The sequence below is a fragment of the Acinetobacter septicus genome, from assembly GCF_019355975.1.
GTDB lineage: Bacteria > Pseudomonadota > Gammaproteobacteria > Pseudomonadales > Moraxellaceae > Acinetobacter > Acinetobacter ursingii.
Genome location: NZ_CP079898.1, coordinates 1,381,500 through 2,304,245, shown reverse-complemented (window position 1 = coordinate 2,304,245; position 922,746 = coordinate 1,381,500). Strand labels below are relative to the sequence as shown.

835 protein-coding genes, 18 tRNA genes, 9 rRNA genes, 29 pseudogenes, 2 riboswitches and 2 other annotated features (2 of these 895 running past the window's edge) are annotated in these 922,746 nt (G+C 40.8%); of the genes and pseudogenes, 546 read left to right on the top strand and 345 right to left on the bottom strand.

All coding sequences use genetic code 11. The features are described 5' to 3' along the window. Window positions 1–1,292: the 3' portion of an ATP-binding cassette domain-containing protein gene (locus I6L31_RS10995; RefSeq protein ID WP_005005409.1), read on the top strand. The gene continues 643 nt to the left of window position 1, outside the view; only the last 1,292 of its 1,935 coding nucleotides appear in the window; the start codon falls outside the window, past its left edge; it ends in the stop codon at window positions 1,290–1,292. 386 nt (window positions 1,293–1,678) lie between these two features. Then, window positions 1,679–1,915 (top strand): DUF2171 domain-containing protein, encoded by a 237-nt coding sequence (locus I6L31_RS10990; protein WP_004986196.1) that lies wholly within the window; start codon window positions 1,679–1,681, stop codon window positions 1,913–1,915. Between the two features lie 74 nt (window positions 1,916–1,989). Here I6L31_RS10990 and gyrB read toward each other — a convergent pair whose 3' ends face one another. From gyrB to dnaA, 4 genes are all read right to left on the bottom strand, one after another. Further along, window positions 1,990–4,458 carry a DNA topoisomerase (ATP-hydrolyzing) subunit B gene (gene gyrB / locus I6L31_RS10985; RefSeq protein WP_005005415.1) on the bottom strand — a complete coding sequence of 823 codons (2,469 nt, stop codon included), beginning with the start codon at window positions 4,456–4,458 and terminating at the stop codon, window positions 1,990–1,992. A gap of 46 nt (window positions 4,459–4,504) precedes the next feature. Further along, window positions 4,505–5,587 (bottom strand): DNA replication/repair protein RecF, encoded by a 1,083-nt coding sequence (recF, locus tag I6L31_RS10980; RefSeq protein WP_005005417.1) that lies wholly within the window; start codon window positions 5,585–5,587, stop codon window positions 4,505–4,507. Window positions 5,588–5,602: 15 nt separating this feature from the next. Beyond that, window positions 5,603–6,751 (bottom strand): DNA polymerase III subunit beta, encoded by a 1,149-nt coding sequence (gene dnaN, locus I6L31_RS10975; RefSeq protein ID WP_005005420.1) that lies wholly within the window; start codon window positions 6,749–6,751, stop codon window positions 5,603–5,605. Window positions 6,752–6,842: 91 nt separating this feature from the next. Beyond that, window positions 6,843–8,237 carry a chromosomal replication initiator protein DnaA gene (dnaA, locus tag I6L31_RS10970; RefSeq protein WP_004986203.1) on the bottom strand — a complete coding sequence of 465 codons (1,395 nt, stop codon included), beginning with the start codon at window positions 8,235–8,237 and terminating at the stop codon, window positions 6,843–6,845. A gap of 663 nt (window positions 8,238–8,900) precedes the next feature. Between dnaA and rpmH the strand changes: the two genes are divergently transcribed. From rpmH to I6L31_RS10940, 6 genes are all read left to right on the top strand, one after another. Continuing rightward, window positions 8,901–9,035, top strand: coding sequence for a 50S ribosomal protein L34 (rpmH, locus tag I6L31_RS10965; protein WP_000831329.1), 135 nt, complete (start codon window positions 8,901–8,903; stop codon window positions 9,033–9,035). A 36-nt stretch (window positions 9,036–9,071) separates the two neighbouring features. Beyond that, window positions 9,072–9,464: a ribonuclease P protein component gene (gene rnpA, locus I6L31_RS10960; protein WP_005005423.1), complete on the top strand. Its 393-nt coding sequence runs from the start codon at window positions 9,072–9,074 to the stop codon at window positions 9,462–9,464. 9 nt (window positions 9,465–9,473) lie between these two features. Next, the gene (gene yidD, locus I6L31_RS10955; RefSeq protein ID WP_004986206.1) at window positions 9,474–9,794 is read left to right on the top strand and encodes a membrane protein insertion efficiency factor YidD; all 321 of its coding nucleotides are present in this window, start codon (window positions 9,474–9,476) and stop codon (window positions 9,792–9,794) included. Between the two features lie 5 nt (window positions 9,795–9,799). Further along, window positions 9,800–11,548, top strand: coding sequence for a membrane protein insertase YidC (yidC, locus tag I6L31_RS10950; RefSeq protein WP_005005425.1), 1,749 nt, complete (start codon window positions 9,800–9,802; stop codon window positions 11,546–11,548). A 99-nt stretch (window positions 11,549–11,647) separates the two neighbouring features. Then, window positions 11,648–13,003 (top strand): tRNA uridine-5-carboxymethylaminomethyl(34) synthesis GTPase MnmE, encoded by a 1,356-nt coding sequence (mnmE, locus tag I6L31_RS10945; protein WP_005005426.1) that lies wholly within the window; start codon window positions 11,648–11,650, stop codon window positions 13,001–13,003. Window positions 13,004–13,277: 274 nt separating this feature from the next. Beyond that, entirely contained in the window at window positions 13,278–13,979 is a 702-nt protein-coding gene (locus I6L31_RS10940) for a DsbC family protein (RefSeq protein WP_005005427.1), read from the top strand. Window positions 13,980–14,098: 119 nt separating this feature from the next. On the opposite strand, the gene I6L31_RS10935 is transcribed toward I6L31_RS10940, so the two are convergent. From I6L31_RS10935 to guaD, 3 genes are all read right to left on the bottom strand, one after another. After that, the gene (locus I6L31_RS10935) at window positions 14,099–14,353 is read right to left on the bottom strand and encodes a GlsB/YeaQ/YmgE family stress response membrane protein (RefSeq protein ID WP_005005428.1); all 255 of its coding nucleotides are present in this window, start codon (window positions 14,351–14,353) and stop codon (window positions 14,099–14,101) included. A gap of 172 nt (window positions 14,354–14,525) precedes the next feature. Then, window positions 14,526–15,053, bottom strand: coding sequence for a hypoxanthine phosphoribosyltransferase (gene hpt, locus I6L31_RS10930; RefSeq protein WP_005005431.1), 528 nt, complete (start codon window positions 15,051–15,053; stop codon window positions 14,526–14,528). A gap of 235 nt (window positions 15,054–15,288) precedes the next feature. Further along, entirely contained in the window at window positions 15,289–16,608 is a 1,320-nt protein-coding gene (gene guaD, locus I6L31_RS10925) for a guanine deaminase (RefSeq protein WP_005005432.1), read from the bottom strand. A 213-nt stretch (window positions 16,609–16,821) separates the two neighbouring features. On the opposite strand from guaD, the gene I6L31_RS10920 reads away from it, so the two are divergent. Then, window positions 16,822–17,460 (top strand): nucleotidyltransferase family protein, encoded by a 639-nt coding sequence (locus I6L31_RS10920; RefSeq protein ID WP_228128627.1) that lies wholly within the window; start codon window positions 16,822–16,824, stop codon window positions 17,458–17,460. 2 nt (window positions 17,461–17,462) lie between these two features. Here the strand turns inward: I6L31_RS10920 and I6L31_RS10915 are convergent, their stop codons facing one another. The 6 genes from I6L31_RS10915 to mpl all read right to left on the bottom strand — a co-directional run bounded on the left by I6L31_RS10915 (window position 17,463) and on the right by mpl (window position 25,151). Further along, window positions 17,463–18,422 carry a TerC family protein gene (locus I6L31_RS10915; RefSeq protein ID WP_005005435.1) on the bottom strand — a complete coding sequence of 320 codons (960 nt, stop codon included), beginning with the start codon at window positions 18,420–18,422 and terminating at the stop codon, window positions 17,463–17,465. Between the two features lie 505 nt (window positions 18,423–18,927). Then, window positions 18,928–19,335 (bottom strand): hypothetical protein, encoded by a 408-nt coding sequence (locus I6L31_RS10910; RefSeq protein ID WP_004986228.1) that lies wholly within the window; start codon window positions 19,333–19,335, stop codon window positions 18,928–18,930. An 11-nt stretch (window positions 19,336–19,346) separates the two neighbouring features. Beyond that, a complete protein-coding gene (locus I6L31_RS10905; protein ID WP_005005437.1) occupies window positions 19,347–21,635 on the bottom strand; it encodes a fimbria/pilus outer membrane usher protein in 2,289 nt (762 codons plus the stop codon). A 5-nt stretch (window positions 21,636–21,640) separates the two neighbouring features. Continuing rightward, window positions 21,641–22,354 carry a fimbrial biogenesis chaperone gene (locus I6L31_RS10900; RefSeq protein ID WP_005005440.1) on the bottom strand — a complete coding sequence of 238 codons (714 nt, stop codon included), beginning with the start codon at window positions 22,352–22,354 and terminating at the stop codon, window positions 21,641–21,643. 138 nt (window positions 22,355–22,492) lie between these two features. Beyond that, a complete protein-coding gene (locus I6L31_RS10895) occupies window positions 22,493–23,035 on the bottom strand; it encodes a hypothetical protein (protein WP_005005442.1) in 543 nt (180 codons plus the stop codon). Between the two features lie 754 nt (window positions 23,036–23,789). Next, window positions 23,790–25,151, bottom strand: coding sequence for a UDP-N-acetylmuramate:L-alanyl-gamma-D-glutamyl-meso-diaminopimelate ligase (mpl, locus tag I6L31_RS10890; protein WP_005005444.1), 1,362 nt, complete (start codon window positions 25,149–25,151; stop codon window positions 23,790–23,792). Window positions 25,152–25,398: 247 nt separating this feature from the next. On the opposite strand from mpl, the gene I6L31_RS10885 reads away from it, so the two are divergent. From I6L31_RS10885 to I6L31_RS10875, 3 genes are all read left to right on the top strand, one after another. Then, complete coding sequence (locus I6L31_RS10885) at window positions 25,399–25,764, top strand: DMT family protein (protein ID WP_262546549.1); 366 nt, start codon at window positions 25,399–25,401, stop codon at window positions 25,762–25,764. A gap of 429 nt (window positions 25,765–26,193) precedes the next feature. Continuing rightward, window positions 26,194–26,709 carry a 5-(carboxyamino)imidazole ribonucleotide mutase gene (gene purE, locus I6L31_RS10880; RefSeq protein ID WP_005005447.1) on the top strand — a complete coding sequence of 172 codons (516 nt, stop codon included), beginning with the start codon at window positions 26,194–26,196 and terminating at the stop codon, window positions 26,707–26,709. Window positions 26,710–26,719: 10 nt separating this feature from the next. After that, entirely contained in the window at window positions 26,720–27,841 is a 1,122-nt protein-coding gene (locus I6L31_RS10875; protein ID WP_005005449.1) for a 5-(carboxyamino)imidazole ribonucleotide synthase, read from the top strand. Window positions 27,842–28,147: 306 nt separating this feature from the next. Here I6L31_RS10875 and I6L31_RS10870 read toward each other — a convergent pair whose 3' ends face one another. Further along, entirely contained in the window at window positions 28,148–29,173 is a 1,026-nt protein-coding gene (locus I6L31_RS10870; protein ID WP_010326927.1) for an IS30-like element ISAba125 family transposase, read from the bottom strand. A gap of 532 nt (window positions 29,174–29,705) precedes the next feature. Here I6L31_RS10870 and I6L31_RS10865 point away from each other — a divergent pair. Continuing rightward, window positions 29,706–30,992: a lytic murein transglycosylase gene (locus tag I6L31_RS10865; protein ID WP_004994590.1), complete on the top strand. Its 1,287-nt coding sequence runs from the start codon at window positions 29,706–29,708 to the stop codon at window positions 30,990–30,992. Between the two features lie 69 nt (window positions 30,993–31,061). Here the strand turns inward: I6L31_RS10865 and I6L31_RS10860 are convergent, their stop codons facing one another. The 5 genes from I6L31_RS10860 to I6L31_RS10840 form a co-directional block, all read right to left on the bottom strand. Further along, entirely contained in the window at window positions 31,062–31,451 is a 390-nt protein-coding gene (locus tag I6L31_RS10860) for a hypothetical protein (RefSeq protein WP_162897706.1), read from the bottom strand. A gap of 120 nt (window positions 31,452–31,571) precedes the next feature. Further along, complete coding sequence (locus tag I6L31_RS10855) at window positions 31,572–32,072, bottom strand: FUSC family protein (protein WP_004994587.1); 501 nt, start codon at window positions 32,070–32,072, stop codon at window positions 31,572–31,574. A 100-nt stretch (window positions 32,073–32,172) separates the two neighbouring features. Further along, complete coding sequence (gene dnaK, locus I6L31_RS10850; protein WP_004986251.1) at window positions 32,173–34,116, bottom strand: molecular chaperone DnaK; 1,944 nt, start codon at window positions 34,114–34,116, stop codon at window positions 32,173–32,175. A 118-nt stretch (window positions 34,117–34,234) separates the two neighbouring features. Further along, a complete protein-coding gene (gene grpE / locus I6L31_RS10845) occupies window positions 34,235–34,780 on the bottom strand; it encodes a nucleotide exchange factor GrpE (protein WP_004994585.1) in 546 nt (181 codons plus the stop codon). 158 nt (window positions 34,781–34,938) lie between these two features. Further along, a complete protein-coding gene (locus I6L31_RS10840; RefSeq protein ID WP_035272530.1) occupies window positions 34,939–35,832 on the bottom strand; it encodes a LysR family transcriptional regulator in 894 nt (297 codons plus the stop codon). 106 nt (window positions 35,833–35,938) lie between these two features. On the opposite strand from I6L31_RS10840, the gene I6L31_RS10835 reads away from it, so the two are divergent. The 9 genes from I6L31_RS10835 to rrf (I6L31_RS10795) all read left to right on the top strand — a co-directional run bounded on the left by I6L31_RS10835 (window position 35,939) and on the right by rrf (I6L31_RS10795) (window position 45,924). Further along, window positions 35,939–36,799 carry an MBL fold metallo-hydrolase gene (locus I6L31_RS10835; RefSeq protein ID WP_005005458.1) on the top strand — a complete coding sequence of 287 codons (861 nt, stop codon included), beginning with the start codon at window positions 35,939–35,941 and terminating at the stop codon, window positions 36,797–36,799. Window positions 36,800–37,206: 407 nt separating this feature from the next. After that, entirely contained in the window at window positions 37,207–37,443 is a 237-nt protein-coding gene (locus tag I6L31_RS10830) for a hypothetical protein (protein ID WP_005005459.1), read from the top strand. Between the two features lie 731 nt (window positions 37,444–38,174). Continuing rightward, window positions 38,175–39,245, top strand: coding sequence for an alpha/beta hydrolase fold domain-containing protein (locus I6L31_RS10825; RefSeq protein WP_005005464.1), 1,071 nt, complete (start codon window positions 38,175–38,177; stop codon window positions 39,243–39,245). Window positions 39,246–39,398: 153 nt separating this feature from the next. Continuing rightward, window positions 39,399–39,965, top strand: a complete 567-nt coding sequence (locus I6L31_RS10820) for a peptidylprolyl isomerase (protein WP_005005466.1) — start codon at window positions 39,399–39,401, stop codon at window positions 39,963–39,965. Window positions 39,966–40,399: 434 nt separating this feature from the next. Beyond that, a 16S ribosomal RNA gene (locus I6L31_RS10815) occupies window positions 40,400–41,936 on the top strand. A 177-nt stretch (window positions 41,937–42,113) separates the two neighbouring features. Continuing rightward, window positions 42,114–42,190, top strand: a tRNA-Ile gene (locus I6L31_RS10810). A 55-nt stretch (window positions 42,191–42,245) separates the two neighbouring features. Further along, window positions 42,246–42,321 (top strand) — tRNA-Ala (locus I6L31_RS10805). 420 nt (window positions 42,322–42,741) lie between these two features. Beyond that, a 23S ribosomal RNA gene (locus tag I6L31_RS10800) occupies window positions 42,742–45,635 on the top strand. 174 nt (window positions 45,636–45,809) lie between these two features. Then, window positions 45,810–45,924, top strand: a 5S ribosomal RNA gene (gene rrf, locus I6L31_RS10795). Together the 16S, 23S and 5S rRNA genes with 2 tRNA genes alongside form the textbook arrangement of a ribosomal RNA operon. A gap of 88 nt (window positions 45,925–46,012) precedes the next feature. Here the strand turns inward: rrf (I6L31_RS10795) and I6L31_RS10790 are convergent. From I6L31_RS10790 to I6L31_RS10780, 3 genes are all read right to left on the bottom strand, one after another. After that, complete coding sequence (locus I6L31_RS10790; RefSeq protein ID WP_004986175.1) at window positions 46,013–46,558, bottom strand: type 1 glutamine amidotransferase domain-containing protein; 546 nt, start codon at window positions 46,556–46,558, stop codon at window positions 46,013–46,015. Window positions 46,559–46,907: 349 nt separating this feature from the next. Continuing rightward, complete coding sequence (locus I6L31_RS10785; RefSeq protein WP_004986173.1) at window positions 46,908–48,011, bottom strand: zinc-binding metallopeptidase family protein; 1,104 nt, start codon at window positions 48,009–48,011, stop codon at window positions 46,908–46,910. Between the two features lie 61 nt (window positions 48,012–48,072). Then, on the bottom strand, window positions 48,073–48,843 hold the full coding sequence (locus tag I6L31_RS10780; RefSeq protein ID WP_004986170.1) for a TIGR04219 family outer membrane beta-barrel protein: 771 nt from the start codon (window positions 48,841–48,843) through the stop codon (window positions 48,073–48,075). A gap of 149 nt (window positions 48,844–48,992) precedes the next feature. On the opposite strand from I6L31_RS10780, the gene I6L31_RS10775 reads away from it, so the two are divergent. The 4 genes from I6L31_RS10775 to zupT all read left to right on the top strand — a co-directional run bounded on the left by I6L31_RS10775 (window position 48,993) and on the right by zupT (window position 53,608). After that, window positions 48,993–50,441 carry an aldehyde dehydrogenase family protein gene (locus I6L31_RS10775; protein WP_004986168.1) on the top strand — a complete coding sequence of 483 codons (1,449 nt, stop codon included), beginning with the start codon at window positions 48,993–48,995 and terminating at the stop codon, window positions 50,439–50,441. A 639-nt stretch (window positions 50,442–51,080) separates the two neighbouring features. Continuing rightward, window positions 51,081–52,559 carry a sodium-dependent transporter gene (locus tag I6L31_RS10770; protein ID WP_004986167.1) on the top strand — a complete coding sequence of 493 codons (1,479 nt, stop codon included), beginning with the start codon at window positions 51,081–51,083 and terminating at the stop codon, window positions 52,557–52,559. 10 nt (window positions 52,560–52,569) lie between these two features. Continuing rightward, window positions 52,570–52,713: a methionine/alanine import family NSS transporter small subunit gene (locus I6L31_RS10765; RefSeq protein ID WP_004986166.1), complete on the top strand. Its 144-nt coding sequence runs from the start codon at window positions 52,570–52,572 to the stop codon at window positions 52,711–52,713. Between the two features lie 88 nt (window positions 52,714–52,801). After that, window positions 52,802–53,608 (top strand): zinc transporter ZupT, encoded by an 807-nt coding sequence (gene zupT / locus I6L31_RS10760; protein WP_004986165.1) that lies wholly within the window; start codon window positions 52,802–52,804, stop codon window positions 53,606–53,608. A 32-nt stretch (window positions 53,609–53,640) separates the two neighbouring features. Here zupT and rsmB read toward each other — a convergent pair whose 3' ends face one another. Together rsmB and fmt are read right to left on the bottom strand one after the other, a co-directional pair. Then, window positions 53,641–54,945: a 16S rRNA (cytosine(967)-C(5))-methyltransferase RsmB gene (gene rsmB, locus I6L31_RS10755; protein ID WP_004986164.1), complete on the bottom strand. Its 1,305-nt coding sequence runs from the start codon at window positions 54,943–54,945 to the stop codon at window positions 53,641–53,643. Further along, entirely contained in the window at window positions 54,942–55,901 is a 960-nt protein-coding gene (gene fmt / locus I6L31_RS10750) for a methionyl-tRNA formyltransferase (RefSeq protein WP_005005470.1), read from the bottom strand. Before fmt ends, rsmB begins: the two co-directional genes overlap by 4 nt. Window positions 55,902–56,304: 403 nt before the next feature. Between fmt and ilvD the strand changes: the two genes are divergently transcribed. From ilvD to I6L31_RS10720, 6 genes are all read left to right on the top strand, one after another. After that, window positions 56,305–58,134, top strand: a complete 1,830-nt coding sequence (gene ilvD, locus I6L31_RS10745) for a dihydroxy-acid dehydratase (protein ID WP_035272509.1) — start codon at window positions 56,305–56,307, stop codon at window positions 58,132–58,134. A 145-nt stretch (window positions 58,135–58,279) separates the two neighbouring features. Then, the gene (locus I6L31_RS10740; RefSeq protein ID WP_005005474.1) at window positions 58,280–59,569 is read left to right on the top strand and encodes a hypothetical protein; all 1,290 of its coding nucleotides are present in this window, start codon (window positions 58,280–58,282) and stop codon (window positions 59,567–59,569) included. Window positions 59,570–59,817: 248 nt separating this feature from the next. After that, on the top strand, window positions 59,818–61,137 hold the full coding sequence (locus I6L31_RS10735; RefSeq protein ID WP_004986156.1) for an NAD(P)/FAD-dependent oxidoreductase: 1,320 nt from the start codon (window positions 59,818–59,820) through the stop codon (window positions 61,135–61,137). A gap of 721 nt (window positions 61,138–61,858) precedes the next feature. After that, the gene (locus I6L31_RS10730) at window positions 61,859–62,884 is read left to right on the top strand and encodes an IS30-like element ISAba125 family transposase (protein WP_010326927.1); all 1,026 of its coding nucleotides are present in this window, start codon (window positions 61,859–61,861) and stop codon (window positions 62,882–62,884) included. Between the two features lie 221 nt (window positions 62,885–63,105). Beyond that, a complete protein-coding gene (locus tag I6L31_RS10725) occupies window positions 63,106–63,990 on the top strand; it encodes an amino acid ABC transporter substrate-binding protein (RefSeq protein ID WP_005005478.1) in 885 nt (294 codons plus the stop codon). A gap of 234 nt (window positions 63,991–64,224) precedes the next feature. After that, complete coding sequence (locus I6L31_RS10720; protein WP_005005481.1) at window positions 64,225–64,956, top strand: sulfite exporter TauE/SafE family protein; 732 nt, start codon at window positions 64,225–64,227, stop codon at window positions 64,954–64,956. Here the strand turns inward: I6L31_RS10720 and I6L31_RS10715 are convergent. From I6L31_RS10715 to I6L31_RS10700, 4 genes are all read right to left on the bottom strand, one after another. Continuing rightward, complete coding sequence (locus I6L31_RS10715; RefSeq protein WP_035272511.1) at window positions 64,953–65,861, bottom strand: LysR family transcriptional regulator; 909 nt, start codon at window positions 65,859–65,861, stop codon at window positions 64,953–64,955. The genes I6L31_RS10720 and I6L31_RS10715 overlap by 4 nt on opposite strands. A 120-nt stretch (window positions 65,862–65,981) precedes the next feature. Further along, window positions 65,982–67,277: a solute carrier family 23 protein gene (locus tag I6L31_RS10710; protein WP_005005485.1), complete on the bottom strand. Its 1,296-nt coding sequence runs from the start codon at window positions 67,275–67,277 to the stop codon at window positions 65,982–65,984. 313 nt (window positions 67,278–67,590) lie between these two features. Continuing rightward, the gene (gene ppc / locus I6L31_RS10705; protein WP_004986142.1) at window positions 67,591–70,275 is read right to left on the bottom strand and encodes a phosphoenolpyruvate carboxylase; all 2,685 of its coding nucleotides are present in this window, start codon (window positions 70,273–70,275) and stop codon (window positions 67,591–67,593) included. A gap of 161 nt (window positions 70,276–70,436) precedes the next feature. Next, on the bottom strand, window positions 70,437–71,054 hold the full coding sequence (locus I6L31_RS10700; protein WP_005005488.1) for a TetR/AcrR family transcriptional regulator: 618 nt from the start codon (window positions 71,052–71,054) through the stop codon (window positions 70,437–70,439). Between the two features lie 150 nt (window positions 71,055–71,204). Between I6L31_RS10700 and I6L31_RS10695 the strand changes: the two genes are divergently transcribed. From I6L31_RS10695 to I6L31_RS10670, 6 genes are all read left to right on the top strand, one after another. Beyond that, entirely contained in the window at window positions 71,205–72,311 is a 1,107-nt protein-coding gene (locus tag I6L31_RS10695) for an efflux RND transporter periplasmic adaptor subunit (RefSeq protein WP_005005489.1), read from the top strand. Then, entirely contained in the window at window positions 72,308–75,442 is a 3,135-nt protein-coding gene (locus I6L31_RS10690) for an efflux RND transporter permease subunit (protein ID WP_005005491.1), read from the top strand. The genes I6L31_RS10695 and I6L31_RS10690 overlap by 4 nt, the downstream gene beginning before the upstream one ends. 134 nt (window positions 75,443–75,576) lie before the next feature. Then, window positions 75,577–75,954 carry a hypothetical protein gene (locus I6L31_RS10685; RefSeq protein WP_004986136.1) on the top strand — a complete coding sequence of 126 codons (378 nt, stop codon included), beginning with the start codon at window positions 75,577–75,579 and terminating at the stop codon, window positions 75,952–75,954. A gap of 105 nt (window positions 75,955–76,059) precedes the next feature. Next, window positions 76,060–77,175, top strand: a complete 1,116-nt coding sequence (gene dnaJ, locus I6L31_RS10680) for a molecular chaperone DnaJ (protein WP_004986133.1) — start codon at window positions 76,060–76,062, stop codon at window positions 77,173–77,175. Between the two features lie 125 nt (window positions 77,176–77,300). Further along, a complete protein-coding gene (gene dapB, locus I6L31_RS10675; protein WP_005005493.1) occupies window positions 77,301–78,122 on the top strand; it encodes a 4-hydroxy-tetrahydrodipicolinate reductase in 822 nt (273 codons plus the stop codon). 47 nt (window positions 78,123–78,169) lie between these two features. Continuing rightward, window positions 78,170–78,823: an START domain-containing protein gene (locus I6L31_RS10670; RefSeq protein WP_035272514.1), complete on the top strand. Its 654-nt coding sequence runs from the start codon at window positions 78,170–78,172 to the stop codon at window positions 78,821–78,823. 30 nt (window positions 78,824–78,853) lie between these two features. Here I6L31_RS10670 and I6L31_RS10665 read toward each other — a convergent pair whose 3' ends face one another. Beyond that, a complete protein-coding gene (locus tag I6L31_RS10665) occupies window positions 78,854–80,032 on the bottom strand; it encodes an MFS transporter (RefSeq protein WP_005005496.1) in 1,179 nt (392 codons plus the stop codon). A 193-nt stretch (window positions 80,033–80,225) separates the two neighbouring features. On the opposite strand from I6L31_RS10665, the gene I6L31_RS10660 reads away from it, so the two are divergent. Further along, window positions 80,226–81,134 carry a LysR family transcriptional regulator gene (locus I6L31_RS10660; protein WP_005005498.1) on the top strand — a complete coding sequence of 303 codons (909 nt, stop codon included), beginning with the start codon at window positions 80,226–80,228 and terminating at the stop codon, window positions 81,132–81,134. Here I6L31_RS10660 and I6L31_RS10655 read toward each other — a convergent pair. Further along, window positions 81,129–81,470 carry a hypothetical protein gene (locus I6L31_RS10655; RefSeq protein ID WP_005005499.1) on the bottom strand — a complete coding sequence of 114 codons (342 nt, stop codon included), beginning with the start codon at window positions 81,468–81,470 and terminating at the stop codon, window positions 81,129–81,131. The genes I6L31_RS10660 and I6L31_RS10655 overlap by 6 nt on opposite strands. A 90-nt stretch (window positions 81,471–81,560) precedes the next feature. Here I6L31_RS10655 and I6L31_RS10650 point away from each other — a divergent pair, with 90 nt between their 5' ends. Beyond that, window positions 81,561–82,982, top strand: a complete 1,422-nt coding sequence (locus I6L31_RS10650) for an aminotransferase-like domain-containing protein (protein WP_005005502.1) — start codon at window positions 81,561–81,563, stop codon at window positions 82,980–82,982. A 49-nt stretch (window positions 82,983–83,031) separates the two neighbouring features. Here I6L31_RS10650 and ahr read toward each other — a convergent pair whose 3' ends face one another. The 8 genes from ahr to I6L31_RS10610 all read right to left on the bottom strand — a co-directional run bounded on the left by ahr (window position 83,032) and on the right by I6L31_RS10610 (window position 88,238). Then, entirely contained in the window at window positions 83,032–84,054 is a 1,023-nt protein-coding gene (gene ahr / locus I6L31_RS10645; RefSeq protein ID WP_005005503.1) for an NADPH-dependent aldehyde reductase Ahr, read from the bottom strand. Window positions 84,055–84,081: 27 nt separating this feature from the next. After that, a complete protein-coding gene (locus tag I6L31_RS10640) occupies window positions 84,082–84,636 on the bottom strand; it encodes a DNA-3-methyladenine glycosylase I (RefSeq protein WP_005005504.1) in 555 nt (184 codons plus the stop codon). 32 nt (window positions 84,637–84,668) lie between these two features. After that, complete coding sequence (locus tag I6L31_RS10635; protein ID WP_005005505.1) at window positions 84,669–84,920, bottom strand: LSm family protein; 252 nt, start codon at window positions 84,918–84,920, stop codon at window positions 84,669–84,671. Window positions 84,921–84,931: 11 nt separating this feature from the next. Further along, window positions 84,932–85,468 carry a M23 family metallopeptidase gene (locus tag I6L31_RS10630; RefSeq protein WP_005005506.1) on the bottom strand — a complete coding sequence of 179 codons (537 nt, stop codon included), beginning with the start codon at window positions 85,466–85,468 and terminating at the stop codon, window positions 84,932–84,934. Between the two features lie 39 nt (window positions 85,469–85,507). Continuing rightward, a complete protein-coding gene (gene mutY / locus I6L31_RS10625) occupies window positions 85,508–86,542 on the bottom strand; it encodes an A/G-specific adenine glycosylase (RefSeq protein ID WP_005005507.1) in 1,035 nt (344 codons plus the stop codon). A 119-nt stretch (window positions 86,543–86,661) separates the two neighbouring features. Beyond that, window positions 86,662–87,024 carry an HIT family protein gene (locus I6L31_RS10620; RefSeq protein ID WP_004986107.1) on the bottom strand — a complete coding sequence of 121 codons (363 nt, stop codon included), beginning with the start codon at window positions 87,022–87,024 and terminating at the stop codon, window positions 86,662–86,664. Between the two features lie 46 nt (window positions 87,025–87,070). Then, window positions 87,071–87,805, bottom strand: a complete 735-nt coding sequence (locus I6L31_RS10615) for a dienelactone hydrolase family protein (protein ID WP_005005509.1) — start codon at window positions 87,803–87,805, stop codon at window positions 87,071–87,073. A 274-nt stretch (window positions 87,806–88,079) separates the two neighbouring features. After that, window positions 88,080–88,238, bottom strand: a complete 159-nt coding sequence (locus I6L31_RS10610) for a DUF1328 domain-containing protein (protein ID WP_004986102.1) — start codon at window positions 88,236–88,238, stop codon at window positions 88,080–88,082. Window positions 88,239–88,425: 187 nt separating this feature from the next. On the opposite strand from I6L31_RS10610, the gene I6L31_RS10605 reads away from it, so the two are divergent. Then, window positions 88,426–88,878, top strand: a complete 453-nt coding sequence (locus I6L31_RS10605) for a YcgN family cysteine cluster protein (protein ID WP_004986099.1) — start codon at window positions 88,426–88,428, stop codon at window positions 88,876–88,878. 26 nt (window positions 88,879–88,904) lie between these two features. On the opposite strand, the gene I6L31_RS10600 is transcribed toward I6L31_RS10605, so the two are convergent. Next, window positions 88,905–89,546 (bottom strand): cation transporter, encoded by a 642-nt coding sequence (locus I6L31_RS10600; RefSeq protein ID WP_005005514.1) that lies wholly within the window; start codon window positions 89,544–89,546, stop codon window positions 88,905–88,907. Window positions 89,547–89,611: 65 nt separating this feature from the next. On the opposite strand from I6L31_RS10600, the gene I6L31_RS10595 reads away from it, so the two are divergent. The 4 genes from I6L31_RS10595 (at window position 89,612) to I6L31_RS10580 (ending at window position 93,932) form a co-directional block, all read left to right on the top strand. Then, entirely contained in the window at window positions 89,612–90,025 is a 414-nt protein-coding gene (locus tag I6L31_RS10595; RefSeq protein WP_005005515.1) for a Cd(II)/Pb(II)-responsive transcriptional regulator, read from the top strand. Between the two features lie 123 nt (window positions 90,026–90,148). Beyond that, the gene (locus I6L31_RS10590; protein ID WP_005005516.1) at window positions 90,149–91,321 is read left to right on the top strand and encodes a PQQ-dependent sugar dehydrogenase; all 1,173 of its coding nucleotides are present in this window, start codon (window positions 90,149–90,151) and stop codon (window positions 91,319–91,321) included. A gap of 116 nt (window positions 91,322–91,437) precedes the next feature. Next, window positions 91,438–92,574, top strand: coding sequence for a class C beta-lactamase (gene ampC / locus I6L31_RS10585; protein ID WP_407652506.1), 1,137 nt, complete (start codon window positions 91,438–91,440; stop codon window positions 92,572–92,574). A gap of 83 nt (window positions 92,575–92,657) precedes the next feature. Continuing rightward, window positions 92,658–93,932 (top strand): replication-associated recombination protein A, encoded by a 1,275-nt coding sequence (locus I6L31_RS10580; RefSeq protein WP_119686392.1) that lies wholly within the window; start codon window positions 92,658–92,660, stop codon window positions 93,930–93,932. A gap of 9 nt (window positions 93,933–93,941) precedes the next feature. Here the strand turns inward: I6L31_RS10580 and I6L31_RS10575 are convergent, their stop codons facing one another. Continuing rightward, window positions 93,942–94,781 carry a formate/nitrite transporter family protein gene (locus tag I6L31_RS10575; protein WP_005005520.1) on the bottom strand — a complete coding sequence of 280 codons (840 nt, stop codon included), beginning with the start codon at window positions 94,779–94,781 and terminating at the stop codon, window positions 93,942–93,944. Between the two features lie 262 nt (window positions 94,782–95,043). On the opposite strand from I6L31_RS10575, the gene I6L31_RS18460 reads away from it, so the two are divergent. Beyond that, window positions 95,044–95,172 carry a hypothetical protein gene (locus I6L31_RS18460; RefSeq protein WP_262442667.1) on the top strand — a complete coding sequence of 43 codons (129 nt, stop codon included), beginning with the start codon at window positions 95,044–95,046 and terminating at the stop codon, window positions 95,170–95,172. A 45-nt stretch (window positions 95,173–95,217) separates the two neighbouring features. Here the strand turns inward: I6L31_RS18460 and purC are convergent, their stop codons facing one another. The 3 genes from purC to dapA are packed head-to-tail and all read right to left on the bottom strand — an operon-like array spanning window position 95,218 to window position 97,492. Then, a complete protein-coding gene (purC, locus tag I6L31_RS10570) occupies window positions 95,218–95,937 on the bottom strand; it encodes a phosphoribosylaminoimidazolesuccinocarboxamide synthase (RefSeq protein ID WP_004986080.1) in 720 nt (239 codons plus the stop codon). Window positions 95,938–95,977: 40 nt separating this feature from the next. Beyond that, window positions 95,978–96,583, bottom strand: a complete 606-nt coding sequence (locus I6L31_RS10565; RefSeq protein ID WP_004986078.1) for a hypothetical protein — start codon at window positions 96,581–96,583, stop codon at window positions 95,978–95,980. Between the two features lie 9 nt (window positions 96,584–96,592). Continuing rightward, entirely contained in the window at window positions 96,593–97,492 is a 900-nt protein-coding gene (gene dapA / locus I6L31_RS10560) for a 4-hydroxy-tetrahydrodipicolinate synthase (RefSeq protein ID WP_004986075.1), read from the bottom strand. A 347-nt stretch (window positions 97,493–97,839) separates the two neighbouring features. On the opposite strand from dapA, the gene pncA reads away from it, so the two are divergent. Together pncA and I6L31_RS10550 are read left to right on the top strand one after the other, a co-directional pair. After that, window positions 97,840–98,472 (top strand): bifunctional nicotinamidase/pyrazinamidase, encoded by a 633-nt coding sequence (gene pncA, locus I6L31_RS10555; protein ID WP_004986074.1) that lies wholly within the window; start codon window positions 97,840–97,842, stop codon window positions 98,470–98,472. A gap of 40 nt (window positions 98,473–98,512) precedes the next feature. Further along, window positions 98,513–99,457, top strand: a complete 945-nt coding sequence (locus I6L31_RS10550; protein WP_005005521.1) for a bile acid:sodium symporter family protein — start codon at window positions 98,513–98,515, stop codon at window positions 99,455–99,457. Window positions 99,458–99,585: 128 nt separating this feature from the next. Here I6L31_RS10550 and I6L31_RS10545 read toward each other — a convergent pair whose 3' ends face one another. Then, entirely contained in the window at window positions 99,586–99,873 is a 288-nt protein-coding gene (locus I6L31_RS10545; protein WP_005005522.1) for a GNAT family N-acetyltransferase, read from the bottom strand. Between the two features lie 772 nt (window positions 99,874–100,645). On the opposite strand from I6L31_RS10545, the gene I6L31_RS10540 reads away from it, so the two are divergent. The 7 genes from I6L31_RS10540 to I6L31_RS10510 all read left to right on the top strand — a co-directional run bounded on the left by I6L31_RS10540 (window position 100,646) and on the right by I6L31_RS10510 (window position 108,813). Further along, the gene (locus I6L31_RS10540) at window positions 100,646–101,188 is read left to right on the top strand and encodes a fimbrial protein (protein ID WP_005005524.1); all 543 of its coding nucleotides are present in this window, start codon (window positions 100,646–100,648) and stop codon (window positions 101,186–101,188) included. Between the two features lie 490 nt (window positions 101,189–101,678). Continuing rightward, window positions 101,679–102,221 carry a fimbrial protein gene (locus I6L31_RS10535; protein ID WP_004986070.1) on the top strand — a complete coding sequence of 181 codons (543 nt, stop codon included), beginning with the start codon at window positions 101,679–101,681 and terminating at the stop codon, window positions 102,219–102,221. A gap of 84 nt (window positions 102,222–102,305) precedes the next feature. Then, window positions 102,306–103,046 carry a fimbrial biogenesis chaperone gene (locus tag I6L31_RS10530; protein WP_005005526.1) on the top strand — a complete coding sequence of 247 codons (741 nt, stop codon included), beginning with the start codon at window positions 102,306–102,308 and terminating at the stop codon, window positions 103,044–103,046. Between the two features lie 13 nt (window positions 103,047–103,059). Continuing rightward, window positions 103,060–105,675, top strand: a complete 2,616-nt coding sequence (locus I6L31_RS10525) for a fimbria/pilus outer membrane usher protein (protein WP_005005529.1) — start codon at window positions 103,060–103,062, stop codon at window positions 105,673–105,675. Continuing rightward, complete coding sequence (locus tag I6L31_RS10520) at window positions 105,672–106,952, top strand: fimbrial protein (protein WP_004986060.1); 1,281 nt, start codon at window positions 105,672–105,674, stop codon at window positions 106,950–106,952. The genes I6L31_RS10525 and I6L31_RS10520 overlap by 4 nt, the downstream gene beginning before the upstream one ends. Continuing rightward, the gene (locus I6L31_RS10515) at window positions 106,952–107,695 is read left to right on the top strand and encodes a fimbrial biogenesis chaperone (protein ID WP_005005531.1); all 744 of its coding nucleotides are present in this window, start codon (window positions 106,952–106,954) and stop codon (window positions 107,693–107,695) included. The genes I6L31_RS10520 and I6L31_RS10515 overlap by 1 nt, the downstream gene beginning before the upstream one ends. A 74-nt stretch (window positions 107,696–107,769) precedes the next feature. After that, window positions 107,770–108,813: an AraC family transcriptional regulator gene (locus I6L31_RS10510; protein WP_005005533.1), complete on the top strand. Its 1,044-nt coding sequence runs from the start codon at window positions 107,770–107,772 to the stop codon at window positions 108,811–108,813. Here the strand turns inward: I6L31_RS10510 and I6L31_RS10505 are convergent, their stop codons facing one another. The 9 genes from I6L31_RS10505 to I6L31_RS10465 all read right to left on the bottom strand — a co-directional run bounded on the left by I6L31_RS10505 (window position 108,814) and on the right by I6L31_RS10465 (window position 118,486). Continuing rightward, complete coding sequence (locus tag I6L31_RS10505) at window positions 108,814–109,860, bottom strand: AraC family transcriptional regulator (RefSeq protein ID WP_005005535.1); 1,047 nt, start codon at window positions 109,858–109,860, stop codon at window positions 108,814–108,816. A 308-nt stretch (window positions 109,861–110,168) separates the two neighbouring features. Beyond that, the gene (glmS, locus tag I6L31_RS10500) at window positions 110,169–112,007 is read right to left on the bottom strand and encodes a glutamine--fructose-6-phosphate transaminase (isomerizing) (RefSeq protein WP_005005537.1); all 1,839 of its coding nucleotides are present in this window, start codon (window positions 112,005–112,007) and stop codon (window positions 110,169–110,171) included. A 12-nt stretch (window positions 112,008–112,019) separates the two neighbouring features. Then, the gene (gene glmU, locus I6L31_RS10495) at window positions 112,020–113,384 is read right to left on the bottom strand and encodes a bifunctional UDP-N-acetylglucosamine diphosphorylase/glucosamine-1-phosphate N-acetyltransferase GlmU (protein WP_005005538.1); all 1,365 of its coding nucleotides are present in this window, start codon (window positions 113,382–113,384) and stop codon (window positions 112,020–112,022) included. Between the two features lie 11 nt (window positions 113,385–113,395). Then, window positions 113,396–113,920 carry a phosphatidylglycerophosphatase A family protein gene (locus I6L31_RS10490; protein ID WP_005005543.1) on the bottom strand — a complete coding sequence of 175 codons (525 nt, stop codon included), beginning with the start codon at window positions 113,918–113,920 and terminating at the stop codon, window positions 113,396–113,398. Further along, the gene (gene thiL / locus I6L31_RS10485) at window positions 113,898–114,815 is read right to left on the bottom strand and encodes a thiamine-phosphate kinase (RefSeq protein WP_004986037.1); all 918 of its coding nucleotides are present in this window, start codon (window positions 114,813–114,815) and stop codon (window positions 113,898–113,900) included. Before thiL ends, I6L31_RS10490 begins: the two co-directional genes overlap by 23 nt. A gap of 14 nt (window positions 114,816–114,829) precedes the next feature. Further along, on the bottom strand, window positions 114,830–115,279 hold the full coding sequence (gene nusB, locus I6L31_RS10480) for a transcription antitermination factor NusB (RefSeq protein ID WP_004986036.1): 450 nt from the start codon (window positions 115,277–115,279) through the stop codon (window positions 114,830–114,832). A 3-nt stretch (window positions 115,280–115,282) separates the two neighbouring features. Further along, on the bottom strand, window positions 115,283–115,753 hold the full coding sequence (gene ribH, locus I6L31_RS10475) for a 6,7-dimethyl-8-ribityllumazine synthase (protein ID WP_004986034.1): 471 nt from the start codon (window positions 115,751–115,753) through the stop codon (window positions 115,283–115,285). Between the two features lie 11 nt (window positions 115,754–115,764). After that, the gene (gene ribBA, locus I6L31_RS10470; RefSeq protein WP_004986032.1) at window positions 115,765–116,886 is read right to left on the bottom strand and encodes a bifunctional 3,4-dihydroxy-2-butanone-4-phosphate synthase/GTP cyclohydrolase II; all 1,122 of its coding nucleotides are present in this window, start codon (window positions 116,884–116,886) and stop codon (window positions 115,765–115,767) included. 289 nt (window positions 116,887–117,175) lie between these two features. Beyond that, on the bottom strand, window positions 117,176–118,486 hold the full coding sequence (locus tag I6L31_RS10465; RefSeq protein WP_104794652.1) for a hypothetical protein: 1,311 nt from the start codon (window positions 118,484–118,486) through the stop codon (window positions 117,176–117,178). Between the two features lie 59 nt (window positions 118,487–118,545). Here I6L31_RS10465 and serB point away from each other — a divergent pair, with 59 nt between their 5' ends. From serB to I6L31_RS10450, 3 genes are all read left to right on the top strand, one after another. Further along, window positions 118,546–119,766 carry a phosphoserine phosphatase SerB gene (serB, locus tag I6L31_RS10460; RefSeq protein ID WP_005005546.1) on the top strand — a complete coding sequence of 407 codons (1,221 nt, stop codon included), beginning with the start codon at window positions 118,546–118,548 and terminating at the stop codon, window positions 119,764–119,766. A 425-nt stretch (window positions 119,767–120,191) separates the two neighbouring features. After that, a complete protein-coding gene (gene aciT / locus I6L31_RS10455; RefSeq protein ID WP_004986004.1) occupies window positions 120,192–120,527 on the top strand; it encodes a ciprofloxacin tolerance protein AciT in 336 nt (111 codons plus the stop codon). A gap of 154 nt (window positions 120,528–120,681) precedes the next feature. Further along, window positions 120,682–121,161 carry a hypothetical protein gene (locus I6L31_RS10450; RefSeq protein ID WP_004986003.1) on the top strand — a complete coding sequence of 160 codons (480 nt, stop codon included), beginning with the start codon at window positions 120,682–120,684 and terminating at the stop codon, window positions 121,159–121,161. A gap of 44 nt (window positions 121,162–121,205) precedes the next feature. Here I6L31_RS10450 and dtd read toward each other — a convergent pair whose 3' ends face one another. After that, a complete protein-coding gene (gene dtd, locus I6L31_RS10445; RefSeq protein ID WP_010588672.1) occupies window positions 121,206–121,646 on the bottom strand; it encodes a D-aminoacyl-tRNA deacylase in 441 nt (146 codons plus the stop codon). 164 nt (window positions 121,647–121,810) lie between these two features. Between dtd and pncB the strand changes: the two genes are divergently transcribed. The 4 genes from pncB to I6L31_RS10425 all read left to right on the top strand — a co-directional run bounded on the left by pncB (window position 121,811) and on the right by I6L31_RS10425 (window position 125,514). Beyond that, entirely contained in the window at window positions 121,811–123,019 is a 1,209-nt protein-coding gene (gene pncB, locus I6L31_RS10440; protein WP_004985997.1) for a nicotinate phosphoribosyltransferase, read from the top strand. A gap of 106 nt (window positions 123,020–123,125) precedes the next feature. After that, window positions 123,126–123,974 (top strand): sulfurtransferase, encoded by an 849-nt coding sequence (locus I6L31_RS10435; RefSeq protein ID WP_004985995.1) that lies wholly within the window; start codon window positions 123,126–123,128, stop codon window positions 123,972–123,974. Next, window positions 123,971–124,822: an archaetidylserine decarboxylase gene (asd, locus tag I6L31_RS10430; protein WP_004985994.1), complete on the top strand. Its 852-nt coding sequence runs from the start codon at window positions 123,971–123,973 to the stop codon at window positions 124,820–124,822. The genes I6L31_RS10435 and asd overlap by 4 nt, the downstream gene beginning before the upstream one ends. A gap of 182 nt (window positions 124,823–125,004) precedes the next feature. Then, a complete protein-coding gene (locus I6L31_RS10425) occupies window positions 125,005–125,514 on the top strand; it encodes a GNAT family N-acetyltransferase (protein WP_004985992.1) in 510 nt (169 codons plus the stop codon). A gap of 79 nt (window positions 125,515–125,593) precedes the next feature. On the opposite strand, the gene I6L31_RS10420 is transcribed toward I6L31_RS10425, so the two are convergent. The 5 genes from I6L31_RS10420 to I6L31_RS10400 all read right to left on the bottom strand — a co-directional run bounded on the left by I6L31_RS10420 (window position 125,594) and on the right by I6L31_RS10400 (window position 130,015). After that, complete coding sequence (locus tag I6L31_RS10420) at window positions 125,594–126,445, bottom strand: SDR family oxidoreductase (protein ID WP_004985989.1); 852 nt, start codon at window positions 126,443–126,445, stop codon at window positions 125,594–125,596. A gap of 14 nt (window positions 126,446–126,459) precedes the next feature. Further along, window positions 126,460–126,894, bottom strand: a complete 435-nt coding sequence (locus I6L31_RS10415; RefSeq protein WP_004985987.1) for a GlcG/HbpS family heme-binding protein — start codon at window positions 126,892–126,894, stop codon at window positions 126,460–126,462. 153 nt (window positions 126,895–127,047) lie between these two features. After that, window positions 127,048–128,406: a phosphate regulon sensor histidine kinase PhoR gene (gene phoR / locus I6L31_RS10410; RefSeq protein ID WP_004985986.1), complete on the bottom strand. Its 1,359-nt coding sequence runs from the start codon at window positions 128,404–128,406 to the stop codon at window positions 127,048–127,050. A 10-nt stretch (window positions 128,407–128,416) separates the two neighbouring features. Further along, entirely contained in the window at window positions 128,417–129,127 is a 711-nt protein-coding gene (gene phoB, locus I6L31_RS10405) for a phosphate regulon transcriptional regulator PhoB (protein ID WP_004985981.1), read from the bottom strand. A gap of 201 nt (window positions 129,128–129,328) precedes the next feature. After that, the gene (locus I6L31_RS10400; protein WP_004985980.1) at window positions 129,329–130,015 is read right to left on the bottom strand and encodes a TetR/AcrR family transcriptional regulator; all 687 of its coding nucleotides are present in this window, start codon (window positions 130,013–130,015) and stop codon (window positions 129,329–129,331) included. A gap of 195 nt (window positions 130,016–130,210) precedes the next feature. Between I6L31_RS10400 and I6L31_RS10395 the strand changes: the two genes are divergently transcribed. Then, a complete protein-coding gene (locus I6L31_RS10395) occupies window positions 130,211–131,047 on the top strand; it encodes an SDR family NAD(P)-dependent oxidoreductase (RefSeq protein ID WP_004985978.1) in 837 nt (278 codons plus the stop codon). Window positions 131,048–131,097: 50 nt separating this feature from the next. On the opposite strand, the gene I6L31_RS10390 is transcribed toward I6L31_RS10395, so the two are convergent. From I6L31_RS10390 to I6L31_RS10370, 5 genes are all read right to left on the bottom strand, one after another. Beyond that, the gene (locus I6L31_RS10390) at window positions 131,098–132,465 is read right to left on the bottom strand and encodes an MATE family efflux transporter (RefSeq protein WP_004985975.1); all 1,368 of its coding nucleotides are present in this window, start codon (window positions 132,463–132,465) and stop codon (window positions 131,098–131,100) included. 107 nt (window positions 132,466–132,572) lie between these two features. Then, window positions 132,573–133,724: a methionine aminotransferase gene (locus I6L31_RS10385; RefSeq protein ID WP_004985971.1), complete on the bottom strand. Its 1,152-nt coding sequence runs from the start codon at window positions 133,722–133,724 to the stop codon at window positions 132,573–132,575. Window positions 133,725–133,756: 32 nt separating this feature from the next. Next, window positions 133,757–135,064: a DUF445 domain-containing protein gene (locus I6L31_RS10380; protein ID WP_004985969.1), complete on the bottom strand. Its 1,308-nt coding sequence runs from the start codon at window positions 135,062–135,064 to the stop codon at window positions 133,757–133,759. 14 nt (window positions 135,065–135,078) lie between these two features. Beyond that, window positions 135,079–135,660 (bottom strand): CC0125/CC1285 family lipoprotein, encoded by a 582-nt coding sequence (locus tag I6L31_RS10375; RefSeq protein WP_004985966.1) that lies wholly within the window; start codon window positions 135,658–135,660, stop codon window positions 135,079–135,081. A gap of 46 nt (window positions 135,661–135,706) precedes the next feature. Beyond that, window positions 135,707–136,246: a DUF924 family protein gene (locus I6L31_RS10370; protein ID WP_004985964.1), complete on the bottom strand. Its 540-nt coding sequence runs from the start codon at window positions 136,244–136,246 to the stop codon at window positions 135,707–135,709. A 201-nt stretch (window positions 136,247–136,447) separates the two neighbouring features. On the opposite strand from I6L31_RS10370, the gene gshA reads away from it, so the two are divergent. Together gshA and I6L31_RS10360 are read left to right on the top strand one after the other, a co-directional pair. After that, on the top strand, window positions 136,448–138,025 hold the full coding sequence (gene gshA / locus I6L31_RS10365; protein ID WP_004985962.1) for a glutamate--cysteine ligase: 1,578 nt from the start codon (window positions 136,448–136,450) through the stop codon (window positions 138,023–138,025). A gap of 17 nt (window positions 138,026–138,042) precedes the next feature. Continuing rightward, window positions 138,043–138,564 (top strand): disulfide bond formation protein B, encoded by a 522-nt coding sequence (locus I6L31_RS10360; RefSeq protein ID WP_004985960.1) that lies wholly within the window; start codon window positions 138,043–138,045, stop codon window positions 138,562–138,564. Between the two features lie 91 nt (window positions 138,565–138,655). On the opposite strand, the gene I6L31_RS10355 is transcribed toward I6L31_RS10360, so the two are convergent. Beyond that, a complete protein-coding gene (locus I6L31_RS10355) occupies window positions 138,656–140,005 on the bottom strand; it encodes an alpha/beta fold hydrolase (protein ID WP_004985957.1) in 1,350 nt (449 codons plus the stop codon). Between the two features lie 220 nt (window positions 140,006–140,225). Here I6L31_RS10355 and I6L31_RS10350 point away from each other — a divergent pair, with 220 nt between their 5' ends. Then, window positions 140,226–140,813, top strand: coding sequence for a YqiA/YcfP family alpha/beta fold hydrolase (locus tag I6L31_RS10350; RefSeq protein WP_004985955.1), 588 nt, complete (start codon window positions 140,226–140,228; stop codon window positions 140,811–140,813). A 14-nt stretch (window positions 140,814–140,827) separates the two neighbouring features. Continuing rightward, window positions 140,828–142,708 (top strand): DNA topoisomerase IV subunit B, encoded by a 1,881-nt coding sequence (parE, locus tag I6L31_RS10345; protein ID WP_005005552.1) that lies wholly within the window; start codon window positions 140,828–140,830, stop codon window positions 142,706–142,708. 65 nt (window positions 142,709–142,773) lie between these two features. On the opposite strand, the gene I6L31_RS10340 is transcribed toward parE, so the two are convergent. The 4 genes from I6L31_RS10340 to alc all read right to left on the bottom strand — a co-directional run bounded on the left by I6L31_RS10340 (window position 142,774) and on the right by alc (window position 145,895). Then, window positions 142,774–143,307, bottom strand: coding sequence for a hypothetical protein (locus I6L31_RS10340; protein ID WP_005005555.1), 534 nt, complete (start codon window positions 143,305–143,307; stop codon window positions 142,774–142,776). A gap of 219 nt (window positions 143,308–143,526) precedes the next feature. Then, on the bottom strand, window positions 143,527–144,264 hold the full coding sequence (locus I6L31_RS10335) for an outer membrane protein assembly factor BamD (protein ID WP_005005556.1): 738 nt from the start codon (window positions 144,262–144,264) through the stop codon (window positions 143,527–143,529). Window positions 144,265–144,374: 110 nt separating this feature from the next. Next, complete coding sequence (locus I6L31_RS10330; protein ID WP_005005560.1) at window positions 144,375–144,878, bottom strand: ureidoglycolate lyase; 504 nt, start codon at window positions 144,876–144,878, stop codon at window positions 144,375–144,377. Window positions 144,879–144,890: 12 nt separating this feature from the next. Beyond that, window positions 144,891–145,895 (bottom strand): allantoicase, encoded by a 1,005-nt coding sequence (gene alc, locus I6L31_RS10325; protein WP_005005561.1) that lies wholly within the window; start codon window positions 145,893–145,895, stop codon window positions 144,891–144,893. 210 nt (window positions 145,896–146,105) lie between these two features. Here alc and hpxO point away from each other — a divergent pair, with 210 nt between their 5' ends. Further along, entirely contained in the window at window positions 146,106–147,263 is a 1,158-nt protein-coding gene (gene hpxO / locus I6L31_RS10320) for an FAD-dependent urate hydroxylase HpxO (RefSeq protein ID WP_005005562.1), read from the top strand. Window positions 147,264–147,490: 227 nt separating this feature from the next. After that, window positions 147,491–148,015, top strand: coding sequence for a DUF1877 family protein (locus tag I6L31_RS10315; RefSeq protein ID WP_004985931.1), 525 nt, complete (start codon window positions 147,491–147,493; stop codon window positions 148,013–148,015). On the opposite strand, the gene I6L31_RS10310 is transcribed toward I6L31_RS10315, so the two are convergent. The 5 genes from I6L31_RS10310 to puuE form a co-directional block, all read right to left on the bottom strand. After that, window positions 147,997–148,506 carry a GNAT family N-acetyltransferase gene (locus I6L31_RS10310; RefSeq protein WP_005005570.1) on the bottom strand — a complete coding sequence of 170 codons (510 nt, stop codon included), beginning with the start codon at window positions 148,504–148,506 and terminating at the stop codon, window positions 147,997–147,999. The two genes, I6L31_RS10315 and I6L31_RS10310, sit on opposite strands and share 19 nt — an antisense overlap. Before the next feature lie 126 nt (window positions 148,507–148,632). Then, window positions 148,633–149,358: an outer membrane protein OmpK gene (locus I6L31_RS10305; RefSeq protein WP_004985927.1), complete on the bottom strand. Its 726-nt coding sequence runs from the start codon at window positions 149,356–149,358 to the stop codon at window positions 148,633–148,635. Window positions 149,359–149,687: 329 nt separating this feature from the next. Further along, window positions 149,688–150,011 (bottom strand): hydroxyisourate hydrolase, encoded by a 324-nt coding sequence (gene uraH / locus I6L31_RS10300; protein WP_004985925.1) that lies wholly within the window; start codon window positions 150,009–150,011, stop codon window positions 149,688–149,690. Continuing rightward, entirely contained in the window at window positions 150,008–150,511 is a 504-nt protein-coding gene (gene uraD, locus I6L31_RS10295; protein ID WP_228128628.1) for a 2-oxo-4-hydroxy-4-carboxy-5-ureidoimidazoline decarboxylase, read from the bottom strand. Before uraD ends, uraH begins: the two co-directional genes overlap by 4 nt. 138 nt (window positions 150,512–150,649) lie before the next feature. Further along, complete coding sequence (gene puuE, locus I6L31_RS10290) at window positions 150,650–151,618, bottom strand: allantoinase PuuE (protein ID WP_005005575.1); 969 nt, start codon at window positions 151,616–151,618, stop codon at window positions 150,650–150,652. Window positions 151,619–151,871: 253 nt separating this feature from the next. Here puuE and I6L31_RS10285 point away from each other — a divergent pair, with 253 nt between their 5' ends. The 5 genes from I6L31_RS10285 (at window position 151,872) to I6L31_RS10265 (ending at window position 156,338) form a co-directional block, all read left to right on the top strand. After that, window positions 151,872–152,222 (top strand): HPF/RaiA family ribosome-associated protein, encoded by a 351-nt coding sequence (locus I6L31_RS10285; protein ID WP_005005576.1) that lies wholly within the window; start codon window positions 151,872–151,874, stop codon window positions 152,220–152,222. A gap of 148 nt (window positions 152,223–152,370) precedes the next feature. Next, window positions 152,371–152,907, top strand: coding sequence for an ankyrin repeat domain-containing protein (locus I6L31_RS10280; protein ID WP_004985915.1), 537 nt, complete (start codon window positions 152,371–152,373; stop codon window positions 152,905–152,907). 58 nt (window positions 152,908–152,965) lie between these two features. Beyond that, on the top strand, window positions 152,966–153,733 hold the full coding sequence (locus I6L31_RS10275) for a transporter (protein ID WP_005005578.1): 768 nt from the start codon (window positions 152,966–152,968) through the stop codon (window positions 153,731–153,733). A gap of 29 nt (window positions 153,734–153,762) precedes the next feature. Beyond that, window positions 153,763–155,646, top strand: a complete 1,884-nt coding sequence (dsbD, locus tag I6L31_RS10270) for a protein-disulfide reductase DsbD (protein WP_005005579.1) — start codon at window positions 153,763–153,765, stop codon at window positions 155,644–155,646. Beyond that, window positions 155,646–156,338, top strand: coding sequence for a glutathione S-transferase family protein (locus I6L31_RS10265; protein WP_005005582.1), 693 nt, complete (start codon window positions 155,646–155,648; stop codon window positions 156,336–156,338). Before dsbD ends, I6L31_RS10265 begins: the two co-directional genes overlap by 1 nt. A gap of 3 nt (window positions 156,339–156,341) precedes the next feature. Here I6L31_RS10265 and I6L31_RS10260 read toward each other — a convergent pair whose 3' ends face one another. Together I6L31_RS10260 and I6L31_RS10255 are read right to left on the bottom strand one after the other, a co-directional pair. Beyond that, window positions 156,342–157,514, bottom strand: coding sequence for a GGDEF domain-containing protein (locus tag I6L31_RS10260; protein ID WP_005005585.1), 1,173 nt, complete (start codon window positions 157,512–157,514; stop codon window positions 156,342–156,344). Between the two features lie 303 nt (window positions 157,515–157,817). Beyond that, entirely contained in the window at window positions 157,818–158,729 is a 912-nt protein-coding gene (locus I6L31_RS10255; protein ID WP_035254100.1) for an alpha/beta hydrolase, read from the bottom strand. Window positions 158,730–158,885: 156 nt separating this feature from the next. Between I6L31_RS10255 and I6L31_RS10250 the strand changes: the two genes are divergently transcribed. Beyond that, on the top strand, window positions 158,886–159,323 hold the full coding sequence (locus tag I6L31_RS10250; protein WP_004985898.1) for a DUF2147 domain-containing protein: 438 nt from the start codon (window positions 158,886–158,888) through the stop codon (window positions 159,321–159,323). Between the two features lie 63 nt (window positions 159,324–159,386). On the opposite strand, the gene I6L31_RS10245 is transcribed toward I6L31_RS10250, so the two are convergent. After that, window positions 159,387–159,740, bottom strand: a complete 354-nt coding sequence (locus tag I6L31_RS10245) for an arsenate reductase (RefSeq protein WP_035272515.1) — start codon at window positions 159,738–159,740, stop codon at window positions 159,387–159,389. Between the two features lie 465 nt (window positions 159,741–160,205). Further along, window positions 160,206–161,027: an exodeoxyribonuclease III gene (locus I6L31_RS10240; RefSeq protein ID WP_004985895.1), complete on the bottom strand. Its 822-nt coding sequence runs from the start codon at window positions 161,025–161,027 to the stop codon at window positions 160,206–160,208. 38 nt (window positions 161,028–161,065) lie between these two features. On the opposite strand from I6L31_RS10240, the gene pyrE reads away from it, so the two are divergent. Then, complete coding sequence (gene pyrE, locus I6L31_RS10235) at window positions 161,066–161,716, top strand: orotate phosphoribosyltransferase (protein ID WP_005005591.1); 651 nt, start codon at window positions 161,066–161,068, stop codon at window positions 161,714–161,716. 131 nt (window positions 161,717–161,847) lie between these two features. Here the strand turns inward: pyrE and I6L31_RS10230 are convergent, their stop codons facing one another. Both I6L31_RS10230 and I6L31_RS10225 read right to left on the bottom strand, forming a co-directional pair. Next, on the bottom strand, window positions 161,848–162,081 hold the full coding sequence (locus I6L31_RS10230) for a hypothetical protein (RefSeq protein ID WP_005005592.1): 234 nt from the start codon (window positions 162,079–162,081) through the stop codon (window positions 161,848–161,850). A 111-nt stretch (window positions 162,082–162,192) separates the two neighbouring features. Further along, on the bottom strand, window positions 162,193–162,408 hold the full coding sequence (locus tag I6L31_RS10225) for a cold-shock protein (protein ID WP_004985890.1): 216 nt from the start codon (window positions 162,406–162,408) through the stop codon (window positions 162,193–162,195). Window positions 162,409–163,211: 803 nt separating this feature from the next. Between I6L31_RS10225 and gshB the strand changes: the two genes are divergently transcribed. The 8 genes from gshB to lpxC all read left to right on the top strand — a co-directional run bounded on the left by gshB (window position 163,212) and on the right by lpxC (window position 172,484). After that, window positions 163,212–164,150 (top strand): glutathione synthase, encoded by a 939-nt coding sequence (gene gshB, locus I6L31_RS10220; protein ID WP_005005594.1) that lies wholly within the window; start codon window positions 163,212–163,214, stop codon window positions 164,148–164,150. 247 nt (window positions 164,151–164,397) lie between these two features. Further along, window positions 164,398–165,495 carry an undecaprenyldiphospho-muramoylpentapeptide beta-N-acetylglucosaminyltransferase gene (gene murG / locus I6L31_RS10215; protein WP_035272517.1) on the top strand — a complete coding sequence of 366 codons (1,098 nt, stop codon included), beginning with the start codon at window positions 164,398–164,400 and terminating at the stop codon, window positions 165,493–165,495. A 13-nt stretch (window positions 165,496–165,508) separates the two neighbouring features. Beyond that, window positions 165,509–166,957 carry a UDP-N-acetylmuramate--L-alanine ligase gene (gene murC / locus I6L31_RS10210; RefSeq protein WP_004985875.1) on the top strand — a complete coding sequence of 483 codons (1,449 nt, stop codon included), beginning with the start codon at window positions 165,509–165,511 and terminating at the stop codon, window positions 166,955–166,957. Window positions 166,958–167,007: 50 nt separating this feature from the next. Beyond that, complete coding sequence (locus I6L31_RS10205) at window positions 167,008–167,937, top strand: D-alanine--D-alanine ligase (protein ID WP_004985873.1); 930 nt, start codon at window positions 167,008–167,010, stop codon at window positions 167,935–167,937. Between the two features lie 3 nt (window positions 167,938–167,940). Beyond that, entirely contained in the window at window positions 167,941–168,795 is an 855-nt protein-coding gene (locus tag I6L31_RS10200; RefSeq protein WP_004985872.1) for a cell division protein FtsQ/DivIB, read from the top strand. Window positions 168,796–168,859: 64 nt separating this feature from the next. Then, window positions 168,860–170,122, top strand: a complete 1,263-nt coding sequence (gene ftsA, locus I6L31_RS10195) for a cell division protein FtsA (protein WP_004985871.1) — start codon at window positions 168,860–168,862, stop codon at window positions 170,120–170,122. Window positions 170,123–170,290: 168 nt separating this feature from the next. After that, entirely contained in the window at window positions 170,291–171,472 is a 1,182-nt protein-coding gene (gene ftsZ, locus I6L31_RS10190) for a cell division protein FtsZ (RefSeq protein WP_004985870.1), read from the top strand. Between the two features lie 109 nt (window positions 171,473–171,581). Then, window positions 171,582–172,484, top strand: coding sequence for a UDP-3-O-acyl-N-acetylglucosamine deacetylase (gene lpxC / locus I6L31_RS10185; protein WP_004985869.1), 903 nt, complete (start codon window positions 171,582–171,584; stop codon window positions 172,482–172,484). A 97-nt stretch (window positions 172,485–172,581) separates the two neighbouring features. Here lpxC and I6L31_RS10180 read toward each other — a convergent pair whose 3' ends face one another. After that, window positions 172,582–173,025 carry a DUF721 domain-containing protein gene (locus tag I6L31_RS10180; RefSeq protein WP_005005601.1) on the bottom strand — a complete coding sequence of 148 codons (444 nt, stop codon included), beginning with the start codon at window positions 173,023–173,025 and terminating at the stop codon, window positions 172,582–172,584. Between the two features lie 110 nt (window positions 173,026–173,135). On the opposite strand from I6L31_RS10180, the gene I6L31_RS10175 reads away from it, so the two are divergent. From I6L31_RS10175 to recJ, 14 genes and pseudogenes are all read left to right on the top strand, one after another. After that, window positions 173,136–173,831 (top strand): M23 family metallopeptidase, encoded by a 696-nt coding sequence (locus tag I6L31_RS10175; protein ID WP_004985866.1) that lies wholly within the window; start codon window positions 173,136–173,138, stop codon window positions 173,829–173,831. Window positions 173,832–174,076: 245 nt separating this feature from the next. Continuing rightward, on the top strand, window positions 174,077–176,791 hold the full coding sequence (gene aceE / locus I6L31_RS10170) for a pyruvate dehydrogenase (acetyl-transferring), homodimeric type (protein WP_004985864.1): 2,715 nt from the start codon (window positions 174,077–174,079) through the stop codon (window positions 176,789–176,791). Between the two features lie 3 nt (window positions 176,792–176,794). Further along, window positions 176,795–178,795: a 2-oxo acid dehydrogenase subunit E2 gene (locus tag I6L31_RS10165; protein WP_004985861.1), complete on the top strand. Its 2,001-nt coding sequence runs from the start codon at window positions 176,795–176,797 to the stop codon at window positions 178,793–178,795. 244 nt (window positions 178,796–179,039) lie between these two features. Continuing rightward, window positions 179,040–179,417: a hypothetical protein gene (locus tag I6L31_RS10160; RefSeq protein WP_004985857.1), complete on the top strand. Its 378-nt coding sequence runs from the start codon at window positions 179,040–179,042 to the stop codon at window positions 179,415–179,417. A gap of 102 nt (window positions 179,418–179,519) precedes the next feature. Then, a riboswitch (yybP-ykoY riboswitch) is annotated at window positions 179,520–179,644 on the top strand. A 76-nt stretch (window positions 179,645–179,720) separates the two neighbouring features. After that, a complete protein-coding gene (locus tag I6L31_RS10155) occupies window positions 179,721–180,296 on the top strand; it encodes a TMEM165/GDT1 family protein (protein WP_004985854.1) in 576 nt (191 codons plus the stop codon). 149 nt (window positions 180,297–180,445) lie between these two features. Continuing rightward, window positions 180,446–181,246: an oxygen-binding di-iron domain-containing protein gene (locus I6L31_RS10150; RefSeq protein ID WP_004985851.1), complete on the top strand. Its 801-nt coding sequence runs from the start codon at window positions 180,446–180,448 to the stop codon at window positions 181,244–181,246. A gap of 102 nt (window positions 181,247–181,348) precedes the next feature. Further along, window positions 181,349–182,365 (top strand): AI-2E family transporter, encoded by a 1,017-nt coding sequence (locus I6L31_RS10145; protein ID WP_004985850.1) that lies wholly within the window; start codon window positions 181,349–181,351, stop codon window positions 182,363–182,365. A gap of 119 nt (window positions 182,366–182,484) precedes the next feature. Further along, complete coding sequence (gene guaB / locus I6L31_RS10140) at window positions 182,485–183,951, top strand: IMP dehydrogenase (RefSeq protein WP_004985847.1); 1,467 nt, start codon at window positions 182,485–182,487, stop codon at window positions 183,949–183,951. A 121-nt stretch (window positions 183,952–184,072) separates the two neighbouring features. Further along, a complete protein-coding gene (gene glmM / locus I6L31_RS10135) occupies window positions 184,073–185,410 on the top strand; it encodes a phosphoglucosamine mutase (protein ID WP_005005603.1) in 1,338 nt (445 codons plus the stop codon). Window positions 185,411–185,423: 13 nt separating this feature from the next. Next, window positions 185,424–186,080, top strand: coding sequence for a pyridoxamine 5'-phosphate oxidase (gene pdxH, locus I6L31_RS10130; protein ID WP_005005604.1), 657 nt, complete (start codon window positions 185,424–185,426; stop codon window positions 186,078–186,080). Then, a pseudogene (locus I6L31_RS18580) lies at window positions 186,081–186,161 on the top strand (hypothetical protein); the annotation flags it as partial. It lies immediately after the preceding gene. A 150-nt stretch (window positions 186,162–186,311) separates the two neighbouring features. Continuing rightward, entirely contained in the window at window positions 186,312–187,394 is a 1,083-nt protein-coding gene (locus I6L31_RS10125) for a DNA cytosine methyltransferase (RefSeq protein ID WP_005005610.1), read from the top strand. Further along, window positions 187,394–188,368 carry a HaeIII family restriction endonuclease gene (locus I6L31_RS10120; RefSeq protein WP_005005613.1) on the top strand — a complete coding sequence of 325 codons (975 nt, stop codon included), beginning with the start codon at window positions 187,394–187,396 and terminating at the stop codon, window positions 188,366–188,368. The genes I6L31_RS10125 and I6L31_RS10120 overlap by 1 nt, the downstream gene beginning before the upstream one ends. Before the next feature lie 19 nt (window positions 188,369–188,387). Then, window positions 188,388–190,091: a single-stranded-DNA-specific exonuclease RecJ gene (gene recJ / locus I6L31_RS10115; RefSeq protein WP_005005615.1), complete on the top strand. Its 1,704-nt coding sequence runs from the start codon at window positions 188,388–188,390 to the stop codon at window positions 190,089–190,091. Window positions 190,092–190,178: 87 nt separating this feature from the next. On the opposite strand, the gene I6L31_RS10110 is transcribed toward recJ, so the two are convergent. From I6L31_RS10110 to I6L31_RS10100, 3 genes are all read right to left on the bottom strand, one after another. Then, complete coding sequence (locus I6L31_RS10110) at window positions 190,179–190,397, bottom strand: helix-turn-helix transcriptional regulator (protein ID WP_004985834.1); 219 nt, start codon at window positions 190,395–190,397, stop codon at window positions 190,179–190,181. After that, window positions 190,394–190,771, bottom strand: coding sequence for a hypothetical protein (locus tag I6L31_RS10105; protein WP_004985833.1), 378 nt, complete (start codon window positions 190,769–190,771; stop codon window positions 190,394–190,396). Before I6L31_RS10105 ends, I6L31_RS10110 begins: the two co-directional genes overlap by 4 nt. Before the next feature lie 217 nt (window positions 190,772–190,988). Next, window positions 190,989–191,762 (bottom strand): putative porin, encoded by a 774-nt coding sequence (locus I6L31_RS10100; protein ID WP_005005618.1) that lies wholly within the window; start codon window positions 191,760–191,762, stop codon window positions 190,989–190,991. Between the two features lie 456 nt (window positions 191,763–192,218). Between I6L31_RS10100 and prfB the strand changes: the two genes are divergently transcribed. From prfB to I6L31_RS10075, 5 genes are all read left to right on the top strand, one after another. Continuing rightward, window positions 192,219–193,314 (top strand): peptide chain release factor 2 gene (gene prfB / locus I6L31_RS10095; protein WP_119686381.1). Its coding sequence is split into 2 segments (ribosomal slippage): window positions 192,219–192,290 and window positions 192,292–193,314, totalling 1,095 coding nucleotides; the frame shifts between segments, so codons are not numbered across the junction. Window positions 193,315–193,452: 138 nt separating this feature from the next. Beyond that, the gene (locus I6L31_RS10090; protein WP_004985826.1) at window positions 193,453–193,752 is read left to right on the top strand and encodes an ArsR/SmtB family transcription factor; all 300 of its coding nucleotides are present in this window, start codon (window positions 193,453–193,455) and stop codon (window positions 193,750–193,752) included. Between the two features lie 30 nt (window positions 193,753–193,782). Next, window positions 193,783–194,853: an alkene reductase gene (locus I6L31_RS10085; RefSeq protein WP_005005621.1), complete on the top strand. Its 1,071-nt coding sequence runs from the start codon at window positions 193,783–193,785 to the stop codon at window positions 194,851–194,853. Between the two features lie 91 nt (window positions 194,854–194,944). Then, the gene (locus tag I6L31_RS10080; protein WP_005005624.1) at window positions 194,945–196,246 is read left to right on the top strand and encodes a 3-deoxy-D-manno-octulosonic acid transferase; all 1,302 of its coding nucleotides are present in this window, start codon (window positions 194,945–194,947) and stop codon (window positions 196,244–196,246) included. Continuing rightward, window positions 196,243–196,950, top strand: coding sequence for a 16S rRNA (uracil(1498)-N(3))-methyltransferase (locus I6L31_RS10075; protein WP_005005626.1), 708 nt, complete (start codon window positions 196,243–196,245; stop codon window positions 196,948–196,950). Before I6L31_RS10080 ends, I6L31_RS10075 begins: the two co-directional genes overlap by 4 nt. Here the strand turns inward: I6L31_RS10075 and I6L31_RS10070 are convergent. Both I6L31_RS10070 and I6L31_RS10065 read right to left on the bottom strand, forming a co-directional pair. Further along, window positions 196,927–197,919, bottom strand: a complete 993-nt coding sequence (locus I6L31_RS10070) for a mechanosensitive ion channel family protein (protein WP_005005638.1) — start codon at window positions 197,917–197,919, stop codon at window positions 196,927–196,929. The genes I6L31_RS10075 and I6L31_RS10070 overlap by 24 nt on opposite strands. Window positions 197,920–198,004: 85 nt before the next feature. After that, the gene (locus tag I6L31_RS10065; RefSeq protein WP_005005641.1) at window positions 198,005–198,589 is read right to left on the bottom strand and encodes a DUF805 domain-containing protein; all 585 of its coding nucleotides are present in this window, start codon (window positions 198,587–198,589) and stop codon (window positions 198,005–198,007) included. 301 nt (window positions 198,590–198,890) lie between these two features. On the opposite strand from I6L31_RS10065, the gene acs reads away from it, so the two are divergent. Both acs and I6L31_RS10055 read left to right on the top strand, forming a co-directional pair. Continuing rightward, entirely contained in the window at window positions 198,891–200,834 is a 1,944-nt protein-coding gene (gene acs / locus I6L31_RS10060; RefSeq protein ID WP_005005643.1) for an acetate--CoA ligase, read from the top strand. 138 nt (window positions 200,835–200,972) lie between these two features. Next, window positions 200,973–202,151: an acyl-CoA dehydrogenase family protein gene (locus I6L31_RS10055; protein WP_005005645.1), complete on the top strand. Its 1,179-nt coding sequence runs from the start codon at window positions 200,973–200,975 to the stop codon at window positions 202,149–202,151. Between the two features lie 133 nt (window positions 202,152–202,284). On the opposite strand, the gene sfnG is transcribed toward I6L31_RS10055, so the two are convergent. Both sfnG and msuE read right to left on the bottom strand, forming a co-directional pair. Continuing rightward, window positions 202,285–203,394 carry a dimethylsulfone monooxygenase SfnG gene (gene sfnG, locus I6L31_RS10050; protein ID WP_005005648.1) on the bottom strand — a complete coding sequence of 370 codons (1,110 nt, stop codon included), beginning with the start codon at window positions 203,392–203,394 and terminating at the stop codon, window positions 202,285–202,287. A gap of 30 nt (window positions 203,395–203,424) precedes the next feature. Beyond that, a complete protein-coding gene (msuE, locus tag I6L31_RS10045; protein ID WP_004985804.1) occupies window positions 203,425–204,168 on the bottom strand; it encodes an FMN reductase in 744 nt (247 codons plus the stop codon). A 370-nt stretch (window positions 204,169–204,538) separates the two neighbouring features. Here msuE and I6L31_RS10040 point away from each other — a divergent pair, with 370 nt between their 5' ends. From I6L31_RS10040 to I6L31_RS10030, 3 genes are all read left to right on the top strand, one after another. Next, window positions 204,539–205,189, top strand: coding sequence for a response regulator (locus tag I6L31_RS10040; RefSeq protein WP_004985802.1), 651 nt, complete (start codon window positions 204,539–204,541; stop codon window positions 205,187–205,189). A gap of 280 nt (window positions 205,190–205,469) precedes the next feature. After that, on the top strand, window positions 205,470–206,786 hold the full coding sequence (locus tag I6L31_RS10035) for an ammonium transporter (RefSeq protein ID WP_005005649.1): 1,317 nt from the start codon (window positions 205,470–205,472) through the stop codon (window positions 206,784–206,786). Between the two features lie 75 nt (window positions 206,787–206,861). Continuing rightward, window positions 206,862–207,218, top strand: coding sequence for a hypothetical protein (locus I6L31_RS10030; RefSeq protein WP_005005650.1), 357 nt, complete (start codon window positions 206,862–206,864; stop codon window positions 207,216–207,218). Between the two features lie 98 nt (window positions 207,219–207,316). Here the strand turns inward: I6L31_RS10030 and I6L31_RS10025 are convergent, their stop codons facing one another. After that, window positions 207,317–208,084, bottom strand: coding sequence for a hypothetical protein (locus I6L31_RS10025; protein WP_005005652.1), 768 nt, complete (start codon window positions 208,082–208,084; stop codon window positions 207,317–207,319). A 399-nt stretch (window positions 208,085–208,483) separates the two neighbouring features. Next, entirely contained in the window at window positions 208,484–211,981 is a 3,498-nt protein-coding gene (locus tag I6L31_RS10020; RefSeq protein ID WP_035272523.1) for a hybrid sensor histidine kinase/response regulator, read from the bottom strand. Window positions 211,982–212,163: 182 nt separating this feature from the next. On the opposite strand from I6L31_RS10020, the gene I6L31_RS10015 reads away from it, so the two are divergent. Next, window positions 212,164–212,496: a DUF485 domain-containing protein gene (locus I6L31_RS10015; protein WP_004985785.1), complete on the top strand. Its 333-nt coding sequence runs from the start codon at window positions 212,164–212,166 to the stop codon at window positions 212,494–212,496. Between the two features lie 2 nt (window positions 212,497–212,498). Further along, window positions 212,499–214,214, top strand: coding sequence for a cation acetate symporter (locus I6L31_RS10010; RefSeq protein ID WP_010588677.1), 1,716 nt, complete (start codon window positions 212,499–212,501; stop codon window positions 214,212–214,214). 105 nt (window positions 214,215–214,319) lie between these two features. Here I6L31_RS10010 and I6L31_RS10005 read toward each other — a convergent pair whose 3' ends face one another. Continuing rightward, the gene (locus tag I6L31_RS10005) at window positions 214,320–214,694 is read right to left on the bottom strand and encodes a hypothetical protein (protein ID WP_004985778.1); all 375 of its coding nucleotides are present in this window, start codon (window positions 214,692–214,694) and stop codon (window positions 214,320–214,322) included. A gap of 190 nt (window positions 214,695–214,884) precedes the next feature. On the opposite strand from I6L31_RS10005, the gene I6L31_RS10000 reads away from it, so the two are divergent. After that, on the top strand, window positions 214,885–215,565 hold the full coding sequence (locus I6L31_RS10000) for an ion channel (RefSeq protein ID WP_004985776.1): 681 nt from the start codon (window positions 214,885–214,887) through the stop codon (window positions 215,563–215,565). Window positions 215,566–215,761: 196 nt separating this feature from the next. Next, window positions 215,762–217,732 (top strand): annotated as a pseudogene (locus I6L31_RS09995) (BCCT family transporter). A gap of 54 nt (window positions 217,733–217,786) precedes the next feature. Here I6L31_RS09995 and omp33-36 read toward each other — a convergent pair. Then, a complete protein-coding gene (omp33-36, locus tag I6L31_RS09990) occupies window positions 217,787–218,689 on the bottom strand; it encodes a porin Omp33-36 (RefSeq protein WP_004985773.1) in 903 nt (300 codons plus the stop codon). 1,043 nt (window positions 218,690–219,732) lie between these two features. On the opposite strand from omp33-36, the pseudogene I6L31_RS09985 reads away from it, so the two are divergent. Beyond that, window positions 219,733–220,477, top strand: a pseudogene (locus I6L31_RS09985) (IS5 family transposase). 543 nt (window positions 220,478–221,020) lie between these two features. Here the strand turns inward: I6L31_RS09985 and I6L31_RS09980 are convergent. Further along, a complete protein-coding gene (locus tag I6L31_RS09980) occupies window positions 221,021–221,359 on the bottom strand; it encodes a winged helix-turn-helix transcriptional regulator (protein ID WP_004985763.1) in 339 nt (112 codons plus the stop codon). 120 nt (window positions 221,360–221,479) lie between these two features. Here I6L31_RS09980 and I6L31_RS09975 point away from each other — a divergent pair, with 120 nt between their 5' ends. Continuing rightward, complete coding sequence (locus I6L31_RS09975) at window positions 221,480–222,022, top strand: NAD(P)H-dependent oxidoreductase (protein ID WP_004985760.1); 543 nt, start codon at window positions 221,480–221,482, stop codon at window positions 222,020–222,022. Between the two features lie 147 nt (window positions 222,023–222,169). Here I6L31_RS09975 and I6L31_RS09970 read toward each other — a convergent pair. Further along, window positions 222,170–222,857: pseudogene (locus tag I6L31_RS09970) on the bottom strand (ATP-binding protein). Here I6L31_RS09970 and I6L31_RS18365 point away from each other — a divergent pair. Further along, window positions 222,788–222,952, top strand: coding sequence for a helix-turn-helix domain-containing protein (locus I6L31_RS18365; RefSeq protein WP_126624527.1), 165 nt, complete (start codon window positions 222,788–222,790; stop codon window positions 222,950–222,952). The pseudogene I6L31_RS09970 and the gene I6L31_RS18365 sit on opposite strands and share 70 nt — an antisense overlap. 618 nt (window positions 222,953–223,570) lie before the next feature. Here the strand turns inward: I6L31_RS18365 and I6L31_RS09965 are convergent. The 3 genes and pseudogenes from I6L31_RS09965 to I6L31_RS09955 all read right to left on the bottom strand — a co-directional run. Then, the gene (locus I6L31_RS09965; protein WP_005005662.1) at window positions 223,571–223,807 is read right to left on the bottom strand and encodes a VF530 family protein; all 237 of its coding nucleotides are present in this window, start codon (window positions 223,805–223,807) and stop codon (window positions 223,571–223,573) included. A gap of 178 nt (window positions 223,808–223,985) precedes the next feature. Next, window positions 223,986–225,205, bottom strand: a pseudogene (locus tag I6L31_RS09960) (IS3 family transposase). Continuing rightward, window positions 224,814–224,930 (bottom strand) — a sequence feature (AL1L pseudoknot). It overlaps the preceding pseudogene by 117 nt. A 37-nt stretch (window positions 225,206–225,242) precedes the next feature. After that, window positions 225,243–225,884: pseudogene (locus I6L31_RS09955) on the bottom strand (IS982 family transposase); the annotation flags it as partial. 139 nt (window positions 225,885–226,023) lie between these two features. On the opposite strand from I6L31_RS09955, the gene I6L31_RS09950 reads away from it, so the two are divergent. The 6 genes and pseudogenes from I6L31_RS09950 to I6L31_RS09925 all read left to right on the top strand — a co-directional run bounded on the left by I6L31_RS09950 (window position 226,024) and on the right by I6L31_RS09925 (window position 251,643). Then, window positions 226,024–226,887, top strand: coding sequence for an OmpA family protein (locus tag I6L31_RS09950; protein ID WP_000265727.1), 864 nt, complete (start codon window positions 226,024–226,026; stop codon window positions 226,885–226,887). Window positions 226,888–226,929: 42 nt separating this feature from the next. Further along, on the top strand, window positions 226,930–246,183 hold the full coding sequence (locus I6L31_RS09945) for a VCBS domain-containing protein (RefSeq protein WP_219349265.1): 19,254 nt from the start codon (window positions 226,930–226,932) through the stop codon (window positions 246,181–246,183). Between the two features lie 210 nt (window positions 246,184–246,393). Then, window positions 246,394–246,708: pseudogene (locus I6L31_RS09940) on the top strand (IS66 family transposase); the annotation flags it as partial. 101 nt (window positions 246,709–246,809) lie between these two features. Further along, window positions 246,810–248,324: a TolC family protein gene (locus I6L31_RS09935; protein ID WP_004835512.1), complete on the top strand. Its 1,515-nt coding sequence runs from the start codon at window positions 246,810–246,812 to the stop codon at window positions 248,322–248,324. Next, on the top strand, window positions 248,321–250,453 hold the full coding sequence (locus I6L31_RS09930) for a type I secretion system permease/ATPase (protein ID WP_000106054.1): 2,133 nt from the start codon (window positions 248,321–248,323) through the stop codon (window positions 250,451–250,453). The genes I6L31_RS09935 and I6L31_RS09930 overlap by 4 nt, the downstream gene beginning before the upstream one ends. Then, window positions 250,453–251,643, top strand: coding sequence for an HlyD family efflux transporter periplasmic adaptor subunit (locus tag I6L31_RS09925; RefSeq protein WP_005001541.1), 1,191 nt, complete (start codon window positions 250,453–250,455; stop codon window positions 251,641–251,643). Before I6L31_RS09930 ends, I6L31_RS09925 begins: the two co-directional genes overlap by 1 nt. Window positions 251,644–251,838: 195 nt before the next feature. On the opposite strand, the pseudogene tnpC reads toward I6L31_RS09925, so the two are convergent. From tnpC to istA (I6L31_RS09910), 3 genes and pseudogenes are all read right to left on the bottom strand, one after another. After that, a pseudogene (gene tnpC, locus I6L31_RS09920) lies at window positions 251,839–252,525 on the bottom strand (IS66 family transposase); the annotation flags it as partial. 152 nt (window positions 252,526–252,677) lie between these two features. Beyond that, window positions 252,678–253,451, bottom strand: coding sequence for an IS21-like element ISAba8 family helper ATPase IstB (istB, locus tag I6L31_RS09915; RefSeq protein ID WP_005001544.1), 774 nt, complete (start codon window positions 253,449–253,451; stop codon window positions 252,678–252,680). Beyond that, the gene (gene istA, locus I6L31_RS09910) at window positions 253,451–254,470 is read right to left on the bottom strand and encodes an IS21 family transposase (RefSeq protein WP_005001546.1); all 1,020 of its coding nucleotides are present in this window, start codon (window positions 254,468–254,470) and stop codon (window positions 253,451–253,453) included. The genes istB (I6L31_RS09915) and istA (I6L31_RS09910) overlap by 1 nt, the downstream gene beginning before the upstream one ends. 88 nt (window positions 254,471–254,558) lie before the next feature. On the opposite strand from istA (I6L31_RS09910), the pseudogene I6L31_RS09905 reads away from it, so the two are divergent. Continuing rightward, a pseudogene (locus I6L31_RS09905) lies at window positions 254,559–254,642 on the top strand (IS1595 family transposase); the annotation flags it as partial. Between the two features lie 136 nt (window positions 254,643–254,778). Here the strand turns inward: I6L31_RS09905 and I6L31_RS18570 are convergent. Further along, window positions 254,779–254,909 (bottom strand): annotated as a pseudogene (locus I6L31_RS18570) (serine/threonine-protein kinase HipA); the annotation flags it as partial. 140 nt (window positions 254,910–255,049) lie between these two features. On the opposite strand from I6L31_RS18570, the pseudogene I6L31_RS09900 reads away from it, so the two are divergent. Further along, a pseudogene (locus I6L31_RS09900) lies at window positions 255,050–257,107 on the top strand (SNF2-related protein); the annotation flags it as partial. Window positions 257,108–257,133: 26 nt separating this feature from the next. On the opposite strand, the gene I6L31_RS09895 reads toward I6L31_RS09900, so the two are convergent. Further along, window positions 257,134–257,835: an IS1-like element ISPa14 family transposase gene (locus I6L31_RS09895; protein ID WP_219349264.1), complete on the bottom strand. Its 702-nt coding sequence runs from the start codon at window positions 257,833–257,835 to the stop codon at window positions 257,134–257,136. 239 nt (window positions 257,836–258,074) lie between these two features. On the opposite strand from I6L31_RS09895, the gene I6L31_RS09890 reads away from it, so the two are divergent. The 14 genes and pseudogenes from I6L31_RS09890 to I6L31_RS09825 form a co-directional block, all read left to right on the top strand. Continuing rightward, window positions 258,075–258,632: an OsmC family protein gene (locus tag I6L31_RS09890; protein WP_004762872.1), complete on the top strand. Its 558-nt coding sequence runs from the start codon at window positions 258,075–258,077 to the stop codon at window positions 258,630–258,632. A 55-nt stretch (window positions 258,633–258,687) separates the two neighbouring features. Then, window positions 258,688–259,137, top strand: coding sequence for a cyanase (gene cynS / locus I6L31_RS09885; protein WP_004762871.1), 450 nt, complete (start codon window positions 258,688–258,690; stop codon window positions 259,135–259,137). A gap of 77 nt (window positions 259,138–259,214) precedes the next feature. Then, complete coding sequence (gene tatA, locus I6L31_RS09880; RefSeq protein ID WP_004762869.1) at window positions 259,215–259,424, top strand: twin-arginine translocase TatA/TatE family subunit; 210 nt, start codon at window positions 259,215–259,217, stop codon at window positions 259,422–259,424. A 46-nt stretch (window positions 259,425–259,470) separates the two neighbouring features. Further along, window positions 259,471–259,878, top strand: a complete 408-nt coding sequence (locus I6L31_RS09875; RefSeq protein WP_005001549.1) for a Sec-independent protein translocase subunit TatA/TatB — start codon at window positions 259,471–259,473, stop codon at window positions 259,876–259,878. Beyond that, complete coding sequence (tatC, locus tag I6L31_RS09870; RefSeq protein ID WP_004762866.1) at window positions 259,879–260,640, top strand: twin-arginine translocase subunit TatC; 762 nt, start codon at window positions 259,879–259,881, stop codon at window positions 260,638–260,640. A gap of 229 nt (window positions 260,641–260,869) precedes the next feature. Further along, window positions 260,870–262,510, top strand: a complete 1,641-nt coding sequence (locus I6L31_RS09865) for a sigma-54-dependent Fis family transcriptional regulator (protein WP_004762984.1) — start codon at window positions 260,870–260,872, stop codon at window positions 262,508–262,510. 239 nt (window positions 262,511–262,749) lie between these two features. After that, window positions 262,750–263,880 carry an acyl-CoA dehydrogenase family protein gene (locus I6L31_RS09860; RefSeq protein ID WP_004762981.1) on the top strand — a complete coding sequence of 377 codons (1,131 nt, stop codon included), beginning with the start codon at window positions 262,750–262,752 and terminating at the stop codon, window positions 263,878–263,880. Next, window positions 263,877–265,214, top strand: a complete 1,338-nt coding sequence (locus I6L31_RS09855; protein ID WP_004762979.1) for an FAD-dependent oxidoreductase — start codon at window positions 263,877–263,879, stop codon at window positions 265,212–265,214. The genes I6L31_RS09860 and I6L31_RS09855 overlap by 4 nt, the downstream gene beginning before the upstream one ends. Before the next feature lie 11 nt (window positions 265,215–265,225). Beyond that, window positions 265,226–266,605 (top strand): ABC transporter substrate-binding protein, encoded by a 1,380-nt coding sequence (locus tag I6L31_RS09850; protein WP_004762978.1) that lies wholly within the window; start codon window positions 265,226–265,228, stop codon window positions 266,603–266,605. An 11-nt stretch (window positions 266,606–266,616) separates the two neighbouring features. Next, window positions 266,617–267,471, top strand: a complete 855-nt coding sequence (ntrB, locus tag I6L31_RS09845) for a nitrate ABC transporter permease (RefSeq protein WP_004762976.1) — start codon at window positions 266,617–266,619, stop codon at window positions 267,469–267,471. A gap of 13 nt (window positions 267,472–267,484) precedes the next feature. Further along, window positions 267,485–268,387: an ABC transporter ATP-binding protein gene (locus tag I6L31_RS09840; protein WP_004762974.1), complete on the top strand. Its 903-nt coding sequence runs from the start codon at window positions 267,485–267,487 to the stop codon at window positions 268,385–268,387. Between the two features lie 91 nt (window positions 268,388–268,478). Continuing rightward, on the top strand, window positions 268,479–269,273 hold the full coding sequence (locus I6L31_RS09835) for a sulfite exporter TauE/SafE family protein (protein ID WP_004762972.1): 795 nt from the start codon (window positions 268,479–268,481) through the stop codon (window positions 269,271–269,273). A gap of 32 nt (window positions 269,274–269,305) precedes the next feature. Next, on the top strand, window positions 269,306–270,157 hold the full coding sequence (locus I6L31_RS09830) for an MBL fold metallo-hydrolase (RefSeq protein ID WP_005001553.1): 852 nt from the start codon (window positions 269,306–269,308) through the stop codon (window positions 270,155–270,157). A gap of 164 nt (window positions 270,158–270,321) precedes the next feature. Further along, window positions 270,322–270,480 (top strand): annotated as a pseudogene (locus tag I6L31_RS09825) (IS5/IS1182 family transposase); the annotation flags it as partial. Window positions 270,481–270,590: 110 nt separating this feature from the next. On the opposite strand, the pseudogene I6L31_RS18565 reads toward I6L31_RS09825, so the two are convergent. After that, a pseudogene (locus I6L31_RS18565) lies at window positions 270,591–270,707 on the bottom strand (IS3 family transposase); the annotation flags it as partial. Window positions 270,708–270,761: 54 nt separating this feature from the next. Further along, a pseudogene (locus tag I6L31_RS18360) lies at window positions 270,762–270,929 on the bottom strand (IS110 family transposase); the annotation flags it as partial. A 188-nt stretch (window positions 270,930–271,117) separates the two neighbouring features. Between I6L31_RS18360 and fruB the strand changes: the two are divergent. From fruB to I6L31_RS09805, 4 genes and pseudogenes are all read left to right on the top strand, one after another. Beyond that, window positions 271,118–272,246: pseudogene (fruB, locus tag I6L31_RS18560) on the top strand (fused PTS fructose transporter subunit IIA/HPr protein); the annotation flags it as partial. Window positions 272,247–272,332: 86 nt separating this feature from the next. Further along, a pseudogene (ptsP, locus tag I6L31_RS18555) lies at window positions 272,333–273,982 on the top strand (phosphoenolpyruvate--protein phosphotransferase); the annotation flags it as partial. 7 nt (window positions 273,983–273,989) lie between these two features. After that, on the top strand, window positions 273,990–274,922 hold the full coding sequence (pfkB, locus tag I6L31_RS09810; protein ID WP_005001558.1) for a 1-phosphofructokinase: 933 nt from the start codon (window positions 273,990–273,992) through the stop codon (window positions 274,920–274,922). A 4-nt stretch (window positions 274,923–274,926) separates the two neighbouring features. Continuing rightward, entirely contained in the window at window positions 274,927–276,609 is a 1,683-nt protein-coding gene (locus I6L31_RS09805) for a fructose-specific PTS transporter subunit EIIC (protein ID WP_005001561.1), read from the top strand. Between the two features lie 29 nt (window positions 276,610–276,638). Here I6L31_RS09805 and I6L31_RS18550 read toward each other — a convergent pair. Next, window positions 276,639–276,770: pseudogene (locus tag I6L31_RS18550) on the bottom strand (serine/threonine-protein kinase HipA); the annotation flags it as partial. 140 nt (window positions 276,771–276,910) lie between these two features. On the opposite strand from I6L31_RS18550, the pseudogene I6L31_RS09800 reads away from it, so the two are divergent. Further along, window positions 276,911–277,342 (top strand): annotated as a pseudogene (locus tag I6L31_RS09800) (SWIM zinc finger family protein); the annotation flags it as partial. Between the two features lie 20 nt (window positions 277,343–277,362). Here the strand turns inward: I6L31_RS09800 and I6L31_RS09795 are convergent. Next, a protein-coding gene (locus I6L31_RS09795) for an IS4-like element ISAba1 family transposase (protein WP_100607965.1) occupies window positions 277,363–278,453 on the bottom strand; the annotation gives its coding sequence in 2 pieces (ribosomal slippage) (window positions 277,363–277,913 and window positions 277,913–278,453; 1,092 coding nt in all). Between the two features lie 48 nt (window positions 278,454–278,501). On the opposite strand from I6L31_RS09795, the gene I6L31_RS09790 reads away from it, so the two are divergent. Further along, a complete protein-coding gene (locus I6L31_RS09790; protein WP_228738694.1) occupies window positions 278,502–281,447 on the top strand; it encodes a DEAD/DEAH box helicase in 2,946 nt (981 codons plus the stop codon). Window positions 281,448–281,534: 87 nt separating this feature from the next. On the opposite strand, the pseudogene I6L31_RS09785 reads toward I6L31_RS09790, so the two are convergent. From I6L31_RS09785 to I6L31_RS09775, 3 genes and pseudogenes are all read right to left on the bottom strand, one after another. Further along, a pseudogene (locus tag I6L31_RS09785) lies at window positions 281,535–282,120 on the bottom strand (transposase); the annotation flags it as partial. Continuing rightward, window positions 281,738–281,854 (bottom strand) — a sequence feature (AL1L pseudoknot). Its footprint overlaps the pseudogene before it by 117 nt. Before the next feature lie 208 nt (window positions 282,121–282,328). Next, on the bottom strand, window positions 282,329–283,588 hold the full coding sequence (locus tag I6L31_RS09780) for a type II toxin-antitoxin system HipA family toxin (protein WP_005001567.1): 1,260 nt from the start codon (window positions 283,586–283,588) through the stop codon (window positions 282,329–282,331). A 4-nt stretch (window positions 283,589–283,592) separates the two neighbouring features. Further along, entirely contained in the window at window positions 283,593–283,895 is a 303-nt protein-coding gene (locus I6L31_RS09775; protein WP_005001569.1) for a helix-turn-helix transcriptional regulator, read from the bottom strand. Between the two features lie 201 nt (window positions 283,896–284,096). On the opposite strand from I6L31_RS09775, the gene I6L31_RS09770 reads away from it, so the two are divergent. The 3 genes from I6L31_RS09770 to I6L31_RS09760 all read left to right on the top strand — a co-directional run bounded on the left by I6L31_RS09770 (window position 284,097) and on the right by I6L31_RS09760 (window position 289,329). After that, window positions 284,097–285,188 (top strand): ATP-binding protein, encoded by a 1,092-nt coding sequence (locus I6L31_RS09770; protein ID WP_005001570.1) that lies wholly within the window; start codon window positions 284,097–284,099, stop codon window positions 285,186–285,188. 330 nt (window positions 285,189–285,518) lie between these two features. Then, a complete protein-coding gene (locus tag I6L31_RS09765; RefSeq protein ID WP_005001571.1) occupies window positions 285,519–285,797 on the top strand; it encodes a helix-turn-helix domain-containing protein in 279 nt (92 codons plus the stop codon). A gap of 184 nt (window positions 285,798–285,981) precedes the next feature. Beyond that, complete coding sequence (locus I6L31_RS09760; RefSeq protein ID WP_005001572.1) at window positions 285,982–289,329, top strand: DEAD/DEAH box helicase; 3,348 nt, start codon at window positions 285,982–285,984, stop codon at window positions 289,327–289,329. Window positions 289,330–289,346: 17 nt separating this feature from the next. Here the strand turns inward: I6L31_RS09760 and I6L31_RS09755 are convergent, their stop codons facing one another. The 8 genes from I6L31_RS09755 to I6L31_RS09720 form a co-directional block, all read right to left on the bottom strand. After that, window positions 289,347–290,636 (bottom strand): type II toxin-antitoxin system HipA family toxin, encoded by a 1,290-nt coding sequence (locus I6L31_RS09755; RefSeq protein ID WP_004907127.1) that lies wholly within the window; start codon window positions 290,634–290,636, stop codon window positions 289,347–289,349. Further along, a complete protein-coding gene (locus tag I6L31_RS09750) occupies window positions 290,633–290,941 on the bottom strand; it encodes a helix-turn-helix transcriptional regulator (protein WP_004282130.1) in 309 nt (102 codons plus the stop codon). Before I6L31_RS09750 ends, I6L31_RS09755 begins: the two co-directional genes overlap by 4 nt. Before the next feature lie 190 nt (window positions 290,942–291,131). Further along, window positions 291,132–291,392, bottom strand: a complete 261-nt coding sequence (locus tag I6L31_RS09745; protein ID WP_004907126.1) for a helix-turn-helix domain-containing protein — start codon at window positions 291,390–291,392, stop codon at window positions 291,132–291,134. 295 nt (window positions 291,393–291,687) lie between these two features. Beyond that, window positions 291,688–292,050 (bottom strand): MbcA/ParS/Xre antitoxin family protein, encoded by a 363-nt coding sequence (locus tag I6L31_RS09740; RefSeq protein WP_004907123.1) that lies wholly within the window; start codon window positions 292,048–292,050, stop codon window positions 291,688–291,690. 130 nt (window positions 292,051–292,180) lie between these two features. Further along, window positions 292,181–295,396 carry a tyrosine-type recombinase/integrase gene (locus I6L31_RS09735; protein WP_005001574.1) on the bottom strand — a complete coding sequence of 1,072 codons (3,216 nt, stop codon included), beginning with the start codon at window positions 295,394–295,396 and terminating at the stop codon, window positions 292,181–292,183. Continuing rightward, window positions 295,380–297,707, bottom strand: coding sequence for a hypothetical protein (locus tag I6L31_RS09730; RefSeq protein ID WP_004907117.1), 2,328 nt, complete (start codon window positions 297,705–297,707; stop codon window positions 295,380–295,382). Before I6L31_RS09730 ends, I6L31_RS09735 begins: the two co-directional genes overlap by 17 nt. Beyond that, complete coding sequence (locus I6L31_RS09725; RefSeq protein ID WP_010588950.1) at window positions 297,707–298,375, bottom strand: hypothetical protein; 669 nt, start codon at window positions 298,373–298,375, stop codon at window positions 297,707–297,709. Before I6L31_RS09725 ends, I6L31_RS09730 begins: the two co-directional genes overlap by 1 nt. Before the next feature lie 573 nt (window positions 298,376–298,948). Further along, a protein-coding gene (locus I6L31_RS09720) for an IS4-like element ISAba33 family transposase (protein ID WP_100243284.1) occupies window positions 298,949–300,039 on the bottom strand; the annotation gives its coding sequence in 2 pieces (ribosomal slippage) (window positions 298,949–299,499 and window positions 299,499–300,039; 1,092 coding nt in all). Window positions 300,040–300,080: 41 nt separating this feature from the next. On the opposite strand from I6L31_RS09720, the gene I6L31_RS09715 reads away from it, so the two are divergent. The 3 genes and pseudogenes from I6L31_RS09715 (at window position 300,081) to I6L31_RS09705 (ending at window position 301,828) form a co-directional block, all read left to right on the top strand. After that, window positions 300,081–300,329: a hypothetical protein gene (locus I6L31_RS09715; protein ID WP_004809420.1), complete on the top strand. Its 249-nt coding sequence runs from the start codon at window positions 300,081–300,083 to the stop codon at window positions 300,327–300,329. Then, window positions 300,319–300,840, top strand: a pseudogene (locus I6L31_RS09710) (phospholipase A); the annotation flags it as partial. The gene I6L31_RS09715 and the pseudogene I6L31_RS09710, both read left to right, overlap by 11 nt. A gap of 55 nt (window positions 300,841–300,895) precedes the next feature. After that, a complete protein-coding gene (locus I6L31_RS09705) occupies window positions 300,896–301,828 on the top strand; it encodes an IS5-like element ISAha2 family transposase (RefSeq protein ID WP_001040037.1) in 933 nt (310 codons plus the stop codon). Window positions 301,829–301,948: 120 nt separating this feature from the next. Here the strand turns inward: I6L31_RS09705 and I6L31_RS09700 are convergent, their stop codons facing one another. Continuing rightward, window positions 301,949–303,367, bottom strand: coding sequence for a hypothetical protein (locus tag I6L31_RS09700; protein WP_005001577.1), 1,419 nt, complete (start codon window positions 303,365–303,367; stop codon window positions 301,949–301,951). Between the two features lie 535 nt (window positions 303,368–303,902). Between I6L31_RS09700 and I6L31_RS09695 the strand changes: the two genes are divergently transcribed. From I6L31_RS09695 to ppk1, 8 genes are all read left to right on the top strand, one after another. Beyond that, window positions 303,903–304,598 carry a TetR/AcrR family transcriptional regulator gene (locus I6L31_RS09695; RefSeq protein ID WP_005001583.1) on the top strand — a complete coding sequence of 232 codons (696 nt, stop codon included), beginning with the start codon at window positions 303,903–303,905 and terminating at the stop codon, window positions 304,596–304,598. A 4-nt stretch (window positions 304,599–304,602) separates the two neighbouring features. Then, on the top strand, window positions 304,603–306,000 hold the full coding sequence (locus tag I6L31_RS09690; RefSeq protein ID WP_004907105.1) for an efflux transporter outer membrane subunit: 1,398 nt from the start codon (window positions 304,603–304,605) through the stop codon (window positions 305,998–306,000). An 18-nt stretch (window positions 306,001–306,018) separates the two neighbouring features. Further along, complete coding sequence (locus I6L31_RS09685; protein ID WP_004907097.1) at window positions 306,019–307,077, top strand: HlyD family secretion protein; 1,059 nt, start codon at window positions 306,019–306,021, stop codon at window positions 307,075–307,077. Continuing rightward, a complete protein-coding gene (rbbA, locus tag I6L31_RS09680) occupies window positions 307,074–309,830 on the top strand; it encodes a ribosome-associated ATPase/putative transporter RbbA (protein ID WP_005001585.1) in 2,757 nt (918 codons plus the stop codon). Before I6L31_RS09685 ends, rbbA begins: the two co-directional genes overlap by 4 nt. 1 nt (window position 309,831) lies before the next feature. Next, the gene (locus tag I6L31_RS09675) at window positions 309,832–310,956 is read left to right on the top strand and encodes an ABC transporter permease (protein ID WP_005001588.1); all 1,125 of its coding nucleotides are present in this window, start codon (window positions 309,832–309,834) and stop codon (window positions 310,954–310,956) included. A gap of 141 nt (window positions 310,957–311,097) precedes the next feature. Next, window positions 311,098–312,690 carry a Na/Pi cotransporter family protein gene (locus tag I6L31_RS09670; protein WP_004985732.1) on the top strand — a complete coding sequence of 531 codons (1,593 nt, stop codon included), beginning with the start codon at window positions 311,098–311,100 and terminating at the stop codon, window positions 312,688–312,690. Window positions 312,691–312,739: 49 nt separating this feature from the next. Further along, window positions 312,740–314,008, top strand: coding sequence for an MgtC/SapB family protein (locus tag I6L31_RS09665; RefSeq protein WP_004907087.1), 1,269 nt, complete (start codon window positions 312,740–312,742; stop codon window positions 314,006–314,008). A 112-nt stretch (window positions 314,009–314,120) separates the two neighbouring features. Continuing rightward, window positions 314,121–316,199 carry a polyphosphate kinase 1 gene (ppk1, locus tag I6L31_RS09660; RefSeq protein WP_005001590.1) on the top strand — a complete coding sequence of 693 codons (2,079 nt, stop codon included), beginning with the start codon at window positions 314,121–314,123 and terminating at the stop codon, window positions 316,197–316,199. An 896-nt stretch (window positions 316,200–317,095) separates the two neighbouring features. Here the strand turns inward: ppk1 and I6L31_RS09655 are convergent. The 5 genes from I6L31_RS09655 to I6L31_RS09635 all read right to left on the bottom strand — a co-directional run bounded on the left by I6L31_RS09655 (window position 317,096) and on the right by I6L31_RS09635 (window position 320,121). Continuing rightward, window positions 317,096–317,842 (bottom strand): ATP-binding protein, encoded by a 747-nt coding sequence (locus I6L31_RS09655; protein WP_004985725.1) that lies wholly within the window; start codon window positions 317,840–317,842, stop codon window positions 317,096–317,098. Window positions 317,843–317,852: 10 nt separating this feature from the next. After that, entirely contained in the window at window positions 317,853–318,401 is a 549-nt protein-coding gene (locus tag I6L31_RS09650; RefSeq protein WP_035271851.1) for a DUF1376 domain-containing protein, read from the bottom strand. 68 nt (window positions 318,402–318,469) lie between these two features. Further along, window positions 318,470–318,718, bottom strand: coding sequence for a hypothetical protein (locus I6L31_RS09645; RefSeq protein ID WP_004985719.1), 249 nt, complete (start codon window positions 318,716–318,718; stop codon window positions 318,470–318,472). Continuing rightward, a complete protein-coding gene (locus I6L31_RS09640) occupies window positions 318,711–319,892 on the bottom strand; it encodes a site-specific integrase (protein ID WP_004985718.1) in 1,182 nt (393 codons plus the stop codon). Before I6L31_RS09640 ends, I6L31_RS09645 begins: the two co-directional genes overlap by 8 nt. 13 nt (window positions 319,893–319,905) lie before the next feature. Next, a complete protein-coding gene (locus I6L31_RS09635; protein WP_004985715.1) occupies window positions 319,906–320,121 on the bottom strand; it encodes a hypothetical protein in 216 nt (71 codons plus the stop codon). 110 nt (window positions 320,122–320,231) lie between these two features. Between I6L31_RS09635 and I6L31_RS09630 the strand changes: the two genes are divergently transcribed. Then, window positions 320,232–320,450 (top strand): helix-turn-helix domain-containing protein, encoded by a 219-nt coding sequence (locus tag I6L31_RS09630; protein WP_010588955.1) that lies wholly within the window; start codon window positions 320,232–320,234, stop codon window positions 320,448–320,450. A gap of 380 nt (window positions 320,451–320,830) precedes the next feature. Here I6L31_RS09630 and I6L31_RS09625 read toward each other — a convergent pair. Both I6L31_RS09625 and I6L31_RS09620 read right to left on the bottom strand, forming a co-directional pair. Then, window positions 320,831–320,906, bottom strand: a tRNA-Gly gene (locus I6L31_RS09625). A gap of 44 nt (window positions 320,907–320,950) precedes the next feature. Further along, window positions 320,951–321,026 (bottom strand) — tRNA-Gly (locus I6L31_RS09620). 201 nt (window positions 321,027–321,227) lie between these two features. Here I6L31_RS09620 and I6L31_RS09615 point away from each other — a divergent pair. From I6L31_RS09615 to I6L31_RS09595, 5 genes are all read left to right on the top strand, one after another. After that, the gene (locus I6L31_RS09615; RefSeq protein WP_004995482.1) at window positions 321,228–321,536 is read left to right on the top strand and encodes a BolA family protein; all 309 of its coding nucleotides are present in this window, start codon (window positions 321,228–321,230) and stop codon (window positions 321,534–321,536) included. 18 nt (window positions 321,537–321,554) lie between these two features. Next, window positions 321,555–321,947, top strand: a complete 393-nt coding sequence (locus I6L31_RS09610) for a SirB2 family protein (protein WP_004985710.1) — start codon at window positions 321,555–321,557, stop codon at window positions 321,945–321,947. A gap of 80 nt (window positions 321,948–322,027) precedes the next feature. After that, on the top strand, window positions 322,028–322,864 hold the full coding sequence (locus tag I6L31_RS09605; RefSeq protein WP_004985709.1) for a ParA family protein: 837 nt from the start codon (window positions 322,028–322,030) through the stop codon (window positions 322,862–322,864). Window positions 322,865–322,877: 13 nt separating this feature from the next. Further along, on the top strand, window positions 322,878–323,264 hold the full coding sequence (locus I6L31_RS09600; RefSeq protein ID WP_004985706.1) for a hypothetical protein: 387 nt from the start codon (window positions 322,878–322,880) through the stop codon (window positions 323,262–323,264). A gap of 213 nt (window positions 323,265–323,477) precedes the next feature. Continuing rightward, window positions 323,478–324,068 (top strand): LysE family translocator, encoded by a 591-nt coding sequence (locus I6L31_RS09595; protein WP_004995490.1) that lies wholly within the window; start codon window positions 323,478–323,480, stop codon window positions 324,066–324,068. A 2-nt stretch (window positions 324,069–324,070) separates the two neighbouring features. On the opposite strand, the gene I6L31_RS09590 is transcribed toward I6L31_RS09595, so the two are convergent. Continuing rightward, window positions 324,071–324,724: a DedA family protein gene (locus I6L31_RS09590; protein ID WP_004995492.1), complete on the bottom strand. Its 654-nt coding sequence runs from the start codon at window positions 324,722–324,724 to the stop codon at window positions 324,071–324,073. A 203-nt stretch (window positions 324,725–324,927) separates the two neighbouring features. Between I6L31_RS09590 and I6L31_RS09585 the strand changes: the two genes are divergently transcribed. From I6L31_RS09585 to I6L31_RS09535, 11 genes and pseudogenes are all read left to right on the top strand, one after another. After that, window positions 324,928–325,350 (top strand): DoxX family protein, encoded by a 423-nt coding sequence (locus tag I6L31_RS09585; protein WP_005001594.1) that lies wholly within the window; start codon window positions 324,928–324,930, stop codon window positions 325,348–325,350. A gap of 116 nt (window positions 325,351–325,466) precedes the next feature. Beyond that, window positions 325,467–325,835 carry a NirD/YgiW/YdeI family stress tolerance protein gene (locus tag I6L31_RS09580; RefSeq protein ID WP_005001595.1) on the top strand — a complete coding sequence of 123 codons (369 nt, stop codon included), beginning with the start codon at window positions 325,467–325,469 and terminating at the stop codon, window positions 325,833–325,835. Window positions 325,836–325,970: 135 nt separating this feature from the next. Continuing rightward, the gene (gene guaA, locus I6L31_RS09575; protein ID WP_035271743.1) at window positions 325,971–327,539 is read left to right on the top strand and encodes a glutamine-hydrolyzing GMP synthase; all 1,569 of its coding nucleotides are present in this window, start codon (window positions 325,971–325,973) and stop codon (window positions 327,537–327,539) included. A 70-nt stretch (window positions 327,540–327,609) separates the two neighbouring features. After that, the gene (locus I6L31_RS09570) at window positions 327,610–328,398 is read left to right on the top strand and encodes an aminoglycoside nucleotidyltransferase ANT(3'')-IIc (protein WP_005001597.1); all 789 of its coding nucleotides are present in this window, start codon (window positions 327,610–327,612) and stop codon (window positions 328,396–328,398) included. Window positions 328,399–328,717: 319 nt separating this feature from the next. Then, window positions 328,718–329,257: a PadR family transcriptional regulator gene (locus I6L31_RS09565; protein WP_005001600.1), complete on the top strand. Its 540-nt coding sequence runs from the start codon at window positions 328,718–328,720 to the stop codon at window positions 329,255–329,257. Window positions 329,258–329,271: 14 nt separating this feature from the next. Then, the gene (locus tag I6L31_RS09560; RefSeq protein WP_004985684.1) at window positions 329,272–329,661 is read left to right on the top strand and encodes a Fur family transcriptional regulator; all 390 of its coding nucleotides are present in this window, start codon (window positions 329,272–329,274) and stop codon (window positions 329,659–329,661) included. A 26-nt stretch (window positions 329,662–329,687) separates the two neighbouring features. Continuing rightward, window positions 329,688–329,990 carry a DUF3861 domain-containing protein gene (locus I6L31_RS09555; protein ID WP_004985683.1) on the top strand — a complete coding sequence of 101 codons (303 nt, stop codon included), beginning with the start codon at window positions 329,688–329,690 and terminating at the stop codon, window positions 329,988–329,990. Window positions 329,991–330,295: 305 nt separating this feature from the next. After that, window positions 330,296–331,243, top strand: a complete 948-nt coding sequence (locus tag I6L31_RS09550; RefSeq protein WP_005001601.1) for a pirin family protein — start codon at window positions 330,296–330,298, stop codon at window positions 331,241–331,243. Next, window positions 331,240–331,639 (top strand): annotated as a pseudogene (locus I6L31_RS09545) (OsmC family protein). Before I6L31_RS09550 ends, I6L31_RS09545 begins: the two are co-directional and overlap by 4 nt. Window positions 331,640–331,739: 100 nt before the next feature. Beyond that, entirely contained in the window at window positions 331,740–332,381 is a 642-nt protein-coding gene (locus tag I6L31_RS09540; RefSeq protein WP_005001607.1) for a glutathione S-transferase, read from the top strand. A gap of 164 nt (window positions 332,382–332,545) precedes the next feature. Next, window positions 332,546–333,808 carry a ParB/Srx family N-terminal domain-containing protein gene (locus I6L31_RS09535; protein WP_005001608.1) on the top strand — a complete coding sequence of 421 codons (1,263 nt, stop codon included), beginning with the start codon at window positions 332,546–332,548 and terminating at the stop codon, window positions 333,806–333,808. A gap of 59 nt (window positions 333,809–333,867) precedes the next feature. On the opposite strand, the gene I6L31_RS09530 is transcribed toward I6L31_RS09535, so the two are convergent. The 3 genes from I6L31_RS09530 to I6L31_RS09520 all read right to left on the bottom strand — a co-directional run bounded on the left by I6L31_RS09530 (window position 333,868) and on the right by I6L31_RS09520 (window position 337,049). Continuing rightward, complete coding sequence (locus tag I6L31_RS09530) at window positions 333,868–334,485, bottom strand: SPOR domain-containing protein (protein WP_005001613.1); 618 nt, start codon at window positions 334,483–334,485, stop codon at window positions 333,868–333,870. A gap of 77 nt (window positions 334,486–334,562) precedes the next feature. Then, on the bottom strand, window positions 334,563–336,353 hold the full coding sequence (gene argS, locus I6L31_RS09525) for an arginine--tRNA ligase (RefSeq protein WP_005001614.1): 1,791 nt from the start codon (window positions 336,351–336,353) through the stop codon (window positions 334,563–334,565). Between the two features lie 138 nt (window positions 336,354–336,491). Then, complete coding sequence (locus I6L31_RS09520; protein WP_005001616.1) at window positions 336,492–337,049, bottom strand: hypothetical protein; 558 nt, start codon at window positions 337,047–337,049, stop codon at window positions 336,492–336,494. Window positions 337,050–337,324: 275 nt separating this feature from the next. Here I6L31_RS09520 and I6L31_RS09515 point away from each other — a divergent pair, with 275 nt between their 5' ends. The 5 genes from I6L31_RS09515 (at window position 337,325) to I6L31_RS18450 (ending at window position 345,846) form a co-directional block, all read left to right on the top strand. Beyond that, a complete protein-coding gene (locus tag I6L31_RS09515; RefSeq protein WP_005001618.1) occupies window positions 337,325–339,025 on the top strand; it encodes an NAD-dependent malic enzyme in 1,701 nt (566 codons plus the stop codon). Between the two features lie 151 nt (window positions 339,026–339,176). Beyond that, window positions 339,177–342,464, top strand: coding sequence for a type VI secretion system Vgr family protein (locus tag I6L31_RS09510; protein WP_005001620.1), 3,288 nt, complete (start codon window positions 339,177–339,179; stop codon window positions 342,462–342,464). Then, complete coding sequence (locus I6L31_RS09505; RefSeq protein WP_005001622.1) at window positions 342,454–344,391, top strand: glycoside hydrolase family protein; 1,938 nt, start codon at window positions 342,454–342,456, stop codon at window positions 344,389–344,391. The genes I6L31_RS09510 and I6L31_RS09505 overlap by 11 nt, the downstream gene beginning before the upstream one ends. Next, on the top strand, window positions 344,378–345,118 hold the full coding sequence (locus tag I6L31_RS09500) for a lysozyme inhibitor LprI family protein (protein WP_005001623.1): 741 nt from the start codon (window positions 344,378–344,380) through the stop codon (window positions 345,116–345,118). Before I6L31_RS09505 ends, I6L31_RS09500 begins: the two co-directional genes overlap by 14 nt. Before the next feature lie 593 nt (window positions 345,119–345,711). Further along, window positions 345,712–345,846, top strand: coding sequence for a hypothetical protein (locus I6L31_RS18450; RefSeq protein WP_265596798.1), 135 nt, complete (start codon window positions 345,712–345,714; stop codon window positions 345,844–345,846). A 262-nt stretch (window positions 345,847–346,108) separates the two neighbouring features. Here I6L31_RS18450 and I6L31_RS18355 read toward each other — a convergent pair. Further along, a pseudogene (locus I6L31_RS18355) lies at window positions 346,109–346,234 on the bottom strand (IS982 family transposase); the annotation flags it as partial. Window positions 346,235–346,466: 232 nt separating this feature from the next. Here I6L31_RS18355 and I6L31_RS09490 point away from each other — a divergent pair. The 14 genes and pseudogenes from I6L31_RS09490 to I6L31_RS09420 all read left to right on the top strand — a co-directional run bounded on the left by I6L31_RS09490 (window position 346,467) and on the right by I6L31_RS09420 (window position 357,228). After that, entirely contained in the window at window positions 346,467–346,901 is a 435-nt protein-coding gene (locus I6L31_RS09490) for a hypothetical protein (protein WP_005001628.1), read from the top strand. Beyond that, complete coding sequence (locus I6L31_RS09485) at window positions 346,901–347,425, top strand: hypothetical protein (protein ID WP_005001629.1); 525 nt, start codon at window positions 346,901–346,903, stop codon at window positions 347,423–347,425. Before I6L31_RS09490 ends, I6L31_RS09485 begins: the two co-directional genes overlap by 1 nt. A 669-nt stretch (window positions 347,426–348,094) precedes the next feature. Beyond that, complete coding sequence (locus I6L31_RS09480; protein WP_005001632.1) at window positions 348,095–349,003, top strand: hypothetical protein; 909 nt, start codon at window positions 348,095–348,097, stop codon at window positions 349,001–349,003. A gap of 574 nt (window positions 349,004–349,577) precedes the next feature. Then, window positions 349,578–349,943, top strand: coding sequence for a hypothetical protein (locus tag I6L31_RS18350; RefSeq protein ID WP_005001633.1), 366 nt, complete (start codon window positions 349,578–349,580; stop codon window positions 349,941–349,943). 86 nt (window positions 349,944–350,029) lie between these two features. Then, entirely contained in the window at window positions 350,030–350,305 is a 276-nt protein-coding gene (locus tag I6L31_RS18345) for a hypothetical protein (protein WP_228128592.1), read from the top strand. A gap of 125 nt (window positions 350,306–350,430) precedes the next feature. Further along, a pseudogene (locus I6L31_RS18340) lies at window positions 350,431–351,237 on the top strand (DUF2345 domain-containing protein); the annotation flags it as partial. Beyond that, window positions 351,234–351,590 (top strand): annotated as a pseudogene (locus I6L31_RS09465) (glycoside hydrolase family 19 protein); the annotation flags it as partial. The pseudogenes I6L31_RS18340 and I6L31_RS09465, both read left to right, overlap by 4 nt. Window positions 351,591–351,680: 90 nt before the next feature. Continuing rightward, window positions 351,681–352,700 carry an IS21 family transposase gene (istA, locus tag I6L31_RS09460; RefSeq protein WP_005001546.1) on the top strand — a complete coding sequence of 340 codons (1,020 nt, stop codon included), beginning with the start codon at window positions 351,681–351,683 and terminating at the stop codon, window positions 352,698–352,700. Then, the gene (gene istB / locus I6L31_RS09455; RefSeq protein WP_005001544.1) at window positions 352,700–353,473 is read left to right on the top strand and encodes an IS21-like element ISAba8 family helper ATPase IstB; all 774 of its coding nucleotides are present in this window, start codon (window positions 352,700–352,702) and stop codon (window positions 353,471–353,473) included. The genes istA (I6L31_RS09460) and istB (I6L31_RS09455) overlap by 1 nt, the downstream gene beginning before the upstream one ends. A 70-nt stretch (window positions 353,474–353,543) precedes the next feature. Next, window positions 353,544–354,785: pseudogene (locus tag I6L31_RS18335) on the top strand (pesticin C-terminus-like muramidase); the annotation flags it as partial. After that, the gene (locus I6L31_RS09440; RefSeq protein ID WP_005001655.1) at window positions 354,769–355,137 is read left to right on the top strand and encodes a lysozyme inhibitor LprI family protein; all 369 of its coding nucleotides are present in this window, start codon (window positions 354,769–354,771) and stop codon (window positions 355,135–355,137) included. The pseudogene I6L31_RS18335 and the gene I6L31_RS09440, both read left to right, overlap by 17 nt. A gap of 49 nt (window positions 355,138–355,186) precedes the next feature. Continuing rightward, a pseudogene (locus I6L31_RS09435) lies at window positions 355,187–355,713 on the top strand (hypothetical protein). 26 nt (window positions 355,714–355,739) lie between these two features. Further along, window positions 355,740–356,434, top strand: a pseudogene (locus I6L31_RS18330) (hypothetical protein). Between the two features lie 173 nt (window positions 356,435–356,607). Beyond that, complete coding sequence (locus I6L31_RS09420; protein WP_005001668.1) at window positions 356,608–357,228, top strand: LysE family transporter; 621 nt, start codon at window positions 356,608–356,610, stop codon at window positions 357,226–357,228. 2 nt (window positions 357,229–357,230) lie between these two features. Here I6L31_RS09420 and znuB read toward each other — a convergent pair whose 3' ends face one another. The 3 genes from znuB to I6L31_RS09405 are packed head-to-tail and all read right to left on the bottom strand — an operon-like array spanning window position 357,231 to window position 359,314. Further along, on the bottom strand, window positions 357,231–358,049 hold the full coding sequence (gene znuB / locus I6L31_RS09415) for a zinc ABC transporter permease subunit ZnuB (protein ID WP_005001670.1): 819 nt from the start codon (window positions 358,047–358,049) through the stop codon (window positions 357,231–357,233). Between the two features lie 3 nt (window positions 358,050–358,052). After that, entirely contained in the window at window positions 358,053–358,844 is a 792-nt protein-coding gene (gene znuC / locus I6L31_RS09410) for a zinc ABC transporter ATP-binding protein ZnuC (protein WP_005001672.1), read from the bottom strand. Beyond that, complete coding sequence (locus I6L31_RS09405) at window positions 358,814–359,314, bottom strand: transcriptional repressor (protein WP_004985636.1); 501 nt, start codon at window positions 359,312–359,314, stop codon at window positions 358,814–358,816. The genes znuC and I6L31_RS09405 overlap by 31 nt, the downstream gene beginning before the upstream one ends. A gap of 122 nt (window positions 359,315–359,436) precedes the next feature. Between I6L31_RS09405 and I6L31_RS09400 the strand changes: the two genes are divergently transcribed. The 13 genes from I6L31_RS09400 (at window position 359,437) to adhP (ending at window position 370,069) form a co-directional block, all read left to right on the top strand. Beyond that, on the top strand, window positions 359,437–360,276 hold the full coding sequence (locus I6L31_RS09400; protein WP_005001674.1) for a metal ABC transporter solute-binding protein, Zn/Mn family: 840 nt from the start codon (window positions 359,437–359,439) through the stop codon (window positions 360,274–360,276). A gap of 170 nt (window positions 360,277–360,446) precedes the next feature. Beyond that, window positions 360,447–360,845, top strand: a complete 399-nt coding sequence (locus I6L31_RS09395; RefSeq protein WP_004985632.1) for an ATP synthase subunit I — start codon at window positions 360,447–360,449, stop codon at window positions 360,843–360,845. A gap of 100 nt (window positions 360,846–360,945) precedes the next feature. Then, entirely contained in the window at window positions 360,946–361,821 is an 876-nt protein-coding gene (gene atpB, locus I6L31_RS09390) for a F0F1 ATP synthase subunit A (protein WP_004985629.1), read from the top strand. A gap of 83 nt (window positions 361,822–361,904) precedes the next feature. After that, a complete protein-coding gene (atpE, locus tag I6L31_RS09385; protein ID WP_000424060.1) occupies window positions 361,905–362,150 on the top strand; it encodes a F0F1 ATP synthase subunit C in 246 nt (81 codons plus the stop codon). 38 nt (window positions 362,151–362,188) lie between these two features. Next, window positions 362,189–362,659 (top strand): F0F1 ATP synthase subunit B, encoded by a 471-nt coding sequence (locus I6L31_RS09380; RefSeq protein WP_004985627.1) that lies wholly within the window; start codon window positions 362,189–362,191, stop codon window positions 362,657–362,659. Between the two features lie 11 nt (window positions 362,660–362,670). Then, the gene (locus tag I6L31_RS09375) at window positions 362,671–363,207 is read left to right on the top strand and encodes a F0F1 ATP synthase subunit delta (RefSeq protein ID WP_005001678.1); all 537 of its coding nucleotides are present in this window, start codon (window positions 362,671–362,673) and stop codon (window positions 363,205–363,207) included. A gap of 42 nt (window positions 363,208–363,249) precedes the next feature. Next, the gene (gene atpA, locus I6L31_RS09370) at window positions 363,250–364,794 is read left to right on the top strand and encodes a F0F1 ATP synthase subunit alpha (protein WP_005001680.1); all 1,545 of its coding nucleotides are present in this window, start codon (window positions 363,250–363,252) and stop codon (window positions 364,792–364,794) included. A gap of 76 nt (window positions 364,795–364,870) precedes the next feature. Continuing rightward, window positions 364,871–365,740 (top strand): F0F1 ATP synthase subunit gamma, encoded by an 870-nt coding sequence (gene atpG, locus I6L31_RS09365; protein ID WP_004985623.1) that lies wholly within the window; start codon window positions 364,871–364,873, stop codon window positions 365,738–365,740. A 29-nt stretch (window positions 365,741–365,769) separates the two neighbouring features. After that, the gene (atpD, locus tag I6L31_RS09360; protein ID WP_004985622.1) at window positions 365,770–367,164 is read left to right on the top strand and encodes a F0F1 ATP synthase subunit beta; all 1,395 of its coding nucleotides are present in this window, start codon (window positions 365,770–365,772) and stop codon (window positions 367,162–367,164) included. Window positions 367,165–367,191: 27 nt separating this feature from the next. Beyond that, window positions 367,192–367,611 carry a F0F1 ATP synthase subunit epsilon gene (locus I6L31_RS09355; RefSeq protein ID WP_004995460.1) on the top strand — a complete coding sequence of 140 codons (420 nt, stop codon included), beginning with the start codon at window positions 367,192–367,194 and terminating at the stop codon, window positions 367,609–367,611. 83 nt (window positions 367,612–367,694) lie between these two features. After that, window positions 367,695–368,003 (top strand): hypothetical protein, encoded by a 309-nt coding sequence (locus I6L31_RS09350; RefSeq protein WP_005001682.1) that lies wholly within the window; start codon window positions 367,695–367,697, stop codon window positions 368,001–368,003. Window positions 368,004–368,015: 12 nt separating this feature from the next. After that, on the top strand, window positions 368,016–368,897 hold the full coding sequence (locus I6L31_RS09345; RefSeq protein WP_005001685.1) for a D-hexose-6-phosphate mutarotase: 882 nt from the start codon (window positions 368,016–368,018) through the stop codon (window positions 368,895–368,897). Between the two features lie 140 nt (window positions 368,898–369,037). Then, the gene (gene adhP, locus I6L31_RS09340) at window positions 369,038–370,069 is read left to right on the top strand and encodes an alcohol dehydrogenase AdhP (protein WP_005001687.1); all 1,032 of its coding nucleotides are present in this window, start codon (window positions 369,038–369,040) and stop codon (window positions 370,067–370,069) included. A gap of 58 nt (window positions 370,070–370,127) precedes the next feature. Here the strand turns inward: adhP and I6L31_RS09335 are convergent, their stop codons facing one another. The 5 genes from I6L31_RS09335 to I6L31_RS09315 form a co-directional block, all read right to left on the bottom strand. Next, a complete protein-coding gene (locus I6L31_RS09335) occupies window positions 370,128–370,745 on the bottom strand; it encodes a hypothetical protein (RefSeq protein WP_005001689.1) in 618 nt (205 codons plus the stop codon). Window positions 370,746–370,889: 144 nt separating this feature from the next. After that, complete coding sequence (locus tag I6L31_RS09330; protein WP_005001690.1) at window positions 370,890–372,032, bottom strand: S8 family peptidase; 1,143 nt, start codon at window positions 372,030–372,032, stop codon at window positions 370,890–370,892. Window positions 372,033–372,243: 211 nt separating this feature from the next. Beyond that, entirely contained in the window at window positions 372,244–372,789 is a 546-nt protein-coding gene (locus I6L31_RS09325) for a glutathione peroxidase (RefSeq protein ID WP_004985611.1), read from the bottom strand. 123 nt (window positions 372,790–372,912) lie between these two features. Beyond that, window positions 372,913–373,683, bottom strand: coding sequence for a helix-turn-helix transcriptional regulator (locus tag I6L31_RS09320; protein WP_004985610.1), 771 nt, complete (start codon window positions 373,681–373,683; stop codon window positions 372,913–372,915). After that, a complete protein-coding gene (locus I6L31_RS09315) occupies window positions 373,680–374,894 on the bottom strand; it encodes an MFS transporter (protein WP_005001692.1) in 1,215 nt (404 codons plus the stop codon). Before I6L31_RS09315 ends, I6L31_RS09320 begins: the two co-directional genes overlap by 4 nt. A 137-nt stretch (window positions 374,895–375,031) precedes the next feature. On the opposite strand from I6L31_RS09315, the gene I6L31_RS09310 reads away from it, so the two are divergent. The 12 genes from I6L31_RS09310 (at window position 375,032) to I6L31_RS09255 (ending at window position 387,151) form a co-directional block, all read left to right on the top strand. After that, complete coding sequence (locus tag I6L31_RS09310) at window positions 375,032–375,685, top strand: TetR/AcrR family transcriptional regulator (protein WP_005001694.1); 654 nt, start codon at window positions 375,032–375,034, stop codon at window positions 375,683–375,685. 116 nt (window positions 375,686–375,801) lie between these two features. Continuing rightward, the gene (locus tag I6L31_RS09305) at window positions 375,802–376,716 is read left to right on the top strand and encodes a DMT family transporter (protein WP_005001695.1); all 915 of its coding nucleotides are present in this window, start codon (window positions 375,802–375,804) and stop codon (window positions 376,714–376,716) included. Window positions 376,717–377,080: 364 nt separating this feature from the next. Continuing rightward, entirely contained in the window at window positions 377,081–378,259 is a 1,179-nt protein-coding gene (locus I6L31_RS09300; protein ID WP_005001696.1) for a BMP family ABC transporter substrate-binding protein, read from the top strand. 42 nt (window positions 378,260–378,301) lie between these two features. Continuing rightward, window positions 378,302–378,958, top strand: a complete 657-nt coding sequence (locus tag I6L31_RS09295) for a Rieske 2Fe-2S domain-containing protein (RefSeq protein ID WP_005001699.1) — start codon at window positions 378,302–378,304, stop codon at window positions 378,956–378,958. Further along, entirely contained in the window at window positions 378,951–379,859 is a 909-nt protein-coding gene (locus tag I6L31_RS09290; RefSeq protein ID WP_005001702.1) for a hypothetical protein, read from the top strand. The genes I6L31_RS09295 and I6L31_RS09290 overlap by 8 nt, the downstream gene beginning before the upstream one ends. Beyond that, window positions 379,856–380,473, top strand: a complete 618-nt coding sequence (locus I6L31_RS09285; protein ID WP_005001705.1) for a glutathione S-transferase family protein — start codon at window positions 379,856–379,858, stop codon at window positions 380,471–380,473. Before I6L31_RS09290 ends, I6L31_RS09285 begins: the two co-directional genes overlap by 4 nt. Window positions 380,474–380,593: 120 nt before the next feature. Further along, window positions 380,594–381,535: a LysR substrate-binding domain-containing protein gene (locus I6L31_RS09280; protein WP_005001706.1), complete on the top strand. Its 942-nt coding sequence runs from the start codon at window positions 380,594–380,596 to the stop codon at window positions 381,533–381,535. 321 nt (window positions 381,536–381,856) lie between these two features. Next, window positions 381,857–382,765, top strand: a complete 909-nt coding sequence (locus I6L31_RS09275) for a hypothetical protein (RefSeq protein WP_004985591.1) — start codon at window positions 381,857–381,859, stop codon at window positions 382,763–382,765. A gap of 100 nt (window positions 382,766–382,865) precedes the next feature. Then, window positions 382,866–383,360 carry a nucleoside deaminase gene (locus I6L31_RS09270; protein ID WP_004985588.1) on the top strand — a complete coding sequence of 165 codons (495 nt, stop codon included), beginning with the start codon at window positions 382,866–382,868 and terminating at the stop codon, window positions 383,358–383,360. A 119-nt stretch (window positions 383,361–383,479) separates the two neighbouring features. After that, window positions 383,480–385,090, top strand: coding sequence for an ABC transporter ATP-binding protein (locus I6L31_RS09265; RefSeq protein ID WP_005001707.1), 1,611 nt, complete (start codon window positions 383,480–383,482; stop codon window positions 385,088–385,090). A gap of 27 nt (window positions 385,091–385,117) precedes the next feature. Then, window positions 385,118–386,224, top strand: a complete 1,107-nt coding sequence (locus I6L31_RS09260; protein WP_005001708.1) for an ABC transporter permease — start codon at window positions 385,118–385,120, stop codon at window positions 386,222–386,224. A 9-nt stretch (window positions 386,225–386,233) separates the two neighbouring features. Next, window positions 386,234–387,151 (top strand): ABC transporter permease, encoded by a 918-nt coding sequence (locus tag I6L31_RS09255; RefSeq protein WP_005001710.1) that lies wholly within the window; start codon window positions 386,234–386,236, stop codon window positions 387,149–387,151. A gap of 493 nt (window positions 387,152–387,644) precedes the next feature. Here I6L31_RS09255 and I6L31_RS09250 read toward each other — a convergent pair whose 3' ends face one another. Genes I6L31_RS09250 through I6L31_RS09240 form a run of 3 tightly spaced genes read right to left on the bottom strand, consistent with a single transcriptional unit; the run spans window position 387,645 to window position 390,553 of the window. Next, entirely contained in the window at window positions 387,645–388,217 is a 573-nt protein-coding gene (locus tag I6L31_RS09250; protein ID WP_004985579.1) for an L-threonylcarbamoyladenylate synthase, read from the bottom strand. A 42-nt stretch (window positions 388,218–388,259) separates the two neighbouring features. After that, window positions 388,260–389,390 (bottom strand): DNA-processing protein DprA, encoded by a 1,131-nt coding sequence (dprA, locus tag I6L31_RS09245; protein ID WP_005001712.1) that lies wholly within the window; start codon window positions 389,388–389,390, stop codon window positions 388,260–388,262. Window positions 389,391–389,401: 11 nt separating this feature from the next. Continuing rightward, complete coding sequence (locus I6L31_RS09240) at window positions 389,402–390,553, bottom strand: LysM peptidoglycan-binding domain-containing protein (protein WP_005001713.1); 1,152 nt, start codon at window positions 390,551–390,553, stop codon at window positions 389,402–389,404. Between the two features lie 121 nt (window positions 390,554–390,674). Between I6L31_RS09240 and def the strand changes: the two genes are divergently transcribed. The 4 genes from def (at window position 390,675) to I6L31_RS09220 (ending at window position 394,160) form a co-directional block, all read left to right on the top strand. Next, window positions 390,675–391,199, top strand: a complete 525-nt coding sequence (gene def, locus I6L31_RS09235) for a peptide deformylase (RefSeq protein WP_004985572.1) — start codon at window positions 390,675–390,677, stop codon at window positions 391,197–391,199. A gap of 85 nt (window positions 391,200–391,284) precedes the next feature. Beyond that, entirely contained in the window at window positions 391,285–391,716 is a 432-nt protein-coding gene (locus tag I6L31_RS09230; protein WP_371863916.1) for a DUF2946 family protein, read from the top strand. Between the two features lie 100 nt (window positions 391,717–391,816). Further along, the gene (locus tag I6L31_RS09225; RefSeq protein WP_005001718.1) at window positions 391,817–393,859 is read left to right on the top strand and encodes a TonB-dependent copper receptor; all 2,043 of its coding nucleotides are present in this window, start codon (window positions 391,817–391,819) and stop codon (window positions 393,857–393,859) included. Between the two features lie 43 nt (window positions 393,860–393,902). Continuing rightward, window positions 393,903–394,160, top strand: coding sequence for a hypothetical protein (locus tag I6L31_RS09220; protein WP_004985566.1), 258 nt, complete (start codon window positions 393,903–393,905; stop codon window positions 394,158–394,160). 45 nt (window positions 394,161–394,205) lie between these two features. Here I6L31_RS09220 and I6L31_RS09215 read toward each other — a convergent pair whose 3' ends face one another. Next, window positions 394,206–395,411 carry an oxygenase MpaB family protein gene (locus I6L31_RS09215; protein ID WP_005001720.1) on the bottom strand — a complete coding sequence of 402 codons (1,206 nt, stop codon included), beginning with the start codon at window positions 395,409–395,411 and terminating at the stop codon, window positions 394,206–394,208. Window positions 395,412–395,497: 86 nt separating this feature from the next. Between I6L31_RS09215 and I6L31_RS09210 the strand changes: the two genes are divergently transcribed. The 7 genes from I6L31_RS09210 to I6L31_RS09180 all read left to right on the top strand — a co-directional run bounded on the left by I6L31_RS09210 (window position 395,498) and on the right by I6L31_RS09180 (window position 402,959). Next, entirely contained in the window at window positions 395,498–396,091 is a 594-nt protein-coding gene (locus I6L31_RS09210) for a TetR/AcrR family transcriptional regulator (protein WP_005001722.1), read from the top strand. A 471-nt stretch (window positions 396,092–396,562) separates the two neighbouring features. Next, a 16S ribosomal RNA gene (locus I6L31_RS09205) occupies window positions 396,563–398,099 on the top strand. A gap of 168 nt (window positions 398,100–398,267) precedes the next feature. Beyond that, a tRNA-Ile gene (locus I6L31_RS09200) sits at window positions 398,268–398,344 on the top strand. Window positions 398,345–398,438: 94 nt separating this feature from the next. Next, a tRNA-Ala gene (locus tag I6L31_RS09195) sits at window positions 398,439–398,514 on the top strand. A gap of 408 nt (window positions 398,515–398,922) precedes the next feature. Next, a 23S ribosomal RNA gene (locus I6L31_RS09190) occupies window positions 398,923–401,816 on the top strand. A 175-nt stretch (window positions 401,817–401,991) separates the two neighbouring features. Beyond that, window positions 401,992–402,106, top strand: a 5S ribosomal RNA gene (gene rrf / locus I6L31_RS09185). 217 nt (window positions 402,107–402,323) lie between these two features. Next, entirely contained in the window at window positions 402,324–402,959 is a 636-nt protein-coding gene (locus I6L31_RS09180; RefSeq protein WP_080632313.1) for a lipase family protein, read from the top strand. On the opposite strand, the gene I6L31_RS09175 is transcribed toward I6L31_RS09180, so the two are convergent. Beyond that, a complete protein-coding gene (locus I6L31_RS09175) occupies window positions 402,956–403,825 on the bottom strand; it encodes an IS982 family transposase (protein ID WP_005001726.1) in 870 nt (289 codons plus the stop codon). The genes I6L31_RS09180 and I6L31_RS09175 overlap by 4 nt on opposite strands. A 281-nt stretch (window positions 403,826–404,106) precedes the next feature. On the opposite strand from I6L31_RS09175, the gene I6L31_RS09170 reads away from it, so the two are divergent. Both I6L31_RS09170 and I6L31_RS09165 read left to right on the top strand, forming a co-directional pair. Then, window positions 404,107–406,500: a YgiQ family radical SAM protein gene (locus I6L31_RS09170; RefSeq protein ID WP_005001729.1), complete on the top strand. Its 2,394-nt coding sequence runs from the start codon at window positions 404,107–404,109 to the stop codon at window positions 406,498–406,500. A 463-nt stretch (window positions 406,501–406,963) separates the two neighbouring features. Continuing rightward, window positions 406,964–407,494 (top strand): DUF2726 domain-containing protein, encoded by a 531-nt coding sequence (locus I6L31_RS09165; RefSeq protein ID WP_004995408.1) that lies wholly within the window; start codon window positions 406,964–406,966, stop codon window positions 407,492–407,494. Here I6L31_RS09165 and I6L31_RS09160 read toward each other — a convergent pair. From I6L31_RS09160 to I6L31_RS09135, 6 genes are all read right to left on the bottom strand, one after another. After that, entirely contained in the window at window positions 407,484–407,837 is a 354-nt protein-coding gene (locus I6L31_RS09160; protein WP_005001731.1) for a RidA family protein, read from the bottom strand. The genes I6L31_RS09165 and I6L31_RS09160 overlap by 11 nt on opposite strands. Beyond that, window positions 407,838–409,166, bottom strand: coding sequence for a shikimate transporter (gene shiA, locus I6L31_RS09155; RefSeq protein WP_005001735.1), 1,329 nt, complete (start codon window positions 409,164–409,166; stop codon window positions 407,838–407,840). A 221-nt stretch (window positions 409,167–409,387) separates the two neighbouring features. Then, window positions 409,388–410,443 carry a DNA polymerase IV gene (gene dinB, locus I6L31_RS09150; RefSeq protein WP_035271762.1) on the bottom strand — a complete coding sequence of 352 codons (1,056 nt, stop codon included), beginning with the start codon at window positions 410,441–410,443 and terminating at the stop codon, window positions 409,388–409,390. A gap of 2 nt (window positions 410,444–410,445) precedes the next feature. Continuing rightward, on the bottom strand, window positions 410,446–411,204 hold the full coding sequence (locus tag I6L31_RS09145; RefSeq protein ID WP_035271854.1) for a glycoside hydrolase family 25 protein: 759 nt from the start codon (window positions 411,202–411,204) through the stop codon (window positions 410,446–410,448). A 75-nt stretch (window positions 411,205–411,279) separates the two neighbouring features. Then, window positions 411,280–412,671 (bottom strand): multidrug transporter subunit MdtD, encoded by a 1,392-nt coding sequence (mdtD, locus tag I6L31_RS09140; RefSeq protein ID WP_005001739.1) that lies wholly within the window; start codon window positions 412,669–412,671, stop codon window positions 411,280–411,282. Window positions 412,672–412,838: 167 nt separating this feature from the next. Continuing rightward, window positions 412,839–413,456 (bottom strand): LOG family protein, encoded by a 618-nt coding sequence (locus I6L31_RS09135; RefSeq protein ID WP_005001740.1) that lies wholly within the window; start codon window positions 413,454–413,456, stop codon window positions 412,839–412,841. Between the two features lie 334 nt (window positions 413,457–413,790). Between I6L31_RS09135 and I6L31_RS09130 the strand changes: the two genes are divergently transcribed. The 7 genes from I6L31_RS09130 to I6L31_RS09100 all read left to right on the top strand — a co-directional run bounded on the left by I6L31_RS09130 (window position 413,791) and on the right by I6L31_RS09100 (window position 422,878). Next, window positions 413,791–415,386, top strand: coding sequence for a TerC family protein (locus I6L31_RS09130; protein WP_005001741.1), 1,596 nt, complete (start codon window positions 413,791–413,793; stop codon window positions 415,384–415,386). Window positions 415,387–415,477: 91 nt separating this feature from the next. After that, window positions 415,478–415,948, top strand: a complete 471-nt coding sequence (locus I6L31_RS09125) for a YchJ family protein (protein WP_005001743.1) — start codon at window positions 415,478–415,480, stop codon at window positions 415,946–415,948. 49 nt (window positions 415,949–415,997) lie between these two features. After that, on the top strand, window positions 415,998–416,642 hold the full coding sequence (locus I6L31_RS09120; RefSeq protein ID WP_004995394.1) for a trimeric intracellular cation channel family protein: 645 nt from the start codon (window positions 415,998–416,000) through the stop codon (window positions 416,640–416,642). 319 nt (window positions 416,643–416,961) lie between these two features. Next, window positions 416,962–417,123 carry a hypothetical protein gene (locus I6L31_RS18325; RefSeq protein ID WP_228128593.1) on the top strand — a complete coding sequence of 54 codons (162 nt, stop codon included), beginning with the start codon at window positions 416,962–416,964 and terminating at the stop codon, window positions 417,121–417,123. 235 nt (window positions 417,124–417,358) lie between these two features. After that, window positions 417,359–418,678 carry a niacin transporter NiaP gene (gene niaP / locus I6L31_RS09110; RefSeq protein ID WP_005001749.1) on the top strand — a complete coding sequence of 440 codons (1,320 nt, stop codon included), beginning with the start codon at window positions 417,359–417,361 and terminating at the stop codon, window positions 418,676–418,678. Between the two features lie 154 nt (window positions 418,679–418,832). Continuing rightward, complete coding sequence (gene parC, locus I6L31_RS09105) at window positions 418,833–421,052, top strand: DNA topoisomerase IV subunit A (protein ID WP_005001751.1); 2,220 nt, start codon at window positions 418,833–418,835, stop codon at window positions 421,050–421,052. Between the two features lie 146 nt (window positions 421,053–421,198). Next, window positions 421,199–422,878: a long-chain-fatty-acid--CoA ligase gene (locus I6L31_RS09100; RefSeq protein WP_005001752.1), complete on the top strand. Its 1,680-nt coding sequence runs from the start codon at window positions 421,199–421,201 to the stop codon at window positions 422,876–422,878. A gap of 53 nt (window positions 422,879–422,931) precedes the next feature. On the opposite strand, the gene I6L31_RS09095 is transcribed toward I6L31_RS09100, so the two are convergent. Then, window positions 422,932–423,318 carry a hypothetical protein gene (locus tag I6L31_RS09095; protein WP_005001754.1) on the bottom strand — a complete coding sequence of 129 codons (387 nt, stop codon included), beginning with the start codon at window positions 423,316–423,318 and terminating at the stop codon, window positions 422,932–422,934. Between the two features lie 115 nt (window positions 423,319–423,433). Here I6L31_RS09095 and I6L31_RS09090 point away from each other — a divergent pair, with 115 nt between their 5' ends. Further along, window positions 423,434–423,832 carry an MAPEG family protein gene (locus I6L31_RS09090; RefSeq protein WP_005001756.1) on the top strand — a complete coding sequence of 133 codons (399 nt, stop codon included), beginning with the start codon at window positions 423,434–423,436 and terminating at the stop codon, window positions 423,830–423,832. Window positions 423,833–423,987: 155 nt separating this feature from the next. Then, window positions 423,988–424,515, top strand: a complete 528-nt coding sequence (gene ppa / locus I6L31_RS09085; protein ID WP_005001759.1) for an inorganic diphosphatase — start codon at window positions 423,988–423,990, stop codon at window positions 424,513–424,515. 76 nt (window positions 424,516–424,591) lie between these two features. Here the strand turns inward: ppa and I6L31_RS09080 are convergent, their stop codons facing one another. Further along, window positions 424,592–425,887 carry an OprD family outer membrane porin gene (locus tag I6L31_RS09080; protein ID WP_005001763.1) on the bottom strand — a complete coding sequence of 432 codons (1,296 nt, stop codon included), beginning with the start codon at window positions 425,885–425,887 and terminating at the stop codon, window positions 424,592–424,594. Window positions 425,888–426,495: 608 nt separating this feature from the next. On the opposite strand from I6L31_RS09080, the gene I6L31_RS09075 reads away from it, so the two are divergent. Further along, window positions 426,496–427,308 carry a TorF family putative porin gene (locus I6L31_RS09075; protein WP_035271767.1) on the top strand — a complete coding sequence of 271 codons (813 nt, stop codon included), beginning with the start codon at window positions 426,496–426,498 and terminating at the stop codon, window positions 427,306–427,308. 51 nt (window positions 427,309–427,359) lie between these two features. Here the strand turns inward: I6L31_RS09075 and I6L31_RS09070 are convergent, their stop codons facing one another. Both I6L31_RS09070 and I6L31_RS09065 read right to left on the bottom strand, forming a co-directional pair. Further along, window positions 427,360–428,844, bottom strand: coding sequence for a YifB family Mg chelatase-like AAA ATPase (locus I6L31_RS09070; protein ID WP_005001768.1), 1,485 nt, complete (start codon window positions 428,842–428,844; stop codon window positions 427,360–427,362). 68 nt (window positions 428,845–428,912) lie between these two features. Next, entirely contained in the window at window positions 428,913–429,140 is a 228-nt protein-coding gene (locus I6L31_RS09065; RefSeq protein WP_005001770.1) for an accessory factor UbiK family protein, read from the bottom strand. Window positions 429,141–429,415: 275 nt separating this feature from the next. Here I6L31_RS09065 and glnK point away from each other — a divergent pair, with 275 nt between their 5' ends. The 6 genes from glnK to I6L31_RS09035 all read left to right on the top strand — a co-directional run bounded on the left by glnK (window position 429,416) and on the right by I6L31_RS09035 (window position 434,888). Further along, window positions 429,416–429,754 (top strand): P-II family nitrogen regulator, encoded by a 339-nt coding sequence (gene glnK, locus I6L31_RS09060; RefSeq protein WP_004656379.1) that lies wholly within the window; start codon window positions 429,416–429,418, stop codon window positions 429,752–429,754. A 62-nt stretch (window positions 429,755–429,816) separates the two neighbouring features. Beyond that, window positions 429,817–431,220 (top strand): ammonium transporter, encoded by a 1,404-nt coding sequence (locus I6L31_RS09055; protein WP_005001773.1) that lies wholly within the window; start codon window positions 429,817–429,819, stop codon window positions 431,218–431,220. Between the two features lie 116 nt (window positions 431,221–431,336). Next, window positions 431,337–431,804: a transcriptional regulator NrdR gene (gene nrdR, locus I6L31_RS09050; protein WP_005001774.1), complete on the top strand. Its 468-nt coding sequence runs from the start codon at window positions 431,337–431,339 to the stop codon at window positions 431,802–431,804. Then, window positions 431,797–432,897, top strand: coding sequence for a bifunctional diaminohydroxyphosphoribosylaminopyrimidine deaminase/5-amino-6-(5-phosphoribosylamino)uracil reductase RibD (gene ribD, locus I6L31_RS09045; protein ID WP_010588816.1), 1,101 nt, complete (start codon window positions 431,797–431,799; stop codon window positions 432,895–432,897). Before nrdR ends, ribD begins: the two co-directional genes overlap by 8 nt. Further along, window positions 432,894–434,186 carry a DNA adenine methylase gene (locus I6L31_RS09040; protein ID WP_005001778.1) on the top strand — a complete coding sequence of 431 codons (1,293 nt, stop codon included), beginning with the start codon at window positions 432,894–432,896 and terminating at the stop codon, window positions 434,184–434,186. Before ribD ends, I6L31_RS09040 begins: the two co-directional genes overlap by 4 nt. 39 nt (window positions 434,187–434,225) lie before the next feature. Further along, window positions 434,226–434,888, top strand: a complete 663-nt coding sequence (locus I6L31_RS09035; RefSeq protein ID WP_005001779.1) for a riboflavin synthase — start codon at window positions 434,226–434,228, stop codon at window positions 434,886–434,888. Window positions 434,889–434,938: 50 nt separating this feature from the next. Here I6L31_RS09035 and I6L31_RS09030 read toward each other — a convergent pair whose 3' ends face one another. The 4 genes from I6L31_RS09030 to I6L31_RS09015 all read right to left on the bottom strand — a co-directional run bounded on the left by I6L31_RS09030 (window position 434,939) and on the right by I6L31_RS09015 (window position 437,784). Further along, window positions 434,939–435,157 (bottom strand): hypothetical protein, encoded by a 219-nt coding sequence (locus I6L31_RS09030; protein ID WP_004995372.1) that lies wholly within the window; start codon window positions 435,155–435,157, stop codon window positions 434,939–434,941. A gap of 137 nt (window positions 435,158–435,294) precedes the next feature. Beyond that, window positions 435,295–435,906, bottom strand: a complete 612-nt coding sequence (blhA, locus tag I6L31_RS09025; RefSeq protein WP_005001781.1) for a cell division protein BlhA — start codon at window positions 435,904–435,906, stop codon at window positions 435,295–435,297. A gap of 29 nt (window positions 435,907–435,935) precedes the next feature. After that, window positions 435,936–436,343: a DNA polymerase III subunit chi gene (locus tag I6L31_RS09020; RefSeq protein ID WP_005001784.1), complete on the bottom strand. Its 408-nt coding sequence runs from the start codon at window positions 436,341–436,343 to the stop codon at window positions 435,936–435,938. After that, on the bottom strand, window positions 436,336–437,784 hold the full coding sequence (locus tag I6L31_RS09015) for a leucyl aminopeptidase (RefSeq protein ID WP_005001786.1): 1,449 nt from the start codon (window positions 437,782–437,784) through the stop codon (window positions 436,336–436,338). The genes I6L31_RS09020 and I6L31_RS09015 overlap by 8 nt, the downstream gene beginning before the upstream one ends. 159 nt (window positions 437,785–437,943) lie before the next feature. Here I6L31_RS09015 and lptF point away from each other — a divergent pair, with 159 nt between their 5' ends. From lptF to I6L31_RS08995, 4 genes are all read left to right on the top strand, one after another. Further along, entirely contained in the window at window positions 437,944–439,047 is a 1,104-nt protein-coding gene (lptF, locus tag I6L31_RS09010) for an LPS export ABC transporter permease LptF (protein ID WP_005001788.1), read from the top strand. Next, window positions 439,047–440,117, top strand: a complete 1,071-nt coding sequence (lptG, locus tag I6L31_RS09005; RefSeq protein WP_005001792.1) for an LPS export ABC transporter permease LptG — start codon at window positions 439,047–439,049, stop codon at window positions 440,115–440,117. Before lptF ends, lptG begins: the two co-directional genes overlap by 1 nt. A 131-nt stretch (window positions 440,118–440,248) precedes the next feature. Further along, window positions 440,249–441,799, top strand: a complete 1,551-nt coding sequence (gene gpmI / locus I6L31_RS09000; protein WP_005001794.1) for a 2,3-bisphosphoglycerate-independent phosphoglycerate mutase — start codon at window positions 440,249–440,251, stop codon at window positions 441,797–441,799. An 11-nt stretch (window positions 441,800–441,810) separates the two neighbouring features. Further along, window positions 441,811–442,992, top strand: a complete 1,182-nt coding sequence (locus tag I6L31_RS08995) for a S41 family peptidase (protein WP_005001795.1) — start codon at window positions 441,811–441,813, stop codon at window positions 442,990–442,992. A gap of 17 nt (window positions 442,993–443,009) precedes the next feature. Here I6L31_RS08995 and I6L31_RS08990 read toward each other — a convergent pair whose 3' ends face one another. Genes I6L31_RS08990 through gacA form a run of 3 tightly spaced genes read right to left on the bottom strand, consistent with a single transcriptional unit; the run spans window position 443,010 to window position 446,685 of the window. Beyond that, on the bottom strand, window positions 443,010–444,440 hold the full coding sequence (locus I6L31_RS08990; protein ID WP_005001796.1) for a sigma-54-dependent transcriptional regulator: 1,431 nt from the start codon (window positions 444,438–444,440) through the stop codon (window positions 443,010–443,012). 19 nt (window positions 444,441–444,459) lie between these two features. Continuing rightward, entirely contained in the window at window positions 444,460–446,028 is a 1,569-nt protein-coding gene (locus I6L31_RS08985) for an ATP-binding protein (protein WP_005001798.1), read from the bottom strand. 21 nt (window positions 446,029–446,049) lie between these two features. Further along, entirely contained in the window at window positions 446,050–446,685 is a 636-nt protein-coding gene (gacA, locus tag I6L31_RS08980; RefSeq protein ID WP_004995355.1) for a response regulator transcription factor GacA, read from the bottom strand. Window positions 446,686–446,899: 214 nt separating this feature from the next. On the opposite strand from gacA, the gene pbpG reads away from it, so the two are divergent. Continuing rightward, a complete protein-coding gene (gene pbpG, locus I6L31_RS08975; RefSeq protein ID WP_080632309.1) occupies window positions 446,900–447,961 on the top strand; it encodes a D-alanyl-D-alanine endopeptidase PBP7/8 in 1,062 nt (353 codons plus the stop codon). 102 nt (window positions 447,962–448,063) lie between these two features. On the opposite strand, the gene thrC is transcribed toward pbpG, so the two are convergent. From thrC to xerD, 4 genes are all read right to left on the bottom strand, one after another. Then, on the bottom strand, window positions 448,064–449,203 hold the full coding sequence (thrC, locus tag I6L31_RS08970) for a threonine synthase (RefSeq protein WP_005001803.1): 1,140 nt from the start codon (window positions 449,201–449,203) through the stop codon (window positions 448,064–448,066). A 60-nt stretch (window positions 449,204–449,263) separates the two neighbouring features. Next, window positions 449,264–450,565: a homoserine dehydrogenase gene (locus I6L31_RS08965; RefSeq protein ID WP_005001804.1), complete on the bottom strand. Its 1,302-nt coding sequence runs from the start codon at window positions 450,563–450,565 to the stop codon at window positions 449,264–449,266. Window positions 450,566–450,701: 136 nt separating this feature from the next. Next, complete coding sequence (locus I6L31_RS08960; RefSeq protein ID WP_005001805.1) at window positions 450,702–451,517, bottom strand: DsbC family protein; 816 nt, start codon at window positions 451,515–451,517, stop codon at window positions 450,702–450,704. A gap of 155 nt (window positions 451,518–451,672) precedes the next feature. Next, window positions 451,673–452,593: a site-specific tyrosine recombinase XerD gene (gene xerD / locus I6L31_RS08955; protein ID WP_005001806.1), complete on the bottom strand. Its 921-nt coding sequence runs from the start codon at window positions 452,591–452,593 to the stop codon at window positions 451,673–451,675. 147 nt (window positions 452,594–452,740) lie between these two features. Between xerD and I6L31_RS08950 the strand changes: the two genes are divergently transcribed. From I6L31_RS08950 to ftsW, 5 genes are all read left to right on the top strand, one after another. Further along, window positions 452,741–453,007 carry a FeoA family protein gene (locus I6L31_RS08950; RefSeq protein WP_005001807.1) on the top strand — a complete coding sequence of 89 codons (267 nt, stop codon included), beginning with the start codon at window positions 452,741–452,743 and terminating at the stop codon, window positions 453,005–453,007. Beyond that, window positions 453,004–454,860 carry a ferrous iron transporter B gene (gene feoB, locus I6L31_RS08945; protein WP_005001808.1) on the top strand — a complete coding sequence of 619 codons (1,857 nt, stop codon included), beginning with the start codon at window positions 453,004–453,006 and terminating at the stop codon, window positions 454,858–454,860. Before I6L31_RS08950 ends, feoB begins: the two co-directional genes overlap by 4 nt. Before the next feature lie 31 nt (window positions 454,861–454,891). Next, window positions 454,892–455,143, top strand: coding sequence for a DUF6587 family protein (locus I6L31_RS08940; RefSeq protein ID WP_004995339.1), 252 nt, complete (start codon window positions 454,892–454,894; stop codon window positions 455,141–455,143). A 159-nt stretch (window positions 455,144–455,302) separates the two neighbouring features. Then, window positions 455,303–456,649 carry a UDP-N-acetylmuramoyl-L-alanine--D-glutamate ligase gene (gene murD / locus I6L31_RS08935; protein WP_005001809.1) on the top strand — a complete coding sequence of 449 codons (1,347 nt, stop codon included), beginning with the start codon at window positions 455,303–455,305 and terminating at the stop codon, window positions 456,647–456,649. Window positions 456,650–456,675: 26 nt separating this feature from the next. After that, on the top strand, window positions 456,676–457,872 hold the full coding sequence (gene ftsW / locus I6L31_RS08930) for a putative lipid II flippase FtsW (RefSeq protein ID WP_005001810.1): 1,197 nt from the start codon (window positions 456,676–456,678) through the stop codon (window positions 457,870–457,872). A 53-nt stretch (window positions 457,873–457,925) separates the two neighbouring features. Here the strand turns inward: ftsW and gluQRS are convergent, their stop codons facing one another. The 5 genes from gluQRS to thiC form a co-directional block, all read right to left on the bottom strand. Beyond that, window positions 457,926–458,870: a tRNA glutamyl-Q(34) synthetase GluQRS gene (gene gluQRS / locus I6L31_RS08925; RefSeq protein ID WP_005001812.1), complete on the bottom strand. Its 945-nt coding sequence runs from the start codon at window positions 458,868–458,870 to the stop codon at window positions 457,926–457,928. A 2-nt stretch (window positions 458,871–458,872) separates the two neighbouring features. Next, complete coding sequence (gene dksA / locus I6L31_RS08920) at window positions 458,873–459,406, bottom strand: RNA polymerase-binding protein DksA (protein ID WP_004995330.1); 534 nt, start codon at window positions 459,404–459,406, stop codon at window positions 458,873–458,875. Window positions 459,407–459,617: 211 nt separating this feature from the next. Beyond that, on the bottom strand, window positions 459,618–460,430 hold the full coding sequence (gene cpdA / locus I6L31_RS08915) for a 3',5'-cyclic-AMP phosphodiesterase (protein ID WP_005001814.1): 813 nt from the start codon (window positions 460,428–460,430) through the stop codon (window positions 459,618–459,620). 3 nt (window positions 460,431–460,433) lie between these two features. Further along, window positions 460,434–461,060: an NUDIX domain-containing protein gene (locus tag I6L31_RS08910; protein WP_005001818.1), complete on the bottom strand. Its 627-nt coding sequence runs from the start codon at window positions 461,058–461,060 to the stop codon at window positions 460,434–460,436. Between the two features lie 77 nt (window positions 461,061–461,137). Next, complete coding sequence (gene thiC, locus I6L31_RS08905; RefSeq protein WP_005001820.1) at window positions 461,138–463,054, bottom strand: phosphomethylpyrimidine synthase ThiC; 1,917 nt, start codon at window positions 463,052–463,054, stop codon at window positions 461,138–461,140. Window positions 463,055–463,142: 88 nt separating this feature from the next. Further along, a riboswitch (TPP riboswitch) is annotated at window positions 463,143–463,273 on the bottom strand. Window positions 463,274–463,382: 109 nt separating this feature from the next. Between thiC and abuO the strand changes: the two genes are divergently transcribed. Together abuO and phoU are read left to right on the top strand one after the other, a co-directional pair. Further along, window positions 463,383–464,753: a multidrug efflux outer membrane protein AbuO gene (gene abuO, locus I6L31_RS08900; RefSeq protein WP_005001822.1), complete on the top strand. Its 1,371-nt coding sequence runs from the start codon at window positions 463,383–463,385 to the stop codon at window positions 464,751–464,753. A 99-nt stretch (window positions 464,754–464,852) separates the two neighbouring features. Beyond that, the gene (phoU, locus tag I6L31_RS08895) at window positions 464,853–465,575 is read left to right on the top strand and encodes a phosphate signaling complex protein PhoU (protein ID WP_005001828.1); all 723 of its coding nucleotides are present in this window, start codon (window positions 464,853–464,855) and stop codon (window positions 465,573–465,575) included. 689 nt (window positions 465,576–466,264) lie between these two features. On the opposite strand, the gene I6L31_RS08890 is transcribed toward phoU, so the two are convergent. Together I6L31_RS08890 and argH are read right to left on the bottom strand one after the other, a co-directional pair. Next, window positions 466,265–466,540 carry an oxidative damage protection protein gene (locus I6L31_RS08890; RefSeq protein ID WP_005001831.1) on the bottom strand — a complete coding sequence of 92 codons (276 nt, stop codon included), beginning with the start codon at window positions 466,538–466,540 and terminating at the stop codon, window positions 466,265–466,267. Window positions 466,541–466,549: 9 nt separating this feature from the next. Further along, window positions 466,550–467,983, bottom strand: coding sequence for an argininosuccinate lyase (gene argH / locus I6L31_RS08885; protein WP_005001833.1), 1,434 nt, complete (start codon window positions 467,981–467,983; stop codon window positions 466,550–466,552). Between argH and I6L31_RS08880 the strand changes: the two genes are divergently transcribed. The 29 genes from I6L31_RS08880 to I6L31_RS08740 all read left to right on the top strand — a co-directional run bounded on the left by I6L31_RS08880 (window position 467,974) and on the right by I6L31_RS08740 (window position 497,061). Beyond that, on the top strand, window positions 467,974–469,158 hold the full coding sequence (locus tag I6L31_RS08880; RefSeq protein ID WP_035271777.1) for a sensor histidine kinase: 1,185 nt from the start codon (window positions 467,974–467,976) through the stop codon (window positions 469,156–469,158). The genes argH and I6L31_RS08880 overlap by 10 nt on opposite strands. A gap of 37 nt (window positions 469,159–469,195) precedes the next feature. Further along, the gene (locus tag I6L31_RS08875; protein WP_004995320.1) at window positions 469,196–469,936 is read left to right on the top strand and encodes a LytR/AlgR family response regulator transcription factor; all 741 of its coding nucleotides are present in this window, start codon (window positions 469,196–469,198) and stop codon (window positions 469,934–469,936) included. 107 nt (window positions 469,937–470,043) lie between these two features. Next, entirely contained in the window at window positions 470,044–470,961 is a 918-nt protein-coding gene (hemC, locus tag I6L31_RS08870) for a hydroxymethylbilane synthase (protein ID WP_005001836.1), read from the top strand. A gap of 25 nt (window positions 470,962–470,986) precedes the next feature. After that, a complete protein-coding gene (locus I6L31_RS08865) occupies window positions 470,987–471,769 on the top strand; it encodes a uroporphyrinogen-III synthase (protein WP_005001838.1) in 783 nt (260 codons plus the stop codon). Continuing rightward, a complete protein-coding gene (locus tag I6L31_RS08860) occupies window positions 471,766–472,602 on the top strand; it encodes a hypothetical protein (protein WP_005001840.1) in 837 nt (278 codons plus the stop codon). Before I6L31_RS08865 ends, I6L31_RS08860 begins: the two co-directional genes overlap by 4 nt. 9 nt (window positions 472,603–472,611) lie before the next feature. Beyond that, the gene (locus I6L31_RS08855) at window positions 472,612–473,799 is read left to right on the top strand and encodes a hypothetical protein (protein ID WP_005001843.1); all 1,188 of its coding nucleotides are present in this window, start codon (window positions 472,612–472,614) and stop codon (window positions 473,797–473,799) included. 8 nt (window positions 473,800–473,807) lie between these two features. Then, on the top strand, window positions 473,808–474,242 hold the full coding sequence (locus I6L31_RS08850) for an acyl-CoA thioesterase (RefSeq protein ID WP_005001845.1): 435 nt from the start codon (window positions 473,808–473,810) through the stop codon (window positions 474,240–474,242). A 571-nt stretch (window positions 474,243–474,813) separates the two neighbouring features. Then, window positions 474,814–475,140, top strand: coding sequence for an H-NS histone family protein (locus tag I6L31_RS08845; RefSeq protein WP_004995304.1), 327 nt, complete (start codon window positions 474,814–474,816; stop codon window positions 475,138–475,140). 164 nt (window positions 475,141–475,304) lie between these two features. After that, the gene (gene gspN, locus I6L31_RS08840) at window positions 475,305–476,048 is read left to right on the top strand and encodes a type II secretion system protein N (protein ID WP_005001846.1); all 744 of its coding nucleotides are present in this window, start codon (window positions 475,305–475,307) and stop codon (window positions 476,046–476,048) included. Continuing rightward, window positions 476,048–476,881 (top strand): type II secretion system protein N, encoded by an 834-nt coding sequence (locus I6L31_RS08835; RefSeq protein ID WP_005001848.1) that lies wholly within the window; start codon window positions 476,048–476,050, stop codon window positions 476,879–476,881. The genes gspN and I6L31_RS08835 overlap by 1 nt, the downstream gene beginning before the upstream one ends. Window positions 476,882–476,923: 42 nt before the next feature. Next, on the top strand, window positions 476,924–479,200 hold the full coding sequence (gene gspD, locus I6L31_RS08830) for a type II secretion system secretin GspD (RefSeq protein WP_005001849.1): 2,277 nt from the start codon (window positions 476,924–476,926) through the stop codon (window positions 479,198–479,200). 69 nt (window positions 479,201–479,269) lie between these two features. Further along, window positions 479,270–479,923: an FHA domain-containing protein gene (locus I6L31_RS08825; protein ID WP_005001850.1), complete on the top strand. Its 654-nt coding sequence runs from the start codon at window positions 479,270–479,272 to the stop codon at window positions 479,921–479,923. A gap of 84 nt (window positions 479,924–480,007) precedes the next feature. Further along, window positions 480,008–480,676 carry a phosphoglycolate phosphatase gene (locus I6L31_RS08820; protein ID WP_005001853.1) on the top strand — a complete coding sequence of 223 codons (669 nt, stop codon included), beginning with the start codon at window positions 480,008–480,010 and terminating at the stop codon, window positions 480,674–480,676. A 125-nt stretch (window positions 480,677–480,801) separates the two neighbouring features. Further along, window positions 480,802–482,295, top strand: a complete 1,494-nt coding sequence (gene trpE / locus I6L31_RS08815; protein WP_005001857.1) for an anthranilate synthase component I — start codon at window positions 480,802–480,804, stop codon at window positions 482,293–482,295. A gap of 98 nt (window positions 482,296–482,393) precedes the next feature. Then, window positions 482,394–482,469, top strand: a tRNA-Thr gene (locus I6L31_RS08810). Window positions 482,470–482,527: 58 nt separating this feature from the next. Beyond that, a tRNA-Tyr gene (locus I6L31_RS08805) sits at window positions 482,528–482,611 on the top strand. A 37-nt stretch (window positions 482,612–482,648) separates the two neighbouring features. Next, window positions 482,649–482,724 (top strand) — tRNA-Gly (locus I6L31_RS08800). Window positions 482,725–482,737: 13 nt separating this feature from the next. Beyond that, window positions 482,738–482,812: transfer RNA gene (locus I6L31_RS08795), tRNA-Thr, on the top strand. A gap of 170 nt (window positions 482,813–482,982) precedes the next feature. Beyond that, window positions 482,983–484,173, top strand: a complete 1,191-nt coding sequence (gene tuf, locus I6L31_RS08790; protein ID WP_004991043.1) for an elongation factor Tu — start codon at window positions 482,983–482,985, stop codon at window positions 484,171–484,173. 59 nt (window positions 484,174–484,232) lie between these two features. Next, window positions 484,233–484,308: transfer RNA gene (locus I6L31_RS08785), tRNA-Trp, on the top strand. Window positions 484,309–484,377: 69 nt separating this feature from the next. After that, entirely contained in the window at window positions 484,378–484,818 is a 441-nt protein-coding gene (gene secE, locus I6L31_RS08780) for a preprotein translocase subunit SecE (protein ID WP_004995290.1), read from the top strand. 7 nt (window positions 484,819–484,825) lie between these two features. Then, entirely contained in the window at window positions 484,826–485,359 is a 534-nt protein-coding gene (gene nusG / locus I6L31_RS08775) for a transcription termination/antitermination protein NusG (protein WP_004985062.1), read from the top strand. 116 nt (window positions 485,360–485,475) lie between these two features. Next, window positions 485,476–485,904 (top strand): 50S ribosomal protein L11, encoded by a 429-nt coding sequence (rplK, locus tag I6L31_RS08770; protein WP_004637639.1) that lies wholly within the window; start codon window positions 485,476–485,478, stop codon window positions 485,902–485,904. A 3-nt stretch (window positions 485,905–485,907) separates the two neighbouring features. Further along, entirely contained in the window at window positions 485,908–486,603 is a 696-nt protein-coding gene (gene rplA / locus I6L31_RS08765; protein WP_004985063.1) for a 50S ribosomal protein L1, read from the top strand. A gap of 274 nt (window positions 486,604–486,877) precedes the next feature. Then, entirely contained in the window at window positions 486,878–487,384 is a 507-nt protein-coding gene (gene rplJ, locus I6L31_RS08760; protein WP_004985064.1) for a 50S ribosomal protein L10, read from the top strand. A gap of 42 nt (window positions 487,385–487,426) precedes the next feature. Further along, window positions 487,427–487,798 carry a 50S ribosomal protein L7/L12 gene (rplL, locus tag I6L31_RS08755; protein ID WP_004985065.1) on the top strand — a complete coding sequence of 124 codons (372 nt, stop codon included), beginning with the start codon at window positions 487,427–487,429 and terminating at the stop codon, window positions 487,796–487,798. A gap of 308 nt (window positions 487,799–488,106) precedes the next feature. After that, a complete protein-coding gene (rpoB, locus tag I6L31_RS08750; RefSeq protein ID WP_004995287.1) occupies window positions 488,107–492,195 on the top strand; it encodes a DNA-directed RNA polymerase subunit beta in 4,089 nt (1,362 codons plus the stop codon). 136 nt (window positions 492,196–492,331) lie between these two features. Then, window positions 492,332–496,525: a DNA-directed RNA polymerase subunit beta' gene (rpoC, locus tag I6L31_RS08745; RefSeq protein ID WP_004995284.1), complete on the top strand. Its 4,194-nt coding sequence runs from the start codon at window positions 492,332–492,334 to the stop codon at window positions 496,523–496,525. A 179-nt stretch (window positions 496,526–496,704) separates the two neighbouring features. Next, on the top strand, window positions 496,705–497,061 hold the full coding sequence (locus tag I6L31_RS08740; RefSeq protein ID WP_005001859.1) for a hypothetical protein: 357 nt from the start codon (window positions 496,705–496,707) through the stop codon (window positions 497,059–497,061). A gap of 127 nt (window positions 497,062–497,188) precedes the next feature. Here I6L31_RS08740 and I6L31_RS08735 read toward each other — a convergent pair whose 3' ends face one another. Beyond that, window positions 497,189–497,668, bottom strand: coding sequence for a DUF4442 domain-containing protein (locus I6L31_RS08735; RefSeq protein WP_004985076.1), 480 nt, complete (start codon window positions 497,666–497,668; stop codon window positions 497,189–497,191). A gap of 120 nt (window positions 497,669–497,788) precedes the next feature. Here I6L31_RS08735 and I6L31_RS08730 point away from each other — a divergent pair, with 120 nt between their 5' ends. Beyond that, window positions 497,789–498,667 (top strand): alpha/beta fold hydrolase, encoded by an 879-nt coding sequence (locus I6L31_RS08730; RefSeq protein WP_026039895.1) that lies wholly within the window; start codon window positions 497,789–497,791, stop codon window positions 498,665–498,667. A gap of 71 nt (window positions 498,668–498,738) precedes the next feature. Here the strand turns inward: I6L31_RS08730 and I6L31_RS08725 are convergent, their stop codons facing one another. Beyond that, window positions 498,739–500,100, bottom strand: a complete 1,362-nt coding sequence (locus I6L31_RS08725) for an amino acid permease (protein ID WP_004985079.1) — start codon at window positions 500,098–500,100, stop codon at window positions 498,739–498,741. A 500-nt stretch (window positions 500,101–500,600) separates the two neighbouring features. On the opposite strand from I6L31_RS08725, the gene I6L31_RS08720 reads away from it, so the two are divergent. From I6L31_RS08720 to htpG, 3 genes are all read left to right on the top strand, one after another. Continuing rightward, window positions 500,601–501,185 carry an OmpW/AlkL family protein gene (locus tag I6L31_RS08720; RefSeq protein WP_005001862.1) on the top strand — a complete coding sequence of 195 codons (585 nt, stop codon included), beginning with the start codon at window positions 500,601–500,603 and terminating at the stop codon, window positions 501,183–501,185. Window positions 501,186–501,425: 240 nt separating this feature from the next. Next, complete coding sequence (locus I6L31_RS08715; RefSeq protein ID WP_005001864.1) at window positions 501,426–501,779, top strand: lysozyme inhibitor LprI family protein; 354 nt, start codon at window positions 501,426–501,428, stop codon at window positions 501,777–501,779. Between the two features lie 105 nt (window positions 501,780–501,884). Further along, the gene (gene htpG / locus I6L31_RS08710; protein WP_005001867.1) at window positions 501,885–503,810 is read left to right on the top strand and encodes a molecular chaperone HtpG; all 1,926 of its coding nucleotides are present in this window, start codon (window positions 501,885–501,887) and stop codon (window positions 503,808–503,810) included. Window positions 503,811–503,915: 105 nt separating this feature from the next. On the opposite strand, the gene I6L31_RS08705 is transcribed toward htpG, so the two are convergent. The 4 genes from I6L31_RS08705 to I6L31_RS08690 all read right to left on the bottom strand — a co-directional run bounded on the left by I6L31_RS08705 (window position 503,916) and on the right by I6L31_RS08690 (window position 507,016). After that, window positions 503,916–504,809, bottom strand: a complete 894-nt coding sequence (locus I6L31_RS08705; protein WP_005001868.1) for a hypothetical protein — start codon at window positions 504,807–504,809, stop codon at window positions 503,916–503,918. A 132-nt stretch (window positions 504,810–504,941) separates the two neighbouring features. Continuing rightward, complete coding sequence (locus I6L31_RS08700) at window positions 504,942–506,144, bottom strand: hypothetical protein (protein ID WP_004985091.1); 1,203 nt, start codon at window positions 506,142–506,144, stop codon at window positions 504,942–504,944. A gap of 82 nt (window positions 506,145–506,226) precedes the next feature. Beyond that, entirely contained in the window at window positions 506,227–506,628 is a 402-nt protein-coding gene (locus I6L31_RS08695; protein WP_005001870.1) for a DMT family transporter, read from the bottom strand. A 157-nt stretch (window positions 506,629–506,785) separates the two neighbouring features. Further along, a complete protein-coding gene (locus tag I6L31_RS08690; RefSeq protein ID WP_004985094.1) occupies window positions 506,786–507,016 on the bottom strand; it encodes a hypothetical protein in 231 nt (76 codons plus the stop codon). A gap of 266 nt (window positions 507,017–507,282) precedes the next feature. On the opposite strand from I6L31_RS08690, the gene I6L31_RS08685 reads away from it, so the two are divergent. After that, entirely contained in the window at window positions 507,283–507,639 is a 357-nt protein-coding gene (locus I6L31_RS08685) for an ASCH domain-containing protein (protein ID WP_004995257.1), read from the top strand. A 207-nt stretch (window positions 507,640–507,846) separates the two neighbouring features. Here I6L31_RS08685 and I6L31_RS08680 read toward each other — a convergent pair whose 3' ends face one another. Further along, window positions 507,847–508,545 carry a DsbA family oxidoreductase gene (locus I6L31_RS08680; RefSeq protein ID WP_004995254.1) on the bottom strand — a complete coding sequence of 233 codons (699 nt, stop codon included), beginning with the start codon at window positions 508,543–508,545 and terminating at the stop codon, window positions 507,847–507,849. A gap of 186 nt (window positions 508,546–508,731) precedes the next feature. On the opposite strand from I6L31_RS08680, the gene I6L31_RS08675 reads away from it, so the two are divergent. Next, the gene (locus I6L31_RS08675) at window positions 508,732–509,508 is read left to right on the top strand and encodes a hypothetical protein (protein ID WP_004995252.1); all 777 of its coding nucleotides are present in this window, start codon (window positions 508,732–508,734) and stop codon (window positions 509,506–509,508) included. 67 nt (window positions 509,509–509,575) lie between these two features. On the opposite strand, the gene bfr is transcribed toward I6L31_RS08675, so the two are convergent. The 6 genes from bfr to gmk form a co-directional block, all read right to left on the bottom strand. Beyond that, window positions 509,576–510,040, bottom strand: coding sequence for a heteropolymeric bacterioferritin subunit Bfr (gene bfr / locus I6L31_RS08670; RefSeq protein WP_004995250.1), 465 nt, complete (start codon window positions 510,038–510,040; stop codon window positions 509,576–509,578). 250 nt (window positions 510,041–510,290) lie between these two features. Next, the gene (locus I6L31_RS08665) at window positions 510,291–510,485 is read right to left on the bottom strand and encodes a bacterioferritin-associated ferredoxin (protein ID WP_010588682.1); all 195 of its coding nucleotides are present in this window, start codon (window positions 510,483–510,485) and stop codon (window positions 510,291–510,293) included. A 220-nt stretch (window positions 510,486–510,705) separates the two neighbouring features. Continuing rightward, window positions 510,706–511,089 (bottom strand): RidA family protein, encoded by a 384-nt coding sequence (locus I6L31_RS08660; protein WP_005001874.1) that lies wholly within the window; start codon window positions 511,087–511,089, stop codon window positions 510,706–510,708. Window positions 511,090–511,202: 113 nt separating this feature from the next. Further along, window positions 511,203–513,314, bottom strand: coding sequence for a RelA/SpoT family protein (locus I6L31_RS08655; protein ID WP_004985112.1), 2,112 nt, complete (start codon window positions 513,312–513,314; stop codon window positions 511,203–511,205). A gap of 387 nt (window positions 513,315–513,701) precedes the next feature. Continuing rightward, window positions 513,702–513,983 carry a DNA-directed RNA polymerase subunit omega gene (rpoZ, locus tag I6L31_RS08650; protein ID WP_004985115.1) on the bottom strand — a complete coding sequence of 94 codons (282 nt, stop codon included), beginning with the start codon at window positions 513,981–513,983 and terminating at the stop codon, window positions 513,702–513,704. Window positions 513,984–514,050: 67 nt separating this feature from the next. Then, the gene (gene gmk, locus I6L31_RS08645) at window positions 514,051–514,674 is read right to left on the bottom strand and encodes a guanylate kinase (RefSeq protein ID WP_005001875.1); all 624 of its coding nucleotides are present in this window, start codon (window positions 514,672–514,674) and stop codon (window positions 514,051–514,053) included. A 143-nt stretch (window positions 514,675–514,817) separates the two neighbouring features. Here gmk and ispH point away from each other — a divergent pair, with 143 nt between their 5' ends. The 14 genes from ispH to rplS all read left to right on the top strand — a co-directional run bounded on the left by ispH (window position 514,818) and on the right by rplS (window position 526,249). Beyond that, window positions 514,818–515,768, top strand: coding sequence for a 4-hydroxy-3-methylbut-2-enyl diphosphate reductase (ispH, locus tag I6L31_RS08640; RefSeq protein ID WP_005001878.1), 951 nt, complete (start codon window positions 514,818–514,820; stop codon window positions 515,766–515,768). Window positions 515,769–515,930: 162 nt separating this feature from the next. Then, entirely contained in the window at window positions 515,931–516,377 is a 447-nt protein-coding gene (locus tag I6L31_RS08635) for a pilus assembly FimT family protein (protein WP_005001881.1), read from the top strand. A 20-nt stretch (window positions 516,378–516,397) separates the two neighbouring features. Continuing rightward, window positions 516,398–516,877, top strand: coding sequence for a type IV pilus modification protein PilV (gene pilV / locus I6L31_RS08630; RefSeq protein ID WP_005001885.1), 480 nt, complete (start codon window positions 516,398–516,400; stop codon window positions 516,875–516,877). Then, window positions 516,877–517,746 carry a prepilin-type N-terminal cleavage/methylation domain-containing protein gene (locus I6L31_RS08625; RefSeq protein ID WP_005001887.1) on the top strand — a complete coding sequence of 290 codons (870 nt, stop codon included), beginning with the start codon at window positions 516,877–516,879 and terminating at the stop codon, window positions 517,744–517,746. The genes pilV and I6L31_RS08625 overlap by 1 nt, the downstream gene beginning before the upstream one ends. Further along, window positions 517,743–518,516, top strand: a complete 774-nt coding sequence (locus I6L31_RS08620; RefSeq protein ID WP_005001890.1) for a hypothetical protein — start codon at window positions 517,743–517,745, stop codon at window positions 518,514–518,516. The genes I6L31_RS08625 and I6L31_RS08620 overlap by 4 nt, the downstream gene beginning before the upstream one ends. Before the next feature lie 24 nt (window positions 518,517–518,540). Beyond that, window positions 518,541–519,329 carry a vWA domain-containing protein gene (locus I6L31_RS08615; protein ID WP_005001893.1) on the top strand — a complete coding sequence of 263 codons (789 nt, stop codon included), beginning with the start codon at window positions 518,541–518,543 and terminating at the stop codon, window positions 519,327–519,329. Between the two features lie 26 nt (window positions 519,330–519,355). Further along, window positions 519,356–520,288, top strand: a complete 933-nt coding sequence (locus I6L31_RS08610) for an IS5 family transposase (protein ID WP_005001898.1) — start codon at window positions 519,356–519,358, stop codon at window positions 520,286–520,288. A gap of 2 nt (window positions 520,289–520,290) precedes the next feature. After that, entirely contained in the window at window positions 520,291–523,098 is a 2,808-nt protein-coding gene (locus I6L31_RS08605) for a pilus assembly protein (RefSeq protein WP_005001900.1), read from the top strand. After that, the gene (locus I6L31_RS08600) at window positions 523,098–523,523 is read left to right on the top strand and encodes a type IV pilin protein (protein ID WP_005001902.1); all 426 of its coding nucleotides are present in this window, start codon (window positions 523,098–523,100) and stop codon (window positions 523,521–523,523) included. Before I6L31_RS08605 ends, I6L31_RS08600 begins: the two co-directional genes overlap by 1 nt. Continuing rightward, on the top strand, window positions 523,520–523,954 hold the full coding sequence (locus tag I6L31_RS08595; protein WP_035271797.1) for a type IV pilin protein: 435 nt from the start codon (window positions 523,520–523,522) through the stop codon (window positions 523,952–523,954). The genes I6L31_RS08600 and I6L31_RS08595 overlap by 4 nt, the downstream gene beginning before the upstream one ends. Window positions 523,955–524,098: 144 nt before the next feature. After that, window positions 524,099–524,356: a 30S ribosomal protein S16 gene (rpsP, locus tag I6L31_RS08590; RefSeq protein ID WP_004974526.1), complete on the top strand. Its 258-nt coding sequence runs from the start codon at window positions 524,099–524,101 to the stop codon at window positions 524,354–524,356. A gap of 28 nt (window positions 524,357–524,384) precedes the next feature. Next, entirely contained in the window at window positions 524,385–524,933 is a 549-nt protein-coding gene (rimM, locus tag I6L31_RS08585) for a ribosome maturation factor RimM (protein WP_005001908.1), read from the top strand. Between the two features lie 53 nt (window positions 524,934–524,986). Beyond that, on the top strand, window positions 524,987–525,730 hold the full coding sequence (trmD, locus tag I6L31_RS08580; protein ID WP_004985147.1) for a tRNA (guanosine(37)-N1)-methyltransferase TrmD: 744 nt from the start codon (window positions 524,987–524,989) through the stop codon (window positions 525,728–525,730). A 147-nt stretch (window positions 525,731–525,877) separates the two neighbouring features. Continuing rightward, window positions 525,878–526,249, top strand: coding sequence for a 50S ribosomal protein L19 (gene rplS / locus I6L31_RS08575; protein ID WP_004985149.1), 372 nt, complete (start codon window positions 525,878–525,880; stop codon window positions 526,247–526,249). A gap of 59 nt (window positions 526,250–526,308) precedes the next feature. Here rplS and I6L31_RS08570 read toward each other — a convergent pair whose 3' ends face one another. Next, complete coding sequence (locus tag I6L31_RS08570; protein WP_004985154.1) at window positions 526,309–527,271, bottom strand: esterase/lipase family protein; 963 nt, start codon at window positions 527,269–527,271, stop codon at window positions 526,309–526,311. Window positions 527,272–527,363: 92 nt separating this feature from the next. Continuing rightward, window positions 527,364–528,404 (bottom strand): lipase secretion chaperone, encoded by a 1,041-nt coding sequence (locus I6L31_RS08565; protein ID WP_004985156.1) that lies wholly within the window; start codon window positions 528,402–528,404, stop codon window positions 527,364–527,366. A gap of 150 nt (window positions 528,405–528,554) precedes the next feature. Between I6L31_RS08565 and truB the strand changes: the two genes are divergently transcribed. From truB to I6L31_RS08550, 3 genes are all read left to right on the top strand, one after another. Continuing rightward, window positions 528,555–529,460, top strand: a complete 906-nt coding sequence (truB, locus tag I6L31_RS08560) for a tRNA pseudouridine(55) synthase TruB (RefSeq protein ID WP_004985158.1) — start codon at window positions 528,555–528,557, stop codon at window positions 529,458–529,460. 12 nt (window positions 529,461–529,472) lie between these two features. Further along, window positions 529,473–530,243 (top strand): sulfite exporter TauE/SafE family protein, encoded by a 771-nt coding sequence (locus tag I6L31_RS08555; RefSeq protein ID WP_005001917.1) that lies wholly within the window; start codon window positions 529,473–529,475, stop codon window positions 530,241–530,243. 142 nt (window positions 530,244–530,385) lie between these two features. Further along, complete coding sequence (locus tag I6L31_RS08550) at window positions 530,386–530,835, top strand: hemerythrin domain-containing protein (protein ID WP_004985164.1); 450 nt, start codon at window positions 530,386–530,388, stop codon at window positions 530,833–530,835. Window positions 530,836–530,881: 46 nt separating this feature from the next. Here I6L31_RS08550 and I6L31_RS08545 read toward each other — a convergent pair whose 3' ends face one another. From I6L31_RS08545 to serA, 3 genes are all read right to left on the bottom strand, one after another. Next, window positions 530,882–531,760 (bottom strand): EamA family transporter, encoded by an 879-nt coding sequence (locus I6L31_RS08545; protein ID WP_004985166.1) that lies wholly within the window; start codon window positions 531,758–531,760, stop codon window positions 530,882–530,884. A gap of 84 nt (window positions 531,761–531,844) precedes the next feature. Next, entirely contained in the window at window positions 531,845–532,729 is an 885-nt protein-coding gene (locus I6L31_RS08540; RefSeq protein WP_035271856.1) for an EamA family transporter, read from the bottom strand. 90 nt (window positions 532,730–532,819) lie between these two features. Beyond that, window positions 532,820–534,052: a phosphoglycerate dehydrogenase gene (gene serA, locus I6L31_RS08535; RefSeq protein ID WP_004985171.1), complete on the bottom strand. Its 1,233-nt coding sequence runs from the start codon at window positions 534,050–534,052 to the stop codon at window positions 532,820–532,822. Between the two features lie 379 nt (window positions 534,053–534,431). Here serA and I6L31_RS08530 point away from each other — a divergent pair, with 379 nt between their 5' ends. From I6L31_RS08530 to I6L31_RS08520, 3 genes are all read left to right on the top strand, one after another. Further along, window positions 534,432–535,841: an FAD-binding oxidoreductase gene (locus tag I6L31_RS08530; protein ID WP_005001924.1), complete on the top strand. Its 1,410-nt coding sequence runs from the start codon at window positions 534,432–534,434 to the stop codon at window positions 535,839–535,841. A gap of 98 nt (window positions 535,842–535,939) precedes the next feature. Further along, complete coding sequence (locus I6L31_RS08525; RefSeq protein ID WP_005001925.1) at window positions 535,940–536,308, top strand: hypothetical protein; 369 nt, start codon at window positions 535,940–535,942, stop codon at window positions 536,306–536,308. A gap of 88 nt (window positions 536,309–536,396) precedes the next feature. Further along, window positions 536,397–537,161 (top strand): nucleotidyltransferase domain-containing protein, encoded by a 765-nt coding sequence (locus tag I6L31_RS08520; RefSeq protein ID WP_005001928.1) that lies wholly within the window; start codon window positions 536,397–536,399, stop codon window positions 537,159–537,161. A 29-nt stretch (window positions 537,162–537,190) separates the two neighbouring features. On the opposite strand, the gene I6L31_RS08515 is transcribed toward I6L31_RS08520, so the two are convergent. Then, complete coding sequence (locus I6L31_RS08515) at window positions 537,191–537,505, bottom strand: putative quinol monooxygenase (RefSeq protein WP_005001930.1); 315 nt, start codon at window positions 537,503–537,505, stop codon at window positions 537,191–537,193. A 1-nt stretch (window position 537,506) separates the two neighbouring features. After that, window positions 537,507–538,109: an NAD(P)H-dependent oxidoreductase gene (locus I6L31_RS08510; RefSeq protein ID WP_005001932.1), complete on the bottom strand. Its 603-nt coding sequence runs from the start codon at window positions 538,107–538,109 to the stop codon at window positions 537,507–537,509. A gap of 511 nt (window positions 538,110–538,620) precedes the next feature. Here I6L31_RS08510 and craA point away from each other — a divergent pair. Next, complete coding sequence (craA, locus tag I6L31_RS08505) at window positions 538,621–539,850, top strand: chloramphenicol efflux MFS transporter CraA (protein ID WP_005001934.1); 1,230 nt, start codon at window positions 538,621–538,623, stop codon at window positions 539,848–539,850. Between the two features lie 60 nt (window positions 539,851–539,910). On the opposite strand, the gene I6L31_RS08500 is transcribed toward craA, so the two are convergent. The 6 genes from I6L31_RS08500 to I6L31_RS08475 form a co-directional block, all read right to left on the bottom strand. Next, complete coding sequence (locus I6L31_RS08500; RefSeq protein WP_005001936.1) at window positions 539,911–540,198, bottom strand: DUF3817 domain-containing protein; 288 nt, start codon at window positions 540,196–540,198, stop codon at window positions 539,911–539,913. A 71-nt stretch (window positions 540,199–540,269) separates the two neighbouring features. Continuing rightward, a complete protein-coding gene (yccS, locus tag I6L31_RS08495) occupies window positions 540,270–542,420 on the bottom strand; it encodes a YccS family putative transporter (protein ID WP_005001937.1) in 2,151 nt (716 codons plus the stop codon). Window positions 542,421–542,541: 121 nt separating this feature from the next. Next, entirely contained in the window at window positions 542,542–543,153 is a 612-nt protein-coding gene (locus I6L31_RS08490; protein WP_005001939.1) for an NAD(P)-dependent oxidoreductase, read from the bottom strand. Between the two features lie 398 nt (window positions 543,154–543,551). Further along, a complete protein-coding gene (locus tag I6L31_RS08485; RefSeq protein WP_005001941.1) occupies window positions 543,552–544,565 on the bottom strand; it encodes a DUF4238 domain-containing protein in 1,014 nt (337 codons plus the stop codon). 248 nt (window positions 544,566–544,813) lie between these two features. Then, a complete protein-coding gene (locus tag I6L31_RS08480) occupies window positions 544,814–545,923 on the bottom strand; it encodes an AI-2E family transporter (protein ID WP_005001943.1) in 1,110 nt (369 codons plus the stop codon). A gap of 136 nt (window positions 545,924–546,059) precedes the next feature. Next, on the bottom strand, window positions 546,060–546,704 hold the full coding sequence (locus tag I6L31_RS08475; RefSeq protein ID WP_005001945.1) for a ParA family protein: 645 nt from the start codon (window positions 546,702–546,704) through the stop codon (window positions 546,060–546,062). A gap of 153 nt (window positions 546,705–546,857) precedes the next feature. Here I6L31_RS08475 and I6L31_RS08470 point away from each other — a divergent pair, with 153 nt between their 5' ends. Both I6L31_RS08470 and I6L31_RS08465 read left to right on the top strand, forming a co-directional pair. Continuing rightward, the gene (locus tag I6L31_RS08470; RefSeq protein ID WP_004995192.1) at window positions 546,858–547,325 is read left to right on the top strand and encodes a Holliday junction resolvase-like protein; all 468 of its coding nucleotides are present in this window, start codon (window positions 546,858–546,860) and stop codon (window positions 547,323–547,325) included. A 203-nt stretch (window positions 547,326–547,528) separates the two neighbouring features. Next, complete coding sequence (locus I6L31_RS08465) at window positions 547,529–548,089, top strand: hypothetical protein (protein WP_005001946.1); 561 nt, start codon at window positions 547,529–547,531, stop codon at window positions 548,087–548,089. A gap of 82 nt (window positions 548,090–548,171) precedes the next feature. Here I6L31_RS08465 and I6L31_RS08460 read toward each other — a convergent pair whose 3' ends face one another. Next, the gene (locus tag I6L31_RS08460; RefSeq protein ID WP_005001947.1) at window positions 548,172–548,741 is read right to left on the bottom strand and encodes a hypothetical protein; all 570 of its coding nucleotides are present in this window, start codon (window positions 548,739–548,741) and stop codon (window positions 548,172–548,174) included. Window positions 548,742–548,771: 30 nt separating this feature from the next. Continuing rightward, window positions 548,772–549,542 (bottom strand): class I SAM-dependent methyltransferase, encoded by a 771-nt coding sequence (locus tag I6L31_RS08455; RefSeq protein WP_005001949.1) that lies wholly within the window; start codon window positions 549,540–549,542, stop codon window positions 548,772–548,774. Between the two features lie 202 nt (window positions 549,543–549,744). On the opposite strand from I6L31_RS08455, the gene I6L31_RS08450 reads away from it, so the two are divergent. From I6L31_RS08450 to I6L31_RS08440, 3 genes are all read left to right on the top strand, one after another. Beyond that, on the top strand, window positions 549,745–550,593 hold the full coding sequence (locus I6L31_RS08450; RefSeq protein ID WP_005001950.1) for an aldo/keto reductase: 849 nt from the start codon (window positions 549,745–549,747) through the stop codon (window positions 550,591–550,593). A gap of 127 nt (window positions 550,594–550,720) precedes the next feature. After that, window positions 550,721–551,623: a siderophore-interacting protein gene (locus I6L31_RS08445; protein ID WP_005001953.1), complete on the top strand. Its 903-nt coding sequence runs from the start codon at window positions 550,721–550,723 to the stop codon at window positions 551,621–551,623. A gap of 320 nt (window positions 551,624–551,943) precedes the next feature. Then, window positions 551,944–553,215: a hypothetical protein gene (locus I6L31_RS08440; protein ID WP_005001957.1), complete on the top strand. Its 1,272-nt coding sequence runs from the start codon at window positions 551,944–551,946 to the stop codon at window positions 553,213–553,215. Window positions 553,216–553,331: 116 nt separating this feature from the next. On the opposite strand, the gene I6L31_RS08435 is transcribed toward I6L31_RS08440, so the two are convergent. Beyond that, window positions 553,332–553,919: a hypothetical protein gene (locus I6L31_RS08435; protein ID WP_005001960.1), complete on the bottom strand. Its 588-nt coding sequence runs from the start codon at window positions 553,917–553,919 to the stop codon at window positions 553,332–553,334. A gap of 317 nt (window positions 553,920–554,236) precedes the next feature. Between I6L31_RS08435 and I6L31_RS08430 the strand changes: the two genes are divergently transcribed. Further along, the gene (locus I6L31_RS08430) at window positions 554,237–555,199 is read left to right on the top strand and encodes a 2-hydroxyacid dehydrogenase (protein WP_005001963.1); all 963 of its coding nucleotides are present in this window, start codon (window positions 554,237–554,239) and stop codon (window positions 555,197–555,199) included. A gap of 20 nt (window positions 555,200–555,219) precedes the next feature. Here the strand turns inward: I6L31_RS08430 and I6L31_RS08425 are convergent, their stop codons facing one another. The 3 genes from I6L31_RS08425 to I6L31_RS08415 all read right to left on the bottom strand — a co-directional run bounded on the left by I6L31_RS08425 (window position 555,220) and on the right by I6L31_RS08415 (window position 557,259). Next, on the bottom strand, window positions 555,220–555,735 hold the full coding sequence (locus I6L31_RS08425; RefSeq protein ID WP_005001965.1) for a hypothetical protein: 516 nt from the start codon (window positions 555,733–555,735) through the stop codon (window positions 555,220–555,222). 174 nt (window positions 555,736–555,909) lie between these two features. Further along, on the bottom strand, window positions 555,910–556,299 hold the full coding sequence (locus tag I6L31_RS08420; protein ID WP_004985234.1) for a hypothetical protein: 390 nt from the start codon (window positions 556,297–556,299) through the stop codon (window positions 555,910–555,912). An 81-nt stretch (window positions 556,300–556,380) separates the two neighbouring features. After that, window positions 556,381–557,259 (bottom strand): LysR family transcriptional regulator, encoded by an 879-nt coding sequence (locus I6L31_RS08415; RefSeq protein WP_035271804.1) that lies wholly within the window; start codon window positions 557,257–557,259, stop codon window positions 556,381–556,383. 104 nt (window positions 557,260–557,363) lie between these two features. On the opposite strand from I6L31_RS08415, the gene I6L31_RS08410 reads away from it, so the two are divergent. Continuing rightward, complete coding sequence (locus tag I6L31_RS08410; RefSeq protein ID WP_005001970.1) at window positions 557,364–558,251, top strand: DMT family transporter; 888 nt, start codon at window positions 557,364–557,366, stop codon at window positions 558,249–558,251. A 149-nt stretch (window positions 558,252–558,400) separates the two neighbouring features. Beyond that, window positions 558,401–559,609 carry an IS256-like element ISAba26 family transposase gene (locus I6L31_RS08405; protein WP_000343018.1) on the top strand — a complete coding sequence of 403 codons (1,209 nt, stop codon included), beginning with the start codon at window positions 558,401–558,403 and terminating at the stop codon, window positions 559,607–559,609. 77 nt (window positions 559,610–559,686) lie between these two features. Here I6L31_RS08405 and I6L31_RS08400 read toward each other — a convergent pair whose 3' ends face one another. The 4 genes from I6L31_RS08400 to glyQ form a co-directional block, all read right to left on the bottom strand. Continuing rightward, window positions 559,687–560,139 carry a hypothetical protein gene (locus I6L31_RS08400; RefSeq protein ID WP_005001971.1) on the bottom strand — a complete coding sequence of 151 codons (453 nt, stop codon included), beginning with the start codon at window positions 560,137–560,139 and terminating at the stop codon, window positions 559,687–559,689. Then, complete coding sequence (locus I6L31_RS08395; protein WP_004995177.1) at window positions 560,136–560,375, bottom strand: hypothetical protein; 240 nt, start codon at window positions 560,373–560,375, stop codon at window positions 560,136–560,138. The genes I6L31_RS08400 and I6L31_RS08395 overlap by 4 nt, the downstream gene beginning before the upstream one ends. A 161-nt stretch (window positions 560,376–560,536) precedes the next feature. Further along, the gene (gene glyS / locus I6L31_RS08390) at window positions 560,537–562,606 is read right to left on the bottom strand and encodes a glycine--tRNA ligase subunit beta (protein ID WP_005001973.1); all 2,070 of its coding nucleotides are present in this window, start codon (window positions 562,604–562,606) and stop codon (window positions 560,537–560,539) included. Beyond that, window positions 562,606–563,592 carry a glycine--tRNA ligase subunit alpha gene (gene glyQ / locus I6L31_RS08385; protein WP_004985249.1) on the bottom strand — a complete coding sequence of 329 codons (987 nt, stop codon included), beginning with the start codon at window positions 563,590–563,592 and terminating at the stop codon, window positions 562,606–562,608. Before glyQ ends, glyS begins: the two co-directional genes overlap by 1 nt. Window positions 563,593–563,769: 177 nt before the next feature. On the opposite strand from glyQ, the gene I6L31_RS08380 reads away from it, so the two are divergent. The 3 genes from I6L31_RS08380 to I6L31_RS08370 all read left to right on the top strand — a co-directional run bounded on the left by I6L31_RS08380 (window position 563,770) and on the right by I6L31_RS08370 (window position 566,367). Beyond that, window positions 563,770–564,732 (top strand): alpha/beta hydrolase family esterase, encoded by a 963-nt coding sequence (locus tag I6L31_RS08380; RefSeq protein WP_004985250.1) that lies wholly within the window; start codon window positions 563,770–563,772, stop codon window positions 564,730–564,732. A gap of 12 nt (window positions 564,733–564,744) precedes the next feature. Beyond that, window positions 564,745–565,146, top strand: a complete 402-nt coding sequence (locus tag I6L31_RS08375; protein WP_004985251.1) for a lysozyme inhibitor LprI family protein — start codon at window positions 564,745–564,747, stop codon at window positions 565,144–565,146. A gap of 108 nt (window positions 565,147–565,254) precedes the next feature. Continuing rightward, window positions 565,255–566,367, top strand: a complete 1,113-nt coding sequence (locus tag I6L31_RS08370; RefSeq protein ID WP_005001976.1) for an HPP family protein — start codon at window positions 565,255–565,257, stop codon at window positions 566,365–566,367. A 92-nt stretch (window positions 566,368–566,459) separates the two neighbouring features. Here the strand turns inward: I6L31_RS08370 and I6L31_RS08365 are convergent, their stop codons facing one another. Beyond that, the gene (locus I6L31_RS08365; RefSeq protein ID WP_004985253.1) at window positions 566,460–566,726 is read right to left on the bottom strand and encodes a PspC domain-containing protein; all 267 of its coding nucleotides are present in this window, start codon (window positions 566,724–566,726) and stop codon (window positions 566,460–566,462) included. A gap of 342 nt (window positions 566,727–567,068) precedes the next feature. On the opposite strand from I6L31_RS08365, the gene I6L31_RS08360 reads away from it, so the two are divergent. Continuing rightward, window positions 567,069–567,704, top strand: a complete 636-nt coding sequence (locus I6L31_RS08360) for a hypothetical protein (protein WP_004985258.1) — start codon at window positions 567,069–567,071, stop codon at window positions 567,702–567,704. A 76-nt stretch (window positions 567,705–567,780) separates the two neighbouring features. Here I6L31_RS08360 and I6L31_RS08355 read toward each other — a convergent pair whose 3' ends face one another. Beyond that, on the bottom strand, window positions 567,781–569,604 hold the full coding sequence (locus tag I6L31_RS08355) for an acyl-CoA dehydrogenase C-terminal domain-containing protein (RefSeq protein WP_004985260.1): 1,824 nt from the start codon (window positions 569,602–569,604) through the stop codon (window positions 567,781–567,783). Between the two features lie 239 nt (window positions 569,605–569,843). On the opposite strand from I6L31_RS08355, the gene I6L31_RS08350 reads away from it, so the two are divergent. Both I6L31_RS08350 and I6L31_RS18500 read left to right on the top strand, forming a co-directional pair. Next, window positions 569,844–571,955 carry a hypothetical protein gene (locus I6L31_RS08350; RefSeq protein ID WP_004985261.1) on the top strand — a complete coding sequence of 704 codons (2,112 nt, stop codon included), beginning with the start codon at window positions 569,844–569,846 and terminating at the stop codon, window positions 571,953–571,955. 37 nt (window positions 571,956–571,992) lie between these two features. Further along, window positions 571,993–572,148, top strand: coding sequence for a hypothetical protein (locus tag I6L31_RS18500; RefSeq protein WP_154647387.1), 156 nt, complete (start codon window positions 571,993–571,995; stop codon window positions 572,146–572,148). A 75-nt stretch (window positions 572,149–572,223) separates the two neighbouring features. Here I6L31_RS18500 and aroE read toward each other — a convergent pair whose 3' ends face one another. After that, entirely contained in the window at window positions 572,224–573,012 is a 789-nt protein-coding gene (gene aroE / locus I6L31_RS08345; RefSeq protein ID WP_004985264.1) for a shikimate dehydrogenase, read from the bottom strand. 250 nt (window positions 573,013–573,262) lie between these two features. Here aroE and I6L31_RS08340 point away from each other — a divergent pair, with 250 nt between their 5' ends. Continuing rightward, window positions 573,263–574,705 (top strand): OmpA family protein, encoded by a 1,443-nt coding sequence (locus I6L31_RS08340; RefSeq protein ID WP_004985268.1) that lies wholly within the window; start codon window positions 573,263–573,265, stop codon window positions 574,703–574,705. Between the two features lie 169 nt (window positions 574,706–574,874). Here I6L31_RS08340 and I6L31_RS08335 read toward each other — a convergent pair whose 3' ends face one another. The 3 genes from I6L31_RS08335 to ribA form a co-directional block, all read right to left on the bottom strand. After that, window positions 574,875–575,081 (bottom strand): hypothetical protein, encoded by a 207-nt coding sequence (locus I6L31_RS08335; RefSeq protein ID WP_004985269.1) that lies wholly within the window; start codon window positions 575,079–575,081, stop codon window positions 574,875–574,877. 195 nt (window positions 575,082–575,276) lie between these two features. Further along, complete coding sequence (gene hemF, locus I6L31_RS08330; protein ID WP_004985272.1) at window positions 575,277–576,215, bottom strand: oxygen-dependent coproporphyrinogen oxidase; 939 nt, start codon at window positions 576,213–576,215, stop codon at window positions 575,277–575,279. A gap of 126 nt (window positions 576,216–576,341) precedes the next feature. After that, complete coding sequence (gene ribA / locus I6L31_RS08325; protein WP_004985274.1) at window positions 576,342–576,944, bottom strand: GTP cyclohydrolase II; 603 nt, start codon at window positions 576,942–576,944, stop codon at window positions 576,342–576,344. Between the two features lie 310 nt (window positions 576,945–577,254). On the opposite strand from ribA, the gene dxs reads away from it, so the two are divergent. From dxs to I6L31_RS08275, 11 genes are all read left to right on the top strand, one after another. Next, window positions 577,255–579,168, top strand: a complete 1,914-nt coding sequence (gene dxs / locus I6L31_RS08320; protein ID WP_004985276.1) for a 1-deoxy-D-xylulose-5-phosphate synthase — start codon at window positions 577,255–577,257, stop codon at window positions 579,166–579,168. Window positions 579,169–579,286: 118 nt separating this feature from the next. Then, a complete protein-coding gene (locus I6L31_RS08315) occupies window positions 579,287–580,117 on the top strand; it encodes an inositol monophosphatase family protein (protein WP_004985277.1) in 831 nt (276 codons plus the stop codon). 74 nt (window positions 580,118–580,191) lie between these two features. Continuing rightward, window positions 580,192–580,380 carry a shikimate kinase gene (locus I6L31_RS18320; RefSeq protein ID WP_004985278.1) on the top strand — a complete coding sequence of 63 codons (189 nt, stop codon included), beginning with the start codon at window positions 580,192–580,194 and terminating at the stop codon, window positions 580,378–580,380. A gap of 5 nt (window positions 580,381–580,385) precedes the next feature. Continuing rightward, entirely contained in the window at window positions 580,386–580,730 is a 345-nt protein-coding gene (locus I6L31_RS18315; protein WP_004985279.1) for a hypothetical protein, read from the top strand. A gap of 379 nt (window positions 580,731–581,109) precedes the next feature. Then, entirely contained in the window at window positions 581,110–583,035 is a 1,926-nt protein-coding gene (locus I6L31_RS08305) for a DEAD/DEAH box helicase (RefSeq protein WP_004985280.1), read from the top strand. Between the two features lie 115 nt (window positions 583,036–583,150). Then, window positions 583,151–583,345, top strand: coding sequence for a hypothetical protein (locus tag I6L31_RS08300; RefSeq protein WP_004985281.1), 195 nt, complete (start codon window positions 583,151–583,153; stop codon window positions 583,343–583,345). 89 nt (window positions 583,346–583,434) lie between these two features. Further along, window positions 583,435–584,253: an ABC transporter ATP-binding protein gene (locus I6L31_RS08295; RefSeq protein WP_004985282.1), complete on the top strand. Its 819-nt coding sequence runs from the start codon at window positions 583,435–583,437 to the stop codon at window positions 584,251–584,253. Next, window positions 584,250–585,029 (top strand): lipid asymmetry maintenance ABC transporter permease subunit MlaE, encoded by a 780-nt coding sequence (gene mlaE, locus I6L31_RS08290; RefSeq protein ID WP_004985283.1) that lies wholly within the window; start codon window positions 584,250–584,252, stop codon window positions 585,027–585,029. Before I6L31_RS08295 ends, mlaE begins: the two co-directional genes overlap by 4 nt. Next, window positions 585,029–585,712: an outer membrane lipid asymmetry maintenance protein MlaD gene (mlaD, locus tag I6L31_RS08285; RefSeq protein ID WP_005001984.1), complete on the top strand. Its 684-nt coding sequence runs from the start codon at window positions 585,029–585,031 to the stop codon at window positions 585,710–585,712. Before mlaE ends, mlaD begins: the two co-directional genes overlap by 1 nt. Before the next feature lie 18 nt (window positions 585,713–585,730). Then, window positions 585,731–586,363, top strand: a complete 633-nt coding sequence (locus I6L31_RS08280) for an MlaC/ttg2D family ABC transporter substrate-binding protein (protein ID WP_005001987.1) — start codon at window positions 585,731–585,733, stop codon at window positions 586,361–586,363. A gap of 13 nt (window positions 586,364–586,376) precedes the next feature. Further along, window positions 586,377–586,670: an STAS domain-containing protein gene (locus tag I6L31_RS08275; protein WP_005001989.1), complete on the top strand. Its 294-nt coding sequence runs from the start codon at window positions 586,377–586,379 to the stop codon at window positions 586,668–586,670. 55 nt (window positions 586,671–586,725) lie between these two features. On the opposite strand, the gene I6L31_RS08270 is transcribed toward I6L31_RS08275, so the two are convergent. Then, window positions 586,726–587,739 carry a CorA family divalent cation transporter gene (locus I6L31_RS08270; protein ID WP_004985290.1) on the bottom strand — a complete coding sequence of 338 codons (1,014 nt, stop codon included), beginning with the start codon at window positions 587,737–587,739 and terminating at the stop codon, window positions 586,726–586,728. Between the two features lie 157 nt (window positions 587,740–587,896). Here I6L31_RS08270 and I6L31_RS08265 point away from each other — a divergent pair, with 157 nt between their 5' ends. Further along, window positions 587,897–588,481: an LOG family protein gene (locus tag I6L31_RS08265; RefSeq protein ID WP_010588689.1), complete on the top strand. Its 585-nt coding sequence runs from the start codon at window positions 587,897–587,899 to the stop codon at window positions 588,479–588,481. A gap of 15 nt (window positions 588,482–588,496) precedes the next feature. Further along, window positions 588,497–588,922, top strand: a complete 426-nt coding sequence (locus I6L31_RS08260; RefSeq protein WP_005001991.1) for an NUDIX hydrolase — start codon at window positions 588,497–588,499, stop codon at window positions 588,920–588,922. A gap of 6 nt (window positions 588,923–588,928) precedes the next feature. Here the strand turns inward: I6L31_RS08260 and I6L31_RS08255 are convergent, their stop codons facing one another. After that, entirely contained in the window at window positions 588,929–589,582 is a 654-nt protein-coding gene (locus I6L31_RS08255) for a ComF family protein (RefSeq protein ID WP_005001993.1), read from the bottom strand. Continuing rightward, complete coding sequence (gene recG, locus I6L31_RS08250; RefSeq protein ID WP_005001995.1) at window positions 589,569–591,614, bottom strand: ATP-dependent DNA helicase RecG; 2,046 nt, start codon at window positions 591,612–591,614, stop codon at window positions 589,569–589,571. Before recG ends, I6L31_RS08255 begins: the two co-directional genes overlap by 14 nt. A gap of 38 nt (window positions 591,615–591,652) precedes the next feature. Here recG and I6L31_RS08245 point away from each other — a divergent pair, with 38 nt between their 5' ends. Both I6L31_RS08245 and I6L31_RS08240 read left to right on the top strand, forming a co-directional pair. Continuing rightward, entirely contained in the window at window positions 591,653–592,486 is an 834-nt protein-coding gene (locus I6L31_RS08245) for an NAD-dependent epimerase/dehydratase family protein (protein WP_005002002.1), read from the top strand. A gap of 70 nt (window positions 592,487–592,556) precedes the next feature. After that, window positions 592,557–593,543: a putative solute-binding protein gene (locus I6L31_RS08240; protein ID WP_004985303.1), complete on the top strand. Its 987-nt coding sequence runs from the start codon at window positions 592,557–592,559 to the stop codon at window positions 593,541–593,543. 58 nt (window positions 593,544–593,601) lie between these two features. On the opposite strand, the gene plsB is transcribed toward I6L31_RS08240, so the two are convergent. After that, entirely contained in the window at window positions 593,602–596,169 is a 2,568-nt protein-coding gene (plsB, locus tag I6L31_RS08235) for a glycerol-3-phosphate 1-O-acyltransferase PlsB (protein ID WP_004985307.1), read from the bottom strand. A gap of 281 nt (window positions 596,170–596,450) precedes the next feature. Here plsB and I6L31_RS08230 point away from each other — a divergent pair, with 281 nt between their 5' ends. After that, window positions 596,451–597,326 (top strand): acyl-CoA thioesterase, encoded by an 876-nt coding sequence (locus I6L31_RS08230; protein ID WP_004985310.1) that lies wholly within the window; start codon window positions 596,451–596,453, stop codon window positions 597,324–597,326. A 140-nt stretch (window positions 597,327–597,466) separates the two neighbouring features. Next, window positions 597,467–598,708: a dicarboxylate/amino acid:cation symporter gene (locus I6L31_RS08225; protein ID WP_005002004.1), complete on the top strand. Its 1,242-nt coding sequence runs from the start codon at window positions 597,467–597,469 to the stop codon at window positions 598,706–598,708. Between the two features lie 109 nt (window positions 598,709–598,817). Here the strand turns inward: I6L31_RS08225 and I6L31_RS08220 are convergent, their stop codons facing one another. The 6 genes from I6L31_RS08220 to I6L31_RS08195 all read right to left on the bottom strand — a co-directional run bounded on the left by I6L31_RS08220 (window position 598,818) and on the right by I6L31_RS08195 (window position 605,088). After that, on the bottom strand, window positions 598,818–599,762 hold the full coding sequence (locus I6L31_RS08220; protein WP_005002006.1) for a metal-dependent hydrolase: 945 nt from the start codon (window positions 599,760–599,762) through the stop codon (window positions 598,818–598,820). Window positions 599,763–599,894: 132 nt separating this feature from the next. Next, window positions 599,895–600,695 carry a ribosome biogenesis GTP-binding protein YihA/YsxC gene (yihA, locus tag I6L31_RS08215; RefSeq protein ID WP_005002008.1) on the bottom strand — a complete coding sequence of 267 codons (801 nt, stop codon included), beginning with the start codon at window positions 600,693–600,695 and terminating at the stop codon, window positions 599,895–599,897. Between the two features lie 93 nt (window positions 600,696–600,788). Continuing rightward, window positions 600,789–601,229, bottom strand: a complete 441-nt coding sequence (locus tag I6L31_RS08210) for an RrF2 family transcriptional regulator (RefSeq protein ID WP_004985317.1) — start codon at window positions 601,227–601,229, stop codon at window positions 600,789–600,791. A 121-nt stretch (window positions 601,230–601,350) separates the two neighbouring features. Further along, complete coding sequence (locus I6L31_RS08205; protein WP_004985320.1) at window positions 601,351–602,115, bottom strand: globin domain-containing protein; 765 nt, start codon at window positions 602,113–602,115, stop codon at window positions 601,351–601,353. Between the two features lie 208 nt (window positions 602,116–602,323). Next, complete coding sequence (locus I6L31_RS08200; RefSeq protein ID WP_004985321.1) at window positions 602,324–603,874, bottom strand: helicase HerA-like domain-containing protein; 1,551 nt, start codon at window positions 603,872–603,874, stop codon at window positions 602,324–602,326. Between the two features lie 17 nt (window positions 603,875–603,891). Further along, on the bottom strand, window positions 603,892–605,088 hold the full coding sequence (locus I6L31_RS08195) for a PLP-dependent transferase (RefSeq protein ID WP_005002011.1): 1,197 nt from the start codon (window positions 605,086–605,088) through the stop codon (window positions 603,892–603,894). A gap of 169 nt (window positions 605,089–605,257) precedes the next feature. On the opposite strand from I6L31_RS08195, the gene I6L31_RS08190 reads away from it, so the two are divergent. The 30 genes and pseudogenes from I6L31_RS08190 to I6L31_RS08045 all read left to right on the top strand — a co-directional run bounded on the left by I6L31_RS08190 (window position 605,258) and on the right by I6L31_RS08045 (window position 621,479). After that, window positions 605,258–605,989, top strand: coding sequence for a type 1 glutamine amidotransferase (locus tag I6L31_RS08190; protein WP_004985323.1), 732 nt, complete (start codon window positions 605,258–605,260; stop codon window positions 605,987–605,989). 261 nt (window positions 605,990–606,250) lie between these two features. After that, window positions 606,251–606,562: a 30S ribosomal protein S10 gene (gene rpsJ / locus I6L31_RS08185; RefSeq protein WP_004725677.1), complete on the top strand. Its 312-nt coding sequence runs from the start codon at window positions 606,251–606,253 to the stop codon at window positions 606,560–606,562. Between the two features lie 59 nt (window positions 606,563–606,621). Next, window positions 606,622–607,260 (top strand): 50S ribosomal protein L3, encoded by a 639-nt coding sequence (gene rplC, locus I6L31_RS08180; protein WP_005002013.1) that lies wholly within the window; start codon window positions 606,622–606,624, stop codon window positions 607,258–607,260. Window positions 607,261–607,271: 11 nt separating this feature from the next. After that, window positions 607,272–607,874, top strand: a complete 603-nt coding sequence (rplD, locus tag I6L31_RS08175) for a 50S ribosomal protein L4 (protein WP_004985328.1) — start codon at window positions 607,272–607,274, stop codon at window positions 607,872–607,874. Then, window positions 607,871–608,191 carry a 50S ribosomal protein L23 gene (rplW, locus tag I6L31_RS08170; protein WP_004985330.1) on the top strand — a complete coding sequence of 107 codons (321 nt, stop codon included), beginning with the start codon at window positions 607,871–607,873 and terminating at the stop codon, window positions 608,189–608,191. The genes rplD and rplW overlap by 4 nt, the downstream gene beginning before the upstream one ends. An 11-nt stretch (window positions 608,192–608,202) precedes the next feature. Then, complete coding sequence (gene rplB / locus I6L31_RS08165) at window positions 608,203–609,027, top strand: 50S ribosomal protein L2 (protein WP_004985332.1); 825 nt, start codon at window positions 608,203–608,205, stop codon at window positions 609,025–609,027. A 13-nt stretch (window positions 609,028–609,040) separates the two neighbouring features. Further along, the gene (gene rpsS / locus I6L31_RS08160) at window positions 609,041–609,316 is read left to right on the top strand and encodes a 30S ribosomal protein S19 (RefSeq protein ID WP_004985338.1); all 276 of its coding nucleotides are present in this window, start codon (window positions 609,041–609,043) and stop codon (window positions 609,314–609,316) included. 11 nt (window positions 609,317–609,327) lie between these two features. After that, window positions 609,328–609,657 carry a 50S ribosomal protein L22 gene (gene rplV, locus I6L31_RS08155; protein WP_005002018.1) on the top strand — a complete coding sequence of 110 codons (330 nt, stop codon included), beginning with the start codon at window positions 609,328–609,330 and terminating at the stop codon, window positions 609,655–609,657. Between the two features lies 1 nt (window position 609,658). Further along, a pseudogene (gene rpsC / locus I6L31_RS08150) lies at window positions 609,659–610,478 on the top strand (30S ribosomal protein S3). Further along, a complete protein-coding gene (gene rplP, locus I6L31_RS08145) occupies window positions 610,418–610,831 on the top strand; it encodes a 50S ribosomal protein L16 (RefSeq protein ID WP_004985344.1) in 414 nt (137 codons plus the stop codon). The pseudogene rpsC and the gene rplP overlap by 61 nt, the downstream one beginning before the upstream one ends. Then, window positions 610,831–611,028, top strand: coding sequence for a 50S ribosomal protein L29 (rpmC, locus tag I6L31_RS08140; RefSeq protein ID WP_000849927.1), 198 nt, complete (start codon window positions 610,831–610,833; stop codon window positions 611,026–611,028). Before rplP ends, rpmC begins: the two co-directional genes overlap by 1 nt. Next, entirely contained in the window at window positions 611,025–611,282 is a 258-nt protein-coding gene (gene rpsQ / locus I6L31_RS08135) for a 30S ribosomal protein S17 (RefSeq protein ID WP_004924117.1), read from the top strand. Before rpmC ends, rpsQ begins: the two co-directional genes overlap by 4 nt. A 90-nt stretch (window positions 611,283–611,372) precedes the next feature. Further along, a complete protein-coding gene (gene rplN / locus I6L31_RS08130; RefSeq protein WP_004924120.1) occupies window positions 611,373–611,741 on the top strand; it encodes a 50S ribosomal protein L14 in 369 nt (122 codons plus the stop codon). A gap of 9 nt (window positions 611,742–611,750) precedes the next feature. Beyond that, entirely contained in the window at window positions 611,751–612,071 is a 321-nt protein-coding gene (rplX, locus tag I6L31_RS08125; protein ID WP_004985347.1) for a 50S ribosomal protein L24, read from the top strand. Window positions 612,072–612,086: 15 nt separating this feature from the next. Beyond that, window positions 612,087–612,623 (top strand): 50S ribosomal protein L5, encoded by a 537-nt coding sequence (gene rplE / locus I6L31_RS08120; protein WP_004985349.1) that lies wholly within the window; start codon window positions 612,087–612,089, stop codon window positions 612,621–612,623. Window positions 612,624–612,632: 9 nt separating this feature from the next. After that, complete coding sequence (rpsN, locus tag I6L31_RS08115; protein WP_004985353.1) at window positions 612,633–612,938, top strand: 30S ribosomal protein S14; 306 nt, start codon at window positions 612,633–612,635, stop codon at window positions 612,936–612,938. A gap of 11 nt (window positions 612,939–612,949) precedes the next feature. Continuing rightward, window positions 612,950–613,345, top strand: a complete 396-nt coding sequence (gene rpsH, locus I6L31_RS08110) for a 30S ribosomal protein S8 (RefSeq protein ID WP_004985354.1) — start codon at window positions 612,950–612,952, stop codon at window positions 613,343–613,345. A gap of 13 nt (window positions 613,346–613,358) precedes the next feature. Then, complete coding sequence (rplF, locus tag I6L31_RS08105) at window positions 613,359–613,892, top strand: 50S ribosomal protein L6 (RefSeq protein ID WP_004985355.1); 534 nt, start codon at window positions 613,359–613,361, stop codon at window positions 613,890–613,892. A 14-nt stretch (window positions 613,893–613,906) separates the two neighbouring features. Then, window positions 613,907–614,257, top strand: coding sequence for a 50S ribosomal protein L18 (rplR, locus tag I6L31_RS08100; RefSeq protein WP_004869518.1), 351 nt, complete (start codon window positions 613,907–613,909; stop codon window positions 614,255–614,257). Window positions 614,258–614,259: 2 nt separating this feature from the next. Then, the gene (rpsE, locus tag I6L31_RS08095) at window positions 614,260–614,757 is read left to right on the top strand and encodes a 30S ribosomal protein S5 (RefSeq protein WP_004657688.1); all 498 of its coding nucleotides are present in this window, start codon (window positions 614,260–614,262) and stop codon (window positions 614,755–614,757) included. A 6-nt stretch (window positions 614,758–614,763) separates the two neighbouring features. Next, entirely contained in the window at window positions 614,764–614,940 is a 177-nt protein-coding gene (gene rpmD, locus I6L31_RS08090) for a 50S ribosomal protein L30 (RefSeq protein ID WP_004985357.1), read from the top strand. Window positions 614,941–614,943: 3 nt separating this feature from the next. Then, complete coding sequence (rplO, locus tag I6L31_RS08085) at window positions 614,944–615,384, top strand: 50S ribosomal protein L15 (RefSeq protein ID WP_004985359.1); 441 nt, start codon at window positions 614,944–614,946, stop codon at window positions 615,382–615,384. 45 nt (window positions 615,385–615,429) lie between these two features. Beyond that, complete coding sequence (secY, locus tag I6L31_RS08080; protein ID WP_171063242.1) at window positions 615,430–616,749, top strand: preprotein translocase subunit SecY; 1,320 nt, start codon at window positions 615,430–615,432, stop codon at window positions 616,747–616,749. Window positions 616,750–616,769: 20 nt separating this feature from the next. Continuing rightward, window positions 616,770–616,886, top strand: a complete 117-nt coding sequence (gene rpmJ / locus I6L31_RS08075; protein ID WP_000867907.1) for a 50S ribosomal protein L36 — start codon at window positions 616,770–616,772, stop codon at window positions 616,884–616,886. Between the two features lie 108 nt (window positions 616,887–616,994). Then, on the top strand, window positions 616,995–617,351 hold the full coding sequence (rpsM, locus tag I6L31_RS08070; protein ID WP_004985363.1) for a 30S ribosomal protein S13: 357 nt from the start codon (window positions 616,995–616,997) through the stop codon (window positions 617,349–617,351). Window positions 617,352–617,370: 19 nt separating this feature from the next. After that, on the top strand, window positions 617,371–617,757 hold the full coding sequence (gene rpsK / locus I6L31_RS08065; RefSeq protein ID WP_001040166.1) for a 30S ribosomal protein S11: 387 nt from the start codon (window positions 617,371–617,373) through the stop codon (window positions 617,755–617,757). 12 nt (window positions 617,758–617,769) lie between these two features. Further along, window positions 617,770–618,393 (top strand): 30S ribosomal protein S4, encoded by a 624-nt coding sequence (gene rpsD / locus I6L31_RS08060; RefSeq protein WP_004985367.1) that lies wholly within the window; start codon window positions 617,770–617,772, stop codon window positions 618,391–618,393. Between the two features lie 18 nt (window positions 618,394–618,411). Further along, the gene (locus tag I6L31_RS08055; protein ID WP_004924164.1) at window positions 618,412–619,419 is read left to right on the top strand and encodes a DNA-directed RNA polymerase subunit alpha; all 1,008 of its coding nucleotides are present in this window, start codon (window positions 618,412–618,414) and stop codon (window positions 619,417–619,419) included. A gap of 18 nt (window positions 619,420–619,437) precedes the next feature. After that, on the top strand, window positions 619,438–619,815 hold the full coding sequence (rplQ, locus tag I6L31_RS08050) for a 50S ribosomal protein L17 (RefSeq protein ID WP_004924167.1): 378 nt from the start codon (window positions 619,438–619,440) through the stop codon (window positions 619,813–619,815). Between the two features lie 167 nt (window positions 619,816–619,982). Then, entirely contained in the window at window positions 619,983–621,479 is a 1,497-nt protein-coding gene (locus I6L31_RS08045; RefSeq protein WP_005002029.1) for a flavin-containing monooxygenase, read from the top strand. Between the two features lie 73 nt (window positions 621,480–621,552). On the opposite strand, the gene I6L31_RS08040 is transcribed toward I6L31_RS08045, so the two are convergent. Beyond that, window positions 621,553–622,725 (bottom strand): acyl-CoA dehydrogenase family protein, encoded by a 1,173-nt coding sequence (locus I6L31_RS08040; RefSeq protein WP_005002031.1) that lies wholly within the window; start codon window positions 622,723–622,725, stop codon window positions 621,553–621,555. Between the two features lie 188 nt (window positions 622,726–622,913). On the opposite strand from I6L31_RS08040, the gene I6L31_RS08035 reads away from it, so the two are divergent. The 5 genes from I6L31_RS08035 (at window position 622,914) to I6L31_RS08015 (ending at window position 628,260) form a co-directional block, all read left to right on the top strand. Beyond that, window positions 622,914–623,171: an FAD assembly factor SdhE gene (locus tag I6L31_RS08035; RefSeq protein WP_005002033.1), complete on the top strand. Its 258-nt coding sequence runs from the start codon at window positions 622,914–622,916 to the stop codon at window positions 623,169–623,171. Next, window positions 623,164–623,547 carry a hypothetical protein gene (locus I6L31_RS18310; protein WP_228128594.1) on the top strand — a complete coding sequence of 128 codons (384 nt, stop codon included), beginning with the start codon at window positions 623,164–623,166 and terminating at the stop codon, window positions 623,545–623,547. The genes I6L31_RS08035 and I6L31_RS18310 overlap by 8 nt, the downstream gene beginning before the upstream one ends. 542 nt (window positions 623,548–624,089) lie before the next feature. Then, window positions 624,090–625,193: a hypothetical protein gene (locus I6L31_RS08025; RefSeq protein WP_005002038.1), complete on the top strand. Its 1,104-nt coding sequence runs from the start codon at window positions 624,090–624,092 to the stop codon at window positions 625,191–625,193. 118 nt (window positions 625,194–625,311) lie between these two features. Continuing rightward, a complete protein-coding gene (gene rrtA, locus I6L31_RS08020; protein WP_005002041.1) occupies window positions 625,312–625,905 on the top strand; it encodes a rhombosortase in 594 nt (197 codons plus the stop codon). A 156-nt stretch (window positions 625,906–626,061) separates the two neighbouring features. Further along, the gene (locus I6L31_RS08015; RefSeq protein ID WP_035271860.1) at window positions 626,062–628,260 is read left to right on the top strand and encodes a TRAP transporter large permease subunit; all 2,199 of its coding nucleotides are present in this window, start codon (window positions 626,062–626,064) and stop codon (window positions 628,258–628,260) included. A gap of 295 nt (window positions 628,261–628,555) precedes the next feature. On the opposite strand, the gene I6L31_RS08010 is transcribed toward I6L31_RS08015, so the two are convergent. The 5 genes from I6L31_RS08010 to rnr form a co-directional block, all read right to left on the bottom strand. Then, entirely contained in the window at window positions 628,556–628,993 is a 438-nt protein-coding gene (locus I6L31_RS08010) for a hypothetical protein (protein ID WP_005002046.1), read from the bottom strand. A gap of 12 nt (window positions 628,994–629,005) precedes the next feature. After that, the gene (locus I6L31_RS08005) at window positions 629,006–629,215 is read right to left on the bottom strand and encodes a YheV family putative zinc ribbon protein (protein ID WP_004985388.1); all 210 of its coding nucleotides are present in this window, start codon (window positions 629,213–629,215) and stop codon (window positions 629,006–629,008) included. 42 nt (window positions 629,216–629,257) lie between these two features. Then, window positions 629,258–631,297 carry a M3 family metallopeptidase gene (locus tag I6L31_RS08000; RefSeq protein WP_005002047.1) on the bottom strand — a complete coding sequence of 680 codons (2,040 nt, stop codon included), beginning with the start codon at window positions 631,295–631,297 and terminating at the stop codon, window positions 629,258–629,260. Window positions 631,298–631,458: 161 nt separating this feature from the next. Further along, a complete protein-coding gene (locus tag I6L31_RS07995; RefSeq protein WP_005002048.1) occupies window positions 631,459–632,058 on the bottom strand; it encodes a dihydrofolate reductase family protein in 600 nt (199 codons plus the stop codon). A gap of 37 nt (window positions 632,059–632,095) precedes the next feature. Further along, a complete protein-coding gene (gene rnr, locus I6L31_RS07990) occupies window positions 632,096–634,516 on the bottom strand; it encodes a ribonuclease R (protein ID WP_212749723.1) in 2,421 nt (806 codons plus the stop codon). A 263-nt stretch (window positions 634,517–634,779) separates the two neighbouring features. Between rnr and I6L31_RS07985 the strand changes: the two genes are divergently transcribed. The 6 genes from I6L31_RS07985 to I6L31_RS07960 all read left to right on the top strand — a co-directional run bounded on the left by I6L31_RS07985 (window position 634,780) and on the right by I6L31_RS07960 (window position 637,367). Then, a tRNA-Ser gene (locus tag I6L31_RS07985) sits at window positions 634,780–634,869 on the top strand. A 15-nt stretch (window positions 634,870–634,884) separates the two neighbouring features. Further along, a tRNA-Arg gene (locus I6L31_RS07980) sits at window positions 634,885–634,961 on the top strand. Between the two features lie 53 nt (window positions 634,962–635,014). Then, a tRNA-Arg gene (locus I6L31_RS07975) sits at window positions 635,015–635,091 on the top strand. Window positions 635,092–635,165: 74 nt separating this feature from the next. Next, a complete protein-coding gene (locus tag I6L31_RS07970; protein WP_005002051.1) occupies window positions 635,166–635,504 on the top strand; it encodes a hypothetical protein in 339 nt (112 codons plus the stop codon). Window positions 635,505–635,914: 410 nt separating this feature from the next. After that, window positions 635,915–637,174 carry a GAF domain-containing sensor histidine kinase gene (locus tag I6L31_RS07965; RefSeq protein ID WP_005002053.1) on the top strand — a complete coding sequence of 420 codons (1,260 nt, stop codon included), beginning with the start codon at window positions 635,915–635,917 and terminating at the stop codon, window positions 637,172–637,174. Between the two features lie 116 nt (window positions 637,175–637,290). Continuing rightward, window positions 637,291–637,367: transfer RNA gene (locus I6L31_RS07960), tRNA-Arg, on the top strand. Between the two features lie 81 nt (window positions 637,368–637,448). Here the strand turns inward: I6L31_RS07960 and I6L31_RS07955 are convergent. Beyond that, the gene (locus I6L31_RS07955; protein WP_005002055.1) at window positions 637,449–638,753 is read right to left on the bottom strand and encodes an SRPBCC family protein; all 1,305 of its coding nucleotides are present in this window, start codon (window positions 638,751–638,753) and stop codon (window positions 637,449–637,451) included. A 200-nt stretch (window positions 638,754–638,953) separates the two neighbouring features. Between I6L31_RS07955 and I6L31_RS07950 the strand changes: the two genes are divergently transcribed. After that, a complete protein-coding gene (locus tag I6L31_RS07950; protein WP_005002056.1) occupies window positions 638,954–639,451 on the top strand; it encodes a YcxB family protein in 498 nt (165 codons plus the stop codon). Window positions 639,452–639,483: 32 nt separating this feature from the next. Further along, window positions 639,484–640,125 carry a fumarylacetoacetate hydrolase family protein gene (locus I6L31_RS07945; RefSeq protein ID WP_005002057.1) on the top strand — a complete coding sequence of 214 codons (642 nt, stop codon included), beginning with the start codon at window positions 639,484–639,486 and terminating at the stop codon, window positions 640,123–640,125. A gap of 49 nt (window positions 640,126–640,174) precedes the next feature. Here I6L31_RS07945 and I6L31_RS07940 read toward each other — a convergent pair whose 3' ends face one another. Both I6L31_RS07940 and I6L31_RS07935 read right to left on the bottom strand, forming a co-directional pair. Continuing rightward, the gene (locus I6L31_RS07940; RefSeq protein WP_035271815.1) at window positions 640,175–640,555 is read right to left on the bottom strand and encodes a VOC family protein; all 381 of its coding nucleotides are present in this window, start codon (window positions 640,553–640,555) and stop codon (window positions 640,175–640,177) included. A 24-nt stretch (window positions 640,556–640,579) separates the two neighbouring features. Continuing rightward, window positions 640,580–641,854 carry an MFS transporter gene (locus tag I6L31_RS07935; RefSeq protein ID WP_005002061.1) on the bottom strand — a complete coding sequence of 425 codons (1,275 nt, stop codon included), beginning with the start codon at window positions 641,852–641,854 and terminating at the stop codon, window positions 640,580–640,582. 133 nt (window positions 641,855–641,987) lie between these two features. Here I6L31_RS07935 and I6L31_RS07930 point away from each other — a divergent pair, with 133 nt between their 5' ends. Further along, window positions 641,988–642,881 (top strand): LysR family transcriptional regulator, encoded by an 894-nt coding sequence (locus I6L31_RS07930; RefSeq protein WP_004985418.1) that lies wholly within the window; start codon window positions 641,988–641,990, stop codon window positions 642,879–642,881. Window positions 642,882–642,887: 6 nt separating this feature from the next. Here the strand turns inward: I6L31_RS07930 and I6L31_RS07925 are convergent, their stop codons facing one another. After that, complete coding sequence (locus I6L31_RS07925; protein WP_005002063.1) at window positions 642,888–643,691, bottom strand: AraC family transcriptional regulator; 804 nt, start codon at window positions 643,689–643,691, stop codon at window positions 642,888–642,890. A gap of 116 nt (window positions 643,692–643,807) precedes the next feature. On the opposite strand from I6L31_RS07925, the gene I6L31_RS07920 reads away from it, so the two are divergent. Together I6L31_RS07920 and I6L31_RS07915 are read left to right on the top strand one after the other, a co-directional pair. Then, the gene (locus tag I6L31_RS07920) at window positions 643,808–644,728 is read left to right on the top strand and encodes a DMT family transporter (RefSeq protein WP_005002064.1); all 921 of its coding nucleotides are present in this window, start codon (window positions 643,808–643,810) and stop codon (window positions 644,726–644,728) included. A gap of 23 nt (window positions 644,729–644,751) precedes the next feature. Further along, on the top strand, window positions 644,752–645,147 hold the full coding sequence (locus tag I6L31_RS07915) for a hypothetical protein (protein ID WP_005002067.1): 396 nt from the start codon (window positions 644,752–644,754) through the stop codon (window positions 645,145–645,147). Window positions 645,148–645,173: 26 nt separating this feature from the next. Here the strand turns inward: I6L31_RS07915 and I6L31_RS07910 are convergent, their stop codons facing one another. Next, window positions 645,174–646,418 (bottom strand): YhjD/YihY/BrkB family envelope integrity protein, encoded by a 1,245-nt coding sequence (locus tag I6L31_RS07910; protein WP_004985425.1) that lies wholly within the window; start codon window positions 646,416–646,418, stop codon window positions 645,174–645,176. A gap of 109 nt (window positions 646,419–646,527) precedes the next feature. Between I6L31_RS07910 and wrbA the strand changes: the two genes are divergently transcribed. Beyond that, window positions 646,528–647,118, top strand: coding sequence for an NAD(P)H:quinone oxidoreductase (gene wrbA / locus I6L31_RS07905; RefSeq protein ID WP_005002069.1), 591 nt, complete (start codon window positions 646,528–646,530; stop codon window positions 647,116–647,118). A 182-nt stretch (window positions 647,119–647,300) separates the two neighbouring features. Here the strand turns inward: wrbA and I6L31_RS07900 are convergent, their stop codons facing one another. The 4 genes from I6L31_RS07900 to I6L31_RS07885 form a co-directional block, all read right to left on the bottom strand. Continuing rightward, complete coding sequence (locus I6L31_RS07900) at window positions 647,301–647,675, bottom strand: hypothetical protein (protein ID WP_004995062.1); 375 nt, start codon at window positions 647,673–647,675, stop codon at window positions 647,301–647,303. Between the two features lie 194 nt (window positions 647,676–647,869). After that, window positions 647,870–648,445, bottom strand: coding sequence for a xanthine phosphoribosyltransferase (locus tag I6L31_RS07895; protein ID WP_004985432.1), 576 nt, complete (start codon window positions 648,443–648,445; stop codon window positions 647,870–647,872). A gap of 86 nt (window positions 648,446–648,531) precedes the next feature. Continuing rightward, window positions 648,532–649,248, bottom strand: coding sequence for a DUF3108 domain-containing protein (locus I6L31_RS07890; RefSeq protein WP_005002073.1), 717 nt, complete (start codon window positions 649,246–649,248; stop codon window positions 648,532–648,534). Between the two features lie 155 nt (window positions 649,249–649,403). After that, complete coding sequence (locus I6L31_RS07885) at window positions 649,404–650,099, bottom strand: hypothetical protein (RefSeq protein ID WP_005002076.1); 696 nt, start codon at window positions 650,097–650,099, stop codon at window positions 649,404–649,406. A gap of 238 nt (window positions 650,100–650,337) precedes the next feature. Between I6L31_RS07885 and I6L31_RS07880 the strand changes: the two genes are divergently transcribed. Further along, window positions 650,338–651,219, top strand: a complete 882-nt coding sequence (locus tag I6L31_RS07880) for an energy transducer TonB (RefSeq protein ID WP_004985439.1) — start codon at window positions 650,338–650,340, stop codon at window positions 651,217–651,219. Window positions 651,220–651,243: 24 nt separating this feature from the next. Here the strand turns inward: I6L31_RS07880 and ybeY are convergent, their stop codons facing one another. The 3 genes from ybeY to miaB form a co-directional block, all read right to left on the bottom strand. Next, the gene (ybeY, locus tag I6L31_RS07875; protein WP_004985442.1) at window positions 651,244–651,723 is read right to left on the bottom strand and encodes an rRNA maturation RNase YbeY; all 480 of its coding nucleotides are present in this window, start codon (window positions 651,721–651,723) and stop codon (window positions 651,244–651,246) included. A gap of 78 nt (window positions 651,724–651,801) precedes the next feature. Further along, window positions 651,802–652,884 (bottom strand): PhoH family protein, encoded by a 1,083-nt coding sequence (locus I6L31_RS07870; RefSeq protein ID WP_004985450.1) that lies wholly within the window; start codon window positions 652,882–652,884, stop codon window positions 651,802–651,804. Window positions 652,885–652,924: 40 nt separating this feature from the next. Then, window positions 652,925–654,376 (bottom strand): tRNA (N6-isopentenyl adenosine(37)-C2)-methylthiotransferase MiaB, encoded by a 1,452-nt coding sequence (miaB, locus tag I6L31_RS07865; RefSeq protein ID WP_004985452.1) that lies wholly within the window; start codon window positions 654,374–654,376, stop codon window positions 652,925–652,927. A 301-nt stretch (window positions 654,377–654,677) separates the two neighbouring features. On the opposite strand from miaB, the gene I6L31_RS07860 reads away from it, so the two are divergent. The 4 genes from I6L31_RS07860 (at window position 654,678) to I6L31_RS07845 (ending at window position 658,962) form a co-directional block, all read left to right on the top strand. Beyond that, a complete protein-coding gene (locus I6L31_RS07860) occupies window positions 654,678–656,663 on the top strand; it encodes a lytic transglycosylase domain-containing protein (protein ID WP_010588894.1) in 1,986 nt (661 codons plus the stop codon). Between the two features lie 44 nt (window positions 656,664–656,707). Next, entirely contained in the window at window positions 656,708–657,370 is a 663-nt protein-coding gene (locus tag I6L31_RS07855) for a ribonuclease T2 family protein (protein ID WP_034698970.1), read from the top strand. 169 nt (window positions 657,371–657,539) lie between these two features. Then, window positions 657,540–658,526 carry a malate dehydrogenase gene (locus I6L31_RS07850; protein WP_004985458.1) on the top strand — a complete coding sequence of 329 codons (987 nt, stop codon included), beginning with the start codon at window positions 657,540–657,542 and terminating at the stop codon, window positions 658,524–658,526. Between the two features lie 187 nt (window positions 658,527–658,713). Further along, the gene (locus I6L31_RS07845) at window positions 658,714–658,962 is read left to right on the top strand and encodes a DUF2789 family protein (RefSeq protein ID WP_004985459.1); all 249 of its coding nucleotides are present in this window, start codon (window positions 658,714–658,716) and stop codon (window positions 658,960–658,962) included. 22 nt (window positions 658,963–658,984) lie between these two features. Here I6L31_RS07845 and I6L31_RS07840 read toward each other — a convergent pair whose 3' ends face one another. Then, window positions 658,985–659,512 (bottom strand): hypothetical protein, encoded by a 528-nt coding sequence (locus I6L31_RS07840; RefSeq protein WP_005002080.1) that lies wholly within the window; start codon window positions 659,510–659,512, stop codon window positions 658,985–658,987. Window positions 659,513–659,637: 125 nt separating this feature from the next. Continuing rightward, complete coding sequence (locus I6L31_RS07835; protein WP_005002081.1) at window positions 659,638–660,249, bottom strand: 2OG-Fe(II) oxygenase; 612 nt, start codon at window positions 660,247–660,249, stop codon at window positions 659,638–659,640. A gap of 140 nt (window positions 660,250–660,389) precedes the next feature. Here I6L31_RS07835 and I6L31_RS07830 point away from each other — a divergent pair, with 140 nt between their 5' ends. The 8 genes from I6L31_RS07830 to rrf (I6L31_RS07795) all read left to right on the top strand — a co-directional run bounded on the left by I6L31_RS07830 (window position 660,390) and on the right by rrf (I6L31_RS07795) (window position 669,163). After that, window positions 660,390–661,247 (top strand): 23S rRNA (adenine(2030)-N(6))-methyltransferase RlmJ, encoded by an 858-nt coding sequence (locus tag I6L31_RS07830; protein ID WP_004985467.1) that lies wholly within the window; start codon window positions 660,390–660,392, stop codon window positions 661,245–661,247. A 36-nt stretch (window positions 661,248–661,283) separates the two neighbouring features. Continuing rightward, window positions 661,284–662,117 (top strand): CDP-diacylglycerol--serine O-phosphatidyltransferase, encoded by an 834-nt coding sequence (gene pssA, locus I6L31_RS07825; protein WP_005002083.1) that lies wholly within the window; start codon window positions 661,284–661,286, stop codon window positions 662,115–662,117. 21 nt (window positions 662,118–662,138) lie between these two features. Then, the gene (locus tag I6L31_RS07820; protein WP_005002086.1) at window positions 662,139–663,212 is read left to right on the top strand and encodes a DUF6670 family protein; all 1,074 of its coding nucleotides are present in this window, start codon (window positions 662,139–662,141) and stop codon (window positions 663,210–663,212) included. A 446-nt stretch (window positions 663,213–663,658) separates the two neighbouring features. Further along, window positions 663,659–665,197 (top strand): 16S ribosomal RNA (locus I6L31_RS07815). Window positions 665,198–665,374: 177 nt separating this feature from the next. Continuing rightward, window positions 665,375–665,451, top strand: a tRNA-Ile gene (locus I6L31_RS07810). A gap of 46 nt (window positions 665,452–665,497) precedes the next feature. After that, window positions 665,498–665,573 (top strand) — tRNA-Ala (locus tag I6L31_RS07805). A gap of 408 nt (window positions 665,574–665,981) precedes the next feature. Further along, a 23S ribosomal RNA gene (locus tag I6L31_RS07800) occupies window positions 665,982–668,875 on the top strand. A 173-nt stretch (window positions 668,876–669,048) separates the two neighbouring features. Continuing rightward, window positions 669,049–669,163: ribosomal RNA gene (gene rrf / locus I6L31_RS07795) — 5S ribosomal RNA — on the top strand. An 84-nt stretch (window positions 669,164–669,247) separates the two neighbouring features. Here the strand turns inward: rrf (I6L31_RS07795) and I6L31_RS07790 are convergent. The 9 genes from I6L31_RS07790 to rplM form a co-directional block, all read right to left on the bottom strand. After that, complete coding sequence (locus tag I6L31_RS07790) at window positions 669,248–669,664, bottom strand: roadblock/LC7 domain-containing protein (protein ID WP_004995040.1); 417 nt, start codon at window positions 669,662–669,664, stop codon at window positions 669,248–669,250. 22 nt (window positions 669,665–669,686) lie between these two features. Further along, a complete protein-coding gene (locus tag I6L31_RS07785; protein ID WP_005002091.1) occupies window positions 669,687–670,229 on the bottom strand; it encodes a GTP-binding protein in 543 nt (180 codons plus the stop codon). A 9-nt stretch (window positions 670,230–670,238) separates the two neighbouring features. Further along, window positions 670,239–671,201 carry a hypothetical protein gene (locus I6L31_RS07780; protein WP_005002093.1) on the bottom strand — a complete coding sequence of 321 codons (963 nt, stop codon included), beginning with the start codon at window positions 671,199–671,201 and terminating at the stop codon, window positions 670,239–670,241. Window positions 671,202–671,284: 83 nt separating this feature from the next. Continuing rightward, window positions 671,285–671,644, bottom strand: a complete 360-nt coding sequence (locus tag I6L31_RS07775) for a roadblock/LC7 domain-containing protein (RefSeq protein ID WP_005002094.1) — start codon at window positions 671,642–671,644, stop codon at window positions 671,285–671,287. Window positions 671,645–672,035: 391 nt separating this feature from the next. Continuing rightward, complete coding sequence (locus tag I6L31_RS07770) at window positions 672,036–672,698, bottom strand: hypothetical protein (RefSeq protein WP_005002095.1); 663 nt, start codon at window positions 672,696–672,698, stop codon at window positions 672,036–672,038. 16 nt (window positions 672,699–672,714) lie between these two features. Then, window positions 672,715–673,149 carry a ClpXP protease specificity-enhancing factor gene (locus tag I6L31_RS07765; RefSeq protein WP_005002096.1) on the bottom strand — a complete coding sequence of 145 codons (435 nt, stop codon included), beginning with the start codon at window positions 673,147–673,149 and terminating at the stop codon, window positions 672,715–672,717. Between the two features lie 11 nt (window positions 673,150–673,160). Beyond that, a complete protein-coding gene (locus I6L31_RS07760) occupies window positions 673,161–673,811 on the bottom strand; it encodes a glutathione S-transferase N-terminal domain-containing protein (RefSeq protein ID WP_005002097.1) in 651 nt (216 codons plus the stop codon). Window positions 673,812–673,999: 188 nt separating this feature from the next. Further along, window positions 674,000–674,386, bottom strand: a complete 387-nt coding sequence (gene rpsI / locus I6L31_RS07755) for a 30S ribosomal protein S9 (RefSeq protein ID WP_004992397.1) — start codon at window positions 674,384–674,386, stop codon at window positions 674,000–674,002. A gap of 12 nt (window positions 674,387–674,398) precedes the next feature. Next, window positions 674,399–674,827 carry a 50S ribosomal protein L13 gene (gene rplM / locus I6L31_RS07750; protein ID WP_004992400.1) on the bottom strand — a complete coding sequence of 143 codons (429 nt, stop codon included), beginning with the start codon at window positions 674,825–674,827 and terminating at the stop codon, window positions 674,399–674,401. A gap of 182 nt (window positions 674,828–675,009) precedes the next feature. Here rplM and pdxA point away from each other — a divergent pair, with 182 nt between their 5' ends. From pdxA to I6L31_RS07735, 3 genes are read left to right on the top strand one after another with little or no spacing between them, the layout of a single operon-like run. After that, window positions 675,010–675,981 (top strand): 4-hydroxythreonine-4-phosphate dehydrogenase PdxA, encoded by a 972-nt coding sequence (gene pdxA, locus I6L31_RS07745; protein WP_005002098.1) that lies wholly within the window; start codon window positions 675,010–675,012, stop codon window positions 675,979–675,981. Window positions 675,982–676,004: 23 nt separating this feature from the next. Next, window positions 676,005–676,817, top strand: coding sequence for a 16S rRNA (adenine(1518)-N(6)/adenine(1519)-N(6))-dimethyltransferase RsmA (gene rsmA / locus I6L31_RS07740; protein WP_004992406.1), 813 nt, complete (start codon window positions 676,005–676,007; stop codon window positions 676,815–676,817). 5 nt (window positions 676,818–676,822) lie between these two features. Next, window positions 676,823–677,665, top strand: coding sequence for a symmetrical bis(5'-nucleosyl)-tetraphosphatase (locus I6L31_RS07735; RefSeq protein WP_005002099.1), 843 nt, complete (start codon window positions 676,823–676,825; stop codon window positions 677,663–677,665). Between the two features lie 53 nt (window positions 677,666–677,718). On the opposite strand, the gene I6L31_RS07730 is transcribed toward I6L31_RS07735, so the two are convergent. The 5 genes from I6L31_RS07730 to I6L31_RS18305 all read right to left on the bottom strand — a co-directional run bounded on the left by I6L31_RS07730 (window position 677,719) and on the right by I6L31_RS18305 (window position 680,937). After that, the gene (locus I6L31_RS07730; protein WP_004992409.1) at window positions 677,719–678,165 is read right to left on the bottom strand and encodes a DUF2147 domain-containing protein; all 447 of its coding nucleotides are present in this window, start codon (window positions 678,163–678,165) and stop codon (window positions 677,719–677,721) included. A gap of 112 nt (window positions 678,166–678,277) precedes the next feature. Further along, a complete protein-coding gene (locus tag I6L31_RS07725; RefSeq protein ID WP_005002100.1) occupies window positions 678,278–678,952 on the bottom strand; it encodes an LrgB family protein in 675 nt (224 codons plus the stop codon). An 11-nt stretch (window positions 678,953–678,963) separates the two neighbouring features. Next, the gene (locus I6L31_RS07720) at window positions 678,964–679,335 is read right to left on the bottom strand and encodes a hypothetical protein (RefSeq protein ID WP_005002101.1); all 372 of its coding nucleotides are present in this window, start codon (window positions 679,333–679,335) and stop codon (window positions 678,964–678,966) included. A gap of 44 nt (window positions 679,336–679,379) precedes the next feature. Beyond that, window positions 679,380–680,705: a ribosome rescue GTPase HflX gene (gene hflX, locus I6L31_RS07715; protein WP_005002102.1), complete on the bottom strand. Its 1,326-nt coding sequence runs from the start codon at window positions 680,703–680,705 to the stop codon at window positions 679,380–679,382. A 94-nt stretch (window positions 680,706–680,799) separates the two neighbouring features. Then, window positions 680,800–680,937, bottom strand: coding sequence for a hypothetical protein (locus I6L31_RS18305; protein ID WP_227546612.1), 138 nt, complete (start codon window positions 680,935–680,937; stop codon window positions 680,800–680,802). Window positions 680,938–681,107: 170 nt separating this feature from the next. Between I6L31_RS18305 and I6L31_RS07705 the strand changes: the two genes are divergently transcribed. After that, entirely contained in the window at window positions 681,108–681,911 is an 804-nt protein-coding gene (locus I6L31_RS07705) for a lysophospholipid acyltransferase family protein (protein WP_004992421.1), read from the top strand. A gap of 41 nt (window positions 681,912–681,952) precedes the next feature. On the opposite strand, the gene I6L31_RS07700 is transcribed toward I6L31_RS07705, so the two are convergent. Further along, the gene (locus I6L31_RS07700) at window positions 681,953–683,494 is read right to left on the bottom strand and encodes a phospholipase D family protein (RefSeq protein ID WP_228128595.1); all 1,542 of its coding nucleotides are present in this window, start codon (window positions 683,492–683,494) and stop codon (window positions 681,953–681,955) included. Window positions 683,495–683,716: 222 nt separating this feature from the next. On the opposite strand from I6L31_RS07700, the gene I6L31_RS07695 reads away from it, so the two are divergent. Beyond that, window positions 683,717–684,727: a metallophosphoesterase gene (locus I6L31_RS07695; RefSeq protein WP_005002105.1), complete on the top strand. Its 1,011-nt coding sequence runs from the start codon at window positions 683,717–683,719 to the stop codon at window positions 684,725–684,727. Window positions 684,728–684,792: 65 nt separating this feature from the next. On the opposite strand, the gene I6L31_RS07690 is transcribed toward I6L31_RS07695, so the two are convergent. Further along, window positions 684,793–686,109, bottom strand: coding sequence for an MFS transporter (locus I6L31_RS07690; RefSeq protein WP_005002112.1), 1,317 nt, complete (start codon window positions 686,107–686,109; stop codon window positions 684,793–684,795). Window positions 686,110–686,349: 240 nt separating this feature from the next. After that, the gene (trhA, locus tag I6L31_RS07685) at window positions 686,350–686,991 is read right to left on the bottom strand and encodes a PAQR family membrane homeostasis protein TrhA (RefSeq protein ID WP_005002113.1); all 642 of its coding nucleotides are present in this window, start codon (window positions 686,989–686,991) and stop codon (window positions 686,350–686,352) included. Window positions 686,992–687,092: 101 nt separating this feature from the next. Here trhA and I6L31_RS07680 point away from each other — a divergent pair, with 101 nt between their 5' ends. The 3 genes from I6L31_RS07680 (at window position 687,093) to I6L31_RS07670 (ending at window position 689,450) form a co-directional block, all read left to right on the top strand. Next, window positions 687,093–688,319, top strand: coding sequence for a class I SAM-dependent methyltransferase (locus I6L31_RS07680; protein ID WP_005002115.1), 1,227 nt, complete (start codon window positions 687,093–687,095; stop codon window positions 688,317–688,319). Beyond that, the gene (locus I6L31_RS07675) at window positions 688,320–688,769 is read left to right on the top strand and encodes a GNAT family N-acetyltransferase (RefSeq protein ID WP_005002119.1); all 450 of its coding nucleotides are present in this window, start codon (window positions 688,320–688,322) and stop codon (window positions 688,767–688,769) included. It begins immediately after the preceding gene. A gap of 306 nt (window positions 688,770–689,075) precedes the next feature. After that, window positions 689,076–689,450 (top strand): glyoxalase superfamily protein, encoded by a 375-nt coding sequence (locus tag I6L31_RS07670; protein WP_004992439.1) that lies wholly within the window; start codon window positions 689,076–689,078, stop codon window positions 689,448–689,450. 12 nt (window positions 689,451–689,462) lie between these two features. On the opposite strand, the gene I6L31_RS07665 is transcribed toward I6L31_RS07670, so the two are convergent. The 4 genes from I6L31_RS07665 to I6L31_RS07650 form a co-directional block, all read right to left on the bottom strand. Continuing rightward, window positions 689,463–690,332: a patatin-like phospholipase family protein gene (locus I6L31_RS07665; RefSeq protein WP_004992440.1), complete on the bottom strand. Its 870-nt coding sequence runs from the start codon at window positions 690,330–690,332 to the stop codon at window positions 689,463–689,465. 14 nt (window positions 690,333–690,346) lie between these two features. Next, entirely contained in the window at window positions 690,347–690,610 is a 264-nt protein-coding gene (locus I6L31_RS07660; protein WP_004992442.1) for a hypothetical protein, read from the bottom strand. Window positions 690,611–690,772: 162 nt separating this feature from the next. Next, window positions 690,773–692,908, bottom strand: coding sequence for a 3-hydroxyacyl-CoA dehydrogenase NAD-binding domain-containing protein (locus I6L31_RS07655; protein WP_005002122.1), 2,136 nt, complete (start codon window positions 692,906–692,908; stop codon window positions 690,773–690,775). Window positions 692,909–693,054: 146 nt separating this feature from the next. Then, the gene (locus tag I6L31_RS07650) at window positions 693,055–694,260 is read right to left on the bottom strand and encodes an acetyl-CoA C-acetyltransferase (RefSeq protein ID WP_004992447.1); all 1,206 of its coding nucleotides are present in this window, start codon (window positions 694,258–694,260) and stop codon (window positions 693,055–693,057) included. Between the two features lie 146 nt (window positions 694,261–694,406). Between I6L31_RS07650 and I6L31_RS07645 the strand changes: the two genes are divergently transcribed. Together I6L31_RS07645 and I6L31_RS07640 are read left to right on the top strand one after the other, a co-directional pair. Then, window positions 694,407–694,985: an AAA family ATPase gene (locus I6L31_RS07645; RefSeq protein WP_004992450.1), complete on the top strand. Its 579-nt coding sequence runs from the start codon at window positions 694,407–694,409 to the stop codon at window positions 694,983–694,985. Further along, window positions 694,985–695,431: an NUDIX hydrolase gene (locus I6L31_RS07640; RefSeq protein WP_004992454.1), complete on the top strand. Its 447-nt coding sequence runs from the start codon at window positions 694,985–694,987 to the stop codon at window positions 695,429–695,431. Before I6L31_RS07645 ends, I6L31_RS07640 begins: the two co-directional genes overlap by 1 nt. Before the next feature lie 31 nt (window positions 695,432–695,462). On the opposite strand, the gene I6L31_RS07635 is transcribed toward I6L31_RS07640, so the two are convergent. Next, entirely contained in the window at window positions 695,463–696,473 is a 1,011-nt protein-coding gene (locus tag I6L31_RS07635) for an AraC family transcriptional regulator (protein WP_004992456.1), read from the bottom strand. A 211-nt stretch (window positions 696,474–696,684) separates the two neighbouring features. On the opposite strand from I6L31_RS07635, the gene I6L31_RS07630 reads away from it, so the two are divergent. The 5 genes from I6L31_RS07630 (at window position 696,685) to I6L31_RS07610 (ending at window position 703,913) form a co-directional block, all read left to right on the top strand. Then, on the top strand, window positions 696,685–697,803 hold the full coding sequence (locus I6L31_RS07630; protein WP_005002124.1) for a CaiB/BaiF CoA transferase family protein: 1,119 nt from the start codon (window positions 696,685–696,687) through the stop codon (window positions 697,801–697,803). A gap of 123 nt (window positions 697,804–697,926) precedes the next feature. Next, complete coding sequence (locus I6L31_RS07625; protein ID WP_005002126.1) at window positions 697,927–699,168, top strand: carbohydrate porin; 1,242 nt, start codon at window positions 697,927–697,929, stop codon at window positions 699,166–699,168. Window positions 699,169–699,205: 37 nt separating this feature from the next. After that, window positions 699,206–701,611 (top strand): glucose/quinate/shikimate family membrane-bound PQQ-dependent dehydrogenase, encoded by a 2,406-nt coding sequence (locus tag I6L31_RS07620; protein WP_005002128.1) that lies wholly within the window; start codon window positions 699,206–699,208, stop codon window positions 701,609–701,611. Between the two features lie 180 nt (window positions 701,612–701,791). After that, a complete protein-coding gene (locus I6L31_RS07615; protein ID WP_004992461.1) occupies window positions 701,792–703,435 on the top strand; it encodes a nitrite/sulfite reductase in 1,644 nt (547 codons plus the stop codon). Further along, entirely contained in the window at window positions 703,428–703,913 is a 486-nt protein-coding gene (locus I6L31_RS07610; protein WP_004992463.1) for a DUF934 domain-containing protein, read from the top strand. The genes I6L31_RS07615 and I6L31_RS07610 overlap by 8 nt, the downstream gene beginning before the upstream one ends. A gap of 124 nt (window positions 703,914–704,037) precedes the next feature. Here I6L31_RS07610 and I6L31_RS07605 read toward each other — a convergent pair whose 3' ends face one another. The 4 genes from I6L31_RS07605 to I6L31_RS07590 all read right to left on the bottom strand — a co-directional run bounded on the left by I6L31_RS07605 (window position 704,038) and on the right by I6L31_RS07590 (window position 710,826). Then, window positions 704,038–705,753: a proline--tRNA ligase gene (locus tag I6L31_RS07605; RefSeq protein WP_005002131.1), complete on the bottom strand. Its 1,716-nt coding sequence runs from the start codon at window positions 705,751–705,753 to the stop codon at window positions 704,038–704,040. A 104-nt stretch (window positions 705,754–705,857) separates the two neighbouring features. After that, window positions 705,858–708,959, bottom strand: a complete 3,102-nt coding sequence (locus I6L31_RS07600) for an efflux RND transporter permease subunit (RefSeq protein ID WP_005002132.1) — start codon at window positions 708,957–708,959, stop codon at window positions 705,858–705,860. 28 nt (window positions 708,960–708,987) lie between these two features. Continuing rightward, a complete protein-coding gene (locus I6L31_RS07595) occupies window positions 708,988–710,118 on the bottom strand; it encodes an efflux RND transporter periplasmic adaptor subunit (RefSeq protein WP_005002133.1) in 1,131 nt (376 codons plus the stop codon). A 60-nt stretch (window positions 710,119–710,178) separates the two neighbouring features. After that, on the bottom strand, window positions 710,179–710,826 hold the full coding sequence (locus I6L31_RS07590) for a hypothetical protein (protein WP_005002135.1): 648 nt from the start codon (window positions 710,824–710,826) through the stop codon (window positions 710,179–710,181). 305 nt (window positions 710,827–711,131) lie between these two features. Between I6L31_RS07590 and pilG the strand changes: the two genes are divergently transcribed. From pilG to I6L31_RS07560, 6 genes are all read left to right on the top strand, one after another. Next, the gene (gene pilG, locus I6L31_RS07585; protein ID WP_004992473.1) at window positions 711,132–711,515 is read left to right on the top strand and encodes a twitching motility response regulator PilG; all 384 of its coding nucleotides are present in this window, start codon (window positions 711,132–711,134) and stop codon (window positions 711,513–711,515) included. A 27-nt stretch (window positions 711,516–711,542) separates the two neighbouring features. After that, window positions 711,543–711,911, top strand: coding sequence for a response regulator (locus tag I6L31_RS07580; protein WP_004992474.1), 369 nt, complete (start codon window positions 711,543–711,545; stop codon window positions 711,909–711,911). Between the two features lie 5 nt (window positions 711,912–711,916). Continuing rightward, window positions 711,917–712,453: a chemotaxis protein CheW gene (locus I6L31_RS07575; protein WP_004992475.1), complete on the top strand. Its 537-nt coding sequence runs from the start codon at window positions 711,917–711,919 to the stop codon at window positions 712,451–712,453. Window positions 712,454–712,500: 47 nt separating this feature from the next. Then, on the top strand, window positions 712,501–714,582 hold the full coding sequence (locus I6L31_RS07570) for a methyl-accepting chemotaxis protein (RefSeq protein ID WP_005002137.1): 2,082 nt from the start codon (window positions 712,501–712,503) through the stop codon (window positions 714,580–714,582). A 148-nt stretch (window positions 714,583–714,730) separates the two neighbouring features. Continuing rightward, a complete protein-coding gene (locus I6L31_RS07565) occupies window positions 714,731–719,356 on the top strand; it encodes a hybrid sensor histidine kinase/response regulator (protein WP_005002139.1) in 4,626 nt (1,541 codons plus the stop codon). Then, entirely contained in the window at window positions 719,356–719,808 is a 453-nt protein-coding gene (locus tag I6L31_RS07560; protein WP_004992479.1) for a hypothetical protein, read from the top strand. Before I6L31_RS07565 ends, I6L31_RS07560 begins: the two co-directional genes overlap by 1 nt. Before the next feature lie 134 nt (window positions 719,809–719,942). Here I6L31_RS07560 and I6L31_RS07555 read toward each other — a convergent pair whose 3' ends face one another. The 5 genes from I6L31_RS07555 to I6L31_RS07535 all read right to left on the bottom strand — a co-directional run bounded on the left by I6L31_RS07555 (window position 719,943) and on the right by I6L31_RS07535 (window position 725,599). Further along, window positions 719,943–720,107: a hypothetical protein gene (locus I6L31_RS07555; RefSeq protein WP_004992481.1), complete on the bottom strand. Its 165-nt coding sequence runs from the start codon at window positions 720,105–720,107 to the stop codon at window positions 719,943–719,945. Window positions 720,108–720,126: 19 nt separating this feature from the next. After that, the gene (locus I6L31_RS07550) at window positions 720,127–721,332 is read right to left on the bottom strand and encodes an RtcB family protein (protein ID WP_005002142.1); all 1,206 of its coding nucleotides are present in this window, start codon (window positions 721,330–721,332) and stop codon (window positions 720,127–720,129) included. Window positions 721,333–721,636: 304 nt separating this feature from the next. Beyond that, entirely contained in the window at window positions 721,637–723,097 is a 1,461-nt protein-coding gene (locus tag I6L31_RS07545) for an amino acid permease (RefSeq protein WP_005002144.1), read from the bottom strand. Window positions 723,098–723,110: 13 nt separating this feature from the next. Further along, window positions 723,111–724,130, bottom strand: a complete 1,020-nt coding sequence (locus tag I6L31_RS07540; RefSeq protein ID WP_010588607.1) for a class I SAM-dependent methyltransferase — start codon at window positions 724,128–724,130, stop codon at window positions 723,111–723,113. Window positions 724,131–724,195: 65 nt separating this feature from the next. Next, entirely contained in the window at window positions 724,196–725,599 is a 1,404-nt protein-coding gene (locus I6L31_RS07535) for a uracil-xanthine permease family protein (protein ID WP_004994940.1), read from the bottom strand. Window positions 725,600–725,775: 176 nt separating this feature from the next. On the opposite strand from I6L31_RS07535, the gene typA reads away from it, so the two are divergent. From typA to I6L31_RS07520, 3 genes are all read left to right on the top strand, one after another. Continuing rightward, on the top strand, window positions 725,776–727,611 hold the full coding sequence (gene typA, locus I6L31_RS07530) for a translational GTPase TypA (RefSeq protein ID WP_004992487.1): 1,836 nt from the start codon (window positions 725,776–725,778) through the stop codon (window positions 727,609–727,611). Window positions 727,612–727,868: 257 nt separating this feature from the next. Then, complete coding sequence (mscL, locus tag I6L31_RS07525; RefSeq protein WP_004992495.1) at window positions 727,869–728,306, top strand: large conductance mechanosensitive channel protein MscL; 438 nt, start codon at window positions 727,869–727,871, stop codon at window positions 728,304–728,306. A 163-nt stretch (window positions 728,307–728,469) separates the two neighbouring features. Continuing rightward, the gene (locus tag I6L31_RS07520) at window positions 728,470–728,832 is read left to right on the top strand and encodes a gamma-glutamylcyclotransferase family protein (RefSeq protein ID WP_004994930.1); all 363 of its coding nucleotides are present in this window, start codon (window positions 728,470–728,472) and stop codon (window positions 728,830–728,832) included. Between the two features lie 38 nt (window positions 728,833–728,870). On the opposite strand, the gene I6L31_RS07515 is transcribed toward I6L31_RS07520, so the two are convergent. Next, complete coding sequence (locus I6L31_RS07515; protein ID WP_004992500.1) at window positions 728,871–729,158, bottom strand: peptidylprolyl isomerase; 288 nt, start codon at window positions 729,156–729,158, stop codon at window positions 728,871–728,873. Window positions 729,159–729,191: 33 nt separating this feature from the next. Beyond that, window positions 729,192–730,016, bottom strand: a complete 825-nt coding sequence (mutM, locus tag I6L31_RS07510) for a bifunctional DNA-formamidopyrimidine glycosylase/DNA-(apurinic or apyrimidinic site) lyase (protein WP_004992502.1) — start codon at window positions 730,014–730,016, stop codon at window positions 729,192–729,194. A 121-nt stretch (window positions 730,017–730,137) separates the two neighbouring features. Between mutM and I6L31_RS07505 the strand changes: the two genes are divergently transcribed. From I6L31_RS07505 to I6L31_RS07490, 4 genes are all read left to right on the top strand, one after another. Continuing rightward, complete coding sequence (locus I6L31_RS07505; RefSeq protein ID WP_005002147.1) at window positions 730,138–730,704, top strand: DNA-3-methyladenine glycosylase; 567 nt, start codon at window positions 730,138–730,140, stop codon at window positions 730,702–730,704. Between the two features lie 211 nt (window positions 730,705–730,915). Then, window positions 730,916–732,982 carry a TonB-dependent receptor family protein gene (locus I6L31_RS07500; RefSeq protein ID WP_227546611.1) on the top strand — a complete coding sequence of 689 codons (2,067 nt, stop codon included), beginning with the start codon at window positions 730,916–730,918 and terminating at the stop codon, window positions 732,980–732,982. A 27-nt stretch (window positions 732,983–733,009) separates the two neighbouring features. Then, a complete protein-coding gene (locus tag I6L31_RS07495) occupies window positions 733,010–734,125 on the top strand; it encodes an NADH:flavin oxidoreductase/NADH oxidase (RefSeq protein ID WP_005002159.1) in 1,116 nt (371 codons plus the stop codon). A 60-nt stretch (window positions 734,126–734,185) separates the two neighbouring features. Beyond that, window positions 734,186–735,109: an AEC family transporter gene (locus I6L31_RS07490; protein WP_035271865.1), complete on the top strand. Its 924-nt coding sequence runs from the start codon at window positions 734,186–734,188 to the stop codon at window positions 735,107–735,109. 45 nt (window positions 735,110–735,154) lie between these two features. Here I6L31_RS07490 and I6L31_RS07485 read toward each other — a convergent pair whose 3' ends face one another. The 5 genes from I6L31_RS07485 to I6L31_RS07465 form a co-directional block, all read right to left on the bottom strand. After that, window positions 735,155–735,964, bottom strand: a complete 810-nt coding sequence (locus tag I6L31_RS07485) for a tetratricopeptide repeat protein (protein ID WP_005002163.1) — start codon at window positions 735,962–735,964, stop codon at window positions 735,155–735,157. A 195-nt stretch (window positions 735,965–736,159) separates the two neighbouring features. After that, window positions 736,160–736,867: a DsbC family protein gene (locus tag I6L31_RS07480; RefSeq protein WP_005002164.1), complete on the bottom strand. Its 708-nt coding sequence runs from the start codon at window positions 736,865–736,867 to the stop codon at window positions 736,160–736,162. 75 nt (window positions 736,868–736,942) lie between these two features. Then, window positions 736,943–737,254 (bottom strand): low molecular weight protein tyrosine phosphatase family protein, encoded by a 312-nt coding sequence (locus tag I6L31_RS07475; RefSeq protein ID WP_005002166.1) that lies wholly within the window; start codon window positions 737,252–737,254, stop codon window positions 736,943–736,945. A 6-nt stretch (window positions 737,255–737,260) separates the two neighbouring features. Further along, window positions 737,261–737,983 carry a CAF17-like 4Fe-4S cluster assembly/insertion protein YgfZ gene (ygfZ, locus tag I6L31_RS07470; protein WP_005002168.1) on the bottom strand — a complete coding sequence of 241 codons (723 nt, stop codon included), beginning with the start codon at window positions 737,981–737,983 and terminating at the stop codon, window positions 737,261–737,263. 636 nt (window positions 737,984–738,619) lie between these two features. Further along, a complete protein-coding gene (locus I6L31_RS07465; RefSeq protein WP_005002170.1) occupies window positions 738,620–738,814 on the bottom strand; it encodes a hypothetical protein in 195 nt (64 codons plus the stop codon). Window positions 738,815–739,345: 531 nt separating this feature from the next. On the opposite strand from I6L31_RS07465, the gene sbmA reads away from it, so the two are divergent. Next, on the top strand, window positions 739,346–740,542 hold the full coding sequence (sbmA, locus tag I6L31_RS07460) for a peptide antibiotic transporter SbmA (RefSeq protein ID WP_005002172.1): 1,197 nt from the start codon (window positions 739,346–739,348) through the stop codon (window positions 740,540–740,542). 42 nt (window positions 740,543–740,584) lie between these two features. Here the strand turns inward: sbmA and I6L31_RS07455 are convergent, their stop codons facing one another. Further along, on the bottom strand, window positions 740,585–741,100 hold the full coding sequence (locus I6L31_RS07455) for a chromate transporter (protein WP_171064967.1): 516 nt from the start codon (window positions 741,098–741,100) through the stop codon (window positions 740,585–740,587). A 2-nt stretch (window positions 741,101–741,102) separates the two neighbouring features. Beyond that, window positions 741,103–741,672: a chromate transporter gene (locus I6L31_RS07450; protein ID WP_035271821.1), complete on the bottom strand. Its 570-nt coding sequence runs from the start codon at window positions 741,670–741,672 to the stop codon at window positions 741,103–741,105. A 103-nt stretch (window positions 741,673–741,775) separates the two neighbouring features. On the opposite strand from I6L31_RS07450, the gene I6L31_RS07445 reads away from it, so the two are divergent. Continuing rightward, window positions 741,776–742,675: a LysR family transcriptional regulator gene (locus I6L31_RS07445; protein ID WP_005002184.1), complete on the top strand. Its 900-nt coding sequence runs from the start codon at window positions 741,776–741,778 to the stop codon at window positions 742,673–742,675. Window positions 742,676–743,028: 353 nt separating this feature from the next. After that, window positions 743,029–744,033: a hypothetical protein gene (locus I6L31_RS07440; RefSeq protein WP_005002186.1), complete on the top strand. Its 1,005-nt coding sequence runs from the start codon at window positions 743,029–743,031 to the stop codon at window positions 744,031–744,033. A gap of 95 nt (window positions 744,034–744,128) precedes the next feature. On the opposite strand, the gene I6L31_RS07435 is transcribed toward I6L31_RS07440, so the two are convergent. Continuing rightward, window positions 744,129–744,707 carry a DJ-1/PfpI family protein gene (locus I6L31_RS07435; protein ID WP_005002188.1) on the bottom strand — a complete coding sequence of 193 codons (579 nt, stop codon included), beginning with the start codon at window positions 744,705–744,707 and terminating at the stop codon, window positions 744,129–744,131. A 293-nt stretch (window positions 744,708–745,000) separates the two neighbouring features. On the opposite strand from I6L31_RS07435, the gene I6L31_RS07430 reads away from it, so the two are divergent. The 4 genes from I6L31_RS07430 (at window position 745,001) to I6L31_RS07415 (ending at window position 749,079) form a co-directional block, all read left to right on the top strand. Continuing rightward, window positions 745,001–745,720, top strand: a complete 720-nt coding sequence (locus I6L31_RS07430; RefSeq protein ID WP_227546610.1) for a hypothetical protein — start codon at window positions 745,001–745,003, stop codon at window positions 745,718–745,720. An 80-nt stretch (window positions 745,721–745,800) separates the two neighbouring features. Then, complete coding sequence (locus tag I6L31_RS07425) at window positions 745,801–746,319, top strand: hypothetical protein (RefSeq protein WP_005002194.1); 519 nt, start codon at window positions 745,801–745,803, stop codon at window positions 746,317–746,319. 196 nt (window positions 746,320–746,515) lie between these two features. Continuing rightward, on the top strand, window positions 746,516–748,147 hold the full coding sequence (locus I6L31_RS07420; protein ID WP_005002195.1) for an AAA family ATPase: 1,632 nt from the start codon (window positions 746,516–746,518) through the stop codon (window positions 748,145–748,147). Next, window positions 748,147–749,079 (top strand): HNH endonuclease, encoded by a 933-nt coding sequence (locus I6L31_RS07415; protein ID WP_005002197.1) that lies wholly within the window; start codon window positions 748,147–748,149, stop codon window positions 749,077–749,079. The genes I6L31_RS07420 and I6L31_RS07415 overlap by 1 nt, the downstream gene beginning before the upstream one ends. 29 nt (window positions 749,080–749,108) lie before the next feature. Here the strand turns inward: I6L31_RS07415 and gatB are convergent, their stop codons facing one another. The 3 genes from gatB to gatC form a co-directional block, all read right to left on the bottom strand. Then, window positions 749,109–750,599 (bottom strand): Asp-tRNA(Asn)/Glu-tRNA(Gln) amidotransferase subunit GatB, encoded by a 1,491-nt coding sequence (gene gatB, locus I6L31_RS07410; protein ID WP_005002199.1) that lies wholly within the window; start codon window positions 750,597–750,599, stop codon window positions 749,109–749,111. Beyond that, the gene (gatA, locus tag I6L31_RS07405) at window positions 750,599–752,077 is read right to left on the bottom strand and encodes an Asp-tRNA(Asn)/Glu-tRNA(Gln) amidotransferase subunit GatA (protein ID WP_005002202.1); all 1,479 of its coding nucleotides are present in this window, start codon (window positions 752,075–752,077) and stop codon (window positions 750,599–750,601) included. The genes gatB and gatA overlap by 1 nt, the downstream gene beginning before the upstream one ends. A 71-nt stretch (window positions 752,078–752,148) precedes the next feature. Further along, window positions 752,149–752,460, bottom strand: a complete 312-nt coding sequence (gatC, locus tag I6L31_RS07400; protein ID WP_004992579.1) for an Asp-tRNA(Asn)/Glu-tRNA(Gln) amidotransferase subunit GatC — start codon at window positions 752,458–752,460, stop codon at window positions 752,149–752,151. 131 nt (window positions 752,461–752,591) lie between these two features. On the opposite strand from gatC, the gene I6L31_RS07395 reads away from it, so the two are divergent. From I6L31_RS07395 to I6L31_RS07370, 6 genes are all read left to right on the top strand, one after another. Further along, window positions 752,592–753,632, top strand: a complete 1,041-nt coding sequence (locus I6L31_RS07395) for a rod shape-determining protein (RefSeq protein ID WP_004992581.1) — start codon at window positions 752,592–752,594, stop codon at window positions 753,630–753,632. Between the two features lie 20 nt (window positions 753,633–753,652). Continuing rightward, complete coding sequence (gene mreC / locus I6L31_RS07390) at window positions 753,653–754,510, top strand: rod shape-determining protein MreC (RefSeq protein WP_004992584.1); 858 nt, start codon at window positions 753,653–753,655, stop codon at window positions 754,508–754,510. After that, complete coding sequence (gene mreD, locus I6L31_RS07385) at window positions 754,497–754,988, top strand: rod shape-determining protein MreD (RefSeq protein ID WP_004992586.1); 492 nt, start codon at window positions 754,497–754,499, stop codon at window positions 754,986–754,988. The genes mreC and mreD overlap by 14 nt, the downstream gene beginning before the upstream one ends. Next, window positions 754,976–755,560 (top strand): Maf-like protein, encoded by a 585-nt coding sequence (locus I6L31_RS07380; protein WP_004992589.1) that lies wholly within the window; start codon window positions 754,976–754,978, stop codon window positions 755,558–755,560. Before mreD ends, I6L31_RS07380 begins: the two co-directional genes overlap by 13 nt. A 70-nt stretch (window positions 755,561–755,630) precedes the next feature. After that, on the top strand, window positions 755,631–757,085 hold the full coding sequence (rng, locus tag I6L31_RS07375) for a ribonuclease G (RefSeq protein WP_004992590.1): 1,455 nt from the start codon (window positions 755,631–755,633) through the stop codon (window positions 757,083–757,085). Between the two features lie 139 nt (window positions 757,086–757,224). Next, on the top strand, window positions 757,225–757,401 hold the full coding sequence (locus I6L31_RS07370) for a PA1571 family protein (protein ID WP_004992592.1): 177 nt from the start codon (window positions 757,225–757,227) through the stop codon (window positions 757,399–757,401). A gap of 38 nt (window positions 757,402–757,439) precedes the next feature. Here the strand turns inward: I6L31_RS07370 and I6L31_RS07365 are convergent, their stop codons facing one another. Continuing rightward, complete coding sequence (locus I6L31_RS07365) at window positions 757,440–758,837, bottom strand: WS/DGAT/MGAT family O-acyltransferase (RefSeq protein WP_005002205.1); 1,398 nt, start codon at window positions 758,835–758,837, stop codon at window positions 757,440–757,442. Window positions 758,838–759,214: 377 nt separating this feature from the next. Beyond that, window positions 759,215–759,835 carry a phosphoadenosine phosphosulfate reductase domain-containing protein gene (locus tag I6L31_RS07360; RefSeq protein ID WP_005002207.1) on the bottom strand — a complete coding sequence of 207 codons (621 nt, stop codon included), beginning with the start codon at window positions 759,833–759,835 and terminating at the stop codon, window positions 759,215–759,217. A 160-nt stretch (window positions 759,836–759,995) separates the two neighbouring features. Here I6L31_RS07360 and thrH point away from each other — a divergent pair, with 160 nt between their 5' ends. After that, entirely contained in the window at window positions 759,996–760,613 is a 618-nt protein-coding gene (gene thrH / locus I6L31_RS07355; protein WP_005002209.1) for a bifunctional phosphoserine phosphatase/homoserine phosphotransferase ThrH, read from the top strand. A gap of 96 nt (window positions 760,614–760,709) precedes the next feature. On the opposite strand, the gene mnmC is transcribed toward thrH, so the two are convergent. Genes mnmC through I6L31_RS07335 form a run of 4 tightly spaced genes read right to left on the bottom strand, consistent with a single transcriptional unit; the run spans window position 760,710 to window position 764,053 of the window. Further along, a complete protein-coding gene (mnmC, locus tag I6L31_RS07350) occupies window positions 760,710–762,584 on the bottom strand; it encodes an FAD-dependent 5-carboxymethylaminomethyl-2-thiouridine(34) oxidoreductase MnmC (protein ID WP_005002210.1) in 1,875 nt (624 codons plus the stop codon). A gap of 35 nt (window positions 762,585–762,619) precedes the next feature. Then, window positions 762,620–763,099 (bottom strand): hypothetical protein, encoded by a 480-nt coding sequence (locus I6L31_RS07345; RefSeq protein WP_005002213.1) that lies wholly within the window; start codon window positions 763,097–763,099, stop codon window positions 762,620–762,622. 4 nt (window positions 763,100–763,103) lie between these two features. Beyond that, the gene (locus I6L31_RS07340; RefSeq protein WP_004992606.1) at window positions 763,104–763,406 is read right to left on the bottom strand and encodes a YciI family protein; all 303 of its coding nucleotides are present in this window, start codon (window positions 763,404–763,406) and stop codon (window positions 763,104–763,106) included. Between the two features lie 32 nt (window positions 763,407–763,438). Continuing rightward, window positions 763,439–764,053, bottom strand: a complete 615-nt coding sequence (locus I6L31_RS07335; protein ID WP_005002216.1) for a septation protein IspZ — start codon at window positions 764,051–764,053, stop codon at window positions 763,439–763,441. 44 nt (window positions 764,054–764,097) lie between these two features. Here I6L31_RS07335 and I6L31_RS07330 point away from each other — a divergent pair, with 44 nt between their 5' ends. Continuing rightward, window positions 764,098–764,949, top strand: a complete 852-nt coding sequence (locus tag I6L31_RS07330) for a PHP domain-containing protein (RefSeq protein ID WP_005002219.1) — start codon at window positions 764,098–764,100, stop codon at window positions 764,947–764,949. A 4-nt stretch (window positions 764,950–764,953) separates the two neighbouring features. Here the strand turns inward: I6L31_RS07330 and I6L31_RS07325 are convergent, their stop codons facing one another. Further along, window positions 764,954–765,871, bottom strand: coding sequence for a LysR family transcriptional regulator (locus tag I6L31_RS07325; protein ID WP_005002221.1), 918 nt, complete (start codon window positions 765,869–765,871; stop codon window positions 764,954–764,956). Between the two features lie 105 nt (window positions 765,872–765,976). Here I6L31_RS07325 and I6L31_RS07320 point away from each other — a divergent pair, with 105 nt between their 5' ends. After that, window positions 765,977–767,029, top strand: coding sequence for an aldo/keto reductase (locus I6L31_RS07320; protein ID WP_005002224.1), 1,053 nt, complete (start codon window positions 765,977–765,979; stop codon window positions 767,027–767,029). Window positions 767,030–767,083: 54 nt separating this feature from the next. On the opposite strand, the gene I6L31_RS07315 is transcribed toward I6L31_RS07320, so the two are convergent. Both I6L31_RS07315 and radC read right to left on the bottom strand, forming a co-directional pair. Further along, complete coding sequence (locus I6L31_RS07315) at window positions 767,084–767,995, bottom strand: bestrophin family protein (RefSeq protein ID WP_004992618.1); 912 nt, start codon at window positions 767,993–767,995, stop codon at window positions 767,084–767,086. 74 nt (window positions 767,996–768,069) lie between these two features. Next, window positions 768,070–768,771, bottom strand: a complete 702-nt coding sequence (radC, locus tag I6L31_RS07310; RefSeq protein WP_005002227.1) for a RadC family protein — start codon at window positions 768,769–768,771, stop codon at window positions 768,070–768,072. Between the two features lie 113 nt (window positions 768,772–768,884). On the opposite strand from radC, the gene coaBC reads away from it, so the two are divergent. Further along, window positions 768,885–770,141, top strand: a complete 1,257-nt coding sequence (gene coaBC / locus I6L31_RS07305; protein ID WP_005002231.1) for a bifunctional phosphopantothenoylcysteine decarboxylase/phosphopantothenate--cysteine ligase CoaBC — start codon at window positions 768,885–768,887, stop codon at window positions 770,139–770,141. 119 nt (window positions 770,142–770,260) lie between these two features. After that, window positions 770,261–770,647: a cytochrome b562 gene (cybC, locus tag I6L31_RS07300; protein ID WP_004992623.1), complete on the top strand. Its 387-nt coding sequence runs from the start codon at window positions 770,261–770,263 to the stop codon at window positions 770,645–770,647. Window positions 770,648–770,707: 60 nt separating this feature from the next. On the opposite strand, the gene secB is transcribed toward cybC, so the two are convergent. The 4 genes from secB to rsgA all read right to left on the bottom strand — a co-directional run bounded on the left by secB (window position 770,708) and on the right by rsgA (window position 773,030). After that, window positions 770,708–771,166 (bottom strand): protein-export chaperone SecB, encoded by a 459-nt coding sequence (gene secB, locus I6L31_RS07295; protein ID WP_004992624.1) that lies wholly within the window; start codon window positions 771,164–771,166, stop codon window positions 770,708–770,710. Window positions 771,167–771,194: 28 nt separating this feature from the next. After that, window positions 771,195–771,452, bottom strand: a complete 258-nt coding sequence (grxC, locus tag I6L31_RS07290; protein ID WP_005002241.1) for a glutaredoxin 3 — start codon at window positions 771,450–771,452, stop codon at window positions 771,195–771,197. A gap of 10 nt (window positions 771,453–771,462) precedes the next feature. Continuing rightward, window positions 771,463–771,879, bottom strand: coding sequence for a rhodanese-like domain-containing protein (locus I6L31_RS07285; protein WP_004992628.1), 417 nt, complete (start codon window positions 771,877–771,879; stop codon window positions 771,463–771,465). A 92-nt stretch (window positions 771,880–771,971) separates the two neighbouring features. Continuing rightward, window positions 771,972–773,030, bottom strand: coding sequence for a ribosome small subunit-dependent GTPase A (rsgA, locus tag I6L31_RS07280; RefSeq protein ID WP_005002243.1), 1,059 nt, complete (start codon window positions 773,028–773,030; stop codon window positions 771,972–771,974). Window positions 773,031–773,151: 121 nt separating this feature from the next. Between rsgA and orn the strand changes: the two genes are divergently transcribed. Beyond that, on the top strand, window positions 773,152–773,703 hold the full coding sequence (gene orn, locus I6L31_RS07275; RefSeq protein ID WP_004992630.1) for an oligoribonuclease: 552 nt from the start codon (window positions 773,152–773,154) through the stop codon (window positions 773,701–773,703). Between the two features lie 108 nt (window positions 773,704–773,811). On the opposite strand, the gene I6L31_RS07270 is transcribed toward orn, so the two are convergent. After that, window positions 773,812–775,338 carry a fumarate hydratase gene (locus I6L31_RS07270; RefSeq protein ID WP_005002245.1) on the bottom strand — a complete coding sequence of 509 codons (1,527 nt, stop codon included), beginning with the start codon at window positions 775,336–775,338 and terminating at the stop codon, window positions 773,812–773,814. Window positions 775,339–775,495: 157 nt separating this feature from the next. On the opposite strand from I6L31_RS07270, the gene I6L31_RS07265 reads away from it, so the two are divergent. Then, window positions 775,496–776,104 carry a class I SAM-dependent methyltransferase gene (locus I6L31_RS07265; protein WP_005002247.1) on the top strand — a complete coding sequence of 203 codons (609 nt, stop codon included), beginning with the start codon at window positions 775,496–775,498 and terminating at the stop codon, window positions 776,102–776,104. A gap of 175 nt (window positions 776,105–776,279) precedes the next feature. Next, window positions 776,280–776,921, top strand: a complete 642-nt coding sequence (locus tag I6L31_RS07260) for a hydrolase (RefSeq protein WP_004992640.1) — start codon at window positions 776,280–776,282, stop codon at window positions 776,919–776,921. 94 nt (window positions 776,922–777,015) lie between these two features. Here I6L31_RS07260 and pta read toward each other — a convergent pair whose 3' ends face one another. From pta to I6L31_RS07245, 3 genes are all read right to left on the bottom strand, one after another. Continuing rightward, window positions 777,016–779,169 (bottom strand): phosphate acetyltransferase, encoded by a 2,154-nt coding sequence (gene pta, locus I6L31_RS07255; protein ID WP_005002250.1) that lies wholly within the window; start codon window positions 779,167–779,169, stop codon window positions 777,016–777,018. Between the two features lie 81 nt (window positions 779,170–779,250). Further along, on the bottom strand, window positions 779,251–780,450 hold the full coding sequence (locus I6L31_RS07250; RefSeq protein ID WP_004992644.1) for an acetate/propionate family kinase: 1,200 nt from the start codon (window positions 780,448–780,450) through the stop codon (window positions 779,251–779,253). Between the two features lie 383 nt (window positions 780,451–780,833). Next, a complete protein-coding gene (locus tag I6L31_RS07245; protein ID WP_005002258.1) occupies window positions 780,834–782,099 on the bottom strand; it encodes a glutamate-5-semialdehyde dehydrogenase in 1,266 nt (421 codons plus the stop codon). 340 nt (window positions 782,100–782,439) lie between these two features. On the opposite strand from I6L31_RS07245, the gene I6L31_RS07240 reads away from it, so the two are divergent. Further along, window positions 782,440–783,774 carry an alpha/beta fold hydrolase gene (locus I6L31_RS07240; protein ID WP_005002260.1) on the top strand — a complete coding sequence of 445 codons (1,335 nt, stop codon included), beginning with the start codon at window positions 782,440–782,442 and terminating at the stop codon, window positions 783,772–783,774. 109 nt (window positions 783,775–783,883) lie between these two features. Here the strand turns inward: I6L31_RS07240 and I6L31_RS07235 are convergent, their stop codons facing one another. Continuing rightward, on the bottom strand, window positions 783,884–784,741 hold the full coding sequence (locus I6L31_RS07235) for a class I SAM-dependent methyltransferase (protein ID WP_004992658.1): 858 nt from the start codon (window positions 784,739–784,741) through the stop codon (window positions 783,884–783,886). Between the two features lie 107 nt (window positions 784,742–784,848). Next, window positions 784,849–785,868 carry a beta-N-acetylhexosaminidase gene (gene nagZ, locus I6L31_RS07230; protein ID WP_004992660.1) on the bottom strand — a complete coding sequence of 340 codons (1,020 nt, stop codon included), beginning with the start codon at window positions 785,866–785,868 and terminating at the stop codon, window positions 784,849–784,851. A 194-nt stretch (window positions 785,869–786,062) separates the two neighbouring features. Between nagZ and I6L31_RS07225 the strand changes: the two genes are divergently transcribed. The 29 genes from I6L31_RS07225 (at window position 786,063) to I6L31_RS07085 (ending at window position 814,424) form a co-directional block, all read left to right on the top strand. Further along, window positions 786,063–788,252, top strand: coding sequence for a carboxy terminal-processing peptidase (locus I6L31_RS07225; protein WP_004992662.1), 2,190 nt, complete (start codon window positions 786,063–786,065; stop codon window positions 788,250–788,252). 135 nt (window positions 788,253–788,387) lie between these two features. Then, on the top strand, window positions 788,388–789,665 hold the full coding sequence (locus I6L31_RS07220) for a glycosyltransferase family 4 protein (protein ID WP_004992664.1): 1,278 nt from the start codon (window positions 788,388–788,390) through the stop codon (window positions 789,663–789,665). A 29-nt stretch (window positions 789,666–789,694) separates the two neighbouring features. Further along, window positions 789,695–790,246, top strand: a complete 552-nt coding sequence (locus tag I6L31_RS07215; RefSeq protein WP_004992665.1) for a phosphatase PAP2 family protein — start codon at window positions 789,695–789,697, stop codon at window positions 790,244–790,246. A gap of 104 nt (window positions 790,247–790,350) precedes the next feature. Further along, window positions 790,351–790,551: a Fe-S cluster assembly protein IscX gene (gene iscX / locus I6L31_RS07210; protein WP_004992669.1), complete on the top strand. Its 201-nt coding sequence runs from the start codon at window positions 790,351–790,353 to the stop codon at window positions 790,549–790,551. A 111-nt stretch (window positions 790,552–790,662) separates the two neighbouring features. Next, window positions 790,663–791,094, top strand: a complete 432-nt coding sequence (ndk, locus tag I6L31_RS07205; RefSeq protein ID WP_004992670.1) for a nucleoside-diphosphate kinase — start codon at window positions 790,663–790,665, stop codon at window positions 791,092–791,094. Window positions 791,095–791,215: 121 nt separating this feature from the next. Beyond that, window positions 791,216–792,442: a 23S rRNA (adenine(2503)-C(2))-methyltransferase RlmN gene (gene rlmN, locus I6L31_RS07200; RefSeq protein ID WP_004992674.1), complete on the top strand. Its 1,227-nt coding sequence runs from the start codon at window positions 791,216–791,218 to the stop codon at window positions 792,440–792,442. Window positions 792,443–792,509: 67 nt separating this feature from the next. Beyond that, the gene (gene pilW, locus I6L31_RS07195) at window positions 792,510–793,262 is read left to right on the top strand and encodes a type IV pilus biogenesis/stability protein PilW (protein WP_005002263.1); all 753 of its coding nucleotides are present in this window, start codon (window positions 792,510–792,512) and stop codon (window positions 793,260–793,262) included. Next, window positions 793,253–794,035 carry a helix-turn-helix domain-containing protein gene (locus tag I6L31_RS07190; RefSeq protein WP_005002266.1) on the top strand — a complete coding sequence of 261 codons (783 nt, stop codon included), beginning with the start codon at window positions 793,253–793,255 and terminating at the stop codon, window positions 794,033–794,035. Before pilW ends, I6L31_RS07190 begins: the two co-directional genes overlap by 10 nt. A 24-nt stretch (window positions 794,036–794,059) precedes the next feature. Next, complete coding sequence (gene ispG / locus I6L31_RS07185; RefSeq protein WP_004992682.1) at window positions 794,060–795,178, top strand: flavodoxin-dependent (E)-4-hydroxy-3-methylbut-2-enyl-diphosphate synthase; 1,119 nt, start codon at window positions 794,060–794,062, stop codon at window positions 795,176–795,178. A gap of 3 nt (window positions 795,179–795,181) precedes the next feature. After that, window positions 795,182–796,474 carry a histidine--tRNA ligase gene (gene hisS, locus I6L31_RS07180; protein ID WP_005002271.1) on the top strand — a complete coding sequence of 431 codons (1,293 nt, stop codon included), beginning with the start codon at window positions 795,182–795,184 and terminating at the stop codon, window positions 796,472–796,474. A 29-nt stretch (window positions 796,475–796,503) separates the two neighbouring features. Then, window positions 796,504–797,205 carry a YfgM family protein gene (locus I6L31_RS07175; RefSeq protein ID WP_005002273.1) on the top strand — a complete coding sequence of 234 codons (702 nt, stop codon included), beginning with the start codon at window positions 796,504–796,506 and terminating at the stop codon, window positions 797,203–797,205. Beyond that, the gene (bamB, locus tag I6L31_RS07170; protein ID WP_005002275.1) at window positions 797,205–798,353 is read left to right on the top strand and encodes an outer membrane protein assembly factor BamB; all 1,149 of its coding nucleotides are present in this window, start codon (window positions 797,205–797,207) and stop codon (window positions 798,351–798,353) included. Before I6L31_RS07175 ends, bamB begins: the two co-directional genes overlap by 1 nt. A 178-nt stretch (window positions 798,354–798,531) precedes the next feature. After that, complete coding sequence (gene der / locus I6L31_RS07165) at window positions 798,532–799,941, top strand: ribosome biogenesis GTPase Der (RefSeq protein ID WP_004992690.1); 1,410 nt, start codon at window positions 798,532–798,534, stop codon at window positions 799,939–799,941. A 164-nt stretch (window positions 799,942–800,105) separates the two neighbouring features. Beyond that, entirely contained in the window at window positions 800,106–800,717 is a 612-nt protein-coding gene (locus I6L31_RS07160; RefSeq protein ID WP_035271824.1) for a beta-ketoacyl synthase chain length factor, read from the top strand. Next, window positions 800,711–801,508 carry a lysophospholipid acyltransferase family protein gene (locus I6L31_RS07155; RefSeq protein WP_005002279.1) on the top strand — a complete coding sequence of 266 codons (798 nt, stop codon included), beginning with the start codon at window positions 800,711–800,713 and terminating at the stop codon, window positions 801,506–801,508. Before I6L31_RS07160 ends, I6L31_RS07155 begins: the two co-directional genes overlap by 7 nt. Then, complete coding sequence (locus I6L31_RS07150; protein ID WP_004992697.1) at window positions 801,505–801,765, top strand: phosphopantetheine-binding protein; 261 nt, start codon at window positions 801,505–801,507, stop codon at window positions 801,763–801,765. The genes I6L31_RS07155 and I6L31_RS07150 overlap by 4 nt, the downstream gene beginning before the upstream one ends. A gap of 9 nt (window positions 801,766–801,774) precedes the next feature. Beyond that, window positions 801,775–802,020: an acyl carrier protein gene (locus I6L31_RS07145; protein WP_004992699.1), complete on the top strand. Its 246-nt coding sequence runs from the start codon at window positions 801,775–801,777 to the stop codon at window positions 802,018–802,020. Next, window positions 802,020–802,583 carry a COG4648 family protein gene (locus I6L31_RS07140; protein WP_005002282.1) on the top strand — a complete coding sequence of 188 codons (564 nt, stop codon included), beginning with the start codon at window positions 802,020–802,022 and terminating at the stop codon, window positions 802,581–802,583. Before I6L31_RS07145 ends, I6L31_RS07140 begins: the two co-directional genes overlap by 1 nt. After that, window positions 802,564–804,240: an AMP-binding protein gene (locus I6L31_RS07135; protein ID WP_005002284.1), complete on the top strand. Its 1,677-nt coding sequence runs from the start codon at window positions 802,564–802,566 to the stop codon at window positions 804,238–804,240. Before I6L31_RS07140 ends, I6L31_RS07135 begins: the two co-directional genes overlap by 20 nt. Next, complete coding sequence (locus I6L31_RS07130) at window positions 804,240–804,977, top strand: glycosyltransferase family 2 protein (RefSeq protein WP_005002286.1); 738 nt, start codon at window positions 804,240–804,242, stop codon at window positions 804,975–804,977. Before I6L31_RS07135 ends, I6L31_RS07130 begins: the two co-directional genes overlap by 1 nt. Before the next feature lie 2 nt (window positions 804,978–804,979). Further along, window positions 804,980–805,903: an LpxL/LpxP family acyltransferase gene (locus I6L31_RS07125; RefSeq protein WP_005002293.1), complete on the top strand. Its 924-nt coding sequence runs from the start codon at window positions 804,980–804,982 to the stop codon at window positions 805,901–805,903. 1 nt (window position 805,904) lies between these two features. Next, complete coding sequence (locus I6L31_RS07120) at window positions 805,905–807,491, top strand: HAL/PAL/TAL family ammonia-lyase (protein WP_005002298.1); 1,587 nt, start codon at window positions 805,905–805,907, stop codon at window positions 807,489–807,491. Next, entirely contained in the window at window positions 807,481–807,915 is a 435-nt protein-coding gene (locus tag I6L31_RS07115) for an acyl-CoA thioesterase (protein WP_005002303.1), read from the top strand. Before I6L31_RS07120 ends, I6L31_RS07115 begins: the two co-directional genes overlap by 11 nt. After that, a complete protein-coding gene (locus tag I6L31_RS07110) occupies window positions 807,912–808,571 on the top strand; it encodes a LolA family protein (protein ID WP_005002305.1) in 660 nt (219 codons plus the stop codon). Before I6L31_RS07115 ends, I6L31_RS07110 begins: the two co-directional genes overlap by 4 nt. Next, window positions 808,540–810,870, top strand: a complete 2,331-nt coding sequence (locus I6L31_RS07105) for an MMPL family transporter (protein ID WP_035271827.1) — start codon at window positions 808,540–808,542, stop codon at window positions 810,868–810,870. Before I6L31_RS07110 ends, I6L31_RS07105 begins: the two co-directional genes overlap by 32 nt. Window positions 810,871–810,891: 21 nt before the next feature. Then, entirely contained in the window at window positions 810,892–812,202 is a 1,311-nt protein-coding gene (locus tag I6L31_RS07100) for an NAD(P)/FAD-dependent oxidoreductase (RefSeq protein ID WP_004992716.1), read from the top strand. A 1-nt stretch (window position 812,203) separates the two neighbouring features. After that, window positions 812,204–812,755, top strand: a complete 552-nt coding sequence (locus I6L31_RS07095; protein ID WP_004992721.1) for a DUF3261 domain-containing protein — start codon at window positions 812,204–812,206, stop codon at window positions 812,753–812,755. Between the two features lie 5 nt (window positions 812,756–812,760). Further along, on the top strand, window positions 812,761–813,975 hold the full coding sequence (locus tag I6L31_RS07090) for a beta-ketoacyl-[acyl-carrier-protein] synthase family protein (protein WP_004992723.1): 1,215 nt from the start codon (window positions 812,761–812,763) through the stop codon (window positions 813,973–813,975). A gap of 2 nt (window positions 813,976–813,977) precedes the next feature. Beyond that, window positions 813,978–814,424, top strand: coding sequence for an ApeP family dehydratase (locus I6L31_RS07085; protein WP_228128598.1), 447 nt, complete (start codon window positions 813,978–813,980; stop codon window positions 814,422–814,424). Here I6L31_RS07085 and I6L31_RS07080 read toward each other — a convergent pair. Further along, window positions 814,366–815,456, bottom strand: a protein-coding gene (locus I6L31_RS07080; RefSeq protein ID WP_100607965.1) for an IS4-like element ISAba1 family transposase whose coding sequence is annotated in 2 segments (ribosomal slippage) — window positions 814,366–814,916 and window positions 814,916–815,456 — 1,092 coding nt in all. Because the reading frame shifts where the segments join, the coding sequence is not laid out codon by codon here. The two genes, I6L31_RS07085 and I6L31_RS07080, sit on opposite strands and share 59 nt — an antisense overlap. A gap of 144 nt (window positions 815,457–815,600) precedes the next feature. Between I6L31_RS07080 and I6L31_RS07075 the strand changes: the two genes are divergently transcribed. From I6L31_RS07075 to I6L31_RS07055, 5 genes are read left to right on the top strand one after another with little or no spacing between them, the layout of a single operon-like run. After that, entirely contained in the window at window positions 815,601–816,326 is a 726-nt protein-coding gene (locus I6L31_RS07075) for a 3-ketoacyl-ACP reductase FabG2 (protein WP_004992727.1), read from the top strand. Then, complete coding sequence (locus tag I6L31_RS07070; protein ID WP_004992730.1) at window positions 816,326–817,549, top strand: beta-ketoacyl-ACP synthase; 1,224 nt, start codon at window positions 816,326–816,328, stop codon at window positions 817,547–817,549. The genes I6L31_RS07075 and I6L31_RS07070 overlap by 1 nt, the downstream gene beginning before the upstream one ends. A 13-nt stretch (window positions 817,550–817,562) precedes the next feature. Further along, complete coding sequence (locus I6L31_RS07065) at window positions 817,563–817,997, top strand: hypothetical protein (RefSeq protein WP_004992733.1); 435 nt, start codon at window positions 817,563–817,565, stop codon at window positions 817,995–817,997. A gap of 35 nt (window positions 817,998–818,032) precedes the next feature. Further along, the gene (locus I6L31_RS07060; protein ID WP_004992735.1) at window positions 818,033–818,689 is read left to right on the top strand and encodes a 4'-phosphopantetheinyl transferase family protein; all 657 of its coding nucleotides are present in this window, start codon (window positions 818,033–818,035) and stop codon (window positions 818,687–818,689) included. Between the two features lie 29 nt (window positions 818,690–818,718). Then, window positions 818,719–818,994, top strand: a complete 276-nt coding sequence (locus I6L31_RS07055; RefSeq protein WP_004992737.1) for a hypothetical protein — start codon at window positions 818,719–818,721, stop codon at window positions 818,992–818,994. A gap of 68 nt (window positions 818,995–819,062) precedes the next feature. On the opposite strand, the gene secF is transcribed toward I6L31_RS07055, so the two are convergent. From secF to queA, 7 genes are all read right to left on the bottom strand, one after another. Beyond that, a complete protein-coding gene (gene secF, locus I6L31_RS07050) occupies window positions 819,063–820,022 on the bottom strand; it encodes a protein translocase subunit SecF (protein ID WP_010588618.1) in 960 nt (319 codons plus the stop codon). 8 nt (window positions 820,023–820,030) lie between these two features. Beyond that, entirely contained in the window at window positions 820,031–821,932 is a 1,902-nt protein-coding gene (gene secD / locus I6L31_RS07045) for a protein translocase subunit SecD (RefSeq protein WP_005002313.1), read from the bottom strand. 54 nt (window positions 821,933–821,986) lie between these two features. Then, complete coding sequence (gene yajC / locus I6L31_RS07040; RefSeq protein WP_004992746.1) at window positions 821,987–822,316, bottom strand: preprotein translocase subunit YajC; 330 nt, start codon at window positions 822,314–822,316, stop codon at window positions 821,987–821,989. Between the two features lie 113 nt (window positions 822,317–822,429). Further along, entirely contained in the window at window positions 822,430–823,560 is a 1,131-nt protein-coding gene (tgt, locus tag I6L31_RS07035; RefSeq protein WP_005002316.1) for a tRNA guanosine(34) transglycosylase Tgt, read from the bottom strand. A gap of 222 nt (window positions 823,561–823,782) precedes the next feature. Next, window positions 823,783–824,349 (bottom strand): LemA family protein, encoded by a 567-nt coding sequence (locus tag I6L31_RS07030; protein ID WP_005002318.1) that lies wholly within the window; start codon window positions 824,347–824,349, stop codon window positions 823,783–823,785. Window positions 824,350–824,366: 17 nt separating this feature from the next. Further along, entirely contained in the window at window positions 824,367–825,398 is a 1,032-nt protein-coding gene (locus tag I6L31_RS07025; RefSeq protein ID WP_005002320.1) for a hypothetical protein, read from the bottom strand. A 14-nt stretch (window positions 825,399–825,412) separates the two neighbouring features. Next, the gene (gene queA / locus I6L31_RS07020; RefSeq protein ID WP_035271873.1) at window positions 825,413–826,447 is read right to left on the bottom strand and encodes a tRNA preQ1(34) S-adenosylmethionine ribosyltransferase-isomerase QueA; all 1,035 of its coding nucleotides are present in this window, start codon (window positions 826,445–826,447) and stop codon (window positions 825,413–825,415) included. Between the two features lie 180 nt (window positions 826,448–826,627). Here queA and I6L31_RS07015 point away from each other — a divergent pair. Together I6L31_RS07015 and I6L31_RS07010 are read left to right on the top strand one after the other, a co-directional pair. Beyond that, a tRNA-Leu gene (locus tag I6L31_RS07015) sits at window positions 826,628–826,714 on the top strand. 151 nt (window positions 826,715–826,865) lie between these two features. Beyond that, on the top strand, window positions 826,866–828,119 hold the full coding sequence (locus I6L31_RS07010; protein WP_005002325.1) for a tyrosine-type recombinase/integrase: 1,254 nt from the start codon (window positions 826,866–826,868) through the stop codon (window positions 828,117–828,119). Here I6L31_RS07010 and I6L31_RS07005 read toward each other — a convergent pair. Beyond that, a complete protein-coding gene (locus I6L31_RS07005; RefSeq protein WP_005002334.1) occupies window positions 828,116–828,391 on the bottom strand; it encodes a MerR family transcriptional regulator in 276 nt (91 codons plus the stop codon). The two genes, I6L31_RS07010 and I6L31_RS07005, sit on opposite strands and share 4 nt — an antisense overlap. 136 nt (window positions 828,392–828,527) lie before the next feature. Between I6L31_RS07005 and I6L31_RS07000 the strand changes: the two genes are divergently transcribed. The 3 genes from I6L31_RS07000 (at window position 828,528) to I6L31_RS06990 (ending at window position 833,517) form a co-directional block, all read left to right on the top strand. After that, the gene (locus tag I6L31_RS07000) at window positions 828,528–829,418 is read left to right on the top strand and encodes a hypothetical protein (protein ID WP_035271829.1); all 891 of its coding nucleotides are present in this window, start codon (window positions 828,528–828,530) and stop codon (window positions 829,416–829,418) included. A 320-nt stretch (window positions 829,419–829,738) separates the two neighbouring features. Further along, complete coding sequence (locus I6L31_RS06995; protein WP_005002343.1) at window positions 829,739–832,186, top strand: hypothetical protein; 2,448 nt, start codon at window positions 829,739–829,741, stop codon at window positions 832,184–832,186. A 395-nt stretch (window positions 832,187–832,581) separates the two neighbouring features. After that, complete coding sequence (locus tag I6L31_RS06990; protein WP_005002344.1) at window positions 832,582–833,517, top strand: YagK/YfjJ domain-containing protein; 936 nt, start codon at window positions 832,582–832,584, stop codon at window positions 833,515–833,517. Between the two features lie 67 nt (window positions 833,518–833,584). On the opposite strand, the gene I6L31_RS06985 is transcribed toward I6L31_RS06990, so the two are convergent. Genes I6L31_RS06985 through I6L31_RS06975 form a run of 4 tightly spaced genes read right to left on the bottom strand, consistent with a single transcriptional unit; the run spans window position 833,585 to window position 834,859 of the window. Beyond that, window positions 833,585–834,238: a hypothetical protein gene (locus I6L31_RS06985; RefSeq protein WP_005002346.1), complete on the bottom strand. Its 654-nt coding sequence runs from the start codon at window positions 834,236–834,238 to the stop codon at window positions 833,585–833,587. A gap of 10 nt (window positions 834,239–834,248) precedes the next feature. Next, window positions 834,249–834,473 carry a hypothetical protein gene (locus tag I6L31_RS06980; RefSeq protein WP_005002348.1) on the bottom strand — a complete coding sequence of 75 codons (225 nt, stop codon included), beginning with the start codon at window positions 834,471–834,473 and terminating at the stop codon, window positions 834,249–834,251. Continuing rightward, a complete protein-coding gene (locus I6L31_RS18445; RefSeq protein ID WP_005002349.1) occupies window positions 834,474–834,602 on the bottom strand; it encodes a hypothetical protein in 129 nt (42 codons plus the stop codon). 2 nt (window positions 834,603–834,604) lie between these two features. Continuing rightward, window positions 834,605–834,859 (bottom strand): hypothetical protein, encoded by a 255-nt coding sequence (locus tag I6L31_RS06975; protein WP_005002351.1) that lies wholly within the window; start codon window positions 834,857–834,859, stop codon window positions 834,605–834,607. Between the two features lie 640 nt (window positions 834,860–835,499). Between I6L31_RS06975 and I6L31_RS06970 the strand changes: the two genes are divergently transcribed. The 15 genes from I6L31_RS06970 (at window position 835,500) to I6L31_RS06900 (ending at window position 854,555) form a co-directional block, all read left to right on the top strand. Further along, window positions 835,500–837,566 carry a DUF262 domain-containing protein gene (locus I6L31_RS06970; RefSeq protein ID WP_005002353.1) on the top strand — a complete coding sequence of 689 codons (2,067 nt, stop codon included), beginning with the start codon at window positions 835,500–835,502 and terminating at the stop codon, window positions 837,564–837,566. Window positions 837,567–837,694: 128 nt separating this feature from the next. After that, window positions 837,695–838,111, top strand: coding sequence for a hypothetical protein (locus I6L31_RS06965; protein WP_005002354.1), 417 nt, complete (start codon window positions 837,695–837,697; stop codon window positions 838,109–838,111). Window positions 838,112–838,197: 86 nt separating this feature from the next. Beyond that, a protein-coding gene (locus I6L31_RS06960; protein ID WP_223235881.1) for an IS3 family transposase occupies window positions 838,198–839,330 on the top strand; the annotation gives its coding sequence in 2 pieces (ribosomal slippage) (window positions 838,198–838,450 and window positions 838,450–839,330; 1,134 coding nt in all). A 267-nt stretch (window positions 839,331–839,597) separates the two neighbouring features. Further along, window positions 839,598–839,900, top strand: a complete 303-nt coding sequence (locus I6L31_RS06955; protein WP_005002355.1) for a hypothetical protein — start codon at window positions 839,598–839,600, stop codon at window positions 839,898–839,900. A gap of 56 nt (window positions 839,901–839,956) precedes the next feature. Then, the gene (locus I6L31_RS06950; protein WP_005002358.1) at window positions 839,957–841,000 is read left to right on the top strand and encodes a DUF932 domain-containing protein; all 1,044 of its coding nucleotides are present in this window, start codon (window positions 839,957–839,959) and stop codon (window positions 840,998–841,000) included. Between the two features lie 179 nt (window positions 841,001–841,179). Beyond that, window positions 841,180–842,220 carry a YqaJ viral recombinase family nuclease gene (locus I6L31_RS06945; RefSeq protein ID WP_005002360.1) on the top strand — a complete coding sequence of 347 codons (1,041 nt, stop codon included), beginning with the start codon at window positions 841,180–841,182 and terminating at the stop codon, window positions 842,218–842,220. A gap of 180 nt (window positions 842,221–842,400) precedes the next feature. Next, window positions 842,401–843,345, top strand: coding sequence for a recombination directionality factor (locus tag I6L31_RS06940; protein WP_005002361.1), 945 nt, complete (start codon window positions 842,401–842,403; stop codon window positions 843,343–843,345). A 332-nt stretch (window positions 843,346–843,677) separates the two neighbouring features. Continuing rightward, window positions 843,678–845,408, top strand: coding sequence for a class I SAM-dependent DNA methyltransferase (locus I6L31_RS06935; protein WP_005002363.1), 1,731 nt, complete (start codon window positions 843,678–843,680; stop codon window positions 845,406–845,408). After that, entirely contained in the window at window positions 845,398–846,831 is a 1,434-nt protein-coding gene (locus tag I6L31_RS06930) for an AlbA family DNA-binding domain-containing protein (RefSeq protein ID WP_005002366.1), read from the top strand. Before I6L31_RS06935 ends, I6L31_RS06930 begins: the two co-directional genes overlap by 11 nt. Before the next feature lie 14 nt (window positions 846,832–846,845). Then, entirely contained in the window at window positions 846,846–848,210 is a 1,365-nt protein-coding gene (locus tag I6L31_RS06925; RefSeq protein ID WP_035271875.1) for a restriction endonuclease subunit S, read from the top strand. Next, window positions 848,191–848,748, top strand: coding sequence for a hypothetical protein (locus I6L31_RS06920; protein ID WP_005002370.1), 558 nt, complete (start codon window positions 848,191–848,193; stop codon window positions 848,746–848,748). The genes I6L31_RS06925 and I6L31_RS06920 overlap by 20 nt, the downstream gene beginning before the upstream one ends. Before the next feature lies 1 nt (window position 848,749). Next, window positions 848,750–849,655 carry a Kiwa anti-phage protein KwaB-like domain-containing protein gene (locus I6L31_RS06915; RefSeq protein ID WP_005002372.1) on the top strand — a complete coding sequence of 302 codons (906 nt, stop codon included), beginning with the start codon at window positions 848,750–848,752 and terminating at the stop codon, window positions 849,653–849,655. Between the two features lie 21 nt (window positions 849,656–849,676). Then, window positions 849,677–852,778, top strand: a complete 3,102-nt coding sequence (locus I6L31_RS06910; protein WP_005002374.1) for a type I restriction endonuclease subunit R — start codon at window positions 849,677–849,679, stop codon at window positions 852,776–852,778. Window positions 852,779–852,943: 165 nt separating this feature from the next. Next, window positions 852,944–853,957 carry a Fic family protein gene (locus I6L31_RS06905; RefSeq protein ID WP_005002375.1) on the top strand — a complete coding sequence of 338 codons (1,014 nt, stop codon included), beginning with the start codon at window positions 852,944–852,946 and terminating at the stop codon, window positions 853,955–853,957. 433 nt (window positions 853,958–854,390) lie between these two features. Further along, window positions 854,391–854,555 carry a hypothetical protein gene (locus tag I6L31_RS06900; RefSeq protein WP_005002377.1) on the top strand — a complete coding sequence of 55 codons (165 nt, stop codon included), beginning with the start codon at window positions 854,391–854,393 and terminating at the stop codon, window positions 854,553–854,555. 325 nt (window positions 854,556–854,880) lie between these two features. Here the strand turns inward: I6L31_RS06900 and I6L31_RS06895 are convergent, their stop codons facing one another. Next, window positions 854,881–855,789, bottom strand: a complete 909-nt coding sequence (locus tag I6L31_RS06895) for a DUF4198 domain-containing protein (RefSeq protein WP_035271830.1) — start codon at window positions 855,787–855,789, stop codon at window positions 854,881–854,883. A 113-nt stretch (window positions 855,790–855,902) separates the two neighbouring features. Here I6L31_RS06895 and I6L31_RS06890 point away from each other — a divergent pair, with 113 nt between their 5' ends. The 3 genes from I6L31_RS06890 to I6L31_RS06880 are packed head-to-tail and all read left to right on the top strand — an operon-like array spanning window position 855,903 to window position 859,590. Further along, window positions 855,903–857,471 carry a DUF2271 domain-containing protein gene (locus tag I6L31_RS06890; RefSeq protein ID WP_005002380.1) on the top strand — a complete coding sequence of 523 codons (1,569 nt, stop codon included), beginning with the start codon at window positions 855,903–855,905 and terminating at the stop codon, window positions 857,469–857,471. Between the two features lie 30 nt (window positions 857,472–857,501). After that, window positions 857,502–858,092 carry a PepSY-associated TM helix domain-containing protein gene (locus I6L31_RS06885; protein ID WP_005002382.1) on the top strand — a complete coding sequence of 197 codons (591 nt, stop codon included), beginning with the start codon at window positions 857,502–857,504 and terminating at the stop codon, window positions 858,090–858,092. Between the two features lie 10 nt (window positions 858,093–858,102). After that, window positions 858,103–859,590 (top strand): sulfite reductase subunit alpha, encoded by a 1,488-nt coding sequence (locus tag I6L31_RS06880; protein WP_005002384.1) that lies wholly within the window; start codon window positions 858,103–858,105, stop codon window positions 859,588–859,590. Window positions 859,591–859,723: 133 nt separating this feature from the next. On the opposite strand, the gene I6L31_RS06875 is transcribed toward I6L31_RS06880, so the two are convergent. The 7 genes from I6L31_RS06875 to I6L31_RS06845 all read right to left on the bottom strand — a co-directional run bounded on the left by I6L31_RS06875 (window position 859,724) and on the right by I6L31_RS06845 (window position 868,996). After that, window positions 859,724–861,820, bottom strand: a complete 2,097-nt coding sequence (locus tag I6L31_RS06875; protein WP_005002386.1) for a TonB-dependent receptor plug domain-containing protein — start codon at window positions 861,818–861,820, stop codon at window positions 859,724–859,726. 720 nt (window positions 861,821–862,540) lie between these two features. Further along, entirely contained in the window at window positions 862,541–863,896 is a 1,356-nt protein-coding gene (locus I6L31_RS06870) for a sensor histidine kinase (protein ID WP_005002387.1), read from the bottom strand. 12 nt (window positions 863,897–863,908) lie between these two features. Then, on the bottom strand, window positions 863,909–864,583 hold the full coding sequence (locus I6L31_RS06865) for a response regulator transcription factor (RefSeq protein WP_005002392.1): 675 nt from the start codon (window positions 864,581–864,583) through the stop codon (window positions 863,909–863,911). 71 nt (window positions 864,584–864,654) lie between these two features. After that, window positions 864,655–865,338, bottom strand: a complete 684-nt coding sequence (locus I6L31_RS06860; RefSeq protein ID WP_004992868.1) for a Fe2+-dependent dioxygenase — start codon at window positions 865,336–865,338, stop codon at window positions 864,655–864,657. 98 nt (window positions 865,339–865,436) lie between these two features. Continuing rightward, on the bottom strand, window positions 865,437–867,707 hold the full coding sequence (locus I6L31_RS06855) for a TonB-dependent receptor (RefSeq protein ID WP_005002398.1): 2,271 nt from the start codon (window positions 867,705–867,707) through the stop codon (window positions 865,437–865,439). Between the two features lie 161 nt (window positions 867,708–867,868). Beyond that, complete coding sequence (locus I6L31_RS06850; RefSeq protein WP_004992871.1) at window positions 867,869–868,315, bottom strand: Fur family transcriptional regulator; 447 nt, start codon at window positions 868,313–868,315, stop codon at window positions 867,869–867,871. 417 nt (window positions 868,316–868,732) lie between these two features. Then, entirely contained in the window at window positions 868,733–868,996 is a 264-nt protein-coding gene (locus I6L31_RS06845; protein WP_005002400.1) for a metal/formaldehyde-sensitive transcriptional repressor, read from the bottom strand. Between the two features lie 57 nt (window positions 868,997–869,053). Between I6L31_RS06845 and dmeF the strand changes: the two genes are divergently transcribed. Both dmeF and I6L31_RS06835 read left to right on the top strand, forming a co-directional pair. Next, window positions 869,054–869,995, top strand: coding sequence for a CDF family Co(II)/Ni(II) efflux transporter DmeF (dmeF, locus tag I6L31_RS06840; protein ID WP_005002401.1), 942 nt, complete (start codon window positions 869,054–869,056; stop codon window positions 869,993–869,995). A gap of 303 nt (window positions 869,996–870,298) precedes the next feature. After that, window positions 870,299–870,949 (top strand): hypothetical protein, encoded by a 651-nt coding sequence (locus tag I6L31_RS06835; RefSeq protein WP_004994738.1) that lies wholly within the window; start codon window positions 870,299–870,301, stop codon window positions 870,947–870,949. A 2-nt stretch (window positions 870,950–870,951) separates the two neighbouring features. Here the strand turns inward: I6L31_RS06835 and I6L31_RS06830 are convergent, their stop codons facing one another. Together I6L31_RS06830 and I6L31_RS06825 are read right to left on the bottom strand one after the other, a co-directional pair. After that, on the bottom strand, window positions 870,952–872,145 hold the full coding sequence (locus tag I6L31_RS06830; protein ID WP_005002404.1) for an MFS transporter: 1,194 nt from the start codon (window positions 872,143–872,145) through the stop codon (window positions 870,952–870,954). Between the two features lie 14 nt (window positions 872,146–872,159). Continuing rightward, window positions 872,160–872,576 carry a RidA family protein gene (locus tag I6L31_RS06825; protein WP_005002406.1) on the bottom strand — a complete coding sequence of 139 codons (417 nt, stop codon included), beginning with the start codon at window positions 872,574–872,576 and terminating at the stop codon, window positions 872,160–872,162. A gap of 74 nt (window positions 872,577–872,650) precedes the next feature. Here I6L31_RS06825 and soxR point away from each other — a divergent pair, with 74 nt between their 5' ends. Continuing rightward, on the top strand, window positions 872,651–873,136 hold the full coding sequence (gene soxR, locus I6L31_RS06820) for a redox-sensitive transcriptional activator SoxR (RefSeq protein WP_004994734.1): 486 nt from the start codon (window positions 872,651–872,653) through the stop codon (window positions 873,134–873,136). Here the strand turns inward: soxR and I6L31_RS06815 are convergent. Beyond that, window positions 873,133–874,059, bottom strand: coding sequence for a DMT family transporter (locus I6L31_RS06815; RefSeq protein WP_005002408.1), 927 nt, complete (start codon window positions 874,057–874,059; stop codon window positions 873,133–873,135). The genes soxR and I6L31_RS06815 overlap by 4 nt on opposite strands. A gap of 239 nt (window positions 874,060–874,298) precedes the next feature. Between I6L31_RS06815 and I6L31_RS06810 the strand changes: the two genes are divergently transcribed. From I6L31_RS06810 to I6L31_RS06790, 5 genes are all read left to right on the top strand, one after another. Then, complete coding sequence (locus I6L31_RS06810) at window positions 874,299–875,426, top strand: Re/Si-specific NAD(P)(+) transhydrogenase subunit alpha (protein WP_004992889.1); 1,128 nt, start codon at window positions 874,299–874,301, stop codon at window positions 875,424–875,426. Between the two features lie 11 nt (window positions 875,427–875,437). Then, window positions 875,438–875,752, top strand: a complete 315-nt coding sequence (locus I6L31_RS06805) for a proton-translocating transhydrogenase family protein (RefSeq protein ID WP_004992891.1) — start codon at window positions 875,438–875,440, stop codon at window positions 875,750–875,752. A gap of 12 nt (window positions 875,753–875,764) precedes the next feature. Beyond that, complete coding sequence (locus I6L31_RS06800) at window positions 875,765–877,219, top strand: NAD(P)(+) transhydrogenase (Re/Si-specific) subunit beta (protein WP_005002409.1); 1,455 nt, start codon at window positions 875,765–875,767, stop codon at window positions 877,217–877,219. Between the two features lie 352 nt (window positions 877,220–877,571). Continuing rightward, window positions 877,572–878,303: a Bax inhibitor-1/YccA family protein gene (locus I6L31_RS06795; RefSeq protein ID WP_005002411.1), complete on the top strand. Its 732-nt coding sequence runs from the start codon at window positions 877,572–877,574 to the stop codon at window positions 878,301–878,303. Window positions 878,304–878,461: 158 nt separating this feature from the next. Continuing rightward, the gene (locus tag I6L31_RS06790) at window positions 878,462–879,265 is read left to right on the top strand and encodes an enoyl-ACP reductase FabI (RefSeq protein WP_005002413.1); all 804 of its coding nucleotides are present in this window, start codon (window positions 878,462–878,464) and stop codon (window positions 879,263–879,265) included. Between the two features lie 475 nt (window positions 879,266–879,740). Here I6L31_RS06790 and I6L31_RS06785 read toward each other — a convergent pair whose 3' ends face one another. Next, complete coding sequence (locus tag I6L31_RS06785; RefSeq protein ID WP_171064964.1) at window positions 879,741–881,312, bottom strand: sensor domain-containing diguanylate cyclase; 1,572 nt, start codon at window positions 881,310–881,312, stop codon at window positions 879,741–879,743. Between the two features lie 278 nt (window positions 881,313–881,590). Here I6L31_RS06785 and I6L31_RS06780 point away from each other — a divergent pair, with 278 nt between their 5' ends. From I6L31_RS06780 to I6L31_RS06740, 9 genes are all read left to right on the top strand, one after another. Continuing rightward, window positions 881,591–882,859: a sensor histidine kinase gene (locus I6L31_RS06780; protein WP_005002418.1), complete on the top strand. Its 1,269-nt coding sequence runs from the start codon at window positions 881,591–881,593 to the stop codon at window positions 882,857–882,859. 64 nt (window positions 882,860–882,923) lie between these two features. Further along, entirely contained in the window at window positions 882,924–885,671 is a 2,748-nt protein-coding gene (glnE, locus tag I6L31_RS06775; RefSeq protein ID WP_005002420.1) for a bifunctional [glutamate--ammonia ligase]-adenylyl-L-tyrosine phosphorylase/[glutamate--ammonia-ligase] adenylyltransferase, read from the top strand. A gap of 26 nt (window positions 885,672–885,697) precedes the next feature. Beyond that, on the top strand, window positions 885,698–886,624 hold the full coding sequence (locus I6L31_RS06770) for a branched-chain amino acid transaminase (protein WP_004992903.1): 927 nt from the start codon (window positions 885,698–885,700) through the stop codon (window positions 886,622–886,624). A 71-nt stretch (window positions 886,625–886,695) separates the two neighbouring features. Next, window positions 886,696–887,595: an ELM1/GtrOC1 family putative glycosyltransferase gene (locus I6L31_RS06765; protein WP_004992905.1), complete on the top strand. Its 900-nt coding sequence runs from the start codon at window positions 886,696–886,698 to the stop codon at window positions 887,593–887,595. Between the two features lie 34 nt (window positions 887,596–887,629). Further along, a complete protein-coding gene (locus tag I6L31_RS06760; protein ID WP_407652505.1) occupies window positions 887,630–888,406 on the top strand; it encodes a polysaccharide deacetylase family protein in 777 nt (258 codons plus the stop codon). 8 nt (window positions 888,407–888,414) lie between these two features. Continuing rightward, entirely contained in the window at window positions 888,415–889,419 is a 1,005-nt protein-coding gene (locus tag I6L31_RS06755) for a glycosyltransferase (RefSeq protein WP_005002426.1), read from the top strand. After that, a complete protein-coding gene (locus I6L31_RS06750; protein WP_005002428.1) occupies window positions 889,403–890,434 on the top strand; it encodes an ELM1/GtrOC1 family putative glycosyltransferase in 1,032 nt (343 codons plus the stop codon). The genes I6L31_RS06755 and I6L31_RS06750 overlap by 17 nt, the downstream gene beginning before the upstream one ends. After that, window positions 890,431–891,495 carry a glycosyltransferase family 4 protein gene (locus I6L31_RS06745; RefSeq protein ID WP_005002431.1) on the top strand — a complete coding sequence of 355 codons (1,065 nt, stop codon included), beginning with the start codon at window positions 890,431–890,433 and terminating at the stop codon, window positions 891,493–891,495. The genes I6L31_RS06750 and I6L31_RS06745 overlap by 4 nt, the downstream gene beginning before the upstream one ends. A gap of 38 nt (window positions 891,496–891,533) precedes the next feature. Next, window positions 891,534–892,469, top strand: a complete 936-nt coding sequence (locus tag I6L31_RS06740; protein WP_005002432.1) for a glycosyltransferase family 2 protein — start codon at window positions 891,534–891,536, stop codon at window positions 892,467–892,469. A gap of 33 nt (window positions 892,470–892,502) precedes the next feature. Here the strand turns inward: I6L31_RS06740 and I6L31_RS06735 are convergent, their stop codons facing one another. The 5 genes from I6L31_RS06735 to I6L31_RS06715 form a co-directional block, all read right to left on the bottom strand. Beyond that, entirely contained in the window at window positions 892,503–893,432 is a 930-nt protein-coding gene (locus I6L31_RS06735; RefSeq protein ID WP_005002436.1) for a glycosyltransferase family 8 protein, read from the bottom strand. Between the two features lie 63 nt (window positions 893,433–893,495). Continuing rightward, the gene (locus I6L31_RS06730; RefSeq protein WP_005002439.1) at window positions 893,496–894,545 is read right to left on the bottom strand and encodes a glycosyltransferase family protein; all 1,050 of its coding nucleotides are present in this window, start codon (window positions 894,543–894,545) and stop codon (window positions 893,496–893,498) included. A 47-nt stretch (window positions 894,546–894,592) separates the two neighbouring features. Continuing rightward, on the bottom strand, window positions 894,593–894,808 hold the full coding sequence (locus I6L31_RS06725) for a hypothetical protein (RefSeq protein ID WP_005002441.1): 216 nt from the start codon (window positions 894,806–894,808) through the stop codon (window positions 894,593–894,595). Between the two features lie 149 nt (window positions 894,809–894,957). Further along, window positions 894,958–896,736: an aspartate--tRNA ligase gene (aspS, locus tag I6L31_RS06720; RefSeq protein WP_005002444.1), complete on the bottom strand. Its 1,779-nt coding sequence runs from the start codon at window positions 896,734–896,736 to the stop codon at window positions 894,958–894,960. A 141-nt stretch (window positions 896,737–896,877) separates the two neighbouring features. Next, on the bottom strand, window positions 896,878–897,651 hold the full coding sequence (locus I6L31_RS06715) for a DUF4184 family protein (protein WP_004994714.1): 774 nt from the start codon (window positions 897,649–897,651) through the stop codon (window positions 896,878–896,880). A gap of 150 nt (window positions 897,652–897,801) precedes the next feature. Here I6L31_RS06715 and znuD (I6L31_RS06710) point away from each other — a divergent pair, with 150 nt between their 5' ends. The 3 genes from znuD (I6L31_RS06710) (at window position 897,802) to I6L31_RS06700 (ending at window position 903,734) form a co-directional block, all read left to right on the top strand. Then, window positions 897,802–899,874, top strand: a complete 2,073-nt coding sequence (znuD, locus tag I6L31_RS06710; RefSeq protein WP_005002446.1) for a zinc piracy TonB-dependent receptor ZnuD — start codon at window positions 897,802–897,804, stop codon at window positions 899,872–899,874. A gap of 221 nt (window positions 899,875–900,095) precedes the next feature. Then, window positions 900,096–902,126 (top strand): zinc piracy TonB-dependent receptor ZnuD, encoded by a 2,031-nt coding sequence (gene znuD / locus I6L31_RS06705; protein WP_005002452.1) that lies wholly within the window; start codon window positions 900,096–900,098, stop codon window positions 902,124–902,126. Window positions 902,127–902,270: 144 nt separating this feature from the next. After that, complete coding sequence (locus I6L31_RS06700; RefSeq protein WP_005002455.1) at window positions 902,271–903,734, top strand: phospholipase D family protein; 1,464 nt, start codon at window positions 902,271–902,273, stop codon at window positions 903,732–903,734. 78 nt (window positions 903,735–903,812) lie between these two features. On the opposite strand, the gene I6L31_RS06695 is transcribed toward I6L31_RS06700, so the two are convergent. Beyond that, a complete protein-coding gene (locus I6L31_RS06695) occupies window positions 903,813–904,259 on the bottom strand; it encodes a hypothetical protein (RefSeq protein ID WP_004992938.1) in 447 nt (148 codons plus the stop codon). A gap of 173 nt (window positions 904,260–904,432) precedes the next feature. On the opposite strand from I6L31_RS06695, the gene I6L31_RS06690 reads away from it, so the two are divergent. The 3 genes from I6L31_RS06690 (at window position 904,433) to I6L31_RS06680 (ending at window position 906,162) form a co-directional block, all read left to right on the top strand. Then, a complete protein-coding gene (locus I6L31_RS06690; protein ID WP_005002458.1) occupies window positions 904,433–904,885 on the top strand; it encodes an RcnB family protein in 453 nt (150 codons plus the stop codon). A 147-nt stretch (window positions 904,886–905,032) separates the two neighbouring features. After that, window positions 905,033–905,383 carry an RcnB family protein gene (locus I6L31_RS06685; RefSeq protein WP_005002461.1) on the top strand — a complete coding sequence of 117 codons (351 nt, stop codon included), beginning with the start codon at window positions 905,033–905,035 and terminating at the stop codon, window positions 905,381–905,383. 359 nt (window positions 905,384–905,742) lie between these two features. Then, entirely contained in the window at window positions 905,743–906,162 is a 420-nt protein-coding gene (locus I6L31_RS06680; protein WP_005002463.1) for an RcnB family protein, read from the top strand. A 46-nt stretch (window positions 906,163–906,208) separates the two neighbouring features. On the opposite strand, the gene I6L31_RS06675 is transcribed toward I6L31_RS06680, so the two are convergent. The 4 genes from I6L31_RS06675 to I6L31_RS06660 all read right to left on the bottom strand — a co-directional run bounded on the left by I6L31_RS06675 (window position 906,209) and on the right by I6L31_RS06660 (window position 911,291). Then, the gene (locus I6L31_RS06675) at window positions 906,209–906,703 is read right to left on the bottom strand and encodes a phosphate-starvation-inducible protein PsiE (protein WP_004994692.1); all 495 of its coding nucleotides are present in this window, start codon (window positions 906,701–906,703) and stop codon (window positions 906,209–906,211) included. A gap of 144 nt (window positions 906,704–906,847) precedes the next feature. After that, on the bottom strand, window positions 906,848–908,629 hold the full coding sequence (locus tag I6L31_RS06670; protein WP_005002466.1) for an acyl-CoA dehydrogenase C-terminal domain-containing protein: 1,782 nt from the start codon (window positions 908,627–908,629) through the stop codon (window positions 906,848–906,850). A 189-nt stretch (window positions 908,630–908,818) separates the two neighbouring features. After that, window positions 908,819–910,621, bottom strand: coding sequence for an acyl-CoA dehydrogenase C-terminal domain-containing protein (locus I6L31_RS06665; protein ID WP_004992950.1), 1,803 nt, complete (start codon window positions 910,619–910,621; stop codon window positions 908,819–908,821). Between the two features lie 289 nt (window positions 910,622–910,910). After that, window positions 910,911–911,291, bottom strand: a complete 381-nt coding sequence (locus tag I6L31_RS06660) for a hypothetical protein (protein ID WP_005002475.1) — start codon at window positions 911,289–911,291, stop codon at window positions 910,911–910,913. Window positions 911,292–911,420: 129 nt separating this feature from the next. On the opposite strand from I6L31_RS06660, the gene baeS reads away from it, so the two are divergent. Further along, on the top strand, window positions 911,421–913,118 hold the full coding sequence (gene baeS, locus I6L31_RS06655) for a sensor histidine kinase efflux regulator BaeS (protein WP_005002477.1): 1,698 nt from the start codon (window positions 911,421–911,423) through the stop codon (window positions 913,116–913,118). 6 nt (window positions 913,119–913,124) lie between these two features. After that, complete coding sequence (locus tag I6L31_RS06650) at window positions 913,125–913,811, top strand: response regulator (protein WP_004992959.1); 687 nt, start codon at window positions 913,125–913,127, stop codon at window positions 913,809–913,811. A 47-nt stretch (window positions 913,812–913,858) separates the two neighbouring features. On the opposite strand, the gene I6L31_RS06645 is transcribed toward I6L31_RS06650, so the two are convergent. The 4 genes and pseudogenes from I6L31_RS06645 to I6L31_RS06635 all read right to left on the bottom strand — a co-directional run bounded on the left by I6L31_RS06645 (window position 913,859) and on the right by I6L31_RS06635 (window position 916,850). Further along, window positions 913,859–914,236, bottom strand: coding sequence for an MmcQ/YjbR family DNA-binding protein (locus tag I6L31_RS06645; protein ID WP_005002479.1), 378 nt, complete (start codon window positions 914,234–914,236; stop codon window positions 913,859–913,861). 49 nt (window positions 914,237–914,285) lie between these two features. Next, window positions 914,286–914,357, bottom strand: a pseudogene (locus I6L31_RS18300) (L,D-transpeptidase family protein); the annotation flags it as partial. A gap of 137 nt (window positions 914,358–914,494) precedes the next feature. After that, window positions 914,495–915,937: a protein adenylyltransferase SelO gene (locus tag I6L31_RS06640; RefSeq protein ID WP_005002480.1), complete on the bottom strand. Its 1,443-nt coding sequence runs from the start codon at window positions 915,935–915,937 to the stop codon at window positions 914,495–914,497. 124 nt (window positions 915,938–916,061) lie between these two features. Then, window positions 916,062–916,850, bottom strand: a complete 789-nt coding sequence (locus I6L31_RS06635) for an SDR family oxidoreductase (protein WP_005002488.1) — start codon at window positions 916,848–916,850, stop codon at window positions 916,062–916,064. Between the two features lie 141 nt (window positions 916,851–916,991). Between I6L31_RS06635 and mazG the strand changes: the two genes are divergently transcribed. The 7 genes from mazG to rapZ form a co-directional block, all read left to right on the top strand. Further along, the gene (mazG, locus tag I6L31_RS06630) at window positions 916,992–917,765 is read left to right on the top strand and encodes a nucleoside triphosphate pyrophosphohydrolase (RefSeq protein WP_005002490.1); all 774 of its coding nucleotides are present in this window, start codon (window positions 916,992–916,994) and stop codon (window positions 917,763–917,765) included. 15 nt (window positions 917,766–917,780) lie between these two features. Next, window positions 917,781–918,242, top strand: a complete 462-nt coding sequence (locus I6L31_RS06625) for a ComEA family DNA-binding protein (protein ID WP_005002492.1) — start codon at window positions 917,781–917,783, stop codon at window positions 918,240–918,242. Between the two features lie 130 nt (window positions 918,243–918,372). Continuing rightward, entirely contained in the window at window positions 918,373–919,827 is a 1,455-nt protein-coding gene (gene pcnB / locus I6L31_RS06620) for a polynucleotide adenylyltransferase PcnB (protein ID WP_005002496.1), read from the top strand. Beyond that, on the top strand, window positions 919,824–920,312 hold the full coding sequence (gene folK / locus I6L31_RS06615) for a 2-amino-4-hydroxy-6-hydroxymethyldihydropteridine diphosphokinase (protein WP_005002497.1): 489 nt from the start codon (window positions 919,824–919,826) through the stop codon (window positions 920,310–920,312). Before pcnB ends, folK begins: the two co-directional genes overlap by 4 nt. A 36-nt stretch (window positions 920,313–920,348) precedes the next feature. Next, window positions 920,349–921,158 carry a 3-methyl-2-oxobutanoate hydroxymethyltransferase gene (gene panB, locus I6L31_RS06610; RefSeq protein ID WP_010588722.1) on the top strand — a complete coding sequence of 270 codons (810 nt, stop codon included), beginning with the start codon at window positions 920,349–920,351 and terminating at the stop codon, window positions 921,156–921,158. Between the two features lie 3 nt (window positions 921,159–921,161). Beyond that, window positions 921,162–922,007 carry a pantoate--beta-alanine ligase gene (gene panC, locus I6L31_RS06605; protein WP_005002500.1) on the top strand — a complete coding sequence of 282 codons (846 nt, stop codon included), beginning with the start codon at window positions 921,162–921,164 and terminating at the stop codon, window positions 922,005–922,007. Window positions 922,008–922,031: 24 nt separating this feature from the next. After that, a protein-coding gene (gene rapZ / locus I6L31_RS06600; RefSeq protein WP_004992999.1) for an RNase adapter RapZ crosses the window boundary here: on the top strand, window positions 922,032–922,746 show its 5' portion. 137 nt of this gene lie beyond the right edge of the window; the window shows 715 of its 852 coding nt (coding positions 1–715); it begins with the start codon at window positions 922,032–922,034; its stop codon lies off the right edge, out of view.

Below are 922,746 nucleotides of genomic sequence, written 5' to 3'. Positions count from 1 at the left end.
TTTTACATATTGAAAATCAGGAACTAACGCTATATACAGGCAATTATTCCACCTTTGAAACTACCCGTGCCGAACGTTTAGCACAACAACAACAAGCGTTTGAAAAACAGCAAGAAACTCGCGCACATTTACAAAAATATATTGATCGATTCAAAGCACAAGCCACCAAAGCACGTCAGGCGCAAAGTCGAATTAAACAACTGGAAAGAATGCAAGAGCTAGCACCTGCGCATGTGGATACGCCGTTTACCTTTAGTTTTCGTGAACCAAGTAAAATGAGTTCACCACTTTTGGCTTTAGAACACGCTGATATTGGCTATGCAAGCAAACTGATTGTGACCAATGTTAATTTACAAATCACGCCAAGCAGTCGAATCGGTTTATTGGGGATGAATGGTGCTGGAAAATCCACCTTAATTAAATCTTTAGTGGGTGATCTTCCATTGATTCAGGGGCAACGCTACGCCTCAGAATTACTCAATATTGGTTACTTTGCCCAGCATCAGATGGATGCACTAGATGGCAATGCCAGCCCGATGCTGCAACTATCACGTATTGCCGATAAAAAAATCAGTGACGCGACTCTACGTGCCTTTTTAGGCAGCTTTGGCTTTAGTGGCGAACGCATGGACACGCCAAGTGAAAGCTTTTCTGGGGGCGAACGGGCGCGTTTGGCATTGGCACTGATTGTCTGGCAGCGTCCGAATGTGCTGATTTTGGATGAACCGACCAACCATTTAGATCTGGATATGCGCCATGCCTTAACCATGGCCTTGCAAGATTTTGAAGGCGCGGTGGTGCTGGTTTCACATGAACGGCAGTTAATTGCCAGCGTCTGTGATGAGTTGATTCTAGTTCACAATGGTCATAGTCAAAGTTTTGATGGTGACCTCAATGATTATGCCAACTGGCTACGTCAGGCACGTAACGACATGATCAAAAAAGGCCAGCAACCTGCTGCCCCGGTGATTTCAGAAGTGACTGCCCCACCTACAACCTCGAAACTGGATAAAGAAGCCTTACGTAAAGAAGCTGCGCAACGTCGTGAACAAACCCGACCGATTCGTAAGAATATTGAAAAATGCGAAACTCAGATCGAAAAATTTCAATCACGTTTAGTTGCCATTGAAACATTACTTGCAGATAGCTCACTCTATGAGGCAAATCGTAAGGATGATCTGCTTAAACTCATGAATGAACAAACTGATCTGAAACAAAAACTAGAACAAGCGGAAGAGCAACTTTTGGAACTCATGATGCAATTGGAAGAGCTGGAAAGTTCTTTTGATTAAGATATTCTCTGAGCATTTAAATATTGGGCTGTAGCTTTACAGCCCGACACATTCATTTGCCTAATCTTACAAGTCGACTATTTTTTTCAGTCTTTTAAAAAATATAGCGTTCTCTTTTTATTAAATTTTTACTTTATAAAAAAATTAATTCCTTGATTTTAAATAAAAATATAAATTAACAGACCTCACCAGCAAAGCTTGATCTTTTGATGAAATCGCTATAAAGGCTTACATAAGCACTGCACACCTGTTTAAAAAAACCCTTAGGCTGGATGTTAAGGCACAGCACTGATGCTGTTTTAAGTTTGATTTAATGACTTGCCTGCTTGATACAAAGATCAAGTCAATAACATGAAACATCATGAAAAATATGAGGGACAATACTCATGGCAACTATCAATGTACAAGATATTCAACAACATGCCGAAGTCGTCGGTTCAGATCATCAACATGTCGGTACAGTCGATCATTTAGATGGTCAGGACAAGATCAAATTGGCTAAAAATGATCAATCTGCAAATGGTCAGCATCATTATATTCCAACTCAATGGGTACAACAGATTCAGGGTAATCAGGTAGTACTCAATAAAACAGCAGATCAAGTGTTCCAACAGTGGCAATAACCCTAGATACAGGACGTTGAATAGAATAGGGAAATTCAAAAAACAGGCGCTTTACGCGCCTGTTTTTTTATGGATTAAGCATCAATATCAGCATTTAATGCATTTTCTTCAATAAACGCGCGACGTGGTTCAACATCATCACCCATTAAGCAACTAAACATACGATCAGCTTCAATCGCATCATCAATGGTTACTTGCAGCATATTTCGATTTTCAGGATCCATGGTCGTTTCCCAAAGCTGCTCAGCATTCATTTCACCCAAACCTTTATAACGCTGGATCATCATTCCACGGCGCGAATCCTGCAAGATTTGCTGCCAAACTTGATGGAAATTATTCACATTAATCTTGCGCTCACCTTTTTGCAAATACGCGCCTTCTTCCAATAAATGAAACCAGCTCTTGGAATTTTTCAGTAAACGCGCATATTCAGCCGAATTGAGCAAACCAGCATCTAAGAGATAGTGATGCGGCAAGTTATGCACATAAACCGTCACACGTGGCCAGCAATGAATCGACTTTTCACCTGTTGGAGTTTCACGCTCAAAACTCTCCAGACTAATTTCTGGGCGTAAACTTGGCTGTAATTTTTCAATGGTTGCACGTAACTGTTCAGACCATTGTTCCACATAAGGGCGATCCTGACTTTGATCTGCCTTAAACGGCTCAACCTCCAACAAAGCATCAAGCAAACTTGCAGGATAACGCTGAGTTAGACGCTGTAAGCTTTTTTGCGAAACTTGATAATCTTCGATGACTTTTGCCAGAGCTTCACCATTGATTGCAGGGGCATCGGCACTAATATGCAACTCTAGATCATCAATGGCATTGGATATTAAGAAGCTTTCCAGGGCCTCATTATCCTTGATATACAGCTCTTGTTTACCTTTTTTCAACTTATACAGCGGTGGTTGAGCGATATAAATATGACCGCGCTCGACCAACTCAGGCATTTGACGGAAGAAGAAGGTCAACAGTAAAGTTCGGATATGTGAACCATCGACATCCGCATCGGTCATGATGATGATTTTATGGTAACGCAATTTATCAGGGTTATATTCTTCACGCCCAATACCACAGCCGAGTGCGGTAATTAGGGTGCCAACTTCCTGACTGGAAATCATCTTGTCAAAACGCGCACGTTCCACGTTCAGAATTTTACCTTTCAGCGGTAAAATCGCCTGCATTTTACGGTTACGTCCTTGCTTGGCACTACCACCCGCAGAGTCACCCTCGACCAGATACAGTTCAGACAATGCTGGATCTTTTTCCTGACAATCGGCCAATTTACCTGGTAAACCTGCAATATCCAGCGCACTCTTACGGCGTGTCATTTCACGGGCTTTACGCGCCGCATCACGCGCACGCGCGGCATCGATAATCTTGCCTGCAATCGATTTGGCTGCCTGAGGATTTTCCAGCAAATAGGCTGAAAATTCTTTATTCATCGCCTGTTCAACCGCAGGTTTGACTTCACTCGACACCAATTTTTCTTTGGTTTGTGAAGAAAACTTCGGATCTGGCACTTTGACTGAAATAATCGCGGTTAAACCTTCACGCGCATCATCACCCGTAACGGCAATTTTTTCTTTTTTCAGTAAGCTTTCATTTTCCATGTAGCTGTTCAAGCCACGGGTCAATGCCGCACGGAAACCAGCCAAGTGCGTTCCACCATCTTTTTGCGGAATATTATTGGTAAAGCAGCGTACATTTTCCTGATAGCTATCATTCCACTGCAATGCCACTTCAACACCAATGCCGTTATCAGCATCTACGGTAAAGTGAAAGATGTCATTCAGATGAGTTTTGCCTTCGTTAATGTATTTTACAAACTCAGACAAACCACCTTCATAGTTATAAATGTGTTCCAGATTAATCCGTTCATCACGTAAAATAATCTTCACACCCGCATTTAAGAATGAAAGTTCACGCAAACGACGCGCCAAAATCTCCACATGAAAAATGGTTTGACTAAAAGTCAATTCACTTGGCCAGAAACGTACTGTCGTCCCTGTGCTATCCGTTTCGCCGACCACACGCAATTTGTATTGTGGATCACCATGATGATATTCCTGCTCATGGATTTGACCCGCACGATGAATCGTCAGTTGCAATTTGCTGGAGAGTGCGTTGACCACAGACACCCCCACACCATGCAGACCACCTGAAACCTTATAGCTGTTGTCATCAAACTTACCACCCGCATGTAGAATGGTCAGAATGACTTCCGCAGCAGATACACCCTCTTCTGGATGAATATCAGTTGGGATACCACGACCATTATCTGAAACACTGACCGATTCATCTTCATGAATCGTGACAATAATCTCATCACAATGCCCTGCCAAGGCTTCATCGATTGCATTATCGACCACCTCAAAAACCATGTGGTGCAAGCCTGTCCCATCATCTGTATCACCAATATACATGCCTGGACGCTTACGCACTGCATCCAAACCACGTAATACCTTGATACTAGAGGAATCATATGCCTTTTCGTTTGATTGTTCTGTTGGAGAGGCAGATTGAGACTCTGAACTCATGGTTTCTCCCTAGCAAATTATGGATCAATCCCCAGTGGGGAAAAAATCAAATGGGGACAGCCCGAACCTGACCATGTTCCACGTTGAACAATTGATAAGATACAGCCAGATCCTGTAGGTGATGTTGTACCGCTTGTTGATCTAAAGTGGTCATAAAAACCTGACTACCTAACTGGCTTAATCGTTCAATTAATCGCCGCTGTGCGGCATGGTCTAATTCTGCTGTCAAATCATCTAATAATACCACAGTTTCCTTATTACTCGCATGTAACATTGCAATCTGTGATAGTTTTAAAGCCATCATCAGGAGCTTTTTTTGCCCGCGTGATAGCACATCATCTGCATCGCCCAACGGCGTTTTTAAACGCAAATCGGCACGATGAGGACCATATTCGGTATATCGCCGTTCAACATCTTTGGCATGATATTGAATCAGATCATTGAACAATCCATGCTCTTGGTGAAAACCCGCCTGATAATCCAATTCAATACGCAGCTCAGGTAACAATTGCTGTAGATCCTGTTGCAAAAAAACCTGCCATTGCTCAATCATCAATGAGCGCTGGTTATGCAACATCTCGCCATAAACTGCCAGAAGTTTGTTCCATGGTTCCAACTCTGTCAGTGAAATCTGGCGAGAATGTTTCAGCAAGCTATTCCGTTGTTTCAGCGCTCTGGAATATTGCTGCCAAGTGGCATAAAACTCAGGTTCCACGTGAAACATGAGCCAATCCAACATTTGTCGGCGTGGTTTGGCACCATGATCCAAAATATCGGTACTTTGTGGGTCGATATGTTGTAAGGGCAACAGTTTGGCCAATTGTCCCTGCGTCGCCACAGGATCACCATTTACCTTAATCAATTGCTCGCCTGTAGCAAGTTTACGCATTCCCACTTTTTCAACGGCAGATTGAGCAAATACAATCGCGTCTTGTGCGCCATGCTGAATATAATGCTTGGGCGTATAAGTTCGAAAAGAACGTCCAGTCGAAAGTAGATGGATGGCTTCAAGCACTGAGGTTTTGCCCGAACCATTGGCGCCATAAAAAACATTAAACGGTTGCAACCCAGACAGTGCAACCGTTTTTAAATTGCGCACACGCTCGATATTTAAACGTGTTATATGCATAATCGGATCAGTTCTTTAGACACGCATTGGCATCACAACATAAGTTTGATCGGTATGTGTCGGATCCTGTACCAACACGGATTGATTGGCTTCAGTCATGGTCATACTGACATCATCACCATCCAACACATTCAATACATCCAGTAGATATTGCGCATTGAATGACATTTCCATTGAGGTATTTTGATATTGAATGGCCAAATCTTCAATCGCCTCATCCTGTTCAGGGTTATTGGCACGTAGCTGTAATACATCAGGATTGAAGTTTAAAAATACACCACGTAATTTTTCATTACTCAGAATCGCGACCCGTTGCAAAGACTGCTTAAACACATCATGCGCAATTTGAGCCAGTTTATCGCCACCACGTGGAATCACACGGCGATAATCTGGGAATTTACCATCAATCAACTTGGTGGTAAAACGAACAGTAATATCACCCTGTTCTTTATCACGACTTGGGGTGGTAATCGTCACATTGAGCAATTCTCGTCCAATCAATAACCGTAATTGCTCATCTTCGATACTCAGTAAACGCTGTAATTCGCCCACGGCTTTACGCGGTACAATAGCTTGAACCAGTTGCGTTGCATTGGATGAAGCCAAAACTTCACACAAAGCTAAACGATGACCATCGGTCGTCACTGCACGAAGTTGATTTTCATCAATTTCCAGTAAAGTTCCAGTCAGATAAAAACGCACATCCTGAACTGCCATCGCAAAGGCTGTTTTTTCAAACAAACGTTTAAGTTCACGCTGCGTGACCTGAACCTGTGTGCCCTGACTATTTTCAGTATTCAGCAAAGGATAATCTTCTGCAGGTAAGGTCCCTAGCACAAAACGACTATTGCCTGATTTTAAAATACAACGCTGGTCTTCTGTAATTTGCAGATCAATCAATGCCGCTGTAGGCAATGATTTGCAGATATCCATCAATTTACGTGCAGGCACGGTCGTTTCGCCAGATTGCCAACAAGCACCCTCAGCCAACGTCGTACTGGCTACCAGCTCTACTTCCAGATCAGAACCAGTAATGGTCAAAGCCTGATCAGTCGCCTGAATTTTAACGTTTGAAAGAATATTTAAGGTATGACGACGCTCCACCGCACCTACAACATGAGACAGCACATTGACTAAACTTTCTTTAGCGATTTTCAAACGCACAATTCATTCCTCTAACAACTGAAAGCCATTATTTCATTTTTTAGCAGTGTACTATGCGGGAGTTGATACGACTTTGCAACTGCCCTGATGCTTAACTTTGCAGTAAGCGCAACAAGTTTTTATAGTCTTCATTAAAGATCGGATCTTCATCTTTTAAACTTTGTACTTTTTCACAGGCATGCATGACCGTACTATGGTCACGCCCACCAAAAGCCATGCCAATTTCAGGAAAACTATCACCTGTAAGCTCACGTGCCAAGCCCATCGCCAATTGTCTTGGTCGCGCATAAATACGAGTACGTTTTGGCCCGATCAACTCTTTTAGTGGAATACGGAAATATTCACTGACCACGCGCTGAATATTTTCGACACTAATGGTTCGCGCGCGAATGGCTAGCACATCTTTTAATGATTCTCGAACCACATCTAAATCAATTTGCGATCCCTTAAAACGGGCAATCGCCACCACTTTGTTTAAAGCGCCTTCAAGTTCACGTACATTGGCCACCACTTGCTGGGCAATGAATAAAGCGCAATTACGCGGCAAATCAACGCCACTGTTTTCAGCTTTTTTCAGTAAAATTTCGATACGGGTTTCGATATCTGGTGGTTCAACACCCACAGAAAGTCCCCACGAAAAACGCGAAACCAAACGTGGATCAAGTTCCGTTAATTCTTTTGGATAGCGATCTGAAGTGAGAATAATTTGCTTGGATTCATCCAACAAGGCATTAAACGTATAAAAGAACTCAACCAGACTGGCTTCTTTACCTGCCAACAAATGAATATCATCAACTAACAATAAATCTAATGAACGGCAATTTTTCTTAAATTCTTCGACTTTGCCTTTTTGTAAAGAAGAGACAAAATCCTGAACAAAACTTTCGGCAGTCATATACATGACCCGCGCATTGGGCTTGGCTTGTAATAACGCATTGCCAACTGCTTGCATTAAGTGCGTTTTACCTAAACCTGTCGGTCCATATAAAAATAAGGGATTATGCTGCGAAGCTCCCAGTTGGGTTAAAACCTTGCGACAGGTTTCAGCCGCCATTTGGTTAGAACGACCTTCAACAAAAAGTGAAAAAGTAAATAAAGGATTGAGTAAGCGTTTTTTTGAATTTAAATTTTTAGCTGTGGCTGTCGATGCTACCTCAGCAACTTCTTTTTTTACTCGAGTCGGTGCTGCCACCGTATTTAAGGCAGCTGTAGTGGTTGCTGGCTGTTCCGTTGGGGATAAAATCGCGCCAGGACGTGAATCCACTAAAATATCCACCTGACGAACACGACCTTCTGATAACTGCTCCGCCAGAATAGAGATCAATTCCAGATGATGTTCCTGAATATAACGTGTCCAATATGGATTTGGCGCATATAAACGTAAGGTATCCTCCGCTTCCTCAGCAACCAGAGGGCGGATCCACATCGCAAAGACATTATCAGAGAGCTCTTGTCGCAAGCGATTTAAGCAGTCTGTCCACAGCATGTGATTCCCCTATCTCTTTTTAAATTCAAAAAATAAACTACCCTTCCAACAGAAAGGGTCGCCATTCTAACCAAGTTATCCACATCTGTCATGAACGAAACCATCATGTTTGTTCAAAAAGAATCCTTTCGCGCTTTAAATTTAAATTCAAAGCACTTGTGGATAAGTTTCACCATAAGCTGGGGATAGTTTTATAAGATGAGTTATCCACAATTTATAAGTTTTATAAAAACACAGTTATTCACAACTCAACAAACTGTTTTTTAAATTTAAATTATCACTTTCCACAGAAAAAACGCGCCCTAATAAGAATAAATTTAAATTTTAAAATTTGAATTTATTTAATAGTGGCTCACTCGCTGTGGATAATTTAGCGATTTATGAATTTAAATTCAAATGTGCAACGCAATGACCAAATCCATCCTAAGCTTGTTGATAAACATGAGAATAAGCTGTGGGTATATAAAAAACAAGAATAAATTTAATAGATTAGATTGTGTATAAAATTTGTAGGCTTATTTCTAGGGAAAGGCAGAATAAATCTAAGGGTTTTCAAAAAATACTGAATAAAATGTAAACTTTTTGATTTTTCATTGACAGTAGGGTCGTTGCACCATAAAATCGCGAACCTTTACAGAAAGATCATATTTTGGGAGTTTCGATATGAAACGTACTTTTCAGCCCTCTGAACTAAAACGTAAACGTGTTCATGGTTTCCGCGCTCGTATGGCAACTAAAGCTGGTCGTCAAGTATTGGCTCGCCGTCGTGCTAAAGGTCGTCATAGCCTAACTGTTTAATTTATTTAAATCGTTATTACTACACGATCGGGTGTTATGGCACTTTATAGCTTCGGTACAAATGTACGCTTACATTGTGCTGCTGATTTTAAAAGTGTGTTTGATGGTGCGCTTTTTAAAGTGCATCAACCCCATTTTTTATTTTTGGCAAAACCTTCTGAACAGCCTAAAAGCCGTTTAGGATTGGTTGTTGCCAAAAAAAAAGTGCGCCGTGCGCATGAAAGAAATCGAATAAAACGACTTGCACGTGAAAGCTTTCGTTTGCATCAACAACAATTAGCACTGATTGATATTGTGGTTATGCCTAAACTTGGCATTGAAACCGTATCTAATGCTGATCTGACTCAGCAACTTCAATTGGCTTGGCGTAAGTTAAATCGTCTTGTACACAAGCATCAAAACACCATCTCTCCCTCAATTGAAAAATAGAGATGACCAATGGTATCTATCCTGCATTGGTTGATTCGATTTTATCAAATTGCCTTGAGTCCTTTGCTCGGACCGCGTTGTCGCTATATACCCACCTGTTCGCAATATGCGCTGGAAGCTGTTCATCGCTATGGTGCAATCAAAGGTAGTTGGTTGGCGGTGAATCGTGTCTGTCGATGTCATCCTTGGGGAGGGAGTGGGTATGATCCTGTACCTGCTAAAGCAATTCGTTTTATTTCATTTCAGCAAATAGATTCTCAAAAGCCTCACGTTGCTGTACCCTTTCGTGAGCGTTTATTAAACCAAAATCACTTTAACCACTTGGGATAATTGATATGCAACAATGGGCCAGGTTTGCGATTCTCGGAGCCATGTTTGTCACCGCATATTTGCTTATCTTGGCTTGGCAAAAAGATTATGGTCATAGCACTACTTCTAATCAACCCGCGCCTGCCGCTGTGGTTGAATCTCAAGAAGTGTCTGCTGACCTGCCAAATAGCCAAGCTACTGCGACATCAACAGATGTGCCACAAGCAAATATTGCGACGCAACAAGTTACAGATGCGACAGCACCTGTGAATCAACAGCTTATTTCAGTACAAACTGACCTCTATCACCTTTGGATTAATCCTAAAGGTGGCGATATTGTGCGTATTGAATTACTCAATCATGATAAAGACAAAAACAGTGACCAGCCTTTTGTCATGCTGGAAAGCGATGCGAAACGGACCTATGTGGCACAATCTGGTTTAATTGGATTGAATGGCCCAGACAGTAGTCGCCAAGGTCGTCCACAGTATGAAGTTGAAAAAACAGCTTATACATTAGCGGATGCCAAGAATAGTCAAAACAAAGACGGTAAAGCTGAAAAAGTTCTGACGGTCCCGATGGTTTACAAAACGGCTGATGGTGTTGAAATTATCAAGCGTTTTACCTTTAAACAGGGCGATTATCCAGTTCAGGTGAGCTATCAGGTCGTGAACCGTAGCGCGCAAAACTGGCAAGGTCAAATGTTTGGGCAGATCAAGCGCGATAACTCTGAAGATCCGGGTAAATCTGATCAAGGTATCTTTACCTTAGGGACTTTTCTTGGGGGCGCATGGGGGACACCTGATGAGCATTACAACAAGCTAAAATTTGCTAATTTCTCTGATGAAAAACTAAATGTGGATGCCAAAGGCGGCTGGGTCGCGATGGTACAACACTATTTTGTCAGTGCATGGATTCCAGGTCATTTTGGTGATCAGGCTTATACGGCCAAGTTAGAGTCGCGTAAATCTGCCGATAATATGAATATCATTGGCTTCACTTCTCCGACCATCAATGTGCCTGCTGGCAAAACCATGACGGTCGATGCGACGTTCTATTCTGGGCCAAAAATCCAGTCTGAATTGAAAGATCTCGCGGTTGGTTTGAATCAAACCGTTGACTATGGTTGGTTGTGGCCAATTGCTAAACTGTTGTTCCTTGGTTTGCAATTTTTCCATAGCATCGTAGGAAACTGGGGCTGGTCAATTATTCTTTTGACGATTGTGGTGAAATTGATTCTGTGGCCTTTATCTTCAAAAAGCTACCGTTCAATGGCCAAGATGCGTGTGATTGCACCTGAAATGCAACGTATGAAAGAAGAGTTTGGCGAAGACCGTATGCGTTTCTCTCAGGAAATGATGGCGCTTTACAAACGTGAACAGGTCAATCCACTTTCAGGTTGTTTACCGCTATTGCTGCAAATGCCAATTTTCCTTGCCTTGTATTGGGTATTGATGGAAAGTGTGGAACTGCGTCATGCGCCGTGGATGCTTTGGATTCAGGATTTATCTGCAATGGATCCATGGTTTATCTTGCCGTTGTTGATGGGCGCAACCATGTTTATCCAGCAAATGCTAAACCCGCAACCTGCCGATCCAATGCAGGCCAAAGTGTTCCGCATTATGCCAATCATTTTCACGGTATTTATGTTGTTCTTCCCGTCAGGTCTGGTGTTGTACTGGATCGTGAACAACAGTATTACGATTCTTCAGCAATGGTTTATTAATAAAAACGTTGCGAAAAATCGCCCAGCTGCGCCAGAAGTAAGTTCTTAACTGACTTTCTGACTCATAAGAGCTGATAAAATCCGCTCAGGATGCTAATCTTGAGCGGATTTTTTATTTCTGTTTTTTTGCAATAGTTAGGTTATTGTTATGCTTGCACAAACCACCATCACTGCAATTGCTACCCCTCCTGGACGTGGTGGTGTGGGTGTGATTCGTCTTTCTGGCCCTAAAGCTTTTACGATCGCAGAGGCGTTGACGAAAAAAATACTTCCTGAACCGCGTATGGCGGGTTTTCGTCAGTTTTACGATGCGGCTGGTGAGGTGATGGATGAAGGTTTGGTTTTGTGTTTCCCTAATCCGCATTCATTTACGGGCGAAGATGTGGTGGAGTTACAAGGACATGGCGGCCCTGTCATTCAAAATGCGTTATTGGCACGTTTATTTGAATTAGGCGCCAAAGCCGCGAAAGCCGGTGAGTTTTCCATGCGTGCCTTTGAAAATGGAAAACTGGATCTGGTACAGGCAGAAGCGATTGCAGATTTGATTGATGCCACCTCGCAAGCGGCTGCACGTTCTGCTGTACGCTCATTACAGGGGGCTTTTTCCACTAAAATTAATACCGTTTTAGAAAAACTCATTCATTTACGCCTACATGTTGAAGCGGCGATTGATTTTCCAGAAGAAGAAATTGATTTTCTGGCGGATGGTAAAATTTTAGCTTTGCTGGATGAGGTAAAACAATCAGTACAGGCGGTACAGCAATCTGCACGACAAGGTCAGTTGTTGCGAGAAGGCTTACAAGTCGTGATTGCGGGTAAGCCTAATGCTGGCAAATCAAGCTTACTCAATGCTTTGGCAGGGAATGAGCGCGCGATTGTGACGGACATTGCAGGAACCACCCGTGATGTACTACATGAAAAAATTAGCTTAAATGGCTTGCCTATTACGTTAACAGATACTGCGGGATTACGTGAAACAGGTGATATTGTCGAAAAAGAAGGCATCCGCCGCGCGATTAAAGAAATTGAACAAGCTGATCTGTTGCTGTTGGTTTATGACTTAAGTCAAGGTGACGATCCTTTACAACTTGCTCAGGAGTATTTTAAAGATCATCTTGATCCGAAACGTTTGATCCTGATCGGAAACAAGTCTGATTTACTTGAACAAAGCGCAGTAAACGACCAATATCAGGGATTTCGTCATGTTAGGGTTTCGGCCAAGCAGGAAACTGGCGTAGACAGCCTCATAGAGACGATTACAGCGCATGCAGGCTTTCAGCCTGAGGAAGACACCTTTATTGCCAGAACACGTCATTTAGACGCAATGAAGCGCACACAGCACTATCTGGATGAGGCACGCGAACAGCTTGTGGTTTTCCATGCTGGTGAGTTGGTCGCTGAATCTTTACGTTTGGCGCAAAATGCACTGGGTGAAATTACAGGGGATTTTAGTGCGGATGATCTGCTCGGCAAGATTTTTGGTTCATTTTGTATTGGAAAGTAATCAAACAAAAATAAAAAAACACTCATGATCTTTCGGTCATGAGTGCGTGGAGAGTTCCAGAATCTAATCAGATTAAACCTATTCCAATAAGATTGCGTATAAGTTATGTGAAAATGATTTTAATTTAAAAAAACTATGTTTAAGCATCGCTAGTTTTTATAAAAAATGTTTCACGTGAAACATCTGATTCAAGGTCTAAGATTCAAAGAAAATATAACAGAGCTGAGCTGTATTTCTTTTACAATACGGCTTTGTTTAGGTTGAGTATGATGCAATGTATAAAATTTTACTGGCAGCTTTAATAAGTGCATGGGCTTTTTCAAGTCAAGCCAGTGTGGAAAGTGTACAGATTCAACTTAAACAAAAGTATCCCAAGTTAAATATTGAAAATATCCAGAAAACCGAAATGCAGGGTTTATATAGTGCGACACTGGATAATCAGATTATTTATATTGGTGAAAATGCAGAACATATTTTGATTGGTTCGATGATTCGCTTAAAAGATCAGCATAATTTAACGAAGGATCTGGTGGTCAAAAACAAAAGTATTGACTGGAAAAGTTTACCTTTACAGGACGCCATTAAAACTGTGAAAGGCAATGGCAAACGCCAGATAGCAGTTTTCTCAGATCCCAATTGCCCTTATTGCAAACAACTCGAAAATCAGCTCGATCAATTGAAAAATGTCACGATCTATACCTTTATTTATCCCATTCGCAGTCAATCGGTACAGCCTTCCAAACAAGTCTGGTGCGAAGCAAACCGTACTTATGCATGGAATAATTTGATTCGTAAGGGCATTGTTCCACAAACACTGACGGCTTGTGCAAACCCAATTGATCGCAATTTAAAGTTAGGTCAAACCATAGGGATACAGGGAACTCCAACGCTAATTTTTTCAAATGGCTTTAAAGCGGCTGGCGTGGTTTCGGCTGAACAAATTGAATCGTTGTGGAAAGAATTTAAACTGGATTAAGCTACAAATTTAGTTTTCAACTGTTAAGGCTGATAGCGATATCAGCCTTAAATCAAATTTAAAAAGATGAGTAGTTTATGTAGAAAAATTACCACTTTTATTTAGATCTTATAGCAAATTTAGGTGGTTTTTTTGCTAATCAGATTATAAATAAACAGAATAATAATGGCGCCTACAACCGAGGCGATAAAACCCGCACTAGAGTTTTCGGGATAAAGTCCTAAAGCACGTCCGCCATAGGTTGCTAAAAGTGAACCTGCAATCCCAAGTAATGTGGTAACAATAAAACCCGCTTTATCTTCACCAGGATGAATCGCGCGGGCGATTAAACCTGCAATAAAACCGACGACAATGGCAACAATAAATGACCACATAAGACGTTCTCCTTGTTTTGCTTATTCTGGTTTTAAAAGTGCTTGTTTTATTATAGTGAACGGTTTTAAATCAGGCTGATAGTCAAGGATTGCTAAATCATGTTGCGTTTTTGTGTGATCGATATCGTGTAAAACATCCATAAAAAATGACGCGAAAGCGCCATTTTTTTGATTACAGACCAATTTCACCAATAAAGGGTAAATGACGATATTTTTGGTCGTAATCCAATCCATAACCCACAATAAAGCGGTCTTCAACTTCAAAACCCAAAAACTTAACTTCAAGTTCAATTTCACGGCGTGAAGGTTTACTCACCAGCGTACAGAGTTCAATAGAATTGGGTTCGCGCGTTTGCAAAATTTCAAGTACTTTGCTTAAAGTATTGCCAGAATCAATAATATCTTCGACCACGAGCACATCTTTGCCGCGAATTTCGCCATCAAGATCTTTTAAAATTTTAACGTCGCGACTAGACGTGGTACTGCTGCCATAGCTGGAAACCGTCATAAAATCGAGTTCATGTGGTTTTTCGATGGCTCGGCATAAATCTGCCATAAAAATAAAAGAGCCGCGGAGTAAACCAATCAACACCAGATCTTTTTGGCTATTGGCATAGTGAGCATTGATTTGTTCACCGAGTAGTTTGACTTTGGCTTGAATGTCTTCAGTTGAGATCATCACGCTCATTGCAACGGTCATGGGGTAGATACCTAAAACGCAAAAGTTAAAAATAAAAAAGGTGTTGACCTGCAACACCCTGAAATCTTCAATTCATCTGTAAATTTTAAAACAAAAAAGCAGATGATGCATCCCTTCTCAAATGATTAACTGTAACTATGGCTTCTTTTTGACAGGTTGATCACGCTTTAACAGTAAGCCACATGCTACTGCGAAGATCGTCCATTTTAGCCACGGTCTGGATTTCACTTTTGATTTATTTGGTTTTTTGGTAAGCACATTGTCCATAAATATACGTCGCCTCGATATTGCGATCATCACCCATGGTAAACAGCGCAAACAAAGCATCATCAAGCGATTTTGCACGCGATTGACGCAGACTTTGCAAAGCAGTGGCTTTTAAATTCAGTACGACAAAATCTGCTTCTTTACCGACATTAAAGTTACCCAATTGATCTTGTAAATCCAGTGCTTTTGCACCGCCTATTGTGGCATGGTAAAGCGCTTCATAAGCAGAGAGTTTATCGCCTTGTAGCTGTTGAACTTTATAGGCTTCATTGACGGTTTGTAACAGACTAAAGGATGTGCCTGCCCCAATATCAGTGCCTAAGCCCACTTTAACGCCTTGTTCCCAAGTCTTTTTCAATGGAAATAAACCACTACCTAAAAATAAGTTTGAGGTTGGGCAAAAGGCAATGGCTGAATCTGTTTGATGCATACATTGCCATTCATCTTGTTCTAAATGCACACAGTGCGCAAATACCGAGCGCTGACCTGTCAAACCATAATGATGATATACATCGAGGTAGCTTTTTTGTTCAGGATAAAGCGATTTTACCCATGCAATTTCATCTTTATTTTCACTTAAATGGGTATGCACATAGACATCAGGATATTCCTGTTTGAGTTGACCCGCTTTTTCTAATTGTTCTGGCGTCGAGGTCGGTGCAAAACGTGGGGTAATTGCATAGAGCGCCCTGCCCTTCGCATGCCATTTTTCGATGAGTGCTTTTGAATCATCATAAGCGCTTTGTGGCGTGTCACAAAGACCATCTGGTGCATGACGATCCATCAGCACTTTCCCTGCAATCAAACGCATCTGGATGTGTTCTGCGGCTTCAAATAAGGCATCAACAGATTCACGATGGACCGTACAAAATACCAATGCAGTGGTGGTACCATTTTTTAAAAGTTCTTGCACAAAAAACTGGGCAATGTTTTGTGCATAGGCAGGGTTTTTAAATTGAAGTTCAGTTGGAAAGGTATAAGTATTTAGCCAACTCAGAAGCTGTTCACCGTACGCACCCACCATTTCAGTTTGGGGATAATGAATGTGAGTATCGATAAATCCTGGGACGATCAGTTGTTCTGGATAATGTTGAATTTCAATATTTTCAGGAAGATGAGGCTGTGCATCTTGCCATGTGCCAAACCATTTGATTTTACCGTTTTCGCTAATAAGAACGCCGTCTTCAAGATAACGAACTTGTTCAGGAATCTGTTGAGCCTGTTGAACCAAAGACTGGATATCTAAAAATCGACCACGAACAATGGTGGTTTGAGCGGAAGATGACATCTAAAAAACCTTTAACTTGTAATTTTTTCGATTGATTGTAACGTATTTACCTAGAATTGCAGTGTTTATATGAAAAGCAAAACAAGGATTATCGTGAATTAGAGATAAGAAATTTAAGGACTCGAAGATGAGTCCTTAAATCTCAGTTTTTTTCTTAAAATAATGCAAAGAACTTGCCAAATGGTATAAATTTAACGCAATAGAATAATGGATATGACAACATTGCACCATATTTCAGGGGCTTATGATGATCAAATTCAATCATGGATTTTACATCATGCTGCGCTTGTTCAGCGTTTAAAAGTATTACGCACCATCAATGAACACTGTTACCTGAGTGCAGGTGTGATTCGGCAATTGATCTGGTCTGAGTTACATCATCAGAAATATGAGATTGAACAGGTAGAAATCGATGTGATTTTTTATGATCCTCATGCAGATTCACAACAACAGCAGCGCATTCAACAGGCATTACGTAGACAATTTCCTTTAAACGACTGGGATGTGGTCAATCAGGCGACCGTACATCATTGGTATTTAAACGAAAATGCTGAGAAGATAAAAGCCTATACCTCTTTATTTGATGCAATTTCTGCATGGCCTGAAACCGCGACCGCGATTGCAGTACGCCTCACTGAAAATGATCTGCTTGAAATCATTGCACCCTTTGGGTTATCAGATTTATTCGAGCTAAAACTACGTTGGAATCCGCGTTTGGTGAGCTATGAGACTTTTTTGAATCGCGTCATTGAAAAACAATGGCTACAACGTTGGTCCCAACTTGAGTTGATCAAAAGCGAAAATAAAGCCCTTTTATCATCAAGACAAAAGGGCTGGATCAATCAGAATTGAGATTAGGATTGAGCCTGTTTTTTATTGTGGCGAATCGATAACCATGCGGTAATCCCCAGCACCAATACAATAAAGCTCAAGGAAATCCAGATTGGCATATGGAATACATCGAGCATCAACATTTTAAAGCCGATAAATAGCAAGATAATGCCTAAACCATACGGCAGATAATGCATTTTTGATGCTGTTCCTGCCAATAAAAAGAACATGGCACGCAAGCCCAAAATCGCCATCAGATTTGCAGTAAGGACAATAAACGGATCGGTGGTGACTGCAAAAATTGCGGGAATAGAATCGACCGCGAAGATCACATCGGAGAACTCCACCAAGATCAGTACAATAAACAACGGCGTTGCCCAAAGAACGCCTTGCTCTTTGACAAAGAAACGATCACCTTTAAAACTTGGCGTGATACGCATATGTTTACGTAACCATTTGAGTAATGCCATATCTTCAATATTGGGTTGCTCATCTCCTTGACCTTTTAAGAACTTAAAGCCGGTATAGACCAAAAAGGCACCGAAAATATATAAAATCCAAGAAAACTCCTGAACAAACCATGCGCCAATAAAAATAAAGATTGTTCTTAAAACAATTGCGCCCAACACACCATACAGAAGGATTTTACGTTGTAAGGATGGTGGAATGGCAAAAGCAGCAAAAATCATCAACCAGACAAAAACATTATCAATCGCTAATGATTTTTCCAGTAAATAACCTGCCAGATATTCCATGGTTTTTTGATTGGCAATAGCCAGCCCTGCTGTTTGTTGCAGGTATAGCCATAGTCCACCTGCAAACAGCATTGCCACGGTCACCCAAGCAATACTCCATGCTAGTGCCTGTTTAATGGGCACGGACTGGTCTTTTTTCTGTTTAAAGCCGAGAAAGTCGATTAACAGCATCGCAAATACGATGCCAAAAAAGACCAGATACAGCCAAATATTACCGATAGAGTCCATAAATCTCTCCACATCTGGCAATTGGCCATAAAAAAACCTTGACCTGTCGCCAGATGAATAAAAAAACATCTGTATCAACATGATCAAGGTCTTGCCTACATCAAACTATATTCGATGCTCAGATACCGACTTTTTGCAAAGTGTATTGACGATATCTGACACGTTGTAAATTAACTTTTGATATTACATTAGTTTACAACGCTTGGAGGAGGCTACTCCCCTTGTCTACTTAAATTGAGTTTTGGAATCGAATCCAAATGTGTCTCTAGCATCGCATAATTATGCCGTTTAAGCAAATCGGATTTTTTCAATCTGCCTAGGTCTAAAAAAGTCATTAGAAGATTTCATAATCATCCTTGCCCTCCCGCCACACATCAAGGCAAGGGCTTGATCACAATCAAAATTTTATTTAAAAAATCACGTTTTAAACATCATGTTGCTAGATCATTCCTCAAAATATGGTGTTCAGTATCCTTTATCTTATAAATCTATTCAGATCTTTGGGTTAAAACGATAAATTGACATACACCATATCACGGTAAGTACCTGCTGGAACTTGTATGGACGGACGATCTTCTAGTCTGACCGAAATGATGTATTTATTATCTTTATGGGTGTTGGCGGTCAGTGGCACATTCCATAAATTATCCACGGGCCCTGCTACGGTTAAACGGGTTCTTAATTTGTAGGGACCATTGGTCACAAAACTTGAACCATCTGTGCTACGCAGATTCATACTATTAAAACGAATGGTGTAAGCACTATCACAATTGACGTGAAACGATGTCGCAGCTTGGCTTTGATAGTAACTTCCCAAACGCATACGTGGCTCGGTAATTTGTCCCATAGAACACTGGCCTGCATAGAGAGTGCCTAAAGCACAGTATGCAATGATGCCAAGTAATATTTTCATTGCCTTTCTCCTTATTTACAAGTCAACTCAATGACTTGACTGGATGTGGTGGTACTGGTTTTTTCTGGAATTTGTAATTGGCTATGACAAGCCTTGTCTCCTTGAGTACTGAGTTGATAGGTCTTAGGTAAAAGGCCGTAGAGATAAACGTTACCTTGTTGGTCGACTGGATAGACTTGATCTGTATTTTGATCCAGATAAACAGGTGTCGCTCTGGCCAATAAATTTCCATTTTTATCGCGTAATTTTACGATCACTTGTTGGGTATGAGTCACTGGAAAATCAATGTAATAACCGCGTTGATTCAGTGCGACCATTTTTTTGGATGAGTAATCAATTTTATCTTCAATCGGAAGTTGATCCTGATCAAAAGATAAATCGTAAGAAATATAAGGCAAAATATCATGGATAAAGAAATAGCCATTTTTATTGGTTCGACCAACAGGCGATAAAGAACGCATCACATCGACATCTTTATAATCACCAACTTTGACCAATGCGAAGGCGCTATCGACAGATTTTGTTAGATTTACCTGATGATTCAGCCAAACCAGTGCGCCACGATAGGACACGCGTGAATCATAAGAGTCAGAATTTTGAGTATGTTGTAAAGTCAAATCACCAACATCAGTTTTAAATAAACCAAATCCGTTATAAGTCATTTCACCATCACGACGTTCAGCACCTACAGAATAATCAAAGCCTGTCTGTTCAGGAGAGCTTTTCGCAAAGGTTAAACGTGTATCTCCATCTGTAGTTTGATCCAGATAAATATTTTTATTGTCATCCCAATTAAAAATAAGGGAGAAAAAAGCGCCAGAATCATTAAAATCCCCAAAATCTTTAAAATAGGACGCCGTAAAAGATAAACGTCTGGAAAAGCTTTTGGATATTCCGACTGTTAATAATTTTGAGTTATTTCGAGGAACTTCATCATCTGGATAATAACGCCGTTCGACATAGTTTAAATTAACACTATTGACATAAGGCACTTTAAAGAAGGATAGATACGCCAACGAATCGATACGAGGGTTTCGAAAATCTTGAGTATATCCAAGTGATTGATAGTCTTCAGACGAGTAACGCGTGCTCAGTCCCATCGAAAAGCTATCAAAACTATTGCTTACAGAAGCACCAACCGAATAACCATCATTTCCATAAGCAGAACTTCCTGCTGCATTTACATCTAATAAGGCATAACGCCCTAATGATTGTGTCCACATCAATCCTAAATTTTTTACATCATCACTATATGATCCATTAAAACCGAGGGTGGTATCGGTGCTAAAGCCACGACGAAAATAGACATTGGTAAAGAAATCACGATAGTCATTGCTGTCATAATCGTAATTAAAACGTAATTTACCTAAAGAGACGTTATATTCATTGAGTCCAACTTTGAGTAATCGATTGTTAATCAAAACTGGAAAGTTTTGCACGGAGCGATTGCCTAAAATATCTTCTACCACAATTTGGGCATTGCCTGATTGTTGGATGTTTGCACCCGTTTGTAAGGTATAGTCTCCTGGAGTCACATTTTGTCGATAGATACTTACGCCATTGATATATAAATCAATGGTTGAAGGAACAATTGCACTCCCTCGTAAAATAGGTGTGTTCCAGTAAATAAAATCAGAACGTTCGCTAAAATTAGTCCCGAAACTAATCCCACCGAAGCGAAATGAATCAATCAGTGAATTATATATACTGGTATTATCCCCCAATGTCAGTCTGGTGAAATGCTGAGGAAAATCTATACTCAAAGAACTGTTTAAACGAATCACTCCTGTACTGTCATCGTCTGCATCATTTTTTCTGTATATCAATGAGTTATTGAGTAACCAATAATCCTTGAAAATCCCTAGTTCGTAAAAATTATTAAATTCATAGCCTTGATCAAATTTGTCATAAAAGAAGTCATAATTGAGAAATGCTCCTAAAGATGCTTTGTCAGGTTGTAGCATGGTATTTTGATTGGAATAACCGAGAAAATATTCAGCCGGAAAATCAATCTTGAGTGACTGACTTGCGTTATCAAAGTTGGAGTGGATTTGATCACTACTTACTAGACAATATTGTTCTTGAGAGGCGTGTTTTTTTAATAAAAATACTTTTAAATTAAGTGAATTAAGAATCTGACATTCAACATAATATTGATTATCCTGTTGTAAAACTAAGGCCTCCGTATTCCGATCGAGTCCATTAATCCAGAGATTGGATAAGATGACATTGTCTGTCGCATGAACATGTGTAAATGCACATATCAAGCAGATATGTGCAGAAAGTGTCGATATTTTCATACAGATCACTCCTTAAGACTATATTCATAAGGCTGATCTTGTTTGTCGGTCAGAACGAGAAGTTTATATTGATTATTATGCAGATTAATTTTCTCAAAATTAAAATCTTGAGCTGTATTTGGAAGTAAATATTTCATTTGGCTTAAGTTTGCGACTTCTTTTTTTGAAGCATCTACTAACGTTAATTTCAAAATCTGAACATGTGAAGGAGAATTGTTCTTAATATTGACGACTAAATTGTTATTAATCGTTTTCGGTATGACATTGATATTGACTGGATTAAGCTTACCCACAAATAAAGGGACAGAAATATTAAATAAAAACGTTACTGAATCCGTGTCAACAGGCGGAGCTACTTCTTGAAAAATAATACGCCAGGTTTTTTCATCATTGGTGGTGATTCCTGCTAAAGGTTGGTTAAATCCAACACGAATGACCTGTTTTGAATTAGGCGCAATAATAAAGTTTTTGGGGTTAATAATGATATTGGGATCTGGCTCGTAGACATCCTCTCCTTTGTCATTTTGTGACCATTTCACGGCGGTTGCTTCAAAGGTTTTAGTGTCCTCCATGTCTTTTGAGTCCATGGTGACTGTTGCGCTACGTTGTTTGGTTTTATCGGTAATATAGAGTTGGATTGGACTAATTGATAAACCTGCCCATACTATATGAGTATACCCACATAAACCAAGTATTAAGATTAAAACTTTTCTTTTCATAACCCACCCGTATATTATTTATAAGTAATTAACTTTTGTATTCAATGGTATTTTTTATAATGTGATTGGATTTGAAGTAATGAAGTTGGCTCCATTGCTAGAACAGAACCAACTTTTTGAAACAGTAAATAAAATGGATTAGAAATAAACTGAAATATTATATTTATCAGTATAAGTTCCAGCGGGTTTGCTAATACCTAAAGAACCAGAGGTTTGTACTGTAATGCTATAATCGTTAAGTGAAGAAGTACCAGCAGTCATTGGTTCATTATATTTGATTGAACCTAAATTGACATTATTGGAGCCACGTTTAGTAGTAACAGTTGTTGGAATAGAATAAGTTCCATATTTTAATGCAGAGTTATTAGTTCCTGAAGTACGATTATCGGTATCAACCAATAGGTTATATGCTGCATTCGCACCTACACTAAAACCACCAGTACCAGTGCCTGTAGTGCTATTTAGAGTGATTTTTGTAGTGACATTTTTGAGTTCGCATACTTTTGGAATTGTGATTTCAATAGGAATAGACTTGCTTCCGCAGAGTTCTGTACAACCTTCAGGGTGCTGCGAACCGCCTCCGCCACCCCATAAGCTCGCCGTTTCTACCTCTGCATGAGCAATACCAACCACTCCACCAAAAGCCACCACTGACAATATTGTTTTTACAAGCTTGTTCATAACGTATCTCCCATCTTTTATTATTAAGATGCTGTTTGTTATTTATAAATTTACAATTATGAGATCTGGATTTTGAAAAAATCTTCTATTCATAACCGCCCTTTAAGCATAGTTTAATCACACTAATAAACAATAATGTGATTTATTTCACATAAAATAAAATACTTTGATTTTTTATTTGGTTTAAATTGTTGTTATTTATTGTGTTTTAATTTTTATTCAAGCCAATCAGCATCTGAAATAAATTTGATTAATTTATTCATAAAAAATAGTTGATTTTTCATTTAAATAAAAATTATTTAAAATGAATAACTTAATAAAACAAAAAAATCAAAAAAATTTATATTTTGATATAAATTGTTACGTGTTATGAATTTTATTTGTGAATTTGTATTTATTATTGTTATTTATACTCAAAAAATATTTTTTTTAATCTCTATATCTATAAAAGAATGGATATTTCCATTATATTGTGTTTTTTACATTTACAATTGAATTTATACTTGGTTTTTAATTGATAAATGTTATATGAAAAATCACCTTTAAAAGAATGTTTTTATAGCCTCTTAATTTCTAAATTATTGGGATTCAGACTAATATTTAATAGAATATGAATTAAAAAATATTGATTTAGCTTATCAAATTTAATCTATTTATGCCTCAATAGCATGGATAAAATTAAGGCATTAAGGACGAAAAAAAAGTAAAAAGAGTCCAAAAAGGACTCTTTATAACGCTACGATTTGAGAAAAATTTATTTTAAGGCATTTAAAAGCTTTTGATGTAAGCCCCCAAACCCGCCATTTGACATAATCACTACAGCATCACCCTCACCTGCTTCATTCACAATACGATTAATAATTTCGTCCAATGAACGGCTGACTTGAGCATGATTGGTTGCAGCGTCGACCACAGGTTGTAAATCCCAGTCCAGACCTTCGGGTTGATACCAGATCACTTCATCGGCCAAACGTGCTGATTGTGCCAGTCCCTCTTTATGGCTGCCCATACGCATGGTGTTGGAACGTGGCTCAATAATTGCCCAAAGTTTACGTTCGCCCAAGCGTTTACGTGTGCCGTCTAGCGTGGTTTCAATTGCGGTTGGATGATGGGCAAAGTCATCATAAACTTCAATGCCGTGAACGGTTCCAAGCAGTTCCATACGGCGTTTGACTCCACCAAAATTGGATAAAGCCTGACAAGCCTGTTCAATACTCACACCGACATGTTGTGCTGCTGCAATGGTTGCTAAGGCATTGGCGACGCTATGTTGCCCCGTCATACTCCATTGTACTTCAGCTTTGACCACACCGTGTTCTAGTACTTTAAAATGACTGCCATCCGCGCTAAGTTGTTCAGCACTGAGTGCAACATCAGGATTTGGATTTAAACTGGTACGCACCACTGGCGTCCAGCAACCCATATCCAACACTTCATCAATATGAGTTTCAGTGATTGGCGCAATAATGCACCCCTCACTGGGAATGGTACGCACCAAATGATGGAATTGTTTTTGAATCGCTGCCAAATCATCAAAGATATCGGCATGATCAAATTCAAGATTATTTAAAATCGCGGTTTTAGGATGATAGTGAACGAATTTTGAACGCTTATCAAAGAAAGCCGAGTCATATTCATCCGCTTCAACACAGAAATACTGACCGCCTCCCAAACGCGCACTTTCACTAAAACCAAGCGGTACCCCGCCGATCAAAAAGCCTGGATTTAAACCTGCCTGATCGAGTACCCAAGCCAGCATGGTGGTGGTGGTAGTTTTACCATGTGTGCCTGCAACGCCCAATACATGTTTTCCTTGCAAAACATGATCAGCCAAAAATTGTGGGCCAGAGATGTAAGGTAAACCTGCATTGAGCATATATTCAACCGCATCAATACCACGTTTCATGGCGTTGCCTACAATCACCAGATCGGGATGCGGCTGTAAATGGCTGCGATCATAGCCTTGCATCAATTCAATGCCTGCATGTTCTAATTGGGTCGACATGGGTGGATAGACATTGGCATCGGAACCTGTGACTTTATGTCCTAAATCTCGTGCCAGAAGTGCCAAAGAACCCATAAAAGTGCCACAAATACCCAAAATATGCAGATGCATAACTCGCCTACTCCACTGCCCTGAGTTGGCCTTTTATTTCTATACGCCAACGTCAAAATATCAATTTAAATTGACAGCAACGATAACAAGGCTGCATGGGAAAAGATAGTCATAAATCATGAGATTCGGGTGTTTTGCTGTTGCTTTTAGGTGAAATGACAGGGATTAAATTTTGATGAAAGAATTATTTTTTGAAATTTCGCTTTTATAATAAATTTGACTGTTCACAAACCGTTTGTGGTCTATTCTGCTTAAGGATATTCATTTGAATCCAACATTGATTGCGCTTGGCTGTTTAATTATCTCAAATTGCTTTATGACGATGGCGTGGTATGGTCATTTAAAGTTTTTACATCATGCGCCTTTATGGCAAGCCATCTTGTTTGGTTGGTTGATCGCGCTGATGGAATATAGCTTTATGATTCCTGCCACACGTTATCTGAATCAACAAGGTTGGACGCTAGGTGAAATGAAAATTACGCAGGAAGTGGTAACGCTGATCGTATTTGTCCCTTTCATGCTGTTTTTATTCAAGCAACCGTTCAAATTGGACTATTTATGGGCCATGTTATGTTTGATGGGGTGCGTCTATTTTGTGTTTCGTGGACAGTAAACTGATCTAGATCAAATGAAAAAAGCCCGACATCCTGTCGAGCTTTCTCGTATTTTGCGCCTAGGTATAACTCCTGTCATCCCTCACGATCCTGATGCAAGAACTTATCATTTTTGTTTTCTGTTCTGGAACTTCCTGTTCCTCATGAATTCATCATAGGACAAAATAAAAAATAGACCTAGACGCTATTTTCTGAGAATTTTGTCAGTAAATGCTTACAACAGCTTCTTGCTCAGCTTTAAATCATATTTCCTGTGATTTAATTTGGCTCAAAAACTGGGTAAAAGCATCAAACTTGATCAATTCAGATCAAATTGTCTCAGAGTTTTGGAGCTGTTGAAAAAAACCGCTATAATGCCGCGCATTCTCTTATCTTTCTTGGTGCAAACCGAGATCTCTATTTTTATCTTTGATACTTTGGAAATGCCAATGAACGCGGTCGCAGCGAAAGATGCTCAACCCTTAGTCGGAATTATTATGGGTTCTCAATCGGATTGGGCAACGCTAGAACATACTGCCAATATGCTCAAACAACTCGGTGTGCCTTTCGAAGCTGAAGTGGTTTCGGCACATCGTACCCCCGATCGTTTATTTGAATATGCAGAAACGGCGCGTGAACGCGGCATTCAGGTGATTATAGCAGGTGCTGGCGGCGCGGCGCATTTACCAGGGATGTGTGCAGCTAAAACTGATCTGCCTGTACTTGGAGTTCCTGTAAAATCTTCGATTTTAAATGGTGTTGATTCTTTACTTTCAATTGTACAAATGCCAGCCGGTATCGCGGTGGGAACTTTGGCGATTGGCCCTGCGGGTGCAACCAATGCTGCGATTATGGCGGCACAGATTTTAGGTCTACATGATCCTGAAATTGCTAAAAATGTGGCTGATTTCCGTACTGCGCAGACCGATAAAGTCGCAAGCAACAATATTCCAGGTCAGGTATAACGAGGCAATCATGGATAAAACCATCGGAATATTTGGTGGTGGCCAACTGGGTCGCATGATGGCTCAAGCTGCATTACCATTAAATATTCAATGTACTTTTTTTGAAGCCCAGCAAGATTGTCCAGCCGCAGCGCTTGGACATGTTTTTTCAAGTCAGGCAGAACATGGTTTAAGTGCTTTTATTCAAAGTGCCGATGTATTTAGTCTTGAGTTTGAAAATACGCCGCTTGAAGATGTGGATGCTCTAAGTCAAACCAAATCAATTTATCCGCCACGTCAGGCACTCGCGATTGCGCAAAATCGACTCTCGGAAAAGACTCTATTTAATCAGCTTGATATTCCAGTTGCACCGTTTAAAGCGGTCGATAGTCTAGACTCACTAAAACAAGCTGTGTCCGAGCTAGGCTTGCCGATTGTATTAAAAACCGCGACAGGTGGTTATGATGGCAAGGGACAATTTGTCTTGCGTCAAGCCGATCAGATCGAGCAAGCTTGGGCTGAACTGGGGCCTGCACAATCCTTGATTGCGGAAAGTTTTGTGACTTTCTCGCGTGAAGTGTCCATTATTGCCGTGCGTGGCCAAAATGGTGAAGTCAAGACTTGGCCGTTGGCTGAAAATCATCATCATCATGGGATTTTATCGCATTCAATTGTGCCTGCACCGAACAGCATTGATTTGCAACCTGTTGCACAGGATTACATCACGCGTTTACTCAATCATCTGAATTATGTTGGTGTACTCACTCTTGAATTGTTTGTGACTGAGCAAGGCCTATTTGCCAATGAAATGGCACCACGTGTACATAATTCAGGACATTGGTCGATTGAAGGTGCGGTGTGCTCACAGTTCGAAAATCATATTCGGGCGGTGGCGGGTTTGCCATTAGGTTCAACAGATGTGATACGTCCAACCGTGATGGTCAATATCATTGGGCAACATCCAAAATCTGAAGATGTTTTAGCTTTAAATGGCGCGCATTTACATCTGTACAATAAAACAGAGCGTGAAGGCCGTAAACTCGGTCATATCACCTTAATGCCTGTGAATAGCGAGGATTTGGTCGGTTTATGCCGCCAATTAGCGCAGATTTTACCTGAGCCATTGGCCTTAAAAGCCGATATGACGCTGTAATTTTTAAATTTTAGCTCCAAAAAAACGATCAAAATACTGGTCGTTTTTTTGTGATTTATTTTGCTAGACCGCCTTTCAATCTGACCTTTTATCTTATTCATCTCGTCAAGTCGCATAAATTTGGTTATTTTTTAACAAGCTTTGATTAGATAAAACCTATCTTTACTTCAACAATAAATGGCTAAAAATTTGAATTCAAATGGTAATAAAATCTAGGCTTTTTATTTTGAATTTAAATTATCTTTGATGACTATTTAAGGTCTCTTTATTTTTATCCATAAGGAAGAAATACAAAGGACGGCGAATTCAAACATGAGGTGCGACAGTTTGAAAAGTCTTATGATAATCAACAAGCTGAGCAAATTTCTCTAATGGTGTAAGCCAATCTAACGCTTTTCTAGGACGAGTATTCAGTGACATGGCAACTTGATTTAAATAATGCTGATCTGCCTGATTTAAATCAATCCCTTTAGGTAAATATTGCCTAATTAAACCATTCATATTTTCGCATGTGCCTTTTTGCCAGGGTGAATGTGGGTCACAGAAATATACATCTATGCCTAAATCTTCTTCAAGTATTTTATGTTCTGCCATCTCGCGTCCACGGTCATAGGTCAACGTTTTACGCAGTTCTGCAGGTAAATATTTCAGAGCTTCAGTTAAAGCCTTGCGCACTGATTCTGCCTTTGCATCAGGTAATGTTGCCAAGATACAGAGCCGTGTATTTCGTTCAATAAGTGTTGCTATCGAACTTTTATTGTCTTTACCTTTAATTAAATCAGCTTCCCAATGACCCGGTATTTTTCTTTCTTGAACTTCGGCTGGGCGCTCATGAATAGTTTTAATATCCTGTAATATAGAATCTTTTTTAGGTTCACCGTTAGCTTTTCGCTTTTTATTTTCATGACGCAGACAGGATAATAAGTCTTTTTTCAACTCACCCTTTGGTAATGCGCGTATCGTTGAATAAATCGTTGTATGGCTTACATTCATTGTTTGATCCAAATCAGGAAATGTCTTTAAACGCTTTGCTATTTGCTGAGGAGACCATAAACAACGGATCGCTTCAACAATAAATTTCCAGAGGATTGAATCGATTTTGAGTTTTCTGTGACCACGTCTACGTCTAGCGAAGGTGTTATCAGAAGCATATCGAGCTTGATAAACGTCATTGATGCTATTTCTTTTAAGCTCACGATAGATCGTACTAGGATGTCTTTTAATAAGTTCAGCAAATTTTCTGGCTGAAAAGCCTTCTTTTCTTGACTCAAGCATTAATGCAGTACGATCTTCAAAGTTAAGATGATGGTATGACAATTTTATATACTCCATAAACCCTTTAAATTAATTAGGTGGTTTATGTCGCACTTCAAGTTTTACTCTGCCGACTAATAAAATACGTCGATGATGAAGAATATTTTTGAATTCAAAAGTAGGCTTTTTATATTCTGTATTTTAAACTCAAAAACCAAGCGTAAGGTTATCCACAGATACTGTGGTGAGTGGTGTTTGAATTTAAAGTGGCGATCGGTGCGTATCCTAAAGTTTGAATTCAAAACAAGTGATCGTTATAAACTGTATAGGATGCTGTCTAAGTCATTATAAATACTAAAAAATCACGAATTCTTGGTTTTAATTCAATATTTTGACATAGCATCATGCTGAACATGTTTTGAATTTAAATGGAAAAACGATTTTTGAATTTAAAAATAATGTGATGGAAAAGTTTGAATTTAAAAGCATCGCTCGATGATGAATTTAAAATGATAAAAATGAATTCAAAGTTACCAAACTTATCTGTCATCGTGCCATCTAAATGCTAAGGTAAAATCAAACTTTGAATTCAAAAATGGTGCTGATAACAATGCGACGTTTGCCTTTCTTTCTTTCTTCCTGTTTTTTTCTAGCGACTCAAGCCCAAGCTGAACTCATTATGAATGGTGCAAGCATTTCTACAACTACAACAACACCCGCAGCGAGCAGTTTTTCACCCCAAAATGATTTTCAGGGTTGTATTGCCAATTTGCGTTCACAAGCGGTTGCTTCAGGTGTCAGTGCAGCCACTTATGATCGTTATACGCAAAATTTAAGTCCTGATTATTCGGTAATTGATAAATTAAATTATCAGCCTGAGTTCTCAACACCAATTTGGGACTATCTTTCGGGCTTAGTAGATGATGAACGGGTACAGGCAGGTCAACAAAAAATGGCGCAATATCGCGATGTGCTGAATCGTGCTTCGCAGGCCTATGGTGTACCACCAGAAACCATCGTCGCGGTTTGGGGTGTGGAAAGTAATTTTGGTGATATTTCTGGAAAATATCCGTTATTACAGGCTTTGGGAACATTAAGCTGTGAAGGACGCCGTCAAAGCTATTTTCGCAGTGAGTTTTTTGCCACGCTACGCATTTTACAGCGCGGTGACTTAAGGGAAGATCAGTTGAAAGGCTCATGGGCAGGAGCATTTGGTCATACTCAATTTATGCCGTCCACCTATGAGCGCTTAGCGGTTGATTTTGATGGTGATGGTCGCCGTGATTTGGTTTCAAGTGTGCCAGATGCATTGGCATCGACCGCGAATTTCTTGAAACAAGCAGGTTGGCAAACGGGCATGCCGTGGGGATTTGAGGTCAAAATTCCAGAAAATATCTCTATAAGTGGAGAAGGGCGACGTAATAAAAAACCATTGAGTAGTTGGGAACAGCGAGGTCTGACTCGAATGGATGGATCACCTCTAATACAGGGAAATCTCACCTCATCCACACCAGCAGGTCTCATGACACCCGCAGGTGCAAATGGCCCCGCATTTTTAGTGTTTAAAAACTTTGATGCCATTTATAGTTACAATGCGGCCGAAAGCTATGGCTTGGCGATTGCCCATTTATCTGATCGTCTAAAAGGAACAGGGCCATTTGTCAGCTCATGGCCGACGGATGATCCTGGTACATCGCGCGCTGAACGCCGTGAAATTCAGCGTTATTTAGTCAGCCGTGGTTATGATATTGGTGAAGTTGATGGTTTGATTGGAGATAAATCTCGTCAGGCGATTCGTCAGGAACAAACTCGTTTGGGTCTAAATCCAACAGGTCGGGCAGGGCAGCAGATTTTAAAAGCGATTCGCACCCAGCAAGCGGTAAAAATGATGCAGTAGTTTTTAAATGTTGGTTGATAAAAACATAAAAGGTCTACATGTGTAGACCTTTTACTGTATGTAATGGTTTTACTCGATCGGGGATTGATCCAGTTTGACCGCTTCAAGAATGTCCATAATCACAGTAGTGACATCCTGACTCAGTTCACGATCATTAAAAATTTCATAGGCGGTGATGGTGACATCGGTATCACTGGGTAAGAGTTTTTGTTCTTCTTCGATCAGATGTTCAATTGGTAAGAGAGTTTGTTTCACTTCCAGATGTAAAATATCCTTAAATTCGATATTTTCATCTTCGAGTTCAATTTCCTGCTCATTGAAATAGGGCAATAAAATTGAATGGAGATAAGGCTGAATTTCAATGATATCAAGAATTTCAATATCACGTGTTTGCTCAATCGTACTGATTAGATCATTCACTTCAATCAAGATATGATAGTAACTCACGTCGATCTCCATTGCCTGTTCATTAGATTCATCTAGCACCATAACATGAATCTGAATACGATTTCGACTCTAGGTACTCTCAGGTTTTAACAAATTACAAAAATTATTGTCGGATTATTTTTATATTATAAATTATTTGTACATCCATCTACGCACAACAATATCAACGAGATAGGCGATGAAGCAGCCTGCCGCACAGAATACAATTCGAAATAATGCACCTTCAATGGTTTGATGAGCGACATCATAAATCGTCACGATCAAAAAGCTGGCTAAAGCAATTCCACAATATTCAGTATGTCTGACAATAATACAAATCAGAGTCGTAAGAAAAATTCCAAGAATTAAAAACCAATATTCCAAATTAATATACGCGACATAATGTGAGGCAGAAAAAATTAAAAACCAAATTAAAATTCCAACTATTGAGCCAATAATATTGCCCGTAATTTGATTAAAATTAACTTTAATATTTTGATCTGCTTGGAGGGTAAAGAAGCTCGTTAACGTTGCCCATAAGAAGAAATTTGAAGTTTTGTCTTTATCAAAAATGATTGAAATTATGCTGATAATAATGGTGCAGGTCAGAATTTTAATAATGTATTGAATTTGAGCTGAACTACTTTTATTCATTTGAGAATTTAAAATGGTCTATTCTTTTTAAAATAATACATCACTTTATTTAAAATGAATAAAAAACCGCGCTTTCGCGCGGTCTTCTTAAAGAGACAAATTATTTTTTGTCGTCTTTTACTTCTGTGAACTCAGCATCTACCACGCCATCGTCCGCTTTTTGTTGTTGACCAGCATCACCACCTTGGAAGGCATTTGGATCAAAACCTTCTGCGCCGCCAGCACCTTGTGCTTGCTCATAAGCACGTTGCGTGATTGGCATCAAGATGTTTTGTAATGCTTCGGTTTTTGCTTTGATATCATCCACATCGTTTTCTTTAGTGGCTGCTTCAAGCTCAGAAACCGCAGTAGCGATTGCAGTTTTTTCATCTTCAGTGACTTTATCACCCAGATCTTTGACTGCTTTGTTTGAGCTAGACACTAAAGCATCCGCTTCATTACGTGCTTTTGCTAACTCTTCAAACTTACGGTCTTCTTCAGCATTCGCCTCAGCATCTTTGATCATGGCATCGATTTCAGCATCAGACAAACCTGAGTTTGCTTTGATCTGGATCGATTGCTCTTTACCCGTGCTCTTATCTTTCGCAGATACTTTCAAGATACCATCCGCGTTGATGTCGAACGATACTTCAATTTGCGGTACACCACGTGGAGCAGGTGGGATATCGCCTAACTGGAAATTACCCAACAATTTGTTTTGTTGAGCCATTTTACGTTCACCTTGGTAAACCGAAATGTCTACAGCAGGCTGGTTGTCAGCAGCAGTAGAGAACACTTGTGATTTCTTCGCAGGAATCGTGGTGTTTTTCTCAATGATTGGTGTTAATACACCGCCCATTGTTTCGATACCTAAAGTTAATGGTGTTACGTCTAATAAAAGTACGTCAGTTTTGTCACCAGACAACACTGCACCTTGAATTGCCGCACCAATCGCAACTGCTTCATCAGGGTTCACGTCTTTACGTGGCTCTTTACCGAAGAATTCTTGTACTTTTTGTTGTACAAGTGGCATACGAGACTGACCACCGACCAAGATTACGTCAGAAATTTCAGAAGTTGATAAACCTGCATCTTTCAATGCAATTTTACAAGGTTCAATGGTACGGGCAACCAAATCTGCAACCAAACCTTCAAGTTTTGCACGTGTTACGTTGATCACTAAGTGTTTAGGACCAGTCGCATCAGCCGTGATATATGGCAGATTGATTTCAGTGGCATTTGATGAAGAAAGCTCGATTTTTGCTTTTTCAGCCGCTTCTTTCAAACGTTGTAATGCAAGTGGATCATTTTTCAGATTAACACTTTGTTCTTTCTTGAATTCTTCAACCAAGTATTCAATCAAGGCATTATCAAAGTCTTCACCACCCAAGAATGTATCACCATTGGTTGATAACACTTCAATTTGCTGATCGCCATCAAGGTCTGCGATTTCAATGATTGATACGTCGAATGTACCACCACCCAAGTCATAAACTGCAACTTTACGGTCGCCTTCTTTTTTGTCCATACCGAACGCAAGTGCCGCAGCCGTTGGTTCGTTGATGATACGTTTAACATCAAGACCTGCAATTTTACCAGCATCTTTAGTCGCTTGACGTTGCGCATCGTTAAAGTATGCAGGAACAGTAATCACGGCTTCAGTAACCGTTTCGCCCAAGTAGTCTTCGGCTGTTTTTTTCATCTTTTTCAAGATTTCAGCAGATACTTGTTGTGGAGCAAGTTTCTTGTCGTTGACTTCAACCCAAGCATCACCATTGTCTGCTTTGATGATTTTGTAAGGGACAAGACCGATGTCTTTTTGTACCGCAGCATCATCATAACGACGACCAATCAAACGTTTGATCGCGAATAATGTATTTTTTGGGTTAGTCACAGCTTGACGTTTTGCAGACTGACCCACCAAGATTTCACCATCTTTATACGCAATAATCGATGGAGTGGTACGTGCACCTTCTGCATTTTCGATGACTTTAACTTTATCGCCTTCAAGTACCGCAACACATGAGTTGGTTGTACCTAAGTCAATACCAATAATCTTTGCCATTTGGTGTATTCCTCAAATTTTTTTGCAATGTTTTTGCTTGTTATTCGATATGAGAGTTAATTGTTTTTTTTCAAGGATTTTTATGAAAAAAAATCAAAAAACGCTCAACTTTTATTCATTATTGACCAACCATGACCATTGCTGGGCGTAATAAACGACCAGAAAGGGTATAGCCTTTTTGTAAAACAGTACCGATCTCACCTGACTTGGCATTTGGATCAATACCCACAGCCTGATGAAGATCTGCATTAAAACCATGCTCAGTATCTACAGCGACAATATCGAACTTCTCTAAAGTGTTTAATAATGATTTTAAAGTGAGCTGCACACCTTCTAATAAAGGTGATGGCTCATTGCCTGCTGCCTGAATCGCGCGTTCCAGATTGTCCACTGAATCAAGCAAGCTTTTAGCAAATTTTTCCAGCGCAAATTTTTTGGCTGTATCTGCTTCGCGCTCAGCACGCTCCTTGACTTTTTCAGCTTCATACATCGCATTGGCTGCACGTGCTTTTTCAAGTTTTAGGCTTTCTTCGAGTTTAGTGATTTGAGCTTGTAAATCTTCAACGCTAAGTTCGTTTGCTTGCTCTACACCTTCAGCTTGAGTTTGTTCAGTTTGTTGCTCATTTTGAATGTCTTGAGCTTGCTCGTTTTGCTCATTAGCCATTGATGATCTCCGTTTAAATGGGTTTTTAAACATGTACAGTCCTTTTGGCATCGGTGTTTAAAACAGCATTATGCTGAACTGCCATGAGTTTTGATTCTTGATGAATGAAGTAAGGTCATCCTTTAAAAATTCAAGCATGCTGTTATATTTAAATCTCTTTAATTTTCTTTATTTAAGTAAAAATCGAGGTGTTCGATTAAAAAAGCAATAAATTGCTGAATGATTCTGGGTAAATGTTGACGAGACACATACACCAATGAGAGCGTCAAATCTGGTGCAGAAAAATCAGCCAACACCTGAATTAATCGCCCGCGAATTAAATCATTTTGCACCAATCGTGCAGGTAACATCGCAACTCCTTGCGCATTGATACACATATCATACAAAGCATTTACGTCATTGCTTTTAAAGGTGCTATTTAAAGGGTAATTCTGGGGCTGCTGTTCGACATTAAACAACGTCCAATACTGACTGGCATGTTGATGGGTAATACAGTTATACTGTAAAAGCTGACTTGGATGTGACAGCTGAGAATGCTGAGCCAAATAATCGGGATGTGCGCAAAAAATTGATTTGATCTCGTGTACGGGGCGCGCAATTAAACCATCAGCCACCTTTTGAGTGATGCGAAGCGCCAAATCCATCTGATGATCAATTAAATCAACAGTATTTTCAGTGAGAATTACTTCAAATTGAATATGCGGGTGTTGTCGTTTAAACGCACGTAGGCATTCATTCAACCCCATTTGATATAAAAATAAACCGCAGGTGAGACGGATTGTACCCGTTTGTTGTTCATGCGCAGCCAATTCAAACAGTAACGCCTGCTGCTGTAAAATATTTTCACAATACAGTAAAGCTTTTTCACCCGCAGGGGTCAGCGAGATTTTACGGGTGTTCCGCTGAAATAGGCGTACAGAAAACGTTTGTTCCAAATGATCCAGATAACGTGACACCATGGCTCGAGAATAATTAAGTTGCTCGGCGGCACGACTCAGGCTGCCTTGTTCTGCAATACGAACAAAGACTTGCATGGCTTTTATAGTATCCATCATGACATCTGATTGTTGCATTATTTGTAATAGTTTATCTTGAATTAGCGGCTTTATCTGATACAAATTGCAATTTAAAGTGCTATTTATTTATCTGGATTTAGTCATGCGCAGTTTAAAAGCACCTATTTTAGCCGCAGTCACCTCAGCTTTATTTTCTCAAATGGTACTGGCTCAATCATTGATCCTCAAAAACTTTTTAGCTCAACCACAACATTTTGGTGTGACTTCGACTTTGATTGAAGGGGAGAAAGAAGTGATCTTGGTGAATGCACAATTTTCCAAATCAGAAGCACTGCGAGTGGCTGCTGATATTCTGGATAGTGGTAAGACGTTAAAAACCATTTTTGTTAGTTATGGTGATCCAGACTTTTATTTCGGTCTGGATGTATTTAAGCAGTATTTTCCAAATGCCAAAATCATCGCAATGCCAGAAACAGTAAAGCACATTCAAGATACTCAGGTCTTAAAAGTGCAGTATTGGTCTCCTAAAATGGGTGTCAATGCACCTGAGAGCATCATCATTCCACAAGCATTCACTGGCAAAACACTCCAACTGGAAAATGAACAGATCGAGATAAAGGGAAATCATGAATTGACTTATTTATGGATTCCGTCAATCAAAGCCGTGGTGGGAGGGATTCCAGTGTCATCGGGCATTCATTTATGGATGGCGGATACGCCTAGAACCAAAGATCGTGCTGAAGTCATTGGTACACTGCAAGCGATCAAGGCTCTTCAGCCGGAAATAGTCGTACCTGCACATATGCTCGAAAATGCGCCAGAAAATTTAGCTGCCGTGAATTTTTCATTGGACTATTTAAACAATTATGAGAAAGCAGTAAAAACCACAAAAACTGCACAACAACTTTCTCAAACAATGCAACAACAATATCCTGATCTCAAAGAAACAGATACTCTGGATTTGGGTGCAAAGGTAGTTAAAGGTGAAATGAAATGGCCTTAATTTGAGGCATAATTTCAAAACTCTGTGAAATTTCATCTTTGCAAAATGGGCTCATTCAAAAAGAATGGGCCTGTATGTACGATAAGTACTGCAAAAAGCCCTCAATTACGATGTAACAATTTATTATGGTTTTAGGTGATTTATATAACGTAAACATCCAGATTTATGATCATTCTCCTGCAATTTAAAATTAAAAAATAAAAGTTGGATAACAAGTTAGCGCGGCTTTTATGATTTAAAGCTCTGTTTTTAGCAAAATGGCGTTTAGTTAAAAAAAATTGCAGAACATGTACGTCTAACTCTATAAACACCAACCAATGATGTGAGTTTGACCAGAAGAAATTGTGAATCATAGGCAGCGCAAAGTTGGACTTTGCAAATTTTCGTCATAATGAAAGGAAAGAAACATGAAGAAACTTGGTCTATTATCATTGGTATTCGCAGGTGTAGCATTCACAGCAGTAGGCTGTGCTTCGGAAGCTGGCTTAAATGCTTCAGGTTCTACACAAGCGTCTGCAAGCCCAGAAGCAACGGGTGTGCAGGGTGGTGTAGCAGTACAAGCGGATACTTCAACACAGACTCAACCTGTACAGGCATCTCCTGAACAACCACAAGTTGCCCCTGAGTCTGCACCCGTTCAATAATATTTTTTGTCTGCGATGCGGTGAATGAAAGTGATCATTGGATGCCACCATAACACTCAGTTTTAGATGAGCTGCTACTCATTTGAAACGTTCAAAGCCGACATTCAGCGAAGATATGACGTACAGATACTTCGGTCGATTGCCCTCAGGCAAGGCTTTAGTCATCAATTATAGTAGCTCCATAGCGAACAGGATGTTTGTTGCAAATGGCCGTACAGTAAATAAGGCAGGATGCTTGAGTACGAACCAAATCAAAGCCTAAATCTCCGTAGATTTAGGCTTTGATTTATTTGAACGACGTTATTTAACGAGTATAGATATTAGGGACGATCCGCATATCTCCAACCCCCATTAGCATGATCCCAGCGATCATGATCTCTGTTCCAGTGACCTTTTCTGTTATATCCATCATCGTTTCGATCATAGTCATATCGATCACTATGCCGATGATTGTGATCTTCAGGTAAAACTACACATCCAACTGCAAGCAATGCAGTGACAAGTGAGATCAAAATTACTTTCATTTTACTGCTCCTTATTTTTGATCTAACCAATGACAAAACTATCCAATGCCATTTCAGGTTTGAGTCAATGACTTTTATTGTGGTTGCGATTAGCGTAGGAAAAATTAAGGAAATGTAACTTGATTAGGTGTCTTGTATGCGCATATAGTCAAGACACGCTTGAATATGTAGAAAAAATGAATAACAGCAATTTGAAGGGAGAAATCAGTGAATCTATCGCAGCAAAAGCTTCAGGCATTATTAGAAAAAGGGCAGGGACCAGCAGCGCGCGCATTAGACAAACTCCCTGCTTTTGTTCAGGAGTCCATTGTTAAATTACTGGGCTATCCCTATCAGTATCCCCAACTTGATAGTTTCACTAAATGCTTGATGGCAGTGCAGTACAAACAGGGGTATTCGGGTTTTATCGATGAAAATGTTGACCGTTCCCGCCAAATGTTTGAACTACAAATGCAGGCGATTCGACGCAAACCAACACCATTAGAGTTTGTAGAAGATATTCGTTTACCTTTACAAAGTGGTACCATCTTTGCCAGACATTATCATCCGCATCCAAATAAAAAGCTGCCTATGGTGGTGTTTTATCATGGTGGTGGTTTTGTGGTTGGTAATGTCGATACGCATGATGAAGCTTGTCGCCTGATTGCTAAATCAGCCAATGTGCAAATATTAAGTATTGAATATCCGCTCGCTCCAGAATTTTCTCCTAAACATTTAATTCAGTCCTGTGAAGATGCGTTGGCTTGGGTTTATCAAAACCGCCACTATTTTAAAATTCTAAAAAATCGTATTGCAGTGGCAGGCGATAGCGCAGGCGGCAATATCAGCACCGTGGTGGCTCAACGAACCATTGGTAAGTCTTATGCACCACAAGCTCAATTCTTGATTTATCCAGCCGTAGACTTTAAAAGCCGTCATCCCTCTTTTTATGCCTATAAAGATGGTTTGGTGTTGACAGGTCGTGATATCGATTACGTCACAGATTACTACGCAACCCAACATCATATTGAATTAACAGATCCAGTGATTTCACCTACCTATGGAAATTTGAAAAAAATAGCACCCGCATATGTAGTGACGGCTGGTCATGATGTGCTACACGATGAGGGTGAGATTTATAGTCATAAATTGCGTCAGAATGGGGTTAAGGTCCAATATGATGAATATCTGGATCAAACCCATGGTTTTATTAACCTGACACCTGTTTCACGTAAAGCCAAAGCCAATCTTGTACAAATGAGTAAATCATTTAGAAAGTTTTGGGATAAACACGCCTAATTGAAATCAAGACGATAAATCAAAGATAAAAGGTGTTTCACGTGGAACACCTTTTTGATAATCCAAATAACAATATTATAAAAATAGATCATGAACATACTATGCTAGTCTGGCTAGCAATTTGGTCGCTATAGAGATAGAAAAGGAAAAACCATGTTAAAGAAAGTCGCTTTAATGGCAACGGGGTGTTTAATGAGTATTAATGTATTTGCAAATACATTCGTTGAAATGAAAACCTCTATGGGCAATATTGAGATTGAGCTTTTTAATGATCAAGCTCCAATTTCTAGCAAAAATTTTGAAACTTATGTAAAAAGCAACTTTTATACAGGAACAATTTTTCATCGCGTTATTCCTGGATTCATGGTTCAAGGCGGTGGCATGGATGTCAACCTTAAAGAAAAAGCGACTCGACCAGCAATCAAAAATGAAGCAAGTAACGGACTTAAAAATACGCGTGGTACTTTAGCAATGGCGCGTACCAGTAACCCAAATTCTGCAACTAGCCAATTCTTCATTAATGTTGCAGATAATAACTTCCTGAATGCTTCTCCAGTAGATGCAGGATATGCAGTGTTTGGTAAAGTCACAAAGGGCATGGATGTGGTCGATAAAATTGTTAAAGTTCCAACAACGACTATGGGTTCTTATCAAAATGTGCCCAAACAACCGATTAAAATCCTGAGTGTGCAAATCAAGCCACAAAAAAGTGCTAAATAACAAACAATAAAGCAGAAATATGAAATTAATATTTCTGCTTTACAAATAAATGGTTACAGTGGTTTTGATTATAAAATAAACTGAATTGATGCACAAAAATAGAACACTCAATAAAACAATGAGTTAAAGGGGCTTGCTTGTGTAGGGAATTGCCCTATAATGCACTCATCCCGACGCGATACACGATGAAGATCTTGGCTTTTAGGGTTAAGGTTGAAGGATTTGTATTGAGTTGAATTTCTTACTGACGAGGTGAGGAATAGATCATTAAGAGAATAGAAGAACAACTTGTGTGGATTTTTACTAATTGATTGATCGAAATATTATCATTGATTAATTGGTTTAAATTACTCGAAGTTTATTTGAGAGAATTTGTCAGTAATTGATGAGCCAGAATTGGCGTCTTGTTCTTTAAGAAAGACGCAAAATGATTTTAACTGAAGAGTTTGATCATGGCTCAGATTGAACGCTGGCGGCAGGCTTAACACATGCAAGTCGAGCGGAGAGAAGTAGCTTGCTACTGATCTTAGCGGCGGACGGGTGAGTAATACTTAGGAATCTGGCTATTAGTGGGGGACAACATTTCGAAAGGGATGCTAATACCGCATACGTCCTACGGGAGAAAGCAGGGGATCTTCGGACCTTGCGCTAATAGATGAGCCTAAGTCGGATTAGCTAGTTGGTGGGGTAAAGGCCTACCAAGGCGACGATCTGTAGCGGGTCTGAGAGGATGATCCGCCACACTGGGACTGAGACACGGCCCAGACTCCTACGGGAGGCAGCAGTGGGGAATATTGGACAATGGGGGGAACCCTGATCCAGCCATGCCGCGTGTGTGAAGAAGGCCTTATGGTTGTAAAGCACTTTAAGCGAGGAGGAGGGTACTGGTATTAATACTACCAGCTACTGGACGTTACTCGCAGAATAAGCACCGGCTAACTCTGTGCCAGCAGCCGCGGTAATACAGAGGGTGCGAGCGTTAATCGGATTTACTGGGCGTAAAGCGTGCGTAGGCGGCTAATTGAGTCGGATGTGAAATCCCCGAGCTTAACTTGGGAATTGCATTCGATACTGGTTAGCTAGAGTGTGGGAGAGGATGGTAGAATTCCAGGTGTAGCGGTGAAATGCGTAGAGATCTGGAGGAATACCGATGGCGAAGGCAGCCATCTGGCCTAACACTGACGCTGAGGTACGAAAGCATGGGGAGCAAACAGGATTAGATACCCTGGTAGTCCATGCCGTAAACGATGTCTACTAGCCGTTGGTCTCTTTGAGGGATTAGTGGCGCAGCTAACGCGATAAGTAGACCGCCTGGGGAGTACGGTCGCAAGACTAAAACTCAAATGAATTGACGGGGGCCCGCACAAGCGGTGGAGCATGTGGTTTAATTCGATGCAACGCGAAGAACCTTACCTGGTCTTGACATAGTAAGAACTTTCCAGAGATGGATTGGTGCCTTCGGGAACTTACATACAGGTGCTGCATGGCTGTCGTCAGCTCGTGTCGTGAGATGTTGGGTTAAGTCCCGCAACGAGCGCAACCCTTTTCCTTATTTGCCAGCACTTTGGGTGGGAACTTTAAGGATACTGCCAGTGACAAACTGGAGGAAGGCGGGGACGACGTCAAGTCATCATGGCCCTTACGACCAGGGCTACACACGTGCTACAATGGTCGGTACAAAGGGTTGCTACCTAGCGATAGGATGCTAATCTCAAAAAGCCGATCGTAGTCCGGATTGGAGTCTGCAACTCGACTCCATGAAGTCGGAATCGCTAGTAATCGCGGATCAGAATGCCGCGGTGAATACGTTCCCGGGCCTTGTACACACCGCCCGTCACACCATGGGAGTTTGTTGCACCAGAAGTGGATAGTCTAACTGCAAAGAGGACGTTCACCACGGTGTGGCCGATGACTGGGGTGAAGTCGTAACAAGGTAGCCGTAGGGGAACCTGCGGCTGGATCACCTCCTTAACGAAAAGATTGGTTGATTGGTAAGAATCCACAACAAGTTGTTCTTCTGGTATCTGAATGAAAGATAGAAAAGGAACGAGTTTTCTCTTTTAATTTCAGAGATAAGTCATGCACTACGCGCTGCGCTTGTCTTGCGAAATAAAAAAAGAGATTATTAATCTCTTTTTTTATTTCTCAGGGTCTGTAGCTCAGTTGGTTAGAGCACACGCTTGATAAGCGTGGGGTCACAAGTTCAAGTCTTGTCAGACCCACCATTCTGACGAATAGATTAATGAGTACAGAGTTAAAGATACGTAAATGATATAAGCTGGGGACTTAGCTTAGTTGGTAGAGCGCCTGCTTTGCACGCAGGAGGTCAGGAGTTCGACTCTCCTAGTCTCCACCAAATTTCAAGAACAGAAAACTTAAAGCATCGCTTTAAGGATTTTCCTTGAAATTTAAGCAAACAGCTATGCTGTGCGCAGGCACACATATGATGGAGCTTGAAGCTAAGATAATTATAGAGCTTAGTAAATATAATGATTTATTAAGCTCTGTGATTAATCACAGTTTAATGTAGCTGACGAGGTTACATTAATTCATTAACAGATTGAGAATTGAGTCTGAAATAAATTGTTCACTCAATAACAAAGAGAGAAGAAGTCATTCTGATCTTAGAGTTAATTGAGAACTAGCAAATTAACTGAATCAAGCGTTTTGGTATATGAATTTAGATTGAAGCTGTATGGTGCTTAAATGCACAGTACTTCAAACTGTAATGTTGGTAATACTACTTGTAGGTATTAACGACTGTTTGGGGTTGTATAGTCAAGTAATTAAGTGCATGTGGTGGATGCCTTGGCAGTCAGAGGCGAAGAAAGACGTGATAGCCTGCGAAAAGCTCCGGGGAGGCGGCAAATATCCATTGATCCGGAGATGTCTGAATGGGGGAACCCACCTACTATAAGGTAGGTATCAATAACTGAATACATAGGTTATTGAGGCGAACGAGGGGAAGTGAAACATCTCAGTACCCTTAGGAAAAGAAATCAATTGAGATTCCCTTAGTAGCGGCGAGCGAACGGGGATCAGCCCATTAAGTGATGTGTGTTTTAGCGGAACGCTCTGGGAAGTGCGACCGTAGAGGGTGATAGTCCCGTACACGAAAGGGCACACATCATGATGACGAGTAGGGCGAGGCACGTGAAACCTTGTCTGAATATGGGGGGACCATCCTCCAAGGCTAAATACTCCTGACTGACCGATAGTGAACCAGTACCGTGAGGGAAAGGCGAAAAGAACCCCTGTGAGGGGAGTGAAATAGATCCTGAAACCGCATGCATACAAGCAGTGGGAGCCGACTTGTTCGGTGACTGCGTACCTTTTGTATAATGGGTCAGCGACTTATATTCAGTAGCAAGGTTAACCGCATAGGGGAGCCGTAGAGAAATCGAGTCTTAATAGGGCGTTTAGTTGCTGGGTATAGACCCGAAACCAGGCGATCTATCCATGAGCAGGTTGAAGGTTGGGTAACACTAACTGGAGGACCGAACCCACTGTCGTTGAAAAGCCAGGGGATGACTTGTGGATAGGGGTGAAAGGCTAATCAAGCCTGGTGATAGCTGGTTCTCCCCGAAAGCTATTTAGGTAGCGCCTCGGACGAATACCATAGGGGGTAGAGCACTGTTTCGGCTAGGGGGTCATCCCGACTTACCAAACCGATGCAAACTCCGAATACCTATGAGTACTATCCGGGAGACAGACTGCGGGTGCTAACGTCCGTAGTCAAGAGGAAAACAATCCAGACCGCCAGCTAAGGCCCCAAAATCATAGTTAAGTGGGAAACGATGTGGGAAGGCATAGACAGCTAGGAGGTTGGCTTAGAAGCAGCCACCCTTTAAAGAAAGCGTAATAGCTCACTAGTCGAGTCGGCCTGCGCGGAAGATGTAACGGGGCTAAAACTATGTGCCGAAGCTGCGGATGTAACTTTAGAGTTACGTGGTAGGGGAGCGTTCTGTAAGCCGATGAAGGTGTGTTGAGAAGCATGCTGGAGGTATCAGAAGTGCGAATGCTGACGTGAGTAACGACAAAACGGGTGAAAAACCCGTTCGCCGAAAGACCAAGGGTTCCAGTCCAACGTTAATCGGGGCTGGGTGAGTCGACCCCTAAGGCGAGGCCGAAAGGCGTAGTCGATGGGAAATTGGTTAATATTCCAATACTTCTGTGTAATGCGATGAGAGGACGGAGAAGGTTAAGTCAGCCTGGCGTTGGTTGTCCAGGTGGAAGACAGTAGGCATGCATCTTAGGCAAATCCGGGGTGCTCTATGCTGAGAGTCGATATCAAGCTGTACTTGTACAGTGAAGTGGCTGATACCATACTTCCAAGAAAAGTCTCTAAGCTTCAGTTACACAGGAATCGTACCCGAAACCGACACAGGTGGTCAGGTCGAGTAGACCAAGGCGCTTGAGAGAACTCTGCTGAAGGAACTAGGCAAAATGGTACCGTAACTTCGGGAGAAGGTACGCTGCTGAGGGTGATGGGACTTGCTCCCTGAGCGCTTGGCAGCCGCAGAAACCAGGCCGCTGCAACTGTTTATTAAAAACATAGCACTCTGCAAACACGAAAGTGGACGTATAGGGTGTGATGCCTGCCCGGTGCTGGAAGGTTAATTGATGGGGTTAGCGTAAGCGAAGCTCTTGATCGAAGCCCCAGTAAACGGCGGCCGTAACTATAACGGTCCTAAGGTAGCGAAATTCCTTGTCGGGTAAGTTCCGACCTGCACGAATGGCATAATGATGGCGGCGCTGTCTCCAGCAGAGGCTCAGTGAAATCGAAATCGCTGTGAAGATGCAGTGTACCCGCGGCTAGACGGAAAGACCCCGTGAACCTTTACTGCAGCTTGACATTGAACTTTGACCTTACTTGTGTAGGATAGGTGGGAGGCTATGAAGATGTGACGCCAGTTACATTGGAGCCATCCTTGAAATACCACCCTGGTAATGTTGAGGTTCTAACTCTGCCCCGTAATCCGGGGCGAGGACCATGTCTGGTGGGTAGTTTGACTGGGGCGGTCTCCTCCTAAAGAGTAACGGAGGAGTACGAAGGTGCGCTCAGCGTGGTCGGAAATCACGCGTAGAGTATAAAGGCAAAAGCGCGCTTAACTGCGAGACCCACAAGTCGAGCAGGTACGAAAGTAGGTCTTAGTGATCCGGTGGTTCTGTATGGAAGGGCCATCGCTCAACGGATAAAAGGTACTCTGGGGATAACAGGCTGATACCGCCCAAGAGTTCATATCGACGGCGGTGTTTGGCACCTCGATGTCGGCTCATCTCATCCTGGGGCTGAAGCAGGTCCCAAGGGTATGGCTGTTCGCCATTTAAAGAGGTACGCGAGCTGGGTTTAGAACGTCGTGAGACAGTTCGGTCCCTATCTACCGTGGGCGCTGGAAATTTGAGAGGATCTGCTCCTAGTACGAGAGGACCAGAGTGGACGAACCTCTGGTGTACCGGTTGTGACGCCAGTCGCATCGCCGGGTAGCTATGTTCGGAAGGGATAACCGCTGAAAGCATCTAAGCGGGAAGCCTACCTCAAGATAAGATTTCCCTGTGACTATATGTCACCTAAAGAGCCGTTCAAGACTAGGACGTTGATAGGTTGGATGTGGAAGCATAGTGATATGTGAAGCTGACCAATACTAATTGCTCGTGAGGCTTGACTATACAACACCCAAACAGTTGTTGTATTCAAGATAAATTCAATACAAAACTTGATTTAGTCAATAAACTAGTTACAATACCGACTCAATTTCCAATCCGTTAATAACTCTTTGGTTTGTAAGTAAGGCATACATTATTAAGTAATGTGAATAAGACCCCAAAGCACCACAACAGTTTGCTGGCGACAATAGCAAGAGTGAACCACCTGATCCCTTCCCGAACTCAGAAGTGAAACCTCTTCGCGCTGATGGTAGTGTGGCGTTAGCCATGTGAGAGTAAGTCATCGCCAGCTTTTAAATCTAAGGCACCCCCTCCGCTTATGCAGAGGGGGTGCTTTCTTTTATAAATAAAATAGATGCAATAAATAGAAAATCAAAAGCTTAAGTAACTGTTAATTCCTGAACGATAGCTTGGTTAAAGTATGGAATATCATCGGGATTACGTGAGCTAATCAATACCCAGCCTCCTGTGTTACATCGATGTACAGTTTCATCCACCCAGTTCGCTCCTGCATTTTCAAGGTCTAAGCGGATGCTTTTATAAGACGTTAAGTTTTTATCTTTAATGCGTTCTGCATTAATCAGTACCCAAGGCGCATGACAAATGGCTGCAATGGGTTTTGCGTGATCTGTAAAGTATTGAATAATTTGTTTTGCATTTTCATCGATACGTAATTGATCGGCATTAACCGTGCCGCCTGGTATTACCAAAATATCGTAATCAGCGGGATCTATTTTATCTAAACTTGTTAGTGGGGTATAAGTTGGACCCAGTGTTTTATCATGTTTTACCGTTTGTACTTCACTTTGTTCAATCGCCGCATGAATAGCTTCTATTCCTTTTGATTGTAAAAACTCGAAAGGCTTTATGAGTTCATCATGTTCAATACCCGTATTAGAAGTAATAAATAATGCTTTGCCTGCCATGAGATTAGATCCTATTTATTGGAATATAGAATTTAGCCTAGCCAATTCTGAGTGATTCTCCTGTTGTAGTTTGATATTTGATCTGTTGAGATCAGATAACTATGTAGGATTTATTTACATGAAAATTGATTCATAAAAATAGTATTGATTAAAAATGCAAAGTAAGCCGCAGATAAAAACTGACATTCGGTCAGTTTTTCAAAGTCTTATCATCAAGTTAACCAGATGTTTAGATTCTATAATTTTTATTGTTATCGGCAAACAAACATGCTGGTTTCATAGAGATAAAATCTAAGCTAAATTGATAGAGACTTGAGTAATAAAATCGATATGTTTTATACGCAATGAGCTATATCGGTTGTTCATGATTCGTTTGGCGAATTTCGGGTTTTAACGCGGTTTTCATGAGTGTACGATGAATAAATCTCAATTTATCCAATACAGCATTGGATAGCGTAAATGGATAAGCATCCTGTAAGCCCATACTTCTATTTAAACCATTCAGGACATAACTCAAGGCAAACCAGTTGGTCAGGGTATGTTCAAAATCTAGTGATCCGATTGGTGATTCTTTAAAATGCATGTCTGGATCAATCTGGTGATTCGCTTCTATGGTCATCCCTGTGTGGTACGCAGTGTCTAGGGTATCCATTATGTGTAAATAATGTGCCCATGTTTCAGCCCAGTCCTCCCAAGGATGTGCTCCTGCATAACGGCTAATGTATGAATCTTGCCAATGTTCGTCTGAACCCTTTTGATAATACTCTTCTAATGATTGTGCATAATCGGCACGTTCATCACCAAAATAGAGTCGAAATTCATCTAACCACTCGGGATAAAGATGAGTCATGATATCAAAGTAGTAATGTCCACTTTCATGACGAAAATGACCGAGTACCGTTCGATAATTTTCCTGCATATCCAGACGGGTTTTTTCACGATGAACCACATCCGCCTCACTGGCATTGAGGGTAATGGTTCCCAATTGATGTCCTGTCATCACAGGTTGATCGGGGCTCGGCATGAGGAAGTTAAAGCGTAGGCCATAGCGATCTTCATCATTATTTTTTGGGCGTGGAAAAATATTCAACTGTTGAGTTAAATATAAGAAACGACGTTTAGCCTGCTCCAGCCTGCGCCAATATAGTGTGTTTTGCGGTATGGATAAATCTGGAATGGTATGAGTTAGGCGACAGGACTCACAATAAATTTGATCGCTTTCTACTGGAATCATCCAGTTACACACTTGATGATGCTGATAGTTATAACAAGGTTTATATAAGCTGTATGTGTCTTTAGGATTCAGGCTTTTCCAAATACTTTTGTCGATCTGCTCGAAAGTCCCCATGGTTTTATTTTCGACTTCATAACCCAAGAGCGCATGGCAGTTTTCACAATGCGTATTGTTAAAAAAAACCTGATGGTGGCAGTTGTGACAGTAGAAAACTTTCATAGAAGCTAAGAGTGTTAGAAAATGCTCTTATAGTTTAAGAGCATTTTAAATAAAAAAAAGATTAAAAATGTGCTTCCAGACCAACATATGGGCCTTTAAATTCCATTTTTAAACTATCGTTGTCATCATCAAGGTCAATATTTAAAATGCGGTAGCCCACTTTTGCACCGACATCAACCAATAAATTCTGGATCATATTGTATTGAAGTTCTGCCTGAAAATCGGTAATTTTGACTTCATCATAATCGCTATACAGCATTTCGGCTTTGGCTTGAAAACCTGTAAATGGAAGTTTGCCACCGACTTGAGCATACACTAGCGGATTATAACCATCGACTTTACTGGTTTTATATAGAATATCATTCGTCGATTTGAACTGATATTGTTTGACTTGACCATCTAACTTAAGCAAACCCAAACCTACATCAGCACTGATGACATTATCTAAAATTTCGTAATATAAGATTAGATCCGTTTGATCTAAGTCAACATTGGCTTGATCTAAAAAGAGCGTATTTGCCTGTGCATCCAGATCCAATTTTGTATATTTGAGTTTTACGTTGGGAATCATGGGTACAGGATGCTCAATCGCCAAAGAAGCCTGAAAAGCACCGTTACGATTAATGTTATATTTAGTGGTGTTGTTGAGGTAAGGATCTAAAATAAGTTGATCACTATTAGCATCATAATATAAAGAACCCGAGGTGTGTTCAGTTACATCACCATCTACTGACCAATAATTAATATCCCCTGTGACCCCAATAAAATCGGCCTGTGCCAGACCACTCAATGTTAAACCCATGACACATATTGCACTTTGAAGCATTTTCATTGTGAAAAACTATCCTTGAAATATCTAAAACTATATTTTGTATTGGTATTTGTTACCGAATCACAGCCGATTATTTGGCAGATTCAGCGCATGATATAAGAATAAATCTTGAAATACAGTGACTAAATTTAAATAAGGAAGAATTAATTATGCCGACACAAATGTCTACACCAGCTGAATACCCACTTTATGTGGCAGGTAAGCCCGTAAAAACAGGCCAATGGCTTGAGGTTCAACATAAGTTTCATCATGACCTATATGCGCGGGTTGCACTGGCAGATGACAAAATCATTGAAAAGGCGACCGTAGCCGCAGTAAAGGCAGAAGCAGAGATGGCCGCTCTGAAGCCTTATCAAAAACAAAAAATTTTGTTGCACTGCGTAAAACGCTTCACTGAAGAAAAACAAGTATTAACTGAAATCTTGATTGCAGAAGGGGGAAAGCCCCGCAATGCAGCATCGGCGGAAGTGGAACGTTTAATTAATACCTTTCAATTAGCTGCGGATGCAACCACTCAAATGGAAACTGGTCGAGTGATTCCCTTGGCTGTGACCCCAGTTGCAGCAGCGTATCAGGGGATGGTGCGTCATGTACCGATTGGCGCTATTTCGCTTATTAGCCCATTTAATTTTCCGTTGAACTTAACGGCACATAAAATTGCACCTGCGATTGCAGCAGGATGTCCATTTGTTTTAAAACCTGCCAGTCTCACACCAATAAGTGCGATAAAAATTGCTGAGATATTGGCTGAAACTGATTTACCAAAAGGCGCATGGTCAATTTTACCGTGTGAGCGGAGTGCTGCTGATATTTTGGTGACGGATGATCGTTTTAAAATGCTCAGTTTCACAGGATCGGATCAGGTCGGTTGGGATATGAAAGCTCGTGCAGGGCGTAAAAAGGTCACATTAGAGTTGGGTGGCAACGCAGCCGTGATGATTGAACCAGATACAGAGATCACAGAGGCATTGATAGACAGGCTGATTGCTGGAGCATATGGTCAATCTGGACAAGTATGTATTAGTGTACAACGCATATTGGTACATGCTGATCTCTATACGGAGCTAAAGGAAAACTTAGTGGCTAAAGTCAAAAAACTCAAAGCTGGAGATCCAGGTCTGACAACCACTATGGTGGGCCCAATGATTAAGGAAAAAGAAGCAGTTCGATTAAAAAAATGGCTTGATAAAGCTGAGAAAAAAGGCGCAAAGATTCTTGCAGGTGGCTTGTTAGATGGCGTGATGTTTGAAGCCACATTACTTGAAAATGTCGATGAGAAACTTGAAATTTATAGAGATGAAGCCTTTGGTCCTGTCGCGATCTTGGAGAAATATAAGAATTTTGAACAAGGGATTGCCAAAATTAATCGCAGCCGTTTTGGTTTGCAAGCAGGTGTGTACACCCAAAACCTGAATAACATGATGTATGCATGGCAACATTTACAGGTCGGAGGTGTGATTATCAATGATATTCCGACGTTCCGCGTTGATAATATGCCTTATGGTGGTGTCAAAGATTCTGGTTTGGGGCGAGAAGGCATCCATTCAGCTATTCGCGATATGCAAGAAGAGCGCTTATTGGTGATTAAGCAGCCCTAATCGAGCTGTTATTCGAAATGCGAGTGTTTGTCACCAAACAGACGCTCGTTACAACATAAAGTCCAGTTAAAAAAACGGTATACATGTTTAATGAGAATTTGAATTTAAAACTTGGTGCTGGATTTTTACTTATGAAAAGTGGCTTAAGTACATAAAAGTTTCTGACCAAGCTGCTATAAATGATGTTCACTTGACTCAATAATATAAATAGGGGATGGGACATAAGTTCCACGTGGAACTTATTGGCAGATCAATTGCGATGAAAACACAAAGCTTAATTTATCTTTTCTTGCTTTTTTACAATGCACTGTTTAATTAGATTAAATCTTCAATAGGATCATTTAACCACCTAATTTTTAGAAAAAATAAACAAATAAGGGTTAAAACAGCCTAATAATGCTTTTTTTTCAGCAAAATAAGAGAAAATCAGGAAAAAAGAAGGTATTGTTCAACCATTAGAAAGACAAAAAATATATGACTATCTTTAAGGAAGACGGAATAATTTTTTGTCTGTATGGACATTAGCAGGGCTCACAAGGCGAGATAAAGTCCAGAGCAAAACAAATTTTATGAAATGGTATTGATCTTGCAATGTTCAATAACTAATCCAAGCAAGATCAAGACGAAGGATGATCATTTATGACTGATACTCGTGAAAACTGGTCTTCACGATCAGGTTTTATTATAGCTGCCGTTGGCTCCGCAGTAGGTTTGGGAAATATTTGGCGTTTCCCTTATGTGGCCTATGAGAATGGTGGCGGAGCATTTTTAATTCCGTATTTATTAGCACTTATTACCGCAGGATTGCCTCTTCTATTTTTAGATTATGCAGTCGGACATAAAGCCCGAAATTCACCGCCTAAAGCTTATCGTAAACTATTTCGCGGTGGTGAAACATTGGGTTGGTGGCAGGTCTGTGTATGTATCATTATCGGATTGTATTATGCCAGTGTACTGACTTGGGCTGGCAGTTATGTTTATTTTTCCATCGGGCAAATGTGGGGCAGTGATCCAGAGGGGTTCTTCTTTAAAACATATTTACAAACGACCGATGCAAAAACTTTTGATTTTCGATTTGTTGGACATCTTTTTTGGCCAATTGTTGGGATCTGGGCGGCAACCTTAATCATTCTTTATGGTGGAGTGAAAAAAGGTGTAGAACTCTCCAATAAGATTTTTATGCCTTTACTGTTCGTTTTATTCACAGTCTTGGTGGTTCAGGCTTTGCGTTTACCAGGCGCAGTACAAGGACTGAATGCATTTTTTACCCCAAATTGGGCAGCGATGATGGACTATAAAGTCTGGTTAGCTGCTTATGGTCATACTTTTTTCTCTTTGTCGGTTGGCTTTGGGATCATGGTGACCTACGCGTCTTATTTAAAACCTAAAACTAACCTTACAGGTTCGGGTTTAATTGTTGGCTTTGCCAATGCTTCGACTGAAATTTTGGCTGGTATCGGGATTTTTGCTGCATTAGGATTTATGGCGCATGCGGCGGGTACAGAAGTTAAGGACGTGGTCAGTGGCGGTATTGGACTGGCATTTATTGCATTTCCAAAAATTATTTCAAGTTTAGGTGCTGGGGCTGATTTGTTCGGTCTTTTATTTTTCTCTTCACTTTTTGTGGCGGGGATTTCTTCTATGGTCAGTATTTTGGAAGTTCCTATTGCAGCCATGCAAGACAAACTCAAATGGGGGCGTAAAAAAGCGGTCACGATTATTGGTGGTGGCAGCGCTCTGGTTTCGATCTTTTTATTCTCAAGTGTAAATGCCATTAAACTGGTGGATATTGTAGATCACTTTATCAATAACATCGGCATTATTGGGGGGGCATTGATTTCGATTGTTGCAGTTGCATGGTTTAAACGTTCTGCATTAGTGCAATTAAGAGATCATGTAAATGCAATTTCGACCATTCAATTAGGTAAAGGTTGGGATTTTACCCTCACCGTGATCACTTCTTTGATTCTACTAACAACCCTCAGCATGACTGTTTTTAATTTGATCAAAAATGGCTATGATACTTATAGTATGAGTTTACAGGGTGTATTTGGCTGGGGCAGCGTTATTTTCTGTGCTGTTGTGGCTATTGTATTAAGCAAAATGAAAGATCGCTAGGAGGCAGTATATGAATACTTCCGCAATCATAATGATGATCATTTCTATGGTGTTTGTATGGGGCGGTCTGGTTCTTTCGATTATGCATTTAAGCAAACATCCTGAAGAACTAGACGAAGTACTAGATGAAGTTAAAGATCAGCATACGCTTTGATTTTTAAGTATTGGAATAGATTGATTTATTGAAAATGAAAGTCATTATCATTTATGATGATGACTTTCTTTTTTTAGGAGCAATCACAATGTCGTCATTGTTTGGCCCAGATGTCTGGATTGCTTTTGCAGTCACTTTTTTAGCGGGTTTAGCAACATTGGTCGGTGGTGCGATTGTCCTGTTTTTTAAGCAACCGAGCTTTCGTCTTTTATCTTTTGGTCTGGCATTTTCTGGTGGGGCGATGGTGTATGTCTCACTGACCGAGATTCTTAATAAATCATGGCATTCTTTTTCTGAAATTTTTCAAGATAAAGTCGCATATGCTTATGCCACTTTTGCATTTTTAGCGGGTGTGATTTTAGTTTTATTACTTGATCGATTTGTACCGAATCCGCACACCATGGTTGAAAAGAGCGCAAATCTGCAACTGGATCAGGCACAAATTCGTCGTACTGCTTTACTCACTTTATTGGCGATTACAGCACATAATTTCCCTGAAGGTTTGGCGACCTTTTTTGCGACTTTAGACAGCCCAACATTGGGTACGCCTCTGGCGGTTGCTATTGCGATTCATAACATTCCTGAAGGTATTGCAATTGCTGTTCCTGTTTATATCGCGACGAAAAAAAAATCGATTGCGATTATGGCAAGTTTATTGTCTGGTTTAGCTGAGCCTTTTGGAGCGGCGCTAGGGTATTTTGTCTTGGCGCCTTTTTTGGGGCCGATGGTTTATGGCATTGTATTTGGTCTGATCGCAGGGGTGATGGTGTATTTGTCTCTGGATGAATTATTGCCTACAGCTAAACGTTATTCCAAAGGACATGAAACGGTGTACGGTTTAGTTTCTGGTATGGCCGCTTTGGCGCTCAGTCTGGTGCTATTTAGGTTTGTTTAATAGCATCATGGGTGGTGATAAAAAAAGTCGCATTAAGCGACTTTTTTGATTTTACAATAATAAAAGCCATCGCCCTGTCCAGTGACTGGAAGTAACTGACGACCATGAATTTGTTCAATTCCCCAAGTTGCCTCGATTTTTATTTCTTCAGCATTGGCATGTTCAGCAAAAAACGTAACCATTTGCTGTTCATTTTCAGCTTTTAAAATCGAACAGGTGATATACAGCAACGTGCCGCCTACTTTAAGCTGTTGCCATAAATTCTGCAAAATCTGTTTTTGCAGTTCGATGGTTTGGGCTATATCACTAGATTGACGCAATAAACGAATGTCAGGATGACGACGGATCACGCCTGTAGCAGAACAAGGTGCATCCAGAACAATACAATCCAATGCTTGATTGGCTTGCCAAGTGGTTGCATCCGCAGCAATGATCTCAACATGGCTTTGATCCAGTTGTAAGCGCTGTAAATTTTCAGTGACCCGAAGTAAACGTTTCGAATCCTGATCTAAGGCAATCAAAGACTGTGGTTTAAATTTTTCTAGTATATGTGCCGTTTTACCACCTGGTGCGGCGCAAGCATCCAAAACGACTTGATCGTTTAAATCGGGTAACAGGGTGGCACAAAGCTGTGCATGTTCATCCTGTACCGAAAACCAGCCCTGTTCAAAACCTGGCAATGCTGTAATTTGAACGGATTGCTCTAAGACAATACCCACCTCTGACCAGTTGCAAGCACGTGCCTGAATTTGTTCAGCCTGAAGTTTAGCCAGATAAGCATCGCGCCCAATATGGCGCTGGTTAATTCTTAATGTGAGCGGTGCGGTTTGTTTGAGTTGCTGACATAAGTCATCGACTTGTAGCGGCCAGTCTTTTCTCAAACGTTTATACAGCCAGCTTGGAAGCCCATGCGCTTGTTGTAAATGTTGTTGAAACTCTTCAGTTTCCCGCGTAGCACGACGTAAAATGGCATTCACAATACCGCTTAAAGCATGAAAACCGAGTTGTTTACTGGCAGTAACTGTTTCTGAAATGGCAGCATGGGCAGGGATGCGCGTACACAATACTTGATATAACCCAACGTACAAACAGGTTTCCACTGTTTCATTATTCAGAGGTTTGGTCAATAAAGGTAAGGTGATCGCTTTGAGTGCATACCATTGGCGTAGGGTTCCCAATACCAGTTCATGAAACAAAGCGCGATCACGTTCTGGAATTTCACTCAGTTGCTGATGTAATAAGCTCGCTAAAGATTGACCTTGTTGCACCTGTAAAAGAGTTATCACGACTTGTGCACGTAAATTAAGTTCGGTACTTGGACGCGGAAATTGTTTCATGCCAATACTTGCCCAATATTAAGTTTCTGTGTTTGTAGAATTTGTACAGGATTTAAAGCCTTACCACCTGGCCATTGTAATGAACTCAAGCAGACTGCACCTGTAGCACAGGCGACATGTACGCCATTTTTATCTATGGCAATAATCTCACCGATTTGAGCATTTTCATTGCTGAAAGAAGAAATACTGGAATTCCAGACACGTAAGTTATTGCTCTCATCAAGCACAATAAAAGCGACAGGCCACGGATTAAAGGCTCGAATATTGCGGTCTATCTGAACCGCATCGAGCGACCAGTCAATCTGTGCTTCAGGTTTTGTAAGTTTGTGCGCATAGACCGTTTGACTCTCATCCTGAACCTGACGCGTATGCAAATAACTTTGTAGGCTCTGTTCTGACTCTAGCACTTTGCAAATGGCTTCTGCGCCTTGAGTGGCCAATTTTTCATATAAACTGGCAGATGTATCCGTGTCTTGAATATCATAAAAGGTTTTGTAGAGCATATCGCCTGTATCTAGACCTGCTGCCATTTGCATAATCGTGACACCTGTCTGAGTATCACCTTCGGCAATGGCACGTTGAATAGGTGCTGCACCTCTCCAACGGGGTAATAATGAACCATGAATATTCAGGCAACCATACTTGGGTGTATCTAAAACTGCTTGCGGCAAAATCAGACCATAAGCTGCAACGACCATGACATCTGCACCCAACTCAGCCAATTGTTGCTGAGCTGCCAGACCTTCTTCTGTCGATGCTTTAAAATGTAAAGGTTGATAAACAGCTAAATGGTGTTCAAGCGCGAGTTGCTTGACTGGAGAAGGTGTGAGTTTTTGACCACGACCTGCTTTGCGATCTGGCTGAGTATAAACAGCAACAATCTCATGTTCTGTTTGAACTAAGGCAGCCAAAGCCGTAGCGGCAAATTCAGGTGTTCCTGCAAAAATAACTTTCACACATTCACTTCCATAAAAACTTGAGGCTATTATAAGGCAAAACCGCGTTTAAGCCTAAAATCCAGTGATTATTTGTGTAATTACAATGGCTTAAATGGTGTATTGGGTGTGGTTGAGCATCATTATTTTTTATTAATAACAAAAGGTAATGCAAAATTAAAAAATTATTCATGAAAGTTTTGTATTCAATTTTAAACAGATCGGTTTATATTGAATCTCCTATTATCCCAATTTTATGGTTTTGTGATGAGCAGCGTGCATCGAATGTGCCTTAAAATGAAAGTCATTTTTGCTCATCGCTTAAACACTAAGCTGTAGTATGATGTAAGAATCTGCTGAAATAGCCTAATTTAGCCAGAGACCCATTTAGATTTGTCTCAAGCACAACTTGTTGGAAACGCAAATGCCTGATTATCGTTCAAAAACATCTACGCACGGAAGAAATATGGCTGGTGCGCGTGGCTTATGGCGCGCAACAGGAATGAAAGATGAAGACTTTGGTAAACCGATTATTGCGGTGGTCAACTCGTTCACTCAATTTGTTCCGGGACACGTACATCTTAAAGATCTAGGTCAACTGGTGGCTGAACAGATTCAGGCAGCAGGTGGTGTGGCAAAAGAATTTAATACTATTGCGGTCGATGACGGCATCGCGATGGGGCATGATGGCATGCTGTATTCATTGCCTTCGCGTGATTTGATTGCAGATTCTGTCGAATATATGGTCAATGCACACTGCGCCGATGCCATGGTGTGTATTTCAAACTGTGACAAAATCACCCCAGGCATGTTAATGGCTTCAATGCGCCTGAATATTCCAGTGGTCTTTGTGTCTGGTGGCCCGATGGAAGCAGGTAAAGTCAAGATTCGTGGCAATGAAAAAGCGATTGATCTGGTCGATGCAATGGTCGTTGCTGCGGATGACAGCTATACAGACGAAGAAGTACAGGCTTTTGAACGTTCGGCTTGTCCAACCTGTGGTTCATGTTCAGGGATGTTTACTGCGAACTCAATGAACTGTTTAACCGAAGCATTAGGTTTGTCTTTGCCGGGTAATGGTTCGATTGTCGCGACTCATGCAAACCGTAAAAAACTATTTGAACGTGCGGGACAATTGATCGTTGAATTGGCAAAACGTCATTATGAACAAGATGATTACAGCATTTTGCCACGTTCAATTGCCACCAAAAAAGCCTTTGAAAATGCGATGACACTAGATATTGCTATGGGCGGTTCGACCAATACCGTATTGCATTTATTGGCGGCGGCACACGAAGCCGAAGTCGATTTCACCATGGATGATATCGATAACCTGTCGCGTAAAGTGCCTGTGTTATCAAAAGTTGCGCCAGCGAAACAAGATGTGCATATGGAAGATGTACATCGTGCGGGCGGAATTATGGCAATTTTAGGTGAGCTGGATCGTGCCGGTTTACTAGACACCTCTGTGAATAGTGTGCATGAAAAAACCTTAAAAGATGCACTGGATAAATGGGACATCATTCGTACCGAAGCACCAGAGGTCTATGAGTTCTATCGCTCTTCACCGGGCGGTATACCGACTCAAGTGGCATTTTCACAAAATCGCTATTATTCGACACTGGATGGTGACCGTGAAAAAGGCGTGATCCGTAATGCTGAACATGCTTTTTCTCAAGACGGTGGCTTGGCTGTTCTTTACGGTAATATTGCGCTTGATGGCTGTATCGTTAAAACTGCGGGTGTGGATGAATCCATTCTCAAATTTACAGGTACAGCCCGTGTTTTTGAAAGTCAGGATTCAGCCGTAGAAGCAATTTTAGGTGGTGGTATTAAAGCAGGTGATGTCGTGGTCATTCGCTACGAAGGCCCACGTGGTGGTCCAGGTATGCAGGAAATGCTATATCCAACCAGTTATCTTAAATCTAAAGGTTTGGGTAAAGACTGTGCTTTGATTACCGATGGTCGTTTCTCAGGGGGGTCGTCTGGTCTTTCCATTGGCCACGTATCTCCAGAAGCCGCAGAAGGCGGTGCAATTGGTTTGGTGCATGATGGTGATACCATTGAAATTGATATTCCAAACCGTACCATTCACTTAAATGTGGATGATGCAACAATGGCGCATCGCCGTACGGTGCAGGAAGAAAAAGGTTGGCATCCTGCTGAAGAGCGTAAACGTAAAGTCTCTAAAGCACTAAAAGCCTATGCGATGCATACTACCAGTGCAGCCCGAGGTGCGGTACGCGAAGTTTAAACATACCCACTGCGTTTATAAAACACTCACTTTTGTGGGTGTTTTTTTATGGAAAACGGTCATTTCAATGTTAAAGTATAATGCATTATGCTTTTACATCCTGTTTAACCCATTGTCCGATAAAAATTTATTAGAGGCTTGATTCATGTCACTGTTACGCCGTTGGTTTGATCCTATTCGATCGAGCTGGTTTTACCAAAAACCCTCGCGTCAAGCAGTGTTATCAACCGAGCAGGGCTTGAGTATTTATTTAAGACTGGATGATGTCTATAGCTATCTTGCGGTGCAGCAACTGACCCAACTAGATGACATCTTAACTGATGAAATAAAACCGCTTAAAGTCATTATTTCGCATCAGGGCGCAGAACCTCCCAACGGCATGACTGCATTGGAATGGCAAAATTATTGTTTTAACGATGCCAAGATTTTAGCCAAACAACATCGGTTTAGTTTTGATGAAACTCCCGAACAGCCTACCTCTGAAGCATTGAGTCAAGCTGAACTGATATTAAAAAATACGCCTTTACAGGGTAAAAATTTCTTGTATTTGCTTGAAGATGTGTTTCATATGCTGTGGCAACAGCAATATGGCAAGTTGCGAACCCTGTACACCATGGCCCGCCAACAACAAACTCCGCAAAATTTTCCAGAGCGGATATTTGAAGATGTTCCTGTGGCAGCCAGTTTCTTTGAGTTCGGTGGACGAAAATATCAAGCAGTCGATGATTTATTGCGTTTGACCCGCCGTTTAAAACAGCAAAAATTATTGACTGACAATCCTATTTTTTTGATCAATCACATTGAATGGCGTGAACATTTGCTCAGTGATGCTGAAGAGTTGGCTGATATTCAAGCCATGCATCCAGAACTGGATTTATTTATAGCGCTTGAAGATCCGATTAGCTGGCTGCTATTGGCTTATATTCGAGAAGAACTGGCTAACTATTATAATATTCAACTCACGGTTTATCCGCTCAGCTATCAGGGGCGGGATTTATTTGACTGGAGTCTCGCGACACGCTTATCCAAGCGTACCGATGTGGCATTTACCCCATTTTGCCGTCCGACCCAACCAGCCACGCTAGAAATGGCAAAATTATATTACAGCACCCCTGAGGAGCAGCGTGTCGATGCCATGTATCACATTCTTCAGGCGGTCTGGACTAAAGGTAAGGATCTTTCGTATAAGCCGCATTTTCAGGCATTACAGCAGCAGTTAGGTATCGAGTCCTTGACTCAAGAAGATGTGGCGACTTTCTTGGTCGATAATGATGCTTTCTGTCACGAGAAACATCAACCTGATTTTCCTGTCCTAGAGTTACGTATAGAAGGGCAACGTTATGTGTTTAATAGCCTGTATCGTGTCTGGATGATTGAAAGTATCTTTAACAATGTACTCGAAGAAAAATATAAAACGGAAAGTCTTGAACACTAATTGATGTAGGTGTTTTGCGAGAAGAGAATTCTCTCAAAATTTACGCAATCATTTCAAAAGCTGCCTGTATCTTGATGATCATGGCAGCTTTTTTGTTTTTTCTTGGTAAATTGTTCAACAAAAATCGTACCTGACGTTGGAAAAAGGTATGTTTTTTATGCTAAATATTTGTGTACATAATGAATGATATTTTTCTTATGAATACAAATTGCATCAGTTGGTATTCATAAGAAAATTGGAGTTCTCTTATGATGACCACATCAAATCGTGATTTAAAATTGCATCGTATTGTTATTGTGGGTGGCGGCGCTGGAGGTCTGGAACTTGCCACACGTTTAGGTAACACACTTGGAAAACGTCGCAAAGCGGAGATTATTTTAGTAGATGCTGCTTTGACGCATATCTGGAAACCTTTATTACATGAGGTCGCAGCAGGAACATTAAACTCTTATGAAGATGAGTTGAACTATTTTGCCCATGCCAATCAACATCATTTTGAATTTTTTCTAGGTCGTTTAAAAGATATCGATCGTCAAACTCAAGAAATTGTATTGGATGTTTTACGCGATGAAGAGGGTAAAGACATTGCACCTGAACGACGCATAGGTTATGACACTTTAGTAATGGCGATTGGTTCCACCTCCAATGATTTTGGCACCTCAGGCGCTAAGGAACATTGTATCTTTTTGGATTCACGCCCGCAGGCTGATCGTTTTCAGCGCGAATTTTTAAGTATGTATCTGGAAGCCCAAGCTAATCATTTGATGCATCGTCATCAGAATGATTTGAATATTGCAATTATTGGCGCAGGGGCAACAGGAGTTGAATTGGCGGCTGAGTTACATCATGCAGCCAATGAATTTTCTAAATATGGTTTGAATAGTATTGATCCGAAAGATGTCAATATTAGTTTAATTGAAGCTGCGCCGCGCATTCTGCCTGCATTGAATGAACGTGTCTCTGAACGTGCCCAGAAAGAACTTGAAGACATTGGAGTAAAAGTTCTGACAAATTGTCGGGTTACGCATATTGATGCCGATAAAGTTTGGTGTGAAGGAGATTTACAGGTTAGTGCGACATTGAAAGTCTGGTCAGCAGGGATTAAAGCCCCAGATTTTCTGAAAGATATAGCTGGACTGGAAACCAATCGTATTAATCAGTTAGTGGTCCGTCCAAGCTTACAGACCACACGTGACGAAAATATTTTTGCGATGGGCGACTGCGCTTGCTACATCCCTGAGGGTCAAGAACGACCTGTGCCACCACGTGCGCAAGTCGCCAATCAGGAAGCCATATTTCTGGCTAAAGCACTGGAAAATCGACTGAATCAAAAACCATTGGGGCAGTTTCAGTTCAAGGACAAAGGCTCACTGATTTCCTTGAGTGAACATAGTAGTGTCGGCAGTATTTTTAATAACATCAATGTTGAAGGCTTTATGGCGCGGATGATGTATGTATCACTTTATCGTTTCCATCAAGTTGCATTACATGGCGTATTTAAAACCACTTTGATGATGATGACGGATTTGCTCTCTAAAACTGCATCACCGAAACTTAAAATGCACTAATGCTGGGCAACAGCTAAATCTTTTTGATGCATCATCTAATTTAAACCACTTTCCTATGACAAGTGATCTATATGCTCGCTTGTCATAGAGATTGCTGCGCATGCTGTATTTGTGAAAAATCACAGACATTAAACACTAAACTTTCAATCAAAATACATCCTGAAAAAACACCTTTTCTTGATCTAATCTGAATTTTCAAACACGCATGAGTTGCTATTGCCTGCATCTTTATAGCTGTTTTATTTTTAAAAATAATTCAGTAACAACAATGTCATATCGTTTTTTAAATTTAAATAATTTGTATAAAACGAAATTAACTCAAACTATTTTTCACTTATAAATAGATGTATTTAAAATCGAGGGTATTTGATTTTTTATGCGTCAGATTAATAAATTTAATAATTAAAATAGAATGGTTTTAAAATTTATTTAATATTTTTTCAGTATCACAGTGATAATTAAATAGTATTTAAATTGTGGTTTCGATTGTTGCTTAATATCAGAAAAAAGTAATGTATTTAATTTACTATTATTCATGTTGTTTGTTAAAGAAATAAATTTTTTATTTAAATGATTGATATTATTTAATTTTAATATTTTTATAAATAATTTTAATGTCTAAAAATAATACTTTTATTTAATTTGAATCTGTATTAAATTAAAGCTGGGCAGAGTAAAACTTGAAGTGCGACATAAACCACCTAATTAATTTAAAGGGTTTATGGAGTATATAAAATTGTCATACCATCATCTTAACTTTGAAGATCGTACTGCATTAATGCTTGAGTCAAGAAAAGAAGGCTTTTCAGCCAGAAAATTTGCTGAACTTATTAAAAGACATCCTAGTACGATCTATCGTGAGCTTAAAAGAAATAGCATCAATGACGTTTATCAAGCTCGATATGCTTCTGATAACACCTTCGCTAGACGTAGACGTGGTCACAGAAAACTCAAAATCGATTCAATCCTCTGGAAATTTATTGTTGAAGCGATCCGTTGTTTATGGTCTCCTCAGCAAATAGCAAAGCGTTTAAAGACATTTCCTGATTTGGATCAAACAATGAATGTAAGCCATACAACGATTTATTCAACGATACGCGCATTACCAAAGGGTGAGTTGAAAAAAGACTTATTATCCTGTCTGCGTCATGAAAATAAAAAGCGAAAAGCTAACGGTGAACCTAAAAAAGATTCTATATTACAGGATATTAAAACTATTCATGAGCGCCCAGCCGAAGTTCAAGAAAGAAAAATACCGGGTCATTGGGAAGCTGATTTAATTAAAGGTAAAGACAATAAAAGTTCGATAGCAACACTTATTGAACGAAATACACGGCTCTGTATCTTGGCAACATTACCTGATGCAAAGGCAGAATCAGTGCGCAAGGCTTTAACTGAAGCTCTGAAATATTTACCTGCAGAACTGCGTAAAACGTTGACCTATGACCGTGGACGCGAGATGGCAGAACATAAAATACTTGAAGAAGATTTAGGCATAGATGTATATTTCTGTGACCCACATTCACCCTGGCAAAAAGGCACATGCGAAAATATGAATGGTTTAATTAGGCAATATTTACCTAAAGGGATTGATTTAAATCAGGCAGATCAGCATTATTTAAATCAAGTTGCCATGTCACTGAATACTCGTCCTAGAAAAGCGTTAGATTGGCTTACACCATTAGAGAAATTTGCTCAGCTTGTTGATTATCATAAGACTTTTCAAACTGTCGCACCTCATGTTTGAATTCGCCCTGTTATTGATTTAAGACCAGATGGATTTGTTTGTTTTAAATCATGGCTGTGGCATATTAATTGCTATATTTATTTTAAATTTTGTTATTTTTATAAAATTATGAAAATAACACTATATTTTTTGCTTTAAACAAATCTTTTAGGTTTTAAAAGCATGTCTATAGTTATTAATTGATGCAGCAATCAAAACGATTTTTTTATAAGGGATATTTCATGTTAAAACATCTTCAGTTCGTATTCGCCCCAATCGTACTTTTAACTATGGCGCCACAGGTGATGGCAGGCGATGTGCTAGACAGAATCAAGCAAAAAGGTTCGATTACCCTCGGTTATCGTGAATCAGCGGATCCTATTTCTTATATCGCAAATGGTAAACCCGTTGGCTATGCACTTGATATTTGTCACAATGTGGTGACAGAAATTAAAAAACAACTTAAAACTCCACAATTAAAAATTGAATACAAAGCTGTCAATTCTACGAGTCGTATTCCAGAGGTTTTAGCGGGAAATATTGATATTGAATGTGGAACGACCACGAATAATAAACAACGTCAGCAACAAGTGGCGTTTTCTACCAGTTATTATGTGGCTGATGTTCGTATGGCAGTTAAAAAAACATCGAATATTCAAACCTTAAAGCAATTAAATGGCAAAGCTGTCGTGACTGTACAAGGGGGAAATCCTGAAAAATATTTAAAAATGAGTGCTAAAAAAGCAAATATCAAGATTATTTCATTAGGTGGCAAAGATCATGCCGATGCATTTTCAATGCTATCTTCAGGTCGTGCAGCAGCCTTTGTAAACGATGATATTGGTCTTGCAGGTTTAATTGCCAAGTCTGCGAATCCTAAAGATTATGAAATTGTCGGTCCTACTTTGTCTTCTGAGCCTTATGGCATCATGTTTGCCAAAACTGATCCTCAACTCAAAAGTATTGCAGATGGCGTGGTCAATCAGATGTGGAAATCTGGTCAAATGGATCAACTTTATAAAAAATGGTTCCAGTCGCCAATCCCACCTAAAAATATAAACTTAAATTTGGCGCCAAGCGGCTCTTATAAAGCATTAAAAGCTAAACCAAATGATGTGGGTATTTGAGACTAAATTGAACATTGACCTGAATTGAGTACGTGTTGCGCTGTTGACTGTAGTTTTAATTCATAGTGTTAATTTCCAAATTTATAAACCATTGCAAAAAAGCAATGGTTTCGTATTTCGGCTTTCATTATTTAGCCTCAACTTTTGCTTGAGGCTGTCTACCAAAAACATGAATAGGAACTTTTACCTGACTCCATTAGCATAATCTTGTTCAAATTACAGAGTCCGTTGCTGATGGAAATGTTGGCTTTAGTCATCATGGTATTTATGTTAGCAGGCATGGTCAAAGGTGCCTTGGGGTTGGGACTACCTACCGTCGCAATGGGATTGCTGACCCTTGTGATTGCACCATTTCAGGCGGCTTCTTTGCTGATTATTCCCTCCATGATTACGAATTTTTGGCAATTGTTTGCAGAAGGGCGGGTCTGGAGCCTGATTCAACGTTTTTGGTTGTTATTACTTGGGATTATTGTCGGCACTGTATTTAGTTTTTTACCGACTTTAAGTCAGGCGACAGGTAAAACCAGTGAGGTTTTATTGGGTGGGATGCTGATCGTATATGGTCTATATGGTTTATGGGTGAAACAACTCCCCAATCTCGCACCTTATGAAAAATGGTTATCGCCCATTGTTGGTTATTTGGGTGGCGCTTTAATTGTTTCAACAGGTGTGATTATTATTCCAGCGGTGCCTTATTTGCAGTCTTTGCGTTTGAAACGGGATGATTTGGTACAGTCATTAGGTTTGGTTTTCACCTTATCGACGATTTGTCTGGCCATTTATTTACAACTGCACTCCACAGGAACTATGCCGATTGATTATCGTTTGGCATGGATCGCAGTGATTCCAGCAGTTTTCGGGATGTGGCTTGGGCAAAAATTACGTTATCGCATACCTGAGCAACGTTTTCGCCGTTTTTTCTTTATTGGACTGATTTTATTGGGTACTTACATGGTTGTACATTAAGCGTTCATGGGCTGAGGTTTGTTTTCGAGTAAGAACTGGGCAAAATCTTGATAGCTTGCAGAAAGATTAGAAAACTGACGAGCAGCTAGAAGTAGTTTGCGATTCGCCCATGCACCTGTGAGCGCAATTGTAGAAAAATCATAAAGTTTTTGTAAATGTGAAGCAGCACGAAGCGGCATAATCGCGACACCGACACCATTGGCGACCACTTGAGCCATCGCACTAAAGCTAGGTAAGCGTAAACGATAGTGCAGTTGGTGATGAAGATGTTTGGCTTGCGTTTCGATCGATTGTTGTAATGAGTGATGTGGCAGAAGTCCAATAAAATCTTCCTTTAAAATCGCTGCAAAATCCAATTGTCCATGTGTGGCTAAAGGATGATCTGGCGCGCAAATAAAGACCAATGGATCTTCAGCAAAAACGTGTGTTTCCAATGCATCATTGGGGGCAAAAAAACTGGAAATTAATCCTAGTTCTGCCTGACCTTTTTGTAATGCAGCAATAATGTCATTACTCTCTGCCTCATGTAATTCAATCTGAAGTTGTGCATGTTCGATCAGATATTTGGGCAATAACATGGGTAAATATTCGCTTTGTGCAGAGGAATTACACCATAAAGTCAGTTGTTGTGTGGTTTTACGCTGGAAAGTCTGCATCTCTTGTTCTAGTGCGTCGAGTCCATAGATCAGAAGTTGTGCATGTTGTAACAGGGTTTGACCTGAAATCGTCAATTCAACGCCTGTCGCATGACGAATAAACAAGGCGCTGTGAAAATGTCGTTCGAGTTTTTTAATGCGTTCACTGGCGGCTTGTAAAGAAATAGCTGAACGTTCAGCCCCTTTAGTCAGACTACCTGTATCCACCACATGTAAAAAAAGTTGTAGATCAAAAAAATCAAAGCGCATAAGCCATTCGGTGAGTATTAAGCATGACAAAGTCATGATAACCAAAAATGCTTGATTCAAGATTTAATTTCATAAAAAAAGCAGCCTTATGGCTGCTTGAAAATTCAAAAAATGAATATTTTAGCTTTTATCTTTTAGGCCAAAAAGCCAATTCAACAAAATCGCCGCAAACGTTGCGGTGCCGATTCCGCCTAAATTGAAGTTGCCAAACATGAGTTCAAAGTTACCTGCACCCAAAATAATCGTGACCGCAGCGACAATCAGATTTTTGTTGTTGGAAAAATCAACTTTGTTTTCAAGCCAGATTTTTGCCCCTGCAATGGTAATTAAACCAAAGACCACAATCGAAGCACCTGTCAGCACGGCGCTTGGAATGGTACTAATCACCGCACCAAATTTAGGCGATAATCCGAGGAAAATTGCAAAGATCCCTGCAATCACAAAGACAATGGTCGAGTAAACACGAGTGACTGCCATGACCCCAATATTTTCACCATAGGTGGTCATCCCTGGCGCGCCAACACTACCTGACAATGTCGTGGCGATCCCATCAGCGACAAAAGCCTTACCCAGATAAGGAGTTAAGTCTTCACCCGTCATGGCACCGACTGCTTTGATATGTCCCAGATTTTCAGCCACTAAAATGAGGGCAACAGGTGCAATAATCAGCATGGCATTGGTTTGAAAGGTAGGTGCAGTTAAGCTGGGCAAACCAAACCACGGTGCAGCCGAAATTTGTGAAAAGTCAATCGGTTGACCCAACCCTAGTCCATTGGTGGCAATCGCATAAATCAGATAAGCGATCAGTAGACCAATTAAAAGCAACAGTCGCTGTAATAGCCCACGTGTAAATACCGCGATAATGCCCATACACAACACTGTAATCAGCGCCATCCACATATCAAAAGGATGCCCTGCAACAGCTTTCACGGTAACAGGTGCCAAATTTAAACCAATAATCATGACCACAGCACCCGTAACGACAGGTGGCATCAATTTTTCAATCCAGCGCGTTCCTGTCAGCATGACCATAAAACCAATAATGGCATAAATCACGCCACAGGCGACAATACCGCCCAGTGCAACGCCAATATTCGGATTTGCACCTGAACCTGTGATATGTCCTGTCGCAGCCGCTACAACGCCAATGAACGCAAAGCTCGAACCCAGATAACTCGGAACACGCCCGCCTGTCATACAGAAAAATAAGATGGTACAGATGCCTGACATCAGGATCGCAAGATTTGGGTTAAAGCCCATAAGTAACGGAGCCAATACGGTCGAACCGAACATGGCAAATGCATGTTGAATACCTAAAACTGCACTTTGAGCAGGTGGAAGGTACTCATCGGTCGCCACAGGACGATGATCAATCTGCCCTTGATACGGACGCCATTTTGGAAACCAAGTGGACATAAAATAAACTCTAATTGTTTTAGCTGGCGCACATCATACTCTTTCTTTGATGATGGTTTAATTGATTTCTGAGCAACTGGTAAAGTAAGGCATTTGATTTATCTTTTATTTTTACCAAATGGTAAATTTATGGAAAATTTAACTCAAAGATATATCAGAAGATTGAGGACATGAATTTATAAGAAAAATAGAGGATCAGATCTGACCACATATTTAAATGTGAGCGAAAAAATTGTAAACATGCAGGGGCTAAATGCATGTAGGCAATCTCTTATTAAAGAAAAATGGCCTACATACTATTTAAAAAATGACTTTAGCCTGTATTACGCAGCCCTGCTGCAATGCCCGCAATACTGACCATTAACGCGTGATCAACAGGAGTATGTTCAGCCTGTTCAACATTTAAATAACTTCTACGCCGTTTCATGAGTTCTGCCTGTAGCAGATGTAGCGGAAGCAAGTAGGTTTTGCGCACACGCATGGCTTGATCCAGCACTTCATTATTGCTGAGTAACTTGGATTCACCTTTCATGGCAAGTAAGGTCTGGACTGCATCTTTCAGACGTTGGCGTAGTTCAGTACCTAGTGCTTTTAAATTTTCATCCTGAGTCAAATGCGACTCATAATACAGGGCAATACTGCCATCCGATTTGGACAATACCATTTCCAGCATATCGATAAGGGTTTGGAAATACGGCCACTCATGTAACATTTCGTCCAATGTCTGTTTTTGGCCTGCATCAATAATCTGATTAATCGCGGCGCCAGTCCCCAACCATGCAGGTAACATCAGACGAATTTGTGTCCATGCGAATACCCATGGAATTGCACGAAGCGACTCAATTCCACCACTGACTTTACGCTTAGCAGGACGCGAGCCTAATGGCAACATTTGTAATTCAAGCTCTGGTGTAACGGTACGCAGATATTGCACAAAATAAGGATTTTCACGCACAGTTTCACGATAGACCTGCACCGAAATATCGGTCATTTGATGCATCAGTTCGCGCCATTCCTGTTTAGGAATAGGAGGTGGTAATAAGGTCGCTTCAAGCGTTGCCGCGGTATAAATTTCCAGATTTTGTAAGGCAACTTCTTCCAGACCAAATTTAAAACGAATCATTTCGCCTTGTTCAGTCACACGAATAGCCCCAGAAATAGAACCAGGTGGCTGTGAAAAGAGCGCTTGCTGTGTCGGTGCGCCCCCACGACTGATCGAACCGCCACGACCGTGAAACAGGGTAAGTTGAATTCCGTGTTGTTTCGCAACGGCAGTCAATTCTTCCTGTGCGCGATATTGCGCCCAGTTCGCCGACATAAAACCTGCATCTTTGGCCGAATCTGAATAGCCAATCATGACTTCGTGCTTGCCATGAATATGCTGTTTGTACCACGGCATATTGAACAGTGTATTCATGGTCGCTGCTGCGCCGTCCAGATCTTTCAGGGTTTCAAATAATGGCACCACACGCAGAGGATGCAAAATGCCCGCTTCTTTTTGTAGCAGTAATACTGCGAGTACATCACTGGCATATTCCGCCATCGAAATAATATAAGCACCCAAACTTTCAGGGGGTTGAGCGGCTAAGGTCTGCATGGTCGCAAACACTTCTTTGACATCAGGATGTTGAATCAGGCTATCTTGTGGTTCGTCCAAATGTCGTGGAAGTAACGGACGCTTACTTTGTAATTCCTGAATTAAAAAGTTTTGCCGAGCCTGTTCTGTCCACGATTCAAAATTACCTAATCCCAAATATTCCGTAATCGCTGAGATGGCTTGACGATGCCGACCAGATTCCTGACGAATATCCAGTTTGAGTAGTTCAATACCAAAACAATTTACCCGATAGATAAAGTCCAGTAATTTACCATTGGCAATTTCTGGTAAATTCGATTCGATCAGCGAGCGATGGCACAGCAATAATGGCTCAAGCAATTCACTTTTGGTCTGGATAATCTGGCTATCATCGGCTTCAAAACCTTGTAACTTTTGTGCCAACCAGTGTCGTGTCGCTTTAAGGCGTTGGCGGGTGTCACGTAAATATTCGCGGTACGGTTCAGGATGTTCATAGCCTAAAGCCTGTTTCAGCTCATCCGAACAAGCCTGAATAGACAGCTCCCAACGTAAATCTTCGATATCACGTAGATATAAATCTGCGGCTTGCCAGCGTGATAACCACAAGACTTCTTGTGTAACGCTGTGAGTCACGTTTGGATTGCCATCACGGTCACCGCCCATCCAAGAGGCAAAACGAATCGGTGCAATTTCTAGTGGTAATGAGTTTTCGCAATGTGCTTGAACCAGTTCATTCAGTTCACGTACAAACTTGGGAACCGCATTCCATAAGGTTTGTTCGATGGTGGTAAAACCCCATTTGGCTTCGTCTACAGGGGTTGGACGGTTATGACGAATTTCATCGGTTTGCCAAGCTGAACAGATCAATTCTTTAAGATTATTTAACACTGCCTGACGTTCACGCGGCGTTAATTTTTGCTGATCCAGTCGTGCCAGATCTTCATTGATATCGTCATATTTTTGAATGAGGGTACGGCGACTAACTTCGGTTGGATGCGCGGTCAATACCAGTTCAATTTTAAGCTGACAGATTTGGTCAAATAGTTGTTGTGCTGAAATCTGCCGCTCTTTAAATTTGGTAAATAAGTGTACCAGTGGATTTGGTGAGGGTGCATTTTCATCAAATTCACTGCGACGACGGCTACGCACTACATTGTACTGTTCTGCAATATTGGCAAAATTAAGAAATTGCGAAAAGGCGCGGGTTAATGGCAGGATTTCTTCATCCTTAAGCCCCCAGAAAAGTTGTTCCAGCTTTTTTTCGGCTTCTGCATGACCATCACGTGCACCTTTGGCGAGGGCACGAATTTGCTCAACCTGATTAAACAAATCTTGTCCTGCGTGCTGTTTCAGGGTTTCTCCCAGTAAATTACCCAGTAGACGCACGTCCTCACGTAAAGGAGCATCAATTTGTTGAATCATGGCGCTAGCTCTCCTGCTTTGGTTCTTTTGACTATACCCCGATTCAATGACATTCCAAGTCTAGAGCGTAAAAATATATGAATTATTGTTTAAAAAATTAACACTTATACAAGAACCAACACAGATGCAAAAAATGGCATCGGTCACAATACGCCAAAGGTCTATACCTGATATTTCAGCATAAAAATTTCAATGGTATCACTCACAATATCGCCAATTTCTTCGTTAGAAGGCACGTCAGTAATACCGAGTAAAACCTGATGATGTCGAATACCCAATAACAGTGCCAATGTCAGTTCTGTTTGTTTAAGGGGATTATCCTGACGAATCAATTTTAAACTGGCTGCCTGAGTGAAAAATTCACATAACGCATCAAAAAGCGGTTGATGGGAAGCCTCAAAAAAATGTTGAGCTAATGGACTTTTTTCGGCAGCAAGCTCAAGTAATACATGTTCAAGTTTGATCGCTTCTGGTAAATAAATCATCTTCAGCGTGCACTCACAAACGTCTGAAAACACTTGTAAAAAATCACTCTGTGCGGTTAAACAAAAGTGTTGTTCGGAAATGCATTCTGCGCAGGTTTCCTGAATGGCACAGGTAAATAGACTTTCTTTATCCTGAAAATGATTATAGACCGTGAGCTTGGTCACACCAGCATCTTTGGCAATCTGGTTCATACTGGAGCCGTGATAGCCCTGTTTTAAAAAAAGTGCTTTTGCTGCCTCTAAAATATGAGCTCTTTTTTCCAGATCTTTTGGTCGACCAATCGTATTTTGCACAAAAAATCTCTTAAATAAATTTAAAAAATAAAAACTTATCTCATTTTACATAATTAATGTGCCGCTGGGTATATTAATTAAAAAACAAACAAATTAAGATACTGCTTATATTGTGCCTTAAAAAACAAATTTGAATAAGAGCGAAGGGTTATGACCGCGATAAAACTGACAAGTTTAAGTATATGGATAGTATGTCTAATTACATTGGGTGGGTGTAATCAGCAAGCGCCTGAAGCAGAACAAATTCCTTATGTCATGGTGACACAACCCTCAGCGAGCATGAATGAACAGAAAAGCTATGCAGGCGAAGTACAGGCGCGTCAGCAAACGGCTTTGGCTTTTCGGGTAGGCGGACAGATTACTCAGCGTTATGTGGATGTAGGTGATCGGGTCAAAGTTGGACAAGTCTTGGCCAGATTGGACGTAAAAGATGCCCAGTTACAAATGAATGCCGCTAAGGCCCAACTTGAAAGTGCTCAATCTTCGGCAAAAATCGCCAGTGAAGAATTAAAACGCTTTCAACAGCTTTTGCCTTTAAATGCCGTGAGTCGCTCCCAATTTGATAGCATCAAAAATCAAAATGATGCAGCGCAGGCCAGTTTACAACAGGCTCGTTCCAATTATGAAGTTGCAGCCAATCAGACAGGATATAACCAACTGATTGCCAATAAAAACGGCGTAATTACCCAGCGTGAAATTGAAATCGGGCAAGTGGTTGCGGCGGGACAAGCGGCTTATCAACTGGCGATTGATGGGGATCGTGAAGTGGTCATTGGCGCTCCTGAACAGGCGATGACTGAACTAAAAGTAGGGCAACCTGCATGGATCACTTTGTGGTCACAGCCTGAACAAAAGTATGCCGCTTATGTCCGTGAAATATCGCCTGCGGCAGATCAATCGCGTACCTTTAGTGTCAAAGTCGCATTACGTGAAGCTCAACCTTCCATTCAACTTGGACAAAGTGCCCGTGTATTTTTTAACAATACCCAGCACGATGTCCTCAGTGTGCCTTTATCCAGTGTTTCTGCAAATCATCAACAAGCCTACGTTTGGGTGGTTAATCCGAATCAGACCATTCATAAGGTTGCGGTGACTTTAGGTGCTTATGGACGCGATAGTGTACCTGTATTGTCGGGTTTAAACGCCAATGATTACGTGGTGGTAGGTGGTGTACATCTATTACATGAACAACAAAAAATTCATCCAATCGATCGTGACAATCGTCCTGTGCAAATTGCTTCAGGAGCGAAGCCATGAAGTTTAACTTATCCGAATGGGCGCTGAACAATAAAGGCATCATTTTATATCTGATGTTGCTCTTGGCCATTGTGGGGATTATTTCTTACTCTAAATTATCACAAAGTGAAGATCCACCTTTTACCTTTAAAGTGATGGTGGTTCAAACCTATTGGCCAGGTGCGACGGCACAGGAAGTGTCTTTACAAGTGACCGATCGCATTGAAAAAGAACTGATGACCACAGGCCAATATGAAAAAATCATGGCCTATTCCAGACCGGGTGAATCGATGGTAACTTTTGTTGCCAAAGATTCGCTCAAGTCCGATCAGATTCCAGATGTTTGGTATAACGTGCGTAAAAAAGTAGGAGACATCAAACAGCAACTCCCCGCTGGTGTACAAGGGCCATTTTTTAATGATGAATTTGGTGACACCTTTGGCAATATCTATGTACTGACAGGCAAAGACTACGACTATGCCGTGTTGAAAGAATATGCCGATCGTTTGCAATTACAATTGCAACGCGTCAAGGATGTGGGCAAGGTCGAGTTGGTGGGCTTGCAGGATCAAAAAATCTGGATTGAACTGTCCAATACCAAAGCAGCACAGCTTGGAATTCCTGTGACTGCGATTCAAGAGGCATTACAAAAACAAAACAGTATTAATAATGCAGGTTTCTTTGAAACAGGCACAGACCGCATTCAGATTCGAGTCACAGGCGCATTACAAAACGTTGATGATCTCAAGCATATGCCGTTATTGATCGGCAATCGAACCATACAATTGGGAGACGTCGCAGAGGTCTATCGTGGTTTTAGCGAACCCGCCCAACCGCGCATGCGTTTTATGGGAGAAAACGGTATTGGCATTGCCGTATCGATGCGTAAGGGGGGAGATATTATTGCGCTCGGCAAAAATCTACAAAGTGAATTTGATCATTTACAAAAGACCTTGCCGCTTGGCATGCAACTCAAAAAAGTATCGGATCAACCTGTCGCCGTGCAGCGCAGTATTCATGAATTTATTAAAGTTTTGACCGAAGCTGTGATTATCGTATTGTTGGTCAGTTTTTTCTCGCTAGGTTTCCGTACAGGATTGGTGGTGGCGTTGTCCATTCCACTGGTGTTGGCCATGACCTTTGCTGGTATGAATATGTTTGATGTCGGACTGCATAAAATTTCACTGGGGGCCTTGATTCTCGCACTAGGGTTATTGGTAGATGATGCCATTATTGCAGTCGAAATGATGGCAATCAAAATGGAGCAGGGCTATAGCCGTATCAAAGCCGCAGGCTTTGCATGGAAAACCACCGCCTTTCCGATGCTGACGGGTACTTTGATTACTGCGGCAGGTTTTTTACCCATTGCCACAGCCAACTCCAGTACTGGTGAATATACCCGTTCGATTTTTCAGGTGGTGACCATTGCTTTGATTGTGTCGTGGTTTGCGGCGGTACTTTTTGTACCTTATCTGGGGGAAAAGTTACTGCCAGATTTTAGCAAGATGCAACAAACTGCGCCGTGGTATCAGCGACTTTGGGCAAAGTTACGCCATCAACCTGCGCCTCAGCCTGTTCAACATCATGCAGGTGAAAGCCATGATCCCTATCAAAGTGCCTTTTATTTACGCTTTCGTAAAATGGTCGAAACTTGCGTGAGCTATCGTAAAACGGTGATTATTACGACGGTTTTAATTTTCATTGGCTCCGTCCTATTATTTAAACTGGTGCCGCAGCAGTTCTTTCCACCCTCAAATCGTGCTGAAATTTTAGTCGATTTAAAACTGGAAGAGGGCGCATCACTCACTGCCACAGAACAGGCGGTAAAAAAGGTTGAGCAGTTTCTTGCCCAGAAAAAGGGGATTGATAATTATGTGGCCTATGTTGGGACAGGCTCGCCGCGTTTTTATCTGCCGCTCGATCAACAACTACCACAAGCCAGTTTTGCTCAGTTTGTGGTGTTAGCATCTTCTCTGGATGATCGCGATGAAATTCGTAAATCTCTGGATACACAAATCAAGAAACTATTACCTCAGGTCAGAACACGAGTGTCATTGTTGGAAAATGGGCCTCCAGTCGGCTATCCATTGCAATATCGAGTGTCTGGAGAGGATATTAATTTAGTCCGTGAATGGGCCCAGAAAGTAGCGAAAATCGTAGGGCAAGATCCAAATACCACCAATGTGCATCTGGATTGGGGAGAGCCAAGCAAGATCATTGAGCTGAATATCGATCAGGATCGAGCGCGTCAAATGGGCGTAAGCAGTCAGGATTTGGCCAACTTTTTAAATAGTTCGATTACTGGTGCGGTGATTAATCAATATCGTGAAAAACGTGAATTGATTGAAATTCGTTTACGTGGCGACCAAAAGGAGCGGGTCGATGTCGCTTCATTATCCAGTCTTGCCATTCCGACCAGTCACGGCAATAGCATACCCCTCGCCCAAATTGCCAAAATCCAATACAAGTTTGAAGATGGTCTGATCTGGCATCGTAATCGCTTGCCAACCATTACTGTCCGCGCCGATATTCGTAGCCATTTACAGCCTGCGACCGTGGTCGATCAGCTGTCAGAAAAGATGGATCAATTACGTGCGCAGCTACCTAATGGCTATCTGGTAGAAGTTGGCGGAACGGTTGAAGAATCTGCTAAAGGACAAAGTTCAGTCAATGCAGGCATGCCGTTATTTTTAGCGGTGGTGATGACTTTATTGATGATTCAATTGAAAAGTATCTCACGTTCTATCATCGTGTTTTTAACCGCGCCACTCGGACTCATTGGCGTGACGCTATTTTTATTGTTGCTCAATAAGCCTTTCGGTTTTGTTGCGATGCTCGGCACCATTGCGTTATCAGGAATGATCATGCGTAATTCACTGATTTTAATTGACCAGATTGAACAGGATATTGCAGCAGGGCACGATCCGTGGACTTCAATCATTGATGCGACAGTCCGCCGTTTCCGCCCGATTTTATTGACTGCACTTGCTGCCGTATTGGCTATGATCCCATTATCACGCAGTATTTTCTTTGGTCCGATGGCAGTTGCAATTATGGGTGGATTGATTGTTGCGACCTTTTTAACCCTGTTTTTCTTGCCTGCATTGTATGCAGCATGGTTTAAAGTGAAAAGAGCAACAAATTTGTCATAATTTTTTACGAATAAAAGATGCGAAATATTGAAAATTTCAATATAGTAGCATCTTATTGTTAAGACAAAAAATGACAGCAGAATTTCACCGCATAAAAAGATAAGGTGAAGACTGTGAGTTGAGGTTAAAAGTACATGGGGCAGAACAATCTAGTACAGCATCGCCGTTACATTGCAGCATCTTATGTGTGCATGTTTCTGGGGTTGTTTACGATTCTTTTTGCCGTGATTGCTTATTTCCTTGCACGTAAAATTGCCATGATTGACGGTGCTGAGGTCTGGATTCATACACATGCGCTGTGGATTATGCGTAGCGTGGTGATGTTTCTGATGCTGGCTGTATTTGCGGCTTTATGGTTTATCCCTTTGATTTTCTTCGTTTGGAATAGCGCACTCTGGGTAACGGCATGTGCGATTGCCGGTGTAGTATTTTCAGCCATTGCTTGGTTATATTTGTTGAACGCTTGGATTAAAGGCCTTGCAAAATATGCGAGAAACAAAGCTGTTTTTTAGAAAATTCTAATTTTTTTCAGTTTCCCCCCTTGTAAATCCGACTAAAACCCCCAACTTAGTCGCAGGTTAAGTATATTTTAAATTCCGTGAGGAGCGTCGCCAGATATGGCTAAACGAGATTATTATGAGGTTTTAGGCGTTTCGAAAACCGCGAGTGATGATGAGATCAAAAAAGCCTATCGTAAGTTGGCGATGAAGTATCATCCAGATCGTAACCCCGATAACGCAGAAGCTGAAGAAAAGTTTAAAGAAGCTTCCGAAGCTTATGAAGTACTGTCCGATGGCGAAAAGCGCAGCATGTATGACCGTATGGGTCATAATGCCTTTGAAGGTGGCTATGGCGGCGGTAGTGGCGGCTTTGGTGGTTTTAGTGCAGAAGATATTTTCAGTCAGTTTGGCGATATCTTTGGCGGTGCATTTGGTGGCGGTGGCCGTCAGCAACAGCGCCAACGCCGTGGTTCCGACCTGCGTTACGTGATGGAACTCTCCCTCGAAGAAGCGGTTCGTGGTGTCAAAAAAACCATTACCTTTACTGCACCAGCACCGTGTGATGTCTGTGATGGTAAGGGTTCTAAAAATCCAAATGATGTTGAAACCTGTAAAACCTGTCATGGTACAGGTCAAGTGCGTATGCAGCAGGGCTTCTTCTCGGTTCAGCAAACCTGTAGCACTTGTCGTGGACAGGGTAAAATCATTAAAAATCCATGTAATAGCTGCCATGGTTCAGGGGTAAAAGACCGTCAACAAACCCTAGAAGTGACGATTCCAGCAGGGGTCGACAATGGCGATCGCGTTCGCTTAACAGGTAAGGGCGAAGCAGTACGTGATGGTCAGGCGGGTGATCTATACGTGGAAGTGGTAGTGCGTGAGCATGACGTGTTCCAACGTGATGGTGCAGACCTTTATATGGATGTGCCTGTTAGTATTGCCGATGCTGCTTTGGGTAAAGAGATTGAAATTCCAACGCTTGAAGGTCGTGTTAGCTTAAAAATTCCAGAAGGCACTCAAACAGGTAAATTGTTCCGTTTACGTGGCAAAGGTGTACGTCCAGTACGTAGTAGTATGGTTGGGGATTTACTCTGCCGTATCGTGGTGGAAACTCCAGTGAATCTTACCAGCCGTCAGCGTGAGTTGCTGAAAGAACTACAAGCGACACTGGATGGTGATGAACATAGCGCATCATCCAAGAAAAAATCTTTCTTCGATCGTTTATTTGATTAATTCAAGTTGATTGCAAAAAAATCTGCCCATTTGGCAGATTTTTTTATGCTTAAATTTTAGCGAGCGATAAGAGTTTGGTATAGTAGATCGCATTGTCAACGCTTTTAATGATTTAGGAACAGATTATGTCAGCATCTCCACGCATTGGTGTATTGGGCGCAGGTGGTCGTATGGGGCGCACCCTGATTCAAGCCGTACAACAGGCAGGCTATCAGTTGGCTGCGGCGGTCGAACGTCCAGAAAGTAGTTTAGTGGGCAGCGATGCAGGTGAGCTGGCAGGGATGGGTCATATAGGCGTCAAGGTCGCTGGCAGTCTGGCAGACGTATTAACAGACTGTGACGTGGTGATTGACTTTACCGCACCATCAGCCACGGAACAGCATTTGAAGCTTTGTGCTGAAGCTGGTGTGGCGATGGTGATTGGCACCACAGGCTTTTCAGATGAACAAAAGCAATTGCTTAATGCTACTGCAACTCAAACGCCTGTGGTCTATGCCGCTAATTATTCGGTGGGTGTCAATGTATCCATTAAACTTCTGGAACTTGCAGCTAAAGTCTTTGGGGATAGCGTCGATATTGAAATTATTGAAGCGCATCATCGTCATAAAGTCGATGCACCATCGGGTACTGCCCTGATGATGGGCGAGGCGATTGCAGAGACTTTAGGGCGTGACCTGAAACAGGATGCTGTTTACTGTCGTGAGGGTCATACAGGCCCACGGGAACGTCAAAGCATTGGTTTTCAAACCATTCGTGGTGGAGATATTGTGGGTGAACATACAGCTATGTTTATTGGTGAAGGGGAACGGGTTGAAATTACCCATAAAGCTACCAGTCGTATGAATTTTGCTGCGGGTGCAGTACGTGCTGCGGCATGGGTCGTGGGCCGTGAAGCACGTAAATACGATATGAAAGATGTACTGGGATTTAATGACATTCAGGTGTAATTGCAACTGTCATTACCGCTAAAAAATAAAATCGATTTGAGAATAAAATGAATAATAAATCATGGATGTTGGCATGCACTTTGAGCCTGAGTTGTCTCATGGTGCATGCAGGACCTGCAACTGAAGCTAAACTAAGCTTAGACAAGAATAATATTAAGGTCTGGACTTATCAGACTGCAAATAATCCTGTCATTCAGTACAAAGCAGAAACGACATTTGATGTTCCCATTGAGCAAGCAGTTGGACTGATTCTCAATGTAGAATATGCTTCGAAATGGGTGCCTTATGTCAGTGAAACCAAAGTGTTATCACGTGATGACAAAAAGGGGGAGTTCATACTGTATATGGTGCTTGATTTTCCATTTCCATTAAAAGATCGGGATTTGGTGGTGAAAGGCAAAATGTCCAAAACCAGCACAGGTATCATTAGTATTAAAAACAATGCGATGATGGGTTATTATCCTGCGCAAAAAGACCGAATTCGTTTAAATAAATATGAAGGCGACTGGACTTTCCAAAAACTTGGAGCCAATAAGGTGAAGGTCAGCACCAGCGGCTATGCTGACCCAGGTGGATCGATCCCCTTGAGTTTCGTGAACATGTTTGTGCAGCAACAGCCTTATCAAATGTTGATGAAAATGAAAATGGAACTACAAAAACCCACAAACTTTTCGGCAAAATTGCCTGATATTTTAAAATAAGTAAAGTGCCCATAAGGGGCACTTTCTCTATTAAGCTGAACATTGCTGCTTGCTTTGAGTGGTTGATTTGTTGCGTTGTATTTGTAGCAAAATCAAGACTAAGCCGAGCCCTGCCAATCCTGCACCAGCAAAACAAACGGTGATATAACCCAGATCTAAACTGAGTACTAAACCACCGACCGCAGCGCCAATGGCATTGCCCAGATTAAATGCGCCCACATTAATTGATGAAGCCAGTCCAGGCGCCGCATGAGCCATTTTCATGACCCGCATTTGTACGGGTGGAACCAGCCCAAAAGCTGCAACTCCCCATAGCGTCAGACCGAAAGCTGCTCCCAGTTGTGTCTGTGCCAACCAAGGAAAACAGAGCATGACGATAACGAGCAGACTAAAAAATCCTATTAGGGTTTTATTGAGTGCAAGATCTGCCAGCTTACCACCCAAGTGATTTCCAATTGAAAAACCAACCCCGATTAACACTAGCATTAGCGTAATGAAAGTCGGTGAGGCCTGATTAAAATGAGTGAGTGCTGGGGCGATATAGGTATATAAAGTGAACATGGCACTAGCTCCGAGCACAGTCGTCAACAATGCCATGAGTACGGAAGGTTGTATCAGTACCTTTAACTCTGCTTTAACATCTGGACGTTGGGCTGGAGCAGCCTTGGGCAACGCTTGATATAACGACCACATGGTGACTAAACCGAGGGTGGAGATTGCCAAAAAAGACAGTCGCCAGCCAATATTTTGACCGAGCCATGTCGCCAAAGGTACACCACCAATATTGGCAAGGGTAAGCCCCATAAACATGGCAGCTACCGCACTGGCCTGTTTATGTACAGGCACGACACTAGCTGCTACTACGGAACCAATACCAAAAAAAGCGCCATGATTAAGGCTGGTGATGAGTCGGGCAATCATTAGACTCCAATAGTTTGGTGCAATTGCAGCGAGTAAATTGCCCACTGTAAATAATGACATCAGTAAAATGAGTGCTTTACGTCGTGAAAAGCGTCCAAAGTATAAAGTCATAATCGGCGCACCAAGCATCACCCCCATAGCATAACCTGTAATCAAAAGACCAGCGCGAGGAATACTGACACCCAAATCATGAGCAATATTGGGCAATAATCCCATCGGAGAGAATTCAGTGGTGCCGATCGCAAATGCACCAATTGCTAAAGCCAACAAGGGTAAATTGCGGTTCACGAGGATCTTCCTAAGATTGCCGTCATAGGGGGGTATAAATATGCAATCTGCATGCTTAAGCGCCTTATCAATGAGAAAATAATCTGCATCAAGTACTGATCAAGATTGGGCATGTATTTTGTGCTGAACATTGTTGCGAAAAAATACTGGAGTAAGCAAAATATTATTGACTAGGAATCACGAATAACAGCCTATGAAATCTACCATCGAAGAATTGATCGCATTTATAAGTATTGTTGATACAGGCTCAATTGTGGCAGCGGCAGAGCAGCTTCAACAAACCCCATCAGGTTTGAGTCGTGCGCTCAATCGATTAGAAAAGAAACTACAGGTCACATTACTTGAGCGAACCACTCGTAAGTTGAAACTGACACAAGAAGGTCGTTTATTTTTAGATAAAGCACGTTCAATTTTGGCAGAATTGGCCGAAGCGGAAGATGCATTACTCAAATCTGACAGTGACACTTCTGGTCTGATTCGGATTGATTCAGCAACACCCTTTGTTTTACATGTGCTTGCTCCGCTGATGCAAAAATTTATGCAACGCTATCCCAAAATTGAGATCGAACTAAATAGCAATGAACAGGTCATCGATTTATTGCAGCATAAAACCGATGTTGCAATTCGTTTTGGCGTATTACATGATTCGAGTCTACATGCCAAATTGGTATGTAAATCTCGGTTATATATTGTGGCAAGTCCCGATTATTTGGAGCAGGCGGGTATTCCGCAAACACCACAATCACTCTTACAACATCAATTGGTGGGATTTAGCAAACCCGTTTACTTAAATACATGGCCCTTAAAAATAGGCGATGACTATGTGACGGTTTCTCCAAAAATCAAGGCGTCTAGTGGTGAAACAGTCAGACAACTGACCTTGGCGGGTCATGGTATTGCACGATTATCAGAATATGAAATCTGGCAGGATTTAGAGGCAGGGCGTTTAGTTGCTTTGTTTGAAGATCAGATTGAATTGCAATATCAACATATTCATGCGGTGTATTATCAACAAAAACATCTGCCAAAACGGGTACGTTTATTTATTGAGTTTTTGGCAGATGAATTGAGCCAGCAATTTTCAACGGCTGTGGCATCATAGTTTTGCTTGAGGGAGCTGAAATTCCATTAAGCTTTGCTTGGGTTTCAATCGTAAACGAAATGTCATCTGGTCCTGAATACAGTCAAAGTTTAATGCCTGATTTTTTAGTGCGCCGATCATCATGCCATTGTCGGTCACTGGTCGATAAATATAACGAAACAGTTTTGGACGCTGCATATCCACCGACCATAACTTGTATTGTGTGTACTGTTGTATTTTCAGATAACCCTGAATCATACTGCGACAAATAAAATCCTGTTGCTGTTTTTCTGCGCTTAAAGGCTGACATGCGCTCAGTAGTAGACCTATACTCAGCATAAAGCATAATTTTTTCATGAACTTATCTCATGGTGGTTGCTTTTTAGAGCATAATTGGATTGTATAGACCATTACAGATACAGATTTTGATAAAAAAGCGGTACAGATATGCAGTTTCATTATCAGCGTTTAGCACAGCAGATCGCGAACAAGATTTATCAGCAACAGCTTTTGCCGCAGCAAAAATTGAGTTCATTACGTGATTTTGCAGATCAACACCAGGTCAGTATAAGTACCGCACAACGTTGTTATGAATTGCTGGAAGCGCAGGGATTAATTGAAGTTAAGCCGAAATCAGGCTACTTCGTGAAAGCGCCAAAACTGAGAAGCCGCTTACCGGCCAGTCCGAGTTTTGAATCCAGACCTCGTGCCGTCACTAATTTATTATTGCAAAATCAGATTCAGGAAGCTTCTATTCAGCCTCATTTAGCCCCCTTTGGTGCGATACAGTTGAGTCCTCAACTGGTTCCCATCGAGCCTTTACGCCGTTCTATTCAGCGGGCACTTAAACACTGTAAACCTGAAGACTTTTTATATTGTAATCGGCAAGGGCATCTGCGTTTGCGTGAGGCTTTGGCTGCGCATTGGCGGGAAGATGGAATGTACATTGCTCCTGAAGATATTTTTATCACTAATGGTTGTATGCCAGCACTCGCCCTGTTAATTCAGCAACTCAGCTTACAGGGCGACAGTATTCTTATTCCCACCCCCACCTTTAATGGACAATTACAACTGATCGCAGGCTTAAAGCGCCGTATTATTGAAACACCTGCCGATGCAACAGGGATTGATTTAGTCCGTTTAGAGCAGGCGATGGTAGAGCATCGGCCAAAATTATGTCTGCTAACGGCTAATTTTCAGAATCCTTTGGGATATGTTTTGAGTGATGTTGATAAACAGAAAATTGCGCAATTGGCTGCACAATATCACTGTATTATCTTAGAAGACGATATTTACGCCGAGTGTAGTTATCAGGGGCAGCGACCCTTACCGATTAAATATTGGGATCAACACGGCTATGTGGTCTGGGTTGGTTCGGTGTCAAAGTCGTTGTCTACAGCGTATCGTGTCGGTTGGTTTTGTATTGGTGGGCAATTAAAAGCGATGTATCCTGAATTCTATTCAGCCAATGTCAGTGTCAATACGCCACTACAACTGGGTTTGGCAGACTTTATTTATAGTCGGGAATATCGTAATCATTTAAGCCGTTTACAACCTCAGTTGATGCAGCAGGTTGAACAATATCGTCGATATATTTTAAAGGCATTTGCACCGTTGAATATCGGTCTAAGTCAACCACAGGGGGGCTATGCCTTGTGGTTGGAACTTCCTCAAAAGATTGATAGTTTGGCTTTGTATCTGGCAGCCCAACAGCATCAGATTAATATTGTACCAGGCGTGGTATTTGGAGAGGATGAGCGTTATCAGCACTTTGTACGGCTGAATGCTGGACATGCGCTGACGCCGCAGTTACAAGAAGCAATTTTGTTTCTGGCGGAGTGGGTGAAACAGGCAGTAGATGGATATTGATTAAAACTTCAGGCAAGTCGCATCAGAACTTGCCTGAAAAATAACTGATTTAAAAATCCGCTTTTAACACGATCCGATAACGCGCCTGACCTGAATGTAAACGTTCAATGGCATCATTAATTTTTGACATAGGATATACTTCAATTTGTGGCGCAATATTTTTACGTGCAGCGAATTGTAGTAACTGACGCAAAGCTGCGGGTGAACCCGTTGGGGAACCCGTAATGGATTTCGCTCCACCAATCAATGCACCGACAGGGACGGGAATAGGCTCCAGAACCAGCCCAAGAAAATGGAATGTACCATTCGGTGCCAGTGTATTTAAATAAGCATTCCAGTTCAAACTTACATTCACGGTACTCAGTAATAAATCAAACTTCCCGCGTTGAGCTTTAAGGGCTGCGTCATCACGGCTATTCACTACATGATCAGCACCCATCGCCTTGAGTTCATCGGTTTTATCTGGATTTGAACTAAAGGCGGTGATTTCACATCCCCATGCTTTAAGCAGTTTAATCGCCATGTGACCTAAGCCACCAATGCCAATCACAGCGACATGATGAATCGCTTGAATCTGATGTTTTAGAATGGGATCAAATACGGTAATCCCACCGCAGAGCAAAGGACCAGCACTCTCTGGATCAAGATCATCGGGTAAAGGAATCACCCATTGCCAACCCGCGCGAACTTTATCAGCAAATCCGCCTGCATGACCAACAATCGTCGCGGTATGCTCGCCTGTACACAAGACTTGCTGACCGCTTATACATGGATCACAAGCTTGACAACTTTCTGCCGTCCAACCAATACCGACACGTTGTCCGACTTTTAAGCCTTTAGCTTCACTACCTAGTCGGGTGATTGTACCAATGACTTCATGCCCAGCGACCACGGGATAAACTGAAGAATGCCAATCATTATTGATGACTGAAATATCAGAATGGCAAAGGCCACAATATTCGACCTTAACCTCTACCTGATGCGGTTGTAATTCACCTGCATCAAACTCATAGGGAGCTAATGGCTCACCTGCCTGCATTGCTGCGTAGGCGTGAATGACGTTACTACTCATGCTGTATATCCTCGTATGTCAGTTTTATCATCGAAAATCGCAGTGATTTTCATGGTCATTGACCATGCCAACGGCTTGCATAAAAGCATAACAGGTCGTAGGTCCCACAAACTTAAAGCCATTTTTCTTTAAACGTTTAGAGAGTTGCAAACTGTGTTCAGTTTGAGCAGGTGCCTGACGATAATCTGCAACATCGTTGCGTATGGTTTGTTGTTGTACTGTTTCCCAAAGCCATTGTGACATATTGTGCCCCTGACTTTTTAGCTTTTGCCATGCTATGGCATTGTCGCGAATCGCTTTTAGTTTACCGATATGACGAATTAAACTTGTATCATTCAGTTTATATTCAAGTTGCTCATCTGTGAGCTGGGCAATCTGTGCAACAGGATATTGAAAAAAATGCTGTCGATAAGCTTCGCGCTTTTTGAGAACCGTGATCCACGAAAGTCCAGCTTGTTGTCCTTCAAGGCACAGCATTTCAAATAAACGTGCCTCATCATGTTCTGGTTTTCCCCATTCTTGATCATGATAAGACATATAAAGTGGATCACTTGAACACCAACCACAACGTTGCGCCGTCATGTGAGATTCCTTATTTTTAGGGATGATTTAAGTTATTGTTGTAAAGAAAAAGGCATCCACTGATCAGCAGAGGTATCCCAATAATACAATTGTGCCTGTTTTAAATCTTCAAAACTGATCCAGAAATCTTTGCCAGATTTGTCGGCATAACCTGTACTGATCAGCAAAGCATCTTCCGAAATTTCCATAATCCAGCCCTGATAATTTTTCTGATTTAAACAGATTTTTTGTTGATTACCAGATTCAGCAAATTCAACCATTCGATTGATCAAGGCTTCAGACATAATTGATGTTCCTAACGTAAATATGGATAAGGGTTGACTGCACCGCGCCCTTTACCAGATAAATAAAGTCCATAATGCAAATGGGTGGCAGTATATCGGGCATTGCCTGTATTGCCGACATAGCCAATCAGGTCACCTTTTTTGACATAATCTCCGACGGCAAGACCACGTTTATGCCCATCTAGATGCGCATAATAATGCCATGAACCTGAGGGTCCTAAAATCCAGATGACCTTACCGCCCAAATTATTATCACGCAAATCTGCAACTAATCCATCAGTGGAGCTGTACACTTTTGTTCCACGTGGAGCCATAATGTCGATCCCTTCATGGCGGCGACCCTGACTACGTGCTGCCCCCCATGTATCGGTCAATTCATTGCGCTTTATTCCTTTAACTGGAATCGGTAAGCGTGTATCCAGTCTTTGCATTTGTAATTGAGCAACGCGATTGGCGGGTAAAGGCTGCGATTTTTTCGGAACCGCGGTACAGGCAGCAAACAAGCTGATAATAAAGCCAAGAATGAAATAGGGGAGATAGCGAGGCACAAGCTCTCCATTATTGTTATGATCACGATCTGCACTATGTCATGAATCGATAGCCAAGATCAATTTTTTCATAGCGGTCGGAATTCCTTTGGCTGTTGCTTGTTCAGGGCTTAACCAACAGCCATTTAACTCCGTCGTCAGATGTTCTTGTTGTTCTGGTTCCACGTGGAACATTTGTATATTCAGCAACCATGTGAAATGCGTGAAGCTATGCGAGATTTGCATTTGACTGGAAATAGGGGTTAGGTCAAATTGTGAGCGCCATTCTAATAATATTTTTTTATCTTCAATAATGGGTAAGCACCACAGCCCACCCCATAAACCTTGTGGATCACGTTGTTGCCAGAACCATTGTTGGTTGGATTGAATTAAGACTACATCTGCGGTTTTGACTGGAACTGCTTTTTTCGGTTTTTTAAATGGCAGTTCATTTTCTAAGCCCTGCTGATGTGCTTTACAGTGTTGCTGCATGGGGCAATAAAGGCAGAGCGGTTTCTTGGGTGTACAAATGGTTGCGCCCAGATCCATAATCGCCTGTGTGTAATCGTGATTGCGTTCTATAGGACAAAGCTGCTCGGCTATTTGCCATAATGCGCGTTCATGTATGGGTTTGGAGAGATCATCCTCTATCGCAAAAAAACGCGATAACACGCGTTTGACATTGCCGTCCAAAATCACGCCGTATTGACGCAGTCCTAATGACATGAGTGCACCTGCGGTCGAACGGCCAATTCCGGGCAATGCCATCCATTGTTCAAGATTTTGTGGGAAGTGCCCATTCTGATGGACTTGTATTGCCGCTTTATGCAAATTACGCGCACGTGCATAATAGCCTAGTCCTGCCCAATACGGGGCAACATCCTCCCATGAAGCAGTTCCTAAATCATCCACCGTAGGAAAGCGCGTAATAAAACGCTCAAAATATTGCAGTACAGTTTTGACTTGTGTTTGCTGTAACATAATTTCAGACACCCAAACTTTGTAAGGATCATCTGCTATTTGCCATGGCAGGTCATGACGACCATGATGATCGAACCAGTTGAGTAGGGCATCGGCAAAAGAAAAATCAGACATAACACGGACAGTAAAGACAGGTATCGCAGTATAACCAAATTAATCTGAGCAAGTCATGTACCCTATTTTATAGGCATAAAAAAATGATCCGAAGATCATTCTTTAATAAAAATACAGGTTTAGTCCTGAACAATGCCCCAGCGTTTATCCAATTTAAGCTCCTGACCTTGATAGCGAGGAATAATATGGATATGAAGATGTTCAGCACTTTCACCAAAGACTTCACCATCATTAAAGGCAATATGAAATCCATCAGGTTGATGACGTAGATGAAGCTCATTTCGAGCCAATTCAATTAAGGAAATCAGACTTTTTCTTTCCTTGTCAGTGACGTCAAAAAAAGAGCTGACATGACGTAATGGAATAATGACCGAATGTCCTTTAGAAAGAGGATGAGCTTCGGGCAAAATCGCACCAAAATCATTTTGATGAATCACATCATATTCATCAAATTCACAATAAGGGCAATGTTTCTCAGTCATGATTCCATCCTCTCTTTCATTTTCATCGTTTTATAGGCTGCAAATTTTATAAGGTTCTTTCAAGTAAGCCATACATTGCATTTAGGCTTTGCTGCTCGGCTTGAGGATTGTAACCTAAATCAACGCCGTTAGCTTTGGCGCGCTCATCGGCTAAAGGATTACTAAAACCATGCTTGGCATTTTCTAAAATAATCACTTCATAATTGACATCGGCATGATCCATTTCAGCTTTAAATTTAGCGACATCATCTAGGGTCACCATGCTGTCTTGTTCACCATGTAACACTAAAATCTCAGCTTGAATTTTACCTTGTTCAGCAGGTGTCTTAGGGCTTAATGTACCATGAAATGACGCTACTGCTTTTAAATCTGCGCCCGAACGCGCCAGATCCAGTACCACTTTACCGCCATAACAAAACCCAATAGCAGCGAGTTGCTCTGGATTGACTTCAGCTTGCTGAGCCAAAGTTTCTAAACCCGCTGATGCACGTGTCACAATGGTGTCTGCATCCTGAAAAGTTTGTGTCATCCACTCATTGGCCTGTGAAGCTTGATCTGTGACTTTTTTATCACCATACATATCAATAGCCAAAGCGGCATAGCCATGTTCTGCCAGTTCACGCGCGCGTTGTAAGGTATATTCGGTTCGTCCCCACCATTCTGGTGCAACAATGACCCCCGCCACAGGTGTTTCACTTACAGGTGCGGCAAAATAACCAATCAAATTTGAGCCGTCTTTTGCGGTGTAGTGAATTTCACGTGTTTTGATGGTCGATGTCATGTGCTAAATCCTGTTATCAAACTGAAATTAAAAATGATTAAATCATAAAAAATGCAGTGATATGCATATTCAATGTAATCAATTCATTTATAAATGTGAGAATTTATGTAGGGTTGCACATTCTATGTTCATTCGATCGACTGCTAGCGACGCAGATCGGACAAAACAAAACCCCGATTAGATGAGCATCTAATGGGGTTCGTTATTTATTTCAGAAGAATCTCGGATTCTTTTTAAAATAGAGTTTAAAACCAAGTGATTGGTGAGCTTGTAGTTAAGCCCGACCTCGTGAAATAAAGCCAATAATGGCCAAAATCACCGCAACCACCAAGAGGATGACTGCAAAGTCTTTAGACAAACCTGCAACTCCACCGAAACCTAATAAGCTTGCAATCAATGCAATCACAGCAAAGATAATCGCCCAACGAAACATAGTTCTAATCTCCTTATATTTATCGTTCCTTAAATATAGAACCTTCGCTGCAAAAGCTATGTGTTGTTTATGTGTGCAATCTGTATATTGTCTTTAAGATTCAATTAATTGAGTTACATAAACCACATAAAGGATGAACATTAGAAACAGTGTTATAATGTGTATTCGCTGTTAAGTGACCTGATTTATGAACACTGAAATCCGTCCATTTTTCTGGAAACATTATTCGCTAGAACAACTCAATCAAACAGAGTGGGAAGCTTTGTGTGATGGATGCGGATTATGCTGCCTGATTAAACTTGAGGATGAAGACACCGAAGAAATCGCCTACACCAAAGTAGCGTGTAAGTTGCTGGATTGCCAAACGGCACGGTGTTCAGATTATGCCAATCGGCATCAGTTCGTTCCAGATTGTATTCAACTAACTCCTGAAAAATTACAAAGCATAGGTTGGCTGCCTTCAAGTTGTGCTTATCGACGTTTAAATGAAGGTAAAAATTTACCATCATGGCATTATTTAAATACAGGTTCGCGCCAAAGTGTCATTAAGGCTCGTAAATCGGCCGCAGGTCGGTGTCTGTCTGAAGTCGATGTATCAGAGGACGATATTGAAGATTATATCGTCCGCTGGATTCGCTAAAAAATTGGTTAAAAGTTAAAAGAGGTTTAATGCGAGTGCGATAACTGATTTTGCTGCTGCTCACGGCGTTCTCGCTGTGACTTTTTGATAATGCTCCAGCCTGCACTCAATCCTAGGCCTGCCATCAATAAGGCCACAATCAAATCAGGCAAAACGCTTTGTGTTCCAAATACACCCAATGCCGCAATCATCACTGCAATATTCCCTATGGCATCATTACGGCTACATAACCAGACCGATTGCATGTTGGCATCACCCTCACGGAACGCAAATAACACCACCGCACTGATGATATTGGCGACCAATGCCATCATGCCAATAATGCCCATGGTGATTGCTTCAGGTGGAACGCCATGCAGATACGACCAGACCACTTTTCCTAAAATAATCAGCGCGAATACGCTCATGGTGAGGCCTTTAAATAACGCAACCGTCGCGCGCCAATACAGACTTAACCCTAGCGCCAGCAATGAGATCAGATAATTAATCGAATCTCCAAAGAAATCTAATGCATCTGCCCAAAGAGAGGTCGAACCGGCTTGCATACCCCCAAATATTTCAATCAGAAACATGCCCAAGTTTAAAATCAGGGCAATCCATAATGCGATTTTAAACTTGTTGCTTTTAACTTTAGGGATATCTTCGTGATCACAGTTACAGCATGCCATTTGCAATTTCCTCGACTTTGGATAAGCTGATTAGAAAGTCTGGAGTCGCTCTAGGGTCAAGTCTTATGATGAAATATTTGATTGGTGAATTGGCAAAAAAGTCTCAGGTCGCAGTCGATACCATTCGTTTTTATGAAAAACGCGGTTTACTTCAGCCCGCAAAACGAGCAGAAAACAATTATCGTTATTATGATGACGAGGCATTGGATCAACTGATTTTTATTCGGCATTGTCGTGAATTGGGCATGTCTTTACATGAGATTGAAGACCTTAATGAATTACGCAAAGATCCTCAGCAGCAATGTAAAGTCGTCGATCAAGCCATTGAACAACATCTTGGGCATATTAATCATAAAATTCAACAATTTGAAAAATTCAAAATACAGCTTGAACAGTTACGTGCGCGTTGCCAGTCGAACAGCAATATTGATGCTTGTAAAATTATTGAAACGCTCAAACAGCATGATCACTTAGGCTGACTTTGAAACATCATGTAATTATTTGAAATATATACTAAAACAAAAACACATTTTTCAAATATATATTTCTGATCTGCTCTTTAACATAGCAATAGAACAGAGAATAAACCGAGGATTGCCAAGATGACGATGCCATTTGCCACGTCGCTCGTTTGTAGTGGTTTCATTTTATTAACCGCTTGTAGCTCCAACAATACTCATTCACAGGAACAACAATCAAGCTCAAAGCAGACGCAAACAGCAAATCAGCCGATAACGATTCAGCAGACTTTTAAAACGCAACAGATTGCTAACTTTGATGAACCGTGGGCATTGGCTCAGCTTCCTGATGGACGGCTCTTGGTCACTGAACGTCAGGGGGTACTGAAAATTTTTGATCCGACCTCCAAACAAATGCTGCAAGTTTCAGGGGTTCCCAAAGTCCGTTATGGCGGTCAGGGTGGTTTGGGGGATGTGATTTTGCATCCTCAATTTAGCCAAAATCAATGGATTTATCTGAGTTATGCCGAAGCAGGTCAAGGTGGACAAGGCGCTGTGGTCATTCGCGCCAAACTGGATGTCAGCAGCCCGAATCAGCCAAAGTTGGTGGAGATAGAAAAAATTTGGCAGCAAGTCCCCAAAGTCTCTGGTCAGGGACATTATGCGCATCGCTTGGCTTTCGATCGTGAGGGTAAACTCTGGATTAGTTCTGGTGAACGGCAGAAATTTGATCCTGCACAAGACATGCAGTCCAATCTGGGTAAAATCGTGCGTTTAAATGACGATGGACGTCCTGCGGCGGGAAATCCATTTGCAGGTCAGGGTGGTGTCGCAGCACAAATCTGGTCATTAGGTCATCGTAATCCTTTGGGGATGGCATTTGATGAACATGGTCAGCTCTGGGTGGTGGAAATGGGGCCAAAAGGGGGCGATGAACTTAATCGGATTGTCAAAGGTGCGAATTATGGTTATCCCGTGGTTTCCAATGGCGATCATTATTCAGGTTTGCCAATACCTGACCATGCCACCCGACCTGAATTTAAGGCACCTGAAGTGAGTTGGACGCCTGTGATTTCTCCATCAAGTATGATTATCTATCAGGGCGATCAATTTCCTGCATGGAAAGGTAAAGCCTTGATCGGAGGATTATCTTCAGAATCCATTACGGTGGTGGATTTGAAATCGCAACCTATACAGGAAGTTCAACGTTTAGACATGAAGCAACGAATTCGTGGACTTTTACAGGCGCAAGATGGTTCAATCTGGGTAATTGAAGATGGTGCAAATGCCAGACTATTGAAACTCAAAGCCCATTAGATTTTTGAGTAATCATTGAAGTTTTTAAAGTGAATAGAGAAAGAACCATGTTGTCGTTACTACAGCGATCTCGCTATAGCCATAAGCCATTATGGTCTAAGAAATCATTATGCCTGATGGGTCTTTTGGCCTGTAGTCCACCGCTATATGCCAAAGACTTGACTGAGCAGCAAGTAAAAGCAGTGATTGATCAACAGTTTAAACCATTGTTAGCGCAGTACAATATTCCTGGGCTTGCGGTTGGCGTGAGCCTGAATGGACAACATTATTTTGTCAATTATGGTGTGGCATCCAAACAGACGCAACAAGCCGTCAGTTCCCATACGTTATTTGAATTGGGCTCGGTCAGTAAGATCTTTAATGCCACTTTAGTCGGCTATGCTCAGGCAACAGGCAAACTTTCTCTTGCGGATCATCCTGCCCAATATTTTCCAGCGTTAAAAAATACAGCGGTAAATCAAGCGACTTTACTCAATCTGGGAACCTATACCGCAGGCGGTTTTCCGCTTCAGTTTCAAGATCAAGTGACCGAGCAACAGGACATGTTGAAATATTTCCAGACATGGCAACCGAAAAACACGATCGGCACACAACGGCAGTATTCCAACCCGAGTATTGGGCTGATGGGCTATGTCACAGCTTTGGCGATGGAAAAACCCTATACTGAACTGTTGGAGAAAATGCTATTTCCTGCATTGGGTCTCAACGAGAGTTTTATTGATGTCCCTGAACAGCAGATGACTCAATATGCATGGGGATATAAAGGACAGCAAGCCATGCGGGTGTCTGCGGGGATGTTCGATGCAGAAGCGTATGGCGTGAAAAGTAGTAGTGCAGATCTCTTGAAATTTCTCGATGCACAAATCAACCCACAACAACTCAAACAACCATTACGTAAAGCGATTGAAAATACCCATGTGGGTTATTTTAAAGTAGGGGAAATGACGCAAGACTTAGGTTGGGAGCAATATTCTTATCCAATAAAGCTGGATACTTTGCTAGAGGGAAATTCCAAGAAAATGGCATTTGAAAGTCATGCAGTGATCCCGATCAAACAGCCGAAGCTTGCTGCTCCAGCGACTTTTTTTAATAAAACGGGTGCAACCAATGGTTTTGGCGCTTATGTTGCGTTTATTCCTCAGCAGAAAATTGGCATGGTGATGTTGGCCAATACCAACTTTCCCAATGAAGAACGGATTAAGGCCAGCTATCGTGTGATGCAACAATTGCTTCAGAGCAATAGTGCGCAATAGAATGTCGCTTTGATTGCAGAATCAAATTGTAGATTTGATCCAGACACAATAGACTACAGTAAAAGATTACACAGCTATTGATGATGTCAGATACGCATATTCCACTTCCTGAACGTTTACGTCCACGTGATTTATCCGAAATTATTGGACAGGATCATTTGCTAGGCCAACATGCGCCTTTGCGTCAAATGATCGATCAGGGACATTTGCCTTCGATTATTTTTTGGGGGCCGCCAGGCGTGGGTAAAACCACGATTGCACTGTTACTGGCGCAAGCGGTGGATCGTCCTTTTGTGAGTTTATCTGCACTCAATACGGGGGTGAAAGAGCTACGTGAGATCATTGCGGAAAGTGGTGACTTACTTACGCCAGTAGTATTTATCGATGAAATTCACCGTTTTAATAAATCGCAGCAGGATGCCTTACTGAATGCTGTTGAAAAAGGCAAAATTACGCTCATCGGGGCAACCACAGAAAACCCATCGTTTGAAGTAAATAGTGCCTTACTGTCGCGTTGTCAGGTGTATACGCTGAATTCATTGGATCAAGATGCGATTCAAACTTTGCTGAATAAAGCCATTCAAACCGATGCTTTTTTAAAAGAACGGCATATCCAGATTGAAGAATACGATGCATTGTTTCAATTTGCTGCGGGAGATGCACGTAAAGCACTCAATTTAATTGATCTCATTGCCAGTACCTTTGAAGCAGATGTTGAAAATATTGTGACCAATGCGGTGACGGTGAAGGTTGCACAGCAAAATATCGCACGCTATGACAAATCGGGCGAGCAACATTACGATATTATCTCGGCGTTTATTAAATCTATTCGTGGCAGTGACCCGGATGCAACGCTGTACTGGATGGCACGAATGCTAAAAGGCGGTGAAGATCCTGTGTTTATTGCACGACGTATGCTGATTGCAGCCTCAGAAGATATCGGTAATTCAAATCCAAATGCCTTGTTATTGGCAGGTGAATGCTTCCGTTCAGTTCAGGCAGTAGGCATGCCCGAAGCACGTATTATATTGGGTCAAACAGCGGTGTATTTGGCGACCAGTCCGAAAAGTAACAGCACCTATTTAGCGATTAATCGTGCTTTAGAACTTGCAGAGAAAACTGCAAATTTACCTGTGCCATTGCATTTAAGAAATGCACCAACTAAACTGATGAAACAGCAGGGCTATGGCGTAGATTATCTTTATCCGCATAATTACCCTGAGCATTTTGTCTTGCAGGAATATTTGCCGCCCGAATTAAAAGGGATCAAACTCTATGAATCGGCACGGAACAAGCGTGAAGTTGAGGGCGAACGCTTGCAACAGCGTCGCTGGCAACAGGAACAACAGCAGCAATAAGTCTGCTGTTTATTCTAGTTCCTCATTGACCTGCCCGTAAATCAATAGGGTAAATACCCCTGTACCGCCAATAATATTGCCTAGTGTGGTCGGTAATAAAAATTGAAAAATATAGTCTGAAAACGTGGCATGTCCTTTAAGTACCCAATAGGCCATTTCTGCTGAACCCACAATCACATGCGTAAAACCGCCTAATGCCATCAAATACGTAATAAAAAAGATCAGTAAAAACTTATTATTGGCTGAAGGTAAAATCCAGACCAGTGACGCGATCAAAATACCCGCAGGAATACCCTTAATAATATTTTCAGAGATAGTAAAACTGGCGACATGGCGGGCCAATTGATCAAAGGATTGCATTAAATCTGCATCAAACAGATGTGGATTAAGTAAAAAAAGTGCTGCCAGTGCAGTGCCGATGAGATTAGAAATAAACACGATTCCCCATAGACGAAATACAGCTTTTAATTTTTTAAGACTAAAGTTTTTAAATAAAGGAACGACTGTTGCAATGGTATTTTCGGTAAAAAGTTGCATATGTCCTAAAATCACCAGAACAAAACCCACGGTATAGCCCATATTTTCAATCAAAAAAGCCCACTTGGCATCGGGCAAATAGGCATTGAGAAGAGATTTAAAGACAAATGAAAAACTGATGACGATGCCTGCTGTGATACCTGAAAAAATCAGTGCTTTGGTCGGGCGTTCAAGTTCTTCTACTCCATTTTTACGAATAATTTCGTAAACCAGTCGAGGCGAAAGTTTTTCATGCTCCTCAATCGCCATTTTTTCACGCCAAGTGAGGGTATTGTCAGTCTCTTTTTCCTGTTCTTTTTCTTCTGCACTCATTTTATTCTCCTCACAATTCAATGCGGTAATGATGGCTTTTGTGGTTATCATCAGGCTATATATTTCTTTTTTAAAAAATAAATGGATGTGAATCCAGAGCATTCATTCAGCTTTTATGTATTTTTTTATAATCAGCCTAAATATGTGATGCTTAATGATTTGCTATCCGCTCTTGATTTTTTGTCAGTAAATTGGCGCATATTTTGAGCTAGACCATATTTTGAATACAATACAGACAGATACAACCAAATAGTTAAAACCGATGAGCAATAAAATTCTCTGTAGTATCAGTCATGCAGAAGGCGGGTCGGATTTGGAACAGTATGAACTTCGCCCATCCAGACCAGATGTGATCGAAGGTATGGCTCAAGATATTAATTTGACAAAATAAAAAACGAGCCAGATGACGGACTCGTTTTTGATCAAACAAGCGGATTTAGATATTGTCTAAATCGATACCTAAACGCGCAGCAACTTCTTCATACGCTTCAACCACACCGCCCAAACCTTGACGGAAGCGGTCTTTATCCAGTTTTTTCTTGGTATCTTTATCCCACAAACGGCAACCATCTGGAGAGAACTCATCACCAAGCACAATACGGTCATGGAACACGCCGAATTCAAGTTTGAAATCGACCAGAATCATATCGCCTGCATCAAATAATGCTTTTAATACATCATTGACTTTGTAGGTCAATTCTTTCATTTTTTCAAGTTGTTCAGCGGTCGCCCAGCCCAGTGCAATTGCCTGAGATTCATTCACCATTGGGTCGCCTAGACCATCATCTTTATAAAACAACTCAAAGGTCGGCGGAGTCAATTGCTTGCCTTCTTCAACACCGAGACGACGGCAAAGTGAACCAGCAGCAAAGTTACGGATCACACATTCCACAGGAATCATATTGAGTTTTTTCACTAACACTTCGTTTGGTGTCAGCAATTTCTCAAAATGTGTTTCGATGCCAGCTTCAGCCAGTTTTTCCATGATAAAGGCGTTAAAACGGTTGTTGACCTTGCCTTTACGATCCAGTTGTTCGATTTTTTCGCCATTAAATGCTGAAGCATCATCACGAAAGACTAAAATCAAATGGTCTGCATCATCTGTTTCATAAACAGATTTGGCTTTACCAGTATAGAGCAAGGTTTGTTTTAACATTGGGGGAACCTTTTTCAAGAAAAAATTGCCTAGAGAATGCCTAGGCTGGCCAATTTTGATAAATCTGATTGAGCACTTCAGTGGCTTTAGCAGGATCGGCAAAGCTATTGTCTGGATTAAATAATGCCAGATTGTGAGTATTGCCCACACCTGTCAATTTCAACACATAACTTTGTTCGCCAACTTTGATCGTTGCTTCATAACCTGCTTTATTTTCACCCAAAACTTTGTAGTTCAGGCTACTGAGTGTCGCTACGGTATATTGCCAGATGTCTGCGGTTGGCCCACTAATTTGTAATAGTGGGTTTTTATTGCCATCGACAACAAGCTGTGGACGTCCCATTGCCGTAGTACCTTCTGCACTGCTTTCAGCGGCAGTATTTGCTTGAAGGGATTCTGGACGAGGTAGTGCAAATCGTGTTCCCTGCTTATTTTCAAGCTTAGGGGCATTTTCAATTGCAAGCTGATCCACAGTCGGGGCAGGATACAGTGGCGTAAATGGGCGCACAGTTGCATCTGTCGGGAACTGGAGTGGAGCGAGTGTAGTGGTATTCTTATAATCTAAAGAATGATTATTAAAACTACTACAGCCTACTAAACCCATAGCGGCAATAGCAAAAGTTAGTCCAAGTCGTAACTGCATCATAATCTGCTCTTATTGAATAATTCCCGCTGCTTTCAGGGCATTACGGAGTGGTTCGCGATATTGCTGTGCAAGAGGAGTCAAAGGCAGACGAATACCTGTACCAATGAGCCCCATTTCATGTACCGCCCATTTCACAGGAATTGGGTTCGATTCGCAAAATAGATTATTGTGTACATTTGCAACTTTATTGTTAATCGCTTCAGCTTCTGCTGCGTCGCCATGATTGACTGCGGAGGCACAGAGTTCGCTCATAATTTTTGGCGCAACATTGGCAGTCACAGAAATATTGCCTTTTGCACCAGCCAACATGAGTTGCCATGCCGTTTCGTCGTCGCCTGAATAGACTGCAATTTTACCGTCTAAGGCTTTGATTAATTCGCTTCCACGCGCAATATCACCTGTCGCATCTTTGACACCCACGATATTGGCAATATCAGCAAGACGCACCACAGTTTCGTTGAGCATGTCGACGCCTGTACGACCTGGGACATTGTAAAGAATCTGTGGTAGCTCAACGGCTTCAGCAATTGCTTTAAAATGCTGGAATAAACCTTCCTGAGTCGGTTTGTTATAATATGGAGTGACAAGTAAAGCGGCATCAGCCCCAAGCTCTTTGGCTGCTTGAGTCAGTTCAATCGCTTCACGGGTTGAGTTTGCACCTGTTCCCGCAATAATGGGAATGCGTTTATTGGCCACACGAATGATTTCTTTGATCACTTGCGTGTGTTCTTCCATGCTTAATGTCGATGGTTCGCCCGTAGTACCTACAGCAACAATACCATTGGTTCCCTGATGAATATGCCACTCAACCAGCTTTTCGAGGCTCTTCCAATCTACGCTACCATCTTCAAACATTGGGGTGACGAGTGCGACAATTGAGCCTTGAATGGTCTGTGCTTGCTGAGTCATTTTAAAAAAATATCCTATTGTGCCATCCATTGAGATAAAGAACGAAAGATGGATGGTTTTGCAGTCTTTTGATTTAGCGTCTCAACAAAAAAGTGATTTCTGTTGAATGACTATTATGCAAATTATGACTGATCAGACGCATAAGAACAATATGCTTTAGTCAAAGCAGTCAAAACTTTATCTACTAGACACACATTTAAGCCATATATGCGAGATCATTATGCGGTTTTGCCAATCATAAAAGTCGAATACGTGATGCAATGAACGCTTTATTTTAGTCACAGAGTTCTTATAAGATGCTGACAACCCCAGCATTCATGATGCTGTTTGATAGAAGGAGTAAAGCAATGAAACAGGGAAAAAATAGTGCTTTGATTGTGGTTGATGTTCAAAATGGTTTTACCCCCGGTGGACATTTGGCAGTGGCACATGCCGATCAGATTATTCCTTGTATTAATCGTTTGGCTCAAGTTTTTGACAATGTCATTTTGACTCAGGACTGGCATCCTGCTGATCATATTTCTTTTGCTGAGAACCATACAGGTAAACAGCCGTTTGATCATATTGAATTGCCTTATGGAACGCAGGTACTTTGGCCTTCGCATTGTGTACAAGGAACACATGATGCCGAATTACATCCTGATCTGGATATTCCGTCGGCACAGTTGATTATCCGTAAAGGATTTCATGCAGATATTGATAGTTATTCGGCATTTATGGAAGCAGATCGAGTGACTTCTACAGGACTTGCTGGATATTTAAAAGAGCGTGGCATTGATACGGTTTATATCACAGGTATTGCAACCGATTTTTGTGTGGCATGGACAGCTATGGATGCTAAACAAGCAGGATTTGAAAGTTATGTGGTGGTCGATGCCTGTAAAGCCATTGATTTAAATGGTTCATTGCAGCAGGCGTGGCAGCAGATGTTAAGTTGCGGCGTTAAACGAATGACCTCATCGCAGTTATTGGGCAATTAATCATTTCGACGTATATTCGATAAAAAATCAGGATATTGCTATGCCATTATTATTGCGACTGACACAGTTGATGCAAAAGACTTTTGCACTTTGGGTCATTGTATTTTCAGCGATCTCGTTGTGGCAACCTAGCTATTTTGTCTGGCTCACGGCTTATATTCCGTGGATACTTGGCATTATTATGCTGGGTATGGGCATGACGATTAGCATCGCTGATTTTCGCGCTGTACTTCAATATCCAAGAGCCGTATTAATTGGTGTGGTGGCTCATTTTGTGGTGATGCCAAGTCTTGCCTTTATCTTATGTCAGCTCTTTCAACTTCCGCCAGAAATTGCCATTGGTGTAATTTTAGTCGGTTGTTGTCCGGGTGGAACCGCTTCCAATGTCATTACTTATATGGCCAAAGGCAATACTGCGCTTTCGGTGGCTTGTACGTCAGTATCGACTTTATTGGCACCGATTTTAACGCCGTCGATCTTTTATCTGTTAGCCAGTCAATGGATTCATATCAATGTCAGTTCGATGTTTATTTCGATCTTACAGGTGGTGATTGTGCCGATTATTTTAGGCATTATCATCCGTCATTATTTTGCTCGACAAGTGGATGCTTATATTCGAGTCATGCCTTTGGTTTCAGTCGTTGCGATTGTACTGATTGTGGCGGCGATTATTGGTGCGAGTAAGGCCTCAATCTTACAATCTGGACTATTAATACTCGCTGTCGTAATGCTCCATAACGGCTTGGGTTTCTTGATCGGTTATTGGGCAAGTCGCTGGCTAAAACTTTCACATTATGACAGTAAAGCCATTTCCATCGAGGTCGGTATGCAAAATTCGGGTTTAGGCGTGGCTTTGGCTGCTGTACATTTTGCAGCTTCTCCAATTACCGCTGTACCGAGTGCTATTTTTAGCTTATGGCACAATATTTCGGGTGCTGCGCTAGCGACGTATTGGGCGCGACAAGAAGATCAGAAACTCAAATAATTTCAGCACTTAGATGGAGACTCTGAAGTAGTGCGTCTATCTCACCGCATTGAACTATTGATTGAAGCTGAATTCATGAACAGGTCAGTTGGAGGCATCAAGCAAAGGATGCCTTCACTATAAAAAACTTAAGCGTCTCTGAGTACATCGCGAATCGATGGATCTTTATCAAAGACTGATTTTGCATATGGACATAAAGGAATGATTTTAATCTGATTGTTTCGGGCAAAATCGACCACAGCATCTAAAAGCTTACGACCTACACCTTGCCCACGATAGTCATCTGCGACATCGGTATGATCAATAATAAATAGTTTTTCACCTGCCCATGTATAGACCATTTCGCCTGCAAGCTTGTCATGATTATACATTTCAAATGCGCCATGCTTACCATCATCTTTTTGTTGAATATTCAAAGTAAGGCTCCTGAGATCTTAGAAATATAAAAAGGAATTAAACCCACACTTTGATTGTGTCAGCATTTCAACTAAAAGTGAGTTGGATTTTGTTATAGTCAGCATCTTTATTAACACAAATCCACTGATTTTTTATGCAGAAATTCTTTTTAAAAGGCAAAAAAAAGACCTATATACCAATTATCGGTATATAGGCTTAAAAAGTAGCATTTGATTAAGGGTTTAGGACAAATGCTACTGGCGGTTACGAAACACAAAGATGGAGGTCTTTAGGTTTCAGGATCATTTTAAGAAGAATAACCAAGTGTTTCTTGCCAAAAAAAACAGTGATTTTTACCATTTTAAACAGCACAGGGTTTGGGGAATAATAAACAAAAAAATTTAGGTATATAAAACAAGGGAATAGATAAATTTATTGGTTTTTAAAAAATTTAAAATAAATATCGTGCTTAGATTTTTTTGTTTAGATGAGCTAAATAAAGCCAGACTAAAACAGTCGGTATTTTATCGCCTTTAAATCAATTAGCATAAGTACAAGTATGACTCGATAATAGATAGAAAGAAGATTTATAAAATTTTGAATATTCTATTTTTAAAGAAAAAAATCTTAAATCAGTTAGAACTTCTGTGTGTAATGAAAAATTTTTATGCAGGAATTGCTAAGAAATACTAAACAAAATAAATGACAATACATTTGAAAGAAAAGGTGATCCGACTCACATTTCTAGCATTTTTGTCTAAGTCGGGTAATTTTGAGATTGAGGTGAAAATCATGAAATTTAAAACCAACCTAGTGGCAATAATGGCAGTCGGATGCATGCTTCCAGTTTTAGCTAATGCTGCTCCAACTGTGACTTTTCAGGGTGAAGTTTCAACCCAGACCTGTAAAGCTGAGGTGAATGGTCAGGAAAATGCGACCGTATTATTACCAACTGTTCCAGAATCTAGCTTGGCTTCTGCTGGAACAACAGCAGGTTTAACTCCATTTACCATCTCGATTAAAGACTGTGCAACAGCAGGTGCAGATACGCAAATTGGAACTAAATTCTTGGGTCAGTCCGTGACGGCTGCTGGTAACCTGGGCAATGTGGCTGCGGCTAATCCAGCGGGTAATGTTGCGATTCAATTGACTACTGATGCTGCGGGTACAACTCCAGTGACTTTAAATGGTGTAACCACAGTGGCAGGTTTAGAGCTTAAAACAGGGCAAACCTCTGCAAGCCATCAATTCGGTGCGCAGTATATTACTGAAGGTGGTGCGGCTTCGGCTGGTGCAGTAACAGCGGTTGTTGAATATACCCTTAGCTATCAATAATCAAGTGATCTGTGGCATCTACTACCATTTTGGTAGTAGATGTTTTTAAAATTTGAAAAGATGCAAAGTTCAACAGGATTTCTCAAAACACAGTATAAAAAATTTGAAGTTTCATTTATTTTATAAAAATTAAAATCAGTTTTTACTCATTTACTTGTTAGAAAAAATAATTAAATCTTTCATTTTTATTTGATCTTACTCATCAAACTGAAATATACAATTCAAACCTTTATAACACATTATAAAATATAGAGAAAAAACGATAAATATAAATATGTATGATTTAAAAGGACTTATCAAAATTTATTTTTAAAATTAAAGCCATATTTTTTATAAGACTTTTGCATGTAATGAAAACTTTTTATGCAGAAATTGCTAAGAAAAGCTACATAAAATAATTAACAATAGAATAGTTGGAAAAAAGGTGATTTATCTCACATTTCCAACATGTTTATCCAAGTCAGGTGATTTTGATATTGAGGAGATGATGATGAAATTGACTAAAAGTATTATGCTGATGTTAGCGGCTGGACTCATGCTTCCAGCGTTGGCAAATGCTGCTCCAACCATCACCTTTGAAGGTGAAGTATCTGCTCAAACTTGTGAAGCGGAAGTGAATGGTCAAGAAAATGCCACCGTATTATTGCCAACTGTTCCAGAGTCTAGTTTGGCATCTGCTGGTGCAAAAGCAGGCTTGACTCCATTTACGATAGCTGTTAAAGGTTGTGCAACAGCTGGTGTAGATACTCAAATAGGCACTAAATTTTTAGGTCATTCAGTCACGGCTGGTGGTAACCTAGGCAATGTGGCTGTGACTAGTCCAGCGGGTAACGTTGCCATTCAGTTGACTTCTGATGCTGCGGGTACAACTCCAGTGATTTTAAATGGTGTAACCACAGTGGCGGGTTTAGAGCTTAAGGCGAGTGAGACCACAGCGAATCATCAGTTTGGTGCGCAATATATTGCTGAAGGCGGAGCTGCAACAGCTGGAGCAGTAACAGCGGTTGTTGAATATACGCTAAGCTACCAATAATAGAATAATCATAAGTCCTGATTTGCCATGCAAATGGCAGATCGGGCAATAACAATAATATCAGAATAGGTGGTGGAGGGTGGTATGGTCAATATATCTGGTCACATGTCGAAAATCGGTTTGATCGTCATGAGTTCATTGATGTTGAACACGTCATTTGCTGGTGTGGTCTTAACAGGAACTCGTGTGATTTTGGCCGATGGTCAAAATGAAAAAACTATTCATTTACAAAATGTCGATAGTGTACCTGCTTTGGTACAGATCTGGCTTGATGATGGCGACGAAAATTCAACACTTGAAACAAGTAAAGCCCCGTTTGTCGTTAGCCCACAAATTTTCCGTATGGAACCCAATGTGGGTCAAACAGTTCGTGTACGTTTTACTGGTGCGGATCAGGTTGCTCAAGATAAAGAGTCTTTGTATTACCTAAATTTTGTGCAATATCCTGCTTCAAAAAAACAGGAAATGGACAATAACCGTTTGATGGTAGTCTTCAAAAATCGGATTAAAGTGTTTTATCGGCCTAAAAATTTAGTAGGAAATTCAGCACAGACCATTGAAAAACTTAGATTTAAATTTAATTCGCAAAGTAAACAGTTGAGTGTTACTAACCCGACTGCATATTTTGCCAATGTACAAGAAGTCCGTTTACTGACTTCTCAAAATCAGCTCGTGGTAAATCGTAATCAGATCATTGCCCCCAATAGCACAGTAAATTGGGCAGCCAATATTTCTGAAGCAACTGCAAAAGCAGCCAAAGTTAAAGTCACTCTGGTTAATGATTATGGTGCAACCGTCATTCATGAAACATCTCTAAGTCCCTAAAGAGGGGAGACTGATGTACGCTGACTATTTTAAACCTTGCTTAATTTTGTCTATGTGTGTGGTCGGAAGTGCGGTCATGGCACAGCTCTATGCTGCTGAACCTGAAACCGATGAGGTTTCATCGAGTGATGATTATGTCTTTGATAGTGCGTTATTTCGTGGTCAATCCGTTAATCAGTCAGGTTTGATGCAACGTTTGAGTCAAAAGCAAAGTGTTTTGGCTGGGCAGTATAAAGTCGATGTATATGTGAATGGCCATTTTGTTGAACGTATGCAGCTTGAGTTTAAAGATGATTCCAGCGATGTACAGCCTTGTTTTCAGCCTGAAATGCTCAAAAGTATTGGGTTACTGGATTCATATGTTCAGACCGCTAGCCAACTGAGTGCGCAACAACAATGCTTTTTTTTATCGCAACAGGTCAAAGGTAGTCAACTTTATCTGGACTTTAGCAATTTGCGTCTTAATCTGACTATTCCACAAAGTGAATTACGTTATGTGCCAAGAGGCTATGTAAATCCGAAAGAATGGAATGCGGGCAGCAGCATTGGCTTTATAAATTATATTGCCAATTATTACTATAACTCCTATGAAACTGATGTGGGACGACTCAATCAGGATGCAGCCTATTTGTCAGTGACGGGTGGAGTCAATTTTGGTAAGTGGCAATATCGACAACAATCTAGTCTGAGCTATAACAAAGGACAGGGAACAGACTGGAATAACATTCGTAGCTATGTGATGCGGGCATTACCCGCAATTCGTGGTCAAGCCACTATTGGTCAAGTTTATACATCAGGTCAATTTTTCTCAGGTTTAAGTTTTAATGGGATCAATATTGCCTCAGATGATCGTATGTTACCCGAATCCATACGTGGTTATGCTCCGATGATTCAAGGCGTTGCCAGAACCAACGCGAAAGTTTCTGTACAGCAAAATGGTCGAGAAATTTATCAAACTTCTGTGGCACCCGGCGCGTTTAAAATTACAGATTTATATCCGACCAATTACAATGGCGACTTGACCGTTTTGGTCTATGAGGCAGATGGAACGATTAGTCAATTTAGAGTGCCATTTTCAGCCGTTCCTGAGTCATTACGTGCAGGTTCTTATCGTTATAATTTTGATTTGGGTCGTACGCGCGACATTGGAGAAGACACTTACTTTTCCAATGTAACCTACCAACGAGGCCTGAGTAATGCGATTACCCTGAATACCGGTTTAAGGGTTGCAGATGGTTATCAAGCGATCCTATTGGGTGGAACTTATGCTTCTTTCTTGGGGGCTTTTGGTTCCAACTTGACCTATTCACATGCTGATTTGGATACTTTGGGCAGTACCGATGGCTGGCTTGCAAGCCTAACGTACAGTAAGACGATTCAGCCAACCAATACCAATATTTCATTAGCAGGTTATCGTTATTCTACCGAAGGTTATCGTGATTTAGGCGATGTGATTGGGGTGCGTGATGCCTTGAAAAATGGTGGCACATGGCAATCCTCCAGTTATTTACAACGATCAAGAGTCGAACTGACCCTGAACCAAAGTCTGGGGGATTATGGCATTGTGTTCGTATCAGGCTCTATGCAGGATTATCGTGATGGGCGTGATCGAGATGTTCAGACTCAGATTGGCTATAACAAATCCTTTAAAAATGGCATTTCTATGAACGTGTCTCTTATTCGTCAGGAAAATGCATATTATCAATTTGTAGATCAATCAGGTCAGCAAATCATCTCATCAGACTCTAATCAGAATAATAAAGCGGACACCACACTCAGCCTCTCTGTGAGTCTACCATTGAGTGGAAAAAATAAAAGTCGTTCCCCTTATCTGGATCTTTCTTATTCACATGGTTCACAGCAGTCTGATAATTATCAGGCCATGCTTTCAGGTACTTTGACTCAGGATCAGTCGATTAATTATGCCTTAGGCGTGAGTCGTGATGAAGAGATGAATGCTACCACATGGAATGCTAATTTAAATAAACGCTTCTCTAATTTGACTGCGGGCATGAGTGCATCGACAGGAGAGAATTTTTGGCAAGCATCAGCCAATGCGCAGGGAGCTGTGGCAATTCATAGTGGCGGCATGACTCTAGGTCCATATTTGGGTGAGACTTTTGCTTTGGTTGAAGCTAAAGGTGCTGAAGGGGCGCGTGTCTATAATGGACAAGGGGCAACCATTAATAAGTCAGGCTATGCATTGGTGCCAGCCATCACTGCGTATCAATACAATACAATTGCATTAGATCCGCAAGGGATTTCTGAGCAAGTAGAAATAGAAAGTAGTGAACAGCAAGTCGCACCTTATGCGGGAGCTGCGATTAAAATCAAATTTAAAACCCGTTCAGGTTATCCGTTATTGATACAGGCAAGACTGGACAATGATCAAAAAGAATATGTGCCTTTAGGTGCAGAAGTGGTGGATGAGCAAGGCAATATCATTGGAATGGTGGGTCAAAGTGGGCAGCTTTATGTCCGTGCTGAAAATCGTCAGGGACGCTTGAAAGTGCAATGGGGAGAGCAAAATGATCAACAATGTCATGTTGCTTATCATATTGATGATGAAGCCATCAAGCAACCTTTGATTCGTTTTGAGCAAACTTGTCAAATGGAGCAAGCAAAATGAAAACATTAAAGTTTTGGTTACTTCAAATCCTAATATTCATGATGGGATGCTATACGGTATCTGCTTATGCGAGATGTACGAATGAGTTATCAGGAACAGCGGCTTACGATGGTAATAGTGCCCTTATACAATTTGGTGTGATAAATCTAACCAGCACCTATTTACAGCCCGTTGGAACTCTCTTAGCTCGCACAACCGTTCCTGCTTCTAATTACAAAGGGGGCACTTCTCCATCCTCAGTGGTATGGGAGTGTGATGTTGCAGATTTGCCGAATATTCAATTTTTGGTTGCGACCAATGGTGATGATCGTGTGGGGGGATATTGGGATTTGGGCGCCCAAGATGGAATGCCAAATGTCTATGCAACTTTTTTTCGTTATGTCGGGATTAAACAGACGATGGATGGGGTTGTACTCACTAAATTTTGGCAACCGCTTCCTGTTCGAAACTATGTCACTGTCGGTAATAAAATCCAGATTCGTTTGCAGGATATTCCAATTCTATCCGCTGAGCTATATCGAATTAGCCAGATCCCTAGTGCAGGATTAAATAACTATTGTGGTGCGGGAACCAGTGGAACGATTGCCTCGGGTACCTATACTTGTCTGCAACCAAATGCTTATATCCAGCTCAAAGGTCCAAATTTAAATAGTGATGAAATAGGAGAAAACTCTGAAACCAAATTCGATTTTTGGCCCGCAAATGGAATCGGTTATGGTATGCGCACAGCAACTCTCTACAATGAACCCACTTGCGTAGCACGAAATGCAACGCCGTTAGTGCTGTTTGATACGATGACTGTTGAAACTTTAAATCAGGGGAAATCTACGCAAGCTCAGTTTAATGTCTCGATTGAATGTTCGAATCAGGCTGTGTCTGGTGTAGCAAGTAAGCAAACAGCAATGGGTATACAAGCATCTGAAGGGGCTTATACCGCCGCCCAGAAACTAGGTTTGGTGAATGCGCAAAATGGTGTGAAAGCACTGCTCTCTGATCAATATGGCACCAATGGCATTGCCAAAGGTGTTGGTATTTTTCTACGCAATAGCAGTACTGGCACTGATATGAATTTTGTTGGGCAACCCGGTATATCAGGCAATGGTGCCAATGCAGGTTGGTATCCATTTAAAGACGGTGCAACGGCAAAAGGCTCTACCGAAGCAGGCTATACCCATTATTTGCAAAATTACACTGCGATCTTAAAGAAACTCGATGGTCAAACTGTCGAGGCTGGAAAAGTCCATGCCACGGCCTATGTGTTGGTGAAGGTGCAATAATGAAGTTAAAAGCAATATTTCTCCTCAGCCTAACAGGTCTGCTTACGGCTAATTCAGTCAGTGCAGGTATTCTTGCGGCAAAAACACGACTACTGTTTGAAGAAGGTCAGCGTGAAAGAAGCTTAATGCTTGCCAATGTCAATGATTATCCTGTGATTTTGCAAACATGGGTTGATCAAGGACAGGGGAGTCCAGATCACGCTGAAATTCCATTTATCACTTTGCCGCCTGTTTCTAAAATGGCTGCACGTGGTCTGCAAAGTTTAAGAGTGGTCTATAACGGACAAATACTTCCTAAAGATCGTGAATCAGTCTATTGGCTCAATCTATATGAAATTCCAGCGATTCCACAACCTGATCAGCAAGATGCTTATATTAGTCTGGCGATGAATACTCAGCTCAAGATTTTTTATCGCCCGAAAAGCCTGAAAAAATTTGAACTATCTGACATTGCCAAACAGCTCAATTTCTCCGTGCAAGTCGAGCAAGATCATTGGAAATTAATATGTGATAACCCAACTGCTTATCATGCTTCGATGGTCAATATTCAATTGAGCTATCAAAAACAAATGATTGAGACAAATGCGGAAACAGACATGATGAGCTATCCCAAATCACAACGACAGTATCAGTTCAATGGGACTTTGCCTAAGGCTGATCAGTATCAGCTCAATTTTAGTCTGATTGATGATTTTGGTAACCAACACGATTTTGAAAAAAATATTTCTTTTCTTCAACCTTAATTGTTGAGTGAATCAGCTCCTGTTTTTGACAGGAGTCTCCCTAATTATATTTATAGATATGGTTGAATCCATCCATGCAACGAACTTTCTATCATATTAAATCGGTTAGCAGTAACTTAATGCGTTTACTGGAACTGTTTTGTGATCAACACGATTTGACCCTCCCTGATCGTGTTAAGGATTACGCGCTTAACGAGCGAGTTCCTTTTTCTGAGTGGCTATTTTTGTTAAATTATATTGAACAACAATATCCCGTTCCTGCTTTGGGATTGAAAATCGCAGAACTGGTCAAACCTGAACATTTGGGGATTATGGCTTATATTGGGCTTAGCAGTGACAATCTGACGCAAGCCTTATCCTCATTTTTACAGTTTCAGCGCTTAAGCTATGATTTTATGGATGTTTCGGTCAAATGCCATGATAATGAGCTGATCATTAGTTGGGAATTTGATCCATACTTCAAGGCGGGAGCAGTGGCCGATGAAACCATGATTGCCATATTTTTTAATTTGGTTAATCAATTGATTTATCCAAACAGGATTGCAATAAATCGTATCGAGTTTGTTTCGGCTAGCCCCAAAAATCCACAGCTCTATGAAAGCTATTTTAATTGTCCTGTCGAGTTTAGTCACAACAAGACCAATATGTATTTTCCGTTGAGTAATTTAAATCTGACGGTGCCCAGTGCAGATCCTGTGTTAAATCAGATCTTGATCCAGCAGGCAGACATATTATTACAAGAGTTACCAGAATGTAATTCTTTTGATGAAGTGGTACAACGTGCCATTATCCATGCAGTGCATCAAGGCAAAATTTCTATCGAATATGTGGCACAACAATTGGGTTATACCTCTCGTATGTTCCAATATAAGCTTAAACAACAGGGTTATACTTTTAAGCAACGGTTGAATCAGGTGCGTAAAGAGCTGGCAATTGGATATCTTGCAGATCCGAGTCTAAGTATCCTAGATATTTCACTGTTACTTTCCTATCAGGAACAAACCTCGTTTAATCGCTCATTCAAAAACTGGACGGGCATGAGTCCACTACAATATCGACGGGTAATTTTGGATGAGTTTTTTGAAGAGCAGGATAATCCGTGGAATCTCATGGTTTAGTTACACATGAAAAGCAAATTTGCTCTCTTGTATTTGATGTTCTGCGCGCCATTGCAAAGGACTCATACCTGTCCAAGACTTAAAGGCACGATTAAATGAGGTCTGTTCTCGATAAGCCAGAAGCGCAGAAATTTCATTAATACTTAATGAGTCATCCTCAAGATACTGTAATGCAAGTGTTTTTCTGATCTTATTAAGTTTATCCGAGAAGGTCGTGCCATGAAGTTTAAGTCGGTACTGTAATAAACGAGGAGAAATCCCCATTTGATTAGCAACATATTGAATATCAACTCTATTTTTTTGAATGGCGGCTACAATATTTCGATAGACTAATTCATTAAATGAAATATTTTCAGGGTATTTGGTGAGTAGATAATTGGCATTTTTTTCCAATATGCGTTTCAGCATATGGTCTGAATAGCCCGCATTGACCGTTAAGTCAAGCATCTGGTGTGTATAAGAGACAGTGTTGAGGGAACAATCGAAAATGACAGGACAAGCAAAAAAACGTTCGTGCGCAGAAATTACCGTAGGAGCAGGTGCACTAAACTCCATTCGTTTGGCATGGAACACCTGAGGATAGACTAGGTTATTGATAAAAGTCATCATCATGGCAAAAGCAACATCGTTTGCTAAACGTGCTTCTTTAACAAATTGACCTGCTTGTACAAAGGTAGGGCTTTTCCAAATAAATGAAAATGCGTCAGCCGTATTTTCAATGCAAACTAAAGAAATATGATACCAAATTCGCTGATAGCGTTGAAATAAATGAATAATTTGACCAGAGGTTTCACAATTCATGGCAAGATAAGCCACAATACCGATATCGGCAGGCTCACACAACTTTCCAAGCTCTATCCCCAAATCATCTTTTTTATAATATTGACTTAAATAATTCAGAATTCGATACCACTCTACCAGTGGCAATCGCTCATCCACGTCATATAAACGAGTAATCGGGGACGGTATGGAGTGCAAGTCACAGAATTTTTGCACTAAATTTGTCAGACCACTGCTGACTCCTCTGGTATTTAGTAAAGTATGCACATGATCCTCTGTAATGAAATTATCGTTTTAATCTTATAATCAGTTTTAACGTTTTATTTATTGATTCTATCCTTAATTTTAAAGTACCAGCAATGTGATTAGATCGGATTTTTTTATTGGTATTAAAAAATGAAAGATCGTTTATCCGATAAATCATTTGATTTTTAGATAATTTTATAAAAAAAATCCACACCTCATGCTCCTTAAAGCATAGTTGGTGTGGATTTTTTGAGCAATGCAGTATTACACTTTATTACTCAATACTTATAAAATATTCCAATAATATAAGTATTTGATTTTTATGAATATTATTCAACTGTGACTGATTTTGCTAAATTTCGGGGTTGATCTACATCCGTACCCCTTAGAACTGCGACATGATAAGAAAGCAACTGCACCGGAATACTGTAAATGATCGGGGCGAGCCAAGCATTTACCTTTGGAACATAGACCACGTGCTGACGATCTTTTTCCACAATGCCACTGTTTTCATCCGCGAAGACAAACAGTTCACCACCACGAGCCTGAACTTCTTCCATGTTGGATTTGAGTTTATCCAGCATGTCATCGTTTGGCGCTAAAATTACCACAGGCATTTCATTATCGACCAAAGCCAACGGACCGTGTTTCAGTTCACCCGCAGCATAACCTTCAGCATGGATATAAGAAATTTCCTTGAGCTTTAGTGCCCCTTCCAGTGCAATCGGATAATGTGTCCCGCGGCCCAAGAACAAACAATGCTGTTTTTCAACAAAAAGTTCTGAAAGACGTAAAATCTGAGCATCTTGTTGCAAGGTATTCAACATGACTTTTGGACAATGCCAAAGTTGAGCAGCAATTTCAGCAATCTGTTCACTAGAAATCTGTTGTTTGACTTGACCTACTTTTAAGATCAAGAGCATTAAAGCGGCAAGTTGGGTGGTAAATGCTTTGGTTGAAGCCACACCAATTTCAGGGCCAGCCAATGTCAATAAGTGATGATCTGTTTCACGTACCATTGAAGATGTTGCAACATTACAAATGCTTAAAGTCACAATATCTAAGGCATTGGCTTTGGCGCGTTTCTGGGTTTCACGCAGGGCTGCCAAAGTATCCGCGGTTTCTCCTGACTGAGAAATACATACATATAAAGTATTGGCGACAATCACAGGCGAGCGATAACGGAATTCACTGGCAATCTCGATTTGACAAGGAACGCCAATCAACTGTTCAAACCAGTATTTTGCAATCATGCCTGAGTGATAACTGGTTCCACAGGCAATAATCTGCACGCTTTGGATTTTAGAAAAATCCAGTTCTGCATTTTTCAGGAAGTCTTCACGCAGTGCATTGCTATTTAATGCTTGAGAAATAGTTTGCTGAATCGCATCTGGCTGCTCATAGATTTCTTTGAGCATATAGTGTTTATATTCACCTTTAGACGCATTACTCACCGCGGCATCCAATTCTTTAATCGGACGCTCAATACGTTCACCCTGTGCATAAATATCAATGCTGTCACGGGTCAGACGAGCAATATCACCTTCTTCCAGATAGACAAAACGGTTGGTGACTGGCAAAAGTGCCAATTGGTCTGAGCTGATAAAATTTTCACCAATCCCGACACCGATCACCAGTGGTGAACCTTCACGTACAGTAATCAGTTCATTAGGATGTTGGGTATGTACAATTCCAAGCGCATAGGCGCCTTTAAGTTTTGGCACCACTTGACGTACTGCATCGAGCAGGCTGTCAGTATGTTTTAGCGCATCATTGACCAGATGAGCAACCACTTCAGTATCAGTTTGTGAACTAAAGATATAGCCTTCTGCCTGAAGCTGATCTTTCAATTCCTGATAATTTTCAATAATGCCATTATGAACTACAGCCACATTCCCAGACACATGGGGATGCGCATTATTTTCAGTCGGTTTGCCATGTGTGGCCCAACGGGTATGGGCAATCCCCAGAGAACCGGTCAAATGATGTTCACTCACCGCTTCAGCGAGATTGGCAACTTTACCCACTCGACGCTCGCGTAAAATCTGCTGGTTATTCACCAAGGCAACGCCCGCAGAGTCATAACCACGGTATTCAAGGCGTTTTAGACCTTCAATTAAAATATCGGTAATACTACGTTCAGCAACGCCGCCGACAATACCACACATAGGTTAATCCTCTTATTTCTTCAACTTTTGGGGACGTTGATAGTTTGATTTTTCAATTTGTTCGGCACGTTCAAAAGCCAGCGTATTGTCTGCGACATTACGGGTAATCACAGAACCTGCACCAATCGTGGCACCGTTGCCAATTTTCACAGGCGCGACCAGTGAGCTATTTGAGCCAATAAAGGCAGCATCACCGATCACGGTTTTATGTTTATACACGCCATCATAATTACAGGTAATAGTGCCTGCACCAATATTGGAACCTTCACCAACTTCGGCATCACCCAGATAAGTAAAGTGATTGGCTTTGGAACCTAGCCCAATACGGGTATTTTTGACTTCTACGAAGTTACCAATATGAACTTCGTTGGCCAACACTGCACCCGGACGTAAACGTGCGAAAGGACCAATTTGGGTATTTTCACCCACAATCGCATTTTCAAAGACACTATACGGCTGAACTTTGGTGCCTGCGGCGATTGTGGTGTTTTTGAGAATACATCCTGCACCAATTTCAACACCATCACCGAGTTCACATTGACCTTCAATGATCACATTGATATCAATACGAACATCTTGACCGACTTTGACTGAGCCACGTAAATCAAAGCGTGCAGGGTCAGCAAAAGTGACGCCCTGTTGCATCAGCTCAGTCGCTTGTTGCTGTTGAAACTCACGTTCCAGTGCCGCGAGTTGCAGGCGATCGTTTACGCCCTCAACTTCATAGGCAAGTTGGGGTTGAATGGATGCAATTTCAAGACCATCTGCCACCGCCATTGCCACAATATCAGTCAGGTAATATTCGCCTTGCGCATTCTGATTGGATAGCTTTGGTAACCATTCATGCAGTTTTTGATTGCTGACACAGTAAATCCCGGTGTTAATTTCCTGAATCTGGCGCTGTTCTTCGCTGGCATCTTTATGTTCTACAATCGCCTGAATCAGATTGTTTTGGCGTACAATACGGCCATAACCTGTTGGATTATCAACATTTAAAGTGATCATGCCAATGCCAGAAGGTATAGATACTTCAAGCAATTGTTGCAATGTTTGCTCACGGACTAAAGGCACATCACCATATAGAATCAGGGATATACCGTCTTTTGGCAAAACAGATAAGGTCATTTGTACGGCATGACCTGTACCCAATTGTTCGGCTTGTTCCACCCATTGAATCTGTTCTTGGGCAAATTGTTGTTGTACTCGATCACCGCCGTGACCATAAATCGTAATAATATTACTGGCATTGAGTTTTTTTGCAGTATTAATGACATGACCTAATAAAGGTTGTCCAGCAAGGGGTTGTAATACTTTTGGAAGTTGGGAGCGCATCCGCGTTCCTTTACCTGCTGCAAGAATAATAACGGTCGTTGACATGAATAACCTACTTAACGGCTTAGACCAAACAATAAATAAATGATGATACAGAGCGCAGCCCAAAGCCCTGCGATAATATCGTCCAACATGATACCAAAACCACCCTCTACGCGTCGATCAATCACGCGAATCGGCCACGGTTTCCAGACATCAAACAGGCGAAACAACAAGAAGCTGATGAGTGCCCATTGTATATTCATTAGATTAAAAAAGATTAAAGGCAGAACAGTAATGGATTGACCTGAAAATTCGTCCCAAACGATGCGCCCATCATCATGTACCCCCATCAAATCTGCGGTTTTTCCACAAATATAAATCCCAACCAGACTCATGAGAATGATCACAAAAACAGACGGATAAAAACCGAGCCATATCCAAATCGGAATAAATAACAAAGCAAACGCAGAACCAAAGGTTCCTGGCGCTTTAGGCAGAAGCCCTGAACCAAAGCCAACACCACAAAAGGTAATCAGTCGATCTGACCAACGCATCGTTTGAAAAGGAATGGAGGGTTTAGGCAAAGTGTTGATATCCATGAAATTGAACAGGATGATTTTGACCATCGTGTTCAAATATTAAGTCTGTGGTCTGTGTAATCAGGCCAATCATTGTAATCTTGACATTTAATTGTTGTTGCAAAAGTTTTTCGTAGTTTTGCGGACTTATTGTAAAACAAAGTTCATAGTCATCACCACCCGCCAGTGCATATTGCCATTTTTGTTGATTTGGCAGTGCTTGAACGGCCGGGTCAAGTGGCAATTGATCCAAAAAGATTTTAGCGCCGACATTGGACGCTTTGAGAATGTGATCTAAATCCTGTGCCAAGCCATCTGAAACATCGATCATGCTAGAGGCTAATCCCTTAAGGGTTTGACCGAGTTCACAACGTGGGGTTGGATAGTCTAATCTGGATTGTAACGCTCCACCTAAATGTTGCAAACCGTAGGCTGCATCGCCCACCTGCCCACTCACCACAATATAATCGCCTGCCCGAGCGCCTGAGCGACAAATCGCCTGACCTGATTCAATATAACCGAGTGCTGTGACGGTAATGGTGAGGTGTGCACTTTGCGTGGTATCACCACCAATCAGTGCGACACCAAATCGATCGCAACAATCGAAAAGTCCCTGACTAAAGCCTTGTAGCCAGTCATGGTCGATGTTGGGTAGACTCAATGCTAATAAAATACTATGAGGTTTTGCCCCCATAGCCGCTATGTCAGACAAATTCACCGCCACACTTTTCCAGCCAACGGCATGGGCAGAGGTTTCAAGTGGAAAATGTCGACCTGCAACCAGTGTGTCGGTACAAATCACCAATTGTTGATTGGTAGGAGGGGTCAAAATAGCTGAGTCATCACCGATGCCAATATCGTCCTGTTGCGTAAAGGGACGTGTAAAGTATTGCTCGATAATCGAAAACTCAGCCATGACTTAATAGTAGCTTATTGAGCTTGCTGTTTTTCAGCTTCACGCAGTGTGGAAGCTAAACGATCCAATACACCATTGATGTACTTATGGCTGTCTGCACCACCAAAATGTTTGGCAAGTTCGATGGCTTCATCCAGCACCACGCGGTAAGGAATTTCCAGATGATCGCGCAGTTCATATGCACCTAAACGCAAAGTTGCCAACTCGACACCATCCAGTGCTTTAAGCTCGCGATCCAGTACAGGAATCAGCAAAGTATCCAGATTGTCACGATCTGCAATGACTTGAGTCAACAGCTCATGGTAATAACCAAGATCAACCTTATGCATGGCATTTTCGGCACGAGTACGCGCTTCAATTTCATGTACAGGATTGTGGCTCATTTGCCATTCATAAATACCTTGTACCGCAAAACGACGTGCTTTACGTTTTGCCGCATATACGGCTTGAAGTGTTTGAGACATGCCTTAGATTGCCTTTAACAAATTAACCATTTCAATTGCAGTCAATGCAGCTTCTGAGCCTTTATTGCCTGCTTTTGTACCAGAGCGTTCAATCGCCTGTTCAATGCTATCAGTGGTTAGTACGCCATTGATGACAGGAAGTGTGCTTTCAAGTGCAACCACGCCCAAGCCTTTGGCACATTCACCAGCGACAAAGTCAAAATGTGGTGTGCTGCCACGAATCACTGCGCCTAGTGCAATGATGGCATCAAATTTGTCAGATGCTGCCAGTTTTTTTGCAACAATCGGAAGTTCCCATGCACCTGGTGCATAAGCCACAGTAATATTGTCTTCACTCACACCATGACGTTTTAAGGTGTCAATTGCACCTTCAAGCAAATGCTCAACCACAAAGCTGTTAAAACGACCCACTAAAATCGCGTAACGACCTTCGCTCGCGAGATGTAATAAACCTTCAATTCGGCGAATTGCCATAATAACCTCGATTAATTTTCTATCGTTTGATCAGCAGAAATATATTCTACCACTTCTAAATTAAAGCCTGACAGTGCATTAAAGCGTAAAGGTGAGCTAAGGAGCTTCATTTTCTCTACTCCCAAATCACGTAAAATCTGCGCGCCAACGCCAATAGTTTGATATTGGTGGGATAGTGCTGCATTGGATTTTACGGGTTTTGGCTTATTCATGCTCTCAAGCGCTGGGCCTAAATCCTGTAAATGATCCTGTCCAATCCAGACCAAAACTCCACGTTCAGCCGCAGCGATGGTGCTGAGTGCACGATCTAAATTCCATGCAGGTTCGCCATCTTGCTTATTCAGTTTAAGTAAATCACGGACGGGATTAAAACCATGGACACGAACCGTGGTCACGCCATCTTTAGGTTCACCTTTGACCAAGGCCAAATGAATATCGGGATTGCCAATTTCACGGTAACGATACAGTTCAAATGAACCATATTCGGTTTCAATGGTTTGTTGACCCAAACGTTCAACCGTTTGTTCATTGGTCATGCGGTAGTGAATGAGGTCGGCAATGGTTCCAATCTTTAAACCATGTTTTTCAGCAAACACCTCTAAATCTGGACGACGTGCCATCGTGCCATCTTCATTAATAATTTCACAAATCACAGACGCAGGTTCCAACCCCGCAAGACGAGTCAAGTCGCAGCCCGCTTCCGTATGACCTGCGCGGTGAAGAACTCCACCTGGTTGAGCCATAAGCGGAAAAATATGACCGGGTTGAACAATATCCGCAGGTTTGGCATGCGCAGCAACTGCGGCATGAATGGTATGCGCACGTTCAGCCGCAGAAATCCCCGTGGTAATGCCTTCAGCGGCTTCAATTGACAAGGTAAAATTGGTTGCGTGTTGTGCACCGTTATGATCGACCATCAGCGGTAAATTCAGTTGTTGGCAACGCTCACGACTTAAGGTTAAACACACCAGACCGCGCGCATGGGTAATCATAAAGTTGATATCTTCTGGGCGCACGTGGGTCGCGGCAATGACCAAATCACCTTCATTCTCGCGATCTTCATCATCCATCAAGATGACCATTTTACCCGCACGGATATCCGCGACCAGTTCCTCAACATTACTCAACGGCATGAGCCTTCACCTTTTGATGCTGTCCAAAAGACAGTTACGTTCACAATGTGTTGCATAGTCTACCGTGTTTTGGTCAGAATTGCCTATGCTTCTATCATTTAGTTCTAGGGTTCTCTTTATACACATAAGTGAATTCATTTGAAAAGTATTCTAATTATGAAATAGGCTGGTTTTGCTGATTGTTTAATCAAAGACTTTTCAGATATTCAGATAAAAATATAATTTCAAAGACTTAGCGTTTAAAAATAAAAAACTCCCCAAATTGGGGAGTCTTGCAAAAAAATTGTTCTTAGGCTTCCGATTGTGGGTCTGTCTGATTTTCAATCGATGCTTTGGCTTTTTTACCCATCAAAATTTCTGTACGAATCTGTTGGGCAACTTCTGCGCATTCAGTATTCATGCCATTTTGCATGAAGGCGTGACGGGTCAAAACACTGGATGGATTTGGCATTGCGACTAACTGATAGCATTCACTAATCGCCTTAAGCTGTTCATTATTTAAATGTAAAGCTGACTCTTTGGCATGTAAATGGCTGGTGAGACGTTGCGCTGCCTGTACAGCATCGAGTTGCATGGCAGCCACTGCGGTTGAAGTCGCGGAACGGGTTTGCAAGGCAAAACGCTTGTCTTCACGATAACGCTTATATAGAACATCTGACAATAGCTGGAATACTGAGCCAATCATCAGTAAACATTCAACCGCATGTGCGTCCTGATCTGAAATACTTAAATCTGCACCATTGGCATTAAACTCATGGATGACATTGATACTCGATGGACTGAGTTGATAATGTTTAGCGCACAGTTCAATGCTTTTATTCAGGAAAATCTGGCACAGTTTAAAATAAGGCACAGAAACCGATTGGTTGACACTGTTCAATAATTGTTTAGGGTCATAAAACTGAATATTTAGTGCCAGAGTATGATCGACTTGAGCATCTTGCTCCAATGTTTCACTTACAGCGGTGACTTTTGGTTTGGCTTGTTGTTTAGCTTGTGCAACCAAGGTCACAGTATTTTGTTTTTCAAGCTCAAGGGCTTGGGTGAGTTGTTGAATCTCATGTTTCAGGCGTGATTCGTTATTGATACGTGCCAGATATTCACTGCGGCTTGGGCGGGCAATGGCACGGTAAGCCAGCCACAATAAGCCATGAATCAGAAATGACACCAAGATTGCTAACCATTGGGTTCTTAGAATTTCACCAATACTCGGTTGAATCAGGGTGATTTCAATACTTCCGACTTTCTTTTCATTTTGCAGGGCATCACGCACAAATACTTCGCCCTGACGGGTTTGTGACATACCGCTCGTGGCCAATACCTGTTTGTTTGCATCTAAAATTCGAATCGAGGCAACACTTGGATTGGTTGCATAGCGATTTGCCAGAAGTGCCAGAGAAACCGTGTTGGCTGGTTCCAGTTCGGTCAAACTGTCAGTAACCAGTTGACTGGTTATGAGTTGACCCTGACTGGCACGGTTTTCATTGAGCTGATGCGTCGTTGCAATCACCAGTAAAAAGGTATGCAAAGCAAAACTTACGATTAATAGGCTAGCAAATAGCCCCTGTCTAGGTGCGTTCAACGTAAACTTCCAAGGCAAATAGATTCAAATTCGATTATCATTCTAACAATAGTTGCAGCTCAGACCCGAGTCAATTCATGCGAGAAATCATTCTTATCTCTTTTTTAGGACCTGATCAACCGAATCAGTTTACCCGATTAATGCAGGTTTTATCTGTACATTCATTGCAAATACTGGATGTAGGGCAAGCGGTGATTCATAACCAATTGACCCTCGGCATCGTGGTGGCATCGGATGATGAAACCGCAACCGCACTTGCCATGAAGGAAATCCTGATTTTAGCACATGATATTGGTTTGACTGTGCGCTTTAAACCGATTTCAAGTGCAGAATACGATCAATGGGTGAGTGAAGGTGGACGAACCCGTTACATCGTGACAGCGCTGGCACCAGAATTAACCGCTTCACATCTACAGGCGGTTACCAAAATTGTCTCTAATCAAGGTTTTAATATTGAAACCGTGACGCGCCTGTCAGGGCGTTTAGCGCGAGATCTGGAAGATAACGCGCCACGCCGCGCCTGTGTGCAGTTTGGTTTAAGTGGACAAATGCTGGATGCGCAAGCGATGCGCGCCGCCTGTTTAAGCTTGTCGGGTGAAGTCAATATCGATGTTGCAGTTCAAGAAGACAATGCCTATCGTCGTAACCGCCGTCTGGTTTGTTTTGATATGGACTCGACCCTGATTGAACAAGAAGTCATTGATGAGTTGGCACTTGAGGCAGGTGTAGGTGAGCAAGTCGCTGAGATTACCGAACGTGCCATGCAAGGTGAACTTGATTTCCAGCAAAGTTTTCGTGCGCGTGTGGCTTTGCTGAAAGGTCTGGATGCCTTGGTTTTACCAAAAATTGCGGAACGGCTGACCATTACCGAAGGTGCAGAGCGTTTGATTTCAACGCTCAAAGCACTTGGCTATAAAACCGTGATTTTATCGGGTGGTTTTCAATATTTTGCTGAATATTTACAGCAAAAACTGGGTATTGATGAAGTACATGCCAATATTCTGGATGTACAAGATGGCTTTGTAACTGGTGAAGTCAAAGGCGCGATCGTCGATGGAGCACGTAAAGCAGAATTGTTGACCCAACTGGCGGATAAAATGGGCATTTCACTCGAACAAGCCATGGCTGTGGGCGATGGCGCCAATGACTTACCCATGCTGTCGATTGCGGGATTAGGCGTGGCTTTCCGTGCTAAACCGTTGGTACGTCAAAATGCTAATCAAGCCATTTCCAGTGTAGGTTTGGATGGCGTACTGTATTTGCTTGGTATGCATGATAAAGATTTAAATCGTGCTTAATCTGCTTAGATGTTCAAAAAAATGCGGCATTTAAATGCCGCGTTTTTTAATCAATAAATTAACTGGAATCAAGTGCTTTTGCACCGTTTGTCGGCTGTTAAATTTTGAAATAACTCTGTATAAAAATTTTTAAAAAGCATCAAATTTTAGCGATAGTTTTTTGTAATGACACGCGAGCGATGAAAGGATCAGGCACTTCGTAGGTTTTTGAAACATGCAGAATGTAATGACAAAATAATGTTGCGACAATATGTGTCGTATAAGAAAAAATCAGGACTTTTTTTCTTGCAAAAACTCTCCATAATGCATCTAACACGATTAAACAGATATTTTCGTCAACACAGATCTGTGTTGATTTGATTACGGTTTCGGGGATGAACTCAAGGTCTTATGACCCAGAGAATGATCTTAGACGGAGGTTTAGTATGGTAACAGCGAATTTCGCCACACTCTCAGGGTTTGGTTTGATTGCACTTGCACTAGCTATTGTTTTCTTCTCACCTTACCGTCGCTGGCTTGGTTTTATGTTGGCAGGCATGTTTTTTTGGGGACTTTTGGAAGTCGTCCGTTATGGCGTACAAACACTTTTTGAGATGCCTGTCACCTATAGTTATTTAACTGCCTTAAGTCTAGCGATGGTTGCTGTTACCTTGGTGTTGTTAAGAGAAGACCGTTTGGCGCAAAAAGCATTGGCAAATCGTCAATACATTGAACATACACCAGTGTATGAGGATGATCAGCAACAATGCTCTAGTCGCTAACATCGGCTGATAGGTGAAATGAAGAAGCGTGGGTTAACCTGCGCTTTTTACGTTTTATTATGTTTTGTAATACAAAGCTTTTATTTTAGGGCTTACATTTATGCTAGGATGATCGCGTTTAGTTCCATAAGAATACGAATAGGCTTGAATTGTCATGAAACTTTCTGCTCTACCTGTTGTAAAGTTACCATTGGTTGATGTCAGCACAGATCCATTGGATTTGCTGGTTGTAGGTTTGGCTTTGCGGATGAAGCAATTGGCACGGACTAGTCCCAAGTTTATTGAAATGACACATGATCGTGCATTTCGGATCCAGATTGGAACGGACTTAGGCTTTGCGCGTCAGATTATTGTCAATCGTGGTCAAATTGAAACAGTGGCAGGCCACCCAGAGCAGGCTGATTTTATTTTGCAATTTGCAGATAGCGAACAAGCAGTAAAAACCTTGATGAAAGGCGATCCGACGGCATTTATGACTGGTATGCAAAACGGTAGTATCAAAATGGAAGGTGATTTTGGTCTATTGGTTTGGTTTAATCAGGCGGCAAAACTGATTCCACCCAAGCTTCCAAAACCAGTTAAAGAAAAGTTAAAGCAAGCACGTTTGTTTATTAAGCAAAAAACAGGCAAGTAAATCGCGCTTGTAGAAAATCCTCATCCCTTAGGGTGAGGATTTTTTTATTCGACTTCCAACTGGAAGGTCACGGGCCCATCATTAACTAAATGCACTTTCATATCTGCGGCAAAAATACCTGTTTGCACATTTGCAAACTGACTTTGCGCGTAGATAACGAGTTGCTCATACAGCTCTTTTGCTTCGCTCGGCGGCATGGCAGGACCAAAATCGGGTCGTAAGCCTTTTTGGGTTTGCGCCATCAGGGTAAACTGGGAAACCAGCAACAGTCCCCCTTGAGCTTGAGATAAATTCCAGCCCATCTTGCCATTTTCATCATCGAAAATGCGATATTTTAAAATTTTATCAATCAGTTTTTGGCCCTTTTGCAAGGTATCTTCGCGGCCTAGTCCTAAAAAAACCAATAGACCTTGTTGAATTTCACCCGTGGTTTGCCCATCGACGACCACCTTAGCCTGTAAAACTCGTTGTATTAATGCACGCATAAACATCATCATTGATTTAAACCGCGGTGATTTTAACAGAAATACTTTTTGCTTAATAAAATTCATGTTCCACTAAAGTGGCAATGCTTTATACAAATCCTTGCGATTTTAACGACCAAAATATGCTTTAATGCAATAAGTTTATCCAAATTACTGACACCTTTATGTCACCAATTATTCACTCATTACTAGATACAGATTTATATAAATTCACCATGTTACAGGTGGTATTACATAAGTTTCCGCAAACCCATAGTGTTTATCATTTTCGCTGTCGAAATTTAGAAGATACGGTGTATCCATTAACGGATATTTTGTCTGAAATGGACGAACAATTAGACCATTTATGCACTTTGAAATTTAAGGACGATGAACTGAAATATTTGCGCAGTTTTCGTTTCATCAAAAGTGACTTTGTGGACTATCTGGAACTGTTTCAGTTAAAACGCCGCTTTATCAAAACAGGCATCGATGAAGAAGGTCGTCTGGACATTTGGGTCGAAGGTCCGATGGTTCAAGCGATGATGTTTGAAATTTTTGTCTTGGCAATCGTCAACGAATTGTATTTTCGCCGTATCCGTACTGATGCTGTTTTGGCTGAGGGTGAGCGCCGTTTACAAGCCAAACTTGCGCTTTTAAAACAATATTCGTCGCAGCAACATCCAAATGATCCACCATTTCTGGTCTCAGACTTTGGTACTCGTCGCCGTTATAGTTTTGAATGGCAAAAACATGTGGTTGAAGAGTTCCATCAAGCCACACCTGATATTTTCCGTGGAACCAGTAATGTTTTGCTCGCCAAAGAGTTGGGAATTACCCCAATTGGGACCATGGCACATGAGTTTTTACAGGCTTTCCAGGCTTTAGATGTGCGATTGCGTGATTTTCAAAAAGCAGCACTGGAAATGTGGGTACAGGAATATCGTGGTGACTTGGGGATTGCACTCACGGATGTGGTTGGAATGGATGCGTTTCTGCGTGATTTCGATTTGTATTTTGCCAAGCTGTTTGATGGCTTGCGTCATGATAGTGGTGATCCTTATGAATGGGGGGATAAAGCCTATGCGCATTATCGTCATCTCAAAATTGACACCCAGACTAAAATGCTAACTTTTAGTGATGGATTGAATCTGGAAAAGGCATGGCAATTGCATCAATACTTTAAGGATCGTTTTAAAGTCAGTTTCGGGATCGGCACTAATCTCACCAATGATATGGGACAAACACCACTGAATATTGTGCTGAAACTGGTCGAATGTAATGGTCAATCTGTGGCCAAAATCTCAGATAGCCCAGGTAAAACCATGACTGATAATGATACATTTTTGGCTTATTTACGTCAGGTTTTTGAAATTCCTGAAGAAGTTGAATGATTTTATTTAGCTGATTTTCTGCTAAACATTGGTAAAAAATCAGCAAAACCGTGAAAATGCTTATGTTAAGATCGAGCTACCTATTAATGCAACGCGATGATTTGCAATGACGGCACCTGAATTTAACTTTGGCCTATTGATTGAGGCGGAAGATTTAGTTCCTTATCTGGGAAATGAACATCTACGCATTGTTGATTTGAGTCGTAGCTCAGTCTATGAACAATTGCATATTCCCCACGCGATTCAACTGAAGCCTAAGCAATTGGTGGCACAGCATGAAGACGCCACAGGTGTTTTGCCATCGATCGAGCAGCTTCAGCAATTGGTGGAGTATCTTAATCTCTCGCCTGACCACCATGTCGTGGTCTATGACGATGAAGGGGGGGCATGGGCAGGGCGTCTGATCTGGAATTTACATTGTCTCGGTTTCACCCGAACCAGTTTATTAAATGGAGGGATTCATGCATGGTTGGGTGCTGGGTTTCCAACCACTTCAGAGATCGAACCGATAGCGCCTGTTGAAAATCTGGTGCAGGTTGATTTGTCCAAAGTGGCCCAATATAAAATTGAATATGATGAGCTAAAACAGCAGGTGGACTCCAATAATATCCAATTATGGGACTGTCGAACCACAGATGAATACACGGGCTTACGTCTAGCCGCACGTCGAGGTGGTCACATTCCTGCCGCACTTCATTTTGAATGGAGCACTGCCCTTGATCGGCAAAATCATCTAAAATTGCACCCGCTTGAACGTACCCAAGCCCGATTGCAACAACTTGGTTTTCAGTTTGATCAACCTGTGGTGGTGTATTGTCAATCGCATCATCGTTCGGGTCTGGCTTATATTATTGGTCGTTTACTGCAGTGGCCAATTCGTGCTTATGATGGGGCGTGGAGTGAATGGGGCAATCGCCTCGATAGTCCAATTATTACTGGAGAGAATCCGCTTTGAGTTTTACATCACGATTAAAAAAAGACTTATTTATTAAAGCTCAATCGCTTGTTCCTCAGCATCAGCTCAGCCGAGTAGTGGGTAAAGTCGCTGCTAGTGAAAATGTGGTCGTTAGAACCGCAGTGATTCAGGCCTTTAAAGCGAAATATGGCATTGATCTTTCGATTGCTCAGCAGGGCGATGCCCTAAAGTACAAATCTTTTAACGAGTTTTTTACGCGTGCCTTAAAAGATGGAGTACGTGTGGTTGATGATTCCGCGACGAGTATCGTATCACCAGCAGATGGAGCAATTTCTCAGCTTGGAACAATTAACGATGGCGATATTTTTCAGGCGAAAGGTCAAAGTTTCTCTGTTGAAAAATTGATCGGTGATCCGCAATTGGCAGAACCATTTAAAAATGGTCAATTTGCCACGGTGTATTTATCGCCACGAGATTACCATCGTGTGCATATGCCATTTTCGGGGACATTAACCGAAACATTGTATGTGCCAGGTGAATTATTTTCTGTCAATCAAGTCACGGCTGAAAATATTCCAGGATTATTTGCCCGTAATGAACGCATGGTGTGTTTATTTGATACTGAACTCGGTCGCATGGCAGTGGTTTTAGTCGGTGCCATGATTGTGGCGGGAATTGAAACGGTAGCAACCGGTAAAGTCAAACCGACTGGGCGTTTAGAGTTAGAGCAACACCAAATGAAACTTGAAAAAGGCGCTGAATTGGGACGTTTTTATTTAGGTTCCACCGCTGTTGTATTATTTGAAAAAGATAAAATGGCATGGGAAAAGCAGTTTAAAGCCAATTCCGTCGTGGTGATGGGTGAAAAACTGGGACATTCGCTCTAAGTTAGAATGAACATTAAAAGCTCTAGATTTAGGGCTTTTAATGCATTGAGAGGTTCATTTTTTAATAATTGAAATTGTTATATTTTTATAAATCACGGCTATCAACTAAATGAAGCTGCAAAAATTAAATTAAAAGAATTTACTGGCATTTGCAGCAGAGCAATAAAATCAGGAAAGTTTGAATGAGTATTGAAATTCGACATGAACAACAGCAAGACATCCAGACGATTGAAGCGTTAACTCAGGCTGCGTTTTTAAATGAACAACATTCGAGCCATACTGAACAATTTATTGTGAATCAGTTACGTAAAGATGGTCAACTCACCATTTCTTTGGTGGCACTTGAGCAGGGAGTTGTGGTTGGCCATGTTGCGGTTTCACCTGTGCGTATTTCATCGGGTGAAACCGATTGGTATGGTTTAGGGCCGATCTCGGCCTGGCCTGAACAGCAAGGACAAGGTATTGGTTCACAACTGATGGGTGCTGCGCTTGAACAACTCAAACAATTAGGTGCCAATGGCTGTGTGTTATTAGGTGATCCAGCGTATTACCATCGTTTTGGCTTTAAATCTTATCCAGATCTTGTTTTGCCAGATGTGCCTCCGATGTATTTTCAGGCGATCAGTTTTGTGAATACTATTCCGAAAGGAAGCGTGAGTTATCACGAGGCATTTAATGCAACTTCATCATAAAACCCAATAATAGCCTGATTGATTTAGCTCAAAAGCCGATGATACTTCATCGGCTTTTTGATGATGATCTCAGATTAGACTACTTTCCATTGGGTGTTTCTGGCTCTAGCGTATAGGCGTCTTCAACCAAAGGATCACGTTTTGCATCTGTGTGGATGAGTCGATCCCATTTTTCAGCCATTTGTTTTTTTGCATCTGCTTCAATCTCTTTGGGTGCTAAATTACGATAGGTTTTTTGCTCTTCTGTTACTACCTTGACAATAATGTCAGAGACTTGCTCTGGATCGTATTGTTTATGCGGAAAGGCAAGTTGGCTATAGTTAAATACAGTATTGGCTTGATCTTCTGGGTACCAATGCTTCCATGTCTCGAACATACGGTCATTGAATCCGGTTAAGATAGGGCCAGGATTTACTGTGGCAATTTTGACATTGTATTCATGCAATTCTTTATTTAGCGCTTCTGCAAAAGCCTCAATGGCATGTTTAGACGCAGAATATGCACCTGTAAATGGATCAGTGGTCAAGCCAGCGACTGAGGAAATAAAAATAATTTTTCCTGATTTACGTTCAACAAACTGTTTGGCAAATTTTTGGGTCAGTAAAATTGTCCCAAATACATTCACCTCGAACTGCTCACGCAATCGGTATTCAGGAATATCAACCACAGCACCACCTTCTGAAATTCCTGCATTGTTGAGTAAAATGTCAATTTCAAAATTAGAAATAAACTCACGATCAATATCATTGGTGATATCCAGTTTTTCAAACTGGATATTTAACCCTTGTTGATGTGCTTCGTCTTTTAAGGTCTGAATCTGTGCAACGGCTTCAACAGTTGCGATCACCTCATAACCAAGTTCTGCTAATTTAAAAGCAACTGATTTGCCAAAACCTGAACCTGCGCCTGTAATTAATATCTTTTTACTCATGTGTTTATCACCTTTTAAATGGATTTTTCTTTGGTTTGATTAAAATGATCTGCAATCGCCTGAGCAATGCTTTGATCTTGCTCGGCTGTACCGCCACTGACACCGACAGCCCCCACTACGTGTTCATCCAAAAAGAGTGGAACACCACCTGCGAAAACAATCACTCTTTGATTCAGCGTATTATTTAAGCCATAAAGCTCACCGTTGGGTTCACTCGGTTCTTTTAATTCTTGGGTTGGCTTTTGAAATAAAGCACTTGTATAAGCTTTATTAATACTATGCTCGATGCTCGGGAGTTGAGCCTGATCCATACGGACATGTGCGAGAAGATAGCCATAAGCATCCGCAATTGCGATATTAGATGGAGATTGAAGCTCTTTTGCTTTAGATATGCCGATATCCAGTAATTGCTGTGCAATATCCAGATTCACCGTTTTAATCGTATTCATATGGACTTTACGATTTGTTTTATTAGATTGGAGTTTTAATATAAAAAACAATGGGCAGTTATTATGTAGTCGGTTTCAGGTACATTCTTATTTGTTTGAATGCTTTTGGTGTCGATGCGTTAAGTTCATTGTAATCTTGTTTTTGAGCCAAATTTAAACCATTTGATACAAGCGTTCTTTAGGGAAAACAGCTTTAAATAAAGAACCATTATTTTCTTTGGATACTACATCCAGATAAGCACCATGTTGCATCAAGACATGTTTAACAATCGCAAGTCCGAGTCCCGTTCCGCCTGTGGCACGGCTTCGTGCACTATCCACCCGATAAAACCGTTCGGTTAAACGTGGTAAATGTTTGGGATCGATACCGATACCATTGTCCTGAACGGTAAAATAACCATGTTCACCATCATCATGCCAACCAATGGTAATGATGCCACCTTTGGGGGTATATTTAATCGCATTGGTAATCAGATTGCTAAAGGCACTGGCAATTTCCATATCTGAACCAATCAAATCACAGTGACTATCGATATCCAGATTGAGCGTATGTCCATAATCGGCATTATACGCCTGTGCATCGTCAAACAGTTGATTCATCAGACTTGGCATCTCAATAATCTGGTTTTTAGCAATTTTTTTGTTATTTTCCAGATTTGAAAGCAAGAGCAAATCATTGACCAAAGCATTCATCCGTTTGGTCTGTGATTGCATCTGATCAAAGGCACGTTTCCAGCGCGGATTTAAATCTTCCTGATCGGTAAAGGTTTCAATGTAGCCACTCAAGACTGTCAGTGGTGTGCGTAGCTCATGTGAAATATTATCGACAAAATCTTTACGCATTTGCTCCAGATTATGCATACGCGTAATATCGTAAGCGACCAGCAATACACTATCGCCCCCAAAAGGCGTCAATTTAATTTGTACGTAATGATCGTCCAGTATCGAGGATTTAAGCTTGATACCATCAGGTGCCTGATCAATATGATTAAAGTATTCAATGAAACTGGGCTGTCTTAAAATCCCTAACACATTGGTGCCGCGATCCAACAGACTGATGCCCAGCAAATGCTGCGCCGCAGGGTTACACCATTCGATTTGTTGTAAATCATCAATCAAAACCACAGCTTCATTTAAAGCAACCAATGAAGACTGAGCGCGATCGATGAGTCCCACCATTTCTGCTTGAACTACGCGTTCCTGCCGTTGGGCACGATATACGTTAAATAATAAGGCACCCCAAATCCCATTCAGGTTAGGTGGCGTGTCGTAAGGACGATTGGAAATCCATTCGTTGACGATGTACAGTGAACGTAGTTGCAGCACAAAAAAGATCAAAAAGGCGATCAGAATACAAATACCTAAAAGGTCGAGACCAAATCCCACAAACGCTGCAATGATCAGCAAAAAAGCCAGCAGTCTTAAATCCTGTTTGGCAAATGTCCATAAACTACTGTAGCGAAAACGTTTATGTTCACGGGCAAGATCGGGGACGGGATAGGGTTCGTACATAAAGGGTATTTTAACCTAGTGCTAAATCTGCACGTGTTGAAAAACGATAACCTGTACCACGCACGGTTTGTACAAATCGATCTGCGCCAAAAGGTTCTAAGACTTTCCGTAAACGACGAATATGTACATCAATGGTACGATCTTCAATATAAACATTACCGCCCCAGACCTGATCCAGCAATTGCGCACGAGTATAGGCACGTTCAGGATGGGTCATGAAGAAAGCCAGTAAGCGGTATTCGGTTGGCCCCATCTCTAAAATATGAGTTCCAAAGCTGACACGCTGACTGACAGGATCTAAAATCAATCCATTGGCGTCAATAGCTTTTTCACCATTTAATGCATTGGCACGGCGTAATACAGCTTTGATTCGGGAGACCAATTCACGTGTCGAAAAAGGTTTGGTCATATAGTCATCTGCGCCGGCATCCAGACCTTGTACTTTATGGTCTTCTTCACCGCGTGCAGTGAGCATAATCACAGGAATTTCAGACAAGGTTTCATCGCGTTTTAAACGGCGGCACAAATCAACACCACTTACGCCACCCGGTAACATCCAGTCCAGTAAAATCAGGGCAGGGCGCTGATCAACAATCATTTGGTGTGCTTGTTTGGCATCTTCAGCCTGTAAACATTGAAAGCCCGCCATATCCAGTGAAGTATGAATCATTTCACGGATGGGAAGTTCGTCATCGACGATTAAAATATAGTCATCTTTCACAACGCAATTACCCTATTTAGTTTATTGAACGGCGGACCGTTTTATTTATGACAGGCTTATTACAAAGATTAATTATGACAGTATCATTGCAAAATTCATCAGAACGGGTTTTTTTAACATGAATTGTGACAAAAAATTGCGTGGCTGATGACCAATTCATGACAAAGACTCAATTTTTAATGGCTTTAATGAACAGTAAATTTATTTTTGTTTCTGGGAAAATGTTTGTACAAGGGATAAAAATACCGTGCGGCAAGCAAATAGAACATCTTCCTGAGACTGTTTAAAACCACCCATCACCCAGCGAATTGCAATCTGGGTAACATAACCGTTTAATCCCGTTGCAATTAACGAAACTTCCTGTTCTGAACGTTGTAAATTCGGCATCATCAGCATGACAAAAGCTTGAATCATACGGTCAAAACGCAGCATGGTTTCCTGAATCGTGGCCTGATTATGCAGCTCTTGTACCAGCATGGCATCAATATAAATAATGCGGGCCAAACGAGGATCATCTTTCAAGGTACGTAACAATGCGCCCAGACCTGCATCGATCATTTTGGCTGGATCGGGAGCCGCTTGCATGACACTTTGCATGACATTCTGTTGTAAGGTTTCAATCAGTTTTAAGAAAATAGTTTGAAATAAATCCTCACTTTTTTTGAAGGATTCATAAAAATAACGCTCGGTCAGCTTGGCTTCATTACAGACGTCTTTGACTGTGACCGAAAAAAAACCCTGTATGCCATAAGTTTCAATGCCTGCTTCAATGAGTTTTTCACGACGCGCATGCTTACGTTCGGTTAAAGACAGTCCTTTAAATTGACGTTCTTTATTGACCTTTGTCGGCTTTGGTCTCGTATTTGAATCAGTTTCGGGGGTGGTCATTGATCACAGGCATCCTCGTTGGTTATGCAGAGTGTAGCAAGTTTTAAACAAAATAACCGCGTCAGTCATTTGTTTGAGTATTTACTCTAGATCGGATAGATTGTATTGACAATACGTATTGTCAAAAATATAGTGATTGAATCAGGTACATCAGCATGGGTTTGTGTACACCTATTTAAGGGAAAAGGTCAGGCAATGAAAAATTTTAAAAATAAAGTCGCTGCGGTTACGGGAGCAGGTTCAGGTATAGGCCAGCAACTTGCTGTTTTATTGGCAAAAGAAGGTTGCCATTTGTCACTGAGTGATATCAATGAACAAGGACTTGCAGCTACAGTAGAACTGCTTAAACCTTATAATATTCGTGTCACTACACAAAAACTGGATGTATCGGATCGTCATGCTGTAAAAGCATGGGCTGAACAAACCGTTCAAAATCATGGCTCAGTCAATATGATTTTTAACAATGCTGGTGTGGCATTGGGCTCGACTGTAGAGGGTGCGAGCTATGAAGAACTGGAATGGATTGTGAATATTAATTTCTGGGGTGTGGTGTATGGCACCAAAGAATTTTTACCTTTTATCAAACAAAGCAAAGATGGACATATTGTAAATATTTCCAGTCTGTTTGGGCTCATTGCGCAGCCTACTCAGTCGGCATACAACGCTACCAAATTTGCGGTACGCGGTTTTACTGAATCTTTGCGTCAAGAACTGGATATGCAAAATTGTGGGGTGAGCGCACTTTGTGTACACCCAGGTGGTATTCGTACCAATATTGCCAATTCAGCAAAAATGAATGAAAGCCTAAAAACACTGGGAATGCATCCTGAAAAATCAATCAAGGCATTTAATAAATTATTGCGTTGTCCGCCAGAAGAAGCGGCACGTCAAATTTTAGCGGCAGTGCGTAAAGATAAACGCCGTTTATTAATTGGTAATGATGCAAAAGTACTGGATCTGATGCAGCGTTTCCTACCGACAGGATATCAACGTGTTAGCGAATTTGGTACCAAATTGACCAATAAAATGTAATACAAAGATGCTCTAAAGCCCACCAAAAAAAGTGGGCTTTTTTTATGCCACTAAATGAGCGCTTTAATGGCTTTTTTCTTCCAGAAAAATTGATAATAGCCAGCTTGTAAAATGCACAGACTGACAAAAGCCAGAGCATAAGCATACCAGATGCCTTTTAATCCCCAGAGACTACTAAACCAATAGGCGCACGGCACTTCAATACATAAAATTGCGGCAATATTAATCAACATAGGCATAGTCACGGCACCGCTTGAGCGCATAATCGAGGCGAAAATAGCACTGGCGCCAAAAAATAAAATGGACCATAACACAATAAATAAGAGCTGCTGTCCCAGTTGTACCACACTGTCATCTGTAATAAATAACGCCATTAGATATTTTGAAAATAAATACGCCAATATCACCAAGGTTCCAGTAATGATGATATTCATCCACAAAGCTGTACGAGTGACGCGCGCCAGTAGATCTGATTTACCCATTCCAATCGCTTGAGCACCAAAAATTGAAGCCGCAATCGCAATCGATAAAGCGGGAAATTGAATATAGTTCAAGACCTGATTGACTGCACCATAGGCCGCCGTTGCATGTGCGCCAAAACGATTGACTAGTCCCACTACGACCAGTCCAGCTACAGAGGTGGTGACCATTTGAATACCTGTTGGAATCCCCAAACGTAAAATGAGTCGTGTGAGTTCCGCGTCATAACGGATATGTTTGAGCAAAGCCAAGTCGGGTTTGAGTGGGTGATTTTTTTTATTCAAATAAATGATTAAAAACAAAATAACCAATGCATTACCTGTAATGGTCGCAATGGCAGGCGCAATAATGCCGAGTTTGGGAAAACCAAAATAGCCTGCAATCAGCACAGGCGTAATCACCAAACCAATCAAACTGGTTAAAGATAACGCCACCAACGGTGTAATACTATCGCCGACACCACGTAAAATAGAGGTGTAAATAATATACACAAATAATAAAGGGCTACCTGCGAGCATGCAGCGGGCATAGGGCAAAGAAAGGTGTAAAACACTTGGATCTGTACCTAAAGCCAATAAAATATGAGGCGCAAAAAATACACCCAAGGCGGCAATAATACTGCCGCCAATCAGGGTCATAAATAGGGTTGAACCGACTACACTGCGCACTTTTTCAAAATTTTGCGCGCCCCATGCCTGTCCAACCAAAACAGTAGAACCTGCCGATAATCCAATCACAAATGCCATCAAACAAAATAGAATGGGAAAAAATACAGCAACCGCAGCAATCGCATTGACCCCCATCATTTGTCCGACAAAAACGGTATTAATCGTACCTGAAAGATTTTGCAGGATATTGGTGGCAATCAACGGCAGTAAAAACACCAGAAAGGTCTTCCAGAGCTTTTGTTGCTGAATCAGTGGACGGTGAGGGGGCATTCATTCTCCATGAATTTGTCAGTGTTATTGTGATGGATATCCTTGACTAACAAAATAACATGCTGCTTTAAAAAAGATTGTTATTTTACGCGAAGACTTGACCTGAGTTAACAAGCATTCAGTAACTGTACAGCACGTTGTAGAGTTTGTTCTGTTTTAGCAAAACAGAAACGGATTAAACGCAAATCCTTAGGCGGATGTTGATAAAACACAGACAGTGGAATGGCCACAATCCCTTTTTCCTCGGCTAAAAAGTAACACATCTCGACATCATTCAGGTCAGGGCGAATCTCAGTGTAGTCGACGGTCTGGAAATAGGTTCCCTGACAAGGAGTAAAGCCAAACAGGGATTGTTGTAGACCCAGATTAAACGTATCTCGTTTGTGTTGATAAAAATCGGCCAGTTCAGCAATGTGTTCGGGATGCTGCTGCATGTATTGGGTTAATGCGATTTGTGCAGGGGTATTGCCACAAAAGTTGGCATATTGATAAATCTGCCGAAATAATTGCATCAGTGTTGGACTGGCAGCGCAATAGCCTGTTTTCCAGCCGGTCACATGAAAGGTTTTACCAAAAGAACCCACCACGAAGCTACGTTCACGTAACTCAGGAAAATGTAATGCACTCCAATGTCGAGCACCCTCAAAAATCAGGTGTTCATAGACCTCATCTGACAAAACCAGCAAATCATATTTTTCCACCAGCGCAATTAACTGTTGCCAGTCCTGATATGACCAGATCGTCCCTGTTGGATTATGTGGGGTATTGACGATAATCATACGGGTGCGTGAGCTAATCTGCGCTGCAACCTTGTCCCAATCGACCTTAAACTCAGGGGCATCTAACGCAATATGCACAGGAACACCGCCTGCAACCCGTACCGCAGGATCATAACTGTCGTAACTTGGGTCAAAAATAATGACTTCATCGCCCGGATGAATGGTGGCTTGAATCGCGGCAAATAAGGCAATGGTTGCGCCAGGGGTAATGGTGATCTCAGTGAATGGATCAAGTGTAATCTGATCACGTTGTTGAAATTGTAGCGCGACTTGTTGGCGTAACGGTAAATAGCCATCGCCTGCGGCATATTGATTATGTCCATTTCGAGTGGCTTCACATAATGCTTCAATCAAATCTGGCGGTGCCGCAAAATCTGGAAAACCCTGTGAGAGATTGAGCGCATTGAGACGTTGAGCCAACGCAGACATGGTACTGAAAATAGTCACGCCCTGATCAGGCAATTTGGATAACAGTTGCATGGCTCAATCGGTTCTCATCTGGAAAAATAATCTTATAGCATATAATCGACCAATGCGCGGATGATGCCTAATACCAGACCAATAAACGCACCTACCACCACGCCATTGACGCGGATCATGTGCAAGTCGCCGCCAACTTCATTTTCAATTTTGGCAATCATTTCACGTGAATCCCATTCATGAATTCGCTCACTGATATAACGAATAATTTTATCGCTATATTGATCGCTAAAGCTAATCGCGAGTCCCGTCATTTTTTCGTTGAGCACTTCACGCACTGCACGATTTTGTATCAGACTCTGGCCGATTTGTTCAATCGCAATACGTAAATTTTGGGCAATGCCTGAATCTTCTTTAAGTAAATCCTGCTTAATCGCATTACAAAAGATCACCACTGCGCCACTGATAAAGTTTAGCACTTGCGGACTATCGAGTAGGGCATTTTTACCTTCATTTAAACGACGACTGGCTTCACTGTTTGAATCTGCCAGTTGTAACATCATGCTTTGTGCACCTTGCTCGATGCCTTGTCGCCACGGATGTTCTGGGTCGGCGAGCATCGACTCGACTTTCTCAATCAGTGAATCAATGGTGCGTTGTTGCACATCAATCCCGATCCAGCTTGCACCTTTGGCCAGTTTCCACACACCAAGTTCCTTAAACAAGGTACGGGTTAATTCTCGTGCCTGATCAGGATGAGTCACAATCCATTCATGCGCCAGATCCAGTCCACGTTGCAATACATCCTGATGAAAATCATTTTCCAGTACAGCGCGTAACATTTCACTGGCAAGAGAATTGATTTGGGTGTTTTTGACCCATTGCACACTATTGGTCTGTATAAAACGTGCAATTTGTTCCTGACTGACAAACTCAAATAGTTTGGGAACGGTTTGCTGAATCAATTGTACAATCTGATTGCTATTTTTAGGATTGGCCAGCCATTGTCCAATCGCCAGACTGAGATCAGTATTGTTTAAACTGCGCTCGACCACCTGTGGTGACAGGAAATTTTCCTGTACAAAACGCCCCATGGATTCGGCAATACGGGTCTTATTACGCGGAATAATTTCAGTGTGATCCAGTAAAAATTTGGGAATGGGGATCTTGCCAAAAGGATTACGAAATAACACGGTAATGGCGTACCAATCCGCCAGTCCCCCCACCACGCCAGCTTCGGCAGAAAGCATCAAAATGTGAATGATCCATGCATATTCAGGCCAGAATTTTGCCAGAACCATGAGGATAATCCATGCCACCACTGCGCTGAGTAGCGCAATCGTGGCATAGCGTTTACTGCGACTTAAACTTGGAGAATGAGATGTATCTTCAACCTGCATGCAAGCATCCTGTCTTAATTTTTGTTGTTGCTGCTGCCCGCGGGTTGAGCGTTGACTGGTTGAGGCAATAACACTGCACCAGACGGACTTAAGCCATATTTTTTCCCTAATGACTGTAAGATCAAGCTTGCATCAAAGGCATCTTTGGATGCAGTTTTTTGATCTTTATAACATTCTATACTATACGATACTTCGACAGGATCGATATTGACCACACGTGGTGAATCATAGAAGGGATCCGGCCAAAAACCAGGATAACGTCGATAATAACCATACGGATAATAATTCGGTGATGAATACACCACCGCTTGACGAGGCGGCTTTTGGGTTTGATTACTTGGATCATCCATCACTTTAAAATAGCGAAAACCGTTCTGAATCGTGGTCTGTGCGGCTTTAACCAGTGTGATTTCTTCAGCTGTACCATAACTCATATTGGGATCAGCTTTAAAGCTGATGCGGTAAATCTGATTATTTAACGGATAAGTGGCAAATTGCCCTAATTGATCAAAGGTTTTGGGTTTTTGTGGTGTTGTGGCACATCCCGCAAGGATCAAGACACTTGCAAGCGCGGCACCGAGTGAGAGATATTTCATCGCGAACTCCTTTTATCAGACATACACGGAGTAAAACAAAGATTACTTAAAAACTGCTGTTGGGTTGAGTTAAAAATTCACGTTCTTCAGCTGTTGATTCACGACCTAGCACGTCATTACGATGTGGATAGCGTCCAAAACGATCAATAATCGCTTTATGTTTTTTCTCAAAATCCAGATTGACTGGATTGCCTAAGCGTTGGAAGAGTTTAAGCGCAAACTCATGAATCAGTTTGGATTCGCTATGCATAAACGGCATGTAGAGAAAAGAACGCTGTGGTGGGCTCAGTTCTGCATCCAGTTGCAGACTAATGGCTTCCTGCGCCAGTGCCAACGCCATTGCGTCATGGGCAAAAGCCTGTGCTTGATCCCGATATAGATTTCTGGAAAATTGATCCAATACAATAATTTCCGCAAGACGGCCTTCGGCATCCTGACGCCATGACCATAGCTCTGCCTGTGTGGCTTGATGGTGAACTTCGGCAAATTGGCGATGAATTTTTGCGTCAAAATCATCACTTTTTTTAAACCATAACGGTTCTTGTTCAGGAGCAAACCAAAAATTCAGGACATCTTGTGGATTCATTTATTTTCACTCTTTTAATTTATTCTTCAATAAAATCACAAATCAAACATGTCTTATAGACCAAGTTTGTGATAAAAAATTGTCAAAGTGAAACGGCCAGTTTGTGCAAATCCTATCAAGTCCTGCGCGGTCTGGCAGATTTCGCGTTATACTAAAGTCATGATTTTTTTCATCGTTCTTTAAATCAGCGAGCAGGTGTACATGAGTCAACCCAAATCAGCTTCTCCAACTGTCGTGCCGACGTGGGTAGATTCTTCACTCTTACAAGGGATGTTGCGGGGAATTGAACGCGAAAGTCTGCGTATGCAGAGCAATGGCTTTTTATCGCAAAATCCGCATCCTCAAGCATTAGGTTCTGCTTTAACTCATCCGCGGATTACGACAGATTATTCTGAAGCTTTGATGGAGTTTATCACCCCGCCGAAAGACAGCATTCCTGCGGTTTTAGAAGATTTAAAAGATATTCATGCAGTGGTGCATCGTCATTTAAATCCCGGTGAAAAACTGTGGCCGCTGTCGATGCCCTGTATGCTGGATGATCAGGAAGAAAATATTCCTTTAGCCTATTATGGTACATCCAATATTGGGCGTTTTAAGACGCTGTATCGCCGTGGTCTGGGAGTCCGTTATGGTCGTCGGATGCAAACCATTTCAGGGGTTCATTATAATTTATCGTTTCCTGAGACGCTGTTTGCCGCACTACAGCAACACGAAACCGATCCTGCATTACAACAACTCAATGCGCAGGATTATCGTAGCCATCGCTATTTTGGTCTAATACGTAATTTTATTCGTTTAACGCCTTTGGTGATTTTTCTGGTCGGTGCCAGTCCATCGGTATGTCGTTGTTTTCTAACAGGGCGTGAGCATCATCTACAGCCTTTAGTTAAAGGCACCATGTATTTACCTGATGCCACCGCATTACGCATGGGACGTTTGGGGTATCAGAACTCGGCACAGAAACAACTGGGTATTCATTATAACGATATTCAGGCCTATCTCGAAGGTTTGCAAAAGGCAGTGAAAACGCCGTATCCACCCTTTACCCAGCTTGGTTTAAATGATGAACAGGGTGAACCGATTCAGATTAATGACCATGTCCTACAAATTGAAAATGAATACTACAGTCTGGTTCGCCCCAAACAAGTTCCCCAAAATGACGAAACGCCTTCACAGGCTTTGCAAAATCGTGGGGTCGGCTATGTGGAATTACGCGCAGTAGATGTCAATCCTTATAGTCCGATTGGTATTGATGAAACGACAGCAGGTTTTTTAGAAGCGTTGGCTTTATATTGCTTATTATCAGAAAGCCCTGAAATTCATGATGATGAACAGGATCTCATAGAACGCAATCAAAATACGGTTGTGAATGAAGGGCGTTCCACCGTCGCCAAAATCATGAGCCTAACAGGTGAGCAGTCGGTGCAAAGCTGGGTCATACAGCATCTTGAGCAGATACAAAAATGTGCAGAGCTACTGGATGAACTTTATCAGAGCAATTTGTACAGTGATGCTTTGAAGGTGATGCAACAACGTGCGCAACAGATTGAGCAGACACTTTCAGCTCAAGTAGTCGCGGATACGTTGGCACATGGGGGTACCTGGAGTTTTGGCAGTGTATTGGCACATGACTATGCCAAGATGTACGATCAATATGAATTAAGTGTTGAAAAAACCGCTTATTTTGAGCAGTTGGCTCAACAATCCTTGCAACAACAACATCAACTGGAACAAGAAAGCGTGATGAGTTTTGATGGCTATCTTGCCCAATTTCGATAAAAACAAGAGGTATATCCATGCAATGGCGTAATTATCGCTTTATCAATGGATTATTGGTACTGGCCAGTATTGTCGGCATGTCATTTGCACTTTATCTGGAACATGTAAAAGGTCTGGACCCTTGTCCATTATGTGTGTTTCAGCGTGTTGGGCTGATGGCGATGGGGATTTTCGCCTTGATTGCTTTTTTGCATAATCCTGCTTCAAATCTTATGAAGCGTATGTATGCTTTACTGGCAACCTTGTCGATTGGTTGGTCTGTCGGTGTAGCGGCACGTCATGTCTGGTTACAGACTTTGCCACCTGATCAAGTGCCAAGTTGTGGTCCTGGACTGAATTATTTAATTGATGCGCTGCCTCTCAAAACAGTATTGAACGAAGTGCTGACTGGTTCTGGTGAATGTGCCGCAATTGACTGGACTTTCTTGGGGCAATCGCTACCTGTCTGGTCGTTGGTTTTCTTTAGTGTGTTATTGCTGATCTGTCTATGGCAACTTTTCAGAACATATCCCGTTGCGAAAAAAGCTTACAAGAAATAATGTAAGAACCAAAAATAAAGCCAGCAATTGCTGGCTTTATTTATTTCAGAACTAGACAAGAGCATGATGACTTGACCGCGGACAAAATAAATCAAGTCTCCACAATCCCAGTAAGATCAGTAGGATCATAATTTTGCATGTTAATCATATGAGTTTGCACACCCAAACATGCATAGTCATCATGTTCAGGATAAAACCAGCGGGTAATTTGTTCAGAAACGCTGGAATGATACTGAATTTCAAAATGATTTAACCCATGAAAAACGGCTTTATGCGAATCTGGGAGTTTGAGTTGAAAACGTGGATTTGGATGCTCTCCTAAGGCACTTTTTACACTGACCAGATAATCGCCAATAATCGACAAGGCTTTGAGACTTTTTTTCTGATTTTCATGTTCAACCGTACCAGCAACAAAGAACGTACTGATATGTGAAGGTAGTGGAGCAGGTTTACGGTTATCATCCATTAGTCCAATTCGGGCTTCCAAATGTTCCCAGTCATCATCACGCACACTGCCATGACGTAAGTCCAAAATACCGTTGCTGCGGATATTGACCAAATGGCCAATCAATTTCACGAAAGGAAAACTGCCTAGTCGATCTTGTAGCGCGAATCCAAAACGCTCCAACACTGCTCCATGATGTGGCGAACCGATACAGACCAGATTGCCCACCATATGTGTCCACTGGTGCATATTTTGTTTGCCATAAAACAACGAACTACGTGATACCAATCCGCCCATGCTATGCCCAATCAAATCGATACTAGTAATGCGAGGATTACGGGTGATCAAATCTTCAAGTGTATTGGCCAAGCTGCGGCCATTGGCTGAAATTCGACGTCCAGTATTGTAGTTGAGATACAGCATAATATTGTGATCACGCTGCGCCAGTAAACGTTCTCCAATGCCACCAAAATTACGATTGGTCCAGTCCGTATGATTCATACATAATCCATGTACAAAAATCACCACACGACCTGCAATGTCGCCTTGTTGCAATGCACCATAATGGTCATATAACACCATAGGTAATGCCATTGGATTTTGATGTTTGAGCAGATAATCGCCTAACACCCCATTTAATGCACCGACCAAAAAGTGCAGGGTAGGAGTTAAGGGTTTGTCGTGTAGGGTTGGAAATTGTTCAATAATACGACGTAAACTCGGGGCAAGAAAATAACGACCATATTTTTGTAAGGTGTTATATGACCATTGCTGCAAACGTTCAATTCGTGGAATTTTTAAAAAACGACGGGATTGCTGGTCACTCATCCCAAAGGTCGTTTGTAATACTTCACGATGGATAATCTGAACAACATCGTGAACCCCCAATAAACTGGTACTCACCAGTTGTGCCAAACCCTCAAGCACATCGGCCTGACTCGGTGGCGTACGATCCCATTTACAATAGGTCTCGTGTAAAGGCGTTAAACTTGGCATATCCAAATCCTTGATTCATGCACGCACCTGTTACTTTATTTTTCATTTGCTTCAGGCGATAAAACGATTATATTCATCTTATTAGGTGTTGCATTCACAACTATTTAAAAATACTGATGAATGACCAGTTATTTTTATTTTTTTGTCTAACAATTTAGGCATAGGTACAAATTAAAACATAGTTGTGATGAATATCACATTATTAATGGTGCTTCTGCGCATGAATCTGGTCTATTTACATGGCTTTCAAAGTAGCCCTTTCTCGATCAAAGGGCAACAGCTTAAACACTATTGTCAAATTCACCATCCTGAAATTCAGGTACATTTACCTGATTTAAATTTACCGCCGTTGGTCGTGGTAGACGTGATTCAGCAGTTGATAGAGGAGTTGGATCAGGTGGTGTTAGTAGGTAGTAGCTTTGGTGGGTTTTATGCGACTCAGTTTGTCGCCAAATATGCTTTGCCTGCTGTATTGATCAATCCTGCTGTGCGACCATGGCAACTGTTTCGCGATTTATTTGGTATCAATCAGATTCCTTACTGGGTGGGTGATCGTTGGACACTCACCGAACAGCATTTGGATCAGCTTGAGCAGATGGCTGTACCCTATGCTGATCCTGCCGAGAAAATACTCGTGTTGCTTCAGCAGGGCGATGAAACTTTGGATTATCGTGAGGCACAGCGTTATTATAGTCAGCCATCACATCGCGCCTTGATTTTATCGGATGCGCATGGTAACCATGCAATGGATGATTTTGAACAAAAAATACCGTTGATTCTTGAATTTTTAACCTATTCGCTTAAATAAGGAAATCGTACAAGGTGTCACAATATACGGCTCAATCACTTGAAGTTTTATCGGGTTTAGATCCTGTACGTCGTCGTCCAGGCATGTACACCGATACGACACGTCCAAACCATCTTGCACAGGAAGTGATTGATAATGCCGTGGATGAGGCGCTGGCGGGACATGCCAATAAAATCTGTGTGACGGTTTATAAAGACGGCTCATTGTCAGTTGAAGACAATGGTCGCGGGATGCCAGTGGATATTCATCCTGAATATGGTCAAAGCGGCATTGAGATTATCCTAACCAAATTACATGCAGGTGGTAAATTCAGCACCGATAACTATCAGTTTTCGGGCGGCTTACATGGGGTCGGGATTTCGGTGGTGAATGCCTTGTCCAGTCGGGTTGAGGTTGAAGTTCAGCGTCAGGGCAATCTTTATAAGATGGCTTTTGAGCAGGGTGAACCTGTCGCACCGCTTGAGGTGCTTGAAGGAAAAGTCGCAAAACGAGCAACAGGCACTACCGTACATTTTTGGCCAGAAACCAAATATTTTGACAGTCCAAAATTTGCCTTAAAAGCACTTAAGCATAATCTAAAAGCCAAAGCAGTTTTGGCGGCTGGACTTAAAATTAGCTACATCGATCAAATCAATGATGAAAAAATCGAATGGCAATTTGAAAATGGTTTGGTCGACTATTTGATGGATGAATTGGAAGACCGTGAGATTGTCCCGATGCCTGCTTTTGTCAGTCAGGGTCAAGCCGAACGCGCCAGTTGTGAGTTTGCAATCTGCTGGAATGTCGAAGGTGGTGAGCAAATTCAGGAAAGTTATGTCAACCTGATTCCAACTGCGCAAGGCGGAACCCATGTTAATGGCTTGCGTTCTGGTGTCACCGAAGCACTGCGTGAGTTTTGTGAACTTCGCAATTTATTGCCGCGTAATTTAAAGCTGTCTGCCGAAGATGTCTGGGATGGTGTCAATTTCATTCTGTCGCTTAAATTTCAGGAACCGCAATTTTCAGGTCAAACCAAAGAACGACTTTCCAGCCGTGAAGCCTCAGGGATCGTGCTTAATATTGCCAAAGATGCGTTTGCTTTGTGGCTCAATCAAAACTCTGAAATTGCCATGCAACTGGCAGAAATGGCGATTTCTAAAGCGGGACGACGTTTAAAAGCCGCCAAAAAAGTTGAGCGTAAAAAGATTGTGTCGGGGCCAGCTTTGCCTGGAAAACTGGCTGATTGTGTTGGACAAACTCGTGAAGAATCTGAGCTATTTATTGTCGAGGGTGATTCTGCGGGGGGGAGTGCCAAACAGGCACGCGACAAGAACTTTCAGGCGATTATGCCGATTCGTGGGAAAATTCTAAACACCTGGGAAGTGTCTTCCGATGAAGTTTTAGCTTCGCAAGAGGTGCATGATATTGCCATTGCGATTGGTGTTGATCCGGGCAGTGATGATTTGTCGGAACTTCGCTATGGCAAAATTTGTATTCTAGCCGATGCTGATTCAGATGGTTTACATATTGCGACCTTGCTGTGTGCCCTGTTCGTCAAACATTTTCCTGCATTGGTCGAAGAAGGACATTTGTTTGTAGCGATGCCGCCACTATTTCGTATTGATGCAGGCAAAGATGTATTTTATGCACTGGATGAAGATGAACTCGAGGTAATTCTGTCTAAAGTTAAAACCAAAAATCCGCAAATTACCCGATTTAAAGGTTTGGGTGAAATGAATGCAGGGCAATTGCGTGAAACCACGATGGATCCGAATACACGCCGTTTGGTACAGCTTGATCTGGACGATACCCATTTGACCGCAGGTTTACTGGATAAACTTCTTGCCAAAAAACGTTCTGGCGACCGAAAACATTGGTTAGAGCAAAAAGGTAATTTGGCGGATATTCCTATCTAAGATTGAGTTTAAACACCACTTCTTAGAACCCCTATATGTGCTGCATGCAGGGGTTCTAAAGCTGGTTAAAGCAGTTGAGGCATCAGTTTTAACACTTTTTCAACTTTCAGTTTTTCCAGATGTGCGAGTCGTTGAAAACGATGATGAATCTGCTGAAGCTCATCTTTTAAAGCCTGTACTGCCTGTTTTAATGACGTAACAGGCACTTCAAAGCCAGTATGATCCTGACTGGCATCTGGTTTAAATTTGATCATATCTCCCTGATATTCACATAACACTTGAGGATGTCCAATCCAGAACTGTTTCAGATTACCTTGAGCCAGTTGCTCCCAAGCATGAATATCGTTTAAATCTGAGCAACAGCGCGGTAAAAGTATCGGTCGCTGTTGGGCATCAAGCAATACATAGCCACCGTTCAAAGAGGTATTTTTAAAAACGGTCTCTTTTAGAATTTTACTCAGATGAGCATCAGAAATATCTTGAATGGCATAGAACAAACAATCAGTTGCTAAAGGCTGAGACGAATTCTTCAATCCATCAGCTTGCAAACTTTGCTGACGATCATCCAAATCCAGCACTGGAATAAAGCATATATCCATCTCGTTATTCTCATTTTGAGTCATTGTTATAAATACCGCAGCTTCATATTTTGATTGTGTCAGCTACTTGAAAAAAGTATGCAACAAATACGCCTCACTGTCGCTCAGTTTCAGATGAATATTGTTGCTAGCATCGTATTTTTGCTGGCTCATTTATCTTTTTAAAGAGCCAAGCTCGTATTTCAGTGATTAAAAACGAGGTCACAATTTAAATGGCTTTTATTTTTCAACTTGATAATAAGTGCCGCCTGCATAAACATTGTGTCCAAAACCGCAGCCAGAATTATTGTCATTTTGCTCAACAATCATTTTTCGACCATATTGATCCTGACCGAATTTGAGATCAATCTTACAATCTTCATAACGATACTGAGCCTGATGAGCAGACAAAGGCATACGGGTTTCAAAAGAACCCATATTAGGGCCGTAAATCAAACCACGTAAACCAAAATAATAACCATCAAATGCAATGCGATAAGTCTTGGCGGTTTTTGAAACAGTGATGCTACTCCATTGTCCAAAGCCAGCCGATGTAACATATTCGCCTTCAATTGTATTGCTGACTTTTGGCAATGTGAGCTGTTTTAAATTGTATTGACTGACTTTGGAGTCTGGTGTCAGTAAAAACCATGCTCTGGCCCACAAGGGTTTGCCTAATTTGGCATAACTTAAACCGACATTATTTTGAGCAAGCGCGACATCGTGGTCATTAAACGTATTATTACTATCTTCCGCATTGAACTGGCAAAATTGTGTCCATGCGGCCTGATGTTCAAAATATTCAATAGCTTTGGCGTATTGCTTTTGGTCGTAGTATTTTTTACCCAAAAGCGCATCACTTTTGACTTTGGCGCAGCCTTGCTGTAATTCCTGTTCAAAACTGAGCTCGGCAAAGCTAAGCGGTGAAACCAAAAGGCCACAGGTTAAGCATGCAAAAAGAGAATATTTTATTTTCATTGTTGAGCAAGTGTCGTTTAAATATTTATTCTAAAATTCTTTGCTTATAAAGAAAACCACTGCTCTGTAAACCAGTACAAGGCAGTGGATAAGGATTTCATGCGAGAAGATTAAGCCTCAATCATCACAGCATAAGGGAAAGTATAAACATCACAATTAGGTCCTGAGCCAATCCGATCAATCACTGCAAAATCGCTCGGAGATTCAAGGGTTAGCAATGGATGATGCCAAGTTCCAGCACGATAATTGACACCTTGAGAACCATCGCTGATAAAAGCATGAATCTGATCAATATCGGGCTGCTGTGCATTTAAACTGGGCGCAACAACAATCAGAAATGCTTGTCCCTGCATCGGAATAAAAGCCTGAGAGCCGTGGGGATGGCGCTCTAACATCTGAATAGTCAATGGTAGCGTGGTGGTTTTAATATTGCGGAAAATACTAATCCCAGCCTTGGCTTCACCCTGAATTTCAGTTTCGACCAGACCATGATAACGTTCTGTATGGGCATCATTGATATGGAAAAATTCATGCCCTGTACAGCCAATCACTTCGCCGAAAGGGGCGAAGTTTTCATTGGTCAGCGACAAAATTTTAATCACAGTTTTTGACATATTGTTCTCGGCTTAAGCCCGTTTTCCCCAAAGACGAATACGACTAATTCCACCATCTGGAATCATATTGACACGGATATGAGAGATTTTTTCATGCGCTAAAATGTCATTGATATAGTCATGAATATGATCCATTTGCATATCCTGAGCATTGAGCAGGAATGGCCAGAACATACTTTGTGGAATCAGTTGCGGGTCGGTTGCATCTTCAATATAAACCGCTTGAATCGATACTTGCGCAGGATAGTTGCCCTTAAAGTGTGCGGTATCAATTTCAATTTTCTCAATTTTCCCTGCTTGTCCCAGTGCCAAAATACACCAGTCGAAGCCTGGCGCACGACGACGTTTGGTTTCCCAGCCATCACCCATATTGATGCCACGTCCGGGATTGATCAGGTTACGGGGATGACCAAAGTGTGCGTCACTATAGGCAATCACTCGTCCGCCATTTTGCAAAGCTAACAAATCAAGCGTTTCTGTGCTATTCGTGCTTTGAATTTGTACTTCACCATAGATGCGTAAACGTGCTACACCACCATCTGGAAAAATATTAATACGGATATGGGTAAACACGGTTTGGTTTTCAATATCAAAAATATGATGCTGACTCGGCCCCAAAATACTGTTGGCTAAAATGGGCTGCCATAGTGCATTTTGAGTGTCATCATTTGGTGCATAGCAGCCCTCTAATGAAGCAGAAGCAGGGTAGTTTCCTGTAAAGAACGTGGTATCGACATCTACTGCCTTGATTTTACCTGCAACGCCCAGTTTTATGATACACCAATCATAACCAGAATGACGTTTACGGCGGGTCTCCCATCCATCCATCCATTTGCCATGATCATCGAATTTATCTTCGACAAAAATAGGCGCTTCAAATTGCAACATGCGTTTTGCTTCTGCAAAAAATTCATCTGAACATTCAACAATTTGTGCGCCAATACGGCTATCTGCCAGATTGGTTAGGGAGTGCAGTTGATTTGGAAGTTCAAATGCGGGGGCGAGAAGCGTAGCCATAAGTGATATACCATTATTTGCAATGAGATGATAAAAGTTTAATTGAATACGGGTGCATTTTTACCTCAGAATGAGAAAAAGTGCATCATCATTGCACTTTGCTATGCAGGGTATATGCCAATTCCAATAATAGGCTGTATTTCCCTACACATGGCATGGTTTTAGCTATAACACGGATAATGTTGCAGGATACATAAGGGGGATTACACAATGAATATTGTTATTATCGGTGCAGGTATGGGCGGTTTGACGACTGGAATCGCATTGAAAAAATTTGGGCATCAGGTCACGATTTATGAACAAGCCGAGCAAATTCTTCCTGTCGGTGCTGCAATTTCATTGTGGTCAAATGGCGTAAAATGCCTGAACTATTTGGGGCTGGGTGAGCAAGTGGCCAAGCTTGGTGGGGTCATGGATCAACTGGCTTATGTCGATGGTTTGACTGGCGAAGTGATGACCCAGTTTAGCTTGCAGCCTTTGATTGATGAAGTTGGACAGCGTCCTTATCCCGTTTCTCGTGCCGAATTACAAAATATGCTGATGGATGAATTTGGTCGTGAAGACATTCATTTGGGCAAACGTATGGCCGCACTGGAGGATCAGGGCGAACAGGTCGTGATCCAGTTTGCCGATGGTTCAAATACCAGCGCGGACTTGTTAGTGGGTGCTGATGGAACGCATTCAATCACCCGTGCCTATGTGCTGGGTGATCAAGTGGAACGCCGTTATGCAGGTTATGTCAACTGGAATGGCTTGGTAGACATTTCTGAAGAATTGGCCCCTGCTGATCAATGGACCACATTTGTAGGGGAAGGCAAACGTGCCTCGTTAATGCCTGTAGCAAACAATCGTTTTTATTTCTTTTTAGATGTGCCATTAGACGCGGGGCTTGAAAATAATAAAGCCCAATATCAAGAAACTTTAAAGGGCTATTTCACAGGCTGGTGCGCACCTGTTCAACAGTTGATTGAACGTCTGGATCCGCAAAAAACCAATCGCGTTGAGATTTGTGATATCGAACCGTTTACCCAGTACCATAAAGGGCGTGTGGTCATTGTTGGTGATGCCGCGCATAGCACCACGCCTGATATTGGTCAGGGGGGGTGTCAGGCGATGGAAGATGCGATTTATCTGGCGCGTTCGCTCCAGATCAATACATTGGGGGTAAGTGATGCATTACGCCGTTATCAGGACAAACGGAATGAACGTGCCAATGAGCTAGTTTTACGTGCACGTAAGCGTTGTGATGTAACCCATATGAAAGATGAACAGGTGACATTGTCTTGGTATGAAGAACTGCGTCAGGAACAAGGTCCACATATCATGCGCGGTATTATTAATAATATCGTAGGTAATCCGCTGGATTAATGCGCTGTGCTTCGACTTCTTTCATCCTTGTCTATTTCTCTTCGATACGGAGAAATAAAAGGGGCTGATGAAAGAAGTCTCTTGAAGATTCATTTTAAAATAAATTTTAAAGACAGCCTCGGCTGTCTTTTTTACATTTGGTAATTATCGTATGACAAATCGTTAAGCACTTCGTATTTTAGTCACGTTAAGCTAAAGACAAATAACGATGATATGAGTACATAATAATGAATGCGATCTTGCTTGCAATAGAACCCAATGATCTCGAAATTTTAATGATTGAAGCTGAAAGCTTAGATGAGATTTATCATGCGACCTCGATTCGTTCAAAATTGAATCTGGGCGAAACATGGCAGGCACTACATGCGCTCTTAACCAAAGATCTAGACCAACAACATGCGCTTCAATTTGCGATAGAAGCCGAATATGCTTTTTCTCATCCTTCTTTGAGTGTGGCTCATGTACGATACAATCCTGTGATTGAAGTTGATGAGATTGCCAAAGCATTAGAGCAGATTTCGATGGATGATTTTAAACATCGTTATGATCCAGCGTGGTTAAACCAACACAAGCTTTTCCCGTTTCAATGGGGCAAAGATGTCGATAAAGAGCAGCGTGAACTACTGATGTTATTTGGCCAGCTTAAAAATTTTTATGAGCTGGCAAAGCAACATAATCATGCGGTGATCAGCTTGCAAAGTAAGCAAATTATGTCAGATGTATATTATATGACTCAGGCTTCATCTAACTGACGTTGCATCAACACCAGATCACGCCATTGTCCAAATTTTTGTCCAACCTGCGGCAGATAGCCCGTTTGGACAAAACCTAAATGTTGATGCAGCACCAGAGATGCCGTATTTTCACTATCAATGGCTCCGATCATGATGTGAAAACCCTGTGCTGTTGCAAGTTCAATCAGCTTGTGCATTAAGGTTTTCCCAAGTCCGCGGCGTTTGTAGTCAGGTGAAATAAAGACCGAGTGTTCAATGGTGTGTTTATAGCCGCTGATCGTGCGAAACGCTGCATAATAAGCATACCCTGCGACACGCTGTTGCACAGGATCATAGGCAATCCACATCGGGTACTGGTCCTGTTGTAATTGTTCAAACCAGTGCGTATAGGTTTCAAGCGATTTAGCTTGATCGTTCCAATTGGCAACACCTGTCATAATTTCGTGATTATAAATCGCAAGAATCTGTTCTAAATCATCTTGGGTGGCGGGGCGCAACTGAAAATCCATATTGATAACCTACTATAAAATCATCAAAATTATACGTCGAAAACCAGCGATAATGCTTACTTCAGATATGAAAAAAGCAAGTCCGAAGACTTGCTTTATAAACGCTGAATATCGATCAGCCAGTTTTTAAAAATGATATTTAATCAGGGCGCTGACATTGTGTTCATCACGACCTTTCATACCAAACTTGTTGTTCCAGACCGAATGCTCAACACCAAGATATAAGCGGGTATCTGGTGAAATATGTTTACCCAGATTCCATTTATATTGTGTGGTCCAGTTCAGTTCGCTAGCGTGATCACCTTCTGCGGTTGACCAGTCCAGAAAACCATCGACTAAAAATTCTTCTGATGAAACTTTAAATGGCAATGCATAGGCTGCGGTCATTTGGTAGTCATCATCCGTATTTTCGTTATTTGCACGATAAAAGTTCAAATTGAAATACTGAAAATACGGGACATTTAAATCGACTGCAAAACCGTAAAGGAAGTTATCGAAACTACTAAAGTCGTCGTTATTGCTTTCCCAAGTGGTTGAAATCAAGACATCCTTAATCGGACCATAAGACAATGATTGCCCTGAGATTTCGCTCAAACTAAAGCGTGGTGAAAGCTCGAAATACGTGACTTTATGATCATCACCGCCGCGCATGCGATCCATGAAAAAGAAAACATCCGCATATTTTACTTTAGCGGCGTATTCTAAAGTGACCGTTGTTTCTTCTTTATCCACAACTTCGTAATTTTCACCATATAAACCCGTGATACTAAAATCTTGCCAGACTGGTTTCGCTTGAACCATGCTGGTAACGGATAAAAGTGTGGCTGCAAGTACCCCAAATTGAAATTTCATCGCAAATATCTCCCCAGATAAAAAGCGAGTAAAGCATACAGGCTCTTTGCTAAAAATAAAGTCAAATTTGATCAAAGGTTAAAAATTACTTAATTATTTGTTATAAATTGGGGGAAAATAGACTTCTTTCATCATGGTTTAAACCCTCTTTTTTTCCATAGGGAGAAAAGGAATTGATCAAAGAAGTCTCGAAGTCTAAGAGTAGTAGCGCTGTGTGAAAGATTTAAATTGGATTGATTTCATTTTATGCAGATAACCATCGATCTGATCAATCCGATCAAGCTTGAGTTGAAAGAATTTTAAAAAGACTCTCTCAACTCAAAATAGCGTTAACTGCCACGATAGGTTGAATAGGCAAATGGACTAATCAACAAAGGCACATGATAGTGCTCATCTGCATTTTCAATAAAAAATTGAATAGTGACCTGTGGGAAAAAGGTTTTTAAATCGTGTTTGGCAAAATAAGGTGCAATATCGTATTCGAGTAAATAGGCGCCACTTTGTAACTCTTCCAAGCCGAAATCTTTTAGGCGACCATCATCATTGGTATATCCATTGCCTAATAAATTACGGGTTTTGGCATCATACAGACGGACTTCGACCTGAGGGGCGGGTTTGCCTAAATGTGTATCTAAAATATGGGTACTAATCATGCTTGTATTCCTTGACTCAAGCGTAATAATGCGATGGCAGCCAGTTGTTCATGAACAATTTTTTTCTCAGTTTCCAGATCATGCTGTAAACGTTGCTGTAATGCACAGAGAATTTGCTCACTGCTCAGTCCTGCCGCTTTAATCAAAAAGATAAAGCCAAATTTTTGTTCGTAAGCAACATTGCCTTCGAAAAGTGCGCGTTGGGTGTATTCATCTTGTTTGACCCCAGACTGTTCACGATCCGAAAAATTTGCTTCCTGTTCCGTCAATTCAACTTTGGCTTTTTTTTCACCAATACGTGGATGGGTTGCCAATGCGGTTACAATTTCAGTCCATGTCCAGTTTTGACTTTGTTGCGCAGCAAGATCCATAAGGTTTTGCGCAGAGGCATATGGCCGTTGCTGGCTCAAAGTGTCGATCCAAGAAGGAATATGTACACATGCACTCAATAAGGGCGTTACTTGATGGGCTGAGGCATGGTTAAATTCGGAAAAATGCACCATATTCATCCAGTATTTAAAGCAAAAGATAAAACAAATCGAGCAATTACAATGCCAGAGAAATAGATATCTACAAAATCAAATAATGTAGATATCTATTCATTTATTTTAACTTTCAACAAGTGAAAATTTAAAAAACTAGCCTGCATATGGGTGATGTTGATACCAGTGTTGGGCAACATCATTACGACGACAAATCCAGACTTTATCGTGTGATTGTATGTAATCTAAAAAGCGTTGCAAAGCCTTAAAACGACCTGGGCGCCCTAAAAGACGGCAATGCATACCGATGGAGATCATTTTTGGTGCACTTTCACCTTCGGCATAAAGTACATCAAATGCGTCTTTTAAGTATTGATAAAATTGTTCCCCGCTATTAAAACCGCCCGGAGAGCAAAATTTCATATCATTGGATTCAAGGGTGTAAGGAATAATCAAATGAGGACGTGTTTCACCATCGATATTGGTGAGCGTTGTCCAAAAGGGTAAATCATCGCCATAGTAGTCGCAGTCGTATTTAATTTGTGGAAACTCGGCTAAAAGTTGACGAGTATTCGGGCTATCGCGTCCGGTGTACCAACCGATTGGAGTTTCTCCAAACAAGGCTTCAAGTACTGAAATCGCCTGATCCATATACATGCGCTCTGTTTCAATATCCATATCCTGATAATGAATCCAGCGCTGACCATGAGACACTACATCATAATTGGCAGATTTAATGGCATCCACAATGTAGGGATTACGAGCTAATGCCATTCCTACACCGAAAATCGTCATGGGTAAGCCACGACGTTGGAACTCATTATGAATACGCCAAAAGCCTGCACGTGAGCCATACTCATACATCGAATCCATTGACATATGTTTGGCAGGAAAACTGGCTGCGCCAATAATATCTGATAAAAATTGTTCTGAACCCAAGTCACCATGTTCGATGTGATTTTCGCCGCCTTCTTCATAATTTAATACAAACTGCACAGCAACACGTGCTTGATTGGGCCACTCGACCTGCGGCGGCTGACCGTGATAACCAATCAAATCGCGTGAATATGGTGCACTTTGGATTTGATCGATCAGATCTTGGCCGCGTAAATATGAAGAACTCACAATGATGCATCCTTTTTGATCAAAATGTCATGAAAAGTTAAAAAATCAGCTTGCATATTTCTGAGTATAGACAGATATTGAAGATAGAGAAGATCTTCATTCACTCAAAATACTTATAAAGCGTAAAAGGAGATAACAACCAATTACATAACTGAGATGTACAACAACACTGAATTACAGCATGCTCAAAGTATGCCAATTAAGTTTTGCATAGATTGTTATATAGAAATACTGATACAAAGAGGATGGAATCATGAATATTGAAATCCGCACAGATAAAAACATCCATAATAGTGAACGTTTAATTGAATATGTTCGTGCAGAACTTGCAAATGCCTTTCAGCGCCATGCTGAACGCATCACTCACTTCTCGGTTCATTTGAGTGATGAAAACGGGGAAAAAAAGAATGGTGAAGATGATATTCGGTGTATGATCGAAGTACGTCCAGCAGGATTAAAACCCATTGCAGTCAACCATAAAGCGGGCAATATCGATTTGGCCATTCATGGTGCGATTGAAAAACTGAAACGTAGTTTGGAACACACCTTCGAAAAACAAGAACCATCGCGTGGTAGTCGTGTCGAATTTGCCGATGAAGAATAAGTACTAAAACAAGCCCTTCGGGGCTTTTTTTATGAGTAGCGATCTACTCATCTGAAAAATGAGATGAATTTACCTCAAAATAACATCAATTTGCGTTCGATTTTCGGCATAATAGTAGCCAAATCCCTTTCAAGTGGTGAGATCCTCCATGCTAACAGCCCAACAACAAGCCTTCGTTCAGGCCATTGAAGAGTTAGACCTTGAACAGGTACAGCGCCTGTTAGCATCAGGTCTCGATCCAAATTTTATTGACCCTGAAAAAGGCCCACCGATTTCAGTGTTTAGTGATGGTCTATTCAAATGGTGGGAAATGGTCTGTGAAGCCTATGAAGCTAATCAACCATTAAGCGAAGAAGAAAAACAACAAGCCTTAAAAGTGCACTTGGATATTTTGGATGAGTTAATTAAAGCCAAAGCCAATTTACACCTATGGGATTCGGAAGAACTGTATGGGCCACTTTGGGATGCCGCAAGCTCTGCCTGTGTGCCTGTGGTGCAGCGCTTACTCGATGCGAAAGTTGATCCAAATACTCGCGATGATGAAGGGCTTACCATTTTATCTTCGGTGAGTGATTTATTTTTTGATTGTGAGTTTGATCAAATAAATTGGGCAGAAGCATTGCCAGAAGAGAAACAGACACTTGAGCTACTGCGCAGTCGCGGTGCAAAAATGTCTAAAGAATAAATCTGATCTTGTAAAAAATCAGATAAATTAAAAAATGAACTGAATTTTGAGTGTACCCATGAACATGTTTAAAACACTAACTTTTATTTTGGCTGCGGGGGCAACTGTACCTACATTTGCTGCTGATTTTTCCTTTGATCGTCCTGGTTCAGGTTTTGGTACAGGGATTACCCCTGTGGGTCACTTAGCGTGGGAACAAGGTTTACCGACGGCGACTTATAACGAAACTACGGTGGATGGTGTCAAAGAAAAAACCGTCACTTTGAATGAAGATGTGTTATTACGCACAGGTCTAACCAAAGATTTAGAATTACAGTTAGGTTGGCAAGGACCAGCATGGTATCAGACCAAGCGCGATGGTAAAAAAGTCCATGACAATGGCTTGGGTGATATCAGTATAGGTTTGAAAAAAGCCATCGATCTGGATGATGATCGTCTTTCAATGGCAATTTTGGCACAAGCGCTGATTGCAACAGGCAATGATGAATTTACAGAACATGATGATATTTATAGTTTAAGTTCTGCTGTGGCTTATCAATACAGCGATTTGCTACAAACCTCGATTACCATGAAATACGAAGTGCAAAATAGCGACTGGGCAGTGACTGCGATTCCAACCATTGGTTATAAGATTACTGGAAAATGGTCAGGCTATTCTGAATTTGTCTATCGCAAAGCAGAAAGTCAGGACTATGAATATGGTCTGGGAACAGGGGTGATTTATGCCATCAATGACCGTGCACAGCTAGATGCCAGTGTCGGTGTTGGTTTAAATGGAGATGATAAAAACTACAAGGGTGGTTTTGGTTTCTCTTACCTATTCTAAGTGATTGAGTCTAAGTTGTTGAGGAAATAATGACGCATTTTCAAAGTCGCAGTGGCTTTTTTTACTTTTTAATCCTGTCACTTTGTTTTGTTGCGACACAGCTTTATGCCAAAAATGAGGCATTGTTGAGCCCTGAAGATGCGTTTTCTTTTTCTGTTGAATCACTTGATCAAAAGACTGCTGTTCTGCATTGGTCGATTCAGCCACATTATTATTTATATCAGCATAAATTTGAGGTCAAACAGGGCAACCATCGTTTGCCCTTAGATTTGCCGAAAGCTGTAGAGCAATTTGATGATAACTTTGGTCAGAGTCAGGTTTATTATCAACAGGTTCAATTTCAGATTAAAACTCAGCCCTCGCAAACTTATCAGGTGACGTGGCAAGGCTGTGCCAAAGACCGAATTTGTTATCCTCCACAAAGCATTGAATTTCAGACGGATTTGGATGGTCTGGTTAATATCCAAAATACAGGGCAGAGCAAAAAAACCTTTTTGGATGTCGCCAAAGCATCCAGTCTTGATCAAGCAAAGGACATCAATCCATCAGCAAACTCAAGTTCACAGCTTGATTCTGTTGCTGAACCTGCTCAAGCCTCACAACTTAATACGGCTCCTAACAATCTTGCTCAACCAAATCGAGATACTCAAGTTGCTCAGGATCAATTCTGGAGCTCGAAGCTTGAACAACATTCATTAGGCTATGGTATTTTGCTATTTTTAGGTTTGGGTATGTTGTTGGCTTTTACGCCGTGTTCATTGCCGATGTTACCTATTTTAACCTCACTCATCGTCAGAGACAGTAAAGGTCTACGCGCGTGGATGGTGGCACTGACTTTTGTCTGTAGTATGGCAATGGTATATGCGATCTTGGGTTTAATTGCATCATCGGCAGGACTAAATTTTCAACGCTGGTTACAGCAGCCTGCGACTTTAATTGCCTTTAGTTTGCTGTTTGTGCTGTTTGCTTTAAATCTATTTGGTTTATTTGAGATCAAACTTCCACAACGTGTCATGAATCATTTGGATCGAATTCAATCGGTTCAGCGTGGTGGAACGCTGCTCGGTGCTGCGGTCATGGGGATGGTTTCTGCGCTATTGGTCGGGCCGTGTATGACCGCGCCGCTAGCAGGCACTTTGTTGTTTATTTCACAAACGCAAGATCAGTGGCAAGGGGCATTGCTGTTATTCTGTCTCGGCTTTGGGATGGGTATTCCTTTGCTGTTGGCGACGATTTTAGGGGCAAAAGTGCTACCCAAAGCAGGGCAATGGATGCATCAGATCAAGGTGATTTTTGCCTTTATCATGCTTGGCCTGAGTTTGTATTTTATACGGCCTTTATTGCCAGCTATCGTGGTACAAATTTTAAGTTTGCTTTTAGGGCTAAGTTTTATCGGTTATGCAGGCTATCGTCTGATCAAACATCATGATCGGTTACGTTGGCTGTATCTTGTGTTATTAATACTTGCCATTCCTGTGGTGCTATTCGATCAGTACCAGCATTTTCAACGTTATCAGCTTGATCAGCAACAAGGCGAAAATACTTGGCATGTTGCACATACGGCAACTGAGTTTCAGCAATTATTGGATCATGCACCGCATGATCGGATTGTGATCATTGATGTATATGCAGACTGGTGTGTGGCTTGCCAACCGATTGAACATCGCATATTAAAAGATCTAGAAGTCCAAACTGCTTTACAACCGTATTATCTGATTAAACTGGATTTAAGCCAGTATGATCATTCTCATCAAGCTTTGCTGAATCAATGGCAGATTTTAGGGCCACCAACTTATCTGTTTTTAAATCCGCAACGACAGGAATTACGCCGTTTACGTTTGACGGGTGCCTTTAGTAAAACGGAGTTGCTCGATCATCTACAGGCTTTAAACAATTTAAGGAGTCAACCTTGATGGAACTTTATATTGGCAATAAAAACTATTCATCTTGGTCGATGCGTCCTTGGCTGGTCATGAAACATTTTGATTTGCCTATGGATGAACATTTGGTAGCATTTGATGATTTTGCCGCAGATGGGCAGTTTAAAAAAACCATGTCCGTCATGAGTCCGACCGCTAAAGTGCCAACCTTGATCGATCAGGAAATCGTGGTATGGGATTCTTTGGCGATTTGTGAATATCTGGCAGAGAGTTTTGCTGAAAAACATTTGTGGCCGATTGATAAAACCCAACGTGCCCGCGCACGTAGCATCAGTGCAGAGATGCACAGTAGTTTTACCACGTTAAGACAATATTGCAGCATGAATATTGAAGCTGATCTACGCTTTATTGGCACTAAACTCTGGAAAGATCTACCTACATTACGTGCTGAGGTTGCGCGTATAGAGGAAATATGGGCAGAGCGACCTGAAATAAATGGTTTTTTATGTGGCGAGTTTAGCATTGCAGATGCCTTTTATGCGCCTGTGGTCATGCGTTTACTCAGTTATGGTTTACCAATTTCAGCGCAAAGCCAGCAATATATGCAGAATATATTGGCAAATTCTGCGGTCAATGCATGGGTTGTGCAGGCTCAGGCAGAACGTCAATTTGTACAAAATCAGGAACCATATCGCCAACATGGCGAACAATTTATCAAGGGCTAATGTTTAGCTGATCTGTTGGGGTAAATCAAAAAAGCATTGTACCTGATTACGCCCTGTCGCTTTGACTGCATATAACGCCTGATCTGCTTGTTTTAAAATCTCTTTTGGGTTGGCGTTGAACTGAGACATGGCGATGCCGAAGCTTGCACTGATACGAATTTCGCTTTGGTCTTTCAGGCGAATCGATAATTTTTGAATCGCGACTCGGCAACGTTCTGCAACACTTTGTACTTGTGCTAAAGGCGTATTGGGCAGCAATAAAATGAATTCCTCTCCGCCGAAGCGTCCAATATAATCCTGATGCCGTAAATGACTCGATAGACAATTGGCAACTTTGACCAATACCTCGTCGCCGATATGATGACCGTGACGGTCATTCACCTGTTTAAAATGATCAAGATCGAGCAGAATAACAGCATAGCAGGATTTCGAGTCGAGTAAGTTCTGATGCAATGTTTGCAGGCAAAGATTGATACTGCGCCGATTGAGTACACAGGTTAACGGATCAATTTGGCTGAGACGTTCAATATACTCTTCACGATTACGCCATTGGGTGAGTAAAATTTCAAATAACAACAAACATGTCAGAAACACTGGAGCACTAAAAAATAACATGGTATTGACCCAGAAAGGCTGGATAAATATAGTCTCTCCAGAAGACACGACATGGAAAAGTGGCGCATAGGGGATCAAACCCTGACTCGATAAATAGGTACAGCCGAACAACATAATACTTGCAGGAATCATTGCCACATAAATTAGACGGCGCTGAAAAAGAACCAAACCTACCCCAACAATACTCACATAACCAATCATGGTTGCAGGGCTGAGTGTTCCGACTAAATAACTCGCATGGCACAAGCTTAAGGTAAACAGACCAATACTTAACCATGGGATGAACCGTTTCACCCAATTCCGATCACGGTAATAAAGGGTGGGAAAAAGCAGAAGTACAAACAGAGCCAATCCAATCACATCAACCCAAAAGCTGATGTTGAACAATGACATGTTGATCATGAACCAGTATTGGGGCTGCAACAGAATATAAATTTTCCAGATAATCCAGGTGAGGTGCATGCCACATGCCAAGATTAAAATCAGGCTACATTTTTGCACAGTCGACCAGTTCATGACGACATTATCTTCAAAAACAGCTTTGATCAGTCGTTGTTTCATTTGCATATACCTTTGGCAATATCATCGAAAAATGAAGTGCCGTGTTAAAGTCGTTAAAATTTTAATTATTGTGATGTTTTGGGTGTATCTTCGATTTTGTATTTTAAGATAACATACTTAGATCTGTATGAAAATTGATCTTTTTCTAAAAAAGTTGATAAAATTCATACCGATATTTTATTGTTCATGTATTTTATGACGACTTATATTATTTTAATTTTGATCATTTGGTAGAAATAATAAGACCTTAAAAAGTACATTTCATTGAATAAAACGACCTTATTCAATGAAATGTTTTACGCATTAATCTTTGTCTAATTGATGAGCGAATTCAGAAATATCCGCTAGGGCGTGCTTGGCTTGATCAAACCAAGCACTAAACATTTGGAAATTATGCCACATCCCTGTGTAGAGCTTAAATTCTACATCTACCCCTGCTTGTTTTGCCTGATCGCGAAAACGCTTGGCATCATCCAGTAAAATTTCCTTAGAACCTACTTGTACCAATGTTGGTGGTAATCCTGATAAATCATCAAATAATGGAGAAACTTGGGGATTGTCGGTCGCAATACGATTACCGAGATAATAATCAATACCTGCTTCTAATGCTTCAATCGAAAGGAGGGCATCATGTTTTCGATTAAAACGTAATGACTCGCTGCTCAGGGTCAAATCCAGAAATGGCGACATTAAAATCAAACCACTAGGCTGTTCATCCTGATTTTCTTTCAGGCGTAAACAAAGTGCCAAAGCCAGATTGGCGCCACAGGAGTCGCCGGACAGAATAATATCTTTGGCTTGGATACCTTGATCCAATAACAACTGATAAATATCATACAGTGCGTCTAAAGCATCGGGAAAGCCACTTTCAGGTGCAAGAGGATAATCCACATGGATCACCTGCATTTGAGTACGAGCGGCGATATCCGTCATAAAAGCGCGATGAGTGTTTAAACTACCTAAAAAAAACGCACCACCATGAATATGGAAAATAAGTTGAGTAGAAGACGATTGCGGTTTGATTTCCTCTGCTTTGATTCCTGCCAAACGAATCGGACGGATATGTACTTCTTTATTGACTGGAAAAATTCGACAGAGTTGGTCTAATGCTGTTCTGGTCGTACTGGGCGGTAAACTGAACTGGCTTGGGGTGCGAATGACTGTTTTTAAAAAAGCTTCGGTAATATATTGTTTCCACATGGTATTTATCTTCATCATTTTTTCATAGTTGAGGTCTAATTCTAAAAATCGTGCGAAATTAACTAAACAAGTTACAAGGCTACACTAATTAGTCACAGACAAAAATTGCAATATTGTTGTGAGTTTTGAATACTAAAGAGGTCAATAAAGACTTAGGGATACTAAACAAAAATGAAAAAATTTGCATTGGCAATTGGATTACTTGGTGCGACAGTTTTGGCAAATGCTGCTGATCCATTGAATGGTACGGTTTGGAAGACGATTGATGATCAAACGAAACAGCCAAAAGCGATTGTGAAATTCACTGAGCAAAAAAATGGCACGTTGTCTGCGACAATTCAAAATGTATTAACCCCAGGTGAAGAAAATTCTTGTACCAAGTGTGAAGGTCCATACAAGAATAAATCACTTAAAGGTGTCACCATTGTACATAACCTGAAAAATACAGGCGGCACAAGCTATGATGGTGGATCAATTCTTGATCCTAAAACCGGTAAAACCTATAAGCTCAAAGGTGAGTTGGCTGAAGGTGGTAAAAAACTGAATATTCGTGGTTATATCGGCATTTCAGCGCTTGGTCGTAATCAGACTTGGATTCGTGCTAACTGATCCAATCTTCGCTATATGATTTAAAATAGCCGAATTAAAATTCGGCTATTTTTTTTGCAGTTTTTAAGACGCGGCGAGTTGTTGATAAGCGCTTTCATCAAAACCGACCAGATAACCTGTAGAGGTGTGCAAAACAGGACGTTTAATCAAGCTCGGATGGGCAATTAACGTCTCGATCAAATTCGCTTCACTGCTGAGCGCAAATTGTTGTTCATCGGCAGATAACTTGCGCCATGTCGTACCTTTTTTATTCAAGAGGGTGTCTGCCCCAATTTTTTCCAGCCAGACCTTAAGTGTTTCAGCATCAATGCCTTGCTTTTTATAATCATGAAATTCATAACTTAAGCCTTTTTCATTCAGTGCATCAAAGGCTTTTTTCATGGAGTTGCAATTTTTGATTCCATAAATTTTGAACATATACTTGAGCTATATCAATGACAATGCGTCATAGCCTACCCAAAAATAAAACAAAGCTCTAGTCTGTGTTGAAACTGGTCAATATTAAAGATAACAATATTAGAAAATGTGAAAACCCAAAGACTTGTAAAATAGAGCCAATGTCATCATATTGACATATGTTTTGGCTATGATGGTGATCAAAGAATTAAGAAAAAATATAAATAAAGCATTGGATGCAAAAAAGAGAAAACCCGCATTTAATCATCCTGATCATGCGGGTCTCAGTCCAACGTCCATTGTCACATCCCTGAATAACCAAACTAGGTTATATTTTCCTTCCTACGGCGTCCTATCCTTTTGTCATCCTGACATGTCCCTGTGCCGTGCAGCTATAATGCGCTTAAACGGCTGTAAGAAAAATATACAATTTCCACAACAATTGTAGGTAATAACCATTAATTGAGTGTACAAGTGTACTTATTTTTAGCCGATTTTATAGTCAATAATTACAGGTGCATGGTCGCTAAACCATTGTTCTTTATATACCCAAGCATTGACTGTGCGTTCTTTCCAGTCAGGCGAGCAGGCATGATAATCAATACGCCACCCGACGTTTTTAGCACGGGCTTGCCCGCGATTTGACCACCAAGAGTACAGTTCTGCTTCTTGACGGACTTCACGGAACGTATCGACATAACCTAAATCATCATAGATATGATCGAGCCATGCACGTTCATGGGGTAAACAGCCAGAGGATTTTTGATTGCCTGACCAGTTTTTAATATCGATGCGTTTATGCACGATGTTATAGTCACCACAGACAATGATCGATTTATTCTCAGTACGCCATTGTTTTAAAATATGGGCATATTGCTCTAAAAACACATCTTTACGTGCCTGAGCTTCATCACCCGAAGAACCTGATGGCAAATAGAGTGAGCAGATATAGGCTGACTGATCGAGTCCTAAATCAAATTCAGCAGCAATAAAACGCCCTTGTGAGTCAGCCAGTTCAAACCCTAATCCATCCTGCACAGATTTAAATGGAATACGGCTATAAATGGCGGTGCCTGCATAGCCTGCACGTTCGGCAGGAAACAGGTGGGTGTACCAACCCTCTGGCTTAAATTTGTCAGTCCACTGTGCGTGGGTAATGCGACTCTCTTGCATACACACCACGTCTGCCTCAGACTGTTCGAGCCATTCGAGTAGCCCTTTGGTCACAGATGAACGTAAGCCATTTACGTTAATTGAAACCACACGTAGAATTTTTACATCACTTGGATAGCGATCCTTTGGTATCATGCGCAAGTTTGACCTCAATTGATGAATCTGGAGTACCTATGACAACGCCATGGTCTTTTAACCCGCAAGCCTTTATTGAACTCGCGTTATCACGCGGTGTGCTTAAATTTGGTGAGTTTACCCTAAAATCAGGACGTGTCAGTCCGTATTTTTTTAACGCAGGTTTGTTAAACGATGGTGAAGCATTGTCGCTATTGGCTCAAGGCTATGCTGATAAACTTGTACAATGTCAAAATGTCGATGTGATTTTTGGCCCTGCGTACAAAGGGATTCCATTTGTGGCGGCAACGGCTGTGGCATTGTCTCAAGTGCATGCTAAAAGCGTACCATGGGGTTTTAATCGTAAAGAAGCCAAAGACCATGGTGAAGGTGGTGTGTTGGTCGGTGCTGCGGTGGCGGGTCAAAAAGTCTGGATTATTGATGATGTGATCACGGCGGGGACTGCAATTCGTGAAGTGGTGACTATTTTAAAAAATGCAGGCGCAACCATTGCAGGCGTATTGGTGGCGCTAGACCGTCAGGAACGAGGGCAAGGTGATTTGTCTGCGATTCAAGAAGTACAAAAGGAACTCGAAATCCCTGTACATGCTTTGATTACCATGAAAGATTTGATGGACTTTTTGGATGCCAAAGGCGAAAAAGAGGCTTTGGCAAATATGGAAGATTATCGTGTGAAGTATGGCATCTAATTTTTGGATGCTGGTGGAAGGAAGCAAGCGCTTCCTTTTTTATTGAGTTTAGTTCATGAATTTTGGTAAATAATGATTGAAAAATGATGAAATGAAAATGGAAAAAACTCATTGATTGATGTTTATTAATTTTATCTGTAAGAAACTTTCTGGTCTAATTTAAATAATTGATTTAGAGAGGTGTAAAAGGTACGACCATCCAAATTTAAATCAACTTCGATACCAGATTCTAACAAAACTCTTTTACCGACTTCAATTTGTTTAAAACCTTGACGTGTATTTTGCATTTTATTGAGGGGAATTAATGAAACAATAATTTCAGTGCCATTTTTAGATTTTGCAATTAAATTATTTATTTTTAACAATTGATATCCTTTTTTAGATTTTAGAGATTTTTAATTTTGAAAATAGAAGTTAAAGTAATAAAAAATACGTATAAGTACTTTTTATTACTTTACTATGAAGCTATGAATATTTTAGATAGCCACAATATTTACAGCAGTCGGTCCTTTTTGACCTTGAGCTATACTGAATTCAACTTGCTGACCTTCAACTAAGGTTTTAAAACCTGAACTGGCGATTTCGCTGAAATGGGCAAAAACGTCTGGACCTGATTCTTGTTGAATGAAACCAAAACCTTTAGTTTCGTTAAACCACTTCACAGTACCTTTAACAATAGCTGAGTTTGACATAATATATCCTACTAATTTAAAAAAAATTGAGTCATTTTATTGACCGATTATAACTTCGAAATAATAAAGAATGAGACTTAAAATCTAAACAACGAAGGATTATGACTAAAACTGCGATACTTAAGGAAGATCTACCGAAACAAGACTTTTTTTCTAGTTAAGCTGACTATACACTAAAAACAGAAATAATCAAGTTTTTAAATATATATATTTATTTTTTTTATAGACGGTCAATATTTTATAAAAAATAATTTAATTCAATACTATGTTTTTATTTTAAAGGGTGATTTCTACTCAACCCATTTAAACTGCTCAAGTAGTTTTTTTAATTCAGTGAATCAGTCCGTCTTTCATCAGTGCCTTTTATTTCTCCCTATGGGAGAAAATTAAACAGGAACAGACTTTAAACAATAATAAAAGAAGTCTAATGCAAGGGTATGTTTATTAAACTACAATTGTTTTGATTTTGCTTTCGTCAAGTCATTGTTTGGTAATATCTAATTTAGCAATATTGAATTTATGACAACGCTTCTATTTATATTATAGTCTATCGGTGACGAACTCCGCATATAAGTCCCAAATAGACATATCAGATTTCTCCAAAATAAAATGCCCAGTTTTAGAAGATGCATTTTGCAGTTGCTGCTACCCATAGTGTGATCTGTTGATGCCTATGTCGAATGAAGTGTTCGTCTTATTTCCAGTATGCACTAAGCATGCTCTACTTATTCACTCAAATACTAAACGTCACGCTCAAAGCTCGTTTATAATCAGTCCAATTGAAAATAAAGAGTGAGCTGGTGATGCGTGTACTTGTCGTAATGGACCCAATTGAAACAGTGAATCTCAAGAAAGATTCTACGATGGCCATGTTATGGGCAGCCAGCCGTCGCGGACATGAATTGGGCTATGCATTACAGCACGATTTATATATCGATCAAGGCAAAGCCTTTGGTCTGATCTCACCACTTCAAGTCTTTGAAGATTATAACCATTATTACGAATTAGGTGAGAAGCGCAAAGAATCATTGGCTGATTACGATGTGGTCTTAATGCGTAAAGACCCACCGTTCGACATGAACTTTGTGTATACCACTTATATTTTAGAACAAGCAGAACGTGAAGGCGCGTGGATTATTAATAAACCGCAATCCTTGCGTGACTGTAATGAAAAGCTGTTCGCAACTCAGTTCCCAGAGCTACAAGTTCCCACTTTAGTCACGTCTCAACAAAGCCTGATTCGTGAATTTATCAAAACACATGGTGATGTGATTGTAAAACCGCTGGATGGCATGGGCGGTATGGGGATTTTTCGTTTATACCAAGATGGCGTAAATATTGGTTCGACACTGGAAATGTTGACCGAAATGGGCACACGTCCCATCATGGCGCAGCGTTATATTCCAGAAATCGTCGATGGCGATAAACGCATCTTGATGGTCAATGGCGAACCGATTCCATATTGCTTGGCACGTATTCCTCAAAATGGTGAAGTACGCGGGAACTTGGCAGCAGGCGGTTTGGGTGAAGCACGCCCACTCACTGAAAATGACAAAATGATTGCTGCCCAAGTTGGGCCATTCCTACGTGAAAAGGGCTTGGTATTTGTCGGGCTAGATGTGATTGGCAATTATGTCACTGAAATTAATGTCACCAGTCCAACCTGTATCCGTGAGATTGATGCGCAATATGGCACATCGATTGCGGATACTTTATTTGATGTGCTAGAAGCAGGTCGTTAATTCACCAAAATCAAGATGATATTCGACATCAGCTTTCGAATATCATCCATGCTGTCCTAAAAAATTCATCAATTTATATCTATTCTCATTTGCCACATCCTCAAAATGAAAACAAGGCAAAAAAGCAGCGCTTTATGTTGCAAACACGTGAAATTTGCTTTCCGTTCTGCTTGCTTTAGGATTAAAATGGATCGCTAAAATAATAGATGTGATTTCCCTATTTTCTTTTGAGTTGAAGAATTACACCGTGACCGATTCACCACAGCACACACCTAAACATGTCATGATGATGGCGGCCGGTACGGGCGGTCATGTATTTCCTGCATTGGCCGTGGCCAAAGAACTACAACAACAAGGTTGTCAGGTTTCTTGGCTCGCTACACCAGCAGGCATGGAAAACCGATTACTCAAAGATCAAAATATTCCGCTTTATCAAATTGATATCCAAGGTGTACGCGGTAATGGTGCTGTACGCAAATTATTGGCTCCGTTTAAAATTTTAAAAGCTACCTTGAGCGCGATGCGCTATATGAAACAACTCAAAATCGATGCAGTTGCAGGCTTTGGCGGTTATGTGGCCGGGCCAGGCGGTTTGGCAGCGCGTATTTTGGGGATTCCTATCTTGATTCATGAGCAAAATGCCGTGGCTGGTTTTACCAATTCACAACTATCGCGTATTGCCAGCAAAGTCTGTGAGGCCTTTCCAAACACTTTTACTGCCAGTGAAAAAGTCGTGACCACGGGAAATCCTGTACGTAAAGAAATTGCAGAAATCCTCAGCCCAAAATGGCGTTATGACACCCGAGCGCAACACAATCAGCCTTTAAATATTTTGATTGTGGGTGGGTCATTGGGTGCGCAAGCCTTAAATGAACGGTTGCCAGAAGCCTTAAAAAAATTAGATATGCCGCTGAATGTGTTTCATCAATGTGGTCAAAAACAGCTCGATGAAACCACAGCACGTTATGCGAATGCACCCGCACATTTAACTACGAAGGTCATGCCGTTTATCGAAGATATGGCAAAAGCCTATAGCGAAGCAGATTTAATCATTTGTCGTGCAGGGGCTTTGACCGTGACTGAGGTCGCGACCGCAGGTGTGGCGGCTGTTTTTGTACCGCTGCCGATTGCTGTGGATGATCACCAGACCGCCAATGCTAAATTTCTGGCAGATATTGGCGCGGCAAAGATTTGCCAACAATCTGCCATGACCCCAGAATATTTACATACTCTTTTGAGTGGATTGATGAATCGTCAGTTATTGTCTGAAATGGCAGTCAAGGCGCGTCAACACGCTCAACCTCAAGCGACTCAAACCGTCGCTGATCTTATTCAAGCTTTATAATTTCGAGTTCGCTATGTCACCATCAACACCAGCTGATCAAGCTAAAAAACTGATTAAAGTCCCTGAAATGCGCCGCATCAAACACATTCATTTTGTGGGCATTGGGGGTGCGGGCATGTGTGGCATCGCCGAAGTACTCAAAAATCAGGGCTATAAAGTTTCGGGTTCGGATATTAAAGCCTCAAATACCACAGCCCAGTTAGAAGAGAAGGGTATTAAGGTTTATATCGGACATACGGCGGATAATATTCAAAATGCCAATGTCTTAGTGGTGTCGACCGCAATTGATCCTGAAAATCCAGAAGTGAAAGCGGCCATAGAAAGCCGAACTCCTGTAGTACGTCGCGCTGAAATGCTTGGTGAATTGATGCGTTATCGTCATGGTATTGCGGTTGCAGGTACACACGGTAAAACCACAACCACCAGTTTACTGACGACGATGTTGGCTGAAGAAAATCTTGATCCGACTTATGTCATTGGCGGTTTGCTGAATCGTACAGGGGTGAATGCAGCTTTAGGTGCAAGTCGTTTTATTGTGGCTGAAGCTGATGAGTCAGATGCTTCATTTTTATATCTAGAGCCAATGGCAGCAATTGTCACCAATATCGATGCCGACCATATGGACACTTATGGTGGCAGTTTCGACACGCTAAAAGATACTTTTGTGCAGTTTTTGCATAAATTGCCGTTTTATGGTTTGGCTGTGGTCTGTGGTGATGATGCTAATATTCAGGAAATTTTGCCGCGTATTGGTCGTCCAGTCTTGACCTATGGTTTTGGTGAAGATAATGATATTCGTGCGGTTGAGGTCGAGCAGGATGGTATGCGCTCACATTTTACCGTGCTTCGTAAAGACCGTGAGCCATTACGTTTAACGATTAATCAGCCGGGTTTACACAATGTCTTAAATGCGCTTGCGGCGATTGGTGTAGCAACCGATGAAGGTGTATCGGATGCTGCCATTAGTCGTGCGCTAGAAGGCTTTAGTGGCGTGGGACGTCGTTTTCAGGTTCAGGGTGAATTTGAGTTGGGCGAAGGTAATGTCAAATTGGTGGATGATTATGGACATCATCCTAAAGAAGTGGAAGCGACCATTAAAGCCGCGCGTCAAAGTCATCCAGATCGCCGTTTGGTGATGATGTTCCAGCCGCATCGTTTTAGTCGTACCCGTGACTGTTTTGATGATTTTGTTGATGTGTTATCGCAAGTGGATCAACTGTTATTGCTCGAAGTTTATCCTGCGGGCGAAAAACCAATTGTTGGTGCAGATAGCCGCTCACTGGCACGGAGTATTCGTTTACGCGGTGAAGTTGAACCGATTTTGGTTGATCCCGTAGAAGGCAACCTGCAAAACGTGATACAAAAAGTGTTACAACCGAATGACTTGTTATTAACACAGGGTGCAGGTAACGTGGGAGCAATTTCAGTCGAACTGGCTCAGCATCATTTGTATTTAAAATAATGCAGTTCACCCTTTTCAATATTGTGCTTTAAAAGTTTAAGGATATAAACGTGTCAAATGCTTCAAAATTCGGCAAAGTTGCCGTGTTGTTCGGTGGGAAATCGGCTGAACGTGAGGTCTCTTTAGATAGTGGCAACGCGGTACTTGAAGCCTTGTTACGTTCAGGTGTACAAGCAGAAGCATTTGACCCTAAACATCGTAGTGTCACTGAGTTAGTGAATTATGATCGCGCTTTCATCGTGTTGCATGGTCGTGGCGGTGAAGATGGTCAAATTCAGGGAACACTGGAATGGTTAGATGTGCCCTATACTGGCACAGGCGTTCAGGGTTCAGCCATTGGCATGGATAAAATCAAAACCAAGCAAATCTGGCAAGGGACTGATTTACCGACAGCCCCGTATCGCATTATCAGCAAAGACTCCAATATTGATGAGATTGTAGATAGCTTGGGATTACCGGTAATTATCAAGCCAGTCCATGAAGGGTCAAGTATTGGTATGAGCAAGGTCGAGAAGAAAGAAGACTTTGCGCAGGCGATTGCCAAAGCCACTGAACATGATGCGATTGTGATGGCAGAAAAGTGGATTACGGGGTGTGAATACACCATTGTGGTGTTAAATGGTGAGGCGTTACCTGTGATTCGTCTGGAACCTCCAAAAGATGTGGCATTTTACGATTACGATGCCAAATACCAACGCAATGATGTGCAATATGGTATTCCATCAGGCCTTAGCGAATCAGACGAAAAGCAACTGCAACAACTCACCTTACGTGCCTTTCAGGCGGTAGGTGCAAGTGGTTGGGGGCGTGTTGATGCTATGCAGGATGAACAAGGGAATTTCTGGTTATTAGAAATTAATACTGTGCCGGGAATGACCAGTCACTCATTGGTGCCTAAAGCCGCCAAAGCGGTGGGGGTTGGGTTTGATGAGTTATGTGTTGCGATTTTAGAACAAACGCTTCAAGGTACGGCTCACTAACTTATGGCTCAACTTCCAGCATCCATGCGCCGTCGTCGTGCGGCCATTACTTCCATCCACGAAAAACCGCCTTCGCCTAAGCAAAAGTTAGTCAATGCGGGTGGGTGGTTATTGTTGCTGGTCGCATTTGTGGTGCTCGGTTTAGGTATCTTTGGCTTGTATAAAGTTATTACCGATGCGCGAATTGCTGAATTAAGTATCGTCGGTACTCACTCGACAACAGAACAACAACAACTCATTCAACACATTCAGCCTATTGTTAAAGATAATTACTTTACTTCGGATCTTGAGCAAGTCCGAGATAAAGCGCTTGAGATTTCATGGGTAGATCGTGTGGTTGTATCACGTGCTTGGCCCAATAGTATTCGAGTCCGTGTATTGCCACGTCATGCGATTGCGCGTTGGGGCACTGGACGATTGTTGAGTGATGGCGGGGATGTGTTTAGCGAAGCAGATCCACAAAATCATCCAAATTTGCCGATGTTGCATGGTCCGCTCAGTCAATCCAAAGCCATGATGCGTCGTTATAACGAAATTAACCAGTTATTTCATCCGGTCAATCTAAGGTTAAAAGAGTTATATTTAACTGAACGAATGACTTGGTTTATGCAGTTTGATTCAGGTTTAAGGGTCATTGTGGATCAGGATCAAACCATGAGTAAGTTGCAGCGCCTGAGTCATCTTGCGCAAACTGACCTAAAACCCGTATGGCCTAAAATCTCTGCCATTGATTTGCGATACCGAAATGGATTATCACTACAATGGAAGAACGCTATACCACCCAAAATTGTCAATGGTCAGTTTGTTGTAACCAATGATGACACAAATGTTGCAGGTGGAATAACCACGAAGCCATAATATGTGGTTTTAAAATAACAGGCATTTTTGCCCATACTAAACAACGAACAAGTGGTAGTGAGTAATGAGTGAAGCTGTTCCCTCGATTGTTGCGATTGATATTGGGACACATAAAGTTTCAGTTTTAATTGGTAGAGTTCACGCACCGGATAATATTCAGGTCATCGGGATGGCAAACGCGCCGAACCGAGGTATGAATAAAGGAAAAATTGTTAGCTTGGATAAGGTGATTGCTGCAATTAAAAATGCCGTTGCCGAAGCAGAAAATATGGCGGAATGTCGTGTACATACTGCATGGGTATCGATTCCAAGTACAGAATTACAGAGTTTTTATGCCTCAGGTCGCACTCCCATTGCCAAAGCTGACCATACGATCAGTACCAATGAAGTGGTGCGCGCATTAGAATTGGCTAAAGCCAGTCATGTGACGCCAGATTATTATCTGGCCAGTGCCGTGCCGTTGGGTTTTGAACTGGATGATGAACCTGAATGGGTACAAAACCCGATTAATATGTCAGCGCATAGTATGACGGGACATTATCAACTGATGATGATGCCGATTAGTACCATGCAAAATCTGGATCGTGCCATGAAAGGCGCCAATATTGGTGTCGAAAAAATGGTGGTATCTAGTTTGGCAACTGCGGAAGCCAGTTTACTCAAAGACGAAAAAGAATATGGCGTCTGCTTGCTGGATATTGGAGCAGGAACCACCAATATTGCGGTCTATCTGGATGGTCGTTTGGCTTTGGCGCGAACATTACAGCGCGGTGGAGAAAATGTCACACGTGATATCGCTGCCGTGTTACAAACGACGACTGAAGAAGCCGAGCGAATCAAGATTTTACATGGCTGCGTCGATTTGAGTGTGGTCAAACCTGATCATATGATTCAGGTACAGGCCATTGATGGACCGCAAACCATTAGTCGCATTGAGCTTGCTGAAATCATTATTGCACGGTATGAAGAGATTTTTACCCAGATACGTGAAGAGCTTGAACGTACAGGCGCGCTAAGTGGTTTATATCATGGTGTTGTACTGACCGGTGATGCCTGCCAAATCGAAGGCATGGTGAGTCTGGCACGACGTATGCTTGGTGTTTCTGCACATTTGGGTAATCCACCTTTACAGGTGTATGCTGATGATCAACATCAAGCCGCATTACGCCGCTCAATGTATGCAACAGCAGCGGGACTTTTGCTTTTTAGCCAAAGCGAATTGCAAGATGCAGTTGAAGAAGCAGATGAAGTCAATGACCGCACATTTGTGGATCGTGTAGTCAATGGCTGGAATACTTTGAATAGCAAGTTAAAAGCTATTTTTTAAGATGTATATATTTATTGGGAATATTGTTTGGAAGTTGTAAGAGAAAATTGTCATACTTGACAAGGGAAGTATTGCACAGCATTCTAAAATCTATTGTTTTTTGAAGTATTAAGGCAGTATACGGGCTGAAGTGACTGCCACTTATTGAAATTAGGAACCTTAAAGGTCATGGCATCATTTGAATTTATAGAAGATGAACTAAGCGATAGTAACGGACAAGCCCGTTTCACTGTATTTGGTGTTGGTGGTGGTGGTGGTAATGCCGTACAGCACATGGTGCAATCCGATATTAAGGGCGTAAAGTTTGTCTGTGCCAATACAGATAAGCAAGCGTTGGATAGCATGAATGCACCGTTTAAAATTCAGTTAGGTGAACAAAGCACCCGTGGCTTGGGTGCAGGTGCCAATCCTGAAGTGGGTCAAATTGCGGCTGAAGAAAGCCGTGAAGTGATTCGCCAACATCTTGAAGGCACCGACATGGTGTTTGTGACTGCGGGAATGGGCGGTGGTACAGGTACAGGTGCTGCGCCAGTGGTTGCTGAAGTGGCTAAAGAGATGGGCATCCTAACCGTAGGTGTCGTGACTACACCTTTTAATTTTGAAGGTCGTCGTCGTCAACGTTCTGCTGAAAAAGGCATTGATGCATTAGAGTCTCATGTTGACTCACTCATCATTATTCCAAACCAGCGTTTACTGAGTGTGTATGGCGACATCTCAATGAAAGATGCCTACAAAAAAGCAGATGATGTGTTATTAAATGCGGTTCGTAGTATCTTCGACTTAGTTGTGAATCGTGGTCACATCAACCTCGACTTTGCGGATTTGAAAACTGCGATGAGTACTCGTGGTTATGCCATGATGGGTGCTGGTTTGGGTCGTGGTGAAGATCGTGCCCGTCAGGCAGCAGAACAGGCAATTCGTAGTCCATTGCTGGATAATGTCAATATTATTAATGCCAAAGGCGTGTTGATTAATATCACAGGTGGTGATGATATTACCTTACGTGAAACTGAAATTATTACCGATGTCGTCAATCAAATTGTGGATCTGGACGAAGGTGAAATTTTCTACGGTACAGTATTTGATCCTGATGCACGAGATGAACTTCGTGTCACTGTGATTGCAACAGGTTTAACCCGTAATGCATCTGATGCAGAACAACAGCCAAGAAAACGTTCAGGTGCTGGGCATGTCCAAGTACCAAGTTCGCATCCAACAGATGAAGATGATGTTCCTGCGATCAATAAACGTCAAAATACTGAAGCGCCAGCAGCAACTACCGCGGGTGCAGCGCCACGCTCATCTCCGATGAGCATTCAGGACTATCTAAAAAATCAACAGCGCAAGTAATAAAATCAAACATTTAAAAGGAGGCAGTGTATTTACACTGCCTTTTTTGTTTTTTATCAATAGCTAAATGTGCTAACGTATAGCGGTTTTAAATTGAAGTTAGAGTAGCATGTTGAAACAACGTACCCTCAAACGTGTGGTGAAAGCCAGTGGAATTGGTCTCCATAGTGGTCAAAAAGTGATGATCAATTTTCTGCCGCATGTTATTGATGGGGGAATCGTGTTTCGTCGGATTGATTTAAATCCACCTGTGGATATTCAGGCCAATGCTTTGCTGATTCAGGAAGCTTTTATGTGCTCTAATCTGGTTCAGGATGACATCAAGGTGGGCACCATTGAACATGTAATGAGTGCAATCGCAGGTTTGGGGATCGATAATCTAATCATTGAAGTATCAGCTTCTGAAGTTCCGATTATGGATGGTAGCGCAGGCCCATTTATTTATCTGCTGATGCAAGGCGAACTCGTCGAGCAAAATGCACCGAAAAAATTTATTAAAATTTTAAAGCCTGTTGAAGCATTAATTGATGATAAACGTGCCAAATTTAGTCCGCACGAAGGCTTCCAACTGAATTTTACCATTGATTTTGATCATCCTGCCTTTGCCAAAGAATATCAATCTGCCACCATCGACTTTTCCACTGAAACCTTTGTCTATGAAGTCAGTGAGGCGCGCACTTTCGGATTTATGAAAGATCTGGATTATCTAAAAGCCAATAATTTAGCGTTAGGTGCAAGTCTGGATAACGCGATTGGGGTGGATGATACGGGTGTCGTGAACGAAGAGGGTTTGCGTTTTTCAGATGAATTTGTCCGTCATAAAATTTTGGATGCAGTCGGTGATTTATATTTAATGGGACATCAAATTATTGCCAAATTTGATGGTTATAAATCAGGTCATGCACTCAACAATCAATTATTACGCAATGTTCAAAGTGATCCAGATAATTACGAAATTGTAACATTTGATAACGAAATAGACTGCCCGATTCCTTATGTAAGTGTGAGCTAAGTCATTGTCTTAGTGGGGTATGTTATATTGTAACTTTGAATTGTGTTAAGTGTGTCACAATATTAATTAAGCACAGTTTTATATTTTGAAATGGTTGTTACTTTTTATTGCTTGCCAAACGTAACAAAGCTTGGCTAAGCTTAGGGTCGTTCACTAATTCAGCAGCACTTCGTAACATTTCTTGGGTGTCTGGTGATAAAGAGGTGACTTCAGTTACATGACTTTGATGCTGATTTTGAGATGTATTTCTTAAACGAAGCTGAAGTTTCTGTAAATCCTGTAGTCCTTCGATTTGAGTGAGCTTAGAAATGTATTGTGTTTGAAGATATCCGAGCTGACTGATCATGGCCTGATTTTCGCCTGTAATCGTCAAAACACCATACTGATAACAGACCACCTGCCATTTTTCTGGTTGCGGCAGTAGGGGCTGAATAAGTTTCGTAAGTCTTTGCCATTGTGCGACTTGCGTTGTAAGAAACGTTAGGTTTCCTGTTTTTATGTGTTTTCTTGTTTGTTGAAACACGTTTTTAGGATCAGTCATCGGGATTGAGTTTTCCTCATCAGATTACGGTCATCTTAAACGTTCATTTCAATAGATATCAAGGACGAGATCACGCAAGAAACTTTTTAAGAACAGTTCAAGAGGTTTTTATGCATTCGAGACGTATACTACTTGCTTTTTCACTGGCAGCTTCTGCTGCATCAGTTGCTTTCGCAGATTATCAAACACTGAATAGCCAGGATGCACCAGACCGCTTAGAAGCATTGTCTCGTACACTTTCGCAAGGCTCTTACACTCATCCTGATGATCTTGACCTACCCGCATCAGCCAAAGTATCGGTGACGCTACGCGAGAAAACAGTTGAATTAAATAACGAATCTCTTGAAAAGAAATATGGGAAAACTGGTAACTCAGCTAGATTCTCAGCTTCAAGTAACAATCCCTATTCTTCATGGTTGATCAAACACCCATTACCTGAGATGACTCGTATTTCATCTGAATACGGTATGCGTACGTTGATGGGCACAACACGTGGACACTCTGGTATTGATTTAGCTGCGCCAAGTGGTACCCCTATTTATGCAACAGGTCCCGGTATCGTGACCAAAGCGGGTTGGGGCACAGGTTATGGTCAATACGTTGAAGTCAATCATGGGAACGGTTATTTGACTCGTTACGCTCATGCATCACGCATCATGGTGCGTGCAGGTGATCAAGTTCAAGCAGGTGAGCATATTGCCAATGTCGGTTGTACTGGACGTTGTACAGGTCCTCATCTACATTTTGAAGTGGTACGTGATGGAGAACGTAAAAATCCATCTAGTTACCTCGCCTTGCTTCCATAATGGCTTTATTGGTCATGCTTACTCCGTGCAATATTTCTATTATTTAAGTTAGCATTAGATTTAAAATATTGTGTATAAAAAATCGCCTATATTGGCGATTTTTTGTTATTTTGAGTAATGAAAAGTCAACAACTATTTATTATCTAAATAATGCTGTCAATCTGTATTCACTGGCATGGCTAACTTGCGCCACCCCAAATATGATAAAAATATGGACTAACCGTAGACTAAGGAAAAGGTGAGTTATGGCGTTTTATGGTGATTCCGACGCACAAGAAACCCAAGAATGGCAAGATGCTTTCGATTCCGTTTTGCAGCATATGGGTACAGAACGTGCTGCTTTTTTACTCGAAAAGCTCTATCAACGCGCAATTGCGAAGCATGTGCCTATTCAGCGCCTAAATACTCCTTACTTAAATACCATTTCAGTAGAAGAACAACCTGCCATGCCAGGCGATCAGGATATGGAGCGTCGTATTCGTGCGCTTATTCGCTGGAATGCATTGGCAATGGTATTACGCGCCAATAAAACCGGTGATGATCTGGGTGGTCACTTGGCCAGTTTTGCATCTTCAGCCACCTTGTATGATGTAGGCTTTAACCATTTTTTCCGTGCCAATAGTGATAGTTTTGGCGGCGACATGATTTATTACCAAGGTCACTGTGCACCTGGTATTTATGCCCGTTCTTTTCTTGAAGGTCGTTTGACTGAAGAACAATTGAGTAACTTCCGCCGTGAAGTGAATGGTAATGGTTTATCTAGCTATCCGCATCCCTATTTGATGCCTGACTATTGGCAGTTCCCAACCGTATCGATGGGCTTGGGACCGATCATGTCGATTTATCAGGCCCATATTCAAAAATACCTGATGAACCGTGGTTTAATTAAAGAAGAAAATCGTAAAGTCTGGGCGTATCTCGGTGATGGTGAAATGGATGAACCTGAAAGTACAGGTGCCATTTCACTGGCAGGTCGTGAAAAACTGGATAACTTGATCTGGGTGGTGAACTGTAACTTACAGCGTCTGGATGGTCCTGTGCGTGGTAATGGTAAAATCATTCAGGAGCTTGAGTCCTTATTCCGTGGCGCGGGCTGGCGTGTGATTAAAGTGGTCTGGGGTCGTCATTGGGATCCGTTATTAGCCAATGACAAATCAGGCGCATTAAAAGCCGTGATGGAAGAAGCGGTTGATGGTGATTATCAGCGTTATCAGGTCAAAGGCGGAGCGTATACACGAGCACACTTCTTTGGTAAATATCCTGAAGCTGAAGAGTTGGTGAAAAACTTAAGCGATGAAGACATTGATAATCTGAATCGTGGTGGTCATGACCCATATAAAGTCTATGCAGCCTATGCTGAAGCCATGAAGAGTACAGGTCAACCAACCGTGATCTTGGCAAAAACCGTAAAAGGTTATGGCTTGTCGGATGAGATCGAAGCGGTGAATAAAACCCATCAGATTAAAAAGATGCACGTTGATTCACTCAAGTATGTACGTGATCGCTTCAATCTGCCATTTACCAACGAGCAACTTGAAGAATTACCGCTATATCGTCCAGCAGAAAACTCGCCAGAGCTTAAATATATGAAGGCGCGTCGTGAAGCATTAGGGGGCTATCTGCCAGCACGTCGTAAAGAGAGTGAAGCGTTAGCCATTCCAGATATTTCAATTTTCGATAGCGTACTCAGCGGCAGTAATGGTAAAGAACAATCAACCACCATGGTGATGGTGCGTTTGATTGCGGCGTTGCTGAAAGAAAAAGCCATTAAAGACCGTGTCGTTCCAATTGTACCTGATGAAGCACGTACCTTTGGTCTGGAAGGCATGTTCCGTCAATTGGGTATTTATGCTGCGCATGGTCAGAAATATACGCCAGAAGACAATGAACAGCTCATGAACTATCGTGAAGCTAAAGATGGTCACATGTTGCAAGAAGGGATCAATGAAGCGGGTGCCATGAGTGCATGGGCTGCTTTGGGCACCAGTTATTCGACCAATAATTTGCCAATGATTCCGATGTATATGTACTACTCGATGTTTGGTTTCCAGCGTATTGGCGATATTGCATGGGCAGCAGGCGATGCACAGGCACAAGGTTTCTTGCTCGGTGCAACAGCAGGTCGTACAACTTTGAACGGCGAAGGTTTACAGCATCAGGATGGTCATTCTCACATTCTGGCCAGTACCATTCCAAACTGCGTAGCTTATGATCCTTGCTTTGGTTATGAGTTGGCTGTGGTGGTGCATGATGGTTTACAGCGTATGTATGTTAATCAGGAACGTGTGTTTTATTACCTCACAGTCATGAATGAAAACTACGAACATCCAGAAATGCCAGTAGGTGCTGAAGAAGGTATCAAGCGTGGGATGTACTTGTTTGAAAAAGATGACAAGGCCACCGTGCAGCTCCTTGGTTCGGGTGTGATTCTGCGTGAAGTGATTAAAGCAGCCAAGATCTTGCGTGAAGAGTATCAGATTCATTCCAATATCTGGAGCGTTACGAGTTTCAATGAGTTAGCTCGTGATGGTATGGCGTGTGATGAATACAACCGCTTGCATCCACTGACTGAAGTCACCAAAGAATCATGGGTGTCTCAGCAGTTACGTGGCACAGATGGTATTGTGGTATCTGCAACCGATCATATGCGTGCCTATAGCGAACAAATTCGCGCTTATCTGCCAGATAACCGTCCTTATGTGACTTTGGGTACAGATGGTTATGGTCGTTCAGATACGCGGGGTAATTTGCGTAGTTACTTTGGCGTTGATGCAGCACACATTGTGGTTGCCACATTGAAAAAACTGGCAGATGAAGGTGAAGTTGAAAACCGTTTGGTGAAAGATGCCATTTCAAGCTTTGAATTGGAAACGGATCGTCCTGTCGCATGGGCACCTCAGGCACATCCTGAAGTTCAGCCTGTTGCAGCTTACCAAGAACAATCAGGTGAGGGGAACTAAGACATGCAAGTGAAAACACCTGATATTGGCGTAGAAAAAGCGACGGTTGCCGAGATTTTAGTCAAGGTTGGCGACCAGATTTCTGAAAATGATAGTCTGATTTTACTTGAATCAGATAAGGCATCTGTTGAAGTTCCAAGCACAGCTTCTGGTGTGGTCAAAAGTATTTTGGTCAATCAGGGTGACGAGGTAACAGAAGGCACTGCTCTCATTGAATTAGAAAGCGGCACCAGTCAAAGTAATGAAGTTGCATCTAAAGAACAGGCACCTGTTCAAGCAGAGGCGGCTCCTAAATCGACGACATCTGAAACCCCAGAACAAGCAGCAACCCAACCAACGGCATCCACTTCATCTGGTGCAACCACTGTGGTTGAGGTGCAAGTGCCAGATATTGGTGTAGAAAAGGCTACAGTTGCGGAACTCTTAGTCAAAGTGGGCGATGAAATTTCAGAAAATGACAGTCTGATTTTGCTTGAGTCCGACAAAGCATCGGTTGAAGTGCCAAGCCCTGTTTCTGGAACCGTTGAAAGTGTTGCAGTGAAAGAGGGTGACAGTGTTAAAGAAGGTGTGCTTTTACTTAAAGTGAAAACACAAGCTGCAAGTGAAGAGACAACTGAACAAACAGCTACGGCAAATGAAAATACCGTAGCGCAACCTGCTGAGACCACTTCAACAAATGTTGAAGATGAAACGGATACACAGGAAACGGTTAGCTCAGGTGAGCAGGAAATTAGCGTACCTGATTTGGGTGTTGATAAAGCCACGGTATCTGAAATTTTAGTACAAGTGGGTGATCATGTAGACGCACAACAAAGTTTGTGTGTAGTTGAATCTGACAAAGCTTCAGTTGAAGTACCCAGCAGTATCGCGGGTGTGGTCAAAGCGATTCATGTCAGTGTTGGACAAGAGGTTAAACAGGGCATTGCGCTGGCAACGATTGAAGGTGAAGCAAAATCAGCGCCTAAAGCCAAAGCGCAAGCTGCTGCACAAACGAGTTCAGTCAAAACCCAAAGTGTTACAAAACCTGCCGAACAACCAAAGGTTGCTGCGGTTGATTCGGCAAGCAAGCTGAGTCAGGCACAAGAAGCTGAAAATGCTAAAGTCTATGCAGGACCTGCGGTGCGTAAGCTTGCACGTGAGCTGGGTGTAATTTTGGCACAGGTCAAAGCATCTGGTGAGCATGGGCGTTTGATGAAAGAAGACATCTATGCCCATGTGAAACAATGTATGACGGCTCCTGCGTCAACGGCAACGACTTCTGCGGCACCTGTTGCTTCTGGATTACCAGCATTGCCAGATTTTACTGCTTTTGGCGGCGGTGAAATCAAAACCATGACGCGTTTACAACAAGTATCTGTGCCGCAATTGTCACTCAATAATTTTATTCCGCAAGTGACTCAGTTTGACTTGGCAGATATTACCGAGCTTGAAGCATGGCGTGGTGAGTTAAAAGATGGCTTTAAAAAGCAAGGCGTGAGTCTGACGATTTTAGCCTTTATTGCGAAAGCAGTTGCACATTTGCTGAAAGAAGAGCCTTACTTTGCTGGACACTTGGCTGATGATCAAAAATCAGTTTTGCTCCGCAATGAAATTCATATGGGGATTGCAGTCGCGACACCTGATGGTTTAACGGTACCTGTGCTGCGTAATCCAGATCAGAAATCGATTAAGCAAATAGCTGTTGAATTAGGTGAACTCAGTCAAAAAGCACGCGATAAGAAATTATCTCCGAAAGACTTACAAGGTGCTAACTTCACCATTACCAGTTTAGGTTCAATTGGTGGAACGGCATTTACGCCATTGGTGAACTGGCCACAAGTCGCGATTTTGGGTATTTCACCTGCAACCATGCAGCCTGTATGGAATGGCAAAGACTTCGATCCGCGCTTAATGTTACCATTATCGTTGTCTTATGATCACCGTGTGATCAATGGCGCAGATGCAGCGCGCTTTACCCATAAGCTGACCAAGTTGCTCAAAGATATTCGCACACTGTTGATTTAAAATCTGTATTGAAGATTGAAAAAAACCTCGCTTTGGCGAGGTTTTTTTATGTTTAGGTCATTTGAACGATCGATATGGTTTTCGATTTTTGTTTACATGAGATCAGTAAATAAACATTTTTTTAGTATGTTTAATACAGGATTGATCTAAACATTACACAGGGATGCACTAACATAAATGATGAGAAGTGACGCAATGAGATGCAATTAAAAAAACACCTTTAAAACAGTCTAGGAGTCAAGTAATGACAAACCAGAATGATCAAAAAAATTTAGAAGTAGATTCTGATCGTTTGCAAAGCAACAAGATTAAAGCCAACGATTTGGATGTCAATATTTTGGAAAATGATGAATTTTCATCACAGCAACTCGAAGGTTTAACCGATAGTGCTGAACTAGATGAAGAGTTTAAGCAGGAGAAAAAAATGAAATCAAACCAAGATTCTAATCAATCAAGTGAACAAACAGATACTGGTCAGGATGACAGTCAGGGCAATCAAGCGATACGTGAAGCTGTGGAAAAAATTGATGCAGAGCAATTAGAGGAAAATTTAAAAGATCGTCATCCAGAGCATCCTAGTCCAAATCCTGCTCCATTTATATCGCGAGATGAGGAGAAATAGATCGAATCAAGTCAAAAAATTTGATTTTGTATTCAAAAGGATTTGTGCGGCATTAAAAATCTATTCAAAATAATATGAATTATTTTCTTAATTTGATATGATAAGGCTACTTCATTGGGGAGTAGCCTCCAGTTACGCAAAGTAATTGGGTGATGATCAACATAATTGTTCCACCGAACATGGTCATCATAGCTTGAACGTTTGCGCGTTCTTTAGTTGGCAAGACCTTTGATTTATCGTTCTGCACTTTTTGGCTAGCAGGGGCGATAGGTCATAGGTATATATGCTAGCCAGAGAACAGATATGCAAGAATTCCTGATTTCGACTTCTGTTGTTGCCCTTGCTGAAATGGGCGACAAAACCCAGCTTCTCGCGCTTTTACTCGCTGCCCGGTTCCGCAAACCTGTTCCTATTCTGATTGCAATCTTGTTGGCAACGACCATCAACCACGGTTTATCTGCGGTGTTGGGTCAATGGCTCACTACAGTCTTAAACCCAACGGTGATGGTATGGGTGTTGGCGATTGGTTTTATTGGAATGGCACTCTGGATGTTAATTCCGGATAAACTGGATGATGAAACCGATAGTATTAATAAATGGCAACGTTTTGGTGTGTTTGGCGCCACCTTTATCTTATTTTTTCTGGCTGAAATTGGAGATAAAACACAAATTGCGACAGTCGCTTTAGCCGCCCGTTTCGATAGCGTATTTTGGGTGATGCTGGGTACGACCGTGGGTATGATGATTGCCAATGCGCCAGCGGTATTTATAGGCAACAAAATGGCAGATCGTTTGCCAATCTCGCTGATTCATAAAATTGGTGCCGCGATTTTTCTGATCGTCGGTATTTCAACCTTGGTTCAGCATTATTTCTTTTAAAACAAATATAAATGATCAAGCATCTGTTCGCAGGTGCTTTTTTATGCCTAATTCCCAGTCCTAAACAAGTCATAATTTTATCGCAATTAGAATCCCATTGTTTTATTATGGAATTAAACTAAAATTTATCTTAATTGGGGAATTGGGGTATGACATTTGAACATACAACTTCACAAGTGTTATTTGATCGTGATGGGCATCGGTGTATTCGCTTTAGTAGCTTAGTCAAAGGTGAAGGGGTACAGGCAAATCAATTTTTGATTATTGATCAACAACGCGCCGCTGTCTTGGATCCTGGTGGCGATTTGACCTATATGCCATTAACCATGGAACTGAATAAATATACCCGTCTGGAAAATCTGGACTATGTCATGGCTTCGCATCAGGATCCAGATATTATTACCTCTATGCCTCGTTGGCTGGTCTATACGAATGCCAAAGTGGTGGCTTCAAAACTTTGGGCACGATTTTTACCGCATTTAAGTTCAACGTTTATGAGTGAACGGATGAAAGGGCACTGGCTAGATCGGCTGATTGAATTGCCTGATGAGGGGCAAGTGTTGCCTTTGGGGAATAGTCATATTGTGGTGGTGCCAGGACATTTTTTACATTCTGTGGGTAACTTCCAGTTTTATGATCCTATCTCGAAAATTCTATTTTCAGGTGATATGGGCGCTTCGATGGTGGAGGATGCTGCAAAATCGATAGAAAATTTTGCTGAACATATTCCAAACATGAAAGGTTTTCATCAGCGTTATATGTGTTCTAATCGCGTCATTCGCCTATGGGTCAATATGGTTCGTCAGATGGATGTCGAAATGATCGTGCCTCAACACGGAACAGCATTTGTTGGAAAGGCACAGGTTCATGCATTTTTGGACTGGATAGAAGACTTACCCTGTGGGATTGATCTTATGGATCAGACCAATTTTGCATATCCTGTTAAATGATCAATTCATAACAGATTTTGATAGTGACTCTGTTTTAAAATAGCAGTAAGGTTAAGCGATCTTATTGTTATTTTACTTTTTACAATAATAAAGGAAAACAGAATGACACTATTGAATGAGCGACAAAGCCAGATCGCCAGCTATATCATTATGACTGTTGCATTACTCATTCTGATTCCATTACATCTATTGGTGGCTTTTTTATCTGGTTTCTTGGTTTATGCGCTTCTCACCAAACTAAGTCCGTATGCTGAAAAGTTTTCCAGTGGCAAATATGGGCGAATTATTGCAGTTGCCATTTTTAATATCGTGGTGATCAGTATTTTGGTGTTTCTGGTTTTTGGTTCTATTGCGTATGTGGTGCATGATCTGAAAGACGGTGGACTGGTCACCATGAGCCGAAATCTGGACACTCTACTTGAACGCTTTCAACAGGAGTTTGGTCAATATTTTTCAGGTTATATTCCTGAAAGTCTGGATGATATGAAGCAGTACGCCTTTGAGTGGCTGAAAAATCATGTGGAGACCTTACAACATGCAGGCACAGACGCTTTACATGCCTTTGTAACCATGATTATCGGGATGATTTTAGGGGCTTTGGTTTCTTTAAGTCCCATTGAAGACAGTGAAAACGTACCCAGCTTTAAGCACCAATGTCTACAACGTTTAAACGTACTCTATACTGCTTTTAAAAATGTAGTGTTTGCTCAAATTAAAATTTCAATTGTGAATACTGTTTTGGCAGGTATATTTATTTTAGCGGTTTTACCCTTACTCGGTATGCATTTACCTTTTGCCAAAACACTGGTGATTTTAACCTTTATTTTTGGACTGATTCCTGTTGTCGGAAATTTGATTTCAAATACATTGGTCATACTCTCTGCCATTAGTATTTCGTTTACCGCTGCCACGATGGCCTTTATCTATTTGGTATCGATCCATAAGCTTGAATACTTTTTAAATGCCAAAATTATAGGCCAACGCATCAATGCCAATGCATGGGAACTCTTGATTGCAATGTTATTTTTTCAGGCGGTCTTTGGTCTGGCTGGTTTGATCGTTGCTCCTATTTATTATTCTTATTTTAAAAATGAAATGAAACAGGCGGGACTCATTTAGCGCGAGTTTATTCAATTTAAACTCAAAACAACGATGTCATAAAATTTCCCATAATAAAAAATGAAATTTAATGGCAAATTTGTTTATAATAGCGCACGGAAACTACCAGTGAGATTGTTATGCTGACCATCGTTCAAGAAGCGTTAACCTTCGATGATGTCTTATTACTCCCTGCCTACTCTACAGTTCTTCCAAAAGATGTCTCCTTAAAGACACGTTTGACCCGCGGTATTCAACTTAATATTCCTCTTGTTTCGGCTGCAATGGATACCGTGACTGAGTCACGTATGGCGATTGCTATGGCTCAAAACGGTGGTATTGGTATTTTGCATAAAAATATGGATATTGCCGCGCAAGCAGCAGAAGTGCGTCGTGTCAAAAAATTTGAAGCAGGCATGGTGAAAGACCCGATTACGGTGACCCCTGAAACGACAGTAGGTGAACTGATTGCCATTACCCAGGCCAATAATATTAGTGGCGTACCTGTGGTCAAAGATGGCAAAGTGGTTGGGATTGTGACAGGGCGTGACACACGTTTTGAAACGAACTTAAATCAGCCGGTTAGCAATATCATGACCCCCCAAGACCGTTTAGTGACGGTGAAAGAGGGCGAATCTAAAGAAAATATTCAAGCTTTATTGCAAAAACATCGTATTGAAAAAGTATTGGTGGTGGATGACAGCCATGCCTTGAAAGGCTTAATTACGGTGACTGACTTCCGTAAAGCTGAACTGTATCCAAATGCATGTAAAGATGAATTAGGTCGTTTACGCGTGGGTGCTGCGGTAGGTACAGGTGCTGAAACTCCAGCACGTGTAGAAGCGCTAGTTGAAGCAGGGGCCGATGTGATCGTGGTGGATACTGCGCATGGCCATTCTGCGGGCGTGATTGAGCGTGTGCGTTGGGTGAAACAAAACTATCCGCAGGTTCAGGTCATTGGTGGCAATATCGCAACAGGTGATGCGGCTTTAGCGTTGCTCGATGCAGGTGCGGATGCAGTGAAGGTCGGGATTGGACCAGGTTCGATTTGTACCACACGTATCGTTGCGGGTATCGGTGTTCCACAGATTTCAGCGATTGATAATGTCGCTTCTGCACTGAAAGAACAAATTCCATTGATCGCTGATGGCGGTATTCGCTATTCAGGTGACTTGGCAAAAGCCATTGCTGCGGGTGCCAGTACGATTATGGTCGGTTCACTCATGGCGGGTACCGAAGAAGCACCGGGTGAAGTTGAATTTTTCCAAGGGCGTTACTATAAAGCGTATCGTGGGATGGGCTCATTAGGTGCAATGTCTGGCGCGACTGGTTCATCGGATCGTTATTTTCAGGATGCCAAAGCGGGTGTTGAAAAATTGGTACCAGAAGGTATCGAAGGTCGTGTTCCTTATAAAGGTCCAATGAGTGCGATAGTGCATCAAATGATGGGTGGTTTACGTTCATCGATGGGCTACACAGGTTCTGCCAATATTGAAGAGATGCGTCAGAATACCAAGTTTGTGAAAATTACCTCTGCGGGGATGCAAGAGTCACATGTGCATGACGTGACCATTACCAAAGAAGCCCCGAATTATCGGGTGGGTTAAATTTCACCATCGCTACACATGAAAATGCCGTCAGTTCACTGACGGCATTTTTGTTTTGGTGTAAAGTAAACACAATGAGAGAAAGGCTGTGATCGAGCAGTCCATAATAAGTGAGTAGAACATGAGTTATTTTGGAACAGATGGCATTCGTGGAAAATTTGGAGAAATGCCGATTACCCCTGAGTTTGCACTCAAACTAGGATTTGCCGCAGGTAAGGTTCTGGTACGCACCAATCCTAAAGCCAAACCATTGGTAGTATTAGGCAAAGATACACGACTGTCAGGATATATTCTGGAAGCCGCTTTACAGGCAGGTCTGAATGCGGCTGGGGTGTATGTGCACTTATTAGGGCCATTGCCAACGCCTGCGATTGCTCACTTAACGCGTGCTTTACATGCACACGCGGGGATTGTGATTTCAGCATCGCATAATCCTTATTATGATAATGGTATTAAGTTTTTTTCCAGTGAAGGCAAAAAATTACCTGATCATTTACAGGAACAAATCAATCAAGAATTAGAGCATGACATCCAGATCGAAAATACCGCCAATCTGGGGAAAAGCGTTCGGGTTAAAGATGCCAATGGACGTTATATCGAATTTTGTAAATCGACGTTTCCCTATCATTTTGACCTGCGTAATTTAAAAATTGTGGTGGATTGTGCCAATGGTGCAGCTTATAGCGTCGGGCCAGCGGTGTTTCGTGAATTGGGCGCCAAAGTCGTGGCCTTATACAACGAACCAAATGGTCTAAATATCAATGAACATTGTGGTTCGACCCATCCAGAACAGTTACAAAAAGCAGTGCTAGAGCATCAAGCCGATCTTGGCATTGCTTTTGATGGCGATGCGGATCGTGTGATTATGGTGGATCAATTTGGTCATCAGGTTGATGGCGATCATATTTTGTATATTTTGGCGACTCAGGCCAACAACAAGCCTGCGGGTATTGTGGGAACAGTCATGAGCAATATGGCGCTGGAATTGGCGCTGGAAGCAGCACAAGTGCCATTCGTTCGTGCCAAAGTGGGTGACCGCTATGTGCTGCAAGCGCTTGAGGAAAATAATTGGGTGATTGGTGGGGAACCATCAGGTCATGTTTTAACTTTAGATAAAAGTACTACGGGTGATGCAATTATTGCGGCATTGCAAGTGCTGACCGTGATGGTTGAACAAGAAAAAGCGCTGCATGAATTGGTCGCTGACTTTAAACTATTTCCACAAGTCTTGGTCAATGTTCGTCTTGATCAAATGATCGATCCGTATGCGGTACCTGCTTTGGTGGCAGAGTTTGAAAAAGCCGAAGCACAACTGAAAGGTCGTGGTCGTTTATTGATTCGTAAATCAGGCACAGAACCAGTCATTCGAGTGATGGTCGAAGGTGATCAACAAGAAGAAGTGACAGCGCTTGCCAATCATTTGGCTGAAGCTGTGCGTTTTCACGCCACTGCTGCATGAAAGGGGAAATCATATGAGTGACCTGATTAAAGACCTGAGTGAATTACGTCTCAGTTATGAAAAAGGTGAGCTGTATGAAAATCAAGTCAGTCCAAATCCTCATGAGCAATTTTTACAGTGGTTTAATTACGCACTAGAAGCAAAAGTTCATGAGCCGTATGCCATGTCGGTGGCAACCTGTAATGTTCAAGGTCGCCCACATGTACGGACGCTGTTGCTGCGTGGTGCAACAGAAGCTGGTTATGATTTTTATACCAACTATGACAGTCAAAAAGGACAGGATTTAGCTGAAAATCCTTATGTCGAGCTGATGTTTTATTGGCATGATCTGGAACGACAGATTCGGATTGGTGGTCAAGTTAATAAAATCCCTGAACTTGAAGCGATTGATTACTATCATAAGCGTCCACGTGATAGCCAGATTGCGGCACACATTAGTACGCCACAAAGTGGTGTCATTGAAAGTCGTGATGTGTTGGTGCAGCGTTTTAATCAGCTCCATGGTCAGGTGGGTGACAAAGCTGAATTGCCTAAACCCGAGTTTTGGGGGGGATATCGCCTACAGCCTGATTATTATGAATTTTGGCAAGGTCGACCCAACCGTTTACATGACCGACTCAGTTATGCGAAAGTGGATGGTACATGGAAGTTACAGCGTTTAATGCCTTAGATGATCCGATTTCAAATTAGACAACGCCCTTTATTGACACATCCTGAACAGTTTCAGGGTGTGCCGACTTTTATTGCTCAGAATTGGGTTGTCTGATTATTTTTTAAAGCTATTGATGTAAGTTTTTAGTATTAAACGACGTTCTCTGTCGCAATGATTTCAGTTTTAAATTGCAATTTGGCAATAATGGTTAGATCATTACTCAAGTTGTTCAGTATAAAGTATCAGTTTATGAAAGTCGTATCGTTTTTTGCAGGAGCTGGTGGTCTGGATTTGGGTTTTGAGCAAGCTGGCTTTGATGTAGTTTGGGCGAATGAATATGATAAAGAAATTTGGTCAACCTACGAGCTAAATCATAAGAATACAATTTTAGATAAGAGAAGCATCGTTGATATTTCATCAGATGAAGTACCTGATTGTGATGGAATCATTGGTGGTCCACCTTGTCAGAGTTGGTCAGAAGCTGGGTCAAAACGTGGTATTACGGACAAAAGAGGACAGCTTTTTTATGAATTTATGAGAATTCTTGCTGACAAAAAACCAAAATTCTTTCTAGCAGAGAATGTTTCCGGAATGTTATTACCTGCACACAAAGAAGCTTTGGAACATATCAAACAAATGTTCCAAGAGATTGGGTATAAACTTTCTTTTGAGCTTTTGAATGTTGCAGATTTTGGTGTTCCCCAAGATAGAAAGCGAGTTTTTTTTGTAGGTTATAGAGAAGATTTAGGTAAGAGATTTGAGTTTCCTAAACCAATAACACCTATTGATAAAATTACATTAGCACAAGCAATTGGTGATTTAAGTGAAAATGTCTTACCAGCGAAAGATGGAAACCTCACGAATGGAGCTGATTGTAAAGTCCTAAATCATGAATATATGACTGGTGGATTTTCATCCATTTATATGTCAAGAAATAGAGTTAGATCATGGGATGAGGTTTCTTTTACAATTCAAGCTGGTGGTCGGCATGCTCCATTGCATCCACAAGCGCCTAAGATGAAGTTTGTAGAGCAAAATATCCGTGAATTTATAAAAGGACAAGAGCATCTGTATCGCAGATTAAGTATTCGTGAATGTGCAAGAATTCAAACATTTCCAGATAATTTTTTCTTTGATTACAAAAAAGTTAGTGCTGCCTATAAAATGATTGGAAATGCTGTTCCAGTAAAAATGGGAAAAACCTTAGCAGAAAAAATTTATAGTGATTTAAATGCAATAAAGATATCAACTAATAGGACGTTTTCTGAAGAAGTTAATGGGGCTGTTGTAAAAGAAAAATTAAGTGAGATTGTAAACAGGATGTCTGCATAATGGTGAAAGTGGCAAAGCAAACAATTAATGGCAAAGCTTTTGAATATGCGGTATTACTTGAATTTCAAGCTCGTTTGACATCTCTTGTTTCAGTAATAGAGATTATTGAGAATGAACCATATAACACAGCATTGAATTGTTTTAATAGTTTCCTTGAAGCTGAACAAGATAAATTTAGATTGATTGCAAGTTTTGCTATTAATTATTTGATTGATCTAGAGCCACGTCTATCTAATCAAATTGATATAAAGGATGTATTACAATTAGAAATTGTTGCTGATAAGGCTGGGGAGTCAGGAGATGTCCGTGATGTTTTGGCATTACGTTCTTCACAAAATTGGGAAATTGGTATATCCGCAAAGAATAATCATAGAGCAGTAAAACATTCTCGTTTATCCAATGATATTGATTTTGGTCAGAAATGGTTAGGTTTATCTTGTACTAATACTTATTTTAGTAAAATCAAACCAATCTTTGATCATCTAGCTCAAATCAAGAAAACTAGTAAATCAACCCAAAAATGGGAAACGTTAGGAGATTATCATAGTTCTGTATATATACCAGTTTTGGATGCTTTTAAAGAAGAGTTAATTCGTCTAGACAAGGAAAATCCCGGGATTGTTGCCGCAAGATTGGTAGAGTATTTGATAGGCAATAAAGATTTTTATAAAGTTATTAAGGGAAGTAATAAGGTTGAAATTCAATCTTATAACTTGCATGGTACGTTGAATCTACCATTCAAAAGTATTAAGCCTAAAGCTAGAGTTCCAAAACTTAAACTCCCAAATAGATTAATAGAAGTTGTATATAAAGAAAATTCACATACAACCTTACTAGTCACATTAAATGAAGGATGGCAAATTTCTTTTAGAATTCATAATGCAAGTTCAAGAATTGAGCCCTCATTAAAGTTTGATATTAATTTGGTTTCAGCGCCCCATTCTCTTCATGTAACTCAATTATTTGTAAGTTAAAAGTCGACAAATATTGTAAATGACCCAATTTCAAATTAAACAACGCCCTTTATTGACACATCCTGAACAGTTTCAGGGTGTGCCGACTTTTATTGCTGAAATTCTGGCACGTCGTGGGGTCAATTCAAATGATGAGCTTGATTTAAAACTTAAACATTTGCTTGCGCCGCAGTTGAAAGATCTGGACAAAGCGATTCAATTGATTGATCAGGCGATTGATCAGCAACAAAAGATCGTGATTGTCGGGGATTATGATGCAGATGGTGCCACCAGTACGGCATTAATGATCTTGGTACTGCGTGATATGGGCGCAAAAGTTGAATATCTCGTTCCTGACCGCTTTAAATATGGCTATGGCTTAACGCCTGCCATTGCAGAGTTGGCAGATCACACTTTTCGGCCAGATTTATTGATTACGGTAGACAATGGGATTTCCAGTCATGCAGGTGTTGAGCGTTGTCATGAATTAGGCATGCAGGTCATTATCACCGACCACCATCTAACCACCAAAGCTACGCCACAGGCTGAAGCCGTGGTCAATCCCAACCAACTAGGCTGTGAATTTCCAAGTAAGGCATTGGCGGGTGTCGGTGTGGCTTTTTATTTACTGGCAAATCTAGCGACCTACCGCAGCAAGCTGAATAAAAGCAGTTCTAAAATAAGTCAATATCTGGATTTGGTGGCACTCGGAACCTATGCAGATGTGGCGAGTCTGGATTATAACAACCGAATTTTAGTCGATGCAGGTCTAAAGCGGATTCAGCAACAACAATGTCGTCTAGGCATATTGGCTTTGCTAGAAATCGCGAAACGTGATGCAGCCAGTTTAAAAGCGCAGGATTTGGGTTTTGTCCTCGGCCCACGCATCAATGCCGCTGGACGCATGGACAGTATGAATATCGGCATTGAATGTTTATTGGCAGATGATTATGCCAAGGCTTATCAGATTGCAGTACAACTGAATCAGCTCAATGTTGAACGCCGTCAAGTTGAAACCAGTATGAAGCAACAGGCTCTCAGTTATCTGGAGCAGCTTCAACTGGAGACAGAGAGCATTCCTTCTGCCTTAGTCTTATTCGAACAAAGTTGGCATCAGGGGGTGATCGGGATTGTGGCGGGTCGTTTAAAAGAACAATTTCATCGTCCCAGTATTGTCTTTGCGCCAGATGAAGATGGGCAGCATATTAAGGGGTCGGCACGTTCTATTGATGGTATTCATATCCGTGATGCAATTGAACGTGTGGCGGAGCGCCATCCAGAGTTAATTAGTCATTTTGGTGGTCATGCTGCGGCAGCGGGTTTAACTTTGCATAAAGATCATTTTGAGGCATTTAAACAACATTTCACCGATTTGCTCGCGGATATGGATCAGGAATTATTTCAGGCCACATTATGGACAGATGGTCATTTGCCGCATCACGCTTTTGATCTGGAAACACTGAGTCAGATCGAACAGCTCGGACCGTGGGGACATAAATTTCCCTTACCTCAGTTTGAAGGGGAGTTTGGAGTACTTGATTATCGCTGGCTCAAAGAGAGTCATTTGAAGCTTAAACTGGCTTTGGATCATGGTGCAACAGTGGATGCTATTGCCTTTAATGCAAAAGATAAATTTGAATTCAATCCAATGAAAGAAAGTGTACGGCTGGTGTATGAACTGGAGCGCAATCAATTTAATGGTTCGGTCAGCTTACAGCTACGGATTATTTATTTAGAACAATAATTGAATTTAGAAAACAACATAAAAGTAGGCTAAATAACGAACTTGCTTTTATTTTGCCCTTTTTATGTGAAATGAAAGCGTTCTTATTTATTCAATAGCGTGATCTGAGCTGTTTTCATCTTGAGGAAATATTTCCTCAATTGTTAATTTAAACTGTCTTGATAATTTGAATGCCAGAGACAGACTCGGGTCATAACGGCCTTTTTCAATGGCATTAATCGTTTGGCGAGACACACCCAGCAAAACAGCCAAATCATTTTGCGATAATCCTTGATTTTTGCGTAGTGTAGGAAGCTTATTTCTCATCGATTGTAATACCAAGAACCTATAATTGTACTCATTGACCAAAAGGTTCCCATCATAGGCCAGACAATAAACATGGTCAGTTTGGGAAATCCAATATTTTCCAAAAAGCCGTAGCTAAAAGTAAGGAATGCGGTGCCGAGGAAACTAATGGCGAGTGCTTGTAATTGAATTTTACGCTGTAATTCATCAAAACGAATAAATTGACGAATAATAACCCAGATCACCAGTATAACGGGAAGCACGGGAAGTAAAGAAACCAAGACTTTTAACGATTGATTTTCAATATGAGTAAGTGCTTTTAATGAAATAATTAAGATCACCACATAAAATGTAATGGCTAAAACTAATTCCAGAACAGCACGAGATTTATTCATTGGATACCTATGTAAAGTTTGCTTTACATTAAGAGTATTCGTAATTTATAAAAATGTAAAGTTTTATTTACATTTTGGAGGTGTAAACGTTTACTAAAATAAAAATTAAATAAAAGATGGGGGACAATGCTGACTGAAATAAATAAGTTATATTCATTAAATTTTAAAATAAAAAAATCGCTCAATTTGAGCGATTTTTTTTAAGGATTGTTTTGAATTAGAAACGGTAAGCAGCACGAACACCATAAGTGTTGTAGTTGTCACCAAATCCGATACGACCTTCAACGCTGACTTGTTGATTGAGGAATTTCTTCGCGTTAATACCCCACTCATCACGATCTGTTAAGTCGTTATTGTAGTAATCTGCACCTACGCTAAGTGTTTTATCGATATAGTAATCACCACGAACACGATATTCATCTAGATCACCAAATGCACCGTATGCTTCAAGGTTTACATCATGTTGACCGACTTGAGTCACATATTTGGCACGAATAGTTGGGTCAGCACCATCATCGCCATCTTTCTGGTCATAACCTGTTACACCCAAAGCAAGTAACAAACCTGGTGTTGGTAAGTAACCGATTTCAGCGCCGTAAAGAGTTGTTTTACTATCAATTGGGCTGTTATCGACTTCAAATTCTTCACGACCAATACGACCACTCACATAGAAGTCACTATTTGGAACATAGTATTCAGCGCCAATACCGTAGTTAGTATCTTTTACGCCATCGTTGTCTGCATATTTAACGTTGGCACTCACGTTACTAGCACGGTCAAGAAACGCGGCTTCTGCAAGTGGTGAATTACGGGTTTGTACAGGGTTAAAATAGTAAGTTCCATCTAAACCAAACTGATGAGTTGCATCATAGTCATCCCAGTCATTATAGGTATAAGAACCGCCGACTTCAGCCTGATAGGCATGTGCAGTACCAATGCCTACAAAGGCCAATGTGGATAATAAAGCAGATGCAATTGCTAATTTTTTCATGGAAATCTCCCCTCCAAAGTTTTTAAAAAAGTAAATCTTTTGTTACAACTTAGAGTGTATTGGAAAATTATGGTGCGTCAATCTTGGCTTAGTAACTGTAGTGTAATAATGTAATTGCAATGTAAATTTTTAAATATAAGTTATTGTAATTAAATAAAATAATTGAATGTTTTGTTTTATTAAAAGATACGTAGTTTTGTGAGTATTGTAATATTTTGCTCAATAAAGAGGCATTTTTGTGAGTCAAGATTTTCAGATGCACATCATGATGGAGAGTAAAATGCTTTAATAAATAGCAATAATGAAGCCGAATACAGAAAGCTATTCAGCTTATTTTAAGTTTTTTCAGTGTGCGGTCTGAGGTTTTCATCGCAGTGATCATGTTTCATATCATGTCTTAAAAAACACTTTATGCTAAAATAATGCGCTATTTATTTTTGATGTGAGCATAATCGCGTGGAAATTAATCCTTATCTAAACCAATTAAAAGATTTAACTGATCGTAGTCAAACACTACGGGGGTATCTTTGACTACGATCTGAAAAAAGAACGTTTAGAAGAAGTCCTGCGTGAATTAGAAGATCCTGCGATCTGGAATGACCAGAGTCGCGCTCAAGCGATGGCCAAAGAAAAAGGCGAGCTTGAAAATATAATTAATGTGCTGGATGGTTTGGCTGAACAACTTGAAGATGCCAAAGCCATGCTGGATTTGGCGGTTGAAGCTGATGATGAAAGCTTACTGGTGGATGTGGACGCTGAACTTGCCACCGCTGAAGAAGAACTGGCCAAGCTAGAATTCCGTCGGATGTTTAGCAACCCCATGGATCCAAATCCATGTTATGTCGAGATTCAGGCGGGGTCTGGCGGTACAGAAGCGCAAGACTGGGCATCGATGCTGTTACGGATGTATATGCGCTGGATTGAACGTCATGGCTTTAAAGCTGAATTGATGGAAGAGTCAGATGGCGATGTGGCAGGCATTAAATCTGCGACTATCCGTGTAGAGGGTGAGTATGCCTATGGTTGGTTACGCACCGAATCGGGTGTACATCGCTTAGTACGTAAATCACCCTTTGATAGTGGTAATCGTCGTCATACTTCATTTAGCGCGGTGTTTGTATCACCTGAAATTGATGACAATATCGAAATTGAAATCAATCCATCCGATGTGCGTACCGATACTTACCGCGCTTCAGGTGCGGGTGGTCAGCACATTAACAAAACCGATTCTGCGGTGCGTTTAACCCATGCGCCAACAGGGATTGTGGTGGCATGTCAAAATCAGCGCTCGCAACATGCGAACCGTGATCATGCATGGAAACAGTTACGTGCCAAATTGTATGAGCTGGAAATGAGTAAGCGTAATGAAGCTGCTCAGGCACTGGAAGACTCCAAATCTGACATCGGTTGGGGCAGTCAAATCCGCTCTTATGTGCTGGATGATTCACGTATTAAAGACTTAAGAACTGGGGTTGAGAACTCCAATACTGGCGCTGTACTGGATGGTGATCTGGACAAATTTATTGAAGCCAGTTTAAAACAAGGTCTCTAAGTTACAAGTCAATTGGCAAAGCAAATTTACATGCGATGACAATATATCTATAAAAATAGATATTAATATCTAAATTATTCGATATAATGAGATCAGGTGTTGAACAATGCTTTGTCATTTAACCCATGAGCAAGGTTTATGGATGTAGATGCGATTTTTAAAGCCTTAGCCAATCCGACTCGCCGGCAAATTTTGCAATGGTTAAAGCAGCCAGCTCATTATTTGTCGGTAGAAGAGTGTGGCAATTTTGAACGTGGTGTTTGTGCGGGTCACATTGAACGTTTAGGCAATGTCTCCCAATCTACCATGTCCAATCATTTGTCTGTATTGCAACAGGCAGGATTGATTAAGGTCGAAAAATATGGTCAATGGTCTTATTTTTCGCGTAATGAAGCATTGATTCAGCAATATCTCGATCATTTAAAACAAGCACTGTAACTCAAGCAAACAGTGTGAGCCGAGGCGATTATGGCTGAATTGAACTCTCCCTTGAAAATTGGCGATTTTGAAATTAAAAATCGTCTGGTCATGGCTCCTTTAACCCGCGCACGAAGTGGTGAAACTCGTGTTCCTAATCAATTGATGCAGGAATACTATGCCCAGCGCGCCAATGCAGGTCTGATCTTGACTGAGGCGACATTGATTGCCCCTAAAGCAGTCGGTTATGCAGAAACACCAGGACTGTGGTCAGAGCAACAGGCACAAGCATGGCAGCCAATTATAGAGGCAGTCCATGCACAAGGCTCAAAAATGGTGGTTCAGCTTTGGCATGTGGGACGTATTTCTCATCCAGATCTTTTGGATGGCGATACACCCGTTGCACCAAGTGCCATTCAACCAGCTGGACACGTCAGTTTATTACGACCAAAACGTCCATATGTAACCCCACGTGCATTATCGATTGAAGAGATTCAGGAGATTGTCGCGCAATATAAACATGCCGCGGAGTTAGCCAAAGTTGCTGGTTTTGATGGAGTGGAGTTGCATGCGGCAAATGGTTATTTGATTGACCAATTCTTGCAAAGTACCACTAATCAACGTGAAGATGAGTATGGCGGTAGCCTTGAAAATCGAGCGCGCTTATTGTTACAAGTAGTCGATGCATTTATTGAGGTTTGGGGTGCAGGACGTGTTGGCGTGCATATTGCACCGCGAGCAGATTCGCATGACATGGGGGATGCCAATCCACTGGAAACCTTTGGCTATGTGATGCAACAACTGAGTCAGCGCCAGATTGCCTTTGTTTTCTCAAGAGAATATCAAGCTGAAGACAGTATTAGCCCACAATTGCGTCAGCAATTTACAGGGGCGTGGATCGCCAATGAAAACCTAACGCCTGAATCAGCCAAACAGCTTTTGGCATCAGGTGAAGCAGATGCGGTTTCTTTTGGTAAAGCCTATATTGCCAATCCTGACTTATTGGAACGTCTGGAGAAGAATCTGCCATTCAATGAGTTAAATCCAGAAACCATTTATGCTAAAGGTGCATTGGGATATACCGATTATCCGGCTTTAGCTGAGCATACCCTCGAAGCTTAAACAGTCCATTTTCTTTAGAGCGGCACACTTTAACAAAAGTGTGCCGCTCTGTTATATTCAAGCCCTGTAAAATCAATTGAGATCAAACTATTTGGCGACTCCATTTTGGTATAACTTTTTATTGGCGTGTATCAAGCCTTTTTATCGCTGGAAGATCAAACAGCGCGCTGAAACAGATGCACTCTATCAACAGGAATGTCTGGAGCGTTTTGGGCCATTTCAGCCTGTTAAAAATCGTCATGCCTTATGGTTTCATGCAGTTTCAGTGGGTGAAACCAATGCCGCGCACCCATTGATTGAACATTATTTAAAATTGGGTTATCCCGTTCTGGTGACCAATACCACCAAAACAGGTCAGACGCGCGCCAAATCTTTATTTTTAAAAGAACCGTATCTGGATCTATTTCAGGCGGTATATTTGCCTGTGGATCAAATTGATCTGCTGCAACAGTTTTTTGCAAAATACCAGCCACGTTTTTTGGCCTTAGTCGAAACAGAATTATGGCCAAATTTAATCGATCAAGCCAGACAACATCAGATTGCAGTGATGGTACTCAATGCTCGGCTTTCTGAAAAATCGGCTAAAGGCTATGCACGAGTAGCGGGTTTAACCCGAGCGATGCTGAGTAAAATAGATATTTTATTGGCACAGGATCAACCCACCCAACAGCGCTATATTGAATTGGGTTTAGCCGCACAAAAAGCACTAATAGTAGGTAATATCAAATTCGATATTTCAGCCCCCCCCCATTTTCTTGAGCAAGCCGAGCAAATACAACAGCAATGGAGATTGAAAGAACGTCAAATCATTACACTTGCCAGTACCCATGCGCCAGAAGAACAATTATTACTTGAGGCACTGCGAGAGGATTTACAAAATAATCCTGCCTTATTATGTATCGTGGTACCGCGTCATCCTGAGCGTTTTGATGAAGTCTTTCAATTATGCCAGAAACTCAATCTAAACACTCAACGACGTAGTTTGGGTCAGAACGTTCAACCCGACACTCAAGTTTATCTAGCTGATAGTATGGGTGAATTATGGTCATGGTATGCCTTAAGTCAGGTCTGTTTTGTCGGTGGTTCGCTCAATCAACCGGGGGGCGGACATAATATTTTGGAACCGATGGCGCTTTATGTGCCGACCGTGATTGGCCCGCATTATTTTAATTTTCAAAATATCGTGGATGAATGTGTTGCTGAACAGGCGATTGACATTGCACCCGATGCACAGGCGGCAGTGGCAGCGTTTCGACATTATTTATATGATCAAGAGGCTGCAAAACATATGGCAGCTCAGGCACAACGAGTGTTAGCGCGGAATCAGGGGTCATTACTACACCATATCGCTGTAATCGACCACTATCTGGATCAACAGGTGAAGGATGCATGAATATTGTGTTATTGGAACCCGAGGATGTTAAAGAGACATTGTGGGTCATTCACCAGTCCAGACAATATCAGCATATTATTCAGCATTTAAAATTGAATGTCGGTGATCGGCTCAAAGTTGGGATTCGCAATGAGACACGCTATCTCGTTGAAATAAAAAAAATTGATTTCGATAAAATCTGGATTGAACCGATTCAACAAGAAAAAGTGCCTGCCAAATTGCCCGTGACTTTAATTGTGGCATTGCCCAGACCCAAAGTGTTACGTCGTATTGTGATGGACAGCGTGACATTGGGTGTGGACAAGTTGATACTTATCCACAGTTATCGTGTGGATAAAAGTTATTGGCAAACGCCTTTTTTAAAACAATTGGATCATTATGTGACTTTAGGCTTGGAGCAGGCAGGAGATGTGGTTGTTCCCGAAATTGAGTTATACCCACGTTTTAAGCCATTTGTTGAAGATATTTTGCCGCAAATGATCGATAAAGATCGACCTGCTTATTTGGCACATCCTTATGCAGAAACTGCCATGCCCTATGCAATTGATCATCCTTGCAGCATCATTATTGGGCCAGAAGGTGGATTTATTCCTTATGAGGTAGATTTACTGACCAAAAACGGCTGCCAAGCGTATCACTTAGGCAACCGTATTTTAAGAACAGAAACCGCTATTTCCTATTTATTGGGAAGATTGTCTGTTTGATTCTGCAGTTGTTGCTGTATTGAGTAATTCTGGTGCACTTTGATGGACTTTAAGTTCCTGAATCGGGTAAGGAATGTTGATGGCATTTGCACTAAATGCCTGTTTGACTTCAGCCTGAATCTCACTAATCGAAGCTGAAATCCCTGTTTCTGTCGTGTCTACCCACCATTGAACGGTAAGATTAACTGAAAAATCGGCCAATGCGGTGACATTGACACTAAATGCAGGCTGACTCAGGACATTGCGGTTATTATTCAGAATATCCAGAATAATCGATTTTGCTTTTTGTTCATCATCCTCATAGCCAATACCCACCACAAATTGGCAGCGTCGACGTTGATAAGCAGTATTCACCGTAATAGCGCTAGTATAAACCGTTGCATTTGGAATGACTAAACGGCGGCCATCAGGCGAACGTAAAAAAGTCGCACGGATTTGAATATCTTCGACGGTTCCTTCCATACCGTTGACAATAATATCGTCACCAATACGAAATGGTTCACCCAATAAAATCAGGACGCCTGATAATAAGTTCTGAAAAATATCCTTAAAGGCAAAACCAATCGCCACCGAACCAATCCCTAGCGCACTGACCAGTTGACTTGGGGTAAAACCTGGAATGGCAATCACCAGTGCAATGAGGAAACCCACAAACATGATCAAAACACTACCGACACGATTCAGTACCAAGACCAGATTCTGGCGGGTATAACTGCGATTGCTGAGGGTTTTGGCGATAAAAAATTTAAAGACTTTGGTTAAAAGCCAAAAAATCAAAAAAACGGCCAAAGCAATGCATAAGTAAGGCACACGTTCCCAGAAGCTATCCACGATTTTATCAATCGCGGTATAGGCATCGTGGTATTTTTCAGTATGTTGAATGACCGATTTTGTGGTTTTCTCACCCGCTTGTTGAATCAGTTGAGCGGTATCGGTTGCGACATCGCTCAGTTTATTATCTTCTGCCACATTGATTTCCAAAATACCAGCTTTAAAAAACAAGGCGATAGTGTAGTACGATCACCTATATCCCTCAACTAGGTTGCAATAGAGATTAGAAATAGCTTGTACCTTTTTGTACGATCTCTGTTGGGGTTTGCAGTTCGCCTGTACTAGACATGAATGAAATCAGGCTGGCAACAGAAAATAGACTTAAAATCATGACAATGATCATGAGCCACGCCAGAATTTTTTCCCATACGGCTGACGGACGCGGTGCACCATAATCATTCAAGCCTTTGCTTCCTGGAACAAAAAGCACATAAAGCATAAATAGAAATTGTACGAGCGGAATTAAAATCAATAAGCACAGCCAACCACTACGATTGGCATCATGTAAACGACGAACTAAAAAAACGATATGAAAATAGGCAACAATTGCCCATAACACCAAGATGCCGATGCCCATCGCGCCACTAAATAAATCCATGACTCGATCATTAATGGAAAAGGTGGTTAGACTAAACGCGCCCACAAAAACGCCCAATGCTAAATAGGCAACTACGGTCACAATATTTAAAAAACCATACCAACCCAGATAACTTAGACGATTAAAACGCCCATTGGGAGATAAAGGATTATCTTTTATTTCAATACTATTTCTGGCAAAGAAAGGGGAATTTGAAGATGGCTGTGTCATATGGTCCTCATTTTTTTGAATGGTTATATTCGGATGAAATGTTACAGTTCTTAAGCTTTAGTGAAGCTACAGTTTGAAATCTTCATTAAAAAAAGTATAGCTAAGTACACAAAAAATCAATAATTTTATTCGAAAAGATAATGTCTGAACTAAAAAATTAGGCTATGTTGAACTAAGACCAAAGCATTATTGTTTGCACTTTTATGCTGTGTTCATACTGCTTAAGGCGGAATAAAAATCAATAAGTAAATGACTGACAAAATCTCGTGATGAGATATCAAACATCAAGGAAGGGAACAGCATGAATGACATCTATCCAGTACCCGAAGAATTTAAAAAAACAGCGCGGACGCTTGAAGCAGATTATTTTGAGCGTTATCAGCAATCGATCGAGCAACCTGAAGAGTTCTGGGCAGCCGAAGCGAAACGACTGGATTGGATCAAACCCTTTACACAGGTCAAAAATACCAGTTATGACACCGACAATTTTAAGATCGAATGGTTCGCTGATGGTGAGTTAAACGTCAGTGCAAACTGTCTGGATCGACATCTCAAAGAACATCCACATAAACCTGCGATTATTTGGGAAGGTGATCACCCTTCACGGCATAAAATTATTTCGTTTAAAGAGTTATACGAAGAAGTTTGTCGTTTTGCTAATGTCTTAAAAAAATATGGTATTTCCAAAGGCGACCGTGTGGTGTTGTATATGCCAATGGTGTCCGAGGCCGCGATTGCCATGCTGGCCTGCGCGCGTATTGGTGCGGTGCATTGTGTGGTCTTTGGTGGATTCTCTCCAGATTCATTGGCGAGTCGAATTGAAGACAGTCAAGCCAAACTGGTCATTACTGCTGATGCGGGTATGCGTGGTGGGAAACAACTTCCTCTAAAAGAAAGTGTCGATGAAGCACTAAAACTCGATGGAACCCATAGCGTAGAGCATGTGATTGTGGTGCATCGCACAGGTAATCCAATCCACTTTCAACAAGGGCGTGATCTTTGGTATCACGAAGTGATCACAGAAGTTGATGAGATTTGCCCGCCTGAACCGATGAATGCCGAAGATCCTTTATTTATTCTTTATACTTCTGGCTCAACAGGAAAACCCAAAGGCGTGTTGCATACCACAGGCGGCTATCTGGTCTATGTGAATTCGACCTTTAGAGAAGTTTTTGATTTAAAACAGGACGATATTTACTGGTGTACAGCCGATGTGGGTTGGATCACAGGGCACAGTTATCTGCTTTATGGACCTTTGTCTAACGGAACGACGACCTTAATGTTTGAAGGCGTTCCGCAATATCCAACATGGGCGCGCATCGGGCATATTGTCGATAAACATAACGTCACCATCTTATATACTGCACCAACGGCAATTCGTTCCATGATGCGTGAAGGCGATGCCTATGTCCGCGAAAGTGACCGTAGCAGTTTGCGACTTTTAGGGACAGTCGGTGAACCAATCAATCCTGAGGCTTGGTCATGGTATTACAATGTTGTGGGTGAAGCTCGTTGCCCTGTGGTCGACACATGGTGGCAAACCGAAACGGGGGGAATTTTGATTTCTCCGCTTCCGGGGGCTACTGCTTTAAAGCCTGGTTCTGCAACTCGACCTTATTTTGGGGTGCAGCCTGCGCTAGTGGATGGAGAAGGCAATGAACTTGAGGGCGAAGCTGAAGGCAATTTGATCATTAAGGACTCATGGCCGGGGCAAATGCGAACGATTTGGGGCGATCCGAATCGTTTTATTGAAGCCTATTTTTCCACATTTAAAGGCAGTTATTTTACGGGCGATGGTGCACGGCGTGATAAAGATGGATACTACTGGATTACTGGGCGTGTCGATGATGTACTCAATGTCTCAGGGCACCGCTTGGGAACCGCTGAAATTGAAAGTGCCTTAGTCGCTCATGAGCATGTTGCTGAAGCTGCCGTTGTGGGGATGCCGCATGAAATTAAAGGACAAGGTATTTGTACGTTTGTGACTTTACAGGCAGGAGTCGCTGAGTCTGAAGAATTACGGGCAGAATTAGTGCAATGGGTACGTAAACAACTTGGACCGATCGCCACCCCTGATGCTTTGCATTGGGCGCCTGCTTTGCCGAAAACCCGTTCAGGAAAAATCATGCGACGTATTTTACGTAAAATTGCGGCGAACGAACTGGACAGTCTGGGTGATACTTCAACACTGGCAGAACCCGCGGTGGTGGAGCATTTGATTGCTACCGTTTATCCAGATCGTTGATCTTAATTGCTAAAAATACCGTCGCCAAGACGGTATTTTTATTTTGATGCTGAGTATCTTCAAGATTGTGATAAAACAACTGGCTTAAGTTTGTTAGGCTATTGAACTGATTTAAAAAATAAAGCAAGGATGAAAAATATGAATGCCGTTGATTTTTCACTGCACAACGATCCGATTGAAATTGCCCAAACACTGGCATCTGAATTTGTAAAGACAGCAGCGGCGCGTGATAAACAAGGTGGTAATCCAAAAACTGAGCGCGATCAACTCCGTGCCAGTGGATTATTGAGCTTATCGATTCCTCAACAATATGGAGGAATCGGAGCAGACTGGACAACCATTTTTAACACGATTCGAATCATTGCACAGGCTGATAGTTCATTGGCACATGTTTATGGATTTCATCATTTACTGATTGCGACCGTACAATTATTTTCCCAACCTAAACAATATGCCAAATGGTTTGAACAAACGGCGCAGCAACAATTATTTTGGGGAAATGCACTTAATCCGCTAGATCAGCGTGTACAAATCGAGCAACTGAGTGAAGATGAATATCTGTTTCATGGAGATAAAAGCTTTTGTTCTGGTTCAATGGACTCTGACTTTTTGCTCTGTTCAGGTTATTTAAACGATCAATTACGCATCGGAGTGATTCCAAGCCAACGAGAGGGAATTCATTTTCTTGGTGACTGGAATAATATGGGACAACGTCAAACCGATAGTGGTACAACGCATTTTGAACAAGTGAGAATTTTTAAAGATGAATTATTGTTAAATCCTGGCCCTTTAAGTACGCCTTATGCCAGTTTAAGACCATTGATTGCTCAATTAATATTTGTGCATTTATTTTGGGGTGTGGCCGAAGGGGCATTTGAAACGGCCAGACAAGCCGTTCAGTCACAAAAAGCATGGTTTAAATCAAGTGCTGAAACCGCAATCCAAGATCCTTATATTCAAAAGCATTTTGCCGAATTTTATGTTCAGCTTGAAAGTGTTCGTTTGTTGACAGAAAAAGCAGTCAAACTGTTACAACACGCATGGCAGCAGGGAGAACAATTAACTGCACCGCAACGTGGCGAAGTATCTGTTGCGATTGCCACAGCTAAAATTGCTGCGACGCAAAGCAGTCTTTTCATTACTCAGAATATTTTTCAGGTGATGGGCGCACGTGCCACAACTGCACAGCTCAATTTGGATCGGTTTTGGCGCAATGTACGCACTCAAACCTTGCATGATCCGATCGACTACAAATATCAGGAAGTGGGCGAGTGGGTGTTGACGGGGAAAGTCCCTGAGCCGAGTTTTTATTCTTAAAAAAAGTGCATAGCACACTTCATCTAACAATCGATTTAATGAAAATAAAAGACCTCAAGCCGAGTCCTGAGGTCGAGTGATTATTATTAGGCTACAGCATATTTCTTATTGTTTTTATTCAAACTTATTTGACTCAAGCCGACTTCGCAGTCGTTTGTACCCGTTGTTGTAACTCTAATTCACGAACTAAAGGCAGAACCTTTTCACCAAAATATTCTACTTCTTCAATAAAATGTAAAAAGCCAGATAAAATCAAATCAACACCAACATTTTTGAGTGCCACGATCCGCTCGGCGATTTGCTCAGGTGTGCCAATCAGATTGGTTTTGAAGCCATCGTTATATTGCACCAGATCTTCAAAAGTGGATTTTGCCCAGTTACCTTCACCTTCAGGACTGGCTGCGCCTGCCTGACGGGTTGCGTCATCAAAGGCATTGACTGCTTCAATGTTGGCTTGATCAATAATTTCCTGTAATACGGCTTGTGCTTCTTGCTCAGTATCGCGGGCGATGATAAAGGCATTGACCCCAATTTTAACCTGATGATTATTTGTTTTGGCCTTGGCACGAATATCATCCACTTGTTTTTGAATTTCCTCAACCGTATTGCCGTTGGTGAAATACCAGTCTGAAACCCGTGACGCCATATCGCGGGCAGCACGTGAACTACCACCCTGAAAGACTTCGATGCTCGGTTTCTGAATCGGCTTTGGTTTGAGGGTATAATCTTTAAATTGGTAATATTTACCATCAAAACTAAAGTTATCCGTTGTCCAGATACCCTTGATGCTACGGATAAATTCTTCAGAACGCACATAACGTTGGTCATGTTCAGGCCATTCTTCTCCAATCGCATCAAACTCCCCCTTAAACCAACCACTCACCACATTAATGGCAATACGTCCATTAGTCAGATAATCAATGGTTGCCAGTTGTTTGGCCGCCAAAACGGGTTTCCATGGGCCAGGTAAGATCGCAGCAATCACTTTAAGCTTTTCAGTTTTGGCCAAGAGGGCATGACTAAAACTGACCGACTCATGTTGATTTTCTGCCCCATAACCTGCGGTAAAGCGGATCTGAGTCAGGGCGTAATCGAAGCCATTGGCTTCGGCTACCTGAGCCAAACGCACATTATAGTCGTAGCTCCAGTCTGTACGCTGTTCAATATTACTGACCACAAGTCCACCACTGACATTGGGAACCCAATAAGCAAATTGAATCGGCTGGGAAGAAAATTCTGACATGGTCAAACCCTCTAAAAGTGTTTCGTCGTCTTAAGCGACATTGGTTTTTAAATTTTTATTAATTTTATGATGTAGGCGTGATTCAGCCGCATCCAGACTTGGAACTGCTGCTGAGGGAAGCACTTCATCCTGTTCAATTTGTTTATTAATGCCCAGATTTTGATTGGCTTGCTCAGTTTTGGATTTGATCACTTCAGCGCGTTGACCTTTGGCAGGTGCCCATTCCAAAATAGGTAAAGCACGGGCGACTGCTAACGTAATGCGATCGCGCAATAATTCACTTTTAATGGTGTATTCAGGGGTAAAGTCGCGATCTGTCGCATAGACACCAATCGGTAAAGTTTGGGCCTGAAAGAAGCTAAACAAGGGACGTAACTGATGTTCTAATACCAATGCATGGCGATCACTACCGCCTGATGCTGCCAAAAGCACAGGAACATCCACTAATGCAGTTTGTTCAACAAAATCAAAAAAATGTTTAAATAAACCCGTAAATGAAGCGCGATAAACGGGAGTACCCACAATGAGTGCGTCCGCCGCTTCAACTTTGGCTAAATCATCCTGAACCCGTTGTGGTAATTGATTGCGATAAATTGCACCTCCTAATAAATGTCCAATTTCACTAAATTTAATAAAATGGACATTGATCGGGGTGGCTTCACCGAGTTCATTTAAAATTTCCTGAACCAGTGCTTCTGTTTTAGAAGGGGTATTTAAACCACCAGAAACCGCAACAATATTTAAAGGATTTAACGAAGCATGAGAACTAGACATGAATAAACTCAATCACATTAATAAAACTGTCTTTATTAATTCCTATTGAGCGGTCTAGGTAAAATAAGGAAATGACCAAAACTTATCTTTTTTTTAGATATATCGCTCACATGACGATAATCTTGATTTTTATAGGGATAACTATTTGAATATTATAAATATAATATAAAATCATATATTTATAATATTTCAAACTGGGATTATATCAAAAATTGCTGAACTTTTTCTTGATCGTAAAAATGGAAAAAATTGATCAAAATGAACGACTGATCCGACATTTGGACAAAAATTGGGATAATATGACATATCCTTAATAGCCAGAGTATGGTTAGAATTAATCTGACCGTGCCAAAGATTTCTCATTTCGCTTATGAATATATTAATCGTTGATGATCATCCGCTGTTTCGTCATGCTCTCATTCAAGCTGTGCGATATAGTTTTCCTCAGGCGCAGATTCATGAGACTGCTGCCGTCAATGAGTTTTATGAGCGTCTGGAAAGTGGTTCTGAACCTGATTTGGTATTGCTGGACTTAAACCTGCCAGGAGCATCTGGCTTTTCAGCGCTGGTTCATGTGCGGGCGCAGTATCCTTCCATTCCGATTATTGTGGTTTCTGCACACGAAGAAGCCTCGATTATTCAACGTGCCATCGCGCATGGGGCAATGGGTTATATTCCAAAGTCAGCTCATCCGAGCCATATTGGTGAAGCGATTCGTCAGGTCTTGGAAGGGGAAATTTGGTTGCCGCCAAACTTACCTAATAATGTGAGTTTTGACCCGCGCGCTGCTGATGAAACTGAACTGGCAGAGCGTATTCAGTCACTCACACCACAGCAGTTCCGTGTCTTGATGATGGTGGCTGAAGGGTTGTTGAACAAACAAATTGCCTATGAACTGGATGTTTCAGAAGCAACTATTAAAGCCCATGTCACCGCAATTTTCAGAAAGTTAGGCGTGCAAAATCGTACTCAGGCAGTTCTGGCCATTAATGCTTTAAATATTGAAGAAAAAAGAAAATAAAGCACGTGAATAAGTATGTATTTTCATGATTAGGATCTCTCAGGAGATCCTTTTTTATGGCTTGAAAAAAGCATGCATGATGACGCAATTCAGTGGTAATCCAATTCATGATTTTATCAAAGTGATAAATGCATCACATTTATCGTTATTAAATTAACTAATTCAATTAAAAAAAGAAATAAACAGAAATCATTGGCGCGTTTTTTGCTAAATCCAGCCTAGTCATCATTTAAATAGTAATTACAAAAAAGGCAGATACAAATGACCTTAGGGGATGCATGTGAAGAATAATCAATTGAAATATGCAGCGATTGCACTATTAAGCATGGTTTTTATGACCCAGCAGAGCTGGGCAGAAACTGCACCATATATGACCGATATGAGTACAATTAGCGCAGGAAATACAGCGTGGATGCTCACCTCAACTGTACTGGTTTTATTGATGACCATTCCAGGTATTGCTTTGTTTTATGCAGGAATGGTGCGAAAAAAGAATGTATTGGCAACCTCTTTGCAAAGTCTAACGATTGTAAGCATTTCTACTATTTTATGGGTGGTCATTGGTTATAGTCTGGCGTTTACGCCTCATTCACCATTTATTGGTGGACTGGATCGGGTCATGTTGAATGGAGTTGACTTCAATTTAGTACAACAAAAGCTTTCGGTGAGTCATATTGCGCCCAGCATTCCAGAAAGCGTCTGGATCATGTTCCAGTTGACCTTTGCCATCATTACACCTGCGTTGATTACAGGGGCGTTTGCTGAACGAATGCGTTTTTCAGCCATGATCTTGTTTATGGTGTTCTGGATTTTATTAGTCTACGTGCCAGTTGCCCATTGGGTCTGGGAACCAAGTGGATGGTTGGCTCAACTAGGTGCTCTGGATTTCGCAGGCGGCACGGTGGTGCATATTAATGCAGGTGCCGCAGGGCTAGTCTGTGCCTATATGTTAGGCAAGCGTCGTGGTTATGGTCGCGAACCTTTTATTCCAAATAATTTGATGTACACCTTTATTGGCGCTTCATTGCTTTGGGTCGGCTGGTTTGGGTTTAACGCAGGTTCGGCTGGCGCAGCCGATGGTCGTGCAGGTATGGCGATGTTAGTGACTCAAATTGCGACCGCAGCAGGGGCTTTGACATGGTGCTTGGTTGAATATTTAGCGCGTCAAAAAGTCACTTTATTAGGGGCATGTTCTGGCGCTGTCGCAGGACTGGTGGCGATTACACCAGCTTCTGGTTTTGTCGGCGTTAGCGGTGCGCTGATGATCGGTGTCTTGGCAGGTGTGTGCTGTTACTGGGGAGCCACAGGTCTAAAACGATTACTCAAAGCCGATGATTCTTTAGATGTTTTCGGGATTCATGGTGTAGGAGGCATTGTAGGAGCCATTCTCACGGGTGTATTTGCGCAAAAAACTTTATCAGGCGTAGAAGCGCATGTCGGCGTACAGGCACTTGGTGCAATCGTAACCTTTATTTACAGTGCACTGATTTCATTCATTATTTTGTTTATTCTCGATAAGATGATCGGACTTCGAGTGAATGAAGAACAAGAACAACTTGGATTGGATCTGGCTCAACATGGAGAACATATTCCTTAATCGGAGTGCGAGCCATAACAATGTCCTGCGAATGCCCGCAGGACGTTGGGGTTTAAATCAATCAGGAGTGAGAACATGAAAACAATCTATACAGATGATCCATTGGTCAATAATGAATTATTTAGCTTGGCAACTCAGCTTTATGTCAGGTTGCGCCGTGAAACTGGACGAGTGGTGGATGCCGTCTATATGGCAAAAAATAACGACTACGCCCAAGAAATCATGCACTTGGCTGCATCGGTGGATGATCGTGAGCTTAAAAATTTGGCGGAAAAATTAGACAAGATTTTAAATGGTGCTACCACTCAAAGTCTAAAAACTAGTCCAAAAATCGAAGGCAAGCTTTCTGGATTGAGAAACACAAGTCCAGAATTACAAGCCGAACTTCAGCAGGAAGAGGTACCGCATCATTATATTGGTGCATTACGTTAAGAGGTGTCTGTACGAGGATGACCATGACACAACAGGTGCAGATGTATTCAACATGATCTAAACCCGGTTAGTCTAACGGGTTTAGATCACTGCATGATTTATGCGAGACAATCTTGTTTTAAGGTCACGTTGTCGCAATATAGCGGATTGAGCGCACATTGCAAATCATCAATTTGTTCTTGAGTCACATAACCTTTTTGTTTGAGATAATCTGCAACACGATCATCACGCAAACTCAAAACAGCCGCGTCATAAACGCCCAAATCAACAAATAAAGCCGCTGTTTCCAGACTGTTAAAACGATCAAGGAAAATATCATCGCCATACATTAAAAAGATATGATCCAGATTGGCATTTGCTTCTACATTTAAATATTGTGCGAGTTGCTGAGGGGGCGTTTTAATAAATAATAAATCAGAAAGTTCATCAAATTGAGTGGTATCAAGTTCATCATTGTTATTTTTAACACGACCTAACCATGCCTTAAAGACTAAAACTGCACCACCGCGGAGTAACATGCTCCAGATTTGGTGGCGTGTCGCATGATCCAGAGTCACAGTTTCCGCTTCAAGGCTTGCAAGCAGTGTACTTTCTTGCTGTGCAAGTTTGTCAAATAAACCCAAACCTTGTGGATGATAGGTAGCAGGTGCAAATACATCAAAGTGAAGTTCATTGAATACATTCAATGCCAGAGGCACTGCACTGCGATATATACTTTCTAGGGCTTGCACATGGGTTGGATTAAGTTTGCTATGAGGAAATAACGCTTGCCAGTCGATGTCTGGGAGTAAGGCATTGGCGCTGTATTCACGATAGAACTGAAGTGATTGATGTTGACCGTGAGGAACTGCCTCTGAAATATTCATGATTTTTGTCCTTGAAAATAATTCTGCGAATTTCCATGCTGTTTTTGGATGAGCCAAAATAGTGAAGGTCCCGTGCATCATGGAGTCGACTTTTTATTTTTCTTGTTATGCGGTATTCAGAAAGCAAGGGGTATTAGACTAAAGTTTAATATAGGATTTTAATTGTTAAATATTGATAAAAAACAATATATTATGTAATTGTAACTAACTATGCGCATGTTTTATTACAAATTGGTGAGACTTTGCCATAGTGGATTGTGAATTGGAAACTTTGGTCAATTGGGGAATAGCAAAAGGCTCATTTTCTGAGCACTTTTGCCTATTTGTCAAAATAAAACGCCAATTTTCATCTTGAAAGGTCACGGTAATATTCTGAAATGCAAAAGCTCGACTTAACGTTTATGCGTCTGAACTAATTTTTAGACCTGATAACCATGCACGTAATCCAGCGGGTTTTAGTGGTTTTTTCAGCAGTACAATATTCATTTCTTTTAATCGCTGAGGTAATTCAGGATCAGAATCGGCGGTAATCAGTGCCACAGGCACAGAGGCAGGGCGATGTGCCAAAATAAAGTCCATTCCAAGTTGATCTCGATTTAAATGTTGATCAATCAACCAGACCTGAATATTTTCAGTCTGAATAATAGTCAAGGCTTGTTCTGGTTCAGTTGCCTTAAATACATCATAGCCCCATTTCGACAATAAAGCGGCCATACCATCCAAAATGGTTTCATCATTATCCAAGCACAGCACCCGATAACCTGTTGCCAGAATAGCCGTATTCTGTTGCAAGGCGGCAACCGTCTTTTGTGGTGCTGGAACGGTAGGCACTTTAATCATGAAAGTGGAACCTTTTCCAAGCTCAGAGTAAACCTCTACAGGATAATCCAGCAGGCTGGTCATCCGTTGTACAATCGCTAGACCCAGACCTAAACCTTGTTCACCCCATGGCGAGGTATGACCACAACGCTCAAATTCCTGAAACAGTTTAATCCGTTGTTCTTCCGCAATACCCGGACCTGTGTCCCATACCCCGATGCGGATATGTTGAGGTTTTCTAGCTGAACGCAATACACCCACCACCACACGCCCAGAGGCGGTATAGCGCAAGGCATTACTCACAAAATTTTGAATAATGCGTCGAATCCACTGTGGATCGGTATCAATCCAGAATTGGGCATCATGGACTTTGAGCTGAATATTGCGCTGCGCAGCAATTGATTTAAATTGCAGCGATAAATCACTCAGTAAATCATGCAAAGGATAAGCCTGTCGTTTCGGCTGTAATGAACCGCCTTCTAGTCGGGCAATATCTAGCAGGGCTGATAGCATACTTTCAGCCCCATAAAGAGCGCGGTCAAGTTGTTGCAGGGTTTGACGTTCTTGTTCACTATGCACACTTTGTTCAAGTACGGTACTAAACAGGCGAGCCGCATGCATCGGTTGGAGCAAATCATGACTGGCAGCGGCAATAAATCGGCTTTTCGACATATTGGCTTTGTCTGCCTGTTCACGTGCCAATTGCTGTTCAGTTAAAGCATCCGCGAGCTGTTGAGTTCGATCCATCACTCGTGCTTCTAGCACCGCCTCATTTTCACGGAACGCGGTAATATCAGCAAAAGTGGTGACAAAACCACCCCCTTCAATCGGGTTGCCGCGCATCTGAATGACACGACCATCTTTACGAATACGTTCAAATTCATGAGCGCTTCCCACTTGCATCCAGTGAATACGCTTGCGGACATGTTCTTCGACGGAACCCGGCCCACATTCACCCCTTTCGGCGTTATAACGAATCAGATCTGCAATCGGGCAGCCGACATAGACCAAATCTTTAGGATAATCAAACAGCTTTAAGTATTGGTTATTCCATGCGACCAGACACATGTTTTCATCAACGACACTCACGCCTTGTGTCATGTGATCAATCATAGTCATCAACAAGTTTTGGTTAAAGCGTTGCCATTGTGATGCCTGATCCAGAATATTGGCGACTTGTCCCAAAGCCAGACCATTATTGACCATGGCCGTGGTGAGCAAAGTTCGTGCAGAGGCAGCGCCAATGGTTCCCGCCAGATATTGTTCAGTAAAACGCCACCACATACCATTGGCAAAACTGTGTTCATTTAAGAGGACGTTGTTTTGACTACTAAATTGTGCAAATGCGTGTTGGGTTGGACGATCACCCGTAATACGCTTGGCGAGTGTAATCAGATCACCTACCCGCAGTCGCGCGGCATCATGATGCAAATAACTCATATCTGTCGAGGTATGTTGTGCAGGTAAAGGCTTGGTTTCATAATAAAAGAAACTTTCTGCCTGAATTTGTTCTGCCACACTTGGACGATAAATACGGGAAATCCAGACATATAAAATAATATTTAGACCCAGCGCCCAAATCACCCCATGCGTCAAGGGTGCAAAAGATTCAAAACCCAAGAGTGCTTCTGGGCGTAACCAGCTAATATCGAAAGGACCTGAGTGAAGAAAGTGATAGGAAAAATCCTGATATTGATCAGGTAAACTTATTAAAATGGTAGGCAGTAGCAGCGTGTACATCCACATCAAGAAGCCAACAATTAAGCCTGCATAAACCCCCTGACGGCTACCACCACGCCAGTACAATCCTCCAATCAAGGCTGGAGCAAACTGTGCAACGGCACTAAAGGCCAATAGGCCAAAAACAGAAAGTTGATCGATATCATTAAAGAAATGAAAAAATAAAAAACCCAGTAACATCACCGCTAAAATACAGATGCGACGGGTAAATTTTAGCATTTGAGGCAAACGGGTATCGTGGCGCGAAATCAGGTTAAAGCGCCACAATGCAGGCATGATCAAGTCATTACTTAGCATAATCGACAGTGCTACCGAAGACACGAGCAACATCCCTGTAGAAGCAGAAAAACCACCCAAAAAAGCCAGCAGGGTGAGCCATTCCTGATTATAACTGAGCGGCAAGGACAGCACCGCGACATCTGGAATTGTTAAAAACTGAGGTGCCGCATGTAGCGCCCAACTGGCGATGGGAATAATGGCAAGCGTGGTTAAAATCAGATACACCGCAAACCAACGCCGAGCGCCACGAATATGTTTTTCATCACGCAGCTCGACCACCGCGACATGAAACTGGCGTGGCAAGCAAATAATCGCCAGACCTGCAAGTAAAGTCTGAATCCAGAAAGTTTCTGGAACACCAAATAATTGCACTTCATGAAAAGTTTTGGCCACGTCATGACTGATTTGCCGCAGGTTATTCGGCGTTTCAAAAATAAAAAACAATGCGACACAGATCAGCGCAGAAAGTTTAACGAATGATTCAAATGCTACCGCCAGCATTAAACCACCATGTTGTTCGGTATTGGCAATCTGGCGCGTCCCAAACATCATAGCCAGTATGGCCAGAACGCCAGTCATTAACAGAACACTGTTGGTGGTGGTATTTAAATGCGGCCCCTGATCAAGTACCACCGAAGCACTGAGGGCAATAGCACGTAGTTGCAAGGCCAGATAGGGAATGATGGCAATCACGGCAAGGATTGTGACAAGCGAAGCCAATGTCCCGCTTTTGCCATAACGTGCAGCAATAAAATCGGCAATCGAAGAAATTGCATGGTGGCGGCGGACTCGTCCCAGACGGCGCCAAATATCGTAGCCGAACCAAATAAATAGCAGTGGCCCTAAATAAATCGGCAGGAAAATGATGCCTTCACGAACAGCAGCACCTGTCGCACCATAAAATGTCCATGAGGAACAGTAAACGCCTAAGGTTAAGCTGAACAGCAACATTCGTCCGCGTGTACTCAAACGACTGGCATGCTTTTCACCAAAAAAAGCACACAGGAATAAGACTAAAATATAAAGGGCCAATACCCCAATAATAAGCCAGCTGTTCATAGCACCTAAACTGTTCAACGCTTGGACTATCATACCTTAAGCCGTCACAAAGCTTGTCATGTTGTACAAAATTTAGCGACCAAAGTCTAAGTTACGAACCTCATACAAGCTTGTTAATTTAGTAGCGTAAAGAAAAAGGATTAAAAAGCGCCCATCGACGGTCGCTGTAAAAGGAGTAGTTTATGGATGACGTTCAGGTAGAGCGAATTCTACAAAATCCAAAATTTAAAGAAATGGTAAGCAAGAAAGCGAGACTCAGTTGGACATTGACAGCAATCATGCTGTTTGTTTATGTCGGCTTCATGCTACTGGTCGGTTACAACAAAGAATTTTTAATGAGTTCATTTAGTGGTGGTGTGACAACTTGGGGAATTCCTTTAGGTTTAGGCATTATCGTATTGTCCTTTGTATTGTGTGCAGTGTATTCCTACATTGCCAATAATACCCTCGATCAACTGAATGAAGATGCATTAAAAGAAGTTGAGGCGATTACTCACGAGAAAGGATTACACTAATGATGAAATGGAATTCATTCAAGACACAGGCCGCAATAGCAGCAAGTGCGATGTTGTCCACAGCTGCCATGGCAAGTCCTGATCTAGGTCAAGCACAGCAGCAAGCAACGAACTGGCATGCCATTATCATGTTTGTGATCTTTGTGGGTGCAACCCTGTTCATTACCAAATGGGCAGCCAAGCAAACCACAAATACCAAAGATTTCTATACTGCGGGCGGCGGAATTTCAGGATTCCAAAATGGCCTGGCGATTGCGGGTGACTATATGTCGGCAGCATCGTTTCTTGGTATTTCCGCGATGGTGTTTAGCTCTGGTTTTGACGGCTTACTTTATTCACTGGGTTTCATGGTGGGTTGGCCAATCGTTTTATTCCTGATTGCAGAACGCTTACGTAATTTAGGTAAATATAACCTGTCAGATGTAGTGTCGTTCCGTCTGGAAGAAAAGCCAGTACGTACTTTGGCTGCATTTAGTTCATTGGTCGTGGTTGCATTCTATCTGATTGCACAAATGGTCGGTGCGGGACAGTTAATCAAACTATTATTCGGTTTGAACTATAATATTGCTGTGGTTATTGTGGGCTTACTGATGATGGCCTACGTAATTTTCGGTGGTATGTTAGCGACAACATGGGTACAGATCATCAAAGCAGTATTATTACTTTCAGGTGCAACTTTTATGGCCTTCATGGTCATGAAAGCGGTTGGTTTTAGCTTCAGTAATATGTTTACCCAAGCGATTGATGTCTATTCAAATGTGCGTCATATCAGCTTTGAAGAGGCGAGCAAAATCATGGGGCCAGGTAGCTTGGCATCCAATCCGATTGATGCGCTTTCACTAGGCTTGGCTTTAATGTTTGGTACAGCAGGTCTGCCACATATTTTGATGCGTTTCTTTACCGTAAAAGATGCGAAAGAAGCACGTAAATCAGTGGTTGTGGCAACAGGTTTTATTGGTTATTTCTATTTGCTGACCTTTATTATTGGTTTTGGTGCAATCCTGTTTGTCTCAAACAATCCACAGTTCCTTGATGTGGCAAAAGCTGCGGTAACAGGTAAATTAGAGCTCGTTGGTGGTAACAACATGGCAGCAGTGCATTTAAGTGATGCATTAGGCGGCGACTTGTTCATGGGCTTTATTTCAGCAGTGGCTTTCGCAACGATTCTCGCGGTTGTAGCAGGTTTAACTCTTTCAGGTGCATCTGCAATTTCACATGACTTGTATGCCAACGTCTTTAGAAAAGGTCAAACAACACCTGAGTCTGAATTACGCATGTCTAAAATTGCAACCATGGGTCTTGCGATCTTTGCGATGATTTTAGGGATTTTGTTTGAAAAGCAAAACGTCGCATTCATGGTGGGATTGGCTTTCTCGGTTGCATGTTGTGCCAACTTCCCAATTCTGGTTTTGTCGATGTTCTGGAAAGGTTTAACAACACGTGGTGCGGTTATTGGTGGAGTCGTCGGTTTATTAACTGCGGTTGTTCTGATTATTCTCTCTAAAGCTGTGTGGGTAGATACCTTGAAGATTTCTGATACACCAATCAATCCATTTAATGGCCCTGCAATCTTTGCAATGCCACTGTCATTCTTCTGTTGCTGGTTCTTCTCAATCACAGATCATTCAGCACGTGCCAAAGCAGAACGTAAAGCATTTGATGCACAATATGTTCGCTCAATGACAGGTGTCGGCATCTCTGGTGCTTCAGATCATTAAACTTTAAAATTCTTCAAGCAAAAGTCATCGTTAGAACGAGGACTTTTGCTTTTATGCGATCAAATTTATCAATGATCAATTGAGCGACATTATTTTTGTTGTGACTTATTTTTTAGTATAGATCTGACCATTCACTTGCATTTTCCATTGGCCATTTTCTTGATAGGGCGCATGCTCAACACTAAAACTTTTACCCAGATCACCTTGTCCAATTTCAAAACTATGCTCATCAAATTGGGTAATACTGGCTTTGATATCGGAGTGCTCTGTCAGGCTGACTTCACGATCTGAGGTTTTCTGATCCTGATGTTCATTGTGTTTATAGGTTACTTGACCATTTTTTTCAATTTTTAAGCTGTCGGTATTACTTTGCCAGTTCCCAATATAGTCAGGATGCTGTTCCAGCATTGGATTGGTTTTACCACAAGCGGTCAATACTAAAACCAGACTCAAACTGAGAAAAACTGAAGCGCGTTTCATTTGTTATAACCTTATTGAATTATTTAAAAATATTATGCGATAGTCGACTGTAACAAGTTACAGTGTTTTGATCATTTTCTGTGAAACATTTTTACATAGATGATCTTTACTCTTGGTGATAGGGCAAGAGAAGATAGAAAAACCTTAAAACAAATTTTTTGATAAAAGAACAAAAAATATAGGATATGACATGCAGGCATTCAGAGATTTTTGGAAAGGCTTTCGCTTATTACCTTCAGCATGGTTATTGATCGTTCAGTTTTTTATTTTAATTCTTTCATCTATTAGCCATGATAGTCATATTTCTTATCGTGCCATCAGCTGGGTATTGGGTGCATTGGCATTATTGCTTATTGCCAAAGTCATACGCCAATCACCTGCTTTTACTGCGCTGGGCTTATTCTTTGTGAGTGGTGCATTACTTTTTTCAATTCTAATTCTGCTAGGTTATCGCGAACCAGCCATACAAATTACAGCTCATATTTTTGAGAGTCTGGCTTATTTTTATGCGGCTTATGGTTTATTACGTTATATGTTTGCCGATCGTTATTTGACCAAAGATGAAATGTTTGCGGCTGGAGCAGTGTTTACTTTATTGGCATGGGGCTTTGCTTTTCTCTACAATATTTGTCAGTTGATCGATCCTAACAGTTTTATTAAGCCTGAACATATTGGCTTAAAAAGCTGGTTAGACATCCTTTTTTTAAGCTTTAGTCTGCAATCCGCTACAGGTCTTTCCGATATTGTGCCTTCAGGTGCAGCAGCCCGAGTCATTGCGATTATCCAGATGTTTGGAGGGGTTATGTATTTGGCAGTGATTGTTACCCGTTTAGTTGCATTGCAGTACACGCGACACAGTCCAAAAGATTGAATTTATAACGATCAATAAAGTTTTGTTACAGCTCTACAACGTTTCTAATGAAAAATCTCCATAAAATACAAAGGGTGAGAGATAGCGGCTCTTACTTTTTAAGATCAATATCCTCTTATATATTCTTGCCACTTTTTTGTGTTGTCTTCTGTGATCGAGAGATCACGTTTTTATTAAAAAATAATCTGGGGGATCTATGCCTTCCAAAACGTCATCTTGGATGAGTAATATCAATCCAAATGTGTTTTTCAGTACACTCGCAATTATCGCGATCTTTCTCGCAATTGTCATTATTGCACCCAATTCCTTTGAATTATTGACTCAGCAGTTGAAAGACTGGATTACTGAGTCGTTTAGCTGGTTTTATGTCTTGTCAGTTGCTTTCTTTTTTATTTTGCTGATTATTATTGCATGTTATCCAAGTGGTAAAATCAAACTCGGTCCTGATCATAGTCAACCCGAATACAGTAATAGTTCATGGTTCGCCATGTTATTTACTGCGGGGATGGGGATTGGGCTTATGTTTTTTGGTGTGGCAGAACCGATTATGCATTATGTCACGCCCCCGACAGGAGAGCCTGAAACCATTCTTGCTGCACAGCAAGCGATGCGTGTTACCTTTTTCCACTGGGGCTTACATGCATGGGGGATCTACGCCATAGTAGCCTTGTCACTGGCCTACTTTGCCTATCGACATAATCTTCCTCTAAAAATTCGTTCCTCACTCTATCCCTTGATTGGTAAGAAAATTTATGGGCCAGCAGGCGATGCGGTCGATACCTTTGCAACGATTGGAACTATTTTTGGGGTGGCGACCACGCTCGGATTTGGTGTCACTCAAATTGGTTCGGGTCTGAACTATTTATTTGGTTTGCAAACCTCCGCGACTTCACAAATTATCCTGATTGTTGTGGTCAGTGCCATGGCGAGTCTGTCTGTCGGATTAGGACTCGATAAAGGGATTAAACGTCTTGCTGAACTTAATTTGGCATTGGCTGTCATTTTATTGCTGTTCGTATTTTTTGCTAGCTCAACCATTTATCTGCTGCAAACGACTATCCAAAATGCAGGACAATATGTTTCTAACCTGTTTGATATGACTTTTAATCTTTATGCCTATCAACCTACAGGCTGGATTGGTGGCTGGACGATTATGTATTGGGCATGGTGGATTTCATGGTCACCATTTGTGGGAATGTTTATTGCTCGAGTGTCCAAAGGTCGCACCATTCGTGAGTTTATCATTGGCGTCTTATTTATTCCGACTGGATTCACCCTGATCTGGATGGGATTTATGGGCAATGCGGGGCTTTATAGTGTCTTACATGATGGAAATATAGGTTTACTTAGCGCGATACAAGGCGATTCATCGGTTGCATTATTCGAGTTTTTGGGCACATTGCCTCTATCTGGTGTAATGAGTTTACTGGCCACGATTCTGGTGATTTTATTTTTTGTGACATCCGCAGACTCTGGTGCACTGGTGGTCGATTATCTGACTGCAAAATCCGATGATTCACCTGTATGGCAACGTCTGTTCTGGATTGTGGTCATGGCAGCCTTGGCCATTATTTTATTGCTGGCAGGTGGTTTAACCGCCTTGCAATCGGCAACCATCATGAGTGCTTTGCCTTTCACGGTGATCATGTTATTGATTTGTTGGGGTTTAATTAAAGCACTGAGGATTGACAGTACCAAAATGCAGTCAATCCAAGAGGCGCGTACTACGCCGCGCGCGATTCAAAATCCGCGTAGTTGGCAACAGCGTTTAGGCTTGATTATGCATTATCCGCATTCCAAGCAGGAAGTGGATGAATATATTCAGACGACAGTGAATAGGGCCTTTGAAAGTATTCAAAAAGAATTCCGTCGTCGACATTTGACAGCAAAAATAGAAAACACTGAAAATGGTTTGGTGTTGAAAGTGGATCACCATGATGAAATTAACTTTATTTATAATGTGGTTTCACGTGAAACAGTGCCACCAAGCTTCATGGTGAAAGATCAAGCTACCGAAAATGAAGAATATTTTCAGGCAGAGGTGTTTCTACGAGAGGGTGGTCAGAATTATGATGTGATGGACTGGACACAATAAGATTTGATTCAGGACATTATTGATCAATATGAACGCCATTTATATTTCTTAAATGTTGTGCGAACCACCTAACGCAAAAAAAGAGGACTCAATTTGAGTCCTCTTTTTTTGTAAAGTTAGAATCTATTAGAAACGAACTTTAGCGTTCAAACCGATCGTTTGCGTATCAAGATCTGAACCTTGAACATCTGCTTTCAGGTAAGATGCACCCACCGCAACAGCTGGAGTAATGAAGTAATTTACATTCGCTCCCCAAGCTTGTCTAAAGCGACCTAAATCATCACCTTTAATGTTTGCTTCGCCATCATTACCAATAAATGTTGCGCCAACACTGAGTTTTGGTGTTAAGTAAAGATCAGATTTTAAACCATATTGATTTTCCTGACCAAACGCACCAGCAACTTCAAAACCGACTGCCATATTCGTACCGTCGATTGGACCCACATACTTCGCACGTGCAGTCACAGCATCTTGATCGTCTTGAATCGCAGCAGTTTGATTGACTGCCGAGTAAATACCATTGTTCATGATACCAAAAGTATCTAAAGAGAATTGATCAGCCACGCTGGTATAACCGACAGCCATTAAGAAGTTAGGAAGCAACATTGCACCAACTTCAAGTGAGTAACGGTCACCGTGGTCATCACGAGAGATCTCATTTTTACCATCAGCATCGGTATGGTTATAAGATGCACTTGCATAAACAGGAACATAAGGTGTTGGAAGATAAGCTTCACCTTTTGCACCATAAGTGCCAATGTGGTAATTAATACCATCTTTCACATCATATTGCTGATAGCTATAACCAAGCGAAACGCTAGAAGCTTGGTTCAAAAATGCGGCTTCAGCTAAAGGGCCTTTAGATGCATCAACATCCTTTAAATAGAATGTACCGTTAAGGTCACCTGTAAAGTTTTTATCATTCGCAGTCGTATCTACAAATTCTGATTGACCTTGAACTTCAACTTGATATGCGTGAGCACCGGTCATGGCTAAAAGTAAAGCAGTGGCTAAACCGAGTTTTTTCATAGTAGTTTCCAGCGTTAACAAGAAAATTAAGCTGCGGTCATTGTATTGTAACAATTTATGAAGTCAATGATATTAAAAACAGGCAGAGTCAAGGCTCTTGGGTCAGCTAAGTATCTGAATAAAAAGTGATCATTTGAAATAAATCTTGTCAACCTGAAAAAAATTACTATTTTTACAATTAGCTAGAAGCTTGATTGCTACCCAAAAAATGTAAGTAAGCGTAAAAAGAAGCGTGTTTTTTGATTGTAAAATTAAATTATTAATTTATTTTTAATTGATAAAAACTTTTAAATATTTTTCTTTAAAGTGAATATCATGCCAAATTTATTATTTTTATGTGTATTAATGTGAAATTAATCACACTAAAAAATTAAATCGAATGATGTTTGTTTGGTTTAAAAAGATAAAATTGTTAAAACATTAACCATTAATATGAAGAAGTGTGATGCCGCTCTGTAAAGAATGGTAAAAATCAGGAAAAAAACATAGTAATTTATATAAATACGCTTTACATCAATCAAATTTTTTTAGATAATTGCATCAAGAAATCTTGACTGGTTTGGTCGAATTTTAGTTTCTCAAACGAATTGTTTTAAAAGTTTTACTTTTTATATGCCCAGCTTTCCCCAAGGTTGGGCTTTTTTTTGCTTGATCTTTGATAAATGAACATTACTATAAAAAGATATTTGGATAATAAAACTGAAGATAAAAAAAACCCAACCGATAAGAGAGTGGTTGGGCTGAAAAGGATGTTAGTTGGGAGAAACATCCTTGAGGAAGTTGCTCTATCTCTGCTTTAAGATTAACTTCGGAATATGTGTTAATTATGAATTTAGATTTATAATCTGTAAAATTGATAGTTTTGATTTTATTAATAGTTTTTTTCTATTTTATTGCGCTGTTTTAAGTGATATTCATCTGATTCACAGAGTTGAGTAGGCTGCATATTTTTTCATTGTTAATTAGGGTGTGTTGACATGTTTAGTATAAAAAAATAGCGAAATAGTAAAATTAAATCGCCAAACCCAATTTTACTATTCGTTATGCCTCTTACCATGCTGACAGATCAACACTGGCAAAAGTTGAAAGCTATTTTGCGTAATTTATCTATTCATCACAACTCAAATTTATGTAAGTTTATTGAAACTATTCTATATAGAATGAGAACAGGCTGTCCTTGGCGAGATATTCCTTCTGCTTTTGGCCAATCTAATTCAATTTTAAACGCTTTAATCGTTGGTCAAACAGTGGGAAGTTTCTTATATTATTGAAGTTATTGGCATCTCATTCAGAGATGGAGTGGATTTTTATTGATGGCTCTCATGTTCGTACTCATCAACATTCAGCGGTATCCCTAATCAAGCCATTTCTAAAAGTGTGGGAGGAAAATCCTCAAAAATACACTTAATTGTTGATGCGCATGGTCACCCTATTGATTCTATGATTACTGATGGAACCACGCATGATGTTAAAATTGCGCCAGAGTTAATATCGAAATTAGAGTTAACCGAAACAGACATGGTATGTGCAGATAAGGGCTATGACTCAGAACCATTAAGAGAACAGATTAGACAGACAGGCACTAAAGCGAATATACCTAAAAAATCGAATAGTCAGTCAAATAACGATCATATGGAGTGGTATTTATATAAGATCAGGCATTTAGTTGAAAACACGTTTTGTAGATTAAAGCAATTTAGAGAAATAGCCACTCGGTATGATAAGCTCAAAAGAAATTATGAAAGTTCAGTTGCTCTGGCTTGCATATTTTTATGGCTATCTTTATAGATCAGTATTTGATCGCGAAATGTCAACACACCCTGATGGAATTGAATATTTCAAATATATTTGCAACACGATTAGGTTTTGCACGTAAAGTTAAAAGGCTATCTCAGGAAAAGCTTGGTATTTTAGTGGGTAGCGATGAATCATCGACTAGTGCCCGAATGAATCAATACGAAAGAGGTAAGTATACTCCTTACGTTCTGCTGGCTTCGCAGATAGCAAAGATATTGGAATTCCCATTATCTTTTTTTATGCACCCACAGATGACTTAGCAGAATTGAATTAAATATTCTATAGTCTAGATGAAGATAAAAAGATTGAGCTTTTAGCTTTTGCTCGACAACTTAAACAAATACAAAATTGAATATTTACTCAAGCTAAGCAACGTTGTGGAACTTTGATCAAAGAATAGGCGTGGAGCGTGAAAAATCCAGAAAAAAGCCCGATCTGGAGAGACTGGGCTTTTAAAATTAATACAAGCAATTGTTTTAAATAAAATTAATATAGCGACTTCGTATAAGCACCATTATGTTAAATAAGTTAATTTTAAAGATTTTTATTGCGTTCTCCCCATTTACACATCATATCCAATAAAGGGATTAAAGATAATCCTCGTTCGGAAAGGCTATATTCTACTTTTGGAGGTATTTGAGGATATTCCTTACGAATAATAAGGTGATCTCTCTCCATTTCTTTAAGCGTATTGCTAAGAGTTCTGAATGAAATGTTACCTATAGAGCGTTGTAGCTCGTTAAATCGCATTACTGCTTTATATTCATAAAGCCAGTACATAATGATCATTTTATACTTTCCATTAATCAGAGAAAGAGTATATCCAAACCCTGTATTTGTTAGGGGTGTATTTGATGGAACACATTCACTCATTTTAAATTCCTGTACTATCATTTTGTATAGTATATAACATTAAGTACCGTACTTATATTTAGTAAAGCGCAAATATATAATTGTTTCATCAATTTTAAAACTAAATAGAGTACTTCAACGATGAAGAAGACGTTAGTAATAGTCGCACATCCTCAAATCAATGAATCTGTTGTAAATCAACGGTGGGCTGAAGAGCTAAGAAAACACCCTGATGAATTTACAGTTCATGAAATTTATAAGGCTTATTCAAATGGAGTAATTGATGTTGCTAAGGAACAGTCCCTTATTGAAGAGCATGAAAATTTGATATTCCAATTTCCTATTTATTGGTTTAACTGTCCACCATTGTTTAAACAGTGGTTAGATGAAGTTTTTACATATGGTTGGGCTTATGGTTCAACAGGTGATAAGCTGAAAAATAAAAAAATTATGCTTGCTGTTTCTGCTGGTATTAAATCAAAAGATTACTCGGGTACAGGACGATATCAGTTACCGTTAAATCAAGCACTTTATCCTTTTGAGTTAACCGCTTTATATGTCGAGGCTGATTACCAACCAATCTATGCATTTTACGGTACAGAAAGTAATCCAACTTCTGAGGATGTTGATCAAAGCGCAGTTGATTATGTTCAGAAACTACTACACTTAGCTAATAGTGGCTAAGTGTTAAGTGAAGAATATCTAAAATTAACATAATACGGCTTATAAAAAGTTAGCATTGTAAGCCCAAAATAGAAAGTCCGCTTAACAGTTATGATAGCGGACACTTTCTATTTATGAGTGATCTTTTTAACGTTTCCGATAGTCATCCTAATAGCACGGCACAATCATCAAACCATTTTCATGCAGTCTAGACCAAAGTCTGGTTCCTAAATCTCTCAAATTGAGCAAGAGAAAAGTTAGAAATGAGTAAGGTTGACTTCATCTGATCATAACGACTGTATAAAACTTTATGCACCATTTCCAGACGTTTCTCATGGCGATCGTGTATTTCATATTCATCAATGACCAATAAATCAAAACTCGTTAACTGTCGAATAATTTCATCTTCGCTAGAGCTATGATCAGACCATGAATCCATCATCTTTTGTGCAATCTCTGCACTAATAAAATACCTCACTGAGCAAAAACTGCTGTGTAATATATTTCGGATAATCGAAGCACTAAGATGCATTTTGCCATTACCTGAAGAGCCTAATAAAGCAAGATTACAGGATTCACCAGAAATGAGTTTTTGAGCGAAGCATTGGTAGTGATTCACTGCATCTTCTTGGGCTACTTTCGTGATGCTAAAGTTTTTAAAACCACAGTGGATGTATCTTTTCCTTAACCCTAACCCTGAATTTGAAAGTCTTTGCTGTAAAAGATGCTTCTGTATTTCAGCTGAATGCTGTTCTTGCACATGGATTACGTTCTCATTAGCACACGATTTACAAATTAAATGACCACCAATTAGAGTCATATGTTCATGATGAATGGGACAGAGCTGATCAGTCATTTGAAACTATTGATAAGATTTGTATTGCTCTTAACGGAGAGGTGGGAGATTTATTAGTTTTTAAAAATATGAATGAAAATCATGTTGTTGAATAGTGTTTTGGTCACAAATGGTCACAAAAAAATGCCTTGGTCACAAATTACGATTGAGAAAGAAAAATAGTGGATCATTGTCATCTAAAGAGAGAAAAATTGACCTTAGGTACTTCATTTTTTAGAGTGTTTTTTGTACACAGTTTCAAATCATTTAAGATCAATTGAGCTCATTTTTATAACGTGGGCACAATTTGGTCACATCTTGGTTACAAAGTTTTTTAATATGACTTCGTGATATCGAGAATACAAAGACGATCACGGCTTTATTAAGAAGAAAAAAATTATATAAATCAAAAATAAAAAGCCCCTATCTTTCAATAGAGGCTTTTCAAAATCTGGAGCGGGAAACGAGACTCGAACTCGCGACCCCAACCTTGGCAAGAGTCACCGACATAAAATACACTAAATAACACAATTGGTACGTTAATAAACTCTATATATAACAGTTATATAGAGTTTTTATTTTGTGTGACGTAATTTAAGATGGGGTGGGGTACTTTGATTTTTGGTCACTAATTTATTGTGATAATCAACAATAATAACCAACATACATATGCTTAATCTAAAGGTATTTTACTGACTGGTATAATTTTATGATGAGAGGGGTGTTGCCTGAGGCTACGGTTTCTGTTTGGCCTTTTGGCGTAAGACGTACAAATATAAGCTTTCTACTTTTTCACGTGCCCATGGTATGGTACGCAAGAATCGTAATGATGATTTAACACTTGGGTCTATGCAAAAACATCTAATTTCAATTTTGTGACTTAAGCCTTCAAAGCCACCGTAGTAATCCAATAATTCATCCAAAATGTCAGCAAGTTTTTTGCCGTGTAAAGGGTCATTGGAGGTGTTCATAATAGATCAATCGTATTTTGGGTGGCTATTATAACCTGGGCTAGTTGGAAAACTAGAGAGTTGGAATGTAGGTAATGATGGACTGAATAGCCACCAAAATTCTAGAGCCCCCCAGCCATCGAGTGAGGCATCATATTGGTGAACCGTACCGGGTTTGTCGGAGACTTTTTTATTTAAGTTAGGCCACCTGACCTAACGGGTTAATCTTATCATAGTACATTGCTTCAAACTCAAAAGGCGACACATAACCCAGTGCACTGTGTACACGCTTTTTATTGAACCAATCTACCCAGTTTAGTGTCGCAAGTTGTACATCTGCTAAACCTTGCCAATCTGCTTTTAAATATTCAATCACCTCTGTTTTGTATAAGCCATTCACCGTTTCAGCCAAAGCATTATCGTATGAATCACCAGTTGTACCGACTGATGCTCGTAAATTTGCTGCTTCTAAACGATTGGTATAGCGAATCGAAAGATATTGCACACCCCTGTCGGAATGATGAATCACATTCTTTGGCATGCCTCGATCATGCAATGCTTGCTCTAATGCATCGAGCACCATATCTGTATTCATTCGTGTAGATACTTTCCAGCCAACAATTGCTCGTGAGAACACATCAATAATAAAGGCGGTATAGACCCAGCCTGAATGAGTTTGAATATACGTAAAGTCACTGACCCACAGTTGGTCAGGATGATCAGCAGTAAAATTACGTTTCACTAAATCATCTGCTCGTTTTTGGTCATCTCGGCTACGGGTGGTTTGTTTATTCTTACCACGCCAAACACCTTGTATACCTAGCTTCTGCATCAATCGAGCAACTGTACAACGTGCGATAACATAACCTTCACGTTTCAATTGTTGCCAGACCTTACGCACACCATATCGACCTGAACTTTCTTTCCAAATTCGTTTAATTTGTTCAGCATGATGCTCATCATGTAGATCTCGTTTCGCTCGATGTTCTGGATTTTCGCAGAGATCTAGAGTCCGGTAATAGGTTGAGGGTGCGATCGGTAAAATTCTACAAATCGCCTCGACTCCGTACAGCTCTTTATTATTATGGATAAAATCCACCATTATTTGTGTGGGCGGTCGAGCTCCGCCTGGGCGAAAAAAGCGGCTGCTTTACGTAGAATCTCATTGGCGCGTTGCAGTTCTTTATTTTCACGTTAGAGTTGTTTAATACGTTCTTGATCTGAAAGCTGCTGTACTTTAACTGGATTTAGTTTATCTAAATATTTTTGATACCAAACACGTAGTGTTTCAGGAGTACAACCTATCTTGGGAGCAATAGCGGTGATCGCAGCCCAATTCGATGGATAATCTTTTTCAGATTCAATCAATAATTGAACCGCTCTTTCTCTGATTTCAGGGGTATATTTTAATTTTGTCATCGGGATAGTCTCTCAGAATATTGACTCTCCGACAAACCCGGTACGGTTCAGTTTGTAAATCAATATCTTGGTACATAAAATAGTGTTTTAATTCAGGTCTTAAGTATCCTTTATCACCACCAAGTAATCCCTGAATATCTTGAGTAATTTCTGGTGCAACATCACGTTCATCACAATGAGCTGGAGCAAAAGTATAGCCTGTAATCATTCCTGAAAAGTTAATAACGATATGTCCTTTGAAACCATAATATTTTTCTTGTTTAGCCGCACAATAACTAAAACCTGCAGATTCTTTGAAGTTTTTATGTTTTTTTGCTCTAGCATAACGACAAACAGGTATAGGAAAGCCATCGATAAAATGAATATTATCTAAACCGAAAAAAGATTTTAGTTGTGACATAATCTGTTGACTTACATGCCATAATTTTGCGCAATGTTTGCAAAAATTAGGATAGGAACCTAATTTTGGAAACCATTCAAACCAATTGTTTTTAAAGTAGAACCAGATATTTTTATCAGAATCTAAGCCAAGAAACTCTCCCACAATTTGTATAGTAAGAATTTCAATATCACTTAAAGCGGGTGGAAATCCTCTACTTCTTAAAGGTTGAATGACAATCGCTGAGTAAAATTGCTCTATGATTAAAAATACAGAAATGATAAATTCGTAAATGGACATAACTTGCTTTGCTTTGCTTTTCTTAGTCGAAAATTAAATTGGATTATGTCCTTTTTATTTCAAAGACTTAAAAAGTTGAGATTCGCGTAAAATATGTCATACAAATCTAATAATACATTAAGTCTACCAAGGGTTGTTTATGTGGAAATTATCGCTTTTAACTACTGTAATTTCATTGGTGGTAGCCTCTTGTGCATCTGATCCTTACTCAAAGCCTTCTGCTTTACGGTTTCAAAATAATAAGCAAGGTTATAATCAGGAGATCAATGTCAACAGAGATGCTAAATTATGCGCAGGGGATACAAGAGATGAACAGAGTTGCCCAATTCATTTCTATATTGACAGTATTGAATCAGGTAAATTCTATATCAATAATACGGCAAAGTATTATTTAAAACCAGAAGTTTATAATTTCAAAGTTAAAAATTGTAGCGGCGAAAAAAATTGTCAGAGTTGCGATGTCGACTTGCGGCCAGATCAATTAAAAGATCGTAACTTTATTCTTTCTGTAGATGCTGCTGGTGTACCTTTTATTTCAAATAATGGTCATCCTTTGGCTTGTAGACAACAGCCAGCAGCTCAAAAGCCTGTCGTTGCTCCTGTTGAGCATACTGAAACAATTGATTTGGCAGCCGATACATTATTTAAATTTGATGGTTCATCTTTAAATGATTTATTGCCTAAAGGCCGTCAGGAAGTTCAGGACGTAGCATCAAAAATTTCAACAGGTTTTGTTTCTGTCAGTAAGATCATATTGGTCGGTCATACGGATCGTCTAGGAAGCGAAACTTATAACCAAAAACTTGGTCAGAATCGTGCTGAAACTGTACGTAGTCTGCTTGTTCAAAATGGCGTATCCGCAAATATTATCTCGGTGGCAAGTGCAGGGAAGAATCAACCAGTCACGGACGGCTGTCCTACGGTTAAATCTCGTGAAGCACTAAAAGCATGTTTACAGCCCGATCGTCGCGTGACGGTACAAATTACGGGCATTACCAAGTAATTCAGCATTTAAAAGTTTCAACGAATATAGGCCACACAGAACATGACAAATTTTATTGTAGTAGAAAAAGATTCTTTAAATAAAGTATCTATCAACACGCAACATATCACTTTAACAGAAGCATCAATTGTCCATACCAAAATGCATCGTAATGATGTAGCAGAGTTTTTACGTGATGGCAATAACCTGATTTTAAAGTTAAATAATGGTGAAACTGTCCTTATCGAAAACTTCTTTGTCGTATATGACAAAGTTGATTCTGATCTGGTTTTTGAAGAAGATGGTTGTATCTTATACTGGTTTGATGGTGTTTCTGGTTTTAAGGGAATACCTGGGCTTGAGGTCTTATTACCTGCTAGTGCGGCAGGTGGGTCTTTACTGCCATGGATTATTGGTGGTGGTGCTGTTATTGGTGGCATCATTGCAGCCGCAGGAAGTGGCGGTGGAGGGGATAAAAACGCATGGCCAATCGCCGTTAAGGATGAAATTACAGGTGTTGAAGATACCCCAGTTAATGGCAATGTTTTAACTAATGATCGTGATCCTGATGGAAACGCAATCACAGTTACTCAATTTGTTGTGGAGGGTAAAAGCTATAATGCAGGCCAAACCGTTACAATTGATAAAATTGGCGAGCTAACGCTCAATGCCGATGGAACTTATCACTTTGTCCCTGCGACTAACTGGAATGGCACCGTTCCAACAGTTACTTATACAATTAGTGATGGCCAGGGTGGAACCGCTTCAGCGGAATTGGTAATCACAATTACACCTGATGCAAATCCTTCGATTAGCATAAAAGATGAAAATGGCGGCAGTGAAAATCCGAACAATACTACTGATACATTAATTGAACAGGGGCATGTTACTGTATATGAACAGGGTTTAACTGATACATCGGGTTCAAATAAAGAAACGGGTAGTATTACGATTGGGGCTGGTGATGGCGTAAAGTCTGTTACGGTTGGTGATACCAATATTTTGCTAACTGATCTGGAAAATGCCTCAACTACACCGATTATTATCAACACGCCTCATGGCAAGATCATCATTACTGACTATACGCCAAATGGTCAGGAATTTAATGGCGTATCTACGGGTGGCACCATTACTTATGAATATGAACTAGATCAACCTGTTACCAACGATGCATCACACACCGATAACTTTCTGGAAGAAGTCGGTATATCTGTGACAGATCAAAGTAATATTGTGAGCAGTGGCAGTCTAGTCATTAGCATTATTGATGATGCACCACTTGCCAAAAACGACATCGATAATGTGGCTGCTAATCAATTTACCCCTGAAACTGGAAATGTACTGACGGGTGTTGGTACGAGTAGTGGGGCTACAGGTGCAGACAAAATTAGTGCCGATGGAGTGAGCATCTCCACAGTGGTTAGTGATAATGTATCTGCTAACGTGGTAACAGATGATGGCACAACGCTGACGATCGAAGGGCAGTATGGTACTCTAATACTCAATAAGACCACAGGTGAATATAGTTACGAGCGTCATGAAGGTACGCCGGGCGGTGTAAATGAGGTATTTACTTATACATTGGTTGACGGTGATGGGGATAGCTCAACAGCTAGCTTGACATTAGTCATTGGCAATAGTGCGCCTCTTGTTACGCTTCCTTCGAGCGATGGAGAGAGTACCAAAGTCTATGAATCAGGTTTGAATAATGGTGGCTCTAAAGCATCTACTGATAAGGAAACAACAAGCGGTACAATTGCTTTTACCTCTCCAGATGGTTTGGCTTCTCAAGATGCAGTGAAGTTAGGTGGACATACCCTAACGACAGCAGATCAAACATTCTCGGATGGTTTAACTGCACGCTATGAATACAATTCGGCAACTGGTACAGGTATTATCCACTATAGCTACACACTTCCTGCGAATACGTCAGGTGATAATACCAATGCAACATTTGCAGTGGAAGTGACAGATATCGATGGCGATAAAACAGCTTCGGGTGATCTGGTTATTAATATTATAGATGACGCACCTGTTGCGAAGCCTGACACGAATAGCATTACAGAAGACAGCGTACCTAATCCAGTCAGTGGCAACGTACTGACAGGAGGCGTATCTAGTGGAGATACAGCTGATACCCAAGGCGCAGACAAAGCTAACGTCAGTGGAGTACAGGCTGGAACAGTTGCGTCAGGTGAACACGTAGCAAATGGCGCATTGAATACAGCAGTGAATGGAAAATACGGAACATTAATTCTCCATGCTGACGGTAGTTACACCTACCAATTAAATAATAACAATACGGATGTAAATGCCCTTAAAGATAACCAAAGCCTCCAAGACGTATTTAGTTACACCATTACCGATGGAGATGGAGATAAATCGACAGCGACCATTACCATCACCATTAACGGACATACCGATGGCGCACCTAACGTGGTTATCACTGATCATAATGGATCAGCGCTTGGTGCGAACAGCATTGCCGAAAATGCAACGACCCCAGTACAAGGCGAGTTTACCGTCAACGCAGCAGATGGACTGAAATCTATCACGATTGGTGTCACGACCATTCTGACCAGCGAACTCTTGGGTCTATCCCCGACCACACCAAAAACAATCATAGGTACACAAGGAACACTGACCCTTACCGACTATGATCCAGTAACAGGCAAAGTCAGTTATAGCTACCAACAAAGTGGCACCAGCAAAAACCACAGCGGTGGTGATAGCAGCGTAAGTGATAGTTTCCCAATTATAGTGACAGACAATGCCGATGAAAGCTCAGTAGCGACTGATCTGGTCATTCTCATTACAGATACTGCCCCAGAAGCGAAAGCTGACACAGGCACAGTGACAGAAGACGGTACAGCACTTGAAGGAAACGTGATCACAGGTGGTAGTAGCAATAGTGCAGATGTTGCTGACCGTTTAGGTGTAGATGCAACACAAGTGACAGGAGTCAGCAAAGGAAGCTCAACAACAGAACAAACAGGTAATGTTGGTGGAACAGGACTTGCAGGTGACTACGGCACACTGATACTCAATAGCGATGGTAGTTACAGCTATACCGTTGACCCAAATAATGCAACCGTGAATGCATTAAAAGATGGAGGCAAGCTCACAGAAACATTTAGCTACACCATTAAAGATGCAGATGGGGACTGGAGTACCACGACATTAACCATCACCATTAACGGACATACCGATGGCCTACCAAGCATTACACCGAACGATCAGAACGGTAGCAGTGTTGGTGGTCAGATTACAGTGTATGAAAGTGGTCTAAGTACAGGTAGCAACGCAAGTGCAGCGAGCGAATCTGCCAGTGGAACGATTCCGATCAATGCAGGAGATGGCTTAAGCAGTATTAACATAGGCGGACAGACCTTTAGCCTTTCACAATTACAATCACTGAGTAGCAGCAACCCATCGGCAGCGATCAACGTCGTTGGTGGAACCATCGTTCTAAATGGTTTTACGGCAAATAGCAGTGTAGGTGGTATCCCAACTTCAGGTAGTTTGAGTTATACCTATACTTTGAACAATGCCCAGACACATAGCGCTGTTGGAAATGATGATTTACTTCTGAGTGGCATTCCACTGAGTGTCACAGATGCAGGAGGGGTAACCACAACAGGTAGTCTGGTTGTACAAGTGATTGATGATGTTCCGACTGCTGTGGCAGATACTGGTAGCCTTAGTGAAGGTGGTGTGCTGAGCGTACTTGCTGCTGACGGTGTATTAAAAAATGATACTGCTGGCGCAGATGGTTGGGTGAATACTGGTGCAGTGGTTGGTGTGGTATCGGGTGATACTGCAACGAACAGCGCTGGTGGCGTTGGAGGCAGGATAGATGGCCAATATGGCTATATCACTTTAAATGCCGATGGCAGTTATACCTATGTATCAACCGCTGATGCAGTAACAGCTGATGCACAGGATGTATTTACTTATACGGTACGTGATGCGGATGGTGATTTAACTCATTCAACGCTTACGATTAATGTGGCAAATGTCAATCTAACACCAGCCCCAATTAGCAAGACTGTCAATGAAAGTGGTCTTGCGGGTGGTTCAACTGCGGGTACTGGTCATACCGTAACAGATACAGTGAACCTACCATCCGAGGTCAAAGCAGTACCCGTTACTAATGGTTCGACTCAATATGGGACGTTCAGCATTGATGAAGATGGTCGCTACACATACACACTGACTAAACCATCAAATGGCGATAATGTTGAGGATACGTTTAGCTATACAACTAAGGATGCTCAGGGCAATAGTACAACGAATACCGTAACGATTACGATTATAGATGACGCACCTGTTGCGAAGCCTGACACGAATAGCATTACAGAAGACAGCGTACCTAATCCAGTCAGTGGCAACGTACTGACAGGAGGCGTATCTAGTGGAGATACAGCTGATACCCAAGGCGCAGACAAAGCTAACGTCAGTGGAGTACAGGCTGGAACAGTTGCGTCAGGTGAACACGTAGCAAATGGCGCATTGAATACAGCAGTGAATGGAGAATACGGAACATTAATTCTCCGTGCTGACGGTAGTTACACCTACCAATTAAATAATAACAATACGGAAGTAAATGCCCTTAAAGATAACCAAAGCCTCCAAGACGTATTTAGCTACACCATTACCGATGGAGATGGAGATAAATCGACAGCGACCATTACCATCACCATTAACGGACATACCGATGGCGCACCTAACGTGGTTATCACTGATCATAATGGATCAGCGCTTGGTGCGAACAGCATTGCCGAAAATGCAACGACCCCAGTACAAGGCGAGTTTACCGTCAACGCAGCAGATGGACTGAAATCTATCACGATTGGTGTCACGACCATTCTGACCAGCGAACTCTTGGATCTATCCCCGACCACACCAAAAACAATCGCAGGTACAGAGGGAACACTGACCCTTACCGACTATGATCCAGTAACAGGCAAAGTCAGTTATAGCTACCAACAAAGTGGCACCAGCAAAAACCACAGCGGTGGTGATAGCAGCGTAAGTGATAGTTTCCCAATTATAGTGACAGACAATGCCGATGAAAGCTCAGTAGCGACTGATCTGGTCATTCTCATTACAGATACTGCCCCAGAAGCGAAAGCTGACACAGGCACAGTGACAGAAGACGGTACAGCACTTGAAGGAAACGTGATCACAGGTGGTAGTAGCAATAGTGCAGATGTTGCTGACCGTTTAGGTGTAGATGCAACACAAGTGACAGGAGTCAGCAAAGGAAGCTCAACAACAGAACAAACAGATAATGTTGGTGGAACAGGACTTGCAGGTGACTACGGCACACTGATACTCAATAGCGATGGTAGTTACAGCTATACCGTTGACCCAAATAACGCAACCGTGAATGCATTAAAAGATGGAGGCAAGCTCACAGAAACATTTAGCTACACCATTAAAGATGCAGATGGGGACTGGAGTACCACGACATTAACCATCACCATTAACGGACATACCGATGGCCTACCAAGCATTACACCGAACGATCAGAACGGTAGCAGTGTTGGTGGTCAGATTACAGTGTATGAAAGTGGTCTAAGTACAGGTAGCAACGCAAGTGCAGCGAGCGAATCTGCCAGTGGAACGATTCCGATCAATGCAGGAGATGGCTTAAGCAGTATTAACATAGGCGGACAGACCTTTAGCCTTTCACAATTACAATCACTGAGTAGCAGCAACCCATCGGCAGCGATCAACGTCGTTGGTGGAACCATCGTTCTAAATGGTTTTACGGCAAATAGCAGTGTAGGTGGTATCCCAACTTCAGGTAGTTTGAGTTATACCTATACTTTGAACAATGCCCAGACACATAGCGCTGTTGGAAATGATGATTTACTTCTGAGTGGCATTCCACTGAGTGTCACAGATGCAGGAGGGGTAACCACAACAGGTAGTCTGGTTGTACAAGTGATTGATGATGTTCCGACTGCTGTGGCAGATACTGGTAGCCTTAGTGAAGGTGGTGTGCTGAGCGTACTTGCTGCTGACGGTGTATTAAAAAATGATACTGCTGGCGCAGATGGTTGGGTGAATACTGGTGCAGTGGTTGGTGTGGTATCGGGTGATACTGCAACGAACAGCGCTGGTGGCGTTGGAGGCAGGATAGATGGCCAATATGGCTATATCACTTTAAATGCCGATGGCAGTTATACCTATGTATCAACCGCTGATGCAGTAACAGCTGATGCACAGGATGTATTTACTTATACGGTACGTGATGCGGATGGTGATTTAACTCATTCAACGCTTACGATTAATGTGGCAAATGTCAATCTAACACCAGCCCCAATTAGCAAGACTGTCAATGAAAGTGGTCTTGCGGGTGGTTCAACTGCGGGTACTGGTCATACCGTAACAGATACAGTGAACCTACCATCCGAGGTCAAAGCAGTACCCGTTACTAATGGTTCGACTCAATATGGGACGTTCAGCATTGATGAAGATGGTCGCTACACATACACACTGACTAAACCATCAAATGGCGATAATGTTGAGGATACGTTTAGCTATACAACTAAGGATGCTCAGGGCAATAGTACAACGAATACCGTAACGATTACGATTATAGATGACGCACCTGTTGCGAAGCCTGACACGAATAGCATTACAGAAGACAGCGTACCTAATCCAGTCAGTGGCAACGTACTGACAGGAGGCGTATCTAGTGGAGATACAGCTGATACCCAAGGCGCAGACAAAGCTAACGTCAGTGGAGTACAGGCTGGAACAGTTGCGTCAGGTGAACACGTAGCAAATGGCGCATTGAATACAGCAGTGAATGGAAAATACGGAACATTAATTCTCCATGCTGACGGTAGTTACACCTACCAATTAAATAATAACAATACGGATGTAAATGCCCTTAAAGATAACCAAAGCCTCCAAGACGTATTTAGTTACACCATTACCGATGGAGATGGAGATAAATCGACAGCGACCATTACCATCACCATTAACGGACATACCGATGGCGCACCTAACGTGGTTATCACTGATCATAATGGATCAGCGCTTGGTGCGAACAGCATTGCCGAAAATGCAACGACCCCAGTACAAGGCGAGTTTACCGTCAACGCAGCAGATGGACTGAAATCTATCACGATTGGTGTCACGACCATTCTGACCAGCGAACTCTTGGGTCTATCCCCGACCACACCAAAAACAATCATAGGTACACAAGGAACACTGACCCTTACCGACTATGATCCAGTAACAGGCAAAGTCAGTTATAGCTACCAACAAAGTGGCACCAGCAAAAACCACAGCGGTGGTGATAGCAGCGTAAGTGATAGTTTCCCAATTATAGTGACAGACAATGCCGATGAAAGCTCAGTAGCGACTGATCTGGTCATTCTCATTACAGATACTGCCCCAGAAGCGAAAGCTGACACAGGCACAGTGACAGAAGACGGTACAGCACTTGAAGGAAACGTGATCACAGGTGGTAGTAGCAATAGTGCAGATGTTGCTGACCGTTTAGGTGTAGATGCAACACAAGTGACAGGAGTCAGCAAAGGAAGCTCAACAACAGAACAAACAGGTAATGTTGGTGGAACAGGACTTGCAGGTGACTACGGCACACTGATACTCAATAGCGATGGTAGTTACAGCTATACCGTTGACCCAAATAATGCAACCGTGAATGCATTAAAAGATGGAGGCAAGCTCACAGAAACATTTAGCTACACCATTAAAGATGCAGATGGGGACTGGAGTACCACGACATTAACCATCACCATTAACGGACATACCGATGGCCTACCAAGCATTACACCGAACGATCAGAACGGTAGCAGTGTTGGTGGTCAGATTACAGTGTATGAAAGTGGTCTAAGTACAGGTAGCAACGCAAGTGCAGCGAGCGAATCTGCCAGTGGAACGATTCCGATCAATGCAGGAGATGGCTTAAGCAGTATTAACATAGGCGGACAGACCTTTAGCCTTTCACAATTACAATCACTGAGTAGCAGCAACCCATCGGCAGCGATCAACGTCGTTGGTGGAACCATCGTTCTAAATGGTTTTACGGCAAATAGCAGTGTAGGTGGTATCCCAACTTCAGGTAGTTTGAGTTATACCTATACTTTGAACAATGCCCAGACACATAGCGCTGTTGGAAATGATGATTTACTTCTGAGTGGCATTCCACTGAGTGTCACAGATGCAGGAGGGGTAACCACAACAGGTAGTCTGGTTGTACAAGTGATTGATGATGTTCCGACTGCTGTGGCAGATACTGGTAGCCTTAGTGAAGGTGGTGTGCTGAGCGTACTTGCTGCTGACGGTGTATTAAAAAATGATACTGCTGGCGCAGATGGTTGGGTGAATACTGGTGCAGTGGTTGGTGTGGTATCGGGTGATACTGCAACGAACAGCGCTGGTGGCGTTGGAGGCAGGATAGATGGCCAATATGGCTATATCACTTTAAATGCCGATGGCAGTTATACCTATGTATCAACCGCTGATGCAGTAACAGCTGATGCACAGGATGTATTTACTTATACGGTACGTGATGCGGATGGTGATTTAACTCATTCAACGCTTACGATTAATGTGGCAAATGTCAATCTAACACCAGCCCCAATTAGCAAGACTGTCAATGAAAGTGGTCTTGCGGGTGGTTCAACTGCGGGTACTGGTCATACCGTAACAGATACAGTGAACCTACCATCCGAGGTCAAAGCAGTACCCGTTACTAATGGTTCGACTCAATATGGGACGTTCAGCATTGATGAAGATGGTCGCTACACATACACACTGACTAAACCATCAAATGGCGATAATGTTGAGGATACGTTTAGCTATACAACTAAGGATGCTCAGGGCAATAGTACAACGAATACCGTAACGATTACGATTATAGATGACGCACCTGTTGCGAAGCCTGACACGAATAGCATTACAGAAGACAGCGTACCTAATCCAGTCAGTGGCAACGTACTGACAGGAGGCGTATCTAGTGGAGATACAGCTGATACCCAAGGCGCAGACAAAGCTAACGTCAGTGGAGTACAGGCTGGAACAGTTGCGTCAGGTGAACACGTAGCAAATGGCGCATTGAATACAGCAGTGAATGGAGAATACGGAACATTAATTCTCCGTGCTGACGGTAGTTACACCTACCAATTAAATAATAACAATACGGAAGTAAATGCCCTTAAAGATAACCAAAGCCTCCAAGACGTATTTAGCTACACCATTACCGATGGAGATGGAGATAAATCGACAGCGACCATTACCATCACCATTAACGGACATACCGATGGCGCACCTAACGTGGTTATCACTGATCATAATGGATCAGCGCTTGGTGCGAACAGCATTGCCGAAAATGCAACGACCCCAGTACAAGGCGAGTTTACCGTCAACGCAGCAGATGGACTGAAATCTATCACGATTGGTGTCACGACCATTCTGACCAGCGAACTCTTGGATCTATCCCCGACCACACCAAAAACAATCGCAGGTACAGAGGGAACACTGACCCTTACCGACTATGATCCAGTAACAGGCAAAGTCAGTTATAGCTACCAACAAAGTGGCACCAGCAAAAACCACAGCGGTGGTGATAGCAGCGTAAGTGATAGTTTCCCAATTATAGTGACAGACAATGCCGATGAAAGCTCAGTAGCGACTGATCTGGTCATTCTCATTACAGATACTGCCCCAGAAGCGAAAGCTGACACAGGCACAGTGACAGAAGACGGTACAGCACTTGAAGGAAACGTGATCACAGGTGGTAGTAGCAATAGTGCAGATGTTGCTGACCGTTTAGGTGTAGATGCAACACAAGTGACAGGAGTCAGCAAAGGAAGCTCAACAACAGAACAAACAGATAATGTTGGTGGAACAGGACTTGCAGGTGACTACGGCACACTGATACTCAATAGCGATGGTAGTTACAGCTATACCGTTGACCCAAATAACGCAACCGTGAATGCATTAAAAGATGGAGGCAAGCTCACAGAAACATTTAGCTACACCATTAAAGATGCAGATGGGGACTGGAGTACCACAACATTAACCATCACCATTAACGGACATACCGATGGCCTACCAAGCATTACACCGAACGATGAGAACGGAAACAATGTTGGTGGTCAGATTACAGTGTATGAAAGTGGTCTAAGTACAGGTAGCAATGCAAGTGCAGCGAGCGAATCTGCCAGTGGAACGATTCAGATCAATGCAGGAGATGGCTTAAGCAGTATTAACATAGGCGGACAGACCTTTAGCCTTTCACAATTACAATCACTGAGTAGCAGCAACCCATCGGCAGCGATCAACGTCGTTGGTGGAACCATCGTTCTAAATGGTTTTACGGCAAATAGCAGTGTAGGTGGTATCCCAACTTCAGGTAGTTTGAGTTATACCTATACTTTGAACAACGCCCAGACACATAGCGCTGTTGGAAATGATGGTTTACTTCTGAGTGGCATTCCACTGAGTGTCACAGATGCAGGAGGGGTAACCACAACAGGTAGTCTGGTTGTACAAGTGATTGATGATGTTCCGACTGCTGTGAATGATAGCAATAGCATTCCTGTAGGTAGTTTGGCAGTAGTTACTGGTAATGTGGTCAGTACTGACACGAAAGGTGCAGATGGCGCACGAGTAACTACAGTAAAAGCAGATACTGCTAATGGGTTAGATGTCACGATTGATCCAGTTGGTAACTATCCGGTTGTTGGTAAATATGGCACATTAACGATCCATTCTGATGGTAGTTATAGTTATGCACGTAATGCAGGTTCAGCTGGTGGTGTAAGTGACGTATTTACTTATACTTTAACGGATGGCGATAAAGACACATCAACAGCACAATTGACAATCAACATTGCTGATGCAACCCCGACCAGTACAATACCAACGGCTGGTGGTGCAACAACGACAGTCTATGAATCTGGTTTAAATGATGGTACAGAAGCTTCAACCAATAAAGAAACCACCAGTGGCACAATTAGCTTTACCTCTCCAGACGGTCTGGCAGCCAGTGATGCCATTAAGCTGGGTGGACATACTTTAACTACCACGAATCAGAGCTTTTCAGATGGTCTAACTGCGCGTTATGAATACAATGCAGCAACTGGAACGGGGACGATTTATTATAGTTATACCTTGCCTGCAAAAACGAGTGGCGATAATACAACAGCTACTTTCGCTGTTGAAATCAAGGATGCTGATGGAGATAGTGCAACAGCAGGGAATTTGGTCATCAATATTGTTGATGATGCACCAATCACCGTAGCGGATACAGGAAGTGTTACAGAAGGCGCGCTTTTGACCAAAGATGCAGCCAGTGGTGTACTTTCTAGCGACCAGTCAGGTGCAGATGGTTGGGCTATAGGTGGCGGTGTGGTCGGTGTTGCTAAAGGCAATACAGCTACAACTTCGAGTACTGGAGTAGGAACAAGCATCACAGGTGATTATGGTACGCTTACATTAAATGCCAATGGTAGTTATAGCTATAAAGCGGATCCAAACAAAATAACAGCCAATGCACAGGATGTATTTACTTATACAGTGCGTGATGCTGATGGTGACTTAAAAACATCTACCCTTACCATTAATGTGCAGGACGTTACAGCCAATCCATTAACTACAGTGGGTAGCGTACGTGAGGATGGGATCGATGCCAATGGTACTCAGCCTGCGGGAACAGATGCGAGTAGTTCTAGCAATATTATTAATGGTGATTTGAATCTACAGACGGGTTGGAAAGCACAAGCAGAAACAGGCACTACAGCAAATGGAACGTATACCGTCAATTCAGATGGTACTTATAGCTTTACTTTAACTTCAGCAACCAAAGATTTAGCAGGCAATGAAACCAATAGCTTCACTTACACTGCTGTAGACCAATATGGTAATACGGTCACCAATACCGTAACCATTAGCATTGTTGACGATAAACCTAAAATCAGTGAGAACAATGCAAAAGTTGGTCGTGTAACTGTTGATGAAACTAATTTTGTCTTAGGTTCTGTTTCTGCAACAGATGCTAATTTTGTCAAAGATGTATTCACCCCTGTGTATGGTGCGGATGGTAAAGCTACAAGTAATGCGTTGATTTATACACTTAACATTAGTTCCAAAGGTGTGGATAGCGGATTAGATACCACCAGTGGCCAAAATGTCTTGCTGTATAAAGTAGGTAATCAGATTGAAGGACGTGCGGGTAGTGAATCAGGCGATGTGGTATTTCGTATCTCCATTGCTCCGACCACGGGTGCTGTTACCTTAACTCAATCAAAAGCACTTAAACATCCCGTGGGCGGTTCTTCTTATGATGAAAGTCTTTCTATCAGCAATGCAGGTTTAATTACCCTAACTGCAACTGCTACAGATGGTGATGGTGATGCGGTCACCAGTGATCCTGTTGCGGTAGGTGATCGTTTTATCTTTAAGGATGATGGGCCATCAATTGGTTCTGCGCCAGCAGTAACTTCTGTAGATGAAAAAGGTCTAGCGACAGGAAGTGAACCAAACACATCGTTACTCACCGCAGAAGGCAATTTGAGTGTGAGTTATGGTCAGGACGGTTCAGGTAATGGCGGTGGTTTAAGCTTTGCTGCAAATCAAACTGCTTTAAAGGCAGTGCTAGATAGTACAGGTAATAGCGGTATAAGCTTTAGTATTAATGCGGCAGGTAACGTACTGACAGCCACGCGTGGCGGCGGCGGCAGTGATGTGTTCAAAGTCACTTTGGATACGACTCCAGGCAAATATACCTTTGAACTATTGGGTTCATTAAACCATCCAAGTCATACTACACCATTGAATCTGAATTTTGACTTTATTGCCAAAGATGGTGATGGCGATACGGCATCTGGTAGTTTCGTTGTTCAAGTGATTGATGATGCACCAAAAACTGAGATTGTGATCACGATGGATGAGGATCATAGTTATGGTCCGTTCACCACCTCAGCTGATTCACGACTTGAGAATATTACCATTCAGGATGCGAATGGTAATACCATTGCTGGAACAGATAACGGTAATGGAAGCAAAAGTTTCAGTGTTGCACATGGCACTGTGACTGTAGATGAGGCTGGTCGAATTACTTATAAACCTGCCGATAACTATAGTAACTATGATGGAAGCTCTTCGACCAGTCCCGATACATTTAAAGTACTAGTTACTGATGACAGTGGGCAAACCACAACAACCAGTGTGACTGTAAATGTAAATCCAGTCGCAGATGCACCAAATTTAGCCGGAACAACGGGTGTGGGTGGTAATGTAACACTAGCAAATGTGACTACGAATGAAGATACGGCTGTTATATTGGGTCTGAAAGCACCACGTGTAATCGATGCTATTGATCAAAATGGCAATACAACAACGGGTGATAGCCCAGAACGTCTAGGCATGATTACCTTAAGCGGTATTCCTGCTGGCGCAGCGCTCTTATCTGGTACTGATGCTACATTATTCACATCGAATGGCGGCAATATCTCCATTTGGTTAACCGATGTTAATCATCCGACTGATGAAACCAAACCAGCAAATGCTTTGGAGATGACGTCTGCTGAGTTTGAAGCATTAAAGGTTTTACCACCTGCGGAAAGTCATGCCAACTTTACCGTAACGGTAAGTGTAACCAGTTATGAAGTTAACGATAGCGGTACTAAAGTTTCTGGTGTTAACGGTGCAACCAGTACTGCAACAGTCGTGGTCAATGTTCAGGCGGTTACGGACGGTATCGATCTGAAAATTTCAGATGGCAATAGTTTTGTTGATACAAGCAGTGCAGCACCTGTGGTTCAAACCATTGCGGAAGATACTGCACTTAATTTGACTAATTTGTTGCAAGTGACATTGGCGACTGGTGGCGATGGTAATTTGATTGCCGACACCGATGGTAGTGAGCAACGCTGGATGACCATTACGGGGTTACCAGAAGGTACAACCTTAACTGTAAGTGGACAGCCTCACACCATTACTGCAAAAGAATCGTCGAATGGCTATCGAATAGACATTCCAAATAATTACAATGGCGTTTCACCAAGCTTACCATCGATTACAGTGACACCACCAAAAGACTTTAGTGGTGTCATTAACAATATCCAGATCAAGCTACATGCGCAGGACCAAGATAGTGATGGTGTAGGTAATGGGCCGACTACTGGAACTGAAATTACTGACAGTGTTTATTTAAATCTACATGTTACGCCAGTAGCAGGTGATGTCGCAGCAGGTGATGTTTCTACCAATGAAGACACAGCAGTTGCTTTCCTGCAAAATGTAAGAGTGACGGATACGACTACTGGTACAGAAGTCATTACAGAAGTCGCATTTGAAATTCCGACAAGTTGGGTCGTGACTGCTCCAACCAATAACGGAGGATGGAGTAGGAGTGGAGATGGTTCGAGCGGCTTTCCATATACCATCACTTTTAACAGCAATGTGACTGAAGCAGACCGTGAAGCTATATTGGATGGTTTCACAATTTCGCCGCCAGCACACAGTAGTCAAGATGCAACCATTCAAGTAAGGGTAACATCAACTGATACCAATGGTTTTGATACAGATACCCAGACTAAAATTTTGCCAATAAAAGTCACTGTAAATCCTGTTGCTGAAATCGTGGGTAATCTTCCTGGTTCAGGTGATTCTGATAAAGATGATACAGCTGACCTGACCATGACAGGTAGTCACAGTTACACGACAGTAGGTGCAGAAGACACATGGTATACACTGGGTACTGAGAGTGGATTTGACCTTGCCAATGGCTGGACGAATCAGGACGCAGATGAACTGACTTATGCACATTTAACGCCTGAGTTAGTTTCAGGGGATAGCTATGCGACAGGCATCGGATCACAATTCAAATGGACAGTTTCTGGTGTTGTCTATACTGCAACTTATACAGGCACACCAATTGATGTACCTGTTAGAGCATTGTCAACATTACAGTTCTTGGCTCCTGAAAATGTATCGGGTACCTTTAAAATCAAAGTTGAAGCTTATACAGTAGACTATGATGACAATGCAGGGACGGGTACACCAGCGACAGCAGTATCAGGTGAAGCTTGGTTAGAAGGTATTATCATCGCACCTGTTGCTGATGGTATTAATACCTTGTCATTAAATGGTCGTGCGATTGGTTTGGAAGATACGCCAATCCCACTGTCTATTACGCCAAGAAGTTCTGATCCATCAGAAACCTTTAATATCACCATTTCAGATATTCCTGCTGGTGCAAAAATTATCTATGGCGGCGTAGAACAAACGATTACTAACGGTTCAGTCACGATCTCTAACTTTAGTACATCTACGCCACTGACGATTACTCCACCTTTTAACAGCAATGTAAACTTTACCTTAAGTGTTACTGCGACGGCGACGGATGGTAACGTCATATCTGCTCCATCTAGTCCGCTCTCTATACCTGTTACAGTTTATGGTGTAGCAGATACACCGACAGTTACCTTAAAAGATTATGACAGTACTCAGTCTGGTGTACAGTCTTATACAACCACTGAAGCTATTCTGGATGGTACTGCCCAGCATAAAGTGTCACTCTCTAATTTGATTGAAAATGTTTCATCGATTGATAATACAGATGGCTCAGAAAGCTTTACCCTTCGTATTACAGGCTTAGCCAAAGATTTCAATCTGGGTGGACCAGCCACTGTTTTGGTCACTGGCACAGGTGAAGAACGTGTCTGGGTGATTAAACCAACAGATTTAGATCATGTATTTATCACAGTACCAGAGAATTACAGTGGCAATGTGAATTTCAAAGTTGCAGGCGTTTCTACTGAAAATGATGGTGATTCCAAAACTGGTGCATTAACTGATGTTAATTTCACAGTGACACCTTCTGCCGAAGCAGAAGCAACGACCAGTGCGACACTGGTTGAAGATGAAATTACGACCCTGAATTTTGGCATTGTTCATGTAAATGGTGACAATGACGAAACTTTGGGACATGTTTGGATTGCACAGGATCAGGCGGCAGGTGCAAAATATACTTTATATCTAGGTACAGGCACATCGGCTGCTCTCTTAAGTAATGCAAACTTACCAATCAAAACCATTGATGGGGTGAACTACTACGAATTGACTGCTGAACAAGCTCAAACCTTGGCAGCTAAAGGTGGTGATCAGCTTGATGGTGATCAGGGCTTCTTCACTTATAAATATGAAGTGACCGATAAGCATTATGGTTCGGTGCAAACCGCACCAGCGGACACGGTGGTTAAAGATGGAGAATTAAAATTAACGGCGAGTGCAGTTACCGATGCTGTTGAGTTATCTGTTACTAGTATTTCTGGAATAAGCAATACCACTTCATCAGATCAACATGCAGATGATGATGCTACTCCAGACACCGCAACACTGACTGCAACGGATACTGTGACCGTTAATCTGAACGTCGCTTCGATTGACCATGATGGCAGTGAACACGTGGTTCGTATCTTGATCGAAAATGTGCCAGAGGGTGTAACTGTACAAGGTGCAAATGTTCAACAGATAGGTGCTGGTACATGGGTACTGGTCTATCAGGCAAATAATGCACCTTCAATCAACGCACAGGGTGGTATTGATGTACCAGTCACTTTCAAGATTGGTTCCGACGCGGGTGGCTTAACAGACCATCCGATTAAGATAACTGTACAGACACAAGATCTAGGGTCTGATTTGACTGCTATAACAGACATCAAATCTGATTCAGTGACATGGTATCTAAATACAGATTTTGCTAAGGCTCCAGGCAGTGAAGCACCGCTTATTGACCAATGGCAATATAATGGTGCATCTGCTACGGAAGATACACCATTTAAATTAAGCGATGTGGTAGATCAAGCCATTACCATTCAGGATAATTCGGCAAGCAACTTGTTTACTGTCACCTTGAAAGATTTACCAGCAGGTACAATCGTCAATGGTATGGTACAAACCATGATCGATACAAATAATGATGGTAACCCTGATACCCCAGTATGGACAGCAAGTGTTACGGTAGATCCGAATGCCACTGATGACGAAGCCGAAGATGCTTTGCAAAATCTGTTAGAGAGTATTGTGATCACGCCACCAGCAGACTGGAATGATAATGGTCAATCTGGACAGTTCCATTTCGTTGCGACACTTACGACTTCGGTCTTGGGTGGCGCTACCAAAGAGGCAACGATTCAAGACATGACGATTCCAATCGCTCCTGTGACGGATAATCCGATATTCACCATGTCTGGAGATAGTATGGTGGGTGAGGGTGCGACAGCAATCACAAGTTCTATTACACTCGACCCTGCCGATGGAAGTTTTGGTAAGGTTGTCGATGGTAAAATGTATGTGCAAGTCAATGCTGCTGGTACAACCGATGCCATGGAAGGTGGTCAGCTATACATCACGGGTAGTACAACACCACTTGTTTTACATGGTGATTTCTACGTCATTGACATTGGTGAAAATGGCGGAACAGTAGACTTAACGTATACCATGCCAAATGGTGAGAAAACTGTACCAGGTAATGTATCATTTACTGCTTATGCAAACGTACAAGAAAACGATGCAGATGTTAAAGCAGACAGTGTCACGGGTTCTGTGGAAGTTCAACTGATCAATAATGGTGTAAATGTTGTTGTTTCACAAGACTTTATGGGTGATGAGTCAGAACTGGCAACTAAAGCCAATGCAATTGAGCTGACTGGTGCAGGTGGACTAAGCGTGAGTTTGAACGATTCAGATGGTTCAGAGTCTTATGGTGCAATTTTGCTATCTGATGTTCCAAATGGCTTCTTGGTTTATGTCGGAAATGATGCGGTATCCGCAACGCTTGCAAGTAATGCAGGTGGTGATGGCACAACCAACACTTGGGTACTCTCAGAAAGTGGTAGACTACCAGCTTATGTTGCGATATTACCGCCGATACACTGGAGTGGTACTGTTGAAAACTTACAGTTGGTTGTAACTTCTGGTGAAAGTAGCTTATCTCCTTTAACTGAAACCAAAGACATTGGAGATTTGGTGGTTAATGCCGTAGCCAATGGCGTTGATATCAAACCGACTCAAACTTTCGGTAAAGAAAATGAGATTATTCCACTTACCCTGAATGCATCGATGCATGATCCAAAAGTTTCAGAAGTTGCAAATGACAGCAGTACTGAAACTATGACCATTAAACTCACAGGTCTGGGTCAATATGCCTCTTTTTATATCGATGGTGTACAGATTTCATCTAGTCAAATTACAGTAAGTGGAACTGGATCAAGTACGACTTATACCATTACAGGTTTAACCCAAAGCAATATAGATAAGTTAGGCTTTAAACAGGCGAAAGCAGCTTTAACTGATCAGGATTCAGCGACTACAGGTACACAAATCGGGGTAGAAGCATGGACAGTTGAAAGTGGTGCTGGAAATAGTGCATCTGCTCATGTTTCTACGAACATTACTGTAAATATGACGGCCCAACAGGCTACAACAGGTAATGATACCTTGCTATATACAGCAAGTAGTATTAATGCTGGAGCAGGTACAGATACGATTCAGCTCCGTTCTGGTGAAACTGTATCAGGTGCTACTTTGGCAGCAAATCTGAAGAATGTTGAAGTGCTGGATTTGTCTGTAAATGGAGCAAATAATATCACTAGCCTGACAGCATCACATGTATTGACCATGACTGATGCGGCACATACCTTGAAGATCAATGGTACTGCTGAGGATACTGTTGGACTTGGTTCAGGCTGGACACAAAGTGCAACCAATAATGGTTATGTGACATACACCAGTACCGTATCGGGTACGGCTGTCACTTTGCTGGTGAGTGAAAATGTTCATACCCAATCTGGAGTAAATCCATTATCAGCGAGAAGCTTCAGCGTAGCTGAAACCAGTTCGGATGATGTGATTGTGGCCAAAGCGGGTAACGATACCATTACGACGGGTCAGGGTCACGATACATTGATTTATAATGTGCTAGATGCGAGTGATGCCAAAGCGGGGCATGGTATTGATCATTGGACAGATTTCGGTTTTGGTTCTACCGCAACAGATAGCAATGCCGAAACGATTCAATTCTCATCAGAATTCTTTAATGATTTGCTTAGTGATAGTGATTTGACATCATCTCATCTTTCACAAGTCGAAAAATTCATTAAGGTTGACTATGATGCAGCAACTGAATCTGCAACCGTGAAAGTAGATCGTGATGGTGAAGCAAATGGTTCAAATTATCAGGATCTTTTGGTCTTAGAACATCAAACTTCGAATGTAACGCTTGCAGAGCTGTTAAATAATCATCAAATTACGATTGGCTAACTTATCGTGTTGATGAATAAAAGTTGCCCCATCCGTGGGGCAATTTTTATGCTAGATGTGAATAATTTCGCTAAATCATTTAATGGCAAAGTAAGCGTCCGCTGAACACACCTTATGAATTCATCCTATAAGCCTTAATTTAGTCCCCACTTAAAAACAAGTGGGGACTTAATCCATGAACATGGATATATATTCAGCAACACCTCCTACAAGGCCATCAATTACACGCTGAAGCGTTGGCCAGCTTTAAGCCGCTATCTGGATGATGGCAATCTACCTATTTGCAATAATTGGGTCGAGAATCAGATGCGTCCCTGGGCGTTGGGGCGCAAGAACTGGCTGTTTGCTGGCTCGCTGCGCAGTGGTCAGCGAGCGGCAAACATCATGACGTTAATCCAGTCAGCAAAGCTGAATGGGCTGGATCCGTATGCCTATTTAAGTGATGTGCTGAAAAGGCTGCCGACACATAAAGTGACCCAGATTAAAGAGTTACTGCCACATCGTTGGAAATCCAACTCAAATTAAAAAATAGGTATGGGATTCAGCGGACGCTTACACAAAATTCCAGTACAATGCTTGAGTTTTGATTTTCCTCATCATCATTATTATAGTCGTGAAACAATATCATGAATAAACGGGATGTATTAATAAAGACGAGTTTATGTTCACTTCTTAGCCTTTATATGCCTTTACTTTATGCAGCGTCTGGTCAGGAAATTGCAACTTCGTTAAAAGATAATTTACAAGGTGTATTTACCCCAAAATCGGATGATCATTTTAATAAAGTAGATCTTAAACAGCTCTCAAATTTTGATGTCGATACCTCAAAGTTTGATGAACTTCCTGTTATCGGTTCAACACATTCCAATACGGTCAATACTGCGGGATTGAGCTTGGTAAGCCCCACTTCAAGAACGCTTGATATTTCTGAGGCAGTGAAAATTGCGGTTCAGCGACATCCTGAAATTAGTCAAAATATTGCGAGTCTTGCTTCTCAAAATGCCAATATTGATGTGGCTAAAGCTGCATATTATCCTCAATTATCGGGTGGTATTTCGACTGGAGATATGACTTCTGGCGAACGCGGTCGGCAGTTATTAAGTCTTAATGCGACACAGATGGTCTATGATTTTGGTAAGGTCAAATCCAGTGTGGATATTCAAAAAGCCAGATTAGCATTGCAGCAGGCGCAAGTGCTGGTCAAGATTGATGAGGTTGCACTTGAGGTTGCAAGTGCAATCGTGAATCTAAAACGCTATGAGGAAGTCTGTCGCATTGCACAGCAGCAAGTAGATGGGATTGCACGTATTGCTGAGATTGCCAATTTGCGTGCAAATGCTGGCATTAGCAGTCAGGCAGATCCCGTGCAGGCGAAGTCGTATCTTGAAGCTTCCCAATCAAATTTAATTGCTCAACAAACACAATTAAGACTGTATCAACAAAAATTACGGACTTTACTGGGCTTTGATATCAGTCGGATCAACTGGAAAATACCTGAAAATGTAGTCACTGAATCAAAGATTTTTGAAGCACCTAAAATCAATACGATTCCTACGATTATGTCTGCTCAAGCAGAAGTAAATGTCGCAAAAGCACAGAAAACTCAGACAGATCTCAGTCGTTACCCTACTTTAAATTTAGTTGGAACGCTAAGTCAGGCACTGAATGGTGTCAATCCAAACAATAACAAGGATGACGGATTTGATAGTTCAATTAAATTTGAAGCAAGCAGTAACTTCTTTCAGGGTGGATCAGTGGGGGCGCAAAGTCGCGCTGCAAGTTATGCAGAAGAAGCTGCCAAAGCCAAAGTACAAAATAGTTATATGGATATTCTGGAACAGATTCGCATGACTGAGGAACAAGTCACAAATAAACAACGGCAGATGCAGGTTTTGGTTGCCAGACAATCAACCACCACCAGAACAAAAGAATTATATCAGGAGCAATATAAGCTTGGTACGCGGACAGTAGTGGACTTACTTAATGCTGAACAAGCCATTCATAGTGCAAATATGGAAATTGAAAATAATCGTTATGATATTTATGCAAATCTAGTCCAACTTATCTCGACTACAGGTCAATCACGAGATGTTTATCATCTTAATCGTCTATCCATTCAGGGGGTTGAGGTTCAGCCATGAGTACGATGAATTACCAGCCATATCTTCAGGCAATTTTATTGATTGCCAAACATTATCGTATCGAAACCTCTGAAGAACGTATCCGTTTGCAGATGGATTGGGCAGGGGCTAGTGCAGCAGATGAGGTCGTGAAAACGATTGCACGTCAGATTGGCTTAAGTGTACGTAAAAGTAAATTTTCAAAAGAGATGCTTAATCCATGGCGTTTACCAGTCATCGTGGTATTCAAGGATGGTCAAGTTGGTGTGGTTGATCAGGCAGATGTCGATCATAATGTCAGTATCCAGATGAGTGGTGATCAGGGGCTTGCGCAAAGTTTTGTTGCTTCTGACCTTCAACATGAAATTGAAAGTGTTTATATCCTGCGACCTGAAAAATCAGTTGCAGATGCGCGTATTGATGAATATATCAAACCTTATGAGAGTAGTTGGTTCTGGTCGATCGTGTTACGTGACTGGAAACGATATATCGATATTATGTTTGCATCATTAATTGCAAATATTCTGGCACTGGCAACCATTATATTTTCAATGCAAGTCTATGATCGAGTCGTGCCTTCTCAGTCAATTCCTACGTTATGGGTGTTGGCAGGTGGTGTATTGATTGCGGCAATTTTTGAATTTGTTTTACGTGTAGCGCGTATCTATTTATCAGATATTATTGGTAAACGAGCAGACTTGCGTATTTCAGATCGGGTTTTTGGTCATACGCTCAGAATTAAAAATAGTGAGCGTTCCAAATCAACAGGTACTTTTATTTCCCAAATTCGGGAGTTGGAAGGGGTGCGGGAGCTAGTCACCTCAACGACGATTAGCGCCATTGCCGACTTGCCATTTTTCTTTTTATTTTTGGTTATATTCTGGATCATTGGCGGCAATCTTTTCTGGGTCATGGTACTTGTTGTACCGCTTATGATTATTCCAGCCATATTGGCACAAAGACCACTGGCTAAACTTGCCAGAGAGGGAATGCGTGAGTCTTCGATTCGTAATGCAATATTGGTGGAATCAGTGCAAGGCATAGAGGACATTAAGCTGTTACGCGCTGAATCCAGATTCCAGAATCAATGGAATCATATGAATGAAATGTCTGCCGATATTAGTATGAAGCAGCGTAAAATAGTGGGCGTGATGACTGCATGGACGCAAAAAGTCCAAGGTCTGACTTATGCTCTTGTGGTACTTGTTGGCTGTTTTGCCGTGATTAGTGGAGAAATGACCACAGGTGCATTGGTTGCATGCTCAATTTTATCTTCACGAATGTTGGCACCAATTGCACAAATTACGGGTGTTTTGGGACGTTTACAGCAAGCCAAAGTCGCAAAAAGTAGTCTTGATGAGTTAATGAAAAAGCCAGTTGACCAACCTGATCGGGCGCATTTGATCCATCGCTCAGTATTGTTGGGTGATTATCAATTGAATGGCACTTTATTTAAATATAATCAAGATGATGCAAAACCCAATCTAGCGATTGCTCAACTAGCAATTCGGGCGGGAGAGAAAATTGCAATTTTAGGCCGAAATGGCGCGGGGAAATCCACATTATTGCAATTATTATCAGGCATGCAAATGCCGCAGCAAGGTAATATTTATCTTGATGGTCTTGATTTATCACTGATTGATCCTGCTGATATTCGTCGTGATACAGGGTTACTTAATCAGAGTGCGCATTTGTTTTATGGCACAATCAGGGAAAACCTAACTTTAGGCGCACCTTTAGCCTCAGATGATGACTTGATTCAGGCGCTCAAAATGACAGGAGCTTGGTCATTTGTACAAGATAAAAAAGAAGGTCTTGATCATCTTGTACTTGAGGGTGGCTTAGGTTTCTCTGGTGGACAACGGCAGGCTTTGTTGCTGTCACGCTTGCTTATTCGCCAACCTAATATTGTATTGTTAGATGAGCCAACAGCGTCGATTGATGATGTAGCAGAAAAACAATTTATTGATCATCTAATGAATTGGATGGGGCATCGGACTTTAATTGTTGCAACTCATCGGCGAGCTGTTTTGGCATTAGTTGATCGAATTATTGTCATGAATGAGGGGAAAATTGTGATGGATGGTCCACGCGATCAGATTTTGAGTCAATCAAATAATCAAACTCATCCATCCAGTGGGGCACAATAATGAATGAACAACCACAACAAACAAAACGTCCTGCTAAAGCTTCATTTCATGAACCACCTTTACCTAAATCGAGTATGGTCATCTGGATTATTGGCTTAGGACTTTTGGTGTTCTTTATATGGGCTGCTTTATTTAAATTGGAAGAAGTTTCTACAGGTACGGGTAAAGTTATTCCATCTTCTAAAGAGCAAATTATTCAGTCATTAGAGGGTGGTATTTTGACCAAACTCGATGTTAAAGAAGGTGATATTGTAGAAAAAGGCACCATATTGGCACAATTTGATCCGACTCGCTTTGCATCTAATGTAGGTGAATCGCAGTCTTTGCTCGTTTCTTCATTGGCCACTTCGGCACGTTTACGGGCAGAAGTAAATGGAACTGCATTACAATTTCCCGAGATAGTTCAAAAAGATTCGCAATTGGTTCGTGAAGAAACACAGTTGTATAATACACGACGGATAAATTTAGAAGAGTCAATATCAGATCTAACGACTTCTTTAACATTGGTACAGCAAGAGCTAAGAATGACTGAGCCGTTAGTTGCTAAAGGAGCTGCAAGTGAGGTAGAGGTTTTAAGGTTAAAACGTCAAGCTTCTGATTTACAAAAGCAAATTAATGATACACGTAGTCAGTATTATGTAAAAGCAAGGGAAGAATTATCCAAAGCCAATACCGACGTAGAAACACAACGGCAGATTGTGAAAGGAAAATCAGATACATTAAATCGTACAGTCTTTAGAGCGCCTGTTCGCGGTGTGGTAAAAGAAATCGATGTAATGACTTTAGGTGGCGTAATTCCTCCTAATGGCAAGATTATGACGATTGTGCCGTTAGATGAACAGCTTCTGATCGAAGCTAGAATTTCGCCAAGAGATATTGCCTTTATTCGTCCAAACCAACAAGCTTTAGTCAAAATTACAGCGTACGATTATGCGATATATGGCGGATTACATGGCAAAGTGACCGTGATATCTCCTGATACGATTCGAGATGAAGTTAAACAGGATCAATTTTACTATCGGGTTTATATTCGCACTGATTCAGATAAGCTGCGAAATAAACAGGGTAAGACTTTTGCGATTACGCCTGGAATGGTGGCGACAGTTGATATTCGCACTGGACAGAAAACAGTGCTGGACTATTTGATTAAGCCATTCAATAAAGCCAGAGAAGCGTTAAGAGAAAGATAAAGTCTTAAATTTTATGGATTTTGTAGTGATACAAAATCCTTTTTTTAATTTTAGATATCTCATTACCGCGCACGAACCACAAGCCGATAATACCCAATCAATAAAAAAATACCTGTCGCACAGCTCAAAAATATGAGTTTAGTTAAAACCAGATAAGTTTGAGTGTAAGCGTCCGCTGAACCCCATGCCTATTTTTTAATTTGAGTTGGATTTCCAGCGATGTGGCAGTAATTCTTCTATTTGGGTCGCTTTATGCGTCGGCAGCCTTTTCAGCACATCACTTAAATAGGCATACGGATCCAAGCCATTCAGCTTTGCTGACTGGATTAATGTCATGATATTGGCTGCTCGCTGACCGCTGCGCAGCGAACCTGCAAATAGCCAATTCTTACGTCCCAACGCCCAAGGTCGCATCTGGTTTTCCACCCAATTATTATCTATAGGTAGATTGCCATCATCCAGATAGCGGCTTAAAGCTGGCCAACGCTTCAGAGTGTAATTGATGGCCTTGGCGGTTGGAGAACTCGATGGCACAGTCAGTTGATGTTGGTTAAGCCATTCATACAGTTGTTGCATCACCGGTTGACTATGCTGTTGTCGGTATTCGCGGCGCTGTTCTGCCGTACCATCGGTCTTTTTCCTGAGTTCTGCTTCTATCGCATACAGTTTCTGAATCAGCACCAATGCCTGTTCAGCGACCTGACTTTTCCCGGTCACATGCAGTTCATGGAATTTACGACGTGCATGGGCCATGCAGCCCACCTCAATGACCTGACCTGATTTAAAGCGTGCTTTATAACCACTGTAATCATCACAGACTAGATTGCCCTGCCAGCCATTCAGGAACTCTGCAGCATGCTGGCCTGAACGACTATCCTGAAAGGGCACTGTTGCAAATAGGCTGACATGATAAGCTAAATATCTTATTTATTTCGAGATACAGCAGATGAATCCCTTCACTGTCAACGGCAATTTAAAACTGACCCCTTTTACCTTAAAAACAGCAAAGTAAAATTGACCCCTTTGATGATTTATTAAGACTCAATTTGTGGTTGAATTCCTACTCTCTTTTTATCCTTCAAACGATAACTCTCACCCGATATCTGTACCACATGACAGTGATGTAATAGCCGATCTAACATCGCAGCGGTCAACGTAACATCATCCGCAAATGACTTAGACCATTGGCTAAAGGGTAAGTTACTCGTCAATATCGTACTGCCTTTTTCATAACGCTTGGCAATCACGTTAAAGAACAGATTCGCTTCTTCACGTCCAAACGGTAAATAACCAATTTCATCGATAATCAGTAACTTTGGTCCCAGTACCGCACGTTGCATATAGGTTTTCAATTTACCTTGCTGATAGGCTGTACTCAGTTGCAGCATTAAATCCGCTGCGGTAATGAACTTGATCTTAATGTTGTTCATGATGGCCTTATAGCCTAATGCCATAGATAAATGCGTTTTTCCTACTCCGCTAGCCCCGAGAAACACCACATTTTCTGCTCTAGCAATAAAGCTCAGATTGAACAGTTCAATCACCTGTGATTTAGGGGCCCCTAGGGCATAATTAAAATCATAGTCTTCCAGGGTTTTGACTTGAGGCAGGCCTGAGAGTTTCATCAGTACCTGCTGGCTACGCTGTTGCCTGGCAGCATATTCATGCGTCAAGATCGCTTCAACAAAGTCGGCATAACTTCTATCCTGACCTAATGTTTGTTGTGCATGATGTGACCATTGTGATGCGATGGCAGGCAGATTAAGCTTTTGGCAAAGTTGCTCTATACGGTCGTATTGCAGATTCATCAGGAAACTCCCAGCAACTGGTCATATACCGATAAGGGATGCTGCAAACTCTCGTAGGGCATGACATGCTCTGCTGCTGCAACAGGTACAGTGCCAGAACCTGTATCTGATTGCGGTAATGGCGTAAATTTTTGCTGCTCTTGTTGCAGTCGAACAGCCGGTTTTTCTTGCGTAGTGGCATGAATCCGCTGATTGGCGGTTTCATGCAGCCACCGGCCAATGTGGGCATTGGCGACATCAACATCTAACAGTAAACCCGAAGTCTTCAGGCTTGCTTTCAATGGCACAATAAAGCTTGATTTGAGGTATCCATTAAAGCGTTCAACTTTGCCTTTGGTCTGTGCACGGTAGGGCTTACATACGCGGGGACGAAAGCTGTATTTCTTGGCGCAGTCGAGCAGTTTGGGATTCCATTTATGCTGCCCCTCCTGATAGGCATCCCGTTCAATCATGATCGTTTTAGCGTTATCAAACAGGATTTCCTGAGGTACTCCTGCAAAGAACTGAAATGCATTTTCCAGACCATCGATCCATGCATCCGTACGTTCATGATCATAAAATTTCACGAAAGTCGCTCTGGAATACCCTAATGTTGCGACAAAGGCTTTCAAAGTCGTGTTGTTGCGTCGAATTGTGGTGAAATCCACCTGCATTTGTTGGCCAGGTTGGGTTTCAAAACGAATGACTGGCTCCAGTTTGGCAACTGGTTTTAATGTTGCAAGATATTCCCTCAAGATCCTGATCTTTCCTGGATATCCCAACCCTAAAATTTCCTGGTAGAGCACAACGGCAGGAATCCATTCAGGATGTGCTGCATTTACACGATGGAGTAAATAGGGTTTATATGGATCAAGAATACTTGTTCTAGGTTGTGTACGCCGATACTGAGGTGTTTCCTTCTGCCGTAAATATTTACGCACGGTATTTCGGGACACCCCCAGTTCACGAGTAATAGCTTTAATAGATTTACCCTGTTGATGAAGAATTTGGATTGTCACTGCTTGCTCCAAAGTTAACATGTTGAGCAGTCCAAAATGACCGCTATATTAACCAAGGGGGTCAGTTTTTAAATGCCATTAGGGGGTCATTTTTACACTGCCGCTAACAGATTATCATCTTAAAGAAACAGAATGGCGTTGGATGAGGGAGCCTAATGAGCTAGCAACAGAGTTGTGGGACCTCATTAGGTAAAACTAAGTGCAAATCTGCTAGTCTAGAGCCATATTTATTAGCGATTGCGATTGGAAGTGTGGTGACTGGTGTAGCTTATGCCGTGATAAAACAACGGTTAAAATAAAGCCCTTCATAGAAGCTTTGTGAAAGTTATTCAGTGCAATAAATGAATATTATGCTCAATCCTATTTTGGATCAGTTGGAGAGTCTCACTTGAATTTGTCCAGGTAATAGATCATGAGCGATATTGCTGAATAGGATTGCAACCTTACAAATCGAGCCAATATTCACCCCATCCATTGTAGTAAACATTAAGTTTTTTTGAGCATGGATTTATTTTCTTCTGATACGTTGGCGAGCCCTACTGTTCTGAAATGACAGCTTTGTCCGTTATAATTGTATAAACATTTTGGTGTCTGGTAATTATGTCCTTATTGATCAATTTTCTATCTCGCTTTAGTACTGCAACTCTTCAGCGCAGTCTGAGCTATGCTAAACACATTGATAGGGAAACAATTGAGTTCTTTGAGGAAAATGATGATGTCACGATGTATGCTCAAATTGAAGGGACAGATTATTACGATACCGCGATTACCTATAATCTTAAAAAAGACCGTTTAATCGATGATGACTGCACTTGTCCAGTTGGATATAACTGTAAACATGCTGCTGCTTTAGCGCGGTTATTCTTTCAAGAATATCGTCAGGAATTTCAACAGCGTTATGCTGAATCTCAATCTCCGCAGGGAATCGCAAAACGCCGATGGGGGGATGATCAGGCGCAGCGCTGGTTGAATGATTTTAAACGGTATTTACAACAGACTGAACCAGAGCAATCTGTCAAAACAAACAATTATTTAATTTACCTGCTAGATCAGTCGATCAGCTTAAAGAAATTGACAGTTGATGTTCAGAAGGCCAGACGCAATAAGAACGGCTCAATTGCAGGGGAAAGTTATTATACCCAATATGAAAATATCACCAGAAAGCATCTGACTTTACCTGAACAAAAACGACAATTATTTAACCAGATTTATTATTACGCCAAAATAAACAGCGACGAACGCTTTTATCAAAGCAATCTTGATATCTCAAGCATTTTATTGGAGCATTTCAAATCTTTTATTCAAAGTGGCGATGTGTACTGGAAAAAAAAGAGCCATACTGCACTTCAATGGTCAGAACAAGGCTATCACATCGAACTGATCTGGCAACAAGGTTTAAACAAACAGACAGAGCATTTAAACATTGAATTGGTCAATGGTGATATTCGACTCGATTTAAAATCAAATCCTCATATTCAGATTCTCGCGAGCCAGCCACCGTGTTATGTGGATATTCAACAGAACACGGTGGGCCAGTTATATGGTGAATATACGGCAAATCTTCTGTACCATTTTTTACAGATGCCTGATCTTCCATCTATGCTCTTGCCAGAGTTTGAGAAACTGACTCATCAATATTCAGACGTGAAAAATCTGCCTCAGCCCGAGTCTATTCAGCATATTGATGTCCTTGAGGGTAGTCCCCAGCCAATTTTACGCTTCGGTTTTTTAGATAAATTTGATTGGAAATGGGAAGAGTCTGTTTGTGCTGAAATTGAATTCTCCTATGCAGGCGGAAGAATAAAAGCAGGTACATCAGGCGACAGTTTTATTGGTGAGCAGCATGACAAAATGGTACGACAGCTTCGGGACTTAGTTCAGGAACAACAGTCAATCCAACGTTTACAGCTATTGGTCGAATCACTGAAGTGGGTGAAAGATCTTAGTTATGACCATCAATTAAAACTGGATAAACAACGTCTTGATTCTATGGTTTTTGCTTTCTATGGAGATTGGATTAAACAGCTGATGCCCATCAATCAAATTGAGTTGATGGGCTGGCAGATAGAGCATCTGAAAAACAGCCCCTTTAATCTGCAATATGTTGAAAATTTAAATATTTCTATCACTGAATCTGAAGGTCAGCAGGACTGGTTCAATATCGGGGCGACGGTTCAAGACAGTGCAGGCAATTCTTATAATTTGCTTGATGCGCTCGTAGCTTTGGTGCGAGTAAATCCTGATTTACTTGATCCGCGGACGTTTATTCATCTGCATGACAGTCAAATTTTCACCGTGAAAACTGCAGTTGATCAACCTGATTTGGCTCTATCCGCTAGGGATATTAAGCCGGTATTGTTGCATCTGCAGAGCATTTTACAGCAAGAAGAGCGCAGTATTGATCGCTATGATGCGAGTCAATTATTAGAATTGCAGCATAATCTTGGGATGACATGGCAGGTCAGTGATCGCCTGCAGCAATTTGTACAGAAATTCAAACAAGGCTATCAGCAACAACTGCCGACACCACAAGGTTTTCAGGGGGAGTTGCGTCCATACCAGCAGCAGGGCTTAGGCTGGTTACAGTTTTTAAGGGAAACCCAGCATGGCGGGATTCTGGCAGATGATATGGGCTTGGGGAAAACAGCACAAACTTTGGTGGTGTTTCAAAAAGTATGCTGACATTAAATGAAACCATTATTGATGTAAAAAAAGGTTAAGTCGAAGGCTTTAAAATGGTTTTCAATCTTTTTGGAGAAATTACAACTCTTTCTAAAACCGCGCCTAATTCTATGCCTTATTTTACAATTATTACCTTCAATACCTACGGTAAAAAACTTACCAATACTTTGCTTGCAGTTTTTAAAAGCAGTGATGAAACTGTCCCAATGATCACTTGCAATTCGGGTGTAATGAATACCTAATTGTTTAAGCTTTGTCTTCAACCGTTGGACTGTAGCTAAATCTCTCTTACCCCAAACATAAGCAACAATCTCACCTGTTTCTCGATGGTAGGCGTAAATAAGCCATTGTTTATTATTTTTATTTCCAACAAAAGTCCAGAATTCATCTACTTCGAGAGATTCATAATGACTTTGTTTAGGCTGAATTTGATAGGTCGATTCAGTTAAAGTCCGTAAAACTTTACCGATACTAATGCGCTCAACTTCAGCGATATCTCGTATACCGCTGCCTCTGACCATCAACTGTAATATTTTACGAGTAATGCCAGAATTACATCCTAGATAGCTCAGAGCATGGTCACCAATAAACTGACGTTTGCAGTCTTTGCATTGATAGTTTTGTTTCCCATCTACTTTGATGCCATTTTTCTTTATACTGTCACTGAGGCAGGTTGGACATTTGATTTCTAGAGTTATTTGCATTTCTCTATTTTATCAAAATTCAACCTGCTTTTTTTCAGCATACTTTTTGAAACACCACCGAATATATAGCATTTGACACTTCGGACAAAATGTTGAACTTTGTAATCAATGTCTAATTAAGAATTTGAAAAAAATACTAAAAAATATTTATATTATTGTTTTTGTTAAATAAAAATTATTGGCACACAGTTTGCTATCTACATGACATAACCAATTGATCAACCTAAAAGGTGAAACCTATGTCAGATGTAATCGAGCAAGCTAAAACTGTAAAAACTCATCTTAAACCGATTGACCGTGATGGCTTAATGGCCTTTGCTGAAAAAGGCCGTAATAACCCACAGAGCATGGGCGGAAATAAGGTACATACCATCATGCAAGGCATGTATCGAAGCTTAAGTTATGTAGGAAACCATCAACCTGTTGTGGTGGATGAGCCATTACATTTATTTGGTGAAGATACCGCACCAGCACCAGGTGAAATTGTACTTTCTGGTTTGGGGGGGTGTTTAGCTGTTGGTATTACAGCTGTAGCGACATGGAAACGTATCCCATTAAGCAAGCTAGAAATTTTCTTAGAAGCAGATATTGGTAATCCTGCTGCTTGGGGTGCAGGTGGTGCATTAAAAGCGCCTGAAGAAATGGGCTTCCAAGCGATTCGAGTCAAAGTGTTAATTGAGGGGGATGCAACACGTGAAGAATTGGATGAAATTGTGAAACATGCCAATTTCTACTCACCAGTTGCCAATTCTATGCGTAATCCTATCGCATTTAGTATCAGTTTAATGGGTGAATAAATAGAATTTATCTAAGCCTTTATTTTCACTTTTTATAAAATTTTAGGAAAAAATGATGATTACAAATCGAAATCAGGTCACAGAACAAATTATCTCAGCCAAAGTCATGAAAGGTTTAAAGTGGTCTGACGTTGCAGAGCAACTTGGCTTATCAAAAGAGTGGGTGACATCAGGTTGTCTAGGCCAAATGGCTTTTGATAAAGCACAAGCTGAAAAATTGGGCGAAATATTTGATCTGTCTGATGAAGCGGTGGCATGGCTACAAATTGTCCCTTACAAAGGGTCATTACCTACAGCTGTTCCAACCGATCCACTGATTTACCGTTGGTATGAAGTAGTTAGTGTTTACGGTTCAACCATTAAAGAACTAATTCATGAAGAATTTGGTGACGGAATCATGAGTGCGATTGATTTTAGTATGGATATCCAGCGTGAAAGCAATCCAAATGGTGACCGTGTCAATGTCGTCCTCTCAGGCAAATTCTTGCCATATAAGAGTTACTAATTCTGTTACGACTAAAGGCTCATGCATGAGCCTTTAGATATTTTCTATCACAACGTTAATTTTTGGGAGAAAATCTCATGGGATTATCCATTTGGCATATTTTGGTCTTGCTGATTGTACTGATTTTGGTGTTTGGTACTTCACGTATTAAAACTCTTGGTCGTGATTTAGGTACTGCAATGAAAGATTTTCGGCACAGTATCAATGATGATTCCGCCATGATCGGCAATTCTCAGGATGACTTAAAGCAGAATCACAAAACAACTCAAGTTGCACAGGACAAGTAGTCAGTGCAATGGAGAACATGATGTGCTGATTTAAGGAGGGATAGCTATGCTTAATGTAAGCATCACAGAATTCATTGTGTTTGTCATTCTAGCAATTTTAATTCTGGGTCCAGAAAAGCTACCATTTGTTTTGGTAAAAGCGCGTTCTTTTTATAAAAAGACAAAGTATGTTTTTGACAGCAATATTTATGATTTAGAAGCACAAATCGAAAAATATTGTAGTCCTATAGAATTGTCCCGAAAGCAATATATCTACCTTGACCCAATTGCATTTTCTCCTTATCACAGTCTGTTCATTCAGCAGCTATTTCAGATCCGTTCGAGTCAATTATGTACTATTGGCTTAATCCATCAATTACATAGTCATGCATTGCAGCAGGAAATTTGGGCAGCGAAAACACAACAAAATTTGCAGCATAACGCTTCAAAGCAGCACTTGCAGGAGGTAGCTTAAATGAAAAAATCATATGTACTTGCTGAACCTGATACTGCAATTTTACCAATAACAGGACACATTCGTGCTTTAAGAAAATGTTTGATTCAAATGCTTGGTTTTGTAATGTTGTTGGTGCTTGGATTATTACCTTTTCACAAAACTATATATGAGTGGATTTCCCAACCCCTAATTGAACAATTACCTAATCAAAGTCAGATGATTGCAACCACGGTTACAGGAACATTTGTTGCGCCGCTTCAACTCATTTTATTTGTCAGTGTATTAATCAGCTTGCCAATATTGGTGTATTGCCTGTGGAACTTTATTAAACCGGGCCTTAAACATATTGAACGGAGACTGGTATTGCCGTTATTTTTATGTGCGATTGGTTTATTTTATCTAGGGGCGAGCGGGGCATATTATTTTGTTTTACCGACAGCACTCCATTTTTTTATGAGTATTAGTCCTGATAGTGTATTACCAATGACGGATATTCAAAGCTATCTTCAATTTTGTTTGAGTTTATTTTTTATCTTTGGAATGATCTTTGAAATTCCGATTTTAATTTTTTTACTTTCTATCAATCAAATCGTATCAGTCCATGTCTGGAAGCAACAACGTCGCTTGGTTATTGTGGGCTGTTTTTTTGTAGCAATGTTTATTACACCCCCCGATGCACTGAGCATGATTATGCTTGCGGTTCCTATGTATTTGCTCTTTGAAATTGGTTTAGCAGTTTCACAGTTATATTTAAATACAAAACGTATAGAGATCAATTAAACATACACTTTAGAGTTAGTTAGAATTTCAGTTTAGTTGCCATCAAAGTAGAATTCAAATCATCTCTTAATCCAGTTAGTCTGTAGTTGTATAATGCTTCTTAGTGCTCATTAAATGAGCATAATTGTTGTTTTTTCAAAATTTTAGTTGATAAGAATCTCCAGTTGGTACAGGTTTTGCTGAAGCAATCCCTAAATATTAATATGGAATTAGAAGGGATACGTTTAACATGAGCAATAACGTTAACGAAGTGACCCAGCTCAATACGGAAACAGCCTATTGGCGTACCCAGGAAATGTTGCTTTTACAACAAGTGACATCTTTGGCCAGTAAGCAACTAAATACCCAAATTGTATTTAGAGAAATCCTTCATCTTATGTCTGAATTATTGGGACTAAATCGTGGTCGTATTATCTTATTAGAAGACAATAAAAAATTTGGTAGCATTAAATATGCCTATGGTTTAACGCGTCAAGAAGTTGAACGTGGTCGCTATGCGCTAGGTGAGGGGATCACAGGTAGTGTTTTAGAGATGGGACAAACCATTATTGTTCAAAACATCGATGAGGATCATAATTTTTTAGCGCGTAGTGTTAAGCGTGAAAATCTGCCTCAGGAAATAGTCTCTTTTTATGCTTTGCCTATTCAGGTGGATTCTAAAACTGTGGGGGTCTTGGCTTGTCATCGTATTCGGTTGAGAAGGCGGATGATGAATGATGATTTAACGATCTTAAAAATCTTGACCACTATGATTAGCCAGATTTTGTATATGTATCAGCATATTGAAGACAAAACCAGTGCGTTGGCATTACAAAATGATTGGTTAAAAAAAATGTTCCATTCGGACAGTACACGTTATGGTATTGTTGGAAAATCCCCCCAAGTTCTCAAAGCTATCACCACGATCGAACAGGTTTCACAAGCCAATGCGAGCGTTCTCTTATTGGGGGAATCTGGTACTGGCAAAGAGTTATTCGCACGTGCGCTACATCTGGCAAGTCCACGCCGAGAAGAACCGTTCATCAAAGTTAACTGTGCTGCAATTCCTGAGAACTTATTTGAATCTGAATTATTTGGTCATGAGAAGGGAGCATTTACTGGCGCAGTCGGTATGCGAGCTGGTTTTTTTGAACAGGCCAATGGTGGGACAATTTTCCTTGATGAGATTGGGGAAATGCCGATGCCGATGCAAACCAAACTGCTGAGAACTCTACAAGAAGGCACTTTAACGCGTCTGGGAGGAAAGTCTGAAATTAAAATCAGTGTTCGAGTCGTAGCAGCTACTAACAGGGATTTGGCGCATGAAGTTAATATAGGTAACTTTAGACAGGATTTATTCTATCGACTCAATGTAATTCCAATTCAACTGCCTTCTTTAGCTGAACGCCGTAGTGATATTCCTTTACTGGCAATGTATTTTTTAAATAAAACGAATCAGAACAATCAGAAAAATCTGCATTTAAATCAAAGTGCATTGGATCAGTTACAACAGCATACTTGGCCTGGGAATATTCGAGAACTTTCTAATTTTATTGAACGTCTGGTTTTACTTAGTGATAAGTCGATTGTAAGTTCAGAAGATATTCAATTTTTCTTAACTCAAAATAAGGCAGAGAATATTCACCTTCCGAGCAGACGACATCATCTCGCACCTATAGCATCGGCTGCATTTCATATGCCATATCCAGCTGAAATGCCAAATAATTTTTCAATTCGTCCCTATGCAAAAGCAGATTCACATGAGATTAATGAATTGATGACTGCTTTGGAGCGCGCGGGTGGAAATAAAACGCGAGCTGCGCAATTGTTAGGAATGACACCACGGCAGTTTAGTTATCGTCTGGGTAAAATGAACGAACAATCCAATTGAGTTTGTTCGTTTGTACAAAATGTCAGACATTGTAAATAATGTTTGACAAAATAAAGAACTATAAAATTTTTTAAGAAATTAAATTATTGAAAATTAATAATAAAAAATAATTTTAATGCTTGGCACAATGGTTGCAATCCTTATGGCATAGAGCCGTTAAATGATTTAAACGAGCAGTGAATCATCTACTCCATGATTGATCACATTGCTTTAAATCTGATAAGAGAAGGAATAACCAAATGACCAGTTTAAATATTCACATCGAACAACATCCGCATGCCGATCAATTCTTAACGAAAATTAAATCTGTCATCCAAGAAAAACTGTTACCTAAAGTTCAAAGCATTGATGAGGGCTATTATCCTTTAGATGTCATGCAAGCATTGGCTCAAACAGGGGCTTTATCGGCACATTTAAACATGTACGGTAGTCGTTATGATCTGGCGCTTTTAGCGATGCATGAAGTTGGAAAAACTTGTGGCTCAACTGCATTTTTAATGTGGTGCCATATGGTCTGCGGCTTATATATGCAAGAGTCAAATAATCCTGCGTTGATTGCACGTTTAAAAGATCATTCTGAAGGAAATAGCTTTGGAGGAACTGCACTTTCCAATCCAATGAAAGCATTTGCGGGCATTGAAAAAATGGTCTTTAAGGCAAAAAAAGTGGGTGATGGTTATGAGGTGTCTGGCACTTTACCTTGGGTGAGTCATATTCAATACGGTCAGTATTGTGGCGCAATCGCTATGGTAGAACCTCTCAATGACCAACAAGAGCCATATGAAATTATGTTCATCCTTGATCTGGATGAACGGGTCAAATTAAGTCAGTGTCCTGAATTCTCGGGAATGGAAGGTACTAGCACTTGGAGAATTAATCTAGATAGCTATTTTGTGTCACCCGATCAATTAATAGCTGTGCCAGCAAAACCTTTCATTCAAAAAGTGAAACAAGCCTTCGTTTTACTTCAGGCGGGGATGGCAAGTGGCTTGGTTGCTGGAAGTATCGATTCTATTTTAGAAGTTCGTCAGCCTTTAGGTCATGTGAATCAATATTTAGAGGATTCAGCGGAACAATTACAACTCGAACTCGATAGTCTTTTGTCACGGGTAATGAGTTTGGCTAAACAGCCACTTACAGCCCCAGCAGAAGCATTTTTAGATGTTTTGGACGCACGTGCTGAAGGAGCATCATTAGCCTTACGGGCGACACAATCTGCATTACTGCATCAAGGTGCCAGAGGATATTTAAAAACGGCCGCTCCACAACGTCGCATTCGAGAAGCCCATTTTGTTGCGATTGTCACCCCTGCTATTAAACATTTGCGCTGGGAAATGCAACGACTGCTTAAAGAGGAGTTACCAGCATGAAAAACACTCAAACAACAGCAATCGAATGGAAAAAATATATCTGTCGAGCATGTGGTCTGATTTATGACGAGGCCCTAGGCGATCCAGATAGTGGTCTAGTTGCTGGTACGCGTTTTGAGGATATTCCTGATGACTGGGAGTGCCCTTTATGCGGTGTAACCAAACTGGATTTTGAACCCTATGTGGCACTTGATTACACATCAATCTCAGCCGATAGCAGTCCATTTATTAAAAATTCAGCAGAGCAAATTATTATTGTGGGTGCTGGCTTAGCCGGTTGGTCTGCTGCTGAAAATATACGTCGCCTGGATTTAAATAGACCAATTACAATTATCAGTGCGTGTGAGGCTAATGTTTATCATAAGCCTGAGCTTTCTGTTGCATTTTCCCGCCAGCGCACCCCCGATCAGTTAGTGAAAGAAAGTGCGATTGATAAAGCTAAACGACTAAATGTTCAATTGGTAACACATTGCTTTGTAACAGGAATCAATGTGCAAGCAAAAATGATTCGCACCACACGTGGTATGTTTTCTTATCACAAATTGATTCTTGCTCAAGGCGCACAGTCTTTTCTTCCCGCGCCATTTTCCCCAAAGACTTGCTGGCGTATCAATAACTTAAATCACTGGAAGGCGCTTTCAAACCGACTTAACTCTGAGGCGAGTATTGCATTGGTCGGGGCAGGAATGATTGGGTGTGAACTTGCAGAGGATTTAGCCAGTTCGGGACATCGCGTGCATTTGATTGAACGTAATGCATATCCATTATCCACTTTATTGCCGACATGTGCTGGTCAGAAACTTGTCGGAGAGCAGGAGAAAATTGGTATCCAGTTCTATGGTAATACCCAAGTTAAAAGAATTGAGGAAAAGGGCAGTAAAAAAGTTTTGTATTTAGATCATGGTGAGACATTAACAGTTGATTTAATTATTGTTTCACTGGGCCTGAGAACCGATTCAAGATTGGCTAAACAAGTGGGTTTAGCCTTTGAAAATGGCTATGTGGTTGACCCTATGACATTACAGACAAGCCAACCTGATATTTATGCACTAGGTGATTGTATCAGTTTAAATGGTTCGCCTTGTCGTTTCATTGAGCCGATTGCTAAACAAGCTCAAGCCATTTCACATCATATTTTAGAGAAAGAGCATACAGGCTATCAACACAGCATACCGTTGATCAAACTTAAAACCAAAACGGTTTTTATTGAAATCCAAGGTTCACCAAAAACTGATCTGCCTTGGGAAAGTATTGAAGATCACACAGGGATGTTGCATATGCAACAACGCCATCAAACAACGATCACAGCCGAATTTAAAATGGCTCATAAATAGGGAGTACGCATATGGAACATCATAACCGTTATCGCCCCTATGCCTCAGACTCAACATTGGGTAGATGTCAATGTGGTCAACATTCATCGGAGGCAGAGCATCAGCTTGCGCTTCAAGTAACCGAATCAGCGATTGAGCAGAACTCACATGATTTTGTTGAAGCTGCATTGATGAAAGCAATTTTTCCGAAAGAAGTAACACGAAGACAATTTCTAAAAACGGTTGGTGCTGGTACGGCTTTAGCTGCGATCAGTTCAATACTTCCTATTCAATCCTTACAAGCCATGGCTTTAGAAAAACGACCTTTGGAGAAAAAAACGCTGGATGTTGGATTTATTCCAATTACCTGTGCCACACCTTTAATCATGGCGCATCCAATGGGACTTTATAAGGAGCAAGGTCTAAATGTGCAACTTCAAAAGGTCGCAGGGTGGGCTTTGGTGCGCGACCGAATGCTGAACAATGAACTGGATGCCTCACACTTTCTGGCACCGATGCCTATTTTTATTAGTATGGGGATTGGTTCAAGTGCTCAGCCTATGCGAGTGGCATCAGTTCAGAACACCAATGGTCAAAGTATTACTTTGGCATTAAAGCACAAAAATAACCGTGACCCAAAAAACTGGAAAGGTTTCCGTTTTGCAATTCCCTATGAGCAGTCCATGCACAACTTTCTGTTGCGTTACTACTTGGCTGAGCATGGTTTAAATCCAGACCGAGATATTCAGATTCGAGTGACGCCACCCGCGGAAATGATTGCAAATTTACGAGCTGGAAACATTGATGGATTCTTGGGCCCTGACCCATTTAATCAACGTGCTGTTTATGAAGAAGTGGGGTTTATTCATATTTTATCTAAAGACATTTGGGATGGTCATCCATGTTGTGCATTTGGAACATCTCAAGCCTTTATTCAGCAAAACCCGAATACCTTTGCCGCATTGTATCGCACAATCTTGAAGTCAGCGAATTTGGCGAATCAGCCAGAAAATTTGATGAACATCTCTAAGGTGATTTCAAAACCAAATTATCTCAATCAACCTGAAATTGTGGTCCGGCAGACATTAACAGGCCGTTTTGCAGATGGTTTGGGTAATGTAATTTACCAACCGAATCGTGCAGGGTTCGATCCAATGCCATGGGATTCGATGGCGATTTGGATCTTAACCCAAATGAAGCGTTGGGGTTATCTCAAAGCAAACGTGAATTATCAAGATATTGCCAAGCAGATTTTCCTAATGACAGATGCTGAAAAGCAAATGAAAGAATTGGGTGTATTCCATCCAAACGAATATCAAAAGAGAAAAAAAATTATTGTGATGGGGAAGGTTTTTGATCCAACCCAGCCCGATGCCTATATCAATAGTTTCAAAATCAAACGCACATCATAGGAGTACTGCACATGTCCTTGAAATTAAAGTCAGCGGTTTTATCCTGTTTTCTCATGTTATCACTTCTGATGGTGTGGCAAATCGCAACAATGCCAAAACCAAAGACAGGTATGACCAGTGAACAAACTGAATATGCAAAGTTGATGGGAAAAATTCCAGATGAATATGGAAATGTCAAAGCCAATAATGGCATGCCGACACCCAATCAGTTTGTTGATATCACTATTAATCAGCTCAAAGATCCATTTTATGACAATGGTCCAAATGACAAAGGTATTGGTATCCAGTTGATGCATTCTCTGGGCCGTGTAGCGATTGGTTTTTTACTTGCGGTAATGGTTGCGATACCTGTGGGTTTCTTGATTGGTAATTCTCCTTTGCTATACAAAGTTCTTGATCCATTTATTCAGATTTTAAAACCGATTTCTCCTTTAGCTTGGATGCCGATTGCACTTTATACCATCAAAGATTCAACGACTTCTGCCATTTTTGTGATTTTCATTTGCTCACTGTGGCCGATGCTGATTAATACCGCTTTTGGTGTAGCAGCTGTACGTAAAGATTGGCTCAATGTGGCGCGAGTTCTAGAAGTGAATCCACTTCGTAAAGCTTTCTTGGTAGTTTTACCCGCTGCTGCACCTACCATCATTACTGGTATGCGAATTTCAATGGGGATTGCATGGCTCGTGATTGTTGCTGCTGAGATGTTAGTAGGGGGTACAGGTATTGGTTACTTTGTATGGAATCAATGGAATAACCTATCAATTGGCAATGTCGTGTTTGCAGTCTTTCTAATTGGTTTAATTGGGATGTTACTCGACATGATGTTTGGACAACTGCAAAAGAAAGTGACTTATGTAGAATAAATCGGAGAATAAGATGAATACACCTTTTATCAAAGTCGAAGGATTAGCAAAACGCTACCGTGAAGATCAACCTGCTGTATTTGAACATATTAACTTTAGCATTATGCCAGGTGAGTTTGTTTGTGTAATTGGTCATTCAGGTTGTGGCAAAAGTACAATTTTAAACGTGATTGCAGGTTTGGAAGAGGCCAGTGAAGGCGTTGCTATTATGGCAGGTAAGGAGATTAAGGGGCCAAGTCTAGATCGTGGCATAGTCTTTCAAAACCATGCTTTGTTGCCTTGGCTCTCAGTTGAAGAAAATGTGTGTTTTGCAATTAAATCACGTTACCCAGACTGGTCCAAACAGAAGACTCTAGAACACGCATCTAAATTTTTAGATTTGGTTGGACTCAAAAATGTAGGCAAGAAAAAGCCGAGTGAGCTTTCAGGTGGAATGAAACAACGTGTAGGCATCGCACGGGCATTTTCAGTAGAACCTAAGATGTTGCTGATGGATGAGCCATTTGGTGCTTTGGATGCGTTAACACGAGGTGTGATTCAAGACGAGCTACTCAAAATCTGTGAAATGACTAAACAAACAGTCTTTATGATTACTCATGACATTGATGAAGCCATTTTACTGGCAGATAAAATCATGTTAATGAGTAATGGACCTCAAGCCTGTGTAGCTGAAATTGTGGTGAATACTTTACCTCGTGATCGAAGTCGTGAAACGATGCACCATGACCCTCAATACTATCAGATCCGTAACCATCTGATTGACTTTTTAGTAAGACGTTCCAAAGAAGTGAAAAAAGATCTTATTCCAATTGATGCTGAACCTTTACATGTTCATCCTGGCCTAAAAGCCAGAGATGTCAGTGATGAGAAAAGTTCAATTGGACAGGTTCAGCAAATGAAGGAACAACCTGTATAACCTTTTAGGCATCCACGTGTGACATTGAGAGTATGTTGATGCCTGAATCTTTAATTTCATTCGTTTCTAATGGAAATTAATGGAGGTGGCCATGCTTACAGTCATTTTTGGTCTGTTTGTTGGAATTTTACTAGGCTTAACAGGGGGCGGTGGGGGCATCGTTGCACTTCCTATTCTCATGATGGGGTTAGGATATAGCTTTGAAGAGGCAAAGCCCATCGCTCTGTTAGCGATTGCTTTATCTGCAAGTTGGGCTGCAGTTCAGGGACTCAATAAGGGTATCGTTCGCTATCGAGCTGCCTTGTATATGGCTGTGATTGGTTTTTGCTTAGTTCCCCTAGGTTTGTTGCTGGCAAACTATATTCCTTTAACGCTAAGTTTGACAGGATTTGTCTGTTTTCTATTTTATTCAGCCATTCAGCTTTGGAGAAAAGCCAGTTCATCAACGAAAGCAACCAGCATGCTATCAAGTGCGCCATGTCTGGTTAACTCTGAAACTCATCGCCTCAATTGGACATATCTCTGTTTTAAGAAACTCGGATTTTTAGGCGGTAGTTCAGGTTTATTGAGTGGCTTATTGGGTATTGGGGGAGGGATTATTATAGTTCCTGGAATGACAGCGAGTAGCGATATAAAACTGCATAGTATTATTGCAACATCCTTGATGGTGGTTGCTTTGGTTTCAATATCTACAATCAGCATCATGGCTTATCAAGGCATGCATATACCTGCAACGAGTTACCCTTTTATTGTGATGTCGATCCTAGGGCTTATTCTGGGAAGATGGGTAATTAATTATATTCCTCAACCCATTTTACAGCGTATTTGTGCAGCAATTATGTTGTGTACAGCATGCATCATGACGAGTCAGTTGATTGCAAAATAAATTTTAAAATTAATATTTTATAGAGGTTATTTATGGCGCTTAGTATCCAAGCATTTTTAGAGCCAATAAGTTCAACGTTTAGTTATGTGATTGCTGATACAGAAAATAAAAAATGTGCAGTAATTGATTCAGTGCTTGATTATGAGATTAATTCTGCGAGAACTTCGACATCGCATGCAGATGAAATTATTGAATATATTCAAGATCATCAATATCATCTTGAATGGATTTTAGAGACCCATATTCATGCAGATCACTTATCCGCTGCAACTTATATAAAGCAAAAATTAGGTGGAAGGATTGGGGTAAGTAAGCATATCCACTCTGTATTTGAGATGTTTCATCCTGTCTATGATCTTTCTCCAGCAACAGTATCTCAATTTGATTATTTCTTTGAAGAAGATGAAGTCTTTGAATTGTGTGGTCATCAGGCTCTGGCATTGTATGTTCCAGGTCATACTCCAGCAGATATTGCCTTTAAAGTAGGGGAGCATATTTTTGTCGGAGATACATTATTCGCAACAGATATTGGTACTGCGAGATGTGATTTTCCAGGAGGAAATGCATATCAACTGTATAAATCTATTATGAAAATTTTAGCATTTCCTAATAGCACTAAAATTTATTTATGCCACGATTATCCACCGACTTATAGATCACATGAATTTTTAAGTACGGTAGATCAACAGAAAAAAGAAAATATTCATATTAAGCAAGAGGTAGATAAAACTAGTTTTGTACATATGAGACAGCAGCGTGACTCAACTTTAAGTCCACCTCAGTTATTGATTTATGCGATTCAAATTAACTTGGCAGCAGGTAAATTTCCACCTACCAGTCAAAATGGAGTCCAATACTTGAAGATCCCATTAAATCAAATTTAGTAAGGCCTCATAATTAATAATTATTCATTCTTAGGAACATTATAGGCATCTTTGATAACTCAAAAAGTGATCTTCTTTTTGATTGATATTTGGATCCCAGAATTTTTAATTTTATGCATGGCTTTGTTGCACAAAGCTATTCTTGAAGGCTTCTTCAGCAATATATTTTCCAGTTAAAGAAGCCTACATCTAAAATCTACCGTACAACAAATTGGTCATCCTACAATCGTGCTTTAATCAAGCGAGGGAATATTTCAATCTGGTTTGATCCGAAGACCCAATGGTATGCACAACCACAAGGCAAGCACGGACGAAATCAAACTGAACCGTACCAGGTTTGTCGGAGACTTTTTTATTTAAGTTGGGCCACCTGACCTAACGGGTTAATCTTATCATCGTACATTGCTTCAAGCTCAAAAGACGATACATAACTCAGCGCATCAAGCACCATATCAGTATTCTTACGTGTTGATACTTTCCAGCCAACAATTGCACATGAAAACACATCAATAATAAATGCGGTTTAGACCCAACCTGAATGAGTTTTAATTACGTGAAGTCAGTGACCTGAGATACCGTCTTGGTAGTCAATCAGGTTTTGAGATTATTCGACTAATAAATAATCTCTTTGATAGGCAGTCTGATGTTTTAAAACGCCATAACACAGATGTATAAGCTTGCGCATTGCAGCACCTAAAGCACACATTTTATTCTTACCCTAGCTTAATAATTGTTGATATAAAGCTTCAATGTGTGAATTATATTTAATAGGACTAAACCCAACTATCGCAACACTGAACTCTGAAGAATCTCGTCGTTTCTTAATTACGTCGTAATGATGATCATGAAGATAAAATCAAAAAATACAGATTTTTGTGTAAATCCTGAGTAGAATTCGACTTATTTTTTCTGCAGTAAAAAAGCATGGCTTCTCACTATGCTGCTTTGCAAGGACGTTTTATGTTCGCACTAGATATACAACATGTTCGAATGAAACAACACGCCACTGATAAGGCACAAGCGTTGCAATGTCTAGTCGATATCTTGGTCGAAGACCAATTGGTTACACCTGATTATATTCATGGGTTGACCGGGCGCGAACAACAAAGTGCAACGTATTTAGGGCAAGGAATTGCCATTCCGCATGGAACGCCTCAGTCGCGACAATCTATTTTAAAAACTGGTATTCGTCTGGCACACTTTCCTGAAGGAGTTGTTTGGGACGGTGAAAATAAAATTTATTTAGCAGTAGTGATTGCTGCGAAATCAGATGAGCATTTACAAGTCTTACAAATTTTGACGCGGGCTTTAATTAATGATGTCGCTGATCAAGTGAAACAGGCTCACTCTGCAGAGCAAATTATTGCATTATTACAAGCCCAACCCGCATCTTTGGCATTGCATGAAAATTTAATCGCCACCCAAGTTCCCGCACTTGATGTAGAAGATTTAATTTGGCAGGCAACACAGTTGCTGAAACAGCAAAAAATGGTGGAGTGTGGTTTTCTGTCGGGTTTAAACCTAAACAGCATGATTCATTTAGGGGAGGGGGTCTGGTCGATCACTTCTAACCAGCATGTTTTGAGCCCAGCTGTAAGTTTGGTAAAAGCGGAACAGGTTTTAAGCCATCAGCAGGAAATGCTCAAGACTTTGGTGTGTATTGCCAGTAATGAGCAACTGGATATGCAACGGTTTCAACGGTTAATGGATATTTTGTTTGATACTGAACAAGTTCATACCCTCAACCAAGAGCAAGATAGTCACCAGTTGGCGCAGTTAATTGGTGCTGAACTGATTCCTGATTGGCCATCTCGTCGTATTGTCTTAGCTAATGCTCATGGTCTACATGCGCGTCCCGCGACACACTTGGTCAATATGACTAAGAAATTTGCAGGGGATATTCTCGTTGCTGTAGATGAGGGGGCTTACGTTTCGGCAAAAAGTTTAACCAAATTATTAGCTATGGGATGTCGTCGTGGTCAAACTCTGACTTTTATTGCACAACCCGATACCGATGCTGTAGCAGGCTTAGAACAGATTATTGATGCAGTTAAACAGGGCTTAGGAGAAGAGGTTGAAGCTGTTGATTTTGTATCTCATCAGCACAGCAGTAGTGACCCAGTCGTAAATACTTTGGAATTAATGCCTTTTGAATCACATGGCGATACGGGTAGCTGCGGTATTGCGGCATCAACTGGCCTTGCTTTTGGTCCTGCTCATGTGGTGAAGCCACGCGAATTTAGTTATGAACGTCGCGGACAGAGTTTTAAAGCTGAGAATGAAAAGCTTGAAATTGCGCTTCATCAGGTGAAAAATAGCTTACGTCAATTCATTGCACATACTGAATCTACTGCCATTAAGCAGATCTTCATGGCACATTTGGAAATGCTGGATGATCCAGACCTCCTCCAAAGTGTACAACGCGGTTTAAAACAGGGGTTGTCTGCTGCTGCAGCTTGGCATGATCATATTGAAGTGGCTGCTACCGCACAGGCTGCACTTAGCGATCGTTTACTGGCAGAGCGTGCGGCTGATTTAAGGGATATTGGTGAGCGTGTTTTGGCTGCTTTGTGCGGTGTGGCCGATGTCACAGAACCCGAGCAACCTTATATTTTAATTATGCATGATGTTGGTCCGAGTGATGTAGCGCGTCTGAATAAAGATCGTGTTGCAGGCATTTTGACCGCGGTTGGTGGAGCGAGTGCCCATAGTGCTATTGTGGCACGTGCTCTGGCTATTCCAGCAGTCGTAGGTGCGGGTGTAGCTGTTTTAAATATTGAGAACCATGCTACCGTGCTAATTAATGGGGATACTGGTGAGTATGTGGTCTCACCCGAGCAAACTCAGATTGATCATGCCATTGCAGAGCGCCAACGCCAGCGTGAGTTGCGAGAACAAGCGGAACAGCATTGTTTAGAACCTGCCATCACACTGGATCAACATCAAGTTGAAATCGCAGCCAATATTGGCAAAGTGGGCGCTACGATACAGGCTGTGGCCGATGGGGCAGAAGCAATTGGTTTGCTACGCACAGAATTGGTCTTTATGTCACACAGCAGTGCGCCTGATGAGGCTACACAAGAAGCTGATTATCGGGTGGTGTTAGATGCTTTGGCGGGTCGTCCATTGGTGGTACGTACACTTGATGTGGGCGGGGACAAACCTTTGCCGTATTTGCCTATTGAAAAGGAAGAAAATCCATTCTTGGGCTTACGTGGTATTCGTCTGACTTTACGTAAGCCAGAATTGTTACGTCAGCAATTGGTTGCTTTACTTAAAGCAGCAGATAATCGCCCATTAAGAATTATGTTTCCGATGATTGGGCGGGTTGAAGAATGGCGAGCAGCAAAAGCAATTTTGGATGAGGTTCGCATACAGCATCCATGTGCAAACTTACAAGTCGGTATTATGATTGAGGTTCCTGCGGCAGCATTGTTGGCTCCAATTCTTGCTCAAGAAGTTGATTTTTTTAGTATTGGAACCAATGACTTGACTCAATATACTCTGGCGATTGACCGTGGTCATCCACTGTTGTCTGCTGAAGCTGATGGCTTACATCCGAGTATTTTGCTATTGATTGATCAAACGGTTCGGGCAGCGCATCAGCATGGTAAATGGGTGGGCATTTGTGGTGAATTGGCTGCTGATCCAAAAGCTGTGCCTGTATTGATAGGCTTGGGCGTGGATGAGTTGAGTATGTCGAGTACCAGTATTCCATTGGTGAAGGCGCAAATTCGTGGTTTGAACTATATAAATTGCCAACAGGTCGCACAGCAAGCCTTAAGTTGTGACAGTGCGTCTGCCGTACGTGCATTGGTGGAGTAAATACCGAATGGCTAAGATATTAAGCATTTCTCTGAATCCTGCAATTGACCTCACCGTGCAATTGGATCAACTAAAAGTTGGCGAGGTCAATCGTCAGTTAACGGCCCAAAGTCATGCAGCCGGTAAAGGCTTAAACGTGGCTCAGGTCCTTAAGGATTTGGGACATGAACTGATTGTGAGTGGCTTTTTGGGGCAAGAAAACCGTCAAATTTTTGACCATCATATCCAACAAGAGCAATTTGATAACCAATTTATTTATGTTGCAGGTGAAACACGACAAAACATTAAAGTTGCAGAAGCTTCTGGTCGGATGACTGACATCAATGGCAAGGGCTTTTTTTTAGATACCTCAGCAAAACAACAATTACGTGAACGCCTATCTCAACTGATTTTAGAGGTTGATGTGATTGTGATTGCAGGCAGTTTGCCACAAGGTTTTTCTGCAGAAGAGCTTTCAACACTGATTCTATGGTTACAGTCTGCTGGAAAAAAAGTCGCAGTAGATACCAGTGGTGTTGCGTTGAAAGCAGCAATTGCTGCGCATCCTTGGTTGATCAAGCCGAATACAGATGAGTTGACGGAAACCTACCATTTGCCAGCAGAAACGTTTGCAGAACAGCAGCATCTTTTTGCCAGTTTAAATAGTCAGATCGAACATATTGTGGTCTCGATGGGTGAAAACGGAGTGAACTGGCTTCACCACACGCAACCCCTGCATGCTACTGCACCGAAAGTCACCGTCCAAAGTACGGTGGGTGCGGGAGATTCCTTGCTGGCAGGTATGATTCATGGCTTGTTGAGTTCAACTTCCCCAGAAGAAACATTGAAAACAGCAACCGCAATTGCGAGCAACGCTGTGACCCAAATTGGGTTTGCCCTTCCAGACTTTGCTGTTATTGAAGATTTGAAATCGCAAATCTCAGTCCAATCATTGAGTTAATACGATGCAAGAGATTAAACATATTTTATTTGTGCCACATAGTCCCGAGCAGCCGATTAATGCAGTGATTTTGGCCAAAAAACTGTCTAAAGCAGCAACAGCACTTGGTATTTCCAATGATGTGGCGACATCAGTTGAGCATCTCGATTTATCAAATGTTATTGATACGGTTGTTTTTGTTGGACAGAAGTCGGCAGATGCGACTCAACTGCGTGACAAGGTTGTGAAAGTCATTGGTTTGAATAACGCACAACACGATGCGATCATGCTTTTGCAAGAGGTTCTTGAGCATTCAGATGTTTTAGATGAAACTATTGCAGCCAATGTAGGGGTTACACGGTTTGTCGCCATTACAGCATGTCCAACTGGTGTTGCGCATACGTTTATGGCGGCCGAAGCCTTACAACAAGGTGCAGTAAAGCACGGTTATCAGATTGATGTTGAAACCCAAGGATCGGTTGGGGCTAAAAATATTTTATCGGCAGAAAGTATTGCCAAAGCAGATGTCGTGATCTTAGCAACGGATATTGAGGTCAATACAGATCGCTTTGTAGGCAAACGTGTATATCGCTGCAGTACAGGATTTGCCCTTAAACAAACGGATAAGACTTTTGCAAATGCAATTGCTGAGGCCAAAGTGCTTGAAACGGGTAAGCAAACAGCCACTAAAACAGAAAATGAAAACAAAGAAAAAACTGGAATTTATAAACACCTTTTAACAGGGGTGTCTTTCATGCTGCCGATGGTGGTGGCGGGCGGTTTGATCATTGCCATCTCGTTTATGTTCGGCCTCAATCCTGTTGAAGGAAGCTTTGCCGCATCCTTAAAGCAAATAGGTGCTGCAGCATTTACTCTTATGGTACCTATGCTGGCAGGTTACATTGCTTATTCTATTGCGGATCGTCCGGGTTTAACTCCAGGTTTGATTGGCGGTTTACTTGCTACACAATTAGAGGCAGGCTTTCTCGGTGGATTAGTTGCAGGTTTTATTGCAGGTTATATTGCGTTATTTTTATCGAAACAGCTTAAACTCCCAAGTAGCCTAGAAGCATTAAAACCAATTTTGATTATTCCACTATTGGCCAGTTTAGCTGTTGGTTTAATCATGATTTATGTGGTTGGACAGCCTGTTGCACAATTGTTTGAATTACTCACACACTTCCTTGCCAATATGGGGACGACCAATGCCATGATCATGGGGGTTATCCTTGGGAGTATGATGTGTATTGATGTTGGGGGGCCAATAAATAAAGCAGCTTATGCCTTTACGGTAGGCTTACTTACGTCACAAACATACGGACCGATGGCGATTACCATGGCTGCGGGTATGGTACCACCGTTGGGTATGGCAATTGCAACTTTTCTGGCAAAGCATAAATTTGCCAAACCTGAGCAAGATGCAGGGAAGGCTGCTGTAGTTCTGGGCCTATGTTTCATCTCGGAAGGGGCTATTCCGTTTGCTGCCAAAGACCCGATTCGAGTGCTTCCATGCGCGATCGCAGGTGGTGCTGTAACTGGGGCTTTGGTTGCATTATTTAAATGTGAACTAGTCACTCCTCATGGCGGTGTAATGGTACTGATCATTCCGAATGCGATGAATTATCCATTAAAATATTTATTGGCGATTGCGATTGGAAGTGTGGTGACTGGTGTAGCTTATGCCGTGATAAAACAACGGTTAGAATAAGCCCTTCATAGAAGCTTTGTGAAAGCTATTTAGTGCAATAAATGAATATTATGCCCAATCCTATTTTGGATCATTTGGAGAGTCTCTACTTGAATTTGTCCAGGTAATAGATCATGAGCGATGTTGCTGAATAGGATTGCAACCTTACAAATCGAGCCAATATTCACCCCATCCATTGTAGTAAACATTAAGTTTTTTTGAGCATGGATTTATTTTCTTCTGATACGTTGGCGAGCCCTACTGTTCTGAAATGACAGCTTTGTCCGTTATAATTGTATAAACATTTTGGTGTCTGGTAATTATGTCCTTATTGATCAATTTTCTATCTCGCTTTAGTACTGCAACTCTTCAGCGCAGTCTGAGCTATGCTAAACACATTGATAGGGAAACAATTGAGTTCTTTGAGGAAAATGATGATGTCACGATGTATGCTCAAATTGAAGGGACAGATTATTACGATACCGCGATTACCTATAATCTTAAAAAAGACCGTTTAATCGATGATGACTGCACTTGTCCAGTTGGATATAACTGTAAACATGCTGCTGCTTTAGCGCGGTTATTCTTTCAAGAATATCGTCAGGAATTTCAACAGCGTTATGCTGAATCTCAATCTCCGCAGGGAATCGCAAAACGCCGATGGGGGGATGATCAGGCGCAGCGCTGGTTGAATGATTTTAAACGGTATTTACAACAGACTGAACCAGAGCAATCTGTCAAAACAAACAATTATTTCTCTGTACACGACAAATTTCACAGAACCCTTATCCTATCAGGATTCTGCCTTCTTAAAATTGCCAAAATTTCCTTAAACTCTTCTTTTTTCCCAAAACCAATTAAACGCTGAATCGCCATTTGAACATAGTCTAAACCATAGCGAAATAAACTCATTGAGAGTCGTCCATGCTTCTTTATTTTTATCGCTTTTTTTTGATCATGTTGCCATTCACCCGTTAAGTAACACCAACAGAAGCTTATAGCTAACACCGCAATCAATTTTTTCACTCGTCTAGGGTCTGTCAAGCGCGTATTTTCAAGATTAAACCCGCGTCCTTTGAGACAACTGAATAAGGTTTCAATTTCCCAGCGTAATGCATAATCCTGAATAGCATTGGCATTAAACTGAGGAGAAACGACGAGTAAAAGCTCTCCATTTTCTAACTGTAGTGCACTTATATATAGTTTCACCCGACCAACCAAAATCCGTCGTTTACGACATTCAATTTGACCAACTTTAAGATGGCGAAATAAATCACTAATTTTATGATTCTTTCCTAAATGATTGGTGACAATGAAGTTTTTTTAACACGAATGCAGAAGTTGATGTCTTGTTCAATTAACCATGTAAACCACTGCTCACCGATAAACTCTCTGTCTGCGAACACATTCACAATACGGTCTTTACCAAAAATGGCTATAAAGCGTTGAATCAAAGCAATGCGCTCTTTCGTATCTGAATTTCCACGTTTATTAAGCAATGTCCAAAGGATAGGTATCGCTATTCCACGATAAACGATTGCGAGCATCAGGATATTAATATTTCGTTTTCCCCATTTCCAATTGGTTCTATCTAAAGTCAGTTGCACTTGGTCGAATGAAAACATATTGAAAATCAACTGAGAAATTTGACGATAATCAAAATACTGACCTGCAAAGAAGCGCTGCATACGTCGATAAAATGATTGTGGTAAGCACTTGATGGGCAAGGCTTTAGATGCAGAAGAAAGATTACATGTTTGCTTTAAAATAATCACAAGCATGATGAGCGCAAAGCACTTTAAATGTGACTTGTTCCATTTTAGAGATTTGTTTAAGATAAGATATAACTCATTGAGATGTATCATAGTATTCGTCGTTAGAAAACAATTATTGTGACATTATTTCAATGAGTTATCTATTTTTGTCGTGTACAGAGCAATTATTTAATTTACCTGCTAGATCAGTCGATCAGCTTAAAGAAATTGACAGTTGATGTTCAGAAGGCCAGACGCAATAAGAACGGCTCAATTGCAGGGGAAAGTTATTATACCCAATATGAAAATATCACCAGAAAGCATCTGACTTTACCTGAACAAAAACGACAATTATTTAACCAGATTTATTATTACGCCAAAATAAACAGCGACGAACGCTTTTATCAAAGCAATCTTGATATCTCAAGCATTTTATTGGAGCATTTCAAATCTTTTATTCAAAGTGGCGATGTGTACTGGAAAAAAAAGAGCCATACTGCACTTCAATGGTCAGAACAAGGCTATCACATCGAACTGATCTGGCAACAAGGTTTAAACAAACAGACAGAGCATTTAAACATTGAATTGGTCAATGGTGATATTCGACTCGATTTAAAATCAAATCCTCATATTCAGATTCTCGCGAGCCAGCCACCGTGTTATGTGGATATTCAACAGAACACGGTGGGCCAGTTATATGGTGAATATACGGCAAATCTTCTGTACCATTTTTTACAGATGCCTGATCTTCCATCTATGCTCTTGCCAGAGTTTGAGAAACTGACTCATCAATATTCAGACGTGAAAAATCTGCCTCAGCCCGAGTCTATTCAGCATATTGATGTCCTTGAGGGTAGTCCCCAGCCAATTTTACGCTTCGGTTTTTTAGATAAATTTGATTGGAAATGGGAAGAGTCTGTTTGTGCTGAAATTGAATTCTCCTATGCAGGCGGAAGAATAAAAGCAGGTACATCAGGCGACAGTTTTATTGGTGAGCAGCATGACAAAATGGTACGACAGCTTCGGGACTTAGTTCAGGAACAACAGTCAATCCAACGTTTACAGCTATTGGTCGAATCACTGAAGTGGGTGAAAGATCTTAGTTATGACCATCAATTAAAACTGGATAAACAACGTCTTGATTCTATGGTTTTTGCTTTCTATGGAGATTGGATTAAACAGCTGATGCCCATCAATCAAATTGAGTTGATGGGCTGGCAGATAGAGCATCTGAAAAACAGCCCCTTTAATCTGCAATATGTTGAAAATTTAAATATTTCTATCACTGAATCTGAAGGTCAGCAGGACTGGTTCAATATCGGGGCGACGGTTCAAGACAGTGCAGGCAATTCTTATAATTTGCTTGATGCGCTCGTAGCTTTGGTGCGAGTAAATCCTGATTTACTTGATCCACGGACTTTTATTCATCTGCATGACAGTCAAATTTTCACCGTGAAAACTGCAGTTGATCAACCTGATTTGGCTCTATCCGCTAGGGATATTAAGCCGGTATTGTTGCATCTGCAGAGCATTTTACAGCAAGAAGAGCGCAGTATTGATCGCTATGATGCGAGTCAATTATTAGAATTGCAGCATAATCTTGGGATGACATGGCAGGTCAGTGATCGCCTGCAGCAATTTGTACAGAAATTCAAACAAGGCTACCAGCAACAACTGCCGACACCACAAGGTTTTCAGGGGGAGTTGCGTCCATACCAGCAGCAGGGCTTAGGCTGGTTACAGTTTTTAAGGGAAACCCAGCATGGCGGGATTCTGGCAGATGATATGGGCTTGGGGAAAACAGCACAAACTTTAGCCCATTTACTCATGGAAAAGCAGGCTGGATATTTGCAGGACAGTCCCGCCTTAATTGTTGCACCCACATCGCTGATGCATAACTGGTTCAAAGAAGCGGAGAAATTTACCCCTCAGCTGAAGGTATTGCTGCTACAGGGGCCCGACCGCCATCAGAATTTTGAGCAGATTCCGCACTATGATATTGTGTTAACCACCTATCCGCTTCTAGCGAGAGATGAAGAACAATTAAAGCAATATGAATATCATCAACTCATTTTAGATGAGGCGCAGAATATTAAAAATCCGCGTGCCAAAGCTGCACAGGTAGTACGGCAATTAAAAGCACGACATCGTTTGTGTCTAACAGGTACCCCGATGGAAAATCATTTGGGTGAACTGTGGGCACTATTTTATTTCCTGATGCCAGGATTTTTATATTCACAAGAAATTTTTAATAAAAAGTACCGTCATCCGATTGAAAAACGCGGTGATCAGCAGTTAAGGCAAAAGCTGGTCAACCGGATTAAGCCCTTCATTTTACGTCGCTTGAAAACTGACGTAGCCAAAGAATTGCCAGAAAAAACCACGATTGAAGTCAATATTGATATGAATGACCAGCAATCCAAGTTATATGAGGCTGTTCGCGCCACGATGCAGGAAAATATTCAGAAAATTGTGGCAGAAAAAGGCTTTAAACGTAGTCAAATTCAAATTTTAGATGCCTTACTGAAGCTACGTCAGGTGTGCTGCCATCCTAGCTTACTAAAGCTGGATTCAGTGAAAATTGGGCAGGCAAACTCTGCCAAACTTGAACAGTTGATGGATATGGTCGTTCCAATGGTGGAGGAGGGGCGAAAAATTCTTATCTTCTCTCAGTTTACCTCAATGTTGGAACTGATTGAGCAACACCTCCATCACGCAGAAATTGGCTATGTGAAGCTGACTGGAAAGACCAAAAAGCGAGATGAAGTCATTACAGCATTTCAGTCTGGACAAGTGCCGATATTTTTAATCAGTCTGAAAGCAGGAGGGGTCGGTCTGAACCTAACTGCCGCAGATACGGTCATTCACTATGATCCATGGTGGAACCCTGCTGCTGAAGATCAAGCTTCAGATCGTGCATGGCGGATTGGACAGGACAAGCCAGTATTTGTGTATAAGCTGATTACCAATAAAAGCATAGAAGAAAAAATTCTTGCCTTACAGCAAAATAAAGCAGAACTGGCACAGTCTATTCTAAGTACCGATCATGAGGGCGAAGCGAAACTGACGGAAAATGACGTGATGAACTTGTTTGAGAAATTTTAGTTTGGTGAACTGTACCGGGTTTGTCGGAGACTTTTTTATTTAAGTTAGGCCACCTAGCTTAACGGGTTAGTCTTATCATAGTAGACCAATAAATAATCTCTTAGATAGGCTGTCTGATGTTTTTAAAATGCCATAACGCCCGGAGCTTTCTTTCCAAATTCGTTTAATTTATTCAGCATGATGCAAATCATGTAGATCTCGCTTTGTTTGATGTTCCCTTGCGAAGCGAAGCTTCCCATCAACTAGATCTAGGGGTAATACCCCCATTTTTAATTAAATTAATAGGTAGAAGCTGCGATCGGTACAATCTTACAATTCGCCTCAACGCCATATAGGTCTTTATTGTTATGGATGAAATCCAGCATTATTTGTGTGGGCGTTCGAGCTCCACCTGGGCGAAAAAAGTGGCTGCTTTACGGAGAATTTCATTCGCACGTTGCACTTCTTTATTTTCACGTTCGGGCTGTTTAATACGTTCTTGATATGGAAGTTGCTGTACTTTAATTGAATTTTGTTGATCTAAATATTTTTGATACCAAACTCGTAAAGTTTCAGGAGTGCAACCAATTTTAGGCACAATCGCAGCCCAATTCGATGGATAATCTTTTTCAAATTCAATCAATAATTGAACCGCTCTATCTCTGATTTCAGGGGTATATTTAGGTTTTTTCATCGGATCACTACGCTTCGCTACGTCTTGCGAAGCAATGCGTCTCATCTCAGAAAGTTTGGTCTCCGACAAACCCGGTACGGTTCAGGATGGAGTACTTCTAGTATTGATATGAGACAGCCTTTAGAGGCTACTTTAAATACCTCAAGGCTTATTCATTTGAGAGCTACATTATAGAATAAGCTCTTCATAGAAGCTTTGTAAAAGCTATTTAGTGCAATAAATTGATATTATGCTCAATCCTATTTTGGATCATTTGGATAGTCTCTGCTTGAATTTGTCCAGGTAATAGATCATGAGCGATATTGCTGAATCGGATTGCAACCTTACAAATCGAACTAATAATTTCATCGACTTCTTGGGCAGAAAGTTCCGCTTCCTGAGTACCAAGTTTTACAAGAGCTTGTCGAGGAATATCCAGTGCCTCACCCATGATATCCATTTGATGATATCCACCTGGCCCTTCACAGAAAGTAACATCATAGGCAGGGGAGAGTTTCCATTGCCCATTTTGGGACATCAGAAATGAAAAGTTTTTGCAATGATCATCTCGATTATTGAAGACTACATTGAAAACAGCTCGCTTGAATGCAATTGCTTTTTCGCGAACATCATTGGTGCAAAAGTGTGCAGCGCGAAGAAAGTTACTGTAGTCTAAACTCCCTGGTGATTTAAAATCAGCTCCGGTGAAGGCCGCTAAACTTTGCATAGGGATACGCATGCCATCGTGGCGGTCAAATCTCTTTGATGCAAATGCGGTTAATCCATTCGGAAGAGTAAAATATTGAGTGTCAGGGGTATCAATATGACAATGACGCAAACATTCTGCATAAACAGCTTCAATTGCACAAACTTCAGGATGCTCTTGCTGAGCGGGAAATTTGATCAGCCAAGCTTCATGTTGATGTGAGCTAACTGTTGAGAATTCGTTGGTGACAGGATCACGATAGATGAGCGCTTTTGGCCTTGCACCTTGTGGAGATCCACCCATAATTAATAAATGCTGTAAAAATTCTGCACCTTCTCCTTTGAGAACTTCCTGAACTTCTTGAGCGAGTTTAATCAGTGGGATATTTTCAGTTAATGCGAACTCAGGTGCTGAAGGTTCAAAGGATAATGCTCCCATCGCATGTGTATTAATATACGTGAGTCTTTCTAATGGCCCAATCCGTGCAGGATTGAATCCATTTTTTTTAAATAAGCGATCCATAAGAAGCATGCCCCAACCATCGGGCAAGGCATCATATATAGGGCCTGGCAATCCCATTTGATGTGTAGGAAAGTTCGTTCTTAATGGGTCACCTTTTAATGGAAGTAGGTAAGAGGAAAGTTCTAAACCTTTACTGATCGCTTCTGGACTGTATTCAAAGGCGATTAATGGCCGCCCTGTGATTGCGGTTGAGGAGACCAGTGTACCCCAAAGCCAATATTCACCCCATCCATTGTAGTAAACATTAAGTTTTTTGAGCATGGACTTATTTCCTTTTGATACGTTGGCGAGCCGTATTGCTCTCATAGCGGAGAATGTCATTTACACTGTTTAAATGAGGTTTAAAGAGTTCCTCTAATTCTTTTAATCGGCCCAATACCATGGCAACACGTACTAAATTTTCAAATGAAACATTTCGACCAGCTTCCAGATTAGATACTGTATTCACACTAACACCAGCACGTGTAGCGACGTCTGCCTGAGTCATTTCCAGATAAAGTCGTTCTTTGCGAAGCCTTTCACATAATAACGTGACAATCTCTTCAGGTTTTTTGAAGTTTAAATCCATAATATTGGGTCTTATATCTATATATATCTATTAAAACACAAAATAATGGAGTTATATAATAAACTGACTTAGTCGGTAAGAAAGGTACTTTATTGGCCTGATTAGATCCTATTAGATTAAAGAAATCTAATTAGACATTTACAATCTAATGGAATCTAATACAATCTATGGTAATAAATAAATCATTGCCGAGTAATTAAAATGATGACTATCTCCAATGACCCTTGGCACTTTCCACGTACAGAACTGGCGAAACAAATTTTAGGCATGTTTGAGACTGGACTAGCTAGTTCTCTTACTTTTTTTGCCCCACGCCGGATGGGAAAAACTGAATTTTTACGAAAAGATATTACGCCTCTAGCTGAACAGCTTGGATGGCGCGTTTTTTATTTCAGTTTTTTAGATGCAGGCCTGCATAGTGAAGGGCAGTTTGTAAAAGCTCTTGATGAGTTTTCAAAACAAAATGGCTTAATGGGGAAAGCCACACATTGGATTAAAAATATTGGTTCTTTAAGTACAGAGGTGGCAGGGGTAAAAGCTGAAGTGACACTTCTACAAGGACAAGTGAATTCCAGTATTTTGTCTAGCATTACTAAACTGGCTCAGCAGGGGAAACCTATTTTACTGTTACTTGATGAGATTCAGGCTTTAGCTAGTTCAAAATATAAAACCACGATTGCCAGTTTACGTACCGCTTTAGATATGCATAAAGAAACAATAAAGGTGATTTTTACTGGTTCAAGTCGAGAAGGCCTGAGACAAATTTTTTCTGTAAGTAGTGCTCCATTTTTTCATTATGGACAGAATTTACCTTTTCCAAATCTAACAAAAGCATTTACAGATCATCTGGCAGATGTATTTAATCAAACAACAGGACGTAGTTTGAATAAAGAAATTTTATGGCATGCTTTTTTAGATATGAAGCAAAGTCCTCAACTAGCAAGATCATTAGTGGAGCGTTTAGCCTTAAACCCGATGCTGGCTATAGATTTTGCCAAGGAACAGCTTATAGCCGATACAATGGGGCATCGTGACTTTTCGGGATTATGGGGAGAGTTTAAGTTATTAGAACAGCTAATTTTAAAAGCCATAGCGGAATCGCAAGTTGAACTTTATAGTAGTCAATTTAGACAACATCTGGCTGATTCCATTGGTGTAGATAACATTGCGGTATCAAGTATTCAATCGGCCCTACGTTCTTTATCAAAAAAACAAATTATTTTTAAACCAGAAAATGGTACTTATGAAATCGAGGATGCTCTTTTTAAAGAATGGATTATGGATGAAGCATAATTTTGAAAACTCACTTGGATAAAAATAATACTTTACTACTATAATAAGTATATAATAGGCAAAACTGCCTGTACTTTACTATTTAAATAGAATTATGAATGATTTTTGATCTTTCCAAATATTTCTGAATAATCAATCGATCGATTGTGCCACTATTGAAGTAATAGGTGAAAAAGCTAAAGGTTGGAAAGCTAGCTGCGGAACATATTATTCAATGGATTACGCAATTGAACATAACCAAGATGAAATCTATCGGGATAGATGATGAAATTCTAGAAAATTGTGCATATCGCATTGAAGGTATTTGCGCACAATTAAAGGAGATTTGTTATGGATAAACGTTTTATTCCACTCTCTCAAATAGAGCAAATTAAAAAAAGACAATATGTCTTAGAACAGATTCAACTGAATCCCGATTGGCCGATACATGTCATTGCAAAATTCATTAGAACAGAGCTGCATCTGACATTACATGAAATGTCCAAGATCACTAAAATTTCGCTTCAAACTTTACAGAAACTAGAGCGATCAGATGCAAATCCAACTCTAGAAACAATGCTAAAATTTTTAACCCCATTTGGTTTAAAATTAACGGTCGTGAAGAAATGATCACTTCTATCAGGATATTTTCGACCTCAATGATCTGTTTAACTTCTCGGATTTGATTGTCTTTACTCACAATATTCCTATTGAGTGAGTCGAATCTGTGCTCGGGTTGAGCAGTTCGGCTACTGTTCTGAAATGACAGCTTTGTCCGTTATAATTGTATAAACATTTTTAGTGTCTGGTAATTATGTCCTCATTGATCAATTTTCTATCTCGCTTTAGTACTGCAACTCTTCAGCGCAGCCAGAGCTATGCTAAACACATTGATAGGAAAACGATTGAGTTCTTTGAGGAAAATGACGATGTCACGATGTATGCCCAAATTGAAGGGACAGATTATTACGATACTGCAATTACCTATAATCTTAAAAAAGACCGTTTAATTGATGACGACTGCACTTGTCCGGTTGGATATAACTGTAAACATGCTGCTGCTTTAGCCAAATTATTTTATCAAGAATATCGAGAAGGATATCTGAAGAGCTATGTTGACTCTCAGTCATCATCTCACACTCAAAAAGATCGGGTTGCAATTAATCAAGCACAACGCTGGTTAAGTGAGTTTAAGCAGTATTTACAACATACCCAGTTAGAGCAGCAAAAGACAACGAGTAATTATTTACTTTATTATTTAGATCAGCCTTTAGGTCTATTCGGGTTAAAACTTGAGGTTCGCAAAGGTAGACGTAATAAAAGTGGGACGATCACAGGTGTCAGTTCTTATACTGAATATGGCAATATTCTAAAAAAACGTCTGTCTTTGCCTGATGGGAAGCGACAATTATTTAATCAAATTTATTATTATGCCAAGCTCAATCAGAATGAGTTTTCTTATGGAAATAGTCTTGATATATCAGGCATTGTTTTAGAGCATTTTAAATCTTTCATTCAGAGTGGCGATGTCTATTGGAAACAAAAAAGTGATGCTCCACTTACATGGTCAGAACAAAGCTATCAGCTTGAATTTTCTTGGCAAAAGAGCATTGAAAAACAGACTGAGCACTTAGATTTTGAGTTGGTCAATGGAAATGTTCGACTCAATTTAAAATCGAATCCACATCTTCAAATTCTTGTAAGTCAGCCACTTTGTTATATCGATATTCACAAGAATACGGTAGGGCAACTCTATAGTGAATATACATCGGATTTACTGTACTACCTTTGGCGGATGCCAGAGATGCCTGCGACGGTTTTGACTGAGTTCGAGCAGCTTACCCATCAATCTACAACGATACATAACTTGCCGAAACCTGGGTTTCTTCAAGAGATTGAAGTCTTACAGGGTAATCCCCAGCCAATTTTACGCTTCGGTGTTTTAGATAAATTTGATTGGAAATGGGAGGAGTCTGTTTGTGCTGAAATTGAATTCTCCTATGCAGGCGGGCGAATAAAAGCAGGTACATCAGGTGACAGTTTTATTGGTGAGCAGCATGGCAAAATGGTGCGACAGCTTCGGGACTTAGTTCAGGAACAACAGGCAATCCAGCGTTTACAGCTATTGGTCGAATCACTGGAGTGGGTGAAAGATCTGAGCAATGAACAGCAATTAAAACTTGATAAACAACGTCTCGATTCTATGGTTTTTGCTTTCTATGGAGACTGGATCAGGCAACTCATGCCCATCAATCAAATTGAGTTGATGGGCTGGCAGATAGAGCATCTGGAAAACAGCCCCTTTAACCTGCAATATGTAGAAAATTTAAATATTTCCATCACTGAATCTGAAAGCCAGCAGGACTGGTTCAATATCGGGGCGACGGTTCAGGATAGTGCAGGCAATTGTTATAATTTGCTTGATGCGCTCGTAGCTTTGGTGCGAGAAAATCCTGATTTACTTGATCCGCGGACTTTTATTCATCTGCATGACAGTCAAATTTTCACCCTGAAAACTGCAGTGGATCAACCTGATTTGGCTCTATCCGCCAGGGACATTAAGCCGGTATTGTTGCATCTGCAGAGCATTTTACAGCAAGAAGAGCGCAGTATCGATCGCTATGATGCGAGTCAACTATTAGAATTACAGCATAATCTTGGGATGACATGGCAGGTCAGTGACCAGCTGCAGCAATTTGTACAGAAATTCAAACAAGGCTATCAGCAACAACTGCCGACACCACAAGGTTTTCAGGGGGAATTGCGTCCATACCAGCAGCAGGGCTTAGGCTGGTTACAGTTTTTAAGGGAAACCCAGCATGGCGGGATTCTGGCGGATGATATGGGATTGGGCAAAACAGCACAAACTTTAGCGCATTTACTCATGGAAAAGCAGGCTGGACATTTGCAGGACAGACCTGCACTAATTGTTGCGCCAACATCGCTGATGTATAACTGGTTCAAAGAAGCGCAGAAATTTACCCCTGAGCTCAAGGTACTGCTGCTACAGGGCCCCGACCGCCATCAGTATTTTGAGCAGATTCCGCACTATGACATTGTGTTAACCACCTATCCGCTCTTGGCGAGAGATGAAGAACAACTGAAACAATATGAATATCATCAACTCATTTTGGATGAAGCACAGAATATCAAAAATCCGCGTGCCAAAGCTGCACAGGTGGTACGACAATTAAAAGCACGACATCGTCTATGTCTAACCGGTACACCTATGGAAAATCATTTGGGTGAGCTGTGGGCACTATTTTATTTTCTGATGCCAGGATTTTTATATTCACAAGAAATCTTTAATAAAAAATACCGCTATCCGATTGAAAAACGCGGTGATCAGCAGTTAAGGCAAAAGTTGGTAAACCGCATTAAACCCTTTATTTTACGTCGCTTGAAAACTGACGTCGCCAAAGAATTGCCAGAAAAAACCACGATTGAAGTCAATATTGACATGAATGAACAGCAATCCAAGTTATATGAGGCTGTTCGCGCCACGATGCAGGCAAGCATTCAGAAAATTGTGGCAGAAAAAGGCTTTAAACGTAGTCAAATTCAAATTTTAGATGCCTTACTGAAGCTACGTCAGGTGTGCTGCCATCCTAGCTTACTGAAACTGGATTCAGTGAAAACCGGGCAGGCACACTCTGCCAAACTTGAACAGTTGATCGATATGGTCGTTCCAATGGTGGAAGAGGGGCGAAAAATTCTTATCTTCTCTCAGTTTACCTCAATGTTGGAACTGATTGAGCAGCAACTTCATCACGCAGAAATTGGCTATGTGAAACTGACTGGGCAGACCAAAAAGCGAGATGAAGTTATTACTGCATTTCAGTCTGGACAAGTGCCTGTATTTTTAATCAGTCTGAAAGCAGGAGGGGTCGGTCTGAATTTAACAGCCGCAGATACAGTCATTCACTATGATCCATGGTGGAACCCTGCTGCTGAGGATCAAGCTTCAGATCGTGCATGGCGGATTGGACAGGACAAACCGGTATTTGTGTATAAGCTGATTACCAACCAAAGCATAGAAGAGAAAATTATTGCCTTGCAGCAAAATAAAGCCGAACTGGCACAGTCAATTTTAAGCACCGATCATGAGGGAGAAGCGAAACTGACGGAAAATGATGTGATGAACTTGTTTGAGAAATTTTAGTTTGGTTACTGGTTGCCCTAATCACCTGTAAGTATCTGAAAGTCTGGATGCAATTTTTTCCAATGTTCTCTTAATTTTTCTTTATGAGCGGAAATCATAGGTAAGTCTAGTAATAGCGCTGGCCATAATGATCGAGCATTATCCATAATATCGTGAAGTTGCTTCTCGATGATACGCCATGGAACGCCGACTTTTTCTGCCCATTGCTTAAAATGCTTCATCTCAGCTAAATACCAATCTTTATTTTTGGCAAGATTTAATGCGAAATGATGCTCATTTTCAATATATACACTGGTCATTAATATATCGTATGCGGGTGATAATCTTGGTGCACTTTTATCGTAATAAATCATACTCCAGTTCTTTAAGTGTGCATCTCCATTGGCGAGTAAAATATTTATGAGTAAACGGCTGGCAAATTGCTGAATATCAATAATTTTGTTATCTGATAATTGATAAATGATCTTTCCTATCTGCTCATAATTTGTGGTGCTGTATTTCTGATGTGGATATGCGCCGAAGATCTGAGCAAAATCTTCGATGTGAATAAGCTCTGTAGTATCAGCAGTACTCTGTCTATCAAATCTTTTGATTGCGAAAGCATATTGCTCTTGGGGTAAATTTAATGGTGGAAGGTCTTGTAAAAGGGCCATATCCACCAAGCGAATCTCAGGGACATCTATTCCGACCGTTTTGGCAAGGGTCATCATAGAATATTCATTTAGCGGAACAAAAGCATGTCTGGAAGAAGGAGTTTTGATAATCCAGTCCCCGAGTAGAGTCGTTTCCGTTGCCTGTGCTAGTGTAAAACGCCCATCTTTGGCTTTCATGGAAAACTTCATTTGGACGCCGGCCAAGGAAAACTTATTATCTGTTCGAATCTCTTGCTTTAAAATTTGATCTGGATTCGAGATCTGCAGTTTGAATTTTATTTCATCTGGAATTTCTTCTGGATCTAATGGAGTCGCAATGAGTGCTCCAGGTAAATCATGACCTAAAGCTGCCAATAACTGAAATTCATTGTCTATATGTACTTTGAGGCTTTGTGCAATCAGTTCACGTAATGCACCTTCTGGTAGCAAGTTTGATAGCAAGGGGTGTAAGCGCTGATGTGTAACATAGGTCTTTTCTAAAATTTTATCCGCTTGAGGATACAAGGGGGAAGTCAGCAGGCTCAAGGTCGGACGTTGCTGATCAAAGCGGAAAGAATCTGTAAAAACCAGAATATTTTTTCCGCTCTGAAATCCTGCCAAGTATCCAACGATACCGTGATGTAATGTTAATTTCAGGACGGCAACAGTATTCATGGTTCCTCTCCTCCGAGAAGACCCTTCCATGGGTTAGTCATTAAGTCATCCTGATCTTCAATAGTGACTTTAATTTCATCATTCAATAATTGTCTGATCAAATGAACCTTATCATCAGGGATGAGCATCAGTTGAGCATTTAATCCTGCCGCTATAATTTCTAAGGTCTCTAATCGAGGGTTGCCCTGACTTTCCAGTTTTTGGTACTGCTGTCTTGAAATGCCTGTACGGGATTGCATATCAACTTGCTTTAAGCCCAATTGGGTTCGTCTTTTTTTGATTTGCTGAAGTAAAGACTTATTCATTGTAGATACATTTATTGCTTTTAGGTCCTATAAGAAACATATTAGTTTCTTTTTTTTTGAAAAGCAATTTATGAATTTATCATTTCGATCTGTAAAATAGCCCTACTTGTATGAGAAATGGGTGTTCAAGTTGTTGTTGATTTTGCATTGTTGGATGTAAATACCAAATGATAAGAGCCTGTAAATAATTTCATTCATCATATTCTGAAAATATTTCTTCAATTTCATCCCACTGTGGCAATTTAAACTTTTTTTTATTCACTTCGAATTGTAAACCCACGCCATCAAGCACACGTTCAAATATGTCAAATGAACCTGTAAAACGGCCATTCTCTATCTCTGAAATTGTTGTTTTATTGACTTTAGTCTTTTCTGAAAGACTTTTCTGTGTATAGCCTAATCCTTTTCTTGCCAAACGTATTTCTTTACCTATTTCGCCTCTTGTAGCCATATCAATTTTTCGCTCCCGAAACTTGTTAGCCATATAGCAAACTTTTAACTAATTATGGTGAATGTTTGCTATATAGCAAACTTCTATAATGATTGTTGAATAGTTATTGAATTTATAAGGGGGATTTACCTCGCATCAGGTTAATAAAATCCAATATATAGCAGCAGTTCGCAATTAATTGACGGAATTAGGCCAGACATATACATCTTGAGAAGAAGGGGGATTCTTATACCTCGCATTTGAATTATTGGAGAGGACTATCACTTTCAAATTTTTCTATAATACTTTGCTTATCTTAAAGTTTAGCCCGAAGACCTTCCACCAATTGTAAAACAGAGGCTAATCCTTGAGGGTTCTGAATCTGTTCTATTGGAATACCACTCATCAATTTATTGGGTGATTTCATAAAATGCTGCATCCAGGCTGTATCCCCACCTGTAAGAGCATCTAGTGATGTGGTAATACGGATTAAAGTGAGGGCGATTTCTCCCTGTTTTGAAGTGGGATCTAATTCAAGAGAGGTTAATTTTTTCACTGAATCTATATTCAGTATTAAGGCTAGTTGATCTTGTGTAAGACCAAGGCGCTCAGCAGCAGCTAAAACTGCCTTAGCTAATATCATTTTCTGTTTTGCAGTTTTTTCTGATGTTGTACGCATGACTGATCCCTGTTTCAGACGCTGCTAATTCATAGAGTTTATACTATTTAATTATCGTTGATCAGACATCCAATTTTTACTAAAGATATATTAAATTTGACTTTAGATAAGGAAACAACGGTTAAATTATTTAACAGCATGTAGTGATTTCTAGTCCTGCAACTTGGAGTTCAAGAGATCGAGGTCTACCGATACAGGCTAAATGTAAACAGAATTTAAACGCTGCCAGTGCTTTGGCATCTTTTGTTGAGTAAAGCTGGAGACGAACATAATCTTCTTGAGTCGTAGGATGCTCTGTTGTGCTCGATTTAGCCAGCTTCAGTAATAAAGGTTGTTTCTTTTTATCTAACAATTGTACCAAGTCTTGTCCAAGCAAATGCCAAAATTGATGGGGAAACAGGTCTTTTACCTTGGAATAAAATGATTCCAATTGATCGATTTTATTCCATCGATAATGAATGCCGGTATGAGAAACTGTAGCACGACTTAAAAATGTCTCAAGCACCGCTTTTATTTGATCTGGCTTTTTTTCAAATATATTTTGAATATTTTCAAAAAAATAGTTCCTTGCTGTGCGCTCTTCAACGGTATCTATCATGGCGGGTTTCAAAGGTTTATCCAGATGATTTGTGTTGTTGAGATCAAATAATCTTGGGTTATTTTTTTGAGACTTGAGCTGGCCTAGTTGTTTTGCATTTTCATACCAGTAGTTAACCAGTTCTACAGGTAAACACATTTCCTTTGAGACTAGATCTGGATCATGATGAATTTCCAGTAAATTTAAGCATTTAAAAAACCATGCAAATGAAATTTTGGATTCCTTTGTTCCTGCAAAATATTTAAAAAAATCATGAGGCTGAGCGTTAAATGAAACCTCATCTAGAATATCTTCTACGTTACTTTTTAACCAGTCAGTTTGATCGTTGAGTAACTGCTGACTTAAATGGACAGCATGTTTTTCGAAATTGAATGGAGCAGAATCTTTTACTGTGTTTAAAAATTTGAAAGAAGGCAGGTAGCCCATCATTTTCTTTGCTAATTGAGTATCTATGTCTGGGTGATATTGCAGTATTTTATGTCCAGCGATCAGGTAGCTCAGATGAATATAGCTTTTAAAGGTTTCCGTAGGGTCAATGTGACCCAGTAAATGGGCAATCATAAACCAATGATTTTGACCATGCGTATTACGGAGTAACTCTGTCCGAATGGACTGATATTCTTCTGCAGTATAATCCGTAAGATTCTTGACCAGTGGAGCATAATCGCAGTTGAGCAGAATGGATAAGTGATTGGCAGCCGTGTGTCGAAATGAGTGAAAAGAATAGTCATGAGTTTTAAAAAGCTCGTTCATAATCATTCTGAAAGGTGTTGTCACCGTATGTTTGTTCAGCTTGCTATTTTCATTCCAGTTGCTGAATAGGTATAAGTTTTCCTGATTGAGTAGACGTTGCTCGACTACATGATTATGAAATAGTTGATATTCATCGGTTTTTAATAAGCAATACACAGGAACTTTGCGTTCAGCACTATCTGTTTTAAGTTGATGTAAATTTCCTTTCTTTTTTGAGCCGTAAGGCTGAATCCATACGGATAGACAGCTCAAGCCCTCGATATCCCGCACACGTAAGCCTAGAATTTCATTAATACGCATACCGGTACGGTAAGCTAAGATATAGATGATTTTTAATATCTTATAAGTATTTTCTTGACTATTAGCACCTGAAAATAAGGTATCTAACTTGTTCATGAAAGCTTGATAAGTCATGGGACCAATGATACGTGCTCTCGGTCTGTTTTGTATGGCAATTGACTCTAATTCGAGAGACTCAGCTTCAAAAACTGTTTGTTGAAAGCTATGGAAGCGTTTCAACATCCTGACGGTCTGACCACTGGATTTTTTAAACTCAGGTTGGCCTGCTTCATCTGCGAGTCGGGTATTCGTGATGATTTGTTGGTAGATCTTCGCTAGGTTCGTATTCAGATCATCTTCGCTATCTAGATATTGTAAAGAGTGAGTTAACCACGGCTCGGCAATACGCGAATAATAAGTGTAAATCGAACCGTCTTTTAAACGCTTATTCTGCTGAAACGATTTTTGAAATTGGTTTACGCAAAAATTAAAACGTTCAGCCAGTGGCTGAATCTGTTCTAATTCTGGTTTATAAAGGCTGATGAGCCATAAGGCGACACGTTTACTATACTCATTAAATTTATTAGTATTTTCAATGCAATATTTAATGATTAATGCATCGATACTTTGATCAGTTTGTGATGTACGAATCAGTTGTAAAAGGTCTTTGTGAATCTTTATAACATCATCCAAGGCTTGCTGAATGTCATCATTAGAGTAGGATTCCCTCACAGTAGATGGTGATTTTTCTACATTTGAATCAGTAAGAGTGTCCTGCTGATATTTAAATTTTGGATGAAGAAATCTTTCAAATTCTATTTCTGATAAGCCACAGGTTGCAGTATTCTCAATGAGGCATTGTGAAAGTGCAGGATCAATGTCAACTTTCGGGAGTTGCATCCAGTTAAAGTTGGCGTAGTCGCGTAACAATTTATAAGTTTTGAGATTAAATGGTAACTTAATCTTATTAAAAATAAGCTGTAGATAGTCTTCTACATTCTGGTTTACTGTACGAATATTTCTGCTATTAAAATGAATTAACCATAAGCGTGTAATTTGATCCGGAATAAAATTACGCGATTTACGGATGGTTTTTTCATCAATAAAGAGATCTCCATAAGAGGGGGAGAGCGGTTCTAAAAATATAATGTTCAGATCTTCGATCTTTCTGATTTTTGCCGGATCTTTTAAGTGTTCAAGCAAAGCTTCTAAAGAGGATTTTTGATTTAAGCCTGAGTAAAGCAGGGCAGAAATAACAATATTTCCAATGATTTCATCATCAGAAAATGTCTTGCTATCTTTCGCTAGAATCCAGTAGTCCCAAAGCTTATCAAGAACTTCATCAACCTGATGTCCCTTCTCGATCCAGTCCATTGTAAAAACCGGCTGATCACGCTGCATCTCAAATGTCAGATTTGGTAGGGGCAAAGTCTCACGACGATTTAAATTGATTTGCTTGATATATGACCGAAAAAATTCATGCGCATATTTTTTCCAGGCCAAGCTTGGAGCTTTGCGTTTAATAAACTCATAAATTGCTGGATAGAAGGATTCAAGATGCCCTTTTTGTTCCAAATCTTGTTCTTGGAAGTATTGAATTAGCTCCTGTTCTACATCTGCTCGAAGCTGTTTTTCCTGATCGAGTCGGTCTTGTTTTCTACGTGCTTCGGCATATAGTGTTCGAGTTTGCTTAGTACGTTTATTGAGTGAGGACATCTAGTTCAATACCGGTAATATTAAAATGATCTTTCATTTGTTCAAGAATATGAGCAATGCTTGAATATTGTGAAATAGATAAGCTGGAATAAGGATGAGCAGCTTCTTGCTGCATCGGTTCATGACCGAATAAAGCTAAAATTTCAATTTCGTTAATTTTATTGCTGAGAAACGCACGGGCAGTATGCCGGTGCCAGTTTTCATGCTCCAAACCTAACTCAGGATGAAAGTTTTTTACAATTGATGGCCTTAATGGGTGCCATTGACCATCCTGAAAGATATTCAAAAGTGGAAGCTTGCTCTCTAAAATATGTTGAATATATTGTGGAATTTCTGGCTGACTAGGAGCAATTTGAGTTTTAAAATAATGTAAAAATTCTATGAATTTCTGGAGTTCTTGTGCGACAAAATGACCCAGTGGAATTAAACGTCCATAGCCTTGACGCCCACCCACCTCTTTATCAGAAACCATGCATATTTTTCTTTTCAGGTTAAAGCTTTTTAAAAAACCTGGAAATTCAGCGACGGGTCGTGCAGCAGTAAAGAGCAACAAGAAATGCCACATCCACAGATTGTAATGATTGAAAATTGCTATCCAGTCGTCTTCTTTTTGTGAAATTATTCTGAATTTGAGTGTGGCAAAGATATTTTGAATCACATTTGAAGTAGGTGCTTTGCGGCTACCAAAGTTTTTTTCTGCAGCATATTCGATATTCTGGTAGTCATCGGATAACGACTCACACAGCTCTTTTAAAATTGAGACATATTCAGTCTGTAAAGTCAGGATATTTTGATGACAATAAGAAGTAGAAGAAGACTTATTTGCATCAATACCGGTGAGAAGGTCAGCAAGCTGTTTATTTCCAGTGCGTTGCAAAATAGTCTGATGTAAAAGAGAGCTAATTCTTATTAATGATAATTTTGGAATATAAAGTTTGGCTCTCAGCTGTTTCAAATGTTGCTGAATGTCCTCTTCCGTAACGGTGTTACCATCTCGTAGCGAAGCAATAAATGAATTCGGGATCGGGATGTCCAGATGAACTGTTTGGTTGAGCAAGCCATCTGGATAAGCAAAATCCTTATTTTCAAAAATTGAAAATTTACTTCTCAGAAAATATTGCCCATTGCTTTGCTTGATCTGTTGGCGAGAATTCAATTTTTTAGCACGTTTACTTTGTAGATGTAGCCACTCCTGGATTTTATTTCCGGTCAGAAATGACAGCATCAGGATCAAGGATGCCTTCTTTTTTTTGGTTTCTTTATCCTTGTCTTTAGAGTCTTCTTCAATTTCAACAATGTAATTTTTATATAGTTCAGTAAGTAGAGCACTTATACTTGTGATATTAGGAAAGAGGCTGCTGTATGGCAGCAAATGTTCTTTTCGTTGAATATGTTTGGCAACCAGAGGCAGCACATAGCTCTGGCTGGATTCTGAATATTCAGCCAGAGGGGTAACGATGGTTGGGTCTACAAGTATTTGACGTGTATCTTGGTCATCTAGTTGTTTTTCTATATTGAGAGCTTTAGATTTTTGCCCTTTTTTAATTTCTGAACTTTCTACAATCAGCTGATCTTCGTCTAAAAATTCATGTTGCAGTTGAGTCTCGATGCTCTCTTTGGCAATTTTTGCTTTATTTTCCAAAACATAATTAAAGGTGATGCGGATCACTTTGAGCAGGTTTTGCATAAAATCATTAGATGACTCTTTATCACGTTCTTCATCAATAACCTCATTCAAATACCGAATAAATTCAACTAAGGAAAGGGATGGATCTTTAAGATACTTTTTCCAAAGAAGCATATATTCAGGAGTATTTTGATATTCTTTTTCGGAACTCAGAACCCGATTGGCGGTACGGAAGCGCTGGAATAAACGTTTTACAGTGTTGAAATGTTCTGTGTGATCATCTTTAAAAAGTTCAGGTTGAATGTCTGGAAGCGCAATTAGGTAAACTGCTGCTTTTAAGACCAGGATATTCCAGATTAACGCATTTTCTTCTGACTTTGCTAATTGTGCAATTGAGTTCACATACCAAGTGACTGGTGTTGCGCGAACAGTATGTTTTCGAGAGGAGACCAAGGCAGCGGGTCTAGCAACAACAGAACTGGTTTCTAGATCAAAATCTAATAGATCGAGATTCAGCCCTTCCAGACATTGATCAGTTGGATATGAAATCAGTAAATCAGCAACATATTGAATATGTTTGGTACGTTGGAGCTGCTCGTCACCAAAGAGTTTTTCCAGTGTCTGTTTTAATGATACCCGCGTAATATCAGCAGCATTTTGATGGCTTGGGTTAGATTCTGACATTATGCTTTCCATAGCTGATCTGGCGTGAGAACGAAGTCGGGATTGTTTAGAAGCTGCTGCACAATTCCACTGGTTTGCTGCAGTTGATCAAGCACATTCTGTCTTTTCCGGTTTATAACTTTATTGCGGTAATTCAGTTGATTTTGTGTGCATGACAGCAGTTCTGCAAGCAGATCCAAGCTCATAGTACGGTGAGGTTTGAAAGAATTTTCTTTGTTTAAAGCCAGGATAACTTCAGATGAAATATGGGCATTAATCAGCGATTGCATTTTTTTAGGGTTAAGTCGGTCCAGTTCATGATAAAAGGACAGAAATTTTATGAATTCTGAACTTGCCACTTTTTTTAATAGCTCAATTTTGTCCTCATCTTGAGGAAAAGAATGAACAAGTACGTTAATATTTTTTGGTATATGCTGAGACCAATATAGAAACCACTGAAAATTATTTGTAATGGTAAAACCAGAGAAATTAGGATCTTTCCATACGTGAAGTTCGAGACTTGGATTTAATGTAGACAAATCAGTTTTTAAGGATTTAAAAGCCTCTTGATAGCAAAGATAAATTCCAGAAAAATAAGGATGTACACTGATTTGGATTTTATTAAAATTTTTACACAACAATTTTTTAGGTGTGCCAAATTTTTCATTGAAATCAAAAGCCGTTTCCATAGTCCCCATAAGTGTAAAAAACAATCAATTGAATATTCTTATAATTTTTTGAAATATTAAACAAGATTGATATACCCCATATCTTGTGTATATTTACAATTAATATACAATATATTGTTATTTTTATATAATTTTAAGAACTAAATAACAACCTATAACATGCTGTATATTTGAAGATATAGAGGTTCTTACTTGGGAAATTAAACAATTGAAACAGGTAGAAGTTGTTACAGATATTCTATGCAATCAATCTCCCACTTGAGTTTTCAGCCTTATTCGCACATTGGAGGTATAGTTTCAAGCCTGATGAAAACGGAGCTTGGAAATTTTTATTAGCTAAAGAACTGAAAGAAGTTGAATATTAAATTAATACAGCCTCAAAATTAAAATGGACCTCTTTACCTAGAGGGCTATTATTTTGAGTTCATAGGGGACAGCTCTAGTTATCCCAGTATGAGACAGCCTCATTCTGCCCTGTTTCAAATGCTTTTGGACTCATTCTTTCGAGATGCTAATGGCACCTGATTTGATTATAAAATATCTTTATATAATCTTCTCTGTACACGACAAATTTCATAGGACCCTTGTCCTATCAGGCTTTTTCTTTCTTAAAATTGCTAGCACTTTCTTAAATTCTTCTTTTTTTCCAAAACCAATCAAACGTAGAATAGCCATTTGAACATAGTCCAAACCGTAGCGAAATAAACTTACTGAAAGTCGTCCATGCTTCTTTATTTTTATTGCTTTTTTTCGATCATGTTGCCATTCACCTGTTAAATAGCACCAACAGAAACCGATAGCTAGCACTGCTATCAATTTCTTGACTCGTCTAGGGTCTGTTAAACGAGTATTTTCAAGATTGAATCCACGTCCTTTGAGACAACTAAATAGGGTTTCGATTTCCCAGCGTAATGCATAATCACGAATAGCAGAAGCATTAAACATAGGAGAAACAACAAGTAAAAGTTCTCCATCTTCTAATCGTAGCGCACTAATATACAGTTTCACTCGACCAACCCAAATACGTCGTTTACGACATTCAGTTTGACCAACTTGAAGATGACGAAATAAATCACTAATTTTATGATTCTTGGCTAAGTGATTGGTCACAATGAAGTTTTTTTAACACGTATACAAAAGTTAATGTCATTTTCAATTAACCATGTAAACCATTTCTCACCGATAAATTCTCTGTCTGCGAACACATTCACAATACGGTCTTTACCAAAAATAGAGATAAAGCGTTGAATCAAAGCAATACGCTCTTTTGTATCTGAATTTCCCCGTTTATTGAGCAATGTCCAAACTATAGGTATGGCTATTCCACGATAGACGATGGCTAACATCAAGATATTGATATCTCGTTTCCCCCATTTCCAGTTGGTTCTATCCAAAGTTAATTGGACTTTATCGAATAAAAATATATTGAAAATTAACTGAGAAATTTGACGATAATCGAAATACTGACCTGCAAAGAAGCGTTGTATACGTCGATAAAATGATTGTGGTAAGCACTTGATGGGTAAGGCTTTAGATGCAGAAGAAAGATTACATGTCTGTTTTACAATTAATGCAAGCATAATCAGTGTAAAACATTTTACATGTGACTTGTTCCACTTTAGATATTTGTTTAAGATGAGATATAGCTCATTGAAATGTGCCATCATATTCGTCGTCAGAAAACAAGTATTATGCCATTATTTTAATGAGTTATATTTTTTTTCGTGTACAAAGAAATAGTTTAAAGAAGTGGACCAGTCAGCATCGTGCCGAAATACGCCAAAAAATTCTGCAGCATACTGAAGTGAATCAACTTAATGCAGCAAAGGGGATTGAGTTACTTGCTGCACAACGTTGGCTAGATCGTTTAGTTGCACATACTTACCGTTTTTCTAATGTGCTGTATGAAAGTATTCTCAAAAATGAAGAAAGGAAATTTAAAAATGGCTGTTAAATTGACACGCCGTACAAAGTATTCATTCAGGGTGTTGAACTTGGCGATGCTGTCTATATTGTGTACAGAAGCAGGCTATGCTTATCAACCTGCAAGTGCTTCTGCTTGTGTAGCACTTGAGTCAAATGCAGAGCGTTTAAATTGTTATGACGGTTTATTTTCAGTAAAGCTCAGCGACGTAACAGTGGCATCGGTATTAGTTGCAGAAGGCGCTGGATCTGCTGAGGCCATGCCGTTACAAACATTAAAACGGCCGAGCAGCCGAGATAACAAGCAGGGCAATCCGAACCATTTTTTTGCTTTAGAACATCATCAATCGGATTTAAAAGCATCATTAATCGACCAGCGTTGGGAATTAACACCAGAACAAAAACTAGGAACATGGAATTTACGGGCTTACCAGCCTATTTATTTGCTACCTGCACTGTGGACAAGTGAAAAAAATGAAGTTCCGCATACGCCAAACAAGACACTGGCAGAACAGCAAAATTTGAATTCGATGGAAGCTAAACGGCTTTGTTGCACAAACCTAGCCTATAAGGTTTATTCAGTCCTATAATTTCAAAATGAATAAACCTACTCCTAAAACTTATCGTACAACCAACTGGTCTTCCTATAATCGCGCTCTCATTAATCGGGGCAACATTTCCATTTGGTTTGATCCAAACACTCAGTGGTATGCACAACCACAAAACAAGCAAGGTCGAAATCAAACTTACTCCGATACGGCTATTCAATGCTGTTTAATGATCAAATCTTTATTTAGACTCTCTTTACGCATGGTCACGGGTTTTGTTCAAAGTCTGATTAAACTTTGTGGATTAAATTGGACCGCACCAGATTACAGTACGCTTTGTCGAAGACAAAAACATATTGATATTGCGATTAGCTATCAAAAAAGTAGTGATGGGCTACATCTACTCGTCGACTCAACTGGCTTAAAGTTTCTAGGTGAAGGTGAGTGGAAACGTAAGAAACATGGACCTGAATATCGTCGCCAATGGCGTAAGCTTCATATTGGCATCGATGCTGAAACCTTGCAAATACGTGCGGTACAGCTTACTACAAATAATGTGAGCGATTCGCAAGTACTCGGTGATTTACTTGCTCAAATTCCCTTAGATGAACGAATTGATTCGGTCTATACCGATGGTGCTTATGACACGAAGCACTGCAGACAAGTCATTCTAGATCGAGATGCACATGCGCTCATTCCGCCAAGAAAAAATGCAAAACCATGGAAAGATCAGAAATTGAGATCTTTAGAGCGGAATGAGTTACTGAAAACAGTTAAACGTTTAGGAAGAACGCTTTGGAAAAAATGGTCTGGTTATCATCGTCGAAGTTTAGTTGAAACCAAGATGCATTGCATCAAACTATTAGGTGATAAATTAACAGCAAGGAGTTTTTCTAGTCAGGTGAATGAGATTCATGCACGCATAGCCGTATTGAACAAATTTACAGAATTAGGTCGTCCTCATACCCAAGTTGTCACTTGAATTCTGTTCAAATGAGCAGAGTGTTATCTTTTAAATCTTTGTGCAACAAAGCCATTTTAAGAAAGAAAAAGCCTGATAGGACAAGGGTCCTATGAAATTTGTCGTGTACAGAGTATAATCTTATAAGTTTTCTAAGTGACCTAAATTTTTATTTTGTACGCTATGAAGGATAGTTTGCAAAATTTCAATTCGTGCAGCATATTTACTATCATTGGCAATGATGTGCCAAGGAGAAATATCTGTGCTCGTATATTTGAACATATCTGATGCTGCTTGTAAGTAGGCATCCCACTTTTCTCTATTACGCCAATCATCTTCTGTTAATTTGAAGCTTTTTTGAGGTGTATTTTTTCGCTTGTAAAAACGACGTAATTGTTCATCTTTTGAAATTGCTAGCCAAAATTTTATAACAATTGTATTTGTATCAGACAGTTGTTTTTCGTACTGATTTATTTCTTCATAAGCATTTTGCCATTCTATTGGGTTAATTAAATCTTCTACACGTTCTACAAGTACACGTCCATACCAGCTGCGATCAAAAATATTAAGTGCCCCATTCGTTGAATGCTTATTCCAAAAACGCCACAAATAAGGACGTAATCGTTCAAAATTTTCTGGTGCTGAAATACTATGAATATTATATTCGTGTAGCCCTAGAAATTTAATGATGCGCTTAATTGAACTGCCTTTACCTGCGGCATCCATACCTTCAAAAACTAATACAACGTTATGTGATGAATAACGTAGAACATCTGCGACTTTCCTTTCTAGTTGTTTAATGGTTTTTTTATACTCTATGTGGCTAATTTCACTTTTTTTTATTTGAGTTAAAATTGAAGGAATAGGTGCCGCCTGATATTTAAATTTATTCTTAATTTGTACAGGTGGTAGTTTTAGATGTTTAAGTATTAATTGAGAAAACTGTGTATTTCTTTCTATATTGTTTTCACTATTAATGATTACCCAATCGTGGGTGAATCTATTTCTTAAAGTTTGAATTTGATTGTATAAGGTTTTAGTTTTCCATTTTTTTTGTGGAAAATCATCCCATGTAAAACGTGGAACTCTTTTGATTTTATTAATAATATCAATATTTTTTGTGCGAATTTTTACTTTGCTCCATGAAACATCAAACCAAACTTTAATAATATCTACATTATTATTTTTTAAGTAACTTTCAAATTCATATATACGCTTTAAGTGTTCGTTGAATACATTATTTTGTATTTTTTCATCATTTAATATAGTTGACGCTAGTAAATCAGTATACCAATTCCCATAAAAAAACATGATTTGTCCATTTTTTGGAATGTCATTTATGTATGGTTGCCAAATTAATTTATTTTCTTTGACTCTATTTGGGGTTTCAGCCTTAATTTTTAAATATCTAGGATCCATTAATTCACTTAGCTTTTTGATTGATTGATTTTTTCGCGTTAGTTCAATTCCGCCAATTATTACTAATATACTTTTTGATTTAGAATTCTTGAGTTTATATTGTTCTTGAATTAATTTAATGGAGAGGTCTTGATAATTCATTTTAAGTCTCGTTTAAAAAATTTTTAATAAAATAATTATAAATTCAGTTACAGTCAATGTTATTGTTTTATTATTAAAGTGGCTTTGTTGCATAAATATGTAAGCATCTGATTTAAATAAATTTAATTTTGGATCAAAAAACAATCAAAAATTTTAAAATCATATAGTTATGAAATCGTTGTGCAACAAAGCCTATTAAAGTTGTTTTGCAACAACTTTTTTTTGTGCCATTAAAACAAAGCCGACTAAAAAGATCGGTATTTTTTTTATTATTATTTTTATTAGTATTTTTAATGTAAGTTATTGTTATTTATTTATATTTAAAATATTAAAATATAAATTTTGACCTTTTATTATTTTAAGTTTATATTAGACTTCTTGCGTTAGTCAAATTTTAAGCAGTCAAAAGCTATATTTTATAAGGTTTTAGCCAATTCAAAAATTAGATAAAACTATACTTTCGCAAGAGGTCTATTCTTTTCAGAAAAAGTTGTTGACAGCAATATTTTTATATGTCTTTGGAGGGGGGGCTGTTGTGAGTCTTGAGATTTCAACTGTTTTAGAACATAAAGAAAACTTGAATAATGCTTTTTTTAAGAAAAAGACACAGGTTAGAGCAATTGAATCTGATTTAAAGATGGTGAATCAGACTATTAAGCTTCTATCGGAAGGTGGCGTTAATGCAGTTACATTAGAGGCAGTAGGTGTGAATGCTGGATACAGTCGCGGTTTAGTTTCTCGGCGCTATGGTTCTAAGGATCAATTACTTGTTCGAGTTTTAAATTATTTGGAAAACTGGTTAAATGAGAAATCTAAAATTGCAACTAATAATAAATATGGTTTAGATGTTATTAATTCATTAATTTTAAGTATTTCAGATGATTTTTATTTGTATCGTGAAAAATATAGAGCATATTTTTGGTTGAGATTTTATGGTTTAGAGCAAAATAAAATTTTAAATGAATGTCTGGTAAGATCTCATAATATGCGTGAGGAAAAAACTATTAAATGGCTTAAAGAAGCATTAGCTCTAGAGGAATTATCAAGAAATGTAGATATTGAAATGGTACATGATTTTATTAAAACATCATTGATGGGTTTAGTTCATAACTGGATGGTAGATCCTAATTTTAATATTGAAATTAGATTGAAGCAGTTAGTTTATATTCATTTAAAAAATATGTTTTCAAATTCTCATTTTTATCATTCTGTTAATTTTTGGGGTGAATAATATTATGCAATTTACCCAATTAAAATATAGTAGTTTTTTAATTATATTCAGTATTACTGGTTGTCAACAAATAGATCCTTATCAGAAGCCTAAAATTTCTTTATCTCATAATTATCCGATTCAAACTCAGCACTCTTACCAAGCACTTTCTTGGATTGATTATGTCAAAGATCAACAACTTATTAATATTGTCGATCTGGCACTAGTGGCGAATCAGGATTTAAAGATTGCTTCATTACGTATGCATGAAGCACAAGCGGCTTATAACATTCAACGTGCTGAACTTTTTCCGAATATAGGTGGTACTGCGAGCATGGAACGCAGTCATGTGCCTGCCGACTTATCTTATGTCGGTAGAGAAGTGACATCCAGTCAGTATTCTGTGGGTCTTGGCATGAACCAATGGGAGCTGGATTTGTGGGGTCGTATCCGCAGCTTGAATGAAGCGGCTTTGCAGCAATTTCTTGCAGTTGAAAGCAATGTGCGTGCAGCACGCAATAGTATTATGCAGCAAACTGTTCAAAGTTATTTAACGTTATCTGAACTGGATAAACGCATCCATTTTGCTCAGCGCTCTGTACAGAATTATGAAAAATCAGTACGAATTTTTAAGCGCCGTTTTGAGGTGGGTGCAGGCTCTAAAGTGGAATACATGCAAGCAAAAACAATGCTCAGTAATGGTCAAGCTTTAGTGGCTGAATTACAGAAATCCCGTGCACTGACTGCAAACTATTTAGTGCAATTGGTGGGACAGCCGATTTCTTTGCCTAAAACAGATTTAGATCAAGTGACTTTTAAAACAAGTATGCTACAAACGGGTTTGCCTTCAGACTTATTGTTGAACCGTCCTGATATTCATGCTGCGGAAGCAATGCTTAAATCTAAGCATGCCAATATCTATGCGGCACGCGCAGCATTTTTTCCACGTATCGCACTGACGGGCAGTTTTGGAACAGCCAGTGCAGATTTAGACGATTTATTTAAATCTGGCAGCAGTGTTTGGTCGTTTGCTCCTAGTATCAGTGTGCCTATTTTTACTGCGGGTCGTCTAAAAAATAATTTGACCTTAGCAGAAGTGCGTAAAGAGATTGCAGTGGCAGAGTATGAAAAGACGGTACAGAACGCATTCCGTGAAGTCTCTGATGCACTGGTTCAACAGAAATATTTAGATCAACAATTACGGATTCAGAAACAAGGACTCAGTGCTTTCCAGGAAACTGCACGGCTGGCACAACTGCGTTATGACAACGGTGCTGTGGGATATTTAGACGTTTTGGATGCACAGCGCAATTTACTTAGTGCAGAACAGCAATTGATTGAAACGCAAAGTAGCTTAATGCAGTCCTATGTCAGTCTTTATTTTGCCTTGGGTGGTGACACCGCATTTGCAAAAAAAATTTAAAATATTGGGTAATTAAACATGAATTTTAAGAAAATAACCATTGCTGGGTTCATCGTTGTTTTAGGGTTGGTCGCTTATCTGATCTGGAAAAATATGAATAAGCCAGACACTGATGCCTTAGTCAGTGGCAATGGACGTATTGAAGCCACTGAAATTAACGTATCTAGTAAGCTATCTGGCCAGTTAGAAGAAATTTTGGTTAAAGAAGGTGACTTTGTCGAGCCTGGTCAAATCTTGGCGCGGGTTAAAATTTCGACTTTAGAAGCCCAGTTACGTGAATTGGAAGCACAACAGCGTCAAGCCCAGGATGCGATTGCGACAGCGGAAGCACAAGTGGCGATGCGGATCAGCGAAAAAGCCGCCGCTGAAGCCATGGTACAACAGCGTGAAACAGAACTGATGGCGGCTAAAAATCGTTTAGCGCGTACCGAAGTTTTAGCCAAAGAAGGCGCATCGTCCAAGCAACAACTGGATGATGAACGTGCCGCAGCACAGCAAGCCATTGCGGTATTAAGCGCAGCCAAAGCACAGGTACAAAGTGCCCAAGGGGCAATTGTTGCGTCTAAAAGCCAAGTGTCAGCCGCACATTCTCAAGTCGATGCCATCAAAGCCTCGGTGGAACGGATTAAATTTGATATGGATGATGCACAGTTACGTGCACCATTAAAAGCACGTGTTCAGTTCCGTGTCGCGCAGCCGGGTGAGTTGGTGGCAGCGGGCGGGCGTGTGCTCAATCTGATTGATTTATCTGATGTGTATATGACGTTCTTTTTGCCTGAAACCGTTGCAGGTAAAATTGCTATTGGAACAGAAGTACGTATTGTATTGGATGCTGCGAAAAATGTGGTGATTCCAGCTACAGTGTCTTTTGTTGCCGATACTGCACAGTTCACACCAAAATCGGTGGAAACGGAAAGCGAACGTCAAAAACTGATGTTCCGTGTTAAAGCGAAAATTGATCCAACTTTATTGAACAAATATATCGAACAAGTCAAAACAGGTTTGCCAGGTGTGGCATATATCAAAATTGATGATCAGGCAGCTTGGCCGACATTTTTAGAGAACACAGTTAAATGATGACACAACAATCTGAAAAAGGATCGGTTGTTGCAGAAATTGAAAATGTTAGTCTGAAATATGGAAAAACGGTTGCACTGAATCAAGTGTCGCTATCCTTACCAGCAGGCTGCATGATCGGTTTAATCGGTCCAGATGGGGTGGGGAAATCCAGTCTATTGGCTTTGCTGTCAGGGGCGAAAATTGTACAGCAAGGTCGCTTAAAGGTGTTGGGCGGTGATATTGCCGATAAACAACACCGTACCCGTGTTTGCCCACATATTGCCTATATGCCGCAGGGTTTAGGGAAAAACCTATATAAAACTTTATCGGTTGAAGAGAATTTACAGTTTGTGGCACGTCTGTTTGGGCATGATGCTGCCGAGCGACGCAAACGGATTGATGATCTGACCAAAAGCACAGGCTTGTACAATTTTCTCGACCGTCCTGCGGGTAAATTATCGGGTGGGATGAAGCAGAAATTAAGTCTGTGCTGTTCTTTGATTCATGATCCCGATTTTCTGATTTTAGATGAGCCGACCACAGGGGTTGACCCTTTGGCACGGGCGCAATTTTGGGAACTGATTAACCGCATTCGCAAAGTTCGTCCACAGATGAGTGTTATTGTTGCTACTGCTTATATGGATGAAGCACAAGGCTTTGACTGGCTGGCGATGATGGATGATGGGCAGATTTTAAAAACTGGCACACCACAAGAATTATTGACTGAAACGCAATGTAACAGTTTAGAAGATGCTTTTATTCAACTATTGCCAGAAGAAAAAAAGCTCGGCTATGAGCCTGTGGTGATTCCGCCTTTACCTGACTACGGTTCAGAAAGCTATGCTCTTGAAGCGCAAGATTTAACAGTGAAATTTGGTGATTTTACTGCGGTAGATCATGTTAATTTTAAAATTAAGCGTGGTGAAATATTTGGTTTCTTAGGCTCGAATGGTTGTGGTAAATCCACCACCATGAAAGTGCTGACGGGACTTTTAGAAGCCTCAGAAGGTCAGGCGTGGCTGTTTGGTGAGCCTGTAGAGGGCAACAATATTGAAACTCGTCGCCGTGTCGGCTATATGTCGCAGGCATTTTCCCTATACAGCGAGCTGACCATTGTGCAGAATTTGGTCTTACATGCCAAATTATTTCATGTACCAAAAGAACAGATTGAGCCACGTGTACAGCTCATGCTGGAGCGTTTTGACCTGGAAGAAGTCAAAGAAAAACTGCCCGATGATTTGCCTTTGGGCGTGCGTCAGCGTTTATCACTCGCAGTGGCACTGGTGCATAATCCTGAAATTTTAATTCTGGATGAACCAACATCTGGGGTTGACCCGATTGCGCGTGATAATTTCTGGCGCTATTTAATCAATTTGTCGCGTAATGATGGGGTCACGATCTTTATTTCAACTCATTTTATGAACGAAGCGTTGCGCTGTGACCGAATGTCAATGATGCACGCTGGACGAGTGCTTGACAGTGCGTCACCAGCACAGCTGATAAAAAACCGCCATGCTGAAACACTTGAAGAAGCTTTTATCGGTTATTTGATTGATGCTGGTGCAGGCACTAAAGATCAGCCCAATGATTTGGCGAAAAGTATTGCTGAAACAAATGGCAGTAAAGAACTGAATGCCAAGCCAAAAAAATTCAGTTTGCGCCGGTTATTGAGTGTTGCCTGGCGTGAATCTTTGGAGTTGGCGCGTGATCCGATTCGCGCCACCATGGCTTTAATGGGGTCATTAATTTTACTGCTGGTCATGGGCTACGGCATCACCATGGATGTTGAAGACCTCAAATTCGCTGTGTTGGATCGTGACCAAACGAGCTTAAGTCAAAACTACAGCATGAGTATTGCAGGGTCGCGTTATTTTATCGAACAGCCAGCGCTGCAAAGCTATGATGATATTGATCAGCGTATGCGTAGTGGGGATATTTCCTTGGCGATAGAAATTCCGCCAAATTTTGCTCGTGATGTTGCTCGTGGTGAACAGGTGCAAGTCGCTGCGTGGATTGATGGTGCGATGCCACAGCGTGCAGAAACTGTGCAAGGTTATGTGCAGGGGATTCACACGTATTGGCTGATGCAAAAAGCATTGGAACAAAGTGGTTATAAAACATCTAGTACTGTGAGTGTTGAAACTCGTTACCGCTATAACCCAGATATTAAAAGTTTACCTGCGATGACCCCCGCAGTATTGCCTTTATTATTACTGTTGATTCCTGCCATGTTGACTGCTTTATCTGTGGTGCGAGAAAAAGAATTAGGTTCGATTGTGAATTTGTATGTCACACCAGTGACGCGGACAGAATTTTTAATTGGTAAACAGATTCCATATATCTTGTTGGCAATGTTGAACTATTCCCTTATGTGTTTGGTCATGGTTACTTTATTTGATGTACCTGTAAAAGGTAGCTTCTTTGCTCTGACCTTAGCTTCTTTTTTGTTTGTAATTTTTGCCACAGGTATGGGCCTATTGGCATCTACTATTACCAAAAGCCAGATTGCTTCAATGTTTTTAGTCATGATTGGGACTTTGATACCAGTTATGCAGTTTGCTGGAATTATCAATCCTGTATCGTCTTTGGATGGGTTTGGACGCTGGTTTGGGGAAATTTATCCGGCAACGCATATGGTCAATATCAGTCGTGGAATTTTTAATAAAGGTTTGGGCTTTGATGATTTGAAACAGGCCATTTGGATCATGGCCATGGCTGTTCCGGTAGTAATGTTTGCTGCTATTGCCTTGCTGAAGAAACAGGAGCAATAAGATGTTCACAAAATTACAGAATATCTACCAGCTCGGCTGTAAAGAGCTTTGGAGTCTCTGGCGCGATCCAATCATGTTGGTGTTAATTATTTACACCTTTACCATCTCAGTATATACCGCATCAACAGCGGTCAAAGATACCTTGAATATGGCACCGATTGCGATTGTGGATGAGGATCACTCTACCTTGTCGGAACGGATTTCTTCAGCCTTTTATCCGCCTAATTTTATCAGTAAAACCACCACGCTTGGCACGATGGATGCAGGCATGGACGCAGGTGAATTTACCTTTGCGGTCAATATTCCGAGTAATTTCCAGTCGGATGTACTGTCGGGTGATGCAGCAGAAATTCAGGTTAATGTGGATGCAACCCGAATGACCCAAGCCATGTCTGGCGCAGGTTATATTCAGCAGATCATTCAATCTGAAGTAAATGAATATGTACTTCGCAATCGTGAAATTAGCCAGCTACCGATAGATTTGGCAATACGTTCCCGTTTTAATCCAACACTGGAAAATCAATGGTTTATGAGTGTCATGCGGATTATTAATAACGTGGCAATGCTTTCAATTATTCTGACTGGTGCAGCGCTGATTCGTGAACGTGAGCATGGCACCATTGAACATTTGATGGTGATGCCAGTAACGGTATTTGAAATCATGATGTCCAAAGTCTGGTCAATGAGTCTTGTGGTATTGATCGCAGTATTTGTTGGCTTAAAAGTCGTGATTCAGGGTGTATTGCATGTCCCGATTGATGGTAGTTTGCCGCTCTTTTTCTTTGGCGCCTTACTCACACTGTTTGCAACCACTTCGATGGGTATTTATATGGCCACCGTGTCGAAATCTATGCCGCAGTTTGGTTTGTTAATGATGCTCGTATTGATTCCGATGCAAATGCTATCAGGCGGCTCAACTCCACGTGAAAGTATGCCGGAAATTGTACAGCACGTGATGATGATTGCCCCAACGACGCATTTTGTTTCCTTAGCTCAAGCCATTTTATACCGCAATGCTGGATTTGATGTGGTATGGCCATCTTTTGTATGGCTGTTAGGTATTGCAGTGGTATTTTTCTATATATCGTGGAAACGCTTTAAAGACACCATTCATACCATGGCTTAACAATTTCCTTTTGGCAGGCAGTGTCCATCCCTTAAAAGACTGCCTACTTTTTTTTTATTCTTTGATAATAATTCAATGGCGCAAGATTTAAATAAATGTCATTGAATAGCATAATTTTTTTGAAATTTATAGGGGAATGTAGTGCTTCAAATTCTCTCTGAACTATGTGGCGGTGTCGGTCTATTTTTAATTGGTATGACGTTACTGACTGATAGCCTTAAAGAAATTGCAGGTCAGACCTTGAAGGAGTTACTGACAAGGTTTACGGCAACACCGTTTAAAGCCATGCTGTCAGGTTTGGGTATGACATTGCTGGTGCATTCATCTACAGCAACAATTGTCGCCGCCATTGGTTTTGTCGGAGCAGGGGTACTCAGTTTCACGCAAGCCATGAGTGTGGTGATTGGTGCCAATATCGGCACAACCAGTACTGGTTGGATTGTGGCATTTTTGGGCATGAAATTTTCCATTTCCATGTTGGCATTACCGATGATTGCTTTAGGCGCTCTGCTTAAACTCATCGCTAAAGGCCAAATGGCCTTATTGGGCCTTGTGATTGCAGGCTTTGGTCTGATTTTCTTTGGCATCGATGTTTTGCAAAAAGCCATGGCGGGGTTTGCTGTACACTCAGATTTATCCTTTTTTGGTTATGACAGCTTGTGGTCACAATTGGTTTTGGTGCTGATCGGCATCATTATGGCAATGCTGCTGCAGTCCTCTAGTGCATCTATTACAGCGACTATGGCTGCCTTAGTCAGTGGTGCGATTGACTTGCCGCAGGCGCTATATATGGTGATTGGGCAAAATATTGGTGCAGTCAGCATTACCGTGATTTCGGTGATTGGCGCTTCGATCAATGCCAAACGAACAGTTGCTGTGAACGTGATTTTTAATCTCGTGAGTGCGATTGCTGCATTTTTCCTGTTAGCACCGTTTTTTCTTTGGTTGATTAAACACAGTGCATTTTTCAGCAGCATTGATCAAGTGATTATGCTCGCGATGTTTCATACAGCATTCAGTGTGTTGGGGGCATGTATGTTTATGCCAAGTCTGAAATTTTTAGAACAGAAAATTATCCAATGGTTGCCAAGTAATAATCCTGCCATTTTAGACAGTCTGGATGATGCAAGTTTGCAAGTACCTGCCATTGCAGTACAGGCCGCGGAAAAGGCGGTATATTTCAGCATATTTGAGATTTTTAAAATTCTACAAATGGTTTTTCAGACCGGTACATTACCTAGACATCAACAGTTGAATACGCTGAATGAGATTATTCAGCATATTGAGCAGTATTTAGAAAAAATAGCGATTCCTGAGCATCCTGCACTCAAACAAAAATTCTTATCATTACTGCGAGTAATGGTCTATGTACGTGTCTTACATAATGATTTAGAGCGTTTAGATAATGCCATATTGCTACGAACACAGCCGGCAATTTTTCAGTTAGCACTAGATTATTGCAATATTTTAGAAAGTTACTTTTCACATATAGAACAGTTAGCAGATCGGTCAGTCATTGAAAATCTTAGAGCCGATTTAAATCAGTTAAAAAAATGGACCAGTAGCCATCGTGCCGAAACGCGTAAAAAAGTCATGGAATATACCGAAGTAAATCAATTAAGCGCATCCAAAGGGGTGGAATTATTAGCTGCACAGCGTTGGATGGATCGCTTAATTGCACATAGCTATCGTTTCTCTAACGTGATGTATGAGCGTCTTTTAGAGGAGTCTTGATGAATGTGGTTCATCGCATTTTTTATCCAGCTGTGTTGAGGCTAAGAAATTGAATACTGTATTACTAGATTTGTCCTTTCAAGAATTATTGAGAGTCATGGTATCTGCATTAGGCTGCGGTTTATTAATCGGTTTAGAACGGGAAAGGCATAATCGTAAAGAAAGTGAACCCAGTTTTGCCGGACTGCGTTCATTTACCATTTGCGCCTTGCTTGGGGCAGTATGTTTTTTACTACATCTTGCAGTAGGTATCTTAGGTGCATTTTCAGTCACGACTTTTTGTGTTTATAGCCTGATTAAACAAAAACAGGATATTGGTGCGACCACTGAACTGGCATTTTTGATGACCTATTTGATTGGTGCATTATGTGTGTTTAATGTGCCGCTTGCTGCAGGGTTAGCGGTAGTGTTGTGTCTGATTTTAATGGGCAAGCAGTCATTGCATTATTTTGCTGGCAATTGGATTCAGCATTTTGAACTGCGTGACGGTTTGTTTTTACTGGCACTGATTTTAATTGCCTTGCCACTGATGCCGGATCAGGCAATGTGGGGCACAGTACTCAATCCATATGTGATTCTAAAACTGCTGATCATGATTTTAGGCGTACAGTCCTTGGCACATATTGCTAAACGTCTCTTGCCAAACAATAAAGCCTTGATGTTGTCATCTTTGGCATCCGGTTTTGTTTCTAGCACCGCAACTATTGCCAGTTTGGGCATGGAAGTCCGTTCAGGCAAAGCAGAAGCCAAATCTAATGCTGGTGCAGGCTTAATTTCCTGTATTGCGACCCTGTTACAGCTGCTGATTATTGTCGCAGGGATTAATTTTGCTTGGTTTAAGGTTTTATTGTTGCCTTGCAGTATTGGCATTGCAGTGCTTTTGATCATTGCCTTGATGTTAATTCATTCATCCAAAGCGACGATGGGTCAACAGGCTACACCACAAAATGATATTACGCATATGGACAGTCGGATGTTCAGCATTAAGGAAGCCTTGATCATTGTGGTAACACTGACAGTGATTCAAGCAGCGGTATATGGCTTGAATGTAGTGTTGGGTGATAGCGGTTTGATTATTGGGGCATTCTTCGCTTCTTTATTTGAAGTGCATGCCGCCATGGCAACGGTGGTGATGCAAGGAACACCACAGCAGATGACGTTGGTCTACGCTATGATGATTGGTTTGGCTGCACATGCATTTTCTAAAAGCATCAATGCATTTTTAACTGGTGGCGGGAAATATTTTCTATATTTTGCCCCCGCACAAATGCTGCATATGGCGATTTTAATGGCGGTACTTTGGATGGTTATTCAGTAAATTTAGGATTTATTTTCAATATTTTAGAATGATATTTAAGTTTTTGTTTTGTAATTCTATTTATTTTTAGCCAATTAAAAATGGCATTGCTTTTAAGAAATATGGGTAGTATATGAATTCCGTAGTTACACAAGCCTCCCCCCCGGTATATGGTCAAGTTGAGCGATATATTAATCGCGAGTTGTCAATTTTAGATTTTAATTTACGTGTCTTAGAACAAGCGGTCGATCCTTTAAATCCACTCTTAGAAAAATTGAATTTTTTATTAATTTTTTCTAGAAATTTAGATGAGTTTTTTGAAATTCGTGTTGCAACTATGTTGGAACATTTTGTTCAAGAGCGAGACATACAAACGGCTGATGGTTTATCCCCACAAGAAATTTTACATCAAATTTCGGAGACAGCACATGCTGCGATTGAACGCCAATATCAAATTTTAAATGAGCAAATTTTTCCGCAGTTAAGAGAAGAAGGCATCAGCTTTTTAAGACGTGGAGAGTTAACTCAAGCACAATCTAATTGGGTCAAAAAATATTTTCAGGAACAGGTTGCACCAGCCTTAACACCAATAAGTTTAGATCCTGCGCATCCCTTTCCACGCTTGGTCAACAAATCACTTAATTTCATTGTGACTTTGGAAGGTAAGGATGCCTTTGGCCGTCAGATCGATTTGGCAGTGGTTCCTGCACCACGTTCATTGCCACGTGTGGTGCGTTTGCCAGATGAGTTGACCGAAGGCAAAGAGCATCATGTGATGCTCTCTTCAATTATTCATACTCATGTGTCTGATTTATTTCCGGGAATGACGGCAACGGGTTGCTATCAATTTAGAGTAACCCGAAATGCAGATTTAACGTTAACTGAAGATGTTGAAGACTTAGCGGAAGCCTTAAAAGACGAACTCAGTTCACGCCGTTTTGGTCGGGCAGTACGTTTGGAGGTCAATAAAAATTGTCCAACACATATTTATGAATACTTACTCAAAGAATTCGATTTGGATACGCATCAATTGTATCGTGTCGACGGGCCTGTTAATTTGGCTCGATTGGTCTCGGATTTTAAACGCCCATATTTACGCTATGAGCCACATACTCCTGTGATTCCAAAAATACTGAAAAAATCTGCAAATATTTTCAGTGCGATGCAGAAACAAGATATTTTATTGCATCATCCTTTTGAATCATTTTCCCCTGTAATTCGATTATTACGTGAAGCCGCGCAAGATCCGCATGTTTTGGCCATTAAACAGACCTTGTACCGTAGCGGTGCAAATTCAGAAATTGTGCAAATTTTGGCTGAGGCGGCAAGAAATGGTAAAGAAGTCACCGCAGTGATTGAATTACGAGCACGGTTTGATGAAGAGTCCAATATCGCTGTTGCCAATGTTTTACAGGAAGCGGGTGCCGTGGTGGTATATGGCATTGTCGGCTATAAAACTCATGCCAAAATGATTTTGGTGGTACGCCGAGAAAATCAAAAACTGGTGCGCTACGCACATTTAGGTACAGGAAATTATCATGCTGGCAATGCCAAAATTTACACTGATTACGGTTTATTAACGACCAATCAAGATTTGTGTGAAGATGTACATCGTATTTTTCAAGAATTAACCGGTATGGGCAAAATGGTGAAGTTAAAGAAACTTCTACATGCACCATTTACTTTGCATAGTCAGTTGATGAATTTTATTGAAAACGAGATTGTGCTTGCGAAAGCAGGGAAACCGGCAAAAATTATCATTAAGGTCAATGCACTAACCGAAGTTCAATTGATTAATAAATTATACGAAGCTTCTCAAGCTGGTGTGCAAATAGAATTAATCATTCGTTCTATTTGTTGTTTACGTCCAGGCCTAATTGGCTTATCAGAAAATATTCGTGTTCGCTCAATTGTAGGGCGTTTTCTTGAGCATACTCGTGTCTATTATTTTTACAATAATGGTGATACACGTGTGTATTGTTCTAGTGCTGACTGGATGGAGCGTAATTTATTTAAACGTGTTGAAGTGTGCTTTCCTATTGAAAATACTAGACTCAAAAAAAGAATTTATCAGCAAGGGTTAGAAAATTATTTAATGGATAATCAACAAGCATGGCTATTACAAAGTGATGGTAGTTGGAAGCGTAACTCATGCATAGAAAATGAAAAGCCACATAATGCGCAGCACTTTTTGTTAAGCGTTATAAGGTAAATGCTTAACTTAAAGTTAACTCTTTTTAGGCCTATTCAACAACATTTAAGAAATTATGATCTTTCGATACAGGTGGAATGCCACTAATTTTAAAGTAGCAAGCACTTTGCCACCTTTTGTCAAATAAAGTTATAGGCAGATATAATATTTTAAGTTGTTGGATGGTCATTGTTTTTTGATTTAACACATTTAAATAGGATAAACATTTTTGGGTACTTTATATTTTGATCAAGTCTTACCTGTCCAGATGCCGAAGTTGATCTTTTTGCCTTGGTAAAAATATTTCATTTGGCTTATTTTATTTCATAGCGAATGAGTACGATGAAACAATAATGACATAATTTGAATATATCTAAATTATGTCGGTTTTCATTTGATCTAAATTTTTTAAATTCTTTTCATATCATTATATGAAAAATTTCTGTATTAGCTGATAGTAATACGGTAGAGAATAATTAAAAAACTGCTGATTAAAATGATAAGAGTAAAGGGAATTAAAAATTTATTAGATGTGAGCTTCATTTTTTCATTTTCCTATCACAAGATGCTGTTTTATATATTATAATTATACTATAAGTTATGTTGAAAATAACAAAAAATATGTAATTTTTTAACATGATTTTAAAAATTTAACTGAAATTGATAAGGGTTATTTTCGATTTTTATTTTCTCAATTTGATGAAAAAATATGAACCAATTTTCATAAAAGGTAGTATAGATTTAACTCTTAAAAAAGCAATTTTTGATATTGTTAAATTAATTTTGTTATATTTGAAAATTAGATGGTATTGAATTTGGATGGAGAGAATTCTTACTACTTCTAATTATCTTGATATTAAGTGTAAAACCAATACTTATAGGTTTTACACTTATATAGATTCTAAATCTAAATTATTTTACTGATTAAATCTTAGATCATCCCAATAACATGGCACTACAATCAAATTGTTCTCATGTAACCGTGACCATAATCGGGCACCTAAATCCCGCTGCATATTTTGGATTGTGAAATTGGAAATCAGCAGTGTAGATTTCATATTGTCATAACGACTATATAAAACCTTATGCACCATCTCCAGGCGTTTTTCATGTCGGTCATGCAGGCCATATTCATCTATCACCAATAAATCAAAACTGGAGAAATGCTCGATAACTTCCTTTTCAGAGCGTGAAGCATCTGACCAGGTGTCCATCATTTTTTGAGCAATTTCTGCACTGGTATAGTAGCGTGCAGATTTTGTACTGTTATGCAGAATGTTGCGAATGATTGACGCACTCAGATGAGTCTTTCCTGTACCTGGTGTACCAATGAGCAGCAGGTTTGGATAATGGTCAGAAATAATTTGCTGTGCAAAAGCCTGACATAGTTTTATGGCATTGTCTTGAGCAGGACATGCAACTACATAATTCTTGAAGCCACGGTCCAGGTAGCGTTTATTGAGCCCTGAGTTTTTGATTTTCTGTTGCAGCAACCGTTGTTGCAGCTCATCTGCATAGGCTGCATGTGAGCGATGGACCATTTCTTTTGCACACAATTTGCAAAGCCTGTGACCGGCGATTTCCATCAGGGGTATATGATGGGTAGGGCAGAGTGCTTCTGTTGTTTCTGCGCGAAACTGGAGCGTTTTAAGCATGGTATTCATGATTGTTCTCCTAAATCCATTTTGAATTTTCTAAAAAACTCTCATTTTTTTCTTCAAAATTTGAAGATGAAGATGAAGATGAAGATGAAGATGAAGATGAAGATGAAGGGCATGGTTCAAGCATGACTTGAGTAATACTCGGGCTCTTCTCAGGAGCTGCTTGAGCATTTACTTTTCGTTGCTTGGCTGATGCTTGAGCATTAGTTGCGGATTTTCCCCAACGTGCTTGAGCTGCATTTTTAGCTTTATCAGATTTCATTTGCTGATTTTGCAATGCCTGGCTTTTTAAACTGGTTAAAAAACTTGAATGAATTTGCTCAGATTCGATTTCAAACAATTCCAGGGCTATTAGCGTATTCAACAAAGTTTTAGCCTTGGTATGTTGCGATAATTTTGTGATGCTACATACCGTAGCTAGGTCATGAGGAATAGCACCGTTTTTCCAGAAATCCATCATTAACAGCAGTGCCGCACCAATTTGTTCTGCTGTCATTCGTGCAAATTTCGCCTGTAGGTCGCCAATATAGAGTGGCATCCAAATTGAAATATGTTTATGCATGTGTTCACCTTTTTTATAGGTATAGAGGGCTAAGGTCATCAATCAGATGACCTTGTATATTTATTTGATCAGGGAGCTAAGCTCATTAACCGGAGGCGAGCCTGTTGGGCTAGGTCATCGTAATGGGCTTGTCCATCATCCAGCAGTCGCTGTAGCCACAGTCTTAACGCCTGGTGATCATCGAAGCATTTGTTGATCTCCAGCAAAAACGCCAGATTGTGCAGTTTGGGAATGTGTAGCTCATGGATTAATTCACGAGCGACCGTATCCGCTTCAGGACTGACGACCACACCACCAAAGAAAGCTTTACTATTCATGTGCAAGCTCCTCTGTATTTAGTTTTTCCAGCATGGCTTCAAATGCACTGCCATCACGACGGGTAACATTGGGGATGTAACGGCTATAGACCCGGAATAGCATTTCAGTCGTTGAATGTCCCAATTGACGTGCGATCCATTCCGGATTCTCTCCTGCCGACAGCCAGAGCGTTGCTGCTGTATGACGTGTTTGGTAGGCTCTTCTAGGCTTTAATCCTAGAAAGCGCAAGATCGGATGCCAGACACGTTTATTCACCAAACGGTAATCGAGAGGTCCACCATCACGATTGCAGAAAACAAACTCTGATTTACCATTATTTAAGCTTTTCTGTTGCAGAAAGGCTTGGTAAACGCGGTCACTCATCTGGATTGTGCGGTCAGAACCATAGGTTTTGGTTCCACCCAGTTCCCCATTCACCAAGGCTTCACGAATATGGATTTCCCGACGTTGCAAGTCCACATTTTTCCATTGCAACCCATCAATTTCACTGGTGCGCATACCTGTGAAAAACCGAACAGTGTAATAAGGCTTAAAATCATCACGAACTGTGGCCAAGATTGCATGTACTTCCTTTAATGAAAAAGGCGTGACTTCAATTTTCCCTTGCTTTAAGTTCTTGATATTCTTATAAGGACTGTCAAAGTCATATCGTTCGGCAGCACTATCGAGTATCATACGAAGTGCTATCATAATCTGGTTGATTCTTGATGGTGAAAGGCATTCTTGGTTTTTCCCGTGAGTCACTTTGGCGAGGGATGAACGGAATCCAAGAATGTCTGACTTTTTGATATTAATAACCGGAATTGTGCCAAAAAAAGGAATTAAGTACTTTCTGATCACAATTTGAATTTTTTCCTTGTAGCTTGTACGCCATTCTATTTCTTTATCAGTGAACCAGATTTCACAGAACTTAGAAAATAGAGGTGTTTTTGAGCTGATTTCATTTACTCTGTTTTCTGCATTTTTGATTTCTTTCAAACGAGAACTTTTTGGAAAGTATTTAGCATAGTCAAAAATACCCAATAAGATTTCTGCCTCCATTCGTTCAATCGCTTTTTCAAGCTTTTTTCGATTTTGAGCATTGTCTTCAAGAGCGGTGGTTTCACGGCAACGGATACTTAAGTATCGAAAATCGACACATAACTTACCGTATCTAGTACGAATAGCAGCCATAATTATGTTCTCCTTACAGAAGTTGTAGGCTGTGTAGCGAGCCTAAAGTTGTTTTAGTCATATCTTCTTCAATACGCTCCCATACATATAAAATTTTGCGACCACCAAAAGGGCGAATGTAATGAATGCCTTCGATCAAAACGCTATCTTTTAACTGATTACGGATAGTACGTTCGTTATAATGGATTCGTTCCGCCAATTCTTTTGTAGTAATATAAGTAAGATTCATGTTTGTATCCTTTTATAAAGTATCACAATGGTGTTATTTAAGACCACAATGCGATAATAAATGCATTTAAGACACTATGCAAGTACTTTATTACACAATGGTGGTAATTAATGATAGTTTGTAACTTGCCAGTGCTTTTGGCAGAGCGAAGAATGAAAGTTGCGGATGTAGTTCGAGCGACTGGAATGAGTAAGACAACATTGCATAAGTTATATAATGGTCAATCGACTCGAATAGATTTTGAGACCTTAGAAAAATTGTGTGTATTACTTAATGTTGAAGTGGGTGATTTATTAAAATTTAAGAAAAATGAAGAGCAGAATGATTGATTAAAATTGAGTTTTTTGATCATAAGTAAATGTTTTAACTATGTATTTTTGGTGACCAAATTTGGTCACCATCAAAATAAAGCAAATAAAAAAATACTAAAATAGATGGAAAAAAGGGAAGTCAAGTGTATGGGGAAGGTGTTCTGATTATCTATACTGAAATTGATTAAAAAAATACCAGAATAGCGAATGAATTGATTCGTATATGATAAAGGGAAGGCACGTTTAGGGCACTTTTGGTCACGCAGCGAGCTTATACAATACTTTTTCTAAAATTTTTAGTGCTTCTTCCAAAGCTGGAACATATAGGTTTTAGAAAAAATATTATTAATAATCAACAAGAAAAAAGCCCCCATCTTTCGATGAGGGCTTTTTGAATCTGGAGCGGGAAAGGAGACTCGAACTCCCGACCCCAACCTTGGCAAGGTTGTGCTCTACCAACTGAGCTATTCCCGCAAATATTTGAGCAGTTTTATAAAAAACTTTCACTAAAAACAATCTGGAGCGGGAAACGAGACTCGAACTCGCGACCCCAACCTTGGCAAGGTTGTGCTCTACCAACTGAGCTATTCCCGCGTGCCGCTTATAATACATTAAGCAAATCAAGGGTCAACCACTTTATGCAAATAATGCTGCTGATTGCATAAAATAAAATCATATTCGCACTCTGATCGTCTGAGTTATTCTATTTGACTCACTTTTTATGTGTTTTTCAGTGTTTTAATCTTAGGCACGTTATACTTCCATCCATCTTTCTATGTAAGTAGGTAACTGATCATGACGCTCGAACAACAACTGATTGAACGTTTAAATACATTGCAACCCACGCATCTTGAAGTGATCAACGAGTCTGCGGGTCACGGTGGTTACTTTCCGGGTAAAGAAAGTCATTTTAAAGTCGCTATTGTAAGTCCAATTTTTCAGGGACTTCGACTGGTGCAACGTCACCAAAAAGTCTATGCAGTCGCAACAGATTTAATGAATCCTGGTAAAATTCATGCATTGGCGATTCATGCCTATACGCCAGATGAATGGCAAGGCCAAGTACCCGATAGTCCTGAATGTGCGCATGCACCTAAAAATTAAACAAATTGATAGATAAAAATGGATATACATTTATTCGTCCTTGTCATTCATCTGGTTGCATTGGCACTTGCAGCGATAGCCGTGCTGATACGTTCTATGCCTTTATGGATGACTACGCCTGATCAGTCTGAGTCTCCTGTGACCAATAAACTCTGGATTGCCCTGCAACATTCAGGATTTACGCTTGTTGTCATTACGGGACTTGTTTTGTTATCGCTGAATCATTTTCAAATGCAGCCATGGTTTTATGCCAAAATTATTCTGTTTGTGGTAATGCTTTCGTCATTCAGTAAAGCATTTAAAAAGGATCAGTCTATTTTAGTGGTACAGCGCAAAGCAGGTCTGGTCATTGGCTGTGTGGCATTTGTTGCTATTCTGGGTTTAGTCATGATCAAGCCAGTTTTTGGTTAATTGTTTGACATTCTTTGCATTTATATCGATTGGCTAGGTTAAACTCTAAACAAGTTTGAAAAAATAGTGATGAGGGAAGCATGTTGACACGGGTGGTTTTTAACCAAAAAGGTGGTGTGGGTAAATCAAGTATCACGGTAAATTTGGCTGCAATTAGCGCACAGCAAAACTTAAGAACACTGGTGATTGATTTAGATCCACAAGCCAATTCTAGCCAATACCTATTAGGTGAACAGGCGACTTACTCCGCAGATAAAAATGCCCTAGAGCCGAACATCGAAAACTTTTTTGATGATGTCTTAGGTAATAATCAACCAAAAGGGTTGATTGGCAATGCCATCGGCTCAATTTTAAAATCACGTGCCAAAGGCTTGGAAAGTTTTGTGCATCATACGGCTTTTCCAAAGCTGGACGTGATTCCAGCCAGTCCAACACTGGGTGCATTAGAGCATGCGCTTGAATCCAAGCATAAAATTTATAAATTACGTGATTCTTTGCAACAACTCAGCAGCCAATATGATCGGATTTATATCGATACGCCGCCTGCTTTTAATTTCTTTACTTTGTCGGCGCTCATTGCCGCTGATCGCGTCTTGATTCCATTTGATTGCGATGTGTTTTCCAAACGTGCGTTACAAACTTTGATTGAAAATGTGATCGAAACCCAAGATGATCATAATAATGGTCTGGAAATTGAAGGGATTGTGGTCAATCAATTTCAGGCACAGGCAAAATTGCCAAGAGAAGTGGTACAACAATTAAAAGATGAAGGCTTACCTGTATTAAACAGTATGTTACCGCCTTCAATTTTAATGAAAGAATCACATCAGAAAAATTTACCCTTGGTTCATCTATCGCCAGAACACAAGCTGACACAAGCGTATCAGACACTGTTCGCAGAAATTGAACCCAATTAATTTGAGAAAAGCGATGAAAGGCTTATATTTCCTTCCTCTAAGCGTATTAACACTATTGCTGGGTGCTTGTGCGACCACAGTTAAACCGACCTATGTCTCTCCAACGCAATACCAGTCGTTGAATTGTCAGCAATTACAAAGTGAATATAATCGTATTCAACTCTATATTGAAAATGGTGTGCAGACACCGAAACGGACAGGTGTGGGTGTAGGCGTTGGACTTGGCGGTGGCTGGGGACGTGGTGGTTGGGGCTTCGGTCCAAGCGTTTCAGTCAACATGGGACAATCTTCAAACACCAAAAATACGGAACTTTCTCGCGTATTAGGTCAGCAAGAAGCGATTGTTCAGGCAGCACAATTTAAAAATTGTCCTATTGTGGTCAAGAAAAAAGCCAGTTAAAATCCTAAAAACGAGTCCTGTTTCACATTTTTTGAATCAGGACTGAATAAGTGTTTGTCAAAATGTTTCGTGATATGTCTTTTTAAATCATATTGTTAGTTTTCTTTGCATCGATATTTCATCATCTATGCTCAGGCTTAAACGTCAATAAAACTTGTCAGTTAAATTCAATTTCATATAAGGTGTGCCCACCTTAATCGCGATGGATACTTTATGATTGAAAGCTGGTTTTTTGTATTGGCGATGCTAGCCGTGCTACTTATTCCTGGTCCAACCAATGCGTTGTTTGCCAGTGCTGCACATCATCAGGGTATTACAAAAACGGCTTCTTTTATTCCAGCAGAATGGTTGGGTTATCTGTATGGTATTGCGATTTGGGCATTGTTAATTCATCTTGGGCAACCGATCTGGCCTGCACTGACTCCGCTTTTGCATGTGATTAGTGCTTTGTATGTCATTTGGTTGGCATTTAACTTGTGGAAAAGCTCACATTTACAAAAACATAGCCAAAGTCACAAAACGATTCGCCCTAAACAGATATTTTTCTCGACCTTAAAAAACCCTAAAGCGTTATTGTTTGCCGCAGGAATTTTTCCGCCAGAGACATGGGATTCTTTGGAACATGCCATTTTAGTACTAGGCGTATTTAGCTTGATTCTATTTCCAGTGTCATGGTTCTGGATGGTGTTTGGTCGAGCTTTACTGGCAGGTAATATTAAGGGATTGCAAGCCGACCGTTTATATAAAGGATCGGCAATGTTGCTGTTATTATGTATGTTACCCGTGATTTTTCGATTCTTTTAAACTTACTTTTTAGAGTTTAAAACTTGGCGCTTATTGCTGAGTTTCTGACGAATAAAGGCAAAAATTCCCGGTAACACACTCAAAATAATAATGCCAAAAATTAAGTGGGTAAAATTATCTTTAACCATCGGCATATTGCCAAATAAATAGCCCAATGTAATAAAAGAAGCCACCCAACACAGCGCTCCAATCACATTATAGGTCAGAAAAAACTTATAGTTCATGCTGCCTGCACCTGCCACAAAAGGCGCAAAAGTACGGGCAAAAGGAATAAATCGAGCAAAAATGATGGTTTTACCGCCATGACGTTCAAAAAACTCATGGGTTTTGCTCAGATGTGCTTTATTAATAAAACGTGAATTCATTTCAAAAACACGCGGGCCGATGAAACGACCAATATGATAATTTAGGGTATCCCCCAATACTGCTGCAATGAATAAAAGAATACCCAGAACCCAGGGATCCATTGCACCCGTAGATGCTGCCAATGCCCCTGCTGCAAAGAGTAAACTGTCGCCCGGTAAAAAAGGCATGACCACCAGACCAGTTTCCACAAAAATAATCAGAAACAAAATTGCATATATCCATACGCCATAATTGCGAATAAACTCAAGAAGGTGATCATCAACGTGCAAAATAAAATCAAAAAGTTCCATGACAGGCTACAGCGCAAAATTGTGATCAAATCCTAGCAGTGCCTTATGTGAAAGTCAGTATGATTCAGTAAAAAGTTACATCTTTTATTGTCTTTTATTCAGAACGATATGTCTGAAAAATGAATATTTATTGCAAAAATAAAGCAGATTAAGATCATCTCATCAAAACAACATACTTTGAAATCAATCTAAAGGGCTTATTTATGTTTAATCCAAATGTAGTCGTAAAAAACATCGTCACTCAATCTGGTGCAGATGCTGTTATCTCATTGGTCGCACGAATCCTGATGGCCTATATTTTTATAGTTGCAGGTTGGGGAAAAATTACCGCTTATTCGGCAACTGTGGGTTATATGGAATCGATGGGGGTGCCAGGTGGACTATTACCTTTAACAATTTTGGTTGAATTTGGTGGCGGACTAGCTTTGCTTTTTGGTTTTCAGGCTCGTTTAGCAGCTTTGGGACTTGGTGTTTTTAGTATTTTGACCGCGCTTATTTTTCATGAAGGTACAGATCAATCTCAAGCCATTAATTTTATGAAAAACTTAAGTATGGCGGGCGGTTTATTTTTCTTGATGTTACATGGTGCGGGTAAATTCAGTCTAGATGCAGCGATTGAAAAATAAATTATTCAGACTTATAGGGTAAATTAACTTTTACCTTATATTACAAAACTCTAGCCGACATCTTTTTCACTTTCTGCTTAGATAAAACTGAATACATTTAACATCAAGAGAGAATAATGAAAAAGTTTATCCTGACTGCTTCTATCGCCGCGACAGTCGTTTTATCTTCTAGTGCATTTGCTGGCAAGGATGATCATGTGATTATTCAGGAAGCTGCAAAAAATATGGTGACTGTTCAGCAAGTAGCAAAAATCAAAGATGAAACGGGCGTAACATTGACAGGTCAAATTACCAAACATATTAAAAGTGATCATTACGAATTTAAAGATCGTTCTGGCACAATTAGTCTGGAAATTGATGATGATCTTTGGCATGCAGCAGGCTTAAAAGTCGGTGATCACGTCCGTGTTGTGGGTGAGGTAGATACTCATCGCTATAAACCTACAGACATTGAAGTCGTGAAAATCGAAAAAATTCAGCACTAAATAGAAGGCACTCATTTAGTGCCTTTTTTAATACTGTTTTTATTAAGTTTTTTGGCTATGGAAAGAACGTGCGTGGCATCATGAAAAATGCTAGAATATTGCGCTTCTCTCGTTGCCTTGCATAGTTGCGTAATCATGACAACCAATACTCACATTACTGATGACCGTATCTTAATTTTGGATTTCGGCTCTCAATACAGCCAGCTGATTGCACGTCGTGTACGTGAAGCAGGTGTATATTCTGAAATGTATGCTTTTGATATGTCTGAACAAGACATTCGTGCTTTTAATCCGAACGGTATCATTTTGTCGGGTGGGCCTGAAAGCGTGCATGAAGAAGGTAGCCCACGTGCGCCACAAGTGGTATTTGAGCTTGGTGTCCCTGTCTTAGGGATTTGTTATGGTTTTCAAACCATGTCTGAGCAATTAGGCGGAAAAGTTGAGCCGGGCAAGGTACATGAGTTTGGTTATGCCGAAGTTGACATTCAACAACGTGATCAATTGATTGGCAATTTGCAGGATCGTGAAGATCAACTCCATGTCTGGATGAGTCATGGTGATAAAGTAGGACGCTTACCAGAAGGTTTTCAGACTACTGCTAGCACGCCAAGTTGTCCATTCGCAGCAGCATCTGATGAAACTCGCCGTTTCTATGGAGTTCAGTTCCATCCGGAAGTCACGCATACCGCCAAAGGTGCAGAATTACTGTCTAACTTTGTGCATAAAATCTGTGGTTGTGGTGGTCTTTGGACGCCAGAGCACATTATCGATTTGCGCGTAGAACAATTACGTCAGCAAATTGGAGATGAAAAAGTATTACTTGGTTTATCTGGTGGCGTAGATTCATCCGTTGTGGCTGCACTTTTACATAAAGCGATTGGTGATCAATTAACGTGTGTATTTGTAGACAATGGTTTGCTTCGTTTAAACGAAGGCGACCAAGTGATGCAAATGTTTGCAGACAACATGGGAATCCGTGTCATTCGTGCGGATGCCGAAGAACGTTTCTTAACTGCACTTGCGGGTGAAGTTGATCCTGAGAAAAAACGTAAAATTATTGGTCGTGAATTTATCGAAGTCTTTGCAGAAGAAGCGCGTAAACTCGATGGCGTGAAATTCTTGGCGCAAGGTACGATTTATCCTGACGTGATTGAATCTGCTGCCAGCAAACAAGGCAAAGCGCATGTGATCAAATCCCACCATAACGTAGGTGGTTTACCAGAAGATTTAGCGTTTGATTTGGTCGAGCCATTACGTGACTTGTTTAAAGATGAAGTGCGTAAATTGGGTACAACGCTCGGTTTGCCACACAGCATGATTTACCGTCATCCATTCCCTGGTCCGGGTTTGGGCGTGCGGATTTTGGGTGAAGTGAAAAAAGAATACGCCGATATTTTACGTCTGGCAGATGATATCTTTATGCAGGAACTTCGCGCCAGTGGTTGGTATGACAAAACTGCGCAGGCTTTTGCCGTATTCCAACCTGTAAAATCTGTTGGTGTGGTGGGTGATGGTCGCCGTTATGCATGGGTGATTGCACTTCGTGCGGTTGAAACGGTGGACTTTATGACCGCGCGTTTTGCGCATTTGCCATATGAATTGGTGGATAAAATCTCGACGCGTATCATGAATGAAATCAAAGATGTTTCCCGTGTGGTTTATGATGTTTCATCAAAGCCACCAGCGACGATTGAATGGGAATAAGACTAAGGGCGGGATGAAAATCCTGCCTTTTTTATGTGATTGATGTTGTGCTCCGTCATAGAGGTGAAGCATGTCAGAGACTTTGCAATTAGAACAATTAACGGCATCTTTACAGCAGCTTCTGGGTGAGGCACTGTTTGGTATTTATCTATATGGTTCAGCTGTTGATGGTGGTTTAGGTCCAGAAAGTGATTTGGATCTTTTGGTTGTCATAACTCAAGCATTGACACTTCAGCAACGAAAACAACTGGCAGAAACCTTATTACAAATTTCGCATCCGATTGGTGCTGTACAACGTGCACTTGAAGTCACTATCGTACACAAAGATCATATTCTTTCGGGAAGTTATCCACTCAGCTACGAACTACAGTTTGGGGAATGGTTACGGGATGAGTTAAACCAAGGTGTTATACTTAGCGAACATGCAGACCCAGATCTAAGCATTCTGCTGAAGAAAGCACAGATGCATCATCTTACTTTGTTAGGGCCAAGTTTTTCACAGTGGTCAGTTGAGATTCCTGTACAGCAACTCTGGCAGGCGATGGCAGATACCTATCCATCAATTGTGGCACATTGGGATGAGGATGCTGATGAGCGTAATCAGATTTTGGCCTTATGCCGTATCTATTTTAGTTTGGTGACGAATGAGATTGCACCTAAAGATCAGGCTGCGCAATGGGTGATTGCTCAGTTACAACCGCAACATCAGCCTGTTTTGCAGCGCATGAGTCAAGAATATAAAGGTCAGATTGCAAAGCAAAATTGGCAGGATGAGTATCAGGCTTTACAGCCCATTGTTGATTTCCTGAGTTCAAGAATTGATGAACAATTTAAGAAGAAGAGTAGCCTGAACAAATAATAATATTTTAAGAAGTTGGTCTTATTTAAAGTTAGGTAATAGAAAAGAGCGCTTAGTCGCTCTTTTTTATTACTTAACTTTTTTAAAATTTGATCATAAAAATAAATAATCTATTCAATATCAATATCAATATCAATATCAATATCAATATCAATATCAATATCAATATCAATATCAATATCAATATCAATATCAATATCAATATCAATATCAATATCAATATCAATATTATAAAAATTTAAACTATATCTTTTCTTGTTAAAAGATATATTAAGATATATCTTAATAATTATAAATTACCTAATCTGAGAAAAATAATATGAGAAATCAATCTGAACGAGATACTAGACATTCAGAGCGGGCTTCACATGAACGTGAGCATCATAGTCACGGTAGAGGCCGTCGCGGACGTCTATTTGAAGCAGGTCGAATGAAACTTTTGGTTTTATATCTGATTCAGCAAAGCCCCAAACATGGCTACGAAATCATTAAAGAAATTAGTGACTTAGTCGGAGGAGACTATAGCCCGAGTGCAGGTACGATCTATCCGACATTAACGACACTTGAAGACATGAATTTTATTGCACTGCTTGATGCTGAGCGTAAGCAATATCAAGTTACTGAAGAAGGAAAAGTGTATTTAACCCAACAGCAAGACATGCTGAATGCTTTGCTGGAAAAGCTACGTCTTCGACGCGAAATTCATGGCAATGATCAACTGATTGATATACACCGTGCGATGGAAAATCTGAAAACGGCCTTGCGATTAAAACTCAATGTTACAGATTTAAATCCACAACAGATTCATCGGATTGCGGAAAAGATCGATCAGGCAGCCGTTGAAATCGGGCGTTTATGACGGAGGATTTTAAGATGTTAGACGCACAATATCGACTCAAACAGGCGGGTTTAAGAGTTACTCATTCACGAGTTTCAGTCCTAAATTTACTTGAACAACAATCTGATGACTTAAACATCAAACAGATCTATCAAAAATTACATGCCCAGCACCAGCAACTTAGTTTGGCAACAATTTATCGCGTTGTCAGCGATTTGGTGGATGTAGGTTTAATTGCAAGCTATCAATTTCATCGTGCAGAAACAAAATTTAACCTGCCTGATCGTAGCAAAAAACAGCTCCTCCAGATCCAGTGTGCGGCCTTAACGCAGGCGAAACAAACGCAGTTTTTACAGTCCTTACAAGCGGTTTTTCAACAATTTCAAGTAGAGGTTATGCAACTTGAAATTCGGGAAAGTATTTAATTTTAAAATAGAATTGGAATTGATCTATGAAACAACATCAATACTTTGTCACTGTTCAACATTTAAAAGATGCCAAAGGTGAGGTATCAACTTATGCTGAAAAACTTGAGTTTTATACACGCAATCATGATGATATTTTTCAGATTGTAGAAAAATTAAAAAGCGCAGCATTCTTTGACGAGCAAACCACACAATCCTTTGCGGTTGGGCTCAAACTATTTAGTGAAGTGATGTTAGAGCAGCGTAATCATCCTTTATTTGCAGAGTTTGCACCGCATTTCCGTGATTTTATGAAACACATGAAAAGTCAGATTCCGCAGTCCAAATAATCTTTGAGTACGGCTTTGACAAGGATTGTCTTAAAAATAGCACTACACTGTCTTAAAGTTGTGCATAGAATCTTGAATTAAGTTTGGTAATATAAACATAATCAGTAAGATAAGTCATTTATGAAAGCTAACAAACAGTTGGTTTAGAACGCGCTGTTTACGCAATGATAAAACAACAATGCTCTGAGACACGTTATTCTGAATTTTAAGCGTATCCAAGTGGTGAATAGCATTTTGATCAGCAAGCGCAGCGCTCAGTTTGGCTAGCCATTCATATGATTTAAGCACACATCAGGACAAAGATAATGACCAATACCAATTATACGGAAATCTCAGATTCACAGGATTGTGAAAGTTACATCAATCAATTTATTCAGGATTTTCAAATTCGCAGCGCAGAAATTGGTAAAGGAACCGTGATTAAACGTGCTTTACCCAGTCGGCAAAAACGCATGATCGGTGCATGGTGTTTTCTGGATCATGCTGGTCCCGTAACTTTTCCACAAGGCGATGGATTGGATGTTGGGCCTCATCCGCATACAGGTTTGCAAACCTTTACTTGGATGATTGAAGGCACTATGATGCACACCGATAGTTTAGGCACCAAGCAATTAATTCGCCCGTATCAGGTTAATCTGATGACTGCTGGACATGGTATCTCCCATACTGAAGTGGCGCCAGATACTGAAACTAAAATGCATGCGGCACAGCTCTGGATTGCCTTGCCTGATGACAAACTCAATATGCCTCCACAGTTTGATCACTATCCTGTATTACCAACAACACAACAGGATCAGGTTGAATTTACCGTATTGGTCGGTGAGTTTATGGGGCAAAGCTCACCTGTGGCGGTACATACGCCATTGGTCGGCATCGATATGACCGCTCAGGCAGATGCGAAGACTCGTATTCCACTCAATCCAAAATTTGAATATGGCTTTTTAGCATTAGAAGGTCATGCTTGGGTAAATGGACATGAGTTGAATCAGGACAATCTGGTGGTATTAGAGCCAGGGGTTGAACATATTGAGATTGATATTCCAGAAGGGCATCGTGTATTACTGATTGGTGGTGAACCTTTTGAAACTCCAATTTTACTGTGGTGGAATCTTGTCGGTCGCACCACGGAAGGACTACGTGAAGCACGTGAGCAATGGGTCAATCACGATTCACGCTTCGGCGAAATTCCAGATTATGATGGCCCACGTCTTGAAGCCCCCACTTTCCCTGATCAAATGAGAGCATCCAAATGAGTGTGATTGCATGTAGCGTTGTTAAAACAGATCCAGCACCGTGGAAAGGTGAAGTCACCAGCGGTAAACACCATTTTATTACCGATAAACCTGAATCTTTTGGTGGTCATGATACGGGGCCAGCACCTTATGACTTTCTAACAGCAAGTTTGGCGTCATGTACTATGATTACCTTGCGTATGTATGCACAGCATAAAGAAATGGATTTTGGTGAGTTTAGCGTCGAAGTTGATTTTTTTTATGAATAAGGAACAACAGGAATGGATCGAACGTCGTGTGACTTTTAAAAATCCATTATCTGAAGAAATGCAGGAAAAAGTGTTGAATGTCTGTAGTAAAACACCAGTAACCAAGACCTTATTACGCAGTGTGGAAATCAAAACCACCTTAGCTTAATTCTGTTGCAATCTCATGATTTTACAATTCAGCCCATGCAATGCTCATGGGCTGAATGCGATCAATCAATTTAAAATTTTGGCGAGAAATAGAGAACAATATGCTGACTTTACATCATCTGGAACAATCGCGTTCTTTTCGGATTTTATGGGCTTTAGAAGAGCTAGAACAGGATTATCAAATTCAATATTACAAACGCTTACCGACCTATGCTGCGCCACCTGAACTAAAACAGATTCACCCTTTGGGCAAGGCACCCATTTTACAGGATGATGATCGTGCGATTGCAGAGTCTGCGGTGATTTTGGAATATTTGCAAAGTAAGTACGATTTGCAAAATCAGTTTAAGCCACAAAATGATGAAGATGCTTTTCAATATTTATATTGGATGCATTATGCCGAAGGTTCACTGATGCCATTATTGGTATTTCAATTGGTCATGAACAATGTCGGTAAAAATGTACCTTTTATCATTCGTCCGATTGCAAATAAAATTACCGGTGGCATTAAAGCTGGCTTTATTCGTCCACGTTTAAAAGATCATATTGCTTTTTTAGAGGAGTATTTATCTCAACATGATTATTTTGCTGGTCAGTTTAGCTTTGCTGATATTCAGATGAGTTTTCCACTTGAAGCTATTTTAACCCGTACCACAGGTCAGTCTCCCAATATTCAGGCTTTTCTTACTCGGATTCAATCTCGTCCTGCTTTTCAACGTGCTAAGCAAAAAGGAATTGAATAAAGGCAGTTTTGATAGCCAACCATATTGCCTGCTGACAAACTGATGCAGCATGGCAATGCTTGTTATATTTTAAAACATCAATCAAAATGAAATTTGTCATTTATTTTGAATATTTTCTCGTCAATATGCGTCTTTTCAAACAAGCTTTAGATGATTGATGTTTTATGAAATTGATGACTAAAAATATGACAATATTGTCTCTGGGGATTTGTGCGGTTTTCGCATTAACAGCGTGCAATGATTCAAATGATGATCAAAGCCAGAACACGCCGTCGACTCAGCCGCAAGATCAGCGCGATCAACGCTTTTTAAATGCCAAAGCTGGCGATATTCTTCAGGTTCAGATTGCTGATCTGATTCCGACTCAAGGCGCAGTGGGCTATGACCAGATTTATTATAAATTAGGCCGTTGGCAAGGCGATTGGAATCGTCAGACTTGGCAAGCGGATCCAATCAATCAACTTTCTTATCTCAATAAAACCATAGGCAAAAAATTCAGTGATTACTGTGAAGCAATTGGTGCCAAAAGCCGCGATGACTTTAGCAGCATGGAGCAACTCAAAGGAGCAAATTTAAAACAACTCGATAGCTTTGGTTGTGCCGAACAACCAGCAACAGAAACTGCTGATTTGAAAACGGTCGTGGTTGGCTACGATGGTCGTTTGTATCTGACTGATGGGCATCATACCATGACCCAGTTACGTGAATTACCCGATGGCGGTGAAACGCTGAAAGTTTGGGTGCGTGTGGTTGATAATTATAGCTCTCTCAAAACAGCAGATGAGTTTTGGACAAAAATGGTCGCCAATGGTCGTGCATGGTTGCGTAATGGACAAAACCAAAGCATTACATATCAGCAATTACCAAAAAATTTGGGGCTTAAATCAGCAACCAATCCAACGGGTATGGAAGAAAATCAGTACCGTTCGTTGATGTATTTTGTCCGAGATATTGGCTATAGCAAACCTGAGAATGCCACCGACTTTCTGGAGTTCTTATGGCAAGACTGGTTAGAAGCTCAGGTTAAAACAGGGATGGTACAACCTTTAAGTTTTTATCATCTTGATGCGAAAATATATGGCGGGGCAGATGTGCTGGCAAGCACCAGCATCAAAAAGGATTTAACTTTGTCGGGTAGTGCCACAGGTTATACCGCAGCAATTGCCAACTATGCTTTATTGATCGGTACAACAGCACCAGACACGGTCATTTATCAGAATCAGACCGCAAAAAGTCTGGGTAGTTTAAACCTGCAAAAAAATGCAGATAAAGGCTCTGTGACCGCCAATGCCATTAGTACTTTTGATGAATTGAATCGAGATGAAGTCAAAAAAGATGGCACGCCACGATCGGGTGGCAGTGTTTGGTATGCGGTACATTATCGTGAATGCGGTAAACCAATTACGGGAACATGCTGGGGTTGGTAATTATTTGAAAAAATTAAAAAAAGAACGCACAAAGCGTTCTTTTTTACCATAACAATGCTTTAACGTTTTACCACGATGGAATCGATCCCGCTGTGTTGCAAGGTTTGCTGTGCAGCAACAGCTGCATCTTGCGAATCATACGGCCCAGAAACCACGCGATACCATATTTTGCCATTTTCGACACTTTTGACCACATCGGCAGACAAACCATTTAAAATGATTTCTGCGCGACGTGCATCGGCGCTGTCTGGGTCAGGATAGCTACGCACTTGTAAGATAAAGGACGCTTGATGTGGCTGTTGTGGATTTTCTTCAGCGGCAACCGCGGCAGCAGGATCATTGGCAACAGGCGCGCTGGCTTCACTTGGCGCTTCTACAATCACCACAGGTTGCTGTGGCTTGGTCTCGGGCACTGCTTGTTCAGGAATCGGCGTGACTTGTTGCTGTGGTAACAGATCGTAGAAACGATAGTCATGATTGGTTTCTTCTTCCTGATAATGCGGCGAAGTCACTTCATTTTTAGTTGAAACAGGCTTCCACGGTTTCCAAAGCATCAACACCACGGCGATGCACATCAGAGCTAAAATAGCCACCAATGTCCCTAACCACTTTGGAATCAGTGATTTTTTGGGTTTATTTGGTCGCTCAGATACACCGCGCTGCGTTTTTCCAAACACGTGAAATCCTCTTCAAATTAGGTCGTCAGACCAAAAACAGGAATTGGTCTGAGCTTACAAGTCAAACAATAGATGATTTACATTGATTCTGGCGCAGATACACCAAGCAATTCCAAACCATTACGCAACACTTGTTGTACATTGACGGACAACAAAAGACGCGCTTGAGTGAGTTCTGCATCATCATTTAACACTTTATGCTCATTGTACCAGCCGTGGAATAATGCTGCTAACTCTTTCAAATAATTACCAATTTGATGCGGTTCGTAAGCATTTGCGGCACGTACAATAATATCTGGATAGGCAGCCAGTTTCGATAGAATTTCTGTTTCAGCGTCCAGTTCCAGACGTGACGCATATTGACGTGCCTGAACAGCATCAAAATTCACTGCACTGGTCGCTGCTTTTTCTAGCATACGACAGATTCGCGCATGCGCATATTGAATGTAATACACCGCATTGTCCTTGCTTTGTGATACTGCAAGATCCAAGTCGAAGTCAATATGTTGCTCAGATTTACGCATCACATAGTAAAAACGGGCTGCATCATTACCGACTTCTTCACGGAGTTCACGTAAAGTCACAAACTGACCTGAACGTGATGACATTTGTACCATTTCGCCGCCACGCCATAGACTGACAAACTGAACTAAAAGTACGGTAAGTTTGGCAGAGTCATAACCCATTGCATCAATTGCTGCTTTTACCCGTGCAATATAACCGTGGTGATCTGACCCCCAGATATCCACGATATGGGTATAGCCACGTTGTAATTTATCTAAATGATAGGCGATGTCAGATGCAAAGTATGTGGTTTGCCCATTGCGGCGTTTCACAACACGGTCTTTTTCATCCCCAAATTCGGTGGATTTAAACCAGATATTGCCGTCTTTTTCATAGAGAAAACCACGTTGATCTAGGGTTTGTAAGGCTTCTTCAATTTTATCCGTCAATGATGCTTCACTGAACCAGCGATCAAAAGTCACACCAAAATCGGCAAGATCATCTTTAATGTCATCTAAAATGGCTTTTAGCGCGGCCTGATGAAAAACACGATATCCTTCGCCGAGTAGCTGCTGTGAATGGGCAATCAGCCCATCAATATGTTTTTCTTTATCACCAGAGAGAACCACTTTATTGCCTTCAGCATCTAGTTCAGCGGCATATTGCACATCTTCTGGCACATCGCGATAAACATCAGCTACCGCACGCACATATGCATCGCCGTCTTTGTCGATAATGCTTTGTGCAATTTCCTTGACGTAATCGCCTTGATAGGCATTTTTAGGGAAAACAAGGTTTTGTCCAAGTAATTCCAAATAACGTAAATAAGTCGAAGTCGCCAAAATATCCATTTGACGACCTGCATCATTGACATAATATTCACGGTCAACTTTGGCACCCGTCGCTTCTAGTAAGTTCGCTACAGTCATACCATAAGCGGCACCGCGACCATGTCCGACATGCAGACTTGAAGTTGGATTGGCAGAGACAAACTCCACCTGAATTTTTTGTGCGCCATTGGCCTGACTACGGCCAAATTGATCTTTTTGTGCCTGAATTTGATCGAGTACAGCGTAACGCTGATCTGCATTTAAGAAAAAGTTGATAAAACCAGGCCCAGCGATTTCAGCCTTGGTAATGTCTGCGACTTCTGGCAGATGAGCCAATACTTTTTCAGCCAAATCGCGTGGTTTCATACCCGCAGCTTTTGCTCCAACCATGGCAATGTTGGAAGCAAAGTCACCATGACTTCGGTCTTTGGTTCGGGTTAACACACTGTTGTTAGTCCAATCCGAAGGAAGAATCCCTGCTTGTTGAAGAGATTGCACGGCATGATCAAGAGCTGCTTGTATGGCGGTATTCATATCTATCTAAAACGAATGTTCGCAGAAAAACGCTCAATATAGCAAATTTTGTCCGCTTTAGGTGAGGCTGTTTGATTTCACCACCGATTTAATTTTAATGAATGCTGAGAGGGATGTGATCCAATCTTTTATTTTGGATTATTCCTGACAAGAAACAGGTTTATTGAGTAGTTCAGCATGTTGATTTTCAAAGCGATATAAATGTCCTGCATGATAAATTTTGATAGTCTTGGCTGTCACGAGCTCTTTTTTAAAGGTCTCAAGTTTTTGACTGGAATACAGATTAAAAGGATTTAAATAGTTTTTATTATCGAGAAGAAATTGAATTTGTCCAAGTTTATCATCGTATGCGCTCAAGATTTGCTCACCTTTGGCATTGTATAAATAAAAGGTTGGTTTCTGAGTGCTCAATTGACAGTTAAAACGAAATGATAAAATAGATTGATCATCAGATTTATTTTGTAGGATATAGACATCCTGTGTTTTATTTTTCATATAAACCCATTGATTTTTCGGCATGTTTGTATTGAATTGTTCCAGTTGATTCAGGGTGGTTTGACTAAGATCAACAATGCCTTTGGCATTGACTTCGGGAACAGATGGCTTGACGCCTAACCATGAACCGACTTTATCGGTTGTTTTTGAAACACTTTGACAGCCGGTTATTAATATAAGGATCAACGCCAATCCAGACATTGATAAAAAGGATGGTTTTACAATAAACATATTTATAATCAATAGAATCAAAAGCTCAGAATATATTTAGTATATCCAGAAGTATTTATCTCATTCGCTACGATATGTAAAAGCGCTATAAACCTCCTTCCAGATTCTATTTGAACATAAAATGTGATCTATTCGACTATCAATTTTGGAAATACCTATTTTGCTAAAAAAGCGCGTAAGCTATATCGAACCGATGATTTGAATGAATAACCGTTTGGCACTTGAGCTGAACAATGAGATAGGCAATGACCGCTGAAAACACCGCAAAAAAACATCCACTTTATATTCCTTATGCTGGCTTTACCCTTCTGGAACTCCCGCTACTCAATAAAGGCTCGGCTTTTTCCCAACAAGAACGTGGCCAATTCAATTTACATGGTTTACTGCCGCATGTGATTGAAACCATCGAAGAACAAAGCCAGCGCTCTTACCAACAGTTCACAGCTTTTAATGATGCGATCAATAAGCACATTTATTTACGAAATATTCAGGATACTAATGAAACCCTGTTTTATCGTTTAATCGAAGATCATTTAGAAGAAATGATGCCGATTATTTATACGCCAACAGTAGGTGAGGCCTGTCAGCGTTTTTCTGATATTTATCGTCGTCATCGTGGGGTATTTGTGTCTTATCCAGACCGTGAACACATTGATGATATTTTGCAAAATATTAATCGTCGTAACGTTAAAGTGATTGTGATTACCGATGGCGAACGTATTTTGGGATTGGGCGATCAGGGTATTGGCGGGATGGGGATTCCAATCGGAAAGCTATCACTGTACACCGCATGTGGGGGGATTAGTCCCGCTTATACTTTACCGATCACGATTGATGTCGGAACCAATAATCAACAATTACTCAATGATCCTTTATACATGGGTTGGCGTGAACCGCGAATTACTGGCGAAGAATATTATGATTTTATCGATCAGGTCTTAACTGGAATTCGTCGTCGTTGGCCACATGCCTTGATTCAGTTTGAAGATTTCGCACAAAAAAATGCGATGCCTTTATTGACGAAATACCGTGATAAATTCTGCTGTTTTAATGATGATATTCAAGGTACAGCTGCGGTATCAGTGGGAAGTTTAATTGCAGCAAGTCGTGCTGCGGGCAAACAACTCAAAGATCAGATTGTCACTTTTTTGGGGGCAGGTTCGGCAGGATGCGGCATCGCGGAGCAAATTATTGCCCAAATGGTGGCTGAGGGTTTAAGCGATGCTGAGGCTCGTGCTCGAGTCTTTATGGTCGATCGTTTTGGTCTCATTACAGAGAACCAGCCAAATTTACTGGATTTTCAGCGCAAACTTGCACAAAAGGCGGATGTCATCTCCGATTGGGCCAAGGTTGAAGATGTGATTTCTTTACTGGATGTGGTAAAGAATGCCAAACCTACTGTTTTGATTGGAGTTTCAGGTCAACCGGGATTATTTACTCAGGAAGTAATCGAAGCACTTAATGCAAACTGTGAACGTCCGATTGTGATGCCATTGTCCAATCCAACTTCACGGGTTGAAGCCGTACCATCCGATATCATTCAATGGACCAATGGTCAGGCATTGATTGCGACAGGGAGTCCATTTACTCCAGTCAATTATCAAGGGCGGTTGTATCATATTGCACAGTGTAATAATTCCTATATTTTTCCAGGAATTGGCTTGGGTGTGATTGCTTCGGGTGCTAAGCGCGTAACAGAAAATATGCTAATGGCCTCTAGTAATGCATTGGCAGATTGTTCGCCATTATTGAAAAATGCCGAGGCCGATTTACTTCCACCGATTGCAGATATTCAAAATGTCTCGCGTGTGATTGCATTAAAAGTTGCACAAGCAGCGATAGCGGATGGTGTTGCGGTTCCCTTAACCGATGAGCAAATTCAAAGCAATATCGAAAAAGAGTTTTGGCAACCTGAATATCGTACCTATAAGCGCGTACCTTTTTAATGAAGGTTAGTGATTAAAGTCACTACATTCACAAAAAAGAGCTTCGGCTCTTTTTTTATGGAATAAAAATAAAAAAAACTAGACGATACGGTCTGTATTTTTTAAACTTACGCGCGATTGATATCAATAAAACTAAAAATGAAGAAAGATGATGTTAAATAATATTTATAGTATTTTGGAACAGGCGGGTTTTGGCACTTTAAAACGCGCCATCCATGTGCAATTTAGTCACGCCTTACTCAATACTCAGGTTTTTTTACAGCGTATTGACGGACATCATGCGCTCAATGATGGCTTAAATCTTCAGCTCACATGTTTGTCAAATAATGCACACATTGCACTAAAACAATTTATTGGCTGTCAGGTCGCAGTCGACCAGATCAATGATCTGGGGCAATTTTCACGAACTTCAGGGATCATTACACAAGCCAGTCAAGGTCAGAGTGATGGTGCATTGGCCCTTTATACACTTACTGTACAAGACCCGACCGCACTTTGGCATAAACGACGAAATAGCCGTGTCTTTATGAATAAAAGTGTACCCGAAATTACGGAAATTTTATTTAAAGAGTGGCAAGCTAAAAGCAGCTTATTTGCTGCAAGTTTGACGCTTGATTTGAGTGGGCTTGGTCAAAACTATGATATTCGTCCCTTTACTATGCAGAATAATGAGACGGATCATGACTTTCTAACCCGTTTATGGCGTAGTGAGGGAATTAATTGGCTAATTGATGAACAAAACAATATTGTTGTACATACGCTACACGATATTGAGCCACAGAAACTACGTTTGATCGATGATCAACAACATTTTACCGCTATGAGTCGTCGTGTGATTCGTTTTCACCGTAGTCATGCCACAGAATATTTTGACAGTATGACCAGTTTGATTGCACATCGCCAATTACAATCAACAGCGGCTTATGTACAACGTTGGCAAGCGGATGGTCTGACTCAGGATGAAGGTAGTGGTTCCGTATTAAGCGCGCATCTGTACAGCGATCAGTATAACAATGAAAGCCTAAGCCTTGAACAGGCTTGGTCTGTGAGTGCCGCATGGACTTCAGATCTGACTGGAGCCGATCAGGCAACGACTTCAGGTTCGGAGCAGATTGAGCGGCTGAATCAAAATTTAAGCGCCTATCAGGAAATACATGCTAAATATTTTAAAGCCCAAACGATGGTAAGAGATGCCCAAGTCGGTTACTGGTTTGAACTCACAGGACATCCAGAAATTGACCAACACACGGGAAGTGATCGGCAATTTCTGATTTATGAAAAACGCTTTTATAACCAGAATAATTTACCAAAAGATATTCAACAACAATTTGAACGCTTAATGTCCAGAACGACATTGTCCTCATTGCAAAAGGATGAACGCCAAGGCAATGAGCTAACCCTAATACGCCGTCAGATTAAAGTTGTCCCTGAATATCAACCTTTGCAGCATCGACCATCAGTTTATCCACAACGTGCGCGTGTGGTTGGACCAGAAAATGAGGAAATTTATGTCGATGAATGGGGGCGAATCAAAGTTCGTTTTCTGTTTACCCGAGATCAGGATCATGTGCATGATGGTGGCGCAGGTGCCAATGAGAATGACGCAGACTCTGCTTGGGTCGATGTACTGACACCGTGGGCTGGCGAAGGATATGGAGCAAGATTTCTACCCCGTGTAGGAGAACTCGTCGTCATTGACTTTTTTGATGGCGATGTCGATCGACCATTTGTAACGGGTCGAATCCATGAAGCGCAACGTTCACCCACAAAATTTGATGTAAAAGGACAATTGCCCGCAACCCGAAATTTGAGTGGTATTCGTTCACAAGAAGTCGCAGGCTCAGGCTTTAACCAGCTTCGTTTTGATGATACTACTGGACAGATTAGTACCCAGTTACATAGTAGTCATGGTGCCAGTCAATTAAATCTGGGTAATTTAAGTCACCCTAAACAACAAGAAATCAGTCAAGGGCGTGGTGAAGGTTTTGAACTGAGAACCGATCAATATGGTGCTGTGCGTGCAGGTAAGGGAATGCTGATTAGTACTTATGCACAGGAACAGGCGATTGCTGATCATTTGGAAGCGGCTCAAGCACAATCATTATTGTCACAGGGCTATGACAATATGAAAATGCTCAGTGAAATTGCTGCAAAGCAGCAGACTGATGCGTTGAATGTGATTAATCGCTTACCAAAATTTATTCAATCATTAGAGCTTAAAACTACAGGTCAAGCACTGGACAACACTTTAAGTCTATTTAAAGAAGGCATGAATAATGATCCTATCCATGCCCTTAAAGATTGCGGTGGTTTCATTGAGGATATTGGTGCGCTTGGTGGAGATGCGAAAGGTGCAGTAGACGAGTTCAATGCGTTCTTTAGTGATGCCAAAGATGCGGTAGAAAACTTAAAAGAATTCATTGAAAACGTAGAAGAACATGGTGCTGATACTATTAAAGGTAAGCTTGCCAGCATTAAAGATCGGATTCAGCAGAACCCGTTTGAAAGTATTAAAGAAGTTGGAAAAGTTTTAGCCAATGTCGATATTAAAGACTTTGAATTGATGAGTAGTTGTGGGACTTTTAGCAAGGGTAGCAAGCTAGAAATTACCCCCTCTATAGCATTGAGCTCATTACAAGGCTTTATGGAAGGTTATACCCAAGGTCTGGAAAGTAGTTCCGATGCCAAGCAACAAGAACAAGGCAAGATTTTTAGACAGGCATTGATGTTGTTGGCATCACCGAATGGAATTGCATTAACTACGCCTGAAAATATTATCTTACAGGCCTCTCAGGATATTGCTGAGAGTGCCAGTGGTTCAATTAATTTGAGTGCACAGAAGAATATTATTGGACACGCGCAGGATAAGATTAGTTTGTTTGCTGCACAAAAGGGCTTTAGGGCTTATGCCGCAAAAGGGAAATTGGAGTTGCAGGCGCATGACGATGCGATTGAAGCAATTGCCAAGAAGGTGATTAAACTGATTTCCACTGAAGATAAGATTGAAATTACCAGTCCTAAAGAGATTGTACTAACAGCGGGTGGGTCGCAACTCAAAATTAATGCCGATGGTGTGTTTTCAACCACAGGTGGGAAGTTTGAGAGTAAGGCTGGTCAGCATTTGTTTGTGAGTGGCGCTAAAGTTTCATATGAGGTACCACAGCTTCCTAATAGTGCTGTGTATAGTAATAAGTTGGATGTTTATGATTTATTTTGGGAGAATGATTTTAGTCAGCTTAGTTATAAAGCTTTTATGCCAGAAACAAATTCGTTTATATCTGGGAAATTTGATGAGCATGGACGTACAGGAAAGATTTTAAATGAAGAGCCTTTAAATATAAAGTTTTTAATTGGAAAGGAGCAAGAGTTTTGGGACGTTATCGTAGAAGAATGGGGCGATGAGGATTTGACTTTAGGGGTAGATAAAAGTGAAAAGTAAATGTTTGGTAACCTTTATTTTATTAGACTTATTGGGCTATCCAATTAAAAATGCTCGATATCAAGTAAAAAATGGTAATAATTTAATAGCTGAAGGATTAACAAATTCTAAGGGTGCAATTGTTGATATTAATAGGAGTAAAGGGGTAGTACTTGATATATATTTTCAAAATATTTTAAATCAAATGCAATTAATAAACAAAGTTCGCCTTGAGAAAAGCTATGCCATTGTAAAGTTATATAGTCCTTCATTGTTAATAAAAACACAGCTAAGAGAAAATGGTAATTCTGGTGATTATATTAGAAAGACATATAAAGTAAAAAAAGGTGATACTTTACTAAAAATTTCAAAAGAAAATAATACTAATGTTGAAGAGCTTCAGAGAATAAATAAAATTAAGAATTCAAATAAGATATGGGACGGTCAGATTCTAAAATTACCATTAAATAAGGAAAGTTCTCAGCTAAGCCAAAATTCAACTAGCCATCAAAGTTCTCAGTCGAGAAAAAGTTCAAATAATAATCATAACCTCCATGATAGTAGCGCAAAAAATAACGATGGTGGAAAAGATGATCATTGGTTTGGTTCATTGGCTAAATTACCTGATTTAATGCCTGATATTGGTGCTGAAGATGCTTATAATTATATCAAAAATCAATTGCTTGGCTTGAGTCTTCCGCAATTGAATAATGTTGATGTGCAAAGCCAAATGACAGGAAGCCCGAAGCAAGACTTAACGAATCATAAACCTAGCATTATTTTTCCATTTAAAGTTAAGCCTATTAATGATATTGATGGAGAGTTATCAAATTATTATTGGGGAGCTAAACTCAATGATACTAATGCTTCAATGGCAATATTTGGAAGAAATAGAAGTAGTAATAGAAAGCATGCGGGAAGAGATTTATATAGTAATTGTAAACCTGTCAGTAAAGCAGAAAATGGTTTTGAAGTAGTTGCTATAGCACCAGGTAAAGTAATAGCTTCGCAAGAATTCTATCTACAAACTAATCAATTGAGTATTAGGCATAAAACTGAAGATGCTAGAGAGTTTATAATTAGGTATGGTGAATTAGATCCAAAATCAATAACATTAAAAGTGGGGGATTCCGTTAAGCAAGGCCAAATATTGGGCAAAACAGGTGTAATGAAAAATAAGAATGGACCAGCTGCTATACCTATTGCTGGAAAAACAGCGCATAATGTTTCAATGCTACATTTTGAATATTTTACAGGCAATGGTTTTTCATTAGATGATGCATCAAATCTTACAATAAAAGAACACGGGGTTTATTCGAGACGTGATGATATAGCTGATCCTTTAGCAATATTGTTAGAGGGATATAGAAATAGTTTTGATTTACAGTTGCCTCAAACTACTTCTGAGAAATCCATTGGAAATAGAATACTTATAAACAATTTAACAACAAGTGCAAATGCAAGACTCTTTGTTCAAGAATGGGAAGGAAAATATTTAACTCCTGATGGGCAAGGAACATACTATTACGATGATTCTAAAGGGTATTGTACAGTTGGTTGGGGGCATCTCGTAGGTCAATCTTCATGTAAAGCTTTAGGTAAAAAGGCTTTAAAAGATTTTATCTCAATATCTCAGGCTAAAACTTATTTTGAAGAAGATGTTTTGAAACATGAAACTTATGTCAAAAAAGCTATTAAAGTTCCTCTATATCAATATGAATTTGATGCTTTAGTATCTTTAGCATTCAATATCGGGAATATTGCTAGTAAAGCCCCAAAATTATGTAAGCTTATTAATGAAAGTAATTATAAAGATGGACCTGAAGAAATGTTAGATATAAATAAAATAACTGTAAATGGAAAAAAAGTTCCAGATATCGGTTTAACTAAAAGACGTAATAGTGAATATCAATTGTTTATTAAAGGAGCATACGATGCAAGGCATTAATCTTAATTTTTTAAATTTTCTATTAGTCTTTAGTTTGAGTTTTTGCTCAAATGCTGCAGATTATAAGTCACAACAACTAGATGATAAAACAGTATATAACAATAGTGAATATGATCTAAATAGTACATATTTAGATATAAAAAAATATATCAGTAGTAATAAAAATGAAGTTAACTATCTTGTGAATACTCAACGCTCTTGGTTGAAAAATAGAAATTTAAGATGTAAATTTAATGGAAAAGAAGCAAATAATGAAAATTATAAATGTTTAAGTGAGTTTAATAATTCTAAAATTAAAGATTTAAGAAAATCATACTTGAATTTTGATAGTTTGGAGAAAAACTTAATAAAACCATTTGAATATAAAAATGGTGTTATAAAAGAGTTAGAAGTGGGTGGGTGTTATTGCGGTGAAAGTACAATTAGAATTTTAAAAAATAGGATTTATATATATCAGGCTTGTGATCAAAAATTAAATGAACCACGCATATATAACATTGTTGGTAAGAAAAAAAATGAATTTTCTGTGGAGTATCAAGTTGATACTAATAATAATAAAATCCCAGAATTTAATTTGGTCTTTGTCACTGATGGAAAAAATGTTTGGAATATTGTTCCTAAGGTTTTTAGAAAAGAAGATTTATTAAATTTAAATTTTAAAATTGGCTATACAACTGATGAAAACTTAAAAAATAAGGAAATTGATTGTAATGATTATGAGGAGTAATAATTTTATTAAATTTTAGTTGTGCATAAAATTAATATTTAAATTGGAGAGTACATGGTAGTTAATTGGTATGACAATAAAATTTAAGTTATTTGTGTTTTTATCCTTAGAAATTCTATCTAGGTGTATAAGTGCAAAGAGTAATGAGAAGTGTTTCACTTAAATAATTTCATAAGCTTTGGATGGGGGCGTTCTAAATTAATCATATGTGAATATTTTACTAATGTAACTGCGGGATTGAAAAGTAATTATTTTTTCCAAGGTGCTTTTAGTTAAAAAGTAAAAAACGAGGCATAATAATCATTTGCATTTGCATTTGCATTTGCATTTGCATTTGCATTTGCATTTGCATTTGCATTTGCAAGGGCTTTCGGCTTATATAGAGGATATTTAATTTTGAAAAAGGCTGGTTTATTTCTATCACTAATATTGTTAGTTAGTTGTGCAAAAAACGAAGTTCATGCTTTAGGTAAAGATAGAATGGATTATAATAAATTGAATTTCTTTAGGGGGTAATTTAGAAGATATTTTAAGAAAATATAAAGATGATATTGTTATTCAGAACTACAAAGATATTGGTAGTATAATAGGTTGTGAAAATTCAAAAAATTATTATTGATAATAATGAAACGAATTTAGATGTTAGTAATAAAGGTTTTGTAATTGCTGTGAATATAACTAATCCAAAGGTTATAGATGAGAATAGAATAAGTGTTGAGCAAGATTAAAAAAATTATTTAAATTAAAATCGATTAATAAAATGGATAATCAAGAAGGAGGTTTTTATTACGAATACAAGTTGATTTCACAGGATTCTAAATTTTATTATATTTATACTGCTAGTCAAGTTGAGAAGATTGATTCCATTGGATTGTTTTCTAAAGATCATATAGATTGCTATGAGGATTGAGTGTTTTTTAGCCTAGTAGAAAAAGAATTTCTCGAAAAATGAATATTTTTTATAAGGCTAAGTGTTTGATTGTATTGTTAAATAATCAAGTGTGCTGTTCGGTTTCTTGAGAAACGATGGCTTTGCTTAAAGAATTGCCAATAAGTTGCTTCAAATTTAAGAAATAAATCATCAATTACACAGAATAATTAGGTACTATCGAACATAAGGACTAAAGCCGCGAGTTTGGGGCGGTAACTTAACTGATGGCTCTAGTCCTCTTATATTTTTCAAGGTAATTTCTTATACGCGATTCAGGTTATTTATTATGACCAGAATGGTAAGACTCATAATTTAGGGAAATCAAGTTTTTATGTAGCTAATAGATGGGCTAGTAAAGGTAAAAAAGGGACAGGCTCAGTATATTTAGTGGATCAAAGAAAACATAAGCAATATAAAATGGGAAATATTGGTTATTTATGGAGAATAGATAGCGATGATGGACGATATTATCTTTCAGGGACGGCTTTATCAGCTGTATTAGGTGCTATATGTAGCCTTGGATATGCTGAGTATACTGGTTCAGGATTTAGTTGCCGAGATGGTTCACCAGGAGAAAGTGTTTCTCATCTAAATGGCGAAAATGGTGACTTTAGATATATTGCAATTAATAACAGACATATGAGTGAGCTAACATATACTAGTCATAAGCACTTTGATTGGGATAAAAATGTAAGCTTTGTGAATGCATTATATAAATTTGGATATAAATTGTTTGGTTCCAATCCTGTTAAAATTAAAGGGAATATATTGTTACCACATTCAAAAAATTGGAGTGGGCACCATAATCATGTTCACTTGCATGATTTTAACCCTAATATAGAGGATGCATAATGTTTTTCAGTAGTAGTTTTAAAAATATAAAATTTTTAAATTTGATATGTTGTTGTTTCTTATTTTCCGCATGTAATACTTTTGAAAATGATGGAAGTACTATTGGTGGCTTCACTAAAAATGGTTTTGAAAATTTCAAAATTGGAGACAAAGCCCAGAATCTGAAGGAGGTTGAGGACAGTCGTATACGTGATTGTTTTATTGCAAAAGATACTCGAAATGATGATGTCGAATTCCAGATTATGAATAATAAAATTGCAATTATTTCATCTATGGATAATACGAGAGCATCTTATAATGGTATTAAGATAGGAGATTCAGAACAAAAAATATATGAAAAATATAATAAAAAAGGTTTAGATAAGAGGAGAAATCCTTATGGTGATCCAAAAAAGGATTATTCTCTAATTGATTGGAATGATAACACTAAGAAAATGGGAACACGATATGATATTGAAAGTGGATATATTGTAGGTATCAAAGTTGGTGATAATAATTTAACTTTAATGGAAGGATGTGCTTAATAGATCAAGGATAGAGGGGTTTTAGTTTTTAGAATCTCTCTAAAATTATTAATTTGAAAAATAAACAATCAATTCTTTATCTATGATGATACTTGTTAAAAGGATGTTAAATTGGAGAGAGTGGAATGAGGGAGATAAATTAGTAAAAATTGAGAGCATGATGATTAACCTAAAAATAAACGCTTTTTTTTGCCATAATGGCAAACATTATATTTTTATCACAACACAAGCAAATGCGAGTGATAGTACCACAATCTTAACAGGTTATATACTAAATAAAAAAGTATAGATGAACAAAATAAAGTACATCCATATGATATTATTTTATTACCAACTACTAGAGATTTTTATTTAAAAGAAGAGGGTGAAGAGTATAAGAAGATAAAAGAAATTCAGTTGAATTATTTAGATGTGAAATATAAAATTGAATATAATAAACTCACACAAATAATGTACAAAACAAAGGTTTATATTCAGCTGACTCTATGTTTAATTATACTGGTTTAATTTGTGTGGTTGATAAGATAAATTATATGAAACGATAATTTTAGTCTTGTGTAATTATAAGTTTTACGTGGTACTATTTTAGTTTTTAAAAAAATCAATGGATTTTTAAGAACCAAGTCCTGAATTGATGAGCCGAAATAAATTGTAGTGGAAATGGTAATAATGAAAAATGTATCTATTAGTTCAACTGTACTTGTAATTTTATCAATTTTAGGATGTTCAAGTAATACGTCTGTAGCAAAGAATATAAATAAAATTGATGTCGAAGACTGTTCAATTGATTTTGATGAAGTGGATTTTTGTACTAAAGAAAGATTAAAAGATTATAATAATATTTTAAAAAATAAAGTATCAAATTTTGATAAAAATAAGTTTTTAATGGGTTTTAAAGAAAAAAGCTATTTTTATTTTGCTGTTATCGACTTAGAAAGCCTTAAGGTTTTTACTTTTCCAGCTTCATTGAGTGTGATGTCAAGTGTTAAGCCTATAGAATTCTCATCAAATAACAATTTATTTTGCCTAAGTGGAAATTTTAATCAGTATCGAAACTCTTATACCGCAGTGAAAACTTGCTATGTATATCATAATGGAAGTTTTGATTTTAAATCCAGAGTTGAGTTGGAGAGTGAAGTAAAGAAACATGATGGTCATAGTTCTAATAATCTGATAAATAAAATAAAATTACCAGTTTCTTCGGATTCTTTCTCTAAATGTGCCGAGAAAAACGCAATTAAAAAATGTGAGCAGATTGAAAGGTCAAATAATCGCGAATATTCTTTATCTGAGTTAAAGAAAATATCTCCTGATTTATTTAATGTATTTGATAATCCTAAAATATATTCATTAAATGCAGATACATTCAGATTCCTACCTGAACTTAAAGGTGGATTTTATTCTATAGCTGAAAAGTATATAGAAACAGATGAGGACTCTAGTTCTGAATTTTATTTAATAAAAATAAAACCTGCACTGGATGTAGGGAAAATAGGTGATCATTACTCAATTGATAAATTCGGAGTAATAACTTATAAGGATAAAAATAGAAAATTATTAAAAAGAAATTTGAAATAAGAGTAATTTAGTGTTGATTTGATATACTATAATTGAGTTGGGATGTATTATTTTAAAATAAAAGATTGAAAAGTGGTTGGTTTAAATTAATAGTAATTTTGAAGTGAAATTTTTCAAAAATATTTTTGATCAAGTTTTTGGTATTATAAATACTATTTTTAATAGAACTTAGTCTGGGGTGTGGGGAAATAGTGTCAAAAGTGTAGTCAATGCTGATAGATAGTTTCTTAAATTACAGGTCCTAAAAGTTTAGACTCTTATGGTAGTGTTGAGAAAATGCCAATATTGCATGTAAGTACGATGATTAGGGATTTTATTAATAGCTATCTTATAGAAAGAGCAGATGGTAAACTTTCCATCATTGGAGAAGATCATAAACTATGAAAATAAATGTTATTTAAATGCAAAAAATAGAAAGGTATGGGTAGATAAATTTCATGATGAAGCAGTAAAAAAGGTATGATACTTGGTAATGGAACGGCTATACATGCTCATGGTACTATGACTGAACTAAGAAATAAAATGCTAAAACCTTTTTTAATAGTTCTCCCTAAAAATTTAAAAGGAATTTAATATGTCTAGTAAATATGTAATTGGCGCAGGATTGGTATTGGTAACATTTGGTTCGGCAATATCAGCATGTGCGGATAGTTCGTCAGTAAATTGTAATAAAAATAATGTTTATGAAAGTATACAATGTATAGAAAAGGAAAATAAAAAATTAATTATTAAACTTGATAATGAAAAAAATAGAGAAGAAAATGATTATGATAAATGGGTGAAAAAAATAAAAAATAATTGTGAAGAAAAAATAAGCCATATAGCTGGGGAAGGTGCAGGTCTAGTTAGAAATCAATGTTATAGAGATGAGTATTTATCTAGATTATCATTTTTAACAGCTGAAAAAACTTCGAAAGAAGAAAAAATATTCATGGTCTAGTTGTAACATATTTACCTTACAATTCAGTTGATCATTTTAAATGTCTTTTAAAGAAAGATATAAATAGTTGTTCTAAAGTAAATTTGGTGAGCTCATCTAATTTGATAAAATTCTATCCATCTATTTCTCCAAGTTATGGGGATGGTATTGTTCTTCCAGAAACAGAAAGTGGTAAACAAATCATTATTTCACCATTTGAAGATAATGAGGATGAGGGTCCACAACTTGCTATTTTAATCATTAATGCTTTTGGTGTAGAAGAAAAGAAATTTATCCCAGCAACTAAAAATGTATTAATCGATAAGAATTATAATTTAACTTATATGGAAGGTAATAAAGAAAAACGAGTACAATTAAAATGATAATTTTATTTATATTCTCGTAAATACTTGAAATCAACCCAAACTTTGCTTAGTTCGGGTTTTTTGTCAGCAAACAGCAAACAGCAAACAGCAAACAGCAAACAGCAAACAGCAAATAGCAAACAGCAAACAGCAAACAGCAAGGCAAGATTTTTAGACAGGCGTTGATGTTGTTGGCATCACCGAATGGCATTGCATTAACTACACCTGAAAATATTATCTTACAGGCCTCTCAGGATATTGCCGAGAGTGCCAGTGGTTCAATCAATCTGAGCGCATAGAAGAATATTATTGGGCATGCACAGCACAAGATCAGTTTGTTTGCCGCACAAAAGGGTTTTAGGGCTTATGCAGCGAAAGGGAAATTGGAGTTGCAGGCGCAGGATGATGCGATTGAGGCGATTGCTAAGAAAGTGATTAAACTGATTTCCACTGAAGATAAGATTGAAATTACCAGTCCTAAAGAGATTGTACTAACAGCGGGTGGTTCTCAGTTGAAGATTAATGCTAACGGTGTTTTTTCAACGACAGGGGGTAAGTTTGAGAGCAAAGCAGGGCAGCATTTGTTTACTGCTGGGGCAAATGTTGTTATTCCTAAAATAAGTTTACCTACGGTCAAAACATTGTTTAGTAATCAGGTTAACTATAATTGGAATATAAAATCAGAAGGTCAAAAAGAGATTTTTATTGTAGATCGTGAGAGTAATCGCTTAATAAGAACAAAAACGGATCAACTTGATCATGACAATAACATGAGTTCATTACGATTCCATACACCACAAGCAATGGACTTTACCGCACTCATTTTTAATTCGGATATTCCACGATTAAAGCAGGATGTGCCTGACAGTGAGAATATTGATGAGCTATTAGAAGAGGCGCTTCAAGAAGAAAGTGATGAGGTGTATACGGAAGAGGATTCTAAGCAATGAGCAACTTAATCACCATTACAACTAAATTCTATGATAAGTCTGGAAGCCGTATCATCAATTTAAATGTGCAATCTCGATACGCAGGTTCATCCAAGGCAAATACTCAAAAGACTGATCCAAGAGGCTTGTTTGTATTTCAGGCTTCGCCCAACAGAACAGTGGAGATACTCGCAAAACCGCCTAATCAAAAAGAATATACCGTATTTAAAACTATAAACTCTTCGGTATCTTCATCAGAAGTAAATCCTATAAAAGTCCACCTACCTAAAACTATTGATGAATATAGACAGATCAAACAGCCTACATCTACGAAAGGGATTGTGAGTACCTTTTTTAAGGTAGTGGATAGTAACGTTGTTAGCGGCAGTGTAAAAATGACCCCCTAATGGCATTTAAAAACTGACCCCCTTGGTTAATATAGCGGTCATTTTGGACTGCTCAACATGTTAACTTTGGAGCAAGCAGTGACAATCCAAATTCTTCATCAACAGGGTAAATCTATTAAAGCTATTACTCGTGAACTGGGGGTGTCCCGAAATACCGTGCGTAAATATTTACGGCAGAAGGAAACACCTCAGTATCGGCGTACACAACCTAGAACAAGTATTCTTGATCCATATAAACCCTATTTACTCCATCGTGTAAATGCAGCACATCCTGAATGGATTCCTGCCGTTGTGCTCTACCAGGAAATTTTAGGGTTGGGATATCCAGGAAAGATCAGGATCTTGAGGGAATATCTTGCAACATTAAAACCAGTTGCCAAACTGGAGCCAGTCATTCGTTTTGAAACCCAACCTGGCCAACAAATGCAGGTGGATTTCACCACAATTCGACGCAACAACACGACTTTGAAAGCCTTTGTCGCAACATTAGGGTATTCCAGAGCGACTTTCGTGAAATTTTATGATCATGAACGTACGGATGCATGGATCGATGGTCTGGAAAATGCATTTCAGTTCTTTGCAGGAGTACCTCAGGAAATCCTGTTTGATAACGCTAAAACGATCATGATTGAACGGGATGCCTATCAGGAGGGGCAGCATAAATGGAATCCCAAACTGCTCGACTGCGCCAAGAAATACAGCTTTCGTCCCCGCGTATGTAAGCCCTACCGTGCACAGACCAAAGGCAAAGTTGAACGCTTTAATGGATACCTCAAATCAAGCTTTATTGTGCCATTGAAAGCAAGCCTGAAGACTTCGGGTTTACTGTTAGATGTTGATGTCGCCAATGCCCACATTGGCCGGTGGCTGCATGAAACCGCCAATCAGCGGATTCATGCCACTACGCAAGAAAAACCGGCTGTTCGACTGCAACAAGAGCAGCAAAAATTTACGCCATTACCGCAATCAGATACAGGTTCTGGCACTGTACCTGTTGCAGCAGCAGAGCATGTCATGCCCTACGAGAGTTTGCAGCATCCCTTATCGGTATATGACCAGTTGCTGGGAGTTTCCTGATGAATCTGCAATACGACCGTATAGAGCAACTTTGCCAAAAGCTTAATCTGCCTGCCATCGCATCACAATGGTCACATCATGCACAACAAACATTAGGTCAGGATAGAAGTTATGCCGACTTTGTTGAAGCGATCTTGACGCATGAATATGCTGCCAGGCAACAGCGTAGCCAGCAGGTACTGATGAAACTCTCAGGCCTGCCTCAAGTCAAAACCCTGGAAGACTATGATTTTAATTATGCCCTAGGGGCCCCTAAATCACAGGTGATTGAACTGTTCAATCTGAGCTTTATTGCTAGAGCAGAAAATGTGGTGTTTCTCGGGGCTAGCGGAGTAGGAAAAACGCATTTATCTATGGCATTAGGCTATAAGGCCATCATGAACAACATTAAGATCAAGTTCATTACCGCAGCGGATTTAATGCTGCAACTGAGTACAGCCTATCAGCAAGGTAAATTGAAAACCTATATGCAACGTGCGGTACTGGGACCAAAGTTACTGATTATCGATGAAATTGGTTATTTACCGTTTGGACGTGAAGAAGCGAATCTGTTCTTTAACGTGATTGCCAAGCGTTATGAAAAAGGCAGTACGATATTGACGAGTAACTTACCCTTTAGCCAATGGTCTAAGTCATTTGCGGATGATGTTACGTTGACCGCTGCGATGTTAGATCGGCTATTACATCACTGTCATGTGGTACAGATATCGGGTGAGAGTTATCGTTTGAAGGATAAAAAGAGAGTAGGAATTCAACCACAAATTGAGTCTTAATAAATCATCAAAGGGGTCAATTTTACTTTGCTGTTTTTAAGGTAAAAGGGGTCAGTTTTAAATTGCCGTTGACAACAAAGTGATGGAAAATTTTCCTATTCAATCAATACCGAAAGGTAAAGGCAATTCGCCGGATAAACTCACTGATGATCAGGGTATTGTAGAGGTGAAGTCTTCACCTAATCGAGATATCGAAGTTTTAGTACTGGCATCTAATGATCAATTTGTTTTAAAAAGTTCAATAAACTCTGGCAATGGAAACTCACAACCAATTCCGATTAAGTTAGATGAACCTTATGCAAAATTTTTAAGTCGATCAGATATTAAAATCTTAGATAGGGATGGTAAGGACTATGTTGTAGAAAAAACCAATATAGAAATGTTAGTCGTAGAGAGTGGTAAGAAGCAGCTTTACAGTATATCGAATGGGAGACTGCCCCTACAAAGTATGGTTGGGCAAAAACTGGAATTTACAGTGTATAAGCCTGATGGGAAGCCATTGAAACCTCAGTCTTATATGGCGACACGAATAAAAAACAAACCTGCTGAGCTACGTTTGGATGTGGATGTAACCAAAGGTACTACAGCACCTAATGATCCAGAGATTAATAAAAATATTCAAGGAAAAGATTGCCCACCCGAGTGTGTAGTAGAGATAGTGTCATTTAATAGCACCCCTGGTCCGTATGTTATTTCTATGGAAATGTGGAAAAAGATTTTGGAATTTGAAAGATATGAGGCAAGACCTTATCATCCAGGAGATGATTCGAGTGGTGTTACTATTGCTATAGGGTATGATTTAGGACAGCAATCTAAATCACAAATCCAGCAAGATTTAGCAAGTTTTTATACGGTAGAACAAATAGAACGCTTAATAACTGCACAAGGAAAAAAGGGAGCTGAGGCTCAGCGTTTTATAAATAAATTATCAGATATCACTATTACTAAAAGTAACGCATTACAGTTAGCAACTTTGCTAAAAACACGTTATGCAAATCAAGTCTTATCAATTTATCCAGAGACATTAAATTTACATCCTCATTGCCAAGGTGTATTACTCTCTTTAGTTTTTAATCGAGGACCAGGTTTGGCAGATCCCAAACCGCCTAAAAAAGGTTTAACACGTATACATATGCGAAAAATTAGAGATGCTTTAAAAAATAATAAGCCCGAAGAAATTCCTGAAATTTTGAGAGATATGTCAAAACTTTGGAATAAAACTGGACCAAAAGGCAACAGTGGTGTAGGAATACGTCGTAGAGAAGAAGCTAAAATTTTTGAAAAAGGGCTTAAATGTGATTGCTATAAATAAAAAAATGAAAATTTTCATTTCAACTATTTTTATCTCTTCATGTGTTTTTGCAGATAAAGAAATTCTGACTTGTAAACCTGATAGTACTGTTTTTAATGATATATTGAATTGTTATTTAATTGATTACAAAAAAAATGATAAAGAGCTAAACTCAGTTTATCAAAATAAACTTTCTAAACTTTCTAAAGAGGCAAAAGGAAAGTTAAAAGTATCTCAAAGGAACTGGATTAAGAAGAAAGAAGCACTCTGTGTGGCTAACGAAGATGAATATGGGAGAGAAAGTCATTTTGAAGCGATAGCATGTCAAAATGAAATGACAAAAGAACGTATTTCTTTTCTAAGAAAGTACTAAAAGGTATGTGGGTTTTTTAAATTAACATCTGGTTGATATAGGATTTTAAATGAGAAAATATCTTATTTTTATTCTACTTGTTTTTTTATCCTTTGCATATTCCCGGAATTTATTTGCAAAAGATCAATGTAGTATAAAAGAGGTGATAAACTTAAGTGTTTTTAAAAAAATGATTATAAATTTTATAATTACATTTGTGACTCTGATAATGGTTTATACTTAAAAAGTTATATTGGAAGTCAAAATAATAAAGTATTTCTGGGGGAGTATTCTGATTTTGCTGCTAAAGAAAGTCCTGAGCTTTTAGCAGTTAGTGTTTATAAGACAAAGACAAAAAAACCACCATTGTTAATTACACTTAATTCAGCATCTTATTGTTGTACTCCTCAAATGGAAGGCAGGATGTATCAAGTAAACCTTTATCAAATTAGTGAACCTAATAGTATGATTTTGAAAAATATAACAAATATTTTGGGTGCTAATGCAGAAGGTTTTGATGGGAAAGTTGAAGATAGAGTTTATTACAATTATAAAACTATAGCTGAAATTAAAAAATGGTTAGATAGGAATTATTAATATTGTTTTTATAAATTAATGTATATATGAATAAATTATTTTTTTTAAAAGTAATGGTTGCATGGGGTATTTCTTTTAATGTTTGTAATGCCAAAGAAAATGCCCTTTGGGATGATTATTTACAAGATGCTACTCAAGTTAACTCACCTATAGAATATATGGGAGCATATAATAAATATTCTGCCATTAATCCTAATTTGAAGATTATGTTGAGAGATTTTTGTGATATTAATAAAACAAAAAATATTAATTATACGTTGAAAAATATGGTATCCAAGTCTTAAATGGTAAGGATGTATATGATGTTTTAAGGACGGCAGTGCCTTTGCAGTCTAATGTTGACTTAGCCTTACTATATCATGATAAAGCTATTTTAGCTTTTAGAATGAGAGAGTTAAGTACTGTTAACTATGTTAAAATTCCATTCAAAAGAAATAGAGTCTCTGCTTTTTTATATAATATAAAAAATAATAATTTCACTGAAATACCCGTAATACTATCTGACAGTGAAGATGGTGATGAGAAAACAGATCTACTTATGGGTGATCAGGTAACTTATGATGCTAAGAAAGGACAGTATGCGTATCTGGCAAATGTTAAAACTTATACAGATGGAAAAGTTTCTCCCTTTAAAGCGGTTTTTAATATTAATCTAAAATGTATTTCCTTAACATTGGGGTGTGAGACAATAGGTGTTTTAAAAGCAACAAAATCAAATTAAAATTTTAACTGTAAATCTCAAAGAGTAATTACATCTTTGAGACTTTTTTTAAAATTAAAATATTTTAACTTATTCAGATAAATAGTTTTACTAGCTTGAGGATGCCTTCAGATCAACTAGAGTTCCAGTCTAAAAAACTATACTATTCACATTATTTTTAGCGGTTTTCATCGATGTCCTTTCAAATCTGGCTCGGATTCATGCTCGCATGCTGGGCGATTAGCATATCACCGGGTGCAGGCGCGATTGCCTCTATGTCGAGTGGTCTAAACTACGGTTTTCGACATGGTTACTCGAATGCGATCGGTTTACAGCTTGCTCTTGCCTTACAAATTTTGATCGTTGCAGCGGGAGTTGGCGTACTTTTTGCGACGACCTCTTGGGCATTTCTAGTGGTTAAATGGTTTGGCGTAATTTATTTACTATATTTGGCTTATAAACAATGGACAGCACCGATACAAGATATTGAAATTAAGCAGGAAACGATATATCAATCACGCCGAAGTCTAATGTTAAATGGCTTTGTGGTGAATATGAGTAATCCCAAAGCCATTGTGTTTTTATTAGCGGTTTTACCCCAATTTTTAGATTTGAAACGTCCACAGTGGCCACAATACGCAATTATGGCATTCACAATGATCACTATCGATTTAATTGTGATGGCAGGTTATACAGGACTCGCTGCTAAAGTACTGCGCTTACTTCGCTCACCAAAACAGCAAAAATACTTAAACCGCAGCTTTGCCATCATGTTTGCGGTCGCTGCATTGCTGCTCAGTTCGATTCATCAATGAGTCTAAAGTTTTATACTTTGACCGCGTATCGCTTTCAATTTTTGTATCACAAAAATGATCGCAAATAATAATGCCATGCACAGCACAATACTTAAGCCTGTCGAAATATTAATCACTGCACTAGACCAGAGTCCCACAGTCACACCAATCTGGGCGCAAATAAAAGCCCAAATGACCATTTGTTTAGGGGAGTTGGCTAGAAGTCTGGCAGTTAGAGCAGGGATGACCAATAAAGCGCCCATTAATAATGAACCTACCGCACGTAGGGCCAAAACGGTAAACAACGCCAGCAGCAACATAAAAATCAAACGTTGCCATTTTGCATTGATCCCTTCGCTCATCGCAATATCAGGGTCAATTGCAATCTGGATTTGTGCTTTCCAGTAGCGATAAAGTACAGCGAGCGCCAAGCCAATAATGATGACAAAGATAGGTAAATCTTCCCAGCCAATTGCAAGCAAATCACCAAATAAATAACTCAATAACTCAGGTCGTAAACTAGGAATTTGTTGGATCAGTAATAAACCTGAACAGAGTAAAGTCGCTGAACACAGTGCCAGTAATGCATCATTTGGTAAGCGTGGGTCATGTAATACCCAAAGTATCCCAACCAATAATAATGCCAGCATGGCAACTCCCAGCCAAAGCGGGAGCTGTAGAATTCCTGCAACCGCGACGCCAAGTAATGTTCCATGCGCCATCGTATCTGCAAAAAAGGACATTCTGCGCCAGAGCATTAAGCAGCCTAAGGGTGCTGTCAAAAAAACCAGTAAACTTCCCATCGTCCATGCAGGAAGCAAAAGTTGTAACCATTCCAGCATTGCTTAAGCTTCCGGTTCAGGGTGAATATGAGGATGGTCGATATGTGTACATGTCTCAACATGATCACCATGCGCACAGTGATCGTGATGGTGCTGATATGGGACACGTTGTCCACCAAAAATGGCCAGATATTCTGGGTGTTGCTGAACACTCTCAGGTAAACCACTACAGCAGATGTGTTTATTTAAACACACAACCCGTTGAGTCCCTTGCATCACCCATTGCAAATCATGTGAAACCATAAGTACAGCACAACCATAACGTTCAGGCAGGCTTCGTACATATTCATAAAGTTCGGCTTCGGATTGGATATCCAGCCCCTGCATCGGTTCATCCAGCACCAAAATATCGGGCTGGCGCAATAAAGCACGTGCTAAAAGTACACGCTGTTTCTCACCACCAGACAGTTGTTGTACTTTGGAATCCTGTAATTTGGAAATACCAGTATCACGAACAATCTCATTGCGTAATTCACGGTCACATTTTTCCAAATCAAGTAAGTCTTTGACTCTTAATGGTAAACTGTGTGATGGATTGAACTTTTGTGGTACATAGGCCATTTTATTTTTTTGACTGCTCACTACTTTGCCATGTGAGGGGTGGGTAATCCCGAGCAATACTTTGATGAGCGTCGATTTGCCTGCGCCATTAGGGCCAATCAGTGTGACAATTTCATTTTTGTGTAATGAAAAGTCGACATTTTTTAGAATATCCCGATCATCCAAATGAACTGATACGCGATCTAGTCGAATCAGTTCAGGCATTAGTGTGACAGCTTGCTGCACTGTTGGCATTTTCCAGAAATCTCGATAATGGTATGTTGAGCATTAAAATGATCTGAACCTGCCAATTGATGTAATTGTTGCAGCAAGCCTTCAGAAGAAGCTTCCTTTACCACATGGCATTCATTACAAATCAGAAAAGCAGCTTGATGCCCTTCACGAGGATGGCAGCAAGGAATATAGGCATTGATCGAAGTCAGACGATGAATCAGTCCTTTTTCCAATAAAAAATCAAGGGTACGATAAACCGTAGGTGGCGCTGCTGGACGATCAGATCCACTTTTAATTTTTGCCAATAAGTCGTATGCCCCCATCGGGCCAGAGGCATTTAAAATTAAAGCCAGAACTTCTTTACGTAAAGGCGTCAGACGAGCTCCTGTCGAGGCGCAAAGGCTTTCCGCTTCAGCTAGACGTGTGGCAACATTTAGGTGATCATGTACACCATGTAAGGCATTATGATGTTCGTGTGAACAAGCACTCATAGACAAACCTCATTATTTTATTGAATAGTAGCATGAAGTCAGGCTGCTATCGAATAAGCGTAGGTGTTTTTCAAAATTTGTTATATTATAACATGAGTTGTTTATCTAGGTTCGATTTTGTTATGTTTCGTTTTGCGGTGTTCTGCCTATTTTCTATTATAACGACGCTGTCATGGTCACAAGCGCCGCTGGTGATTGCAACTCATCCGATTTATTTGATCGCCAAAGAAATTACACAAGGGATAGAAGAGCCTCAGTTATTGCTGGCAAATCAATCTGGGCATGATATTCAACTGACCCCAGCACATCGCAAAGCCATTCAAGATGCATCCTTGGTAATATGGCTAGGCAAAGCCCACGAAGCACCATTGGCGAGTCTGCTACAAAATAATCCTAAAGCGATTTCAATTTTGGATTCGCAAATTGTGACGATTTTACCGCGTCGAAGTACCCGTAACGTTCCGTTAGACAATACCATTGACACTCATGTCTGGTTAGATCCCAATAATGCTGTGCGTATTGGTTTTTTTATTGCTGCGCTGCGCTCACAACAACATCCTGAAAGTAAAGTCAAATACTGGGAAAATGCACGACGCTTTGCTCAAGAAATGCTGGTTGCAAGTCAGGGCTATGAGCGTAAAACAGTACAACCTTATTGGTCGTATCATGATGCCTATCAATATCTGGAACGCGCGCTGAATTTAAAATTTGCAGGTGCATTGACAGATGATCCACATATTGCAGCGACTGCCTCTCAGCTCAAATATTTAAGTGATAACCGCCCCAAACCGAGTATGTGTCTTTTGGCTGAAGGAAATGCCAATCAAAATCAATACCGAATCTTGAACCCGATCGTATTCCAGCGTGTCGATGAAAGCATGAATGAAGATCAGGATTTTGTTGATGCATGGAAGAAACTCGCCAGTCAAACCACAAAATGTGTCTTAAATGCAAGCAAATAAGCTCAAAATGCCTGACATGCAGATGATTTGAGTGTAAACAAATCATCTAAAAAAACACGACTTAGGTCGGTAAAAGATTGCATGTTCAGGGGTGTAACTCTATAATGCCTGCGATTAAAAACGATCATCAGCGTAATTTGTCAAGCATTCATGCTGTAAGTGGATAAACAATGAGCCGAACTAGTCGCTTGATTGACCGACGATTAGCGAAAGCTCTGGTCTTCTTACAAGCATTAATGATTCCTTTAGCTGCGATTATGGCATGGCTTATCCACGATGGTGTAGCCGCAATGAGTGCCGCTTTAGGAGCCTTGGTCTGCTGGCTTGCCAACCTATATTTTAGCTGGCAGTCATTTCGAACGGCAGGGGCTAGAGCATCGAGACAGGTTCTATCGAACATGTATCGAGGCATGCTAGGGAAGTTCGGAATCGTGATCGTGGGTTTTATTTTGATTTTAAGCAATGTTAAACCGCTGTCTCCAGCGGCATTGTTTTGTGGTTTTATTCTCGTTCAGACCATGTCGTGGGTCGCTCCATTTTGGGTTTCACGTCTACAGAAACGAGTCTAGACACATCCAAAATTGAAGATTTTTTGAGGACTACGAGATATCAGGCAGCGCGCGATATTCGTTTCCTTATTTAGTAATTGACATTGACCAGGTGTGATTTATGGCTGCTGAAGAACATGCCCTTACTTCGACCGAGTACATCAAGCATCACTTGACCAATTTAACCTATGGCAAAATGCCAGATGGGACTTGGAAATTGGCTGAGAATGCGGGTGAAGCTCAACAGATGGGGTTTTCTGCTATTCACTTGGATTCAATGGGTTGGTCTATCGGACTGGGTGTCATTTTTTGTTTGATTTTTTGGTGTGCCGCTAAAGCTGCAAATGCAGGGGTGCCATCAAAATTTCAATCTGCAATCGAAATGATTATCGAGTTCGTTGATTCCAGCGTTCGCGATACCTTCCATGGTAAATCACGTCTTATTGCACCACTGGCATTAACCATTTTCGTGTGGATTTTCCTCATGAATGCTATGGATCTAATTCCTGTTGACTGGATTCCTTATCTGGCTCAACAAGTGGGTGCGCACGTATTTGGTATGGACCCTCATCATGTTTATTTCAAAATCGTTCCAACAACAGATCCGAACATTACCCTTGGTATGTCGTTGTCTGTTTTTGTGTTGATTTTGTTCTATAGCATTCGTGAGAAAGGCATCGGCGGTTTCGTTGGTGAGTTGGCTTTAAACCCATTTAACCCAAGTAACCCAATTGCAAAAGCGTTGCTAATTCCAGTGAACTTAATTCTGGAATTGGTTACTTTCCTTGCACGACCAATTTCATTGGCACTCCGACTGTTTGGTAACATGTATGCAGGTGAGTTAATCTTCATCCTGATCGCGTTACTTCCTTTCTGGATTCAATGGGCGTTGTCTGTGCCTTGGGCGATCTTCCACATTCTTGTAATCACCTTGCAAGCATTTATCTTTATGATGCTGACCATCGTGTACTTGAGCATGGCAAGCGAAAAACATTAATGGTATTTGCCTAACTGTTAGGTTAACGGTTAGGTTTAATTTTTATTTAATTTGGTAATAACCTAACCTCTGAGGAATTTTTCATGGAACTCACTTTAGGTCTAGTTGCAATTGCATCTGCTATCTTGATCGCTTTCGGTGCTTTAGGTACAGCGATTGGTTTTGGTCTTTTGGGTGGTCGCTTTTTAGAAGCTGTTGCTCGTCAACCTGAACTTGCTCCGCAACTTCAAACTCGTATGTTCTTAATCGCAGGTCTTCTTGATGCTGTGCCTATGATCGGTGTTGGTATTGGCTTGTTCTTCATCTTCGCTAATCCGTTTGTAGGTTAATCAGCTTAATTCCTAAATCCACATATTGAGGAATTGCAATGAATATTAACCTCACATTGATTGGCCAAGCGATTGCATTTGCGATTTTTGTCGCATTCTGCATGAAGTTTGTTTGGCCACCACTAATCAATGCGATTAGTGAGCGTCAGCGTAAAATCGCTGATGGCTTAAACGCTGCTGAAAAAGCGAAAGCGGATCTTGCTGATGCACAATCACAAGTGAAAGCTGAGCTAGATGCAGCAAAAGCACAAGCGGCTCAATTGATCGAACAAGCGAACCGTCGTGCAGCACAATTGGTCGAAGAAGCACGTACCCAAGCTGCGGCTGAAGGTGAGCGTATTCGTCAACAAGCGAAAGAAGCAGTTGACCAAGACATCAATTCTGCTCGCGAAGAATTACGTCAACAAGTCGCTGCCTTGGCAGTTGATGGTGCAGAGAAAATTCTGAACCAACAAGTTGACGCAGAAGCTCATAATGCCATGCTGACTCAGCTGGCTGCTAAACTTTAAGCGAGGGAAGTATGGCTGAACTCTTGACGTTGGCACGCCCGTACGCCAAAGCAGCATTTGCTTACGCTTCTGAGCAAGGTGCAACTGACAATTGGTCGAATGCGTTACAAGTGCTCAGTGCTACGGTGCAAGACGAAGCATTTTCCGCTTATTTAAATCGCCCTGAGCTTACTCCTGTGGAGCAAGTCGGACTTTTTTCTAAAGTTTTAGGTGAAGAACAAACTCAGGCAGTGTCGAACTTTTTGACATTGCTTGCTGAAAATGATCGTTTGATTCTGTTACCTGAGATTACAGTAGAGTACGAACAGCTTAAATCACAGAATAGCAACACAGTAGATGTCGTGATTGAATCGGCATTTCCTTTAACTTCTGTACAAGAGCAGTTATTAACCCATGCTTTGGAAAAGCGTTTTAATAGTTCTGTGGTTGTGTCAGTAGAAGTTAACCCTGCGCTTATTGCAGGTGTGGTTATTCGTGCAGGCGATCAAGTGATAGATGACTCTGCGCTTAACAAGCTTGAAAAAATGCGGACTCGTCTTCTTGCTTAACCGCAAAAAGACTGAACTTAAAAAAGATTGAGGAATAGCGCAATGCAACAACTGAATCCATCCGAGATCAGTGCGCTCATTAAACAGCGTATCGGAGATCTGGACACCAGCGCGACCGCTAAAAACGAAGGTACCATTGTGATGGTATCCGACGGTATCGTGCGCATTCACGGCCTTGCTGATGCAATGTACGGTGAAATGATCGAATTCGACGGCGGCTTATTTGGTATGGCACTGAACCTAGAACAGGATTCAGTGGGTGCCGTTGTTTTAGGTAACTACCTAAGCCTGCAAGAAGGTCAAAAAGCTCGTTGTACAGGTCGTGTATTAGAAGTTCCAGTTGGTCCTGAGCTTCTTGGCCGTGTGGTCGATGCTTTGGGTAACCCAATTGACGGTAAAGGCCCTATTGATGCTAAATTGACTGATAAAGTCGAAAAAGTAGCACCAGGTGTTATTTGGCGTCAATCAGTCGACCAACCTGTTCAAACTGGTTATAAATCAGTAGATACCATGATTCCTGTTGGTCGTGGTCAGCGTGAGTTGATCATTGGTGACCGTCAGACGGGTAAAACAGCAATGGCGATTGATGCGATCATCGCTCAGAAAAACTCTGGCATTAAATGTGTCTACGTTGCAATTGGTCAAAAACAATCGACCATCGCAAACGTGGTACGCAAGCTAGAAGAAACTGGTGCTATGGCATATACCACTGTTGTCGCTGCTGCGGCTGCTGATCCTGCTGCAATGCAGTATTTGGCTCCGTACTCTGGCTGTACCATGGGTGAATATTTTCGTGACCGCGGTGAAGATGCACTGATCATTTATGATGATTTGTCGAAGCAAGCTGTTGCTTACCGTCAAATTTCATTGCTTCTTCGTCGTCCACCAGGTCGTGAAGCGTATCCAGGTGACGTATTCTATCTTCACTCACGTCTTCTTGAGCGTGCTTCGCGCGTTTCTGCTGACTATGTTGAGAAATTCACGAACGGTGCAGTAACTGGTCAAACTGGTTCTTTAACTGCGTTACCGATCATTGAAACTCAAGCGGGTGACGTCTCTGCATTCGTACCAACCAACGTAATTTCGATTACAGACGGTCAGATCTTCCTTGAGACATCATTATTCAACGCAGGTATTCGTCCTGCTGTGAACGCAGGTATTTCGGTATCTCGCGTAGGTGGTTCAGCTCAAACCAAGATCATTAAAAAATTGTCTGGTGGTATCCGTACCGCTCTAGCGCAATACCGTGAATTGGCTGCGTTTGCTCAGTTTGCTTCTGACCTTGATGAAGCAACGCGTAAACAACTTGAGCATGGTCAACGTGTAACTGAGTTAATGAAGCAAAAACAATATGCTCCTTACTCAATTGCTGACCAAGCTGTTTCTGTTTACGCGTCTAACGAAGGCTATATGGCTGACGTTGAAGTGAAGAAAATCGTAGACTTTGATGCTGCATTAATCGCGTATTTCCGTTCAGAACACGCGACATTGATGCAAAAAATTGATGACACTGGTGATTATAACAAAGACATCGAAGCTGAAATCAAAGCGGGTATCGAGAACTTCAAAGCGACTCAAACTTACTAATTTTTTAGCTTAAGTTTGGTTCACGGAATCAACCCTTCGAAGGCTGTTAAAAGCCTTCGACGACTAGGTTAAGCGTATGGCAAATTTAAAAGAAATTCGCGCCAAAGTAGCCAGTATCAAATCCACGCAGAAAATTACGCGTGCGATGCAGATGGTCGCTGCTTCAAAAATGCGTCGTGCGCAAGAGCGCATGGCTCAGGGCCGTCCGTATGCCGAAAATATGCACCGTGTAATTGCTCATTTGGTACAAGCGAATCCTGAATACAAACATCGTTATATGGTTGAACGCCCTGTAAAACGCGTTGGCTATATCATTGTGTCTTCAGATCGTGGTCTTGCTGGTGGTTTGAACATTAACCTGTTCAAAAAAGTGGTTAAACACGTTCAGCAACAACAAGAGCAGTCAATTGAAGTTCAATTTGCTTTGATTGGTCAAAAAGCGGTTTCGTTTTTTAAAAACTACGGCGGAAAAGTACTTGGTGCAACCACCAATATTGGTGATACTCCAAGTCTGGAACAGTTAACTGGCTCCGTACAGGTGATGTTGGATGCATTTGATAAAGGCGAGTTAGATCGTATTTATCTCGTATCAAACGGCTTTGTTAATGCCATGACTCAAAACCAGAAAGTAGAACAACTGGTGCCTTTGGCTGCGGCTGAAGAAAGCGAAAGTCTAAACCGTACTTACGGTTGGGATTATATCTATGAACCTGAAGCGGAAGAACTGCTGAATGGTTTATTGGTTCGCTATATCGAGTCGATGGTGTATCAGGGCGTGATTGAAAATATCGCGTGTGAGCAGTCTGCACGTATGGTTGCAATGAAAGCAGCAACTGATAATGCGGGCGAACTGATCAAGAGCCTACAACTTATTTATAACAAGCTGCGTCAAGCCGCGATTACTCAGGAGATTTCTGAGATCGTTGGTGGTGCCGCTGCCGTTTAACATTATTAGTTTGAATTGAGGAGACAGCAATGAGTAGCGGTCATATCATTCAGATCATCGGCGCGGTTATCGACGTCGAGTTTGAGCGCAACAGCGTTCCTAAGATCTATGACGCTCTCCAAGTTGACGGAACTGAAACGACTTTGGAAGTTCAGCAACAACTTGGTGATGGTGTTGTTCGTACAATTGCGATGGGATCAACTGAAGGTCTTAAACGCGGTTTGAATGTAACAAATACCCATGCGCCAATCTCTGTACCAGTAGGTCCTGCGACTTTGGGTCGTATCATGGACGTACTTGGTCGCCCGATTGATGAAGCAGGCCCAGTTGCAACTGAAGCGCGTTTACCGATTCACCGTCAAGCGCCTTCTTATGCTGAACAAGCAGCGTCTACTGATCTTTTGGAAACAGGGATTAAAGTCATCGACTTACTTTGCCCGTTTGCAAAAGGTGGTAAAGTTGGTTTGTTCGGTGGTGCGGGTGTTGGTAAAACCGTTAATATGATGGAGTTGATCAACAACATCGCCAAAGCTCACTCAGGTTTATCTGTGTTTGCTGGTGTTGGTGAGCGTACTCGTGAAGGTAACGACTTCTATCACGAAATGAAAGATTCTAACGTTCTTGACAAAGTAGCCATGGTCTACGGTCAGATGAACGAGCCACCTGGTAACCGTCTACGTGTAGCGTTGACTGGCTTGACCATGGCGGAATATTTCCGTGATGAAAAAGACGAAAATGGTAAAGGTCGTGACGTTCTTTTGTTCGTTGACAACATCTACCGTTATACCCTTGCAGGTACTGAAGTATCCGCATTGTTAGGTCGTATGCCATCTGCGGTAGGTTATCAGCCTACACTTGCAGAAGAAATGGGTGTTCTTCAAGAACGTATTACATCAACTAAATCTGGTTCGATCACATCGATTCAGGCAGTTTATGTACCTGCGGATGACTTGACGGATCCATCTCCAGCAACCACGTTTGCTCACTTGGACGCAACCGTTGTATTGAGCCGTGACATCGCGTCAAGTGGTATTTACCCAGCGATCGATCCACTGGATTCAACTTCGCGTCAGCTAGATCCATTGGTCGTTGGTGCTGAGCATTATGAAATTGCACGTTCTGTACAGAACGTATTGCAACGTTATAAAGAGCTTAAAGACATCATCGCGATCTTGGGTATGGATGAGTTAGCAGAAGAAGATAAATTGGTGGTTTACCGTGCGCGTAAAATCCAACGTTTCTTCTCTCAACCGTTCCACGTAGCTGAAGTATTTACAGGTGCTCCTGGTAAATTAGTACCACTTAAAGAAACGATTCGTGGCTTTAAAGGTCTTCTTGCTGGTGAATACGATCACATCCCAGAACAAGCGTTCTACATGGTGGGTGGTATTGACGAAGTGATTGCTAAAGCTGAGAAACTTTAATTAGCAACCCTAATTTAGGAGATTCTCATGGCGACGATGCAATGTGACGTAGTCAGTGTTAAAGAGTCAATTTACTCTGGAACAGTGACCATGCTGATCGCAAAAGGTGCGGGTGGTGAGCTGGGTATTTTACCTGGGCATGCGCCACTAGTGACTTTGCTCCAGCCGGGCCCGATTCGTGTTCAGTTGGAAAATGGTACAGAAGAAATTGTTTATGTATCAGGTGGTGTGCTAGAAGTTCAACCGCATGTCGTAACGATTCTTGCAGATACTGCAATTCGTGCCGACAACTTGGATGAAGCAGCAATTTTAGAAGCCCGTAAACAGGCTGAACAATTGCTTGCCAACCAAAAGAGCGATTTGGACTCTGCGGCTGCACTGGCATCTCTTTCTGAGATTGCGGGTCAGCTTGAAACCATCCGTAAAATTAAAAACCGTGCAATGTAAGTTGCCCGTTTTTAAAAGGCCACCGAAAGGTGGCTTTTTTTATGCTATAAGGTTTAAAAGGAATAAGAGATTATCAGATCAGCGTGGAATTAATTGAAATTGAACCACATTTTTGGGAACTGTATCGGCAGGCTGAACAGTTATTTTTGAGTATTGCGATTGATCTAAGTTCGGTTGTGTCTTGTTGGGATATCATTCTCACCCAGACAGAGGTTAGCGATTATCAAACAATAGGACGTGACAGTATTACCAGCCTTGCCAATCAATGTGTTGTACAGCTTTATCGAGGAGATGCAACCCGACTTGAGCAGCATGCTGCCAGCGCATCACAAAAACTGGAAATGTTAACAGCATTTAAAACCTGGCAAACACAGCAGGCGTCATCAGTTTAAGGTAAATATTCAATGATCAATTTTAAAGACGTGTCAGGTATCACGATTGAGCGGCTGGGAGAGCACGGTTTAAAGGCGCTCAGGATTTCCAATTCATTTTGTGATGCCCTGATTGCTTTTCAGGGTGCACAAGTTCTAGAGTTCCATCTCAAGCATCAGACTCAAACACAAGCATTACTCTGGCTCTCCGAGCTCAATTCATATCAGCCCGCAAAAGCCATACGCGGTGGCATACCGTTGTGTTTTCCTTGGTTTGGTGGACATCCAGAAGAAAAATCATACCCTTCACATGGTTTTGCTAGAAATTTAGATTGGCAATTAATGGATATGAACCTGACTGCATCAGGCCATCAATTGTTGTTTGAATTACGTGACAGTATACTAACACGGCGTTATTGGGATGCAGCCTTTGTGTTACAGATGAGCATTGATTGCGGTGAAACCCTTCAGTTCAGATTTAATTTAACTAATATTGACCAAAAAACCATTGAATTTAACTTTGCTTGGCACAGCTATTTTGCCGTCAACGCAGCAACCGCCACTATTACTGGTTTGGCAGGACTGAGCTATATTGATCAGCTACAACAGCATCAAGAAAAAATACAACTAGAACAACAACTCGAATTTGATACTGAAACTGATCGTATTTATCCGTTAACCAATGGAACTATTATATTGGCAGATCAGGATAATCGCCCGCTGAGCATTCAAAGTAATGCACCTAGCGCTGTCATATGGAACCCATGGATTGAGAAAGCGGCGCGTTTAAACGATATGCCTGATCACGCTTGGCAAGATTTTGTCTGTATAGAGTCGGCCGAACTTCGGATCTTGCCTCAGCAAGTTGAGCCTGGAAAAAGTTATACGTATCAATTAGAGATCAAAAACGCGTAGTGATGATGTAACTGTAAATAAATCTAAAGTGAATAACCTACCAAACTCCAACCTTAGTCATTTTATTCTGCTTTATAGTTGAGAATGGTTCTTATAATAATGAACAAATTCTTAATATGACATAAGACGGAGATAATAAAATGGGAAGCACAATGAAAGCTGCGGTGGTCACCGAGTTTAATCAACCGCTACAAATCAAGGATGTAGACATTCCAAAAGTCAGCGCAGGCAAGGTTCTGGTCAAGATGATTGCGACTGGGGTCTGCCATACTGATTTACATGCCATGCATGGTGATTGGCCAATTAAACCGAGTCTACCGTTTATTCCAGGTCATGAAGGCGTGGGTGAAGTTGTAGAGATTGGTGAAGGAATTACTCACCTGAAAGTGGGTGATAAAGTCGGTATCCCATGGTTATATTCGGCTTGTGGACATTGCGACCATTGTTACGCAGGTTGGGAAACCTTATGTAAGGAACAGCAAAATTCAGGGTATTCGGTCAATGGAAGTTTTGCTGAATATTGTCTGGCGGATGGTGAATATGTCGGTGTGATTCCAGATGGTGTGGATTTACTCGAAATCGCGCCAATCTTATGTGCAGGCGTGACCGTTTACAAAGGCCTGAAAATGACTGAAGCCAAAACAGGGGATTGGGTGGCGATTTCAGGTATTGGTGGCTTGGGTCATGTGGCGGTGCAATATGCCAAGACCATGGGATTTAATGTGGTTGCCATCGATGTCGATGACAGTAAACTGGCATTGGCCAAAGAATTAGGGGCTGATGTTGGGATTAATGCACTTAAGGTAGATGTAAAAGAAGAAGTATTGAAAGCCACTGGTGAAGGCTGTCATGGGGTATTGGTTACGGCGGTTTCACCAAAGGCATTTGAACAAGCGGTTTCGATTATTCGTCGTGGTGGCACCATGGTCTTGAATGGTCTACCACCAGGCAAGTTTGATCTCTCTATTTTTGATATGGTGTTAGATGGCATTACCGTGCGCGGTTCGATTGTCGGTACACGACTAGATTTGAAAGAAGCACTGGATATCGCGGCACGTGGTAAGGTCAAAGCACACATCAGTGTGGAGCCGCTAGAAAATATCAATGATATTTTTGATCGGATGGAACAGGGTAAAATCGATGGCCGTATTGTGATTGATTTTAAAAAATAAAGTGTTTCACCACTGAATCGAATCAAAACCCATTCTTTGAAGAGTGGGTTTTATCATTTCATGAGTTAGTATCAGAAGCTTCTTGAGATGTTTCAGATTGAGCGGAATCTGATTGCGGAATCATCATGCTTGCCAACTTTAACATTTCGCTTTGAACATTATTCATTTGCTGTTCGATCTGTTTAAAATTGACCTGATCCCAGTTGACTTGTCCATTTAAAAACGGACTTTTTAATACCTGTTGGTTGTTCTCCAGTATTTTTTTACGAACATCTTCAATTTCCTGACTTTTTAAATTTAAACTGTTTAATGCCTGATTAAAGCCTTGGAGTTGCTGCTGCAAGGTCATGGCGGTTTGCTGTAGTTGACGACTATCTTTGTCTTGAATGGCTTGCTGTAGTTCAGTTTGAGTTTGTTTTAATTGTTGAATGTAATCACCTGCGCGTAGTTGCAGATCAGCGACATCACGAGCGATATAAAAGAAATTACCACTTCTAAAATCGGAAGATGGGGTGTCTGTAGCTGCTTGATCAGTGATTTGGGCGGTCGCCTCATGATCTGATGCTGTCGTTTCCTGCGCATTATTTGTGGGAGGCTGATCACAACCTTGTAATGAAACCATAGTGGTTACGATAAGAGCAGAGATCAGCAGAGATCGACCAGAAAAAAATGTCATAATCAAAAAAATCAGTATTTAATTTCTTAGAATATGATGAAAAGATGGAGGGAGAATTGAGATTTGCAAAATTATAACAAAAGCAAAAATACCCTGAATACAAACCTTCATCTATCAAGGTTTGTATTCACCAAATAAGAAAGGTTATAAACGCGTGTAAACCAAGCGATTAGGTGAGCCTGTCTGGCTATCTGTTACCTTATTTGTTGTCGCTTTATTGAGAATACGATTGGTAATTTGTGATACGTTTTCACCTGTATATATTGCTCGTAAAATAGCGGCCAATCCCGCCAGATGTGGACTTGCCATCGAGGTGCCGCTGGCCGTTGCTGTCGCTGTATTATTAGAATACCAATCCGAAGTAATATTACTGCCAGGCGCAAAGATATCCAGACATTTTCCATAGTTAGAATAATTGGCGCGTTGATCCTGATTGGTGGTTGCGCCTACTGTAATCGCTGCAGGGACTCGTGATGGAGAATAGTTACACGCATCGGCATTGTTATTGCCAGCCGCGACCACTACGACAATATCTTTATTCACAACCCGATTAATTGCATCATCAAGTGCAGTTGAAGTTCCACCACCAAGTGACAAATTAACCACCGCATTCCTTGGGTTTTGAGAGGCAACCCAATCTAATCCTGCAATGACTGTTGATGTTGTTCCAGAACCATTACAATCCAGTACTCGAACAGGGATGATAGAAGCAGATTTGGCAATACCATATTTTGTACCTGCAATCGTTCCTGCAACATGTGTACCGTGACCATTACAGTCCGTGGTGCCATTACCATCAGATACTGCCGTATAACCCGCCTTCACTCGACCAGCAAAATCCTGATGAGAAGCCAGCACCCCAGTATCAACCACATAGACGGGTACACCCTGAGCATTACCATCGGCATTGTAGGTCGAATTTAAGGGAAGGTTACGCTGATCACTGCGATCTAATCCCCAAGTCGCATTGGTTTGAGTCGTGGCATTGCTTTTAAACACTTGATCTTTTTCGATCAGGCTGACTGTGGGATTTAATTTTAAAATACGAACGAATTCCTGTTCTACATTTTGTGGAATTTGAACAGCAACGCCTTGAAAAGCATGTTGATAAATGAATTTAATTTTCCCCTGAAATTGTTGGTTAAAATTGATCGAGTTTAATAAAAGATCGGTCACAGGCGTATTAAATTTAATCAGATAAGTTACCTGAGCAGGACTTGCCGCATGGGTTGTATGCGCCAATAGTCCGATCAGGGCGAGTGGCAAACAGCGTAGTATTCGTTTCATTTTAGCCATTCCAGTTTTTGTTTTAAGAGGTCATAATCTGAATATAAATTAATCTATTTCTATAACAAATCAATGAGAAATATAATATTTTAATGTGATTAAAGATTTTATTTTTCATTATTTTGTGATGAGTTTTGCTTTTAAATAAACTTTATTTATTCTAAAAATAAAGATGACAAAACATAGGATTTGTCATCTTTACAGCAAAATCTTATTTTGCTAACTCTGCCTGAATGGCATCGACTAAACGAGAGTCATCCGCAGTGATATCGGGTGCAAAACGTGCCACCACTTCACCTTTTTTATTGATTAAAAACTTCTCAAAATTCCAGAGAACTTCAGGCTTTGGATTTGGGGTTAGACCATATTCGACTAAATCTTGCCACCACGGTCCTTCACCAATACGTTCAGGCTGTGCAGTGATTAAAGTTTGATAAAGCGGATGCTTATCTTCACCTACGACAGAAATTTTGGAAAATATGGGAAAATGTACATCATAAGTCAACGAGCAGAACTGTTGAATTTCATCATTTGTACCAGGCTCCTGTTCCAAAAAATTATTGGCTGGAAAACCTAGAATTTCTAAACCATGCTCTTTTTGTGATTGGTATAGTTTTTCCAGTCCTTCATATTGAGGTGTTAAACCACACTTGGATGCTACATTGACAATCAATAACACTTTGCCTTGATACTGATTTAAAGTGGCTTCTTCCCCTGAGATCGTGTTGACTGGAATGTCGTAGACTGAATTGCTCATATAAGTCCTTAAAGTTGCATACATAAAAGAGATATCTTGTTTTAAGGAGATTTATGCAGAAAGGCAAGTGTTTTACTCTGGATTTCTGTGTATAACCGTGAAGTTATCCACAATGCACTCTGTTTATTGCATTTGAAGGGGAGTTTGACCTGTATAACGTTTAAAAAATTCAATAAAACTGGAGCTATGTTGATAACCTAAATCCAGTGCAATTCGTTTAATTGCCGTCCCTTGCTGAATTTGACCAATCGCATACACAATTTTGGCGCGATTACGCCATTCTGATAAAGATAATTGTAATTCCTGCTGGCTCAAACGTAGTGCATGACGTTCACTAATTTGAAAGCTTTGTAAAATCTGCTGCAAACTAGAATTAAACAACTGGGCTTGCCCTAATTTATCCAAAATGGGCGCGAGAGTTGGATGCGTGGTTTGGGGTAAATAATGATCATAACAATCTGCTGCCAGCATTTGATCGAACAAGACCTGTAATAACCGCAGATATTCTATCGAATCTGGAGAGTACTGATCATGTAATAACTCTTTTACCAAAGCATGAAAAAAAGGTCGGATTTCGAGGGTTTTAGGATTGGTATGAAACTGTGAACAAAGATCAGGATGGACTCTGATACAAATAAAATGCGTCGGTTGATCGACTGCAACACAAAAATGACTGGTTTGTGGCGGTAACCACAAACCATAATTAGGCGGTGCCAAGAAGGTACGTTCACCCACCTGAATTTCAAGCACACCATTTAAACTGAAGTTGAAATCTCCCCACAGTGAAGAATGCGGGCACACACTGTCATGCGGATGGAAAAAGAATTCGTGAATTTCCAATTGTTGAGCCAGATTTTGTAAGGCATTCTGTGTTGTGGGAATTACATCATTCATGCTTCATTTTCACAGCTGATTTTCGGATTATTTAAACCTTTAGCTAACGTGAAAATAGACAGCAAAGCTAAAAGAATAAAAGTGAGTACACCATAAATTAAAATATTTTCATTAAAATGATCAACTACAAAACCACCAAGTAATGATCCACTGGCAATCATCACCTGAAATAAGCCAACAAATAACGGCATTCCTTTTTCAACAGCTTGGGGTGCATGTACAAACATCCAGATATTGGCTGAGGTTGGAAATGCGCCAAATGCAAAACCCCATAAAGCAGTTAAGATAAATGCGCCTGTTTCATGAATGGCAAACACAGGAAATCCAAAGAATACAATAGCAAAACAGATTCCCACAAATGCTAAGGTATAACGAATATTTAAATTACCGCTATAACCTGCAAAAGCATTCCCGAAAACACCCGCGATGCCATACAGTAATAACAACATGCCAATGGTCGTGCCATCAAAGCCTGCAATATGTTTAAAAAATGGTGCCAAATAGCTATAAGCACAAAAATGTGCCAGCCCAATCAGCAGTACAATTAACATGCCACTACGAGCTTTGGGAATACGAAGTAAAGCAGGCAAGTCACGTAAATGAATGGCAGCATCAGGTCGTAATGGCGGTAAAAATACGACTTGAAGCATGAGCACGATAAAACCAATGACTGCCGTGATCGCAAAGGCACTGCGCCAACCATAAAACTCACTTAACCATGTGCCAATTGGAACACCTAGCACGGTGGCTAGTGTCACACCTGCCATGACGACGGCTGTGGCTTTGGCAATGGGTAAACTTTTGGGTGCCAGTTTGCCACTCAGGGCAATTGCAGTCGCCCAGAAACCTCCAATTGAAATCCCTAGAACTAATCGACTGAGTAACAGCAGGGTAAAATTGTCAGAAAATGCAGTAATCGTATTTGCAATGACCATTATAAAGGTGAGTAAAATCAGCACATAACGACGATCGAGTTGTTTCATTGCCACAGGTAGTAAAGGCGCAGCAAAAGCAGCCATTACACCTGGAAGGGTAATAATCAGCCCAGCCGTACCTGTTGAAATATTTAAATCGCTGGCCACGCTATTGAGGACACCAATCGGTAAAAATTCGCTGGTGACCAAAGTAAATGCGGCAATCGAAACTGCCAATATCGCCAGCCAGCTACCTTGTGGGGCAGGACTGGGCGGAATGGGTGTTGAGCTATCCATTGAATTTCAACCTTATTGTAGGAATAGAAATGCGTCAATTTATTTTCATAGTGATCACTATGAAAATAAAATAGTTGAAAAAAATATCAGCGTCAATTAATTTAATAATGATTGTTATAAAAATAGCTGTGAGCTTTATGACAAAATTAGATAAAACACTGGTTTTGGATGAGCCGATTGCGTTAGCAAAGAAAAAACGCGGTCGACCAAAGTGCTTTAATGAGCAACAGGCCTTGGAAAAAGCCATGTTGTTGTTTTGGGAGCATGGTTATGAAGCTACCTCAATCAGTGATCTTACTCAAGCGTTGGAACTGACGGCACCGAGTCTATACAGTAGTTTTGGTGACAAAGCTGGGCTGTTCTATCAATGTATTGATTATTATCTGGCTCATGAAGCTTGTCCGATCCTCCGCATTTTTTTAGAAGCTAAAACCGCCAAGGTTGCATTTGAGCTGTATCTATATGACAACGTCAAACGTTTGGCTCAACCCAATAAGCCCAAAGGCTGTATGTTAATTACTGCTGCCATGAATGGCTCGGAACAAGCGCAAGATATACAATATAACCTACTTGAAAAACGTTTAGCGACCAAACAAAAACTATGTGAACGCTTACAACAAGGTGTTCTGGAGGGTGATTTATCTAAACATGCGCCTATTGCAACGATGACTAATTTTTATTGTACTGTCATTCAAGGTTTAACGGTGCAGGCACGGGATGGCGCAGAAATTGATGAATTGAATCATGTGGTGGAACATGCCATGAAAGCATGGGACTTATTTGATCAATAACCCGATTTTGATCAATAAGCGATGTCTTAACTGCGATACAAATATCTGATTTGCGATATTTCAATTTATCTCGACAAGGATAAAATAGATTTATTCTCATTTAATTTGAAAAATTCATGAAAGATGTTGCAAAAGTCCATTGGTGGGCATTGTTACTGCCCATGCTGGCTGTATTAATTTGGTCGCTGAACATTACAGTGACTCGCTATGTGGCCGATTATATTTCTCCAGTGAGCATTAGTTTTTATCGCTGGCTGGTGGCATTTTTAGTATTGACACCTTTTATCCTGCCTCAAGTCTGGAAACAACGGATGCTGGTACGGCGGCATTTGGGGCAACTGGCGGTGTTAAGTGCCTTTGGGATGGTGCTATATCAAGGACTGGCTTATAGTGCTGCACATTATACCACTGCGACCAATATGGGGATTATCAATGCCTTTATTCCAGTGTTTACCATTTTTGTCTCAATGTTTATTTTAAAGGATATTCCCAATAAATTTGCTGTGATCGGGAGTTTGATTTCTTTTTTTGGTCTCATGTATGTCATGAGTCAGGGACATCTTGCCAACTTATTGCAAAGTGGTGGGCATTGGGGCGATGCCATCATGGTTGTTGCGGTGTTTTTCTATGCCTTTTATGGGGTGTTTTTAAAGAAATGGCAGTTACAGATTCCGTTATTGATCAGTCTATATGTGCAAATCGGATTTGCCCTGATTTATCACCTGCCCTTTATTGTTTGGTTGGGACTTGATTCGATTAATCTTCAAAATGGACCAAGTGTTTTTTATGCGGGCATTTTTCCATCACTGATTGCACCATTATTGTGGATGGTAGCTGTTCAGCAAATTGGACCCAATCGAACCAGTATTTTTATGAATCTGATGCCTGTATTTACAGCAATTATTGCCAGTCTGTGGTTGTCAGAACACTGGACGATCTATCATACATTTGGTGGAATGATGATCTTGCTGGGCATCATTTTGGCGCAAAAGAAAACATCAATAAAAACGAAAAAGATCATTCCAAACTAGATATATGACTTTTAAGCAGCAGGGTGGACAGGGATGTTCCACACTTGTGCAGAATCTCTACGCTATTCAAACGATGGCGTTTCTTAAACGTTTATCAAGCAATAAGCTAAAGTCACATTGCAAGGGGTTAATTAAATAACCTATTGATTATTTTTGTTTTATTTAAATTTTGATTTGATCGATTCATTGGCTCTATTTTAGTTTTTATATAACCTTTATTTAAAAATGATCAATTAAAAACAACACAGCTCATGTTGGCGCAAAGGTTGCATTTTAGCTTGATGTGTTCTGGAAAATAAATCTTTGGTTCAGCGTAAGTTTATTTTCTGGTGTCTTTATACCATAACAAAAATGGGGTAGTGCGATGTCTGTTGAAATGAACAAAAATCCAAATCAGCTTCACGATCAAAGCCAACAGGGTTTATTTTCCAAATTATTTTCAAAATTCAAAAAGACTGCATTTTGTGCAGCCAGTAGCGGTTTACTCACACTCGGTGCTTTATCGACGACAGCCACAGTCGTAACGACTGCACATGCCGCTGACCCGCTCAAAGCTGCTTTTGTCTACATAGGCCCACCGGGGGATCATGGGTGGACTTACGCACATGATCAATCGCGTATTCGTACCGAACAAGACCTTAAAGGGGCGGTGAAAACCACTTTTGTGGCCAATGTGCCTGAAACAGGTGATGCTGAACGTGTTTTTCGTAACCTCGCGCAACAAGGCAATAAGGTCATTTTTGGCACGTCATTTGGTTATATGAATGCAATGGAGAAAGTCTCACGTACTTATCCAAATACAGTGTTTATGCATGCCACAGGTTATAAATCTGGCAAAAATATGGGCAATTATAATATTCGTACTTATCAGGGTGCGTATTTGCTTGGTGTGTTGGCGGGAAGTAAGAGCAAGACTGGTAAAATTGGTTTTGTAGGTTCGTATCCAATCCCAGAAGTAGTGCGCAATATTAATGCGTTTACTATTGGTGCGCGTAGTGTCAATCCAAAAATTACCACCCAAGTGGTCTGGGTCAGTTCTTGGTTTGATCCGGGTAAAGAACGTGATGCTGCTTTAGCCTTGATTTCACAAGGGTGCGATGTGTTATTACAAAATACCGATTCGCCAGCAGTGGTACAGGCGGCCAAGCAAAAAGGGGTTTGGGGTCTCGGTTGGAATTCGGATATGGATAAATTTGGTGGCGATGCGCAATTAGCTGCGGCGGTACTGCATTGGGATCCGATTTATGAAAAAGTGCTGAAAGATGTTGCTGCGAACAAATGGACCAATGCGCCGATTTATTATGGAGTCAAAGAAGGCACGGTCAATGTGGAAAATATTGGAAAAGCAGTTTCGGCTGACGCTAAAAAAATGGTTTTGGCTCGTCGTGATGCCATTAAGGCAGGTAAACTGAATCCATTTGCAGGTCCACTGTATACACAAGCTGGCAAAGAGTTTGTCAAAGCAGGCAGTGTTTATACCGAAGCACAACTGGATAAGATGAACTTCTATGTACAAGGTGTTCAGGGCGTATTGCCAAAATAAATTGTAAAATTTAAGTCAATGATTTTTCTGAGGAAGATGGACATGATCACAGGACAATGGATCCCTTTAGTTCCTTCGGTGTTGATCGAAGCGGGTGAAGTGGAACAATTTCTGGTAGAAGATAAAGATGTTGCCGTATGGCGCTCTATTCAGGGTCATGTCCAAATTTGGGAAAATCGTTGTCCGCATCGCAGTGTGCGTTTAAGTCTGGGACAAGTACAAGGCGAAAGTCTCGTGTGTGCCTATCATGGTTGGCAGTTTGCTGCTGAAGATGGGCATTGTCAGCGAATACCTGCTCAACCTGATCAACGTGCGCCGAAAAGTTTATGTGCCAAGTCTTATGCTGTCACTGAAAAGTCAGGCATGATCTGGTATGGCGGTGATGCTGATTGTTGTGCTGATCTTCCTTTGGAGGAAGTGCCGTTCGTTTATGCAGGTTCGGTCACACTGTCGACGACATTGCCTCAGGTACAGGATTATCTATCTGAACTGGGGATAAGTGACTGCGTTAGTCACAATCGGTTAGTGTGGCAAGGTCATGCTAAAGATTCCGCACTACGCATTTATTTAACACCTACTCAGTCCAATGTGGTGACCATACATGCGATGTTATTGCAAGAAGAACATGCAACCCAGCGTCATCCTTTGTTAAATCAGATGCGACAGGATTTGGAGATGGAGCAATTGAGTTATGTCTAATCAGCATCTTCCATCACTTGCACCAAGCTTGGTTGGCGAGTGGATTGTGTTGGCGTCTGAACAGGAGTTTGTTCAGCAGCAACAGATCAAAACTCGTCTGGATGGCCATAATTTGACGATCCAGCAAGATATTATCCATGCTGAAAAAGTGTATCAGATTCGATTTGATGCACTCGATATTGCTCCATCAGATATTGCAGTACAAGCGGCTTATGGCTTTGTCTGGTTGTGTATTGGTACTGAGAAAAAACCACTATTTCAGCTACAAGAATATGATGTTGCCGCCGCCCGCCGTGTACCCTGTGGCGCTTATGGTGTGCGGACTTCGCCATTGCGTGGTATTGAAAATTTTCTGGATATGGCACATTTTCCTTATGTACATACAGGGATATTGGGCGCTGAACCAGAAACCGCTGTCAAACCTTATCAAGTTGAATGGCGTGAAGAGGTCGATGAAATTTGGGCAACCGAATGTTTTTTTACTCAACCGCTTGCTGCACCGAGTTCTCCTCAGCCACAGGAAACTGAATATGTTTATCGTGTTGCTTCCCCCTTAAATGCGATTTTATATAAAGTGAATACTGCGGCTGAGGGAATTATTCCTGCCGATGTGGTGTGTCTGTTTATTCAACCCTTGAGTGAAACTCATATTCGAGCGCATTTACTCATGATTCTGGATGATCAGACCAGTAGCATAACCGATATGGTGTTGTTTCAGCAGAAAATTTTTACACAGGATAAACCGATTCTGGAAAATCATCTGCCTTTGAAACTTCCACTTGAAAAATTGGAAATTCCAACTAAAGCCGATGCACTGGCGACCGCCTATCGTAAATGGTTGATCGCGAAAAACTGGAGTTATGGTGTACATCAAAATACCCAGAGGGAGCATGTGGCATGAACTTAAATCAATCACAAGCGGCTTTTCAACTCGCGGATGATCCATTATCTACGGATTGTTACAGTGTTCGTTTGCTACTTGAGTTTTTACAGCTTCCTTATCAATCCATCTATGCAGATGTCGAGCAACTGGAGCGCAAATTTGAATGTCCTGTTTTGTTCGATTCCACGTCAAACCATTCTGGGTTGATGCCTATTTTTAAACAACTGCTTGAAATAACAAAAAATCAATTGCAATGGATGCCTGAAAATTTGTCATCACAAATACAGGCTTGGTCTGATTTTAATGAAACACTTAAATTCAGTTTAGGAATCTTACGTCAGGCGAATTTGTCGGTCGATCAATTTTTATCTAATGAGGAACAGCTGATCCAACAGGCAACACAACAATTACGCGAATTAGATGATCACTTATGTGAGCAAACTGTTATTGGGCAGGGCTATTTATTGGGCTCACACCCCACGATTGCCGACTTGATGATCTTTCCACAAGTCGCGCTGGCATGGGATGCTGGACTGAGCTTAGTGCCATTTTTGCATATTCGTCGCTGGATCAATCGTATTCGTCATCAAAGTCACTTTATTCCTATGGCAGGTTTATTGGCTGTCAATTGAAATAATTCATAAAAAAACTGTTTTTATTTTCATCATTGTGAATAGTGCTGTTCTATTACATGCCAGAGATGGTATAAATTTTGCCTATAAACTTCGTTTTAGTAAAATAAGGACAGCTTGGTGATTCATCCTACAAACAAATGGGAAGCGTTGGATGCACATTTATTGCAAGTGTTATATGTGCTCTTGACTGAAAAAAGTGTATCTAATGCAGCCAAACGACTGAATCAATCACAACCTGCCATTAGTACTGCTTTAAAAAAACTCAGGGAAATTACGGGTGATCAACTTTTGGTGCGTAGTCGAAATGGCATGACTCCAACTGAGCGTGGATTATCTCTACTTGAGCCTGTGAGTCAGGTACTCAGCCAACTCGAACTGATCGCGACTCAGCAAGTCAATTTTGATCCTGCGCAATCGCGCCAAGTCTTTAATCTGGCTGCATCCGATTATTTAAATCCGATCGCGATTGGTGAAATTCTGCGTAGGATTCATGTGGAAGCTCCGCATTGTACGGTGATTATGCATTCGATGGGACACAATGTGGATTATGCCCATGCACTGGAAAGTGGCATGTATGATGCGGTGATTGGCAATTGGCCGCAACCCCCAGAATATTTACGGCTTGCGCCACTGTTTGAAGATGAAGTCGTTTGCCTGATGCGTAAGTCACACCCACTCGCCAACAAAGCTTTATCCATGGATGATTATTTAAATGCTGATCATATTGCACCCACACCTTATACGGTTGGCCAACGTGGTGTCATCGATTTACATTTATCTAAAGAACGACTGAAACGTAATATTGTGGCATTTATTCCATATTTTGGGATGATTCCGTACATGTTGCTACAACTTGACGCGATTTTCTCTGCACCGCGCTCATTTTCTCGCCATTATAGTGCATTATTACCGTTGACGATTTCGACAGCACCGATTCAGTTTCCTAAAATTTCTTATTATCTACTTTGGCATGAACGCCAGCACCGCTCTCCTGAATTTCGTTGGTTCCGTGATTTGGTGATTTCGGTGCTGAGAAATGATAGTCATGTGGTCAATTAATTAATTCTTCGCAGTTTCATTCTCTCAATCACTTACGTTCAAGCACAGGGAGGTCGTGCAGCTATTGCCCTGTGCTTTTAATGCTCTGTATTTTCATGAAATTCGATTAAAAAAAGACTGAATTGCGGGTTTATATCTATTTTAACATAAGCAACATTGTACATTTTTAATATGCCAATCTTTGGTAGGAAATTTGCCTTTATCTCTAAGTCAGATCGTTTTGCATTGGGGCAAACGTGATTTTAACAAAGCAATCAATCAGTATCTTGAAACGAATATTGTGCGCTTTGATCTTAACAAGGTGATAAGGGGAAATGTGTAATGAAAGTATTACAACAAGGTAATGCACTTAAAACGTTAATGACTGCTATGGCGACTATTCTAGGGGGAGTAGGTGTCATGCAATCTGCACAGGCCGCAACATGGAGTGATACTTCGATTGGTTGGCGCTACGGCACTCAATTTGCTGAACCGTATAAAAATGATGCAGATGGCAGCCGTACTGATATTACCAAACAAATTTTTAACCTGACCCATGCCAGTGGCGATAAATATGGTTCAAATTTCTTTAATGTCGACTTGCTTCAGTCTAATGATGAGCCAAATAGCACGCAATCCAACAATAAAGGCACTCAGGAAGCTTATGTGGTTATCCGTCGCTATCTGGATTTAGGTGCAATCACCAAAACCAACTTATCTGTACCAGGCTACATTCGTGGCGCAGGTTTAACAGCAGGGTTGGACTGGAATACCAAAAATGATAGTTATAGTTCTAAAAAGCGGATGTGGGTGGTTGGACCAACGATTCAATTTGATGTGCCTGGCTTTCTAGATTTTAGCATCTTGGCATTATTTGAAAGTAATGATCCTTCCTCAGATACACCACGTTTTGGCTATTCTTCTGGTCGCTATACTTACGATACACATGCAGCAGCTCAATTCACTTGGGGCATTCCGATTGCAAAAACACCATTATCTTTTGAAGGTTATGCACTCTGGATTGACTCTAAAGGAAAAAATGAATCGGGTGGCGATACCAAAGCTGAAACCCATATCGATGCACGGGTGATGTATGACCTAAGTTCAGTGATAGGTCTTAAAGGCAGTAAGTTGCGTGCTGGTGCAGGTTATGAGTACTGGAAAAATAAATTCGGCAATGATACCGATGGTTTTGCCGGAAAAGGCGCAACAGCCAGTACTCCAATGGTTCGTGTGGACTACCACTTCTAAAATGTATTGAGGATGCAGGTTGAGCGTAAGCAACAAGACCTTAGCTTGTTTACGCTCCATCCTCATGTTCAAGTGCCATTGAATCCCAAGGGACAGCGAAATGACAACACATGATCAGGCCACAGCTCAAGACCTGTTTTTTTTAAGAAAAACCTTTGAACTGGCAGAACAAACCAAACAACAAGGCTTACATCCTTTTGCTGCGATTGTCGTGAATGCACAAGGGGAAATCGTGACACAGGCAGGCAATAACTCATTACCACCCACAGGTGATCCGACTCGCCATGCAGAAACTGTAGCCGCAGGACAGGCTGCGCGACTGTTACCCTTAGAACAGCTTCGAGGTTGCACGTTATATACCAATGCAGAACCCTGTGCGATGTGTTCAGGTGCCATTTATTGGACGGGCATTGGTCGCGTGGTTTATGGCATGAGTGAGGGTCAATTACTCGAAATCACGGGTAATCATCCAGAAAACCCAACTTTATCTTTACCTTGCCGACAGGTCTTTGCCAGTGGACAACGAGCTATACAAGTGATTGGACCGTGTTTAAGTGAAGAAGCAGCACAAGCCCATCAGGGGTTCTGGTCTTGATACAAGCCTGAAGCTGATCATTATTTTATTTTTTAAATGATCTATATCTACGAAAGCAATGTGATTTTAGCATGGCATGTCCCTTGCTTCATTTCAATCACCTGAACCAAAGAGATGACATGATGGCACTACCTTCCGATACAATCTCTGTTGATCCTGTCTTCAATACGACGAGCAACAAGTCAACGCCTATTATGCAGCAAAATCGTCTGGAACTGATCAATATTACCAAGCGCTATGGCAGCTTAGTCGCCAATGATCAAATTAGCTTACAGGTCGCACCAGGTGAAATCCATGCAGTGCTTGGAGAAAATGGCGCAGGTAAAAGCACCCTGATGAAGATTATTTATGGTGCTGTCAAAGCCGATGAAGGAGAAATTGTCTGGAATGGTCGTTCGGTCAGTATCGAAAGTCCTGCCGCAGCCCGACGTTTGGGAGTTGGGATGGTCTATCAGCATTTCTCGTTATTTGAAACCCTGACCGTTGTGGAAAATATTGCATTGGGCTTGGATGAAAAATTTGATCTAAACGCCTTATCCAAACGCGTGATTGAGGTGTCTGAAAAATATGGATTGCCTATTGATCCAAAAAGAACGGTTTATAGTTTATCGGTCGGGGAACGGCAACGGGTTGAAATTGTTCGTTGTTTATTGCAAAACCCATCATTGCTCATTTTAGATGAACCGACTTCAGTGCTGACGCCTCAAGCAGTGTTGACCTTATTTGAAACCCTACGTCGTCTGGCCAGCGAAGGCGTATCAATTTTATATATCAGTCATAAACTCAATGAGATACAAACGCTCTGTGACTGTGCCACTATTTTACGTGGTGGAAAGGTTACAGGCACGACCATTCCAAAACAAGAAAGTACCGCTAGTCTGGCCAAAATGATGATAGGTCGTGATCTTCCTGCTTACGAACATCCAGTTTATACAGGTGAAAGTCTGCCTATATTTGAAGTCAAACAGCTCAATGTGCAGGCACCCGATATTTTTGGGACATCCCTTGAGAATATTCAGCTCAGTGTAAAAACAGGTGAGATTCTAGGGATTGCAGGGATTTCTGGAAACGGTCAGGCTGAACTTTTGACAGCTTTGTCTGGTGAAATCACCACAGCCAAAGATTGTGTTCTGTTAGAAGGTCGTGCGATTGGGAATTTAAATGCAGGACAACGCCGTGCACTAGGTTTTGGCTTTGTACCCGAAGAACGTTTGGGACGTGGCGCAGTGCCTGCCATGAGTTTAACTCAAAATGCATTGTTGACCGCATTTCGACAAGGCTTTGTTCGTTATGGACTGGTCAGTTATGAAAAAGCACGTCAGTTTGCACAGGACTGTATTCAAAAATTTGCAGTAAAAGCTTCTGGCACTGAAGCTGCTGCTCGTTCCTTATCGGGCGGTAACCTACAAAAATTCATCGTAGGACGTGAAATTTTACAACAGCCTAAAGTCATGGTGGTGGCACAACCGACTTGGGGTGTCGATGTCGGAGCCGCAGCTTTTATCCGGCAAACTTTGATTGATTTATCCCGTCAAGGGGTTGCCATCATCGTGATTTCTGAAGAACTGGAAGAATTATTTGAGATCAGTGATCGAATTGCTGTTCTGGCGGCAGGTCGCCTGAGCCAAGCTCAACCTGTCAGCGAAACCAATGCAGAAGCCATTGGTTTGATGATGTCAGGATTAAATCGGCAAGCTGAAAGCTCAAGTGTTTTAAGCGCAACAGCTTAGACCATTTCATTTGAACGGGGATTAAATATGCATTTACTCGAACCACGTGATCATCCATCGACATTAATGAAGTGGCTTTCACCTATCATTGCGCTGGTCGCGACTTTCACTATTGGTGGCTTGCTGTTTATGGCACTAGGGAAAAATCCACTTGAAGCATTTCAGGTGTTTTTTATCGAGCCACTATCCAGTTGGTATGGCTGGAGTGAATTGATAATTAAAGCCAGTCCCTTAATTTTAATTGCATTAGGTTTATCTGTTGGATTTAAAGCTCGTATTTTCAATATTGGTGCCGAAGGTCAGTTGATTATGGGGGCGATCTTTGGGGGGGGACTTGCCATTGCCTGTCAGGGAGTTTCAGGATTTTGGGTATTGCCATGTATGGTGATTGCAGGGGCGATCGGTGGTGCGTTGTGGGGAGCCATTCCTGCTTTATTAAAAACCCATTTTAATGCACAGGAAACGCTGACCACGTTAATGCTGAATTATATCGCGACTTTCATTTTACTGTACCTAATTAATGGGCCGTGGAAAGATCCAGCAGGTATGAATTTTCCACAATCGGTAATGTTCGATGATGGAACCTTATTTCCAATTTTATTTGAAGGCACACGGATCAATGCTGTGATCGTGGTTACCATTTTTGCAGTCTTGGCATTTTGGTTATTTAGTAAACGTAGTTTTCTGGCGTATAAGCTCGAAGTGGGTGGACAAGCGCCTGATGCGGCACGTTACGCAGGTTTTTCTGCCAAACAGGCGATTTGGTTTAGCTTGATGATTTCAGGTTTTATGGCAGGGATTGCAGGAGTGGGTGAAGTCGCGGGGCCTGTCGGACAGCTTAATCCTAATATTTCTCCAGGCTATGGCTATGCAGCAATCATTGTCGCATATTTAGGTCGATTAAATCCGATTGGAATTGTACTGTCAGGCTTCTTGATGGCTCTGCTTTATATCGGTGGGGAAACAGCCCAGCTCAATCTACAACTCCCTGCCGCAATTACAGGATTATTTCAGGGCATGTTGTTGTTTTTCTTACTGGCAGCCGATGCTTTTATCGAAAATCGCTATCGTTTTGGCAAGTCTAAAACCATGAAAAAAAATACAGCTTCCCTTGCATCAACTGAAACAGCTTAGGAGTCAGACATGATTGATTTAGTTCCAATTCTGGCCGGAACGCTGGCCGCAGGTACACCACTGATCTTTGCAGGGATGGGAGAATTAGTGGTAGAACGTACAGGTGTGATCAATCTAGGCGTTGAGGGAATGATGCTGATTGGCGCGATTGCAGGTTTTGCTTTTTGTGCAAGCACGGGATTAGGGCCTGCCGCGGGTTTAATCGCAGGTGCAATCGCAGGGATGGCAGCCGCCTTAATTTTTGCAATTTTGGCATTATCTCTAGCAGCCAATCAGGCAGCCTGTGGTCTCGCACTGACGATTTTTGGTGTAGGTTTATCGGCATTTGTGGGACAACATTTTGTGAGTAACAGTCTGGAAGGCTTAAAAGCGCTAGATATTCCAGTGCTCTCCGAGATTCCTTTTATTGGCCCGATTTTGTTTCATCAAAACTATGTCGTGTATTTGTCGATTTTAACGTTTTTTGTGATCTGGTGGGTTTTGGCAAAAACTAAGCTGGGTTTATTGCTTAAAGCTGTTGGAGAATCGCCAGAGTCGGCACATGCCATGGGTTATCCCGTCTTATTGATTCGTTACGGTGCAGTTCTGTTTGGCGGTGCAATGGCGGGAATTGGCGGTGCATTTTTATCGACTGTCTATACGCCACTGTGGGTGGAAAATATGGTGGCAGGTCGTGGCTGGATTGCGATTGCCCTAGTGGTATTTGCAGTCTGGAAGCCAGCACGATTGATGATTGGTGCATATTTATTTGGCGGTGTTACGATTTTACAGTTCCATGCACAGGCTTTGGGTTTAGATCTACCTGTTGAACTGTTGGCATCCTTACCTTATTTGGCAACTATTTTAGTGTTGGTGGTCATTTCGCGAGATAAAAAATTGCTGCAAATGAATTTGCCTGCCTCTTTAGGTAAATCATTTATTCCTTAAGGTTTCTAAAAACAAGAACCCTAATGATGAATAGATCACGCATTCAGAGATCTATTCATCAGCGTTAAATCTTTTAAAATAATTTGCTTAAAGAGCCGTTGGGTTGTTGTTTCTATATGATTTTTAAATAAATTTAAAATATGACAATAAATTCAAAATTTTAAAAAAATGAATGAAAATAGAATGATAATTTTAATTATTAAGTATAATTGAATAATAATGCTCATTATTTATAGGTTTTTATAAGATAAATAATATATTTGTATAAGACAAAAGAATCATCCATAATACATTCATTGCAAAATATGACTTAAATTCTAATCAGTCATTGCGATCAGATTTAGTTTACCCTCTGGATGTGATTGAAAAACATCCTTTTTTATGCTCAACCATTCTACATGGTTGAGCTTTTTTTATTTTCAAAGATCAATGTCTCTGCATTAAATAAGCAAACTGGATTTAGACAAATTAACGATCACTACTTAGGATGACTCTAAGCGCGTATAACTTGCCCTGTCAAAGCGTCGATAATGCGACTCGGTTCTTGACTCAAGCCTAAATCACCATTGAGATAATCAACTTTTGAGTCGAAATATTGACTCGCATCCTGCAAAGAACGTGCAGGTTCTAATCCCGCGGGATTGGCACTGGTGGAGACAATAAAACCATTAAATGCATGACACAGCGCCATACACAAAGCATGTGTCGTCACTCTTACCGCGACTTGGCTGTGCTGTCCAGTAATCCACTTGGGAATTTGTGCTGCATTGACGGGGAGTAGCCACGTGGTCGCACGTTCAGTCACGCTGCGATCGGTCCAGCTTTGAATCACCTGATGTTGTCGTTTTGAATCAAGATTCTGAAGTAAAGGTCGGACTTGATCGATATGACCTGCCAGTAAAATAACCCCTTTTTCAATCGGGCGTTGTTTTAGGTTGAGAATTTTATGAAAGGCTTGCTCATTAAAAGGATCGCAACCTAATCCCCACACGGCCTCAGTAGGATAGGCAAGCACATTGCCCTGTTTTAAGCTTTGTGCTGCTTCTACAACGGAGGTGGTCAGCATGATGATGTCCTGCTTGGATAAAAACAGTCGCTATTGTGAACGTTAATAGTTTGGTCGGCAACGTTGATATAAACCAGCCTGTTGCATACATAGTCCCGAGAGTTCAAGTTCCATCAATTGACCAGTTAATTCGGCAGTTGATCCAGTAAAGTTTTGAGCGAGTTGATCGATACTTTGTCCGATCCAATCCAGTTGTTGATATAAGCCAATTAAATGCTCTGGGATATGATGAGTTTGCTCAGTTGAGTCAGGTTGCACTTGCTGATTGATGTGCCATTGTGTTGGCAGCGCTAAATCTTCAATGATCTGTTCAGGATGATCAACCAAAATTGCACCTTCCCGAATCAGTTGATGGCAACCTTGATGAAATTCGCTATAAATATGCCCTGGAATCGCAAAAATGAGTTTGCCTTGTTTGGCTGCTTCATTGGCGGTGATTAATGAGCCGCTTTGCTGTTTGGCTTCAACCACCAGTACTCCCAGACTTAAGCCACTCACGATTCGGTTACGCCGTGGAAAATGACGTTGTAAGGGCAAGGTTTGCGGTAAAAATTCACTAATGACTGCACCTTGTTGTGCTATTTGTTGGCGTAAATCTTGATTGGCTGTCGGATAAGTCGTATCCAGACCCGTACCCATGACCGCGATACTACGCTGATGCTGTAAACCACCCTGATGTGCTGCTTCATCAATCCCATGTGCCAGACCGCTACTAACAAAGAAGCCTTTTTCACTTAAATAAAAAGCAAAATCATAAGCGACCTGTCGACCATGTGGACTAGGTTTGCGGCTACCTACAATTGCAATTTGTGGTTGTAGTAAGGCATCAACTTTACCCTGCCCAAAAATAATCGGTGGGCGATCTTCATAAGGAAGCAGTTGCGATGGGTATAGTGTATCATCGGGTGTAACAATAAAATCGGTGTACTGTTTTACCAAATTAATCAGTCTAGCAAAATCCTGTTGACCAGCATCGCTTTGATATTCTTGAACACGTTTCAGATGACTGGCATGTAAGCCCAACTGTGACCACTGCGCCAAATGTTGGGGCAACATGGCTTGTTCACAATCACCAAAATGATGTTTGATTTTTTGAAATGCAGAAAGAGAATGTTGCACCAGATACCACACCGCAATGGTGTGGTAGTGATGAGGATTCAAATTGTTTAGCATAAGATGGGTTTTTAATCGTCAAGACGGGGAGGCAAAATCTCAGCACCCACTTTAATCGGTAGGGAACTTTCTAACACATAGGCATAGCTTAGTTGGTCAAAAGTTCTAAATACCATCAAGGTTCCGACTTTCTGATTTGGCAATTTGATTCTTTCTTTGGTTTTAGGGTCTTGAACCGTTTCACCTTGTTGATAAATTGCAAAAACATGACCTGATTGCACACCATCCAGACGACCACGATCAATGGTGACTACACTATTTTTAGCAGCAGAACCGATTGAACCCATTACCCGAACGATCTGTCCACCTTGAGTCACCTGATTGGCTTCTGTTGGATAGAACAAAGTTGGTAACATGGCTTCTTGTTCAAACATGACCAGATCACCACGACGAACCTCGGCATTATAGCTATCGGTCAATTCCATGGTGGCAATATCATGGTCGACTTGAGTCACAATACCTGAAGCGACTTGTAGTAATTCCAAGCCCACGGTGTGTTTTTTGCCATTTGCATCCGTCAATACATAAGGTTCGCCTTTACGATAGACCGCATAGCGTTGACCCGAAGTTAGGCCCTGACCACGTACATAAACATTTTGCCCTTTACCTGCCAGTACACGCTGATCTGCTGTCCCTAAAATATAAGGCGTATTTTCGATACTGTCACTCGCGACAATGGCGGTACGATCTAACCATTGTTTGATATTATCTAGTGGAATCACAGGAATCGTATTGCTGAGTTGTTCAATACGAACTTGAGGCTGTAGCGTGGTTCGTCCCGAATAACGACGGATAATACCTTCACAACCATCACCTTCGTCACGGCCTACCAGTGGACGTCCATCTAGCGTACATAACAACAAACGATCACCCGGATAAATCCAGTGTGGATTTTTAACGTGTTTATTGCTTGCCCAGATTTCAGGCCAGCGCCAAGGTTTATCCAGAAATTTTCCTGAAATATCCCACAATGTATCGCCTTTTTTAACGACATAAACATTTGGTGCACTGGCTCTGAGTGAAGGTGGATTCACGTTTGGACTTGCTGCATAGGTTGCACTGAGTCCCGTCATCCCGAGTCCAGCGCAAATCGCCACAGCGATACAATGTTTTTTCAACCCCAAGGCATTAAATGATCGAATGCCGTGCAAAACCTTTTTCATTATCATAATTCCTAAAAATTATGTGTGTAGTTGCGTTATAATCAGCACAATACACACATTTTTTTGATGAAGCTTTTTCTTCATTGGTTTTTCGATCAATGGCATAAGTGAGGATAACCATATGGCCTTATTACCTATTTTAAGTTTCCCAGATCCCCGCCTGCGCACCATTGCTAAGCCAGTTGAAGAAGTGACCGATGAAATTCGTCAACTTGCAGCTGATATGTTTGAAACTATGTATGAAGCACCAGGTATTGGTTTGGCTGCGACACAAGTAGATCGTCATATTCAACTGATTGTCATGGATTTGTCTGAAAATAAAGACCAACCCATGGTATTTATTAACCCCAAAGTTACCCCACTCACCGAAGAAACTCAGCCGTACGAAGAAGGCTGTCTCTCAGTGCCTCAAATATACGATAAAGTTGAGCGTCCGTCACGTGTCAAAATAGAGGCAATTAACCTTGATGGTCAAGCATTTGAGTTAGAGGCTGACGAACTTCTCGCTGTTTGTATCCAACATGAAATGGATCACTTAAATGGCAAGTTATTTGTGGATTATTTATCGCCACTAAAACGTCAACGAGCGCGTGAAAAAGTTGAAAAAGTGGTGCGTCAACGTGAAAAAGTGGCAGTAAAACGCTAATTTTGGCAAAAGCTGTTGTACTAAAAGTCCAATTTTGATTGGGCTTTGTTATACTTGCCGACGAAAAAATGTTGAGATGAACGTTTTGCTGTTACGCACAGGGTTGCTGCTGGGTTTTACCGCAGTATTTTTACAGGTCGCGGTATTTTTACAACCGCTATTACCGAAGCAATATCAAATTGCTCCGGTCTGTGAAACTATTACCCAAGCGTTAAGGTTAACTGCGTCATCTTCTTCTGATCATTCCTCGCATTCAGCGATGCAGCATATGCATCATGATATGTCTGCAACATCCAGGCCTACACAGGGTCATGACCATCATGATCTGAATCATCAATGTCAGTATTGTACGGTCTATGGCAATCTGGTGTTACCTCCTGAACTCGAAGTTAAAGAAGTTTTAGTCCGGATTCAGATTCGCTTATTGGCATATCAACAAACGTTTCGGCATATTTACTTCGCGCTTCAGCGACTTTTTTTACTACCTCAGGGTCGAGCCCCGCCTGTTTTCGCATAATTAAATACCTTTAGCTTTCTAGGTTTTAAAGCTTACATCTGCTTAAGCTGTTTTTGCGCAGTTTAGGCCACCCCGTATTTATGTTTTGAGATAAACAGACATGACTCAAACTCAATTTTTATTACAGCCGCTTTCGGCTGCGGTTTTGATCGCCCTTGGTTCTAGTGGCGTGTTTGCAGAAGATGATATTCAAACCAAAAAAATGGCACCCATCGTGGTCACAGCTCAGGATAATCGCCTATCAAATGGTTTGATTGTTCAAGCGGATCCCAAACAGCCGATCCAGCCTGTACCTGCAACCGATGGTGCCGATTATTTACAAAGCATTATGGGCTTTAATGCGATTAAAAATGGTGGAACTAATGGTGATGTCACCTTTCGTGGCATGTTTGGTTCGCGCATCAAAATTTTGACCGATGGCACAGAAAATCTGGGTGCTTGTCCAGCGCGTATGGATGCGCCCACTTCCTATATTAATCCAGAAAGTTATGATCGAATTACTGTGATCAAAGGGCCACAAACGGTTCAATATGCCAATACAGGTTCTGCGGCAACCGTGATTTTTGATCGGGAACCAGAAAATTTAACGGCCAATCAACCTTATCGTGGACAGGCCAGTGTCTTGATGGGATCTTATGGACGACTCGATCATAATGTGGAAGCGGCGATCGGTGATGAAACTAAATATGCGCGTATTAATGCCAATCGTTCAGTAGCCAATGATTATGAGGATGGCAATGGTGACAAGGTTCATTCTAATTGGGAACGTTGGAATGCCGATTTAGCTATAGGTTGGAAACCGACACAAGATTCATGGATTGAACTGAAAGGTGGAAAAGGCGATGGCGAAGCGGCATATGCTGGACGTACGATGGACGGAACACAGTTTCAGCGTGAAAGTTTAGGATTACATGCAGAACAAAAAAATCTAACCGATGTGATTAAAAAAGTTGAAGCTCAAGTGGACTATAGCTACAACGATCACATCATGGATAATTATAAAATGCGTACCCCACCCATGATGCCTATGGCCATGGAAGTCACGCGCCGTACACTTAATACACGAGCAGCGATCACTACAGAGTGGGATAATTTTAGTGTGATTTCTGGTGTTGATCGTCAGGAAAATAAGCATGCGGGCAATATGTACATGCGCGATGCAAATCCAATTCCACCGTTAGATGGAGATTTACGCTTTGAATCTTATGGTGCGTTTAGCGAATGGACCTATCGTTTAAATCCAAACAATAAACTGGTTGCTGGTGCACGTTTTGACCATGTCAAAGTGGACAGTGCTGAAAATGATCAGGAACGAACAGATACTAATCCAAGTGGTTTTATTCGTATCGAAAGCACCTTGCCTGAGCATGGTTTTAAAACCTATGCAGGAATAGGTTATGTTGAACGTAGTCCAGATTATTGGGAGCTGTATAGCACCGCGACGGATCATGGAAACGGTTCAACCAATATGATGGGTCAGTCTTCTTATTTAATGGTTAATAATTTAAATAACTTAAAGACCGAGAAAACTGCTCAATTGGATATCGGGTTTGAGCAGCAACATGGTGCTTGGAACACATGGGCTTCAGCGTATGCGGGGTTGATCAATGATTTTATTCTGGTCAGATATAATGCGCCAAACGCAAGCCAAATGTATCCATTGGCAAATAATGTTGATGCGACGATTGCAGGTGCAGAAGCAGGTGTGGGTTATCAATTTAATGAGCATCTTCAGGCTGATCTTTCTGCAATGTATGCATGGGGTGAAAATACCACGGACAATAAACCTTTGCCCCAAATTGCACCGTTGGAAGGGCGTTTGAATCTACGTTATGTACAGGAAAAATACAGCTTAGGTCTGTTATGGCGTGCAGTAGCTGAACAGAATCGGATTAGCCTAAACGACGGTAACATCGTGGGCTATGATATGGGGAAAAGCAAAGCCTTTTCGACGCTAGCCATGAATGCAACATACAAGTACAGTGAAGCACTCGACTTCTCAGTCGGGATTGATAACCTACTCGATAAAGCCTATAGCGAACACTTGAATAAATCGGGTGCTGCCTTGTTCGGTTATGCTGCCAATGAACAGGTTAATAACATTGGTCGTAACTACTGGGCGCGTGTCAGTATGAAATTCTGATTTTCTGGATATAAACATCGTTTCAATTTTATGGAGAATGTCCATGCGTGAAAAACTGTCACCCGAAAAATCGATTTGGGGTTGGAAACTCCTGATCATCGCGATTATTTTAGCCTTTTTGTTTATGTGGGTATTTTATTTAGCAATGAATAATGAGCCTGACTATATGCCAATGCACAAACAAAAGCAGATGCAAATGCAGCATCAGATGCAGTCTGAGTCTGAAAAAAATGATGCTATGCCGATGGATATGAAAGATATGCCGATGGATCATCAACATGACCCATCATCTTCACATTAAAAGCGTTCGTTAAAAGACAAGAGGGAGTTTAAACTCCCTCTTGTCTTATTGATGCATACTGGTCAATTGTTCCGATTCACTTTGATATAAAGCTAGTCCCAGTTTTTGAATATTTCGTCCTTTTGCTCGCAAAGTTTGATCCAGTTTGGGCACAAATTTAGCCCCTGTGTATAACACCAAATTGCGAATCATCAGATAATAAGCAAACCAAGCCGCTGAACCATGTTCTAAGCCTAACTTTTGCATACGCTTTCGACCAATAAAAAACTGAGTCACTTGCAGATGCTGTCGATAAGCTATTTTTTGTTGTAAGGGGCGAAGATAACGATAACGCCGTTCAAAAGGCTCTTTCGATAAACTCTGTCCAAGTGCAAAACTGGAATCATCAGATTGGGGATGGGCAAATTGCATCCAATACAACAATCGCCAACCCTCACTTTCCTGATCCACCAGCCATTTTTCATCGATGCCCATTAGCCAACCAATATATTTCCAAAAATGCAGAAAATTTTTGACTTCTTGTTGATTGGGTAAAATGCCCAGTGCACGAATCCCGAGTAATACCACGCCACTAAAAGCAATATTGGTCATGGCCAGATCAAACTGATTAATCGGTAAGCCCCAAGTACTGGCATCCCAACGTTCTGATTTACCTAACTGATGACGGACTAATGCATGAATAAACCGTACATAAATGGTTGAGGTAAAACCTGCATTAAAACGTTGTAAACTATTAGGTTCAGTAATATCAACCCACCACTTGGTGGTTTCAGCTAAACGTGTTCCTGCCTGTTTTTTTAAGGCACCAGTTAGCATCAAAGGTTGATTAAATCCAGGATATAAATAACCCGCCATAAGCGATAAGTCCCGAAGAATAAAACCATTATTAATACCTAGCTTATGTGTAAAAGCTAATGCAGCATCGATCTTATCCTGTTCTAACCAAACAGGCGCTTGGGTGACATGTGTGAAGAAATGCTCAAGTTCTGGGATCGACTCTGGAAGTTGCTCAATGCCCTGAAACAAGGCTGTTTCAAAGAGCTGACGATGTAAACGTGGATTTTTCATCATCCAGAGTATGAGCTGATCCATCTCTTGATCGCCCGACTGCAAGGCCTGCCCCAGTGCGGTGTATTCCTCAAAGCTGGGTTGAATCGGACGTTTATTGATGCGTGATAAAACACGACTCAACCAGCTCTGCTCGGACATGCGTTCAAAAGAAGACAATCTTGAGGGGGTTGTATTTTGCATTTGAAGTTGGTGCCTGATTATTGTTTAATCAAACTCTAATACGAATAATTATTCGTATTCAATTCGCATCTTGAAAAGAACATTCCATGAGAAAACAGCCACAACAACAACGCGCCATTTATTTGGTTGATACTGTTTTACATGCAGCCCAATTATGTATTGCTGAACATGGGCTGTTGCAACTCACGACACCTAAAATTGCAGAGCGTTCAGGAATTAGTGTCGGATCAATTTATCAATATTTTGAAAATAAAGAACAAATTGTTCAGGAATTACTGTTGCGCAAAAGTGAAACATTAGGGCAGGCGCTTAAACAGCTTGTGGTGACACAAGAACAGCTCACGATTGAAGAGATTATTCCACTGAGTGTTCAATTCGGTTTTGATATGATGAAAGCCGATCAGGGCTTTTTTATTGAAGTGCTTAAACACTGGCATGGCTATAACCATTCAAAAGCCGCTCAGGTTTTAGAACAACATTTTTTTGAAGTTGGTTTATATGTATTTAATCGTTTTGATCGAGAGTGGGACTTTGAAACTCTAAAACATAAATCCTTTGTGATTATTAATAGCACTTTATTTACCATGATGCGCTACGTCAGTAATAATGATTTTTTGATTGAAGAACAGCAACTTAAGAATGAACTATCGAAAATGATTTTAGCTTACTTAAAAAGCTAAAATAAATTAAACAATTAAAATCATGTGCTTATGTATAACTTGGTTTAAAAGATAAGCACTTGAAAATTAAAAACCAGAATAAGGCTTGCGAAGAACTGATAATGCTGTAGAATGCGCACTCATCGGCGGTGATGCGGATAAAAACTTGTTGAAAAACAGGGTGTTGGTTGGGTCTTGAAGGATTTGATTGATATTTTGGTTGAGTAGGTTGAGTTTTAGAAATATCTAAATTGCCTGTTGACTTTTAAGAGATTGAGAGTAATATAGCCGACCTAGCTTGATGCTGACGAAGCATGAAGAAGATCATTAAGAATATAGAAGAACAACTTGTGTGGATTTTTACTAATTGATTGATCGAAATATTATCATTGATTAATTGGTTTAAATTACTCGAAGTTTATTTGAGAGAATTTGTCAGTAATTGATGAGCCAGAATTGGCGTCTTGTCTTAACTAAGACGCAAAATGATTTTAACTGAAGAGTTTGATCATGGCTCAGATTGAACGCTGGCGGCAGGCTTAACACATGCAAGTCGAGCGGAGATGAGGTGCTTGCACCTTATCTTAGCGGCGGACGGGTGAGTAATACTTAGGAATCTGGCTATTAGTGGGGGACAACATTTCGAAAGGGATGCTAATACCGCATACGTCCTACGGGAGAAAGCAGGGGATCTTCGGACCTTGCGCTAATAGATGAGCCTAAGTCGGATTAGCTAGTTGGTGGGGTAAAGGCCTACCAAGGCGACGATCTGTAGCGGGTCTGAGAGGATGATCCGCCACACTGGGACTGAGACACGGCCCAGACTCCTACGGGAGGCAGCAGTGGGGAATATTGGACAATGGGGGGAACCCTGATCCAGCCATGCCGCGTGTGTGAAGAAGGCCTTATGGTTGTAAAGCACTTTAAGCGAGGAGGAGGGTACTGGTATTAATACTACCAGCTACTGGACGTTACTCGCAGAATAAGCACCGGCTAACTCTGTGCCAGCAGCCGCGGTAATACAGAGGGTGCGAGCGTTAATCGGATTTACTGGGCGTAAAGCGTGCGTAGGCGGCTAATTGAGTCGGATGTGAAATCCCCGAGCTTAACTTGGGAATTGCATTCGATACTGGTTAGCTAGAGTGTGGGAGAGGATGGTAGAATTCCAGGTGTAGCGGTGAAATGCGTAGAGATCTGGAGGAATACCGATGGCGAAGGCAGCCATCTGGCCTAACACTGACGCTGAGGTACGAAAGCATGGGGAGCAAACAGGATTAGATACCCTGGTAGTCCATGCCGTAAACGATGTCTACTAGCCGTTGGTCTCTTTGAGGGATTAGTGGCGCAGCTAACGCGATAAGTAGACCGCCTGGGGAGTACGGTCGCAAGACTAAAACTCAAATGAATTGACGGGGGCCCGCACAAGCGGTGGAGCATGTGGTTTAATTCGATGCAACGCGAAGAACCTTACCTGGTCTTGACATAGTAAGAACTTTCCAGAGATGGATTGGTGCCTTCGGGAACTTACATACAGGTGCTGCATGGCTGTCGTCAGCTCGTGTCGTGAGATGTTGGGTTAAGTCCCGCAACGAGCGCAACCCTTTTCCTTATTTGCCAGCACTTTGGGTGGGAACTTTAAGGATACTGCCAGTGACAAACTGGAGGAAGGCGGGGACGACGTCAAGTCATCATGGCCCTTACGACCAGGGCTACACACGTGCTACAATGGTCGGTACAAAGGGTTGCTACCTAGCGATAGGATGCTAATCTCAAAAAGCCGATCGTAGTCCGGATTGGAGTCTGCAACTCGACTCCATGAAGTCGGAATCGCTAGTAATCGCGGATCAGAATGCCGCGGTGAATACGTTCCCGGGCCTTGTACACACCGCCCGTCACACCATGGGAGTTTGTTGCACCAGAAGTGGATAGTCTAACTGCAAAGAGGACGTTCACCACGGTGTGGCCGATGACTGGGGTGAAGTCGTAACAAGGTAGCCGTAGGGGAACCTGCGGCTGGATCACCTCCTTAACGAAAAGATTGATTGATTGGTAAGAATCCACAACAAGTTGTTCTTCTGGTATCTGAATGAAAAAGATTTAGAGAGAAGCTTTTAAAAAAGAGCGAGAATCAAACACTACGCACAGCGAAGCTGTTTGTCTTGCGAAACTTTTAAAGCGGTGCTTTAAAACTTTCTCAGGGTCTGTAGCTCAGTTGGTTAGAGCACACGCTTGATAAGCGTGGGGTCACAAGTTCAAGTCTTGTCAGACCCACCACTTGAGTGAGGTTTAGCAAAGCAAGGCTTTGCCCGAACGCAAGACGAGAGCTCTGCTCGAGTATGGATTCAAAGATACATAATGATTTTAAGCTGGGGACTTAGCTTAGTTGGTAGAGCGCCTGCTTTGCACGCAGGAGGTCAGGAGTTCGACTCTCCTAGTCTCCACCAAATTTCAAGAACAGAAAAGCGCAGCTTTTCCTTGAAATTTAAGCAAGAAGCTATGCTTCGCGCAGTATCTGATCGAACACGAAAGTGAAAGAAAAGATGATTATAGAGCTTAGTAAATATAATGATTTATTAAGCTCTGTGATTAATCACAGTTTAATGTAGCTGACGAGGTTACATTAATTCATTAACAGATTGAGAATTGAGTCTGAAATAAATTGTTCACTCAATAACAAAGAGAGAAGAAGTCATTCTGATCTTAGAGTTAATTGAGAACTAGCAAATTAACTGAATCAAGCGTTTTGGTATATGAATTTAGATTGAAGCTGTACGGTGCTTAAATGCACAGTACTTCAAACTGTAATGTTGGTAATACTACTTGTAGGTATTAACGACTGTTTGGGGTTGTATAGTCAAGTAATTAAGTGCATGTGGTGGATGCCTTGGCAGTCAGAGGCGAAGAAAGACGTGATAGCCTGCGAAAAGCTCCGGGGAGGCGGCAAATATCCATTGATCCGGAGATGTCTGAATGGGGGAACCCACCTACTATAAGGTAGGTATCAATAACTGAATACATAGGTTATTGAAGCGAACGAGGGGAAGTGAAACATCTCAGTACCCTTAGGAAAAGAAATCAATTGAGATTCCCTTAGTAGCGGCGAGCGAACGGGGATCAGCCCATTAAGTGATGTGTGTTTTAGCGGAACGCTCTGGGAAGTGCGACCGTAGAGGGTGATAGTCCCGTACACGAAAGGGCACACATCATGATGACGAGTAGGGCGAGGCACGTGAAACCTTGTCTGAATATGGGGGGACCATCCTCCAAGGCTAAATACTCCTGACTGACCGATAGTGAACCAGTACCGTGAGGGAAAGGCGAAAAGAACCCCTGTGAGGGGAGTGAAATAGATCCTGAAACCGCATGCATACAAGCAGTGGGAGCCGACTTGTTCGGTGACTGCGTACCTTTTGTATAATGGGTCAGCGACTTACATTCAGTAGCAAGGTTAACCGCATAGGGGAGCCGTAGAGAAATCGAGTCTTAATAGGGCGAATAGTTGCTGGGTGTAGACCCGAAACCAGGCGATCTATCCATGAGCAGGTTGAAGGTTGGGTAACACTAACTGGAGGACCGAACCCACTGTCGTTGAAAAGCCAGGGGATGACTTGTGGATAGGGGTGAAAGGCTAATCAAGCCTGGTGATAGCTGGTTCTCCCCGAAAGCTATTTAGGTAGCGCCTCGGACGAATACCATAGGGGGTAGAGCACTGTTTCGGCTAGGGGGTCATCCCGACTTACCAAACCGATGCAAACTCCGAATACCTATGAGTACTATCCGGGAGACAGACTGCGGGTGCTAACGTCCGTAGTCAAGAGGAAAACAATCCAGACCGCCAGCTAAGGCCCCAAAATCATAGTTAAGTGGGAAACGATGTGGGAAGGCATAGACAGCTAGGAGGTTGGCTTAGAAGCAGCCACCCTTTAAAGAAAGCGTAATAGCTCACTAGTCGAGTCGGCCTGCGCGGAAGATGTAACGGGGCTAAAACTATGTGCCGAAGCTGCGGATGTAACTTTAGAGTTACGTGGTAGGGGAGCGTTCTGTAAGCCGAAGAAGGTGTATTGAGAAGTATGCTGGAGGTATCAGAAGTGCGAATGCTGACGTGAGTAACGACAAAACGGGTGAAAAACCCGTTCGCCGAAAGACCAAGGGTTCCAGTCCAACGTTAATCGGGGCTGGGTGAGTCGACCCCTAAGGCGAGGCCGAAAGGCGTAGTCGATGGGAAATGGGTTAATATTCCCATACTTCTGTGTAATGCGATGAGAGGACGGAGAAGGTTAAGTCAGCCTGGCGTTGGTAGTCCAGGTGGAAGACAGTAGGCATGCATCTTAGGCAAATCCGGGGTGCTCTATGCTGAGAGTCGATATCAAGCTGTACTTGTACAGTGAAGTGGCTGATACCATACTTCCAAGAAAAGTCTCTAAGCTTCAGTTACACAGGAATCGTACCCGAAACCGACACAGGTGGTCAGGTCGAGTAGACCAAGGCGCTTGAGAGAACTCTGCTGAAGGAACTAGGCAAAATGGTACCGTAACTTCGGGAGAAGGTACGCTGCTGAGGGTGATGGGACTAGCTCCCTGAGCGCTTGGCAGCCGCAGAAACCAGGCCGCTGCAACTGTTTATTAAAAACATAGCACTCTGCAAACACGAAAGTGGACGTATAGGGTGTGATGCCTGCCCGGTGCTGGAAGGTTAATTGATGGGGTTAGCGTAAGCGAAGCTCTTGATCGAAGCCCCAGTAAACGGCGGCCGTAACTATAACGGTCCTAAGGTAGCGAAATTCCTTGTCGGGTAAGTTCCGACCTGCACGAATGGCATAATGATGGCGGCGCTGTCTCCAGCAGAGGCTCAGTGAAATCGAAATCGCTGTGAAGATGCAGTGTACCCGCGGCTAGACGGAAAGACCCCGTGAACCTTTACTGCAGCTTGACATTGAACTTTGACCTTACTTGTGTAGGATAGGTGGGAGGCTATGAAGATGTGACGCCAGTTACATTGGAGCCATCCTTGAAATACCACCCTGGTAATGTTGAGGTTCTAACTCTGCCCCGTAATCCGGGGCGAGGACCATGTCTGGTGGGTAGTTTGACTGGGGCGGTCTCCTCCTAAAGAGTAACGGAGGAGTACGAAGGTGCGCTCAGCGTGGTCGGAAATCACGCGTAGAGTATAAAGGCAAAAGCGCGCTTAACTGCGAGACCCACAAGTCGAGCAGGTACGAAAGTAGGTCTTAGTGATCCGGTGGTTCTGTATGGAAGGGCCATCGCTCAACGGATAAAAGGTACTCTGGGGATAACAGGCTGATACCGCCCAAGAGTTCATATCGACGGCGGTGTTTGGCACCTCGATGTCGGCTCATCTCATCCTGGGGCTGAAGCAGGTCCCAAGGGTATGGCTGTTCGCCATTTAAAGAGGTACGCGAGCTGGGTTTAGAACGTCGTGAGACAGTTCGGTCCCTATCTACCGTGGGCGCTGGAAATTTGAGAGGATCTGCTCCTAGTACGAGAGGACCAGAGTGGACGAACCTCTGGTGTACCGGTTGTGACGCCAGTCGCATCGCCGGGTAGCTATGTTCGGAAGGGATAACCGCTGAAAGCATCTAAGCGGGAAGCCTACCTCAAGATAAGATTTCCCTGTGACTATATGTCACCTAAAGAGCCGTTCAAGACTAGGACGTTGATAGGTTGGATGTGGAAGCATAGTGATATGTGAAGCTGACCAATACTAATTGCTCGTGAGGCTTGACTATACAACACCCAAACAGTTGTTGTATTCAAGATAAATTCGATACGAAAACTTGATTTAGTCAATAAACTAGTTACAATACCGACTCAATTTCCAATCCGTTAATAACTCTTTGGTTCGTAAGTAAGGCATACATTATTAAGTAATGTGAATAAGACCCCAAAGCACCACAACAGTTTGCTGGCGACAATAGCAAGAGTGAACCACCTGATCCCTTCCCGAACTCAGAAGTGAAACCTCTTCGCGCTGATGGTAGTGTGGCGTTAGCCATGTGAGAGTAAGTCATCGCCAGCTTTTAAATCTAAGGCACCCTCATCTTTATACAGATGAGGGTGCTTTCTTTTTATAAATAGAATAGATGCAATAACTAAAATATTCTGGAAAGCCATTTACCATCAATTTGGCCTTATCGATGATTATCATTTTTCTAAGTTCTGCCTGTCATTTAGGGCATAGTGAATCATCAGTAAATAGATTAAGTTATATTTTATTGGTCTGGTTGATTCAAAAAATGTCTAAACAAAATTTAAAGATTTTTTTATTTCATGGGTTTATGGCACGTGAACACATGCAACGTCATTGGTTGCATTATTTAGCTGAATTGGGTTATCCGAATGTAGAATTATATGGACATTTACCGTCAGCTAAAAAAATTGCCAAACAAATTATTAACTTAAATCAGAGCAAAAAACAAAAAATAGTTTTAATTGGATATAGTCAAGGTGGTTTTCAGGCGGTCAAAGTGGCTCAGGCACTTAAACGTCTACAATATCCCGTGGATTTACTGGTTACCATTGCAGCAGGGGGTAAAGGACGATTATTACCCAAACAATGGGGATATAATCCACGCCAAATTCCCGAGAATGTATTGAAAAGTCTAAATTTCTTTTCATTAAGTGATCCTTTGGGGGCTGATCGTTGCTATCGAGATAATTTAATTCAATCTTCAAGTGATCATCAGAGTATTGAAAATATTATTTTTGATCGAAGTACTCAGGTTGGACATATCGAATTAAGTCGTTGTTATCCAAAACAGCGTATTCATCATTTGGTTAAACAACATCTGATTTCCCGTATAGAAAAGGAGTTGTTTAGTCTTAGATCATCTAGCAACTTTAACTCTGTAAATAACCCGAATCCTGCTTAAGCTAATGATTCCATAACTTGAATTGTTGGCTTATTCCGATGAGTTAATTGATATGCACATAACGATGTATAAATTCCACTAAGAAATCCATGAATACTACGTGCTTTACTCGTCACTAAATTGTATTGTCCTTTCAATAAGCTGAATAACGTCTCTATCTTATTGCGTTGTTTTAAATGATATTTATCTGATGAACAGAGTTGAATAGCCTGCATGTTCTTTCTATGGTAAGTAATCAAATCAACACCTTGATCTTTTAACCTGCTTTTTAAATTTTGACTGATATAGCCACGATCTGCATAAAGCTTTGCGTCTAAGCCTTCAACCAATTGTTCAACCATTTTTATGTCAGCAACATGCCCATTAGATAAGCCTGAGCTAACGATCTCACCGAATTGATTCATCACGATATGTAACTTACAGCCATAAAACCATCCCATTGAACTTTTACCGCGAGATGCAATCTTGGCTAATGATTTATGACGCTGAATACGCTGATTTTTACAGACAGGCAGAGTCGTTGAATCAATCCATAAATATTGTTTGTATTCACCTTTCATCAAAGCGACATGTAAAGCATGTAAAGCTAATTGATGCATATTGATCAGGTGAATCATCCTTTGGTAACAGGGTAAGCGTTTAAATAAATGATTTTTATCCTGCTTCAACCATGAAAAGAAAGCTTTGAAATTGTTGAAATGAGAACACTTATACCAAATAGCGATAAAATGTATTTCTGAGAGACTCAGCTGGGCTGGTCGAATTCTTACAGAGCGACGACTTTGTTTGAGAAACTTCCAATAAGTTGCTTCAAATTTAAGAAAGAAATCATCAATGATGCAGAATAATTCGGTACTATTGAACATCAGGGCTAGAGCTTTAGGTTTGGTGTGGTAACTCAACTGATGGCTCTAGTCCCCTTATTTTTCAAGTCAATTGCTTATCCGCGATTCGGGTTAAATAGAATCGCTGCTGATCGCGAGCTTATGTAAATTAGGTTTTAGTTTAAAAAATAAGCAAATTAATTGTTATCTCCTTGTTTATTCAATTTTTATAATTCTCTGAACTGAATGAAATTCATGTTAAAATGATCGGCTTTCATCTTTGATGTCACCCCTCCTTTTCAGCAAGCCGAGAATCGCAAGCTATGTCTACTGCCTACACTATGCAGACCGCGCCAAAAGCGCTGTTTGATTACGACAAATATTGGGCGTCGTGTTTTGAACCTGCGCCATTTTTGCCGATGTCACGCGAAGAAATGGATCAGCTGGGTTGGGATGCTTGCGATTTTATTTTAGTGTGTGGTGATGCTTATATTGATCATCCATCTTTTGTTTCTGGCATCATCGGTCGTGTATTGGAAGCGCAAGGTTATCGTGTTGGGATTATTGCACAGCCTGACTGGACCAATGTCGAGAGCTTTCGGGTGTTAGGAAAACCTACTATTGCTTGGGGGGTGACTGCAGGCAATATGGATTCGATGATTAATCGTTATACCGCAGATCGTAAAATTCGTTCGGATGATGCTTATTCTCCAAACAATGAAGCGAATAAACGTCCAGATCGTGCGGCAACTGTTTATTGCCAGCGTTGCCGTGAAGCTTTTCCTGATGTACCCGTTTTACTGGGGGGGATCGAAGGCAGTTTGCGTCGTATTGCGCATTATGATTATTGGTCAGACAAAGTCCGTCGTTCAATTCTGATGGATTCGAAGGCTGATTTATTGATGTATGGAAATGGTGAACGTGCCATTATCGAGGTGATGCATCGTTTGGCCAAAGGTGAAAAAGTTCACGAGATTACTGATGTCCGTGGTACGGCTTTTATTATCAATAAACACAATAAAGTATCCAAAGCGCAATTTGTCGAAATTGCCAGTAATGATGTAGATAGCATTGGTCGGGTTGATCCCATTATTAATCCTTATGTGATGACTGAGGATATTGATGGTTGTGAAGTTGAAAAAGAAAAAGGCAACTCTTTAGCGCAATATCAAAATTTCCAAAAGGAATTCGTGGCTAATCCAGTGGTAAGAGAAGGCGATCAACTGGATGAAAATACACAGATCGTGCAATTAAAACCTGCACCATCCAAAGCCATTAAGCATAAATTACCACCGCGTGAATTAGCGGTCATTCGTTTGCCGTCATTTGAAGAAGTCGCAAATGATCAAGTCCTTTATGCACATGCCAATCGGATTCTTCATCTTGAAACCAATCCAGGAAATGCGCGGGCTCTGGTACAGCGTCATGGTGAACGTGATGTTTGGATTAATCCACCTCCAATTCCTCTAACCACAGAGGAAATGGATTATGTGTTTGATCTACCGTATGCGCGATTGCCACATCCAGCTTATGGGGATGCGCGTTTCCCTGCTTTTGATATGATCAAGTTTTCAGTCAATATTATGCGCGGCTGTTTTGGCGGTTGTACCTTCTGTTCGATCACAGAACATGAAGGGCGGATTATTCAAAATCGTTCAGAAGACTCGATTTTGCGTGAAATTGAAAAAATTCGAGATACTGCGCCGCAATTTACAGGCATTATTTCTGATTTAGGTGGTCCAACCGCCAACATGTATCGCTTGGCCTGTAAAGATCCAGAAATTGAGAAGAATTGCCGTAAACCTTCTTGTGTGTATCCAGGTGTTTGTCAAAATCTACATACTGATCATGCGCCATTGGTACAGCTTTATCGTAAAGCGCGTGCCATTAAAGGGGTCAAAAAGATTTTGATTGGTTCTGGTTTACGTTATGACTTGGCTGTATTGAATCCAGAATACGTGAAAGAATTGGTGCAGCATCATGTCGGTGGTTATTTAAAAATTGCGCCTGAACATACTGAGCAAGGCCCGCTTTCAAAAATGATGAAACCGGGGATTGGAACCTATGATCGCTTTAAACAAATGTTTGAACGCTTTAGTAAGGAAGTCGGTAAAGAGCAATATTTGATTCCTTATTTTATCGCAGCGCATCCGGGTACGACCGATTATGACATGATGAATCTGGCCGTTTGGCTCAAAAAAAATGGTTTCCGTGCCGATCAGGTACAAACCTTTTATCCATCGCCAATGGCGACCGCGACAACCATGTATTATTCAGGAAAAAACCCGCTGTCCAAAGTGGCGCGTTATACTGAAAATGTAGATATTGTCAAAGGTGAGAAACGTCGTCGTTTGCATAAAGCTTTTTTGCGTTATCATGATCCAAATAACTGGCCTTTACTGCGTGAAGCTTTAAAGGAAATGGGACGTGCAGATTTGATTGGTAACTCCAAGCAGCATTTGATTCCGACCTACCAACCGCAAGGCACGGCAGAAGGTGAATATAAATCTGCACGTAAGAAGAACTCAAGTAATGCGGGTGATTCGGTTAAACGTAACGCTCAATCACAGCCACAATCACATCAGTCAGCGAAACGTCCACAAAAAGGTCAAATTTTGACGCAGCACACAGGGTTACCTCCGCGTGAAACAGGTCAAAAAAAACCTTTTGATGCATCCAAATCTAGATCAAAGTCAAAAAATAAGACGCGCGCTTAAATTTATCCATTTTGAAAAAAGCACTTCATGATCTGAAGTGCTTTTTTTTTATTCATAGAGTTTTTAACGTTATATGAGATAGACTTTTATGATCCATATTATTTTATAAGGCAGCATTTCATTCGGTTTAGATGATACTCCAAGCGGACATATACAAAACTTTACTCATCAGATTGATGTCTGGTTATTTAAGAAAATATAAAATGAATACATCAGGATATCTAAGATATCATATCCTTTGATATAGAGAATATCCGATATACAACACTTGCATCTCGAGTTTAATTTATTATGATGATAGGAACCATGGAATGGTGTTCTAGGCTTTGGTCTAACTTGATTAAAAGAATATAAACTTTTAATTTAGAGGAAATGGAAACCTGTAAGATGAAAAACAAACAGGTGAAGTAGAACAAATCGGTCTTGAAACCGAACTATAAAAAATATTAAAGGATTGATTCTCATGTATTACTTTTTAGCAATTGGCATATTATTGCTGATTTCAGTGATGGCCTATAAAGGGCTCAAGCGTGAACAAATTTATGACAGTGCCTTAAAACGTCGTGCTGTGATGAGCAGTCATGAACAACTATTTTTTTCACGCTTAAAACAAATATTTCCAGAGTTCACGGTATTGGCGCGAGTTTCATTTGATGCCTTACTCACGACAAAGTTTTTAAGAACGCGGAGTAAGTATCAATCTATGGTGGCTGACTTTGTGTTATTGGATAAAAATTATCAGGTCTTTGCGATAGTGGCTTTTGCTGATTTAAGCCATGCCAGACGCATTCATGCTGATTATTATCAGGACCGATTATTGGAATTAGCAGGCTATCGGGTCATTCGTTATGACACTGTGCCAGAATTAAATGAGCTGCGTGAGCAATTTGAATGTGAACTGCTCACACGCTATTCACAACCTCATTCGCTGACTACATTGCCTGTTCAACAGCGCAATTTTAAGCTTGATACCGTCAGCAATCTTAAGGTTTAACGGCAACCACGGTCATTTCAACTAGAACATCTGGGCGATACATTTTTGCTTCGACACAGGTACGTGGAAGCGCTTGGATATCTGCGCACCATGCATCCCAGATCTCGTTCATGCCTGCGTAGTCATTTTCGATGTCTTTCAGAAAGATCATCACAGATAGGATATGACTTTTATCTGTGCCTGCATCTGCCAGAAATCGATCGATCAAGTCGAGTGTTTGTTGGGTTTGACCTCGAATAGCCAAACTCAAATCTTCCGCAAGCTGACCCGCTAGATGCACAAGATTGCCTGAAATTGCAATTTCAGAAAAACGTTTGCTCACATGTAAACGTTGAACGCTCATTTATTTTGCCTGTATATATTCAGAAGATACATCTGATTGTACGTGGGCTTTCATTCGGGCTGCAACCAAAGTCGTGAGTAAACAACCTACCGTTAAATAAACAGCAACATAGTGCCATTGTCCATGTGCCAGTGTCACCAGTGCTGCGGCAATAAAAGGCGTGAAACCTCCACCTACAATACTGGCCACCTGATAACCGACACCCGCACCGCTATAGCGATAAGCTGTACCAAATAATTCTGTAAAAATAGGCTGATGTACACTGACCACCATATCGTGAGAAAGGTTGGCCAACAAAATTGCAAAGAGTACAATCCAGAGTGTTGAGCCACTTTCTAAGGCAAAGAAAAATGGAAAAGCACACGCTGCTCCGATTAATCCACCCATCACGCACATACGACGACGACCAAAGCGATCAGAAATATGGGCAAAAAAAGGAATGGTAAAACAGCTAATCGCGCCGACCATCAGACCAATATTTAAAAATAAACTGGAGGACATGCCCAAATTTTTCGTGGAATAGTTTAAGGCAAAGGTGGTGACCAGATACATGGTCAGTAGTTCAGCCAAACGCAAAGCGATAATGTAAAAAAAGCCTTTGGGGTTTTGACGAACTGCTTCAAACAATGGAATTTTTGCAGGTTGTTGTTTCGCTTTGACGACATTTTCCAAAAATTCTTGTGATTCTTCCTGACCGCCCCGCACCCATAAGGCAAATAAAACCAAAATGATGCTCGCTAGAAAAGGAATACGCCATGCCCAGTCTGCAAAAGCATCCTGACCAAATAGATAGATGACCAATGAGACACTGCCTGTAGCTAGCATGAGCCCAACCCCATAACCGATCTGTACACCGCTGCTATATAAAGCCTTACGGCCTTTGGGCGCGCTTTCAACAGCCATGAGCGCAGCTCCACCCCATTCACCGCCAACAGCAAATCCTTGAATAGCACGAAGTAAAACCAGCAATACAGGCGCCCACCAGCCAATACTTGCAAAGTTAGGCAGTAAACCGATCAAAACGGTTGCAGTACCCATCAAAAACACTGTGAGAAACAGCATCTTTTTACGACCTAGACGGTCACCAAAATGACCAAAAACGATTCCACCGAGTGGACGAAATAAGAAACCGACACCAAAAGTCGCAAATGCAGCCAATGTGCCAATTGCAGGACTGACATTGGGGAAAAATTGATGATTAAAAACCAGTGCAGCAACAATACCGTAAAGAAGAAAATCGTACCAATCGACCACAGCACCAATGAAACTACTAAATGCGGCTTTACGAGCGCGTTGCGCTTGCGAGGGAGGAGAATAAGATGCGGGCATGCAAGAGGGATCCCATGTTTTTTAAAACCAGTTGCCCTGTAATATTCGGATTTTTTCGTCGCGCTCACTACAGGACAGCATGCTAAAAATAAAGGTAAGGTTTTAGCATAACCGCAGATACATGGGTAAATGCATTTGCGAGGCTAGATTACTCTAAAATAAAACAGAAGTGAAAGGGATAAAGGTTGATTTTTTGCACATTTGAATAAAAAAACGGCAGATCACCAAAGTGACAATTGATTTTCATCAGCTTGAGGGGCGAGTTGATAGACGCCCATACCGATCAGACGGTATTGAAATTCGGCAGGTAAATGCATTTCATAAAGCAGAACCTGTAAAATATCCAAAAGTTCTGCAAATGACTGAATCGGGCGTTTAAAGCTTTTACTGTGCTGATAGATTTGAAAGTTTTTGAGTTTAAGTTTAATACTGACACCACGTGCAGTCAGTTGTTTGTGTTGTAGATTATTCCAGACTTTTTCAGCCAGTGGCGGCCAATAGGCCAGACATTCATTCAGATATAAATCGCCATCAAAAGTGGTTTCTTTGGATATTTGCTGACGTTCCCGTTCAGCCTGCACTGTCCGATGATCAATGCCTTGTGCATAGAGAAACAATTGTTTTCCATATTTACCAAAATGGTGGATCAGTACATTTTCCTCAATTTGTTGCAAATCGCCCAGTGTTTCAAGCTGAAGCTGTTGTAATTTTTCCTGTGTGACCCGGCCAACTCCCGGAATTTTTTTTAAGGGCAAGTCCTGAATAAAAGCCTGCACCTGACTCGGTTTAATCACACATAAGCCATCAGGTTTATTCCAGTCTGAGGCAATTTTGGCTAAAAACTTATTTGGGGCGACACCCGCCGAAGCTGTAAGTCCTGTGACTTTCAAAATATCTTGACGAATTTGAATCGCAACATCGGTAGCACTGGGAAGATTTTTAAAATTTTCAGTGACATCGAGATAAGCTTCATCCAGAGATAAGGGTTCAATGATTGCTGTATATTGCTGAAAGATCTGATGAATTTGTGCTGAAACAGCGCGATATTTTTCAAAATTAGGCTCAATCACGATGACATCAGGACAAAGTTTACGGGCCTGTCCCATTGACATAGCCGAACGTAAACCAAATTCACGTGCAGGATACGATGCAGCCGCAATTACGGCTCGTGGATGGTGTGATGAAATTACCACAGGCAAATGCTTTAGCTCTGGGCGTTCACGTAACTCGACTGAGGCATAGAACGCATCCATATCGATATGAATGATTTTACGCATACTCATGGTTTTGGCGCTTGTTTATTTTGCTCGATAAAATATTGCCATTGGCGCTGCGAGCCTGAGAACACATTTAAATCCACTGGTTTGGTAATGCCTTGAATCTTCCCCTGATTGGTATGTTGCCAAAACATCCAGTCGCGTTGATCTTTCAGTTGCGGTTTTTCCTGATAATCACGAATCCAAAGAGGGGTATCTTTAAAACTTCCAAGCAATACAATGTGATAGAAGCTTTTTGAAACATAAAAAATCGGTTGTTTAGCATAATGCTTTTTTAAAAGATCATGCATTACTTTGATTTCTTCAAGTAACTGCTCTTTGGTATAGGTATTAATACAGTTACTGTCATATTCCAGATCAATTACAGGAGGAAGTGCATCGAGTTTTTTCGGCACAGTTTCAATAAAATTTTGCGCCTGAATTTGTCCATTACGACAGAGGCGATAAAAATGATACGCACCGACATGAAAGCCACGTTCCCGCGCTTTAAGCCAATTTTCCTGAAATTTAGAATCCTTAAAGTCACCACCTTCAGTTGCCTTTAAATACACAAACTGAAATTTCTCAGGAGAAATTTTCGACCATTGAATATCACCTTGATGATGCGATAAATCAAATCCTTGTACTGGATAATCCTGCGCAGATGCCTGACGATGATAAAACACCCCGACATATAGCAAGGCTGCCATGACAACAGCGGCCAGTCCTCCACCCAAATAGGGGATATATGCAGATGTTCGAGAGCTGATCGTTTTTGGCATAGCAATAAGATTAATCATTGAATTTACATCTTAGCTTGAACCCAAAAGATATACCATGATGAAAATGCAATCTATTTAAACGGACGTGTTAGGTGGAATACGCGAGAACACCAGCGCAGTAATAATATTGATACATCCCAAACAAATCAGAGACGCATGGAATGCTGTGGTGAGATGCTGAGTTCCAAAATATTGGGTAAAAAAATTAATCAATGTACCTGCCAGTGCGACCCCGATACTCATCGATAGCATCATGATCATCGATAAAAAACTATTACCACTACTGGCATCATGCTGAGATAAGTCTTTCAGGGTTAAGGTATTCATCGATACAAATTGGATGGAATTTAAAGTGCCAAAAATAAAGAAATGAATGGCACGTAGCCAGATAGGCGTCTCTGCTGTCATCAGGGCGAAACTGGCAATACAAGCACCGACCAAAATAGTATTGGTAAGCAATACATGACGATAGCCAAATTTTTGAATAATGGGGCGAATAATAGGCTTTGAAAATAAAGACCCAAGCACCAAAGGGATCATGAGTAAACCCGTATAAAAAGGTTCAAAGCCAAAAGCCACCTGTAGCATCAAAGGCAGAATAAAAGGTACGGCATTGCCACCAAAACGTGCAAAAAAATTGCCTAATACACCAATCGCATAAATTTTGTTTTTAAATAAATCACTACGAAACAGCGCATTTTGATGGGTATGTGCATGATGGGCGTAAATTAAAGCCGCAATGAATCCTGTACTTAGTAAACCAATACTGAACCATTTGGAATATTCACGGCTGGCCAAATGCTCAATGCCTAAAGAGAGGCCGACCATTGCGAACACTAACAAGACAAAACCACTGAAATCAAATGCTTTGACTGTAGGTTCAGTGGCATTGGGCATGGCTTTGAAAGTGACCAGAATACCTAAGATGCCCATTGGGATATTGATTAGGAACACCCAGTGCCATGTGGCAACCTCCACTAACCAACCGCCGAGTGTAGGACCAATGAGTGGGCCAATCAGTCCAGCAAGACTCATTAAACTCATCGCCGCCAAAAACTGGGTACGTGGAATCAGTTTCAGCATGGCCAGTCGCCCGACGGGCAGCAATAATGCACCTCCAACCCCTTGCAGGATTCGAAATAAAATTAATTGATTGAGTGTTTGCGAAAGCCCACAGCCGAGCGATGCCATCGTAAAGATAATAATTGCAGCAAAATAAGTATTTCTTACACCAAAACGATCTGCCAGCCAGCCACTCAAAGGAATACACGCTGCAACGGTTAATACATAGGCAACCACCACAGCATGCATTCGTAGCGGATCTTCATTGAGATGGTGCGCCATTGAAGGAATAGCCGTGTTGACGATGGTGGTATCCAGCGCCTGCATAAAAAAACCGATGGAAACCAGAAATACCAATAATCGAAATTCAGGCTGTAATTTTTGATACGTAGGTGCAGCATTCATTGACGTGAAGACAAATCCAGAGGGCTTTGCCTAAAAGTAGCATAAAATCAGATAAAAGGTTGTTGGACTGCTGTTGAAGCATTACGTTTTTATTTTTATTGGGTTCTTTTAAATAACATGCGGATTTTTAAAAATCCGCATGTATCATTTCGATCAAATGAGCAACCTTAAACTACAAAACGACTTGGTTGGTTTAAGTTTTTAATGGTAGTGTAAATTTCTTCGATACAGTGACAGACGATCAGCTTGGCACGATGTTGAGGAGGTAAAAAACCTTCCTGAACGGCATGGTCAAGTTGAGCGATCAAGGCATTATAGAAACCATTCACGTTATATAAAATCATGGGTTTTTGATGCTGGTTCAATTGGCCCCACGTGGCAATTTCCAGAATTTCTTCAAACGTGCCTAAACCACCTGGGAGTGCAACAAAAGCGCTAGCACGATCGGCCATCATGGACTTACGTTCATGCATGGTGTGTACTACATGCAATTCGGTTAATTGCGCATGTGCTACTTCATAATCCAGCATAAACTCTGGAATGACACCGACCACTTCACCATGATGTTCCAGTACTGTATCGGCGACTTGTCCCATGAGCCCAATACTGGCACCGCCATACACAATGCCAAAGCCCTGTTCAGCAATACCCTGCGCCAGCTCAATGGCTTTTTCTCGATAAATCGGTTTGTTTCCGCTACGTGATCCACAATATAAAGCAATTAAAGGTTGAGTTGTTTTTACAGTTACATTCAGATCTGCTGTCATTTCTACTACGCTATTCATCTCGTTTTCGTTTTACCTTATCACGTTCATTTCTACTTCACTACATTAAGCAAGAAATATGACAACTTTATGCGTGTGGTGCATAAACTTTGCAAGGCTTTGTATCGGGTTGGTGACGGACATCTAATGATGATTTAAAAAAAGATGAATTTTTAAAAAATCTTGCCTATACTGAAAACCTGTTTAACAACAAATTTATGCCCATGGGTAGTGGTTGTCGTCACTTCGTTTTTTCTTTGTCTATACAACAAAATTTTAGCCTTATTTTTAGCGAGAAAAATATCGCGCTGCCTCAGAATAAGAACAATCTCACATCGCAGTCGGAGACTTGTCTATGATTTTTGAATGGATGTCTGATCCTTCTGCGTGGGTGGGTCTTGCCACACTGGTGATTCTGGAAATTGTTCTGGGTATCGATAATCTGGTGTTTATTGCCATTTTGGCTGAAAAATTACCTCCTGAGCAGCGTAATACCGCACGTATTGTCGGTTTGATTCTGGCGCTTGGCATGCGTCTGATTTTATTGGCCTCAATTGCTTGGGTGGTGACCTTAACCAGTCCTTTATTTTATATTTTTGATCATCCTTTTTCTGGGCGTGACCTGATTCTACTGTTCGGTGGTGTGTTTTTATTATTTAAAGGCACCATGGAATTGCATGAACGTTTGGAAGGTAAACAATTTCAGAAAGAAGAAAATCCAGTACATGCCACTTTCTGGATGGTGATCGTACAGATTGTAGTGTTGGATGCGGTATTCTCACTGGATAGTGTGATTACTGCGGTAGGGATGGTCAAACATCTTTCCGTGATGATGATTGCAGTCATTATCGCGGTCGGAATCATGCTGTGGGCTTCCAAGCCACTGATGGAATTTGTCAATAAACACCCGACCGTGGTTATTCTGTGTCTGGCATTTTTGATGATGATCGGTTTCTCGCTAGTAGTGGAAGGTTTTGGTTTCCATATTCCAAAAGGTTATTTATACGCCGCCATTGGTTTTGCCGTGTTGATCGAAATGGCGAATCAAGCCATGCGTCATAATCAGGAAAAAGCAGTCACCACGACTGACTTGCGTTATCGGACAGCCTCTGCGGTTTTAAAAATGCTGGGTGGTAAAAATAGCGCAGGCAGTAGTGACAATTCGCAAAACGAAAAAGAAGATGTACTGGCGACCCAAGCCTTTGCCGATGAGATGTTTGATGAAGAGAATGGCGCTTACCACAGTGTGATGGTACAGGGCGTGTTAGGGCTTTCGGAGCGACCTGCTAAATCTGTGATGACCCCGCGGCCTGAACTGGAATGGATTGATCTGGAAGAAGAACCCGAAGCCTTAAAACAGCGCTTGTTATCTATGACTCATTCGCGTTTGATTGTGGCCAGAGGTGAACTGGATAATATCGAAGGCATTGCGCTTACCCATAAAGTCTTAAACGAATATATCGAAACAGGGGCCATTAATTTTAGTCACCATTTACGTGAACCTGTGATTGTGCATGAAAATGCGCAGGTATTGATGGTGATGGAGCAATTACGTCAAGCGCCACTACAAATGGCGATTGTGCTTAACGAATATGGTTCGATTGAAGGTATTGTGACCCCAATCGATGTACTCGAAGCAATTGCAGGTGAGTTCCCAGATGAAGATGAACTTGAAGCCATTGCTGAAAGTCTGGAAGATGGTTCGCTTATGCTGGAAGGCTCAACCGACATTCGTCATGTCTCATTATTGCTGAATCGTGATCTGGTCAATGAAACCGAAGAATATTCGACTCTATCTGGCTATATCCTATTTCACTTGGGGCGTTTGCCTGAAAATGGTCAAAAGGTTCATGCGGATGGCTATATTTTTGAAGTGGTCACCATGGATGGACATAAAATTGAGAAAGTCCATGTGATTGTAGATGAAACATCGTCGCAGAAAAATGATTGATGTTTCAGCTAGGTATTGTTAAGTAGTGATTATTGAAATAGCCCTTAAGTGGGCTATTTTTCATACTGAATTTTTTATAATCGAGAGCGCTATGAGTTCAGCAATTCAATGCCCTTGTGGTCAGGGTGATTATGCAAACTGTTGTGAGCCTTTGCACTTAAAACAAGCAGTGGCACAGTCGGCTGAACAGCTTATGCGCTCACGCTACAGTGCTTTTGCACAGCAACAGATTGATTATTTGATCGAAACGACAGCACTCGGTCAACAGGCTAGTCTGGATCGAGCCGCTATTGCCGATTGGAGCCGTCAAAATCAATGGCTCAAACTGGAAGTGATACAGCATCAGCCAAAGTTAGACAAAACCCATGCATCCGTTGAGTTTAAGGCACATTATCATGATGGGACACAACAGCAGATTCATCATGAACTTTCATATTTTGTTCAATATAAAGAGCAATGGTATTTCCTTGATCCGACTACAGATCAGCACATCACCATGAAACAACCGTGTATTTGTGGTTCAGCTAAAAAATTTAAACAGTGTTGTGCACAATTCTTATAAGTTTACCGTAGAATATCTGCCATCTTTTCCCCGACGTGGATGAAGGGCAATGTTACTCACCATTATTTATATTATTGCAATCACGGCTGAAGCGATGACAGGTGCGTTATCTGCTGGTCGGCGCAGTATGGATTGGTTTGGGGTGATGTTGATTGCCTGTGTGACGGCACTTGGCGGTGGTTCAGTACGTGATGTACTGTTGGGACATTATCCGCTGACTTGGGTCAAGCATCCTGAGTATCTGATGTTGACTTGTGCGGCAGCGTTTATCACCATTTTAATCGCCAAATGGATGCGCCATTTACGCAATATCTTTTTATTACTCGATGCATTAGGGCTGATTGGATTTACCATTATTGGTTGTCAGATTGCATTGCAAATGGGACATGGTTTTATTGTCTCGGCAGTTGCAGGGGTATTGACGGGAGTGTCTGGCGGTATTTTGCGCGATATCTTGTGTAATGATGTACCTTTGGTGTTTCGCCGTGAATTGTATGCCAGTATTTCTTTTGTCGCGGTGATCTGTTATTGGGTCTGTCTTGAAATTGGCATGTCACTTGAGCTCACGGTGATTTTCACACTGGTTTTTGGCTTTGCATTACGTTGTATTGCGATTTATTTCGGTCTGGAAATGCCGAAATTTATTTATCAGGATGATGACAGTGATTCTGCGTCTTCTACAGATCGACATTAATAAATATAAGATTCAACAAAGCTTTTTTATCTTTAGGCAACAATTTAACCTTCGGTTTTGCCTACTTTTGTTTTGGCAAAAGTAGGCAAAACCATTGTCATCTGCAAAACTCGCCATATAGCATTTTCTATCCAATGTATCGCAGAAACGGATTTTTTTAGATGGTTCTTGGCTCGGACAGTTGCAGATGACGTTTTCGCGTATCATATGTCAGAAAATAGCTTATATATGTGAATGTTTAAATCAAAAGATCGGTAAACAATTACTTCAGGCTGTGGAATACTATTTAATCGAAAAATATTCAGTTCATTGCTTTAAGATGTCTGTACTTTCAGCACGGAAAGAATTGTTGGCTTTTTATCAAAGGCGTGGTTATCAGCTCACGATGCAAGTCGAGGATTATCCGATTCATGCCAATGTCGGTCAGCCCTTGTTGAAAGATTTAAAGGTGTTAAATTTAACCAAAGCAGCGCTAAAATAATTGAAAATAGCTTAGAAATGATCGCTGACTTAAACCGAAACATAACATTTAACTTAAATGCTGAAAATTAAAAATATAATTTGAACTTTGATGTAAAAATACGTTTATATTAGATTTTTTTATCAGTCTCTTTTTTATTTCTTCATGAAAAAAGAGGATCTACCTAATGATGAAAAAAACCTATTATTCTACCGATCAATAAAAATTAAGCTCAAGATTCAAGGTTGCTCAGTCTATGGATTTAGTCTCTCGTGTACAAAACTTACCTATTGGCAAGTTCCACTATACCTTGCTTTGCGTGGTGGGATTGGGATGGATGTTTGATGCGATGGATACGGGCATCATTGCTTTTATTATGACGACATTGGTGAAAGATTGGGCGCTGAGCCCTGCGGAAAGCGGTTGGATCGTGAGTATCGGATTTGTTGGCATGGCGATCGGAGCCGTATTTTCAGGTGGATTGGCAGATCGTTTTGGACGCAAGACCATTTTTGCCTGCACGTTGATGCTGTATAGCCTTGCGACCGCCGCCTGTGCCTTTGCGCCCAACCTGACGTCATTATTGATTTGCCGTTTTATCGTTGGGCTTGGTTTGGGTGGACAACTCCCTGTTGCTGTAACACTGGTCAGTGAATATGTACCTGCACAGGTACGTGGTCGTTTTATCGTCTTGTTGGAAAGTTTTTGGGGATTAGGTTGGCTGGTGGCTGCACTGATTTCTTATTTTGTCATTCCAAAATTCGGTTGGCATATGGCATTTTTGCTCGGTGGTTTACCTGCACTATATGTCTTTGTGATTATAAAAAAAGTACCCGAATCGATTCCTTATTTGATCAACCGTGGGCGCATTGATGAAGCCCATGAACTGGTGCAACAGCTTGAGCAACAAGCTGGGATTGCTGTGGTTGAAAAAATTGAAGTAAAACCTGTTGCACAGCAGCGCAAAGTTTCTTTTATCCAATTATGGTCGTCACCGTTTGCACGACGCACCTTGATGTTATGGTTGATCTGGTTTGGTATCGTTTATTCTTATTACGGGATTTTTACGTGGCTACCAAGTTTGTTGGTGAAACAAGGTTATAGCATCGTTCAGTCATTTGAATATGTTTTATTTATGATTTTGGCGCAGCTTCCTGGTTATATCGCAGCGGCATGGTTGGTAGAACGTTTGGGGCGTAAGATAACTCTTGCAGGCTTTATTGGTGGTTGTGCGATTTCAGCCTACTTTTTTGGTCAGGCGCAGAGCGTCAATATGATTATGTTCTGGGGTTGCTTAATGTCCTTTTTCAACCTCGGCGCGTGGGGCGTACTTTATACGTATACGCCAGAGCAATATCCCGCCAATATTCGTGCTTTTGGTTCTGGTTGGGCATCCGCGATTGGGCGTATAGGTGGAATCGCAGCACCTTTGGTGGTCACACAGATGATGGTGGCACAAAATGGTTTTCATCACGTTTTTATGATGTTTACTGTGGTTTTGTTGGCTGTGGCAGCAGTAGTGCTTATTCTCGGTGAAGAAACTCAAGGAAAAACATTAGAGTCGATTGGCTTATAACAATAAAAAGAGGTTGAACATACTGCATAAAATGGATAGTTTTAGTCCATAAGACATGATTTGACGCAGTGCATGATTACAGGGTCTTGTATCCTCAAGCACTGCCACTTAGCATATCCATGAATAGAAAAATTGATTAGGATCATTTCCGAATATGTCCAGCCTTGCGCACCATGCGACAGAAAACCGTTCCGTTGCTGAATTTACTGAACAAGCCTATCTGAATTACGCCATGTACGTGATCATGGATCGTGCCTTGCCACATATTAGTGATGGTTTAAAACCTGTGCAGCGACGTATTGTCTTTGCCATGAGTGAGCTGGGGCTAAAACATAGTGGTAAACCGAAAAAATCTGCACGTACAGTCGGTGATGTACTCGGTAAATATCATCCGCATGGTGACTCTGCTTGCTATGAAGCGATGGTACTCATGGCACAACCGTTTAGTTATCGTTATCCTTTGATTGAGGGGCAAGGTAACTGGGGTTCCCCTGATGATCCAAAATCGTTTGCTGCCATGCGTTATACCGAAGCTAAGCTTTCAGCGTTTAGCGAATTATTATTAAGTGAACTTGGGCAAGGCACCTGTGACTGGCAGGATAACTTTGATGGTTCCATGAAAGAGCCTGTCAATTTGCCTGCGCGTGTTCCTAATATTTTATTAAATGGCACGACGGGCATTGCAGTCGGCATGGCAACGGATATTCCACCGCATAATTTGCGAGAGGTGGTCAAAGGCACCATTGCCCTGATTCGTAACCCTGAAACATCGGATGAAAAACTGGCTGAATATATTCCAGCACCAGATTTACCGACTAAAGCTGAGATTATTACCCCGCGCGATGAATTGCTCAAGATACAGACAACAGGTCGGGGCAGTTATCGAGTAAGAGCCATTTACCACATTGAAAAGGGTGAAATCGTCATTACCGATTTGCCTTATCAAGTGTCAGGTTCCAAAGTGATTACCCAGATTGCCGATCAAATGCAGGCCAAAAAACTGCCTTTGGTGAGTGATATTCGTGATGAGTCGGATCATACTAATCCAACCCGTTTAGTGATTGTATTGCGTTCCAATCGGGTCGATGCAGAAGCGGTGATGAGTCATTTGTTTGCGACCACGGATCTTGAATCCAGTTATCGTGTCAATTTAAATATGATTGGCGCAGATGGTCGTCCGCAAGTCAAATCGATTCGTCGTATTTTGCTGGAATGGATTGACATCCGTAAGGCAACCGTCACTCGCCGCTTACAATATCATCTTAATAAAATTGAAAAACGCTTACATATCTTGGCAGGTTTATTGATTGCTTATCTGGATATTGATACCGTCATTCGCATTATCCGTGAAGAAGATCAGCCTAAACAAGAGTTAATGGCACACTTTGGCATTGATGAAATACAGGCAGAAGCGATTTTAGAGTTAAAGCTAAGACATTTGGCTAAACTTGAAGAAATGGAAATTCGCCGTGAACAAGAAGAACTTGAAGCCAGAGCCGCTGTGATTCGTGAACAATTGGATAATCCAGAGTCGCTGAAAAATCTGATTATTAATGAACTCAAAGAAGATGCGAAAAAGTTTGGTGATGATCGCCGTTCTCCAATTGTTCAACGTGAAGATGCGGTACAAATTCGTGAGCAGGATCTCATGCCTGCTGAAACCGTGACCGTGGTTTTATCTGAAGCGGGCTGGATTCGCTGTGCCAAAGGCGCAGACGTGGATGCAGAAAATCTGAACTATCGAGCAGGTGATCAATACTTAAGTCATGCCGTTGGTAAATCAAATCAGCGCGCTTATATTCTGGATGAAACGGGGAGAAGCTATGCATTACCAATTGCGAATTTACCTTCTGCTAGAGGCTCGGGTGAACCTTTAAGCTCCAAGTTGTCGCCAGCCAATGGTGTGTCGTTTATACAGGTTTATATTGGCGATGATGAACAGGAGTTGATTGCGGCGAGTAGCGCAGGTTACGGCTTTAAGAGTCAGGTCAAACAACTGGATACCAGTGCCAAAGCAGGTAAAGCGTTCTTGAGCGTCTCTGAACAAGCACATGCTTTACCACTCATTCCTGTGCAGGATGCAACCCATGTTGCAATTCTTAGCTCCGCAGGACGTTTATTGATTGTTGAAATGTCAGAATTGCCAATACTCAATAAAGGCAAGGGTAACAAGTTGATACAACTTGATAGCAAAGAACAGATTTTGTCCATGACAGCTATGAATTTAAATGAAATAATTCAGGTGGTTGCAGGACAGCAACAATTAAAATTAAAAGGTGATGATCTCCTCAAGTATGCTGGTAAACGTGCGACGAAGGGGCAACTCTTACCACGAGGATATCAAAAAGCAAATAGACTGTTGATTCAGAGATAGTTCTGGCATCTGCTGCGATATTTAGGCTATATATAGCCCATATTCGCGGAAATGAATGCAATGTGTAGGCGCAGATCAGCTAAAAAAAGCTTACACGTTGATAAACAGTTGTGATTTAAGGATTACTGATTGGAGATAATGGCGTTATGGAAAAAATATGGTTTGCTGAGTACCACAGAACAGGGATTCCAGAAACAGTAGAATTACCCCCAGAAAATACTTCATTAAATGATGTATTTGAACGTAATTTTCAAAAGTTTGGTTCACGTGATGCCTTTATCTTTATGGATAAAGTCCTAACTTTCAGTGAATTGGAAGAAGCAAGCCGTAAATTTGCTGCCTATTTACAAAGTTTGGGTTTGGCAAAAGGTTCGCGTGTCGCGGTGATGATGCCAAACGTATTGCAATATCCTGTGGTGGCTTTAGGTATATTCCGTGCAGGTTTGGTGTTGGTTAATGTCAATCCATTGTATACAGCACGTGAGCTTGAACATCAGTTGAATGATTCGGGTACAGAAGTGCTGGTCATTGTGGAAAACTTTGCGAGCGTTTATCAAAGTATTATTGGTAAAACACCTGTTAAGCATGTGGTCGTCGCTTCAGTTGGCGATATGCTGGGTACATTGAAAGGGACTTTGGTTAATTTTGTACTGCGCAAAGTACGTAAACAAATTCCTGACTGGAATATTCCAGGACATATCAAATTCAATACAGCATTGAATAAAATCAGTCCAAACAGTTATAAGCGTCCAAGTTTAACTTTAAGTGATACGGCTGTCCTCCAATATACAGGTGGAACAACGGGTGTCTCTAAAGGCGCTGAGCTGACCCATCGTAATCTTGTTGCAAATATGCTGCAATGCGACGGTATCTTCCAAAGTAAATTTGGTGACAAAGATGGCGATAAAAATGATCGTATTTTTTGTGCATTGCCGCTTTATCACATTTTTGCATTTATGGTGTGTGCCATGTATGGCATGTACAAAGGACAGGCCAATGTTCTGATTCCTAACCCACGTGATTTGCCAGCCGTGATTAAAGAATTACGTAAATATCAGCCTTCATTCTTCCCTGCGGTTAATACTTTGTTCAATGCATTGGTTCATAATGAAGAATTCAAACAGTTGGATCACAGCAAATTGAAAATGGCGATGGGTGGTGGTATGGCGGTACTTCCGTCAACGGCTGAAGCTTGGAAAAAAATTACAGGCACTAACATCATTGAAGGTTATGGCTTGTCTGAAACTTCTCCAGTGGCAACAGCGAATCCACCTGCATCAGAAGAATTCAGCGGTACGATTGGTATTCCATTACCATTAACTGAAGTTGCGATTTTAGATGATGATGGCAATGAAGTTGCTTTGGGTGAACAAGGTGAAATCTCGATTCGTGGTCCACAAGTCATGAAAGGCTATTGGAATCGTCCAGATGAAACCGCAAAAGTCATGACTGTTGATGGTTTCTTCCGTACGGGTGATATTGGTATCATGGACAGCCGTGGTTATGTTAAAATTGTAGACCGTAAAAAAGATATGATTTTGGTGTCTGGCTTTAACGTTTATCCTAGCGAAATTGAAGAAGTTGTCGCAAAACATCCAAAAGTTTTGGAAGTCGCCGCAATTGGTGTGCCTGATGAAAAATCTGGTGAAGTACCAAAACTATTTGTGGTGAAAAAAGATCCTTCACTTACGACTGAAGAAGTTTTGAGCTTTGCTAAAGAAAATCTAACAGGTTATAAACGTCCGCGTTATGTGGAGTTTATGGATGAATTGCCAAAATCGAATGTAGGTAAAATCCTGCGTAAAGATTTGCGTAAAAGTGCCTGATCTGAGCATTAAAAAAAACGCCTGAATGTTCAGGCGTTTTTTTATGAGTAAAATTAAACTGAGGATTTCATGAACCAGCGATCGATATAAGGTCGCCCAATCCCAATAATCAATGTAAACAGCAGCATTGAACCCAGCTGTAAGCGCAGCGCAATTAAGTTAAATTGACCAAAACTGAGATAATTATCTAGTCCACAATATACCACCAAAACCAATAACCAGATCCATAGGTTTTGACGTTGGATCCCCACTGCTAAAAAAGCAAGGGTTAAAATCACAAACGTCCCTAAGGTCGATTGCCAGTTAAGATTGGCACAAATCACACTGAGTAAAAAAGCAGTCAGCGGCAGAACAATCTTCAAGATGCGATCAACCTTTAATTGGTTTTTGCGCTGTTTGTCCAGTATGTTGAACATGTGATCCTGATCAGAATTGCTCATGTAGGGTCTCGCTTGATCATCTTATTTATAAAAACACACTATTTAAGCGAATTTCCATACAAAACACCATGCTATGATAAGGCATTTTCCATAAATACATCTTGAGAATGAGATTATGCAGGGCATTAACGGCATTATTTATCTAATTTTGGCAGCATGTTTATTGCCTTATGTATTTACCATAATTGCCAAGTTTAATGCGGGGTTTAAGGCGAAAGATAATCAAAATCCGCGTGAATTTCTTGCAAAAAGCACCGGCATTGCTGCACGTGCCAATGCTGCACAGCAAAATAGTTTTGAAAGTTTACCGTTATTTATTGCGGCGATACTCATGGCGGAGTATATGGTTTTACCGCAAAGTATTATCATGACCTTCGGAATTGCTTATCTGATTTTACGCATCCTTTACGGGATTTGCTATTTGATTAATTGGGCAACCTTGCGCTCAATTATCTGGTTATTGTCGATGTTATGTCCTATTTCACTGTTACTTTTGATTATTCGCTTGCTATAAAATCATAAATATCTAGGCGTTTAGAGATGGTTTTAAAATTGGTCAGGAATATGAAAAAATCCTTTGCCAAATTGTATAAACGACGCAGTTTGACTCAGAAAACCGTTATAATCGTCGCGATTTAAATCTGGTTTAACCGTTAAAAGAGTGTTGCTATGAGCTACAACAATATCCCTGCGGGCAAAGATGCACCTAATGATATTTACGTTATCATTGAAATTCCAGCCAATGCTGCGCCAATCAAATATGAAATTGATAAAGATTCAGATGCATTATTTGTAGATCGTTTTATGGGTACAGCAATGTTCTACCCAGCGAACTATGGTTATGTGCCAAATACATTGTCAGAAGATGGTGATCCATTAGATGTCTTAGTCGTGACACCTTATCCAGTTGCAGGGGGTTCTGTGATTCGTTGCCGTCCAGTGGGTAAATTGAACATGGAAGATGATGGCGGAATCGATGCAAAATTGATCGCTGTTCCACATGAAAAATTGTCGCCATTGTATAAAGATGTCAAAGAATATACGGATCTTCCACAGCTTTTGATTAACCAAGTTGAACATTTCTTTGCTCATTACAAAGATTTAGAACCTGGTAAATGGGTAAAAATCAGTGGTTGGGAAGGTGCTGATGTCGCTAAAGCAGAAGTGATCAAAGCGATCGAAGCGGCTAAAAAATAAGTTTTATTCTGAGTAATCAAATGAAAAACCCTACATTTCAATGTAGGGTTTTTTGTATCAGGTTGGTTTTAACCGATTAGAAGAATTTAATCGGGAAATCAACAAAGATACGCCATTCGTTGGTATCACCAATATAGGCATTGGTTTGATATTCATCACTGGCACGATAAATTGAATTACGTACACGGATATTTAAATCTTTGGCAGGGCCCGTTTGGACTTTATAAGACACCTGATTGAAGAATTCGCGCTCTTTGGCATCATCAGTCAAGTTATTTACACGGATGTCCCAGCCATAAACGTAAGCGGTTGTCCATGACAGACCTGGAACAGCTAAATCCGCAAAGTCATAAGTGTATTGCAGTTGTACCGACTTTTCATGATTACCAATAAAGTCAGACAGGTATGAGTTTGGCAGATAAATACTTTGACCACCATCGCCATTTTGACCATAGTCATAGCCAACATTGCCTGTATTTTGTTGATACGCCAACATAGCTGTATGTGGGCCAGTATTATACGTTGCAGATACTGCCCAGATATTATTTTTCTTGTCTTCATTGGCTGGACCAGTCGCAGAGTAGGTTGTACCTGGCTCAAACTTGGTGTGGTAGCCACTGAAGTCATAAGTCAATGAATCTTTATTGGCAAGGGTTTGCTTATAATTGACATTGGCATAATGACGTTCAAGTTTGTCTTTCAGATCAGCACCATAATAAGCAGCTTTTAACTGATCATTAAACTGGTATTTTGCGCCCCAGACATAAGCACGATCCAAATGGTTTTGGTCAGATGCAATATGTTCAGGTAATTGGTTTTTTGTAAATTTACCCGCAACCACTTCCAAGTTTTTAATTTCGTGGCTGGTGATCAGTGTCCCTTCAAAATATTCAGGCACGTTACGTGTCGTCATACTGGCAAGGACAGGTAAATCAAGAATCTGTGTACCATAGGTTAAGGTTGTGTTTGATGCGCGGGCTTTGACATAACCACCACCGCGTGTCCATTGGTCGTATGGATCTACACGGCCATTGGCATCTTTTTGCCCATCATTTTTTAGCGCAATCATGCTGTTACCTGCATGATAGTTATCGCCTAATTTAAAAGAAAAATCACCCACGACACCCGCTGCAAAACCGACCGGGCCTTGGGTAAAGCCAGACTCAAGATTTAGCATGACCGATTGAAGCCATGAATTAGTATCATGAACGCCATCTTTTTTATCGCGTTGAATAAAACCGTTGCGTAATAGAACCGATGCGCTAGCACCTTCAACAAAACCTTTTGCTTCACTTTGTTCACTTGCATACGCTGAGGAAATAAGGGCAGCGTTAACCAAAACTGCTAAAGTAAGCTTTTGTGCTTTTAGCATTGAATACCTCAAAAATAAATCTAAATGGGTTTCTAAGCAGGACTCAGAAAATGAACAAATTGTATAGATAATCTATAGAAAAGATATCATTTTCATTAAATTATTTTACTAATGTATATATGCAATTTAGAAATAGCAGGTTTTTAGTTAACTTTATTTGATCAATTTTTTGGAATTTTTTAGTTTATTTAAACAAAACAAAGATGCACTTAAAAAATGCACAATTATTATGCAAAGTTGGAAAAAGACCCAAAACTGCGCTATCTCACATTTTTTGTTACATAGTTGGCTGAACTTGATTCATCATGAATGACATGTTTTAACGTTATTAAAGCCTTTATACAAAAATGATGACAGTCGTATTAAAACGAATGGAAATTTTACAGTCTAATTTTTCACACTACATCTCGATTGTAGCAGTGCTTAAAGCAAATTTTGGAGGGGTTAAAGTCGATAGCTTGAACTTCAAAATTTTCGCTCTTTTTGCAGCGTTAATTTAATAAAAGAGATGAGCTGTCTAAAAGTTGGCATAGCATTTGCTAAATCTAAATCGATGCAATTTAAAACACAATATCCGTCGGAGTGATCCGATCATGGGGGAGATCAGAATGAAAAAATTTGCATGTAAAGCGGTTGCATTAGGCGTATTGGTCGCAGGTTCAACGGCTGCAATGGCTGAAGATAAACCATCTGTCGCAGGTTTTTCTGTTGCGGGTAGTGTGGCTGCAACTACAGACTATCGTTTCCGTGGTGTGACTCAAAGTTCAAATAATCCAGCAATTCAGGGCGGCTTTACCTTGATTCATGAATCAGGTGCTTATCTGGCACTATGGGGTTCGAGTGTAGACTTTAATATACATGGGGTATCTGCTGAGACTGATGCAACTTTAGGTTATTCTAACAAAATTGCATTTAATCCAAACTATAGCGCGACCTATGACGTGGGCGTAACCTATTATGGTTATGTTGGTTCAAAAACCAATGCCGTCAATCCATACAATGGTAAATCGGGTTTGAATTTCACAGAAGTTTATGCGAAGTTAATTTTCCCAGAAGCTCTGTTAAAAGGCGATAGCGTTACAGTAGGCGTTAACTATTCACCTGATTACTGGGGGCGTACTGATGATTTCTGGTATTTTAATTTAGGTTATAGTGCTCCAATTGCAGATACAGGATTTACTGGTATTGCATCTATTGGATATAACAAGTTGAAAGATAAAGATTCTTTAAGTGTGGTTGCAGGTGGGCCGGGCGAAGATGATAGCTATCTAGATTATAAATTTGGTGTGCAATACAGCATTTTAGGCGTTACGGCTGAACTTGCTGGTGTAGGCACTGACATTAGTACATCGGGTATGACCGATGCAGGTAAAAAACCATATGATTTAGGTGCAGTACTCACCTTATCTAAAACTTTTTAATTGATCTAAATCAAAAAAATGCCTCGTTGTTGAGGCATTTTTTTATGTAAATCAAATCTTTTGTCGATATGACAACGCTTCTGATAAATGTGTAATTTCAATATTAGGACTGTGTGATAAATCTGCAATAGTACGTGCAACACGTAAAATACGATGATAAGAGCGCGCCGATAAATTCATACGTTGTTGCGCAACTTCCATCATTTTTTCAGCATGCGCATCCAGTACCGCATATTGTTCTAATTCTTGGGGTGAAAGTGCAAAATTTGCTTTTTGTTGACGCTGAATTTGAGAGTCATAAGCACTCATCACACGTTTACGTACAGTCATAGAATCTTCTACAGGTACATTATTTTGCAATTCATTGGCTTGTAATGGAGGAACATCAATATGTAAATCGATTCGATCCAGCAAAGGTCCTGAAATTCGATTTTGATAACGTTGAATTGATTCAGGCGAACACTGGCAGCGACTATCCTGATTAAATGCATAGCCACATGGACATGGATTCATTGCTGCAATCAACTGAAAATTAGCAGGAAAGGTAATTTGTCGAGATGCACGTGAAATCACGATTTCTTTAGATTCAAGTGGTTGTCGTAATACTTCAAGCACTTTGCGATCAAATTCTGGTAACTCATCTAAAAATAAAACGCCTAAATGAGCCAGTGTAATTTCTCCGGGTTTAGGATGTGAGCCTCCACCTACCAATGCAATCGCAGAAGCCGTGTGATGCGGTGCTCGAAAAGGACGTAAACCAAAATGATGCTGATTATTGGCAATCGAGTAGATACTGGCGACTTCAAGATTTTCCTGTGTTGATAACGGCGGCAAAATGCTAGGTAGACGCGAAGCTAACAAAGTTTTACCAGTACCCGGTGGCCCCTTAAATAATAAAGAGTGTCCTCCAGCTGCGGCAATTTCAAGTGCACGACGTGGCCGTAATTGTCCTTTTACATCAATCAGATCATATTTATAAGCTTGAGTATGATTGTTATTTTGAGTGATATGAGCAGGAATAGGCTGTACTCCCAGAAAATGTTCACAGACCTGTTTTAAGTGGTTGGCTGAATAAAGTTGAAATTCAGAAAGCTGTTCCACCTGTTCAAGATTCGCCTTAGGAATAAAAAGCTGACGTTGCGCTTGTTGACACGCCATCGCTATGCTTAGAGCGCTGGTGACGGGTCTTAAATGCCCATCCAAAGCCAATTCTCCAATAAATTCAAATCCATCTGTACAGGCTTCAGGCAATTGTCCAGAGGCAATCAGAATCCCTAAAGCAATGGCGAGATCAAGACGGGATCCATCTTTCGGCAGATCCGCTGGTGCCAGATTAATGGTCAGGCGTTTGGTTGGAAACTGAAAACCACTGTTAATAATCGCAGAGCGTACTCGATCCTTACTTTCACGTACCGCTGCTTCTGCTAGCCCAACGATCGTGAGTGAGGGAAGCCCCTGACTTAAATGAACTTCGACCTCAATTAAAGGAGCATGTAACCCTAATACCCCGCGAGTTAAAATCTTTGCAAAAGACATTTTGATATTGTTCCATTATGGTGCTTTATTTTTAATCGTTTTCAAATGTTTATGCACTGAGTTGGTGCTTATTTTTTGTTTTGAATGATGCTCTCTAAAATATTCATTTGTTCCTGTAATTGGCTAAGGCGCTGATTGGCGTGTTGAAGTGCAATACGTTGACGGTCAATTTCTTGTTTTGAAACTAAATCCAGTTTCTCTACAGCTTCATTGAGCAAAGCTCTTAAATTATTTTCAAGGTCTTTTTTTGGTTGGTCGACTTGTTCAAGTATCGCCTGTAATAGTGTTTCAATCATGAGATATCCGCGTAAATAATATGATCCGCGTGCAGTTTACCACTGCTTTTATATTGACCCTAGTGCTCTCCGATTAATCAACCTATTTTTATAGCTAAACTGCAAAACAAAGTAGAAAAATGTTTAAATTAAAGGGAGATGCTACATCTTGTAGCGCAAATAGGTTATAAAGACAAAATCACGCTGATCATTTCTGATTCCCTCAACCTAAGAAATATTGGCATGAAAATTGAACATAAAACCTTACTGGTGAAATAAGCCGAAGGAAAACAAACATGAAGCTCGTAACTGCTATTGTAAAACCATTTAAATTGGACGATGTGCGTGAAGCACTTTCTGAAATTGGTGTTCAGGGGATTACTGTCACTGAAGTGAAAGGTTTTGGTCGTCAAAAAGGTCATACTGAACTGTATCGTGGTGCAGAGTATGTCGTTGACTTTCTTCCTAAAGTCAAAATTGAAATTGCGATTAGCGATGAAATGGTCGATGCGGTCATCGAATCAATTACACGTGTTGCTAGCACAGGAAAAATTGGTGACGGAAAAATCTTTGTGACAAATCTGGAACAAGTGATCCGTATTCGTACAGGCGAAACTGGTCCAGACGCTGTTTAAGTGTTGGCACAAAGTTTGCTGAATACGGCATAACTCACAAAATTTTAGGTTGGGGGATACAAATGAAAAAAATGCTCTTGGCACTTGGTTTATCCAGTGCGCTTTTAGGTGGTTCGGCTGCGTGGGCTGAAGAAGCTGCATCAACACCTACACCAACAGAACAAACGACCACTGTTGTGACAACAGAAGCTCCTGCTGCAACCGCCACTGTCGTTGCTCCAGCAGAACCCGTGGCTCCAGCTGCTGCGACGCCAAAACTTGATACAGGCGATACCTCTTGGATCCTGATCTCGACAGCATTGGTTTTACTCATGACCATTCCTGGCTTGGCATTGTTCTACGGCGGTATGGTGCGTAAGAAAAACGTACTAAGCACCATGATGTTCAGTCTTTCAGCTGCCATTCTTGTGAGCTTAATCTGGGTGATTGCAGGTTATTCACTGGCTTTCTCTGGAACAGGGGCTTATTTTGGTGACTTGTCCAAAGCCATGTTAAATGGTGTGGCTTTCGATGCTTTAAGCGGTACGATTCCAGAAACACTGTTTGTAATTTTCCAGATGACTTTTGCGATTATTACGGTTGCCATTATTAGTGGTTCAATCGCAGATCGTATGAAGTATTCAGCATTTATGTTGTTTATTGCAGTTTGGGTTCTGGTGGTTTATACCCCAATTACTCACTGGGTATGGGCAACGGATGGCTGGTTATTTAAAGCAGGCGCTTTAGACTTTGCTGGTGGTACGGTGGTTCATATTAACTCAGGTGTGGCCGGTTTGGTGGCTGCTTATATGCTCGGTAAGCGTATTGGCTTAGGCAAAGAATCTATGGCTCCGCACAATTTGACACTGACTGTGATCGGTGCAAGTTTGATCTGGGTAGGTTGGTTCGGCTTTAATGGTGGTAGTGCATTAGGTGCAGGCGCACGTGCAAGTATGGCAATCCTGGTGACTCAAGTTGCTGCTGCCGCTGCTGCTTTCTCATGGCTTGTGGTAGAACGAATCATTCGTGGTAAAGCCTCTGTATTAGGTGGTGCATCTGGTGCGGTTGCTGGTCTGGTTGTGATTACTCCTGCGGCTGGTTTTGTCGGTGTAGGTGGTGCGTTGATCATGGGTCTGATCGGTGGTGTAGTCTGCTTCTGGGGGATTACTGCATTGAAACGCATGTTAAAAGCGGATGATGCCTTGGATGCATTTGGTTTACATGCAGTTGGTGGTATCGTCGGTGCAATTTTAACTGGCGTATTCTATAGCGATGAAATTATTAAAGCAGCGGGTGTTACTCTTGCTCCAACCTTTGCTGGTCAGTTATGGGTACAGCTTGAAGGTGTTCTTGCGACCATCATTTATAGTGGTGTAATGACCTTTATTATTCTAAAAGTGATCGATCTAATCATTGGTATCCGTGTGTCGGCTGATGATGAACGTATGGGTCTGGATTTAAGCCAACATGGCGAACGTATCGAGTAATTAGAATTAAATTAAAAACAGCCCTCGTGGCTGTTTTTTTGTTTATAGAGAGATGATTTAGTCTTTGTCCAATCTTTGCTACACTAGCTCTAAGAATGAATTCATTTTGAGCTGCTATGCATTGTCCTTTCTGCAACGCCGCAGACAGTAAAGTCATCGATTCACGTCTTGCTGCTGAAGGCTGTCAAATTCGTCGCAGACGTGAATGTCTCCATTGTGGTGAACGCTTTACAACTTTTGAAAGTTATGAAGTGGTGATGCCTCGTGTGATTAAATCAAACGGCAAAAACGAGCCTTTTGACGAGGCTAAATTACGCCGTTCACTGATGCATGCTCTGCAAAAACGTCCTGTTACCCAAGAGCAAATTGAAACGGTTTTGAGTGATATTCAATTGCAAATCAGACGTTTGGGTGAGCGTGATGTTAAGTCTCGTAAGATTGGCGAGGTTGTGATGCAGGCATTGTTTGCACTGGATCATGTCGCGTATGTCCGTTTCGCTTCTGTCTATCAGGACTTTCAGGATGTCGAAGCATTCCGTCGTCAAATTGAACAAATGCAGCAACGTGAACACGAACATGACTAAAGTAAGTCACTTAGATCAACAAGATCATTATTGGATGGCGCAAGCATTGGCTGAGGCGAAAACTGCCTTGTATCGAACCCGTCCAAATCCTGCTGTAGGTTGCGTCATTGTCAAAGATGATCAGATCATTGGTCGTGGCGCGACGGCACCTGTTGGTGGTTCACATGCCGAAGTCTTTGCCTTACGTGAAGCGGGTGATCGTGCTGAAGGTGCAACCGCTTATGTGACCCTAGAACCTTGTGCACATTTTGGTCGAACGCCACCGTGTGCTGAAGCGCTAGTCCGTGCCAAAGTCACCCGCGTGGTGATTGCAACACTCGATCCAAATCCCTTAGTCGCTGGCAAAGGTCAAAAAATATTAAACAATGCAGGGATTACCACACAGGTGGGAGTGCTTGAGCAGGATGCCATTGAACTTAATCGTGGTTTTTTAAAAGTCATGGCGGGAGGTTTGCCCTATGTCCGCCTGAAAGTCGCTTCGAGTTTAGATGGGCGAACCGCAATGGCATCAGGTGAATCCAAATGGATTACAGGTGTAGATGCGCGTCTGGATGTACAATATTGGCGGGCACGTTCAGCTGTAGTGATCACGGGCATACAAACTGTACTTGCAGATGATTGCCAGCTCAATGTACGAGTACTTGCGGATGTCGAGGATATCTCTGCCATTGCTCAACCCAAACGTTTAATCTTGGATCGGCAGGGGCGTTTACCCTTAACGGCTAAAATTCTACATGCACCTGAAAGCTTAATGGTGATGGGGCCATTTCGTCAGGAACTTGCAGATTTAGGTGTGCTACAATTGCCTGTTCAATCCCTACGCGAACTTCTTGCGACCTTGTCCAAAGAATATCATTTGTATGATGTGATGGTGGAGGCAGGAACGACTTTAGCGACGGCATTTTTACAGGAAAAACTGGTCGATGAAATGATCAGCTATATTGCTCCCACATTATTGGGGCAATCGGCACGTGCCATGTTTAGCGCTGATTTGCACAAAATGTCAGAGCAACTTCGATTTAAGCTGTTTGATGTGACGCAAATTGGTCAGGACATCCGCTTAAGACTTATCCCGATTCAAGAGACAGTATGAATTCAGAGGCTTCGGTTTATCATAAACGCCGTCATGCGGCACGAACCACAGATGAATATCTATTTCACCAGTTGGTGCCATATTTAGGCAACAAACGCAGATTATTGCATCTGATTTTAGAAGCACTGGAAATTACGGGAACGCTGAACAGTAAAAAGAAGAATCCCCCGATTTTTGCCGATTTTTTTGCAGGCAGTGGTGTCGTATCGCGTCTGGCACGACAAAACGGTTATCGTGTGATTGCCAATGATTGGGAACCTTATAGCCATGCTTTAAATCATGCGATATTGGCCTGTGTCGATGCGCCTGCATTTAAAGAGTTAGGTGGTTATCAAAAAGCCATTGATTATTTGAATCGCTTGCCTGAAGTCAAAGGCTGGGTAACGCATAATCTGTGTCCACGTAATGATGATGTGTATGATCCGAGTCGCGACCGTTTATTTTTTAAACGTCGTAATGGCATGCGGATTGATGCGATTCGTCAGCAGATTGCGACATGGCAAGCGCAGGGTGCGATTAATGATGTAGAAATGAGTGCACTGTTGGCACCTTTACTCTATTCTGCCAGTTTTGTCAGTAATACCAGTGGTGTATTTAAAAGCTTTCATCAAGGCTGGGGTGGTAAAACCCAGACCGCATTAGAACGGATTGAATCTTTGCTTTGGCTGACCCCAAGCCGTTTTTGTGAAATTGGCGATGCTAAACGTCCTGCGGCTGAAATGTGGTGTGTCGATGCACAGCATCTCGCCAATCAAATGAGTGGTTTTGAAGTGGATGTCGCTTATCTGGATCCACCTTACAATCAACACGCCTACAGTAGTAATTACCATGTTTTGAATGCCTTAACCCTTTGGGATCAAGTGGATTTGCCGCCACCCGATACGAAGGGCTACAAGAGCGGGATTGATCGGGCATGGCGTAAAGAACGTCCAAGTCCCTATAACTCATCCAGACATGCCAAAGATGCTTATGAAAAATTACTGGCGACGATTAACGCACGTTATATTTTGACCAGCTATTCGACTGATGGGAATATCGATCCGAAAGATTTACTCACGGCCAATTTGAAACGCGGCAAAGTGACCTTATTAACACAAGATGTGCCACGTTATCGAGTCAGTAAGCAACGTCAGTCTGAACGTGCTCGGGTACTTGAGTTTATCGTGATTACCGATACACATGCCAAATCAGGACCGCCGCTGCGTCAGCTTTTAGGACAACTGTATCACTTTGCAGAATTGGGTGGGGTTGATACGTCTGGGCCAAATACCCAGCTTGCACTTTGGTAAGCAACACATTTATGCAGAATCAATATTTGGAGCAGCAGCATGTTTACAGGCATTATTGAAAGTTTAGGCAAAGTTGAAAGCCTGCAAAACGTAGGTGGTGATGTGCGCTTACGCATTCAAACTGATCTGGATATGTCCGATGTGCATTTGGGAGATTCGATTGCAACCAATGGGATCTGTCTAACTGTAATCGAGTGGGGTAGTGACTGGTATGCCGCAGATGTATCACGTGAAAGCCTTAATCGGACGACACTTGGACAATGGCGAGTCGGTCAGCCTGTCAATGTGGAAAAGGCGATGCTACCGACCACACGCTTTGGTGGGCATATTGTTAGCGGCCATGTCGATGCGGTGGGTGAAATTACATTGGTGCGCGAAGATGCCCGTTCGATTTATTATGAAGTAACAGCTCCTGTTGAAATTGCCAAATATTTGGCAGAAAAAGGTTCAATCACCGTGGATGGCATTAGCCTGACGATTAACCATTTACGGGGCAATATTTTAAGTTTGAATCTGATTCCGCATACGGCTGAACGCACTAATATTTCCACATGGAAAACTGGGGCAAAAGTAAACTTAGAAGTGGATGTGTTGGCGCGTTATATTGAGCGTCTTCTACTAGGCGATAAAGCCGCAGAGCAAGGTCAACAATCTGCTGATATTAGTATGGCTTTTTTGGCTGAAAATGGTTTCTTAAAATAAAATATTGTTGAAGATTTAAATGTGCCCAGTTTTTAAACTGGGCATTTTTATTAGTGTTTGGTGACAGTTAATGACGTTGAACCTAGCCACGATTTAAGGGTTTCTGGTATCGCGACGGAAAATGTACCATTTTGCGATTCCTGTTTCAAGAAAATGGAAAGAGAGCTGAAATCGTCGCGACTCATGTATAAATCCTGAGCAGATAAAGTCCAAGTCTCGCCTGTGGTTAACTGGGCAATCTGTGCGGAGATATTGCTAAGTATGTTCATGAATTTTTCCAGAAATGGGTCAAATGTTTAACAGTATTATAAAGTTAATCGCAACCGCGATATGACTATCATGTGACAAGGATGTGTCAGTTTGATGACAATCTGGAAAAAATAAAGAATTGAATTCAATATAGATTCTAAAAATTTGAGTTTTTTAGAATGTATTCGATTTCTTCTTGCGCTGCGGTATGCAGTTTGGCTCTAAATACGGTCACTGCCTGCTCAATCAAGCTATCTGCTTCAAGTTCCAGCCGTAAACGTAAGCTTTCTAGTTCAGACTGAATTTGATCATCTGATATTTGGTGGCGGGCGTGTGAATAATCTATCGCTACCTGCTCTGGGTTTTGATGATAACGAGCAGTCTGAGTTTCAATCTCTTGCTGGATATGACTGCGTAAAGCCATTAACTCATGAGTTTGTTGTTGAAATTTATGAGCTTCATCCGCTTGTAGTGACGCTGCATATTGGGCTTGTTGTTCTCGTTTTTCTGCAAGCGATTGTTCAAGTGCTTGCTGTTTACGAATATGCGCTTGTTCAATCAATTCTGCTTTTAAATCAGCATAGGCTTGATCAATTTTATCCAAAGAGATCTGCTGTGATTTTTGATCTTGCGTTGTCCATGTTTCAATGACCGTCTGTGGCAGTAATAAATCACAAATTCGGGCAAGATCATCCTGATAAGTTTGACGAACCGTTTCTGGCGCGTTTAACCAACGTTTTTTAAAATCCTGACCGACATTGAGTGCCACTCGCCATCTCCTTACATTTTAATGGACTTTTACAGTTTAAAGGTGCGGGGTTCGATCCCTAAGCGACGATAAAATTTAAATTTTTCTCGCCCAAGCTGTTTGGCAGCTTCATTATTTTCAATAATCTCAATAATGTGACCAAACTGCTCAATTTGTTCAAGTGCCTGATTGTTAAAATTAAACACAAACCAGTCAGATTGATCGGGTAATTGCGCGGAAATACAAACAGGTGCATGAACTTGATCAATCCCATGCGCAATAAAGCTTTGCGGATCAAATGACCACAAAGCCTCATCTAATTCATCCTGTAAAGTTTGATCTGAGCAATACCACCAAATCTTCGGATGTTTTTTCAATAACTTACGGCATAAACGGCAAGCACTGTCGACTTGCCGTTCCTGACTGGTTTCAAATAAATAAAAGCTGATATTAGCCATGCGCTTTAACGCGATTTGCCAAGAACTGGACTAAAAGTGGTACAGGGCGACCCGTTGCGCCTTTGTTTGGACCAGATAGCCAAGCCGTGCCTGCGACATCTAGATGTGCCCAACGGTAGTCTCGGGTAAAACGCTGTAGGAAGCAGGCTGCGGTAATTGCACCCCCATAAGGCCCGCCAATATTGGCGATATCAGCAAATGGTGAATCGAGTAATTCCTGATAGTCATCACTCACAGGCATACGCCAAACGCGGTCAAAGGACTGTTCGCCTGCCTGTAAGAGTTCATTCGCCAATTCATCATCAGGTGAGAATAAACCACTTAACACTTTGCCCAATGCCACCACACAAGCACCTGTTAACGTTGCTATATCAATGACCAGTGCTGGGTTAAAACGCTGAATATAGGTAAGCGTATCGCACAGCACCAAACGACCTTCGGCATCGGTATTTAAGATTTCTACAGTTTGTCCACTCATAGTCGTCACAATATCGCCCGGACGAGTTGCTTGTGCAGACGGCATATTTTCTGCCGCAGCAATCGCGCCGACCACATGAATCGGTAAACGTGCTTCGCATAAGCTTCGAATCGTACCTAATACTGACGCAGCACCACACATGTCAAATTTCATCTCATCCATGGTTTGTGCAGGTTTGATCGAAATCCCGCCTGTATCAAAGGTCACGCCTTTACCAACCAAGACCACGGGAGCCTGATCGAGTTTGGAATTGTATTCGAGAGTGATCACACGTCCCGGACGCGCAGAACCTTTGCTGACTGCAAGAAAGGCATTCATGCCCAAATCCGCCATTTGCTGTTCATCCAGTACCGTGACTTTGAGTAAATCTGGAAACTCATTGGCAAGGGCTTTGGCTTGATCTGCCAGATATTCTGGAAAACAGATATTTCCAGGACGATTACCCAAATCACGCGCAAGGGCTTGACCAGATTGTAAGGCTTCAATCAGTTGTAACTGGTCGTAATTTAAACTGCTATTGGTGCTGATCAAGTTGATGGTTTCGAGAACAAACTCATTCTTTTTCGATTTAAACTCATCAAAACCATAAGCCGCTTGTGACAGGCTTAAAGCAAAGAGATAATGCAAATCAGCAGGAAGTGCTGAAAGATCGATATGAATTTGTTTGAATTTGGTTTGTGTGGCTTTAATAATGCTCTGCGCCAGTTTCGCTATTTTTGCGGCTTTAACATCGGCAGCATCGCCTAAACCCAATAAAGTGACATTAGGAATGGTTGCTAATTTTCCGATAAGAGGCAAGCTTTCATTGAAACTGGCTTTATAATGTACGTGTTCAAATAATTTTTTTAATTCATTGATTTGATATGTTTTTTCAATGCTTTCAAGCTTATTGTTATCGACCAGAATCAGCAATGATTCAGCAGATGAGTTTTGTGGCAATGCGGAATTAATCGTATATTTCATATGCGGTCTGGATGCCTATTTAAATATGTTCATTGATGCCTACCATTGAAACACTTTCCTGACATCAGTTTCAATTGGCAAGTGTAGGATAGGTTTTATATTTTTAACATTCGGGTAAACTATGCTGTATTGCGTTTGTCCATTTTGGAAGTATTCACTTTGATTATTCGGCGTTATCTCGTCAAGCAAGTCGTGTCAACCAGTCTGGTGGTGGTCAGTATTTTGACGCTGATCGTGCTAGGCGCAAGACTGATCAAATATTTTGGTGTTGCCGCACAGGGACGTCTGGATGTCAGTGTCCTGTTCAGTATCATTGGTTATCGTTTACCTGAGTTTCTAATCTTATTACTGCCGCTCAGTTTCTTTATTGGCTTGATGCTGGTGTTTGGTCGCTTATATGTCGAACATGAAATGGCGGTACTCAATAGTAGTGGAGTCAGTAAACACAAACTTGCGCGTTTATTGCTGCCGATGACCTTGGTTTTTGTGATCGTTGAAATGATACTCATGATGTGGGTATCACCGTGGGGATTACGCCAGTTTAATGAGTTGTCATCGACTCAAGCGTTGCGAACAGGTTTCGATTTGGTACGTCCTAAGGAATTTATCTCTTCTGGACCCTATACGATTTATGCAGGTTCATTATCAGAAGATCGAAAAAACTTAAAAGATATCTTTGTTTATATTAAAGCGGAAAAAGTAGGCAAACCTGATCAATTGGTTGTAGCTAAAGAAGCGACGCGTGTCGAAATGGCTGATCAGACGGCCAGTGTCGTCGATCTGACTCAAGGACGGCGTTACGAGATTTATCCTGACACTGCCAAATATGTACAGGCCGAGTTTCAGACTTGGCGCTTTCGCATCGAAAATAATAAAGAAGCCACTTATGATTCTAATGATGTTTCGGCTTTACAGATGTCAAAACTTTGGGAAAATCGAAATGATCCTGTGATTGCCAGTCAGTTGGGATGGCGTATTTTTGCACCATTTTCAATGTTTGTTGCGTTGGCACTGGCGGTGGCTTTATCTGAAGTCACTCCGCGGCAGGGACGTTATCTGAAACTGTTTCCTGCATTGATGATTTTTGCCAGTATGATCGTGTTGCTGATTGCGGCTCAAACTCGGATTAGCCGTGGTGAATTTGGCATCTGGGTTTATCCTGCGATATTAATGACTTATTTTGTTGCTGCCTTGCTCTTTGCCAGAAAACAAAGCCTTGCACCGAAGATCAAACGTAAGATCAAACAAGTGAGATCATCATAATGTTAGCTCAAAAGATATTGTCCAGATACGTGACCAAGACGACCACATTGATGATGTTAGGAACGCTTCTGGTGCTGGTGTTCTTATTTATCTTGTTTTCTTATATTGGCGAATTAGGTTCACTCAAAGAAGGTTATGGTGCGTGGGATGCCTTTAAATATGTGATGTGGGATTCCCCCCATAATGTCATCAAGCTGATCCCGATTGCGGCTTTGATTGGTGCTGTGCTGGGCTTGGGTTCTATGGCATCTAACAGTGAATTAATCGTGATGCGCGGTTCGGGCGTCAGTCTCTGGCGAATTGTCGGTTGGGTGATGCGTCCTGCATTTTTGTTGGTCATTTTGTCATTTTGTATTAGTGAATGGGTGATTCCATATACCACTGAACAGGCAAAGGGTGTCAAAACTCAAAGCACTGTCGCTGCTTTAGGTGAAGTGCGAGGTTATTGGACCAAAGAAGGTAATCATTTTTACTATATCGATTATGCCAATTCCAAGGGCAATCTAAATGGCATTCAGGTCGCGTCTTTTGATGACGACTATCGCTTAGATACAGTCATCAAAGCGAAAACAGGTCAGTTTATTCGTGACGGTGAGTGGGTTTTAAAAAATAATCAACAGCTTAATATTTTGCCCAATGGTGATGCCAGCTTTCAGAAGATTCCAACGAAAGATTTATCTTTAGCCTTGCAGCCTAAGTTTGTACATATGGTGACACTCGATCCTGAAGAGTTGGCGCCAAGCGAGTTGGTCGGTTTTATGCGCTATATGCATGAATATAGCCAGATTCCTAAAACCTATCAGCTCGCATTTTGGAAAAAAGTCGGCTCGCCTTTTTCATTGATTGCCCTGACGCTGATTGCCTGTTCCTTTATTTTTGGACCGTTACGCCAACAATCAATGGGTTTTCGTTTGGTGATTGCCTTGTTTGTAGGCTTAAGTATTTTCTATTTACAGGACTTTTTAGGCTATGCCAGTTTGGTGTATTCGCCATCTCCAGCATGGTTTATTTTTATTCCAATTCTGTTCATGTTTGGGGCAGGCAGTTATTTGTTATATCGGGCGCGTTAATGTTCAAATGACTACCAGATCGTCTGAATCAATCATGCTAAATGAGTAAAGTGATCATCTGTGCATAGAGTCTTGGACTAAAATTCGGTAAGATAGTGCGACGAAATTGTAGACAAAAAAGAGTATCAATCATGACGGATGCAACTGCTGGCAAAATCCCTCACGTTCTTGTAATTATGGATGGTGTGGGTCATCGTGAAGCGGTCGAAGACAATGCTTTCTTGGCAGCAAAAACCCCTAATCTTACGATGATGAAACAAAAGCATCCGCATGGTTTAATTTCTGGTTCTGGTGAAGATGTCGGTTTACCTGACGGTCAAATGGGTAACTCTGAAGTCGGACATATGAATCTGGGTGCAGGTCGTGTTCTATATCAGGACTTTACCCGTATTACCAAAGAAATTCGTGATGGCGCATTTTTTGAACATGAAGTGCTGGTTGATGCGGTTGAAAAAGCCAAAGCCGCAAATGGTGCAGTGCATATTATCGGTTTGTTGTCTGAAGGCGGTGTGCATTCGCATCAGGATCATATTGTTGCCATGTGTGAGCTGGCGCTAAAACGTGGTGCTCAAGTCTATTTACATGCCTTTTTGGATGGACGTGATACGCCGCCAAAAAGTGCGCAGCCATCTTTAGAAAAACTGGATCAGGTCTTTGCGCAATATCCAGATCAAGGTCGTATAGCCACCCTGATTGGTCGTTATTTTGCAATGGATCGTGACAATCGCTGGGATCGGGTTGAGCAAGCGTATCGTTTACTCACTGAAGGTGAAGCAGTTCGCGTCGTGAATAGCGCTGTTGAAGGTTTAGAACAAGCCTATGCCGCAGGTGAGAGTGACGAGTTTGTCAAAGCCACTCGGATTGGCGAGCTTGCCAAAGTTGAAGATGGTGATAGCATCGTATTTATGAACTTCCGCGCAGACCGTGCGCGTGAGTTAACACGAGCCTTTGTTGAAAAAGATTTCGCAGGATTTGAGCGTAAAGTTGTTCCCGCATTATCTAAATTTGTGATGCTAACCCGCTATCAAGCGACGATTGATGCGCCTGTAGCGTATATGCCAGAAGATTTGAAAAACTCAATTGGGGAATACTTGTCTGATTTAGGCAAAACCCAATTGCGTATTGCTGAAACTGAAAAGTATGCCCATGTAACGTTTTTCTTTAGTGGCGGACGTGAAGATGAATATCCGGGTGAAAAACGCATTTTGATCCCATCTCCAAATGTCACGACTTATGATTTAAAACCTGAAATGAGCGCGTATGAAGTCACAGATGAATTAGTGAATGCAATTAATTCAGGTGAATATGATTTATTGGTCGTGAATTATGCCAATGGCGATATGGTGGGGCATACCGGCGTTTTTGATGCCGCGGTGAAAGCGGTGGAAGCGGTAGATCGCTGTTTAGGTCGTGTCTATGAAGCGGTCATGGCAAACCACGGTCATATGTTGATTACAGCAGATCATGGTAATGTAGAACAAATGCAGGATTACCATAGTGGTCAGGTGCATACTCAACATACGACTGAAGCAGTTCCATTTATTTATGTTGGACCAACTCAGGCTGTGATTGCTGAGGGCGGGATTTTAGCTGATGTAGCACCAACATTATTGCATTTGATGCATATTCCTGTACCTGCTGATATGCAGGGACGCAACTTATTGACCCTGACCCACGAATAAAAGGTGACTGAATGGCGCAACACATGAAATTGGGTGCAATCTTTGCAGGCATTTTAATGTGTTGCAGCGCGATTTCAACATCATTTGCAGCACCGATCGAGGCAGCAAGTGGACTGGACTTTGATGAAGATACCGAACAGCATTATGTTGAGATTCCAGTCGATTCTATTCAACAATTTGTTCAGATTTATGGCATCGTCAAAGATAACTATGTCGATGTCAAACCTGATGAGGTTTTATTTCAGCAAGCAATAAAAGGCTTAGTAGGTGGGCTGGATCGTTATTCACGCTATTTGTCTGCGGAAGATTATAAACAATTGATGCAATATACCGAAGGCGATTTGGCATCGGTTGATTTTGCGCTTGTATTTGAACAACACACCAAACAATGGCAGATTCGGGATCTAAAAGAAGGCTCAGATTCTTATAAATTAGGTTTAAGAAATGGTCAAAAAGTGATTAAGATTGATGACCAAATCATTCAAAATCTTAATCATGAACAAGTGTATGCACTTTTATATGGATCAATTGGTTCGACCTTACAAATTCAAACTTCATTGATGAATACGCCTCAAACCTTGGTGCGTAATAAAAAAATGGAAGCTGATATTCAGCCAGTGCTCTTACATAATCAGGTTTTGGTTTTAAAAGTTAAAGTTTTTCAGCAAGATACTGCGAATGAAATTAAACGATTATTAGAAGAATACGATATATCCAAACTGAAAGCAGTACTGATCGATTTGCGTAATAATCCTGGTGGTTTGCTTTCAGCAGCCGTTGAAACTGCCGATTTATTTTTAAATCAGGGAGTTATTGTTTCGACCAAAAGTCGTTCGGAAGGCAATCAACAATTTCAGGCGCTACCCAGCAGTGAATTTCAAAAAGTAAAATTAGGAATCCTCATTAATCATCGTTCGGCTTCTGCGGCTGAAGTATTTACTGCTGCCATGAAAGACCATAAACGTGCTTGGGTGATTGGCGAAAAGAGCTATGGTAAAGGTGTTGTGCAAAAACTGTTCCCATTGCCAGATGGTGCAGCTTTACAGATGACGGTGTCGCATTATTACACGCCAAATGGCTCAATGATTGATGGTAAAGGCATACAGCCGAATATTCTGTATCCTTTACCAAATGAAATGCGTGATGAAAATTATCTGGATAATGTCGCTGAGGTTTTGCTCAAGCAAAAATAATCATCAACAAAAATAATTTAAATCTCTTCAGTATCTAACCCAAATTTTTTCAGGCGATAGCGCAAAGATCGAAAAGTCATGCCTAGTTTTTTGGCCGCCAAAGTACGATTCCAATGCGTCAAATTGAGTGCATTTAAGAGAATCTCTTTTTCAACGTTTTCTAAATATTGTTCTAGCCCTTCATGTGGCAGTTTGTTGCCTGCCAATGTCGTAGGCACTGAGTGATTTGAATTTGCGCTAGAAAGATAATCAGAATGATGTTGAATCGGTGCCATTGCTTGGCTATAACGAAAAGGCGCGGTTTGTAAGTGAGGTAAATCAATTTGATGGTCATCACTTAAAGTAATGGCGCGTTCCATCATATTACGTAATTCACGAACATTACCGGGGAAATATTGTTCTAATAAAAAAGCCTGAGCGCGTTCAGACAGAATCTTGACTGGAATTTCCCATTCAGCGCATACTTTTTGAATAAAATGATGGGCGAGGAGTAAAATGTCCTGTCCACGTTCACGTAATGGAGGAAGCTCAAGATCCATCACATGAATGCGAAAAAATAAATCCTGACGGAATTTGCCTTGTTGTACCAATGTTTCAAGATCCTGATGACTGGCACTAATGACGCGAAAATCCACATCAATTTCGTGTTCAGAACCCACTGGACGAACTTTTTTCTCTTGTACAGCCCGTAACAGTTTAACTTGCATATTCAAAGGTAATTCGGCGATTTCATCCAGAAATAAACTACCGCCATGTGCCGATAAGATTAGGCCTTGCTTGTCTTGAGTTGCGCCGCTAAAACTTCCTTTTTTGTGACCAAATAGCTCACTCTCTAAAAGTTCACTGGGAATTGCGCCACAGTTAATGGCAATAAATGGGCCTTCGCTGCGATTACTTAAACGGTGTACCAGATTGGCGATCACTTCCTTGCCTGTGCCAGATTCTCCTGTGACAAAGACGGGTGCTTGTGAGCGTGCAATTTTCTTAAGAGTAGTGCGTAGTTGCTGGATCGGTGCAGAACGGCCAATGAGCAGTCTGTTTTCCAGACTATCTTCATCATTGATGATCTGTTTTTGTGGTCGATTAAAAGCTTTTTGTAATAATTGTTCTAAATGGATTTGGTTGACAGGCTTACTGACAAAATCAAAAGCACCTGCTTTAAGTGCTGCAATTGCAATATCCATGTTGCCATAGGCGGTTAACACCGCGATCGGCAAGTGACTCCAGTGCTGTGTAACATAATGCACCAGATCTAGCCCATTGCCATCAGGCAGATTCAAATCAGTCAAACAGGCATCATAATTATTGTTTTGCAGAAGTTCTTTCGCCTGCGCAATACGATAAGCACAATGTGTTGCTATCCCCATACGTGCCAGCGTCATTTGCATTAACGCACAGAGATCTTCTTCATCATCAACCAGTAAAACCAGCGGTTGTTTATTCACCATAACCCCATGAAACCTAATATTATTTATCTTTTGTTGAGCATTGGATTCTAAAACATGCTCCTTTTTGTTGTTCCACATAACTGAGCTTGGCGTGATTGGCTTCACACAGACTATGGGACAAATATAATCCTAAACCAGTTCCCTTGATTTCGGTACTAAAAAATGGCTTAAATAGTTGCGATATATCACGTTTTTCGATGCCATTGCCAAAATCAATCACATCAATGAATACTTCAGCTTGAACCATACGTACGGATAATACAATCTGATCAACATCTGGATCATTATGGCGTAATGCATTGCGAATCAGGTTGATTAAAACTTGGGTTAACTGTTTTGGATCAAATTGAACGATTACCTTCTCGGTCATCTCCAAGCGGATTTGATGTTGAACATCGGATAAATCTTCAGTCAGTAAATGAGACAAAAAGCTATCTAACTCAATCAGCATCGGATGCGTGGTGTCATTGCGCGCCATACGCAATGTATCTTCAATAATATCATTGATACGTTTTGATTGTTTACTGATCATTTTTTGCAGTAAATGCTGCTGTTCAGATTCGCTGCCAATATACAGTTCATTGGCCTGTACAATCGCTGCCAATGGGTTACGAATTTCGTGGGCAATACTGGCGGAAAGTTGTCCTAAAGCGGCAAGTTTAAGCTGTTGAACCTGTTGATTGAGCTGCTGCACATCCTGCAAGCGCAATAAAATTAAAGCCTGATGAGGAACGATCAAACGTTGTACCTTAATATGCACGTTATAAGTAGACAGTTGTGATTCAAAAATAAACTGTTCGCCGTCTTCTAAGGGATCAAATCTTAAGAGTTCAAATAAATCGGGCTGGGTTTTGGCCAACGGAAGTTGTTCATGCGCAAATAATGGCGGAATGCCCAACAGCGTACAGGCGGCTGGATTGCTGAGCACCACATGGTAGTTTTCATCTAATACCAGATAGCCATCATCAATTTGTTCTAAAATATAACGATTAATATTTTGAAGTTGATAAAGTGCTTGGGATTGACGAAAGCTAATATTTTCCAGAATTTTAAAATGTTTTACAGCAACCTGACCAATGCCATACATGACAAAAAACAAAAAAGCCAGTAAAGCACTATTTCCAATGGTGCTTAAATTATTATAATCAAAAAAACTTGAAAAAAACTGTTGATAGATCAGTGAAATAACAGCAAGAAGCGTGATCACCAAAGAGACTTTTCTGGGCAGTAAAATCGCGGCAGAAAACACCGTAATAACATACAGCAAACTAATATTTAAATTTGGTGCGCCCAGAGAAAACGTCAGCAACCCCAATGCGATGACATCAACCACAAACAGTATAATCAATTGACGATCAATCTGTCGTGGATAAAACTTAAACAATAAAAACTGAATCAGACTGGCTGCGCAATAAGCGATAAGCGTATAAAAATACAACACAGGCTGATTGTAGTCAGCATTTAACTGCTCAGAAATGAGCTGAAAAATAATGATTAAACCTGTGACAATAAGCAGGCGGTAAAGGGTGTACCACAAACCTAAACGGTAAATCGTATAAGAAAGTGGCGTAGAAGATTGCGCCAGCATGATTGTATCTAACTCGAATACTTAAGGTTTGATGAGTCCGTAACGAATGGCAAGATGAGTGAGTTTGACATCACTATCAAGATCCAGTTTTTCAAAAATACGATAACGGTAAGTATTCACAGTTTTAACGCTCACAAAAAGCTTATCAGCAATTTCCTGAGCGCTGATACAATTGACCACCATCATCGCAACTTGCATTTCACGTTCTGAAAGTGCATCAAAAGGCGATTGCTGAGTATCTGATAAATAAGAACTGGCTAGTTGTTCAGCAATATCAGCACTGAAATATTTACCGCCTTGCATGACTTTATTAATCGCTCTGACCATCTCGGTAATCGGAGCACCTTTAGTAATATAGCCTTTGGCACCTGCCTTTAAGAGCAATGAGGGATAGGGTTCTTCTGCCAGTCCACTCACCGCGATAACTTTGGTTTCAGGTGCGGTTTGCAACAAGCGACGTGTAGTTTCGACCCCGCCAATGCCGGGCATATTCACATCAAGTAATACCACTTGAGGGTGTTGTTGACGCACTATGGCAATCGCTTCTTCGCCAGATTCTGCCTGTCCAATCACCTCAACACCAGTTTGATCTTCAAGCATACGACAGATCCCTGTACGTACTAATTCATGATCATCAACCACCAAAACTGTGATCACGCTGGCCTCCTTGGACTAAAAAAGATGTTTTTTTGTTACATAAAGCAAAATTTACTTGCAATGTAATGACAAAATTAGCAATCCTATTCACACAAGTTTGAGAGAATAGTTGTACACACTGCTGCCGTCATTATTTGCATGTCGTGCCTTCAAATGTAAGGCATAATGTAGGTAATAAGCAAATCTGTGTGTACCCTGAGTTGAGTAATTGATCGTGAAAAATTCTAAAAAGTCATTAATGCATGTCTTGAGCATGTCTGTTTTGTTTGCACTAAGCTCGGCAAGTTATGCGGAGATTATTGTTAATCCTTCATCGGGGAACGGATCTGCGTCATTAAATTGGTCTTCAGATCAAGCCAGTCAGCTTTTAAATGATGATGGCGAGTTCGAAGCAAGTCCACAAGGTTCAACCAGTATTAGTACAACGGTGCGCAGTCATGGCGCTGCACCAGCCGCGAATACGAATGTTTCAATTTCATCCACCCCGAAAGTCGTGATTCGTGACACGAGTGGCTATGGCTCTCAGCCTTCTGTCAATGCCCGAGCAGCATTGGTGATGGATGCTCAGACAGGTGAAGTACTGTATAGCAAAAATACCAATACAGCCTTTCCTATAGCGTCTTTGACCAAACTGATGACGGCTGTGGTGACTTCGGATGCACGTCTCGATATGTCTGAAGAAATCACCTTACAGCAAATCGATTTTGCGGGTGCAGGTGGCAAAAACTCTAGCTCAACGCTACGTGCGGGCGATACCATGAATCGTGCTGAAGTATTGTTGTTTGCTTTAATGAAGTCTGAAAATCCTGCGGCAGCGGCTTTAGCGAGAACTTATCCCGGTGGACGTAGTGCCTTTGTGGCTGCGATGAATGCTAAAGCACGTCAGTTGGGTATGACGTCAACGCATTATGTCGAGTCTACAGGTCTAGATCCGCATAATGTGGCTTCTGCACGTGATCTGGGAATTTTAGCCAGTGCAGCATCTCAATACGGTTTGATTCGTCAGTTTTCAACGACCCCGACCTATGACTTTAATCTGGGCTATCGCGTACTGAAGTCCAATAATACCAACGCATTAGTGCGTAATGGTGGCTGGAATATCAATCTGTCTAAAACAGGTTATATTAATGAAGCAGGGCGTTGTGTGGTGATGCATACCACTGTGAATTCGCGACCAGCAGTGGTGGTGTTATTAGGTGCATCAAGCTCGCAGGCACGTACCAATGATGCAACTAATTTATTGACTTGGTTATCTCAACAACCAAAACGTCTTTAGCAGATTTTAAAAAAATTTGATGTCATTTTAAATTTACGATCAATATGCCCATAATGAAAAAACCAGTTGCAAGCAACTGGTTTTTTCATGTCAAATCTAAACTTACATATTGGACAAAATAGAGTCTTTCACTTGAGTCATAGTGGCATCAATCGATAGCATGACTGCATCTGCACATTGTTTGATTGCAGTATCAGGGTCTTTTAAGCCGTTGCCTGTCACTGTACAAACGATCACAGAACCTTCTGCAATTTTACCCGCTTTGATATCACGAATCGCACCACCAATCGATGCCGCAGAAGCAGGTTCTACAAACACACCTTCATACATAGACAGTAAGCGTTGTGCTTCAAGAATTTCGCTATCCTGAAGTTCATCAAACCAGCCTTTAGAATCACGAACCACAGCTTTAGCATGATTCCAGCTTTGTGGATTACCAATACGAATGGCTGTTGCGACCGTTTCAGGTTGTTCTACAGGTGCGCCACGTAAGAAAGGAGCAGCGCCCGAAGCTTGATAACCCACCATGGTTGGTAAGCCTTCTGGTTTAGGACCTGTGAACTGATCTGTTGCAGCATCATAGATGACTTGTTCAAATTGATCCGCAGGCTGATTCGCCACTGCTTCGGTATAACCCATCCAGTGTGCCGTGATATTACCTGCGTTACCCACTGGTAAGCAGTGATAATCAGGCGCACGACCCAATGCTTCTACGATTTCATAGGCAATGGTTTTTTGACCTTGTAAGCGATAAGGGTTAATTGAGTTAACAATGGTGACAGGAGCCTGATCAGCCACTTCTTTCACCAGACGCATACCATCGTCAAAGTTACCACGGATTTGCATGGTGATTGCACCATACATCATGGCTTGCGCCATTTTACCCATTGCGATTTTGCCTTCTGGAATTAAGACAAACGCTTTGATGCCTGCACGTGCAGCATACGCCGCTGCCGCCGCAGAAGTGTTACCTGTAGATGCACAGATAATCGCTTTAGAGCCTTCTTCAACCGCTTTGGTGACAGCCATAGTCATACCACGGTCTTTGAATGAACCTGTTGGGTTTAAACCTTCATATTTCACATAGATTTCAACATCTTTACCAATCAGACGTGGAATGTTCTCTAGTTTAATCAGTGGGGTATTTCCCTCTCCTAAAGAAATAGCACGGGTCGTTGCTGAAACTGGCAAACGGTCACGATAACGATCAACAAGACCGGTATAACGATTGGCATTAGACATGAGATGATGTTCCAAATGTGAGGTAGAGCTGGTGAGAGGGGAGTGACCCTCTCCACCTGTTTAACTATCCAGCGATTCTAAACGAATTCGTACGATTTCGCCATGAATTGCAGGCAAAGCCTGAATTTTGGCAATCGCGTCATCCATTTTTGACTCAACGACAGGGTCAGTTAAGATCACGATCGGGATTAAGTCTTTTAAACGAGATTGTTGCATGATGGCATCGATGCTGATGCCAGCACGACTGAGAATCGTCGTAATATCTGCAAGTACGCCTGTCTGGTCTTCGGCATCGACACGTAGATAATACCCAGTGGTCATTTCTTCGCGTTTGAGGATAGGTAAATCTGTCAAAGCTTCAAAAGCCAGTTGAGGAATCGTTCCAGCACCATCTTCGGTATAAGAAATATCGCGTACAATATCCACAATATCCGCAACTACAGCAGAAGCGGTTGGGCCTGCGCCTGCGCCTGCGCCATAATATAATGTTGGGCCAACTGCATGAGCTTGTACGAGCACTGCATTTTTGACTCCATTGACATTTGCAATCAGTTGTTCTTCTGGAATTAGGGTTGGGTGGACACGTAGTTCAATACCATGTTCTGCACGGCGCGCAATACCGAAGTGTTTAATCCGGAAGCCAAGATCTTCTGCGTATTTGACATCCTGTGCGGTAATTTTACTAATCCCTTCGGTATAGACTTTGTCAAACTGTAGCGGAATACCAAATGCACAAGACGCCAGAATCGTAAGCTTATGTGCAGCATCAATCCCTTCAACGTCAAAAGTTGGATCAGCTTCGGCATAACCAAGTTGTTGAGCTTCTGCGAGCACGTCGGTAAAGGCACGACCTTTATCGCGCATTTCAGTCAGGATAAAGTTACCGGTACCGTTAATAATGCCTGCAAGCCATTCAATACGGTTGGCAGCCAAACCTTCACGAATGACTTTGATAATCGGGATACCGCCTGCAACGGCTGCTTCATAAGCGATCTGAACTGCATTATCTTCAGCAGCTTTAAAGAGTTCGTTACCATGTTCTGCAAGCAAGGCTTTATTGGCAGTCACGACCTGTTTACCATGCTTGATGGCTTCCATAATCACTTCATATGCAGGATGGATACCGCCCATAACTTCAACAACTACATCAACGTTGGGTTGACGTACGATTTCCATTAAATCTGCACTTTGCTGAATGCCTTCGAGCTCAAGATCGGGACGAGGACGGCGAGTGCCAACATGGGTAATTTGAATTTCACGGCCGGTGCGACGTTTAATTTCAGCGGCGTTTTCTTGTAATAGTTTAAGGGCTCCACCACCCACGGTTCCAAGACCGAGTATTGCCAGACGAACTGGTTTCACGTCACACTCCATACATGCATTAAAAAATAAACAAGGCTAGATCATAGCTAAAAAAAGCGCCAGACTCTAGGGCGAAGTGTGTTTTATCTTCGCCCAGTGTCAAATTTTTATAAGTGATGGGGATTACTGTGAATATTTATTTTTCCAGTCGTTTTACCAACTCATCTGGTGTGAGATATCCACCCAGATATTGACCATCACTGTTGTAAATTGCAGGCGTTCCATTGACCCCAATATTTAGACCCAGTTGATATTGTTCATGCACAGGGTTTTTACATTGTGGAGCTTGTACCGGCAAGCCTTGAATAGATTGATCAAATGCAGCTTTACGGTCTTCACTACACCAGATTGCTTGCATGGTTGGCATAAATTGTTCACCACGAGGCCATGCAATATAGCGAACTTCAATCCCTTTGCTGGTGATCTCACTGAGATGTTCATGTAATTTGTGGCAATACGGGCAGCTTGAATCGGTAAACACGTAAATCACATGTTTGGCTTTACCATTCGTGGCTGGGTAAACAATTAAATCTTCAGTTTTGAGTGCTGCAAATAATTTTTTATTTTCTGAAGATTGCAGTGCATCACCGACATTGGTCAGTTCTTTGTCACCTAAACGGATGACTTCCCCTTGAATAATATATTTGCCGTCACTGGTGGCATACACAGAACTCATGCCTTCCAGATTCACCCAATATAAATTGGGAACTTCGGTCGGTTTGATATCAATGACTTTAGCCTGAATATTGGCTTTTTTAAATTGTTGTTGTAGCGTGGTGATTAAACGTTGCTGGGCATTACGTTCACTGAGCGTTGAGGCTTCACCTGTTGCGGGCGCACTGGCTGTTAAAGTATCTTGTTTTTGTGCTGAGTTTTCTTTAGAGCAAGCTGAAAGGGCAAGAGCTGTTGCCACTGTACATGCTAAAAAAAGACGAGATCGGGTAAACAACATAGACGACCCTTTTATCAAAATTCTAAATCGGAAAGGGCTAAGAATAGCAAAAAAAACAAACAGCCATGTGGTTTATTGCACATCAACTGTAAAAAATAATAGCTAAATTTGTAGAGTTGATCACATTGTTTTGAGGGTTAATTAATCATTTTATTTTAACCACGTGGATGATGCTGAGCATGGAGTTGTTGCATACGAACCTGTGCGACATGGGTGTAGATTTGAGTTGTCGATAAATCACTGTGTCCCAACAGCATTTGCACTACACGTAAGTCAGCGCCATGATTAAGCAAATGCGTGGCAAAGGCGTGACGCAAAGTATGTGGCGATAAATCAGCTTGAATATTGGCCTGTAAGGCATAACGCTTAATGGCATACCAAAAATTTTGTCGGCTCATAATGCCGCCATGTTGAGTGAGAAATAAATAGTCCGTGCTGCTTTTATATAAATGAGGGCGAGATTGCGCCAGATAGTGCTCGACCCACTGTGTTGCAAATTGTCCCATGGGAACGAGGCGTTCTTTATTGCCTTTGCCTGTAATGCGTAAATAACCCTGTTTTAAATTAATTAAATCCAGTCGTAGATTTAAGAGTTCCGTGACACGTAAGCCACAGGCATATAAAACCTCTAGCATAGCGCGGTCACGAAGTCCTAACGCAGTTTCGGTGTCTGGTGCTTGTATCAGCGCTTCGACATCCTGTTCGGATAAGTCTTTAGGTAAGGCGCGTCCCAGTTTAGGACTTTTATGATTGGCCATCGGATTGTCTGTACGTAATTTTTGCTCACGTAAAAATTTATAAAATTGACGTAATGCGGACAGACAGCGTGCAATGGAACGCGGGCTTTTACTGAGTTTGGTCAGTTCAATCATGACCTCCGAGACATCATGACTTGACCAATCGGTCAAATTAACAGCAGATAAACTACCGCACTGGATTAAATCACTTAAATACGCATTGCGCGTATGGGGGCTGACGCTCTGAGCGACCAGATAATCACGAAAACCCTGTAAAAAACTAAATTGTTCAGGGATATTTACAGCCGCAGGAATACGAGGTTTTTTGCTGATGGTCATCTTTTTATCTCTTGCATGATCAGCACTTTAGGTGAAAAGTCACGCGCTGTCGATCCTCTATTCGGGATGAGAATTGTAATTCTTCCTTATTTGTTAATTATTCTCATTTGACGTTATACTATATAAAAGAGTTCAGGATCAGATGCGGTGCGTTTATCAGAGTTAAAAGTTAAGCAAACTGCCATCATCACCAAGGTCAATCGTACCGTAGATGGCAATGCAGATCAGCAAGACCTTGTCGCAAGTCGCTTGGAAACACTTGGTTTTGTTCCGGGTGAGAAAGTTGAAGTCATCACCAAAGGTGTATTTGGAGGAGATCCGATTCTTGTCCAGTTAGGTTTTACGCGCTTTGCGCTGCGTAAAATTGAAGCTGAAAAGATTGAAATTAGCCAGAACGATGGAGTTCCAGCATGAGTGAAGTGCTTCGTGTCGCCCTTGTTGGAAATCCAAACTGCGGTAAAACTTCTCTGTTTAACCAACTGACTGGAACTCGTCAAAAAGTGGCGAACTATGCGGGTGTGACAGTTGAACGCAAAATAGGTTTTTTTGAATTACCTTCAAAAAGAACAGTACGGGTATTGGATTTGCCGGGTACCTATAGTTTGACTGCCACTAGCCCTGATGAAGCCATTACCCGTGATGTTTGTTTGGGTAAAATTGAAGGTGAAGAGCAACAGGATGCATTTTTATGTGTGGTCGATGCGACCAACTTGAAGCTGCATTTGGGCTTGGTGCTTGAGGTTTTGGAACTGGGTCGTCCTGTTCTGGTTGTACTGAACATGATGGATGAAGCGCGTCGCCGTGGAATTCAAGTCAACGCACAAAAACTCTCTGAGCGTTTAGGTGTTCCAGTTGTTGAAACAGTAGCTGTGCGAAATGCAGGCGTTGAAATGCTCAAGACTGCACTCGATCAAAATAAATTTAGCGTCCCGCATACTGAATTAAGTGGGCTTAAGGGTAGCCATCACCAGAAAATTGAAACCATTCTGAACGATGTCGTACATTATGTTGATCAGGAAGATAAACGTTCTGATTTTCTAGATAAAATCTTTTTGCATCCTGTACTTGGCTTACTCAGTCTTGCCATTTTAATGTTTGTGGTGTTTCAGGCGGTATTTGCTTGGGCAGCACCGTTTATGGATGGCATTGAAGCCTTTTTTGGTTGGTTGGGTGAAGTGGTCGGTGGTTTTATTACTCAACCGTTGCTGCACAGTCTAGTCGTCGATGGAATTATTGCAGGCGCAGGCGCAGTGGCTGTGTTTTTGCCCCAGATTTTGATTTTGTTCTTTTTTATTTTGGTTCTGGAAGAGTCGGGTTATTTACCACGTGCGGCTTTTTTACTCGATAAACTGATGTTTAAAGCTGGCTTGAGTGGTCGGGCGTTTATTCCGCTCTTGTCCAGTTTTGCTTGTGCGATTCCTGGCATTATGGCAACGCGGAGTATCAGTGACCCGCGGGATCGTTTTACCACGATCATGGTTGCACCACTGATGACCTGTTCGGCTCGCTTACCTGTCTATGCTTTGCTGATTGGTGCATTTATTCCAAATCAAACGGTCTGGGGTATTTTTAATCTGCAAGGATTGGTGCTGTTTGGTCTATACATGGCAGGAATTTTAAGCGCACTACTGGTTTCATTTGTGATGAAATTCTTTCAAAAAGATAAATCACAGCATGCTTTGTTGATGGAATTGCCTAGTTATCGTTTTCCAAACCTGAAAAGTGTGGGAATCGGTTTATTGGATCGTGCCAAGATTTTCTTGAAGCGTGTCGGTGGCATTATCTTCGCGTTATCAGTGTTGTTGTGGTTCTTATGTACATTTCCACAACCGCCAGAAGGTGCGACCTTACCTGCGATTGATTACAGTTTCGCAGGCATGCTAGGGCACTTGATTCAGCCTTTATTTGCGCCTCTTGGTTTTAGTTGGCAAATCTGTATTGCGTTGATTCCAGCGATGGCGGCACGTGAAGTCGTGGTTGCCGCATTGGGAACCGTCTACGCACTTTCAGCGACGGGTGGTGATGATGCGGTTGCGCAAAGTCTCAGTCAGTTAATTAGTGCGCCAGATACCGGTTGGTCACTGGCAACAGGCTTGTCATTATTGGTGTGGTTTATCTATGCGCCTCACTGTCTGGCAACTTTGGCGACGGTGCGTCGTGAAACAGGTTCGTGGAAATTTGTGGCGATTATGACGGGTTATTTATTTGGTTTGGCTTATCTGATGTCATTCCTGACCTATCAAATTGCATCACGGTTTTTTATTTAAGGCGTATGTTCTGCGCTCAACGGAGGCTGAAATGATTGAATATTTGATTATTGCGGTGTTGGTGATTTGGAGTGCCTTGGTGGTATTTAAAAAGGTCTTTCCGAAAACATCCAGTGCGACATTTTCTGCGTTGTCGGTCTTTTGTGAACAGCGCGGTTGGCATGTGCTGGCCAAGTGGCTAAAACCTAAAATGTCAGTAGGTTGTGCAGGCGGCTGTGGTTGTTCAAGTGATGACAAGCCGATGATTAAGAATAATGAAGTTAAACCCGTAAAATGGCATTAACGATTGAATGAAGATATTGTGCAAAAAGCCATCAACTTGATGGCTTTTTTTACGCGCTGACACAAAAAACGATGAATAAAATGAAAACTGAAAAAGTATTCAAAACTTAGAAATGCTAACATTTTGCATTCAATTCTGGCATCGATATGCGGAGCAAACATGCTAATACAACGGGGCGGATTAAAAGTCGTAGCAGGACTTGGTATTTCAGGGGTGTCTGCTGTGAATTTTCTACATGAACAAGGTTATCGGGTTGCGGTAACTGACTCACGTGAAACACCACCCGGTCATGATCAGATTCCTGCCGAAGTCAAAACCAGTTTTGGTCAACTGGATCTGGAATTGCTCCTACAAGCCGAAGAAATTATTCTAAGTCCAGGGCTTGCACCGCAACTTCCCGAAATTCAACAGGTGATTGCAAAAGGCATTCCAGTGGTCAGTGATATTCAATTATTACGTCGTGCTACAGATGTGCCGATTGTGGCGATTACAGGTTCAAATGCAAAAAGTACAGTAACAACATTAATTGGGAAAATGGCGCAGGATGCAGGGCGTAAGGTTGCAGTAGGGGGGAATCTGGGGCGTCCTGCGCTTGATTTACTTAAAGATCAACCTGAATTAATTGTACTGGAATTATCCAGTTTCCAGCTTGAAACCACATCTAACCTGAATGCGGCTGTGGCAGTTGTGTTGAATATGAGTGAAGATCATTTAGACCGTCATGGTGATATGTTCGGTTACCATAAAGCCAAACATCGTATTTTTCAGGGTGTTAAAAAAGTTGTTTATAACCGAGATGACAGTCTGACTCGACCTTTAGTGCCTGATCAAACGCCGATGCAAAGTTTTGGCTTAAATGCGCCTGATCTTAATCAATACGGCATTTTACGTGAAGATAATGGTACGTTGTGGTTAGCACGAGGTCGTGAACGTTTGATCAAAAGCTCCGAACTGTATATTCAGGGGACGCATAATGTTGCCAATGCACTGGCTTGTTTGGCTCTAGGGGAGGCGATTGGCTTACCACGAGATTCGATGCTAGAGACCTTAAAGCAATTTAAAGGCTTGGAGCATCGTTGTGAATATGTCAAAACCGTGCATGGTGTACGTTATTATAATGACTCCAAAGGAACCAATGTCGGTGCGACGCTTGCCGCGATTGATGGTTTGGGTGCCGCGATTGAACCTCAACAGGCAAAAGTGGTGGTGATTTTAGGTGGGCAGGGCAAAGGTCAGGATTTCAGCTTACTTAAAGCTTCGGTTGCTAAATATGTCAAAGTGGCGATCCTGATCGGTGAAGATGCGCCAATATTGCAAATTGCCTTACAGGGCAGTACCGAATTGATTCAGGCACAAAGTTTGAAGCAAGCGGTCGAATTGGCTCAAGCGAAAACAACTGAACATGATGTTGTATTATTATCGCCTGCATGTGCCAGTTTTGATATGTTTACAGGCTATCCAGACCGTGGGCATCAGTTTGTTGCCTGTGTAAATACACTGGTTTAATCAGAACAAGAAATAAGGAAGATGCGATGGCTGGCTTTGCTCAGACAACCATAACCAAACTTAATCAGCTCTATGATCGCTGGATCCCCAAATTTCCTGCGGAAATGACTGCTAAAAATTTGCTGATTTTCTGTGTGGTATGTTTGTTGTGTATCGGCTCGGTTATGGTGGCTTCTGCTTCCATGCCTTATGCTGAATATATGCATGAAAATCCATTTCATTATGTGGTTCGTCATGCAATCTCGATTGCCAGTGCAGCAGTCATTGCTTATTTGGTCTACAAGGTTCCACTCAATCTCTGGTTTAGAAACACTTTTCCTTTGTGGTTGATTACGATTGTACTGCTACTGGCGGTATTGGTGATCGGTACAGAAGTGAATGGCTCCAAGCGCTGGATTCGATTGGCAGGTTTTACTTTGCAGCCGACGGAAGTGGCGAAAGTGATGATGGCAATTTTTACCGCTGATTATGTGGTACGCCGCGCCAAAGAAGTCCGTACCCATTGGAAAGGCTTAGTGCGCTTGAGTGGAATTATGGCGATTACTGTTGGTTTGATTATTGCAGAGCCTGATTTGGGCGCGACCGTGGTCATAGTCCTGATGATGGTGGGGATCTTCTTTTTGGCAGGAGCGCCACCTACTCAGTTTGCCATTATGCTCGGTGCGGTATTGATGGGAATTGGTTTCCTCATTGTATTTGAGCCATATCGAATGGCACGTGCGCTTTCTTTCACCAATCCGTGGGCAGATCCCTTAGGAACGGGTTATCAGTTGTCCAATGCCCTAATGGCTTTTGGACGTGGTGAATGGTTTGGAACAGGTCTGGGGCACAGTGTTCAAAAACTTTCTTATTTACCTGAAGCCCATACAGACTTTATGCTGGCGGTATTAGGCGAAGAATTTGGTTTTGTGGGTATTTCGCTGGTCATGGTTTTGTCTTTTGGCATGTTGGCTTGTTGTATCAAGATTGGACATCGCGCGTTAAAACACAATTTTTTGCGTGCAGGTTATCTGGCATACGGCATCAGTATTATTTTCCTGCTTCAGATTCTGGTGAATGCAGGCATGAATATGGGCTTAATGCCGACCAAAGGTTTAACGCTGCCTTTTATTAGTTATGGAGGAACGTCGCTGATGATGTGTGCCGCCATGATCAGTTTGGTGCTTAAAATTGACTCTTCTACCCAGCAAGTTAACCCAAACCGAGAAGAATCCAACTTCTAATGATTGAACAGCAAGACCAATCAACCCAGATGAAATCTGGGTTTTTTTATGGGTTAAAGGAAGGTGTCGTTCAGTTCGGTCTGATGCGGAATCTGGTCAATATTCCATTGAGCCACTGCTTGTTTCAGCATATTTGAAGGGATATCTAACTCAACAGGTGATTGGTGTAATGCTTCGATTGCTTGTGCTAATAATAAGGATGCCTGTTTTAGATCGAGTGCCTGTGCCAGATTTTGTTTGGAAAGCTTTTGACCATTGGCATTCATGGCCAGTGGTAGGTGCATATAGGTTAAACGCGGATAACCGAGTAGCTGACCTAACCAGATTTGCCGTTCGGTATTATCGAGTAAATCTGCACCGCGTACTACATGCGTAATACCTTGCAAATAATCATCCACGACCACAGCCAGTTGATAATTAATAATGCCATCACGGCGTTTTAGCACAAAATCGCCCAAATCGTGTTGGAGATGACTGCAATGTTGACCTTGCAAACGGTCATTAAAACAGATGTATTCGTCATTCACCTTAACCCGAATTGCCTGATCGTTAAAATCCAGATTAAGATTGCGACATGTACCCTGATAAATGGCATTCGAACCCAGCATTTTTCGGGTACATTGGCAGGCATAAACCAAATGTTGCTGTTTAAGTTGTTCAATGACTTGTTCGTAGATTGGCAAACGTTGACGCTGAAAAATAATCTCGCCATCTACTTCAAAACCAAAAGCAGCAATGCTGTTTAGAATATGTGTTTCACTGTCTGGATAGATGCGCGGGATATCAGTATCTTCGATCCGAACCAGCCAGCTTCCCTGTTGTGATTTGGCATCACAATAACTGGCGACGGCGGTAATCAGTGAACCAAAATGTAGAGGACCTGTTGGAGAGGGCGCAAAGCGACCAATGTAGTGGCTACGCGAAACATGAGTATCGACGCTGTTTCGCTGTGGCACAAAAGCCGAGCATGGCTCGGCTGTGTTGTCATTCACGGTCATGGTTAGCCGTTATTTTGCTTCTCTTTGATTTCAGCAAGTGTTTTGCAGTCGATACATTGAGTCGCGGTTGGACGTGCTTCAAGACGACGCAGACCAATTTCAATACCACACGTTTCACAGTAGCCATAATCGCCTGATTTGATGTCTTCTAGCGATTGCTCGATCTTACGAATCAGTTTACGTTCACGGTCACGGGTACGCAGTTCAATTGCGAACTCTTCTTCTTGTGTCGCGCGGTCATTGACGTCTGGTAGCGCTGTAGACTCGTCCTGCATGGTGTTGAGGGTACGATCTACTTCAGACATCAATTCTGCTTTCCATGCCTGAAGAATTTTACGGAAGTGCTCAAGTTGCCCATCCGACATGTATTCTTCGTTTTTCTTTGGTTGATAAGGTTCAATACCAAATAAACTTGCAGTGGTGCCCCCTTCAGCAGCCTTTGGCTTTGCTTTACGCGGACGTTTTGCTGCGGTTTTATCACCGTCTAAAACATCGGTGTTTTCGTCCAAGACCTGGTTTTGGTTGTCATTCGCCATATAGGGCATTCCTCATCATACACGTACTATCTATACGCAAAAAATATGGTGGTATGCAAGTGTTTTTTATTCCATCCCGTCGGCGTATTTTCGATCGGGGTCGTCATCATATAGATTTTTTTTGCAAGATGATAGTCATCTGAGACGGCTTTTCGTTGCAAAGCTTTTCTACAGAGTGAAGAACATAATCCAAAACGGAAAAAATAGAAAGTTAATAGCCTGATATTTCTGTATTTATAAGGTGGTTGATGTGCTCCAGACGTTGCACCACAGTTTCAAATGTTCCGTTTGTTTTAAGTTTCAGGACACGATAACCGGGTGCAACTGCATCAAGCGCAAATTGCTCGCTACACGGCTTAAATTGCACACTGGTCGATGGAGTAGATAAGCATTCAATATGTTGCCAAAAATTGCTCGAATTCTGATGCACATGACCATACAAAATCGCTTTCACTTGCTTAAAGCGTTCCAGTAAATTAAATACAGCCTGACTATTTTTAAGTTTGTGTTGATCGATCCATTTGGAATGCATCTCAAAGGGATGATGATGGCAAGCTAAAATAGTGGGATGAGCTTGATGTTGTTCCAGCAAATCAGTCAATTGTTCAAGTTGAGATGTAGAAACCAAACCATCGACCCGGTTGCTGACCGCAGTATTCAATAAAATAATACGCCAGTCGCCTAATTCGATTAAAACAGGCTGTTGAGGATTTTCTTGATGAAAAGGAAAGTATTTTTCATCGTCATGATTTCCTGGGGTATGGAAAAAAGGAATCCCCAACTGTTGCATAAAATGCAGATAACGTTGATAAGTTTTAGGTCTTGGTGCTTGTGCCAAATCACCCGTATGAATAATGGCATCAGCTTGCGGATAATGTTGTTGAATGTGAGTCATCACTTCATGAAAACTTTGTTCAGGATTCATACCAACAAACTCGTGCTCAGGTTGTTCGAGCAAATGCGTGTCCGTGATTTGAATCAGGACATATTCTTGAGCTGAAGTTGGCACAACCTGAAAACTCACGGATTACCCCTTAGTATTTTTTGTCATTTTAATTTTTTGATTTAACCATTGTAACGCCATAATCACAGGCGAATTTTTGAGACGACCATGAGCAAAAAGCGGCTGTAACTGGTGATAGTCAAAAATATGCAATTGAATATTTTCGCCCTCATCCGCAAGACCATGTACACCACCATGCTCTGGTAAGTCAGTCTCAGCAGCATAAAGATGAAACACTTCAGAACATGCGCCAGCCGATGGATAGAAGCTAAATAAATGCTCGAGTTCATCAATCTGACAACCAGACTCTTCCAGACTTTCACGGCGAATGCAGCTTTCAGGGGATTCATTACCATCCAAAACCCCAGCAATGATTTCAAGTTGCCATGGAGAATCTGGATCGTCGATTGCACCGACTCGAAATTGCTCAATCAAGGCAAATCGTTGTTGTGCATCATTATAAAGCAGAACGCCTGCGGCTGTCTTGCGCTGGATGAGTTCTCTTTGAATTTGAGGAATAAAATCATTTTGATTAAACATGCGGTGTTGCAGGCTGACTTTTTCAACCTGTACAAATCCACGGAACATATATTCACGTGAATGAATCTTTACATCTTGCTGAGAAAAAGTAGCGTGTTCAACGATGTCCATAGGTCAAAATTAGGATGAAATACAAGTATTTCATCCTAACCGAGATCAAATTAAACACAAACGCTTTTTTGGTCCCTTTAAACTTTCTGGTATAGTTTTTGACCATTTTCGTGATAAGCGGTTTTCATGGCTTTGAGACCTGCTTCAACTTCTGAATCTTCAGATGTCGAGGATGCCGCATGGCTTAAGTTTTGAGCATAATCACGCACATTCTGGGTGATTTTCATAGAGCAAAACTTAGGGCCGCACATCGAGCAGAAATGTGCTGACTTATGTGCTTCTTTTGGCATGGTTTCATCGTGCATGCTACGCGCTGTATCTGGATCAAGTGCCAGATTAAACTGATCTTCCCAACGGAACTCAAAACGTGCTTTAGAGAGTGCATTATCACGCGCTTGCGCACCCGGATGACCTTTGGCTAAATCCGCTGCATGCGCTGCAATTTTATAAGTAATAATGCCATCTTTAACATCTTTCTTATTTGGCAAGCCGAGATGCTCTTTCGGTGTGACATAACACAACATCGCTGTCCCATACCAACCAATCATGGCTGCACCAATCGCAGAAGTAATATGGTCATAGCCCGGTGCAATGTCAGTCGTCAAAGGGCCAAGCGTATAAAATGGCGCTTCTTTGCAGACTTCAAGCTGTAAATCCATATTTTCTTTGACCATATGCATTGGCACATGTCCCGGGCCTTCAATCATGACCTGTACATCATGTTCCCATGCGCGATGGGTGAGTTCACCCAGCGTTTTTAATTCTGAAAATTGAGCTTCGTCATTGGCGTCCTGAATACAACCCGGACGCAAGCCATCGCCTAGACTAAAGGATACGTCATAGGCTTTCATGATTTCACAGATTTCATCAAAATGTGTATACAGGAAGTTTTCCTGATGATGTGCCAGACACCATTGTGCCATAATCGAACCACCACGGGAGACGATGCCTGTCAAACGATTTGCAGTCATTGGAACATAGCGTAATAGAACGCCAGCATGAATGGTGAAATAATCCACGCCCTGTTCAGCTTGTTCAATCAAGGTATCTTTAAAAATTTCCCAATTCAGATCTTCTGCTACACCATTGACTTTTTCTAAAGCCTGATAGATTGGAACTGTGCCAATCGGTACAGGTGAATTGCGAATAATCCATTCGCGCGTTTCATGGATGTTTTTACCTGTCGATAAATCCATGATGGTATCTGCACCCCAGCGGGTTGCCCAAGTCATTTTTGCGACTTCTTCATCAATGGATGAACCCAGTGCAGAGTTACCGATATTTGCATTGATCTTAACCAAAAAGTTACGTCCGATAATCATCGGTTCACATTCTGGATGGTTAATATTGGCAGGAATAATCGCGCGTCCTTCAGCCACTTCCTGACGGACAAACTCTGGGGTAATTTCGGTAAGATTTTTTGCCCCGAAGTTTTGTCCTGCATGTTGGCGCATATCAACACCTTCACGCTGACGCTGATTTTCACGAATCGCGATATATTCCATTTCAGGGGTAATAATGCCTTGTTTGGCATAATGCATCTGGGTGACATTTTTACCTGTTTTGGCGCGACGCGGGTTTTGAATATGGGCAAAGCGAATTTCAGCGGTACGAATATCCTTTAGACGCTCTTGACCAAATGTTGAAGTCAAACCAGAGAGTACATCGGTATCCTGACGTTCTTCAATCCATGTTTGACGTACAGACGGCAAACCTTGATTCAAATCAATCTGAATATTCGGGTCGGTATACACGCCAGAAGTGTCATACACCATAACAGGTGGATTATGTTCACCACCTAGACCTGTTGGAGTATCGGTAAGGGCAATTTCACGAAAAGGAACTTGGATATCCGAACGCGAACCCTGAATATACACTTTACGTGAAGCAGGTAAAATGCGGGTGAGATCTTTGGCATCTTGTTCATGTTGTGCTGTTGCTTGTACATAATCTGTGGGTGCATCAGCAGGGGAAAGATTCGTTAATTGGTTCATCGCTTTAATCCTTTGGCAGAACAATTACGAATCAAGCAACCAAAAAACGGAAATTAACTGATCGAAACAGATCAATAGCATATATAAGTTTTTTAGATGGCTTGATTCCTACGCAGGTCTTAACCTGATCAGGTTCAACGGTACTTGGGATCAAATCTAGTCAAAGTGTTAGATTTACCCAATCTCAGCGAGTGATTACTCGCGCTCCGTCAAGCATGCTTAAATACTAACATGGATTGACTACAATTCCCCACACCCTACGGATTGTATTTTTAACTGGTTTTTCTTAGTCTTAGTGGGCAACTTTTTCAGGATTGATATACGTTTCATGGCCATAAAAAAAATACTGCTCATGACCAGTTTATGTGGTGTTTCCATTTCGAGCTTTGCACTTGATTTAGTGGAAGCTTATGATCGTGCCAAGAAAAATGATCCCGCATGGCAGGCTAATGTATATCAATTCGAAGCAGATAAGCTCAATCTGGGGTTAGCCACGGGTAATTTGCTCCCCACTGTGACGCTCACAGGAAATATCACTCGTAATCATCAAACCACCAAACGTGGAGATTTTGGCGACTTAGGAGGAATAGAGGGTTCAGAAGAATTTTCCAATGCATTAATTAGTAATACTTCAACCCAAAAGCAAATTGCCCTAAATGCACGTCAACCTCTATTTCGTGTTGATGCTTGGGAAGGTTATAAACAGGTCAAGACATCGGTTTTACTCAGTGAAGTCACTTTAAAATTACAAAAACAAGAACATGTCTTAAATGTTGCACAGGCTTATTTTGATGTTTTACGACAACAATCTTTAACGGCTGCATATTTGCAGGAAGAAAAAGCTCTGCTTGAACAACTGAATATGATGAATGCCAAACTCACAGAGGGTTTAGTGGCACGTAGTGACGTCAGTGAGGCGGATGCACAATATCAAAATGCCCGTGCTAATCGGATTGGGGGACAAGTCCAATTAATGTTGGCTCAAGAGAAACTTAGCCAGTTTATTGGCACCTATCAAAATGAAAAACTGGCTGTGTTAACGGATGATTTTCAGTTTCAAAAGCCGTATCCAGCGCAAATGGATGCTTGGCTAACCTTAGCGCAAAGCCAAAATTTATCGATTCAACAGGCACGCTTACAACAACAATATGCCGATGATGCTCGCCGTGTGGAAAAAGCGGCCATTTATCCACAGATTGATGCGGTTGCCAGTTATGGTTATACCAAACAAACCCCAGAAACCCTGATTTCCAATGATGGCAAGTTTGATCAGATTGGGGTAGAAATGAACTGGAATCTCTTTAATGGTGGACGAACTCGAACCTCAATAAAAAAAGCACAAATGGAGCTGGGTAAAGCCCAGTTTCAGCTTGATTCAGCCAAACGTAATGCTGCGGTTGAAGTTAAACAAGCCTTTATGCAAGTACAAACCGATCAAGCCAAATTACAAGCACGAAAAGCAGCGATGGATTCTGCCGAGCTGGTCTCCCGTTCATCAAAAGCCAGTTATAACGAAGGTTTGAAAACCATGGTAGATGTACTTTTAGCACAGCGTAATGCCTTTAATGCCAGACAGGATTATTTGAATGCACAATACGACTATATCCTGAATGTACTCAAATTAAAGGCATCCGTGGGGCAATTAAATGAAAATGATTTGGTCGAGTTGAATCGCTGGCTGGTCTACAAAACGCAATAAAACGGCTAAAAAATAGTTTTTGTCATAAAACTTTCATGATGGATATGTTTTAATCACAGTCTATCTTGTTCGTTGACCCAATTTGTGTGGGAGGCTCCCTTGAGTCCAAGTAATCCTGTGTTAAGTCATCATATTTCTTCGCAATTCAATGAAGACTTGCAAGACGTCAACACTAAATTTATGACCATGGGTGGCTTGGTCGAACAACAGGTAGCCAATGCAATCCATGCTCTCTTGGATACCGATGTCAATATGGCACTTGATGTGCAGTTTAAAGACAATACGGTGAATCAATATGAACGTGATATCGATGAAGGGCTTACCTTGATCTTGGCACGTCGTCATCCCGCTGCGATTGACTTGCGTATGGTAATTGCCATGAGTAAAGCCAATACCGATTTGGAGCGTATTGGTGATGAAGCTGCTAAAATTGCCCGAATTGCCCAAAATCTGTGTGAAGAGGGTGGATCACCGCGCGGTTATATGGAAACCCGACATATTGGTAATCAGGTTCGCGTCATGATACATGATGCGCTGGATGCTTTTGCACGGTTGGATGCAGAGCAGGCATTGCAGGTATTACTTGCAGATGCTGATATCGATCGTGAATATCAGTCTGCAACACGAACCTTGATGACGTATATGATCGAAGATCCTCGTCATATTTCCCGTGTGATTAATGTGATGTGGGTATTACGCTCACTAGAGCGTATTGGTGATCATGCCCGTAATATTGCAGAACAAGTGATTTATATTGCCAAAGGTTTAGATGTCCGTCATACCCGAATCGAAGAAATTGAAGAAAAAGTTCATCGCGGATAAAATATTCTAAAGATTTTGCCTAAAAAAGACCTTGAAATCATTCAAGGTCTTTTTTTATTGAACTGTATGCCGAGATGCTATCCGACATTCTTTCGGTGATGCTTTACATCAAATATTTTTAAGATTCATCTGCTTTATACTGATGATTGTCTTAATTCACTGGCAAGGACAAATTGCGCTAGAAATAAAATGGATAAATTATCTAAGCAAAACGCATAAAAAAATCCCAGATTTCTTGGGGGGAGAAATCTGGGAAGAAAACATCGTAAGGCTGCATTGGGGGATGCTTATTGCCTTGCTATGGGATAAGTATATTAAGAAAAATTGAAAGAATCATGCAGAGTCTTGTGAGGCTATGTAATGTTATATGTCGCTGTGTAAGAAACGTAAAAGTAGTCACGGGACTACTTTTACAGGTATGCGGAATTCATTATTCTTATCTTAAGGGAAACTAAAGCGGTACTTTAATTTTTTCCATATCCCTACGAGCATAGCTCTTCGTCTTGCGCAAGGGTTCACTTCTCATATGCTTGCCTACGCGGACTTTGTCCTTGTCTTACAGAAAATTAAAGCGATGCTTTAATATTTCTCCTTACGAGCATAGCTCTTGGTCTTGCGTAAGGGTTCACTTCTCATATGCTTACCTACGCGGACTTCGTCCTTGTCTTACAGAAAATTAAAGCGATGCTTTAATTTTCTTCAGGCTTCCAACCTTCGGCTTTTTCTACGCTTTCATCATTGTTGAAAAACTTTTCACGTTGCTCTTCCAGAAACTTTTTGGCTTCTGGCTCAAACACATTTAAGCGTTTTTCATTAATCAAAGTAGTTTGGTGTTGCAACCATTCTTGCCAAGCTTGCTTGGAAACATGCTCAAATAGCTCCTGACCTTTGGCTCCCGGAAACGGTGCGAAGTCCAGACCTTCCATTTCTTTTTGATATTTAATACAAAATACTTGGCGGCTCATGAGATTTCCTTAAGCGTAAAGTTGTTCAAGACGTTTTTCGGCACGTGCAATCGCAGCAGTCACCTGTTTTGGAGAAGTTCCCCCAATATGGTCACGTGCATTCACAGAGGCTTCTAGCGTTAATGCTTTATCAAATACATCGGCACTAATTAAATCTGAGAATTGCTGAAGTTGTTCAAGGCTCAGTTCAGATAAATCTTTATCTTCCTGTACGCCTAGAGCCACAGCTTTACCCACAATTTCATGGGCATCACGGAACGCCACGCCTTTTTTCACCAGATAATCTGCAAGATCAGTGGCAGTTGAAAAACCACGTAATGCAGCTTCACGCATAATTTCGATATTGGGAACCAGTGCAGGAATCATGTCTGCAAATGCCATGAGTGAACCGCGGACGGTATCAATTGCATCAAAAAGCGGTTCTTTGTCTTCCTGATTGTCTTTGTTATAGGCCAATGGTTGACCTTTCATCAGCGTTAATAGGCTGATCAAATCGCCAAATACACGACCTGATTTGCCACGAATTAACTCTGGTACATCAGGATTTTTCTTCTGCGGCATAATTGATGAACCTGTACAGAAGCGATCTGGAATATTCACAAATTTAAATTGAGCGGATGTCCATAAAATCAATTCTTCAGACATACGCGACAAATGCATCATAATCAACGCTGCCGCAGCATTAAATTCAATGGCAAAATCACGATCAGAAACGGCATCCAGTGAGTTTTCAGACACAGCTTCAAAACCTAAAAGTTCAGCAGTATAAGCACGATCAATCGGGTAGGTGGTTCCTGCCAGTGCAGCAGACCCTAATGGCATGCGATTAACCCGTTTACGACAATCCTGTAAACGCTCTGTATCGCGAATCAACATTTCAAACCATGCCAATAAATGATGACCAAAGGTTACAGGTTGCGCGGTTTGCAAATGAGTGAAACCGGGCATGATGGTATGAGTATTTTTTGCTGCAAGTCCAAGTAAGCCTTTTTGTAAGCGCTCTAAAATCGATAAAATATCGTCAATTTCATCGCGCAGATATAAACGAATATCTGTTGCGACCTGATCGTTACGGCTACGACCTGTATGGAGCTTTTTACCTGTAATTCCAATGCGTTGAGTTAGGCGCGACTCAATATTCATATGCACATCTTCTAAGTCGATACGCCACTCAAACTGACCTGCTTCAATTTCAGATTGAATCGCAGTTAAGCCCTGAATAATGTCGTCACGTTCACCCTCGGTGAGTACTCCGACTTTGGCCAACATCGTGGCATGTGCAATTGAACCTGCAATATCCTGCTTATAAAAACGTTGGTCAAATTGTACAGATGCGGTAAATTCAGCAACAAACGCATCTGTCGCTTCATTAAAGCGACCGCCCCACATACCAGAGGTCTGGTTCTGGGCAGATGAATGAGGGGAATTTGAAGATGTGGTCATGTCGGCTCGATAAAAAAAAGCGAAAAATAAAAAAGAGTATAACAAATTCCTCAAGGCTTGCCGATGCCCAGAATTCAATGGATTTAGCTCGACACAATCACCTATCGGGCAGCTCCTTTTTTTTTAGCAAAATTGGTCAATGGCAACATTTATTGGAGTTAATGGTCGCCAGTAATGTACTGGCCATGGTGCTGGCGCTAGCTGAGGCGGGTTCATGGCAGGCTTTACAAGGCTTGCGATTATTACAATACGTTTTTTTTATCAATTGGGTGGTGTTGTCTTTTTCAGCGATTCTGGATCGGTTTCAGGATTTTTTTAATCGTATTAATCAAGTGACTGCGTTACTGATTGGCTTTATTTTATTGCAAGTCATTGTGGTCTTAACCACGTGCATTGCCAATCTGCTGCAACACTGGGGGAGTTATTTTAACTTACATCAGTTTAATCGCGATTTGTTATTGGCAGGTGTGGGCATGCATTTAAGTTATGGCATTTTGCTCGGTGCATTTTGCCTGCGTTATATGTATGTGCGTGATCAATGGTTAAATCAACAATACAGTGAACTGAATGCCCGCATACAAGCTATGCAAGCGCGTATTCATCCACATTTTCTGTTCAATAGTTTAAATAGTGTGGTCAGCTTAATCAGTCTGGATCCAGATAAAGCAGAAAACATGCTGATCAGTTTGTCTAAACTGTTTCGTGCCAGTTTGCAGCAACTTAAATTGGTTAGTTTGAATGATGAAATTGAACTTTGTCGACAATATTTATTTATCGAACAAATTCGATTAGGTGATCGATTTCATGTAGAGTGGAAAATTCCGTATAGTGTTCAACAACTTAAAACCATACAAATTCCATTGTTAACCTTGCAGCCTTTGCTTGAAAATAGTATTTTTCATGGAGTTGAGAAAATCGGTGGAGCATGTCAAATTGGTGTATTGGTTGAAATATTGCAAAATCAAGTCAGTATAGTCATTACCAATCCATACAGTCACGATACAATAAAAAGCAGAGAAGGACACGGTATTGCTATAGACAATGTGAAACAGCGTCTTCGGGCGTATTATGGAAATACGGTCAAGTTTCAAACCTATAGCGCACCTGGGTTGTATACCACGGTGGTGAGTTACCGATATCAGACAAACAATAATAAGTCAGGGTTAACCGATTAAAAATGAATTAAACCAGTTAACGCGACAAGGAGAAAGAATGAGGATCTTAATCTGTGATGATGAACCTCTTGCTGTTGAACGATTGTCACGCTTGGTTACGCAATTGGGGCATCAAGTGGTTGCGACGGCTACTCATGGGCAGGATGCTTTAGATCTGGTCGAACAATATGAACCAGATGTGGTCTTGCTCGATATTCAAATGCCAGAAATGGATGGCTTGTTTTGTGCAGAGCAAATCAGTCATTTTGACCCTATGCCTGCAATTGTCTTTTGTACGGCTTATGATGATCATGCGCTGGAGGCCTTTAAATCTCAGGCTAAAGGTTATTTGCTCAAACCCATTTCTCAGCAAGATTTGCAGCAGGTTTTAGATCACTTAACCAAGTTAACTCAAGCTCAATTGAGCACAATAAAACAAAAAGAAGATATGGACGACGTGAAAATACAACGACATCAAATTACAGCCAAAACTTATCGTGGGGTAGAACTGATTCCGATTGAAAATATTTATTATTTTCTGGCAGATCAAAAATATGTCACGGTACGCCACAAAAATGGCAGTGTCCTCATCGATGAAACCTTAAAAGAACTTGAACAGGAATTTTCCGAGCGTTTTATTCGTATTCATCGTAATGCATTGGTTTCGGTTGATTATCTGGAAGGCCTTGAACTGGTCACTTCGGGTCAATATCAAGTCCGTTGTCGTGAGGTGAGCGAGCGTCTTTCTGTCAGCCGTCGCCACTTGCCCCAATTACGCGAACGTATGCAAAAACTCTAAAAAGACCGCAACTTTAAGCGCTTGTAGATTTGTTTAACTTAGATTTTACTTGCAATTTTAAAAGATCGGGTTAAGTTTAGAGTTTGTTTTTAACTGATCCAAGATTTATGCAGACCTTGAAAATTGCGACTCGACAAAGCCCGCTTGCTTTATGGCAAGCAGAACATATTCGTGCTCGATTACAGGAACTTTATCCTGACCTAGAGGTGGAGCTGGTCAAATTTGTGACGCAAGGCGATAAAATCTTGGATACTCCGTTAGCAAAGATTGGCGGTAAAGGTTTATTTGTCAAAGAATTAGAAGCGGCATTACTCGATGGCCGTGCTGATCTGGCGGTTCACTCCATGAAAGATGTACCAATGCATTTGCCTGAAGGTTTGTGCTTGCCTGTGATTTGTGAGCGCGAAGATCCTTTTGATGCTTTTGTATCCAATCACTTTGTTCATTTTGAGGATTTACCTCAAGGTGCGCGAGTTGGTACATCAAGTTTGCGCCGTAAATGTCAAATTTTAAAACAACGTCCAGATTTAACCATTATTGATTTACGTGGCAATGTCGGCACACGCTTGTCCAAACTGGATGAGGGTCAATATGATGCGATTATTCTGGCCAGTGCTGGACTGAAACGTTTAGGCTTAGAAAGCCGTATTCGACATGCTCTTGCGCCTGAAATTAGTCTGCCAGCGGTGGGGCAAGGCGCATTGGGGCTGGAGTGTCGTGCAAATGATCAGACTGTTCTGGACTTAATTCAACCTTTATTAGATGAGCAAACTTGGCATTGTGTTCGGGCAGAACGTGCTTTTAATGCGTATTTAGAAGGGGGCTGCCAAGTCCCAATCGCAGGGTATGCGACTTTAGATGGGAATCAAATTTCGATTGAAGGTCGTGTAGGCAGTGTGGATGGCCAGACTTTACTTTGCGCACAGCAATCGGATCATACTGAACACGCCGAGCAGTTAGGTATCCGCTTGGCGCAACAACTTTTGCAACAGGGTGCAGGAGAGTTGTTGAGTGCATTGCATTAATTGAGAGTACTTGGATTATATTGCCATGTTATTTATCAATACTCGTCCTAAAATTCGCGCTGAAAAACTCAATCAGTCTTTAACAGCTGAAGGATATGAGGTCATTGATTATCCTTTGTTGGAGTTGATTGAATCTCCTTATTCGGATGAGTTATCTGGACTTTATCAACAGCTTGCCAAGACGCAAGTGATTGTGGTGGTGAGTCCGACTGCGGCTGAAATTGGTTTACGTTATTTACATCTTTCGGGCGTTGAAATTGAACAGCTTAAGCATATTCAATGGGTTGCAGTTGGACAACGTACTGCAGATTATCTTGCGCAATCTCAAATTTACGCTGAAGTGCCTGCCATTGAAACATCAGAGGGCATGTTACAGCTTGAGATGTTTAGATCCAATTCCGAGCTAAAACGAATCGCATTCTGGCGAGGTGAGGGCGGTCGTCAATTTATGATGCAACATTTGCAGACACAAGGGGGTGAAGTCTTAAATTTTGTGTTATACAGCAGACGTTGCCCTGCGGAGGCAACGGAGCATCTTGCTCAGCTAACATCTAGAATATCCGCAGAGCAGCAAAAAGTATGGGTCTTAATCAGTAGTGAAGCAAGTTGGCTCAATTGGTTAGAATTACTCAAAGCCTTGCCATCACACTGTCATCAGTGTTGTTATATGGTATTGGGCGAACGTTTATTTCACATATTACAGACATATCAACATCAGCAAAATGCGTATTATTCGGTTTGCCGTGTGGATGACTTAAAACCTGAAACCGTGTTAGCGCAATTAAAGCAAAATGAAGGACGTTTATGAGGAAATTTATTGGGTTGATCGTGATTTTGGCTTTGCTGTGGCTAGCGAAGTTAAGTTATGACTCGTATCTGCTTTCTCAGCGTTTTGATCTTCTTCAGCAAAATATCACTCAGATGGAACAAAATAATGCCAACCTGAATGATCATTTGGTTGCGTTACAACGTCAATTTACGAATCCTGCTGATCAGTCTTCTACTGCAAGTGAACCAGCGCCATCTGCCGCTATTCATACCGCCTTAAATCCAGTGATATTGGTTAAACAACAATTAGAACTCGTGCAGTTTGCCTTACAACAGCATCAATATATTTATGCTGTTGATAAACTCAATCAGTTAAATCAGTCCTTGGCTAACTATACCCTTGCTCCTGCTTTAGAACGCAGCTTGCATGAAAGTATTACTAAAGATAAACAAGCCATTCAGCAATTTGTGATTTCCAAAAATCAGCAACAACAAAGCTTTGATGATCTGATTCAGTTGATCGATCAAGATTTGCAAATGGCACAAGAAAATACCCATGTAGAACTGAAAAGACAGCAACAACAGCATTTTTGGCAAGGTTGGTTTCAGTTGCAACGTGTCGATCGTGCTCCCGCAGAATTGATTAATCGACGGATTATTTTAAAAGAAGTACAACTACGTCTATTATTGGCTCGTCAGGCGATTAACGATGGACATTTAACTGAATATCAGCATGTTTTAAGCATGGCGATACAGCAATTGGCACAGCTTCCAGATCAATCTAGCCAAGATTTAAAACTTCGACTGGAAAAACTGAAACAACTTCCTGCGCTTCCTGTACCGAAACTCATCACACTTGAATTATTGGGCTAAGGAGCAACTATGCGCGTATTACTCCAGACTTATGCCTTAATCGCTTTGTGTGTATTGGCCTTACTCAGTGTGTTGAGTTATGGCTATGGGGCGGGTTATGTCTATATTTATTGGCGTGACTGGCAACTACAAACCAATGTCTGGATATTATTGCTGTTGATGGGAGCGTTGAGTCTATTCGCGCAATTCATCTGGATGGCCGTCCGACGATATTTACATCGTGAACAGCGTAAACTGGAAACGGTTTTTAATTTTTCGCATTTGCACCCGTATGAACAATTAGGGGTCATTTGGTTGTTGGAAGCAGCAAAAGATCAGCAAAGTTTTGTCAATCAGGTATTTGAAAAATCGGGTTTACTCAAGGGGATTGTTGAGGCCAAGCTGTTATTTCAAAATGGACAATATGATCAAGCTTTGCATGCGCTCAATGATACCTCGCCGATGGCATTTGAATTGGCTGAATTGCAACGAATAGAACTCCTTCTGGCGCAAGGTGAAACTGAACAGGCTCTTACCCATTTGGAGTTTTTACAACAGCATCAATTATCTCCGTGGTTGAAACAGGTTGAACAAGCCTATCAACATCGTATCACTGCATTGTGGGGACAGTTGGCATTACAGCAGCCTTGGGTGTATTTGCGCTCGCACAAGTACGGACATTTAGATCCGCAAAGTCGTGATCTGTGGTTACAACAACTTTTAACTCAGTTTGAACAGGCTTCTCTGGACGATTTGCAAGCACTTCAACAACGTTATCTGGACTTAGAGCAGGAAATTAAGACACGGCCTTATAGCAGTAAGCTGTTATGGCTTAAATTACTTGCGCGTTTACCCGATATGAGCTTGCCACATGAAATGTTGGCCCTACATTTGTTAAATGAACAATTTGATCGCGATGTATTTTATTTATGGTTTCAGCAACAGTTGTTAAAGCAAAATCCAGATTATCAGGATATTGAAGCTAAAATAGATCAATTTGAACAGCGTTATTTGAGTATGCCTATACTGACCTTTGCAAAATGGCATGTCTATATGGCAACACAGCGGTCAACGGAAGCCGAAAGATTATTAGCGTTGTATCCAAATGATGTTCTGATGAGTTATTTGCGGGTCAAGTCGCAATTGAATGAAAGTCAGATTCAACAATTAAATTTAGTCTTTGAAAATGATGCTAATTTTCTACAGTTTAAAATATGAGTTAGATGATGAATGAACTTGCACAATACCCTGTAATTCACGAACAAGCGGTGGCATGGGGCGATATGGATGCCTTTGGTCATGTCAATAATGTTTTATATTATCGATATATTGAAAGTGCACGGATTCGTTATTTAGATGCTTTAAATATTTTTGATGAAAAGATATATACCGTAGTTGCATCAAATCAGTGCAAATATTTAAGTCCAGTATTTTATCCTGATACCTTGAAAATAGGTGCGCGAGTTGAGGAGATTCGTAATAGTGCATTTAGAATGAGTTATCTATTATGGAGTACTACGCAGGAAAAAGTAGTCGCAACGGGAGAGGCAGTCATGGTGGTGGTTGATCCTATCCAGCTTGCTAAACAAGCGATTCCAGAGCATGTAAAACAGAAAATCCTCATGCTAGAGCAACAGGTAGGTCATCAGCTGAATACTTAATCTGTTTTTAAGTTTTAAATGAGATACAAATCAAGATGTAATGAGACTTCGATTATTAATGTCGAGCCAAGCGGATTTGATTCTTCGGAAAAAATTATATTGCTTGTTTAGGTTTTGTTGAAAAATCTAGAAATATGAAGGATATCCATAAGAGGCGATATCCTTTTTTATGGATATAGTACCTCAAGTGTTTTAATAGATTTGAACAAAAGTGGTTGCATAGATAATCACCTGCTGGATATCAGGGATTAGACAGAACAATATGTCTGCTCTTTCATCACAGGAAAAAACTAATTAAACTGAGGAAATAGAGTTTTAATTGCATTATTTATTAAACTAAGCCTAATTTTTTAATTTTTGCATGTTTTAATTAAACTTATACTTATAATGAAATTGTTAAGGTGTCAAAAGAATATAATGGTATTTGTAGTGTGTTGTTTAAAATTTTGCGTTAATACTTGATTAAGGTACTTAAACTAAAATATGATTAGTTTGAATTTAATTTAAATAATTAATTTTAAATTTTTTGTCTGAATCACATTTTGTATTTGTATATTGGAGTAGGTTTTTAATGAAACCAGATATTAGTGAACTTTCGGTTGATGAGTTAAAACGGTTGCAAGAAGAAGCTGAGGCATTAATTGCATCTAAAAAAGATCAGGCAATTGAAGATGCTTATAATCAAATTTTAGCAGTTGCTGAGGCAGTGGGCTTTACGGTTGAAGAATTACTTGAGTATGGTGAGCAAAAGCGTAAAAAAACTACGCGTAAAGCCGTTGAGCCGCGCTACCGTAATAAAAATAATCCAGAAGAAACTTGGACAGGTCGTGGTAAACAACCTCGCTGGCTTGTTGCTGAACTTGAAAAAGGTGCAAAACTTGAAGACTTCTTGATCTAGTTTTCATCTTTTTGTCACTCAATCAGTTTAAAGTGAGAAAAACCAAGCAAGAATGCTTGGTTTTTTTATAGAGTTGAATTGGCGATGTTGAAAAAGTATGCATAATGTCTAAAAGAGAAAAATCTCAACAGGGAAAGGCAGTTTGCATAAGTGGTAATGGCTGAATGAAAAAAAAATCGAAGCAAGTGACATGGTGGATATTTGCCGTTATTGCATTTTTAGTCTTTGTGGTTTTACAAATTCCTGCGAATTGGTTAATTTCAAAATTTTCTAAAAATAATCAAATCCTCAGCAATGTCAGTGGCAACATTTGGCAAGGGCAAGCGGATTGGCATCGTGGTAATTTACGTGGCTCTTTACACTGGAATACGCGTCCACTCGATTTAATGTTATTACGGGTCGCTGCCGATGTTGAAGTCCATAGCGGTAATACCCAGTTGAATGGGGTTTTGGGTTATGGTTTTGGTAAAAAAATTATTGTTCGTCAACTCAGTGGTCAGATTGCGCCAGAAACTTTAAAGTCGGTTGTAAACTGGCAATGGCCAGCCAATAGCATTCAACTCAGCGATGTAAAATTTAATTATCAAAAAGATCATGGATTTACTCAAAGCGAAGGACAATTACATTGGGGGGGCGGTGCGTTAACTTATACGTACGGGCAGCGTCAAGAGCGTATGGATATGCCATCATTACAAGGACAATTACAAGATGCAGATGGACGTTTGCAAATTGATATCCGCGATCAACGTAATCAAAAAATGGCAAACCTCGCTTTTGATCAAAATCTCATGCTCGATGCTCAACTCACGCAGCGATTACTGTTAAATGTGCCTTCGTATGAAGGTAAAGCTGGTTTGGATACTTTTGTTATTAGTACCCGTCAACCATTGTTCTCAGGTGGATTGTAATGAAAGCAATGTTTGAACGTATGCAACAGATGCCGTGGCACAAATTCGATAAATTATCGGCCTTGGTGCTCGTTCTTCTGATTTTATGGCTCTGCTGGAAATTGGCTTCGCTATTTTGGTGGGTGGTTGCGCCGCCACAAGCCATGCAGTTTGATCGTGTCGAACTCGGTTCTATGCAGGCACAGATTCCAAATATCACCAGTTTTTCATTATTCAGTGAGCCGACTGCAACGGCAACGAACAGTAATCAGAGTTTTGAATTGCAAGGCGTGATGATTGGCTATCCAAATCGGTTTTCTTCTGCTGTGATTAAAGTGAATGATAAAGCCGAGCGTTATCGTGTGGGCGATACAATTGATAATAGTGCTTATCAGCTGTCGGAAGTGTATTGGGATCATGTGATTTTGCGTCAAAGCAATGGAGCTGTTCAGGAAGTTCGTTTCAAAGGACTCGAAAATGGGCTTTATCAACCCATTGTACCACCCACACAAACTACGCCCACGACACCGACAGCTCCCGCAGCTACGCAAGGGCCTAATGCCATGATTGGGCAAGCAATTCAACAAATGCAGCAAAATCGGGATCAATATTTGCAAAATATGGGGGTCAGTGCTGCCAATGGATCAGGCTATGAGGTGACCGATCATACCCCTTCAGCACTACGAAATACGTTAGGGTTAAGACCTGGGGATCGCATTCTTTCAGTCAATGGACAGGCAGTGGGTCAAGGACAAAATGACGTACAACTGCTAGAACAAGTGAAGCGCGAAGGACAGGTCAAAATAGAAATAAAGCGTGGTGATCAAGTGATGACCATACAACAAAGTTTTTAAGTGATGTTGATCATCATAACGAGTTAGGAAAAAGAGCAGGCTATGGCTTTATTAAATCATCATCGTCCACTTTGGGCTTTACTGGCAGCCGCTCCAGTGATGGCAGCTATTAGTACAAGTGCCTTTGCACAAACATGGAAGATTAACTTACGCGATGCTGATTTAACTGCATTTATTAATGAAGTGGCGGATATTACAGGGAAAAACTTTGCGGTCGATCCGCGTGTTCGCGGTAACGTGACGGTTATTTCCAATAAGCCTTTAAATAAAAATGAAGTTTATGACCTATTTTTAGGGGTTTTAAACGTCAATGGCGTGGTCGCTGTTCCCTCTGGTAATACCGTGAAACTGGTTCCAGATAGCAATGTCAAAAACTCAGGTGTGCCTTATGATGCGCGCAATAGTGCACGAGGCGATCAAGTGGTCACTCGCGTGATCTGGGTGGAAAATACCAACCCGAATGATCTGATCCCTGCATTACGCCCATTGATGCCGCAATTTGCCAATCTGGCTGCCGTGCCAGGAACCAATGCACTTATTGTTTCAGATCGCGCAGCCAATATTGCTCAGCTTGAAACCATTATTCGTAATCTGGATGGTACTGGGCAAAATGATGTCGAAGCGGTTGCCCTACAAAATAGTCAGGCAGAAGAAATCATAGGTCTGCTGGAATCGATGAGTTCAACAGGTTCATCAAAAGATCTCAATGGTTCGCGTGTGCGGATTATTGCGGATACTCGAACCAATCGAATTTTGGTCAAGGGAGATACAGGCAGTCGTAAACGTATTCGTAATTTGATTGAAACACTGGATGTCCCTTCGGCTGACCGTTTGGGTGGTCTAAAGGTTTTTCGTCTCAAATATGCGAGTGCCAAGAATCTGGCAGAAATTCTACAGGGTTTGGTGACAGGGCAATCGGTTTCAGGCTCGAACAGTACTGGTCGTAATAGTGCTGCCAGCTCAAGCTCGAATAATAGTAATAATGCTATTAATGGCCTAATTAACAATCAGAATAATGGTTCGAACTCAGGTAGTAGCTCGATTTCAACGCCATCGATTAACTTAAACAGTGGCTCAAGTTCCAACCAAAATCAAAACTCAATTACCAGTTTTAGCAATAACGGTGTCAGCATTATTGCAGACAGCTCACAAAATGCGTTGGTGGTCAAAGCGGACCCACAGTTGATGCGTGAAATTGAATCCTCTATTCAACAACTGGATATTCGTCGTGAACAAGTATTGATTGAAGCTGCGATTATTGAAGTATCTGGCGATGATTCAGATCAATTGGGTATTCAATGGGCACTGGGTGATTTAAGTAGTGGGGTCGGGCTAATTAGCTTTGGCAATGTAGGCGCAAGTTTGGCTTCCATTGCGGCAGGTTATGCCAGTGGTGGTACCGCGGGTGCTGCTGCGGCCATTGCGGGTGGCACCAATAAAGGCAATGGGGCGACGATTGGGCTAGGGAATTTTGATTCACGTAAAGCCTATGGTGCGCTCATTCAGGCACTTAAAACCAATACTAAGTCCAATCTGTTATCGACTCCGTCCATTGTCACCATGGACAATGAAGAAGCTTATATTGTGGTGGGGCAAAACGTTCCTTTTGTTACGGGTTCGGTAACAACGAACAGTACTGGTATTAATCCTTATACTACTGTTGAACGTAAAGATGTAGGCATCACGCTTAAAGTTGTACCGCATATTGGTGATAATGGCACGGTGCGTCTGGAAGTGGAACAGGAAGTGTCTGCGGTTCAGGATAAAGGTGAAGCGACTGATTTAATAACCAGTAAACGTGCGATCAAAACGTCGGTGTTGGCTGAACACGGGCAAACCGTGGTATTGGGTGGTTTGATATCAGATAACACCTTGCTTTCGCGTCAAGGCATTCCAGGTTTAAGTAGTATTCCTTATGTGGGGCGTTTATTCCGTTCGGATGCACGCAGTAATGAAAAGCGTAATTTGCTGGTATTTATTCATCCCACCATTGTCGGGGATGCGGATGATGTACGTCGTATTTCGCAGCAACGCTACAATCGACTTTATAGCCTTCAGTTAGCGATGGATAAGGAGGGTAATTTCGCCAAGCTTCCTGAGAATGTTGAAAATATTTATCAACCTTCAACTCCGCAAGTGCTTGCACAAGCGCAGAATCCAAATTATCAGCAAGTTCCATCTTCGGGGCAAAATCAGGTTATTACCACGCCAGTTGCCGTTGAGCCTGCTGTGCAGCGACAATCTATTGCCTTACCTGCAAAAGAGGTTGAACGGACTAAAAATACCGTGACCACCACTACAGTACGACCGGCCTCTTAACAGGATTGGCACGAAATCGTATTTTGAGCATGTTATGATGTGATCAAATCAAAATTAGAGAGTTTAGTTATGACTTGGAAGTTACAGGCGATTACGGGTGAGTTTACGGGGCAGGAAATAAGTGTCGATCACGATTTACTGGTTGGACGTGGTCAGGATGCAGATCTGGTTTTACAAGCCGCTGAGGTTTCACGTAAACATGCAGCACTTCTGTTAAAAGATGATCAGCTTTGGGTGCAAGATCTAAACTCTTCAAATGGGACCTTTGTCAATGATTTGCGCATTGAGCAGGAAGTACAACTGCACGAAGGTGATATTGTTCAATTTGCAGGACTCAAATTTTCGGTTTTAGCACCAGCACAGCAAAATCAGGATTTGCCAGAAATTGAAGTAGAACCTGTGGCAGAGACATCAGAACAACAAGTACTCAAAACCCCAGCGCAACAAATGAATGATGCGGGGATGCCTAGCCTGACTGAACGTGCCGCAGAAACATCCGTTAGTCGTGAAGGTATGCCGCAGTCGGTTGGTGTGCCAAAACCTGCACCGATTCCAGAAGGTGCAGAGGTTAAGACCCAAGTCGAACCTGCACCAACGCCAATTGAGCAGCCTGTATCTCGAGTTGAGCAGGAAAAAGAGCAGCAAAAAAATGCATCTGTTGGGCTCATGACGGTGGTTGTGATTATTATTCTTGCAGTATTGGCTTGGCTATTTTTCAAATAAGCAGGCCTTGCCTTTGAGATTGAGGGCATGCATCGGCATGCCTTTATTTATTGAATATTTAAAAAATTGAAAGCAGGATATGTGATGTCATTGTTACAACTTGAACAGCGTAAACTCATTTTATTTGATTTGGATGGAACCCTAGTCGATACTGCCTCGGATATGTATCACTCTATGAATTTAAGTTTAGAGCAGGTCGGTTGGGCGGCGGTGACGGAAGTACAGGTTCGACAATGGGTGGGACAGGGTACAGGTAAACTTTGCGATGCCGTTTTGCAGTTTTTATTTGGTCAAATTGAGCCTGATAAACATCAACAACTCTTAAAAAAATATTTGGAAGTCTATGAACAGGAGTTATGTGTTTATAGCCGTGTATTTGATGGCGTACAGGTTTTTTTAGACACGTGTAAAAATCATCATATTGAGATGGCATGTGTCACCAATAAACCCGAGCATTTAGCCAAAGAGCTATTACAGAAATTACAGATCGATCATTATTTTTCTCTGGTCGTGGGTGGAGACAGTTTGGCATTACGTAAACCAGACCCTTTACCGTTATTGCATAGTATGCAAGTCTTCAATACTACGCAGCCACAAACCTTAATGGTTGGGGATTCGAAAAATGATATCGAAGCGGCTCGACGTGCAGGTATCGATTGTATTGTAGTCAGCTATGGCTATAATCATGGAGAGAATATTTACGATAGTGATCCGCAACAAGTGGTCGATCGTTTGGATCAATTATTGGTTTAAATCAAGTCTTTTATCAAAGAGTGAATAAGGAGTGTGGCATGAGTTTGGTTCAGGTTTTCCGATGGCGATAATCGCGTCTTTTATCAACATTATCGTGCTTAACTAGAAACCATTGAGAGAAATTCATGACAACACTTGCACAGTTTGAACAGTTAAAAGCTGCGGGCTATAACACTATTCCCGTTTATCGCCAGCGTTTGGCGGATACGGAAACCCCACTTTCTGTTTTTGCACGACTCAAAGATCATACCCAAGCGTATTTATTTGAATCGGTTGAGGGGGGCGAAAACTGGGCGCGTTACTCCATTATTGGTTTAGGTGAATCAACCGTTTTTTCCTGCAATGCAGGACAGCTCACTATTAAAAATGCACAAGGTCAAATCGAAACGCAGCAATGCGCTGATCCTTTTCAATATATTCGTGACTATCAAAGCCAGTTTAAAGTTCCTCCACATGCTTTGATTCCAGCATTACCGCAATTTACAGGCGGTCTGGTGGGATATTTTGGTTACGATGCGGTACGTTATATTGAGCCACGTTTAAATAATGTGCCTGAAGCTGATCCAGTCGGTTTGCCTGATATTTGGATGATGTTATCTAAAACCGTCATTATTTTTGATAATTTAAAAGATACACTTTTCTTAATCGTTCATGCCGATACACAAGATGAAGAAGCTTATCAATCCGCGCAAAATCAACTGGATTCTTTAGAAAGATTATTGGCAACCCCTGTCAGTTTGCAAGCCAAAGCGCACACCGCACCCCATTTTGAATCTTTAACAGGTAAAGACAACTTTTTGGCCTCTGTTGAAACTGTCAAAGAATATATCCGAGCTGGGGATGTGATGCAGGTAGTACCGGGGCATCGTATGGTCTCAGATTTTGATGGTGATGCTTTACAGGTATATCGTGCTTTACGTCATTTAAACCCATCGCCTTACTTGTTTTTGGTGCAGGGCAGAACGTTGACCGATGATCAACCTTTTCATATTGTCGGGTCTTCACCTGAAATCTTGTCCAGACTTGAAGAGGGTATTGCGACTGTGCGCCCACTGGCAGGCACACGGCCTCGTGGTAAAACCAAAGAAGAAGATCTGGCTTTAGAGAAGGAACTATTGAACGATGAAAAAGAAATTGCTGAACATTTGATGCTGATTGACTTGGGTCGTAATGATGTTGGGCGTGTCTCTAAAATAGGCAAAGTTCAAGTGACTGACCGTATGGTGATCGAGCGTTATTCACATGTGATGCATATTGTCTCGAATGTACAGGGTGAAGTGCGCGATGACATCGATGCTTTGGATGTCTTTAAAGCCACTTTCCCTGCGGGAACCTTATCTGGCGCGCCAAAAATTCGTGCGATGGAAATTATTGACGAAGTAGAGCCAGTAAAGCGCGGAATTTTTGGTGGGGCAGTGGGTTATTTGGGTTGGCATGGTGAGATGGACATGTCGATTGCGATCCGTACCTGCGTCATTCGTCATAATAAAGTCTATGTACAGGCAGGAGCGGGGTTGGTTGCGGACTCAAATCCTGAGTCAGAATGGAATGAAACCCAAATAAAAGCTCGCGCAGTGATCAAAGCGGTTGAATTATCGTCAAACGGATTGATTTTATGAGTTTTTAGCGGTTTTTTTAAAAAAACCGCTTGCATCGTTTCTGAGTTTTGCTAAACTGCACACCGTTCCGATACGAAACGTACGAAACACTAAGAGACGCCGGCATAGCTCAGTTGGTAGAGCAACTGACTTGTAATCAGTAGGTCCACAGTTCGAATCCGTGTGCCGGCACCATATTAAAGTGTGGCGTAAGTGAAGTAAAGAACTAACACTGAAAGTTAAGTGTGATATTGGTGAGATTCCCGAGCGGTCAAAGGGAACAGACTGTAACTCTGTCGCGTAAGCTTCGAAGGTTCGAATCCTTCTCTCACCACCATTAACTTCGATTGAAGTGGTAAATGTACCAACGCTGTGCGGGAGTAACTCAGTTGGTAGAGTGGCAGCCTTCCAAGCTGCATGTCGCGAGTTCGATCCTCGTCTCCCGCTCCATCGAAGGATTATCGCTCTTATAGCTCAGTGGTAGAGCACTCCCTTGGTAAGGGAGAGGTCTCGAGTTCAAATCTCGATAAGAGCTCCAGATACAGTTTGGTGAATGAAAATTCACAAAAATTTCAAAAGCAGGCTTATTAGTCTGCTTTTAAAGTATTGGGCGTCTGTTTTTTTAGACTAATGTCGATGTGCTGTGTAGCTTCGGTGCCTTTTGTAGCCTCTTGTAGCTTGCTTTCGACTTAAATGAGGATGATCATCATGGCTAAAGCCAAGTTTGAACGTAATAAACCACACGTAAACGTGGGCACAATTGGTCACGTTGACCATGGTAAAACAACTCTTACTGCTGCAATCGCAACAATCTGTGCGAAAACTTACGGCGGTGAAGCGAAAGATTACTCACAAATCGACTCAGCTCCTGAAGAAAAAGCACGTGGTATTACCATTAATACTTCACACGTAGAATACGATTCTCCAATTCGTCACTACGCGCACGTAGACTGCCCAGGTCACGCCGATTATGTTAAAAACATGATCACTGGTGCTGCTCAGATGGATGGTGCGATCCTTGTATGTGCTGCGACTGATGGTCCAATGCCACAAACTCGTGAACACATTCTTCTTTCTCGTCAGGTAGGTGTACCTTACATCATCGTATTCTTAAACAAATGCGACCTAGTAGACGACGAAGAGCTTCTTGAGCTAGTAGAAATGGAAGTTCGTGAACTTCTTTCTACTTATGACTTCCCAGGTGATGACACTCCAGTAATCCGTGGTTCTGCGCTTAAAGCGTTGGAAGGCGACGCTGGCGAATACGGCGAGAAATCAGTTCTTGACCTAGTTGCTGCACTTGACTCTTATATCCCAGAGCCAGAGCGTGCAATCGACAAAGCATTCTTGATGCCAATCGAAGACGTATTCTCAATTTCTGGTCGTGGTACAGTAGTAACTGGCCGTGTAGAATCAGGTATCGTGAAAGTTGGTGAGTCAGTTGAAATCGTGGGTATCCGTGATACTCAAACTACGACAGTGACTGGCGTTGAAATGTTCCGTAAACTGCTTGACGAAGGTCGTGCAGGCGAGAACTGTGGTGTGTTGTTACGTGGTACTAAGCGTGAAGATGTACAACGTGGTCAAGTATTGACTAAGCCAGGTGCGATCAAGCCACACACTAAATTTGACGCAGAAGTATACGTACTTTCTAAAGAAGAAGGTGGTCGTCATACTCCATTCCTAAATGGTTACCGTCCACAGTTCTATTTCCGTACCACTGACGTAACTGGTGCAATCCAGTTGAAAGAAGGCGTGGAAATGGTTATGCCAGGTGACAACGTAGAAATGTCAGTAGAATTGATCCACCCGATCGCAATGGACCCAGGTCTACGTTTTGCGATTCGTGAAGGTGGTCGTACTGTAGGTGCTGGTGTTGTTGCGAAAGTAACTGCATAATCACTTTATACGGTTGCAATTTTTGAGCCGAGAGTCTAGACTCTCGGCTTGTGTGTCCTAGGTCAGTAGTTCAATTGGTAGAGCGTCGGTCTCCAAAACCGAATGTTGGGGGTTCGAGTCCCTCCTGGCCTGCCACGTTATGACAAGCTTGATGCTGACTTAAGTGTCATATAATAAGTCGCGAGTTCAACGACGAGTAAAAAAATGTCGAATGATAAATCGCGTGACGCATTAAGCGACGCGCCAATCCCTCAAAGAAATAATTCTGCCGAAGTTGTCACTTCTGGTTCGCCGTTGGATATTGTACTGTGGGTGATTGCACTGGTACTTTTAGTTGGTGCAGCCATGGTGAATCAATATCTACCTGCGTATTGGCCGCCTGCAAATAGTGTTTGGGTGCGCGTTGGTGTAATTATCGCTTGTATCGTTGTTGCTTTAGGTTTATTATACGCCACCCATCAGGGTAAAGGCTTTGTTCGTTTACTTAAAGATGCGCGACTTGAGTTGCGTCGAGTAACTTGGCCAACAAAACAAGAAACCGTGACCACATCTTGGCAGGTTTTGTTAGTGGTTATTATTACTGCAATTGTATTGTGGTGTTTTGACTATGGACTGGGTTGGTTAATTAAGTTAATTATCGGATAAAAGAGCTATGAAACGTTGGTACATTATTCATGCCTATTCTGGTTATGAAAAACAGGTAATGCGTTCTTTAAATGATCGTATTGCACGTAGCGCTGTTGCCGATAGCTTTGGTGAAGTCCTTGTTCCTACTGAAGAAGTGGTAGAAATGAAGGATGGCAAGAAGCGTAAATCAGAACGTAAATTCTTTCCAGGCTATGTGTTAGTCGAAATGGAAATGAATGATGAAACTTGGCACATTGTTAAAGAATGTCCAAAAGTTCTGGGCTTTATTGGTGGAACGGCAGAAAAACCTGCTCCGATTTCCCAAAAAGAAGCTGATGCGATTCTTGCGCGTGTACGCAATACTGGTGAAGCACCTCGTCCTAAGACAATGTTTGAGCCAGGCGAAGAATTATTGGTGACTGATGGTCCGTTCACAGACTTTAAAGGAGTCGTGGAGGAAGTTCAGTACGAGAAGTCACGTTTAACGTTGACGATTAATGTATTTAACCGTCCAACTCAGGTTGAACTCGAATTTCGTCAAGTCGAAAAAGCGAATTAATCTGAATTGGTTGGAAAGCGCCCGATCTGATCGGGCATTTGTTATTACAGCATCCTGTATGTTGTGAAGTAAATGTTGGGGAGCCTAGCGGCGTTTGTACCCAGAGGTAATCTATAATGGCTAAGAAGATTGACGGCTATATCAAGCTGCAAGTTCCAGCTGGTAAAGCAAATCCATCTCCACCAATTGGTCCTGCTTTGGGTCAACGTGGTGTTAACATCATGGCATTCTGTAAAGAATTCAATGCTGCGACACAAAAACTTGAAGTAGGTTTGCCTATTCCTGTTGTGATCACTGTGTACAACGATAAGTCGTTCACTTTCATCATGAAAACTCCACCTGCATCTATTCTTCTTAAGAAAGCTGCTGGTATTCAAAAGGGTTCTTCTGTACCAAACAAAACTAAAGTTGGTAAGTTGACTCGTGCTCAATTAGAAGAAATCGCGACTACGAAAGAACCAGATTTAACTGGTGCTGATTTAGACGCACGTGTTCGTACCATCGCTGGTTCTGCACGTTCTATGGGCTTGGAAGTGGAGCTATAAGACATGGCAAAGTTAACTAAACGTCAAAAAGCCATTGCTGCTGCTGTCGATACTAACAAAGTTTATACTTTGGAAGAAGCAGTACAAGTTCTTAACGACCTACCTGCTGCTAAATTCAAAGAGTCTTTGGATGTTGCAGTTAATCTGGGTGTAGATCCACGTAAATCTGATCAGGTTGTTCGTGGCGCGACTACTCTTCCTGCGGGTACTGGTAAAACTGTACGTGTTGCAGTATTTGCTCAGGGTGCTGCTGCTGAAGCTGCTAAGGCTGAAGGTGCTGATATCGTAGGTTTTGATGATCTTGCTGAAAGCATTCAACAAGGTAATCTTGATTTTGATGTTGTGATCGCGGCTCCAGATGCAATGCGCGTTGTAGGTAAGTTGGGTACAATTCTTGGTCCACGTGGCTTAATGCCAAACCCGAAAGTGGGTACGGTTACTCCAGATGTTGCTGGTGCAGTTAAAAATGCGAAAGCAGGTCAGGCGCGTTACCGTGTAGACAAAGCAGGTATTATCCATGCTGCGATCGGTCAAGTAGGTTTTACCGCTGAAGCGATCCGTCAAAACGTTGAAACTTTAGTTGCTGACTTGAAAAAGTTAAAACCTGCAACTTCTAAAGGTGTTTATATCAAAAAGATCACTTTGAGCTCAACAATGGGCCCTGGTTTGACTGTTGATGTAAACAACGTTTCTAACTAATTTTAGTTAAAAGATTTTTAAAGGTCTTGGTGAGTAAACGTATTTGATGAATCTTTGAGGATTCAAATATGTCATCAAGCGGACTTTGAATTGGTAAATATTAATTTGCCAGCGTCAAAGACCTCAGGTGGTTGGAGTTTCGACTTTGGCCTTAATTGATTGCCTGAGTAGACGCGGTGGTGTGATTTGTTCCTCCTCCGCGTGTAAGCCGAAAGGTTTACGAATTGGGAGTGCATCTAGCTCAGATGCATAAGTCACCTTAGGAGGTTTTACAATGGCTCTTCTTATCGAAGGCAAAAAACAGATCGTCGCAGAAGTCAACGAAGTTGCTTCTAAAGCGTTCTCTGCTGTTGTTGCTGATTATCAAGGTTTAACTGTCGAAAAACTTACTCAACTTCGTGTTGAAGCGCGTAAGTTAGGTGTTACTACACGTATCGTGCGTAATACTTTGGCTAAACGTTCATTTGAAGGTACTCAATTTGATATCTTGAATGACAACCTTGTAGGCCCAACAATTCTTGGTTTTTCAACTTCTGAAGACGACATGGGTGCAGCTGCACGCTTGTTTGAAGAATTTGCAAAAACGAACAAAGCATTTGAATTAAAAGCTGCTGCATTTGACGGCAAAGTTTATCAAGGTGCTGAAGTTAGCGTTATTGCAAACCTTCCAAACCAAGAGAAAGCACTTACTATGCTTGCCTCTGTTCTTCAAGCTCCTGTTTCGAAATTGGGTCGCTTACTTACAGCACTCAAAGAGAAAAACGAGTCAGAAGCAGCTTAATCACACTTTTACCTTATTCAATATCCATTTGGAGTTATTCTCATGGCTTTAACTAACGAAGAAATCTTAAACGCAGTTGCTGAAAAAACTGTTCTTGAACTTGTTGAATTAATCTCTGCTTTTGAAGAGAAATTCAATGTATCTGCTGCTGCTGTTGCTGTTGCTGCTGCTCCAGGTGCTGGCGCTGCTGCTGCTGAAGAACAAACTGAATTCAATGTTGAATTGACTTCTTTCGGCGCGAACAAAGTTGCTGTAATTAAAGCAGTTCGTGAAGCGACTGGTCTTGGTCTTAAAGAAGCGAAAGATCTTGTTGAAGGTGCTCCACAAGTTCTTAAAGAAGGCGTTTCTAAAGAAGAAGGCGAAGAGCTTAAGAAGAAACTTGAAGAAGCTGGTGCTACAGTTACACTTAAGTAATGCATCAAGGGGGCGATTTTTTGATAATCGGCCCCATAAAATGGCTGATGGCTCTTGGGTCATCAGCCTTTTTGCGTTACAATAATCGGCTCGATTTTTGTTTGTTTGATATAAAAACGCTCGATTTAAAGAACAAATGAAATAAATTCAAACGCTTACCAATATTTTTCTGGTTTAAAAATATTGTTAAGCGTTTTAATACCACTTAAAAATTGCAGCATTTGTAAAAGTGGTGGCCATATCGGCCTGCGTCATTCCATCCAAGCTCGTTCTGCAGGCGAGCCTGGTTTACTTTCCGAGGACTCCAGATGGCATACTCATATACCGAAAAGAAACGGATCCGTAAGAATTTTGGTAAATTGCCTAGCGTCATGGACGCTCCGTACTTGCTTTCGATTCAGGTCGATTCGTACAGAACGTTTTTACAAGATGGCAAATCACCGAAAAACCGCGAAGATATCGGTCTCCAAGCCGCATTTCGTTCAGTTTTTCCTATAGAAAGTTATTCTGGCAATGCTGCTTTAGAATTTGTTGAGTATAGTCTTGGTAAACCAGAGTTTGATGTACGCGAATGTATTCTTCGCGGATCAACTTATGCGGCACCAATGCGCGTAAAAATTCGTTTGATCATTAAAGATCGTGAAACGAAATCAATTAAAGATGTTCGCGAACAAGAAGTGTATATGGGTGAAATGCCACTCATGACTGAGAACGGAACATTTGTGATTAACGGTACTGAGCGTGTCATCGTATCTCAGTTACACCGTTCACCAGGTGTGTTCTTTGATCATGATAAAGGCAAAACTCATTCAAGCGGTAAAGTGCTGTATTCAGCACGTATTATTCCTTACCGTGGTTCATGGTTAGACTTTGAATTTGATGCCAAAGATTTGGTTTACGTGCGTATTGACCGTCGTCGTAAGCTATTGGCTACAGTTATTCTACGTGCACTGGGTTATAACAATGAGCAAATCCTTGATTTGTTCTATGAAAAAGTTCCTGTGTATCTGGACATGGGCAGCTACCAAATTGATCTTGTGCCTGAACGTTTACGCGGTGAAATGGCGCAGTTTGATATTACTGATAATGACGGTAAAGTCATTGTAGAACAAGGCAAACGTATTAATGCGCGTCATGTTCGTCAAATGGAAGCGTCTGGTCTAAGCAAGCTTTCAGTGCCTGATGAGTATCTATATGAGCGTATCACTGCTGAAGATATTACACTAAAAGATGGTGATATCATTCCTGCCAACACTTTGCTCAGCCATGAAGTGATGGTCAAGCTTGCTGAAGGCGGCGTAAAGCAGTTTAATATCCTATATACCAACGATATTGATCATGGTCCGTTTATTGCGGATACTTTACGTGCTGATACCACATCAGGTCGTGAAGAAGCACTGGTTGAAATCTACAAAGTAATGCGTCCAGGCGAGCCACCAACGAAAGAAGCGGCTGAAAACTTGTTTAATAACTTGTTCTTCTCTTCTGAACGTTATGATTTGTCACCTGTCGGTCGTATGAAGTTTAACCGTCGTTTGGGTCGTCCTTACGAAGTCGGTACAGATCAAAAATCACGTGAAGTTGAAGGTATTCTCTCTAATGAGGATATCACTGATGTATTACGTACATTGGTTGAGATTCGTAACGGTAAAGGTGAAGTCGACGATATCGATCACTTGGGTAACCGTCGTGTCCGTTCAGTTGGTGAAATGACAGAGAACCAGTTCCGTGTGGGTCTGGTGCGTGTTGAACGTGCTGTTAAAGAGCGTTTAAGCCAAGCTGAAACCGATAACTTGTCTCCACAAGACTTGATCAATGCGAAACCTGTTGCTGCCGCGATCAAAGAATTCTTTGGTTCAAGTCAATTGTCTCAGTTTATGGATCAAAACAATCCATTGTCTGAAATTACACACAAACGTCGTGTATCAGCGCTTGGGCCAGGTGGTTTGACACGTGAACGTGCAGGCTTTGAGGTACGTGACGTGCATCAAACTCACTATGGTCGTGTGTGTCCGATTGAAACGCCTGAAGGTCCAAACATTGGTTTGATCAACTCGCTATCTGTCTATGCAAAAGCCAACGATTTTGGTTTCTTGGAAACGCCTTATCGTAAAGTAGTCGATGGTCGTGTAACTGACGATGTTGAATATCTTTCTGCGATTGAAGAAGTGGGGACTGTGATTGCACAGGCCGACTCTGGTGTTGATGCAGAGGGTAACCTCGTTGAAGAAATGGTTTCAGTCCGTCATCAGGGCGAATTTGTACGTATGCCTCCTGAAAAAGTGACGCATATGGATGTTTCTGCGCAGCAAGTTGTTTCTGTAGCAGCATCATTGATTCCATTCCTTGAACACGATGATGCGAACCGTGCCTTAATGGGTTCGAACATGCAACGTCAGGCAGTGCCAACTTTACTTGCGGATAAACCGCTTGTGGGTACGGGTATGGAAGCGACCGTTGCACGTGACTCAGGCGTCTGTGTAATTGCAAAACGTGGTGGTGTGATTGAGTTTGTTGATGCATCACGTGTGGTCATTCGTGTTCATGAAAATGAAATGATCGCGGGTGAAGCAGGTGTTGATATTTATAACCTGATCAAATACACCCGTTCTAACCAAAATACTTGTATTAACCAGAAAGTTCTTGTGAATCTGGGCGATAAAGTTGGTCGTGGTGATGTATTGGCTGATGGTCCTTCTACCGATGGCGGTGAGTTGGCATTGGGTCAAAACATGCGCGTCGCGTTCATGACGTGGAATGGTTATAACTACGAAGACTCAATCTTGTTATCTGAGCGAGTTTTGCAGGAAGATCGTTTAACTTCAATTCACATTCAGGAATTATCGTGTGTTGCGCGTGATACCAAGTTAGGTGCAGAAGAAATTACTGCCGATATTCCGAATGTAGGTGAAGCTGCTCTATCCAAGCTAGATGAGTCTGGTATTGTGTATATCGGTGCGGAAGTGACAGCGGGTGATATTCTGGTAGGTAAAGTAACGCCTAAAGGTGAAACTCAACTTACGCCAGAAGAAAAATTACTTCGCGCGATCTTCGGTGAAAAAGCGGCTGATGTGAAAGATTCATCTTTACGTGTTCCGTCTGGTACGAAAGGTACTGTCATCGATGTACAAGTCTTCACACGTGATGGTCTTGAGAAAGATGATCGTGCACTTGCGATTGAAAAAGCGCAATTGGATTCGTACCGTAAAGATTTGAAAGAAGAATACAAAATCTTTGAAGAAGCAGCACGTGAACGTATTGTGCGCTTATTAAAAGGTCAGGATTCTAACGGTGGTGGCACGACTAAACGTGGTGACAAACTGACTGAAGATTTATTGTCTGGTCTTGAACTGGTCGATTTACTTGAAATTCAACCAAGTGATGAAGGCATCGCTGAGCGTTTAAGTCAAATTCAAGTATTCTTGAAAGAGAAGAGTGCTGAAATTGATGAGAAATTTGCTGAGAAAAAACGCAAATTAGCGACGGGTGATGAGTTAACGACGGGTGTCTTGAAGGTCGTTAAAGTTTATCTTGCCGTTAAACGTCGTATTCAACCAGGTGATAAAATGGCGGGTCGTCACGGGAACAAAGGTGTTGTTTCTAACATCTTGCCTGTAGAAGACATGCCACATGATGCCAATGGTGTACCTGTTGATATCGTGTTGAACCCGTTAGGTGTACCGTCACGTATGAACGTGGGTCAGATTCTGGAGACACATCTGGGATTGGCAGCCAAAGGTCTGGGTGAGCAAATCGATAAGATGTTGCAACAACAGCGTACCATTGCCGAACTTCGTATCTTCCTTGATAAGATCTACAACAAGGTCGGTGGTGAGCAAGAAGATCTAAACAGTCTGACTGATGACGAAGTCTTAGTATTGGCTGGCAATTTGCGTAAAGGTGTGCCTTTAGCAACTCCTGTATTTGATGGTGCTGAAGAAAGTCAAATTAAAGAGCTACTTGAGTTGGCTGAATTGCCACGTACTGGTCAACAGATTTTGTTTGATGGACGTACAGGTGAACAGTTTGACCGTCCTGTAACCGTAGGTTATATGTACATGTTGAAACTGAACCACTTGGTGGATGACAAGATGCATGCGCGTTCAACAGGTTCATATTCTCTGGTAACGCAACAACCATTGGGTGGTAAAGCTCAATTCGGTGGTCAGCGTTTCGGTGAGATGGAAGTCTGGGCACTTGAAGCTTATGGCGCAGCATATACCCTTCAGGAAATGCTCACTGTGAAGTCGGATGACGTTGAAGGTCGTACACGTATCTATAAGAACATTGTAGATGGTAACCATTATATGGATCCGGGTATGCCTGAATCATTCAACGTATTGACCAAAGAGATCCGTTCTTTAGGTATCAACATTGAACTGAAAAATGGTGACTAAATCCCCCTCGATTCCCCTTTGTTAAAGGGGGCCCCTCTTTTCAAAGAGGGGTTAGGGGAGATTTTCAAATTTCAGTAAAAACAATATTTGTGACCCAGTCGGATGAGCCTAGCTCTCTGACACACGGAGAAAAAAATTGAAAGACTTGCTCGATATCATGCGTAAGAAAACGGATTCTGACGGTCATGCACCCGTTGAATTCGACCGTATCCGTATTGGTCTTGCGTCACCAGAAATGATTAAGTCATGGTCTCACGGTGAAGTGAAAAAGCCTGAGACAATCAACTACCGTACGTTTAAACCAGAACGTGATGGTTTGTTCTGTGCCAAAATCTTTGGTCCAGTCAAAGATTACGAATGCTTGTGTGGTAAATACAAGCGTATGAAATACAAAGGCGTCATTTGTGAAAAATGTGGCGTTGAAGTCACCACTGCAAAAGTTCGTCGTGAACGTATGGGTCACATCGAGCTTGCTTCGCCAGTGGCGCACATCTGGTTCTTGAAATCATTACCAAGCCGTATTGGTTTATTACTAGATATGACACTTCGTGATATCGAACGTGTGTTGTATTTCGAATCTTATGTCGTGACTGATCCTGGTATGACTCCGTTTGAGAAATATCAGTTGCTTAGCGATGAAGAGTATTACAACGCACTTGAAGAACACGGTGATGAGTTTACCGCGAAAATGGGTGCGGAAGCGGTTCAAGATTTGTTGAAAGACATCGATCTTGAAGCTGAAATCGCACGTCTTCGTGAAGAAATTCCACAAACAACCTCAGAGACGAAACTGAAAAAAGCCTCTAAGCGTCTGAAGTTGATGGAAGCGTTCAAAGAGTCAAACAACAAGCCAGAATGGATGGTGATGAATGTACTGCCAGTACTTCCACCAGACTTGCGTCCGCTGGTACCACTTGAAGGTGGTCGTTTTGCGACGTCTGACTTGAACGATCTTTATCGTCGTGTGATTAACCGTAACAACCGTTTGAAGCGTCTGCTTGACCTTGCAGCACCAGATATCATCGTACGTAATGAAAAACGTATGTTACAAGAATCTGTTGATGCATTACTTGATAATGGTCGTCGTGGCCGTGCGATTACAGGTTCAAACAAACGCCCATTGAAATCTTTGGCAGATATGATCAAAGGTAAACAAGGTCGTTTCCGTCAGAACTTGTTGGGTAAACGTGTTGACTATTCTGGTCGTTCGGTCATTACCGTTGGTCCTACTTTACGCTTGCATCAATGTGGTCTTCCGAAGAAGATGGCACTTGAACTATTCAAGCCATTTATTTTCGCAAAATTGCAGGCATCTGGTCAGGCAACCACCATTAAAGCTGCCAAGAAAATGGTTGAGCGCGAGACTCCTGAAGTTTGGGACGTTCTAGCGAATGTGATTCGTCAACATCCAGTGATGTTGAACCGTGCACCGACACTTCACCGTTTGGGTCTACAAGCCTTTGAACCGATTTTGATCGAAGGTAAAGCGATTCGTTTGCATCCATTGGTTTGTACTGCATTTAACGCCGACTTTGACGGTGACCAAATGGCAGTACATGTTCCATTGACCTTGGAAGCACAGCTTGAAGCACGTGCCTTGATGATGTCGACCAACAACATCTTGTCACCAGCCAATGGTGAGCCAATTATCGTTCCGTCTCAGGACGTGGTCTTGGGTCTTTACTACATCACGCGTGATGCAGTCAATGCCAAAGGCGAAGGCATGGTTTTTGCCGATACGCACGAAGTAAACCGTGCTTTGGCCACCAATAAAGTTGCGATCCATGCACGTGTAAAAGTGCGTGTGCATCAGACTGTGATTGATGAAAATGGTCAGCGTGAAAAGCAAACCATTATTGTGGATACCACACCAGGTCGTTGCTTACTTTGGGAAATCGTTCCAGAAGGCTTAAGCTTTGACATGATCAACCTTGAGATGACCAAGAAAAACATCTCAAAACTGATCAACTCTTGCTACCGTAAATTAGGTCTAAAAGACACAGTTATCTTTGCTGACCAATTGATGTATTTGGGCTTCCGTCAAGCGACTCGCTCAGGTGTATCGGTGGGTATGGAAGACATGGTCATTCCGCCACAAAAGCAAGTCATTATTGACAAAGCAGAAACTGAAGTTCGTGAAATTGAGCAACAGTTTGAACAAGGCTTTGTGACTGCGGGTGAGCGTTATAACAAAGTGGTCGATATTTGGGCGCGTACTAACGATCAAGTCGCTAAAGCGATGATGGATAACTTGTCATTTACCAATGTGAAGAACAAACAGGGTGAAGACGAGAAACAAAAATCGTTCAACAGCATCTACATGATGTCTGACTCTGGTGCGCGTGGTAGTGCGGCTCAGATTCGTCAGTTGGCGGGTATGCGTGGTTTGATGGCAAAACCAGATGGTTCGATCATTGAAACGCCAATTAAAGCGAACTTCCGTGAAGGTCTAACGGTTCTTCAGTACTTTATTTCAACGCACGGTGCGCGTAAAGGTTTGGCCGATACAGCATTGAAAACTGCGAACTCAGGTTACTTGACTCGTCGTTTGGTTGACGTAGCACAAGACTTGGTGATTACTGAGCCAGACTGCGGTACTGCGGGCGGTTTAGTCATGACGCCATTCATTCAGGGTGGGGATGTGATTGAGCCATTACGTGATCGCGTATTGGGTCGTGTAACAGCAGAAGATGTACGTCGTGCATCGGACAATGAAGTGGTATTGCCACGTGGCACTTTGATTGACGAGAAAATTGCAGCTCAGCTTGAAGAAGCGGGTGTCGATGAAGTGAAAGTTCGTTCAGTCATCGCATGTGAATCGTCATTTGGTGTTTGTGCGAAATGTTATGGTCGTGATTTGGCTCGTGGTCATCAGGTTAACCCAGGTGAGTCTGTTGGTGTTATGGCAGCTCAATCGATTGGTGAACCAGGCACACAGTTAACCATGCGTACCTTCCACGTGGGTGGTGCTGCAAGCCGAACTTCTGCTGCAAACAGTGTACAAGTGCGTAACAAAGGTACTGTACGTTTCCATAATGTGAAAACGGTACAACACGCGAAAGGTCACTTGGTTTCTGTTTCACGTTCAGGCGAAATTGGTATTGCCGATGAGTTAGGTCGTGAGCGTGAGCGTTATAAACTACCTTATGGTGCAAGCATTCTGTTGAAAGACGGTGAGTTTGTTGAAGCAGGCGGTATTGTCGCAACTTGGGATCCGCATACACATCCACTTGTAACAGAAGTGGCAGGTAAAGCGCGATTCAGCCAAATTGCGGATGGTGTCACTGCAACGTCTAAAACTGATGATGCGACGGGTATGACTACGGTTGAAATCTTGCCTGTGACAGCACGTCCTGCATCTGGTAAAGATTTACGTCCTGCAATCGTGTTGGATACAACCGATGGTGGCGAGCAGTTCTACTTCTTACCACAAAATACCATCGTAACCGTACGTGATGGTGAAACCATTGGTGTGGGTGATGTTATTGGTCGTGTACCGCAAGAAACTTCACGTACTCGTGATATTACTGGTGGTCTACCGCGTGTTGCTGACTTGTTCGAAGCACGTAAGCCAAAAGAGCATGCGATCTTGGCAGAAATATCAGGTATCGTGAGCTTTGGTAAAGAGACCAAAGGTAAAAACCGTTTGGTGATCACGCCTGATGATGGTTCTGAAATCTACGAAGAATTGATTCCGAAATGGCGTCAAATCAACGTGTTCGAAGGCGAGCATGTGAATCGTGGTGAAACCATTTCTGATGGTCCACAAAATCCACATGACATCTTGCGTTTGAAAGGTGAAGTGGCATTGACCAACTACATCGTGAACGAAGTTCAGGACGTTTATCGTCTACAAGGTGTAAAAATCAACGATAAGCACATTGAAGTCATCGTACGTCAAATGTTGCGTAAAGTTGATATCACTGATGGCGGTGATACAAGCTTCATCAAAGGTGAGCAAGTGGATTACATTCGTGTTGTCCAAGAGAACCAAGCTGTCTTGGCTCAGAACAAGTTCCCTGCGAAGTTTGAACGTCAATTGATGGGGATTACCAAAGCATCGCTTTCGACTGACTCATTCATCTCTGCTGCATCGTTCCAGGAAACCACTCGTGTGTTAACGGAAGCGGCTGTAACAGGTAAAGAAGATGATTTACGTGGCTTGAAAGAAAACGTAGTTGTGGGTCGTTTGATCCCAGCAGGTACGGGTCTAGCGTATCATCTTGAACGTCGTCGTCAGGAAGCTGAAGCGGCTGAGTATGAATTGCACAACGACTTTAGTGATGTTGATCAAGCTTTCAGTCAGGCATTAAACTCTGATCAATTTTAAAGATTGATTGAAAAAGAAAGGCACCTACGGGTGTCTTTTTTTATGCAAAGAAATAGATGAATTTGTCCGATTTTTTTGATTACAAAATCACTGCATGGATGGGGCATTTTGTTACATGATCTTATTAAAAAATTCTCCAAAAATGCTTATTCTGATAAGTATTAAACGAGGAGCTAAGCATGAAAAAAACAATGAGTTTAATGGCGATCGCTGTCATGTCGACCGCAATTCACGCTGGTTGTCAGGATATGAGTCCATCGAATCAACGTATTGGCGCTGCTGCTTTAGGTGGTGCTGTTGGTGGTGGCGTGGGTAACCATGTGGGTGGTGGCGTTGGTGCTGCTGCTGGCGGTGCTTTAGGTGGTGGCGTAGGTGCTAATGCCAAAGGTGGTAATAGTAGCTCAACAACCAGTAGTGCCGTTGGAGCGGGTATTGGATCTGTCGTCGGCAAGGCAATATTTGGTGGCGATGGTGGTGCTGCGGTTGGTGGTGCCATTGGTGGCGGCGCAGGTGCAGCCATTCAAGAGAAAAAATAATGTTTTCTCGATGACCAAAAAGACAGCTTCAAGCTGTCTTTTTTGATAGGAATTTAGATAAATATAGAATCTTTGATTTTTATCAAAACCCTTTAAATTTCAAATAAAAATAGGGTCAGTGATATCTTTAAAATGGTTTTGGCTTTTTACGACGAATATAAAGTGTTTTTTGAATCTCGGCGATTCTGACGCCAGATTCATCAAAAATATTAACGGTGTAGTTTCTTAGCACTGGTGCATAATTTCCGGCGAGTTCACGGATATGCTCAAGTTCCATCGCATCTAGGCGAATATCTGCATACACGGTACTTCGTCCAGGTGACAAAAAATTGATATTGGCAGACTTATCCCAAACGATATATTTTGAGCCCAGATGATGCATGAGGATCAACATATAAAAAGGATCCACCATCGAGTATAAGCTTCCCCCAAAATGAGTCCCGACAATATTTTGGTTTTTTCGGGTGAGGGGCATTTTGACTCGGATGTAATAATTTTTCAGATCAATTTTGTCAATGCTAATCCCCGCACCACGATAAGGTGAATAGCGATTAATAATAAACTTTGATACAGCGGGTATGGTTTGAAGTTGCTTTAAAATATTCATGAGGGTCAATTGATTTTCTATAGGCTATCTTCATACTAAATAACTAACATCATTCTGGCATTGATAGCAATGCCTAATCCGATTAAAGAAATGGTCAATCAAAAACAAAAAGGAAATGGCATGCATCCTCAGATTCACACTGTCCAAACTTCCGATCAGCAGACCTTATGTGCTAAAACATGGGGCGATCAGCAAAAACCAGCCTTGGTACTGGTTCATGGTTATCCTGATAATCAGGAAGTCTGGGAGCCGATTATTCATGAGCTGATCGATGATTTTTATATAATCACCTATGATGTCCGTGGCGCTGGTCAATCCAGTATTCCTAAGCATATTCGGGATTATCGGCTTGAACGCCTTTCTCTGGATCTGGAAGCTGTTGTCAATCAATTGTTGTTAGATCGGCCGTTTCATTTGGCTGCGCATGACTGGGGATCGATTCAAAGCTGGGAATCGGTGACTGAACCTAAATTTAAAGATCGTATTTTGTCTTATACCACGATTTCTGGCCCTTGTTTGGACCATGCTGCTTGGTTGCTACGTGATGAAGTTAAAACTCATCCAGCCAATTTTTTGAAGAAATTATCAAAATCATGGTATATCGGTGCATTTCATCTGCCCTTCATTGCACCTACCGTCTGGCATTATTTTACTCCCGAAAAATGGGGAAAAATCTTAAATGGTTTGGAAAGGAAGCAAGATTTACCATTGAATTTCCATATTGCGAGTGATGGAAAATATGGGGTTAATCTTTATCGAGCGAATTTTATTCCAAGTTTGACTCGACCACGTCAGCGCTATGCACAATGCCCAGTTCAGGCTGTGGTACTCATGCGTGATGCTTTTGTCAGCCCTGATTATATTTTAAAAGGAATGCCCAAATGGGTAAAGCAATTTGAATATGTTGAGCTGGATGCCAATCATTGGGCAATGTTGAGTGAACCACAAAAAATGGCAGACTATATTCGTCAGTTTGCTTGGTCTCAACAGCCAGTTTAATTTAATGATCGTAATAAAAAACCACCTTTACATTGCCATGAAAGGTGGTTTTTTATATCAGTTAACATTGATTAGATTTTCGGTTTGACCCAAATCTTATAAGCAACGGCTAATAGAAGTAACCAGAAAATACCGACATACAGGGCAGGGCGCGTATCAGGGAAGTAGCCAATCACCGCAATCACAAAGATCATAAATGCGGTGGCAAGTGCAGGCGCTACAGGCCAACCAATCATCGGGAAATCAAGCTTTTTAATTTCATCACTCGATAATTTTCTGCGCATGCCAAAATGCGATAATAAAATCATCAGCCAAACATAGACCGTCGCAAAAGTCGCGATCGAAGCAATAATTTCAAATACATTTTCAGGAATTAGGTAATTTAGAACCACGCCAATCAACAATACGCCAGCCATGACCACCACGGTCATCCACGGCACACCGAATTTAGACGTTTTACGGAACACTTCAGGTGCTTGTCCTTTGAGTGCCATACCGTACATCATACGACCTGCGCCAAATACATCGCTATTAATCGCTGAAATAGCTGCTGTAATTACCACGACATTCAATACGGCAGCGGCAGATTTAATGCCTAAACTCTCAAAAATTTGTACAAATGGACTGCCTTGAGTCCCGATCTGATTCCATGGAAAAATCGACATTAAGACAAAAATAGTCAAAACATAGAACAGGATAATTCGGATCGGAACAGCATTAATGGCACGTGGAATGGCCGTTTTCGGATTTTCTGTTTCACCTGCGGTAATGCCGATGATTTCAATTCCACCAAAAGCGAACACGACCACTGAGAAACAGGCGATGACACCCATTACTCCATTTGGCATAAAGCCGCCATGTTCCCATAGATTAGAAATACCAGGATTAAAGCTAGTATTGGGAACATGCAAACCATAAAACATAATGCCAAAGCCACCACAGATCATGGCAACAATGGCACTCACTTTAATAATCGATAGCCAGAATTCAAGCTCACCGTAAAATTTGACATGAATCAGATTAATTGCACCCAAAAAGAAAATGAGCGATAAAATCCATGTCCAGCGTGGCACATCAGGAAACCAAAATCCCATATAGATACCAAAAGCAGTGACATCTGCTATGGCGACAATCACCATTTCAAAAACATAGGTCCAACCTGTGGTGAAACCAGCCAAAGGGCTCACATAATCGGAAGCATAACGACTAAAGGAGTCTGAAACTGGGTTGTGTACGGCCATTTCGCCAAGCGCACGCATCACGATATAAATGGCAATGCCCGCGATGACATACGCCATCAAGACTGCGGGACCTGCTAGCTTAATAGCAGAAGCTGATCCATAGAACAGACCTGTCCCAATGGCAGAGCCTAAAGCTAAAAAACGGATGTGGCGTGTATTGAGTCCACGCTTTAAAGAAGAATTCTGTGACATCGATTACTCCAATTCTTGCGCGTATTGTATCGGAGCTACATTAAATGTTCACTTTATTTATATAAAAAATGAAAAATTTGGGTTGGACAAGACATTGATCGAAATAAACTTGCAAATTTATTTAAATTAATTAAATTAACAAAATAAAAGCTTAAAAATAAATATAAGCTTATGATTAAATATTTTAAAATAATAGGCTTCTTTGATCATTATTTGATTTTTTATTTTTCTCCTGTAGGTGGAAATAAAAATCTCTTATAGAAATAGTCTAATAATCACAAAACCTTATTATTTTGGTTGGTTTTAAAGTATATTAATTTAATCGGATTTATTTATGTTTAATTTGGCATTTTAAAAACATACTAAAACACTCTGATTAAAATAAATAAATAAGAATATCATTACTTTATAAATAATGTTTAAAATGTGTTTATAATCTGTATTGCGTTTAATATATATATAATATTATGATGTTATCAAGATATTAAGAGGTAATAAAAATGTTGAAACAAGCTGCTGTTATTGCATTATTAGGTTTGTCTTCTTCTGTTTTTGCAGGTGACTGGCAAGTGAAAGTCGGGGCAAGTTATATTGCACCAACCAGTGATACTCAAACACAGTATGGCAAAGTTGAGGCGGATGATGAGTTTGCTTTTACACCATCTGTTGAATATTTCTTTGGTGACTCACCATTCTCTGCTGAATTGCTTCTTGCAACACCGATTAATCATGATGTGTTGTTGAATGGTGAGAAAGCTGCAAGAGTAAAGCATTTACCTCCAACCATCACAGCAAAATATAACTTTAAAAACGCGACACGCTTTACACCATATATTGGTGTAGGTGCAACTGCATTTATTCCTTGGGATGAATCAGGCTTGGCTGACAAGGTAAAAAATGATTACGGTTTTGCGGGACAAGTTGGCTTCACTTTCCAACCTGCTGATGCAAAAAATTGGGGTGTTTACTTCGATGTACGTTATGCAGATTTGAGCCCAGAAGTTCGTTTAGTCGACAACTTAGGTACATTTGATTTAGATATCGACCCAGTGATTTATACACTAGGTTATAGCTATAGATTCTAAGGAAGATATAGCCTTTTAAAACTCCCTCGTGGGGAAGGGAGTTTTTAACTGATAATGCACTTAATAATAATGATATAGAGAACAACAATAATATGATCATCGGCATGATAAGCCTGACAGGAAACTGTGAGGCTTTTTTTATGGTTGTGACTGATGTTGTACAGAAAATGGCAAAAATTTACTTATTCAAATGAACATAATTGTTAAAGTTAAAATAATAAATTCAACAAGAGCGTTTCAATGAAAAAATTACGAATAGTTCTGCTCAGTAGTTTATTTTGTATAAATGGTTTAAGTCTCGCGCATGCTGCAAGTTTCTCCTGCGATAAAGCCAAAACCAGTACAGAAAAAACCATTTGTCAAAACCGCAGTTTAAATGATGCCGATGTAAAAATGACAACAACTTATAATATTGTTGTTCACGCCTTGCCAATGGGCGGACGTGATGCCGAGAAAGGTGCGCAATATCAATGGTTAAAACAGCGGGATAACTGTCGTGCAAATGTAAGTTGTATCACACAGCGTTATACTGAGCGTCAAAAGCATCTGGATGATATCGTGCAAAACCGTATTTTAACGCAAGGTCCTTTTTAAACCAGATAAAAATCTTCGCTTTTGCTATTGAAAAAGTCGTGACTCACTCCAATACATACAACATCAAAGAATTCGCTAACATGAATGGTATTTTAGGAGTGAGTGATGAGCGAACAAAAAACGTCACAGAATTATAGCTTTCAGGCAGAAGTCGCCCAACTTTTACATTTAGTGACCCATTCACTATATTCTAATCCAGAAATTTTTCTACGCGAGCTGATTTCAAATGCATCAGATGCTTGCGACAAATTGCGTTTTGAAGGGATTAACCATCCAGAATATTATGAAAATGATCCAGATTTACATGTACGCGTAACTCTGGATAAAGAGCATAAAACCATTACTATTTCAGACAATGGTATTGGTCTCAATCAGCAGGAAGCGATTGATAATCTGGGTACCATTGCCAAATCAGGCACTAAAGATTTTATGTCTAAATTAACTGGTGATCAAAAGTCAGATGCACAGTTAATCGGTCAGTTTGGTGTCGGCTTTTACTCTGGATTTATTGTTGCAGATAAAATCACCGTTGAATCGCGTCGTGCGGGGTTGTCTGCGGATGAAGGCGTACGCTGGGTGAGTGGCGGTACTGGTGAATTTGAAGTTGAGCAAATCCACAAGGATTCACGTGGCACAGATATTATTTTACATTTACGTGATGATGCACTTGAATATTTAGAGAGCTATAAAGTTAAGCAGATTATCAATAAATATTCAGATCACATCAGTTTGCCAATTCAAATGCAAAAAGAAGTCTGGCAAGAGGATGAGGTGGCCGAAGGCGAAGAACAAGCAGCCAATGGCAAAATGGTCAAAACTGAAGAATGGGAAACCATTAACTCAGCCAGTGCGCTTTGGACACGAAATAAAAATGAAATTTCAGAAGAACAATATATCGACTTCTATAAAAACCTGAGTCATGATTTTGATGCACCGTTGGCTTGGGCGCATAATCGGGTTGAAGGTAGCACAGAATATACCCAGCTTCTTTATATTCCAGCTAAAGCACCGCATGATATTTTTACCCGTGAAGCAAAGGCAGGCATTAAGCTGTATGTGAAACGTGTCTTTATTATGGATGATGCGGATCATCTAATTCCAAATTATTTACGTTTTGTACAAGGGGTGGTCGACAGTGCCGATTTACCGCTGAATGTAAGTCGTGAGCTGTTACAGGAAAGCCGCGATGTTAAAACTATTCGTGAAGGTAATGCCCGTCGCGTATTAACCCTGCTTGATGGTCTGGCAAAATCAGAAGATGAAAAAGATCAGGAAAAATTCAAAACTTTTTACACCGAATTTGGTGCAGTTCTTAAAGAAGGTTTAGGCGAAGACTTTGGCAATCGCGAACGTATTTTAAAACTTCTGCGTTATGCGACTTCAAATCATGATGAGGTGAGCACTTCGCTGGCTGACTATAAAGCACGTATGAAAGAAGGGCAAAAAGCGATTTATTACGTGACCGCAGATAGTCTCAATGCCGCTAAAAACTCTCCACAACTGGAATTATTTAAGAAAAAAGGCATTGAAGTTTTACTGATGTCTGAACGTGTCGATGAATGGGCGATGAATTTCGTACAGGAGTTTGATGGTACACCTTTGCAAAATGTCTCAAAAGGGGCTGTCGGTCTGGGTGATTTACAAGATGCAGAAGAGAAAAAAGCACTCGAACAAGCAGCGGAACAATTCAAACCTGTAGTGGAAAAACTAGGTGAATCACTCAAGGATAAAACCAAAGAAGTGCGTGTCACGACTCGTCTGGTCGATTCTCCTGCGTGTTTGGTCACTTCGGAAGGTGAATTATCGCCGCAATTGATTCGTATGCTGAAACAAGCGGGTCAGGAAGTGCCTGAGATGAAGCCGATTCTTGAGATTAACCCTGAACATCCATTGGTGAAAAAACTGGAAGGTTCAGCGCAGTTTGATGATCTGGCCAATGTGATTTTTGATCAGGCGGTCATTGCTGAAGGTGGTTTACCCGAAGATCCTGCCGCTTATGTAAAACGGATCAATAGCTTATTGTTAAAATAAATCATCTGTAAAATAGCCCTGACTTCGGTCAGGGTTTTTTATACCGGGTTGGTGCATGTGGGTAAAGTTAGACTTATCCACAATTTTGCTGATTTGTTCGACAAGTTAAAAATTTGCTTCTAATTGAATTGTCGTACTAAAGATATGCTGAAGTTCCTTATCGGTTGTGGTCATGTCATGATAATAAGAAATCTGGTTATCAATAAAAATCCAGTCACGCCATAAGGGTCTTCGCCATGATAAATAAGGCCCCCATAGCTGTAATTCCCAGTCTTTTTTGGTTTGATCATACACACCGCTACTATAAATTCCATAAATTAAACGGTGATTTTTTAAAAATTGATATTGTTGGAAAGTTCGATTTGCCCAGTAGTATTCTTCATCCTGACTTTTATTGAGGCTGAATTGATTGGAAAAAAGAGTATTGTCTTGTAATTTTTGATTCAGATTGAAGGTCGTTTCAGAATAATTTTTACTGCTCGAACCATAACGAAATAATTGTTGAGTATCGATACTGATATCATGCCTTAACACCCATTGTTTCTTTGCTAAAAACTGGACATACACATCACTGTCTGAGTTTGAGCCCAGATTAATATCGTTAGAAAAAGGCAGCAAGCTGGTGATGGTACTGATACTGGCACTAATGGGATCAGGATTAGCTACTTTATTTTTTTTACTTTTAGTTTTATGCGGTTTTCCAAATTTTTTAACAGGTTGGGGTTGTTGCTGCAAAGTCCTTGCCCATAAAGAATCGTTATCAAAAACAGCCAATAATTCCTGACTCAGTTGTTCGTTGGAAAGAATGGTTTCTTGTTCTGAATTTATCTGTGCTTCTGTACATGTTAATTTTGATAAGTGCTGCCGATTTAGATGCACTGTATAAGACTGAAAAGAATAGGGTTTAAAAGTGGAATGGCTTAATACCCATACCGCATAAATACTACATAGGCTTAAAATAATCGCAAGCTGAAAATGAACGATAAGGTATCGCTTCATGAAAAAAATAATAAGAATAATGAATGTGGAATAGAATATAAAATTAATCTTAATTTTTTATTTAAGTTTCGATGAGCTTGATCAAACGCTTGCCAAAATACTACATGGCAAGCGCAAAAGGATGGCTACTTTTTAAAATAAAGCCTCTAAACGGACAAAAGTACTCACATAGTGACTGCGATCTTCACGATGATCATTAAAATAATTGAGATCGCCTTGTACATAAAACCATTCACGCCAGAGTTGTTGACGCCAAGACATAAAAGGTCCCCAGCTATTTAAGCGTAAGTCGCTATTATTGTAATAACCACCTGTATACAAGCCGTAATTAAAACGATTATTGGCAAAGAATTGATGCTGTCTAAATAAACGGTTATCCCACCACAGATCATCATCCTGATCATCAGCATAAGTTAGGCTGAATTGGTTAGAGAGAAAAGCCTCATTAGGACGCGCATGCGTTAATTCTAGATTGGTTCTTAAATAGTTTTTACTATCGATGCCATAACGATAAATTTGTTCCGCGTAAAACGAAAAATCGTTGCGTAGCGGCCACGCGCGTTTGGCTTTTAAGCGGACATAAATGTCGTCCCCAGAACGAATCCCCAGATCGGCATCAGTTTCAAACGGTAATTTTTTGGAGAAATCAGACCATCGTAGTGCCAATGAACCATTATTGTCACGGGTTTGACGAGAATCTAAGCGTTTTTTATCCCCGTTTGGATCGATATTGGTATTGGCGACATTATTATCAAACTCATCATCGAGTGAGTCATCACCAAACACGACGCTAAAACGCCGTTCGAGTGTTGGAAGTTTAATTTTTCCTCGGATACGTGGCTTAATCTCATAGCCATTATATTTATCCCAATAATTATCTAGCATGATCCTCAAGGTGGCATCGGCTGGTTTTTTGGGATCAACATCACCAAACCAATGATCAATCTTACCAGAGGTACGGTCTGCCCAACGACTAATGTCATGCTGCTTACGATCAAACCACGTTAGATCTTGCGTTTCAGATACAGGAGGAACATTGGGCGTATCTGACTCAGGAGGTAAAATGGTCGGTGTTGAATCAATCCATGCAGGAATTAAATCTAATAGATTTTTATCTTGTGATTGATTTAATTGGTGTAATTTGACTGCATAGGCGACAGAGGTTCGTGGCGTATTGGGATCATTTGGTAAAACCAAGGGCTGATCTTGCTCGGAAGATTGATCGAAACTCACATCTTTTGTTTCTGTATTGGCGGAAAGCGAAGTTATTCCCCCCAAACACACTAAGAAATATAAAACGCGAGAACCCAAGTTAAAATAATTAGCTTTCATCATAATGGCTGTACATTGTTTATTATCTCATTTATGTGATAACTCTTGTTGATTTACGTCATAAAATCAAGTCCTAGCAACAAAACTAAGTAATTTTAAGAAGATACGTTATTTTTTTGTATATAAATAATTTGAAGTTTATACAAATATCGTAATGATTAATGGATTTTGAAAATAAATTGATGATGATTACCCCTGCAATAATCAACAACATACCCAATAACGCTGGGAAGTCCAATTTTTGTTTGAGTACAATAACGTTGATGGCCGCTACCAGTACAATTCCTGTACCTACCCAAATAGCATAGCTGATGCCTACAGCTAAGGTCTTAACGACAATACTTAATAAATAGAATGCACAGACATAACAAATCACCATGATTAAGGTATAAAGTGCATGGGTAAAGCCTTTGGTATGTGGCAACAAAGATGTTGCAATGACCTCAAATATAATCGCAAGGCCAAGCGCTAAATACGCTTTAATCATGGATTACACCATTTGGAATCAATAAAGCGCAATTGCCAAAATTTTAATTGAACCAAAAAAAATTATATCGACCAAATAAAAACTCTCCACAAAGGGAGAGTCTTCAAGATATTAAGATAAGAATAAGTGATTAAAGTGATTCAAATCCTTTTTTTATTTAGGCTGAAGCATGAGTATGTTGGCAGCGACGAGAATAAATCTTACCAGCTATACCTCCAATCAACGCACCACTAAAGGTTCCAAAAACAGGAAGAATGCTGCCTGCTACCGCACCTATTACCACACCTTTTACAGTTGGAGAGAAACGTGATTTTTTTGCTGATTCCTGCTCATTTGCTGTCGAAGTGTTGGCTGTATCTAATACATTAGGATTTTGATCAGTTGCCATTTTCATTTCCTCTTATTTAGGTTGAGATATCCATGACCTGAATTGAGTCGAACGAGTCATTGAATTTATCTAAACACAAGATTCAGCCTGAATTTGTGGCAGAGCTGTTAATAAGAAATCAAGTTTAGTAACAACCTTGACAGTTTCGTTGCAAACCACATACTTTGGGTGAAAGAACTTTTCCATAAAGTGTCTAAAGCAATTTTTTGTATTTCATCCATTCGTGAAACTTTTACAATACTCAAAAATAAATCCAGAGCAATACTGTGAAAAAATTAAAAGCACTCTCTATCGTAGCGCCCGCTTGTGAGCGAATTATCTCAGGACAGAAAAAACTGGAAATTCGTTCATGGCGACCCGAACATTTGCCGCTATGTGATTTAGTGATTGTACAAAATACGCAATTTCTGCATAAAGACGGTGATGAACAAATCGGGACAGCGATGGCAATCATTGATATTGTTGCTGCACATGCATGGCGTAAAGATGAAATTGAAATGGCCTGTGCAAACTATTGGACAGAAGGATATTGGGCTTGGGAAATTACCAATGTGCGTCCGCTTGTACCTGGCATTCAGTGCATGGCCAAACGTAGGATTTATGAGATTGATCTTGCTATATGAAAAAGGCTATAAAAAATCCCCCTGAATGAGGGGGATAAACTCAATGCTGTTCATCCATTGATTGGGTTGGATGAACATGACGAGAAATTAAAATTACAGCGCAGTTGATGCATCTGATTTTAAAAGTTCTCAATCAGTGAACCTAGTCTATTTATGCAACGCAGCATTGCAAAATAAGCCTCGACGAACCCAGTTTAACACCGAGATTTATTTTTGCGGAATTTCGCAACTGTCATCATGACAACTTGCTGCTGTCGTAGCGGTGATGGATGATTGAGGCTGATCCTGCGCTTGCTGTAAAGCCTGTAGAAAAACCTCACGTGGCTGTGCGCCTGACAGAGCTAACTTTTGATCGAACACGAAAAAAGGCACACCACTAATATTGAGCTGTTCATGCGCAATTTTTTCATCATGACGGACAAAATCAGCTAACTCATCGCTATCAAGTACAAACTCGACTTCGGCATGATCCAAGCCAATTCTGGAGGCAATTTCCTCTACAACTTCACGTTCACCAATAGCAAGACCTTCCGTCATATATGCATGGAAAAAGGCTTCCTCCGCTTGACTTCCTAAGCCCTTACTTTGTGCTAAATGGATGATACGATGTGCATTAAAACTATTGCCAGATTTGGCTTGCTGCCATTGGAAATCGATTCCTTCACCGGCTGCCATTTCTGCAATATTACGTTCCATTTCTTGCATTTCTTCAAAACTACGACCATATTTAATCGCTAGACGCTCTGTATTTGACATATCATGTTTGGCGGGAGCATTCGGATCCAACTCAAAACTATGCCAATGAATCTCTAACTCGATACCTGCCTGCTCTGCAACGTGCTCAAGACGTTTCTTACCAATATAACAAAAGGGGCACACCACATCTGACCAGATATCTACGCGCATGATGGATACTCAATTTTATTTAATGACTTTATAATAGAGGCGAGTGGATCGCGTTTAAAGTACAAAAATTGCAATACAGCATTACATTTTGTGCAATTGAGTGATCTTTAAGAGCATGAAATTTGAGATTGAATTCAGACATCACGATAAAACATAACAACAAGCAAATAAATCAAGGAGGTGTATATGTCAGTACGCCGTTTAACCATAGGCTTTGTGCTATTAATCCTACTGGTTGGCTGTGTCTTTTGGTTTTATAAAAATTCACAATACCAACGTGATGATGTGTATAACCGAGAAATGTTCGATGTGGTCATGGCTGAAAAAATGCAGCAGCTTTATGATCAAGCACAAAACTGGGAACAGCCTATTCATCTGGATGTCCACGATAAACGACTATATGGTGATTATAAAATCATGTCAGAGTTTTTGCTCAATTACTGGATGCAAAATGCCGAAGCGAGAAATCTGTATTTACGTGAGCTAAAAGCCGCCAAATGGGATCAGTTTCTGGATGTAGATCGACTTGATCAGGATCGTCAGCATAATTATGTAGAAACCACACAAATGCTGGCAGATGTAAAAATGATAGAAACGAATTATTTGCAGGATAATAGCGAATCTCAACAGCATTTTTTAAATCAGGCGCGCAGTTTATCCATTCATCCTGAGATGAAAGCGGCGTTATTGGTCAAAATTAACCAAAAACAAGATCAACGAAAAGAATATGCGTTGTTTAATCTGGAACAACAGATTTATAGCAAAGCAGAGCAAATGTTTGAGTTATTAAAAAATCATCGCTGGCAGAAACAAGACGGCAAGATCTCATTTTATGACGCTGCACAGGTGAAACAATTCAATCAGCTTTATCAGGATGTTTTGCGTATAAATGCAAAAATTGAAAAAATTAAAAGTCAAAATGCACAAACATTACAGCAGGATGTAGCTTCACCTCGCCAATAAGTAAAGGCAGATCAACTGGATCTGCCTTTACTCGGATTTTTTGAGAAAACAAATGATTAAATCAGAATTAAACCTGACTTTGGATATAGTTCTCAATACCAACATCATCAATCAAGTCAATTTGCGTTTCTGTCCAGTCCCAATATTCTTCTTCTTTTTCCAGAATTTCACGAACTAAATCACGAGAGACGTAATCCTGAGCCAATTCACAGACTTCAATGGTTTTCTTTTCGACTTCAATGTTCTCTTTGACTTTACGTACATCACACTTTAAAACTTCTGCGGTATGTTGACCGATATAAAGTTTGCCCAGATGTTGCAAGTTTGGTAGACCTTCTAAAAATAAAATACGCTCAATAATTTTATCGGCATGTTTCATCTGGCGAATTGATTCTTTATATTCACTTGAACCCAGTTTTTCGATTCCCCAGTCATTACACATCCGAGAGTGTAAAAAATACTGATTAATCGCAGTGAGATGATGATAAAGCACTTGATTCAGTTGATTGATGACTTCACGATTGCCTTTCATTGCGCGGACTCCCAAAACAAATTTTGCCCCGACTAAGGTTCAAGGCCATCTTTTTCAGATCAGTTTAATCAAGATTTGAGCTTCAAGCGAGTAATTTATGGAACAGCAAATGAAAATCGCAATCAAAAACAACTAAATATAAAATATAGATAAAATAAAACCCGCTTAGAGTCACAAGCGGGGAGGAGAGTATGATCTGGGGATCATGATAATATTGTTATAATTATGTTTAAAATAAATTTATCACCATCTAGGCAGCAACTGAAATACGCGCAGCAATTTCAGCCAATTCATCGCTAATAATCGTACGAGCTTCTGGTGCGCAACGACCACAGCACGTGCCTAAATCTAGTAAATCACGAATTTCTCGATAGCTTTCAGCACCGTTTGCAACAGCATCTTTAATATCTTGATCGGTAATACCGCGACATAAACACACGTACATCAGACTTATTCGCATTGATAAATGGGATAATTGATATTATTGATAATTATTATCGTTTGTCAATGAAATTCATTTGAAAATACGATTTTTAATATTGTCATTTTGAATAAAAAGCTAAGAAATAAATGGAAAATCCGAGCATGGCTCGGACTTCTTGATCAAGCGATGTGCTCTATAGAATTAAAATGCTGAAAGTTGAAATCATCAGAAAACGCATAAATTATTGATTGATAATTACAATCCCATCCATTTCAACCAAAGCACCTTTGGGTAAACTTGCGACACCCAACGCGGCGCGTGCAGGATAAGGCTGAGCAAAATACTCACCCATAATTTGATTGACGAGCTGAAAATGAGATAAATCAGTCATAAAAATATTAAGTTTCGCGATATCTGCTAGTGTTCCGCCTGCCGCTTCACAGACTGCTTTTAAATTATCAAATACGCGGCGAATTTGAGCCTCAATACCTTCAACAAGTTCCATACTATATGGGTCTAAACCAATTTGACCTGATAAATACAGCGTATTACCGACTAATATTGCTTGAGAATAAGTTCCAATCGCAGCAGGCGCATTTTCCGTATGGATCACTTGACGGGTCATTGATTTCTCCTAAATCTGATATTCTGACCATCATAATCCATGCGGCTGTTAGGCAAAAGACCGATTCATGAATTATCAGGAATTTATTCAGTCTTGTTTTTTTTCAAAAATGATTAGCTTGCCTGAGAGCTTTCCATAATAGCGGGTGGCAGTGCCAGACGGGAAATGCGAGGGAAGTTAAATTGCATACGCAGATCACGGATAATCTGTGCAATTTGTTTACGATTATTAACCACAATATTGACATAAGTACAGTCAGTGGTTGGATACACTTGTTCGACCCCAATGTGCGATTTACGGCATAGATAAATCAATTCGGAGACTTGCTCGTCATCCATTGCCAGCTCTACGCATAAATAGGCATTAAAACTGACATCCTCCAGATCATCTGATTGCCACTGTAAAGGCATGATATTTTCTGGATGCAAATGTTGTTCATGCAATAAATTATGACATCGAGCGCGATGCACAATCAGACCACGTCGGGACAGATGACCCTGAATTGGGTCGCCTAACACTGGATTACAGCAATGTGCATATTTAACATCAATCCCTTCAGTTCCCTGAATTAATCGATCAGATTCATGCGTTTCAGCTTGAGCTGTGTCCTGCTGTACATATAAATGATTGGCGACCAGTTGCGGCAAAAGATCACCCACTGCAATTTGCTCAAATAACGTATCTTTATTTTCAACATGACGCCATTGCAACACATCCATCCAGTCCGATTCAGATAAATCATTGATGGATCGATTAAACAGTTTTAATGCGCGATTTAAAGCTTGTTGTCCAACCAGGCGCTGTTCTTCTATATCCTGATCCCGCAAAATATTTTGCAGGGCTCGACGTGCTTTTTGCGTATTAATAAAACTGAGCCAATCTGGATTAGGTGTGGCTAACACATCAGTAATAACATCAACTACCTGACCACTGGCCAATGGCGTAGAAAGCGGACGAATTTCACCATCAACTTTAGCACCTACCGCATGGTTGCCCAAAAAGAGACTGGCGGCATAGGCAAAATCCACCACCGTTGCGCCTTGAGGCAATTCATGTAAATGTCCATGTGGGGTATAAACCCAGATTTTTTCTTGATGCAGATAATCGAGTAAATCATTGAATGTGGTTTTAGCACAAGCATCATCAATCAGGGTATTTAAATTCTGCATAGACGCCTGAATGGCTGAACGGCAGGCCTGCGGTGCATTTTCACCGAGTACCACCCCGAAACGCGCCGCTTTACGCATCAATTCCGTCTGAATCGTTAAAGAAAGCGTGGTATTTTCACCTTTTAGTTTCATCAATAAAGATTGATTACCGCCTGGCAATGGGCGACGAATATGATCTTCATAATGCAAGACTTCAAAGTTTTCACGGAGTGCTTCAACCAAACGGTCACAGTCTGCAATACTCTGTAAGATGATTTCAAAAGCATGGCTGTGCGTAAGTTCGTGCAAATCAATTTCATTTTTGACAAAGTGGCGCAGTAATTCAATATTATTATTTTTCTTTTTAATTCGACCATTGATTTGATAAGCAAGGAGTAAATCTGCTAAATGCTTTTCCCATTGGGACTGATATTCACAGCGTTTGGGTTTGCTTTCGAGTAAAGCGGTCTGAACATTATTGTACATATCCAGATCAAGATTTTGATAACACAATAGTTCAAGGTTATCCGCCATTTCATTCATGCCGACAATACGCGCCATCGGAACGAAAATATCCAGCGTTTCCTGCGCGATGCGAGCGCGTTTATCTGGACGTAAGGCATCTAGCGTGGTCATATTATGGTAGCGATCTGCTAATTTAATAATAATGACACGCGGGTCTTGCAAGGTCGCTTGTAAAATTTTACGAAAAGAAGCCGCTTTATTAAATTGCTTATCACTGGAATGGGTCAGTTTGGTTACACCATCCACCAAATCTGAAACAGTCCGTCCAAAACGCTCTGCCACATCATCTTTGGTATATTCTGTATCCTCAATGACATCGTGCAATAACGCAGCCATTAAGGTTTCTGCATCCAGACGCATATGCGCCAAAATACAACACACCGCGATAGGATGCAGCACATAAGGCTCACCACTTTTACGGGTGATTCCTGAGTGTGCCAGATCGGCAAAATCACAGGCAGCAAGCACACGCTCGACATCCTCAGCTTTTAAATAGGCATCGATAATAAGTTTGAGCTGTTGCTTGGCTTGGCTGACCTCTTCGCCTGGCATAGAGCACCTTTATTTACAGTGAATAATGAGAATCTATCTATCTCTTAATGAAATGCATATCGCAAATTTTGTCAATTCGTTCACACAAATATTCGCGGGTAAATTTCAATTGGGGAGATCGGCAGAATCAATCGAATCTTACAGTTGTATCAAATCTTTTATGTAGATGCATCATTTTTGAGAGGCGAGATGCATTTTTTGCACCAATTTTAGGATGCAAGTGTTTTATTTTTGAGCAAAATGGGCGGGTTGAATAAAAGAATAAAGAAAAAATGATGACAAATAGATGAATCTGAAAAAATAAATTGTAAGGTTGAAGGGCAAATCTTTAAATTTTTTTGGGCATAAAAAAGAGTGCAATAATGCACCCTTTTTATATTGAAACGCTTATTGGAAAGAAAAACCTTCCAAATTTAAGCTGTTTGCAGACAACGCTAAATCAAGGCTAGACGTTTGATAGTCTTGATCGCGTTGTTTTAAAATATCTTTGGTCACGTGACCTGCTGCAATTTCACGTAATGCAACGACAGTTGGTTTGTCATTATCCCATTCTACAGTAGGTTCAATGCCCTGACGAGCAAGCTGACGCGCGCGTTTGCTTGCCACTAGTACAAGCTCAAAGCGGTTGTCTACATGGTCTAAACAATCTTCAACGGTTACGCGTGCCATATAAGTTCTCGGGTGATGAATACAACTAGACTGCAAAGTATAAAATGTATTGAGCGCAGACTCAAGTCTATTCGCTATTTGGGGTGATGAGTTGTTCGATCAACGACTGATGACGATAGACCTGTTGGGCAAGTGTCAAACGGTTCGCAGTAATAATCGACTCTAAATCATGTAAAGCTTTATTAAAGTCATCGTTGATAATGACATAATCAAAATTGACATATTGTTGCATGTCTTCAACGGCGCAGCCTAAACGATGCTCAATGACTTCAACTGAATCTGTGCCACGGTTAGATAAACGTTGACGTAAATCGAATTGGCTTGGGGGAAGAATAAAAATTTGTCGGGAATCAGGAAAAAGTCGACGAACTTGTTGTGCGCCCTGCCAGTCAATTTCAAGTAAAACATCATGACCTTTGGCAAGTTGCTGTTCTACAGTGGCTTGCGAAGTCCCATAATAGTTACCAAAAACCTCAGCATATTCAATAAAACCGTTCTGTTCGATATGGCTTAGAAAAGCATCTTTTGTGGTAAAATGATAATGTACACCGTCGAGTTCGCCTGATCGCTGTCCACGGGTGGTATGTGAAACAGAGACGTGTAAATTGGTTACACGTTCCAGTAGGGCTTTGACTAAAGATGTTTTGCCCGTTCCTGAAGCAGCAGAAACGACAAACAATAAACCCGACATGATATTTTTCCTGATATGATAAAATATCTTCGCTATTGTAGTGTACCGAAGGCTTAAACTAAAGAGTTGTAGGGAAAGTTTAGGCGCTTATCTTTCTTAAAAATTTAAAATATTGTCTATTTTATTCATCTGTTGAGGATCATATGCAAATCGTATTGGCAAATCCACGAGGTTTTTGTGCTGGTGTAGACCGTGCGATTGCGATCGTCAATCGCGCTCTGGAATGTTTCAGCCCCCCGATTTATGTGCGCCACGAAGTAGTTCATAATAAATTTGTGGTGGATGACTTACGTCAGCGTGGTGCAATTTTTGTCGATGAGCTGGATCAGGTTCCAGATGATTCGATTGTCATTTTTAGCGCGCATGGCGTTTCTAAAGCGGTTCAGCTTGAAGCAGAACAACGTGGTTTAAAAGTTTTTGATGCGACCTGTCCATTGGTCACTAAAGTACATATTGAAGTGACTAAATATGCCCGTGAGGGAGTGGAAGCGATTCTGATTGGTCATGAAGGCCATCCGGAAGTCGAAGGCACCATGGGGCAATATGATAAAAATAATGGCGGTGACATTTATCTGGTCGAAGATGAAGAAGATGTCGCTGCTTTAACTGTACGCAATCCTGAGAAAGTCGCTTTTGTGACTCAAACGACTTTGTCGATTGACGATACAGCGAAAGTCATTGATGCACTTCGTAAAAAATTTCCGAATATTCAAGGTCCACGCAAAGATGATATCTGTTATGCCACACAAAACCGTCAGGATGCTGTACGTGATTTAGCTGCACGTTGTGATGTCGTATTGGTCGTAGGATCACCGAATTCATCCAATTCAAACCGTTTGCGTGAACTGGCGGAACGTATGGGGAAGGCAGCTTATCTGGTCGATAATGCAGATGAGCTCAAGCAGGAATGGTTTACCAATATTTCTAAAATTGGGGTAACTGCAGGTGCTTCCGCCCCGGAAATTTTAATTAAGCAGGTGATTCAGCGTTTACAGGATTGGGGTGCACAAGCACCAAAAGAACTGGATGGGCGAGAAGAGAATATTACATTTAGTCTGCCAAAAGAGTTACGTATTCCTGTAACACAGGCTTAAATTGTTAACTATTTAACAATTTATTTTTTAATAAAAAATAAACAGATAGCTATAATATGACAGTTATCTGTTTTTTTATGCCTTTTATCTACTCTGTGTAGGTTTTGTAAAATTTATAGATATTATTTTTAATAGGGGAAAGTTTTGGAGCTGGGGAAGAGTGTGCAAAAGAATAAAGGTTTTACGTTAATTGAGCTCATGGTGACGATTGCAGTGTTGGCGATTATTGTAATGATGGCAGCTCCTTCATTTCAATCTTTAATTCAAAACAATGAATTAAAGGAAGGGGTGGATAAGATTCTTTTTTCTTTAAATGATGCAAAAAATAATGCACGTCTGACTCGACAGGTTTCTGTATTGAAATTAGATAGTTCCTATAGTGTTCCAGCAACCGCAAAAATTTTCGATTTAAGTACTGGCTTAGGAACAAATTTAGAATTGCAAAACAATAATGTAAAAGCAATTTATTTTTTAGCGAATGGGCAGGTTCAAACTGAAAATGCAGTGTACCCAGTTTGTATAAGTGTAAAGCACAGTAAAAGTTTAAAAATTGAATCTATAACTATAACCCAGTTGGGATTAATTACTAGAGCTTTGAAAACATGCTAATGAGAAGATAAGAGAAAAATATGAAATATCAAAAAGGTGTAGGTTTGATGGAAGTCATAGTCGCAATGCTCTTATTGGGAGTTGCTGTTTTAGGTTTTGCATTGTTACAGTACAAATCTTTGGGGATGGGAGAGCAGGCTTTACGTAAAATAGAGGCAGTTAATATTGCTCGAAACTTAAGTGAGCGTATGTATTTTAATAGGTCAGGTACGTATAAAGGTGTGAGTTCGACAGACACAACCAAGTGCTTAAATGCGTATTGTACTGCGAATGATTTTGCACTCAAAGATATTGCAGATGTAACTCAACTGGCAAAAAACAAGAATATGACTATAGCCATACTTTCCTGTCCAGATACAAAAAATTTGAGAAATTGTATATATGTAGCATGGGATGAAACCAAAGCATCTCAAAGTAATAGTGATCCTGCAGCCTGTACCGAAGCAGATAAATTTAAATATAAGTCAGGTGCCCGTTGTGTTGTAGTGGAGGCATTCTAATGAAAATCAAAATTAAGGGGTTTACCCTTGTTGAGTTAATGGTTGCTTTAGCGCTTGGATTGATTATTGTTGCTGCTGCTATACAGCTTTTAATTAGTGGGCAGTCTACGCTTTCATATCAAAAAGCAATGGAAAATGTGCAAGATAATGCAAATTTTGGCATGAACTATATTACAGCTGATATTCGTCAGACCAATTTAGATTTGGGTGGGCGAATAATGAAAAATAGTAAATTATCTGGTTTGATTGTTAAAAAAGAGAATTACCCTTCAGCAATGACAACTACTGATTTAGCATTAAGTTCTACATCAACTGGAGATAGTTTAGCCAATATAAAAAGTGACGTTTTAGTGATTCAGTATAAACCAGCACAGCTTAATGGTTTTGATTGTGAAGGTAAGAAAGTTACTTCAGCAACAACGGTGGTTGTACAAAAATATTTTATTCGAAAAGATGAAAAAAGTAAAAACGATTATGTTCTCGCTTGTGCGGCAGGGCATTATGACTCTAGTGCAGTAACCCCTACCTTGACTGATTTAACCAGTAGTAGTACAGGTCAGGTTGTTTTACAGCGAGTAGACCAATTTAAAGTGCTTGTTGGTGTTGTGAATGCTTCAAACCAAATGAGTTACCTCACTCTAAAACAATTTGCAGATGCTGCAACTACTATTAGGCCGGTTACGTTACAACTAGGCGTGCTTATACGCTCTGTTGATAATTCGGGTGGAAATACTGTTATTCCCGCATCTTATACCTTATTAAATAACTCTTATACAGTAAGTAATCCTACAGGCGTTACTGGAAAATTTTTAAGAGTTCCTTTGGAGCAAACTGTTGCCATGCGTAATGCAATAGGAGATGCGCAATGAGTTTAAAGACAAACACGCAGATGGGCTCAACGTTGATCGTAGTGCTGTTTATACTGATTGTAATCACCATCATTGGTGCAATGGCAGTAAAGGCAGGATGGTTTGGACTTAAAGTGGCAACTAATAGTCAAGCTATTCAAATTTTAAATCAGAATACTGATGCAGTTTTTATTCCTATTGAAGATAAAGCCAAACTCGAAACCTATTTACTCGGAACAAATTTGTTTGGTTATCCAAAAATGGATGCAAATCGAAATAAAGAATTGGTTTTCTGTTACAAGGGGTCGGAGAAAGACTTTTTTTCCTTGCGTAGGGCTGGTCTTGCTTATATTGATAATTCTTCAAAATTACAAACATCGAATTTAGGAACGCTTGATAGTTTTTGTAAATATGAGGATGGCTTCTTTAGCAGTGGTCGTTCTGCTGCTTTGACGCAGATTTCAGTGCGTGTTGGTACGTCTACTATTAAGCCTGTGTTGCCTTTTAGTGGTATGCCAGAAGGTACTGATGCTGAAGGAGCAAAAATTGATGAGCCAAAAACACTCGTGGTGACTGCGATCTCAGTTATGCCTGTTTTAAGTAGTGCTTCTGCGAAAGAGATAAATGCATGTTTAAAAAGAGCGAGTTATATCGATCCAAGTATTACAGATATTAGTACCGAGGACAAAGTCACTGTATCTGAGTGTTTGCATAAGTTAAATGTACCGTTTACTACTCAGATTTCTGAATATAGTTTGGGGCAATTTCTCAAAAAATCAGGTTCGACCTGAGGTTAGGATTAGTTAGAGGTTTTTATGAACAAGAATAAACAGATTCCAAGCCATTGGATGCGTTTTAAAGTGTCGACTTTAGCTGCATCTGTAACTTCGTTGATTCTGGCGGGTGTGCCTGTGCAGATTCAGGCAAGTGATATTGATATTTATCAAGCTGGAGGGACAGGAACGACTAAGATTTATTTAATGTTAGACGTTTCTGGGAGTATGGATAACGCTGATTCATTTGATGTCGATTACGGCTATGCCTATACAGAAAGAGTGTGTGGTTTAATATTTTGTAGTGATGTTGAAAGAAATTTATGTAATAGGACAAACTTAACAAATAATTTAACAGTAAATATTCCTAATAAAGATAATACAGCAACTACAACCTATACCTATGCAACACGATCAGATAATTATTGTGCTGTGAACTTGAGTTCTAGTTTTATAGGGAATACGAATGACGATAGAGCCTATAAAACCAAAATTGCGAGTTTATGTGATCGTGTGGGTAATACGAATACTTATAATTGTTATAGCCGTATAATAAATTTGAGAAAAGGTCTAATTGAAGTTATTGCAGATCCTACTGTTGATAAAGATATTCAGTTTGGATTGGGGACTTATTCTGGTAGTGCAATTACGAATAAAACAGATTTTATTGCAATGGATCCTGATACATCGAATAAAGCAACTCTTATCGGGTATGTACAAGAAATTACTGCTGGTGGTGGAACACCGATTGCAACAGCATATAATACAGCAGGGAAAAAGTTTACAAGCCAATCTAGTAGTTCGGCTTTGTTGCACAAACCTAGCCTATAAGGTTTATTCAGTCCTATAATTTCAAAATGAATAAACCTACTCTTAAAACTTATCGTACAACCAACTGGTCTTCCTATAATCGCGCTCTCATTAATCGGGGCAACATTTCCATTTGGTTTGATCCAAACACTCAGTGGTATGCACAACCACAAAACAAGCAAGGTCGAAATCAAACTTACTCCGATACGGCTATTCAATGCTGTTTAATGATCAAATCTTTATTTAGACTCTCTTTACGCATGGTCACAGGTTTTGTTCAAAGTCTGATTAAACTTTGTGGATTAAATTGGACCGCACCAGATTACAGTACGCTTTGTCGAAGACAAAAACATATTGATATTGCGATTAACTATCAAAAAAGTAGCGATGGACTGCATCTACTCGTAGACTCTACAGGCATGAAGTTTCTAGGTGAGGGCGAATGGAAACGCAAGAAACATGGAGCTGAATATCGTCGCCAATGGCGTAAACTACATATTGGTATAGATGCCAAAACCCTACAAATACGCGCTATTCAGCTCACAACCAATAATGTCAGTGATTCACAGGTGCTTGGTGATTTACTTAATCAGATTCCACAAGATGAGCAGATTGACTCTGTTTATACCGATGGAGCTTATGACACCAAGCAATGCCGTCAGGTCATTGCAGATCGGCAAGCACATGCGGTGATTCCACCTAGAAAAAATGCGAAACCATGGAAAGATACAAAGAGTAGCTCGCTAGAGCGAAATGAATTACTTCGAACAGTTAAACGTTTAGGCAGGACATTATGGAAAAAATGGTCAGGCTATCATCGCCGCAGTTTGGTGGAAACTAAGATGCATTGCATCAAATTATTAGGAGATAAACTCAGTGCAAGGAGTTTTGATAGCCAAGTGAATGAGATCCATGCACGTGTAGCAGTCCTTAACAGATTTACGGAATTAGGTCGACCACTTACCCAAGTTACGCCTTAAATTTGGCTCAATTAGGGGCGCTTTGCATTTCAAATCTTTGTGCAACAAAGCCTAGTAGTTCTAATACCAGTGAAGCATGTACTGGGAATGGGCTTTATTTTTTAACTGATGGTGAGCCTCAAGGAGACAATAATTATAGTATTGATTATGATGGAATAACGAAAGTAACAACCAATACATTAGGAAGTTCCCAAGACTCATATTGGGGGAAAATTGGAAACTATGCACAATCATTACTTAAGAGTAATTATAAAGTAAAAACAGCAACGGTTGGTTTTGGCGGTGGGTATTATTTAACACCAGCTCAAAAATTACAGGCAAATATTACAATAGGGACAAAAAAATATTTTGATTGCACTTTCGTTGATACGAATAACTCTGATCATCGGAATTATTGTCAGTGGGGAGCTAAAACTATTCCAAACCGTACTGATGTTGGTGGGTTTGGAGAAGGAGGGTTTTATACCGCACAATCTTCAGCCGATCTAGTTGAAAGCTTAAAATCATTTATTACTGAAACAACTGTCCCTATTGAGGGTTCAACTATTGGTAGTAGTACTATTCCTGTAGATGCGTTAAATACCAATCGGTTACAATCTTTTGCTTATTTCCCTATGTTTAAACCACTCATTGCAACACAAGATCAGTTGTGGGTGGGGAATCTCAAAAAGTACAATGTCATCAATGGTACTTTGTATGATGTCACCAATAAATTAGTGTATAAAAACGCAACGGATTTTAATACTGGTCTGAAAGACTATTGGTTTAATAGTTCAGCTGTACATCCAGATGAAGTAATTAGCTATGGTGGTAATTTAAGTCAGCTTTTGGGCACTAAAATGCCAAAAATAGATGGTTCTAATAATTTGGTATTTCAAAGAAATGTATTTGTCAACAGTGATAGTACTGCTGGGGAATTAAAATCTGCAGAAAGTATTCTTCAAGCGGGGACATTAACTGATCGTGAATATTTATATGGACTGCTTGGTTACTCAAAACTCACTTCCGCGGATTTGACAGTATTAGCATCAAAAACTACTTATGCAGATCAATTAGCCTATTTAAAAACTAAAGATGCATCAAAAGGTTATCAACTTGGTTCAATTATACATTCCTCTCCAATTCTACTTACCCAAAAAGGTGCAATTGTTGCTGATACGGGGTCATTAGGGTCAGTAGATCGTGATGACTATGTGCTTTTTGGTACAACACAAGGTGTTCTGCATGTGGTTAAATCGGGAACACAAAATGCCCAAGTAATAAATGGTAGTGGAATCGCTTCGGGGAGTGGTGAAGAAGTGTTTTCATTTGTTCCTAAAGAAATGTTGGCTAAACAAAAAAAGGGCTTCTTTGAGTCAATGGCTGTAGAGAAAGCATCAGATAATAATGATAATTTTTATTATGGAATAGATGGTGCTTGGACAGCACATACTGTTTATGAGCCTAATTTTTATGATGCTGAAGTTGATGGGAAAGTTGTTGAACGTGATGGCTTGCAAGTAAAAGCAGACGGGAAAAATAGTCATCAATATGTATATGGTGGCTTACGTATGGGAGGACGTAGCTATTACGCTTTAAACCTTTCTGATATGTCTAAGCCAAAATTAATGTTCCATATTGATCCAGATAGTGCAACAAGCGGAGCATTGTCCTATATGGGGCAAAGTTGGTCTAAGCCAACAGTTGCTTATATCAAATGGAATGGTCAGCGCAAACTCGCTATGATTGTGGGTGGTGGCTATGATATGAAATATGAAGATCCTACTTTTACTAATTCATCTTCTGGGAATGTAAAAGGAAACGGGATTTATATTTTTGATGCAGAAAATGGAAAGTTGCTCTGGTGGGGCAGTAGTAATGCTGGAAATCAAGATGGAACAGCAACAGGTGGGGTTGAAACGAAAATTGATAGCATGGTTAATAGTATTCCATCAAGAGTAAAAACAGTAGACCGAGATGGTGATGGTTTAGTTGATCATCTTTATGTCGGTGACTTGGGAGGTAAGGTGTTCCGAGTAGATTTGAATCCAAGCCACAAAGCAAATGATGTAGATAATAAGTTCGTGCTTAATGCTTTTGAGTTTGCCGATGCAAAAGAAGCTGGTAAAAATCATCCCCCACGTTTTTATGAGGCACCGACATTTACCATTCATACAGATAATGTAGCTAAAAAATATGCAGTCATTTCGATGGCGTCAGGAGACCGAAGTAGTCCTTTGAAATCTGACAGTTCTGCGCAAGATATGATTTTGGGGTTCTATGATTATGATGTAACTAAAACTACACCTGCAAAAGGCACAACAGTCAAATTAACAAATATGAATGAAATTTATAAGGCTGGTGCAGCGACTGATAAAACAGCTGGCTGGTATTATCGATTACCTATCATAACAGCTACTAGTGGGGGATCATATCAAACAAGGGGATTATCCGAAGGCGTCGCTCTAGATGGTGATTTATACTATTCAATTTTTGACCCAAGTAAAACCAACAATGGCAGTAATAGAAGTAGTACCAGTTGTTCTGGCGGTATTGTTGGAGTAAGTACGGCAGTCAAATTATGTTTGCCATCTGGTAAGTGTGGAACGGACACAAAAATTACAAATGTAGGTGACTTAGGTGGAGGGATTATTGGTCTAAATGTTGGACCTGGCTCTACCCAAGGTTCTCGAAAATTAATTTTTAATAAACCTCCAACAATATGTATTGGTTCAGACTGTACACAAAATTCAATTACAGAGTATCAAACTACAAATAAGTTATTACCAACCCGTTGGTATGATATGACGCCATATGTAGGAGCGAAGTAATGGCTAAAGGGTTTACATTAATTGAATTAATGTTGGCTGTTATTATTATTGCGATTTTAGCAGCCGTTGCGCTACCAAGTTACCAACATTATGTACGTAAAAATAATGAAAAAATTGCTGAACAAAAATTGCAAGATATTGCACTTAAGCTTGAAAATGAACGGAGTACAAACTTTAGTTATAAAAATTTTATATTAGATTCTGAAGATAAAACTACACCGAAAGGCAAGGTAGGAACAGATATTAAATATAATATTGTTATTGATACTTCAATTTTTCAAAAATGGGTATTAGCAGCATGTGTCAATAAGGATTTAAAAGATGCTGCTAAATATAATAACTTTGCGTTGAATAGTGAGGGAACTTCATGCCGATGGAAAGAAACAGATACATGTACAGTGCCTGCAAGTTGTAAGGTGTCATGATGACTAAAAATGGTTTTACATTAATTGAGTTAATGATTGTAGTTGTAATCATAGGCATCTTAGCTGCAATTGCTTATCCAAATTATATAGAATATTCAAAAAGAACAAAAAGGGTTGAAGCACAAACATTTATGCAAGATATGGCTCAAAAGTTAACGGCTTACAAAATTGCAAATGGTTCTTTCAAAGATATTGGAACTTCCGGATTAGTCAATTCTACAATACCGTCAACTGGAGCAAGTAATTATAATCTTTCAATTACAGATATTGACGGCGTAGCCTATTCTGCAACGACAAAAAATGGTTCATGGCGTTTAACTGCGACCCCAATAAATGGAATGCTAAATACTGGTGTGTTAACACTGGACTCTCAAGGAAAACAGTGTTGGTATAAGGATGCTCTGGTCTGCTCGCCATGGGACGGCAAATAACTCCAAACCCAAAATTGTAGCCAACCAATTTTTGATCTTTCATTCAGGGCAAACTTCGCGTAAAATAATGCCCTCTATGAAAGGGGTTTGAAATGTATCGATGGTCGGTGCAGGGATAATCCGTAAAAACTATAAGGTTGTATCATGGTAGTTATTCGTCTTACTCGTGGTGGTGCTAAAAAGCGTCCATTCTATCAAATCGTTGTAACTGACAGCCGCAATGCGCGTGACGGTCGTTTCATCGAACGTATCGGTTTCTTTAACCCAACAGCTCAAGGTAAAGCAGAAAAACTTCGTTTAGATGCTGACCGTTTTGCACACTGGGTAGCGCAAGGTGCTCAACCTTCTGAACGTGTTGCTTCTTTAGCTGCTCAAGCGAAGAAAGCTGCAGCTGCTGCATAATTTTTGCAAATTAAGTCGTAGGTAGCCCATGACACCAACACAGAATGTACCCGAAGATCGTATTCAGATTGGACAGCTACGTTCAGCTTATGGATTAAATGGGTGGCTCTGGGTCTATTCCAATACAGAACCCATGAGCAACATATTTGACTACCTGCCTTGGTACATTGAAACCAAAGCAGGTTGGCAAACTGTCGATGTAAAACGTTGGAAACCACATGGCAAAGGCTTGGTGGTCAGCTTAAAAGGTGTGAGTGATCGTACCGCAGCAGACAACTTGGTTGGCGCAAATATCTGGATTTCAAAAGCGCAACTGCCTCAAGCAGGTGTGGACGAGTATTATTGGTCTGATTTAAAAGGTCTAACAGTGTTAGGTCTGAACGATGACGAACAAGAAGTAAACCTCGGTCAAATTTTTGAGCTGTTTGAAACAGGTGCTAACGATGTGATGGTGGTTCGCGCCACGGCTGACAGTATTGATGCTGAAGAACGCATGATTCCATGGCATAAAGATGTGGTGCAACGTGTGGATCTTGAAGCAAATCGTATTTACGTCAATTGGGGCGTAGATTACTAAATTGCACATAAGTGGTTTAGTGCGAACGCAGTAAGAAAATAGAGGAGTCTGCGATGTTTTTTGCAGTCATTACACTGTTTCCTGAAATGTTCGAAGCGATTACTGCCTACGGGATTAGTGGTCGTGCAGCCAAGCGTGACATGGTACAGGTGACCTGTATCAATCCACGTGATTTTGCACAGGGTAACTACAAACGAGTGGATGAACGTCCATTTGGTGGTGGCCCAGGTATGGTGATGATGGCTGAGCCTTTGGCGGAAGCGATTGCCCATGCCAAACAGCTTGCGAGCCAAGCAGGATGTGTTCATGTCCCTGTAGTATATATGTCGCCACAAGGTCAAACCTTAAATGAACCCGCAGTACAACAGTTCATTGAATATGATGGTTTAATTGTACTTTGTGGTCGTTATGAGGGTGTCGATGAGCGTTTAATCCAGCGTTATATTGATCAGGAATGGTCAATTGGGGATTACGTTTTGTCGGGTGGTGAACTGCCCGCGATGGTGCTTTTGGATAGTATTATTCGGCGTTTGCCCGATGTCATGTCCGATGAGCAATCGCATATACAGGATTCTTTTGTGGATGGTTTACTCGACTGCCCACAATATACCAAGCCTGACCATTTTGAAGGGTTGGATGTGCCTGAGGTACTTAAATCAGGACATCATGCTAATATTGAAAAATGGCGGTTTTTGCAGCGTTATCAACGTACACTTGAACGTCGACCTGAGTTGGTTGAACAAGTGATATTGACCAAGCAGCAAAAAAAATGGCTCAACGATTTAGATGGATCATGAAGATGAAACATCTTTTATAGGCTCTTTATTTTTATACGTTCAGTATGAATGATAAAGGGAAAGTTAAACGGGTTGATATGCGCTTTAGCCTCTGTCCCCAGCGGTGTAAGAGACCTCTTCTCTCCCGCACATATTGGAGATTCCACAATGAGTGGTAAACATCCTTTAGTTCAAGCAATTGAAAATTCACAGTTAAAATCAGACATTCCTGCTTTTGCTCCAGGTGACACAGTCATCGTTCAAGTTAAAGTAAAAGAGGGTGATCGTGAGCGTCTTCAAGCATTTGAAGGTGTTGTGATTGCGAAGAAAAACCGTGGCCTAAACTCTGCGTTCACTGTTCGTAAAATTTCTAGCGGTGTTGGTGTTGAGCGTGTTTTCCAAACTCACTCACCAGTTGTTGCTAAAATTGAAGTGAAACGTCGTGGTGATGTTCGCCGTGCGAAACTTTACTATCTTCGTGAATTGTCTGGTAAAGCTGCACGTATTCGTGAAAAATTGCCAGCACGTAAACAAGGTTAATTTTAACCTCGTTTTCAAGCAAAAAAATGCGCCGATAAGGCGCATTTTTTATATGCGTTTTATAGACCTTGTAATTTAAGTCGGTTCGCATGCTGACGATAAAGCGCCACAGGGTCTGCTGAGAACACGCTGCGTAAGCCGAGTACCTGATTCACCTCATCAAAATGATTATGGAAATAGTCATCTCGAATGGTTTTGCCAAGTCGGCTACTACATTGGCTCACTAGACCATCGTTCTTTTGACCACTAAACGCCACATATCCCATAGAGGTTAATAAAGTATCAGGATCTAAAGGATTGGTGGTTTGTGCTGCACCTGTCCATGAGTAAAATGCTATGCCATTGGCATTTGCAGGTCCATCCTGACAGGCTTTTGTGGGTAAACCCAATGGAAACTTGGCATTAAACTCTGCTGCTCCCTGAGCCGATAAGCTATGAATCGATGCTTTAAAATCACTGGGTAAATTAGAACGAAGTTGCGCGTAGCTAATAATCGGTGAAACCAAAGCATCTACAGCTGCTGCCAATGCAGTATTGAGTAAAGGTAGATTCTGAACCAGATCGGCGACAGGAGAGCCAAAATTGACGCCTGCTACACTGGTAACCGATGAAACCAAATCTGGTCTAATCCCAGCAACATAACGCGCGGTTGGGCCACCATGACTATGTCCAATCAGATTGACCTTGTTTTTGCCAGTGATTGCCACGACTTCTTCGACTTGTTGTAACAATTGTTCGCCACGTACTTCAGTCGACTCAAGCGGGGATACCTGCGTAGCATAGGCGGTTGCACCATTTTTGGCTAAATCGGGTAATACCTGATACCAGTAATCGAGCCCAAACTCTGCTGAACCCAAACGGTTAAATCCAAACATACCGTGTACAAAAACTAATGGATATTTGGTTTTGGCATAGTCTGAAATGACATTTTTTGTTTCTGCACTTTGTAATCCTTCCGCAGCGAAACTACTCTGGATTACAAGACAACTGATCAGTCCTGTTATGAATATTCTTGATCGCATTTGATCTTTATCCTCTTTTTGTTTTCGTTTTATGCTGGTGATCCTCTCCAGCAAATCCCTAAAAAATGATCCTCCTGTGATTGATTATGCTGTTACTGAGCAAATGGTAGTGTTCCACCTTGATCATGAACAGATTCAAATGTTTGTAATCGAAGCTGTTCTTGAGGGTTGCTAAATGTTTGCAGGCGTAATTGATCAATCGCCTGTTGTTTGGCGGCATCAGACATCCCGCTATTTAAAATAGTATCGCGATTATTCAGATATTGATTCACACGACTTTTCCAGACATCGCGATTTTGATCAAGGCTTTCTAAGCGTTGAGTGGCTTCAGCCCCGACTAGATTCAAACGCATTTGTCGTAATTCACTGGCTGAACCATGACGATCTTGAATGGCTTGAGTCAAATGCCGCAATTCTTCTAATTTGGTGGTTTGTTGTAGATTTTCTTGCCAATCTTGAGGAAGTTGATCGAATAGTGCTTTTAAACGTTTAGCTTTTTCACTTTCAGATAGATTCTTGTCATCCAATATTGCCATACGGTTTAAAGTGTATTCATGATAAGTATCCTCGCTGCCAAATAATCCTGAAATTTCATTCACAGAAAAAAATTGTTGGCGTAGATTTTTCATATTGCTGAAAATAGCACGATAATAAGCAGGATCATCCTGTTTTAAATTCGGTGGGCTGAGTTCCCCAAGCTGCTGGCGATACTTTAAATAACGACTCCAGAGATCCTGAATTTGTGATAAAGCGGGTTCATGGTAATTTTGCTCTAAGTATTTTTTAAAATCGCTATCAATTTGAGCAATACTTTTTTCCCCATATTGAGTAATAAAATACTCAAAACAATCTCGGGTTTGTTCATTCACAATTAAGGAATTGTTCGCAAGTTTAAGCTGACAATTAATCTGAGTATCTGCTTGGCTTGGACTGCTCAATGCCGATGTGGCGAAGCTTGATCCAGACGGTGGGGGAGTTAAAGGTGCTTGCGTAGAAATATTTTGTCTTGATTTATCCTGATTAGACATAGATCCATTGGCAGACTGAGGTTTAAGCCAAAACATCAAACCGATGACCAATAGAAGAATAAAACCAATGACGATCCAAACATAATGATTGCGAAATCCTTGCATGTAGAGATCCATCCCTATTTCTTTTTTGTTTTAGTAGATTTAAAGAATCCATGTATAAAAATAGCACAGTAAACATAAAATACTGTAAAAATGGATAAGTGGATTTGATAACATGGCGACAGCATTTTGACTGCTTCGCACTGGACATACATGACGGCTAAATCTGAAAAAATCCCTCGTCGCCACTTGAGTGGTGTTTTTCTGCTGAATAAGCCTTTAGGCTTAAGTTCAAATGCAGCCTTGCAAAAAGTTCGTTGGCTATTTAGGGCGCAAAAGGCAGGACATACGGGTGCACTGGATCCTTTAGCCACAGGTTTGTTACCTATTTGTCTGGGGGAAGCAACCAAGTTTTCACATTATTTACTAGATTCAACCAAACGTTATCAAACCGTGGTCAAACTCGGAGAAACCACTTCGACGGGTGATGTAGAGGGGGAGATTCTTAAGCGTAGAAATGTTCCCGCCTTGACCCGTCAAAGTATTGAACAAGTGCTGGATCAATTCCGTGGGGATATTCAGCAAATTCCGCCGATGTATTCCGCTTTAAAGCGCGATGGACGTCCTCTGTATGAATTGGCACGACAGGGCATTGAAATTGAACGTGCAGCCCGTCCTGTAACCATTTATGAGTTAAAACTGATTGATTTCGATGCAGAAAGTTTAACCTTGGATGTGACTTGTTCTAAAGGGACTTATATTCGGGTATTGGGGGAGGATATTGGTGAGGCGCTCGGTTGTGGTGGTCATCTCACCCATTTGCATCGAATCCAGACGGGACATTTTCAACTCATCCCTGAATATAGCATTGAATATTTAGAACAACTGAATGAAACACAGCGCGATATGCTATTATTGCCGGCCTACGCACCCGTCGAATATTTACCGAAAGTTCAAATTCCTGAAGGCCGTCACAAATATTTTTGTAATGGTCAGGAAAGTAATATCGAACATCCACCTGCGCCTGAAGTTCTAGTATTTGATCAAGATCATTGTTTGGGTCTGGCTGAAATTACCGATAAAAAAAGATTGGTGCCGAAGCGTCTTTTAAATTTATAGGCATAGTTCCCCATGGAAATCGAAGTCATACTCAGCTTAATCTTTTTTGCGTTTTGTGCAGGTGCAATTGATGCGGCAGTGGGTGGGGGTGGCTTGATTCAGATTCCTGCTCTGATGAGTACCTTTCCGCAAATGTCACCTGCCACCGTAATTGGAACCAATAAGCTCTCTTCAGTTTTCGGCACAGCTTCTGCGGCCTATACCTTTGTGCGCAAGGTTAAATTACAGTGGAAATTACTGGCGGTGATTGCCGTATGTGCCTTGATCAGTTCTTTTCTGGGGGCAGCTTGTTTGTCCTTGATTCCTCAGTCGGTGTTACGTCCATTTGTCTTTGTGATGTTGATCGTGATTGCGGTTTACACCTTAGTCAAAAAGAATTTTGGACAGGTACATGTTGCTTTAAGTATCACGCCTAGAGTACTCATGCTTGCTGCAATTGGGAGCTTGCTGATTGGATTTTATGACGGAATTTTTGGTCCAGGGACCGGCAGTTTTTTTATTTTCTTCTTTATCCGCTTTTTGAATGTTGATTTCTTACATGCTTCAGCATTATCAAAAATCGGAAATTTCATGACCAATATTGCTGCTCTTAGCTTTTTGGCACCGACAGGTCATGTGATTTTTCAGATTGGTCTTATGATGGCGGTTGCCAATGTGATTGGCTCTATAGTCGGTGTACGTGTTGCGCTGAAATATGGCAGTGGCTTTGTACGAATTATCTTTTTGATTTTGGTTTCGATCTTGATCTGTCGCATTGGTTATCAAATGTTTGTAACAGGATAGTCGATCAAACAACGTTCTGAAACAGATTTTGACATCAACGAACTTTTTTTCATGCATTGAAAAAGTAAACTAAAGGTAGCCAATCGGCTGCCTTTTTCTTATTTAGCCACATGATAATAGCCAGAATAGGGATGATAAATAGATGAATATTTTTGAAGCATTACGGGAAAGTCATGACAATCAACGTGCTCTTTCTGAACAATTAATACAGACGCATGGACACACTGAACTACGTGAACAATTGTTTCAGGCCTTAAAAAATGAACTGTGGGCGCATTCTGTTGCAGAAGATCGCTATCTTTATATTCCATTAATGTTTAATGATATTGGGCTGGATATTAGCCGACATGCCTTATCAGAACATCATGAAATGGATGAGCTTGTTGAACAGCTTGAAGAAACTGATATGAGCAGTCCAAGTTGGTTGGCGATTGCTAAACAGTTAAGTGACGTGGTACATCACCATTTAAAAGAAGAAGAGCATAAATTCTTCCAGCAGGCTGGTAAAATTCTGGATGACAAACAAAAAGAAAAACTGGGTCAGCAATATTTAAAAGAATACGCCAAATATAAGAAGCATGAACTTGTCTGATATTAAATGCTCCATTCTTTAGCGTATTTTAAAGTCGAGTTACGAGTTACGTAGTAGAGTGATCAATGTCTTGACGCGATGCGCGTAGCGTAACTCCAATTGAGGCAAGCATAATAAAACCAAGGGCAATCCATTGTAATAACGTAATGTTTTCATGCAATAAGATTAAACCTGCGAGTGCGGCCAAAGCAGGAGAAAGGCTTGATAATGTGCCGTAGCTGAGTTTAGTCAGTCTTTTTAGGGCAAATAAATCTAGTGCATACGGAATAGCGGTGGCTAAGATGGCAATCAACAATGCCTTTGGCCAAAACTCAGAATCGAGAAGATGTTCAGGTTGATGAACTAAACCAATGGGCAATAACACCATCGCTGAAAGACTAATGGCAATGGTCAAGGCATGCATCCCGATATTTTGGCGTACCACTTTATGTCCAAAGTAGATATAAAATGCCCAGCATAAACCTGCCCCAAGTGCAAACGCTGCACCAGTTAAGGAGAAGTTTGCCTGAGCCGCTTGTTGCCAAGGTACCATCAGGGCAATCCCTAAGATGGCACAGATTACCCAGATATAATCGCGGCGTTGCTGAATCGAAAGTAAGGCGAGTCCCAGTGGGCCAATAAACTCTAATCCAACCGCAATCCCTTGGGGCAATTTGCCAAGAGACATATAAAACAACACATTCATGACACCTAAAGCGCCACTATAACCGAGTAAGTCACGCCATTTTAAAGTCGAAAGCTTGCTTAAGATTTTCCAAGATCGAAACATGAAAAAGACTAAAACTGAAGCAAAGCAGAGCCTTAAAATGGTTACACTCAAGGGATCTAATACTGCAATTAATTGCTTGGCAAAAGATGCGCTAACTTGATAACACATCATCGACAACATCATGGCTAGGACAGCAATCAATGGAGTATTAGACATGGTGAGGGCTCAAAAGATATAAATAACTGAAACGATAAATCTTGTATGCAATAACATCTATTATAAGAAACTGAGATGAGTCTTTCATGGCACTACATGGTCTGTACGTTTAGCGCGTTGCGTTGTCACTGTGCAACCCACCGAAGCTGTAATAATCGTTGCTAAAGCAAGCCATTGACTCCATATTAATTTTTCGCCCAAAAAGATGAAACCGGAAAATGCAGCAACCGCAGGTTCCATGCTCATCAGTGTACCAAAGCTTAGTGCAGTGAGTCGTCTTAATGCCAGCATTTCCAGTGAAAAAGGCAAGGCACTGGCTAAAATTGCAAGTGCAATAAAATAAAAAATATAGGGAAGTTCAAAGACGTGCGCCATAGAGCCTGTTAGAAATGCAATCGGAATTAATAGCAATGCACCAATTGTCATGCCTAGAAATACCGTGTGATTGCCTGAAATGCCTGAAGGCTTCTGACCTGCAATAATATACAATGCCCAACAAGCACCTGCCGCTAAGGCATAAGCTATTCCAATCAGATCCAGATGATGGCTGGCCTGATGAAATGGAAACAGTAAGAGTAAGCCTACAATGGCACAGCACACCCAGATCAAATCGTATTTTTGTCTAGCATAGTAAAGAGCAATACTTAACGGCCCAACAAACTCAAATGCCACTGCGATGCCCAAAGGCAAGCGTTGTAGTGATAAATAAAATAAGGCATTCATTCCCGCTAGCGCCAGACCATAACTGATAATTGCTTTCCAGCGAACCTTTTGCCATTCAATTTTCCATGCCTGAAAAATCACCGCTAAAATCAGCGCGCCAAAACATAGTCGCATCGCAGAAACCGTCAGAACGGGGTAACTTTGAAATAAGACTTTGGCGAGAGAACCGCTACTTTGCACACAAATCATCGCCACAAGCAGAAAAATTAAAGCTTGTAACTGCGACTTCGGACTAGATAAAGACATTTTGAACAAACGGTATATTTTTAAGCATGATAATTCATGTTGAGATAAAAAAGCCACAGACATTGCTGTGGCTTTTTAGCAAGAATTTTATTAGAACAAGATACGAACGCGAATCGTACCTTCGACTTCGCTCAACATATCCAGAGCTTCCTGAGAGGCAGATGCATCAACATCCATGACCAGATAGCCAATATCACCTTTGGTCATTAAACTTTGACCAGAAATGTTAATACCTTGATCTGCAAATAGATTATTGATTTTAGACAATACGCCTGGAATATTCTTGTGAATATGCAACAGACGATGTTTACCTTCAGTCAATGGCAATGCGATTTCTGGGAAATTCACCGCAGAAAGCGTCATACCTTTATCAGAATACGCGACAAACTTTTCAGCCACTTCAAGACCAATATTGGCCTGCGCTTCCATGGTTGAACCGCCCACATGTGGGGTGAGGATCACGTTTGGAATGTTACGTAATGGAGAAATAAATTCTTCACCATTGGCTTTAGGCTCTTTCGGAAATACATCGACCGCTGCACCTGCAAGATGACCAGATTTCAATGCATCTGCCAAGTCTTCAATCACCACACAAGTACCACGTGCCGCATTCAAGAAGATTGAACCTTCTTTCATTTTAGCAAACTGTTCTTTTTTGAAGAAGTTGCGTGTAGACGGTACATCTGGAACGTGTAAAGTCACCACATCAGCCGTTGCAAGTAATTCATCCAGTGAACCTACTTGACGTGCATTACCTAATGGGAGTTTGGTCACGGCATCAAAATAGATCACTTTCATACCAAGGCTTTCTGCCAATACAGAAAGTTGAGAACCAATCGAACCGTAACCCACAATACCTAAAGTCTTACCACGTGTTTCAAAAGAACCAACCGCAGATTTATTCCATCCACCTGCATGGGTATCTGTTGATTTCTCTGGCACACGACGCAACAATAAAATTGTTTCAGCAAGAACCAGTTCAGCAACGGAGCGCGTATTTGAATACGGGGCGTTGAAAACTGGGATACCACGTGACATCGCGGCTTTTAAATCAACCTGATTGGTTCCGATACAAAAGCAGCCAACCGCAATCAATTTATTCGCAGCTTCAAACACTTCTTCAGTGAGTTGAGTGCGCGAACGAATCCCAATAAAGTGCGCATCTTTGACGGCTTCTTTCAGAGCGTCGCCTTCCAGCGCAGTTTTATGATAATCGATGTTGGTATAACCCGCTGCATTGAGAGTATCGATGGCGTTTTGGTGAACACCTTCTAACAACAAGAAACGAATTTTATCTTTAGGTAGTGATAGATGTTGGCTCATTACGGCTCCGCTACAAAGGCCAAATTTAGTCGCGAAATTATATCACAAGTCCTGCCAGTTGTTTATGCGTTATCACGCAACGATATGGAATCATGAGCTGAATAAATTTCAATTTATTGACAATCTGATTCAAGTTGTGGTTGGCAGGTTAAAAAATGGAATACTTCTAAATAAGCTATTCAACACATTTTGTAGTGACCGTATGTTTAAGCGATGCTTTATCCAGCGCCTGCTTACATGTAAAATAAGATGAATATTTGGTAAAACACCAAACGCTTTTAGAAATTTGTGAGTCATGCTGAAACTTGTGTATGTGATTGCAGTACAATTTTCAAATTTCTTAACCCCACCTGTTTATTTCTTGCTAGGCCTGTAAACGATGAATGCTCCAGTCGCTTTAACACCTGAGTTACTTACCCAATTAACTGCGATCGTCGGTGAAAACCGAATTAAAACCGATGCGGATAGTCTTGAAAATTGGGGACGCGATCATACCAAGCATTTTGATCCAAACCCATCAGTCATCGTTTTTCCATCAAGTACTGAGCAGGTTCAAGCCATCGTAAAATTGGCCAATCAATTTCATGTGGCCATTACACCATCAGGTGGTCGCACAGGTTTATCGGCAGGTGCAGTTGCGACCAACGGTGAAATTGTCATTAGTATGGACAAGATGAACCAGATTCTGGAATTCTTCCCAGCAGATCGTATGGTACGTGTGCAGGCAGGGGTCGTGACTGAGCAATTGCAGAATTATGCTGAAGAACAGGGCATGTATTATCCTGTTGATTTTGCTTCGGCAGGTTCAAGTCAAATTGGTGGCAATATTGGCACCAATGCAGGCGGCATCAAGGTTATTAAATACGGTATGACACGTAACTGGGTACTGGGTCTGACTGTGGTGACAGGCAAGGGTGATATTCTACGCTTAAATAAAGGCATGGTTAAAAATGCCACAGGCTATGCGCTACAACATTTATTTATTGGCGGAGAAGGAACATTAGGTTTAGTCACTGAAGCTGAAATTAAACTTGAGCGTCAACCCCAAAATCTACAAGTTCTAGTTTTGGGTGTGCCTGATTTTGATGCCGTGATGCCTGTATTGCATGCATTCCAGAAAGAAATTGACCTGACTGCATTTGAGTTCTTTGGTGAGCTGGCGATGCAAAAAGTGTTAGATCGTGGTCATGTACAACGTCCTTTTGAAACACAATGTCCATTTTATGTGTTACTTGAATTTGAAGCACCGTATGAGCCGATTATGGACAAAGCCATGCAGATTTTTGAACATTGCATGGAGCAAGGTTGGGTGCTTGATGGGGTGATGAGCCAAAGTCTGGATCAAGTTGAAAGCTTGTGGCGTTTACGTGAAGATATTTCTGAGTCGATTGCACCGTTTATTCCTTACAAAAACGACATTTCAGTTTTGATCACGCATGTGCCTGCATTTATTAAAGAAATTGATGCCATTGTGCAGGATAATTATCCAGACTTTGAAATTTGCTGGTTTGGTCATATCGGTGATGGCAACTTGCACTTAAATATTTTAAAACCTGAAAATTTAAGCAAAGATGAATTTTTCGCTAAATGTCAGGTGGTGAATAAGTATGTGTTTGAAACAGTGAAAAAATATGATGGTTCAATTTCGGCTGAACATGGTGTAGGAATGACCAAAAAACCGTATTTGGAATATTCACGTTCACCTGAAGAAATTGGTTATATGAAAGCCTTGAAATTGGCATTTGATCCGAACGGTATTATGAATCCAGGTAAATTGTTTGATTTATAAAATGACAAACTGTAGAAGCTACATAGTTTCTACAGTGTAATTGAGATTGGCGTAGCATCATAAAGCTACGCCTTTTGTTTTTTAGATGTGTGAAAAAGATGTTACGTTTAATTGCGATTTCAGGATTATGTTTGGGACTGATGACGGGTTGTGCCACAACCACTAAATTGATGTCATTGGGTGGGGGTGAAAGCCCAATGCAACAGGTTTTAAAAGCACAACCTGAAATTAGTAAAGAACATCAAAACACCTCGATTCAGCAAGTGTTTAATCGTGTTGAATCTCCTACTGTTTCCAGAATTACGGTCATCCAAACGGGTTTAATGGATGATTCGGTTTCTGCGATTAAGACTGAATATTTATTTAAGTTAAATGATAAAAAGTGGCAGTTGCAAAATAAACAGCAGAGTTATCAATGTGCCAGAGGCAAGAATACTCGAGGTTTTCAAAGTGCGTTATGTTCTTAGAACTTTGAGCATTATTGCTTGAATAAATAAGAATTTTTAGGTAAAAGCATATCGGAAGATATGCTTTTTTTATGAGAATTTTATAATAATGAACATCCATCACGAAATTGAAAAACTGTTCCAACAGCGTCAAGACATTCCATTATTTTATATTGAAAGTGGTAGCCGTTTATGGGGTATGGCAAGTCCTGACAGTGACTATGATGTGCGTGGCTTCCATTTACCCAGTAAAGATCAGTATTTTGATTATAAAAAGCATCGTGATCTGATAGAAATCATGGATGGAGATTTTGACTTTGTTTCTTATGATTTAGATAAAATGTTTGGTCTGCTCGCTAAAAGTAATCCCACGGTGCTCGAATGGGTACGAGCGCATATTGTGTATTTTAATGCTTTTCCAGAATGGGAAAGTTTCCGCAATGGATTGCTTGAACGAACTGACTATAGTGCGCTATATCACCACTACTTATCACTAGCAAAAGGTGGGATGAAAGTGATGCAAACCGCAGATAATTTTACTTATAAAAAAGTATTTTATTCGATTCGTGGTTTGATGTCAGCAGAGTTAGCAACTCAGGAAATCATGCCTGAATTATTGATTACCGACTTATTTACACAAGTCTCTGAGCATGATCCACTACGTCATTGGGCAGAAGATTATTTAGAAATTAAAAAGCAGCAGAAAGAAAAAGCCCAGCTTCCAGAAGTAGAGCAAACAGCTATTCTTCAGTTACTGCAAACGAAAATTGAGCAGTTGGCTGCTAAAGAGATGAAAAAATCTGATCATCGTGAGGGCTTAGAACGTTATCTGACAGAATATAGTCGTCATTTGAAGCAGTATTATTATCAGTAGAAGTAAGCTTCTACTGATCGTTTTTAATTTTAAAAACCACTTTCCAAAATACGAACTTTGACATCCACCACATGATCTTTGATCGCTTCAAAATGTCGCTGCATATGTGCAGTTTGCATATGCGCTTCGAGATGCGCTGTGCTTTGCCATTTTTCTAGCATCACAATTAAGTTTGGATATTGAGTTTGCATTTCAAGTGCAGGTAAATGATCAATCAAAGTCTCGTAACCATAACAACCATCTTCAGCCAAAACTGTTGGTGTGATTTTTTGAAAAGCACCTAAAACAGCTTGGCGATGTTCCGTAGCTGCATGGGTGCGAATTTCGGCAATAATCGTCAACATGTTATTTTCCTTCTTTATTTTTAGTTGTAAAAACTTGATCTAAATGGGCTTTATAAGCGTCGAGATAGCTTGGTACATCTGGCATTTTAATCACATCATTGGCAATAAATGTTGGCAGCGACTGCATACCTAAAAATTGATTGGCTTTATGAAAAGGTAAATACACGCCATCTACACCCACGCCTTCAAAGAATTGTTCAGGATCCGTAAATGCTTGCATAGGGGCATTCCATGTTAACGACAACATGTATTTTTTACCCTGAATCAAACCGCCTGAACCATATTTTTTAGCAGTATCCGAACGGCTGCGTCCATCATTGGCATAAAGCACACCATGACCAATGGTAAATACATCATCGATATATTTTTTCATGGTCCACGGTGCACCCATCCACCAACCTGGCATTTGATAAATTACAACATCTGCCCACACATATTTATCTATTTCAGCTTGAATATCATAGTCACAGTCCGTCCGCGTTACTTTGATGTCATGACCTAACTGGGTTAAATGACGTTGCGCAAAATCGGTTAAGGTATCATTCAATTGTCCATTGGAATGTGCAAATGCTTTAGCACCGTTGATGATTAAGATATGACTCACGGGAGAACCTGATTTTTAAAATTCATGATAGTCAATATAGAGTGTTTATTGGTTCTAAAAAATGCATGAATCTGCAAAATATTATTGCTTAAAAATCAATAATTATTTATAGGAATTTGCGTGCTGTTTATTTCTTAACTCAAACTGTGGATAATTTCGCATTTACTCACAGTCACAATATGCATAATCTGTGGTTAAATTTTAAAAAAAATTGAAAGAAATAATAATGTTGTGCTTGATTTAACATTTTAATATCGACGCTGAAAATAAAAAATGTTATGTTTATCGCAGATTTTTCTATAAATCTTGGTCATCTAATTTGATCTCAATCTCAGGTTTTTATTCTCTCCTCAAAATTCAGACACTTTGTGAATACAGTGTTTTATTGCTGAATACTCAGCATATCAAAAATTCAACTCTCTAAAACTCAATGTTTGTCATTGGGCTGGCGCATATTGATTAGAAAATAATGTTCAGCTTGCAAACAGACATCTTGAATAAGTAGATCACAATGCAAAATATGCAAACGACAACATTAAATCGTCAGACCTTAATGTTTCCGCTGGCTTTGGTTCTGTTTGAACTTGCGGTTTATATTGGCAATGATTTAATTCAGCCAGCGATGCTGGCCATTACACAGGATTTTGGTGTCAGTTCGACATGGGCACCCTCATCAATGTCCTTTTATTTATTGGGTGGAGCAAGTGTAGCTTGGTTGCTCGGCCCCCTTTCTGATCGTTTAGGTCGTAAAAAGGTTTTATTAACTGGAGTATTATTTTTTGGCGTCTGTTGTTTACTCATTTTATTGACACAAAATATGGCGCAATTTCTGATCTTGCGCTTTTTACAAGGTATTGGTTTGACTGTGATAGCTGCGGTCGGTTATGCCGCTATTCAGGAAACTTTTGCTGAACGTGATGCGATTAAAGTAATGGCATTAATGGCCAATATTTCCCTACTTGCACCTTTACTTGGGCCAGTGCTAGGTGCTTTTCTGATTGATTCTGTGTCATGGCACTGGGGTTTTGTTGCAATTGCCTTGTTGGCATTTATCAGTTGGTTTGGATTAAAAGCCAAAATGCCAAGTCAGCAGCAGAGTGTGACGCGTCAACCGTTTATTTATCTGTTTGATGATTTAAAAAAAGTCTTTACCGATAAAAAGTTTTTAGGTCTTACTCTGGCATTGCCTTTGGTGAGTTTGCCGTTAATGTTATGGATTGCATTGTCCCCTGTGATGTTGGTGGAAGAACTCAAGTTTAGTAGTGTGCAATATGGCTTGGCACAGTTCCCCGTTTTTATCGGGCTGATTTTGGGCAATATTGTGCTGATTAAGATTATGGATCGTTATCCTTTGGGAGCCACCATTCTCAAAGGCTTACCTATAATGCTATTAGGCACTGTTATCTTAGTGATCGGGGCAATCTGGCAATACTATCTGGTGCCATGTTTATTAATCGGCATGACCTTGATTAGTTTTGGTGAAGGCATTAGTTTTTCGGTGATGTATCGTTTTGCTTTGATGTCATCTGAGATGAGTAAAGGCACAGTTGCGGCAGCAGTGTCGATGTTACTGATGTTAAGCTTCTTTGGAATTATTGAACTGGTGCGCGAACTCTATGTCCATTTTCATATTATGGCATTTAGTCTCGCCTCTTTTGTTTTGATTGCGATTTGGTTTTTACAACCCAAGCAAGTTTTGCTTAAATTGATGCAGCAACGTAGGCAGGAAGGGCAGTTTTAAGCAAAGAGCGAATCTTCGGGTTCACTCTTTTTATCGCGAAATTATTTTTTTCTAAGCAACTTAGTTTTGGTTTGATTGTTTTAATTTATGATCAAATACAAAAGGGCCAAACGGTAAAATCGACGCGATCAAACCTAAAATAAACATATGAATCGACCATTTCATCCGTTGGCATACCACCAATAAAACGACGATAAATAAAATAAACAGTAAACCATGCCCCATACCGACATATTTGACCCACATTGGATTATCCCAAATATATTTCATTGGCATGGCAATAAACAGGAGCAATAAAAAAGACCAACCTTCTAAAAATCCAACAATGCGTAAAGTTTTGACGTTCATCATTCGCTCAAAAAATATAAACAAAGACCGAGTGTAGCCTAGATCGGTTGAAAGCTGAACAACAACAGAGGCTATTTAATTTCCATTGATAATAGTTTGTTTTGCAGCATCAGTAATTCAGGTAAGGTTTCGAGCAATAAACTCATTTGTTTTAAAATCAACATGAGGTCATCCGATGTCGAATCCTGTTCAGAAAGTTGCCGAATTTCTAATAATTTGTGTTCAATTTCTTGAGTAGGAAGTGTTTTTTGTTCCAATAAAGTCTGTTGCAGGGTATGAGTACACCAGATCAATAAATCCATGACTTCCCGATCATTGATTTTTTCTCGATGGCTACCGAGCGCTGAAATATAACTGAGCTGACTATGGCTATAAACCAGATAGCGAAATGCAGAATGAATCAACGCCTGATTCGGTTGCGGTTCTGCACTCAAGCTGGAAATCATACTGGAAAGTTCAGTTTGAGCATTATGTGCCAAACGCCTTGCAGTACGATACTCAACACTATTGGTACAGCCAAACTGGTATTGATTTAGCACTGCATTTAAGTAGTTCATACTCGCTTGGCTGCTTTTTTTAATATTGTTGGAAATATTGCGAAAGTTCCAGTCTGGCCAGATAAAACTCACGGCAAACCATGCGATACCACAGCCGATGAGGGTATCCAAAATACGTGGGGCAATAATGCTATAACCAAAGCCTTTAAGGTTAAAAATCAGTAAAACCATTAAGGTCGCCATTGAAGTCGCAAGCGCATATTTTTTTTGACGTAGATAGAAAAAATATACGCCACAAATCACGGTGATGATCAGTTGACCTTCGACACTTGGCACAAAATAAAGAATTGGCAGACCTAAAATGACTCCAAGTAAAGTACCTAAAGTTCTTAGTTTTAAACGACTTTTGGTCGCGAAATAAGTCACCTGACAGACAAATAAACTGGTCAGAACAATCCAGTAACCATTTTGCGCAAAGGGTAAAAGTGATACCAGTGAACCTGTGGCAAAGACAAACGCGATGCGTGTTGCATGGCGAAATAGCGCAGATTTTGGAGTAAGATGCTGCTTGAATTTAAGCCATAAATCTTTGATACCGTGAATATCATCATCCAATAAGTTTAAATTATCGACATGCTGTTCAAAACGATAGGCATAGGTAAATTGCACATCCTGTAAATGACTGAGTTGGTCGTGCAAATCTTTTAAGTTTTTAACGATTAATTTTAGATTTTTGACTTCAGTATTATATGGATGATCCTGTATCCAGTCCTGTAATGAAAGTTCCAGATTTTCTAAAGCATGTGTGGGATCATGAATTGGCGTAAATCCCTCATTTCGCAAAATACATTCAGATAATTGCTGGCAGGAAAGCGCCAAAAGCCGAATATTCTTTTGAAAGCGAAAGATCAGATCACTGCGGCTAAAATTGTGTGGGATCTGTTCATAGTGTAAATAATTGGCACTCACTTTCTCGTGAATATCTTGCGCGACAAAATATAAATGCAGCCAGTAGATGCTGTTTTTATTAACCCGTGAGGCTTTCAGTCGAGTCAGTAATGAGGCTTTTGTGGTATTGAGATATTGAACCACTTGCGCATTTTCGTTTGAGAGTTCAAATAATAATGGCTCAACATTGTCTTTGTTATCAGGGTCAAAGAGTCGGGCTTTGGTCATCAACACATCAGACAAATGGCTAAAGACTTGCGAAAGATTATCCTGAACAGGCAGTGTAGGTTTAATCAGAAAAAAGACAATTGAGGTAATGCCGTACCAAATCACGCCGTACACAAAATAGACGGGTTGTTGATACCAGTGCTGATATTCACCTAAACCAAATAAACTGTAGATTGAAATTAAAATGGTACCAAACGAAATGGTAGCGTAGCGCTGACCAAGTGAACCTAATAAAATTAAAAAACCACTCGAAAGTGATAAGTATACAATCAGTAGAAATTTATAAGGTGCTAAAAACTCTAAAATACTGCTGACCGCAAAAAACAATACAGCCACATAAAACAAATTTCGAAGTCGAATGCTTAAGCGATCATCAAAGTCGGTCAATGCTGTCGCAATCGCACCGAGTGTAACTGGAACGATCAACTCATCATGTCCAAGCCAACGCAAGCCAAGCGTTGTTCCTGTCAGAACAATAAAAATTTGAAAGCAATAAACCAGTGTCGCATTAAAATTATAATGTTTGAAGAAACGGGTGAGGCCATTCATGAATTGGGAGGATTTCATTAATATTTTTATTGAGGTTGGGCTTTTTTTAAAAGCCTGTCAATCCTGATTCAACAAAAAGGAAGCGAATGATTCGCTTCCTTTGCAAAAATGATTTACGACCTTAATAACCCACGGTAAAACGTTGCTGGATATGATTGTTTTGTTCAAGCTCATCAGCGAGTGCCACCGCAAAATCTTCAGCCGAGATTTTACTGCCTTCTTCGCCGATCAAAAGCTCATCTTTACCTAAGCGAAATTCACCTGTACGTTTACCCGGACCAAATTCAGCAGAAGGCGAAATAAAGGTCCAGTCAAGATCATCGATTTCTTTGAGTTTATCTAGAAATATTGCGGCTGCTTTGGCTTCTGGTTTATAAGCATCAGGAAAATCAGGCGTATCCAAAACACGAATATTTTGATGAGGCACATGTAAACTTCCCGCACCACCAACGATCAAATAACGTTTTACTTTGGAGTCACGTACCGCTTCAATTAATGCATGAGCATCTAAGCCCTGAAAACGAACAGCACTAATCACCGCATCTTGTCCTTTTAATGCATCTACTAAGGCATCGTGATCATTTAAATCGACATCAACTGCCATGACGCGTTCAGTATCTGCTACTTTGTGCGTATCTCGCGCAATGGCTTTGACATAGTGACCACGTGAAACCAGTTCTTCCAAAATACGTGAACCTGCCATACCTGTTGCACCAATTAAAGCGATTTTCATTGTTAGCCTCTTTATTTTCTGTCAAAAATTTAACTTAAGTTTGAATTACAGTGACTTCTATCATGCCCATCTGGCATGTAAGTTGCGTTCGTTTTCTGTCCATACGCTGTAACAGTTTGGATATAAGTGTTGGAGTATCAATAAAAAATTTAAGCGAGATGGTAATTTTGATAAGGACAGATAGGTGAGGTTATAGAAAGCTATAAAAGGATCGATGGAATCGTTTAATGTACCTAACTCAAAGTGATGGCGTATTGCTTAAAATAATCGGCTGGGAATGTGAAGAATTAATAGAAAACCGTTTCAGTATGCTGAAGTCTGGAATGAATTAACTTAAGATATTGATGTAAAATAAAATTTTAAGGGCTTCGTATGAGTTGTATTATGTTAAATTAGCATTAATTCTTTGTTTTATTACCTTGATTATTTTTTATTTCTTTTAGGAATTTTAGTCTTTTTCCAATAAATGTCTTGTATATTTTTAATTGGGTCTCAGTGGTACCAATAATGTATTGATCCGCATCAAAAGCTAATTTTCTATTAACTTCCTTAACAAAATCTATAGATACGTAATTTATACCTTTTTTAAAGCGATCGGATCTATTGATCATATATCCAAGTTTAGGAGAAATAGCATAAAAAAAGTCTGCTTCATCTTCGGATGGAGCAACTATAGCATTTTCATTTATTGCTTCATGCACGTTAATAATTGGATGATCAGAGGTTATAAAATCTTCATTTGTTTCATTGATTAATAGACAGTGTTTATCAATTTTTCTTGTTTCAAAAAAACTTTTCCCTAAATTCATGCCAAGCATATAACTAATGAACCACCAAGATTCTTTATAGATTTTCTGTAACTGTTCATTTTCTTGACTGGCTATAATTTTATCTCTAAATGGTTTTGTTCTAGCAATTTGGTGCCCCCAATAGCTCATGAATCTACAGATATTTTGGAGGTCGTCTAAAACTGTTAAATCATGGCTCTGTAAGCCTTTTAGGACGACTTCAACATCTCTCTCATGTGCCGTATGCAGGTTTTCTATTGTATTGCTCTTAAACGCTTCAAGATGAACTAGAACTTTCTTGTCTCTTTTTCCTGATTTTATATATAGCGACTCTATTTCTTGTAATTGTAAAAATGACTCTAGATAGAGTTTATGATGCTTTTGTAGTTCCTCTGGTGAATTTTTTGATATAAATAAAATTAGCTGTAAATGTTGATCAGTAATATACTGGTATCTATAGAAGTCTTTTTCTTTAGCAATTGCTTTAACACTGTCATTTGCGATTTTTAGTTTTTTAGTTGTATACCATACACTAGAACTATTTAAGGACCAATTCTTTAAGTAAGCCGCCCATACATAATGATTCTCTCTTTTTAACTCTAATTGCTTAGGTGTTAATTCCATTTTTTTAAGCGCCACTTTAAAGAATTATTAAAATTAACAGAATACGGTTTATGCGAAATGCTTTTGTAAGCCCCAAATAAAAATGTCTAGTCGATGATGCCTATCAACACCATAGACTAGATATAAATAACAATTGAATCAAGATCAATTTAATTTTACATATAGAAGTCTAAGTAAAGAAAAGGGTGAATTCGATTGATGATTAATCTTTTCAACCCTTCGCTTGTAGACTCTAAAATATTCAAAAATTAAATTTTAGGATCGTCCAGATCATCATAAATCATGGTGGTTTTCGGCATTGGTTCAGGTTCAATATTTTCATGTAACCATTCACGCCAGATCGCAAGCAAAATCGCCAAAATCACAGGGCCGATAAATAATCCGACCAAACCAAAACTCGCCAAACCACCTAAGACACCAAACATAATGAGTAAGAATGGAATCTTGGTTGCACCTGAAATCACCAAAGGGCGAATCACATTATCGGAAGTACTGACGATACAAACACCCCATAGCATCACACCAATCGCACCCATCATATGATCTTGGGAAAACAACCAAAGGGCGACAGAGGTATATGCCACAGGCGTTCCAAAAGGAATCAAAGCCAATAAAAAGGTGACAATGGTCAAAACCATTGGATTTGGCACACCTGCTACAAAATAACTGAGTCCTGCTAAAATTGCCTGAGCCACTGCGGTTAAACCAACACCGTAAACAACTGCACGAGTGGTTTCAGAAATGGTGTCCAGATAATGATGAACCCGTGGCCCGATGACCATTTCCATGGCTTTACTGACCTGACTTAAAATAATCGGCCCATCACGGTAAAAGAAATAGAGTGATAAAAGTGCAAAACCCAATTTAACCAGATTTCGGCTAATTTCACTTAAAACAAAACGCCCATAGCCCATATGCCCCTGAATCCACGCGGCTACATTTTGGGTAATACTATTAGGGTCATTATTGATGTCATTGAGGATCCGTGAAACTTCCTTTCCAATAATCGGCAGTTCACGAATAAAATCTGGAACATCTAAATGACCTGAGAAAATTTGTTTTTGTAGTTCAAAAAAAAGATTGCGACCTTCGTGTTGCAGCATAAATATGCCAAAGGTCAGCGGTACACCAATCACCAAAATAATCAGTAAAATCATGAGCGAGGCATTCAGATTTGGGCGATGCACTCCACACAAACGCTGTACCCACAGATAAATTGGCCAAGTCATATAGGCAATAATGGCCGCCCAAACCACAGGAACAATAAAGTATTTTAGGATATTAAATCCCAAAAAAAGCAGGATAATGAGTAATCCGAACAATAAAGCTCGTTGTAACGTGGGCGCGTATTGTTGCACTGAACTCTCTATGTATTAAATATTAGGCAAATTATCTTAACTGAAAAAAAACCATCCGAAAATAAATGTTGAGTTTCATTACGTTGTTAAAATGAATGCCAACATTTTCTGTAGCTTATAAACCTGCAGCCTGTGCTTAAAACCATTCAGTCGGATCTTCAATTAAAGTATCGAGCAGCGGTTGCCATTGTGCTTGTAACAACAAAAAATTCTTTTGAGATCGATCAAAAATACTCAAACCCTGCATGGCCAATTGACCATAAGCACTACGTTCAGAAATTGTAGCGACAGGCTGTTGTTCGATTTTTTCAAAAAACTGCTGAATATCTTTACTACTTGAGGTATTGGCTTTCATACGATTGGCTACTAAATGAATTCCAACCTTGCCTTTGCGAATTCGTTTAATATCCTGTAAATGTTTTAAAAAACGCTTGGTACTATCAATATCAAAAAAAGAAGGTTGAAGTGGCGTGACAATCGCATGCGCTTCACTAATCAGTTGTTCAGCCTGTTCACCTGATAAGGCACCTGGCGCATCAATAATCAGATAATCGATATTTTTAGGCGCATCTCCAATGGATTTTTCATGACGCCAGTCCAAACTCTGAATCGTTGCTGCGGTCTTTGGTCGCTGTTTGAGCCATTGCAGCGCTGATTTTTGATTATCCGCATCGGCTAGCGCAACTTTATATCCTTTTTGCGCCAGTGCCGAAGCCAGTGTAATTGCTGTAATGGTTTTACCACATCCGCCTTTTTGATTTGCTATAAGTATCGTTTTCATGCCCGAGATATATTCTTGATTTACTGGATTAGATTAGCATCTTTTTAGCATTGAAAGGTTACACATGACAAAAGTCTTCAGCTTATTTAAAGTGTTTAAACGTTAAAATATTTAGACCTTAAATTATGAACCAAATTTAGAGTAGGTAAATTCATGTCCATCTGGATGGCAATGTTAATAGGAGCATGTATTGGTGTCATCATCACCACCTTGATTCTTTCAAATACTCGAAATGGACGTATTCGGGCAGAATATGAACAATATATTAGCGAACTTGAGCTTGAACATCAGCAGGCTTTGGCGCAGGCACAAAAGCGCAGTGTAAATACCAGTCGTGCAGTCTTAAAAGGCAAAATGGCGGAACAGCTTGCCCCGATTATGCCAGAATTTCGTTATCTGCCGAGTGATGCCAAATTTCTAGGTGATCCAGTGGATTATGTGGTATTTGATGGTTATACCGACTTCCGTGATGGTGAAGGTCGAGCTGAAGATATCGAAGTGATTCTGATGGATATTAAAAGTGGAGGCGCACGACTCACTAAAGGTCAGCAAGCGATTGCACAAGCGGTGCAAGAAGGTCGAGTCCGTTTCGAAACACTTAGAATTGATTTTGACGATTAGGTGAATCAATGATTTTTCTGCGATCTAATGCTATTTATTATGGTCTATTTGCATCTGAAGATGAGAGTTCGGCGTGTCTTTTCGCCACAAAAAGAGACTAAATTTGTCTTTATTGTTACCCAATTTTGCAAATTTTTATTAAATTTAAGCCTATGATAAAAAGATCAAAATGAATATTGTGATGTTTTAGTGGAGGAGTTGATATGCTCAAGCAGATAGGTATCGGATTGATTGTGGCATTGAGTATTGGGCAGGTGACTGCCTCGACTTCCAGTGACTACAACATTGCGCGAGGATTGGCTCCAGCGGTTAAAGGTCAGTCTATTTCAGTGTTAAAACCTTTTAATGGTGATTTTCGTATTTTGGGTTCTAAACAATATCGTAATGATGAACAGGCAAAATTCTCTCCGATCGATTTTGCTGTCAGTTATGGTTTATTTGCGCATCCTGAAATTGCCTCACAAATTAAAATTAATCAGTACGATCGCTATCTAAATTGGAGTATGCAAACACTCCCTGTGCCGCCAGATCAGGCCATGAAACTGGTGTCGAATATGCATATTATTCCTGCTAACCCAGATATTGCTAAACAGATTACCCAAGTCAAACGTGGTGATTTGGTTCGATTGAAAGGTGAATTGGTTGAAGTCAAGGATAATAATCTGGTGTGGACGTCATCGCTTGCTCCCGGCGGTGTGGGTGATGGAGCTTGTGAAGTATTTCGAGTGCATTCGATTCAGTGGATTGAGCGTCAAAAAATTTAATCGCCTGCTCAGGCCTTAAAAAATGATTTGCAGCGACACAGCTCTTTTGAATAATGTCGCTGCTTTCGTTTCTATGTGGTTTTTATGCTGGCTTTTGTTGGTCTTTCCAGTGTTTTAATTGTTCCTGAGCATGTAAATAATCACTCAGATCTTGCACATTGATTGCGGCTTTTTTCTGATTCTGAGCATTGGCAGAACTGGTTTGTTCATTGATTAACTTGCCCTGATTTTCCCAGTATTGATATAACAATCCCTGAATATACCGTCCTTGTGCTGTTTTTAAATCTAAATCTTTTAGCATGGTCAGTGCCGACTGAATATGATCGAGTTTACGGTTACGTTCAAATTCAGGGGTTAAGCTTCCATCCTGTTGCATTTTTGCTAGTTCATTGTCCATATCATCCGTCATGGCAGTGAATTTTTCATCAAACTCATCTAACAACGCAATGTCATGAGTATCTTGTTCTGTCGTAGGAAACTCTTTGATCGGTGGTGTTTTTAACTGATCTACATTTGCTTGATGTTCATAGGTCTGTTGTTCAGTTGATGGTGCTGTTTTGCTTTGATCATTTTTATTACATGCACTGAGTAGCAATGTACTACCTAAAACCAAAGCCAATATCTGCAAGGGCTTATTATTTTGGATGCTCATGATGTTTTCCTTATTGAGTTTTGATTAGCATTAGATTTTTTTAAAGTGGTAAGCGTAGGTGATATAAGGGAATTCAATCTCATCCTGTGGTTGTTTACCCGTGAATTCATAGACGACTTGTTCAAATTGTTGTTTCAGTTCGAGCTGTTGTTTTTCAGTCATCGCAGCAATAAAACTGGTGGACAGCAAGCGTTGACTCACCACTTGCTCAACGGTCCCTTTTTGAACTTGAGAATAAACTTTGACACTTTCGAGTCGAAATAAAAATTGATGCTCGAATACTTTTTTCCAGTCGCCACTGTGATAACGAGGGGTATCTTGTTCTAACAGTTGCAATATATCTGCCAGTGCCTTGACCCAGTTGACTTCAATATCACGTTGATTCCAGATCAACCCTAAATGCCCATCAATTTTGAGAAGTTGATAGATTTCATTGAGTGTTTCGATATTGGCAAACCAATGAAATGACTGCGCACATAGCACCGCATCGATGCTTTGAGGGGGCAATGGAATTTCAGTGCTATGGGCGTCGAGTGTTTTAACGTCAGGGTGTGCAAGGCTCAACTGTTCACGCATAGCTTGAACAGGTTCAACCGCAATAATATCTGAGGTCACTTGCTCAAGATAAGGGATGAATTTACCTGTGCCAGCACCTAAATCCACAACACACGAGCTTTGATCTAATTGCAACTCCTGCTTTAGCCAGTTCACAATTTCATTTGGATAATCAGGTCGAACCTGTTGGTAGAGTTCGGCAGCCTGACTAAATCCTTGCTGTGCAGCATGATGAATCGGTTTCATAAGCGTTGACCCAAAATCGTCTTTTTTTAATGCAAATAATCTCTTGCTATTATGAACCCTGTATCTATACGACGCGTTTAGAAAATAGCATTTTTCATACAATTCGATGAGTTTTATAACATTTTTATATGCGGATACAGCAGAGCTGTAGGGTTTTACATGTTAAAACTTTAATACAATGCATACCTAAAAGAGTGAAAAAATGACTCAGCAGATTAAAATTCCTTCTTTAAAACTTCATGATGGACATCAGATTCCTGCACTTGGCTTCGGTACTTATACATTAAAAGGCAAAGCAGGGGTTGACGTCATGTTACGTGCTTTGAACAATGGTTATCGTCTGTTGGATTCGGCGTTTAACTACGAAAATGAAGGCGCTGTGGGTGAAGCATTTCGGCAATCTGGATTAGAGCGCAAAGAAGTTTTTATAAGCTCTAAGTTACCAGGCCGTCGTCATCCATATAAACAGGCAATGGAAACCATTGAAGAATCTTTATATCGTATGCAACTGGATTATCTGGATCTCTATCTGATTCACTGGCCAAATCCCAAACAGGGATTATACGTTGAGGCATGGCAAGCGCTGATTGAGGCACAAAAGCAGGGCTTGATCAAATCCATTGGTGTCAGTAATTTTTTGCCTGAGCATATTGATACCTTAAAACGTGAAACAGGTATATTGCCTGTGATTAATCAGGTCGAGCTACATCCCTATTTTAATCAGGCAGCGCAGCGTCAATATGATCAATCCAAGCAGATTTTGACGATGGCGTGGAGTCCTTTGGGGCGGGGCAGTGAGGTCATTAAAAATGACGTGTTGCAGCAGATTGCTCAAGAGCTGAATTATTCGGTGCAGCAAGTGATTTTAAGATGGCAACATCAACTGGGTGTAATCCCGATTCCGAAGGCCAGTAGCGATAAAAACCAATTGGCCAATCAGGAAATTTTTAACTTTAGTCTGAGTGACGAGCAGATGCAGAGAATCACCCAATTGACTCGCGCAGATGGTCGTTTAGCCAATCAAAACCCTGCTGTATATGAGGAATTTTAAAGCTTGGTGATCGGGTTCAGATCATATCTTCTTGATGGAAATGTGAATACAAGTATGATGATGAAATTGATAATCATTATCTTTTGATGCTATATTGAAATGACTTTTCCTATATGAGGATGTGATCATGAATCAGGCACAGCCTTATTTGATTGTGAATATGCAATTAGCTCAAATTCAAAAATTATCCCCAACCCTGACTCGATTTACCTTTCAAGGAGATCAACTGGATCAGGTGTCAAGTTATGCACCTGATCAGCGAGTTAAATTATTTTTTCCCATAATAGGCAATCCTGAACAAACACAATGGATTGAAAATCATGCTGAATGGTATCAGCACTATCGACAGTTGCCTGAACAGCTTCGTCCACCGATGCGTACCTATACCATTCGGCATTTAAGACCGCAACAAAAACAATTGGATATCGATTTTGCCATGCATGGCGCGACAGGGCCTGCATCTACGTGGGCAGAACAGGCAAAGATTGGTGACTATTTACAAATGGCTGCTCCCAATGCGCATTGGCAGGGTGATCAAGCAGGATTTGAATGGCAACCGCCACAACACGCGCGTCAAATTTTACTGATGGCGGATGAAACGGCACTTCCGGCAGTTTCGGGAATTATTGAAGAACTTGTTCAACAAAATACACCGGCACAGGTCAATGTGTATATTGAAATGCCGTCTGAATTAGATCGGATCGCATTCACGCCACATCCGAATATAAAAGTGCAATGGTTTCATCGTGTTCAGGGACAGCAACCTGGACATCATTTGATTGAAACGGTTCAGCAATTATTTAAACCAACACAGCAGCAACAAGTTGAATTAGAAGATATTAATGTCGATGAGCAAATATTGTGGCTGACTAAAAATGAACAGCAAGCACAGCAAACTTTTTATGCATGGGTTGCCGCTGAGTCGGCGGCTGTTTTGGCGATACGCCGTTTTTTAATTCAGGATTGTGGTATTGATAAAAACTGCCTGAATTTTATGGGCTATTGGCGTAAAGGCAAAGTGTTTGATTGAATTCGGTTGAGGCTTAATATTTCAACAGTATTGATGATCATTTTTAGACATTTCAGGCTGAAGATGTGATGATCAACTGCCATGAGTGCAAAATAAAATTGCTGAAATAATATGCAATTTGAATGAATTGTGGATAACTTTTTTAATTTTGCTGATAACTTTTTTGACGTATATGTATATAGGAAGTTTCAACAAGATTGCAACATTGTGGTAGCTTTTGCCCTGTTTTCTTATCTCAGTCTTTATAAAATAACAAGTTCCGCGTTGTTCTGTAGAGCAGGGCGTTTGGAACTGAGCCAGTCATTATTTTTGGTAGCCTAATGGACAAGCAAATTATTTTTGAAGACGAACATATACGGGTTATTTTTCTAAAAGGAACATCTAGCGAACTGGTGATTTCATTTGGAGATTTAATTAGTCGTGCCAAAGGTTTGACCATTAATGCCGAAAAATCCTTAATTAAATATGATTACAACGTCTTGGGTATTATGCCCAAACTTAAATCATGGTTTCCGCAAGCGTCCATGCAACAGATGATGGAAAGTGTACAGCTCATACTGAATCAGTTTGAACATATTGTGGGATATGGTGGTTCGATGGGAGGCTATGCTGCGATTAAATATTCTAAATTGCTGAAAATGAATCGCGTGATTGCTTTTGTTCCCCAATTTAGTATTGATCCACAGCAAGTTGAAGACCGTCGTTATGCCGAGTTTTTTGATGTCAATTTAAATCGCGATATGCAGATTCAAGCGACCGATCTCTCAGCTCAGGCTGAATATATCGTGGTCTATGATCCTTACTATAAAGAAGATCGTGAACATTATTTAAAAATCAAAAAAGTGATTCCAAATTTACTGACCTTAAAACTTCCCTTTACTGGACATGAAGCACTTTCAGTGTTGGCAAGTTCTAGTTTGCTCAATGATTTTATTCGTCATTCATACGATCAAGGCTATTTTTACCAGCAAATGCGCAGTGTAAAGAAAAATAGCAAGTTTTATTATCGTACCGTCATTGCAAATTTGATGTCGCGACACAGTGCCGCACTGGGGCGAATTTTGAGAAATAATGAGCTTCATCTGGATGATCAATATTTTGATGCTAACTTAAAACAACTGATTACTCGTGTCATGTTAAGTCGACGTCAGGTCACAGAACAGGATTTACAAAAACTAGGCATCAAGGTCAATTTGCCGATGTCACAGCAAGAAGCCAATGATCAATTACAGGATAATTTTGGACATCATTTGGTATTTAATCTGATCAGCCATAAGCTTGAAAGCTATTTGGCAGATGCTGTGCAACTCAATAATAAATACCTGATTGGTATTCATGCGAAAAGTAGTGGGATTGTTAAAATTGTCATCAATGCCGAACGTTATATTGTGGCGATGAATGATCGACGAGTCATGAAGTTGTTTAAGGACGACGATGCATTAACAACCGATATGAGTCCGATCCTCATTAAAAAATATGCTGATTATTTTGTGTTGAGTTATAAGCAGTTAAGTCTTAATAGCGATGAACATGGAATATGTACTTTCACTGAAAATTCTATTCAGGATGCAGAAAAGTTTAAAACGATTTAATAATATATTTAAAGCCATTATCCAGATAGGAAAAGGGGATGACTAGTATTCACCTAGGTCATCCCCTTTTCATGTTTTGTGTTATTCCATCCTACAATAATCTTGCGCTTACCGATTTAGTTTGTCGCTGAATTTTGTGGCGCCGTTGGCTGTCTTTCAATCCCAGCTTGCCCCTGAACGCCTAAATTGTGGGTAGACGCATTGGTGGCAACACCCGCATTAGCGTTGACTGAACCCACTTTTACCCCTGCATTTGTATTTGCGCTTATGCCACTATTTGCAGTGTTCTTGCTTGCATTCCAACGAGATTCAGCTTTGGCTTTTTCCTCAGCAGTGAATTTTTCCGTTTTATTTACGGCTTTCTTGGTTCCACGTTTGGTATCCTGCCAAGCTTGTTGGCTTTTATCACCTACTTTCTCTGCGGAATTGACGGTTTTATCTTTGGCACTCACTGCAACATCATGGGTTTTGTGCGCTACATGGCTTCCCGCATCAATCGTGGCATCAGTTGCTTTAACTGCTGTTGAATGAACCGCATGTGCGGTATTGCTAACGCCCTGTGTTACCCCATGGCCAATACGACTAAGAATGCCATCTGATTCGACTTGAGCATTTGCACCAACATTGACAGAAGCATTGCCAGCAAAGATGCTTGCCGAAGCTAAAATACTTGCAGTTAAAATCGCGGTTTTCATCATTTTCATTTTTCTTTCCTTTTGTGAATCCACTCAGCCTGATGATTGAGTGATCGACATTGCTATCATAAGTAACAATTTTTGATTTGTGTGACTTAGTTCAAAAAATTACAAGTGGTTAACTGCGTGAATAAAGTTGAGGAGAAATTATGGAGACAGAAAAATCAATGAATTTGACTCAAAGTTAAAATTTTCAAGCTGAGGAAAAATACGCTGCATCCCTTGCCATTTCAGCTTGATCATAAGTTTTGTATCTGGCGAAAACAAGATAGAATTTTCGTGATAAGTTTTTTATTTTAAATAGCCAATTTACACAAGAGTACATGATGAGTTTAGCTGCTGCATTTTTGGATTATGGTTCTCTGGACATGAATGATCTGGATTTTAGCTCTTTACGGGCTTGTTTTAATGAGCTTCAGTTATATGAAAGTACTGCACCTGAACAGGTGATCGAGCGACTGAGTAATGTTGAGGTGGCCATTAGCAATAAAGTTGTTATAGATGCCGAGACAATTCAACAGCTTCCAAAGTTAAAATTGATCCTCATTTCTGCCACAGGCACCAATAACGTCGACCTGAAAGCGGCCAAAGCACAAGGGATAGTGGTGTGTAATTGTCAAGGCTATGGCACGGCATCCGTTGCACAGCATACTCTGACGCTGATGTTGGCATTGGCTACTTCACTGATTCGTTATGATCGTGCGGTTACACAAGGGCGTTGGCAGCAATCTTCGCAATTCTGCTTTTTGGATTATCCAATACTTGAACTTTCTGGAAAGACCTTAGGAATCTTGGGTTATGGCGAGTTGGGACAGGAAGTTGCTCGTTTGGCTCAAGCCTTTGGCATGCAGATTTTAATTGCCAATTTACCCAACCGACCAAAACATGAAAATGGTTTAGAACTGAATGAATTGTTACCACGAGTGGATTTTTTAAGCTTACATTGTCCATTAACACCCGAGACTCAAAATTTGATTAATGCCAATGCATTCGAGCTGATGAAAAATTCAGCCTTTTTAATCAATTGTGCGCGGGGTGGCATTGTACATGAAGCTGATTTGGTTGATGCCTTAAAGCAAGGAAAGATCGCGGGTGCAGCCACCGATGTGCTGACTGTTGAGCCACCTAGAGAGGGTAATGTGCTACTGGATGCCAATCTTCCGAATTTAATTATTACCCCACACTCTGCATGGGGCAGTGTGCAATCCAGACAACGTATGGTGGAGCAATTGGCTGAAAATGCGCAAGGATTTATTTCCGGTCAAATGATTCGTCAGGTGAATGCCTGATGCTTAGCCCTCCCAAAGATTTAAGGATTCGCACTTTCGGGCAATGGCGCAGCCGATGTTGCTGGATTGGTCGTAGATGGACTGACCGAACTTGCAGGAGCAGCAACTGCCACTCTAGCAGTCGCTGGTTCTGCTGAGGACTGACTTAAGCTGCCTTGTTCAATCGGAACAGTACCGCCGTTGGTACCCACAACAGCATCTTTGGTCTGCTGCCATTTTTGTTCAGTGTAGGTCTTTGCTTCATTGGCCTTTTGCTGTGCCACTTGGGACTGTTCTGAGCCATAAGCTTTGCTTTCCTGCCATTTTTCACTGATTTTAGCGGAAGACTTATCTGCGCCGCGCTGAATCGAATTTCCTAAACGACTAATGCTTTGCCCAGTTTTATAGGTCAGTACCCGAAAGATATTGGGGTTATCACCATAAGGCATGGTTTTGGGTTGATCTGATGTAGATGTCACGCTTTCATTTGCATTTGCTGCAATAGGTAAAAAAGTAACCAAACTGAGCGTTGCAGCATAAAGGGCATGCTTAAGCATTTTTAGCCATCCTTTTTCTTGATTCTAGAATGTGGGTTATCTTAGCGCATGAACTGAATTTAAGAATAAAAAAGATCAAACTGATACAGCTTGCTACAAGCAATATACAGTGAAGGAGATAAATATAATGAAATAGTTTGCCCCTAATTTGCATTAAGAGCAGAACAGTAAGTCTTATTCACAAGCTGCGACGTTTTCTTTTTTGAAATTGTCACGTAGTGAAAGGAAGTTTGCTTGAACTTGTTTGTCATACAGGTCAAAAGATTTGGCTGAACTGGTGCCATCTTTAGCCACGATCACCGTTCCCGCAGAGATTAAGGTATTGCCTTTAAATACCCAGTTCTCACGCGCACGACCTGCATCCATAATACCTGTAAATTCAATGTTGCAATGATCACCCAGCTTGATCAATTTTGCCTTATTATTTTGGGTATCAGGAAAGGCTTTAATATTGCTGACTTCTTCAATCACACCTACAGTGGTTTCTGGAACAGGAGGAGTCGTTGAACAGGCTGTAAGGGTTAAACAAGTAGCAGTTGCTAAAAAAAGAGTTTTAAGTTTCATCATTCAAGTGCTTACATGTGTTGTTATTGGCTATCAGTATAACCATATTTGTTCATTCAGCGAGAGTGGTGAATAAAAAAATTAAGCTATTTTTTTATTTGAAAATTCTGTTTTTAATAGCGTAATAAATGCATCTCTGGCTTTATGATATTGAACGTTTTGATGCCAGAAAAATTGATTTTGAATTGAGGATAAATGCGCAAAATCAAAACCGCGAATACTGCTGAGACCTTGATATTGTTCATACAAACTTTTAGGAACCAAAGAAACACCAGAACCCGCACTGACGCAGCCAATAATGGTAGCGTAACTTGCGATACCTGTCATGGGTAAGGACAAGTGTTTTAATTTAAGCCATGCTTCGAGTGCTGCACGATAAGGACAACCTTCAGTCCACATAAAAATTTCTTTATCGATCAAATCTTCCTGACAACGAATTTCGCCCATGGATGTTGGCGCAATCAGTACCATATTTTCTTGATAAATTTCAAGTTGATGGAGCAATGGGAAATTTATCTGTCCCGCGACAATGGCACCATCCAGTTTATGTTGAGCGACATCCTGTAAAAGTTGTTTCCATGTTCCTGTCGTAATTTGAACGGAAACATCGGGATACAGTTGATGATACTGAGCCAATAAACGCGGCAGGCGAGTCGTTGCTGAAGATTCAATTGCACCAATTCTTAATGGCCCAGATGGAGCTGCATCATGATGAATACTACGCTTAGCTTCATCGCATAACGCCAAAATTTTTTGACTATATTCCAGAAAAATCTCACCAGAAGCAGTGAGTTTAAGGGTTTTTCCTTCACGTAAAAAAAGAGGGGCTTTGAGTTCTTGCTCAAGCTGTTTAATACGAGTGGTGATATTGGAGGGAACACAATGCAGTTTAGTCGCAGCTTGAGCCATGCTGCCACATTCCACGATGCTTTGAAATATTCTGAGTTGTTGTATATCCATCGTTTATGATTGAATAAAAATGAATGATAAGCTCAATATAAGTTAATTTTACTCAATCATCTATCGCTTTATGATGCAACTAAGCCCAAGTCTGGTAAGCTTTAATGCATCACTTTTACATCTCATTGCTCAATCATCAGCAGTTCAAACTTTATTTCTCTATTGCTTTGGTGGTGATCTGTTGGGGCTATTCGCCTGTAGGGGTGCATAGCGCTTTATTATCCTATTCACCTGAACATATTGCGTTATTACGCTTTGTGATTGCTTCGGCTGTTTTAGCTGTGATTGCATTTCAGAAAGGAATTGTGATTCCCAAAATACGTGATCTTCCCTTGTTCTTCATATTGGGATTATTTTCTGTGAGCTTGCATCACGTTTTGATCAATACTGGACAGCAGTATGTCACCGCAACGGCTTCAAGTATTTTAAGTCAGTCGATCCCTTTGTTTACTTTGATCATTTCAGCATTGGTGTTTAAAGATAAAATTTCACTGAAACAAAGTGTCTGTATTGTGATGGGATTAACTGGTGCAATTTTAGTGGTCAGTGGCGATCGGGGTTTAGTGTTGCCAAATGCACATAGCTTATTGATTTTATTCGCAGCAATGTGTTGGGCGATTTATTTTGTACTGTATAAAAAATTTGATCTGCCTTATGACTCGATCAGTATGATGTGTTATGTGGTCTGGTTCGGTACCTTGCCTTTATTGTTTTATAGTCCTGATGTGCTTGTGCAAATTCAACAGGCAACTTGGCAGGCAAATCTTGCGGTGTTGTTATTGGGGCTTTTTCCGAGTGCTTTGGCATATGTGCTTTGGGGCTATGTGCTTAAGCAAATACCGTTAATGCAGGCTTCAAATTATTTGTATTGTACGCCTTTGGTGGCTATGAGCATTGCTATCTTGTTTTTGGGGGAACGGCCGTCGATTTATGTATTGATTGGAGGATTAATGATTGTGGGTAGTATTGGGTGGATGAATTGGAAAAGATAAATAGTTATAAATGAAAAATGACGCTGTAAAAAATTCTGTGTAAATGCCTTTTAAATGAACGCGTCTAAACTCTAGGGACTGTTCTAAATTTTGTGTAAGTACTTAATTTTCATTTATCCTTCAGAGGATAATTACAAAAGGTACTTCACATGGATGAAGCAACAATCAAAAGTATGGCTGCCGAATTGGCTAAAGGTCTAAAAACACCAGAAGACTTAAACCAAATGACAGCAGTCTTTAAAAAATTCATGATTGAAACTGCACTCAATACTGAACTTTCAGACCATCTCGGTTATGAAAAGCATCAGCCCAAGAAAGGCTCAAATAGCCGTAATGGGTTTAGTTCTAAAACCATTACAACTCAAGATGGACAACTGGCTTTAGATATTCCCCGTGATCGAGAAGGTTCATTTGAGCCACAAATTATCAAAAAGCACCAAACACGCATCACCAGTATGGATGACCAAATCCTCTCACTGTATGCAAAAGGAATGACTAATAGGGAAATTGTAGCCTTCTTCAAAGAAATGTACGATGCCGATGTGTCAGCATCTCTCATCAGCAAAGTTACCGATGCTGTGATTGAGCAAGTGACTGAGTGGCAAAATAGAGCCTTAGATAGCCTTTATCCTGTTGTCTATCTTGACTGTATTGTTGTCAAAGTCCGTCAGCACTCCAATGTGATTAACAAGTCCGTATACCTTGCTTTAGGCATCAATATGGATGGGCAAAAAGAATTACTGGGTATGTGGATTGCTCAGACAGAAGGTGCCAAATTCTGGCTGTCAGTCATGACAGAGCTAAAAAATCGAGGAGTACAGGACATTCTTGTTGCCTGTGTAGATGGATTAAAAGGCTTCCCTGACGCGATAGCCTCTGTTTACCCTCATACTGATATTCAACTGTGTATCGTGCATGTTGTACGCAATAGCCTGAGATTTGTAAGCTGGAAAGACTACAAAGCTGTTACGTCGGGTCTGAAAGCGATTTATCAGGCAAGTACAGAGGAAAATGCTTTAAAATCCCTAGACATCTTCTGTGATCAATGGAATCACCAGTATCCCAAAATTGGAGAATCCTGGCGGGCCAATTGGGAAAATATCCGAACGATCTTTAGCTATCCAGCCGAAATACGTCATGCAATTTATACAACAAATGCGATTGAGTCGTTGAATAGCGTAATACGCCATTCAACGAAGAAAAGGAAAATCTTTTCATCTGATGACTCAGTAAAGAAGGTCATTTACTTAGCAACATCAAATGCTGCGAAGAAATGGACGATGCCAATTCAAAATTGGCGTTTAGCAATGAATTGGTTTACGATTCAGTTCGATGATCGATTAAAAGATCATTTATAAAAAATGGAACTTACACAAAATAATTTACAGGCTCAAACTCTAGCTTTTCCTAGAGTGTGCATTGCTTTATTATTATTTTAAATTCTTGTTGTTGCTACTTCGAATGTTGCATCATTCAATGTACCTTGTTGATGTAACCAAGTTGCTACTTCAGGCCAAGAGTATAATGCAGACTTCGGTGTAGTAACTCCGTACATTGGTCTTGGGAATTGGCCTTTACCTCGTTTACCTAAGGCATATAGTGATAGAGCTTGGCGTGTTAGGTTTGCACGTTCAGCCATTTCAGCTAATGTGGCGAAACCATGTTCTTCAACAATCAGGTCATTAAAGCCAAGCTTTCGAATGTCTGCTAAAGCAGATGTAATTGCCGTCTGTGCATTTGTAGCTTCACGATCAAACTCTAAATAGATTGTATCGTTATAACTGCATAACAGCGCGTCATCACAGCCAGCCTCAAAGAATTGATCTTCAAGATTATCTAAACTATCAAAAGCATCTCGTACTATGACCGTAAAATGGTAAATAGTCATTCTTTAATCCTCTCATCATTACCTTTACATTGATCAGCTTTACGTCTGATTTGCTTCGCATGGTTCTCTGGACTTTTAGGTGTACTCCAAATACTCATTTGATGTTCTGAATGTCCATAAACACATTTCAATCTACAAAATGAGTGAGCGGATTTCCCTGACTCGACTACATACCAACCATTTTCCATAGCATATTGAATGGCTTCTTCAATATGTTTATTAGGATGCTTACTCATTATGAAGAAAAGACCTTTTGAATATTTTATTAGATTGTTGTCTTATGTCAACACGCTTCGTTGATAAATCGAGATTACTTAATAAATATAACCATAAGTTTTTAATCTATGAAAAAACCCCGCTAATTTATAGCGAGGTTTATATTAAAAAACAAGAATTATTAACCCTGCAACATACTCACATCTGCAATCGCATTAAATAAACCACGCAACTGCGCCAGTAAACGCAAGCGATTGGCTTTGAGTTTTGGATCTTCTGCCATCACCATCACGTTGTCAAAGAATGCATCAATCGGCTCACGTAACGACGCCAATTGAGACAAGGCATCGGTATAGTTATGTGCTTCAAGCAAAGGTTGTACTATTGGAGTCACCGTTTGCAGTGCATTAAATAACGCGTATTCAGCATCTTCAACTAACAGCGAGGTATCCACATCACCGACAATCTGACCTTCTTTAGCCAAAATGTTGGCCACACGTTTATTGGCAGCAGCCAATGCCTGTGCTTCTGGCAAATTTTTAAAATGATTCACAGCTTTAACGCGATGATCAAAATCCAGTGGAGATTTTGGAGATAACGCCTGAACCGATTGAATCACATCAATGGCAACGCCCTGATCTTCATACATGGCACGGTAACGCGCCTCAATAAAGTTCAGCGCTTCATGTTGCGCTTTGACAGGCTCACGTAACTTGCCATGATAGTTTTCAGAAGCAATTTTGGTCAGTTCTACCAATGGCAAATCTAACTCTTTTTCAATCAATAGACGCAATACACCAATCGCAGCACGGCGTAAGCTGAACGGATCTTTAGAACCTGTCGGGGCTTGACCAATGCCAAAAATACCGACCAAGGTATCTAAACGATCTGCCAGTGCAAGCGCCGTACCCGTTTGAGTTTGTGGTAAAACATCACCTGAAAAACGTGGTAAATACTGCTCTGCAATCGCATCTGCAACTTCGCTTGGTAAACCTTCCAAACGTGCATAATAGGTTCCCGCAGTACCTTGTAATTCAGGGAATTCACCGACCAGTTCAGAGGTCAAATCGCATTTTGCCAAAAGACCTGCTTGCTCTGCGGCAGCACGATCACCATGAGTTAATATCGCGATCTGGCTTGCCAATTTGGCAATACGTAAAGATTTATCCCAGAGTGTCCCAAGTTCTGCCTGAAACACCATATTGGCCAATTTGTCTTTACGGCTGGCAAGCGGTTGTTTTTGATCTTGCAAGAAAAAGAATTCTGCATCGCTCAAACGTGGACGTACAACTTTCTCATTTCCTTCAATAATTTGAGTTGGATCTTTCGATTCAATATTGGAAATGGTAATGAAGTAGGGTTGCAGCTTGCCTTCACTATTGACCAGACAGAAATATTTCTGATTATCCTGCATGGTGGTAATTAAGGCTTCTTGTGGTACAGCAAGAAAGCGTTCTTCAAAACTTGCACGTAGTGCAACTGGCCATTCCACCAATGCAGTGACTTCATCGAGTAAGTCGTCAGGCACAATGGCAGTGGCATTGACTTCATCTGCCAATTGTTTCACTTGCTGCTGAATGGTGGTTTGACGTTTTGAAAAATCAGCCACCACATAGGCACTTTCAAGTGCAGTCAAATAATCATTGACATGATCCAAAGTGATCGCTTCAGGCGCATGGAAACGATGACCATAGGTAACATTGCTGGCTGAATGATCCTGAATCGTGGCTGGAATGACTTGATCATCTTTAAGTAATACGACCCATTTTACTGGACGGACAAATTCGGTACGACTTGCAGCAGAACGCATGCGTTTAGCAATCGGTAAATTGTCTAACGCCGTTTGTAGAATATTTGGTAATAATTCATCAAGGCTTTGGCCTTTGATGTCTTTGTAGTAGCAGACTTTCTCAACTTTACCAGCCTGAAAGGTCGATACTTGATCCGCCTCAATCCCTTGACCACGCATAAAGCCTTCAAGGGCTTTGGTCGGTTTGCCTTCGCTATCATAAGCAGCCTGAAGCGCAGGGCCATCAAAGCGTTTTTGTGTATCCGCCTGAGCGCCATCAACATCCACAATTTTTAAAGCCAAGCGACGTGGTGCAGCATAGGCTTCCACTGTTGCAAAGTTTAAGCCCGCATCGGTTAAACCTTTGATGGTTTCTGCTTGTAGCGCATCACGTAATGTTTTTAAACTTTTTGGTGGCAGCTCTTCGCAGCCAAGTTCAAATAAGACCGTATGTTGACTCATTATTTGTTCTCCGCTTTTTGCGCTTTGGCTGCATCACTTTCTGCTTGTGCTTTGAGTTGGGCTAAAACTTCATCACGTAAATGTGGCTCTGCCATTGGAAAGCCAAGTTCGGCACGCGCCTGAACATAACTTTGCGCAATGGCGCGAGCTAAAGTTCTTACACGCAAAATATAACGTTGACGCTCGGTGACTGAAATTGCGCCACGCGCATCCAATAAGTTGAAGGTATGCGATGCTTTAACCACTTGTTCATAGGCAGGTAAAGACAGTTTTGCCTCAATTAAACGAACTGCTTCTGATTCATAAAAATCAAATAATTCAAATAATTTCTCGACAGGGGCATATTCAAAGTTATAGGTCGATTGTTCCACTTCATTTTGGTGGAACACATCGCCATAGGTCACGGTTCCAAATTGACCTTTAGTCCAGACCAAGTCATAAACCGAATCAACCCCTTGTAGGTACATCGCCAGACGTTCTAAACCATAGGTAATTTCACCTGTGACTGGGTAACACTCAACACCGCCGACTTGCTGGAAGTAAGTAAACTGAGTGACTTCCATACCATTGAGCCAGACTTCCCAACCTAAGCCCCATGCGCCGAGTGTTGGAGATTCCCAGTTATCTTCGACAAAACGAATATCGTGAGTCAGAGTGTCAATCCCAATCGCCTTGAGGGAGTCTAGGTAAAGCTGTTGGATATTGTCTGGGTTTGGCTTAAGTACCACTTGAAATTGATAATAATGTTGTAAGCGGTTTGGGTTCTCACCATAGCGTCCATCTTTCGGACGACGCGAAGGTTGCACATAAGCGGCATTCCATGTTTCAGGGCCAAGTGCACGTAAGAAGGTCGCGGTATGGAATGTACCTGCACCCATTTCCATGTCGTAGGGTTGTAGAACGACGCAGCCTTGTTCGGCCCAATAGTTTTGTAGGGCAAGAATTAAGCCCTGAAAGGTATCAATATGCGATATGGCGCGACTCATGGTGCATCCACTAATAAAATCAAAGAAAAATTGCGTTCAAGTATAAGGATTTTAAAGGGGAGTGGCAAAGGTTCTGTCGAGTTCTTGCGAATAAAAAATAGCGGAGATTAAACTTCATCTTTTCTGCTGAATTTAGGCGTAGATTAGAGCTAAAAATAAACACAAAGGTTAATCGACATGGCCGACTTCAGAAAAATATCTAAACGATGGTGCGCGATATTCGGTGTCTTTGCCCTGATCATGCATACCCTTTCAGCTCAAGCGGCATGGTTGGCAGAGCGGCCACTTGCACAAAAAATAAAGCAAAAATTTGAACAAAGAACAACTGAGAACAATTCGCTATCATCACAATATCTTCAAGTTGATGCTATGCAGCGCAGCTATCAATTATATATCCCATCTTCTGCAAGGCAATCTGCTCGCCCAGTGGTGATTGCATTACATGGCGGAGGAGGCAATGCCAATCAAATGCTGAAACGCTGGCAAGCCATTGCACAACAACAAAACTTTATTTTAATTACGCCACAAGGCATAGGTGCAAATAGCAAAATGGGAACATGGAATGCATACGGTTGTTGTGGTCAAGCCGTGCAGAAGCAGGTAAATGATATTAAATTTATTCAGGTGGTTCTAAAAGATGCATCGCAGCATGCACTGCTTGATCCGCATCGAATTTATGTAGTGGGTTTTTCAAATGGAGGAATGTTGACGCATCAATTAGCCATCCACATGGGGCGACAACTGGCTGCTGTCGCGATCGTGTCAGGTGCATTATTTGGAGATGAAGCAATAGCAAAAGATGCAGTGCCTATTTTAATGATTCATGGTGAAAAAGATTCGGTGGTGCCTTTTCAGGGAGGAATAAGCCCAACTCGATTTGTTGCTAAAGCACAGCAACAACCGTTTCAATCGGTTGCTTATGCGATGAATTACTGGAAGACGGTCAATCAATGTCAAACAAAAGGCTTTATAGAGCAAACAGCACATTTTAGGATTGAAAAAAATCTAAACTGCAAAGCTGATGTCGTACTTTATGATATTGATCAGGGGCAACATGTCTGGCCAACTGCTGATCAGGCAGATGAAGGATTTGATGCGACGCAAGTGGTTTGGAATTTTTTCAAACAGCATGCACGTTAAAAGGAGGGAGAGATGACCAAGCTCAAAAATAGCTTATTTTTACTGAGCCTAATTTTCTTGGTAGAAACTGCAAATGCGCAGAATCCTGTTGAGTCAGATTTATATAGCCAATGCGTGGAAGAAACGATACAGAAGCAGCATTTTCCGAGTATTAATAACGCAGTGGTAGACGTCTGTAGTGGATACGCCAGAGGTCTTTATGAAAAGCAGATTGTACAATTGCTAGATCAGATCAAAACAACTGGAAGTCCTGAGCGATATAACAAGATTATGAAGTCACAGCAGCTTTGGAAACAATATGTCGATCAGGAATGTCAAAATGCAGGGGATTATATAGGTTCTCCAATGTATGGATTTTGTCCAATGCTTGAATATCAACATCGGGTAGAACAACTACAGGAATACATCAATTAAAATGATGAGCAAATTTTCTGATTCTCTTAAGATATAATACAAATACATTTTTAAGAAAAATCCGCTTATACTTTTGTAACTCAGGCAAGATCAAAACCTAGGTGAGCGGTGAGAGATATACAGCAAGATTGGCTTTCAGCCTTAAAACCAAATTTCAAGATTCTTCCTTTAAAAGAACGACTTTTTTGTAGCATCGGCGCATTATGTGGTTTAGCCATTTCTTCACTCATTAGCTGGTATGTCTTGGGTGACATAAATCCATGGTATATCGCGCCGATGGGGGCATCCTCTGTTTTGTTATTTGCTGTCCCATCAAGTCCTTTGGCGCAGCCGTGGAATATGCTGATCGGGAATACTATTGCTGCTACTGTGGGAGTCGCGTGTTCCACGTGGATTCCAGATTTAACGAGCGCATTTAGCTTGGCAGTAGGTCTCACTATTTTTCTGATGATGACTAGCGACTCATTGCATCCTCCCAGTGGCGCAGTTGCAATCACCGCGGTGTTAGGCGGAGAGGCTGTTCACCGTTTAGGTTTTAACTTTGTGATATACCCAGTGTTACTGAATTCAGTATTATTGCTGGCATTTGCCTTGTGTTTTAATCGATTGATTGGCCGACATTATCCTTATCCAAAACATCTTAATTCACGTTCTAAAGACCCGACACCGACACAAAAGGTCAGTATTCAGCCACAAGATATTCAACGTGCACTGCATGAACACACAGAGTTGCTCGATATTAGCCAATACGATCTGGAAAAAATCATCTTGGAAGCGCAGGAGCTAGCCCACCAACGCCAAGTCAATGTCTATCGATGTCAGGATATTATGAGTAAAGACCTTATTACACTCGATGAAAATGATGATATTCATAAAGCACTAGATAAATTTAAATACAATAATCTCATGAGCTTACCTGTTATTCACAAGGATAATCATATTGTGGGGACATTGGCTTTATATGATGTGGTGGAATGGTTTAAACGCGCGGCAGATCCGAGAGCTTCATGGGAGCATCTGGTCAAACAAATTATGAATCGCAAAGTGGTAACGGTGATGCCGTTACAACCTATTCAGGATTTGGTGCCTTATTTTGTGGAAAAATCGTTTAACTATATTCCTGTGGTTCAGGATCAAAAATTGATTGGAATTATTAGCCGTGCCGATATGATTGCCGCATTACAACAGCAGTTAGTGCATATTCAAGCATCATCAGGTTGATTGAGCATTTTTAGCCAAAAAAAAGCTACGATTGCATTTTAGGGGGATCACAATCGTAGCGACCAGAATAACAAGGTCAAATGATGTTGGGTTTAACGTCTCATCCGTTGTTCTTCATGTACTGTTCGAATGGGCTGCTGATAGCTTTGCTGATATGGCAGACGTTCAGTTTGTTTGGGCATAACCAACCATAAAATCAGATACACCAATATGCCAGGGAAAGCAGCACTCATGACCGAAATGATGACGAAAATAAGCCGTAATAAATTTGCATTCCAACCAAAACGTTCAGCAATACCGCCCATGACACCGGCGATCAAATGTTGTCGGTTAGAACGATATAAACCAGTATTGGCCATTCAGAATATCTCCTCAGATAAAAATAAATACATCTCCAATTTATGTTTTGGGTATGTAATTTATAAAATGGGGAAGATCTCAACGCTTTAAAGGTATATAAGCTAAAAAATCGTTATTTTATGTAAGCAAAATCACTGACTAAAAGCTGAAATAGATAAACTTGCACCAATTTCACGCAGAATTTGAATTTTTTAAATAAGATCAATCTCTCAGTGTGAGATCCAGAACATAATCATGATCTTAAATTTATGATATGGCGTTATTTCCCTGAAAATAGAGGAAAACGCTAAAGATACTCATCTATGTCTTATTCAAAAAACGCTTCGGTAAGGTTTACGTTGATGCAAACACGGTTGCTATTGGTGTTGTTATTCAGTCTCGGATTATCAGCATGTGATCAACATCATGCTCAGCCTGATATTGCATCAAGCGATCCTATGGCAGCGTCATCCGTTGCAGAAGATTCCGCTCATGATGACGAAGATCAGGGCAGTAAATTGGTGGATGTCGCTGGTCAGGCAACATTGCCAGTTGAAACACCGCCGAATCAGAAAAAGTCTACGTCATTGTCTCCAGAGGCATTGAAATATACTGGACGTTATCATGTACACATTCCTTGTTCTGATCCAGTTGCGCTTTGCAAAGAGCCTGAAGGACAGATTGATTATGTGATCAGCTTATTGCAGGATGGAACGGCTTACCGCCAAAGAATTAGTACAGGGCGGATCGTGATCGATGAAAGACAAAACACTAAAATATCTCAGCCAGATGCGTGGACAATCGATAGTGCTCAGAAAGAAATTAGTGTCAGTGTTTTTGGTGGAGGAAACCTTTATTTTAAAATTATCGACTCTGAACGTATAAAAACCGATCTGGATAAAATTAAAAATACAAATAATGGCGAAAACCGTAGAAATTTGGGTGAGAATTTCGTTTTACCTCAGAAAAGCCGTATCCTGACTAAGCTTACTGATTAGATGGAAATAGAAAGTAAAAGTAAAAAAAAGGATGCCTCAAAGGCATCCTTTTTGATCACTGGAGTTTTAACGAGACTTAGTAGTCAAAACTAAAATGCTCTGGTGCTAATGATGTTAATGCACGAGATGGTGTAACCATTGATTCAGCATGACCTTGTGCACGTGGCAACAAACGATCAAAGTAGAAATCTGCAACTTTAATTTTGGCTTTATAGAATTCAGGTGTTTCTTTACCGTCACCTGCTTCTAGTTTCTCAGATGCAATCACGGCTTGTTGTGCCCAGAAATAAGCCATCATGGCATAACCTGAGAACATTAAATAATCTACTGAAGCAGATGAAACGATGTCACGGTCTTTACGTGCAGCGAGCATGATGCGGACAGTTAAAGTATTCCATTGCGCACAGATTTTGGTGAGATCCCATGCAAAGCGACGCAAGTATTTGTTACGTGCATGACGGCCACAGAATTTTAAAATTTCAGCAGTATAGTCACGAACGACTTTACCTTTAGACGATAACAGTACTTTACGACCAATCAAATCGAGTGCTTGGACACCAGTAGTACCTTCATAAAGTGTTGAGATACGTGCATCACGAGCAATTTGCTCCATGCCCCATTCGCGAATATAACCGTGACCACCGTATACTTGCATACCATGATTCGCAGCTTCCAAACCAAGCTCAGTCAAGAAACCTTTTAGAATCGGGGTAAAGAAGCCCAGTTTGTCGTCATAGTCTTCAAATTTAGCTTGGTCACCTGTAATTAATGCGTCGGTCATTTTATCTGCAAGTTGTGCTGCATGATAAATCATTGAACGACCACCTTCCGCGATGGCTTTTTGAGTCAGCAACATACGACGGACATCGGCATGATGAATAATTGCATCAGCGACTTTATCTGGATCTTTTTTACCAGAAAGGGCACGCATCGACATACGATCTTTGGCATATGGTAACGCACCTTGGAAAGACAATTCAGCATGCGCGATACCCTGAACCGCTGTTCCAATACGGGCTGTATTCATAAAGGTAAACATCGCATGCAGACCTTTATTCACTTCACCAATCAGGTAACCTGTTGCACCGTCAAAATTAAGCACTGCCGTTGCAGAAGCTTTAATTCCCATTTTGTGTTCAATTGATCCACAAACAACACCGTTACGCTCACCTACACCGCCATCCGCAGTAGGGAGGAATTTAGGCACGATGAACAATGAAATACCACGTGTACCCGCAGGTGCATCTGGAAGACGAGCCAATACGATATGAATGATATTATCTGTTAAGTCATGCTCACCCGCAGAAATAAAGATTTTAGTGCCAGAGATTTTGTATGTGCCGTCTGCCTGTGGTTCTGCTTTAGCTTTAACTTGTCCCAAATCTGTACCACATTGTGGTTCAGTTAAACACATGGTGCCAGACCAAGTCCCTTCAACCAGCTTTGGCATGTAAGTCGCTTTTTGTTCATCTGTACCAAATTGCATGATGGTATTCATACAGCCCATGCTCAGACCTGGATACATGGTAAATGACCAGTTCGCCGTTCCCATCATTTCAGATTTGATCAGGTTCAATGACATTGGTAAGCCTTGACCACCAAATTCTTCTGGATAAGACAGACCTTGCCAGCCGCCTTGTACGAACTGGTCGTAAGCTTCTTTAAAGCCTTTTGGTGTTTTCACTTCACCATTGTCAAAATGACAACCTTCTTCATCACCACTTTGATTAAGCGGCGAAAGTACATTTTCACAGTAGTCGGCTGCGCCTTCTAAAATCATATCTACTGTATCTGCATCGGCATTTTCACCGTTAGATAACGTTTTATAGTGAGAAGCATAATCAAATACTTCATTCATTAAGAAGCGAATGTCACGGAGCGGGGCTTTATACGCTGGCATAGTCTTTAATCCTAAATTTAGAAATAGTTCTGGATTATCTGTATCGATGCTAGGGATTATTCCTACTCATCTTTAAAAATACATTGATACTCGGTTATGAAAAAAATGTCAGAAAAGCGAATTTTGTAGATTTGGACAAAGGCTTTTTGATGATTTTCTGATAAAGTCCGAGTGTATGGTTCTGATTTAAAAATAATCATATTAGGCTAGTAACTATAACTATATTAAAGGTGTAAAGCGTGAAAGTGCGTTTAAAATATTTAACATATTGTGTACTTGGTTTAAGTCTTTCGGGGTGCACTCAACATGTCATTAAAACCAATTCGGTGAATCAAACCGATCGTGAGCGTATCATTTCTGGTTTAAATGCAATCTATGAAACCCCAAGTTATGATTATTCTGGTCAATTTAAAGTCAACATTCAGCCAAAGCCGCAAAACAATACCGTAAAGAATGCTGCATCTGAGCAAAAACTTGATCAAAAGCTACAACAAAAGATTGATCGCTCTTTGCTTGAACAAGGAGTTCGCCTCTCTGCACAACAAAAACAACAGTTATATGGTGCAATTGCGCAACAAAGCCTACGTGCAAATAATCAGGGGTCTTTGGGTAATTTAGATAAAATGATGGATATTGGGATCAATATCCTCAACGATGTGCAGTTTAGTTACGATGGGTCGGTACATTATCGTGAACGAATGGGATCGTTCAATTTAACCGCACGTTATGAAAAGCCAACATTATTGGTACAGGCGAAATTGCCAATGATTTTGGATTTTAAAGATTATAAATTTTATACCAACTATTTTGCATTTATGCCGTATTTGGTTAATCGCGAAAATCAGAGCAATCTTGCTTATATCGATTTCTCCAAATATCAAAATATTTTTAAACAAGTTGATTTGAAAAAATTGGTGGAATATCTCAAAGCTTCAGGTGCGGTGTCTTATGTATTGGCTCAACCTGAACAGTTCCAGACCTTGCCGTTAAGTGATCAGGATAGATCAGCAGGAATTGTTAGAAAAATAAGTATAAACAGTACCTTAGAAGAAGTGATGTTGCAAACTGATCTTTATAATAAAGTCAATGCACAATATTTAACTCAGTCAGTATTAGGCTTTAAAGAAAACTCATTTGAGCAATGGGCAGATAACAAAGCAGCGGCATTGGCAACAAAAGCTTCCGAAACTTCTGCAAATCAGTCTCCTGAGCTTGAGGCGCATGATGCCAGTCGAAAACTGTACGCGATGGTGACTGAAAAATTAGGGGTTACAGAGTCCGATCTTGCTGAGCAGTCCGATCAAACGGAGGATGAAATTCAAGCAAATACTGATGTGTTATTACCTGATGCTGAAGATCATGACCTTAGCCAAAGTCAGGATTCGATGCTTTTAACTGAAGCGCAATGTACCGATTTGCAAAGATCTCAAAAATCGATGTTCTACGGTGATATCCATTATTGTCAAGAATATTATGGAATCGATCTGTTCGGCACCGCTCAAATCAGTAACAACGATCAGCAGATTCAACAAAAGAAATTAGAAAGCACGTTTGCAGCTTATGATCAAAATCAATTCATTGATGATCAAGCATTTAAAGCACTTTGGCTTAAACATCATTCTGAAATTGATCAAACTTTGCCCGCTGTCAAAGCGCGCACACCTTTGACGATGAATGTGGGCTTAGATGCACAAGGGCGTTTGGTCAGTGCTGATTATGACCTGAGTCTTTTATTGCCTCAAACCAATCGACGTATGCATTTTAATATGGAGATGCAGGTCAGTAATTATGGAAAAGGAACGCCCATTTCTCGTCAACAGCTTAAACAGGCAAAATCACTGAGTGAAGTGAGTAAGGGTTCTTTTCTTGAAAAAGTCGTGGGTGGTCTAACCCGGTCATTAGAGAATGAAATAGATACCACTACAAATGCTTCATGGTCATGGGATGAACAGCTTCAGCAATTGGCGGCGCAGGTTTATGAGCAAACGCATTCTTATGAAAAAACATTTAACGCCATTTTTATTGCTCATTTGAGTGCAAATGAGCCTGAATATGTGAAACATTTTTCTGCGCAAGATTTAAAAGATATTGCGCGGGTTTATGCGTATTGGTTTTCCGATGAAGATATTTATAACCCGCGAGGACAGGCACTCAAACAAATTCAGGCTTTACAGCAAAAGCATCATTTAGAGGCGGATGAGCAATTTGATCAAGAGCTGGGTGCTATGGTGGATGAGATTGTAACTCAGACAATGATGCAGTCAGGAGAACGGCAGCAGTGGCAGCAACTCAAGAAAAGCTATAAAAAAACCGCAACAACTGTTTGCAGTTCAGTATCAGGCCCTTTTTGAAAAACAGGAGGGTGTTGATTTATCAACGCGCCCACTGTTGATTCAGACCTCTAAAATCTTAGGGCAGGTCTTTGTAGATGCGCATCAACATAAACTGACTGAACAATCTTTACAGGGATTGACTCAACAGCATTTGGAATATATTGATTATCAATTATTCGAACAGCTCTATCGTCAGATGTTGACTGAATAAGAACCATATTTTTGAAATAGCAAGCTACGTTCCAAGATGGACGTAGCTTATTTATATGTTGATTTAATCATGTATTTACAGGAATTCTTTGATTGCTGGTTTAACACCATGCCAAATGGCAAAAGCTTCTACAGCCTGACCAACGAGCATACCAAAACCTTCAGCCGTTGGCACACCACGAGCTTTGGCTTGGTCAATAAAGGTGGATGGTTTGCCATAAGCCATTTCATAAGCATGATCAAATTTAAGCTTTGACGGTAACACTAATGCCTCGCCACTGAGACTGGCAGATGTTGCATTGATAACCAAATCATATTCACCTGAGAGCTTAGAAAGCTGCATCATATTCAGTTGAGCCTCTGGAACAGAAGATTCAAGATCACTGATTAATTGTTCTGCACGGGTGAGTGTGCGGTTGGCAATAGTGATCTGTTTTGCGCCTGCTTTAACCAAGGGATAAATCACGCCTCGCGTTGCGCCACCCGCACCCAAAATTAAAATACGAGTATTTTTGAGTGACCAATTTAACGCTAAAATGGCATCGACCAGACCTTGTCCATCAGTATTGTCGCCAAATAACTGCCCGTCTTTTTTCCACAAAGTATTGACTGCTTTGGCAATCTGCGCGCGCTCTGTAAGGACGTCACACATTGCATAGGCTTGTTCTTTAAAAGGTACAGTCACATTCATTCCTGAACCGCCCTGTGCAAAGAACTCAGTGACACTTTTTTCAAAACCATCCAAAGGTGCCAGACGCTTTTGATAACTCAATTCAATCCCTAATTTTTCAGCAAAAGCATAATGTAACTCTGGAGAACGTGATTGCTCAATCGGATTGCCAATTACCGCAAATTGTCCTGTCATTGCGAAGCTCCATCACTATCAAAAAATGGAATCACTATACGCTAAAAATGACCGCAAAATAAATGAGGTTTCTGCGAGATTGTTAGATGGCCTTTGTGCGTGCATTTGTAGCTTTATGATGTGTTTATGTTGCGAGTAATTGCCTAATTTTTTTGATCTGATCAAAATGTAAACGCTATTGGATATTTCTTCTTATAAATAATATCGCTTAATAATTTAAGTTGTGACACAACAAAAATGGAGAACAATAATGACATCAAACTTCAACCCGCTAGAGCTTCTGGCGGAGAGAGTGACACCGTTGGTGGTCGACCATAGTCAACTAGAAATCGATATCGATAAAAAGGCCTCATTACTTAAACAGTTTTACCCGATTATGCTGGCGTTATTTCATAAATTTCCTGACCGATTAAATAGCATATTACATGGCAGTCAGGCACCGCTACAGGAGTTGTTGGGAAATCATCAAGGCGTTTTAAATGAAATTCTGGATGCATTTTCAAAACATCATAGTTTACAGCCCGCAACGATCGAATCTCTTTTCAATCACGCGATTCCTCTCAGTGCCAGAGCATTGAAAGAGGAGGTGGGTGAGGAAAATATTGTTTCTTACATCGGTTCTTATCTACCTCAAATAACCAGTCAGCTGCCAGCATGGTCAGCACCTATTTTATCAGGTTTGGGGTTGGGCAGCTTATTTCATACGGCATCGGCGAGTCAGTCATTCAAAACACCACCCGCAGATTCATCGGGAGGCGGCTTTAAAAAGTTCCTGCCGTGGCTAGCTTTAATTATACTTGCCTTATTACTTTTATTGTTCTGGCGTTCTTGCCAAAAACAGACACCTGCACCGAACAGTGTCGCAGAGCCTACAGCAAGTTCTGAAGTCGCGCCAACAGTGGCTGCTACGTCTCCTGCATCCCTAAGTTTGACTTCTGGAACAGGAAATCAGGTTTTAGGTTGTCAGTCCAATGTGGGAGACAGTGGTCTTGCGTCTCTTCTACAGACTGGAATAGCCAAAGTCTTTGGTACAGGTGTAAATTGTAATATTGCCACAGATTCAGCCTATGCCACACAATTACCAGCGCAGGAGAAACTGGATGCCATTTTAAATCTGGTGAAAGAAGTTCCGAATGCAAGCATTGAGTGGGTGGGTGATCAGTTAACTGTGAATGCACCAGATGCAAATGCTCTAAAAGGTCTGATTGAAAAAATTAAAGCATTGGCGCCTGAATTAAATGTCGTTTCAGCAGCTCCTTTAAATGTTGAGCAGTCTGTAAATAACAGTATTGATGCGAGTACTCAAGCTTTAACAGGATTAAATGAATCCTCAAGTCCAGAGCAAATTGTACGTGCCTTAAATATGCAGATTATTAATTTTGCTAGCGGTTCTGCAACTATTCCAGATGCCAATAAAGCCGTGTTGGATCAGGCTGCTGGACTGTTGCAAAAAGTTCCAAATCTTGCATTAAATGTGGAAGGCTATACCGATTCAACGGGGAATGCTGAGACCAATAAAGCCCTTTCACAAAAACGTGCGCAAGCAGTTGTGGATTATTTAACTGGAAAAGGCGTAAGTAGTTCAAGCTTAAAAGCAGTAGGTTATGGTTCTGAACATCCAGTGGCAGATAACGAAACTGAACAAGGTAAGTTCCGTAATCGCCGGATTGAGTTTAAGTTGGCAGGTTCTTGATTTAAATAATATTTAAAATTTAAACATAGGTAAAAGTCGTCTGAATCAGGCGGCTTTTATTTTTGTGGATGCTTTAAATTTAGGGTATTTGGAGACTATGATTTACAAACAACAAGATGTGTGGAATTTTGCAGGGGGGATATATCGAAGTTTTGATCGTATCGGAATATTATGGATTACAAATGGATTCAATTTCTTCAATGAAGAAAATCACAGCAGCCAAAAATAAACCTATACCAGCAAGCACAGTCACAGAAATCGAAATACTATCTGAATAAACATTTTCATATTCGATGGTAATACCAGAAGAAATCACTACAGTAGCAATCAAGGCATATAAAACCAGCATACGATGCTTTTCTAAAATGTTAGACATAATATGACCCTTTCATTTTTTTAAATTAGATCAAAACAATATGAAATCAAGATGACAAACAGTTGCTGCTTTACTGTGTGGGGGCTTTTTTCAATCATGTAATGACATGAACTTTCATGTACTAGCAGCATAACGCATCACAGCAAACATTCAAGAGACGATTTAATAATAAATACTCTCATTTGCAAGTGAATATTACAGTTCTGCTAACCAATCATGAGGTTTTAGATAATAATCAGTGAGTTGCTTCTCAATGGAGTGTTCATCCCATTCTGGACGATAAGACCAAGCGGCAAGATTAGGAAGACTGACTAGAATTGATTCAATTCGTCCGCCTGTTTGTAGACCAAATAACGTACCACGGTCATACACTAGATTGTATTCAACATAGCGGCCACGTCGATATAACTGAAATTCTCGCTGTGCTTCGGTATAAGGCTGTTCACGATGTTTCTCAAAAATTGGAAGAATGGCGTCGAGATAACCATTGCCAACGGCTTTGATATAGTCAAAACAAGTGTCAAAATCCCACTGATTTAAGTCATCAAAAAATAAACCACCGATCCCACGTTGTTCATCACGATGTTTCAAATAAAAATAATCATCACACCATTTTTTATGTTCAGCATAAACATGTTCGCCAAAAGGCTGACACAAATCAAAAGCAGTTTGATGCCAATGTTTGATATCTTGATTGTCTGGGTAAAACGGCGTTAAATCAAAACCACCACCAAACCACCAGATAGGTTCCTGACCTTCAGGTTCAGCCACGAATAAACGGACATTGGCATGAGAAGTGGGAATATTGGGGTTTTTAGGATGAATCACCAATGACACGCCTAATGCTTGCGCTTTAGCACCTGCGATATTGGGATGACGTTGTGTCGCAGAAGCGGGGAGTTGGCGAATATCAATATGTGAAAACATCACGCCGCCTTTTTCGATCACTTCTCCGTCTTGCAAAACACGAGAGCGTCCGCCGCCACCTTCTGCACGTTGCCAGTCATCAATCATAAACTGTGCAGAACCGCCGCCGCGTTGTTCTTGTTGTTCTAATGCAGCACAAATCCGTGCCTGTAGGTCGAGTAAAAATTCACGTACTCGTAGAATATCAGCCGAAGTTGGATGCTGCATGAGGACCTCAAATGATCTTATTTTCTTTAGATGAAGCATAAAGAAAGCGTGAGAATAAGTAAAAAAGGATTTTATTCAGTCAATGAATAAAATCCCTTGAAATGTAAATGCGAGAATAACGTGAAATTAGAAATCATCTTTTTTATATAAATGATCCATACGTTCACGTTTAGTTTTCAAGTAATGCTCATTAAAAGGATTACGTCCAACCGTGAGTGGAACACGCTCAACTACATTGATCCCCAAATCAGTCAAAGCTTTTAATTTGAGAGGATTATTGGTGATTAATTTAACTGCTTTGACCTGCAAATGATCCAGCATAATGGTACACATATCATAGTGACGTGCATCCGCAGGAAGATTCAATAAAAGATTGGCATCGACTGTGTCGTGTCCCTGATCCTGTAAAGCATAAGCACGGATTTTATTGGTCAATCCAATACCACGGCCTTCCTGACGCAAATATAAAATAACGCCTTTACCCGTATCATTAATGAGCTGTTGTGTCGCCTGCAACTGCGGGCCGCAATCACATTTGAGTGAGGCAAAAGCATCGCCCGTGAGACACTCAGAATGAATACGCACCAGCACAGGTTCATTCGGCGCACTTTCTAAACCTTTGGATAATGCGACATGCTCTTCACCCGTTTCAGGATCTTGAAACACCGAAATATTGAAGTCACCAAACTTGGTCGGGAGTTTTGACGTTGCGACAAATTCGATAGCCACTAATTACATATCTCATCAGGAAAACGGCTAAAGTATAGCGTACTGGTCATATATTGGTAGAATTGAACTGCTGAATTTATGCATAATAATTTCTTTTTTGTATAATGCACACGATAATAGTTGATAAACAGTAAGATTATTCTGGATAATCTAGCCAACCACGCCGCAGGGAAAATTTCCATGCGACCTTGTTAGAAATGTGGCTGATTGAAGGTGACTTTAAATTCGATAAGATTATGATGTCATTCATCATATCGAATCCCATTTACCCAGCTTAGGATTTGCCAGGCTTAAAAAGGCTTTGCCACATATGTTGTATACCGAAATACCAACTCAACGCCCTGTTACGCCATTGTTAGATGAAGTTGATCATCCACAACAATTACGTCAGCTCGAGCAAGGCCAATTGACTCAAGTGGCTGATGAGTTGCGTCAGTTTATTTTATATGCGGCAGGACAAAGTGGCGGGCACTTTGGCGCAAATTTAGGTGTAATTGAGCTAACTGTTGCGCTTCATTATAGTTTTAATACCCCGCATGATCGTTTGATCTGGGATGTGGGTCATCAGGCTTATCCGCACAAAGCATTGACGGGGCGTCGTGAACAATTGACCACGATTCGTGCTCAACATGGTCTGGCTGCATTCCCTGCGCGTGAAGAATCTGTATTTGATACTTTTGGTGTTGGGCATTCTTCGACTGCAATTTCGGCAGGACTGGGTATGTCACTTGCGCGCCGTTATCAGCAAAATCCATGCGAAGTGGTGTGTATTGTGGGTGATGGCGCCATGACCGCAGGTATGGCTTTTGAAGCCATGAATGATGCTGTGGCACATGATGCAGATCTAATTGTGGTTTTAAATGACAACGATATGTCCATCTCCTGTAGCACAGGTGGCTTTGCCAAACATTTGGCAGCCATTTGGGAACATGGTCATTCAGTCAATATCAATGACGAGGGTGAGGCTTATGTACAGCCCCATCCACAATGGACATATAATTCACGGTTACATCAGTCTGCTACTGATGCCGCAGATAACTTATTTAAAGCCATTGGTTTTGATTATTTTGGCCCTTTTGATGGCCATGATGTCGAACAACTGGTCAATGTTTTCAATGCGCTGAAAAAACGTAAAGGACCTCGTCTGGTTCATGTCTATACTAAAAAAGGCAAAGGATTTAAGCCTGCCGAAGCTGATCCGATCACCTATCACGCCATTACCAAAATTGCACCAGTCGCGACTGCGCCAGCAAAAAAATTACCTCCAAAATATTCTGATGTCTTTGGGCAATGGTTATGTGATCAAGCGGAGCAGGATGATCGACTTTTAGCGATTACCCCCGCGATGTGTGAGGGGTCAGGCATGGTGAAATTTGCCAAGCAATATCCTGAACGTTTCTTTGATGTAGCGATCGCTGAGCAACATGCAGTCACCTTGGCTGCGGGCATGGCGTGTGAAGGCTTAAAACCTGTTGTGGCAATTTACTCAACCTTTTTGCAACGCGGTTATGATCAACTGATTCACGATGTGGCTTTACAGAATCTGGATGTGACTTTTGGTATTGATCGTGCGGGTTTAGTGGGTGAAGATGGTCCAACGCATGCTGGTGCCTATGATTATGCCTATATGCGTACTGTGCCAAACATGGTGATCATGGCACCTAAAGATGAAAATGAATGTCGTCAAATGTTGCATACCGCGTATTTACATCATGGACCTGCCGCAGTACGTTACCCACGTGGTAATGGAGTTGGCGTTGAAATTCAACAAACATTGACCGCGCTCGAAATAGGCAAAGCTGAAATTGTAGCGGAATACCACGCCGAATATGATGAACAAATTAGCATTCTAGCCTTTGGTAGTCGTGTGACGGCAGCTATTGAAGCGGCTATTCAACTCAGCAAAATGCATGATATTGGGGTACGTGTCATCAATATGCGTTTTGTGAAGCCGTTGGATGAACAAATCATTCGTGATTTCGCAGAAAAAACCAGTTTATTTGTGACAGTTGAAGAGCATGCGGTTATGGCTGGTGCAGGCAGTGCCGTAAATGAGTTTTTGGCCAAAGCACAAATCTTGAAACCAATACTGAACTTAGGCTTAGCTGACAGTTTTCTGGCTCAAGCCACACATGCACAGATGTTACAGAACTGTGGGCTAGATGCGGAAGGTATCCAGAAAGCCATAGAAAAAGTGTGGTTAAAGCTTGTACAGACAGCTTAAATTCTTCAGTTAAAAAAATCCTAACATTTTTTACCCAAAAGCGCGCTAATTTGATAGAATCTGCGCGCTTTCATGCATTATTCTTTGTCAAAATCTTCAAACTTGTAGTGGGTGTTCAATGGAACCTATGGTGGTCATGGCTGCGCGTGCAGCTCAATTAGTTGGTCAAGAGCTTTTAAAAGCACATCAAAATCGTCATAAGCTCGATCTACAAGTTGAAGAAAAAGGCATTGAAGGTCCAGTAACACGTGTTGACCGTTATTTAGAACAACTGACCATTGATACTTTACGTAAAAGTTATAAGAACCACAGCTTTCTAGGTGAAGAGTTTGGCCTACAAGAAGGCAAAGGTCATGATGCCGATTGGTGTTGGGTAATTGACCCATTAGATGGCACACAAAACTTTATCAACGGTTTTCCACATTTTTGTATATCTATTGCTGTGCAACATAAAGGCATTACCCAACATGGTGTGATTTACGATCCAGTTCGCGATGAATTATTTTCAGCGAGTCGTGGTCGCGGTGCTGTCATGAATCAGCGTCGTATCCGTGTCAATGTCCGTGACAATCTAGAAAATGCTTTCTTAGCAGTGGGTCATCCTTATCGTGCGATGCGTAATGGCGAAGTGGTATCTTATGCCGAGCAACATTTTGCTTCATTGCTAGCAGTGACTCAAGCGGGAGCGCATATTCGTCGTGCAGGTTCTGCTGCGTTAGATTTGGCTTATGTTGCTGCGGGTCGTTTTGATGGCTTCTTTGAAGTAGGTCTAAAACCGTGGGATATTGCTGCGGGTGAATTGATTGTCAAAGAAGCAGGCGGTGTTGTGGTCGATGCCCGTGGTGGCAATGATTCAATGGAAAATGGTCAGGTTCTGGCATCTTCATTAAAAATGTTAAAGCCATTGATGCAAACGGTTGTACCTGCATGGGGCGAAATGGCGAAGTAAGCTGAATCGATGCATTAAAAAGCTCTCATGAAAATTTGAGGGCTTTTTTTATAATAAGAGAAATAGATAAAGTCATGATGATTTATTTGATTGGTCCAGGTGGAGCGGGAAAAACAACAACTGCACAGTTGTTAGCATCACAACTTGGCTGGGATTGTTTTGATCTGGACTTATACTTTATGCAAACTGTGGGCGATATTTCCACATATATTGACCAATTTGGTTATGCATATTATGCACAAAAAATATTGAGTGTTACTTAACCATAATGCATAAGGTTCATCAAAAAGGAAGTAATGTAATTGTGGTCTGCTCTTCTGGTTTTATGATTTATCCAGAAGACATTCATTTAAATTATTTAGAGCTCAAAAAGCAAATACTTGAACATTCTTTAACTTTTGTATTGCTTCCTTCGTTAAGTTTTGAAATTTGTGTGCAGGAAATTGTCAAAAGACAAATGAATCGACCCTATTTAAAAGCCTCAGCAGAGAAAGAACGCGATAAAATAATACAGAGATTTCATATTTATTCTCAATTACCCTGTCAAATCATGCTTACAGATGTACAGCCATTACAAGTGGTAAATAATATTAAAAACAATTTGAATCAATAGTTTATATTTTTTATGCAATTATTTATTGCAGAGAGTGAGTCAACTTGTTTGATTTTATGTAAAAACCTATTAAAAAAGGTGACTTTTAAAAACTTTCTGTTATACTCTCGCCACGCACTTAAATTTCCGTTCATTACCTGAACATTCTGTTCTATTCATTGTATGCGCACGCCGTCCATAGAGAGGACCATTCATTGCGCCCAAATCGCTCAGCGATTCTTCAGGTTCCGGCCGTAATCATGCGTGCGTATAGTCTACATCGTCGTTATTCGGATTGCTGTTGAATATAAACTATTCAGCCTAAGATGCCGTGCCGCCTTTTGTCGATGTCCATATTTGTATTTATTAAAATGGAGCACCCATCAGGGTGAAACTCTCTATGAGCAAAACTTTTGCCGATTTCTCTCTACACGAATCTTTACAACAAGCACTACAGGACCTTGGTTTCACTTCACCAACCCCTGTGCAAGAACAAGCGATTCCAGCTGCTATTGAAGGTAAAGACCTTTTAGTATCAAGCCAAACTGGTTCTGGTAAAACAGCAGCATTTTTATTACCAACATTACATGCGCTTGCTGGTCAGGACACTTTTGTTCCGTTTAAAGAACGCATGAAAGCAGTAACTCAACCGAATATTTTAGTGATTTCACCAACACGTGAATTGGCTCAACAAGTCAGTCAAGATGCGATTGCATTTGTACGTCATATGAAAGGTGTTCGTATCGCTGCGATTATGGGTGGTATGCCATTTGCAAAACAAATTCAACAATTAAAAGGCGCGCAAGTAGTGGTTGCTACTCCAGGCCGTTTGTTGGATTTGGTCAATCGTCGTCAAATTAAATTAGACAAAGTAGATGCTTTAATTGTCGATGAAGCGGATCGTATGCTTGATCTTGGTTTCTCTGAAGATTTGGAAGCGATTAGCGAATTAGCTGCAAACCGTAAACAAACATTGATGTTCTCTGCAACATTTGCTGATCGTATCATCCGTCTTGCTGAATGCATGATGCAAGATCCAATGCGTATTGCGATTGAGACAGGTCATTCAACTAATACTGACATTACCCAGACTTTACACTGGACTGATGGTTTTGAGCATAAGAAAAAATTGCTGACTCACTGGTTAAGTGATGAAAATCTAGATCAGGCTGTGGTGTTTGCAAGCACACAAGAAGACACAGATATGCTGGCTGAAGAACTTGCTGAAGCAGGTCATTCAGTGGTTGCACTTCATGGTGCAATGCCACAAACCGTGCGTAACCGCCGTTTGCGTAGCATTCGTGAAGGTAAAGCTAAAATCTTGGTTGCGACTGACGTTGCTGCGCGTGGTTTAGACGTACCGACTATTTCTCACGTGATTAACTTTGGCTTGCCAATGAAACACGAAGATTATGTGCATCGTATCGGTCGTACAGGTCGTGCAGGTCGTACAGGTCAGGCGATTACTTTAGCAACTTATCGTGAGCGCGGTAAAATTCGTGCCCTTGAAGATTATTTAGAAGCGCGTTTGAGCGTTTCTGAAATCGAAGGCTTAGAGCCATCTCCACCTCCTGCGCGTTCAGGTCGTGATGGCGGTGGTCGTGGTCGCGGTGGTAACGGTGGTGGTCGTCGTGAAGGCGGTCGCGGTGGTTTTGGTGGCGGTCGTCGTTTTGAAGGCGAAAGCAACTTTAAACGTCGTGAAGGTGGTCGTGATGATCGTCCGCGTCGTAGTTTCGATGATAAACCACGTGGTGAACGTCCTGCATTCGGCGGTGAAGATCGTCCGCGTCGCGAGTTCAATTCTGACCGTCCACGTCGTGAAGGCGGTTTTGAAGATCGTCCAAAACGTAGCTTCGGTGGTGAAGATCGTCCGCGTCGCGAGTTCAATTCTGACCGTCCACGTCGTGAAGGTGGTTTTGAAGACCGTCCAAAACGTAGCTTCGGTGGTGAAGATCGTCCGCGTCGCGAATTCAATTCTGACCGTCCACGTCGTGAAGGTGGTTTTAATGATAAACCGCGTTTCGAATCAAATGATGACAACCGTGGTAATCGCGTAGATTACAAACCACGTCGTGAGGGTGGTTTCGGTGATCGTCCAAAACGTGATTTTGGTGATCGTCCAGCACGTCGCGAAGGTGGTTTTGGTGACCGTCCACAACGTTCATTTGGTGATGATCGTCCGAAGCGTAGTTTTGGTGGTGAAGATCGTCCTAAACGTACTTTTGGTGGTGAAGACCGTCCAAAACGTTTCGGTGATGACCGTCCGCGCCGTGGTGTAAACGAAGAAAACTTTGGTCGTGACCGTTCACGTAAAAATGATCGTTAAGATTTAATTTCTGAAGTTATTTTAAAGCCGATGCTTTTATGCATCGGCTTTTTCTTGTAATAAAACTATCAAAAAATATATAATATGAGAACTGTGTCAGGTTTTTATTGTAAAAATGAAAGAAAAAAAGGATCTTAATGTAAAATTCTTGTCCCGATTACGTCATTTCAATTTGCGCAAACTTGGCGCAGCGCTAGTAATTGGGAATGCTTTATATTTTTCTTATAGTATCTACGTTCATCATGACATTTCACCACAAGCACTTGCAATGCAAGATCATCAAAATAACAGTATTCAGCTCATCAAGTAATTGGTCGTTTCATTGTTAAATAACAAGAATTTCATAAACGTTCAGTGCTATATTATGCGAGCTTAAAATATGCAGGAACATATACTGCTATGAATAATTCGATACTTTCGACAGCTCAGCCACTGATTGAAGTGAAAAATCTGAGTTTTAATCGAGGGGAGCGCGTCATCTATGACAATGTTGATTTAACCATTCGACGTGGACAAATTACAGGCATCATGGGGCCATCAGGCACAGGAAAAACAACACTATTACGATTAATTGGGGGACAATTAACTCCAGATCGTGGTGAGGTTCTGCTTGATGGTAAGGATATTGCCAGCATGTCTCGTCAAGAGTTATTTGCCGCACGGGCACGTATGGGTATGCTGTTTCAAAGTGGCGCACTCTTTACTGATATGTCTGTCTATGAAAACGTGGCATTCCCCATTCGTGCGCATACCCATTTACCAGAACATTTAATCGCTGAATTGGTCGGACTTAAATTAGAATCCGTCGGTTTGCGCGGTGCAGAACACCTGATGCCAACAGAGCTGTCAGGCGGGATGAATCGTCGTGTGGCTCTAGCACGAGCCATTGCCCTTGATCCAGATTTGATCATGTATGATGAACCTTTTGCGGGTCAGGATCCGATTGTAAAAGGAGTATTGACGCGATTGATCCGTTCACTCCGTGAAGCATTAGATCTAACCACGATAATTGTGTCTCATGATGTTGCTGAAACACTTGAAATTTCAGATTATATTTATGTGATTGCCGAAGGTAAAATTCAGGGAGAGGGGACCCCTGAACAATTACAGGCTTCAGCTTCACCTTTTGTAAAACAGTTTTTGACAGGCTCTGCCGAAGGACCCGTTGAATATCAATTTAGCCATCAAGCATATTTAAGTAACGAGGTACATCCATGAATGCGATTGCCTGGTTAGGTCGACTCGTGATTGAGCGGGTACGTGGAATTGGTGACGCAACGGTTATGTTGCTACAAATTATCTTTTCTTTGCCGTCTGCGGGTGGTTTTGGTCGATTTATCTACCAAATGTACCGTGTTGGGGTCATGTCCTTACTCATCATCGCTGTATCTGGGTTATTTATTGGGGCTGTTCTTGGCTTGCAGATGTATAACATTTTGGTGACTTTTGGTAGTGAGGCCATGCTAGGCACCGCAATTGCACTGACCTTATTGCGTGAGCTTGCACCTGTTGTAGCAGCGTTATTATTTGCAGGACGTGCAGGCTCTGCGCTAACTGCTGAAATTGGTCTGATGAAAGCCACAGAGCAACTTTCCAGTATGGAAATGATTGGGGTTGATCCATTAAAACGTGTGGTTTCGCCTAGATTATGGGCTGGGATTGTGAGTTTACCGATGCTCTCAATTATATTTGCTGCGATTGGTATTTTTGGCGGTAAAGTCGTCGGTGTCGATTTTTTGGGCGCGGATGATGGTTCATTTTGGAGTGGCATGCAAAGTTCGATTCAGTTTATGCATGACATTTTTAATGGAACCGTGATTAAAAGTATTGTATTTGCTCTGATTTGTACATGGATTGCGGTTTATCAGGGCTATGCCTGTGAACCGACTTCAGAAGGTATTGCGACATCAACCACTCGTACAGTGGTGTATTCATCGCTGTGTGTTTTAGGTTTTGACTTTGTGTTGACTGCGGTCATGTTCGGAGGTGTTTAATGAAATCACGTACTAGTGAGCTGGCCGTAGGGATTTTTGTCATTATCTTTGGCGTGGCCTTGTTCTTTTTGGCGATGAAAGTCAGTGGTCTGGTTGGAACCAATTTAAATGACAGTTATCACATGACGGCGCGTTTTGATAATGTGAATGGTCTTAAACCACGTGCTAAAGTCACCATGAGTGGCGTAACTGTCGGACGGGTTGAATCGATTACGCTTGATCCTGTAACTCGTTTAGCGACTGTTGATTTTGATCTGGATGGAAAATTGACTTCATTCAATGCAGAACAGCTCAAAGCAGTTCAACAAAATGCTTTGGATGAGTTACGTTACAGTTCTGATTATACGCAAGCCAATGCTGCGCAACAAAAAGAAATGGAACAGAAACTGATTGCCAACATGAAATCCATCACTAATATCGATGAAGATGCTTATATAATGATAGCAACCAACGGTTTATTAGGTGAAAAGTATCTTAAAATTGTACCAGGTGGTGGATTTAACTATTTAAAACGTGGTGAAAATATTACCAATACTCAAGGTACAATGGATCTTGAAGATCTGATTAGTAAGTTTATTACTGGTGGTGCCAATAAATCATCATCGGGTGGCTCGGCAGAAGACTCGGCGTCACAGCCACAGGTGGCTGCATCCAATAGTGCCGAACCTTCTTTTACTGAGTAATTTTAAGGAGCGATTCTTGTGAAGACGTTGTTCAAACAAACCCTTACTGCAAGTGTACTATCTACTCTTCTTGCAGGTACTGCATTTGCTGCGCCAGCAGAAGCGCCACCAGCATTTATTAAACGTGTTGCCGATAATTTTATTTCGCGTTTACAGGCAGATCATGCCAAGCTGCAAAACAATCCGACTGCTGTAAAAGCAATTGTACGTCAAAATCTTGATCCATATATTGATTCGCAAGCGTTTACCCGCATTGTGATGGGAACTTATGCGACCAATCAAAACAGTACCGCGGCGCAACGTGCGCAGTTTGAAAAGAATTTCCGTGAAACTTTGATTGAAAACTATGGCACTGCGTTCGCAAAATATAGTAATCAAAGCTATACCATACGCCCTTATAAAGAAACGGGTAGTCGTAACCCTGTGGTGACGATTGATTTTAGTAACAAAGGCGACAAGATTCCTGTTTCCTTCCAGCTTACCGATGCTAGCAGTCAGTGGAAAATTCGTAATATCAATGTGTCTGGTATCGATTTAGGTTTGCAATTCCGTAACCAGTTTGCTGCAACGGTACAGCGTAATGGTGGTAATCTGGACAAAGCCATTGCCAACTTTAAGCCAGATGCTGATGCGGCTGTAAACAAAAAATAAGTGAAGGTTTATTGTGATTGAAATCGTCGATCAGCACTTGGTGCTATCAGGAAAGATTGATTTTGACAATGCACAGACGGTTTATCAGGATGGTCTCCGTTTGATTCAACAACATCAACACTTTCCTTTGGTGGTGGATTTAAGCCAATTACAGCATGGTAGTACTTTGGCATTGGCAGTTTTGGTGCAATGGCTAAGAAAAACACCAAATGCACAAGGGTTACATTTTCAGGATGTACCAGAAAAAATGCTCAAAATTATCCAGTCTTGTCATTTACAGGATGATCTAACCCTGCTGCACAGCTAATTAAATTTCAATAAAAAAAGCACCGAATCTCGGTGCTTTTTTTATATCGATAATTTTAAACCCATTTCTTCCAGCGGAAGTACATCATTGGCCCGACAAATGAAACCATCAAAATTGCTGCAACAATTAAAAAACTCAAAGCACCATGGGCAAAGGGTAACTCCGTTGTATTCATCCCATAAATACTGGCAATCAACATCGGTGGTGCAAGCATACTCGGTAAAATCGAGAAGCGACGAATGGTATCGTTCTGCTCGGTATTAATGAATCCAGATGTAGTATCGAGCAAGAAACGAACTTTCTGGAATAAAAAGGCATCATGTTCGACCAGTGAGCGAACATCTTCACTCAACTCGCGAATGTCCGCATCATAAATATGACTGCCCAAAGCACGTGGACGAGATAAAAAGGTCAGGACGCGACGTAAATCAATCAGACACAGTTGCGCTTTACCCAGTACGTCTTCTTGTTGTGCCAAACGAGTAATCATGTCATCCAAATCTAAAATCTTTTCACGATGATGGTTATTCAACACTTCTGTAGAATATTTTTCCAAGTCCTTGTGGATATCTTCGAGGATATCCGCAAGCTCATCCAGTTTAGCTTCGAGTAAACCGAGTAAAATCCAAGTCGGATCTTTATAATCCATGTCATAGTCGTTACGTCGTGCACGGGCACGAAATGCACGAAATGCCACCAGCTTTTCACCACGCATGGTAAATAGCCGATCTTTATGTAAAATAAATGCGACCGTTTGCACCGTTGCTAAGATATGACTGGTGTCTTCATTATCGCCATCGACCTGATAATTTTTATTTTTCGTTAAAAAATAGGTACTGATATGCAAAATGCCATCATCATCGCGGTAAAATCGGGCAGAGGATGAAATGTCTTCAAGTGACTTGAGGGTGGGTAGATTTCGGTCATAGGCATCAATGACCCATTGTTGCTCTTCTTGAGAGGGTGCAATTAAATCGATCCAGACCAGATCCTGATGTAGATCAAAACCACCATTAATGGTTGCATCTTCAAGGCTACCGCGCTCTGTGGCGTAAAAGGCTTCAAGCATAATGTCTTTTCTCCCTTGCGCAGTATGGATAAATTTGATGGGTGTATTTTAGACAAGGATTCACTTAAAAACACTCATTGTTGTCGTTTTTTCTGAAAAAATCTTGCTAAAGCTTATATTGTAAGCATGACAGCTTAAAAACATGGTTAAAAGTTTTATGAATTCAATTTGTATTTTTTGTGGTTCAGCCGTTGGGAATGATCCTTTATTTTTACAAGCCGCTCAGTTGACAGGTGAAACCATTGCCAGACAGGGCAAAACACTGGTGTATGGCGGTGGTCGCTCAGGACTGATGGGTGTGGTTGCAGATAGTGCCTTGCAGGCAGGCGGCCGTGTGATTGGAGTCATTCCTACCGCTTTGGTTGATCGTGAATTGGCCCATCCCAATCTAACTGAATTGCATATCGTAAAAAATATGCACGAGCGTAAAACCAAAATGGCTGAACTTTCGGATGGTTTTATTGCTTTGCCAGGCGGAGCAGGCACACTGGAAGAAATTTTTGAACAATGGACGTGGTCACAGTTGGGAATTCATCAAAAACCCTGTGCTTTTTTAAATATTCAGGGTTTTTATGATGATTTACTCAAAATGATTCAAGGAACAGTAGAGCGAGGCTTTACTCAGTCGCGTTTTGTCGAGAAGTTAATTGCATCAGATCAGATTGATGTGATTTTAAATGCCTTTGAGCATTATCAACCTGCCGCGCCGAAGTGGGGTGCACAAACGCAAGTTCATCCTTAACATTGAGACAGCGCTGTGGAAAAAGTTGATGTGAAAAAAAACACAGCTAAGAGAATTACCGTTGCCGCGGCGATTATTTTAAATGAGGCAGGTGAGCTCTTGGTGGTGCGTAAGAAAAATACTCACGTGTTTATGCAGGTGGGCGGTAAGTTAGAAGTAAATGAGCCGCCTGAACACGCGATTGCAAGAGAAATCAAAGAGGAAATCGGCTGTGATATTCAGATTGATCAGTTTGTCGGACGTTTTGAAACAGCAACGGCCAATGAGCCCGATCATCAATTGGTAAGTTATGTTTATTTGGCGCAATTAAAGCAGACGCCGCAGATTGCAGCCGAGATTGCCGAAATGAAATGGGTTACGCTAGATGATCAAGTTACAGCACTTGCACCATTAACGCGTGAAGTGGTGATGCCATGGTGTCGAAAGTATTTAAAGATTTAGCGATTTTTAAGTTTTGGCGTTTTGATTTGCTGCTGCAATGCAGCATGCGTAAATCTGCTGGCATCCTAATTGTTGTAATGCTTGATGTAATGCATAAATTGAGCTGCCAGTCGTGACGACATCATCAATGATCAAGACTTTTCGGTAGCGAATTTGGGGTTTCTCTAACAGAACAAACTGCTGTTCTATGCCTTGAATCCGCTCTATTCGATTCAGTCCTTTTTGAGAATGTTGTTCAAGTCGATGAATTGGTTGCCAGACGGGAATATTGAGTTTCTTTGCCAGTTGTTGTGCCAAGAGCAAAGATTGATTATAACCGCGTTCGATCAAACGTGCCTCCGAGATTGGCATAGGGACAATCGCCTGAACTTTAGGATATTTCATCTGGGCAAGGAGTTGATCGAGTAAGGGTTGGTGATGTAATTTTTGTTCGTATTTAAACTGCTGTAAAATACGATCGATCGGATAATCATAGTAACAGGCCGCCATGATCTGTAATTCATGCCGATGGATCGGTTGTTTCAGCCAAGGCAATTGCTGCCAGCAACTTTTACATAGAACATATTGCTTTAAACGTGGACTGGATTCACATAAACGGCAAGGTAAAAGTTTTTGCCCAAGCTGTTGCATGGAGGCTTTAATATTATCAAACATAGGCATAGCGAGGTGCCTCTGGTAGCCAACGTTTAAGTAATGCATCGGCTTGTTTTGGATAGTTTTTTAGCACCTGCTCTGCCACATAATGTGCTTGTGTCAGCAAATGATCATCACGCTCCAGACGTGCTACGCGAAAGCCCATATCACCTGTTTGTTTGGTTCCTAATAATTCTCCAGGGCCGCGAATTTCTAGATCTTTTTCCGCAATCACAAAACCATCGTTACTTTCTCTTAAAATGGATAATCGTTCATGTCCATTTTGCGATAAAGGTGTTTTATAGAGTAAGGCACAAAAACTGGCGGTTGCACCGCGTCCGACGCGACCACGTAATTGATGAAGCTGGGAAAGACCTAAACGCTCGGCATTTTCAATCACCATAATAGAAGCATTTGGGACATCTACCCCGACTTCAATGACTGTGGTGGCAATGAGTAGTTGCAATTGATTGTCTTTAAATGCTTGCATGACATTTTGCTTTTCATCTGCTTTCATTTTGCCATGCACTAGACCGATATTCAGTTCAGGAAAGCGTTCTTTAATTTCCTGATAAGTGGCTTCGGCGGCTTGAGCATCCAGGGTTTCCAACTGTTCGACCAGTGTACACACCCAGTAAGCCTGTTTGCCCTCACGGCAATTACTGGCGATTCGTTGCAGCACGTGTTCGCGCCGATCGAGTGGAATAGTGACGGTTTGAATTGGGGTACGTCCCGGCGGGAGTTCATCAATGATGGAGGTATCCAGATCGCCATAGGCACTCATTGCCAATGTACGGGGAATCGGGGTGGCTGTCATTACCAACTGATGTGGCGTAAGTTGATCATTCCCTTTATTACGAAGTGCCAAACGTTGATCGACCCCAAATCGATGTTGTTCATCAATAATCACCAAACCTAATTTGGCGAATTCAACGGTATCCTGAAATAACGCATGAGTACCCACTACCAATTGTGCTTCGCCAGTTTTAATAGTTAGTTCAGCCTGTGTACGAGCCTTCCCTTTTTGTTTTCCAGACAGCCACGCGACTTGTATCCCTAGTGGCTCAAACCAGCGTTTAAAATTTAGATAATGTTGCTCGGCCAAAATTTCAGTCGGTGCCATCAGCGCGACTTGCCATCCTGCTTCTAATGTATGACAAGCAGCGACAGCGGCAACCAAGGTTTTGCCTGCACCGACATCACCTTGTACCAAGCGTAGCATGGGTTTGTTTTGCTTGAGATCGGTGACAATTTCTTTGGACACTCGTTTTTGGGCCTGTGTCATTTCAAAAGGTAATTGGGCGAGTAGGGCTTTGGTAAGGCTCTTGCTTGGGCTAAAACTGGGAGAAGCAATTTGTCGAATATAGGCACGTCGGGTGAGTAAACTGACCTGATGTGCGACCAGTTCTTCAAAAATCAGTCGTTGTTGCGCGGGATGTGAACCTTGTGCCAATTGCTGCATATTGGCATCGACAGGGGGTTCATGGATATACTGTAAAGCTTGTTTCAGCGCATAACCATTGGTGTATTGTTCAGGCAATAATTCTGGTAAATGATCGCTGTATTGTCTGAGTGCCTGTTTGACATATTCACGCAGTTTGGGTTGAGTTAAACCTTCTGTACTGGGATAAATCGCAGTGAGCTGAGTTTTAGGTAAAGCGCTATGATCAGTGACCAGTTGTATTTCAGGATGATACATCTCTAAGCCGCGCGCGCCGACTCGAACTTCCCCAAAAACACGTAAACGATGACCTGCTTTTAACTTATCAGTCAGATTTTTATAAATATGATAAAAGCGTAAGGTAACTTTACCTGAGTCATCTTGCAGTAGAGCGGCCAGAGATTTACGTTTTCCGGGTGGAAAGTCCAGAGCTTTGACTTCACCTTCAAGCAAATAGCTACGTCCCACCACCAGTTGGTTCATGGGAATGACCGTGCTACGATCTTCATAGTCACGCGGCAGGTGAAACAGAAGATCATCGGTGGTGAAAATATTAAGTTTTTCCAAAAGTGCAGCGGCAGCACCACCGACACCCTGTAACTGCTGGACTGAAGTCATATCTCTCCAAGTCAGGACCCTTTATATCAGGATCATGCATGCATATTTTATTTATTGGTTATGGTAAAACATCTCAACGCGTTGCCCAATTTCTATTTGAACAGAACTCGAATCAACAGCGACATCAAATTACCACAATTAGCCGTAGCCCGAAAACAGATGTGTACGCGAATCACCTCATTCAAGATGTGCATGACCTTAATCTGGACAATCTTGCACCAATTGATTTGGTCTATGTGGCTTTGGCGCCTTCAGAAAGTAGTGTAGAGGCCTATCGTCAAACCTATCTGGATTCAGTTGAACCAATCGTTCAAGCATTAAAATCACATCCTGTACAAAGGATTATGGTGCTGTCATCGACACGGGTTTATGGTGAACATCAGGGCGAGCGAGTCGATGATGAATCGCCCATTCAACCTGTAGATGAGCAAGGACAAATCTTGCGTGATATGGAATTAAAATGGCGGGCAGCATATCCGAAACAGACCGTGATAATTCGCCCTTCTGGGATCTATGGTCAATCGGTTGCGCGTTTAATAAAAATGGCAGAAAACACCATTAGTTACCCAAAGATTCATTATAGCAACCGCATTCATATTGATGATCTGGCAAGATTTTTAGCGGATTTATCGACATTAAAAAATGTTGATTCGTCTTATATCGTGACCAATAACCACCCTTTAGCTTTACATGAAATTATCTTGTGGTTTCAGCAACAACTCGATTTGCCAAAGCTACAATTGAGCAGTCAGGAAATTTCAGGAAAACGCTTATATGCAACACGGATGCTCAAAACAGGATTTAAATTACAGCATCCGGTTTGCTTTAATGACTATACAATCTGCCTGAAACAACATAGGCAAAGCCAATAATTTAATTAAACTCAAGAATGCGGCAACATCTACAATTAAATTAAACCGATAAATACAAGATTGGTGGAAGATGTTTAAACAGGCATTTGGAAGCTTGCTTCTGCTCATCGTGGTGCAACAGGTGGCAGCGGTTGAAAAGACATGGTGTGTATATGATCCAGTCGGTGCGCAAGGGGATATTACCCGACGTTTAAAAGAGATTGCGCTTTATGCACAGCGTGATCAGGTCAATTTGCAACTTAAAATTTATCAGCATGAAACAGAGGCTATTGCACAATTTAATCAGAAAAAATGTTCAGGTCTGGTCGCAACCAACTTTAATACTCGAAACTATAATGCATTTATGGGAAGTACGGCTGGTGTGGGATTTATCACAAATAATATAACCGCGCAGCATTTTATTCAGTTGTTGAACCAACCTGCATTACGTTCTGCCATGCAACAAGGAGAGTATGAGGTGGTCGGGTTTATTCCTGTGGGAATGACCTATATGATGCTCAAAACGCCAACGCTTTATAAAGTGACAGACCTAAAAAATAATCGGATTGGTGTTTTGGCTGAAGTTCCGCCCCAAACGGCTTTGGTGCGTAGTGTGCGTGCACAGCCTGTTGCCTTGAGTTTTGATAATGCAATCAAGGCCTTTAAAAATAATCAAGTGGATATTTTACCTGTCCCTGTTTATGCTTTACTTGCTTATAATCTGAGAAAAGAGTTTGGTGAATCGACCCGAGTCATCAATTTTCCAGTGGTTTATGCGGGCTTAAATATTGTAATTCGCGCTGCTGAATACCCATCAGATTTTGGTGTGAATATGCGGCATTGGTTTGCAGGACAAGCACGGGTATTGGTAGGGCAAGTGATACGCTGGGAAAATCGATTACCCGCGTATTATTGGATGGATGTGTCTGCCACTGAGAAACAAGCTTATAATGTGGTCATTGCTAAAGTACGCAATCAATATTCCCAGAACTTTTTTTATGATCCGCGCTTTGTCAAACTGATCAAAAAATTACGCTGTAAAGATGAACCGCAATATTTTGAGTGTCAGATCTGGTAAATCAAACATGGCAACCGAAGTTGCCATGTTGAGCTCAAATTTTAGATGACAGGATCATTTAAGCTTTTTTACGTTTTGAACGACGTTTTGCTTGTTGTGAAGCGACTGCATCCAGTGCAGCTTTAAGCTCATCGTCATTAAAGGTGGTGATATGTTGCAACATTTGTAAGGTTGCTTCATCCAGTACCAATTTGGCACCTTCCGCCATATTGCTAAAGTTGCGTTCAAACGCGATTGCCCCTTGTTCATTGGTGCAGATATATCCTTGCTGGGTCAGAACTTTGATAAAGCTCTGGAACAATGATTTATCAAAAAATTCAGGTGAGTTGAATTCATAGAGAACCGACAGGCGTTGCCCTAGCAAATGACTCAAGTCCTCGACTTGTTTCACCGAAATATTTCCAGAACCACGTTGTGCAATTAATGCCAAGGTCATGTAGTAACGTTCCAGACTTTGTTTGACTGGAGCTGCTAAGATCACCAATTGATTATGATCTTCTGAATTTGGTGCAGGACTAATCAAGTCGCCTTCACTGTCGCGTTCAATCAGTTTGGCATTGACCAGAGCATCGGCATATTGACTAATTTGTTGTTCAAGTTGCTCAGGTTTCCATTTCAGGAATAACTCTGCCTGTAAAAACGGATAGAGTGTTTTAATGACATTGATCAGATTTTTCTGGCTAATTCTACCATTGTGTTCAACTAGCGCTGCAATTAAAGAGGGCAGCACAAAAGCATGTAAAATATTATTGCGGAAGTAGGTCAACAACACCGCTTGATAATCTTCGATTGCAATAATGTCGCCTAATACATGCTGAACACGTTTAATCAATTTCAGTTTCAAGCCGTAAGCAATAATTTCTTTACCAGACAGCGGTGTAACTTGTGTGCGCTCATCATAAGGAAGTGTGGTAACAAGATTACGATAAGCATCGAGTTGTTTAATACACAACTCTTCGTCCAATGTGTGTTTAGGGGTTGCCAATAAAATTAAAGAAAGCAACGAAACAGGATTGATCACTACAGCGCGGTTAATATTTTCAACAATCGCATGTGCTGAACTGTTAATGACCTCTGAAACTTGTGGTGGAATCGGATCATCGTTTTTCTCAATTTTGATCTGATCTGCACCATGTGCTTTTAGCAAATCGTCCAGAAACACAGGTTCACCGAAGTTAACGTGGACCTTGCCAAAAATACGTTCAATTTTGCGTAAAGTTTGAATAATCCCGAAGATGGATTCTGCTTCTTTGGGTTTGCCTTGCATTTCTCCTACATAGGTTGAACCTTCCATTAAGCGTTCATAACCAATATATGTTGGAACAAAAACAATCGGCTTGGCACGACCCCTTAAATGACTGTGTATGGTCATGGCCAGCATGCCTGTTTTGGGCGGAAGTAAGCGACCAGTACGCGAGCGACCCCCTTCAATAAAATATTCAAGCGGGGTATTACGCGACAAAATACTATATAGGTATTCTTTAAATACAGACGTATAAAGTGCATTGCCACGGAAGGAGCGTCGAATAAAAAATGCACCGCCGCCACGTAAAAGCTGACCGACAAATGGCAGATTTAGATTATCTCCCGCTGCAATATACGGCACCATTAAACCACGACGATAAATCACATAAGACAATAATAAATAATCGATATGACTGCGGTGACATGGTGTGTAGATAATTTCGTAGTCTTTGGCCAGTTCACGTACGGTACTAAAGTTATGAACCTCGACACCATCATAAAGTTGTGTCCATAATCGAGTCAGGGCCATATCAGCAAAACGGATGGCTGAATATGAATAATCTGAGACAATTTCATTTAAATAGCCAATCGCACGGCGTTCAGCTTCAAGCATGCTGACTTTACCGCGAATACTTTCCCGACGAATCGCATCCTGCACATCACGTGATTTGATCAGGGATTCCATCACATTACGGCGGTCAGACAAGTCAGGCCCCAGAACCACTTCACGCTGACTATCTAAATAGTCATTCAGAGTGCTCACGATATACGTGGCAGGAGACAGATTCGGATAATGCGCACTGGCATAGTTGACCAGTTGGCGTAACGACTGCGGTTCATGAAACTCAACATAAGTTTGACGACCATGCAGACCGATATTCATCAATTGTTTGACTTTACCTGGGGTTGCCCATGTATCGGTAAATAACAACTTAAACCATGAATCCTCTTTATCAGGAGAGCGTCCCCATAGCACCGTGACAGGAACCAGTTCAATATCGTAGTCAGGATGCTTGTCTAAAAACTCAATTAAACGCAGTAATCGCGGAGGAAAGGCATGCGGTGGTGGATTGAGTAAATTCTTTTCATCGTGATGCTGTAAAAATAAAACCGATGCTTTTTCTTTGTGATCATCCATCACCAGTGGATCTAGTGCAGGCTTTAAATGCAAGCGACGTGTTTCACCATCAAGAACTAAAGCATTGCTGCGAGAGTAATTTTGTAATACATAGCAGACGACTTTTTTCTGTGCAGGATGTTCTGAAGTCTGCTGATCGGTAGATTCAGAAGGGACTTCCCCAAGAACATGCGGTGTTACCACGAGGTCAAGTAACTTACTCGACAGGCGTCGATACATCTGACCCAAGCCACTCTTGGCCATAAGAACTCCTACTCAAACAACAATCTCTGTCCTAAAGAACGAAAACTGCCTTAGTGAATTGATGTGAAAAACAATGAGCTATTTTCTGATAAATCACATGGATTGCGCTAGTGTTTATCGTTAAAAAACGTATTTTTAATACGAATAACAATGCTAAAGTGTGACATGACAGTCAACTAATCTTGATGGTTATACTCTGAATTTGTGGAAAAATACCGTATATATGTTTTATAGTTTACAGTTGTCTTGTTTTTAAATTGCCGACACTTTAAAGGTATCTTATGAATGCATTAACCCAGGAACTTGTCGAGCTTTTATCTCTTGAAAGGCTTGAAGATCATTTATACCGTGGACAAAGCCGTAATCTGGTCGGAAAACGTGTATTTGGTGGACAAGTTCTGGGACAAGCGTTACGTGCTGCGTCCTATACCACAGATCGTCCTGCACATTCGCTACATGCTTATTTTCTCTATGGCGGTGATGTCAATGCACCGATTATTTATGAAGTCGATCCTTTACGCGATGGTCGAAGCTTTTCCAGTCGCCAAGTTCGTGCTATTCAGCATGGTCGTACTATCTTTTCGGCAATGATATCGTTTGCTTATCTTGAAGAAGGTTTGAATTATCAACCAGAAGAACCTAACTATCCAGCGCCAGAAGACCTCAAATCAGAAAATGAACTCAAAGAAGGATTAGTTAATTTCCTGCCTGAAAATGTGCGTGCCAGTTTTATGCGTGATCGACATGTTGAAATTCGCCCGATTGATCCAGTCAATCCATTTCAACCTCAACCACAAGCACCGATTAACGCACACTATATCCGAACCCATGATCCTATTCCTCAAGAGTTGGATGATCAGTCTTTACATCAAGCGATCGTTGCATTTTATTCTGATTTCAGCTTAATGACGACTTCCTTAAAACCGCATGGTTTAAGCTATATTTCACCGAGTTTGCAATGTGCCAGTATCGATCATGCCATTTATTTTCATCGTCCAGTCCGTGCGGATGAATGGATGCTGTATGACATGGAAGCGACCGTCACTGCAAATTCACGCGGATTAAATTTTGGACGCATGTGGCAAAATGGACAACTGGTCTGTAGTACCACACAAGAGGGGCTTATACGCCTGCGTGAAATAGCCAATAACCAATAAAACCACATTAAATGTTTCAGTAAAGCTGCATGGATGCGGCTTTTTATTTTTAAATTGTCAGATATGCTAAAAAATTATTCGATTCTAAGCATCTTGCGTGTCATAGTAATCCAAAACAATGACATTCTATTTCAAATGGTATGAGCTTAAATACACAGATTTTAGTTGCTGCAATCATCGGTATCGCATTTGGGTTTTTATTAAATCTATACCCAGACACCGCTTTTTTTCAACATAGTCTTTATGGACTCGGTATTATCAGTAGCATATTTATCGGGCTGTTGAAAATGCTTTTAATCCCACTGATTTTTTCCTCAATTGTGGTGGGAGTTTCAAATTTGCAAGCCAGCGGGCAGTTTGGACGAGTCTGGAAAATCACAGCATTATGTTGTTTAACTACGACTACATTGGCTTTAATTCTCGGTATTGGCTGTGCTCATTTATTTGGAGTGGGCAAGGGCATGGATATCGGAATTTTTAGTGAAGCCATGAGCAATCATCAATCTCCAGATACATTATCGCCATCCACCTTCTTTACTAATTTTATTCAAAATACGCTGATTAATCCCTTTAAAGCTTTTAGCGATGGCAATGTTCTGGCAGTCGTGGTGTTCGCTTTGTTCATCGGGGCGGCTTTAATTAAAGGCGGAGATCGTTTTCAGTCTGTACGGGTTCTAAGCTTACAGTTTTTTGACATCATGATGATGTTGGTGGGTTGGGTCATGAAATTGGCACCGTTAGGAATTTTAGCCTTACTCGCTAAACTGATTGCAACTGAAGATGTCAAAATCCTGAACAGTTTGGCTGAGTTCGCCTTAGTCGTAACAGGAACGACGATTTTTCATGGTGCGGTGGTGTTGCCTTTATTACTGTGGATTTTTGGGAAAATGAATCCAATCACTTTTTTTAAAGGTACACGCTTAGCCCTCATTACTGCTTTTGCCACCAGTTCCAGTTCAGCCACGATGCCATTGAGCATGAAGTGTGCCCAAGAAAATCTCAAGGTTCGCCCACAAACAGCAGGTTTTGTTATTCCTTTGGGAACGCAGTTAAATATGGACGGTACCGCGCTCTATGAAGCTGCTGCCGCATTATTTATTGCTAATCTGGTAGGAATGGATTTAACCCTGACTCAGCAATTGATTGTTTGTTTAACTGCCATGATTGCATCATTGGGTGCGCCCGGAATTCCTAGTGCAGGAATGGTCACCATGATCATGGTGCTACAGTCTGTTGGGCTTCCTGCCGAAGCGATTGCGATTTTACTGCCAATCGACCGAATTTTAGATACGGTACGAACTGTGGTCAATGTGCAGGGGGATATGATGATTAGTGTCGTGGTAGATCGTTATGCCAAATCAGATTCCATTGAAACATCTTAAAATGCAGTGCGATTAAGATGCTCGATTGCAAGACATTGCATCGCGAAAATGATAAAAAGCAGAAGAGAACTTCTGCTTTTTACCTCTTGTTTTACTCAAGTAACTTCATTCAAGCAGCAGTTAATAACGCCCGTTTCGCTGCTGGAGATTGATCTAAATATTGGACAGCATCTTCGGTACTCCCTTCTTTGACAGGATCATACCATGGCATTAAATAATCGATCTGTTGTGCAACCAACCAGATTGGGCTAGGAAGCACTTGGTTATCTTTGCGCCCTTGTTTAAGCCATTCTAACCAGATCCAAGGATGCCACAGACTCGGATTTTTATCTGCGAAACGTGGGTCTTGTTTCATGATATGTGCGGCACCATCGACCCATAAACCTAATACCCCCGCAATCACTGCGACACTTAAATAATAACGGGCAATATAACCACCACCCAAATGACGATATAAATCAAATGCGACTGTTCGATGTTCAATTTCTTCTGCACCATGCCATTTGACTAAATCGACCATTTCAGGGTCAGCGCCGAGTTCTTCCCATTTTTTGTTGTAAAGCGCGTATTTACCCAATACACACGTCATGTGTTCTACTGTGGCAATCACACCTAAACGAAATAAATCCCACTGATGTTGTAACGCTTTAGGTACTTCATAGTCTAAAGGTTTATCAGCCAATAACTTGCTAAATAAAAAGTTCATGATATCCAGATTACGCTGGATATCGATATTACGGGCAGACAAATATTCTTTATTGGCAGAGGTATGCGCATTGGCATGCATGGCTTCTTGCCGAATAAAAGCCTGTACATCTTGTCTGAGTTTTTCATCGGTAATTTGCGGCAAGACTTTATTATAAAGACGACAGAACCAGAACTCGCCCGCAGGTAAGATATTGTTAATTTCATTGATGAAATAACTGGCAAAAGGTTGATTGGGAATCCAGTCCACTGGAGTTTCTTTCCAGTCGAATTTTACCTTTCGTGGTTGAATGCGATAGTGAATCGAAGATCCTGGTAACTTGTGTTTAAAAAATGAAAAAATACTCATGTCCTTACCTTTATTTGTTCTTATCGAACTTTTGCTGGTTTTTTTGAGTATAAAAAATGCCCCTGTATTTTGCTTTGCAATACGGGACATTCAATTGTCATTACGTGATGAAATGATCAGAAAAGCGGTAGTTTATTCTTCTTTTAATACTAAATCTGCTTCATCTTCATCATCAATTGTAGCCTCTGCAATTTGACTGAGGTCAAATTCAGGTTCTTGTTCTAGCGTATAATTTAAGCGACCTGCCATTACACTGGCAAGCTCTTCAAGTCCTTGTTTATTGAGTGATGAAAATAGTTGAATTGAAAAATTCAGCTTCATCTTTTTTAGATTTTGTTTAACTTCGAGTAGGGCTTGATGAGCGGGACCACGATTCATTTTATCCGCTTTGGTCAGTAAAATATGCACAAACAATTTACGTGAATGCGCCCATTCCAGCATCATGGTATCGAAATGCTGGAGTGGATGACGAATATCCATCAATAGCACTAAACCCTGTAAGCTTTGACGATGAATCAGATAGTTTTCAAGTTCTTTCTGCCAAACCCGTTTCATATCTTCAGGGACAGCAGCATAACCATAACCTGGCAAATCCACCAGACGCTGATCAGGATTCCCTAGACTAAAAAAGTTAATCATCTGGGTACGTCCTGGCTTTTTAGACGCACGTGCCAGTTGTTTTTGATTGGTTAAGGTATTAATGGCACTGGACTTGCCTGCATTGGAACGTCCTGCAAAGGCAATTTCATAACCTGTATCTTCTACACAAAGTGCCAGTTTGGGCGCACTCATTAAAAATTCAGCTTTGCGTAGCCAATTGAGTGCCTTTACTGAGTATTCAGTAATTGCAGGATCAGCTTTTTTCTCATAACTAATTTTTTGTTTAGGTGCGAGTTTGGCTTTGGTGTCTTTGGATTTCGCATAGCGATGCATAGAGCTTAACTTTTACAATCAAAATATATTTAAAACGCATTATAAAGGATGCGAGCCTTTCACGCGAATTTTAACAGCATTTGGATCAAATGATCAGGAGATCGAGATAAAAGCGATGGCTGAATGACTGGAGGTAGAAGGCGGAGCAGCCAAAACATCGGCTAAAGTGTATTGATCGAGTGTTTGATAAAAGCTTTCCAGTGCATCATCTAAAATTCCTTTTAAGCCGCAGTGCGAGCGTAATACACAAGGCGGAGTATTGCATTCTACAATCTGATGATCACCTTGTAAGATCCGTACGATTTTACCCAATGTCAGATCGAGCGCTTTGGGATTTAAACGAAGTCCACCGCCTTTGCCGCGCGTGGTAATGATCCACTCTTGTTTAGCCATGAAATGTACAATTTTGACCAAATGATTTTGAGAAACATGCAAATCCCGTGCGATTTCTGCGATGGTATACGGCATTTCACTTGGGCGTGAAACGTACATAAGTATACGCAAGGCATAGTCGGTAAATTTATTGAGTTGCATGTTCAGCTAAATACCAGAAATTTATAAAGATCATATTAGCCTGAAAGTTTCCCGAAGGAAACTCCCGAGTCCAAACACCTGCAAATCACAGTTTTATATTCAGTTTAATCTTATATTCAGTTTAACCTTTGAGAGGAGCAGAAACAGCGAGCTCATCTCCGACTTGATAATGACTTAACAGAATATTGGCAACATCGTATTCACTATGTTCAGCCTGTGATTTGACTAAGAAACCATATTGAGCTGTATCCTGAGTTGAACTAAAGCTAAATTGTTGAGGTTGATCAATTCCTTTTTCGGGAACATGGACTTTGACCGAAATATATTCACCTGCTTGTGCCGTTGGAATCGTTTGTTGATCGGCTGCACGAATGTTAAAAAATTTACCTTCTGCGTGATCTTGGATCGACACAATTTTGAAATTACGCCAACCTGACCATCCTCCACTTTGCGAAGCCAACTGATCATATTTTTGTTGCTCAGCCCCAATCAAAATATCAGCTAGTTGCAAATAGGCTTGTTTCCACGCTTCGATTAAATCTGATTCAAATGGGACATCAAGCACTTCACTAATCGAATGTAATAAGTTTTCCCCCACAATCGAGTATTGCGCGGGTTGAATATCCAGACTGACGTGTTTGGTTGCAATATGTTCCACTGCTTTGGCTAGTTTTTCAGGGGTTTCGATATTTTCTGCATAAGCCAAAACTGCTGCGGCTAAGGCGCGTGGTTGACGTCCTGTTGTTTGGTGGTCCAGATTAAACACATTTTTGAGTTCAGGATGATTGCCAAGCATACGCTTATAAAAATAGCTGGTCAGTGCGACGCCGTGTTCACGTAAGACAGGTACAGTTGATTTTACAAGTTCGATTTGTTGTGGAGTCATGGCTAGACCTTTTTATCTGGCTATATAAGATATATTTAAAATACATCTTATAAAATACATTTGCAATGCATCTTTAATTAAAAGTCATAATTTTTTTAAGGGATTAAATAGATCGTATTGGTCAAATTGATTGGTTTTTCGCAAAAAAATTAAACACTGATTTTACAAGAGATTGGTTTTGTAAAATCAGTGTATTTTTGAAAGTTATTTAGCGTTTTCCAAACAACGAGCCGAGCAAGCCGCGAACCAGTCTTTGTCCTGTTGGTCCGCCTAAACTACGTGCTGCGCTTTTTGCAAAGGTTCCAAGTACATCTTGAGTGAGTTTGTCACGCTCGCGTTGTGCTTTTTCATCTACTTTTTGTTGTTCACGTGCTAAACGCTCTTGTTCTTTTGCCTGTTGCTTGGCATCTGTTTCTTGTTGTTTGGCTTGTTGCGCGGCTTCGAGCTGGGCTTGTTGTTGCGCCGCACTTTCGCTCACTTTGCGCTGTAACATTTCATAAGCACTATCTCGATCTACAGCGCGTTCATAGATTCCCGCGACAATACTTTGCGACATTAATGCTTTACGTTCATCAGCGCTTAAAGGGCTAAATGCAGAATAGGGAGGCATGATCCAGCCACGTTCCACGATCTGTGGCGTGCCTTGTTCATCCAGAAAACTAATTAATGCTTCGCCAACGGCAAGTTCAGTAATGGCTTGATCCACTTTAAATTCAGGATTGGCACGAAAGGTATCCGCTGCTGTTTTTACTGCTTTTTGATCTTTTGGTGTAAACGCACGTAAAGCATGTTGAACTCGATTTCCGAGTTGCCCTAAAACCGTTTCTGGTATGTCGAGTGGGTTTTGGCTAATAAAATAAATGCCCACACCTTTGGAACGAATCAAGCGTACCACTTGTTCAATTTTTTGTTGTAAGGCGGGGCTAGAATTATCAAAAAGTAAGTGTGCTTCATCAAAGAAAAATACCAGTTTCGGTTTATCCAGATCTCCAACCTCAGGTAATTGTTCAAATAACTCTGAAAGCATCCACAGCAAAAAGGTCGCATAGAGTTTTGGCGTATTCATCAGTTTATCTGCGGCGAGCAGGTTGATATAACCATGACCATTGCTATCGGTCTGAATAAAATCCAGAATATTTAAACTTGGCTCACCAAAAAACTGTTCACCACCTTGGTCACCCAATGCCAGCAAATTTCGCTGAATTGCGCCTAAACTTGCAGGTGATAAATTTCCATAATCTGCTTTTAAGTCAGTTGCATTGTCACTGACATAACTCAGCATGGCCTTTAAGTCTTTAAAATCGATGAGCAATAACCCTTGATCATCTGCAATACGAAACACCGCAGAAAGTACACCTTCCTGTGTATCATTTAAATTCAGCATTTGAGCCAAAAGCAATGGCCCGATTTCAGAGACAGTGGTACGAATTGGATGACCTTGTTCAGCAAATAAATCCCAAAAAATAGTGGGAGAAGCAGCAAACGCAATAGTGTCTAAACCAAGTGATTTAATCCGTTCATCAAATTTTGGATTATCACTTCCCGCTTTGGCAATACTCGAGACGTCACCTTTGGCATCTGCTAAAAAAACAGGCACACCAATCCGAGAAAAATTTTCAGCCATGACTTTGAGTGTCACAGTTTTACCTGTTCCTGTTGCACCTGCAATCAGACCGTGACGGTTCGCAAATTCGGAATGTAAAACAATATCCTGATGAATATCAGTCGTTTTTTTTGCAATCACAATTGGTGTGCCCATACTTATTCCTATTCTTATCACTTTTCAATTTGTTGGAGTGCATTTTGGATATCTTGTATTAAATCTTGGGCAGATTCTAGTCCTATACAAAAGCGAACCAATAAACCCTGTTGTAGATGTGTATTTGGCAATACTCGCATCTGTTTTAAATCATAAAGCATCACCAGACTTACGGGGCCGCCCCAACTAAAACCTAATTTAAATAATGTTAAGGCATCACAAAAGCGGCGGACGGCGCTGATGTCATAGTTGGCTTGAAAGATCACACTGACCAAACCTGCGCTTTGTTGATCTATACAGATTTCTTGCCAAAAGGCGTGTCCAGGACTGTTCGCGTCGGCGGGATGTAGAGCTTGTGCAAACTCAGGCTGCTGTTTGAGCCACGCTAATAGGTCTTGTGTGGTTTTGGCTTGTTGTTGATAACGTAAGCGTATATGCGGCAGGCTACGTATAACTTGTGCGGTATCATCTCCCGACACACAGATTCCCTGAGTGGCATGCATCTTAAAGAGCTGATGATAAAGTTTTTGATCCCGAGTAATTACGCTGCCCATTAAGATATCACCACCACCGCTTGGATACTTGGTGAGTGCATGGACGGTGATGTCAACGGATAAGTGTTCATCTGAAAAATCGAAAGCGTTAAAGGCGAGCCCTGCGCCCCATGTATTATCCAATGCAATCAACACATTGGCTTGTCTGGCTTTTTTAACCAGATTTTTAAGATCAGGAAATTCTAAAGTGACTGAACCTGCCGCTTCGAGCCAGATCAGTTTAGTGTGTGCAGAAGGCGTAAATGAGTTGGCATCAATTGGATTATAGACTTTGACGATGATGCCATAACGTTGTTGTAGATTTTTGAGATGTTCCATGTTTGGCCCATACACATTATCTGGAACCCAAACTTCATCGCCTTGATTTAAAAAGGTTGAATTAACCAGATTAATGGCAGATAGTCCACTCGGTGCGAGTAAGCAATGTGTCCCCCCTTCAAGCTGTGCCAATTGATCAGCTAAGGTATAAGTGGTCGGTGTGCCATGGGTGCCATAACTATAATCATAAGCATCTGTCCAATGCCGATCAAAAAGGTGCGCTGTCGATGGAAATATAATCGTCGATGCACGAAACAGGGGAGGTTGAATGCTCGCAATATATTGAGGAGCCTTTCGTGGGGCGTGAATAAGCTGGGTTTGAATGGTTTTATTATCTGTCATGGTGTATATCATTTAGGTCATTTAGCTCTAGATTAAAAAATATAAATCCTTTCTGCTAGTTTTGGTCGAGTTTTGTGAGTATTTCTTTACATAAAACTGCATTGACAAAAGTTGGCTTCATTTTTGCTATGACTTAGCTAATACCAACAACAATATAGGTTCTAAGTGCATGAAGTCGCATTTAAAAGTGCATTATTTTCAGCATATTGCTGGTGAAGGGTTCGGGAGTTGTTATGATTTTTTGAAAACACATCAGTCAAAAATTACCGCGACTGAATTTTTCGCACTCCCCCCTGATTTACCGCTTGAAATAGAGGCGCTCCCTCGTATTGACGATGTCGATTTACTGATCATTATGGGCGGAACCATGAGTGTTAATGATGAAGCCAATTTTCCTTGGTTGAAAATTGAAAAACGCTGGATTCGTCGTTATTTAGCCGCGGGTAAACCGGCGATAGGATTGTGTCTGGGTGGACAACTGATTGCCAATGCTTTAGGTGCTGCCGTGAGCCGTAATCCATTTCAGGAGTTAGGCTGGACGACCGTACATCGAGTACCACAATCGGCAACGCAGTGTTTTCCTTTACCCTCTTCTTTGCATGTGATGCAGTGGCACAGTGAAACTTTTGAGATTCCCAAAGGCGCGATTCATTTAGCTGAAAATGACGTCTGTCGTAATCAGATGTATCAGATTGGGCAAAATGTTTTAGGTTTTCAGTTTCACCCAGAAATCACCCCACAAACACTGGAGTTATTTTTGGAAAATGATGATGAAGTGGCCATTTTTCATGGAGAATATGTACAGCCAGCCAATCAACTCAAACAATCAAAACAATCAAAATTTATAGAAGGAAATCAATTGCTCAATCAGGCGATTGAATATGTAGTGAACGCATCGTAATCAAAATAAAATGCAAATGATTTAAAATAAAACTCGGATATTTAACGATTCAGCAACAAATAGAATTGCATAAGACTTAAACAGTCGTTATAATGAGCGACCCTCAAATTGTGAGGTCATTTACTGCAAAGAACGTAGTAAATGCATGACAGTCGCGGCATCGATCGTGACCTTAGTGATTTTCACTGCCTTTGACACTTACCAATGGGTGAGGTGCGTCAAAGGTGATTCTTTATATATTTTGGCTTGGAGTTTACTGGTATGTCTAACCAGAGAATCCGTATCCGTCTTAAGTCTTTTGATCATCGTCTGATTGATCAATCTTCTCAAGAGATCGTAGAAACCGCTAAGCGTACTGGCGCACAAGTGTGTGGTCCAATCCCGATGCCTACTCGCATCGAACGCTTCAACGTTCTTACTTCACCGCACGTAAACAAAGATGCGCGTGATCAGTACGAAATCCGCACCTACAAACGTTTGATCGATATCGTTCAACCAACAGATAAAACTGTTGATGCATTGATGAAATTGGATCTTGCAGCGGGTGTTGATGTTCAGATCGCATTGGGTTAAGGCTTTCGGGTTAATTAGTGCCTGGCATTAATTAAGCTGCTTTTTTAGAGGTTACACACATGGCTATTGGTTTAGTCGGCCGCAAGTGCGGTATGACCCGTATCTTTACAGATGCCGGCGTCTCTGTGCCTGTTACAGTGATTGAGGTTGATCCTAACCGTATCACTCAAATTAAAACGCTTGAAACTGATGGTTATCAAGCGGTTCAAGTTACTACTGGTGAACGTCGTGAATCTCGCGTAACCAATGCACAGAAAGGTCACTTTGCGAAAGCGGGTGTGGCTGCTGGTCGTTTGATTAAAGAGTTTCGCGTGACTGAAGCTGAGCTTGAAGGTCGTGAAGTTGGCGGCAGTATTGGTGTTGATTTGTTCACAGTGGGTCAAATTGTTGACGTTACTGGTCAATCAAAAGGTAAAGGTTTCCAAGGTGGTGTTAAGCGTTGGAACTTCCGTACCCAAGACGCGACTCACGGTAACTCAGTTTCTCACCGTGTTTTAGGTTCTACAGGTCAAAACCAAACTCCTGGACGCGTGTTCAAAGGCAAAAAAATGGCCGGTCACTTAGGTGATGAACGCGTAACAGTACAAGGTCTTGAAATTGTATCCGTTGACGCAGAACGTTCAGTTCTTGTTGTTAAAGGTGCGATTCCTGGTGCTACTGGTGGCGACGTTATCGTTCGTCCTACGATCAAGGCCTGAGGGGAAATAACGTGAATTTAAAAACTGTTTCCGGCTCTGCTGTTGAGTTGTCTGAAGTTGCTTTCGGACGTGAATTTAATGAAGCGCTTGTACACCAAGTGGTTACAGCTTATTTAGCTGGTGGCCGTCAAGGTACGCGTGCTCAAAAATCACGTGCTGAAGTATCTGGTGGTGGTAAAAAGCCATTCCGTCAAAAAGGTACTGGCCGCGCTCGTGCTGGTTCTATTCGTAGCCCAATCTGGGTTGGCGGTGGTAAAACTTTTGCTGCACGTCCACAAGACTGGTCTCAAAAAGTAAACCGCAAAATGTACCGCGGTGCAATGCAATGTATCCTTGCTGAACTTGTTCGTCAGGATCGTCTTGTATTGGTTGAAGAGTTTGCTGTTGCTGCTCCTAAAACTAAAGAATTGCTTGCAAAACTTAACGACTTGAATGCAGCTCGTGCACTTATCGTGACTGATGCTGTAGATGAGAACTTATATCTTGCTGCACGTAACCTTCCACACGTTGATGTGGTAGATGCTGCTGCAATCGATCCTGTTAGCTTGATCGCGTTTGATAAAGTTGTCATGTCTGTAGCTGCTGCTAAGAAAATTGAGGTAGAACTCGGATGAACAACGAACGTATCTATCAAGTCCTAAAAGGACCGGTCTTCTCAGAAAAGGCACAAGTTTTAGGTGATACTGCTGGTGTTCAAGTGTTTAAAGTTGATATTAATGCAACTAAGCTTGAAGTTAAAAAAGCAGTAGAACAACTATTTGGTGTAGAAGTTGTTAAAGTTAACACAACTATTACTAAAGGTAAGACTAAGCGCTTTGGTAAAACATTAGGACGTCGTTCTGATGTTAAAAAAGCATACGTCACCCTGAAAGCTGGCCAAGATGTTGAAATGGCTGACTTGGGCGATACCGCTGAAAGCGCAGCGGAATAAGGACGAAAATTATGCCGATTCAAAAATGTAAGCCAACGTCTCCAGGACGTCGCTTTGTAGAGAAAGTGGTGCATAGCCATCTTCACAAAGGCGCGCCTTATGCACCGTTGGTTGAAGCTAAAAAACGTACTGGTGGTCGTAATAACAACGGTCACATTACGACTCGTCACGTTGGTGGTGGACACAAGCAAAACTACCGTATCGTTGACTTTAAACGTAACAAAGATGGCGTTCCTGCAACTGTAGAACGCATTGAGTACGATCCTAACCGTACAGCGCATATTGCTTTGTTGAAATATGCTGATGGTGAACGTCGTTACATCATTGCGCCTAAAGGTTTGCGTGCGGGTGATAAAGTTCAATCTGGTAACGATGCTCCAATTCGTCCAGGTAACTGCTTACCACTTCGTAATATGCCTATCGGTTCTACACTACATAACGTTGAACTTAAAATCGGTAAAGGTGCTCAAATTGCACGTTCTGCTGGTACATCAGTTCAGTTGTTGGGTCGTGATGGTTCTTACGCAATCATTCGTCTGCGTTCAGGCGAGATGCGTAAAGTACATGTTGAATGCCGTGCTGTTATTGGTGAAGTTTCTAACCAAGAAAGCAACCTACGTTCATTGGGTAAAGCTGGTGCAGCGCGCTGGCGTGGTGTTCGTCCTACCGTTCGTGGTATGGCGATGAACCCAGTTGACCATCCACACGGTGGTGGTGAAGGGCGTAACAAAGGTATCCAACCTGTAAGCCCATGGGGTCAAAAAGCGAAAGGGTACAAGACTCGTACCAATAAGCGTACGACTAAGATGATTATCCGCGACCGTCGCGTCAAGTAAAGGAATCTGACTAATGCCTCGTTCATTAAAAAAAGGTCCATTCGTCGACGCGCATTTGTTCGCTAAGGTTGAAGCTGCTGTAGCTGCTAACAACCGTAAGCCGATCAAAACTTGGTCTCGTCGCTCAATGATTCTTCCGGATTTTGTTGGTTTAACAATTTCTGTTCATAATGGTCGTAACCACGTTCCAGTAATCATTACTGAACACATGGTTGGTCATAAACTCGGTGAATTCGCGCCAACTCGTACCTATCGTGGTCACGGTGTTGACAAGAAATCTAAACGTTAATAGGTGTCATGATGGAAGTAACTGCTAAATTACGCGGTGCCGCTATCTCGGCACAAAAGGCACGTTTGGTTGCAGACCTAATCCGTGGCAAATCTGTTGCTCACGCGCTTAATATCCTAAACTTCAGCAACAAAAAAGCTGCTGTTTTAGTGAAAAAAGCTTTGGAATCTGCAATTGCAAATGCTGAACACAATAACAGTTTAGATGTAGACGACCTTAAAGTTTCTAAGATTTACGTTGATGAAGGCATTAGCCTGAAACGTATTATGCCACGTGCTAAAGGCCGTGCAGATCGTATTACTAAGCGTACTTGTCACATCACCGTTAAGGTAGGGGTTTGATATGGGTCAGAAGGTTCATCCAATCGGTATCCGCCTAGGTGTTGTGAAACGTCATAACGCTAACTGGTATGCGAATCCGAAACAATACGCTGAATACTTGCTTAAAGATCTTCAAGTTCGTGAGTTTTTAACTAAAAAACTTAAGAGCGCGATGGTGAGCAATATTCTTATCGAACGTCCGACAGGTGCTGCTAAAGTAACTATTAGCACTGCTCGTCCTGGTATCGTAATCGGTAAAAAAGGCGAAGACATTGAAAAATTACAGCGCGAACTTACCAATATTATGGGTGTTCCTGCGCAAGTAAGCATCAACGAAATCGATCGCCCAGACTTAGATGCGCGTTTAGTTGCTGAAGCAATTGCTTCTCAATTGGAAAAGCGTGTGATGTTCCGTCGTGCTATGAAGCGTGCGGTTCAAAACACCATGCGTGCTGGTGCTAAAGGTATCAAAGTTGAAGTTTCAGGCCGTTTAGGTGGTGCAGAGATTGCACGTACTGAGTGGTATCGTGAAGGTCGTGTACCTTTGCATACGCTTCGTGCGGACATCGATTATGCAACTATGCGTGCAGAAACAACTTACGGTACGATTGGTGTTAAAGTCTGGATTTTCCGTGGTGAGATCTTAGGTGGCATGAAACAAGTCATGAACCCTGCTCCTGCTGAAGAGCGTCCAGCTAAACGCGGTCGTGGTCGTGGTGAAGGTCAAGAACAGCGTCGTGGACGTCGTAATGACCGTGCTGCTGACAAGGGAGAATAATCCATGTTGCAACCTAAACGTACCAAATTCCGTAAGATGCACAAAGGCCGTAACACTGGTCTAGCGCATCGTGGTAGTACAGTATCATTTGGTTCGATTGCGATTAAAGCGACTGAACGTGGTCGTATGACTGCGCGTCAGATCGAAGCTGCGCGTCGTACTATTAGCCGTCGTATTAAGCGTGGTGGTAAAATCTTCATCCGCGTATTCCCAGACAAGCCAATTACCGAAAAACCATTAGAAGTACGTATGGGTAACGGTAAAGGTAATGTGGAATACTGGGTTTGCGAGATCAAGCCAGGTAAGATCCTGTACGAAATTGAAGGTGTGAACGATGAATTAGCAACTGAAGCATTTAAGCTTGCTGCTGCTAAACTTCCGTTTAAAACCACTATCGTGACTCGGACGGTAATGTAATGAAAACTAAAGATCTACGTGAAAAATCGGTAGAAGAGTTGAAAGCGTTGCTTGATGAGCAACAGCTTAACCAATTCCGTCTTCGTATGGCGAAAGCGACTGGTCAATTGGGTAAATCGCACGAAGTGCAAATTGCTCGTAAAACTATCGCTCGTATCAAGACACTCCTTACCGAAAAACAGGGGAACGGACAATGAGTGAAAAAACAGTCCGCACGTTAACCGGCAAAGTCGTAAGCGACAAAATGGATAAGTCTATTGTTGTTCTTATTGAACGCCGCGTTCAACACCCGTTGTATGGCAAATCAATCCGCCGTTCAACTAAACTACACGCTCATGATGAGAACAATGTTGCTAAATTAGGCGACCTAGTGACCATCAAAGAAAGCCGCCCAATTTCTAAAACTAAAGCTTGGACTTTAGTGGAAGTGGTTGAAGTAGCTGCTGAGTAATTACGTTCTTGTTGCATCATCGGTCAATTTCGAGTACTCTTTGAGCCTTTCGAAATTGCGACCGGTGTTGCTCGGTTTTGGAGTAGGGCAATGATTCAAACCGAAAGTATGCTCGACGTAGCAGACAATAGTGGTGCTCGCCGCGTACAATGTATCAAAGTACTAGGTGGTTCACATCGTCGTTATGCTTCTGTTGGCGACATTATTAAAGTTACTGTTAAAGAAGCAATTCCACGTGGCCGTGTTAAAAAGGGCGACGTGATGAATGCTGTTGTGGTACGTACTAAGTTTGGTATTCGTCGTCCAGACGGTTCTGTGATCCGTTTTGATGACAATGCAGCTGTATTGTTAAACAACAATAAAGCTCCGATTGCCACTCGTATTTTCGGACCAGTGACTCGTGAACTTCGTACTGAACAGTTCATGAAAATCATTTCATTGGCTCCTGAAGTTCTATAAGAGGCAATCATGGCTAAGATTAAAAAAGGCGATACGGTTATCGTGATCGCAGGTAAAGAAAAAGGCAAACAGGGTACTGTTCTGTCTGTTTCTGAAGACCGCGTTAAGGTTGAAGGCCTTAACTTAGTGAAGAAGCATCAAAAGCCGAACCGTGTAACTGGCGCTGAAGGCGGCATCGTTACTCAAGAAGCTTCGCTTCATATCTCAAACGTGGCAATTTTAAATGCTACAACCCAAAAGGCTGATCGTGTTGGTTACCAAATTGACGAAAATGGCGTGAAAACTCGCGTTTATAAGTCAAATGGTGAATCAGTGGCGACAGCAAAGTAATAGGTTGACACGGCAATGGCCAGACTTAAAACACGTTACAATGAAGAACTTAAAGCTAAGTTACAACAGGAACTTAGCATTAAGAATGTAATGGAGATTCCTCGCATTACAAAAATCACCCTAAACATGGGTGTGGGCGCAGCTGCAACTGACAAGAAATTGTTAGATGGTGCTGTTGCAGACATGACTTTAATTGCTGGTCAAAAACCAGTAGTTACGCTTGCACGTAAATCAATCGCAGGTTTCAAAATCCGTGATGGTTGGCCAATTGGTTGTAAAGTGACTTTACGTGGCGAACAAATGTACGAATTCTTGGACCGTTTGATCTCAATCGCGATCCCTCGTATCCGTGACTTCCGTGGTTTCTCAGCGAAATCTTTCGACGGTCGTGGTAACTACTCAATGGGCTTGAAAGAGCAAATCGTTTTCCCTGAAATCGATTTTGATAAGATTGATCGTATTCGTGGTATGGATATTACTATCACTACTACTGCTCGCACCGATGACGAAGGCCGTGCGCTTATGCGTGCATTCGGCTTCCCGTTCAAATAAGAGGTCGATATGGCTAAGAAAAGTATGATTAATCGCGAGTTGAAACGCGAACAAACCGTTGCTAAATACGCTGCAAAACGCGCTGAATTAAAAGCGATTATTGCCAACGTAAATGCAAGCGATGAAGAGCGTTTCCAAGCGACATTAAAGTTACAGGCATTGCCACGTAACGCATCTCCAGTACGTCTTCGTAACCGTTGTGGTTTGACAGGTCGTCCTCATGGTTACTTCCGTAAGTTCGGTCTAAGCCGTAACAAATTACGTGATACAGTAATGCAGGGTGATGTACCTGGCGTTGTTAAGGCAAGCTGGTAAGGAGCAACTAAATGAGTATGCAAGATACCGTTGCCGACATGCTAACACGTGTTCGTAACGCACAAATGGCAAAGAAACAAACTGTTTCTATGCCGTCTTCTAAGTTGAAAGTTGCAATTGCCAACGTTCTTCAACAAGAAGGTTATATTTCAAACGTAGAAGTTGCTCAAGAAGAAGCAAAAGCTACTTTGACTCTTACGTTAAAATATTTTGAAGGCAAACCAGTGATCGAAACTGTGAAGCGTGTAAGCCGTCCAGGTCTACGCCAATATCGCGGTAAAGATAAACTTCCAAGCGTTAAGCAAGGTTTAGGTATTGCAATTGTTTCTACAAGCAAAGGCATCATGACTGATCGCGCTGCACGTGCTGCAGGCGTTGGTGGTGAAGTTATTGCTTTTGTTTCTTAATAGGTGATTCCTCATGTCTCGTGTGGCTAAAGCCCCAGTAACTGTCCCTAACGGTGTAACAGTTACTCAGAACGGCCGGCAGGTCGAAGTGAAAGGCACTAAAGGTACATTGTCTTTCAACCTGCATGCGCTGGTCGAGCTAAAACAGGAAGAAGGTAAACTTCAACTAGCTCCTGCAAAAGAGTCGAAAGACGCTTGGATGCAAGCTGGTACTGCTCGCGCTGTGCTTAACAACCTTGTAAAAGGCGTAAGCGAAGGCTTCGAACGTAAGTTGCAACTTATTGGTGTTGGTTATAAAGCTGCGGTAAAAGGTACAGTTGTGAACCTTAACCTTGGTTTTTCTCACCCAATCGATTACAACCTTCCTGAAGGCGTAACTGCTGAAACTCCAACTGCGACTGAAATTGTTTTGAAGTCAGCAGATAAGCAGTTACTTGGTCAAGTTGCTTCTGAAATCCGTGGTTATCGTCCACCAGAGCCGTATAAAGGTAAAGGTGTTCGTTACTCGAACGAAGTTGTTCTTCGTAAAGAAGCTAAGAAGAAATAAGGCGCGAGGTTCTTATGAACGAAAAGAAACAATCCCGTTTGCGTCGTGCGAAAAGCACACGCTTGCACATTCGTGCATTGGGTGCGACTCGTTTGTGTGTAAACCGCACTCCGCGTCACATCTATGCTCAAGTGATTTCCGCAGATGGTGGCAAAGTATTAGCGCAAGCTTCTACTTTGGATGCCTCTTTACGTAGCGGTTCAACTGGTAACGTAGACGCAGCTACTAAAGTAGGTGCTTTAATCGCAGAACGTGCGAAAGCTGCTGGTGTAACGAAAGTTGCATTTGACCGTTCTGGTTTTAAATATCATGGTCGTATCAAAGCCTTGGCTGATGCTGCTCGTGAAAACGGCTTGGAGTTCTAATCATGGCTAAAGTTGAACAAAACGAAGGTCTTGTTGAAAAGCTGGTTGCCGTTGACCGTGTAGCCAAAGTTGTTAAGGGTGGTCGTATCTTCTCTTTCACAGCATTAACAGTTGTGGGTGATGGGAATGGTCGTGTAGGTTTTGGTCGTGGTAAAGCACGTGAAGTTCCAGCTGCTATTTCTAAAGCGCTTGAAGCTGCACGTCGCAACATGATTACTGTAGACCTTGCTGGTACTACATTGCAACACCCTGTGAATGCTCGTCATGGTGCAAGCCGTGTATACATGCAACCTGCTTCTGAAGGTACTGGCGTAATTGCTGGTGGCGCGATGCGTGCTGTTTTGGAAGCTGCTGGTGTACATAACGTACTTGCTAAATGTTATGGTTCTACGAATGCGGCGAACGTTGTAAACGCGACTTTTAAAGGTTTGCGTGATATGACTTCTCCTGAGAAAGTTGCTGCAAAACGTGGTCTTTCAGTAGAACAAATTCAAGGGTAATCAATCATGAAAACGATTAAAGTTACCCAGACTAAATCTGCTTCGCATCGTTTGAAAAATCACAAACTTTGCCTTCAAGGTTTAGGTCTGCGTCGTATTGGTCATACTGTAGAAGTGCAAGATACGCCTTCTAACCGCGGTATGATCAACAAAGTCTACTATATGGTTAGTGTAGAGGAATAAGCCATGACTCTGCGTTTAAATGAACTTTCACCTGCTGAAGGTGCAAAGCGTGAACATCGTCGCTTGGGTCGTGGTATCGGTTCTGGCGTTGGTAAAACTGGTGGCCGTGGTGTTAAAGGCCAAAAATCACGTAAAAGTGGTGGCGTTCGTCCAGGCTTTGAAGGTGGTCAAACAGCGATTTATCGTCGTTTGCCTAAATTCGGTTTCACTAGCCAAATCGCATTGAAAACTGCGGAAGTACGCTTGTCTGAACTTGCAAAAGTTGAAGGTGATATTATTTCACTTGAAACTTTGAAAGCTGCGAACGTAGTTCGTCGTGATCAGACTCGTGCACGTGTTGTTCTTTCTGGTGAAGTAACTCGCGCGTTTACAGTGCAAGGTGTTGCTTTGACTAAAGGCGCTAAAGCTGCGATTGAAGCGGCTGGCGGTAAAGTCGAGGAGTAATACCGAGTGGCTATGTCTCCTAGTTCTTCAGGTCATGTCAACATGATGAAAGGACAACCATTTCATGTGAAATATCGTGAAATTATTCGCCGATTAATGTTCTTGGTTGGTGCATTGTTGGTCTTTCGACTAGGAGCGCATATTCCGTTACCGGGTATTGATAATGTAGCGCTAGCCCGTTTTTTTAAAGCCAATGAAGGAACCTTCTTGGGTTTATTTAACATGTTCTCTGGCGGTGCATTAGAACGTATGTCAATTCTGGCTTTGGGAATTATGCCGTACATCTCTGCATCGATCATCGTGCAGTTGATGTCAACGGTTGTTCCATCGTTAGAAGCTTTGAAAAAAGAAGGCGAGCAAGGCAAACGTAAAATCAATCAATACACACGCTATGGCACCTTGTTCCTTGCTTTGGTGCAGGGGGTAGGGATGTGTGCAGGCTTGATCAGTCAGGGGATTACTTTGACTTCAGGTCTGGCATTTTATGTTCCAGCAGTGACTTCATTGGTCGCTGGAACGATGTTTTTGATGTGGCTTGGAGAGCAAATTACCGAACGTGGTATTGGTAATGGTATTTCCATGATTATTTTTGCAGGGATTGTTGCGGGATTGCCGAATCAGGTGATTCAGGGCTTTACTTCTGTACAAAATGGTCAAGGCAGTTTAATTGGAATGGCTGTATTTGCTTTGTTATCACTTGCAGTTCTTGCTGCAATTGTTTTCATTGAGAAAGCACAGCGTCGGATTCCAGTCAACTATGCACAAAAACAGCAAGGTCGTCGTGTGTTTACTGCACAGCAAACACATTTGCCATTAAAAATTAATATGGCAGGTGTTATTCCAGCAATTTTTGCCAGCTCACTGTTATTATTTCCAGCGAGTTTAGGTCAATGGCTTGGAAGTGCTGATCCAAATGCAGGAATTGTGAAACGTGCTTTGCAAGATTTGGCACTCGTGTTATCGCCTGGACAGCCGTTATATCTCATGCTTTTCGGTGCGTTAATTATTTTCTTCTGTTATTTCTATACAGCACTGGTGTTCAGTCCGAAAGAAGTTTCAGAAAATTTAAAACGTAGCGGTGCATATGTACCTGGTATACGCCCAGGGGAGCAAACGGCTCGTTATTTAGATCATATTTTGAATCGTTTGACTTTTATCGGCGCGATTTATATTACTGTAGTGTGTTTAATGCCAATGATTCTGCAAAGTTCATTTGGAATTCCATTTCACCTCGGTGGTACATCGTTGTTAATTGTTGTTGTAGTGGTGATGGACTTTATGGCGCAACTTCAAGCGCACCTGACTTCACATCAATATGACAATCAAACGTTAATGAGAAAAACGACTGCTCATCCTAAGGGATAAGCGCACTTAGAGGTTTCATCATGAAAGTACAAGCTTCTGTAAAGAAAATTTGTGGTAGCTGTAAAGTTATCCGTCGTAATGGGGTTATTCGCGTGATTTGCAGCGCAGAACCTCGTCATAAGCAGCGTCAAGGTTAATCTGATCAAGACCTGTTGATTTCAGTAGGCGAATTAGGTTAATATCCGCCCCTCAAAGTTTTTTTGTGGGGCGGTTGATTTATCTACTGCCTTTTTGGAGAAAAGTGAATGGCTCGTATTGCCGGTGTAAACATTCCGGATAACAAGCATGCTGTTATCTCACTTACGTATATTTTTGGTATTGGTCGCCACACATCTAAGAACATCTTAGCTGCTGTAGGTATTGCACCAACAACAAAAATTCGTGAGTTGGATGATGCTCAGCTTGATGCGATTCGCGCAGAAGTTGCCAAGGTTCCGACCGAAGGTGATTTACGTCGTGAAATTTCCATGAACATTAAACGTTTAATGGATTTAGGCTGCTATCGTGGTCTTCGTCATCGTCGCAGCTTGCCTGTCCGTGGACAACGCACCAAAACTAACGCACGTACCCGTAAAGGTCCGCGCAAACCGATTAAAAAGTAAGATTTCTGGAAGCTAAAAGATGGCTAAAGATACTCGCACACGCAAGAAGGTCACTCGTACCGTCTCTGAAGGTGTTGCACACATTCACGCGTCTTTTAATAACACCATTGTTACGATTACCGATCGTCAAGGTAATGCATTGGCTTGGGCCACCTCAGGTGGACAAGGCTTCCGTGGTTCACGTAAATCAACTCCGTTTGCTGCTCAGGTAGCTGCTGAAGTTGCTGGTAAAGCAGCTTTGGATTACGGTTTGAAAAACCTAGACGTCCTTGTAAAAGGTCCTGGTCCAGGTCGTGAGTCTGCGGTTCGTGCATTAGGCGCAGTGGGTTATAAGATCAACAGCATTACCGATGTGACTCCAATCCCTCACAACGGTTGCCGTCCACCTAAAAAACGTCGCGTGTAAGGAGAAACATTCATGGCTCGTTATATTGGTCCAAAATGCAAACTCTCTCGCCGCGAAGGGACAGACCTGCAATTAAAATCTGGCGTTAAACCGTTTGACGTCAAAACTAAAAAACATGCTAAAGCGCCTGGTCAACATGGCCAAGCTCGCGGTAAGCAATCTGAGTATTCACTACAATTACGTGAAAAACAAAAAGTACGTCGTATGTACGGTGTGTTAGAGCGTCAATTTAGTAATTACTATAAAGAAGCTGCTCGTGTAAAAGGTGCAACAGGTGAAAACTTGTTGAAATTGCTTGAAAGCCGCCTTGATAACGTAGTTTATCGCATGGGTTTTGGTTCTACACGTGCAGAAGCTCGTCAGCTCGTATCTCACCGTTCTATTACTTTAAATGGCCGTCGTGTTAACATTGCGTCTATTCAAGTAAAAGCGGGTGATGTGATTGCAGTACATGAAGGTGCTAAACAACAATTACGTATCAAAAACGCAATTGAATTAGCTGCTCAACGTGGTATTCCTGCTTGGATGGAAGTTGATCATTCTAAGTTTGAAGGTACGTTCAAAGCTGCACCAGATCGTTCTGATCTACCTGCTGAAATCAACGAAAGCTTGATTGTAGAATTGTATTCTAAATAATCCTTGAGGTAGCAATAAATGACGCGTACTGCAAACGAGTTTCTAACTCCGCAAGCGATCAAGGTCGAAGCGGTGAGCGGGACCTCGGCAAAAGTGATTCTGGAACCTTTAGAGCGTGGTTTTGGTCATACTCTAGGTAATGCTTTACGTCGCATTCTATTGTCTTCTTTGCCTGGCGCTGCTGTGGTTGAAGTGGAAATAGAAGGCGTCGAGCACGAGTACAGTACTTTAGAAGGCTTGCAGCAGGACATCGTCGAGCTCTTGCTGAACCTAAAAGGATTGTCTATTAAGCTGTTCGATCAAAATGAAGCATATTTGACATTGGAAAAACAAGGTCCTGGCGATATTACTGCTGCGGATCTTCGTTTACCGCATAATGTTGAAGTGGTTAACCCAGAGCATTTGATCGGCACATTGAGTGCCTCAGGTTCAATTAAAATGCGCCTGAAAGTTTCTCAAGGTCGTGGTTATGAAACTTCTGACTCGCGTTTCCCTGAAGGTGAAACACGTCCTGTAGGTCGTCTACAGTTAGATGCTTCTTATAGCCCAATCAAACGTGTTTCTTACACCGTTGAAAATGCGCGTGTTGAACAACGTACTGACCTTGATAAACTGGTCATTGATCTTGAAACCAATGGTACTGTTGATCCTGAAGAAGCGATCCGTAAAGCGGCAACAATCTTGCAACAACAAATTGCAATTTTTGTTGATCTTCAGAAAGATCAGGCACCAGTGGCTCAAGAACCTCGTGAAGAAGTTGACCCAATCTTGCTTCGTCCAGTAGATGATCTAGAGCTTACTGTTCGTTCTGCTAACTGTTTGAAAGCAGAAAATATTTACTACATTGGTGATCTTGTTCAACGTACTGAAGTTGAGTTGTTAAAAACTCCTAACTTAGGTAAAAAATCGTTGACTGAGATTAAAGATGTTTTAGCTTCGAAAGGCTTGCAACTCGGCATGCGTTTAGAAAACTGGCCACCTGCTAGTTTACGCATGGACGATCGTTTCGCCTATCGTAGCCGTTAATTAAGTAGGACTATCACCATGCGTCATCGTAATAGTGGTGTGAAATTAGGCCGTACAAGCAGCCATCGTAAAGCGATGTTCCAAAACTTGGCGAATTCTTTGTTTGAACACGAGTTGATTAAAACAACTGTGCCTAAAGCAAAAGAATTACGTCGTGTTGCTGAGCCTTTAATCACTCTAGCAAAAAACGATACAGTAGCAAACCGTCGTTTGGCGTTTGCTCGTACTCGTTCAGCTGCAACTGTAGGTAAATTATTTACCGTACTTGGCCCTCGTTACAAAGAACGTAACGGCGGTTATCTACGTGTGCTTAAAGCGGGCTTCCGTGCAGGTGATGCTGCACCAATGGCTTATGTTGAGCTTGTAGATCGTGAAGTAAACACTTCAGCAGAATAAGATACTTATTCAAAAAAAAGATCGGTTTTTACCGATCTTTTTTTTGCCTTTTGAAAAATTGTCCTCAAGTGATAAGAAAAAGCGACAAATGACCCAAACTTGACATTGAACATTGTCAAATTTGTGCTTTAATAAAATGGAATAGTTCTCAAGGTTATAAAAACAACATGGAAAAGATCGTTGATGTATTAATTGTAGGTGCAGGTATTTCTGGGATTGGAATTGCGGCACATCTTGCTAAGAATTCTCCACAACGTCAATTTGAAATTATTGAACGTCGTGACAGTATTGGTGGAACTTGGGATTTATTTCGTTATCCTGGCATTCGCTCTGACTCTGATATGTCGACTTTTGGTTTTAATTTTAAACCATGGCGTAGTGCAAATGTACTCGCGGCTGGCCCCGCAATTAAAGGATATCTAGGCGAAGTGGTTGATGAATTTGATTTAAAGAAAAAAATTCATTTTAAGCATCGCGTGCTTGCAGCCAATTATGATACAGCCAAGAAAAAATGGTTTGTCGAAATTGAAGATGCCAATCAGAAAAAGCAAACATGGATTGCGAATTTTGTCGTTGGTTGTACGGGTTATTATAATTATGATCATGGCTTTGAACCTGATTTTCCAAATAAGGATATTTTCAAAGGTCAATTTATTCATCCACAGCATTGGCCTGAAAATCTGGACTATACAGGCAAGAAGGTGGTGATTATTGGTAGTGGCGCGACTGCGATTACGTTGGTGCCAGCAATGGCAAAAGGAGGAGCAGGGCATGTCACGATGTTACAGCGCTCACCAACTTATATTGCGTCTATTCCTTCAATCGATTTTGTCTATGATAAAATGCGTAAGCTTCTACCAGAAGATGTCGCTTATAAATTGACCCGTGCGCGCAATATCGGTATGCAACGTGGTATTTATGCCTTATCTCAGAAACAACCACAGTTAGTGCGTAAACTGCTTTTAAAATCAATTGAAATGCAGCTTAAGGGCAAAGTGGATATGAAGCACTTTACGCCGAGCTATAATCCTTGGGATCAGCGTTTGTGTGTCGTACCTGATGGTGATTTATTTAAGATTTTGCGTTCTGGTAAGGCTAGCGTTGAAACCGATCAGATTGAGAAATTTACTGAAACAGGTATTCAGCTAAAATCAGGTAAACATCTTGAAGCCGATATTATTGTTTCAGCAACGGGTTTAGAAATCCAGATTTTGGGTGGTATCAAAGGGACGATCGATGGACAGCCTCTGGATACTTCAAAATCAATGCTGTATCAGGGTGTCATGGTCAGTGATGTACCGAATATGGCGATGATCATCGGTTATATTAATGCGTCATGGACACTCAAAGTGGATGTCGCCGCAGACTATATTTGTCGTTTGCTGAATTATATGGATAAAAATGGCTATGATGAAGTCATTCCAGAAGGTGATCAAACCGAGTTAATGGATGATACCGTGATGGGAAGTCTGTCATCGGGTTATATCGCCCGTGCCGCCAGTGTGATGCCAAAACAAGGAAAGCATGCACCGTGGAAAGTGACTAATAACTATCTGGCAGATCGTAAGGCACTTAAAAATGCGCGTTTTGATGATGGCGTTTTAAAGTTTCATAAAGTAGAGACAAGCGTTGAACGAAAATCCAAGCCAAAATTAGTTTCATAATCTCGATATGTAAATTAGAAAAGGAGCTTAGATAAGCTCCTTTTTCATTGCATTAGCAAAGATGGGTTAACGATCAGAGTGTCCGTGAAATCAATTCTTTCATAATTTCATTGGTTCCTGCGTAGATGCGATTTGCTCGGTTATCGATATAGGCACGAGCAATTGGATATTCCAGCATATAGCCATAGCCACCATGAAGTTGTAAACAATCATCCACGACTTTGGAGAACATGTCTGAAATTTTATATTTGGCTGCTGCGGCTGCATCTATCCCTAATCGTTCTTCGAGTTGTAATTGCATACAGCGATCTAAATACGTTCTACAAAAGTCGATTTCAGTACGGAGTTCAGCGAGTTTGAACCGTGTATTTTGAAATGATCCAATTGGTTTACCAAAAGCTTTACGATCTTTGGTGTATTGAACTGTATGAGCAAAAGCAGCTTCAGCACCTGCCTGACAGATAATGGCAACTAACATGCGCTCCCATGCCAACTCTTTCATGAGCATCATGAAGCCCATACCTTCCATACCTAGCAAGTTTTCTTTAGGGACGCGAACATTATCAAAGAATAATTCGCAAGTATCTTGACCTTTCATCCCAATTTTATTCAGCGGTTTGCCTTTACTAAAACCAACGCGATCAGCTTCAACGATGATTAAGGATAAATTGGCTGAACCCTTTTCATTATTTCCAGTTTTACACACCACAATGGCCATATCGCATAAATAGCCATTGGTGATAAAAATTTTAGAGCCATTGATGACATATTCATCGCCATCTAAAACAGCAGAAGTACGTACAGCTTGCAAGTCTGAACCTGTTCCAGGTTCGGTCATGGCAATCGCAGTGACGACTTCTCCACTTGCCATTTTTGGCAGCCACTTCTGTTTTTGTTGTTCATGACCAAAATTATTAATGTAATTGGCAACGATATCAGAATGTAATGAAAAGCCCGTACTGGAGTCCATGGCATAGGCTTGTTCTTCAATCAAAATCATACTGTAAAGACGATCCACTCCAGAACCACCATATTGTTCAGGCATGGTGGTACATAACAATCCCAAATCGCCTGCCTTGTTCCATAAATCACGATCAACATGTTGTTGTTTTTCATATTTTTCAATATTGGGAACTACTTCTTTTTCGTAAAATTTACGTACAGTTTCACGGAAGGCTTCATGCTCTTGATTAAAAAGATTGCGCTCCAGCATATTAGGAATGGGACGAATCGCAGCTGATTGCATTGTTATTGTATCCTTGCAGTTTGTTTTCTCAGCGGAAAGTAAAAATCATCTGACTCAGGCAAACAATAGGATGAATGCTCAAAAGTGAAGTGCGAATGATGGATTTAGTCATTCAGCTCAATCAATTACCCACAAACCTATGCTGATCGGTTAAACTAGCGGGGTTTTTTATCGACTTGGGGAATCTAATGTCTGAAGAACTTACGCTCGAAGAGCGCAAGGTGATTTATCGTGCGCGACGCGGCCTGAAAGAAATTGATGTCTATTTTGATCCTTATGTCCGTAATCATTACCTGAGCGCTGAAGCCGCAGAAAAAGCACTTTTTGCTGAATTGGTTGATCAGGAAGATCCAGATTTACTGGATTGGTTTATGGAAGTATCAGAGCCACCGAAGCCAGAGCTCAAAACTTTTATTTTGAAACTCAAGCATTACGTGCATGGTTAATCATCAATTTCAACTGAAACGCAGCTTGCTTGCCCTGTTGTTTCAGTTGGGAATGTTGCTATTGATCGGAATCATCTGGTTTCAGCTTTTTCCATTTTATATATTTTTAATTGCGATATTTTTGGTAATCATTACTTATCTTGCGTTCTTGAGACGTTCGAAAATGCGCTCTTTGGCTTATCTCGATCAAGATCTTTGGTCAATTCAATGGCGCAATCACAGCAAAATTGAACATGTGCAGCTTTATCGCGTGATAGATCACCACATTTATATAGTTCTATATTTTAATCAAAATCGCAATTCGCAGATCATTTGGCGTGATCAAGTAAGTTTAAATCAATGGAAACAGCTCAAAGTCATGGCAAAACTGGTTTAATTGTTAAACAATTTAAAAAATAGAATAAAATTAAAATAGATTAAAATCATAATCTTAAGTTATTTAAATAAAATTTAGGCACATATTGTCTGATCAAATCATTGAAAAAACAGCCTAAACAGGCATTGTCTAACAATTTTAAAGTTGTGTCTCAAAGACATCAGTTAAAGTACAAATACCAACGTAAAGTGTGAAGGAGGTCAGAAATGATCGATATTCCAACGTGGTTGTTTCCAGTCATTGCTTTTGTTTTGGCAGTGGTTATAGGACGAGCAGGAACTTTACTCAGGGATTATATTGAACACCATCAATAAATAAGAGTACAACCCATTCTCAGTTAACAAGTAGCATGTGCTGAACCGTCGCAATGCTACTTTTTTTTGCCTAAAATTTGTATAAACACAAGAAAAAAGCCAATCTTTTCATTATTTTTTTATGTCATATTACGTGATTAATATTAGAGTAATTGCTCTTTTATTCGCCTTGTGCATCTGATAAGGTACAACGCAAAGGAAAAATAAAATGATTTCGAGGGATAGAAAATGCCAAAAGTATTCAAAATAGGTCAAGGTTTGGCCGTTGCGGTTCTTGCCTCATCTGTATTGTCTGGATGTTCCTATGTGATTAAATCGGGTGCCAATGTTGCCTTGAATTTTAGTGAAAATCATATTGTTCCACCTATTTTGGCAATGGGTGATGTGGATATGATCTGTAATTCTGGGAATGCATTAACGCCAGCGATTATGGCGACGAAAGATATGGGGGCTGACCCAACTAATATGGCAGTATTACTGTACGCTGGTGCAGGTATGTGTGCTGAGAATCAGGCATTAGAAGGTGAATTACGTTATTTGCGTGCTTCTAAAGCTGGGCAGGTAACGGAAGCCCAAGATGCGCGCATTGAACAAAAACGTTGGGCTGCAATAGCTGCACAGCGTCAATATAATGCTTACCAATTATTTGCGCAGCGTTGGGAAAGTAAATATAAATATCATTTAGGCGAATCTTGTCCAAAAATGCGTAGCGACAAGGATCAACTGACTTATATGCTTGGATTGTTAAGTGGTTTGCAGGCTGTAACCAATGACATCAATTCTGGTGGTGATGTCAATGTGCCCAAAGATATTGCTGGGATTGTTGAACGCAGTATGGCATGCTTGGACAACACCAAGTTTTGGGGTGTGCCAAATGCGACTCGTGCTGTCATCTGGACTTTATTGCCAGGTGCAGATGAGGGTAAACCTGATCCTTATGTGACTTTAAAACAATCCATGCAAATTGGTGAACAAAAAGGGGTGAGATTACCTCACGCGTTATATGCGGTTGCAGCGCAAGCCAGTGGTGATGATAATAAAATTCGTGATGCACTCAGATCGTATGCTGAGTCACGTGGTGATGATAAGCCCGTCAATCCAAACTTCAGATTATTTGATGCAATGGCAGGTGTGATGATTCGCGGTATTTCTGACCGTTACTGGACAGAACATACTGGTGTACGTACTGGTGATGATGGTATGACGACATTCTGGGATGAAAGTGGTAAAACCTCTTCAGAACTGGAAGATTTATTTAATGATGGTGGTGCAGGTAGTACAGATGGCGCAGACACGCAAGCAAGCCCTGCGGAGGAAAAGCCAGCAAAATAAAACAATGAAGTAAAAATGCTGTAAATCTGAAAAATGGACATTTTGACTGATATTGGAGGGGATGAGGTGGTTGAAAAACACCTTATCCCTTTTTGTACATGTAAATGGAGCGCATAGCATGAAAGATGAAGATCTCATTAAAAAAGTGATTTTTATTGCTGTATGTATTTCCATTTCTGCATGTTTACAGGTGTTTTCAGATTGGTTTATTTACTGGCGACCTGCTTTATTAACAGAATTCTGGCGTTTATGGACGGCGCATTGGGTGCATGTCGGTTGGATACATTTTCTACTGAATATGTTGGCGTTTGCCTGTTTGCCTTTTATTTTTCCTCATGCCAGAACACGACATATGACCTTATTATTGATGGTGTTATCGCCATTTATTAGTCTCATGTTTTACTGGTTTATGCCTCATATTGAAGCTTATGCAGGCTTATCTGGTGTGTTGCATGGTATGTATGTTGCTGTTGCGATCGTGTATTTAAAATATCCTAAAGAACGTAATTTCGCTCTTTTAGTTCTAGCGCTGATTGTCATTAAAATTATCTGGGAAAATACGTGGGGTAATAGCCGTACTGCACAACTCATTGGCAGTCCTGTATTGGTTGAGGCACATTGGTTAGGTGCTCTCGGTGGAATACTGGCAGGAAGTGCCTATTTACTCAAACAAAAACTGAAATACGAGAAAGTTGACAAAATAAACCGCTAAAAGTTGCGATCAAGCCATTCTTTAATGGAAAGGTATGTTGCAAATTTAAACAATGGAAAAGGACTGCAATGGGGGATGGAACAACCCGTTGCCAAGGAGAGATCACTTAAAACTATCGCTGGTTTGGGTGATGCTGCAAAAAAAATTGGAAAAGACATGCAAGAAAATCAAGAAAATAGATCTGGCTTGGGTCTCCTGAGTTATATCTGGAACGAATGGATTTCAACATACGTCATCCTCATTATGTTATTGCTAACACTGATTATTGGAACAGGTGAAATGATCCATGGTCAGATGTTGCGTATGGGTGAGCGTTTATATGGTGATCCTGCAAGTGGGATGCAATATTCTTTTTTACGCGCTGAACCACAAAAACCAGACTGTGAGCGCCATCCAAATATCGATGCGCAAGTTCAGCAACAGATGCAAGCCAATAAACATGATGAATTTGCTGACTTTTTTGGTGCAGCATCTGAATCAGACGTCCGTGCTTCATTATTGGCGGCACAACAACTGTGTGAAGAAAAGTATCAGTTTTACGATAAAGCGATGAAGCATATTGAATCGCATCCATCGCTTCGTGCTTATCGCACCATGGAAACCACTTTCTTTGGTATTTTTAAATTTGGTACAGAGAATCGTACGATTTTCCTACTGATTATGGTGTTTTTTGCTGCCATTACAGCCAGCTTGAAAATCCATCATATTGGTCTGCGTAGTCCAAAAACGCGCGTTGATTTCCGTGTTTATTCAGTGGCAATGGTGCTGGGGAATGCACTATTAACCGCATCTACAGTGAGCCAATATCGTTCCCTGATTAATTCAGGTGTGACATTGACCACTGAAACATTGGTCATTGCATGGTTATGGATAGGCTTATTTGGGATCTTGACCTTAATTAGTGTGTACCAACTCTTCAGAATTCCAAAAACGGCATTGCCGGGTGGAAATTTTGGCTTAGCCTTACTCAGTATCCCTTTGTATGCTTTTATGTCCATTTTGACAGGTATTGCATTTACCTTCTTTATGGATTACCCAATGGGGCAAGGGATTTATTTGAGTATTCTGGTCGAATTCTCAGGGATCTTCTTGAATTTGGCGTTATTTATCTGGGCGGGTATGTTGTTAACTCAGACGCGTGTGATGGATTTGTTCCTGAATATTTTACGTCCGTGGAATCTTGCACCTGAAACTCTGACTTGGCTCATTCTCTTAGCAGCGGCAATTCCGACAGCTTATACAGGCGCTTCAGGGATTTTCGTGATCGCGGCAGGTGCGATTATCTATAAAGAGGTCTGGAACTCGGGCGCACGTCGTCAATATGCATTGGCTGTCTCTGCCATGTCGGGTTCATTGGGTGTAGTGATCCGCCCATGTCTACTGGTGGTTCTGATTGCAATGCTGGATAGCCGTCATGTCACGTCTGATGAGTTGTTTGATCATGGCTTCTATGTATTCTGGTTGACGGCATTTATTTTCTTAGGCGTGTCGTTACTGCTTGCTGAAACTAAATTCCGTGTGAATTCACCTAAAGTTGCGATTCCAGGCATGTTACGTGCTTTCATGCCTGTAATTCCTTATATCGTGATCACAGTGATAGTTTTGGCGTTCTATAAGTATGGTCTAGACACCAGTATGAACGAATTCACTGCGCCTGTGATTTTACCACTGGTATTGATTGCGATTATCCTGTTTGACAAGTTGCGTAAAGAGCCAGAATACATCCCTCAAGTAGAGGCGCATGAATCTTTAGTTAAGCAACATGAGCAGGATTCTCCTTACTTACGTGAGCATGGCGCGCAAAGTGACCAATATCGTCGTGGTTTTTTCAGCTCTATGCACTTTGCCACAGCGGAGACCGTCGGGCATATCGGTGCATTGATTATCTTGATGGCGCTTTCTGCGAGTGTTGGTGGTCTGATTGAACGTACCGAAATCGTGGAATATTTACCGACACATTTAGGTAGCATTTATATTTCATTGTTCTTTATTGCGATGCTATTGGCTTTGATTGGAATGTGTACCGATCCATTTGGTGCGGTGATTCTGGTGGCAGCAACTATTGCTCCAGTCGCCTACGAAAATGGTATTCATCCGATTCACTTCTGGATGATTGTACTGGTTGCCTTCGAGTTGGGTTATGTCACACCACCAGTTGCACTGAATCATTTGTTGACGAGGTTATCAGTCGGTGATGAAGAGGTCGCAGCAGCAGATCGTGAAGCTAAGGAAAAATATACCAGTTTCTATTATCGCTATGAGCGTTGGTTATTGCCGATCATGGTGCTATTTCCAGCGTTAATGATTGTGACCTTTGCACCTTATATCTTCAAGATGTTCGGTTGGTATCATTAATCTGCAAAGATAAAATAAAGCACCTTTGGGTGCTTTATTTTTTACGATCAAAATCAATCGCATCATCAAACTAGACTTTATTCAATGATTTATTACCAGAGATATTCTGGATCGCGAATCAACAGGCTTCGTTCTTTAAGGCGTAAATAAGTAAACAGGCTAAAGCCGAATAATTTGATTTAAGCATTTTCTATATAAGTTATAGCGCGTATTTTTTGGCACTTTAATACAGATTTTTTATTGATACCAAAAGTTGGGCCTGTGATGCACAAACCCAAGTTTTTAAGTATAGACTTTATTTTTGCTCGGCCAATTGTGCTTCAAGTAACTTGATTTGTTCCTCTTTCAGTTTAATCAATGTATCGGCATCCTGATGTTGGGCTTGGAGCGTTGATTTCTGATCTTTAAGTTGTGCTTGAATATCATCAAGTTTGGCGATTTCCTCTTTTGCAAGGGAAGGATGCTCTGGCACGGGCGTTTTTAGGATAGAGTCATCCACTAAAGTACTTGGTGCAGGCTCGCTTGCAGCAGATACATCGGCAGTTTTTGTCGATGGTTGTGTTGAATTGGGTAACTTTGTTTGCGTTTCGGTGGTTGGTGTTTGAGTTTTTTCTGATTCATTTCGATTCTCAGCAAAAAACCATTGTGCAGCTAAAAATAACAACACAACGATGCTGATGCCCCCAATAATAATCCATAACAAACGAGAGTTATGGCGTTGTTCTAACGTCATTGCTTAAACCTTTTATTTTGAACGACGTGGTTTGAACTGTATCACTCCGACTTCATCTGCAACTGCGGGAATATCGGGTTCTTCAACATGAGTAGGACGATTTTCACTATAGTCGCACTCGATACATTCAATCCATTCGTCGTCGTTTGTGGTGAGCATGACAATCCGATCTGTGGCACCGCATTTTGGACATTTAGCACCTGCAATAAACCGACGTTTCATTTTGTCACTTCCCAACCACTTACGAACATTTTAATGTTTAGTTTAAGCCGTTTTAGGGTCGCTCGTCCAACCCTGATGACGTAATAATGCATCAATTTTGGGTTCACGACCTCGGAAGTTAACAAATGCTTCTAAAGCCGTATCTTTGCCACCCACCGCAAGAATCGCTTCGCGGAACTCGTGTCCTGTTTTTGTGTTGAAAATACCTTCTGTTTCAAATCGGTCAAAGGCATCACTGGCAAGCACTTCAGCCCATTTATAAGAGTAATATCCTGCCGCATAACCGCCTGCAAAAATATGACTAAAACTGTGTTGAAAACGGTTGTATGATGCAGTTGGCAATACCGAAAATTGACTGCGAACTCCATCTAAAACGGACTGGATTTGTGTGCTGTTCAAAGCAGGATTTTTGGAATGAGTGGTCAAATCGAACAAAGCAAATTCAATCTGTCTAAGGGTCTGCATTCCAGACTGAAAAAAGCGAGCATTTAACAATGCACTGAGTAATTCTTCAGGCAAGGCTTGCTTGGTTTCAATATGTTCACTGAGGACATCCAGACTTTCTTTGTCCCATGTCCAAAACTCCATAAACTGGCTTGGAAGCTCTACAGCATCCCATGCTACGCCGTGTGTGCCTGCGACCGAAATATTATCGACCTCAGTCAGCATGTGATGTAAGCCATGTCCAAACTCATGAAACAGTGTATTGACCTCATCATGGGTGAGTAATGCAGGTTGATTACCCACAGGTGGAGTAAAGTTACAGACCATATAACAAATCGGTTTTTGTAAACCCTGTGTCGTTTGCATACGCGAACGGAAACCACTCATCCACGCGCCACCCCGTTTACCGTTACGTGCATAGAGGTCAAAATAGAATCCTGCAATGACTTTGCCTTGGTCTTCAAGTTCATAATAATGGACGTCAGGATGCCAAACGGGTGCTTGACGCTCAACAATCTGAACACCATATAAGCGATTTACGATCTGAAATAACCCTTGAATAATTTTGGGTGCTGGGAAATACGGTTTCAGGGTTTCTTGAGACAAATTAAATTGTTGTTGTTTAAGTTTTTCTGAATAATAACCACTGTCCCAAGGTTGTAATTGTTCAATGCCATCTTGTTGAGCAATGGTTTTTAGTTCGGCTACTTCTTGTTGAGCAGGCGCGCGTGCATGTTCAGCCAGATCAACCAAAAAGTCATGTACCGTTTGTACATCAGGCGCCATTTTGCTTGCCAGAGAATATTCGGCAAAATCATGAAAACCAAGCAATACCGCCATTTCCTGACGTAGTTTTAGGATTTCTTCCATCACCTCAGTATTATCAAACTCTTTATGATCGGATTGATCTGAAGCGCGGGTGGTATAAGCTTTATATAACGCTTCGCGTAAATCACGGTCTTCGGCATAAGTCATAATGGCTAAGTAAGTGGGCATATCAAGTGTTGCCACAGGTTGATCCAGTTCACGCTGCTGACCATATTGTTTTAACAACTCAATACTGCTTTGTGATAAGCCTTTAAGTTGAGCTTCATTTAAAGGTTTAAAATAGGCCTGAGTTGCATCGAGCACATGATTGGAAAAATCAGAAGAAAGCTGCGATAAACGTGCTGAGATTTCTGCGTAACGTTTTTTGGCTTCACCTTCAAGTGCAACACCTGAAAGTTTAAAATCACGTAAGGCTAAACGGATAGCACTTTGTTGGGCAGCACTTAAACTAGAAAATTCAGCGCTATCATGGATCTGCTGATAGGTTTGATAGAGCGTCGTATGTTGCCCAAGCTGCGTATAATATTCACTTAGAGCAGGCAATAATGATTGAAACACTTCGCGGGTTTGCGCATTGCTCATCACGGCATTTAGATGTGACAAAACGCCCCATGATTCGCTCATATTATTTTCAAGTTCATCCATTTGTTCCAACACATGTACTTGCGCAGCAAAATCAGTTGGAACATTTTGTAAAGTGTCTAAAAACTGCTGACCCTGATGAATATTTTTTTCGATCTCTTGTTTTAGGCTGTCTAGCTGGATGTGATTAAATTGAGGAACGGGAAGCGTTGCTTGCTGTAATGTCATTGTATTCGCCATAATTTTTTAAACTTATGACTAGATGTAAGGGTTTAACGCAAGGAAATCAAGCTGGGCTAAAGATTTATTAAGCGGATTTCTCACAGTGATGATTTGGCTTTATTGATTTGGGCCAACAATCATTCTGAGTAACGTCCATAAAACCAATGTTATTTGAGGATGCGATATTTGATATGGGTGACCAAATCTGTTCCTCTTTGTTCTAATATTTCTAAATTGATCTCTGGCATTTCTTCAAACAAACGTTGACCTTGACCGACAATGACGGGAACGATATGTAACCACAACTCATCAATCAGCCCTGCTTTAAGATATTGATTAACGGTATGCGCACCGCCTGCAATTGCAACATCTTTATCGCCCGCCAATTTTTTTGCTTGTTCAAGTGCGCTCAATATTCCATCAGTGACAAAATAAAAAGTCGTTCCACCTTGTAAACTCAAGCTGTCACGTGCTGTATGCGTCAGAACAAAAACAGGCGCATGATAGGGTGGTTCTTCACCCCACCAGCCTTGCCACGTACTATATTGTGCCCCAGTTGGACCAAACATATTACGACCCATAATAAACGCGCCCGCAGACGTGAGACTGGCGATTTCATTTTTGTTTTGATCTGCTTGACCAAATAACCATTTACATAAACTTTGGTGAATATTGGGTAATTCACCAAAAGGTTTATCTTCGGTCATATGCAGGCCAGCAACGAAACCATCCACAGATATACATATACCGCTTATGACTTTTCCCATACTGACCTTCCTTGATTCTATTAACTGGTCGTTCTATCTAACTGTCCGATTTACTTTTGGCATTGGACTTTTTACGTTTGGGCTTGGTTTTTTTCTTGGGTTTTTCAGCCTTCACTGCTACGGGAGCAACAGCTTTTTTAGTTGACTTCTTACCATACGAACTTGGTTTACTTTTCGATTTCTCTTTTTTACGAGCAGACGGTTCTTTTGAGTCAACTGACTCACCTTGCGCATTAAACACTTGTTCAGTAGTTTGAGCTTTGCTAGTTCGTGGCGCACGACTCCGAATGATTCGACCTGCATGGGTAATTTGCTGAATCAGCTCAAAATCAATTTTACGTTCTTCCAGATTTACCGCAGCGACTTTGATTTTGACTTCATCACCTAGACCAAAAATTTGACCACGATTTTGCCCGATTAAACTTTGGCTCGCTTGATCGTAAAGGAAGAAATCGTCACCCAAATGACTGACATGAATCATACCGTCTACATATAAATCTTTTAAGGTGACAAATAAACCGAACTCAGTTACCGCACTAATAATGCCAATAAACTCTTCACCCAAATGCTGTTGCATATAGTGACATTTCAGCCATGACGTTACGCTACGAGACGCTTCATCTGCACGGCGTTCAGTTTTGGAAAACTGTTCACCTGCGTCATCCAGTGCTGCACCAGAAAGAGGATACGGTTTTTGCTGTAAATGCGCCTTAATCGAGCGATGCAACAACAAATCAGGATAACGGCGAATTGGCGAAGTAAAATGCGTATAGGCTTCATACGCCAAACCATAGTGACCTGCATTTTTAGCGCCGTAATAGGCTTGCATCATCGAGCGTAATAACACTGCATGGATACTTGGTGCATCAATCCGATCTTTGGTCGCTTCAATCACACGTTGATAATCTGCCTGTGTTGGCTGATCAGGGAACGGCAAACCTAGTAACTTAACAAAATCTTTGACTTTCTGAATGCGTGAAAATTCAGGTGCCTCATGCACACGATACAGCATCGGAATATCATGTTCTAAGGCATATTCGGCTGCTGCGACATTGGCAAGCAACATACATTCTTCAATCAATTTATGCGCTTCATTTCGAGTACGCGGTAAAATTTCCTTAATTCCACCCAACTCGTCAAAAGTCATATAGGTTTCAACAGTTTCAAACTCCATCGCATGACGTTTGGCGCGTAGCTCTTTCAGCGTTTGATAAAGTTGAAACAAGGTATTTAGTGATTTTTGAATCGATTTATCGGCAGGAATTGCATCCGTTTTACCTTCAAAATATTGACCGACCTGTGTATAGGTCAGACGTGCTTGAGAATGCATCACCGATGGATAAAATTCATAACTCATCACGCGACCCGCGCGGGAGAGTTTTAAATCACACACCATACACAGACGATCGACATGCGGATTTAAGGAACATAGTCCATTGGATAAAGCTTCAGGCAACATCGGGAGCACAAAATGTGGGAAATACACCGAAGTTCCACGTTCTTGCGCTTCATCATCAAGCGGTTTGCCCAAACGGACATAATGACTGACATCCGCAATTGCCACGACCACGCGGTAACCTCCACCTGCGCGTTTTTCAGCATAGACCGCATCATCAAAATCGCGGGCATCTTCGCCGTCAATGGTCACTAATGGCAAATCACGTAAGTCGATACGACCTTCAATATCTTTTTTCGATGGTTCTTTAAAACTTTCTGCTTCCTCAACGACTTCTTTTGGAAATTCATAAGGTAGACCATATTCTAAAATAGTCTGAGGAATAATAATCTCAGTGTCGGCTTTATCTGCCATCGATTGAATCACATGACCCGTGGCAAATTCTTCGCGGGTTGGATAATCGTCAATTTCAATCCGCAAATAATCGCCCACTTTGGCATGGGCATGTTCAATCAATTGTTTTTCTAAAGGAATCGGCTGATGCGCATTGGGTGCAGCAGGTTGAATATGAAATTCACCTTCATGTTCTGCTACTTTACCAATGAGCTGTTTGACACGATGTTGTGTGACTTCAGTAATAAAACCCCAGCCTTTGCCTTTACGGTCAACAGAGGTCTGACGAACTTTAACCCGATCGCCATTAAATACTAAACGTAACTCGCGCTCAGGCAGTAACAGATCATTTTGTCCATCAATATGTGCAGAACCTAACCCTTTATTATTAATATAAACTGTTGCATCAAAAGTCGGTTGATCGCCAAGGAGCTGAAACTTAAAACCATCTTTGGCAATTTGACCGTCGCGAACCATCGCGCTCAAACGATGACTTAAAGCATCGATACTTTTTTGATCTTTGATTTCAAAATGATCGACCAATTCGGCATGCGAAAGGGGCGTGTCGACTTGTTCGAGTGTATTTAAGATAAGCGTACGACTCGGGATCGGATTATCGTAACGTTCAGATTCCGCTTTCGCTTCAGGGTCAACCCAGTTTTTCATAATGTCTTTTGGCTTCATATTTGAAGATAAGTTTAGCATAGCTTATGCAGGAACATTCTGCATGATCATCATGACAAGTCTATGTGATTTAGTTTTGCATAGGTATAGCGCAAAGATAGTCATTATATTAACAAGCTGTAAACACTCATTAATTCATTAGTGCGCAATTTTGTTTAAAAAATAGTTGATTGGATAAAAAACTAAGAAAAATTAGATGTGATGACTTGCAGTTCACAGGCTAAGTTTGTATTATGGCGGCTCGTTACGGTGAGATGGGTGAGTGGCTTAAACCACATCCCTGCTAAGGATGCGTACGGGTAACTGTACCGAGGGTTCGAATCCCTCTCTCACCGCCAACGAATACTTACGATGCGCTCATAGCTCAGCTGGATAGAGCACTTGGCTACGAACTAAGGGGTCGGGAGTTCGAATCTCTCTGAGCGCACCAATTTAACAAGTATTCGAAATTAACGAAGCCTTTATTATAGGCACACAAGTAATGCGCTCATAGCTCAGCTGGATAGAGCACTTGGCTACGAACTAAGGGGTCGGGAGTTCGAATCTCTCTGAGCGCACCAACTTAAACAATCAACCGCTTAATTGCGGTTTTTTTGTTTTATAATATCGATAAAATTGATCTGTTATTTATTTCATGTCATTGATTAAACTTATCTTAATCGTCTTGTCCATTTCCGTTCTGAGTTTGATTGCGTATAAAATTTGGCAGCCTTCGCCAGCCCAATATGAAGATTATCGCGCATTATTCTGCTTGGTGATTCAAAAAGATGATTTAACAGAAAAAGATCAGATTTTCATGGAAATGGAAAAAGTGCAAAAACACTCTTATCCAGATTACGCATTGCATAAGCCCACTTTTAAAACACGATTTGCGCGTCTGGTCTTTTCTGAGTTTCAGGATTTAAAATTAGCTGAGCAACAACAAGCTCGAAAATCTTTAAAGGATTGTGAGAATTTACTTGCTTGGAAATGATTTGATGTTGTCGCAACAAGATGAAATAGTTAAAACAAGATATCAAGCTATGAATGCATGAAATACGGGATGGTTATCAATTTGCAAATGTGAAAGATCCATAAGGACTCTCTGTTTCTATTTCTAGCCGTTTATATCAATCATCGTAAAACCGCATCATAACGCGTTAAAAAGATAAAAACTTACACGCTTAACTTCAATGCATTAAATATAGAATTGTTCAAACGTAGATATATTTATACGGGAAATGTATACACCATTTATCTTAATTACGCATTTTATACATATGACGCGTGTATAAATCGTTGTATTATCAATAATAATACATAATTATAGGTGGGTTGTTACAAACTATAGTAGTTGTTTTAAGCTTTTTTTAAAACCGAACTAGATCATAACTGAGACTTAAAATGATTGAAGCAAAACTGCCTGAAAATGAATTGGGACGGATGCATGCCTTAAATGAGTATCAGATTTTGGATACCATGGCTGAACAATGTCTAGATGATCTTGTTTTGTTGGCGTCAAAAATTTGTGAGGCACCAGTTTCTATTATTAGTTTGATCGATGAAAGCCGCAGTTGGTTTAAATCCTCTTATGGCGTACCGCGTGGAGAAGTTGAGCGAAAATACAGTATTTGTAGCCATGCGATTTTGCAGCAGGACATCTTTATTATAGAAGATACTTTGCTTGATGAAAGATTCCATGATAATCCAACAGTAAAAAGTGATCTCGGGATTCGTTTTTATGCAGGCGCGCCATTAAAAACCTATGATGGTTTTAATCTGGGTACCTTGTGTGTTCTTGATTCTAAACCACGTCAATTAACTTCTGATCAGTGTCAGGCACTTGCTGTATTAGCAGCTCAAGTCGTCCAACAGTTTGAGCTGCGTAAATCCAATTTTGAAATACAGCAAAAAAATAAAGAATTAGAATACTTAAATGCAAGTAAAGATAAGTTTTTTTCCATTATTGCTCATGACTTACGCGCACCATTTCATGGCATCTTAGGCTTCTCTGATGTATTAGAGACAGAAATCGAAACACTGGATGAACAGGGCATTCGTGATATTGCAGGTTATTTGCGCAGTACAGCCCAAGCGACGTTTAAGCTTCTGGAAAATTTATTGCAGTGGGCGATGTCGGAAGGTGGCGCAATTGTTTATAACCCGCAATCTGTCAATATGGCAGAACTGATGTCAGATGTTTGTGAAATTCTTCAGGCAGTTGCACAGAAAAAAAGTATTCAGATCGAATGTAATATCGAAAAGGATTTATATTGCTTTGTCGATTTAAACATGATGCTTTCGGTATTTCAGAATCTTATTTCCAATGCCCTCAAATTTACACCGAATGGTGGTCAAATTTATATATCAGCCTTAACCCAAAATGGACAAGTCGAAATTACCGTCCGTGATACAGGTGTTGGTATGTCAGATGAATCATTTCAAAACTTTAACCAGAGAAAGCAGATTCGCAGTGAAAAAGGTACGGATGGCGAAAAAGGATCTGGTTTAGGACTCTTGCTGTGTTTACAGTTCATTGAAAAAAATCGTGGAAATGTACAAGTGACAACGCAAAAGGACGAAGGGACCATATTTACAATTTGTTTGCCTATCGATCAAACTCATCTTCCAAGCATAAATCATGAACTCAGAATGATAGGATAATCTTTCATCAGTATAAATTTTAAAATAATGCCTAATAACTAAACGTTTGGTGACAGTTTTGTGAAAAAAGACTTATCAATGCAAAAAAAATGCGTATAATGCGCTCCATCAAGTACGCGCTCATAGCTCAGCTGGATAGAGCACTTGGCTACGAACTAAGGGGTCGGGAGTTCGAATCTCTCTGAGCGCACCAACTTGAACTCAATATGAGTTAAATTAAACCACTTTTTAAGTGGTTTTTTTGTGCCTATCATAAATGGCATTTCTTACAAAATTATTTCATTTTCTCTTTAATTTTTAGACTAAAGACCGCATTGCCACTGGCTGCGGGCAACATATCGTGATAAGGCAAGCTACGCATTGCGCGTAATAAAAACGGCGCTTTTTCATCAATTTTGGCGGCACTGGTCATTTTAAATAGTGTGCCATTATTCTGTGGCAGTAATTGCATCCCTCCTTTAACAAAGCGTAAATCACCACCAATGGCATTATATTGTGATTGATTGGAGTCGATATGGTTAAAACGCATTTTAAAATCAAATGGAATATTAATAACCCCTAATCCTACCGAAACCCGAAAATGAGCGTCCTGTAATTGGGGGGCAGGAGAGCTCAATTCCACTTTTTTAATTTGTCTTGGAAATAAACTTTGAAAAGACACAGGATTGAGCCAGTTTTGCAGTTGCTGCGGTGTTTTTGCGTAATACTGATATGTTGTGGTGAAACGCATTGTTTCACGTCCTTGAGGATAAGGTATCGAGGACGCAGGTTGAATAAAAGACACTGGATATCCCGTACTTCGGCTTATTTCACTTATTTTTCTAATTTGATTGCTCGTCAGTTGTAACGGCGGTAATTGATTCGCATCAAGTGCCGTGGTTTGAGTTTTTGTCCATTTACGTTGTAAAGACTCAAGTATAAAAGCATTACTGCCAATCGGGATACCGAGTTTTGCATCAGGTACAGCAGACAAAATCTTGCGAAGTAGAAAACCATTGATCTGATTCAGATCGCCCCATTGCGTCAAGGTAATCAGCGTTTTTTGTGGGCCTAAACTAAACCATTCAAATTTTCCTAGGCCATAGGGTACAGGTGCATCGGTAATCAAACTGGCAATACTGTTATTTCCTATTTGATGTTGCATGGAAATATCTTCGTTAAAATTGAGCACTGGAATGGGGGTAGGAATTTGAATTTTATATTTTACCCGCGTGGTATTACCGTTTTTTTCTTCAATTTTCGCAGATTTTAACGTAGGGAATAAGCCAACATAATGATTGTAATCGGTTAATACTTTGGCAACCTCCTGTGTGCTGACAGGCACAATAATGGCTGAACTGACAAACTGAACGGTCGGTTGAGGGTTTTTCTTTTGGGTAGGTACATTGGTTTTGGTATAAGGTTGTGCATAAATTAAAATATTGTTTTGAGCCAAATCCGCCAGTTGTTGGGGGTTTTGTTGAAATAATGCCAGACTGCTCGGAATGTTTTCATTCCACGTGACAAATTGGGCAGAAATGATGCTGCTATAACTCAAAAGACTAAAAAAAATGCCGCATCCATAGGCAAAGCGTTGCATAACATCCTCGAAACTTATCGTTGTTTTGATTGAGTCTTAAGTGTTTAAAACGTTTTGGCTTCAAAAAAAAGCCATTTTATGTAAATACTGATCAATGTCAGGGGGATTAAATTCTTAATCAAATGTGATCAAGCGCTAAATAAAATAGTCGAACTGGTGTAGTATTTTGAGGGTAATTCATCGCTTATGTTGAACATTTTATGTCAGAACTGAAACCCGCCATTTCATTGCGTTATCAACTCAATTTAGAAGAATCTCAAGACGGCTTTGCACTTGCGACGTTTGGAAAAAAACAATTAACTCGCTTTATTACGCCCGTGATTAGTATTGCGATTATCATTTGGGGTTTTTATCTCGGATTTTCTGGTGTTGGACGTTATTACGTGGCACTCGGTGCTTTTTTTCTGGTGATGCAAATTTTGATGCGTTACTGGTTTTTACCGATGATGTTTAAACGTCAGTTTGTCAAATATCAGTTTGGTAAAAGTGAACAGGGCATCGACTTGTATCAAGATCGTATGGAACTTTATGCGAATGGTCATAAGCAACAATTCGCGTATAGTGAAGTGGTCAATTTTGCCAAAGGTAAATTGACCTATATGATTGAACTGAAAAATCGTACCGTGGTGATTGTGCCAAAACGTGCCTTTAGCGACAGTACACAACAAACTCAGTTTGAAAACACCTTTAAAAAATAATCAACACGTAACGCCATGTAAAGGGAAGTCTTATGAACGCACGACCATCAAAAATTATTTGTGTGGGTAGAAGTTATGCTGAGCATGCCAAAGAACTCGGCAATGCCATTCCCGATCGTCCAGTGTTATTTATTAAGCCACCAAGTAGCTTGATTGGTTTACAGGATGGAATTGAATGGAATCCAGCGAATGGAAGTTGTCATTTTGAATGTGAATTGACCTTGCGAATCGATCAGCCGCTCAAGAATGAAACTGATCCAGCAAAAGCCTTAACCGCGATTGGTGCGGTCACGATTGGTCTGGATTTGACGTTGCGGGATTTACAAACTGAGCTAAAAAATAAAGGTCAGCCGTGGGAGCGAGCTAAAGCTTTTGATGGTGCATGCGTATTGGCCGATTGGGTCGATGTCAGTGAAATTGAAGACTGGAAACATGTGACCTATCGTTTTTATATTAATGATGCAGTTCGCCAACAGGGTGATACAGCCTATTTACTATTGAGTATTGGTGAATATTTGTGCGATATGAGTCAGGCATTTACGATAGAAGCTGGGGATGTCGTCATGACTGGAACACCCGCAGGCGTAGGGCCGCTGGAACGTGGTGATCAGCTCAAAATGGTGCTCAATGGTAAAACTCAACAATTTGTTTGGGAAACCTTTGTTAAAGCCTAATTTTGCTGTGATGAAGAAAGCCTGCAATATTCAGCAGGCTTTTTATTACTTAAAGATAATTTGAAATCTCAATCAGATTTTGATCTGGGTCACGAATATAGACCGATAAAATAGCACCCATTGCACCTGTACGCTGGATCGGGCCTTGTTCGATATTAATATGCAGTTGTTTTAACTGTTGAATGATGTGTTCTATCGGCGTTTCGCTGATAAAGCAAAGATCGGCAGAACCTTGGGTTGGGAAAGCGGCTTTCGGTTCAAATTCATGCCCTGCTTGGTGTAGATTGATTTTTTGAGAACCAAAGTTAAGCGCTTTGCGATTTTCCCCAAACTCAATCACTTCAAAATTTAATACGTGTTGATAAAAGTTACAGGTCGCTTCAATATCTGCAACAGTCAGCACTAAATGATCAAGATGAGAAATTCGTATAATCTGATCTCCATTTTTTTTAAATCATTGATTTGATGATGCTTGCAAAGGTTTTAGCGCAGTTATCACGATAAAAATGGCCACAGCAACGAGTGCCAGTGTCAGATATACAACAGCATGCCAACCGCCGTATTGCCAGAACCATCCCCCTACAGAACCAATGATGCTTGAACCCAAATAATAAAATAACAAATACAGTGCAGTTGCATGCCCTTTGGCCTGTTTTGCTTCCAGTCCAACGTTGCTGCTGGCAATAGCATGTGCAATAAAATACCCTGTGGTAATGGCTGCAATTCCAATAATAATCGCAAATAAACCAGCGTTTAGGGTGAGCAGAATTCCCGCCAACATAAAACCAAAACCCATCAACATTGCCATTTTTCTGCCAAATTTGTCTACCAGAGAACCTGCAAGCGATGAGGAAATCATCCCTAAACTATAAGATAAAAAGATGAGACTGATCTGGGTTTGACTGAGTTGATAAGGTGTAGCAGCCAAGCGAAAAGTGACATAGTTAAATAAGGTGACAAAAATACTGGTAATGAGAAAACCGATCGCATAAATACGAACCAGTCGAGGATTTTTTAAATGATTTTTCCAAGCAGATAAATGAAACTGAAGTTGTATCCCTTTTTGTGCAATAAAATTTTGAGATTTAGGTAGTAACCATAAGAATCCTAAAGCGCAGATCAGGCAGATTACACCTAATACACCCAGTGCAACACGCCATGAGAAATATTGTGTCAGTAAACCCATTCCAACACGACCCATCATGCCGCCAAACGCAGTTCCTGCAATATATAGCCCCATGGTTTTACCCAAATGAGCTGGATGAATTTCTTCAGCAATCCATGCCATTGCAACGGCTGGAACGCCTCCGATCACAAAACCTTGTACCGCACGGGCAATGAGTAAAATATGCCAATTGAGTGCAAAGCCACACAAAATATTCAGCAGTGCGGCTAAGCCCATCGAAACGAACATCAGTCCTTTGCGACCTAAGGCTTGAGAAAAAGCACTGGACAATAAAATGGAAACTGCCAGTAATCCAGTGGTCAGTGACAAGGCAAGCGCACTGGTACCTGGGCTGATATGAAATGTATGGGTAAATTCAGGTAACAATGGTTGTACGCAGTAAATCATGGAGAAACTTGCAAAACCGAGTAAAAACAGTGCAAGCCCTGCTTTTAGATAAGCAGCTGTGCCACGGCTAATCCAATGTTCAGTATTGGCCTTATGAATAATTTGAGGTGAATCAATACCGCGTTCAGACTCGCTTACTGTTGAAGGAATCGTCATGAAATAAACCAGAGTTTTTTAAAAAGAAGAGAGTGTGTTGGCAGTGCTTGCCTAGCTGCCAACAGGGTGAGAATAGCAATTTGAGTATTATTTGTCTAATATATATAAATATCAATCACTATATGTTTTATATATGGAACTGCGTCATATTCGTTATTTTTTGGTGGTTGCAGAAGAAAAAAGTTTTACTCGAGCAGCCCAGCGTTTGGGAATTAGTCAGCCACCCTTAAGCATGCAAATCAAAAATCTGGAAGACGAGATTGGAACAGAGTTGTTTTATCGTTCGTCACATGGAGCGGAATTGACCGCAGCAGGGCAGGTTTTTCTAAATACGGTACAGCCGATTCAACAGCGAGTGGACGATGCTGTGAGTTTGGCTCAGCAAATGGCGAACGGTGAACTAGGGCAATTACGTCTGGGTTTCACTGGAACCGCAATGCTTAATCCAGTCTTACCTCATAGTATTCGTTTGTTTCAGCAGCAATACCCTAAAGTCCAACTTCGTTTAGAAGAAGGAAATTCTTTGGTTTTAATTGATCGATTGCTGAATGATCAGCTTGATATTGCTTTAATTCGTCCACCCCACCATGTGCCTATAGATATTCATATTCAGACTTTAATGTACGAGCCACTAGTTGTAGTGATGCCTTTAGAACGCATGATTGATCAGCAACAGGAAATACAGCTTAAATTGTTAAAAGATGAAAATTTTATTATGGCTGCACATTCGGTGAGTGCAGGTTTGCATGATGCTGTACTGGATGCATGCCGTAGTCATGGACTTGAACCCAAAATTGGACAAAGTGCCCCACAAATTGTATCGATTGTTTCACTCGTGGCCGCAAACTTGGGTGTGTCATTAGTGCCAGCCTCCGCCATGCAATTAGGCATTAAAGGCGTACAGTATTTACAAGTGGCTGAACCTAAACCCGTAGTTGGTTTCTCTCTTGCTTATCGACGAAATACGCATGCCCAAGCTGCGATCAATTTTTCTAGCCTTATTCAGTCTTTACTGAAAAACGATTGAATGCATTTACCATGCAGAAAATGTTTTTCTAAATTGATCAGGGGTAAGGCCCATCCAACGTTTAAATATATTAATAAAAGCTGTCGCACTGGCATAACCTAAATCTAGCGCGATACTTTCTACCGTATGACCTTGTTCAAGTAAGGGTAATGCCTGCATGACGCGTAAGCGTTGTCTCCATTCATGTAATGACATGCCAAGTTCACTTTGACTATAGCGTGCCAATGTTCGTTCACTGGTATTAACCAGTTGAGCCAATTCTGCCAACGAATGATGATCAGACGGATTTTGTTTTAAATGGTCAAGTAAAGGCTGTAACAATGGATGTGACGTAGTTGGTAGATAACTTCCTACAATTTGAGCATGTTGAAGTTGATCTAATAACACATACAATAATCGTAAATGTTCATCTGGGTCTGTCTGTGCCACTACATTATTTTTAAGGTGTTCCATAATCGCAGGAACCAGTGCAGAACTAAGGAGAATTCCTGCATGTTTTGGCATGTGCTGACATAAAGATTCATGAATATACACCGTACAATGTGTCACTTTTGTCCGATTCAGTCCGCTATGTTTTAAATGCGGTGGTAGCCACAAACCATAAGGCGGCGGGGTTAAATAATGAATTGAATCGACATTTACCTCCAAAACACCATGATATGCGTAAATAAATTCTCCCCATGCGTGTTCATGTTGCGGATAAATGGTTTCGGCAGGCGCATCTCTCACCTGACACCAGAGCGGTGCGGGAATATCATTACAGGCAGGGATTTCCAAAAATTTTTTGATGAGATGCGCTGTTTTTTTCATAGCGGTATTTGAGTTGAGTTGCCTGTATTGGGTGATAAGTTGTCTGATTTGAACTATATCATTTAAATAGGTCAGCGCTATAGTCCATTTTCATTGATTGAATAAAGGAATAGACGGTGGATGATCGGAAGGCGTTAGATGCACGTGCATCTGGTCTCATGGTCGTGCTCTGCATGATCTGGGGCTTACAGCAAGTCATTTTAAAAATGGCTGCTCCCGATATTTCACCCATCATGCAAATCGCATTACGTTCAGGGCTAGCCGCAGTTTTAGTCTTACCACTTTTGTATAGAGAAAAAAATATCCAACTTTTGGCACCCGCTTATTTGCGTTCAGGGCTATTGGTGGCTTTTTTCTTTGCGCTTGAGTTCTTTTTACTCGCTGAAGCCATTCGGCATACCTATGCTTCGCATACCGTAGTATTACTTTATACAGCCCCCATTTTTGTTGCATTGGGTTTGCACTGGAAACTTCCCGCTGAACGTTTAAGCATTTTACAATGGTCAGGAATTGGCATTGCTTTTTTGGGAGTCCTTTTGACTTTCATTCGACCACAGACCGTGCAGGGAATTGATACACAATCAATTTTGTGGGGCGACGGTTTAGCACTTATGGCCGCAATCGCATGGGCTGCAACGACCATTTCGATACGTTTGACACCACTTTCCCAAGCACCTGCTACCCAAACCATGTTTTATCAAATGTTGGGTGGTTTCATTGTATTGATGATTGTGGCATGGATTACAGGGCAAACTCAGATTCACTTTACTCCATTGGCAGTGGGGAGTCTGATTTTTCATACATTTGTCGTTTCTTTTGCGAGTTTTCTGGCGTGGTTTTGGCTATTAAGAACGTATTTGGCTTCACGTTTAGGGGTGTTTTCATTTCTTACCCCGATTTTTGGGATGGGATTTGGTGTTTACCTGCTCAATGAAAAACTGGAACTGAATTTCTTGATTGGAACGGCTTTGGTGTTGCTGGGTGTGATTGTGGTCAGTCTGCCAGGTTGGATACAATCAAGAAGGTTAAAAGTTTAAAGGTTATTTATAGGGATTGTGAGATGAAGCCCAAAGTCTTATATCATGGCTCAACCCAATATAAATCTTATCTAGCGCCGTCGCAGGGGATTGGAGATGGTCACAATGATCATCACATGGCTGTATATGCGATTGCTGATGTGGAAATTGCCCGTTTTTTTGCATTTCAATATATTGCACAAGCTCCCGAGGCTCGTTTTAAAATTGACTATAAAAATGGTCAAGCTTGCGTATTTCTGTACAAAACTCACATTAATTGGGAGCACATCGGCTATCTCTATTCTTTATCCAGTCAGCACTTTATTAAACTTGAAGATGAACAATGGATTTCAAATTCTCCTGTGCAGGCATTGAACATTGAGAGAGTAAATCCGAGAGACTATATTCAGCGTATTATTTTGGAAGATGCTGACCCTTAATTTAAATGGTCAGCATCATTGTCATTTTATTTCTCTTCAAAAATAGTTGAAAGAGGAATAGCCAGTTTGGCAGCCAGATAATCATCCGATTCAATCAATGCAGGACCAAGTTTCTGCATCCATTCATCATCAGGGTGAATATTTCCAACATCCTGACGACGCGGTAATGAAAAAGGTAAAGCGGTATAAAATGACCAGAAATCGACTTGTGATAAATTTCTAACTAAAACATATTCATCTTTATCGGTACGTTTGATCAAGTTCTGCTTTTCTAGCATTTCCACATAGCCTGGCCAGCGTCCAATTTCACCACGTCCCATAATATCCAGTGCTTCAAGGTCCGTCACACTCTCGCCTAATTTTTGTTTTTTATAAAAAAGTTCCAGTACATCCAATAGCATGAGCACAGGGTGTCGAGTCTGAATTTTTTGTGAATGAAAGGCGGTCAGTGCATAACTGACTTCAACGCCAAGAAGCACAATATTCCATGAAAGAAAAATCCACAATAAGAAGATGGGGATCGCAGCAAAAGCACCATACACCAGTTCATAACTGGTAAAATTAGACATCGCAAAACTAAAAATGTTTTTGAGTAATTCAAAGAGTGTGGCACTAAAACAAGCCGCAATGATGGCTGAATAAATGGGAATCGTTCGATTTGGAATCGTCCAATATAAAAAGAAAAATCCAATAATCGTCAATCCAAAAGAAATCAGCCATAGTACAAAAGCACCATTGAGCTCATAACCTGCAAAATTATTGCTGAGGATATTCATGGATGCGACAGCAGAAGAAATGACGAAGGCACTTCCTAATAAAATAGGCCCAAGTGAAATAATGGTCCAATAACGCATAAAACCGACGATGCCACCACGGGTTTCACGCACCCGCCAAATACGGTTAAATGCGGTTTCAATGGTACTAAGCATCATCACGGTCGTAACAAACAGAAATAACACCCCGATGACAGTCAAATTACTGGATTTCTCGGTAAATGAATTTAAAATTCGATCAAAGGCAATGGTACTTTTGGGCAAAAAATTACTATAAATCAGTTGCTGTAACTGTTGTCTAGCAGGTTCTAAGGCTTTGATCGATGAGATAATCACTAAAAAAACCGTCAACATTGGAACCACTGCAAATAACGTGGTGTAAGTCAGCGCCCCTGCATGTTCACGACAACGATCTGCTTCAAAACGACGCAGTACAAACAGGATAAACTGAAACCATGTTTTATCGTAAAAAGGTAACTTTTTTAAAAAATTCAGCATAAAAATAAAGTCTCATTTTTTTGATCTTTTTAGGTTTTCCACGTAAAGCTTAACCAAAAAAGGTCATAAATATCGTATAGTTTTGTTTTTAATACCTCATTTTAAAATTATGCAGTCTTATATTCTTGTCCTTTATTACAGTAAGTATGGTTCAACCAAACAGATGGCACATTTGATTGCAAATGGCATAGAAGCCGCAGGTATGTCAGTAAAAATTCGAACCGTGCCGCAACTGGCTATGGTCGTTACAGAGGCACAGCCAAGTGTGCCAGCAGAAGGCGATCTCTATTGTACTTTAGATGATTTGGCACATTGTTCAGGTCTGGCACTGGGTTCACCCACTCGTTTTGGCAATATGGCCAGTGAAATGAAGTATTTTTGGGATCAAACCACGAGCCTTTGGCTAAATGGAGCGTTACATGGCAAGCCTGCGTGTGTATTTACTGCATCGGGTTCTATGCATGGTGGTCAGGAAAGTACTTTGTTGACCATGCTTCCGCCTTTATTTCATCACGGTATGATGATTTTGGGCTTGCCCAATTCGATTGCGGCGCTATCTAATACGAAAACAGGTGGTACACCTTATGGCGCAAGTCATGTCAGTGGCCCAAGACATGATCAGGAACTAAGTCAGGATGAAAAAATATTGTGTGAAGCAATGGGCAAGCGTTTGGCTGAAGTTGCGCTGAAATTATCTTAAAATCCAGATCATAGCGGTACGCTGTGTTAAACCATATTCCAATCGCGATGTATGATTTTTTTAACGAGCCATTTTAAATGGACAAACTTTAAATCGACAAATGGCTAGATTTCTTTCAAAACGGTTGGACTGTTCTTTTTTTTCTGCATAACAGAGAAATAAAAAGTGCTTCCGAAAGAAATCTACTGCTTAAAACGATAACCACATTTTAGGCATTTATAATCTTGAAAAATATTTTTATCGATCATTACGCCTGCTTTTTTCCCAAAACGATTGCCTAAAAACCCACCCGTAATTCCAACGCTAATCGCACCGACAAAGGTTCCGACTGTTCCCCCTACAATCACCCCTAAAGGTCCTGCGACAGTGCCAATAGCCGCACCTATCGATGCACCAGAGGCCGCACCACCTACTGTTCCAGCGGCTGCGCCTGCTGAGGTTAAAAGTACACCACCAGCTTTTTGTAAAACTTGTTCATGATTGCGTTGTTCAAGATCGGTCGAACCACATTTAGGGCAGACTACTTTTGTTTCCGTTTCTTTTGGCGCTTTACCCATGTAATTCAATTTCCTATTTTTCTTCAAATCATTCTAGCCGAATCATAGCTCAATAGTTTAGCGCAGTTGTAAATGAAATGATGAAAATAGCAGAAAAATGCGAGTAAGCGTTAAATGATACTGTTTAAAATCTGACAGAAATAAAAAAAAGCGCCGAAGCGCTCTTTTAGATCATTCAAGGAATTTTGCTCGAATTATTCTTTGACAAAGGTCACTTTACCATCGGTTAATGATTGAACTCGTGCTAGAGATTCAACGCGATAACCTTTTTCGATTAGTAGATCACGACCAGACTGGAATGATTTTTCAATTACAATTCCCACGCCTACAATTTCAGCTTGCGCTTGATGAATCAAATCAATCAAACCTAAAGCAGCTTGACCATTTGCCAAAAAGTCATCAATCACTAAAGCTTTATCGCTTGAGTTGATGTGTTTATTGGAAATGGCAATGGTACTTTCAGTTTGTTTGGTAAATGAAAATACTTTGGCACGATATAGATCATCTTTCAGAGTCAATGATTGATATTTGCGTGCAAAAATCACAGGAACACCCAGTTCAAGACCTGTCATAATCGCAGGCGCAATACCAGATGCTTCAATGGTAATAATCTTGGTGATGCCTGCATCTTTGAAGCGAGCAGCAAACTCTTTACCAATTTTCTGCATCAGTACAGGGTCAATTTGGTGATTTAAGAAAGCGTCGACTTTCAAAACTTGATCAGATAGAACGATACCTTCTGTTAAGATTTTCTGTTCTAGTGCATGCACGGGAGAATCCTCTAGGGCGGATGCCTTTTCAGCAAAAGCGTATTTTAAAAAGCATCCAAAAAAATGCAAGCCAAAATCGACAATTCTTAGTTAGTTTTACCAGAATAACCTGTTAAGAGTAGTCCATAAGAAGTTTTCTCATCGACATGACTGACTTTCACAGGTAAGTAATCCAATTTAGGGGCTAACCAAAATGTGGTATTACGACCTGGTTTATTGTCATATTGAATAATGACTTTAATGGTATTGAATGTACCATAAGGGGTTTTGATATTTTCAGTCCCTTGTTTTACAAAACGGCGCGTATCAATACCTTTGGCATCCGCAATAGGGTAGGTGGCTTTTATACCATTTCCCTTTAAATCTTCGCGAATTTGTAATTCAGCATTGAGTTCATCAAGCACACCCGTTTTCCAAGCAAACGACCGTTTTTTATCATCTTTTTGAGTGTTAATGGTTTTGCTGGATGGGTTGAAATTGATATTCATGGTGTTGTTATGCACCAAAATCTTACTGCTACGGCTAAATTGCTGTGAACTAATTTGCCCATTGTTAAAGCTAAATTTACTAATTTCACTGGCAGAAGCAATCACACCTGCTTTGGCAGAAAAATCATAAGTCCAGTTATTGCCTTGTTGGCTCAAGGTTCGTGTTCCTGAACCCATATTTTTCCCATTATAGGAAAATTGATAACTTGCCTTAAAAGGACTCATGGCGAGTGCATGACTGGAAAAGCCTGTAAATAACAGTGCTGTGGTCAGACTAGCTGCCAAAGTCATGGTTTTCGTTACATGAAGTGCCATAAGAAAGTTCCTGATGTCATAAATGAAATAGTGAAAGAGTCTTCAATCATTCCAGATAGTATTACATTTCGTGATGAAGAAAAACGCAGTATTTCCGTATGCATTGTTTCATTATGTTGATATTTAATGTCTTTATGCGTGTTTTGTTTCTGAGCTTATTCATTTTTTTGTCGTATCGGAGTGACTGTGGTTTCTGCAAGTTCTAACTCTTCTTCGGCAGCATCCTCTTGATCTCTTGGTTTACTCAGTCCTTTATTAAAAAGTGCCATAAAGTTGACATTGCCCAGTACCACCAGCTCTGCTTCTCTCAGTTGTGCATGATTAACATGAACTTTGGAAAGTGCATCGATCACACTACGGTTTTTGCCTAACCAGCGATTTAAATCTAAAAATAAAAGCTCATCTTTGACTTTGACTACCTCGAAACGCTCAAGAATCGGGCCGAGCGGATCTTTGCGCAATATTTTGTGATAGAAAAAAACATAACTGTTAAAGGCGATTTTCTGTAAGGTATTTTTAAATTTGGCTTCAACAACCTGTGTGTCGCTAATTTGTTCAAAGACCAGAAGTTGGGTGTCTTTATTGAGCTCCATTTGGATCAACTTTAAATCGACCGAAAGTGTGGTACTCAATCCTTTAAAATGTAAAGTGGCATACAAACGTAGCCAACCCTCGTAGACATCGGCATGTAAATCATCCAGAAAACTGAGATTATCGGTTACATAGCGTTTAAAGGTGGCATTTAAGAATACTTGTGAAACTGGAATTTCGCGTTCTTCTTCGATAAATTCTTCGGCTTTTTCATAAGCTCGACGCAAATGTTTAGAAATCGATGACAGTAATGTTGGCATAAAGGCTGTCCAAAAAATAGCTGTTTTGGTCGATTGCAAAATTACAATCTAATCTAAAACATGAAAAAAATGAGTTTATTTGTTGCAGTTTAGCAAAATTAATTGCTACATTTTTAAAACTTCAAACCTTATTGTTATTGGCTTTGAAGTGGGTCACGCTTTTATTTAAAAATGAATAATGGTTTTATTTTATCCTGTTTTCACAGGTGGGGATGCAACATTTTGTTAGTTGAACACAATGTTTAAAAAAAATGTAGGTTATTTTCCAGTTATTCGACACTGGTGGCAGGATTCTATTTTATTGGCTGCAATTGCGATTGCAATCGTGCTGCATATTTTCGTTTTGCTGATTCATTTCGCCATGCCTGCGCCATCGGATACTGCGACCAAAGAAATTGCAGTATCGATTCGTCCAAGTACTGATCAGGTTGAGCATGCCGACTTTTTAGCACAGGCAAATCAAAAAGGATCTGGAAAATTTCATGATTCTCACCGTATGTCGAGTGATATGCCCAAAGCCATGCCTGATCAAAGCTCAGGTGAGTCACCAACACAAACCCTTGACCATATTCAGCAACAACGTGAGCTAAAATTTGAAGAAAAAGTGCTGATGACGGTATTAAGCTGGCAAAAACAAGCGGAAGAAAACCAGCGAAAAAAAGCACAGGATGATTTACAAAGCCAGTTTCAAGCTAAAGCAGCCATGGTCGCGAGCATTGAGGCGCAATATTTACAGCGTCAGCAGAATTTTAGCCGACAGCAACGGATTAAAACCGTAGATGGTATTCAAGCCAAGCAAGATGCATCAGCAGCCTATTTAAATAAATTTCGTGAAAAAGTGGAACTTTATGGCAACCGTTATTATCCAGATGAAGCCAAACAACAAAATTTAGCAGGTGAAGTTCGACTCATGGTGGTGCTGAATGCACAAGGCGGCATTCGTGCGATTCGTTTAATCGAGAGTTCTGGACATCCAATACTGGATGAGGCTGCCAAAGCATCGGTACGCCGTGGCGCACCGTTTGGTCGTTTTGATGCAGGAATGAAAGATATTTCCGAATTACGGATTATCCGAACATGGAAATTTAACCCAGCACAGGCTGAGTTTGAAGTGCATTAGACGTATTCATTGAAATACTGAAAGCTACCGCTCCAAATATGGATTTTCCAATCCCAACTTGGCTAAAATTTCGATTTCTAGCGCTTCCATTTCTTCTGCGTCTTCATCACTCAGTTCATGGTCATAACCCAGTAAATGCAGAGTGCCATGTACCAGCATATGCATAAAATGATCGTGTGCTGTTTTATCTTGCTCAATGGCTTCTTGTAGCACAACAGGAATACAAATGACCAAGTCACCCAAAGGGCGGGCATCCAGTAAAGGTAAAACTTCTTCAGGAATATCACTCGGAAAAGACAGTACATTGGTCGATTTATCTTTACCGCGATATTCCAGATTTAGACGATGACTCTCTTCATGATCGACACAGGCAATCCCAATTTCACAATCACTGTCAATATCCACATGACGTAATGTCACTTCAATGGTTTTTTTAAGTTGAACACGCTTCAAGACTAAATCAGAAGATTTAAATTCTTGTTGTAAACTAAGATTAAGCTTCAAACCTGATCCTTCATAAAAATAGGGGAATGCATGGCAATCCCCTGATTTTGTAAGTTGATAGACAACTTGATGAATATATTAAACTTCCTGATGCTGGGCATCTGCCGCGGCATCATGTTCATTCATCAAGGCTTCTTGTCGTGCTTTGCGTTCAGCACGTGCTTCTGCACTTAAGCGATTTTGTTCAGAGTCCCAGCCTTCATAGGCTTCAACAATTTTCTGAACCAGTTGATGACGTACCACATCACGTGAATGAAAACGGGTAATGTGAATTTCTTTAATCGGTTCTAGTACACGTAAAGCATGCGCTAAACCAGATTGCTGTCCGCGTGGTAAATCGACTTGCGTGATATCGCCCGTGATGACAGCACGTGAACCAAAGCCTAAACGGGTGAGAAACATCTTCATCTGTTCAGGCGTAGTATTTTGCGCTTCATCTAAAATCACGAAAGAATGATTCAGTGTGCGACCACGCATATAAGCAAGTGGTGCGACTTCAATCACCTGACGTTCAATCAACTTTGCAACTTTTTCAAAACCCAACATTTCGTATAAAGCATCATAAAGAGGACGCAAATATGGATCGATTTTTTGAGCTAAGTCACCTGGCAAGAAGCCGAGTTTTTCACCTGCTTCAACGGCAGGTCGAACAAGGAGGATACGCTGGATTTCATTGCGTTCCAGCATGTCGACAGCCGCAGCAACGGCAAGATAGGTTTTACCTGTTCCTGCTGGCCCGATTCCAAACGAAATGTCACTTTGTAAAATACGCTGCACATAACGCTTTTGGTTGGTACCACGAGGGTTAATACGACCTTTGGGAGTTTGTAGCCAGACATTATCCAGACCTGTATGTTCCTGTTCGGAATCATCCATAAGCTCTCGATCAGTCTGACTGCCCTGAATCATCAGGTGTAAGATATCGGCACTAATCTGGCTGGAAATTTCTGATTCATCGTAAAGACGCTGGAGCAGTGATTCTGCTCGTTCGACTGCATCAATGTCACCATCGATGTAGAACGCGTCACCACGATGAGTTATTTGTACATCTAAACGCTGTTCAATCTGCTTCAAGTGACCGTTGTATGCACCTAACATGCTTTTTAAACGGGTCATTGAAACGCCGGGAAAAGTAACGGTACGTCGAATCGCTGCAGTCAAAGAGTTATCCTTTTTCTAGCCTTGTTCTAATACCCTTACATTACGCCACGTCAGGCTCAAGATTCAAGAGTTCACCATAAACTAAATTCAAAGTTTTGATCTCGGTAATCTCAATCTCTGCGAAGCGTCCCACCCATGAAGGATCTCCGATAAATGTAACCAGTCGTGTATTGTCCGCAGTCCCGACTAAAAGGTCTGGATTTTTCTCGGAAACATTTTCAATCAATACTCGTTGTACTGTACCTAACATGGCATCAGTTTTACGGATACTAGACTGCTTGATCCAATGTTGAACTTTGCCTAAACGCTCTTTTTTGACTGTTTCGGATGTCGTATCTACTAGCTCAGCCGCGGGTGTCCCAGGGCGTTTTGAGTAGACAAAACTATAAGAATGATCGAAATCCAAATCTTTGATAAATTGATAAGTTTCTTCAAAATGTTCATCGGTTTCGCCCGGGAAGCCAATAATAAAATCGCTGGATAAATGCATGTCTGGGCGGATTTTACGGAGTTTTGCAATCTTCTCGATATACACATCAATGGTGTGGTTACGCTTCATCGCTTGTAACACGGCATTTGAGCCACTTTGTACAGGCAAATGCAAATGAGACACCATTTGTGGTAAGTCTCGGTAGCATTGAATCAGGTCATCAGAGAACTCAAGTGGATGCGAAGTGGTATAACGCAAACGTCCGATGCCCGGAATTTCTGAAACGAGTCGTAACAATTCAGGGAAGGTACAAATTCCACCTTCGAAAGTTTCACCACGATAGCCGTTGACGTTTTGGCCGAGCAATGAAATTTCACGGACCCCTTTTTCAGCCAATCCTGCGATTTCAGCCAATACATCATCCAAAGGACGTGACACTTCTTCGCCGCGTGTGTAAGGCACGACGCAGAACGAGCAGTATTTTGAACAACCTTCCATAATCGAAACAAACGCTTTAAAGCCTTCGACCCGTGGTTCAGGTAAAAAGTCAAACTTTTCGATATCTGGAAAAGAAATGTCTACTAGTTTGATTTTATCTTTTTTTGGTTTTTCGACCTGATCCTGATGTTGATCTAGCATCTGTGGCAAGCGATGCAAAGTCTGTGGACCAAAGACCATATCGACATAGGGCGCACGTTTTTGAATGTTGTCGCCTTCCTGAGACGCAACACAGCCCCCAACCCCAATAATCAGGTCAGGATTATGTTCTTTAAGCTTGCGCCAGCGCCCTAACTCACTAAATACTTTTTCCTGAGCCTTTTCACGAATCGAGCAGGTATTCATTAGTAGAATATCGGCTTCTTTCGGATCTGTAGTTAGGACATAGCCATGAGAGTCGCCTAAAAGATCTGCCATACGATGACTGTCATACTCATTCATCTGACACCCTTGAGTTTCAATATACAATTTCTTGATTGAAACATCTTGGGTGTGCGCTGGCTGGGTGACAGTGTTTTCTGAGGCAGCTTTGTCACCATTAGGAATGAAAGTTTGAACCGTCATGTAGGCTCCTAAATAAAGTAAACCGGTCTATCGGGATTTGATCCGACGAAAGCGCGCAATTGTAGCAGTATTTGCGGCAAAGATCGCGAAATAAATGAAGTGGCTAAACATTGAGCTTCAGATCAAGATATTTTGCAGACTGTGATAAGTAAGTGATTCGCTAATATGGTTGATTTTTCAATTAAAAAAATGTGAATATTACTGTTGCTGAATCAGCAGTTTACATAACACAACAGTAGCGGGCGTCAAGAGTAATTACACTAGCAGAGCGCAGAAGTGATTGGGGTTTAAAAAAGCGTCTATGGCATGGAAAAAAAAGAGTAAATTTTCAGTGGCAGTTTTCTTTAAAAATAAATGGATTTATACCAGTGCGATCAGTGTCTTAACATCACTTTCAGCATCTGTGGCTTTTGCTGCTGAGGAACAATTTAACGATGCATTACGTGCCGCCAATGCAGGCGATTTAACTGCGCTCGATCAATACCAATTTTCCATGCAAAATGATGTGCTAGGTTATTATCCAGAATATTGGAAACTTAACACTGATTTAGGATTGCAGCCTGCCACCACCATTATTAATTTTGCCAAGCGTTATCCTAACTCTGCGATGGCTGAAAAATTATCGGCAGATTATGTCGAAGAAAAAGTTAAACAAGGAGATTTGGTAACTGCTCAACCTGTATTGCCGTATGTAACCAATCCAGATCGTGCTGAAAGCTGTGCTGTGGCACAAGTTCGCGCCAGTTCAGGTGATCCACTGGTATTTGCTGAATATAAAGATGTCTGGCTCACCACCAATAGCCAACCAGAGTCCTGTAATGGATTGGGGCGGATGATGCAATCCAGCCCACTGATGTCTGCGCAGGATAAACAACAACGTTTGTGGGGGCAGTTACGAGCAGGCCAATCTGGACTGGCTCTGTCCACTGCGCAGACTTTAGGCATGAGTTTATCTCTTGCGCAGTTGAATCAGATTCAATCCAATCCACTGAATTATTTATGGTCTGCGCCTAAAACTTCCCAGACCGATTATGCGTATCTAATTTTTGCTTTAGGTCGTTTGGCAGATAGTGATTTAACTTCAGCATTGGGCAATGTAAAGCGGGTTGCAGAAGGCACACCGCCCGATGTTCAAAAATATTTATATCGCACGGTGGGTTACATCGGCGGTACCACAGTCATGAAAAATAACTTTAATCGTGAAGTTTTAAATAGTTTTGATTTAAGTTATGGCTATCCCTTCAGTCCAGAAGAAGCGGAAGTGTATGCGCGCCAAGCCATCCGCTTTGGTTCATGGGAAAGTGTGATTCGTGCCATTGATGGCATGTCGGTCAGTCAAAAGCAAGAAGATCGTTGGCAATATTGGTTAGCGCGTGCTTTAGAACAGCGCAATGATCGGCAGGCAAAACAGCAAGCGCAGCAGATTTATCAAAAATTGGCTCAGTCAGGTGATGACTATCATAATTTGTTGGCGCGGGATCATTTGGGGAAAAAATACAATGATATTCCAGTTTACACCCAAGCGACCAATAATGATTTACAACGATTGAATCAAGATATTCATTTTAGACGTGCTTTTACTTTGCGCAATGTCAACGCGCCTGATAACTATGTTAATCGTGAATGGAACTGGGCAGTACGTCAGGCTTACTTAAAACAAGATGATGGTTTATTGCTGGCTGCTGCGCAACGTGCCAGTGAAATGGGTTGGTATGATCGTGCAATTTATGCGGCAGACCGTACGGTCAATAAACATAATTATGCCTATCGTTATGTGATGCCCCATCAAGTCACGGTGGTGAATCATAGTCAAAATGCAGGAATTGATCCTGCGTGGGCTTATGGTTTAATGCGTCAGGAAAGTCGCTTTGTAACCTCTGCACGTTCGCATGTCGGGGCAGGTGGGCTCATGCAAATTATGCCTGATACAGCAAAACTGATTGCCCGACAAATGGGTGAGACTTACAATCCTGCTGCTTTGACTGACATGAACACCAATGTGCGTTATGGAACATTTTATTTATCCATGATTCAGGGGCAATTAAGTGGTAATCCGGTGCTGGCAACCGCAGGATATAACGCTGGGCCAAATCGTGCCCGTCGCTGGCAGCCTGATTTTCAAGCTTTGTCAGCAGATCAATATACGGAAAGTATTCCATTACTTGAAACACGAGATTATGTAAAGCATGTTATGACCAATGCTGCACATTATGGTGTTCTGTTGGGGCGGGGGCCTCAATCGATAGAACAACGCATGCTTCCCATTCCTGTTCGTAGTACACCTTAAAACAGGATGGCGCTTCTTATGATAACGGTTAAGTTTTTAGTTCGATGAAAAAGAAAAGTTTTACATACCATTGTCTTTCATGGTTGACGGGATGCGTATTGTGGGTAAATGTTATTTTATTTGCTCCGAATTTATATGCCGAATCACCACGCTTACAAGGCTATGTCATGCAAATTCAAATGACACCTGCGGTATGTGCGCTAGATTCTTCGCGGCAAAAACAGCGTAAATGTCTGGAAGGATATTCCCTAACCATTACAGGCTTGCTGCCTGAAACCAGTCATTCGAGTTGTGAAACTACTTCTGCTCCTACATTATCGCCTTTACAAGCCAAAGTTGTGGCACGTGTCATGCCAGATGAAAATGCCCGCGCACAATTGTGGCGTAGTATTGGTGGATGTATTCCTATGTCCGCCAGTCAGTATTTTAGGATGATTATTAATTATGCAGAGCGTTTGAAAATTCCTGCGGATTTAACCAGTGGAATCAATAAGGAAATTCAGAAAAATAATCTACAACAACAGTTTGTTCGCTTAAATCCTTCTTTACCTGCCAATGGTATTCGATTGAGTTGTGAATCTTCACGTTCAGAGCAGATTTTGACAGAAGTTCAGGTCTGTTATCAGGTCAATGGAACCTATAAACAATGTTCTAGTCATGTAGTGTCCAATTGTCCAAATGAGTTCACAATTAAAGGTAGTTATTAATCACTTGGTCGCAATTGATTTGTATTTTCTATCAGACTTTTGTTGAAATTCATTCTCTTTTAAATGCATCTGTTGCGGGTTTGGAGTACAATCTTTGCCGTTTATGATTATTAGATTAAATAGACTATCTGTTTAATCATCTTAACGATCCTCAATTGGAGATAATTACATGAAGCAACCCGTTCGTGTTGCCGTTACTGGCGCTGCAGGTCAAATTGGTTATAGCTTGTTATTCCGTATCGCAAGCGGTGAAATGTTAGGCAAAGATCAACCAGTGATTTTGCAATTGCTTGAAATTCCAGTTGAGAAAGCTCAACAAGCGCTTAAAGGCGTAATGATGGAACTTGACGACTGTGCTTTCCCATTGTTGGCTGGCATGATCGGTACTGATGATCCTAAAGTTGCGTTTAAAGATGCAGACTACGCATTGTTGGTAGGTTCTCGTCCACGTGGTCCTGGTATGGAACGTGCTGACTTGTTGAAAGTGAACGGTGAAATCTTCATCGGTCAAGGTCAAGCGCTTAACGAAGTAGCAAGCCGTGACGTGAAAGTATTGGTTGTGGGTAACCCAGCAAACACCAATGCATACATCGCAATGAAATCTGCTCCAGATCTTCCAGCGAAAAACTTTACTGCAATGCTACGTCTTGATCACAACCGTGCTTTGACTCAAATTGCGCAAAAAGCAGGCGTTGCGGTTGCTGATATTAAAAACCTTACAGTTTGGGGTAACCATTCTCCAACCATGTATGCGGACTACCGTTTTGCAACTGCAAATGGCGTAAACTTAAAAGACAAAATCAATGATGCTGACTGGAATGCGAACGTATTCCTTCCAACTGTTGGTAAACGTGGTGCTGCGATCATCGAAGCGCGTGGTTTGTCTTCTGCTGCTTCTGCTGCAAATGCTGCAATCGACCATATGCGTGATTGGGCTTTGGGTACAAACGGTGAGTGGGTAACGATGGGTATTCCTTCTGACGGTTCTTATGGTATTCCAGAAGGCGTTATTTATGGTGTGCCTGTTACTTGTGAAAATGGCGAATACAAACGTGTTGAAGGTCTTGAAATTGACGCATTCAGTCGTGAACGTATGGACAAAACACTTCAAGAACTTGAAGAAGAACGTGCTGCAATTGCAGACATGTTAAAATAATTAAAAACGATTTCTAATCGTCAAAAAGCATTCCTTAAAGGGGTGCTTTTTTTATGATCTTGTTTTTTGCATAATGATGATTTAAAACAAAAAATAACAAGAAGATTAAACGGATATAGATGACAAAACAGCGTATTGTGGTTAACGTGAAGCTTAACTTAGGTCAGTTGATTCATGGAGAATAACAATGTTCGAACAACAACCCACTTTAGAATTATTATTTGAGCAGCTTGGATTGGATGCCAGTGAAAGTGCGATGGATCAATTCATTAAAGAACATCAACTTTCGGCAGATGTAGAGCTGCATGATGCAGAATTCTGGAGCGAAGGACAGCGTCAGTTTTTACAAAGCCATATTGATAAAGATGATGATTGGGCGATTGTCATTGATGAACTCAATCAACAGTTACATATCGATAGTAATCCTAAAGCCTAGGCTTTAGGATCCACGATTCAGTTTAATGTGTTTTTGAACGGATCAGCGTTTTAAACCAATCGTGTTGATGCACTTGAGTAAAAGCTGAATGATGTTGCATTAACTCCAGATCAAACTCAGTGCACTGGCTATATTTTTCTAGCCAATGCCGTGCCAGTGCATACTCGGTTTTAACCGCAGACGCATAAGCCAAAAAGAACAACACATCACCATGTTGTAAATGCGCCAAAGGTTTTAAAATTTGCTGAGTAATGGTGGCAAATTTTGCTTCACGATTCAGCTCATAATACATCATATAGGCTTTGGCCAATTGTAAAGACAAATCTATATAAAGCGACATAGGCATTTCATCAAATTCAACGCGGGATGTCTCTAAAATTGCAATCGCTTCATGTAAAAAATGCACACGTTCCTGACGGTTGCGGCTGATCTCAACCAATTGTAAGCGTAAGTCCCCACGTTCCAGTGCAAGTTCAGGTGTATTGCCCGCAAGGTAGTGTTGATCAGTTTCTCCGATGCGCTCAACAATCATTTTGCTTGTATCTAGCATGTGGTTCATCCTCTGGGTTTATCGTCATTATATGAGGCTATTCGGCGATTTTAAAAGTGTACAAGGGTGAAACGCAGTGTTGCAGCTTTGATGGCATATTTCCAGATCACTATTTATCCAGATGACTATTTAGAAGACCAAATGGAGTTGCCACTGCGTAGCCATGCTGTAATGGAAAGTCTCTGCCGCTTAGAACTTAATACTTCGTGTAATAAATCGCTTTGAAAAATCACCAGACGATTAGGTTCAGGTTCAATAATATGCCATTGCTCATTTTTATCTTGTAAGCGCAGTTGTCCGCCCCAATCGGGTTGCCATTCTGGATGTAAATAATAAACGGCTGAAATCATTCGATCATTTTTTTGTTGAGGATTATCGCGATGTAAGGCATAAAACTCGCCCGCATTATAACAAGCAAAATGCGCTTCAATAGATTGAATCCCAAGAAAAAAAGCACGATTAAATGCCTGTGAAAAATTTTGGAGCAAGTCGATATGCTGTTGCGCAATCTTTAATTTTTCATCAATCCAGAGAATATGGTCACTACGAATTTTACTGACGATACCATTTTGAATGGCAGCTTCGCGAAACTGATTTAAATTGAATAGACATTCATCTAGCAATTGACTGGTAAATGGTGCTGAATGTGTTTGGTTGACAATAGCAAAGCCATGCTGGTCTAAATCATCCAGAATTTGTTCGATGTCATGCTGAATCGATTCAGAAATTTGCTGCATTTTGCCTCTCAATCATCAAATAAACCCACCAAAGAAAACTTATCCAGTGGGAGCTTTCGCTATTCTAAAACAACTCATGCACACGTAACTGCTTTTTTTCATGTTAAAATACACGTTAATCTGAGGAATTAATGTAAAAAATGAATTACCGTCACCATTTCCATGCGGGCAACTTTGCTGATGTCATGAAGCATGTACTCTTGCTTCAATTGTTAACACGTTTAAACGCGAAAGATAAGCCTTATCGTTATATTGATACGCATGCTGGTGCGGGAAAATATGATTTATCTCTGGCACCTGCACAAAAATCAGGTGAGTTTTTAACGGGTATTCATCGACTGGTTCAACTGGGAGATATGGAAAAACGTCAGGCTCCAGAGGGCGTACAACAATATCTCAAACTGGTTGAAAATATCCGCGCTGAACAAGGTAAGGGAACTTATCCTGGATCGCCGTGGTTTGCCCTGCAAGCGATGCGTGAGATAGATAAAGCCACTGTTTTTGAAATGCAACGCGATGTCTTCCAACAACTTCGTCAAAATATTCGCGATAAACGCATGGGTTTGCATGAGCGTGATGCTTACGAGGGTTTACTTGGTGTGATTCCGCCAAAAGAAAAACGTGGTTTGGTCATGATCGATCCGCCTTATGAGTTGGAGCGTAAGGACTTTCCACAATTGGTTGAGCTTTTGCAAAATGCCTATAAAAAATGGCCAACAGGCGTGTTTGCTGTTTGGTATCCGATTAAGGATCGCGCCATGATTGAACGTTTTGAAAAGAAAATGATGAAAACCGGCATTCGCCGTCAGCTCATCTGTGAGATTTGTGTTTGGCCCGATGATACGCCAGTAGGTTTAAATGGTTGTGGTTTATTGGTGATTAATCCACCTTGGCAATTTTCAGAAGATGCCGATCAGGCCTTACAATGGTTATTTCCACATTTGCGTATGCAGGAAAATGGCGGTCATGCCGCAGTTCGCTGGCTTGTAGGTGAGTAAAACTTATCATTCAAAGCATATTTGAGATCAACAACAATGACAAACATACAAAAGCCTAACCATGAATCAACTCAGAATGATCATTCTTTTGATGGTATTACCTTTGAGGTGGTTGAAGAGGAACAGACTCAGGAAGGCCAAAAAATTAAACGCCGTGGGATCTATTTATGGCCAAATCTGATCACGACTGCTGCGTTACTTTCAGGTTTTTATTCGATTACTGCGAGTATGAATGGTGAATTTTTGCAAGCCATTTATGCGATTTTTCTTGCAGCCTTACTCGATGGACTTGATGGACGTGTCGCACGAGCAATTGGTGCGCAAAGTGCGTTTGGTGAGCAATACGATTCATTGTCCGATTTATTAGCGTTTGGTGTTGCGCCTGCTATTTTAATGTATAGCTGGAGCTTGCATGATCTGGGTCGTATTGGCTTGGCGTGTTGCTTTATTTATACCGCTTGCGCTGCGTTTCGTTTGGCGAGATTTAATGTGCAAATTGGTGTGGTGGATAAACGCTACTTTATCGGTATCGCCAGTCCATTGGCTGCAATATTGGTGATTACCCTGATTTGGGTCAGTCGAGATTATCCGTTTGTTTTCGATATTCGTGATATTAAAGTACAAATTGCTTATGCAATCTACATGGTCATTGTTGCGATCTTAATGATCTCAAATATTAAATATTATTCTTTTAAACAAATGGATCGTAAACGTGTGCCATTTGTGGTGATGTTGCCTGTTGTGCTGATTTTTGCAGCAATTACTTACAATATTCCAATGGGGATTTTAATCGTATCCATTATTTATGCAATTTCAGGTTTTGTGACCACCTTGTTCGCACGTAAACAAAGTCCTACTATAAAGACATAATGCTTATGAGTGAGGTTCAGTATGCAAATGTTGATGAGTTCGCTAGAACAGTCTACACGCCTGAACCTCAAATTCAGCCAAACCACTTTGCTGGCTTATCATCCGCCGAAAGGACATTTTAAAGTCGTTTATCATGGGCTGATTTTACCCAATCTACCAGCACCGCTTCACTTTTTTAATTTTATTAATTTGCTGGGTCAACCCAAAATTCCATTGTTTCATAATCCAAGTATTATCAAAGATAAAGCTTCTAATACAGCCAGCGTAATGATGGCAATCAGCCCACATCAGATAGGACATTTAAAAAGTTATTGGCTTAACCAGCAGTGTCAAATCCATCCACACCATTACCAATTTGATCAAATTGACCAGTTCAAAGGAAATTTTCCACATTTTGAAATTCAACGTCAGGATCGTGAGTTAGAGTTGAATCTCAAAATTCAAACGACGGAAAACATTACTCACTTTGTCCCATTGAAATGGAATTTATTTGAACATTGGTCAATATTGTGTCATTGCCAAGGACATTTAAAATATCAAAATCAACATTATGAAATTAGTGGTATGGGAAGTTTTGATTATGCCCGTGCTGCAAATATTCCTTATCTTCCATTGGCATTTTATACGCATCAACTGATCAATCTAAATGAAAACACACAAGTGATTTTGAGTCAGGTGCGCAATCAATGGAATCAGATCATTTATTCCAGATTTTATTTGCGTGGCATCAATGGAGAAAACCTCTTTATTGATAAAAAAGTCTACTTTCATGTTCATCGTGTTTACCCAAAGATTACCACGCCAAATCATCGTCAAATGTACCTTCCTCGAGAGTTTTCTTGGTATGTAGAGGAAAATGGACAGCCCATTTTTGAAATCAAAGCACAAAGTCGAGGGGATTATAAATTCGGAGTAGGGGCGGGTTTTGCCGGAAGTTTTCGATATCATGCGCGTTTATACGATCAGAATTTTGAAGGTGAAAGCGCGTACTGCGAATATATTGATATTCGACCTTTAAATTGGCAAGAAAAAAACCAAACACAAATTCTTGCGGATGAATTCCTTCAAGCTCAGCCTTGTTTGCTTAAGAAGTAATCAAACTCGTCGAGTATGATCAAAACATAGACGATGGAGTGAGATCTTTTAAAAAAGGGGTTGCGTTGGTTTGGGAATGCTGTAGAATGCGCACTCATCGGCGGTGATTCGGATAAAAACTTGTTGAAAAACAGGGTGTTGGTTGGGTCTTGAGGGATTTGATTGGTATTTTAGTTGAGTAGATTGAGTTTTAAAAATATCTAAATTGCCTGTTGACTTTTAAGAGATTGAGAGTAATATAGCCGACCTAGCTTGATGCTGACGAAGCATGAAGAAGATCATTAAGAATATAGAAGAACAACTTGTGTGGATTTTTACTAATTGATTGATCGAAATATTATCATTGATTGATTGGTTTAAATTACTCGAAGTTTATTTGAGAGAATTTGTCAGTAATTGATGAGCCAGAATTGGCGTCTTGTCTTAACTAAGACGCGAAATGATTTTAACTGAAGAGTTTGATCATGGCTCAGATTGAACGCTGGCGGCAGGCTTAACACATGCAAGTCGAGCGGAGATGAGGTGCTTGCACCTTATCTTAGCGGCGGACGGGTGAGTAATACTTAGGAATCTGGCTATTAGTGGGGGACAACATTTCGAAAGGGATGCTAATACCGCATACGTCCTACGGGAGAAAGCAGGGGATCAGTAATGACCTTGCGCTAATAGATGAGCCTAAGTCGGATTAGCTAGTTGGTGGGGTAAAGGCCTACCAAGGCGACGATCTGTAGCGGGTCTGAGAGGATGATCCGCCACACTGGGACTGAGACACGGCCCAGACTCCTACGGGAGGCAGCAGTGGGGAATATTGGACAATGGGGGGAACCCTGATCCAGCCATGCCGCGTGTGTGAAGAAGGCCTTATGGTTGTAAAGCACTTTAAGCGAGGAGGAGGGTACTGGTATTAATACTACCAGCTACTGGACGTTACTCGCAGAATAAGCACCGGCTAACTCTGTGCCAGCAGCCGCGGTAATACAGAGGGTGCGAGCGTTAATCGGATTTACTGGGCGTAAAGCGTGCGTAGGCGGCTAATTGAGTCGGATGTGAAATCCCCGAGCTTAACTTGGGAATTGCATTCGATACTGGTTAGCTAGAGTGTGGGAGAGGATGGTAGAATTCCAGGTGTAGCGGTGAAATGCGTAGAGATCTGGAGGAATACCGATGGCGAAGGCAGCCATCTGGCCTAACACTGACGCTGAGGTACGAAAGCATGGGGAGCAAACAGGATTAGATACCCTGGTAGTCCATGCCGTAAACGATGTCTACTAGCCGTTGGTCTCTTTGAGGGATTAGTGGCGCAGCTAACGCGATAAGTAGACCGCCTGGGGAGTACGGTCGCAAGACTAAAACTCAAATGAATTGACGGGGGCCCGCACAAGCGGTGGAGCATGTGGTTTAATTCGATGCAACGCGAAGAACCTTACCTGGTCTTGACATAGTAAGAACTTTCCAGAGATGGATTGGTGCCTTCGGGAACTTACATACAGGTGCTGCATGGCTGTCGTCAGCTCGTGTCGTGAGATGTTGGGTTAAGTCCCGCAACGAGCGCAACCCTTTTCCTTATTTGCCAGCACTTTGGGTGGGAACTTTAAGGATACTGCCAGTGACAAACTGGAGGAAGGCGGGGACGACGTCAAGTCATCATGGCCCTTACGACCAGGGCTACACACGTGCTACAATGGTCGGTACAAAGGGTTGCTACCTAGCGATAGGATGCTAATCTCAAAAAGCCGATCGTAGTCCGGATTGGAGTCTGCAACTCGACTCCATGAAGTCGGAATCGCTAGTAATCGCGGATCAGAATGCCGCGGTGAATACGTTCCCGGGCCTTGTACACACCGCCCGTCACACCATGGGAGTTTGTTGCACCAGAAGTGGATAGTCTAACTGCAAAGAGGACGTTCACCACGGTGTGGCCGATGACTGGGGTGAAGTCGTAACAAGGTAGCCGTAGGGGAACCTGCGGCTGGATCACCTCCTTAACGAAAAGATTGGTTGATTGGTAAGAATCCACAACAAGTTGTTCTTCTGGTATCTGAATGAAAGATAGAAAAGGAACGAGTTTTCTCTTTTAATTTCAGAGATAAGTCATGCACTACGCGCTGCGCTTGTCTTGCGAAATAAAAAAAGAGATTATTAATCTCTTTTTTTATTTCTCAGGGTCTGTAGCTCAGTTGGTTAGAGCACACGCTTGATAAGCGTGGGGTCACAAGTTCAAGTCTTGTCAGACCCACCACTGCACAAGCTAAGCGCAGATGACAGATACTTAAATGATATAAGCTGGGGACTTAGCTTAGTTGGTAGAGCGCCTGCTTTGCACGCAGGAGGTCAGGAGTTCGACTCTCCTAGTCTCCACCAAATTTCAAGAACAGAAAAGCGCAGCTTTTCCTTGAAATTTAAGCAAGAAGCTATGCTTCGCGCAGTATCTGATCGAACACGAAAGTGAAAGAAAAGATGATTATAGAGCTTAGTAAATATAATGATTTATTAAGCTCTGTGATTAATCACAGTTTAATGTAGCTGACGAGGTTACATTAATTCATTAACAGATTGAGAATTGAGTCTGAAATAAATTGTTCACTCAATAACAAAGAGAGAAGAAGTCATTCTGATCTTAGAGTTAATTGAGAACTAGCAAATTAACTGAATCAAGCGTTTTGGTATATGAATTTAGATTGAAGCTGTACGGTGCTTAAATGCACAGTACTTCAAACTGTAATGTTGGTAATACTACTTGTAGGTATTAACGACTGTTTGGGGTTGTATAGTCAAGTAATTAAGTGCATGTGGTGGATGCCTTGGCAGTCAGAGGCGAAGAAAGACGTGATAGCCTGCGAAAAGCTCCGGGGAGGCGGCAAATATCCATTGATCCGGAGATGTCTGAATGGGGGAACCCACCTACTATAAGGTAGGTATCAATAACTGAATACATAGGTTATTGAAGCGAACGAGGGGAAGTGAAACATCTCAGTACCCTTAGGAAAAGAAATCAATTGAGATTCCCTTAGTAGCGGCGAGCGAACGGGGATCAGCCCATTAAGTGATGTGTGTTTTAGCGGAACGCTCTGGGAAGTGCGACCGTAGAGGGTGATAGTCCCGTACACGAAAGGGCACACATCATGATGACGAGTAGGGCGAGGCACGTGAAACCTTGTCTGAATATGGGGGGACCATCCTCCAAGGCTAAATACTCCTGACTGACCGATAGTGAACCAGTACCGTGAGGGAAAGGCGAAAAGAACCCCTGTGAGGGGAGTGAAATAGATCCTGAAACCGCATGCATACAAGCAGTGGGAGCCGACTTGTTCGGTGACTGCGTACCTTTTGTATAATGGGTCAGCGACTTATATTCAGTAGCAAGGTTAACCGCATAGGGGAGCCGTAGAGAAATCGAGTCTTAATAGGGCGTTTAGTTGCTGGGTATAGACCCGAAACCAGGCGATCTATCCATGAGCAGGTTGAAGGTTGGGTAACACTAACTGGAGGACCGAACCCACTGTCGTTGAAAAGCCAGGGGATGACTTGTGGATAGGGGTGAAAGGCTAATCAAGCCTGGTGATAGCTGGTTCTCCCCGAAAGCTATTTAGGTAGCGCCTCGGACGAATACCATAGGGGGTAGAGCACTGTTTCGGCTAGGGGGTCATCCCGACTTACCAAACCGATGCAAACTCCGAATACCTATGAGTACTATCCGGGAGACAGACTGCGGGTGCTAACGTCCGTAGTCAAGAGGAAAACAATCCAGACCGCCAGCTAAGGCCCCAAAATCATAGTTAAGTGGGAAACGATGTGGGAAGGCATAGACAGCTAGGAGGTTGGCTTAGAAGCAGCCACCCTTTAAAGAAAGCGTAATAGCTCACTAGTCGAGTCGGCCTGCGCGGAAGATGTAACGGGGCTAAAACTATGTGCCGAAGCTGCGGATGTAACTTTAGAGTTACGTGGTAGGGGAGCGTTCTGTAAGCCGATGAAGGTGTATTGAGAAGTATGCTGGAGGTATCAGAAGTGCGAATGCTGACGTGAGTAACGACAAAACGGGTGAAAAACCCGTTCGCCGAAAGACCAAGGGTTCCAGTCCAACGTTAATCGGGGCTGGGTGAGTCGACCCCTAAGGCGAGGCCGAAAGGCGTAGTCGATGGGAAATGGGTTAATATTCCCATACTTCTGTGTAATGCGATGAGAGGACGGAGAAGGTTAAGTCAGCCTGGCGTTGGTAGTCCAGGTGGAAGACAGTAGGCATGCATCTTAGGCAAATCCGGGGTGCTCTATGCTGAGAGTCGATATCAAGCTGTACTTGTACAGTGAAGTGGCTGATACCATACTTCCAAGAAAAGTCTCTAAGCTTCAGTTACACAGGAATCGTACCCGAAACCGACACAGGTGGTCAGGTCGAGTAGACCAAGGCGCTTGAGAGAACTCTGCTGAAGGAACTAGGCAAAATGGTACCGTAACTTCGGGAGAAGGTACGCTGCTGAGGGTGATGGGACTTGCTCCCTGAGCGCTTGGCAGCCGCAGAAACCAGGCCGCTGCAACTGTTTATTAAAAACATAGCACTCTGCAAACACGAAAGTGGACGTATAGGGTGTGATGCCTGCCCGGTGCTGGAAGGTTAATTGATGGGGTTAGCGTAAGCGAAGCTCTTGATCGAAGCCCCAGTAAACGGCGGCCGTAACTATAACGGTCCTAAGGTAGCGAAATTCCTTGTCGGGTAAGTTCCGACCTGCACGAATGGCATAATGATGGCGGCGCTGTCTCCAGCAGAGGCTCAGTGAAATCGAAATCGCTGTGAAGATGCAGTGTACCCGCGGCTAGACGGAAAGACCCCGTGAACCTTTACTGCAGCTTGACATTGAACTTTGACCTTACTTGTGTAGGATAGGTGGGAGGCTATGAAGATGTGACGCCAGTTGCATTGGAGCCATCCTTGAAATACCACCCTGGTAATGTTGAGGTTCTAACTCTGCCCCGTAATCCGGGGCGAGGACCATGTCTGGTGGGTAGTTTGACTGGGGCGGTCTCCTCCTAAAGAGTAACGGAGGAGTACGAAGGTGCGCTCAGCGTGGTCGGAAATCACGCGTAGAGTATAAAGGCAAAAGCGCGCTTAACTGCGAGACCCACAAGTCGAGCAGGTACGAAAGTAGGTCTTAGTGATCCGGTGGTTCTGTATGGAAGGGCCATCGCTCAACGGATAAAAGGTACTCTGGGGATAACAGGCTGATACCGCCCAAGAGTTCATATCGACGGCGGTGTTTGGCACCTCGATGTCGGCTCATCTCATCCTGGGGCTGAAGCAGGTCCCAAGGGTATGGCTGTTCGCCATTTAAAGAGGTACGCGAGCTGGGTTTAGAACGTCGTGAGACAGTTCGGTCCCTATCTACCGTGGGCGCTGGAAATTTGAGAGGATCTGCTCCTAGTACGAGAGGACCAGAGTGGACGAACCTCTGGTGTACCGGTTGTGACGCCAGTCGCATCGCCGGGTAGCTATGTTCGGAAGGGATAACCGCTGAAAGCATCTAAGCGGGAAGCCTACCTCAAGATAAGATTTCCCTGTGACTATATGTCACCTAAAGAGCCGTTCAAGACTAGGACGTTGATAGGTTGGATGTGGAAGCATAGTGATATGTGAAGCTGACCAATACTAATTGCTCGTGAGGCTTGACTATACAACACCCAAACAGTTGTTGTATTCAAGATAAATTCGATACAAAACTTGATTTAGTTAATAAACTAGTTACAATACCGACTCAATTTACAATCCGTTAATAACTCTTTGGATCGTAAGTAAGGCATACGATGAATATATCGTGAATAAGACCCGAAAACACCACAACAGTTTGCTGGCGACAATAGCAAGAGTGAACCACCTGATCCCTTCCCGAACTCAGAAGTGAAACCTCTTCGCGCTGATGGTAGTGTGGCGTTAGCCATGTGAGAGTAAGTCATCGCCAGCTTTTAAATCTAAGGCACCCTCATCTTTATACAGATGAGGGTGCTTTTTTTTATCAAGAGAATAGATGCAATAAATAGAAAATCAGTTAACTTTCTTGCTTAATAATATTTTGACTTGCTTTTTTTAAGCTAAAAAGCAGTTGTCCAAGGAGTACGTCCTTACTACTCAGCGTCACGATAATCATTGGATGTTGAGCTGAAGGTACTGAGGTTAAGACAGCTTTACCATTTTCTGCATCTAAAGTAATGCTTTGACATCCAATGAGCTGTATTTCTTTAAGAAAAGCACTCACCATTGCTAAAATAGAGCTACTAACAGCGGCTAGTTTGCTTGCATTATAATGATTTTTTTTAGTGATCGTTGTGAGTTCAAAACCATCAGTGGAGCAGAGCATAATAAAATCGATTCCGCGCACGTTATTAATAATATCTTGAACTTCATTCTTTGCGTATTGAATAAGTTCAGGAGGGGCAATTCTCCGTTGTTCTTTTAAAGCAAACATGGCTATTACCTCAAATTTAGTTTCAGCTTGTTAGGTTATAATTGACTTCTAATGATGCGATAAGTGATTCGACTATCAATAATATGTGATCAGTTTTACGTGCATCAATAAAAAATAGTGGATAAGAATATTGGTTTTGTTTTAGCCAGTCACGATAGATAGAAAGTGGTTTTTCTTTGTTTTGATCGACATGGGTAATGCCAATAGCAATATTATTGCTTTGGGACTTAAAGCTTTCTAAATAAGCTTCGAGTTCTTCTAAAGGTATTTCAACTGAGTGATCAATGAGTAAAATGACTCCAATCGCTCCCTCACAAATAACAGACCAGATGAAATCAAAACGGGTTTGACCTGGTGTTCCGTATAGCCCAATTTTTACGCCATCTTCGAGTGTAATCTCGCCATAATCAATACCTACGGTTGTTTGTTGTTTTTCATGTGCTGCTTGATCAGTGTTGAAAGCTTCTGTAGCTAATACAGGAATTTCAGACAGTGATTTTATAGCTTCGGTTTTACCTGCTCCCATGCTCCCTGCAAAAACAATTTTATATTGCTGTAAGATCATATATCTTCCTTATATTCCAAAGCGGCGGCGCAATTTACCGAAAAATTTGTTTAAAAAACTTTGGTTTTCATCATCTTGAGTACTGGAATGTTGTGAAAATTTACTTTGTGTTGCCGCAATTTCATTTCCATTATCAGATGCAATACAAGCCGCTATAAATTGTTTCACGGTATGAAGTGGTAGGCTAAGTTGTTTTGCGATTTCAGTGAGTTCAGCGCCTTGAATAAAGCATGCACTCAGTCGTAATATATTTTTTTGATTTTTTGTGCTGAAAGGCTGTGGCCAGTAATCTAATTGATAAAATTGGATATCATCTGCCAAAGTGTGTAGTTCGTGAGAATTCCAAACGAGGTTCCATAACCAATTTTCTAACAGATATTCAGATTTACGTGAAACTTTGACAAAATCAGCGGTCATTGCAAAATCATATTGGAAGCTATGATTAGTCTGGGTGGTGGTTCGAGTCGGCTCTAACCAAGCAATTTGACTTCGTGTATCAATGATTGCCAATGTTCCATGATCATCAAATAAATGTAAACGCGCATTTTGAGGATTGAGCATGTGTTTAAAAGTTGACGGTTTTAATATTGAAGTGATTTGCTTAGTTACGTTTATATTAAATTCTTCATCATCTGATAAATAATTTAATAATCTTAAATGTATCCACTGTTTGAGTGGTTCAATTTTATGATTAAAAGGTAAATACAAGGTATTATTATTGATATCACCCGATAAATTATGGTTTTTTACGATTTTTAAAAATGGGAATTTTTTATTTTTTAGAATTTTTTGAATGCTGTCAGTTTCAAAAAAAGATTCATTAATGAGAAGTAAATCAATATTAGGGTCGGCCGCATTTATCCAGTTAATACCATATTGGTCTGGAATAGCATTTCTTAATTCTATTTTTAATTCATCTGAACTTTTTAATCCTAAGCCAGAAATTGCAATATTAATGCAGTGTCCATTCATAATATCTTTTTGTATCTCAACGTTGGACAGTACAAAATTAATAGCCCCTTAAATCATTCGATTGATTAAAGGGCTAATGATCATTAAGCAAAATCGAGTTCTTTCTCAAACGTTTTTAGTTCATGGCGGGCCATCGCTAAATTAGATTTTGAGCGATCTAAAACTAGATATAAGAAGATATTGCTATTGCTCTCTAAAGGGCGAATAAGATGATATTGCTTGCCTAGTGTGATTAATATATCTTCAATTTCATCATTGAGCTTGAGTGAATTTGCAACGCGTCGCTTAGCACGGACAACTTCAGTGTTACCTGCTGCTGCAAGTTCTAAATCAATATTACCCCCACCTTGAGTCGCTAGCGCTAAACCGCTTTCAGTATCAACTAATGCCGCAGCATTGAAACCATCAATACTGGTCAATCCATCAAGTGATAATTTCGCCATATTTTTACCTATTTATTAAGATATGATTATTTATAATTTCTACTACTCCTGATTTTTATTCAGAGTGAAATAGTAGGAGTTTTTTATTATTCAAAAGTGTCTTGGCTAAATCAATAGTACATATACTAGAACCTGTAATGATGAGTCTTTTACTTGATTAGAATAGCCAAGTTAAATTGAGGAAAATGTATTTTTAAATGCATATTGATCATTTAAATGTGATTTTTATCGCATTAAATTTGATCAAAAAAGCTAAAATTACAAGTGTAACAAATTATATTTTTTAAAAATAATGAATGTTATGAAGTGACATTATTTGTTAACTATAAGGTAAATAAAAAATAAGAGAGTATATACTCTCTTATTTTTTAAATAGTCTTTTTAATCTGTCTTAATGAATTAAGTTTGAATATTGGCAATATAAAAAAACCAAAATTGCCAAAGCCACTATTGGCGCCACAATTTTAGACCATGCAGGAATAGGTAATTCCTGAATTTCAATCGTGGTATGGTGATTTGTTTCGGTGGGTTGTTGTGCAGTATGGACCATTTGATTAAACTCCTTCATGGTTTCATCTAATGATAGCTCTTCTGAAACTTGAGGTTTAGTCCCAATGAGTTCTGTGAGTTGATTTGTTGACCAAACCCAATCATCAGCCTGTCCAGATAAATGCTCAATTTGACCTGCCAATAGTTCTTTTAACCCAGTGGGACCAAAATTTCCTGTATCATCGAGTTGTTTAATCTCAGAAAATTGTAGTTCCAAAATCTCCATCAACGCCTGTTCTTGCTCTTTAGGGGCTAATTCTGATTGATTGTTTGAGGAGGTAACAAGATGACGAGCAATCTCTTGTAGGTACAAGGGATCAATTCTATGAATTTCTTGGTAAAGTTTATTTTCATCTTCACGCCAGAGTTGAATCAATTTTCCCAAAACCAAGGCATTGAGTTCAAAAATATAATGGCTACGCTTTTCACGTGAATATTGTGAAAATAGCTGAGGCTTTTGAATTTCAGTCTGCTCAGCAAAATAATGTACTAAATCAAAAGCCATCGGATACTCCGTAAATTTAATCTAATAATCGTAAACTTGGTTTTTTCTTAGGTGTTTCAGATTCAACTTGTTCTTGAGTATTTGATTTTAAAGTATCTTCTGTCGTTTGCACATTGGCATATTCGTCAGGGTCGAAGAATAATCCTTGTCCATTTTCACGTGCATAAATTCCCAATAAAGCAGAAATAGGGACATAAATATCACGAGCAACACCGCCAAAACGAGCAGAGAAGCTAACTGCATCGTTACTCATTTGAAATTGATGAACTGCATGAGGGGCAATATTCAAAACAATTTGTCCATCTTTAACAAACTGTTCTGGAACGGAAGTATACGGCTGAGTCGCATCAACCAATAAATAAGGCGTGAGTTGGTTATCACAAATCCATTCATAAATTGCGCGTGCCATATATGGGCGGGTAGGGCTTAAATTTATTTCCTGATTTGACATGATAAACTCACTTAACGATTTACTAAGGCACTATAGCGCGTTTTTTCCTGCTGTGTCATGGATTTAACAAAAGCAGGACGACTAAACACACGATTACAATAGAGTAATAAAGGACGAGATTGTTGAGGCGATAATTCAATTCCCATACTTTGCAGCCTGAGAAACATGGGAGCAATCATGCAGTCCAAAATTCCAAAGTTTTCCGACATAAAGTAAGGAAAATGTTGAAACAATGGAGCAAGTGAAATTAAAGTATCTTTAAATTCTTTTTGGGTTTTGGCTTTTTGTGTAATATCCAGAGTATCCGCATGTTTGAGCATGATATCAGCTTGCTTAAACCAGTCTTGCTCAAAACGCCAGATATATTGGCGTTGTTCTGCCCGAGTACTCGGTGCATCCGCATACAGCTTATTTTGTCTATAACGATCGTCAATATATTCTGAAATAATTGCAGTCGAAAATAGTTTTAAATCATTTTCTAGTAGCATCGGTAGTTGATTGTAGGGATTTAAGCTCGCAAGGTCTTCATCTTCATGATCTACTAAAATTAAGTGATGTTTGATTTGTTTTTCTGCGAGTAAAAATCGTATCCAGTGTGAGCGAAAATCATCTGCATGACTATAAAGCGTAATTCCTTGAAGCGATGCATTTTCGACAGACATATCTCAAAAAACTAAAAAATTGGATGGTGTAGGATACTAAAAATACATCTAAAAAGATAATACCCCGTTAAATAAGTTTGGAGCATTCGCTTGGCATCTAGCGAGTATTGTAAAGGACAATAAGTAAAAAATTTTAGATAAAGAAAAACCCCAGAATATCTGGGGTTTTGTCCAACTCGAAAAACGTATTAACGTTTAGAGAATTGAGGACGTTTACGTGCTTTACGTAAACCAAGTTTTTTACGTTCAACTTCACGTGCATCACGAGTAACGAAGCCCGCTTGACGAAGAACTGGTTTTAAAGTTTCGTCAGATGCGATCAAGGCACGAGTAATACCGTGACGGATAGCACCAGCTTGACCACCGATACCACCACCTTTAACAGTGATGTAAAGGTCGTACTTTTCAGTTGCTTCTAACAACTCAAGTGGTTGACGAACAACCATTTGAGCAGTTTCACGACCGAAATATTGCTCTAAAGTACGGTTGTTAATCACGAGTTTACCAGTACCAGCTGATAAGAAAACACGTGCAGTTGCGGTCTTACGGCGACCTGTACCATAATTAGTTGCCATGTGCTTTATCCCTTAGATGTCCAAAACTTGTGGCTGTTGAGCAGTATGAGGATGCTCGCTACCAGCATACACTTTCATCTTCTTGATCATTGCATAACCAAGAGGACCTTTTGGCAACATGCCTTTCACAGCGCGTTGGAAGATTTCTTCAGGTTTGTGAGCAACTAATTTTTCGAAATTAGTTTCTTTTAAACCGCCTGGGAATTCAGTGTGGCGATAGTATTTTTTATCAAGTGCTTTGTTACCAGTCACTTGAACTTGTTCAGCATTGATCACAACGATGTAGTCACCAGTGTCAACGTGAGGTGTATAAGAAGTCTTGTGCTTACCGCGTAAACGACGAGCGATTTCAGTCGCAAGACGACCTAAAGTTTTGCCAGAAGCATCAACAACGTACCAGTCGTGTTGTACTTCAGCAGGCTTAGCGCTGAGAGTTTTCATTACTACTACCTATTATAGTTGGTTTGGACGGTGGAATCTGCCCAAACAAAAGGAGACGAGATTCTAAACGAATCCATCAGCTTTCACAAGAAATAATCGATTTTAAACCACATTATTTTACCCGACGAAACGCTAAAATTGAATATACTGCAATGGATGAAAATTGATACGAGTGCGATTTGATGGCACGTCCTTTATATATTACCAGTGGTGAACCTGCAGGGATTGGTCCAGACATTTGTTTAAGCCTTGCTGAACGTTTGGATCAACGACCGCTTGTGGTTTTGGTCGATCAGGATTTAATGCGTCAACGTGCCCAGCAATTGGGAATTGAGGTTGAACTGATTGAGTATCATGGACAACCCAACTCTTGTGAAAAAGGTCAGCTTTATATCGAACATGTTGCTTTACATGTTCCCGTTATTGCAGGGGAATTAAATTTCCAAAATGCAGCTTATGTGATTGAGCAATTAAAGCGTTCTGCTGAATATGCCATGACAGGGAAAAGTGTAGGATTAGCAACGGCACCTGTACAAAAATCAGTGATCAATGATGCAGGCATTACTTTTAGCGGACATACTGAGTTTTATCAGGAATTTGCAGGGGTTGCCCGTGTGGTGATGATGCTAGCAACCAAAACTCTTCGAGTGGCTTTAGCCACTACGCACTTACCCTTGCGTGCTGTTGCGGATGCGATTACAGCTGAACGCTTACATCAGGTGATTGATATTTTACTGCATGATCTGAAAACTAAATTTAAGATTGCGCAGCCACGAATTTTAGTCTGTGGCTTGAATCCGCATGCGGGTGAAGATGGTTATTTAGGTCGGGAAGAAATTGAAGTGATCAATCCTGTCCTTGAACGCTATCGTCACAACGGAGTAAACATGAGTTTATGTCTGCCTGCGGACACTTTATTTACCCCTGAACATTTAAAAGATGCCGATGCGGTTTTGGCGATGTATCACGATCAGGGCTTACCTGTGTTAAAATCACAGGGCTTTGGTGAAGCCATTAACATTACGCTAGGTTTACCATTTATTCGCACCTCAGTCGATCATGGTACGGCACTGTCCTTGGCTGGTACAGGTTTAGCCAAAAGCTCAAGTTTGCAAATTGCGGTTGATCTGGCGCTAGATCTGGCGCGTCAATAATTGATTTCTGTTGGAACGTTTTTATGTATCAAATTAATGCCCTAAACCCTAAAGAAGAAGGGCATAAAGCTCGTAAACGGTTTGGTCAAAACTTCTTGCATGATCAGCGTGTGATTGCCAAAATTGTACGCTCAGTGAACCCTCGACCAGGTGAGAATATTGTCGAAATTGGGCCAGGTCTGGCTGCCCTTACCTCGCCATTGATTGGCGAGTGTGATGCACTGACTGTGGTCGAACTCGACCGAGATTTGGCAGCAGGTTTACCCGAACGTGTACCGCATCCAGAACGTTTAACCATTGTTGAAGCAGATGCACTCAAGTACGATTTTAGCCAATTAGCACAGGATGGTCGTCCGCTACGTGTGGTTGGTAACTTGCCTTATAATATTTCGACTCCTTTATTATTCCACCTCTTAGAATTTGGCGATAAAGTCAAAGATATGCACTTTATGCTGCAAAAAGAAGTGGTGGAACGGATTACCGCAGCACCCAATAGCAAAGAATATGGTCGTTTGTCGGTGATGATTCAGTATTATTGTCAGCCAACATTTTTATTTGAAGTCCCTGCGGGTGCATTTAATCCGCCGCCAAAAGTCACCAGCGCTGTATTTCGCTTAGTCCCTTATCTTGAGAAACCGATTGTGGCTCAAGATGAAAAAGCCTTATCGCGGTTGGTTGCACACGTATTTACGCAACGTCGTAAAACCTTACGCAACAGTTTGAAAGGAATGCTGAGTGAAGATGGTTTCGAGCAAGCGGGTGTTGATCCGATGGCACGCCCTGAAACTTTAACGCTGGCGCAGTTTGTGGCGTTATCTGATCATATGGTTGGCTAATTAAGATGTCGAAACGTTATAACTATGTGATTGGTGATGTACAAGGCTGTTTTGAAGCATTAAAAGCCTTGCTCAAGGAAATACGTTTTGATCCTGATCAAGACGTGATCTGGTTTGCAGGCGACTTAGTTGCGCGTGGAGAAAACTCGGTCGGCACTTTACGCTTTGTCAAAAAATTAGCAGAACGTGGTGCAGCTTACACCGTGTTAGGAAATCATGATTTAACTTTAATTGCGACTGCGCGTGGCTTTAAAAAAATTAAAGCCAAAGATAATACCCAACAAGTGATTGATGCGATTGACGGTGATGAACTGATTGATTGGTTACGTCAGCAACCGTTGTGTTTATTTCCAAATGATCACACGATTTTGACCCATGCTGGCATTCCCTGTATTTGGACGGCTGAAAAAACTGATCAATTGGCCAAAGAAGTACAAGCGCAGGTTGCAAGTGATGATTTACACCAACTGGATGCATTTTTAGCTGAGATGTATGGCGAACAACCAACATTGTGGTCAGATGAGTTGACGGGTATGTCGCGTCTGCGTGCGATTACTAATTATTTGACTCGGATGCGTCTAAGCAATGCCGAAGGTCGTTTGGAATTTAGTTTTAAGGATGAGCTTTCTGCCCCCATGCCTGAAGGCTTTCGTCCGTGGTTTGAGTTTGATAGTTTAGCTGCACAGACACATCAAATTGTATTTGGCCATTGGGCCGCGCTACAAGGCCGAAGCGTGAATTCTCAAATCCAGAATGTTGATGGGGGCGCGGTGTGGGGTAATCAGTTGATTGCTTATCGACTCGAAGATCAACAGCTTTTTCAGGTGGATAACCCATTCATTCACTAAAAATAGAAAAGTCACCATTTGGTGACTTTTCTATAATTGTAACTACGCTTTTTTTATTCCTGACGAATCCAGATTTGGGTACGACCCAACGCCGAAACACCCACGTAACCGCGAAGTTGTAAGCGTTTGCCGTTAGGACTTAATTTGGCTTTCATACTATAAATTTTACCGCTTAAAGGATCGATAATTTTACCGCCTTTGTAATCTAAATCTTTATCATGCTGAAGGCCAGTTAAAACATCCAGACCTAAAATTGGTTTATTGGTGTAAGGCGGCGGGCAGTTGACGCAAGTCTCTTTAGGCGTATAACCCGGACGCGGCGTAACCTTAATAATCTTACCAATATAAGCCCCATTTGAGTCTTTGCGAATTTCAATCAGGGCTTTGGATGAACCTGTTTTATCATCAATATTTTGCCAGATACCAGAAATGTCTTGTGCAAAAACCAGACTGCTCAACCCCGACAATAATACCGCTGCTGCTAATTTTAGCTTTCGCATCTTTTAAATTCCTTTTTTGCGTAACCAGATAACTTTTTATGTCATAAATGACAACTACTCCAATCTTAGGTGGAATTTGGCTGCTATTCAATGCCTATTTTTGTTTGACAAGTCACAGATTTTGCAGAGAAAGTATAAAGGTTGGCAACCAGATTGCTGTGAATACACCATTAATGGCCATGCCAAAAGCTGCATAACGACCAGCTACCGCACCCCGTTGCCATGCTTGCGCAGTTCCAATGGCATGTGCAGCTAAACCCAAAGCCAGACCCGATGCGCGTTCATCATTAATATGACGCAAAATAAGCGGAGAAAATGCCGCACCAATCACCCCCGATAAAATCACAATTAATGTCACTAGAGTCAATGGAGCATGTAATAAAGTCGCGATATTTAAAGCAATTGGAGTGGTAACGGCACGTGTGGCAAAAGCTAAAATGGTGGGTTCGGACATGTGAAGTAAGTATGCAAGTCCCATCGGTAGAGCAACTGCGCTGGTGCTGGCAAAAATTAGAATACCAATCATGGATTTAAGCGGTAGATCATCGTAGCGCATGGCGGCTAATGGAATCGCAAGCGCGACCGTGACATAGCCCAATAAATGACTAAATAAATTATTCACGTTGTTCATATATTGTTCATAAGGCATCCCAACAACAGCCAAAATCGCGACGACAATACACATACCAAACACTAAAAGTGGTACTTGAGGTAAACGTTTGTTCAAGGGTTTAGCACAGAGATAAGCCACCAGCGTGATTAAAAAACCATAAAGAACGGTTAACATGTCTTCTCTCCCTAAAGCCAACGTTTTGCCATTTTGGCGTAAATCCAGAGTGGAATCAGGGTGCTGATGACCAGTACCAATAAAAACAAGGGAATTTCTTTGCCCATATGTACTAGCATCATCAATGAACCTGCACAAATGGGTAAAAAAGCAAATCCACTTTCTTTCATGATTTTATTGTTAGTATCGACCAGACGATTTGGAACCTTTTTAAACTTCCGCCAGATAAACAATACAATCAAAAGGCTAATCAGTCCGACCAAGTTGCCTAATTCGGGATGATGAAATGTGCCCATGATCAGCACAGCGCCCTCTCGAAATACAATGATTAGCGCAATGGTGGCCAGCCATGCCAACCAGTCGATTTGTTTTAACCTGTCCATGTTGCTCATCTATTTATCATTTGAATATTCACGTTTTAACCGATCTAGGATTTGATTTCAAATTCTTCAAGTGGTCTTTTGAATTGATTGGCACGTTCACCCAGAATATCTTGAAGCGGTAAATGCGCTTGTCGAATCAGTTGCTCAAGTTTATGTGGAGCAATCGAAACCTTTAAATGTAGATTTCCCTCATCATCATAATGTTCGCTTTGGATGACATTTAGTGCATAAAGTTGAGTCCGCAATTTGCCATACGCAGGTTTTAGGATGAGTTCAAAATTTTGTAATTGCCCCATTAAGCATTCTTGTACGGCTTGTTTGAGGAGGTCTAATCCTTGTCCTGAATGTGCAGATACATAAACTCGATCAGGTAAATGCGGTTCAGCATATATAATTTTAGGTTCATCACCACTTAAATCAATTTTGTTATATACCCTCAAAACGGGCGCATCTGCGCCAATTTCTTTGAGTACACCTTCTACCGCTTCAATCTGTTCATGCATATCAGGGCTATGACTATCAATCACATGCAGTAAAAGTGTGGCTTCAAGGGTTTCTTCCAAGGTGGCTTTAAATGATTCCACCAAGTCGTGTTGCAGGTCTCGAACGAAACCGACCGTATCGGCAAGGACAACGGTGCCAATGCCATCCCAGTCTAAACGCCGCAATGTTGGATCAAGCGTGGCAAACAACTGGTCGGCAGCATAAACATCACTATTGGCTAAGATGTTGAACAGGGTTGATTTGCCCGCGTTGGTATAACCGACCAAAGATACCGTCGGAATTGCTGCTTTTTGCCTTGCTGCACGACCCTGCATACGGGTGTGTTGGACTTTGACCAGTTTATCTTTTAATTGACTAATACGCACTTTGATCAAGCGGCGATCAGTTTCAAGTTGCGTTTCACCCGGACCTTTGAGTCCAATTCCGCCTTTTTGTTGCTCAAAGCCCGCTGCCCAACCGCGAATCAACCGTGTCGATAAATACTTCAGTTGTGCCAGTTCAACTTGTAATTTACCTTCATGTGTGCGGGCACGTTGTGCAAAGATATCCAGAATTAATCCTGTGCGGTCAATAACGCGACACTTCATGATTTTTTCCAGATTGCGCTCTTGAGCAGGAGAAAGTGAATGATCGAAGATCACGAGTTCAGCCTCTAAATGCTCTACAAGTTGGGCAATTTCCTCAGCTTTACCTGAGCCAACAAAAAACTTGGGATCAGGTTTATTTCGCTGAACGGTCAGGTGTTCAAGTATTGTCGCGCCTGCGGATTGGGCAAGTAGACGAAACTCTTCAACATCCAGATCATCAAGCATATTGACAGCTACACTGACCAGAATGACGCGTTCCCTTTGTTGCACTTGTCCCAAACCGTCTTCCACAGATCACCAAATTCGTTTAACTAAAATGTCCTGCTAAGATAACCCGAGCAGGCATTTGAATCTAGTTTTATAGCCAAAAGGACTAGATTAAACTATTAAATGCTTGGGCAGTGAGAATCATGGCCCCTGCATATAAAACTGACCAACCCAGAATCTGACGTAACATGGTGGTCATTGAACCTGTAGAATATTGATGTTGTTTCACGGGAGTAGTATGCATGACATGGCTCCTTTGATCTTTAATTTCGATAGTTAAATAATAATCAATCGCAATAATAAATAAAAATTGAATTTTTAAATGTTCATGTTCGGTTTTTATCATCAATACAAGCCCATCAAGTTCAGTATAAAATAGGTCGAAATTGCAATTTAAACAAAAATGATATTTTTATGGCTCAAACGAAATCAGCGACTTCAAAGAACTTAACTCCAGTAGAAAAAGTTTTTTTATATAGTAAAAAATTGGCCACAGGTCTGGGAGTGATTGGTGAAGGCTTTTATTTGGTCTATCGTCATCGACTCTATAAAAATCCAAATAATCCAATGAATACCCGTTATGTGCAGTACTTTTGTCGTCAATTGTGCAAAGTTTTTAATATTGAGGTTGAAGTACACGGCACAATTCCACGGAATCCATCATTGTGGGTGAGTAACCATATTTCTTGGTTGGATGTTGCAGTATTAGGCTCTGGTGCGAGAGTCTTCTTTTTGGCGAAAGCTGAAATTGAAAAATGGCCAGTCCTCGGGCAACTCGCGAAGGGCGGTGGCACCTTATTCATTAAACGCGGTTCAGGAGATTCGATTCGGATTCGTGAACAAATCGCAGATTTTTTAAGGAAAGACATTCCCGTTTTATTCTTTCCAGAAGCCACAACGACAGATGGAAAAAGTATTAAACGAGTGCATGGACGTATTTTGGGAGCCGCAATAGAAGCACAGCGTCCAGTACAAGTCTGTTTGATTTGTTATGTGAATCAACAAGGTGAGTTAGATACGGTGGCACCATTTATTGGCGAAATGACTTTTGCAGAACATGTACAACAAGTTTTGGAAATGCCGAAAGTCACCGCGCATTTACTAACTTTGCCTGAAATTGAGGTACAAGGTCATACGGTGAGCAGTTTAACCGCTGAAGTTCAGCAAAAAATGGAACAAGGTTTAAAAGAGCTGCATGCGAAAGTGTTAAATCATTGATCAAACAGTGCAAACTTGGAGGGTTTATAAGCGATTTAACATCACATAAATCCTTCAATTGGAAGCCATGATAACATTTTGACGCCTGCTCGTTGCCACCATTTCATACGGGGTTCTTTTTTATAAATTTTAGTGCTATTCGGCATTTGGCGATACCAATTGATATTATGATTGGCATCCAGCACCAGTTTATACGCATAATGAGTTAATTGTTGATCCATGGTTTGGTGAATGCTTTTCGCTAAACTCGGACTATTTAAAATGACGCCGATTTCGGTATTTAAATAGGCTGAACGTGGATCGAAATTAAAAGAGCCGATAAACACTTGTTTTTGATCCAGCGTCATCATTTTGGCATGTAGGCTTGAATTGCTCAGACCTTTTAGACTAATTTTAGCTTCTTTGGCTAATTCGCGAGTATCTTTGTTCAGCTCCTCTTCATCCAGCGTGGGCAAAAACTCATAAAGCTGGACGCCATTTTCCAGTAATTCCTTACGATATTTACCATAAAAGGCATGTACGATCGAGACGTCATTGGCTTTAAAAGAATTGGTTAATACCCGAACCTGTACGCCATTTTGTGCCAATTCACTTAAATGTTTGGCACCCTGTTTTTCAGGTACGAAATAGGCAGAAACTAAATCAACATTTTCTTCTGGTTTTTGCAGATTTTTAATCAGCTGAAAGTTTAAATGCTGTTCCTTTTTGGCTTTGCCACGAATTTTATCAGGTGAGTCTTTAACCACTTTCGCCTGAACCCAATCAAACTGGATATTACTATTAAACCATTGGTCAAAGGCATGTGATCGTGCAGCCAAGTTCAGATAGTTTTGTACATTTGCCAGTTCGTAATGTTCATCAAGCTGACGTTTTAGTTCTGGATAGCGTAAATAATGCGTTTTAGCATTGACGATATTAATCACAGAGTAGGCATATTTATCATTCCAGTAATCATCAAAAGAATGAACAATATCATCTACAGCCGAGCCAACCAACATGACATCGACATCGGAAAATTGATAATTATCACTGCTGTTATAATATTGATTGGTCATATTGCGCCCCCCAATCAGCGCAATCTGATCATCAGCGATAAAGCTTTTATTATGCATGCGCCGATTAATGCGTTTTAAGTCGAGTACCATATCGATGGCACGAAACTTGCGGAAGCGATAGGGGTTAAACAGTTTGACTTCTATATTTTGATGCTGTGACAATGCCAGTAAAACCGCTTCCATTTGTTTGGCATTGTTATCATCTATCAATAAACGTACTTTTACGCCACGATCCGCAGCCCGAATAATGGCATGTAAGGCTAAAGCGCCAACGCGGTCGTTGTCCCAGATATAGTATTGTAGATCCAGACTTTTTTCGGCTTTATCAATCAACTTTAGACGTGCTGTAAGCGCTTCAAGTGGATCATAAAGCAGGTGATAACCTGTCAGCCCTTGATTTTGCTGACGTAGAGGTTCTACGACTTTGGCAAGCGTGGTGTGTGATGTATCGACTTGGCTTGCTAACTGAATGACCTCATGACCAGGTTTGGGCAGCGTATTGCATCCGCTTAAACTCAATACCAGCATACAACTGACGCCAAGCAAAAAGTGCCTACTTATTTGCTTTTTTGCAGTAAAATTAGGGTATTGTGTAGCTAAGCGGAGTGTTTTTGCCATAGTGTATGCATCAATAATGTGGCCTAGAGTATAATTCTTGATTAGCCAAAGATAAATAACTGAAACAAAATCACTCATCCTGATGAGTCTTTCAGTGTTTAAGATGCTATTTAAGATCATTTGAGAATAGCTATGTGGGATTTTAATTCGATTATTTTTTATTTCTATCTGATTTTTGTTGTTCTCGCAATTTGGGCAGTTTCGCAAGCCTGGCGTAGTCAAGCCTGTACCGAAACCATTCACCCTTTTAAAGCCTTTGTGCATTTGCTGGTGTTTTATTTATCTTATTTACTGTTTCCTCTGGTTATTTTTACGCTTTATGCGGGATGGTCTGGTTATTTTTCATTGCATCAAAGCGTTTTCATTTTTTTATTAAGTGTTTTTCTGATTTATGCACGTTTTATCGAGCCGCATTTGGTGCATGTGCGGCAGCATCAGTACCGTTTAAATCCGAATCAACCTTTTGCAAAACCGGTCAAAGTGGCTTTGATTGCAGATTTACATGTCGGTTTATATTCTGGTCATGAGCGTCAATTACGCATTATTGTCGAAAAGCTGAATCAGGCACAACCCGATATTGTGGTGGTGGCTGGGGATTGGACCTACGAGCCAGAACATAAACTCGCTGAAGAATTACAAGTATTACGCCAGATACAAGCTCCTGTTTATTCTGTACCCGGTAATCATGATGAACAATATCCCGGCCCGCCGATTCAGGAATTGCTGAAACATGCGCTAGATGTCAATGATGTGATCGATATCGAAGGAAAAATTGTTGAGTTTGATGAGTTCCGTCTGATCGGAATCGGGGACTTATGGGCGGGTAAAACCGATATGCGATTTATGCCAGAATTACCGCAAGATAAGCCGTGGCTGATTTTATCGCATAACCCAGATACGGTCGATATGGTGCCAGAACTTCCTTTACGCCCTTTAATGCTCTCTGGACATACGCATGGAGGGCAAGTTGAATTGCCATGGATCACCAATTACATCATGAAAAAAGTCTCAATTTTAGGACATAAAAAGGGCTTTTATGAGCATGAACATGCAGATGTTTTTGTCACCGTAGGTACAGGCATGGTCGGTGTGCCTTTTCGATTTCGGGTGCCACCCACAATTGATATTATTGAATTGATTTAAGAAATTTTTCTTCAATGCGTTAAATTAAAAAAACCAGCAAGCGCTGGTTTTTTCATCAAATTGGTTTAAATCTGATTATTCACATCTTCGTTTTTAGTTTCACGGATGAGCAAAAACGCAATCAATGATAAAATTGACGCTGCTGTTAGATAATAACCGACTGCCTGCAAGCCATAAGTTTCAGCTAACTTGGTGGCAATCAAGGGTGCAAAAGATGCGCCTAGAATACCTGCAAGGTTAAAAGTCAACGCTGAACCTGTATAACGGACTGAGGTTGGAAATAATTCCGAAAGTACAGTTCCAATTGGACCATAAGTGAGTCCCATAATCGACAAACCAATACACAAAAACAGGAACACCACCAAAGTATTGCCTGATGCAAGCAGATCAGAAAAGAACAAACCAAAAATAGCCGCGGCGATACAAACCCCAATCGATGTTGCTTTACGACCAAATTTTTCAGCAAAAATTGCAGAGAGTGGAATAAAAGCAGCAAAACACAAGGTTGCCAATAATTGCATTTCTAGAAATTGTCCACGTGCATAACCAAGATGCGTGGTTCCCCAGTTCAAGGCAAAGACAGTGGTTAAGTAGAAAACAACAAAGGTACATACCGCACCAATCGTTCCCAGTATCAGTTGTTTGGTATGCTTGGTGACCACTTCGGTAAATGGAATATTCACTTCTTTTTGCTTATCCAACACTTTTTGGAAAGCAGGGGTTTCGTGTAGTTTTAAACGAATATATAAACCGACTAAAACCAAAATTGCACTGGCAATAAATGGAATACGCCATCCCCACTGCATAAACGCTTCATCTGGCATTAATGCGCCAAGCGTTAGAAATGAACCCGCCGCTAAAATAAAACCAATCGGCGCGCCAAGTTGCGGGAACATGCCATACCATGCACGTTTACCTTCTGGCGCATTTTCAGTTGCGAGAAGTACAGCGCCACTCCATTCACCACCTAAACCTAAGCCCTGACCCAAACGGCAAAGCGCAAGCAATAATGGCGCAACAATACCAATTTGAGCATAAGTGGGTAATAAGCCAATACAGACGGTCGAAATTCCCATCGTGAGCAAAGCAGCAACCAATGTGGCTTTACGACCAATACGATCACCTAAATGTCCAAAGAGTGCAGCACCAATCGGGCGAGCAATAAAGGCAATCGCAAAAGTGGCTAGGGACTGTAGCATGGCAGCACTGCCACTGCTTGCAGGGAAAAATAGATGCGGAAAAATCAGGACTGCCGCTGTGGCATAAATATAAAAGTCAAAAAACTCGATCGTTGTTCCAACGAGACTCGCAGTTAAGACACGGAATTTTGAGTTACTGGCAACAGCAGGTGCTGTGGTTGCAGAGGTAGAGGATGACGCCATAAAGGAACCTTACACTTCGTAAAAATAAAAAAATTTGTTTTTAAAAGCGTAATCTTTTTAAAAAAGGCGTAATTTCTTAAAAAAATAACGAGTAGTAGATTTCTTTCATAACTATATAACTATTTAGTTAGACGCTCTTTATTTTTCTCCCTCAAGGAGAATAAAAAAGGACTGATGAAAGAAATCGAATCTAAATATTCAATACCAATCAGGGTCGCTGAACATAGTATTCAAAATAGACTAGATGACGTACCAATAGATCGAAAGGAATTGTAATCCCGCGCCCATCAATACAAAAACATGCCAGATTGCATGGGTATATCTTACCTTTTTTAGCGCATAAAACAATGCTCCGATCGTATAAGCTAACCCGCCAGTCACTAAAAAAATCAGTGCGTCTTTACTCAAATATCTTTGCATATCATCAATAAGTAACACAGCTGTCCAACCCATCAGCAAATAGGCAATCAGGGAAATTTTTTGAAAACGATGAATGAAAATTAATTTGAAAAGTGTCCCAATGAAGGCGATCACCCAGAGTGCAATCAGGAGATAGTGTGCTTTGGCAGTTGGAATAGCAATACTTAAAAAAGGGGTGTATGTCCCTGCGATGAGATAATAAATCGCGGTATGATCCAGTTTTTTATACCAATGTCGTTTTTCTTTGGTTTTGGCAAAATGATACAGCGCAGAACTACTAAAGACTAAAATTAGGCTGAAACAATACGCCCATAAACCCACCCATTGACCTGTGCTGAGGTCATGTGCCTTGATCAATAAAAAAAACGAAGCCATGATTGCCAGTACAGCACCAGCAGCATGGCTCCATGCATTGAGCTGTTCTTCCAGAGGATCATAATCAAGTACAGGAAACTGAGACATTTTTAGATCATTTTATTAAAAGTACAAGTGTATAGTAATTCAATTTTGTTTTTAAAGTAAGACGTTTTAAACTAGAGCGGCAAATAAATAAGGTTTTTACTATGTCCGCTTTGGCAACCCATTCTCCTCAAGAGCAGCAGTTCCTTGAATTGATACACCAAACGATTCAAAGTCAGCAGTTTGAACGACTGATTTTGAGTCAATATCAAGGTACAGAGACAGAGCTTGAGAAAATCACATTCCGAATGGTTGAGTTACAGCAACAAACGAAATTAAGTGCGCTGTATCATTATAAAACTAAAGACGTGACAAAAAATTATGAGTTAAAAGAATCACTTGATGTGATTGAAAAACTTGTACATTTATGCAAGCAAGCCAATTTGTTTGCGCACAATGTTGAAGCTCAATTGAAAAAAAATAAGAAAAAAGTACTACTGAATATTCAACAACACACGAAACCGAGTCTGGAGCATTCCAAACCGACTCAGCAACATAATCGTGAAAAAGAACGCTATGTTGATCAGGCCAGTCCATTTTTACAGTATTTAGGAATCACAGAGGCCAATGGAAAAATTATTCCTGCGATGGCGCGTAAATGGAAACAGATTAATAAATTTATTGAAATTTTTTCTCATGCTTATGATCAAATTGAGGTAAAAAAAGATCAGGTTAATATTGTCGATTTTGGTTCGGGCAAGGGCTATCTGACCTTTGCCTTGTATGATTATTTACAGCAGCAAACAGCGACTCAGCCTGTCGTCACAGGCGTTGAGTTACGTTCTAATCTGGTTGAATTTTGCAAAGAGATCGCAACCAAAGCAGGTTTTGATCGGCTTGATTTTTTTGAAGGGGATGTCAGAACTTATCAGACCGAGCAGCTTGATGTTATGATTGCTTTACATGCCTGTGATATTGCAACAGATTTTGCGATTCATACCGGTATTCGTTTAAATGCTTCGATGATCATGTGCGCGCCGTGTTGTCATAAAGAATTAAGACCACAATTGCACAGTCCATCAGTGTTAAAACCGATGTTACAGTTTGGTATTCATGCAGGGCAACAAGCTGAAATGCTGACCGATACTTTACGTGCTTTATTGCTCAAAGCCTATGGTTATGACGTAAAAGTGTTTGAGTTTGTATCTTTAGAGCATACCAGTAAAAATAAAATGATTTTGGCCACAAAGCGTAAAGATATCGATCAACCTGATCCAAAAATTCTGGAGCAGATTCAGGCATTAAAACAGATGTATGGCATTGAAAAACAGACATTGGAATTGCTCTTAAATGACCAAATCGCGATTGAGAATGTTGGGTGTAAATGTTAAATGATGGATAAAACTACGCTAGATCTGCAACTTGATATTCAAGTAGGTGACTGGAACAGTTTACAACAAGATGCCAAATTGATTCGGACCTTGGTGTTTGTTGAAGAACAACACATTCCCGAGGCGGAAGAATGGGACGCTCATGATGCAATCTCGCAGCATTTCGTCGTGTATCATGATGTTCAACCGATTGCGACAGCACGTTTACTGCAAAATCGGAGTATTGGGCGAGTGGCCGTTCTAAAGGCTTATCGGGGCTTTAATATTGGATATAAGCTGATGCAAGCCATCATTGTTCATGCGCAAGAACAAAATTTGCCTGATTTAAAACTCTCTGCACAGGTATATGCAACGGGTTTTTATGAGCGTTTAGGTTTTTGTCAACGCGGTGATATTTATGATGACTGTGGTATTCCTCATATTGAAATGTTTTTATCTTTAGATGATTAACCCTTAACATTCAGGTTTTGGTAGCATTTCGTGCAAAAATAAGATTTGATATGAATCTAAAAATCAGTCGTTTTCAATTACTATGAGAACTGTGGTTGAGGTGTTAAAAAGACTTCTTTCATCATTGCTTAAACCCTGTTTGTTTTTCTCCCATAGGGAGAAATAAAGGGAATTTACGAAAGAAGTCTAAAGTTTAAATGTTTTCGAATAGGCAGTAGGCTTGTCGCCAAAAGACTACGGTATTTACAGCAGCGTAAATCCAAAGATAAAGAAATACTTCAAAATACAAACTGAATTGAGAAAAAAATGAATCAAAACCAGAATATTATTCCTGTGTTACGCATTTTTGATGTGGAAAAGGCCAAAGCTTTTTATCTTGATTTTTTGGGTTTCCAACTAGATTGGACGCATCAATTTGAGGAGAACTTTCCGCTTTATATGCAAATTTCTAAAGATCAATATTGCTTACATTTAACTGAACATTATGGTGATTGTAGTCCAGGTGCATTGGTACGGTTGCACTTAGTGGAATTAGAACAATTTGCTCAACAACTCTTAGATCAAAATGCCCGATTTGCCAAACCCCAGCTTGAAACCATGCCGTGGGGAAATTTAGAATTATCGATTCGTGATCCCTTTTCAAATCGTTTAGTGTTTTGGAAAGATCAGGCAGAAACCTGATCTTTTAACTGTTTAGGGCAGGGTTTTCCATTGCTCAATCGCCGCAAATCCTGTTTCCAGACCGACTTGATAGGTATATTGCAACTTGTTGCGATCTTTACAAAGACGATTTGCCAATCCTTTTTTATCGGGAACGCAAACTTCAAGAATGTGTTGTGGTTGCTGAGTTGAAAGGGGCTGACGCAGAAAATCGACAGAATCATTATAACGATGGCAGCGTTGTTTTAGACTTAATGCAAAGCCTTGATGATTCCTGACGATATATTTTGCTAAAAATTGATCGCCTTTACTACTGGCTTTAAAATAATGCTGCGGACGTGTGCGAATCACCATCAGCTTGCTCACATCTGCTTGTTGCGCTGCCCACTGTACAGGCAACGCATCTGCGACACCACCGTCAAAATAAGGCTCACCCATAATGTCGACAGGTTGACGAGTTAATACAGGAATCGTGCTCGATGCGCGTAAAGCATCCAATAGATTATCTCGCCCTGCTCGTAAATACTCAGCCCGACCACTTTGTGCGTGAGTCAGTACCATATAAAAATCAGGATTTTGTGCAAATAGTGCTTGTTGATCAAGCGGATGTTCTGCTTCGCCAACTTGCCACATCCATTCTAAATCAAGTAAATCACCGCCTTTCAAGAAACGTTTATAACTGATAAATTCTGGACGTAAAGAATGATCAATATAAAAATTAAGTGTACGACCTTTTTGACCTGCCAGATAATTGGCAAGATTGGTGGAACCCGAAGACACACCGACATACAGATCAAACGGATTAAATTGTTGTTCTAAAAAGGCATCGAGTACGCCCGCAGTAAAAGCACCGCGCATACCACCGCCTTCAACGATAAGTGCCTGACGTTGTATTGCTGACATGATATTTTCCAGTGTTAATGTTGCGAATGTGCATCCGTAGGCGTGGACTGTTGAGTTGGCGCTTCATCATTTTGCTGATTTTCAGATGCGGGTTGCGATGTCGTTTTGAGTTGGTAATGACCTTTTTTCGCTTCCTGATTGGGCATATAGTCAGGTTCGCTGGACATGGCCAAGTATAAAAAAGTGAAAAATATAGTGGTAATCGCCGCCACAATGATAATAAATTTCCAGCCTAAAGCCGTTGATTCAGCATCATTGCCAGAAGATGATTTACTCATAAATGAGTCCAACCGTCAAAATAAACAAAGAAAAATAAGTGGTTGTTATAGCATAAAATTGAAAAAAAGAGAGAATTTAAATATAAAGTCTATTCAATACAATGATATAAAAACGCACACCAGATTTAAATTTGGTGTGCGTTGTGATGAGTATGTATATGTTTAGCGAATGATGTCACTCTTTTGTGCTTGGTCTCTCAATAATTGCGGAGGAGTGAAGCGTTCTCCATATTTTGCAGTGAGTTGTTCGGCACGTTGTAGTGACTTTTCAACTCCGTTTTGATTGAGGAATTGAATCGCGCCACCTGTCCACGGGGCAAAACCAATGCCAAAAATTGAACCGACATTGGCATCAACAACAGATTCTAAGACGCCTTCTTCATAACAACGCAAAGTATCCAATGCTTGAACAAATAGGAAGCGATCAATCATCTCCTGTTCCGAAACATCATTCTCTTTTGTCCAGCGGCTGAGTCCATCCCATAAATGTTTTTTTCCATTTTCAGGATATTCATAAAAACCTGCACCTGCCGCTTTACCTTTACGATTGAGTTCATGAATCATGGTATGAACCACTTCATCCACAGGGGTTTTTGGCAGATATTTACTTTCTGCTTGTAATGCTTTGCGTGTTTCACTGGCAACATGTTCAGACAAGGTCAAAGAGACTTCATCTTGAATCGCCAATGGGCCAACGGGCATACCTGCTTTCAATGCCGCCATTTCAATTTTGGCTGGATGCACACCTTCAGCAAGTAAACGCATACCTTCCTGAACGAATGTACCAAATACACGACTGGTAAAGAAGCCGCGACTATCATTCACTACGATTGGCGTCTTGGCAATTTGCTGCACAAAGTCGTAAGCTTTAGCCAGTGTTTCAGCAGAGGTCTGTTTACCTTTGATAATTTCAACCAACTGCATTTTATCCACTGGACTAAAGAAATGCAGTCCAATGAACTTTTGCGCATCTTTACTCGCCGTCGCCAAACCTGTGATTGGCAGCGTAGAAGTATTCGATGCAAAGATGCCACCTTCAGCCAAATATTGTTCAGCTTCTTGTGTCACTTTGGCTTTTAACTCTTGGTTCTCGAATACAGCCTCAATGATCAAATCACAGCCTTGCAGATCTGCTGCATTTGCCGTTGCAGTAATCAGTGCTAAAACCTGATCTCGTTTTTCTGCCGTCATACGCCCTTGAGAAACGCGTTTATCCAGTAGTTTTTGCGAATATGCTTTGCCTTTCTCCGCATTTTCAACGGAGACATCTTTCAAAACTACAGGAATGCCTTTGATTGCAGTTGAGTAGGCAATGCCTGCACCCATCATGCCTGCACCTAAGACACCGACTTTGGTCGCTTGCCATTTGGCAACATCAGCAGGGCGGCTTGCACCAGATTTGATTGCATTTAAGCCATGCCAGAAGGTACCGATCATATTTTTAGAAATCTGACCGATTGTCAGTTGAGTAAAGTAACGTGATTCGATACGTAACGCAGTATCAACATCAACCTGTGCACCTTCTACTGCTGCCGCCATGATCGCTTCAGGTGCAGGGTAACAGCCTTTGGTTTTATCACGTAACATCGCAGGGGCAATTGCAAGCACTTGTGCCACCGCAGGCGTTTTTGGATCACCGCCCGGAATCTTGTAGCCTTTGACATCAAAGGGCTGTTGTGACTTGGGATTAGCTTTGACCCAAGCAATTGCCTTATCTAACAGTTCTTGTTCATTCTCAGCGGTATCATGAACCAAACCCAGCGATTTTGCTTTATCAACACCAAACTGTTTACCTTCCATCAAGAATGGAAACGCATTTTGTAAACCGAGCAGACGGACCATACGCACGATACCACCACCACCTGGTAGTAGACCTAAAGTGACTTCAGGTAAACCAAACTTGGTTTTAGGGTCGTTGATTGCAATGCGGTAATGGCAACCTAAAGCAATTTCCCAACCACCGCCTAATGCAGTACCATTCAGCGCAGCTACAACAGGAACGCCTAATGTCTCAATCGTGCGTAGGTCACCTTTGAGTTTTTCAATCATCTTGAAAAATTCAGTAGCATGTTCAGGTTGAACCTGAATAAGCTCATCCAAATCACCGCCTGCAAAGAAGGTTTTTTTGGCAGAACGGAAAATAATACCTTTGAGATCAGTTTCAACTTTGAGCTTTTGGCTGACTTTATCTAGTGAATCACGAAATTCTGCATTCATGGTATTCGCAGATTGACCCGATGAATCAAGGGTAAGAATTACAATATTGTCAGCGTTTTTTTCGTATTTAATAGCGCTCATACATCATCGTCCTAAATTTATTTCTTAAAAACGCTGGCGAAGCAGAGCTTGCGAGGCGGAAATATTTGAAAAAAGCGCAGTTTACGATGTGTAAATGAGCATTTTTGACAGTGTTTCCAACGTGGCAAGATCAATGCAGCCAGTTTTTATACCAACTCAATGATGGTGGCAATCCCCATCCCACCGCCGACACATAAGGTTGCCAGACCGCGTTTCTTGCCCTGACGCTCTAACTCGTCCAGCAAGGTTCCTAAAATCATTGCGCCTGTTGCACCCAAGGGATGCCCCATTGCAATTGCACCGCCATTGACGTTGACTTTTTCGGCTGGAACCTTGAGTTCATTGATAAAACGCATCACTACGGCAGCAAAGGCTTCATTCACTTCAAACAGATCAATATCATCAATGGTTAAGCCCGCTTTGGCTAAGGCTTTACGTGCTGCAGGGGCAGGGCCTGTCAGCATAATGGTTGGGTCTGTACCGACCAATGCGGTTGCCAATACTTTGGCACGTGGTTTTAAGCCTTGTTCTTTAACGGCTTTTTCAGAAGCCAATAACACGACCGCAGCCCCATCAACGATACCTGATGAGTTGCCTGCATGATGGACATGGTTGATTTTTTGTGCTTCTGGATACTTTTGTAGGGCAACGGCATCGAAGCCCATTTGTCCCATCATTTCAAAGCTGGCATTTAATTTTGCCAAGCCTTCAACGGTGGTGTTTCCTCGAATGAATTCATCTTTTTCTAAGATCAATACGCCTGAATGATCTTTAACAGGCACGACAGATTTATCGAAATAACCTTTAGCCTGTGCCGCTGCCGCTTTTTGTTGTGAGCCGACGGCAAAAGCATCAACATCTTCACGGCTATAACCATCTAAGGTTGCAATCAAGTCTGCGCCAACACCTTGTGGCACAAAAGAAGATTTTAAGTTGGTTTCAGGATCAAGTGCCCACGGGCCGCCATCAGAACCCATCGGGATACGTGACATGGATTCCACACCACCAGCAACCACCACATCTTCCCAACCCGAGCGGACTTTTTGTGCTGCCAAATTGACTGCTTCCAAACCAGATGCACAGAAACGGTTGATTTGCACACCAGCAACATCATCATTCCAGCCAGCTGCAATGGCAGCAGTTTTAGCAATATCACCGCCTTGGTCTGCAATCGGGGTAACACAACCTAAAACGATATCATCAACTTTTGAGGTATCAAATTGATGACGCTGTTGTAGCTCATGAAGCAAGGTCGTGACCAAAGTAATGGGTTTGACTTCGTAGAGTGAGCCATCTTTTTTTCCTTTCCCGCGTGGCGTGCGGATGGCATCGATGATATAAGCCTCGCTCATCATTCTTCCTTTTATAACCTTAAATATTTTTATGCTTTTGAGTGTAATGGATTTTAGACCCAACACAATGACGATAAGGTCATCTGGTGGATGATGATTTTTGCCAATGCTTTGTCTGATATAGAAACTTGATCAAGCATCGCTTGATGAGTAAACTATGCAGCCATAAAAAACAATCTATTTATATGAAATTTATTAATATTATTGGCACAACAGGTTCAGGGAAAAGCACACTCGCCAAACAACTTTCTAAGCAATTAAATCTTGTTTATATCGAATTGGATGATTTACTTTGGTTGGATGACTGGCAGGAATCTTCAAATGAGGCTTTGTTTTTAAAGCTGAAAATAGCAACCGAGAATGCTGATACAGGATGGGTATTAGATGGCCTTTATACACGCACCATTCCAATGATTATGCAACAAGCAGATATGGTAATTTGGCTGGATTATCCATTTGGGGTGAATCTGTATCGTCTTACTCGACGAACATTAAAAGGTTTAGTGAATCAAAAACCATTGTGGAAACATTCAAATAATCGGGAAAATTTAAAATTGATTCTGTCTAAACAATCAATTTTTGTTTGGTTAATCAAATCCTATCCTAAAAATCGAAAAAAATATTTAAACTTAATGAAAAACCCTGATTATCAACATATCCAATTTATTCGACTCACTTCGCCTCAGCAGACAAAAGAATTCTTAAATCGGCTAGGGGTAATGTAATGACTAGTATTAAAGCAAAAGCCCTGTGTATTTTCCGATATGAGAATAAATCTTTGCTTTCTTTTGGGTATGATCCCAGCAAAAATGAGCATTATCTAAGACCGATAGGCGGTGGTATTGAATTTGGAGAAACCTCCTTACAAGCAATAGAAAGAGAAGTGCTTGAAGAAATTAATCAACAAATTACCCATTCAAAACTTATAGGCGTATTGGAAAATTTATTTAGTTTTGATGGTCAGCAAGGGCACGAAGTTGTTTTTGTGTATGAAGCAGAATTTGTTGATCCCACATTATATAGCCAGACTAAAATAAACGGCTATGAATCCGATGGTTCAACTTATATTGCGCAATGGATGACGTTACAGCAGCTTGTTTCAGAACAATATCCTGTCTATCCAAAAGGAATAGAGCAGTGGCTTTTCGCTAATAGACAGCCTAATCTTTAGACTGTCTATCTACAAACTACAAAGCTAAACCTTAATGATAACCGTGTAATTGACGATATAAACCTGGCGTAACCCCAGTCCATTTTTTAAAGGCACGGTGGAAGGTGCTGGTTTCACTAAATCCAACCTGTTGCGCAACATCTTCAAGGGTCAAATCTGGATTTAGCAACAAGTGAATGGCGGCATCTCGACGCAAAGCATCTTTGACACCTTGATAACTTTTACCTTCCGCAGCCAGACGGCGGCGCAGTGTTTGCGGAGAAAGATAAAGCATAGATGCCACATCATTGAGCGTTGGCATTTCTTCACCAATCTGACTTTTAAGGACATCACGGATGCGTGAAGTCAGAGAATTGGTATTTTTAAATTTGACCAAAAGCTGTGCAGGTGCAGCTTTTAAAAATTCTTCTAGTGTTTTCTCATTTTGGCGAATCGGTAAATCCAGATAATCTGCCGCAAACGTAATTTCGGTGCGTGGCATGTCAAATTGCATCACAGGGGCAAAAAATAATGCATCGTATTCATCAGCATGTGCAGGACGAGGATAACCAAAATGAACCCGTTCAAGTGGCAAACGACGTTCAATCAACCACGAAGCCAAACCATGCCAGATCATCAGCATACTTTCGGTAATAAAATGATCAGGATCCAGACTTTTAGGAATCATCGGTACCAGACGCGCTTCATGTTTATCGCGCTCTAAAGTGACCGACCACTCGTCACCAAAAAGTTTATAAAATTGAGAAGATAAATCGAGCGCTTCACCTAATGTCTTTGCATGAATAATCAACTGACACATAATGGCAAAAGTGCCTAAACGGCGGGGTTGAACATCAAAGCCAACATGCTCATCCTGAGTGACCATCCAGAGCATTTTGATAAAACGAGTGTACTGTTCTGGCGAAATACGCGCTTTGGGTTGACGTAATAATTCTGCTTCAATCCCAACATGCGAAAGCAGGGTTTCGACATCCATGCCTAGGCGTTTAACACCAGTCAAAGCCGCATTCACGAAATGGATACTAATGGTATCGCGACTCATGTTAAATCCTTCAGTCTCTTTTATGTTCACTTTTGATTGACCTAAATGACTCTAAAAAATGTTCAATTGGCGATTTACAACAACAGCAAATCACTTTTTACATGTTAAATTGCCGAAATGATCAAGGTAAATGGCTGAACATGACATTGTTTTGATTCTTTTATATCCCTAAGATGACTAAAAAGACAATAGTTTTAGGATGAAAATAACCATGACAACGGCATTAAACGGACTGAAAATACTGGATTTTTCAACATTGTTACCGGGGCCTTTTGCCACGATGTATCTGGCGGATATGGGGGCAGAAGTGATTCATATTGAGTCACCAAGTCGGCCTGATCTGGTTCGAATTATGCCGCCTTATGCCAATGGTCAAGCCACATCGCATAGCTATCTCAACCGTAACAAACAATCGATTGCACTCGATTTAAAAGATCCTGCCAGTATTGATTTGATTAAATCGAAAATTTCAGAATTTGATATTGTAGTTGAACAATTTCGTCCTGATGTCATGCAACGACTTGGGCTGGACTACGCCACATTGTCGGCGATCAACCCTCGCCTGATTTATTGTTCCATCACGGGGTATGGGCAAACGGGAAGTTATAAAGATCGGGCAGGGCATGACATTAACTATTTAGCCTTGTCTGGCATTATGGGACATAGTGGGCGGGTACAGAGCGGGCCACCGCCTTTGGGCATTCAGATTGCCGATGTGGCAGGCGGTTCGTTACATGCGGTGATTGGTATTTTGGCGGCTGTGGTGGAGCGCAGTCAAAGTGGACAAGGGCAATATATTGATATTTCCATGACCGATTGTGTGGCGGGTCTCAATAGTATGGCAGCTTCGGCAAGTCTGGCAGCAAATGTTGTGCAGCAACCTGAGCAGGCGATATTAAATGGCGGTAGTTTTTATGACTATTATCTAACCAAAGATGGACGCTATATGTCGGTAGGTAGTCTTGAACCACAATTTATGACAGGACTTGCAGCGGCACTAGATTTACCCATTTTATTAGAAAAAGGGGCCTCATTTCATCCAGAAGGTCGACAATTGGTTAAACAGGCATTGGCAGATCAATTTAAAACTCAGGATTATGCGCATTGGCATCATGTATTTGCTGCGCTAGATGTGTGTGTTGAACCTGTTTTAAGTTTAGAAGAAGCATTGCATACCCCTCTTGCTGTTGAGCGAGGTTGGGTGGTCGATGTGCCGTTATCTGAACAAACTGATCAAACCGAACCTCAGTTGGCTTGCCCGATTAAATTTTCAAGATCACAACCACGCTATGATTTTATTGCACAGGGTTTAGGGGACGGAAAATGGTGACAAATTAAACGAATAGCTACAATAAAAGTGATTTTAATCAAATAATTAACATTTTGAATAAATTGTTATGCTTTGAATTATCGTAATCTTTATCGCATAAATATATAAAAAGGTTACGTAAACATGACAATTAATTCATCTTTAGTTGTTTCTTGTTTATCTGTTTTATCGCTCAGTATTTTTGCTCAAACCTCGCACGCTGCATCCGCATTTGATTCATCAAGTCCGTGGATGTTTGGTGACTGGAATGGAAAACGTACTGAGTTACAGCAACAAGGATATGACTTTAGTTTTGGTTATACGGGCGAATTGGCAAATGTTCTGGATTCAAAAAAAACCTCGAATCATGGTACAGAATATGCCGATCAGTTTTCGTTGGGCACTCATCTTGACTTAAGTAAAATAGCGGGTTGGGATGATACTGAAGCACAAATCACCATAACTGAACGTAATGGACATTCACTGTCTCAAACTTCACCTGCGCTAGATGGACATTTAAGTTCAACGCAGGAAATCTGGGGACGTGGGCAAACTTGGCGTTTAACCGACCTCTGGATTAAAAAGAAATTTTTTGATCAGGCGTTGGATATTAAAGTCGGTCGTTTTGGTGAGGGCGAAGACTTTAATAGTTTCGACTGCGATTTTCAAAACCTTGCTTTATGTGGTTCGCAAGTGGGTAACTGGGTCGGCGATCAATGGTATAACTGGCCAGTGAGTCAGTGGGCATTACGCGTTAAATACAATTGGCAGCCCGATTTATATACTCAAATTGGGGTATATGAATACAACCCAGAAAATCTGGAGCGCGGTAAAGGTTTTAACCTGAGTACCGATGGTTCACATGGCGCGATTATTCCTGCTGAGGTGGTTTGGTCTCCGAAATGGGGTACACAAGCACTCAATGGCGAATACCGTCTGGGCTATTATTACAGTACTGCGGATGCCGCAGAAATTAATCATCCGCAACAAACTTCACATAAACAGGGTGGCTGGTTGGTTGCCAAACAACAGCTTACTCGAGTGAATGATCAATCAGATCGCGGTCTGAGCGGTTTTATTAACCTCACGCTGCATGATTCGGATACCAATACGGTTAGAAATATGCAAAATATCGGCCTCGTTTATAAAGGGCCATTTGAGCAACGTCCACAAGATGATGTCGCGATTGGTTTTGCGCGTATTGAAGTGAACGGTGATTTAGATACCGATCAGGATGAAGAATACAATACTGAGCTTTATTACGGTATTCATGCGAATAACTGGCTGACGATTCGTCCAAATATTCAATACGTACGCCATGTAGGTGCCTATAAAAATGGTGATAACACATGGGTTGGCGGCATTAAATTGCAAACAGCGTTTTAATTTCTATATAAAAAACACAAATGAATAGGGTGGTATTATGACTCAACCATCTTCACACTCAGGGCTCAGAACCTTTACCGTGATTATTGCCATGGTATTTGGGCTGGTCCTGCTCGCTGGAGGTCTCTGGCTTACCTTTTTAGGTGGGTCTTTCTATTATGTAGTAATAGGACTATTGTTTATTGCCTTTGCAATTTTGCTGGGCAAATGTTCTGTTTCAGCAATCTGGCTCTATGCAGCACTGATGCTGGGTACAACTATCTGGGCGATATGGGAAGTCGGAACAGACTTCTGGGCACTGGCACCACGTTTAGATATTTTAGGGTTATTCGGGTTGTGGTTGCTTATTCCAGCCATTACCCGCGGTATGGTCAATGTTGCGCCAAGCAAGATTGTATTGTCTTCAACACTGGTCATTGCCATTGCGGTGATGGTGTATTCGATTTTTAATGATCCACAGGAAATTAATGGGGTTATTCAAAATCAACAACCTGCAACTGCTCAAAAAGTGGATGGTGTGGCTGAACAAGACTGGCCAGCTTATGGGCGTACCCAAGCAGGTGTTCGTTATTCACCCCTCAATCAAATTAATGAACAAAATATTAAAGATTTAAAAGTTGCTTGGACATTCCGTACTGGCGATTTAAAAAGTGGCAATGACTCTGGAGAAACGACCAATCAGGTCACGCCAATCAAAATTGGCAATGACATGTATATGTGTACCACACATCAATGGTTGATTGCTTTAGATCCTGCAACAGGTAAAGAAAAATGGCGCTTTGATCCAAAACTAAAAGCAGATAAAACTTATCAGCATTTAACCTGTCGTGGTGTTTCTTATTTTGATGCAGCCAATACCGATGGTTTTGCGACCAGTTTGCAAAACAAAACATCGAGTTCAACGGAATGTCCACGTAAGATCATTTTACCAGTCAATGATGGTCGTTTGGTTGCTGTCAATGCAGACACGGGCAAAGCATGTTCTGACTTCGGTACGAATGGTCAGGTTGATCTTCAAAAAGATATGCCTTATGCCTATCCAGGGGGTTATAACCCAACTTCTCCACCAGTTGTCACAGGAACAACAATTGTGATTGCGGGTTCTGTCACCGATAACTACTCAAGTAAAGAGCCGTCTGGCGTAATTCGTGGTTATGATGTCAATACAGGCAAACTGCTTTGGGTATTTGATACAGGTGCAGAAGATCCAAATGCAATTCCTGCACCGGGTCAGACTTTTGTACATAACTCTCCAAATGCATGGGCACCGCTTGCTTATGATGCCAAAGCAGATGTGGTTTTTGTGCCAACAGGTGTAGGTACGCCTGATATCTGGGGTGGTGATCGTACTGCGCTGAAAGAGCGTTATGCCAACTCTGTATTGGCCATAAATGCTTCGACTGGAAAATTAATTTGGCATTTCCAAACCACACATCATGATTTGTGGGATATGGACGTACCATCACAACCGACATTGGCTGATGTAAAAGATAAATCAGGTCAAATGGTGCCTGCGGTCTATGTCACCACCAAAACAGGGAATGTCTTTGTACTGGATCGCCGTGATGGTAAGGCGATTGTGCCAATTACTGAACGTCCTGTACCACAAACCGTAAAACGTGGCCCTCAAACCAAAGGCGAACATTATTCGGCTACACAGCCTTTCTCTGATCTAGATTTAGCACCACAAAACAAGCTCACAGATAAAGATATGTGGGGTGGTACCATGTTTGATCAACTGGTCTGCCGTATTCAATTTAAACGCTTAAATTATGATGGTATTTATACACCACCCTCTGAAAATGGTACGTTGGTTTTCCCGGGTAATCTTGGCGTGTTTGAATGGGGCGGTATTTCGGTGAACCCTGACCGTCAGGTTGCGGTCATGAATCCAATTGGCTTGCCATTTGTGAGTCGTCTAATCCCAGAAGATCCAAGCCGTGCAGAAACAGCCAAAGGTGCGGGAACGGAGCAAGGTGTTCAACCAATGTATGGTGTTCCATATGGTGTTGAAATTAGTGCGTTCCTTTCTCCAATTGGTTTGCCGTGTAAGCAACCTGCTTGGGGCTATGTGGCGGGTGTGGATTTAAACACCCATCAAGTCGTATGGAAAAAACGGATTGGAACGATTCGTGACAGCTTGCCAAATCTGTTCCAGTTACCAGCAGTTAAAATTGGTGTACCGGGTCTAGGTGGTTCTATTTCCACAGCAGGAAATGTCATGTTTGTGGGCGCAACTCAGGATAACTATTTACGTGCATTTAATGTGAGTAATGGTAAGAAACTCTGGGAAGCACGTTTGCCAGCAGGCGGACAGGCAACACCCATGACTTATGAGATCAATGGTAAACAATATGTGGTGATTATGGCGGGTGGTCATGGTTCATTTGGCACCAAGATGGGCGACTATCTAGTGGCCTATGCTTTACCTGATGCCAAATAACGATCAACATGGTTAAATAAATGAAAAAGCTCAGATTGAATCTGGGCTTTTTCATTGAAATCAACTCATAAAATGTCTTATCAATAAAATCGTTATTAAATATCCAAAAAAAGCATTTTGTTGATGAATCAAAGCTCGTTATGCTATCCGCCTTTACCATGAATCTACTAGCCATACGCCATGTATTTATATACTGATTTCGATCAACAACTGGTCAATGAACGTGTTGCTCAGTTCCGCGATCAAACAGAACGCTATCTTGCTGGAAAGCTTACTGAAGATGAATACCGTCCATTGCGTCTGCAAAACGGTCTTTATGTACAACGTTACGCGCCAATGCTCCGTATTGCTGTGCCGTATGGCTTAATGAACTCAAAACAATTACGTAAAATTGCCGAGATTTCGACGGAATATGACCGTGGTTACGCGCACGTTTCAACACGTCAGAATATTCAATTGAACTGGCCTGCGCTAGAAGATGTACCTGCTATTCTGGCTGAACTGGCTACTGTACAAATGCATGCCATTCAAACCAGTGGGAACTGTATTCGTAACACCACTACTGACCAATATGCAGGTGTGGTCGCGGGAGAAATTGCTGATCCACGTCCGACTTGTGAATTGATCCGTCAGTGGAGTACTTTCCATCCTGAGTTTGCATTCTTGCCACGTAAATTCAAAATTGCAGTGTCTGCATTGGAAGAAAAAGACCGCGCGGCAACCTCGTTTCATGATATTGGTGTCTATATCGTTAAAAATGATTCAGGCGAAATTGGTTATAAAATCAAAGTTGGTGGTGGTTTAGGTCGTACCCCAGTAATCGGCAGCTTTATTCGTGAATTTTTACCACGTGAAGATCTCATTGCGTATTTGGAAGCGGTATTGCGTGTGTATAACTTGCATGGTCGCCGTGATAATAAATATAAAGCACGCATCAAGATTTTGGTGAAGGCTTTAACTCCAGAAGTGTTTGCTGAAAAAGTTGAAGCAGAATTTGCACATACGCGTGAGCCTCTAAAAATCCAGCCAGAAACCTTGAAAAAACTGGATGAGGTATTCACACCGTTTGACTATCAAAACTTTGAAGATCAGGATTTTACAGCCTTATTTGCTGAGCATCCTAAATTTAAACAATGGTTTAATGTCAATACCAATGCCCATAAGGTTAAAGGTTATCGTATTGTCACCATTAATCTAAAACGTGCTGGGGTTGCGCCGGGTGATATGACCACCGCAGAGATGAATTTGATTGCCGATTTGGCAGACAAATACACCTTTGGTGAACTGCGCACCACACATGAACAAAACATTTCTTTGGCCGATGTGCCACAAAAAGACTTGTTTGAATTGTGGCAAACGCTTGAGCAGAATGACATGGCGCGCGCGCATATTGGTTTCTTGACTGATATTATTTGCTGCCCGGGTGGTGATTTCTGTTCATTGGCAAATGCGAAATCGATTCCAATTTCAGAAGCGATTACCCGCCGTTTTGAAGATTTAGATACCATTTATAATCTGGGTCAACTGGATTTAAATATCTCGGGTTGTATGAATGCCTGCGGTCATCATCACGTGGGGAATATCGGCATTTTGGGTGTCGATAAAAAAGGTGCTGAATTCTATCAAATCACGTTAGGTGGAAACTCAGATCATGATGCTTCAATTGGTGACATTTTAGGGCCATCATTTGCTGCGGATGTTATTCCTGATGTAATCGAAGAAATTTTGAATACCTATCTCGATTTACGTACTGGCGAAGAACGCTTTATTGATACGTATCGTCGTGTCGGCATTCAACCATTTAAGGAGCGTGCATATGCTTAATCCAGCCTTACAGGTGCTGCTTAAAGATGGCACGATCGTAGATAATACCTATCAACTGATCGCTGAAGATGGGATTGTTCCTCAAGGTGATGTCGTTGTGACCACAGCGCAACTCGATCAACTGGCGAATATTCAGGGCAAAAAAGCGCTGTATATCACTGTAGATGATTCTCCTGAAACACACGAATTTCCGCTCAATGATTTTGATACCATTTTTATCGAGTTTGCCGGTTTTAATGACGGTCGTGGTTATTCCTTTGCTGCGCTGTTACGCCGTCAAGGTTATCAAGGCGAATTGCGTGCGGTAGGTGACATTTTTAAAGATGTCCTGAATTATTTAAAGCGCTCTGGCTTTGATAGTTTTGTGGTGAAAGAAGGTAAGGATATTCATGAGGCTGCGGCAGGTTTAAATGATTTTAAACATCCGTATCAGGCTTCAACTGCGGTGGTACAAGCGGAATATCAAACTGGCGCATAATTAAATCGGTAGGATTTGATGGAAAAGCTAAACTTCGGTTTGGCTTTTTTTGTTTGGGCTATTTTTGAGGTAATAAAAAAACCGTATTCTCAAAAGAATACGGTTAGTTTTTTACTGGTGAAGATTACGCTTTTAACTTCGCCAGTAATTCTTCTTTACTGAGGTTGATCGATTCTGCATCGGTACGTCCTTTATATTCAAAGGTTCCAGCGTCCAAACCTTTTTCACCAATCACAATACGATGCGGAATACCTGTTAATTCAAGGTCAGAGAATTTCACGCCCGGGCGTTCATTACGATCGTCCAGAAGGACATCATAGCCTTGAGCCTGTAATTCGGCATAAAGTGCTTCTGCGGCTTCCAGTGTTTTGGGTGATTTATGTGCATTCATCGGAACAATTGCGATTTCAAACGGTGCAATCGCAGAAGGCCAGATGATGCCTTTGTCATCATAGTTTTGTTCAATGGCAGATGCGACAACACGTGTCACCCCAATGCCATAACAGCCCATAGTGACAGTAAGTGGTTTTCCATCATCACCCAAAACGGTACAGTTCAGCGCTTCAGAATACTTTTGTCCAAGTTGGAAAATATGTCCAACTTCGATACCACGTTTAATCTGCAATACACCTTTACCATCTGGAGATGGATCACCATCGACCACATTACGCAGATCATAAACTTCGCTGAACTGTGCATCGCGTTGCCAGTTCACACCTGTGGCATGTTTATCAGTTTCATTTGCGCCTGCAATAAAGTCTGATAATACAGATGCAGCGCGATCTACAATCACAGTCACGCCTTTTTCAACTAAGCCTTGAGGGCCAACGTAGCCCGCAGTTAAGCCGAGCTCTTGGAGTTGCGTTTCAGTGGCAAAAGTTAAAGGTGCTGCAATTAAAGGATGGTGCTCTGCCTTAATCTCATTCAGCTCATGATCACCACGCAAAAATAGCGCAATCACAGGGATGTTGCCTTTTTCATCAGCATTGCCCTGTACCAGTAAGGCTTTAACCGACTGTTTAGCATCTGCCTTTAAAAATGCGCAGACATCAGCAATAGTTTTCTGATTTGGCGTGTTTACAATTGTCAAGGCTTGTGTTGGTGCAGCGCGTTCACCGACGAGTACCGCTTCAGCTTTTTCAACATTAGCGGCGTAATCGGATTCAGTCGAAAATACGATATCGTCTTCGCCACTGTCTGCTAGTACATGAAATTCATGTGAGCCCGAACCACCAATTGAACCTGTGTCGGCTTGTACAGGACGGAAATTGAGTCCCAAACGTGTGAAAATACGGCAATAGGTGTCATACATATTGTCATAAGTTTCTTGTAAAGATGCTTGATCCACATGGAAAGAGTAGGCATCTTTCATAATAAATTCACGTGAGCGCATCACCCCAAAACGTGGACGGATTTCATCACGGAATTTGGTTTGAATCTGATAGAAATTAACAGGTAATTGCTTATAACTTTTCAGTTCGTTACGTGCCAGATCGGTAATCACTTCTTCATGGGTTGGGCCAAGCACAAACGGATTATCATGACGATCTTTAAAGCGTAACAACTCTGGGCCATATTGCACATAACGGCCTGATTCTTCCCAGAGACTTGCGGGTTGAGTTACGGGCATAAACACTTCTAGTGCGCCAGAGCGATCCATTTCTTCGCGTACAATCGCTTCAACTTTATTTAACACACGTACACCCATCGGCAGCCAAGTATATAAACCTGAAGCCAATTTACGAATCATCCCGGCTCGAAGCATGAGCTGATGCGAAATCACTTCTGCATCATTTGGGGTTTCTCTTAACGTTGCAAATAAAAAGCGGCTTGCGCGCATGGAAACTGTCCTAAAAGTGGGCTCTTTAACAGAGCACGATAAAAACACAAGATTATACGATAAAAAATGAGATGAATATTTCACCTCATTCAACAAAGCCCAGATTATGACATTAATTTACGGGTTTGGCGCAACAAGAAATTTTTCAAATCGTCCAAATAGGTAAAAATCACAGGCACCACCACCAGAGTCAGTAGGGTAGACGTGATCACGCCACCAATCACCGCGTGTGCCATCGGCGCACTTTGTTCGCCGCCTTCGCCTAGCCCTAAAGCCAATGGAATCATGCCCATCACCATCGCACTGGTGGTCATCAAAATAGGGCGCAAACGGGTTTTACCTGCCTGAATTATCGCATCATAACGGGTTTCGCCGCGATCCATGGCCTTTTTAATAAAATCAATTAACAGAATGGCATTTTTGGTGACCAGTCCCATCAGCATGATGATGCCAATAATCGAAAACAAATTCATGGTACTTTGAAATAAAAATAACGCCAGAAATACCCCAATTAAAGACAAAGGCAAGGATGCCATAATCGCGGCAGGGTGGATAAAGCTATTAAATTGTGAACCTAAAACAATATAAATAAATACAATTGACAGGGTAATGGCAGTCAGTGCATAACCCGCCGATTCAGCCATATCGGCATTGGCACCTTGAGTATCAAAACTATATCCAGCAGGCAGTTTAAAGTTCTTCTGTAATTGATCAATGTCCTTGCCAATATCACCCGCAGGGCGACCAGAGGTATTGGCTTCCACCAGCACCTCACGTGCCAGATCACGACGATTGATTTGCGATGCCCCTAAGGTCTGCTCAAATTTTGCGACGGTTGCAAAAGGCACCAAAATCGGTTGTCCATTAGCATCGGTTTTAGACGAGGTGAGGTAAAGATTTTCCAAATCGCTTGCTAAGGCACGACTATGTTCAGCTAGACGCAAATTGACATCGTAGGTTTCACCACGTTCATCTTGCCATGTGGTGACATCATCTCCTGCGATCAATGGTCGAATCGTATTGGCGATTTGATTGACAGAAAGCCCAAGATCACTGGCCAATACTCGATGAATCTGAATTGACAAAGTTGGTTTTGGTTCTTTGAGTGAGCTTTCAAGATCGACTACACCTTTTATTTTTCCCATTTCAGCCATAAAACGATCTGAAATATGTTGTAGCTCATCTAAATCAGGGCCTTTGATGGAGATCATAATGGGCTTTTGTCCACCAGATACGGTTTCATCTGCCGATGCGACAGAGGTAACCGTGATTCCAGCGACCCGTTTTAAACGTTCACGAAATTCATTATTTAATTCGGTCAGCGTCTGGCTACGTTCATTTCTAGGAGTTACCGTGACCCTCAGGCTGGCATGGTTTTTACCACGATCTGTAATGCCGTTGACCACGCCATAAGTTGATTTGACTTGTGGATGTTGACGAATGATTTGATTGACCTGATTCAGTTTAGCCTGAGTATATTGCAAGGAGGCATCCACTGGAGTTTCAAATTTAATGCGAATCTCGCCTTTATCGGGTGTGGGTACAAATTCGGTTCCAATAAGTTTGGATAAGCCTAATGCCCCAATTAACGATGCAATTGCAATTAAAATCGTGATAAAACGAAATCGTAAGGCAAGTTTGAGCAAATGCTCATAGACATGACTTAAGTTGTCGAGCTTTTGAGAAATCCATTGGAAAAAACGTTTCATTCGACTGGGTGGCTTATTGGTTTTTTTCTTTTGCCAATGGGCTGATAGCATCGGGTCAAGGGTAAAACTAACAAACATCGAGATGAGAACAGCCGTACTGACCGTTACCCCAAATTGATAGAAAAAACGCCCAATAATGCCCCCCATAAAAGCCACAGGTAAAAACACCGCGACAATGGTCAGTGTGGTTGCCAAAACAGCCAGCCCAATTTCCTTCGTTCCATCTAAGGCGGCAGTCACATGATCTTTGCCCATTTCTGCATGACGCACGATGTTTTCGCGCACAACGATGGCATCGTCAATCAGCAAGCCAATACATAATGACAATGCCAGTAATGTCATCATGTTGATGCTAAATCCAAACGCCCAGATAAAAGTTAAAGTTCCAAGTAGGGCAATCGGAAGAGTTAAACCGGTAATGATGGTGGAGCGAAAAGAGCCTAAAAACAGCAAAACAATCAGCACAGCCAGTAATGCACCTTCAATAATGGTACGCGCAACATCTTTAATGGAGGCGCGAATCCCTTTGGAGCTATCAACCACGACATTTAAACTGGCGCCTTGAGGAAGTTGGGTTTTAATTTTCTCCAGCACTTTATAGGTGTTATCCACCACCTGAATTACATTGGCATCGGAGCTCCGCAAAATATCAACTGCAACAGCAGCCTTACCATTTAAATAAGCCCCTGTTTCTAGGTCAGCTTGAGTATCTTCAACTTTGGCGATTTGTTTTAAATAAATCGGCGTACCATTTTTATTGGCAACAACCAAATCACCAAAGCCATGTGGATAGATCACTTTGGATTGGATCTCGATCACGAGCTCAGAGTCAGGTTGTTTGAGTGTACCGCCTGGAATTTCAACATTTTCATTTTTTAAAGTGTTAATGACCTGATCAATCCCAATGCCATAGCTTTGTAGTTGTTGGGGATTGATCTCGATACGGATCTGACGCTGGGCATCTCCCAGTAGATTGACTGTGCCTACGCCGGGAACCGTTCTAAGTTGCGGTAAAATTCGCTGATCCAGATAAGAACTAAAATCACGCAAAGACATCGAACCTGATTCAAACACCACTGACATAATCGCATTACTGGCAGGGTCATAGCGTTCAACGACTGGGTCTTCGATTTCATCACGAAAGTTGGATTTAACGACAGCAATTTTATCGCGAACGTCTTGCGCAGCGACACTGGAAGGGACATCCAGATTAAATTCGGCAATAATCATCGACAGTCCTTCACTGGACTGCGAAGTAATCTGTTTTAAACCTGAAATTGTATTGATCTGATCTTCCAGTTTTTTTGTAATTTCAGATTCAACCGCTTCAGGGGACGCACCTGGATAATTGGTATAGACCACGACAAATGGAAAGTCGACATCAGGAAATTCTTCTACCCCCATACGTTGCCATGATGCCAATCCCAATACCATCAGACAGAACATCATCATGATGGTAAACACAGGATATTTGACACTAATTCGGGTAAACCACATCGCTATTGAGTCCTAAAAAATCGTTCTTTTATTTGTTGTTTACTGCGGGTTGATCTGGGCTAGAAAATACCACTGATTTATTTTCATCGGAATTATCAAATTGAATTCGGCTGACAGCATCATGATTTTGCAAACCTGTAACCACCGCTTTGTTTTCGGCAAAACGTTTTTCCACAACCTGAATATTGATTTTACGCAGTTTTTGTTGACGAACGACCCACACATAAGGTGAGTGATCCAGACTTTGGATACTGTCCAATGGGATAATCTGTCCCTGCACTTGATCTTGATTTAAAATAACACCTTCGACAAAAGCACCAATACTGAGTGAGTTGATGCTTTCAATCGGTCGAGCAAAGAATTCAATTTGACGGCTGACTTGATCTGCTACAGGTGAAATACGAGTCAGAATGGCATTGAATTGTGTTGAATTACCCTGAATCGTGTATTGAATTTTTTGGCCAATACGCAGTGCAGATTGTTGTTCAAGCGGTAGTTTGGCCTGAATTTCCAATTGTTCAGGATTCACAATTTCAAATAAAGTTTGTCCTGAAGTTACCGTTTGACCAGGCTCAACCTCTCGTTTGGTTATTACACCAGTCAGCGGACTGCGAATAATGCCATCCAGATCAGCTTTATGCGCAATGTCTAAATTGGCTTTTTGAGCGTTTACTGTTTCAAGTTGGGCTTTATAGTCAACTTGACTTTGTTCATATTCAACTCGTGAAATAAAACCCTGATCCAAAAGTCTTTTTTTACGTTGCATCAGATTGCGTGATAGTTCAGCTTGAGCCTGAGCAGATGCCAGATTAGCCTGCGCTTGTGCTAAACGAGCAGCATTATCCTGATTATTTAAACGCACTAAAACCTGATTTTTTGTCACCTGCTGTCCGACATCGGCATTGACCTGCGTGGCTGTTGCGGAAACTTGTGACTGAATGGAGCTTTGTTGAATAGCACGAATCGTACCCGTGAACGCAGTTTTACGTTCCAGCGCACCTGTTGAGACCTGAACCAGATCTTGCTGGATCATCTCAATGTTCTCAGTTTGATTGGCTTGTGACGATTCTGTGCTAGAACGATGACAGGCAGAGAGAACAAAGCTAGAGCTTAAACACAGTACAGTAATATAAAATGCAGTGCCTGACACTTTGTGCATGCCTAATCATCCTCAAGTTAATGACATTCATGGTTTTATTTAGTGTCAGGATTATAACGGTTATTCCAGCGTTTTTAAGCGTTCAATAATGTTGGAATAATGTTCCTGTGTTGTTCGGTAGTTATTTTGCAAACTAGAGATATTTTTTTTAAGACTGGTCATATTCTGGTCGTTTTGATTGAGCTGATCTTTTAGACGTTGCGGGATACTACTCTCGCCCTTGCGTAGGTATTCCATTTCCTGACGTTTAAACAAAATACGATCGCTTTGCAATTGTCTCAATTGATCTTGTTGTGATTTGATTTGCTTCTTGATCCCAGACAAAGCCTGATTTTGTTTTTCGGTCGCAATAGCAACATTGCCATAAGCACGTTTAAGTTTTAAATCTTGCTCACGCTGCCGCGCTTGTGCCTCACGTTGAGTGGACTGACGCAAATCGGCTTCTGCATTATACGGTCGATTGCGACGAATCACCTGCATATTGCTATCCAAAGCCTCATAACCATAACGGATGTGTGCAGGTGTTACAGAACTACTAATATTGGCAATACCTTTTTGATCGTAATATCGATACCATACAGCATGTGGTTGTGGATTGACCGCATAAAGCAAAGGCATCCATAACAATAGACCACATACAATAATGAAATGACGAGTCATCTGTTTGGATACTTCCAGAAGCTTTCGACGAGTCACTCGACTATTCATGACTTTCCCCAAATAAACTTGACTAAATTACTTATTTTTAAATATTAATAAGGTTATATTAGTTGTAATTTATCCAATTAAAAATAGGAATAACTCAAAAAAAAATCATAAGTCCTTTTAAAATGTGATTGGTTTGGTGATATTTAGAAAAAATGTGTTTTAGCTTGAGAAAACCTTCATTGAAAACGCAAGTAATAATATGTTAAAAAAGGTCATAATCTGTAAAAACAATGAAAGCCCCAATCATCGGCTATAATCAGTTTCAGTTATTGTTAGTAATGAATAAATGGGGAAAGGATCATTAAATGGAAGACAAATTTCAAAATCTTAAAGTCATGGTAATTGATGATTCAAAAACCATTCGCCGAACCGCCGAAACCTTACTACAACGCGAAGGATGTGAGGTGATTACTGCTGTAGATGGCTTTGAGGCGCTCTCAAAAATAGCTGAAGCGAATCCTGATATCGTTTTTGTAGATATCATGATGCCGCGTTTAGATGGTTATCAGACCTGTGCATTGATCAAAAATTCACAGAGTTATCAAAATATTCCGGTGATTATGCTATCGAGTAAAGATGGTTTATTTGATCAGGCCAAAGGTCGTATTGTCGGTTCAGATGAATATTTGACCAAGCCTTTTAGTAAAGATGAATTATTAAACGCTATTCGAAATCACGTAAATACATAAATTAAAGAAAAGTGTTGGGGACATAAAATGGCACGTATTTTAATTGTAGATGATTCACCAACCGAAACATTTCGTTTTAGAGAAATATTAACAAAACACGGTTTTGAGGTGATTGAAGCATCTAATGGCGCTGATGGGGTGACCATGGCACAGGCTGAACAGCCTGATTTGGTGTTGATGGATGTCGTAATGCCAGGGGTCAACGGTTTTCAGGCGACTCGTGAAATTAGTCGCGGTGAAAATACCAAGCATATTCCAGTGGTGATCGTGAGTACTAAAGATCAGGCAACAGATCGTGTCTGGGGGAAACGTCAGGGTGCACGTGACTATCTGACCAAACCGATTGAAGAAAGCCAACTTATAGACGTGATTAAACAACACCTTAATCTGGAATAGTCATCATGGCTGCTAATGGATTTATCGAATTGCTTCGATTGGCAAAACGTGGCAATCGAAGCTACGCTTCTAACCAAAATGAAGTCAACCGGTGGTCAGGTATAGCCTTTGAGATGATGGGGCAATATTTTGTTGCGCCTCTGGGGGAGGTGATGGAAGTCATTTACCCTCCTAAATATACCCCAGTTCCAAATGCCCAAGCTTGGGTGCGCGGGCTGGCGAATATTCGGGGAAGACTACTCTCAGTTTCTGATTTAACACATTTTGTCTCTGGGCAACGTGCTCCATTTTCGCCTAGCCAAAAAGTGTTATGTATTAGTCATAATGACCACTATGTCGGTTTAGTTGTAGATCAGGTTTTGGGTATTCAGCACTTTAATAAGCACAGCTTTTTTTCTAAAAGTGATGAGCTGGATCAAAAATTAAAAGATTATTGTCAAGGTTATTTCTATCAGCATAACCAACGTTGGCATGTCTTTTTATTTAGTCAGCTGCTGAAAAATCCACAATATATGAATGCTTCAGCAAAATTTATAAATTAAATTCGTACGCAATTAAGTAAATCACGCGTATTCAGGGGAGAAGCTGTATGGGCTTTAAACTAAAAAAGAAAAACACAGCTGAAAGTGCGAGTAAGAAAAACGGTTCTGCATTTTTTGCCAAGATTCAAGCTCAAATTGAGCTAATTTCACAAATGTTCGGTGATAGTAAAAAAACGAGACCGATCATTTATTCAGCGATTATTTTTCTTTTTCTATCAACGATAACGTTGATTTACTTATTTTATAGTGTACCGCGGAATAATGAATTAACTCGTAGTCTGGGGCAACTGCGCTTATTGTCTCAAACTATTCCACGACAAGCGACAGAGTCAACTGCATCAGGCTCACCTGAGGCAATTGCAAGTCTGAAAAAATCGCAGGAACAGTTTGCGCAAAATCTGGAAAATGTACAGGACATCTACGGTGCATCATCTGAGGAATTTAAAAAGGTCGATCAACTCTGGAAGAATGTATCGACCAATGTGGATTTGATTACGTCTCAACAAAAGCTGATCAATCAACTCTATGACACCAATATCGCGATCGGTGAGTCGATTCCAGGGATTCAGGCAGAATATAACTTGATGGTAGATCAGATGGCTCGTCTGAATATGCCAAGTAGTCAGGTGGTGATTGCCAAGAACCAAGTATTTATTGCAGAGCGTATTTTACGTTCTATCAGTTCTGTATTGGTGGGCACAGAAAATGCCCGTGCGTCAGCAGATGACTTTAGTGCCGATATTGAAACCTTTGGTGCTTATTTAAATGCACAGTTAAATGGTAGTGCTGACTTGGGTGTTGAACGTATTAGCGATCCAAGTTTACGTGAATCTGTCGATAGTATTAAATCTGAGTATGATGAAGTTTTAAAAACAGCAGCATCAACGGTATTTAAAAATGCCAACCAGATTGTAAAAGTCCGCCAAGCATCTTCACAGATTTTCTCTCAATCTGATGATATGTTGAAATCCTTGAATAATCTTTCAGATAAAGCAGATTCTAGCTGGTCAAGTGTTATTCCAGCAGTTTTATTACTACTGTTCCTTACAGGTTTTATCTTATCCGTTGCTCGTTTATTGGCGATTCGTAATTTGTTGGAAAAAAATCGTGTAACGCGTTTACAGGATGAATATGACCGTAACCAAAATGCGATTTTACGTTTACTTGATGAAATTGCCGATTTGGCTGATGGTGATTTACGTTCGTATGCAACGGTATCAGAAGATTTTACTGGTGCAATTGCTGACTCGATCAACTTCGCAATTGATCAATTACGTGATCTGGTATCACGTATTACGGATACGTCTCAGGAAGTGGCGCGTTATACACAAAATACGCAGACCATTACCAATCAGTTAGCGGAAGCTTCTGAGCATCAGGCACAAGAAATTGCAGGTGCATCTGCTGCGATTAACGAAATGGCGGTGTCGATCGATCAGGTATCTGCGAACGCTGCTGAGTCAGCAGAGGTTGCGGAACGTTCGGTACAAATTGCATCCAATGGTGCTGACGTTGTAAACCGTTCGATTGTGGGTATGGATACGATTCGTGAACAGATTCAGGAAACATCGAAACGTATTAAACGTTTGGGTGAGTCTTCGCAAGAAATTGGGAACATCGTCTCGCTCATTAATGATATTGCCGACCAAACTAACATTCTGGCATTGAATGCTGCAATTCAGGCATCGATGGCAGGGGAAGCGGGTCGTGGTTTTGCGGTAGTTGCCGATGAGGTACAGCGTCTTGCAGAACGTTCTGCATCTGCAACCAAACAGATTGAAGGCTTGGTTAAAACCATTCAGACCGATACCAATGAAGCTGTAATTTCTATGGAACAGACCACTTCTGAGGTTGTTCGTGGTGCGAATTTGGCGAAAGATGCGGGTGTAGCGCTTGATGAAATTCAAAGCGTATCTAATAACTTGGCTAAATTGATTGCAAACATTTCCAATGCTGCAAAACTTCAGTCTGCATCGGCGAGTCATATTGCCAATACCATGAACGTCGTACAGGAAATTACCTCACAAACCACGACTGCAACTTTTGATACGGCACGTTCGGTTTCTGAACTGGCCAATATGGCAGAGTCATTGCGTGAGTCTGTATCTGACTTTAAGTTACCTGAATAAGCGTGAAGTGACTTTTGGGGCAGACTTCGGGATGTCCCAAATTAAAAAATGCATCGTCAAGATGGCTTCTTGAGAAGGAAGTCACTTGCGTGATGGTGGTAGATCAAGTTTCACCATCAAGGGTGGATAAACGAAAGAAGCCTTCGTTATGAAAGAAATATTAAAACATCTTGTTGAAAAAATAAGCTTACCTGAAGACAGTTTTCTTGATCAGGATGAAGAAATTCTTGAAATTTTTATTGAAGAATTAGAAGAAATTTTTCAAGAATTGGGTCAACTTATTCCGCAGTGGGTGGCTGATTCTGATGAGCAGCAGGTTTTAGCGGACGTTCGTCGCCATTTTCATACTCTAAAAGGGTCTGGTCGAATGGTGGGGGCGAAATCTTCCAGTGAACTGGCGTGGACAGTTGAAGAAGCACTCAATCGAATTATTGCCAAAACTTTGCCATTAAGTGCAGATTTACAACGTTTTGTGCAAGTGGTATTTAATGTTTATCGTTTTAAATTTTATCATGATTTTAAAAATACCCAGCCACACTCTATCGATATTCGCCCATTGGTTTTGTTGGGACAGCAGTTACAACACCAACAAGACGTCGAGCCTGCTTTAGAAGAATTACTCGATTTAGCTGAACAGTTAAATACAGAATCTGGAATTACAGGGCTCGAAATTCAGCAACAACAGATTATTGAAGCTGAACAGCCAGTTGAAGTAGAGCCTGCTGCCATAGCTGACACCTGTGTGGACGCAGTTGCTTCATCAGATGATAGTCTGATTGAAGAAACCATGGCGATTTTCCTTGAAGAAGCAGAAGAACATCTACAAACAATTGATACTTTTTTACAGCAAGATGAGCCATCAGATCAAAGTTATAATCAATTGATTCGCGCTTTGCATACTTTGCGCGGCAGTTCATCAATGGCGCATATTCAGCAAGTATTTGAAGCCAGCAGCAAGGTAGAAACGCTGTTTAAAACCTTGATGCAAGATGAGCTTGAGTCGACTTCAAATGAAACCGCTCTCTTAACCCACTATGCTGAATTTGTTCGAGATTATCTACATACACTGCATCAAAAGGGTACTCAGCAACAGCTTGACAAAATTGATCAAAAATTTAATCAAGCATGGGAAAACTATGGCTTTAATATCGAAGAAATTGCACATGAAGCACAGCATCCACAAGGTGTTGTCACTTCACTATTGCAATTAGATATTGAAAATCTGCTGAATGCAGACTATGAGTTTGAAAAACGCGTCAAACAGGAATTCCCTGTCTATATTCAAGCATTGATTACCGAGGCAAGTTCTTTAATTGAGCATACGCATAATCGAGCAGCCCAAGGCGTTCATGATTATGTCTTGCAATTAAAGCCTGCTTATGAACAATTACTTGAAAAACCTGAATTACTGCATCTGGATTATGCCTTTGATATTTTTGGACAGGCACACCAGCAAGTCATTCATTTATTTGATACCTTGGCAGCAGGGCAGCGAGTAAGCTTGGGACAAGAGCAACTCAATGTGATTCATGAGCTGCAAGACTTTGTCCAACAAGATATTGAAACAGCGATTACGGATAAGAAAGTATCATCTGAGCTAAGTGCTGATAAAGTAAGTGCTGAACCTGAGACTATTTCCATTGAGCCTGTTGCGGTATCAGAGTCAAATGTTTCAACATTTGATTTATCGTCAATTTCTGCACGTATTCAACAAGATCATCAGCACCTAGATTCAGAGCAAGCCAATCGTCATTTCGATGCAGACCTTCTCGATATCTTTTTAGAAGAAGCTGATGAGCTGTTGGTCGGTATTGACGCAGACCTAAACACTTGGTCGCAGCAACAAAGTAATACGTCTGCCTTGAATAATTTGATGCGCTATTTACACACCTTAAAAGGTGGCGCAAATATGGTTCAGGCAACCTATATGGGACTGATTGCGCACGAGTTAGAAACCATTTATCAACGCTTGATTCATGGGCAAATACATTCTTCTGAAAATCTGATACAGATTATTCGTCTGGTACAAGATGATATTGCTGATCGGATTCAAACGTTGCGTGATGAAGCAGTAGATTATCCAGCGACAGAAGTGATTGAGTTGCTTGGAAATATTGAGCAGGTTCTACAAGGGGTACCACAGCAACAGCCTGAGAGTGCAACGTGGACTACTTCTGTTGATAGTACCTTGGCGCAAGTTGTTGCTGAGCCACCAACTGAAGTTGTTGAGCATGAATTAACGACAGATCATCTTGAATCAGTTGCTCTTGGTGAACCAACATCAGGCGTGGAATCTGATGCAGTTGTTGCTGAGGAACAATTACAGAATTCGACTTCCGCTGAGAATGATGCACTAGAAAGTCAAGCATCGATTTCAAATACTAATGTTGATATCGATAATACCAAACCGCATCAAGATACAGATCCCGATGATGTTCAATCTTTGGTTGAAGCGACTTTCTATGAAGAAGCGGCAGAGTTGCTTGATGCTGGACAGCAACTTCTCAATCGCTGGTTTGATGAACGGACTAACCGAAGTATTTTGCTTCAATTGCAACGTACAGTGCATAGTTTAAAAGGCGGTGCACGAATGGCAGAGTTAGAGCCTGTTGCAGTAATTGCCTCACATCTTGAAAATGCCTTTGAGCAATTTGCGGTAAAAGCCTTTAGCTCCAATGCTTATGACCATCTCTTGCTGACGGCATTTACATGGTTAAAGGCAGCTATTTTTGAACGTTCGTATAATAATTATGATGGTTTAAAGCATACCTTAGAACGTCTTGAATTTGTCGATACCAATGCGCAAATTCCAACTAAACTGGCTCGCGCGGATCTATTCTCGCAAGAACAAGTGATGGAGTTTGTACAGGGAGATGGTACAGAACCGCCATCTATGCTGGGTGAATGGGACAACACCGTACAGGCTGATGATTCAAATGAGATGATCCGTGTTTCTGCGGATCTGATCGAAAAAATGATTAACTTGTCTGGTGAAAATGCGATTAACCGTTCGCGTATCGAAATGGATTTGGGACAGTTAGGCAATACACTGGTCGAAATGGAATTGGCGATTCAACGTTTGGCAGATCAGTTACGTCGAATGGAAGGCGAATTAGAAAGTCAGATTATCGCCAAACATGGGACAGAAAACTTACGTTATATCGACTTTGACCCATTAGAAATGGATCAATACTCATCATTGAATCAACTGTCAAAATCGCTTGCTGAATCTGCATCGGATTTGGTTGATTTCAAAACCACATTATCCGACAAAATTCGTGATACCGAAGGTTTGTTATTACAACAATCACGTATTCAGGCTGAAATTCAGGAAAGTCTGATGCGTACCCGATTAGTTCCGTTCTCACGACTTTTACCTCGCTTACAGCGTATTGTGCGTCAGACGGCAAGTAGTTTGAACCGTCCAGCTGAATTGGTAGTCAATAATACCGAAGGCGAACTGGATCGAAATATCTTGGAACGCTTGGTCACGCCACTTGAACACATGCTGCGAAATGCAGTCGATCATGGTGTGGAAGATCGTGAAGAGCGTTTAAAACTGGGTAAACCTGAAATAGGGCGTATTGAGCTAAATATTAGCCGCCAAGGAACAGATGTTTTGGTGAGCTTTAGCGATGATGGTAAAGGTATTGATGTTAATAAAATCAAAGCCAAAGCTTTAGAAAATGGTTTGATGACTGAGGATCAAAAACTCGAAGCACAGGAAATTTTGCAATACATTTTCCATCCTGGGTTTAGTACAGCGACTTCAGTGACCCAAATTTCAGGACGTGGTGTGGGTCTGGATGTGGTGCAAAGTAGTATTAAGGCGCTTGGTGGTCATGTCAGTGTCGATTCAACATTTGGTTCTGGTACCACTTTTACTATTCGTGTACCAACGACTGTGGCAGTGAGTGATGCACTCATGGTGAAAGTCGGTGATCAGCAATTTGCCTTGCCTTTGGCTCAGATTGACCGAATTGTGCGTATTGCGCCTGCAACTCTTGAACGCTATTTCCATGGTCAGGATGATTATTTTAATATCGATAATACTCCATATCGTTTACGTTATTTGGCGGAGTTTGTCAGCAATCAGCCTATTCCAAAATTATCTGGTATTGCACATTCATTGCCTGTGTTATTGGTCAAAGGCGCGCATGGTCAGACCATTGCGTTATTGGTCGATCAATTGGTCGGTTCGCGTGCACAAATTGTAGTGAAACCAATCGGACGACAGTTCGCAAGTATTGGCGCTGTTGCTGGGGCGACAATTTTAGGTGATGGTCATGTTTGTCTAATTCTGGATGGACAAAATATTGCGCGTCAGATCCAATCTACGCAACGTAATAAACAAGTTGTTGAAGGCAGAGAAAAAACACGTCATACCGATGAACGTCGTCTTATCATGATCGTAGATGACTCGGTGACTGTCCGTAAAGTTACTTCGCGGCTACTGGAACGTCAGGGCTTTGATGTGGTGACGGCCAAAGATGGTGTCGATGCCATGGAACAGCTTGAAAATGTCAAACCTGATTTGATGTTGCTGGATATTGAAATGCCTCGCATGGATGGTTTTGAGGTGACTAATCTGGTACGCCATCATGAGTTACATCAGGATATGCCAATTATCATGATTACATCGCGTACTGGTGAAAAACATCGTGAACGGGCATTATCACTTGGCGTAACGCATTACATGGGTAAACCGTTCCAAGAATCAGAATTGCTTGAGAATATTGAAGCATTACTTGAAACAGCTTCAGGGAGTTACTGATGGCGATTGATAAAAAAGTAACCGCGCAGATTGATCAGCAGGAGCTTCAACACTTAATTAGTGTCTCGACTGGATTTATTGATGCTTATATCATTGAATGTCGTGATCAGGTGCCGATGCTATTACCGCAAAACATTGTATTGTCGGCGCTTGATACCAAGGTTGATGCTGAGTCGATAGAATGGCATGATTTGAAATTGCCTATTTATTCAGTTAATCATCCTAATATTACTCAAGGGGTCGCTTTGGTCATAGAAGGAGATGATGTTGCGCAACGTTTTGCCTTAATCTGTGACAGCATGCCGCAGACGATTCGTTTGCGTATTTCAGAAGTGGTCGATGAAGAAGAGACAACATCTGATCCAATGGTATTTAAGCGAGTTAAAATTGCCGATCAGCATTTCCATGTTCCGCATCTGGAAAATATTCAAAAAAGTTTAGGTGTTTTATAAACTTAACCATCTAAAATGGCAAACCCCAGTTGAAATCACTGGGGTTTGTTTTATCGTGTTGACTTAGATTGAAATATTCACAAAAATATCTACAGTTTTTCATACGCTGCTCCTTATAGAACGCTAGATTAAAATTACTCACACCATCTTTTAGACTTTAGCAATTGTTTGGTTTGCTGACGTTCACGACGATGTTGTGCTTTGGGTTTTTCAGTTTCATGCATTCCGCCTTTATGTAACAAAGGCGATAAAGCCACCTGATTTCTCACTTTGACTTTGGATCGCTTGCCTAGTTTCATGGTTTAGCTCCGAGTTAAATTATCCTTTAATACAAAGGACTTGTTTAAGCGTATGTACGACTTCTATCAAATCTGACTGATGAGCCATGACTTGATCAATGTCTTTATACGCTGCTGGAATTTCATCAATCACACCTACATCTTTACGGCATTCAATGCCTTGCGTTTGCTGAATCAAATCTTGTTGATTAAACAGATGCTTGGCTTTATTACGGCTCATTTTACGTCCTGCACCATGTGAGCAAGAGCAAAAGGAGTCGGGATGACCTTTGCCACGTACAATATAAGAACGCGCACCCATCGAACCTGGAATGATTCCAAGTTCATCTTTACCAGCTCGGATGGCACCCTTTCGTGTAATTAATAAATTTTCGCCATCATGTTGTTCCTGACTGACATAATTATGGTGGCAATTAATTGCTTCTTTGGTCAACTGAAATGAAGGTAATAGTGGGCGAATCGCCTCTAAAATTAAACGCATCATCTCACGACGGTTTTCATAGGCATACGCCTGTGCCCACTCAACCGCTTCAACATAATCGTCAAAGCTTGCAGAGCCTTCGGCAAAGTAGCTCAAGTCTTTGTCAGGAACATGACCAAAGCGGTGTTGGGCTTCTTTTTTTGCCAGTTCAATAAAATAAGTACCAATGACATTGCCTAAACCACGACTCCCTGAATGTAACATGATCCAGACGTCCTGATTTTCATCCAGACAAAGTTCAATAAAGTGGTTGCCGCCCCCTAAAGTTCCGAGTTGTTTTTGCCAAGTCATATCAAACTTTCGCAGCATTCGAACCAAACCAGGATGTTTGCTGATAATCGGTTGGAGCCGTTTATCCAGCGGTGTCAGGGTCGAAGCTTTGGCTTTCACTTGTTTGTGTAAATCAAAACCAACAGGGACTTTTCTTTCAATCGCATGACGTAAGCTTGAAAGATTGTCTAGAAGTTGACTGCTTTTGAGGTTTAAACGTATCGCATTCATTCCACAGCCAATATCTACGCCGACCGCAGCGGGTATAATCGCATGTTTGGTCGGAATGACACTGCCAACGGTGGCTCCTTTCCCAACATGCACGTCTGGCATGACTGCTATGTGGGAATGAATAAATTGCAATTGCGCCATTTTAGTGAGTTGTTCAATACTGTCTTGATCGATATCGTTCGTAAAGATCTTTACAGGAACTCCATAAGCGGCATCTGCATTTAAAATTTTTTGTATGCTCATAATAAGCTGTCCGTATCATTATTTTAATAGCTGTCCGAACAGGCATAAAAAAACCTAGCGAATGCTAGGTCTTGTGCATTCGGACAAGTGATCTTTGACCCTTGTCCGTGAGATGACAACGTGCCAATGATTAGTAATGTTTATCCTGTAAAGCTGGCATGTTGTTACTCCTATAAATTGGCAGTTTTGATGCTGACTGCGCCAATGGTTGAATCTTGGTCGCAATCATAATCCTTTGTTTTGAAAAGTCAAGCTTTTCAAAACTGAAGAAATTGAATGATGTTACTGCAAGCTAAAACACGCATTAATCTTGATCGGGTTGGATATTCATCTCTTGATAAGACACCAATTTGGTTTTATGTTTCCATTTATAACCCAGCCAGATCACCAAAAATAGGGGAATACTGATATAGGTGGAAAGTAAGCCCACCCAGTCAATTTTTCCACCTAAAATCGCTTGATAGTTTTGTCCCAAAATAATGATCGAACACAAAATAAAGGCAAACCACGGTGCAAATGGAAAGAATTTGGCTCGATATGCCAGATCTTCAAGTCTATGACCCTGAGCCAGATAGCCTTTGCGGAAGCGATAGTGTGAAATCGCAATCCCGAGCCAGACAATAAAGCCACACATGCCTGACATATTGAGCAGCCAGTTAAAAACAGCTTGTTCCCCAATAAAAGTAGTCAGGAAGCACAGTGCAGCAACGGCTGTCGTGGCATAAAGTGCATGCATTGGTACGCCACGTTTATCCAGTTTTGAGAACCATTTGGGCGCACGACCTTCACGTGCCATGTCGAACAGCATACGGGTTGAAGAATACATGCCTGAATTTCCTGCCGATAAAATCGCGGTTAAAATCACGGCATTCATCAAACTTGCAGCAAAGGCAAAACCGACTTTTTCATAGAGCAAAGTAAATGGCGAAAGTGCAATATCACCACTAGAAGCTGCTTGTAACAGGCGCGGATCATCATAGGAAATCAGTGTCCCAATGATAAAAATACACACGATATAAAACAGTAAAATCCGCCAGAAAATCTGCTTAATTGCCAGAGGAATTGTTTTCTTTGGATCCTTAGATTCACCTGCGGCAACGCCGACCATTTCAGTGCCCTGAAAAGAGAACCCTGCGATCATGGCCACGCCAATCATGGCTTGTAATCCACCAACAAAAGGCGCGTCTTTATAGGTCCAGTTACCAAAAGTCGCTACTCCCGGTGTCATCATGATTTTGATGATCATGGAGAAACCAATAATGATAAAGGCGACAATCGCAACGACCTTGACCATTGAAAACCAGAATTCACTTTCACCAAAACCTTTGACGGTCATGGCATTGATGGCAAAAATGACGACCAGAAAAATCGCACTCCAATAAAACCCGGGTAAGTCTGGAAACCAGAATTTCATAATCAACTGAACCGCAACCAGTTCAAAAGCCACGGTAATGGCCCAGTTGTACCAATAGTTCCAGCCCAAAGCAAAGCCGAAGCCATCCTCGACATAGCGACTACCATAGGTAAAAAAAGCGCCTGAAGTGGGATTGTGGGTGGCGAGCTCCCCCAAACTGGTCATTAGAAAATAAATCATGACGCCAATCAGTGCATAGGCCAATAATGCGCCGCCCGGCCCCGCATTGGCGATGGTTGAACCTGAAGCCAGAAATAAACCAGTACCAATCGAACCGCCAATGGCGATCATATTTAAATGACGAGCACCGAGCTTACGCTGAAGCTTTTCAGGTTGAATCTTTTCACTCATGAAAATTCCTTAGTCATTGGGACACATGGGCATAAAGCACTTTGAATCCTTGTTGATCGGCAAGGGTATTGCAGCGACCAAATTGTTGCTCAATCAAAAGTGGATAATTTAAAAAACGATTTGCCACTATCCATAATTCACCATTGACAGTTAAATGTCGTTTGGCTTGTTTGCATAGACCCTCACTTGCCGCATAATCCGTATGAATTCCTTGATGAAAAGGCGGATTGCTGACAATTGCGTCTAGTTCAAGTGGTGCATCATGAATCCCGGTAACGGCTTGAATATGAAGCTGTTCTAAATGAAGTCCATTCCGATGAAATGTCATTTCAGTAGAACGTAGTGCAAATGCATCGACATCCAGCGCATAAATTTCGTTGTTACAATTTAATTTTGCCAGATACGCACTAATAACACCTGCACCACAGCCAAAGTCGGCAAGTTTACCCGATTTTATATTATTTAGATAAGGTAAAAGAATGCCTGTGCCGACATCCAAATGATTTTGGCTAAATACCCCAGGCAGCGCACAAATATGAAGTTGAGTTTGATTGACTTCAATGCTGTAGGTTTTTACCCAATTTTCTAGTGGTTTTAAGGTTTCAGTTTTGTGCAAAATACATTGCCAAAGCTGACAGTGACGTGCGCTATCGAGCTTAAGATTTTTACCTAAGACTTGTAGTTGTTTAGCTGCACGTTCTACGCCACCCTTTTTTTCACCCACCAAAAAGATGGATTGACCTTGCTTCAGATGACTCGCAACAACATGCAAAATATAGCTGAGTAACTCTTTCGATTTTGGTACAAAGATGATGACTTGATCGATATCTTTCTGTGGAAATTCAACTGAAAAATGCGTAGCAAACTGCTGCTGCTCGAAATATTGATGATCAGCAAAGTTCCATGTCCAGATCGAAATATTTAAATCGTTGGGCAATTCGCGGGCAAGTTCATCCGCAGGTGCATTGATGAGCAATACCTTGCCTGATAAAAACTGTTGTTGGCGCAGTACGACTTCACTACGTGGATCCATCATATTTAACTCTCATGAATAAGAAAGCCCAGTCAAACTGGGCAAATTCTTCTTAATTGCCCGATTTAATCTTGATTTCTCTGATCTTGATCTTCAGGATGTTGATGTTCAGGCAAGACGATATTTAAGATTAAAGCAGCAATACCACCTGTGGCGACGCCTGAACTAAAGATATTTTTAAACAGTTCAGGTAAATGCTCAAGGATTTGCGGAACTTGTGCAACACCGAGTCCTAAAGCCAATGAAATCGCAATAATCAACAGTGCACGACGATCCAGATGAATACTGGATAAAATATTAATCCCTGATGCAGCTACAGCGCCGAACATGACCATTACTGCACCGCCTAATACCGCTTGCGGTACCGCTTGAATCACGCCAGAAACCATAGGAAACAATCCAAGTAGGATCAATAAAATCGCAATCCAGATACCGACATAGCGACTGGCCACTCCTGTGAGTTGGATCACACCATTATTCTGTGCAAACACCGAACTTGGAAAAGTATTAAATAAACCTGCAAGTAAAGAGTTTGCACCATTCACCAGTACGCCACCTTTAATCCGTTCCATCCATTTTGGACCATTGACAGGTTCATTGGAGAGTTTACTGGTTGCAGTAATATCACCAATCGCTTCCAAAGACGTCACCAGATAAATAAACGCCATAGGGATGAATAAGCTCCAAGAAAAGCTTAAACCAAAGTGCATTGGCGTTGGAATCTGTATGATAGGTGTTTCGTGTAAACCTGAAAAATCCAGATGTCCCATGAAGCCTGCCAGAACATAACCCACAATCAGCGCAATCAAAATGGCAGAACTTTTAATCCAGATGACCTGAATACGATTGAGTAGGATGATAATCGCAAGCACTGTACAAGACATGATCAAATTATCTTGGCTGGCAAAGGTTTGATTTTGCATGGCCTGATAACCACCGCCCATACTGATGAGACCTTCTTTAATCAAGGTTAAACCAATCATCAGTACTACGATTCCTGTGACCAGTGGCGTGATCAGCTTTTTCACCCACGGCAGAATACGGGATACGCCCATTTCAATGAATGATCCTGCAATCACCACCCCAAAAATTGCTGCCATCACTTGATTGACAGGCGTTCCTGCGGCGACCATTGCACTACCAATACCAATAATCGGGCCAATAAAGTTAAAACTTGTCCCTTGGACGATCAGCAAACCAGCACCAAAAGGTCCGACCTTCTTGCATTGTAAAAAAGTCGCAATCCCTGAAATGACCAATGACATGGACAAAATCATATTGGTTTCTTCGCGGGAAACCCCCAGTGCCAGACAAATCAAAAGTCCTGGCGTAACAATAGGTACAATAATTGCTAAAAGATGTTGTAGTGCAGCAAGAAATGCAACAAAAGGGGCAGGACGATCATTTAACCCATAAATCAGATCAAGTTTTTCACCTGATTTTGGCGCAGCGTCTTGTAAATCAGACATGAGAGATTAAATCTTAAGCTTCAAAGTGGCGCTATTCTAATCGAGATAATTGCCTTTACCCAAGAAAAAACGACGAAGACATGAAAAAAACACGGGCATGTCAATAAACTGTCACTACTTTTATGTAGGATTTTTCTGTATAATTTGCCCTCAAGTTTTAGGCTTATCGAATTTTCATGTCAGATATCAAAAATCTCCGCAATATTGCAATTATTGCACACGTCGACCATGGTAAAACCACGCTTGTCGATAAACTTCTACAACAATCAGGTGCTTTGGGTGATCGTGCAGGCGAGATTGAGCGTGTCATGGACTCGAATGCGCTTGAAAGCGAACGTGGTATTACTATTCTTGCAAAGAATACTTCGATCACTTGGTTAGATAAACGTACTGATATTACTTACCGTATCAATATCGTGGATACCCCGGGACACGCCGACTTTGGTGGTGAAGTAGAACGTGTATTGTCTATGGTGGACTGCGTATTACTATTGGTTGATGCTCAAGAAGGCCCAATGCCGCAAACTCGTTTCGTAACGCAAAAAGCGTTTGCGCGTGGTTTGAAGCCAATCGTGATCATTAACAAAGTCGATAAGCCAAGCGCACGTCCAGACTGGGTGATCGATCAAGTATTTGATTTGTTTGATAACTTGGGTGCGACTGACGAACAGTTAGATTTCCCAATCGTTTATGCTTCAGGTTTACGTGGTGTTGCAGGTCCAGCGCCAGAAGAATTGGCTGAAGACATGACACCGTTGTTTGAAACGATTGTTGATATCGTTGAGCCGCCAGCAGTTGATGCTGATGGTCCGTTCCAGATGCAAATTTCTTCACTTGACTATAACAGCTTCGTGGGTGTGATCGGGGTTGGTCGTATTCAACGTGGTTCAGTGAAAACCAATACTCCTGTGACTGTGATTGATAAAGAAGGTAAGACGCGTAATGGTCGTATCTTAAAAATCATGGGTTACCACGGTTTAGAGCGTATTGATGTTGAAGAAGCATCTGCGGGCGACATCGTATGTATTACAGGTATTGATGCACTTAACATTTCTGACACGATTTGTGATCCGAAAAATGTAGAAGCATTACCGCCATTATCTGTAGATGAACCAACGGTATCGATGACATTCCAAGTCAACAACTCACCGTTTGCAGGTAAAGAAGGTAAATTTGTCACTTCACGTAATATCCGTGAACGTCTTGATCGCGAATTGATCCATAACGTAGCACTTCGTGTAGAAGATACAGACAGTCCAGACCGTTTCAAAGTTTCTGGCCGTGGTGAACTTCACCTTTCTGTTCTGATTGAAAACATGCGTCGTGAAGGTTTCGAAATGGGCGTTTCACGTCCACAAGTAATCATCAAAGAAGTAGATGGTGAAAAACAAGAGCCATACGAAAACGTGACTTTTGATGTTGAAGAACAACATCAAGGTGCGGTGATGGAACAAATGGGTCACCGTAAAGGCGAAATGACCAATATGGAAGTTGACGGTAAAGGCCGTATCCGTATTGAAGCGACTGTTCCTTCACGTGGTTTGATTGGTTTCCGTTCAGAATTCTTAACCATGACTTCTGGTACAGGGATTATGACTTCAAGCTTCTCGCATTATGGTCCTGTGAAACAAGGTACTGTAGCGAAACGTCAAAACGGTGTATTGATCTCAATGGTTCAAGGCACTTGCTTGGGCTATGCATTGTTCAGCTTGCAAGACCGTGGTCGTTTGTTTGCTAAACCACAGTTAGAAGTGTATGAAGGGATGATCGTCGGGATTAACTCTCGTTCAGACGACATGGTGGTTAACCCAACTAAAGCAAAACAGCTCACCAACGTTCGTGCCTCTGGTACTGACGATGCGTTAACTTTAACTCCTGCAATTGAATACACGCTTGAACAAGCACTTGAATTCATTGAAGATGATGAGTTAGTTGAAGTAACACCTAAGTCAATTCGTATCCGTAAGCGTTATTTGACTGAAAATGAACGTAAACGTAATCGCGATAAATAATTTGATTTTGATCTAAGATCAGTAAGTAAACCGCTAAATTCGTTTAGCGGTTTTTTTATTAGGTGATCTTTTTCGCTGTAGATCTTTAAGTTCATATTTTTATTCATATAAAATGTTGTTAAAGTGTGAAATAGCTTTCTTTTTTTGAGAAAAATATTAAATTAGCAAACATGAGCCGATCATCCATTAACACTATTGTTAAGCCGTGATTAGAACAAAAACATGGGAATAGCGGTTCCCGAGTGGAGAAAATTGAGATGAGTATTATTCAAGAATTTAAAGAATTCGCTGTTAAAGGCAATATGATTGATTTGGCTGTCGGTGTCATCATCGGTGGTGCATTTGGTAAAATTGTTGATTCATTAGTGAAAGACATCATTATGCCGTTGATTACTGTGATTACAGGTGGTGGTGTTGATTTTTCACAAAAGTATATTGTACTTGGTGCCAACCCGAATAATTTACAATCATTGGATGCTCTGCAAAAAGCAGGCGTAAACGTATTGACTTATGGTAACTTTCTGACCATTTTAATTAACTTCCTGATTTTGGCATGGGTCGTATTTTTGATGGTGAAATTGATTAACCGTATGCGTCGTAAGGATGAAGCGGAAGCACCAGCACCAGAAACTCCTGAAGAAATTCAATTGCTTCGTGAAATTCGCGATGAATTAAAGCAACATCCACAATCATAGTATTATAGGCTTTCTCAAAACGGTATTTTTAAATGCCGTTTTTTTATGCATTTCGATTGATATTTCTCATCTGAATTTGACACTTGGGCGACTTGAGGTTTTTGTCAGAGTCCTTAAAATATGGCGACTGAAAATACCTGCCAATCATAGGATTTACTCAAACATGAACCGACTGTTTGCTTATGGAACTTTATGTCCAGATCGTGAAAACGCACATATTCTGGGAAATATTGGCGGAGAATGGCAAAAGGCTTCAGTGAATGGCGTGGTGCATACTTTAGACTGGGGACCCGATCAGGGTTTACCTGCCTTGGTGCTGGATGAAAATGCACCTAAAGTGTCTGGTTTAGTGTTTAGTACCGATAAACTGGCTGAACATTGGCCGATGCTCGATGAGTTTGAAGGTTTTCAATATCAGCGAGTTAAGGTGATGGTGGAATTTGAAACAGGTGAAATGATCGAAAGTTGGACTTATCAAATGAATCCTCATGCAAAGCCAATGCAACTAGAAAGTGAAAGGACTTAAGTTTTTAAGACTTACGTCCTTTTATTCACGACCGCAATTTATGCAAATTCAGTTCTAAATTTGACTTCAAGCAAATGAAAACCAAACTGGCTTTTGATTGGACCGTGTAAAATTCGTTCAGCCGCAGTAAATACGAGTTTATCAATAACGGGAACAAGTTGACCTTTTTTCACTTCGCCAAGTTCACCACCACGTTTGGCAGAATTGCAGGTGGAATATTGTTTGGCGATTTTTGAAAAATCAGCACCCGACAAAATTTTCTTTTTAAGTTGTTCCGCAAGATCTTTGTCTTTAACTAGGATATGTCGAACAATGGCAGTTTGCATGGGCAAGCCTCCTGAATCTGTTGAGGACAAATATTAAACTTTGATACGTTTTAAAGGTTGGCATTGGGGACAAAATACACTGGCACGTTGTCCGAGTTTAAGATTTTCCAGTGGCGTTTCACACTGAACACACATTTCACCTGCACGACCATAAGCCAGTAAAGTTTGTTGAAAATAGCCATTTTCACCGACAGCATTGGTGAAATCCCGCAAGGTTGATCCCCCTAAATCAATCGCAGATTTCAAAATACGTTTGATTTCATCCACAAGTTGAACAATCTGCTTTTTACTTAAACTAGAGGCTGGCTGCGCAGGGTGAATGCCTAAGTTAAACAGACTTTCAGTGGCGTAAATATTACCAACGCCGACCACCACGTGATTATCCATCATTGCAATTTTTATGCCGACTTGTTTGTTTTTAAGCTTTTGATAAAGATAATCTGCATTAAACTCGTCACCGAGCGGCTCTGGGCCAAGTGGATTCAGTAGTTTGTTTTGAGATTCTTCATTGAGCCATAAAATACAGCCAAAACGACGCGGATCGTGATAACGTAACTGGGTACCATCTTCAAAACCAATCATCAAATGATCATGTTTACGTAACTCATCCTGAGCTGTAGCCAGACGAAAACTGCCCGACATGCCTAAATGCCATAGCATCTGATCTTGCTCAAACTCAGCCAGAATATATTTAGAGCGTCTTTGTAAACCAATTAAACGCTGTCCATTCAGGCGAGAAATATCCTCTGGAATTGGCCAGCGTAATCGGGACTCTCTGACTTCAACGATTTGGACGCGCTGTTGCAGTAAAGGCAATAAACTGGTTTTAGTGGTTTCAACTTCAGGTAATTCTGGCATTGACAGCTCGATAAAATCATGACGATGTTAATATGGGGGTAATCAGCACAATGACAAATTTAAGAAGGCACTTTATCTGTCAATATCGTGTCATTTTCCTTTCTTTACTTATGGTAGCGTGATGTCAGAAATTTTACCATTCACATGGTTTCAACGTGATACATCGACAGTGGCCGAGCAATTGATCGGCTGTCAGCTTTGTGTACGTCAGGACAATGGTGAAATTCTACGTTGTACCATCACTGAAACAGAAGCGTATTTGGGAATTCGCGATAAAGCCAGTCATAACTACGGTGGACGACGTACTCCCCGAACCGAGGTGATGTATAGCGCTGGCGGGCACATCTATGTTTATCTGATTTATGGGATGTATCACATGCTAAATTTGATCACGCAGACAGAACATGAACCTGAAGGAGTGATGCTCAGAGCTGCTTTTTTTGAAGATTCAGTTTCTAAACTTGATTTTAAGCGTTTATCAGGTCCTGGAAAATTGACCAGGCAATTAGGTATTACAGAGCGATTTAAAGGCAAAATGTTGGGGGTAGAAACTGGTTTGTGGATTGAAAATAAAAAAATTCAACCAGAGATTGTACGGAAAAAAAGAATCGGGGTTGATTATGCTGAGGAAGCAAAAGACTGGCTGGAACGCTATTGCTGGAAAGATCATCCAAGTTTAAGCCGTTAAACCTACAAAGTATTCCAAGAAATAACCAAACTAATATATTGAAAATTGGAATGATTGGCTAAAATCGTTTTTTGTCGATATGTTAAAATTTACAAACTAAATGATATAACAAATATTTTTGGGCTAATTGTTGATATTAAAGGATAACTGAATGCGCTTCATGCAATTCAATACATTATATTCTTCCATGTTTTTACTTTCAGGGTTCAGTATGAGTAGTGCTGCGTGGGCAGAAGTGCCAGAACCAGTGGCATTGCCGACCATTAAAGTAGAAGCAACTCGTACAGACACTACTTATTTGCAAACTCCTGCTTCGATTTTTCGCATTGATGCGCCCAAGCAGGATCAAAGCTCACAGGTTAATTTGACAGAAGTCGTCAAAGGTATTCCAAGCTTGCAACTGCATAATCGTGAGAATTATGCACAGGATTTACAACTTTCCATGCGTGGTTTTGGTGCGCGTTCGGCTTTTGGTGTGCGCGGCATTCGTTTATATGTGGACGGTATTCCAGCCACCATGCCAGATGGTCAGGGACAAACGTCTAATATCGATTTGAGCAGTCTGGATCATATCGAGGTTTTAACAGGGCCTTTTTCGTCAATATATGGTAATTCATCGGGTGGTACTTTGTTGACGACCACCAAAGAAGGTCAAGGCAAAGACTCGGTTGAACTGAGTTATTCGGGGGGCAGTCATGATAAAAATCGTGCAGGAATTGTATTGCAAGGTGGCGCTAAACAAGCCAATCAACCGAGTTATGTGATCAGTTCATCTTATTTTGATACCGATGGTTATCGTGATCATAGCGCTGCCAATAAGGTTTTGAATAATGCCAAACTCACGTGGAATCTTGAAGATGGTTCTAAAATTAACTGGATTACCAATTATTTAAAAATTAATGCTGATGATCCGCAAGGATTGACACGTGACCAATGGAAAGCCAATCCAAAACAAGTCAATGATACCAATAATAGCTACGATGTGCGCAAAGACATTGAACAGACGCAAACAGGATTGACTTGGTTAAAGCCATTAAATGATAAAAATGAATTGTATGCGATGGCTTACTTTGGTCATCGTGAGGTGACCCAGTATCAATCTATTCCTAGATCTGCACAAAACAATCCACGTCATGCGGGTGGTGTGATTGATTTTGAGCGGAATTATTATGGCGCAGATCTACGCTGGACTGGCAAAGAACTTCTTCCCAATATCACCGTGAGTGCAGGCGTGGCCTTAGATGCGATGGATGAGGATCGTCAAGGTTATGAAAATTTTACCTTAATCAACAATCAGCCGAGTTATGGGGTTAAAGGTACTTTGCGCCGTGATGAAGACAATACTTTGTGGAATATTGATCCTTATTTACAGGCGTCATGGCAGTTTTTACCGACTTGGCGTTTAGATACAGGCGTGCGCTATAGCAATGTCCATTATAAATCAGATGATAACTACATCACTGCAAGCAATCCAGATGACAGTGGCAAGACTGATTATTCCAAAGTTTTACCTTCGGCTGCTTTAAGTTGGCAAATCATGCCTGAACTTTTGGCTTATGTGAGTTACGCCAAAGGGTTTGAAACACCAACCTTTACCGAAATGGCTTACCGTCCAGATGGACAAGGCGGCTTTAATTTTGATCTGAATGCCTCTAGTAGCGATACGTATGAAGCGGGTTTAAAGTCACAAAATCCGTTGGGTGATTTTACTTTGGCTGTTTTTCAGACCAAAACCAAAGACGATATTGTTTCGGCTGGTAGCCAGTATGGGCGATCAACTTTCCGTAATGCCGATCAGACCCTACGTGAAGGTGTTGAATTCTCATGGAATAAACAGCTCTGGCGCGATTTGATTGCGACTGCAAGTTATGCATATCTGGATGCAACATTTGATGCGGATATTCCAGCAACAGGATCTCTCACAAAGATTCCATCTGGCAATAAAATTCCAGGGATTGCCAAAAATCAGACCTATCTCGCATTGTCTTGGAAACCGCAAACTGGTTTTTATGGCGGGGTCGATGCCCAATATAACGATAAAATTTACGTCGATGATCAAAATACAGATGCAGCACCAAGTTATACCGTTGTAACCGCTTATGCAGGTTATGCATGGCAGTTACAGGACTGGAAAGTCAATATTTTCAGCCGTGTCGATAATTTATTGGACAAAGACTATGTCGGATCTGTCATTGTCAATGACGGTAATTCACGCTTTTTTGAACCTGCCGATGGACGTAACTGGAGTGCAGGCTTAAGAGTCAGCAAACAATTTTAATGAAAATTAAGAGAGAAGAGGTGACACGTGGCAAAGTTATTTGAAAGCTTGCAATTAGGTTCATTGAACCTACGTAATAAGATCATCATTGCACCGATGTGCCAATATTCTGCAACTGATGATGGTGAAATTACCTATTGGCATGAGCAGCAATGGGCCAATTATGCGCTGTCTGGTGCAGGTCTATGTATTATTGAAGCCTCTGCGGTTCAAGCCCAAGGACGCATCAGTTATGCCGATGTTGGTCTTTGGAATGATACTCAACGAGATAAAATCAAAGCGCTTTTGGATAATATTCAGCAACTTTCGCCAATGCCATTTGCGATACAGCTTGCTCATGCCGGTCGTAAAGCATCCACAGATAAACCATGGTTAGGTAAAGGGCAAATTGCTCCAGATCATGTACATGGCTGGCAAACGGTGGCACCGAGTGAAATTGCGTTTGGTGCTCATGACATGCTCCCGCATTCATTAAGTATTGATGAGATCAAACAGATTCAGGCAGACTTTGCTGCTGCGGCAGTTCGTGCTGTGGACGCTGGTTTTCAACTCATCGAAGTTCATGCGGCACATGGTTATTTGTTACATCAGTTTTTATCGCCGTTGTCGAATCAGCGTACGGATGAATATGGCGGTTCATTTGAAAATCGTATTCGGATGACTTTAGAAGTGCTGCAAGCGATTAAAACTGCTGTGCCTCAAAACTTTCCAGTTGGTGTGCGTATTTCTGCAACAGACTGGATGCAGCCAACAGTGAGTTGGGATATCGAGTCGAGTATTGGATTATCTTTGGCTCTACAGCAATTAGGCGCAGCTTATATCCACGTGTCTAGTGGCGGTTTGCATGAACTTCAGGACATTAAAATTGGTGCGAATTATCAGGTACCTTTTGCCGAGCAGATTAAATCCAAAGTTTCAATTCCTGTGATTGCAGTGGGCTTGATCACAGAGCCAGAACAAGCTGAAGCTATTTTGCAAAACGATCAGGCTGATGCGATTGCACTGGCAAGAGCTATTCAGTACGATCCACGCTGGCCTTGGCATGCAGCCGCTGCATTAGGTGCTGAAATTGAGATCTCACCACAATATTTGCGTTGCCAACCGCATGGCTTAAAGCAATTATTTAAACCATTTAACTATTAATTTTTTTAGCAAAAGGCGCACTTGGTTGCGTCTTTTTGTTTTGATAAAAAGGGTGCCAATGTGGTTGTACAGGTCATCGTACCAATTTTTCTATTATTGTTGGCAGGTTACTTGAGTGTTTCAATTCGGCTGATTACACCTGATCAGATCAAGGCATTGAGTGCATTTATTATCAAAATAGCCTTACCCGCATTTTTACTGTATGCCTTATCTAATAAAAGTTTAAATGATATTTGGCATCCGTCTTATTTTATCGCCTATGGTGGTGGTTCTTTAATTATCTTTGCATTGGCGTTTTATTGTTATCGTTATTGCTTTTCATATAGTCTGACCCCAACGGCTGTTCTGGCAATGGGCGCTTCTATGTCCAATACGGGCTTTATTGGCACGGCGGTATTAAGTTTGCTGATGGGATCACATGCTGCGATTTATATTTCATTGACATTGATTCTGGAAAATTTATTGATATTGGCTTTGGTTCTGGCATTAGCAGAAGCAGGGCAGCAAGAACAACAAAAAGTATGGGCGCTGCTGCAAAAAACCGCACAAAATTTGCTAAAAAATCCTGTGATTATTGCCATTATTTTGGGGATGAGTTGTATCTTGTTAGATATTCGCTTGCCTATTTTAGTTGATCAATCTTTAGCTTTGTTGGGGAAAACAGCATCGCCTTTAGCATTATTTGTGATTGGTGGAAGTTTAGTTGGAATGGGCATGAGTGCTTTGAATCTGCAAAGTGGTTTGTTAGTGGCTTTTAAAGTTATCCTGATGCCTTTACTGATCTATTGCTTACTGCGAATTTTGCCAGATGTGAGCCAAGAAATGTTGTATGCAGGAACCATTTTAGCTGCATTACCGATGCCGATTGCCTTTGGAATTTTTGGGCAGGCTTATGGTTTAAATGAACGTGCTTTAACCCCTTTGATGTTAAGTACGATTTTAGGCTTTGTTGGGATTAGCAGCTTGATCATGTTGTGGTGGTAAATCATTTTGCCTCGATGATAGAGGCAAAATGATTTGTTGTTTAACTTAACTTTTTGCTTTGGTGATCGGTGCTTTCGCTTTTTCCGCGATCAGTTTATCTACCGCAGCCAGTGATTCTTTGGCTTGAGGAACATTATCCTGAGCTAGAGCAGCAAAAATTTTGCGCGCTTCTGGCAAATTCTGCGGCACAATATTGCCATTGGTCATCAGGTTTCCAACGGCCATCAGCGCAGGAATATAGCCTTTCTTGGCTAGACTTTCGATACTGGCTAAACCCACTTTAACTGCGGCCTCATTCTTGGTCTTAAAACCATTACTGATGTCATAAATCGCTTTTAAGTGTATGGCACGATAATTATTTTTGTTAATTAAGGGTTGAAGCTTTTGTAGTGCTAGTTTATTCGAGGCATCTTTATTTTCAGCAAATAATAATACGGCAAGTTCTACGGTTGCTTCATCCAAACCTGCATTCGAGGCTTTTTCCAGATATTCACGACCTTTTTTCTCATCCTTCGTGACACCTAACTCACCCGCCATATAAATTTGAGCAAGGCGATATGTCGCGACTGGATAACCTTTATTGGATGCTTCCTGATAAGCAGCAAGCGCTTTTTTTGAATCCTGAGCAGTACCTTGTCCTAATTCACTCATAAATCCCTGATTGTAAATCGCTTGCGCATTGCCTGTTTTGGCTAAACGATCCATTTCCTGATAAGCCGCATTATAATTTTTGTCTTTATATAACTGTTCAGCTTTGGCAAAAGGGTTATTGGCTGTACTGGTTTGAGGAGCTGTTTCTGCTGCAAAGGTGGTTGAAGATAAAGCAATAAGACCGACGAGAAGAAGTTTTTTCATTTTAAAAATCCTGTTGTCATACTTACATCATTCCATTGATGCACAATATGGGTATTACATTGTGAATCATCATCATAAAAGTTTTGTGTGGAATGTAAATATAAAAATTGAGAATGAATGTGTCATTTTTTACAGCCGATTGCTTAATGATAGATTAAATTTGGGAAGATCAAAGATTTTAAACTTCCCTAAAATTTATTTGGTTTCATCTAAAAGCTGATTTAATTCATCGGCCTCCATCGCACCTGTAATTCTGTTGCCATTTTTGAGGAACATGGTGGGAGTTCCGCTAATTTTTAAGCGTTTACCGAGTTCCAGATTTTTCTGAATTGGTGTTTGGCAACTTGCAGATTTTGTCGGCTGTTTTTTATTTAAGAGATAATTTTCCCAAGCAGCATATTGGTCTTTGGCACACCAGATTTGCGTGGCCATATTTTCTGCATTCGGATGTAAACCTTTGAGTGGATATAAAAACAAATAAATCGTGACATTATCGACCGATGCCATTTGCTTTTCTAAACGTTGGCAATAAGGACAATCAGGGTCGCTAAAGAGGTATAGAACACGTTGCCCATTGCCTTTGACATGTTTAATGGCTTGATCGAGAGGTAGTGTGGAAACATCAATTTTTTCAAGTTTTTGCAAACTGTCTTCGGTTAAGTTCTTTTGGTTTTTATTGTCAATAAGATTGCCAATAAAAAAGTAATTGGCATCATCATTGGTATAGACAATTTGCCCGCCCATATACACTTCATAAATGTCTTTTAATGGCGTGGTTTGTACCGATTGCACTGGAATATCTGGAAAGTTCTTCTTTAAATTTTGTTGTACAGTGGCAATATTGGCATGGCTGAGAGAGATACTAAATAAGCTTAGCGTCAATGCGCTGAATAAAAATTTCATGTTGCATTCCACAATAAAAAGCCATTTGATCATGCCAAAAAATGATGAAAAACAATAGTGAAGAAATGTGTTTAGTTATAAATAAGGCTGCATGGCTTGGCTTAACAATTCAACCAAGTCTGGATGCATAAAATGATATTCATCTGGGATTTCTAAGACGGTAATTTTTTTATTTCTCAGATTCTTATTGAATTGTTCAACCAATCTTTGTTTATGATGATATTCCATCACAAAAATATGATCTGCCCATACGATATCTCGTGCTGACACCACCCGTTTGGTTTGCTTACTCGTTCCAGCAGAGCGCGTATTCATGTGTTTTGAAAATACACGTCCTGCTGTTGGGCTACGCCATTGATTTCTACTACAAATAAATAGGGCATTCATCGTAAGTTATTGCGGTCTGGCCACATCACCACTTAAATATTCGGGTAAATCCAAAATGGTTAAGCTCAACTCTTCAAGCGCAGCAGGTTTGGCTACGACCAAGGCTTTGTAGCCACCTTCAACCGCAATACTATTGACCACTTCAACATCGTTACTTAATTTTGTTGCGGGTGCAGGCACTTCACCATTGCCAAGTACCAAATGTAACCAATGTTTTGGTTTAGCTTTAAACCATAAACGCGCGATAATTTCCTGACCTAGATAACACCCTTTATCGTAATGAACGCCTTCGCGTTGATGTAAGCGTAATTCCTGCGGCTGAAACTCATGCTCAGTGCTCTGAGCAATCCAAGCCTGACCGGCTTCGATGGCATGTAGTTGCCAAGCATTAATATCTGATTCTGTACTTGAAAATTCACTGCTTTTCTCGCCCAGTGCTGGAAATACAGGACCTGCATCCTCTAGTTTCATCTTAGAAAAAGCGCCGTATTTGCGAATATGTTTGGCAAATTCCTCGCTCTGATCCTGCGTGGTGACAATTTGAAAGCTTTCGGAAGACTGTTTGTTTAACCATAAGCCAAAATGGATGCGACCTTTTAAATCACAAATTGCGGTATAACGGGTCGTATTTTCAGATAAAGCTTCAACATTAATCGTAACTTGACCCTGCAAAAATTTTTGTGCATCAACACCATGTAGTGAAAATGAAGCGAAAGCTAAATTGCTCATAAGCGAATCTTCAACCCATCATTTATTCCCAAAAGTGGGGTCTATTTTGCGCCATTTCTTAAAAAAAATCAGCTTTATTACATTAAGCCTGAAGCATTTGATCAAGGCAAAGTTAATACCCTGCATAAGTTTGCTCAAACGTTTATTCCACCTTAGATAAAGCCAAATAAACGATTAATAGTATAAAGAGCTAGATGTAAAATTAAAAAATTTCGCTATTGAGCATAAAGGCGATGTTAAAAATCTGAAAGTAGAAGTATAGAGAGAATTTATTCTAAGAAAACTAATTAATTTGCGATAAATTTTCAATTACGTTTAATAAAGCTAGAAATTCGGAAAACAATCTCTCCGGATTCTCTCTAGACTATTTAGCAAGGTTAGGAACAAAAGTTCCACAGGGGATCGAAAAGAGTAGCATGCACCGAAATGTATCACGTAAGTGTGTACTCACCCAAAAGGTCTCGATTCGGCTTAGGACGCTATAGACCAAAAGTTTATAGGCAAAGGTTATGACTTACAAAGTCATGAGTGTTGAAGTAAACCATCCGTGTTTTCCCCTTAACCCAAAAATTAAATCTCCCTGATCTCAGATCAGTCAATACAGCACCAAACATCAAAATGATATAGAGAACACCATTATAATGGGTGCCAAGTTTTACCTTCCTCATCTAAAGCAATCGTAAACGAAAAGCCTTCATCATCAGAAACCAGTAAAGAGGTTGGTGTTGGCATCATGACTTTAAGCACGGTTCCTTTTTCGAAAACTTTAGGTGTAAAATTTTCTTTATGTAAAGTAATCGTTTCGATAAGTTCGATAGCTTTTAGATCCATAAAAATTTACTCCCGTTTGAAGTGCATATATTTTATATATTGTATATCAAACTTAGTCCATTTATGAGACATATCTGACAAACAAAACGCCTATCAAAAATTCTATTTAAAATTTATATTTATATTTTTTAAATAGATATAATGTTATCGGGTTGATTTTAATAAACTTGGATCAGACATGTTTATTTTGCTCACTGGTCAAAATTACACATTTAATACGTTCGCTTTCACGCAATGAATCTCTTGAAATTACCAGTTTCTTTATATCTTTAAGTCAATTTAAATCATCTATTAAAGTAACTTTAAAAAAGCAAAAAACGGATATCGGCATTTAAGAAAGCTGAGCTTGGCTGAAGTCTAAAAAATGAAAGCAACTATCAATGTATGGGACTTGTATCGTCCATACAAAAAGCGCTATATAGAGCTGTACATAAATAACAAAGAACAGACAGTTATTTAGGCGGAATTTAAGATTTACATCTTAATTTCTATCCCAACGATAGTGCGCAGAAAAAGGAATATCGCAACTTCATGTTCAAGTCATTTTTTCCAAAACCCAAGTGGTTTTTTTTATCACTCATCTTCTGGTTTATTATTAATATTGTGCTTTGGTATTCAGGCGGCAAAGAGTGGGGCGAATTTTTGGGTTTTCCAAAAGGATATGCCGATGCTGAACTTCCTGTCGGTGTAAGCCGTTTTTGGTCGCCTACTTTTTTATGGTTTTATCTTTGGTTTTTTGTGGCGACGGCCATATTTGCCTTGTTTTGGAAGAAAGTTTCAGATAATCCGTGGCAACGATGGTCAGTTTGGGGTTCCGCTTTTATTTTATTCAATATCTGGTTTGGGGTACAGGTCAGTGTTGCGGTAAATGCTTGGTATGTGCCTTTTTGGGATTTGATTCAAAGCATGCTGACCAATGGCGGTGGAAACATAATGGATTTATATAAAGAAACGATGGTTTTTCTTTATATTGCCATGGTTGGAGTAACGCTTGCGGTGATCAATGCCTTTTTTACCAGCCATTATGTTTTTCGCTGGCGGACGGCAATGAATGATTATTATACGGCAAATTGGGACAAATTAAGGCATGTGGAAGGGGCATCACAGCGTGTGCAGGAAGATACCATGCGTTTTGCTACTATCATGGAAGATTTGGGGGTAGAGCTGATCAAAGCGATGATGACTTTAATCGCGTTTCTTCCACTACTTTTTCAACTCTCAAAATATGTTCCGGTTGTTCCGATCATGGGTGAGCTTAATCATTCATTGGTTTGGGCTGCGATTGTATGGTCATTATTTGGAACCATCTTATTGATGGTGGTGGGGATTAAATTACCGGGCTTACAATTTAATAATCAAAAAGTTGAAGCGGCATATCGTAAAGAATTGGTCTATGGGGAAGATCATGCGGATCGCGCACAACCTGCGACTTTAAAAGAATTATTTAGTCGGGTACGCAAAAACTATTTTCGACTTTATTTTCATTATGCTTATTTTAATTTAACTGCTACATGGTATGGACAACTGGATATTCTTTACAATCTAGTGGTTTTATTTCCGTCGATTGCCGCAGGAAAACTGACTTTAGGTCTGATTAATCAAATAGGCGGAGTATTCGGTAAAGTCCGTGACTCATTTCAATATTTGATTAATTCTTGGAAAACCATCATTGAATTACTCTCCATTCATAAGCGTTTAAAAGCCTTTGAATCAATCTTGGATAAATAAGTTTAAACCCGCAAGCAGCGGGTTTTTTATGCCTGTGCCGATTTAGAGCAGAACAACACCCAAACCTGCACCAAGCAACATGACCCAAAGCGGATGAATTTTTTTAAATAAACCCAAAAGTGCAGTCAAAATTACAATGATGACCAATAAAGAGCTTTGCGCTGAAGCTTGTGCAATCATCCATGCGCTGACAAGTACCAAGCCTACGGTAATTGGCTTTAACGCTTGCTCAAAACGGCTTCTAAAAGGATGATCCTTAAAACGTTGCCAAAATTTGAGTGCATAGATCGTAATCATTGATGACGGGCCAAATTTCGCCAACGAAGTCACCAATAAGCCAGCAGGCCCTGCGACATGCCAGCCAATCAGAGGAACAATCATCATATTTGGCCCCGGTGCAGCCTGTGCCATTGCAAACAATGAGCTAAACTGTTCAGCGCTCATCCAGTGATGAATATTCACCACCTGATGCTGCATTTCGGGAAGAATGGCGTTGCCACCTCCAAAGGCCAAAACCGACAGTTGAGTAAATACTAAGGCTAGAGTCATGAGTACCAAGATCATGATTTTTTTACTCCCAGAATTAAAAAGTTAATGGTGAGTAAAATAAGTAGGGTCAACGCCAGTGGTGGCTTAAATAACAGCATAAAGATAAATGTCAGCGTAATCGTCAGAAGGGTGAGTTTGCTTTTTAATATAGGACGAAGCATTTTGAAGCCTGTGGCGAACAAAAGTCCTGCTGCCGCAGCGGCTAATCCTTGAATAAGATGTCTTACTACCGTTAAGTATTGAAAATGTTCATATACCTGATAGATCATTAAGACGATTACAGTTGGAGCAAAAATCAGTCCTAATACCGAACTGATGGCACCTTTAATGCCTTGAAACTGCATGCCAATTGCCACTGACATATTAATGATATTGCCACCGGGTAATAACTGGCAAATGCCCAGTAAGTTGGTAAATTGGCTTTCATCTAGCCATTTTTGTTGCTCCACAATCATACGATGTGCCAGCGGTAACACGCCACCAAAACCCATCAAACCCAATTTCATAAATCCGCTAAATAAAGCCTTGCAATCAGGAGTTATCGATTGTTCACTCGCTATTGGCATGGCTTGAATCTTCACTGCGTCACCTTTTATCGTCTAAGCTGATAGGCATAGCATGAGCCGATTATGATATATTTACCAATGCTATTTTTGGCATAAAACATACTCAAAAAGTATTGCTATGATTGATATACATAAACTGAATGCTTTTGTTGCTGTGGTTGAAGAAAGTAATATATCTAAAGCTGCGGTTAGGCTGCATATGCAGCAGCCTCCTTTGACCAGATTGATGCAAAGTTTGGAACAGGAACTTGATACCCCGCTCTTAAAACGATTACCACGTGGGGTGGAGGCGACAGAAGCAGGTAAAGTGCTTTATCAAGAGGCGATTACCATTTTAGCTCATGCACAGTCAATCCCCAGACGTGTTCAAAATATTGCTCAGGGCAAAGAGGGACAACTGAATGTGGGGTTTACTCATTCTGTTGGATTGCATCCCTTTTTGCCTACGGTGTTAAGAGCATTTCGTGATCAATTTCCTCAAGTCTCTATTTATCTGGAAGAAGAAAGTAGCAGTGCCTTAATTGATGCGGTCATTAATGAAAAACTGGATATCGTATTTTTACGTAAGCCTGCGCCAATGCAGCGAAAATTGCATAGTCAACATGTATTGAACGAGCCCTTAATGGTGGCTTTACCCAATAATCATCGTTTAGCCCAAACTGATGGCGTGATTCAGTTATCTGACTTGGAACCTTACGAGTTTGTTCTTTATCGGCGTTTAGGCGGGCAGGATTTATTTGATAATATTATGGCAAGTTGTTATCAAGCTGGATTTAGTCCTCACGTGGTACAGGAAGCGCCTCGTTTGACTTCCAGTTTAAACTTGATTGCGGCAGGGATTGGTTTGTCTATTGTGCCTGCATCGATTCAAGATTTCTGGAACAAGCAGATTATTTATAAGGTACTGGAAGCAAAAAAACCATGTATTGCACCGATCTATGCCATCTACCGTGCAGACCAGATGAATATTCGGGTTCAGCATATTTTATCCTTACTTCAGGCTTCGTATGGTAAGTAATAAGGTTTAAGTAAAAGGGTGAAATTAGCCAGCAATTTGATAGAGCTTATGACAGGGCTTAAGTAACTCATCTGTTATGTAGGATTCAAACGATCGAGCATTACGGGTCGCATTAAAGCGAAAAACTTACTACACGATCAAATACATCTATATAAATCGCATCTATCCTGAGTGATACATATTTCATTGTTTATGGGATGAATAGAAAAAAGTTGGCATTTTAGTCCTAATTTTGAATACATCATCAAATTTGGTTTCACTTATATTTTAATGAAAATCAAATCATTAGATTTATTTAGTTATATTTTTTGCTATATTTTAGCGATAAAAAAAAAGGACTGAGAAAAAGTAACGTGAAATCTAAATTATGGCTATGGATTGGGTTGAATGTATTGTTGTTGCACGGATGCGCATCTACACCTAAAAATCATGCTGATTCAATGCAGCTTTTTGCATCTCCTCAGGATTTGATCGACCAAAAACAATTGAATGGTGCAACAGGCATTTCACGTGAATATATCTATGACTGGGGACAACAACAACCCAATATTGAACCAGAATCACTCTATCCACGGAAATATTTAAGTCAATATTGCCATGCCAATGGTGGGAAATTTTCTGTGCTACGTCATAGCAATCTGAGTTTAATTAAAGATCATTCAACTAAAAAAATATTGGCATCTCATCCAAATGTGAAGCAGGGAATAGGAGCCTATCAATGTGATTATGGGACTGAAAAAAGCTGGATTGTTTCGATTGAACCGACTGCACAACGTAAAAATATAGATCAAAATGCAACCAGTATGGTGAGTTTACACACTCGAATAATGACGCTTGAAGAAACGAAAACTTTTTATAGTAAAGCCAATCCTGCTTCTGCTATCTCACCTAAAAAAGGAGTAAGTAACTCGTCTTCGACCAAAAATATGAAGCATCAGTCTGACAAAGAGATTGAAACAAAAAAAGAAGCTGATGTTAAAAAAGAATCAGATGCAAAAAAAGAGACGAAGCCTGTACCCATCGCTCCGATCAAGATGCCAGAAAAAGTGACTGAAACACCTCAATCACAGCAATTAAAATACTATGTCGCTGCACGTAAAGATTTGAGTAAGGGACAAAACCAGATTGTTGCCTGCAATAATGCTGAAAAAGCCTATAGCTATGGCAAGTTGTATAATACCAATGGAAGTAATGTATATGCTGAATCTGGCATATTGGTTGCAAAATGCCTAACCCATGTATCTGCTTATAAGAGCCGCTTTAGCAATCCTAAAGCTCGGGCAGTGGGGATTTTACAAAATCTAGCGACTAATCAAAATCATGCAGGCGCCCAAAATATGTTGAAACAAATTCAATAGTTTTCAGAGAATTAAGATATTTCGTTTGAGCTTGTTGTATTGCCATATGTCAAACTCAAACGAAAAAGCGATATTAAATAATACTCATCGCTGTTCTACAGGGTAATTTGAGCTCCAAGTACTTTGACAAACTGAGAAAGCCATGCAGGATGTGCAGGCCAAGCAGGGGCAGTGACGAAATGTCCATCGGTGACGGCTTCTGTGACCGCAATATCTGCATACTGACCACCCGCCAATTTTACTTCGGCTGCACATGCAGGATAAGCCGAACATAAACGACCACGAATTACATCTGCTGCGGCCAATAACTGAGCACCATGACAAACAGCAGCAATCGGTTTTTGTGCGCTGTCAAATTCACGGACAATGGCGACCACACGTTCATTCATGCGTAAATATTCTGGCGCGCGCCCACCAGGGATCACAAGCCCAACATAATCTTGCGTATTAACGGCATTAAAATCATAATTAATGGCAAAATTATGACCACGCTTTTCACTATAGGTTTGATCGCCCTCAAAATCATGAATGGCGGTTGCAATCTGATCACCCGCCTTCTTTTCAGGACAAACCGCATGTACGGTATATCCTAAGCCGGTCAGAAATTGAAAAGGAACCATTGTTTCATAATCTTCAGCATAGTCACCGACCAACATTAAAATTTGTTTGGACATGCGTTAATCCTCTTTTGTTGTGTTTATTGCCAAGAAAAAAAGCATAAAAATTGATCTCAAGCGTGTATCAACCATAGCATAACCGCCTTGATGCTTTAAGTTATTCCTCTTGTCTCTTTAGTCGAATGTGATTAAGTTATTTTGCATTGCTAAAGTTGCTAAATAAAGTCATGAAGATAATATGACTGAACGTTAATTAAATCTTGCGTCAAGAAAATGTGAACCAAAAGAGTGTATAAAATATGAATCATAATAATAAAACTTCCAGACAATGTATTTGGGCAATATTGCTAATGGCTATCACGATTACAGCCTCAGCAGCTCCATTAAATATTCTTGAATTTAAGAAAAATCAGTTAACTACAGTTGAGCAAACGCAAATTTGTACACTACTAAAATCATTTTGTGATCAGACGGAACGATTACGGAGTCTTAAAGCACCCGATCACAAGTTGTGGTTGCTTAAAAATGACCGCATTGCCGTCTTTCATCCATCTCAATCAGGTTTGAAGCTAGATGGTCAATGGCAACTTCCTTTTGCTGTAGAAGATACAAATGATGATGACTCATCCTTTATATTTCCTAAGCTTTTTCCAATGACACCAACGCGTTATGCCGTTGCGGTGATTGCACCCTTTTTAGAGATGTATTCAGGTGGAGGTGCGAGCATTGAGCGCGCTAGTTTTTATGAATTGCTTGAGCAGGGAAAAACACAACGCTTTATAACAGATTATCCCTTTAGTTTTACTCGAATGATTCGCGCTTGTTTCTCAGAACAGGATTATGAACAGGCTAAAGATCGATGTCATGATGAAGATGGTTTAAGTCTGGATATTCGCCCACTTAAACCGATGCTGTGGCAGTTCCGCTATCATTACCATCTAGAGGTATCTCCTGTGTCTGATTCGGGTGAAAAATCTTATAAAGGCAGTCGCAACCTGAATATTGATTTAAATCAAGCTCCAAAGCAGCCCAATATTCCTGATGATTGGAATTATGCAGGGCAAGGATAAGCGCATATTTACAGCCAAGTTACAGATGTACCGAATCTAACTGTGATAGAAATAGGGAATTGTTGATTGGAGTTAGATGAATGTCTCGCTTATATACTGTGATTCGCCGCAAATATTCAATTCTTGGAACTTCACTTGTTCTGTTAAGTAGTTTGGGTGGGACTCAAATCGCGAGTGCTGGCCCCGCTGTCGATCAATTGAGTGATTGTCTGGTCAAATCGACGACTGCTACAGATAAGACTACAGTATTGCAATGGACCTATGCAGCATTATCGGTACATCCAGATTTAAAAGCGTTTAGTAATATTACACCTACACAAAAAGATCAACTTGATCAGAAACTTGCTCAAGTTTTACAGCGTGTGATTGTGGAACAATGTTCGACACAAACCAAAGCCGTGATTCAGGCTGAAGGAATTCAAGCCGTTGGACAGGCTTTCCAACAGTTAGGGCAGAGTGCAGGGCAGGATATTGTTAAAGACCCTGCGGTCAGACAGCAGTTGCAAGGTACCTTGCGTTATATTGATTTAAATAAATTGGTTACGACTTTCTTAACGCCTGATATTTGGAATAAGTTGGGTGTGTTAAGAGGGCAGTGATAAGCCTAATACTCTTTTAAGTTATGAGTGTTGTAAGAGAAGTCATTACTGACATACTAAGGTGTGTTAGTAATGATGATTAATTATAATAAGCTGTAAATAGTTATAAAATTAAAATTTTTAATATTGTAAAGTTTTATTTTTTTATGCATTGTGAGAAAATTGTAAAGACTTTAACTTTAATAAGAAAGTAAGTATGAATTTTTATATTATTGGGAATCGTGATCAAGATAGTTTAAGTACTAGGTTGGCTCCATATTTTCTTCTTAAAGAAGATATGTGGAATGATTATGATTATAGGACTCAATTTTATGTAAGCTTTATTGATGAAAAATATGTTAAGCATGATTTTGGTTTCTTGAAAATTGCTTTTGATGATGATTGGAAAAATAAGTTAAATAAAGATGAGCCCTTGAATTATGTTAAATTTATTCCTAGAAAATTTACAAAATTAGAAAGAGGGTTTTATAGTATTGGTGATGTTTATTTTTATAAAAAGCTAAATGAGTTTTTTGATGTTGAAAAGGTTAAGTTTATTCTTAATTCATTAAGTGACTTAGCTGTAAACTTAAGTACATTGGATGAGGCTTTAAGTAAGAATTTGAGTGTTATCAGAATTTCTTTAATGAGAGATTATAAGGAGGATGAAGTTAGGAATAAAATTAATAGAATGGCGAATGGAGGGGTTGAGCTAACTCCATATTACTTTTATTTTAACTATTTTATTAATGATGATGAAAGTAGGAAGCTGGATTTTAGGGTTAAACCAAACTCTCTTCCCCCTACTAATATTCATATTATAATTGGCGGTAATGGTGTTGGTAAAACAACTTTTTTAAATAATATATTAAGAGAGTACTTTGAAGGGGGTATTGATTATTCTTTAACACATGGTTCTAATGTAAACTTGTTGCAAAATCTAGTGGTGGTTTCATATAGTCCATTTGATAGACTATTTCAAGGGGTTGATTTAGATGCTGTTAATGCAAGTAAATATTCATATATTGGATTGAGAGAAGATCCAACAGTACATAGGACAGAAAATTATAAGAATATATCTAGTACGAATAAAGATTTTATAATTTCTATATTCAAATGTAAATTCTCAGAAATATTAAGAAAGAAATGGTTGAAATTAATTGAAATTCTTGAGATTGATGGCTATTTTGCAAATAGAAATTTATCTAAGCTAATGGATAGTGTTAATATTTCCATCTTGCGAGATAAAGATATAAATGTTAACGATTTAAGCGAATCTCAAGAGAAGGAAATTTTAGAAAAAAATAAAAAATTGATTGAGAGATTTAATGATTTTAGTAGTGGGCATAAAATTATTTTACTTAGTTTAACAAAGTTGGTGGTGGACGTTGTTGAGAAATCTTTAGTTATTTATGATGAGCCAGAAACATATTTACATCCTCCTTTAATTTCTGCATACATTCGTGCATTGTCATGGTTGATGATTGAAAGAAATGCTGTGGCTGTTATTGCTACACATTCTCCTGTGATCTTACAAGAGGTTCCAAGAAAGTCAGTATGGGTTATTTCAAGAGAAGGTGATGAGTTTGGAGCTGATCGTCCTCCGATTGAAACATTTGGTGAAAGTGTTAGTACTTTAACTAAAGAGGTTTTTAACCTAAAAAGTAAGAAAAGTGGTTTCTATACATTACTTGAAGATACTGCAAAAAGAATCTTTGATGAAAATTCAAGTTTAAGCTTAAATAAGCTTTATGATTTAGTAGTAGAAAAATTTAATGGTGAAGTGGGAGATGAGGCTCAAAGTATAATAATCTCAATCATTAATAAAATGAAAAAAGAGAATGACTGATGTTTAAGAAACCATTGCCTGATTTTACTATTGAAGATACCTATCCTATATGTATTAACTTCATTGATAATGATAGTGTTAAAACTTATATGGTTAATATGCAAGACCACGTTTATGCTCAAAGTGAAAAATACTTAGAATTGATTCGTCAGTCTAAATTGGAGGAATTAGATATACCAGCTATATTTAATATACCTATTGATGCTGATGGTAAAAAAAGTAAAACTCATGAAAATAATTGGTTTGTGAAGCTTTATAAGTATTATTTTAGTAAGAATGATATAAAGTATACAAAGATTAATCAATTTTATAATCGAATAAAATTGGATGGTTTTACTAGTAGTAAAAGTAAAAGATGTTGTTATTGTAATAATCATAAAATAGAAGTTGTAGATCATTTTTTACCCGAGAGTAAGTATATTTTTTTGGCAGTTAATCCCATTAATCTAGTTCCTTCATGTGAGGAATGTAATGATAATAAACATGCTTATAGCCCTGATTCTTCAAAACCTGTTTTAGTACATCCATATTTTGATGACATTGATCATATAAGTTGGTTAGATGTGAGGTTGAGTGAAAGAGTAAAAGATGAGGCTGAAAATAAATATATTTATTCCTTTGAGTATTTTGTTAAAAAATTGGATCAATGTCCTATAAGCGTTGAAAGAATTGAAAAAACTTTCATGCAGCTTAAGATTAATAATAATATAACTTTTGATGCGCAGAATTTCTTTAATACAGAATTAATTTATGACTTAAGTGATCCAAGTGAGCTTGGTAATATAAGTAGTGTTGATCTGGCATTGCATTTTAAGAAAAAATCTGAAAGGTTAATTATACAAGGTTATGGTGTTAATCATTGGAAAGTTGTTTTATATGAAATGCTATCAACATTTGTTGATTTTTCATATTTTAAAGAAAACCCGCTCTAAAGCGGGTTTTATTTTGAAATTAGATTAGTTTAACTAATCAATTTCTTCATTAATTCATTTACTTGGGCTGGGTTGGCTTTACCTTTTGCCGCTTTCATGACTTGACCAACAAGACCATTAAAGGCTTTTTCTTTACCAGACTTGTACTCTTCAACCATTTTTTCATTGGCTGCCAGCACGTCTTTGATAATTGCTTCAATCGCACCCGTATCAGTTTCTTGCTTTAAGCCTTTTTCAGCAATAATGTCATCGGCAGATTTACCTTCTGCTTCCCACATAAAGCCAAAGACTTGCTTCGCGATTTTGCCGTTAATGGTGTTGTCGACAATACGCGCAATCATGCCGCCCAATTGCTCAGCGGATACAGGAGATTCAGCCAATTCTAAACCCGCTTTGTTTAAAGCCCCTGAGAATTCACCCATCACCCAGTTTGCTGCAATCTTACCTTGCGCAGCACCGCCAGAAGCCGCAACCACTGCTTCGTAGAAATCCGCCATTTCGCGTGAAAGGGTAAGGACATGCGCATCGTACTCAGTCACAGCAAAATCCGCGATAAAGCGTTCACGGCGGGCAGCGGGCAATTCAGGCATGGTGGCTTTAATTGCTTCAATCTGCTCATCAGCGATAATCACTGGCAACAAATCTGGATCTGGGAAGTAGCGATAGTCGTTCGCTTCTTCTTTAGAACGCATTGAACGAGTTTCCATTTTGTTCGGATCGAACAAACGGGTTTCCTGATCAATCGAACCACCGTATTCCAGAATTTCCATTTGACGTTCAATTTCAACATTGATCGCTTGCTCAATGAAACGGAATGAGTTGAGGTTTTTGAGTTCACAACGGGTTCCAAATGGCTGTCCTGGGCGACGTAGGGATACATTGCAATCTGCACGGAATGAGCCTTCTGCCATGTTACCGTCAGAAATACCCAGCCAGCGTACAAGCGTATGAATCGATTTGATATAGGCAACGGCTTCTTCGACTGAACGCATATCGGGTTCAGATACGATTTCAAGCAGCGGTGTACCCGCACGGTTTAAGTCGATACCCGACTGACCTTCAAACTGGTCATGAATGGACTTACCTGCATCTTCTTCAAGATGCGCACGTGTCACGCCAATACGCTTAACTTCACCATCTTCAAGCTGAATGTCAATATGACCCAAGCCGACAATGGGATTGTCCATTTGGCTAATTTGATAGCCTTTAGGGGAGTCTGGATAGAAATAGTTCTTACGCGCAAAGACTGAAGCTTGATCAATATAGGCATCGATTCCCAAGCCAAAGCGGATGGCCAAATTTACCACTTCTGCATTTAAGACAGGCAAGACACCTGGCATCGCCAAATCAACAAGGCTGGCCTGCGTATTGGGGTCTTGACCAAATTCAGTCGATGAACCTGAGAAAATTTTAGATTGGGTGGCAAGTTGCGTGTGAATCTCAATTCCAATTACCACTTCCCAACCATCAATCAACTTTGATTTTGGCTTTTTCTGAGCTACTTTTGCAGTATTGTTCATTATGCAGTCTCCTCAGCAATCGCCGCACGTTGAGTGTGGAATTGAGTGTCTTGTTGATATTGATGCACAATTGAAAGTAATTGTGATTCTGACCAATAATTGCCAATCAATTGTAAGCCCACTGGCAAGTTGTTATTGTCTAAACCCACAGGTGCGTTGATCGCGGGTAAACCTGCCAAGTTCACTGCAAGGGTATAAATATCGCCCAAATACATTTCAACAGGGGTTAAATCAGCTCCAATCTTATAGGCAGTCGTTGGTGCAGATGGTGCTGCAATCACATCAACAGTTTCAAATGCTTTTAAGAAGTCTTGTTGGATCAAACGACGTACTTTTTGTGCCTTCACATAATACGCATCATAATAGCCAGCCGAAAGGGCATAAGTCCCAATCAGGATACGACGCTGAACTTCAGCACCAAAACCTTCAGAGCGTGAACGCTTGTATAAATCCATTAAATCGACTGGATTTTCACAGCGGTAGCCGTAACGCACACCATCATAACGTGACAGGTTCGAAGATGCTTCAGCAGGGGCAATCAAGTAATAGGTAGGCACATAGCTTTCAGTCATGCTGAGATCAATCTCAACCAAGATCGCCCCCATGTCTTCAAGCTTTTTCAAAGATTCTTCAACACGTGCTTTAACGTCAGCATCTAAACCTGCCACATTGAAGTATTGTTTTGGAATCCCAATACGCAAGCCTTTCAACGAGGTTGCATTCAAGTTTGCCACATAGTCATCGACTTCTTTATCGACCGATGTGGAATCTTTGGCATCATGTCCTGCAATCACATTCATCAAATAGGCACAATCTTCAGCCGAACGTGCCATTGGCCCGCCTTGATCCAGTGAAGATGCGTAGGCGATCATCCCGAAGCGAGAGACACGACCATAAGTCGGTTTTAAGCCTGTTAAGCCGCAGAATGACGCAGGTTGACGAATCGACCCACCTGTATCTGTTCCTGTAGCAAAAGGAGCAAGATCAGCCGCAACCGCTGCCGCTGAACCGCCAGACGAACCACCAGGAACGCGATCCAGCGCCCACGGGTTTTTGGTCGCACCAAAATAGGAGCTTTCTGAGGTTGAGCCCATGGCAAACTCATCCATATTCACTTTACCCAAAGTCACAAGACCAGCAGCTTTGGCTTTGGCAACCACAGTGGCATCGTAAGGAGAGATAAAGTTATCCAGCATTTTAGAACCCGCAGTGGTTTTAATGCCTTGGGTACAGAAAATATCCTTATGTGCTAAAGGAATGCCTGTTAATACGGTGGCATGACCTGCTTTGAATGCGGCATCCGCGGCATCGGCTTCAGCCAGTGCTTGTTCAGGTGTAACAGTCACATAACTTTGAATCTTTGTGTCAAGCTTGGCAATACGATCCAGATAATGTTGAGTCAATTCGCGTGAGGAAAATTTCGTCTGGCTTAAACCTTCGGAAAGTTCACGAATAGATAAGCGATGTAAATCTGTCATAAGTAAAAATTCTATATCGTCAAATTCTAAAATTTAGGGAGATAAATCACCAAGGATTTATCTGTTTTTAACTATTCAATGACGCGTGGAACCAGATAAAGTCCGTCTTGCGTTTCAGGTGCAACTGCTTGATATTCATCGCGATGATTGCTTTCAGTGACCACATCGGCACGCAAGGGCTGCGGGTTGTCAAACGGACTTTTCAGAGGTTCAACACCCTCAGTATCAATGCTTTTTAGGCTGTCCATCATGTCTAAAATTTTATTTAGACTTTGAGCATAGTCGCTAGATTGCGTATCATTAAGCGACAATCGAGCAAGATTGGCGATTTGAGATACGGTTTGTGCATTTAAATCTGAATGCTGAGCATCCGATGTAGACATAACATCACCTAAGTCAGTATTAAAAATTTGCAAATAATGTGGCTTATAATAAGCGATTGACTTGTTCAAAGCATCACATTTAGTTAAAGTTGCCAACTTGCGTCCATATAAAGTTTAACTGAGAACGACCCGTGATTCTAAAACGACTAATTGGCTTGTTTTCGCCAGATCTAGCCATTGATTTAGGTACAGCAAATACACTGATTTATGCACCAGGCCGAGGTATTATATTAAATGAGCCGACTGTTGTGGCGATTCGTCACAGTGGTTCGCAGAAAATTGTAGCTGCGGTAGGTCTCGATGCTAAACAAATGTTAGGTCGTACACCAGCCAATATTTCCGCGATTCGTCCAATGAAAGACGGTGTGATTGCTGATTTCGAAGTCACCGAAACCATGTTGAACCAATTTATTGGTAAAGTACATGAAAAACGCTTATTTCCACCCGCACCACGTGTGGTGGTGTGTGTGCCATGCAAATCAACTTTAGTTGAACGCCGTGCCATCCGTGAGGCTGTATTTAATGCAGGTGCGCGTGATGTGCGTTTAATTGAAGAGCCGATGGCCGCTGCGATTGGTGCAGGTATGCCAGTTGAACAAGCGTGTGGTTCGATGGTGGTTGATGTGGGTGGCGGTACCACCGAGATTGCGATTATCTCACTACAAGGCTGTGTATATGCCGATTCACTACGTATTGGTGGTGATGTGTTCGATGAACAGATTATTCATTATGTGCGTAAGGCGCATGGCTGTGTGATTGGTGAAACGACGGCTGAAATTATCAAAAAAGAAGTGGGCATGGCTGTTTCAGATGGTCAGACCTTGGAAATAGAAGTTCGTGGTCGTAATTTGGCAGAAGGTGTACCTCGCTCAATTACCGTGACTTCTGATGAAGTCATGCAAGCGATTTCTGATCCACTTCAAAGCATTGTCAGTGCGGTGAAATCAGCACTTGAACAAACGCCACCTGAACTCTCTTCTGATATCGCAGAGCGCGGAATTGTCTTAACAGGCGGCGGTGCTTTATTGCGTAATCTGGATAAGTTACTTGCTCAGGAAACAGGCTTACCTGTGGTCGTTGCAGAAGATCCTCTGACTTGTGTGACACGTGGTGGCGGTAAAGTACTGGAGTTCTTTGATAACCCAAATCATGACATGCTCTTTGTTGGTTAATACTTTTTAAGGACGAGGCGGTGCAACCGAATCTTTTTTCAAGACAACCGCCATCTTTTCGCTCGTTTGTCATCGCGGTTATTACATGTCTGGTGTTGCTGTTTATTAACTGGCGTATGCCTCATGTTATCAAGCCTGCGAGGGATGTGACCTATGCTGCATATAACCCGATTTATGCACTAGCCAGCTATCCTGTACTGTCGCGAGAATGGCTCAACCAACAAACCAAGTCTGAAACCCAGTTACGTCGTGAAAATACAGCGATGCAGGCTGAGTTGCTTCAGGCACAGGTGCGCCTACAAAAATTATCTGAACTCTCTGCGGAAAATACCCGTTTGCGAGGGTTATTGGATACGCCTTTAATTATTGATGGGCGTATGGAAATTGCAGAAGTGATCGGGACAGATGCAGATCCATTGCGTCATATCATTATTATCAACCGCGGCGAGACCAATCAGATTAAAGTCGGTCAAACAGTTTTGGATGATAAGGGGATTATGGGGCAGGTCATTAATGTCTATCCACATAGTTCACGTATCATGCTGCTTTCAGATAAAGAACATTCACTTTCTGTGCGTCTGGAACGGACTGGGATGCGCGCCATCGTGTCTGGAACTGGCGATCTTGGACGTTTAAAAATGGAATATGTTCCCACAAGTGCCAATGTACAGATTGGGGATAAAGTCTATAGTTCGGGATTGGGCGAACATTTCCCCGCAGGTTATCTGGTGGGAACAGTCTCGTTGGTCCGTCGACATAATTCGGGTGAGTTCTCTGAAATTGATGTGACTCCTGCGGCGCAGTTGGCCAGTGGACATCATGTTGTGGTGTTATTTTCTGAATCCCTAGCGATGGAGCAACCGTATGCCAATCGCTAAGTTAAAATATGAAAAGCGTAAAGATCCTCTGATCATTATTATTATTTCAATAGTCATCAGTTCGATTTTAATGATTTATCCATTGTCCTATGATGTTTCGGGCTGGCGACCATTGGTGATGTTGATGGTCATGCTGTTCTGGGTGCTGTGTCAGCCAACGTGGTGTGGCGTCTGGTTCGCCTTTGCCACTGGATTATTTACCGATTTATTAATCGATTCGCCATTAGGACTCAATGCGCTGAGTTTTGTTCTGATCACGTTTATTGTGCGTTATTTCACTCGTGAAAGACGGATTTTAACGTTTATGAACTTATGGACGATTGTGATTTTAGCCTTGATTGCGCATTTGGTTTTTATGTGGATGGCGCAAATCATGGGAGGCTTCCATTTTTCCATTGCTCGCCATTGGCAACCGTTGATGACCAGTATTTTATGTTGGCCGATCATTTATTATTGTTTACATAAATGGCGCATTTAATTTTGGCGTCAAGCTCGGCCAGACGACAAGAGCTGCTTAGACAACTTGGTTTGAACTTTGATATTGTTCGTCCAGATATTGATGAATCTATACAGGACAATGAATCCGTTTCGAGTTATGTTGAACGTCTGGCACGAGAAAAAGCTCAAGTCATTTTTAGCCAGTGTCCAGATGCAGTGATATTAGCAGCGGATACAAGTTTGGGACTTGATGGTAAGATCATTGGAAAGCCAGAATCTAAAGCGCATGCTTTTGAAATCTGGACCGCATTGTCCGGTCGTCAGCACGATGTTTTTTCTGGAATTTGTGTAGCCACTGCAAGTGATTTTTTGAGTCAAGTTGTACAGACTCGAGTTGAATTTCAGCATTTAACTCAAGCAGATATGGAAAATTATTGGGCAACAGGGGAACCTGTGGGTAAAGCAGGCGCATATGCCATACAGGGAGCAGCTGCCCAATTTATTCCTCGAATTGAAGGCAGTTATAGCAATGTGGTGGGCTTGCCTTTATTTGAGACAATACAGTTATTAAAAAGAGTTAAGTTTATAGGGGAAAACGGCGGCTTTAATTAATCGATTAGATTGGACGCTTGATCTTCTTTAACTCTGGAACAAGAATTTTTATAACATTTTGAGTTTGAGTATGTCAGAAGAACTACTGATTAATGTCACGCCTATGGAGTGTCGGGTGGCATTAATCCAAAACGGAACAGTCAACGAATTATTTGTTGAACGGACAGTCAAACGTGGCTTGGTCGGTAATATCTATACAGGAAAAGTGGTTCGTGTATTGCCGGGTATGCAGGCGGCTTTTGTCGATATTGGATTATCCCGAACTGCATTTCTACATATCAATGACATGGTTTGGCCACGTTCGCAGCCAATGCCAAATGTTTTTGAGCTTTTACATCCGGGGCAAATTCTCACTGTGCAAGTGATGAAAGATATGCTGGGCACTAAAGGCGCGCGTTTAAGTACTGATCTCTCCATTCCTTCACGCTATCTGGTTCTGATGCCTTATGGTAATCATATTGGGGTGTCACAGCGGATTGAATCTGAAGAAGAACGTGATCGTCTGCGTAGCATGATTGAGCGCATTCAAAAAGAACACAATTTACCAGGGAGCGTGATTGTTCGAACGGCGGCTGATGGGATTGATGAAGCATCGATTGCGCAGGATATGTGCTATTTGGCGAAGCTATGGGAGTTTATTCAACGTAAGCAAAAAGGTGGTGTTGTTCCAAATCTAATTTTTGAAGAATTACCTTTACCACAGCGGGTAATCCGAGACTTAGCCAACGAAGAAACCTCAAAGGTATATGTAGATTCACGTGAAATTCATGCAAAATTGGTGGAATTTATCGATGAATTTGTCCCCAATATCAAAGATCGATTGATTCATTATCCCGGCGAGCGTCCATTATTCGATTTATATAATGTCGAAGAAGATATTCAAAAGGCTTTACAGACTCGGGTTGCCTTAAAGTCTGGCGGTTATTTGATGATCGATCAAACTGAAGCTATGACCACCATTGATGTTAATACCGGCTCTTATGTAGGCGGTCGCAGTCTCGAAGACACGGTATTTAAAACCAATATGGAAGCGACACAGGTCATTGCACGTCAGTTACGACTTCGTAATCTGGGCGGTATTATCATCATTGATTTCATTGATATGCAAGAGGCTCTGCATCGTGAAGAAGTGATGCGTCAGCTCGAGAAAATGCTGGAACGTGACCATGCCAAAACCAAAATTACACAAGTGTCTGAGCTTGGTTTGGTAGAAATGACGCGCAAGCGCACGCGCGAATCTTTGGAACATTTGCTGTGTGAGTCTTGCCCGACTTGTCAGGGGCGGGGTTATGTGAAGACAGCAGAAACAGTGTGTTACGAGATATTTCGAGAAATTTTAAGATATACCCGAGCATTTGAATCCAAGAGTGGCTTTACTGTCGTTGCGCATCCTGCGGTGATCGATCGCTTATTGACGGCGGAAGCTACTGCTGTCGCGGATTTGGAGCATTTTGTGAATCGTGTCATAAAATTTCAGGTCGAAAATTTATACACGCAAGAGCAATATGACATCATTTTAAGCTGAAATTGTAACAGGATTTCGCTTAATCCTTGTTACAACTGAAATTTTACTTTCGCCTGCGAATTTTAAATACTAGACATATCCAGTAGCCAAAGACAAATTCTCCCTTTTTAGACGTCTTAGCAAGTCGAGGTTCTCTAGCATGAATGTAAGTGAAAGATTACTTGGTCAAGGTTTAAAACATGTCATGGACAGCAGCAATGTTGTGAATACATGTTATATGGTGGACGATCAAGGTAAAGAAGTACAAATTACCACCGCGATGATCCGCTCAGTGTGTCATCAATTACTCAAACAATGTCGTACCATTAAAAAATAAGGGGCATATCAAGCCCCTTGTTTTATTCTCGTGATGGCTTAACTGACTGCACTGATTTGAGTTTCACGTTGTTGCATACTTTGTTTTTCTGCAATCAACTGTTCAAAACGAAGAATTTCATCTTCCAGATGTGTCAATAAATTTTGCATACGTGGCAATGCATTACGACAAGCGGTTAAACCCACTTCAAGTTTATCCAGATAACTGGTCATGGTGATGTTTAGCGCTTGTCCATCAAGGACAATAGAAGCAGGGTAAAGTGCATCTAGTTTAGCGCCATTCCAGTAAAGCGGCTCACGTGGGCCTGGAACATTGGAAATGACCAGATTAAATGCCTGATGTTTTGGCATCATGCCAGATAAGATATTCAGTCCAGCAGGACCATAGACCACAGCACTATAGTTTAAAATCTGATCACTGGTCATGCGTTTAAAGCGCTGTTTGGCATTTTGTACGCTACGACGAATCGTTTGTAAGCGTTCTAAAGGATCATCTTTATGGGTCGCCAGATTTGCCAGAATCATGGTAATTCGATTACTGACGTCAGAGTCATCACTGCGTAACGAAGCTGGCACCATCGCAATTAATGGTTTATTTGGCAAGCTTTGATGGCTAATTAGATACTCGCGTAATGCACCAGAACACACCGCCAAAACGATATCATTGATGGTGACATCGAGTGCTTTGGCAATATGACGAAAGCGATCTAGTTCAAATGACTGTGCCGCAAAACGGCGTGAAGAACTGACACGTTGATTCAATATTGAACTCGGTGCCTGAAAGCTTGAAACATAATCAGGATTACGCCCGAAGTCTTTTAACAGTGTTTGAGAAAGTTCCTGCATCACCCGTGGCGTAGCTTGCAGTTGATCTTTCAAGCCCATTAACACTTTTTTGATTCGTCCCGGCTTGGACTCTTTTAAACGTTTTGCGCGTTTGCCTTCGACACACCAAGGGGGAACGATACTTTTTTCTGTTGGATCATCTGATAGTGATTTTTCAATCAAACGCATCCCTGCAACGCCATCTACCATCGCGTGATGAATTTTGAAGTACATGGCGAAGCGATTACCCTCAATCCCTTCAATAATATTGCATGTCCAGAGCGGTTTTGCCCGATCAATGAGGGTGCTATGTTCCTGAGAAATATAAATCAGTAACTCGCGAATACGTCCCGGGTGGGGTAAGGAGACATGTCGAAAGTGATGGTCCAGATCGAACTCTTCATCTTCATCCCAAAAGAGGCCGCTCAGTCGATTGTTAAATGGCGGGACAGGAATGGTTTTGGATTTGCGAATATCATTGACCAGATCTTGCATAAATGTATCTGGGGCATTTTCTGGAATTTCAAATAAAAACAGACCGCCTACATGCATAGGCTGTTGTCTTTTTTCTAAGGATAAGAATATAAAGTCAATTGGGTGTAATGGGCGCATAGCTTGGATTGCCTCACTGCAATTATATCAATAACCCTTGATGAGCTACGTTTTTAGAATTATAGAACACGTGTCTATTAGAAGTGTATGACTAGTATATAAGCAAAAATGTACATAAAGCCAATAAAATGTGATGAATGTTGAGATAACACAGAAGCATTGATTTTACTCAATACTTGTTGTTTATAAATTGACTTATTCGTCCTTTTGAAAATGAAGTCTCTATGGGGCGGTTATTCATCGCTGTTTAGGTTTTCTTTCATTATCTCCTTTAATAAAGAGATAAACATGACCTTTGAAAGCCATTTTTTGATTGAATCATTTGATCAATAAAAAAGGTAGCCATTTTCATAAGCTACCTTTTCAAAACTAAGCCATTAATGACTTAAGTGTAAGCCACATTCACGATGTTCTTCACCCTTGGTCGGGTCAAAATAATCTTCATTATCAGGAAGATTATGTTTTTGCATATATTCCCACAGGTCTTTCGATGTCCATTTGAGTAATGGCGCAACCTTAATCAGTCCATCTGGATTGATACTGACCGCGTCCATTTCCGCACGAACTGCGGTATCGGTGGCGCGTAAAGCCGTAAACCAGACTTTCGGTGCAGTTTCGCGTAAAGCACGTTCAAATGGTTCTAGTTTGACTTCTGCGGTAAAAGCTTCATGCTTTGGATCATCTAGTGCAGGTACTGGCCCTTCCAAAGCTTCACGATGGGCGCGAGAACGTTTCGGTAGATAGGTGAGTAGATTGAGATTGAGTCGTTTGGTAATTTCGTCCACATATTTATAGGTGGTTTCGGTGTTGTAGCCATTATCCATCCACACGACTTGGATGTCTGGTTTAACACGTGTCAGCATATGCAAAATCACGGCTTCAAACGGACGGAAATTCGTCGTCACAATGGCTTTTTCATTCAGGCTCAGCGCCCATTCAATCAACTTTTCAGCATCATTGCCTAATTCTGCATTGATACGTTCTAAATCTAAACTCATTCCAGTGTGCCTTATTAGATATCAACTGATTTTGCAGATTATTATAATCTAATTTGAAGCGTCAACCTGAATAATCATTCAATTTGAGTTTAAAAGATTGTGTGTGCAGAAAAGTCTACATGTTAAACTAATGCCATTTTTAAAATCCGCTGGAGTGAGCATGGAAATCGTTTGTTTAGACTTGGAAGGTGTTTTAGTTCCTGAAATCTGGATTAATTTTGCAAAAAAAACAGGCATCAAAGAGCTTGAAGCCACTACGCGCGATATTCCAGACTACGATGTGCTCATGACACAGCGCTTAAATATTTTAAAACAACATGGTTTAGGCTTAAACGACATTCAGTCGGTGATTGCCGATATGGGGCCATTGCCTGGGGCGAAAGAGTTTGTGGAATGGGTGCGTACTCATTTTCAATTGATCATTCTTTCCGATACCTTCTATGAGTTTGCACATCCTTTGATGCAACAACTAGGTTGGCCTACGATTTTCTGTCATAAATTGGAGACAGATGATAAAGGTATGATCACAGCTTATAAACTCCGCCAACCAGATCAAAAACGTGAAGCTGTGAAAGCTTTGCATGGTCTGAATTTCCGTGTAATTGCAGCAGGCGATTCGTATAACGATACCACCATGTTAGGCGAAGCGGATCATGGTTTTTTGTTTGATGCGCCAGATAATGTGATTGCTGAATTTCCTCAATTCCCTGCGATTCATGGCTATGATGCGTTAAAAGAAGCGATTCGTTCAGTTTCACAACGTGATATTCCTGCTTAATCGCTAAGTTATTTAAACAAAAGGCGCTGAAAGCGCCTTTTGTTTTTCAAGCAAGAATCATTAAGAAGCGTTACACGGTTTAGTGGGTAAAATGGATCAAGCATTAAAATAAGGTTTCTTGGTTTTAACTTTTTTGAAGAAACGGCGCGGATTTAATTTTTGTAATAATGATGCTGGCACGGGACAGGCTTCATACAACATCAAGGCTGCCAATATTTCACTACACAATGGCGCAAATAAAAACCCTTTAGAACCTAAACCTGCAAAGGTAAAGATACGCGAGTTTTCCTGAACTTGTCCGAGTAATGGGAAATAATCAGCCGTTTGCGCTCGGATAGAGGCGCGTCCTTGCCAAAAGGCAGGATCTGGCAAGTGTTGTGCATAAGTTGGATAGACGCTGTGGATTAAATCAAAGTTATGCACATGGTCTTCTAGGAGAACATCTTCATCCTCCCGATTTGGGTAAAACGATGCGCCTAAAATTAAATGTTCAGCATCCAGCTGCATACAATAACCGCCATAGCTATACGCTTGGTCTTGAGCTAAAGGGTGTTCGCTATTGTTTAGCCAACTGACTTGACCTCGAATCGGCTTTAGGACAGGGTATTGGTCAAATAAGTCTGAACTGGCTTTAGCGCAACACACGACGACTTGATCTGCCTCTGCTAAAACATCTTGATCTTGCATGAGTTGAACCATCGAATCTGTTTCGATCAGTTGCGTAATTTTGCCGACTTTAAGATCAATATTTGGATGTTTCAGGATTTGATCACGAAGCTGATGCGGAGAAACCGCGCCAGCCTGTGTCAGCTTTAAACTGGACAAGGTCGTGGCAATTTGATTCTGTTCAGGCGTTTGCGTTTGTAATAATCCAACTGGATATTGTTCTGCAAGATCGAGTAAGTCTTGTGGGTTTTTTTGTGCTATTTGGTTGACTTGAATGGCACGAAAAGCTTCAAATTTTGGATAAAAATTTAAAGCATATTGCCAGGTCAGGGTCATTAAATGCTCATGCGCTTGTTCAATCGGACAGAGTTTTGGATTAAGCAAGGCCAACGGATTGCCTGATCCACCTGAGAGGGGGTGCTTCTGCTCATAGATGGTAATGTGGTGTCCACGTTGAGCCAATGTCCATGCCACACTCAAACCCGCGATTCCCGCCCCAATAACCGCAATATTTTGTGGTTTAAAGGCTTCGGTAGGCTGATCTATAGCAGATGATTCAGTTTTTTCTTCAGTCTGTTGCCAGATTGCTTTGAGCATTTCACGTTTATGACCAAACCCTTTGGGTCTGGAAATCGTGATGCCATGTTTTTTAAGGCCGCGTTTCAATACACCTGCCACACTAAACGATGCAAAAGTTGTCCCAATATCAGAAAGCCTGACGATGTGATTGAGCACCTGTTCTTCCCAAAGCTCTGGATTACATGAGGGCGCAAAGCCATCCAGAAACCATGCATCAACCGCTTTGGTTTTTTCAATCATAGGGAAAACATCATGTGCATCACCTAGCCATAGATCCAGACTAAATCGTTCTTCAGGAAAACTTAAACGATGACAGCCTGCGATTGGAAGGGGATATTGTGCAATAAGTTGGTCCGCAAGAGGTTTGAGTTCAGGCCATGCATTTAATGCGCGGATCAAATCGGTTTTGCTTAAAGGATATTTCTCAACGCTGATGGCATGTAAATGGCTATGATTAGCTGGACGTACCTGTTGCCAGAGTTGCCACAAGGTTAAAATATTTAAGCCTGTACCAAACCCTGTTTCACCGACACAGAAATATTGAAAAGGTTGTAGTTGACTTAACCGCGTACTGAGATCGTTGCCATTTAAAAAGACATGTCGGGTTTCAAGTAAGCCATTGGCTTTAGAGAAATAAACATCGCCAAACTGTCTGGAAATGGGAATATCAATGCCATCGACAGATTCCCAATCCAGTTCAGCCGTTTCAATACCAGAGCTTGTCACTGAAAAACCTTTAAAATCGTTTTAAAGGATGAATTTTACCACTGACGACGACGTTTGGTGTGAATATAACTGGCAATCAGAAAGCCCAGAAATACACCTACGCCCATGACTGCACCGCCGTACAAAAACATTTGCGCACTGCGTTCACTTTGTAAGACTTGAACTTGAACCAACAGATTATCATTTTTGAGTTGTAACTCTTGATTCTGAGTTAAAGCATCCAGATTGGCTTGTTCCAGTTGTTTGAGTCGTCCTGCCTGATCTTTAACCAATGCCTTGATTTTGTTGTCCTGATCAGCTTTGGCTTTTGCAATTTGTTCGGCTGTTAACGGTTTGGTTTCTGCATTTGGGTCAGCCACAACAGCGCTATTGGCAGGCGCTGGTTTTGCAGTTGCGGTTGTCGTGGCGGTTGCTGCCACTGGTGTTGGAGCTGCTGCGTTGGGTACAGCTTCAACAGCCCATGCCGTTGAACATAATAGTGATAAACCAATAAGCACTTTGGAAATGGTTGACATAATTTTACTCTTTCGGAAATGCTTTATTGAATGGTTTAACTTCAATGTTTGCATAAATCCCTTCAAGCAGGAAAGGCTCATCTTTGAGCCATGTATCCAGTGCTTCGCGGCTGTCAAAGTCTACAATAATGGTACTGCCATAAAAACCCGCTTGTGGATTGGTCGGATCTTTAGGCATTGCACCTGCCACAATCAGACGACCTTCATCATCCAGTTTTTGTAATCGTTCAAGGTGTTGAGGGCGAACAGCTAAACGTTTTTCTACAGTTCCGTCATTGTCGGTACAGGTGACTACAAATAATGGCATAGGTCAATCTCAGTGTTTGATTTTAAAGCAATTTAAGCATCAGGCGATTTAAAGTATTTACGCAGTACAATAAACTGAATAATGATAAAGGAAAACATGACGATCATGTCACCAAAAGCTGTAAATTCACCCCAATATTTGCCATGCATAAAAATAAAGGCAAAAAAGCAATGTAACAGCGACATCACCACAAACATGGCTGCCCAAGCAAAGTTTAAGTTTTTCCAGCCTTGTTCACTCAGTTCAAAAATCGGGCCAAATAAACGTTGGATCAGTGGTTTCTTATCTTTGCTGAACATCGGTGAAAGTAAAAATGCCCCTGCAAAAATCAGATTCAAAATCACGGCTTTTAAACGGATATAGAAATCATCACTGAGCATCAAGGTAATACCGCCAAAAATGACGGTCATAAACAGCACAATCCATTGCTGTTTTTCCAGACGGAACTTTTGAGTAATGAACAATCCACCATAAATAATCAACATGGAAATAATCAGACCCGTTGTCGCGACGAGAATATTATTGTTATCAACACCACCTGCTGATCCAATCAATTGTAATAAGGGATGATGCGTATCTTTGGGATCAACGGTTTTGTATAAATAAAAGAAAATAATGAGGGGCACAAAGTCTAAAAGTGCTTTCATGTTAGAGTATCTAAACTGGATCAACGAAGTGGCATAGTATAAAGATGCAAGGCATAGATTTACATACACATAGCAATATTTCTGATGGAACTTTGTCACCAGATGCATTGGTCAAATCGGCAGTTGAATGTGGTATTCATACGCTGGCCTTGACTGATCATGACACGATGGATGGTGTGGAACTCGTTAGAAAAACTGCTCAACAGTATGATATTCATATCATTTCTGGTGTTGAAATCTCCAGTCAATGGTCACGCCCAGCCACGAAAAAGAGCTATGGTGTGCATATTGTCGCCTTAGATATGCAACAGCCTGAACCTCTACAAGATGCACTTACGATACAAAAAAAGATTCGTGCAGAACGTGCCAAACAAATTTGCCATTTACTTAAAAGTTGTATCGGACAGGATATTTATGAAGATGTGCTGACTTTGGTCGATGGAGAGGCAGATCGAATCACGCGAACACATATTGCTAAAACCCTAGTGAACAAGGATATTGTTTCACGTCCACAGCAGGCTTTTGATCGGTTTCTAAAAGAAGGTAAACGCGCTTTTGTAAAATTTGATGGTTTGAGTCTGCAAGAGACTATTCAGATCATTCATCAGAGTGAAGGATATGCTGTATTGGCGCATCCGACGCGCTATGACTTATCGGCGACCAATGTCCGTTATTTGATTGAACTGTTTGCACAACTTAAAGGCGATGCGGTGGAATTACCACCGAGTGGTGAGCCATTATCTACTCGTCAAATGGTCGATCGAATGATCGAACAGTTGGATTTAAAAGTTTCAATTGGCAGTGATTTTCACGGCGATAATATGCCGTGGATTAAACTTGGGCATACACCTGTGCCTAAAGCGGATCAACAGGGGATTTGGAATGTGTTTAGATAAAAATTTAATGCGTATTATCGTCATACCACGGATATTGATATTGAAAGTAATGGCTTAAGTATTCTAAGAAGAATTGGATTTTGGGTGGAACAAGTTTTCGATTTGGCCATACAGCATAAATCGAAGTAGATTCGACGGGATAATTGTGAAGGATTTGCACCAGTTTACCTGAGGCTAAATCATCAGCGATATGCCAGATCGAATGATTGGATATGCCTAATCCAGATAAGGATGCCTGTCTGATTGCTTCACCAGAGTTCGTTGTAAAATATCCATTGACACGGATAGTTTGATATTCAGCATTTTCATCAAGCAACTGCCAATGATCCGTTAAACCATTTTCATGCTGTTGTAATAGACATCGGTGCAATGTCAATTCAGATGGGGTCTGGGGACAACCATATTTTTGCAGATAATCTGGAGATGCACACAATAAGCGTTTATTTAAGGTTAATGGTTTTGCAATTAAGCTTGAATCTCTCAACTGACCAATTCTAATCGCCAAATCCATACCATATTTGATGAGATCAATATTTTGGTCATTTAAATCCAGATAAATTTTTAGCTCAGGATGCAAAAGAGAAAACTCAGCAATAATAGCCGTTAAAATTTTCGTTCCAAAGGTTGAAGATGTTGTAATTCTGAGTGTTCCATTGAGAGTATGGTCTTTGACTTTTAACGACTGTTGTACATTTAAAAAATCAGAAATCCAAGGGCGACCGTGCTCAATGAGTATTTTTCCTTCTTCCGTCAGGTTTAATTTTCTTGTGCTTCGATGAAATAAACGTAACTGTAGATTGTTTTCTAATCGCTGAATCCTTTGGCTGGCAACAGATGCCGAAATATTAGCTTCTTGTGCAGCTTTACTGATAGAGCCCAGATCTGCAACGCGAATAAAAAATTGAAAATCTTCTGTATTCATGATCAATAAAATCAGAAAAGTATTTTCTCATTATCATGGTTTTTTTGAAAATGTCATTGCGCTATTGTGAATTTAACAAGATAAAACACGAAGTTGGAGTGAGTAATGAATTATCATTTTTTAGGAAACTCCGGTTTAAAAGTCTCTGAGCTTGGTTTTGGTGCAGGGACTTTAGGCGGCAAAGGTCAACTTTTTTCTGCTTGGGGACAACCGAGTCAAACCGAAGCTAATCGTATGATCCAAATGTGTCTGGATGCTGGAATTAATTTTTTTGATACTGCTGATGTCTATTCCGATGGCGAGTCTGAGACAATGTTGGGCAAGGCTTTAGCCTTAGATAGAAAAGACACGATTATTTCTACCAAAATCGGTATTCGAAGCTCAGATGCGTTAAATGCGGCAGGTTTTAGTCGCAACTATTTGCAATATGCCGTAGAGCAGTCTTTAAAGCGCTTGGGTACAGATTATATTGATGTGTTGCAACTCCATCAATTTGATAGCTTTACTTCATTGCATCAACTGATGAAAACACTGGATGAATTGGTTCGAAGTGGAAAAGTACGTTATATCGGCGTTTCAAATTTTTCAGGTTGGCAATTAATGAAGGCACAAGCGATTGCCGATCATTATGGTTATGAAAAGTTTGTGGTCAATCAGGTTTACTACTCATTGATCGGTCGGGATTATGAATGGGAGTTAATGCCTTTAAATGATGATCAACAAATTGCCGCTGTGGTCTGGAGTCCATTAGGCTGGGGGCGTTTGACAGGGAAATTTGATCGACAACATCCGATCCCTGCTGAAAGTCGCTTGCATGATACTGCTCAATTTGCTCCTCCTGTCAACGAAGATCATTTATACCAAGTGATTGATGCTTTGAAAGAAATTTCGGAAGAAACAGGTTATACCATTCCTCAAATTTCTTTACAGTGGTTATTACAAAGACCCACTGTGGCGAGTGTGCTGATTGGCGCTCGAAATGAAACACAACTTCAAGATAATCTAAAGGCCAAAGATATTTATTTATCCCATGAACATGTTGAAAAATTGAATCAAGCGAGTGCGATTTATCCAGCTTATCCTTATTATCCGTATTGGAATGGACAATTTACAGAGCGCTTTAAATCAATTGTTGACTCTCAATTTATTCTTCACTGATCTGAAGCATTTTCTATAAGATCTGTGCGTGAGATTATAAGAACAGGCTAGAGGTTATAACAAATTATGATCTTGTGCTTGAATAGGCGGTGGGGTTGGTCTGCCTAAAGTTCCTAATAACTCAATTTCGATGAGCCGCACCATCGAGTCGAGTGGAAGGTCATTACTTTGTGTGCCAAAGGGTTCTTCAATTTCAGAACTTAAAGCATCCAGCCCTAAAAAAGTATAGGTTAAAATCCCGACCAGTAATGGCGTCCCTAAACCCAGAATAGGCCCCACGCTAAAAGGCAACATAAAACAGAAAAAGAACACGGTACGATTCAGCAAAACCGAGTAAGCAAAGGGAATAGGGGTGTTGGCAATACGGTCGCAACCGGTCTGTACTAGACTGAGTTCGGTGACATAGCGATTTAACTGCGTGTAAATAATGTCACTGATCTCACCTTCTTTAAGCGATTGCATTAACTCCCATTGAATCAGGCTTAAAGTGTATTGTGGTGCATTATGTTGTTGATAGAGCTGCGTCAGGGCTTGTTGACTCATTCCTGTGGTTTCTGTCAGCTCAGTCGGATGTGCTGTTTGATGACGCAGGCGATCGCGAAGTGTATTGGCAAAAACAATCACATGTTGAATGACTTTCTCACGACGACCTTGTGGCAAAATACGGCAGTCCCGATCAAAATGTCGTGCATTGGCGATCAAGGCTCCCCAGAGTTTACGGCCTTCCCACCAACGATCATAACAGGCACTATTTTTAAAGCCTAAAAAAATGGAAAGTACGACGCCAATGAGGGTAAAACCGACAAGGGGAAGTTCTGGGAAATGATAAATCTGAGTATATTCAAGCCCACCGACAATCGCAGAGAGCAGCATCACCACGCCGAGCGCAGGTAAAATTTTGGGTAAAATTGTTCCGCGCCAAGAAAACAGTAACTTTATGAGATCGGTTTGGTCGCGTACAATCATGATTCAACGGGCAAGGATTTTTTTATGATCTTTACCAGTTGGTCAGACTTTGTCAATACAATTGCCACATGATTTTATAAATTGAGCAGTCGCTGTTCAGCAAATGAAAAAGTTGCCTGTTTAGCCACAATAATATGATCAATCAACTTGATCTCGACACATTCACAAGCCTGTTTTAACTGTTGGGTCATTTCAATATCTTCGACCGAAGGCTGTACTTCACCAAAGGGATGGTTATGTGCAATCACGATAAAACTAGCATGTTGTTGAATGGCATAACGCAAGGTTTGTTTGATTGAAACACTGCAAAAATTGGTAGAGCCAAAAAACAGTTTCTTGAAATGTAACTTGCGTAACTGACTGTCCAGACACAGGACAGCAAATACTTCCTGCGTTTCACCTTGTAACTCATAACGTAAATAATCGAGTACCAGTTGAGATGAATCCAGATTTAAATAATCTTGATGAAAATGATTATTCAAATAACGCCTGCCTAACTCCTTGACTGCCATTAATTGTGAATATTTGGTCGCGCCCATTCCATGAAACTGACACAGCTCTTCCTGTGAAGCGTCAAATACAGGATTAAGTCCCCCAAAATGCTGAATCAGGAGTCTAGCCAGTTCAACCGCAGAGTGCTGTCTGGAGCCTGAACGTAAGAAAATCGCCAGTAATTCTGCATCTGATAAACTGCTTGCGCCTTGTTCTAGCAGGCGTTCACGTGGGCGTTCTTGTTGTGGCCACGCTTTGATCGATTGTTTAATAGAATGATTCATTATAAATATCACTTATTGCCATTATTTTAATTCTGATTTCATAGCCAATCACTTGGGTATGCGCGTATTTAATGCTATTGTGAGCGCCACTGCAACATAAAGGTAAGCTGTTTGTGAGCTTTGATTTAAGTGTTATTCCTCATAAAAACATCATCCTAGCGGTTACTGGCGGCATAGCAGCCTACAAAAGTGCGATTATCGTTCGTCGGCTAAAAGATTATGGATTTAATGTGCGTGTGGTGATGACCCACGGCGCACAAGCATTTATTACCCCCTTAACTTTTCAGGCACTTTCAGGTAATCCTGTACATACCGAATTACTAGATCCTGAAGCAGAAGCGGGCATGGGGCATATCGAGTTGGCGCGTTGGGCCGACTTGGTTTTGGTTGCACCAGCAAGCTGTGATAGTTTGGCAAAATTTGCGCATGGTTTAGCAGACGATTTACTCAGCACCTTGTATTTGGCGACTAAAGCGCCTGTTTGGGTCGCGCCTGCCATGAATCAGCAAATGTGGGCAGCAAAAGCCACACAGCGTAATTTACAAACATTGGTGGAAGATGGCATTCATGTGATTATGCCTGATGCAGGTTCGCAAGCTTGTGGGGATGTTGGTCTGGGGCGTATGCCTGAACCTGAACAATTGGCTTATCAGGTGCGCGAATATTTTCATAAAGCCCAACGTGCCATCGCAGAAAAATTTGGATTATTGGCAGGTAAGCATGTGGTGGTGACCGCAGGGCCTACACGTGAAGCGATTGATCCTGTGCGTTATATTTCCAATCATAGTACGGGGAAAATGGGCTTTTCTCTAGCCGCAGCGTGTTATGCAGCAGGTGCGAAGGTGACTTTAATTGCAGGCCCTGTAACGCTGGATACGCCAAATGGTGTGCAACGTGTCAATGTTGCTTCAGCTGTGCAAATGCTGGATGCCAGTATGCAAACGCTAGATGAAGGCTGTGATATTTTTATCGCAACGGCAGCAGTGGCAGATTACCGCGTTGCTCAAGTGGCAGATCAAAAAATTAAAAAAGCAGGCGATGAGTTGGCAGTTTCACTGATTAAAAATCCAGATATTGTTGCGACCATTGCACAGCAACAACAGCGCCCATTTATGGTGGGGTTTGCCGCAGAAACGCAAAATGTTGAAGAATATGCAGCAGGCAAACTGGTGGCGAAAAAACTGGATATGATTGCTTGTAACGATGTCTCACGTAAAGATATTGGTTTTGCTTCAGATGAAAATGCCATGACGGTGTTTTTTGCACAAAGTTATCATATGAAGAAACGTGAACTTGAAAAAGCCTCTAAACAGGAAATTTCGCAGCAATTGGTCGAAGCCATTGCTGACGCTTTAAAACGCAAAATTTAAACTGGCTGTGTTTATGCAGCTAAATTTGAGACAAAGCTCCAACAAAAGGCGCTTTTTCTTTTTTTGAAACTTGGTTATGTTTGAGCTGTCAAATGATTGACTAAACAGGGAATACACCGATGAAGACAGTATGGTTCAGTGCATTGTTTCTAAGTTGTTTTGGATTGAGCCACCTTGCGACGGCAGCCACTTTACATGACAACATGGTAACAATTGCAACTGCTTATGCAGATTTTAATAAATCGACTAATGCCAATGATGCCAGTTCTGCACTGACAAAAATGCGAATGGCTGCGCTTGATTCTAAAACATCGAAACCCAATAAATTAAAAAATCAGCCAGATCATAGCGCTGATGTTAAAGCCTATCAGGCTGGACTTGATCAACTGGTCGCTGAAATTGATAAGACGTCTGGATTGGTCAAAGCCAATCAATTGGCTCAGGCGAAAGTAGAAGGCAAAAACCTGCTTAATATTCGCAATGAAAATCATAAAAAATTTAAATAAAGCCTGACCGAATATTAGACATAAAAAAACCACCAAACGGTGGTTTTTTTATTTGGGCAATTAAGCCTGACCTTCAGCAACGGTTGCCTGAGCACGTTGCATATTGGCTTCAAATTCAGCATCAAAGTTGATAGGAGTCAACAGTAATTGAGGGAAACTGCCTTTTGTCACCATATCATTGACTGCTTCACGCAAGAACGGGAACAGAATGTTCGGGCAGTAAGCACCTAGAATGTATGGAAGGCGTTCTTCTTCAATATTTTCAATCAGGAAAATACCTGCTTGAGTGACATCTACAATAAACGCTGTCTCGCCATCATTATTGGCTTGAACCACTACTTTTAATGACACTTCAAAGTGAGTTGGATCAACTTTTTCAGCAGCAGATGAAAGGTTGATATTCAACTCTGGTTGCCATTGTTTAGTAAAAACTTGCGCCCCAGGAACTTCAAATGAAATGTCTTTGGTATAAAGACGTTCTAAAGCGAGTTGTGGTTGAGTTTGTTGTTCTTCACTCATTCTTCTTTCCTTTACAATTTAAGCGAGTTTAGGCCAGTAACGGGTCGAGTTTACCATCACGCTCTAAAGCATAAAGCTGGTCAAAACCACCAATAAACTGATCATTAATAAAAATTTGAGGCACAGTGCGATGATTGGTGCGTTGGATCAATTCAACGCGTACTTCTGGTGCTTCATTGGATAAATTAATTTCTTTATACTCAACGCCTTTACGCTCAAGAAGCTGTTTTGCACGCACACAATACGGACACATTGTGGTCGAGTAAATCGTGATATTTGCAGACATAAAGTTCTCCTTAAGCTTTGGTTTTGCTTTTCACCAGTGGCAGGTTTTGTGCTTTCCAGTTACTAATTCCGCCATCAAGACGATAACTGTCAGCATGACCAACTTTTTGCAGGGCACTGCCTGCAACCTGACCTAAATTACAAATGAACACCAATGGGCGATCACTTGATTTTAACTCATCAATATGGCTAGTCAGTTGGCTATATGGAATGTTACGGCTACCGCTGATATGACCTTCACGAAAATCACCCGCATCACGTAGATCAATCAGTTGAGCATTTTTCGCTTTAACTAAAATACCAAGTGATTGTGGGGAAATCTTACGACCATTACGTTGCCCTTCAAAAACAAAGAACAGCACAATTAAAACAGCCAAGATTCCAAACAAAAAGGGGTGATTCCCCATAAACTCTAACCAGCGTTCCACAAGTCACCTAATTCAGCTTAAAATTGACGTAGAGTATAGCTCATATACATGGTGATCAAAATCACCAGTTCAAGGGTAATTTTGATAGAAAATTAACTTTTTTGTTGCGCATCCTGAATTTCTTCATTTAAACGCAAATAACTTTCAAGTCTACGCGGTAAAATTTCACCCGCGACAACCGCATTTTTGAGTGCGCACTGTTTTTCATGCGTATGCGTACAATTACGGAATTGGCAATGTCCCAAGTGCGATGCAATTTCTGGAAAGCCTTCACGAATTTTATCTGCATTTAAATGCCAAAGCCCAAATTCACGTATCCCCGGAGAATCAATCAACGCACCATTTTGACCAAAACTGATCAAACGAGTGGACGTGGTGGTGTGTTGTCCCAATGCCGAGTTCTCTGAAATGATATTGGTTTTTTGCTCTGCATCTGGCACGATGGCATTGATGAGTGAACTTTTACCGACACCAGACTGCCCAACAAATGCCACAGTTTCACCATCGAGTCGTTCATGTAACGCTGATAAATCACCTTTGGCCTGACAAATCAGACTTTCATAACCCAGCGTTTTATATTCATCGAGCAAGGTCAAAATTGGATCATGCTCTTGAAGTAAATCAGATTTATTAAGCACCAAAAGTGCAGGGATATTGGCATCTGCACAGGCGACTAAATATCGATCAATCAGACTCGGTGCTGGTTCTGGCAATGGCGCAAAGACAATCACAATTAGACTGATATTGGCTGCCACAGGTTTGACTTTATGGTAGCGATCAGGACGAGTGAGTAAGGATTGGCGTGGATGAATGGCCGTAATAATGCCTAAACCTGTATTGGGATCGGCTTGCCATTTGACTCGATCACCTGTGACCAAGAGTTCAAGATTGGTGCGCGCATGACAACGCCAGACACTGCCGATTGCTATGGGTTTCCAGAATGGTTCTGGTTCACCCTCAGCAACTATGGGCTTTTCAGGATGAGGCTCGGGTACAGATAAAGCCTGTACTTCAAGTTGGCGACCATAGTGTTGCACAACCAAGCCTTCCAGATCATGAGAAGTCTCGATTTCCTCTTGGCGTGCCTTATGTTGTTTGTCTATGCGGCGTTGCTGTTGTTCAGTTAAGCGCCGTTTACGAATTAGAGCCATTCATTCCTAAAACCCACTGTTTGAGGTGGCAAAAATAGCATGAACTGGCTATGGAATTACAGCCAAGATGTAATTAATTTGCTACTATTGATGTTTTTCAAGCCTTTAAGATTCCATATTCATGAGCAGCACATTAGATACACGGTTAATCTGGATTGACCTCGAAATGACTGGTTTAGACACAGACAATGACCAGATTATTGAAGTTGCAACGATTATTACAGATGATCATTTAAATATTTTGGCAGAAGGTCCAGTTTTGGCGGTGCATCAGCCAGATCGTATTTTAAATGCTATGGATGAATGGAATACACGTCAACATGGACAGTCGGGCTTGATTGAACGTGTGCGTCGTAGCAAATTAACCGCTCAGGATGCAGAGCAGCAAACGCTTGAATTTTTAAAAAAATGGGTTAGCCCAAAAAGCTCGCCCATGTGTGGTAATTCGATCTGTCAGGATCGCCGTTTTTTACATCGTTTGATGCCTGAACTCGAACAATTTTTTCATTACCGTAATTTGGACGTGTCGAGTGTGAAAGAACTGGCTAAACGCTGGCGTCCAGAAATCATGAGCGGCTTGAAAAAAAATGCTTCGCATTTAGCGATGGATGATATTCGTGATTCGATTGCCGAGCTGAAATATTATCGTGAATACTTTTTTATTAAGAACTAATCAATTAGAAAATAAAACGATACGTTAATGATTTTGTATAGATTGGATAAAATTTACTGACAAAAAAAGCACCCCGAAAGGTGCTTTCTTTATATCTTAGATAAGTATTTAAACCGCCGCAGCATCTGTGACTGGAATTTTACCAATCTTAGCTTGCCAGATTTTAGGTGCAATCGCGTGAATGGATGTACCATTCACATCAACAGCCACTGAAACAGGCATGTCTTCAACGACAAATTTGTAGATCGCTTCCATACCTAAGTCAGCAAAGGCAACCACTTCAGCTTCACGCACCGCTTTAGACACCAGATAAGCTGCACCACCGACTGCCATGAGGTAAGTCGCTTTGTTATCTTTAATGGCTTCAATCGCCGTTGGACCACGATCCGCTTTACCAATCATGCCGAACAGGCCAGTGTATTCAAGCACTTTACGGGTGAACTTGTCCATACGGGTTGCGGTTGTCGGACCAGCAGGGCCAACCACTTCATCGCCTACCGGATCAACTGGACCCACGTAATAGATAAATTTACCTTTAAGATCAACAGGTAATTCTTCGCCGTTGTCGATCATATCGACCATACGTTTATGTGCTGCATCACGACCTGTATACATGGTGCCACTGAGCAATAAGGTATCACCCGGCTGCCATGAGTTCATTTCTTCCTGAGTAATGGTATCTAAATTCACACGTTTAGATTTAGATGAATCCCATGTTACAGCAGGATAGTCTTCAAGTTTTGGTGCCTGAATATGAGCAACACCAGAACCATCCAGTTGGAAATGTGCATGACGAGTCGCCGCACAGTTTGGAATCATACCGACAGGTTTGCCCGCAGCATGGCAAGGATAATCCTTGATTTTAATGTCCAGTACTGTGGTTAAACCACCAAGACCTTGCGCGCCAATTCCGAGTGCATTGACTTTCTCAAAGATCTCGATACGAAGTTCTTCCATCTTGCTTTGAGGGCCGCGACGCAGTAACTCGTCCATGTTGATTTCTTCCATCAATGCTTCTTTGGCAAGCATCATGGCTTTTTCAGCAGTACCGCCAATCCCGATCCCGAGCATGCCCGGTGGACACCAGCCTGCACCCATGGTTGGAACAGTTTTCAGTACCCAATCCACAATCGAATCAGATGGATTTAACATCGCAAGTTTAGATTTATTTTCTGAACCGCCACCTTTGGCTGCAACCGTAATATCTACTTTATTACCCGGAACGAGTTTGTAGTGGATCACCGCAGGGGTGTTGTCTTTGGTATTTTTACGACCAAAAGCAGGATCCGCTAAAACAGAAGCACGAAGTACATTCGAGTTCTCTAAATAACCCTGACGTACACCTTCATTAATGGCATCATCCAAGCTCATGCTAAGATCAAATTTAACGTCTAAACCCACTTCAAGGAAAACGTTGACGATCCCCGTATCCTGACAGATTGGGCGATGACCCTCTGCGCACATACGCGAGTTAATCAGGATTTGTGCAATCGCGTCTTTAGCAGCTTGGTTTTCTTCACGATCGTAGGCACGACTCATGGCTTGAATAAAGTCTTGCGGGTGATAGTAAGAAATGAATTGAAGGACATCCTTGACCGAAGTGATCAAGTCATCTTGTTTGATAATTGTGGTCATATCAAAAATCTCTTGAGCGGGCAGTTAGCTAGCGGCAAAGATTATATGACAAAATGACACTGCTGTGGGCGGTTTTGCCGAGATTTTGGTCGAAGGTCTAAGCTTTTAAAATCAGATTAAAATACCCATCATAATGATGAAAAAAGAGTGAAAATAAATGAATAATGAGCGTTTAGCCCAAAAAATCATTCAAATTTACCAAAAATATGGACGCGACTGGACAGAGCTTCGCGGTGATTATCTCTATGAAAAAGCTTGGCTAGATCATTTTTTGGCATTATTACCAGCTACTGATGCAAGTGTATTGGATTTGGGTTGTGGTTCAGGTCATCCGATTGCAGCGTATCTCATCGAAAATGGCTGTCAGGTGACAGGGATAGATCGTTCAGAGGTAATGTTGGAAATGGCGCGGGAATCTTTTCCTGAACAGACATGGATCGATGCCGATATGCGACATTTTCGTTTTGATCAACAGTTTGATGGCATTTTGGCATGGGATAGTTTTTTCCATCTCACTCCAGATGATCAACGTGAAATGTTTGCACAATTTTCAGCGCATGCAAAGCGCGGAGCCGCCCTGATGTTTACCAGTGGGCCGAGTCATTGTGAGGCGATTGGAGAGATGTTTGGAGAGCCTTTGTATCATGCCAGTTTGGATGCCGAAGAATACCGCGCATTATTGGCTCAATATAGTTTTGATGTGGTTAAAATGGTTGCAGAAGATGCTGAATGTACAGGGCATACCGTTTGGCTTGCAAAAAAATGAATCATATTCCATGATGAATTAATGACTATGTAGGCGAATATTGCATCCATAAAAATATAGTTTTATCTACATTACAAAATGAAAAACTATGTCCTAAAAATAGTCATATTCTTTGCAGGGTTGTCGGCATAAGATGAGAATGATTTCTATCACAAAGATCAAAAAGGAATAAAAAATGACCAGTGAAGCCATTCGTGATCCAAAGCAAGATCATCTATTAACACCTCAAAATTCAGCTTTTATTTGTATCGATTATCAACCAGTACAAGTTAACTCGATTGCTTCGATGGATCGTCAACTTTTAATCAATAATATTGTCGGCAGTGCCAAAGCTGCGATTGTTTATGGCTTACCGATTATTCATTCAACGGTAAATGTCAAAACAGGTTTAAACAAACCACCGATTCCTCAGTTACGTAAAGTGTTGGCAGATTATCCAACGTATGACCGTACTTCTATTAACTCTTGGGAAGATGTCGAGTTTAAAGAAGCTGTCAAGGCTACAGGTCGGAAAAAACTGATTATGACTGCGCTTTGGACAGAAGCTTGTTTAACCTTTCCAGCACTTGATGCGCTACAGGAAGGCTATGAAGTCTATGTGGTTGCTGATGCAGTAGGTGGAACATCATTGGCTGCTCACGAGGCTGCATTACGCCGTATTGAACAGGCGGGCGGTAAATTAATTAGTGTGGCGCAATTATTCTGTGAATTACAACGTGACTGGCAGCGTAAAGAAACAGTGCCTGATTTTATCAAATTATTCATTGAAACTGGCGGTACAGCAGGTATCCAGTTCTCTTATGATGCCAGTGAATAAAGATCAATTAAACTAAATTCATAATTTGGTTTTTATAAAAAAAGTCCCTGATATTTCAAGGGACTTTTTTTATGGAGTTATCAATTAAGATACTTTAGTTGCTGCTTTTTGCTTCAACCTGTTGCTCTGCCTGAATGGCGGTGAGTGCAATGGTAAACACAATATCATCGACCAACGCACCACGAGATAAATCATTCACAGGTTTATTCAAGCCTTGTAACATTGGGCCAACACTGACTACATTGGCAGAACGTTGAACTGCTTTATAAGTGGTATTGCCTGTATTCAAATCAGGGAAAATAAAGACATTGGCTCGACCTGCCACTTGGGAGTCTGGTGCTTTTTGACGGCCAACACTTTCGACTGAGGCTGCATCATATTGTAATGGGCCATCGATCAATAGATCGGGGCGGCGCTGTTTGGCGATTTGAGTCGCTTCAGCTACTTTCTCAACATCTGCACCTGTGCCCGAAGTGCCTGTTGAATAACTGATCATGGCAATACGTGGTTCAATCCCAAAGGCTTTCGCCGAGTCCGCCGACTGAATCGCGATTTCAGCCAATTGTTGGGCATCGGGATCAGGATTAATTGCGCAGTCACCGTACACATAGACTTCATCGGGTAACAACATAAAGAAAATGGATGAAACCAGTGAATATTCGGGCGCAGTTTTAATCAACTGAAATGCAGGACGAACAGTATTGGCTGTGGTGTGAATGGCGCCTGAAACCAAACCATCAACTTGATCCAATGCCAGCATCATCGTGCCAAGAACCACTGTATCTTGAAGTTGCTCTTTGGCTTGTAATTCGTTCAGTTTGCCTTTGCGTAATTCGACCATTGGTGTGACATATTGGTCTCGAATGGTATCTGGATCAATAATTTCCAGATCATCTGGAAGCTCAATGCCACGCGCTTTAGCCACATCCACCACAGATTCTGGCTTCGCCAATAGGATACAATGTGCCAATCCACGTGACTGACAAATGGCAGCGGCCTGTACGGTACGCGGCTCATCGCCTTCGGGGAGTACAATTCGCTTTTTAGCCGCAATCGATTTTTGTACCAATTCATGACGAAAGGCAGAAGGGGATAAGCGAGGTCTGAGGTTACCATTGACTTGAGTTTTGAGCCATTCGGTATCGATATGACTCGAAACAAAACGAGTGACTTGTTCGGCACGTTCAGTATCATCAACTGGAATTTCATTACCAAAATCTGCCAGACGTTGTGCGGTTTCCAGTGTGTTGAGTTGGGTATGTAAAATAGGTAAGCCGCGTTTAATCGCGTGTTGGCAAAAATCCAGAATTTGGGTGGCTGGCGCTGTGCGTTCGGTCAGCACCAGACCTGCCAGAGGAATCCCATTACTGGTTGCCAGACTACTTGCCAAAAGGACATCTGTACGTTCGGAAGCACTGATAATCAGTTCGCCCGCGACAAATTTATTGAGTTCATATTCAATGCTTGAAGCAATTAAACTGGAATGCAAAATGCGTCGTTGTTTGGCTTCACCCAAATGAACCCACTCACCATCAATCACCGAAGCAATATCTAATGTACGTGGCACACTTAAGGTATTGCTAAAAGGCACCATGCCGATAATCGGCAGTTCTTTGGTACCTAAATGACGATTGTATTCTTGTAGTTCCAGACTAAATTTTTCAATTTCAGCACTCAGGCGCAGCGAAGGGTCGATGGTAAGTGGAATTTGAGCTGATTCTTCAGGCAAACCGCGTGTACGCATAAAGAGTACGCCAGCGGTGCGATTTGAATTGACACCACCAAACTGACGTAAATGTGACTCGATTCTTTCCGCGGTTTTTCGTGGATTTTGAATATCTGCGGTACTAACCAAAATCACTTTGGCATCGAGTGCTTGTGCAAGCGCTGCATTCAATTCACTGGCAAAATGATCTTGTCCGTTGGGCAACAAGCCTTCAACAATAATTACATCCTGTTGAGCTGCAATCGTACGATGCAGGCTAACGGCTTCTTCAAGTAAATCATCCATTTCGCCTGCTGAAATATATTGCAGCAACTTTTCGTGAGAAATTGACTGGACAGTATCACGTTGAAATAAATGCTGAAAGAGAGATGTGGTGCGATCAAACTGATTCTGATTTTCCTGAGAAAATGGTTTTAAAAACCCAGCTTTAATGCCGTTGCAATCCAGCGCATACACCATCCCCAAACAGGCTGAGGTTAAACCAACGCCTTCAGCGGTTGGAATCATTAAAATTGTATTCATAATGACCTTAAATAAAATTATATTTTTAACATTTGTATTTGGCCTATTGAGAGTACTGATCTCTCAATAAGCTCTGCATGATTAGCCAATCACAACGTCAAGCTTTTTTGCCTGTTGCACCACTTGCTCAGTTTCTTTGGCAATACGACCTTCTTCATCTGTAGGAATCACCCAGATTTGTGGTCCTTGACCTACATCAATCCGGCCCTCTGTACCACGTTGTAGTGTATTGTTTTGATCTTTATCTAGTTTAAAACCAAAATGAGGTAGATATATCATGGTTTTTTCGCGGATATAGGCTGAGTTTTCCCCAATCCCACCTGTAAAAATCAGACCATCGATTTTGGGTAAACCGCAGCTTAAACCAGCTAATGACTTGGCTAAACGGTAACTGAATACTTCAATGGCAAGTCTTGCATCTTCGTTGCCATTTTCTGAGGCTTCGATCAATGTGCGCATGTCATTAGATAAATTATCAGATAAACCTAACAACCCACTTTCTTTGTTGAGCATTTTATCAATCTTGTCGATATCCCAACCTAAGTTGTTGGCAATAAAACTATGAATACTTGGATCGACATCACCACTACGGGTTCCCATCACGATCCCTTCAAGTGGGGTTAAACCCATCGAGGTATCAATACTTTCACCATTCCAGATGGCACAGGTCGAGCTACCATTGCCTAAATGTGCACTTAACCAGCCGCCTTGTCGGAATTGTCCAGCCAGTTCACTGGCGCGATCAGATACATACGCATGGCTTGTACCATGAAAGCCATAGCGGCGGACATAGTGTTCCGTGTAAAAGAATTTCGGCAAGGCATAGCGATAAGCATGTTCAGGCATTGTTTGATGAAATGCGGTATCGAATACAGCCACTTGGGGTAATTCGGGAAACAAACGCATAGTGGCATCAATACCAACCAAATGTGCAGGGTTATGTAAGGGTGCTAATGGCGTTGCAGCAACAATACGTTCAATAATTTCTGGGGTGAGTAATTCCGCTTTGGTTAATGTTCCACCATGGACCACACGATGTCCTATTGCCTGCGGCTTATAGTTGGCTAAGCGTGCCAACAATGTTTCAAGTGCTTTTTCATGGTCAGCGTGTGGAATGGATAATTCAAGGGGCTCACCGCCGACGGTAATCCCTTTAATACGAGCTTCTGCTGTGCCTAGATTTTCAGCCAAACCGTAAATACGGTTTTCACGACGATCTGAAACCAAAGCATATTTGATAGAGGAAGAACCACAGTTAATCACTAAAACGGATGTAGACACGGTATTGCACCCAAAATATTTTAAATTGTTTCCTTAATATATTGATTTTCAAATCTGATTTTGTCAGTCCGAATATCAATATGACATGTTGTAACATGTGTCGTTTTTCTGTCCAAGCTAGACTTTAGCCGATTAGACTTAAGCACTATCGAACAATCTTTAATTTATCGTTAGCATTCATGGGTTAAAACCAACGAATAACCAACCTAAACGAATTTTCTTTTAAACCCAATATAACGTTGAACCGCTATTTTTTATAGTTTGATCATGTTGCAATTTATTTAATAAAAATGTTTCTATTTTTAAAAAATAACTTCATGATTCAATGCTGAATCATTTTCTGGCTCTGTCGACTGAACGACAAAACCAGAAGACATATTATTTTATTGACGAATTTGACCGTCACCAAATACGATCCATTTTTGTGAGGTCAAGCCTTCTAAACCCACTGGACCGCGCGCATGGATTTTATCGGTCGAGATGCCAATTTCGGCGCCTAAACCATATTCAAAACCATCGGCAAAGCGTGTAGAAGCATTAATCATCACAGAGCTTGAATCTACTTCAGCCAAAAACTTGCGAACTAATGAATAGTTTTCAGTAATGATTGCATCGGTATGGTGAGAACCATATTGGTTAATATGTTGAATCGCTTCATCAATACCCGATACCACTTTAATCGCAAGGATGGGCGCTAGATATTCGGTATACCAGTCTTCTTCAGTGGCGACTTTGACGCTTTCACCGAGGATGCGGCGAGTTTGGTCACAACCTCGAAGCTCGACATGTTTTTCAGCATACAGTTCAGCAATACGCGGTAAAAACTCTTCTGCGATATTTTCATCGACCAACAACGTTTCCATGGCATTACAAACACCATAACGATGAGTCTTCGCATTAAGCGCAATTGGGAGAGCTTTATGTAGATCAGCTTCAGCTTCTACAAAAACATGACAATTGCCATCTAAATGTTTAATAACAGGAATACGTGCTTCAAGGGTAATTCGTTCTATCAGACCTTTACCGCCACGTGGAATAATCACATCGACATATTCGCTCATGGTAATCAGTTGACCAACTGCGGCACGATCAGAGGTTGCAATCACTTGGACGGCATGCTCAGGTAAGCCCACTTTTTTAAGCCCATACTGAATGGCTTCGGCGATGGCTTTATTGGACTCAAGCGCTTCTGAACCGCCACGTAAAATAATGGCATTGCCAGATTTTAGCGCTAAGGATGCTGCTTCAAGTGTGACATTTGGCCGTGATTCATAAATCATGCCGACAACGCCTAAAGGCACACGCATCTTACCGAGTTGAATACCTGTAGGGCGATATGACATATCAGTAATTTCACCGATTGGATCTTTAAGCGCAATCACATCTTTTAAGCCTTGTAACATGCCTTTAAAGCGTGAGGGGTTAAGTTCTAAACGATCAAGTAGAGCACTATCCAGGTTGTTTTCGTGCGCTTTTTGCATGTCAATCGCATTCGCCGCTAAAATTTGCGGTTGACGATCTTCTAGCGCAGTGAAAATGGCTGAAAGCGCATTGTTTTTCGTTAAGGTCGATGCGCTGGCCAACAAGCGGGAAGCCTGACGCGCATTTTGACCTACTGTTTGCATATAGTGTTCAATTGAATCGTGCATAGCAGTCTTTGATCGGTTAAAAATCCATAAAGGTACATTGCATAGTAACAGGCTATGACCAGATTGGTATAGTCATCATAATGCGGTAAAGATGAGCTAGTGCGTGATTTAGTAGAAAACTGTGAAATTGTTACGCGACTTTAAATATTTTGAAACTTGAAAAAGATCGAAACTAGATGAGTGGTTATAGAAAGGGTTGCTTAAAAAAGTCACATCTGTATAGAATGAAACAATAAGGCTATTGACGTTATACAAAAAAATTGAGTAAGGATGCATAGCCATTGTGTCGCATGGAACGGAGCCTGCATAGATAAAAAACAACGCAGGCAGGAGGCAGGAAATGAATTCCATTATCCAGATGGACGCGGATCTTCACCAAGCGGGTTCACCTTTTGGTTTTTTTGATCTTTATCATAAAGATATTTTTAAGCAATCTGCTCGTGAAACATGGATTGATGGCTGGAAAGTCGAATTCATGGCCATGGCTGATGTGCGTACAATTCATCAGACTCCCATAGTAATTGTGGGCGGGGCATTTCAAAATTTCAACTCTTATAAATATTGTGTTGAACAACTGTTTGCCTGCGGACCTGTCATTTTAATTGATTTACCTTCAATGGGTGCGAATCAGCAGATTACCAACCGTGATACAGGTGTTTCTGCGGGAACGCTTGAATTATCGGATTTATCCAGAATGCTTGGTATATGGCTGGATATCGTCGGTATTTCCAAAGTCTCTATGATGGGCATGTCATTAGGCTCAGTGGTTGCTTCTTCATTTGCGCACCAACGTCCTGAACTGGTTGACCGTATGGTCCTAATGGGAGTGATGCAAAAGACCCGTAAAAGCTGGCGCATGATCTTGGAAGAGTCACTGAAGTTGATGCAAGAAGATCGGATGGAAGAATTTGGTCAAGCCGTGATTTTGTATCTGGTAAATCATGCCAAACTTGACAAGACTCGCATGTCACCTACAGCTAAGCGTTTGTTCTTCCGTCAAATGGCTGAATTTACCAAAACTGAGCGTTTGCGTTATGAGATCAACTGTAATCGGCTATTGCGTTTAAAAGATGTGCCGATTCCACAGTGCAAAACGCTGGTTGCCGCTGGGCAGTATGATAGTTTCACCTTGCCTTTTGAAAATGCAAATTTTGCTTTGCAATGTCCTGATATGCAGTTTGCCTTGATCGCCAATGCGGATCATGTGCCGCAGCTTCAACGCCGTAAAGAAACCATGCATTTGTTTGCAACCTATTTAAATGGTGAATCGATTCAGGGTTTGGATGGCATTATTCCGATGACCCGTGAACAAATCAAACATATGGATCGTCGTGGTGAAGAGCGCATTGAAGTCATGCAACCACATACGCAACTGACCCATCGTTATTTGCCTGAGCAGTTCAAAGTAATGATTAGTGATTTAAGTTTCTTTGGTGTACTTTTACAACTGAATCAGCCGAATGAAGCGAATCGTGTCGAAAGTTATCCACGAGATTTGGCTCTTCATTTAGAAGATGAAGAAGGTATGTTTAGTATCGAATGTCTGATTTTTCAGGTCGATACAGCAGGGGTAAGAGCGATCTTTAAACACGGTAGTTTTGCGGTTGCAGATCGTTTGCTGCGCTATGTGGCGCGACAAAAAGAACATCAACTTCAGTACGCTGAGGTGGTGTAACGCGATTAAAGATATCTGAGAAGCCGTATCTTGCCGCGTTATTTGGGGATAAAAAACAGCATCTTTGATGCTGTTTTTTATTGTGTAAACTTTGCTTTATCTATCGATTCTAAGAGTGTTTCTTATTGATAGCATGAATCGTCCAAACTAGATCGCCTAAGTGTTCCTGTTTATTCTGCTGTTGTACGGTGTCTGAATCAAAATAATCTTTTGGTTGTGTCACTTTTACCTGATCAAAACCATTTTCCATAAAAAAAGTTTCAACATCGGCTGGGGTAGTAAAATGAAAGCTAAAGGCGCTGCGTGACATCCATTTGAGAAGTTTGCTGCTACTCCAGATAATATTTGCCAACTTGTTTTTGACTGGTTCTGGGTACAAGTCGGTGAGATAATGTAATTCTTTAAATGGCTGACCATATTCAGCAATCGACTGAATTAATTGAGCTAACAAAGGTTTATCAAAATAATTAATCAGCCCTTCACTGATCACCACCAGAGGAAACGAGGGGTCAAATAAGTCAAATGCTTGTTTAAATTCTGCGGTAAATAAATCAACAGACAGCATTTCGGGTGCATTGGCTTCAATCTGTTGCAATGCAGCTTGTTTGGTTTGTGCCATGTCTGGTAAATCTAGTTCACGGTAAGTGATCTCTGGATAATGTTGTCTAAACCACCAACCTCGCGGTGAAAGACCACTGGCGATTTCCAAAACCTGTAACTGAGGATGATGCTCAATGAGCGTCGTAAGCTGATCATCCAGTAAGGTGTGTCGTTGTTTGAGAGTACTTCGCATACTGCCACCGACATATTTCTCTGCCCAACTTTCCAATGGGTGAACCAGTGCAGCTAAAGACTTGCCCTTTTTGGTGGCAAAGACCTGATGTGAGATCCCCATTTGATACCAGATGTAACCTGTGTAATGAGCGGTAAAAGAGATATGTCGATGTTTTGAAAGTGGTTGGGTCATATTCCTGAGCCTGTTATTTTATTTATCATCCATGCATAATTTTAGACATCATGAATATACCCGTATATTCATGATGTAAAAGCGACTTTATTATAACCTTCAATGCCTTAAAAGCTATCTTTGAATTTTTCGATCTGCGCTTTATGAGATTGCCAGACATCTCCTAATTCAAGCGTATTGCCAATCTTTAATTCAGGAATCTTGCCTCGCATACGTTCCAAGCGTTGCTGATGTGGTAAAGCTAGATGCTCAATCGAATCGAGTGCCAAACAAGCCGATGAGCGGTCATTACACACCAATCCCATATCACAGCCTGCGGAAAGTGCCGCCTGTAAACGTGCATCAGCTCCACCCGCAACACAAGCCGCTTGCATGCTCAGGTCATCTGAAAATAACACGCCATCAAAACCTAACTGCTTACGCAAAATTTCCTGAACCCAAAATGGTGAAAAACCAGCAGGATTAGGATCGACCTGTTCATAAATCACATGGGCAGGCATGAGTGCATCCAGTTGTGGCATCAATTGGATAAACGTCTGCATGTCTTTTTGATGGATTTCATCGTAACTACGATGGTCAATCGCTGCGGCAACATGAGAGTCTGCCTGCACAGAGCCATGACCAGGGAAATGTTTGCCCGTATTCGCCATACCTGCTTGTTGCATACCTTTCATAAAGGCTGATGCTAATGGCACAATATCCTGCGGATTTTTGGCGAAGCCACGATCACCAATCACATCACTTAGGTCATTGATATCCAAAACGGGCGCAAAGCTAAAATCAATACCCACGGCTAAAACCTCAGTTGCCATGAGCCAGCCACATTGCTCAGCCAATTGAATCGCTTGTTCAGGTTGTTGTTGATATAACTCACCAAAACGACCCATTGCAGGTAATAAGGTAAATCCTGTTTTTAAACGCTGTACACGCCCACCTTCCTGATCGACAGCAATTAAAATATCTGGACGGATTTGGCGCATGTGATCTGTTAATGCACGCACTTGTTGTGGTGATTCAATATTTCGTGCAAATAAAATCATGCCACCGACTTGCGGAGCGCGTAAGAGTTCAATATCTTCTTGTGTAAGTTCTGTGCCAGCAATGTCTAGCATCAAAGCGCCGATCATAAAGGTTGCTCGTCTAATTTTTGGATAAAACAATAGCGGAATTTTGCAATGATTTGCTACATTCTGCCAGCATAGAATATGATAAAACTACACGACATACACAAATTAAGTTGGTTAAGATGTTGAATCTGTGACATTCGGGGTCGATGGCACAGCGGGTAATATTGGAAAATCCAAGGAAGTATTAAAAATTTATGAAACTTCAAACGATAGCTTGTGCAGTTGCAGTCGCGACTGGTGGATTGTTCTTCACACATGCGATAAACGAAGCAATTGCGGCAACTGATACTGCACCTGCGGCCATCTCTCAAACCATTCAACCGACTCAGGAACAAGCGCTGGTTTCACGCCAGTTAGCGACATTGGTCGACCGTCAGCATTATTTAAATATGCGTCTGGATGCCAATACCTCTAATCGTATTTTAGATATGTATCTGGATAGTCTGGATCCTGATCATTCTTTATTTTTGGCTTCTGAGGTTCAGGACTATAAAACAAAATATGGCTCGACTTTTGGCGCGGCGCTGAAAGCAGGTAATTTGACTGGTCCGTATGCGATACATGATCAGTACCGTAAACGCCTACGTGCCTTTTATGAGTACATGTTGTCTGAACTGAAAAAGCCACAAAATTTACATCAGCCGAATGTTTTCATTGATACTGATCGTGAGAAAGCAGCCTATTTTAAAAATACCGCTGAACAGCAAGATTACTGGCGTAAAATGTTGGTGTCGCAGCTCATTAACCTCACCATTAGCAAAGAAGAAGATCTGGCTAAACAAAAAGCCTTGAAAGACAATCCAGAGCTGGCAAATGGTCAGGATTTAACCAGTCCAGAAGATTTAACACCTGTTCAAACACTCACCAAGCGTTATACCCGTCAGCTTGAGCGTATTAGTCGCGTGAAGAGTGATGATGTGTTGGACAAAACCTTAAACGCCATGATGGCAACTTACGATCCGCACAGTAATTATTATCCGCCGATTGATGCGATGGAGTTGAATCGCCAGACTACGCTGCAACTGGAAGGAATTGGGGTTTCGATCCGCCCTGAACGCGGTAATGAAGACTATATTAAAATTGAAACCATTGTAGAAGGTGGTCCTGCAAGTAAGTCGGGTCAGGTCAAATCGGGTGATCGCATTGTTGGGGTTGCTCAGGATGGCGACAAAATGGTCGATGTGGTCGGCTGGTCGAGTGCTGAGATTGTCGGGTTGATTCGTGGTAAACGCGGAACCAAAGTCACGATCAAGTTACTCGGGCCGGGCGCGTCTATGAGTCAGGCGCGTACTGTAAGTTTGGTGCGTGATGTGATTCAGGAAGAAGATGCAGGTGTCCGTTCACGTACCGTTGATATTATGCGTGATGGCAAAAAACATACCTTTGGTGTGATTGAAATCCCTTCGTTCTACTTAAACTATCGTGCGCGCCGTGCGGGAACAGAATATCGTTCAGTGTCTGAAGATACCAACAATGCTTTGAAATCACTTTCTGCTAAAAAAGTGGATGGTATTTTAATTGATTTGCGCAATAACCCAGGCGGTTCACTTGAAGAAGTGGCACGTATGCTCGGACAGGTCATCAAATCTGGGCCAGTCGTGCAAATTCGTGATGGTAATGGCAATGTCAGTGTGTTTGAAGATAACGATGGCGGCGCACAAACTTATGCAGGTCCATTGGCAATTTTAGTGAATCTGGCTTCAGCTTCTGCCAGCGAAATCTACTCGGCTGCTATTCAGGATTATGAGCGCGGGATCGTGATTGGAAGTACCACCACAGGTAAGGGGACAGCCCAAGTTCAACTTGATACCTTGGCACATGGTCAGGCGACTTTAACGCAACGTAAGTTCTATCGTATTACAGGTGGAAGTACTCAAAATAAAGGCGTTATTCCAGACATCAAGCTCGTGGATATTTATGATGAGGAGTTTGGTGAACGTAAAGCTAAGAATGCATTGAAGTGGGATACCATTCCAACTGCGCCATTTAAGCGTGAAGGTTCAATCCAGCCTTACGTAGAAAAGCTGTCTCAGGAATCTAAAGCCCGTGTTGCGGTTGATCCTCAATTTAAATATCTTGAAGCGCGCCGTGCGATCGCGGATGAAACCAAAGATCAAAAACGTATTGTGTTAGATATTGATCAGCGTAAGGCGGAAATTTTAAGACTGGAAAAACAAACACTTGATGCTGAAAATCAGCGTCGTGCAGCGACAGGGTTAAAACCTTTTAGTAATTGGGAAAGTTATCAGGCATCACTGGATGCCTTGAGCGAATCTCGTGCCAAAATGAAGATCAATGCACGTCCGCCGTTACCAGAGGAAGAAACCTTTGTGAATGAAGCGGCGAATGTATTATTAGATTATGCCAAATTACAAAATCATTGATTGATTTTGAGTGAGCAAAAAAGCATATTTCGATATGCTTTTTTTGTGTCAAAAAACTGTCATCTGGATATCATCAAAATGTAAAAACGATTGTCTAATATTTGAGCTATGAAAATAAATCAAATGGATAGTTGTATGCAAGGTTCATTCGCTACAACGCTGCTAAAACAAGAAAATTTCCCAGACAGTTTTAAATTCTATTTTAAAAACAGACATGCGCAAATTCAACAAAATTGGCATGAACTGGATAAATTGGTACGTCCCAAACTCAAAATTGCCATTGTCACTGAGACATGGCCACCCGAAATTAATGGCGTGGCTTTATCTTTATTGCAACTGTGCAAGGGTTTACAGCAGCAGGGACACAAAATTTTACTGGTACGACCACAGCAAAGTCTAAAATGTGAAGAATTTTCACCCAATAAAGAATGTCTGGTGATCGCACAAACTTTACCCAAGTATCCTGGTTTGCAGTTTGGCTGGCCTCAATATTTGAAGGTAAGTAAGGCTTTAGCTGGATTTTCACCAGATGTCGTTCATATTGTGACAGAGGGACCGCTGGGTCTGACGGCACTGCAAGCAGCAAAGGCTCGAAATATTCCTGTGTCTAGCGGGTTTCATTCGCCTTTTCAGGATTTTAGTCGATTTTTTGATCTGGCCTTTTTGCTTAAACCGATTCAGGGCTATTTACGCTGGTTTCATAACAGCACGGATATGACCTGTGTGCCGAGTAAGGATACTGAAAAAGCCTTGCGTGGTTTTGGGATTACCTGTCCTTTAAGTATCGTAGGGCGGGGTGTGGATACTGAAAAATTTTCTCCGCAGTATCGTTGTCAGAAATTAAGAGAAAGTTGGGGTGCTGGCGATGACACGACCGTCATGTTGTATGTCGGACGTTTATCTCCCGAAAAAGAAATCCAGCTATTAATTCAAAGTTATGCAGCCATGCAACGGATGCAGCATCGAAAATTTAAACTGGTGATTGTGGGGGATGGACCAGATCGCACACGTCTGGAACAGATGGCAGAGAATTGTGAGGTTGTTTTTACAGGAAGTTTAACTGGCAAGAATCTTGCAACTGCTTATGCAAGTGCTGATGTCTTTGTGTTTGCTAGTCAGGTAGAAACCTTTGGTAACGTGGTCCTTGAGGCAATGGCAAGTGGGTTGCCTGTAGTGGCTTATGATTATGCATGTGCCAGTCAGTATGTAGAGCATGGGGTAAGTGGTTGGCTGAGTCCTTTAGGTCAAGTCAATACATTTATTCAAACCTTATATCAATTGCCTGCAAGATTACAGTTAAAACAGATGGGAATACATGCACTTAAGCATGTTAAACAAAGCGGTTGGCAACAACCTGTATATCAAATGGAACAAGCCTTATATCAGGTGGTCAAAGAGTTCTACCGAGTATAAATCTCCGTTTAAGTGAGAGGAGTGTCACCATGAATTTTAAAAACGCTAAAATTAGAATACTGGATTTAGATTTAAAAGGTTGTTTGTACCTGAATCATTTTTCGCATTCACAGCGAATTGCGCATTTCTTTAAAATCATCAGTCGGCTGGGTGATGGTCTATTTTGGTACGTCATGCTGTTTATGGTTTGGCTATCTCAAGGGTTGTTTTATGGTCTACAAATCATTTACTTATTATTAGGTGGTTCTGTAGGAACTGGAATTTATAAATTTCTAAAACATAAAACCACACGCCCGCGCCCTTATCAGGTGCATCAGGTCATTGTACTGGGTGAACGTCCACTGGATCATTTTAGTTTTCCATCGGGGCATACTTTACATGCGGTTATGGCGAGCATCGCATTAGGTTATATCCAGCCAATTTTGATCATCATCATGTTGCCGTTTACCATTTTGGTGGCTTTGTCTCGTATGGTATTGGGATTACATTATCCAAGTGATGTGATTGTGGGGGCTGTGATTGGGACTGTGGTCGGGTGCGGAATTATTTTTGCAGCACCATTGATGAATATTCATTTATAAGTTTGCATGTGCATTGCCCTTTAATAAATCCAACAGTTCACATGTTCGCTTTGCCTGAAATTTGCTAAAGTAGCCTTTATTTGATTGATGCAACAGGACAGACCATGGGCTTACGCTGGACGGATACCATTGATATCGCAATTGAACTGAGTGATGCACACCCAGATGTAGATCCACAATGGGTTCGTTTTACTGATTTACACGCATGGATTTGTGCTTTGCCAGATTTCTCAGATGATCCTGCAAAATCGACTGAAGGGCTGTTAGAGGCCATTCAAATGGCATGGATTGACGAAGTTCGCTAAAAAATCATCGGAAATTGATAACTTTTACACAATCAAGGCTGATTATTACCGTTGACCTCGGTATAATGCGCCCAATTTTTTACGTTTAAAATTTTAAGCGAGGAGCCACTCATGGCAATCGAACGTACTTTATCAATCATCAAACCAGATGCTGTTGGTAAAAACCACATTGGCGAAATCATTGCACGTTTTGAAAAAGCGGGTTTAAAACCAGTTGCGATCAAATACAAGCATTTGTCTCAAGCAGAAGCTGAAGGCTTCTATGCAGAGCACAAAGAGCGCGGTTTCTTTGCTGACTTAGTGGCATTTATGACTTCTGGTCCAGTGGTTGTTTCTACACTTGAAGGCGAAAATGCAGTTCTTGCACACCGTGAAATTTTGGGCGCAACGAATCCGAAAGAAGCAGCACCAGGTACAATCCGCGCTGACTTCGCAACTAGCATCGATGAAAATGCTGCACATGGTTCTGACTCTGTAGCATCTGCTGAGCGTGAAATTGCGTATTTCTTCGCTGCTGAAGAGATCTTCCCACGCACTCGTTAATCGAGAGCATCCAAACCAGATAAGTGGTATTATACTTATCTGGTTTTTTATTTTTCTCTGAATGAATTTGCTGAAATATTAGGCAATATTTCTTCGTCACTTCTATGGTTTAGGTAATCTCATGGCTTCTGTAATAGATCTCCCAGCACCAACAGAACATGCACAGCCTGCTGATGCGGTGCAAAATGCTGTCCGTGCCAAAGTTAATCTATTGGGTATGTCTCGCGCAGAATTAGAAGGATTTTTTGAACAATTAGGAGAGAAAAAGTTTCGTGCAGGACAAGTGATGAAGTGGATTCATCAGTATTTTGTCACTGATTTTGCTGAAATGACCAATATTTCAGGGAAATTGCGCGCCAAACTTGAACAGGTCTGTGAGATTACAGCACCTGAAGTGGTACATCGTCATTATTCCAAAGATGGAACCCGTAAATGGGTGTTCCGTGTCGGGGATGGTGCAGGTTCACTGGTTGAAACTGTTTTGATTCCTGCCGAAGACAAGACAGGATCCCGTAAAACATTGTGTATTTCATCCCAAGTGGGTTGTGCATTGGATTGCTCATTTTGTTCTACGGGTAAGCAAGGTTTCCAACGCGATTTAAATCCTGATGAAATTATTGGACAGCTTTGGGTCGCCAATCAGTCTTATATGGAAGATGTGCCTGTAGCTGAGCGTGAGCGTTCTGTGACCAATGTCGTGATGATGGGCATGGGTGAACCATTGTTAAATTACGATGCAGTCCTGAGTTCGATGCAATTGATGCTAGATGACTTTGCTTATGGGATGTCTAAGCGCCGTGTAACGTTATCTACCTCTGGCGTGGTTCCAAAGATTGATCAACTGGCACAGGATATTGATGTCGCTCTCGCAATTTCTTTGCATGCACCTAACGACGAGTTGCGTAATGAGTTAGTTCCAATCAATAAAAAATATCCACTTGAGCAATTGATTGCTGCTTGTCAGCGTTATTTGGCCAAAGGTGGCAATGAAAGTACGCGTAAACATGTCACGATTGAATATGTGATGCTCGATGGTGTCAATGATCACCCAGAACATGCACAACAAATGATTAAACTATTAAAAAATTTACCAAGTAAAATAAATTTGATTCCATTTAATCCATTTCCGCATGCGCCATATGGTCGTTCTAGCCGAAATCGGATTATTGCCTTTCAAAAAACTTTGTCTGATGCTGGATTTGTGTGTACGATTCGACAGACACGTGGCGATGATATTGATGCGGCATGTGGTCAACTGGTAGGACATGTCGCGGATCGTACCCGTCGTGCTGAACAATGGAAAAAGAAAGTCGCAGAGCGACAAGAGATTATTCGTTCACAGGGATAATATATTGGGGGTAGAGTTGTTGAGTAGATTCACTTCACGTTCCACAGTCTGGATTTCAGCATGTTTAATGGTGTTGCTGTTAACGGGATGCCAATCTCAAAAAACAACCAAAGACCCTAAAAAAGCGGTGCAGGTCCGTACACAACTTGCAGCTGAATATATCAAGTCTGGTGATCTGGATGCTGCTAAACGCGCATTGGATCAGGCTTTGGAAGTGAACTCGCGTGACTCCATGGCCAATATGATGATGGGTGTACTCTTACAACAAGAAGGTAGTGCAACAAATCTCGAGAAAGCAGACACGTATTTTAAACGTGCAATCTCGGAAGAACCTACCAATGCACAAGCTCGTAATAATTATGGTACGTACTTATACCAATTGAAACGTTATAATGACGCGATTGAACAATTTACGATTGCAGGGGCAACACTTGGGTATGATCAGCGTTATCGTGCCCTTGAAAATCTGGGGCGTATCTACGTATTGCTTGGCGATCGTGTGAATGCTGAAAAGTCATTCAAACAAGCTTTACAGGCAAACCGCGACTCTTATGTATCTATGTTAGAGTTGTCAGAGATTTTTTATTTGCAACAGCAAATGCCAGCGGCGACTCAAATGTATGAACAATATGTGCGTACAGTGGGGCAAACCAATCAGGGTGCACGTGCGCTTTGGGTGGGGATTCGTGTTGCACGAGCCAATGGTGATCGAATGGGAATGCAGGCACTGATCAATCAACTTCGTGCTTTATTTCCCGATAGTTCAGAATATAAACGTTATTTGCAATTACAGTACAGTACTGAGGCCGTATGGAAATAAATCCTAATTCACAGCAGCCAACTGGCTCAAGTTCACCTACTTCAGCATTAGGAAATGTTCAACGTCCAGGTGAGTACTTACGTCAGATTCGTCTTGCCCAGAAGCTTGAGTTAAATGAAGTGGCGTCTGATTTAAATATGCCACCTAAAACCCTAACCGCTTTAGAGCAAGATGACTATAAAAGCTTGCCAGAACCTGCATTTATCAAAGGCTATTATCGCTCTTATGCGAAATACTTAAAGACGGATGCAACTGCGATTATTCAGCGCTTCGATGAAATTTATGCGAACGATACAGGTTTATTACCGAATCATGCTTTAACCAACTCGCCGATTAAAATCATGGGAAAACTCCCAGGTTCAAAAAGTGATCGTAATAGAAAGTGGTTAAAACGTAGTCTGATCCTGATTTTAGCTCTGATTGTAATTGGCGTCATTGTGACGATGCTGCAAAATTGGTCTGCCAAGAAAACGAATACGGTCGCACCGCAAAATTCCAATGTTGAAGTCTTGCCATTAAATAATGGAGCAGCAACTTCTGGAGATGAGTTGGTGCTTAATTTTAATCGTCCAACTTCGATACATATTGTTGATTCGACAGGTAAAGTATTGGCAACTGGTCGTCAGGCATCAACTTTAACTTTAAATGGCCAATCACCGTTTCAAATTCGTCTGGATGATGCAACTGCTGTGTCATTAAGTCTAAACCAAGAACCGATTTCATTGTCTCCATATACGGTAAATGGAAAAGCAGATTTCCGTTTATCTCGTTAATGAAGATTAAATGAGAGTGAAACCATGATCGAAAATCCAATCAAGCGTCGCCCAACACGAAAAATTCGTGTGGGTTCAGTCTATGTCGGTGGTGATGCCCCGATTAGCGTGCAAAGCATGACCAATACTGAAACCTGTGATGTCGATGCGACAGTTGCGCAAATTCAACGTTGCGCTGATGCAGGCGCGGATATCATGCGCGTGTCTGTTCCATCAATGGAAGCGGCGGAGGCTTTTGGAGCAATTCGTAAGCGCGTTACGGTTCCGTTGGTTGCTGACATTCACTTCGATCATAGAATTGCACTGGCTGTGGCAGACTATGGTGCAGATTGTCTACGGATTAACCCTGGGAATATTGGTTCTGATCAAAAAGTACGTGAAGTCGTAGCAGCAGCGCGTCACCATGGCATTTCGATTCGTATTGGGGTCAATGCGGGTTCTTTAGAAAAAGATTTGCAGAAAAAATATGGCGAACCGACAGGTCAAGCTTTGCTTGAATCTGCACTACGTCATATTGATATTTTAGATCGACTGGATTTTCACGAATTTAAAGTCAGCGTTAAAGCATCTAACGTATTTTTGACCATGGATGCCTATCGTTTATTATCCCAACAGATTGATAACCCATTACATCTAGGGGTGACTGAGGCAGGGATTTACCGTACAGGTACAGTGAAGTCTGCGATTGCATTGGGTGGTTTGCTGATGGAAGGCATTGGCGATACCATGCGTATTTCACTGGCAGCAGAACCTGAAGATGAAATTAAAATCGGCTTTGATATTTTAAAATCATTGGGATTACGTTCTAACGGCATTAACTTTATTGCTTGCCCAAGCTGTTCACGTCAGGAATTTAACGTGATTAAAGTGATGCAGATGCTAGAAGAACGTCTGGAAGATATACGTACACCCATGGATGTTTCCGTGATTGGCTGTAAAGTCAATGGGCCGGGTGAGGCCAAAGAAGCTGATATTGGAGTTGTTGGGGCATCTCCTCGTTCATTGGTCTATCGTAATGGTGAAAAAAGCCATTTAATTGATACCGATCAACTGGTTGAGGAAATCGAATCAATGGTGCGTGATCGTGTAAAAGCGATTGAAGAAGCAAAATCTAAAGAAATTATTCGTACAAGTTTTGAGTAAGTCATGAGTTCAATTGTTGCAATCAAGGGTTTTAACGATATTCTTCCGAGCCAAACGGCTGCATGGAGACGTTTAGAACAACATCTGGCATCGTTAATGGATACTTATGGCTATCAACAAATTCGGTTACCAATTGTTGAGCAAACAGGTTTATTTAAACGTGCGATTGGTGATGCGACGGATATTGTTGAAAAAGAAATGTATACCTTTTTTGACAAGGGAACGCCGCCAGACTCATTAACTTTACGTCCTGAAGGTACGGCTGGTTGTGTTCGTGCGTTGCTAGAGCATAATTTATTACGTGGGGCTACACCACGTGTCTGGTATCTTGGGCCGATGTTCCGTTATGAAAAACCACAAAAAGGGCGTTATCGTCAATTCCATCAGTTTGGTGTGGAAACCTTTGGTGTGGCAAGCCCTGATATTGATGCTGAAGTGATTTTACTGACTGCGCGTTTATGGAAACGTCTAGGAATGGCGGATAAAGTCCAGCTTGAACTGAATACTTTAGGCGAAATAGACGAACGGGCAGAATATCGTGCAGCTTTGGTTGAGTTTTTGACTCAGCATAAAGATGCTTTGGATGAAGATTCACAGCGCCGTTTAACGACTAATCCTCTGCGAATTTTAGATTCAAAAATTGAATCGACTCAGAAGATTTTAGAAAATGCGCCGAAATTGCATGACTTCATTCAAGAAGACAGCATGAATCACTTTAAACAACTGCAACAGTATTTAACGGATGCAGGTATTTCTTTTGTGATCAACCAAAAGCTGGTACGTGGTCTGGATTATTACAACAAAACTGTTTTTGAGTGGACGACTACAGCATTGGGTTCACAGGGCACCGTTTGTGCAGGTGGACGTTATGATGGTTTGGTGGGGCAGTTGAAAGGGAAAGCGGATCAATCTGTTCCTGCTGTTGGTTTTGCAATGGGAATGGAGCGTTTATTGCTGCTTCTTGAGCAAATTGAACAAGCGCAGGTCGTCCGTGATTGTGATGTGTTTTTAGTGGCTGAACCTGCTTATCAGGGTCGTGCACTGATTTTGGCAGAACAATTACGTGATCAGCTTGAAACAAGCAATAGTTCACTACGTATCAAAACTGGTTCACAGGGCAGCATGAAAAGCCAGATGAAAAAAGCCGATCAGTCTGGCGCTGTCTATGCCATGATTTTGGGTGAGCGTGAATGGAATGCGGGTGAGTTGACCATAAAAGAGTTGGCAACCGCTGAACAATCCACTGTCGCGATCGAACAACTGGTTTCATTTTTAACTGAAAAATTGGCAAAATAAGCGAAAAAGCTGAAAGGAAAGGAACGTAGATGAGTGCGTTAACTGAAGAAGAACAACTGGATAATCTAAAGTCGTTCGGTAAAAAATATGGCTCTGCCATCATTAGCGGTATTTTGATTGCGCTCATCGCCTTTTTTGGATGGCAATATTGGCAGAAAAAAACACTGGCTGAAAATCAGGTGCGTACTGCAAAAGTGCAACAACTTATGGATCAGGCACAAGGCGCTGAATCAAATCCAGATGCACTTAGTAACTTATATGCCTCAGCAGATAAAATTACCAAAGATGCGCCAGATTCAGTACAAGCCATTCAAACTGAACTGATGTTGGCAAAAGTGGCGTATGACAAAGCCGATTATGCCGCAGCAGAAAAGTCATTGAAGAAAGTTGAAAACTCAAAACTTAATGATGATGGTCTATTGCAACTGGTTAAACTTCGTTTGGCATATGCCCAACTTGCACAAAATAAATATGACGATGCCTTAAAAACATTGGCATTGGTCGCAGATCCTGCATTTAAGGCCACGGCTGAAGAAGCGCGTGGTGACATTTATGTCGCGAAGAAAGATATTGCTTCTGCGAAAAAAGCCTATCAAAGTGCGTGGGATGATTTGGCAAAGCGCAAGCAAGAGCGCCAAATTTTACAAATTAAACTCGAAAGTGTTGGCGTTTTAGTAGATGATCCTGAGATTGAACGCCCGATTATAGACACACAGGTGGATAAGTCTTAATGGATAGAAAATTTACACTCCCGTTTGCGCTTGCTTTGGTTGCAGCAGCTTTAGTTGGTTGCTCCACGAATAAACTTAAAGTAGAAGAACCGAAACCAAATCCTTTGCCAAAATTAGCACAGGCCAAAACACTGGTTCCCGTTTTTTCACAAAGCGTTTCTTCAACAGACAAAGCCGATCCACTACGTTTACAGCTTGACTCTGATAATGGTGTGAATTTTATTGTCGATCCAAAAGGCGAAGTTGCTGCCTATCGTGGTAAACAACGTCTATGGGAAACTCGTGTCAATAAACACGGATTGACTTCAGGCGTCGAAGCCAAAGAAGGCGTGGTCTTAGTGGGTAGTGCCAAAGGTGAGTTGTTTGCACTGGATGAAAGTACAGGTCAAAAAAAATGGCAGGCACAGTTAAGTGGTGCTTTGCTGAGTCCATCTTTAATCAAAGATGGACGTGCAGTGACCATTGCCAATGACGGTACAGTCTTTGCGCACGATTTACAGACTGGACAGCAGCTTTGGGCGTATAAAATGCCAAATGTACAATTTAGCTTGCGTGGACAGCCTTCTCCAGTGATGCTGGATGATCATACCGTGATCGTGGCATCGGCCAATGCTTATGTATACGGCATTGATGTGATCAGTGGTGTACCACGCTTCCAGCGTCGCGTTGCAGTCAGTGAAGGTCGCTCAGACGTACAACGTCTGATTGATATCGATGGTGATCCAGTAGTCGTGGGGCAGTTTTTGGTCACGACCAGTTATCAGGGACAAATCACTGTAATTGATGTCGCTGCACAGCAAGTGGTTTGGAGTGAAGACGCTAGCAGCAATAAACGTGCTGAGGTCAGTAACGACAAAGTATTCGTAGCACAAACTGATGGTAAACTTGTGGCTTATAACCTGACCACAGGCGAAAAAGCGTGGGAAAGTGATGCTTTGATGCACCGTCAGTTGAGTAACCCAGTGGTATTAGGTTCTGATCTGGTGGTCGGTGATTTAGATGGTTATTTGCACCTGATTGATCCAAACAATGGACAACTTGTGGGTCGTTCCAAAACCAGTGGTGAAGTGAGAACTTTACGTGTAGTGGATAACCAGCTTTATGTTTCCACACGCAAAGGTGAATTTACTGTTTGGCAAAACCGTTAATTTTAGACGGGCTTGTGTTAAACTAGTCATTCGCGAATTCTTTGCTTCAAATTCGTCGGGGTGTTTGAGTATATAATATTCAAAGCCCCGTTGTTTTTTATTCAGGTCTATGACCTAAAATCTTCCTTATTATTTCCTTGTTCATGCCAAATGGCTGATCTTGAATGTAGGTTACTTTATGAAACCCGTTATTGCGCTCATTGGTCGTCCCAACGTCGGAAAATCAACGCTATTTAACCAGATTACCAAGAGTCGTGATGCACTTGTTGCCGATTTTGCGGGGCTTACGCGTGACCGTAAATATGGTGATGCCGTTTACCAGAATAAATCCTTTATTGTGGTAGATACAGGCGGTATTGGCGAAAGCGAAGCGGGGATCGATGCTTACATGGCGGAACAGTCAAAAACTGCCATCAATGAAGCTGACATTATTATTTTTGTGGTGGACGCTCGTGCAGGCTTACTTGCTTCAGATGAACAAATTGCCCGTGAAATACGCAGTCTGGGTAAGAAAATTTATTTAGTTGCCAATAAAGTGGATGGTGTACACGCTGAAGCAGCCGTAGTCGAGTTTTATAAACTAGGCTTTGGTGAACCGATCCATGTTGCAGCCAGCCATGGTCGCGGTGTGGCGCAGATGCTTGAAGATGTGCTTGAAGATGTTCCTGAAGATGAAAATCCAGAAGAACATGACAAAAATACAGGACTAAGACTCGCGATTATTGGTCGTCCAAATGTCGGTAAATCAACACTCGTCAACCGTTTGTTAGGCGAAGAACGTGTTGTGGCATTTGATGAGCCTGGAACGACACGTGATTCGATTTATATCCCTTATGAGCGTGATGGTCGCCAATATACCTTGATCGATACCGCAGGGGTGCGCCGTAAAGGTAAAGTGGATGAAATGATTGAAAAATTTTCAATCGTAAAGACACTACAGGCGATTAAAGATGCGCATGTGATTGTTGTGGTTTTGGATGCTCGTGAAGGTGTGGTTGAGCAAGATCTACATCTGATTGGCTATGCGCTTGAAGCGGGTCGTGCCATGGTGGTTGCCATTAATAAATGGGACAACATGACCGAGTACGATCGCAAGCAATGTAAACTGGATGTTGATCGTCGTTTTGATTTTATTCCGTGGGCAAAAGTACATCTGATTTCTGCCTTGCATGGCACAGGCGTAGGTGAGTTATATCCATCGATTCACCGTGCTTATGATTCTTCGCATTTAAAAGTTTCACCTGCGAAATTAACTCAAATTTTAAATGATGCAACAGATGCGCATCAACCGCCGATGATTAGCGGTAAGCGTATTAAAATGCGTTATGCGCATATGGGTGGACAAAATCCTCCGACAATTGTCATTCACGGTAATAAAGTCGATAAAACCCCAGCGGATTATCGTCGTTATCTGGAAAATGTGTTTCGTAAAGTCTATAAGCTTGAAGGCACGCCTGTACGAATTGACTTTAAGACCTCAGAAAATCCATTTGAAGGACGTAAATCGCAAATCGATGAACGCGTCGCTGCGCGTAAACGTCGTTATATTCAAAAATTTAAGAAAGCTGAGAAAAAATTTAAGCGTTAAATTGTGCATAATAAAAAACCCCGATCCCATTTCGGGGTTTTTGCATTTAAAGACACTGCATCTTTTTGTTATTTCAGTTAAAATGTAATTTTTTGTTAATTTGAAGACTGGTGCTATAATTTTGCACCAATTTCTAACACCTTTGCCATGGGCTCGCATTCAGCATGATCAGATTTCATCTTTCTGCGCTTCGACTGTGTTGTACACAACATGACTGTACAGCATTGGAGTCTTTGCCTGCAATGCAGCGCAGACGACTTTCGCCTTTGGCAAAATTGGCGATAAATGCCGCCATGCAAACTCTGGCGCAGCAATCTGCTGATTATATTGTATGGGCTTCTCAGTATGGCGATGAGGCCAAAACATTGGGTATTTTACAAGATGTATTAACCCATCAAACGCCATCACCTACACAGTTTTCAACTTCGGTTCATAATGCCATTGCGGGTCTTTATTCTATTTTGTGTAAAGACGAGACTATTTCGACCAGTTTAAGTTGCGGTTGGTCAGAAGCAATGATCGAAGCCTATGCGATTTTAAAAACTCAGCCTCAGATTAAAACCGTTTTAGTGGTTTATTATGACGCGCCATTACCTGAAATTTATCAGGATCGACAACCTTTTGAGCCATTTACACTATCGACTTTACTGAGCTTGGAACATGCCAATGTCGAATTGAACGCAGTTGAGCAGACTCAGGATATTGATGCGCTCAGTTTTTATTCCTTCTGGCAAGATCAGCAGCAAACAGCATGGCTAGGATGGCAAAAATGTTAAATCGGGCATTATTAAACAATAAGATCAATTATATTTGGCGTGTTGCAGCAACCGGTTTCAGTTTTGCCAGTTTTGGTATTGGGGGCGTGGCAATCGCGACTGTGGTTGCACCTTTGGTAAATTTAACTGCACAGGATCAGGCGACTCGTCGACAACGTGCTCAACAGGTGATTCGTACCAGTTTTAAAGGCTTTACCGAAATGATGGTCAAGTTGGGCATCATGACTTATTCGGTGGAAGGTCTGGAAAAATTACAGCAAAGCCGACAAGAATTAGTGATTGCCAATCATCCGACTTTGATCGATGTGGTGATCCTCATTGGACTCATGCAACAAGCCAATTGCGTAGTAAAGCAGTCGCTCTGGTCAAATCCATTTACACGAGGTCCTGTGCGCAGCGCAGGTTACGTTTTAAATGCAGGATCTAATCAATTTATCCATGATTGCGTGACAAGCTTACAGCAAGATAATGCGCCATCGCTCATCATTTTTCCTGAGGGAACGAGGACACAAAAAGATGAACAGATTAATGAGTTTCAGCGTGGCGCTGCCAATATTGCAATTCGTGCCGATGTACCGATTCGACCTGTGTTGATTCGTTGCACACCCACGACGTTAACCAAAAATGAAAAGTGGTATCACATTCCTGCGAAGCCCTTTCATATTGAGATTAAAATTTTGGATGCCATTCATATTTCAGAGGTACTTTCTGATTTGACGGTCAGTCCTAAAAATGTCCGTGCCCTCAATCAGTATTTACAGCAATTTTTTAAGCAAGAGTTATCTAAATGAGCAATTTGGCCAACGAATTAAAACAAATGATTATTGATGTTTTAGCACTTGAAGACATCACCGTTCAGGATATTGATGATCAGGCGCCATTATTTGGAGAGGGGCTAGGGCTAGATTCAATAGACGCTTTGGAATTAGGGCTTGCCCTCAAAAAACGTTACAACATTCATTTAAATGCTGAATCGGATGAGACCAAACAGCATTTTCGCTCAATTCAAAGTCTAGTGACTTTGGTTGAAGCTCAACAAGAAGTATAAGAGGTAGCTATGTTAAGTCAGGAACACATTCTTTCGACCTTACGTGAATGGATGCAGGATTTATTTGAAATTGAGCCTGAAACAATCCAATTAGAATCCAATCTATATTCGGATCTGGATGTTGATAGTATTGATGCAGTGGATTTAATCGTCAAAATTAAAGAGTTGACAGGGAAGCAGGTCAAACCTGAGGACTTTAAAAATGTCAGAACAGTACACGATGTTGTGACTGTTATTCAGAATATGACCGCTTAATGAATCACTTTTTGAAATGGATAACAGCGATTTTTTTCATTGCTTATCCTTTTATTGTGGGTTGGAGTTTATCCAACGGTCATTTTTTTGCCGTCAGTATATTGTTGGTGATGGTGGGGATGTCACGCCTTGTGTTTAAATCCAATGCATTATTATGGCCACTTTCTATGTTTGCCATTTTATGTGGTGGTTTAAGCGTGATGTTGAATGATCATGCATGGCTTAAATTTTATCCAGTTCTGATGAGTCTAGGCGCTTTGGGTATATTTGCATCGACCTTATGGCGACCACCTTCCATGATTGAGCGTTTCGCACGTATCATGCAGCCCGATTTACCTGAGTCTGGCGTGCAATGGACGCGAAAAGTCACCATGGTCTGGTGTGGTTTTTTTCTATTCAATGCCGCTATGGCTTGGTGTACGATTGTTTATGCACCGACCCAGATTTGGGTGTTATATAACGGCTTTATTTCTTATGTCCTCATGGGCATTCTTTTACTTGGTGAATTTATTTTAAGAAAACGCCATCAGCGTTTGAACAATAATGATGAACAATTCCTTTAATCCATTTATTCAGTCACAACAGACTTTAGCGATTACCGTTGACCAACAGCAAATTTCTTTTGCTGCATTTTGGCAAGATGTATCACAGCAGGCGCAATTACTTTCTTTGCGACCTGAATGCATCTGGGCGCTTTGGCATCAAGACAGCTATGAGTTTCTGGTGTTATTGTTTGCAGCACTTCAAGCAAAGAAAAGGATTGTGTTGCCTCCACATCGGGTGGCACAGCTTGAACAAAATTTAGCTTCACAACATATTTATTTTTTATCACGTCAGACATTTACTGAAATAAACTCGAATTTTGTACTTGATTTTAGTCAGAATTTTCTTGAACAAGCGCAGATCGATTTTTACACTTCTGGTTCAACCGGCGAACCGAAACGGATTGAACGCACCTTAGCGCAGTTGTTTAAGGAAGTGCAGGGGCTCGATCAGACATTTTGCCTAACTGAACAAGTCCTTGCATTGGCGACGGTCAGTCATCAGCATATTTATGGTTTATTGTTTAAACTGCTCTGGCCATTATTTACAGGGCGAAGTTTTTATAGTCCGCAACTGGCTTTTCCAGAAGATGTGATTGCGATCCAAAAGCAGTTTGCTGAATTTGGACTGCAAAACTATGTGATTTCTAGTCCAGCTTTACTCAAACGTTGGACGTTAAATCTAAAACTTGTAGATAGTCAGGCGGTATTTTCTTCTGGCGGAAAATTGGAAAATGGTGTTCGACCCTTATTCAATTATACGATTACTGAGATTTTAGGAAGTTCGGAGACGGGTGGAATTGCCTATCGAACTGAAGATGAAAGTGCATGGCAAGCCTTTGCAGATGTGAATATTAACATCCAGCAACAGCTTTTAAATGTACAAACTGAACACGCCTTTTGTTCTGACTGGATTGAAACTGGGGATCTGGCAGAATGGGAAAATGCCAATAACCCAAAAACTGGATTTAAATTACTGGGTCGTGCCGATCGTTTGATCAAGCTGGAAGAAAAACGTCTGAGTTTGGATGCGATTGAACAAACGATTAAAACATTACCAGCGGTAAAACAATGTCATGCTTTATTGGTCGAGCAGGAACAGCGTCAGTTTTTGGCATGTATTGTGGTTTTGCACGATGCCGCACGTCAACAGTTACAATGCATAGGTAAACACGCATTTGTATCTGAGATAAAACAACAATTAAGTGATGGCTTGGAAAATATCGCAATTCCCCGTTTATGGCGATTTTTGACAGAGCTTCCACAAAACACGCAGTCAAAATTGGATAAACATTATTTAAAAAGTTTGTTTGAGCCAATGCTGCAACCTGTGATTTTGTCGCGTTTGCAAGTAAATGAATGCCATCAACTGAAACTGGAATTTACGCCCGAACTGCTGTGTTTTAAAGGGCATTTCCCCAATCATCCGATCTACCCCGGTGTGGGGCAGATTGGATTTATCCAGACATTTGCCAGACAAATCTGGGGGGATTTAGACTGGTGCAATGGTTATGAACAACTTAAATTTCAACATTTAATCCAGCCTTATCATGTTATTGAGTTAAAACTGACGCGCAAACAGCATAAAGTCAGTTTTGAGCTATCTGGTGTACAGCAAACTTTGGCATCAGGGCGTTTGTTATTTGCATTGAAAGATTCGGATGAGGAGACAGTTTGATGCAAACTTATGGTTTTGTTATTCCTGTGTTTAATCATCCGCATTATCTTGATGAATTAATGGCAGCTCTAAGCCAGTATCATTTACCTATAATTGTGGTGAATGATGGTAGTCATGATGAATGTACCATGCGATTGAAAGCATTGGATCAGGCTTATGCGCACCTTCACTTGATTGAGCATGATCATAATCAAGGTAAAGGTCAGGCGGTCATCACGGGGTTGAATTATGCGGGGCAAATGGGACTCAGCCATGCTTTGCAGATAGATGCGGATGGACAACATCAATGGACAGATATTGATCAGTTTTTGCAGTTATCGCAGCAGCATCCTGATGCAGTGGTGATTGGTCAACCTGTATTTGATTTATCCGTCCCCAAAAAACGCTTGTATGGGCGATATGTCACGCATGTCTGGGTTTGGATTAATAGTTTGTCTTTCGATATTAAAGACAGCATGTGTGGTTTCCGGATCTATCCTTTAGCACCAACATTAAAAATTTTAAAACAAGCAAAGTTCCAACCACGTATGGGCTTCGACAGTGAAATTTTAGTCCGTCTAAAGTGGGAAAATGCCAAATTTATAAATGTCCCAACGCCTGTGATTTATCCTGAACATGGGATTTCTCATTTTGATGTCTGGCGCGATAATCTGGGAATGAGTCAGGCACATGCGCGCTTATTTGCGGGCATGCTATGGCGTTTGCCCAAACTCATTAAACAAAAAATACAAGGCTAAACATGCAGCGCCAATCTTCTAACTGGAGCGATCGTAAAGAGCGAGGTGGACTGGGGCTGCTCACGCTAGTGCTCTATTTTTATCGTTTGGGTGGGCGTTGGTTATGTAAGGTCGTATTGTACTTTATTATTCTGTGGTATTGGCTGTTTGCAGTTTCTGCACGGCAGGCGTCACTTGATTATTTGCGTCAATTACATGTATTCGCAGGTGGTCATTCTCCATTTTCGGCTTTACCGTCTTGGGCAAATAGCTATCAGCATTTTATCCAGTTCGGAATCAGTATCTTAGATAAAATGGAAGGTTGGCTTGGGAATATCCCTGAACAACAGTTACAGTTGTTTGGTCATCAGCATTTTCAACAGGCGTACCAGAAAGGTGCATTATTAGTCGTATCGCATTTTGGCAATATTGAACTGTTACGTGCTGTTAAATCTCAACATTCTCAGAAAATCAATGTATTGGTCTATCAAAAACACGCCACACAATTTAATGCTTTTCTGAAAAAACTCAACGATCAAGCTGACGTGAATCTGATTTCTGTCGATGAATTGGGACTAGAAACAGCCATTTTATTAGAAGAAAAAATGCAACAAGGTGAATGGGTGATTGTCGCGGCAGATCGTGCGCCTGTGCAATCTGATCGCGTTCAACATATTGAGTTTCTTGGTAAAGATGCACTATGGCCACAGGGTGCGTGGATACTGGCAAGTTTACTCAAAGTGCCTGTTTTGGCAGTGTTTTGTTATCGACAGCAGCAACATTTTGAAGTGCATATCCATAAAATTGCAGATGTCATCGATTTACCACGAAAGACCCGTATGCAAGCCATGCAGACGGTGACGCGACAATATGTGGCTTTGCTTGAGCAGCATTGCTTACGCGCACCGTATCAATGGTTTAATTTTTATCATTTTTGGACGAAGTAAATTGAATAACAGTATATTAAATACGGGCATAGAACAATTCATTACCGTAGGGATAGAGCCATTAAGTATTGAAGATGTGGTGCGTGTTGCACATGGGTATTGTCAGGTTTCATTACCACAACAACAAACGTGGCGTGATTTTATTCAAAAAGGCGCTGACTTTCTGGACGAATTATTAGAGCAGGAAGGTGTTATTTACGGAGTTACAACAGGTTATGGAGATTCTTGTTTAGTTGAAGTGCCTGCGCATCAGGTGAATGAACTGCCTTTACATCTTTCTCGTTTTCATGGCTGTGGCCTAGGTAAAAATCTGGAACTGGTGACTGCGCGCGCTGTAGTCGTTACGCGATTATGTTCTTTGGCAAGAGGCTATTCTGGGGTTTCACTGGCGTTACTAGAGCGTCTAGTTTGGTTACTCAATCAAAATGTAATTCCTGTCATTCCATCCGAAGGTTCTGTTGGCGCGAGCGGCGATTTAACCCCGCTTTCCTATATTGCGGGGGTATTGGTCGGTGAGCGAGAGGTCTATTACCAAGGTCAAATTGTACCTGTCCAACAGGTGTATACAGCAAAAGGTATTGAGCCTTTGATTTTGCGCCCTAAAGAGGGACTGGCTTTGATGAATGGAACAGCCGTCATGACAGCAATGGCATGTTTAAATTATAAACGTGCTGAGCAAGTTGCCCATGCTGCAACATTAATTACGGCATTAAATGTGTTTGCATTAGACGGCAATCCAACACATTTTGATGAAGTGCTGTTTGCCCAAAAGCCACATGCAGGACAGCAGAAAGTTGCAGCACAATTACGTGACTGGCTAGAAAGCGAAGTGCAAACCGCCCATCAAAGTCCACGTTTGCAGGATCGTTACTCATTACGCTGTGCGCCACATATCATTGGCGTTTTTGAAGACTCTAAAGTTTGGTTACGTCAATTTATTGAAAATGAATTGAATTCGAGTAATGACAATCCTTTGATTGATCCGATTAACTTGAGGGTTTTACATGGTGGGCATTTTTATGGCGGACATATTGCCCAAGCGATGGATAGTTTAAAAATCATGATTGCCAATATTGCTGATTTACTGGATCGGCAATTAGCGCAATTGGTCGATCATAAAATGAATCATGGCTTACCGCGTAATTTAACGGGTGCAACAGCAGACCGCTTACCTTTAAATCATGGTTTTAAAGCGGTACAAATTGGGGTATCGGCATGGACAGCCGAAGCATTGAAACAAACCTTATCGGCCTCCATTTTTTCGCGTTCAACGGAATGTCACAATCAGGATAAAGTCAGCATGGGCACAATTGCGGCACGAGATGCCGAACGTGTGATTGTATTGACTGAACAAGTGGTCGCTGCCTTATGTTGTGCCAGTGTGCAGGCAATTCATTTAAAAGGCTTAAAGCAACAGCTTTCGCCAGTGCTGCGAGCATTTATGGACTGGACCTTACACAGTTTTGCATTGGTGGTGGAAGACCGACCATTACAAACTGAATTACAACAAATAATGGATCGTTTTGCCAACTTTGAACTGTCTAATACGGATTGGATGCTGCAACAGGAGCAAGCTTATGCAAGCTGAAGTCGTTATTGAGGTTCCTTTTCATGATGTCGATATTATGAATGTGGTTTGGCATGGGCATTATCTGAAATATTTTGAAATCGCGCGCTGTAAGCTTTTGGATCAGTTTCATTATAACTATATGCAAATGCAGGCTTCAGGTTATGCGTGGCCTGTGATTGAAAGCCATGTACGCTATGTACAGGGTATTCAGTTTGAGCAAAAAATTCGGGTACGTGCAATGTTAAAAGAGTGGGAAAATCGTTTAAAAATTGATTATGTGATTTTTGATGAAGCGACTGGAAAACGACTGACCAAAGGTTATACCACGCAGGTCGCCGTTGAAATTCAAACACGGGAAATGTGTTTTCAGTCTCCGCAAGTGTTATTGGATTGTCTGAATGCATGGTCTGAGTTTCAATCCGCGCAGGAGCAAAAACCATGATGGCTGCTATTTTAAATCAACATAAAAAAAGATTTAATTTTGTTCTACTCGCAACTTTCGTATTTTGGGTTTTAAGTCTTTCGGTTACTGTGCAGGCAGCTTCACCACAAGCAGAACAGATTTTTAAACAGCTTTCACAAACCACGTTGGTACGAGCCAAATTTGAACAGCAAAAAAAACTGGCATCTCTCCAAAAAACTTTTGTTTCCAACGGTGATGTGGTTTTTGCTAAAAGTAATGGTGTGCTGTGGCAGCTACAGCGTCCAGTCCAAGCAGACCTTGTGGTAACGCCCAAAAAACTGGTTCAGAAAACAGCAAACACCATGAGTCAGCTTGATGTCGGCAAGTCACCCTATGGTTCAGTGGCGACTTTATTTTTGCAATTGATGTCGGGTAACTCAGCACTTTTAGATCAACATTTTACCGTCAATAAAACCAGTATCACCGCCCAAGGTTGGTCAATCAGTTTGCGTCCTAAAAGTAGCTTATTTAAAAAGTTATTTGTACAGGTGGATGTACAGGGACAACAATATGTCAATCAAATTGTGATTGCAGAACAAGGTCGTAATATAACCACGATTCATTTTAGTCAGCAACATTCACAACCAGCGGCACTCACGACTGATGAACAAGCACTTTTCCAATTGGCAAAATAAATGTAGCGTGGTCTGGCTGGTCATGCTCATGGTGATCAGTTTGATCATGGGTGTGGCATGGCTCAAAAAAGAGATTCATATTCAGACCAATATTTTTGCTTTACTGCCTAAACTGAATCAGGATGCAGATTTAGCTGAGACGCAGCACTATGTCAGTGAACAGCTAAACAGTAATATTTTTGTCGTGATTGATGCTCAAGATAGTCAACAATTACAACAAGCAACGGATGATTTACAACGTGCTGTGAGCCAAAGCTCGTTGTTTGAACCGTTACAGCCACAAGTAGATACGGAACAACTCGGGCGAATTTTATATCAGCACCGTGCAGGTTTACTCAGTACGGATGATCAGCAGTTACTTGCGCAAAAAGATTATGCAAGTTTAACTGAAAAAAGCCTGATGCAATTGTTTACACCAGGTTTGCCGATTAGCGCAGAGAGCTTAAAACAAGATCCATTCATGCTGTTTAGCCGTTATTTGCTTGGAGTGAGTCAACAGGTACAACATGACAATGTCGAACTGGAAAACGGTTTTGCTACGATTCATGATCACGACAAAATTTCACGGTTGTTTAGCCTAAAATTAAAACAAAGCCCTTATAACATTGATTATCAAGAGCAGGCTTCAGCGTGGATTGATACGACCCAACAACACCTTGCTCAGATGAATGTTAAAAGTCACTGGACTGGAACATTATTATTTTCCAACTATGGTACGCAGTCGGCAAAACAGGAGATTTCGACCATCGGTGTAGGTTCAAGTCTGGGGCTAATGCTATTGGTCTGGTTTGGTTTTCGTTCGTTACGCCCTTTATTGACTGAGTTTATTGCTGTTTCGACAGGGTGTTTAGTGGCTTTTGCCGCCACCCACTGGATCTTTGGTGAAATTCATCTGATGACCTTGGTGTTTGGGGCAAGTCTAATTGGTGTCTGTGTCGATTTTTCCTTTTACTTTATGGCAATGCAATCTCAGCACCGTAAGCTGAGTGGTTTTGAAGTTCTACGTCCGCTATTGCCGAGCTTGTTTATGGGATTGATGACCACCATCGTGGCCTATGTGTTTTTGAGTTTTACGCCATTTCCGGGCTTTAAACAAATTGCCGTGTTTTCCATTGTGGGTTTGGCTTCGGCGTGGTTGACCAGTATTTTATTATTGCCGCGTTTACCTGCCTTAAATGCTGAACCTGCTATTCAACGATTAAAGTGGATTGGTGAATTTAGAATCTGGTTTCAGCAGCATCGACTAATTCGCTATGTCACTTTGTTGAGTATTGTGTGCATCGGAGTGAGTAGTTTATTTTTCTTAAAAACCAATGATGATATTCGCAATTTGCAAAGTATGGATAAATCCTTAAAGCAAGAAGACCAGTATGTGCGTGAACGCTTTATGGGGCAGCAGGGTAGCGACTATTTTGTGGTGCGGGGGCGTACGCCAGAACAAATGCAAGCCAATGAACAAGTATTGATTCAAAAGTTACAGCATTTACAACATCAAGATCAACTCACAAGTTTTCAGGCTTTAGGACAATGGATTCCTACGCAGCAACAACAGCAACAAAATATTGCCCAGCTTCAGTCGATTCCAGAATCTGTGTTAGAGCAGTACGCGCAAAATATGGGCTTACCCGTAAATGACGTAAAAGCATGGCAGCAACAATTAGCTACTTTACCTTTATTGTCACTACAGGATTTTAAGCAGCATCCATTGGCCTTTTTACAAGTTCGTTCTAATGAGCGTTTGGTACTTTTAAACGGAGTTAAGCATCTAAATGCTTTAAAACAATTGCAAAACGAGCAAATAATTTTACAGCAACCCATGAATCAGTTATCCGATTTATTTAAACAACACCGTTTACAGGCACAATCTTTATTTATCTATGCCCTGATTGCGTTGGCGATCGGTCTAGGTGTGATTTATGGCTGGCGCTCTATTGTGCCGTTGGTGATGCCAGTGAGTCTGGCATTACTTACGACTTTTGCGATACAGGCTTGGTTAGGAGTTGAACTTAATTTATTTAGTATCATGGGGACTTTTCTAATTGTGGGGATTGGTGTGGATTATGCGATTTTTTATCGACATGGCCATGATCATCCGCAAGTGGTTGGAATGGCATTATTCTTATGTATGATGTCAACTTTGCTCGGCTTTGGTTTATTATCATTGAGTCATACTTATGCGATTCATTGTTTTGGTTTAACGGTACTTTTTGGGGTCATTTTTTCATTTATTTATGCCACGTTGTTTACGCCATCGGATGAGCAACATGTGGTGATTTCACGTTATCAGTCAAAGAACTGAGATTAAAAAGGTCAATGTGCCATGCAAAATTTGCAACAAAATACGATACAACAAACAGATGTCATGATTATTGGGGCAGGACCATCTGGCAGTTCAGCAGCCGCTTTATTACGTCAAAAAGGTTTTAAAGTCTGCATCATTGAGAAACAGCATTTTCCGCGTTTTTCGATAGGAGAATCTTTATTGCCTCAATGTATGGTCTTTTTAGAAGAAGCGGGTTTATTAGATACTGTACGCGACCATGTTGAAAAATGCGCCTTTCAATTTAAAAATGGTGCAGCATTTTTACGTGGAAAACAACGTAGCTTTTATGATTTTACCCAAAAGTTTAGTGAAGGGCCTGGCACGACATGGCAAGTTCGTCGCGCTGATTTTGATCGCTTATTGGCCGAGCAGGCACAAGCTTTAGGTACAGATATTCGATTTGGGCACGAAGTCATTGCAGTCGATGTTGAAACAGCACAGCCGATTTTAACGATTCAACCTGAACAGGGTGACTCCTATCAACTACAGGCAAAATTTTTATTGGATGCCAGTGGTTTTGGACGAATCTTACCTAAATTTTTAGATTTAGAAGCGCCTTCGAGTTTTCCTGTACGCCGTGCATTGTTTACCCATATTGAAGATGGTATTGCTAACAATCCTGAATTTGATCGTCATAAAATCCTGATTACTGTGCATGAAAAAAATCATCGGGCATGGTTTTGGTTGATTCCTTTTGCAGATGGACGAAGTTCATTTGGTGTGGTTGCCGAGCAGGATTTTTTTAATGACTATCTGACTGGCAATGCCGAGCAGGATCAAAATGAAGTTTTACTGAAACGAATTTTAGCAGATGATGAGAGCCTGTCTAAAATTCTAGCACAGGCTAAATTTGATACACCTGTGCGAACATTGGTCGGTTATTCGGCTGATGTCAAACATCTGGCACAGCCCAATTATGCCTTGTTAGGTAATGCAGGAGAGTTTTTAGATCCAGTATTTTCATCAGGTGTAACCATTGCGTTGAAATCTTCTAGTTTGGCGGTTCCATTGGTGGAACGTGCGATCAAGGGAGAGCAAATCGACTGGTTAACAGAGTATGAGCAACCCCTTCGTCAGGGAATCAGCGTTTTTCGTGCCTATGTGGAAGCATGGTATACGGGCGAGTTTCAGGATGTGGTATTTTCCACACATAAAAATCCTGAGATTGAACGGATGATCGCGTCACTTCTGGCAGGTTATGCATGGGACGAACGTAATCCGATGTATAGAAATGCCAAACGTCGCCTCGCCACTCTGGCTGAATATTGTCGTGAAGACGCTTCTCCAGCACAGTTATCGGAAATTTAAGATGTCATCGATTCGCTTGCTGTTATTGAGTTGTATATTTACGGCATGTACAGCTTGTCAACAGCTCATGCCGAAAGCTGTAGGTCTTGAAAATGCGACATGGCAACAGCAAGCGTATCAGCGTCAGGATCAGGTAGATGTGCAATGGCATGGAAAGAGTTTTAGTTTTCTACTCTATCAGCAGCAACAGGGACAGGTATTAGAACTCATTGCTTTAAGTTTAACGGGACAGCAATTATTTCAGATTGAATATAATGGTCAGCATATTCAGGTGAAACAGCGTATCGAACAAATGCGTTTATTACCGTTTGAATTTTTAATTCGGGATATTTTGCTGGCAACCTATCCTGATTTTGCCCAACAACAAGCCATGATCCATCCTGAGCTTATTCAGGATCAAATCTATGCAGCAGGTGGCGAAATTTATATTCAAAAAAAATTGGTTTTGAAGATTCAATATCTATCAAAAGATAAGATGGAACTCGAAAATGTACAGGTGCCTTATCAAATGACGTTTTCACCGATTGAAAATACTTTACAGTCCAATGAATAGATAAAATGATGCAACAAAAACAACATTCTTCTGCTGTTGGCATTCAACTGAGCAGTAGCCTTTCGGCTTTAGGCAATTGTCCTGAACAGTTGCATCAGCGTTTAACCCTGCCAGAAACCAGCTTATCTATACAATCTGAATGGCTGCCTGAGCGTTCAGTTTGGGTAGGGGCATATACAGGACATTTGATAGAAAACTTACCAAATGACTGTGAAGCTTGGATGTCACGTAATTTACGTTTTGCTGTGACGGCTTTACAACAAATTGAAATCCCTTTGCGAGATTTAACAGCCAACATCCATCCTCATCGTTTAGCGATTGTCATGGGAACATCGACTTCGGGTATTGGCGATAATGAACCGCTTCTAGCAGAATATTTTCATGGCAAAACCGAGCTGATGATTGATCATCATAAACAGGAAATGAATGCACTGGCCAAAGGTCTACAGGCCTATTTAGGTTGGCAGGGTACAGCTTACACAGTTTCAACCGCATGTTCATCCAGCGCCAAAGCATTTATTGCCGGACAACGTTTACTCAATGCAAATCTGGCTGATGCTGTTTTGGTGGGCGGCGTTGATACACTATGTCGTTTAACTTTAAATGGTTTTAATAGTCTGGACAGTTTATCTGAGGATATTTGTCAACCCTGTGGCATAGGACGGGATGGCATTAATATTGGCGAAGCCGCCAGTTTGTTTTTATTGACCAAAGATTCTGCTCCAGTAATGTTTCTTGGTGGTGGTGAATCGATGGATGCATGGCATATTTCTGCACCGCATCCAGAAGGACTAGGGGCGGCTCAAGCGATGCAACGCGCTTTGGCGGATGCTCAGTTGAATGCCAGTCAGATTGATTATTTGAATTTGCATGGTACAGCCACACCGCAAAATGATGTGATGGAAATTAAGGCGGTACGGCAGGTTTTTGCAGATGATCGTGTGCCGATGAGTAGCACCAAACATAAAACAGGACATTGTCTGGGGGCTGCGGGTGCCGTTGAAGCTTATATTTGCCAACAGGTTCTGCTCGATCAGACATGGTTACCGTTGCATCAACAAGGTGAAATTGATCCTGCGCTTGCAGATCAACATTTTGTTCATCACAGTAAGGTCAGTCCACAAACAGTTGTTGATCGACCTTTAAATTATGTCATGAGCAATTCATTTGCTTTCGGTGGCAGTAATGTCAGTTTGATTTTTGGAAGAACTTTGCCATGAATATTCAGCAAAAAGCAATTGAATATATTCCTCATCAAGAACCAATGGTGTTTATCGATGATTTGGTCGAGATATCTGAACAATCTGCCGTTGCCAATCTGAACGTTCGTGCAGCACTCTTATTTTGTGAAGCAGAGGGTTTACCTACATGGTCGAGTATCGAGCTGATGGCACAAACCATTAGTGCCTATTCAGGATGGAAAGGGCAACAACAAGGCAATATTCCCAAAGTTGGTTTTTTATTGGGAACACGTAAATTAAATCTGCCCGTGCCTTTTTTTGAAATGGGAAGTACCTTGATCATTCGAGTCGAGCAGCAATATTTGCATGAAGGTTTGGGACAATTTGCCTGTGAGATTGTGTACAAAAATCCTCTGTACACGACAAATTTCACAGAACCCTTATCCTATCAGGATTCTGCCTTCTTAAAATTGCCAAAATTTCCTTAAACTCTTCTTTTTTCCCAAAACCAATTAAACGCTGAATCGCCATTTGAACATAGTCTAAACCATAGCGAAATAAACTCATTGAGAGTCGTCCATGCTTCTTTATTTTTATCGCTTTTTTTTGATCATGTTGCCATTCACCCGTTAAGTAACACCAACAGAAGCTTATAGCTAACACCGCAATCAATTTTTTCACTCGTCTAGGGTCTGTCAAGCGCGTATTTTCAAGATTAAACCCGCGTCCTTTGAGACAACTGAATAAGGTTTCAATTTCCCAGCGTAATGCATAATCCTGAATAGCATTGGCATTAAACTGAGGAGAAACGACGAGTAAAAGCTCTCCATTTTCTAACTGTAGTGCACTTATATATAGTTTCACCCGACCAACCAAAATCCGTCGTTTACGACATTCAATTTGACCAACTTTAAGATGGCGAAATAAATCACTAATTTTATGATTCTTTCCTAAATGATTGGTGACAATGAAGTTTTTTTAACACGAATGCAGAAGTTGATGTCTTGTTCAATTAACCATGTAAACCACTGCTCACCGATAAACTCTCTGTCTGCGAACACATTCACAATACGGTCTTTACCAAAAATGGCTATAAAGCGTTGAATCAAAGCAATGCGCTCTTTCGTATCTGAATTTCCACGTTTATTAAGCAATGTCCAAAGGATAGGTATCGCTATTCCACGATAAACGATTGCGAGCATCAGGATATTAATATTTCGTTTTCCCCATTTCCAATTGGTTCTATCTAAAGTCAGTTGCACTTGGTCGAATGAAAACATATTGAAAATCAACTGAGAAATTTGACGATAATCAAAATACTGACCTGCAAAGAAGCGCTGCATACGTCGATAAAATGATTGTGGTAAGCACTTGATGGGCAAGGCTTTAGATGCAGAAGAAAGATTACATGTTTGCTTTAAAATAATCACAAGCATGATGAGCGCAAAGCACTTTAAATGTGACTTGTTCCATTTTAGAGATTTGTTTAAGATAAGATATAACTCATTGAGATGTATCATAGTATTCGTCGTTAGAAAACAATTATTGTGACATTATTTCAATGAGTTATCTATTTTTGTCGTGTACAGAGACAAAAATCATAAAATCTCAGCCCTCTTAAGTGTTTATGAGCCGACAGGCGATCAAGATAATAAGGAAAATGTGTGAATAGACGAATTTTAGTCACTGGCTCAAGTCGGGGAATTGGTAAAGCGATTGCTTTGCAATTAGCACAGGCAGGTTTTGATGTTACGGTTCATGCGCGTTCGCGTATTGAAGAAGCGCAGGCTGTAGCACAGCAAATTCAAGATTTGGGACGAAACAGCCACGTATTGATGTTTGACGTGACTGAACGTGAAGTTGTGCGTCAGATGCTTGAGCAAGATGTTGAAACTCATGGTGCATTTTATGGTGTCGTCTTAAATGCGGGTTTAACTCATGATGCTGCTTTTCCAGCATTAAGTGATCATGAATGGGATGACGTGATTTCGACCTCTCTGGATGGTTTTTATAATGTGCTTAAACCGTTAATTATGCCCATGATTCATTTGAAAAAAGGGGGGCGTATCGTGACTTTGTCTTCAGTTTCTGGGGTGATGGGTAATCGTGGTCAGGTCAATTATAGTGCAGCAAAAGCAGGCTTAATTGGGGCGACCAAAGCTTTATCACTAGAGTTGGCAAAGCGGAAAATTACGGTCAATTGTGTCGCTCCAGGTTTAATTGAAACTGAAATGGTGACTGAAGAAGTCAAGCAACATGCTTTAAAAATGATTCCATTACAACGTATGGGAAATGTGGACGAAGTTGCCAGTGTCGTGAAATTTTTGTGTTCCGATGATGCATCCTATATCACACGACAAGTGATTTCAGTCAATGGAGGGCTGATCTAATGAAGCGTGTTGTGGTTACAGGGATGGCAGGAATTACTTCGCTTGGTGAAACGGCAGATGCGATTTTTGAACAATTTGCTCAGGCTAAAAGCGGCATTCGTTATATGCCCGATTGGGAAAAATATACTGATTTGCGCACCAAGCTGGGTGGGCCTGTCGAAAGTTTTACGGTTCCCAAACATTTTAATCGCAAAGTCACACGCGGAATGGGCCGAGTAGCCTTAATGTCAGTGGTCTGTGCTGAAAATGCGCTGACAGATGCAGGTTTATTAAATGATCCCATTTTAAAAAGTGGTGATGCAGGTGTGGCATTTGGTTCATCTGCGGGAAGTGTCGATGCCGTACGTGAGTTTGGTTGTATGTTGATTGATAACGACATGAGCCAAATGAATGCGACCACGTATATCCGAATGATGTCACATACCAGTGCGGTGAATATGACCGTTTATTTCGGTTTAAAAGGTCTAACCTTACCGACATCGAGTGCCTGTACTTCAGGTTCTATGGCGATTGGTCAGGCTTTTGAAGCCATAAAATATGGCAAACAAACCGTGATGCTGGCTGGCGGCGCAGAGGAACTCAGTGCCGCAGGAGCTGCGGTTTTTGATGTGTTATTGGCCACCAGTGGCATGAATGATCAACCTGAACGAACCCCGCGGCCATTTGATCAAAAACGTGATGGGTTGGTGATTGGTGAGGGAGCTGGTTGCTTAATTTTAGAAGAATATGAGCATGCCAAAGCCCGTGGTGCCAAAATATATGCAGAAATTTTGGGTTATGGCAGCAATACCGATGGACAACACGTCACCCGTCCTGATCAGGAGATGATGGCGCGCTGTATGCAACTCTCTTTAAAAGATGCGGGCGTGACAGCAGATCAGATTGATTATGTTAGTGCACATGGCACCTCGACTGATCAGGGAGATATTGCTGAAACCCAAGCGACCGCGCAAGTGTTGGGGAAAAAACCGATTAGCTCACTGAAAAGTTATTTTGGTCATACGCTTGGGGCTTGTGGCGCGATTGAAGCTTGGCTAAGTATCGAAATGATGCATCGGAAGCAATTCATTCCAACCCTAAATCTAGATGAAGTTGATCCGCTTTGCGGTGATCTGGATTATATTACAGGGCAGGTAAGACCTTTAAATGCCAATATTATCATGAGTAACAATTTTGCTTTTGGGGGAATTAATACCTCCTTGATTTTTAAAAACCTGAAATAAGAGGAATACAACAATGTCACTTAAGAAACAATTCAGCCTTGCTGTACTGTGTATGGGATTAATGGGAACTGTACAGGCAGCAGATCAAGTGCATGATCTAGATTTTAAAGCGGCTGTGGATCGTGCAGTCGCAGATGGGGCGCTAGATGGTTCTGTTAAATTTTATTTGAGTGGAACCAAATCTGGTGGAAGAGTGTTACAGCAAGGTATTGTCACTAACAAAAAGACCAATGGCTTTGCCAAATCGGCAGAAACGTCTTGTGACTGGGTATTACGTTCTGCTTTGATCCAGTTACAAAGTGCAGCAAAGGCTAAAGGCGGCAATGCAGTCACCAATATTGTGAGCTATTTCAAATCCAATGAAGCGAAAAGCACAACCACTTACCAGTGTTATAAAGGTATGGCGGTGGCAAGTGTGGCGCTAAAAGGGGATATTGTTAAGTTTTAACTCAGTCTAAAATAGTTTTATCCGGAAGTGAGCCAATGAACATGAAAAATATTCAAGTGTATATTCGATCATTGGCTGATCTTCTTGAGTTATCCGTTCAGGATTTTGCTAATCGTGCCGAATATCAAGCTTATAAAAAAAACAAAATTTATCAGTATCGTGATGAATTAATTTCAAAATTTTTACATGTGCCTATTTCAAAATTACAATATGCGATTGCGGAGCAAGGTAAACCCTATCTACTTGATCATCCCTTACAATTTAATCATTCGCATAGCCAGAATGACTATGCATTGGCACTGAGTTTAAATGTTCAGGATTTGGGTGTGGATATAGAAAGCCTAGATCGCAAAATCCGCTTTGAAGCACTGGCTCAACATGCTTTTCATCCGCAAGAATACCAATGCTGGAAAGCTTTAGGGGAAGACATCAATTATTGGTTTAAGGTCTGGACCACCAAAGAAGCATTGCTAAAAGCGCATGGTATGGGCATTCGTCTGGATTTAAATACCTTAAATACCCAGATGCATCCAACACACGACAATGGCCAGATTATCGATGAACGTTTAGGTGTATTTGCATATCAATGTTTTGATTTGGGACATGCCATGCTAAGTGTGGCGTGGCGTTCTGGAATGGGATGCGGTCAGTTTATTCTGCCCAATATTCAGATTATAAACATGAATACATAAAACTTTTAGAGAATAAATTGGAAAACCATATGAAATTAAAAATCACTGATCGGGATATCACTTGTCTTTATTATTTATTTTTAATTTGTGCTTTTTGTTCATTCGGTAGTGAACTTTATGAGAAATTTTTTATTGCGAAACGAACGATGGATTTGTCTTCATTTTATACGTTCTTATTTTTTGCCTTATTAACTCGATACTACTATGCGATTGTTTATTTGCTCATAAAGCTTGAGGGTATCAATCAGCAAGAGCGTCAAAGACAATTAGATAGAGAGAAAGAACTAGAAAATAAAGAGCTTTGATCAAATGGATCATCAAAAAAATGCCAGTATTTCACTGGCATTTTTACGTGTTAACTTTTCAAAGATATTTAAGGAATATCATCTTCAAACTCAGGTTTAACCTGAACGATGAAGTCCTGACGGTTTAGGCCGCGCCATAAGGCAAAGGCTGTTCCGATATAAATCGAAGAATAAGTTCCGACAAATACCCCGACACACATAGCGACAGAGAACCATTTTAAGCCATCTCCACCCAAGAACATCATTGACACTACCACAAGGAGTAATGTCATAGAGGTGTGGATAGTACGACGTAAGGTTTCAGTCAAAGCAATATCTACGATTTCACGAGGAGTTGCACCGCGAATCTTACGGAAGTTTTCACGGATACGGTCTGACACGACGATATTATCGTTTAGTGAGAAGCCAATCACTGCCAATACTGCTGCAAGAACAGTCAGGTCAAAAGGCCATTGGAACAATGCAAACGCACCAATGATGATCAGAATGTCATGGAATAATGACATGATCGCACCGAGTGCCAGTTTGAACTCAAAGCGGATGGTGACATAGATGAGCATGAGCAAAAGTGCCAAAGCCACAGCACCCGCAGAACGGATATAAAGCTCATTCCCGACTTGTCCACCAACTGCATCGACTTTGTGTACCATCGCAGTATTGTTTGGAAGTTGAGCCGCTTGAGAAATCGCTTTACCTAAGTCATCTACTTTAATTTCTTGTACAGGCATGCGCACCAGCAGGTCTTTATTACTGCCTAAAGTTTGCACTACAGCATCTTTAAAGCCTGCTTTTTCCAAAGCCTGACTTACCGCAGCTTGATTGACAGGCTGCGAGTAATTAATTTCTGCTGAGATACCCCCCGTAAAATCAAGGCCAAGATTTAAACCTTTGGTCACGATAAAGAAAATACTGGCGAGTGTCAGTAGAATCGAGAAGATTGCCGCTGGTTTGGCGATCTTCATAAATGGGATAATGCGTTCGTTGTCTGGACGGCCGTATTGTTTAGGTTGAGTCACATCAGTCATCATCGATCTCCTTATATGCTCAACTTTTTCAAATTACGACGTTTGCCATAAATGAGCTGGACAATCGCACGAGTTACTGTAATTGCAGTAAACATCGAGCAGACGATACCAATCATCAAGGTGACAGCAAAGCCTTTAATTGGACCTGTCCCAATCGCAAAAAGAATAAATGCAACAAGGAACGTAGTGAGGTTCGAGTCAAAAATGGTGTTATAAGCTCGATCATAACCTGCAACAATGGCTTGTTTGGGCGAAGCACCCCATTTCATTTCTTCTCGTATTCGCTCACAGATCAGGACGTTGGCATCGACGGCCATACCAATGGTGATCACGATCCCTGCAATACCTGGCAGGGTCAGGGAAGCGCCAATCCACGACATGACGGTTAAAATCATGGCAAGGTTAAAGACCAAGGCAAAGTTGGCAATCAAACCAAACAGACGGAAGAACACGATCATCCAGATGGCGACTAAAATAAAGCCGACTTCGGTCGATAAGATACCTTTGTCGATATTTTCCTGACCTAAGCTTGGGCCGACGACACGTTCTTCAACAAAGTACATTGGGGCTGCCAATGCGCCTGCACGTAACATCAATGCAAGTTCAGAAGCTTCTTGTGGAGATGCAAGTCCTGTAATACGGAATTGTGAACCCAAAACGGCTTGAATGGTTGCGGCATTAATGACTACCGACTCTGTATAAGGCGTACGAACTTCAGTTTGCGCCCCTGTCACAGGATCAGCCACATAGCTAATGCGTTGTTTATTTTCAATAAACAATACCGCCATACGTTTGCCGACAGAATTACGTGTAGCATCCGCCATCAGCTTACCACCCGCACTGTCCAGTGTGATGTTCACTTCTGCACCACCTGTATCCTGACTAAAGCCAGAACTTGCATTTTGAACACGTTCACCGGTCAAAATACGGTTACGATTCAGTAATAACTGACGGCCACTATCCAATGATTCATACGCAAAAACTTCTGTACCTGGCGGTAATGGCTGACCATTATATTTTCCTGTGTAGCGGTCAATATATTGATCGTTCTGGTCTGAAACCAAACGGAATTCCAGATTCGCTGTACGGCCTAAAACACGTTTCGCTTCGGCAGTATCCTGTATACCCGGTAATTCCACCACGATGCGGTTATTACCCTGAGTTTGTACCAGTGCTTCTGCCACCCCTAACTCATTAATACGATTGCGCAGTGTGGTTAAGTTCTGATTTACCGCATAAGACTGAATTTCCTGACGACGAGCATCGGTATAAGTCAAACGCAAGCTTGAACCGTTATCCGTTGCCACAGCCTGTTGGGTGAATTCATTGCCATTACGACGTAAGAAATCCATCGCCGCATCACGGTCAGTATTATTGGCAAACTGAACGTTAATCGCATTGTTATTGAGTGAAAGACTATTGAACTTGATGTTGTTGTCGCGGAATTGACGACGAATATCACTCGCCGATGTTTCCATACGTTGCGCAATGGCTTTGTCCATATCAACTTCAAGCAGGAAGTGGACACCACCGCGTAAGTCAAGACCAAGCTTCATCGGCTTCGCCCCAATCTTCTGCAACCATTCTGGGGTTGTGGGTGCAAGATTGAGTGCCACCACGTAGTTTTCACCTAAATCACGACGTAAGACATCCTGCGCTTTCAGCTGATCTTCAGATGAACTTAAACGCAACAAGGCCGCATTGGCACTGAAGGTATTGTCATGGCTTGGGATATGGGCAGTTTTTAAAATTTGCTCTGCTTTTTGTACAATGCTCTGATCAATTTGAGTACCGGCTTTGGCACCTGAAATCTGAACAGCAGGTTCATCTGGATACAAACTTGGCAGCGCGTAGAGTGTACTGATGATGAGTACAACCACAATCAGTACATATTTCCATGCAGGGTAACGCATTCGCTTTCTTCTTAAAATGAAAAAGTCGTGCAACAAGCACGACTGTTTTTATGATTAAAGGTTATTTAGAGTGCCTTCAGGAAGAACTGAAATCACACTTGCGCGTTGAATTTTAACTTCATTACCACGATTCAGTTCAACTACCGCATAATCACCTTCGATTTTGGTGATACGGCCCATCAAACCACCCGCAAAAACGACTTCACTACCAACACCTAGACTCTCAATGAGGGAGCGATGCTCTTTGGCACGTTTAGATTGAGGACGCCAGATCAAGAAATAAAAGATCGCAATAAATACTGCAATCATCAGTAAGTTGGTGACCATGCTTGGGCCTTGTGCCGCTGCTGGTGCTGCGTGAGCAGAAGAAATTAAAAAGCTCATTTCGATTTCCTAAACTTAAAACCTAAATTAAAAAAGGATTGTCAAATCCTGACAAAATACGAGTTCGTTCTGCAATTTACCTTGTCTTTTTGTTGAGCGCAAATCTAGTTGCATCAATCTACAGGACAAGCGGGAACTTCTAAACCACGACGGGTATAAAAGTCTGTCACAAATTCATCGAAAGTCCCGTGATCCAAAGCATTTCGGATATCTTGGGTAAAGCGCTGGTAATAACGTAAGTTATGGATAGTCCCTAACATCGATGCCAGCATTTCACCACATTTTTCAAGATGATACAGATAGGCACGAGTAAAGTTTTTGCACGTATAACAATCACAATGCAGATCAAGCGGACTTTGATCATGACGATACTTGCTATTACGGATGCGAACCAGACCGTCTGTCACAAAGTAGTGTCCATTCCGCGCATTACGGGTGGGCATCACGCAGTCAAACATATCAATCCCGCGACGAATCCCTTCCACAATATCTTCAGGCTTCCCAACGCCCATCAGATAACGTGGTTTATCATGCGGCATTTTATTTGGCAGATAATCCAGCACCTTGATCATTTCATCTTTCGGCTCACCGACTGATAAACCACCAATCGCATAACCATCAAAACCAATCTCAAGTAAACCTTTCAACGACTCATCACGCAAATCTTCATACATGCCACCCTGAATAATGCCAAATAATGCATTGGTATTTTTCAGTTCATCATGATGATGGGTTTTACAGCGTTTTGCCCAACGTAGCGAAAGTTGTAAAGACTTTTGTGCTTCTTCATGGGTTGCAGGATAAGGCGTACACTCATCAAATATCATCACGATATCCGAGTTAAGCACCTGCTGAATTTCCATAGAGATTTCAGGGGACAAAAATACTTTTGAGCCATCAATCGGTGAACGGAACGTCACGCCTTCTTCTTTAATCTTACGCATTGCGCCGAGACTAAACACCTGAAAACCACCAGAATCGGTCAAGATTGGCTTATTCCATTTGATGAAATCGTGCAATCCACCATGCTCTTTGATGACTTCAAGGCCTGGGCGCAAGTACAAATGAAAGGTATTGCCCAAAATAATTTGCGCCTGAATTTCTTCAATGTCACGTGGCAACATACCTTTGACCGTACCATAAGTACCCACGGGCATAAATACAGGAGTTTCAACGATGCCGTGTTCAAGAGTCAAACGGCCACGACGGGCGCGCCCCGACTGACCTAATTTTTCAAACTTCATGCAACTTTCCAAATCGAGGCGAAAAAACAGTTCGCTGATGGCTAAAATAAAGAGCGCTATTTTCCTAGATTTATGCAGGGAGTTCTACTACTAAATGTTATGAGATCGATAAAAAGCCAAATTCTACGATCAATTGTACCTAATATTGCTTTGTCGGTTAGATTGAAGAGCGTGATTCATCACTCAGGATAGAGCAATGATCACTTTCTTCAAAACGAGGATTTAAAAATTAGGACGATAATCAAAACTTTGCGCAGCAGCATGATCACGAAATGGACGAATCGATTTCTTGCCTAAAGTTAAAGTATTAATCATATTATTGGGAAATACTTCAATATGATTATTAAACAGTTCGACATTGCGGTTAAAAATGGTGATGGCCGCACTGACATTATCATTTTGCTCATCAATCTCATTCATCATACGTAAATAGATTTCATTGGCTTTGAGTTCAGGGTAGTTTTCTACCACCACATTCAAACTACGCATCAATTCTTTATTTAAGTTTTCAATACGTTGCAATTGGGCAATATCTGTATGATCGACATTCAGGTTAAGAATACTTTGGCGTAACTCAGTGACTTTTTCCAAAGTGCCTTTTTCAAAACTGGCATATTGTTCAACCATTGGTGCAAGTTCGTCCAATACTTTTAATTTTTGCCGTTCATAAGTCGCTACATCTGCCCATGCGCGTTTGGTTGCATTAAAATGCAATACAATTTTATTGCGAATCAAAATACCAAAAATAATAATGACTAAAATAATGAGCAGAAAAATCCACAAACCCATCGTATTCCCCAAAATTGTTATTTTAAAAAAGTGCTGAGATCAGAACACAGTTGTTCATAATGTTTTAATCGAAAGGTGCGTAAATGTCCACGTAAACTTGAAATATCCTGAATTTCTCGTGCTTTGGAACTGACTTCAAATAAATCTGCCTCACCTAAAAAGCACATCATATTTTGATGAGAATGAAAAATCAGTTCACCTTTACGCGATTTAAAAAAATCAGACAAGCGCAGTAATAATGCAGGATTAAGTGTTTTGACCATTTGTAGTTGATCTATCCCATAAATCTGTAATTGCTGATTAATCTGGATATCACTGCTGTTCCAGCGGACTTCGTATGGAAAACCAATTTCCGAACCTAGATTGTTGACAGCCAGTGCACGTATCTGTGTTTCAAATATACAAATCCCATATAAGTTCTTGTCGATACGTCGGATAGTGACTTTATCTCCATTCCCATCGATCACTTCAATTCGATCAATATAATGATATTGAAAGATAAAAGCAGGGTATGCTTTATCTTGATCATCTTTAAATGTCGCGCTGGCATACAAAGAAATTTGATTGGAATCATGTCCTTTATCAAAAAAAGGAAAGCTATTTTTTAACTGCTGAATAAATAAAGCGGGTCGAGCATATGATGATAAATGATCTGGAACTTGCCCAAACTTTAGACCATACCGCGTTTCAATCGACTTTTCTTCCAGATAGCGAGCAACTTCTTGAATAGCATCATCTGTTTCATAAAGAATAAAAGCTAAAAACAATAAAACAATACCACTAAAAAAACCAAAAATAAAAGGCAAACCTATGCTGGGCAAAGCAAACATGGCAAAGAAACTGAGCGCACCTAGCAGCATCAGAAACTTGGGTAAACCATTGTCAAAACGGAGTGTAGGATGATCTCCCCATGGATGCAGTTGATCCAAAATTTGCTGATGCGTTTCGACTTGTTCGCCAATCTCCCAAAGCCGTGCAATATTACGAAATACATGCGCATTTTTTTTACGACGAATATGAAATGCGCTTTGTACAGTCTTAATTGGCATCTTGATGATTTACCTTATTGAGCCTGATCGATCAACATGGCGTCGCCATAACTAAAGAAACGGTATTTTGATTCGACTGCATGGGCATAGGCTTTCAGGATATTGTCACGATTTGAGAGCGCTGAAACTAACATCAAAAGTGTCGATTCAGGCAAATGAAAATTGGTAATCAAGCGATCTACCACACAGAACTGATAACCTGGATAGATAAAAATTTGAGTATCGCCTGTCCAAGCTGCAATCTGACCCTGATGTGCCTGTGCTGCGCTTTCCAATGCGCGAGTTGCGGTTGTTCCAACAGCAATGACTTTATTGCCACGTGCCTTTGTTTGACGAATTAACTCGACAGTGGCTTCTGGTACATCACACCATTCACTATGCATAATATGATTTTTAATATCATCTGTACGCACAGGCATAAATGTTCCTGCACCAACATGTAAAGTGACAAACGTTTTTTGAATGCCTTTTTGTGCTAACTGCTCAAGCAGTGTTTCATCAAAATGTAGACTTGCAGTTGGTGCAGCGACACTGGCAATTTTTTCGGGATCATGAAACACCGTTTGATAACGCTCTGTATCAATGGCTTCCGCTTCGCGATTAAAGTAGGGTGGAATGGGAAGTTGTCCATAACGATCTAAGACTGACAATATAGGTTGAGAAAATTCCACCACAAATAAATTCTCATGACGGCCTTGTACAACGACCTTGACTCCATCTTCACCCATAAATAGCTCTGCGCCCGCTTTTGGCGTATTGCTGGCTTTTATATGGCAATGGGCAATGGTTTGATCCAGCATACGTTCAACCAAAACTTCAACGGCACCACCACTTACACGTTTACCTTTTAAACGCGCTTTCATGACTTTGGTATCGTTTAAAACCAGTAAATCACCTTCATTTAATAAATCGACAATCTCGGTAAACATACGATCGTGATATTGACCTTGTGCATCTAAATGAAGAAGACGCGAAGCACTGCGTGATTCAAGTGGATAACGAGCAATAAGTTCATCTGGAAGATCAAAGTTAAAGTCTGAAAGCTGCATAATACGGGACATTACAAAATTTGCGCCTAGTATAGTCTTTTTGGCTTTTGAAAGGGAGTCATGATGATTTTATCCTGATAAAAGTTTGTTTGCTGCAAAAGTAGGCAAAAGTTAAAGTCTTGTCGTTGACAAGTTTTTAAAACACGCTATTATACGCAACACAAAGCAAGCATCAGCTCTCCCGAGGTGGTGAAATTGGTAGACGCGGTGGACTCAAAATCCACTGTCAGCGATGACGTGTCGGTTCGAGTCCGACCCTCGGGACCACTTATTAATCAATAAGTTAGATCAAAATAAAATTATTTAAACTATCCAAATTTTGTAGACTTTTTAAAATCTGTAGCTCTTTTGTAGACAGTTGCTAATATTTCCATATCTATTCTATTATCGCCAAATGTTCTGAATTGTCAGTATTTACATGGCTACCTATAAAATTACTAAATCGTTTGTCGATAAAGTTGAGTTTGAACAATCTGGTCAAAAAATCTATCGTGATGCTTCTTTAATAGGTTTTGCTCTACGAGTTACACAAAAATCTAAAACATATATTGCAGAACGCCGAAAGGAAGGTAAAAACTATCGTGTTGCAATTGGCAAGCATTTTGAAATAACAGTCACTGAAGCTAGAACTAAAGCTGAATCGATACTGACACAAATTGGGACTGGAGAAGATCCTCGTAAACCACAGAAAATTAAAAAGCAAATTCCAACTTTGATGGTGGCGTATGGGGAATACATCAATGAGCGTAGTCTTAAGGGTAAAACACTGATCTCCTATAACAAGCAGATCAAAAATTATCTTGCTGATTTTCAGAGTATACGACTAAGTGAAATTACTCGTCAGGATATTGTGGTCAAATTTAAGGAAATCACCAAGGTTAGCCCAGCGCAGGCGAATGCATCTATGCGCTTATTAAGGGCTATTTATACTTGGGCAGAATTTACTTATACCGACGAAAATGAGCAACCATTGCTTAAAGATAATCCCATAAAAATTCTTACTGCAAAAAAGCTTTGGAATAATATTAAAGCTAAAACGTCTTATTTAGAGGAAGATGATGCTGGTAATTTTTTTAATGCGTTATTGAATTATCAGGATGAAACTCGCTGGCACAATAAGCCATATGCAAATAATGCACGAGATTTGTATTTGCTAATTATGCTTACAGGTATCAGATTGGATGAGGGGCAATGTCTACAATGGGATAGAGATGTAGATATGAAAAAAGGGTTGTTAATTTTTCATGATCCAAAGAATGGTGATAATCATCAGTTACCGATGGGTGATTTTTTATTTGAAATATTCAAATTAAGATATGCTCAAAAAGGAAGTGAATGGGTATTCCCATCTCGTCAGAATGAAGGGCAGCATATAACGAATATGAGAGCTGGATTAGCTACCCTAAATCAAAAGGCTGGAACAAATATTACAACGCATGATTTGAGAAGGACATATGCAAGCATTGCTAACCATCTTGATTACAGTGTGGCAACGATTAAAAGATTGCTAAATCATCGAGATTCATCGCGTCAAAATGATGTGACATTACGTTATATTCAAATGTCTACAAAAAAGCTTAAGCAAGCAATGAATGATATTGAACAGCAACTTTTTGAATACTCAAGTGTTACTTTGAACGATGCTGTTAATAAGCTCAAAGCCTCAAATTAAGAGGCTTTGTTTTGATATTGGCTAGTATTTTCATATTTCTGCTTAAAAAAAATTAACACGTCAGATTTTTGATAAAGGATGGTTCTGCCGATTTTTTTGAATTTAGGCCCACCACCATTGCACCGCCATTGCTGTAGCAATGAGAGTGAAATTCCATAGTATATGGCAATGGTTTCTTGCTCAAATTCTGTATGTTCCGTTGCATTTGAAAAGGCATTCCTTAATGCAAGCTTTTGTTCAAAGGATATTTCTGAAATTTTTGCTTTAGCCATAATAGTTCACCAATGATGCTAAATGATTGTTGATGGTAGAATGTTAGCGTGAGAGATGAGGGGATAAAAAGAACAGTACTTAAATCTAAAAATATATTAGTATTATGCTATCCAATTATCTGTATTTTAATAAATTGTGAATGATAAAAAATTATCAAGCTTAGAGCTGCTTGAGCAGGATATATGGTTAAACTTTTGCTACTACTATCAGTGTGAGTTGAATGATGAATCAATAGCATCGGAGAATCAATCATGCATAGACAAAAAAGAAAAAATCATAAAAAGAATGCAGCAGAATGATTTTGCAGTCAGTGAGCTCATGGCTTTCCGTCAAGAAATGGTGGGAGAAACTATTCCTTTTAAGCCATCACAGCTTGCTGAGCTTTTAACACACCTTAATACATTAAAGGTCGAGATGAATAATTTGCCTGCCAAAATTTTCCAAAGACAATATTCAGATGTTTTAATTGCCTATGTGCAAATGCTTGGCGGATTGGAGTTTATTAAGAACAATACACTTGCCAAAAGTGCAAAGGCAATCATTGCAGTCAAAGCTCGCTATGCAAAACATTTATACCCAAGACGTGAAATTATATATCGTATTTTACGGGAACAAGTGGCACATCATGGTAAATGGAAGAATCTGAATCAGGCAGTTAATTTTATTCTTAATGATTTACTCAAAGCCTTCGAGGTCTATGACATTCAATGGCTTAAGGAGGAGCTTGCAGAGAAGCAAAAAATGCTCGGGTCGCTTGAGCAGGAGTGGCAGTCAGCTAAACAAGCCTCTGTTGATTCTAGGAGTGTCCGAAGAAAGCCGGCATCAATAATTAAAAAAATAGAAAAATTAAAACTGGAACTGAAAAGCATCAATCAAATCCTCAAGTCAAAATATACTTCTAGAGAGATGGAAAAATTCGGCTATAAAATGCCCTATAGTGATGGCTACATTGCTGAGACCATTATCCATGAGTTGAGAATTCAGCCTGAGATATTGCAAGAAATTCTGCTTAAAGAAAATTGCTGATATTTTTTAGGTGAGCTGCGATTGATTTGGATGGTTTCGTCCAGCATATCCACCACACGTTTTGTTATGTATGTGCATTTGTAGGAATGTGATTTTTAGTGAACTGAGTTGAAAAGATATTTTGAGTTTTAGGGCAGAAGTAGAAAATTCTGCTTTTTTTGCGGCTTCTATTCATGAAATAATAAAATTGAAAATCACTTTATTGAAAATAATATAAAGAATTGTTGTCTATAGACTATGAAATAATATTTTATACATATGTTTTTTTAACTTTACAATACGCTATAATTAAAATAATACATGTAATAATACATTTTAAAATGATTAAAGAATCAAGATATGTAGGCATTTTAGACAATTTTAGTTGGAATAATTTAAAAATTAATGTTGCAGATATATTTCGTATTTTGAAATTTAAAAAATTACAAATGATGGCTTCTTATGGAGACGATGCGAGTGGTTTTGATCATACTCAACAGCAAATCGATGAGTTGGAAAAGTTGCAGTATTTGTGGTGTTTGGTTGAGCAAAACTTTTCTTTGACTTTGGATCAGTTTAAGCACAATTTAATGAACAGTACGACATCGTATTGGTTGCTTAAAAGACAAGAAATTGAACGTTTTAGTTGTGATCAGAATCTAAGGTTTTTCCCATATCTTAAAATAGGCGATGGACTTTATTTAGTTTGGTGTATGCTGAATCTTCAGAAACAATCATCATCAAATTTAAATAATCATCAGCATCACCTGTATTCACATTTAAATGGAAATGCGACTACAGTGTTTCCAACAAATGTAAGTAATGGAAAGCATATTCAACCTCATTGGTGTTTCGAGATTTTGTTTAGGTTGAAACAATATTTAAGTACAACTAACTATCAGCCGAATTATGTAATTCCTGCCCAGACACCTCAAGTCACGTGTGAGCAGTTTTTCGATACCCTGTTGGAAAGATACCAATCAATTTTTTGCCTGTCTTTAAATATTCAGATTCCGTTCAAGTCTGGTGTAATGGATGACTATCATTCGTTCGTTCAAGATCGATTGATACGAATCCCACAGTTACAGCAGATGATGCAGGGGATTGCAGGATTATTGTTTATGATGACCAAGGTGGAACACGATCTTGTATCAGGATTAAATCTCAACGTTGTATTGATATTGAACAACAAAAAAGAACAAGTATCAGCCAAGATAATTAAAAGACTTGAATCTGAGTTTAAAAAGATTCTGATTGATCGAGCTTTTCATATTCATCATTGGGGGGAGCAACTTGCTCAAGAGTTGAAAAAAAATGCCATCGATGGGGAGATCAAGTTAACGGATGAACGGAAAGTAAAAGATTTTAAATATTGGATTCTGAATTTTTTTCAGCATGTGGATGATGTCATTCAGTTTTTATATACATCTAATAATCAAATTTACCCGATCAATCAAGTTTGGTATTCCTCTGAATTTTTAGATGATCGTAATTTTCCTGTCGATCTAACGATGATGGCGCGAAAATCTTTTCAGGATTTAGTGCAATATGAAGATGATAAAATATGGGCTGTCCGCCATCTACCTATCATCGCAAAAAATAGATTGAAGATTTCACAAATTTTCAATCGCGAGCTGGTACTCGAGTTAAGCGATTTTCCAGATTCTATAGAACTCATTCAGAATATTGAAATATTTATGGCGACAGTAATGGATACCACAGTTGGTGCGTTTGATCTGCCTATTCGAATGGGGAATGTTGAGTTGAGTGCTGAAGAAATTGAGCATTCAATCACGCGTATAGGTCATCAACTGTTATGGATACTCAGTCATTTACCTGACTTGCAACTGTTGACAATAAGCCCTTACTTGTATCGGCTAAATATTAATGTGCAGTTCTTTTTAATGAATATGAATCATTGGCAAGTTGAGCAACAATTAGCTGCGAAAACCAGCAAGCAAGGTGCTGAACGATTCAATGCATTGGTCAAGCAACTTCGATCTGACTATCACTCGAATATCAGACAATCTAAGCTAGATGTGAAAATCTGGAAACAGGTGCAGAATTCGGTATCAGTGGACTTGGACGAATCTACAATGGACAACCATCAAACAACCACTGAAATTATTGAATATGTGGACTATGTTCAGACTGAGGTTGTTAGTGATGAGATTATTACAACGTATGATTATATTGAATCGAGTTATAAAAAGTGTGGACTGAGGCTGAATAGTTTGCAGAAATACTTAAAAAGCTTGTTTAAAAAGGAATGTATTCTTTATCGAGTCCGCTTTGGTTTGGAGTCAAATGAGGCAGAAGTCAATCAGCAGATTTTCTCAAAAAATATTACAGAGATGTTTTTACGTAACCGCAGTAAGGAACCAGTATCCAGTATGATAGGTTACTTTGGAGCATGGCGTGAATATGCTGGACAGCATACTTATCTTGATCTGATTTTAGTTTTTGATGCGAGAAAGTACGAGGAACTAAAAGGTAAGGATGATTTATTTGGGGAAATGTGGAAAACCCAAATGAACACTGTTCAACAGGATGGAGTTAAAACATTATTCGATACGGTTCCTTTAATGCCATCAGTTCCTGAGTTGAATCAGCAATCTTTGTTACTTGAAATTGGTGACCAATCTAGACGAAAGCAGGTCTTTGAAGTATTGGTAAATTACTACAGCTACCTTGAGATGTATGAGCGACAAGCGACCGTTCGAGTCCCTAAAGTTTTAGTAAAAGGCAGTGTGATTAAATCTAAAGTTAAAACCAAATCTAAGGCGTAACTTTAGCCTAAGCACATTTTGACATTTTTTCTGATACATCGGTGATCAGCATCTTGTGGATGAATGATCTTATCGAAGTAACAGCTCAGAATGCTTAACAGGTATCTTATATTATTAACTATAAGTAATATATTAATAATACAAACAATATCTTATCTAATATTTGAGTATAGTAATTTACTTAGCTCAGTATAGCCCATACTCAAATGGGCTATAGACAACGTATCAATATCACAATGCTAAAGACATTGTGAATTATCCCTATAGTATGTTCCAAGGTCTATGAGTATATTCAGTACAGCAGGATGACCACGACATCCTGCTTTAGAATCAAGATCAGTAAAAAAATATATTCCTCACTTACATATGAACCCTATGTTTCAGTGAGAACCTAAATGTACCAGAATTTTCCATTAGAAAATGAATCATCCATCCTGATCTCAATCGAAGATTTTATGATGAGTACATGCCATGAGCGATTCATTGATGATCATGAAGAATTCAAGCGAGAACTGTTAGATGCTGTATGTACTTTTAAAGTGATTTACAGAGAGGACTTTACTTATTCTAAAATTATTAATGTTTTCAAAAGAGTGATTATTCTTGTAGATTACATCATGGAAAAATTGGATTTCCATATTTATGAAGATATTCTTCGATTTGAACTCAATCATATTTTTCATATCCAAGGGACTATTCTGCATGAGATGAAAAATGCTGTTCAAGATATTCATAAATTTAAATATCAAGAAAGAAAAAACCAAATTGAACTAGCTTCCTATTTGAACAAAATGCTCCATCATTATGCTAGGTTGGTCTTTGTACGAGTAGATGTAGGAATCCTTCAAGAACATCAAGCGAATTGGGATGTCGAAGACTTTCATCGGGCTTTGGAAATACTACGGAATAGAATGTCGAACAAAGATAGCTGCTTTCGTGATTTACAGGGCTGTGTTTGGGCATTCGAGCAAGGTGCAAAGAAAGGCTACCATTGCCATTTATTACTTATTTATGATGGTAATCTACGAGACGGCGATGAATGGTTAGGAGAAGCAGTAGGGAAGTACTGGCAAGAATGCATTACTAATCACCAAGGGAGCTATTTCAACTGTAACCGAAAAGAGAATAAAGAAAAGTTTGAGGTCAATGGTTTGCTTGGTATAGGAATGATTCATAGAAATCAACCAAAACAAGTCGAGAATGCTATTCGTGCTGGTCTATATTTGGTGAATCCTAAAAAAGTAGAACAACGCTTACGTGCCAAGACATCCCCTAAAATGAGGTCATTTGGGATTAGTCAGTTTGATCTGGATTGGCGAAGAGGCATATAAAGAATAGGTCATTTTGAGAATAGAGAACACGGTTAATACCATGTTCTCTATCTCAAATATCCTGACATCAGAAAGACAAACTCACATTGCCTTGATCGGTTATCAATTCAGCTTCAAGGACTTGATCACCACGGCATTTCAATAAGTACGATACCGTTGAGCTATAACTCATTTGTACAGGCATCTTGCTATGAAAGTCAGCGGTGTAATAACCACAACGACCACGATTAATGCTCATACCTTGAAGAACAAAAGGTTGATCGTTGGTTGACTGAATTTCTAGAATATATTCAATTGCTCCTTGTACATTGAAAGCAGATTGTGACTCCCGACTGGTAATTTGGGCACGAACAGATAATGCAGGCTGTTCCATTTCCATGGGAATATTATTGCTGTAATCAGGATTGTTTGGATCAAGATCAGACTCCATCATGGATTTGAGTGCTTCAGGATATTTTTCCCAACTCTCAAGAAATGACTGAGCTTGTTTGACCGCAGCAGGCAGATACTCAGTATCATTTTCCACAATCTGAGTTAGAGCTTGTACTTTGGCTTCAACCTCATCCTTGCTATATGGAGCATATTTGGATTGTTCATTCTGAACTGGAGCATTGGACGAACTAGATACTTGATCCGTTGTACTTTTCTGAGTTGGCTGATTATTCTGATTACATGCCATCAGTAAGCTAGACAACATCACTATAGAAAGTATTTTTTTCATAGTTTGGTACTCACTTAGAGCGCATAGTCAGAAAACCGACCAAACATAGAATCAAAATTCCACCAATGATTTTACCGACAACTGGAAACATTACGGCAGGCCAAACAAAGCCCTGTCCAATATTGTAGGCAAAAGACTTGTAGTTATATTGCCCCCAAAAGTGTTGATAGATGGCAAAGAAAAAACCAATCACTAAGTAGCTACTAATCACCCATGTCTTAATATTTGAATTCATTTACTTTCCCCCAGTTGCATATTTTGCCAATGCGATAAATAGTGCCATCACGATCATGAAGCCAATAAATGGCAAGCCTAAAAAGCAAATCACTGCAATAATGCAGATAATGCCAGCAAGTGTTCTCATGGCTACTCCTTCATGCACTGATAGGAAATATTGACCATATCTCTTTGGAAGGATTCAGTTTGCTGCAAGGTATAGAGATTTTCTTTAAGTCCATTTTCTCCATATTTATGTTCAAGTTTGTCGTAAATACATGAACACGTGCTGCCATCAATGCCGCCTGTTTTACATCCACTGATAAATTGACGTTCGGTTTTACTGGCACAGCCTGATGCTAGAAGTGCAACTGAGACAACAATGAGTGAAGTTTGAATTTTCATCATTTCCCCTAATTTTTATTGTGTTATTTGATGTGTAATAAATTTTGCTGAATCGACTAAAGTGTAGATGCGACAGTGCCTTCTAAAGCTAAATAGCGTTTAGATCAGTCGAATAAGCAAACATTTATGAAAGCTGCTAATGCAACAGAGGAATATAAAATCGTTTTAGGGAAAACAATATAGATAGAAAAAACTTAGTCATGGGTATGACTCCTTTGGGTATAAAAGAAGTTTCACCGCATTACTGTCAAATAATGGTGGCGAAACGAAAGAGGGTTGACAGACTGATACCCAAAAAGATCAGCACACCCGTAGGTGTCCCCCTCCCGTTCCGCCGCAGAGGGGGCACGCAGGGTCGCCCACCAAAAAGATAAACTTTTTAGTGTGCTTTGGGTAAACGGTCTGTCAAAACCGACTGACGATGTAGGTCAGCAGTTGAATGATAAAATTAAGGGTGGGTTTAGTCAATCAAGCGATATTGGAAAAACAAGTAAAATCAAAGATTGAAGCGTATGAAAAAAAGTTTTTGGTAAAATTCTAAGATGGGTATGGATCTATATTAAATCATTCTAATTGCTATAGAATTAGTCCTCATACTTTATGATCATTAAAATGTATATATTTACGTAACGGGGAAAAAATGAAGGGTGAAGCAAAACAATTTCTGAAATTTATTGATGGTTCGGATAAAAGATTTATCATTCCTGTTTACCAGCGTAACTATAGTTGGCAGAACAAACATTGTGCTCAGTTACTTAATGATTTAAAAGGGTTAATTAAAAAGCCTGATGCCCCTCATTTCTTCGGTAGTATTGTTTCAAGCCATATGCAAGGTGGCAAAAAAGAAGACTTCTTAATTATTGATGGACAACAACGGTTAACGACCATATCAATTTTGTTGATTGCTATTGTGGATTTATTGAAGCATAAAAAAGTTATTCCTAAAGATGATCGTTTAATTGAGAAAATCACCAAAAAACATTTAGTAGATGAGTATCAAGAAGATCAGCGGAAAATAAGATTAAAGCCAATCAAAGATGACTGTAAAGCTTTCGATGCATTGTTTGGTGATGAATCAGATTTTGTTGATGGTTCTAATGTAACGTCAAATTTTAGATATTTTCGAGACAGAATACTGAATGAAAATATCGACATTGATGATTTGTATGATGCCATTTCACGACTACAAACAATTGATATTTTTCTAGAAAAGGATGATGACCCACAGCTTATTTTTGAAAGTTTGAACTCGACTGGACTTGAGCTTGAGGAAGGAGATAAAATCCGAAATTTCATTTTGATGGGACTTTCCTCTGAATTACAAGAAAAATATTATGAAGCTTTTTGGAACAAAATTGAGAAAAATACCAATTTTAAGGTTAGTGATTTTTTCAAAGATTATTTAACCTTAAAACTAAATCGCACAGTCGTTATTAAAGATATCTATTTTACTTTCAAAGATTATGTGAAAAAGAATAATGATGACATTGAGGCACTATTAAAAGATTTACTGGAGTATTCAAAGCTTTATGCAATCATTTTGAATCCGATGCAATATCAAAACAGTTTTACCGCTGTGTTGGTACGGCTGAGTCAGTTAGAGTTTACCGTTATATTTCCAGTCGTATTGGCAATTCTAAAACGTTGGAATGAAAAAAATCTTACTGATCAAGAGATCACTGAACTTTTAAGAGTAACGGAAATATTTTTATTTAGACGTTTGATTGTTGGTTTAGCCACTAATGCTTTGTCTAAAATTTTTGCAACTTTAGATAAAGATGTGACTAAGAAAGCACAACCTAGCCAATTGGCATCCTATGCTGAAATTTATAAATATGTGCTGTTAAATAAAGAGGAATCAAGTCGTTTTCCTAATGATGAGGAATTTGAGCAAGCTCTTTTTAGCCGTAACATTTATGCCATGAGTTCGAAAAATAAAGCATATTTATTTAGTTTTCTAGAAAATGAGGAAAGCAAAGAACAAATTAATGTAATTGAAAGAATTAAAGATGGAACATACACCATAGAGCATATCATGCCCCAAACGCTTTCTCCTGTTTGGCAAAAAGAATTGGGTGAAAAATCACAACAGATTCACGAGCAATGGTTGCATACTCTGCCAAATTTGACATTAACTGGTTATAACAGCAAATATAGTAATCGACCTTTTAAAGATAAATTAGACGTTGAAAATGGATTTAAAGACAGTAATTTGCGTTTGAATCAATATGTAAGAGAATGTCTAAAATGGACGGAAGATGAGCTGGTTGAAAGACAAAGCCGCCTATCAAAGAAATCACTTAAATTATGGTATTACCCAACAACAAGTTATGCTCCACCTGTAGAGGAAACGAATGAATATTTACTGGAAGATGACTTTGATTTTACAGGATACACCTTAGTATCTTATACCTTGTATGATGTTGAATCTAAAGTACAATCATGGAAAGAAATGCAGATAGATGTCGTAAAATATTTATTAGAACAACACACAACGAAAATTATGAGTTTATGTGCTGATCAAAAGTTTTATGATCTTTCCTTGCTTGAAACGACAAATAATTTTACTGAAATCAGTAGGTCGGTTTTCTTATACACAAATTGTTCAACGAGAACCAAAATAAATATTCTTAAAAAAATATTTGAGCAGTGTGATGTTGAGCAATCTGAATTAAGTTTCTTAATAAAAAAAGATAGCAATACTTAAATTCGTATGCTTCTTTTTTAAAGTGGAATTTATTGAAATTCCACTTTATATTTTCTTGATAATTCTTATGATTCGTTGTTTTATAAACCGTTTTCTAGATAAAATTTATTTTGAATGAGTATTGCCTTATGGGAATTGTAGATGAGTTCAAGAAATTTAATGCGGAACTTAAAAATCCTAATTGGTCTGTATCTTCCATTAGCTCTAATAACGAACTCATAGTTAGCTTGTGGGGTCATAAACCATTACTCTTTAAGCATCCAACTGAAAGAAAGCAACTATACCGTGATCGAATAGATAGGTGGTCTGGAAATGGATGTAATGAGTTTAAAAAAAACCTTGATCTTGCTTTTAAAGAAAAATTAAAGATAAGACCGATCATATCAATGCTGAATGATTCAAGTGATTTTCAACATATCTTAGACGGCAAGGATGGTAGTAAATATTCTAAAAAATTCAATGCAAAAAAAGATTGGATTGGTGAACTAACTGTTTGGGATGGTATCAATTTCGAAATTGAATTTAGATTGGATGATAAAAGATAGAGGTGGATCAGGAAATTTGAACAACACTTATAAGTGATATTTTGCTCCCCAAATGATGTTATAAACATCAATATATGGAGTATTTTATGGCACGTAGACCAAGAAGAAATCATTCAAATGATTTTAAAGCTAAGGTAGCACTTGCTGCGATTAAAGCAGAAAAAACACTTGCTGAATTGAGTGCTGAATTTGATGTTCATCAAAACCAAATTATCGACTGGAAAAATCAACTGATTTCAGCTTCCTCGCAAGCTTTCGATCAATCAAAAGCTCCAACAGAACCACCCATCGATCTAAAAAAACTACATGCAAAAATCGGTGAGCAGGCATTAGAAATTGATTTTTTAGAAGGTGTGTTGAAGAAACTGGGCCGCTTCAACCACAAAAGTTAATCGATGACTCACTTCAGATTTCAGTATCTAAGCAAGCTCAGCTGCTGAAAGTCTCCCGTGGTTGTTATTACTATCGCCCAAAACCTGTGAGTGCATCAGATCTGAAGCTAATGCGGTGTATGGATGAGTTACATATGCAATACCCTTTTGCAGGTAGCCGGATGATGCGTGATTTGTTGAATCGTCAAGGACATCATATAGGACGACGTCATACACGTACTTTAATGAAGAAAATGGGCATTAATGCGTTATATTGCAAACCAAATTTAAGCCAGGCTAATCAAGCTCACCGCAAATATCCATATCTGCTCAAAGGATTGGCTATTCAGCGCAGTAATCAAGTGTGGTCTACGGATATAACGTATATCCCTATGGCAAAAGGCTTTGTTTATTTATGTGCTGTGATTGATTGGCATAGCCGCAAGGTACTTGCGCATAGAGTATCGATTAGTATGGAGGTTACATTTTGCATAGAAACATTAAATGAAGCTATTGAAAAATATGGTCGACCTGAAATATTTAATACAGACCAAGGCAGTCAGTTTACCAGTGATGCATTTATTGATGTATTGAAATCAAATGGCATTCAAATCAGTATGGATGGTAAAGGTCGATGGGTTGATAATGTGATGGTTGAACGATTATGGCGGAGCGTTAAATATGAAGAGGTGTATCTCAAAGCCTACAGCAATGTTTTGGATGCGAAGAAGCAATTAAACGCATATTTTGAATTTTATAATTTGAAACGACCTCATTCGAGTCTGGACAAAATGACTCCAGATGAGTTTTACTATGACCAGCTACCACAACAAAATAAGGTAGCTTAACTAGAGCAGAGTATCACTTATAAATAAGCTTTTAGTTGTTCAAACATGTGGGACCACCTCTGATAGTTGGTACGTGAAAACTGGATGAAGGAATATTGCTAATTGAATAATGAAATAGTCCTAAAAGTTTTACGATGATTCCAAATAATTTCAGATACATAACATCCTAATGAGAATCATGAAGCTCTTTTGAGATCACATGAAAATATGACAACAAAGCCTGCCAACGAGCAGGCTTTTTTATGCCCAAAATTTAGGAGTCGAGCCATGAGCTTGAGCTGTCCATTTTGCCATTCAATGAATGTGATGTTGATTGAAGTAAGTACGCAACAATCAAATATACCCTTAAACAATTTGGTCACACCGACCACATTGGGTGCATTGGGAAGCACAGTCGCAAAGTCTTTCAATCTACCGCCGATCGTCGGTGGAATCGCAGGAACATTATTGGGCAGTGTGTTGAATTCATTTACCGAACAAAGCGTACCAACACAGCAGAGTTTGTGCTTCTGCCACAACTGTTATCAAAAGTTTCCAAGTTATCTATTGCAGGAAATGCATTCGAGCTAAACAGCTCTTCACACATACATATTTAAATTTCAGTTTCATTTAAAAGGAATAACACTATGGCACATCAACTTGAACAAATGGCTTATGTCGGCGAGACCCCTTGGCATGGGCTCGGCAATCAACTGTCTCAAAACCAACCTATTGAAGTCTGGGCACAGCAAGCAGGAATGGACTGGCGGATTGAGTCGTCCAATGTCAGTTATATGGCACAGAACGAACGAGGGCAGAGCATCATCATGCCTTATGAAGAGCAACGAGTACTTTATCGCTCAGACACCCATGCACCACTATCAGTCGTTAGCCAACGCTTTCAGGAAGTTCAACCGAGAGAGATTTTAGAATTTTATCGTGATCTCACTGAACAATCAGGCTTTGAACTTGAAACCGCAGGTGTACTCAAAGGTGGAAAGAAATTCTGGGCATTGGCACGTACAGGACAAACATCGATGTTAAAGGGTAAAGATGTCAGTAATGGCTATATGCTCTTGGCAACTGCATGTGATGGAACACTAGCCACTACCGCACAATTCACCTCGATTCGTGTGGTATGTAACAACACTTTAGCGATTGCACTAAAAGGTCAGAACAGCAGTGCAGGTGTGGTTAAAGTTCCACACAGTACTAAATTTGATCCAGACAAGGTCAAACAGCAATTGGGCATTTCTTTACGTGCATGGGATGAACATATGTATGAAATGAAACAACTTAGTCAGCGTAAGGTCAGTCAAATGGAAGCCTCAGCTTATTTTGATGCTGTATTCAATAACAGCACCATGAACAACGTATTAGATCAAGAGGACAACATTATTCAGTTCTACCGTGATGTTGCTTCACAAGCCCAAGCCAATGGCAAGGATAAAGCCGAACCAAATGGCAAAGCTATGAGTCGAGCAATGGAAATGTTTAATGGTCAGGGGCGTGGTGCAGAGCTGAGTTCTGCCAAAGGAACAGCCTATGGATTACTGTGTTCAATCACAGAATTTATTGACCATGAGCGACGTGCCATGAGTACTGACCATCGACTTGATTCAGCTTGGTTTGGTGCAGGCGCAGCCATGAAACAACGAGGATTGGAACAGGCGCTTAACATGATCGCATAGTGCTGAAAATGCATTTTTCACTCATGGAAAGTTAGACCTATCTAGGCATTTTTTAAAGAGAATCTTAAATTTTAAAAATTATTAAAACCATAGCTTCGGCTGTGGTTTTTTTATGCCCGAATTTTTTCACTTATACCAAAACCTCCTATTACCACCCCAATGAAAATCAGGAATTTAACATGAATACCGCAATTTTAAATCCATCCATGCAACAGGCAAGTACCCCATTTATTGCACCAAAATTCTTTACAGCAAAACGCTTAGTCAATACCAAAAATATGACTCAAGCAGAATGGCTTGAAGTCAGACGTCAAGGGATCGGTAGTAGTGATTGTGCCGCAGCTTGTGGACTCAATCCTTATATGTCGATGCTCGAACTTTGGATGATTAAGACAGGACGAGTTAAACAATCCATTGAAGATGAAAGTTCAGGTCATGCACCTTTATATTGGGGCAAACAGCTTGAACCTTTGGTCGCGGAATACTACAGCATGCATACCAACAACAAAGTCCGTCGTATCAATGCTGTACTGCAACATCCTGAAGCCGATAAGCATTTTATGTTAGCAAACTTGGATTATTCCGTGGTGGGCAGTGATGAAGTCCAGATTTTAGAATGTAAAACCGCAGGAGAATATGGCGCAAAACTCTGGAGAGATGGCGTACCGTTATATGTACTGTGTCAGGTACAACATCAATTGGCTGTGACAGGCAAAAAGGCAGCGCATATTTGTGTGCTGATCTGTGGTCATGAAACTCGTATCTATAAAGTGGTACGCAGTGAATCAGTCATTCAACATATTGTGAATGCAGAGCGATACTTTTGGGAGTGTGTGGAAAATGACACGCCACCTTCAGTCGATGCTAGTGAGTCGGCAGCTAAAGCCATTCAGCAACTCTATCCTCAACATATTCCCTTAACTGTAGAAGATCTCAGTCAAAATGAACAAGCCAATCAGTTGTTTGCTCAACTGATTCAAGAAAAGCATCACATTGAGCAGCATCAAAATAACTTTGATGAAACTAAGCATCAAATCCAGATGTTGATGAAAGATGCTGAACGAGCCACCTTTTCTAATGGTTCAGTGACATGGAAGCGATCTAAAGACTCCATTGCTTTAGACAGTAAGGCTGTACTCAAACTTCATCCCGAAATGCTTGAGCAATTTCCGCAAAACAAAGCAGGGACACGACGTTTTCAGATTTATACCGATGACTGAATCCATCACATTGATATTTCCAATCTTCCAAAAAGCGCAAAAAACCACCTCCGATCTACCGACTCCCGAAGGAGCGGTAGACCAACAATGGCGGTTTTTGCGAAGTCATAGCTTTTCATATTTCTGTTTACTTACATAACAAGGGGTAAGCAGTAAAATTTTATTTATAGGACAAACAACATGATTAAAGGTTTAGCTATTACGCCGCCAATTTTAGGGCGAATCAGTATCGGCAAGATTGTCGAAAAGAACGGTAAACGTCTGCCTGAAAAAGATGACCAATTTACCATTACCAGTCAAATCCAAGGTAAGGAGGGATGGATCAAACACCCCTTAGATGAACAGCTTAGAGCCAAAGCACAAAACCAAAAACTCCGCTCTATTCCAGTACGGATGATCTTCAACGATCCTGACCTCAACCTACGTGCAGAATACACTTTATTTGATCGGCAAACGGGTCGACCGATTTGTGTTGGAAATGGTGAAACTTGTCAACGACTGACCAACCAAGGCGTAGAACAACAACCATGCCCATCACCTGATTTATGCCCATTGGCACAAGGAGGTAACTGTAAACCGTATGGGCGTTTGCATGTCAATTTAGATGAGTCGGATGAACTCGGTACTTTTATTTTCAGAACCACTGGTTTTAATAGCATCCGCACTTTGGCAGCACGGCTATCTTACTACCAAGCTTCATCCAATGGTTTACTTTCATGCCTACCATTACAGCTGACATTGCGGGGGAAAAGCACCACACAAAGCTATCGTCAGCCCGTGTACTACGTGGATCTGACCTTAAGGGATGGTGTGAGTTTACAAGATGCCATTCAAATGGCGAAGGAGATTGATCAGCAAAGTAAGCAGAGTGGATTTAATCAATCAGCATTAGATCAGACGGCAAGGCAGGGTTTTGCCAATACACAGTTTGAAGTGAATAGTGAGGAGGGATTGGATTTGGTGGAAGAGTTTTATATGGAGGAAAATATTGAAGCTGAGCAGGAATCATCTGATCAGGTACAGCATGCATCAAAACCGAAAGCCCGATTCAACCCGAATCAAGGGCAAAGTTTTGTGCAGGATATTCAGAAGGGGTTGCAGAACAATGTACGAGCTGTGAATTAGTTTAAGCGGATGGACAGAAAAATATAGAATTAGATTTTTTAATGAGTATCAATCGATTAGTTAATGCAAATAAGCTAAAATAAGAGAACTGCTGTTTTCTTATTTTTTTTGGTTAATTACAAGTTATTATACTTATCTGCGACATATATGGTCGTACCTATGCCGAGTTGTCTAGCTTTGTGCTTTGGTCGGCGATTAAAATATAAAATAATATATATCTTTATTTTTTGTGTAGTACATGACTTTTCATTCGTCTTAACTGTGCTAACGTAATAAACTATTGAACATTAAGTATAAAACCACAGCGGTTGATCATTGATTGAGGATAAAGAATGAACTCATTGGAACAAAAGTTTCTAAATGACTTAGATGATAAGCTTTGGAAAGCCGCTGATAAATTACGTAGTAGCTTAGATGCTGCCAACTACAAACATATTGTACTTGGACTGATTTTCTTAAAATATGTATCTGATGCCTTTGATGAACGTCAGTCTGAACTCAAGGACTTATTTGCTCAAGCGGATGATCACAACATTTATTACATGCCTCGTGATCAATACGACACAGAAGAGGAATACCAGCGAGCAATCGCTGATGAATTAGAAATTATTGATTACTATCAAGAAAAAAATGTATTTTGGGTGCCTAAAGCAGCACGTTGGACGACATTACAACATACAGCCGCTTTAGCGATTGGTTCGATTATTTGGCAAGATGAACATGGGCAAGATGTCAAATTACGTTCTATCTCTTGGTTAGTTGATAATGCTTTTGATGAAATTGAGAAAGCCAATCCTAAATTAAAAGGCATTCTGAATCGTATTGGGCAATATCAGCTTGATAATGACAAACTATTGGATTTGATCAATACTTTTTCGGACACTAGCTTTACCAAGCCTGAATACAATGGCGAAAAACTGAGTCTGCACAGCAAAGATATTCTCGGGCATGTCTATGAATATTTTCTTGGGCAGTTTGCTTTGGCAGAAGGTAAGCAAGGTGGGCAATATTACACGCCTAAAAGTATCGTCACTTTAATTGTAGAAATGCTGCAACCTTATAAAGGTCGAGTTTATGACCCTGCTATGGGTTCAGGTGGTTTCTTTGTCTCTAGTGAAAAATTCATTGAACAACATGCTCAAGAAAAGCACTACAAAGCCTCTGAGCAGAAAAAGCATATTTCCATCTACGGGCAGGAAAGTAACCCTACGACATGGAAACTTGCTGCCATGAATATGGCAATTCGTGGCATTGATTTTAACTTTGGTAAAAAGAATGCAGACACTTTTTTAGACGATCAACATCCTGACTTACGTGCTGATTTTGTCATGGCAAACCCGCCATTTAACATTAAAGATTGGTGGCACGCTTCACTGGAAAATGACGTACGTTGGAAATATGGTACACCGCCACAAGGTAATGCCAATTTTGCATGGATGCAACACATGCTCCATCATCTATCGCCAACAGGGAGCATGGCACTTTTGCTTGCCAATGGTTCGATGAGTTCCAATACCAATAATGAGGGCGAAATCCGTAAAAATTTGATTGAAGCAGATCTTGTAGAATGTATTGTGGCATTGCCCGGACAACTCTTTACCAATACACAAATTCCAGCCTGTATTTGGTTTTTGACCAAAGACAAAAAGAATGGCTTCTCACTCGATAAAAAGAAAGCCAACCGTGAAGGCAAGACACTGTTCATCGATGCTCGTAATTTGGGCTATATGAAAGATCGTGTGCTACGTGACTTTACCGATGCCGACATTGCCAAAATCACCCATGCTTTACATGCTTGGCAACAAGGCGAAAATTTTGAAGGTGAAGCGTATCAGGATGAAAAAGGTTTCTGTTTCTCGGCTGAGTTAAAAGATATTCAGAAGCACGACTATGTACTTACTCCGGGACGTTATGTTGGCGCAGTCGAGCAGGAAGATGATGGTGAACCTTTTGCCGAGAAGATGGCACGCTTAACAGGACAACTGAAACAGCAATTTGCTGAAAGTGCTGTACTGGAAAGTGAAATCAAAAAGAATTTAAAAGGCTTAGGTTATGAGTTCTGATCAACCCTTGCTACTTGAGATTCAAAAAGGCGAAAGCAAAACGCTAGAGTTTAAACAGCAGTTACCGAAAGGACAGCAGATTGCCAAGACATTAATTGCCTTTGCCAATAGTAGTGGAGGGAAGTTAATTGTCGGTGTGACTGATGATCGGCAGTTGATTGGGATTCAAGATGATATTTTCGAGTTGCAAGATAAAATCACGTCCATGATTTATGAGTTGTGTGCCCCACAACTTGCAGCACAAATTTATATTGAGAATATAGATGGTGTTGAGCTATTGGTTGTGGAAGTCGCACGAGGTATTTTATTTCCGTATTATCTTAAATCTGTAGGACGTGAGCAAGGCACATATATCCGCCTAGGTGCAAGTAACCGTGTGGCATCGCCTGAGCATATTCAACAACTGGAATTGCAACGACTAAATATCAGTTTTGATGCTTTAGCCAATTATCAATACCCTTTGGAAAAGCTCGATTTAACGGTTTTGGAAGCAGCATTCAAAGCTGCTGATAAAACACTGACTTTAGAAAAGATGTTGAATCTAAAGTTAGTGATTGAAGAGCAGGGGCAGCGTTATGCCAGTCATGGTTTATTGATCTTACTCGGTCAATATGAGCATGTGATGACCCAATGCGCCCGATTTAAAGGCACAAATATGAGTGTGTTTTTAGACCGTAAAGAATACACAGGTGACTTGTTTTCACAAATTGAGCAAGCCGAAATTTTTATTAAAAACCATTTGTCTTTACGTGCCGAAATTCGTGGCTTAAAGCGTTATGACTTTTTGGAAATTCCAGAAAATGCCATCCGTGAAGCTTTAATCAATGCCTATGTGCATCGGGATTACAGTAACTTTGGGCGGAATATCAAAGTCGCTGTGTATGATGATTTAGTCAATATCGTCTCCCCAGGTGGATTGCCGAATGGTTTAACCGAAGCGGACTTATTACAGGGACGCTCGGAAATTCGTAATCGGGTTTTGGCTCGTGTATTTCGAGAGTTAGGTTATATTGAGCATTGGGGCAGTGGTCTACAACGGATCAAGCAGATGTGTGAAGCGGAAAATCTTGCAACACCTGAATTTTTAGAAACTAATGATTTTTTTGATGTGAAGCTATACCGTCCTGTGATTGAGTTGGAAGGTGGTGCAATAGGTGGTGCAATTCATCATTTAAGTGGTGCAATAGAAGGTTTAGGTGGTGCAATTGAAGCAAGCCAATTAACCGAACGCCAACAGGAAATTTTAGTTTTAATTCAGCGTAATCCGAAAGTTTCTTATCGTTCTTTGGCTGAGCAACTCGGTATTAATCAATCTGCCTTACAAAAGCATTTGAACCATTTGAAAGATGCAGGCTGGCTTGAGCGTGTCGGTGGAACTCGTGGGCATTGGGTGATTAAGAAAGAATTTGGGGGTGAGGTGTGAGTTTTGGCGAAAAAATGAAACTAAATGAAGTTGGTGTGACTTTAATTGATTGTGATCATAAAACACCTAGTGCACAGACTAGCGGTTATCCTTATGTTGGTATTCCTCAGTTGAAAGATGGGCATATAAGATTAGATGGTGCTAGGTTAATTTCAGAAGAAGATTTTGCCTTATGGACGAAAAAAGCTAAACCACAACTAAATGATGTAATTTTATCTCGGAGATGTAATCCAGGAGAAAGTGCTTATGTACCAGACGGTTTAGAAATTGCACTTGGTCAGAATCTAGTGTTACTACGTTCGGATGGTAGTTTAATTTATCCACCTTTTTTAAGGTGGTTGGTTCAAGGAAATGAATGGTGGGAACAGGTAAATAAGTTTTTAAATGTTGGAGCAGTTTTTAATAGTTTAAAATGTAAAGATATTCCAAATTTTAGACTAACGATCCCTAGTCTGAATGAGCAAAAACGAGTTACAGCTATTCTTGCTAGCTTAGATAAAAAAATAGAGCTCAACAACCAAATCAACCAGACTTTAGAATCTATCTCTCAAGCCATATTTAAAAGTTGGTTTATCGACTTTGAACCTGTGCGTGCCAAGATTGCAGCGAAGCAAGCAGGGCAAGATCCTGAACGTGCTGCCATGTGTGCGATTAGTGGAAAAAGTGAGGCTGAGCTTGAGCAAATGGTAAAGGAGGATTTTGCAGAGTTACAAGCAACGGCTGCACTTTTTCCTGATGAGTTGGTGGAGAGTGAGTTAGGGGAAGTGCCTAAGGGGTGGAAGGTAAAACCTTTAGATGAAATTGCTAATTATTTAAATGGTTTAGCTTTACAGAAGTTTAGACCTGAAAATGAACATGAGTTTTTGCCGATTGTAAAAATTGCACAATTAAAATCAGGTATAGCCACAATAGAAGAAAAGGCATCACCTAATATTGATCCTAAATTTATCATCAATAATGGCGATGTTATTTTTTCATGGTCAGGTTCTTTGATGGTCGATATATGGTGTGGTGGTAAAGCAGCTCTAAATCAGCATTTATTTAAAGTGACATCCATTGACTATCCGAAATGGTTCTATTGTAGTTATACAAAGCATCATTTGGCAGAATTTCAGCGTATTGCTCAAGCAAAGGCTGTAACAATGGGGCATATTAAAAGAGAACATTTGTCTCAAGCACTGTGTATTGTTCCTTCCAATCAAGTTTTGGATATCGGTAATAATGTGATAGGTGCTCAAATGCAGAAGCAGATTGTATTGCGATTAGAAAATAATAATTTAATACAGGTTAGAGACACTCTATTGCCGAAATTATTATCGGGTGAATTGGATGTATCTCGTCTAGCTAGTGAGACAGAATATGAGTACTCAACAGAATGAATCTCTAGGTTTTATACGTGTAATGATGGTGTTAAGTAGCTTTTCACCATTATTTATATTGTGGGCTTTAAGAGGAAATAAAGAGGTATCAGATCTATACCTTATCCCTATCTGTGCTTTATTTGTCATTATTCCAAATTTATTTTTATGGCAAAGAATTACCGTTGCTAAGAAAAAAAATGACAAACGTACAATTAAAGTTGGTACAGCAGACGATCATAAGGATCATATTTTAGTTTATTTGTTCGCCACACTTCTACCATTTTATTCTGTCAGTATTGATAGTATTCGAGATGTGTGGACTACATTAGTTGCATTGGCTTTTGTTATTTTTCTATTTTTACATTTGAATCTTCATTACATGAATATTGTCTTTGCTCTTAAAGGGTATCGGATTTTTACTATTTGTCCACCAGAAGATAATAATCCTCTTAGTGGTAAAACTCCTCAAGTTTTAATTACAAAGAGATCAATTGTACTAAAAGATGATGAAATTATGGCATATCGATTAAGTAATACAGTTTTTTTGGAGATTTAGTGTGGTTATAGACTTTGATTTTGACAGAGTTACAAATATTGAGTTTGGGGTTGGAAGAGAGAATGAGGATCAAAGTCAGCAATTTTTTGAAGCTGTACCTGTAGATGAAGGAGTCCAAAAAGCATTAGTTGAAATGGTTCAGACAACTATTGTTATCATGAGAAAAAATAATGATAAACCTGAATTATATCAACCATCAGAAAAGCATGCTGGAATTGAATATTTATATCTGGCTACTTCAGACCAACTAGCTCAAACAATGAAAGGATTACATGAAGCTGCTAATTTGACAATTAATTCCAATGTTTTGAATGATCCTTCTGAAATATTCTGTTATTTCGCAAGGTTTACAGATCAGTCAGGAAAAAAACTGACCGCTTTGCGTAGGGCAATTCAGTTTAAGGGTGTTTTGAAAAATCAACTTATTAGATTTTTGGATGATACGCTTAAAATTGTTGAAGAAAAAGTTTTTAAATTAGATGCTGACTTTGATTTACTGATTGATAATTCTAATATTCACATAATCCGACCAAGTGCATTTGAGTTTGCTGGCAAGTTGCAGGAAGCAATTTTGCAGGCTGTTCCGATGAATATTGCATCAATAGCAGCAGATCTTACCTATGTAGATTTTACTAGCTTACAAAGCTACGCCGAACATCGACCTCGTGCAGCTAGATACATTGCATCTATTAAGTCTCAGGCTGAAACTAAAAATATTAACAAAGATCGTTTAAAACTATTATGTCAGCATACTGGGGTTTCATTAGAAGATCAAAATGGAAAAATCATAGTGAAAGAAGGGTATGAATTAGCTTTTTTAGAGGTATTAGATAGACGTCGTTATCGTTTAGAGTTAATCGAAGGGCAAGCTGAAAATTTTAAAGCATCAAGTAGAAGTAAGTTATAAATAAAAGATAGAGATTGACTCATGAATGAAACACAACTCGAAAACCTGTGCCTAGACTGGTTCTCCGAAAATGGCTGGGATGTCGTTCATGGTGTCGATATCGCTCCTGACAGTAGCAATCCTTTACGCAAAGACTATAAGCAAGTGCTTATTGAAGCAGACTTACAGGCAGCTTTTGAACGCTTAAATCCGCATTTGCCAGTGAGTTGCTTTGAACAGATTTTACAGAAACTCAGTAAACCTGAAAGTTTGGATCTCGTCACCAATAACCGTGCCTTTCATCGCATGTTATTAGAGGGTGTACCTGTTAGCTATAAGAAAGATGATGAATGGATTAATGATCATGCTTTCTTGGTCGACTTCAACCAAATTTTTAATAATCGCTTTGTAGCGATTAACCAATTTACGATTTTAGGCACTAAACAGCCTCGACGCCCTGACATCATCTGTTTTATCAATGGTATTCCGTTTGCGGTATTAGAGTTAAAAAGCCCCACCGATGAAAATGCCGATATTTGGGATGCGTTTAATCAACTACAAACCTATAAAGAAGAAATCTCCGATCTATTTGTTTTTAATGAAGCTCTTGTGGTCAGTGATGGCGTTACAGCTCGTCTGGGTTCATTAACAGCAAACCAAGAACGTTTCTTGCCGTGGCGTACCATTAAAAATGAAGATGATAAACCTCAATTAGCATGGGAACTTGAAACAATTGTACGAGGTTTCTTTGATCGAGAATTGTTCCTTGATTACATTCGTTTCTTTGTCTTGTTTGAAACGGATGGTGAAAAAACCATTAAAAAAATTGCAGGCTATCACCAATTTCATGCTGTGCGTGAAGCAGTCCAAGCAACGATTACCGCAGCCAACCCATCAGGTAATAAAAAGGCAGGTGTTGTTTGGCATACCCAAGGTTCAGGTAAAAGTATCTCGATGTGTTGCTATGCAGGTAAGTTACTGCAACAACCTGCCATGCATAACCCAACATTGTTGATCGTCACGGATCGTAACGACTTAGATGGGCAACTGTTTGAAACTTTTAGCAATGCTCAAGAGCTATTAAAGCAAACACCTGTACAAGCCAATAACCGTGATGAGTTAAGACAACTCCTTGCTGAGCGTGAGTCTGGCGGGATCATTTTTACCACAGTACAGAAGTTTGCACTATTGGAAGGTGAGAGTGAGCATCCATTACTGAATGGACGCCACAATATTGTGGTCATGTCCGATGAAGCACACCGTAGCCAATATGGACTCAAAGCCAAGTTATCTGCCGATGGTACTTATAAATTTGGCTATGCCAAGCATATGCGTGATGCTCTAAAAAGCGCCACATTCATTGGTTTTACAGGTACACCAATTTCCAGTGAAGACAAAGACACCCGAGCAGTCTTTGGAGATTATGTTTCGATCTATGATATTCAAGATGCTGTCGATGATGGCGCAACTGTACCGATCTATTACGAATCTCGTTTGGCAAAACTTGATATTAATCGAGCTGAAATTGAAGAATTGTCTGATCAGGTCGATGAAGTTGTTGAAGATGAAGAAGATACGAGTAGCCGTGAAAAGACCAAAGGTGAATGGAGTCGCCTAGAAAAGTTAGTCGGTGCAACGCCACGACTAAAACAGATCGCAGCAGATCTTGTGACACACTTTGAAGCTCGGACTGAGGTTACAGCAGGGAAAGGGATGATTGTCACGATGAGCCGTGAAATCTGTGTGCATCTCTATAATGAAATTGTGGCTTTACGCCCAGACTGGCATGACTCCGATCCAGAAAAAGGTAAAATCAAAATCGTGATGACAGGTTCCGCATCAGACAAACCTTTACTACAACCGCATATCTACAACAAGCAAACCAAAAAACGCCTTGAGAAACGCTTTAAAGATGTCAATGATCCCTTACAGTTAGTCATTGTACGGGATATGTGGCTGACAGGTTTTGATGCTCCTTGTACACATACCATGTATATCGACAAGCCAATGAAAGGACACAATTTGATGCAGGCGATTGCCCGAGTCAACCGTGTCTTTAAAGACAAGCAAGGTGGATTGGTTGTTGATTATATTGGTATTGCCAATGAACTCAAGCAGGCTTTAAAAACCTATACCGATGCCAAAGGTAAAGGTGAGCCAACTTTACGCGCGGAAGAAGCTTATGCGGTGCTGGCAGAAAAGATGGACGCCATTCGAGGGATATTTGCTAAGACTACTGATCAAGAGGGTATGGATTTAAGCCGCTATGAGACTCAGGCTCATCGACTGATGATTCCAGCAGCGAACTATGTGCTCAGTTTAAAAGATGGGAAAAAACGCTTTTTAGATTTGGTCTTGGCGTTAAATAAAGCTTTTTCACTGTGTGGAACTTTAGATGAAGCGAAGACTTTACATAAAGAAATTGCTTTTTATTCAGCAATTAAAGCCGTGATTAGTAAACATACTTCGGTCGATCGGAAATTATCACAGGCTGAAAAAGATAGCACTTTAAAACAAATTCTTGATAATGCGGTTGTGGCTGATGGCGTAGACGACGTATTTGCACTTTGTGGCTTGGATAAGCCAAATATTGGTTTACTGTCGGATGAGTTTTTAGAAGATGTTCGACAAATGCCATACCGTAACTTGGCGGTCGAATTATTAGAAAAATTATTGAATGATGGTATCAAGGCAAAAACACGGAATAATCTCGTACAGGAAAAACGTTTCTCGGATCGTTTGCAGGAAACCCTAAGAAAATATAATAACCGTGCGATTGAGACCTCTCAAGTCATTGAAGAACTGATACAAATGGCGAAAGACTTTCAAGCTGAAATGGCACGTGAAGCGTCGCTAGGTTTGAACCCTGATGAAATCGCTTTCTATGATGCTTTAGCAAATAATGAAAGTGCAGTGCGTGAATTGGGTGATGATACGCTCAAGCAAATTGCCCGAGAGATTACCGAGAAGTTGCGCAAATCAACGACTGTGGATTGGCAAGTACGGGACAGTGTACGTGCCCAGCTTAAAATCTTGGTACGTCGTACTTTACAGCGTTGGAAGTATCCACCTGACAAAGCAGCAGAGGCGATTGAGTTAGTCATGAAGCAGGCTGAAATGTTATCTAATGCTTGGACAAAATAAAGTAAGTGTATTAATTCTGCTGTGTTAGTACGCTAACTTTATTTTAATATCTGAAAATCAGAATATGGAAGTTAATTGGTTTGGTAATCCTCCCATAAAGGACTTTGAAAACTTATACTTTTAGCGTTTAATTAAGCAAAACTTTATAAGTTATTTAGGAAACTAATGCGATACCAACCGCCTTATACCATCACATCTAAAATCATTCATCTGATTGCGCAGATTAGTGTGAATGTAGGGCGTTTGACTGTTTTAGAGGAAATTCAAGACAGTTTAAAACTCAGAAAAGCCAATCGTATCCGTACCATTCAAGGCTCACTTGCGATTGAAGGGAACACTCTAAGTACCGAACAGATCACGGCGATCATCAATGGAAAGACCGTAATTGCACCGCCAAAAGAAGTACAGGAAGTGCGTAATGCGATTAAAGCCTATGAAGCCTTTCAGCAGTGGCTACCAAGTCAAGAGTCGGACTTACTACAAGCACATCAAATTTTAATGACAGGCTTGATTGATGAGGTTGGTCAATATCGTCATGGTGGTGTCGGTGTAATGTCAGGTGATCGAGTGATGCATATGGCTCCACCTGCGAATCAGATTAACCTTTTGATGGCTGATTTACTTGATTGGTTGAATGACAGCGATATACATCCACTGATTCAAAGCTCAGTCTTCCACTATGAGTTTGAATTTATTCATCCATTTGCAGATGGTAATGGGCGAATGGGACGGCTCTGGCAAACTTTAATATTAAGCAGATGGAATGCAATCTTTGCTAATATTCCAGTTGAGAGTTTGATCTATCAAAATCAAAAAGCCTATTACGAAGCATTGCAGATGAGTACCGATCGGACAGATTCAGCACCATTTATAGAATTCATCTTACAGATGATTTTAGATGCAATCCTTAGTTCAACTGATACCGCTCAAGATAGCGATCATGTTACCGCTCAAGCTGGCGTACAAGTGAGCGATCAAGTACAACGTTTGGTTTCGGCAATGAAGCAAGAAGACTATACTTTGGCTGAGTTGATGCAATTGGTTGGATTAACTCATCGAGCAACGTTCCAAAAGAATTATTTGAATCCTGCAATAGAAGTTGGTCTGATTAAACGTACCAATCCTGATAAGCCGAAAAGTCCGAAGCAAAAGTATCGTAAAGTTCAAATACAATTGTAGTGTTCTTCAATTTCTTAATGAATCTTTTAAAGTCTACAAAAAATTCTGTAGCTTTTCTGTAGACTGCAAGATTGTTTTTTAGTGATATGAGTTGTTTTGAATTGTCAGTGATTAAGTTAATTAATATAATAAAAACAATAATATATGTTATTGTTTGCTGTCCTGTACTTTGATGTGTTTGTAAAAAACATGGAACTCAAAATCCACTGTCAGCGATGACGTGTCGGTTCGAGTCCGACCCTCGGGACCATTGATTCTTCACAGAATTTTAGATAAACCCCGAAACCTTGATATACAAAGGTTTCGGGGTTTTGTCGTTTCTGGGGTTTGTGTTTTTTTACGGTATTTTTCGGTATAAGTTTCCACCCGTTTTCCACTCATAGAGCGACTTTGTAGCTCAAAGATGTCTACATAAAAAGGAGTGTTGCTATAGATGAGTATTTCGGTATATCAGCGACCTAATAAAAAGTGGATTGCCGATGTAGCTTTGAATGGCATTAGAAAAACAAAAGTTTTTGATAAGAAAATTGATGCAACAAACTGGGCTAGATCTGCTGAACCAGAACTAATACTCAATGCAGCTACAGAATTTGCCTAAGTAAAGTAGTGCATAAAGTGAGCTACGGCACGATATAGTTCCTGATATGAATGTATTTGCTTCGTTCTAGAAAAGATAAGCGCTCTCACCATCTTGAATTTTAGTGTCACGCTTTAAAAAAACTGCCAAATCTGATTTGTAGTAATTAAAAAAATATAGTGTTGATTGAACATTAATGAAAACGTGATTAAACAATCAGGCAGTTTAAAAAGATAAAACTGTCTGATCTTTATGGTTAAATATGATTTATTTTAACTCTCTGATAGGTCTTGATATTTCTCCCAAAGAGAAATATCAAGAGGAACTAAACAGGAATGAAAAACTATTATTCTGCAACTTCAACCGTTAAACCATAGGTATAAATATCGCTGGCTGGTTTTTTAGTTGCATCAGGATTTGCTTCTGGGTAAGCGGTTGTAATCAGGTAAATTCCTGTTTTTTCAAACTTGATTTCAACTTCACCTTTGTTATTGGTTTTCGTATGTGGCTGTTCACGTTGGGCGTTTAAATCATAACTATCGGCACCTTTAAATACATCGATTTCAAGGTTGGGAATAGGCTTACCATCAAACAATACTTGAGCTTTTAAAGCCTCACCTGCATAAAGTTCACCCGGATGGCTAAGAAGTTTGACTTCAAAGCCTTTGTTACTCACGGCTGGAATGGCAGACGGTTTACTTTTGGTCACAAAGCTTTCAGCAATCAAATGATTGGTCACTTCGATCACTTGTGCATTTTTTGGGAGTTGATCTTCACTCACGAATCGTGGCGGTTGGTTATTGGCAGGAGCGGCAGGGCGTTGTTCAGTTTTTGCAGTCTCAGCAGGTTTATTCGCCTGATTTGGATTTTGCATCGGCATACGGTTGGCACGAACACGTAACCAACGACCATCGACTAATGCATACTTGCTTGGGTTGCCTGTCGCGTTTTGGGTGCGAATACGATAGGTTCCATCTTCATTCAGATCAAACTCTGCGACATTAAATTTTTTCAAGGCAGCAGCAGCATCAAGATTTTTTTGTTGTCCTGATGGCGTGCTAATCACATAATTGGTTTTAAAATTAAAACTAGGAACAAAGAATTTTTCAAGCGTAATTGAACTTTGAAAGCTCACTGAATTTGCTGAAGACGTATCAAATACATCGGGTAAAATATAAGGACTCGCGGTATGAGCCGATGCTAAAACAGGCAATGCCGATATTAAAATCAACGCTTTGAGCCAAGAAGTACGCATATAAAAATCTCTCTGAAAAATAACGTAACGCAATAAAACATTTTCCTAACAATTTACTTGATAATAAATATCATTTTCAATATTATTTTTGCAGAAAATTCTGGAGAATGAGCATGCCGCATCCTGCTTTGAAAAATGTTCTTAAACAATCCTCATCTGTGTTTCGTTTAAAACCCATCGTCATTGCGATTTCGCTTATTTCTCCACTGACGACCATCGATGCATTTGCTGCAACTTCGCTATCATCAGATTCTACGTCTGAATTAAACCTTAACTCACATCGTTTTCACCAAGATCATGTTTTGGGAACCTCTTTAGATGTAGTGATGATGGGGGTTAATGCTCATCAGGCAGACCAAGCATTTCAAGCAATTCAACAGGAAATTGCCCGCTTAGATCAGATTCTTTCGACTTGGCGAACAGATAGTGAAATTAGCGCGTTGAACCATCAAAAAGATGCACAGGTTTCAAATGAATTATTTGAAGTGATTGCGGCATGTGAAGATTGGCGCAGTAAAAGTTGCGGCGCGTTTGATGCACGTTTAGGGCAGTTGATTGGCCTATGGGAAAAAAATAACGGGGTACATCAATTAGATGAAAATACCCGTCAGCAAGTTATTCAGCAGATACAACAACAACCGATTCATCTGGATGCACAGCAAAATCGAATTCAACTAGATAAATCGGTCAAGATTGCGCCTGATGCTTATGCCAAAGGTTATATTATTGATCGTGCTTTAGTCGCGGCGCGTCAAGCTGTTCCTGCTTTACAAGGTGTGATGATTGATATCGGTGGCGATTTACGGGTTTGGGGGCAAGCGCCACAAAAGTCTGGCTGGAAAGTCGGTGTACAAAGCGCACAGGCAAAATATGATAATGCCTTACCTGAACAGGTTTTAAACTTAAATAATCAAGCGATTGCTTTTAGTGGTAAAGGTTATCGCGATTTGGCAAGACAAAGCCATTTAATTGATCCAAAAACAGGATTGCCCCTGCAACATGTAGAACAATGCGTGGTGGTGGGCCATTGTGCAGCCGATGCAGACGCTTTAGCAACGGCACTTGCTGCGATGCCTCCAGAACAGGGCATGGCACTCATTGAGTCCTTAATCGGCTACGAAGCCAAAATGACGATGAGCAATGGTGATGGCTATCAGACTACGGGTTGGGGACAAATGGTGGAGGCACGTCCACAGGCCGACATGTTAAATGTTGCTGTGGGTGCATCATCGTCATGGCCAGCAGGTTATCAGGCTATTCTTGAGCTTATTATTCCTAAAATTGCAGTTGAAAACTATCGTATTCCTTATGTTTCAGTTTGGGTGACAGACAGCAATAAAAAACTGGTGAAAACACTGGCAGTTTGGGGCAAAGACGAAAAATGGATCAATTCGAACTATGTCTGGTGGCGTCGTTATGGTCGTCAAATGCCAAATCTGGATGCCGTCGCCAAACCATCACGTCAACCGGGTCAGTATAAATTGGCTTGGGATGGTAAGGATGATACAGGTAAAGCCGTTGCCGCAGGTCAATACGTTGTGCATGTCGAAACTTCGCGGGAGCATGGCGAGCATTCTTATCAGACTTTTGATTTGGATGTAAAAGCCAAAACATCTAGCCAAAATCTCCCAGCGCAAAAAGAAATTGGCGCATTAAAACTGAATTTCCAGAAAGTGAATTAATCGTTAAAAATATAGACTGGGATTTTATTCGTGTACCAACGCCGTGATTTTTACCGCCATGCACGTTATGTGCATGGCTGGCTTTCTGCTTTTGCCTTTCTGGTTTTAATCTTTTTTGCTCTCACGGGTTTATTTTTAAATAATCCAGACTGGTTTAAATCTTCTGCCCAGGAGCAAACTCATCAAATATCCATTCCTCAAGAGGTGTTGGAAAAAATCCAGCATCAGGAAAATCCTAGTATGGCGTTATTGGATTACATTCGTCAAAAGCAAAGCATTGTTGGACGTTATCGCAGCAGTGAAGTATTAGATGATGAAGTGATGATCCGATTGGAAAGTCCCGCAGGAACAACCGATATTTCTGTACTTCTGGATACAGGCGATGCTGAAATTACCCAAAAATCAGCCACCTTGGTATCGGTGCTGAATGATTTGCATCGTGGTAAAAATGTAGGAACTTCATGGCATTGGCTAATCGATATCAGCGCGATTCTCATTTTATTGCTTTCATTGGCGGGCTATATTTTATTTCTAAGTATAAAAACTCGTTTGGTGGCACATCTGCTGCTGACCGCAGCCAGTCTGGTGGTCTTGATACTCTTGGTTTGGTGTGCAATATGAGGACATTTTGATGACCTCTGCGATCATTTGCATTCTGGTTGTACTTTCAGTTTTATTATTTGTGCATCTTTGCGTGATTGTGATTTTATTATTCAATCAGCGTCGATCTTCTGCACAGGTGAATGTCAGTCATGAGGGCTATCTGGTGGTTTATGCCAGTCAGTCTGGTCATGTAGAACATTATGCCAAACAATTTGCCCATCAATTGCAGCAATCGGGGCAGCTCAGTGCTGTTCTGGATCTGCAATATTTGTCGATCTCTGAATTAACTGCCGCCAAGAAAATCTTATGGTGCGTCAGTACTTGTGGTGAGGGTGATGCGCCCGATACTGCGCGAGCGATTGCCAAAAAAATGTTTATGCAATCACTGGATTTATCTGCACAGCAATACGCAGTTCTGGCCTTTGGTGATCGTCGTTATGCGCAGTTTTGTGCATTCGGGCAGCGTTTGGATCAATGGTTGAAGACTCAACAGGCCCAACCGCTTTTTGAAATGATTTGTGTCAACGCGCTGAATCCGCGTGATTTGGAGCAATGGCAGGCTCAAATTGAACAATTGATTGAGATTAAACTGGATGTAAAAACTAAGCATCAGGCATGGCAGCAATTTCAATTACAACAACGAAAATGTTTAAATACAGGCAGTTCAGGATTGCCGATTTTTCAGTTGCAACTGCATGCTCTTGAAACAATGCATTGGCAATCGGGTGATATTTTCGAAGTTCAATGTGGCAATGCTGAAATTGAGATTCAGTCGTTTCTAAAAGCACACGCCATTGCAGATGACATTCTTCATCAGCCTGAGTTGAAACAACAATTACGCCACAATAATCTCAGACATATTCCGCTACGTTTGGTTGATGAAGCGGTGGAGGCTTGGGTGCAGCGTTTCGATCCATTGCCGAGCCGTGATTATTCGATTGCCAGTATTCCAGAGCAGGGTTATGTGGAATTGGTGATTCGCCAGCAACAGGCCGAACATGGTCTGGGTCTAGGCTCGGGTTGGCTCACGGCTGCTTTGGCGATGGGCGAGAACATTTCAGCAAAGATCCGTTCAAATCCATCCTTTCATCTGGTTCAACAACAGCAAGCACTGATCCTGATTGGTAATGGAACGGGAATCGCAGGGCTGATGTCGCATTTACATCAACGTGAACACTGGCAACAACAACGCAACTGGTTGATTTTTGGTGAGCGGCAGCAACAATATGATCATCTTTATTCAGAGCAGTTACAACACTGGCAGCAGCATGGTTTTTTAACAGATCTTGACTATGCTTTTTCACGCGATCAACAACAAAAAATCTATGTGCAGGATCGACTGTTACAAAAAGCAGATCAGCTCAGACAATGGATTGCAGATGGTGCTGCCATTTATGTCTGCGGTAGCTTAAGTGGCATGGCGCAACAGGTTGAACAGGTGTTGATTCAGATTTTAGGTGAAATCCAATTAGAACAACTTCGTGAACAGCATCGTTATCAACGTGATGTGTATTAATATCAATAATTATAGGTTATCAATCATTAAAGCGCATAAAAAGTCGTTAAAATTTAAGCCATAAAAAAGCCTTCTTGCAATCGAAGAAGGCTTGAATGTGGGATAAAAGAACCGTTGATTCGGGTGTCTAATCTTAAAATTTCTTCTCGATCGTCAACAGAATATTGGGAATCGATTCATTGATTCTGGCTTGATATAAGCTGCCATCAGATTGATTACGCAAATATTCCTTATAATCTGTACCGAGAATATTTCTTAAACTCAAAGTTGCACCCCAGTTATGGCTAAAGTTTTTGGTGGTGCTTAGATCAACTGTGACTCGCTGATTGGTGGTACGGTCATAAGGTTGATTATCCAGTGCGCGTGTGAATTTGGGGGTATAGCTGATATTTACGCTGTTCGAAAGTTTCCATGGTTTATAGCTATATGACAGGCCAGAACTGGCGGTATAAGGCGCAACGTCACTGGCCAAACGTTCATTGCCATTTGTATCTTCAATACTGACATGAATAGTTGAAACCTGTCCTGTCAGCATCAAGCTATGTCCTGCTCCAGTTTCTTTAATCGCATAGCGCCCCGTCAGTTCAGCGCCGTAAGCAGTCGCTTTGTCTTGGTTGATTGGACGTTGCACATAGCGCGAACCTTCAAGCTGAATCACATTTTCAATATAGTCTTTAATTTCACGATTAAATGCTGTCAAATTAAAACCACCCGCAGGTGTGTTGTAGCCGAGTGTTGATTCAATCGCAGTAATTTGTTCAGGTTTTAGGTCTGGATTACCGCCTCGATCTGGATTATTCAAACTTCCTGCATCGCTATCGGTCGAGATAGTCACAGTTGGTGCTAAACGGCTGGCATTAGGTGCCTGAAATGCCTTGCTTAAATTGGTTTGTAGTGACCAATGGTCGTCAAAATCATAACGATGCGCCAAAACTGGACTTGCATGTTGATCACTATAATCGACCAGACCACTGCGATTAATCCATTCTTGTCGTACACCTAATGTGACGGTTTGTTGATCGGTAAAACGCCAGCTTCCCTCGCCATAAAGTGCATAACGTTCTTCATCAAGTGTATTGGCAACATTGCTTTCCAGTTCATTTTTGCGGGCTTCAAAACCAAATTTGATTTGTTTATTTGGATCTAGCTTTCTGACCCCATCGTAACCAATGGCGTATTCGTTCACTGTTTCATCGGTATAAACGTCACCCTGACGAGTACCTGTCAGTTCCGTTTCATTTTGATGTTCACCTGTAATACGAACTTTATCCGAGCCATCATCCGTTTTTCTTTCATAGCGCGTATTTAAGCGAATACTATCATTTTGATCTTTTTGAATTTGATCCTGACGTGTTCCATCACTTTTGGTATTGCGATAAAACAGATCGGCTACCAACTTTTGAGTGTCATCAATCGCATATTCCAAACGTGGAGAAAACATTTGCATGGTGCGGTCGGTGGTTCTTTGCTGTTGACGTTCGCCATTATTATCAATGGTTTTGGTTACTGAAGTCGTATCTTGCCACATTTGATTGGCAGAAAGACTATAGCTCCATTGGTTATCACGACCATCGGTTTGTACGCTGACTTGCTTGCGAACTTCTTCTTGCGGACTGGATTTGGCGATGCCATAGCCGACACGTACATTGCCATTGATTAAGGTATTTAAAGGCTCTTTTAAAATAATATTAATGACCGCAGAAGAGGCCACAGAAGCTTGAGCAACACTTGGTTGTTTCACCACTTCAATACGCTCAATCATATCGGTAGTGATGGTATCAATGACAGACATGCCACCACGGGGTCCGCCCTGAACAGGTTCTCCATTGATGAGAAATGTAGGACCTGCACCACCACGAAAACGCATACCCGATGCTGGATTGTTCCCACGTGGCCCTTGACCAGGCGCAGGCATTTGAAAACCAGCGGCGCGACGTAATGCATCACTGACGGATTGGTCGCCATATTGCAGCATTTCTTCGCGGGTAATGATGGTTTTAGGAATTGCACTGATATCATTATCTTTGCTGTTTGGTTCCGACGCCGCTTTAAGAGTTATGGTTTTTAGGGTTTGGGTCGGCGGTATTGCAGGACTAGATTCAGATAGAGCACTTGCACTATTGCTTGCTGCTGCTGAGGGTTCTGCATCCGCTCCCCATGAATATGAACAAATCGAAAGTAAAGCAAAACTAAGCGGTGAAATCTTCCAGAAAACATGAGCTTGTTTCATGATTCTTATTCCGTTTGGAGTTAATTTTTGCGCAGCATAGCTCACAATTGTGGAGGAATTTTAAAGAAAAATAACAATCTAGCCTCAAATGTAAAATTTATTTATTATTTTTTAGTTGGTTGATAAAAAGATCTAAAAAGTGATAAAAATTAAGATTTTCATAATATAAGTCATCAATAATTGTAGTTTATTGCCTCAAAAAGTTACTTTAAAAAAAGTAATCATCATTGGTTTTTTATCTGCACCTTATCAGAACGAATCCATCGCAAATCTATATTGTTTAGAAAAACTGGAAAATTTAAAAAATTTGATAAGATGCTATGCACATTGCTTAAAATAATATTGAGACGATAAGCTCTCAACATATTGAATTCTTGATCCTTTGGAGCATTGCTCTAAGCGACACGTATTTTCTATTTTCCTTGTGAAAATCATGATGCGGTTTAGCGTGGCTCAATGGTCTGTTCGACCCATTTTTATGAGATTGAGTCACCTCATTAAAATTGGTTTTTTAATGTGAGTAACAAACACCAATAGTTTGAATATCCGTTCTAAATTTTCTCTGGAAGAATTGAAAAAAAGAATCCTTAATGGCGTGATGGGGAGAAATCCAATCTGAAGTACGGCTTATCGAGGTAGCAAAGTGTTAATCTTCAATAAGAAGTAAACAGGATAAATTTACGCCAAGAATTTTCTGATGACGCTAAGACCATGATCTGTTTATAGGCTGAAATACAACTTTATTTTTAAACCATTTAATATTTCTGAGCGATCTAGCTGGATATGGGCCTGAATCGATTCTAATGCAGATTTTACGATGGATAAGCCAAGTCCACTGCCGACAATCTGAGATTGTGTTTCCATTAGTCTAACAAAACGCTGCATGACATGATCATATTGTTCTGGTGCGATACCACGACCACTATCATGAATTTCGACCAAAATACCATCAGATTGTTCAAATAATTTAATGAGAATTTGACCATGTTCAGGACTATATTTAATCGCGTTATCAATCAGATTGAGGAAAATACTTTCCAATGCGCTAAGCGTGGCTTGGACTTCTATTTTTTCATTAAAATTATCGATATTGACCTGTACATCAATATCTTTTTTACGAGCATTGGCAAGCAATTGACCTGTACATTGGCGTATGATTTCAAGTAAATTCAGAGGATACAATGCTTCACTCGAAAGTGCTTCCTGATGCGCCAGCGTCATGAGTTGATGCACCAGATGTGACATTCTTTTTAGATTTTGTTCCAGATCATCAATATTTTCCTGATAAAAAGGATTGTCTTTTGGTGTTTTAATCAGCAAGGCCGTTTGTAAACTTAAGGCAGTCAGTGGTGTTCTGAGTTCATGTGCTGCATTGGCAATAAATTTTTGCTGTTGTTGTTGGGCATCTTCAATTCTTTTAAATAAATAATTGAGTTCATCTATGGCAGGGGTAATCTCAACGGGCAAGTTCTTAACTTGCACCTCAGATAAATCATTATAATCTCGCTGCGAAAAGGTAGTCTTTAACTCGGCAAGGGGTCTTAAATGATATCGGATCAGAAAGTAAACGCCTAAAATTGCAAAAGGCATAAAAATAAAATAGGGGATTAGCATATTGAATGCCAATTCACGGGCTAAATTTTTTCGTACAAAAACCAACTGGCTAATCTGAATCTGCTTATCGGCAAGCGGCAAAACATAAGCTACAATTTGGCCGCGATGGCTATTCTTTCTAATAAATTGGGCCTGATCCAAATGACCGACCAGATAGTTATGATTTTTAATTAAAACAGGAAGTTGATCAAGGTCAACAATATCAATAAAAACATCTCTTTCGCCATAGCGACGGTGAGGATCATAGCTCGAAAGTCGAGGTGGAATATTGACACTGGCAAGAAATTCCGCCATTTTTTCCATTTGTTTATCAATCACTTCCTGTGATTCTTCCAGCGCAATTCGATACGCAGAAACTGCAATCAAAACCAGTAAAATAATACTTAAAACAGAAATACTCCAAGTCATTCGAGAGCTTAGAGGTTGTTTATGATAGAAATGCAGCAGTTTGCTAAAAATCATCTTTCTCCTGTTTTAGCGAGTTTCAATACAATATCCTAATCCTCGGACGGTACGAATCAAATCTTTACCCAACTTCTGTCGTAGTTTATGGATATGCACTTCAATGGTATTACTATTCAGTTCTACATCCCAGTCATAAAGTTTTTGTTCAAGTGTCTGACGAGAAAAGATCTGATTAGGATACATCATGAGAGGCTCTAGAACTGCCCATTCTTTTGCAGAAAGCTCAACAATATGTCCTTGTTTTAATACTTTACGCGTGTTGGGAAACATTTGAGTATCTCCGACTTCAAAGCAGATTTCCTCAATCGTCGAAAATTTACCTCTACGCAGAACTGATTCAATCCTGGCGACCAACTCATCAAAATCGTAAGGTTTTACAATATAATCATCTGCACCGAGTCTAAGCCCTTGAATTTTATCTCGGCTTTGATCTCGTGCACTGATAATAATGACCCCTAATTGTTTTAAATCAGATTTTTGACGAATATGTTTAAGAACTTCCAAACCTTCTAATTCAGGTAGACCTAGATCAAGTAAAACCAGATGATAAACATGATTAAAAAGTAAATCTAAAGCTTCGAGTCCTGTCTTGGCCCAATCGACATTAAATTTTTCATGTTTGAGTAATCGGAAAGTTGATTTACCAATCATGAGGTCATCTTCGATATAGAGTATTTTTATCATGAAGCACCTGTATGAAGATTAAATTCTAACAAAGAGGCAAGGCGAGCACACTTTAGATCAAAATATTGCAATTATAACTCGGCCCATTTACGCATCAGATTATGGTACAAGTTAGTAAGTTTGATCACTTCCTGATGTTTATCGCCTAATTGCATCCGTAAATTTTGGATGGTTTGATCCAGATTAAATAACATATAACGTTCTGCATCATCTCGTACCATACTTTGCACCCAAAAAAATGAAGCAATACGACAGCCAGAAGTCACGGCAGTCACTTCATGCAAGCTGGTCGATGGATACAAGATCATATCGCCTGCGGGTAATTTGACTTCATGATAGCCATAAGTGTCTTCAACTACCAAATCGCCACCTTCATATTCTTCGGGTTCACTTAAAAAAACCGTACAGGATAAATCCGTTCTTAGACGTTCATTTGTTCCTCGAATGCGTCGAATCGAATTATCGACATGAAAACCAAAGGCTTCATTATTTTCATAGCGATTAAAGAGGGGAGGAATAATATCCAGAGGAACCGCAGCAGATAAAAATAAAGGGTGTTGCCCAAGCGACTCTAAAATAATATTACTTAAATGATGCGTTAAAGGGTGGTCTTCTGGAAGTTGCTGATTTTGTTTGACCGTGGCTGAAAGTGTTCCCGCGGTCACTTTTCCATCGACCCACTCAATTTTATTCATTTCTTCACGAAAATATTGAACTTGTTCTTTGCTTAAGACATTTGGAATATGATGAATCATTGTGATACCTATCAGATGATCAATTGATCATAAATAAAAAATAAAATAGCCTCGGAATGAGGCTATTTTATCTTAAATCCCATAATTAAAATATGGAATTAGTATTTAAAGTTTAATGCAACAACAGCACTGCGGCCTTCTGCTTCAGTAGCAAAGTGAGATGCATAAGCTTTGGTAAAATAGCGTGTATCAGATAGGTTATTTACATTCAACTGTAAGTTGATATTTTTGTTCACATCGTAGCGAACCATGGCATCATAACGCACATAACCCGGTACCCATTTTGTATTGGCAGCGTTGCCGTAGACTTTATCCATGGCAATTGCACCAGCGCCTAAAGTCAACTGCGGTAACACTTTATAAGTTGTCCACAGTGTTGCGCTGTTGGTCGGAACGTTTGGAAGATCCTTACCTTTAGCTGGATTGTTTGGAGAACATACACCAGTACGTGAGCAAGATGGTCCTGGATCAGTTTGTTCACTATCTAAATAAGTATAGCCTGCTGATACCGCCCATTTATCCGTAATATTTCCGTTTAGACCTAGCTCAATACCGTCAACCTTACTTTCCCCGCCATTGGTATAAGTGGTTGGATCGATTTGAATACGTGTATTTTGCTTTTCTGTACGGAAAATGGCAGCCGTTAGATTCAGTTTATCGTTGAAAAGATCCCACTTCGTACCCACTTCAAAGGTACGTGCTTTTTCTGGATCTAGATCCTGATTGTTTGCATTGACTGCTGTTTCAGAACCATCGCCAGCATCGGCGCCTACAGGGTTGGCAGAAGTTGCATAACTTGCATAGATTGCGCCATTTTCCGTTGGTTTGAATGTTAGACCCGCTTGATAACTAAAGAAATCAGTATTGTTCTCTAATTTAGCACCAGTGGCATTGGTTTTTAGTTCAGTATCAAACTTGTCCCAACGTAAACCGAGGTCTAACAACCATTGTGGGTTAAATTCAATATTATCCAATAAATAGATAGAGGTCGTTTCAGATGTAGTCGTGGTTACGGCTTTGTTGGCCGTAATAGTTCCGAGGAAACGATCACTTGAATTAGGATTGAAAGTCGATGTACACCAGCCATTAGAAGCGACCAAACCTAAGCTACATGCACCGTTTGCAACAGCGCCAGTAATTGATTTTGTATTTGGATCGGTAATGGTATAGCTACCTTTATCTGACTCTGCTTTACTATATTCAGCGCCAACATTGAAACTGTGTTTCAGTGTACCAGTATTAAATTTACCCGCTAAAGACAGTTGATCAGAAAAAGTATCAGTATCTGTAATTCGGCTGTTTGCACGACGCCAGATACCTGTATCTTTTAATTCACCTGTCGTTGTATTAATAAAATTACCCTGACTATCATCTGGTTGAGTCCATACATAGTCATTCTTAGATTTGTTATAAACAGCGGTATTACTGATTGTAATATTGTCAGTCAAATCATGTTCAAGTTTGATGGTACCAATTTGATTTTCCTGTTTTTGAAAATCGCGGTCTTTCCAGCCGTAATAAATACCCTGTTTAACATCAATTGGCTTTCCAGAACCAGCAGCATAATTATTTGGATTGTTATAAGGAACACCAGAGTCAGGAGTATCATCCGTTCTTAAATAATAGTAACTTAAAGTGGCACGAGTAGCACTGTCCAGACCGAACGTGATACTTGGTGCAATACCCGCACGTTTATATTCTGTGCCATCACTTTGTCCAGCTTTGTCATTTTCATGTCCCATAACTGCAACACGAGCAGCAATGCCATTACCAAAGTCTTTATTCGCATCTAGAGTAATACGATGATAATCATCTGTACCATTTTGAATAGAACCTTCTAAAGAGTCGCCTTTCTTGGCTACTTTAGAAATCATATTGATGCTACCACCGACTGAACCTGCACCGCCCATTGACGATGAAGAACCTTTGGTGACTTCAACTTGTTCGATTGCGAACATTTCACGGTTTTGTGAAGTGGAGTTACGCATGCCATCGATATACATTGAACTTTCAGAGCTATAACCACGAATAAATGGACGATCACCATTTGGGTTACCGCCTTCACCTGCGCCCAAAGTAATCCCAGGTACAGTACGTAACGCATCGCTCAACGTCGTAACATTTGTATCTTCAATCAATTGTTGAGAAATAATCGCAACAGATTTTGGCGTATCAAGTAAAGGAGCAACAAATTTTGCATTTGCAGAATGATCAACTTTTAAAGATTCTTGTTGTGTTGCTGTTGCTGCACTTTGGATAGTTGGAAGTTGAGTCACATTGTCTTGTGCAAATGTAGGTACAGCAACCACCGATAATGAAGAAGCAATTGCAGATGAAACAATTTTCTTTCGCGTTTTGATAAAAGCCATTGTTGCCCCAATAGTTAATAGTCAATAATAAACAGTATGCGAATAGTAATGATTCTTAATTATAGATACAATCTATTTACATTGTTATTTTCGATAAATTTGTAGAAAAAGATAATATTTTTAAATATTTTAAGCTTAATAATAATGATTATTAGTAGGAGTTAATTTTGTTTTTTCTCCATACATTCTTCACATTTTATTTGTATAAAAACAGAAAAAGATTTAATAGATATATTTCTGGTTTTAGAAATATCAAGGATATCCTTTTCGATATTATCATTGTCTAATAAATAGGTTTTTTCACATTCTTCACAATATAATCGAATAGAACCATTTTGTTTTTTTATTGAATAGTAAGCCTGTTGATCTCCTATTTTAAAGCGTTGTATCACGCCTGCCATTTCCAAAGCTCTGAGAGATGAGTATATTGTTGATATATAAACGTTTTTACTGTTTTTTTGAGCAACTTTTCTCTCAATTTCATAAGCGGTTATTTCTTTATCTGCCTCAATTAATGTCTGTACGACATGAATTCTAGGTAAAGTAGCGCGCATTTTTGCTTTTTTTAAGATATTTAAAACAACTTCTTCCAAGTTATTACTTTCCATGATAACTCTATTAATACATGTGAAAAGTGGTATTTTAACAATTAGTATAAAGAATGCCTATGTTTTAGAGTTAAAAATAAAAAATAAAAGCTTAAGTAAGTCTTAAGAATTAATTTGTATAATATTTTTAATCTTCAAATAAAAATAAAATTATGTAGAAATTGTGAAGAGAATCATCAAGAATAAAATATCTGTTTAATCGAATTTTGAGAAGTAGAAATCATATTTAATCTAAATTGGGTAATGGTTTAAGTTATGTGTTGAAGAAATTCAAGTAAAGATCTGATTATATATTTTATAAAGTGATTTTGATTGCAATGTCTTCTAGTCAGAAAGTCAGACAAGTACTTTGAAATTTTCCAAAAACTTAAGTTTTAGTTGGAATTAGAAATCCTAACTTTTTGAAGATCAAAATTTCTAGATATATTTTTTCAATACTTCCAAAAATTTTTCGAGTTCCTGTTCATTGTATTGATTTTCCTCTAGTACGTGGTTTTTTAAATGTTGCTCTACCAATTCATTCATCAAACCATTGATCGCGCCACGGATAGCAGCCACTTGTTGTAATACATCAAGACATGAAACATCTTCATTGCTCATGGCGCTATGTACAGCATTCATTTGTCCTTGTACACGCTTAATACGATTTAAGATTTTGCGGTTGTCATGCAGATGGCTCATAGACGGACTCAAATAATTTAAATATACTCTGGGGGAGTATATTGGATTCCTAAAAAAATGACGAATAATATTTTATTAGATCAACATCATCATCAATTTGATAAAGGCAATCCATTAGCACAAAAGAAAATTCTCTGGGCGACCATCCTGACCGGTGTCATGATGATTGCTGAAATTTCTGGCGGTATGATATTTAACTCAATGGCCTTATTGGCAGATGGCTGGCATATGAGTTCCCATATGGTGGCACTTGGTTTGGCTTATCTTGCATATCGCGCGGCACGTTATTATTCAGCCGATTCCAGATTTTGTTTTGGAAGCTGGAAAATCGAAGTTTTAGCAGGTTATAGCAGTGCCATATTATTGATGGTCGTTGCGATCGTGATGGGTTTTAGTTCGATCGAAAGGTTATTCAATCCTGTAATCATTTACTATAACGACGCCATCGGAATTGCCGTGGTGGGTTTAATGGTGAATTTAGTCTGTGCCTGGTTATTACATGACGATCATTCAGATCATCACCATTCACATCATCATTCAGAACATGAACATTCTCATGGACATGATCATCAGGATTTAAACCAAAAAGCCGCTTTTATCCATGTGGTGGCGGATGCTGCCACTTCAGTACTTGCCATTATTGCATTATTCGCAGGTAAATATTTTGGATGGAATTTCTTGGATGCTGTATTAGGAATTATCGGAGCAATGCTTGTAGCAAAATGGTCATGGGGTTTGATTCGACAAACTGGAAAAATTCTTCTGGATGCTGAAATGCAAGAACCTGTTGTAGAGGAAATTAAGCAAGTCATTGAACAATTTGATAGCATGATCAAGCTGATGGATTTACATGTTTGGCAAGTGGGTAAAGGGAAGTTTGCCTGTATTTTATCATTACAAACAAGCAATCAGTTTTTAACGCCTCAAGCTATCAAACAGGCTTTATCCATTCATGAAGAAATTGTACATGCCAGTATCGAGATCAATCTTATACATTAAGATGATTTAGAACCGAGTTTTAACCCGCAAAAGTGGAAATGTAGTCAAACTATTGAATTGATCTACTATTTCATTGATTTTAAATATATTTTTAAAAATTTAAACCTTTACCCAATTTTAATTTTGTCTAGAAGAGGGGACACAGTCCATATTGAGTGGATGAGCGCAGTAAAAAATGATCTGCAATTTTTATATGACGCAGCTTCAATCTAAAATGACTCAACAGACAAAAATATTGAAACGAAGCGGAGTTTCAAGTTAAGGTGAAATTACTGACATATAATGACAATAAGCGGGATTGCCATGTTTGTTTTTGAAGAAGTTTTTAAAGAAAAGAGATTATCGCTTTCTCAAGGCTTGGATTTAAGATTGCAGCGTGCATTGAGTTGGGTAAAGCAAGCAGGTCAATTACAGCATGAACTCGAAGCAAAACTACTTTATCACTCGATCGCCCTTAATGCGCTTTATCTAAACGATATCGAATTAACCTATTCACAGCGTTTACAGCAGCTCTCATCTTTCCTGAAACGATTAGTCGATTTAGATCACGAAGCTAAGATTATGCGTAATCTCACTTCAAAATTAGATGCGACTATGCAAATATTTTTGGATAGTCCTTATTTATCGTATCATTTTTGGTTATTTCAGCATCAAAAGCTGAATGAAGCACAATGGCAAGAGCATCGATTGAATGAAAGAACTCAACTGAAAAATGCCATACATGTCGCTAACTATGCAGAAATTTTAAATTTCATTTTTGCACGTATTTCGATGTTACAGATGCAAATGAGTTTAGGTGGCTTGGTCAATCAAAGTCAGGTTTTTCGTCAATTGATCGATGCTGCTTGTCAAATATTGACCACGTTATTGCCTGTTTTTATGCATATTATGTTGGAACATACGCAAGACTTCGATGCTGATAAACAGTTTTTTCCAGTTGTTCAGTTTTCCTAAGTTCAAACAAGTTGCTTTTTTTGATGGAAATACATTCGATCAATCAGTGCAAACAATGCAGCAAGTAATGTGAGTGCTAATCCAGCGCTACAGGTCATGACCCAGCCGCCATGTCGCCATGCAAAGATTCCAATCGCTGAGCCGCTGGCTGCACCCGCAAAGTATAAGGTCATGTAAATCGCATTTAAGCGTGATTTTGCATCGGGGCGTAGATTAAAAATAATGTTCTGATTACTGGTATGAATTAGCGCTAATCCCCAGTTAATCAAACCAAAACCGATCACATAAAACATAAGTGAGACTTTGGCAAAGAAAAAAGATGTCCAACTGATGAGCAGTAATCCACAACCCGCCCAAGTCAGAATAATCGTATAACCACGATCAGCCAGTTTCCCTGCATAAGAAGTAGACAATGCACCGAAAACACCAATTAGACTGACAATACCAATCATAAAGTCTTTTAAGTGAAAGGGTGGTGAGGATAATAAAAGTGCCATAGTCGAAAATAAAGTACTCATTGAAGCAAAGGCGCAAGCACCGACCAACGCACGTAAGATCAAACGCTTTTCTTCAAATAGTAAATGGCGCATAGAATTGAAAATTTGCGCATAATTTAACTGAAAACGCATCACATAAGGCAATCGACCTTTAAGTAAATAGGCGGTGAAAAACATGAATACTGCGCTGAGTAAATAAATGACTTTCCAGTGAAATAAATTGGATAATAAACCTGCCAGACTGGTGGAAAGCAAAATACCGACCAATAAGCCACTCATTAAAAAGCCGACCACTTCACCTATTTTTTCAGGTTTCACTGCCATAGTGGCTAACGGAATCAGTACCTGTGCAGCAACCGAAAAAAGCCCAGTCATAACTGTTCCAATCCATAACATCGGCAGGTTAACTGCAAAACCACATAGCAATAAGCCAATGCCGGCAAGAAACATCAATAAAGGAATAAATTTGGTTTTATTGACCACATCACCTAAAGGAACAATAAACAACAAACCAAGTGCATAAGAAACCTGAGCAAAGGTTACGGTAAGTGCTGCTTGAGCTTCTGGTACGCCAAAGTCAGCCTGTATCGAGTGAATTAAAGGCTGACAATAATAATTTGCTCCTGCACACAGACCACAGGCAATTGCCATCAACCAGAGTAGAGCTTTGTTTTGGCTGATGTCAGATGTATGTTGCATTTTTGCTCTCTTATTTAATCTAAGTAGGCGGTTGCTTCAACTTCAAAAAGCATCTCAGATTTTGCAAGTTGTGAAACTGGAATGAGGGTACAGGCTGGAAATTTCTGCCCAGACCAAAATTGCTGCATAATTTCAATCAGAATATGGTGCTTTATTTCATTATGAGCAACGATCAAGACGCGTAACATGGCAATATTTTGAAGTTTTGCACCCACGCAGTCTAAAGCGATTTGTACATTACCAAAAGCTTGTCTGACTTGTTGGGCAAAATCTGCGGAAAGTTCTCCATCTGGGTTTTCACCACCTTGACCCGCAATGTGTATGATACGTCGAAACTGCTGTACTTCAACAATATGGCTATATCCGAATGGCTGTGGATTATACAATGTATCTGGATTGATGATACGAAGATGGTGAGGTGATATGAACATGGCTGATTTTCTCAACTAGATTAACGATGCCATGCTAGTATCAAAGCTCAAGTTAACTTGAGGTCAAGCGTATCATGCAAAATAATCATCTCAAGCAATTTATAAGTATTGGCGAACTGGCAAAACGCAGCGGTGTGAGTGTCGCAACCTTACGTTTCTATGAAGAAAAGCAATTGATCTGGAGTGTCCGTACTAATGGTAATCAGCGACGTTATCTCAGAGCAATGCTCAGGCGCGTGGCTATTATTAAAATTGCACAAGTGGTTGGCATCCGTTTAGAGGAAGTCAAACAAGCTTTTTCAGTGTTGCCTCAGGAGCAAATTGCCTCTAAACAGGATTGGCAAAACATGTCCAAGCTTTGGAAAGAACAACTGGATAACAAGATCTTGACGTTATTACAATTACGGCAACAACTCGATTGGTGCATCGGTTGTGGTTGCTTGTCGATGGATCAATGTCCATTACGTAATCCAGATGATTATCTTGCTCAAGAATCCTCAGGCGCGCATTTTCAACAGGTGTTGCTTGCGTTGGATCGGTTGGATCAAACAGAGGTTTAATGTTTCAGTCGATTCTTACTTAAACTGATCATCAGAACCCCAATAATATTAAGAATACATCCTAACCATTGCCATGTATTTAAATGTTCGCCTAAAAAAGCAACTGCTAATAAAATGGTGAGAATCGGGCCAATGGAGGCAATCATTGCAGATTGAGATGCGCCCAAACGTTGAATACTTTGCATCAATAATACAGTAGGTAAAACTGTCACAAAGAATCCGAGCCCTAGACCGTACCACCACACACTTAGCGGTAATTGTTGTAACAGTTGGATCGGTTGCGCTGTTTCTATAAAAAAATGCAGTAGTGTTCCTGCACAGGCGACGCTCAAAGCGAGACCCGTAAAGTTCCACGAACCAAATTTTTGAATTAAAGAAGGGGTCATAAGCAAATAAGAGGCAAAAGCCACAGCACTGGCGAAAACCAGACTAACACCCAACCAAAAACCGCCCTGAATTGGTGCAATATTGTACTCTTGCAGCATCACCAGAACCGTCCCTCCATAACTCAAAAAAATGGCAAACCAACTTTTTGCATTTATTTTTTGGCGATAGATCAGACTGGAAGCGAGTACAGTGAGGGTAGGATATAAAAATAAAATAATCCGCTCTAAAGAGGCACTGATATACATCAGACCTTTAAAATCCAGCCAACTGGCAAAGTAGTAGCCTAATAGCCCAGCTAAAACCAAAAGCAGCCAATCTTTCTTGGCAATGCTCTGATTATGATGCCGATTCAACCAGCAAATGATCAGGAAAAACGGTAACGCGCTTCCCATGCGTAAAGCCATCAGTACAGTTGCATCGACCAATGGTGAAATAGCATAGGTTTGTTTAATAAAGATTGCTTTGGTACTAAACAGAAATGCAGCACATAGGGCAAATAAAGAGCCGACTTGTGTTGCAGATAAAAAACGTTTCATTGAAAAGCCATGTTGGAGGGCATTGTTTGCCTCAAACTTAAGGCAAAACCGATGAATTGTATATCGGTCGAAATAAAACGTGAATCATTAGTTCAAAATATGGGTATTTATTAAATAAATAATGGGTAGCATTTTCCAAAAGTTTGCTTAAAATCCAAAAATTCAACAAGAACACACTCTGGGGGAAACATCGTTTATCACGATGTTTACACTTAAGGAAATTAGCTTGAGGAACGCTCATGCAGATCGGAATCCCAACTGAAACAGTCGCGGGTGAACATCGTGTCGCCGCGACACCTGAGACAGTAAAGAAGTTGATTGGCGCTGGCCACAACGTAGTCATTGAACGTGGGGCAGGAGTAAAAGCTGCTTATATCGACAGTGCCTATGAGCAGGTTGGTGCGACCATTCAGGATGATGCCTATCAGGGCAGCCAATTGATTTTGAAAGTTCGCGCGCCACAAAGCGACGAAATTCAAAAACTTTCAGCCAATACCACTGTTGTGGCAATGTTTGACCCATATCGTAATCCTGATTTAGATCAGTTCGCGAGTCAAAACGTGTCTGCATTTGCGTTAGAGCTATTACCGCGTACCTTATCTCGTGCCCAAAATATGGACGTTTTATCTTCTCAAGCCAACTTGGCGGGATATAAATCTGTGTTATTAGCTGCGGCTGAATATCAACGTATGTTTCCGATGCTCATGACTGCCGCGGGTACAGTAAAACCTGCGCGTGTGGTGATTATGGGCGTGGGTGTAGCAGGTCTTCAGGCCATTGCAACTGCAAAACGTCTTGGTGCTGTGGTTGAAGCGACTGATTTACGTCCAACAGCGAAAGAACAAGTAGAGTCTTTGGGTGGAAAATGGTTAGACGTACCAATGTCGCCAGAAGAACAAGCCCGTGCAGATGAAGCAGCTAAAAATGGTTACGGCTGGACACCGGGCGAACAGTACATCAAAGACCAAGCAGCAATCGTGGATAAAGCGGTTTCCAATGCTGATATCGTGATTACCACTGCACTGTTGCCGGGTCGTAATGCGCCGCGTCTCATCAAAGCTGAAACCGTCGCTAAAATGAAACCAGGTTCGGTCATTTTGGATATGGCAGTTGAAACTGGCGGAAATGTGGAAGGCTCTAAAGTCGGTGAAACGGTATTTACTGAAAATGGTGTGAAAATTTTGGGTGTTCCGAATATTCCATCGACACTTTCGACCGAAGCTTCTGCACTTTATGCACGTAATGTTTTTAACTTTGTTGAGACATTATTTGATGCCGACAAGAATTTCTCAATTAATCCAGAAGAAGAAATTCAAAAAGCCCTATTGGTCACTCATGGCGGTCAAGTACTGCTGAAACGTGGTTAAGGAGATCTCTCATGGTTGAAACGATTACAATTTTCGTCCTTGCCATCTTCGTAGGTTATTACGTGGTTTGGGGCGTGACACCTGCATTGCATACGCCACTTATGGCAGTAACCAATGCCTTATCTTCGATCATTATCGTAGGTGCGATGATTCAGACGGTGGGTCTGCCAATGATTGGGGTTGAGGGAAATGTGGATTTCCAATCTATTAATGTCGTGAGTGTGCTTGGCGCAATTGCCGTGTTCTTGGCCAGTATTAACATTTTTGGTGGTTTCGCAGTGACTGCGCGCATGCTGGAAATGTTTAAGCCGAAGCAGAAGAAATAAGAGGACTGAAACATGGAATTTATTCGAGACAATGCGGGTTGGTTCTACCTGATTGGTGCAGTTCTTTTTATTTTGACGTTGCGTGGCTTGTCTAGCCCCAAAACAGCGATCTCAGGTAACCGTTACGGTATGGTCGGTATGGCCATTGCTGTATTGACCACGTTTTTTGTGGCTGATCATCCTGTAGTCTGGATGATTGTAGGGGCAATGGTATTGGGTGCAGTGGTTGGTATTAGCCGTGCACGTACCGTTCCTATGACCCAAATGCCTGAAACGGTTGCTTTAATGCACTCTTTAGTCGGTTTGGCTGCGGTTCTAATTGCGATTGCTGCAATTTTACACAACAATCAACTGACTGCATTATTTGCACAAAATGAAGCGGCGTTAACTGCTGCGGGTGTTCAACATGCCCACATGAGTAAAGTACATTTATTCGAATTGTTTGTCGGTTGTTTCGTTGGTGCGATTACCTTTACTGCTTCTGTATTTGCCTATGGTAAATTGGCAGCCAAGAAATGGGCGAAAACCATTTCTGGTTCATGGGTAAAACCTGTTCAAGCCTTGATTTTTATTGCAATGTTGGCGTGTGGGATTTATTTCTTTACGACAGGCAACATGGCTGCATTCTGGTCAATGACCATTCTTGCACTAGCGTTTGGTTGGGTGTGGATTGCCCCTGTCGGTGGCGGTGATATGCCAGTTGTGGTGTCACTGTTAAACTCATTCTCAGGCTGGGCTGCTGCGGGTATTGGTTTCACGCTTGAAAACAATATGTTGATTGTAGCGGGTTCATTGGTGGGTTCATCAGGTGCAATTCTGTCTTACATCATGTGTAAAGCGATGAACCGTAGTATCATCAATGTATTGTTTGGTGGTGCAATGGGCGGCGCTGCGGTTGCAAGTGCTGCTAAAGGCGAACAAGTTCAACGTAACTATCGCTCAGGTTCAGCAGACGATGCAGGCTTCCTGATGTCAAATGCGGATAGCGTGGTGATTGTACCGGGTTATGGTATGGCTCAGGGCCGTGCACAAAATGCAGTGAAAGAGTTGTGTGAAATCCTGAAAGAACAAGGTGTAAAAGTTCGTTTTGCGATTCACCCTGTTGCAGGTCGTATGCCGGGTCACATGAACGTACTTTTGGCAGAAGCTGATGTTGCTTATGAAGATATTTTGGAAATGGACGAGATCAACTCAGACTTTCCAGCGACTGATGTTGTATTGGTGATCGGTGCCAATGACGTAGTCAACCCTGCTGCAAAAGATGACCCAAGCTCTCCAATTTATGGTATGCCAATTTTGGAAGCACATAAAGCACGTACGATTATGGTGATCAAGCGTTCTATGGCAACGGGTTATGCAGGTCTGGACAATGACTTGTTCTATAACGAAAAAACCATGATGGTGTTTGGTGATGCCAAGAAAGTGGTAGAGGATATGACGAAAGCTGTGAATGGTGGTGGTCACTAATCTGACTCGATATTAAAAAACCACCTTCGGGTGGTTTTTTTATGCTTTAGCTGATCAATAACAAGGATATGGTTACGAAGATTGCTTCAATCATCAATATTCATCTTCAGATATCGGTTAATCTGCTTTTTATTTTATTCGACTTCTTTCATTCTTGTTTTAAACTCTTTTTATATTTCTAATTTTCTGTGTTTCACAATCTTGTTTAGACAAAGCCATAAAGATGCTAATACTAAATCTAATCTTTTTAGACTAAATGTTGTTACAAAAACAAATTTTTGTGACATTGGTTTTTTATAAAACACCCTTACAATGTTTATATGATTAATTTTATTAAAACAACGAGATAAGTATGCAAAGTAATAACCCTATTCTAACTCGGGTTGAAACCTACAGCGATGTGGGACATTCCATGACGGTTGCTGGTGCAGTACAGAAATCGATTGCTTTAACATTGGTTGCTGCCATTACAGGTTTGGCTGTATTTTTTTATTGTGCTTTTAGCTTGAATTTTGCATTGGCTTCTGCTGCAACGTGGGTAGGGACAATCGGTGGTTTGATTCTTGCGTTAGTTGCAACCTTTAAACCGAACACTGCCCAGACTTTGGCGATTCCTTATGCTTTATTTGAGGGCGCATTTTTAGGTGGGATTTCGTTTATGTTTCAGGCGAAATTTCCAGGTGCACCTTTACAGGCGTTATTGGCCACTTTTGTGACGACTTTGGTGATGTTTGGTTTATATAAATTCCAAATTATTCGCGCTACTGAAAAATTTAAAGCTGTGGTCATGTCTGCCACCATTGCAATTGCGATTGTATTTTTGGTGCAACTGGTGATGAGACTAGCATTTGCATCAAGTGTACCGTACATCTTTGAAAGTAATTGGTTAGGGATAGGTTTTGCGGCATTTGTTGCTGTGATTGCCTCGCTTAATCTGATTCTGGATTTTGATTTAATTGAATCTGCGGCTGCGCAGCATGCACCTAAAGCGTTTGAGTGGGTGTGTGGGATTGCATTATTGTCAACCTTAGTCTGGATGTATATTTCATTCTTGCGTTTGATTGGCATTTTGTCGAATGACTAAAAAGTTCATTGCTTTACCAGTCCGTAAAAAAATCGCTTCGAAATGAGAGATTTTTTTATACAGTTTTCTTATGAAAAGGTAAAAAAGATGCATTATGCAATTTCGCAAATGCCAGAAGCTTGGCATTATGCATATAAATTTTTTCAAGTGAGTTACCCATGGCACAAGGATTATTAACTGGTAAACGTTTTTTGATTGCTGGTATTGCAAGCAAATTATCAATTGCTTTTGGTATTGCACAAGCATTGCATCGTGAAGGCGCTGAACTAGCATTTACCTATCCAAATGAAAAATTAAAAAAACGTGTTGATGAGTTTGCTGCGCAATTTGGTTCATCATTAGTCTTTCCTTGTGATGTTGCTGTGGATGCTGAAATTGACAATGCTTTTGTAGAGTTGGCAAAACACTGGGATGGTCTGGATGGGGTGGTGCATTCAATTGGTTTTGCCCCAGCACATACATTAGATGGTGACTTTACCGACGTAACTGATCGTGATGGTTTTCGTATAGCCCATGACATCAGTGCTTATAGCTTCGTGGCGATGGCACGTGCCGCAAAGCCTTTGTTACAAGTGCGTCAAGGCTGTTTATTGACTTTGACTTATCAAGGTTCTGAGCGTGTGATGCCAAATTATAATGTCATGGGGATGGCAAAGGCTTCACTTGAAGCGGGTGTGCGTTATTTAGCATCAAGTTTGGGTGCGGATGGTATTCGTGTCAATGCGATTTCAGCAGGACCAATTCGTACTTTGGCGGCATCAGGGATTAAATCATTCCGTAAAATGTTAGATGCCAATGAAAAAATTTCGCCACTAAAACGTAATGTGACCATTGAAGAAGTGGGCAATGCTGCATTATTCCTGTGTTCACCATGGGCTTCAGGGATTACAGGTGAAATTATGTATGTAGATGCTGGCTTTAATACGGTTGGTATGAGTGCATCGATGATGGATGATGAGTAAAAATAAAACCCTTATTCGATAAAAAAATGATGCTGCGGCATCATTTTTTATTTATCAACTAAATTTGACTTAAAACTATCTTAGCAACATGCCTATCTAGAACAATGCCATCTAGAACAACGCCATGCCAGCAAATTAACTTTAATGCGCCGTAGCATCATACTGTATTCTGAATACAACCCCTTACAACACCGACCTGAAATTCATCCACAGTGAGCAAAAGTGGTGGGAACAAAGGATCAAGTCATTCATGTGGAAAAATAGAGGCGAATTAAAATTTGCTTTTGTTTACTCCAAATTGAAACGCCTATGACATCAGGTAAAATCTACCAAAATGTCAGTGGAAGTTTCATTTTTCACGCTTCAATCCTATGCTAATAATTGACTCTATTTTGAATAGACTTCTTTCACAAGTCCCTTTTATTTCTGCCTGTGGGAGAAAAATAAAGAAGATTTAAACCATCATGAAAGCAGTCTAATATTGAACACGATTACGACCTTCAGCTTTTGCCTCATATAATTTTTCATCGGCCACTTTAAAAACACGTTTAATATCCTTGGAAGAGTTTGGCCAATAGGCAAGACCGATGGAAATAGTCACTTTCCCGACTTCTGGAATCACTGTATTTTCAATTGCTTCTCGAATACGTTCAGCAATAATAAGACCAGTAGAAGAATCTATCGCTGGTGCTAAAATAATGAACTCCTCGCCACCAATACGACAACATGCATCGATATCTCGTGAATTCTCCTTAATTTTTTCTGCGATAATTTTTAAGACGAGATCACCATTTTCATGCCCATAAACATCGTTCACTTTTTTAAAATGATCAATATCAAGTGCAATCACAAAAAAATGTGTTTCAGATTTAATAAATTCATCTAAAAATAATTCCATACCACGACGATTATAAAAACCGGTAAGTGGATCGGTATTGACGTAAAAATTTAACTCAGAAATCTTTTGTTTGAATTGTTGAGAACTTAATAATAAGGACAATTTAAATTTGAGCACTTCATAATACCAAGGATCAATTTCCTTAATTTTATGTTCTGTTGTGGTCGCATTTAAATGGCTTGCCATCTTGGCGAGTTGAGCCAATGGTGCTGAAATTAAATAAGAAATTCGCCATACAATAAAAAAGATAAACACATAAAAAAACAGCATACCAGCAATAATTTTTACAATAATTGAAGATGCTTGTGCTAAAAGCTCACGCGTGGGCTGTTGAGAAATAACAATCCATTGAGTTGTTGGAATAGATGCAAATCCAGCCAAATTATCTTCACCTGAACCATCTTTGATCTGAATCTTGCCATTTTTTTCTTTCAGCATGGTACTGAGTTCACTATTTTGTGTGTCTAAAGTACCAATCCGTTTTTCATCAGGATGGAAAATAATATGCTGATTACTATCAATGACATACATGTAACTCTTTTTATAACCATATTTCATGGTTAGCAGTTCATTCAAAATATTGTCTTTTTTGAGATAAATCGCAGCGCCAATAAACCCTAGATATTGATGATTTTGATCAAAAATAGGTTGAGATAAAAATACAATTAAATTCTTTGTAATAGATGAATAAGGCGGTGTGACCACCGTTGACTGATTTTTGAGTGACATTTCAAAGCCAAGCGTGTGATTTACCACCTTCTTATTGAGTTTTAATTGTTCAGGGGCAAAACTTCGAATGTTCCCATTACGATCAGACACAATCACACTATTAAAATAATCAGACTGAAATTTCAACCGATCGACTTCCGCTTGCATGACTTGTTCATTGTCAAAGGATTGACCCAAGAGTTTGGCACTATAGTCCAACTCTTTGAGCATCATTTTGAAATGACTATTAGTTCCTTTGGCAATCTTGGATGCATATTCCATATTGACTGAAAGGGAGTTGTTAATGAGTTGATTTTTTTGAATATAGTAACTTACTAATAATGAAATAATAAACAGACTAATCACGCTAAAAATAGCCAGAAGCAGAATTAACTTTCTTAGATTGAGTTGTAATGAGTGAATTAATTGTTTGAAAATCATGGAATAAAAAAATATCTGACTTTGCATTGTATAGTATATTTTTTGAATGATTTAATCGAATTAAATATTAAAAAAATGGGGTATTTATTCTTGGAATAACCCTACAATTAAAAGCAGTGAGTTATCATAAGCTTAAGATTATTTTACTTTTATCATTGATTTTTTGGTAAAAATTTGCTAAATGTAAGTGGTGTAATTTTTTCATTTTTATTTTTTATTATTTTGTTTTTATTCTCCATATTCTAACCATAATAATCACAATTGCCATGAGGCGGACCATGAGTTTACAGTTGTTAGAGCTTGATCAAGCAGATCAGCTAAGTGCTTGCCGCTTATCGCTACTCCTTGGTCTAAAAAGTGAGCATAATCTGATTCAACAGTTTTTAGAATTTGGTAAAAACTTGATCGGGGCTCAAAAGGCAATTTTATGTTTCCATGAAGAAACTTATTTTTGGCATCATGCTGATCAGAAGATTCATGCGGTACTTAAATTACAAAAACGTAATAATGCGCAATTTTTTGAAGATCGCGTTTTTATTGATCAAAAACATCCGCATTATATGGATTTTTCAGCCTATATGAATGAAGGCGGCGTAGAACATCATCGTATTATTGCCGTTAATATTTTAAAAAATAATGAATCGATAGGAATTGCATTATTTTTTGATAATGATGAGCAAAGCTTTGATCCAGTTAAAATTTCATTGCTTGCTGAACATGGGATGAATTTTTCGCGTTATCTTGAGCTTAAATATAATCATGAGATTTTGAATGAATTATATGAACAGCAGTGTGCTTTGAATTTTAGTAAAACTAAGTTTTTTTCTATTATTTCACATGATTTGCGTGCGCCGTTTCATGGTTTGCTGGGCTTCTCTGAAGTTTTAGCCAAAGAGCGTGATACTTTAGACGAATCAAGTGTGCAAAATATTGCAGACTATCTATATGAAACGTCACAGTCGACCTACAATCTGTTAGAAAGCCTGTTGGAATGGGCGATGGCAGAAGGTGGTCGCTTTGTCTATCATCCAATTAACTTTAACCTCAAACAAGCAACCTCGATTGTCATTAAGGTCTTAAATACATTGGCGATTAAAAAGAAAATTGCGCTGATTGACGAAATTCCAGAAGATTTAAAAGTATATGCCGACATCAATATGATTACTTCGGTGATCCAAAATCTAGTTTCAAATGCCTTAAAATTTACACGATTAGATGGTTATGGTTTTGTGGCACTTCGTGCCAGTTTTACCAATGATGGTATTGAAATTCAGATCGAAGATAATGGTTTGGGCATGACAGAGTTGCAAATGTCTACCGTTTTCCATCCTCGAATTACGGCAAGTTTAAGAGGAACTGATGGGGAAAAAGGTGCGGGTCTGGGTTTAACGTTATGTAAACGATTTATTGACCTCAATCTTGGAAAAATTTCAGTCAGTTCCAAAGAGGGAGAAGGCACGATATTCAAAGTGGTATTGCCTTGCTCGACGGATGGAACTGGAATGTTGCTTGCTCAAAAAGATAGCGGCGATGTCACTGTTGCATAAATAGATTTCCCTAAATGAACCTGCAACTGTTATAACTATGTTAAATAGAAGTTGCAGGTTTGTTATGAATACTGAGCAGTTGCAAAAAACATTAAGAGCGAGTCAATATGCCGAGCAGGTATTGGGTTTACATCAAACTGCTTTAGAACAAGATTATGCAATCGATCAATTTCATCATGCACTCACTACTAACGATATTTTTAAGCGTGTTGAACAAGAATTAAAAGACATTCAAGATGAAAGTCAGTGGATGCGCACATTGCGTATCTTACGTGCCAAACTCATGTTCCGCTGGATTTGGCAAGATGCCAATCAACTCACTAATGTGATCACACTTACCCGTGAACTTTCAGATTTTGCAGATGCCTGTATCTGTGCAGCCAAGCAGTTTGCGCTTCCACCTTTACTTGCCAAGCATGGCGAACCGATTGGTTACGATGGTCAGATTCAGGATTTGATCGTGGTAGGCATGGGGAAATTGGGGGCTCAAGAACTCAATTTGTCCAGTGATATTGACCTGATTTTTGCCTTTGATGAGCAGGGTGAAACCAATGGTCGTAAGTCGATTGATGTTCAGCAGTTTTGTATTTTATGGGGGCAAAAACTCATCTATTTGCTCGATCATATCACCGCAGATGGTTTTGTATTTCGGGTTGATATGCGCTTGCGTCCTTGGGGAGATGGTTCAGCTTTAGCAATTAGTCATGTGGCACTAGAAAAATATCTGATTCAGCATGGGCGAGAATGGGAGCGTTATGCGTGGATCAAGGCACGTATTATTAGTGGTGGAAAACGCGGTGATCATTTACTAGAAATGACGCGACCTTTTGTGTTTCGTCGTTATGTTGATTATTCCGCCTTTGAAGCCATGCGTGAAATGAAAGCTATGATTGAGCGAGAAGTCGCTCGTCGTAATATTGCCGATGACATTAAATTAGGAGCGGGCGGGATCCGTGAAATTGAATTTATTGTGCAGGTTTTTCAGCTCATTTATGGGGGGTCCAAACGCGAATTGCAGGATCGCCAATGTCTGGTGAGCTTGCACCATTTGGGACAAGTCGGTCTGCTAGATTCGCAGGCAGTCATTGAACTTGAAGATGCTTACTTATTCTTAAGACGTGTTGAACATGCGATACAGGCTTTAAATGATCAGCAAACGCAGATGTTGCCTGTAGAGCCTGATTTGCGACAGCGTATGATTGATACGCTTGGTTATGATTCATGGAATGCTTTTTTAGCGGTTTTAAATGAAAAACGTGCACGGGTCAGTGATCAGTTTAAAAATCTGATTCAGGAAGAAGTTGCTTCACCAGCAGAAACCGAAACTCAGCTTGAACTGCGCTTAGATGCAGTGCTAGATGATTCAACCAAAAATCTGATTCATGAATTTTGGCATGGTAATGCCCTGAAAAAACTGCCGTCTAAAGCGGTACAGCGTTTAAAAGATTTTTGGCCGCATTTTATTGAAGCCGTCTTACAGTCGGATAAACCGCAAGTTGCACTGACACGTTTGATGCCTTTAGTTGAGTCGGTGATGCGTCGTACCGTATATCTGGTCATGTTGATGGAAAGCCGTGGGGCTATGCAACGATTGGTCAAAATGGCAACGGTAAGTCCGTGGATTTGTGAAGAATTGACTCAATATCCTGTTCTATTAGATGAATTTTTATCGATGGATTTTGAATTGCCAAAGCGTCAAGATCTCGAAGATTCACTACGTCAACAATTACTACGGATTGAAATTGATCAAGTTGAAGATCAAATGCGGGTACTGCGTTTATTTAAAAAGAGCAATGTACTGACGGTTGCTGCCAGTGATGTTCTAGCTGAAAGTCCACTGATGAAAGTCTCCGATGCATTGACGGATATTGCAGAAGTGAGTGTGATTGCGACATTGAATCTGGCCTATCAGACGGTGGTGAAACGACATGGTTATCCACTGGATGCAGAAGGGCAACGCTGTTCACTGGAACATACTGGCTTTGCCGTGATCGGCTATGGCAAGGTCGGTGGAATCGAACTGGGATACGGTTCTGATCTGGATCTGGTTTTTATTCATTATTTTGATGAGCAAGCTGAAACCGATGGACCAAAAGCCATTACTGGCTTTGAGTTTGCTGTTCGCGTTGCCCAAAAGTTTTTATCACTCATGACTACGCAAACGCTGGATGGTCGCGTGTATGAAATTGATACCCGATTACGACCTTCTGGCGAAGCTGGGCTATTGGTCACGAGTCTGAAAGCATTTGAACAGTATCAGTTAAAAAGTGCCTGGTTATGGGAGCATCAGGCATTGGTGCGCGCACGTTCTATCGCAGGTGAAATGGATTTAAGAAATAAATTTGCCCACTTGCGTGCACAAATATTAACCCAGCCACGTGACGAAAAATACGTTCAGGAAGAAGTATTAAAAATGCGTCAGAAAATGAAAGACCATTTAGGTTCTTCCTCAGAACAAAAAAAACATGGGATTTTTCATTTAAAACAGGACGCAGGTGGTATCGTTGACATCGAATTTATGGCACAGTATATGGTGCTTGCATGGAGTGGTGCGAATCCTGATCTCGCCCATTTTTCCGACAATGTAAGAATTCTTGAAGATGCTGCTCAAGCAGGCTGCTTATCCAGTGAAGATGCCACAGCATTGATACACGCTTATCTCAGTGAACGAGCCGAGAGCCACCGCTTAGCCCTTGCAAATCAATCCATGCAAGTCAGTGCTGCGGACTGGCGCGATACCCGCGAGGTCGTTTGCAAGTTATGGCAAAGATTAATAGATCCAGTATCAACGGTGGTGCTGGAGAGTGAATGATTGTGTAAAAATTTGGAGTGTGTGCCATGAATTTGGCTGATCGTGATGGTTTTATTTGGCAAGATGGACAATTGGTTGACTGGCGTGATGCGAAAATCCACGTCTTAACTCATACGCTACACTACAGTATGGGTGTCTTTGAAGGTGTCCGTGCCTATGAAACACCTAAAGGCACAGCAATTTTCCGTCTCCAAGACCACACTAAACGTTTGCTGAACTCTGCAAAAATTTATCAAATGAAAGTTCCATTTGATCAGGCGACTCTTGAGCAAGCGCAAATTGATGTGGTGCGTGAAAACAAATTAGCTTCATGCTATTTGCGTCCACTTATTTGGATTGGTTCTGAAAAACTCGGAATTGCCGCGACTAATAACACGATTCATGCCGCAGTTGCAGCATGGGGCTGGGGTGCGTATCTGGGTGAAGAAGCGATGGCGCAAGGTATTCGTGTTAAAACATCTTCGTTTACCCACCATCATCCAAACGTGACCATGTGTAAAGCTAAGGCTTCTGGTAACTATACCTTATCCATTCTCGCTCATCAGGAAGTAGCGCATTCAGGCTATGATGAAGCGATGTTGATGGATCCACAAGGCTATGTGTGCCAAGGTTCTGGTGAAAACGTATTTTTGGTAAAAGATGGTGTGTTACATACCCCTGATATTGCGGGTGGCGCATTGGATGGTATTACTCGTCAAACGATTATTACCATTGCCAAAGATTTGGGTTATGAAGTGGTTGAGCGTCGTATTACCCGTGACGAGTTTTATATTGCAGATGAAGCGTTCTTTACTGGAACTGCGGCTGAAGTTACACCGATCCGTGAATATGATGATCGTCAAATTGGTGAAGGTCGTCGTGGCCCGATCACGACGATTATTCAAAAAACATTCTTTGATGCCGTTCAAGGTAAAAATCCAAAATATGAACACTGGTTAACTTACGTTAAATAATTGAATCAGTTAAGATGAAAGGCGAAACTGATGTTTCGCCTTTTTTGTGCTTGTGATATTGGGAAAATAAAATGCATATCGTATATGTGAGTGATGCAAAGGCGGGACATCGATCACAAGCTTTAGGTTTATATCAAGCCATACATCAGCAAAATCCCAATACCAGTTTTGAAGAAATTCAGCTAGAAAACTTAGCTTTATTGAGTATTTTTAAAGGATTATTTAGCCATCAAGTGAGTGGTATTGCGCAACAGCCTGATTTTATTTTTGGGGTAGGTTCGCATACTCATCTTCGAGTTTGGTTATTGGGAAAAGTTTATCCTCAAGCGAAAACTGTAATCTTGATGAAACCCAGCTTACCTATTCACTGTTTTGACTACGCCATTATTCCTGAACATGATGGTATTGCTGCATCTGATCAAGTAATTGTCACCAAAGGTGCTTTAAATCCAATTGAAAATGAACATCGTCATCAAGCCAATCGGATTTTAATTGCGCTTGGCGGAACTTCAAAACGACATCAATGGAACGAAAATAAAGTTTTAACGGCAATAGAACAGATTGTTCAGCACAATTCACATTGTCAGTTGATCTTGACGACCTCCCGACGAACGCCTGAGCATTTCTTGGATCGTTTAAAAAAACAAGATTATGCGTCGCAATTAGACATTTTCCCTGTAGAACACACTCCACAAGGCTGGATTTTTGAACAAATGCAACTGGCGGAAACGGTTTATGTGACAGAAGATAGTGTTTCGATGATTTTTGAAGCATTGACGGCAGGTTGCCGTGTTGGGGTGATTGCAATGGATCGATTGAAACAGGACCGTATTACACATGTGATTGATGCTCTAATCCTAGATCATATTGTTGGGACACAGACTAAAACTGCTCAACTTCCGCAACAACAGACTTTTAAAGAAGCAGAGCGTGTGGCAACATGTTTATTGAAATCCTATTCAGGTCAATGATGTGATTTATCTCGCTTTAGTTCTTGTTTTGGCAATGATTATATTCAGCTATAAATATGCGTGGTGGAAGCCTGCAATTGATTGGAAGCGACCACGTATTCTGATGTATCACATGGTACGAGAACATATTGATGGAGCGAAATTTAATAAATTACGCGTTCAACCTGCTGAATTTGAAAAACAGGTAGCATGGATGAAAGCGCAAGGTTTTCATTTTGTTACTATGCAGGAGTTACAGCAAAACTGGGGTAAACATCCTGAAAAAACCGTTGCAATTACCTTTGATGATGGTTATCTAGATAATCTGGAAAATGCTTTTCCAATCCTTGAGAAATATCAGGCTAAGGCAACTATTTACGTCGTTGTCGATCGTCATGATAGAGATTGGTCAACTTATAAAAAAGCACATCATAATAGCGGTGAGTTGGCACGAGAACCAAAACTCAGTGATGAACAAATTCTTTTTTTAGCGAAAAGGGGTTTAGTTGAAATCGGTTCACACACTTTGACGCATGCCAATCTCGCGAAACTCACAGATCAGCAATGCCTGGATGAACTAGTGGAGTCCAAACACCAACTTGAACAGATCACTGGTCAAACAGTAAGTAGTTTTGCTTATCCTTTTGGTATTTACTCTGAACGTGATGTGGAACTGGTGAGACAGGCAAATTATACAAATGCTGTAACTACTGTTGAAGGGATTGATAATGATCAACCTGATTTTTTTCAGCTTCAACGCATTAAAATCAGCGGCAAGGATTCACTATTTGCAGTGAAACTAAGATTGAAACTTGGGAAACGTGGGCTGTAGGAGCTATTATGCATATTTGTATGGTGATGGCAGGCGATGAAGAAGGCGGACTTGAGAAACACGTGATTGAGCTTGCTAATGGATTGATAAAACTGAAACATCGTGTCAGTTTGATTGCTCATGAAAAATATCGATCACGTGTTGAAAATGTTCAGTTCTACTCCCTTGATTTATCGAAGAGCCGTAATAACCCGATTCTATTATGGAAGCTTTATCAAACGATTAAATCTATCCAAGCGGATGTCTTACACGTCCAAGCGAACAAAGCAGTCTCGATGATTGCACCAATGTTAAAATGGTTAAATGTCCCGAATGTTGCCACATTACATAATTTAAAAAAGAATATTAAAGCTTTTAATCGTTATGATCGGATTATTGCGGTGAGTCAAAGAGTTGCCAATCAATTTTCATCTCAATCCAAGATTCGCGTGGTATTGAATGGTGTGAGGCCACCTGATTTTATTATAAATAGTAAATCTGCAACTTATCCCCTACAAGCGATTGCCATTGGGCGTTTAGTGAAAGCTAAAGGGTTTGATTTACTTATTGAGGCTTGGAAAGAAGTTGATGCAGGGCTATGGATTGTTGGGGATGGACCTGACCGACAGGTCTTACAGCAACAAATTGAACAAACACAGTTATCTCAGCGTATTAAAATTTGGGGGCATCGTGATGATATTAATGATTTATTGCTGCAATCAGATTTCTTGGTCATTTCTTCTCGGAACGAAGGTGGTCCTTATACGCTTTCTGAAGCACTGTTGTTAAAACGACCAGTGATTTCATCAGATGTTGGTATGGTTTCGCAGGTGTTATTACCCTCTATGATTTGTCCTGCTAATGATACACAGGCACTTCATCAATTATTGCAGCAGCATATTCAACATTTTTCACAGTTACAAAAAGACGCTGAACCAATTTTTCATTTTGCACAGCAACATTTGACCATCAATGCCATGGTTGAACATACGGCAAGGGTATATCAGGAACTTTTAGATGACGGACACGCTTAAACAAACTAAAAAAGTCTGGGTTATCAGTGATGGTGTGCCAGGTCATTTTAATCAATCTAAAGGCGTTTTATTTGCTTTACAGCATTTATTCGAGTTAGACGTTTGTTGGATTGATTTGAAACTTAATCAGGGTTTTTTACGACGTCCATTAAGTTGGTTGCTCAATTCAACTCTTCCTGATTTGAATAAACTTCATTATTTTTATCGGGGTGATGTACTTCCGCAACAATCTCCGGATATTATTGTTGGTGCAGGCGGAAACACGGCTTATGCAGTCATTTGGATTTCTAAAGTTTTGCATGCCAAAAGTATATTTTGTGGCTCACTTCGGCATTTAAATGCAAAGCTCTTTGATGCTATTTTGGTACTGGAACCTGATCTCGCTAAACCTTTTATAAGTCTTGATGTATCGCCTATGGCGATTGATCAACAAGTATTGGCTCAGCAAGCTGAACAATGGCGCGACGAACACGCTGTATTAACGAAACCAGTGTGGACGATGCTTATTGGAGGTAATGGAGCCGGTGCTATTTATCAGGATTCAGACTGGAAAATACTGGCAGAGCAAATGAATCAACTTGCACATCAATTTGATATTCGATGGTTAATCAGTACCTCACGACGTACAGGGGGGCAGGCTGAAAACATACTAAAGCAACATTTGAATGACGATATAATCATTGATGCGGTGTGGTGGAGTGAAGCACCACGTCAGGTTCTACATGCTTTTTTGGGACTTTCTGATCGGGTATATTGTGGGGCTGATTCGATGTCGATGATGATGGAAACGATCAGTGCTATGCGAGCTTTAGTGGTCTATTATCCTTTTGAATTTAATCCTGATCAGCGGTTTGGTGGGGTATTGCAACGAATTGAACGAACTGAATTAGCTACAGTGCAACCCATTTCAGATTTATCCAATATGGATCAGGATAGCGAAAATGTACTAAAACCATTAAAATACGAACCTAGTGAAAAATTAGCACAATTATTGAAAGATAGGCTCTTCTCTTGAAAAAATTTAAAATCATCAATACGGTATATGGGGATGCTACAGGTGGTCGTTGGCAAGCTGTACTGGATATCGCTAATACACTAAAAAGTTATGGTCATGAGATAGTATTACTACGTGGGGAGGAAAATGCGCATTTGAATAGTGGTGAATGGCCAATTCATGTGATTCCAAATACAGGTTTTTATAGTATTGCGGCCGCGTTAAAAGTACGCAAATTTATTCAGGAACAACAGCCAGATTTAATTGTAGCGCATAGTGGAAAAGCTGTTTGGTTATTTAAAAATGCGATGCTGGGCATGCAAAAGAAAATACCAGTACTTGCGGTCAACCACAGCCATAATGTTAAAAGAACCTTGCGTGCAGACGCATTTTTACATATTACGCCTTATGTGCAAGAGCTTGTTCAAGCGTTACAAAGTAACGAGGAAAAAAAGAAACCGCAACGTGTCATTTCAAATCTTACTTATTTACCAAAGGTTGAAGCAAGTCCTAAGCCACTTAAGCAGTCTGTAAATATTGTCATGCTGACACGAATGGTACCTAATAAAGGTGTTCATGTTTTAATTGATGCTTTAGCTTTATTAAAGCAAAGAGGAATACCATTTAGCGCAGTTTTAGCGGGTCAAGGCGAAATGCTTGAACAATGTAAAGCTCAGGCAAGTCAGTTAGGTTTGGATGATCTTGTGAGTTTCCCTGGCTGGATTGGTGGGGACGATAAAATTAATTTAATACAGCAAGCAGATATAATTGCTTTGCCATCAATCACTGAGATCCAAGGAATTGGAATTTTAGATGCATTTGCATGGGGAAAGACATTGATTACCACAGATGATATTGGTATTCGACAGACAGCAAAGCATCAAGTAAATGCATGGTGTGCTAAAGCTGATGATGCGATTAGTCTAGCAGATGGAATTGAATACTTAATTAGTCATCCTGATGAAGCTTTAAAATATGCTCAGCAAGGTAAAAAAGAGGCTTTAGAGAAATATTGTTTTGAGCAAATTGCGAAAGAGCATAATAGTCTGATCAATGAAGTCATCAGTTTTTATATGAAGTAAAAATTGATAATTTGCTAATTGTATGAATTTAAAGAAAAATGAATAAATTATTAACTATAATTATTCCTGTGTATGGTGTAGAGAAATATATACAGGAGTTTTTGGATAGCTTATTTCCTCAAATAGAAGCATCTATTGAGTTAATCTTTGTTAATGATGGAACTCAAGATCAGTCTATTATGATTTTAAATGATTCTATTGATAAGCATGATATTAATTGTTTGATTTTAAATCAGTCTAATGCAGGTGTAAGCAGTGCTAGAAATAATGCACTAAGAGTCTGTACTGGACAATTCGTCACTTTTCTTGATCCTGATGATGTTGTTAGCCCAAAATATATAGAAAAAATTTTAGATATTATTACTAATCATAATGATATTTCAATTATTCATTATAATGCTTATATGAAAAAGGAAAATAATGAAATTGTTGATATGTGTTTTGTTGATGAGACGTCAACTCACATTATTAATCAAGAGTTTAAAATAAAAAATTTTATTAAGGATAAATGGCAACCTTGGTTGAGAGTATTCAGAAAAGACTTATTGAAAGATTTTGAATTTGTTGAGGGTTATATTTTTGAAGATGTTTTGGCATTTCCGTTTTTATATCGGGATGAATTGAAGATTTATGAATTAGTCGATCATCTTTTGATATATAGATTGAATGAAAGTAGTTTAACAGCTAAAAAAAATCAACTATTTTTTGATAGTATTTATTATGCTATTAGTTTTTATCGATTATATAGAAATATCAAGTGTTTTGAATGTGTATATTTTAAGCTGATTGAGTGTTTATATGGGGTAATGCTAAAAAAGAATTTTTATCATTTTTTAAAATTTTACAATATGTTTAAAGAAGACATTTTTTATATAAAAGATCATAGATGCCTTAATACTTTTAAGTTAAAGTTTAAATATACAAGTCCTTTATTGTTTTACATGTATAAGACTAAATTTTTCCTAAAATTATAAAATAGCAGTAATCATTTTTTAATTTTAGGATATTTAGCTAAATTTTTTTTGTATATATAATATATACCATTGAATACTAGCTAGATATTTTCCTTTTCGCCATAATATTTTAGCAAACTTCTTTGCTTCTTTGGAATTTTTAGGTGCATCAAGTGGTTGGTCTTTCCAAGGCGATTGATAGTAATACTTTAAATACAATTCTCCGTGGGAGGCTGCGATGCTCCAAGGTTTAGGAGAGCTTACAAAATGTATAAGAGCTGGTGAAATATCGTCTCGAGTAAAATAGTTGAATTTTTGATCAATAAAAATCATTTTATTCTTCAGTAAGATATTAAGCACATCTTGATCTGGGAACTTATAATCTCTTTTTGAAATAAGCGTATTAAATTTTGTTAATACATCAAAATTGTTCCATTCTTTTGTATTAATTAAAAGAACGCCTGAATTAAAGTATTTATCATTTGGATTTAAGCCAATGCTTTCAATATAAGTTGGTTTCATGCATTTATCTTGAACTGCTGCAAGAACTTTATTTTCAATATTAATTGAACAAATCTGTTTTAGACTACTAACACATAAAATATCAGCATCTAGATATATAAATTTGTCCAACTTATCTTTAAAAATATTTGCTATCGATAATCGGTAGTAGATTGCAGTTGTGAAATGCCCATTGACTTGTAATTTATCGTAAGGTTCAGTATTTAGAATGTAGACAAAGATTTGTGTATTTTTAAACTGGCTTATAATTTCATCATAGCCAAATGAATCAAAATACGTTGTAAAAATATGGAAATTAATTTTTAAATCTTGATTGTTCTTTGCTATAGAGAATAAAGTAATTCCACAAGGTTTTAAGTAGTTTTTATCAATAGCAAAAGCAATGTCTAAGTCTGGAATAAAAGTCGGCTGTTCACTGAAAAGACGAAAAGACTCTTTGATAAAACTATTAAAATAATTCATTTGGTTTCACAGTTTAAATAATTGGATTTTATTTAATCCAGTATAAAAAGAATAGAGGGTGACTCAGGCTTCTAGTTTGCTGCCATTAGTGTAAATTTCATCTTGCCAAACCGAATCTAAAGATTGATTATAAATTAAATTTAACCATTGTTGCAAAACCGTCTTTGCCTCGAAACGGGTATGCGCAATTTCATAGCCTTTTTTTGCAATTTCAATAGCCTGTAATGGATGCTTTTGATAGTAATCAATTTTTTTGAGTAATTCATTAAAATCTTCAAAATAAATAATACTATCTTCTGGAAATAAAATATCTAACCCTGGTGTCCTAGCCGTAAATACTAAAGTGCCCATACCTGTAAGCTGTGCAATACGATCACTACTATACATATAGATATTATTATACTTGGAATAATTAATGCCCATTAAACTGTTTTGAACGGCAGCTTGATACTCATATCCAAATAAAGAAGGATGTCCTAAACAGGCGCCTAATTTAAACTTCAAATTTGGAAGTTCTTCAACTAAATTTTTAATAAACTGTTCACGTTCAGGATATTTACTATTCGAGCCACAAAATACACAATCGTAGTCGTATTTGTGCCAATCAGATCGAGAGTGTTCAATTGAAGCCAGACTTAGATTCGGTGTAAATGCAAATAGAGGATGTGGACACACTTCTGAAAGTTGTTTTAAGTGTTCACCCGCAGTAGTGATAAAAATATGATCAACTTCATCTTGCATTTCTTTGAAATGATCCAGCCGGTGTGGTTCGTTAATTGGATCTACAAACCACATTGCGATTTTAGAATCATTAATTGTTTTTAGTTGTTTTAATAGTGTTTTAGGTAAATGAATATGACCAATTAAAATAAGATCAAAATGAATATTTTTACATAAATCAATAAGTTGATTATGCACTTTTTTATGAGAAAGAGATGTCGTATTGAAAATATTACTTTTTCTCACCATAAATTTATAATCAAAAGGATATACATAATGACCAAGTTCCATGAGACCATGTTGAACTTTTGCGTCAGTGTTATAAAACATCATTCCATTATTTTCGGGTTTAAAATTGGCTATATGTAATATCTTAAGTGAACGAAGTGGCAAAATTGCTCTCCAATCAGCAGTGTGAAAATCAAAAGATTAGGCCAAAATTATTGATCCGCATTACCTTTAATGACCATATAAAGTAATGAGGCCATAATGAGGAAACCACCACCTAAGCAGCTTACGCAGAATAATAAAATACGTTGATAGGTATCTAAATTAAACAGTTGGTTATTTAAAATATATAAAACAAATCCCCATTGAATGAGTGAAAATGCAACAAGAACAAGGGTACGACGACGTACTTCAGGACGCATAGCCATATTGAATGAATCCAAGGGAGAGCAAAGACCTATTATGCCATTATAGAGAATCAATCTCAATTCATGTCATGATGATTGTTGCGACATGGCTCATGCGAGTACAAAGAAGCCAGCATATTGCTGGCTTCTTTTAAAGATTTTACAGTCAGTTAATCTTCTTTCTTAGGCTGCTCACGCAAACGAATACCCAAATCACGTAACTGATTTGGTTCCACTGGTGCAGGTGCCTGCGTCAATGGACATTCAGCTGTCTTGGTTTTCGGGAATGCAATCACATCACGAATAGACGAAGCACCTGTCATTAGCATGACTAAACGATCCAGACCAAAAGCCAAACCGCCGTGCGGAGGAGCACCATAACGCAATGCATTTAACAAGAAACTGAATTTTTCTTCGGCTTCTTCTTCACCAATACCCAAAGCTTCAAAAATCGCTTTTTGCATGTCTAAAGTATAAATACGTAGTGAACCACCACCGATTTCAGTACCATTAAGCACCATATCGTATGCAACAGAAAGTGCCTCACCAGGATTCGACTTAACTTCTTCAACGCTTGATTTTGGCAAAGTAAATGGATGGTGAACCGATGTCCATTTACCATCGTCAGTTTCTTCAAACATTGGGAAATCAACGACCCAAAGTGGCGCCCATTCGCATGTTGTAAGTTTTAGGTCATGACCGATTTTAACACGTAGCGCGCCCATCGCATCATTCACAACTTTGGCTTTATCCGCACCGAAGAATACGATGTCACCATTTTCTGCACCGACACGTTTAAGCAGATCAAGTACGATCGGTTCAATAAACTTCACGATTGGAGATTGTAAACCTTCAATGCCTTTTTCTAGCTCATTGACTTTAATATAAGCTAAACCTTTCGCACCGTAGATACCGACAAATTTAGTATATTCATCAATCGCACTACGTGGCAATGAACCTGCACCTGGTACACGTAAAGCCACAATACGACCTTTAGGATCTTTGGCTGGACCTGCAAAAACTTTAAATTCAACGTCTTGCATTAAGTCAGCAACGTCAACCAATTTTAGTGGAATACGCATGTCTGGCTTGTCAGATGCGTAATCACGCATGGCATCGTTATAAGTCATACGTTCAAATTTATCGAACTTGACCCCAAGCAAATCGTTAAATAATTTAACGGTCATGCCTTCCATCAAATCCATAATGTCATCATCATTTAAGAATGATGTTTCAATGTCGATTTGGGTAAATTCTGGTTGACGATCCGCACGTAAGTCTTCGTCACGGAAACATTTGGCAATCTGGTAATAACGATCAATACCACCCACCATCAACAATTGTTTAAATAATTGTGGTGATTGCGGTAGGGCGTAGAAGCTTCCATTTTGAACACGGCTTGGGACTAAATAGTCACGCGCACCTTCTGGTGTTGCACGAGTCAAAATTGGTGTTTCAACGTCTAGAAAACCATTGTCATCTAAATAGTTACGAATTAAAGTCGTTGCTTTAGAACGTAAACGTAAGCGCTCTAACATTTCAGGACGACGGATATCAAGGAAACGATATTTTAAACGATGTTCTTCAGAGACATTGATATTGTCATCATTCAATGGGAATGGCGGTGTTTCAGATTGTGCAAGAACTTCAATTTCTTTGCCCAAAACCTCAATTTGACCACTGACCATATTGGCATTTTCAGTGCCTGCATAGCGACGACGAACACGACCTGTAATTTTAAGAACAAATTCAGAACGCGCTTTGTCTGCGGTTGCAAAAGCTTCTGGGGTGTCAGGGTCGATCACGACTTGGACTAAACCATCACGGTCACGCATGTCTAGGAAAATAACCCCACCGTGATCACGGCGACGGTGTACCCATCCGCAAAGCGTTACGGTCTGGTCAATTTGGGCTTCTGTTAAAGAGCCACAGTAATGAGTTCGCATCATATTTTAAAATCCAAACTATATTGGCTGTAGGGGCGTATACGTAAACAGCGTACCGCCAGTGAATCAGCGATTATGCCTTTTTGAAGGAGCACTCACAAGAACTTGAGCGTAAAACAGCAAAAAACACAGCAAATTGAAAGCTTAATTCTGTTTTTGGGCGCTAAATGCCTTAAACCATTTCACCAGAATAAAAATGAGGCAGCTCAAACTAAAACTGATGAGAAAACCACGTGAAAAATAATTAATCGCTTTGCCTGTAACGGCATAGGTATCTGTATGCCAGAGTTGAGTGTCGAGTTGTTGCCAATAGCTAAAAAGAAAATAGCTGCCTACAGCGAACGAGAGAAATATCGCAACACTTAATGATTGATATGATGCGCGTTGCTTTTGAATACGATATTCAATCATGTAGCGATAACACAACCAGCCTAAAATCGGCAAAGTGATGAGAGAGGTAGACAGTTGTAAAAAACGATGAATAGGATAAGTTCGCCCTAAAAATAAGATGTCTTGACTGAGTAAGCCTTGAAATGCAAAGGTTCTAAAATCGTCATGCGTGAGTCCATCCCAGAGAATATGTGTTGCACAGCCTATGATGACTCCCAATATACAAGCCATACAAAAACTACAGAACCGATTAAAAGTAGCTAGATTTAAATCATCTTGTAGAGAGAGCCAGTAATACAACACAGGGCGATACAGTACATACCACAGTACGCAAAAAATAAGTCCAAGCACTAAATCTGGAATAATTAAGCCTGCCCATTCATGGCTTATCGTGACATTTTCATCTGTAAATAATCGCACTAAATCTGGTGTCATACAGCCTATTGCCAACGCACCAATGGGCAATTTGTATCGAGTGATTTTGGCGATAGGGGGAGCAAGAACCGCATGGGATAAAGTAAAAGGCATAAATATAAAGAAATAAATTTTGGATCAAGATCGGGTCTGAGTGTAAAGCTTTAGAGAATGAATGAATGTTTTTTATTGCAAAACAAATGAAATGTTATATTATAACAAAAATTAAGAAGATTTTAAGATTTTAAGAATTCGAGGCTTTATATGTTCTTTAAAAAGAATGCACTGACTGTATCGTTATTTGCAGCGATCTGTGGCGTAACACACGCAGCAGAGCAACAAACTGGGATACAAAAATTAGAAACTATCGAAGTTAGCGCACATCCTCTGGTGCAAAGTGCTGTGGATTATGCGGCTGCTGACAATATTATTAAGAATGATCAATTGCGGCAGGGTGGCGCAACAATTGGTGAAGCTTTAAGTCAACAAGTTGGGGTTTATTCCAATCAGTTTGGACCAGGTGCAAGTCGTCCCGTTATTCGTGGGCAAGATGGTGCGCGGGTCAAAGTTTTAGACAATGCCTCTGAAACGATGGATGTTTCCACTTTATCTCCCGATCACGCCGTCACAGTCGATCCAATTTTGGCGAAGCAAGTTGAAATTATTCGAGGGCCCTCAACTTTACTGTACGGTGCAGGTACAGTGGGTGGGTTGGTGAATGTTACCGATAGTAAAATTCCAACTCAAATGCCTGAAGGTGGATATGAGGGGCAGATTGGACTGCGCTATAACACAGGCAGCGATGAAAAGTTAGCAGCTGCGGGAGTTACAGTTGGTTTGGGTGATCAGGTCGCGCTACGTGTTGAAGGTTTAAAGCGTGATGCTAACAATTATATTGCACCTGATTATGTTCATGAAGGTGAAAGAGAGCGTCGAGTCGATAATACCTTTGCCAAATCAGAGAACGTCAGTGTAGGTTTGTCATGGATCTATGATCGAGGTTTTACTGGAGTTTCTTATACCAATCGTCAGGATCAATACGGTTTGCCGGGTCATAGCCATGAGTATGAAAGCTGTCATCCGCATGGTACACATCTACATTGTGGTGGGCATGATGGCCATGATGATGATCATGATCACGACGGTCATGATCATGATGAGGATGGACATGATCATGCTGGCCCGTGGGTCGACCTCAAATCTGAACGTTATGATTTTAGAACAGAGCTAGATGATCCGTTTGCAGGCTTTAAAAAGTTACGGGCACAGGCCAGTTATACAGACTATAAACATGATGAAATTGAAGAAGGTGAAGCTGCAACGACATTTAAAAGTACAGGTTATGATGCGCGTTTAGAGTTGGTGCATCAGCCGATTGGCATGTGGGAAGGGGTGTTAGGTACACAATTTGGCCGTCAAAAGCTGGATATTACCGGTGAAGAATCCATCTTTGCAGGGCCGAGTACTACGGATAAATGGAGCGTATTTGCTTTAGAACATACGCAGTGGAAAGATGTACATTTTGAAGTGGCAGCACGTTTTGATCAGCAACAAATTGATATTGATTCGTCGCAAAAAGATTATGATGACCATACTTTTTCTTATTCAGGTGCAGCCAATTGGTTATTTGCACCTCATTATAAATTGTCATTAGTCGCTTCACATCAGGAGCGTATGCCACTGGCACAAGAGCTTTATGCCAACGGGAAACATCTCGCCACCAATACTTATGAAATTGGCAATGAAAATCTAAACCCAGAAAAATCCAATAATATCGAACTGGGGTTTCATTACGATACGGACAAGCTGAATTATCATGTGCATGTATTCCATAACTGGTTTGATGACTATATCTATGCTCGTACACTGGATCGTTATGAGAACTTCCGACTTGTGCAATACACACAAGATGAAGCACGCTTCTATGGGGTAGAAGGTGAAATCTCTTATCAACTTTCTCCACGTTATAAAACGACATTGTTTGGAGATTATGTTCGCGGGAAAATTGATGCTGAAGGTGATGCACCACGTATGCCTGGAGGACGTTTAGGAACACGTTTTGATGCGGACTTTGGAGACGGTTTTTCTGGAATGGCAGAGTATTATCACGTGTTTAACCAAGACAAAATCGCCGCTTATGAAACTGAGACAGACGGCTATAACATGGTGAATCTAGGGGTCGCCTATGCAGCACGAGTCAGTAATAAAACGGATTATCGGGTTTATTTAAAAGCCAATAACCTGCTGGATGAAACGGTGTATAACCATGCATCGTTTCTATCCAACATCCCTCAAGTTGGACGAAACTTTACGTTGGGGATCGATTTTAGTTTCTAAAAGCAGTGGTTTTTAAATATTCACATGGAGCCTATGGTATAGGCTTCATGTTTTTGAAATGTTATATTGTTCTATTCATCTTTTGCTTAAATTTGACTTAATTTATTGTCGAAACCATAAAAGTCATATTGCTAATGGAAATAATGATACCGCACTGAATTCTCTTGAAAAATATATAATATATTATAACGTAACATGTGATTAGCATCTGGATGATCATCATGTTTAAAAAAACACATATATTTGCACTTTCTATTCTTTCATTGTCTATACAACATGCTTTTGCGCAAAATTCTCAACAGGAAGTCGATGTCAATGATTTACCTACAATTGAATTGCAAGCTCAGTCTACGCCAAAAGATCATCTCAATCATGCAGCAGGTGACACGGTCATCGGGAAAGATCAATTGGTTCAGGGTGCAACTACGATTGGCAATGCCTTAAATGGTCAGGCAGGTATCTACTCAGCTCAATATACGGGGGGCGTAAGCCGTCCTGTGATTCGAGGTCAGGATGGAGCACGTGTCAAGATTACTCAAAATGGGGGTGATCCACTGGATGTCTCTTCGGTTTCACCTGATCATGCAGTCACGGTCGATCCTAATTCGGCAGATCAGATCGAAGTCCTAAGAGGTCCTGAAACATTAATGTATGGTGCGGGTTCTGTTGGTGGTTTGGTCAATGTGATCGATCATAAAATTCCTGAAACAATGCCTGAAAATGGCTATGAAGGGCGTATAGGTGCGCGTTATAACACGGGTGATGATGGTTTGGTTTATTCGGGTGATACCACAATCGGTTTGGGGCGTCAGGTTGCTTTAAATCTGGGTGCTGTCAAACGCGATGCCAATAACTATATTTTACCGAATGATCTACAAAATGATTCACGCCGTGAACAAAGCACTTTTGCTAAATCCAATGATTACCATGCAGGCTTGTCATGGATTTATGATCGTGGTTATACCGGAGTTTCCTATAGTGAACGTCATGATAAATATGGTATTCCTGGAGATGTCGATTCAGACTGGGAACCTGACCACAACATGATGTTGACCATTCCTGCGGAACATGAGGACGACGGTGAAAATGGAAGTTCATCGTGGATTAATTTAAAACAAAAACGTTATGACGTTAAAACCCAATTGAATGATCCATTTGTGGGATTTAGCCGCTTAACTGCTCAGGCCAACCACACGACGTATCAACATGCCGAAATGGATGGCGATACGCCAGCTACACTGTTTCATAGTACAGGTACAGATATGCGTATTGTTTTAGACAATCATCCGTGGGCAGGTTGGAATGGTCAAATGGGCGCACAATTTACTCGCCAAAAACTGACCATTGATGGCGAAGAAGCTCTGATGGCACCCACAGACACCGAACGTTACAGCTTATTTGCCTTACAGACAAAACAGTTTGGTCCAGTTACGACGAAACTCTCTACACGTATTGATCATCAAGATACAAGTGTGGATTCAGATCAGAAAAACTTTAATGGTACGGCCTATTCTGTTGCAGGTGAAAGCGCTTGGGAATTTACACCGAATCATAAAATTTCACTTGATGCATCGCATCAAGAACGTTCTCCAATGGCTCAGGAATTATATTCGAATGGAGGATTACATGGACCCACTAAAAGTTTCGAATTTGGTAATGATGAATTAACACAAGAAAAATCCAATAATATCAATTTGGGTTTCCATGGCGACCAAGACGCGCTTCAGTACAATTTAAGTGTTTACCATAATTGGTTTGATAACTTTATCTATGCAAATACCATCGACCGTAAGGGAGATTTTCGTTCTATACATTATGATCAAACAGATGCACGTTTTTATGGCGTTGATGGTGATATTAGCTACCAGATGAGTGCGCGCTACAATGTAGGCTTATTTGGCGATTATGTGCGTGCCAAGCTCGATGATAATGGTAATGCACCGCGTATTCCGGGTGGGCGAATGGGCACACGTATTAAGGCAGATTTTGGTGAAGGATACTCTAGTACAGCCGAGTACTATCATGTCTTTCATCAGGATGATCTTGCCAACTACGAAACCGAAGGCAAGAGTTATAACATGGTGAATCTGGGCTTGGCTTATCAGGGGCAGTTGAACCAAAAAACAGGCTACCAGTTATATGCCAAAGCCAATAATCTGCTCGATAGTAAAGTCTATTTACACGAGTCTTTCCTGTCTGATGTGCCACAAATAGGTCGAAACTTCAGTGTGGGTGTCGATTTTAATTTTTAAATTGCTCAGATTTTTTAACTAAAGGAAGACACGACGTCTTCCTTTTATATTTTTGCAGCTTGAGATAAGCCAATTTAACCAAATGTGTCTTGAAAAATAAGGAAATAAACTCTAGCCTGAACCTAATTGTTTAGGTTGTTTGTTATGCGTATTTTTCAACGAATTCACAAAAAGCTGAATTGGTCGGGGCGTCGTTACGTTGCACTGATCGCAGGTGTGTTAGCCCTGAGTTATATTGCTTCCGCGATTTATCATGTCTATAAACCATTACCCGATGGTTTAAATTTTACGGGTAAATTACGCCATGCAGAGGTTAAATTTCTTTCTGATCAAACTTATTTGAATGCTCAAGGTCAACAGCAGCAGGATCATCAAATTTTTGATGAAATTTTGAATCTGATCCATCAGGCGAAAACCACCATTGTTCTGGATATGTTCTTATTTAATTCAGAAACAGGTGAATCCAAGCTGACGCAGCGACCATTAACACAGCAACTTACCCAAGCTTTGATTCAAAAACGGCGAGAATCTCCCAATGTTGAAATTACGCTGATTACTGATCCGATTAATTCGGTTTACGGCGGTATCTTGCCTGAACATTATCGACAATTACGTCAGGCAGGCATTGATATCATCGAAACTAACCTCACTCCATTGCGCGCCTCGAATCCAACTTGGTCTGGACTCTGGTATCTCTGTTGTCAGGATTTAGGCAATAATCCTGAAAAGGGCTGGTTACCAAATCCATTTGGCAAGGAAAAAATTACTTTACGCAGTTATTTGCAACTGGCTAATTTTAAGGCAAATCATCGTAAAACATTGGTGGTCGATACCGATGATGGCTGGAAGTCATTAGTGACTTCAGCCAATCCGCATGATGGCAGTTCACGTCATTCCAATGTCGCTTTATTAGTGTCAGGCCCAACAGCCATGGATCTGTTAAAAACTGAACAAAGTGTGGCGCAAATGTCTGCGGGTTCATCACCTATGATGGTGATGGGTGAAATCAACGCCAGTCATCAGGCGCCCCAAGTTCAGGTTTTGACTGAAGCGGCAATATATCATGCGGTAGTGGATTTAATTCAGTCCGCAAAAGCCAACGATCAAATTGATCTGGCGATGTTTTATTTGTCCGAACGTCAAATTGTGAATGATTTAAAAGCAGCGCAAAAACGTGGCGTGAAATTAAGGGTTTTACTTGATCCGAATAAAGATGCTTTTGGACGTCAAAAAAATGGCATTCCCAATCGTCAAGTGGCTTCAGAGTTACATGCTGCAGGCGTTCCTGTGCGTTGGTGTGACACCCATGGTGAACAATGCCATACTAAAATGATCATTAAATCTAACCCGACTCAGGCTGAGATGATTTTAGGCTCGGCTAATTTTACTGCACGTAATTTGAAAAATTATAATCTGGAAACGGATATGTTGGTGCAAGGACAAACTCAGGATGCCGTTTTTCAAGATGCAGAGCGTTACTTTAATACTGCATGGTCAAATCTGAATGGTCGTCAAATGAGTGTCGATTATTCCAAATATGCAGATGAATCCAAGCTCAAATATTGGACCTATCGTTTTATGGAATGGTCTGGACTTTCTACTTTTTAATGATTTTGCTTAAAAGCGAATCCAATGCTGATCAAAAAGAGAGATTATTGCTCTCTTTTTGATTTTTTATATCGGCTGTTAATGCGTTGGAGGAATTAGTTCATCCAATTCTTGAGCTGATAATTCATCCAGTCCTGCCAAATCGGTTGAAATTTTCCATTGGCTTTCATCTTCTACAGGATTGGGTAAACGTGCTTCGAGCCAGTCACACACAACATCTGGCGTAAAATCTGGATGATTACATTGAATGACCCACGCCAAAAATTCTTTTGGTTCACCATTCATATAAGGTGGAGGAGAAACTGGAAAAAACTGGGTCGGTAACCGTTCATTGGTCGATAAATAATTCAACACATGTCCCAGCTCTTGCACCGTTTGCCAAGCTAGCGGATGTTCAACATCAATCTGAAATTTAAACCACCATGCATCTTTGCCATCTGCGCCATGTGCATCGATTCGGCTTTCCTGAATGCTTGGTATTTTACTAAAAAATTGATAAAGGCGTTCAAAACTTAATTCAGCCACAAGATCTCAATCCAGTCATACAAGGAACCTCTAGTATAGCGGCTTTTTCAATAAAGAAATGTGAAGCATGCCACGCAGTTCAACTTTAAATGAAACCTACATTTATTATGCAGAAATTGTTTGTTTTTTAAGCTAAAATAATAAGGTATTTAAGGAATAAGAGGGGCGATACGATGCGTATTTATGGTGTATATGCCTGTATGGTTGCGATCTTACTCAGTCTCTCCACTGTAAGTGTGGCTGAAAATCAATGGGGAAATTATCGTGGTGTAGAACGTCCTAAACCACCGTCACGACCACCGCAATGGAATCGACCTCCACCGCCTTATTATGGGCATCGTCCTCCATCAAATGGACATTATCCTCATTATCCGCAGCGACCTCATCAGGGGAGTTATATTGAATATCACTACCAGCCTCATACTCAGTATGAGTATCGAACTGAACGCTATGTATTTGTTCGTGGCAATACTTTACCTGTTGAATATCGTAATGAACAATATTATCTCAATGACTGGTCTGGACATCAGCTTGACGAGCCAACATGGGGAACACGCTGGTATTCAGTAGGCGGGCATTATTTACTGATTTCAGACGATAACTTTCGTATTGAGCTTGTACGTTAATTCAATATGAAACTCGATCATGCTTTGTTACATATTCTTCATCTTTAAGAAAGCAGACTTACAATCTTTAGCAAACTCAGGCTTTTCATCCATGCTTTCTCCTTGACTGTCGCCTAATCTGGAGACAGATCATAAGAGGATGAACTCATGAACGTATCAATGAAGATGACACTCGCTGCACTGGCTTTGGGTATTTCAGCCACCACGATGGCAGCACCCAATGACTGGAATCAATATCGTGGTGTAGATCGTCATTATCATCACGCTCCGCCTAAAGCACCACCAAAATGGTCAAATTCACATCATGAACGTGATCGTTATGTGAGTTTTAGAAAGGGCGATCGCTTACCTTATCAATATAGTAACAACCGTTATCATGTATCAAATTGGCGTAATTCGCGCTTATCTGCACCGCCACGTGGCTATCATTGGGTAAGAGCAGATGGTCGCTATTTACTGGTATCAAATAGTAACCATCGTATTTATGCAGTTCGATAAATTACTTGAATCATCATAAAATTCAGCATCGTAATGATCTGCCCCTCCTAAATTTGGATGGTTTGATTAAGCGGTTTCTAAGGACTGAGTTCTGTACAGGACTCAGTCTTTTTAATTTTACGCAGAAAGCCGATTTCATCACTGAAGTGAGACTTAACGATGAAGCCTGTGCCAAAGCTTGAAGTGTCCTCTTTACTTAGATTTATGGAGGTTTTTTAAGTTAATTTACAATGAAATATGAAGCGTATTACAACCCACTAAAATCATAACAATTGATTGCAGATATGGGTCTTTTATTCATGATTTCTCCCAGAGCATTTTCTACACTTTAGACTTGGTGTTATTGCGGACAACTGGATATGAAAAGGATCATTTCCGTTTCACTTTGTGTGTGTATGCTTGGTTTATCCACACTTTCACTGGCTGATCCACCGCCTCCAGATTGGGGTGGACATGGTTGGGGGCATTATCATGGCGGGCCAGATCGACATGCAGATTGGCATCGTCACGATTGGCGAGCTTATGGACCACCGCCACCTAAGGTGATTGAAAATCGTTACTATTATGCACCGCCACGATATTACCGAGTACATGATTTTAGACCCGGTTATCGGTTGCCACCGCAATATTTAGCGGAACGCTATTATGTGAATAACTGGTATGACTATCAACTGCCACCGCCTCCACCGCAACACCGCTGGGCATATATCGATGGACGCTATGTGTTAGTCGCTGTTGCTACAGGAATTATTGCCCAGATTCTTTTTGGCGGGCATTAATACGATTTTTCTCAAACACCATTATCTGAGCAGGGTAGTGGTTTTTTTATGCCAATTCATCATCTTCTGGTCGCGGGGTTTCTCCTTTGGCCAATGGACGTTCCTGATGTTTATCCCGAATGACAGATGGATAATGCCATGATGCATAGCGGACGATTAAAATCGCGATAGCCAAGATCAAGATCGAGCCTGTCACGATCAGCAGATCAACATCGGCTTGATGGTTGTGTTGAATATCTGAGATCAATAAACGAGTCAGTGCAGTAATGGCAACATAAATGAGAAATCGCACTGGCATGTGGTTGGTTTTAAAATAAATTCCAACCATTGCGCCAAGTTCTAAATAGATGAATAACAATAAAATATCGTCAATCGTGGCATATTTTTTAACGGTAAAAATATCGATGGTGGTATGAATTGCTGACCATGCCACCATACAGCCAATAATAAACAACGCCAGATAATGAAAAGCTTCGACGGCGCGATTACCGAGTTTATCCAGAAAAGCCTCTAGATTTTTGGGGGACTTGGGAGTGAGCATGACTAAGCTTCTTATATTGACAGATGATGGTTATTAAATATCAAGCAAATTTCATGCACATGACGCTTTGATTGACGTAATTTGAAAGTCTAAGAGTATAAAAAAACGCCCGATGAATCAGGCGTTTTGATTTGAAAGAATCAATTAGGATTGAGTGGTAAAGTATTCTTCACTAAAACTCATGACTAACTCAGAGCCTGCTTCAATTTTTTTGATGCGAGTTTCAAGTTCTGGCAGGATACGCGCAACAAAGTACTGAGCCAGAGAAAGTTTATTTTGATAGAAATCACCCGATTTTTCTTGTGCAGCGGCTGCAATCTTGGCAAACATATAGGCAAAGCTGAGTAAGCCAACAGCATGTAAATAATCAACGGCTGCTGCATTTGGGAAATCAACATTTTCTGCTGCTTGTTGCAAAATAAATTGAGTTACCGCTTCAACTTCAGTGGCTGCATCAAGTGTTGCATCTTTAATGAAGTTCAGGTCAGAACTGAGCGTATTGGCAAAATCACGGATTTCGGCAATATATTCAGCAATAAATGCACCGCCAGATTTAATGGTTTTACGACCAATCAAATCCTGTGACTGAACGCCATTGGTTCCTTCATAAATTTGTGAAATACGCAGGTCACGAATACATTGTTCCATGCCCCATTCACGAATATAACCATGCCCACCAAAACACATTTGCGCATCGAGCGTCGCTTGGAAAGCAGTATCTGTTAAATACGCTTTGGCGATCGGTGTCAGCAATGCAACACGATTATTGGCTTTCTTCACAGCTTCAGCATCAGTTGAAAATTTGGTAATGTCGAGTTGTTGACCCACATACACTGCAAAAGCACGAGATGCTTCATTATTGGCACGGGCATTCAGCAACATGCGGCGGACATCGCCATGCACTAAAATACTATCTGCTGGTTTATTTGGAGATTGTACACCTGCCGCACTACGACCCTGTAAACGATCTGTCGCATATTGAGCAGCATTTTGGTAGGCAAATTCAGATGCGCCAAGACCCTGAATCCCCATCGATAAACGTTCATAGTTCATCATGACGAACATGGCAGCCAGACCTTCGTTTTCCTTACCAACAAGGAAACCTTTGGCACCGTCAAAATTCATGACACAAGTAGCAGAAGCTTTGATGCCCATTTTATGTTCAATCGAACCTGGACCAACCGCATTGCGTTCACCGACTGAACCATTTGCATTGACCATAAATTTCGGTACGATGAAGAGCGAAATACCACGTGAACCTGCGGGTGCATCAGGTGTTTTAGCCAAGACCAAATGAATGATATTTTCAGCAAGGTCGTGATCACCACCTGTGATGAAGATTTTAGTACCTGTGATGTTATAGGTACCATCTGCATTCGGTTCAGCTTTGGTTTTAATAATCCCTAAGTCTGTACCTGCATGTGGCTCAGTTAAGCACATAGTACCTGACCATTCACCTGAATAAATTTTAGGTAAATAAGTCTCTTTTTGCTCTTGTGATGCATAACTGTTGAGTGCCATACCTGCACCGACAGAAAGAAGCGGGTAGAGCATAAACGATGGATTAGTAGCAAATAGCATTTCGTCGGCAAGAACAGTCAGCATTTTTGGCATGCCTTGACCGCCCCATTCTTCATCTGCACCTAAACCGATCCAACCGCCTTGCGCATACTGTTGAAATGCATCTTTAAAGCCAGCAGGGGTAAAGACATTGCCGTTTTCATAACGTGCGCCTTCTTCGTCACCTGTACGGTTTAAGGGCAAAGTTACGTTTTGTGCAAATTTAGCCATTTCTTCCAAAATAGCTTCAGCCGTTGCAGCATCAATGTGAGCCAGATTTTCATTGGCTTGCCAGAATTGTTCTGCCTTGAATACGTCATTTAAGATAAAGCGCATATCTGCAAGAGGGGCGTTGTAAATTGGCATCGTTGTTCACCTTTGTTCTTTTTACATTTATGTGTCTAATATTACACAGAAAATGTAAGTCATCAGTATGTTTTGATTGGCATTAATTTAACATTGATTTGATAAAAAAAGGACTGTCAAAACTGATCAGTCCTTTTTTATTAGTATGCAATTGTTTTCACTCATGCACACATGTTAGGCAGGTTCAGATTAGAACGCAAAGTGTTCTGCATCTAATGCCATAAGTGGTTCTAAGCCAGTTGAAAGTACATCGACATGCGAACGAACACGTGGCAAGATTTTCTTGAAGTAGAAACGTGCAGTGGTGACTTTAGCGTTGTAGAAGTCAACATCTGTTGTACCTGCCGCTAATGTTTCCTGAGCAACCAATGCCATACGTGCCCATAAATAAGCCAGTGTGACATAACCAGAGAAGTATAGGTAATCAACTGCTGCTGCACCGACTTCATCAGGGTTTTGCATCGCACGCATACCAATTTGCATGGTGAGATCGCCCCATTCTTTGTTCAAGGCAGCCAAAGGTTCAACAAACTCTTTCAAGGCTGCATTGTCTTTGTTCGCTTCAACAAATTTATGAATGATTTTGGTGAAATCACGTAGCATCGCACCTTGAGTTTGTAGAACTTTACGACCTAACAAATCAAGTGCCTGAATTTCAGTGGTTCCTTCATATAGGCAAGAGATACGTGTATCACGAACAATTTGTTCCATGCCATGCTCAGAAATAAAGCCATGACCACCGAATACCTGTACGCCGTGTTTGGCTGACTCTGAACCTGTTTCAGTCAGGAATGCTTTCGCAATTGGAGTCAATAACGAAAGAATATTGTCCGCAAATTTGCGTTCTTCTTCAGTTGTACCTTGCTCAACTACGTCTGCGTATTGAGACAAGAAGTAAACAAGAGCACGACCACCTTCTGCAAAGGCTTTTTGAGTCAATAACATGTTACGTACAGCAGGATGTACAATAATCGGATCTGCTTCTTTTTCAGGTGCTTTAGGACCAGAAAGAGCACGCATCGCCAAACGATCTTTGGCATAAGCTAATGCACCTTGGAACGATGCTTCAGATGCAGATAAACCTTGAACCGCTGTACCAATACGCGCAGTATTCATGAAGGTAAACATGGCATGTAAACCGCGATTTTCAGGTCCGATTAAGAAGCCTTTTGCATTGTCAAAGTTAATGACGCAAGTCGCGTTACCATGAATACCCATTTTATGTTCAATAGAACCACAACGAACTGCATTGCGGTCACCTAAAGAACCATCAGCATTTACATTGAATTTTGGTACGATAAATAATGAAATACCTTTGGTACCTTTAGGGGCACCAGGTAAGCGCGCAAGCACGATATGAATGATGTTTTCAGCCATGTCGTGTTCGCCAGCAGAGATAAAGATTTTCTCGCCAGAGATTGCAAAACTACCATCTTCATTTGGTTCAGCTTTAGAGCGGATGATACCAAGGTCTGAACCTGCATGAGATTCAGTTAAACACATGGTTCCTGTCCATTCACCAGAAACAAGTTTTGGTAAATAAGTTGATTTTTGCTCATCAGAACCATGATGCTCAATAGTACGTACTGCACCATGAGATAGACCTGGGTACATGCCCCATGCCCAGTTTGCTGCACCGACCATTTCAGAAATGGCAGTCCCTAGTGAACCTGGTAAACCTTGACCGCCATGTTCTTCAGGCACTGCAAGAGAAGGGAAGCCAAGTTCGATATATTTTTGATAGGCTTCTTTAAAACCTGTAGGTGTGGTGACAACGCCGTCATTCCATGTACAACCTTCGCGGTCACCGATTTGGTTCAGTGGAGAAAGTTCGTTTTCACAAAAATCCGCAGCGGCTTCTAAATATTGATCCACCAATTCACGGCTTACGTTTTCCTGAAATGCAGGAAGTTTTGCATAGTGTTCTTCGGCATTTAATAATTCATGCAAAACAAATTGCATATCACGTAGCGGCGCTTTGTATTGTGGCATATCGGGTTCCTCAATACTGGTTAAACCAGAGTTATAATCCTAATCAACGATAATGGTGTCTGATGACACATCTTTTACTTTTACATCGTGCAACAACTTATTTATATGTACAAGCATTTGCGCGTGAACATCCATGACTGTAAAGTCAAAGAAAATGCTGTTGAAACACCTAAGTACATTGAGTCTAAACACTTTTATCTAATTTTTTATGAAAGGAATAGTCAAAAAACGTAAAAAGTTGTGTCCACAAAAAAAGACGCTTGCGCGTCTTTTAACGATTAGATTTTGCTTATGAGGCTCTAACTGGTGCGGTTGGAGCAGGTGGAGCCATGCGATCGTCCATTTTGTTCGGTTTAAAACGTATTTGACAGGTTCCATCAATGGTTTTATCACCCACTTTGACTTGAATGGCTTGACCTACTGTTTTACCCACACAGGCTTGTTGAATTTGTTCAAACTGAGCTTGACGTTCAGCACGACGTTGCTGCATTTCAGCGCGTTGTTCAGGGGTTAATTTATGACGTTTCATAAAATGTTTGCCTTGAGGGCCGTCATCCATCATATGACGCGCGGGTGGTTCTTGCGGACCTGTTGTAGATTGACAGGCAGCTAGACTTCCCATCGTGACCACTGTTGCAGCAAGCATGACAACTTTAGATAACTTATTCATTTTGATCCCCACATTTATGTTGATTTCATGCATTAAAGATTAAGTAATAAACATGAAGAAACAATGGAGAGTTTTTTGAGTGAGTGTTCGCTACAATAGTGAATATAGAAGAAAAATGAGAGTTTACTTTTGAAGATTCGTCGTGTGCCCATCGCCTTGCGTCTGTTTCTGACTGTATTATTGACTACATTGGTCATTACTACATTAAGTCTGGGCGTTTTGCATTGGACCATGCAGAAAAACTTTGCCCGATATGTGGCAGATGTTGAAATGCAAAAGCTGGATCATCTTATTACCAATTTGGGCAATGTTTACAGCGTTTATCATGACTGGGGCAATGCGATTCAGGCGCAGATTTTACAGATTGAAGGGGATGCTGCTCCAGACGATTATGACCGTTTGTCTCGTTGGTGGTTGCGCCGTCAATATGATATTGCACTGCAACAGCGGATGTTTAAAGAACAAACCTTGTTGAGTCTTTCTCCAGAACTTTCACATAATATTGAGTTTCAAAATCGTCCAATTTTGGATGAGCAAGAACGCAAATTTATTGAGGATAATTTACCTTCTGAATATCAGCCATTTGAAGGGCTTAAATTTCCACTCAGTTCCAATCAAAATTTATTTCGTCCCAACGACAAAAATAAAGATCCCCATCGACCACCCCGTCTTTCTGAAATGGCGGGCATGATGCCGCAAGACGGCAAAAAGCGCTTTATTTCCATGCCTGACCGATTGGGGCTAAGTTCACGCCTTTCGCTGTATGATGTTCATCATCAGTTTGTCGTTGGTGAACCATCGAATGAACAACTGTCTTTTCGACCGATTATGGTTGGTAATCAGGTTGTCGGTTATTTGGGCTTAAAACCTGTACTGGATCAGGATGATGCCTTAAGTATCAACTTCTTTAGTAATCAAAAACGCTTTTTACTGTTAATTTATACTTTCTCTGTACTGGCAAGTTTAGTGGCGGCATTATTACTCGCGACCTATTTTAAAAAACCAATTCAGCGTTTATTGAACGCCACTCGTGAATTGACGCAGGGGAATTATCAACATCAGGTCACGATTAAACGGAATGATGAGCTCGGCGATCTGGCCGCACAATTAAACCAGTTGGCGATAATTTTGGATCAACATGAACAGTCACGCCGACAATGGGTGGCGGATACTTCGCATGAATTAAAAACTCCGCTGAGTGTGTTACAGGCGCAGATTGAAGCCATGCAAGATGGGATTCGCAAAGCCAGCCCTGAACATTTAGATGCCATGATGCGTCAGGTGACGAGCCTGAAGAAACTCACACAGGATTTGGGTGATTTGGCTCAGGCAGATGCACAGCAACTAAAATGTTATTTTACCGAGGTCAATCCATGGGAGGCGATGGTACAAGAAGTTGATAACTTTAAGCCGAAGTTTGAACAAGCAGGGCTTAACGTTTCTATAAATGGTCAAGGTACACTTTTACAATTGGATATAGACCGTTTTAAACAAATTATGGTCAACTTGCTGAGTAATAGTGTTCGCTATACTGAACAAGGCGGCCAGATTCATATTCATACGCAGGAAACCAGTCAGCATTGGAGTGTCATTGTGGATGATAGTCCATTGGGTGTCGATGATGAACAGCTTCAACGTTTAGGCGAACGCTTCTACCGTGTAGATGATTCCCGTACCCGCAGTACAGGGGGGACAGGTTTGGGGCTGGCACTTTCATGTAAGCTTGCGCAGGCTTTGGGTGGACGTTTAAGCTTTGCACATTCACCGCTGGGTGGTCTACGCTGTATTTTGACCTTTCCAAAAACACAGTCTATACATAAGGAATAATTGACGATGAAACATGTAATGTTGGTTGAAGATGAAGTTGAACTGGCTCATCTGGTGCGTGACTATCTGCAAGCCGCAGGTTTTGAAGTCAGTATGTTTCATGATGGTCAGGAAGCGTATGATAGCTTTTTACAGCGTAAACCTAGCTTAATGGTATTGGACTTGATGGTGCCACGTATGGATGGACTGACCATTTGCCGTAAAGTTCGGGAACAGTCCGATTTACCGATTATTATGGTGACGGCGCGCACCGAAGAAATTGACCGTGTGCTTGGTTTAAATATGGGCGCAGATGACTATGTGTGTAAACCATTTAGTCCTAAAGAGCTGGTTGCGCGAGTACAGGCGGTATTGCGTCGTTTAGACCGTAAGGCAGAACCTGAGCAAAATGATTTATTCCGAATTGATAAAGCGCAGCAACGAATCTGGTATCAACAAAAATCGTTAAGTTTAACGCCTACTGAGTTTCGTCTTTTGGAATTGTTTTTGGAACATGTCGGACAGGTTTATTCGCGTGCACAGTTATTAGATCATATTAATCCAGATAGTTTTGATGTGGCGGATCGTGTCATTGATAGTCATATTAAAAACTTACGCCGAAAGGTGACTGAGGCTGCGGATACAGGCAATCGTCATGAATGGATTCAGGCCGTTTATGGGGTTGGCTATCGTTTTGAATATCCAGAAGATTAAAAAATAATATGAGCAGCATGATGGATTGCTGCTCATCCAAAATTTACTTATTTACTCGACAGAAGCTTGATACGCATTTTTTGGGTTTTATTCAATTTACTGACCACGAGCGCGTATGAAGATTTAACCATATCTTCAATAAAATCTGCGTCAATATTCTGCCCCTCAAATATCGAAATCCAGTGTTTTTTGTTCATGTGATAGCCTGATGTAATTGAGGGATATAACTCTTTTAATTCATCTGCTTGTTCTGGTTTAATTTTGAGATTGATAAACTTCTGTTGCTTCAGTTCGCCTGTTAATAAGAAAATTTTGTCAAAGACCTTGATCACATTACACTGAGGGCCAAAGGGATGAGATAACACAGTTTCAGGTTGTTCCAGCGCAATCTGGATAGCCAATTTTTGTATTTTTTCTGCGTTCATTGATGTTCCTCATACAAGGATAGATCTCGATTGTTGTGTTATTTTTGACTCATTGCCAAATTTCATCCATGTCACGATTTGACACCGCAACACAACCCCATGTCCAGTCATCTTTTGGCAGTCATAATAAGTTGGTTGTTTATTCTACATATTATGTTCAAAGACTTATATTTGATTCGTCATAAGAAATTATCCTGTGGATAATCACAATGTTATCCACAGAAAATGGGGATAACTGTGATTATTCTTCAACCCTGATTAGGACGAACAACTCACCATCACTTCAGGGAGATCGCTAGGAAGTGGTGCTAAATCTTCAGGTCGTTCCAGCTCAGGTTGTGGGGTGAACGGGTGACGTAATAAACTAAATAATCGTTCGACTTCACTCAAATCACCACGCTCAGCCTGTTCGATGGCTTTTTGCGCCATATGGTTTCTTAAAATATAAACTGGATTGGACTGTTGCATCTGAGCATTCAGTTGTTCAATATCCTGCTGTTCACGAATAGCATGGTAACTTTGTAAAAACTCATCGAACTGACGAATATCCAGACAATCATCACGAAGCGCTTTGTATTGCTGATTTTGTAGGCGCAGAAAACTTTGCGTGTAATCCAGTTGTTCGGTTTGCAAAATGCGTAGAAAAGCCATACCACAGTCAAAGCTATCTTTATGAACATTAGGCAGTCCCATTTTTTGACATAGACCTTCGGTATAGGCTGCTAAAAAAGTCGGTTCAAAATCTTCGAGACAATCGGCTAATTGCGTTTTAAACTTTTCTTTATCTTCAGGCTTGGCTAGAGGAATGAGATTGTTGAGCCACATCCATAAATTCCAATGCGCAATGCTTGGCTGATTTTGATAGGCATAACGACCCTGATGATCTGAGTGGTTATTGATCCAATTGGGGCGAAAGCGCTCCATAAACCCATAAGGGCCAAAGTCCAGCGTTGAACCAGTTATATTTAAATTATCGGTATTCATGACCCCATGAGCAAATCCCACCAGTTGCCATTGTGCGATCATTTTGGCCGTGTTTTTAATCACGCCTTGTGCAAAAGCCAGAATTGGTTGTTCAGTTTCCATAGCTTCTGGATAATGCCATTCGATACATTTTTGAGTAAATTCTGCGAGTAATTCAGGCGCATATTGATTGATCCATTCAAAATGCCCCAAACGAATATGACAATCGGAACTGCGTAATAACATTGCGCCTTGTTCTAGTGTTTCACGTTGTACACCCTGACTTGATGTCGTAAAACCCACCGCATTACTCGACGCAATACCTAAACTGTTTAAAGCATGTCCTGCCAGATATTCACGAATCACTGAACGCAACACCGCACGACCATCGCCCATCCGCGAATAAGGCGTCAGACCTGCACCTTTTAAATGTAAGTCGATAGTTTGACCTGAACGATTCAAAATCTGAGCGATCAATAAGCCTCGACCATCACCGAGTTGACCCGCCCACTGTCCAAATTGGTGTCCCGCATAGACCATAGCCAGTGGCGGAAATTCTGCAAAGGTTTTTTGTCCACTGCAAATTTCAACCCATTGCTGTTTATCTTGTTCTGACCATTGTAAATCATCCGCCAGTTCAGCATTAAAATGCCCTGCTTGAGCCCCTTTCAGTGGTACAGGCATTTGTTGATGATAAAGCTTTGGACTTAAGTCTGGATAACGTGAATTGAAATACATGGCAAAGGAGGGATCAGGGGCTGTAAAAGCACTATAGCAAATAATTCCGCCTCTGCCTAAGCCACAAACTTTCTAGTCGAGTCGGATTATTTTATCTGGATCGTCTTTAGCGAGAGGTTTACTGTTATCTGGAGAGTTTCTTTCTTCGACTGATCATTAAGTTACTCAAACGATTTAAAAACTGCGGGCTGATGCTGGATAATTGATACAAAACTTTGGCTTTTACACCGATCGGTGTATGCGTTGCCCGAAAAACATGATCTTTTTGTTGCGCGAGTTTTAACACTTCTTTGGCAACGTCAGATGGCGTGAGCGTAATGCCCATATTTTGAATACTGCCTGCATCCATATTTTTAACCATTGCGGTTTGTACAAAGAGCGGCATGACATCCAAAACCCGAATACCATATTTTTGCCATTCCACATCCAACGCTTCAGTCAGTCCACGGACTGCAAATTTACTGGCTGAATAAGAACTCAAATCCGCCTGTCCATAAATGGCAGAAGCCGATGACAGATTAATGATGCGAGCCGAACGAGCTTGTTTGAGATAAGCTAAAGCTGCATGGCAGCCATTGAGTACGCCTTTGACATTAATATCAAGGGTTCGCTGATGGGCTTGGATATTGGTATGTTCAAATGCACCCGAGTAGAGGATGCCTGCATTATTGACCAGAACATTAAGTTCACCTGCCCATTGTGCAAACTGTTGCAAACTACGCTGCCAGTTGTCGTAATCACTGACATCCAGATAGCCTGCGAAGGCACGAGAACCTAATTCTTTAGCAAGTTTTTGACTCTGGATCTCATTAATATCAAAAATACCGACCAGATAGCCGTGTTGATAAAAAGTGCGTGCAATTTCAGCCCCAATCCCTTGAGCTGCACCTGTAATCAGGATACTTTGAGCCATATTTTTCTCATTTGTTTTGGGTAAACGGTTTTAATAGATTTTTGTTAAAAGAGCATGCGCATTTCCAATGCGCTGAGTCCACATCATAACAAATCTGTTTTTGAAATGAATGCGCTTCGATGACTTATAAAGGAGTTAAACATGCAACAACTACTCAATATTATGCGTGAATTACGTGAAAAGTGTCCGTGGGATCGTGAGCAAACGCCTTTAAGTCTAACCCCATATGCGATTGAAGAAGCTTATGAAGTTGAAGCTGCGGTTCGCGAAGGCCATCTGGATGAGATTCGAGATGAGCTAGGTGACTTACTGTTACAAGTGGTGTTTCAGGCACAAATGTATAGTGAACAAGGGGCTTTTGATTTTCAGGACGTGGTCGATGCGATTTGTGAAAAACTGATTCGTCGTCATCCACACGTATTTCAAGCGGAACAGTTTTCAGCACTTGATCCTGATCAGGTGAGCGAGTTATGGCAACAGATTAAGCAGCAGGAAAAACAGGGTAAACCCAAGTCACGTTTATATGAGATCAAACATGGTCCTGCACTCAATCAGGCACAGGAACTCCAAAAGAAAGCGGCAAAGCTAGGATTTGACTTTGAGACGATTGAAGATGCTTATGGCAAAGTAAAAGAGGAGCTTGGCGAGTTTGAACAGGCACTTCAGGCGCAACAATCCGATGAAATACATGAAGAATTTGGAGATTGCCTATTTTCTCTGATCAACGTTGGACGTAAACTTGGGCTGTCCAGCGAATCCGCACTTCTGGCCACCATTTTTAAGTTTAGACAACGTTTTGCGTATATTGAGCAGCAAGCGACTTTACAACAAAAAATTTTAGAAGAGATGAGTCTACAAGAAATGGATGCGCTCTGGGATCAGGCGAAACAACAATTAAAACTTGGGTCTTTATAATCAGGTCTTTATAAAATGGCAATGTTACACAAGATGATTACGTTACGACAACTTTCACTCTATTGGATTCAGATCAGTATTTTGTGTTTATTCTCAAGCATATTACATGCTCAACAATTTGATCAATCTTATCAATCATGGAAAACTCAGCAACAAGCGCATGATCAGCGTTTAAAAGCATCTTCTTCTACAACGGACTATTATTTGGGTAAGCCAAGCTTACAAAATACTTCAGCAACATCAAAACAATCATCATCTAAAAATAATTCTTCAAAAAAATTGGGAAGCAAGATTAATCTCAATACAGCTTCTACACAGGAACTGCAACAGCTCAATGGCATTGGAGAGAAAAAAGCACAAGCGATCGTTGATTATCGTAACCAGAATGGTCAATTTAGATCAGTCAATGATTTGCTCAATATTAAAGGGATCGGGCCAAAATTTATTGAAAAAAATAAATCAAATCTTGGTTTATAATACGCAGGATTTAACAAGATTTTTGAGCTAAGTGCCTAATCATTGAGAGAATCAAATTGCCCTTTAGGCGGGTTAGAGATATGATTAGCGCATCTTATCATTTACGTTCAGACGTAGGAGACAGCGTCTTTTGCAAACTTTGCGCGCGTCAAAATGTGGTTTATCTACAACGCAACTTCCTTCTTCTATCTTAGATGTGATCGATAGTCTGACCAAAGCGGGCTATGAAGCCTATATCGTTGGTGGTGGGGTTAGGGATCTCATGTTAGGTCTTAATCCAAAAGATTTTGATGCCGTCACCAATGCTACACCTGCTCAGGTAAAAGAAGTTTTTGGACGACGTTGTCGTATTATTGGACGACGTTTTGAGTTGGCACATGTGTATTCTGGTCGTGAACTGATTGAAGTTGCGACTTTCCGTGCGCCGCCTAAAAAGGCAGTCACCAGTACATCAGGTATGATCTTGCGTGATAATAACTGGGGCACCATCGAACAAGACTTTGCTCGACGTGATTTTTCAATTAATGCGCTGTATTATCAACCACGCAAAGGTATTGTGCTGGATTTTTGTGATGCCATTTCCGATATTGATCATAAAACACTACGCTTATTGGGTGATCCGAAACAGCGTTTTGAAGAAGATCCAGTCAGAATGCTTCGTACACTGCGTTTTGCAGCCAAATTAAATTTTGATATTGATCCACAGATTTTAAAAATCTTTGATGTGGACATGACGCAACTGTTACGTGATGTATCGCCACATCGTTTATATGATGAATCGCAAAAATTATTCACGATGGGGCATTTGGCTCGTGTTTTACCAATGCTCATCGAATTTGATATCTGGAAGCAATTATTTGCAGATATCAAGCCAGATATCAGCAAATTTATTGAACGTGCCGCAAAAAATACCGATCAGCGTATTCAAATTGGTAAAACCATTAACCCTGCATTTTTCTATGCAGTGTTGTTATGGAAGCCTTTTTTAGAGCGTTGTGATTTTTATCTGGCGAAAGGCATTGTTCCTGCTGAAGCCCGTGCGCAGGCAGGTTTAGACGTACTTAAGCGCCAAGCCACCCGTACTGTTATTCCTCGTTTTGCAGAAACTTTTATTCGTGAAGTTTGGGAAATGCAGGTACGTTTACTTAATCCTAAACCTCAACAAATTGAAGCACTCGCAAGTCATGCGCGTTTCCGTGCAGGTTTTGACTTCTTGTTGTTGCGTGAAAAATCGGGTGATGATTCAACGCAAGGCATGGGGCAATGGTGGGATCATTATCAGTCCCTGTCGAGTGATGAAAAAGAAACTGCGATTAGCCAATATAATCGGCAACGTGCTAAGACGCGCCGTAAACAAAATATTGAAGCAAACGAATCTAAAGACACTACGGCTGAAATTGAACCTTTAGTCAACGTACCAGAAGCACGTAGTCGCCGCGCGCGCCGTGAACAACCGCATAGTAAAGACCATGTGGCTCGTAGTCCCGAATCTTCGACGGCAAATCTCAATACTGATCACCCAATTATGAAGCGTAAACGGGTACAGCGTGATTTGAGTCAGGTTGTTTTTGGACCCACTCAATGAGTGTTGTCACCTATATTGGGATGGGCAGTAATTTAGGTGATTCCCGTCAGATTCTTCAATATGCAGTTCAGCGTTTAAAAGATTTGGGTCAGGTTCAGGTTTCTCGACTTTATCAAAGTCCTCCGATGGGACCGCAGGATCAACCGCATTATTATAATGCAGCGGCACAGTTAATCACTTCGCTTGAACCTTTGGATTTGCTGGATCAATTACAGCGTATTGAACAAGAAGCAGGTAGAGTACGTCTGCGCCGTTGGGGTGAGCGTACATTGGATCTGGATTTACTTATTTATGCTGAGCAAGATATTCAAAATCAGCGTTTGACTGTGCCACATCTTGGGTTACTTGAACGTGATTTTGTGATTGTACCTTTGTTGGATATTGATGCTGATCTCATTGTAAAAGGTCAAACGCTAAAAGATTTAGAACTGGTAAAACATCCGTCTTTAACTGTTGTGGCGGATCGCAACTGGGTTGAAAAATAACTTGCCTGTTCGGGTTGGTTGATAGAGGACATCATGATGATTAGTCTAAGTGACTTAAGAAAATTTAAAAGCGAAGGACGTAAGTTTTCCTGCCTGACCTGCTACGATGCGAGCATGGCCAAAGCGATGGAGCTTGCTGAGGTTGATTCAATTTTGATTGGTGATTCTCTGGGAATGGCAATTCAGGGTCATGACTCTACGTTGCCTGTGACTGTTGATGATATGGCTTACCACACCGCTGCGGTACGGCGTGGAAACAGCCATGCATTTATCATGACTGATCTACCCTTTATGAGCTATGCCACCTTAAATGATGCTTTGCAAAGTGCCAAAAAAGTCATGCAGGCAGGCGCGCAAATGATCAAAATCGAAGGTGGTGCATGGCTCAGTGAATCTGTTCGTGTATTGACACAAAACGGTATTCCTGTTTGTGTACACTTGGGTTTAACTCCACAATCTGTGCATGTGTTTGGTGGTTATAAATTACAAGCCAGAACTCGTGAAGCCGCAGATCAGTTAATCGCAGACTGTACTGCGGTGGTGGACGCAGGTGCTGCGATTTTATTATTGGAATGTGTTCCTGCACAATTGGGTCAGGAAATCGCTGAATTATTTCCAAACATTCCTGTTATTGGGATTGGGGCTGGTCATCAAACCGATGGTCAGGTCTTGGTGGTACAAGATATGCTGGGTTTGACATTCGGGCGCGTGGCACGATTTGTACGTAACTTTATGAAAGAACAATCAGGTGAAACTGCGATTGTGGATGCGTTTAAAGCTTACCATGCAGCTGTGCAAGATCAATCTTTCCCAGCACCAGAACATACTTTTCAGGTCGAGTTATAACTCATGAAAACAGAAACAACCATTCATGGATTGGCGGCATCTTTACAAGCTGCTCGTGCGGCGCGTAAAAGTATTGGCTTTGTACCAACCATGGGGAATTTGCACCAAGGACATTTGAATCTGGTGCGTGAAGCAAAAAAACTCTGTGATGTTGTTGTGGTTAGTATTTTTGTGAATCCAATCCAGTTTGGTGAAGGCGAAGATTTCGAAAGCTATCCGCGTACCTTAGAGCAAGACAGTCATTTATTGGCAGATGTTGGCTGTGACATTATTTTTGCACCCACGGTTGAACAAATGTATGGCAAGCAACCACGTTTGACCAATATCACGGTCGGTGGTATTACCAATGACCTCTGTGGTCAATCACGTCCAGGTCATTTTGATGGTGTTGCAGTTGTTGTCACGAAACTGTTCAATATTGTGCAACCAAACTTTGCATTCTTTGGACAAAAAGATTATCAACAATTGGCGGTGATTCGCCAGTTTGTAAAAGATCTAAATATTCCTGTTGAAGTGATTGGAGTGCCGATTGCGCGTGCAGAAGACGGTCTGGCATTGAGTTCACGCAATGGTTATCTGACCGAAGATCAACGTAAAATTGCACCGACTATTTACCAATCGCTGAAACAGGCTGAAAAAGAGTTGCATGCGGGTCATTCATTATCTGATGTGTTACAAAGTATCAAAACGCAATTGACAGCTGCGGGCTTTGTTGTGGACTATGTCGAAGCACGTCAGCCAAACTTGCAGCCCATTGAGATATTTAATCAGGACATCGTATTGTTTGTGGCGGCAAAATTAGGTTCAACACGTCTGATTGATAATTTGCAAGTTCAATTTAAGGCATAATACTCATAAAAGGACAGCCATGCCATGAAGCGTATTCTTATCGTCACAGGACAATCTGGATCGGGTAAATCCTCAGCATTGCAGGTTTTAGAAGATCTGGGTTATTACTGTATTGATAACCTACCTTTGGCATTGCTGCCAGAAATTGTGTCTAAACTAGATCATGAAAATAATCTGGAACAATTGGCACTTGGTGTAGATGTTCGAAGTACCCGGGCAGACTTACAGGAGTTTGATCAGGTGTTTGAACAATTACAGCGACATGGTTCAGTCGATGTGATTTATTTAACCACACAAGATCAAGAGTTAATTGCACGCTTTAGTTCATCGCGTCGTCCACATCCATTGGCGAGTCGTTTTAAAAGTCTGAATGAATGTATTCAAGAAGAAAAACAACTCTTGATGCCGATTCAATTTCGCTCAACGGTACATATCGATACCACGGATAAAAGTGTGCATGATCTTAAGCATACTTTACTTTCGAAACTGGGGCAGTCAGACAAATTAATTCTGATTTTACAGTCGTTCGGTTATAAACATGGTATTCCCTTAGATGCGGACTATGTGTTTGATGTACGGCATTTGCCTAATCCGCATTGGGATTTGGAGTTACGTAAATTTTCAGGATTAGATCAACCTGTTCAGGAGTTTTTGGAAGCCAGTGAACAAACCAATGATATGTTTAATGATGTTTATCATTTTTTAGATAAATGGTTGCCTGTTTTTGCAGAAGGGCATC

Coding starts and splice junctions, on each gene's coding strand:
- I6L31_RS10990 (WP_004986196.1), top strand. CDS start 1,679: ATGGCAACTATCAATGTACAAGATATTCAACAACATGCCGAAGTCGTC.
- gyrB (WP_005005415.1), bottom strand. CDS start 4,458: ATGAGTTCAGAGTCTCAATCTGCCTCTCCAACAGAACAATCAAACGAA.
- recF (WP_005005417.1), bottom strand. CDS start 5,587: ATGCATATAACACGTTTAAATATCGAGCGTGTGCGCAATTTAAAAACG.
- dnaA (WP_004986203.1), bottom strand. CDS start 8,237: ATGCTGTGGACAGACTGCTTAAATCGCTTGCGACAAGAGCTCTCTGAT.
- rpmH (WP_000831329.1), top strand. CDS start 8,901: ATGAAACGTACTTTTCAGCCCTCTGAACTAAAACGTAAACGTGTTCAT.
- rnpA (WP_005005423.1), top strand. CDS start 9,072: ATGGCACTTTATAGCTTCGGTACAAATGTACGCTTACATTGTGCTGCT.
- yidD (WP_004986206.1), top strand. CDS start 9,474: ATGGTATCTATCCTGCATTGGTTGATTCGATTTTATCAAATTGCCTTG.
- yidC (WP_005005425.1), top strand. CDS start 9,800: ATGCAACAATGGGCCAGGTTTGCGATTCTCGGAGCCATGTTTGTCACC.
- mnmE (WP_005005426.1), top strand. CDS start 11,648: ATGCTTGCACAAACCACCATCACTGCAATTGCTACCCCTCCTGGACGT.
- I6L31_RS10940 (WP_005005427.1), top strand. CDS start 13,278: ATGTATAAAATTTTACTGGCAGCTTTAATAAGTGCATGGGCTTTTTCA.
- I6L31_RS10935 (WP_005005428.1), bottom strand. CDS start 14,353: ATGTGGTCATTTATTGTTGCCATTGTCGTCGGTTTTATTGCAGGTTTA.
- hpt (WP_005005431.1), bottom strand. CDS start 15,053: ATGACCGTTGCAATGAGCGTGATGATCTCAACTGAAGACATTCAAGCC.
- guaD (WP_005005432.1), bottom strand. CDS start 16,608: ATGTCATCTTCCGCTCAAACCACCATTGTTCGTGGTCGATTTTTAGAT.
- I6L31_RS10920 (WP_228128627.1), top strand. CDS start 16,822: ATGACAACATTGCACCATATTTCAGGGGCTTATGATGATCAAATTCAA.
- I6L31_RS10915 (WP_005005435.1), bottom strand. CDS start 18,422: ATGGACTCTATCGGTAATATTTGGCTGTATCTGGTCTTTTTTGGCATC.
- I6L31_RS10910 (WP_004986228.1), bottom strand. CDS start 19,335: ATGAAAATATTACTTGGCATCATTGCATACTGTGCTTTAGGCACTCTC.
- I6L31_RS10905 (WP_005005437.1), bottom strand. CDS start 21,635: ATGAAAATATCGACACTTTCTGCACATATCTGCTTGATATGTGCATTT.
- I6L31_RS10900 (WP_005005440.1), bottom strand. CDS start 22,354: ATGAAAAGAAAAGTTTTAATCTTAATACTTGGTTTATGTGGGTATACT.
- I6L31_RS10895 (WP_005005442.1), bottom strand. CDS start 23,035: ATGAACAAGCTTGTAAAAACAATATTGTCAGTGGTGGCTTTTGGTGGA.
- mpl (WP_005005444.1), bottom strand. CDS start 25,151: ATGCATCTGCATATTTTGGGTATTTGTGGCACTTTTATGGGTTCTTTG.
- purE (WP_005005447.1), top strand. CDS start 26,194: ATGAACGCGGTCGCAGCGAAAGATGCTCAACCCTTAGTCGGAATTATT.
- I6L31_RS10875 (WP_005005449.1), top strand. CDS start 26,720: ATGGATAAAACCATCGGAATATTTGGTGGTGGCCAACTGGGTCGCATG.
- I6L31_RS10870 (WP_010326927.1), bottom strand. CDS start 29,173: ATGGAGTATATAAAATTGTCATACCATCATCTTAACTTTGAAGATCGT.
- I6L31_RS10865 (WP_004994590.1), top strand. CDS start 29,706: ATGCGACGTTTGCCTTTCTTTCTTTCTTCCTGTTTTTTTCTAGCGACT.
- I6L31_RS10860 (WP_162897706.1), bottom strand. CDS start 31,451: ATGGAGATCGACGTGAGTTACTATCATATCTTGATTGAAGTGAATGAT.
- I6L31_RS10855 (WP_004994587.1), bottom strand. CDS start 32,072: ATGAATAAAAGTAGTTCAGCTCAAATTCAATACATTATTAAAATTCTG.
- dnaK (WP_004986251.1), bottom strand. CDS start 34,116: ATGGCAAAGATTATTGGTATTGACTTAGGTACAACCAACTCATGTGTT.
- grpE (WP_004994585.1), bottom strand. CDS start 34,780: ATGGCTAATGAGCAAAACGAGCAAGCTCAAGACATTCAAAATGAGCAA.
- I6L31_RS10840 (WP_035272530.1), bottom strand. CDS start 35,832: ATGGATACTATAAAAGCCATGCAAGTCTTTGTTCGTATTGCAGAACAA.
- I6L31_RS10835 (WP_005005458.1), top strand. CDS start 35,939: ATGCGCAGTTTAAAAGCACCTATTTTAGCCGCAGTCACCTCAGCTTTA.
- I6L31_RS10830 (WP_005005459.1), top strand. CDS start 37,207: ATGAAGAAACTTGGTCTATTATCATTGGTATTCGCAGGTGTAGCATTC.
- I6L31_RS10820 (WP_005005466.1), top strand. CDS start 39,399: ATGTTAAAGAAAGTCGCTTTAATGGCAACGGGGTGTTTAATGAGTATT.
- I6L31_RS10790 (WP_004986175.1), bottom strand. CDS start 46,558: ATGGCAGGCAAAGCATTATTTATTACTTCTAATACGGGTATTGAACAT.
- I6L31_RS10785 (WP_004986173.1), bottom strand. CDS start 48,011: ATGAAAGTTTTCTACTGTCACAACTGCCACCATCAGGTTTTTTTTAAC.
- I6L31_RS10780 (WP_004986170.1), bottom strand. CDS start 48,843: ATGAAAATGCTTCAAAGTGCAATATGTGTCATGGGTTTAACATTGAGT.
- I6L31_RS10775 (WP_004986168.1), top strand. CDS start 48,993: ATGCCGACACAAATGTCTACACCAGCTGAATACCCACTTTATGTGGCA.
- I6L31_RS10770 (WP_004986167.1), top strand. CDS start 51,081: ATGACTGATACTCGTGAAAACTGGTCTTCACGATCAGGTTTTATTATA.
- I6L31_RS10765 (WP_004986166.1), top strand. CDS start 52,570: ATGAATACTTCCGCAATCATAATGATGATCATTTCTATGGTGTTTGTA.
- zupT (WP_004986165.1), top strand. CDS start 52,802: ATGTCGTCATTGTTTGGCCCAGATGTCTGGATTGCTTTTGCAGTCACT.
- rsmB (WP_004986164.1), bottom strand. CDS start 54,945: ATGAAACAATTTCCGCGTCCAAGTACCGAACTTAATTTACGTGCACAA.
- ilvD (WP_035272509.1), top strand. CDS start 56,305: ATGCCTGATTATCGTTCAAAAACATCTACGCACGGAAGAAATATGGCT.
- I6L31_RS10740 (WP_005005474.1), top strand. CDS start 58,280: ATGTCACTGTTACGCCGTTGGTTTGATCCTATTCGATCGAGCTGGTTT.
- I6L31_RS10735 (WP_004986156.1), top strand. CDS start 59,818: ATGATGACCACATCAAATCGTGATTTAAAATTGCATCGTATTGTTATT.
- I6L31_RS10730 (WP_010326927.1), top strand. CDS start 61,859: ATGGAGTATATAAAATTGTCATACCATCATCTTAACTTTGAAGATCGT.
- I6L31_RS10725 (WP_005005478.1), top strand. CDS start 63,106: ATGTTAAAACATCTTCAGTTCGTATTCGCCCCAATCGTACTTTTAACT.
- I6L31_RS10720 (WP_005005481.1), top strand. CDS start 64,225: ATGGAAATGTTGGCTTTAGTCATCATGGTATTTATGTTAGCAGGCATG.
- I6L31_RS10715 (WP_035272511.1), bottom strand. CDS start 65,861: ATGCGCTTTGATTTTTTTGATCTACAACTTTTTTTACATGTGGTGGAT.
- I6L31_RS10710 (WP_005005485.1), bottom strand. CDS start 67,277: ATGTCCACTTGGTTTCCAAAATGGCGTCCGTATCAAGGGCAGATTGAT.
- ppc (WP_004986142.1), bottom strand. CDS start 70,275: ATGATTCAACAAATTGATGCTCCTTTACGTGAGGACGTGCGTCTACTG.
- I6L31_RS10695 (WP_005005489.1), top strand. CDS start 71,205: ATGACCGCGATAAAACTGACAAGTTTAAGTATATGGATAGTATGTCTA.
- I6L31_RS10690 (WP_005005491.1), top strand. CDS start 72,308: ATGAAGTTTAACTTATCCGAATGGGCGCTGAACAATAAAGGCATCATT.
- I6L31_RS10685 (WP_004986136.1), top strand. CDS start 75,577: ATGGGGCAGAACAATCTAGTACAGCATCGCCGTTACATTGCAGCATCT.
- dnaJ (WP_004986133.1), top strand. CDS start 76,060: ATGGCTAAACGAGATTATTATGAGGTTTTAGGCGTTTCGAAAACCGCG.
- dapB (WP_005005493.1), top strand. CDS start 77,301: ATGTCAGCATCTCCACGCATTGGTGTATTGGGCGCAGGTGGTCGTATG.
- I6L31_RS10670 (WP_035272514.1), top strand. CDS start 78,170: ATGAATAATAAATCATGGATGTTGGCATGCACTTTGAGCCTGAGTTGT.
- I6L31_RS10660 (WP_005005498.1), top strand. CDS start 80,226: ATGAAATCTACCATCGAAGAATTGATCGCATTTATAAGTATTGTTGAT.
- I6L31_RS10655 (WP_005005499.1), bottom strand. CDS start 81,470: ATGAAAAAATTATGCTTTATGCTGAGTATAGGTCTACTACTGAGCGCA.
- I6L31_RS10650 (WP_005005502.1), top strand. CDS start 81,561: ATGCAGTTTCATTATCAGCGTTTAGCACAGCAGATCGCGAACAAGATT.
- ahr (WP_005005503.1), bottom strand. CDS start 84,054: ATGAGTAGTAACGTCATTCACGCCTACGCAGCAATGCAGGCAGGTGAG.
- I6L31_RS10640 (WP_005005504.1), bottom strand. CDS start 84,636: ATGACGGCGCAACGTTGTGGTTGGTGTTCAAGTGATCCACTTTATATG.
- I6L31_RS10635 (WP_005005505.1), bottom strand. CDS start 84,920: ATGTCTGAAGCCTTGATCAATCGAATGGTTGAATTTGCTGAATCTGGT.
- mutY (WP_005005507.1), bottom strand. CDS start 86,542: ATGTCTGATTTTTCTTTTGCCGATGCCCTACTCAACTGGTTCGATCAT.
- I6L31_RS10620 (WP_004986107.1), bottom strand. CDS start 87,024: ATGACTGAGAAACATTGCCCTTATTGTGAATTTGATGAATATGATGTG.
- I6L31_RS10615 (WP_005005509.1), bottom strand. CDS start 87,805: ATGACATCGACCATCAAAACACGTGAAATTCACTACACCGCAAAAGAC.
- I6L31_RS10610 (WP_004986102.1), bottom strand. CDS start 88,238: ATGTTTCGTTGGGCGATTATCTTTGCTGTGATTGCATTGATTGCAAGC.
- I6L31_RS10605 (WP_004986099.1), top strand. CDS start 88,426: ATGAACACTGAAATCCGTCCATTTTTCTGGAAACATTATTCGCTAGAA.
- I6L31_RS10600 (WP_005005514.1), bottom strand. CDS start 89,546: ATGGCATGCTGTAACTGTGATCACGAAGATATCCCTAAAGTTAAAAGC.
- I6L31_RS10595 (WP_005005515.1), top strand. CDS start 89,612: ATGATGAAATATTTGATTGGTGAATTGGCAAAAAAGTCTCAGGTCGCA.
- I6L31_RS10590 (WP_005005516.1), top strand. CDS start 90,149: ATGACGATGCCATTTGCCACGTCGCTCGTTTGTAGTGGTTTCATTTTA.
- ampC (WP_407652506.1), top strand. CDS start 91,438: ATGGGTCTTTTGGCCTGTAGTCCACCGCTATATGCCAAAGACTTGACT.
- I6L31_RS10580 (WP_119686392.1), top strand. CDS start 92,658: ATGTCAGATACGCATATTCCACTTCCTGAACGTTTACGTCCACGTGAT.
- I6L31_RS10575 (WP_005005520.1), bottom strand. CDS start 94,781: ATGAGTGCAGAAGAAAAAGAACAGGAAAAAGAGACTGACAATACCCTC.
- I6L31_RS18460 (WP_262442667.1), top strand. CDS start 95,044: ATGAGCAATAAAATTCTCTGTAGTATCAGTCATGCAGAAGGCGGGTCG.
- purC (WP_004986080.1), bottom strand. CDS start 95,937: ATGTTAAAACAAACCTTGCTCTATACTGGTAAAGCCAAATCTGTTTAT.
- I6L31_RS10565 (WP_004986078.1), bottom strand. CDS start 96,583: ATGATGCAGTTACGACTTGGACTAACTTTTGCTATTGCCGCTATGGGT.
- dapA (WP_004986075.1), bottom strand. CDS start 97,492: ATGACTCAGCAAGCACAGACCATTCAAGGCTCAATTGTCGCACTCGTC.
- pncA (WP_004986074.1), top strand. CDS start 97,840: ATGAAACAGGGAAAAAATAGTGCTTTGATTGTGGTTGATGTTCAAAAT.
- I6L31_RS10550 (WP_005005521.1), top strand. CDS start 98,513: ATGCCATTATTATTGCGACTGACACAGTTGATGCAAAAGACTTTTGCA.
- I6L31_RS10540 (WP_005005524.1), top strand. CDS start 100,646: ATGAAATTTAAAACCAACCTAGTGGCAATAATGGCAGTCGGATGCATG.
- I6L31_RS10535 (WP_004986070.1), top strand. CDS start 101,679: ATGAAATTGACTAAAAGTATTATGCTGATGTTAGCGGCTGGACTCATG.
- I6L31_RS10530 (WP_005005526.1), top strand. CDS start 102,306: ATGGTCAATATATCTGGTCACATGTCGAAAATCGGTTTGATCGTCATG.
- I6L31_RS10525 (WP_005005529.1), top strand. CDS start 103,060: ATGTACGCTGACTATTTTAAACCTTGCTTAATTTTGTCTATGTGTGTG.
- I6L31_RS10520 (WP_004986060.1), top strand. CDS start 105,672: ATGAAAACATTAAAGTTTTGGTTACTTCAAATCCTAATATTCATGATG.
- I6L31_RS10515 (WP_005005531.1), top strand. CDS start 106,952: ATGAAGTTAAAAGCAATATTTCTCCTCAGCCTAACAGGTCTGCTTACG.
- I6L31_RS10510 (WP_005005533.1), top strand. CDS start 107,770: ATGCAACGAACTTTCTATCATATTAAATCGGTTAGCAGTAACTTAATG.
- glmS (WP_005005537.1), bottom strand. CDS start 112,007: ATGTGTGGTATTGTCGGCGGCGTTGCTGAACGTAGTATTACCGATATT.
- glmU (WP_005005538.1), bottom strand. CDS start 113,384: ATGTCAACGACCGTTATTATTCTTGCAGCAGGTAAAGGAACGCGGATG.
- I6L31_RS10490 (WP_005005543.1), bottom strand. CDS start 113,920: ATGGATATCAACACTTTGCCTAAACCCTCCATTCCTTTTCAAACGATG.
- thiL (WP_004986037.1), bottom strand. CDS start 114,815: ATGGCTGAGTTTTCGATTATCGAGCAATACTTTACACGTCCCTTTACG.
- nusB (WP_004986036.1), bottom strand. CDS start 115,279: ATGTCTCAAACACTTCAAGCCGTATATGCGGCAAAACGTAAAGCACGT.
- ribH (WP_004986034.1), bottom strand. CDS start 115,753: ATGGCAATTCGCCGAATTGAAGGTTTATTACATCTCGCGAGCGAAGGT.
- ribBA (WP_004986032.1), bottom strand. CDS start 116,886: ATGCCGTTGAGTAATGTTGAGGAACTGGTCGCGGATATCCGTGCGGGT.
- serB (WP_005005546.1), top strand. CDS start 118,546: ATGCGAGAAATCATTCTTATCTCTTTTTTAGGACCTGATCAACCGAAT.
- aciT (WP_004986004.1), top strand. CDS start 120,192: ATGGTAACAGCGAATTTCGCCACACTCTCAGGGTTTGGTTTGATTGCA.
- I6L31_RS10450 (WP_004986003.1), top strand. CDS start 120,682: ATGAAACTTTCTGCTCTACCTGTTGTAAAGTTACCATTGGTTGATGTC.
- dtd (WP_010588672.1), bottom strand. CDS start 121,646: ATGCGTGCATTAATACAACGAGTTTTACAGGCTAAGGTGGTCGTCGAT.
- pncB (WP_004985997.1), top strand. CDS start 121,811: ATGTCACCAATTATTCACTCATTACTAGATACAGATTTATATAAATTC.
- I6L31_RS10435 (WP_004985995.1), top strand. CDS start 123,126: ATGACGGCACCTGAATTTAACTTTGGCCTATTGATTGAGGCGGAAGAT.
- I6L31_RS10425 (WP_004985992.1), top strand. CDS start 125,005: ATGAGTATTGAAATTCGACATGAACAACAGCAAGACATCCAGACGATT.
- I6L31_RS10420 (WP_004985989.1), bottom strand. CDS start 126,445: ATGAGTAAAAAGATATTAATTACAGGCGCAGGTTCAGGTTTTGGCAAA.
- I6L31_RS10415 (WP_004985987.1), bottom strand. CDS start 126,894: ATGAATACGATTAAAACGGTGAATCTGGATATTGCACAGCAATTACTG.
- phoR (WP_004985986.1), bottom strand. CDS start 128,406: ATGTACGAACCCTATCCCGTCCCCGATCTTGCCCGTGAACATAAACGT.
- I6L31_RS10400 (WP_004985980.1), bottom strand. CDS start 130,015: ATGACCACCCCCGAAACTGATTCAAATACGAGACCAAAGCCGACAAAG.
- I6L31_RS10395 (WP_004985978.1), top strand. CDS start 130,211: ATGAAAAATTTTAAAAATAAAGTCGCTGCGGTTACGGGAGCAGGTTCA.
- I6L31_RS10390 (WP_004985975.1), bottom strand. CDS start 132,465: ATGCCCCCTCACCGTCCACTGATTCAGCAACAAAAGCTCTGGAAGACC.
- I6L31_RS10385 (WP_004985971.1), bottom strand. CDS start 133,724: ATGCAACTGTTATCCAAATTGCCTGATCAGGGCGTGACTATTTTCAGT.
- I6L31_RS10380 (WP_004985969.1), bottom strand. CDS start 135,064: ATGCAGGTTGAAGATACATCTCATTCTCCAAGTTTAAGTCGCAGTAAA.
- I6L31_RS10375 (WP_004985966.1), bottom strand. CDS start 135,660: ATGAAATATCTCTCACTCGGTGCCGCGCTTGCAAGTGTCTTGATCCTT.
- I6L31_RS10370 (WP_004985964.1), bottom strand. CDS start 136,246: ATGAATCCACAAGATGTCCTGAATTTTTGGTTTGCTCCTGAACAAGAA.
- gshA (WP_004985962.1), top strand. CDS start 136,448: ATGAGTCAACCCAAATCAGCTTCTCCAACTGTCGTGCCGACGTGGGTA.
- I6L31_RS10360 (WP_004985960.1), top strand. CDS start 138,043: ATGCAATGGCGTAATTATCGCTTTATCAATGGATTATTGGTACTGGCC.
- I6L31_RS10355 (WP_004985957.1), bottom strand. CDS start 140,005: ATGCCAAGTTTAACGCCTTTACACGAGACCTATTGTAAATGGGATCGT.
- I6L31_RS10350 (WP_004985955.1), top strand. CDS start 140,226: ATGAATCTGGTCTATTTACATGGCTTTCAAAGTAGCCCTTTCTCGATC.
- I6L31_RS10340 (WP_005005555.1), bottom strand. CDS start 143,307: ATGGATATATGCTTTATTCCAGTGCTGGATTTGGATGATCGTCAGCAA.
- I6L31_RS10335 (WP_005005556.1), bottom strand. CDS start 144,264: ATGAAAATAAAATATTCTCTTTTTGCATGCTTAACCTGTGGCCTTTTG.
- I6L31_RS10330 (WP_005005560.1), bottom strand. CDS start 144,878: ATGTCAAAAACTGTGATTAAAATTTTGTCGCTGACCAATGAAAACTTC.
- alc (WP_005005561.1), bottom strand. CDS start 145,895: ATGGCTACGCTTCTCGCCCCCGCATTTGAACTTCCAAATCAACTGCAC.
- hpxO (WP_005005562.1), top strand. CDS start 146,106: ATGAATATTGTTATTATCGGTGCAGGTATGGGCGGTTTGACGACTGGA.
- I6L31_RS10315 (WP_004985931.1), top strand. CDS start 147,491: ATGAATGCGATCTTGCTTGCAATAGAACCCAATGATCTCGAAATTTTA.
- I6L31_RS10310 (WP_005005570.1), bottom strand. CDS start 148,506: ATGGATTTTCAGTTGCGCCCCGCCACCCAAGATGATTTAGAACAGATT.
- I6L31_RS10305 (WP_004985927.1), bottom strand. CDS start 149,358: ATGAAATTTCAATTTGGGGTACTTGCAGCCACACTTTTATCCGTTACC.
- uraH (WP_004985925.1), bottom strand. CDS start 150,011: ATGATTAGTACCCATATTTTAGATACACATTTAGGCAAACCCGCCCCT.
- I6L31_RS10285 (WP_005005576.1), top strand. CDS start 151,872: ATGAATATTGAAATCCGCACAGATAAAAACATCCATAATAGTGAACGT.
- I6L31_RS10280 (WP_004985915.1), top strand. CDS start 152,371: ATGCTAACAGCCCAACAACAAGCCTTCGTTCAGGCCATTGAAGAGTTA.
- I6L31_RS10275 (WP_005005578.1), top strand. CDS start 152,966: ATGAACATGTTTAAAACACTAACTTTTATTTTGGCTGCGGGGGCAACT.
- dsbD (WP_005005579.1), top strand. CDS start 153,763: ATGACGCATTTTCAAAGTCGCAGTGGCTTTTTTTACTTTTTAATCCTG.
- I6L31_RS10265 (WP_005005582.1), top strand. CDS start 155,646: ATGGAACTTTATATTGGCAATAAAAACTATTCATCTTGGTCGATGCGT.
- I6L31_RS10260 (WP_005005585.1), bottom strand. CDS start 157,514: ATGAAACAACGACTGATCAAAGCTGTTTTTGAAGATAATGTCGTCATG.
- I6L31_RS10255 (WP_035254100.1), bottom strand. CDS start 158,729: ATGAAGATAAATACCATGTGGAAACAATATATTACCGAAGCTTTTTTA.
- I6L31_RS10250 (WP_004985898.1), top strand. CDS start 158,886: ATGAAAAAATTTGCATTGGCAATTGGATTACTTGGTGCGACAGTTTTG.
- I6L31_RS10245 (WP_035272515.1), bottom strand. CDS start 159,740: ATGTTCAAAATTTATGGAATCAAAAATTGCAACTCCATGAAAAAAGCC.
- I6L31_RS10240 (WP_004985895.1), bottom strand. CDS start 161,027: ATGATACCAAAGGATCGCTATCCAAGTGATGTAAAAATTCTACGTGTG.
- pyrE (WP_005005591.1), top strand. CDS start 161,066: ATGACAACGCCATGGTCTTTTAACCCGCAAGCCTTTATTGAACTCGCG.
- I6L31_RS10225 (WP_004985890.1), bottom strand. CDS start 162,408: ATGTCAAACTCAGCTATTGTTAAAGGTACTGTGAAGTGGTTTAACGAA.
- gshB (WP_005005594.1), top strand. CDS start 163,212: ATGCGTGTACTTGTCGTAATGGACCCAATTGAAACAGTGAATCTCAAG.
- murC (WP_004985875.1), top strand. CDS start 165,509: ATGTCACCATCAACACCAGCTGATCAAGCTAAAAAACTGATTAAAGTC.
- I6L31_RS10200 (WP_004985872.1), top strand. CDS start 167,941: ATGGCTCAACTTCCAGCATCCATGCGCCGTCGTCGTGCGGCCATTACT.
- ftsA (WP_004985871.1), top strand. CDS start 168,860: ATGAGTGAAGCTGTTCCCTCGATTGTTGCGATTGATATTGGGACACAT.
- ftsZ (WP_004985870.1), top strand. CDS start 170,291: ATGGCATCATTTGAATTTATAGAAGATGAACTAAGCGATAGTAACGGA.
- lpxC (WP_004985869.1), top strand. CDS start 171,582: ATGTTGAAACAACGTACCCTCAAACGTGTGGTGAAAGCCAGTGGAATT.
- I6L31_RS10180 (WP_005005601.1), bottom strand. CDS start 173,025: ATGACTGATCCTAAAAACGTGTTTCAACAAACAAGAAAACACATAAAA.
- I6L31_RS10175 (WP_004985866.1), top strand. CDS start 173,136: ATGCATTCGAGACGTATACTACTTGCTTTTTCACTGGCAGCTTCTGCT.
- aceE (WP_004985864.1), top strand. CDS start 174,077: ATGGCGTTTTATGGTGATTCCGACGCACAAGAAACCCAAGAATGGCAA.
- I6L31_RS10165 (WP_004985861.1), top strand. CDS start 176,795: ATGCAAGTGAAAACACCTGATATTGGCGTAGAAAAAGCGACGGTTGCC.
- I6L31_RS10160 (WP_004985857.1), top strand. CDS start 179,040: ATGACAAACCAGAATGATCAAAAAAATTTAGAAGTAGATTCTGATCGT.
- I6L31_RS10155 (WP_004985854.1), top strand. CDS start 179,721: ATGCAAGAATTCCTGATTTCGACTTCTGTTGTTGCCCTTGCTGAAATG.
- I6L31_RS10150 (WP_004985851.1), top strand. CDS start 180,446: ATGACATTTGAACATACAACTTCACAAGTGTTATTTGATCGTGATGGG.
- I6L31_RS10145 (WP_004985850.1), top strand. CDS start 181,349: ATGACACTATTGAATGAGCGACAAAGCCAGATCGCCAGCTATATCATT.
- guaB (WP_004985847.1), top strand. CDS start 182,485: ATGCTGACCATCGTTCAAGAAGCGTTAACCTTCGATGATGTCTTATTA.
- glmM (WP_005005603.1), top strand. CDS start 184,073: ATGAGTTATTTTGGAACAGATGGCATTCGTGGAAAATTTGGAGAAATG.
- pdxH (WP_005005604.1), top strand. CDS start 185,424: ATGAGTGACCTGATTAAAGACCTGAGTGAATTACGTCTCAGTTATGAA.
- I6L31_RS10125 (WP_005005610.1), top strand. CDS start 186,312: ATGAAAGTCGTATCGTTTTTTGCAGGAGCTGGTGGTCTGGATTTGGGT.
- I6L31_RS10120 (WP_005005613.1), top strand. CDS start 187,394: ATGGTGAAAGTGGCAAAGCAAACAATTAATGGCAAAGCTTTTGAATAT.
- recJ (WP_005005615.1), top strand. CDS start 188,388: ATGACCCAATTTCAAATTAAACAACGCCCTTTATTGACACATCCTGAA.
- I6L31_RS10110 (WP_004985834.1), bottom strand. CDS start 190,397: ATGAGAAATAAGCTTCCTACACTACGCAAAAATCAAGGATTATCGCAA.
- I6L31_RS10105 (WP_004985833.1), bottom strand. CDS start 190,771: ATGAATAAATCTCGTGCTGTTCTGGAATTAGTTTTAGCCATTACATTT.
- I6L31_RS10100 (WP_005005618.1), bottom strand. CDS start 191,762: ATGAAAAAATTAGCAATTGCATCTGCTTTATTATCCACATTGGCCTTT.
- I6L31_RS10090 (WP_004985826.1), top strand. CDS start 193,453: ATGGATGTAGATGCGATTTTTAAAGCCTTAGCCAATCCGACTCGCCGG.
- I6L31_RS10085 (WP_005005621.1), top strand. CDS start 193,783: ATGGCTGAATTGAACTCTCCCTTGAAAATTGGCGATTTTGAAATTAAA.
- I6L31_RS10075 (WP_005005626.1), top strand. CDS start 196,243: ATGAATATTGTGTTATTGGAACCCGAGGATGTTAAAGAGACATTGTGG.
- I6L31_RS10065 (WP_005005641.1), bottom strand. CDS start 198,589: ATGACACAGCCATCTTCAAATTCCCCTTTCTTTGCCAGAAATAGTATT.
- acs (WP_005005643.1), top strand. CDS start 198,891: ATGAATGACATCTATCCAGTACCCGAAGAATTTAAAAAAACAGCGCGG.
- I6L31_RS10055 (WP_005005645.1), top strand. CDS start 200,973: ATGAATGCCGTTGATTTTTCACTGCACAACGATCCGATTGAAATTGCC.
- sfnG (WP_005005648.1), bottom strand. CDS start 203,394: ATGTCAGAATTTTCTTCCCAGCCGATTCAATTTGCTTATTGGGTTCCC.
- msuE (WP_004985804.1), bottom strand. CDS start 204,168: ATGTCTAGTTCTCATGCTTCGTTAAATCCTTTAAATATTGTTGCGGTT.
- I6L31_RS10040 (WP_004985802.1), top strand. CDS start 204,539: ATGAATATATTAATCGTTGATGATCATCCGCTGTTTCGTCATGCTCTC.
- I6L31_RS10030 (WP_005005650.1), top strand. CDS start 206,862: ATGAAAACAATCTATACAGATGATCCATTGGTCAATAATGAATTATTT.
- I6L31_RS10025 (WP_005005652.1), bottom strand. CDS start 208,084: ATGAATATTTCAGAGGCAGTTCCTCACGGTCAACATCAATCACTTCAG.
- I6L31_RS10020 (WP_035272523.1), bottom strand. CDS start 211,981: ATGAACAGCTGGCTTATTATTGGGGTATTGGCCCTTTATATTTTAGTC.
- I6L31_RS10015 (WP_004985785.1), top strand. CDS start 212,164: ATGGATGACGTTCAGGTAGAGCGAATTCTACAAAATCCAAAATTTAAA.
- I6L31_RS10010 (WP_010588677.1), top strand. CDS start 212,499: ATGAAATGGAATTCATTCAAGACACAGGCCGCAATAGCAGCAAGTGCG.
- I6L31_RS10005 (WP_004985778.1), bottom strand. CDS start 214,694: ATGAAACGCGCTTCAGTTTTTCTCAGTTTGAGTCTGGTTTTAGTATTG.
- I6L31_RS10000 (WP_004985776.1), top strand. CDS start 214,885: ATGCAGGCATTCAGAGATTTTTGGAAAGGCTTTCGCTTATTACCTTCA.
- omp33-36 (WP_004985773.1), bottom strand. CDS start 218,689: ATGAAAAAACTCGGTTTAGCCACTGCTTTACTTTTAGCCATGACCGGT.
- I6L31_RS09980 (WP_004985763.1), bottom strand. CDS start 221,359: ATGAGTGAATGTGTTCCATCAAATACACCCCTAACAAATACAGGGTTT.
- I6L31_RS09975 (WP_004985760.1), top strand. CDS start 221,480: ATGAAGAAGACGTTAGTAATAGTCGCACATCCTCAAATCAATGAATCT.
- I6L31_RS09965 (WP_005005662.1), bottom strand. CDS start 223,807: ATGAACACCTCCAATGACCCTTTACACGGCAAAAAACTTGCTGACATT.
- I6L31_RS09950 (WP_000265727.1), top strand. CDS start 226,024: ATGTGGAAATTATCGCTTTTAACTACTGTAATTTCATTGGTGGTAGCC.
- I6L31_RS09945 (WP_219349265.1), top strand. CDS start 226,930: ATGACAAATTTTATTGTAGTAGAAAAAGATTCTTTAAATAAAGTATCT.
- I6L31_RS09935 (WP_004835512.1), top strand. CDS start 246,810: ATGAATAAACGGGATGTATTAATAAAGACGAGTTTATGTTCACTTCTT.
- I6L31_RS09930 (WP_000106054.1), top strand. CDS start 248,321: ATGAGTACGATGAATTACCAGCCATATCTTCAGGCAATTTTATTGATT.
- I6L31_RS09925 (WP_005001541.1), top strand. CDS start 250,453: ATGAATGAACAACCACAACAAACAAAACGTCCTGCTAAAGCTTCATTT.
- istB (WP_005001544.1), bottom strand. CDS start 253,451: ATGAATCTGCAATACGACCGTATAGAGCAACTTTGCCAAAAGCTTAAT.
- istA (WP_005001546.1), bottom strand. CDS start 254,470: ATGTTAACTTTGGAGCAAGCAGTGACAATCCAAATTCTTCATCAACAG.
- I6L31_RS09895 (WP_219349264.1), bottom strand. CDS start 257,835: ATGCAAATAACTCTAGAAATCAAATGTCCAACCTGCCTCAGTGACAGT.
- I6L31_RS09890 (WP_004762872.1), top strand. CDS start 258,075: ATGTCAGATGTAATCGAGCAAGCTAAAACTGTAAAAACTCATCTTAAA.
- cynS (WP_004762871.1), top strand. CDS start 258,688: ATGATTACAAATCGAAATCAGGTCACAGAACAAATTATCTCAGCCAAA.
- tatA (WP_004762869.1), top strand. CDS start 259,215: ATGGGATTATCCATTTGGCATATTTTGGTCTTGCTGATTGTACTGATT.
- I6L31_RS09875 (WP_005001549.1), top strand. CDS start 259,471: ATGCTTAATGTAAGCATCACAGAATTCATTGTGTTTGTCATTCTAGCA.
- tatC (WP_004762866.1), top strand. CDS start 259,879: ATGAAAAAATCATATGTACTTGCTGAACCTGATACTGCAATTTTACCA.
- I6L31_RS09865 (WP_004762984.1), top strand. CDS start 260,870: ATGAGCAATAACGTTAACGAAGTGACCCAGCTCAATACGGAAACAGCC.
- I6L31_RS09860 (WP_004762981.1), top strand. CDS start 262,750: ATGACCAGTTTAAATATTCACATCGAACAACATCCGCATGCCGATCAA.
- I6L31_RS09855 (WP_004762979.1), top strand. CDS start 263,877: ATGAAAAACACTCAAACAACAGCAATCGAATGGAAAAAATATATCTGT.
- I6L31_RS09850 (WP_004762978.1), top strand. CDS start 265,226: ATGGAACATCATAACCGTTATCGCCCCTATGCCTCAGACTCAACATTG.
- ntrB (WP_004762976.1), top strand. CDS start 266,617: ATGTCCTTGAAATTAAAGTCAGCGGTTTTATCCTGTTTTCTCATGTTA.
- I6L31_RS09840 (WP_004762974.1), top strand. CDS start 267,485: ATGAATACACCTTTTATCAAAGTCGAAGGATTAGCAAAACGCTACCGT.
- I6L31_RS09835 (WP_004762972.1), top strand. CDS start 268,479: ATGCTTACAGTCATTTTTGGTCTGTTTGTTGGAATTTTACTAGGCTTA.
- I6L31_RS09830 (WP_005001553.1), top strand. CDS start 269,306: ATGGCGCTTAGTATCCAAGCATTTTTAGAGCCAATAAGTTCAACGTTT.
- pfkB (WP_005001558.1), top strand. CDS start 273,990: ATGGCTAAGATATTAAGCATTTCTCTGAATCCTGCAATTGACCTCACC.
- I6L31_RS09805 (WP_005001561.1), top strand. CDS start 274,927: ATGCAAGAGATTAAACATATTTTATTTGTGCCACATAGTCCCGAGCAG.
- I6L31_RS09780 (WP_005001567.1), bottom strand. CDS start 283,588: ATGCTCAAAAAACTTAATGTTTACTACAATGGATGGGGTGAATATTGG.
- I6L31_RS09775 (WP_005001569.1), bottom strand. CDS start 283,895: ATGGATTTAAACTTCAAAAAACCTGAAGAGATTGTCACGTTATTATGT.
- I6L31_RS09770 (WP_005001570.1), top strand. CDS start 284,097: ATGATGACTATCTCCAATGACCCTTGGCACTTTCCACGTACAGAACTG.
- I6L31_RS09765 (WP_005001571.1), top strand. CDS start 285,519: ATGGATAAACGTTTTATTCCACTCTCTCAAATAGAGCAAATTAAAAAA.
- I6L31_RS09760 (WP_005001572.1), top strand. CDS start 285,982: ATGTCCTCATTGATCAATTTTCTATCTCGCTTTAGTACTGCAACTCTT.
- I6L31_RS09755 (WP_004907127.1), bottom strand. CDS start 290,636: ATGAATACTGTTGCCGTCCTGAAATTAACATTACATCACGGTATCGTT.
- I6L31_RS09750 (WP_004282130.1), bottom strand. CDS start 290,941: ATGAATAAGTCTTTACTTCAGCAAATCAAAAAAAGACGAACCCAATTG.
- I6L31_RS09745 (WP_004907126.1), bottom strand. CDS start 291,392: ATGGCTACAAGAGGCGAAATAGGTAAAGAAATACGTTTGGCAAGAAAA.
- I6L31_RS09740 (WP_004907123.1), bottom strand. CDS start 292,050: ATGCGTACAACATCAGAAAAAACTGCAAAACAGAAAATGATATTAGCT.
- I6L31_RS09735 (WP_005001574.1), bottom strand. CDS start 295,396: ATGTCCTCACTCAATAAACGTACTAAGCAAACTCGAACACTATATGCC.
- I6L31_RS09730 (WP_004907117.1), bottom strand. CDS start 297,707: ATGTCAGAATCTAACCCAAGCCATCAAAATGCTGCTGATATTACGCGG.
- I6L31_RS09725 (WP_010588950.1), bottom strand. CDS start 298,375: ATGGAAACGGCTTTTGATTTCAATGAAAAATTTGGCACACCTAAAAAA.
- I6L31_RS09715 (WP_004809420.1), top strand. CDS start 300,081: ATGAGTTATATTTTTTTTCGTGTACAAAGAAATAGTTTAAAGAAGTGG.
- I6L31_RS09705 (WP_001040037.1), top strand. CDS start 300,896: ATGAATAAACCTACTCCTAAAACTTATCGTACAACCAACTGGTCTTCC.
- I6L31_RS09700 (WP_005001577.1), bottom strand. CDS start 303,367: ATGAATTATCAAGACCTCTCCATTAAATTAATTCAAGAACAATATAAA.
- I6L31_RS09690 (WP_004907105.1), top strand. CDS start 304,603: ATGCAATTTACCCAATTAAAATATAGTAGTTTTTTAATTATATTCAGT.
- I6L31_RS09685 (WP_004907097.1), top strand. CDS start 306,019: ATGAATTTTAAGAAAATAACCATTGCTGGGTTCATCGTTGTTTTAGGG.
- rbbA (WP_005001585.1), top strand. CDS start 307,074: ATGATGACACAACAATCTGAAAAAGGATCGGTTGTTGCAGAAATTGAA.
- I6L31_RS09675 (WP_005001588.1), top strand. CDS start 309,832: ATGTTCACAAAATTACAGAATATCTACCAGCTCGGCTGTAAAGAGCTT.
- ppk1 (WP_005001590.1), top strand. CDS start 314,121: ATGAATTCCGTAGTTACACAAGCCTCCCCCCCGGTATATGGTCAAGTT.
- I6L31_RS09655 (WP_004985725.1), bottom strand. CDS start 317,842: ATGAATACCATGCTTAAAACGCTCCAGTTTCGCGCAGAAACAACAGAA.
- I6L31_RS09650 (WP_035271851.1), bottom strand. CDS start 318,401: ATGCATAAACATATTTCAATTTGGATGCCACTCTATATTGGCGACCTA.
- I6L31_RS09645 (WP_004985719.1), bottom strand. CDS start 318,718: ATGAATAGTAAAGCTTTCTTTGGTGGTGTGGTCGTCAGTCCTGAAGCG.
- I6L31_RS09640 (WP_004985718.1), bottom strand. CDS start 319,892: ATGGCTGCTATTCGTACTAGATACGGTAAGTTATGTGTCGATTTTCGA.
- I6L31_RS09635 (WP_004985715.1), bottom strand. CDS start 320,121: ATGAATCTTACTTATATTACTACAAAAGAATTGGCGGAACGAATCCAT.
- I6L31_RS09630 (WP_010588955.1), top strand. CDS start 320,232: ATGATAGTTTGTAACTTGCCAGTGCTTTTGGCAGAGCGAAGAATGAAA.
- I6L31_RS09615 (WP_004995482.1), top strand. CDS start 321,228: ATGACGCTCGAACAACAACTGATTGAACGTTTAAATACATTGCAACCC.
- I6L31_RS09610 (WP_004985710.1), top strand. CDS start 321,555: ATGGATATACATTTATTCGTCCTTGTCATTCATCTGGTTGCATTGGCA.
- I6L31_RS09605 (WP_004985709.1), top strand. CDS start 322,028: ATGTTGACACGGGTGGTTTTTAACCAAAAAGGTGGTGTGGGTAAATCA.
- I6L31_RS09600 (WP_004985706.1), top strand. CDS start 322,878: ATGAAAGGCTTATATTTCCTTCCTCTAAGCGTATTAACACTATTGCTG.
- I6L31_RS09595 (WP_004995490.1), top strand. CDS start 323,478: ATGATTGAAAGCTGGTTTTTTGTATTGGCGATGCTAGCCGTGCTACTT.
- I6L31_RS09590 (WP_004995492.1), bottom strand. CDS start 324,724: ATGGAACTTTTTGATTTTATTTTGCACGTTGATGATCACCTTCTTGAG.
- I6L31_RS09585 (WP_005001594.1), top strand. CDS start 324,928: ATGTTTAATCCAAATGTAGTCGTAAAAAACATCGTCACTCAATCTGGT.
- I6L31_RS09580 (WP_005001595.1), top strand. CDS start 325,467: ATGAAAAAGTTTATCCTGACTGCTTCTATCGCCGCGACAGTCGTTTTA.
- guaA (WP_035271743.1), top strand. CDS start 325,971: ATGACAACCAATACTCACATTACTGATGACCGTATCTTAATTTTGGAT.
- I6L31_RS09570 (WP_005001597.1), top strand. CDS start 327,610: ATGTCAGAGACTTTGCAATTAGAACAATTAACGGCATCTTTACAGCAG.
- I6L31_RS09565 (WP_005001600.1), top strand. CDS start 328,718: ATGAGAAATCAATCTGAACGAGATACTAGACATTCAGAGCGGGCTTCA.
- I6L31_RS09560 (WP_004985684.1), top strand. CDS start 329,272: ATGTTAGACGCACAATATCGACTCAAACAGGCGGGTTTAAGAGTTACT.
- I6L31_RS09555 (WP_004985683.1), top strand. CDS start 329,688: ATGAAACAACATCAATACTTTGTCACTGTTCAACATTTAAAAGATGCC.
- I6L31_RS09550 (WP_005001601.1), top strand. CDS start 330,296: ATGACCAATACCAATTATACGGAAATCTCAGATTCACAGGATTGTGAA.
- I6L31_RS09540 (WP_005001607.1), top strand. CDS start 331,740: ATGCTGACTTTACATCATCTGGAACAATCGCGTTCTTTTCGGATTTTA.
- I6L31_RS09535 (WP_005001608.1), top strand. CDS start 332,546: ATGAAATTGATGACTAAAAATATGACAATATTGTCTCTGGGGATTTGT.
- argS (WP_005001614.1), bottom strand. CDS start 336,353: ATGAATACCGCCATACAAGCAGCTCTTGATCATGCCGTGCAATCTCTT.
- I6L31_RS09520 (WP_005001616.1), bottom strand. CDS start 337,049: ATGTCTGGATTGGCGTTGATCCTTATATTAATAACCGGCTGTCAAAGT.
- I6L31_RS09515 (WP_005001618.1), top strand. CDS start 337,325: ATGACCGCTGAAAACACCGCAAAAAAACATCCACTTTATATTCCTTAT.
- I6L31_RS09510 (WP_005001620.1), top strand. CDS start 339,177: ATGTTAAATAATATTTATAGTATTTTGGAACAGGCGGGTTTTGGCACT.
- I6L31_RS09500 (WP_005001623.1), top strand. CDS start 344,378: ATGCAAGGCATTAATCTTAATTTTTTAAATTTTCTATTAGTCTTTAGT.
- I6L31_RS09490 (WP_005001628.1), top strand. CDS start 346,467: ATGGGAAATATTGGTTATTTATGGAGAATAGATAGCGATGATGGACGA.
- I6L31_RS09485 (WP_005001629.1), top strand. CDS start 346,901: ATGTTTTTCAGTAGTAGTTTTAAAAATATAAAATTTTTAAATTTGATA.
- I6L31_RS09480 (WP_005001632.1), top strand. CDS start 348,095: ATGAAAAATGTATCTATTAGTTCAACTGTACTTGTAATTTTATCAATT.
- I6L31_RS18350 (WP_005001633.1), top strand. CDS start 349,578: ATGTCTAGTAAATATGTAATTGGCGCAGGATTGGTATTGGTAACATTT.
- istA (WP_005001546.1), top strand. CDS start 351,681: ATGTTAACTTTGGAGCAAGCAGTGACAATCCAAATTCTTCATCAACAG.
- istB (WP_005001544.1), top strand. CDS start 352,700: ATGAATCTGCAATACGACCGTATAGAGCAACTTTGCCAAAAGCTTAAT.
- I6L31_RS09420 (WP_005001668.1), top strand. CDS start 356,608: ATGTCCTTTCAAATCTGGCTCGGATTCATGCTCGCATGCTGGGCGATT.
- znuB (WP_005001670.1), bottom strand. CDS start 358,049: ATGCTGGAATGGTTACAACTTTTGCTTCCTGCATGGACGATGGGAAGT.
- znuC (WP_005001672.1), bottom strand. CDS start 358,844: ATGCCAACAGTGCAGCAAGCTGTCACACTAATGCCTGAACTGATTCGA.
- I6L31_RS09405 (WP_004985636.1), bottom strand. CDS start 359,314: ATGAGTGCTTGTTCACACGAACATCATAATGCCTTACATGGTGTACAT.
- I6L31_RS09400 (WP_005001674.1), top strand. CDS start 359,437: ATGTTTCGTTTTGCGGTGTTCTGCCTATTTTCTATTATAACGACGCTG.
- I6L31_RS09395 (WP_004985632.1), top strand. CDS start 360,447: ATGAGCCGAACTAGTCGCTTGATTGACCGACGATTAGCGAAAGCTCTG.
- atpB (WP_004985629.1), top strand. CDS start 360,946: ATGGCTGCTGAAGAACATGCCCTTACTTCGACCGAGTACATCAAGCAT.
- atpE (WP_000424060.1), top strand. CDS start 361,905: ATGGAACTCACTTTAGGTCTAGTTGCAATTGCATCTGCTATCTTGATC.
- I6L31_RS09380 (WP_004985627.1), top strand. CDS start 362,189: ATGAATATTAACCTCACATTGATTGGCCAAGCGATTGCATTTGCGATT.
- I6L31_RS09375 (WP_005001678.1), top strand. CDS start 362,671: ATGGCTGAACTCTTGACGTTGGCACGCCCGTACGCCAAAGCAGCATTT.
- atpA (WP_005001680.1), top strand. CDS start 363,250: ATGCAACAACTGAATCCATCCGAGATCAGTGCGCTCATTAAACAGCGT.
- atpG (WP_004985623.1), top strand. CDS start 364,871: ATGGCAAATTTAAAAGAAATTCGCGCCAAAGTAGCCAGTATCAAATCC.
- atpD (WP_004985622.1), top strand. CDS start 365,770: ATGAGTAGCGGTCATATCATTCAGATCATCGGCGCGGTTATCGACGTC.
- I6L31_RS09355 (WP_004995460.1), top strand. CDS start 367,192: ATGGCGACGATGCAATGTGACGTAGTCAGTGTTAAAGAGTCAATTTAC.
- I6L31_RS09345 (WP_005001685.1), top strand. CDS start 368,016: ATGATCAATTTTAAAGACGTGTCAGGTATCACGATTGAGCGGCTGGGA.
- adhP (WP_005001687.1), top strand. CDS start 369,038: ATGGGAAGCACAATGAAAGCTGCGGTGGTCACCGAGTTTAATCAACCG.
- I6L31_RS09335 (WP_005001689.1), bottom strand. CDS start 370,745: ATGACATTTTTTTCTGGTCGATCTCTGCTGATCTCTGCTCTTATCGTA.
- I6L31_RS09330 (WP_005001690.1), bottom strand. CDS start 372,032: ATGAAACGAATACTACGCTGTTTGCCACTCGCCCTGATCGGACTATTG.
- I6L31_RS09325 (WP_004985611.1), bottom strand. CDS start 372,789: ATGAGCAATTCAGTCTACGACATTCCAGTCAACACGATCTCAGGGGAA.
- I6L31_RS09320 (WP_004985610.1), bottom strand. CDS start 373,683: ATGAATGATGTAATTCCCACAACACAGAATGCCTTACAAAATCTGGCT.
- I6L31_RS09315 (WP_005001692.1), bottom strand. CDS start 374,894: ATGGATAGCTCAACACCCATTCCGCCCAGTCCTGCCCCACAAGGTAGC.
- I6L31_RS09310 (WP_005001694.1), top strand. CDS start 375,032: ATGACAAAATTAGATAAAACACTGGTTTTGGATGAGCCGATTGCGTTA.
- I6L31_RS09305 (WP_005001695.1), top strand. CDS start 375,802: ATGAAAGATGTTGCAAAAGTCCATTGGTGGGCATTGTTACTGCCCATG.
- I6L31_RS09300 (WP_005001696.1), top strand. CDS start 377,081: ATGTCTGTTGAAATGAACAAAAATCCAAATCAGCTTCACGATCAAAGC.
- I6L31_RS09295 (WP_005001699.1), top strand. CDS start 378,302: ATGATCACAGGACAATGGATCCCTTTAGTTCCTTCGGTGTTGATCGAA.
- I6L31_RS09290 (WP_005001702.1), top strand. CDS start 378,951: ATGTCTAATCAGCATCTTCCATCACTTGCACCAAGCTTGGTTGGCGAG.
- I6L31_RS09285 (WP_005001705.1), top strand. CDS start 379,856: ATGAACTTAAATCAATCACAAGCGGCTTTTCAACTCGCGGATGATCCA.
- I6L31_RS09275 (WP_004985591.1), top strand. CDS start 381,857: ATGAAAGTATTACAACAAGGTAATGCACTTAAAACGTTAATGACTGCT.
- I6L31_RS09270 (WP_004985588.1), top strand. CDS start 382,866: ATGACAACACATGATCAGGCCACAGCTCAAGACCTGTTTTTTTTAAGA.
- I6L31_RS09265 (WP_005001707.1), top strand. CDS start 383,480: ATGATGGCACTACCTTCCGATACAATCTCTGTTGATCCTGTCTTCAAT.
- I6L31_RS09260 (WP_005001708.1), top strand. CDS start 385,118: ATGCATTTACTCGAACCACGTGATCATCCATCGACATTAATGAAGTGG.
- I6L31_RS09255 (WP_005001710.1), top strand. CDS start 386,234: ATGATTGATTTAGTTCCAATTCTGGCCGGAACGCTGGCCGCAGGTACA.
- I6L31_RS09250 (WP_004985579.1), bottom strand. CDS start 388,217: ATGCTGACCACCTCCGTTGTAGAAGCAGCACAAAGCTTAAAACAGGGC.
- dprA (WP_005001712.1), bottom strand. CDS start 389,390: ATGCTAAACAATTTGAATCCTCATCACTACCACACCATTGCGGTGTGG.
- I6L31_RS09240 (WP_005001713.1), bottom strand. CDS start 390,553: ATGAAAAAGGTTTTGCACGGCATTCGATCATTTAATGCCTTGGGGTTG.
- def (WP_004985572.1), top strand. CDS start 390,675: ATGGCCTTATTACCTATTTTAAGTTTCCCAGATCCCCGCCTGCGCACC.
- I6L31_RS09225 (WP_005001718.1), top strand. CDS start 391,817: ATGACTCAAACTCAATTTTTATTACAGCCGCTTTCGGCTGCGGTTTTG.
- I6L31_RS09220 (WP_004985566.1), top strand. CDS start 393,903: ATGCGTGAAAAACTGTCACCCGAAAAATCGATTTGGGGTTGGAAACTC.
- I6L31_RS09215 (WP_005001720.1), bottom strand. CDS start 395,411: ATGCAAAATACAACCCCCTCAAGATTGTCTTCTTTTGAACGCATGTCC.
- I6L31_RS09210 (WP_005001722.1), top strand. CDS start 395,498: ATGAGAAAACAGCCACAACAACAACGCGCCATTTATTTGGTTGATACT.
- I6L31_RS09180 (WP_080632313.1), top strand. CDS start 402,324: ATGTCTAAACAAAATTTAAAGATTTTTTTATTTCATGGGTTTATGGCA.
- I6L31_RS09175 (WP_005001726.1), bottom strand. CDS start 403,825: ATGTTCAATAGTACCGAATTATTCTGCATCATTGATGATTTCTTTCTT.
- I6L31_RS09170 (WP_005001729.1), top strand. CDS start 404,107: ATGTCTACTGCCTACACTATGCAGACCGCGCCAAAAGCGCTGTTTGAT.
- I6L31_RS09165 (WP_004995408.1), top strand. CDS start 406,964: ATGTATTACTTTTTAGCAATTGGCATATTATTGCTGATTTCAGTGATG.
- I6L31_RS09160 (WP_005001731.1), bottom strand. CDS start 407,837: ATGAGCGTTCAACGTTTACATGTGAGCAAACGTTTTTCTGAAATTGCA.
- shiA (WP_005001735.1), bottom strand. CDS start 409,166: ATGCCCGCATCTTATTCTCCTCCCTCGCAAGCGCAACGCGCTCGTAAA.
- dinB (WP_035271762.1), bottom strand. CDS start 410,443: ATGCGTAAAATCATTCATATCGATATGGATGCGTTCTATGCCTCAGTC.
- I6L31_RS09145 (WP_035271854.1), bottom strand. CDS start 411,204: ATGCCAAAAACGATCAGCTCTCGAACATCTGCATATATCCCCTATTTG.
- mdtD (WP_005001739.1), bottom strand. CDS start 412,671: ATGAATGCTGCACCTACGTATCAAAAATTACAGCCTGAATTTCGATTA.
- I6L31_RS09135 (WP_005001740.1), bottom strand. CDS start 413,456: ATGAATAGCGTAGTAGAAATGACAGCAGATCTGAATGTAACTGTAAAA.
- I6L31_RS09130 (WP_005001741.1), top strand. CDS start 413,791: ATGATTTTTGAATGGATGTCTGATCCTTCTGCGTGGGTGGGTCTTGCC.
- I6L31_RS09125 (WP_005001743.1), top strand. CDS start 415,478: ATGAGTTCAGCAATTCAATGCCCTTGTGGTCAGGGTGATTATGCAAAC.
- I6L31_RS09120 (WP_004995394.1), top strand. CDS start 415,998: ATGTTACTCACCATTATTTATATTATTGCAATCACGGCTGAAGCGATG.
- I6L31_RS18325 (WP_228128593.1), top strand. CDS start 416,962: ATGTCTGTACTTTCAGCACGGAAAGAATTGTTGGCTTTTTATCAAAGG.
- niaP (WP_005001749.1), top strand. CDS start 417,359: ATGGATTTAGTCTCTCGTGTACAAAACTTACCTATTGGCAAGTTCCAC.
- parC (WP_005001751.1), top strand. CDS start 418,833: ATGTCCAGCCTTGCGCACCATGCGACAGAAAACCGTTCCGTTGCTGAA.
- I6L31_RS09100 (WP_005001752.1), top strand. CDS start 421,199: ATGGAAAAAATATGGTTTGCTGAGTACCACAGAACAGGGATTCCAGAA.
- I6L31_RS09095 (WP_005001754.1), bottom strand. CDS start 423,318: ATGAGCAATTCTGATCAGGATCACATGTTCAACATACTGGACAAACAG.
- I6L31_RS09090 (WP_005001756.1), top strand. CDS start 423,434: ATGCAGGGCATTAACGGCATTATTTATCTAATTTTGGCAGCATGTTTA.
- ppa (WP_005001759.1), top strand. CDS start 423,988: ATGAGCTACAACAATATCCCTGCGGGCAAAGATGCACCTAATGATATT.
- I6L31_RS09080 (WP_005001763.1), bottom strand. CDS start 425,887: ATGCTAAAAGCACAAAAGCTTACTTTAGCAGTTTTGGTTAACGCTGCC.
- I6L31_RS09075 (WP_035271767.1), top strand. CDS start 426,496: ATGAAAAAATTTGCATGTAAAGCGGTTGCATTAGGCGTATTGGTCGCA.
- I6L31_RS09070 (WP_005001768.1), bottom strand. CDS start 428,844: ATGTCTTTTGCAAAGATTTTAACTCGCGGGGTATTAGGGTTACATGCT.
- I6L31_RS09065 (WP_005001770.1), bottom strand. CDS start 429,140: ATGATTGAAACACTATTACAGGCGATACTTGAACAAGTCGACCAACCA.
- glnK (WP_004656379.1), top strand. CDS start 429,416: ATGAAGCTCGTAACTGCTATTGTAAAACCATTTAAATTGGACGATGTG.
- I6L31_RS09055 (WP_005001773.1), top strand. CDS start 429,817: ATGAAAAAAATGCTCTTGGCACTTGGTTTATCCAGTGCGCTTTTAGGT.
- nrdR (WP_005001774.1), top strand. CDS start 431,337: ATGCATTGTCCTTTCTGCAACGCCGCAGACAGTAAAGTCATCGATTCA.
- ribD (WP_010588816.1), top strand. CDS start 431,797: ATGACTAAAGTAAGTCACTTAGATCAACAAGATCATTATTGGATGGCG.
- I6L31_RS09040 (WP_005001778.1), top strand. CDS start 432,894: ATGAATTCAGAGGCTTCGGTTTATCATAAACGCCGTCATGCGGCACGA.
- I6L31_RS09035 (WP_005001779.1), top strand. CDS start 434,226: ATGTTTACAGGCATTATTGAAAGTTTAGGCAAAGTTGAAAGCCTGCAA.
- I6L31_RS09030 (WP_004995372.1), bottom strand. CDS start 435,157: ATGAACATACTTAGCAATATCTCCGCACAGATTGCCCAGTTAACCACA.
- I6L31_RS09020 (WP_005001784.1), bottom strand. CDS start 436,343: ATGGCTAATATCAGCTTTTATTTATTTGAAACCAGTCAGGAACGGCAA.
- I6L31_RS09015 (WP_005001786.1), bottom strand. CDS start 437,784: ATGAAATATACGATTAATTCCGCATTGCCACAAAACTCATCTGCTGAA.
- lptG (WP_005001792.1), top strand. CDS start 439,047: ATGTTAGCTCAAAAGATATTGTCCAGATACGTGACCAAGACGACCACA.
- gpmI (WP_005001794.1), top strand. CDS start 440,249: ATGACGGATGCAACTGCTGGCAAAATCCCTCACGTTCTTGTAATTATG.
- I6L31_RS08995 (WP_005001795.1), top strand. CDS start 441,811: ATGGCGCAACACATGAAATTGGGTGCAATCTTTGCAGGCATTTTAATG.
- I6L31_RS08990 (WP_005001796.1), bottom strand. CDS start 444,440: ATGGTGAATAAACAACCGCTGGTTTTACTGGTTGATGATGAAGAAGAT.
- I6L31_RS08985 (WP_005001798.1), bottom strand. CDS start 446,028: ATGCTGGCGCAATCTTCTACGCCACTTTCTTATACGATTTACCGTTTA.
- thrC (WP_005001803.1), bottom strand. CDS start 449,203: ATGTCTAATGCCAATCGTTATACCGGTCTTGTTGATCGTTATCGTGAC.
- I6L31_RS08960 (WP_005001805.1), bottom strand. CDS start 451,517: ATGTTGTTTACCCGATCTCGTCTTTTTTTAGCATGTACAGTGGCAACA.
- xerD (WP_005001806.1), bottom strand. CDS start 452,593: ATGACCATCAGCAAAAAACCTCGTATTCCTGCGGCTGTAAATATCCCT.
- feoB (WP_005001808.1), top strand. CDS start 453,004: ATGAGTGAAGTGCTTCGTGTCGCCCTTGTTGGAAATCCAAACTGCGGT.
- I6L31_RS08940 (WP_004995339.1), top strand. CDS start 454,892: ATGATTGAATATTTGATTATTGCGGTGTTGGTGATTTGGAGTGCCTTG.
- murD (WP_005001809.1), top strand. CDS start 455,303: ATGCTAATACAACGGGGCGGATTAAAAGTCGTAGCAGGACTTGGTATT.
- ftsW (WP_005001810.1), top strand. CDS start 456,676: ATGGCTGGCTTTGCTCAGACAACCATAACCAAACTTAATCAGCTCTAT.
- gluQRS (WP_005001812.1), bottom strand. CDS start 458,870: ATGACCGTGAATGACAACACAGCCGAGCCATGCTCGGCTTTTGTGCCA.
- dksA (WP_004995330.1), bottom strand. CDS start 459,406: ATGGCGAATGACAACCAAAACCAGGTCTTGGACGAAAACACCGATGTT.
- I6L31_RS08910 (WP_005001818.1), bottom strand. CDS start 461,060: ATGGACATCGTTGAACACGCTACTTTTTCTCAGCAAGATGTAAAGATT.
- thiC (WP_005001820.1), bottom strand. CDS start 463,054: ATGAACCAATTAACGAATCTTTCCCCTGCTGATGCACCCACAGATTAT.
- abuO (WP_005001822.1), top strand. CDS start 463,383: ATGGCCATAAAAAAAATACTGCTCATGACCAGTTTATGTGGTGTTTCC.
- I6L31_RS08890 (WP_005001831.1), bottom strand. CDS start 466,540: ATGAGCCGCCAAGTATTTTGTATTAAATATCAAAAAGAAATGGAAGGT.
- I6L31_RS08880 (WP_035271777.1), top strand. CDS start 467,974: ATGTGGTCATGTCGGCTCGATAAAAAAAAGCGAAAAATAAAAAAGAGT.
- argH (WP_005001833.1), bottom strand. CDS start 467,983: ATGACCACATCTTCAAATTCCCCTCATTCATCTGCCCAGAACCAGACC.
- I6L31_RS08875 (WP_004995320.1), top strand. CDS start 469,196: ATGAGGATCTTAATCTGTGATGATGAACCTCTTGCTGTTGAACGATTG.
- hemC (WP_005001836.1), top strand. CDS start 470,044: ATGCAGACCTTGAAAATTGCGACTCGACAAAGCCCGCTTGCTTTATGG.
- I6L31_RS08865 (WP_005001838.1), top strand. CDS start 470,987: ATGTTATTTATCAATACTCGTCCTAAAATTCGCGCTGAAAAACTCAAT.
- I6L31_RS08860 (WP_005001840.1), top strand. CDS start 471,766: ATGAGGAAATTTATTGGGTTGATCGTGATTTTGGCTTTGCTGTGGCTA.
- I6L31_RS08855 (WP_005001843.1), top strand. CDS start 472,612: ATGCGCGTATTACTCCAGACTTATGCCTTAATCGCTTTGTGTGTATTG.
- I6L31_RS08850 (WP_005001845.1), top strand. CDS start 473,808: ATGAATGAACTTGCACAATACCCTGTAATTCACGAACAAGCGGTGGCA.
- I6L31_RS08845 (WP_004995304.1), top strand. CDS start 474,814: ATGAAACCAGATATTAGTGAACTTTCGGTTGATGAGTTAAAACGGTTG.
- gspN (WP_005001846.1), top strand. CDS start 475,305: ATGAAAAAAAAATCGAAGCAAGTGACATGGTGGATATTTGCCGTTATT.
- I6L31_RS08835 (WP_005001848.1), top strand. CDS start 476,048: ATGAAAGCAATGTTTGAACGTATGCAACAGATGCCGTGGCACAAATTC.
- gspD (WP_005001849.1), top strand. CDS start 476,924: ATGGCTTTATTAAATCATCATCGTCCACTTTGGGCTTTACTGGCAGCC.
- I6L31_RS08825 (WP_005001850.1), top strand. CDS start 479,270: ATGACTTGGAAGTTACAGGCGATTACGGGTGAGTTTACGGGGCAGGAA.
- I6L31_RS08820 (WP_005001853.1), top strand. CDS start 480,008: ATGTCATTGTTACAACTTGAACAGCGTAAACTCATTTTATTTGATTTG.
- trpE (WP_005001857.1), top strand. CDS start 480,802: ATGACAACACTTGCACAGTTTGAACAGTTAAAAGCTGCGGGCTATAAC.
- tuf (WP_004991043.1), top strand. CDS start 482,983: ATGGCTAAAGCCAAGTTTGAACGTAATAAACCACACGTAAACGTGGGC.
- secE (WP_004995290.1), top strand. CDS start 484,378: ATGTCGAATGATAAATCGCGTGACGCATTAAGCGACGCGCCAATCCCT.
- nusG (WP_004985062.1), top strand. CDS start 484,826: ATGAAACGTTGGTACATTATTCATGCCTATTCTGGTTATGAAAAACAG.
- rplK (WP_004637639.1), top strand. CDS start 485,476: ATGGCTAAGAAGATTGACGGCTATATCAAGCTGCAAGTTCCAGCTGGT.
- rplA (WP_004985063.1), top strand. CDS start 485,908: ATGGCAAAGTTAACTAAACGTCAAAAAGCCATTGCTGCTGCTGTCGAT.
- rplJ (WP_004985064.1), top strand. CDS start 486,878: ATGGCTCTTCTTATCGAAGGCAAAAAACAGATCGTCGCAGAAGTCAAC.
- rplL (WP_004985065.1), top strand. CDS start 487,427: ATGGCTTTAACTAACGAAGAAATCTTAAACGCAGTTGCTGAAAAAACT.
- rpoB (WP_004995287.1), top strand. CDS start 488,107: ATGGCATACTCATATACCGAAAAGAAACGGATCCGTAAGAATTTTGGT.
- I6L31_RS08740 (WP_005001859.1), top strand. CDS start 496,705: ATGAAAAAAACAATGAGTTTAATGGCGATCGCTGTCATGTCGACCGCA.
- I6L31_RS08735 (WP_004985076.1), bottom strand. CDS start 497,668: ATGAATATTTTAAAGCAACTTCAAACCATACCCGCTGTATCAAAGTTT.
- I6L31_RS08730 (WP_026039895.1), top strand. CDS start 497,789: ATGCATCCTCAGATTCACACTGTCCAAACTTCCGATCAGCAGACCTTA.
- I6L31_RS08725 (WP_004985079.1), bottom strand. CDS start 500,100: ATGTCACAGAATTCTTCTTTAAAGCGTGGACTCAATACACGCCACATC.
- I6L31_RS08720 (WP_005001862.1), top strand. CDS start 500,601: ATGTTGAAACAAGCTGCTGTTATTGCATTATTAGGTTTGTCTTCTTCT.
- I6L31_RS08715 (WP_005001864.1), top strand. CDS start 501,426: ATGAAAAAATTACGAATAGTTCTGCTCAGTAGTTTATTTTGTATAAAT.
- htpG (WP_005001867.1), top strand. CDS start 501,885: ATGAGCGAACAAAAAACGTCACAGAATTATAGCTTTCAGGCAGAAGTC.
- I6L31_RS08705 (WP_005001868.1), bottom strand. CDS start 504,809: ATGAAGCGATACCTTATCGTTCATTTTCAGCTTGCGATTATTTTAAGC.
- I6L31_RS08700 (WP_004985091.1), bottom strand. CDS start 506,144: ATGATGAAAGCTAATTATTTTAACTTGGGTTCTCGCGTTTTATATTTC.
- I6L31_RS08695 (WP_005001870.1), bottom strand. CDS start 506,628: ATGATTAAAGCGTATTTAGCGCTTGGCCTTGCGATTATATTTGAGGTC.
- I6L31_RS08690 (WP_004985094.1), bottom strand. CDS start 507,016: ATGGCAACTGATCAAAATCCTAATGTATTAGATACAGCCAACACTTCG.
- I6L31_RS08680 (WP_004995254.1), bottom strand. CDS start 508,545: ATGCGCGTAGATATCTGGTCAGATGTGGTGTGCCCCTTTTGTTATATT.
- I6L31_RS08675 (WP_004995252.1), top strand. CDS start 508,732: ATGTCAGTACGCCGTTTAACCATAGGCTTTGTGCTATTAATCCTACTG.
- bfr (WP_004995250.1), bottom strand. CDS start 510,040: ATGAAAGGCAATCGTGAAGTCATCAATCAACTGAATCAAGTGCTTTAT.
- I6L31_RS08665 (WP_010588682.1), bottom strand. CDS start 510,485: ATGTACGTGTGTTTATGTCGCGGTATTACCGATCAAGATATTAAAGAT.
- I6L31_RS08660 (WP_005001874.1), bottom strand. CDS start 511,089: ATGACCCGTCAAGTGATCCATACGGAAAATGCGCCTGCTGCGATTGGA.
- I6L31_RS08655 (WP_004985112.1), bottom strand. CDS start 513,314: ATGCCAGGCGAAGAGGTCAGCCAAGCCAAGCAACAGCTCAAACTTATT.
- rpoZ (WP_004985115.1), bottom strand. CDS start 513,983: ATGGCACGCGTAACCGTTGAAGATTGTTTAGACCATGTAGACAACCGC.
- gmk (WP_005001875.1), bottom strand. CDS start 514,674: ATGTCGGGTTTATTGTTTGTCGTTTCTGCTGCTTCAGGAACGGGCAAA.
- ispH (WP_005001878.1), top strand. CDS start 514,818: ATGCAAATCGTATTGGCAAATCCACGAGGTTTTTGTGCTGGTGTAGAC.
- pilV (WP_005001885.1), top strand. CDS start 516,398: ATGAAATATCAAAAAGGTGTAGGTTTGATGGAAGTCATAGTCGCAATG.
- I6L31_RS08625 (WP_005001887.1), top strand. CDS start 516,877: ATGAAAATCAAAATTAAGGGGTTTACCCTTGTTGAGTTAATGGTTGCT.
- I6L31_RS08620 (WP_005001890.1), top strand. CDS start 517,743: ATGAGTTTAAAGACAAACACGCAGATGGGCTCAACGTTGATCGTAGTG.
- I6L31_RS08615 (WP_005001893.1), top strand. CDS start 518,541: ATGAACAAGAATAAACAGATTCCAAGCCATTGGATGCGTTTTAAAGTG.
- I6L31_RS08610 (WP_005001898.1), top strand. CDS start 519,356: ATGAATAAACCTACTCTTAAAACTTATCGTACAACCAACTGGTCTTCC.
- I6L31_RS08600 (WP_005001902.1), top strand. CDS start 523,098: ATGGCTAAAGGGTTTACATTAATTGAATTAATGTTGGCTGTTATTATT.
- I6L31_RS08595 (WP_035271797.1), top strand. CDS start 523,520: ATGATGACTAAAAATGGTTTTACATTAATTGAGTTAATGATTGTAGTT.
- rpsP (WP_004974526.1), top strand. CDS start 524,099: ATGGTAGTTATTCGTCTTACTCGTGGTGGTGCTAAAAAGCGTCCATTC.
- rimM (WP_005001908.1), top strand. CDS start 524,385: ATGACACCAACACAGAATGTACCCGAAGATCGTATTCAGATTGGACAG.
- trmD (WP_004985147.1), top strand. CDS start 524,987: ATGTTTTTTGCAGTCATTACACTGTTTCCTGAAATGTTCGAAGCGATT.
- rplS (WP_004985149.1), top strand. CDS start 525,878: ATGAGTGGTAAACATCCTTTAGTTCAAGCAATTGAAAATTCACAGTTA.
- I6L31_RS08570 (WP_004985154.1), bottom strand. CDS start 527,271: ATGCGATCAAGAATATTCATAACAGGACTGATCAGTTGTCTTGTAATC.
- I6L31_RS08565 (WP_004985156.1), bottom strand. CDS start 528,404: ATGCAAGGATTTCGCAATCATTATGTTTGGATCGTCATTGGTTTTATT.
- truB (WP_004985158.1), top strand. CDS start 528,555: ATGACGGCTAAATCTGAAAAAATCCCTCGTCGCCACTTGAGTGGTGTT.
- I6L31_RS08555 (WP_005001917.1), top strand. CDS start 529,473: ATGGAAATCGAAGTCATACTCAGCTTAATCTTTTTTGCGTTTTGTGCA.
- I6L31_RS08550 (WP_004985164.1), top strand. CDS start 530,386: ATGAATATTTTTGAAGCATTACGGGAAAGTCATGACAATCAACGTGCT.
- I6L31_RS08545 (WP_004985166.1), bottom strand. CDS start 531,760: ATGTCTAATACTCCATTGATTGCTGTCCTAGCCATGATGTTGTCGATG.
- I6L31_RS08540 (WP_035271856.1), bottom strand. CDS start 532,729: ATGTCTTTATCTAGTCCGAAGTCGCAGTTACAAGCTTTAATTTTTCTG.
- serA (WP_004985171.1), bottom strand. CDS start 534,052: ATGAGCCAACATCTATCACTACCTAAAGATAAAATTCGTTTCTTGTTG.
- I6L31_RS08530 (WP_005001924.1), top strand. CDS start 534,432: ATGAATGCTCCAGTCGCTTTAACACCTGAGTTACTTACCCAATTAACT.
- I6L31_RS08525 (WP_005001925.1), top strand. CDS start 535,940: ATGTTACGTTTAATTGCGATTTCAGGATTATGTTTGGGACTGATGACG.
- I6L31_RS08520 (WP_005001928.1), top strand. CDS start 536,397: ATGAACATCCATCACGAAATTGAAAAACTGTTCCAACAGCGTCAAGAC.
- I6L31_RS08515 (WP_005001930.1), bottom strand. CDS start 537,505: ATGTTGACGATTATTGCCGAAATTCGCACCCATGCAGCTACGGAACAT.
- craA (WP_005001934.1), top strand. CDS start 538,621: ATGCAAAATATGCAAACGACAACATTAAATCGTCAGACCTTAATGTTT.
- I6L31_RS08500 (WP_005001936.1), bottom strand. CDS start 540,198: ATGAACGTCAAAACTTTACGCATTGTTGGATTTTTAGAAGGTTGGTCT.
- yccS (WP_005001937.1), bottom strand. CDS start 542,420: ATGAATGGCCTCACCCGTTTCTTCAAACATTATAATTTTAATGCGACA.
- I6L31_RS08490 (WP_005001939.1), bottom strand. CDS start 543,153: ATGAAAATCGCTTTAATTGGTGCAACAGGTATGGCAGGTTCACGTATT.
- I6L31_RS08485 (WP_005001941.1), bottom strand. CDS start 544,565: ATGGAATTAACACCTAAGCAATTAGAGTTAAAAAGAGAGAATCATTAT.
- I6L31_RS08475 (WP_005001945.1), bottom strand. CDS start 546,704: ATGAAAACGATACTTATAGCAAATCAAAAAGGCGGATGTGGTAAAACC.
- I6L31_RS08470 (WP_004995192.1), top strand. CDS start 546,858: ATGTCCATCTGGATGGCAATGTTAATAGGAGCATGTATTGGTGTCATC.
- I6L31_RS08465 (WP_005001946.1), top strand. CDS start 547,529: ATGCTCAAGCAGATAGGTATCGGATTGATTGTGGCATTGAGTATTGGG.
- I6L31_RS08460 (WP_005001947.1), bottom strand. CDS start 548,741: ATGAGCATCCAAAATAATAAGCCCTTGCAGATATTGGCTTTGGTTTTA.
- I6L31_RS08455 (WP_005001949.1), bottom strand. CDS start 549,542: ATGAAACCGATTCATCATGCTGCACAGCAAGGATTTAGTCAGGCTGCC.
- I6L31_RS08450 (WP_005001950.1), top strand. CDS start 549,745: ATGACTCAGCAGATTAAAATTCCTTCTTTAAAACTTCATGATGGACAT.
- I6L31_RS08445 (WP_005001953.1), top strand. CDS start 550,721: ATGAATCAGGCACAGCCTTATTTGATTGTGAATATGCAATTAGCTCAA.
- I6L31_RS08440 (WP_005001957.1), top strand. CDS start 551,944: ATGGACAAGCAAATTATTTTTGAAGACGAACATATACGGGTTATTTTT.
- I6L31_RS08435 (WP_005001960.1), bottom strand. CDS start 553,919: ATGAAAATGATGAAAACCGCGATTTTAACTGCAAGTATTTTAGCTTCG.
- I6L31_RS08430 (WP_005001963.1), top strand. CDS start 554,237: ATGAGTTTAGCTGCTGCATTTTTGGATTATGGTTCTCTGGACATGAAT.
- I6L31_RS08425 (WP_005001965.1), bottom strand. CDS start 555,735: ATGCTTAAGCATGCCCTTTATGCTGCAACGCTCAGTTTGGTTACTTTT.
- I6L31_RS08420 (WP_004985234.1), bottom strand. CDS start 556,299: ATGAAACTTAAAACTCTTTTTTTAGCAACTGCTACTTGTTTAACCCTT.
- I6L31_RS08415 (WP_035271804.1), bottom strand. CDS start 557,259: ATGGATATACAACAACTCAGAATATTTCAAAGCATCGTGGAATGTGGC.
- I6L31_RS08410 (WP_005001970.1), top strand. CDS start 557,364: ATGCATCACTTTTACATCTCATTGCTCAATCATCAGCAGTTCAAACTT.
- I6L31_RS08405 (WP_000343018.1), top strand. CDS start 558,401: ATGGATGAAGCAACAATCAAAAGTATGGCTGCCGAATTGGCTAAAGGT.
- I6L31_RS08400 (WP_005001971.1), bottom strand. CDS start 560,139: ATGACTATTTACCATTTTACGGTCATAGTACGAGATGCTTTTGATAGT.
- I6L31_RS08395 (WP_004995177.1), bottom strand. CDS start 560,375: ATGAGTAAGCATCCTAATAAACATATTGAAGAAGCCATTCAATATGCT.
- glyS (WP_005001973.1), bottom strand. CDS start 562,606: ATGAGTCAACATACGGTCTTATTTGAACTTGGCTGCGAAGAGCTGCCA.
- glyQ (WP_004985249.1), bottom strand. CDS start 563,592: ATGAGTCGCGCCATATCGCATATTGATACCTTTCAGGGCTTAATTCTT.
- I6L31_RS08380 (WP_004985250.1), top strand. CDS start 563,770: ATGGCCGACTTCAGAAAAATATCTAAACGATGGTGCGCGATATTCGGT.
- I6L31_RS08375 (WP_004985251.1), top strand. CDS start 564,745: ATGACCAAGCTCAAAAATAGCTTATTTTTACTGAGCCTAATTTTCTTG.
- I6L31_RS08365 (WP_004985253.1), bottom strand. CDS start 566,726: ATGGCCAATACTGGTTTATATCGTTCTAACCGACAACATTTGATCGCC.
- I6L31_RS08360 (WP_004985258.1), top strand. CDS start 567,069: ATGCAAACACGGTTGCTATTGGTGTTGTTATTCAGTCTCGGATTATCA.
- I6L31_RS08355 (WP_004985260.1), bottom strand. CDS start 569,604: ATGCCAGCGTATAAAGCCCCGCTCCGTGACATTCGCTTCTTAATGAAT.
- aroE (WP_004985264.1), bottom strand. CDS start 573,012: ATGACAGGACAATTTGCGGTAATTGGCAATCCGATTGAGCAATCACGT.
- I6L31_RS08340 (WP_004985268.1), top strand. CDS start 573,263: ATGACATCAAACTTCAACCCGCTAGAGCTTCTGGCGGAGAGAGTGACA.
- I6L31_RS08335 (WP_004985269.1), bottom strand. CDS start 575,081: ATGTCTAACATTTTAGAAAAGCATCGTATGCTGGTTTTATATGCCTTG.
- hemF (WP_004985272.1), bottom strand. CDS start 576,215: ATGCAGCATCCAACTTCGGCTGATATTCTACGAGTACGTGAATTTTTA.
- dxs (WP_004985276.1), top strand. CDS start 577,255: ATGTTGTATACCGAAATACCAACTCAACGCCCTGTTACGCCATTGTTA.
- I6L31_RS08315 (WP_004985277.1), top strand. CDS start 579,287: ATGGAACCTATGGTGGTCATGGCTGCGCGTGCAGCTCAATTAGTTGGT.
- I6L31_RS18320 (WP_004985278.1), top strand. CDS start 580,192: ATGATGATTTATTTGATTGGTCCAGGTGGAGCGGGAAAAACAACAACT.
- I6L31_RS18315 (WP_004985279.1), top strand. CDS start 580,386: ATGCATAAGGTTCATCAAAAAGGAAGTAATGTAATTGTGGTCTGCTCT.
- I6L31_RS08305 (WP_004985280.1), top strand. CDS start 581,110: ATGAGCAAAACTTTTGCCGATTTCTCTCTACACGAATCTTTACAACAA.
- I6L31_RS08300 (WP_004985281.1), top strand. CDS start 583,151: ATGAAAGAAAAAAAGGATCTTAATGTAAAATTCTTGTCCCGATTACGT.
- I6L31_RS08295 (WP_004985282.1), top strand. CDS start 583,435: ATGAATAATTCGATACTTTCGACAGCTCAGCCACTGATTGAAGTGAAA.
- mlaE (WP_004985283.1), top strand. CDS start 584,250: ATGAATGCGATTGCCTGGTTAGGTCGACTCGTGATTGAGCGGGTACGT.
- mlaD (WP_005001984.1), top strand. CDS start 585,029: ATGAAATCACGTACTAGTGAGCTGGCCGTAGGGATTTTTGTCATTATC.
- I6L31_RS08270 (WP_004985290.1), bottom strand. CDS start 587,739: ATGCTTGAAGCCTTTTACGCCACAGAGCGCGGTAGCCTTGAAGATGCA.
- I6L31_RS08265 (WP_010588689.1), top strand. CDS start 587,897: ATGAATTCAATTTGTATTTTTTGTGGTTCAGCCGTTGGGAATGATCCT.
- I6L31_RS08255 (WP_005001993.1), bottom strand. CDS start 589,582: ATGCCTATGTTTGATAATATTAAAGCCTCCATGCAACAGCTTGGGCAA.
- recG (WP_005001995.1), bottom strand. CDS start 591,614: ATGACTTCAGTCCAGCAGTTACAGGGTGTCGGTGGTGCTGCCGCTGCA.
- I6L31_RS08245 (WP_005002002.1), top strand. CDS start 591,653: ATGCATATTTTATTTATTGGTTATGGTAAAACATCTCAACGCGTTGCC.
- I6L31_RS08240 (WP_004985303.1), top strand. CDS start 592,557: ATGTTTAAACAGGCATTTGGAAGCTTGCTTCTGCTCATCGTGGTGCAA.
- plsB (WP_004985307.1), bottom strand. CDS start 596,169: ATGGCCAAGAGTGGCTTGGGTCAGATGTATCGACGCCTGTCGAGTAAG.
- I6L31_RS08230 (WP_004985310.1), top strand. CDS start 596,451: ATGAATGCATTAACCCAGGAACTTGTCGAGCTTTTATCTCTTGAAAGG.
- I6L31_RS08225 (WP_005002004.1), top strand. CDS start 597,467: ATGAGCTTAAATACACAGATTTTAGTTGCTGCAATCATCGGTATCGCA.
- I6L31_RS08220 (WP_005002006.1), bottom strand. CDS start 599,762: ATGAGTATTTTTTCATTTTTTAAACACAAGTTACCAGGATCTTCGATT.
- yihA (WP_005002008.1), bottom strand. CDS start 600,695: ATGCATCGCTATGCGAAATCCAAAGACACCAAAGCCAAACTCGCACCT.
- I6L31_RS08210 (WP_004985317.1), bottom strand. CDS start 601,229: ATGCAACTCAATAAATTTACCGACTATGCCTTGCGTATACTTATGTAC.
- I6L31_RS08205 (WP_004985320.1), bottom strand. CDS start 602,115: ATGACTCCACAACAAATCGAACTTGTAAAATCAACTGTACCTGTCTTA.
- I6L31_RS08200 (WP_004985321.1), bottom strand. CDS start 603,874: ATGGGCACACCAATTGTGATTGCAAAAAAAACGACTGATATTCATCAG.
- I6L31_RS08195 (WP_005002011.1), bottom strand. CDS start 605,088: ATGACAGATAATAAAACCATTCAAACCCAGCTTATTCACGCCCCACGA.
- I6L31_RS08190 (WP_004985323.1), top strand. CDS start 605,258: ATGAAGTCGCATTTAAAAGTGCATTATTTTCAGCATATTGCTGGTGAA.
- rpsJ (WP_004725677.1), top strand. CDS start 606,251: ATGTCTAACCAGAGAATCCGTATCCGTCTTAAGTCTTTTGATCATCGT.
- rplC (WP_005002013.1), top strand. CDS start 606,622: ATGGCTATTGGTTTAGTCGGCCGCAAGTGCGGTATGACCCGTATCTTT.
- rplW (WP_004985330.1), top strand. CDS start 607,871: ATGAACAACGAACGTATCTATCAAGTCCTAAAAGGACCGGTCTTCTCA.
- rplB (WP_004985332.1), top strand. CDS start 608,203: ATGCCGATTCAAAAATGTAAGCCAACGTCTCCAGGACGTCGCTTTGTA.
- rpsS (WP_004985338.1), top strand. CDS start 609,041: ATGCCTCGTTCATTAAAAAAAGGTCCATTCGTCGACGCGCATTTGTTC.
- rplV (WP_005002018.1), top strand. CDS start 609,328: ATGGAAGTAACTGCTAAATTACGCGGTGCCGCTATCTCGGCACAAAAG.
- rplP (WP_004985344.1), top strand. CDS start 610,418: ATGTTGCAACCTAAACGTACCAAATTCCGTAAGATGCACAAAGGCCGT.
- rpmC (WP_000849927.1), top strand. CDS start 610,831: ATGAAAACTAAAGATCTACGTGAAAAATCGGTAGAAGAGTTGAAAGCG.
- rpsQ (WP_004924117.1), top strand. CDS start 611,025: ATGAGTGAAAAAACAGTCCGCACGTTAACCGGCAAAGTCGTAAGCGAC.
- rplN (WP_004924120.1), top strand. CDS start 611,373: ATGATTCAAACCGAAAGTATGCTCGACGTAGCAGACAATAGTGGTGCT.
- rplX (WP_004985347.1), top strand. CDS start 611,751: ATGGCTAAGATTAAAAAAGGCGATACGGTTATCGTGATCGCAGGTAAA.
- rplE (WP_004985349.1), top strand. CDS start 612,087: ATGGCCAGACTTAAAACACGTTACAATGAAGAACTTAAAGCTAAGTTA.
- rpsN (WP_004985353.1), top strand. CDS start 612,633: ATGGCTAAGAAAAGTATGATTAATCGCGAGTTGAAACGCGAACAAACC.
- rpsH (WP_004985354.1), top strand. CDS start 612,950: ATGAGTATGCAAGATACCGTTGCCGACATGCTAACACGTGTTCGTAAC.
- rplF (WP_004985355.1), top strand. CDS start 613,359: ATGTCTCGTGTGGCTAAAGCCCCAGTAACTGTCCCTAACGGTGTAACA.
- rplR (WP_004869518.1), top strand. CDS start 613,907: ATGAACGAAAAGAAACAATCCCGTTTGCGTCGTGCGAAAAGCACACGC.
- rpsE (WP_004657688.1), top strand. CDS start 614,260: ATGGCTAAAGTTGAACAAAACGAAGGTCTTGTTGAAAAGCTGGTTGCC.
- rpmD (WP_004985357.1), top strand. CDS start 614,764: ATGAAAACGATTAAAGTTACCCAGACTAAATCTGCTTCGCATCGTTTG.
- rplO (WP_004985359.1), top strand. CDS start 614,944: ATGACTCTGCGTTTAAATGAACTTTCACCTGCTGAAGGTGCAAAGCGT.
- secY (WP_171063242.1), top strand. CDS start 615,430: ATGAAAGGACAACCATTTCATGTGAAATATCGTGAAATTATTCGCCGA.
- rpmJ (WP_000867907.1), top strand. CDS start 616,770: ATGAAAGTACAAGCTTCTGTAAAGAAAATTTGTGGTAGCTGTAAAGTT.
- rpsM (WP_004985363.1), top strand. CDS start 616,995: ATGGCTCGTATTGCCGGTGTAAACATTCCGGATAACAAGCATGCTGTT.
- rpsK (WP_001040166.1), top strand. CDS start 617,371: ATGGCTAAAGATACTCGCACACGCAAGAAGGTCACTCGTACCGTCTCT.
- rpsD (WP_004985367.1), top strand. CDS start 617,770: ATGGCTCGTTATATTGGTCCAAAATGCAAACTCTCTCGCCGCGAAGGG.
- I6L31_RS08055 (WP_004924164.1), top strand. CDS start 618,412: ATGACGCGTACTGCAAACGAGTTTCTAACTCCGCAAGCGATCAAGGTC.
- rplQ (WP_004924167.1), top strand. CDS start 619,438: ATGCGTCATCGTAATAGTGGTGTGAAATTAGGCCGTACAAGCAGCCAT.
- I6L31_RS08045 (WP_005002029.1), top strand. CDS start 619,983: ATGGAAAAGATCGTTGATGTATTAATTGTAGGTGCAGGTATTTCTGGG.
- I6L31_RS08040 (WP_005002031.1), bottom strand. CDS start 622,725: ATGCAATCAGCTGCGATTCGTCCCATTCCTAATATGCTGGAGCGCAAT.
- I6L31_RS08035 (WP_005002033.1), top strand. CDS start 622,914: ATGTCTGAAGAACTTACGCTCGAAGAGCGCAAGGTGATTTATCGTGCG.
- I6L31_RS18310 (WP_228128594.1), top strand. CDS start 623,164: ATGGTTAATCATCAATTTCAACTGAAACGCAGCTTGCTTGCCCTGTTG.
- I6L31_RS08025 (WP_005002038.1), top strand. CDS start 624,090: ATGCCAAAAGTATTCAAAATAGGTCAAGGTTTGGCCGTTGCGGTTCTT.
- rrtA (WP_005002041.1), top strand. CDS start 625,312: ATGAAAGATGAAGATCTCATTAAAAAAGTGATTTTTATTGCTGTATGT.
- I6L31_RS08015 (WP_035271860.1), top strand. CDS start 626,062: ATGCAAGAAAATCAAGAAAATAGATCTGGCTTGGGTCTCCTGAGTTAT.
- I6L31_RS08010 (WP_005002046.1), bottom strand. CDS start 628,993: ATGACGTTAGAACAACGCCATAACTCTCGTTTGTTATGGATTATTATT.
- I6L31_RS08005 (WP_004985388.1), bottom strand. CDS start 629,215: ATGAAACGTCGGTTTATTGCAGGTGCTAAATGTCCAAAATGCGGTGCC.
- I6L31_RS08000 (WP_005002047.1), bottom strand. CDS start 631,297: ATGACATTACAGCAAGCAACGCTTCCCGTTCCTCAATTTAATCACATC.
- I6L31_RS07995 (WP_005002048.1), bottom strand. CDS start 632,058: ATGGGAAAAGTCATAAGCGGTATATGTATATCTGTGGATGGTTTCGTT.
- I6L31_RS07970 (WP_005002051.1), top strand. CDS start 635,166: ATGTCATTGATTAAACTTATCTTAATCGTCTTGTCCATTTCCGTTCTG.
- I6L31_RS07965 (WP_005002053.1), top strand. CDS start 635,915: ATGATTGAAGCAAAACTGCCTGAAAATGAATTGGGACGGATGCATGCC.
- I6L31_RS07955 (WP_005002055.1), bottom strand. CDS start 638,753: ATGCAACGCTTTGCCTATGGATGCGGCATTTTTTTTAGTCTTTTGAGT.
- I6L31_RS07950 (WP_005002056.1), top strand. CDS start 638,954: ATGTCAGAACTGAAACCCGCCATTTCATTGCGTTATCAACTCAATTTA.
- I6L31_RS07945 (WP_005002057.1), top strand. CDS start 639,484: ATGAACGCACGACCATCAAAAATTATTTGTGTGGGTAGAAGTTATGCT.
- I6L31_RS07935 (WP_005002061.1), bottom strand. CDS start 641,854: ATGACGATTCCTTCAACAGTAAGCGAGTCTGAACGCGGTATTGATTCA.
- I6L31_RS07930 (WP_004985418.1), top strand. CDS start 641,988: ATGGAACTGCGTCATATTCGTTATTTTTTGGTGGTTGCAGAAGAAAAA.
- I6L31_RS07925 (WP_005002063.1), bottom strand. CDS start 643,691: ATGAAAAAAACAGCGCATCTCATCAAAAAATTTTTGGAAATCCCTGCC.
- I6L31_RS07915 (WP_005002067.1), top strand. CDS start 644,752: ATGAAGCCCAAAGTCTTATATCATGGCTCAACCCAATATAAATCTTAT.
- I6L31_RS07910 (WP_004985425.1), bottom strand. CDS start 646,418: ATGCTGAATTTTTTAAAAAAGTTACCTTTTTACGATAAAACATGGTTT.
- wrbA (WP_005002069.1), top strand. CDS start 646,528: ATGCAGTCTTATATTCTTGTCCTTTATTACAGTAAGTATGGTTCAACC.
- I6L31_RS07900 (WP_004995062.1), bottom strand. CDS start 647,675: ATGGGTAAAGCGCCAAAAGAAACGGAAACAAAAGTAGTCTGCCCTAAA.
- I6L31_RS07890 (WP_005002073.1), bottom strand. CDS start 649,248: ATGGCACTTCATGTAACGAAAACCATGACTTTGGCAGCTAGTCTGACC.
- I6L31_RS07885 (WP_005002076.1), bottom strand. CDS start 650,099: ATGCCAACATTACTGTCATCGATTTCTAAACATTTGCGTCGAGCTTAT.
- I6L31_RS07880 (WP_004985439.1), top strand. CDS start 650,338: ATGTTTAAAAAAAATGTAGGTTATTTTCCAGTTATTCGACACTGGTGG.
- miaB (WP_004985452.1), bottom strand. CDS start 654,376: ATGACGGTTCAAACTTTCATTCCTAATGGTGACAAAGCTGCCTCAGAA.
- I6L31_RS07860 (WP_010588894.1), top strand. CDS start 654,678: ATGGCATGGAAAAAAAAGAGTAAATTTTCAGTGGCAGTTTTCTTTAAA.
- I6L31_RS07855 (WP_034698970.1), top strand. CDS start 656,708: ATGAAAAAGAAAAGTTTTACATACCATTGTCTTTCATGGTTGACGGGA.
- I6L31_RS07850 (WP_004985458.1), top strand. CDS start 657,540: ATGAAGCAACCCGTTCGTGTTGCCGTTACTGGCGCTGCAGGTCAAATT.
- I6L31_RS07845 (WP_004985459.1), top strand. CDS start 658,714: ATGTTCGAACAACAACCCACTTTAGAATTATTATTTGAGCAGCTTGGA.
- I6L31_RS07840 (WP_005002080.1), bottom strand. CDS start 659,512: ATGCTAGATACAAGCAAAATGATTGTTGAGCGCATCGGAGAAACTGAT.
- I6L31_RS07835 (WP_005002081.1), bottom strand. CDS start 660,249: ATGCAGCAAATTTCTGAATCGATTCAGCATGACATCGAACAAATTCTG.
- I6L31_RS07830 (WP_004985467.1), top strand. CDS start 660,390: ATGAATTACCGTCACCATTTCCATGCGGGCAACTTTGCTGATGTCATG.
- pssA (WP_005002083.1), top strand. CDS start 661,284: ATGACAAACATACAAAAGCCTAACCATGAATCAACTCAGAATGATCAT.
- I6L31_RS07820 (WP_005002086.1), top strand. CDS start 662,139: ATGCAAATGTTGATGAGTTCGCTAGAACAGTCTACACGCCTGAACCTC.
- I6L31_RS07790 (WP_004995040.1), bottom strand. CDS start 669,664: ATGTTTGCTTTAAAAGAACAACGGAGAATTGCCCCTCCTGAACTTATT.
- I6L31_RS07785 (WP_005002091.1), bottom strand. CDS start 670,229: ATGATCTTACAGCAATATAAAATTGTTTTTGCAGGGAGCATGGGAGCA.
- I6L31_RS07780 (WP_005002093.1), bottom strand. CDS start 671,201: ATGAATGGACACTGCATTAATATTGCAATTTCTGGCTTAGGATTAAAA.
- I6L31_RS07775 (WP_005002094.1), bottom strand. CDS start 671,644: ATGGCGAAATTATCACTTGATGGATTGACCAGTATTGATGGTTTCAAT.
- I6L31_RS07770 (WP_005002095.1), bottom strand. CDS start 672,698: ATGGCTTTTGATTTAGTACATTATTTTGCTGAGCAGACTGAAATTCAA.
- I6L31_RS07765 (WP_005002096.1), bottom strand. CDS start 673,149: ATGTCAAATCAGGAAATAAATTTAAGCCCTACCCGCCCATATATGGCA.
- I6L31_RS07760 (WP_005002097.1), bottom strand. CDS start 673,811: ATGTCTGTCGAAAATGCATCGCTTCAAGGAATTACGCTTTATAGTCAT.
- rpsI (WP_004992397.1), bottom strand. CDS start 674,386: ATGGCAACTAATTATGGTACAGGTCGCCGTAAGACCGCAACTGCACGT.
- rplM (WP_004992400.1), bottom strand. CDS start 674,827: ATGAAAACTCTCAGCGCTAAGCCTGCTGAAGTACAACACGACTGGTAC.
- pdxA (WP_005002098.1), top strand. CDS start 675,010: ATGGCACGTCCTTTATATATTACCAGTGGTGAACCTGCAGGGATTGGT.
- rsmA (WP_004992406.1), top strand. CDS start 676,005: ATGTATCAAATTAATGCCCTAAACCCTAAAGAAGAAGGGCATAAAGCT.
- I6L31_RS07735 (WP_005002099.1), top strand. CDS start 676,823: ATGTCGAAACGTTATAACTATGTGATTGGTGATGTACAAGGCTGTTTT.
- I6L31_RS07730 (WP_004992409.1), bottom strand. CDS start 678,165: ATGCGAAAGCTAAAATTAGCAGCAGCGGTATTATTGTCGGGGTTGAGC.
- I6L31_RS07725 (WP_005002100.1), bottom strand. CDS start 678,952: ATGTTAACCGTTCTTTATGGTTTTTTAATCACGCTGGTGGCTTATCTC.
- I6L31_RS07720 (WP_005002101.1), bottom strand. CDS start 679,335: ATGGACAGGTTAAAACAAATCGACTGGTTGGCATGGCTGGCCACCATT.
- I6L31_RS18305 (WP_227546612.1), bottom strand. CDS start 680,937: ATGCATACTACTCCCGTGAAACAACATCAATATTCTACAGGTTCAATG.
- I6L31_RS07705 (WP_004992421.1), top strand. CDS start 681,108: ATGGCTCAAACGAAATCAGCGACTTCAAAGAACTTAACTCCAGTAGAA.
- I6L31_RS07700 (WP_228128595.1), bottom strand. CDS start 683,494: ATGCTGGTATTGAGTTTAAGCGGATGCAATACGCTGCCCAAACCTGGT.
- I6L31_RS07695 (WP_005002105.1), top strand. CDS start 683,717: ATGTGGGATTTTAATTCGATTATTTTTTATTTCTATCTGATTTTTGTT.
- I6L31_RS07690 (WP_005002112.1), bottom strand. CDS start 686,109: ATGGCGTCATCCTCTACCTCTGCAACCACAGCACCTGCTGTTGCCAGT.
- trhA (WP_005002113.1), bottom strand. CDS start 686,991: ATGTCTCAGTTTCCTGTACTTGATTATGATCCTCTGGAAGAACAGCTC.
- I6L31_RS07680 (WP_005002115.1), top strand. CDS start 687,093: ATGTCCGCTTTGGCAACCCATTCTCCTCAAGAGCAGCAGTTCCTTGAA.
- I6L31_RS07675 (WP_005002119.1), top strand. CDS start 688,320: ATGATGGATAAAACTACGCTAGATCTGCAACTTGATATTCAAGTAGGT.
- I6L31_RS07670 (WP_004992439.1), top strand. CDS start 689,076: ATGAATCAAAACCAGAATATTATTCCTGTGTTACGCATTTTTGATGTG.
- I6L31_RS07665 (WP_004992440.1), bottom strand. CDS start 690,332: ATGTCAGCAATACAACGTCAGGCACTTATCGTTGAAGGCGGTGGTATG.
- I6L31_RS07660 (WP_004992442.1), bottom strand. CDS start 690,610: ATGAGTAAATCATCTTCTGGCAATGATGCTGAATCAACGGCTTTAGGC.
- I6L31_RS07655 (WP_005002122.1), bottom strand. CDS start 692,908: ATGAGCGCTATTAAATACGAAAAAAACGCTGACAATATTGTAATTCTT.
- I6L31_RS07650 (WP_004992447.1), bottom strand. CDS start 694,260: ATGAGCGAGGCTTATATCATCGATGCCATCCGCACGCCACGCGGGAAA.
- I6L31_RS07645 (WP_004992450.1), top strand. CDS start 694,407: ATGAGTAAACTATGCAGCCATAAAAAACAATCTATTTATATGAAATTT.
- I6L31_RS07640 (WP_004992454.1), top strand. CDS start 694,985: ATGACTAGTATTAAAGCAAAAGCCCTGTGTATTTTCCGATATGAGAAT.
- I6L31_RS07635 (WP_004992456.1), bottom strand. CDS start 696,473: ATGAGTCGCGATACCATTAGTATCCATTTCGTGAATGCGGCTTTGACT.
- I6L31_RS07630 (WP_005002124.1), top strand. CDS start 696,685: ATGACAACGGCATTAAACGGACTGAAAATACTGGATTTTTCAACATTG.
- I6L31_RS07625 (WP_005002126.1), top strand. CDS start 697,927: ATGACAATTAATTCATCTTTAGTTGTTTCTTGTTTATCTGTTTTATCG.
- I6L31_RS07620 (WP_005002128.1), top strand. CDS start 699,206: ATGACTCAACCATCTTCACACTCAGGGCTCAGAACCTTTACCGTGATT.
- I6L31_RS07615 (WP_004992461.1), top strand. CDS start 701,792: ATGTATTTATATACTGATTTCGATCAACAACTGGTCAATGAACGTGTT.
- I6L31_RS07610 (WP_004992463.1), top strand. CDS start 703,428: ATGCTTAATCCAGCCTTACAGGTGCTGCTTAAAGATGGCACGATCGTA.
- I6L31_RS07605 (WP_005002131.1), bottom strand. CDS start 705,753: ATGCGCGCAAGCCGCTTTTTATTTGCAACGTTAAGAGAAACCCCAAAT.
- I6L31_RS07600 (WP_005002132.1), bottom strand. CDS start 708,959: ATGTGGTTTACCCGAATTAGTGTCAAATATCCTGTGTTTACCATCATG.
- I6L31_RS07595 (WP_005002133.1), bottom strand. CDS start 710,118: ATGCACAAAGTGTCAGGCACTGCATTTTATATTACTGTACTGTGTTTA.
- I6L31_RS07590 (WP_005002135.1), bottom strand. CDS start 710,826: ATGAATAGTCGAGTGACTCGTCGAAAGCTTCTGGAAGTATCCAAACAG.
- pilG (WP_004992473.1), top strand. CDS start 711,132: ATGGAAGACAAATTTCAAAATCTTAAAGTCATGGTAATTGATGATTCA.
- I6L31_RS07580 (WP_004992474.1), top strand. CDS start 711,543: ATGGCACGTATTTTAATTGTAGATGATTCACCAACCGAAACATTTCGT.
- I6L31_RS07575 (WP_004992475.1), top strand. CDS start 711,917: ATGGCTGCTAATGGATTTATCGAATTGCTTCGATTGGCAAAACGTGGC.
- I6L31_RS07570 (WP_005002137.1), top strand. CDS start 712,501: ATGGGCTTTAAACTAAAAAAGAAAAACACAGCTGAAAGTGCGAGTAAG.
- I6L31_RS07565 (WP_005002139.1), top strand. CDS start 714,731: ATGAAAGAAATATTAAAACATCTTGTTGAAAAAATAAGCTTACCTGAA.
- I6L31_RS07560 (WP_004992479.1), top strand. CDS start 719,356: ATGGCGATTGATAAAAAAGTAACCGCGCAGATTGATCAGCAGGAGCTT.
- I6L31_RS07555 (WP_004992481.1), bottom strand. CDS start 720,107: ATGAAACTAGGCAAGCGATCCAAAGTCAAAGTGAGAAATCAGGTGGCT.
- I6L31_RS07550 (WP_005002142.1), bottom strand. CDS start 721,332: ATGAGCATACAAAAAATTTTAAATGCAGATGCCGCTTATGGAGTTCCT.
- I6L31_RS07545 (WP_005002144.1), bottom strand. CDS start 723,097: ATGAGTGAAAAGATTCAACCTGAAAAGCTTCAGCGTAAGCTCGGTGCT.
- I6L31_RS07540 (WP_010588607.1), bottom strand. CDS start 724,130: ATGGATCCACGTAGTGAAGTCGTACTGCGCCAACAACAGTTTTTATCA.
- I6L31_RS07535 (WP_004994940.1), bottom strand. CDS start 725,599: ATGTCTGATTTACAAGACGCTGCGCCAAAATCAGGTGAAAAACTTGAT.
- typA (WP_004992487.1), top strand. CDS start 725,776: ATGTCAGATATCAAAAATCTCCGCAATATTGCAATTATTGCACACGTC.
- mscL (WP_004992495.1), top strand. CDS start 727,869: ATGAGTATTATTCAAGAATTTAAAGAATTCGCTGTTAAAGGCAATATG.
- I6L31_RS07520 (WP_004994930.1), top strand. CDS start 728,470: ATGAACCGACTGTTTGCTTATGGAACTTTATGTCCAGATCGTGAAAAC.
- I6L31_RS07515 (WP_004992500.1), bottom strand. CDS start 729,158: ATGCAAACTGCCATTGTTCGACATATCCTAGTTAAAGACAAAGATCTT.
- mutM (WP_004992502.1), bottom strand. CDS start 730,016: ATGCCAGAATTACCTGAAGTTGAAACCACTAAAACCAGTTTATTGCCT.
- I6L31_RS07505 (WP_005002147.1), top strand. CDS start 730,138: ATGTCAGAAATTTTACCATTCACATGGTTTCAACGTGATACATCGACA.
- I6L31_RS07500 (WP_227546611.1), top strand. CDS start 730,916: ATGAGTAGTGCTGCGTGGGCAGAAGTGCCAGAACCAGTGGCATTGCCG.
- I6L31_RS07485 (WP_005002163.1), bottom strand. CDS start 735,964: ATGAAAAAACTTCTTCTCGTCGGTCTTATTGCTTTATCTTCAACCACC.
- I6L31_RS07480 (WP_005002164.1), bottom strand. CDS start 736,867: ATGAAATTTTTATTCAGCGCATTGACGCTAAGCTTATTTAGTATCTCT.
- I6L31_RS07475 (WP_005002166.1), bottom strand. CDS start 737,254: ATGAATGCCCTATTTATTTGTAGTAGAAATCAATGGCGTAGCCCAACA.
- ygfZ (WP_005002168.1), bottom strand. CDS start 737,983: ATGAGCAATTTAGCTTTCGCTTCATTTTCACTACATGGTGTTGATGCA.
- I6L31_RS07465 (WP_005002170.1), bottom strand. CDS start 738,814: ATGGATCTAAAAGCTATCGAACTTATCGAAACGATTACTTTACATAAA.
- sbmA (WP_005002172.1), top strand. CDS start 739,346: ATGTTCAAGTCATTTTTTCCAAAACCCAAGTGGTTTTTTTTATCACTC.
- I6L31_RS07445 (WP_005002184.1), top strand. CDS start 741,776: ATGATTGATATACATAAACTGAATGCTTTTGTTGCTGTGGTTGAAGAA.
- I6L31_RS07435 (WP_005002188.1), bottom strand. CDS start 744,707: ATGTCCAAACAAATTTTAATGTTGGTCGGTGACTATGCTGAAGATTAT.
- I6L31_RS07430 (WP_227546610.1), top strand. CDS start 745,001: ATGGCTATCACGATTACAGCCTCAGCAGCTCCATTAAATATTCTTGAA.
- I6L31_RS07425 (WP_005002194.1), top strand. CDS start 745,801: ATGTCTCGCTTATATACTGTGATTCGCCGCAAATATTCAATTCTTGGA.
- I6L31_RS07420 (WP_005002195.1), top strand. CDS start 746,516: ATGAATTTTTATATTATTGGGAATCGTGATCAAGATAGTTTAAGTACT.
- I6L31_RS07415 (WP_005002197.1), top strand. CDS start 748,147: ATGTTTAAGAAACCATTGCCTGATTTTACTATTGAAGATACCTATCCT.
- gatB (WP_005002199.1), bottom strand. CDS start 750,599: ATGAACAATACTGCAAAAGTAGCTCAGAAAAAGCCAAAATCAAAGTTG.
- gatA (WP_005002202.1), bottom strand. CDS start 752,077: ATGACAGATTTACATCGCTTATCTATTCGTGAACTTTCCGAAGGTTTA.
- gatC (WP_004992579.1), bottom strand. CDS start 752,460: ATGTCTACATCGGATGCTCAGCATTCAGATTTAAATGCACAAACCGTA.
- mreD (WP_004992586.1), top strand. CDS start 754,497: ATGCCAATCGCTAAGTTAAAATATGAAAAGCGTAAAGATCCTCTGATC.
- I6L31_RS07380 (WP_004992589.1), top strand. CDS start 754,976: ATGGCGCATTTAATTTTGGCGTCAAGCTCGGCCAGACGACAAGAGCTG.
- rng (WP_004992590.1), top strand. CDS start 755,631: ATGTCAGAAGAACTACTGATTAATGTCACGCCTATGGAGTGTCGGGTG.
- I6L31_RS07370 (WP_004992592.1), top strand. CDS start 757,225: ATGAATGTAAGTGAAAGATTACTTGGTCAAGGTTTAAAACATGTCATG.
- I6L31_RS07365 (WP_005002205.1), bottom strand. CDS start 758,837: ATGCGCCCATTACACCCAATTGACTTTATATTCTTATCCTTAGAAAAA.
- I6L31_RS07360 (WP_005002207.1), bottom strand. CDS start 759,835: ATGAGTTTAGATTTAGAACGTATCAATGCAGAATTAGGCAATGATGCT.
- thrH (WP_005002209.1), top strand. CDS start 759,996: ATGGAAATCGTTTGTTTAGACTTGGAAGGTGTTTTAGTTCCTGAAATC.
- I6L31_RS07345 (WP_005002213.1), bottom strand. CDS start 763,099: ATGTCAACCATTTCCAAAGTGCTTATTGGTTTATCACTATTATGTTCA.
- I6L31_RS07340 (WP_004992606.1), bottom strand. CDS start 763,406: ATGCCATTATTTGTAGTCACCTGTACCGACAATGACGGAACTGTAGAA.
- I6L31_RS07335 (WP_005002216.1), bottom strand. CDS start 764,053: ATGAAAGCACTTTTAGACTTTGTGCCCCTCATTATTTTCTTTTATTTA.
- I6L31_RS07330 (WP_005002219.1), top strand. CDS start 764,098: ATGCAAGGCATAGATTTACATACACATAGCAATATTTCTGATGGAACT.
- I6L31_RS07325 (WP_005002221.1), bottom strand. CDS start 765,871: ATGAATACAGAAGATTTTCAATTTTTTATTCGCGTTGCAGATCTGGGC.
- I6L31_RS07320 (WP_005002224.1), top strand. CDS start 765,977: ATGAATTATCATTTTTTAGGAAACTCCGGTTTAAAAGTCTCTGAGCTT.
- I6L31_RS07315 (WP_004992618.1), bottom strand. CDS start 767,995: ATGATTGTACGCGACCAAACCGATCTCATAAAGTTACTGTTTTCTTGG.
- radC (WP_005002227.1), bottom strand. CDS start 768,771: ATGAATCATTCTATTAAACAATCGATCAAAGCGTGGCCACAACAAGAA.
- cybC (WP_004992623.1), top strand. CDS start 770,261: ATGAAGACAGTATGGTTCAGTGCATTGTTTCTAAGTTGTTTTGGATTG.
- secB (WP_004992624.1), bottom strand. CDS start 771,166: ATGAGTGAAGAACAACAAACTCAACCACAACTCGCTTTAGAACGTCTT.
- grxC (WP_005002241.1), bottom strand. CDS start 771,452: ATGTCTGCAAATATCACGATTTACTCGACCACAATGTGTCCGTATTGT.
- rsgA (WP_005002243.1), bottom strand. CDS start 773,030: ATGGCTCTAATTCGTAAACGGCGCTTAACTGAACAACAGCAACGCCGC.
- orn (WP_004992630.1), top strand. CDS start 773,152: ATGAGCAGCACATTAGATACACGGTTAATCTGGATTGACCTCGAAATG.
- I6L31_RS07270 (WP_005002245.1), bottom strand. CDS start 775,338: ATGACCACAATTATCAAACAAGATGACTTGATCACTTCGGTCAAGGAT.
- I6L31_RS07265 (WP_005002247.1), top strand. CDS start 775,496: ATGAATAATGAGCGTTTAGCCCAAAAAATCATTCAAATTTACCAAAAA.
- I6L31_RS07260 (WP_004992640.1), top strand. CDS start 776,280: ATGACCAGTGAAGCCATTCGTGATCCAAAGCAAGATCATCTATTAACA.
- pta (WP_005002250.1), bottom strand. CDS start 779,169: ATGAATACAATTTTAATGATTCCAACCGCTGAAGGCGTTGGTTTAACC.
- I6L31_RS07245 (WP_005002258.1), bottom strand. CDS start 782,099: ATGCACGATTCAATTGAACACTATATGCAAACAGTAGGTCAAAATGCG.
- I6L31_RS07240 (WP_005002260.1), top strand. CDS start 782,440: ATGAATTCCATTATCCAGATGGACGCGGATCTTCACCAAGCGGGTTCA.
- I6L31_RS07235 (WP_004992658.1), bottom strand. CDS start 784,741: ATGACCCAACCACTTTCAAAACATCGACATATCTCTTTTACCGCTCAT.
- nagZ (WP_004992660.1), bottom strand. CDS start 785,868: ATGATCGGCGCTTTGATGCTAGACATTGCTGGCACAGAACTTACACAA.
- I6L31_RS07225 (WP_004992662.1), top strand. CDS start 786,063: ATGAAACTTCAAACGATAGCTTGTGCAGTTGCAGTCGCGACTGGTGGA.
- I6L31_RS07220 (WP_004992664.1), top strand. CDS start 788,388: ATGCAAGGTTCATTCGCTACAACGCTGCTAAAACAAGAAAATTTCCCA.
- I6L31_RS07215 (WP_004992665.1), top strand. CDS start 789,695: ATGAATTTTAAAAACGCTAAAATTAGAATACTGGATTTAGATTTAAAA.
- iscX (WP_004992669.1), top strand. CDS start 790,351: ATGGGCTTACGCTGGACGGATACCATTGATATCGCAATTGAACTGAGT.
- ndk (WP_004992670.1), top strand. CDS start 790,663: ATGGCAATCGAACGTACTTTATCAATCATCAAACCAGATGCTGTTGGT.
- rlmN (WP_004992674.1), top strand. CDS start 791,216: ATGGCTTCTGTAATAGATCTCCCAGCACCAACAGAACATGCACAGCCT.
- pilW (WP_005002263.1), top strand. CDS start 792,510: ATGGTGTTGCTGTTAACGGGATGCCAATCTCAAAAAACAACCAAAGAC.
- I6L31_RS07190 (WP_005002266.1), top strand. CDS start 793,253: ATGGAAATAAATCCTAATTCACAGCAGCCAACTGGCTCAAGTTCACCT.
- ispG (WP_004992682.1), top strand. CDS start 794,060: ATGATCGAAAATCCAATCAAGCGTCGCCCAACACGAAAAATTCGTGTG.
- hisS (WP_005002271.1), top strand. CDS start 795,182: ATGAGTTCAATTGTTGCAATCAAGGGTTTTAACGATATTCTTCCGAGC.
- I6L31_RS07175 (WP_005002273.1), top strand. CDS start 796,504: ATGAGTGCGTTAACTGAAGAAGAACAACTGGATAATCTAAAGTCGTTC.
- bamB (WP_005002275.1), top strand. CDS start 797,205: ATGGATAGAAAATTTACACTCCCGTTTGCGCTTGCTTTGGTTGCAGCA.
- der (WP_004992690.1), top strand. CDS start 798,532: ATGAAACCCGTTATTGCGCTCATTGGTCGTCCCAACGTCGGAAAATCA.
- I6L31_RS07160 (WP_035271824.1), top strand. CDS start 800,106: ATGATCAGATTTCATCTTTCTGCGCTTCGACTGTGTTGTACACAACAT.
- I6L31_RS07155 (WP_005002279.1), top strand. CDS start 800,711: ATGTTAAATCGGGCATTATTAAACAATAAGATCAATTATATTTGGCGT.
- I6L31_RS07150 (WP_004992697.1), top strand. CDS start 801,505: ATGAGCAATTTGGCCAACGAATTAAAACAAATGATTATTGATGTTTTA.
- I6L31_RS07145 (WP_004992699.1), top strand. CDS start 801,775: ATGTTAAGTCAGGAACACATTCTTTCGACCTTACGTGAATGGATGCAG.
- I6L31_RS07140 (WP_005002282.1), top strand. CDS start 802,020: ATGAATCACTTTTTGAAATGGATAACAGCGATTTTTTTCATTGCTTAT.
- I6L31_RS07135 (WP_005002284.1), top strand. CDS start 802,564: ATGATGAACAATTCCTTTAATCCATTTATTCAGTCACAACAGACTTTA.
- I6L31_RS07130 (WP_005002286.1), top strand. CDS start 804,240: ATGCAAACTTATGGTTTTGTTATTCCTGTGTTTAATCATCCGCATTAT.
- I6L31_RS07125 (WP_005002293.1), top strand. CDS start 804,980: ATGCAGCGCCAATCTTCTAACTGGAGCGATCGTAAAGAGCGAGGTGGA.
- I6L31_RS07115 (WP_005002303.1), top strand. CDS start 807,481: ATGCAAGCTGAAGTCGTTATTGAGGTTCCTTTTCATGATGTCGATATT.
- I6L31_RS07110 (WP_005002305.1), top strand. CDS start 807,912: ATGATGGCTGCTATTTTAAATCAACATAAAAAAAGATTTAATTTTGTT.
- I6L31_RS07105 (WP_035271827.1), top strand. CDS start 808,540: ATGAACAAGCACTTTTCCAATTGGCAAAATAAATGTAGCGTGGTCTGG.
- I6L31_RS07100 (WP_004992716.1), top strand. CDS start 810,892: ATGCAAAATTTGCAACAAAATACGATACAACAAACAGATGTCATGATT.
- I6L31_RS07095 (WP_004992721.1), top strand. CDS start 812,204: ATGTCATCGATTCGCTTGCTGTTATTGAGTTGTATATTTACGGCATGT.
- I6L31_RS07090 (WP_004992723.1), top strand. CDS start 812,761: ATGATGCAACAAAAACAACATTCTTCTGCTGTTGGCATTCAACTGAGC.
- I6L31_RS07070 (WP_004992730.1), top strand. CDS start 816,326: ATGAAGCGTGTTGTGGTTACAGGGATGGCAGGAATTACTTCGCTTGGT.
- I6L31_RS07065 (WP_004992733.1), top strand. CDS start 817,563: ATGTCACTTAAGAAACAATTCAGCCTTGCTGTACTGTGTATGGGATTA.
- I6L31_RS07060 (WP_004992735.1), top strand. CDS start 818,033: ATGAACATGAAAAATATTCAAGTGTATATTCGATCATTGGCTGATCTT.
- I6L31_RS07055 (WP_004992737.1), top strand. CDS start 818,719: ATGAAATTAAAAATCACTGATCGGGATATCACTTGTCTTTATTATTTA.
- secF (WP_010588618.1), bottom strand. CDS start 820,022: ATGATGACTGATGTGACTCAACCTAAACAATACGGCCGTCCAGACAAC.
- secD (WP_005002313.1), bottom strand. CDS start 821,932: ATGCGTTACCCTGCATGGAAATATGTACTGATTGTGGTTGTACTCATC.
- yajC (WP_004992746.1), bottom strand. CDS start 822,316: ATGAGCTTTTTAATTTCTTCTGCTCACGCAGCACCAGCAGCGGCACAA.
- tgt (WP_005002316.1), bottom strand. CDS start 823,560: ATGAAGTTTGAAAAATTAGGTCAGTCGGGGCGCGCCCGTCGTGGCCGT.
- I6L31_RS07030 (WP_005002318.1), bottom strand. CDS start 824,349: ATGGGTTTGTGGATTTTTCTGCTCATTATTTTAGTCATTATTATTTTT.
- I6L31_RS07025 (WP_005002320.1), bottom strand. CDS start 825,398: ATGCCAATTAAGACTGTACAAAGCGCATTTCATATTCGTCGTAAAAAA.
- queA (WP_035271873.1), bottom strand. CDS start 826,447: ATGCAGCTTTCAGACTTTAACTTTGATCTTCCAGATGAACTTATTGCT.
- I6L31_RS07010 (WP_005002325.1), top strand. CDS start 826,866: ATGGCTACCTATAAAATTACTAAATCGTTTGTCGATAAAGTTGAGTTT.
- I6L31_RS07005 (WP_005002334.1), bottom strand. CDS start 828,391: ATGGCTAAAGCAAAAATTTCAGAAATATCCTTTGAACAAAAGCTTGCA.
- I6L31_RS06995 (WP_005002343.1), top strand. CDS start 829,739: ATGATTAAAGAATCAAGATATGTAGGCATTTTAGACAATTTTAGTTGG.
- I6L31_RS06990 (WP_005002344.1), top strand. CDS start 832,582: ATGTACCAGAATTTTCCATTAGAAAATGAATCATCCATCCTGATCTCA.
- I6L31_RS06985 (WP_005002346.1), bottom strand. CDS start 834,238: ATGAAAAAAATACTTTCTATAGTGATGTTGTCTAGCTTACTGATGGCA.
- I6L31_RS06980 (WP_005002348.1), bottom strand. CDS start 834,473: ATGAATTCAAATATTAAGACATGGGTGATTAGTAGCTACTTAGTGATT.
- I6L31_RS18445 (WP_005002349.1), bottom strand. CDS start 834,602: ATGAGAACACTTGCTGGCATTATCTGCATTATTGCAGTGATTTGCTTT.
- I6L31_RS06975 (WP_005002351.1), bottom strand. CDS start 834,859: ATGAAAATTCAAACTTCACTCATTGTTGTCTCAGTTGCACTTCTAGCA.
- I6L31_RS06970 (WP_005002353.1), top strand. CDS start 835,500: ATGAAGGGTGAAGCAAAACAATTTCTGAAATTTATTGATGGTTCGGAT.
- I6L31_RS06965 (WP_005002354.1), top strand. CDS start 837,695: ATGGGAATTGTAGATGAGTTCAAGAAATTTAATGCGGAACTTAAAAAT.
- I6L31_RS06955 (WP_005002355.1), top strand. CDS start 839,598: ATGAGCTTGAGCTGTCCATTTTGCCATTCAATGAATGTGATGTTGATT.
- I6L31_RS06950 (WP_005002358.1), top strand. CDS start 839,957: ATGGCACATCAACTTGAACAAATGGCTTATGTCGGCGAGACCCCTTGG.
- I6L31_RS06945 (WP_005002360.1), top strand. CDS start 841,180: ATGAATACCGCAATTTTAAATCCATCCATGCAACAGGCAAGTACCCCA.
- I6L31_RS06940 (WP_005002361.1), top strand. CDS start 842,401: ATGATTAAAGGTTTAGCTATTACGCCGCCAATTTTAGGGCGAATCAGT.
- I6L31_RS06935 (WP_005002363.1), top strand. CDS start 843,678: ATGAACTCATTGGAACAAAAGTTTCTAAATGACTTAGATGATAAGCTT.
- I6L31_RS06930 (WP_005002366.1), top strand. CDS start 845,398: ATGAGTTCTGATCAACCCTTGCTACTTGAGATTCAAAAAGGCGAAAGC.
- I6L31_RS06925 (WP_035271875.1), top strand. CDS start 846,846: ATGAAACTAAATGAAGTTGGTGTGACTTTAATTGATTGTGATCATAAA.
- I6L31_RS06920 (WP_005002370.1), top strand. CDS start 848,191: ATGAGTACTCAACAGAATGAATCTCTAGGTTTTATACGTGTAATGATG.
- I6L31_RS06910 (WP_005002374.1), top strand. CDS start 849,677: ATGAATGAAACACAACTCGAAAACCTGTGCCTAGACTGGTTCTCCGAA.
- I6L31_RS06905 (WP_005002375.1), top strand. CDS start 852,944: ATGCGATACCAACCGCCTTATACCATCACATCTAAAATCATTCATCTG.
- I6L31_RS06900 (WP_005002377.1), top strand. CDS start 854,391: ATGAGTATTTCGGTATATCAGCGACCTAATAAAAAGTGGATTGCCGAT.
- I6L31_RS06895 (WP_035271830.1), bottom strand. CDS start 855,789: ATGCGTACTTCTTGGCTCAAAGCGTTGATTTTAATATCGGCATTGCCT.
- I6L31_RS06890 (WP_005002380.1), top strand. CDS start 855,903: ATGCCGCATCCTGCTTTGAAAAATGTTCTTAAACAATCCTCATCTGTG.
- I6L31_RS06880 (WP_005002384.1), top strand. CDS start 858,103: ATGACCTCTGCGATCATTTGCATTCTGGTTGTACTTTCAGTTTTATTA.
- I6L31_RS06875 (WP_005002386.1), bottom strand. CDS start 861,820: ATGAAACAAGCTCATGTTTTCTGGAAGATTTCACCGCTTAGTTTTGCT.
- I6L31_RS06870 (WP_005002387.1), bottom strand. CDS start 863,896: ATGATTTTTAGCAAACTGCTGCATTTCTATCATAAACAACCTCTAAGC.
- I6L31_RS06865 (WP_005002392.1), bottom strand. CDS start 864,583: ATGATAAAAATACTCTATATCGAAGATGACCTCATGATTGGTAAATCA.
- I6L31_RS06860 (WP_004992868.1), bottom strand. CDS start 865,338: ATGATTCATCATATTCCAAATGTCTTAAGCAAAGAACAAGTTCAATAT.
- I6L31_RS06855 (WP_005002398.1), bottom strand. CDS start 867,707: ATGGCTTTTATCAAAACGCGAAAGAAAATTGTTTCATCTGCAATTGCT.
- I6L31_RS06850 (WP_004992871.1), bottom strand. CDS start 868,315: ATGGAAAGTAATAACTTGGAAGAAGTTGTTTTAAATATCTTAAAAAAA.
- I6L31_RS06845 (WP_005002400.1), bottom strand. CDS start 868,996: ATGAGCCATCTGCATGACAACCGCAAAATCTTAAATCGTATTAAGCGT.
- dmeF (WP_005002401.1), top strand. CDS start 869,054: ATGACGAATAATATTTTATTAGATCAACATCATCATCAATTTGATAAA.
- I6L31_RS06835 (WP_004994738.1), top strand. CDS start 870,299: ATGTTTGTTTTTGAAGAAGTTTTTAAAGAAAAGAGATTATCGCTTTCT.
- I6L31_RS06830 (WP_005002404.1), bottom strand. CDS start 872,145: ATGCAACATACATCTGACATCAGCCAAAACAAAGCTCTACTCTGGTTG.
- I6L31_RS06825 (WP_005002406.1), bottom strand. CDS start 872,576: ATGTTCATATCACCTCACCATCTTCGTATCATCAATCCAGATACATTG.
- soxR (WP_004994734.1), top strand. CDS start 872,651: ATGCAAAATAATCATCTCAAGCAATTTATAAGTATTGGCGAACTGGCA.
- I6L31_RS06815 (WP_005002408.1), bottom strand. CDS start 874,059: ATGAAACGTTTTTTATCTGCAACACAAGTCGGCTCTTTATTTGCCCTA.
- I6L31_RS06810 (WP_004992889.1), top strand. CDS start 874,299: ATGCAGATCGGAATCCCAACTGAAACAGTCGCGGGTGAACATCGTGTC.
- I6L31_RS06805 (WP_004992891.1), top strand. CDS start 875,438: ATGGTTGAAACGATTACAATTTTCGTCCTTGCCATCTTCGTAGGTTAT.
- I6L31_RS06800 (WP_005002409.1), top strand. CDS start 875,765: ATGGAATTTATTCGAGACAATGCGGGTTGGTTCTACCTGATTGGTGCA.
- I6L31_RS06795 (WP_005002411.1), top strand. CDS start 877,572: ATGCAAAGTAATAACCCTATTCTAACTCGGGTTGAAACCTACAGCGAT.
- I6L31_RS06790 (WP_005002413.1), top strand. CDS start 878,462: ATGGCACAAGGATTATTAACTGGTAAACGTTTTTTGATTGCTGGTATT.
- I6L31_RS06785 (WP_171064964.1), bottom strand. CDS start 881,312: ATGATTTTCAAACAATTAATTCACTCATTACAACTCAATCTAAGAAAG.
- I6L31_RS06780 (WP_005002418.1), top strand. CDS start 881,591: ATGAGTTTACAGTTGTTAGAGCTTGATCAAGCAGATCAGCTAAGTGCT.
- glnE (WP_005002420.1), top strand. CDS start 882,924: ATGAATACTGAGCAGTTGCAAAAAACATTAAGAGCGAGTCAATATGCC.
- I6L31_RS06770 (WP_004992903.1), top strand. CDS start 885,698: ATGAATTTGGCTGATCGTGATGGTTTTATTTGGCAAGATGGACAATTG.
- I6L31_RS06765 (WP_004992905.1), top strand. CDS start 886,696: ATGCATATCGTATATGTGAGTGATGCAAAGGCGGGACATCGATCACAA.
- I6L31_RS06760 (WP_407652505.1), top strand. CDS start 887,630: ATGATTATATTCAGCTATAAATATGCGTGGTGGAAGCCTGCAATTGAT.
- I6L31_RS06755 (WP_005002426.1), top strand. CDS start 888,415: ATGCATATTTGTATGGTGATGGCAGGCGATGAAGAAGGCGGACTTGAG.
- I6L31_RS06750 (WP_005002428.1), top strand. CDS start 889,403: ATGACGGACACGCTTAAACAAACTAAAAAAGTCTGGGTTATCAGTGAT.
- I6L31_RS06740 (WP_005002432.1), top strand. CDS start 891,534: ATGAATAAATTATTAACTATAATTATTCCTGTGTATGGTGTAGAGAAA.
- I6L31_RS06735 (WP_005002436.1), bottom strand. CDS start 893,432: ATGAATTATTTTAATAGTTTTATCAAAGAGTCTTTTCGTCTTTTCAGT.
- I6L31_RS06725 (WP_005002441.1), bottom strand. CDS start 894,808: ATGGCTATGCGTCCTGAAGTACGTCGTCGTACCCTTGTTCTTGTTGCA.
- aspS (WP_005002444.1), bottom strand. CDS start 896,736: ATGATGCGAACTCATTACTGTGGCTCTTTAACAGAAGCCCAAATTGAC.
- I6L31_RS06715 (WP_004994714.1), bottom strand. CDS start 897,651: ATGCCTTTTACTTTATCCCATGCGGTTCTTGCTCCCCCTATCGCCAAA.
- znuD (WP_005002446.1), top strand. CDS start 897,802: ATGTTCTTTAAAAAGAATGCACTGACTGTATCGTTATTTGCAGCGATC.
- znuD (WP_005002452.1), top strand. CDS start 900,096: ATGTTTAAAAAAACACATATATTTGCACTTTCTATTCTTTCATTGTCT.
- I6L31_RS06700 (WP_005002455.1), top strand. CDS start 902,271: ATGCGTATTTTTCAACGAATTCACAAAAAGCTGAATTGGTCGGGGCGT.
- I6L31_RS06690 (WP_005002458.1), top strand. CDS start 904,433: ATGCGTATTTATGGTGTATATGCCTGTATGGTTGCGATCTTACTCAGT.
- I6L31_RS06685 (WP_005002461.1), top strand. CDS start 905,033: ATGAACGTATCAATGAAGATGACACTCGCTGCACTGGCTTTGGGTATT.
- I6L31_RS06680 (WP_005002463.1), top strand. CDS start 905,743: ATGAAAAGGATCATTTCCGTTTCACTTTGTGTGTGTATGCTTGGTTTA.
- I6L31_RS06675 (WP_004994692.1), bottom strand. CDS start 906,703: ATGCTCACTCCCAAGTCCCCCAAAAATCTAGAGGCTTTTCTGGATAAA.
- I6L31_RS06670 (WP_005002466.1), bottom strand. CDS start 908,629: ATGCCAATTTACAACGCCCCTCTTGCAGATATGCGCTTTATCTTAAAT.
- I6L31_RS06665 (WP_004992950.1), bottom strand. CDS start 910,621: ATGCCACAATACAAAGCGCCGCTACGTGATATGCAATTTGTTTTGCAT.
- I6L31_RS06660 (WP_005002475.1), bottom strand. CDS start 911,291: ATGAATAAGTTATCTAAAGTTGTCATGCTTGCTGCAACAGTGGTCACG.
- I6L31_RS06650 (WP_004992959.1), top strand. CDS start 913,125: ATGAAACATGTAATGTTGGTTGAAGATGAAGTTGAACTGGCTCATCTG.
- I6L31_RS06645 (WP_005002479.1), bottom strand. CDS start 914,236: ATGAACGCAGAAAAAATACAAAAATTGGCTATCCAGATTGCGCTGGAA.
- I6L31_RS06640 (WP_005002480.1), bottom strand. CDS start 915,937: ATGTATTTCAATTCACGTTATCCAGACTTAAGTCCAAAGCTTTATCAT.
- I6L31_RS06635 (WP_005002488.1), bottom strand. CDS start 916,850: ATGGCTCAAAGTATCCTGATTACAGGTGCAGCTCAAGGGATTGGGGCT.
- mazG (WP_005002490.1), top strand. CDS start 916,992: ATGCAACAACTACTCAATATTATGCGTGAATTACGTGAAAAGTGTCCG.
- I6L31_RS06625 (WP_005002492.1), top strand. CDS start 917,781: ATGGCAATGTTACACAAGATGATTACGTTACGACAACTTTCACTCTAT.
- folK (WP_005002497.1), top strand. CDS start 919,824: ATGAGTGTTGTCACCTATATTGGGATGGGCAGTAATTTAGGTGATTCC.
- panB (WP_010588722.1), top strand. CDS start 920,349: ATGATTAGTCTAAGTGACTTAAGAAAATTTAAAAGCGAAGGACGTAAG.
- panC (WP_005002500.1), top strand. CDS start 921,162: ATGAAAACAGAAACAACCATTCATGGATTGGCGGCATCTTTACAAGCT.